This is a genomic window from Microbacterium sp. JZ70 (assembly GCF_053903225.1).
Genome location: NZ_CP096405.1, coordinates 453,176 through 1,363,516, shown reverse-complemented (window position 1 = coordinate 1,363,516; position 910,341 = coordinate 453,176). Strand labels below are relative to the sequence as shown.

The following is a 910,341-nucleotide window of genomic DNA, read 5'->3' as shown; positions in this document are numbered from 1 at the left end:
CTCGGCGGCGAGAGCATCCCGCACCTGCTGCCGCTCGCGCTCGGCCGTCGCGATGCGGCGTCGCCGCGCCGACCTTCCGAGCACCCACGCGGCGCTCGCGACCGCTGCGAGCGCGATGACCTCGAAGGCGATGAGCGCCGGGTCGGCCTGCCGCGTCGAGACGACGTCGACGCCCGTGATGACGAACGCGCCGACGATGCCGACGACCAGCGCCGCGACGGCCGTCGCACGCCCCTGGGTCGACGCGACCTGCCACTCGAGCAGGAGGAACGCCACCGCCGACGGCACGAGGGCGGCGCTCGACGTTCCGGCGTCGGCCATGAGAGCGAGTGCGAGCATCACCGCCGCCCCGACGGCAAACGCCATCCGCGGCAGCCACGGCGATGCGAAGGCGGCCGCGTGCAGCACGACCGCGAGTGCGCCGATCCACGTCGCCCACGCCCCGCCCTGCACGGGCGCGACGAGCTGCACGAGCATCGCGATCGTCATCGGCAGGGCGATCGCGCACAGGAGCGCCGCCGCGACGAGCGGCCCGCGACGGTCGGCGTCGGATGCGGTCACGGCTCCATCGTGCCGCGCCCCGCCCCCGCCGCGCCTCCCCCGCGCGGGTGAGGGCGGCGGGGGTGGGGTGATGAGTGCCGCTTCGGGATGTGGAGCGGGCGGGTGCCGTCTCCCCGGGCGTTGAGCGAGCGAAGCGAGTCGAAACGCCGCCGAACCCGAAGAACCGTCACCACGTTTCGTCTCGGTCGCTGGCGCTCCCTCGCTCAACGACCGGGGAAGAGCAATCGCTCAGGTCGCAAAAACCGGCCGCTAACCGGCGTTTTGGGACCGAAACTGCGACCCGAACAGCCCAGCCCACACTCAGGTCGCAAAAACCGTCCCCCAACCGACGTTTAGCGGCCGGAACTGCGACCCGAACACCCGACCCAACTGCCCAGGTCGCAAAAACCGTCCTCAACCCCGCGTTTAGGGGCCGCAACTGCGACCTGAACAGCCAGGGGCGGCCGAGCAACCCTCAGGCGAGCCCGCGGAGGAACGTCCGCAGGTCCGCGGCGAGCAGCTCCGGCGCATCCATCGCGGGGAAGTGCCCTCCCTCAGTGAAGTCGCTCCAGTGCTCGATGCGGTTCGCCGGATCCATCGTGCGTCGCAGCAGCGGGTGCGTGTCGAACGCCGCCCAGGCCGAGGGCACCGGGCCGCCCATGAGCGGCATCACCCCGGAGTGCGCGCCCTCGTAGTAGAACTGCGCGCTCGATGCGCCGCCGCGGGTGAACCAGTACAGGCTCACGTCAGCGAGGAGCTGGTCGCGATCCACCACCGGCGCGCCGTACCCGTCGCCCGACCGCACCTTGAACTTCTCCCCGATCCAGGCGAGGAGCCCCACGGGCGAGTCGGTCAGCGCCGCACCGATCGTGTCGGGGCGGTGGTTGTGCATCTCGAGGTAGCCGCGCTCCGCAGCGCTCGCCGCCAGGATCGCGTCGAGCTCCGCAGCCTCGGCCTCCGACAGCCCGTCGGGTCGCGGGAAGACCGCACCCACGAGCCCGAGCACCGCTCGATCGATGCCGAGGTGCATGCCGATCACCCGCTCGGGGTAGACCGCGGCGAGACGGCCGGCGACGCCGGAGCCGATGTCGGTGCCGTGGACCGCGAACCGCTCGTAGCCGAGCCTCGTCATGATCTCGGCGAAGCCATCCGTCGTCCGCGCGAGCTCCCATCCGGTGCCCGAGAGCGGAGTCGAGAAGCCGAACCCGGGCGGCGAGGCGATCACGAGGTGGAAGTCGTCGGCGAGCATCGGGATGATCCGCTCGTACTCGATGAACGAGCCCGGCCATCCGTGATTCAGGAGCAGCGGCGTGGCGGCGGGGTCGGACGACCGCACGTGCACGACGTGGAAGGTCTGGCCGTCGACGACGGTCGTCAGCTGCTCGAGCTCGTTGAGCCGAGCCTCCTGCGCACGCCAGTCGAACCCGTCGCGCCAGTACTCCGCGAGCTCGCGGAGGTACGGGAGAGGGATGCCTCGGCTGAAGTCATGCGGGTCGTCGCGACCCGGCACCGGGTGCGGCCAGCGCGTGCGCGCGAGCCGATCACGGAGATCGTCGAGGTCGGCCTGCGGGATGTCGATGCGGAAGGGGGTGAGAGCTGTGCTTTCAGTCATGACATCGACGCTTCCAGGCAATGCGGACGATGAGCTTCCGCGATTCGGAGGATGATCGAGGCATGCTGGAGACCTCGGCCCGCCTGCTCGAGCTGCTCTCACTCCTTCAGGCGCGACGCGACTGGACGAGCTCGGCGCTCTCGGAGCGCCTCGGCGTGAGCACGCGGACCGTGCGCGCCGACGTCGGCCGCCTGCGCGCGCTCGGCTATCCGGTCCACGCGCGCCCGGGCGTCTCGGGTGGGTACCGCCTCGCCGCCGGCACGGCGATGCCGCCGCTCCTCCTCGACGACGACGAGGCGGTCGCCGTCGCGCTGGGGCTCGGCGCGATCGCAACGCGGGGCGTCGGCGTCGAGGAGACATCCCTCACCGCCCTCGCGAAGCTCGAGCAGGTGCTGCCGTCGCACCTGCGCCGGCGCGTCGAGGCCGTGCGCGCGGCGACGAGCGCCGTGCCCGATCCGGGCGGCCCGGTCGAGCTCCCCGTGCTCGGCGCCGTCGCGGCGGCCATCCGCAGCCATGAGCGGCTGCGCTTCGGATACACGACGCACGACGGCCGCACCGAGCCGCGCCACGTCGAGCCGCAGCGGCTCGTGAACTGGGGGCCGCTCTGGTACCTGCTCGCTTGGGATCTCGCCCGCGACGACTGGCGCATCTTCCGGGTCGATCGGATGGTGCCGCACGCGCCGACGGGCGCGCGGTTCCGACCGCGGGTCATCCCCGAGGAGGAGGTCGTGAACTTCGTCGTGCGCCGCGTCGCGCGGTCGACCTGGACGTACCGCGCGCGCGTGGTCGTGCATGCACCGGCCGCCGAGGTCGCCGCACGGATCCCCATCCCGATCGAGATCGAGGAGATCGACGAGAGCACGTGCCGCTTCGAACTCGGCTCGAACGACCCCGACCGGCTCGCGCTCTCGCTGACGCAGCTCGGCGCGGACATCGAGGTGCTCGAGGGTGACGAGGTCGTCGCGGCGCTCGAACGGCTCGCCGCGCGACTCCAGCGAGCGGCGGGCGGCGCGCTTTCTGGTCGTTGAGCGCGCGAAGGGAGACGAAACGGGGTGAGCTCTGGAGGAACTGCGTTTCGACTCGGTCGCTGGCGCTCCCTCGCTCAACGACCGGGGAGAGTGCGCTGGCGCTCCCTCGCTCAACGACAGGGGAGAGTGCGTCCTGAGCCCGCACCATCCGGACATGCGAAACGGGCCGAACGTCCCCCGGCGTTCGACCCGTCTCCTCTCGGTCAGGTGCGCTGCGCGCCATCCCCCGTGTCCGGCTCCCCCACCGGACGCAGGTGCCTGCCCCTTCAGGCGGCGCGCGACAGATTCCGGCGCTGCGCGGGCCCCGGCTCCGCCATGAGCTCGGTCACATCGAGCCCGCGGTTCGAGTTCGCCGCCTCAACGAGCTGCACGAGCAGCTCCCTGTCGAGCCGGCCATCCGTCTCATCTTCGAGGACGATGCGAATCGGGATCGCGGAGTTCACCCACACCGTCTCGCGCGAGCCATCCGCCGCGCGGCAGGTGAGGGAGAACGACTCCCCGCGCCGCAGCTTGGTGATCACGACGGCCTGGACGTGCGCGAGGATCCGGTCCTCGATCTCGATCGCCTGGTCGCTCGTGCCGTAGAAGATCCTGCCCATGACGTGCCCCCTCGTTCGTCGACCTGTGAGCGTCTGCCCACACTTCGGAGGTTACTAGACATGGAAGCGATTAGCCAAGTTAACTTTTCGTTTCAGAACGGGAGCCGCTCGGTCGGAGCGTCCTGGGGGTCGCGCCAGGCGGGCTGCTGCTCGAAGATCCGCGTCGCCGGGTCGGGCTCCCGCTCGGTCACGCGCTGCTGCGGAAGCGGATGCTGCCGGGCGCGGATGATCTCCGCGTCGCGCTCCCAGATGGCGCGCGCGATGATGCGCCGGTCGCGCGCATAGATCATGGCGCGCATCGTCATCGCGAAGAGGAGGCCGATGTAGCCGCCGGTCGTGTTCGCGAAGACGTCGAGGATGCTCGAGACGCGCGACTCGAGGGCCGTCGCCTGCGTGAACTCGATGAAGCCGGAGTAACCGGGCACGAGGAACAGCGCGAGCCACCATCCGCGCCGCGGCAGCGCGAGACCGAGGAAGAAGCCGAGGGGCACGAACATGCCGATGTTCGCCGTGAACTCGAGCTCGTCGAAGCCGAACGACTCGGGCACGCCGAAGCGGTACAGCACGTTCAGCACACGGTCGGCGATGCCGCCGAACTCGAGGTCGCTCGGGTTGGGCCAGAGCGTGACGAGAGCAACGAAGCCCGCGTAGACGAGAAGAAGGAGCGTGGCGACCCACAGGCGAGCGCGGCTGCGGGGCGGCTTCGGTCCGAGGACGTCGGTCATGCGGTGCCTCCTCTGGAGCAGATGATGCCCTCGACGATAGGCGGTGTCACCTGGCAATCATCGGTGCCTCGGGTAACGGTTGGGTGACCGGGATGGGTGGCCGCCTCCCGTCCGATGGGTTATTTTCAGAAAGTGGTGAATTTGACGAAGCGACTCGAGAGAGGGGACGCGCAGCTCGCGTACGAGGACGCCGGCAGCGGAGAGCAGGCCGTCGTCTTGCTCCACGGGGCGGGCCTCGACGACACGATGTTCGACGACCAGGCTGCCGCGCTGATCGAGCGCGGCTTCCGCGTCATCGTCTGCGATCTGCGCGGGCACGGGGAATCCGCGATGAAGACGGGCACGCGCTTCACCGCGCAGGACGCGCTGCGGGATCTCGACGCCCTTCTCTCGACCTGCGGTCATCCGTCGCCGGTGCTCGTGGGGCATTCGCTCGGCGGCAACCTCGCCCAGGCCTTCACGCGCGCGCACCCTGGTCGCGTGAGCGGTCTGATCGTGCTCGGGTCGACGTGGAACACCGGCCCTCTGTCCGCGATGGAGCGGCTGGGCCTCCGGCTCGCCGCGCCTGCGCTCGCGGCGATGCCGGCGGGGACCATGGCGCGCCAGATGGCCCGTGCGTCGGCTGCGCGGCCGGAGGCGGTGACTCGAGCCGAGTCGGTGTTCGCGCGGATGCCCAAGAGCGTCTTCCTCGACGTCTGGCGGGCGACGACCTCGTTCGTGGAGCCGGATCCCGCCTACCTCTCCCCCGTGCCGCTCGCCCTCGTGCGCGGCGCGGAGGATCGAACGGGGAACATCGCGTCGGCGATGGCGCGGTGGGCGGCGGCCGAGGGCGTGCGCGAACGGGTCATTCCCGGCGCCGGGCATATCCTCACCTGGGATGCGCCCGCGGAGACGTCTCGCGCGCTGTGCGAGATCCTCGACGAGTGGCGTGCCGCGGAGCCCGGCCGTGCAGGGCGCCGCTGATGAGCGCGGACCGCGAGCAGTTCATCGACGCGATGGGCGACAGACTCGCCGCGTGGAACCTCCCTCGCGCAACCGGCCGAGTCTACGGCTATCTCCTGCTCCAGGATGAGCCGTCCCGCGCAGAGGAGCTGCGCGCCGAGCTCTCGCTCAGTGCCGGAGCCGTGAGCACCGCCGTCCGCGAGCTCGTGGCGTGGGGGCTCGCCCGGACCATCCCCCAGCCCGGCAGCCGGCGCCTCCTCATCGAGGCGACGGGCGGATTCGAGAGCCTGCTCGCGGCGAGCCATGAGCGCGCACGCGCGTTCATCCGCACGCTGCAGGCGGCCGAGAGCCTCACCGAGACGCCCGGGACCGCAGACCGACTGCGCGACGTGACCGAGCTGTTCACGTCGTACGTCGAGGCGGGCGAGCACGTGCTGCGTGCACGAACTCGCCGCGCGACCTAGAACTCCTCGTACTCGGCGGGGTCCTGGTCGGCGAGTCGGCCATCCGGGCGCCCGAGCGCCGTGATCGCCGCGATGTCGTCCTCGTCGAGCTCCACCTCGAGGGCGCCGAGGTTCTCGATCTGCCGCTCGTCGCTCGCCGCCTTCGGGATCGGGATCGACACCCGCGCGATCGCCCATGCGAGCACCGTCTGGCCGGGTGTCGCGCCGTGCTTGCGCGCGATGTCGACGATGACCTCGTTCTCGAGGAGGTCGTTGCCGCGCCCGAGCGGGCTCCACGCCTCGGTGAGGATGCCGTGCTCCGCGTCGAACCGCAGCAGCTCCTCCTGCGGGAAGTACGGGTGCATCTCGATCTGGTTCACCTCGGGCAGCACGCCGGTCTCGCGCTCGAGCCGCTCGAGGTGCTCGGGCAGGAAGTTGCACACCCCGATCGCCTTCACGAGCCCGCGCTCGCGCGCCTCGATGAGCGCCTCCCAAGCCTCGACGTACCGATCGGTCTTCGGGTTGGGCCAGTGGATGAGATAGAGGTCGATATCGCCGAGGCCCGACCGGAACACGCTCTCCTCGATGGTCTCGAGCGCCTCGTCGTACGCGTGGTGCCGGCCTGGGAGCTTCGACGTGACGATCACCTCGTCGCGGTCGATCCCGGCCCGCCGCACACCCGCGCCGACCGTGCCCTCGTTCTCGTAGTTGAAGGCCGAGTCGATGAGCCGGTAGCCCTTCTCGATCGCGCGCGCGACGCCATCCGCGCCATCCGATCCCTTGAGGCGGTAGGTGCCGAATCCGAGGACGGGCAGCTCGAGCCCGCCGTGTGCAGTCCAGGTGGGGATGGTCATGCGTCTTTCCTAGACGGCGACGGCGGATGGCGCGAGCGGCTTGACACCGCGGCGGCGGTTCTTGCGAGTCGGTGGGCGAGGGAGCTTCGCGGTCGTTGAGCGAGGGAGCACCAGCGACCGAGACGAAACGGCGCGACCCCGGTCGTTGAGCGAGGGAGCGCCAGCGACCGAGACGAAACGCCCCGGCCGACCCTCGAAAGGTCACCACGTTTCGACTCGCTCCGCTCGCTCAACGACCGGAGCAGGGTCAGCTCGCTCAACGACCGGAAGTGGCCATCCGCTCGTGCAACGACCGGAAGGGTGCCATCCGCTCGCTCAACGACCGGAAGGGGCCACCCGCTCACCCCGGTCGTTGAGCGAGGGAGCGCCAGCGACCGAGACGAAACGACGCGACCGTTCCTCGCGAGCTCACGTGTCGACATCCGGACGGCGCTTCGCCGCATCGCGGTGCCGCTTGCTCCAGCCGATGACTGCGCCGAGCCCCTCCTCGATCAGGAGCTTGCGCTTCGCGTGGCTCCATCCCTGGATCTGCTTCTCCCAACGGAAGGCTTCGTCCATCCGCTCGAACTCGTTGTGCCACACCATCGTGACCGGACGCCGGCCGGGGCGCCGGGTGTACGCGGCGCCGAGCCCCTCCTGATGCTCGACGAACCGCCTGTTGAGGTCGCGGGTGCTTCCGACGTAGTAGGTGCCGTCGGCGCACTCCAGGATGTAGACGTATGGCATGTCGGCACAGTAGCCACCGGCCGTGCGGCGCCGTGGAAGTTGTCCACAGGGCCGATCGTTGAGCGAGGGAGCGCGAGCGACCGAGACGAAACGCCCCGACCGTTCCTCGAAAGGTGACCGCGTTTCGACTCGCTCCGCTCGCTCAACGACCGGGGCAGGGCCATCCGCTCACCCCCGGTCGATGAGCGAGGGAGCGCCAGCGACTGAGACGAAACGCCCCGGCCGACCCTCGAAAGGTCACCACGTTTCGACTCGCTCCGCTCGCTCAACGACCGGGGCAGGGCCATCCGCTCGTGAGACGACCGGAAGCGGCCATCCGCTCACCCCCGATCGTTGAGCGAGGGAGCGCCAGCGACCGAGACGAAACGGCGCGACCGTGCTTCGAAAGGTGACCGCGTTTCGACTCGCTCCGCTCGCTCAACGACCGGGCAGGGGCCACCCGTTCACCCCCGGTCGTTGAGCGAGGGAGCGCCAGCGACCGAGACGAAACGGCGCGACCGTACCCCGAAAGGTCACCACGTTTCGACTCGCTCCGCTCGCTCAACGACCGGCAGGGGCCATCCGCTCGTGCGACGACCGGAAGGGGCCATCCGCTCACCGCCGGTCGTTGAGCGAGGGAGCGCCAGCGACCGAGACGAAACGCCCCAGCCGGCCCTCGAAAGGTCACCACGTTTCGACTCGCTCCGCTCGCTCAACGACCGGGGCAGGGCCATCCGCTCGTGCAATGCCCGCACGTGGACGCGACAGAAGCCCGGACACACGAAAGCGGGGCCGCCCCCGAAGGGCGACCCCGCTGACGAAGCAGGTTCGGAAGAACTTACTTGATGATCTTGGTCACCGTGCCGGCGCCGACGGTGCGGCCACCCTCACGGATCGCGAAGCCGAGGCCCTCTTCCATGGCGATGGGCTGGATGAGCTCCACCGTCATGTCCGTGGTGTCGCCGGGCATGACCATCTCGGTGCCCTCAGGCAGCGTGATGACGCCGGTGACGTCCGTGGTGCGGAAGTAGAACTGCGGGCGGTAGTTCGTGTAGAAGGGGTTGTGACGGCCACCCTCGTCCTTCGAGAGGATGTACGCGGTGCCCTCGAAGTTGGTGTGAGGGGTGACCGAGCCCGGCTTCACGACGACCTGGCCGCGCTCGACGTCCTCGCGCTTGAGGCCACGGAGGAGAAGACCGCAGTTCTCGCCGGCCCACGCCTCGTCGAGCTGCTTGTGGAACATCTCGATACCCGTGACCGTGGTCTTCTGCGTCGGGCGGATGCCGACGATCTCGACCTCGGAGTTGATGGCGAGCGTGCCACGCTCGGCGCGGCCCGTGACGACGGTGCCACGACCGGTGATCGTGAAGACGTCCTCGATGGGCATGAGGAACGGCTTGTCCTTGTCACGCACCGGGTCCGGGATGGACTCGTCAACGGCCTCCATGAGGTCGAGGATCGACTGCGTCCACTTCTCGTCGCCCTCGAGAGCCTTGAGGCCCGAGACGCGGACGACGGGAGCGTTGTCGCCGTCGAAGTCCTGCGACGAGAGGAGCTCGCGCACCTCGAGCTCGACGAGCTCCAGGATCTCCTCGTCGTCGACCATGTCGGCCTTGTTCAGCGCGACGAGCAGGTAGGGAACGCCGACCTGCTTGGCGAGCAGAACGTGCTCACGGGTCTGAGCCATGGGACCGTCGGTCGCGGCGACCACGAGGATCGCGCCGTCCATCTGGGCGGCACCGGTGATCATGTTCTTGATGTAGTCGGCGTGACCCGGGGCGTCGACGTGAGCGTAGTGACGCTTCGGCGTCTCGTACTCGACGTGCGAGATGTTGATCGTGATGCCGCGCTGGCGCTCCTCAGGAGCGGAGTCGATCGACGAGAAGTCGCGCTGCACGTTGGTCGCCGACGGGAACTTGTCAGCGAGCACCTTCGAGATCGCCGCGGTGAGCGTCGTCTTGCCGTGGTCGACGTGACCGATCGTTCCGATGTTCACGTGCGGCTTGGTGCGCTCGAACTTGGCCTTAGCCACTGGGTCCTCCTCAGGACGGTCGTGCAGAGATCACGGTCGCCGGATTGCGACCGGGCCTCTACGGGGATGTTTCACAGTCTAGTAGAGACTCGTTATGAAGTTTTGAGGTGCCGGGGCCGGCCACACAGCCGGCCCCGGCGAGCCATGAGGCTCGGGCGAATTACTCGCCCTTGCCCTTCTGGATGATCTCGTCGGCGACAGCCTTCGGGACCTCGGCGTAGCTGTCGAACTCCATCGAGTAGACAGCACGGCCCGACGTCTTCGAACGCAGGTCGCCGATGTAGCCGAACATGCTCGAGAGCGGGACGAGGGCCTTGACGACCTTCACACCCTGAGCGTCCTCCATCGACTGGACCTGACCACGACGCGAGTTCAGGTCGCCGATGACGTCGCCCATGTACTCCTCGGGCGTACGGACCTCGACGGCCATGAGCGGCTCGAGGATGACCGGGTTCGCCTTGCGGACGGCCTCCTTGAAGCCCATCGAACCGGCGATCTTGAACGCCATCTCCGAGGAGTCGACGTCGTGCGACGCGCCGTCCACGAGGGTCGCCTTGACGCCGACCATCGGGTAGCCGGCGAGCACGCCGGTGTTCATCGCGTCCTGGAAGCCCTGGTTCGTCGGCTCGATGTACTCGCGCGGGATGCGGCCACCGGTGACCTCGTTGACGAACTCGTAGGTCTTGTCGGCGGTCACCTCGAGCGGCTCCAGCTTGAACTGGATCTTCGCGAACTGACCCGAGCCACCGGTCTGCTTCTTGTGCGTGTAGTCGTGACGCTCGACGACCTTGCGGATCGTCTCGCGGTACGCCACCTGCGGCTTGCCGACGTTGGCCTCGACCTTGAACTCGCGCTTCATGCGGTCCACGAGGATGTCGAGGTGCAGCTCGCCCATGCCCTTGACGACGGTCTGACCGGTCTCGGCGTTGTTCTCGACGCGGAACGTCGGGTCCTCTTCCGCGAGCTTCTGGATCGCGAGGCCCAGCTTCTCCTGGTCGGCCTTCGTCTTGGGCTCTATCGCGACCTCGATGACCGGCTCCGGGAACGTCATCGACTCGAGGACGACCTGGTTGTTCGGGTCGCTGAGCGTGTCGCCCGTGGTCGTGTCCTTGAGGCCGATGACCGCGTAGATGTGGCCCGCGGTGACCGACTCGACCGGGTTCTCCTTGTTGGCGTGCATCTGGAAGATCTTCCCGATGCGCTCCTTCTTGCCCTTGGTCGAGTTGACGACCTGCGCACCCGACTCGAGGTGACCCGAGTAGACGCGGATGTAGGTCAGACGGCCGAAGAACGGGTGCGAGACGACCTTGAACGCGAGAGCCGCGAAGGGCTCGTCACGGTCGGCGTGACGCTCGATGATCTTCTCTTCGTCCTTCGGGTCGTGGGCCTCGATGGCCGGCACGTCGAGGGGCGAGGGGAGGTAGTCCACGACCGCGTCGAGCATGGGCTGCACGCCGCGGTTCTTGAACGCCGAGCCACAGAGGACCGGGTAGACCTCGCTGGCGATCGTCATCTTGCGGATGGCGCCCTTGATCTCGTCGACCGTGAGCTCCTCGCCGCCGAAGTACTTCTCGAGCAGCACGTCGTCGCTCTCGGCGACGGTCTCGAGGAGCTTCTCGCGGTACTCGGCAGCCTTGTCGGCGAGGTCGGCGGGGATCTCGCCGATCTCGTACTTGGCGCCCATGGTCACGTCACCCTTGGCGTCGCCGGGCCACGTGAGAGCGCGCATGTTGACGAGGTCGACGACGCCGACGAAGTCGTTCTCGGCACCGATGGGAAGCTGCAGCACGAGCGGCTTCGCCTTCAGGCGGTTGATGATCGTGTCGACCGTGAAGTAGAAGTCCGCGCCCAGCTTGTCCATCTTGTTGACGAAGCAGATGCGGGGGACGTTGTACTTGTCGGCCTGACGCCACACCGTCTCGGACTGGGGCTCGACGCCCTCCTTGCCGTCGAACACGGCGACCGCGCCGTCGAGGACGCGGAGCGAGCGCTCCACCTCGACGGTGAAGTCGACGTGACCGGGGGTGTCGATGATGTTGATCTGGTTCTTGTCCCAGAAGCACGTCACAGCGGCGGAGGTGATGGTGATACCACGCTCCTGCTCCTGCTCCATCCAGTCGGTGGTCGCGCCACCGTCGTGGGTCTCGCCGATCTTGTGGTTGACGCCCGTGTAGAACAGGATGCGCTCGGTCGTCGTGGTCTTACCGGCATCGATGTGCGCCATGATGCCGATGTTGCGGACCTTCTTGAGGTCGGTGAGCACGTCTTGTGCCACTTGCGTTCTTCCTTACGTGTGGAGAGGGAATGAAGCAGGAAGCCGGCCCCGGATGCCCCGGGGAGCGATCCGGGACCGGCTCGGGGCGCTTCCTACCAGCGGTAGTGCGCGAAGGCGCGGTTCGACTCGGCCATCTTGTGGGTGTCCTCACGGCGCTTGACCGCGGCACCGAGGCCGTTCGACGCGTCGAGGATCTCGTTCATGAGACGCTCGGTCATCGTCTTCTCGCGGCGACCCTTCGCGTAGCTCACGAGCCAGCGCAGAGCGAGCGTGTTGGCACGGTGAGGCTTGACCTCGACCGGAACCTGGTACGTCGAGCCGCCGACGCGACGGCTGCGGACCTCGAGCGTCGGGCGCACGTTGTCGAGCGCCTTCTTCAGCGTGGCGACAGCGTCCTGGCCGTTCTTCGCGGCCACACCCTCGAGAGCGGTGTAGACGATGTGCTCGGCGATGGACTTCTTGCCGTCGACGAGGATCTTGTTGACCAGCTGCGTGACGATCGGGGCGCCGTAGACCGGGTCGTTGACGACGGGGCGCTTGGGGGCCGGACCCTTACGAGGCATCTAACTCAACCCTTCTTCGCGCCGTAGCGGCTGCGCGCCTGCTTACGGTTCTTGACGGCCTGGGTGTCGAGCGCACCGCGGACGATCTTGTAGCGCACACCGGGGAGGTCCTTCACACGACCACCGCGGACGAGCACGAGCGAGTGCTCCTGAAGGTTGTGACCCTCACCGGGGATGTAGGCGGTGACCTCGGTGCCGTTGCGCAGCTTCACACGGGCGACCTTGCGCATCGCCGAGTTCGGCTTCTTGGGCGTGGTCGTGTAGACGCGGGTGCAGACACCCGCCTGCTGCGGGTTCGCCTTCAGCGCCGGAGCCTTGGTCTTCGAGACCTTCGGCGTACGGCCCTTGCGAACCAACTGCTGAATAGTTGGCACGTTTCTCCTTGTTCGTTGCTGCACGGTGACAGCGCGTGATGTTTCACGAAAACCCACCCCCACGCCGAAAGAGCGAGAGACTTCTGGTGGATATGCCGTGGGGGTGACCTGTTCGCAGGCCCATCCCGATCGTGGGCACGCACGCAGACGCGTGTACGCACACCCGTCCCATGATACGGGTCGCGCGACACGCGGTCAAACGGCGATCCGCACGCACGAAGAAGGGGCGCCCCGTCCGGGACGCCCCTTCTGCGCTATGCGCTAACTCGTGCTCAGCGCTCCGAGTTCAGCTGACGCCGACGCGCGATGAGGAGGACACCGCCGGCGACGACCGCGAGGCCGAGGCCCATGGCGATCGGAGCCGTGGCGTTGAACTCCGCGCCCGTGGGAGCGAGCTTGCCGTCCTTCTCCTGCTCGGGCTTCTGGGGCTGCTGCGGGTCCTGGGGAGCCGGGGTCGGGCTCTCCTCGCCCTGCGGCTGCTCAGGCTGCTGCGGCTCCTGCGGAGCGGCCGTCACCGTGATGGTGATCACGGCGTCGGTGCTGGCCACGCCGTCGACGATCTGGCGAGCGGCGAGCTTGTGCTCGCCGACCGGCAGCTGCTCGATCTTGATCGACCACACGTTGGCGTCGACCGTGCCCGTGCCGACGACCTTGTCGCCCACGCGGAGCTCGACCGTGGCGCCGTTCGTGCCGGTGCCCGTGATCGTCGTCGGGACCTGGCCCTCGACGTACGAGCCGCCGTCGACCGGGTTGATGAACTCCGGCGCCGCGGGAGCAGCCGCGCCGACCGTGAAGGTCACCGTGGTGCGGTCCGAGGTCTTGCCGTTGATCGTCTGCTGCGCGCTGACGGTGTACTCGCGGCGGTCGGCGAGGTCGACGCTGTGCGACCAGTTGCCGTCGGCGTCCGACGTGACCTTGGCGTTGACGTCACCCGAGAGCGTGACCTCGGTGTTCGGCGCCGCGTTGCCCGTGATCTTCGTCACCGGGTCGGTGTAGGTCTTGCCGTTCTCGGGCGAGGTGATGCCGGGAGCGGTCGGGAAGACCTGCACGTCGATCGACGTGACGTCGGACGTGTTGAAGCCGCTCGTCGAGCGGGCGTAGATCGTGTAGTCGCCGGGGGTCGCGGGGCCGGTGAGCGTCCACTTGCCCTCGCCGTCGGCCTTCGTCTTCGCGCTGTTCTCCCAGGACGCCTTCGCGCCCTGCTTCACGAACGCGTACTCGACCTCGGCGTTCGCGCCGGCCGTGCCCGAGAGCTCGGCGTTCCACGAGACGTTCGCGCCGTCCTTGACCGAGGTGACCTTCGCCTCGGGCAGGTCGAGCTTGACCGTGTAGCCGGCCGCGGCCTCGAGGCCCGTCTTGAGGTCGGCGCCCCACATGTGCGGCTCGCCGTTGAACTCGAACGTGGCCGTCACGACGCCCACGGCGGTGCTGCCCTGGAGGATGGTGCCACCCGAGTCGCCGGGGATGACCTCGGTCGCGGCCGAGAAGCCCTTGACCAGGCGGCCGTCGACCTCGATGTAGCCCTCGTAGTCGACGTAGGGGTTGATCTGGTCGGTGTCGACGACGCCCGACGAGTAGCCCGTCGTGCGGCCCGAGCGCTGAACCGTCTCGCCCACCTCGGCCGTGCCGACGCCCGTGATGTTCGACGCGAGCGACGCGGACAGGTCGTTCGTGTTCTTCCAGTCGGTCATCGCGGCGATGAGGTCGAGGTCGGCGTTCGTGACGTCGATCGCGGCGATGTCGGTCGCGTTGCCGGGCTCACCGGCGGTGTTGCCCGAGCCGCCGAACTGGCTGAAGCCGACCTGGCCCACCTCGTGCGTCGGCGTGACCGTCGAGAGGTCCTCCGCGCCGCCGCCGGCCGTGTCGCCCTTGGGGTCGGTGAGGTACACGTTGTTGTAGGCGCCATCGCCCGTGCAGTGGCCGGCGGTGAGCACGGCGGGCTTGCCGTCGGGCGTCCACGCGGGGAAGCCGACCGAGCAGACGCCGCCGCTGCCGGAGTTGTCGAACAGGCCGATGCCGTAGCCGCCGACGACGTCGGTCGCAGCGGTCGGCTTGGCGAGCTCGTCCTCGGTGACCGGGACGATCTTCACGTTCTCGTACGCGCCGGCGATCTCCGCAGCCGCGGCGGACGCGTCGATCTTGGCCGAAGCGGAGCCCGCGGTCTCCTCGAGGCGCTGCACGACGACATTGCCCGCGCCGTCGTGGAGGACGCCCGTGACGGCCTCGTCCTTGAACAGGTCGAGCGCGAGCGCCTCGAAGGCCTCTCCCTCGGTCGGCGCGACCGCGCCCTCGGCAGCGGTCGCCGACGTCGCGGCGACACCGCCGAACGCCAGCGCCGATGCGACGCCCAGCGCTCCCAGACGCGCGACGCGCGTAATTGAAGACTTCAAACCCAGTCCCCCAGATCTCGTTTGTGCGAACTTCTCGGAACAGGGGTCCAGGCCTGGTTCGGCCCACAGCCCCCGGAAGCTTGGGTCTCTCGGGAGAGACACAGCGAACCCAGAGTATCCGCACACCTACTATGAAACGCAAGTCCACATTCGCCGACATGAACGGGGGACGACATGGTCAGGAAGCGGATCACGGCCGCAGCGGCGATGATGCTCGCGGGATTCGCGCTCGCCGGCTGCGCGTCGAACGCGACCAGCGGAGAAGGGGTGGAAGACGTGAACTCGGTTGTCGGAACCTGGCAGAGCAGCGAGGAGAACGAGCCGTACCTGACCTTCTCGGAGGACGGGAAATTCCAGGGAAACGACGGGTGCAACGGCATCGGCGGCCGCTACGAGCAGGACGGCGACACCGTCACCGTGACGTTCGCAGCGAGCACGCTGAAGGGCTGCCCCGGGGTCGACACATGGCTCTCGAAGGTCAAGACGATCACGGTCGGAGAGACCACTCTCGAGGTCTTCGACAAGACCGGCGAGCCCCTCGGATCGCTCGCGCGCGAGAGCTGATTCGACGATTTCGATGGGCACAACTGCCCACCGAAATGGACACATCCCCGTCTCCTCGGAGGCAGGGATGTCGCGTTTCAGGGGGTCTTGCCCGGCCCGGAGAGGAAGTCGTCGGGACCGAACGGCGTGTCGAGCGAGCGCGTCAGCTCGGCCAGCATGGCCTCGACCTGAGGCTCGACGAACTCCACGATCGCGGCCTGGATCCGCAGTCGGTGCCCCAGGAGCAGCGAGCAGATCTCCCGCCCGACGAGGTTCGCATACTCGTCAGCCAGACCGACCTCGCGGCGGAGAGCCTCCTTGGCCTCGTCGGAGAGCGGCGGCAGGCTCGGCACCTCGGCGTCGGCCTCGCTCGCGAGCCCCTCGATCGTGAAGAGGAACGGCGCGCCCGGCACCGGATCCGGGTCGAGCGGCAGCCCCTCGTACTCGGGCGCGAGGTCCTCCCCCGGACGATACGAGCGCGCCTGATTCCGCGCCGCCTGCTGGTCGAGCTCGAGCTGGAGAAGCGGCAGGTTCCGGGCGGTGTACTCGGCGACCGCGAGGTCGACGATCTTCTTCATGCGGGTCGACAGGCCGTGCTGGACGCCGTGCGGGACATCCGATCCGACCCCCGCGGCCGAGAGCACGGGCGAGCCGAAGCAGCGGCGGCAGGGCGCGGATCGACCGCGGTGCGTCGCCGGCTGCCAGCGCGGCAGCCAGCGGAGCCAGGCATCCACCGCCTGCGCTACCTGCGAGTCGAGCGCGCGCTCCATGATCACAGGGTATGACGCCCGGGCTCTCGCGGTGCGGACTCTCGGCTACTCGTCGTCATCGTGGCGCTCCCACGGCCAGAGGGGGCGCCGCGCGCGCGTGCGCCGCACGGCGATCGCACCCCAGGCCGCGACCGCCGCGGCGCCCGCGATGACCGGCACCGGCCATCCGATCGTCACGTCGGCGACCGCGGCCGTCGCCGACGCGATGCCCGCGCCGAACGCGAGCGCGAGCAGCCAGAGCGCCGCGCCGTAGGCCGCGGCGGACGCGAACAGCACCCCGATCACGCGGACGAAGCTCGGATGAGGGATGCGCAGCGCGGGCCACAGCGCGAGGCCGAACACCGCGATGCTCACGACGACCGCGAGAGCGGCCGGGACGATCCCGATGCCCGGAGTCTCGATGACATCGCTGCCCGTGAGGAGGCTGCCGAAGCCCAGCCCGCAGACGACGAGCGCGCCGTCGGCAGCGACAGCGAAGGCGAGGAGCGTCCCTGCGGGAAGCCCCTCGCCTTCGCGAAGAGGTGCGGTCACTGCGAGAGCTGCGGACCTGCCTCGAGCGTGCGCTCGTACTCGGCCTGAGCCTCGGCGTTCTGCGCCGTGACCTTGGCGCCGCGGCGGGCGGCCCAGGCTCCGAACCAGATCGTGATCTCGCGGCCGAGGATGAACGCGACGATCGCGACCGGCGACAGCAGGCTCTCGGCGACGAGCTCCGACCCCTGCGACGGCGTGAGCATCCAGAACGGCGCCTGGAACAGCTGGCCGAGGAGGTGCCCGCCGTAGGAGATCACGCCCACGAGGAGGCCGAAGATGACCCACTTGCCCCAGCGGGCGCGGTTCACGAGGGCCCCGAGCAGCCAGAAGCCGAGCCAGAACACGACCACGGGAACCCAGAACTCGAAGCTCGTGAGAAGCGCGACGGCGGGCTCGGCGATGGTCGAGAGCTCGGCCTCGCCGGCGAGCAGGCGCCAGCCGAGGGTCGCGGCGAAGTAGAGGATGGCGAAGACGATCGCGGCGACGAGGCCGATGAGGCCGGCCGCGCCACGGTTGCCGCGGACCTTCGGCGGCTCGGGCGCCTGCACGAAGATCGGCTGGGGTGCGACCGGGGCAGCCGTCGTCTGCGGCTCGACCACGGGCTCGGATGCCGTGACCGCCGGCTCCGAGGCCGAGAACGTCTCGGTCTTGGCCGGCTCGAACCACGGGTCGTTCCGCTTGTCCTGCGCGTCGGCGGCACCCGCTGCTACGACGCCCGCGGCCGTGGGCCCTGCGGCGCCCGGCGCGGAGAAGGAGTCGCTCGCGTCCGCGTTGCGGCGCTCGAACTCCTCGAGCTCGGCGGCCAGGGCCGCGTAGTCGGGCTCGCCGTCGTGGTCGTTGTCGACCGGCGGGATGTGCGTGGACGCGGGTGCATCGGCGGGAGCGTCCGCGACGGGCGCATCGGCGGCCGTGGCGTCGTCCTCGGGAGCGGCCGGCATGTGGGGCTCGTCCGAGGATGCCGCCGGGATGGCCGCGTCGGCGGGCCCTGCCTCGGAGTCGTCCGCCGGAGCCTCGCTCGACGCGGGTGCCGCGGGGGCCTCGCTCGACGCGGGCGCCGCGGGGGCGGGCTCCGCGGACTCCGTGAAGGTGCCCGCGACGCGCTCGTCCGAGTTCGCCACCTCAGCGTTCTCCGCGCCCTGGCCATCCGCGGGCGACCACGCGTCGGCGGCGCGGGCGTCGTCGTTCTCGGGCACAGCGGTCTCGGGCGCGTCGGCGGGTGCCGACTCCTCGATGGGATCGCCGTTGCGCGGTCCGCCGTTCGAACCCTGGGCGTCGCTCATCAGAAGCACTCCTCACGACGGGGACTCTCCCCTGCCCGCGAGAATACCTACGCGGCGCGGCGTGTCGCCGGAGCCTCGCCGCGGAATGTCGGGCTCTACGGGCGTGTCGGCGTGATCGAGCGGAGCCAGTCGAAGAAGAAGTCGACCGCCGCGACGACCCAGTCGCCGACGATGTGCAGCGACGGGAACGCGACCCACAGGATCGCGCCGATGATCCCCACGATGAGCAGCCCCGCGATCCACGTGGCTGCGAGATTGCGTCCCCCGATCGCCATGGCACCAGGGTAGAGCCCGCACCCGGCGCCCGCGCGCGACACGCGTCTGCCGCGAGGGCCATCCGGCCCCGGACGACGAAGGAGGCCCCGGGGCGAACCCCGGGGCCTCCTCAATGCTTCACAGCCGGATCAGTTGTACGTCCCGGGCGTGAAGTCGTCGGTCGAGAACGCGTCGAAGTCGACGAACGAGTAGTCGCCCTCGGCGTAGGCGCCGTCCGACGCGAAGATGCGGTTGGGGTACCGCTCGCTCTTCGCCTCCTCCGTCGCCTCGACCACGACATCGCGGTACTTCGACAGGCCCGTCCCCGCGGGGATGAGCTTTCCGATGATGACGTTCTCCTTGAGACCGATCAGCGGGTCGCGCTTGCCCTGCATGGCGGCCTCGGTGAGCACGCGCGTCGTCTCCTGGAACGACGCGGCCGACAGCCACGACTCCGTCGCGAGCGACGCCTTCGTGATACCCATCAGCTCGGGACGACCCGACGCGGGGCGCTTGCCCTCGGCGATCGCCGCGCGGTTGATGTCCTGGTAGCGGCGCATGTCGACCATCTCGCCCGGCAGCAGGTCGGTCTCGCCGTGGTCGACCACGGTGACCTTCCGCAGCATCTGGCGCACGATGACCTCGATGTGCTTGTCGTGGATCGGCACACCCTGCGAGCGGTACACGCCCTGCACGCCGCCGACGAGGTACTTCTGCACCTCGCGGGCGCCCTGCACGCGCATGATCTCCTTCGGGTCGAGCGTGCCGACCTGAAGCGGGTCGCCGACCTTGACGTGCTGGCCGTCCTCGACGAGAAGCGTCGCGCGCTTCAGCACCGGGTAGACGTGCGGCTCGTCGCCGTTGTCGGGCGTGAGGATGACCTTCTTCTGCTTCTCGGTCTCCTCGATCGTGATGCGGCCATCCGCCTCCGCGATGGGCGAAGCGCCCTTCGGGGTGCGGGCCTCGAACAGCTCCTGCACGCGGGGAAGACCCTGCGTGATGTCGTCTGCCGACGCCGATCCACCGGTGTGGAACGTGCGCATCGTGAGCTGCGTGCCGGGCTCGCCGATCGACTGGGCCGCGATGATGCCGACGGCCTCGCCGATGTCGACCAGGTTGCCGGTCGCGAGCGAGCGGCCGTAGCAGCGGGCGCACACGCCGACCGCCGAGTCGCACGTGAGCACCGAGCGCACCTTGATCGAGGTGACGCCCGACTCCACGAGCTGGTCGATCAGCACGTCGCCGACGTCCTGGCCGGCCTGCGCGAGGACAGTGCCGTCCTCCCCGACCACGTCGACCGCGAGGCTGCGGGCGAACACCGAGTTCTCGACGTTCGCGTCGCGCACGAGCACGCCCGACGCGTCGGCCGCGGCGATCGGGTACTCGAGGCCCTTCGACGTGCCGCAGTCCTCCTCGCGGATGATGACATCCTGCGAGACGTCGACGAGACGACGCGTGAGGTAGCCCGAGTCGGCCGTACGGAGAGCGGTGTCGGCGAGACCCTTGCGGGCACCGTGCGTGGCGATGAAGTACTCCGCCACCGACAGGCCCTCGCGGTACGACGAGATGATCGGGCGGGGGATGATCTCGCCCTTCGGGTTGTTCACCAGACCGCGGATACCCGCGATGTTCCGGATCTGCAGCCAGTTACCACGGGCACCCGACGACACCATGCGGTTGATGGTGTTGTCGGCCGGGAAGTTGGCGCGCATCTCCTTCTGGATCTCGTCCGTCGCCTCGGTCCAGATGCGGACCAGCTCGGTGCGGCGCTCCTCGTCGGTCGTGAGGCCCTTCTCGTACTGAGCGGTGACCTTCGCGGCCTGCTGCTCGTAGCGCGCGACGATCTCGGCCTTGTTCGGCGGCGTGAGCACGTCGCTGAGCGCGACCGTGACACCCGAGCGCGTGGCCCAGTAGAAGCCCGCGTCCTTGATCTTGTCGAGCGTCTCCGCCACGACGACCTTCGGGTACTCCTCGGCCAGCTTGTTCACGATCTGCGAGAGCTTGCCCTTGTCGGCCTGCTCGCGCACGAAGGGGTAGCCCTTCGGCAGCTGGTCGTTGAAGATCGCCTGGCCGAGCGAGGTGTCCACGAGGCCGTGCTTGTCGTAGCCCTCCGGAGCCTGGCCCTCGAGGAACTCGAGACCCGGGATGCGGATGCGGACCTTCGCCTGGAGGTCGAGCGTGCCCTCCTCCTTGGCGAGCTGCGCCTCCCACACCGAGCCGAACACGCGGCCCTCGCCGGTCGCGCCGTCCTTGAGCGTGGTCAGGTGGTGCAGGCCGATGATCATGTCCTGCGAGGGCAGGGTCACCGGACGGCCGTCCGACGGCTTCAGGATGTTGTTCGACGCGAGCATGAGGATGCGCGCCTCGGCCTGGGCCTCGACCGACAGCGGAAGGTGCACGGCCATCTGGTCGCCGTCGAAGTCGGCGTTGAACGCCGCGCAAACGAGCGGGTGCAGCTGGATGGCCTTGCCCTCGACGAGCTGCGGCTCGAACGCCTGGATGCCCAGACGGTGCAGCGTGGGGGCGCGGTTCAGGAGAACCGGGCGCTCGCGGATGATCTCCTCGAGCACATCCCACACCTCGGGACGCGTGCGCTCGACCGCGCGCTTGGCGGCCTTGATGTTCTGCGAGTGACCGAGGTCGATCAGGCGCTTGATCACGAACGGCTTGAACAGCTCGAGCGCCATCTGCTTGGGCAGACCGCACTGGTGCAGCTTGAGCTGCGGGCCGACGACGATGACCGAACGGCCCGAGTAGTCGACGCGCTTTCCGAGCAGGTTCTGGCGGAAGCGACCCTGCTTGCCCTTGAGCATGTCGCTCAGGGACTTCAGGGCGCGGTTGCCGGTGCCGGTGACGGGGCGACCGCGGCGGCCGTTGTCGAACAGCGCGTCGACGGCCTCCTGCAGCATGCGCTTCTCGTTGTTCACGATGATCTCGGGAGCCCCGAGGTCGAGAAGGCGGCGCAGACGGTTGTTGCGGTTGATCACACGACGGTAGAGGTCGTTCAGGTCGCTCGTGGCGAAGCGGCCGCCGTCGAGCTGGACCATCGGGCGCAGCTCCGGCGGGATGACCGGGACGACGTCGAGCACCATCGCGGCCGGCGTCATGCCGGTCGAAATGAACGAGTTGACGACCTTGAGGCGCTTGATCGCACGGATCTTGCGCTGGCCCTTGCCCTCGGCGATCTGGTTGCGCAGCGACTCGGCCTCGGCCTCCAGGTCGAACTCCGCGAGGCGACGCTGGATCGCCTCGGCGCCCATGTGCGCCTCGAAGTACTGGCCGAAGCGGTCCTGGAGCTCCTGGAAGACGTCGTCCTCCGCCTTGAGCTCGCCGACCTTGAGGGAGCGGAACTCCTCCCACATCCGCTCGAGCTTGGCGATGGACTCGTCCGCGCGCTTGCGGATGGTCGCCATCTCCTTCTCGGCGGCGTCGCGGACCTTCTTCTTCTGGTCTGCCTTGGCGTCCTCGGCCTCGAGAGCCGCGAGCTCCTCCTCCAGCTTCTGGAGGCGAGCCGCGATGCGCGAGTCACGACGGTCGTTCAGGTTCTTGATCTCGAGACGCAGGTTGTTCTCGTGAGTCGGCATGTCGCGGTGACGCGCCTCCTCGTCGACCGAGATGACCATGTAGGCGGCGAAGTAGATGACCTTCTCGAGGTCCTTCGGCGCCATGTCGAGCAGGTACCCGAGGCGCGACGGGACGCCCTTGAAGTACCAGATGTGCGTCACGGGCGCGGCGAGCTCGATGTGGCCCATGCGCTCACGGCGGACGGAGCTCTTGGTGACCTCCACGCCGCAGCGCTCGCAGACGATGCCCTTGAAGCGGACGCGCTTGTACTTGCCGCAGGCGCACTCCCAGTCGCGGCTGGGACCGAAGATCTGCTCGCCGAAGAGGCCGTCCTTCTCCGGCTTCAGCGTGCGGTAGTTGATGGTCTCGGGCTTCTTGACCTCGCCGAAGGACCAGCGACGGATGTCGTCGGCGGTGGCCAGGCCGATGCGAAGCTCATCGAAAGTTGTTGCGTCGAGCACTAGTTCTCCTGTATTCGGAAATCTCTAAATCGGCTGGCCGGATCAGATCTCGTCGATCGAGGCGGACTCGAATCGGCTGGAGATGTTGATGCCGAGCTCCTCCGCAGCGCGGAAGGCCTCGTCGTCGGTGTCGCGGAGGTTGACCGCCGTGCCGTCGGACGAGAGGACCTCGACGTTCAGGCAGAGCGACTGCATCTCCTTCATGAGCACCTTGAAGGACTCGGGGATGCCGGGCTCGGGGATGTTCTCGCCCTTGACGATGGCCTCGTACACCTTGACGCGGCCGAGGATGTCGTCGGACTTGACCGTGAGGAGCTCCTGCAGCGCGTACGCGGCGCCGTAGGCCTCGAGGGCCCACACCTCCATCTCGCCGAAGCGCTGACCGCCGAACTGCGCCTTACCACCGAGCGGCTGCTGGGTGATCATCGAGTACGGGCCCGTCGAGCGCGCGTGGATCTTGTCGTCGACGAGGTGGTGCAGCTTCAGGATGTACATGTAGCCGACCGAGATCGGAGCCGGGTAGGGCTCGCCGGTGCGGCCGTCGAAGAGCTGCGCCTTGCCCGAGCGGTCGATGAGGCGGTCGCCGTCGCGCGTCGGGAGCGTCGAGTCGAGCAGACCCGCGATCTCGGACTCGTAGGCGCCGTCGAACACGGGGGTCGCGACCTTCGTGCCGGGGGCGACCTCGCGGGCGTCCTCGGGGATGTGCACGGCCCACTCGGGCTCGCCCTCGATCTTCCAGCCCTGCTTGGCGATCCAGCCGAGGTGCGTCTCGAGGACCTGGCCGAAGTTCATTCGACCGGGGATGCCCATCGGGTTCAGCACGACGTCGAGCGGCGTTCCGTCCGCGAGGAACGGCATGTCCTCGACGGGGAGGATCTTCGCGATGACGCCCTTGTTGCCGTGACGGCCGGCGAGCTTGTCGCCCTCGGTGATCTTGCGCTTCTGGGCGATGTAGACCACGACGCGGCGATTGACGCCCGAGCCGAGCTCGTCGTCGCCCTCCTCGGCGTTGAACTCCTTGACCGCGATGATCGTGCCCTGCTCGCCGTGCGGCACCTTGAGCGACGTGTCGCGGACCTCGCGGCTCTTCTCGTTGAAGATCGCGCGGAGCAGGCGCTCCTCGGCCGAGAGCTCGGTCTCGCCCTTGGGCGTGACCTTGCCGACGAGGATGTCACCGGGGCGGACCTCGGCGCCGATGCGGATGATGCCGCGCTCGTCGAGGTCCTTCAGGAGCTCGGGGCTCACGTTGGGGAGGTCGCGGGTGATCTCCTCCTTGCCGAGCTTCGTGTCACGGGCGTCGACCTCGTACTCCTCGATGTGGATCGAGGTGAGGGTGTCGTCCTTCACGAGGTTCTGGCTGAGGATGATCGCGTCCTCGAAGTTGTGGCCCTCCCACGACATGAACCCGACGAGCAGGTTCTTGCCGAGCGCGAGCTCGCCGTTCTCCGTCGCCGGGCCATCCGCGATGACCTCGCCGACCTCGACGCGCTCGCCCGCGGTCACGATCGCACGCTGGTTGTAGCAGTTGCCCTGGTTCGAGCGGTCGAACTTGCGCAGGAAGTAGTCGCGGCGGCCGCCCTCGTCGAGCTGGACCGAGACGTAGTCGCTCGTGACGTCGGTGACGACGCCCGCCTTGTCGGCGATGATCGAGTCGCCCGCGTCGATGGCCGCGTAGCCCTCCATGCCGGTGCCGACCAGCGGCGACTCGGCGACGAGGAGCGGAACGGCCTGACGCTGCATGTTGGCGCCCATGAGCGCGCGGTTCGCGTCGTCGTGCTCGAGGAACGGGATGAGCGAGGTTCCGACCGACACCATCTGGCGCGGCGAGACGTCCATGTACGACACCTCGTCGGCGGGCACGAGGTCGACCTCGTTGCCGCGCTGACGCGCGAGCACGCGCTCGTCGGCGAACGTGCCGTCCTCGTTGAGGACCGCGTTGGCCTGGGCGACGTTGAAGCGCGTCTCCTCGGCGGCGGTGAGGTAGTCGATCTCGTTCGTCACGCGGCCGTCGACGACGCGGCGGTACGGCGTCTCGATGAAGCCGAACGCGTTGATGCGCGCGAACGACGCGAGCGAGCCGATGAGGCCGATGTTCGGGCCTTCCGGCGTCTCGATCGGGCACATGCGGCCGTAGTGCGACGGGTGGACGTCACGGACCTCGACGCCCGCGCGGTCGCGCGAGAGACCGCCGGGGCCCAGCGCCGACAGGCGGCGCTTGTGGGTCAGACCCGCGAGCGGGTTGTTCTGGTCCATGAACTGCGACAGCTGCGACGTTCCGAAGAACTCCTTGATCGCGGCGACGACGGGGCGCACGTTGATCAGGGTCTGCGGCGTGATCGCCTCGATGTCCTGCGTGGTCATGCGCTCGCGGACCACGCGCTCCATGCGCGACAGACCGGTGCGGACCTGGTTCTGGATGAGCTCGCCCACCGCGCGGATGCGACGGTTGCCGAAGTTGTCGATGTCGTCGACCTCGATGCGGAGGTCGACGACCTCGCCGCCCTTGCGGACGCCCTCGAAGGTCTCGTCGCCGCGGTGCAGGCGGACGAGGTACTTGATCGTCGCGACGATGTCCTCAACCGTGAGCACCGAGTCGGTGAGCGGCTTGTCGAGGCCGAGCTTCTGGTTCAGCTTGTAGCGGCCGACCTTGGCGAGGTCGTAGCGCTTCGGGTTGAAGTAGAAGTTGTCGAGCAGCGAGCGCGCGGCCTCGGCGGCGACCTGCTCGCCCGGACGCAGCTTGCGGTAGATGTCGCGGAGCGCCTCCTCCTGCGTGAGGATCGTGTCCTTCGCGAGGGTCTCCTCGATCGAGGAGATGCCGGCGAACTCGGCGAGGATGTCGTCGCTCGAGAGGCCGAGGGCCTTGAGGAACACCGTGACCGACTGCTTGCGCTTGCGGTCGATGCGGACGCCGACCTGGTCGCGCTTGTCGATCTCGAACTCGAGCCATGCGCCGCGGCTGGGGATGACGCGCGCCGACACGATGTCCTTGTCGGACGTCTTGTCGGGGGTCTTGTCGAAGTAGACGCCGGGCGAGCGGACGAGCTGCGACACCACGACACGCTCGGTGCCGTTGATGATGAACGTGCCCTTGTCGGTCTGCAGCGGGAAGTCGCCCATGAAGACCGTCTGAGTCTTGATCTCACCGGTCTGGTGGTTCATGAACTCGGCCTCGACGTAGAGCGGGGCCGCGTAGGTCTTGCCGCGGTCCTTGCACTCCTCGATCGTGTACTTCTCGGGCTCGAGGTAGGGGTTGGTGAACGAGAGCTGCATCGTCTCGCTCAGGTCCTCGATGGGCGAGATCTCCTCGAAGATCTCGTCGAGACCGCTCCGCTCGGGCACGTCGGTGCGTCCGGCGGCCTTCGCCTCGGCGACGCGGGCCTTCCAGGCCTCGTTGCCGACGAGCCAGTCGAACGACTCGGTCTGCAGCGCCAGCAGGTCGGGGACCGTGAGCGTGTCGGAGATCTTGGCGAACGAGAGGCGGGATGCTCCGCGTCCGTTCTTCGGGGTGGTGGTGGATGCGTTGCGCGCAGCAGCCAAGGGGAAAACCTCCATGAGCCCCGCGTGCGGGGCCGCTAGATTCCTTGTCGACAGGTGAGGTGCGCTTCGGGTCTATCCTGTGATTCGCACGCCGCTATCTGCGGGGATCACGGGAGCCAGCCGACCACCATATGAAGGCATGGATGACCCATAAGAGCGCAAATCTCAAGCATAGACCCTCTGACGCGCCGTGGCAAGCGGAGTCCTTGACCTCGCTCGGACTGTCCGGTATAAATGCGCGCCCAGCGGCGCCGCGGGCCGGCTCGGGGGCCAGTGGCGGCGCCGGTGGCGGCGCGGGTGTCGGAGCCCCGGCGTAGCCTCGGCGGGTGACGACACTGGCCGACCCGTGCGCCTTCTGCGGAGGGCGCGAGGGCGAGCGCGTCGGCGGATGGCCGCGGTGCGCACGGTGCGGATGGATCGTCGGCGACGCTCCCGACGCGGACCTCGCCCCGCCGCGCGTCGAGGTCGTCTACTACCTCCGCTACGCCGAGCGCGTGAAGATCGGGACGTCGACCGATCCCCGCCGCCGGCTCCGCGCCATCCGCCACGAGGAGCTGCTCGCGTTCGAGCAGGGCGGGAGGCCGGTCGAGCAGGCGCGGCACGCGCAGTTCGCGCACCTGCGCGAGGGCGGCGAGTGGTTCACGGCCGCGCCCGACCTGCTCGCGCACATCGCCTCGCTCGCCGACGGCGATCCGTGGCACCGGTACCTGCGCTGGCTCGCCGACGCGCATCGTCCCTGACCCCGCGAGAGGCCCTGCGGCACGAGACGCATCGCCCCGCGAGAGGATGGACGCATGGGACGCCAGCGGAGAGACGAGCGCGACGAGCCGCAGGCGCGTCTGTCGGACGGGTCGATCGCGCGGATCGCGCCGAGCGAGTTCGGCTCGGGCTGGGAGCTGATCGTCGACGGCACCCCGCAGTCGCACGTCGACCTCGACGATCCGACGCACCTGCACTTCGAGTACGTCGGGCGGATGGGCGCGGTCATCGACCAGCTGCCGCCCGGCCCGCTCACGGCCGTGCACCTCGGCGGCGGCGGCCTCACGATCCCGCGGTACATCGACGCGACGCGGCCGGGATCGCGGCAGCAGGTCGTCGAGCTCGAGCAGGCGCTCGTCGATCTCGTCCGCGCGCAGCTCCCGCTCCCCCGCGGCGCGGCCATCCGCATCCGGATCGGCGATGCGCGCGAGGGCCTCGGACGACTCCCCTCCGCCCTGACGGGGCAGGTCCACCTGCTCGTCTCCGACGTGTACTCGGGCGCGCAGACGCCTGCGCACCTCACGACGGTCGAGTTCTACCGCGCGGCCGCCGCCCTCCTCGCGCCGCGCGGCGTGCTGCTCGTCAACGTCGCGGATGGCGCGGGCCTCGCGTTCGCGCGGAGGCAGGTGGCGACCATCCGCGATGTGCTGCCGCACGTCGTCGTGCTCGCCGAGGTGCAGGTGCTCAAGGGCCGGCGCTTCGGCAACCTCGTCGTCGCGGCGTCGGCCGCACCCCTCCCGACCGAGTGGCTGCCGCGCCTCATGGCGGCCGGGCCGCACCCCGCGAAGGTCGCCGAGGGCCGCGAGATCGACGAGTTCGTGCGCGGCGCCATCCCCGCGACCGACGCGGATGCGACGGCCTCGCCCAAGCCGTCCGCGTCGCTCTTCGAGCGCTGATGCCGACGGGTTTCTTCCGATCCGCGATCGATCCGACCCGGCCCGGTGTGCCTGCCCGGCGGATGCGCGGACGCGTTGCACACTGGACAGGCGACTGCGCGGAAGGGAGTGGGAATTGAGCTACATCCACGGATACGATCCGGAGACCCTTCGTGAGGTCGTCGACCCCGCCGAGTGCCGCGAGCGCCTCGCGGAGATCGGCCCGCAGCGGAGCCTCCCCGCTCTGCTCGAGCGGGTGTGGCTGCTGAAGGTGCTCGGCGAGCTCGACGAGGCCCTCTCGATCTCGGAGCAGGCCGTCCGCGTCGCGCGGATGGCCGGAACCCGCAAGGACCTCCTGCGCGCCCGCGTGCTGCACGCGACGGTGCAGCAGTTCCGCGGCGCGTACGCGGCCGCCGAGTACGAGCTGTCGACCTGCATCGAGGAGGCCGAGGGCCAGGAGTGGGCGGGCATCGCCGCCTTCGCGCTCCAGCACCGCGGCAAGACGCGCTTCGACGCGGGTGACTTCGAGGGCGCCCGCCAGGACTTCAAGCGCGTGCTCTTCCTGCGCCAGGAGATGGGCGCCCCCGAGCAGCAGCTCGAGGCGACGATGTCGGCGATCGAGGCCGCCGAGCGCCGTCGCCCCCGCTCCGCCGTCGCGAGCTGACGGCTACCGCCGCGACACCTCCCGCCACAGCGCCGCCCAGTCCTCGGGCTGGAGATCGCGCGGGAGACGCGCCGCGTCGATGCCGCACGCCGCGAGCGCACGGCGCGCGCTGCGGCCATCCGCACCCGTCGCGCGGCGCAGGATCTCGGCCATCCCCCGCCCCTGGCCGGTGAAGGCGGAGCGCACGAAGCGCTCGTAGCCGCGCCGCTCCCGGGTCGGGACGAGCGGGGTCGGCCGGCGCGAGATCGTCAGGATGCCGCCGTCGACGCCGGGCACCGGGCGGAAGCCGCGCGCCGGAACGCGCCCGTGCAGCGCGAAGGCGAACCACGGCGCGGCCTGCGCCGTCATGAGGGTCGCGCCGCCGACGCCCGCCCGCTTGCGCGCGACCTCCCACTGAGTGAGGAGCACGGCGTCGGTCCAGCGCCGCGCGGCGAGGAGGTGACGCAGCAGGGGCGTCGTCAGGTGGAACGGCAGGTTGCCCACGACGACGTCGGCGTCGAGCGGATAGCCGAGCGCGTCGGCGCGGACGATCCGCACGCCCGGCAGGCGTCGGCGGAGCCCGCGCACCCGCGTCTCGTCGATCTCGAGCGCCGTGAGGTCACGCGGCAGCGTCGCAAGGCGGCGGGTGAGGGCGCCGTCTCCCGCGCCGATCTCGAGCACCGAACCGGTGGTGTCGGCGACGAGCGCGACGAGCCGGTCGATGGTGGGCTGGTGGATGAGGAAGTTCTGTCCGAGTTCATGGCGTCCGCCATGGATGGATCGGGGTCGCATGCGAGCGCTCCAGGGAAGGATTCGGAGCGCCCGGGCACGTCGGGCGTGAGCGAGGACGCGCGTCCGGGCGCGATGGCATCCGGAACGACGGCGCGGAGAAGGTCGACCTGCGAACGCGCCGTCAGGCGCGGCGGTCGCGGACGTAGACGCACGCCGTCAGCGCGCTGCACAGAGTCCCCATGCGCCCCAGTCTATGCATGTCTCGCTGTGGGCGGGAAAGACGGGCGGATGGCGGTGGGGCGTGAGACACGGGGGGTGTGGGGGCTTTGCGTGTCTCACTTTCGGCGGGAAAGACGGGCGGATAGCCGCAGCGGGCGAGACACGGGCGGTTGGGTGGGCGTTGCGTGTCTCACTTCTGGCGGGATAAGCCGCGGGATACCCGCACCAAGTGAGACACGGGCGGTTGGGGGGCGTTGCGTGTCTCACTCACGGCGGGAAAGACCGGCCGATACCCGCACTGATCGAGACGCGCTGGCCCTGCCGACGACACATGTCTCACCCTCGTCGAGATAAGCCGCGGGATACCCGCACCAGGTGAGACACGACGTGCCGTGTGCCGAGGCAGGTGACCCCGGCGAACCACGCGTGTCTCACGGCGGACCAGAAAGACCGGCGGATGGCCGCGCCGAGTGAGACATGGAAGCCCACGCCCCACGCCCACCTCGCCCACACGCCCCACGCCCCACGCCCCCCCGCGAAGCCCGCCCTCGCCCACCGGCCGCGCGCGACACACGCCCACCCGGCGGCGAGCGCTGGGCCGCGTTGTCGGCGGGGGCGCTTAGCCTCGAAGCGTGTCGGATCTGCAGCGCGTCACCCGATGGGCCGAAGCCCTCATCGCCCAGCACCTCGACGAGAGCTGGAGCTTCGCCTTCGACAACGCCAAGCGCCGAGCCGGCCAGTGCGACTTCTCACGCAAGCGGATCACCGTCTCGCGCTACCTCGCCGCACGGTACGACGACGACACGAACCACCAGACCCTGCTGCACGAGGTCGCGCACGCCCTCGCGGGGCGCGCCGCGGGGCACGGCAAGGCCTGGAAGCGCATCGCCCGCGACCTGGGCTACGTCGGCGGCACGACACACGACGGCGAGACGGCGACCGAGCTCGCGCCCTGGGTCGGCACGTGCCCGGGCGGCCACACGGTGTACCGGCATCGGCGCCCGGCGCGGGCGTCGTCGTGCGTGAAGTGCGCGCCGACGTTCGACCGGCGCTTCCTCTTCACGTGGGAGCGCCGCGAGATCACGCGCGCCGACCGCGTCGCCGCGATGACGCCGCGGTAAGACCCGGGGCCTCCTCACTCGACGCGCCGGTACTCCAGTTCGGGGCGCCCGCGGCCGCCGTGACGCGGCGAGCGCGCCACGACGCCCCCGTCGGCGAGGAACTCCAGGTACCGGCGCGCCGTCACCCGCGACAGTCCGAGCACGTCGGCCACCTCGGATGCCGAGAGCCCCTCGGCCGCGATGAGCTCCGTGACCGCGTCGAGCGTCTCCTGAGAGAGGCCCTTCGGCAGTCCGGGCAGGTTCGTCGTCCGCAGCGCCGCGAACGCGGTGTCCACCTCGCGCTGGCTGAGCGCCGACACGGGCGACCGCATCCGCTCGAAGTACTCGCGGTACGCCCGCAGCTTCGCCGCGAACACGTCGAACGTGAACGGCTTGATGAGGTACTGCACGACGCCGACGGCGACCGCCTGCCGCACCGCGCCGAGCTCGCGCACGGCCGTGACGGCGATGACGTCGATCGCGATCCCCGCCGCCCGCAGCTCGCGGCACAGCTCGAGCCCGTGGCCATCCGGCAGGTTGAGGTCGAGCAGCACGAGATGGATGCGATCGTCGGTCGCGTATGCATCGCGGATGGCCCGGCGCGCGGATGCCGCGGTGTGCGCGGTCCCGACGAGCGCGAATCCGTCGAGGCGGGCCAGGTACGCGCCGTGCGCCTGCGCCGTGCGGGGGTCGTCCTCGACGACGAGGACCCGGATCGGCGTCATGACCGCTCCCCCGCGGCCCCCGCGCCATCCGGCCGCGGCAGCGTCGCCGTGAAGACGGCTCCCCCGCCCGGAGCCTCGGCGACCTCGATGTCGCCGCCCAGCCCGCGCGCGGCCTGACGCGCGAGCGCGAGACCGTAGCCGTGGTCCTGCGCGTCGTCGGACTTCGTCGAGAACCCGCGCTCGAAGATGCGCTCGCGGTCGTCCTCCGCGACGCCGTCTCCGCTGTCGGTCACCTGGAACACGAGCGCATCGTCCTCCGTCTCGCCGAGATACACCTCCACCCAGGCATCGCGGACGCCCGTGCGTGCCGCCCGCCTCGCCGACGCCTCGATCGCGTTGTCGATGAGGTTGCCGAGGATGGTCACGACGTCGGCCGGCGGGAGGCCATGCGTTCCCGGGGCGAGGTGGGTCTCGAAGTGCATCTCCACGGCCCGCTCATGCGCCTGCGCGACCTTGCCGAGCACGAGCGCCGCGATGACCGGCTCATCCACGGCGTGCAGCACGCGGTCGGCCAGCCGCTGCCCGAGGTCGCGCTCCGACGCCGCGAACGCGAGCGCCTCGTCGGGTCGCCCGAGCTCGATGAGCGACGCGATCGCGTGCAGGCGGTTGTCGAACTCGTGCGCCTGCGCGCGCAGCGCATCGGAGATCGTCTTGACTGACGACAGCTCGCCGGCCATCCGCCGCAGCTCCGTGCGATCGCGGAGCGCGAGGATCTCCGCGCGACGGCCGCCGAGCTCGATCTCCGACCGGTCGACGACGAGCTCGCGCGCACCCACCCGGACGACGGCTCCGCCGTCTCGCCCGGTGAGCACGTCGCGCACCTCGGCCGGGAGGGCCGGGTCGTCGACCGCGAACGGCGGCTCCTCCGCGATCCCGAGCAGCACGCCCGCCTGGTCGTTCGCGAGCACGACGCGCGCCGCGCCATCCGATCGCGGGCGCTCGACGAGCAGCAGGCCCTCCTCGAGCGAGTGGAGCACCGCCTCGTGCGCGGCGAAGAGCCGCGCGAGCTCGTCGGGATCGCGGCCGTCGGTCACGCGGTAGAGGCGGCGGAACAGCAGGATGGTCGCGAGCGCTCCCAGCCCCACGACCGCGAGCGTGGCGAGGCCGACGAGCTGCAGACGCAGCAGGATGGACCCGGTCACGTTCTCGAGTGTCACGCCGGCCGAGACGAGGCCGACGATCTCGCCGTCGTCCGCGACGGGAGCGACCGCGCGCACCGAGGGCCCGAGCGTGCCGGAGTACACCTCGGTGAACGTCTCCCCCTCGAGGGCGGGCGCGATCGTGCCGATGAACGCGCCGCCGATCCGCGCGGGGTCGGCGTGCGTGTAGCGGGTGCGATCGGTGTCCATGATCGTCACGTACGAGACGCCCGTCGCGGCGATGATCCGCTCGACGTACGGCTGCAGCTCGGCCGACGCCGTCGCGACGGCGCCCTCCGGGTCGGCGCCGATGCGCTCGTGAGCGGCGGAGACGACCTCGATCACCGTCGGCTCGCTCGCGAGGGTGAGCACGAGGCTCGTCGAGCGCTCCTCGGCGTCCGCGTGCGCCGCGGTCTGCGCGTCCCACGCGAGCACGCCGAACACGATCGCCCCGCCGGCGAGCAGCACGGCTGTCTGCACGCCGAGCACCCACGCCGCCACGCTGCGTCGTCGTCCGCGCGCGCCGATCCCGGCGCCTCGTCGTGCCATCCCCCCATTGTGTCGGCCGCGCGCCCTCGCCATCCGCCTCTCGACGCGAACACTATGCACGCAAGTCGTCCGGGCCATCCGCCCCGGAACAGGATGAACCCCGCACGCCGGACCGCGAACCCGAGGCTCCGGTGCCCCGAAGGAGAGGACGCACCATGGCGACGACGCCACAGGCCGCGCAGCGCAGGCGCGGCATCGACAAGCAGCACTGGCTCTACATCGCGGTCATCATCGCCGTGGTCGCGGGCATCGCGGTCGGACTCATCTGGCCCGACTTCGGCGCATCGCTCGCCTGGATCGGCAAGGCCTTCGTCGGCCTCATCAAGATGATGATCGCGCCGGTGATCTTCTGCACGATCGTGCTCGGCATCGGCTCCATCGCGAAGGCCGCGACCGTCGGCAAGGTCGGCGGGCTCGCGCTCGGCTACTTCCTCGTGATGTCGACCTTCGCGCTGTTCATCGGCCTCGTGGTCGGCAACCTCATCCACCCCGGCGAGGGGCTCCAGCTCAGCAACCCGGGCTACGAGGTCGAGGGCGAGGCCGAGTCGACGACCGACTTCCTCATGGGCATCATCCCCGCGACGCTCTTCTCGCCGCTCACGGGCGAGTCGGTCCTGCAGGTGCTCTTCGTCTCGCTGCTCGTCGGCTTCGCCATCCAGCGCCTCGGCGCCAAGGGCGAGCGCATCCTCGAGGGCATCCGCCTCGTGCAGGCCGTCGTCTTCCGCGTGCTGACCATGATCCTCTGGGTCGCCCCGATCGGCGCCTTCGGCGCGATCGCCGGCGTCGTCGGCTCGACCGGATGGGGCGCCGTGCTCGCGCTCGGGACGCTGATGATCGGCTTCTACGTGACGTGCATCCTCTTCATCGGCGTCGTGCTCGCCGCCGTGCTGTGGTTCACCGCGCGCATCAACATCTTCTCCGTGATGAAGTACCTCGCCCGCGAGTACCTGCTCATCGTGAGCACGTCGTCGTCGGAGTCGGCCCTGCCCCGCCTCATCGCGAAGATGGAGCACCTCGGCGTCTCGAAGCCCGTCGCGGGCATCACGGTGCCCACCGGCTACTCGTTCAACCTCGACGGCACCGCGATCTACCTCACGATGGCGTCGCTGTTCATCGCCACCGCGATGGGCACGCCGCTGTCGATCTCGGAGCAGATCGGGCTGCTCGTCTTCATGATCATCGCGTCGAAGGGCGCCGCGGGCGTCACCGGCGCGGGGCTCGCCACCCTCGCGGGCGGCCTGCAGACCTACCGCCCCGACCTCGTCGACGGCGTCGGCATCATCACGGGAATCGACCGCTTCATGTCGGAGGCCCGCGCGCTCACGAACTTCACGGGCAACGCCGTCGCCTCGATCGTCATCGCGACGTGGACGCGCGAGTTCGACCGCGACCAGGCGCGCCAGGTGCTCCGCGGCGAGCGGCCGTTCGACGAGGAGACGATGACCGACGACCACGACGAGCCCGACTTCTCGAAGCTGCCGGAGCTCCCCGAGGACGGCCAGGGCCCGTCGCCCATCTCGCGCGTGATCCGCACCGACGAGGTGCGCGCCGGGCGGTAGTCCCGCTCATCCGCTGCGACGCGGCCCCGGTCGGATGGCCGGGGCCGCGTCGTGCGCGGCACCGCGCCACCCACCCCGCCCAGGTCGCAAAAACCGCCCCCAAAACGGCCCAATAGCGGCCGAAACCGCGACCTGAACAGGGGTCGACCCCGCCACCCGCCAGGTCGCAAAAACCGTCCCCAAACGGCCGAATAGCGGCCGAAACCGCGACCTGAACTGGGCCAGCCCCACAACCGAGCGCCGTCGAACCCCACCCACCCCGCCCAGGTCGCAAAAACCGTCCCCAAACGGCCGAATATCGACCGAAACTGCGACCTGAACAGCGCCGCACTCCCTCAGCCCAGGGCCGTGAACACCCCGTCCCGCAGCACGGGCACGACGTCGAGGTCGTCGATCGCCGCGGCGGGCTTCACGTCGGCGTGCCGTGGGTCGCCCTCGAGCTCCCGGCCCGAGCCGCTCGCGGTCAGCAGGTGCTTCACCGCGCGACGGAGCGCCCGGAACGACTCGGCCGGCACGACGGCCTCGGGCGAGGAGTGGTCGATGCCGAGGTCCGACAGCGCGGCGATCACGGCGCCCGCGCCGAGCTGGTCCTCGACCGCGAACCGCAGCCCGGCGCCATCCCTCTCGCCCGCCGCGATGACGGCGATGCTCGTTCGGGCGCCGCGGCGCTCCTGCTCGGCGAGCACGGCGCGGGCCACGGCCGCCGCGTTGCGCAGCGCACCGGCGAGCACGACCGGTGCGTGCTCCAGCCCAGCGGCGGCCTGCGCGACCGCGGCGCCGTTGATCGAGACGGCGTGCGCGTCGGCCAGCGCGACCTGCTCGCCGCGTGCGACCGCGGCGGCGACGTTCGAGGTGAAGCGGATGACATCGACCACGATCACGACGTCGGCGGGCGCGAGGCGCCGCAGCCCGTCGACTCCCCAGTCGAAGCGCACCTGATACGAGGACTGATCGAACGCGGAGGCCATCCCTCGATTCTCCCCGACCGTCTCGAGTGCTCGGCGCAAGCCCCTGGCGCGGGCGCGGCCGGATGCGGCATCGTGCTGAGGTGGAGACGACGATCGAGATCCGGCGAGCGCGACCCGACGACGCCCGAGGGCTCGCGGAGGTGCACATCCGCACCTGGCGCATCGCCTACGCACACCTCCTGCCGGCCGAGACGCTCTCGCGTCTGTCGGTGCCCGCACGAGCTCGGCGGTGGGAGCGCATCCTCCGGCAGAACCGCAATCCGACCTGGATCGCGCTCGAGGGGGCGCGCGTGCTCGGGTTCGCGTCGTCGGGCCCGGCCCGCGATCCCGAGCCGCCCGCCGAGCGGGAGCTGTACGCGCTCTACCTCGACCCCGATCGCCACGGCTCGGGCGTCGCCGACGCGCTGATCCGCGAGGCGATCGGCGATCGCCCCGCCTACCTGTGGGTGCTCGCGGGCAACGCCCGGGCCATCCGCTTCTACGAGAAGCACGGCTTCGCGCTCGACGGCGTCGAGCGCGTCGAGGACGCGGCCGACGGCACGCCGCTCCCCGAGCTGCGGATGGCCAGGGACGCCGGATCGGACGTCAGCGCCCGGAGGTGACGCCGTCGAGGAGCGCGAGCTCGTCGTCGGCGAGGCGGATGGCGCCGGCCGCGACGTTCTCCTCGAGGTGCCCGAGGTCGCCCGTGCCCGGGATCGCGAGGACGTTCGGCGCGCGGTGGAGCGTCCAGGCGAGCCGGATCTGCGCGGGGGTCGCCCCGTGCGCCTCCGCGACCGCCGCGACCTCGGCAGCGCCGGTGTCGTCGTGGCCGCCGCCCGGCAGCGCGCCCGGCACCGCCGCCCCCATCGCGAAGAACGGGACGAACGCGATGCCGCGCTCGCGCGCGAGCTCGAGCACGTCGTCGTCCGCCCGGTCGGCGAGCCCGTAGCGGTTCTGCACGCAGACGACCGGCGCGACCTCCAGGGCCTCGCGCAGCTGCCCGGCCGTGACGTTCGAGACGCCGATGCTGCGGAGCAGACCCGCGCCCTGCAGCTCGACGAGGGCGCCGAGGTGGTCGGCGAGGGACCCCTCCTCCTTCCCCAGGCCGGCGCCCCAGCGCAGGTTGACGAGGTCGAGCTGCTCGACCCCCAGCTGGCGGATGTTCTCCTCGACCTGCGCGCGGAGCTGGTCGGGTCGCGCGTAGGGCTCGAACTCGCCCTCGCGGCTGCGGGAGGCTCCGACCTTCGTCGCGAGGACGAGCTCGTCGCCGTAGGGCTGGAGCGCCGTCGCGATCAGCTCGTTGGCGGATCGCGTCGCGAAGAAGTAGAAGGCCGCCGTGTCGATGTGGTTCACGCCGAGCTCGACGGCGCGGCGCAGCACCGCGATGGCGTCGGAGCGGTCGCGCGGCTTCGGGTCCCATGGCATGCCGGTCAGGCGCATCGCGCCGAAGCCGAGGCGGTTGACCGTGCGGTCGCCGAGCTGCCAGGTGCCGGAGAGAGCTGCGGAGGGGCGAGGGTGTCATTCTGTGCGGTCATACCCTCAGCGTGCGACGGCCGCGACGGGAATCCGCTCCCGTGGCAGGTTGTTGCCACGAGAGGCTGCGGCACGCGGCCGCTGACGAGCATGGAGGGCACGCCGACCATGACCCAGACCGACGAGAGCGTGACCGTCGTGCGCGGCGAGGCCGAGGTGATGCGCCGGACCGCCCACCTGTTCGCGACCGCGCGCGAGATCACGTGCGCCGCCAACGAGCTCGCGAGCTGGCGCTGGGAGGCGGATGGTCCCGCCGCGATGCCCGAGCCGGCTCGCGATGCGAGGGTGCGGAAGGTCTTCCGCAGCGGCGCCCTCCTCGACCCGGGCTGGGCGCAGCGGATGGCCGCGATCCGGCACCACCCCGCTGTGTCGATCCGCGTGACATCCGACGAGGTGAACGAGACGATCATCCTCGACCGGCGCGTGGCCATCCTCGCGGGAGACCGGCGCGCCGGGGTGCGCAGCTACAGCATCCTCACGCAGCGCGACGCGGTGCAGGGGGTCACGTCGCTGTTCGAGGCCGCGTGGCGCGCTTCGACCGACCTCGATGTGCACGATGCGGCGAGCGCCGAGATCCGCGAGCTCGCCCCGCAGGTGCTGGACCTGCTCAGCCAGGGTGTGAAGGACGAGTCGGCCGCGCGCGCCCTCGGGCTCAGCGTGCGCACCTACCGCCGTCGCGTGGCCGAGCTCATGGAGGCGCTCGGCGCGGAGTCGCGCTTCCAGGCCGGCGTGCGCGCCCGCGAACTCGGACTCGTCTAGCCTCCGCCGCCGCGGCGCCGTGGTGCGACACTGGAGCATGCGGATCCTGCAGAAGCTCGTCCTCGACTGCGACGCCGACGCCGCCTGGCGTGCGCTGCACTCGCCCGCCGTGCTCGCGGAGCTCTACGGCCCGATCGTGCGCATGCGGCCGCTCGGCGCCGATCCGATGCCGCTCCAGTGGGAGTCGGGGTCGGACGCGGCCGTCCAGCTCGACACGGGGGCCATCCCGCTCGGCTCTCAGCTCATCGCGACCGTCGACCGCGAGAAGGAGGGCGGCGCCGTCCGAATCCTCCGCGACGTGGGGATGCCGCTCACCGGTCCCCTCGGGTCGCTCGACGTCTGGGACCACCAGATGGCGGTCTCGGCGACGGCGGATGGCCGGACGCTGTGGCGCGAGCGGCTCACGATCGGCGGTCCGACCGCTCCCCTGCTCTGGCTGCCGCTGTGGGCCATGTGGCAGGTGCGCGGCGTCCGCCTGCGGAAGCTCGCCCGCACGTGGGCGTTCGATCCCGAGGCGGACGCGGCCGAGGCCGGCTGAGCTCCCGTCAGTCGGCGGCCAGCGCCTCGACGGGTGCGATGCTCGTGGCCAGTCGCGTCGGCGTGACCGCCGCGACCACGGTGAGCACGGCCATCGCGGCGACGATCGCGAGCACGGGCGCCCACGGCACAGCGGGCAGGACGAGCGAGCCGGCCGGGCCGCCAGGGTACGCCGGCACCGACCCGAGCAGCGACTGCGCCCCGGCCCATCCGTAGGCGATCCCGAGCACGAGGCCCGTGACGAGCGAGGCGAGCGTGATGTGCGTCGCCTCGAGGAGCACCATCGCGCGCACCTGGCGCCCGGAGAGGCCGAGCGAGCGCAGCAGGCCGAGCTCGCGACGCCGCTGCACGACGCCGATCGTGAGGAGGTTCACGAGACCGACCGCCGCGATGACGGCCGACACCGCGACGAGCCCCATCATGATGTTCGCGAAGGTGTCCATGATCACCGAGAACTCGCTGTCGAGCTCGCCGCCCGCATTCGCCGTGAGCACCGCCTTGGCGGTCTCGGTCGCGACGGCGAACATCGTCACGAGCGTCACGCCCATGACCACGCCGATCGACATGCGGCTCGAGCGCTCCGGATGACGCAGCGCGTTCTCGGACGCGAGCACCGCGGTCGCCGACCTGCCGAACCAGCGCCCGACCATCCGAAGCACGGGAGGCATGACCGTCGTCGCGCCGAGGACGAGTCCCGTGAACGAGAGGAGCCCGCCCGCGAAGGCCGGGAGGACGCCGAGCGGCGTCACGAACCCGCCCACGACGCCGACCCCGAGGAGCACGGCGCCGATCGCGAAGAGCACGATCGCGAGCACGTTGCGCGCGGGGCGCTGCGAGACCGCGTCGTGGGTCCGCTCGACGGACCCGCCGAGCGCCTGGAGCGGCGTGACGGTGAGCACGCGACGCGAGCCGACCCACGCCGCCGCCCACGTCGTGAGCACGACGATGGCCGCGGGGAGCACGAGCACGGGCTGCGCGACGACGTAGCCGTGCCCTGCGACGCCGAGCAGGCGATCGCCCAGCGCCGTTCCCGCGTAGGAGAGCCCCACACCCGCAGCGAGCCCGATGAGGGCGCCGATCGCGCCGACGACGAGGCCCTGGCGGCCGACCTCGGAGCGCTGCGAGCGCGCGGACGCGCCGATGAGGCGCATGAGGGCGATTCGGCGCACGCGACCCGCGACGATCGTCGAGAACGTGTTGGCCGTCACGATCGCGGCGACGTACATCGCGACCGCGGTGAGGAGCACGCTGAGGATGGCGACGACGATCGCGAGCGTCTCGGAGTCGCCGATGTACGGGTCGTTCTGCAGGACGGCGCCGATGTAGCCGGTCGTCGTCACGAGGGTCACGCCGAACGCCGCCGACAGCGCAGCGACGAGCACGCTCGCGCCCATGCCGCGCTCGCGCAGGAAGGCGAGCCGAGCGGATGGCCGGACAGCGGCCATCCGGTCAGGTGCCGCGGCGACCGCGGTCATCGCGCGGCTCCCGCCGTGGGGATGGCCGACGTCGCGGGAGCCGTCTCCGCCGCGAGCATGTGCGCCGAGATCTGCTCGGCTGTCTGCCGCGGCTTGTCGGCGACGATGCGGCCGTCGCCGAGGAAGAGCACGCGGTCGGCGTAGCTCGCGGCGAACGGATCGTGCGTCACCATCGCGATGCTCTGGCCGTGCTCGCGGCTCGCGGCGGCAAGAAGGGCGAGCACCTCGCGCCCCGTGCGGGAGTCGAGGTTGCCGGTGGGCTCGTCGGCGAAGAGCAGGTCGGGGGCCGTCGCGAGCGCCCGTGCGATCGCGACGCGCTGCTGCTGCCCGCCGCTCAGCTCGTGCGGCTTGTGGCGCAGGCGCGGCGCGAGGCCGAGCGTCTCGATGAGCCCGTCGATGCGCGCGCGCTCGGCGCTCGACGGCTTGCGGCCATCCAGGTCGAACGGGAGCTGGATGTTGGCCTGCACATCGAGCGTCGGCACGAGGTTGAACGCCTGGAAGACGAATCCCACGCGGCGCCGACGGAGGATCGTCAGCTCCTCGTCGCGCATCCCCGTGATCTCGGTGTCGCCGATCCAGACGCGTCCGCTCGACGGCGCGTCGAGCCCCGCCATGATGTGCATGAGCGTGGACTTTCCCGAGCCGGACGGCCCCATGATGGCGGTGAACTGGCCGCGTCGGATGCCGACGCTGACGCCGTCGAGAGCACGGACGCCGTTCTCGCCGGCGCCGTACTGCTTGGTGAGCTGCTGCACGCGCGCGGCGAGCCCCATGTCGGTGGTCGTGATCTCCATGCCTACGACGCTAGGAACCGACCCCTGTCGCGGTCATCGCCCGCCCGGCTCATCCCGCTACATCGCGAGGATGATCCCGCGCGCCTCAGGAGATGACGCGGACATTCAGGCCAGGCCGTGCTCGAACGCGAAGACGACGAGCTGCACGCGGTCGCGCAGGGCGAGCTTCGTGAGGATGCGGCTGATGTGCGTCTTCACGGTCGCCTCGCTGAGGAACTCGCGCTGGGCGATCTCGGCGTTGCTGAGCCCGCGGGCGGCGAGCGCGAAGATCTCCTTCTCGCGGTCGGTCAGCTCGCCGAACGCGGGCGGCGCCGGCCGCGGTGCCTCCGCGAAGTGCGCGAAGAGCTCCCGTGTCGCGGATGCCGCGATGACCGACGACCCGGCATGGACGGTGCGGATCGCCGCAAGGAGGAACTCGGGGTCGGCGTCCTTCAGCAGGAAGCCGCTCGCCCCTTCCCGGATCGCGCGCGCCGCGGCCTCGTCGAGGTCGAATGTCGTGAGCATGACGACCTTGGGCGGGTCGGGCTCGGCGAGGAGGTGCGAGGTCGCGGCGAGGCCGTCCATGACGGGCATGCGGATGTCCATGAGGACGACATCGGGACGGGTCGCCCGCACGACGGCGATCGCCTCCTGCCCGTCGCCCGCCTCGCCGACGACCTCGAGGTCGGGCTGCGACGCCACGACCATCCGGATCCCGGCGCGGAACAGCGCCTGGTCATCCACGAGCACGACCCTGATCATCCGTCTCCCCTTCGTCGCTCCACTCTTTCACGCACCCGCACGTGTCTCACTTTCCCCGGCTTTCCCAGCGCCATACCCGCACGAAACGAGACATGCTCGCCGGGGCGCGCCGGGCCCGCCGGGTCATACGGGAAGCGTCGCCTGCACGACCCAGTCGGCGCCCTGCGGGCCGGCATCGAACCGGCCGCCGACGAGCTCGGCGCGCTCGCGCATGCCGATGAGCCCGTGGCCCGCCGACTGCACGGGCGGAGCGTGGAGCACCTTCGTCCGCGCCGTCGTGACCGGCACCGGACGCGTGTCCGACGAGACCCTCCGGTTGCGCACCGACAGCGCGACGCTTCCCGGCAGCCACGCGAGATGGACGTGCACGGGCCCGCCGTCGCCGTGCCGCATCGCGTTCGTCGTCGCCTCCTGCAGGATGCGGTAGACCGCGAGCTGCACGGACGCGGGCGGCTCGCCGGGCGGAGCGGGGTCGACCGTCACCCGGAGGTCGACGCCCGCGGCGCGCACGTGCGCGTAGAGCTGCTCGAGGTCGGCGATCGTCGGCTGCGGCCCCTCGGCCTGCCGATGCCGCAGCTGGGTCAGGAGCATCCGCACATCCGACAGCGCGGAGCGCGCCGTCTGACTGATCGTCGCGAGCGCCTGGGTCGCGGCCTCGGGGTCCGCGGCGGCCGCGTACCGGGCGCCGTCGGCCTGCGCGATGACCACCGCGAGCGAGTGCGCGACGACGTCGTGCATGTCGCGCGCGATGCGCCCGCGCTCCTCCTCCGCCGTGGCCCGCTCCTCGGCGAGCAGCTGCGCGCGCCGCGTCTCGCGGTTTCGGATGACGACGCGGAAGAGGGCGCCGAGCGTCCAGGCCAGAAGCAGGCTGAAGAGCGCCGCGCCGAACACGAGCATGAGCGACAGCACCGCCTGCAGCGGCGAGCTCGCTCCCCCGACGTATCCGACGTAGCCGATGCCCGCGATCGCGGGGCCGAAGACGAACAGGTACAGCGCGACGCAGAGCGCCCCCGCGCACGCCGAGGCGAAGCCCACCCAGAAGACGACGCGCGATCCGTAGGCGGCGACCGCGAAGAGCACGACGAAGATCGCGACGTTCGCCGCCATCGGCTGCTGCCCCGTGCCCATCTGCACGAACGCGCCGATCCACGCGACCGCGAGCGACAGCGCCGGTGCGCAGCGGCTCAGCATGAGCGCGGTCGTCATGAGCGCGAGCGTCGCGGCGCCCCCGATCCACGAGAAGCCGTCGTCGTAGGTCGGCAGCAGCACGGCCGCGAAGAGGAGGAAGAACGCGCCCGTGAAGCCGTCGAGGATCCACTGCGCCGCCGATACGCGTCGGAAGAGCCCCCGCCACCGTGTGCGCAGGGGCGTGCTCGTGCTCGTTCCGGCGCCGTCCATCCCCTCCACGGTACGGGCCGGCGCGCGGCGCGGCATCCGCCGTGCGGCGTATCCGCCATCCGTCGCGAGTCGCACGGCTGAGCGGATGGCCGCGCTGAGGCCCCGAGGACGACCTGCGTTGCGTCATGTGACGCTCTGTTTCGCCGCGTGTGACGGTCTGTTGCGCAGGCGCGCGAGCCCCTCACCCTCCGCTCCCTAAGCTCGACCCACATCGAGCGAGCGGGAGACGAGCATGACCTTGAGCGAGACCGGCACGCAGGCCGCACCGGCGGCGGCGCGCGGGGCGCGCATCCGTCCGCCTCGCCCGTCGAGCAAGCCGAACGGGCAGTGGAAGATCGACGGCACCGAGCCGCTGAACGCCAACGAGCAGTTCAAGCAGGAGGACAACGGCCTCAACGTGCGCGAGCGCATCGAGACCGTCTACGCGCAGGGCGGCTTCTCCTCGATCGACCCGACCGACCTGCACGGCCGCTTCCGCTGGTGGGGCCTCTACACCCAGCGCAAGCCCGGGATCGACGGCGGCAAGACCGCGACCCTCGAGCCGCACGAGCTCGAGGACGAGTACTTCATGCTGCGGGTCCGCATCGACGGCGGCCAGCTCACGACCGAGCAGCTGCGCGTGATCGCGGGCATCTCGAACGACTTCGCGCGCGGCACGGCCGACCTCACCGACCGTCAGAACATCCAGCTGCACTGGGTGCAGGTCGAGGACATGCCGGAGATCTGGCGCCGCCTCGAGAGCGTCGGCCTGTCGACCACCGAGGCCTGCGGCGACGTCCCCCGCGTCGTCCTCGGCTCTCCCGTCGCCGGCATCGCGGCCGACGAGCTCATCGACCCGACCCCGCAGATCGACGAGATCACGCGCCGGTTCATCGGCGACCCCGAGCTCGCCAACCTCCCGCGCAAGTTCAAGACCGCGCTCACCGGCCATCCGAGCCAGGACGTCGTCCACGAGATCAACGACGTCGCGTTCGTCGCCGTCGAGCACCCCGAGCACGGCGTCGGCTACGACGTGTGGGTCGGCGGCGCTCTGTCGACCGTGCCGCGCCTCGGCGAGCGCCTCGGCGCGTGGGCCTCCCCCGACCAGGTCGCCGAGGTCTGGTACGGCGTCGCGCGCATCTTCCGCGACTACGGCTACCGTCGTCTCCGCAACAAGGCGCGTCTGAAGTTCCTCCTCGCCGACTGGGGCGTGGAGAAGTTCCGCGAGGTCCTCGAGACCGAGTACCTCGGCTACCGCCTCGCCGACGGCCCGGCCGCCCCGAAGCCGCCAACCCCCGGCGACCACATCGGCGTGCACCGCCAGAAGGACGGTCTCTTCTACGTGGGCGCGACGCCCATCGTCGGGCGCTCGTCGGGCACGCAGCTCGCGGCTCTCGCCGACCTGCTCGAGGCGCACGGCTCGACGCGGCTGCGCACGACCCCGCACCAGAAGCTCGTCTTCCTCGACATCGCCGAGGACCGCGTCGAGTCGCTCATCGCCGGGCTCGACGAACTCGGCCTCAGCGCGCGACCGAGCCTCATCCGCCGCGGCACGATCGCGTGCACGGGCATCGAGTTCTGCAAGCTCGCGATCGTCGAGACGAAGGAGAACGCGCGGATCGCCGTCCTCGAGCTCGAGAAGCGGCTCGCGGGGGTCGACCTCCCCGCACCCCTCAGCCTGCACATCAACGGATGCCCCAACTCGTGCGCGCGCATCCAGACCGCCGACATCGGGCTCAAGGGCCAGATCATCACGGATGACGACGGCAACAAGGTCCCGGGCTACCAGGTGCATCTCGGCGGCGGGCTCACCGCGCACGACCGCGAGGAGGCCGGCCTCGGCCGCACCGTGCGCGGGCTCAAGGTCGAGGCCACCGGGATCGCCGACTACGTCGAGCGCATCGCCACCCGCTATGCGGAGAGCCGCGAGGGCGACGAGAGCTTCGCGCAGTGGGCCCACCGCGTCGATGAGGAGGTCCTGCGATGACCGTCAGCCTCGCGCCGCGTCTGCAGACGCGCCGCTCCGCCGCCGAGCTCGAGGCCCTCGCCGAGGCCGGCGCCGCCGAGCTCGGCAGCCTCACCGACCACGAGGCCACGCCCGCGCAGGTCGTCGACTGGGTCGCGCGCAACTTCGGCCTCGGCGCCGTCGCCGTCGCGTGCTCGATGGCCGACGCCGCCCTTCCGCACCTCGTCGCCGAGCAGCTGCCCGGTGTCGACGTGCTCTTCCTCGACACGGGCTACCACTTCGTCGAGACCGTCGCGACGCGCGACGAGGTCGAGCGCCGCCTCGACGTCCGCATCGTCGACGTGCTCCCCGAGCAGACCGTCGCCGAGCAGGACGCCGCGCACGGCAAGGACCTCTTCGCCCGCGACCCCGCCCAGTGCTGCGCGCTGCGCAAGGTCGCCCCGCTCCACGACGCCCTGCAGGGCTACGAGGTGTGGTTCACGGGCGTGCGCCGCGAGGAGGCGCCCACGCGCGTCAACACGCCGCTCGTCACGTGGGACGCGAAGAACGGCCTCGTCAAGGTGAACCCGGTCGCCGCGTGGACGTGGGACGACCTGCAGGCCTACGCATCGCTCCACCAGGTGCCGATGAACCTCCTGCTCAACTTCGGCTATCCCTCGATCGGATGCCGCCCCTGCACCAAGCCCGTCGCCCCGGGCGAAGACCCCCGCTCCGGCCGCTGGGCCGGACTCGACAAGACCGAATGCGGACTCCACACATGAGCGACACCCTGACCGCGACCGCCGCCGCGCCGGCCACGCGCCTGAGCACGCTCGACCTGCTCGAGGCGGAGGCCATCCACGTCATCCGCGAGGTCGTCGCCGAGTTCGAGCGCCCCGTGCTGCTCTTCTCGGGCGGCAAGGACTCCGTCGTCGTGCTGCACCTCGCCGCCAAGGCGTTCTTGCCCGGGCGCGTGCCGTTCCCCGTGCTGCACGTCGACACGGGGCACAACTTCCCCGAGGTCATCCGCTTCCGCGACGAGACCGTCAAGCGCCTCGGCCTCACGCTCGAGGTCGCGAGCGTGCAGGACTACATCGACGACGGGCGCCTCCTCGAGCGCGCCGACGGCACCCGCAATCCGCTGCAGACGCAGCCGCTGCTCGACGCCATCGCGGCCGGCAAGCACGACGCGGTCTTCGGCGGCGCGCGCCGCGACGAGGACAAGGCGCGCGCCAAGGAGCGCATCTTCTCCCTCCGCGACGAGTTCGGCCAGTGGGACCCGCGCAACCAGCGCCCCGAGCTCTGGAGCCTCTACAACGGCCGCCACACGCCCGGCCAGCACGTGCGCGTCTTCCCGATCTCGAACTGGACCGAGCTCGACATCTGGCGCTACATCGAGCGCGAGGGCATCGCCCTGCCGCCCCTCTACTTCGCGCACGAGCGCGAGGTCTACCGTCGCGACGGCATGTGGATGGCCGTGGGCCCGTTCTCCGAGCCCCGTGCCGACGAGACGGTCGAGACCCGCACGGTGCGCTACCGCACGGTCGGCGACATGAGCTGCACGGGCGCCGTCGAGTCGGCCGCCTCTGGCATCTCGGACATCGTCGCCGAGGTGGCGGTGTCGACCCTCACCGAGCGCGGCGCGACCCGCGCCGACGACAGGATCAGCGAAGCGGCGATGGAAGACCGCAAGAAGGACGGCTACTTCTGATGAGCACGCTCGCCCCCTCCACCCTCTTCCGGTTCGCGACCGCCGGGTCGGTCGACGACGGCAAGTCCACGCTCGTGGGCCGGCTGCTCCACGACTCCAAGGCCATCCTCGCGGACCAGCTCGAGCAGGTCGCGCGCACCTCGCGCGAGCGCGGCTTCGCGGGCGCCGACGGCATCGACTTCGCGCTGCTCACCGACGGCCTGCGCGCCGAGCGCGAGCAGGGCATCACGATCGACGTCGCCTACCGCTACTTCGCGACCGCCGAGCGCAGCTTCATCCTCGCCGACTGCCCCGGCCACGTGCAGTACACGCGCAACATGGTCACGGGCGCCACGACGGCCGACGCCGTCGTCGTGCTCATCGACGGCCGCAAGGGCGTGCTCGAGCAGACCCGCCGGCACCTCGCCGTGACGGCGCTCCTGCGCGTCCCGCACGTCATCGTGGCCGTCAACAAGATCGACCTCCTCGGCTTCGCGGAAGACGCCTTCGCACCCGTCGAGCGCCAGGTGCGCGAGGTCACCGACGAGCTCGGCGTCGCCGACGTGCACGTGCTCCCCGTCTCCGCCCTCGAGGGCGACAACATCGTCGAGCGCTCGGCGCGCACGCCCTGGTACACGGGCCCGTCGCTCCTCGAGCTCCTCGAGCAGCTGCCGGCCGCCGACGCCGAGGAGCGCGAGCTCGAGCCGTTCCGGCTTCCCGTGCAGATCGTCCTGCGCCCGCAGGGCGGCGTCTCGCCCGAGATCGCCGCGGCCGACCCCGATGCCGTCGAGCGCCTTCGCGACTACCGCGCGTCGGCCGGCCGCATCGCGTCGGGAACCGTGCGCGCGGGAGACCGCGTGCGCGTCCTGCCCGCGGGCATCTCGACCACCGTCACCGCGGTCGAGATCGCGGGCGTCGAGGTCGACGAGGCGGCCGCGCCGCAGTCGGTCGCCGTGCGCCTCGCCGACGACGTCGACGCCGCGCGCGGCAGCGTGATCGTGGCGGAGGACGCCCCGCCGCAGCTCTCGCGCGAGATCGACGCGCAGCTGTTCCTCCTCGACGAGCGCCCCCTCACGCAGGGTGCCCGCGTGCTCGTCAAGCACGGCACGAAGACCGTGCAGGCGATCGTCGACGAGATCGTCGAGCGCCGCGACCTCGACTCCCTCGCGCACGTGCCGGCCGACCAGCTCGGCGCGAACGAGATCGGCCGCGCGCGGATCCGCCTCGCCGAGGCGCTCCCCCTCGAGCCGTACAGCGTGTCCCGCCACTCGGGCTCGTTCCTCGTCATCCGGCCCGCCGACGGCCACACGATCGCCGCCGGCACCGTCCGTGACTGAGACCGCGCGCCGCGAGGGGCGCGTCACCCTCGTCGGAGCGGGTCCGGGCGACGCCGGCCTCCTCACCGTGCGCGGCCTCCGCGCGCTCGAGAGCGCCGACGTCATCGTCGCCGACCGCCTGGGCGCGCGCGGCGTGCTCGACGGCCTCGCAGCCGAGGGCATCGAGCTCCGTGCGGAGGTCATCGACGTCGGGAAGACGCCGGGCCACCATCCGATCCCGCAGGAGGCCATCTCGGAGCTGCTCGTCGAGATCGCCCTCTCCGGGCGCGACGTCGTGCGGCTCAAGGGCGGCGACCCCTTCGTGTTCGGCCGCGGCGGCGAGGAGCTGTTCCGTTGCCGCGAGGCCGGACTGCACGTCGAGGTCGTGCCGGGCGTCACGAGCGCGAGCGCCGTGCCGGCGATCGCGAGCATCCCTCTCACGCACCGCGGGCTCGCGACCTCCTTCACGGTCGTCTCCGGGCACGATCAGATCGACGAGGTCGGCGGCGGCCGCGACCACACGGTCGTGCTGCTCATGGGCGTGGGCACCCTTCCCCATTCCGCGCATGTGCTGGGAGCCGGCCGCCGCGGCGGCGACTGCCCGGTCGCGATCGTGGAGGATGGATACGGGCCCCGGCAGCGCGTCACCTTCGGCACCCTGCAGACCATCGCGCACCAGGCCGCTCAGCGGAAGGTGCGCAACCCGGCCGTCGTCGTCATCGGCGACGTGGTCACCCTCAGCCCCTATGCACCATCCGAGCTCGTCGACGCGGTGCGTCGCGACTCCGAACGAAAGGCAGCCCTGTGAGCCTCGACAACCTGCGCGTCGCGATCGTCGGCGCGGGCCCTGCCGGGATCTACGCCGGCAACCTCCTCGCGAACGCCGTCGAGGAGGCGGGCGGATCGGTCTCGATCGACCTGCTGGAGTCGCTCCCCGCGCCCTACGGACTCATCCGCTACGGAGTCGCCCCCGACCATCCGCGCATCAAGGGCATCGTCAACTCGCTGCACGAGATGCTCGACTCGGGCCGCATCCGCTTCCTCGGCAACATCGAGGTCGGCCGCGACGTGTCGATCGAGGAGCTCCAGGAGCGGTACCACGCCGTCATCCTCGCGACCGGAGCCATCCGCGACGCGGCCCTCGACATCCCCGGCATCGACAAGGCGGGCTCGTACGGCGCCGCCGACTTCGTCGCGTGGTTCGACGGCCACCCGGATGTGCCGCGCACCTGGCCGCTCGAGGCGCAGCAGGTGGCCGTCATCGGCAACGGCAACGTCGCGCTCGACGTCGCCCGCGTGCTCGCGAAGCTGCCCGAGGACCTCCGCTCGACCGAGGTGCCCGACAACGTCCTCGAGGGCCTCGAGGGCTCGGCGGTGACGGATGTGCACGTGTTCGGCCGTCGCGGACCCGCCGACATCAAGTTCACGCCGATCGAGCTGCGCGAGCTCGGCGAGGTGCGCGGCGTCGACATCGTGCTCGACGACGCCGACTTCGAGGGCGTCGACCCGGCCGCGGCGCCGAACAACCAGATGAAGATCATGCTCCGCACGCTGAACTCGTGGCGCGGACGCGAGCTCACCGGCGCTCCCCGCCGCCTGCACCTGCACTTCTGGCACGCGCCCGCCGAGGTGCTCGGCGACGAGCGCGTCGAGGGCATGCGGTTCGAGCGCACGCGCGTCGAGGGCGACCGGGTCGTCGGCACGGGCGCGTTCGTCGACTACCCGCTGCAGGCCGTGTACCGCGCCGTCGGCTACTACGGCACGCGCGTCGAGGGCGCGCCGTTCGACGCCGCCCGCGGCGTCATCCCGAACGTCGAGGGCCGTGTCGAGGGCGTTCCCGGCCTGTACGCCACGGGATGGATCAAGCGCGGGCCCGTCGGCCTCATCGGCCACACGAAGTCCGACGCGATGGAGACGGTCGAGCACCTCGTCGAGGACGCGGCCGCCGGATCGCTCACGGCCCCCGCGGCCGACGACGTCGTCGCGCTCCTCGACGAGCGCGACGTCGAGTACACCACGTGGCAGGGATGGCTCGCCCTCGACGCGCACGAGCGCACGCTCGGCGAGACGCACCGCCACCAGCGGGAGCGCGTCAAGGTCGTGCCCCGCGAGGAGCAGGTCGAGATCTCGCGCGCCGACGCGCTCGCACGCTCGTGACGTACGTCATCGCGCTCCCCTGCGTCGATGTCAAGGACCGCGCCTGCATCGATGAGTGCCCGGTCGACTGCATCTACGAGGGCGAGCGGTCGCTGTACATCCATCCGGACGAGTGCGTCGACTGCGGTGCGTGCGAGCCGGTGTGCCCGGTCGAGGCGATCTACTACGAGGACGACCTGCCCGACGAGTGGCAGGACTACTACAAGGCGAACGTGGAGTTCTTCGACGACATCGGGTCGCCCGGCGGTGCGTCGAAGGTCGGCGTGATCGAGAAGGACCACCCCCTCATCGCCGCCCTCCCGCCCCAGGGCGAGTAGGCCATCCGCGAAGGCCCCGGGCTTCGGCTCGGGGCCTTCGCCGTGCCACGACGCGCCCCCGGTGGCCGGGTCGCTGGCCCATGGTGGCCGGGTCGCTGGCCCCCGGTGGCCGGGTCGCTGGTGGCCATCCTCCGGTGGCCACTCCTCCGCTGGCCACTCCTCCCCTGGCCAGGTCGCACTTCGCGGCCCCAAACGGCCGAGAACCGACGCCAACTGCGACCTGAACAGCCACGGCCACCGCCAGGTCGCACTTCGCGGCCCCAAACGACCGAATACCGACGCCAACTGCGACCCGGACGGCCACGGCCACCGCCGACGCCCACCGCAACCGAACGCCCACACCACCGGCACCGCCAGGTCGCACTTCGCGGCCCCAAACGGCCGAATACCGACGCCAACTGCGACCCGAACAGCCACCGGCCACGCCGCACCACCGCCACCAGCGGGACGGGACGGGACGGAGTGCACCGGACCCCGTGCCATGATCGAGGGATGCGCATCTCCGCTCGTGCCGAATACGCCGTGCGCGCGTGCGTGCTGCTCGCGCGCGCGACGGAGCGCCTCGCCTCGCCGACGATCGCTTCGGACGAGGGCATCCCCGCGAAGTTCCTCGAGGGCATCCTGACGTCCCTCGTGCGCGCCGGGATCGTGTCGAGCCGTCGCGGCGCCGGCGGCGGCTACGAGCTGGCCCGCCCGGCGGCCGAGGTGACCGTGGCCGACGTCATCCGCGCGGTGGATGGCCCGCTCGTCTTCGTGCGCGATCAGCGACCATCCGACATGGCCGAGGAGGGCGCACTCCTGCAGCTGTGGGTCGCGCTGCGCGCGAACGTGCGCAGCGTGCTCGAGGGGACGAGCCTCGCCGACCTCGCCGACGACCGGCTGCCGGCCGACGTCGCCGCGCTGACCGAGGACCCGGCCGCCTGGCAGAGCCCCTAGAGATCCGGTCTAGTCGGCGACGAGCGCGGGCTGCGCGGCCGGCGCCTCCGCGTCGGCCTTCTCGGCGCGACGCGCGATGAGGTGAGCGCGCACCGACCAGGCGACCGCCGCGGCCCACACGACGGCGATCCCGACGAGCGCGAGGTTCACCGTCGCGTCGCCCACCTCGAGGCTGCGCAGGATGGTCCGGGTGTTGGTCAGGACGATGATCCCGCCGACGAGGGACCCGAGGATGCGCGGCGGCAGCTTGCGCACGAGCCACGCGGCGAGGGGCGCCGCCGCGACGCCGCCCGCGAGGAGCGCGAGCACCCAGCCGAAGTCGAAGCCCGCGGAGCCGAGGCCGAGGAGGAAGCCGAGCGACGCCGCGATCGCGACGAGGAACTCGCTCGTGTCGATCGTGCCGATGACCTTGCGCGGCTCGAGGCGGCCGCTCGAGAGCAGCGCCGGCGTGCCGACCGGGCCCCATCCGCCGCCGCCCGAGGCGTCGAGGAAGCCGCCGACGATGCCGAGCGGCGCGAGGAACGCGAGCGGGAGCGGCTTGTCGGTGCGGCGCTTCGGGAGGCCCTGCACGGTGAACCGGACGAGGATGTAGGTGCCGAGGGCCAGGAGGATGCCCGACGTGAGCGGCGCGGCCGCCTCGGTCGACAGGCCCGAGAGGAACGTCGCGCCCGCGAAGGCGCCGAGCGCGCCGGGCACGCCGATCTTGAAGACGGTCTTCCAGTCGACGTTCCCGAAGCGCCAGTGCGAGATGCCCGACGCGAGCGTCGTGCCGATCTCCGCGAGGTGCACGGAGGCGCTGGCCGCGGCGGGCGCTGCGCCGATCGTGAGCAGCAGGGTCGTTGACGTGACGCCGTACGCCATGCCCAGGGCGCCGTCGACGAGCTGAGCTGCGAAGCCTGCGAGGCCGATCAGGGCGAGGAGCACGAGTGTCTGCATGCCGACGACGCTAGGGGCTATCCCCACCGTCGAGGTAGGACATTACGCGCGGCCGTAACACAGCGCGTCATACGGCGACACATGCAGTCGCCGCGGGGCTCAGCGGAGGGCGCCGACCGATGCCAGGGCCATCCGGATCAGCGAGCCGCGCCCGCCCTCCATCTCGGCGGCGAGCGCATCCGACGCCGCCTCGTCGGGTGTGAGCCACGTCACCTCGAGCGCGTCCTGACGCGGCTCGCACGTCCCGGTCACGGGCACGACGAACGCGAGCGACACGGCGTGCTGGCGGTCGTCGTGGAACGCCGTGACGCCCGGGATCGGGAAGTACTCCGCGACCGTGAAGGGCGTCGGCTGCGGCGGCAGCAGCGGGAACGCCATCGGCCCGAGGTCGTTCTCGAGGTGCCGGAACAGCGCGTCGCGCACGGTCTCGCCGTAGCGGACGCGGCCGGAGACGATCGTGCGCTTGATCTCGCCCATGCTCGAGGCGCGCAGGAGGATCCCGACGTCGGTCACCTGGCCCACGCCATCCGTGCGCACCGGGATGGCCTCGACGTAGAGCATCGGAAGGCGACGGCGCACGGCCTCGAGCTCGAACTCGCTCAGCCAGCCCGGGTTCGACGAGCCTCCCGGCACCGCGCCGATCCCGCTCGCGCCCAGGTCGGATGGCAGCTGCGGCTCCTCGGGGAGCTCTTCGGGATCGGGGTCAGGCGTGCGGACCGGCATGCGTCCTTTCTACCCCGGATGTCGCCGACGTGCGTCACGATGGAGACCATGGAAGCGACGCCTGCTCTGGACGACGCCGTCGTGCGCTGGTCAGGAGAGCCCGACGGCCGGCCCGTGATCGTGCTGCTGCACGGCTACGGCGCCGACGAGAGCGACCTCTTCGGGCTCTCGACGATGCTGCCCGACGCCTTCGTGTACGCGGCGGTCCGCGCCCCGCTCGGGATGCCGTGGCCGCAGCCGGGCTACTCCTGGTACCCGATCGAGGGCCTCGAGGGCCGCTCGCCCGAGCGCACGACCGAGGCCGCCCGCCGCTTCCTCGAGTGGGTCGACGCGGCGCTCGGCCCGGATGCCGTCGTGGGCCTCATCGGCTTCTCGCAGGGCGGCGCGATCTCGCTGCAGGCCATGCGGCTCGCACCCGAGCGCTTCGCGTTCTGCGCGAATCTCTCGGGCTACGTCACCCCGGGCGAGCTCGAGGGAGACGCGGCGCTCGCCGAGCGGCGCCCTCCCGTCTTCTGGGGCCGCGGGACGCACGACACGGTCATCCCGGAGGGGCTCATCGTGCACACGACCGACTGGCTGCCCGCTCACGCCGACCTCGCCGGGCGCATCTACCCCGGCCTCGGGCACGCCGTGTCGCCGGCCGAGCTCGACGACCTGAGGGTGTTCCTCGAGAAGCGGATCTGACGCCGACCCTGGCGCGCCCGCGACGGAGTGTGTACAGTGGTCGGGTCCTGTCCCCGAGGTCTGGAGAATCCGTTGAAGCTGATCGACGCTCACGCGCTCACGCGCTGAACCGTCGACGCTCGCCGTTCTCCCTCGGAACAACCGGGCCGGTCCTTCTCTCGGACCCGCCTAGAGCCGTCCGCCGAAGTCCTTCGGCGAGCGTCCGGTGTCAGTGCATCCGCACACTCGCACACCGGAGGTCCCTCATGCCCGCTCTCACTCTCGATCACCTGTCCTTCATCTGGCCTGACGGCTCGGTCGCCCTGTCGGACGTGTCCGGCACGTTCGGCGACGGACGCACGGGCCTCGTCGGCCGGAACGGATCCGGCAAGTCCACGCTGCTGCGGCTCGCGGCCGGCGAGCTGACCCCGACCAGCGGCCACATCGTCCGCACCGGAGACATCGCCTACCTCCCCCAGCGGCTCACACTCGATGTCGACCGCCCGGTCGCCGAGCTCCTCGGCATCGCCCGTCCGCTCGCCGCGCTGCGCGCGATCGAGTCGGGCGACGTCGACCCGGCCCACTTCGACGCCGTCGGAGACGACTGGGACATCGAGTCGCGCGCGCACGCCGCGCTCGCCGACGCCGGGCTCCCGCCCGAGGCGCTCGACCGCACGGTCGGGAGCCTCTCGGGAGGCGAGGCCGTGCTCGTGGCGATCGCGGGCATCCGCCTGCGCTCCGCCGCGATCACCCTGCTCGACGAGCCGACCAACAACCTCGACCGCGACGCGCGCCTCCGGCTGCACGACATGGTGCGGGGATGGCGCGGCGCGCTCGTCGTCGTGTCGCACGATCTCGAGCTGCTCGAGCTCATGGACGACACCGCCGAGCTGTACCGCGACGAGCTCAGCGTGTTCGGCGGCCCCTACTCCGCGTGGCGAGCGTGGCTCGACGCGGAGCAGGAGGCCGCCGCGCAGGCCGAGCGCGACGCCGACAAGGCGCTCAGGAAGGAGAAGCGCCAGCGCATCGAGTCCGAGGTCAAGCTCGCCCGCCGCGCACGCACCGCGCGGAAGGCCGAGGCCGAGAAGCGCGTCCCGAAGATCGTCTCGCACGGCCGGCGGATGGCCGCTGAGGTGTCAGCAGGTCGTCTCAGCACCGAGATGCGCGAGAAGGAGTCGGCGGCCCGGGAGGCGCACGAGGCCGCGGAACGGCGCCTGCGCGACGACGACGCGGTACGCATCGACCTGCCCGATCCGGGTGTGGCCGCCGGGCGCCGCGTCGCGACGATCGGCGACGGCGAGCGCTCGTGGGTCGTGCAGGGCCCCGAGCGCATCGCCCTGACCGGTCCGAACGGGGCAGGCAAGTCGACGCTGCTGCGGAGGCTGCTCGGCCTTCCGGTCGCGTGGTGCGACGAGGCCGTTCCGACGCCGGACGCCGAGCAGGCACGGCCCGGCGCCGGCCTGCACGCCGCGCTCCACGTCGAGCACGTCGGGTACCTGCCGCAGCGGGTCGACGGTCTCGTCGAGGAGGCGTCGGTGCTCGACGCCGTGCGCGCGGCCGCGCCGGACACACCCGACCGCGAGCTGCGGAACCGCCTCGCGCGGTTCCTCCTGCGCGGAGCGACCGTCGAGCGCCCGGTGCGGAGCCTCTCGGGCGGCGAGCGCTTCCGCGTGGCGCTCGCGCGGCTGCTGCTGGCCGATCCGCCGCCGCAGCTGCTCGTGCTCGACGAGCCGACCAACAACCTCGACATCGACACGGCCGAGCAGCTGCTCGACGCGCTCCGCGCCTACCGGGGCGCGGTGCTCATCGTGAGCCACGACGAATCCTTCCTCGCGCGGCTCGCTCCCGATGCGGTGCTCGAGCTGCGCGACGGGCGGCTGTCGGAGCGCGAGCTGGCCCCGGTCGCCTGACGGGCGACCGGAGAGGTGACGGCGGCGGCACATGCCGCCGCCGTCACCCGGTCACCACCAGTAGCCGTCGGAGGTGACCGTCACGGCGTCGCCGTCGATCTCGATGCCGCCGCTGAAGGAGATGTCGCGCTCCTCCGTGACCTCCTCGTCGTCCGAGAAGAATCCGGAGTCGATGTAGGTCGCCTCGGCGACGCCCTCCGAGGCGGTGAAGTACGTGCCGTCCTCCGCGATCTCGATCGACGGGTACGACGCGATGCTCCACGTCACCGGGGTGTCGTCCGGATACACGTACACCTGGAACGGGCAGTCCTCGGGCTGCCCGACGGCCTGCTCGGCGCATCCGTCGAGGAGGGCCTTCACCTGCGCGTCGACCTCGTCCTGCAGCGCCGACGTCGGGCGGAAGTCGATCTCGGCGGCCCCGCCCTCGAAGCCCGCCGGACCTGCCGCGATCACGCGGACCGGATCGGCCTCGAAGAACGCCGACGAGGCGGGCTCGACGTCGTAGGCGCCCGGATACACCGCGACGGTCGCCTGGCCCGACTCGTCGAACGGCACGTCCACGCCGCCGATCCGCGCTCCGCCGCCGTCGGCGTACACGAAGACCTCGGTCAGCAGCGGTGTCGCGACGCGCCAGCGCTCGAGCACGAGCCACTCGTTGTCGAGACGCTCCACCTCCAGCGACGCGCTCTGCTCGACGCCGTCGAGACGGTAGGTCACGTCGATGTATCGCACGTCTCCCTCGCCCGCACCATCCGCGACCTCGACGTCGGAGATGCGCTCCGCCGCGGCCGACAGCACCTCGTCGGTGAGGAACGCGCGCTCGGCGTTCGAGACGTTCGGGTCGACGAGCGCACTCGCGGCCTCCGCCTGTCCGTCGGCGATGAGGCCGACGTACTGCGCGACAGCGGCGGCGGGCCCCCGGCCGGCGTTCACGACCGACAGCGCGACGGCCGCGCCGACGCCGAGCACCGCCACCAGGGCCACGGCCCCGCCCGTCCACGCGAGCGCCTTCTTCGTGCGTGGGCTCATCGGAGCGGGCGGTGCCGGCGGCGCGGCCGGAGCCGTCACCGCGGCCTCGCCGGCAGCGCCGCCCGCGACCGGCGCCGGCGCGCCGCCGGAGAGCCAGGTCGCGACAGCCGCGCGCCCGCCGATGACCTCCAGCAGGCGAGGCGAGAGCCCGTACACGAGCGCCGGCAGCACCTGCGCCCCGAACGAGATCGCGGCGGCCCATACGAGGAGGACGAGCAGCGACCACCACGCGATCGACAGAGCGACCGTCCCCTCGCCGGAGAAGAACATCATGCTGCCTGCCCCCGCGGCCGACGCGCCGAACAGCAGCAGCGCGAACACGATCCATCCGATCAGCGCGCCAGCCGGCAGCTGCCACATCCGCGCGAGGTCGACCTGCGCGCCGCGCGGCCGCCGCACTCCGATGCGCACCGCGGCGAGAACCGCCGTGACGAGCGCGACGAGCACGGCGAGCCACAGCCACCACTGCCCCGCGCCGAACACCGTGTAGAGCTCGCTCGCGCCGCCGAAGCCGCTCGTGCCGGCGCTCGCCTCGATGCCGCCCAGCTGGGCGATCACCGCAAGGGCCGCGGCGACGTTCAGGCAGAGGACGAGAAGGAGCGGGATGGCGCCGGCCATGTCCTGCTGGACGAGCCCGATCGCGCCGCCGATGATCGCGAGCGGGGTGAACACGACCGCGAAGATCGTCGCGACCACGAGCGGCTCGCGGATGATCGCCGGAAGCGCCTCGACGTTCCGGCGGATGGCCGCCACCGGCCCTTCGCCCTGCGCCGTGCGGCGCCCGAGCTCGCGACCGAGGAAGCCGGCCGCGGTGAGGAGGAGCGTGCCGACCGCGACGAGCCGGAAGCCCGCGCTCGTCAGCAGGAAGGATGACCCCGCCTCCTCGACGCGCGGGGCCAGGATCGCGACGAGCAGGAGCAGGACGAGCGACGCGGCGAGTCCCGCCGCGGCGCTCGCGATGAGCCGATGCCACACGGTCTGCTGCGGATCGCGGCGTTCGAGACGCCACGACCACCACGCGGTCACGACGAGGACCGCGAGGGTGAGGACGAGCGGGAAGACCCATGCGGATCCACCGCCGGACGCGCTGAACATGCCGGCGGATCCGCCCAGCTGCACGCTGATCTCGCCGCCCAGGACGAGTCCGGCGCACACGAAGACGAAGCCGATGAGCACGCCAGCGCCGGCGTCGGGCGAGCCGCTCGAGTCGCCCATGCTCTCGAGCGCGTCGGCGAGGGGCGCGATCGCGGCGAGGGCGAGCAGGAGGCCGGCGACGATCGTCGTGCCGAGGGCGATCCCCGCGGTCGTGAGCGCGCCGATGAGCAGGGTCCGCGGCAGCTGCGTCGGGCGCAGCGACGGGAGGACCTCCGCGGGTGCGGCGGGCGCGGCGGCGTCGGGCGACGCGGCCTGCGGGGGCTCCGGCGGTCCGGGCTGAGGCGGCAGCGGCGGGACGGGCGGCGCCGGCGGATGAGGCGGGCCGGGCTCGACGGGCGGCTCGGGCTGGCCGGGCTCGACCGGCGGCTCGGGAGCCGGTTCGACGGGCGGGGCCGGCGCGGGCTCCGGCTCGACCGGGAACCGGCGGCTCGGGCTGGACGTCGTCCGAGGACGGCGGATGGTCGTTCATGGTCATGTGATTCCCCCCTCGTGGTGCGCGATCGCGCTCCTTAGACATATCGGTGTCCGCCGACACCGCGCAATTCCGATGACACCGATATCCGGCTCGTCCGCCCGCTCCCGCGTCGCCGTGGGAGCAGGAGAATCCGCCGAGAGAAGGACGATCCGTCGGCATCCGTCCTGTGATGGGCGGATCTTCCTGCTCCGGGTCGGGTGAACCGGACCGCGATCGACCGAGCCGGATGTCGGCGGTCCGGGAGAGGATGGATGCGTGGATGTGCTCGATCGGTTCGGCGAGGCGACGCGGGAGTGGTTCCGCGGCGCGTTCGCGGCGCCGACCGACGCCCAGCGCGGCGCGTGGGATGCCGTCTCGAAGGGCCGCCACGCCCTCGTCGTCGCGCCCACGGGCTCCGGCAAGACCCTGTCGTCGTTCCTGTGGGCGATCGACCAGGTGTTCCGCGAGAAGGCGCAGGACGACGCCGAGCGCACGCGCATCCTCTACGTCTCGCCGCTCAAGGCCCTCGGCGTCGACGTCGAGCGCAACCTGCGCTCGCCGCTCGTCGGCATCGCGCAGGCGGCGCGGCGTCTCGGGATCGAGGCGCCGACCGTGAGCGTGGGGGTGCGCTCGGGCGACACCCCGTCGGCCGACCGGCAGCGGCTCGTCCGGCACCCGCCGGACATCCTCATCACCACGCCCGAGTCGCTCTACCTCATGCTCACGAGCCAGGCGCGGGAGACCCTGCGCGGCGTGCACACCGTGATCGTCGACGAGGTCCACGCGGTCGCGGCGACCAAGCGCGGCGCCCACCTCGCGGTGAGCCTCGAGCGTCTCGACGAGCTGCTCGAGCGGCCCGCGCAGCGCATCGGGCTGTCGGCGACCGTGCGCCCCATCGACGAGGTCGCGCGGTTCCTCGGCGGGTCGGCCCCCGTCGAGATCGTCGCGCCGAAGGCGTCGAAGACCTTCGAGCTGTCGGTGACGGTGCCAATCGACGACATGCAGAACCCGCCGCCGGCCGCGGGCAGCGCGCCGCCATCCGGCGCCGAGCAGGGCGAGGACGGCGAGGACTGGTTCCTGCCCGAGACCACCGAGATCACCGGGTCGGTCTGGCCGCACGTCGAGGAGGCGATCGTCGACCGCGTGCTCGCCCACCGCTCGACGATCGTGTTCGCCAACTCGCGGCGTCTCGCCGAGCGCCTGACGGGCCGCCTCAACGAGATCTACGCCGAGCGGCTGGGCCTCGACCTGCCCGATCCCGCCGTCCCCGCCGCGATGATGGCCCAGGCCGGCCAGACGGCGGGCGCCGAGCCCGTGCTCGCCAAGGCGCACCACGGGTCCGTCTCGAAGGAGCAGCGCGCCGTCGTCGAGGAGGAGCTCAAGTCGGGTGCGCTGCGGTGCGTCGTCGCGACGAGCAGCCTCGAGCTCGGCATCGACATGGGCGCGGTCGACCTCGTCATCCAGGTCGAGGCGCCGCCGAGCGCCGCGAGCGGCCTCCAGCGGGTCGGCCGCGCGGGCCACCAGGTCGGCGAGATCAGCCGCGCCGCGCTGTTCCCGAAGCATCGCGGCGACGTGCTGCACACCGCGATCGTCACCGAGCGGATGCTCCACGGCCAGATCGAGGCGATCGCCGTCCCGCAGAACCCGCTCGACATCCTCGCCCAGCAGACGGTCGCGGCCTCCGCGCTCGGCGAGATCGAGGTCGAGCGGTGGTACGAGATCGTCCGGCGCAGCGCCCCGTTCCGCACCCTGCCGCGCAGCGCGTTCGAGGCGACGCTCGACCTGCTCGCCGGCCGCTACCCCTCCGACGAGTTCGCCGAGCTGCGGCCCCGCGTCGTGTGGGACCGCGACGCCGGCACGATCGCCGGGCGCCCCGGCTCGCAGCGCCTCGCCGTCACGAGCGGCGGGACGATCCCCGACCGCGGCCTGTTCGGGGTCTTCATCGCGGGCGAAACCCGCAACGCGCGCGTCGGCGAGCTCGACGAGGAGATGGTCTACGAGTCGCGCGTGAACGACGTCTTCACGCTCGGCACGACGAGCTGGCGCATCGTCGAGATCACGCACGACCGCGTCAACGTGCTGCCCGCGTTCGGCCAGCCCGGCAAGGTCCCGTTCTGGCACGGAGACGGGCTGGGCCGCCCCGCCGAGCTCGGCGAGGCCCTCGGCCGCTTCTCGCGCGAGATCACGAGCGCTCCCGCCGACCGCGCGGAGCAGCGCCTCGTCGAGGCCGGCCTCGACGAGAAGGCGCGCGGCAACCTCCTCGCGTACCTCGCCGAGCAGCGCGAGGCGACCGGCACGCTGCCGACCGACCGCACGCTGACCGTCGAGCGCGGGCGCGACGAGGTCGGCGACTGGCGGATCATCCTGCATTCCCCCTACGGCATGCACGTGCACTCGCCCTGGACTCTCGCGGTCAACGCGCGGATCCGCGAGCGCCTCGGCGTCGAGGGATCCGCCGTCGCGAGCGACGACGGCATCATCGCCCGCATCCCCGACACCGAGTCCGAGCCGCCCGGCGCCGAGCTGTTCGTGTTCGATCCCGACGAGCTCGAGCAGATCGTGACCGACGAGGTCGGCGGCTCCGCGCTCTTCGCGTCGCGGTTCCGCGAGTGCGCGGCACGCGCCCTCCTCATGCCGCGCCTCAACCCGGGCAAGCGCATGCCCCTGTGGCAGCAGCGCCAGCGCTCGGCTGCGCTGCTCGAGGTGGCCAAGCGCCACCCGACCTTCCCGATCATCCTCGAGACCCTCCGCGAGGTCCTCCAGGATGTCTACGACCTGCCCGCGCTGCTCCGCGTCGCGCGCGGGATCGGCGAGCGGCGCATCCGGCTCATCGAGACCGAGCCGTCGCAGCCGTCGCCCTTCGCGCGCGATCTGCTCTTCGGCTACGTCGGCGCGTTCATGTACGAGGGCGACTCCCCGCTCGCCGAGCGGCGCGCCGCCGCGCTGTCCGTCGACCCCGCGCTCCTGAGCGAGCTGCTCGGCAAGGTCGAGATGCGCGAGCTGCTCGACCCCGACGTGCTCGCGCAGTACGAGGCCGAGGCGCAGCGGCTCGCGCCCGACCGCCGCGCGCACGGCGTCGAGGGCACGGCCGACCTGCTGCGCGTGCTGGGTCCGCTCGCGGCCGACGAGGTCGCCGCGCGCCTGGAGGACGCCGCCGACGCGTCCGCGCACCTCGCCGCCCTCGTCGACGCGCGTCGCGCCATCCGCGTGCAGATCGCGGGAGCCGACCGCTTCGCGGCGATCGAGGATGCCGGGCGCCTCCGCGACGGGCTGGGCACCGCGCTCCCCGTCGGCATCCCGGTCGCGTTCCTCGAGCCGGTCGCCGATCCGCTCGCCGACCTCGTGTCGCGGTACGCGCGCACCCACGGGCCGTTCACGACCGACGCCGTCGCGACCCGTCTCGGTGTCGGCGCTGCGGTCGCGCGCCACACGCTGCAGCGACTCGAGGCGCAGGGTCGGCTGTCCAGCGGGTTCTTCCTGCCCGAGCGCGACGGCGTGCCGCTGTCCGACGAGGTGGAGTGGTGCGATGCGGAGGCGCTGCGGCGCATCCGGATGCGCTCGCTCGCGGCGCTGCGCGGAAGCGTCGAGCCGGTCGCGCCCGACGCCTACGCGCGCTTCCTCCCCGACTGGCAGCACATCGTGCGCCCGCTCGAGGGGATCGACGGCGTCGTCGCGGTCGTCGACCAGCTCGCCGGCGTCCCGATCCCGGCGAGCGCCTGGGAATCGCTCGTCCTGCCCTCGCGCGTGCGCGACTACGCGCCGTCCATGCTCGACGAGCTCACCGCGACCGGAGAGGTCGTCTGGTCAGGGCACGGATCCCTGCCGGGGCGAGACGGATGGATCGCGCTGCACCCCGCAGACGCGGCCTCGTTCACGGTCCCCGACGTCGACGGCGAGCTCGCCGAGGGCTCGCTCGAGGCGCAGCTCGTCGCCGCGCTCGCGGGCGGAGGCGCCTACTTCGCGAGCCAGCTGCGCGAGGCGACGGGAGCCGAGAACGAGCAGTCGGTCGTGGAGGCGCTCTGGAACCTCGTCTGGACGGGGCGCGTGACGAACGACACGTTCGCGCCGCTGCGCACGCTCCTCGGCGGCGGCTCGCAGAGCCACAAGGTCGCGCGCCGCACCCCCCGCGCGCGGATGTACCGAGGAGCGACCTTCCGCCCGACGACGTCGGCGCCGCCGCGGCCGCCCGCGCTCGGCGGACGCTGGTCGCTCGTCCCCCGGCCCGAGCCGGATGCCGCGGCGCGCGCCACCGCGAGCGCGTCGCTCCTCCTCGACCGCTACGGCGTCGTCACGCGCGGATCGGTGCAGAGCGAGCAGGTGCCGGGCGGCTTCGCGCAGGTCTACCGCATCCTCGCCGGCTTCGAGCAGGCCGGCCACTGCCGACGCGGCTACCTCATCGAGCAGCTCGGCGCGGCGCAGTTCGCGGCGTCCTCGACGATCGACCGGCTCCGCCAGTTCGCCGCCGTGCCAGAGCCCGCTCCGCTGCACGCGCTCACCCTCGCGGCGACCGACCCCGCGAACCCCTACGGCGCGGCACTCGGATGGCCCGCGCTCGAGGCTGTCAAGCACCGCCCGGGCCGCAAGGCGGGCGGCCTCGTCGTGCTCGTCGACGGCGCCCTCGTCCTGTACCTCGAGCGCGGCGGACGCACGGTGCTCCAGTTCGCCGACGGCGAGGAGGTGCTCGCCGCGGCGTGCCGAGACCTCGTCGCGACCGCACGATCGCGGCGGCTGGAGACCCTCACCGTCGAGCAGGTCAACGGCGAGTTCGTCTTCGGGACGACGCTCGGCCGGGCTCTGCGCGCGGCGGGGTTCGTCGAGTCGACCAAGGGCCTCACGCTGCGCCGGGAGCGCGGCTGATGCCCGAGGGCGATACCGTCCACCGCGCGGCGCGTCGACTGCACGCCGCCCTCGCCGGCCGCGTGGTCACGCGGTTCGACCTCCGCGTGCCGCAGGCGGCGACCGCCGACCTGCGCGGCGAGACCGTGCACGAGGTCGTCGCGCGCGGCAAGCACCTCCTCCACCGCATCGGCGAGCACACGCTGCACACGCACCTGCGGATGGAGGGCGAGTGGCATGTGTACGCGCAGGGCGCCCGCTGGCGCCGCCCGGCCTACCAGGCGCGCGCGATCGTCTCGGCATCCGGCGTCGAGACGGTCGGATTCGAGCTCGGCATCGTCGAGCTGCTGCTCACGCGCGACGAGGAGGCGGCGGTCGGCTACCTCGGACCCGACCCGCTCGCCCCCGACTGGGACCCGGACGAGGCCGCGCGGCGCCTCGCCGCCGACACACGCGCGGCGCACGTCGCGCTCCTCGACCAGCGCAACGTCGCCGGGTTCGGCACCGAGTACGTGAACGAGCTGCTCTTCCTGCGCGGCATCGCCCCCACGCGCCCGATGTCCGAGGTCGACACCGCGGCCCTCGTCGCGCTCGGCGCGCGGACCATCCGGCGCAACGTCGATCAGCGCACGCGCTCGTTCACGGGGGACGCGCGGCCCGGCCGGGCGATGTGGGTCTACGGGCGCGACCGGCAGCCGTGCCGTCGCTGCGGGACGCCCATCCGCAAGACCGCGATGGGGCCCGACCCCACCCGCGAGCGCCGCGTGTACTGGTGCCCGCGCTGCCAGCCCGAGGCCGACGACGGCCGATCCGCGGCGTGATCCTGCCAGATGCGAGCGGATCGCGCGGCGGCCATCCGGCTCGCCGATAGCGTGCGTGCCATGACGAACTCCGCAGCCGCCGCCCACTTCCGCGCGAAGCTCTCCTTCGAGACCGACCCGTCCGACGTCTTCGCCGACCAGCAGGCGGGCGCCGCGTTCGCCCTCGTCGACACCCGCTCGCAGGCCGCCTGGGATCAGGGTCATGCGGTCGGCGCGATCCACCTGCCCACGCGCGAGATCGCCGCGCGAGCTTCGGCCGAGATCCCGCACGGCACTCCGGTCGTCGTGTACTGCTGGAGCCCGGGCTGCAACGGCGGAGACAAGGCCGCGCTCGCGTTCGCGCAGCTCGGCTACGACGTGCGCCTCATGATCGGCGGCTTCGAGTACTGGACGCGCGAGGGCTATCCCGTTGAGAGCGCCGACGGCCCGGTCGTCCGCGCGGCCGATCCGCTCGTCGCGCCGGTCGCCGCGCCGTCCTGCGCCTGCTGACAGCGAGACGGCCCCGGCTGAGCCGGGGCCGTGCGGCCTCATGCGGCGAGCAGGAAGCCCTTGCGGTCGGTGGCGACGGCTGCGCCGTCCCGGATGCTCTCGTCGTCGCCGATGCGGGAGCCGGGCGCGACCCGCGCGCCCTCTCCCACGGTCGTGCGCACGCCGATGTGGGCGTTCGCGCCGATCATGGCGCCGGGGCCGATGTGCGCCCCGACCTCGATCGTCGCCTTCGGCCCGATGAGCGCGTTGGCGTCGATCCACGCGCCGCGCGCGACGCGCGCGCCCGCGGAGATCCGCGCCCCCGGTTCGACATAAGCGCCCGCTTCCACACGCGCGTCCGGATGGACCTTCGCTCCTGTGGCGATCAGTCCACGTCCGTTCACGTGCTTGCGATAGCGCAGCAGCTCGCCGTGGTCATTCTCGATGTCGACGTAGTTCTTTCCCACGATGCCCTTCTGCGGCCCCGGGCGAGGCCGGACATCTGCGACAACGCCGGCGTCCCGGCAGGTATTCCCCTGAATGGACGCTTTCGCTGCTGCTCGATGCACCCGGCTCGACGGGGGCATTCTGGTGTTGATCGGCGGAATCGGATGGTCAGATCGCCTCGCGGGGTCGGCCCGCGTAGGCTTGCGGCATGGCGCACGGGAAGGGATCGGCACCTCGCCGCGGCGGCGCCGCCCGCGGCGGTGCGCGCGGCCGGTCCACAGGCCGACGCGCTCCCGGGCGCACGACCCCCGCGCCGAAGACGACCCCCGCGCCGAAGACGGCGCCCTCCCCGGAGCCGGAGGCGCCCCGCACCTTCCGTCTCGGCGCCGTGCCTGGCGCGACTCCCGGTCGCTGGGTGGACCGCTGGAGCAGCCGCAGGCCCGAGGTCACCCTCGAGCTCGTGCCGCTCGAGGTCGCGGAGCAGCGCAGGGCGCTCGACGACGGGCGCGTCGACGCCGCGATCGCGCGACGCCCGATCGATGACGACGGCCTCCACGTCATCGCGCTGTACGACGAGGTGCCGGTCGTCGTGATGTCGAGCGAGTCCGACCTGACGGTCGTCGACGAGCTCGAGGCGTCCGACCTCGACGGCTCGGTGCTCATCGTGCCGGGCGACGATGTGCTCGGCCCGTTCGACCTCCCCGGCACGGTGCCGCCGCGCTTCGACACGATCGAGACGACCGCGGATGCGATCGCGACGGTCGCCACGGGCGTCGGCATCGCGATCGTGCCGATGTCCCTCGCCCGGCTGCACCACCGGCGCGACGTGACGTACCGGCCGCTCGTCGGCGGCCCGGTCTCGTCGGTCGTCTTCGCGTGGCGGCGCGACCGCGACTCCGCGGACATCCAGGACTTCGTCGGCATCATCCGAGGACGCACCACGAACTCCTCCCGCTGACCTGGTCATCCGCCCACGCTAACGAGCGCTCCGACCCCGATTCCGGGGGTTGACAGACCCCGGGTCAGGTGCGAGGTGCCGTGAGGAGGTCGATCTGCTCGTCGAGGTAGGGAGCCAGCGGGCGGAGGAAGCCCGCGGGCGACCAGCGCACGCTGAGCACGCCGTCCTGCCATGACAGCGGGCCATCCGCCCCGCCGTCGGCGACCGCGTCGACGTCGATCGCGGACCATCCGAGGTGGAGCGTCTCCCCCTCGGCGAACCCGCCGCGGAACGCCATCGCCCGCAGCTCCGCGCGCCGCCGCTGCGACTCGGCCGCGTAGCCGCGGCGCACCTCCTCGGCGGCGCGCAGGATCTCGCCCGTCGCGCGGAGCCCGTCGTCGGTCAGCAGGAGGACGCCGAGATGCCACCCCTCGCCGACCCGCACGATCCGCGGGCGCGCGCCGAGCGCTCCGCGCAGGCGCCCCGGCTCGCGCAGCTGCCCGAGACCCTCGCGGGGGATGCCGCGAAGACGGCCGCGCGCATCGGCGAGCAGCGAGCGGAGGTCGTCCACCCGCCCCACGATAGCCCGCTACGCGGCGGTCGGCCCGTCGCCGCCCGAGCGCGGGAGGATCGACAGCGGCGCGATCGGGGCCGGGCGCTCGCCGTGCAGCTCGCGGTGCAGGCGCTCCATCCGGTCGTCGAGCTCTGCGGCCGTGACGGCCGCGTCGCGCAGGCTGTCGATGAGCCGCGCCGGCACCTGCTTGTCGTACTTGTAGTAGATCTTGTGCTCGAGGCTCGCCCAGAAGTCCATCGCGATCGTGCGGAACTGCACCTCGACGGGAACCGACACCATGCCCGTCGACAGGAACACCGGCACCTCGACGATCGCGTGGAGGCTCTTGTAGCCGTTCGCCTTCGGGTGGGCGATGTAGTCCTTGACCTCGCGCACGCTTATGTCGTCCTGGCTCACGAGCAGCTCGAAGAGCCGGTACGCGTCGGTCACGAAGCTGCAGGTGACGCGGACGCCCGCGATGTCGAGGATGCTCGCGCGGATGGCCTCGATCGTCGGCTCGATGCCCTTGCGGTCGGCCTTCTCGGCGATGCTGTCCATCGACTTGAGGCGGCTCGAGACGTGCTCGATCGGGTTGTAGGCGTGCTGGTGCTCGAAGTCCTCGCGGAGGATGGAGAGCTTCGTCTCGATCTCGCGCATCCCGAAGCGGTACTCGTTGAGGAACCGCTGCATCTCATCGCGGAGCGAGCGAGCGTGCTCCAGCATGTCCTCGTCGACGGGAATCGAGCTCATGAGGCCCACGCTAGGGTCGTGCGCTATGGGATCCCTGTGAGATCCGCCTGGAGCACCCGGGCGCGGCGTTAGCCTGGGGCCATGGGCACTCTCTACTACGGCGCATCCGCGACGCCGATCTCCGTCGAAGACCGTGCTCTCGCTCACCTCAAGGTCGTGATCATCAGCAAGCTGCGCCGCGACGAGAGCTTCTCCGTCTCGTGGCGCCACCGCGAGGGCGAGCCCGAGGGCCGCAGCACCATCTGGGTGCACCCTGCGATCCCGCTGCGCTTCGAGTTCGAGGAGCCCGTCGCCCCCGAGCTCGACCGCCAGTGGCTCGAGGACCTCGCCGTCTCGGCCAACGCGCTCGGCGGCATCCAGCTCGTCGAGGAGCCGCCGACGCACGGCTGACGGGTCAGAGCGGGTCGCCGCCGGGCGCCTCGGCCGGCTCCGCCGGCTCGGGCATGATCGTGAGCCCCGACGGCCCGCTCGCCGCCTTCATGAGCTCGTCCAGCCACACGCGGTTGAGCCGCGGCGAGCGCCCGCCGGAGAACTGGAACTGCAGGGGCACCGCAGGGTGCAGCCAGAAGCTGCGACGCCCCGTGCCCTCGCCCAGGGACGCATCGAACATGAAGGGCTCGGAACGGCGGAGCTTGTTCATGACCACGATGCGCAGATGCGCAAGGGTACGGTCGTCCATTTCGACGGAGTCGCCGCCCAGTCCGTAGATGAATTTGCCCACGAAGTGACTCTAACCGGTACAGGCGTCGAAAATCACGGCTTCGTCACGCCGCGTCAGATCGCGTCGGCCGGTCCGGGCCTGTCCCGGTGCACCTCGCCGCGCCATCCGCCCGTCGCGGTGCCGCGTGACTCCATGAACTCCTTGAACCGCTCGAGGTCCCGCTGCGCCTGTGCGGAGTCGACGCCGATCGCCGCTCCGAACGACTCGAGCATCCCCTCCGGCTCCCACACCATGCGGAGCGTCACGCGCGTGCCGTTCTCGATGGGCGCGAAGTCGACCCGCCCGACGTGGAAGATCCCGTCGGTGCTCTGCCAGACGATGTGGTCGTCCGGCACCTGATCGACGATGTCGGCGTAGAAATCCTCGGTGAATCCGCCGATCGTCACCGACCAGCGCGAGCGCACCTCGTCGATCTGGCGGACGGATCTCACCGCGCCGAGGTACTCCGGGAAGGTCTCGATCTGGGTCCACTGGTTGTAGACCTCTTCGAGCGGCGCCTCCACGTCGATCTCTGCGCTCAGCGATGTGGCCATGGTGCCTCCTCCCGGCGGCTCCGTCCCCAGGTCGCCGCCCCCCTCCTCAGCCAGGCTAGGCAGGCCCTCCTGGCCGGGCACCCGGGTTGACGCCGCGGGCCTCGCGATGTATCGGCTGGGTGCGCGGCACCCACCCTGTCCTAGCCGGGCGCGTCGCGCGCCGTCAACCTCTCCCGCGCGGCGGAGAAGCGCCATAGGGTGACGGCATGGCAGCACAGGTCAAGGGCGCATCCGATGACGACGAGACCGTCGGGATGCGCGTCGTGTTCTGGTCCTGGTTCTCGATCGTCGCGGTCGGACTCGCGATCATGATCGTCCTTCCGCTGACCGGCCGCTGAGGAGGGGTCCATGCCGCGCTTCATCCGCGACAACGCGCTGTCGCTGTTCTTCCTCGCGATCTTCGTCGCGACCCTCGTCGGCCAGGCGTTCGTCGGCCACGCGAACAACAACGAGGAGCTCGTCCGCCACGGCCAGCCCGAGATCCCGCTCGGCGAGTTCGTCACGTCGTCGGCGTTCCTCGTCGACGTCGCCGAGAACTGGCAGAGCGAGTTCCTGCAGTTCTTCCTCTTCATCCTCGCGACCGTGTGGCTCATCCAGCGCGGCTCGCCCGAGTCCAAGCGCCCGGACGACGAGGGCCCCGGCTCCGACGAGGAGCAGCTCGTGGGAGAGCACGCTCGGGCCGACTCCCCCGCCTGGGCGAAGCTGCGCGACTGGCGCCAGAGGCTCTACGGCAACTCGATGCTCATCGTCATGGGCGCGATCTTCGTGCTCTCCTGGTTCGCGCAGTCGCTCGGCGGGCTCGTGGTCGCGAACGACGAGGCCGCGCAGCACGGCGAGCCCGCGATGACCTGGCTCGCGTACGTCGCGGGGCCGGAGTTCTGGAACCGGACGCTGCAGAACTGGCAGTCCGAGTTCCTCGCGGTCGGCTGCATGGTCGCCTTCTCGATCTACCTCCGCCAGCGCGGGTCCGCCGAGTCTAAGCCCGTCGGGGCGCCGCACGCGGAGTCGTCGATCGAGTCGGAGTGACGCCCTCCTCGGCCGTGCGCGCGCGGTCTGAGAGGATGGCCGGATGACCGCGACCCTCGTGGCCGGCGGGATCGCCGGCGGATACGGCCACCGGACGCTCTTCTCGGGGGTGGACCTCACGGTGTCCCCCGGCGACGTGGTCGGGGTCGTCGGCGTGAACGGAGCGGGCAAGTCGACGCTGCTGCGCATCCTCGGCGGTGTGCTCGAGCCGCAGGCCGGCACGGTGTCGCTCTCTCCCGCCGACGCGTTCGTCGGCTACCTGCCGCAGGAGCACGAGCGCGTCGAGGGCGAGAGCGTCGCGGCGTACCTCGCGCGGCGCACGGGGTGCCAGGCGGCGAGCGTGGAGCTCGAGGCCGCGGCGGCGGCGCTCGCCGACCCGGCCGCCCATCCCGCGGGCGTCGACCCCGCAGACGCGTACGCATCGGCGCTCGATCGCTGGCTCGCGAGCGGAGCGGCCGACCTCGACGAGCGCATCCCCGCGGTCCTCGCCGATCTCGGTCTCGAGCTGGACGGCGAGGCGGCGGGCCGCACCCCGATGACCTCCCTCTCCGGCGGTCAGGCCGCACGGGTGGGTCTCGCGGCGCTCCTCCTCTCGCGCTTCGACCTCGTGCTGCTCGACGAGCCGACGAACGATCTCGATCTCGACGGCCTCGCGCGTCTCGAGGCGTTCGTGAAGGGGGTCCGCGGGGGCGTCGTGCTCGTGAGCCACGACCGCGAGTTCCTCTCGCGCTGCGTCACGCGCGTGCTCGAGCTCGACCTCGCGCAGTCGTCGAACCGCGTGTTCGGCGGCGGGTACGACGCGTACCTCGAGGAGCGCGAGGTCGCGCGCCGTCACGCCCGCGAGGCGTACGACGAGTTCGCGGAGAAGAAGGCCGACCTCGTCGCCCGCGCGCGCGTGCAGCGGGAGTGGTCGAGCCAGGGCGTTCGGAACGCGCTCCGGAAGGCACCCGACAGCGACAAGCTGCGTCGCAGGGCGTCGACGGAGTCGTCGGAGAAGCAGGCGCAGAAGGTGCGCCAGATGGAGAGCCGGATCGCGCGACTCGAGGAGGTCGAGGAGCCGCGCAAGGAATGGCAGCTGCAGTTCACGATCGGCGCCGCGCCGCGCTCGAGCACGGTCGTCTCGACGCTGACCGGGGCCGTGTTCCGGCGCGGCGACTTCGCCCTCGGTCCCGTGTCGCTGCAGGTCGACGCGGGCGACCGCATCGGCATCACCGGGCCGAACGGCGCGGGCAAGTCGACGCTCCTCGCCGCGCTGCTCGGGAGGATCGCTCCCGACGAGGGATCGGCGAGCCTCGGCGCGAGCGTGCGGATCGGCGAGATCGACCAGGCGCGCTCGCTCCTGGCCGGGGCGACGCCGCTCGCTCGGCGCTTCGAGGAGATCGTCCCCGTGCTCACCCCGGCCGAGGTGCGCACCCTGCTGGCCAAGTTCGGTCTGCGCGCCGACCACGTGTCCCGGCCCGTCGGAGATCTGTCGCCCGGAGAGCGCACCCGTGCGGGCCTCGCGGTGCTCCAGGCGGTCGGCGTGAACCTCCTCGTCCTCGACGAGCCGACGAACCACCTCGACCTGCCCGCGATCGAGCAGCTCGAGCAGGCGCTGGACGGCTACGAGGGCACCCTGCTCCTCGTCACGCACGATCGCCGGATGCTCGAGAACGTGCGCACCGAGCGGCGCTGGCACGTCGAGGCCGGCGTCGTCACCGAGCGGTGACCCCGCGGAGACGGCGACGGGCGCCGGAGGCTCTCACACAGCCGTCCGGCGCCCGCGCCCCTCACGCTCTCAGGACACGAGCTCCTTGAGGCGCGTCGCGAGCTCCTCGCTCGTGTGCACCTCCTGCTCCCGGTTCTCCTCGAGCAGCTTGAGCGCATCGGATGCCCCGAGCGCGGTCACGGGGATGATGAGCGACTGGTAGGCGGCCATCTCGTAGTGCTCGTTGCCGAGCGCGGCCGAGAGGGTCACCTGGTCGCGCAGCGGCTTCGCGGTCTTCGCGATGAGCGACTCGGCCTGCTTGCTGATGCCCTTCGTGCTGGGGGACGCGGCGGTCGACTCGGGCACCTCGAGCAGCTGGAAGACCTTCTTCAGGTTCTCGATCTGCTGCTTCGTCTCATCGGCGTGATGCCGGAACAGCTTCTTCACATCGGGCGACGCCGCCGCCTCCGCGAGCTCGCCGAGTGCCGCGAGCGAGTCGTCCTCCATCGTCAGCGCGGTGCGCAGCTGCAGCCGCAGCAGGTCCTCGGGGGTCTCGAGGTTGACCTGGCTCATGCGTCCTCCTTCTGTCGACGGCCGGCCTGTGCCGACTGCCTTCGACGCTAGGGGCGGTCGTCTCTCCCGCCCAGCCGCTTGCCAGCGCACCGCGCGCCCTGCTAATGCGCGCGGTGCGCGGTCAACGCCATGGAAGCGCTTCTGTCAAGCCGGTTCCCCGCGCCCCGGCCCGCTCCTAGCCTCGGCACCGTCCGGGTGCCGCAGCACCCGAGGAGGAAGTGGCCCCGACCGGGCCGATCGCGAAGGAGCCGCATCATGCGCACACGAAGGCACTCCCATCCGCTTCTCGTCACGACCGCCGTGGGCGCGGCGGCGCTCGTGACGCTCGCGGGATGCGCCGTCGGCACGGGCGGCCAGAGCGGCGCCGACGACGCCGAGTACTCCTCCGACGCGACCCTCGACGGCGAGCTCTCGGTCATGGGCTTCTCGGGCGTCGACGAGGTCGCGACCTCGCGCATGGACTTCGCCGAGCAGCAGCTCGGGGACGGCGTCGAGGTGAAGCTCACGGAGGGCGAGCTCGACCTGCAGCAGTTCCTGTCGGCCGCCGCGACGGGGTCCCCGCCCGACCTCATCTACGCGAACCGCGACCAGATCGGCTCGCTCGCCGCACGCGGCGCCATCCTCCCCCTCGGCAGCTGCTTCGAGGGCGAGGGCATCGACGCCGACGCGTTCGTCGGGCCCGCGCTCGAGCAGGTGACGCTGGGCGGCGAGGTCTACGGCGTGCCCGAGTTCAACACCGTGCAGATCACGATGGCGAACGCCGACCTCCTGGAGGAGGCGGGGCTGTCGGTCGACGACGTGAACGGCTCGGACTGGGAGGCCATGTCCGCCGCCAACGAGGCGCTCATGCAGCGCGACGGCTCGCTCTCGGTGATCGGCGTCGACAGCAAGCTGCCCGAGTTCTTCCCGCTGTGGGCGCGTGCCAACGGCGTCGAGCTGCTCAGCGAGGATGGCCGCGAGGCGAACCTCGACGATCCCGCGGCGATCGAGGCGCTCGAGTGGGCCGTCGGCATCTACGACGCGCAGGGCGGCTTCGGCGACGTCAAGGCGCTGCGCGACTCCGCCGACTTCTTCGGCGAGGGCAACCAGTTCGCGACGGGCGTCCTCGGCGCGATGCCGATGGAGCAGTGGTACGTCAACGTGCTCAACGACGTCTCCCCGGACGCGCCGATGGTCTTCGACACGGTCCGCGACCACGAGGGCGAGCCGATCGCCTACGCGTCCGGCTCGGCCTGGGCGATCCCCTCCGGCGCTGAGAACCCCGAGGCCGCGTGCCGCTGGGCGCGCGCCATGACGTCGGTCGACGCCTGGATCGCGGCTGCCGAGGCTCGCCTCGACCTCCGCGAGGAGGAGGGCAAGCCGTTCACGGGCATCCTCACCGGCAACGCCGAGGCCGACGAGCAGATCCGCGAGATGGTGACCTCGGGCGGGGAGCCGTGGGACAGCGCGGTCGAGGCCGTCTACGAGGCCAACGAGCACACCTTCACCCTGCCGGCGAACCCCGCCGACGCGGAGTTCGAGGCCGCGCTCAACGACGCGATCAACGACGTGCTGTCGGGCGACGCAGAGGCGGCCGATGCGCTCACCCGCGCCCAGGAGACCGCCCAGGAGGCGCTCGACGAGGCCTGGGCCAAGGTCGAGGAGGGGTCGTGAGGGCGCGCGAGACGCGCGCGGCTCTGCTCTTCCTCAGTCCCTGGATCATCGGCTTCGCCGTCTTCACCGCCTGGCCCATCCTCTACAGCGCCTACCTGTCGCTGACGGACTACGACGTCATCAACGATCCGTCGTTCGTCGGGTTCGACAACTACGCCGAGCTGTTCTCGGACCCGAAGGTCTCCCTCGCGCTCGGCAACACGCTGTTCTTCACGGCCGTCCAGGTGCCGGCCTACGTGATCGTGTCGCTCGTGCTCGCCGTCCTGCTGCAGCGCGCGGGGCGGGCATCCGGCTTCTTCCGCACGGTCTTCTTCCTCCCGAAGATGACCCCGCCGGTCGCCGTGGGCATCCTGTTCCTCCTGCTCTTCAACGGGCAGAGCGGGCTGTTCAACTCCGCGCTCGGCGCCGTCGGCATCGACGGGCCGTCGTGGACGACGGACGGCTCGTGGGTGAAGCCGGGCCTCGTCATCATGAGCCTGTGGACCGTCGGCTCGTCGGTGCTCATCCTGCTCGCGGCGCTGCGCGGCGTCCCCGAGGAGCTCTACGAGTCGGCGCGGCTCGACGGGGCGGGCGCGTGGCGCAGGCTCACGAGCGTGACCCTGCCGATGATCAGCCCCGCGCTGTTCTTCGTCGTCGTCGTGAACACGATCGCGGGGCTGCAGACCTTCGACGAGGCGTACACAGCGTTCTTCGGCGCGGGCAACACGACCTACGCCAACGATGCCGCGCTGTTCTACGTCATCTACCTGTTCCAGCAGGCGTTCGAGTTCCTCCACATGGGATACGCGTCGGCGCTCGCGTGGCTGCTGTTCCTCATCGTCATGGTGGTGACGGCCGTCCAGGTGATCGTCTCGCGCCGCCTCGTGTACTACGAGGGAGGTGCGCGATGACCGCCGGGCTCGAGGCGCCAGCGCCCGCGGTCGCGCGCGCCGAGGCGTCCCCGACGACCGCGGCCGAGCGGGGCCGGCGTCCCGTGCCGCTGCGCCGCCGCGTCGGGCGCTGGGTGACCTGGATCGCGCTCGTCGCGGCCGGGATCGTGTTCGCCTACCCCTTCGCGTGGCTCGTGAGCGCGTCGTTCAAGCCGCGCGGCGAGGTGTTCGACAACCGGCTCATCCCCCGGACCTTCACGTGGGACAACTACGTGCAGGTCTGGCAGGAGGCGCCGGTCGCGCTGTGGCTGCTCAACACCGCGGTCGTCACGGTGCTCGCAGCGACGGCGGTGACGCTCTCGAGCGCGATGGTCGCGTGGGGCTTCGCGTACTACCGCTTCCGCGGCCGCGGCGTGCTGTTCGCACTCGTCCTCGGCTCGATGATGCTCCCCGGGGCGGTGACGATGATCCCGACGTTCCTCATCTGGAACGCGCTCGGGCAGGTCGGCACGCTCACCCCGATGTGGGCGCACAACCTGTTCGGCAGCGCGTTCTACATCTTCCTCCTGCGCCAGTTCATGCTGTCGCTCCCGCGCGATCTCTTCGACGCCGCTCGCGTCGACGGGGCGAACGCGTGGCAGCTGTTCTGGCGCATCGCGATGCCGCTGTCGCGCCCCGCCATCGCGGTCACGCTGGTCTTCGAGGTGCAGGCGGTGTGGACCGACCTCATGCGCGCCCTCATCTACCTCCGCGACTCAACGACCTTCACCATCCCGCGCGGTCTCAAGGCGCTCGTCGACGCCTTCGGCTTCGGCGGCGAGTGGCACTGGGAGATCCTCGTCACGGCGAGCGTCATCACGACGGTGCCGATGATCATCCTCTTCTTCCTCGCCCAGCGGCACATCGTGGAGGGCGTCGTCGCCGGCGGCGTGAAGGGGTGACGCGCGGAGGCGCCCGGCGGCCTCGGCCGCCGGGCGCCTCCTCAGGCGAGCGCTGCCGTCAGGCTGCGGCGCCCGCCTCGCTGCGGATGAACTGGACGTCCTCATCGCTGAGCTTCGTCCCGTCCTCGACCAGCACGCCCGATGCGTTCGAGACCTCCTGCCGGACGGTGCCGACCAGCGGCGCCGCCGGGTACTCCAGGAGGAACTCCTTCGCCTCGGCCGCGAGGTGCGACCACCACTCCCGGATGGGAGGCAGTTCGTCGGCCATGACAGCTCCTTCCGTCGGTGCTCGAACGGTAGATCCGCGGGGCCGCGGGCTTCCATCCGATTGACAGGGCTTCCCCGACGGTGCTAGCCGCGTCGGGCGAACGCCTCCAGGCGCGCGGCGGCGAACGGCGTCGCGGCCTCGCGCGCGATCGCCTCGCGCTCCGCGGCGAGCGCGTCGGCATACGAGCCCTCGAGATCGAGGAGCTCCTTCGTCGCGGACGGCGCGGTCGGACCCGCGCTCCGGATGGCCGAGAGCACGTCGGCGACGGATGCGTCGAGCTCCTCGGTGGTCGCCACCCGCGTGAGGAGCCCCCACTCGAGCGCCGTCGCGGCGTCGATCCGGCGGCCGGTGAGGAGGAGGTCGCGCGCACGCCGCTCCCCGATGGCGCGTGACAGCAGAGCGGTCGCGCCGCAGTCGGGCACGAGGCCGATCGCGCCGTACGCCGGCGTGAACGTGGCCGTGTCGACCGCGACCGCGATGTCGGCGGCGAGCACGATGCCGATCCCGGCGCCCGCGACGATGCCGTTCACGCGCGCGACCACGGGCTGCCGCACCGCCCGCAGCGCCGCCATCGCGCGGTTGGCCGCCCCGACGAGGTCGAGCATGTAGGCGGAGCGGTCGTCGGCCGCGGCCATCGCCTGCACGTCTCCGCCGGCCGTGAACGCGCGGCCCGTGCCGGTGACCACGACGACCTCGGCGTCGGAGGCTGCGGCGCGCTGCGCGGCGTCCGCGAGCGCCTCGGCGATCCCGATGTCGAGCACGTTCAGCCGCTCCGGCCGGTTCAGCGTGATCGTCGCGACGGCATCGGCGACCTCGAGCAGCACGGCGTCCATCGGCTTCCTCCCTCCCGCGTCCTCGGCGACGCGGCCCCGGCCATCCTGCCACGGCCATCCGGCCCGCTCTTCCCGCCCGCGCGCTTCGCCGGTAGCGTCGAGCCAGGCAGACGACGGCGCGGCAGGCGCTCGGACGAGACAGAGCGGGGTGGGGCGATGGAGCTCGCTGGCGCATCGGCGGTGGTGACGGGAGGCGCGTCGGGGCTCGGTCTCGCGACCGCGCGGCGTCTCGCGCAGGCGGGGGCGCACGTCGTCGTCGTCGACCTTCCTGGCGCTCCCGGAGAGGCGGCGGCAGCGGAGATCGGCGGCACGTCCGCGCCGGCCGATGTCGTCGACGCCGCCCAGGTGGACGCCGCCCTCGACGCCGCCGAGGCCCGCGGCCCCCTGCGCGCGCTCGTGCACTGCGCCGGGCGCATCACGCCCGTCCGGCTGGTCGAGCGCGACGGCTCGCCCGGATCGCTCGAGGCGTTCGAGCAGGTCGTGCGCGTGAACCTCGTGGGCACGTTCAACGTGCTCCGCCTCGCGGCCGCGCGGATGGCCCGCAACGAGCCGCAGGACGGCGAGCGCGGCGTGTGCGTGCTCACGGCGTCGGTCGCGGCGTTCGAGGGGCAGATCGGCCAGATCCCCTACACGGCGTCGAAGGCGGGCGTCGCCGGCATGACGCTCGTCGCCGCGCGCGATCTCGCGTCGAAGCTCATCCGCGTCGCGACCATCGCCCCCGGTACATTCGACACGCCCATGCTCGCGTCGCTGCCCGACGAGGTGCGCGCGTCGCTCGCCGCCGCCGTGCCGCACCCGGCGCGCCTCGGGCGCCCCGAGGAGTTCGCGGCGCTCGCGGCGCACATCGTCGAGAACGCCATGATCAACGGCGAGACGATCCGCCTCGACGGCGCGATCCGCATGCCTCCGCGGTGATCGCGGCCCCCGCGCCCGGTCGCCCCGCGCCGTGGCACCCTGGAGACATCCGCTTCACGACCACGGAGGCCTGCCGATGACCGTCATCCACCCCGTCCGCACGTACCGCAGCGAGGAGCCGCTCCCCCGCGAGCAGCAGCTGGCCTGGCGGATCGCCGAGGTCGCCGCGGACCCCGTGGAGGTCGAGGACGACGTCGTCGACATGGTGATCAACCGCGTGATCGACAACGCCGCGGTCGCTGCCGCATCGCTCACGCGCGGCCCCGTCGTCGCGGCCCGCGCCCAGGCGCTCGACCACCCGGTCTCGCGCGGCGGAGCGGGCGCGACCGTGTTCGGCTGCGCGCTCGACGAGCACACGAGCCCCGAGTGGGCGGCGTGGGCGAACGGCGTCGCGGTGCGCGAGCTCGACTACCACGACACGTTCCTCGCGGCCGAGTACTCGCACCCCGGCGACAACATCCCGCCGCTCGTCGCGGTCGCCCAGCATGTCGGCGCGGACGGCCGCGCTCTCGTCCGCGGGATCGCGACCGGCTACGAGATCCAGATGGACCTCGTGCGCGCGATCAGCCTCCACAAGCACAAGATCGACCACGTCGCGCACCTCGGGCCGTCGGCCGCCGCGGGCATCGGGACGCTGCTCGGCCTCGCGCCCGAGGTCGTCTTCCAGGCCGTGTCGCAGGCGCTCCACACGACGACCGCCACGCGGCAGTCCCGCAAGGGCGAGATCTCGACGTGGAAGGCGCACGCGCCCGCCTTCGCCGGGAAGATGGCCGTCGAGGCGGTCGACCGCGCCATGCGCGGGCAGACCTCGCCCTCCCCCATCTACGAGGGCGAGGACGGCGTGATCGCATGGCTCCTCGACGGACCAGAGGGCCGCTACGAGGTGCCCCTGCCCGCTCCCGGAGAGCCGAAGCGCGCCATCCTCGACTCGTACACGAAGGAGCACTCGGCCGAGTACCAGGCGCAGGCGTGGATCGACCTCGCGCGACGCCTCGGCTCTGCGCGCCCCGAGCTGCGCGATCCCGAGAACATCCGCTCGATCGTGCTGCACACGTCGCACCACACGCACGTCGTCATCGGCTCGGGCTCGGGCGACCCGCAGAAGTACGACCCGACGGCGTCGCGCGAGACGCTCGACCACTCGATCCCGTACATCTTCGCCGTCGCGCTGCAGGACGGCGGGTGGCACCACGTCGACTCGTATGCGCCCGAGCGGGCCGCGCGCGGCGACACCGTCGCGCTCTGGCGCAAGATCACCACGACCGAGGACCCGGAGTGGACCCGCCGCTACCACTCCGAGGATCCCGACGAGAAGGCGTTCGGCGGGCGGGTCGAGATCGTCCTCGCGGACGGCACGACCGTCGTCGACGAGATCGCGGTCGCCGACGCGCACCCGCTCGGAGCACGCCCGTTCGCGCGTGCGGACTACGTGCGCAAGTTCCGCACGCTCGCCGAGCCCGTGCTCGACGACCTCGAGATCGAGCGGTTCCTCGACCTCGCGCAGCGCCTGCCCGAGCTCACCCCCGCCGAGGTCGCCCAGCTCACGATCGTCGCGCGCGCGGGCGTGCTCGAGGCCGTCGCCCTGCCGAAGGGACTCTTCTGATGCTGTACGCGCAGACGCCGGCGCACGAGAAGCGCCGCCTGCTCCGCGAGCGGCTCGCGTCGGGCGAGCTGCTCCGCTTCCCCGGCGCCTTCAACCCGCTCTCCGGGCGTCTCATCGAGCGCAAGGGGTTCGACGGCGTGTACATCTCGGGCGCCGTGCTGTCGGCCGATCTCGGGCTGCCCGACATCGGGCTCACGACGCTGACCGAGGTCGCGCAGCGCGCGGGTCAGATCGCGCGGATGACCGAGCTGCCCGCGATCGTCGACGCCGACACGGGCTTCGGCGAGCCGATGAACGTCGCGCGCACCGTCCAGACCCTCGAGGACGCGGGCGTCGCGGGCCTCCACATCGAGGACCAGGTGAACCCCAAGCGGTGCGGCCACCTCGACGGCAAGGAGGTCGTCGACCTCTCGACCGCGACCCAGCGCATCCGCGCCGCCGCCGACGCCCGCCGCGACGGGAACCTCCTCATCATGGCGCGCACCGACATCCGCGCGATCGCCGGCCTCGACGCCGCGATCGACCGTGCGAAGGCCCTCGTCGACGCGGGTGCGGACGCGATCTTCCCCGAGGCGATGAAGGACCTCCGCGAGTTCGAGGCGGTCGCGTCGGCCCTCGACGTGCCGGTGCTCGCGAACATGACCGAGTTCGGAAAGAGCGACCTGTTCACCGTCGACCAGCTGCGCGACGCGGGCGTGCGGATGGTCATCTGGCCCGTCTCGCTGCTGCGGATGGCCATGGGCGCGGCCGAGCGCGCCCTCGACACCCTGAACGCGGACGGCAGCCTCAACGCCCAGGTCGGCGCGATGCAGCACCGCGCCGACCTCTACGAGCTCATCGACTACTCCGGATACAGCCGGTTCGACGCCGGCGTCTACGACTTCACGATCGAGAAGTGACAGGAGCGCGAACATGACGGACATCAAGAAGGGGCTCGTGGGCGTCGTCGTCGACGAGACGGCCGTGTCGAAGGTCGACCCCGAGACGAACAGCCTGCTCTACCGCGGCTACCCCGTGCAGGAGCTCGCCGCGACGCAGCCGTTCGAGGCGGTCGCCCACCTGCTGTGGCACGGCGAGCTGCCGACCGACGACGAGCTCGCGACCCTGCGGGCCGAGGAGCGGCGCCATCGCGCGCTCGCGCCCGAGGTCAAGGCCGTCATCGACCTCGTCCCGACGGCCGCGCACCCCATGGACGAGGTCCGCACCGCGGTGAGCGCCCTGGGCGCCGCCGAGCTCGGCGGCCTGAGCGCCGTGGCCTCGGGCGGCACGGCCGAGCAGAACCTCGACCGCAGCCTGCGCCTCTTCGCGGCCCTCCCCGCGATCGTCGCGTACGGCCAGCGCCGCCGCCGCGGGCTCGAGGCCATCCCTCCGCGCGACGACCTCGACTACGCGGCGAACCTCCTCTGGATGACCTTCGGCGAGGAGCCGCACCCGGTCGTCGTCGACGCGTTCAACCGCTCGATGATCCTGTACGCCGAGCACTCCTTCAACGCCTCGACGTTCACCGCGCGGGTCGTGACGTCGACGCTCAGCGACCTGTACTCCGCGGTCACGGCGGCCATCGGCGCGCTCAAGGGCCCGCTGCACGGCGGCGCGAACGAGGCCGTGCTCGACATCTTCGACGAGATCGGCGAGGCGTCGAACGTCGTGCCATGGCTCGACGACGCGCTCGCGCAGAAGCGCAAGATCATGGGCTTCGGGCACCGCGTGTACAAGCGCGGCGACTCGCGCGTTCCGACCATGCGCGCCGCGCTCGAGTCGCTCGTCGCGCACTACGACCGGCCCGAGGTGCTCGAGCTCTACACGGCGCTCGAGACCGAGTTCGTGAACCGCAAGGGCATCTACCCGAACCTCGACTATCCGTCGGGCCCGGCATACAGCCTCATCGGCTTCGACACGCTGACCTTCACGCCGCTCTTCGTCGCGGCGCGCGTGACGGGGTGGACCGCCCACATCATGGAGCAGGCCGCGTCGAACGCGCTCATCCGCCCGCTCTCGGCATACACCGGCCCCGCCCAGCGCCGGGTGCCCGGCTACGAGCCCGACGAGATCGACCGCGAGATCGCCGAGCGCGCGGAGGAGTCGGCCTGACACCGGCCGACTCCAGGACGAGGAGGTCCGGATGTCCGAGAGGGTCGCGATCGTATCGGGAGCGCGCACGCCCGTGGGGTCGTTCGCGGGAGCGTTCCGCGACACCGACGCGCATCTGCTCGGCGCCGCCGCGGTCGGCGAGGCGCTGCGCCGCGCCGCCGTCGACGGCGCGGAGGTCGGCGAGGTCGTGATGGGCTGCGTCGCGCAGTACGGAGCCGACGCCTACAACGCGCGCCGCGTCGCGCTCGCGGCCGGGCTCGCCCCGAGCGTGCCCGCCCTCACCGTGAACCGGCTGTGCGGCTCGGGCCTGCAGGCGATCTGGTCGGGCGCGCAGGAGCTCCTCTGGGGCGACGTCGACGTCGTCGTCGCGGGCGGCGACGAGAGCATGTCGCGCACTCCCTTCCTCGTCGACGACGCCCGCGGCAACGCGCGCTTCGGCGACCGCGCGCTGCGCGACGGGACCCTCGCGATCCTCACCGACCCGTTCAGCGGCCGCCACATGGGCACGACGGCCGAGACCGTCGCCGAGCGGTACGGCGTGTCCCGGGCCGAGCAGGACGCGTTCGCGCTCGAGAGCCAGCGGCGGGCCGCGAGCGACGCCGCGCGCGCGGCGTTCGCGGAGGAGATCGTGCCCGTGACGACGGCCGGGCGCACGCCGGTCGAGGTGTCGCAGGACGAGCATCCGCGCCCCGACACGACCCTCGAGGCGCTCTCGCGCCTGCGGCCCGCTTTCCAGGAGGGTGGCACGGTCACGGCCGGCAACGCCTCCGGGATCAACGACGGCGCGGCCGCGACCGTGCTCCTGCGCGCATCGGATGTCCGTGCGCGCGGTCTCGACGCGCTCGCGACGATCGAGGCGGTCGCGACCGCGGGCATCGAGCCCGGCCTCATGGGGTACGCGCCCGTCATCGCGCTGGCCCGCCTGTTCGAGCGGACGGGGCTGGCGCCGCAGGACGTCGACGTCTTCGAGGTGAACGAGGCGTTCGCCGCGCAGGCCGTCGCGGTCATACGCGACGCCGGCCTCGACCCCGCCCGGACGAACCCCTACGGCGGCGCGATCGCCCTGGGCCATCCCGTCGGCGCGACCGGAGCCATCCTCGCGGTGCGCGCGGCTCTCGATCTGCGCCGCCGCGACCTCGAGTTCGCGGTCGTCACGCTCTGCATCGGCGGCGGCCAGGCGATCGCCGCGCTGCTGCGCCGCTGGGACGGATGAGCGGCAAGCGCTTTCCTACGCGCGGCTCCGGCGTCGAGCAGCGCCTCATCTTGTGAAAACGCTAAAGAACGACATTTTCTTCACGGATTTTCTTCGCCCGCACCCCTTGCGGGAGGCGCATCCTGGACTCGACGCGGCACCGACCGCCCCCAGATCGCCGACAGAAGGAGAACACCATGAACGCTCCGGCCCTCGAGTACGACACCGACGCCTTCGACTTCGCCGCGGTTCCGGCGTGGTTCGACCGCCACCCGTCGCAGGCGGAGGGCGAGGACGACTGATCCTCCCCCGCACCTCCCGCGACGACGCGCGGCAGCGCCCCCTCCATCGACGGAGGGGGCGCTGCGCTGTCAAGGCCTTCCGAACGGGCGCGCCGCGCGGGAGACTGGCCTCATCCGAAGAGAGAGGTGCGACATGAGCACGTTCCCCGACCAGCCCTCACGTCCCTCGGACCCCGAGCACCGTCACCCCTCCCAGGCCGAGGGCGAGGACCCCGACGAGATCGAGTCGTCGAGCGATCCGATCGAGTTCGGGCATCCCTCGCAGGCCGAGGGCGAGGACGACTGAGCGCGGAGCTCAGATCGCGGCGATCGTCCAGGACGCGACCTCGACGGGCGCTCCCGGCTCGAGGAGGACGAGGTCCGTGCCCGAGTTGAAGGCGTCGGGCGGGCACGTCATCGGCTCGACCGCGAGACCGGCGCGGTGCCCCGCGCCGCGGCCGGGCAGGTCGGCGGTGTGGATCTGCACCCACGGGCAGCGCTCGTCCCAGGACATCCGCACGCCCGAGCCGTCGCCATCCGTGAGCGAGACGACGGCCAGCGCCCCCTGCCGCGCGAGGCCCGTGTAGGCGTGGTCGATCTCGACGGCGCCGATGCGGCGCGCGTCGCGGAAGTCGAAGCGCTCGGCGTCGTCGGTCACGGGGGCGAGCCCCGTCGGCGACAGCCGGTCCTCCGTGACGTTCAGCACGGTGTCGGCCGGGAGGGAGAGCGTCCAGTCGTCGACCGCGCCGGCGCCGCCGACGAGATACGGGTGCGGGCCCGTGCCGAACGGGGCGCGCGCAGCGCTCTCGTTGACCGCCGAGACGGTCTGCGTGAGACCGAAGTCGGGGTCGAGCGCGTAGGTCGTGGTGACCGTGACGCGCCACGGGTACGCCTCCTGCGGCTCGATCGTCGCGGCGAGCGTCACGTGGGCGCCGCTCTCCTCGACGATGCGGAAGCCGGCCCAGGAGAGGAGGCCGTGCAGCGCGTGGCCGCGCGACGGCTCCGTGAGGGCGAGCTGGTACTCGACGCCGTCGAAGCGGTAGCGCCCGTCGACCACGCGGTTCGGCCACGGCGCGAGCGTCGTGCCGCGATACGCCGGACGCACCTCGTCCGCGCGGAACGGCACGACGAGGTCGCGCCCCTCGAAGGTCAGCGCGCGGAGCGTGGCCCCCACGCTCGCGACGGCGGCCTCATATCCGCCCGCTCGCAGGATGTGCTGAGTGCCCGAGACATCGGCGTGCGTGGTCATTTCGCTCCCTCATCGGATGTGCGCGCTCACATTCGCGCGATCGCCAGTATCCCGCGTCCGAGGCGCGCACGCGAACCCGACGTGCGGAGCCGCCCTCAGCGGCGCGCGAGCTCGCGCTCGGCCGGGGTGCGCGCGCCCGGCGCGAGGAAGATCGCGACCGCGACGAGCGCGAGCACCACGATGAGGGCCGCGCGCAGCCCGAAGTGCTCGCCGAGCAGGCCGAGCACGGGCGGTCCGACGAGGAACGCGACGTAGCCGATCGTCGCCGCGAACGAGACGCGCGCGGCCGTGTCCTCGCCCGAGTCGCCCGCGACCGAGAGCGCGAGCGGGAAGCCGAGCGACGTGCCGAGACCCCACAGCACGACCGCGGCCGCGGCGGCCGCCTGGCTGTCGACGAAGATGACGACCGCGAGCCCGATCGCCCCGAGCAGCGCGCTCGCGGCGAGCACCGTCGGGCGCCCGAAGCGGTCGACGAAGCGCCCGCCGGCGAAGCGGCCGACGGTCATCGAGACCGCGAAGATCGCATAGACACCCGACCCGAGCGCCGCATCGACGCCGTGCCCCTCGACCATGAGGATCGGCAGCCAGTCGCCCGCTGTCCCCTCCGCCATCGCGAGGGCGAGGATGATGCCGCTCACGAGGAGGAGGCCGGGGTCCCGCCAGACCGCGGCGCGCGGGGCGCGTCGACCGCGCTCGCGCGGCGTCGCGCGGCGGCCGATGCCGCTCGGGACGTTGCGGATGGCCGCGGCGAGCACCACCGCGATGAGCGCGGCGACGACGGCGAGATGCACGGCGACGGGGAACGCCGCGGCCGTGAGCAGCATGCCCGCGACCGCCCCGACGACCGTGCCGAGGCTGAAGAAGCCGTGCATGAGCGGCATGACCGAGCGGCCGATCGCCTGCTCGACCTCGGCGCCCTCGACGTTCAGCGCCACCTCGGCGCCGCCCATCCCGAGCCCGAACAGGCCGAGCCCGATCGCGACGAGCGGTGCGATCCCGAGGGCTGCCCCGAGCCCCACGACCGCCACGCCGGTCGCGCTCGAGAGCGTCCCGACGGCGATCACGGGGCGCGTCCCGAACCGGGCGACGAGCGCACCCGAGGACAGGATGCCGATCATCGATCCGACCGAGAGCCCGAAGAGGATGAACCCCATCTCGTCGATGCGCGCGCCGAGCAGCCGCTGCACGTCGGGCGTCCGCGTCACCCACGACGAGATGCCGATGCCGGGGAGGAGGAACATCACGAAGAGCGCGTTCCGGCGCTGACGGATGGCAGGGGTCACTTGTACGATGGTACACACTCAGGCGCGGGAGGGGCCGAGTCCACGGACATGAGAGATTGGTCGGCATGAGCGGCAGCCGCAGGCAGGTTCCGAACGACCCCGACCGCCGGTCGCGCATCCTCGAGGCCGCCCTCGACGTCATCGCCGAGGTCGGGGTGCACAAGACCACGCACCGGCGCATCGCAGCGCGCGCCGAGGTGCCCCTCGGGTCGCTCACGTACTACTTCTCGAGCCTCGAGGACATCCTCGAGCAGGCGTTCGAGAGCCTGTCCGTCGAGATGTCGGCGCGCTACCGGCGCAGCCTCGAGGAGGCAGCCGGCCCTGCCGAGGCGGAGGCCGCCGTCGTCGACCTCATCTGCGGCGCGGAGTACGCGGTGCCGCGCGAGATGATCCTGCTCTTCGAGATGTACGCGTACGGCAATCACAACGCCGCCGTCGCCGAGCTCGCGCGCACGTGGCTCCTGCGCAGCCGCGACAGCCTCACCCTCCACTTCTCGCCCGACGTCGCGCGCGCCCTCGACGCGCTCGTCGAGGGCTGGCCCATGCACCGCACGTTCGAGCACCGCCCGCTCGACCGCTCCCTCGTCGCCGCCACCGTGCACGCGGTCGTCGTCGGACTCCAGGCGCGCGAGGGTTGAGCGCCCGCATCCGCGAGGATGGAGGGATGAGCACCCGAAGGATCCCCGCGGCCTCCCGCGCCGTCGGCAGCGGCGACGGCGGCCTGAAGCGCGAGCTGCGCAGCCGCCACATCCAGATGATCGCGCTGGGCGGGGCGATCGGGACGGGGCTCTTCTACGGCTCATCCGACGCGATCGGCGTCGCGGGGCCGTCCGTCCTCCTGGGGTACCTCGTCGTGGGCGCCGTGATCTTCCTCATCATCCGCGCGCTCGGGGAGATGTCGGTCGACGAGCCCGTCTCGGGAGCCTTCAGCCACTACGCGCACCGCAACTGGAGCCCGCGCGCGGGCTTCGTGTCGGGCTGGAACTACTGGTTCAACTACATCGCGGTCGCGATGGTCGAGCTCTCCGTCGTCGGATCGTTCGTCAACTACTGGCTCCCTGCCGTTCCGACGTGGGCCTCGGCGGCGATCGTGCTCGTGCTCATCACGGGCGTGAACCTCATCGGCGTGCGCGCGTTCGGCGAGTTCGAGTTCTGGTTCGCGATCATCAAGGTCGCGGCCGTGATCGCGATGATCGTCCTCGGCGTCGTCGTCGTGGTGCTCGGGATCAACAGCAGCCCCGACCTGCCGACGCCGAGCTTCGCGCATCTCGTCGATGACGGAGGCTTCTTCCCCCTCGGCATGGGCGGCACCATCGCCTCGCTCGCGATCGTCGCGTTCTCGTTCGGCGGCACCGAGCTCGTCGCCGTGACGGCAGGCGAGGCGGCAGACCCGGAGCGCACGATCCCGAAGGCCGTGAACCAGGTCGTCCTGCGGATCCTCATCTTCTACATCGGCGCGCTCGCGGTGATCATGTCGGTCGTGCCGTGGTCGCTCCTCGACGGCGAGACGAGCCCGTTCGTGCAGATCTTCGACCGCGTGGGCATCCCGGGCGCCGCGCACATCCTCAACCTCGTCGTGCTCACGGCGGTCGTGTCGGTGTACAACTCGGGTCTCTACTCGAACGGGCGCATGCTCTACTCGCTCGCGCAGCGGGGCAGCGCGCCCGCGTATCTCGGCCGGCTCTCCCGCCGCGGCGCGCCCGTCGCCGGAGTGCTCACTTCGTCGGCCGTCACCGTGATCGCGGTCGTCGTCGTGTTCCTGTGGCCCGAGTTCGCGTTCCAGTACCTGCTGTCGATCGCGCTCATCGCCGCGATCATCAACTGGGGCATGATCGTCATCACGCAGATGAGGTTCCGCCGACGGATCGGGCCGGATGCCGCGGCCGCGCTGGCCTTCCCGCTTCCGTTCGCGCGGGTCGCGCCGTGGATCGTCCTGGCCTTCCTCGCGGGCGTCGTCGTGCTCATGGCGTTCTCGCCGCAGTACCGCACGGCGGTCGTCATCGGGCCGGTCTGGATCGGCGTCCTGCTCGCGGCGTACGAGATCCGCGCGCGCCGGGCGAAGCGGGCCGACGCCGCCTAACCCGCCCCGGGCGGATCCGCAACCCCCTCCCGTCCTCCCCGGGGGCTCTGCCTATCGTCGCCCCATGCTCACCGTGGACATCCCCGACGACGACCGACTGCTCGACCTCCTCGCGCATCGTCACCCCGCGAGCGCGACCATCGCCCTGGAGTCGTCCCCGGTTCCAGCGGATCATGAGCGCGTGCGGATCGCGCTGCGCGATGCGATCGACCAGGTCGCGGATCGTCTCGCGCAGCGCGGGATCCCGGCCGAGGAGCAGCGCGCCGTGACCCGCCGCCTCCGGGAGACGCTCGACGACGACGGGTTCTGGGAGCACCAGTCCCGCTCCCTCCTCCTGCTCGCCTCACCCGATCGGCGCGAGGCGTTCCGGCTGCCGTTCCCCGTGCAGGATCAGGTCCGTGTGGGCTCGCGCTTCGCGATCCGCGCGCTCCTGCGCACGCGCGACCACCATCCGTGCGCCTTCGTGCTGCAGCTGTCGAAGCACCGCGCGCGCCTGACCGAGCTGCAGGCCGACGGATCGCTCGTCGAGCACCCGCTCGAGCTGCCCGACGACCTCGACCTCGTGTTCGCGCGCGCCGACAACGACGGACAGCTCGACCGCGACCGCGCTCGCGGGGCCGACGGAGATCAGAACGAGCGCGAGCGCTTCTGTCGCGCCGTGCAGGACGAGGTGGTCCGCATCGTCCCGCGCGGCGTCCCGCTCATCCTCTCGATCTCCGACGATCTCGCAACCGCGTACCGCGCGCAGAACACCCACGATGCGCTGCTCGAGGCCGCGATCCCCGCGCACCCCGATTCGCTCGACGATCGTCGGCTCGGCGACGAGGCTCGCGCCATCCTCGAGGAGCGCCGCCGGGCCGCGACCGAGCAGTGGAAGGAGCGCTTCGGCGAGCTGCGCTCGCAGGGCCTCGCGACGTCGCGCCTCGAGGAGGTCGCGGCCGCCGCAGCGGCGGCGGCGATCGCGGAGCTGCGATTCGACCACGCGGCCGATCTGCCCGGGACGCTCGACGAGTTCGGCCGCGTCGTGGAGGACGGCGAGGATGCGGCCCTCATCGAGGACGTCATCGCGCGCGTCCTCGAATCGGGCGGCGAGGTCCGGGCTGTCCGACGCGAGGACCTCACCGACGGCGCCCCGCTCGCCGCGGTGCTGCGGTTCGCCGTGCCGACGCCGCGATAGGGGGCTCTGGCGCCCATAGGGTGGGGGCGTGCTCACGATCGGCGTCGACCTCGCAGCGGAGGCCCAGCGGACGGCCGCGGCCGGGATCGAGTGGACGGATGGCTCCGCTCGGCTCACGAGCCTCGCCGTCGGGATCGACGATGTGCAGATCGTCGCGCTCGCTCAGGGGGCGGACGTCGTCGCGATCGACTGCGCATTCGGCTGGCCGGCCGAGTTCGTCGCCTTCGTCTCCGCGCACGAGCGCGGTGAGATGTCGCCGCGATCGCTCTCCGGGAGGGACTGGCGCCGTCGGCTCGCCTATCGTCACACCGATCGGGCGGTGCGGGAGGTGACCGGGCGGTGGCCGCTCAGCGTCTCGACGGACCGGCTCGGGATGACCGCCATGCACTGCGCGGAGCTGCTCGCCGCCTTCGAGGCGGCAGGCGAGCGCATCGACCGCTCGGGCGCGGGAAGGCTGGTCGAGGTCTACCCCGCCGCGGCCCTGCGACTCTGGGGTGTGCAGACAGCCGGCTACAAGACCCAGCCGGACGCGCGGATGCGGGCCGCGGAGTCGCTCCTCGGCCTCGCCCCGTGGCTCGACGTCGACGACGGTCAGCGCGATCTGCTCGGCCGTTCCGACGATGCACTCGACGCGCTCGCGGCGGCGCTCAACGCGCGCGCCCACGCACTCGGGCACACCCTCCCCGTACCCGACGAGCTGCGCCCCGCGGCTCAGACCGAGGGATGGATCGCACTCCCGACCGCGCCGCTCGACTCGCTGACGAGCAGGTCGAACTCATCCGCCTCGATCTCGGCAACCCATTCGTCGTAGAGCAGCTGCTGCCAGGCCTCATCGAACGGAGGCGCGTCCGGCAGCACATCGGGGATCGGCACGTCGACCTCGAGGTCAGCATCGATCTCGACCTCGTCCTCGAGAGATGGCCACTCCCCCGGCGGCGCGGCGCCGGATCTCGCCCTCGGCTCCGGAAGGGACTCGAACCGGACCTGGGGTCTCGGGCGGTCGACCGAGGTCCGCCCGATCGGGCTTACCCACTCGAGCACCCCGGGGCTGATCTGGCGGACGGTCCACGGCGAGTGGTGCTTGTCGAGATGACATCCCTCGCACAGGCACTCCAGATTGCCCACGCACGTCTCCCCACCGCGCAGATATGGGATCGTATGGTCGAGATCCGCCGTCGCCGCTCGGTTCTCGCACCCCGGGCCGCGGCACGTTTCGTCCCGCGCGAGGAGGAACCGGCGCTGCGCCGCGGTGGGGGCGTATCGGTCCACCGTGAGGAGGGCTCCGGTGTCAGGACGCAGGAACACCCGGTCCCACCCCGCCGCGTGTCCGGCCAGGTGCCGCGCCGTCTCCGGGTCGACCGGACCGTGCCCGGCGACGAAGGCGGCCTCGTCGTCGAGCCCCACCAGCGTCTCGACGGGGATGACGATCTGCACGTTCGCCTGGATCACGTCGAGCGCGCCGCCCTCGCGGAGCGCGTGCGCGGACGGCCGGCCCGTCAGCGCCAGGTCCGTCCACAGGTCCGCCTCGATCTGCGACTGCGTGCGCGGGTCGACCTCCGCTGCCGCCTCCGGCCCGCCTTCCGCTTCCGCCGCCTTCCGCGCGCGGCGGTTGTCGGCGACGATCGCTCGGGCCATGCTCCGGATGCGGTCCCGCGCGGCGTGGACCTCGGCTGTGGAGGTGATCAGCTCGAATCTGCTCACGCCATCTTCGAGGTCATCCACGCGGACCCGTCGACGCGCGCGTGCGGCGGCATGCCGGTCGGCGATCGGCGTCGGGCACAGTCGCTCAGCGAGCTCGATCGCGAAGGCCCGCAACTGGCCGGGCGAGGCGGTCTCGGCGAACCCGATCGCCGCCTCCTCGTACTCCTGGTCGAGCTCTTCGGGCAGCCGCTCCCCCGCCCGCCGGATCACGTCGACGTGCCGCACGGTGATCCGGCCCTCAGCCAGCGCCTGAACCGTCGCGGGGTACCGCTCGACCAGCGCCTCCGCGTCTGCGAGCTTCGTCATCATCCGCGACTTCGACTCGTGCAGCACGCCCGCGGTCTCGCTCGCCATCGAGCGGAACGGGAAGTCGTACGACGAGGGTCCGCCCGCGCGCTCCCGCTGCACCCGAGCGATCCGCGCGGCCTCGGCAAGCGCCTCGATCTCCATCGCATCGGCCTGCACGCGCAGTCGCCGCGAGGTCTCCAGGCGCCCGCACAGCGCGCGGGTCGACGCGATCTCGTCGTCCGTGAACTCCCACGGAACGCTCGAGAACCCGCTCGGCGACGTCATCTTCGACATGCCTCCAGAGTACCGACCGCCTCGGACATTTCACCGAAGAATCTCGATCTGTGGATAAATCACCTGCGGACATCCGTTCGCATCGGTTCGCGATTCCGAGGCGGCCCCTTGCGCGCCGACACGGCCCGCCGGTAGGGTCGCAAGGCTGTGCCGACCGGCACACGCAGCGAGTCGAGAGGACGACGCGATGAGCCCGCAGCGGGAGCTTCGCCGGGCGGTCCTGGGCAGCAAGCCCCAGAACCGCTCTTCGTCGACCCCTCCGGCGCCGGCCGTGTAGCAGCACCCGCTCGCATCACGCCCCGCACCGCACAGGTCCGGGGCGTCTCCTTTCCGTCACGCGGAGGAGGTCCGCGGACCAGGACCCGCGGATCGAAGGAAAGGAATCATGGAGAGGCTCTCGGAACGCCTGCTGTCGTGGGCGAGCCTGATCGACGAGCAGACGGTCGAGCAGGCGCGCACGTCCTCGCGCATGCCGTTCATCCACCCCCACGTGGCGCTCATGCCGGACGCGCATCTCGGGCTCGGCGCGACCGTCGGATCGGTCATCCCGACACGCGGCGCGATCATGCCGGCCGCGGTCGGCGTCGACATCGGCTGCGGGATGATCGCGGTGCGCACGCCGTTCACGCGCGCGGATCTCGTCTCGCGCGATCTGCGCGAGCTCCGCGAGCAGATCGAGCGCGCCATCCCGCTCTCGGCTGGGCACGACAACCGCAAGGTCGTCGCCACAGCCGAGCCGCGGGTGGCCGAGCTCGAGCAGCTCGCCGCCGAGGCGGGCTTCGATCCCGCGAAGCGGGCGAGGAGATGGCGGCTGCAGCTCGGATCGCTCGGCAGCGGCAACCACTTCATCGAGGTCTCGGTCGACGAGACGGATGCCGTGTGGATGTTCCTGCACTCCGGTTCACGCGGGGTCGGGAACCGGATCGCGCAGCATCACATCGCCGTCGCCAAGAGCCTGGCCCGGCGCGACGAGCTCGACCTGCCGCACATCGACCTGGCGTACCTCGTCGAGGGAACGGACGAGTTCGACCGCTATATCAGGGAGCTGCGGTGGGCGCAGCGGTTCGCGCTGCTCAACCGCGAGGAGATGATGGACCGCGTCGCGAACCAGCTCGGCCGCTTCCTCGACGCAGAGGTCGACGAGCTCGAGCGCATCAACTGCCACCACAACTTCACGGAGTCGGAGATGCACTTCGGCGAGCGCGTCTGGGTGTCCCGCAAGGGAGCGATCCTGGCGGACGCCGGTCGCCCCGGGCTCATCCCGGGATCCATGGGGACCGCGTCGTACGTCGTCGAAGGCAGGGGGAACGCCCTCGCGCTGAACTCCTCGCCGCACGGCGCCGGCCGCGAGTACTCGCGGTCGGCTGCGCGCCGCACGTTCACGCGCGAGCAGCTGCGCGAGGCGATGGCCGGCATCGAGTACCGCGACACCGAGGCGTTCATCGACGAGATCCCGCAGGCGTACAAGCCGATCGATCAGGTGATGGCCGACGCGGCCGATCTCGTCTCGGTGCGGCACACGCTGCGCCAGCTCGTGAACGTGAAGGGCGACTGAGGCGAGGGCGGGGCCGCGGCCCCGCCCTCGCTACGCCGACTCGCGCAGGACGAGACGATGCGGCACGACGCGGAAGCGATCGACGTCGGCGTCGCCGTCGCGGAGCGCGACGGCGAGCTCGAGGGTGTGGCGGGCGACCTCGTCGAAATCGACGGCCAGCGTCGTGAGGGTCGGCGCGACGAGGGTCCCGATCGTGAGACCGTCGACCCCCGCCACGCGGATGTCGCGCGGCACGTCGAGGCCCGCATGGCGGCAGGCCGACAGCGCGCCGAGCGCCATCAGGTCGTTGAACGCCAGAAGCGCGTCGGGAGGCGCTGCCCGCCGCACGACCTGGGCGGTGACGGCGGACGCGTGCTCGGCGCTCGGCGACGCCGCGTGCACGACCTCGGCCTCCACGCCGTGCTCGCGGAATGCCGCCGCCATCGCCGCGCCGCGCGCGCTGGGCTCGCGCGGCGCCGAGGCGTCGAGCACGACGGGGCGCCGCACGCCCACCGCCACGAGGTGCGCGACGAGATCGCCGATCGCGGCGACGGGGTCGAGCCGCACGCCCGCGTGCTCGGTGGTCTCGCCCGCATCCAGCTGGATGAGCGGCGTCGTCGCGAGGCCGCTCCCCCACCCGGCCGACCATTCCCCGAGATAGCCGACGACGACATCCGCCTGCTCGCGCAGCGACGCGAGGAGGCGATCCGCGTCGCTCGCGAGACCGATGTCCACGAGCATGACGTTCCATCCCTCGTCCGCCGCGAGCCGCACGACGGCCGCCGCGAGCTCGGGAGAGTACGGGTTGCGCAGGTCGTTCACGACGAGACCCAGCTGCCGCGCGCCGCCCGTCACAAGGCCTCGGCCGAAGCGCGACGGCCGATACGACAGCTCGCGCGCAGCCTCCATGACGCGCCGCTTGGTCTCGGCGCTGATGCCGCTCATGTCGTTCATGGCGCGCGTCACGGTCTGCCGCGAGACGCCGGCGGCAGAGGCCACGTCGAGGATCGTCGCGCGTCGGCGCCCGGCGGCGGACGACCCCGCGGGCGCGGGGTCGTCCGCTCCCGTCAGCTGCGAAGGTCCAGCCATGCCACCTCTTCGGCCGTGAGCTCGATGGACAGGCCCCGCATCGACGACCGGGCCTCCTCGATCGTACGCGGGCCGAAGAGGGGGAACGTCGGGAAGGGCTGCGCGAGCACGTACGCGAGCGCGATGGCGGTGGCCGGCACGCCCCGGTCGGCGCCCAGCTGCTCGGCGCGACGCAGCCGCTCGAAGTTCTCGTCGCTGTAGTAGCAGCGCACGAGCTCGGGGTCGCTGAGGTCGTCGGGCCGCGCACGCCCCGTGAAGAACCCGCGGGCCTGCGACGACCAGGGCAGCAGCGGGATGCCGCGCTCGGCGAGCCAGCGCTTGGATGCGGCGTCGGTCGCGTGCACGCAGCCCTCCCACGGCACGTCGAGTGCCTCGGCGAGCCCGAAGTGGTTGCTCACCACCGTGAAGCCCTGGCGCCCGTTCGCGCGCGCGTAGGCGTTCGCCTCGTCGATGCGCGCGGGGGTCCAGTTCGAGCCGCCGTACACGCGGATGCGCCCGGCGCGGAAGTGCTCGTCCAGCACGTCGACGAACTCGCCCACCGGCACGTCGGGATTGTCACGGTGCAGCATGTAGATGTCGGCGTAGTCCGTGCCCTGCCGCTCGAGGCTCTCGAGCAGCTGGCGCGACACCGACTCGGGGTCGCAGTGCGGCGTGTGGCCGCCCTTCGTGATGACGACGACGTCCTCGCGCACCCCGCGGTTCGCGATCCACCGGCCCAGACGCCCCTCCAGCGCGCCGTCGCCGTAGATGTACGCCGTGTCGAACGCGTTGCCTCCGTGCGCGAAGTAGTGGTCGAACATCGCCGACGCGTGGGCGAGGTCGGGCTGGTTGTCGACGCCCATGACGAGGCGCGAGACGCGCTTGCCGACGCCCGGGATCTCGCCGTACCGCATCGCCGCGTCCGACACGACGAGCGGGCGCACGGGCGGGATGTCGGCGGTCTCCGCCTCGAAGGGGTAGCGCAGGCGGATGGCCGCACGCCAGCAGTCGAGGGTGCGCGCGGTCGCGAGGGTCTCAGCCGACGTCATCTCGGCCGCCTCGAGAGCGCCGTCGCGCAGGGCCGCGAGCGTCGCCTGCGCCTCGAGCGCGTAGGCCGGCGCCGCGTCGATCTCGATGACGCGCTCGCCCTCGTCGACGGTCGTGAGCTCGATCGTCGTCGCGCCCGTGGGCACCCAGGGCTCCGGGATGCGGATGCGCCCCTTCTCGCCGAGGATCGTGACGTCGTTCGGCGCGGTGGCCCGGACGCCGGCCGAGAGCGTCGCCGTGATGCCGCCGCGATAGGTCGCGCGCGCGACCGTCCACTCGTCGACCCCCGTGGGGCCGACGACGCCCGTCGCCGAGAGGTCGACCGGCTCCGACGCGTGCGCGCCCTCGGCCGCATCGACGATCGCGGAGACCATCGTCGCGGGGTAGCCGCCGACGTCGAGGATGCCGCCGCCGGCCACCGCCGGATCGAAGAGGCGGCCCCCGCGCGGCGGGACGCGGAACGCGAACGACGCGTCGACGTGCACGACCCGGCCGATCGCGCCCTCCCGGACGAGGTCGAGCACCGCGCGGGTCTGCGGGTGGAACCGGTACATGTACGCCTCGACGAGCGGCACGCCGGCCTCGCGGGCCGCGTCGACGAGGGCCATCGTCGTGCCGTGGTTCACCGAGAGCGGCTTCTCGCACAGCACGGCCTTCCCCGCGTCGATCGCGGCGACGACGAGCGCGGGGTGCGCGGTGTGCACGGCGGAGACGTAGACCGCGGCGACACGCGGGTCGGCGAGGGCCTCCCCGTACGTGCCCGCGGTCACATCCGTCGCCCCGCGCTCCTCCGCCTCGTCGGCGAACGCGCGGGCACGGCCGCTGTCGGAGCTGCCGACGGCGACGAGGCCGCCGCCGTTCTCGGAGAGCTCGCCGAGGAACCGTCGCGCGATCTGCCCGGGGCCGAGCACCGCCCATCCGCCCGTGGTCGGTCGCGTCGAGGGGTCTGCGGAAGCCAGCTGAGGAGAGGTCACCATCGTCCTTTCGATCGAAGGCCGTGAACGTTCACGGCGTGCACCACGATAGGCACACCGCGCGGTGAGGTCAAGAGTTCCGTGAACGCTCACGGCGTGTTCCGCAGAATTCGGTATTCAGTGTTGCCAAGTACCGGTACTCAGTGTTACCGTCTAGTGGTAGTCAGCAACACAGAGTAGAGGAGGTGAGCGATGGGCAATCAGATGACCGAGATGCTCAAGGGCACGCTCGAGGGCATCGTGCTCGCGCTCCTGGCCGGGCGGCCCGCGTACGGGTACGAGATCACGGCGCGGCTGCGCGAGCAGGGATTCACGGACCTCGTCGAGGGCACCGTCTACGCCCTGCTCGTCCGGATCGAGCAGAAGGGGTTCGTCGACGTCGAGAAGGTCCCGTCGGAGAAGGGCCCGCCGCGCAAGGTGTACTCGCTCAACCCGCAGGGGCGCGAGCAGCTTGCCGAGTTCTGGAGGACGTGGAGCTTCCTCGCAGAGCGCATCGAACAGCTCCACGACGACAAGGAGAGGTGACCATGGCAGCGAAGTGGATCGAAGCCCTCACGGGCTCGCTCGAGCAGAAGAAGCAGTACCGGCAGTACAAGGCGCGGATCGAGGAGCTCCCCGAGCCGCACCGCACGGTCGCGCAGGCGGTCGACCGCTACCTCATGTACCAGGGCGGCATCACCGACGGCGACACGATGATCACGATGCTCGGCGACCTCGCCGACCTCTTCGAGCGCGCGGCGGTCGACGGGATGGCCGTGCGCGAGATCGTGGGCGATGACCCGGTCGAGTTCGCGGACGAGTTCGTGCGCTCGTATCGGAGCCGTCAGTGGATCGACCGGGAGCGCGAGCGCCTCCGCAAGGCCGTCGCCGACGCGACGGGAGGGCGATCATGACCGCGCCGGCCATCCGCGTGCAGGGGATCGAGAAGTCCTACAAGGACCTCGCCGTCCTGCGCGGCGTCGACTTCGAGGTGGCGCCCGGCAGCATCTTCGCGCTGCTCGGGTCGAACGGCGCCGGCAAGACGACGCTCGTGAGGATCCTCTCGACCCTGCTCGCGGCCGACGCCGGCCGCGCGCAGGTCGCCGGGCTCGACGTCGCGACGCAGGCCGGGCAGGTTCGCGCGGCGATCAGCCTCACGGGCCAGTTCGCGGCGGTCGACGAGGTGCTGACAGGCCGCGAGAACCTCGTCCTCGTGGCGCGACTGCGTCACCTGCCGAACCCGCGCGCCGTCGCGGACGAGCTGCTCGAGCGCTTCTCGCTCACGGCCGCGGGCGACCGCAAGGCGGGCGAGTACTCGGGCGGCATGCGCCGCCGCCTCGACATCGCGATGAGCCTGATCGGCGATCCGTCGATCATCTTCCTCGACGAGCCGACCACCGGTCTCGACCCCGAGGCGCGCATCGAGGTGTGGGAGACGGTCAGGGAGCTCGCGGCCGGCGGCACGACCGTCCTGCTCACGACGCAGTACCTCGACGAGGCCGAGCAGCTCGCCGACCGCATCGCCATCCTGCACCGCGGCCGGATCATCGTGAACGGCACGCTCGCCGAGCTCAAGCGGCTGCTGCCGCCGACCGAGGTGGAGTACATCGAGAAGCAGCCCAGCCTCGAGGACGTGTTCCTCGCGCTCGTGGGCGACACGGAAGGAGAAGCGGCATGACCGCGCATGTCCTCGCCGACACGGCCGTCCTCACCGGGCGCTCGCTGCGGCACATCGGGCGCAGCCCCGACACCATCATCACGACGGTCGTCACGCCGATCGCGCTCATGCTGCTGTTCGTCTTCGTGCTCGGCGGCGCGATCGAGACGGGAGCGGGATCGTACGTCGACTACCTGCTGCCGGGCATCCTGCTCATCACCGTGGCGTCGGGCATCGCCTACACGGCGTACCGGCTCTTCATGGATCTGCAGGGCGGCATCCTCGAGCGGTTCCAGTCGATGCCGATCGCGCGCTCGGCCGTGCTGTGGGCTCACGTGGCGACCTCGGTCGTCGCGAACCTCGTGTCGGTGCTCGTGGTCGTGCTCGTGGCCCTGCTGATGGGCTTCCGCTCGCCCGCGGGATTCGGCGCCTGGCTCGGGGTCGCCGGGATCGTCACGGTCTTCACCCTCGCGCTCACGTGGGTCGCCGTGATCGCGGGCCTCTCGGCCAAGACGGTGGATGGCGCGAGTGCGTTCTCGTACCCGCTCATCTTCCTGCCGTTCATCAGCTCGGCGTTCGTCCCCACGGAGTCGATGCCGGGGCCCGTGCGCTGGTTCGCCGAGAACCAGCCCGTGACGTCGATCGTGAACAGCATCCGGAGCCTCCTCGCGGAGCAGCCTGTGGGCGCCGACCTGTGGGTCGCGCTCGCGTGGTGCATCGGGATCCTCGTCGTCGCGTACCTCGCGTCCCTGGCCGTGTACCGTCGCCGCTTCACGTGAGGCGGGCATGTCGCCCCGACCGCACCCGAGCCCCGTCTCGTCCGAGCAGATTCGGACGGGACGGGGCTCTTCGCGTCAGGCGATCGCGTGATCGTGGAGGGCGGAGCTGACGCTCGACCCGTTGAGGTCGACGTAGAGGTGCCGGTCGGAGACCGAGACGGTCATCGTGTTGCGCCGCTCGAGCACGCGCACGAGATCGTCGATGAAGCCCGGGTCGAAGCTGCGCACGACGATGTCGTCGGCCCGGTGGATCGTCTTGCCCGCGAGCGCCGCGACGACCTTCGCGGGGTCGCGGTGGGTGTACACCGCGGTGCGCTCGGCGAGCTTGCTCGCGAAGTGGAGCCGCTCCGCGTCGGGCGCGCCGACCTCGATCCACGCGGTGATCGCGCCGGTGAGATCGCGCACGAGCACGGCGGGCTCATCCGTCGACGAGACCCCCTCGCCGAACGCGATCCCCTCCGCGTGCTCGAGGCAGTACGCCAGCACCCGCGTCGCCATGTAGGCGTCCGTCTCGGACGGATGGCGCGCGACGCGGAGGACGAGCTCGTCGTAGACGCCGCGGTCGACGTCCGCCAGCTGGACCGTGAAGGTGTGGATCGTCGCGCCGATGGCCATGGAGACCGAGCCTATCGGCCGCCGACCCCGCGGTCAGGCCCAGGCCGCGAGCGTCGAGGCGAGCACGGTGCACACGACCGTGCCGGCGAAGAGGCTCAGCACGGCGTTGCCGCGCCAGAGGTGCAGGGCGACCGTGACCCCCAGCGCGACAAGGGGCGGCAGCGCCGACGCCATCTCCGGGCGGAGGTCGTGGAGCGTGTAGACCGCCAGGATGATCATCACGCCGAGGGGCATCCGCTCGCCCACGTAGGCGAGCAGCTCGCTGTCGCGCAGCGGACGCAGGAGTGCGAAGGGCACCGCGCGCAGCGCCCACGTGATGAGCCCCGAGATCGCGATCGCCGCGGCGATGTACCGCTCATCCACGGCGCGACCCCTTCCGCTCGATGAGGAACCGCACGACGAGCGCGGCGAGGAACAGGCCCATGGCCGTGAGCAGCATGTCGTGCGGCGTCACGACCGCGGCGATGAGCGCGCAGAGCAGGGCGACCACGGCGACCGGGATGGACCGCCGGATGCGGTACGCATCGATGCTCAGGACGACGAACAGCGCCGTCACGGCGAAGTCGAGCCCCACGACCTGCGGCGGGATGAGCACGCCGAGCGCCGACCCCGCCGCGACGCTCGCCACCCAGGAGCCGTGGAAGAGTCCCTGGATCGCGAGGATGCGCGCACCGCTCCAGCCCGCGGACTCCGGCGTCGCGGTGAGGGCATAGGCCTCGTCGGTGAGCGCGAACGTGCTGTAGGCCCGCGCGCCGCGTCCGCGCACGCGGTGCAGCGGGAAGGAGAGCGCATAGAACACGTGACGGAAGTTCACGAGCAGGGCACTCACCGCGATCTGCGCGAGCGGCGCGGCGGCCGCGATCATCCCCACGAGGAGGAACTCGAGCGAGCCGGCGAACACGAACGCCGCGATCACGGGCCCCCACCACCAGTCGAGCCCCGACTGGACGACGAGGACGCCGAGCGCGAGCCCGAGCGGGATCACCGCGAGGCAGGCCGGGGCGACCGTGCGCGCGCCGGCCCGGATGTCGTCGGTCGCGCGCGCGGAGCGGACGGATGTGGTCACACCGCAATCGTAAGGAAATCAGCGCGCACAGTGCTTGCGAAATCAGGCGGGATAATCGGATCATGCGCAATAAACATGAGCTGGATGACATCGACCACGCAATCATCCGCGAGCTCACGGCGGACGCGCGTCTGACGAACCTCGAGCTCGCCCGCCGCGTCGGCCTCACGCCGGCCCCGTGCCTGCGCCGCGTGCAGCGCCTCGAGGCGACCGGAGTCATCCGCGGGTACCGAGCCGTGCTCGACCCGAAGGCCGCGGGGCGCGGCTTCGAGGTGATCGCGTCGATCGACATCGCCGTCAACGACGGCCAGACGATCGAGGACTTCGAGGCCGCCGCGAGCGCCGTGCCCGAGGTCTTCGAGCTGCGCCGCATGTTCGGGCAGCCCGACTACTACCTGCGCATCCTCGTCGCGGATCAGGACCAGTACGCGCTCGAGACCCTGCCGAAGCTCTCGCGCCTTCCCGCCGTCAACCGCATCACGTCGCATCAGACGATGTGGCTCGTCAAGGAGTAGGCGGGGTCAGCGCGCCGTGACGCGCACCGTGTGCCAGCCGGTCGCGCCGTCGGGGACGACCGGCGCGGCCTCCCCCGTCTGCACCTCGCCGTCCGCGCTCACGGCGCGGCAGCGGATGGTGTGCTCCCCGGGAGCGAGATCGGCCGCGGCGGACCACTGCACCCACGTGTCGTCGGAGATCGCCGTCGCGAGCTCGGCGTCCTGCCATGCGCCGTCGTCGACACTCACCTCGACGCGCGCGACCCCCGCCTGCTGCTGCCACGCGACGCCCGCGATGACGACCCGGCCCGCCGCGACAGCGCCGCTGCGCGGCACGTCGATGCGCGACTGCAGCTTGATCGGGCCGCGCTCGGACCATCCGCGATCCGTCCAGTACGCCCGCGCGCGATCGAAGCGCGTGACCTCCAGCTCGACCACCCACTTCGTCGCGGACACGTAGCCGTAGAGGCCGGGCACGACGAGCCGCGCGGGGAAGCCGTGCGCGAGCGGGAGGGGCTCGCCGTTCATCCCGACCGCGAGGATCGCGTTCCGCGCGTCGGTGAGCGCCTCGAGTGGCGTTCCCGCCGTGAAGCCGTCGACCGAGCGCGACAGCACCATGTCGGCATCGGGCTGCGGCACCGCCCGCGCGAGGAGCTCGCGCACGGGATACCCCAGCCAGACGGCGTTGCCAATCAGGTCGCCGCCGACGGGGTTCGACACGCACGCGAGCGTCGTGACCGACTCCTCGAGCGGCAGGGCCATGAGGTCGTCCCAGGTGAGCTCGTACGGATGGTCGACGAGGCCGTGGATGCGGAGCCTCCAGTCGGCGGGGGCGAGCTCGGGCACGACGAGGGCGGTGTCGATGCGGTAGAACGCGTCGTTCGGGGTGATCACGGGAGCGATCCCCTCGATGTCGAGGGACGCCGACGCGGGCACCGTCGCGCGCGTCGACGCGCGCGGCAGCACGAGGGCGTCGCGGATGGCCGCGACCGCGCTGCTCGCGACGCGGCTCGTCGTCGACGCGACCGCGGCCGCCGCACCCACGACCGCCGCGGACACGGTGAGCAGGAGGAATCGCCGTCGCGAGAGCCCGTCGCCGCGCGGGCCTCGTCGGCGCGCCGGCACCAGGACGGCGAGGGCCGCCGCGGACAGGATCCCCGCGACGGCGGACGGGACCGCGGAGAGCGCGTCGGCGTCGGCCCGCGTGAGGGCGGCCGCGACCCCGACCAGTCCGGCCGCGAGGAGGGCGACGGCGCCCCAGTGCGGCCGCGCGCGCTGCAGCAGCCCGGCGCCGGCGCCGACCGCGGCGAGCACGAGCGCGATGCCGACGAGCAGGGCGATCTTGTCGGCGGTGCCGAACAGCGCGATCGCGAGGTCCTTGGCCCACGGCGGCGCGAGATCGATGAGCGCCGCGCCGACGACCGCGGTCGGCCGCGACGCCGGAGCCCACCATGCGGCGACGAGCTCGCCGAGGCCCGCGCCGAGGATCACGGAGGCCGCGCCGGCTCCCGCCGCGCGTCGCCTCTGCCCGGCGTCCGCGGCGATATCGCCCGCCCGTGTCGTCATCGCTCTCCCGCGATCGGAGCCGAGAAGCGGCTCGCTCCCATCATCGCGCGGATGCGGGCACGGCGGGAGGGCGTCTCACGCCGGCGGGGCGGTCGACTCCCGGATGATGAGCTCGGTCCCGAGCTCGACCTTCTGCGACGCGAGGGGCTCGCCATCCGAGAGCGCGATGAGCATCTGCGTCGCGAGCGCGGCCATCTCGGCGAGCGGCTGGCGCACGGTCGTGAGCGACGGCGCGAGCCACGACGCGAGCGGCAGGTCGTCGTAGCCGACGACGGAGACGTCCTCGGGCACCCGCAGGCCGAGCTCGTGCGCCGCGCGGATGAACCCGAGTGCCTGCACGTCGGACCCCGCGAACACCGCGGTCGGCCGATCCGGGCGGCGCAGGAGCTCGAGCCCGTGCTCGTAGCCGCCCTCGACCTCGAAGGTGCCCCAGCGGACGAGCGACGGGTCGACGTCGAGCCCGATCTCGGTGTGCGCGCTGCGGAAGCCGTCGACACGGGCGCGCGAGCACAGCACGTTCTCCGGCCCCGAGATGATGGCGATGCGGCGATGCCCGAGCTCGATGAGGTGCCGCGTCGCCGCGAGGCCGCCGCTCCAGTTGTTCGACCCCACGGTGGGCACGCCGGCGGGAGTCTCGCCGTCGGTGTCGAGCACGACGAAGGGGATCGACCGGGCCATGAGCTGCCGCTGCTGCGTGTCGTCGAGGCGCGAGAGCACGAGGAGCACGCCACGCGTGCCGCGGGCCGTGATGCTGTCGATCCACTCCTGCGGCGGGCGGTGGGAGCCGCCGAGCTCGCTGAGCACGACGCCGACGCGACGCGGCGCCGCCGCCTTCTCGACGCCGACGATGATCTCCTGCGCCCACGAGCTGCCGAACTCGTGGAACACGAGGTCGAGGAGCCCCGCGGTCTTCGTGGGGGACGCCGGCCCGACGGGCTTGCGGTAGTCGTGCCGCGCGAGGGCCTCCTCGACCCGGCGACGCGTCGCGGGGGCGACGTCGCTGCGCCCGTTGAGCACGCGCGAGACCGTGGGCACCGAGACGCCGACCTCTCTGGCGATCGTCGCGATCGTCGCGCCGCCTCGTGGCATCCGCACCCTCCCCGCCGAGACTTCCGGAACATCCTATGCCCGAGGATGCCGGGGCTCGCAGGCCCCGGCACCCTCGGATCAGCGCAGCTCGACCTCGGCGTCCGAGACGCCCGCGGCCGCCGAGAGCACGCCGCGCCGCCCGGCGGCGGTCACCTCGAACTCGCCCGCGAACGCCCGCAGCGGAAGCCGCCCGTCGGCGTCGGTCCGCACGGTCGTCGGCTCGAGCCACCACTCGCCGCGGACCAGATCGCGCAGCGCGTCGTACGCGGGCTTCGGCGAGCCGTCGCGGCGGATGAGGCCGCTCGGCGCGTTCAGCCACGCCGTGGCGTCGTCGAAGCCCCAGTAGGTGATGGCCGCGACCGACGGATGCTCGACGAGCGTGCGGTAGTGCCGCACGATCTCGTCGGCCTGCCGCTCCTCCCCTTCCGGGGTCGATGGCCAGTCCTCGACGACGTAGTCGTTGAGGTCGTCGATGTGCTTCGGCATGAGGTCGCCCGAGACGAGGGACGTCTCGGTCCAGTGCAGGGGCAGCCCGAAGCGCGCGAAGCGCTCGCAGATGGCGTGCACCTGCTCCTCGCCGCGGAAGCCCTGGTGCATGTGCGACTGCAGGCCGATCGCGTCGATGCGCACGCCCGCGTCGAGCACCTCCTCGATGAGCCGCTCGTAGTCGGGCCCGAGATCGAAGTCGTTGAGGACGAGCACCGCTTCGGGGTTGACCGCGCGCGCCTCGTCGACGGCCATCCGGATGAACTCCACGCGTCCGTGCTTCTCGCACAGGCGCGTGATGGCGTTGCGGATGCCGTCGGGCTCGTTCTCGAAGCGGGGCATGATCACGGCCTCGTTGACGACGTCCCACGTGTCGACGAGCCCCGCGAACGCGCTCACCTCGCGGCGGATGCGGCCGCGCAGGGCCGCCTCGGCCTCATCCAGCGGGAGGGCGTCGACCCAGGGCGCCTTGACCGTGTGCCAGACGAGCGGATGGCCCTTGAGCCGCACCCCGTGCCCGCTCAGCGCGCGCGCCTGCCGCGTCAGCTCGGCCTCCTTCGTCTGCCCGGGCTCCGGCTCGTAGCGCCCCCAGTAGAACTGCAGGGTCGCCGTGTCGAACAGGTCGAGCCAGCGCGCGAGCGGCCCCTCCCCCGGCACACCGGGCGCCGTGCATCCGAACCCGATCTCGTGGCGCAGCTGCGCCACGGTCACGTCGTGCTCGCGGAGGGGCTCCCCGTCGGCGCCGCGCACGAGCACGCTCGCGTCCACCTCGCGGTGGCGGTATCGGGAGGAGGTGAGGACATCGGTCATCGGGTGAATCTCGCTTTCACATCGGCTTCGACAGGACGGGAGACGCTGCGCAGGAGGAGCGCGAAGGCCCACGCGCACAGCAGGAGGACGGCTTCGGACGCGAGCGCCACGACCGCGGCCGCGACGATCGCGAGCGACGCGAACCCGAGGGTGGCGCGCCACTGGGAGAAGAGCTCGGCCGCCGCGATCCGGAGGGCGTCGCGCGTGCGGAACGAGAAGTACGCGGTCACGACGAGCAGGTGCCCCGACCAGAGCGCGAGCACCGCGAGCAGCACGATCGCGACCGGACGCAGCACGGCGCCGCCGGGCGCGGCATCCGCTCCGGTCGCGTTCACGACCAGGATCGCGGCCGCCGCGAGGACGGGCGCCCACCAGAGCGCGACGTCCTTCGCGTTCCGCGCGAGCCCGCGCCACAGGGCGCGCGCGGGGCGGAGGTCGGGCGCCTCCGCCCACGCGCGCTGCGCGTAGAGCGCCGCCGAGAGAGCCGGCGCGACCGGGAGGAGCGCCACGACGTAGAGCGCCGGCGAGACGCCGTCGGCGAGGCCGAGCGCCATCCACGCGAGCAGGGTCGGCGCGCCCATCAGCGCGAGGAACGCCGCGAGGACGATCCAGCGGTACACGACGGCCGTGGCCCGGGAGAGGACCCCGGTGCCCACCTCGTCGACGAGCTCGGCGGCCATCCGTCAGCCCTTCACCGAGCCGAGCATGACGCCCGAGACGAAGTAGCGCTGCACGAACGGGTACACGCAGAGGATCGGGATGACCGTGAGGATCATCGTGACCGACTGGATGTTCGCGTTGAGGTCGGCCGCGGTGCTGCCCACGGCCGCGCTCTCGCTCGCGGTCGTGGAGGCGCCCGCGATGAGGTTCCGCAGGAACAGCGTGACCGGGAAGAGCTCGTTCTTGTCGAGATACAGGAACGCGCTGAACCAGTCGTTCCAGAACGCGACCGAGTAGAACAGGATCATCGTCGCGATCACGGCCTTCGACAGCGGCAGGACGATGCGCGTGAAGATCCCGAACCATCCGAGCCCGTCGATCTGAGCGGCCTCCTCGAGCTCGTGCGGGAGGTTCTCGAAGAACGACTTCATCACGAGCAGGTTGAACACCGAGATCGCGCCGGGGAGCACGATCGCCCACATCGTGTTCTTCATGCCGAGTGACGAGATGAGCACGTAGTTCGGCACGAGGCCGCCGTTGAAGAACATCGTGAACACGGCGATGCCGATGAGCAGACGGCGCCCGCGGAGGTGGTGCTTCGAGAGGACGTACGCGTACGACGTCGTCAGGGCCATCGCGATCGCCGTGCCGACGACCGTGTAGAGCACGGTGTTGCCGTAGTTGCGCCAGAACATCCCGTTGCCGATCACGGCCGCGTAGGTGTCGACGTTGAAGTCGACGGGCCAGAAGCTCACCTGCCCGGCCTTGATCGCGCCCGACGAGCTGAACGACTGCGCGAGCACCGTGATGAACGGATAGAGCATCGCGAGGCACACGAGGATGAGCAGGCCCGTGTTCACGACCGTGAACACGCGGTACCCGACGGAGTCGCGATTGCCGACAGTGCGGGACGGTGCCCGCTGAGCAAGAGTCACCACAGGCTCGTTCCCACCATTCGCCGGGACAGGTAGTTCGCGCCGAGGACCATCACGAGGCCGATGAGGGCCTGGAAGAGTCCGATCGCGGCGGCGTAGCTGAGGTTGTTCGACACGAGGCCGACGCGGTACAGGTACGTCGAGATGACGTCTCCCGTCGAGTACGTCAGCGGGTTGTAGAGGAGCAGCACCTTCTCGAACCCGACGTTGAGGAACGACCCGATGTTGAGGATGAGCAGCGTGATCATCGTCGGCCGGATGCCCGGGAGCGTCACGTGCCAGATCTGCTGCAGCCGGTTGGCGCCGTCGATGCGCGCGGCCTCGTAGAGCGACTCGTCGATCGTCGTGAGGGCCGCGAGGTAGAGGATGGTCCCCCATCCGACGGTCTGCCACGCCTCGGACCCGACGTAGACGGCGCGGAACCACTCCGGCCGCTGCAGGAACGGGATGGCCTCGCCGCCCATCGCGGTGATGATCTGGTTGACCGTGCCCTGCAGCGACAGCAGCTGCATGACCATGCCGACGACGATCACGACCGACAGGAAGTGCGGCAGGTACGAGATCGACTGCACGACGCGCTTGAACGCGCGCTTGCGCACCTCGTTGAGCATGAGGGCGAGGATGATCGGCAGCGGGAAGCACACGAGGAGGGTGAGGCCGCCGAGGATGGCCGTGTTCGCGAACACCTGCCAGAAGGCCGGGTCCTTGATGAACATCTCGACGTAGCGGAAGCCGACCCACTCCTCGCCGAGGATGCTCCCGCCGGGGCGGAACCGGCGGAACGCGATGACGTTGCCGATCATGGGGCCGTAGCGGAAGATCGCGAAGAAGATCAGGGGCAGCAGGGCGAGGGCGTAGAGCTGCCAGTCCCGCCGCAGCGCGGTGCGCCAGGGCGTCCGGCCGCGTCGCCCAGCGCGGCCGCGGGGCCCGCCCGCGGTCGTGATCACGCGAGTCGTCGTCGCGCCCGGCGGAGCGGAGGACGGGTCTGCGGCGAGCGCCGCACCCGTGGTCGTGGAGGTCATGTCGTCATCCCTTCGACGGGTTCCGGGTCGCCGCCGCGCGCGCGGCGGCGACCCGGAGTGCGTCAGCCGTTCTGCTCCGCGAAGCGCTCGCGCGCGCCGTCGATGAGATCGACATAGGTCTGCAGGCCGGCGGCCTCCAGCTCCGCGACGTACGCGTCCCATTCGGAGAGGTCGCGGTCTCCGAGGATGAACTGCAGCGTCGCGGTGCGGACCGCGTCAGAGAGCGGCGTCGACAGGAGCGACGCCTGCTCGAGCTCGGCCTCGTCGAGCGGGGCGGGCGGGTTCGGGTCGCGCGGTGTCCGCGTCGACAGGACGGTGTCGATGTACTCGACGAACTGCGGTGCGTTGTACGACTCCTTGAGCTCTCGCGACTCGGTCGATCCCGCGAGCACATCGTTGCCCCATCCGAGATCCTTCTTGATGTCGGTCGCGCCGTCGGGGTTGATGTTGAAGTCGTCGTACGAGAACTCGGGCTTCAGGGTGATCGTGCCGTCGGCCGCCTTGTCGTAGGTCTCTCCCTCGACACCCCAGCGGAGCAGCTCGCGCGCCTCCGGGTTGTAGTAGAGCCAGTCGAGGAACTGCAGCGTCGCGATGAAGTTCGGCGACTCCGCGATGTCGGCGCTCAGCATGAACCCGTTCCAGAAGTTGCGCGGCTCGACGAGCATGCCCGCCTCTCCGCCCGGGGGCGCGAGCTGGACCAGCTCGTAGTCGGTCACGCCGGCCGCGTCGAGGGCCGCCGCGAACTCGTTCACCGTGCCGTTCGAGCCGGAGGCGGCGAAGACCTGGTTGTTCGCGATCTTCTCCGCGACGTTCGCCGCGCCGCCGCCCGCATCGGCCGCCGTGAACGACTCGGTGTCGAGCAGGTCGGCCTCGACGAGCCCGTGGAAGTACTCGACCATCGAGCGGTAGCCCTCGGACGTGCCGGCGTACTCGAGCTCGCCCTTCTCCTCGTTCCAGATCGTGCCGTCGCCGAAGCCCCATCCGGCCTGCGTGCCGAACGCGTGAGCCGCGTAGTTGAGCATCGACTGGCCCTCGAAGCCGTCGGCCAGGGGCTTCGAGTCGGGGTACTTCTCCTTGATGAGCTCGAGGCCCGTGCGGAGGTCCTCCCAGGTCTCGGGCGCCGGAGCGCCGACCTCGTCGAACACGTCCTTGCGGATGATGAGCGTGAAGACCGGGACCGAGACCTCCTGCAGGCCCGGCAGCATGTAGTACTTGCCGTCGGACTGCTTGAGCCGCTCGACCATCGCGCCGAGGTCCCACTCCTCGACGTACTTCTGGAAGTTCGGCATGTACTCGACGTAGTCGCTGATGGGGAGGACGGCGCCCGACGAGACGAACGGCTCCTCCTCGCCCGTGTAGACGAGCGGGATGACCGTGGGGGCGTCGCCGGCCGAGATGAGCAGGCTGCGCTTCTCGGTCGCATCGCTGAAGGGGATGTGGGTGAGGTCGATCGAGACGCCTGTCCGCTCCTCGATGACGTCGAAGATCTGCCAGTCGTCGGTGACCGGCACCTCGGGCCAGTCGGTCCAGAGCATCGAGAGGTCGAAGGGCTCCGTCGCCGTGAACTGCTCGTCGGCGGCGAAGTCCTCCATCGCCCCGACCGACTGCGCATCGACATCGACTTCGGCGGCGTCTCCGCCCTCTGCCGTGCAGGCGCTCGTCGCGACGAGGCCGGCCACCACCCCCGCTGCTGCGACTGCGCGGACCCACGTTGTCCGGCGCGTGGAACGAACCATGATTCTCCTCTTCGAGATCGGCTGCTGTGCTCGCGGCTCCGAAACTTTCGGAAGCGACTTCGAGACTTTCTGAAGAGTAGGGCGGGCCCGAAACGTTGTCAATAGCCACAATTAGCGCAAGGGACGAGCCTGCCTCGAGCATCCGGCGTGACCCAGGCGTCGACAGTGTCCGCGGTCCGCGCGAGACTGCTCGCGTGACCTCAGACGGCTATGCGTCCGACTTCCTCGACATCGATCTCCCCCTTCCCGCGCCCGACCCGGCTCGCGCCATCCGTGAGCTGACCTATCCGCGGTTCTCCGTCCTCCTCGACACCGATCGCCGGCTGGCGGCGGTCACCGCCGTGAACATCGACGGCGCTCAGCTGCAGGATCTGCGCCGCAGCGGCGAGTGGCGCCTCGATCCGCGCGTGCCCGAGCGTGAGCAGACCGGGCCCGCGGTGTATGCCGGCAACGACCTCGATCGCGGGCACCTCGTCCGCCGCCGAGACCCGGGCTGGGGCTCGGTGAACGACGCGCGCGCCGCGATGGAGGCGACGTTCTTCTACACGAACGCCGCGCCCCAGGCCGCGGGCTTCAACCAGTCGAAGGAGCTCTGGCTCGGCCTCGAGGACCACGTTCTCGCGTACGCCGAGACGACCGATCAGCGGCTTTCGGTCTTCACCGCCCCGGTGCTCGACGGCGACGACCCGCCCTATCGCGGCATCCGGGTGCCGCTGCGCTTCTGGAAGATCGCCGCGTGGCGCACGGACAGCGGGCTCGCGGCGACCGGTTTCGTGCTCGACCAGACCGACCTCGTCGACACGAGCGGGGGCCGGTTCGCGACGCCGCCGCTCGGCGCGTTCCGCACGTTCCAGGTGCCGATCGCCGACATCGCCGAGCTCGCGGAGCTCGACCTCGGGCTGCTGCAGACCGCCGACGTGCTCGATCGCCCCGAGGTGCGGGCGAGCGGATGGCGCGCGCTGAGCTCGCGGGAGGACGTCATCGTGTGAGGGTGCGCTCAGCGGAGCGCTTGCACCGCCTCCGCGATTCCCTCGACCGCTTCGGCGATCGTCCGCAGGTCGGTCGCGAACGAGATCCGGAAGAACGGCGACTGGCCATATGCCGACCCCTGGATCACCGCGACGCCCGCCCGGTCGAGCAGGTACAGGGTGACGTCCTGGTCGTCGGACAGGATGCGTCCGTCCGGTGCGGTGCGGCCGATGATCCCGGCGCAGTCGACGTAGAGGTAGAACGCACCGTCCGGGACGACGGGAAGGAGACCGTCGATCGCCCCGATGCCCGCCACGGCGGCGTCGCGGCGCTCGGCGTAGCGGGGAACCGAATCGGCGATGAAGTCCTGCGGCCCTTCGAGCGCGGCGGCCGCAGCCGCCTGGCTGATCGACGACGGGCAGGAGGACGTCTGCGACTGGAGCGTGTTGATCGCGCCGATGAGGGCGGGATCGCCGGCCGCGTAGCCCAGACGCCACCCGGTCATCGCGTACGACTTGGAGACGCCCGACACGACCAGCACGCGGTGCCGCAGATCGGGGGCGACGGCCGCGAGGCTGGGCGCGGGCGCCCCCGTGAACGAGATCTCGCTGTAGATCTCGTCGGAGAGTACGGACACCGCGGGATGACGGCGGAGCACGTCGGCGAGCGCGGCGAGCTCCTGCTCGGTGTAGATCGCGCCGCTCGGATTGCCGGGGCTGTTCAGGATGACCCAGGTCGTGCGAGCGGTGATCGCCGATTCGAGCGCGTCCGCGGTGAGCTTGTACCCGTCCTCCGCCGAGGTCGGCACGATGACCGGCGTGCCGTCGTTCGCGCGGACCATGTCGGGGTAGGAGACCCAGTAGGGAGCGGGGATCAGCACCTCGTCGCCGGCGTCGAGCGTCGCCATCAGCGCGAGGAAGATGACCTGCTTCCCTCCCCCGCCGACGGTGATCTCGGCGTCCGCGTACTCGATGCCGTGCGTGCGCCGCAGTGATCCTCGGATCGCCTCACGCAGGCGAGGCGTCCCGTTCACGGCGGTGTACTTCGTCTCGCCCGCCTCGATCGCGGCGATCGCGGCCTGCTTCACGTGCTCCGGAGTGTCGAAGTCCGGTTCGCCGACCGTGAGATCGAGGATCCGGCGCCCCTCAGCCTTGAGCGCACGCACGCGCGCTGCCGCCGCCGTGCTCGGCGAGGGCTTGATGCGTTCGAGGCGCGCCGCTGCCCGGAACGACGAGGCCGCGGCGGCGCTCACGGTGCGACCACGATATCGGTCGTGAGCCCCTTGGCCTTCAGCACCTCGGCGAGGTTGCACAGCTCGATCGTCGTGCCTCCGGCCCAGTACTTCTCGATCAGGGACGCCTCGTGCGCATCGCGCGCCGCCGACAGCTCCGCCGCCTCTCGGACCTCCTCGCGGCGGACGACGACGACGCCGTCGGCGTCGCCCTTGACGACGTCGCCCGGACGGATGAGCTCGCCGCCGAACACGACAGGCTGGTTCAGGGCGCCGAGGGTCTCCTTCACGGTGCCCTTGATCGACACGCTGCCCGAGAACACGGGCAGTCCGAGCTCGCGAAGCTCTCGCGTGTCGCGCACGCCGGCGTCCGTGACGAGCGCGGCGATCCCCTTCGCCTTGCAGGCGTTGCCCAGCACGTCTCCGAACATCCCCGCTTCGGCGTACTCGCCCGCAGAGACGATGAGGACGTCTCCCGGCTGCGCGTAGTGGATCGCGACCTGCAGCATGAGGTTGTCGCGCGGGGCGCACACGACGGTGAAAGCCGAGCCGACGAAGGAGGTGTCCGGATCGATCGGCTTGATCCGCGCGTCCAGCGCGCCGCGCCGCCCCTGCGCTTCGTGGATGGTGGCCGCGCTGAACTGGCCGAGCCGCTCGACGTCGGACGCCTCGGCCCGCTCGATCCTCGTGGTGACGTGAACCATGTCGCTGTCCTTACTCCGCGTCCTGTTCGCGGCGATCGAAGGTGAGGCCTCCCGGCACCTGGAAGGTCGGCATGAGCTCGAGAAGGCCGACGTTGACGTGCGACGGCGCGTCGACCGCGAACTCGATGGCGGCGACGACGTCGTCGACCGTGAGCGACTCGTAGCCCTCGTAGTAGGTCGCCCACGCCTCCGCGTCCGTCTCCGGCGTGCCGCCGAGGTTGCGCGAGAAGATCTCGGTCTCGATGCGGCCGGGGCTGAGCTCGGTCACCCGCACGCGGCGACCGAGCGCGTCATTGCGGAGCTGACGCGAGAGCTGATGCACGGCGGCCTTGGTCGCGTGATAGGCGGTGTGGCCGAAGAAGTTGTAGTGCCCCGCGATCGAGGAGATGTTGAGGACGTGGCCGCGGTCGCGCTCGACCATCTCGGGGAAGAGCAGACGCAGGATCTGCATCACCGCCGTGAGGTTCACCTCGATGAGGTCGTCCAGATCCTCGGCCGACGCGCTCAGGATGTTCCCCGGTCGGCTCACGCCCGCGCTGTTGAGCACGATGTCGGCCTCGATCCCGGCGAGCGCGCGCGTGAGCGCCGCGGTGTCCCGGACGTCGAGCGCGTGGGTGATCACCCCCTTCTCGGCAAGCGCCTCGAGTCGCGACTCGTCGCGCGCGACGGCGTGCACGGTCAGCCCCTTCGCGAGGAAGAGGTCGATCGCGCCACGGCCGACGCCGCTGGTCGCACCGGTGACGAGCGCGACGCGGTAGTCGGAGAAAGTCATGAGAGAGTCCTTCCGGTGGTGGCGGTTGAGAGCGCGTCCAGCGCCGAGAACACGGACTGGACGCGAAGACGGAGGGATTCCAGCTCGACGCGCTCGGCGCGTGCCCTCGCCGCCGCGCCCGACGCCGGCATCCTGCGGAATCGCACACGCTGGCCCGGCCGCACCTGGGCGAGCAGGTCGAGCGATCCGGGCGTCACAACCGCGAGCACGGGATAGCCGGCGGTGACGCCGCGCCCCCGATGGAGGACGAGGAGCTCGTCCCCGGGCGGCACCTCGACGGCGCCGACGGGCACGCCGCGCGAGAGCACCTCGCCCCCGGTCGCGCGCTCGGGGAGGGGGCCGATCATCCGGAGTCCGATGTGGTTGCTCGTCGGCGTGACGAGATAGGGCTGATCGAACAGGCGCCCCGCGGTGCCCGCGAAATCCGCGATGTCCGGGCCATCCGTGACGTCGATGACGAATCCCGTCGGCAGGCGCGGCACGTCGAGGCAGTACAGCTCGGCGGCGAAATGCTGGTTGAAGATCACCGGCGTCGACCGCCGGACGGCGATCGCCTGCCCCGCCGCGACCCGCCCGCCGAATCCGAGAACCGAGTCGGGCGCGCAGCTGCCGAGCAGTCGCGGGACGTCGAAAGACCCGCGGACTGCGACGTACGCGCGCAGCCCGCCCTGGAGGTCGCGCAGGGCGACCGTCTCACCCGCGCGGACGGAGACGGGCTGGTTCGAGGGTCGGCCGACGCCGTCCACCGTGAGGTGCCCGTCGGCGCCCGTGACCGCGAGGAGGATATCGACATCGGGCACGAACTCGACGTCGAGCGCGGTGAGCTCCAGGAGCGGCTCGTCATCGGAGTTGCCGACGAGGATGTTGGCGATGCGAGCCGACCTCTGGTCGAGCGCGCCGTTGACCGGAACGCCGTAGCGAGGGCCACGACGGCGGCCGAGGTCGGTCACCTGGGTCGAGCCCGCCTCGATGAACGTCAGCGCTCCCGCACTCATCGCGCCTCCATGCGCGTGCCGAGCAGCGATGCGTACTCATCCGCATCGATCGGCCGGAAGCGGATCACGTCTCCCGGCTCGTAGGGCACGAACGGCTCGGCGTCGAGGTCGAGAACCGTCAGCGGCGTCCTCCCGATGAGCGGCCACCCGCCCGGGGCCGCAGCGGGCGTGATCGTCGCCTGGCGTCCTGCGACCGAGACCACTCCCTGAGGCACGTGGGATCGCGGGCTCGCGAGACGGGGCACCGGGCGTGGGAACGGAGGCCCGTCGAGCATCGGCGATCCCCCCGGCGCTCCCAGGCAGCGCACGACATAGGCGGGCTCGCTGTGGAGGCGGACCACCTCGTCCACGCTCAGGCCCTGCGCATCGGCGACGTCGCGGAGGTCGAGCTCGCCCGCGAGGTCGTACAGCACCGGCACGTCGAACTCGCGCGGCCTCTGACTGAGCGGTCGGTCGACGTCGATCTGCTCGGCCGCCTGAGCGAGATAGTCGCGCAGCGCGTCGAGGGAGACGTCGATCGGGTCGATCTCGACGAGCACCGCGTCGTAGGTCGGGATGACGCACGCGACGCCGGGGACGCGCGAGGCGTCGAGGAAGCGCGCGAGATGGTGGACGAGCCGCCAGCCTGCCTCGCGGTCTGGCAGAGCGCTCGCGACGCGGAGAGCGGATGTCCCGCTCGGCGAGATCACCACGAGCGGATTCGTCACGACGCCTCCAGCCAGTCCGCGAGCGGGGCGATCTCGACGCCGGCGGCCTCGAGGCCGCGGCGGATCTCCTGCGCGAGCGCGACCGCTCCCGCGGTGTCGCCGTGGACGAGCACTGTGTCGCACGCGACGGGGATGAGCACGCCGTTGCGGCTCTCGATGACGCCGTCGACGACCATCCGCACGGTGCGGCGGCGGATCTCCTCTGCGTCGTGGATCACCGCGCCGGGCTCGCTGCGCCGCACGAGCGTGCCGTCATCCTCGTATGCGCGGTCGGCGATCCCGACGATGCCCACGCGCAGCCCCGCCGCACGCGCCGCGTCGGCGAGCATGCCGTCCTGCGCGAGGATGATGAGCTCGGGGTCGAGGCGCCGCGCGGCCGCCGTGACGGCGTCGGCGTAGTCCTCACGCACCGCGACGAGGTTGCCGAGGCGACCGTGGGGCGCGACGTGGGCGACCCGTGCGCCGTGGAACGCGGCGAACGCCTGCAGGGCGCCGATCTGGTAGAGCACGTCGGCACGCACCTCGTCGGCTGTCAGCCCCATGTCACGGCGCCCGAACCCCTGCCGGTCGGGGAAGGAGGGATGCGCCCCGATGCCGACCCCGCGCTGGACGCAGGAGCGCACGGTCTCGTCCATGATCTGCGGGTCGCCGGCGTGGAAGCCGCAGGCGATGTTCGCCGACGTGAGGATGTCGAGGAGAGCGGCATCGTCGCCCATCCGCCAGGCGCCGAAGCCCTCGCCGAGATCTGCGACCAGATCGATCCTCCGGGTCATCGTCAGCTCCTCTCCTCTTCGATCCGCTGGCGTGCCCAGGCTAGAACCGTGGAAATCCGATGCGAAGGGAATGTGCGATCCTTGTGCCGCAATCGCCGCACTGTCCCTGTCAACTCAAGGAGGATGACCCAAGACATGGCACATTCATTGCCATGATCCCTGCCTCGCGCCGCACCCGATCGTGCCGGTCTCGGATACCATCGACCCATGGTCATCCCCGCCCGTCGCATCCAGCGTCGCGTCACTCTGACCGAGATCGCCGAGGCGTGCGGGGTCGCGCCCTCCACGGTGTCGCGCGCGTTCTCGAACCCGAATCGGGTGAGCGCCGAGATGTACGAGCGCATCACCGCGAAGGCGCGGGAGATGGGCTACACGTCGGCGCTTCTTCCCGCCGCGGACAACAGGATGGCGCGAGGGACGATCGCCCTCGTCCTCCCGAACCTCACCAACCCCTTCAACCTCGACGTGACGCGCGGAGCGCAGGCGCAGATCCGCGCCGCGAGCTACCTCCATCTCCTCGTCAGCACCGAGGAGTCGCTGCCCATGGAGGAGCAGTGGCTGCGCGAGATGGCGCGGACGGTGGACGGGATCGTCGTCTCCTCCCCGCGGATCGACGACGACGCGCTTCGCGCCGTCGCCCAGATCACGCCCACGGTCATGATCAACCGCGCGGCACCGGGCCTCTCCGGCGTCGTCATCGACACCCCGGCGGGGCTCGGTCAGGCGGTGCACTACCTCAACTCGCTGGGCCACGATCGCATCGCCTATGTGCGCGGTCCCCACGGGTCCTGGACCGACGAGATCCGCTTCGAGGCGATCTCCGCCGCGGCCGCGGAACGGGAGGTCGAGCTCGTGGTCGTGGGCCGCTACCAGCCGACGCTCGCGAACGGAGCGGCGGCCGCCGATGCCGTCGTCCTCACCGGCGCCACCGCGTGCATCTTCTTCAACGACGTGCTCGCCATCGGCGCGCTCGATCGCCTGCACCGCCTGGGTGTGTCGGTTCCCGAGGATCTCAGCATCGTCGGCTGCGACGACATCTTCGGCTCCTCGTTCTCCCATCCGCCGCTGACGACCGTGACCTCCCCCGGCGAGAGCGCGGGTCGGGCGGCCGTCGACATGCTCATCGGCCGCCTCTCCACTCGGGATCGGTCCGATCGCGTCGACCACATCTCGGCGCATCTCACCGTGCGCGCGTCGACCGGCCCCCGACAGCGCGACTGACCCCTCAGCCCAGAGCGGGCTGAGGGGTCGGTCGCATCCGGGCCCTACGAGACGGACCGCGGGAGCACGATCGCGGCCGTGACGACCTCCTTCTCGCGCTCGCTCTGCTGCAGGTCGTCGATCTCGTCGAGGGTATGGCCACGCGTCTCCTTGGCCGTCGCCGCGGAGATCGTCGCGACGAGCATCAGGCCGATCGCGAGCAGGGCCGGCCCCACCCATCCGGTCAGGTCCGCCCCCGCAAGCGCCGTCGACGCGACGGGGCCGATGGCGCCGGCGATCGCGAAGCCGATCTGCGTCCCGGCCGCGAGGCCCGACACCCGAACACGGTGCGGGAACATCTCGGCGAAGAAGGCGGGCCACGCCGCATTCGCGGTCGAGTAGAAGAGGCCGTTGCAGAGGATGCCGAGCACGAAGATCAGGGGCCAGTTGCCCTGCGTGATCGCCCACAGGTAGGGGGCGGTCGTGATGCCGGCCCCGACCGCGCCGATGATGAAGACGGTGCGCCGTCCGATGCGGTCGGCGAGCAGGCCGGCCAGAGGGGTGTACAGGATGGCGAGGAAGCTCGCGCAGACCGGCACCCACAGCATCGTGGGCTTGTCGAGTTCGTAGCCGACCGTCGCGAAGGAGACCGAGAAGGAGGCGAAGAGGTAGCTGACGCCCGCGATCATCGCGCAGGCCGCGATGCGGATGATGGTGACCCAGTGGAATCGCGTCGCCTGGGTGAGGGGGGAGAGCTGGACCTTGATCGCCTGCGTCTCGAGGAATGCGGGCGGCTCCTCGAGGCTGCGGCGGATGATGTAGGCGACGACCACGACGACCGCCGACAGCCAGAACGGGACGCGCCACGCCCACGCCAGCAGCTGCTCCTGCGGAAGGGCCGCGAACGGGATGAACACGGCGGTCGCCAGCAGCCCACCGGACGCGGACCCGCTCGTCACGAAGCTCGTGGTGAACGCCCGACGGCGTTCGGGCGCGTGCTCGAGGCTCATCGTGATCGCGCTCGCCTGCTCGCCGGACACCGAGAGCCCCTGGAGGATGCGGATGACCGTCAGGAGGATCGGCGCGAGCACTCCGATCTGCTCGTACGTGGGCAGGCATCCGATCAGGAACGTGCACGCGCCGATCCCGAACAGCGTGATCATCATCACGAACTTCCGCCCGAAGCGGTCGCCGATGGGGCCGAGGATGAAGGCACCGAGCGGACGCACCACGAATCCGATCGCGAACGTGGCCATGCTCAGCAGCACCTTGATGCCATCCGGCAGGTCCTCGGGGAAGAAGAGGACATTCAGAACCAGCGCTGCGGCCGTTCCGTAGACCGCGAAGTCGTAGTGCTCGAGGGTCGTGCCGACCCAGGACGCGATCGCGGCCTTCGCCGGCGTCTTCCTGTGTGATGCAGTGTTCGTCATTTCGCCTCCATCGGCGGGATCTCGGTGAAGGTCGGCGATCGGGTGTCATTCGCCGTTCACCCGGACAGGGGGTGCTGCAGGTCAGCTCTCGTGAGGGGCGACGAGGTGCTGCTCGCACTGTAGGAACGGGAGAACGACAGGAACAAGCAATGTGCCGTCGATGTGCCAGACGATCGCCGATGACCCGCGGAATCCCCGCATGGAGGGCCCGAGGAGATCGCGCTCTGTGCCACGCGCTTTGCCATCGCTCATCCGGTTCGGCAGGGCGCGGAGTCGACCCGCGGCACCCGCACCAGGATCCCGGGCGAGGGCGAAGCCATTCGAGCAGGGAGACCCTGAGAGGGTTCAGACCGGCGTCGGGCGCGACACCGCCAGGCCGGGCTCCACCACCTGGCGGAGGAACAGGTTCTCCTCCGCCTGGCGCTCATAGCTCGAGGGGTCTCTCGTGCACTCGGGGCACCAGTGACCCCCGCGGAGAATCAGCCTCGGACTCCCCGCGAAGACGTGTCCGAGCGCGCATCGCCAGATGAGCGGAGTCGCCGCGTCGCCGACGGAGGCGTCGCCGAGCAGCTCACCGCCGCGGAAGGCCGCAGCTTCGCGGTAGTCGTCGGCATCCCACTCCGCCGACGGCTTCGACTCGTCATACCCGTGGTCCAGGAACGCAGGAGTCCTCGAGGGTGCGGGCGGGATGAATGTCTCCCAGCCGCCGATCCGCTCCCACCTCTCCCATGAGCCGAAATGGGCGGACATCTCCTCGATATTCCGCGTGCGCACGGCGGCCATCGTGCCCCGCGGCCGGCGAGTGAGGGGGCGCATCACCAGGTTCTTGACGATCCACGACGGCACCCGTCCCGCCCACCGAACGGAGCGGGGCGCGGACCTGATCGCACGCTCGAGCGCCTCGGCGAACGTGTCGCGACGAAAGGGCACGAGCGCGTCGAGCCGGTCGCTGTCTGTGTACCACTGGCCGTGGAAGTTCTGAAGCGCGAACCAGTTGCGGTCATACCAGCGTCGGATGTCGGCAACGCCCATCGCCGCGCCGAGCGCCGTCTGCAGCTCCCAGTTGGTCAGACGCCACCCCTCCCCGCCCCCGATGTTGTAGATGCCTCCCCAGAGCTCCTCGGGCACATCGGACGCCGAGATGCCCACGAGCAGCCGCGCCGCGTCCTCGACCGAGACCCACTCCATGACCCCGCCGAACGGCGAGTGGGTCATGATCGGGTCCCTGATCTCCAGCATCGCGGGGTGGAAGATGCCGGTCTGCCGGAGCCACGCCCAGCGGGGCAGACCCGAGTCGATGAGGAGGCGCTCCGCGACGATCTTCGTCTGGCCGTACTCGTCGAACTGAGAGACCCGCAGGGGATCTCCCACCCGACCCCAGTGCACCGGCTCCTGGCGGTCGCCTGTCTGGGCGACGGAGCCGATCCCCACCACCGCGATCGATCCAGGGTCGTCCTGCGCGCGGACGGCCCGGATGATGTTCTGCATCGACCCGATGTTCACGCGCCGGGCGAGCGCGGGCTTCTCGTCGGCAGCGGGCGAGACCACGGCGCCGACATGAAGCACGACGTCGACTCCGGTGACCGCGGCGAGCACGTCGTCGTACCGGACGAGGTCGCCCCACACGACCTGCAGATTCGGCATATCGCGGAACTCGTCGAGCACGCTCCGATCGGCGGCATTCGGCAGCGCGAACGCACGGACCGTCAGCTCGGGGTGCTCGCGGAACGCGCGGAGCGTCGCTCGCCCCCAGTTCCCGGTGGCGCCCGTGAGGAGGACGGTGCGGGGCGGACGGGGGCTCACGACTCGAGCTCCGGGCCGACTGGCGACGAGCTCGCTGCGAACAGCTGCGCGCTCAGATCGAGCGGCGGCTGGAGTCGACGCCTCACCCAGTCGTGGATGGCGCGCGTCGCCGACTCGGCGACGGGCACGCCAGGCACATTCGAGAACCCGTGGAAACCGCCGGGCCAGACGTGAAGTTCGCAGTTGACCCCGGCCCGCCAGAGTCGCGACGCGTACTCCACCGCCTCATCGCGGAACACCTCCGCGTCGCCGACGTCGATGAATGTCGGCGGCAGCCCGGTGAGGTCGGCGGCTCGGGCCGGCGCCGCGTAGTGCGACACCTCGGGCCCGCCCACCCGATCTCCGAGCAGCGCTCTCCAGCCGGTCTGGTTGCTGCGGCGCGGCCACGGCCCGCCATCGACGAACTGGTGCGACGAGACGGTCCGGTCTCGGTCGTCGAGCATCGGGCACTGCAGCAGCTGCCAAGCGATCTGCGGGCCCCGCCGGTCGCGCGCCAGAAGCGCGACCCCCGCCGCGAGTCCGCCGCCCGCGCTTCCTCCCGCGAGCAGGAGCCGCTCCGGATCGAACCCCAGATCCTCCGCGTGGGCGGAGAACCAGCACAGCGCGGTGTAGCAGTCCTCGACGGGGATCGGGTCCGGATGCTCAGGCGCCAGCCGGTACTCGACGCTCGCGAGGACAGCGTCGTGCTCCTCCACCCACTGAAGCGGCAGTGCGACGCCGGAGTGCCTGTCACCTGCCACCATGCCGCCTCCGTGTATCCAGAGGACGCCCGGCGCGGAGGGATCGCCGTGCTCCGCGCGCGCGATGACGCTGACGAGGATCTGGCCGCCATCCGCAGTCTGCACGGTGTGATCGGAGCGGACCAGCCCCCGCCCGCTCAGGAGGTCATCGATCGGCGGGTCGAAGGACGTCGCGCGGGATGCCGCGATGCCTTCAAGCGTCAGCGGCGCTGACAGGGCGGGCACCATCTCGACGATCGTCGCGAGCGCCGGGTCGAGCGGTGGGCGGGCAGGTGTCGTCATGAGCATCTCCTCGACGAATGGGTGTGTGGGGTTGCCAGGCGTCAGCTGCCGGAGCGGCTGAGGGCGATGAGCTGGTCAAGCGCGTCGTCGGAGATCTCCACACCGGGGAACCGCGCGAACTGCGCCATCGGCATCGACTCGACCATCCGCAGCATGTCTGCGCTGTCTTCGGCGGCGGCTCTCTGCTCGGCGGTGGCCTCGGACACCATGGCCTGCATGAGCGCCGGGCCGACGACGGGGTGGCCGAACCAGTCCCCGACCGTTGATTCCAGGCTCAGAGGCGCCGGCCGGTCGACATCGCCGTCGAGAGTGACGGTCGCCGCGGTCGTGATGTCCGCGGACGATCGGCCGATCTCGACGCGATACTCGCCCGGCTCGACCTGCCAGCGTTCGCGCTGCGTGTCCCAATAGGCGAACGCCCGCCTGTCGAGGGCCACCTCCACCGTCCGGGTCTCGCCCGGCTCGAGATGCACCTTGCGGAAGGCCGCGAGCTCGCGGACCGGACGACGCACCGGTGCGGGTGCGGGCGCGACGTAGACCTGGACGACCTCCGCCCCTGCTGCCTGCCCCGTGTTGCGGACGGCGACCCGCACGACCGCCGCGTCCGGGCCCGTGACGGCGAGTTCGACGACGTCGTGAGCGAACGTCGTGTACGACAGGCCGTGCCCGAACGGGTACCGAACCGGCCGGTCGGCCGTGGCGTAGTACCGGTAGCCGACGAAGACCCCTTCGCCGTATCGGACGACCTCGTTCTCGCCGGGGAAGTTGAGGTACGACGGGGTGTCCTGCAGCCGGAGCGGGATGGACTCGGCCAGTCGGCCGGAGGGGTTCACCGCCCCCGTCAGCACGTCGGCGAGAGCCCCGCCGACGGCCTGGCCCAGCGCCCATCCCTCGACGATCGCGTCCACGGAGTCATGCCACGGCTCCAGTGAGACGACGCCGCCGTTGGAGAGCACAACGACGGTGCGACGCGCACGGCCGGCCACGGCTTCGATGAGGGCCACATGGTCTCGTGGCAGATCGATCGTCGAACGGTCGAAGCCCTCTGACTGCTCCTTCTCGGAGAGCCCGACGAACACCACGGCCACGTCGGCGGCAGCAGCCGCTTCTGCGGCCTCCGCACGCAGCTGCGCCGGATCTCCGTCGTCCGCATAGCCCGGGGCGAACGAGACGCTCGTCTCTCCGAGCGCGACCCGCAGCTCGTCGAGCGGGATGTCGAGACGCGTCGGCGTGACATGCGAGCTGCCGCCGCCCTGGAACTGCGGCTCCACCGCGAGGGTGCCGATGACGGCGACCTTCTGGCCCTCGCGCAGGGGCAGGGTCTGGTCCTCGTTGCGCAGCAGCACCACGCCCGCCGCCGCAGCGCGCCGCGCCAGCGCGTGGTGCGCCTCCGTGTCGAACGCGGACGGCTCGTCTGGCAGCCGCGTTCGGTCGACGAGCGCGGCCACGCGCGCGGCGGCCTGTTCGACGACGGCACGGTCGAGCCGGCCGTCGCGCACAGCCCGGAGGATCGCCTCCGTACCCTCGTCGCCGGTGCCGGGCATCTCGAGATCCAGCCCCGCGCGGAGGGCCTCGACCCGGTCCTTGATGGCACCCCAGTCTGAGACCACGAGACCGTCGAAGCCCCACTCGTCGCGGAGGAGCTCGGTCAGCAGCCAGCGGTTCTCCGACGCGAAGATGCCGTTGATCGCGTTGTACGCGCTCATCACCGAGGTCGGCCGGGCCTCCGTCACCACGCGCTCGAACGCGGGGAGGTAGATCTCGCGCAGCGTCCGCTGGTCGGCTTCCACGCTGACGCGCATGCGCCCGGTCTCCTGGTTGTTCGCGGCGAAGTGCTTCACCGACGTGCCGACGCCGGTGGACTGCACCCCACGGACGTACTCCGTGGCGAGCACCCCCGTGAGCAGCGGATCCTCCGACAGGTACTCGAAGGTGCGGCCGCCGAGCGGGGATCGCTTGATGTTGATCGCCGGCCCGAGGATCATGTTCACGTTGAGCGCGCGAGCCTCCTCGCCCAGTGCCACCCCGACCTCGCGCATCAGCTCCGGGTCCCACGCCGAGCCCATCGCGACCCCGGGTGGGAAGCACGTGGCGGGCAGGGACTCGTTGAAGCCGAGGCTGTCGACCGCACCGTCCTGCCGACGCACGCCGTGCGGTCCGTCGACCATGATCATCGACGGCACTCCGACGGCTTCCTGCGTCGACCAGAAGTCGCGGCCGGACAGCAGCATGGCCTTCTCCTGCAGGTCCGAGTCCGCCGCGATCGGCGCGGGGGCGGTGAACACGTCGGCGGGAATCGGCTCGCCGGCGTTCAGGGCGGCGAATCCGCGTTCGAGGTCGGCGAGCACCCCCGCCGGATCGGGGAGCATCCCCGTGATCTGCCGCGGTGTGAGGTCGTCCTGGCCCCGGAGCCCGCCGGACATGTGGTCGGCGGCGCCCGGCACCCACTTCCCGATGACGCCCTTGAGCACGTCGAGTGCGGGCTTGTGGTCGACGATGTCGCCCATCCGCGAGTCGACCGTGTACACCCGCCCGACCTCGGCATCCACCTCGAACGGCTCCTGCCAATGGTGCTCACCCGCGGCGACCTCGAACGCTCTGCCCGAGGGGAGGACGACCTCGGCCTTCACTCCCACCGGGATCGTGGCGGAGACCAGGATCCCGCCATCGCGGAGCTCCCAGCCCGCCGAGGCGATTCCGTATGGGGTGTGCAGGGTCGCCGAAGCGGAGCTCAGGCCGCGACGCGGCGGCTGCGGGGCGATGCGAAGCCGCCGGTATCCGGGAGCGGCGGCCGCGAGCCCGGCCACGACGCGGTGCATCCAGTCGGCCACCGCCCCGAACGCGTAGTGGTTGAAGGACGTCATCCCGCTGGGATTGACGCTCCCGTCCGGCAGGAGCGAGTCCCACCGCTCCCAGATCGTCGTGGCTCCCTTTTCCACCGTGTACAGCCATGAGGGCGCCTCGGTCTGCAGCAGCAGTCGGTACGCCGTGTCGGCGTGCCCGTTCGCGCTGAGCGCGTCGGTGAGGATCGGCGTGCCGATGAAGCCCGTCGGGATCCGGTACCCGTTGCCCGCGACGATCTCCGCGAGACGGTCGGCGGCGTGGCGACGCTCATCGGCGTCGTCGATGAGGTCGAACGTCAGGGCCAGAGAGTACGCGGTCGCGGAGTCGGACAGCAGGCGCCCGGAGCGCGAGACGTACTCGCGGTGGAAGGCCGCCTTCACCTCGCTCGCCAGCGCGCCGTACCGTTCGGCGTCCGCTGAGCGCCCCAGCAGCGCCGCCGCGTCCGCGACGATCCGGGCGGAGCGAGCGAAGTAGGCGGTGGCCACGATCTCGGGGTAGGTCTGGGCCTGTTCGGGGCGGTCGGCCGGCGCGGTCGGGTCGAGCCAGTCGCCGAACTGGAATCCCGCGCTCCAGATCCGGTCAGGGCCGGCAGCGGCGGTGACCTCGTCGACCCACGCGACCATGCTCTCGAACTGCGTCTCGAGCACTCCGATGTCGCCGTAGGCCTGGTACAGGGTCCACGGCACGACGGTGGCGGCATCGGCCCAGCCCGCCGTCGGGCCGGTGTAGCCGGTGACGATCGCCGGGACGACCATGGTCGTGCCGCCGTACCTCCTCTGCTCTGCCGCGAGATCCTTCAGCCACGACACCAGGAAGCCGGCCGAGTCGTAGAGGTAGGTCGCGGTGGGCGCGAACACCTGCAGGTCGCCCGTCCACCCCAATCGCTCATCGCGCTGGGGGCAGTCTGTCGGGACGTCGACGAAGTTGCCCCTCATCCCCCATACGACGTTCTCGTGGAGGCGGTTCACGAGCGGATGGTCGGTCTCGAACCATCCCGTGCGCTGCATGTCGGAGTGCAGCACCTCGGCTGTCACGGCCTCCGGGTCGATCGGGCCGGGCCAGCCGGTGACCTCGGCGTACCGGAACCCGTGGAACGTGAAGCGCGGCGACCAGCTCTCGGTGCCGACCCCGGCGAGCGTGTAGCTGTCTGTCGCCTTCGCTCCGCGCAGCGGCGCGACCGCGAGCTCGCCGCCTTCGAGGACCTCGGCATGGCGAAGGGTGACGCGGGTGCCCGCTTCACCCTCGACGGCGAGACGCAGTCTGCCGACGAGGTTCTGCCCGAAGTCCAGGATGGTCGCTCCCGACGGCGAGGTGAGCACCCGCTGCACGGGGATCCTCTCCACGACTCGGACAGGAGGCCCGTCGGGCGCCGAGAGCTCGACCTCGCCGAGCGGGCGCACGGCGACGGGAGTCCAGCCGTCCGTCGCGGCGTCAACCGTCGACCACGCGGGATCGAAGTCGCGCGCGTCGTAGTCCTCGCCGTTGTACAGATCCGCGGCGTGTATCGGTCCCCTTCCCGCGACCCAGTCCGTCCCGGAGGCGACAGTCTGCCGGGTGCCGTCCGCGTAGTGGACCTCCAGCTGGACCATGACGCCGAGGTCGTCGCCGTAGAGGGCCCGCTTGCCACCCCACCCGAGGTAGCCGCGCCACCATCCATCCGCCAGCCACGCGCCGATGGCGTTCTCGCCACCCCGCACGAGACCGGTGACGTCGTACGTGGCGTATCGGAGCCGCGACTCGTAGGCGGTCCATCCCGGCGCGAGCTCGTCGTCGCCGACCCGGTGTCCGTTCAGTTCCAGCTGGAACAGCCCGTGGGCGGTGGCATAGACCCTGGCCCGCACCACCTCGCTGTCCGAGCGGGTCCGGAAAGCCCCGCGCACCAGGGGTGAAACGACGGCGGAATCGGCGGGCCCGACCATCTGCGCGGACCAGTCAGACCGCTCCAGCAGTCCGGCCTCGACGCACGCCCATGCGGACCAGTCGCTGGCGGAACCGTCCGCGTCGACCACTCGGACGCGGATCTCCCTGCGCTCGCGCGACGTCAAGGGCTCGAACGGCCACGGCACGAGAACCGAGTCCGGGCTGTCGATGCGCACACTCGCACCGTCGCGCTGCTGCACCTCGTAGGCCGACTGCGACCAGTCGGCGGGCGCGTCGGTGACGACCCAGGAGAGACGGGGCCGGGGCTGGCCGATTCCGAGGGCGTTCGAGGAGTGCTCGAAGCGGATGGGACTGAGGGTGAGCGACATCGCGTGGAGCTTTCTGAGAGGAGGGATCAGCGAACGGAGCGGATGCGGAGGACGGCGATGCCGGCGAGGATCACCGAGACAGCGGCGACGATGAACAGCAGCGTGTAGTTGCGGTCGCCGCCCTCTGCCCCGATGAGGAGGATCCCGGACGCGGCGAGCGGCGCGATCGACTGGGGGATCGACGTGGCGAACCCGGTGATCCCCATGAACCGGCCGGCGTCGGTCTCGCGCTCGGGGAGCACGTCCAGAAGCAGCGCCTGGTCGACCGCGGCGAAGAGCCCGAGTCCGACGGACGTCACCAGCGAACCGGCGACGAGAACAGCGAGGTCGGGAGCGTATGCCTGTGCCAGCATCCCGCCGGCCATGATGAGCCCCCCGATCAGCACGAACAGCCGGCGCCGCTTCAGCCGGTCGGAGAGGAACCCCCCGCCGATCGCGCCCAGTGTCACGGCGAGCACTCCGGCCATGCTGAGGGATGCCATGATCCCCGCGACCGATTCCACGGCGATGCCGAGGCGGTCGGCGAAGAAGAACGCCGTGTAGGTCGTGTTCAGCGTGATGCCGGTGTAGAAGAGGAACCTGCCCAGCCAGTTCCACGAGAAGTCGGGGTGCCTGCGCGGGTTGTAGAGGTATTTCGAGAGCAGCTGGAGGACCGTGATCGGGTCCTTCGGCAGGCCTCGGCTGTCGTCCTCGTGCACGAGCGTGACGAACAGCACGACGAAGACGACTCCGACCGCGCCCGGCACGAGGAAGAGCAGCAGCGGGTCGCCCGTGAAGAACTGGGCGAGGATCACACCGAAGACGGGCGCGATCTGCGTGGCGAAGCTGGTCAGCCCCGCGACCTTGCCGCGCTGGGATTCCGGCAGGCGGTCCGCTGTGGAGATCTGGAGGTTGCTCAGCGCCGTACCCCATCCCCATTGCGCGAGGATCCAGCCGAGCCCGACGACGAGCACGTTCGGGGCGAGCGCCATGACCACCAGCGACGCGACGCCCACGACCATGCCGCCGATCATGAAGGGGCGTCGCCGCCCGAGAGGAGTCCGCGTCCGGTCGCTCCACACGCCCATGAACGGCGCGGTGAGCATCACGAACAGCGCACCGGCGCCCGTGATGTATCCCAGGTACTCCGGATGACCGGGCGCGAGCGTGTTCACACGGATCGTGAGCGAGATCGCCAGCGGGGTGATGAAGGCCATGAAGACGCCGAACTGCGCCAGCACCATGAACCAGATGTAGCGAGGGCCGACCTTCGGCAGTTCGGGAGCGGAGCGCGCTGCTCCGTCGAGCTCCACGGCGTTCGCCGTGGGAGAGGGAGTGGACGCCGGAAGCGGCGTGACGAGGGGCTCGTCGTTCGTCGGGGTCATCGGAAGACTCCATTGTCTGAGGGAAAACTAGCGCGTGCTAGTGGTTGATCCAGGATGCTACGGTAGGTGCACTAGCGCGCGCAAGTCCAAAGGAGAGCGAATGGCGACAACCGCACCGAAGCGAGTCACCGCCGCGGACGTCGCGCGTTCACTCGGCCTCTCGCGCGCCACCGTCGGCTTCGTTCTGAACAACACGCCGGGTCAGACCATCCCGGAGGCGACCCGTGCGCGCGTGCTCGAGGAGGCGAACCGTCTGGGATACCGCGCGAACACCGCGGCGCGGGCGCTGGCCAGCGGGAAGAGCCGGATCATCCTCCTCGTGCTGCCGGACTGGCCGCTCGACCACAGCATGCGGACCCACCTCGACGAGGCGTCCCTCGCGCTGGACGAGGCGGGGTACTCCCTCGTGACGATGACTCCGCACCCCGGGGGCCAGGCACGCCCGCTCTGGGAGACGCTCCGGCCGGATGTCGTCATCGGCCTGGCGCCGTTCACGCCGGAGCAGCTCGCCGAGATCCGGGCGAGCGGCGTCGACCAGATCATCCCTCCGTTTCCCGGCGGCGATGAGGCTGCCGAAGGAGGTCTCGGCTTTGCCGACGGGCCGCGTCTGCAGGTCGAGCATCTGCTGTCGCGCGGGCGCCGGCGCGTGGCCTTCGCGGCCTCGGCCGACCCACGACTCGCAGACCTCGTGATGCAGCGCCGCGACCTCGCGTCCCGCACGCTGCACTCGCTGACGAGATCGGGGTTCGTCGCCGACTCCCCCATCACCGAGGCCAACGCCGCGGAGGAGCTTGCCCGCTGGATGGATCTCGGCGTCGACGGCATCGTCGCCTACAACGATGACATCGCGGCGATGGTCCTGGGCGCCGCCGTCCGCTCGCACATCAGCGTGCCGGATCGGCTCGCCATCATCGGCCACGACGACACGCCGCTCGCGCGCCTCGTCGTGCCGGCCCTGTCGACCGTGCGTCTCGACAACGCCGGACTCGGCCGCTACCTCGCCGCGCTCGCCCTCAGCGCCGCCACGGGATCGACGCCGCCGGCCGCCGGGCCCGAGACGGACGCGCACCTCGTGGAGCGGGAGACGACCTAGGGCCACAGCCCCGGGCGCACGACCTCGACACGACGAATCCCCTCAAAGCCGAGCATCTGCAGCACTGCTCGGCCTTGTGCTTGTCAAAGACGAGTAGTGGAGGCGATACTCGGGGTTGTGGACGAGACATCGACCGACAACGGCCCTGGTTTCTGGCCACGGCACGGGTTCGAGACCGTGCCCTGGAGACAGACCGTCCGCGGGGGCACACGCGCTGACCGCATGCTCACCTCGGTGGACGCGAGTGTCCCGCCGAGGATCGCGGCGCTCGACTATGTCCCGCCCATCGCGACGCTTGTCATATCCGAACAGGCTCTGCTCGCGGTTGCGCAGGCCGACACGGACGCCGAAGGACACTCGGCCGCGCTCAGCCGCTTCATGATCCGGACGGAGTCGGTGGCTTCGTCCAAGATCGAGCGCATCACCGCGAGCGCGGTGGACTATGCGCGCGCGCTCGCCGGCAGTCGGTCGAACTCGTCGGCCTCGAGCATGGTCGCCGCGAGCACCGCGTTGCACCGACTCATCGCCGACGTCGCGGCGCGCGGCTATTTCGGCCTCGACGACCTCCTCGTCGCGCACCGCGCGCTCATGCACGACGATCCGCACGAAGCCGATTACGCGGGCCGCCTGCGTGACATGCAGAACTGGATCGGCGGCAGCGATCACTCTCCTCGCGGCGCGCTTCACGTGCCGCCGGTGCCAGAACGTGTTCCGGATCTTATGGACGACCTGATCGACTTCCTCAACCGCGACGACCTGCCCGTGCTCGTGCAGGCCGCGATCGGGCATGCCCAACTCGAGTCCATCCATCCCTTCACAGACGGCAACGGACGAATCGGACGGGCCTTGGTCTCGGCGGTCTTCCGTCGGCGCGGTGTGACGCGCAATGCCGTGGTTCCGCTCGCGAGCGGCCTGCTCGCAAGGCGAGACGACTACTTCGCTGCACTGGGCGAATACCGTCGTGGACACCCGGCCCCGCTGATCGACCTCTTCGCACGATCGGCCCACGCCGCGGCCATCTGCTCTCGCGAATCGATCGCGCGGATCAAGGCGATGCCGGGCGAATGGGCTGAGGAGTTGCGCCCTCGCGCGGGCTCCGCCGTGGCCGCGTTGATCCCCGCGTTCTACGACCACCCCATCATGGGCGCCGCCGAGATCGAACGCCGATCGGGTTCCTCAGAGCAGCAGACCTACAAGGCGATCGCGCGCCTCACGCAGGCGGGCTTCATCGAGGAGATCACCGGTCGCAAGCGAGACCGCGTCTGGGCGGCGTCCGAGCTGCTCGCGGAGCTCGACGACCTCGACCGGCGCATCCAGGTAGCCATGCAGTGAACGACGAAACCCCCTCGCGAGGAGGGGGTTTCGGATGGCGGTGACGGTGGGATTTGAACCCATCTCGCCCTGTTGGATCGACGTGGGTCCCCAGCCGTCGATCCTGTCGCGTCGGCTCCGCCGGAATGCAGAGCGAAGCGGGGCCCGGCCGGGACGGCCGGGCCCCGCTTGCGTTCTCAGTACGCGAACTGCCACATGTAGCGGCGGCCTTCGAGTGCGTAGCCGCGCACAGCCGCGTAGTTCTCCGCCAGGCGGAACATCATGGGGTAGAACACCAGCGGCGCGATGATTCCGCGCTGGTCCTCCGGAACGCCCGGCAGGTCCAGGTCACGGCTGTCGATCTTGTGCGTGGTGCCGCTGTACTCGTCGAGGAAGCGCTCGGCCCGCTCCGCCATGGGGCGGGTCTCGTCCTCACCGAGGAACAGGATGCTCCTGGTCTGCTTGTCGAACACCTCGAACGGCCCTTGGAAGAACTCGTTGGCGTTGATGGTCGACGCGTGCATCCACTGCATCTCCTGCAGGAAGCAGGCCGTGAAGGTGCTGCCCATCCCCTGCAGGGGGCCTGAGGCGATCAGATACGTCACGGGGACGTCCTTCATGTCCTGGGCGATCGCGGCGGCCAGCGGCTCGAACCCGCGAAGCGCGGCCTCGGTCGCGTCCGGCAGAGCCGCGAGGGCGTCCAGCTTCGCGCTCACGTCGCGCCCCTCGCGGGCGAGCACTGCGAGGGCGAGCAACTGCAGCACGATCTGGTTGCCGTCGCCATTCTGCGAGATGAAGCTCGTGGCCACGGCCTGCGCCAGCGGGCCGTCGGCCTTGAGGGTGACCGCGACCGCCGCCGCGCCCCGCTCCTGCGCCCAGGACGCGGCGCGCACGGTCTCGGCGGTGGTGCCCGCCGCCGACAGGGTCACGACGAACGCACCCGGGCCCACACCGGGGGATGCGCGGTGGTAGAACTCGTCGGAGTTGACTGAGACCACGGGAATGGCCGACTCGCGATCGAGCACGTAGTGCGCGGCCTGCAGGCCGGAGAACGAGCCTCCCGCTCCGACGAGATAGACGCGGTCGAGAGCCGAGAGGCCGGCGACGAAGTCGCGGATCTCGTCCCAGCGGGCTAGCGCGTGCTTCTGCGAGGGGCGGATGCCCTGGGGGATGGGCTTGACGGGGGTGGGTCCGACATAGGTGCCGTCGGTCATCGGTGCTCCTTCATCATGGTGGGTTCGAGGGTGTGCGCCGCGCCACTTCCGGCGAGCACGGTCGGGTCGATCGGGATGCCCGGCCCGAAGGCGCCGAGTCGTTGGCAGGTGTCGGCGGCGACGTCGGCGGCGGCGGCGAGCAGCGACGCCGGGTCTTCGGAGCGCAGGATGCCGACGAGCACCCGCGCCGCGAAGCTGTCGCCGGCGCCGAGGGTGTCAACGGCCGGGCGATCGGTGCGGGCCTCGCCCGTCCATCGCCGGCCCTGGTGGCTGAGCACGGCTCCCCTGGTGCCGCGCGTGAGCAGGCTCCATCGCGCGCCGGAAGCCTCGCTCGCCGCGAGCAGGTCGGCCGCTGCCGCATCGTCCAGGTCGCCACCGGAGTGGACGGCGAGGAAGCAGAACCCGCCGACGTGCTCCATGTGTTCGGCATCCGAGGTCGTCGCGAAGTCGTACGACAGGCGGGTCCGGCTCGCGAACGCCTCGAGATGCCCGTCGAGGCCGCTGGACGAACCGACGTGCACGGCGTCGAACCCCCGGAGGGCGTCGAAGTCGTCCGACGTGGGGGCGAATCGCGACACCCCGAGATCGAACGACAGGAAGACGCGGTCTCCGTGCGCGTCGTGGCCGATCATGCAGTGCGCCGTCCGGCCCGCCGCACGGCGCAGCCACGTCGTGTCGACTCCCTCTGCGGCCAGCGAACGGGCGATGTGCTCGCCCGCGGCATCCTCCGCCACCTGGCCGAAGTACGCGGCCCGCGCCCCCGCTCGGGCGGCGAAGGCCGCAACGTTGAGGGTGTTGCCTCCGGGGAACATGGTTCCGGCCGACGCGTAACAGTCGACGACGTTGTCGCCGAAGCCGGCGATGCTGACGACCGGGCTCACGGCTTCTCCGCGGCGACCGCGGGGGCGCTCGTCACGGGAGCCCACGCGCCGATGCCGACCTCGGTGGGCTCGGCATCCGCGTCGAAGCGATCGAGGCGGAACACGTCCAGCACGGGGGACGGCCTGCCGGTCAGCACCTCTTCGGCGAGGAGCTCGCCCAGGATCAGCCCGAGGGTCGCGCCGGAGTGCGTGAATAGCACCGAGAGTGCGTCGATCGCCGGCACCGCACCAACCACCGGCTCGCCGTCTCCGGGAATGGGCTTCAGCCCGGCGGCGACGCGGTGCGCGATCAGGGTCGGGTTTCCGGCGAGCACCCGCGACCCCTCGTCGAGAAGGCCCTGCACCGACTCCTCGGGCACGGTCAGGGCGCCGTCCTCGCCGACGATGATCGACTTCTCGGCCCAGTCGGCGTCGAGCACCAGACGGCCGTCGGGCATCGGCCGCACGGCCACGCGGGGCGTGTTCAGCACTGTGCGGACGCGAGGCTCTACCGGCTCGGTGATGACGACGAAGGCTGCCGGCGTGGCATCCGGCACCACGACGCCGAGCGCGGCGAGGTGAGCGGGCACGTCGCCTCCCGTGGCCAGCACGACGCGATCGGCGGCGAGCCGCGCCCCGTTGCCCAGGATCACGCCGACCGCGACGCCGTCCTGCACGTCGACGCGCACGTCGCCTGCGTCCTCGATGAGCTCGGTGCCGTCGGCGACCGCCTGGGTGAGGAGGTCGGCGATGAGGTCGGGCAGGTTCACCCATCCCTCTCCCCTGTTGTAGATCGCGCCCTCCGCCGACACGGCATCCGCGTTGACCTCGGGGATCTGTGCGGTGACCTGCTCGCGCGAGAGCCAGACGGAGTCGTAGCCGCCGGCGCGCTCGTAGTCGAAGGTGTCGCGGAAGCTCTCGCCCTCGCCTCCCCATTTGAGGGCGCCGTCGAAGCGCAGATAACGGCTGCTCTCGGGATGCCGCTCGCGCCAGGTGCGGTAGCGGTCCAGGCCCAGCAGGCGCAGGTAACGGTACTCGGTCGAACGCGCCCCGGACGAGTTCAGCCAGGCGATCGAGCGACCCGAGGCTCCGTCCGCCGGTTTCCCCGCGGTGACGAGGGTCACGCGTGCGCCGTGGCGTGCGAGGTGCGCGGCGGTCGAGGTGCCGAGGATCCCGGCGCCGATGACGGCGACGTGGAGAGGCTGCGGGCTGGTCATCGTTGTCCTTCGTTCGTGTCGGTGTGTGCGGGACGTCGCAGTGGCGTCTGAGCATGCAGGCGCTCGATGAGCTCGAGCACCGCGACGGCGTCGGCCGCGTCGACCGGCAGCGGCCCGCCTCGTCGGATGCCGCCGGCGAGGGCGCGGTAGAACGCGCCGTAGTCGCCACGGAGAGTGGGCAGCGGCTCGAGGAATCCCTCGATGCCGAAGACACCCCAGCGCTCGGCGGGCGTGACACCGTAGCCGTCGTCGTCTGGCGAGACCCCCGCGGCCAGCGCCGCCTCCTGGCCGTCCAGGCTGCGGGTGGTGTATCCCCCCATGGATCCGAGCACGTGGAACCGCGGGCCGAACTGGGGCGCGAGGGAGTTCATCCACAGGTGCGAGATCGTGCCCGACTCGTGGCGCAGCGCGACGAACGCGTCGTCGTCGGCGAGCCCGCCCGGCCGGTTCACGGCGAGTTCGGCGCGTGCCTCGGCGACCGGGCCGAACAGCTGCACGGCCTGATCGATCAGGTGCGTTCCGAGGTCGAGGAGGATGCCGCCGCCCTCAGCCGCAGTCGCCTCAGCCTTCCAGCTGGCGCGGATCTCCGGCTTGTACCACTCGAAGCGCGACTCGAACCGCCGCACCGCCCCCAGTCGCCCGGTCTCGACGAGCTCGCGCACGGTACGGAAGTCGCCGTCCCAGCGCCGGTTCTGGAACACCGTGATCCGCCGGCCAAGGCGTTCGGCGTGCGCGATGAGCGCACGCCCCTCGTCGGAGCTCACGGTGAACGGCTTGTCCACGACGACGTCGAGGCCGGCGTCCAGCGCCGCGGTGGCGATGGCGGCATGGGTCGCGGGCGGCGTGCCGATCACGACGAGGTCGAGGTCGCAGGCGCGCTCGAGCATGTCGTCGACGGAGGCGGCGACGGATGCCGATGGGTGGCGTGCCGCGGCATCCGCCGCTCTGTCTGCATCGCCGGTGACGATGACGTCCAGTGAATAGTCCGGGTCGGCCTGCAGGAACGGGCTGTGGAAGACCCGTCCGGACACTCCGAAGCCGACGACCGCGGTACGGATCGGGGTGTTCACGGCATCCGCCATCAGAGCACCTCGGAGAGGAACAGCCGCAGACGGTCGCTCTGCGGGTCGTCGAAGATCTGCTCAGGGGTGCCGGCCTCGATGACGCGCCCCTCGTCCATGAAGACGACCTGGTCGGCGACCTTTCGGGCGAATCCCATCTCGTGGGTGACGACGAGCATGGTCATGCCTCGCTGCGCGAGTTCGGCCATCAGATTGAGCACGCCCTTGACGAGCTCCGGGTCGAGGGCACTGGTGGCCTCGTCGAAGAGCATCACCTCGGGTTCCATGGCGAGTGCGCGGGCGATCGCGACACGCTGCTGCTGGCCGCCAGAGAGGTCCCGCGGGCGGTGGTCGGCGCGTTCGGCCAGACCCACCTCGGTGAGTCGCGCGAGTGCGATGCGCTCGGCCTCGCCCTTCGGCATCCGCTTCACGTTGCGCAGTGCGAGCGCCACGTTCTGCAGGGCGGTGTGGTCGGGGAACAGGTTGAAGTGCTGGAAGACGAGCCCGACCCGGCGGCGCAGCACGTCGGGCTTGAGGGCGAGAGCGTCGTCGGCGGCGAGCAGCACGCGGCCGCCCTTGGGCTCGTACAGACGGTTCACGCCGCGCAGGAGCGTGGACTTGCCGGAGCCGGAGGGTCCGATGATGCAGGTGGTCGTGCCGGGCTCGACCGAGATCGACACGTCCTTGATGACGTCGACCTCGCCGTACGCCATCTGGAGGTTCTCGACCTGCAGGCGAGAGCCCTCGTAGAAGCGACCCTCGGTGACGGGCTGGGGGGAGGTGTACGTCATGTGTTCTCTCCACGGGTGTAGACCGGGCTGAGGGACTGCTCCGCGACCTCTTCGAGGCCGCTCTTGGGCGGGGTGGGCTTGCGGCGGCCGGTGCGGAACCGATTGTCGAAGTAGTTGACCAGGTGCGTCAGCGGAACCGTGATCACCAGGTAGAAGACGCCTGCCAGGACCAGCGGCGAGAGGTTGCCGGTGAGTACCGCGGCGTCTTGGCCGACGCGGAAGAGTTCCCGCTCCGACACCAGCAGGCCGAGGAAGTACACCAGCGAGGAGTCCTTCACGATCGCGATGAACTGGTTCACCAGTGCGGGAAGGACCCGGCGGACGCCCTGAGGAATCACGACGAGTCGCATCGCGGAGCCGTAGGTCATGCCGAGTGCGCGGCAGGCCTCGAGCTGGCCGCGCTCGACAGCCTGGATGCCGGCACGGAAGATCTCGCCGATGTAGGCGCCGGCGATCAGGCTGAGTGCCAGGATGCCGAGCGGATACGGGGACGGGCCGAAGAGCTGCTGGCTCATCCGGGCGAAGCCCTGGCCGATGAGCAGGATGGTGAGGATCGCGGGCAGGCCGCGGAAGATATCGGTGTAGATGCGCGCGGGAACGCGCAGCCATGCGGTGCGGGCGACGCCCATCACGGCGAGGATCATGCCGATCACGATGCCGAGCGCTGTCGCGAACACCGAGATGACCAGGGTGTTCACCAGCCCCGTTCCGAGCAGCTGCGGCAGCACCTGCAGCATCGCGTCGAAATCGAGGAACGTCTTGATGATGTTGTCGAGCCAGTCCATGAGGGTCTCCTATTCGGGGTGCCGGGTCTGCGGTGTGCGAGACCCCGCACCCGGGTCGGGCGCTTACTCGCCCTCGCCCTGCTCGTCGCTGGGCAGGTACTGCTCGGGCATCGGCGAGCCCGGGAACCACTTCTCGTGCAGTTCCTTCCATGTGCCGTCCTCCATCGCCGCACGCAGCGCCTCGTTCAGCGCCTCACGGAGCTCATCGTTGCCCGGCGCGATGGCGAAGCCGGCCGGCGCGTCGAACGAGGGGATGTCGATCACACCCTCGAGGCCGTACTGCTCGGCGTAGGACTTCGCCGACTCGTAGTCGAGGAAGTGCGCGTCGACGCTGCCCGTGTTAACTCCGGAGACACCGGCGTTGTTGTCGGGGAAGCGCACGAGCTCGGTGTCGGGGAAGTTCTTCACGGCGTATGCCTCCTGCAGCGTGCCCTGCACGACGCCGAGGCGCCTGCCCTCGAGATCACCCTCATCCTTGATCCCCGAGTCGGGCTTGGTGAGCACTGTGAGGAACCCGGCGAGATAGCCGTCGGAGAAGTCGACGGTGTCCTTGCGCTCGTCGGTGATGCCGATCGCCGCGACGCCGACGTCGAACTGGCCGTTCGCGACAGCCGGGAGGATCGCCGCGAAGTCTTGCCCGGTGAACACGACGTCGTCGTATCCGATGCGCTCGGCGACGTCAGTGAAGAGCTCGACGTCGAAGCCGGTGAACTCGCCGTTCGCGTCGGTGAAGGCGTACGGCTTGAGGTCGCCGACGCTGGCGACGCGGATCTGTCCCGGAGTGATCAGACCGTACGGGTTGTCGTCACCCCCCTTGGTCGATGCGCCTTCGGGGCCGGCGCTCGGAGAGCACGCGGTCAGGACGACGGCGATGATGAAGGCAGCTGCGGCGAGGGCGCCGCGCCGGATTCCGAAAACGCTCATGAAGTTCCTCTCTGAACTGATCCCCTGACCGCACGGGTCACGATCGAGGCGTTGGGTCCGGACCCACCTGCTACGTTGGGACCGGACCCAATGACCGTAATCGTATGGTTGACTTCTTGTCAATCGCGCTTCGGAGGAAGGCACATGACCACACCGATCCCGCTTCGCCGACAGGCCACGGTCGCCGACGTGGCGCGCCGCGCAGGAGTCGGCAAATCGACGGCATCCCGCGCCCTCGGCGGGTACGGCGCCGTGAGCGACGAGGTGCGGGATCGCGTACTCTCGGCAGCCGAGGAACTCGGCTACCGCCCGAACGAACTCGCCCGAAGCATGAACACGGGGCGGTCGCGCACGATCGGCGTCGTCGTCGGCGATGTCGAGAACCCGTACTTCAGCGTGGCGCTGCGCGGGATCTCCGACACGGCCAGGGCCGCTGGCTACGACGTGGTTCTGGCGAACACCTCCGAGCGGTTGGACGACGAGCGCGACGCCGTGCGATTCTTCCTCGACAAGCGCGTCGATGCGATGATCGTGTCTCCCGCGTCCGGGTACGACACCGAGCACCTTCGCGCGGTTCTCGACGCCGCACGACCGCTGGTGCTCCTCGACCGCCGGGCCGACGACCTGGAGTCGGTCGGCGTGCGTGTGCGCATCGCGCCGGCTGCGGCTCAGGCCGCCGAGCTGCTGATCGGTCACGGGCACCGCCGCATCGCGTTCATCTCGGCCCTGACCACCGACGGCGACCGCTTCAACGGACTCGACACTGCAGTCTCGTCGGTCTCGGACCGCCTCTCGGGCCTCGTCGGCGCGTTGCAGGCCAACGGCATCCCTGTCGACCCCGACCTGATCCGCTACCACGCGGTCAGCGAGGCCGACACCGACGCGATCGTCGGCGAACTCCTGGGCCTCGCCGACCCGCCCACGGCTCTGCTGGCCTCGGACGCGACCGTCGCCCTCAACGTGCTGATCGCGCTGCGCGCGCGCGGACTGCGCGTGCCCCACGATCTGTCGGTCATCGCCTTCGACGATTCCCCTTGGGCGAGGATCAGCGATCCCCCGCTCACCGGCATCACCCACCCGATCTACGACGTCGGTGTCACCGCCGCGAAGGCCGCGCTGAGGCTCATCGACGGCATGTCGGTGTCGTCTCAGGAGTTCGACGCGGTGCTGACACTCCGGGAGTCCCACGGGCCCGTGCCGGTCGCTCCGTGACGGCATGGGAGAACCTCGGCTTCAACATGGCGCACTGCGCCTCTCTCGACCAAGACGAGTTCGACACCGCTCTGCAGTGCGCCTTGAAGAGCCAGCACAGCACGGTCGAGGTCACCGACCTGGGGCTCGCCCGGGTCCCCGCCCCGGGGGCCCTCGCCTCCGACGGCGGCTCCGGAGTCCCCTCGGCACTGCAGCAGGCCTGACCCGGCCGAGCGCTGCGACGCTCCGGCTGGGCAGGACGCGGATGACACACCCGACCCATCCACTCTTTTTGGCCGATAGCCCGCATTTGAGCCCCAGGCAAGCGAAAGGCCCCGACCCCCTAGTGTCTTCCAGGGGAGTCGGGGCCTTGTGCATGGCGGTGACGGTGGGATTTGAACCCACGGTAGGGGGTTACCCTACACAACTTTTCGAGAGTTGCACCTTCGGCCGCTCGGACACGTCACCGCGGACAAGCTTAGGACAACTGCGCCCCAGACGCGAATCGAGCGTTCACCATCCCGTCACCCGGGCGAGTCGCGCCGCGCTGGCCTCGGCGCCCGTCGCTACCCCGGCCTGGAGCAGCGCGAGCCGCAGCTCGTCGGCCATCCCGTCGAGCAGCCGCGCGACGCCATCCGCCCCGTCCGCCGCGAGCGCCCACCAGGCGGGACGCCCGACGAAGACGGCCCGTGCACCGAGAGCCAGGGCCGCCAGCACGTGACGCCCGTCGCGGATGCCGCTGTCGACGGACACCTCGGCGTCCGCGCCGACCGCTTCGACCACCTCGCCGAGCGCGTCGACCGCCGAGATCGAGCCGGCGAGTCGCCGGTGCCCGTGCGTCGAGACGACGACGCCCGCCGCGCCAGCGTCGACGGCACGACGCGCGTCGTCGCCACGCAGCACGCCCTTCACGACGACCGGCAGGCCGGTCACGTCGCGCAGTCGGGCGATGTCATCGAGGCCCGGATTGCGCGCCGGGCGGTCGCCGAGCAGGGCGCGCTCGTCGGCCGTGAGGTTGGCGAGCCGTGCGCGAGCCGGCCCATCGGGCCAGTTCACCGGCTCGACGTGCGGCTCGACGCGCAGCGCCGTGAGCTCGACGGTGAGCAGGACCGCCGCGGCCCCGGCCTCCGCCGCGCGCTCGGCGAGCGCCCAGGTCAGAGCGGGCTCGGCGAGCAGATACGTCTGGAACCACCACGGCGCCCCCTGCTCGGCGATGCGCGCGAACGGGATCGCTGTGTTCGTCGAGACGCCGATCAGGGTGCCCGACGCCGCGGCCGCGCGCGCCATCTCGATCTCGCCGTCGGGATGCGCCGCGACCTGCTGCGCCATCGGCGCGAGGAGGATCGGATGGTCGACCGGCGTTCCGAGAACGGTCGTCGCGACCTGAGCGTCCAGCTCGCCACGCAGGGCGGCCGGACGGAACCGCACGGCATCCCAGCGGTCCGCCTCGGCCTCACTCGAGCCATCCGCCGTCGCCGCGACGTAGTCGAACACGTGCGCGGGCAGCAGCGCCCGCGCGCGCTCGCGCAGCCGCTCGATCTCCGCACGGGTCATCCGCTCACCGTACCCGCGACGCGCGCTCCACCCGCTCTCCCTCCCGCGCGCCTCACGCGACCGCGGTCGCCTCGAGCACGAGCGCCGACGCGGGGGCGAGCAGCGGCGTGCGCACGCCGACCGTCGACAGCAGCGAGCCCGGCAGCGTCACCGAGCCCTCCGCGATCCACGGCACCGGCCGCATGTCGAGCAGGTGGCCCGTCGTGAGCGCGCGGACGACCTCGACGCGATAGGTCCGCGACGGCTCGAGACCCGCGAGGCGCAGCGCGGGCGGCACGGCCCACTCCCCCGTCGCCTCGCGGGTGAGGCGGTAGAGCGCGTGCGCGCGGTCCTCCGACACGACCCCCGTGAGCGCGGCCCCCTCGTCGGCGACGGCGTCGTGCAGCAGCTCGCCCGTGTGCATGAGGGAGCGGAGGCGCTTGTACTCCGCGATCCACTCGGCGAGCTGCGCGCGCTCGTCGGCCGTGAAGCGCGTGATGTCGGTCTCGATGCCCGCCGAGGCGAAGAGCGTCGTCGCGATCCGGAACCGCAGGTCGGTGACGCGGTCGGTCGTGTGCGCCTGCGTCGGGCCGACGTGGCTGCCGATGAGCTCGGGCGGCAGGAGCAGCTCGGTCCAGCGCTGGATGCGCGTGCGCTCCAGCGGGTCGTTCGTGTCCGACGCCCACACGCGATCGGTCCGCTCGAGGATGCCGAGGTCGACGCGCGCGCCGCCCGACGAGCACGACTCGATCTCGACGTGCGGATGGCGGCGGCGCAGCTCGTCGAGGAGCGCGTAGACCGCGCGCGTCTGCGCGTCGACGCCCGCGCGCCCCGCGTGCACGGCCTCGAGCAGATCGCGGTTGTGATCCCACTTGAGGTACTCGATCGGGTACTCGTCGAGGAGGGCCCCGAGGGTCGCGAGCAGCCACTCGGCCACCTCGGGGCGCGCGACGTCGAGCACGTGCTGGTGACGCCAGGTGCGCGTCGCGCGATCGGATGGCGCGAGCACCCACTCGGGGTGCGCGCGAGCGAGATCGGAATCGGGGTTGACCATCTCGGGCTCGACCCACAGCCCGAAGCCCATGCCGCGAGCGCGCACGTGGTCGACGAGCGCGTGCAGACCCTCGGGCCAGACGGCCGGATCGACGGCCCAGTCGCCGAGCCCCGCGCCGTCGCTGCGCCGAGCCAGGAACCAGCCGTCATCGAGGACGAACCGCTCGACGCCGACCTCGGCAGCGGCATCCGCGAGTGCGATGAGCGGCTCGAGCTCGTGGTCGAAGTAGACCGCCTCCCACGTGTTGAGCACGACCGGTCGCGGCGTGCGCGGATGGCCGGGGCGCGCGCGCAGGGAGCGGTGGAAGCGCGAGGAGATCCCGTCGAGCCCGCGGTCGCTCCACGCGAACCAGGCCGTCGGCGCGGCGAACGCCTCGCCCGCCGAGAGCACGATCTCGCCCGTGCGGAGCAGCTCGCCCGCTCCGAGCACGTTCCGCCCCTCGGCGAGGCGGTCGGTGCGGTACACCGCGTCGCCGCTCCAGGCCAGGTGCACGGCCCACGCCTCGCCCGTGCGGTCGCCGAAGCCGGGCGTCCCCACGACGGTCAGCGTCGGGGCGTCATGCCCGGTCCGCCCGCGCCGCGAGTCACGGGCATGCGAGCCCATGGCGACCGGCCGGCGCTGCGGCGAGCGCTCGCGCGTCCAGCGGCCGGCGAGGTCGAGCAGCTCGCTCGCTCGCGCGGGAACCGGCAGCGTCGCATCGAGGGCCGACAGGTGGACGACGGCGTCGCCCGCGTTCTCGACGCGGTGGTCGACGCGCAGGATGCCCGCGGCGTCGAACCGCAGGGCGCTCTCGAGCACGAGGCCGTCCGCCCGTGCCCGCAGGCCGAAGCCGCGGTCATCGCTCTCGACCGACTCCACGCGCCACCCCGGCAGGAGCGGCGCGCCGTCGACCGTGCCCGCGATGCCCGGGCGCCCCTGCCATCCGTCGCGCTCGGTCGGGAGCACCGTGAGCGGCCACGCCTCGTCGAGCGCGCTCGCCGTGACCTGGCGGGCGGACGCCGCGTCCAGCGCGGCGAGCGCGGCCTCGTCCACCGCTCCCGGATCCGCGCCCCAGTGGAGGACCTCGGGGAGATCCTCGCCGCGGAACGCCACGATGAGCGCCGCGCCCGCGGCGCGGAACAGCGTGGTCGTGCGCGGGGGTGCGCTCACGGGAGCTGAGGTGATGGTCATGCGGGCCTCCGTCTCGACGGCATCGTCAGAGACCAGGTTCCCGCGCGGCGATCACTTTGTCAAATGCTGAAACAAACGCTCATGTGAGAAGTGCGCGGATGGCCAGCCCGGCCCCCGCGCGCGCCCACTCCGAGAAGTCCCACCTCCGCACGTCGAGATCGACCGGAGCGGCGTCCTTGTCGAGCCGCTCGTCGAGCGCTGCGCGCAGGGCGTCGCCCGCGAGCTCGACCACGGCGATGCCGTCTCCTGTGACGACGACCTTCTGGGGGTCGACGAGGCTCGCCACCGTCGCGATCATGACGCCGAGCGCGCGACCCGCGTCGGCGAACGCCGCGAGCGCGAGCTCGTCGCCCGCGCGCGCGGCCTCGACGACGCCCTCGTACTCGACACCCGGGCGCCGGTAGGCGTTCACGATCGCGCTGTTCACGAGCAGGCTCGACGCGCAGCCGCGGTGACCGAGGCCGCACCGCGGCCCGGCCTCGTCGACGATGAGGTGGCTGATCTGGCCCGCGCGATTGTGCGCGCCGTCGACCGGCCGGCCGTTCACGACGAGCCCGCAGCCGATACCCGCGCCGACCGTGATGAGCACCATGTCCTCGATGCCCGCCCCCGCCCCGAACCAGTGCTCGGTCGCCGTGAGCGCCTGCACGTCGTTCTCCACGGCGCACGGAAGCCCGGTCGCGTCGCGCACGAGCGCCCCGAGCGGCACGTCGGTCCAGTCGAGGAAGAACGACCGCTCGACGAGCGCCCCGTCCGCACCCTGGCTCACGCGGCCCGCGATCGCGATCCCCACCGACGTCAGCGTCGGGTAGTCCGCCGCATATCCGCGCGCCACGTCGGCGATCTCGGCGACGACATCCGCGGGCTCGCGCGACGCGAGCGGACGCTCGGTGCTCTCGACGGCGGACGCCGAGAGGTCGGTGACGACCGCGTAGAGCGTGTCGCCGGTGAGCTTGATCCCGAGGAAGTGGCGTGCCGACGCGCGCAGATGCAGCATCTCGGACGGACGCCCCGTCTGCGCCATGAGGCGCGTGCCGCCCTCGGTGAGCAGACCGGCGTCGACGAGGGAGCGCGTGATGCGGGTGAGACTCGCGCGGGAGAGGTGGAGGCGGCGCGCGATCTCCGCGCGCGGGAGCTCGCCGTGGATGAGCACCTCGAGAAGCGCCGCCCGCATCGCCGGCGACATCTCGCCGATCTCGCCGCCCGCGAGCGCCGTGTCCTCGATGTCCATGTTTGTCACCCTTCTGAACATACTCGCTTGTGCTCGGCCACCCGCGCTGGAAAGATCACAGTACACACGCGGCCGCGCCCCGCCGCGCCACCCGAGATCACGGAGGATCCGTCGTGCCCGAGACCCTGCACTGGCGCGCCGAGCGCGTCCACGTCGCCCTCGCCCTGCCCGAGGACGGGCCCGTCTCGGTGCTCGCGATCCGGCCATCCGGGTCTCCGGCGCCCGCTCCCGTGCTGCCCGAGGGGCACGGCGAGCAGCCTCTCGTCGAGCTGTCGGCGTTCGGCCACGGCCGGTTCCCCGGCAGCTTCCGTCACGTCGACACCGTGATCGGGCGCGCGCTGCGCTACGTCGGCCACGAGGAGTCGGAGCAGGACGGATGGCGCGAGCTGCGCGTGCGCCAGGAGGACGCGTCGCGAGGGCTCCGCGTCACGAGCGTGCTCGCGGCGCATGCGTCCGCACCGGCGCTGCGGGCGTGGACCGAGGTCGCGGTCGACGGCGACCTCGTCGTCGACTTCGTGTCGAGCTTCGCGACCGGCTCGTTCCTCGCCGACGCGCGCACGGCATCCGTCGACGACATCGTCGTCGCGCACGCCGACAGCGACTGGATCGCCGAGAGCAGGTGGCGCGTGCAGCCGCTGCGCGAGGCGGGCCTTGTCGACGTGGGCCGCGCCGCGCACAACCACCAGCCGCCCCGCACGCGCCTCGCGCTCGGCAACCACGGGTCGTGGTCGAGCGGCGAGAAGGCGCCCACGGGGGTCATCGCGTCCGCGCGCGGCGACTACGCGCTCGCGTGGCAGATCGAGCACAACGGGCCGTGGGTCGCCGAGCTCGGCGAGAACGGGCACGGCGCCTACCTGCTGCTGTCCGGCCCGACGGACCAGGAGCACCAGTGGTCCGTGCGGCTGCGCGACGGGGAGACGTTCACCTCCGCAGCGGTGTCGATCGCGGTCGCCGAGGGCGGCGTGGAGGCGGCGCTGCAGGCGCTCACGGACCAGCGCCGCGCCATCCGCCGCCCGCGCGACGCCGACGATGCGCTGCCCCTCGTCTTCAACGACTACATGAACACGCTCATGGGCGACCCGACGACCGAGAAGCTCCTGCCGCTCATCGACGCCGCGGCCGAGGCCGGAGCCGACACGTTCTGCATCGACGCCGGCTGGTACGCCGACGGGCACTGGTGGGACGGCGTCGGCGCGTGGGAGCCGTCGACCGCGCGCTTCCCGGGCGGCATCGGCGAGGCGACCGCGTACATCCGCTCGCGCGGGATGACCCCCGGTCTGTGGCTCGAGCCCGAGGTGATCGGCGTGCGGTCGCCGCTCGCGCAGACGCTGCCCGACGCCGCGTTCTTCTCGCGCGGCGGCGTGCGCATCGCCGAGCACGGGCGGCACCTGCTCGATCTGCGGCACCCCGCCGCCCGCGCGCACCTCGACGCGGTCGTCGACCGCCTCGTCGGGGAATACGGCGTCGCGTTCATCAAGATGGACGAGAACACGATGACCGGCCCCGGCACCGACCGCGACGGCCTCGCGCCCGGGCACGGGCTGCTCGAGCACGCGCGCGCCGTTCTCGACTGGATCGACGGCGTGCAGGCGCGCCATCCGGATCTCCTCATCGAGAACTGCGCGTCGGGCGCCATGCGGATGGACTACGCGATGCTCTCGCGCCTCCACCTGCAGTCGACCTCCGACCAGCAGGACCCCGTGGCGTACGCGTCGATCGCCGCGGCGGCGCCCGCATCCATCCTCCCCGAGCAGGCCGGCAACTGGGCCTATCCGCAGACCGGGATGACCGATGAGGAGCGCACGTTCGCGCTGGTGAACGGAGTGCTCGGCCGCATGTACCTGTCGGGCTACCTCAACCGGATGGCCCCGCACGAGCGCGCGGCGGTCCGCGATGCGGTCGCGGCGCACAAGGCCGTGCTCGGTGACATCCGGTCGCGGCGGCCGATCTGGCCGCTCGGCCTCCCGGCGTGGGAGGACGACTGGGTCTCCCTCGGCCTCGCGCTCGACGGCCACGCCTACGTCTCGGTGTGGCGGCGGCGCGGCGACGCGTCGGCACGGCTGTCGCTGCCCTGGGCGCGCGGACGCGCCCTCGAGGTCGCGCCGTTCTTCCCGTCGAGCGAGGGCGGATGGTCGTGGAGCTGGGATGCCGAGACCGGCGTTCTCGAGATGACGGCCCCGACGTCCGAGCCCTCCGCGCGCGTCCTCGAGGTCTGGATCGCGTAGCACCCCTCTGCATGTCTCGCTTCCCGCGGCCATCCGGTCGGGAAAGCCAGGGAAAACGAGACATGCAGGGTCTGTCAGGCCGCGTTGGCGGGAGCGGTGCGCGCGCCCTCCCACTCGCCCGTGAAGTGGTTGAAGCACACGGAGTTGTCGAGCTTCGCCCGGTCGGGCGCCGCCTCGCCGCTCACGACCTTGCCCACCCGCTCGGGGTCGGGCGCGGCCATCGCGAGCAGGCGCGTGTAGTCGTGCTGCGGGTCGAGGATGACCGCGTCGGCCGGGCCGCGCTCCACGACGCGCCCCTTGTACAGCACGAGGATCTCGTCGGAGAAGTGCCGTGCGGTCGCGAGGTCATGCGTGATGTAGAGCACCGCGAGGTCGTCCTCGCGCTGCAGCCGGCCGAGGAGGTTCAGCACCCCGAGCCGGATCGACACGTCGAGCATCGACACCGGCTCGTCGGCGAGCACGACCTGCGCCCCGGGGGCCAGCGCCCGCGCGATCGCCACACGCTGCCGCTGCCCGCCCGAGAGCTCGTGCGGGCGACGCGATGCGAACGACGCATCGAGGTTCACGCGCTCGAGCATCTCGATCACGCGCTCGTGCGTCTCGTCGGCGCCGCGCGTGCGCCGGTGGATCCGCAGCGGCCGCGCGATGTGGTGCTCGATCGAGTGGAACGGGTTGAGCGACGCGAACGGATCCTGGAAGACCATCTGCACGTGGCGCCGGTACTCGGCCGGGGCGACCGGTCGGCCATCCGCCTGCCGCACGTCGATCTCGCCCGACGTCGGGTGCTCGAGCTTCGAGAGGATCCGCGCGATCGTCGACTTGCCCGACCCCGACTCGCCCACGAGCGCGACCGTGCGTCCGGGCACGAGCTCGAACGAGACCCGGTCGACCGCGCGGAACCGCCTGCGGCGCAGGCCCTCCCGCACGCTGAACTCCTTCACGAGGTCCGTGACGCGCACCGTGGTCATGCTCGAGCCTCCGCTCCGTCGGCGACCGGCGACTCGTCGACGCCCGATCGGATGAACGCCCCGCGCGACCCGCTGAGGCTGGGGAACGAGCCGAGGAGCTTCCTCGTGTACTCGTGGTGAGGATCGCGGTACATCTCGTCGGCCGCGCGCAGCTCGACGATCTCCCCGCGCAGCATGACCGCGATGCGGTCGCTGATCTCGAGCAGCAGCGGCAGGTCGTGCGTGATGAAGATCACCGCGAAGCCCAGCTCGTCGCGCAGGCGCACGATCTCGCGGAGGATGTCGCGCTGCACGACGACGTCGAGCGCCGTCGTGGGCTCGTCCATGATCATGACCTGGGGCTCGAGGATCATCGCCATCGCGATCATGACGCGCTGGCGCATGCCGCCGGAGAGCTCGTGCGGGAACGACGTCAGGCGCGACGGATCCACGCCCACGCGGCGCAGGACATCCGCCGCGCGCTCGCGCCGCTCGGCCTTCGACATCCGCGGTCGGTGCGCGACGAGCACGTCCTCGAGCTGCGCGCGGATGCTGATGACCGGGTTGAGCGCGTTCATCGCGCCCTGGAACACCATGGAGAGCTTCGACCAGCGGAAGGCGCGCAGCTCGTCGTCGGCAAGGGCGAGCAGGTCGACGTCGCCGCCCTCGCGGTCGTGGAACACGATGCTGCCGCTCGCGATGCGGGCCGGCGGCTTGTGCAGCCGGTTCACGGCGTAGGCGAGGGTCGTCTTGCCGCAGCCCGACTCGCCCGCGAGGCCGAGGATCTCCCCTGCTGCGAGCTCGAACGACGCGCCCTTCACGGCTGTCACGGGCTGCTCCACCTCGTACACGACCGAGAGGTCGTCGATGGTGAGGACGGGACGGCGCGCTGTCGTCGCGCTCATGCCGCACGCTCCTTCCTGCGGGCCTCACGGCGCGCGCGACGCTCGCGACGCGCGTGGAGGCGCACGTTCTTGAGCTTGGGGTTGATGATCTCGTCGATCGAGAAGTTCACGAGCGACAGGCCCATCCCGAACAGCGCGATGACGAGGCCCGGCGGGACGAACCACCACCATGCGCCCAGCGGCAGGGCGAACCCGTTCTGCGCGTAGAAGAGCATGGTGCCGAGCGTCGACGAGTTCGAGGCGCCGAGGCCGAGGAACGACAGGCCGGCCTCGCCGAGGATCGCCGCGATGACGGCGAAGACGAACTGCGACGCGAGCACGGGCAGGAGGTTCGGGAGGATCTCGACCGCGATCACGCGCCACGCCCGCTCGCCGGCGACCTTCGACGCCGCGACGTAGTCGCGACTGCGGATGGACAGGGTCTGGGCCCGCAGGACGCGCGCCGACCCTGCCCAGCTCGTCACGGCGAGGACGACCGCGATCGTCCAGAGGCCGCGCGCCTCGGCGGGCACGAAGCCCGAGATGACGATCACGAGCGGGAGGCCCGGGATGACGAGGAACACGTTCGAGAAGAGCGAGAAGGCCTCGTCGGCGAAGCCGCCGATGTACGCGCCGAGGATGCCGAAGAAGGCCGACAGCACGGTCGCGAGCACGCCGACGATGAGGCCGATCTCGAGCGACCCGCGCGTCGCGATCGCGAGCTGGGCGAAGACGTCCTGGCCGGTCTGGGTCGTGCCGAGGAGGAACTCCGCGGATGGCGGCGTGAGCCCGATGTCGCGGATGGCGCTCGGGTCGCCCACGAAGAAGGGGGCGATGAGGCCGAACAGGGTGATGCCGCCGATGAGCGCGAGCCCGAGCGCGAGCCAGGGCGTCATCGTGGGGAGCATCTGCCGCAGCGCCGAGCGCGAGCGGCGCACGCGGTCGGCACGCTGCTCGCGCGCGGTGCGCGAGACGATCGCCTCGGTCGCCTCGGCGACGGAGGGCTCTGTCCTGGGGGCGATGTTGGTCATGTCAGCTCCGGGCCCGCGTGCGGGGGTCGATGAGGCCGTAGAACAGGTCCACGACGAGGTTCGCGCCGAGCACCGCGAGGGTGATGAAGAGGAACAGCCCCTGCATGAGCGCGTAGTCGTTGTTCGTGACCGCCGACAGGAGCTTCGAACCGATCCCGGGGTACGAGAACACCTGCTCGGTGACGACGGACCCGCCGACGACGAACCCGAGCGAGATCGCGAAGCCCGCGATCGACGGCAGCACGGCGTTGCGCGCCGCGTAGCTGCGCAGGATGCGCGACGCCGGCAGACCCTTCGCGTGGGCGGTGAGGATGTAGTCCTCCGAGAGGGTCGAGACCATCATGTTGCGCATGCCCAGCAGCCATCCGCCCAGCGAGGCGATGACGATCGTCAGCGCCGGCAGGAAGCCGTAGTAGATGGCCGAGCCGATGAACTCGGCGCTCCACCCCGGGTTGAGCGCCACGTCGTACCCGCCCTGCGAGGGGAACATCCCGAGCAGGGTCGCGAAGAAGTAGACGAGGATGAGCGCGAGCCAGAAGTAGGGCACCGCGGCCAGCAGGGTGGTCGCCGGCACGAGGGAGTCGAGCCACGTGCCGGGCTTCCACCCGACGAGGGCGCCGAGGCCGACGCCGATGACGAACGAGAGCACCGTCGCGATGCCGATGAGGGCGATCGTCCACGGCAGGGACTGCCCGATGACCTCCGTGACCGGCGCCGGGAAGTAGGTCACCGACAGGCCGAGGTCGCCGCGCAGCACGTTCACGAGGTAGCTCCCGTACTGCACGATGAGCGGCTCCGACGTGTTGCCGCCGAGGAGGAGCTCGTAGGCCGCCCGGGTCTCCGCCGTCACCGTGCCGCCGCGCTGCTGGAGCTTGGCGAGCAGGATGTCGACGGGGTTGCCCGGGAGCAGCCTCGGGATGAGGAAGTTGAGCGTCAGCGCCGCCCACAGGGCGACGAGGTAGAAGCCCAGCTTGCGCAGGAAATAGCTCATGAGGTCGCGCCTCCCGTCTCGAACTCCTCCTCGGCCACGGTCACTTGCCCGTCGGCTCGAGGGCCTTGAAGACCTCGGCGTTGTCGGGCGATGCCCACACGGCCGGGAACGCGTACAGGTCGTCCTCGGTCGGCCATCCGCTGAACTTCTCGACGTTGTACTCGCTCGTCGTGCCGCCGGTCAGGATCGGGATGTAGGGCATTTCCTCGACGATCGCCGCCTGGATGACGTCGAACTGCTCCTGCCGCGCCGCGGTGTCGTCCGGGTTCGTGCGCTTGAGGACGGCGAGCGCCTCGTCGACGGCCGGGTCGCTGAAGCGCGCCACGTTGACGGGAGCCGCCTGGCCGACCTCGGCGGTGTTCGCCGACGAGAGGAAGTTGTTGTACAGGTAGTACGGGTCGCTCACCGCGCCCTGGCCGAGCGAGTCGATCGCGAGCTGGTACGTGCCCTTGCTCTTCTTGTCGGTCCACTCGTTCCACGAGGACTGCGAGGCCGAGAGGCCGATGCCGGCCGCCTTCAGCTGCTGCGACATCGTGTCGATCGCCGTGATGTAGTCGGTCCAGCCCGTCACGACCTCGACGGTGAGCTCGAGCTTGACGCCGTCCTTCGCGTAGATGCCGTCCGAGCCCTTCTCGTAGCCGGCGCCGGTGAGGATCTCGTCGACCTTGTCGAGGTCGGCCTTCGCGGGCGCGACCTTCTCCTCGATCTCCGCCGAGATGAACTGCTCCTGCGCGGGCAGCAGGGCGAACGTCGGCGACATCTCGCTCGCCGTGCCCTGGAACGCGAGGGCGTTGAGCTGGTCGCGATCCATGGCGTAGTAGATCGCCTGACGGACGGCCGGGTCGGTCTGCGGGCCCTCGCAGCCGAGGTCGGCGTTCGAGCACGACAGGAGCGCCATCTGGTTCATGGGCACCGTGATCGCCTCGTAGCCGGGGTAGTTCTCCGACACGTTCTCGATGTCGGGCACGGGGCCCGTCTGCCAGTCGATCGTGCCCGCGGCGAGCGCGTCGGCGCCGGCCGTGTTGCCCGACAGCGACAGGTAGCGGACGTTCTTCACGGCGGGAGCGCCGCCCCAGTAGTCCTCGTTGGCCGAGAGCGTGAACGCCTGCGGCTTGAACTCGCCGAGGACGTACGGCCCCGTGCCGACCGGCTCGGCCATGACGTCGGTCGTGGGGTCGACGTCGCCCCACAGGTGCTCGGGCACGATGAAGGTCTTGCCGAGCACCTCCGGGCCGGTGACGAACGCGGGCTCGGGGAAGGCGATCGAGACGTGCGTCGCGTCGACCTTGGTGACCTCGCCGTTGAAGCCGCCCGTGTTGAGCGCCGGGTTGTCGCGGATGAGCTCGAAGGTGAAGACGACGTCGTCGGCGTCGAACGCCTCGCCGTCGGTCCAGGTCACGCCGTCGCGGAGGGTGATGTCGAGCTGCGTGCCGTCCTCGTTCCAGGCGTACTCGGTCGCGAGCAGCGGCACGTAGTCGTTCGTGTTCGCGTTGGTGACGAAGAACAGGGATTCGTAGATCGTACCGAGGCCGCCGATCTTCGAGGGCGAGAACGGGTTGAAGTTGATCTGGTAGTCGCCGGACTGACCGGTGTAGGCGACGAGGGTGTCGGCGGAGCCGGAGCCGCCGTTGGAGCCCGAGGCGCCGCCCGAGGGCGCGCAGGCGGTGAGGGCGAGGCCGAGGGCGGCGGCCCCTGCGGCGAGCGCCAGGGAGGCGCGGCGTCCGCGTGCTGTGCGAAGAAACATCGTTGTCCTTTCCTCACGCCGCGGCGGAGGCCGTCGGCGTCGACGAGCCCTGGAGACCAGGGTTCCGGGAGGCGGGCTCCCGTTGCGACCATTGTTACGCACTGAAACGAACTCGGTCAAGGGCGTTTCGTAACGAACGGAACAAAGAGCCCGCCCACGCCGCAGAGCTGCGGCGTGGGCGGGCGAGGGATGGCGCGGTGTCAGGCCCTGAGGTCTCCCGCGTGCCGGAGGACGAGCGGAGCGGTGAACGCCGACGGGTCGACGTCCTCGGGCGCTCCGGTCACGGTGAACACGTGCTCCTCGCCGGGGAGCAGGCTCACGAGCCCCGTGTCGACGGCGGCATCGCGGTGGCCGCGATCGGCCAGGAGGAAGACGTCGCGCACGTACGAGCGCGCCGTCACGCGCACCCGCACCGCGCCATCCGCCCGCTCGGCGCGCACCTCGAGCGGCGCGCGATCGAGCGACTGCTCGACCACCTCGGCGAAGTCGTGCAGCGCGCGCCCGAAGCCGGGCGCGTCGACGACGAGCACCTCGCCGGTCGGGTCGTCCGCTGCCGCGACCTCGGCCGGCAGGGCGACCGTGGCGGCACCGCGCGCCTCGACCTCGGCGGCGATGACCGCCTCGGCCCGCACGGTGCCGTCGAACGCGAGCCGGCGCACGACGAGGTCGCCGCTCCACGCCTCGTCGGCGTCGTTGAGGAGCACCGCCGCGAGCCCGTCTTCGGCCGGCTGGATCGTGGCGAACCGCGGCGCGTACACGGCCTTGAGCGCGTACCAGAGCGGCTTGCGCCGCTCGGCGAAGTCGACGGCGGCCCACGAGATGACGGGCCAGTCGTCGTTCAGCTGCCACACGATCGTCCCGGTGTTGTACGGCGAGAGCGACCGGAAGTACGAGATGCCGAACCGCAGCGCCGCCGCCTGGTTCAGCTGCGTCGCCCAGTGCCAGTCGTCGATCGTCTTCGGGGCCGGCAGGTGCGGCCCGTACCCGCGCTCGAGGTTGATGTTGCCCTGCCACGCCTTCTGGTGCACGAGCATCTGCTCCCCCTGGGGGTCGAGCGGCGCGTCGTGCACGACATCGGTCAGGGTCGTCCACGCGGGCGGCCCCTGGAACCCGAACTCGGCGACGAAGCGCGGCTTCCACTCGCGGTATGCGGCGTAGTCCTTGGTGTTCCACACGTCCCAGATGTGCACGGTGCCGTACTGGTCGAGGTTCGGACTGAGGTACGACGAGAACGAGTACGGGCTGCCCGCGGAGTAGAAGCGCGTCGGGTCGAGCTCCGCGAGGAGCGCGGGGAACATCCGGCGGTAGTACGCCTCGCCCCACGTGAGTCCGCCGAGCTTCGAGCGCCACCCCCAGTCGGCGTAGGCGACGATGTTCTCGTTGTTGCCGTTCCAGATGACGAGCGACGGATGGGGCGAGAGGCGCGTGATGGCCTCGCGCGCCTCGGCCTCGATCTCGCGCGAGAGCCACTCCTCCTCGGCGTACGCGGCGCACGCGAGGAGGAAGTCCTGCCAGACGAGCACGCCCTGCTCGTCGCAGAGGTCGTAGAAGTCGTCGGACTCGTATATCCCGCCGCCCCACACGCGCAGGAGGTTCATGTTGGCCTCGGTGGCGTCGGCGATGCGGCGCGCGTACCGGTCCCGGTCGACCTCGGTGAGAAACGCGTGATCGGGGATCCAGTTCGCGCCGCGCACGTGGATGAGCCGGCCGTTCACGTGGAGGGCGAACGGGCTGCCGTCCTCATCGGGAGCGATGTCGACGTGCACGGTGCGGAAGCCGACCCGCCCCTGCCACGCGTCGACATCCGCGAGGCGCACGGCGACGTCGTAGAGCGGCTGCGCGCCGTGGCCGCGGGGCCACCACAGGTCGGCGTCGGGCACCTCGACGCGGACGCGTGCGGAGCTCTCCCCCGGCGCGACCTCGACCTGCTCGACGCGGTCGGCGATCTCGACCTCGACCCGCAGCGGGCCGCGGCGGAGACCGTCGGCCCGCTCGATCGCGACGTGAGCCTCGAGCACGCCGGTCGTGCCCTCGACGTCGACGAGCGGGCGCACGGACGCGATGCGCGCGGTCGACCACGTCTCGATCCGGATCGGCTTCCAGATGCCCGACGCCGCGACGTCGATGCCCCAGTCCCACCCGAAGCTGCTGCCCATCTTGCGCAGCGCGTTGTAGGGATGGTGGTTCACGTGCGGGCGCGCCCCGTGCCGCTCCGAGCGCTCGTGCGCGGCGGGCACGGGCGCGTCGAAGTCGATCCGGAGCGCGTTCTCGCCCTCGACGAGCGCGGCGCCGATGTCGAAGCGGTAGCTGCGGTGCTGGTTCTCGGTGCGGCCGATCTCGACACCGTTGAGCGTGATCGTCGCGAGCGTGTCGAGCCCCTCGGCGACGAGGTCGCGGCGCTCCGAGCCGTCCTCATGCCATCGGAACGTCGTCTCGAAGCGCCAGTCGACATCGCCGATCCACTGCTGCGTCGTCTCATTGTCGCCGTCGAACGGCTCGTCGATGAGACCCGCGCGCAGCAGATCGAGGTGCACCGACCCCGGAACGGTCGCGGGGATGGCCCGGCCGGCGACGCCCTCGGGCGCGGGGCCGGAGAGGGCGGTCACGGTCCAGGATTCGGACAGCGGGATGACGGTCATGCAGCTCCTTCGCCTCGGGCGCCCACTCGGCGGAGCGCTGTACTTAGTTCCATAGTCTTACAAACTATGGCGTACAGCGCGAGAGGGAAACCCGGCGGACGACCCGCTACAGAACGACCACGCGCCCGTCGTCGCGGCGCAGCGTGAGGCGGTAGCCGGCGGGAGCGCCCTCCTCGACCTCCGCGACGCCGTCGCCCAGGCCGAGGGCGTCGAGCTCACGGCGCAGGGGCGTGGGGTCGGGCTCGACGCGCACGAGCGAGACGAGCTCGATCGCGGGGATGGCCGACAGTCCGGGCTGCGCGGTCGCGCCCCAGTCGATGAGGAACGGCACGTCCAGCCGGACGTCCTCGCCGCGCGTGAGGCGCCATTCGAGGAGCTCCCCGTCGGGTGTGCGCCGCGACAGCGGCTCGATCGGGCCCGGGTCGTACCCCCGCTCGCGCGCCGCGGCGACCGTCGCGTCGAGGTCGTCGGGGTGCACGGCGTACGTCTGCACGCTCGGCGCGGTGAGGCCCGCGATGCCGAACTTCGTCGGGAGCGCGGCGTCCTTCCGATCGGGGTCGGGGCCGATGAGCTCGATGTACTGCGGGCCGCGCTCTCCGGCGACCGTGAGCGCGACGAGCGCGTTCGCGGTGCCCGTGGGGTGCACGCCACCGGGCGCGGCGCTCACCCCGGTCTCCTGCGCGAACCACCGCACGAGCGCGTCGAGATCGGGTCCTGCGATCACGACGTGGTCGAGGAGCCGCGGGATGCTCATGCGCCGCCGCGACGTCGGGCCGGCACCTCGGGCTCGCCGAGCGACAGCATGAGCCGGTTCGCCCAGTTGAAGAACGCGGCGCCGTTGATCACGTCGACGATCTCGGCGTCGTCGAGGCCGGCCTCGCGGAGGCGGGCGACGTCGTCGCCGTCGAACGCGAGCGGCGTCTCGGCGAGCGCGACCGACGACGCGACGATCGCGTTCCAGGTGTCGTCGCCGAGGTCGGCGCCGACACCCTCGTCGAGGAGGCGCTGCACGTCGTCCTCCCGACCCGACTCGCGCGTCGCCGCTGCCGCGTGCACGTGCGCGCAGAACACGCAGCCGTTGTGCCGCGACGTGGCGGCCGCCGCGAGCTCGCGCTCGGCTCGGCCGACGCCGCTCGAGACGTTGAAGAAGATGTCGAGGTCGGTCAGCGTGCGGGCCCTGAGCGCCTCGGGATCGCGCGCGAGCAGCCGGAAGTACGGCATCTTCGCGCGCGCCGGCTCGATGAGCGCCTCACGCTGCGCGTCGGTCAGCTCGTCCTCGGCGACGGGCAGGAGCCACGGCACCCAGCCGAGGCCCTGCTGCGTGAACGCCTCGGGGCGGACGAGGTCGGGGTACGGGGTGACGAGCTCGCTCATGCGACGCTCCCTTCTGCGGGGTGGGCGGCCAGGACGCGCAGGCCCCAGGCCGCGCGGAGCTGGAAGGACAGGAAGGCGACGAGCTGCGAGAGCGTGACGATGTCGTCTGCGCTCCAGCCCGCGTCGACGAGCGCCTGGAGCGCCTCCGGCCGCGCCTCGCGCGGGCGGAAGACGAGCAGGTGCGCGTGCGTGAGCGCGGCGGCGAGCCGCTCGCCGAGTGCGCCGGCGTCGGCCGTCCAGACGAGCCCCTCGCGGCTCTCGCCGGCGAGACCGGGCTCGCGGTAGACCCCGTACGGACCCGTCGTCGCGCCGCTCGCGGCGGCCGCGTCGACCGGCGCGACGAGCTCGGGCGCCTCGTCGCCGAGCACATCGGCGTAGAAGTCGGTCGCGGCGTCGAAGCCGTGCAGGCGGGCGACGAAGGCGGCGACCGCGTAGCGCTCCGAGAGCGGGAACGTGCCGGGGTCGGCGGGCTCGAGGAGCGCCTCGAAGCTGCGCTGCGCGTTCTCGCGCGCCTGGGGGCGCTGGTCTCGGATGGCCGACAGCGCGCTGCCCGGGGCGACGCCCGCGAGCAGATCGATGATGTCCGCGTTCTGGCTCATGAGGCTCCTTCGGTTGCGGGGACGAGCGGATGGTGCGCGGTGCGCAGCGACGACGCCGCGTCGGCGCCGGTCGCGTACCCGAGCCGCGGGGCGACCTCGGTCGCCAGCAGCTCGAGGGAGCGGAGCGTGAGCTCGTGGGGCGCCGCGACCGAGTGCACCTGGAACGACACATCGGTCGCGGCGGAGATCGCCTCGTCGGCCGCGAGCGTCGCGACGACCTCGTCGACCGTGCCGATGTGGGTGTCGGTGATGCGCACGAGCTCGTCGATCCCGAGCCGATCGGCGTCGAGGCCGAACATGGTCTCGGCGAGCCGGCGCAGCCCATCCTGAGCGAGCTCGAGCACGCGCGTGCGGTTCTCGGGGTCGACGACGACCGCCGTGCGCGACGCGAGGACGCGCGCGGGCGCGCCGTCGGGAAGCGCGTCTCGGTACGCCTCGATGATCGGCAGCTGCACCGTGTGCAGGGGCTCGTCGGCCGCTCCCTCGGTGCGCGGCTGCGTGCGCGAGAGCATGAGTCCGTCGCCGCGCTCGCCGGCACGGCGCCCTCCGTCGACCGAGAACGTCGCCTGCCACAGGCGCCGCGCGAGATCGCCGCCGTCGGGGTACATGCGCGACGCGGTGCCGCGGATGCCGCGCCCCTCGAGCGCATCGAGGAAGACCGCGAAGTGGTCGGCGAAGATCTCGCGACGGCGCGCGGCATCCTGCCCGAACGCGGCGAACGACGACGGAGTGCCGCCCGAGGCGACGCCGAGCTGCACGCGCCCGTCGCTCAGGCGGTCGAGCACGGCCGCGTCCTCGGCGGCGCGCACCGGGTCGTCGATCGGCAGGGTGAGGACGGCCGTGCCGAGGCCGATGCGCGTCGTGCGCTCGGCCGCCGCCGCGAGGAGAACGAACGGCGATGGGAGCCCGCCCTCGTGCTCGCCGAAGTGGTGCTGCGCGATCCACGCCGACGCGAAGCCGGACTCCTCGGCCTGCGCGATCTGCTCGAGCGCGAACCGATAGCGGTCCGCCGCCGGCGCCTCCTCGAGAAGGCGCGAGAAGAATCCCAGACGCGGTCCGGTCATCGTGCTCCCTCCTGCGCGTGCCCGTCGGCCTCGCGGAACGTCGTCCCGGGGATCGCGGCGAGCAGCTGCCGTGTGTACGGGTCCTGCGGGTCGTCGAACACCTGCTGGGCCGTGCCGTGCTCGACCTGCCGGCCCCGCTGCAGCACCGACACGGTGTCGGCGATCTGCCGCACGACAGCGAGGTCGTGCGAGATGAAGACGTAGGTGAGCCCGAGCTCGCTCTGCAGGCGCGCGAGCAGGCGCAGGATCTGCGCCTGCACCGTCACATCGAGCGCCGAGACGGCCTCGTCGAGCACGACGAGCTCCGGCTCGAGGATGAGCGCCCTGGCGATCGCGATGCGCTGCCGCTGCCCGCCCGAGAGCTCGCGCGGCCGGCGGCGTCCGATCTCCGGCGCGAGCGAGACGAGCTCGAGGTGGTGCGCGACGCGGTCCGCGCGCTCCGCCCGGTCGCCCAGGCCGAAGTTCTCGAGCGGCTCGGCGAGGATGCTCGCGATCGTCTGGCGCGGATCGAGCGAGCCGTACGGGTTCTGGTAGACGAGCTGGGTGGTGCGGCGGAACTCCCGCGCCGACCGCAGCGCGGTCACATCCACGTCGCCCACGCGGATGGTCCCCGCGGTCGGGCGGTTGAAGCCGGCGATGCTGCGCCCCGTGGTCGTCTTGCCCGACCCGGACTCGCCGACGAGCGCGTGCGTCGTCCCCTTCGGGATCGCGAACGACACGTCGTCGACGGCGACGAGCGGCGCCCGCCCCGCCCCGCGGGCGAACTCCTGGCGGAGACCGGTCACCTCGACGAGCGGACGCGCTCCGGGGTCGACCGCGGGCGGCGTGCGCTCGACGACCTGCGCGAGCGACGGCGCGTCGGCGAGCAGCGTGCGCGTGTACGGCGACTGCGGCGCCGTGAGCACGGCCGCCGACGGCCCCTCCTCCTGCACCTCTCCCCCGCGCATGACGACGATGTCGTCGGAGCGGTCGGCCGCGACGGCGAGGTCGTGCGTGATGAAGAGGATGCCCGTTCCGGTCTCCTCGCGGAGACGGTCGAGGAGGTCGAGGACGGTGCGCTGAACGGTCACGTCGAGCGCGCTCGTCGGCTCGTCGGCGATCACGAGCTCGGGCTCGAGCGCGAGCGCGGCGGCGATGAGCACGCGCTGGCGCATCCCGCCCGACAGCTCGTGCGGGTACTGGCGCGCACGCGTCTCGGGATCGTCGATGTCGACGCGCTCGAGCAGGTCGAGCACGCGCGCCTCGATCTTGCGGCGATCGCGCCAGCCGTGGATCCGCAGCGCCTCGCCGACGCTGGCGCCGATCGTCGCGACGGGGTTGAGCGAGTTGCCCGGGTCCTGCGGGATGAGCCCGATGCAGCGGCCGCGGAGATGGCGCCACCGACGCTCGCTCAGCCCGACGAGCTCGGTGGGGCCCTCCGACCGCTCGGCGAGGCGGATGCTCCCGCGCGAGACGTGCCCGTTCGAGGCGAGCAGGCCGATCACCGACTGCGCGACGGTCGTCTTGCCCGAGCCCGACTCGCCGACGAGGGCCGTGACCTTGCCGGCCTCGACGTCGAACGAGACGCCGCGGACGGCGTCGACCGGGCCGTGCGCCGTGCGGTACTGCACGGCGAGGTCGCGGATGGACAGCAGCGGTTCGGTCATGCCGGCTCGCCTCCTCGGATGGCCTGGCTCAGCCGGTTCGTCGCGAGCACGACCGCGACGACGACGGCGCCGGGCAGGACGGTCAGCCACCACGCGGTCGCGACGTAGTCGCGGCCCTCTGCGATGAGGAGACCCCATTCGGGCGTGGGCGGCGGGGCGCCGTACCCGAGGAAGCCGAGGGTCGAGATCTGCAGGATGGCCGAGCCGAGCTGCAGCGCGGCGAGGGCGATCACGGGCGTGAGCGAGTTGGGCAGGATGTGCCGCCACAGCACGCTGAGGAAGGTCCCGCCCGAGCCGTACGCGGCCTCGACGAACTCGCTCACGCGCACGCTCACGACCTCCGACCGCGCGAGGCGCGCGAACACGGCGATCGAGGTCACGCCGACGGCGATCGCGGCGTTCGTCGTGCCGAAGCCGAGCAGGATGACGACGCTGAGCGAGAGCAGGAGCGCGGGGATGGCGAGCAGCACGTCGACGATGCGCATGAGCACCTCGTCGACGACGCCGCCGGTCGCGCCGGCGGTGACGCCGAGGGCGGTGCCGACGACGAGGCCGACGAGCACCGCGATGAGCGCGCCGCTGATCGACTGGGAGGCGCCGTGCACGACGCGCGCGAAGACATCCCGCCCCGTGGCGTCGGTGCCGAACCAGTGCGCGGCGCTCGGCGCCTGCAGCGACGGCGCGACGGTGTCGGTCGGGCTGATGCCGGTGAAGAGGCCGGGCGCGATCGCCCAGGCGAGCGCGACGACGAGGACGACGACGGGGATGATGAAGCCGGGGCGCGCGAGCGACCGGCCGAGGCCGCGGCGCGCGCGGCCGGGGGCGATGGCGGTCATCGGACGGCTCCCTTCCGCGCGGGGCGCGCCGACGCGCGCGTGCGCAGCCGCGCATCGAGCACGGGGTACAGCAGGTCGACGACGAGGTTGATGACGACGAACGTGACCGTCGAGATGACGACGACCGCGAGGAGGACGGGGGTGTCGCGGTTCGCGACGGCCTGCGCCGTGATCTGGCCGATGCCGTTGCGGGCGAACACGGTCTCGGTGACGACCGCGCCGCCGACGAGCTCGCCGAACAGCAGGCCCGCCATCGTGAGGGTCGGCAGGAGCGCGTTGCGGGCGACGTTGCGCCAGAGCAGCCACGACGTGCTCGCCCCGCGTGCGCGGACCACCGCCACGAACGGGCGCTCGCGCACCTCGTCGATGCTGCGCATGAGCACCTGCGCGAGGGGCGCGGCGATCGGGATGGCGAGGGTCGCGACAGGCAGGATGAGCGACTGGACGGGGTCGGCGCCGATCGCGGGGATCAGCCGGAGCTGGAACGAGAAGATCTGGATGAGGATGATGCCCACCCAGAAGACCGGCAGCGAGACGAAGAACGGCGGAATCGAGCGGAACGCGCGACGCAGCCACCGCCATCCGCCGTACGTCGCCGTGAACGCGATCGTGACGGCGAGGAAGATCGCCGCGCCGAGCCCGAGCACCGCGAGGGTCAGCGTCGCGGGCAGGTTCACGGCGATGAGGTCGGACACGGCGGCGCCGCTCTGCACCGAGAAGCCGAAGTCGCCGCGCAGGAAGCCCGCGGCCGACTCGAGGTAGCGCACGACGAGCGGGCGGTCCACGCCGTACGCGGCGCGGATCTGCTCGAGTTGCTCGGGCGTGAGGCCGAGATCGGGGTTGCCGTACCGGGCGAGCACGGCGTCGCCGGGCAGGGCCGCGAGGAGCACGTACGCCGCCGTGTAGGCGAGCACGAGCACCAGCAGCGCCTGCCCGGCGCGTCGCAGGACGTAGGTCAGCAAGGGACTACTTGCTGAGCCACGTGTCGTAGAACAGCGGACGCCCGACCGACTCGGTGCGGAAGCCCTGCACGGCGTCGACGTAGCCGAACACCTGCGGCTCCTCGAAGATCGGCAGGATGTAGGCCTGCTCGGCCATCCGCTGCTGCGCCGCGGCCGACGCCTCGGCGCGGCCCTCCTCGGTGGGGCTCGAGGCGATCTCCTGCAGGAGCGCGTCGAGCTCCTCGTCGCCGACCGAGCCGTCGGGGTAGCCGTTCAGCAGCGTGTTGCGGTTGCCCGAGTGGTACTGCGACTTCAGGACGTCGAAGTCGGCGCGGCCGACCATCGAGTGATACACCTGCAGCGTGCCGACCTCGCCGCGAGCGGCGTCCTGCGCTGCCTGGTCGCCCGGCAGGAGGTTCACCTCGACGCCGAGCTCGCCCAGCTGCTGCTGGATGAGCGTGACGACCTCCTTCGAGCGCGGCTGCGGGAGCGCCTCGTTGAACGTGAGGCTGAGCTTCTCGCCGTCCTTCTCGCGGACGCCGTCGGAGCCGAGCTCCCAGCCCGCCTCGTCGAGCAGGTCGGCGGCCTTCTCGGGGTCGTACTCGTAGTACTCCGAGGTGTCGGTGTAGCCGAGCGCGGTCTCGGCGAGCGCGCCGGTCGCGAGCGGGTAGCTGTCCGTGAAGAGCGTCTCGACGATCTCCTCGCGGTCGATGCCCGCGATGAGCGCCTGGCGCACGCGGATGTCCTCGAGGAGCGGGTCGCGGAAGCGGAAGCTCAGGCCGTTGTTGACGCCGTTCGTCGCGGCGGCGTGCAGCGAGAGGCCGTCGGCGGCGAACTGGGGCTCGTCGGGCGCCTCGATCTGACGGGCGATGTGCGCCTGCTGAGCCGTCACGGTGCCGACGCGCACGCTGTCCTCGGGCACGACGAGGTAGTCGATGCCGTCGAGGTACGCGCGGCCCTGGTGCTCGAGCGACGGCGGCGCCCAGTCGTAGTCCTCGCGCGCCTCGAGCGAGATCTCGGTGCCGATCTCCTCGTCGGCGACGACGAACGGGCCGCTGCCGATGATCTCGGTCGCGTTGCCCGGGCCGAACTCCTCGCCCGTGCGCTCGAGCGTCTCGTTCGAGAGCAGGCCCGAGTTGATCGTCGAGACCGCCTGCGCGAAGCCGGGCGAGGGCGCCGTGAAGTGGAACTTCACCGTGCGCTCGTCGACGACCTCTCCGTGGTCGTAGTTGTTGATGGCCTCCGACACGGTGAGGGCGCGGTCGGGGTCGCCCTTGCCGAAGAGGTCGATGTTGCGCACGACGTTCTCGGCGTCGAGCGGCGACCCGTCGGAGTACGTCACGCCCTCGCGCAGGGTGAAGGTGTACTCGGTCGCGTCCTCGTTGACCTCCCAGTCCTCCGCGATCCACGGCTCGAGCTCGAGCGTCTCGGGGTTCTGGTAGAGCAGGCGGTCGGTGATGTTGTTGATGATGCCGCCGTTGGGGTAGAAGCCTCCGGCCGGCGGGTAGAGGGTGAGCCACGTCTGCGGCTCGAGGTACGTGAGCGTGCCGCCCTGCTGGGGCTCGCCAGAGCCGGCGGACTCCGTGGGGGCCGTGCCGCCCGAGCAGCCGGCGAGAAGCGCTGCTGCCGTGACGACGGATGCCGCGGCGAGCGCGGCGCGGGGGAATCGGGACATGGGAGTCTCCTCGGGACAGGGCAAGGGCATCGGCTCGGGGGCCGATGGATCCAGTCCACCACAGGCGGAGCCGATGGGCGCTGACGCGCTTCATGCAGCGTAAAGTCTGTCGATCCGGTAGGGATTCCCGCACGCGCCGGTCGATCGGATGTCGGTGCCCCCTCGTACGCTGAGGAGCATGGTCTCGAAGCGCCCCGCCCCGCCCGCCTACGTCTGCAGCGAGTGCGGCTGGACGAGCCCCAAGTGGGTCGGGCGCTGCGGCGAGTGCCAGCAGTGGAACACCGTGTCCGAGGCGGCGGCGCCCGCCGACGCGGGCCGCCGCGTCGCGCCGATGATCCCTACCGCGTCCGCGCGCCCGATCACGTCGATCAGCACGGCCGAGACGCCGCGCCGCGCGAGCGGCGTCGGCGAGTTCGATCGCGTGCTCGGCGGCGGCATCGTGCCGGGCGCGGCCATCCTGCTCTCCGGCGAGCCCGGCGTCGGCAAGTCGACCCTGCTGCTCGAGGTCGCGGCGCAGTCGGCGCGCGAGGGGCGCCGCGTGCTCTACGTGAGTGCCGAGGAGTCGCCCGGGCAGGTGCGCCTGCGCGCCGAGCGGACCCGTGCGCTGCACGACGAGCTGTTCCTCGCGAGCGAGACCGATCTCGCGCGGATCCTCGGGCACATCGACGCGGTCCAGCCCGCGCTCGTCATCATCGACTCGGTGCAGACGATCTCGTCGTCCCTGTCCGACGGCGCGGCGGGCATGCCGGGGCAGGTGCGCGAGGTCGCGTCGACGCTCATCCGCGTCGCGAAGGAGCGCGACCTCCCCGTCATCCTCGTCGGGCACGTCACGAAGGACGGCCAGGTCGCCGGCCCGCGCCTCCTCGAGCACCTCGTCGACGTCGTGTGCCACTTCGAGGGCGACCGGCAGACGAGCCTGCGGTTCATCCGCGCGCTCAAGAACCGCTTCGGCGCGGCCGACGAGGTCGGCTGCTTCGAGATGGCGGGCGACGGCATCGTCGAGGTGCCCGATCCCAGTGCGCTGTTCCTCTCGCAGGGCAGCCCCGAGCCCGGCACGTGCATCTCGATCGCCCTCGAGGGGCGGCGGGCGCTTCCCGTCGAGGTGCAGGCGCTCACGGTCCCGACGTCGGCGAACAACCCGCGCCGCGTGGTGCACGGCGTCGATCCGTCGCGCGTGGCGATGGTGCTCGCCGTGCTCGAGCGCCGCGCCGGCATCAAGACGAGCGAGCTCGACGTGTACGTGTCGACCGTCGGCGGTGTGAAGTTCACCGAGCCCGCCGCCGATCTCGCGATCGCGATCGCCGTGGCCGGATCGGTGCGGAACCATGCGATCGCCCGCAACGTGGCCGCCGTCGGCGAACTCAGCCTCGCGGGCGACGTGCGCCCGGTCACGCAGGGCGCGCAGCGGCGTGCCGAGGCGGCGCGTCTCGGCTACACGCGCGTGGTCGACGACCGCTCGGGCAAGCTCACGTCGGCGCTCAACGACATGCGGTCGCTGCACCTCGTCCCGCAGCACACGGGATTCGCCGACTTCTGATCAGGCGCGCCGCGCCATCCGCTCAGGCCTCGAGAGCCGCGAGCAGGTCGTCGGGGGTCGCCTGCATGGGGTGCGGGCCCGCGATGTCGAGGAACACCGACGTGATCGTGCGGCGGTGCTGCGTGAGGAACGCGCGCAGCCAGGCGGGCGAGTAGACGCCGACCGCGGGCGGCAGGTTCGCGGGCTTGTGGCGGGCGTCGCTGAAGAGCAGCAGCGCGACCTGGCCCGTGCTGGCGTCGCGGTACGTCCACACCTCGCCACCGTCGAGCGGGTCGTCCTTCGGCCCTGGCGAGAGCAGCGGCACGACGGTGTTGCCGTTGCGGAGGGCGAGGGCGACCGCCGCCATGTCCTGCTTCTCGAGAGCCTGCGCGAGCGCCTCGGAGCGGAACGCCGAGGGGTCGGCCGCGACGGACTTCTTGCGCTTCGAGGAGGCCATGCCCTCCACCCTACGGAGCCGCGCCGCGAGGAGGGAAAATGAGGGGCCCCTCGCCTCCGGGGTTCCGGGAGGTGAGGGGCCCTGATCCCTCCGATATTCGATGCCGCCGTGCTGGGGACACGATGTGCGGCGAGCTGCTGGGGACAGCTCTGGGATCATCTTCGGAGTCAGGTACGACTTTACGCGGCGCGCTTCGTCCTGTATGTCCCCCTTTCGGGGGACACCGCGCCTCGGGCGTGTCCGCCGGAGACCCTCAGCGCAGCAGGAACTGGGTCGTCTGCTTCGACGTCACTCCGGCGATCTCGACCTCGAGGTGGTACGACGCGCCGCCGCCCGGAGCGGCCGGCCGCGCGTCGCTGTCGCACGTGTCGACGCTCGACCGCGTGCGGTCCCACACGACCGGCTCGGCGCTCGTCACGGTCTGGCCCGCGGCGAGCGTGACCTCCATGTCGCTCGGCTCGCTCTGGCAGTCGGTCGAGGTCCACCACGTGTCGGCGCCGCTCGTCACCGTGAAGCGCTGCGTGGTGGTGCCGACGTTGAGCACGCAGTCGACGTCGCCCGTGTTCGTGAGCTCGATCGAGAAGCGGGGCTGCTGGTCGGCCGCGTACTCGCCCTGGTCGGCGAGCCCCACGACCTCGAGCTTCGCGGGGTCGCACTCCCCCGGTGCCGCGGGCTCGGTCGGCGTGGGCGTCGACGTCGGCGTGGGCTCCTCGCTCGGCTCGGCCGCGGCGGCGGGCGCCTCGGTCGTCGAGGCGGGGGCGGGGGTCGCCGCGGGTCCCGCGAAGAGCGCCTGCCAGGGCTGCGCGATCGCGAGCCAGACGATCCCGCCGATCACGAGCACGGCCAGCAGCAGCACCATGAGACGACGCCTTCGGTAGACGGCCTTCGAGGGGCGGCGACGCTGGCTCACGGGTGCATCCTCTCAGAGGTGCTTGAGCATCCGGGTGTTGCCGAGCGTGTTCGGCTTCACATGGGCGAGGTCGAGGAACTCGGCGACGCCCTCGTCGGGGCTGCGCACGAGCTGCGAGTACACATCGGGCGAGACGACCTGCTCGCCGATCGGCTCGAAGCCGCGCCGGCGGAAGAAGTCGACCTCGAAGGTCAGGCAGAACAGTCGCGTGAGGCCGAGGTCGCGCGCCTTGCGCTCGAGCCCGTCGACGATGGCGCGGCCGACGCCGTGGTGCAGCCATCCGTCCTCCACGAGGAGGGTGCGGATCTCGCCGAGATCCTCCCACATGACGTGGAGCGCGCCGCAGCCGATGACCCGCCCGCTCGCGTCCTCCGCGACGAGGAACTCCTGCGTCGCCTCGTAGAGCACGACGAGGTCCTTGCCGAGCAGGATCCGCCGCATGACGTACGGCTCGAGCATCCGGTGCACCTGCTCCATGTCGGCCGCTCGCGCCGCGCGCACCGTGAACTCGGTCATCCTCCCACCCTAGGACGGCGCACCTCAGGCTCCGCTGAGCGCGCCGCGGGCACGCGAAAGGGGCGGAGCCCGAAGGCTCCGCCCCTTGTCGTCTCCGTCAGTCGCCGAGCGCCGCGAGGTCGGGCGTGGCCGAGATGTCGCCGCCCGTGTTCACGCCGACCGCGACCTTCTCGCCGCGGGGTGCGCTGTGGAACGTGAACTGGCCGTCGACGAGGTCGACCTTGATGTGGTGGCCCGACTCGAGCTGGCCGTTGAGCAGCTGCTCCGACAGCCGGTCCTCGACCTCGCGCTGCATGGCGCGACGCAGCGGACGGGCGCCGAGCGCCGGGTCGAAGCCGACCTCGATGAGACGCTCCTTGGCCGCCTGCGACAGCTCGATCGTCATGTCGCGGTCGAGCAGGCGCTCCGCCAGACGCTTCGTGAACAGATCCACGATCTGGATGAGCTCGTCCTTCGACAGCTGCGGGAAGACGATGATGTCGTCGACGCGGTTGAGGAACTCGGGCTTGAAGTGGCGCTTGAGCTCCTCGTCGACCTTGCCCTTCATCCGCTCGTAGGTCGTCTGGGTGTTGCCCTCGACCTGGAAGCCGACCGGACCGCCCGCGATCGCCGACGAGCCGAGGTTCGTCGTCATGATGATCACGGTGTTCTTGAAGTCGACGACCCGGCCCTGGCCATCCGTCAGACGCCCCTCCTCCAGGATCTGGAGGAGCGAGTTGAAGATGTCGGGGTGCGCCTTCTCGATCTCGTCGAAGAGCACGACCGAGAACGGCTTGCGACGGACCTTCTCGGTGAGCTGGCCGCCCTCCTCGAAGCCGACGAACCCGGGAGGGGCGCCGAACAGACGCGAGACGGTGTGCTTCTCGCCGAACTCCGACATGTCGAGCGAGATGAGCGCACCCTCGTCGTCGAAGAGGAACTCCGCGAGCGCCTTCGCGAGCTCGGTCTTCCCGACGCCCGTGGGGCCGGCGAAGATGAACGAGCCCGAGGGACGCTTCGGGTCCTTGAGGCCGGCGCGCTGACGGCGGATGGTCTTCGACAGCGCCGCGATCGCCTCCTCCTGGCCGATGACGCGCTGGTGCAGCGCCTTCTCCATGAAGACGAGACGGCTGGTCTCCTCCTCGGTGAGCTTGAACACCGGGATGCCCGTGGCCTGGGCCAGCACCTCGGCGATCAGGCCCTCGTCGACGACCGCGTGCGCGGCGACGTCACCCGAGCGCCACTGCTTCTCGAGGCGCAGGCGCTCGCCCAGAAGCGCCTTCTCCTCGTCGCGCAGGGCGGCGGCCTTCTCGAAGTCCTGCTCCTCCGACGCGGCCTCCTTGGCCTCGCGGACCTTCGCGATCTTCTCGTCGAACTCGCGCAGAGCCGGCGGCGACGACAGGATCGACAGGCGCAGGCGGGCGCCGGCCTCGTCGATCAGGTCGATGGCCTTGTCCGGGAGGAAGCGGTCGCTCACGTAGCGGTCCGCGAGGTTCGCGGCCGCGACGATCGCGCCATCCGTGATCTGCACCTTGTGGTGCGCCTCGTAGCGGTCGCGCAGGCCCTTGAGGATGTTGATCGCGTGCGGCAGGGAGGGCTCGGCGACCTGGATGGGCTGGAAGCGGCGCTCGAGGGCCGCGTCCTTCTCGAAGTGCTTGCGGTACTCGTCGAGCGTCGTGGCGCCGATCGTCTGCAGCTCGCCGCGAGCGAGGAGCGGCTTGAGGATCGAGGCGGCGTCGATCGCGCCCTCCGCGGCACCCGCGCCCACGAGGGTGTGGATCTCGTCGATGAAGACGATGATGTCGCCGCGCGTGCGGATCTCCTTGGTGACCTTCTTCAGGCGCTCCTCGAAGTCGCCGCGGTAGCGCGAGCCGGCGATGAGCGAGCCGAGGTCGAGCGAGTACAGCTGCTTGTCCTTGAGCGTCTCGGGCACATCGCCCTTGACGATCGCCTGCGCGAGGCCCTCGACGACGGCGGTCTTGCCGACGCCGGGCTCGCCGATGAGGACGGGGTTGTTCTTCGAGCGGCGCGACAGGATCTGCATGACGCGCTCGATCTCCTTCTCGCGCCCGATGACCGGGTCGAGCTTGTTCTCGCGCGCAGCCTGCGTGAGGTTGCGGCCGAACTGGTCGAGCACCTGCGAGCCGCCCTGTGCCGCCTGCTGCGACTCCTGGCCGCTCGGCGCGACGCCCACGGGCTCCTTGCCCTGGTAGCCGGAGAGCAGCTGGATGACCTGCTGGCGCACCTTGTTGAGGTCGGCGCCGAGCTTCACGAGCACCTGGGCCGCGACGCCCTCGCCCTCGCGGATGAGGCCGAGGAGGATGTGCTCGGTGCCGATGTAGTTGTGGCCGAGCTGCAGCGCCTCGCGCAGGGACAGCTCGAGCACCTTCTTGGCGCGCGGCGTGAACGGGATGTGCCCCGTCGGCTGCTGCTGCCCCTGGCCGATGATGTCCTGCACCTGCTCGCGCACAGCGTCGAGCGAGATGCCGAGCGATTCGAGCGCCTTGGCAGCGACGCCCTCACCCTCGTGGATGAGCCCGAGCAGGATGTGCTCGGTGCCGATGTAGTTGTGGTTGAGCATCTTCGCCTCTTCTTGGGCGAGGACGACCACACGACGGGCACGGTCGGTGAATCTCTCGAACATGTCACTCCTCAGGGCCGAGGCCAGGACGCGTCGATAAAGGACGGTCGACGCGTCGTGGTTCCACCGTAACGAGCGCCCGTCGCTCGAGGAGCCGTGTTCGCCCTGGGCATAGCGCCTTGACCAACCTCCCGGTCATTGAGCGAGGGAGCGAAGCGACCGAGACGAAATGCCCCACCCCTCCCTCATCACGGATCGGTCACGATGACGCCGCGCCCCTGGCGCACCCCGCCCACCTTAACGACTATCGTTGTTATCGATTTTCGTTACGAGGGGAAGTCAGAATGCCGTCGAACTCGGATTCTCCGATCACGCGCGGAGACCGTCGGGCCATCTCGTTGGTCGCCTGGCTGAGTTTGGGTGCGCTCGCGCTCACGATGGTCTGGACGATCTGGCAGCTTGTGAACGGTGTCTTCGCACGTGCCATCCCGGTGCACGTGCCGATCGCGGACGACGCGGTCTTCTTCGAGGACGGACTCAAGCAGGTGCCGTCTTCGATCTTCACGGAGGCTGAGGTCACGGTCGTCGGGGCCCCGTGGTCCGTGCGTGTCCCCCTCGCGATCGGCGTCCTTCTCTCGGCGAGCTCCGCTCTGGCGATCTGCGTGCTCATCTTCATCCTCGGCCGGCGCTTCGCCTCCCACCGCCCGCTCTTGCCTGGAACCGCGACTGTCGCCCTCGTCGCCGCACTGCTGTCCTTCGCAGCTGCTCTGTTGACTCCGCTCCTGCGCGGCCTCGCGGCGGCAGCCGCGACCGAGGCACTCGGGCTCCACAACTTCGGCTTCGCGATCCTCATGTTCGAATTCCCCGCCGGCGCACTGGTGACCCCGACGTTGTTGTTCCTCCTCGCTGCCGCACTCGCGATCGGCGCGCGGCTTCAGCGCGATACGGAAGGACTCGTGTGATGAGCGCCGGCGGAACAGACCTCGCCTCAGCCCTCTGGATGGCGGGAGGGATGGTAGGAGCTCTCCTGATCATCGCCGCGATCCTCATCTGGTTCGCGAAGCGCCGTCGCAGCGCCTCGATCGCGCTCGATCTCGTTCTGACGCTCTCGTCGTGGTTCGTGCTGATGAACCTGATCGGGCTCGCGCTCGGTCTGCTCGGGACGTTCACGAATTCGTGGATCCTGTTCGACTCGGGCGCGATCACCCCATTCTCTCCTTCAAGTTCTTCCTGTGCGCCTGGCGGGCCAGGCGACACCACGTCGACGGCAAGCCCCCGGATCGACTGCCTGAACTACGACCACGCACAGGTCACCATCGGATCGCCCACCATCGAGATGAGATGGACCGTCGCGCTGATCCAGCTTCTGTCCACCGTCGCGTTCCTCACGCCTTTCGCCGTCGTCGCGCTCATCTCCTTCCAGGCGATCGCTCGTCGTCCGTTCCACACGCTGACGACACGCGCGCTTTACATCGGCGCGGCGGTCGTCGCGATCACGGGCCTTGGCACGGACCTCGCGACCTCCGTGGGGCAGACGCTCGTTCTTCGCGAGGTGCTCAGCCCTGGAGATGTCGGCTACCCGGAGTACTTCCGCATCGAGTCCACGCTCTGGCCGGTCGGCGCCGCGCTGCTGATGGCGGCCCTGGCCGCGATCTTCCGCCACGGAGCGCGCCTGCAGAGCGAGAAGGCGCGGCTCGAGGACGAGACGGATCGGCTCCGCCGCGACACAGAAGGACTCGTGTGATGTGCGCGACCGAGACCGGCAGACGCCGCGCCGAGCAGGGCGACGCAATTACGGTGCTGTTCATCGGGGCCGCTGTGCTCATGGTCGTAGCGATCAGCGCAGCACTGCGCTGGGCTGAGACCTTCACGCTTGAGGGAGTCGCAGCTCGGGTTCCTGTGCACGCAGCTCCTGGACAAGCTGTCGTGGACGGTGCCGACGTAACGATCACCGGCAGCGTGGACTCGATGCTCGTCGTCGTCCCGGTTGTCGACACCATGTCGGCGGTCTGCCTCGCAGCCTCGATTCTCATCGCCGCGTTAGCGCAGACGATCTCCGCGACGGCGGTGATGTACATCGCATGGTCGTTTCTGCGCGGGCGTTTCGTCACGTCTGCGGTAGTACGCGCCCTCACGCTCCTCGGCTGGACCGTTTTCACTGGTGCCCTGGCAGTGTTGTTCGTCGACCGCCTCGCGCTCAACGGCATCCTCGCGGCGCTGGGCGCGGACGGAGCCGAGCCCATCCATCCGCTCGAGTTCTGGTCGTCCGCGCCGCTCTTCTTCATCGCAACGGCGGTCGGCCTGCTCGCTATCGCTTTCCGACGAGGTATCAGGCTTCAGCGCGACACGGAAGGCCTCGTGTGACGCCCGCCGCTGACGACGAGGAGACCGGCGTCCACTGCCGACTCGACGAACTCCTCGCCGAACGGGAGATGACGCTCACACGGCTGAGCGAGATCGTCGGCGTGAGCATCGTCAACCTGTCGATCCTCAAGAACGACAAGGCCCGGGCCATCCGCTTCTCGACCCTCATCGCCATCTGCCAGGCCCTCGACTGCGAGATCGGGGATCTGCTCGTCCGCGCGGACCGCTGAGCGCGCTCAGTTCGGGTGAGAACGGGGGGGCCACTCACGATTCGCCCCTGAGCTCAGCGATGATTTCCTCGGCGGTCGGGCCTCTGTGCACGACGCCGATGCGGTCGAACTCCGCGAGATCGCGCGTGGCATGCTCCACAAGGCCCAGTGCCTCCCAGCGCTGGGGCGCTGCGGAGGCGCGCGGCGGGGCGGATTCTGCCCGTCATGCCTGCTCCTGCCACAGGCTAGTCCCGGCCCGAGGCGCGCTTCAGCGGGAGTTCACGCCCTCCCGCCCGTGGTCAGCCACACCAGATCGTTGAACGCGGCCTCGCTCGAGTGGTCGTGATCGCAGACGAAGCTGTTCGCACGGATGTCGTCGGCCACCGCTGCGACTTTCGCCCGGATCCCCGCCACGAGCGAGGAGTCCACGGGGTCATTCGTGCTCTTCCCCTGGTCGTCGAGGTTGAGGATCTGGATGCGATCCGCCGGACCTCCGGTGAGTTCCTCGTACCCCAGTGCGTAGATCGAGAGCTGGTCACGAGTGACGTTCTCCTCCTGGGCCCTCGCGGTGGACTTGAAGTCGACGATCGCCGTCTCGTCGGTCTCCAGCGACTTGATCAGGTCGATGCGGCCGTTCACGGTGACTCCGGGGGCGATTGCGACTTCGATCTGCTTCTCGGAGTGGATGGTGCGAGTCAGGTCGGCGCCATGCCTATCGAAGTACCGCTCGACCGCGTCGACCGCGGCACGTCTGAGCTGTTCACGCAGGCTGGGGTACGCGTACGGAGTGTGCAGATGCCGATCGACGAGCTCCTCCGCTTCCTCCCTGCGGGGAACGTCACCCGACAGTGCGCGCTTGTGCATCTCAGCGAGAACGTCGTGCAGCCCCTTGCCGTAGCCGAGTGCCTCGTCGATCGGCGGGTTGAAGCCGTACATGAAGCGCAGTTTGAACTGGTATGGGCAGTCGAAGAGGTACTTCAGCTCAGAGAAGGAGATCGCGATGTTCGGCGTCTCAAGCTTCGGCGTGGGCTGAAGCCGCGGCACGTCCGGGAGTCCCTCGTCGGTCGTGGACACCCAGGCCGACGACGTGCAGTGCAGGTAGAACGGCGATGCTTTCCCGTACCCCTTCTTCTCCCCCGGAGCGTACGTGGCGTAGAGGAACTTCTGCGCGCGCGTGACAGCCACGTAGAAGAGTCGTGTCTCGTCCGAGATCCCGCCCTTGTAGCGCCCGCCGTTGGCGACGGCTTCTGCCGCGATGATGTGCGGAATCGCCTGGGTGCCGCCCGCGCCCCGCATCGGGAACCGTCCCTGTCGCAGGTAAGGCACGAAGACGGCAGGCCATTGCAGCCCCTTCGCGCGATGAACGGTGGAAATCACGACGGCGTCGGGGCGGACGTATCCGCTGTCCTCGTCAGACTCCTCGTAGACGGTCGGCGCCTGGTGCGTGAGGAACCCGAGGAACGAGTCGTACTTTCGCTCGGGCGACGACGAGAAGTGGATCGTCTCGAAGTCGGAGATGACCTGCGAGAACTTGCCCAGCAGGTACATCGCGAGTTCCCTGCGGCGATCGTCTCCCGGGATCGACTTCTCGTGAAGGTCGAGCGACTCGAGGGCTCGCAGGAACAGGCGCTGGATGTTGTAGGTTCCCCAGCGATCGCTCTTGCCGAAGTCAGCGCCGTCGTCGAGGACCTCGAGCAGTGCCTGCCAGCGCGCCGGTTCCGGGATGAGCGCGGCGCTCTCCCAGAGCTCTCGAAGCTGCGCTTCGGTGATCCTTCCGAGCATGTAGTGGAACAGCCCGGCGCACGCGGAGATCTCGGGTGCGTCGAAAAGGCGCGCCAGTCCTTTGATGATGAACGGGATCTTCCGACGCTTCAGGGCGCTGACGAGCGCGTCTGCGTCCTTCACCGAGCGGTAGAGCACCGCGCAGTCCGACCACGAGAGCCCTCGCGGTTCCGCGCCAGGCTTGTCGACGAAGGGCACTCCCTGAAGATCCTGGATCCGCCCAGCGATCCACTCGACTTCCTCGTCCGCGTCGCCGAACTGGAGCGCCAGCATGTCACCGCGCTCCCATTCCTGGTGCGAGGCGTGGACCATCTTCTTCGAGAGTCGCTCGCTCGAGTCCAACCGCTCCGCGACCGAGCGCCCGAGCTCGACGATGCCCTTCGTCGACCTGAAGTTCTCTGCGAGCTCGATCGTCTTCACGTCGGCATAGCGGCCCGCGAAGTCGATGATGTTCGTGACCTCGGAACCGCGCCACTGATAGATCGTCTGGTCGTCATCGCCGACGACGCAGAGATTCGCGCCGTAGTGGACAAGACGACGGACGAGACGCTCCTGAATCGGGTTGACGTCCTGGTACTCGTCGACGATGACGTATCGGCCCTGGTCGCGGATGTGGTCACGAAGCGCCTGCTCCGGTGTCGTCAGCGCCCCGCTCGTCTCCTCGACATGAGTCAGGAACTCGACCGCCTCCACCATCATCGACGTGTAGTCGAAGTAGCGCCGCTGCTTCAACAGGTCTCGATACGAGGCCAGGCTGCTGACGACGGAGGGGCGCACCTGCGCGAAGTCGACCTCATCCTCCTGGAGGATCGAGAGCGCCGTCTTGTACGTGCGCGTGTCGACGTACCTCTTGAGGGGGCTCTCGGCGCCCTGGACCAGCTTGGTGCAGGTCGTGAGGCCGGAGTTCTTGCTCTCGCGATCGATCAGCAGCTGCTGCGTCACATCCGTGAGCACGCCGTACTTGAAGGTCTCGGGCACGTACGTCTGCAGAAGGTCGAGACAGAACCCGTGCATCGTGCCGATGTACATCTCTGCGAGCCCGACGATGTCCCCCAGCTCCTCGTGCACGACGCTGTGCACGCGCTCCTTCAGCTCGGCCGCTGCTTTCTCCGTGAAGGTGAACGCGATGACATTCGCCGGACGGATCCCGGGTTGCGCGAGGATGCGAGCAATCCGCTGAGCGAGCACCTGCGTCTTGCCCGAGCCAGCGCAGGCGATCAGCTGAAGCGTGCTCTCGACGTCGTCTATCGCCGCCTGCTGATGCGGAGTGAACTTCATCGTGCTCATGCGTACTTCCCCCCTACTGCGCCGAACAGGTCGTTCGCGTTTCCCTTCGCCTCGAGCACCGCCTCGCGAACGGCCGAGTCGAGCATGTCGAGCACTCTGAGCTCGCCCGATGATGCAGCGGTCCCCAGGGAGTCGATGCGGTGGAATACGTCGCCGTGACGCTCCGCGAACCTCGCCAGCCCCTGGAGCTTGATGATCGAGTCCTCGAGGTGCGTGCCGTGGGGGTCCACGATGGACGGACGGATCTCACCATTCACGCGCGTGAAGACGAGGAAATCGGGGTGCAGCGTGCGCCAGTTGCCTGCGACATCCCGATAGGCGATACCCAACGCGTCCGGTCGCGTGACCGACGGGTTGCGGTACCAGCCGACGCAGTCCGGACGCGCGGCCTCCTTGCGGGCGACCGTGCGCTCCCACCCGTTCAAGGTCGTGAGCGGGAACCGGCCGTCAGCATCCGACATCAGATGCTTGTCGATGGTCTCCGCGGGGCGGATCTGCCCGTCCACCGTCTCGGCGAAGTCCTCCATACGGGACTTCGGCCGGGTGAGCTGCGTCAGCTGCGGCTCGACGGCCTGCGCGCGGATCTCCTCGTAGGTCTCACGCCGCTCGTCCGCGAGCCCGCGGATCGCGACCCGATGCTCATGGAACCACTCGGTGACGATCTCCTTGGCCGCCTCATCGACCTTCTCCCGGACGCTCGCCACGGTCGCCAGCGCCGCAGCCTTGACGTAGGCGGCGCGGAGCGTCTCGTCGCTGTCGTCGATCTCGGGGTCCGCGAGGAAGTCGATGTACGACTGGGCGACATCCGCGCCGAACGCGCGCTTCGCCGCTTCGAAGGCGACGCGGATGGCGCGCTCGTCGGCGTGCTCGGTGAAGTCCGTGTAGGACAGCTTCTTGGTGCCGAAGCGACCCGCGATCGTCATGCCTCTGACCGTGCGCACCTCGATCTCCGCGCTGCGCAGCTGGCCGTCGTAGCGCGCCGCCAACGCCTCGAGCGTGGTGTGCATCTGTCGCTTCGCCGACGCCACGGCGCCTGGGAGCAGGCCGTCAGCGGCGAGCGCCTGAGCAAGGCTCACGAGCTGCTTCACAGGACGCGCCCCTCGGCGTGGGAGCGCCATCGTCGGAAGCGAGTCCCAACATTCCCACACGTCCTCGGGAATCTCGGCGTTCGGCACGAGGTCACGACCGTCGAGCAGCACCTTCTGCCCTGTGGACGGCATCGCGTCTGTGAGCCCGGTGAGGTACTTCGCGACGTTGCCCGCGGTGGTTCGGTCGAAGTGCGGAAGGATGCAGTCCACTGCGTTGAGCCGATCCTCACCGGGGATGCGACGCGCAAGCGGAGTACGCACCATGCGTCCGAGCAGCTGTGTGATGTGGGTATGGTCCTTCGCCGGCCGGAACGACACGAGCACCTCGGCGCGCGGGCAGTCCCAGCCCGTCGAGATGCCGTCCTTCGCGACGAGAATGCGCACATCCGTCTCGTCCTGCACCCGCTGAGGCTCGATCCACTCGACCTCCCAGGCACCGAAGGTGTGGGTCCGATGCTCACCGAGAACGTGACGGACGTTCATCGATGTGATGTCGCCCAACTCCGCCTGGATCGTGTCGAGCCAGAGCCCGACAGCGTCGGGGTCTTCCGTGTTCGGGATCTGGAGCACCATGAGCGGCACGACCTTCTCGGTCGAGGTCTCGCCGGGGAGGCTCTTCTGCTCCGCGAGGTACTTCCCCCAGCGCCGCGACGCATCCTTCAGCTTGCGCGCCGCGCGGGTCGTCAGCGCCGTCTCGAGGTTCCCTGCCTCGGCCGGGATGTCCAGCGCGATCGTGTCCTTGATGAGGCCGGACCGCTGGACCCGGACCGGGTCGACCGAGACAGGCGGAAGCGTCGTACGACCGTCGCCTACAGACGCCTCCTTCATCGCGTCCGTGAAGCGATCGATGGTCGCCGATATCCCCCACACGACCGGCATCGCGTGGCCGGTCATCTCGCCGCTGATGAGGCGACGCACGATCGTCGACTTGTCCCGGGAGGTCCGTGTGGTGAACCCGCGGTGAGCTTCGTCGAGGACGAGATAGACCGTGAGGCCGTCGTCGTCGATCGTGTTGGCGAGCGTCTCCCAGATGTTCCATGCCAGATCGTCGGGCGGGGCCATGAGCGCGTCACCCCCTGCCTCGGCCTCCGTCGCTCGCTCGGCGCCGCGGGTGAGAAGCGAAGTCTTCGACAACCTCTGCGTGTTGAGGAAGTACACGTGCTGGCTCTCGAGTGTCGGCAGCGAGAAGGGCGGCTTCACTGTGACGAGCCGGTCGTAGCTGAGCTTCTCAGAGGCCTGAACGAGGCGCCGCTTCGTCTGCTCGTTGAGGTTGGGGTCGTCAGAGAACCAGATGACGACGGCACCCGGATCGGGCTCAAACTCGAGTTCGGAGTCGCCGTAGAACAGCGCCTCGATGGCGGCGGCGGCCATGACGGTCTTGCCCGCGCCGGTCGTCGCAGTCAGCGCGAACGACGTCTCCATACCGTCGCGGTGGTACAGAGTGCGCGCGCGCCGGAGGTTGTCGAGCGTCTGCACGACAGCATCGTGCTGGTAGTCCTTGAGCGTGAACCTCATCGAACGCCTCGCATCGCATCGATCTCGAAGTTGCGCAGGTACGAGTCGTAGAGGCGCACCGTCTCGACCTCCTCGGGCAGCGCATGAGCGATCGCCTCGAAGAAGCGGTCCTCGTCGGTCACGATGAACGCGATCCGCGCTTCGGGGCTCGCGGCCATCGCCTGAACGAAGGCGTCAGACTTGTCGATATCCGCGAGCACGCCGTACGCCTCGGCGACATCCCATCCCTCAGACAGGTCCTCGATGCGCCGGCCGCGAGAGCCCGCGCGCAGCCACAGCAGCGGTGCGATCCGAGGGAACTCGCGATGCGACTGCACGCGCATCGGCGTCTCGTAGGTGAGGGTGAAGAACTCGACGTTCTCCTCGAGCCCGTCCGACATCGGGAACTCGTCGTTGAATTTGTAGTCACCCTTGATGGGCTCACCGTCAGGCGTCTTGCCCGTGATCGCGGCCTTCACCCGCGGCTTCGTGATGTAGTCGCAGATGCCCCACTTCTCCCAGTCAGGGTCACCGGGGCGCAGGCCCTCTCGACGGAGGCTCGCCTGCTCCTCGGCACTCACTTCGTTGTTCGTGATGCTGATCGAGCGGCGACGCCCGCCGTCCTGCCTGTTGAGACGCATGACCGCGTGCGCGGTCGTCCCGGAGCCCGCGAAGAAGTCGACGATCAGTGCGTCAGGCTTGCGCCCGACAAAGAAACGGAGCGAATCCTCGACCGCGTAAAGGGATTTCGGGAACGGGAACCTCCGACCCGGGACCAGCAGCGGCAGCATCCGGGACCCGTGCTCGTTCGCCGAGTGCGCAGCAACCCTCCATTGAGTCGGCGCGATTAGCGTCGGCTCGTACGTCGCGATGACCGTTTCAATCGACCCATCTGTTTTCCGTCCGACGACAGCAAACTGACCCGACTCGACCTTTGACTGCTCACCCGACGCGAGATAGTAGATCGTTGTCGCAGCCCCGCGCAGTTTTCCACGCGAGACGTACCCCCGGGAGATGGCTGCGCGGCATTTGTCCGGGCCAAGCTGCCATCTCCCCTCCGTTCCATCCGCACGGATCGGCCACACAGCCGTCATTCCTGCCGGCGGAACATAATCGCCCGGGTGCTGGTTGAGTGGAAGGGAGTCTCCCGCCCCAACGATGACTCCATCGGAGTCAAGCAACACGGGATAGAAGGCTCCCGGAGAATCACTACGCAGAGGACTGCTACCCGTCCTCCTCATCTTTTGCCAGTAGAGGTTCTCTGTCACAGAGACGGCGCCGGAGCGCGCACTCCATTCGTCTGACAGGGCAACCTTTTCCGGACCCGACTCACCAACGAACACGAAGAAGGCATATTCATCTGACCGCGCGAACATCCGGTCACGTGCGACTCCCCCGGGTTTGATCTGAATTGAGATCATCTGTATCCGTGCCTCAGGAAACACCTGCTCCAGCAACAACCCCAGCCGCAGGTACTCCTTCTCATCGATCGTCACGATGAGCACCGAGTCCTCGGGATTCAGCAATTCCTTCGCGAGCAGCAGGCGCCGCTCCATGAACGCGAGCCACTTCGAGTGGCGGTACACGTCGTCGCCCTCGACGTAGTCATTGTTGTACTTCCAATCGCGCGCGCCTGTGTTGTACGGCGGGTCGATGTAGATCGCGTCGACTGCACCTCGATGGGTGAAGAGCAGCGCCTGGAGCGCGTGGTAGTTCTCGGCGTTGATCACCGCGTGGTACGGCTTGTCTCCGCCACGCTCGACCTTCCCGGTTGACTCGAGGCCTGGGTAGATCGGCTCCCGGAACTCCGTGATGACGACGAGGTCTGCGACCGCGTTCACCGTCGACTCGGAATCACCAGTGGCGGACCGAGTCTCAAGGTGAGCGACACGATTTTCACCCGTGCCTTCGATCGAGCGAACCTTCCAGAGGCGCTGGTCGGCCGAACTCGGCATCTGACCTCGGGGCGGCAGCACACGCACGGTGTCGCCAACGCGCACACGTCGACGAGGCAGCTCGACGGCCTCTGGTGTGTGGCGTTCGAAGTTCAACCCGAATGCGCGCCGCTGCGAGAGCACTTCAACCTCTCGCGCGATCTCTGCGCCGAGCTCGGGGTGCGACGCGCGCAGCTGCTTGATCAGCTCGTGGATGCGCGCCACGACCCCTCCTTCAGCACGTCGCCCGAGCGAGAAGTCCTCGCCAGATCCCCGCCAACCTGCCGTCGAACACACGTCACATCGAGAGCCTAGGGTACTAGCGCCCGGTACTTTTCACCCTGGTACCTCTGGCCGGTGCCGACAACGCTTGTCTGGTGCCCCGCGTGTCCTCCGCTGCAGCCGCCTACGTGGGCGAGCGCATCGCCGAGATCCGTCGGCGGCAGACGAAGACGCAGGACCAGCTGGCCGTCGAGGCGAACATCGACTCGTCGAACATCCGCAGCTACGAGAGCGGCCGGTCGATGATGAACATCCACTCGCTCGTGCGCATCGCGGCGGCCCTCGGCGTTGAGCCGGGCGACCTCATCGACGGACTCACTCCGGAGATGTTCACGACCCCGAGGTCAGACGCCCGCCGCAGCGCGGTCTGACCGTCGCGTCCCGCGCCATCCACCGTCCCCGACACATGTCGTCACGTGACGACTTCCTGCGCCTCATCGGCCCTTCACCTATTCAGGCGGATTTAAAGTAGACCCTCGTGCCGGGTGGGAGATCCCCGCCGCCACAGGAGATCATGAGCAGCAGCAGCACCGCGTCGGCGCGCCCCGTCAAGGCGAAGCGCCCCTTCTACACCTCGTTCGGCTTCCAGATCGTCGCCGCCCTCGTCGTCGGCATCGTGCTCGGCCTCGTTGGCCGCTCGATCGGCGCGAGCGCAGACGGCGAGCCGAACCCGCTCGCCGCGACCCTCGACACGATCGGCAGCTCGTACGTCACGATCCTGCGCACCGCCGTCGTGCCGCTCGTCTTCACGGCGATCGTCGCGAGCATCTCCAACCTGCGTCGCGTGCAGAACGCCGCGCGCCTCGCGGGCCAGACCATCCTCTGGTTCGCCATCACCGCCTTCATCGCCGTGGTCATCGGCATCGGCCTCGGCCTCCTCCTCCAGCCGGGCAACCGCGCGGGCGCGGGCCTGGAGACCTCCGAGCCGTCGCGCGTCGGCTCGTGGTGGGACTTCCTCCTCGGCCTCATCCCGCAGAACTTCCTCGGTCTGAGCGTCTCGACCTACGCCGCCGAGGACGGCGCTCTCACCTCGAGCGTCAACTTCAACATCCTGCAGATCATCGTGGTCGCCGCCGTCGTCGGCGCCGCCGCGCTGCGCGCCGGCCGCAAGGCCGAGCCGTTCCTCGTCTTCACCGAGTCGCTCCTGAAGGTCATCCAGCGCGTCGTGTGGTGGATCATCCGCATCGCCCCGATCGGCACGCTCGGCCTCATCGGCAACGCGGTCATCGAGTACGGCTGGGAGCGCCTCACGTCGCTCGCGTGGTTCGCCCTCGCGATCTACATCGGCCTCGCGCTCGTCCTCTTCGTCGTCTACCCGATCCTCGTGAAGACGCACGGCCTCTCGATCAAGCAGTTCTTCACAGGCGTGTGGCCCGCCGTCCAGCTCGGCTTCGTCAGCCGCTCGTCGATCGGCACCCTCCCGCTCACGCAGCGCGTCGCCGAGCGCAACTTCGGCGTCCCGCGCGAGTACGCATCGTTCGCGGTCCCGTTCGGCTCCACGACGAAGATGGATGGCTGCGCCGCGATCTACCCCGCGATCGCCGCGATCTTCGTCGCGCAGTTCTTCGACATCCAGCTCACCCTGATCCAGTACCTGCTCATCGTCGTGGTCTCGGTGGTCGGATCCGCCGCGACCGCGGGCACGACCGGCGCGACCGTCATGCTCACGCTGACGCTCTCGACGCTCGGCCTGCCCCTCGAGGGCGTCGGCCTGCTGCTCGCGATCGACCCGATCCTCGACATGGGCCGCACGGCGGTCAACGTCGCGGGCCAGGCGCTCGTCCCCGCGATCGTCGCGAAGCGCGAGGGCATCCTCGACGAGGAGCTCTACGACGCCGAGCGCGCGGGCCTGCCGTTCATCGACGAGTCCGAGCGCGAAGACGCCGAGCCCGTCGGCGCCAAGGCCTGATCACCTGATCTCCGCACGAAGGCGGCCATCCGATCGGATGGCCGCCTTCGTCGTCCTCGGATGGTCGTGGAGCGCTTTCATCGTGCGTTCACCAGACGGCCACGGGCGGTTCCTAGCGTGATCGGGTCTCCCACCCGACTCCCGAGGAGCACTCCTTCATGCGGTACCTCTCTGCTCGCACGCGCCTTTCCGCGCTCGCCGTCGTCACGCTCACCGGCGCTCTGCTCGTCTCCGTTCCCGCGCCAGCCACCGCGGCGCTCCCCGAGGACACGCTGGGCCTGAACCTCCAGGGCGGCGGATCCTCCCTGCTCGAGGCCAACGCGCAGCGCATCGCGCCCGGTCTGGACCACGTCTCGTTCTCCCGTCTCGAGGACGGAGGGTGGGTCACGGGCGACATCCTCGTCGCCGATCTCACGACACCGACCCTCTCGATGGACGTCGTCGACTCCGGCACCATCACCGAGCCGGCGCCGGTGAGCGAGCAGGTCGCCGGCACGCGCGCCGTGGCGGCCGTCAACGGCGACTACTTCGACATGAACGCGACGGGCGCTCCCGTGGGCACAAACGTCTCCCGCGACGGCATCCGGACGGGTGCGGCATCGCCGCGCGAGGCGTTCACCGTCGCCGACGGCATCGCCGCGGTCCAGACCCTCATGGCGGAGGGAACTCTGACCACCCCTGCAGGCGACGTCAGGATCGACGCCGTCAACGCGCCGTCGATCCCGCGCGATGGAGTGGGCGTCTACACGGCGGCGTGGGGCGACTACACACTCGACAACCCTGTCGGCGGCCCTGCCGCCATCTCGTCGCATGTCGCCAGGGCCACCGTCGTCGACGGCGTGGTCACTGCCGTCGGCGAGGGTGCGGGCGAGCCCGCGATCCCCGCGGACGGCCATGTCCTGCTCGGGCGCGAGAGCGGCGCCGACGCGATCGCCGCGCTCGAGGTGGGCGACACGGTGCAGATCTCCGTCGGCCCCTCCGCGGATGTCGACCTCGCCGTCAGCGGAAGCCAGCGCCTGGTGGAGAACGGGCGGAAGGGCACAGCCGACCAGGTCGAGGCTGCGCGCACGGCGGTGGGCGTGAACGAGGACGGCACGGAGATCTACGTCGTCACGATCGACGGTCGCGCGGCCGACAGCCGCGGGCAGACCGTCCAGGAGCTCGCGCAGCTCATGCTGGACCTCGGCGCGCACAACGCCGTGAACCTCGACGGCGGAGGATCGACGACGATGCTCGCTCGTCCCGCCGGCACCTCCGACCTCCAGCTGATGAATCGGCCGTCGGATGGCTCGGAGCGCCTGGTCGCGAACGCGCTCGTCTTCTATTCAGACGCGGGGACCGGGGAGGCGAACGAGGTGCAGGTGGCACCGGCGGTGGCGGGCGCCGATGCGGTGTTCCCCGGCCTCGCCCGCACCGTCCGGGCGACGGGCCTGGACGCCGACCTCGCTGCGACGCCGATCAGCGGGCGCTTCTCGGCCGAGAGGGGTCTGGAGGTGCGTGAGACCGACGGCGCTTCCGCCGTCCTCACCGGAACGGCATCCGGAGTCCACCGGGTCTCCTTCGCCGCGGAGCAGGGTCTGACGGGCACTGCAGACCTGCGTGTGCTCGGCGAGCTCGACCACGTCAGCGGGTCGCAGAGCGTGATCTCCTTCCTCGATGCGACCGAGACCGCGACGATCCACCTGACGGGGTTCGACGGCGACGGCAACAGCGCGCCGATCGAGGTCTCGGATGTCCGAGTCGACGCGGGCGCGGAGGTCGCGGTGGAGCCGGTCGGGACCGATTCCTTCCGGATCACCCCGCTCGTCGAGTCCGGCTCCGCGACGGTGCGCTTCGACGTCGCCGGCCGCCCTTTCGAAGCAGCCGTGACGGTCGGGCTCGCGAAGGAGCGCGTCCTCGATTTCGCTGACGGCGACGCCTGGACCTCCGGCGTGGCCCGCGCCACCGGCACCCTCGCGCCGGCGCCCGGATCCGGCCCCGAGGGGCAGGACGCGCTGCGTCTCGACTACGACTTCACGTCGAGCACGGGAACACGAGGCTTCTACGCGATCGCGCCGCAGCCGGTCGAGCTCCCGGGCCAGCCGAAGTCGGTCACGCTGTGGATCGACGGGGACGGATCGGGCGCCTGGCCGCGACTGCAGGTGCGGTCGGCGGGGGCGACCGCCAGCACCAACCTCGACGGTCCGCCGATCACGTGGGAGGGATGGCGCGAGGTCGAGTTCACCGTGCCAGCGGGCACCGCGTTCCCGTTGACTCTCGAGCGCGTGCGGATCATGGAGACGCGGTCCACTGCGAGCTATCACGGCTCCATCCAAATCTCCGATCTCGGCGTCATCTCGGCCCCAGAGGTCGCGCAGCCCGCGCAGGCCCCCGTCTTCGATCCCCTGATCCGCACGCAGGGCACGGTTGACGAGCGACCGATGCGGATCGCCGTCATGAGCGACTCCCAGTTCGTGGCGCGCAGTCCGGAGAGCGACCTCGTCGACGCTGCTCGACGCACGCTCAGCGAGATCGTGGCCGCGCGGCCCGACCTGCTGGTGATCGACGGCGACTTCGTCGACGAGGCGAGCCCCGCCGACTTCGATCTCGCCCGCCGCATCCTCGACGAGGAGGTGGGCGATGCCATCCCCTGGGTCTACGCGCCCGGCAACCACGAGATCATGGGCGGCGACATCCGCAACTTCGAGGAGGAGTTCGGCGACACCCGGACGGTCCAGGATCTCGCGGGCACGCGCATCATCACGCTGAACTCCGCGGACGGCACCATCGGCAGCCGGGGCGCCGGGGCTGCACAGCTGCGATTCCTCGAGGACGCCCTGGCGGGAGCTGCGGAGGACCGCTCCATCACGGGGGTCGCGGTCTTCTTCCACCACCCGACGCAGGACCACCTGGTGGGCGACCACAGTCAGCTCTCCGATCGCGTCGAGGCGCGCGAGCTCGAGAAGACGTTCGCAGAGTTCCGCGCGGAGAGCGGGAAGTCGATCGCCGTCGTCAACGGCCACGTCGGCAGCTTCTCCGCTCGCGGCGGGGAGGGTGTGAGCTATCTGACCAATGGGAACTCCGGAAAGAGCCCCTCGGGCGACACTGCGCTGGGCGGCTTCACGGGCTGGAGCATGCTCGGCTTCGACCCGGGGAAGGGCGCCGTCGGTGCGACCCCGGAGCCCGTGGTGGACCGGACGGCCTGGCTGCAAGCCGAGGTACGCCCGCGTGTCGACGACCTCGTCCTGAACGGCGTCCCGGAGACTCTGCCGGTCGGCGCAACCGCCGAGGTGGGCGCCGTCGTGCATCAGGACGGCGAGCGCGAGGTGCCGGTCGGATGGCCTATGAGCGCGACGTGGGGCGGCGACGGGGTCGTGGTGGACGACGGATCGACGCCCGAGCGCAAGGCCGAGGTCGTGCGCCTCAATCCCGCGACCGGCGAGCTCACCGCCGTCTCACCCGGCGTAGCGACCGTCGAGGTCACCGTGAACGGCGTGACGCGCTCGACCACGGTGACCGTGCCCAGCGGGCAGTCGCTGTCGGCGAAGACCTGTCAGCACGGCGGATATGCCGACGTCACACGCGCTGACGGCTCGTCGTTCCGGAACACGGGCGCCTGCGTGAGCTACGTCGCGAACGGCGGCACCCTCATCCCGCGCGCCTGATCTCCGCACGAAGGCGGCCATCCGATCGGATGGCCGCCTTCGTCGTCCTCGGATGGTCGCGCCTCAGCGGGTCGGCGGCCGCAGGTTCCCGCGGGTGTCGAGCGCGAGCTCCTCGGCGTCCATGGCGGTGATCAGCTCGCGCATGACCTCCTCGCTGAGGTTGCCGCGATCGCGCTCCTCGAGCAGCACCTGGCGGCGCACCTCGAGCCACCCCTTCGACAGGTCGCGCACGCTCTCGTAGCTGGGGCGCTTGAGGATCGGCGGCGCCCCCTCCGCGCGCTCGAGCGCCCGCTCGGCCTTGTCGGCGTTCTTCTCGACCCGCAGCAGCGACCGGGCGACCTTGTTGAACTTGTCGATCGAGTCCTCGCCGTACAGCTCCGCCCACTCCTGCTGCTTGACGCGCAGGTACTCGCGCCCGGCCTCGGCGCTGCGCCGGCGGATGGCCTCGAGCTGGCGGGCATCCGCTGCGCGCTCGGCGTCGGCGTTCACGCCGAGCGCCTTGATCAGCGGCGCGAGCGTGAGGCCCTGCAGCAGCAGCGTCCCGACCGTGACGACGAACGCGCACACGATGAGCACCTCGACGTTCCCGTGCGACATCCCGCCCTCGGTGAGGTCGGGCAGGGCCGCCGCCATCGCGAGCGTCACGACGCCGCGCATGCCGGCCCACGAGACGACCGCCCGCTCCTGCACCGACATCGGGGGCTCGATGATCCGCTGGCGGATGGTCTTCTCGGTCACGGGGCGACCGTGCCGCTCGAGGCGCTCGCGCTGTCGGCGGACCATCCGCGCCCGCGGGCTGTCGGGGTTCGCGCGGAACTCCTCGGCCGCGTGCTTCCACCGCAGCAGGCGGAGCCGCTGCCACATCTGACCCCACGCATAGCTCGCGTACACGAACACCGGGCGCACGAGCAGGACAACGACGAGCACGGCGAGCGCGAGCACGAGCGTCTGCACGCCCGAGACGCCGCCCAGCTCGCGCACGACGTCGGGCAGCTGGAGGCCGATGTACGCGAAGACGAAGCTCTCGAGGAGGAAGTCCATCGACGACCACAGCGGGCCATCCTGCTGCCGCGTGACATACCGCGTCTTCGGCGCGTTGAAGCCGACGTACAGCCCCATCGCGACGACCGCGAGGACGCCCGATCCGTGCAGCTGCTCGGCGACCGCGTAGGCGCCGAACGGCACGAGGAGGCCGACGGTCCCCGTCACGACCGGGTCGCTGATCCGCAGGCGCAGCTGGTGCAGCACGATGCCGAACACGAGGCCGACCGCGACGCCGACGACCACCGCGAGCGCGAACTCGACGACGCCATCCCACACCGTCACGGTCGCTCCCGCGACAATGGCCGCGAAGACGCGCACGAGCGTGAGCGACGTCGCGTCGTTGATGAGGCTCTCACCCGACATCACGGTCATCACGCGGCGTGGCAGCCCGAGCTTCCTGGCGATCGCGGCCGCCGACACGGCGTCGGGCGGCCCGACGATCGCGCCGAGCAGCAGCGCGCCCGCGATCGTGAGCTCGGGCATGATGAGCCACGCCACGAGACCGACGGCCGCAGCCGTCACGACGACGAGGCCGACGCCGAGACGGCGGATGTGCGGAAGCGATCTCTTGAAGCTCACGAACGACACCTCGAGCGCGGCCGAGTAGAGCAGCGGGGGCAGGGTGAGGTTGAGCAGCAGGTGACCGTCGATCTCGACCGTCGGCACGAACGGCAGCAGCGAGGCCGCGAGCGCGACCGCGGTCACGACCAGCGGCGCCGGCCATCCTCGCCATCGGGCGAAAGCCGCGACCGCGACGGAACAGACGAGAATCACGAACACCTCGACGCCCATACTCCCGAGGCTATCTCCCCGCGTGCGAACACCCCGGGCAGAGCCGGCCCGCGCTTGCCGGACTTCCTCGGCTCGACGTCGTATGGTCTCTCGCGATGCAGACGACAGCCGCCCCCGACACGCGCGTGCCCGCGACCGGCCAGCCCGCGCGGCGCGGCACCTGGCGCACCGACATCCAGGGGCTCCGCGCGATCGCGGTCGGGCTCGTCGTCCTCGCGCACGCGGGCGTGCCGCGCCTCGACGGCGGCTTCATCGGCGTCGACGTGTTCTTCGTGATCTCGGGCTACCTCATCACGGGCCTTCTCCTGCGCGAGCACGAGCGCACGGGTCGGATCAGCATCGCCGACTTCTATGTGCGGCGCGCGCGGCGCATCCTCCCCGCGGCGACCGTCGTCATCCTCGCGGTGCTCGCGGCCGCGGCCGCGCTCCTGCCCACGACGCAGGTCGAGCAGACGACGTCAGACGCGCGGTGGTCGGCGGTGTTCCTCGCGAACGCGCACCTCGCGGCGCAGGGCACGGACTACTTCTCCTCGAGCGAGCCGTCGCTCCTGCAGCACTACTGGTCGCTCGCGGTCGAGGAGCAGTTCTACCTCGTCTGGCCGCTGCTCGCGATGCTCGTCCTCACGCGTCTGTCGCGGCGGGCGTTCACGATCGCGGCGGCCGCGGTGTTCGCGGGCTCGCTCGCCTGGTCGCTCCTCTACACGGCCTCCTCCCCCGCGGCGGCCTACTTCAACACCCCGGCTCGCGCGTACGAGCTCGCCGCGGGCGCGCTGCTCGCGTGCGTGCTGCCTGCCACCCTCCGCGCACCGTGGCGCGCCCTCACGAGCCTGCTCGGCGCCATCCTCATCGCCGTCGCGGCGGTCGCGTTCGACGCCGGCTCGGCGTTCCCGGGATGGCAGGCCCTCGTGCCGACGATCGGCACCGTGCTGCTGCTCGCCTCGGGTCCGCGCTGCCTCGTCGGGCGCCTGCTGTCGCTGCGCCCCCTGCGATGGATCGGCGATGTGTCGTTCTCGCTCTACCTCTGGCACTGGCCCGCGATCCTGCTCGTGCCGGCCATCCTTCCCGACGACACGCCGCCTCTCGCGTCGGGCGCGCTCGCGGTGGGCGTCGCCGTGGCTCTCTCGGCCGTCAGCTACCACCTCGTCGAGGTGCCGTTCCACCACCGGCGCGTCCCGTTCATCTCGCAGGGGCGACGCGCGCTCGCTCTCTGGCCCGCCTCCGTCGCCGTCGTGCTCGTCGGCGCGCTCGCGGCGACGGCTCTGGCCGACTACCGCGACCAGGCGGCGGACCGCGCGGCGGCCGCGTGGTTCGAGAGCGGCGAGACGAGCGGCTTCACCCAGCTCGGCGGCACCCCCGACGTGGCGTGGGAGCTGGAGACAGCGCTCCGCCTCGCCGAGGAGGGCGCGCCCATCCCTCCGTCCATCGACGGCTCGGCGCTCACGAAGGACAACTGGGGTGCGGTCGGTGAGGGATGCTTCGCGACGGATGGCCAGACGAGCGCCCCCGAGTGCGTCTTCGGCGACGAGAGCGCCGACCGCGTCATCGCCCTCGTCGGCGACTCGCACGCGGCGATGTGGCTGCCGGCGTTCGACGAGATCGGCCGCGAGCGCGGCTATCAGGTGCGGATGTTCGCGAAGCTCGCCTGCGCGCACTACCCCGTCTACCAGGCCGCCAAGGCGATGACACAGGAGGAGTGCGACGCCTTCCGCAGCTGGACGAGCGCGGAGCTCGCCGAGCTGCGACCCGACACGATCTTCACGACCGCGCGCGGCATGCTCTTCCTGCAGGATGGCCGTGGAGGGGTGAGCGCGCGCGACCAGTGGTCCGCCGCGGTCGAGGCGTCGGTCGCCGAGCTCGCCGGCGTGACCGATGACATCCGCGTGCTCGGCGACGTGCCCACGCGCCCCGGCCCTGCCGAGTGCCTGACCGCACCCGGCGCCACGCAGGCCTCGTGCATCTCGGCGCCGGGCGGTCTCGAGTACGACAGCAACGCGTTGACGAAGGCCGCCGTGGAGGCTGCCGACGTCGGCGCCGAGTACATCGACGTCGTCGGGTACGCCTGCCTCGACGGACGCTGCCCGCTCGTCGTCGACGAGTACCCGGTCTACGAGGACGACAGCCACCTGTCGACGCCCTGGGTCCGCCACATCGCCCCGCGCGTCGCGGACGACTGGGGGCTGTAGGGCGGTAACGAGAGGATGCCGCGCCCGAGGCGGGCGCGGCATCCTGAACGAGCGTCCGGCCTGCTGAGTCAGACCCTGTTCGTGCGACGACGCAGGGCGATGATCGCGGCGCCGCCGAGCAACAGCGCGACGGCGAGCGCCGCCGCGCTCGGAGCGATGTCCGCTCCGGTCGGGGTGAGCGCACCGCTGTCGGAGTCGCTGACGCCCGAATCGGCTGCGGCATCGGCCGCGGCCGACGCGAAGGCATCCGTGCCCGCGCCCGCGCCGCTGTCCGCTGTCGCATCTGCGTCGACCGTCGCGCCTGCCGCCGCCTCAACGGCGGCGCCCGCGTTCGCGTCGGTATTCGCGTCGGCTGTCGCATCAACGTCCGCAGACGCCGTCGCATCGACATCCGACGTCGCATTCGTCCCGGCGTTTGCGCCAACGTCGCTGTGCGCATCCGAGTTCGCGTTCACGTTCGCGTCGGCATTCGCGTCGGTGTGAGTTCCCGCGTCCGCCGTTGCGTCGGTGTCGACGGTCGCATTCGCTCCCGTTGCCGCAGCCGCATCGGCGGTCGCACCCGCCCCTGTCTCGGCGTCGGCGTCCGCCTCAGCCGTCGCATCAGCGTCCGCAGACGCCGTTGCATCGACATCCGACGTCGCATTCGTCCCGGCGTTTGCGCCGCCGTCGCTGCCCGCATCCGCGTTCGCGTTCGCGTTCGCATCGGCATGGGTGCCTGCGTCCGCTGTGGCGTTCGCGTCAGCGGTCGCACCGGCATCCGTGTCCGCACCCGTGTCAGCAGTGGCTTCAGCCTGCGTGTCCGCCGTTGCGTCGACGTCCGACGCGGCGTCGACCTCCGACGTCGCATCGACATCCGACGTCGCTTCAGCGTCAACATCCGCAGCCGCGGAAGCATCGACATCCGACGTCGCGGAAGCACCGGCGTCCGCCCCCGCGGCGGCATCGGCATCCGCCGTCGCATCCGCCTCGACGTCCGACGCCCCTTCAGCGTCAACGTCCGCACCTGAAGACGCATCTGCGTCTGCTGTCGCACCAGCGTCGACATCCGCACCCGCGGCGGCATCGGCATCCGCCGTCAGGTCTGCATCAACGTCCGCACCCGAAGACGCATCCGCGTCCGCTGAGGCCTCCACGTCCGCATCCGCGTCGAGATCCGAGCCCGCGGCGGCATCGGCATCCGCAGTCGCGCCTGCGTCATTGTCCGCACCCGAAGACGCATCTGCATCTGCCGCATCGGCATCAGCATCGACATCCGCGTCAGCGTCGACATCCGCGTCAGCATCGACATCGGCATCAGCATCGACATCCGCAGCCGCCGTCGTGTCAGCATCGGCGTCCGTCCCGGGCCCCGACTCGCACGGGATCTGCCCCTGGAAAAGATAGTGATGCAGTTCGCCGCCGCCCTGCGACGTGAACGATCCGGTGACCCACTGCCCGTTATGCGTGCGACTGCCCGTGAACGTGACGTCCGCATTCGGGGCGAAGACCGCTCCGTACTCGAGTCCGTCGATGATCAGCTGCCCCGTGACCGATGACGCGTCGATGAGGATGTACGACGATCGTGCCTGGTCGTTCCATCCCTCGATGTTGATCGGGCCGATCGTCGCCGTGCTCGGCGCGACGCGGACGACCAGGGGTGCCTGCGCGGTCGGCTCGTAGCCCGCGAAACCGTCGCGCTTGACGATGAGGCCTTCGATGTCCTCGTAATCGATGACATTCGGACGGTCGACGGCGAAGCCGGTCGGGTACGCCATCCCACCCTGCACGTTCGGGTCGACGTGATTGACGCGGTCGGTCTCATACGTGTCGGCCATGCAAGCAGCGGCCGCGCCGTACGAGGGCACGTCGAGATAGGCGGCGACGGATGCCTGCTCGGTCTCGACAGCGGCGAGCGCGACCGACGAGTAGGGCAGCTTCTCGAGGTCGAGGATGGCGCCGCTGTCGGTCGTGAGGCGCGTCCAGTCGCTGCCGCGCGGCGCTGCGGTGAGGTTCGACGTATCGACGAGCTTCGCAATCGCCTCGCTCTCGGGCGTCCCGTCGACCGACCCCCGGTTGGTGACAGCTACCCCTCGGCCCGCGCCGCCGACGTACGAGCCCGCGAGCAAGCGCACCGGTTCGCCGTCGATAATGGGCACCGTGTACGTGGACTGGCCCGCTGCCTGGTGGATCAGGGGGTAGTTGTCCCTGGTCGTCGACAGCGTGCCGCCGACGGCGATCGAGCCTTCGAGCTCCCCGTTCCCGAGAGACGCGTCGCGGTGGGCGTAGATCGTGAACGCACCGCTCCCCTCGAACGGGTTGTTGTACTCGACGGCCGCGTTGGCGGGTGCGGCGACAGCCGCCCCTCCGAAGGCCACGAGAGCCGAGATGGCTCCGGCCGCGATGAGCCGACGCGGCGCGCCGGCAGGGCTGTTCCCCATATGAGTCCTCCCCAGAACTGTTTCTGCGCAGGCAGAATCCGAGAAGGACGGCGGATCGCAGGGACCGCCACGTATGGCCCTCCCCAGACCCATACCGGCTCGGTCGACCGCCCCAGACGGTTTCCTCGACCGGGCGCAACGCTAGCAGGCGCTCCATGTGAGCGCTCTCAGCGTGCGCGGCGCCGTGGGCAGCACGGCGGCTCTCGGCGCGCAGAGGAATACGCTCGCCCGCGGCGCGGTTGTTTCGAGCGATGTCCGACGCACCCGCTCCCGCTCTGTCCATCCTCGATCTCGTCTCGGTCCGCACGGGGCAGTCCAGCTCCCAGGCGATCGCCGCCTCCCTGCAGATGGCGCAGCGCGCCGATGAGCTCGGCTACCGCCGGTACTGGTTCGCGGAGCACCACAACATGCCCGCGGTCGCGTCGACCACGCCGCCCGTGCTCATCGCGGCGGCGGCCGCGCGCACTGCGCGCATCCGCATCGGGTCGGGCGGCGTCATGCTGCCGAACCATGCGCCGCTCATCGTCGCCGAGCAGTTCGCGGCCCTCGAGGCGCTCGCTCCCGGGCGCATCGACCTCGGCCTCGGCCGCGCACCGGGCAGCGACCCGGTCATCACGCAGCTCCTGCGCCGCTCGGGCACGACGAGCGAGGCGGAGCGGTTCCCCGATCATGTGACCGACATCCTCGCGATCATGAGCCCGGAGGGCGCGACCGTGCGCTTCACCTCGGGCGGCGAGTACGCCGTGCACGCGACACCGGCCGCGACCGGTGCACCGGAGGTGTGGCTGCTCGGCTCGAGCGACTACTCCGCGCAGCTGGCCGCGAGCTTCGGGCTGCCCTACGTCTTCGCCAACCACTTCGCGGGCGACGGACTCGAGCGCGCGATGGCCCTCTACCGCAGCCAGTTCAAGTCGAGCGCATGGCTGGACGCACCGAAGTCGTTCGTCACGGCCAACGTCGTCGTCGCCGAGACGCCGGAGGAGGCCGAGCGGCGCGCACTCCCCCAGCTGCGCCAGTTCGCACGCCTCCGCACGAACAAGCCCATGCGCCCGATCGAGACGATCGACGAGGCGCTCGCGGCGCCATCCGATGCGCTCGAGGAGTCGTTCATCCAGCAGTCACGCTCGCGCTGGTTCGTCGGCACGCCCGACACCGTGGCCGCCGAGCTGCGCGCGTTCGCGGCTCAGCACGGTGTCGACGAGATCATGATCTCGCCCGCCGCCGGGTCGTACGACGCCGACCCGCTGGACGCGGCGCCCGGTCGCCTCGAGACGGTCGAGCTGCTCGCTGCCGCGCTGGCCTGAACGATCGCCCACCCGCCCAGGTCGCACAAGCCGTCCTCCGGAGACCCGGGAAGGCCGCGAACTGCGACCTGAACGATCGCACATCCGCCCAGGTCGCACAAACCGTCCTCCGGAGGCCCCGGAAGGCCGCAAACTGCGACCCAGACACCTAGCCCCAACCGGCCATCCGCCCGGGTCGCACAAACCGTCCCCCGAAGCCCCCGGAAGGCCGCAAAACGCGACCTGGACGGCCAGCCCGAACGACCCCAACAGCCCCAACGGCCCGAACGCCCCGAACGACCCGGACGGCCGAGAACGGGAGGCTACGCCTCGGGCTCGCCGGCGAGGAGGCCGCGGAGCCAGTCCCGCGCCTCGACGAACGCCTCGTCCCCATAGCGCTGTGGGTAGTGGACGACCTGGCGATCGGCGCGCGGGTACGAGCCGAGGAACACCACGTTCGGGCTGAAGCGCCGCAGGCCCATGAGCGCGTCGGCCATCCGCTCGTCGAAGACGTGCCCGTCGGCGTCGATGACGAAGCGGTACCGCCCGAGGGCGTCGCCGATCGGGCGCGACTCGAGCAGGCTCAGGTTGATCCCGCGTGTCGAGAACTGCTCGAGCAGCTCGAGCAGAGCGCCTGGCTCGTCCTTCGGCAGCTCGGCGACGAGCGACGTCTTGTCGGCTCCGGTGGGCGCGGCCGGCGCGACCGTTCGCGTGACGAGCACGAAGCGCGTGACGGCCTCGGGGTTGTCGCCGATGTCCTTCGCGAGCACCTCGACGTCGTGGTGCTCGGCGACGCCCGGCGCGACGATCGCGACCTGCGCGGGCAGCGAGCCGTCGAGCATCCCCACGGCGCTCGCCACATTGCTCGACGCGACGACGTGCTCGTGATCAGGGATGTTCTCGGCCAGCCATCCGAGGCACTGCGCGTAGGCGACCGGATGGCCCGCGACGCCGACCGGCTTCTGCGCGCGGATGTCGTCGAGAGACGCCCCGGGATGCGCGACGAGCCAGAAGCGCACGGGGACGAGGTACTCGCCGACGATCCGGAGCCCGGGGATGGTCGCGAGTGCGTCCTGCGCGCTCGAGACGCCGCCCTCGATCGAGTTCTCGATCGCGATCATGGCGGCGTCGCTGCGCCCCGACACGACGTCGGCGAGCGCCTGCCCGACGTTGCTCACCGGGCGCCAGATCTGGCCGCGTGCCTCGGGGACCTGCGCGAGCGCGGCCTCGGTGAAGGTGCCGGCAGGCCCCAGATAGCTGTACGTCCGGCGTTCGCGGGCATCCGTCGACATGACGATCAGCCTAGACGGCTCTCCGACGACTCCGAGACGAAGAACTGTGCACGGAGGGCCTCGACGGGGCAGACTTGCCCTATGACGAGCCGTGCCGGACTCCCCGCTGAAGCATCCGACCTCATCGACGTCGATGAGCTGATCTCCGCCTACTACGACCGCGCACCCGATCCCTCGATCCCCGCGCAGCAGGTCGCGTTCGGCACGAGCGGTCATCGCGGCTCGAGCCTCTCGACGAGCTTCAACGAGAACCACATCCTCGCGACGACCCAGGCGATCGTCGACTACCGCAATGAGCAGGGCATCGCCGGCCCGCTCTTCCTCGGGCGCGACACCCACGGCCTGTCGCTGCCCGCCGAGCGGAGCGCGATCGAGGTGCTCGTCGCGAACGGCGTCGACGTGCGCGTCGACACGCGCGACTCGTGGGTGCCGACCCCCGCGCTCAGCCACGCCATCCTCGCGTACAACCGCGGCCGCGCCGCCGACGACCCGGGCCGCGCCGACGGCATCGTCGTGACGCCGAGCCACAACCCGCCGGCCGACGGCGGCTTCAAGTACAACCCGCCGCACGGCGGCCCCGCCGACACCGATGCGACCGGCTGGATCGCCGACCGGGCGAACGCGCTCATCGCGAGCGGCCTCGACGCCGTCAAGCGCGTCAAGCACGCCGACATCGACCTCGACTCGCTCGGCCAGTACGACTTCCGCGAGGCGTACGTGCGCGACCTCTCGACGATCATCGACGTCGAGGCCATCCGCAAGGCAGGCGTCCGCATCGGCGCGGACCCGCTCGGCGGCGCGTCCGTCGAGTACTGGGCGCTCATCGCCGAGATGCACGGCCTCGACCTCACCGTCGTGAACCCCGACGTCGACCCGACCTGGAAGTTCATGACGCTCGACTGGGACGAGAAGATCCGGATGGATCCGTCGTCGCCGTCGGCCATGGCCTCGCTCGTCGCACGTCGCGACGAGTACGACATCCTCACGGGCAACGACGCCGATGCCGATCGGCACGGCATCGTCACGCCCGACGGGGGGCTCATGAACCCCAACCACTACCTCGCCGTCGCGATCGACTACCTGTTCTCGCATCGTCCCGGATGGTCGCCGGACGCGGCCGTCGGCAAGACGCTCGTCTCGTCGATGATGATCGACAAGGTGACCGCGGCGCTCGGGCGTCGCCTGCTCGAGGTGCCCGTCGGCTTCAAGTGGTTCGTCCCGGGCCTCCTCGACGGCTCGGTCGCGTTCGGCGGCGAGGAGTCGGCGGGCGCGTCGTTCCTCCGCATGGACGGCTCGGTCTGGACGACCGACAAGGACGGCATCCTCCTGTGCCTGCTCGCGGCCGAGATCCTCGCCGTCACGGGCAAGACGCCCTCGCAGCGCTACGCGGAACTCGAGGCCGAGTACGGCTCGTCGGCCTACCAGCGCGTCGACGCCCCGGCCACCCCCGAGCAGAAGTCCGCCCTCAAGGCGCTCTCCCCCGACGACGTCTCGGTGTCCGAGCTCGCGGGCGAGCCGATCACGGCCAAGCTCTCGCACGCTCCCGGCAACGACGCGGCGATCGGCGGCCTCAAGGTGCAGACGGAGCACGCGTGGTTCGCCGCCCGCCCGTCGGGCACCGAGGACGTCTACAAGCTCTACGCCGAGTCGCTCAAGGGCGAGGAGCACCTCCGCCAGGTGCAGGAGGAGGCGCGCGCGGTCGTGACCGCGGCCCTCGGCGGCTGAGGCACCGCGCGAGACGACGACACCGCACGCGACGACGGCCCGCCCCGATCGGGGCGGGGCGTCGTCGCGTGCGGGCTACTTCGCGAGGAAGTCCTTGAGCGCCGCGTTGACCTCCTCTGCGTGCGTCCAGAGCAGGCCGTGCGGAGCGCCCTCGACCTCGACGTAGTCCGCCTCGGGGACGGCCTCGTGGAACCGGCGGGCGGTCGCGTCGATCGGGAGGATCTGATCCTTCGTGCCGTGCAGGATGAGCGTCGGCTTGCCAGCGGCGCGGACCGCCTCGACGTCGCCGCGGAAGTCCTCGATCCACGCGGGCACGACTGCGTAGGCCGCGACCGGAGCGCTGCCGATCGCGACGTTCCAGCTGGCGGTCACGGCCTCCTGGCTGATCCGGGATCCGAGGTTCTCGTCGAGGTTGTAGAAGTCTCGGTAGAACTGCGTGAACCACGCGAAGCGGTCGCCCTTCGCGGCGGCCGCGATCCCGTCGAACACGTCCTGCGGAACGCCCTCGGGGTTGTCGTCGCGGGCGACGAGGAACGGCTCGAGCGACGCGAGGAACGCGAGCTTCGCGACGCGCTCGTGCCCGTAGCGGGTCACGTAGCGCGCGAGCTCGCCCGTGCCCATCGAGAAGCCCACGAGCACGACGTCGCGCAGGTCGAGCGTCTCGAGCACCGCGTTCAGGTCGGCGGCGAAGGTGTCGTAGTCGTAGCCCGCCCCGACCTTCGACGACTGGCCGAACCCTCGGCGGTCGTAGGTGATGACGCGATAGCCCTGCGCGAGCAGCTCGCGCGTCTGCCGCTCCCAGCTGTGCCCGTTCAGGGGGTAGCCGTGGATGAGCACGACCGGCTGCCCGGACCCGTGGTCCTCGTAGTACAGCTCGACCGGGGTGCTGTTCTCGTCGCCGACGGTGATGTAGCCCATGATCTCTTCCTCTCGATCCCCGAGAACGGTCGTTCTCGCTGGTGAGGTCCACGCTAGAGAACGATCGTTCTCGTGTCAAGTAGACTGGGCGCATGACCGAGGAAGAAGCACGCGAGCGCATCCTCGCCGCGGCCGAGGAGCTCTACTACCGCAAGGGATACGCGGCTGTCGGCATGGACGAGCTGCGCTCGGCGGCCGGCGTGTCGCTGCGGCGCCTGTACGCGCTCTTCCCGGCCAAGAACGACATCGTCGCGGCCGTGCTCGACCGTCGGCATCGCCAGTGGGAGTCGGCGCTCGACGGGGCGATCGCCGCCGCCGGCGACGATCCGCGCGAGCGCCTGCTCGCGGTCTACCGCTATCTCGAGGACTGGTTCTGCACGGGGGACTTCCGGGGCTGCGCGTTCATCAACGCCTTCGGCGAGCTCGGCGGAACGCATCCCGAGGTCGCCCGCATCGTCCGCGAGCACAAGGCGTCGTTCCAGCAGCACATGGCGGCGCTCGTGGCGGCGTCGGGAGCCCCCGCCGCCCTCGCGGCGCAGCTCTCGATCCTCGCGGAGGGCGCGCAGAGCACGGCCGCGATCTCGGGCGACCCGCAGGTCGCGGCTCAGGCGCGCGCTGCGGCCGAGGTGCTCATCGACGCCGCGACGGCGCGCTGAGCGCGCTCACGCCCGCGCGCCGACCGTCCGGTCCTTCCGCCGGGCCCAGCGCGCGGGCGTGGCCGGCCCGTCCCAGACCTGCACGATGCCCCACACGACCGCGGCGAACGGCGCGGCGAGGATCGCGCCGAGGATGCCGCCCAGCACGGTTCCGATGGCCAGTGCGATCAGGACGACGAGCGAGTGCAGCTTGAGCGCGCGCCCCATGAGGATGGGCTGCAGCAGGTTGCCCTCGAGCTGGTTCACGACGACGACGATCGCGATGACGATGATCGCGACGATGGGGCCGTTCGCCACGAGCGCCACGAGCGAGGCGAGGATGCCCGCGACGGTCGCGCCGACGATGGGGATGAACGCGAGGAGGAACACGAGGATCGTCAGCGGGAAGGCGAGCGGCACGCCGAGCACGAAGAGCCCGATTCCGATGCCGATCGCGTCCACCGCGGCGACGGCCGCCGTTCCGCGCACGTAGGCGCCGAACGTGTCCACCGACTTGGCTCCCGCGCGCTGCACGCGCGCGTACCAGTCGCCCTCGAACGGCCGCGTGAGGAAGGACCAGATCTGCGGGCCGTCCTTGAGGAAGAAGAACAGCACGACGACCATGAGCACGAAGCCCGTCACGAAGTTCGCGACGGCGCCGACCCCGGCGACCGCGCCAGAGCCGAACTGCGCGCTCGTGAAGAAGTCGGTCACCGACGCGATCCACTCGTCGATCTGCGCCTGGTCGGGCGCGAACGGCAGCGTGTTGACCCACGCGACCACCTGGAGGAAGCCCTCCTGCGCCTGCGCGTACAGCTCGCTCCACTGGCTGCGCACGGCCGAGACCATCGCCCATCCGAGTCCGCCGATGATGAGCACGATCGCGAGGAGCACGATCGCCGTCGAGAACGACGGCCCGAGCCGCGGCCGCAGCCACCCCATGAGGGGCTCGAACGCGCACGCGAAGATCAGCGCGAGGAGCACGGGGATGACGACGACCGACAGCGTCTGCGACGCGTAGACGAGCCCCGCGGCGAGGATGACCACCGCGATGATCTGCACCGCGCGCGTCGCGAGCGTGCCGAACCCGTCGGACCACAGCCGGCGCGGCGTGCGGCCGTCGGTCACGACCGGCGCGGGCGCCGGCGCCTGAGGCGTGCGTCGTCTGAACATCGTGCTCCCCCTGTCGTCGCGAACGCGTCGTCACCATCCTGCCGGACGCCGCGCGCGAGTCCCGGGAGCTTGACCCTGCGGATCAGCTGTGCCAGTGCTCCCGCGCGGTGAAGGGAACGGCCTCGGGGCGCGCGGTCGTCGTGGTGAGCTCGACGCGCCCGCCCTGCTCGGCCGCGCGCAGGATGCCGGTCATGATGTCGAGCACGTGGAGCGCCATCGCGCCGCCCGCGCGCGGCTCGACCCCGGGCGCGGTCCGCACGAAGTCGACGAGGCCGACGCCGCGTCCTGCCCCGTCGTAGCCGCCCGAGACGGCGAGCGTCTCGGGCTCGGCGCCCGGCCGGTGCAGCACGACGTCGCCGTCGAACCGGTTGGGGTCGGGCACGAGGAGCGTGCCGTCGGTGCCGTGCACCTCGATCGGCGACGCGGTCGTCGTCGTGCCGTCGAAGCTCGTCACGATCGTCGAGATCGCGCCGTTCGCGTGCTCGAGGATGCCCGTCACGTGCGTGTCGACGTCGACCGGGATGGTCTCGCCCGCGCGCGGACCGGATCCGATCACGCGCTCGGAGCGGAGGCGCGATGCCGCACCGCTCACCGCGACGACCGGCCCCAGCAGCGTCACGAGCGCCGAGACGTAGTAGGGGCCCATGTCGAGCATCGGGCCGCCGCCCGGCTGGTAGTAGAAGTCGGGGTTCGGGTGCCAGCGCTCGTGGCCGGCCGTGATCATCGTCGCCGACGCCGCGACGGGTCGCCCGATGAGGCCGTCGTCGACCGCGCGGCGGGCCGTCTGCACGCCCGTGCCGAGCACCGTGTCGGGTGCGGAGCCGACCGCGACGCCGGAGCGCGCGCCGGCCTCGACGATCCCCCGCCCCTCGTCGACCGAGACCGCGAGCGGCTTCTCGCCGTACACGGCGCGGCCGGCCTCGATCGCGGCGTGCGCGATCTCGGCGTGCGCGGCCGGGATCGTCAGGTTGAGAACCGTCTGCACCGCGGGGTGCCGCACGAGCTCGGCAGCCGGAACCGCCTCCGCGCCGGTCTCCGCGGCGACCGCGGCCGCGCGCTCCTCCGACAGGTCGGCGACCGCGACGATGCGGATCTCGGGATGGCCCGCGAGCGCGTCGAGGTACTGCCGCGAGATGTTGCCGAGTCCGACGATGCCTACGCCGTGCGCGTCGCCCACACCAGGCCCCTCTCGATGATCGTGCGGACGTTCTCGTCCTGCAGGACGTCCGGGCTGTGGCCGGGCGTGGCGACGAAGATCCGCCCCTCGCCCCACTGCCGCGTCCAGACCGCGGGCGACGTGATCGGCCGGTGCCACGGATGCCACGGGCGCACGGGGTGCGTCGTGGTCGCGAGCACGTCGTTCAGGTCGTCGTGCAGCACCCAGTACTGCTCGGTCTCGAGCGCGAAGTCGTCGATGCCGGCGGTGATCGGGTGCGTGCGGCCGAGCTCGGTGATCTCGACCGTGTACGGCAGGTAGTTGTCGCTCGCGTCGCCGACGACCTCACTCGGCTCCTTGCTCGGGTGGGTCGCGAACTGGCCGCCGACGAGCTGCAGGTAGTCGGAGCTGTTGCGGAACGAGTCCGCGATCCCGCCGTGCCATCCGGCGAGGCCCGTGCCCGCGCGCACCGCGACGATGAGCCCCTTGAGCTCCTCGGGCTCGATCGTCGACATCGTGACGCTCTGCAGGATGAGGTCGGTCTGCGCCATCGCGTCGGCGTCGGCGTAGACCGCGGTCGACTCCTCGACGCGGACGTCGTAGCCGCGCTCCTCGAGGAAGGGGAGGAAGAGGTCCGTCGACTCGACGGGCTTGTGCCCGTCCCATCCGCCGCGGACGACGAGTGCCCGGGTCACGCGCCTCCCCCGACCTGCGTGAGGACCGCGTCGGCCGCTGCGCTGCGCTCGACCGCGTCGAGGACGCGCTGCACGCTGAGCGCCTCGTCGAAGCTCGGCGACGGGTCGCGCTCCTCGGCGATGGCGGTGACGAGGTCGACGACCTGGTGCGTGAAGAGGTGCTCGTAGCCGAGGCCGTGGCCGGCGGGCCACCACGCGTCGACGTACGGATGGGTCGGCTCGGTCACGAGGATGCGGCGGAAGCCCTGCTCGCCGTCGGCGTCGGCCGCGTCGTAGAACTCGAGCTCGTTCATCCGCTCGAAGTCGAAGGCGATCGATCCGCGGTCGCCATTGATCTCGATGCGGTTCGCGTTGCGGTGCCCGAGCGCGAAGCGCGTGGCCTCGAACACGCCGAGGGCTCCGCTCGCGAACGACGCGGTGAACGCGACGGCGTCGTCGACCGTCACCGGGCCGCGCTCGGCGTCGGCCGCCGCGCGTCCGCCGAGACCGCGCTGCTCCGAGAGCACCGGGCGCTCGGCGACGAACGTGCGCAGCTGCGCGGAGACCGCCTCGAGCGGCTCGTCGAGGAGCCACTGCGCGATGTCGATGATGTGCGCTCCGATGTCGCCCAGCGTTCCGGACCCCGCGATCTCCTTGTCGAGGCGCCACGTGAGGGGCGCGTCGGCGTCGGTCAGCCAGTCCTGGAGGTACTGCGCGCGCACGTGGCGGATGGTGCCGAGGCGGCCGTCCGCGACGAGGCGCTTCGCGTAGGCGAGCGCGGGCGTGCGGCGGTAGCTGAAGCCGCACATCGCGCGCGTGCCCGCGGGCGCGCTGCGCGCGGCCTCGGCCATCCGCTCGGCCTCCGGCAGCGTGCGGGCCAGCGGCTTCTCGCACAGCACGTGCTTGCCTGCGGCGAGCGCCGCGATCGACACCTCGGCGTGCACGTCGCCCGGCGCGCAGACGTCGACGATGTCGATGTCATCGCGCGCGATGACGGCGCGCCAGTCGTCCGACCACTCCGCGGCTCCGAGCTCGTGCGCGGCGCTCTCCGCGCGCTCGGCAGAGCGGCCGACGACGACGGCCAGCTCGGGTCGGGCCGGGAGGTCGAAGAACCGCGGTGCGGTCCTCCAGGCGTGAGCGTGTGCACGGCCCATGAAGGCGTGTCCGATGAGTGCCACCCGCAGCGTCGAGGTCATGGCGTCTCCTCTCCATTCAGGAGCCATCGTGCCATATAGCGGGGCTGTCAACAAATGAAGGGCGCGCCGAGCTCGGTGAACGTCCGCTGCGTGCGCAGGGCGTCGTGCAGCGCGGCCTCCACGCCCCGGACGACGCGATGACGGCCGGCGTCGTCGACGGCCTCGGTCCAGTGCTCGGCGGGGATCGCGCGCGGCTCGGGAGCGGCCATCACGGCGTCGACGAGGCGCATGAACGCGCCGGTCTCCGCGAGGGGCACGGCGAGCGGCGCGCGGCCCGCGCGGGCGTCGAGCAGGTTCTCGAGGAGCGGCGCGCGGCCGAACGCGCGCGTGACGGGCGGATGTCCGGCGCCGCGCACGAGCTGCACGACGTCGAGCGTGTAGTACAGGCGCACCGTGCCGTGCGCTCCCACGACCTCCACCCAGGGCTCCTCCCGCTGCGCGGCGCACAGCGTGACGGCCGTCGTGAGCGTCCGCCCGTCGCGCAGGGCGAACCGCGCGACCGAGGTGTCGTCGGCCTCGATGTCGTTCGCGTGGAAGAGGTCGAGCGCGATGCCGTCGACGTCGTCGGCGCGCTGCATGCCGGCGAGAGCGAGCGCCGTCGCCGATGCGTGCGCGAGCGGGTTGGTGAGCGCTCCGTCGGCGACGACCACGCCGCCCATGCGGCGCCGCCCCGCCCACGCCGCCCGCGCGTAGTAGCGGTCGTCGCGCACCCACGCGCCCGTCGCGCCGTAGCGCAGCACCTCGCCGATCGCGCCGTCGGCGACCAGGCCGCGCACGTACGGCACGGCTTCCGACCCGAGGCTCTGGAACCCGACCTGCGCCCGCGCGCCCCGCGCCGCGGCGTGGGCCTCGAGCGCGTGGAACTCGTCGAGGGTCGCGGTCGGCGGCTTCTCGAGCAGCACGTCGCACCCGGCATCGAGCGCGGCCGCCGCGATCGCGGCGTGGGTGTGGATGGGCGTCGAGATGATCGCGACGTCGACGATGCCCCGCGCGAGCATGCCCTCCGCATCGTCGTCGTGGACGACGTGCGCGGGCAGCGCGCCCGGCGCGGGCGGCGTCGGGTCGGCGACCGCGACGAGGCGCGCGACGCCGCGCTCCTCGAGCGCGAGCGCGCGGCGGACGTGCGATGCCCCGTGGCCGTGGATTCCGACGATCCCGATGCGCGGCGTCTCGACGGTCATGCCCTCACCTCCGTGCGGATCCGCTCCGCGATGCGCGCCGCGTCGTCGGCGGCGACCGGCCCGTCGAGGACGACCGCGGAGAGGTCGAGCTCGAGCGTCTCGGATGGCGCGAGCACGCGCCGTCGCACGGTCGCGACGGCCGGCCCGAATCCCACGTACCCGCCGGTGCGGACGAACCACGGCAGCCCGCTGTCCGTCGCGGCGACGACGGTCGCGCGCTCGCCCACGATCGCGAGCCACGGCGAACGGGAGCCGTGTGCGATGTCCGTGCCCTCGCCGTCGGCGCACACGGCGAGCGCGCGGGCGAAGGGCGTGCGCCAGAAGATCCCGCCGTAGAACGCGCCGTCGCGTCCGTTCGTGTGCGGGCTGCCGAACTCGGCTCCGCCGGCGCTGGCGGTCAGGGTCGAGCGCCACGACATCCGCCATCCGTCGCGGTCGGGGGCGACGCGCAGCGCGCGCCGCTCGGAGAGCAGCACCGCGCCATCCGGGCCCGCCCACGCGAGCTCCTCCTCGACGCCGTCGCCGTCGGCGTCCCGCGCGAGCACGCGCTGGACGCCGTGGTTGTCGAGCATCGTCGAGCCCCGCCCGGCGACGAACGTGCGACCGCCCCAGAACGAGGCGCGCGAGACGTCGGGGATCGCGAGGCTCACCCCCAGGTGGTGGAGGTGATCGGCCGGCCCGACCGCGGTCACGGCCTCGCCGCCGAGCGTGACGGCCTCGAGATACGGGCGCGGCGACAGGCGCGGAGCGACGTCGAGCCCCTCCCGGTACCGCGCGACCGCCGCATCGCCCGCGTGCAGCGCGATCATGGCCGGGGCCCCGTGCTCGCGCGCACGGTCAGAGCCGGCGTGAACACGACGGGGTCGCGGCGCAGGCCGCCGCCGATCTCGTCGTGCAGCTCGCGCCACACGGCCGCCCCCACCCCGGGCAGGTCGACCGTCATCGTCGTGAGCGGCGGCGCGGAGTACCGCGAGAAGGGGATGTCGTCGAAGCCCGTCACGGAGAGGTCGTCCGGCACGCGCACCCCCTCCTCGTCGAGACGGCCGAGGAGACCGAGGGCGACGATGTCGTTGAAGGCGAGCACGGCGGTCGCGCCGCTGCCGCGCACCGCGTCCCACGCGCGATAGCCGTCCTCGAAGCCCGACCCGCACGCGAGCTCCCGGATCTCGATGTCGGGGTGCGTCTCGCGGAAGGCGATGAGCCCGCGCAGGCGCTCGTGGTTCGATCGCGACGCCTCGGGGCCGGAGAGGAACGCGATCCGCTCGTGCCCGAGGTCGACGAGGTGCTGCGCGAGGGTCTGGATCCCGGTCGCGTAGTCCACCTGCGCGACTGCCGCGTTGCGGCCCGTCGTGCGGTTGACGACCGCGACCGGCTGCACGCGCGGGAGCAGGTCGAGCAGCTCGGGTCGTGTCATGCGCGGCGCGATGAGGACGACGGCGTCGGTGCGGTTGCGGATGTCGATGGCCGATGCGGCCTCGCCGGCCTCGTCCTCGAGGGTGTCGGCGACGAGCACGCGGTACCCGTCGGCCGCGGCCGCACGGTGCACCCCGTGGAGGACCTGGTGGAACATGGGGTTCGACAGGTCGGGCACGAGCACGCCGATCGTGCGGCTGACCCCGAGCGAGAGCGACCGCGCGGTCTGGCTGGGCGTGTATCCGAGCTCGTCGATCGCCGCGCGGACGCGCTCGGCGATGTCCTCGGCGACCGTGGGGACGCCGTTCATCACGCGGGACACGGTGGCCTTGGAGACCCCCGCGAGCTCCGCGATGTCGGAGATCGTCGTCTGCCGGACGGGGTGCCGTCGGGTGCGCTTCGTCGCCATGGCTCATCTTCTCCCGTCTCGCACGTCGATCTCGACGTCTGCGAAGCGCGCCGTGGCGTGCTGGGCCGCCCCGGTCGCCGCGAACAGCACGTACTCGGCGCCGATCCACTGCCCCTCCGCCGCGCGGAAGCGCACGGGGAGCGCGCGGTCACCGCCGGGCTCGCGCACCGCGACCGCGACCTCGCCGTCGGCGTCGCACGACAGCGCGAGCCGCACGAAGCCCGCGGGCGCCGCCTCGTCATGCCGCACGGTCTCCCCCGGCTCGTCGCGATGCCGCGTCGCGACGACGAGCCGATCGCCCTCGGCCGTGCGGCGGAGCCCGGCCCAGAGGTAGTCGAGGCCGAGCACGCCGGCGCCCGCGCGCGTGCCGGCCGGGCCGTCGAGCGAGAGGGAGACCGCCGTCGTGGACGGGATGCCCGGCAGCGGCTGCCCGATCACGCGCGGCAGCGTGCGCAGGTTCCCCGCGTCCACCCCCGCGACGATCCGCAGGCATCCCGGTTCCGGGAGCAGCCATCCGTCGTCGGGATTCGCCTGCCACGCCCACTGCCCGCCGGGGAGCCCGTCGGGGAAGCCGTCGCCGCGCGCGAGCGTGCGCGGGCCCTGGGGCGCCCCGTGGGGCGACGCATGCTCGAGGACCGGGCGCCCCTGGTCGCCGAGCACGGGCCATCCGTCGTCGCCCCAGTGCATCGGCTGGAGATGCAGGACGCGGCCGAAGACCCCGCGGTCCTGGAAGTGGAGGAACCAGTGCGCGCCATCGGCCGTCTCGACCCACGCGCCCTGATGCGGCCCGTTCACGGGGGTGTCGCCCTGCGCGAGCACGACGCGCTCCTCGTACGGCCCGTACGGGTCGCGCGCGCGGAACGCGTACTGCCATCCGGTCGCGACGCCGCCCGCGGGGGCGAGGATCCAGTACCACCCGTCGCGCTTGTAGAGCTTCGGACCCTCGAGCGTGACGCATCCGTCGATCGCGTCGCCGTCGATGACGTCGCGCGACGGGCCGACGACGGCCGTGAGGGCCGCGTCGACCGGCACGATGCTGAGGACGTTCTTGCGGCCCGCGCGGCTGCGCGCCCACCCGTGCACGAGGTACGTCGCGCCGTCGTCGTCCCACAGGGGGCACGGGTCGATCACGCCGAGCGCGGGCAGGAGCAGCCGCGGCGCGCTCCAGGGCCCGCGCGCGTCGGCGGCGCTCACCACGAAGACGCCCTGATCCGGGTCCGGGTAGACGATGTGGAAGAGGCCGTCGTGATGGCGGATGGACGGCGCCCAGACGCCGGCGCCATGCCGCGGCTGCGCGAACCAGGCCTGCGGGGTGTTCCCGGCGACCGCGTGCGAGACGATCTCCCAGTTGACGAGGTCGGTCGAGGCGAGCACGGGCAGCCCCGGCGCGCGGTTGAAGCTCGAGGCGACGAGGTAGTAGACGTCGCCGACGCGGATGGCATCGGGGTCGGGGACGTCGGCGTCGATGATCGGGTTGCGGTACCGCGCGGCACTGGTCGGCTCTGTCATGGGATCCCGTCTGAGAAACCGGTTACTCTCAATCCATCGTAGGGTGCTGCACGACGCCAGGGGAAGGACGAACATGACCCGCCGCGATCTCCGGGGGCTCGAGGGGCTCGATGCGCTCCTCGGCCAGCCCTTCACCGCGCGGCCCGAGGAGGTGGATCTCGGCGCCGTCCCCGCCCGCCTCGCGGCGGCGCTCGGCGTGCCGCCCGTGCCCGACACGACCCCCGTCGTCGAGGAGGGCACCTGGACGCGCGACGGCGTCGACGGCCTGGCCCTGCGCTGGAGCACGGGGTTCGGACCCGACACCCGCGCCTGGCTCCTGCGCCCGGCCGGCGAGCGCGCGCCGCTCCCGGGCATCGTGGCGCTGCACTGCCACGGCGGGATGAAGTTCCACGGGAAGGAGAAGATCGCCGACGGCCCCGTGGACGAGCCGCGGGTGGCGGCGTTCCGCGCCGAGGCGTACGACGGCGTCGCCGTGGCCAACGCGTTCGCCCGCGCCGGCTTCGCCGTGCTCGCGCACGACGCGTTCGGCTGGGGCAGCCGCCGGATGCGCCGGGAGGACATGCCCGAGCGCACCCTGCGGGCAGCCGCCGACGCGATCGCCGCGCGGGGCGGCGCGCTCGACGATGCGGAGCGCTACGACCTGCACGCGAGCCCGAACGAGGACGCGGTCGCCAAGATCCTGGGCGTCCTCGGGACGTCGTGGGGCGGCCTCGTGGCGCGCGACGACCTCATCGCCGCGCGCGTGCTCGCGGCCCGGGCGGACGTGCGCCCCGGCGGCGTCGTCCTCGTGGGACTGTCGGGCGGCGGCGCCCGTGCGGCCCTGGCCGGCGCGCTCGACGAACGGGTCGTGCGCGCGACGGCGGTCGTCGCGATGATGGCGACCTTCGATGCGATGCTCGACGGGTACATCCAGCGCCACACGTGGATGCTCATGAACCCGGGGATGGCGCGGGTCGGCGAATGGCCCGACATCGCGGCCGCACGCGCACCGCGTCCGCTGTTCGTCGGCTTCGCCCGCCGCGACGCGCTCTTCCCCCTGCGCGGCATGCTCGACGCCGAGGCGCGTCTGCGCGCGCACTACCGCCGAGCGGGCGCCGAGCACGCTCTGCACACGGCGTGGGCCGATCGCCCGCACTCCTTCGGCGCCGACACGCAGCAGGCGTTCCTCGCCTGGGCGGGAGCGCTCTCCTCCTAGAATCACGCGGAGGAGCGCCACCCGCGCCTCCGACGGAGAGCGCGCGACGAGGCGCGCATGGCAGGAAGGCACACGAATGCTCGACACGATCCAGGCGTTCCTCGATCAGCTCGGCGCCATCATCTGGGGCCCGTGGCTGCTCATCCCGCTCCTCCTCGGGACCGGGCTCTACCTCACCATCCGGCTCGGCGGCATCCAGTTCCTCCGCCTGGGCCCCGCCCTCCGCCTCGGCCTCTGGCGCCGCAAGGACGCCGGCGCGGAAGGCGACATCTCGCAGTTCCAGGCGCTCACGACCGCGCTCGCCGCCACGGTCGGCACGGGCAACATCGTCGGCGTCGCGACGGCCATCGCGATCGGCGGCCCCGGCGCCCTGTTCTGGATGTGGATCACGGGCCTGCTGGGCATGGCGTCGAAGTACACCGAGGCGTTCCTCGGCGTGCGCTTCCGCACGACCGATGCGGCCGGCGAGCGCAACGGCGGCCCGCAGCAGTATCTCGAGCGGGGAATCCGCGGGCCGGTCGGCAAGGTGCTCGCACTGGCGTTCACGATCTTCGCGATCTTCGCGAGCTTCGGCATCGGCAACATGACGCAGGGCAACTCGGTCGCGGCGAACCTCGAGAGCAGCTTCTCGATCCCGACCTGGGTCACCGGCGTCGTGCTGACGATCATCGCGCTCGCGGTGCTCGTGGGCGGCATCAAGTCGATCGGCCGCGTGACCGCGGGCTTCGTGCCGATCATGATCGTGTTCTACGTGCTCGGCGCGATCTACATCCTCATCGCCAACATCGGCGAGGTGCCCGCCGCCTTCGCGACGATCTTCCGCGACGCCTTCACGGGCAGCGCGGCGGCGGGCGGCTTCGCGGGGTCGGTGCTCATCATCGCCATCCAGTTCGGCGTCGCGCGCGGCATCTTCTCGAACGAGTCCGGCATGGGGTCGGCGGCGATCGCCGCGGCGGCCGCGCAGACGAGCCACCCGGTGCGCCAGGGCCTCGTGTCGATGACGCAGACGTTCATCGACACGATCATCGTCGTGTCGATGACGGGCCTCGTGATCGTCACGACCGGCGCCTACACGTTCACGGACGAGGCGGGCGCCCAGATCGATCCGTCGGTCATGACCGGCGAGGCGTTCACCCACGGCCTGCCCGGCGAGTGGGGGCACTGGGTCGTCACGCTCGCGCTCGTCATGTTCGCGTTCTCGACGGTGCTCGGCTGGTCGTACTACGGCGAGCGCTGCATCGAGAAGCTGCTCGGCCGACGTGCCGTGCTGCCGTTCCGCGTCGTCTTCTCGCTCATCGTCTTCGTCGGCTGCACGACCGAGCTCAGCGTCGTCTGGTCGTTCTCCGACGTGATGAACGGGCTCATGGCGCTGCCGAACCTCATCGGCCTGCTCGTGCTCTCCGGCCTCGTCGCCCGCGAGACGCGCGCGTACCTGAAGCACGACCCGAAGCTCGAGGCCTCCCAGGACGAGATCGAGCGCTTCATGGCCGGCGACGCCGGCTGGGAGGAGTGGCGCGCCGCCGAGGCGGTCCGCGAGACGCGCTGACGAGCGGGAGCGCTCAGCCGACCGGCGCGGGCGCTCCCGGCCGGAACAGCACCGTCGCGCGGCCCGTCTCCGGGTCGCGCGACACGTCGGCGCGCACGCCGTAGACGTCGGCGATGAGCTCGGGCGTGAGCACCTCGGCAGGACCGCCCGCCGCCACGACGCGCCCCTCGCGCAGCACGAGCACGGCGTCGCAGAACATCGCGGCGAGGTTGAGGTCGTGCAGCGCGACGATCGCGGTGACCGGGAGCGCCGCGACGAGCGCGAGCAGCTCGAGCTGGTGGCGGATGTCGAGGTGGTTCGTCGGCTCGTCGAGCAGCAGCTCGCGGGGCTCCTGGGCGAGCGCCCGCGCGATGTGCGCACGCTGACGCTCGCCGCCCGAGAGCGCGTGCCACAGCCGATCGGCCTTGTCGGCGAGGCCCACCCGCTCGAGCGCGTCGGCGATCGCCCGCTCGTCGTGCGCCGTCTCACCGCCGAGCAGCGGGCGGTGCGGCGTGCGGCCGAGCCGCACGACATCGCGCACGACGATGTCGGCATCGGTCTCGGCGTGCTGCGTCACGGTCGCGATCGCGCGGGCCACCTCCCGGCGCCGCAGCTGCGAGAGGTCGGCGCCGTCGAGGGTGACGCGCCCCGCGTCGGGTCGGGCGAGCCCCTGCAGCAGACGCAGGAGCGACGACTTGCCCGAGCCGTTCGGGCCGAGCAGGCCGATCGTCTGACCGGGCTCTGGCCGCAGGCTGACGCCGTCGACGACGAGGGCGCCGCCGCGCCGCCAGGAGACCCGCTCCGCCTCGAGCGTCATGCGCGCCCCCTCCGTCGCAGCAGCAGGAGCACGAACACCGGGACGCCCACGATCGCCGTGCCGACGCCCACCGGCAGCGGGGTCGGCGCGAACGCGACGCGCGAGCCGGCGTCGACCCACACCATGAAGACCGCGCCGAGGATGGCCGTGGCCGGGATCACGCGCGAGTGCCGCTGCCCGAACAGCAGGCGCGCCGCGTGCGGCAGCACGAGGCCCACGAACCCGATCGCGCCCGCGACGCTCACCAGGGTCGCGGTGAGCAGCGCGGTCATGACGAGCAGCAGCCCCCGCGTGCGGGCGACGTGCACGCCGAGCGAGGCGGCGACATCCTCGCCGAACGCGAACGCGTCGAGGGCGCGCGCCGAGCCGAGGCAGATGACGAGCCCGACGAGCACCGCGGCGGCGCACAGGGCGACGTCGTCCCAGCGCATGCCCTCGAGCGACCCGAGGAGCCAGAACATGACCCCGCGCGTCTCATCGGAGTCCGCGAACGCGAAGACGATGAGGGAGGTGAGCGCCGAGAAGAGCTGGGTGCTCGCGACGCCCGCGAGGATCACGCCCGAGGTGCCGCCGCTCGAGAAGCGCGCGAGGAGCAGCACGAGGCCGAAGGCGAGGAGCGCGCCCGCGAACGCACCGCCCGACAGGCCGAGGGCACCGCCGCCGACGCCGAGCACGCCGATCGCGACCGCCCCCGTCGACGCCCCCGACGAGACGCCGAGCACGAACGGGTCGGCCAGCGGATTGCGCAGGAGGGACTGGAGGATCGCGCCGCTCAGCCCGAGCCCCACGCCGCACGCGGCCGCGACGAGGGCGCGCGGCAGGCGCTCCTCCCACACGATGGCGTCCTCCGACGCGCGCACGGGGATCTCGGCGAGACCGAGATGGTTGAGGATGATGTCGCGGACGTTCACGAGCGAGACGTCGGCGGGGCCGAGCGTCACCGCGACGCCCACCGAGAGCACGACGAGCCCGAGCCCCGCGAGCGCGAGAGCCGCGACGACGAGCCCGCGCGACCGGGTCCCGCGCGCGGGGCGCACGACGGTCGGCGCGTCTGCCGTCGCGGCCGCCGTCATCGGGCGTCCTGGTTCGCGGCCCACCACGCCCGGATCTTCTCGAGGCCGTCGACGAAGCGGATGGACGGGTTCATCTCCGCGCCGTGCAGCGCGATGAACCGCTCGTCCTGGACGGCGCCGAGCGTCTGCGTGAGGGGGTCTCCCGTGAGGAAGGCGACCTTGTCGTCCAGGCGGTCGCCGGGGAAGCGGTCGCGCTGCAGGTCGCCGAGCACGAACAGGTCGGGGTCGGCGTCGACGACCGACTCCCAGCCGACCGCCGGCCAGTCGTCGACCTCGTCGGCGAACGCGTTCTCCATGCCGGTGAGGTCGGCCAGCATCGACGCGGAGCCGAGCCCGCCCGCGATGTAGGGCGTCTTCGTGTCGGCGAACCAGAACACGACGGTCTGGCCCCCGAAGTCGACGCCCTCGACCGCGGCCGCAGCGCGCTCCTGGAGGTCGGCCACGAGCGCCTCCCCGCGCTCGGCGACGTCGAAGATCTCGGCGAGCTCGCGGATCTCCTGGTACAGCGCGTCGACGGTGAGGGGCTGCGTGCGCGCTCCGCCGCCGTTCACGCTCTCGCCCTCATCGCAGTCGGTGGGCGACAGGTACGACGCGACGCCGGTCTCGTCGAGGCGGTCGCGGGTCACGACGCCGCCCTCGGTGTAGTGACGCCCGAACGACGCGGTCACGAAGTCGGGGTCGGCGCCCAGGAGCACCTCGTAGGTGGGCGCGTTGTCGGCGAGCCGCGGCACGGTCTCGTTCGCGGCGGCGAGCGACTCCAGGACCGGATCCGTCCACGACGCCGTGCCGACCATGCGGTCCTCGAGGCCGAGCGAGAGGAGGATCTCGGTCGAGTTCTGGTCGAGCGACACGACGCGCTGCGGGGGCGCGTCGATCTCGACCTCGTGGCCGCAGTTCTCGATGACGAGCGGGTACGCGGTGCGGCCCTCGCCGGCCGCAGCCGTCTCCTCGGGCTCGACGGCCTCCGACGCGCCGCATCCGGCGAGCGCGAGCGCGGACACGAGGAGCGCGCCGGCGAGCGCGCGCGAACGGGTGACGACCATGAGGGTCTCCTCCTGCTTCGAGGCCCCCGTGGTCACGGGGAAGGGTCCTCAGGCGCCGAGCGCCCAGGTAAGGATAGCCTGACCTGAGAGACATCCCTGAGGAGAACCCGAGCGCGCGGTCATGCGAGACCGTCGCCCGCCGCCTGCAGCACCATGCTCGACGTGTAGGTGGTCATGGCGTTGAGGGCGATCGTGTTCACGACGACGCCGATCACGAGCAGCGCGCCGACCACGGTGAAGAGGATGCAGGGCAGCGCGCCGCCGAGCGCGGGCGCCGCATCCGGATCCTCGTCGCCGTGGACGGCCGGTGGGCGTACGCGAACAACGTCGGCGCGTTTCCCCGCGGGCGCCCTGCGCGGGGCCCCGGCCCTCACCATCGCGTCCCGATCGGATGATCGGGGCGCGTGAAGGGCCCTCCGATCGGATCGGTCGGATCGGGATCGGGAACCGACACGCCGAGCCGGTGCAGCTCCTCCATCGCGTCGTCCTGCGGGCGGTAGCCGATCTCCTCGCCCGCCCCGAGCGGGAACCATCCCGGCGCGTTGCGCGAGACGCCCCACACGATGTGATGCCGGCCATCCGCGAGCGCGATCGCGGCCTCGAAGAGGCGGGCGGCGTCGCCCGGCGAGAGCCACGACGCCGCGGCCCTGCCCGGGTCGGGCGTCTCGAGGAAGGTGCAGATGCGCGCGCTGACGATCGACATCCCGAAGCGGTCGCTGAAGAGGCTCCCGAGCGCCTCCATCGCCGCCTTCGTGACCCCGTAGTAGGTGTCGGGTCGCGGCAGGAGGGGCTCCGCCTCGCCGACGCGATCCGGCACGTGGAACCCGGCCGCGTGCACGGAGCTCGCGAGGAGCACGGCGCCGACGCCCGCGTCTCGCGCGGCTTCGAGCAGGATGCGCGTGCCGTCGACGTTGATGCGCAGGAGGTCGCTCCAGGGTGCCTCCGATGCGATGCCGGCGAGGTGGATGACCGCTCGCGCATCCGACAGCGCGTCCCGCAGCCCGGTCGCGTCGTCGATCGAGAGGTCGCGCCACTCCCCGGGCTCGGCGGCCGACGGCTCGGCCGTGTCGACGAGACGGAGCTCGCGCCCCTCCCGACGCAGAAGCGGCACGACGGCCGTCCCGATCCGCCCCGAGGCTCCGGTCACCACGACGATCTCACGCTCGCGCATGCCTCCTGCCTAGCGCATGCGCACCCGCCGTGGCGATGCCCTTGACGCGCGGTCATCCCGCCCGAACGCAGAACGGCCCCCGCCGAAGCGGGGGCCGTTCTCGTGTGGTGCGCCCCGAGGGACTCGAACCCCCAACCTTCTGATCCGTAGTCAGATGCTCTATCCATTGAGCTAGGGGCGCATTCACCGCTGCCGAAGCAACCGTATGAGCATACAACGCGTTCGCAGCACCGGACAAATCGGGGCGCGCCGCCCGGGCGCGTCGCGTCAGTCGACCGCCGCGGACGCGCCCTCCGACCGGCGCTCCTTGGTCTCGACAGCGAGCTTCTGCAGGTCGACGAGGCGCAGCGCCTGCATGCGCGCCTCGCGCATCGAGGCGTAGTCCGGGTCCTCGTCGGGGCGCATCGCCTCGACGCGCAGACGGTTGTCGAGCGTCGACGCGATGTCGCCCCATGCCGCCTCGCGGGACTGCTCGACGAGCGCGAGCAGCTGCGCCTCGTCTTCGAGCTCCGTGCGGAGAGCCTTCGCGACGCCGACGTACTGCTTGGCGCGGCGGCGGAGGTTGCGCACGTCGCGGTCGCGGTAGTCATGCGTGCCGCGCGACTGCGAGTGCCGCCCCCACGCGGCCTTCCGCGCCTTCGAGATCTCCTGCGCCGCCTGCTCGGACTCGTCGGCGAGCGCCGCGATCGTCTCGCGGGCGACCGGCAGGAAATGGGACGCGTCGAACGCCTCGTCGAGCGAGATCGTGCTCACGAGGATCCTGTTCTTCACCGCGAGCCGCGCGGCGGCATGCGCGATCGCGAGACCCTCGGCGATCGCATCGGCGTTCCGTCCCACCGCACCTCCTCGTACCAGATTAGCCGCGAGGACCGGGCGGCGGGCGCGGGGTCACGCCTGCGGGACGGCGAGCTCTCCCGTGAGGTACTGGGCGCGGCCGAAGCCGAAGCTCCAGTCCTCCGGCCCGTTCTCGACGTACCCGATGAAGACGTCGGACGGCGCGACGCCGACCGGCTCGAGCGCCGCGGCGATCGCGGCGTACAGGCGCTGCTTCTGATCGACGGAGCGACCCCGCTGCGTGAAGATCTGGATGACGACGGGGTCGGTCCGCTCGAAGCCGAGCCCGGCATCCTCCGCGACGATCGTCGACGCGGGGCGCGAGGTGATCACCTGGAACCGGTCGCGCTCGGGGATCCCGTAGACGGAGACGATGGCGTCGTGGACGGCGCCGGCCATCTCGGCGGGATTCGTGCGGGCGTCGCTGTGGTCGATGCGGACGAGGGGCATGCGGACTCCTGAGAGAGGTCGAGGACTTTGTCCTGACATTCTCTCATATGCGTCTCTGGGAAGACAACCCCTCGTCCGCCCGCCTCACTCCGCGGCGGCGTGCAGGAGCAGCGCCTGCTCGGGGCGCAGGATCGGCAGCGTCACGCCCACGGCGTCGAGGAAGCGCCCCGTCGCCGTGAGCCCCTCGTCGAACCGTCCCGGTCCCCGGTGCTGCACGAAGGGGCTCGCGCTGTCGCCCTCGGTCGTGCGCGGGAAGTCCTCCGCCGTGGGCAGGAGCGGCACGACGCGGTAGACCCGGTCGGGGTCGAGCCCCGGAAGTCGCACCCGGCCGGGCATCTCGGCGACGGGGGTCCGGTGCATGACCGCCGTGAAGAGCGCCTCCCCCCGGTCCTGCGCGACGACGCCGTGGAGCGCGAGCGCCGGCTCGACGAGGTCGGCGTTGACGCGGACCCCCGAGTGGATCAGGCCGCGGAAGCGCTTGTACAGCTCGATGCCCTTCCGCAGGACCGCTCGCTCGTGCTCGGAGGCCGCGCGGATGTCCCACTCGATCCCGAAGTGCCCGAAGAGGGCCGTGAGCACGCGGAACCCGATGTCGTGGACGCGGCCTGTCGTGTGGGAGTGCGTGGGTCCGACGTGGGCGCCGACGAGCTCGGGCGGGAGCACCGCCTGGGTCCAGCGCTGGATCGTCTGGCGCTCGAGCGCGTCGTTGCAGTCCGACGCCCAGACGCGGTCGGTGTGCGCGAGGACGCCCAGATCGATGCGCGCGCCGCCCGACGAGCACGACTCGATCTCGACACGGGGGTGAGCCTCCTTGAGCGCCGCGAACAAGCGGTAGACCGCGAGGGTCTGCGCGTGCACGGACGGGCGCCCATCGTGCCCGTGCTCGCGCAGGTCGCGATTCTGATCCCACTTGAGGTACGCGATCTCGTTCTCGCGGAGGAGGGCGTCGATGCGGTCGTAGACGTACTGCCACGCGTCGGGGTTCACGAGATCGATGACGTGCTGATGCCGCCATTCGACGGGCAGGCGCCCGCCCTCGTCGTGCGAGCGCGCGTCGGGTCCGACGATCCAGTCGGGATGCTCCCGCGCGACGTCGGAGTCGAGGTTCACCATCTCGGGCTCGACCCACAGCCCGAACTCCATGCCCCGCGACGTGACGGCCTCGATGAGCGGCGTGAGGCCATCCGGCCACAGCCCCTCGTCGACGTACCAGTCGCCGAGCCCCGCACGGTCGTCGCGGCGCCCGCGGAACCATCCGTCGTCGAGCACGAAGCGCTCGACGCCGAGCTCGGCGGCCGCCGCGGCGAGCTCGACGAGCGGCTCGATGCGGTGGTCGAAGTAGACCGCCTCCCAGGTGTTGAGCACGACCGGCCGCGGGCGACCGCCGTCGACCTCGACGTGCTGCGGACGCGCACGGAACCACCGGTGGAACCGCTCCGTCACGCCGTCGAGGCCGCGATCCGACCATGCGGCGTACAGCGCGGGCGTCTCGTAGGCCTCTCCCGGCGCGAGCACGACCTCGCCCGATCCGAGCAGCTCCGCGGCGCCGATCATCTGGCGCCCGTCGGCGAGCGCGTCGAGGAACTGCTCGTGGTCGCCCGACCAGGCGAAGTGCGCTGCCCACACGGCGCCCGAGCGGTTGCCGAAGCCCGGCGTGCCCGCCGCGACGAGCAGCGAGGAGTCGTGCCCGGTGCGGCCGTGCCGCCCCGTGCGGACCCACGTGCCACGGCGGATGGCCTGCCGCTGCGGGTGGTTCTCCCGGCACCAGCGCCCGGTGAGGTCGAGCAGCTCGCCCGCATCGGCGGGCACCGGGAGCTGGATGGCGAGCTCGTCTACCTGGTAGGGGGTCGCGCCCGTGTTCGTCACCGAGGACGCCGCCTCGAGCAGCCCGGACGGGTGCAGGCGGAGCCGCGTCGCGACCTCCAGCCCCGCGCTCGCATCTCGCTGCACGATCCGCGCGGTCTCGCCATCCGCCTCCGCCGCGACGACGCGCAGAGCCGGCGAGAAGTCCCGCCCCGGTCGCCCGTCCTCGTCGATGCGGCTCCCGCGCAGGCCCGGCCGTCCGAGCCATCCCGACGACGGCTGCGGCACGACGCCCGCGATCACGGGCACGTCGAGCGCCGAATGCGGGACGGGGTCGGTGAGCAGCTCGAGATCCGGCACGTGCGCGCCGAGGTCGGCACCCCAGTGGACGATCTCGGCCTCGCCCGAGCGGAAGGAGAGCAGCACGCTGACGCCGTCGGCGCGCAGATGGATGGGGTTCATTCGATTCGCTTTCGTCATCTGGTGTCGTCCGCCCCCTCGAAGAGGGCGTTGACGCGCTCGTTCGCCTGCGTGAGCGACGACACGTCTGCCTGCCCGGTCAGCACCGCGTCCATGGCGGGCTTCATGATGCCCTCCACCTGCGCCGCCCCGGAGGTGATGGGGAACAGGAAGGTCGTGCCCTCCGAGACGTGATCGGTGAACGCCGAGACGTCGATGCCGCGCTCCTCGAACGCCGCGACCGCCTTCTCCGTCGATGAGAGGATGGCCGGGAACACGACGCCCTGCGCGCCGACGACGTCCTGGCAGGCGGGCGAGCCGAGGTACTCGACCCACTTGCGCGACCCCTCGAGGTCGTCCGTGCCGACCCAGATCGAGTCGGCGAGGCCGTTGAACATCGATGCCCGGTGGCCCTCCGGCCCGATCGGCGTGGGGGCGATGCCGAGGTCGATCCCGTCGTACCCGGCGTACTGGCCGATCATCCACGATCCGTTGGCGTTGATCGCCGCACGGCCGGCTCCGAAGTTGTCGGGCATCGAGGCGCCGACCGTCGTCTCGAGCCGCGGCATGTACCCCTTGTCGATGAGGCCAGACCACCACGCGATCGCGCTCTGGAAGCGCTCGTCGTCGTAGTTGTAGCGGTCGCCCCACGGGTTCTCGTTCGTGTGGGTCCAGCCGGTCGTCCCGGTGAGCCAGCTCCACTCGGTCTGGCCCATGCCTGCCCCCGACGCGGTGAGGCCCAGGCCGTACACCGCGACGTGGTCCTTGTCGAAGCCGGGCTCGTCTCCGCGCACTCCGTTGCGGTCGACCGTGAGCCGCGCGATGGCCTTCTCGAGCGTGCCGCCGTCGTCGGGGTTCCAGGTGAGCTCCGCCATCTCCTCGTCGGAGAGGCCCGCCTCCTCGACCATCTCGCGGTTGTAGAAGAGGGCGATCGTGTCCCAGTCCTTCGGCACGCCGTAGCGGCTCCCGTCCTGCCCGACCCACAGATCGGCGAGGCCCTCGGCGTACTGGCCGAAGTCGAGGTCGACGTCGTCGAGAGGCACGAGCTGGTCGAACCGGAGGTAGTCGGGGTACTTCGAGAGGTGGTTGGTGAACACATCCGGCGCGTTCTCGGCGACCATGCCGTTGGTCACCTTGCTCCAGTAGTCGTCCCAGCCGAGCTGCGTGATGCGGACCGTGAGGTCGGGATTCGCCTCGTTGAAGTCCTCAGCGCACTGGCGGTAGCCCGGGAGCTGGTTGGCGTCCCACAGCCAGTAGTCGATGACCCCCTCCTCGCCGGTGATCGCGGCGCATCCGCCGAGGGCCGACGTCGAGACCGCGGCGAGCGCAGCGGCGGCAAGGACCTTCTTCATGTTCCTGCGTCCTTTCACGATCACTTCACCCCGCTGAAGCCGATGGAGTTCACGATCCGCTTCCCGAAGGCGATGAACAGGATGAGCACGGGGACGGCCGACACGAGGGTCGCGGCCATGAGGCCGGACCAGTCGGGCGCGCCCTGCGGCGACTGGGACTTGAAGGTGCCCAGACCCACCGTGAGCACGCGCGTGCTCTCGTCGGACACGAGCAGCGGCCAGAAGTACTCGTTCCACTGCCCCATGAAGGTCAGCAGGGCGAGGGTCGCGAGCGGCGCGGCCGCGTTGGGCATCACGATCTGGATGAAGATGCGCCACTGCGAGGCGCCGTCGAGCATGGCGGCCTCCTCGACCTCGCGCGACATGTTGAGGAAGAACTGGCGCATGAAGAAGATCGCGAACGGCGTCATGAACACGTAGGGCAGGATCAGGCCGAAGATCGTCCCGAGCAGCCCGAGGTTCTTCACGAGGAGGAAGTTGGGCAGCGCCGTGAAGATCGGCGGCACGAGCACCGTGGCGAGGAAGATGCCGAAGACCTTGTCGCGGTGCTTCCACTGCAGCCGGGAGAACGCATAGGCGGCCATGGAGCTGAAGAAGACGGCGCCGGCCGTGGTGAGCGTCGAGAAGAGCACCGAGTTCAGCAGGTACTGCCAGAAGTTGATCGCGGCACCCGAGCCGCCCTGCGCGAGCGCCTCCTCGGTGGACTGCATGCCGAACACGCGAGCGAAGGCGCCGAGGTTGACGTCGACGGGGAGGATGCTCGCGGAGTTGGCCGCGAGGCCGCTGTTCATCGACAGCGACGTGCGCAGCACCCAGTAGAACGGCAGGATGCTCACGGCGATGGCGATGCCGAGGCAGATCCAGCCGAGGACGAGGCCCCAGCTGACGGGCTTCCGCGCCCCGCGCCCGCGGGTCACGATGGTCGTGGTGGTGGTCATGGCCTGCTCCCCTTACGCCAGGTCGGATTCGTTGCCGCGGAGGAGCTTCATCTGCACGAAGGCGACGATGCCCAGGATGACGAAGAGGATCATCGCCAGCGCGGAGGCGTATCCGAACTCGAGCTCCGTGAACGCCTTCTGGAAGATGTAGAACTGCAGCACGCGGCTCGCGTTGACGGGGCCGCCCTGGGTCGTGACGGCGACCGTGTCGAACACCTGGAACGATCCGGTGACGGTGAGCACGAGGACGAGCGCGAGAACGGGGCGCAGGAGCGGCATCGTGATGCGCCCGAAGGTCTGAAGCGGGTTCGCGCCGTCGAGGTGCGCGGCCTCGTAGACGGTGTTCGGGATGGCCTGCAGCCCGGCGAAGATCAGGAGGGCCGTGTAGCCCATGTGGCGCCACGTGTTGATGAGCGCCTGCGTCGGGATGGCCCACTCCTGCGCGCCGAAGAACGCGACCCGCGGCAGGCCGAGCCACTCGATGACCTGGTTGACGATGCCGAGCTGGTAGTCGAGCATCCAGAACCACAGGAGAGCCGCGATCACGTTCGCCATGAGGTACGGCATGAGGAGGAGTCCGCGCACGAGCGTCGACTTCGCGACCCGATGCATGAGCAGCGCGAGGCCGAGGGCGATCGCGGTCTGCAGCACGATGTTGATGAGGACGTACTGGACCGTCACGCCGAGCGCGTTCCAGAACAGCGGGTCCTGCGCGATGCGGGCGTAGTTCTCGACGCCGACCCACCGCGGCTCGTCGAGCACGCTGTACTGCGTGAAGCTGAGGAACAGGCCCCGCACGGTCGGCACGAGGTAGAACGCGATCAGGCCGACGAGCGCCGGCGCGATGAAGAGGAGCGCGATCCGCAGGTCGCCGCGTCCTCTCCGCCTGCGGACGCCGCCGTCGCGCTGAGCGCGCCGGCGTCCGAAGACGATGGTCGTCGTGGTCATCTTCATACTCCGTTGTGATGGCGATGAGCGGTGATGACGGCGAAGTTACACGAGTCACCAATGCCGATGCAAGCACGGATTCCGTGCTGAAAGTTTCACTCCTCTGCATTCATTGACACGAGTAACCCCCTCGTGGCAGACTCGCCCGCATGACCTCTCAGGCTTTCTCCCTCGGCATCGTCGGCGCAGGGCAGTTCTCCGGGCACTTCGCGAAGCTGTTCCAGGCGCACCCGCTCATCTCCGAAGTGTGGGTGACCGACACCATCCCCGAGCGCGCGGAGGCGCTCGTCGCGCGCGAGCATCTCGCCGGCACGCTCGTCGACTTCGACGCGATGCTCGCGAGCGACCTCGACGCGGTCGCGATCTTCACGCAGCGCTGGACGCACGGGCCGCTCGTCGTGCAGGCGCTGCGCGCGGGCAAGCACGTGTACTCCGCCGTGCCGATGGCGATCAGCGAGGACGAGATCGCCGCGATCATCGACGCCGTGCGCGAGACCGGGCTCACCTACATGATGGGCGAGACGAGCTACTACAACCCCGCGACCGTCTACGCCCGCAAGCGCGCGGCGGAGGGCGCCTTCGGCCGCATCTTCTACGCGGAGGGCGACTACGTCCACGACATGGACCTCGGCTTCTACGCCGCGTACCAGTTCAGCGGCGGCGCGGAATGGAAGCGCACCGCGAGCTACCCGCCCATGCTCTACCCGACGCACTCGGTCGGCGGCGTGCTGGGCGCGATCGGCGGCCGCGCCGTCAGTGTGAGCTGCATCGGCGTGCGCGACGACCGAGGGGACGGCGTCTTCGATCGCGAGGTCAGCATGTTCGACAACGACTTCTCGAACGCCACGGCGCTGTTCGAGCTCGCCGGCGGCGGCAGCATGCGCATCAACGAGTTCCGGCGGGTCGGCTACCCGTCGCACCTGCGCGAGTCGCGCTTCCGCTACTTCGGCACGGAGGCGAGCTTCGAGCAGCTCGTCGAGACGGCCGTGTGGCAGGACAAGCAGGGCTTCTCCGACGTCACGGAGCTCCTCGAGACGAAGCCCAGCATGTCGCCCGACGACCCGTCGCTCGCCGACGTCGATCCCGCCCTGCGGGACGCCTTCATCTCGGGGCTCGCGCGCGTCCACGATGCCGAGCGGCTTCCGGTCGAGCTGCGCGGCCAGCCGACCGGGCACGAGGGCAGCCACCACTTCCTCGTCGACGACTTCGCCGTCGCCGTCGCGAACCGCACGCTGCCGCCGGTCAACGCATGGGAGGCCGCGCGGTACACGCTGCCCGGCATCGTCGCGCACCAGTCCGCGCTCCGCGGCGGGGAGCGCCTCGCCATCCGCGACTTCGGCGATGCCCCGGTCGCGGCCGACGCCCCGGATGGCCAGGTGCTCGCTCGTTAGGATGGCTGACGTGCCGCGCTCGACGTCCGCTTCTGCGAGCCGGGCGACGCGCAACGACGTCGCCCGGCTCGCGGGAGTGAGCCCCGCGGTCGTCAGCTACGTGGTGAACGGCACCAAGAAGGTGTCCCCCGACACCGAGGCGCGCGTGCGCGACGCCATCGAGAAGCTCGGCTACCGGCCCAACCCCTCGGCGCGTGCGCTCCGGCTCGGATCGACCGAGATGCTCGGGATGGTCGTGCCCACGTCGATCAATCCGTACTTCGCGCAGCTCGCGCACGAGGTCGAGCTCGCGGCGGCGCGGCGCGGCTACCTGCTTCTCACGTCGAGCTCCGACGGATCCATCGAGTCGGAGCGACGGCACCTCGAGCACCTCACGACGCGGCTCGTCGACGGCATCTTCCTGTGCAGCAACGTCTTCGAGCCCGACCTGCGCGGACTCGAGCACTCGAACATCCCCGTCGTCCTCCTCAACCACAGCGCGGGCGTGCCCGCCCGCAACTCGATCGGCGTCGACCTCGTGCAGGGCGCGCGCCTCGCGGTCGAGCACCTGGCGGGACATGGCTACGAGGAGATCGGCCTCGCGATCGGGCGCACGTCGGGCGACGAGGAGGACGGCCGCGAGATCGGATGGCGCGAGACGCTCGAGGAGCTCGGGCTCGAGCCGGGCCCCATCGCGCGCGGCGCCTTCTCGCCCGACGGCGGGTACGAGGCGATGCGGCGCCTGCTGCAGCGCGGGCGCGTGCCGCGCGCGCTCTTCGTGAGCTCCGACCAGATGGGCCGCGGCGTGCTCAAGGCCGCGCACGAGGCGGGCGTGCGCGTGCCCGAGGATCTCGCGATCGTGTCGTTCGACGGGTCCGTCGACGCCGCCTACAGCTGGCCGACGCTCACCTCCGTCGCGCAGCCGCTCACGGAGATGGCCGCCGCCGCCGTCGAGGCCCTGCTCGACCACACCGGCGAGCCCGTGCATCGCATCATGCCTCCGCACCTCGTCGTCGGCGCCTCCTGCGGCTGCTGACACCGCGAACGCCGCAGGCCCGGCGCCGTTCGCGGGGGCCGGGCCTGCGGGCGCGCGGAGTCAGCGGCGGCGTGCGGCCGACTTCGAGACGGTGTAGATCGCGCCGGTCGTGACGTCCTCCTCGAGCGCCTCGAGCGTGCGGCCTCGCGTCTCCGGCACCTGGGTGAGGACGAAGAGGAGGGCGAGCGCCCCGACCGCGGCGAAGAGGAAGAACGTGCCGGTGATGCCGACCGCCTCGACGAGCGAGAGGAAGTACAGCGACAGGACGCCGTTCACGACCCACAGCATGAAGACCGAGATGCCCATGCCGACGCCGCGCATGTGCAGCGGGAAGATCTCGGACAGGTACACCCACACCGCGATGTTGAGGAACGTCTGCATCGAGCCGACGAAGGCGACCACGAGGAAGAGGATGACCCACGGGCGCAGGGGGTTGCCGACCTCGAGCACGGTCGACGCGACGCCGATGAGCAGGTGGCACGACGTCGTGAGGGTGAGGCCGATCGCGAACGTCTTCCGACGGTCGAGCCGGTCCATCATGGCGAGGGCGATGACGCCGCCGACCACCGCGATGACGCCCGGGGCGATGTTGGCGATGAGCGCCGCGCTCTCGTCGAAGCCCGACTCGATGAGCACCGTCTGGCCGAAGTACATGATCGAGTTGATGCCGGTCAGCTGCTGGGCGACGCCGAGGCCGATGCCCACGAGGAGGATGCGCGTGAGGTTGCGGTTGCCGAGGATCGCGCGCCATCCGAGCTGGCTCTCCTGCTTCTCCTCGTCGGCGACCTTCTCGAGCTCGGCGAGCTCTGCCAGGGCGCGGTCCTCCGAGCGGACGCTCTTGAGCACCGCGAGCGCGCCCGCACGGTCGCCCTTCTCGATGAGCCAGCGGGGCGACTCTGGCATCCGCAGCATGCCGAAGAACAGCGCGATCGCCGGCAGGGCGCAGATCGCGAACATGATGCGCCACACGCCGTCGAGGTGCCCGAGGGTGTTGCCGATGATCGCGTTGACCACGAAGGCGGCCAGCTGCCCGGTCACGATCATGAGCTCGTTGCGGCCCGCGAGCGATCCGCGGATCTCGTACGGGGCGAGCTCGGCGAGGAAGACCGGCACGACCGTCGAGGCGCCACCCACGGCGAGCCCGAGGATGATGCGGCCGATGACGAGCACGGGCAGGTTGGGCGTGAAGACGACGAACAGCGTGCCCGCGAAGAAGAGCACCGCGAGCAGGATGATCGTCTTGCGACGCCCCCAGCCGTCCGAGAGCCGCCCGCAGAACATCGCGCCGATCGCGGCAGCGAAGATGAGCGAGCTGGTCGCGACGCCCTCGGTGAACGCGTTCAGGCCGAGCTCCTCGGCCATGGGGCGCAGTGCGCCGTTGATCACGCCGGTGTCGTAGCCGAAGAGCAGCCCGCCGAAGGTCGCGATGAGCGCGACCAGGCCGAGCCGCTTCCGGTGCGGTCCTCCGACGAGCGGGGGAAGGGTCGTACTCGAGCCCTCCGCGTGTGCATGTGCCATGGTGACTCCTTCGTCCGGCGAGCGACGCCTTTGTCCTTACATAATAGCGCGTCACTTTGTCCTGTCAAACGAACAAGCGGCGCCACTGCCTTCCATAACGAAAATGACACTATGTCTTGACAATCTGTTGACAAGCGCGCGATGACGGGTCACAGTGATCGCAGTGCCGACGAGGACGCCGGCCACGCACCGCGGATGGGCAGAGCGGCCCGCCCGCGCACGGCATCCTCTGCCCGCCCGCGGACCGTCCGCGGGCATCCGCGCGCCGCCCTGGGCGCGCACGGGGTCGGCCCTCCCGAAAGGACCACTCATGGCGACGATCACTCCTCGGAAGCTCCTGGGGGCGGGAGCCCTCGCGACCGTCCTCGCACTGACCGCCTGCAGCGGCGGCGGCGCGCCGCAGCAGAACACGGCCGATGACGGGTCCGGAGGAGGCGGCGGCGACTCCGGCTACGTCATCTCGATGGTCACGCACGAGACCCCGGGAGACACGTTCTGGGACAAGATCCGCGCCGGCGCCGAGCAGGCCGCGAAGGACGTCGGAGCGACGCTGCAGTACTCGAACGACCCGGCGGCCGACAAGCAGGCCCAGCTCATCCAGACCGCCATCGACTCGAACGTCGACGGCATCGCGACCACGCTCGCGACCCCCGACGCGCTTGCGGCGTCGGTGCAGGCGGCGGCCGATGCGGGCATCCCGCTCGTCGGCTTCAACTCCGGGATCGACCAGTACCAGGAGGTGGGCGCGCTCATGTACTTCGGCTCGGACGAGACGCTCGCCGGGCAGACGGCGGGAGAGCGCATCGCCGAGGCCGGCGGCGCGCATCCGCTGTGCGTCATCCAGGCCGCCGGCTCGGTGGCCCTCGAGGCGCGCTGCGCGGGCGTGAAGAGCGCCGTGCCGGGCACGGAGAACATCCAGGTGAACGGCGCCGACGACTCCGCCGTGGTGGCGAGCCTGCAGGCGAAGCTCCAGCAGGACCCGTCGATCGACTACATCGTGACGCTCGGCGCTCCCATCGCGCTGGACGCGCTGAAGGCGATGGAGCAGTCCGGCAGCGAGGCGAAGCTCATCACGTTCGACCTCAACGCCGACGCCGCGCAGGCGATCAAGGACGGCCAGATCGAGTTCTCGATCGACCAGCAGCCGTACGTGCAGGGGTACATGGCCGTCACGTCGCTCTACCTCTACCTGAAGAACGGCAACGACATCGGCGGCGGGAAGCCCGTCCTGACGGGCCCGTCGTTCGTCGACGAGTCGAACATCGACACGATCCTCCCGTTCGCCGAGAACAACACCCGCTGACCACCGCGGAGGGCGGGCCGCAGGGCCCGCCCTCCCCCACCACCAGGAGTACCCATGTCACAGGGTTTCGCTTCCTCCGCTCCGTCGGAGGCGTCGAACCGGGTGAAGCTCGGCTGGTCGCACCGCCTGCTCGCCCGTCCGGAGGTCGGCGCGGCGGTCGCCGCGGCGCTCATCTTCGTGTTCTTCCTCGCCGTCGCGCCCGCGTTCCGCTCGGCCGACGCGCTCTTCACCGTGCTCTACCAGGCCTCCACGATCGGCATCGTCGCCGTCGCGGTCGGCCTGCTCATGATCGGCGGGGAGTTCGACCTCTCCGCCGGCGTCATCGTCACGAGTGCGGGGCTCTTCAACGCGCTCTTCTCGTACTACCTCGGCATCAACCTCATCGTCGGGGCCGTCCTCTCGCTCGTGTTCTGCCTCGGCGTCGGCTTCGTCAACGGCTACCTCGTGATGCGCACGGGCATCCCGAGCTTCCTCATCACGCTCGGCTCGTTCTTCATCCTCCAGGGTGCGAACCTCGGCATCACCAAGCTCGTCACCGGCGCCGTGGCGAGCCCGAACATCTCGCGGATGGACGGCTACGACATCCTCCGGACGATCTTCGCCGGGTCGTTCCAGATCGGCGGGATCACGATCTGGAACAGCGTCCTCTACTGGATCGCGTTCGTCGCCCTCGCCGCGTGGATCCTCCAGCGCACGCGCGTCGGCAACTGGATCTACGCGGTCGGCGGGAACGCGGCCTCCGCCCGCGCCGTGGGCGTGCCCGTGGTCGCCGTCAAGATCGGCCTGTTCATGACGGTGTCGTTCCTCGGCTGGTTCGTCGGCATGCACACGCTGTTCCGGTTCAACACGCTCCAGGCGGGCAACGGCGTCGGCAACGAGTTCCTCTACATCATCGCCGCGGTGGTCGGCGGGACGCTCCTCACGGGCGGCTTCGGCAACGCCATCGGCGTGGCCATCGGCGCCTTCATCTTCGGGATGACCTCGCTCGGCATCGTGTACGCCGGATGGGACCCGAACTGGTTCCGCTCCTTCCTCGGGGCGATGCTCGTCATCGCCGTCCTCGTGAACCTCTATGTCAAGAAGCTCTCCACCGCACGGAAGGTCGGGTGACGACGATGACCGAGAGCCCCCGCGGCGGCGCGCCGCTCATCCAGATGACCGAGGTCGGCAAGAGCTACGGCGCCATCCGAGCGCTCAAGGGCATCAACCTCACCGTCAACGCCGGGGAGGTCGCGTGCGTGCTCGGCGACAACGGCGCGGGCAAGTCCACGCTCATCAAGATCATGGCCGGACTCCACCCGCACACCGAGGGCACCCTCCTCGTCGAGGGCGCCGAGCGCCGCTACGACTCCCCCCGCCAGGCGCTCGAGGACGGCATCGCGACGGTCTACCAGGACCTCGCCGTCGTGGGCCTCATGGAGGTGTGGCGCAACTTCTTCCTCGGCTCCGAGCTCGTCCGCTCGCGCTTCCCGCTCGCGAGCATGAGCATCCGCGACATGAAGGCGATCGCCGATGCCGAGCTGCGCAAGATGGGGATCGTCGTCAAGGACCTCGACCAGCCCATCAGCGAGCTCTCCGGAGGCCAGCGCCAGTGCGTCGCGATCGCCCGCGCCGTCTACTTCGGGGCCAAGGTGCTCATCCTCGACGAGCCCACCGCAGCCCTCGGCGTCAAGCAGTCCGGCGTCGTGCTCAAGTACGTCGCCGCGGCCCGCGACGCGGGCCTCGGCGTCGTCTTCATCACGCACAACCCGCACCACGCGTACCTCGTGGGCGACCACTTCGTCATCCTCAAGCTCGGCCAGGCCGTCCTCGACCGCAAGCGCGACGAGGTCACCCTCGACGAGCTCACGCGCCAGATGGCCGGCGGCGACGAGCTCGCCGAGCTCAGCCACGAGCTCAAGGAGCTCGGCGGCCGCACCGAGGCCATCCGCACCGTCGAGGAGGACACACGGCGTCGCCGACGCTGACGCGGTGCACGAAGAAGGGGCCCCATCCGCAGGCGATGCGGATCGGGCCCTTTCGTCGCGCCGTCAGACGAGGGCGTCGACGGGCTCGCTGCGCCCCGACGCGAGCGAGCGCGTCGCCGCCTCGGCGATCGCCTGCGCGCGGAGCCCGTCGCGCAGGCCGACGGGCACGGGAGCGCCCGTTTCGAGCGCCGACACGAACGCGCCGAGCGCGGCGGCGTAGGTCGGCTGCACGCGCTCGAACCATCCGGCGTGGAGGCCGTCGGACACCGCCTCAGTGCCGCGGAAGTGGGTGACCCCGCCGGCGCGCATGCGACCGGACTCGGCCATCCCCGTCGAGCCCAGCACCTCGATGCGCTCGTCGTAGCCGTAGCCCGTGTGCCGCACGCTGTCGATCTGGACGAGCGCCCCTCCGGCGAGCTTCAGCGTCGCAGCCGAGGTGTCGACGTCGCCGATCTCGGCCACGCGCGGGTCGGCGAGCGCCGACCCCGCGACGTGCACCTCGACGGGCTCGAGGCCCGTGATCCACCGCGCGAGGTCGAAGAAGTGCACCGTCTGGTCCCGCATCTGGCCGCCGGACACCCGCAGGTAGTCGAGCGGCGGCAGCGCCGGCCCGCGCGAGGTGAGCTGCACGAGCGCGACCTCGCCCACCGCGCCCTCGTCGACGAGCCGCTTGAGCTCGGCGTGGTCGCGGTCGAACCGGCGGTTGAAGTCGACCATGGCGGGGACGCCCGCCCGCTCGACGTGCGCGACGGTCTCGGCGGCGTGCACGAGGTCGAGGTCGATGGGCTTCTCGACGAGCACGGCGAGACCGGCGTCGGCGGCGCGTCGCAGGTTCTCGGCATGCGTGTCGGTCGACGAGGCGATGAAGACGGCGTCGACCAGCTCGGGATCGAAGGCCTCGGCGAGCGAGCGCGCCGCGCGGGCGCCGTGCGCCGTGGCGAGCGCTTCCGCGCGGGCGCTGTCGACGTCGTAGACGAGGCGGAAGTCGACGGCGGGATGGGCCGCGAGGCTCTGGGCGTGGACGGAGCCGATGAAGCCGGCTCCGATCAGGGCGAAGCGCTGCATGGTCTGCCTTCTCAGGACACGAGGATGTGGAGGAGCCCGCGGATGGTCGTGGCCACCTCGAGGAAGTCGTGCTCGTTCGCCTTGTCGGAGAACATCTCCGACACCCACCAGCCGTCGTACCCCGTCGACTTGATCGCATCGACCCATTCCTGCAGCGGGATGGCGCCGCCGCCGATGACGACGTTGCGGTGCACGCTCTGATCCGGCACGTCGTGCTCCCGGTCGAGGTCGAGGCCGTCGGAGATGTGCGCGGCCTTGATGAGCTCCTTCGGCGTCGCGGCGACCTCCTCGAGGGTGTCGCCCGTCGTCCAGTAGTGCCACGTGTCGAGCGCGATGCCGACGTTGTCGCGGCCGGCACGCTCGATGATCTCGAGGGAGTGCCGGTGCCGGTTGAGGTTCGACCAGGCGAGCGGCTCGAGGTAGAGGTCGAGGCCGCGGTCGGCTGCGATGGCGGCCGCCTCGCGCACGTTCGTCGCGGCCACATCGAGCGCATCGCTCTCGGGGAGCCCGAGCGTGCCGCGGTAGCGCACGTCGTCGGCCGACAGGCGTCCGGCCCGGAAGTCCTTGACGACCTCCCAGTCGACGGGGCCGGTGCACATCTGCAGGATGGGGGCGCCGACGACGACGGCGATGTCGGCCATCCGCTCGACCTCGGCGAGGAGCGCCTCGCGGCCGGCGCCGCGTCGCTCGAGATCCAGGACGGCGCCGATGCCCGACACCTCGATCCCCTCGAGGAGGGGAGGCAGGGACTCGACGGCGTAGCCCGCGTCGAGGTACCGGTAGAGCTTGGGGCTCTGCAGCTCGATCCCGCCATAGCCCGCGGCCTTCGCGATGGCGATGTCGCTCACGACGTTGCCGTAGAAGGTCGTCGTGACGTTCATCGACAGCTTGGTCATGGGTCAGGATCCGATCAGCTCGCGCAGCTTCTCGAGCTGGTAGCGCGACACCTCGTCGCGGTTCTCGTCCTCGGCGAACACGTTCGACACGATGAGCGCGTCGTCGCGGTCGAGGTAGCCGATCTCGCGGAGCGTCGTGAAGAGCTCGTCCCAGTTCACGTCGCCGTCGCCGATCTTCAGGTGCTGGTGCACGCGCACCGCGTTGCCCGGCGGGTTCGTGATGTAGCGGAGCCCGTGGGAGCGCGTGTGGTCGAACGTGTCGGCCGTGTACACGGCGCCGACGCGGTCGCCGATCTCGGGCAGGAGCGTCGTCGCGCGGTCGCCGTAGTGGAACGTGTGCGAGGCGACGTACACGAAGCCGACGGCGGAGGAGTTCAGCCCCCGCAGCACGCGCCATCCTTCGAGGCCGTCCTCGACGAAGTCATCGGGGTGCGGATCGACGTTGAGGCGGAGGCCCTCGCGCTCGATGATCGGCAGGAGCTCCTCCATCGAGGTGTAGAACGCCGCCTCGGAGTCCTCCTGACGCTCGGGGCGGCCCGAGAACTCGGTGTTGATGACGGGCACCTCGAGCTCGACGGCGAGCTGGATGATCCGGCGGAAGTTCCGCACGGCCGCCTGGCGCTGCGGCTCGTCGGGCCACGAGATGCGCTGAACCGGGAGGATGGCCGGGATCGACACGCCGGCATCCCTCGCGGCCTTCTTCAGCTTCGCCACGAGGCCGTCGTCGGCCTTCGGGTAGCGGAAGAAGGGCGAGAAGTCGGCGTGAGGCGTGAGCTGGAGGTGCGTGTAGCCCAGCCGTGCGGCGATGTCGGGGAACTCGAGCAGCGCGTGCCCGTCGTGGAACGGCGTCGGATCGAGGGCGATGCGGACCATCGTCGTGCTCCTTCGGTGTCAGGCGTAGAAGGCGGGGCGGGCGGGTGCGTCGACCGGCTGCACGCCGCCGTCGAGCGCGCGCACGCCGGCCTCGCACGCGAGCGCGACGAGGTAGCCGTCCCACGCGTTCGGGCCGTCGACGAGGCGTCCGTCGCGCACGGCGTCGACCCAGCGCTGGATCTCGTTGTCGTACGCGGTCGCGAACCGCGTCGTGAAGCTCACGTGCTCGGCGGTTGAGACACGGCCCGCCTGCCACAGCTGCAGCCCGGACGGTTGGCCGATGCGGGCGATCCCCTGCTGGAAGACGGCCTCGGTCGCCACCTGGTAGCCGAACTGCACACTGACGTTCATCTCGACGTCGACGAGCACGCCGTTCTCGAGCTCGATGAGCACGAGGATGGGCTCGCGCAGGCGCTCGGGCGAGAGGTCGTTGCGACGCGGGTACTTCACCTCGACGCTGACGATCGGCGAGCCGGCGAGCCACGGCACGACGTCGAACTCGTGCACGACCGAGTCGGTGATGAGCATCGTCTGGCTGTAGCTGTCGGGCACGCTCGGGTTGCGGTGCACGGCGCGCACCATGAGCAGCTCGCCCGCCTCGCCCGAGGCGACGAGCTCGCGCAGCCGGGCGTACTCGGGGTCGAAGCGGCGCATGAAGCCGACCTGGATGTGCGGCCGATCGAGTCGCTGCTCGAGCTCGAGCACCTGGCGCGACGTCTCGGAGTCGGGCGTGAGCGGCTTCTCGCAGAGGATCGGCAGGCCCGCGGCGAGCGCCGGCTCGAGCACGGGCAGGTGGAACTGACCCGGCGTCGCGATGAGCACGGCGTCGACGGCGTCGGCCGCGATCGCGTCCTCGATGCGGGTGAACGTCTGCGCCCCCGGCGCGTTCCCCGCGGCGGACTCGGCGCGCCCTGCGTCGGGCTCGATGATCGCCGCGACGCGGGCGCCGCTGATGCGCTGCGTGATGCGGGCGATGTGGTCGGCGCCCATGGCGCCTGCGCCCACGACGCCGATGCGGAGGTCCTGGCTCATGTCGTCTTCTCCTGGAGACTCAGTGCTGGCGCGCGAAGTGCGTGCAGCTGAAGATGTGCTGGCGGGTGCGGCTCGCGATGGGGAACGGGGTGTCGACGTCGCAGCCGTACATGTCCTGCTCCACGATCGCGAAGATGTCGGGGTCGATCGCCGCGACGGCCTCGATGATCGGGCCGAGGTCGGGCACGCCGTGCGGCGGCTCGATCATGATGCCCTGGCTGACCGCCTCGGCGAACGGCACGTCGTTCTTGAGCACGTCGAAGAGCAGCGACGTGTCGACCTGCTTGAGGTGCAGGTACCCGATGCGGTCCGGCCGCTCCTCGATGAGCTTGAGATTGTCGCCGCCGTAGTACGCGAAGTGCCCGGTATCGAGGCACAGGTTCGTGTAGCGCGGGTCGGTCTCGTCGAGGAAGCGGAGCACCTCGCGGGTCGTGCCGACGTGGCTGTCGGCGTGCGAGTGGAACTGCTGGCGGACGCCGTACTCTTCGAGGAGCGCCTTGCCGAGCCGGTCGTGCCCCGCGGCGAGCTTCGCCCACTGCTCGTCGGAGAGCGTGCGCGCCTCGAGCACCTCGCTCGTGGCGTCGCTGCGCCAGAGGTCGGGGATGACGACGATGTGCTCGGCGCCGAGTTGCGACGCGAGACCGGCGACCTTCACGGCCTGGTCCCATGCGCGCTGCCACTCGTCGTCGCTCTTGTGGAATCCCGTGAAGACCGTGCCGCCCGAGAGCCGGAGCCCTCGGCTGCCCAGCTCGTCCTCGAGCTGGTGCGGGTCGGTCGGCAGATAGCCGTAGGGGCCCAGCTCGATCCACGTGTACCCGGCCTCGACGACCTCGTCGAGGAACCGCTGCCAGGGCACCTGCTTCGGGTCGTCGGGGAACCACACGCCCCACGAGTCCGGCGCGGTGCCGATGCGCAGGCCGGCGTCGGAGCGGACGACGATGTCTGCGTCGTCGGGGATGCTGTCGGTCATGCTGTGTCTCCTGTCGATGCCCGCGCTCAGCCGATGAGCGGCTTCTGCGCCTGGACCTGCTGCTCGTACTCCGCCCTGGCCGCCTGGGTCGATGCGAGCGTCGACACCTGCGCGACCGGGACGTCCCACCATCCCGCGCCGTCGGGCGCGTAGATGTGCGGGTCGCTGTTGATGTGGATGAAGGTCGACCGGTCGGACGCCTTGGCGCGCGCGATCGCGTCGCGGAGGTCGTCGACCGCAGAGGGCGTCGGCTCGATCTCGATGACGTCCATGCCGTAGCTGCGCGCGTTCATCGCGAGGTCGACGGGGAGGACGTCCTCGCCCTGGAAGTCGCGGGCCTGCGGGTCGTAGGCCCGGTACTTCGTGCCGAAGCGCTCCGACCCGACCGTCTCGGACAGGTGGCCGATCGAGGCGTACCCGTGGTTCTGGATGAGCACGACGATGATCTTGATGCCCTCGGCGACGGCCGTCACCAGCTCGGTGTTGAGCATGAGGTACGACCCGTCGCCCACCATGACGATCACGTCGCGGTCCGAGCCGTCGGCCACGGCGCCGCGCTTGACGCCGATGCCGCCGGCGATCTCGTAGCCCATGCACGAGAAGGCGTACTCGACGTGGTACCCGAGCGGGTCGCGTACGCGCCACAGCTTGTGGAGGTCTCCCGGCAGCGACCCCGCGGCCTGGACGACGACGTCCTCGGGGGCGCTCGCCTGCTGCACGGCCCCGATGATCTCGGGCTGGCCCGGCAGCGCGAGTCCCGAGCGGGCGAACGCCGCGTCGACCGTGGCGTCCCACGCGGCCTTCTCGCGCGCGATGCGCTCCGCGTACTCGCCGGTCACACGGAGCCCCTCGAGCTCGGCGAGGAGCTCGACGAGGGCCTCGCGCGCGTCCGCGACGACCGGCAGCTGCGTGCCGTGCTTGTAGGCGTCGAACGACGCGACGTTGATGTTCACGAACGCGACGTCGGGGTTCTGGAACGCCGTGCGCGACGCCGTCGTGAAGTCGCTGTAGCGGGTGCCGATGCCGATGACGACGTCCGCCTCGGCCGCGAGGCGGTTCGCGGCGAGCGTGCCCGTGGCGCCGACGCCGCCGAGGTACTGCGGGTGGTCCCAGTTCAGCACGCCGCCGCCGGCCTGCGACGTGCCCACGGGGATGCCCGTGGCCTCGACGAGCGCGCGCAGCTGCTCCTCGGCGTCGGAGTAGAGCACGCCGCCGCCGGCGACGATGAAGGGGCGCTGCGCGCCGCGGATGGCCCGCACGGCGAGCGCGAGCGCGTCGCGATCCGGACGCGGACGGCGCACGCGCCACTCGCGGTCCTGGAGGAACGCGAGCGGCACGTCGATCGCCTCGGCCTGGACGTCCTCGGGGAGCGCGATCGTGACGGCCCCGGTCTCGGCGGGGTCGGTGAGCACGCGCATCGCGGCGAGCGCGATCGAGTACAGCTGCTCGGGGCGCTGCACGCGGTCGAAGAAGCGCGACACGGGGCGGAAGGCGTCGGTCACCTGGATGCCGATGTCGTGCGGGTGCTCGAGCTGCTGCAGCACGGGGTCGGCGACGCGCGTCGCGAACGTGTCACTCGGCAGGAGCAGAGCCGGCAGGCGGTTGGAGGTCGCGAGCGCCGCGCCGGTGAGCATGTTCGCCGCTCCGGGGCCGACCGACGCGGCCGACGCGAAGGTCGCACGGCGACGGTGCATGCGCGCGTACCCGACGGCCTGGTGCACCATGGCCTGCTCGTTCCGGGCCTGGTAGTACGGCATGAGGCCCGGCTGCTCCTCGTGGATCTGCTTGAGCGCCTGCCCCACGCCCGCGACGTTGCCGTGGCCGAAGATGCCGAACACGCCGGGGATCGTGCGCTCGCGGCGGTCGCCGTCGACCGTCCACTGGTGCGCCAGGAACTCGACGAGAGCCTGGCTCACGGTCATCCGCTTGGTGCTGCCCATGGGATCAGCCTTCCTTGTTCTCGTAGGGGAGGCGGGAGTCGAGCTCCTGCCCCTCCCAGGTCTCGCGCACCCAGGCGTGCCCGGGGTCGTCGCTGATGAGCCAGACCCTCTCGGCGTCGGGCCCGGCCATCACGTTGAGGTAGTAGAGGTCGTAGCCCGGCGCGGCGACGGCGGGGCCGTGGTAGCCGTACGGCACGAGCGCGACGTCGCCCGTGCGCACCTGCGCGTTGATGTCGATCTCGCCCGCGGGCGAGGAGTAGGTGCTGAACATGCCGAAGGAGGCCTCCGGCGTGCCCTTCGCGCCTCCGACCCGGGCGGGAGCCGTCTCGAAGTAGTAGATCTCCTCGAGGCGCGACTCGTGGCCCGGCAGGTGCTCGTCGTGCTTGTGCGGCGGGTACGACGACCAGTTCTCAGCAGGCGTGATGACCTCGCACACGATGAACCGCGCCGCGTCGAGCGCCTGGGGCGTGCCGAAGTTGTGGACCTGACGGCTCGAGGCCCCCGCGCCGCGCAGCTCGACCGGCGTGTCGGCGGCGGGGATGAGGCGCGTGGCGAAGACCCTCTCGGTCGGCGATGTCGCGACCGCCACGCGCCCCTCCCCCGACAGCACGCCCTGCTCCGCGGTCGACAGGTAGAGCACGTCCGTCGGCCCGTCGAACACGGAGCGCCGGCCCGCGAGCGCGTAGGCGGCATCCCCCGTGCGCACCTCGAACGCGCCCGCGAGCGGCACCACGAGCTTCTCGGTGCCGGGCTCGAGCGCGAGCTCGTCGCCGGCCGCGAGCTGCGCGACCCGCAGGCCCGTGTGCTCCCAGCCCTCGATCGAGCCGTCGACGACGGTCTCCCAGCCGTCGCGCGCGAGCGCGCCGCGGCGGTGGAACCAGCGCTGGTCCGTCATGTCCATCTCTCTTCTCGTCGTTCTCGGGGTCGTCTCGCGGCGTTTCGACTCGCTGGCGCTCGCTCAACGACCGGGAGCGGCTCGCTCCGCTCGCCTCGTCATCTAGTCGTTCTGGGGGAAGCCGAGGTTGATGCCGCCGTGGGTCGCGGGGTCGAGCCAGCGGCTCGTGACGGCCTTCTCGCGCGTGAAGAAGTCGAAGCCGTGCACGCCGTACGCCTTCGCGTCGCCGAACAGCGACTGCTTCCATCCGCCGAACGAGTGGTACGCGACCGGCACGGGGATCGGCACGTTGATGCCGATCATGCCGACCTGGATCTCGTTCTGGAAGCGGCGTGCCGCGCCGCCGTCGTTCGTGAAGATCGCGGTTCCGTTGCCGAACTGCCCGGAGTTGATGAGGTCGACGCCCTCCTGGAAGCTCTGCACGCGGACGACCTCGAGCACGGGCCCGAAGATCTCCTCCTGGTACGCGCGAGAGGTGGTCGGCACCTTGTCGATGAGCGTCGGGCCGAAGAAGAAGCCGTCCTCGTGCCCCTCGACGCGGAAGTCGCGCCCGTCGACGACGATCGTGGCGCCATCCTGCTCGGCGATGTCGACGTAGCCGGCGACCTTCTCGCGGTGCTGCGCGGTGATCAGCGGACCCATGTCGGGCTCGACGCCGTCGACGCCGGCGCCGTTGCCGATGCGGAGCTTCGCGATCCGCTCGGAGATCTTCGCGATGAGCTCGTCGGCCACCGGCTCGACCGCGAGCACGACCGAGATGGCCATGCACCGCTCCCCCGCCGCGCCGTAGCCGGCGTTGATCGCCTGATCGGCGACGAGGTCGAGGTCGGCGTCGGGCAGCACGAGCATGTGGTTCTTCGCGCCGCCGAGCGCCTGCACGCGCTTGCCGTGCTTCGACGCGGTCTCGTAGATGTACTGCGCGATGGGCGTCGAGCCGACGAACGACACGGACTGCACGCGCGGGTCGGTGAGGAGGCCGTCGACGGCGAGCTTGTCGCCCTGAAGGACCGTGAACACGCCGTCCGGCAGCCCGGCCTCCTTCCACAGCTGCGCGAGCCACAGCGCCGCCGAGGGGTCCTTCTCGCTCGGCTTGAGCACGACCGCGTTGCCGGCCGCGATCGCGATGGGGAAGAACCACATCGGCACCATGGCCGGGAAGTTGAACGGGCTGATCACGCCCACCACGCCGAGAGGCTGCTTGATCGAGTACACGTCGATGCCCGTCGAGGCGTTCTCGCTGAACGCGCCCTTGATGAGGTGCGGGAACCCGGTGGCGAGCTCGACGACCTCCTGGCCGCGCAGGATCTCGCCCATGGCGTCGGAGAGCACCTTGCCGTGCTCGGCCGTGATGATCGCGGCGAGCTCGCCCTTGCGCGCGTTGAGCAGCTCGCGGAACGCGAACAGCACGGTCTGCCGCTTCGCGACCGAGAACCGGCTCCACGTCTCGAAGCCGCGCTGCGCCGACGCGATCGCGGCGTCGATCTCGCTCTCGTCGGCGAGCGCCACCTCGGCGCTCACAGCGCCGGTCGCGGGGTTGTAGACGGGTGCGGTGCGCCCGCTCTGCGACGCTCGCGGTGCGCCGTCGATCCAGTGGCCGATGACCGTCGTGTCGGTGATGGTGCTCATGGGGTGTCCTTCGGATGGTCGGGGTCAGACGGACGCGGGGATGTCGCGGTGCACGAGGCGCGCGGCCGTGTCGACGGCCGCCGCGACATCGCCGTCGGGCGGGTAGAGGAGCGTGCGGCCCACGGTGAGGCCGCGCACGCCGGGCAGGGCGAGCGCGCCCTCCCAGGCGGCGAACGTCTCATCGGGGTCGGCGCCGGAGTCGCCGCCCAGCAGCAGGGTCGGCATGGTCGTGGCAGCCATGACGCGCTCCATGTCGTCGACGACGGGCAGCTTCATCCACGTGTAGGCGCTGTCGGCGCCCAGCCCCGCCGCGATCGCGACGGAGAGGATGACCGCGTCGGTCGACAGGTCGTTGACGATGCGGCCGTCGCGCCACTCGCTCATGAACGGCTCGAGCATGATCGGCAGCCGCGCGGCCGCCGCCTCGTTCACGGCGCGGGCCGTGGCCTCGAGCGTCGGCGCCGTGGCGGGATCGCCGAGGTTCACGCGGATGAGGGTCTTGGCGAAGTCGATGCCCTTCGCCGCCATCGTGGCGACGTCGTACGCGCCGTAGCGGTCGTCCATCTCGAACGCCGCACCGCGCAGGCCGCCGCGGTTCATCGACCCGACGACGACCTTGTCGTCGAGCAGCCCGAGCGCCGCGAGGTCGTCGATGATGTCCGGCGTGCCGAGCACGCCGTCGACGCCCGGCCGGCCGAGCGCGATCGCGAGACGCTCGAGGAGCTCGTAGCGGTCGGCCATGGCCGTCTGGTCGGAGCCGACCGCGAGCGCGCCGCGCGCGGGGTGGTCGGCGGCCACGATGAAGAGCCGGCCGTCTCCGCGCAGCACGTCGCGGCGACGGCGGGCGGCGAACGCGGCGCCGATCTCGTCGGGCCGGTGGGCGCGGACGTCGCGGAGCCGCTCGAAGTCGGCTGCGGAGAGTGCGGTCATGTCATGCTCCCTGGAGGGTGTTCTCGACCTCGTCGGCCGTCGGCATGGCGGTCGAGCACTCGCGGCGCGACGCGACGATCGCGCCCGCGACGTTCGCGAAGCGCAGCGTGCGCTCGATGCTCCAGCCCTCGAGAAGTCCGTGGCAGAGGGCGCCGCCGAACGCGTCGCCCGCGCCGAGGCCGTTGATGACGTCGACCGCATGGACGGGGACCTCGACGACCTCGTCGCGCGTCTTCGCGAGCACCCCGCGGGGCCCCTGCTTCACGATCGCGAGCTCGACCCCGCGCTCGAGGAGGGCGTCGGCCGCCCGCTGCGGCTCGGTCTCGCCGACCGCGACCTGGCACTCCTCGCGGTTGCCGACGGCGACGGTGACCTGGTCGAGCACCTGGCCGATCTGCTCGGTCGCGAGCGCCGGGTCCTCCCAGAACATCGGGCGGTAGTCGAGGTCGAGGATGGTGTGGGTCCGGCGCTCGCGCGCGGCGAGGGCCGCGTGGTGCGCCTCGCGGCTCGGCTCCTCGCTCAGCCCGGTCGTCGTGAACCAGAGGATGCGCGCGGCGCGGACGGCGTCGAGGTCGATCTGCGCCGCGTCGACGTTCATGTCGGGCGCCTTGGGCTCGCGGTAGAAGTACAGGGGGAAGTCGTCGGGCGGGAAGATCTCGCAGAAGGTGACGGGCGTGCTCAGCGTCGGGTCGGTCGCGACGTACCGGTTGTCGACGCCGAGGCGGGTGAGCTCGCCGAGGAGATAGCGGCCGAACGGGTCGTCGCCGACGCGCGAGACGAGGGCCGAGTCGTGGCCGTAGCGGGCGACGGCGACCGAGACGTTGGCGGCCGTCCCGCCGAGGTACTTGCCGAACGTCTCGACCTTCTCGAGGCCCACGCCGTCCTGCAGCGGGTAGATGTCGACGCCGAGGCGGCCGATCGCGAGGACGTCGGGTGAGGTGCTCATCGTCATACTCCGTTGTCGTGACTGGGCGGCTGCGCCCGCGGGTCGATCTATGTCCTGACAATATCACAAGAGCGGCGGCGTGCAACAGTCAATCCGAGGTGACAAAGGTCGAGGCGGGTAAGGTTGTCGGGACATCACATCCTGACGATCGAGGAGGAGCGCAGCGATGGCAGCCGACGAGGCCGTGTGGCCGGACGAACTCTTCGCGGACCTCGATCGCACGGGGCCCGTGCCGCTCTACTTCCAGGTGTCCAGCCGGCTCGAGCAGGCCATCCGCTCGGGGGACATCCCTCCCGGCGCGCGCCTCGAGAACGAGATCGCCATCGGGCATCGACTCGGGCTCTCGCGCCCGACCGTGCGCCGCGCGATCCAGGAGCTCGTCGACAAGGGCCTGCTCGTGCGCCGGCGCGGCATCGGCACGCAGGTCGTGCAGGGCCAGGTCACGCGGCAGGTCGAGCTCACGAGCCTCTACGAGGACCTCAAGAGCGCGCACCACGACCCGGCGACGCGCGTGCTCACGCGCGAGGTGCGCGCGGTCCCGGCCGACGTGGCCGAGCGTCTCGGCGTCGCGGCCGGCGACGACGTCCTCTACCTGCGGCGACAGCGCAGCACCGACGGCGTTCCGGTCGCCCTCCTCGAGAACTGGCTGCCGGGCGACCTCGCCGACATCTCGCTCGAGCAGCTCGAGCAGCAGGGTCTCTATCAGATCCTGCGATCGCGCGGCGTGACCATCCGGGTCGCGAAGCAGCGCATCGGCGCGCGTCGCGAGCACGGCGACGAGGCGGAGCTGCTCGACGTCGACCGAGGCGGGCCGCTCCTCACGATGGAGCGCGTGGCCTACGACGCGTCAGGGCGCGCGATCGAGTTCGGGCGGCACTGCTACCGGCCCGACATGTACAGCTTCGAGACGACGCTCGTCGCCAAGTAGCGACGAGCGTCGTCTGGGTGCAGCTCAGACCGCCGCGGGCTCCACGGCGTCGACCGCGGCCTCCGCGCCGAGCACGACGGGCTCGCGCACCGGGAGGATCGTCGGATGCACGTCCGCCATCTTCTCGAGCACGCGGACGACCTGGCACGAGTAGCCGAACTCATTGTCGTACCAGACGTACAGCACGACGCTCTCCTCGCCGGCGACGGTCGCGAGGCCGTCGACGATGCCCGCGCGGTTGCTGCCCACGAAGTCGGTCGAGACGACCTCGGGCGACTCGACGTAGTCGATCTGCTGGCGAAGCGGCGACGTGAGCGACGTCTGCCGCAGGTAGGCGTTGATCTCGTCCTTCGTGGTCGGGCGCTCGAGCTGCAGGTTGAGGATCGCGAGCGACACGTCGGGCGTGGGCACGCGGATCGCGCTGCCGGAGAGCCGGCCGGCGAGCTGCGGCAGCGCCTTCGCGACGGCCTTCGCGGCGCCCGTCTCCGTGATGACCATGTTCAGGGCCGCCGAGCGCCCGCGGCGGTCGCCCTTGTGGAAGTTGTCGATGAGGTTCTGGTCGTTCGTGTACGAGTGGACCGTCTCGACGTGCCCGTGGCGGATGCCGAAGGCCTGATCGACCGCCGCGAGGACCGGCGTGATCGCGTTCGTCGTGCACGACGCCGCCGAGAGGATGCGGTCCTCAGGCGAGATGTCCTCGCTGTTGATGCCCGACACGATGTTCTTGATCGCGCCCTTGCCGGGTGCCGTGAGGAGCACGCGCGAGACGCCCGTCGCGCGGAGGTGCTGGCCGAGCCCCTCCTCGTCGCGCCAGCGGCCCGTGTTGTCGACGACGATCGCGTCGGAGATGCCGTACTGCGTGTAGTCGACGGCCGCAGGGTCGTTCGCGTAGATGACCTGGATGAGCGTGCCGTTCGCGAGGATCGTCTCGTTCTCCTCGTCGATCTCGATCGTCCCCGCGAAGGGGCCGTGGACCGAGTCGCGGCGCAGGAGGCTCGCGCGCTTCTTGAGGTCGTCTGCCGATCCCCTGCGCACGACGATCGCCCGCAGACGCAGGCCCGAGCCGTCGCCCTGGTGGGCGATGAGGATGCGCGCGAGGAGGCGCCCGATGCGCCCGAAACCGTACAGCACGACGTCGGTGGGCTTCGATTCGCGGGCCGTGAGCACCTCGGCCAGCTCCTCGCGGAGGAAGTCGACGAGCTCGTCGGTCGCGTAGGAGCCCCCGCGCGCGTCGAAGCGCGCGACGAGACGCGCGACGTCGATCGAGGCCGGGCCAGGTCGGAGCGTCTCGAGCGCCTCGAGCACGGCGTAGGTCTTCTCGGGCCGCAGCACCTCGTCGCCGACCTTGCGCGTGTAGCGGTGGGTGCGGAGGATCTCGACGGGCGAGATGTTCAGCAGGCGGCGGCCGTGGATGGATGTGACGATGCCGAGCTCGCGGTACAGGCGGCCGATGAGCGGGATCATCCGCTCGGCCAGCTCCTCTCGGGCGATCCACTCGGCGCGACGTGCTTCGAACTGCTGGCTCACGCTGGCTCTGTCTCCTTCGGTCGGCGGGCCGCTGTGCCCGCGCTGCTCGTGGCGACTCCAGGCTATGCGCAGTGATCGGGGTCTTTGCGGCCACTCGGTGACGCAAGAACCGCAGTTCTTTCCGAATGCGCAAGCCGGAAGGCGATGAGCGCGATGGCGGCCGACACCGCCATGACGATGCCGCAGGGGACCGCCGTCGTCTCCCCGCCGAGGCCGACGAGGGGCGAGACGAGCGCGGCGAGGCCGAACTGCAGCGCGCCGAGCACGGCCGATGCGAGGCCGGCCACACCGGGAGCCGCCGCCTGCGCGAGGGCCGTGGCGTTTCCGAGGACGAGCCCGAGCGGCGCGACCGCGATGAACACGGCCGCCGCGAGGAGGGGCGCCGGCGCGCCGGAGACCGCGATCGCGAGGAAGAGCACCGCGCCCGCGAGCGAGCCGGTCAGGCCCCACCCCAGGAGCCGGCGCGGCGCGACCCGGTCCGCGAGCCGCGCCGAGAGCGCGCTCGTCGCCATGAGAGCGAGTGCGTTGACGCCGAAGAGCAGTCCGTACTGCACCTCGTCGAAGCCCATCATCGTCTGGTAGAGGAACGGCGAGGCCGAGATGTAGGCCATCATGACCGCGAAGGCGAACGCGAACGCGAGCGCGTGGCCGAGATAGCCGCGCGTGCGCAGAGCCCGCGCGCCGGTGGCCGCGCCGGGTGCGCGGCGGGCGCGCGCTGACGCCGGATGGGTCTCGCGCACCACCACGAGCACGGCCAGGAGCATCGCGACCGCGATCGCGAGCACGACGGCGAGCACCCCGCGCCAGCCCAGGGGCGCCGAGATGAATCCACCCACGAGCGGAGCGATCACGGGGGCGACGCCGCCGACGATCATCATGAGGCTGAAGGCGCGTGCCGCTGCGGGTCCGGTCGCGAGGTCGGAGATGACCGCGCGGCCGAGCACCATGCCGGCCGCCCCCGCGAGCCCCTGCACCACACGCGCGGCGATGAGGATCTCGAGGGTCGGGGCGACGACCGCCGCGGCGCTCGCGACCACGAGCGCGATCGCGCCCGCGAGGAGCGGTCCGCGCCGCCCGAACCGGTCGGAGAGCGGGCCGAAGAGGAGCTGCCCTGCCGCCACGCCGACGAGGAAGCCCGTGAGGGTGAGCTGGGCGCCGGTCGCGTCGGCGCCGAGCTCGGCCGCGAGCTGCGGGAACGCGGGCAGATAGAGGTCGGTGGCGAACGGCGCCACCGCGGAGAGCAATGCGAGCACGGCGAGCAGGCCTCCCGTGATCCCGCTCGCGCGGACGGCGGCGCCGGGCGCGGCGATGGTTCCCGTGGTCATGTGATCCTCCAGGTAGTTATGCGTACATAACTATACCACCCGATAGCCTGAACGCATGCCCGACGACGTCCCGACCCGCGCCGCCCTCGCCGACCTGGCGGACGCCGTCCTCACCCTCGCGCGCGAGCTCGATCTCCGCGTCGGCGAGGATCCTGAGATCATCCCGCTCACCGCGACCGCGCGGATGGTGCTGCGTTTCGTGCATCACCATCCGGGCGTCTCGCCCAGCGGGATCGCCGACCGGCTCGCGCTCAAGCGCCCCAATGTGAGCGAGGCCCTGCGCCAGCTCGAGCGCCTCGGCCTCGTCAGCCGCTCGCGGCCTGCCGGCGACGGCCGCGGCGTCGTCGTCGCGATCACGCCGCTCGCGGAGGCGAACCTCGAGCGGCTGCGGCGGGTCTGGGCACGCGCTCTCTCGCCGGCGGCCGACCTCGACGTGGCCATGCTCACCGACACGATGAGCGCGCTCGCCGACGAGGTCGCGCGCGATCGCCGCGAGGCCGACGACCGCTCGTGACGCGGCGTGGGCAGTTCTGCCCTCTCTCACCGCGGGCAGTGATGTCGACGTCTGTAGGCTGAGAGCGACGTTCGCCGATGACATCGGCCTTTTCCCCAGAGGAGACGACCAGATGCTTGACGACTCGAGCCAGGCCGGGCTCTCGGCTGTGATCCGCCCCGACGGATCCGCCGAGCTCACCGTCGACGAGACGCCGCAGCAGATCACGACGACGCTCGTCGAGGATGCGCGCCGCGAGATCGTGCGCCGGGCCGCCGAGATCGCCGCCATGCTCTCCGGCCCCGTGCATGTGACGGTGCACGAGCCCGACGGCGACTGGCCGCTCCTCGTGCACCCCGACGGCCGCGTCGATTCCGACGAGGGCGCCGCCGAACCTGCACCCGCGGGCGGCGAGACCGCCGATGACGACCTCCTCGCCGCCGACACGCAGATCGTGACGCGCATCCCCGTGACGTTCGAGCCCTCGCCGCAGCAGGCATCCGCGCCCGCCCCCGCCCCGGCTCCCGCGCGCGCGGCGGGGCAGCCCGGGCCCATGCGCACGGGGTCCGCCCCGCAGCCCGCGAGCCCAGCGCCGCAGCCCTCGAGCCCCGCGCCGCAGCCCGCGAGCACGCCGGCCGACGGCGGCGCGCAGCGCCCGTCGTTCCTGGCCCCTGAGCGCATCGAGGAGCCCGCGACCCGCGGATGGCGGGGCGCGCTCGTGCGCGCGGGCATGCGGGTTCCGCCGGGGTCGGCCGAGCGCGCCGAGCGCGAGGACCAGGCCGCGGTCTCCCAGCACTGGGCGGGGCCCCGCACGATCGCCGTCGTCAACGGCAAGGGCGGCTCGGGCAAGACGCCCACGACGATCCTCACGGCGGCCGTCTTCGCGCGCTTCGGCGGCGCCGGCGTGCTCGCGTGGGACAACAACCAGACGCGCGGCACGCTCGGATGGCGCACCGAGCAGGGGCCGCACGAGTCGACGCTGCACGAGCTGCTGCCCGAGACCGATCACCTGCTCTCGTCGAGCGCGCAGTCGGCCGATCTCGCGCGCTTCGCGCACCACCAGACCCGCGACCGCTTCGACGTGCTCCGCTCGCAGCCGATGGCGCTCGCCGAGCAGCAGCGCATCGACGCGGCAGACGTCGACCGCATCCACGCCGTCGCGGCGAAGTACTACCGCCTCATCGTCATGGACTCGGGCAACGACGAGTCCGACCCCGTGTGGCTGCAGATGATCGACCACACCGACCAGCTCGTCGTCGCGACGACGTCGCGCGCGGAGCACGCCGAGGCCGGCGCCCTGCTGCTCGAGGCGCTCGCGATGCGCGACGAGCGCTCGGCGCGCCTCGCGCGGAACGCCGTCGCGGTCGTGAGCCAGGCCGACCCGAACGCGCCCTCGAGCGAGCACCGCAAGGTGGTCGACGGATACCGGGCCCTCGCGCGCGACGTCGTGAGCATCCCGTACGACCCGGCGATGATCGGCGGCCTGCTGCACTACGGCGCCCTGAAGCCCGCGACGCAGCGCGCGTGGCTCTCGGCCGGCGCGGCGATCGCGCGCGGCTTCGACGCGACGTCCGCATAGGCCCCGTCTAGAGCCGCACGACCTCGGTCACGCGGACGATCGCGGTGCCGGCCTCGGCCGACGCCTCGAGGTCGACCTCGGCGCGGATGCGCCAGTCGTGGTCGCCCTCGGGGTCGTCGATCGTCTGCTCGACCCGCCAGAACGCCCCCGCTTCCTCGATCCGACACAGCGCGGGCGACCGGGAGGCGCCGCCCGTGCCGATCGACTCGTGGTCGGCGTAGTAGCGGTCCAGGGCGTGCGGCCATCCGACGTCCGGGTCGAGCGCCTCGAGCTCCTCGTCCTTCTCGAGCGCCGCGAGCTGCACGCGCCGGAACATCTCGTTCCGCACGAGCACGGTGAACGCGCGCCGGTTCACCGTGACGGATGGCGGCGCCGGCGGCACGACGGAGGTCGCGTCGTCGCCGTCCGCGCCCGAGGCGAGCGCCTCCCACTCGTCGACGAGGCTCGAGTCGACCTGGCGGACGAGCTCGCCGAGCCACTCGATGATGTCGCGCAGCTCCTCGGTGCGCGCCTCGGCGGGCACGGTCTGGCGGATGGCGCGGTACGCGTCGCTGAGGTAGCGGAGCACGAGGCCCTCGCTGCGCCCGAGCTGGTACCAGTTCACGAACTCCGCGAACGACATCGCCTGCTCGAACATGTCGCGCACGACCGACTTGGGGCGCAGCTCGAAGTCGCGCACCCACGGCTGGCTCGTCGCGAACACCTCGAACGACTGCTGGAGGAGGTCGGCGAGGGGCTTGGCGTAGGTGATCTCCTCGAGAGCGCTCATGCGCTCCTCGTACTCGAGGCCCTCGCGCTTCATGGCGGCGACGGCCTCGCCGCGCGCCTTGAACTCCTGCTGGGACAGGATCGCCCGCGGGTCGTCGAGGGTCGCCTCGATGACGCTCACGACATCGAGAGCGTACGAGCCGGTGCCCACGCCGTCGGCTCCGCCCTCGGGGTCGAGCAGCTCGATCGCCGCGAGCGCGAACGGCGACAGCGGCTGGTTGAGCGCGAAGTTCGGCTGCAGCTCGACGACGAGGTGGATGCGCCCGTCGGCGTCGACCTCGACGATCCCGGCCTCGCGCAGCGTGCGGAAGATCGCGAGCGCCCGACGTGCGAGCGCGTACTTCCGGCTCCGCGGCTCGTGGTTGTCGAACACGAGTGCGCGCACATTCGCGAAGACGTCTCCACCGCGGCCGATCACGTTGATGAGCATCGCGCTCGTGATCTGCAGCTGCGGCTGGAGCGCCTCCGGCTCCGCCTCCACGAGCTTGTCGAAGGTCTGCTCGCTCCACGACACGAACCCGGTCGGGGCCTTCTTGCGCTGCACGCGCTTGCGCTTGACGGGGTCGTCTCCGGCCTTGCGGAGGGCCTGCGCGTTCTCGATCTCGTGGTCGGGGGCGAGCACGACGACGTTGCCGTACGGGTCGTACCCCGCGCGGCCGGCGCGGCCCGCGATCTGGTGGAACTCGCGCGCCGACAGCCGTCGCATGCGCGTGCCGTCGTACTTCGACAGCGCCGTGATCATGACGGTGCGGATGGGCACGTTGATGCCGACCCCGAGGGTGTCGGTCCCGCAGATGACGCGGAGGAGCCCGCGCTGCGCGAGCGTCTCGACGAGGCGGCGGTAGCGCGGGAGCATCCCCGCGTGGTGCACGCCGATCCCCGATCGCACGAGGCGCGAGAGCGTCCTGCCGAACGCGGTCGTGAAGCGGAATCCGCCGATCGCCTCGGCGATCTCGTCGCGCTGCTCGCGGGTGGTGACCTTGACGCTCGCGAGCGCCTGGGCGCGCTCCATGGCCGCCGCCTGCGAGAAGTGCACGATGTACACGGGCGTCTCGCGCTCCTCGAGGAGCCGCTCGACGGTCTCGTGCGCCGGATGGTCGGAGTAGGAGTGATGCAGGGGCACGGGCCGCTCCGCTCCCGCGACGAGCGTCGTCTGCCGTCCCGTGCGCCGGGTGAGGTCCTCCTGGATGGCCGTCGTGTCGCCGAGCGTGGCCGACATGAGGAGGAACTGCGCGCGCGGCAGGAGCAGCAGCGGAACCTGCCAGGCCCATCCGCGATCCGCGTCGCCGTAGTAGTGGAACTCGTCCATGACGACCTGATCGACGGGGGCGTCGGCCCCCTGGCGCAGGGCCAGGTTCGCGAGGATCTCGGCGGTGCAGCAGACGATCGCGGCGTCGGGATTGACCGACGAGTCGCCCGTGACCATCCCGACGCTCTCGGCCCCGAAGATGTCGACGAGCGCGAAGAACTTCTCGCTCACGAGCGCCTTGATGGGGGCCGTGTAGTAGGTGCGGCCGCCGCGGGCGAGCGCGATCGCGTGCGCGGCGATCGCGACGAGCGACTTGCCCGTGCCCGTGGGCGTCGCGAGGACGACGTTGCTGCCCGAGACGAGCTCGATCAGCGCCTCGTCCTGAGCGGGGTAGAGCGTGAGCCCGCGCTCGGTCGTCCACGCGGTGAACGCGTCGTAGAGCGCGTCCGCATCGCCGTCGATCGTTCGGATGCGGTCGAGCAGGGAGGAGGCCATCCCCTCGAGTCTGCCTCATCGCCCTGCAGCGCAGCTGCGCTTGCCGACCGCGAAGAGTGAGTGTACAGTCACTCACATGCCGCGAACCCTCCTCACCGCCGACGCCCGACGCCCTGACCTCGTCGACGCCGCCGTGCGCCGGTTCGCGCGCGGCGGCTACGCGGGCACGAGCGTCGCCTCTGTCGCGGCCGAGGCCGGGATCTCCGCCGCGTACGCGTTCAAGCTCTTCCCGCGCAAGGAGCAGCTCTTCGCCGCGGCCGTGGAGCGGTGCTTCGACCTCGTCGTGGATGCGCTCGAACGAGGCGCCGACACGGCACAGGGAGAGGATGCCGACGCGGTGCTCGACGCCATGGGCGGCGCCTACGCCGCACTCATCGCCGACCGCGACCTCCTTCTGCTCCAGGTGCACGCGCAGTCCGTTGCCGAGATCGCCGAGGTCGGCGCCGCGCTCCGCCACGGGCTCGGCCGCGTCGCCGAGCTCGCCGCCGAGCGCTCGGGCGGCACTCCCCCGCAGGTGCAGCGGTTCGTCGCCTATGGCCAGCTGTGCCACCTCGTCGTGACCGCGGGCCTCGACGATGTCGACGCCGACTGGGCTCGCGCGCTGACGGCGGGCATCCGACACCCCTGACCGCACCCTTCCTTCCAACCGCCATCCATCAGTGAGTGATTGATCACTCTACAAAAGGAGAATCCATGCACACCACACCCTCTGTCCTCGTCACGGGCGTCACCGGCGCGACCGGGTCGGCCACGGCCCGCGCCCTCGCCGCTCGCGGCATCGCCTACCGCGGCTTCACCCGCCGAGACGATGCCCCTCTCCCCGGCGACGGCACCATCGTCCGCGGCGACTTCGACGACCGCGACGCGGTCGCGCGGGCGCTCGAGGGGGTCGGCGCGGCCTATCTCGTGACGCCCTCGACCGAGCGCGCGCAGGACCAGCAGCTCGCGTTCCTCGAGGCCGCACGTGAGGCGGGCGTCGCGCACATCGTCCTGCTGTCGCAGTTCGCGGCGGCGGAGGACTCCCCCGTGCGCTTCCTGCGCTATCACGCCGTGGTCGAGGCCGCGCTGCGCGCGTCGGGGATGGCCTCGACCGCCCTGCGGCCGAACCTCTTCATGCAGGGCCTGCTCGTGTACCGCGACCTCATCCGCGCGCAGGGGATCGTGCCCGCGCCGATCGGCGACGCCCGCGTGAGCGCCGTGCACGTCGACGACATCGGAGCGGTCGCCGCGCACGCCCTCGTGTCCGAGACGGGTCTGGGCGTGCTCGACCTCACCGGGCCCGCCGCGCTCACGCACGCCGAGATGGCGAGCGCGCTCGCGCGTGCGGCCGAGCGCGACATCCGCTTCGTCGACGTCCCCGCGCCGGCGTTCGCCCGGTCGCTCGAGGGGCTCCTTCCCGCGTGGCAGGTGGAGGGCCTCCTCGAGGACTACGCGCACTACGCAGCGGGCGAGGCCGAGCGTGTCTCACCCGACGTCGAACGCGTCACGGGTCGCGCCGCGCGCCCGTTCGCGGCCTTCGCGGCGGAGGCGGCGCCGCTGCTGCGGTGACGCCGCCCCGCGGCGGTCAGCGCGAGGTCTCGCGCGCGATCGCGGCGACGAACGCGTCGACGTCGTCCTCGGTGGTGTCGAAGCTGCACATCCAGCGCACCTCGCCGACCGACTCGTCCCAGTCGTAGAAGCGGACGCTCTCGCGCAGGCGATCGGCGACGCCGTCCGGGAGGATGGCGAACACGCCGTTCGCCTGCGTCTCGCGCGTGAACCGCACGCCGCGGATCGAGCCGTCCGCGAGGCCCGCCTCGACGCCCGCGCGCAGTCGCCGCGCCATGGCGTTGGCGTGGCGGGCGTTGCGCAGATACAGGTCGCCGTCGAAGAGCGCCACGAGCTGCGCCGACACGAAGCGCATCTTCGACGCGAGCTGCATGTTCATCTTGCGGAGGAAGGTGAGGCCGTCCGACGCCGCGGGGTCGAGCACGACGATCGCCTCGGCGAGCATCGCGCCGTTCTTCGTGCCGCCCAGCGACAGCACGTCCACGCCCGCGTCGCGCGTGAAGGCGCGCAGCGGGAGGTCGAGCGCGGCCGCGGCGTTCGCGAGGCGCGCGCCGTCCAGGTGCACGCGCATGCCGAGGCCGTGCGCGTGGTCGGCGATCGCGCGGATCTCCTCGGGGGTGTAGACGGTGCCGAGCTCGGTCGCCTGCGTGATCGAGACGACGAGCGGCTGCGCGCGGTGCTCGTCGCCCCAGCCCCACGCCTCGCGGTCGATGAGGTCGGGGGTGAGCTTGCCGTCCTCGGTGGGCACCGTGAGGAGCTTCATGCCGCCGATGCGCTCGGGCGCCCCCTGCTCGTCGACGTTGATGTGCGCGGTCGAGGCCGCGATCACGGCGCCCCAGCGGGGCAGCATCGACTGCAGCGCCGTGACGTTCGCGCCCGTGCCGTTGAACACGGGGAACGCGGCCACGGGCCCGCCCAAGTGCTCGGCGAGCACCTCGTGCAGGCGGGCGGTGTAGACGTCCTCTCCGTAGGCGATCTGGTGTCCGGCGTTCGCGTCGGCGATCGCCGCGAGCACCTCGGGGTGGATGCCGGCGTAGTTGTCGGAGGCGAATCCGCGCAGGTTCGCGTCATGAATCGGGGTCACTGATCCAGCCTATTCAGGGTCGTCAGGCGAGCTCGACGACCCGGTCGTTGACGGCGGCCGCGTCGGCCGCCCACAGGTCGGCGTACGCGTCGGCGAGGCGCTCCTCGCGCCCGGCGAGAGCCGTGACGCGGAAGATCGTCGCGGCCGCGGAGGGGGCCTCCTTCGCGAAGCCGTCGGCAAGCGCGCGCGTCCACGCCTCGCTCGCGGCCTTGACCGCCGCGTAGCTCGCGCCGCCCGCGCGGGGGCGCGCGACGGCCGTGGACGAGACGATCGCGACGCGGGCGCGCGACGACGCGACGAAGGACGGCCACAGCGCGCGCGTCACGAGACGCAGCGACGTGAACGACGACTCGAGGAACCGGTGGTCCTCCTCCGATTGGCCGGGGATCCCTCCGCCTCCGCGCCATCCGCCGACGAGGTGCAGCAGCCCGTCGATCGCGCCCGCCGACGAGGCGAGCGTGCGCACCTCGCCCTCGTCCGCGAGGTCGACCTCGATCGTCTCGAAGCCCTCCCCCGCGAGCGCCGCGAGCTTCCGGGGGTCGCGCCCCGCCACGATGACGCGCGCGCCGCCATCCGCGAGCCGCCGGGCCGCCGCGCGGCCGGCCGCGCTCGTGCCCCCGGCGAGGAGCACGGCGCGGCCGGCCAGGGCGTCGTCAGTCATCCGTCCCGCGGATGCCCGAGGTCTGCGCGATCACGTCGCGCATCTTCTTCTCGAGCGCCTCGTAGAACATCGACAGCGGGAACTCGTCGTCCAGCACGGCGTCGGTGAAGCCGCGCGGCGGGCCCGCGAGCACCTCGTCCGGAAGGCCGCGGGCCCACTTCGAGGCGGGGTGCGGGGTCAGCACCGACCGGATGAGGTCGTATGCCGCGAGCCAGTGCACGGTCTTCGGCCGGTCGATCGAGCGCCAGTACAGCTCGTCGATCGCGTCGCCCAGGGCGACGACCGCGTCGGGGACCGCGTCCCAGTCGAACGTGAGCGCGGTGTCCGTCCAGTGGAGCGCCCCGCGCTGGTGCAGCCACGCGAACAGCAGCTGGCCGCCGAGCCCGTCGTAGTTGCGCACGCGGCTGCCCGTGATCGCGAACCGGAAGATCCGGTCGAAGATCACCGCGTACTGCACGAGCCGCGCGTGCTCGAGCGTCTCGGCCTCGACCGCGGAGAGCTCCTCGGCACCCGTGAGACGCCGCTGGATGGCGACGCACTCGCGGAAGGCCGTGAGGTCGCAGCGCAGCTCCTCGAGCGAGTAGAGGAAGTACGGCATCCGCTGCTTGATCATGAACGGGTCGAACGGCAGGTCACCGCGCATGTGGGTGCGATCGTGGATGATGTCCCACATGACGAAGGTCTGCTCGGTCAGCTGCTGGTCGTCGAGCATCCGCGCGGCCTCGGCCGGCAGCTCGAGCTTCGTGATCTCGGATGCCGCGCGGACGACGCGGCGGTAGCGCGCGGCCTCGCGGTCCTGGAAGATCGCTCCCCACGTGAAGGCGGGGATCTCGCGCACGGCGACGGTCTCGGGGAAGAGCACGGCGGAGTTCGTGTCGTAGCCGGGCGTGAAGTCGACCAGCCGCAGGCTCACGAAGAGCCGGTTGCCGTAGTCGGTCGCCTCGAGGCGCGCGATGAAGTCGGGCCAGATGACCTCGACGACGAGCGCCTCGAGATGCCGGTCGGGCGAGCCGTTCTGCGTGTACATCGGGAACACGACGAGGTGACGCAGCCCGTCGACCCGGTGCTGCTCGGGGTGGAAAGCGACGAGGGCGTCGTGGAAGTCGGGAACGCCGAACCCGTCGGCGACCCAGCGGCCGAGGTCGGCGACGACCGCCTCGAGGTACGCGGCGTCGTGCGGGAAGCGCGGCGCGAGCTCGCGCACCGCGTCCTGCACGCGCTCGACCTCGGCGCGCGCGGCGTCATGCGCCGATGCGTCGGGGATCGAGCCGTCGGATGCCTGCATCGCCTGGATCGCGATCGCGGCGTCCTTGAGACGCCGCCACGCATCCGAGGTCTCGACGCCGGGGGCTCGGCCGTCCTCGACGACCTCGGGCTCACCGATGATCGCCTTCGTGCTGTGCACCTGGCTCATGGACATGGGAACCTCCGATCTTCGAGGCTCTGGCCGCGTCGTCGCGGCGGTGGATGTCGGTCCCTCCAGGCTATGCGGCGGCGGGCTCGAATGGGCTGCGCATCCTGCGCGATCACCCGCGCGACGCGCCGGGGCCGATCATCGTTCTGCTCAGCGGCGGCCGCCGCGGCCCAGCACGAAGCCGATCGCGGTCTGGATCGCGGTGAGCCCGACGAGCAGCGCGAGGGTCGGCGCCCAGCTGCCCGTGCGCTCGGCGAGGAAGCCCGCGGCGAACGGGCCGGCGGCCGCGAGCAGGTAGCCGAGCGACTGCGCCATGCCCGACAGCTTCGCCGCCTCGCCGTGGCTGCGCGCGCGCAGGCTGAGCATCGTCAGCGCCGCCACGAGCGATGCGCCCTGCGCGAGACCGAGGAGCGCGAGCCACAGGTACACGGCGCCGGGCCACACGAGCAGGCCGAGCGTTCCGATCGCGAGCGGAGCCGTCGCCACGACCATCCCCGGGCCCTGGTCGACGCCATCGCGCAGCAGGCGCGGGATGAGCAGGCCGCCTGCGATGCCGAGGAGGAGCACGACGGAGAGGTGCAGGCCGGCCGTCGCGGCGGGCACGCCCCACGTGCCCTCGATCGTCGGCAGCCACGTGACGACGACGTAGAAGGTCGTGGACTGCAGCCCCATGTACGCCGTCGCGAGCCACGCCGTGCCCCAGCGCCAGATGCTCGGATGGTGCGGCACGGGAACGGGATCGAGCGAGCGCGCATGCGACGAGGGGCCCGCCACCCGCGGCAGCCACGCGAGCGCGACGACGAGCGCGAGTCCGCCCCACACGACGAGCGAGAACCGCCAGTCCACGAGGTGCGCGAGCGGCACGGAGAGCGCCGAGCCGGCGCCCGCCGCGAACGTGAGGAACGCCGTGTAGAACCCGGTCGCGAGGGAGATGCGCGTCGGGTAGTCGCGCTTGACGAGAACCGGGGTGAGCACGTTGCCGACCGCGACCGCGGCGCCCACGGCGAACGTGCCGACCCACAGCCCGAGGTCGCCCGCGTAGGAGCGCACGAGCGTCGCGCCCACGAGGACGATGAGCGCGACGAGCACGGCCCTGTCGTCTCCGAAGCGCGTCGCCATCCGGTGCACGAGCGGCGACACCGCGGCGAAGGCGAGGAGGGGCAGGGCCGAGAGCAGGCCGAGCGCACCCTCCCCGAGCCCGGTCTCCGCGCCGATGCCGCCGAGGACCGGGCCGACGGCCGTGATCGCGGGGCGCAGGCAGAGCGCGACGAGGAAGACGAGAGCGGCCATCCAGCCGGTTCTGCGCATCCCCTCATTCATCTGTGCAAATGTAGGACATCTGGCCGTCGCGCGCCAGCCGGACACTGGCGACGCCGGTACGCTCGACGGGAGGAGGTATCGCGATGCCGCTCAACGCGCCGATCCGGCAGGCCCCGCTCGTCGTGCAGGTCACCGAGCAGTTCCGCGCGCTCATCGTGTCGGGCGCGTGGCCGGTGGGATCGCGGATCCCGGGCGAGATCCAGCTCGCGGAGGATCTGGACGTGAGCCGCGGCACGGTCCGCGAGGCGCTGCGCGCGCTGAGCGTCGCGGGACTCCTCGAGCCGCGCGTGGGCGACGGCACCTACGTGCGCGCGTCCGACGAGCTCCCCGTGCTGCTCGCGAGAGACGAGGTGTCGATCGACCACGTCTTCGAGGCGCGGGCCGGGCTCGAGGCCGCCGCCGCGCGCGCCGCCGCGGCCATCCCCGAGACCGCGGGCCCGGCGATCGAGCGCGCCCTCGTCGAGCGGATGCGCGCGCACGAGGCGGGCGACCTCGACGCCTGCGTCGCGGCCGACGCGGCCTTCCACCGGGCGGTGATCGAGGCGAGCGGCAACCCCCTGCTCGCGCGCCTCCACGAGGCGATGGCGGGGCTCGTGACCCACTCGATCGCCGAAACGAGCGCCCTCCCCGAGCCGCGCGAGGTGGGCGACGCCCATCGCGCCCTCGCCGAGGCCATCGCGCGCGGAGACCGCGACGCGGCGGGCGCCCTCGCGGCGTCGCTCATCGACACCGTTCGGGCGACGGCCGCCCCGTGAGCCGGCGCTATCCGTCGACCATCGCGGCGCCCGTCGAGCACGAGCTCGTCGAGCGGAAGTCGCGCTTCATCGCCCAGGTCGCGCCGGTCTCCTCGCCGCAGGAGGCGGAGGAGGTCATCGCCGCCGCGCGCCGGCGCGCGTGGGATGCCCGCCACCACTGCGTCGCGATGGTGACGGGCCTCCTCGGCGACCAGGCGCGCTCATCCGACGACGGCGAGCCGTCGGGCACGGCGGGGATCCCCATGCTCGAGGTGCTGCGACGCCGCGACCTCACCGACGTCGTCGCTGTGGTCACCCGCTACTTCGGCGGGATCAAGCTCGGAGCGGGCGGGCTCGTCCGCGCGTACTCCTCTGCCGTGTCGGAGGCGCTCGATCTCGCCGCGCCCGTGCGCCGGGAGGCGCTCACGCAGGTGACGGTCGCGGTGCCGCACGGCGACGCGGGCCGCATCGACAACCTGCTGCGCGAGTGGGCCGCGCACCACGGCGCGACGCTCGGCGAGACCTCCTACGCGACGCACGCGACCTTCGAGCTCTGGACGCCGGCCGCCGAGCTCGGCCGCCTCCGCGACGACCTCGCAGCCGCCACGGCCGGCGCCCTCGCGCCGGTCATCGGCGGAGAGCGCGTCGTCGACGTGCCCGGCCGGGGCTAGCCGCGCCAGGAGTGCTGCGGCTCGAAGCCCAGCAGGCGGCGCGCCTTCTCGATCGACAGCAGGGTCTGCGTGCCCGCGACCTCGCCGCGCACCGGCACCTCGGGGAACACCTCGGCGGCGAGCTCGGCCGAGCCCCGCGACATCACCGTGTCGGCCGCCGCGATGACGAAGTTCTCCGCGCCGACGATGCCGCTCTCGACCGCGAGGCGGCAGGCGAGCGCGCCGTCGCGCGCGTCGATGTAGCCCCACGCGTTCCACGAGCGCTCGGACGGGTCGGCGTCGAACGCCGGGAAGCGCGCGTAGTCCTCGGGATCCATCACGTTCGAGAACCGCAGGCCGAGGAAGCCCGCATCGGGGCACCAGCGGGCGAAGTGGCGGGCGAGCTCCTCGTCGACCGCCTTCCCGAGGGAGTAGGACGTCTGCGGCCGGACGGCGTACTCCTCATCGACGGGGAGGTAAGGCGGAGGGGTGTCGGCGAACGACAGCCCGAGGAGGGTCTCGCTCGATGCGAACACCACGCGGCGGATGCCGGCGAGCCGTGCCGCGGAGAAGAGGTTGTAGGTGATCGCCGTGTTGTTCGCGAAGGTCGCGGCGTCGGGCAGCAGGCCGGGCGCCGGGATCGCGGCGAGGTGCACGAGCGCGTCGACGCCGCGGCCCGACCCGACGGGAAGCGCGCCGTAGTGCTCGTCGACGTGCGTGAGCACCTGGACCGCCTGCCCGTAGTCGCTGAGGTCGGCCTGCAGGAAGCGCGCCCCCTCCGGCAGCGAGGCGGGCCGCACGCGGTCGACCGCGGTCACCGCGTACCCGTGTTCGGCGAAGTGCGCGACGACCGCGCGCCCCAGCTTCCCGCTGCTCCCCGTGATGACGACCCGCTCCGCTGCTGTGTCCACGGGTCCAGCCTAGGCGTCGCGCGGCGCGCCGTGGATGCGGCGCGAGATCTCCTCCGCCACCGAGCGGGCGTCGTCGACGAGCGCCGGGAGGCGCTCGGGCGCGACCGACGCGTCCGGATACGTGATCGCGATCGCGGCCACGGGCCATCCGCGGTGATCGAGCACGGGGACCGCGACCGATGACAGCCCCGGGGTGACGTCGCCGGTCTCCTCGGCCCATCCGCGCAGGCGCCCCTCCTCGAGCACCCGGCGCAGCTCGGCGTAGGTCGTCACGGCGGGCGTCTCGGCATGCCGCTGCACGAAGGCCCCCGCATCGGGGTACAGCGCGCGCAGCTGCGCCTTGGGCAGCGCGGCGAGGATGGCCCGCCCGCTCGCGGTCAGCTGGGCCGGCAGGCGGACGTCGACGGCCGTGACGAGGTCGGGCGCGTGCTTCGCGCGGATCTCGACGATGTAGAGCACCTCGCGCCCGTGCAGGACGGCGAGGTGCGCGCTGAGCCCGATCCGGTCGACCAGGCGGGCGACGTGCACGCGGCCGAGGCGCGCGAGCGGATCGGTGCGCGCATAGGAGCTGCCGAGGTCGACAGCCGCGATGCCGAGCCCGTATCTGCTCTCGTCGGGCAACCGCATGACGTACCCCGCCCGCTCGGCGACGTTCAGGAGGTGGTAGACCGTCGAGCGGGGCAGCTCCAGGCGCTGCGCGATCGTCGCGGCCTGGAGCGGCCCGCTCGCGCGCGCGAGCAGGTCGAGGATGCGCAGCCCGTTCTCGAACGCGGGAACGCGGGACGACTCTGACATCGAGGTCGAGGCTACGCGAGCGCGCCGATCGCCGTCTCGACCGCCGCGAGCACGCGACCCGACTGCACGTGCGCGACCGCCGCCTGGATGTCGGGCGACGTGAAGGCGTCGGTGTCGGGCGCGGCGATGTCGGTGCGGAAGAGGGCGTGCAGCGCGCGGGTGGCCGCGCCCGGCTCGCCCTCGCCGGCGGCGAGGCGGAAGTCGAGGGCGCGCGTCGCGGTGAGCAGCTCGATCGCGAGCACGCGCGCGAGGCCGTCGATCGAGCGGCGCAGCTTGCGCGCGGCGGCCCATCCCATCGCGACGTGGTCCTCCTGCATCGCCGAGGACGGGATGGAGTCGACCGACGCGGGGACCGCGAGCCGCTTCATCTCGGAGACGATGCCCGCGGCCGTGTACTGCGCGATCATGAGGCCCGAGTCGAGCCCCGGGTCGGCGGCGAGGAACGGCGGGAGGCCGTGGTTGCGCGCGACGTCGAGGAAGCGGTCGGTCCGGCGCTCCGACATCGACGCGACGTCGGCCGCGGCGATCGCGAGGAAGTCGAGCACGTACCCGACGGGCGCCCCGTGGAAGTTGCCGTTCGACTCGACGCGCCCGTCGCGGGTCACCACCGGGTTGTCGATCGCGCTGCCGAGCTCGATGCGGGCGACCGAGGCCGCATGCGCCGCCGTGTCGCGCGCGGCGCCGTGCACCTGCGGAGCGCAGCGCAGGGAGTACGCGTCCTGCACGCGCGTGAACTCGCCGCTCACCCGCCGGGAGACGAGGCCCGAGTCGCCCAGCACGCGCGCCATGTTCGCGGCCGCGGCGGCCTGCCCGGGGTGCGGGCGCAGCTCCTGCAGATCCGCGGCGAACACGGAGTCGGTCCCGCGGAGCGCCTCGACGCTCGCGGCGGCCGCGACATCGGCCACGCGCAGGAGCGCCTCGAGGTCGTGCAGCGCGAGCAGGAGCGTGCCGAGCATCCCGTCGGTGCCGTTGATGAGGGCGAGGCCCTCCTTCTCCTCCAGCACGACGGGGGCGATGCCCGCCTCCTCGAGGGCATCGCCCGCGTCGCGCAGCTCGCCGGCCGCATCGCGCACGGTGCCCTCGCCCATGATGGCGAGGGCGCAGTGCGCGAGCGGCGACAGGTCGCCCGAGCAGCCGAGCGAGCCGTACTCGTGCACGACGGGCGTGAGCCCTGCGTTGAGCACCTTCGCGTAGGTCTCCGCGACGATCGGGCGAGCGCCCGTGCGGCCCGTCGCGAGGGTGTCGAGACGCAGGAGCATGAGCGCGCGGACCACCTCGCGCTCGACCTCCTCTCCGGTTCCGGCGGCGTGCGATCGCACGAGGCTGCGCTGCAGCTGCCGGCGCTTCTCGCGCGGGATCTGCACGGTGGCGAGGGCGCCGAAGCCCGTCGAGACGCCGTAGTGCGGGAGCGCGTCGTGTGCGAGGTCGTCGATGAGCGCGCGGCTCTCCGCCATGTCGCGGAGCGCCTGCTCCGAGAGATGGACGGGCGCGCCGTCTCGGGCCACGGCGACGACGTCGTCCGGGCGGAGGCCCGCGGAGCCGAGCGAGATGGAGCGGAGGGCGTGCGAGGTGGTCATCCCTCCATGGAACGTCACGTCCGCGCCGGCGGACAGCACCGAGGGCCTCCTGCCGTCTGGGATCCCAGACGGCACGCTCTGGGATCCCAGACGACGATGTGCGAGGCGACGGTTCGCCCCGCACCGCCCGTGGGTACCGTGACGCCATGAGCGATCAGCCCTCCCCCGCCCTCTCGCACGATCCCCTCTGGCCGCGCACGGGCGGATGGCCGCGCCCCGACGGCGCGGAGGCGGACGCCGCCCTCATCGGGCTCCCGACGCGGCGCACCTCGCTCTCGCCGACGCACGCGGACGCGACGCCATCGGCGGTGCGCGACGCGCTGCGCCGCTACTCGGCCCTCGCGCACGTGGAGGGCAGGGGCGCCGTCGACCTCGACGAGGCGCTGCGCATCGTCGACGCGGGCGACATCGCCGAGCCCGATCACGGCCGCGATGAGGACGCCGCCGTCGCGGCCGTCCGCGCGCTCGCGGAACGCGCACGGCTCGTCGTCGCACTGGGCGGCGACAACGCCGCGACGGTCCCCGCGGCGCTCGGCGCGTGGGGCGACGGCATCGCGTCGGCCGGCCTCATCACCTTCGACGCGCATCACGACCTGCGCGACGGGATCAGCAACGGCTCCCCCGTGCGGCGCCTCATCGAGGCAGGGCTCGACGGGCGGCGCGTGGTGCAGATCGGCATCGCCGACTTCGCGAACTCGCTCGCGTACGCGCGGAGGGCGCAGAAGCTCGGGATCACCGTCATCCCGCGCGATGCCCTGCACGATCGCCCGATCGCCGACGTCGTCGACGAGGCGCTCGCGATCGCGGGCGCGGGCGGAGGCGCGGTCCACGTCGACGTCGACGTCGATGTCTGCGACCGCGCGGTCGCTCCCGCCTGCCCGGCCTCCGTGCCCGGCGGCCTCTCGGCCTCCGAGCTGCGCAGGGCCGTCCGACGCGTCACGCGCGACCCCCGCGTGCGATCGCTCGACCTCACCGAGGTCGATGCGACCGCGGACACCCCCGACGGGCGCACCGTGCGCCTCGTCGCGACGCTCGTCCTGGAGGCGCTCGCGGGCGTCGCCGGACGCTAGCCCGACCGAGGAGAATGGAGACGACGATGTCTGACACCTCTGCCACGCACGCGCCCGCCGCGACCGCTTCCGCGCACACCCTCCGCCGCGGGCTCTCCGCCCGGCACGTGCGCTTCATGGCACTCGGCTCCGCGATCGGGACCGGCCTCTTCTATGGGTCGTCCGCGGCCATCCAGTCCGCGGGACCCGCCGTGCTCCTCGCGTACATCGTCGGCGGCGCCGCCGTCTTCATGGTGATGCGCGCGCTCGGCGAGATGGCCGTCCGCCATCCCGTCGCGGGCTCCTTCGGCCAGTACGCCGCCCGCTACCTCGGCCCGCTCGCGGGCTTCGTGACGGGATGGACGTACGCGTTCGAGATGGTGATCGTGTGCCTCGCCGACGTGACGGCGTTCGGCATCTACATGGGCTTCTGGTTCCCCGACGTGCCGCGCTGGATCTGGGTGCTCTCGATCATCCTCTTCATCGGCGCGCTCAACCTGCTGAGCGTGAAGGTGTTCGGAGAGCTCGAGTTCTGGTTCTCGCTCGTCAAGGTCTCGGCGATCATCGCGATGATCGCGGGCGGCATCGCCATCATCGCGTTCGGGCTCGGCAACCAGAAGGAGAACGCCTCCGGCATCGCGAACCTGTGGAGCCACGGCGGCTTCGCCCCCGAGGGCATCGGCGGGCTCATCGCGAGCCTCGCGGTCGTCATGTTCGCGTTCGGCGGCATCGAGATCATCGGCGTCACGGCCGGGGAGGCCCAGGATCCCAAGCGCGTGCTGCCGCAGGCGATCAACACCGTGCCGCTGCGCATCCTCCTCTTCTACGTGCTCACGCTCGGGGTCATCATGATGCTCGTGCCGTGGACGTCGATCACGGGCGAGGCGAGCCCCTTCGTCTCGATCTTCACGACCCTCGGGATCCCGTTCGCGCCGCACCTCCTCAACGCGGTCGTCATCACGGCCGCGGTGTCGGCCATCAACTCCGACATCTTCGGCGCGGGTCGCATGATGTTCGGCCTCGCGCAGCAGGGGCAGGCGCCCGCGATCTTCCGGAAGACCTCCCGCCAGGGCGTCCCGATCTTCCCTGTCCTCATCCTCATGGCGACGCTGCTCGTCGGCGTCGTCCTCAACGCGGTGATCCCCGAGCAGGCGTTCCTCCTCATCGCATCGGTCGCGACGTTCGCCACGGTGTGGGTGTGGCTCATGATCCTGCTGTCGCACGTGCGCATGAAGCACGCGATCGCGCGGGAGGGCCGGCTGCCATCGGAGTTCCCCGTCCCGCTCTGGCCGGCGGCCTCCTACGCGGCGATCGCCTTCGTGCTGTTCGTCGTCGTCGTGCTCGGCATCGTGCCCGACACGCGGCCCGCGCTCATGGTGGGCGCGGTGTGGCTGGCCGTCCTCTGGCTGGCGTACACGCTGTTCGTCCGCGAGCAGGGGCGATCGGCGCCCGATCTCGAGGACGCGACAGCGCCCATCCCCCTGCCTCGAGCGCCGTGACGCGACGCGACGGCCCCGTCTGGGATTCCAGACGGGGCCGTCGCGTTCCCCGTTGTCGCGCGGGCCGTCGCGGGATTGTATCGAGGCAGACCCCGGCTCGAGAGAGAGGCCCCGACGATGACGCTCCCCGGCGCACGCCCCGTCCGCGCACAGCGCGGCACCACCCTGACGGCGAAGAGCTGGCAGACCGAAGCCCCGCTGCGCATGCTGCACAACAACCTCGACCCCGAGGTCGCCGAGCGGCCCGACGACCTCGTCGTCTACGGCGGCACCGGGCGCGCCGCGCGCAGCTGGGAGGCGTTCGACGCGATCACGGCGGCGCTCACCGATCTCGAGGACGACGAGACGCTTCTCGTGCAGTCCGGCAAGCCGGTCGGCATCTTCCGCACGAACCCGTGGGCGCCGCGCGTGCTCATCGCGAACTCGCACCTCGTCGGCGACTGGGCGACGTGGCCCGAGTTCCGCCGTCTCGAGGCCGAGGGGCTCACGATGTACGGGCAGATGACGGCCGGCTCCTGGATCTACATCGGCACGCAGGGCATCCTCCAGGGCACGTTCGAGACGTTCGCCGCCGTCGCCCGCAAGCGCTTCGGCGGGACGCTCGCCGGAACGCTCACGCTCACGGGAGGCTGCGGCGGGATGGGCGGCGCTCAGCCGCTCGCGGTCACCCTCAACGACGGCGTCTGCCTCGTCGTCGACGTCGACGAGACGCGCCTGCGCCGTCGCGTCGGCAAGCGCTACCTCGACCGCGTCGAGGCCGACCTCGACACCGCCGTCGCGGTCGCCCTCGAGGCGAAGGAGCAGCGCCGCGCGCTCTCGATCGGCGTCGTCGGCAACGCGGCCGAGGTCTTCCCCGAGCTGCTGCGCCGCGGCGTCGCGATCGACATCGTCACCGACCAGACCTCCGCGCACGACCCCCTGTCGTACCTGCCCGTCGGCATATCCGTCGAGGAGTGGCACGACGCCGCCGCGGCCGACCCCGAGGGCTTCACCGAGCGCGCCCGCGCATCGATGGCGGCCCAGGTCGAGGCGATGGTTGGGTTCCAGGATGCGGGCGCCGAGGTCTTCGACTACGGCAACTCCATCCGAGACGAGGCCCGCCAGGCCGGGTACGAGCGCGCGTTCGCCTTCCCCGGGTTCGTGCCGGCCTACATCCGCCCGCTCTTCTGCGAGGGTCTCGGCCCGTTCCGCTGGGCCGCGCTGTCGGGCGACCCGCGCGACATCGAGGTCACCGACCGCGCCATCCTCGAGCTGTTCCCCGAGGATGCGCACCTGCGCCGGTGGATCACCGCCGCGCAGGAGCGCGTCGAGTTCGAGGGCCTGCCCGCCCGCATCTGCTGGCTCGGCTACGGCGACCGGGCGAAGGCGGGCTTGCGCTTCAACGAGCTCGTCGCCTCGGGGGAGATCTCGGCGCCGATCGTCATCGGCCGCGATCACCTCGACTCGGGCTCGGTCGCGTCGCCCTACCGCGAGACGGAGTCGATGCTCGACGGATCCGACGCGATCGCCGACTGGCCGCTCCTCAACGCCCTCACCGCCGCCTCCTCGGGCGCCACCTGGGTGTCGCTGCATCACGGGGGCGGCGTCGGCATCGGGCGCTCGATCCACGCGGGGCAGGTCGGCGTCGCGGATGGCACGGCGCTCGCGGCGGAGAAGCTCGCGCGCCTGCTCACCAACGACCCCGGGATGGGCGTCATTCGCCACGTCGACGCCGGCTACCGACGAGCGGTCGACGTGGCCGCCGAGCGCGGCGTGCGCATCCCGCTCACGCCGGTCGTGCGGGACTGACATGGGCAGCATCCTCGTCACGGGCATCCGCGAGCTCACCACGAACGAGGGCCCGCGGCTGCGCGACGCCGCGGTCGTGATCGACGGCGACCGGTTCGCGTGGGTCGGGCCGGCCGCAGACGCACCCGACGCCGACGAGCGCGTCGATGCGGATGGTCGAGCCGCGCTGCCGGGATGGGTCGACTCCCACACGCATCTCGTGTTCGCGGGCGACCGGTCCGCCGAGTTCGAGTCGCGCATGGCGGGCCAGCCGTATGCCGCCGGCGGCATCAACGCGACGGTGTCGGCCACGCGAGCCGCCTCCGACGACGAGCTGCGCGCGGGCATCGCACGGCTCGTCGCCGAGGCGCGCGCGGGCGGCACGACCGCTCTCGAGACGAAGACCGGCTACGGGCTCACGGTCGACGACGAGGTTCGATCGGCGCGGATCGCCGCGGAGGCGGTCGACGAGGTCACCTTCCTCGGTGCGCACGTCGTCCCGGAGGGTGCGGACCGGGTCGAGTACCTCGAGCTCGTGACCGGACCGATGCTCGATGCGGTCGCGCCGTGGGTGACGGCCGTCGACGTGTTCTGCGAGCGCGGCGCGTTCTCGGCGGAGGAGAGCGCGCGCGTGCTCGCCGCCGCGACGGCGCGAGGAATCGCCGCTCACGTGCACGGCAATCAGCTCGGGCACGGCGACGGCGTGCGGATCGCCGTGGAGCACGGAGCGCTGAGCGTCGACCACCTCGGCTTCCTGACCGACGATGACGTGGAGGCCCTCGCGGCGACGTGGCAGGGCGACGGGCGCGGCACCGTCGCGACCGTGCTCCCGGCCTGCGACCTCTCGACGCGCATGCCGCTCGCGCCCGCCCGTCGGCTCATCGACGCCGGGGCGGTCGTCGCGATCGCGAGCAACTGCAACCCCGGCACGTCGTACACATCGTCGATGGCGTTCTGCGTCGCGACCGCCGTGCTGCAGATGGGACTCACCATCGAGGAGGCCGTGCGCGCCGCGACTCTCGGGGGAGCGATCGCGCTCGACCGCCACGTCGACCGACCGGGCCGCCCGCGCCTCGGCGTCGTCGCGCCCGGCGCGCGCGCCGACCTGCAGCTGCTCGACGCCCCGTCAGTCAGCCACCTCGCCTATCGCCCCGGCATGCCGCTCACGTCCGCCGTCTGGCGGGCCGGTGTTCGGGTGGTGTGACGCCCGTATCCACAGCGTCGATACCCGCCATCCGCGGATGCGCCTTCCCTGTGCCGAGTCGCCTCCGTAGCGTCGTGATGTGAACTTCCCGGGACTCGAAGACAGCAGGATCGTGGTGACCGGCGCCGCCGGCGGGCAGGGTGCGGCCGAGGCGCTCCTGCTCGCCGCCCAGGGCGCGCGCGTCATCGCGGCGGACGTGCACGAGGACGCCGCTTCGCTCCTCTCCGCGGCGGAGGGTCTTCCCGGCGACGTGACCTACCGCCGGCTGGATGTGACAGACGAGAACGGATGGGCGCAGCTCACCTCCTCGCTCTCGGGCCGGAGCGTGAAGGGACTCGTCAACAACGCCGGTGTGACGCACCGTGTTCGAATCGGCCAGGTGGATCGCGCCGAGTGGGACAGAGTGCTCGCCATCAATGTCACGGGCGCAATGCTCGGGATCCAGGCGCTCCTCCCCCTCATGGCGCGAGGCTCATCGATCGTGAACATCGGCTCCGCTGCGGCAGTGTCGGGGCATTACACGGCGGCGTACACGACGAGCAAGTGGGCGCTGCGGGGTCTCACCCATTCATGCGTCACGGAACTCGGTCCGCGTGGCATCCGCGTCAACCTGGTGCATCCCGGCTACATCCGCACGGACATGACCGCGAGCGCGCCGGCGGCGTTCCGCGAGGCGAATGTCGCACTCGCGCCCCTGCATCGGGTCGGCGACCCAGAGGAGGTCGCACAGGTCGTTGCATTCCTCCTTTCCGATGCCGCGGCCTTCGTGACGGGCGCCGAGGTCGCTGTCGACGGCGGACAGCAGCTCTCCGGCATCTCCACAGTCCTCGCGGCCGCGACCCGACCCGCGACCACCTGAGGCACCGGCCGCTGGCGTTCAGCCCGGCTGCGCGACGAAGAGCGCGTCCGCGCCGTGGTCGAGGTCTTCGTGGTGGGCGATGTCGTCGGCGTCGAGGAGGGCTTGGGCGAGGTATTCGGGGGTTGTCCGGTAGTGGCGGAGCCATTCCTGGATGTCCTGTTCGATCTCGAGGTGCAGTCGCAGCTCCCTCTCCTGCTCCTCCTGCTCCCGCTGGCGCTGTTCGCGTTCCGGCTGGTGCTGTTCCTGTTCGCGCTCCTGTTCGCGTTCGTGCTGGCGGGCGTGGCGGCGCTGCTCGGCGTGCTCGCGGTCGCGGTGGTGGCGGGCGAGGGCGTCGGCGATGAGCTGGTTCGGGGTGGCTTCCGCGCGGACCCGTGGGGGTGGTTTCTCGGTGTAGGTGTGTCCGGCGGGGCTGGTCCATTCCAGGACGCCGTCGCCGAGCTGTCGGACCTGCCAGGGCGTGTGGTGCTTGTCCTGGTGGCATCCCTCGCACAGGCAGGCGAGGTTGCCCACGTCTGTGACACCGCCCTGGGCGTACGGGATGGTGTGGTCCAGGTCGGCGGTGATCGCGAGGTTGCGGCACCCGGGGGTGCGGCAGCGTTCGTCGCGGGCGAGGAGGTACCGCTTCTGCGCCGCGGTGGGGGTGTACCGGTCGACGGTGAGCAGCGCCCCGGTGTCGGGATGGCAGAACACCCGCTCCCACCCCGCCGCGTTCCCCGCGAGCTTCCGGGCGGTGTCCGCGTCGATCGGCCCGTACCCGGCCAGGAACCCCGGCTCGTCATCGAGCCCCGCCAGCGTCGTGGCCGCGACCGTGACCTGCACCACCGCCCGCACCCGCGACAGCACCCGATCCACATCCCCCGCCAAGCCCCGCACCGACGGCGGCGCCCCACGCGGAGGGCCCACGTCCGGAGGCGATCCGTCCGGGGGTGAGGCTCCGCGATCTCGCGCGTGGTCAGCGTCGTCGGCACCCGCATCGGGGGCCGCCGAATCCGTGTCCGCGGTCGCACCCGCGGCATCCGCTTCGGGCGCCGTCGTGCCCGTTCCCGCGTCCGCGGGGTCCGCGCCGTCCGAGTCGGGTTCCTTCGAATCCGCGCCGGGCTCCGTCGACCCCGTCGCGCCCGCGTCCGCATCGCCGACATCCGTCGTGCCCGCTTCCGTCGCGCTCGTGCCTGCGGTCGTGGTGGTCCAGGGGGCGGGGGTGTCGTCGGGGTCGCTGCACAGGGCGGACAGGACCTCCACGGCGAGGTCCGACGCGATCTGCGTCGCCGTCCGCGGCCCCTCCCCACCCTCACCGACCCGCTCCGAATCCTCGAACCGCACACCCGACCCACCGGCGACGCCCGCACCCACACCCACACCCACACCCACACCCGCACCCGCGCCCGCAACGCTCCCGGCGCCCGCGGCGGCGGTGGTTTCGGCGGCGCGGCGTTCCTGCCGGGCCAGGTCCCGTGCGTGCTGGCGCAGGGCCCGGGCGATCGCCTGGATCCGGGTCGCCTCGCCCACGATCTCCAGCGCCTGCGTCCCATCCGGGAGCACCTTCACCCACACACCCCGCCGCGCCATCGCCGACCGATGCCGATCCGAGAACGACCGCGGATCCAGCCTCTCCGCCAGAGCCTCCACGAACACCCGCGTATCGAACGGCGTCGCACCCTCCGCGTACCCGACGGCCGCGGCCTCGAACACCTCCCGCAGCCCATCCGGCAGCCGCATCCCGACCTGCCGGATCACGTCCGCGTGCCGGCCCGTGATCCGCGCACCCTCCAGCGCCGCGAACGTCTCCGGGAACAACCCCACCAACACCATCGCATCCGAGATCCGCGACTGCATCCGCCCCTTCGACTCCCCCAGAGCCGCCGCGAACTCCCCCGCCATCGCCCGGAACGGGAAGTCATACCGCGACGAGACCGCCCCCGACCTCGCCAACTGCGCCCGCGCGACCTCCCCCGCCTCAGCCAGCGCCGCAATCTCCAGCGCATCCGCCTCCGCCCGCAAAGCCCGCGCCCGACGCGCCCGCTCCACCGCCGAACGCGTCACCGCGACCTCCGCCGGAGTGGGCTCCCAACCCACCCCCGCATCCTCCCGCGGCATCGTCCTCGACATACCCCCACACTACCCACCCCATCGGACATTCCAGCGAACAATCCCAAACTGTGGATAACTCCACATTCGGAGATAGAGACGATGGCGTGACGCCGACGCGACCGTCGACCGGACCTACGCCGCGACCACCCGGATCGCACGCGACAGCTCCTCTGCCGACGGAGTGGCCGAGGGGTCCAGCATCCACTGCAGCATCACGCCGTTGATGAGGGCGAGTGCAAGCGAACCCACGGTGCGGGCGTCGTCCTCGGAGACCTCGTTCCGGTCGACGTCCAACACGAGCGCGGCGAGGTCGCGGCGGCTCTCCGCATAGATGCGGAGAAGCTGCCTGCGGACCTCCTCGGCGAACTCCGCCTGGGCGTAGGCCTGAACACTGGCGACGAGGACGCTGCGCTTGTCCGGCGCCGCCGCGAGCAGACCGGCGAGGAAGTGCTCGAGGCGTCGCCCCGGGCCGCCGTCGAGGTCGGCGGTCACACTGCTGGCGACGGCATCGCCCCACTCCTCGAAGGTCTCGATGACGGCGGCGTTGAGCAGAGCGTCCTTCGAGCCGAAGTGATATCCGATCGCGGCGAGATTGGCCCCCGTGACCCCCACGATGTCGCGCGCCGTGGTGTGCGCGTACCCGCGCTCGGCCAGGCACTGCTTCGCTCCCGCGAGAAGCGCTTCACGTTGCCCCATTCCTCGAGCATACGGCGCGTCCTGTACGGACGTGCTATACATACGTACAAGACGCACGTATGAAACCCTCGAGGAGCCTCATGTCCGCAGAGCAGACCCCGCCCGAGTCGCCCGACGCCGGCCGCATCGCCGTACCCGTCACCGTGTCGTGGGATGGCGCGTTCCACGTCAACCAGACGGCTCTCACCACGCACCTCTGGGCCGCACCGCCCCTCCGCCGCGAGTCGCCGATCCACGATCGCGCGTTCGCGGCTCTCCGCGATCTGAAGGCCGACTGCGCCCGCTTCCTCCCCTGGTTCTCGCATCCGGTGCTCTCCGTGCCCGCCCTGGAGCCGCCCACCGAGACGACCACCTCATGGGATTTCTCGCACCTCGATCCGTTCGTCGAGGACTTCATGGCCGCGGCCGAGGGGCGACCGGTCGTCGCGAACTTCGCGACCATCCCGCACTGGATGTTCGAGGGCGCCGAGGACGTCGTGGTCTCGCGCGACCTCGACGAGATCCACTGGCAGTACGAGCAGGGATCGGACTTCCGCGACGAGACGCTCGCCGAGGTCGCGGACTACTTCTTCCGTCTCGCCAGCTGGTACATCGCGGGAGGCTTCACCGACGAGCTCGGCCGCTGGCACGAGTCGGGCCACAGATACCGCTTCGCGTACTGGGAGGTGCTCTGCGAGCCCGACCTCAACCGGCGCATGCCGCCCGAGGTCTACACCCGGCTGTACGACGCCGTGGTCGAGCGGCTGCAGCCCCTGGACCCCGAGATGAAGTTCATCGGCCTGTCCCTCAGTCACGTGCACCACGACCCCGAGTACTTCTGGCACTTCCTCGACGCCGCGAATCACCAGGACGGCATCCCCATCGACGCCTTCTCCTGTCACTTCTATGCGTCGCCGGAGATCGTCAACCCGTTCGGGCCGGATGGCAACGCCGACCCGAGCACGTGGCGCAGCACCTTCTTCGCGCAGGCCGATGCCTTCGTGGAGAGCGTGGCGTACATCCAGTCCATCGCGCGGCGACTGGCGCCGGGCGCGCGGATGTTCCTCAATGAGATCGGGACGTACCCGGCTGACATCATGAACCCCGCTCCGCAGATCCCCGCGTTCTACTGGGCCCTGAGCGGGACGGTCCACGCCTACCTCTGGGCGCGGCTGCTGCCCATGGGGATCGACCTGCTCGGCATCGCGGAGTTCATGGACTACCCCGGCATGATCCCCGGCACGTCGCTCCTCGACTGGGAGACCGGCGAGCCGAACGCCCGGTATGCCGTGACGCAGCTCCTCCTGCGCCACTTCGCTCCGGGAGATCGCGCCGTTCCGACGTCGACGGGCTACCCCGGATTCCCCGACGCCCGCCTGCATGCGCAGGGCCTCACGCGCCCCGACGGCAGCAGGTCGCTGCTCCTGATCAGCAAGTGGGATGAGCCCATCGAGCTCGATCTGTCGGGCACCGGCATGTCCGGAGCATCCGGCGAGCATGTCCACGTGGGCACGCGCGGCATCGCGAGCTTCCGGTGCGGCGACACGCTGCGCCTCGAGCCGCACGCCACGGTGGTCCTCACATCCACTTCCGCCACTTGAACAGCGCCCACAGGGTGACGCTCGTCGCCGCCATGAGCGCGAGGGCGAGCGGGTATCCCCACGCCCAGTGGAGTTCGGGCATGTGATCGAAGTTCATGCCGTAGATACCGCCGATGAGCGTCGGGCCGAAGAGGATCGCCGCCCACCCCGAGATCTTCTTGACCTGCTCGTTCTGCTGCAGCGACGTCTCGGTCTGCCGCTGCGTGACGATCGTCGCGTGCACCGTGAGCGCGTTGTCGAGGATGGCCCGGAAAGACGCGATGCGGTCGTTGAGACGCAGCACATGATCGTGCACGTCGCGCAGCAGGCGCTGCAGCTCGAGGTCGACACCGTACTTCTCGCCTCCGCGCAGCAGGCCGGCGAGCATGCCGTCGAGCGGCTGCGTGCCACGCTGGAACGCGATCACCTCACCGGAGAGCTCGTAGATCCGGCGGGAGAGGGATGTCGCGGTGTCGGTGAAGAGCGCGTCCTCGATCTCGTCGATGTCATTCTCGACACCGCGCATGACCGGGGTGTACTGGTCGACCACCTCGTCGAGGATGGCGTAGAGCACGGCCTCGGTCCCGCGCGCGAGGAGAGTCGGGTCGGCCTCCATCCGCTGCCGGACGCGCGAGAGGTCGGGAGCCTCCCCGTGACGGACCGTGAGCACGAAGTCCGGCCCGACGAACACGTGCAGCTCGCCGAACTCGACCGTCTCGGTCTCGTCGATGTACCAGGCGGGCCGCAGCACGAGGAACAGCGTGTCGCCGTAGCGCTCGAGCTTCGCGCGCTGGTGCCCCTTGCGCGCATCCTCCACGGCGAGCGCGTGCAGCTCGAACTCGGCCGCGACGGTCATCAGCTCGTCGTCGGTCGGGCGCAGCAGGCCGATCCAGCCCATCCCCTTCTGGTCGCGCATGTACTCGAAGGTCTGGTCGAGGCTCGCCGGGTCGGCGATGCGCCGCCCGTCGACGTAGACGGCGTTGTCGATGATGGGCACGAGTCCATTGTGGGCGGCAGACATCCGCGGACCCGTGCGCCATGCTGGTGGGGACACCTGCGACCGATGGAGGCCCCATGTCATCCGTGCTCGACCCCCGCCCGCTCGGCGCGACTGCTCTCGTCGTGAGCCCCGTGACGCTCGGCGCCTCGTCTCTGGGCGATCCGCAGCGCTCGGCCTCCGACCCGCTCGAGGTCGCCGAGGCGATGCTGTCCTCCCGCTTCGCGGTCGTCGACACATCGAACAACTACGCGCGCGGCGAGAGCGAGCGGGTGCTCGGGCGGGCGCTGGATGCCCGGGGCGGGCTCGCGGATGGCCACAGCATCGTCACGAAGGTCGACGTCGGGAAGGACGGACGATTCGACCGCGACCGCGTGTGGCGCTCGTTCGAGGAGAGCGTCGAGAAGCTCGGGCTCGAGCGGTTCCCGCTCGTGCACCTCCACGACCCGTGGGCCGTCACGGTGGAGGAGGCGCTCGGGCCCGGCGGAGCGGTCCAGGGGATGATCGAGCTGCGCGAGCAGGGTCTGGCCGGGGCGATCGGCATCGCCGTCGGCGAGATCAGCCTCGAGAAGGCGTATGTCGGGACGGGCATCTTCGACGCCGTCCTCACCCACAACCGCATGACGATCGTCGACCGCAGCGCCGAGGAGCTCATCGCGGAGGCCAACGAGCGCGGCATGGGCGTCTTCAACGCCGCGCCGTTCGGCGGCGGACTTCTCGCCGGAACGTCGACGAGCTACGCGTATCGCGAGGCGCCCGCCGATCTGCTCGCGTGGCTCGCCCGGGTGCGCGAGCTCTGCGCGGAATGGAAGCTCTCGGTCCCGGCCGCCGCCCTCCACTTCTCCCTGCGGCATCCCGGCGTCCACTCGACGGTCGTGGGAGTCGGCCGGCCCGAGCGCATCGCCGAGCTCGAGGAGCTCTGCGCGACGCACGTGCCGGACGAGTTCTGGCCCGAGCTCGAGAAGCTCGGCACGCCGCCGTCGACCGTCGAGGACTGATGCCCGACGCGCACGGCCGGCCGGACACGGTGCGCCTGCTCCGCTGGGCCGCGGGGTGCCTCGGAGCCGCCTCGATCATCGCGCTGGGCATGGCACTCAACGGCGCGTACGCGGTCGCCCTCTCGCAGGGCGCCGACGTGCCGGTCGTCGGCGGGGCCGTCCGCGTCGTCCAGATGCTCGGCGTCATCCTCGGGGCGATCGGGATCATCGCGCTCTCGAGCGCGGTCGCGTCCCGCGTGGCGTCACCCTGGCGCCGGGCGGGTCTCGTGGCCGTCCTCTCCGCCGCTCTGGCCGCGATCGCGTTCGCCGTCGGCGTGCTCGCGCCGGTGCTCGCAGGGGTCGCCCTCGTGCCTGTCGCGGGAAGCGGGCTGCTGCTCGCGACGCTCCTGGCGCCCGTCCACCGTCCCGCGCCGCGCGGCGCGCGACTGCGCACCTCCCTCGTGTGCGCCGCCGCTCTGGTCCTGTTCGTGGTCACAGGTGTGCTCCACGAGACGGTCTGGAGCCCCCGTGCGAAGGTTCCGCAGCGGGAGCTGGGCGAGATCTACGCGGACATCGCCGACGCCGGGGAGACCACCGGTGGCGTGCTCATCGCAACCTGGGCCGTCGTCTGGTGCGTCATCGCGGCGACACTCGTCGTCATGAGCACACGTGACGACATGGCCAGCTGGTTCGCGCCTCGGCGCATCGTCGCGCTCGGGCTCATCTCGATCGGCGCCGCGGGGTTCTTCCGATGGTTCGCGGGCTTCCCTCTCGGCATGGCACTCGCCGACACGTTCGCCATCGGCGGCGGCGACACCGCGCCATCCGGCGTCGTCCTCGGGCTTCTCGGGCAGCTCTCGCTCGTGGCCGCGATCCTCGTCGGCCTCCTCCCGGCGCCGCGCGGGCTACCGTCCCGGCGCCTCCGTGTCAACCGCGAGACGCCAGGACGACGCGGACGGTACACCTGAAGGAACCCGCTGACGCGGTGACGAGCCACCCGAGCCCGTCCGTCAGCGGCCGCAGGGCCCAGCGCCTGGAAGGAGCACGACCATGGGAATCGGATCCGGAATCGCCCTCATCGCGATCGGCGCGATCATCGCTTTCGCCATCAACGTGGACCTCGGCGGAGCGGTCGACCTCACCCTCATCGGGTACATCCTCATGGCGGCCGGTGCCGTCGTCTTCCTCATCAGCCTCGTCCTCATGCTCCGTCGCCGCAGCGCCGTCTCCACTCAGCGCACGGCGGTCGACCCGGCCAGCGGCGAGCAGATCACGACGCGGCGGACGACGGACAACGGAGAGCCGCTCGCCTGAGCGCGCATGTCCGACCTCCTCGACGAGCCCGTCACGGGAGAGGTGCTCGACGGCCGCTATCGGCTCATCGCGCGCGTGGGCGCCGGCGGCATGGCCACCGTCTACCGCGCGCGCGATGAGCTGCTCGGCCGCGACGTCGCCGTCAAGCTCTTCCGCCCGATGCCGGATGATCCGCAGTCGCGACAGCGTCGGCTCGCGGAGACCCGCCTGCTCGCAGCCCTGAACCATCCGTCCCTCGTCACGCTGTTCGACGCGCATGTCGACGAGGACGACCATCCGTACCTCGTCATGGAGTACGTCGAGGGGCCGACCCTGCGCGATCGGATGGCCGCAGCCCCGCTCTCGGGGCGGGAGGTCGCCGAGACCGCGGCCGCGCTCGCCGACGCGCTCGCCGTCGTCCACGACGCCGGCATCGTCCACCGCGACGTGAAGCCGTCGAACGTCCTCATGCGGGCGCCGAAGCTGCCGGGTATCACGAGCGCGGCGACGCTGGCCGACTTCGGGATCGCCTACCTGCTCGACTCGAGCCGCATCACGACGCCGGGAACGACGATCGGGACGGCCGCGTACCTCTCCCCGGAGCAGGTCCGCGGCATGCAGCCGGCCCCCGCATCCGACATCTACTCGCTCGGGCTCATGCTGCTCGAGCTCCTCATCGGCCGCCATCCCTTCCCCTCGGGCACGGCGCAGGAGCTGTTCGCCTCGCGCATCGCGGGCGAGCCGGAGATGCCGGACGAGCTCGATCCGCGATGGCGCGTCCTGCTCACCGCGATGACCGACCGCGATCCGGCGCGGCGCCCCACGGCGCGGGAGGTCGCCGCGGCCGCCCGGGAGATCGCGGCCGACCCGAGCGAGCCGCTCACGCCGCGGTCGGCCGCCGTCCACGAGCAGGAGACGCGGCCGTTCCCCGTCGCGCAGGCGACCGCGCCCCTGCCATCCCGCCCTGCGCCGACCGCCGCGATCCCGCTGGGCACGCTCCAGCCGCCGGCCGTGGCGGCCGCTCCTCGCCGACGCCCTCGGCGCATCCTCGCGATGGTCGCGGTGATGACGGCGGTCGCCCTGATCGCGCTCGCGCTGGCGCTCGGCGTGCCGACGATGTTCCCGCAGGAGGAACCCGCGCCGCCCGCCCTGCCCGCGCTCGACGAGCCCCTGCGCGGCCATCTCGACGACCTCATGGAGGCGGTCACGCCATGAGACGCCTCCTGTTCCCCACCCTGATCGTCGCAGCCGTCGTCCTGACCGGCTGCGCGCCTTCCGACACCCCGACCGCTGCCTTCCAGGATGCCGTGGCGACCGTCGCCGAGCAGGCCGCGGACGGCGACGCTGCGGGGGCGCTCGCCTCTCTCGACAGGCTCGAGGCCGACGTCGACGAGGCCCTTGTGGACGGGCGGATCGACGCGGCGCGCGCCGTCGCCATCCGGGAGGCGATCGACGCCGTCCGCGCCGACCTCGAGCAGCTCGCCGAGCCGTCTCCGACGCCGACTCAGAGCGAGGAGCCGGTTGTCCTCCCGTCAGACCCGCCTGCCGAGGACGGCGCCGGCGATGACGGCGAGGGCGGTGAAGGCGAGGGCAACGGCGACCCCGGGAACGGGAACGGCGGCCAGGGCAACGGCGGGCAGGGCAACGGGAATCAGGGCGGCGGGAACGGCGGCCAGGGCAACGGCAAGAAGTAGTCTCGACGCTCACCGGAGCCGGGCGCGATGGCGGCGCACGGCGTCGCGGTTCGCGCAGCGGACGGAGCAGTAGCGCTGCCGGCCGTTCCGGGTGATGTCGACGACGACGTTGCGGCACGGATCGCCGGGCGCGCGGCCCGCGGCGCACCGCCCGAGCCGGGTCATCCCGCGGGTCGTCAGGTGCAGAGCGGTCCCGACGGAGATGACGGCGAGCAGCACGTGCGCGAGCGACTGGTCGTCGTCGCGGTAGTGGAGGTGCCATCCCTCGCCGTCATGGTCGGTCAGACGCGGGTACGCGGTCGCCTCCTTCATGAGCTCGTTCAGCAGACGGGCGCGCTCATCCGGCGAATCCGCGTCGACCACCGCGAGCCAGCGGTCGATCACCGCGCGCGTCGCGGCGTGGTCATCGGCGCGCTCGGGAAACGGCATCGTCATCCCGAAGTCGCGCGTGCGGCTCTCGATGCCCGCGCGATCATGCGGCCATGCGTTCGCGAGCGACGCCGCGAGGAGCACCGCGTACTCGCCGTAAGGGTTGAGATGCACAAGAGCATTACATCACGCTGATCGCATGACCTCCCCGCGCAGCCAGCACCTCGTCGACCTCGCGACCGCGCGCGCGTGCGAGCACGGATGGCGCACGGAGTCGCGCCATCCGACGTCCGAGGGCGTCGTCCTCTACGTCCGCTGCACGCGGTGCGGCGCCCGACGTGTTGACCTGCTCGCCCCGGGCGCCGTCATGCCGACCGCTCAGACCTCTTCGTCGCGGTCGACGTCGGTGTACTGACCGGGCTCCTCGATGACCCGATCTGGCCGCCGCTCGCCGTCCGGCTCCTCGACGTCGGTGTACTCGCCCTCGTCCTCCTGGCGCTTGATCTCGTCTTCCCTGCCCATGGTGTCCTCCTCGTCGGGTCCTCTCCACCCTGCGGGAGGCGACCGGGCGACGTCATCCCCTTGCGCCGCGGGCCGTCTGGCGATAGCGCGAAGGCGTCGCCGCACATCCGGGGCTTGTCAACGCCCTCGCGCCATCCGCCCGCCCGCGCGAGGATCGCGACATGAGCGCAGAAGAGAAGAAGACGTCCGATTCCGACCTCGCGCGGGAGAACGCCGTGAGTGACCCCGACCGACTCCCTGACGAGGGCGCGCCCGGGCTCGGCTCGAGCGACGGGGAGGTGCCGCCCGATGCCATCCGCGGCCCCGGGCGCGACGATGCGGAGGACGATGACGACCGGGTGGAGGTCGAGGACCTCCCCTGACATCGACAGCGGCGGGGGCCGTGTGAGGATCGAGGCATGGCGTCTCGACACGGCCCCCTCACCGCGACCCCCGACGGCCTCGCGATCGGCGACGTCGCCGCGCGCCACGTCCGGCTCCGCGCGGACGGAGTCGCGGAGTGCGTCGGAGACGCGCCGAGGGCCGTGCTGCCATGGTCGGACATCCGCGCCCTGCGCTTCAGCCCGCCCACCACGATCTGGCCGTGGCCAGGAATGCAGGAGACGGTCGGCTCGCTGCTGCTCGCCGCGCTCGGCGACGTCAGCCCGCTGGGCGAGGTCGAGCGGTATCCGGTCGTCCTCACGGTCACCTCGGGCGACGAGGTGACGTGGGAGGTCGACCCGCACTACATCGCGGGCTACCGGCGGTCGCACGTGCGCTCGGCGCAGCGCATCGTCGCGGTGCTGACCTCGTCCGTCGAGTCTCGCGCCCTGCTGAGACATCCCGCCGACGCGCTCACGCGGCTCGCCGCCGTGGGGCGCCGAGCCGCGTGGTGAGGACTACTCCTCCTCGCCCGGGATCTCCGCGTCGATGACGCCGATGCCGACCGCGTGGTGGCTCGGCTCCCCCTCCTGCGGCTGAGGTGCCTTGGGCTCCTCACCCGGGTCCTTCTCCGTGCTGGGGTCGTCCAGGATGGTGTCGGCTGCCTCCTCGTCGACGCTCTCCTCGGGCTGGCTCTGGGCATCCGCCATGATGTGCTCCTCTCGATTCAGAGTTCGACGGCGCGGTTCTCGCCGACGTCGGGCTGCGTGCGCGTCACGACGGCCTTCGCGATCTTGAACGCCGACACGATGCCGGGCTCATCCGTCGCCCAGTACTCGGCGGACTCTGCGCGCACGCGGATGAGCGCGACGGTCGGATCCTCCCGCCCCTCGGGGAACCAGGCTTCGACCGCGGGGGTCCAGTACTCGTCCACCTTCGCCCGGTCGTGCACGACCTCCGCGGTGCCGGCGACCGAGAGGTAGCCCTTACCCGATTCGAACGCGACGTTCACGGCGGGGTGCACGGCGATGTCGCGCACCTTCTCGCTCGGGTCCTGGGTGAAGAACCAGAGATCGCCGTCGAACTCGACGTCCTGCGCGGCGAGCGGGCGGCTGTGGAGCTGCCCCTCGGGACTGGTGGTCGTGAGCAGCCCGATCTTGGCGGACCTCACGATCCCGGCGATGCGGGCGAGGTCCTCGTCGGTCGCGTGCGGCGTCTCCTGCATGTGGTCCTCCGTCGTCTCGAGGTGGGATCACGTGCGACGCTACGCGCGCAGGTCGCCAGGCGCACTCGGTTGACAGTGTCACCGGGCTGTGGCATCGGGCCTGGCCGCGCCGAAGAGCGCCTGGTCGACGAGGCGAGGAACGATCTCCTCGTCCAGCGGCACCTTGAGCACGAGGAGCCGGTGATAGCACGCACCCCAGAGCTGGTCCACGATGACGTCGAGGTCGACGTCGGGCCGGAGCTGGCCCCGCTGCTGAGCACTCTGCAGCCGCTTGCGCGCGAGCTCTCTCCGCGGGCGAGCGTAGCTCTCAGCCCACGCCGTTGCGACGTCCGGATCCCGCTGCGCCGCCCCGATGAGCTCCGAGACCGGGGCGGCCGCGCCACCCGTCAGCCACCGCACGAACGCCGTCAGCTGGGCGACGAGGTCCTCGCGCACGTCGCCCGTATCCGGGAAGTCGAGCACCGGGGCGCTCTGCGCAAAGTACGCCTCCGCCGCGAGCGCGCCCGGCGACGGCCACCATTTGTACAGCGTCATCCTGCTCGCGCCGGATTCGTCCGCGATGCGGCCGAACGTCACGGCCGACAGTCCCTCGCCGAGAAGGACGCGACCGGTCGCGGCGAGCACCTCCGCACGTACCTCGGCGGCGGGGCGACGACCTCGCCCGCGCCGCGGCGTCGCCGGCCTCTGCGGCGTGTTCGCCTCATCTCGCATCGTCCGAGAATACATCTGGACCCTCTGTCCATTTCCTCCGCGACACGGTAATGTACACGCTGTCCATATAAGGAACGGAGTCTTCATGAACAGCATCAGCGACCGTGTGGCCATCGTCACGGGCGGCTCAGGCGGCATCGGCGGTCTCGCCGCTCGGCGCCTCGCCTCCGAGGGCATGGACGTCGTCGTGCACTACGGCAGCAACCGGGAGGGTGCCGACGAGGTCGTCGCGGCGATCGAGGCCGCCGGCGGGCGCGCCATCGCCGCCTCGGCGGACATCGCCGAGGAAGCCGAGGCGAAGGCGCTCTTCGACCTCGCGGAGAAGGAGTTCGGCGGCGTGGACGTCCTCGTGCACACCGCCGGAATCATGCCGCTGTCGCCGCTCGAGCAGCTCGACCTCGAGGTCTTCGACCGCGTCCAGCGGGTCAATGTGCGCGGCACCTTCGTCGTCGACCAGCTCGCCGCTCAGCGCATCCGCCGCGGCGGCGCGATCATCAACTTCTCGACGTCGATCACGCGGCTCCAGTACCCGGCCTACGCTGCCTACGCGGCGTCGAAAGGGGCGGTCGAGGCCATCACGCTCATCCTCGCCCGCGAGCTGCGGGGTCGGGACATCACCGTGAACGCGATCGCGCCGGGCCCGACGGCGACGCCCCTGTTCTTCGAGGGCAAGAGCCAGGAGCTCATCGACCAGATCGCCGGCGGCAACCCGTTCCAGCGGCTCGGCACGCCGGAGGACATCGCCGAGGCGGTGGTCTTCCTCGCCGGCCCCGCCCGGTGGGTCAACGGGCAGAACATCTTCGTCAACGGCGGCGCCGCCTGAGCCGCCGTCGAGGAGAGAAGACGCATGAACACCCGACGCCGGGTCCGCGCGACGAGGGCGCGTCCCGCCGCCGCCCTGGCTCGTGCTCGGCATGCTGACTGCGTGCACGGGCACGGCAGACGCCGACGACGCGGATGGCTCGGCTCGGCCGAGTCGGCCCGCTGCGGCACCCGACAGGGCCGCCATCGCCACCCTGTCCGATCGTGTCGAGCTCACCACCGGACTGCGCTCTCCATGGGGACTGACGTTCCTGCCCGACGGGTCCGCCCTCGTCACCGAGCGACTCACCGCGCGGATCCTCCGCATTCCGGCAGGGGGCGGGCCGGCGCAGCCCGTCGGCGTCGTCCCCGACGTCGAGGGCTCGTCGGAGGGGGGCCTCCTCGGCATCGTCGCGTCGCCGACGTTCGAACAGGACCGCACCGTCTTCGCCTACCGGTCCGGGGCCGATGAGAATCAGGTCGTCGCGGTGAGGGTGGCCGACGACTGGCGCTCCCTGAGCGTCGAGCGCGTGCTCCTCGACGGCATCGAGACCGCCGACCGGCATCACGGCGGTCGGATCGCGATCGGCCCCGACGGGCACCTCTGGATCGGCACCGGCGACGCGTTCGAGCCCGAGAACGCGGCAACGGCCGACTCGCTCAACGGCAAGATCCTGCGCATCGCGGTGGACGGGAGCATCCCGGAGGACAATCCGCGGGACTCCCCCATCTACTCCTCGGGCCATCGCAACGTCCAGGGAATCGCCTTCGGCCCCGATGGCACGGCCTATGCCACGGAGCTCGGCCACCGCACGTGGGACGAGGTCAACGTCCTGCGCGCCGGCGCGGACTACGGCTGGCCGGAGACGGAGGGCATCGCGGGGGACACAGGAGAGCCGCCGATCACGACGATCCACCCCGACGAGGCGAGTCCATCCGGCGTCGCCTACGCGGGCGGATCGCTCTGGATCGGGGCGCTCGGCGGGCAGCGGCTCTGGCAGCTGCCCGTCGAGGGCGGCACGGCCGCGGCCGAGCCGATCGCCCATCTCGTCGAGGAGTACGGCCGCATCCGCACGGTCGAGGCCGCACCCGACGGCTCGCTGTGGCTGATCACGTCCAACACGGACGGAGCGACGTGGGGCGGCACTGAGCCGCGACCCGGCGACGACCGCATCCTGAGGGTCGAGGTGAGCGCTCGCTGAGCCCGTTCGACGCCACCGCGCTGCGGCTCAGCCCAGCGCGGTGGCGTCGAACCTCTGAGTGCCGATCACGGCGAGCAGCTCGAGCTTCTCGCCCGCGTCGCTCCCCTCGGCCGGGAAGAACACGCGCAGGCGGATGTCCGTCTCGGCGCTCAGCACGGCCTCGCAGGTCAGCGCGATCTCGCCGATGCTCGGAACAAGGAAGGTCTTCCGGTCGAAGCGGCGCACGGCGACGTCATGCCGCTCCCACAGCCGGCGGAACTCCTCGCTCTCCTGGAGGCTCCGGATGAGCCGCCGCACATCGGCGTCGCCGCCGCGGCGGGCAGAGGTCGCGCGCAGGTCGGCCACGTGAGCCGCGGAGTGCCGCTCCCAGTCCTCCCGCGGGAAGATCGCCCGCGTCTCCGGCCGCATGAACCACTGCCAGGTCACGCTCGCCTCGACTCCCGGCGACTGATTCCTCGGCCCCACGAGCGCCGCCGCGAGGCGGTTCTGCCACAGCACGACCTCGAGATCGGTCGCGATCAGCACGGGGACATCGGCGAGGCGATCGGCGAGGCGGAGCAGCCCCGGGCTGATGTGATGTCCTCCTCGCTGAGAAGGCGCGAAGCCGGCGAGGCGGAGAAGGTAGTCGCGCTCGTCCACGTCGAGACGCAGCGCCCGCGCGAGCGACGCGATGATGGGCTCCGACGGATGGGGCCGGCGCGCCTGCTCGATCCGCGCGTAGTAGTCGCTCGAGATGCCCGCGAGCTGGGCGACCTCCTCGCGCCGAAGGCCGGGCGCCCGACGCCGCACGCCGTCGGCCAGACCGACGTCGGCGGGGCGCAGCTGATCCCGACGACGGCGGAGGAAGGCGGCGAGCCCGGCGCGGTCGATCATGACCCCAGTATCGTTCGCGCGCTCTGAGCCATCCAGGGACGGGTCGTCCCTGGATGAAGCGGGCCTTCCTGCATCCCGGAGCGCCCGCGACGGTGGAGGCACCGCACCGAAATCAGATGGGAGCCGTGATGTCCCCGCCGGATGTCTCCACACGCCAGGGCTCTGCCCGCGTGATCGCGGTGCTGGGCGCGCTCGTCGCGCTCGGCCCGCTCACGATCGACATGTACCTGCCCGCGCTGCCGCGCGTCGTCTCCGACCTCGGAGCGTCTGACGCCCTCGTCCAGCTCACTCTCACCGGGACCCTGCTGGGCCTCGGGCTCGGTCAGCTCGCCATCGGCCCGCTGTCCGACGCCCTCGGGCGCCGTCGTCCGCTCCTCGCCGGCGTCGCCGTGCACGTCATCGCTTCCGCGCTCACCGCGTGCGCCGCCGACCTCGCCGCGATGGGCGCGCTGCGCATCCTGCAGGGGCTCGGCGCCGCGGCGGCGACGGTCGTCGCCATGGCGATCGTCCGCGACCTCTTCGACGGGCACCGGGCGGCCGCAGCCCTCTCCCGCCTCATGCTGGTGATGGGCGTCGCGCCCGTCCTCGCGCCGACGCTCGGGAGCGCCGTGCTGGTCGTCGGCGATTGGCGGTGGGTGTTCGCGGCTCCTGCGCTGTCGTGATGATCGCGAGCTCCCAGGTGAACCCCGTGCTGCTGCGGCATCACCGACCCGAGCGCATCGCCGCCGCCGCACTCGCGGCCGTCCTCGTCGCCGGCGTCGTGCTCATCACCCTGCAGCTGCTCCAGGTGGGCGGTGTCCTCGGCTTCCTGCTCCCCGTCGCCGTGATGCTCGCCGGCGGATGGCTCGTCATCCCGAACACGACGGCGGCCGCCCTCTCGCGCCACGGCGAGGCGGCAGGCACCGCAGCCGCCGTCATCGGCGCGGCGCAGTTCACCTGCGGCGCGCTCACGGCACCCGCGGTCGGAACCCTCGGCGGCGATGGACTCGCGACCGCCGTGGTGATGTCGGCGGCGGTCGCGCTGGCCGCCGTCGCGCTGACCCGCGCCCTCCTCCCCCTCCCCGCACTCACGACAGGAGAACTCTCATGACCAGCACCCAGCACCCCATCGGAACCGGCTTCTCACCCGCCTCCACCGCCGAGGAGGTCGCCGTGGGCATCGACCTCGCCGGGAAGAACGTCATCATCACCGGCGGGCACCAGGGCCTCGGCCGCGAGGCGACCCGCGTCCTCAGCGCAGCAGGAGCATCCGTCACGGTGGCTGCACGCGATCCGGAGCGCGCCGCCATCGCGCTCGAGGGCATCGCCCGCGTCGAGACCGCGCAGCTCGATCTGCTGGACCCGGCCTCGATCGACGCCTTCGTCGCCGGCTTCCTCGGGTCGGGTCGTCCGCTCCACATCCTGATCAACAACGCCGGGATCATGGCCGGCCCGCTCGTGCGCGACGCGCGCGGCTACGAGGCGAATCTCGCCACGAACCACCTCGGCCACTTCCAGCTCACGATCGGCCTCCTCCCCGCGCTGCGGGCAGCGGCCGGCGCCCGCGTGGTGAACATGACCTCCGGCGCCCACCGGCTCACGGGCATCCGCTTCGAGGATCCGAACTTCCTCGTCGACGACTACGACGGGCACGTCGCCTACGGCCAGTCGAAGACCGCCAATGTGCTGTTCGCCGTCGAGCTCGACCGCCGGTGGGCGGAGGTCGGCATCCGCGGCTACGCCGTGCACCCCGGCATCATCGTCGGCACGTCCCTCGGGCCGGCGCGCGCAGTCGGCGAGCGCATCGAGGCCCCGCAGGAGCTCCAGCGCGCGCAGGGCCTGATCGACGCGGAAGGGCGGCCGGTGATCGCGCCGGAGCACGGACTCAAGACCGTCGCGCAGGGTGCGAGCACCATGGTGTTCGCGGCGACGAGTCCCCTGCTCGAGGGCATCGGGGGCGTCTACCTCAAGGACAACGACATCTCCGCGGTCGACGCAACGCCGATGTCCGTCGCGTTCGACGGCCCGCCGCCCACCGATGTCGCGCCGCACGCGATCGATCCCGATGCCGCTCGACGGCTGTGGCACCTGAGCGAGGAGCTGCTGGCCGCAGGCGGTGGCGCCGAGTCGGCGCCTGCTGCGGACTAGCGCCGCCCTCGCAGCGCATACGCGAAGAGCCCGGCCCCGTGATCACGGGGCCGGGCTCTGACGTCTGGCGGAGACGGAGGGATTTGAACCCTCGGTCCCCTTAAAGGGGACTCCACCTTAGCAGGGTGGTGCACTAGGCCTGACTATGCGACGTCTCCAGGTGCCTGCACGCAGACACGTAGACCATCCTAACGGGTCCGAGGGGGTGCTGCGAACCGCGGCTCAGAGCACGCCCCGCCCGTTCGAGCAGGTGACCTGGCTCGCATCCGACCCGCGCACGTTCGCCCCCAGCTCCCCGCTCGCCGGTGTGCCGGCGGGGGCGGGCGTCGGCGCGGCCGAAGGCGCCCCGGATGCGGGCGTCTCGCCCGGGTCCTGCGTGCCCTCGGGCGCGGGCGCCTCCTCGCCCTCGGCGAGGACGGCGCCGCCGCCCGTGTCGCCCGTGATCTCGAGCGGGACGTTCTGCGCGAGCGCCACCCAAAGGGCCTCTGCGGACGCCTCGTCGGGTGCGACGCGGTTGCTGTTGTAGAGGTCGTCGACGACCGGGTACTGGACGAAGGTGAAGTCGGAGAGCGGGACGTCCGCCGCGGCCATCCCGATCTGCGCGAGCTTCACGGGGTCGGTGAGGCTCGATGACGGACGCACGCTCTCCAGCGTCGTCCGCGCGAGCGACAGGACCCTCCCGGCGTCGCGCAGCACCGCGTCGCTCATGAGCGTGCGGACGAGCGCGGTCATGTACACCTGCTGGTTGCCGATGCGGCCGAGGTCGCTCCCGTCGCCGACGCCCTGGCGCGTGCGCAGGAACTCGAGCGCCTGCTGTCCGACGAGGGTGTGCTGACCGGGTGCGAGCGCCAGACCGGTGTTCTTCTCGTCGTAGATGCCCTTGCCGCCGACGCACACCTCGACGCCGCCGATCGCATTCGTGATCTCGATCACGCCGCCCCACGTGATCGACGCCGCGTAGTCGATCTGCAGCCCCGACAGCGCCGAGAGCGCGTTCGCGACGCACGGGATGTCGCCCCGCTGATAGAGCTCGTTGAGCTGGATGCGATCGACAGCGGGCGCGGTGCCGCCCTCAGGGAGAGAGCACTCGGGCGCGCTGAGCATGAGGTCGCGCGGGAAGCTGATGACGGTGACCCTGCGCGGCTCCGGCGAGATGTGCATCACCAGGTTGACGTCGTTGAGGGCGCTCGCGCGCGTGGTCTCGTCGTACGTCACGCGTGGGTCGCACCGCCCCGGGAAGAGGTGCTTCGTCTCCTCCTCGCACGCGTCGAGGCCCGCGAAGAGGATGTTCACGCCCTCGTCGTCGAGTGCTCCGATGTCCGGCGGCGCCGATTCCTGCCCGTCGAGCACCACGGCGTCCTCGCTCCACGCCGAGGAGAAGTCCCACGCCGCGTAGGCGGCCACACCCGCACCGCTGACGAATGCGACCGTGAGCGCGACGCCGAGCACTCGGACGAGCTGCCGCATCGGCCCTGGCGTCCGCAGCAGCCCGTGCTGCGCGATCGTGCCCCGCCGCTGCGCCATCCGCGTGTCCGGCTCAGCCGACGCCGTTGGAGCAGGTGACCTGGCTCGCGTCGGAGCCGTGCACGTTGGCGCTCAGCTCGCCGCTCGCCGGGGTGTCGGTCGGGGCCGGCGTCTCCGTCATCGAGGGCGTCTCGGGCGTCGTGGTCTCCACGGGAGCCTGCGTGTCCTCGGGGGCGGGGGTCTCGGCCCCCTCCTCGCCCTCCGCGAGGATGGCGCCGCCGCCGGTGTCGCCCGTGATCTGCAGCGGGACGTTCTGCTCGAGAGCGGCCCACAGCGCCTCGGCCGAGGCGTAGTCCGGAGCGACGCGGTTGCTGTCGTACGGGTCGTCGACGACCGGGTACTGCACGAACGTGAAGTCCTGCAGAGGCACGTCCTTCGCGGCCATCGCGATCTGCACGAGCGTGACCGGGTTCGTCAGGCTCGACGACGGGTCGACGTTCTCGAGCGTCGTGCGCGCGAGCGTGAGCAGCGTGCTGGGATTGGACAGCACCTCCTCGCTCGTGAGCTTGCGCGCGAGCGCCGACATGTACACCTGCTGGTTGCTGATGCGGTTGAGGTCGCTGCCGCCCACGCCGTAGCGCGTGCGGAGGAACTGCAGGGCCTCGACGCCCGCGAGCGTGTACTTCTCCGACGGCGGGATCGCGAGGCCCGTGTGCTCGTCGTAGATGCCCTCTCCGCCGACGCACACGTCGACGCCGCCGATCGCGTTCGTGATCTCGATCACGCCACCCCACGTCACGGTCGCGCCGTAGTCGATCGTCTGGCCCGACAGCTCCTCGATCGTCTTCACGATGCAGCCGAGGTCGCCTCGGTAGTACGCCTCGTTGAGCTGCGTGCGCGAGAGCGCGGAGGCGACGTCGCCCTGCGGGTCGGTGCACTCCGGTCCCTCGACCATGAGGTCGCGGGGGAAGCTCACGACCGTCACGCGACGCGGCTCGGGCGAGATGTGCACGAGCATGTTGACGTCGTTCAGCACCTGCTCCCGCGACTCGGGGTCGTAGGCCGCGTCGTCGGGGCAGCGCCCGCCGAAGTACTGCTTGTACTCCTCCTCGCACGCGTCGAGGCCCGCGAAGAGGATGTTCACGCCCTTGTTGTCGAGCTCGCTGATGTCCGGCGGAGCGCCCTCCTGCCCCTCGAGCACGACCGCGTCCGCGCTGAAGGTCGCGCCGAAGTCGTACGCGGCGTAGCCGACCACGCCGAACGCGCTCACGATCACGACGGCGAGGGCGACGCCGAGCACGCGCAGCAGCTGCTGCACCGGTCCGGGCGAGGAGAGCTGCCCGTGGCGGGCGATCGTGCGCCGCACGGCGTGCTTCGGGGTCTCGCTCACTCGAGTCCTCTCGGGCTGGGACGAACGGTGCTCCGACCTCGGGGCGCGCGCCCCGCTCTGCGGAGGGTGTGGGATTCGAACCCACGGGACATTGCTGCCCACCGGTTTTCAAGACCGGATCCTTCGGCCGCTCGGACAACCCTCCGTGCCCCCGCTCGCGCGCGGACTGGCGTCGAGTCTAGTCGACCGGCCTTCCCGCTATTGTCGACGCGGTCCCTGGGCGAGCCCTGTCAGCGCCTCACGCGATCGTGGACGTCGCGGCGCCCAGCTCCGAGAGCGCGGCGGCCACTCCCCCGCCCTCGACGGGCAGCGTCAGCTGCGTCGCGCACTCCTGCACCTCGTCCGGCGCCTGGCCCATCGCGATGCCGCGACCGCCGCCCTCGTGCGCCCAGGTGAGCATCTCGATGTCGTTGCGGCCGTCGCCCATCGCGACGACGCGCGAGGGGTCGACCTCGAGCCACTCGCGCACCTTCTCGAGCGCTGTCGCCTTGTTGACGCCCTGCGGGGCGATGTCGAGCCACGCGGACCAGCCGACCGAGTAGGTCACCTGCTGCAGCCCCATCCGCTCGACGAACGCGTTGAACTCGTCGCCGTCGTGCTCGGGAGAGACGACGACCACGCGGGTCACCTGCAGGCCGAGCATCTCGTCGAACGCGACGTGGCGCGCGCCGGGACGGTTGAGGTCCCAGTCGTCCATGTACTCCGTGAAGAGGCGCGTGCCGTCGGCGAGCTCGACCATGTAGTTCGCGCCGGGGAGGTGCTCGCGGATGAACCGCAGCGCCTCGGTCGCATCGAACGTCTCGATCGTGTGGCGGATGTACCCGGTCGGGTCATCGGGGTCGCGCGACATGATCGTCGCCCCGTTCGCGCACACGACGTACGGCGGCAGGATGCCGAGATGCGTCATCACGGGATGGGTCGACTCCCAGCTGCGCCCGGTCGCGAGCGTCACGAGGTGCCCGCGCTCGGCGGCCTCGGCGACCGCCTCCTCGACGCCGGGGCTGTACGAGCCGTCCTCGAGCAGCACCGTTCCGTCGATGTCGAGCGCGATGAAGAGGCGCTCCTCCTCGGGCGCGGGGATCGTCACGCGATCGGCTCCATGACCTCGAGGCCGCCGAGGTAGGGGCGCAGCGGCTCGGGCACGACGACCGAGCCGTCCGCGCGCTGGTGCGTCTCGAGCAGCGCGACGATCCAGCGGGTCGTCGCGAGCGTGCCGTTCAGCGTCGCGACGTGCTGCGTGCGGCCGCCCTCGGGGCGGTGGCGGATGTCGAGACGGCGCGCCTGATAGGTCGTGCAGTTCGACGTCGACGTCAGCTCGCGGTACGCGCCCTGCGTCGGCACCCAGGCCTCGGTGTCGAACTTGCGCGCGGCGCTCGAGCCGAGGTCGCCCGCTGCCACGTCGATGACGCGGTACGCGAGGCCGAGCGAGGTGAGCATCTGCTCCTCGAGCGCGAGCAGGCGCTCGTGCTCGGCCTCCGCGTCCTCGGGCGCCGTGTAGACGAACATCTCGAGCTTGTTGAACTGGTGGACGCGGATGATCCCGCGGGTGTCCTTGCCGTGCGAGCCCGCCTCGCGGCGGTAGCACGTGGACCATCCGGCGTAGCGGATCGGACCGCCCTGCAGGTCGAGGATCTCGTCCTTGTGGTATCCGGCGAGCGCGACCTCGCTCGTGCCCACGAGGTAGAGGTCGTCCTCCTCGAGACGGTAGATCTCGTCGGCGTGGGCGCCGAGGAAGCCCGTGCCCGCCATGATGTCGGGCCGCACGAGGGTCGGCGTGATCATCGGCGTGAACCCGTGCTCGAGGGCGGTGTTCAGCGCGTAGTTCATGAGCGCCAGCTCGAGGCGCGCGCCGATGCCCGTGAGGAAGTAGAAGCGCGCACCCGAGACCTTCGCGCCGCGCTCCATGTCGATCGCGCCGAGCTTCTCGCCGAGCGCCAGGTGATCGAGCGGCTCGAAGTCGAACGCGGGGATCTCGCCCACGCGGCGCAGCTCGACGAAGTCGTCCTCGCCGCCTTCCGGCACGCCCTCGATGACGACGTTCTGGATCGCGTCCATCGCCGAGCGGAACGCGGCCTCGGCGTCGTTCGCGGCGGCCTGGGCGGCCTTCACACGGTCCGCGAGCTCCTTGGCCTGCGCCACGAGCGCGGACTTCTCGTCCTTGGGGGCCTTCGCGACGGTCTTGCCGAACGCGTTCTGCTCGGCGCGCAGCTCCTCGAACGCGGTGATCGCCGCACGGCGCGCCGCGTCGGCGGCGAGGGCCGCGTCGACCGTGTCGGGCGAACTGCCGCGCGCGACCTGAGAACGCTTGATGAGCTCGGGGTCTTCGCGGAGGAGTACGGGGTCGATCACCCTACGAGTCTAGGCGCGGGGCGCGCCCGGGCTCGCCGCCGCGACTTAGAGTGTGACCATGACCGCCCCCGCCGCCTCCGCGCAGCGAGCCGCGCTGGTCTACAACCCGGTCAAGGTCGCCTCGTCCGACGCCCTCCGGTCGGCGGTCGCGCTCGTCTCCCACGAGGCGGGATGGCTGCCGCCGCTCATCTTCGAGACGACGATCGAGGATCCGGGGCAGGAGGCGACGCGACGGGCGCTCGGGGAGGGCGTCTCGGCCGTGCTCGTCGCGGGCGGCGACGGCACGGTGCGCGCGGTCGCCGAGGCGATGAACGGGACGGGCGTGCGGCTCGCGATCGTCCCGAGCGGCACGGGCAACCTCCTCGCGCGCAACCTCCGTCTCCCCCTCACCGACCCGGCGGAGATGGTGCGGGCCGCGATCGACGGCGACACGGTCGCGATCGACCTGGGCATCGCGCGGCTGCGCCGCCCCGACGGCGCCGTCGAGGACCACGCCTTCGTCGTGATGGCGGGCATCGGCCTCGATGCGGCGATGATCGCCAACACCAACGCGAAGCTGAAGAAGCAGGTCGGCTGGGTCGCCTACGTCGACGGCGCCGCGCGGTCCCTCCCGGGCGCCGAGCCGTTCCGCGTCGTGTACCAGCTCGACGGCGGCCGCCTCCACGCGGCCAAGGTGCAGAGCGTCCTCTTCGCGAACTGCGGCGCGCTCCCGGCCGGCATCGAGCTCATCCCCGGCGCCTCGGTCGCCGACGGCCAGCTCGACATCGCCATCATCCAGCCATCCGGCCCGTTCGGCTGGCTCGGGGTCTTCCGCAAGGTGTGGTGGGACAACTCCGTCCTGCGGCGCTCTCGGCTCGGCCGCCGCGTCGTCGAGCGGCGCAGGGACACGTCGGTGCGGTTCCTGCGCGGCGAGGGGATCGAGACCGCGTCGGTCGACGTGCAGCCGGTCGAGCTCGACGGAGACGAGTTCGGCGAGGCGACCCGCGTCTACTGCCGCATCGAGAAGGGCGCCCTGCTCATGGCCGTGCCGAAGGGGCACCCGACCGACCGGCTCTGACCGGTCACTGCAGCGCCGACGTGAGCCGCGCGAGGTTGTCGAGCACGCGGCTCCCGAACGGCCGGCGCACCCAGTCCACGAGCGAGAGCCGCGTGCTGCGGTCGCGGTAGTCGTCCTCCACGCGGCGCAGCTGCTGCACGAACTCCTCGCCGCGCACGAGCAGCGAGACCTCGAAGTTGAGGCCGAACGAGCGCATGTCCATGTTGCTCGATCCGATGACGGCGACCTCGTCGTCGATCGAGAGCGTCTTCGTGTGCAGGATGTACGGCGGTGGGAAGAGGTAGATCCGCACGCCGGCCCGCAGGAGCGCCTCGTAGTAGCTCCGCTGCGCGTGGAACACCATCGCCTGGTCGCTGATCTCCGACACGAAGAGCTCGACCCGCACGCCCCGCGAGACCGCCGCGCTGACGGCGAGCATGAGCGCCTCGTCGGGGACGAAGTACGGGCTGATCATGATGATCTTCTCCTGCGCCGCGTACATGAGCCCGAGGAACAGGCGCAGGTTGTTCTCGACCTCGAACCCGGGTCCCGACGGCACCACCTGGCAGTCGAGGTCGCCCGACCCGGCGTCCATCTCGCGCAGGTCGACGCCCGCCGGCGTCTCGCCGGTCTCGCTGTAGTAGTCGCTGAGGAAGACCGCGTCGACGCTCGAGACGACGGGCCCGTCGAGCCGCACCATGAGGTCGACCCACTGCAGGCCGCGCTTGATGTTCGCGCGCACGTTGTAGCTCGCGTCCGTGACGTTCTGGGAGCCGAGGTACGCGACCTCGCCGTCGACGATGAGCAGCTTGCGGTGGTTGCGCAGATCGGGGCGCTGCCAGCGGCCGTGAAGCGGCCGCAGCGGAAGGAGGTAGTGCCAGTCCGCGCCCATCCGCTCGAGGCGGTCGCGCGTCCGGCGATGCAGCGGCTTGGAGAGGTTCGCCCAGTGATCCATGAGCACGCGCACGGGGATGCCGCGCGCGCACGCCTCCTCGAGCGCGCGGAAGAAGTTCTCCGTCGACCGGTCGGACTTGAGGATGTAGAACTCCACGTGCACGTAGCGCCGGGCGGAGCGGATGGCCTCGGCCATCTCGTCGAGGCTCTCCTGGTATCCCGTGACGAGGCGCACGCCGTTGTCGCCCGAGAGCGGAAGGGCGCCGAGCTCGCGGTTCATCCGAACGAGGGAGGTGAACCACTCCGGCTCGTGCGGCCGCAGCGTCCCGCGCTCGAGGTGCTCGTTCGCCTCGCGCAGCACGGCGTTGATCTCGGTCTGCATCCGCCGGCGCTTGCGCGGCAGCCGCGGGTTGCCGATGAGGAGGAAGAGGAGCATGCCCGGGATCGGCAGGAGGAAGATCGCGAGCAGCCATGCCATCGCCGAGGTCGGCTTGCGGTTGCCGGGGACGACGATGAGCGCGACGATGCGGACGATGATGTCGACGACCGTGTAGGCGCCGAACCAGAACGCGGAATTCGCCCACCAGTCCATCGGCATCCTCCTCGTCCCCGCCAGCCTAGCGAAGCGGGGACCGAGGCCCCGCGCCGCGCCGACTCAGCGCGCCGGGTCGGCTTCCTCGGGGAGCACGTCGACGGGGATGACCTGCACGTCGCGGATCTTCCAGTCGAGCGCCGCCACGGCCTGCGACGCGCGCACGAGCCGGTCGACGGCGACCCGGCCGCGACGCGGGATGACGAAGGCCTCGATGTGGAGGACCTGCCCCTGGTCGCGCACGCGCACGGCGGCGTCCTCGATCCAGCGCAGGGAGCGCAGCCGCGTCACGGCCGCGGCCGCGAGCGGATGCGGGGCCGCGTCGTCGTAGGTGAGCGCGCGGCGGTCCATGAGGTCGACGACCGCGGAGCGGGTATTGCGCACGCCGTCCCACACGATGCCGACGGAGATGAAGAGGGCCGCGGCACCGTCCAGCCACCAGACGCCGATGCCGACGCCGAGCACGCCGACGATCGACGCCGCGTTCGTGTGCCAGTCGGCCTTCGCCATGTCGGCGTCGGCGTACAGGAGCTTGTTGTGGAGCACGGGCGCGAGGCGCGCCTTGGCCGGGCCGTAGAGGAAGACCGGGCCGACGACGATGACGACCATCACGGCCACCATGAGCCAGCCGAGCCAGACGGTGTGGCCGAAGAGCCGCACCGTCCCGATGGTCGGATGCTCCTGCGAGACGAGCCCGACGACGGCCTCGACCGCGAGGTTCAGGCCGACCGTGAGCAGGGCGACCCCCGCCACGAGGTGGCCCACGCCCATCGCCCGGTGCTTGCCGAAGGGGTATCGGCGCGAGGGCGCGCTGCGCACGAACGGCAGGGCGACGAGGAAGGCGAGCTGCGGGATGAGGGAGAGCATGTCCTCGATCCACGCGGTCCGCATGGCCTGCGAGTTGCCGACCACGAGGGCGACGAGGGCGATCGTGACCGTCGTGTAGCAGATCGTGAAGATCTCCCAGCGGACGGCGCTGCGCAGCGCGCCGCGCTGCTCATCCGGCAGGTCGGCGCGGCCGAAGCGCCGCCAGGTCTCGCTCATCCGCCGACCTCCTCGTCGAGGTGGCTCTCGAGCGCCGACAGGAGCCGGTTCTCGCCGAGCGGGACGAGCATGACGATCGACCGCCCCTCGGCGCCCGGCACGCCGGGGTAGCCGCGCGTCACCCCGACGCGGTCGACCCACGGCGTCTGGTCGGTGAACCCGCCGACCGCGAGGTCGATGCTCCCGCGCTCGAGCAGGCCCACGAGGGACTCCTCGCTCGCCCATGTCCACTCCACGCGCGCCCCGACCTCGTCGGCGAACCCCTCCGCGAGGTCGGCGAGGGGCCCTTCCGCCGCGCCGCCCGGCCCCTCCTCGACGAGGCCCTCCTCGTCCGTCGCCCCGACCTCGAGCACGCCGTCCGCGATCACGCGGTCGAGCGTGCCGTCGGGGTCCTCCGGAACGCGCAGGCCGCATCCGGGCGCCGCGAGGAGCGCGCCGATGGCGAGCCCCGCGCACAGCGCGCGAGCCGCCGCCCGCGCACGGCGGACGGCGGCTCGCGCGTGCCTGGACATCAGACCCGGTTGCGCGCGTCCCGCCCGAGGAAGACGCCGAGCGCGATCATCGCCACCGCGAGGACGAGGTGGAGCCAGTTGTCCGCTGCGTTGAGGGGGACGAAGTTCGCCGCGTGGTCGTGCGGCACGACGAGGCCGTACACCCAGAGCACCGCGTACAGCGCGCCGCCCACGATGAGGTACCCCTTCGACCCCGGCGCCGACCCGGCGAGCGCGAGCCCCGCGACGCCGAACATGACGTGGACGAGGTTGTGCAGGACCGACACCTGGAAGATCCCCAGCAGCATCGCGCCGGACGTGTGCGTGGCGAACTCGAGCTGGTCGGTCCCCGTCGTGATCCCGGGGATGAACCCGGCGATGCCGACGAGCAGGAACACGATGCCGAACACGAGCGCGGCCTTCTGGATGGCCGTGCCGGCGTACCGGACCCTGTTCACGGTTCTGTCGCTCATTCTTGTGTCTCCTCTGCTGCTGTGATTGCCGTTCCCCCAGGCAACCGCGCGCGGCGCACCCGCGGCAGGGGGTTGACACCGCGCCGCCGCGTCAGAGTCCGCGCATCGTGAAGGCCGCGCTGAGCGCTCCGCGGAAGGGCGCGGATGAGAGCGCGCGCACGGCGACGTCGCGCACCGCGAGCGCCGCGCCGGCGCGGGGCGCGCCCATCGCCATGTTGAAGCGGGCTCGGCGCATGGCGCGGCGCGCGGCGGCCCTGCGCTCCTCCGCCCAGCCCGCCCAGGGCTCCTCCCCCTCGGCTCCCCGCGCGCGGACCGCGGCGAAGGCCTCGGCGAACGCGAGCGCGTCGAGCCATCCGAGATTCATCCCCTGCCCGCCGATCGGGCTGATCTCGTGCGCCGCATCGCCGACGAGCGCGATCCGTCCCCGCGCGAACGCGCGCGCCATCCGCTGCCGCGCGGCGAATCGGCTCGGCTCTTCCAGCCCCTCGAGGTCGACGCCCACGCGCTCGCGCACGAGAGCCGCGAAGCCCGTCGCCGTCTCCGGTCCCGCGCTGTCGTCGACGCGCACGACCCATCGGCGTCGGCCGCCCGGGAGCGGGAACGACTCCACGACGCCGTCGCGCTCGAGGTGGAGGAGCGCCGTCTCGGGCCGCCCCGTCGTGTCGTCGGCATCCGCCATGACCCACCGCGTGTCGGGATCGCGGCGCTCCCACCCGATCCCCGCGGCCGTGCGGACCGCGCTGCGCGTGCCGTCCGCGCCGACGACGGCGCGGGCGCGCACGATGCCGTCATCCGTCCGCAGCTCGACGCCGCCCGCGACGGAGCGCAGGTCCCGCACGCTCTCGCCGCGACGGAGCGCGCCGGGGTCGAGCGCGCGCACGCGCTGCACGAGGAGGGCCTCCGTGCGGTGCTGAGGGAGGGTGCGAACGGGCTCGTCGAACGCGAGCGCGCCGAGCGTCCGGCCGTCGCGGAGCGCCTCGCCGCCGCGCACGAGCGCCGCCTCGCCGCGGACGCGGTCGCCGACGCCCGCCGCGTCGAGCGCCGCGAGCCCGGGCGGATGGATGCCGATCGCGCGCGTGCTGGCGGAGGGCGCCTGCGCCCGCTCGAGGACGACGATGTTGGCGCCGCCCTGCGCGAGCAGCGCGGCGACGAGCAGGCCCACCGGCCCCGCGCCGACGATCGCGGCGTCGTGCACGCGCGTCATGCCTCGCGCACCGCCTCGACGCGCGCGGGCCATCCCCTCTCCACGCGCCAGCCCGTCGGGACGAGCTGCGCGAGCTCGCGCGCCGTCCGGCTGCGGCGGATCGACGTGAGACCGTCCTCGCGCAGGAACGTGCCCCGCAGGACGAACGGCACGAAGGGCAGCGTCCCGATCCAGAACGCGAGGTACGCACCCCGCGAGCGCTCGATGTCGCGGTGGACGGCGACGCCGCCCGGTCGCAGCAGCTGCGCGGACTCATCGAGGAGCGCGGTGACCTCCGCGTCGGAGAGGTGGTGGAGCACGTGGTTGGACACGACCACGTCGAAGCGCTCACCGGTCGCGATCACGGCCGCCGCATCCATCTGCCGCACTCGCAGCCCGCGCCCCCGAGGACCACGCGCCGCGAACGCGAACGCGCGCGGGTCGGGGTCGATCGCGAGCACGTCGAGCCGGCCGCGCTCGCGGCGAGCCCATCGGCACACCGCGCGAGGGAAGTCGGCCCCGCCCGTGCCGATGTCGAGGAGGCGCACGTCGCCCTGCCTCAGGCGCGGCGCGATCCAGCGGCGGTACGTCGCTCGCGGCGACGCGACGACCGCGTTGACGAGGCCGAAGCGCGCGTAGGTCCGCGCGAGCCGCTCCGGGTCGCAGTGCGGGTCGTCCATCCGCTCGGTCGCGACGGCGTCGCGCACGGCGAGCCGCCCCGGCATCACGAGCCCCGCAGGGTGAGCAGCGCCGACTCCACCGTGAGGCCCGGGCCGAACGCCATCGCGACGACGCGCTCGCCGGCCGATGCGGCGGGCGAGTCGAGGATGTGCCGGAGCACGAAGAGCACGGTGGCGCTGGACATGTTGCCGAAGTCGCGCAGCGTGGCGCGCGCGGGCAGCAGCTGCGCCTCGCTCAGCTCGAGCGCCGACTCGACCTTGTCGAGGATGCTCCGGCCGCCGGGATGGATGGCCCAGTGCGGGATGGCCTCGCTCGCTCGCCTCTCGTCGAGAGCGCGCTCGAGACGGGGCTCGGGTGCGAAGAGCGGACGCACGGCTCCCGTCACGTGCTGCCCGAGGATCGCGGGGACCGCGTTGGAGAGGACCATCTCGAAGCCGTGGTCGCCGATGCGCCACGCCATGTCGCTCTCGCCCTCGGGCGCGACGCGCGACGCGAAGCGCTCGAGCTCGAAGCCGGGCTCGTGCGCCGAGACGGGGCGGGAGGTGACGAGCGCCGCCCCGGCTCCGTCGCCGAAGAGCGACGTCGCGACGATCGTGTCGGGGTCGTTCGAGGTCCGCAGGTGCAGCGTGCACAGCTCGACGCTGATCACGAGGACGACGGCGTCGGGGTCGGCCTGCGCGAGCTGGCTCGCGAGCCGCAGCGCGGGGAGGGACGCGTAGCAGCCCATGAAGCCGAGGTGGAAGCGCTGGACGTCGGGCGGGAGGCCCAGGTCGCGCGCCACGACGAAGTCGGGCCCGGGCGCGTAGAACCCCGTGCACGACACCGTGATGACGTGGGTGACATCGTCGGCCGAGAAGTCCTCCTGCTGCGCGAGCGCGGCGCGGCCGGCCTCGACGTAGAGGCGGCTCGCCTCGACCGCGTAGATGTCGTTGCGCAGCTTCGTGCCGGGAGACGCGAGCTCGCCCGTGGTCGGGTCGTAGAAGCGGCGCTCCGCGCCCGGCTCGGCCGTGCGGTCGCCGAGCTCGGTGAGCACGGTGTAGCGGCGCTCGATGCCCGAGACGCCGAACGACGTGCTGACGATCCGCTGCGAGAGGCGGGTGAGCCCCGGTTGCGCCGCGAACACCTCCCTCACCTCGTCCTGATGGAGCACGGTCGGCGGCACGACGGTCGCGAGGCCGGTCAGTGTGACGGTCATGGCGCGACAGTATCCGCGGCCGCGGGCCCGCGACAGGGGGTTGCGCGCGGGCGGCGCGGGATGCTCGTCGCGAGATCACCCGATCCGGATCTGTCAACCGCCCTGCCCGACGCCCTCGCGCCTCGTATCGTCGCCCGCGAACACGGAAAGAGGAGAGAGGAGACATCATGACCACGGCACGCGACATCATGACCCCGTCGCCGCGCTGCGTCGGCGAGCACGAGTCCCTCACCGAGGCGGCGAGACTGCTGGCCGACCTCGACGTCGGCTCGCTGCCGATCTGCGGCGACGACGGCAAGCTCAAGGGCATGCTGACCGACCGGGACATCGTCGTGAAGGGCCTCGCGAAGGGAGCGGACCCGGCCACGACGACCGCGGGAGAGCTCGCCGAGGGCAAGCCCGTGACGGTCGACGCGGATCAGGACATCCGCGACGCGCTCACGCTCATGCAGGACCACCAGGTGCGCAGGCTCCCCGTCATCGAGGACCACCTCCTTGTCGGCATCGTCAGCCAGGCCGACATCGCGCTCGCGCTGGCCCCCGTCGAGACCGGGGAGACGGTCGAGCAGATCTCGCTCTGACGCCATCCGCCCCGTGCCCGCTCCTCCCCGCGGGTGCGGGGCACCCCTGCGCTCAGGGTGCGTGCCCGCGCACGGTCGGCCCCGCCTCGTCGGGGCCGATGTCGGACTCCCTGCGCAGCCGGAACCACCGGTACCCGTAGCCGTCGAGCGCGAGCTCGAGGGGGTCGCTCACCTCGAGCGGCGCGCTCTCGCCGTGCAGGTCGATGAGCACCGCGTCGTCGGCCTCGTCGAGGCGGATCCGCACGGTCGCCGGGCTTCCGCCGAGATTGTGCGCGAAGAGCGCGTCGCCCACGTCGGAGCGCATCCGGTGGACGAGGACGGACGGCGCGTCGTGCTCGAGCACCTCGAACGCGCCCCACGAGATCGCGGGCGTCGCCCGGTACGCCGCGATGATCGCCCGCATGAAGCGATGGAGCGACGTGGGGTCGCGCCGCTGGTCGGCGACGTTCACGTGCTCGGGCGCGTAGCCGCCCTCGGGGAACGGCGCGACGAGCTCGGCCGCCTCCGCCGTCGAGAAGCCGCCCTGCGCGGTCCACTGCATGGGCGTGCGCACGGCCCGGCGCTTCTCGAGCGCGGGGTTCTCGCCCATCCCGATCTCCTCGCCGTAGAGCAGCGCGGTCGCGCCGGGCAGCGAGAACATCAGGCTGTACGCGAGTCGCACGCGCCGCGGATCGCCGCCGAGCATGGGCGGGAGCCGCCGCACGATGCCGCGCCCGTACACCCGCTGATCCTCGTCGGGCGCGAGCGCATCGAACACCTCGGCGCGCTCGTCCTCGGCGAGCAGCTCGAGCGAGAGCTCGTCGTGGTTGCGGAGGAACACCGCCCAGCCGACGTCGGACGAGGGCGCCGTGCGGCTCCGGATGGCGCGGACGATCGGCTCGGGATCCTCGCGGACGAGCGCGAGGTACATCGCGACGTTCGTCTCGAAGTCGAACTGCAGATCGAGCTCGTCGCCTCCGGCCCCGAAGTACGGCTCCTGTCCCGCGTGATCGAGACCGACCTCGCCGAGGAGGACGGCCTGCGGCGAGCGCCGCCGCAGGAAGCGCTTGATGTCGCGCAGGTACTCGTGCGGATCGGCGACGCCTTCGTGCGGCACGTCGATGAGGAACGGGACCGCATCGACGCGGAAGCCGTCGATCCCGAGGCTCAGCCAGAACGCGATCGCCTTCGCGATCTCGTCACGCACGCGCGGGTTCCCGAAGTTCAGGTCGGGCTGATGGCGGTAGAAGCTGTGCAGGAAGTACTGCCGCGTGCGCGGCTCCCACTCCCACATGCTCGACTCCTCGCCCGGGAAGACCGTGTTGGCGTCGTTCTCGGGCTTCTCGTCGCGCCACACGTAGAAGTCGCGGTAGGGAGACGTCCGGGAGCTGCGCGCGGACTGGAACCACGGGTGCTCGTCGGAGGTGTGGTTCACGACGAGGTCGACGATCACGCGGATCCCGCGATCGTGCGCGAGCCGGATGACCTCGAGCAGGTCGCCGTGCGTGCCGTAGCGCGCGTCGACCCCGTAGAAGTCGGTGACGTCGTAGCCGTCGTCGCGGTTCGGCGTCGGGTAGAACGGCATGAGCCAGATGACGTCCGCCCCGAGGTCGGCGATGTAGTCGACCGCGCGGGCGAGCCCCTGCAGGTCGCCCGTGCCGTCTCCATCCGCGTCGAGGAACGTCTCGACGTCGAGGCAGTAGATGACCGACGACCGCCACCAGAGGTCCGCGATGTTCTCCCGCCTCATGAGGCCTCCTCCAGCGCGGCGATGAGCGCGGGGGCGTCCTCCTCCACGAACCGCCGCTGATCCTTCCCGATGTGGTGCAGGTAGACACGGTCGACGCCGGCGCACAGCGCGCGCACCCGGTCGGCGATCTCGTGCGGCTCGGCCCCCGCGATGACCGACTCGGCGGGGTCGGCGTCGGACTCCACCGCGAGCCGGTCGAAGTCCTCGGGCTGCGCGACATCCCAGGGCGAGACGCGCGTCACGGCCCCATGACGCCACTGATCGCGCGCGAGCGCCGCCGCGTCATCGGCGGTCCGCGCGATGCTCACGTGCACCTGGAGGCTCACCTCGCCGCGCCCTCCGGCCGCGCGGTAGGCGCCGATCGCGTCCGCGAGCGCCGATCCGTCCGTGCCCGTCGTGATGAGGCCATCCGCCCACGCGGCGACCCGCTCGGCTGTGCCGGGGGAGATCGCGGCCCCGACGAGCAGGGGCGGCGCAGTGGGCAGGCTCCACACGCGCGCGTCGTGCACGCGGACGGCGCCGTCGTGGTCGACGCGCTCCCCGTGCAGGAGGCGGCGGATGACCGACGCGCTCTCGTCGAGACGCCGATCGCGCTCGCCCTTCTCGGGCCACGGATCGCCCGTGACGTGCTCGTTCACGAGCTCTCCGCTGCCGAGAGCGGCCCAGAACCGCCCGGGGAACATCTCGGCGAGGGTCGCGATCGCCTGCGCGGCGACGGCAGGGTGGTAGCGCTGGCCTGGCGCCGTGACGACGCCGAAGCCGAAGCGCGTGAGCGCGAGCGCGGCGCCGAGCCACGACCACGCGTACCCCGAGTGCCCCTGCGCGACGCCCCACGGCGCGAGATGGTCGGAGCACATGGCGCCGTGGAAGCCGACGCGCTCGGCGAGCTGGACGGACGACAGCAGCTCGCTCGGGGCGAGCTGCTCGTGCGACGCGTGGTAGCCGATGAACATGGCCTCCAGGGTCGCGTGCACGCGGCCTGCGCGGGAGTGCCTTGACAGGCCGCGCGGCCGGGCGTTAGCCCGCTTCGCCGTCCGCGCGCGGCGGGAGTCCGCGCTTGGCGCGCTCCTCGGCCTCGATCGCGGCGTACGTGCGGCGCTCGGTGCGGTCGAATCGGAGGATGTTCCGGAGGATGAGCCAGAACACGATCGCGATCGCCACGGTGGGCGCGAGCGACCACAGCGCCGCCACCCAGAAACTGTCCACGGGCCCATCCTACGAGGCGTGGTCGAGAGAAACCCGGGCGTGAGCGGATCGACGCCGCGTGCACAGCACCGCGGCGCTCCGCTCTGGCCTCCACAGCACCAGGCGGATCGGGGTCCGCGGCCACCCGGCGCGCGAGCCTCGGAGCATGACGACGATCATCCCCGCGCGATCCGCGCAGAAGTTCCTCTCGGTCCTCCCCCACGTGTGCGGCTACGTGCCCCGCCTCAGCCTCGTCGTGGTCCCCATCGTCGACGGCCGCACCGCCGGCGTCGCACGGCTCGACCTCCCGCAGGACGAGGAGGCGTGGGGAGAGGTCGCCGCGACCGCGCTCGGCATCGTGTGCCGCCTGCCCGACGCCGGGCGCTTCGCTGCGGTCGTGTACACCGACGACCCGTTCGCCGACCGAGACGGCGCGATCGCGTTCGAGGGGTTCATGGGCTACCTCCGCGAGCGCGCCGACCACTGCGGCGTCGAGGTCGTCGACGCGCTGTGCGTCGCGGCCGACGGCTGGGGCTCGTACCTCGACGATCCCTCGCCCGAGCACGGGCGCCCCCTCGACGAGATCGCGTTCGAGGGAGCGCTGCCCGAGGGCGTCGAGCCGACACCCGTGCGGGCCGATCAGGGCGACGGCGCCGAGCTGCCCGCATGCGACCTCGACGAGAAGGAGCGCCTGGGCCGCGCGCTCGCCGAGATCGACCGCGCGTGCGCGGCTCTCGGCAGCGACGGCGACGAGAGCGGCATCGCCGGCATCCATCCGCGCGCGCTCGCGACGGCATGCCTCCTCGGGCAGATCCCCGAGGTGTTCGAGGAGAGCCTGGCATGGGACGTCGAGGCCCTCGAGCCGTACCTCGCCGGCGCGGTCGCGTGGGCGCTCAACCGCCCGTTCTTCCGCGACGTCGCGCTCTCGCAGTGGAGCGCCGACATCGAGGAGGGGTACGAGACGCTGGCCTTCAACGAGCGCTGGCGGGCGGGGAACCGGGCCGAGCCGACGGGACCCGTCCGCCTCATGGGCGAGGGCCCGCGACCTGACGCCGACCGGCTCGAGCGCGCGCTCGAACTCGTCCGCAGGCTCGCGGCGGCCGCACCCCGCGAGGCGCGCGTGGGCCCGCTCGTCGCGGCGGCCTGGCTGAGCTGGGCGCTCGGCCGGGCGACGCACGCGGCCCGCTACGTCGCCCTCGTGGCCGAGATCGACCCCGAGCACGGCCTCGCGAGCATCATCGCGTCGATGCTCGAGGCGAGCTACCTGCCGCCGTGGGCGTTCGAGCGCCCGTGACGCTACTTGACGAGCGGGAAGAGGATGGTCTCGCGGATGCCCAGCCCCGTGATCGCCATGAGCAGGCGGTCGATCCCCATGCCCATGCCGCCGGTCGGCGGCATGCCGTGCTCGAGCGCGCGGAGGAACTCCTCGTCGATGCGCATGGCCTCGTCGTCGCCGCGGTCGGCGAGCTTCGCCTGCTCAACGAAGCGCTCTCGCTGGATGACCGGGTCGACGAGCTCGGAGTAGCCGGTCGCGAGCTCGAAGCCGCGCACGTAGAGGTCCCACTTCTCGACGACACCGGGGGTGGTGCGGTGCTCGCGGACGAGGGGGCTCGTGTCGACGGGGAAGTCCATCACGAACGTCGGGCGCGTGAGGTGCTGCTTGACGAAGTGCTCCCAGAGCTCCTCGACGAGCTTGCCGTGGGTCGCGTGCGGGGGCACGTCCACGCCGTTCGCCTCGGCGAGCTTCACGAGCTCGTCGAGCGAGGTCTCGGGCGTGATCTCCACGCCCGCGGCCTCCGAGAGCGAGGGGTACATGGACACGCGGTCCCACTGCCCGCCGAGGTCGTACTCGGTGCCGTCGGCCCACGTCACCTTCGTGTCGCCGGCGACCGCGATCGCGGCGTTCTGGATGAGCTCCTGCGTGAGGTCGGCGATGCCGTTGTAGTCGGTGTACGCCTGGTACGCCTCGAGCATCGCGAACTCGGGGCTGTGGGTCGAGTCGGCGCCCTCGTTCCGGAAGTTGCGGTTGATCTCGAACACCCGGTCGATGCCGCCGACGACCGCGCGCTTGAGGTAGAGCTCGGGCGCGATGCGCATGTACAGCTCGGTGTCGAACGCGTTCGAGTGCGTGATGAACGGGCGCGCGGTCGCGCCGCCCGGCTGCACCTGCAGCATGGGCGTCTCGACCTCGACGAAGTCGTGCTGCTCGAAGGTGGCGCGCAGGCTCGCGTTCACCTTGGCGCGTGCCCGCACGGTCGTGCGCGCCTGATCCCGCACGATGAGGTCGAGGAACCGGCTGCGGACGCGGCTCTCCTCGCTGAGCTCCGTGTACATGTTCGGCAGCGGCAGCACGGCCTTGGCGGCGATCTGCCAGTCCGTCACCATGATCGAAAGCTCTCCGCGGCGACTCGAGATGACCTCGCCCGTCACGAACACGTGGTCGCCGAGGTCGACGAGCTCCTTCCAGCGCGCGAGCGACTCGTCGCCGACGTTCGCGAGGGAGACCATCGCCTGGATCCGCGATCCATCGCCCGACTGCAGGCTCGCGAAGCAGAGCTTGCCCGTGTTGCGGCTGAACACGACGCGGCCGGCCACGCCCGCGGTCACGCCCGTCTCGGCGCCCGGCTCGAGGTCGCCGTACTCCGCGCGCAGCGCCGGGATCGTCGTCGTGACGGGCACGGTGACCGGGTAGGCGCCGCCCGCGGCGGAGGCGCGCTCGGCGATCAGGCGCTCGCGCTTGGCGAGGCGCACCGCCTTCTGCTCGAACACGTCCTCCTCGGTCTCGGGGGCGTTCTCGGCGGGCGTCTCAGACATGCAAAAGCTCCTCAGGAAAGTCTGCCGTCAAGTCTAGTCAGCAGGCCTCGGCGCTCCCTGCGGGCGGGCTCAGTCCTCGGGCGGCAGATCGGGGATGGCCGGGGTCGCCTCGGTGAGCGCCTGGTCGACCGTCGAGCGCACGAGCGCGGAGAGGTAGCCGCCCGGGTTCTCGACGCCGATCCCCCGGAGCAGGCCCGTGGCCTGGTGCACGATCTGACGCGAGAACGCCGACGCCGTCTCGATCGCCTCGGCGTAGGCGGGCCGGTCGTCCTCCGCGACGACGACGGGCTCGCAGCCGAGCTCGACCGCGAGCGCCTGCGCGATCGGCAGCACGGCGGGCGGCGCCGTGACGGCGGCGTACGAGGCGGCGAGCTGACGGAGGTCGATCGTCGTCCCGGTGAACGCCATCGCGGGATGCACGGCGAGCGGGATGGCGCCCTTCTCGGCCGCGGGGCGGAGCACCTCGATGCCGAACGACGCGTCCGTGTGCAGGACGAGCTGCCCCATCTGCCACGCGCCGATGTCGGCGAGCCCCTGCACGAGGCCGGGCAGCTCCGCGCGCGGAACGGCCAGGACCACGAGCTCCGACCGTCGCACCACCTCGAGCGGGTCGAGCACCGGCACATCGGGCAGCACGGCCGACGCGCGATCGTCGTCGGATCCGCCGGTGATGCCGGTGATGGCGTGCCCCGCGCCCGCGAGCGCGGCGCCGATCACGGGGCCGACCCGACCGGCCCCGATGATGCCGACCCCCAGACGTCCGTCGCGTCGCACGCCCCTACCTCTCGCCCCAGCGATGCGTGTGATCGCGCGACGCCGCCTCGACCGCCCCGCGGCTCGCGCGCTGCAGGAGCGCGATGGCGTCGTCGCGCTCGAGGCCGACGACCTGGCCGGAGATGGGCCCGGCGACCGTGTGCGCCTGCCCCCATGCGACGCGCTGCAGGCGGTCGACGGGGCCCTGCGCGATCGAGACGCCCTGGAGCCGCGCGAGGGGGAAGATCGCGAGCTTGCGCCAGACGCGCCCGCGCCGCAGCAGGAGGCCGAAGTCGGTGATCGCGTATCCGTGGCGTCGCCACGAGACCGGGCGGCGCCACCAGGCGCGCGCGGGCATCGTGCGGTACGGGTCGCCCTCGACGGGGCCGAGGATGCCGTGCTCCCAGACGAGCGGGAGATCCTCGACCGGGGCGTCGGGGAGGATGAGCGCGAGCACGCGCTCGACGTCGGCGCGCTTGCCGACCGGCAGGACGACGTTGAACTGCTGCGCGCTGCCGGACTGCTGCTGCGCCGCGCTCTTGCCGGACATCCGGTTGATCTTGATGGTCCACCATCCGAACGGCCGCCACAGGAGCGACTGCGAGACCTCGACCGCGAAGATGCGGCCCGGCGGGAGCGTCTCGGTGACCGTGGTGAGCAGGCCGTAGGTGATGCGGACGCCGTCGGGCGTCGGGGCGATCGCGTAGCGCAGCGACTTCGAGATCTGCGCCCACGTGATCGCGACCGCCGTGAGGACGAGCGGGATGCCGGTGCCGAGGCCCGCGCCGAGGAGCACGATGAGCCCCTCGCCGTCGGCCAGGGCGATCGGGAGCAGGAAGGCCATGACGACGGCGAACAGGAGGCCGAAGAACACCAGCCACAGCACGCCGCTGATCACCTGCGAGCCGATGAGGCGGCCCGTAGGGATCTTGACGACGCTCTCGGGCGCGACGTCGGAGAGGTCGACCCCCTCGATCAGGCCGCTCACGCCGTCGTTGAGGTGCCCGACGAGCTGTCCGTGCGCACTGGTGCGCGGCGCCGGCTGCCCGGTGCGCGCAGCCTCCCGCGCGGCCCGCGCTCCCGAGGCGAGGCGGAGGATGTCGGCGCGCACGGCCTCCGCGCGCGGGGTGGCGAGGTACTCGAGGGCGACGTTCGCGTCGGTGCCCGCGCCGACGACCTCGAGCTTGGCCATCCCGATGAGGCGCGCGGGGAACGGGCGCGTGAGGTTCACGCCCTGCACGCGGTCGAGCGGGGCCCGCCGGTGCGAGCGGAAGACGATGCCCTTGCGCACCTCGACGTGCTCGTCGGTGATCCGGAACTGCTGGAACCGCCAGACGAGCCAGAACGCGAGGACGAGCACCGCGAGCACGCCCACGAGGGCGAGGAGCGCCACGAGGATGAGGTTGTTCGCGAGCACCCAGTCGAAGGGGTCCCCTCCCGCGTAGTCCTCGACGTGCGCCTCCTCGGGGGTGAAGAGGGAGACGACCCAGAAGATGATCCGGTCGCGCGCATTCCCGATCGCGATGCCCGCGACGATGAGCAGCACGAGCCCGCCCTTGAACAGGGGCGTGAGCGGGTGGAGCCGGTGCCAGGCGCCGTCGGCGAGCGACGACGAACCGCCGCCGGGCAGGACGGGCGCCTCGGCCGCCTCCGCCGCGGTGGGAGGCTGACCGGTCACAGCCCGGTCCTGCGGGTCTCGGCGACCTCGATGAGCGTGTCGCGCAGCGCCTCGGCCGCCGCCTGGCTGATCCCGGGGATCTCCACGCCCGTGGTCGCGGCGGCGGTCACCATCTTGAGCTTGGCGATGCCGAACGCCCGGTCCATGGGCCCGTGCGTGATGTCGACGAGCTGCATGCGGCCGTAGGGCACCGCGACCATCCGCTGCCACAGGATGCCCTTGCGGAACACGATGTCGTCATCGCGCAGCATGTACCCGAGCGCGCGCGCCTGCCGCGGCAGCACGATCAGGGTCAGGAGCGTGACGACCGTGATCGCGCCCGCGACGATCCACGCCCACATGCCCAGGCGCGCCACCTCGGCCACGACGAAGGCCGCGGCCCACACGATCGCGAGGAAGATCGCGTTCTGCACGAGCTGAGACACGACGTACTTGGGCGAGATCTGATGCCACGCCCCGTCGAGAGCGAGTCGGCCGGCGCCGCGGGGCTCGCGGATCGCGGTGAAGGTGCCGGCGTCGAGCACCTCGGGCTGTGCGGGTCCAGCGGGTGCCTCCGGCGCGGGCGCGGATGGCAGGGCTGCGTCCGGTGCGGGCGCGGATGGCACGGCTGCGGCCGCGCGCGCCTCGGCGCGCGTGAGCGGGGCCGGGGTCTGGGGGTCAGTCTGGTTCGAGTCCGGCTGGGGTGTCGTCGGGCTGTCGCTCATCTGGATCCTTCGGCAGCGTGCAGAAATGCTCTGCGAGCAGCGCCGCGCCCACGAGCAGTGCGCCCGCGATCGCGCTCGCGATGGTCGTCCCCAACGACCCTAGCGCGGGGGCCACAGGGCGCGTCGCGCCGTACAGGAGGAGGCCGAGCGCCGCGCCCGTGACGGCGGCCCCCACGATGCTCGCCGACTTCGAGAGCATCGCGATCCGCAGTGCGCGGAACGGGTCGATGCGCGGTGCGTCGGGGTCGCGCACCGAGCGGCGCACGGGCCACGCGAGCGCGAGGCACAGGGCACCCAGGAGCACGAGGAGCACGGGCAGCATGAGCGAGGGCGCGAAGGTCGAGCGCCCCGACGAGGTGAGGAGGTGGTCGAGCAGGAAGCCGCCGCCTCCGCCCAGCAGGGCGGCGACGAGGAGCGCGAGGAGGCTCGTCCGCCTCACGGCGCGGCTCCGCGGAGTCGCGCGAGGAGAGCGTCGACGCGTCCGGCGCGCGGGAGCTCGGCGTCGGGGTCGGCCTCGAGCCACGGGCCGAGCACGAAGTCGCGCTCGGCTGCCCGCGGGTGCGGGATGGTGAGCCGCGGGTCGTCGGAGACGACGTCGCCGTAGGCCACGAGGTCGAGGTCGAGTGTCCGGTCGCCCCAGCGCTCGCGGCGCACACGCCCGTGCCGCTCCTCGATCGCGTGCAGGAAGCCGAGGAGCACGCTCGGCGCGAGGCGCGTCGTCACGAGGGCCACCGCGTTGAGGTACGCCGGCGCCTCGGCGTCGGGGCCGTCCAGCGTGACCGCGACGGACTCGTGGGCGGAGGAGCAGACCACCCGATCCGTAAGCGGCAGCCGCTCGAGCTCGCGCACGGCCGCGTCGAGGGTGGCCGCGCGGTCGCCGAGGTTCGCGCCGAGCGCGACGACGGCGGTCACGGGCTCTCGGCGTCGGGGCGCGGGCGGCGCCGCGAGGGGACGCAGCGGCGGGTCAGGGCGGCGGCCGGCGGTCATGCGCGCTCCTGACGCAGGCGGTGCACCGTGACCGAGACATCCGAGAAGCGCGCGCGGATGGGCGCGTGCGGCTTGTGCACGGTGACGAGGACGCCGTGCACGCGCTCGTCCTCGAGCACCGCGTCGGCGATGCGGTGCGCGAGCGTCTCGATGAGATCGACGGGCTCGCCCTCGACGATCGCGACGACCTTCTCGGCGAGCTCGCCGTAGTGCACGGTGTCGGCGATGTCGTCGGTCTCGGCGGCACGGGCGGTGTCGACGTGCAGCCGCAGGTCGACGGTGAAGTCCTGCCCCTCCGCGCGCTCGGCCTCGTAGACGCCGTGGCGCCCGAACGCGGTGAGCCCGCGGAGCTCGATCATGTCGAACGGGTTCATGCCCTCAGCCCTTCCATTCCCGTGCCACCGCGAGCGCGTCGCGGGTCGCCGCCGCGTCGTGCACGCGCACGCCCCACGCACCGGCCTGCACGGCGAGCACGCTCGTGACCGCGGTCGCGAGATCCCGCCGCTCGATGGTCGCCTCCTCGCCGAGCGCCGAGGCGAGGAACCGCTTGCGCGATGTCCCGACGAGCACCCGGTACCCGAGGCCGACGATCGCGTCGAGCTCGCGCAGGAGCGCCCAGTTCTGCTCGCCGCGCTTCGCGAACCCGATGCCCGGGTCGAGGATGACCCGCTCGCGCGCGACGCCCGCGGCGATCGCGGCCTCCGCGCGCGCCGAGAGCTCGTCGGCGACCTCGCGGCCGACGTGCGTGTAGGTCGCCTGCGCGTACATGTCGGATGACGGGCCGCGCCAGTGGCCGAGGGCGATGTCGACGCCCCGCTCGGCGACGACATCGAGGATCGCCGGATCGGCCAGGCCGCCCGAGACGTCGTTGACGATCGCGGCCCCTGCGTCGATCGCGGCCTCGGCGGTGGCGGCGCGGTAGGTGTCGACGCTCACGGTGGCGCCGTCGGCCGCGAGGGTGCGGATGACGGGCAGGATGCGCGCGATCTCGACCTCCGCGCCCACCGGCTCCGCGCCGGGACGGGTCGACTCGCCGCCGACGTCGAGCACGGTCGCGCCGCCCTCGCGCAGAAGCCGGCCGTGCGCGATCGCGTCGTCGGCCGCGTAGTGGGCGCCGCCATCCGAGAACGAGTCCGGCGTGACGTTGACGATGCCCCAGATGGAGGTCATGCGAGGTCCTCGTGGGCGATTCCGCCCCCGAGCGCGATGAGCGACACGATCTCGCCCCGCGCCGCGGGCTCGGCGAGCTCTCCGCGGGCCGCCACCGTCACCGTCGAGCTGTCGCTCTGACGGCCGCCGCGCATCGTCACGCACTGGTGGACGGCGTCGAGCACGACGACGACGCCGCGGGTGTCGAGCGAGCCCGCGATCGTGTCGGCGATCTGCTCGCCGAGCCGCTCCTGCACCTGCGGGCGCGCGGCGAGCACGTCGACGACCTTCGGCAGCGCGCCGAGGCCGACCACCTGCTCACCGGGGAGGTAGGCGATGTGGGCGTGCCCGATGAACGGCAGCAGGTGGTGCTCGCAGACCGAGCGGAAGCGCACGCCCCGGAGCAGGACCGCGCCCGACGGGAGCGTGTCCGGCGCGGGGCCGCGGCTGACGCTGATGGTGTGCGCGAGGGGCTCGGCAGCGTCCTGGCCCACGCCCGCGAAGAACTCCGCGTACGCGTCGGCGACGCGCTGCGGCGTCTGCCGCAGACCCGCGCGATCGGGGTCCTCCCCGATCGCGACGAGCAGCTCGCGGGTGAGCGCCGCGACGCGCTCCCGATCGACGGTCACGCGTCGCGTCCTCAGGCCGTCGCGGGCCGCGCGTGACCGGACGCCGGCCGGGTCGCGGGCTGCGACGACGAACTCTCGGCCGTCGTCGACGCGGCGATCCCGTCGTGCTGGCGCTTGCGCGGGACGTCGATGGGCGGCAGCGCCGACACCGGTCGATCGCTCGACGAGAGCCACTGGGGGCGCTCGGGCAGCTTCTTGATGTCCTTGAAGATCTCCTCGATCTGGACGTGATCGAGCGTCTCGTGCTCGAGGAGGGCCAGGGCGAGCTTGTCGAGGATGTCGCGGTTCGCGTTGAGCACCTCGTACGCCTCGTTGTGCGCGAGCTCGATGAGCGCGCGCACCTCCTCGTCGATGTGCTCGGCGATGCGCTCCGAGTAGTCGCGACCGTGGCCCATGTCGCGGCCCATGAAGACCTCGCCGCTGCCGCTGCCGAGCTTGACGGGGCCGACGGCGGTCGTCATGCCGTACTCCGTGACCATCTTGCGGGCGATGCTCGTCGCCTTCTCGATGTCGTTGGACGCGCCGGTCGTGGGGTCGTGGAAGACGATCTCCTCGGCGACGCGGCCGCCCATGGCGTACGCGAGCTGGTCCTGGAGCTCGTTGCGCGTCACGGAGTACTTGTCCTCGAGGGGCAGCACCATCGTGTAGCCGAGGGCCTTGCCGCGCGGCAGGATCGTGATCTTCGTGACGGGGTCGGAGTGGTTCATCGCCGCCGCGGCGAGAGCGTGGCCGCCCTCGTGGTACGCCGTGATGAGCTTCTCCTTGTCCTTCATGACGCGCGTGCGGCGCTGGGGGCCCGCGATGACGCGGTCGATCGCCTCGTCCATCGCGCGGTCGTCGATGAGCTGGGCGTTCGAGCGCGCCGTGAGGAGGGCCGCCTCGTTGAGCACGTTCGCGAGGTCGGCGCCCGTGAAGCCGGGCGTCTTGCGCGCGACGACCTCGAGGTCGACGTTGTCGGCGAGCGGCTTGCCGCGGCTGTGCACCTGGAGGATCCGCAGGCGGCCCTTGAGGTCGGGCGCGTCCACGCCGATCTGGCGGTCGAAGCGGCCGGGGCGCAGCAGGGCCGGGTCGAGGATGTCGGGGCGGTTCGTCGCCGCGATGACGATGACGTTGACCTTGGGGTCGAAGCCGTCCATCTCGACGAGCATCTGGTTGAGCGTCTGCTCGCGCTCGTCGTGGCCTCCGCCCATGCCGGCGCCGCGGTGCCGGCCGACGGCGTCGATCTCGTCGATGAAGATGATCGCCGGCGAGTTCTCCTTGGCCTGGTTGAAGAGGTCGCGCACGCGGCTCGCGCCGACGCCGACGAACATCTCGACGAAGTCCGAGCCCGAGATCGAGTAGAACGGCACGCCCGCCTCGCCCGCGACCGCGCGCGCGAGCAGCGTCTTGCCGGTGCCGGGAGGGCCGTACAGCAGCACGCCCTTCGGGATGCGCGCGCCCACCGCCTGGAAGCGCGCCGGGTCCTTGAGGAACTCCTTGATCTCCTGGAGCTCCTCGATGGCCTCGTCGGCTCCCGCGACGTCGCCGAACGTGACGTCGGGGTGCTCCTTGCTCATGAGCTTCGCGCGCGACTTGCCGAACTGCATGACGCCGCGACCGCCGCCCTGGGCGCTCGACATGAGGAACCAGAAGAGCAGGCCGAGCAGGAGGATCGGGATGGCCAGCGACAGCAGGCTGTCCCAGATCGTCGCGCGCGGCACGGCGTCGTCGTAGCCGTCGGCGGGAGCCGCCGCCTCGACGGCGTCGACGACCTCCTCGGCACGCGCCGAGACGTAGTAGAACTGCACGTCCGTGGCGCCCTCGTAGGCCTTCGTGAGGGTCATGTCGACGCGCTGGTCGCCATCCGTGATGAGCACCTTGCTGACGGTGTCGCCGTCCAGCAGCTCGAGCCCCTCCTGCGTGGACACCTGGCGCGGGGCGCCCAGGTTGGACACGAGCGAGAACCCGACGATCAGCAGCACGCCGACCAGCAGGATGTAGATCAGCGGGTTGCGAGTGAGCTTCTTGACGTCCATACCTGGGGTGACTTCCTCCCGTCGACGCGACGAGCGCGTAGTCGTCTCAGGCTACCCCGGCGCGTCTATGCGCCGACTGGGATTCGCCCACGGCGTACGTCAGGCGTAGACGTGCGGCGCGAGCACGGCGACGTCGCGCAGGTTGCGGTAGTGCTCGGCGTAGTCGAGGCCGTAGCCGACGACGAACTCGTTGGGGATGTCGAACCCGAGGTAGCGGCAGTCGATCTCGACCTTGGCCGCGTCGGGCTTGCGCAGGAGGGCGAGCACCTCGATCGACTCGGCGCCGCGCGAGGCGAAGTTGCTGAGCAGCCAGCTGAGGGTGAGGCCGGAGTCGATGATGTCCTCGACGATGAGCACGTGGTAGCCCTCGAGGTCGGTGTCGAGGTCCTTCCGGATCTGCACGACGCCGCTCGACTTGGTGCTCGTGCCGTAGCTCGACACCGCCATCCAGTCCATGACGACCTCGCGCGTGAGGCAGCGCATGAAGTCGGCCATCACCATGACGGCGCCCTTGAGCACGCCGACGAGGAGGAGCTTCTTGCCCTCGTAGTCCTTCTCGACCTGGGCGGCGAGCTCGCGGAGCTTGGCCTGGATCTCCTCCTCGGTCACGAGAACGCGGTCGAGGTCACCGGAGATGTCGGCAGCACGCATGGAGGCCATCCTACGACTCCTCCGCTGCGACCCCGACGTCGTAGTGCAGGAGCGCGCGGTGGATCGCGGCCCTCCGCGCACGTGTCTCGACGACCCCGGCGATGCCCGCCGCGAGCCCGGCGGCGATGAGCGCCCAGCCGGGGGCGAGGAGCGGCTGGAAGGCCGCGAGCGCCGCGATGTCGTCGTCGCCCGCCGAGTCGTTCGCGAGCACGGTCCACGGGGTCGCGCCGAGGATGACGAGCAGGAAGCCGATCACGGTGAGGCCCGACGCGAGGTGCGAGAGCGCGCCGGCTCCGGTCAGCTGCGCGTCGACGTCCGCGGATGGCGAGAGGGCGCCCTCGCGCGCGGCCCGGAGCGTCCGCCCCTCGAGGACCGCGGTGCGGACGAGGAACGGGACCGTCGAGAGCAGCAGGAGGGCGATCGGGATGAGGATCAGCACCCCGCCGACGCTCACCAGCGCATCGATGACGCCCTCGATCGGGCCGCCGCCGTAGTCGACGGGGTCGCAGTCGCGGCACGGCTGACGCAGCAGAACGCCGGCGAAGAACACGTAGGCGCCGAGCTGCAGCGCGAAGCCCGCAGCGGCCCACCGTCCTTCGCGCCGCTTCGCGCCCGCGGGCCGCGGATGGGCCATCCGCGCGCCGCCGCCGGGCCCCGGCAGGCGCTTCACCCGCGCTTCCCAGCGCCGGCCGAGCCAGCCGCGCAGCGCGAAGAGCCCGACGGCGGCGAGGGTGATCCCCACTCCGGCGAGCAGGGCGATGCCGTCGTAGTCGAAGCCCGAGACGAGGTCGACGAGCGCCGTGACGGGGCCGAGGACGACGGCGAACCAGGCGAGCACCATGATGCCGCCGTACGGATCCTCGCGGAGGCGCCGCGCCTCGACGACCGGCACGCGCGGCGCGGTCGGCTGGGCGTGCCGGCGCTCGGCCGCGCGCAGCCGCATCCTCCGCTCGGCGATGCCGCGGAGCAGCTCGACGAGGAGCGCGGCGCCCGTGACGACGAGGACGCCGCCCATGAGCGCGCGGAGCATCGCGTCGAACACCGACGGGAGGGAGTACGCCTCCTCGCCGATGATGCCCGTGACGAGCACGACGACGAAGACGATCCCTGAGGCGACGAAGGCCCCGCCCGTCGTCCGCGCGAGGCCTGCCGCGAACGCGAGCGCCGGCCCGACCGGGAGGGGCTCGATGTCGCGCGGTCCGCTCACCCCGCGCTCCCCTGCTCCGTGCTGCGGGCCGTGAACGCGATGAGCGCTCCGCGCCGGTCGGCGACGAAGCCCGGGAGGTCGATCGGCCCCTGGCCCTGCCAGTCGGAGACGAGCCGCGCGACCTCGAGGGTCTGCGTGCGCGTGAGGCTCGCGCCGAACTCGCTCTGCGCGACGTGGCGGATGATCCGGTGCCGGAGCGCGGGCGGGTTGGCGACGAGCGCGGGCACCGAGATCGCGATGCCCGCCTCGATGTGCTCGACGATGTCCTCGATCGTCTCGTCGATCATCTCGGCGAAGGCCTCGTTGTCCTCCCGCAGCTGCTCGGCCGTCCGGGCGAGCGCGAGCGCGACGCCGGGGCCCAGCTCGGCCTCGAGCACGGGGAGGACCGCGCGCCGCACCCGCACGCGGGAGAAGCGCGCGTCGGCGTTGTGCGGATCGTGCCACGGCTCGAGCCCCGAGGCCTCGCAGAAGCCGTGGGTCTGCTCGCGTCGGATGGCCAGGAGCGGGCGGATCCAGGCCAGTCCGCGCTCGTCGCGGCGCGGCGCCATGCCCGCGAGGCTCCCGGCGCCCGCGCCGCGCGCGAGCCCGAGGAGGACGGTCTCGGCCTGGTCGTCGAGGGTGTGGCCGAGGAGCACGGCGACGGCGCCGGTTTCCGCCGCAGCCTCGCGCAGGGCCGCGTAGCGCGCCGTGCGGGCCGCGGCCTCGGGGCCGCCCTCCGCGCCCACCTCGACGCGCACGATCCGGGCATCCGTCACTCCGGCCATCCGCGCCTGCTCGGCGGCTCGCGCGGCGACCTCCGCCGACCCCTCCTGCAGCCCGTGGTCGACCGTGACGCTCGCGACGCGGAGGCCGAGCCGCGGGGCCTCGAAGGCGGCGGCCGCTGCGAGCGCGAGCGAGTCGGCGCCGCCGGACAGGGCGACGAGGACGGTCGCGGCCGACCCCTCCAGCGGAGCGAGCGCGGTGCGCACGGCGAGGCGGACGGCGGCGATGGCGGGATCGAGCACGCGTCAACGGTAGTCCGCCCGCGGCGGATCGCCCTCCTCGCGCACCCCGCTTCGTCGCGGCTCGCGGGCGCGGCTACGCTTGCTGACGTCAGATTTCCTTACGAGAGGACACCACTCGCATGGGCGCGTACGACGCAGTCATCGAGATCCCGCGCGGCAGCCGCGTGAAGTACGAGGTCGACCACGGCACGGGGCGCGTGTACCTCGACCGCGTGCTCTACACGACCTTCGGCTACCCGACCGACTACGGGTTCTTCGACAACACCCTCGGCGAGGACGGCGACCCGCTCGACGTGCTCGTGCTGCTCGACCACGCGATCTACCCGGGCGTGAGCGCCAAGGTCCGCCCCGTGGCCGTGCTCAAGATGAGCGACGAGGCCGGTGGCGACGACAAGGTCGTGGCCGTGCTCGCGAAGGACCCGCGCTGGGACCACATCCAGGACGTCGACGACCTCCCGGAGTACACCCGCAAGGAGATCGAGCACTTCTTCGAGCACTACAAGGACCTCGAGCCCAACAAGTGGGTCAAGGTCGACGAGTGGGCGAACGCCGCCGAGGCCGAGCGCCTCGTCAAGGAGGCGTTCGAGCGCTTCGAGGAGCACGAGGGCCAGACGCGCACGCAGGGCGAGGGCGAGCTGCCCGACTCCCGCTCCTGATCCCGCGCTGCGGATACGCGAAGGGCGCCTGCCGACCGGCAGGCGCCCTTCGCGTATCCGGCGGTCAGACCCAGATGCCGCGCGCCGCCATGAAGTCGATCGGGTTCACCGTCGCGCCGTTGACGTAGACCTCGAAGTGGAGGTGGCAGCCGAACGAGTTGCCCGTGTTGCCCTCGAGCGCGATGAGCTGGCCGGCCTCGACCCACTGTCCGTAGCCGACGAGGACGCCGCCGTCGACGATGTGGGCGTACCCCGTGCCCGTGCCGTCGCCGTTGTCGATGTGGATGTAGTTGCCGTAGCCGCCGTTGTAGCCCGCGTAGACGACCGTGCCCGAGTGCGCCGCGTAGATGCCCGCGCCGCAGCCGGCGGCGAGGTCGACCCCCGCGTGGAAGGACGACGAGCAGTAGCTCGAGCCGCAGATCTGGTAGCGCGGGCCGTAGCCCGACGTGCGCGTGCCGTTGTTGGGGCGCACCCATCCGCCCGTTCCGGGCTGGGTCGTGCCGCCCCCGCCGCCGTTGTCGGCGGGTGCCTGCTGGCCGCCGCCTCCACCGCCGCCGCCACCGCCGCTGTTCTGCTGCTGTTGCTGCTGCTGCTCGAGCTGGCGCTGCTGCTCGAGCTGCTGCTGGCGGAGGAGCTCGCGCTGCCGCTCGGCCTCCTTGCGGGCGCGCTCCTCGGCCTCGCGGCGGAGCTGCTCCTCGTACTTCCGCTTGGCCTCGACGCCCTCCTGGTACTCCTGGACGGTCTTGCTCGTCGTGTCCTTGAGGGCCGCGAGTTGCGCCTCGAGGGTGATGAGGTTCTCCTCCTGGTCGGCGAGCGCGGCCTCGGCGGCCTGCTGCGCCTCCTGGGCGGCGACCATCTTCTCCTCGGCGATCTTCTGCAGGCGGTCGCGCTCGGCGCGGGCCACCTCGGCCTGATCGCTCAGGGACTGCGCGGAGTCGCGTGCCGACGCGGCCTCGGCGTAGACGGACTCGTTGCGCTCGATGAGCTTGTCCATCTGGCCGAGCTGCGTGAGGAGCTGGTCGGCGTTCTCCGCCGAGCCGGCGAAGAGGAGCTCGAGCGAGGTGTCGTCTCCGCCCGAGCGCGAGAGCTGCGCGGCGAGGCGGGCCGCGGTCAGCGCGGCGGCATCGGCTTTCTCAGCCTGCTCGTCAGCCTGCTTCTGGAGCTCGTCGGCGCGGTAGGCCGCCTCGTAGAAGGCCTGCTGTGCGGCGTAGTAGGCGTCCGCCGCGGCCTTCGCGGCCGCCTGGGTCTCGGCGACGCGCTGCTTGAGACCGGCGATGAGGCCCTCGATGCGCTGCACCTCGGCCGCCTTGGCGGCCTCGTTGTTGCGGGCTGCCTCGACGTCCTCCCACGAGGGGTAGTCGTCGGGGTTGTACGACGCGGCGAACGCGCCGGAGACACCGGGGCCGAAGGGGCTCGTGGCGGTCGCCGCGCCGATGGCGGCGACGCCGAGCGCGCCCATCACGAGGGCGTTGCGCCGCGAGATGGGGTTCCAGAGAATGCGTCGCTCAGCGGCGGTGGGCGCACAGCCGCACTCTTCCGCGAGATTCTGCTCGGCTTCCATCACACCCTTCTCCGGCCAATCACATCCGCAACAGTAGCAACATCGTTCACTTCTGGCACTATGAAAGATCCGCTTCGGGGCGCGGAACAGAGCCATCCTCACCCGGATCGGCGGCGCGGCACGCCCGGCGCGCGGGCGCGGTTTGGATTTTCGGAGAGCGTCTGCGTATGCTTGATCGTCGGCAAGCGTGAGCCCCGGGTTCACACCGCGGCCCCATCGTTTAGCGGCCTAGGACGCCGCCCTTTCACGGCGGTAGCACGGGTTCGAATCCCGTTGGGGTCACTCAAGCTGATACAATTGAAAATCGTGTGCGAAAGCACATTCATGGCCCTGTAGCGCAGTTGGTTAGCGTGCCGCCCTGTCACGGCGGAGGTCGCGGGTTCAAGTCCCGTCAGGGTCGCTCCAAGCGACGGGCCTTCTTTCGAGAAGGCCTTTCGTCTAGGAAGCGGCAGTTATCTGCAGCTCGGCTCTGTAGCTCAGTTGGTAGAGCGCACGACTGAAAATCGTGAGGTCACGGGATCGACGCCCGTCGGAGCCACAAGGACCGTCGTTACAACGGTCCCAGAAACCCTCGCCTAGCTTCTACATGGCGGGGGTTTTGCTTTGCCCTGGTGAGGGCGGGTTCCGCCCCCGGGCGTTGAGGGCCGGCTCCTCCCCGGTCGTTGAGCGAGCGGAGCGAGACGAAACGCGCTGCTCCGGCCAGTCTCCCCCGGCCGTTGTCTCCGTCTCGTGGCGCTCAGCGCTGGAACGGGTGCCCATCGCGCGCCGCACCGGACAGCGCCGCGGAGCTTTCCGGCGGGCCAAGTTCGACGCGCAGCCGCTGTCTCGACTTCGAGAGCCTCGATCGCGCCGTTGACGGGTTGATGCCGAGTACTGCGGCTGCCTCGTGGGAGCGGAGCCCATCCCAATAGACGAGACGAACCAACTCCGCGTCTTCCTCAGGCAACGACTCAAGAGCCGCACGAACCGCGACCGACCCTTCGTCCTGCCTCTCTGCCACGGCGTTCGCACGCATCTCATCCGCAAGGCGCGCCACGGCCGCGGATCGACGCGCGAGCGATCGCCGAGAGTTGAGCATGACGTTACGGGCGGTGGCGAACAGCCACATGCGGGCCGGCACCGGTTCCACCGGCATCCGTCGCCGGAGCTTCCAGGCCTGCAGGAGCAGCTCGCCGAACGCTTCAGCGGCATCTTCGCCGTTCAGGATGCGCCGCTGGAAGTACCGGAGCAGGTCTTCCTCGTTGTCGCGAATTATGGCTTCGAACTCCTTGTGCCGTCTGAGGCGCCGCATCTCCATCACTCGCACGCCTCAGTGACCGAACTCAGGTAGAACTCCTTCTCGGGGGCCAGGTTCTCTGCTCGGTCATCCAGGTGCGCCCAGAGCAGGTCCGCCACGACGTCGTGGATCGCCAGCTGCTTGATGTCTCCGTCCGAAACCACCCGGCCGAGACGTTCCCGGCCGCTGCGGATCCGTTCTTCCGCTCGGGACGTATCGAGAGACTCCAGGTCGAGATCGCTGATGAATGCCTTCGCCTCGGCGAGGAGTGGATCGTCGTCGCCCGACCCTTCCCGCATGACGCGGATGCCCTGAACACAGATCGACCCAGTGGCACTCTCAAAAGAGAAGACCTGGTCTGCGACCCAGCCCCACGGTGTGAGATTGCCATCGCCGCCAAACGCGACCGAGCCACCGCCGACAAGGAGCGCAGACGCCGCGAGGCCGGCCGACCACAGCCGCAGCCCGTGCCCGCGCCGCTGCCGCGCCTCCTGGAGAATGCGTTCACGATGAGAGGAAAGGCCGAGAGGAACGGTCACGCGCGGCGCCGCCTCACGCAGCCGCGTTCCGAGTTCGCCGTCATTCATCAGAGAGTCCCTTCAGGCCGCCGATACCCAGTACATGTCCGCAGCGAGGGGAACTGTCCAACGACGGACAGAAATCTTGATAAGTCGCGAGCCATGGGCGGGATCGACGCCCATCCGAGCCACTTCGTGAAGGCCCGGTTCGCCGGGGCTTCTCGTTGGCGGGAAGACTCCGCCCTACAGCTCGATCCAGTACCGGCGCAGCAGCGGATGGCCGTGCGCCGACTGGTCCGAGACATCCTCGAGCACGCCCCCGGCGCCCTCGATCGTCCGCGCGGAGCCCACGTTGTCGTCATCGCACGTGAGCATCACCCGATCGAGGCCGATCTCGCGCGCCCGCTCGAGCGCGAGAGCGAGCCCCCGCGACGCGTAGCCACGCCGTCGGCGGGAGGGGCGGACCGAATAGCCGATGTGCCCGCCGACCCGGCGCAGGTAGTCGTTCAGAGCATGCCGGAACGACACGAAGCCCACGACCTCGCCCCCGTCGACGATCCAGTAGAGGTCGTTGTGCACGAGACCGCCCGGGAGGACGCGCGAGGTGTCCGCGATCTCCGCGGCCTTGGCGACGAGCTTCTCGCACGTCGCCCGGTCTCCCGACGTCGGCGGCGTCAGCCCCGACCCATCCACATGCACGCCGCCGAACTCGTCGATCGCGGCCGACCAGCTGTCGAACAGCTCCAGCGTGGGTCGCATGAGGGTGATCGCCATCCGCCCAGCACAGCAGATCCGGGCTACCCACGCAAAGGCGCGCGTGGCGGATGGTGAGGGCTGGGTTGTCTCAGAAGGGTGGGGGTTCGGGTGGGGGCTGGGGGTCGTGGATGGCGTGGTGTCGTTTTCGGGGTTCGGGCTCGGTGACGTACACGTGCCCGAGCGGGCTGGTCCACTCGATGCCGCCGTCCTCGAGCGCCCGCGGAGACCATCGCGTGTGGTGCCGCAGGTAGTGGTGCGGTCGGCACAGGGCCTCGAGGTTCTCCGCGTTCGTGGGCCCGCCGCGGGAGTACTCCCGGACGTGGTCCTTCTCGCACCCCGGGGCGGGGCGCGAGCAGCCCGGGAACCGGCAGCTCTCGTCGCGCAGCTCGACCAGACGACGGATCGCCGCGGTCGGCTGGTAGTGATCGACCGTCAGCAGAGCACCGGTGTCGGGGTTCTGGAAGATCCGCTCCCACCCCGGCGCATACCGCGCGAGCCGGCGGGCGGTCTCCGCCGGGACCGGCCCGTACCCCGCCAGCATCGCCGGCCCGTCATCCAGCCCGACCAGACTCGTCACCGGCACCGTCACCGCGACCGTCCCGCGCACCCCCGCCAGCCGGTCCGGATCCCCGTCGATCGGATACCCCGTCGGCGCCCCCGTCAGCAGCAGGTTCCCCGCCAGATCCGCCCGCCGCTGCGTGCGCGTCACCCGCACCCGCTCCGCCTCCCGAGCCCCCTCCCGCTCCCCCGGCGCGCACCGCCCCGAGAACAGCCCCGCATCCCGCACCGCCCGCTCCGGATCGACCGCCGACACCACCGGGTCCGGGGCACCGCCAGGCACCCGCACCGCGCCCTGGTCGATCCGGTTCCCCTCCCGATCCACCCGGAACCCCAACCCGTCCCTCGTCACCCCCACCGCCGCATCCGCCGCATCCCGCGCCAGCCGCGCCGCCTGCGCTTCCCGGTCCGCGCGGCGCTCATCGGCCTCGACCAGACGCGCCATCTGATCCAGCCGGTCCGCGACCGCCGCGATCACCGACGCCTCGTCCCGCATCACGAACTCACCCAGCCCACCCGGCAGAGCCCGCGTCCACGTTCCCCGCTTCTCCCGCGCCGCCGCCTGACCCTCCGCCACCGGAACCGGATGCAGCACCGCCGCCAGCTCGTTCGCGAACACCCGCAGCTGCCGCGGCGTGGCCTCCTCCGCGAACCCCAGCACCCGCCGCAGGAACTCCCCCAGCACCGCATCCGGCAGCCCCTGCGCGACCTCCCGGATCACATCCGCATGCTTGCGCGTGATCCGCCCCGCCGACAGCGCCGCCCGCACCTGAGGCAACCGCGCCTCCAGCAGCTCCGCCTCCGCCATCCGCGCCTCCACCTCCCCCACCGGCACATGCAACGCCACCGCGAGCTCAGCCGCGACCGCCCGCCACGGGAACGCGAACTCCGAATCCGACCCCGACCGCTCCATCTGCGCCCGCGCCACCCGCGCCGCCACCGCGAACGCCTGCACCTCCGCCGCCGCAGCCGACGCCACCGCCCGCCGGAAACCCGTCAACGTCTCCCGCACATTCGACAGCACCCACCGCTCCTCCACCGTCGCATCCCACGACAGCGGATCCACAAACCGCGGCTTCCTGCTCGTCACACACCCATCATCAACCCCACCACCGACATCCGAACGGGATGGCGGAAGAGGTGATCCCGACCCTCGCGAATTCAACCCCGATGTCGGGGTGCCTCGGCGGCTCGTCGGAGGCCCCAGCCGCGCTCGGTCAGCGGCGAGGCGGCGAAGCGGCGAGGCGGCGAGGCGTCGAGAAACGGGAACGGGCCGCGGCAGGACTGCCCGGCCGCCTGGTCACTCCGCCGGCAGCGTCACCGTCGGCAGCGGCATCGGCGTGACCGGCGTATGGGTCTGCGACGGCGATGGCGACGGGGTGGACGGCTCGCTCGTCTCGGGGGATGGCGACGGCTCGCTCGTCTCGGGGGATGGCGCCGGCTCGGTCGGCGGCGGGCTCGTCGCGGGCGGCTGCGTCGTGGGAGGCGGCGTCGTCGCGGGCGGCTGCGTGGGCGGCGGGCTCGTGGGAGGCGGCGTCGTCGCGGGCGGCTGCGTGGGCGGCGGGCTCGTCGGAGGCGGCGTCGTCGCGGGGGGCTGGGTCGTCGGCGGCGGTGTCGTCGGCGGCGTGCTCGGCTTCGGCGTCTCGCTCGGCTTCTCCGAGGGCTGCGGGTTCTCCGACGGCTTCGGCGGCTCGCTCGACTGCGGGCTCTCGGCGGGCTGCGGGTTCTGCGATGCGCGCGGATCAGGAGCCCACGGCTTGATGTCGACCGGCTCGCCGGCCCCGTCGAGGTAGCGACGCGGGTCGACCGGGACGCCGTTCACGTGCACCTCGAAATGGAGGTGGTTCCCGAAGCTGCGACCGGTGTTGCCCACGAGCCCGATGGGATCGCCCGCCTCGACCCAGTCGCCCTCCTCGACCACGCGGCTCCCGTGCGTCATGTGCCCGTAGAGCGTGCGCACGCCGTTGACGTGCTGGATCATGACCGCGACGCCGTAGCCGTAGTGGCTCTCGCTCGAGAGCACGACGATGCCAGGAGCGGCCGCGCCGATGGGCGTGCCGCCCGGCGCCGCGATGTCCATGCCCATGTGGCGACCGTTGCGTGCCCCGAACTGGTCGGTGAGCACGGGGTGCGCGATCGGCCACAGGAAGGTGTCGAGGGACGCGAGCTTGCCGTCGTCCCCGAGGCGCGAGAGGTCGACGTCGATGCCCGCGGCGATCGCCGCGCGGATGAGCTTCTCGCGCGCCTCGCGCCGCAGCTTCGTCACCTCGTCGACGGTCGTCGCGCCGTAGTCGCTTCCGGCGAGCGCGGGCACCTCGATCGCGCCGGCCTCGGCGAACGCCGCCGCCTCATCCGAGAGGCCCGCGGTCGGCGACTCGGGGCGCTCGAGGTCGTCGGACACCTCGCCGTCGTCGACCGCGATCGAGACCGCCGCGACCGGCTCGCTCTCGGGCGGCGCGCCGGCCGCCGCGAGGGCGCCGGCTCCGGTGGCCGCGGCGACGAGGGCCGCCACGATGACGCTCGCGTGCGCGGCGCGCGTCGAGCGCACCCGCGTCGCGGATGCGTCGTTCGACTCGCCGTCGGAAGTGTCCTGCTGCATGTTTCCCCCGCGCCTATACTGACCGGTTCTCGTCGCAGACGGAAGACCCGCGGCGAGATCGGCCGTGCGGGGTGCCCGCGCACCTCCTTCAGCTGCGGGCCATCCGATGCGAGGATGGCCCGCATGAGGCGGGTCAGGGTGGTCGTCGAGGGCGTCGTCCAGGGCGTCGGATTCCGGTGGAGCACGGCGCGTCAGGCGGAGCGCAGGGATGTCGTCGGCTGGGTCCGCAACGTGGGCGCGGATCGCGTGGAGGCCGAGCTCGAGGGCGGCTCCGACGCCGTCGACGCGGTCGTCGACTGGATGCGGCAGGGGCCGACCGGCTCCCGCGTGGACGACATCGCGATCGAGGAGATCGCCCCGACGGGCGCGACCGCGTTCGAGCTGCGCCCCTCCGTCTGAGCTACTCGACGAACGTGACGTCGACCTGGATCTCGGCGGCGATCCGCTCGAGGTCGGCGACGACGTCGGCGAGGTCGACGTCGTCGGGCACGCGCAGCTCTGCCGTCGCCTCGAACAGGCGCCCGCCCGCCATGGCCGCGTCGCGCGCTTCGGTCGCCATCGACTCGATGCTCAGCGACCGGGCGCGCAGGGCGGAGGAGATCTCGCGCACGATGCCCGGACGATCGTGCCCCAGCAGCTGGAGCGCGACGCTGCGGCCGCGCGGCGCGTGCACCTCCTCGGCGGCGCGCACGACCACGGTGAGCAGCCCTTCGAGGCCCTTCAGTCCCTCGCGGAGCGCGTCGACGCGCTCGGGCGGCACCGAGACCTGGATCACGCCCGCGAACGTGCCGTCGAGCTCGGCGAGCCGGCTGTTCTCCCAGTTGGCGCCGTGGGCGTCGACGACGTCGGCGAGCGCCGCCACGAGGCCCGCGCGGTCGTCTCCGATGACGGTGAGGACGAGCGATGTCACGCTCCCCACCCTACTGAGCGGCCCCGCCGCGCGCAGTCCCCGCTAGCGCGCGTCGCGACGAGCTTCAACCCCACGACAGGGCGCCCTCCGACGTGCGACCGTGAGGAGATGAATCACAGGTGGCAGCAGCTCGACGCCGAGTTCCGACGCGAGTGGACGGGGCACCCCGTCGACGAGATCGAACCGCACGCGCGGAAGATGGTCGACCGGCTCAGCCCCGGGGTCTCGTCGGAGCTCGCACGCGCCTACGCGATCTCGGTCTCGGAGGGCCGCCCGTTCGGCCTGGAGTGAGCCCCGCTCACCTCACCACGGCAGCGGGCGCTCCGGCTCGCGCTCGCTGTCGTCGGGGAGGTCGGGCAGCTCGTACCCGCCGGCCCTGATGCACAGCCACCGCAGCTGCCCATCCGATTCGGGGTGCGCGCGCCACGTGCGCCAGACGCCCTGCCCCACCCGGACGATCGTCCCGGGGCCGACGTCGACGACGTCGTCGTCGAGCCCCATCTGACCGCGCCCCTCGAGGAACACGTAGACCTCTTCGACGCGCGCATGGCGGTGCCAGTAGCCCGCCTGCTCCCCGGGCTCCAGCGCGTTCGCCGTGAGCCCGATGTACTGCATCGCGAGCTCGAAGTCGACCACGCGCCGTCCGTCGCGCGAGCTGTCGGGGCGGAAGCCGCCGAAGTGGTCGCGCCACTGGTCGAGGCCGCCGATCTCGCTCACCTGGCAGTCGCTCATGCCGCCACTCTAAGAGCGCCCGAGCGCACCGGGCTCTGCCCGCGCGCCGTTATCCAGCCGTGATGTATCAGATGCCGCGCTGGCCTCTCCTCCCCTGTGACGGGAGGCGCCGGCGAGCGCACGTCTCCCGGATGTCCACGGCGAGGCGCAGCGGGGAGACGCGATGTATTCCGGTATCGGGGAGCAGGGACCCACATCCGCCACGAGGACACCCGGCTCGCGCATGCGCCGTGGCGGAGGACACCGGTGACCGTGCTCGAGCGGGCGCTCGTCCTCGTGCCGAGCAGCCGGCTCGTCTCCCCCTCGCGGGCGAGCCGCGAAGCCGCTCCCGGGATCCGCACGCCGCGCGTGGCCCCCTCGCTCGAGCGGAGACGGCGCCTCGAGCGCCGCCACACGGCGCGCGTGCTGCTCTCCGACGCCGGCGTCGTGGCCCTCGCGGCGCTCGTCGCCGGAGCCGTCTCCTCGACCGGCCCGTCGACCGCCACGACGCTCGCCGCACGCGGCGCCCTCGCCCCGTCCTCCGCGGTCGTCGCCCCCGCGCTCCCCGTGCTCTTCGCGGTCGCGCTCGGCCTCTTCTGGTGGGTCGGCCTCGCCATCGCGGCACCGCGGAGCGTCCACGACACCCGCGGCCGCGAGCTCGCGCGGGTCGCCGCTGTCACGCTCGACGTCTTCGGGCTCCTCGGCCTCGGCCTGGTCGTGACCGGCGCCCCCGCGATCTGCGCGCAGCTGTTCGTCGCGGCGCCGATCGGGCTCGCCGGCCTCCTCGCCGCGCGCACCATCTGGCGACGCCGGCTCACGGCCGAGCGCGCCGCGGGCCTGCGTGTCTCGCGCGCCCTCGTCACCGGCCGCCCCTCCGACGTCGCGCGCGTGTCGTCGACGATCACCGGCAGCGACGCCTCGGGGTACCGCGTCGTCGGCGCCGTGGAGTTCGACGAGGCGCCGCGCACGCAGGCGGCCGCGATGCACATCGCGCAGGAGGCGGCTCGACGCGACGCGGACGCCGTGATCGTCGCGAGCACGGCCGCCTCGGACGCCGACTTCGTGAAGCGCCTCGGCTGGTGCCTCGAGGGCACGGCCGCCGAGCTCATCGTCGCGAACGGCGTTATGGACGTCGCGCGGGCCCGGATGTCGCTGGACGCGGTGGGCGGGCTCCCCCTCGTCCGCCTCCGGATGCCGGAGTACGACGGCGGCGCCCTCGTCCTCAAACGGGCGTTCGACATCGTCGTCTCGACGGTCGCGCTCGCGGGCATCGCGCTGATCACCCCCGTCATCGCGCTCGCGATCGCTCTCGACTCCCCGGGCCCTGTCTTCTTCACGCAGGAGCGCGTGGGGCGCGACGGGCGCACGTTCCGGCTCGTGAAGTTCCGGTCGATGCGGACGACCGCGGAGGCCGAGCTCGCGCAGCTGCGCGCGCAGAACGAGGGCGCCGGCCCACTGTTCAAGCTGCGCCGCGATCCGCGCGTCACGCGCGTCGGCCGCTTCCTGCGGCACTACTCGCTCGACGAGCTGCCGCAGTTCTGGAACGTGCTCGTCGGCGACATGAGCGTCGTCGGGCCGCGCCCGCCGCTTCCGAGCGAGGTCCTCGCGTACGACGACGCGACCGTGCGGCGGCTCTACGTGAAGCCCGGGATCACGGGTCCCTGGCAGATCGGCGGGCGCAGCGACCTGTCCTGGCAGGAGAGCGTCCGGATCGACCTCGGCTATGTCGAGAACTGGTCGCTCCAGGACGACATCTCGATCATGTGGCGCACCGTCAGGGTGATGGTCCGCCCGAAAGGAGCGTACTGATGTCCGTCATCCTCCCCGGCCACGCGCTGCCGGTCCCCTCGTTCGCCCGCGCCGCAGCACTCAGCCGGCCAGCGGCGGCCGAGCAGGGCATCGGGCTCGGCGAAGCCCGCATCGTGGACGGCGTCCCCGTGCGGTCGCTCACCATGGCCGCCCTCGTCGACGCGATCGTCGCCATGACGCGCACGACGGGCGTCGACGTCCTCGTCGGCGTGAACGCGCACGTCGTGAACCTCGCGCGCCACGACGCGACGCTGCGCCGATTCCTCGCGACGACGACGATGAACTACGCCGACGGGCAGTCCGTCGTCTGGGCGACGCGCCTGCTGGGCGCGGCGCTGCCCGAGAGGGTCGCGACCACGGATCTCGCGGCTCCGCTGCTCGCGGCCGCCGCGCGCGACCGGCTGCCCGTGTACTTCTTCGGCGCACGCCCGGGAGTGGCTGCGGCCGCGGCCGAGCGGATGGCGCAGGAGCTGCCGGGCCTCGCGATCCGCACGAGCCACGGGTACATCCCCGACGAGGAGTCGGATGCCCTCATCCGCGACATCCGCGAGCACGGCACCCGGATCCTCTTCGTCGGGCTCGGCGACCCCGTGCAGGAGCGCTGGGTCGAGCGGCACCGCGATCAGCTGCCGCCGGTCGTCCTGACCTGCGGCGGGCTCTTCGACTGGCTGAGCGGCACGCATCGCCGGGCGCCGCAGTGGATGATCCGCGCCGGTCTCGAGTGGCTGTGGCGGCTGGGCCTCGAGCCGCGCCGGCTCGCGCGCCGCTATCTCGCGGGGAACCCCGCATTCGTCGCCGCCGTCGTCCGCCAGCGTCTCGCCGAGGCCTCGCGGCGCCCGACCCGCATCGCGCACCACCGGGCAGCATGAGCACCGTCGCCGCATCCGACCGCGCCGCCCTCGCCCGGGGCAGCGCGCTGAGCTTCGCCGGGTCCGCGGCGAGCGCCGTCCTCGGACTCGCGCTCGTCGTGCTGCTCGGCCGGCTGCTCGGCGACGTCGGTGCGGGGATCGTGCTGCAGGTGATCGCGCTCTTCACGATCGCACTCGGGTTCGCCCGGTGGGGCGCCGACTCCGCCGCGCTGTGGATCCTGCCCCGCCTCGCCGACGGCGAGCGCGGCGCCATCCGCCCCGCGCTCGCGCACCTCATCGCCGTCGCGGGGCTCGGCGGAGCGGTCGGCGCGGTCGCGCTGACCCTCGGCGCCGCGCTTCTCGACGGCCCCGTGGCCGCGGCGCTTCCCGCGGCCGCATGGTGTCTCCCTCTCGCGGCGATGATGCTGACCGCGCTCGCCGGGGAGCGAGCGCTCGGCGGGGTCGGCCCCTACGTCGCGATCGGCGGCGTCGGGCTCCCGGCGCTTCGGCCGGCGGCCGTCGCCCTCGCCGTCGCCGCAGGGGGCGGCGTCGTCGCCGCGAGCCTCGCGTGGGCCGCGCCCGCAGCCCTCGCCCTCGCGGCGGCCCTGCTCGTCCTCCGCCGGCGGGTCGACGCGCTCGGCGTCGAGCCGATGACCGCGAGCGCGTTCCGGTCGTCCGGTCTCCCGCGGCGCCTGCGCCGCTACGCGCTCCCCCGTGTCGTGTCGGAGTTCCTGTCGCAGCTGCTCATCTGGCTCGACGTGCTCATCGTCGGCGCCATCGCCGGCCCAGCCGCTGCCGGGGTCTACGGCGCCGCCACGCGGATCGCGTCCGCCGGATCGCTCGTGGACTCCGCGATCCGCGTGGTCGTCTCGCCCGTCTTCAGCCGCCTGCTGCACCGTCGCGACCACGCGGCCCTCGCCGACCTCTTCCGCGCCGCGACGACCTGGCTCGTGCTCTTCAGCGCACCGCTCTACCTGCTCCTGGCCGTGTTCTCGCCGCTCGCCCTGTCGCTGCTCGGGCCATCCTTCGAGGAGGGCGCCGTCGCGCTCGCCGCCCTCTGCCTCGGGTCGGTCGTGACCTTCCTCGCCGGCAGCGTCCACTCGGTGCTCCTCATGAGCGGCCGCAGCGGTCTCGCCGCGGCGAACAAGGCGATCGCGGTCGCGGCCGACGTCGCGCTCCTGCTCGTGCTCGTGCCGCTCTGGGGCGTCACCGGCGCCGCCGTCGCGTGGGCCGCGGCCTGCCTCCTCGACGCGATCCTCGCGACCATCCAGGTGCACCGCGCCCTCGCGCTGCCCCTGCCGCTCGCGGCGGGGGTGCGCCCGCTGCTCATCGCGCTCTCGACCGTGGGGGCCGCCGCCCTCGGCGCCCGGCTGCTGCTCGGCTCGACCTGGCTCGGCCTCGCCGTCGCCGCCGTCGTCGGCGGCGGCGCCCTTCTCACCTGGGCGCGGCTCGCCCCGCGCTCCCTTCACCTCGACGCCTTCGCCGATCTCGCTCGGATCCGGCGGAGCACCACAGGAGACCCCTCATGAGTCCATATCGCTCCCGGCTGTCCGCGACCGTGGCCGGCTCGGTCGCCGGCGCCGCCACCCTGCTCGTCGCGATCGGCGCCGCGCTCCTCGCGGGCGCCGTCGCGAACGCCGACCCCGGTGACGAGGCGGCTCCGCCCTCTCCGACGCCCACGGCATCCGCGACCCCGACGCCCACCGCATCCGCGACGCCGGTCGCGACCGAGGAGCCGCCGCGGCGCGACCGCCCGGCTCCGCCCGCGACGACCCGTCCTGCTCCCGAGCCGGATCGCGACGAGCATGCGGAGGGGCGCGGCCGCTTCGGCGACCGGGATCTCGAGAAGGGCCCGGCCGAGGAGCTCGTGGAGGAGGTGCTCACCCCGCCCGACGCGGAGGATGCGGCCCGCCCCGGCGATCTCGAGACGCTCCTCGCCGACGTGACCGCCGGCGCCTACCGCGCCGAGCTCGAGGCCCAGTGGCTCGAGCTCTCGGCGAACGGATGGTCGTACGTCGGGGAGTCCCAGGTCGTCGGGCTCGAGATCCTCGCGCTCGACGAGGAGGCCGAGCCCGCCACCGCGCAGGTGAAGGCCTGCATCGACGCGAGCGGCCTCGAGCTCGTCGACGCCGACGGCGAGCGGATCGGCTCCGAGAAGGACACCCACCCGCGGGCCGCCCACCTCTTCGACCTCGTCTACGAGGACGGCACGTGGCGCGTCCTCTCCCGTTCGTTCCCCGACGACCCCGCGTGCTGAAGAAGGGCCCGCTCATGACACTCCGCACCCGCATCGCGGCGGTCGCCGCGATCGCCCTCATCGCGACGCTGGCCGCTCCGATCCCCGCGACCGCCGCCGATCCGACGCTGCCCGCCCCCGACGGGCGCACCGAGGCGACGGCCGCGGCCTCCTGCTGGGAGGTCGCGCAGGTCGACCCCGACGCCCCGAGCGGCGTCTACTGGCTCGCGACCCCCGCCATGGGCTCCGCGCAGCAGTTCTACTGCGACCAGGAGACGGATGGCGGCGGCTGGGTCCTCGTGGGGCGCGGACGCCAGGGATGGTCCGAGTCCATCCTCGGCTCCGGGACGCCCGCGCAGGTGCGCGAGCCCGCGACGGGCACCGCGGCGTTCACGCCCCGGCAGCTGCCCGGCGCCCTCATCGACCAGCTCAACAACGACCAGCCGATCGGCGCCCTCGCCGACGGCATCCGCCTCGTCCGCGCCGCGAACGCGGCCGGGACGTCCTGGCAGGACACGCGCTTCCGTCTCACCAGCCCGCGCGACGAGTGGACGTGGGAGTTCAACAACCAGCAGCGCGTGGGGTCGTTCCGGATCGGCAACCGCAACGGGACCGGCGGGACGACGAGCAACTTCGGGAACGACAACGGGCTCATCCGCGTGCGCACCATCACCGGCTCCGCCGAGGGCTGGGCGATGGGATTCGGGTACGGCTCCGACATCAAGGGCTCACCCGACGGCACGAGCTACCTGTGGTCGCCGAGCACGAGCGCGGGCTACGCCCGGCCGTTCACGCAGGTCTTCATCCGACCGAAGCTCCTGAGCGCGGATGTCTTCGCGCCGGTCCCGGCCGGCGGCACGCCCGCGACGGCCGGCACGGCGGTCGCGGAGGCCTTCGCGCAGACCCAGCCGTGGGGTGTCGCCGGCCTCGGCGCCGGTCCCTCGACCCTCGAGGGCAGCAACGAGGTGTCGGCCTTCACCGAGAACGTCGACCGCGTCTTCGTGGGCGGCAACTTCACGAAGGTGCAGCGCTCGGCCGGCGGCTCGGGCGCGGTCGAGCAGGGGTATCTCGCGGCGTTCGAGCGCGACACGGGCACCTGGATCTCGACCTTCCGCCCGGTGTTCGACAACCAGGTGAAGGCCCTCGCGCCGCTCCCGGGCGGGCGCATCGCCGTCGGCGGCTACTTCTCGACCGTGAACGGCGAGAGCCACCCCGGCCTCGTCGTGCTCGACGCGACGACGGGCGCCGTGGACGCCTCGTTCACGGGCGCCCTGCTGAACTTCCTCTCCGGCGGCGTGCCCGTCGTGCGCACCCTCGACGTGCAGGGCGACTGGCTGTACGTGGGCGGGTCCTTCACCCATGCCAAGGCCGCGACCGGCGCTCAGGTCTATGCGCGCAACACCGTGCGGTTCTCGATCGAGAGCAGCGTGCCCGACGCGTGGAACCCGGAGTTCAACGGAACCGTCATCAGCCTCGACGCCTCGGCTCACGGCGACCGCGTGTACGCGGCCGGGTTCTTCAGCCAGTCGAAGGGGCGCCCCGCCGACAAGGCCGCTGTGCTGTCGACCGCCGATGAGTCGCTCACGCCGTGGCCGGTCGTGTTCTCCAATCGCACGAGCGGCCGCCAGGGCTACCAGCAGGCCGTGCTCGAGGTCGGAGATCGCGTCTGGCTCGGCGGCTCCGAGCACTCGCTCATGAGCTACCGCCGCGACACGATGGAGATGGCGAGCTCGAACATCACGCTCGCCGGCGGGGACTTCCAGGCGATCGCGTCCGACGGCGAGACCGTGTACGCCGGCTGCCACTGCTTCGGCACGAACTACGAGGGCGCGACCGTGTGGCCCGGCATCGGGACGGCGTGGACCGGCGCGCACGCGATCTACGGCAGCGGCGCCTGGAGCGCCGAGAGCGGCGAGTACCTCGAGTCGTTCAACGGCATCCTCAACACGCGCGCCGGCGCCGGCGCCTGGGCCCTCTTCGTCGACTCGCGCGGCACGCTCTGGCAGGGCGGCGACTTCAGCTACTCGACCCGCGCGGGCTATGTGCGCCAGTGGTCGGGCGGCTTCGTGCGCCACGCCCCCTCCGACGTCACGAGCCCGTCGACGCCGGGCGCGTTCAAGGCCGTCAGGACGACCGAGGGCGTGAACCTCACGTGGACGGCGGCGACGGACGACCGAGCCGTGACCGCCTACCAGGTGCTGCGGGCCGATCGCGTGGTGGCGACCGTCGGCGGGACGTCGGCGGCTCTCCCGCCCGCTCCTGACGGCACGCTCTACGCCGTGCGCGCCGTGGACGCGGCCGGGAACCGCTCGGCGAGCACCCCGGCCGTCCCCGCCGAGGCGGCTCCCGGGCCCGATCCGGCCTCGCCGACGCTCATCGACGCCGGCTCGACCTGGGCGACCCTCTGGTCGACCGCCGCGCCGCCGTCCGACTGGGCTGCTCCCGAGTTCGACGACGGCTCCTGGCTCAGCGGCGCGGCTCCCGTCGGCTGGGGGACGTCGGACATCGCGACCGCCCTCGACACGTCGCTGTCGCCTCGCCCGCTCACGAGCTACCACCGGCACGACATCGACCTCCCGGGCGGCGCGGTCGCGCTGCGCTTCTCGGTCCGGGTCGACGATGGGGTCGTCGTCTACGTCAACGGGGCGGAAGTGCTCCGCAGGAACATCGACCCCGGCCCGGTCACCGCGAGCACCTACGCCAACACCGCGGTCTCGGGCACGACGGCGATGGCGCAGCCGTACGTGGCGGAGATCCCCGCGACCGCCTTCCGCACGGGGGCCAACACGATCGCGGTCGAGGTCCACTCCAACTACCGGACCGCGAACAGCCACAGCTTCGAGATGACGGTGACGGCGCCATGAGCGCCCAGACGGCATCGGCGCGGCCCGCGCGCGCCCTCCGCACCTCGCGCACCGCCCTCGCGCAGGCGCAGAAGAGCGGCGCCGGGGTCCCCGCGTACACGCGCTGGATCAATCGCCGCCTCGCGCGCGGCGTCGCAGCCGCTGCGGTGAGGATCGGGATGACGCCGAACGCGGTCACGATGCTCAGCGCAGCGATGTCGGCGGCGGGCATCGCCGTGATCGCGGCCGCCCCGCCGTCCGCGGGCTCGGGCGTCGCCGCCGCCGTGCTCCTGGCGGCGGGATACGTCCTCGACTCGGCGGACGGCCAGGTCGCCCGGCTCAGCGGGGCGTCGAGCCCGGCCGGCGAATGGCTCGATCACGTCGTCGACGCGATCCGCTCCCCGGCGATCCACCTGGGCGTCGCGGTCGGATGCTTCGTGCACCGCCCTCAGGACGTCTGGCTGATGGGAGTCGCGCTCGGCTTCGCGCTCCTGACGTCGGGCCAGTTCATGAGCCAGATCCTCGCGGAGCAGCTCGCGTCGCGTCACGGCCGCTCGGTCTCGGAGCCGAGCGGCGTCGCCAAGTCGGTCGCGCTCATCCCGACCGACCCCGGCACGCTGTGCTGGGCCTTCGCGCTGTGGGGAGCGCACGCGGCCTTCGCCGCGGTCTACGTCCTCCTCTTCATCGCGAACCTCATCCACGCGGGCATCTCGATGCGCCGCAAGCACCGCCGTCTGAGGTGACGGCTTCACCGGGGGAAGCACGATGTCCGACACCGCACACACCACGACACTCGGTCTCGATCACTACGCTCGCGTGCTGCGCAGGCAGTGGCGCCTCGTCGTCGCCGCGATCGCGATCGGGGCGATCGCCGCGATCGCCTACCTGCTCGGCGCCCCGCAGCGCATCACGGCGACGACCGATGTCAACCTCTCCGTCATCACGACGGATCCCTTCAATCCGCAGCGCGCGGCGTCGGGTCTGCTGGACGACGCCACCGAGGCCGCGATCGCCCGCTCCTACGTCGTGGCCGAGCGCGCGGCGGCCCTGCTCGGCGACGCCGAAGCGACCCGCGAGATCCACGACACCGTCGACGTCACGATCTCGGAGGGCGGCACGATCGCCCACGTCTCCGCGACGGCCGCGACGCGCGCGCTCGCGATCGAGCGGGCGGACTCCGTCGCGGCCGCCTACCTCGCCTACCGCAGCGAGCAGGCCGAGAGCCGGCTCGACGTCATGGTCTCGGGGCTCAGCACGCGCATCGACGAGCTCGACGCGCAGCTGGCCGAGGCGAACGCGGCGATCGCGGATGCGGGATCCGGCGCCGCGCAGGCGCAGGCGACGAGCGACCGGGAGCAGATCCTCCTCGAGCTCGAGGGCCTGCTGTCGCAGCGGAACGCGCTGCAGAGCGTCGACACCTCGGGCGGCAGCGTGCTGACGGGAGCCGCCGACAACCCGATCGACTCGGCACCGCCGCGCTACACGACGGCCGCGACCGGGATCGGGATCGGCGCGATCGTCGGCATCCTGCTGGCCTTCCTCCGCGAGCCCTTCGACGGGCGCCTGCGCAGCGGAGCCGAGATCACGCGCGCGCTCGGCGCGCGCGTGCTCGCCAGGCTCCGCACGCCGCACCCGCGGACGCCCCTCGAGGCGCCGGACGCCGAGGCGATGCGCATCGCACGCGAGCGCCTGCTCGCCGACCTCCCCGCCGGGGCGCGCGCGGTCGCGGTGCTCGACGACACGTCGTCGGAGGGGGCCGTCGCGACGGGGCTGGCGATGGCGACCGCGCAGAGCGGGTTCGCCGTGCGGCTCGTGCTCCCCCATCCTTCCGAGCGGCGCCTCGCGGTCCTCCGATCGGCCGGAGCGGCGCCCCGGGCCGCCGTGCCCGGGCTCAGCGTCCGCTTCGGGCGCGCGGACCTGCACGGCGAGGCGCGCACCGCCGAGGCGCGGGTCGCCGTCGAGTCCGCGCCCGAGGGGACGCTCGTCATGCTCGCGGTCCCGGTCTCGGCCGGCACGGCCGACCTGCTCGCGGCGCTGCGTCTGGCCGACGCGGTGGTCGTCGTGCTGCAGGAGGGCGCGAGCCGCCGCACCACAGCCGCCGCCCTGCGCGACGAGTCCGCGACCGCGGGGGTGCCCCTCATCGGCGCCGTCGTCGTCCCCCGCGAGCGGCGGCGATCACGGCGCCGCGCCGGCCGACGGGAGATCGCGCCCGCGGCCGACGAGACACCCGCTCGCGAGGAGTACGCCGATGCGGTCTGACACGGCGTTCGCCCCGGCTCCGGCGCGGCCGACCGCGACGGAGGCCCGCGGCGACCTGCCGCGGTGGCCGATCACCGCGATGTTCGCGGCGTTCCCCCTCTGGTGGGCGCTCGGGATGGCCGAGATGGCGTGGATCCCGCTCGCCGCGGCCATGGCGGTGCTCCTGATCCGCCGCGGCGACGTCCGCGCGCCGCGGGGCTTCGGGATCTGGCTGCTGTTCCTCGCTCTCGTCGCCGTGTCGGTGATCGGGATCGACACCCCCGGCCGGCTCATCGGGTTCGTCTACCGCGCCCTGCAGTACCTCTCGATCACGATCGCCTTCCTCTACGTCTACAACGCGCGCCGCACGATCACGCTCGACTGGCTGCTCGGCATGCTCACGCTGTTCTGGCTCTTCGTCGTGGCAGGCGGATGGCTCGGCGTGATCGCCCCTGAGTTCTCCTTCCGGACCCCGCTCGGCTACGTGCTCCCCCGCGGCCTCCAGAGCAACGAGCTCGTGGGCGAGATGGTCGTGCGGCGGGCGACGCAGTGGAACCCGGACGCCTGGACGGTCCTCGATCCGCGCCCGGCCGCTCCCTTCCTCTATACGAACGGCTGGGGCAACGCGTACTCGATGCTCCTCCCGCTCGTCATCTCGTACGTGGCGCGCATCCCCCGGGACCTCCGGTTCCTCGGCCTCCTCGTCGCGATCCCGCTCTCGTTCGTCCCCGCGTTCCTCACCCTCAATCGCGGGATGTTCATCGGGCTCGGCGTCGCGGCGGTCTACGGGGGCCTCATCCTCCTCGCCTCCGGTCGCGTCCGCGCCGTCGCGGGCCTCGCGGCGGCGTGCGCCGTGGGCCTCGCCGCGGCCGCGGTGCTCGACGTCGGAGACCGGCTCCTCGGGCGCGTCGAGTCGAGCTCGTCGACCGAGGACCGTGCGGACCTCTACCAGGAGACGCTCGTGCGGACCCTCCAGTCCCCGGTCTTCGGCTACGGGGCGCCGCGCCCGTCGTGGACGGAGGGCGCGCCGTCCGCGGGCACGCAGGGTCACGTGTGGATGGTGATGTTCTCGCACGGCCTGCCCGCGCTCGCGGTCTTCCTCCTCGCCCTCCTCTGGCTCGCGTGGTCGACGCGCCATGTGCGCAGGCGGATGACCGCTGTCCACGTCGTGCAGGTGGTGCTCCTCGTCGAGGTCTTCTACTACGGCGTGCTCCCGCACGGGCTCGTGCTGGCCCTCCTCCCGGCGGCCGCCGCCCTTCCCCACGACACCGCTCTCGAGAGGCCGTCCTCATGAACCCCCGCGTCACCGTCGTCATCGCCACCCGCGACCGCCCCGAGCTCCTGCGGCGGGCCGTGCGCTCCGTGCTCGCTCAGGACACGGCGCACCCGCTCGAGATCGTCGTGGTCTTCGACGGATGCGCGGTCGATCCGCTCGCCGACCTCCCGCGCGGTCGCCACCGCGTGCGGACGATCGCGAACGACCGGACGCCCGGACTCGCGGGCGGTCGGAACACGGGGATCCTCGCGGCCGAGGCGCCGATCATCGCCTTCTGCGACGACGACGACGAATGGGCGCCCGGGAAGCTCGAGGCGCAGCTGCCGCTCCTCGAGGACCCCGACGTCGTCATCGCCGCCACCGGCATCCGCATCCTCTCGACGGGAGGCGCGCACGACCGTCTCCCGCCCGAGCGGGTCGCGCTCGCGGACCTCCTCCGCTCGCGCATCACCGAGCTGCACCCGTCCTCCTTCCTCCTGCGCACCGCCGATGCGCGAGGGCGCCTGGGTCTCGTCGACGAGGAGCTGCCCGCGTGCTACGGCGAGGACTACGACCTGCTGCTGCGCGCGGCCAAGATCGGCCGCATCGCCGCGGTCGCGGCACCGCTGACGATCGTCCACTGGGACCGGCCGTCGTACTTCAGCGAGCGCTGGCGCGGCATCGCCGACGGCCTCAGCTACCTGCTCGACAAGCACCCCGAGTTCGCCCGATCCGCGCGCGGCCGCGCGCGGATCGAGGGTCAGATCGCCTTCGCGCACGGAGCGCTCGGCGCGCTCGCCCCTGCCCGGCGATGGGCTCGGGCGGCCATCCGCCACGACGTCCTGCAGCCGCGCGCGTACCTCGCGATGTGCGTCGGCCTCCACCTCGTGTCGGGCGGGCGCGTCGTCTCGGCCCTGAACGCGCGCGGACGAGGGATGTGACATGCCGCGGCTCTCCGTGCTCATGCCGGCGTTCGACGCGGCGCCGACGATCGACCGCGCCGTGCGGTCGACGCTGCGCGACCTGCCAGCCGACGCCGAGCTCGTCGTGCAGGACGACGGATCGTCCGACGGCACGCTCGCGGCGCTCGAGCGCATCGACGATCCGCGCCTGCGCGTGCTGACGGGCCCGAACCGCGGCGTCGCCCGGGCGCTGAATGCCCTGCTGGAAGCCTCAGCGAGCGAGTTCGTCGCGCGGATGGACGCCGACGACGTCGTCCTCCCCGGCCGCTTCCGCCGGCAGCTGCGGGCCCTGAAGACCGCGGACACCGTCTTCACGACCGTCGCCTCCTGGCACGGAGCCGGGGTGCCCCGCCCGCCGTGGCCGTCCGGCATCGGGATCGCGTCCTTCCCGTTCCATCTCCTCCTGACGAACCCCGTCGCCCACTCGACCATGGCCGCTCGGCGCTCCGCGGTCGAGGCCGTTCGCGGCTACCGCGTCGTCCCGAGCGAGGACTACGACCTGTGGCTGCGGCTCGCCTCGTCGGGCGCTCGTCTGCGTCGTCTCGCGGCCCCGTCCCTTCTCTACCGCGTGCATCCGGGGCAGGTCACGTCCGCCGAGGGCTGGCGCCTGCGGTCGTGGAACGACGAGCGCACGCAGGCCGCCTTCGCGGAGCTGTCGGCTCGCGTGCTCGGCGCCCCGCTCCCGCGCCTCACGGCCCTCGCGGTCGCTCCGCTGCCCGCGGAGGAGAAGGCCGCGTGCCTCGACGAGTTCGAGCGGCGGTTCCGCTGTGCGGCGTCGCGGCTCCGGCCGACGGATCGCGCCGCGGTGCTGCCGCGCCTCGCGCGGCGCGCGGCCTGGTGCCGCGAGCGGATCCGCGCCGCCGCGGACGAGCGAGCGGAGGCCGCGTCATGAGCGCCGCGCGCGATCGCCTCCGCGCGGCGCTCCAGGCTGACCGGGCGGCGAACGCGCGGTACCCGAAGAGCCGGTTCGTGCTCGGCTGGCTGCGCCGCTGCCAGCGCTGGCAGGGCAGCCGTCGGCCCCTCGGCCGCGCGATCTACCTCGCGCACGCCGCGGGATACAAGCTCGTGACGGAGTGGATCATGGGCATCGAGATCCCCCCGACGACCCGCGTCGAACCCGGACTCCGGCTGCGTCACGGCATCGGCGTCGTCGTGAACCCCGCGACCGTGATCGGCCGCAACGTGATGCTCCGCCACGGTGTGACGCTCGGCAATCGCCGCACGCCGCATGACTGCCCCGTGATCGAGGACGACGTCGAGATCGGGGTCGGAGCCGTCGTCATCGGCGCGATCACGGTCGGCCGGGGCGCGCGGATCGGCCCCTACGCCGTGGTCGTCAAGGACGTGCCGGCCGGCGGCGTCGTGCGCTCGCCGCGGTCCGAGCTCGTTACCGAGTCGTGATGTATCAGCCGCCGCGGTCCGCGCTCTTCCCCAGTATGCGATCCGTTGAGAGCTCACGGGCACTGCCGCCGTCTGGGGCGGTCCGCGCGGTGCCCGTGGCCCCCGGCCGAGCGGCCCCAGACCCCGATGCCGATGCCGAACCCCCGGCGACGTCCGCATCGGTCGCCTCGGCCGTCCCGGCCGAGCCATGGGAGAGATCCGAGCTCTCTCCCATCGCCCCGGTGGTGCGCCCCCTGCGCCACCGGGGCACCTCCCGCCGTCCCGCCCGCGGGAAGGCGCCCGCATGACGCGCATCGGCTACGCGGCCGGCGCGTTCGACCTCTTCCACGTCGGCCACCTCAACCTCCTCCGCCACGCCAAGGAGAACTGCGACGTCCTCATCGCGGGCGTCGTGAGCGACGAGATGCTCCGCGCCGTGAAGGGCATCCGCTCGGTCGTGCCCACCGCCGAGCGCGCGGAGATCGTCCGGAGCATCCGGTACGTCGACGACGTCCACGTCGAGACGGTGCCGGACAAGCTCGATGTGTGGCGCGAGGTCGGCTTCACCCACTTCTTCAAGGGCGACGACTGGCGGGGCACCGAGAAGGGCCTCCGCCTCGAGCGCGAGTTCGGCGCCGTCGGCGTCGAGGTCGTGTACTTCCCCTACACCGCGCACACCTCGAGCACCGCGCTGCGGCGCGCGCTCGACGCCCTCGCGCCGGCCCTTCCCGTCGCGCGGTGACTCAGAAGCCCGAGCCGTAGCAGACGAAAGGCGCGACGTGCCCGGTCTGGGTCGTCGCCCGCATGAGCGCCTCGGCAGGGTCGAGCCCGCCGACGAGCCCCTCGTGCATCGCGCCCAGCAGCTCGCAGGCGACGTCGTCGGCCACGATCACGGGGGCCGCGATGACGCAGTGCGACCCCGCGTGCAGCCACGCCCTCGCCATCCCGACCGCCTCCTCGCCCCACAGCGCCGATGAGCGGCCGAGCTCGCACGCCGACAGCACGACGACGGCGGGCGGGCGCGCGATCGCGTCGATGTCGTAGCCGAACAGCGTGCCGTCCGCGAGCTCGAATCCGGACAGGAGCGGCGAGTCCGGCGAGTGCCGCCCGTGCGCGACGACGTGGAGCACATCGACGCCCTCCGCGAGAGCCGTCGCGTGCTCGATCCGCGACGCGTCGCCCGTGAGAATGCGCGCAGGGCCCCCGGCGCGCCGCCAGGCCCGCGCACCCGTGTCCGCCTCCTCGTCGCCGCGTGCGACGCCCGGACCCACGACGAACCCGGCCGAGGAGAGCGGCACCGAGCCGCGCGTGGCGACCCAGCGCGATGCCGAGCGGACGTGCGTCACGACCCGGCCGCGCAGCGCCGGCAGCATGCCCCACGGCGTTCCGCGCAGCTCGCCCGGCGCCGTCACGACGACCCTCCTCGGGTCTCCCGCGGCGCGCACGGCCTCCTCGACGAGTGCGCGCGACAGGCACGACAGCCGGGCCTCGAGCGACTCGCGGATGAGCCGGCTTCCGGGCCCCGTGCGCGTCGCCGCGGCCGCGTTCAGCTCGCTGTACAGACCGCGGCGGAGGTCGCGCACGCGCCCCCACGGGATGTCGATGAGCGAGGGCGCACCGCGCCCGGGCACGACGAGGCACGTGAGCCGGCCCCGGACGTACACGTACGTGAGGAGGGCCGTGTCGCCGTCGAGCGCCGACCGCAGCTCGTCGAGGGAGACCACGGGAGGGCCGTCGGTCGAGGCCGTCGCGACCCACTGACGCTCGCTGATCCGCTGGCGCAGGGACGCCACCCGCGGGTCGGCGACCCAGTCCGACGAGGCGAGCTCGGCGCGCAGCGCACGCAGCTGCGCGAGGTCGGCCGCGTGCTCGGCGTCCTGCGGAGGGCGCACGGGCGAGACCTGCTGGCTGAAGTGGCGCGTGTACTCCGACCAGCGGAAGACCGTGTCGGGGCGGCCGGAGCGCACGCTCGCGGCGAGGCCCTCGATGAAGATCCCCGATCCGTGCACGGCCGTCGACGAGAGCACCTCGAGCGACCCGAACGACCGCTGCCAGGCCGACACCTCGTGGAGGCCCGCCTCGGCGTGCCGGCGGGCGTCCGCGTCGCGCCCGAGGGCCGCCGAGCGGGCGGCCCTCGCCTCGTGGGCGAGCACGCGGACGGACAGCGGGTCGTCGGGATGCAGGCGGGCCGCGCGCGACGGCGGCCGCCCCGTGCGCGCGAGGGCCGCGTCGAGCACGTAGCGGAGCGCGCGGGCCTCGACGCGGAACCCGAAGCGCGACAGCCGCCGCGCGACGCGCGCGCACTCCTCCTGGAGCGCCGACGGGACGGGCTTCGCCGACGTGCGGTCGGCCGTCGGCGCGAGGAGCGCCCGCAGCCGGACGCCCTCCGCTCGCACCTCCCAGGACGCGCTGCCGAGCCCGCGGAAGCGCCGACTGGCGCGGAGCGCGACCCGGGCGGCGCGACCCGGCTCGTAGCCGAGCAGGGTCTGCGCGAGCTGGAGCTCGGCCTCGCCCCGTGCCTGCTGCATGCGCGCCCGGCCGAACGCCTGGGCGACCTGCTCGAGCAGAGCGGCCGACTCGCGCAGCTGACCCGATTCCCGGAGGACCTCGGCGCGATCGAGGTCGGAGATCGCCGCGGCGACAGCGGAGTCGCGCGCGATCTCCGCGCGCGCGACGGTCATCTCGCTGAGCGCGAGCACGAGGTCCCCCGCGAGGAGCGCCGTGTACCCGAGATTGTGGCGGGCCTGCGCTTCGCCGCCGCGGTCGCCGAGGTCCGCGAAGAGCGCGGCCGCCGACCGGAACGCGTCGGCGCTCTCGCCGAGCCGTCGGCGCTGCAGAAGCGCGACGCCGCGATTCAGGACGACGTTGGCGCGCGAGGCGGGGGTGTCGATGAGCGCGACGGCCCGTTCGAAGAGCGGGAGGGCGGCGTCGACGTCGCCCCGGTGCAGGAGCAGCGTCGCCAGCTGACCGGAGATGATGCCGCGGGTCTCCTCCGGCAGCATCGGGAAGCGCAGGGCGGTGCGGCAGAGCAGCTCCGCCCCGTCCGGATCGCCGAGCTGCCCGAGCGCGTAGGCCAGCGACGCGCTGATCCGTGCGCGCAGGACATCGTCGTCGGCGGCCTCGAGGGCGCGCACGAGAAGCCGCCTCGCGGTGCGCAGCCGCTTCGCGTTGGCGGCGTCGACTCCCCGGCGGAGGAGCTCCTCGACGGGAGGCTCCGGGCGCGAGGCCACGTCATCCCCCTGACCGGTCCCGGGCGGCGAGCAGCTCGAGCGCGGCCGCCGTGGCCGCGCGGCTCTCGGCGCATGCATCGCCCGCCGTGCGGATGCCGGCCGCGGGCCATCCGAGCTGCGCGGCGATCATCGCGGCGGCGAACGGGGCAGCGAACGACGTGCCGCTCCACACGGCGAAGCTCCCGAGGTAGCACTCGGGCCCGATCGTCTCCCGCCGCCGCGCGAAGCGGTCATCGCGCGACGACGCCTGCCGCCCGCCCTCGAACGCGGGGATCGTGCTCACCACCGCGGCGCCCGGCGCGTACACGCGCACCCACGGCCCGACGTTCGAGAAGAGCGCGACCGCCGCGCCGCTCGGGTTCAGCGCGCCCACCGACACGTGCTCGGCCCCGTCGTCGGGCTCGATGCCGTTGTCGCCGCCCGGCCACGGCCAGAGCGACGCGGGGAAGGGCGGCCGGTCGATCGCGTCGTTGCCCGCGGAGCACACGACCGCGCAGCCGAGCTCGCGCGCCCTGCGCAGGAGCTCGAAGAGCACGGTCGAGAAGAGCCCGTCCTCCGGGGTCTCGTGGTAGTAGCCGAGCGACAGGCTGATCACGTCGATCGCGCATCCGCCCTCCCGCCCCGCGCGGTGCCGCGCGAGCAGCTCGACGAGCCCGGCCAGCGTCTCGAGAAGCGCGCTCTCGTCGACGACGCCGAGGGCGTTCGCGCCCCGCACGGAGAGGATGTCGGCCTCCGGGGCGACCTGCCGGACGATCCCGGCGATGAAGGTGCCGTGGCCGGCGACCGGATCGATCTCCCCGTCCAGCTGGCCGTAGAGGTCGGGGAACCGCTCGGGGTCGGCGTCGTCCGTGAGTCCGAGCGGCGCTCCGTCGAGCTCGACGCGCCGCGTGACGATGTCGTCGGGCAGCCACTCGTGCGCGCCGCACCCCGTGTCGAGGATCGCGACGACGGGGCGCCGTCGGCCGCGCGGCGGCTTCCCCACGCGCGTGGGCCCGGCTCCGAGGCGCACGACGGGCTGCCGCCCGCCGTGCCCCGCTTCGGCGTACTGGTCAGCGCCATGCGGGTTGGTGCGCGTGAACGGGTTCGTCCGCGTGAAGGGATTCGTCCGCGTGAACGGATTGACGCCGACGGGGTCGATCGCGACGATATGGTCGAGCGCGACGTCGCGCAGTCGGCCTCGAGAGAGGCGTCGCGCCCGCTGCAGGACGCGCCATGCGTCGGGCGGCACGGGCGCCTCCCCCCGCGACGGCCCGTCGGGCGCGACGAGCTGCGCGCGCAGCATCCCGAGGCCCGGCAGCAGCGGGGTCGGCTCGTCCGCCTCGCCGAGCGCGTCGCCGCGCAGCGATTCGGGGACGACCTGCCACCCGAACGAGGCAGCGGCGTCCCGGACGAGGCGGAGTCCGTCGACCGCCTCCGCATCGTCGTCGCGCCGTGCGATCAGGAGCCGGTCGGGAACGTACGCGGTCGGGAACGCGCGCACGCCGTCGACGGGCTCGACCGCCGGGTCGAGGACCCGCCCGACCGGGATCGATCCCGCGGCGCGATCACGCCACGACCATCCGTCGGGCTGGGATGTGGTCCGGCTGTCGTCGGGCATCGCGCACCTCCCCGGGCACTCGGCCAGGGGAGCACCGCTTGCGCGTATTCTGCCCCAGAACCGCCGTCACGGGAAGATCGACCTCACATGTCGAACCAGGGGGTCGCGACCTCCCGGAGACCCTCCTCCTGCCGCACGACCATCCGCACCTGCGCGCGCCCCGCGGCCACGCCCTCGAACGAGAAGCGGCCGTCGCCGACCGTGTCGGCGGCCCACTCGGCGTCGTCCTGCGCGAGGCGCGCCGCGAGCACCGCAGGACGGGACCATCCGTCGATCCGGCGCGCGCCGCCATCCGTCGGCGACACGTGCAGCAGCACCTCGGCGTCGTCGTCCGCGAACTGGAGCGTGCGGCGCTCGTCGCCCGCCCGCACGGCGGCCTGCGCGCCGTCGACGAGCGAGAGCAGCGCGAACTCGCGCGAGAGGTCGTCGACGGCCACGGCCGCGATCATGCGGTCGGCGAGTCCTGCGGGGACGGGGTCGGCCTGCTCCCAGGACGCGCGCAGCGCGTCGAGGAGCTCGCGGTCCTCTGCTCCCCCGACGTGGTCGTTCACGATCGTCCCTCGTCTCGTATATCGGGATTCAATCTGGCTCGAAGCTTAGCGAGGCAGCGCTGCCTCGTGGGCCCGATGCTTCCCACCGGCATGCGCAGATCGGCGGCGATCTGGGCGTAGTCCGGTCGGTCCTCGAAGGCGACGATCCGCAGCAGCCGCTGGCACCGCTCATCGAGCGCGCGCACGGCCAGCCACAGGCGGTCGGCCGTGTCGGCCTCGGCGACGTCGTCCTCGGCCGCGCGGCGCGACGGGAGCCGCGCCTCGAGCAGGTCGTCGTCGGTCGGATCGGCGCGACGGTCCGCGCGCGCGACGCGCCATGCCTCGCGGCGCGCGGTCACGCGCAGCCATCCGGAGACCGCGTCGGCGCTCGCGATCGTGTCGTGCTTGCGGACGAGCGTGAGCCACGTCGTCTGGATGACGTCCTCCGCCGCCGCCCGACGCAGGCCGTACGCGCGGACGACGTGCCACAGCACGGGGGTCATGATGCGCACCAGCTCGTCGATCGCCTGCGGGTCGCCGTTGCGCCAGCGCGCGAAGTGCGCGGCCGCCTGCTCCCAGCGCGCCGCGCCGTGGGCGTCGGCGACGTCGTCCGCGTCATCCGCGGGCGACAGGGAGAGATCGTCCATGTCAGACACATTGTGTCCATACCTGCGACGAGGCGTGCAACACGCGGCGTGATACGTGATGCAGTCGATACCGAGGCGCTGCCCAGGCGGCGCTCAGCGCGCCTGCCCGGGCAGCGGCGCCTCGGCGGAGCGCGGCGACCTCAGCACGAGGACGACGACGATCGCCACGAGGATGACCGCGCTCAGCGCGAGCGGGAACGGCAGGAGCGCGTCGAGCAGGACGAGCACGGCGCCCACGGGCACCACCGTGTTCACGACGCGGTCGGCGTGCGCGCGGATGGCGATCCACCAGATGCCGAGGACGAACAGCGCGATCGGGATGGTCACCGTGGAGGCAGCGGCGGGCCCCGTGAGCTCGCTGTGGTGGGTCAGCGCGTCGATCTCGACCTCGACGCCGGCCGAGAACGCCCCCGCCGCCGCGAAGACGACGTAGTGCACGTACCCGTAGCGGATCGACTGCGCGAGCGATCCGATCGCGGAGTGGTGCGGCGGCCAGAAGTAGATCCACCAGAGCGCGGCCGTCACGACGAGGGTCAGCACGGCGATCGCGATGAGCGGAGCCAGCGCGTCGGCGTCCTCGAGGGCCTCGATGATGGCGTTGGCCGACGCGAGCAGGCTCTCGCCGAGCAGGATGAGCGTGAAGAGCCCGTACCGCTCGGTGATGTGGTGCGGATGCCACGGGGTGTTCGCTCCGCGCTCGGCGATGATCGGGACGGCGAGCTCGAGCACGACGCCGATGAGGAAGGCCACGAGGAACGCGCCCTCGGGCACGAGCAGAGTGAGCAGCCAGTACACCTGCACGACCGCGATGCCGAGCGCGTACATGAGCGTCGTGCGCCGGGCGCGGCCGGCGCCCCGCGAGGCGCGCAGCCACTGCGCCACCATCGCGACGCGCATGATGACGTAGCCGACCACGGGGATCGTGAAGTCGCCGTGGAAGGCGGCGCCCACCCCGGCCGCGAGCACGAGCACGCCGCCCATCTGCACGATCGTGAGCACGCGGTACAGCCAGTCGTCGGCGTCGAACGACGTCGCGAACCACGTGAAGTTCATCCAGGCCCACCAGATGGCGAAGAAGACGAGCAGGTACGACACGACGCCGTCGAGCACGTGCGCCTCGACGAGGGCGTGGTGCAGGTTGACGGCCGCCGTGCTCACGGCGATCACGAACACGAGGTCGAAGAACAGCTCGAGGGAGGTCGCGGCCCGATGGGGCTCGCGCGGGTCGCGCGGGCGCATGGGGACCATCCGCAGACGGCCGAGCGCGGAGTGCGGTGCGTTCACACGCGACAGACTACGCGCGGGTCAGAGCTCGCTTCCCGGCACGGCGAAGGTGTCGCACGCGCGCTCTCCGCGCTCGTACCCGGTCTGGAACCACCGCATGCGCTGCTCGCTCGAGCCATGGCTCCAGCTGTCGGGGTTGACGACGCCGCCGGACTCCTGCTGGATGTGGTCGTCGCCCACCGCGGAGGCGGCGTCCATCGCGTCGGCGAGCTGCCCGCGGGTGGGCGCCTCGAGGTACGGGACGCCGTTCTCGTCGACCTGCTCGGTCATCGCGCCCACCCAGGCGCCCGCGAAGCAGTCGGCCTGCAGCTCGGTGCGCACGCCGTCGCTCTCGGGCCCGGTTCCGCCGCCCTGATGCTCCTGCAGCACGCCCGTGAGGTTCTGCACGTGGTGCCCGTACTCGTGTGCGAGCACGTACAGCTGCGCGAGGTCGCCCGCCTGCGCGTCGTAGCGCTCGCGCAGCAGGGAGAAGAACGTCGGGTCGATGTAGACCGTCTCGTCGGGCGGGCAGTAGAACGGCCCCGTCGCGTTCGACGCGGTGCCGCACGAGGTCTCGGTCTGCCCGTCCACGATGATGAGCTCGGGCTCGCGGTACCCCTCGAGGGCGCCGGCCCAGAACTGGTCGAGCGCGAGCGATCCGGCCGCGAGCCGGCAGTCGTCGTTCTCGTTCGCGTCCTGGCCCGTCTCGCAGTCCGAGATCGCCGTCTCCTGGCCGGAGCCGCCGGGTGCGCCGGCGTCGGGCGACAGCAGCCCGAGCACCGACCCGAAGTCGCCGCCCGTGAGCAGTCCGACGACGAGCACGCCGAGCAGGCCGAGGCCGCCGATCCCGCCGCCCGCGATCGCCGCGGTCCGTCCTCGACGCCGTGCGCCGTGCCCGCTCACATCCGCGTTCTCGTTGAACGTCATGACGCCCACGGTACCGCTCCCGACCGGCGTCCTCACGGCCTGCTCGCCTACCCTGGATCCGTGCCCGCCAAGATCCTCCTCTACTACCTCTTCACGCCGATCGCCGACCCCGAGGCCATCCGCCTCTGGCAGCGCGACCTGTGCGAGCTGCTGGGGCTGCGGGGCCGGATCCTCCTGTCGGAGCACGGCATCAACGGCACGGTCGGCGGCGACATGCAGGCGCTCAAGCGCTACGTCCGCAAGACGAAGGACTACGCGCCCTTCAAGGGCATCGACTTCAAGTGGTCGTCGGGGTCGGGCCTCGACGCGGAGGGCCGCAGCCTCGACTTCCCGCGGATGTCGGTGAAGGTGCGCGACGAGATCGTGTCGTTCGGCGCGCCCGGCGAGCTGCGAGTCGACGAGAACGGCGTCGTGGGCGGCGGCACGCACCTCACACCGGGTGCGCTGCACAAGCTCGTCGAGGAGCGCGGCGACGAGGTGGTGTTCTTCGACGGCCGCAACGCGTTCGAGGCGGCGATCGGCCGCTTCCGGAACGCCGTCGTGCCGGATGTCGCCACGACGCGCGACTTCATCGCGGAGCTCGACTCGGGGCGCTACGACGACCTCAAGGGGCGGCCCGTCGTGACCTACTGCACGGGCGGCATCCGGTGCGAGGTGCTCTCGAGCCTCATGACGGCGCGCGGCTTCGGCGAGGTGTACCAGCTCGACGGCGGCATCGTGCGCTATGGAGAGACCTTCGGCAACGCGGGCCTGTGGGAGGGCTCGCTCTACGTCTTCGACGGCCGCGAGTCGATGACGTTCGGCGACGGCGCTGCGGTGATCTCGCGCTGCGCGGCGTGCGAGAGCCCCACCGACCGGATGGTCGACTGCGTCGACGAGACCTGCCAGGTCCGCGTCGTCCTGTGCGCGGGCTGCGGCGACGTGCACCCGTGCGGGCGCCACGCGGCCGTCGCCGCGTAGCGCCCGCCGGGGCGGATGGCTCCGCGCCGCCTCAGGACAGGCGCGCGAGCAGGGCGCGCGCGACGGATGCGGACGACTGCGGGTTCTGACCCGTCACGAGCGCGCCGTCCTCGACGACGTGATCGGCCCACGGCTCGGCGGTGTCGACCGCGATGCCGCCGTCGCGCAGCGTCGACTCGAGCAGCCACGGCGCCTTCGGAGCGAGCCCGCCCTGGCGCTCCTCCTCGTCGGTGAACGCCGCGACGGTGCGCCCCGCCGCCGCGAGCGCGCCGTCCGACCGCTTCGCCGCGAGCAGCGCCGCGACGCCGTGGCAGACCAGCGCGAGGGGCGTGCCGGCGTCGAGCGCCCGCACGATCAGGGCGCCGGAGGCGGCGTCGCGCGCGAGGTCCTCCATGGGTCCGTGCCCGCCGGGGTAGAACACGGCGTCGAACGCGCGGGGGTCGACCTCCGCGAGCACGAGCGGGCGCTGCAGGCCGGGGATCGCGGCGAGCGCGGCCCGTGCTTCCTCGTCGTCCGCGATCGATCCCTCGTCGACGACGGGGACGACGCCGCCCGGGGTCGCGAAGGCGACATCGTGGCCGGCCCCGACGAGCAGGCGGTACGGCGCGAGCAGCTCCTCGGCCCAGTATCCGGTCGGATGCGCGGTGCCGTCGGAGAGGGTCCAGGTGCGGGCTCCGGTGACGACGAACAGGACGGTGGACATGGCGACTCCTTCTCGATGGGACGGCCCGAGCTGGCCGGCACCGAGGACAACGCACGGGGACCGCGACTCTTCCGATATCTTCGCGATGTGAGCCATAGATCCTCTGATGGGCTGGACGACCTCGCCCTGTGGCGCACCTTCCTCGCGGTGCACACGGCCGGATCCCTCTCGGGTGCCGCGCGCACGCTCGGTCTCACGCAGCCGGCCGTCACGGCGCAGCTGCAGACCCTCGAGCGGCGCCTGGGCGAGCGCCTCTTCGCCCGCGGAGCCCGCGGCGTCACGCCCACGCCCCGGGCCGAGGCGCTCGCCGCCCGGCTCGCGGAGCCGTTCGGCGCGCTCGCCACTGCGCTGTCCGGTGCCGACGCGGGAGGTGCGACGTCCCACGCGCCCGTGCGCGTGGGCGGGCCGGCCGAGCTCCTCGCCGAGATCGCGGCGCCCGCTCTCGCGCCGCTCGTCGCCGACGGCGTGCGGCTGCAGCTCGTGCCCGGGCTGAGCGGCGCGCTCGTCGACGGCCTCCGCGCGGGCGTGCTCGACCTCGTCGTGGCGTCCGAGCGCCCTCGCGGACGCGCGGTCGTCGCGGCGCCGCTCGCCGACGAGGCGTTCGTCCTCGTCGCGTCGCCCGCGCTCGCGCGCGCCCGCGGGCTCGCACGCGGCGCGGTCGCGCCCGATGCCCTCGCCGACGTGCCGCTGCTCGCCTATGCGCACGACGTGCCCATCCTGCGCCGGTACTGGCGGCACGTGTTCGGAACGCGACTCGAGCGCGAGCCCGCGCTCACGCTCCCCGACCTGCGCGCGCTCCGCGCGGCCGCGATCGCCGGCGCCGGCGTGACCGCGCTCCCCGAGCATCTCTGCCGCGCGGCGCTCGCGGGCGGCGAGCTCGTGGACCTCCGGCCGTCCGACGACCCGCCCCGCAACACCCTCCATCTCGTGCGGCGACCCGGCGCCCCGGCGGGCCCGCACGTCGAGCGCGTGCGCGACGCGCTGTCGCACGCCGTCACATCCGCCCTCGCGTGAACGGAGCGGTCTCGCGCGCCCGCTAGCGTTGTCTGCATGCACGATCCCACCCCCACGGAAGTTCTCGACGCCGTCGGGCGACTGGAAGCGGAGCAGGAGATCCCCGAGCAGATGCGCGCCGACGTGCGCCTGCTGGGCTCCCTCCTCGGCCAGGTGCTTCGCGAGAGCGGCTCGGCCGGCCTGTTCGACGACGTCGAGCGCCTGCGCGTCGCGACCATCCACGCGTACACGGACCCCAGCCCCGAGGCCTTCGACCGCGCCGTCCGGATCGCCGACTCGTTCTCGATCCAGCGGGCAGACGAGGTCGCACGGGCGTTCACGTGCTACTTCCACCTCGTGAACCTCGCCGAGGAGCACCACCGCGTGCGCGTGCTCCGCGAGCGCGACGGCCAGCCCGAGCGCGACCCGCGCGGCACGATCGCCGGCGCGTTCGCCGAGCTCGCCGGCGAGATCGGCGAGGACGCGGCGCGCGAGCGCCTGCAGGCGCTGCGCTTCCACCCCGTCTTCACGGCCCACCCGACCGAGGCCCGCCGCCGCGCGGTCTCGACGAGCATCCGCCGCCTGTCGGCCCTCGTCGACGAGCTGGGCGCCGCGCCCGAGGGCGGCTCGGCCGCGCAGCGCACGCAGCGCCTCATGCTCGAGGAGATCGACACGCTGTGGCGCACCGCGCCCATCCGCCCCGAGAAGCCGTCGCCGACCGACGAGGTGCGCGCGGTCATGGCGGTCTTCGACGACACGCTCTTCACGGCCGTCCCCGAGATGTACCGCCGCGTCGACGACGCCATCCACGGCGGCGTCGACGGCGACCGGCCGCCCGTCGTGCGCCCGTTCGTCCGCGTGGGCAGCTGGGTCGGCGGCGACCGCGACGGCAACCCGTTCGTCACGGCCAAGGTGAGCCGCAAGGCCGCCGCGATCGCGAGCGAGCACGTGCTCCTCGGCCTCGAGCGCGCCGCGCAGCGCGTGGGCCGCGGGCTCACGCTCGACGCGACCTCCACGCCGCCGAGCGACGAGCTGCTCGCGCTCTGGGAGCGTCTGCGCAGCGCCGACGAGGACGCCGCCGCCGACATCGCCAAGCGCTCCCCCAACGAGCCGCACCGGCGCATCCTCCTCCTCATCGCGCGCCGGATCACGGCGACCCGCACGCGCGACGCCGACCTCGCCTACCGCGACCCCGAGCACCTGCTCGCCGACCTGCGGATCGTGCAGACCTCGCTGGCCGACGCGGGCGCCGCGCGTCAGGCGTACGGCAGCCTGCAGCACCTCATCTGGCAGGTCGAGACCTACGGCTTCCACCTCGCCGAGCTCGAGGTGCGCCAGCACTCGGCCGTGCACGCGAAGGTCCTCGCCGAGCTCGACGCGGGCGGCCCGCGCAGCGAGCTGGCCGAGGAGGTCCTCGAGGTCTTCCGCGCGATCGCGTTCATCCAGGAGCGCTTCGGGCCGCGCGCGGCCGGCCGCTACATCGTGTCGTTCACGCAGTCCGCCGACGACCTGGCGAACGTGCACCGCCTCGCGCGCTACGCGGTCGGCGACGCGGGGCCCGCGCCCGTGCTCGACGTCATCCCCCTCTTCGAGACGTTCGCCGACCTGCAGGCCGCGCCGCGCATCCTCGCCGAGATCGTCGAGCACCCCGAGTTCGCGTCGCGCCTCGACGCGACCGGCCGTCGCCTCGAGGTCATGCTCGGCTACTCCGACTCGTCGAAGGACGTCGGCCCCGTCGCGGCGAACCTCGCCCTGTACGAGGCGCAGGCGGCGATCGCCGCGTGGGCGCAGGAGAACCGCATCGAGCTCACGCTCTTCCACGGCCGCGGCGGCGCGCTCGGCCGCGGCGGCGGCCCCGCGAACAGCGCGATCCTCGCGCAGCCGCCGCACTCGGTCGACGGCCGCTTCAAGCTCACCGAGCAGGGCGAGGTCATCTTCGCCCGCTACGGCGACCCCGACATCGCGATGCGGCACATCGACCAGGTGGCCGCGGCCATCCTCACGGCGGGCGCGCCCTCGAACGAGGACCGCAACCGCACGGCCGCCGAGCGGTACGCCGACATCGCGCAGGTCATGGAGACGACGTCGCGCGCGCGGTTCTTCGACCTCGTGAAGGCCCCGGGCTTCGCGCCGTGGTTCGCCACCGTGACGCCCATGGAGGAGATCGGGCTGCTCGCGCTCGGCTCGCGCCCGGCCCGCCGCGGGCTCTCGGTCGAGTCGCTCGAGGACCTCCGCGCCATCCCGTGGGTGTTCGCGTGGACGCAGGCGCGCATCAACCTCGCCGGATGGTTCGGGCTCGGCACCGCGCTCGAGTCGGTCGGCGACGAGGAACGGCTGCGGGCCGCCTACGCCGAGTGGCCGCTCTTCCGCACGATGATCGACAACGTCGCGATGAGCCTCGCGAAGGCGGACGACCGGATCGCCCGCCAGTACCTCGCCCTCGGCGACCGCGACGACCTCGCCGCGCTCGTCATGGACGAGATGGCCCTCACGCGCTCGTGGGTCGTGCGGATCGTGGGCGGCGACGGCCTCCTCGCGAACAAGCCCGTGCTCCAGCGCGCGGTCAAGCTCCGCAGCCCGTACGTCGACGCGCTGTCGCTCCTGCAGCTGCGCGCCCTCCGCGCGCTGCGCGAGACGCCAGCGGGCGGGAAAGCCGACCCCGAGCAGCAGCGCCTCCTGCTCCTGTCGGTCTCGGGCGTCGCAGCCGGTCTGCAGAACACCGGCTGATCCCGCCCTCTCTCCCCTGCGTGTCTCACTCGGCGCGGGAATGCCGGCGGCATTCCCGCGCCGAGTGAGACACGCACAGGGGGCGTCTATTCTGAGCGGATGGCGAGGAGGGCGATGCGGGCCACCATGAAGGACGTGGCGGCGCTCGCCGGAGTGTCGCCGAAGACCGTCTCCAACGTCGTCACGGGCACGGTCTTCGTCCGCCCCGAGACGACCGAGCGGGTCGAGAGGGCGATGGCCGAGCTCGACTTCGTACCCAACCTCAGTGCGCGCGGCCTCCGCAACGGCCGCTCGGGCACGATCGCGGTCGCGCTGCCGGATCTCGCGACCGCGTTCTCTGCCGAGCTGCTCGACAGCATCCTCGACGTCGCCCACGAGCGCGGCTTCGCGGTCCAGATCGAGGAGACGGCCGCCGAGCCCGGCCGCGAGTACGAGCTCATCTCGCGCGCCCGCGCGCACCTCATCGACGGGCTCATCCTCAACCCGATCCGCCTCGAGGACAGCGCGGTCGAGCACGCCGATCACCTGCCGCCCGTCGTGCTCATCGGCGAGGTCGAGCAGCACGTCACCGACCGCGTGTTCGTCGACAGCCTCGCGGCCTCGCGCGAGATCACCCGCCACCTCCTCGAGCGCGGCGCGCGCCGGATCGCGGCCGTCGGGGGCGACGACGCGTCGGAGATCGCGACCGCCACGAGCCGGCTGCGGCTCGCCGGCTACCGCGAGGCGCTCGCCGACGCGGGGATCCCCCTCGATCCCGCGCTCGAGGTCAACCGCTTCCCCTGGACGATGGCGGCGGGCGCGGCTGGCATCGACGAGCTCGTCGCGCGCGGGACCCCGTTCGACGCCGTCGTCGCGTTCACCGACTCGATCGCGATCGGCGCGCTGCACGCCCTGCACGCGCACGGGCTCCGCGTCCCCGACGACGTGCTCGTCGCGGGGTTCGACGACGTCGAGCCCGCGCGCTTCGCGACCCCCGCCCTGACGACCATCCGCTTCGACCGAGGCGCCTTCGCGCGGGAGGCCGTCACGCTGCTCGAGAGCCGGATGTCCGACCGGTCGCAGGCGCCGCGCGCCGTGCAGGTCGCTCACGAGCTCATCGTCCGCGCGAGCACCGACCGCTCGTGAGCGGCTCGCCTCCGCGCGCCCCTTGCGCATCCATTACATCGATGTAATGATGGCGTCGTCTCTGTCAGACGGTCACGAAGGAGTGGCGATGGCATCACCACCGGTCCACATCACGCGGCGCCAGCTCTTCGCGGGCGCCGCGGCTCTCGCGGGGACGGCGCTCATCGCCGGCTGCACCCCGGCGAGCGCCGCCCGCGGCGCGCAGCAGCTGCAGTTCTGGCACCTGCTCTCCGGCGGCGACGGCGTGACGATGTCGGGCCTCCTCGACGGCGTCAACGCCGCGCAGGAGGAGTACCGCATCCGCCCCACCGTCCTCGCGTGGGGCTCGCCGTACTACACGAAGCTCGCCATGGCGGCGACCGGCGGGCGCGCGCCCGAGGTCGCGGTCATGCACGCCACGCGCGTGGCGGGCTACGCGCCCGGGGGCCTGCTCGACCCGTGGGACGTCGACCGGCTCGCCGAGCTCGGCGTCGACGAGAGCACCTTCCCCGCGCCGATCTGGGAGAAGGGCTTCGCGGGCGGCGAGCTCTACAGCGTCGCGCTCGACGCGCACCCGTTCATCCTCATGTTCAACACCGACATCTGCGACGCCGCCGGCGTGCTCGACAGCGACGGGCGGCTCCTGCCGACGTCGTCGCCCGAGGAGTTCCTCGAGCTCACGCGGGCCGTGGCCGGATCGTCGGAGAGCCACGGCCTCTCGTACGGGTACCTCGGCGACGGCGCCCAGATGTGGCGTCTCTTCTACACCCTCTACACGCAGCACGGGCTCGCGATGGAGCTGCCCGAGGGCGGGAAGAGCGTGCTCGACCAGGACGCGGCCGTCGAGTCGCTCACGCTCATGCAGAGCCTGCTGGATGGCGAGATCGCCGCCCCGCAGAACGACTACCAGTCGGCCGTCGCCGAGTTCGCGACGGGCCGCAGCGGCATGTTCCTCACGGGCGTGTGGGAGCTGCGGACCATGCAGAACGCGGGCATCCCGTTCGACGCGACGACCATCCCCACGCTCTACGGCACCGACTCCGTGTACGCCGACTCGCACTCGTTCGTGCTGCCGCACCAGACGAGCCCCGACCCCGTCAAGCGCGACCTCACCTACCGGTTCGTCGCCGACATCCTCAAAGGCTCGTTCGACTGGGCGGGGGCGGGCCACATCCCGGCCTACCTGCCGATCACGGAGTCGCCCGACTACGCCGACCTCGTCCCCCAGGCGCACTACGCGAATGCGGCCGAGAACGTCGCATACGACCCGCCCGCGTGGTTCACCGGCTCTGGGTCGAACTTCCAGGGCGACTTCGGCGCGTCCGTGCAGGACGTGCTCCTCAGCGGCGGCGACCCCGCCGCCGCCATCGCGGCCTTCCAGGCGCGCGTCGACAGCATGCTCTCCAAGCCGAACCCGGCCGACCCCGAGGGGACGTGGCAGTCATGACGACCGCAGCTCCCACCACCCGCACGATCGTCACCGGCGGCGCGCAGCGCGGCGGACGCCGTCACGTCGGAGCCCAGCGCAGCGAGCAGCTCGTGAGCTGGGTCTTCCTCGCGCCGTTCCTCATCGCGTTCGCGCTCTTCCTCGTGTGGCCGATCCTCCACGGCATCTATCTGAGCTTCACGAACCAGTCCCTGACCGGCGCGGGCGGCGACCTCGTCGGCTTCGCGAACTACGCCGAGGCCCTCGCCGACCCCGTCATGTGGCGCTCGCTCGGGAACACCCTCTGGTTCACGGTGCTCTCGACCGTTCCGCTCGTCGTCATCGCGCTCGTCATGGCGGTGCTCGTCGACCGCGGCATCCCCGGCCAGTGGCTGTGGCGGCTGTCGTTCTTCATGCCGTTCCTCCTCGCCTCGACCGTCATCTCGCAGATCTGGGTGTGGATCTTCAACCCGCAGATCGGCGCGGCCAACAACATCCTCGAGGCGCTCGGGCTCGCCCCCATCGCGTGGCTGCAGAACCCCGACACGAACATGATCGCGATCGTCATCGCGACCGTGTGGTGGACCGTCGGGTTCAACTTCCTGCTCTACCTCGCGGCCCTCCAGAACATCCCCGCCCAGCAGTACGAGGCCGCGTCGCTCGACGGCGCGGGGCCGTGGCGCCAGCTCTGGTCGATCACGATCCCGCAGCTCGGGCCCGCGACGGTCCTCATCGTGATGCTGCAGATCCTCGCGTCGCTCAAGCTGTTCGACCAGGCGTATCAGATGCTCGGCGGCGTCGCGAGCGACACCACGCGCTCCATCGTGCAGTACATGTACGAGGCCGGCTTCGTCGGCTACCGCTTCGGCTACTCGGCAGCCATCTCCTACGTGTTCTTCGCGCTCATCGTCATCATCGGCGTCGCCCAGGCGGCGATCATGTCCCGTGGTGCCGCCGCCGCGCGCAGGAAGGAGCAGCGATGACCACCGTCACGCAGACCCTCGTCACCCCCTCCACCGCGCGCCGCGCCGAGCGCAAGCCCGGGGCCCGGCGGTTCGGCCCGCTGCGGATCGTCGCGTTCGCGGTGCTCCTGCTCCTCGCGATCGGATGGCTGCTGCCGTTCCTGTGGGCGGTCGCGACCGCGTTCAAGACCGAGACCGACGCCGCGTCGGGCGACCCCTCGTGGATCGGGCCGAGCGGCCCCACGACCGACGCGTTCACGGCCATCCTCTCGCAGGGCAACGTGTGGATCTGGGCCTTCAACAGCCTCTGGACGTCGGCCGCCGTGACGGCCATCACGCTCGCGATCTCCGCGATGGCCGCCTACGCGTTCTCGCGGCTCGACTTCACCGGGCGGCGCTGGCTCTACGTGGCCGTCATCGCCGCGATCGTCGTGCCGCCGCAGGCGCTCATCATCCCGCTGTTCTACGAGATGCTCGCCTTCAACATGATCGACACGCACTGGGGCCTCATCCTGCCGCAGGTCGTCGCCCCGGCGATGGTGTTCATCCTCAAGCAGTTCTTCGACGCCGTGCCGATCGAGCTCGAGGACGCCGCCCGCGTGGACGGCGCGAGCCGCTTCCGCGTGTTCTGGTCGATCGTGCTCCCGCTGTCGCGGCCCATCCTCGCGTCGGTCGCGATCTTCGTGTTCATCGGCGCGTGGAACAACTTCCTCTGGCCGTTCCTCGTCATCAACGACACGACGCTCATGACGCTGCCGGTCGGCCTGCAGACCGTCATCAGCGCCTACGGCGTGCAGTACGCGCAGGTGATGGCGCAGGCCGTGCTCGCCGCGCTGCCGCTCATCATCGTGTTCCTCATCTTCCAGAAGCAGATCGTCAAGGGCGTCGCGACCACCGGCTTCGGCGGCCAGTGACACCCGGAACCAGGAGAGAAATGACCCGCGCCCGCATCACCATCGACCGCGACTTCACGATCGCCGACGTGCCGCGCCGGCTCTTCGGATCGTTCGTCGAGCACATGGGACGCTGCGTCTACACCGGCATCTTCGAGCCCGGCCACCCGCAGGCCGACGAGCGGGGCTTCCGGCGCGACGTGCTGCAGCTCGTGAAGGAGCTGGGGCCGACCGTCGTCCGCTACCCCGGAGGCAACTTCGTCTCGGGCTACCTGTGGGAGGACGGCGTCGGGCCGGTCGACCAGCGCCCGCGCCGGCTGGACGGCGCATGGCACACGATCGAGACCAACGCCTTCGGCCTGCACGAGTTCGTCGAGTGGGCGGGCGAGGCGGGCGTCGAGGTCATGGAGGCCGTGAACCTCGGCACGCGCGGCGTCGAGGAGGCGCGCGCGCTCGTCGAGTACGCGAACCACCCCGGCGGCACCTACTGGTCGGACCTGCGCCGCCGCAACGGCGCAGCCGACCCGTTCGACATCCGCCTGTGGTGCCTCGGCAACGAGCTCGACGGGCCGTGGCAGATCGGCCACAAGACCGCGCACGAGTACGGCCGCCTCGCGCAGGAGACGGCGAAGGCGATGCGCCTGGTCGACCCGACGATCGAGCTCGTCGCGGTGGGATCGTCGAACCGGCAGATGCCGACCTTCGGCACGTGGGAGCACACCGTGCTCACGCACGCGTACGAGGAGGTCGACTACATCTCGATGCACGCGTACTACCAGGAGCGCGACGGCGACGCCGCGTCGTTCCTGGCCGAGGGCGTCGACATGGACGCGTTCATCGACGGCGTGATCGCGACGATCGACGCCGTGAAGGCCGCGGGCAAGCACCGCAAGCAGGTCGACATCTCGTTCGACGAGTGGAACGTCTGGGACCAGGACCGGTACAACGACCACGAGGCGCGCGAGATCGAGGCGGCGGGATGGCGCGAGCACCCGCGCCTCATCGAGGACACGTACGACGTCGCCGACGCGGTCGTCGTCGGCACCCTGCTGCACAGCCTGCTGCGCCACGGCGACCGCGTGCGCATCGCCAACCAGGCCCAGCTCGTCAATGTCATCGCGCCGATCCGCTCGGAGGAGGGCGGGCCCGCGTGGCGCCAGTCGATCTTCTGGCCGTTCGCGCGGATGGCGCGTCTCGCGCAGGGGCGGATCCTGCGGCTCGCGGTCGACTCGTCGCAGACGAGCACGCGCAAGTTCGGCGACGTCGACGCGATCGACGCGGCCGCGACGTGGGACGAGGCGAGCGGGACGATCGCGCTGTTCGTCGCGAACCGCTCGCTCGAGGAGGCCGGCGACGTCACGGTCGACCTGCGCGGGCTCGCAGCCACGGCCATCCGCTCGGCCGAGGTGCTGACCGTGCCCGAGGGCGGCGACCGGCGCTCCGCGAACGTCGCCGACGATCAGGACCGCGTGGGGCTCGTCCCCCTGCGCGACGCGGGCATCGCCGACGGCGCGGTGCGCGCCACCCTGCCGCCGATGTCGTGGGCGGTCATCGTCCTCGACGCCGCGAGGGCCTGATCCGACGCGTCACCCGCGGTCGAGCCACGCCAGGATGCGCTCGGCCGCGGGGGCGCCGTCGCGGATCATCGTCTCGTGCCCGTGGCCGGGGATCTCGATCGAGGTCGCATCGGGCACGAGCTCTGCGACGCGGCGCACCCACACGGGCGGGCAGACGACGTCGTTCGCGCCCCGCACGACGAGCGTGCGCGAGCGGATCCGCTCGTACGCGTCCTCGGGGCGATGCGAGAGCATCGCCTTCATCTTGCGCCGCAGGTTCGGGCCCGCCCGCAGGTACTCCCTCGCACCGAGGACGAGCACCTTGAGGCTCTCGCCGAGGAGGTCGCGCCCGAGCCGCAGCAGCTGGGGGACGGCGCGGCGCGCCTCGGAGTCGACGGTCGGGGCGACGAGGACGACCGGCCCCGCGAGATCCGGGTGGCGGGCCGCGATCTCGGCGACGACCTGCGTGCCCATCGAGTGCCCGATGAGGACCGGGCGCTCGAGACGGCGATCGCGGATGAACGCCGCGACGAGGTCGGCGACGCGCTCGATCGACGGCGTCCGCGGCGGCTCGGGCGCCTCCCCGTATCCGGGCTGGTCGATCGCGATCGCCCGCCCGCGCTCGGCGAGGTGGACGGCGACGTCGGCGAAGACGCGGCGGCCCATGCCGATCCCGTGCACGAGGAGGAAGACGGGCTCGCCCGCTCCGCGCTCCTCCGCGACGAGGGTCGCGCCCTGCCACGTGAAGCGCGAGATGCGGCCGTCCTCCGGCGCCCCCGCCAGCTCGTCGATCACGTCATCCGCGGCCTCCGCCGCGTCCTCGAGCGCACCCATCCTCTCAGCCTACGATCGCGCGGATCCCGCGCCCCGCAGCGCGCGTAACCTGGAAGGCATGACGACTTCCGCCACCAACGAGATCACCATGTTCGGCGCCGAGTGGTGCCGCGACTGCCGCCGCACCAAGGCGCAGCTCGATGAGCTCGGCGTCGCGTACACGTACGTCGACCTCGAGGCCGAGCCCGCGGCCGCCGAGGTCGCCAAGGAGATCTCGGGACGCACGAACATCCCGGTCGTGGTCTACCCCGACGCGACCCACCACGTCGAGCCGTCGAACGCCGACGTCGAGGCGAAGCTCAAGGAGCTCGCCCTCATCTGAGGCCCTCGCGCGATCAGGCGTCGTGGAGGTGCTTCTGGCCGTGCCCGAGCACCTTCACGACGACGCCGCGGCGCGAGAGCTCGGCGATCGTGCGCACCTCCTCCGCCGCATCGCGGCCCAGCGCGTGCACGCTCGCGACGACGACGACATCGCCCGACTTCAGACGCGAGAAGAGGCGCTGCAGGCGCTCCTCCCATGATTCGAGGATGTCGGGCGCGGGGTGCCGGAAGCCCTCGATCGGCACGCCGAAGCGCGTGAGGTCCTCGCGCTGCTGGATCACCGACGGCATGTCGTCGCGCTGCACGACGAGGCCCACGAGACGCGATCCCGCAGGACGCGCCTGCCACCATCCGCCGTCCCGCTGGAGCTCGACGAAGCACTTCGGGCACTCCGAAGCCTGATGGATCTCGGTCTCGGCGGTGTCTGCGTGGCTCATGGTGCTCCTCCACGTCCATTGTGCCGTGCCCGCAGTGCGGATGCCCACCCCCGGCGCGCCGGTCAGCCGCCGACGCACGCGACGGCGGGCTCGGAGCTCGTCCCGCTCGCGCGTCGGAGCACCACCTCGACGCACGTCTCGCCCTCTGCGACCGGCACCGTCACCGTCGGCTCGACGGTCCGCTCGTAGTCCGGCTCGCCGGCGACGCTCGCGATGGTCCAGAGGTAGCTGTCGCCCTCCTCCGGCTCGGGGTTCGTCCAGGTGAACACGACCTCATCGCCGTGCACGGCGCCCTGGAGGTCGGCGACGGACGGGACGGCGACGATCGGGTCCTGCGGCGCGACCGTCTGCGCCGGCGTGTCCTCCGGGTCGGGCTCGGCGAGCAGCGCGGGCAGCCCGAAGCCGATGACGGCGACCGCGGCGAGCGCGATCACGCCGACCGACACCCACCATCCCCACCGGCCCCGCCGCGGCGCCTCGGCCGCGATCTCGCGCCGCGGGATGGTCGACTCGGGAGCCGACGCGGGCACGGGAGGGCGGATGACCGTGGCGTCGTCCGGATGGATGCTGCGGGCCCCGCGCACGACGGTCGCCTCGTCCTGCGCGCCCCGGCGGATGGTCTCTGCCGACGCCGGGCGCGGCGACGTCGCCACGTCGGCGGCGTCGGGGGCGATGCTCATGACGGCTCGGACGCGCGTGAGGCCGCCGTCCTCGTCCTCGTCGCGGTCGCCCCTGGCGCCCTCGTCGATGATGTCGATCGGCGTGACCGCGTGCGCGAGCTCGATCTGCACCTTCTGCAGAGCGCGCGCGAAGGCCAGCGCGCTCGTGTGGCGGTCGGCCGGATCCTTGGCCATCGCGCGCTCGAGCACGCTCTGGAGCGCCTCCGGCACGTCCGGCCGGTCGAGCGGCGGCAGCGGCATCCGCTCGATCCGGTCGATGAGGTCGGCGCTCGCGTTGCTCTGTCCCGCGACCTCGAACGGGGAGCGGCCCGCGAGCAGCGTGTAGACGGTCGCGCCGAGCTGGTACACGTCGGAGCGCGGGCCGCTGCGCGCGACGTCGCCGAACGACTCGGGCGGCGACCACGGAATCGACATGCCGGTCGTCTCGGTCGGCCCGTGCGCGGTCGCGGCGATGCCGAAGTCAGTGAGCGCGGGCCGCCCGTACTCGGTCACGAGGATGTTCGCGGGCTTGATGTCGCGGTGGAGCACGCCCGCGCGGTGCGCGGTCTCGACGGCCGCGGCGATCGGGATGCCCACGCGCAGCGCCTCCGCGACCGAGAACGGCTCGCGGCGGTACCGCACCTGCAGGTTCGCGCCCGGGCAGTACTCCATGACCAGGTAGGGCCGGCCGTCGTCCGAGACGCCGGCCTGCAGGATCGTGACGATCGCGGGATGGCTCGAGAGCATCGCCATCGTGTTCGCCTCGGCGGTGAACTGGCCGGCGGTCCCGCCCATCCGATCGGGCAGGAGGACCTTGATCGCGACCTGGCGACGCGGGAGCTCCTGTTCGTACCGGTACACGTCGGCGAAGCCGCCCGATCCGAGCAGCTCGATGCACTGGAAGCCCGGGATGCGCGGCGGCGGGGCGGGCGGGCGGCGCTGGTTCACGGCAGGTCCTCGAACGCGAAGGAGACGCCGTCGCCGAGATCGACGACGTCGCCCGTCACGACGACCGTGTGCTCGCCCGGGTGGAGCTGCACGGGCTCCTCCCCTCCGCGCAGGAGCGTCGTGCCGTTGGTCGAGTGGAGGTCGACGACGACGACGCTGTCGGCGTCGGGGATGACCTCGACATGACTGCGCGAGATGTCGAGCGACGGGCTCTCGACCGAGATGAGGTGCGGCAGCTCGGCGCCGGTCGACCGGGTCGCGCGCGGACGGCGCCCGATCACGATCGGACGATCGAGCGCGACGACCTCGCCGCTCGAGAGGCGGATGCGGGCGCGTGCCGTCCGCGTGGGAGCGGCCGAGCGCGCGCCGCGCGGGATGGTCGTGCCGTCGTGGTCCCCGCGCAGGCCCCGGAGGTCGGCGGCCGAGATCGTCGCGCCGTCGTGGTCGCCGAGCCCGTCTCCCGTCGGGGCGATCGTGTCGGCCGCTGCCTCGCGCTGATCGCCCGCCGTCATGCCCGGCGACCCCCCACCGGCTCGCGCGGCCGCGTGTCGGCGTCGATGTCGCGGGTGCCGGTGTCTCCGTCGTGCCACGCCACATGCACGGCGTCGACGACGATCACCGAGACGTTGTCGCGGCCGCCGCGCGCGACGGCCGCCTCGACCAGTCGGCTGGCCGCGGCCTGCGGGTCGTCCTCGGCGCTCAGGATGGCCGCGATCTGGTCGCGCCCGACCTCGCGCGGCAGGCCATCCGAGCAGATGAGCAGGCGGTCGCCGCGGCTCGCCGGGAGCATCCAGAAGTCCACTCGCTCGCTGCTGCCGGCCCCGAGGGCGCGCGTGATGACGTTGCGGCGCGGGTCGCGCTCGGCGTCGGCCTCGGCGAGGCGCCCCGAGTCGACGAGCTCCTGCACGAGCGAGTGGTCGACGCTGATCTGCTCGAGGCGGTCGCCCGCGAGCCGGTAGGTGCGCGAGTCGCCGATGTTGAGCGCGAGCCAGTAGCCCGCTCCGCGCACGTCGACGATGACGACTCCCGACAGGGTCGTCCCCGCGCCCGTCTCGCGGGATGACGAGAACGCGTCGATGCGCCGACGGGCGGCCTCGACGGCCTCGCGCACCTCGTCGACCGTGAGGTGATCGCGCCCGACGAGGTCCGCGAACGCGGCCACCGCCATCCGCGACGCCACCTCGCCCGCGTCGTGCCCGCCCATCCCGTCTGCGACGAGGAACACCGGGGCGGACGCGAGCAGCGCGTCCTCGTTGATCGCCCGGCGCCGGCCGGTGTCCGTCGCGGCGCCGACCGCGACCGTGATCGGCGCGGTCATGCGGGCGCCCCGTAGGTCGCCGTCCGGTCGCCCATCTCGAGCACGTCGCCCTCGACGAGCGGCGTGCGCTCTCCGGGCACGACGTCGATGCGGTCGCCGCCGCGCACGATGACGACACCGTTCGTCGAGTGGCGGTCGGTGATCCACGCGCCGTCGCCGTCGACGTCGAGCGCGAAGTGCGTCTTCGACAGCGAGAGGCTCTCGTCGCGCACGGCGACGGTCTCCCCCTCCCCCGCGGGGTTCCGCCCGAAGAGCGTGAAGCCGTCGACCGTGTGCACGGCGCCGTCGTCCCACACGAGCGTCGCGGTCGGCCGCGGCGGCTCGCGGCGCACGACGATCGTGTCATCGAGAAGGGGGTCGTACCCGTCGTGCGCGTCGCCTCCCGGCACGATCGTGTCGTCGGAGACCTCGTCCGCCGGGGTGGGGGCGGGTGCTGGTGCCGGGGCGGGTGCGGGGGCCGGGGCCGGGGCGGACGCCGGGGACGGTGCTGGGGCGGGCGCCGGGGCCTCCGCCGGGGCGGGCGTGGGCGCCGGCGGGTCCTGCGTGATGCCGGGAACGTACGCGATCACGCCGAGAGGGGCGCTCGGCTCCGAGCGTGGTGGCGGGGGCGGCGTCGCGGGCGCGGGAGGAGCCACTGGAGCGGAACCGCCCTCCACGCGCGGGGGTGCGGGGGGCATCGGCGGACGCGGGGGGATGGCCGGGGCGGCGGCAGGCGCGGCAACAGGCGCGGCCGGCGCGGCAACAGGCGCGGCCGGGGCGGCGGCAGGCGCGGCAACGGGCGCGGCCGGGGCGGCGGCGGGGGGAGCCGGCGGACGCGGCGGCACGGCGACGGACGGCGGCACCGGCGCCGCGGGCGCGACGGGGGCCGCAGGCGCGCTCGCCTGGTGCAGCGGAGCAGCGTCGCGCGCGGAGCGGGCGTCGGCCATCCGCGATCCGGCGACCCGATCGTGCCAGCCGCGGTGCCACGGGGAGCCGTCGAAGAGGGGCGAGAAGTAGCCGACGACGATAGCGGCGCCGAGGCCCCAGATCACGTTGCGCAGGAAGGCGCGGCCGAACCCGAGGGGCGCGCCGTCGTCGTCGCGGACGAGCCGCACGCGCAGGGCGCGCATGCCCGGCGTTCCGCGACGGGTGCCCTGCCACCAGCTGTAGAGGAGGACCCAGCCGATCGCGAGCAGGCCGACGACCGCGGAGAGCGTCAGCGTGAGCCACAGCGGGCCGTTCATCGCGACCCACACCGTGACGCCCGAGAGCACGGACATCACCGCGCCGACGATGAGCATGTCGACGATGTAGGCGCCGGCGCGCCGGCCGAGCGGAGCAGGGCGCGGCTCGGGCGCAGCGGCCGGCAGCCCGTACCCAGGCGGCAGCGGTGCGCGGTAGGGATTCGACGCGGTCATGTCAGCCATCCTTCCGTCGATCGGCCGCGGCGGCGCGCAGCCTCCGGATCCACGACGATCCGGTCCTGCGCCGCAGCGAGCGCAGGCTCAGTCGGGCGCGGAGGCGACTCCAGAATGTCGCCTTCTCGCCCATCCCGTCCACCAGGGCGTCGACCTCGCTCCAGAACGCCGCGACGAACTCGGGATCGGGCTCGCCCGGCCCGAAGACGCCGGCGTCCGCGCGCGCGGCGAGGTCGGTCACGCGGGCGTCCTCGAGGGTCGCGACGAGCACGGCGGCCTCCTCCGAGCGCGTTCCTCCGGCCGACGCGCCGTCGAGCGGGTAGGCGCGGTAGTCGACGGCGCGATCGCGCAGCTCATCCCAGCCGCCGCTGATGCGGTCGGCCGCGCGCTCGGCCGCGCGCCGTCGGCGACGGCGGGCGGCCTTCACGGCGCCGATCACGACGAAGGGCGCGAGCAGCAGGAGGAGGACGGAGACGCCGGCCCCGCCCACGAGGAGGATCAGGCCGAGAGCGCCGTCCTCGGGCTCGGCGTCCTCATCCGCCTTCCGATCGTCGGGCACGAGCGGCGGGAGCTCGACCGGCTCCTGCGGAGGCGGAGGCGGCTGCAGCACCTGCGGCTTGGGTGCGCTCTTCGGCCGGGTCGTCTGGTCGTTCGGCTGCTGGTCCTCGGGGGGCGTGGGGTCGAAGGCGACCCATCCGGCGTCCTCGAAGGCGATCTCGACCCACGCGTGCACGTCGTCGCCCGTGACGACGTACGGGTTCTCCGCCGTCTCGTCCTCCCCGGGGTGGAAGCCCAGCACGACGCGCGCCGGGATGCCGAGCTCCCGTGCCATGAGCGCCATCGCGACCGCGTACTGCTCGTCGTCGCCGACCATCTGCTCGGCGCCGAGCAGGCTCGCGATGCGCTGCGACCCGTGCCCCGCGCGGGAGGGGACCTCGCCCTCGAGACCGTGGCTGAAGAAGCCGCCCTCCGAGAGGAACGATGTGAGGGCGCGCGCCTTCTCGATCGGCGTGCGCGCCTCCGCGACCGCGTCGGCGGCGAGCTCGGCGACATCGCCGGGAACGTCGACGGGCCGCGGCAGATCGACGTCCGCGAAGTCGTCGTCCGCGAGCGCCTCGTCGGCCGACGTCGGCGGGATGACGACATCGGCGGTGTACCGATCGCCCTCGCGGAGCCCGTCGCGGACGACCGCGGTGCCCGTGTCGGCGTTGTAGTACGCGCTGCGGCGCAGGCTCTCTCCGCGGTCGCCGTCGAACGCGAGGCTGCGCACCGCGCCGGCGGCCGGAACCCAGACCCCCTCGTAGCCGCCGACCTCGACCGTGAGGCGCGCGGCCTCCCCTGCAGCGCCCTGCGCCATGTTCGAGCGGATGGGGGTGAAGTCGCTCGACGAGTCGGCGACGTCGTAGACCACTCCCGAGTAGGCGTCCATCGTCGCGAGCCGCAGGCGGGCCCCGCTCGGCAGGCCGCGGACCGTGAACAGGGCGTCCTCGTCGAAGTCGCGCACGTAGAGCCGGAACGACTGCAGCGGGCTCGGGTACTCGCGGATGTCGAACGGCGGGATGATCACCTCGCGCAGCACGTAGCGGGTCTCGTTCGCGGGCGCGAGGGCGAGCGAGACCGCGCCCGCACCCGCCGCGATCGCGAGGACAACGGCGCCCGACACGACCCGGCGGACGACGCTCGAGCGACCCCCGTCAGCCTGTGGCGACTCGGCCGTCGCGACCGCGCTGCGCTGCGGCGCGAGCGCCGTCCGCAGCGCGAGCCAGGCGACCGCGACGACGGCGAACACCGCAGCCTGCACGAACGGCGCGGCGGGCTGCGCCGTCCCGAGGGCGATCTGGAGCACGAGCAGCGCCGCGGCGGGCACGAGCGTCCAGGCCGCGGGGACGACGCGCAGAGCGAGGCTCCCCGCGAGCGTCGCGAAGGCGAGCGAGAGGAGGAGCGGCACGATGAGGTGCCCGTCGGCGGCCGCGACCGGCGCGATCGAGGTGAGCAGCGACTTCCACGACGTCACGACGCCCGCCGCCAGCTGGCGGAGCGTGTCGATGGTCGGGATCACCCCGCCGATCGCCGTGTGCGGCAGCGCGAGCGCCCCGCCGAGCACGAAGTACACGCCCACGGCGGCCGCCGCGAGCAGGAGGACGCTCCACCGCCGGATGGCCCCCGTCCAGGCGATCCCGAGCCCCAGCACGAGGCCGGCGAGGGCGGGGATCAGGTACTGCGGTCCGTCGAAGGTCGGCGCGAAGCCGATCACGGGGACGAGCAGGAGCAGCGCGACCGCGCCCAGGTCGATCGCGTCGCCGCGCCATCCGCCGAGGCGCCCGCCGTCGCGCGCGCTCATCCGAGCACCTTCCGCAGCGCGCGCGGCAGGTCGTCGACCGTCGCGAGGGTGAGCACGTCGGTCTCGCCGATGCGCCGGCGCCCGGTATCCGCGTCGGCGGCGGCCACGACGATGAGCGTGCGTGCGCCGAGCGGCAGGCGCGAGGCGGCGTCGCGGAGGTCGGCGGGGTCAGCCGTGCTGCCGCACAGGAGCACGACGACGCTCGCGAGCGGCGCCGCGGCGGCGACCGCGCCGGCGAGGTCGGCCACCCTCCCCGCCCGCGCACGACTGTGCTCGACGCCCGAGAGCGAGTCGAGCAGCTGGCGACCGGTGCCGGCGCGAAGCGGACCGGCCGGCGTCCGCACATCCACGTGGAAGGCGTCGCGGATGGCGCGCAGGCCCAGCGAGCCGCCCGCCGAGATCGCGGTCTCGAACTCCTCGGGCGACGCGTAGTCGGCGGTCGCGGTCGACAGGCCGATGACGAAGTGCGAGCGGCGGGTCTGCTCGTACGTGCGCATCATGAGCGTGCCCGTGCGCGCGGTCGAGCGCCAGTGCACGTGACGGAGGTCGTCGCCGGGCTGGTACTCCGAGAGCGCGTGGAAGGCGATGTCGTCGCGCGCGAGGTCGCGCGTCTCCATGCCCTCGAGATCCCGCACGAAGCCGATCGACTGCCCATCCAGTCTCACCGTGCGCGGGTGGACGTACAGGTCGACGGGCTCGTCGCGGCGGTCGATCCGCTCGTACAGCCCGAGCGGGTCTCCCCGCACGATGCTCACGGGCCCGACCGGCAGCACGGCGCGGCGCTGGGTCGGGATCGCGAACAGCTCCTCGATCGACTCCTCCGGCGCGAGCTGCGGGATGCCGAAGACACCGCGCCCCGATCCGACCGGCAGGACGATCCGGGAGGGGAGGATGGCGCGGCTGCCGGTGTTCGCGAGCCGGAGCGCGCCGACTGCGCGCTCGCCGACGACGACGCGCGTGCGCGTGAGGTCGAGCTCGACGTCGTACGACGTGCGCCCGAAGAGGAAGCCCGCGCAGAGCACGAGGGTCGCGGTGAGGATGGCGGCGATCGCGCGCACCTCGACCCACCCGAAGGCGATGCCGACGACCCACAGCGCGACGGCGGCGACGAGGAGGACCCAGCCGAGCGGACGGACGACGGCCGCGACGACGCGGACGCCGCGCCATCCGCGCGCGAGGACGTAGCGGAGGACCGCGGCCCAGCCTGCCCGCTCCTCCGCCTGCTCGGCCTCGACCGCCTCGGGCGCCTCCGTGCTCATCGCACCTGCGGCGCCGGCACCTGCGACACGACGCGTGCGATCACGCGCTCCGCGGTCGCGCCCGAGAACTCCGCCTCCGGGTCGAGCACGAGGCGGTGGGTCCAGACCGGGCCGGTGAGCGCCTTGATGTCGTCGGGGAGGACGTAGTGGCGCCCGAGCGACGCCGCACGCACCTTGGCGAGGCGCACCATCGCGATGGCGCCGCGCACCGAGACGCCGAGCATCGTGTCGGAGTCGTCCCTGGTCGCCTCCGCGAGCTCGGCGGCGTAGCGCAGCACGCTGGGCTCGACGTGCGCGGTCGCCGCGAGGTCGGCCATGTCGGCCACGGCGCCCGTCGTGATGATCGGGGTGAGCCCCGCGGAGGGGTTGCGGTCGGCGGAGCCCGCGAGGATGCGCTCGGTCACCTCGACCGTCGGGTACCCGATCGAGGTCTTGATGAGGAAGCGGTCGAGCTGCGCCTCGGGCAGCTTGTACGTGCCCGCCTGCTCGATGGGGTTCTGCGTCGCGATCACGAGGAAGGGGCGGCCCACGTCGTGCGCGACGCCGTCGACCGTGACGCGCGACTCCTCCATGACCTCGAGGAGCGCGGACTGCGTCTTGGGAGAGGCGCGGTTGATCTCGTCCGCGAGCACGATCGACGCGAACACGGGCCCGCGGTGGAACTCGAAGCGGTGGCTCTGCTGGTCGTAGATCGTCACGCCGGTGACGTCGCTCGGCAGGAGGTCGGGGGTGAACTGGATGCGGTTCGAGGTGCCCTGCACGGTCGCCGCGAGCGCCTTCGCGAGGCTCGTCTTGCCGGTTCCGGGTGCGTCCTCGAGCAGCACGTGGCCCTCGGCGAGCATCGCCGAGAGCACGAGCCCGACGACGTCGCGCTTGCCCATGAGGGCGCGGTCGACGTTGTCGACGAGGCGCGCGAAGGTCCCCTCGAACCAGGATGCCTGCTCGGGCGTCATCGTCATGCGTGTTCTCTCTTCTCAGGTGGGCGGTCAGCGCCAGACGACGGACTGCGCGTTGCCCCAGCCCTCGATGTGGACGTAGACCGTGTCGCCGGGCGTACCGAAGTAGCAGTGCGGGTTCTTCCCGACGTAGATGGAGCCGTTGGCGGGGATGTGGATGACGCCCACGTCGCGGAACGCGCCGTCGGCGTCGTTGCAGGTCGCGCGGTAGTCGCCCTCGGGGAAGTTCTCCGTGTTGAGGACGAGGTACTCGCAGTTGTCCGTGTCGCAGTTCTTCTCGTCCTTGGCGCTGCGGTCAGGCCCCTGCGTCGTCCACGCCTTCGCCTCGGGCACGGTGGTCGCCTGCGCTGAGACGATCGCGCTCTGCTGTCCCTCGGTGTCCGTCGCGCGGGCTTCGATCGTGTGCGTCGTCGAGTAGCCGTACCGGGCGCTCTTCGAGCCGGTGTCGTCGACGCTCTGCCACTCGCCGCCGTCGATGCGGATCTGCATCGCGACGTCGCGCCCGTTCGGCTGCGGTGCGGCCCACGAGTAGGTGATCTCCAGACCGTCGCCCGTGCGCTGGGCGTCGACCGTGGGGTTCCGGACGGGTCCGAACGGGACGACGGCGTTCGACGGCGCCGAGCCCTGGCTCGCCACGGTGCCGTTGCCGGTGCCCAGGGTGGCCGCGTAGACCGCGCGGATGCTGACGGTGTACGACGCGCCGTTCGAGATGCCCTGGGCGATCGTCGATCCAGCCGGATCCGCGGCACCCGACCACTGGCTGCTCCATGCGCCGCCGTTGAGCGAGTATTGCCAGCTGATCTCGCTCTCCTTGATGCCGTTGCGCGCGGCCGGCGTCCAGCTCACGGAGATGCTGTTGTCGTGGGGCGCGGCCTTCACGTTCGTGGGCGCATCGGGCGCGGTGTACGCCCGTCGCGGCTCGGACTCCGTGCTCCAGCCGCTCCAGCCGGCCTTGTTCTTCGCCTGCACGCGGAAGCGGTAGTCCGTCTCGGACGTGTCGAGCGTCACGTTCTGCGTCGTCTGGTCGCCGGGGACGTCCACCGTGCGCACGAGCTCGCCGCCCCGGAGCACCTGCAGCTGGTAGGCGTCGATCTCGTCGCCGTTCGTCGCCGGCTTCGTCCAGGAGACGGTCATCTGCGCCTGATCGCCGACCGGCGCCGCCATCTGCGCGGACGGCTGCGCGGGGACGGCCGGAGGGGCCGCCGGGATGTTGGCCGCCGACCAGGCGCTCCAGCTCGACGGGTCGGGCGCCTGGTTGTGCGCGCGCACCCGCACCCGGTAGGCGGTGCCGTTCTCGAGGCCCTCCCAGGTGATCTTGTTGCCCGTGACGCCGGTCTTCTGCGAGATCCCGTTGGGCGGCGCGGGCGAGATCTCGAGCGTGAAGCTCGAGACCGGCGAGCCGGGGGTCTCCGGCGTCTCCCAGGTGACCCCGAGGGCGCGATCGCCGAACGACGGCAGCTTGGGAGCCTGCGGCTGATCGGGGCGCGCATCGGGGCGGGCGGGCTGGCTGGGCAGCGAGGGCTCGGATGCGCCGACCTCGTTCACGGCGACGACCGTGAATCGGTACTCGACGTTGTTCGTGAGCCCGTCGAGCGTGCACGTCGTCGCGGCGCAGCGCTTCTCGTAATCGCCCGCGACGCTCGTGACGACGTACTCGGCGATCGTCGCGCCGTTGTCCGACGGCGGCGTCCAGCTGAGCGCGACCTTGCGGTCCTGCACGCTCGAGACCGTGGGCTTGCCGGGCGCATCGGGCACGCCGCGCACGGTGACGCGCACGCGGCCCTCGACCATCCGCGACTGATCCCCCGTGGCGTCGGCGATGCGGTAGCGGACGACGACGGTCCCGTGGAAGTCCGCCGCCGGCGTCACGACGACCTGGTCGCCCTCGGCCGCGACCTCGGCCTCGCCGGTCTCGAGGGTCGCCGAGAGCAGCTCGAGCGGGGTCTCGGGGAACGGGTTCACGTCGTTGTCCAGGACGGGCACCGTGAGCGTCTCGCCCTGGTTCCATGCGTCGAAGACGTCGTCGTTCGCGACCGGCAGCGGCTTGCTCGATGCCGTCACGGCCACGCGCACCTCGCCGCGGACGGGCTCGTTGACGCCGTCCGACACGGTCACGCTGACGGTGCGCTCCGTGCCCGCGCTGTCGGGCTGGGCCTCCGCGGTGAGGACGGTGCCGTCGATCGAGACGGCGATGTCGCCGGCGTCGGCGGTGGCGGCGACCGCGAAGGTCAGGTCGTCCTCGTCGATGTCGCTCGCGAGCGGCGCGAGGTCGAGCGTGGCGGGGCCGTCGCCGGCCCCCACCGTCAGCTCGCTGTCGACGAACTCGGGCGGCTCGTTCTCGGGTGGGAGCACGTGGATCGGGATGGACAGCGTCGCCTTCGTGCCGCTGGGGTCGTCCGGCGACGTCCCGTCGGTGACCTCGAACGTGATGGCGTCATCGCCCGACCAGCGGTACGCCGAGGTGTAGACGAGGGTCTGCTGGTCGCGCACGAGCGGCGAGCCGTCGCTGTTGCCCGCCTGCACCTTCGCCGCCTCGGTGATGACCACCGGGTCGCCGGTCGCCGAGCGCACGTGATCCGCGAGGGCGATCTCGACCGTCTCGCCGCTCTGGACGACGACGGGCTCGGTGCTCGTGCGGACGGGGCGGAGGTCGGCTCTCGCGGGGACGTGAACATACGCCGTCGCGGTCAGGCCGTCCTCGTCGGTCGCGGTGAAGGGGATGAGCTGCCGCTCCTCTCCGATCGACACCCGGAGAACGCCGGCCTCGGGGTCGACGAGCTCGCCGCCGTCCGCCGTCAGCTCGAGGGTGCTCGGCGTGCCGTCGGGATCCGAGAGCCGCTCGCGCAGATCGACGTCGGCGGTGAAGTCGTCCTGGATGTCGGCCGGGAGCACATGGGCGTCCTTCGCGACGGGAGCCTGCAGCGGCACCTCGTCGTCGACGGTCACCTGGATCACGCCCTGCGCGCGTGCGCCGTGCTCGTCCTCGATCGTGTACTGGACCGAGGTCTCCATCTCGCGGCCGGGCGCCGTGATCTCGACGAGGCCGGGCAGGGTCTCCGCCTCGAGCCCGTCGACGTCGGGGACCACGAGCCCGTCGGGGACGACGAGCAGCTGCTTGCCCTCGGGATCGGAGTCGTTGGCGAGGACGGGGACGGCGACGACGCGCCCCGGACGCACGTGGAGCGAGTCGGTCACGGCGTACGGCGCCTGGTTCGCGGACTCCGCGGGCGCCACGCCCACGCGGATGGTCCCGATCGCCTCGGCGCCGAGCGCGTCGCGCACGCGATACGTGAAGGTGTCGAGCCCCGCGGCGTCGTCGTAGGCGCGGTAGACGAGATGGTCGACCGCGACCTCGTCGATCGTCCCCCTCTTCGCGGCGGACGCGGGCTCGACGAGCTCGACCGAGTCTCCGTCGGGATCGATGCCGTTCAGCGGGATCGGGATGTTCGCGGTCTCGCCGGCGAGGGCGCGCACGGTCACGTCGGGCGGGTTCGGCGGCGCGTTCGTCTCGGCGTCGACGGGCAGCACCTGGATCGTGATGAGGCCGGCGTCCTTCTGCCCGGTCGAGTCGACGACGTCGTAGGTCGCGTATACCGTCTGAGCGACATCGCTCGCGCGGAAGCGCACGGTGTCCTCCGACACGAACATCTGCCCGGCCTCGGCCGACGGCGCCTCCACGAGCTCGGGGGCGACGTGGATCTCGTCGTCGTTCGGGTGGTAGTCGTTGTCGAGGACCGGGATGGTGACGAGATCGTTCGCGCGGACGACCACCTCGTCGTCGTTCGCGACGGGAGGCCGGAGCTTCTCGTCGGCAGGGACGGGGATGATCACGACCTCGCCCTCGACGCTCTCCTTCCCGTTCGACAGCCGGTACGTCACCGTGGTCTGCTCCGCGAGCTGGGCGCGGTCCGCGATGCGGAGCGTCTCGTGGCCGAGGACCGAGACGGAGATGCCCGCGTCGTCGGGCACCGACACGGACTGCACGACGAGGACGCCGCCGGCGGGGTCGGAGTCGTTGTCGAGCACGCCGGCGAGCACCTCGCCGCCCGCCGGGAGGAGGGCGAGATCGCGCACCGCGACGGGCGGCAGATCGCTTCCCTCGTCGGCGACGACGTCGACCCGGACGAGGCCCGGCACGCCGTCAGCCCCCGATGCCGCGAGGTACTGCACGTATGTCGTGCCCACGCGCGTCCCCTCCACGGTGAAGGTCTTGTCGGAGAAGTCGGGGGTGATGATGAGCCCCTCCTCCTCGTCGACGCGCGTCAGCCGCAGCGGGTCGATGCTCGCGGAGATGTCGTTCGCGAGCGGGGAGACGGTCGCCTGCTGCCCCAGCCGCACGACGACGTGGTCGGCGTTCGTCACGGGCGGGGCGGAGCCGGCCGGCCGCACGTCGAGCTTGAGCGTGCCCGATTGCGCGAGCCTCCCGTCCGAGACGACCACCTCGACCTCGAGCGGCCCCTGTGCGCCGGAGATCGCACGGTAGGTGATGCGCCCATCCGAGGTGAAGTCCGCCTCGTCGCCCTCGGCGGGGAAGACGTCGACGAGGTAGGTGTCGTCGCCGTCGTCGTCGCGCCAGTCGGGCATGACGTCGTAGGTGACCGTGCCGCCGGTCTCGACCGCGACGGTCGGCGTGCGCGTCTGCTCCGGCCCCGCATTCTGCGATTCCGGATGCACGTCGATGCGCACGGTCGCGCGGTCCCGCCCTTCGCGGCCGTCGTCGACCTGGTACGTGAAGCTGCCCGAGCCCGTGCGCCCCTCGGGCACCGCGACCTGCAGCGACGTCCCGTTGTGGATGAGCTGGACGTCCGCGAAGTCGGGGCTCCCGTCGGGCAGGGAGACGGTGAGGACGTCGCCGTCGGGATCGGAGTCGTTGTCGAGCACGGGGATGATCGTGGTGCGCCCCGCGCGGACGCCGAACCGGTCGTCCGCCGCGATCGGGACGGTGTTCTCCTCGCTCCGCTCGGGCAGCGTCGTCTCGAGCGTCTCCTCGGTGGTCTCCTCCTCCTGCTCCTCGTCGCCGTCGTCGGGCGGGGTGAGCTCGTCCCAGTTGTCGACGCGGAGCATCGAGTCGCTCGCGAGCCATGCCGCGCCGCTGACGGAGTCGTTGAGCATGACGACGTCGCGGTTCACGCGGAAGACGAGCTCGCCATCGGAGTCGTAGTCCTGCACCGCGGTGGCGAGGTCGTGCGCGTCGCCCGCGCAGTCCCGCAGGAAGTGGCCGGCGCCCGCCCAGGCCGCGTACGCGCATCCGCCGAGGACGACGGGCTCGACCGGGTCGCCGGGGCCCGCGCCGCTCGGGGCGGAGACGATCTCGGAGCCGTCGAGAGGGATCGTGACGAGCTCGGAGGCGGTCGCGGCCGTGACGCTCGACGCCGCGGCGGCGTCGAGGGCGAGCGCCGCGTCCTTCCCTCCCGGGACCTCGATCTCGGTGCCGTCGTCGAGGTGCACGACGCCCGTCGACCGGTCGAGCACGACCGCCCGGTCGCCGACCGACGTGATCGAGAGCTCGGCGCCCTTCTCGAGGTCCAGCTCCCGCGCCTCGGGCTCGCCGGGCTCGCCCTCCGCCGTGACGGGGACCGTCACGATGCCCTTCTTCGGCGAGACCGCGTGCACGGTGCCATCGAGCCCGACCGTGACCGCTGCTCCCTCGCCGAGCTCGGCCACCGGCTCGGCCTCCGCCGGGTCGAACCCGCCGAGGGCCGCGACCGGCGCGACGAAGAGGTCGCCCGACTCCGGGTCGAGGATCGCGACCGTGTCGCCGCCGAGCTCGACCCGCGCGTTGCCGGGGAGCTCGACGCGATCGCCGAGGGAGACGGTCGAGGGGTTCACGACGGCGACGGCCGCATCCGCCTCGTCGACGACGAGGACGTTGCCGCCGTCCTGCCGGATGTCGTAGCGCTCGCTCGTCGTCCGCAGGCTCCCGTCGAGGAGGCGCGACTCGTGGTTGAAGTGGCCCACGAGGAGGCTGGACGAGCGCGTGATCCACACGCTCCCGTCGTGCAGGTCGACCTCGGTCGTCGGGTTGCCGTCGTAGGCGAACGCCATGGTGCCGATCGCGACCGTCGCAGCCGTGACGACGGCCGTGCCGATGAGGGTCTTGCGGCGTGCGCGCAGACGGGTCCATGCCTTCATCCGCGGTCGGCCTCCCCCTGGTCCTCGCCTCGCCGCGCGTCGAAGGGAGCGTGGCGGCGCGCGGTCACGGACTTCCAGGATACCTGTGCCCCCTGATCCGCCCATGCGAGCGCATGGGCACAGGTGCCCACGCCTCAGGGCGCGATGCCCGCGGCGGCCGGGCGGAACCCCGCGCGCACGTTCTCGCAGCACCCCGGGCGGCAGACGTCGAACCACGGGCCGAGCGGCGTCGCAGCCGGCCGCTCCTCGCGCGGCGTGGCGGCCATCCGCTCCTCCACGAGGTCCACGACGCCGGCAACGAACCGCGGGTCGGCGCCCGGCGTCGGCGTGCGCACCGCGCGGAGGCCGGCGTCGGCCGCCGCCTGCAGCGCCTCCTCGTCGAGATCCCACATGACCTCCATGTGGTCGCTGAGGAACCCGACCGGGACGATCGCGACGGCGTCGACCCCCTCCGCGGGCAGCTCGGCGATCCGGTCGCAGATGTCGGGCTCGAGCCACGGCTGCGCGGCCGGGCCCGACCGCGACTGGTAGACGAGCTCCCACGGGACATCGGCCGCCTCGGGGACGATCGCGGCGACCCGCTCCATGACCGCCGCGGCGACCGCGCGGTGCTGTGCCTCGTAGGCGCCGCCCGGCCCGAGATCGAGGTCGCGAGGGCCGGATCGCCGCGCATCGTCGACCGGGATGCTGTGGGTCGTGAAGAGGACGCGCGCCCGGAGCCGGTCGGCGAGGAAGCCCCGGATCGCGTCGACGACCCCGTCGACGAACGCCTCGACGAACCCCGGATGGTCGAAGAACTGCCGCACCTTGTCGATCTCGACGACGCTCCCCAGCGCGGTCTCGTCGAGGGCGCGCGCGAAGTCCTCGCGGTACTGACGGCAGCTCGAGTACGAGCTGTAGGCGCTCGTCGCGACCGCGAGGAGGCGCGTGCGCCCGTCGTCGGCGGCCTCCTGCACGGCCTCGGAGAGGTACGGCGCCCAGTTGCGGTTGCCCCAGTACACCGGCAGGTCGAGGCCCCGCCGGGCGATCTCGGCCTCCAACGCGGCCTTGAGCGCGCGGTTCTGGGCGTTGATCGGGCTCACGCCGCCGAAGTGGCGATAGTGGTGCGCGACCTCCTCGAGGCGCTCGTCGGGGATCCCGCGGCCCCGCGTGACGTTGCGCAGGAAGGGGATGACGTCGTCCTGCCCCTCGGGGCCGCCGAACCCCGCGAGGAGGATCGCGTCGTAGCGCTGCGGGACGGTCGCGTACGGGGCGCCGTCGCGCGCGGCGGGCGAGGCGAAGGGGACGGATGCCGTGGTCATGGCGTGCTCCTGTCGTTCGGGGGATGGTCGGGTTCAGGCCGTCTGCAGGGCGAAGACGATGAGGAGCATCGTCACCGCGAAGCCGACGGCGTAGTTGATCCAGAGGAAGCGCCGCCAGCCGCGATTCGCGCACGCGGAGTCGGCGTCGGACACGCGCGCGTACGGAGCGGCGGTCGCGAGATAGGGGAGCGCGAGCGGAGCGGCCCAGGCCGCCGTGCCGCCGGCGGCGAGCACGAGCAGGGCCGCGGCGATCCACGCGGCGAGCGCGAAGCGCACCGTGCGGGCCGCGCCGAGGACCGTCGCGATCGACGCGATCCCGCCCTCTCGGTCGGGCACGACGTCCTGCACGGCGCCGAACGCGTGACTGGCCACGCCCCACAGCAGGAATGCCGCGAGCACGAGGAGCGCTCCGCGATCGGGTGCGGCCCCCGCGAGCACGATCCCGTAGAGGGCGGGGCTCGCGAAGTGCACGCTCGAGGTGAGCGAGTCGAGGAACGGCACCTCCTTGAACCGGAAGGGCGGCGCGGAGTAGGCGACGACCGCGAAGAGACTCACAGCCAGGACGCCCCACGACACCGGCCCACCGAGGAGGACGAGGGCGACCGCGAACGGCAGGCACGACACCGCGGCGGCGACGAGCACGACGCGGTGCGCGGCCGGGGCGAGCAGGGCGCCCTCCACGCCGCCCTTGCGGGGATTGGCGAGATCGGACGCGTAGTCGAACACGTCGTTCACGCCGTACATGGCGAGGTTGTAGGGGATGAGGAAGAACACGGTGCCCACGATCAGAGCGGGGTCGACCTCGCGCGCGGTCAGGAGGTACGCGGCGGCGAAGGGGAAGGCCGTGTTGATCCAGCTGAGGGGCCGCGATGCGACCAGCAGGTCACGGATCATCTCGACGCCTCCTCAGGGCGACCCACAGCGCGGGCAGCAGGACGACCGCCGCCAGCGGGTAGGCGAAGTCCTCGAGCGGCGCGAGGCCGATCCGCAGGCCGGAGATCCGCTCGTCGTCGTACGCGAACAGACCGACCGCGATCATGACGCTGTCGAAGACCGCGGTGAGCACGACGAGCGCGGCGGCGGCGAGCGCGACCGCGCTCAGCCGCGGGCGGCGCCGCGCGGACAGGGCCACGGCGGCGGCCACGGCGACGGCGAGGAACGCCGCGCACAGGACGACGTAGGTCATGGCCGCCCCCTGTCGCGAGCGGCCAGAAGACGATCGGCCCCGCAGAACAGCACCATCGTGAGCTCGCAGAGGAAGAGGAGGAACACGGGCTCCTCGACGGGCAGCTCGGGCGCGATCACGAGGCCGGTCATGACCGCGGTCTCGGCGCGGAAGAAGATGCCGAGGGCGATGCCGGCGGCATCCCACGCGAGGAGGAAGACGAGTCCGGTGGCGAGCACGAGCACCGCGTGCGCGGGAGCGCGCCACAGGAACAGCCGGAAGCGCCGGTCGACCGCCAGCACGCACGAGAGCGCGAGCAGGAGGCATCCGAGGTAGACGAGGCTCACAGCGGCTCCGGCAGCGGGCCCGCGGAGACATCGCCGCGCAGGCGCTTCACGACGAGCTCCGCGCTGATGAGGCACATCGGCAGCCCGATGCCGGGGATCGTCGTCGCCCCCGCGTAGAGGAGGCCGCCGACGCGGGCCGATGCGTTCAAGCCGCGCAGGAGCGCGCTCTGCCGGAGCGTGTGCGCGGGGCCGAGCGCTCCCCCGCGCCAGGCGCCGAACTCGCGCTCGAAGTCCGCTGGCCCGATCGTGTGCCGCACGACGATCCGCTCGCGCAGGTCGGGCACCCGTGCCCATGTGGCGATCTGGTCGATCGCCGCATCCACCGTGCGCTCCACGTCGACGTCGCCCGCGCCATCCGCCCCGCCCGATCCGATCCCGGGGTCGGCCGGCACCGGCACGAGCACGAAGAGGTTCTCGTGGCCGGCCGGCGCCACCGTGTCGTCGGTCGCGCTCGGGCGGCACACGTACAGGGATGCGGGATCGGGGATGCGACGCGCGGGGCCGTAGATCGCGTCGAATCCGGCGTCCCAGTCGCGCGTGAAGAAGAGGGAGTGGTGCGCGAGCTGCGGCAGCTCGCCGCGCACGCCGAGCAGGGCCAGCACCGCCCCGGGGCCCGGGTCGCGGCGGTCCCACCAGGCCTCGGTGCGCGAGCGGTGCTGCGAGGGCAGCAGGCTCTCGGTGACCCGCAGGTCGGCGCTCGAGACGACCACGTCGGCGACGAGGCGCGTGCGAGAGCCGTCCGCGCGCTCCGCCTCGACCGCGCGCACCGCGCCGGCCGCGACCTCGATGCCGGTGGCGCGCCATCCGGTGTGCAGGCGCGCGCCGCGGTCGCGGGCGAGCGCCGCGATCGCGTCGATCACCGTCCCGAATCCCCCGCGCGGATAGAGCACGCCCTGCCCCACGTCGAGATGGCTCATGAGGTGGTACATGCCCGGTGCGCGCGACGGCGAGGTCCCGAGGAAGACGGCCGGGTAGCCGAGCACCTGGCGCGCCCTGCGGTCGTCGGCGTGCCGCGCGATGAGGCGGTCGAGCGGCTCGGCCAGAAGGCGAGCGAGACGCGGCAGCCGCCGGAGCGTGCGGGCGTCGAGCAGGGGGCGGAGCGACGCGAACGTGCTGTACAGGAACCGCTCCGTGGCGAGCTCGTAGGTCTCCGCAGCCGAGGCGAGGTAGGCGTCGATCCGCGACGCAGCGCCGGGATCGAGCGCCCGCAGCGCCTCCCGCGCACCGTGCGCCGGCAGGTCGAACGGCACCTCGTCGCCCTCGAACCACACGCGGTAGGCGGGGTCGAGCGGCACGAGGTCGAGCTGCTCCGCAGCCGTGGTGCCGAGGAGGCGGAAGAAGTGGTCGAACACCTCGGGCATGAGGTACCACGAGGGGCCCGTGTCGAACGTGAATCCGTCGACGCAGCGCCGGCCCGCGCGACCGCCGAGTTCCTCGCGGGCCTCGATGAGGGTGACGTCGTCGCCCTCCGCCGCGAGCAGGGCGGCGGTCGCGAGGCCCGAGATGCCGCCGCCGATGACGACGACCGTGCGCGCGCTCATGCGCGCACCGCCGTCGGGCGGTCCAGCGCTGCCCGCACGAGCACGGCGGCCTTCGCGCGGCGCGGCAGCGAGACCCGCCGCTCGAGGAGCTCGCGCGCAGGCGTCGCGCGAAGGGCATCGTTGAGACGGGAGAAGAGGCCAGCCGCCGCGGCGGTCGCCCGTCGGGACCTCCGCGGCAGCCGCGTCAGAGCCGACGACGCGACGGCGAGGTCGGAGTCGACATCGGAGACGATGCGGAGCTTGTCGTCCTCCGACAGGGTGCACGGGTCAACCCCCGGGAAGTACGAGCGGCCGAGCCGCTCGCGGTCATCCGCCAGATCGCGCAGGAAGTTCACCTTCTGGAAGGCCGCGCCGAGGCGCCGCGCGCCCTCCTCGAGCTCGTCGTCGATGAGGAGCGCGGGGTCCTCCTGGGCGAACGCGCGCAGGCACATCGACCCGACGACCTCCGCAGAGCCGTGGATGTAGGCGCGATACGTCGCCTCGTCGCGGATCTCGGCGCCGTCGGCGTCCATCCGCATCGACGCGAAGAAGGGGCGAACGAGGGTCTCGGGGATGCCCGTGCGCCGCGCGGTGTCGGCGAAGGCATGCACGACGAGGTTCGCGCTGAACCCGCACGAGAGCGCCCGCAGGGTCTCGCCCTCGAGCTCATCCAGGGCGGCTCGCCGCGCAGCGTCGCCGAGACCCGCCTCGCTCGCGGGGCCGTCGACGATCTCGTCGGCGACGCGCACGAGCGCGTAGACGTCGGCGATGTGGGCGCGGACGCGAGGGGGCAGCAGGCGGCTCGCCAGCCCGAACGAGGACGAATAGGCGGGAAGCACGCGGGACGACGCCGCGCGCGCCGTTCGGGTGTAGAGGTCCAAGGCGGTCATGCGTCGCGCTCCGCACAGGGCCCGACGAGCGCATCCAGCTCCGCCCGCAGCCCGTCGGGGATCGGCGCGTCAGCGATCTCGCCGCGCGTCGCCGCGCTCTGCTCCGCGATGAGCCGCTCGATCTCGTCCGCCGCTCCGCTCGCGCGGATCGCGTCGCGCAGCAGAGCGGCGTCGTCCTCCTCGAGGGAGCGCCGTCCGAAGAGATGCGCGACCTCGCGCCACGCCGCATGCGGCTCGGCGAAGGCCACGAGCAGGGTGCGCTTGCCCTCGCGCAGGTCGCCGAGAGCGGTCTTGCCGGTGCGTACCTCCGTGCCGAAGACGCCGAGGACGTCGTCTCGCAGCTGGTAGACGAAGCCGAGCTGCGTGCCGATCCGCTGCAGCGCCGCGTCGACGAGCGGCCCGGCGCCGGCGAGGACCGCGCCGACGCGCAGCGGCGCGGCGAAGGAGTAGCTCGCGGTCTTCTGCTCCATCATGCGCACGATCCCAGCGGTGTCCGCGGGCACGGCGCCGAGGCTGAAGCCGACGTCGGCATGCTCGCCGGCCGCCGTGAGGAAGAGGCTCTCGTCGACGATCTCGTGCACGGCGGCGCGCGCCGGCGATTCCATGCGGGAGACGAGCGCGTGCACCGCGCTGAGGAGCAGGTCGCCCGCGAGAACGCCGGACGCGGCAGCCCAGGACGTCGCCGCGTCGGACCCGAGGCCGCTCTCGATGGCCTCGGCCGCGAACGCGCCCGCGAGATTCGGACGGCCACGTCGGACGAGATCGCCGTCCAGGACGTCGTCATGGAGGAGCAGGGCGGTGTGCAGGAGCTCGATCGCGGCGGCGGCCGTTCGCGCCGAGGAGTCGTCCGTCCCGCCGAGACCGTCGTGCGCGGCGAGCACGAGCCGCGGGCGCAGGCGCTTCCCGCCGCGCGACGCGTCGGCGAGCCGCCGCCAGAGGCGGGCGTAGGGCGCCCCCAGGCTCGCCGCGCGCTCGACCCTCTCGGCGAGAAAGGCGTCGAGCACGTCGTCCACCCGCTCGGGCGCGCTGCGCACGGCGGACATCACGGCGTCCTCGCCGCGGCGACCGCCCGCACGAGCTCCTGCCGCTGTCGGAGGATCCACGGGCTGAACGCCCATGGCGCCGCGGCGAGCGCGGCGTCGAGGTCGGCGGGGTCGACCCATCGGGCCTCGACCACCTCGTCGGGGCGCAGCGAGAGCTCGCCGTCGGCGATCGCGAGGTAGACGGGGCAGATCTCGTTCTCGACCATCCCGGAGGCGTCGACCGCGCGGTATCGGAAGTCGGGCAGGGCGAGCCGGAGCGCGCGCAGCGCGAGACCGAGCTCCTCGCGGGCGCGTCGCTCGACCGCGTCCGGGATCGGCTCGAAGGGGGCCGGATGACCGCAGAAGGCATTGGTCCAGACCCCCGGCCACGTGCGCTTGGACAGGGCGCGGCGGGTCAGCAGGATGCGCCCCGCATCATCGCTCACGTGGCAGGAGAACGCGAGATGGAGGGGCGTGCTCGCCCCGTGCACGCTCGCCTTGTCGGCGACGCCCGTGGGACGGCCGTCCTCGTCGAGGAGCACCACCCGCTCGTCGTGACCCGTCATCGTGCGCATCGCCTCTCCCGCCGTGTTATTAGCTAAGCTAGCAATCAACATAGCTGATTTTCCGACGGAGGGTAAGCTCACGCTGTGCCAGAAGACCACGCACCCCGCGACGAGCGGTTCTCGATGCTCGATCCCCGGGTGATCGATCCCGACGAGGAGCTCGTCCAGCGGGCGCACCTCACGGACGACGAGCTCGCTCAGGTCGTGCGCGTGCTCGAGGCGCTGCAGACCTGGCGGAACGCCGAGCGCGCCATGAGCGAGGCCTCGCGCCGCTACATGAAGCTCGGCGAGACCGACATGCGCGCCCTGCGCTACATCATCGCGTCGCAGCGCCACGGCGCGGTCGTGACGCCGAGCTCGATCGCGGCCCACCTGGGCATCTCGACCGCGTCGACCACCAAGCTCCTCGATCGTCTCGCGGCCGGCGACCACATCCGGCGCCTCCCCCACCCCCACGATCGCAGGAGCCTGGCGATCGAGGTGACCGAGGAGACGCGGGCGTCCGCACGGGCGAGCGTCGGTCGCACGCATGCACGGAGGTTCGACGTCGCCGCGGCCCTCGCACCCGACGAGCGCGAGGTCGTCATCCGCTTCCTCGAGGCCCTCGCAGCCACCGCGCCCGCCCCCGACACCCCGGAGTGAGGACAGCGCCATGACCGCGAACCGCCCCGCGCGGATGGCCGTGACGGTCGTCTCGGAGGCGTCGCTGCTCGCGGGGTTCGCCCTCGCGTACGCCCTCGCCGCGGTCGCGGGGCGCCTGACGGTGCTGCCGGACAGCGGGATCAGCATGGTGTGGCCGGCCGCCGGCGTCTCGGTGCTGTGGATGGTCGCGCGAGCGCGGCGTCCGTGGATCGCCGTGGACCTCGCGCTCATGGGGGTCCTCACGTGGGCGGTCGTCTCGGCGACCGGAGGCACCCCGCTGCAGAGCGTGTTCGGCGGGCTCGCGGCCGTCGTGCAGGCCGTCGTGTGCCGCGCGGTGCTGGCGCGGCACTGCCCGCGCGTCTGGTTCAGCCGCGCCGGTCGCCTTCTCGACCGCCGCGAGCTGTGGTGGTTCCTGCTCGCGGCCGTGGCCGGCCCGCTCATCTCGTCGCCGCTCATCCAGGTCGACGGACTCCTCTCGGGCACCGGATGGCAGTGGAACGTCGTCCTCCTGTGGTGCGCGCGCAATCTCGGCAGCATCGTCGTGCTCGTGCCCCTCGGCTTCATGGTGGGCGACAGCGTGCGCCGTCGGCGCGCGGGGCTCCCCGTGCTCCGGCTGTCCGACCTCGGTGGCGGCCTCGCCTCGCGCCCGCCCGAGTGGTTCGCGGTGCTCGTGCTCTCCCCCGCGGTGCACGCCGCCTGGTTCGCGGGTTTCGCCGAGCCGACCGTCGTCTTCCCTCTGCTCACGCTGGCCTGCTGGGCGGGCGTGCGCCTTCCGGCGCGGTTCGTCATCGGACACGGGGCGCTCGTCGCCGTCGTCGCGATCGCCCTCACCGCCGGCGGCATCGGCCCCTTCCTCGGGCTCGACGACGCGACGACGCAGATCGCGGTCGCCCAGCTCTACACCGTGCTCGTGTGCACGATCGGACTCGCGCTCGCACTCGACAGGGACGACCGGCACGCGCTCGCCACGGCGCTGCGCGAGGCGCGCGACGGCGCGCAGACGCAGGCCGAGCTGCTGCGCACGATCGTCGACACGATGACGGAGGGCGTGCGGGTCGTCGACCGCGACGGCCGCATCGTCGTCCGCAATCCCGCGGCACGGCGCCTCCTGACCGGCGACGACGCAGAGCCCGCGGAAGGCACGGCCGCCGCGGATGACCTCGCGGGGCTCCGTCATCTGGACGGCAGCCCACTGCCCGACCACGAGCTCCCCTTCCGCCGCTCGCTCGCGGGCGAGGACGTCAAGGACCTGCCGCTTCTCGTGCGGCCGCCGGTCGCCGACGAGCGCACCGTCGCGTTCACGACGGCCCGGCTGCCCGCTCGCGCGGGAGGCGGCGTCGTCACCGTCCTCCGCGACGTCACGCTCGAGCGCGCCGAGCTCGAGCGCGCCGCGCAGGTGCAGGCGGCCCTCCTGCCGGTCGCTCAGCCGCGGCTGCCCGGCTACAGCCTCGCTGCGCGCTTCGTGCCGGCCGGCTCGGTGGGCGGCGACTTCTACGACTGGCACGAGGTCGAGGACGGCGCCGTCATCACGCTCGCGGACGTCATGGGCAAGGGCATGGGCGCGGCGATCCTCGCGGCGACCACCCGCTCGCTCCTGCGCGCCCACAGCGCCGACGGCGAGGTCGTGCGGCCGCTCGTCGAGACCGAGCGCCGCATGGACGCCGACCTCGCGAATGCGGGTGCCTTCGTGACGGCCTTCCGCGCGTTCGTGCGCGCATCGACCGGAGAGATCGCCTACGCCGACGCGGGCCACGGGCTCGCGGCGATCGTCCCGCCGGAGGGCGACGTCCGGCGCCTCCCCGCGGGCGGCCTGCCCCTCGGCATCGCGCCAGAGGAGCAGCGCGAGGCGGGCGCCGAGCGCCTGGCACCCGGCGAGACCCTGCTCGTCGTGAGCGACGGCGTGCTCGATGCGGTCGGCGGCGGGCTCGACGACCTCGCGCCCGTGTGGCGCCGGGTGTCGTCGGCGCGTTCGGCGCCCGAGGCCGTCGAGGCGGTCGTCGAGCTCGCGGCGCACGGGACGCCGGACGACGACCTCACCGTGATCGCGCTCCGCAGGCGCTGACCGGCGGCGGTCAGCGCGCGGGCTTCTTCTCCTTGACCGGGGCCTCGCCGCTGGCACGGAGGGCCGCATAGTACGCCGCCGCCTCCTCCTGACGCGCCTGCTCCTGCCCGGAAGCGATGGGCGCCCGGACGTGCTCCGGCTCGAAGCCGAACGCGTCGACGAGGTCCTGAGCGTGCGGGCGGAGCCGCGCGCAGAGACGGTCGATGTAGCTCGACACGGCCGCCGCGCGCTGCGTCGACAGGCGCCCGTTCAGGAGGTACCACGCGAGGTGCTTCTCGATGAGCCCGAGGCCGAAGAGATCGCGGAGCCACGTGAGCACCTGACGGGTGCCCTCGTCCTCCACGCGCTCCACGGCATCGGTGAAGGCCTCCCACTGCAGCAGCTCGCCGTGGGCGCGGGCGGCCTCGAGGAGGGCGACCTGGTTCTCGTTGAACAGCTCTGCCGCCTGTGCGGGCGAGAGGCGAGACGCGAGACGCAGGCGGCCCGCGACATCCGCCGTCATCCGCTGGACGCGATCGGTGAGGAGCTCCTGCTGGTCGTGGGCGCGCAGCCCCAGCTCGACCGAGCGCGCGGTCGAGCCGAGGTCGGCGAACGCCTGCCCCAGCCGGCGCAGGCCCGCGCCGTGGAAGATCTTGTCGGCTGTCTCGCCCACCGCGTAGGCCGCGAGCGCCCGTGCGTCCTTGCCCGTGAACTGCTTTCCGTAGTCCGAGAGCAGGCGCTTGCCGACGAGCTGGAGGAGCACGTTGTTGTCGCCCTCGAACGTGACGTAGACGTCGAGGTCCTGGTGGAGGGTAACGAGGCGGTTCTCCGCCATGTAGCCCGCTCCGCCGCAGGCCTCGCGGCACTCCTGGATGGTCGCGAGCGCGTGCCAGGTCGAGAGCGGCTTGAGCGCCGCCGCCAGCGTCTCAAGGTCCTCACGGGACTCGTCGGTGTCGGCGGTGCCGCCGAACACGCCGTCGAACTTCACGAGCAGCTCGTCGTGCGCGAACGCCTGGGCGTAGGTCGTCGCGAGGAGCGGGAGCAGGCGGCGGCGGTGCTTGGCGTAGTCCAGGAGGACGGTCTCGCCGGCGCCCGTTCCGCTGTCGAACTGCCGGCGCTGATTGCCGTACGTGACGGCGATCTTGAGCGCGAGGCCCGACGCCCAGGTGGCGGACCCATCGAGCGAGACGCGGCCCTGCACGAGCGCGCCGAGCATCGTGAAGAAGCGGCGGCCGGGGCTCGCGATCGGGCTCGAGTACGTGCCGTCGGGGGCGACGTCGCCGTAGCGGTTCAGGAGGTTCTCGCGCGGCACGCGGACGTGGTCGAAGTGCAGGCGCCCGTTGTCGACGCCGTTGAGGCCGCCCTTGACGCCGTCGTCCTCGCCGCCGACGCCCGGGAGGAAGACCCCGTTGTCGTCGCGGATCGGCACGAAGAAGCAGTGCACGCCGTAGTTGACGCCCTTCGAGATGAGCTGCGCGAAGACCGTCGCCGCCTTGCCGTGCACGGCCGCGTTGCCGAGGTAGTCCTTCCAGGCGCCGCGGAACGGCGTGTGGATGACGAACTCCTCCGTCTCAGGGTCGTAGGTGGCGGTGGTCCCGATCGACTGCACGTCGGAGCCGTGCCCGCTCTCGGTCATCGCGAATGCGCCGGGGATCTTGAGGCTCATGATGTCGCGCAGCCAGCGGTCGTGGTGCTTCTTCGTCCCGAGCTGCAGGACCGCACTCCCGAAGAGCCCCCACTGCACACCCGACTTGATCTGCAGGCTCGGGTCGGCGAGGACGAGCTCCTCGAAGCCGGCGAGGTTGCCGCCGTTCGTGTTCCGACCGCCGTACTCGGTCGGGTACGCACGGGCTCCGGCGCCGGCGTCCGCCAGCAGCTGCGTCTGCTCGAGGACGCGCTCGCGGTGCGCGTGGTGGCTGAGGCCGTCGATGCGCCAGAACGCCGAGTCCTTGATCATCTCGCGCGCCTCGAGCCGGATGTCCGCCCAGGTGCCGAGGAGCATCCGGGTCACGGCCGGGATGTCGATGCGGGCGTCGTCGGCTTCTGCGGCGACCGGACGCGAGCCAGGCTGAGCGGGACGAACGACTGTGTCGACCATGGGCACACCTCTTCTGCGGGGTGGGAAGGATGTCTTTCACGCTAGGCGCTCGACAACGACGCGTCCGGGAGTTTGTCCAGGGCGCACAGCACGGCCCGGCGGCGCACGGCCGCGGCGTTGTCCGTCGGCGACAGATGCGGACGACGGTGGTCCGCCGCCGCCTCCGCGCTCAGGCGGTGAGGGCGTAGCGCGCCCGGCCGCCCATGCGCGGCGCGCGCAGCGGATCGAGCCACGCGGGTGGGATGAACCACGGGATGCCGTCGCGGCCGACCCCCTCGATCCGGATCTCCCACCCGTCGTCGTGGATCCGATGGTGACATCGCGTGCACAGGAGGATGCCGTTGCCGAGATCCGTGCGACCGCCCTGCGACCACCATCGGATGTGGTGCGCGACCGTGTGCCCCGGGGGCGCTCCGCAGAACGCGCACCCGCCGTCGCGCTCCGCGAGGGCGATCCGCTGCGCGGGAGTGAAAGACCGATAGCGGTAGCCCACGTCGAGGCATTCGCTTCCCGTGCCGAGCACCATGGGGATGATGTCGGCATCGGCGGCCATCCTCCGCACCATCCCGGCGGTCACCGGCTGCTCGACGCCGTCGATCGTCGCGAATCCGACCGCGCACCCCGCGACCCCGTCCGGCTCGCCCGGCACGCGCACCTCCGCGGCGTCCTCGCCGAGGGGGCGGACGCCCGTCGCGGCCAGGAGGTCATCCAGCGCCATCCGCACCACGACGGTCGATGTGGGCCGCGTCGGCACCTGCTCGCAGCCGAGCCCGTGGCGGGCCAGGTCGACCAGCACGTCGGCCTGCATCTGCACGACCGAGCGGTCGTCGCGCATGGCCTCATCGGCGCACTGCTCTCTGCGACGCAGGATGCCCGTGACCGACGAGTCGATCGCCGTCAGCACCGGTGCGGCGGACTCCGCATCCAGCCAGCCGGAGAACGAGACGCCGCCGTCGCGGTCGCGGCGGAACGTGAGACGACGGGCCGCGTGCGCCGCGCCCTCGCGGGGCGCCGCGCCGTCGGGATCGAGACGGGCCTCGGCCTCGAGGAGGAGCTTCCGCAGCGCGTCGCTCGTGAGGCCGTGAGCGTGCTCGACGAGCATCTCCTCCATCCGCTCGCACGCCGCCGTTCCGGCGCGCACGACCACTCGGTCGAGCAGCGAGATGATCGCGCCGGCCGACGCCATCCCGAGCAGGCCCGCCCGCATCGCGGCCGCGACGTGCGGATGCTTCGCGGGAAGGGTCTCCCCGACCAGGTTGGCGCGCGGCGCGATCGCCTCGCCGACCTGGATGAGCCGGGCAGCCTCCGCGGTCGCGGCCCCGGTCTCCGCCGAGATCAGGGCCGCGGGTGAGGAGAACCCCTGCCGGCGCGCGAACCCGTCCTTGCCGAGCTCTCGCCGGGACTGCCGCGAGACCTCCGCAGCGACCGCCGCGAACCCCGCATCCGCTCTCCGCTTCACCTCGCCGAAGCGAGCGAGGAGCGACGACAGCTCGCCGGGAGCCGCACCGCCGGGCTCGAGCCGGTCGCACACCCGCTCGAGTGCCTCGCAGGCCTCCCGCAGATCCTCATCGATCGCGGGGAACATTCGTTCCATGCCTCTATGCTACTCTGGATCCCGACATTCGTACAGAGATTCGCATCATCAGCAGGTAACGAATCGATAACGGCGCTAGCGACGTCGGGCGCGCACTCCGCCTCCCGCGCCGACCGGCCGCCCGCGCTCCGCGCGATCGTCGCTCACGACGGGGTCCGCCTCTGATGCGGGCTCGGTCTCCGCTGCCGCTTCCCGCTTCGCGTCGTCGTCGCTGCGGAAGCTGCCCTTCACGATCTCGAGCGCGCGCTGCCATGTGCGGTCGCGGATGAAGATGAAGTCGATGCCGATCATCGCGAGCGAGAACCACGGCAGGCCCATCAGCACGCCGATGCCGATGTGGAAGCTCATGATGCCGAAGAGCGCGAGGATGCGGGTGGGGCGCGACAGGAGCATGAACGGGAAGGCGATCTGCAGGATGATCGACCCCCAGCTCGCGATCGTCACCGCCGGGCCCCATGCGGTGATGAGCTCGCTCAGCACGGGCCACGTGCCGAAGCGCTCGGTCATGAGCGGGTTGTACACCGCGTAGCCGCCTGACCAGGGGTCGCCGCCGGCCTTGTACAGGCCGCCCGAGACGTACACGAAGCAGACCTGCGCCGTCATCGCGACGAGGGCGAGGTTGTGGAGGAGGTTGCTGATCTCGCGCGGCAGGATGGTCCGGTCGCCGCCCCGCGCGCGACGGCGGGCGTCGAGCGACCAGCGGGCGGCGGGGTCGGCGAAGAAGAGCAGAATCAGCACGATCCGGTACATGTTGTCGCCCTGGTCACCCACGGCGTCGTTCATCTCGATGAAGCTGACCCACAGCACGAAGTAGACCGGCAGCACGATCTTGAAGCGCCATCCGAGCGTGAACAGCACGGCCAGCGCAAGCAGCACGAGGTACAGGACCGTGAAGAGGCCGTCGTCGAGGCGCACGCTGTCGAACAGTCCGAACAGCCAGATCTTCGGGAAGTCGCTGACCGGCTCGGCAGCCTCGCCGTTCCATGCCGACCCCGAGCCGAAGGTGTAGAGGCGGGTCGAGAAGTTCGTGAGGAGCAGGCCGACGCCGGTGAGGCCGAGCAGGATGCGCGTGACGGCGATCCCGTAGAGCGACTTCTTGGAGTCGAGGAGCCACGCCTCCGTGAAGAGCCACGCGCGCCGGGCGACATCCCACACGATGCGCAGCAGCTCGGAGACGAGACGACCGAGCGCGCGCGGCGTGCGGGCGGCGATCGTGCGCACCTCGCCGAGGCGATCCGCGATCCCGGCCTTCTCGCGCGCGCTCATTCGGCCATCCGCTCGTAGGCGGGGAGGAAGACGTCCTCGAAGGCCTGCTGGGACTGCCCGTCGTTCACCACGAGCCCGCGCCATCCGGTCGGCGAGTACTGGATGGCCGGGCGCTCGGCTTCGGGGTCGTGGCGATCGGCGAACGGGATGACGTTCTGCCGCGTGGCCTGGTACTGGACCCGCTCGACGTCGTCGCCCCACACCGCGAGGGCGACCTGCGTCGCGTAGGCGGTCGCGCGGTGCTCCTGAGCGACGTACGCGTCGACGACCTCCGCGTCGCCGTACGCCGTCATGGCCTCGGACATCCGCGCCTCCCAGTCGTCCTTGAAGTAGTTGAGCTCGGCGACGGCCTTCTGATCGTCGTTGAGATCGGCCCAGGCGCCCTTGAGCTGGCTCGAGACATCCATCGCCTGGATGCCGGCGCGCGGCGTGAAGAGGTTGTAGCGGATCATCGAGAGCTCGACGTCGCTCGCGCTGACCCACTCGGTCTCCTGCCCGTCGACGATCGCGCGGACCTCGAACCGGTAGTCGCCGTTGATGGGCTCGGGGGCGAAGACGCTCCACGACTGACCGAAGAACGGGAGCATGTACGCCGAGAGGGCCTTCTGCGAGACGACCTCGCGCAGCGGCGACCACGGCGCGATCCAGAGGAACGACGCGAAGACGTGCCAGGCCGTGAAGGCCACCGCGAGGATCATCACGACGCGCGTGTACACACGTCGTCGTGGGACGGTCTTTTCGGGCACTGGTGCCGCCTCCCCTGGCCGGAGTTCCTTGCCAACCGACTGTGCCCCGGTGAGCGTTCACCGGGGCACTGCCGATATCCCAAAAGGTTACCGGGTGCTTCGGGCCTTGCCAGCCCGAAGCACCCGGCTCTCACGTCTGGATCAGACGTCCGCTCCGCGGCGGCGCACCATCATCCAGATGGCGGCGCTTCCGAGAAGCATCGCTGCGGCGAGACCGCCGAGCGGGAGGGCCAGGTCGCCGCCCGTGGGCGAGAGCTGACCGGACTTCGCGTAGACCTCGAAGGTCGCGTCGACCGAGCCGGACGTCGCGCCGACGAGCTCGACACGGTGGTCGCCCGTGGGCGTGCCCGACTTGATCGTCCACGTGAAGGTCACGTCGCCGTTCTCGTCAGCCACCTGGGTGCCCAGCTCGTGCGGCGTCGAGTACATCGTCGCCTCGACGGTCTCACCCGGCTCGAAGCCGTGACCGTAGGCGATCTGCACCTGCCCGACCATGCGGCGGTCGTGCTCGAGCTCCATCGAGATCGCGCTGCCGTCGGAGTCGCTCGACGCGTTGGCGTTGGCCGAGGCCGTCGCCGACGAGTCGCTGTCCGAAGCCGAGTCGCTGTCCGAGGCGGACGAGCTGTCGGCAGCGGCCGAGGCCTCTGCGGCGGCGTTGGCATCAGCCGAAGCCGAAGCCTCCGCGGTCGCGTCAGCCGAAGCCTCAGCGGTCGCGTCAGCCGAGGCCTCAGCGGTCGCGTCAGCCGAAGCCTCCGCGGTCGCGTCAGCCGAAGCCTCAGCGGTCGCGTCAGCCGAAGCCTCAGCCGTGGCGTCAGCCGAAGCCTCAGCAGTCGCGTCAGCCGTGGCAGCAGCGGTGGCGTCAGCCGTCGCAGCAGCGGTGGCGTCAGCCGTCGCGTCGGCGTTGGCAGCGGCCTCAGCCGAGGCGTTCGTCGACGAGTCGGCGTTGGATGCCGCCGCGGCAGCCGCGGAGGCGTTCGCGTTGGCGGCAGCCGTGGCGTCCGCCTGCGAGTCAGCCTCAGCCGACGACTGCGCAGCAGCCTGAGCCGCAGCGGTCACGTCGGAGTCAGCCGTCGTCGAAGCGTCCGACGAAGCGTCAGCCGTCGCCGCCGCCTGAGCAGCCGCAGCAGCCGTCGCGTCAGCCGCAGCCGAGGCGTCCGTCGTCGCGTCCGCAAGAGCCGCAGCCTGCGCCGCAACCTGAGCCGACGCGTTGCTGTTGTCATCCGCGTTCGCCGAAGCCGACGCCGAAGCCGAAGCGTTCACATCCGCGTCAGCGTTCGCGGCGGCGTTGACCGAGGCGTCCGACGACGAGTCGGCGTTCGAAGCGACCGCAGCGGCCGACGAAGCGTCCGCGTTGGCAGCAGCCGTGGCGTCCGCCTGCGAGTCAGCCTCAGCCGACGACTGCGCAGCAGCCTGAGCCGCAGCGGTCACGTCGGAGTCAGCCGTCGTCGAAGCGTCCGACGAAGCATCAGCCGTCGCCGCCGCCTGAGCAGCCGCAGCAGCCGTCGCGTCAGCCGCAGCCGAGGCGTCCGTCGTCGCGTCCGCAAGAGCCGCAGCCTGCGCCGCAACCTGAGCCGACGCGTTGCTGTTGTCATCCGCGTTCGCCGAAGCCGACGCCGAAGCCGAAGCGTTCACATCCGCGTCAGCGTTCGCGGCGGCGTTGACCGAGGCGTCCGACGACGAGTCGGCGTTCGAAGCGACCGCAGCGGCCGACGAAGCGTCCGCGTTGGCAGCAGCCGTGGCGTCCGCCTGCGAGTCAGCCTCAGCCGACGACTGCGCAGCAGCCTGAGCCGCAGCGGTCACGTCGGAGTCAGCCGTCGTCGAAGCGTCCGACGAAGCATCAGCCGTCGCCGCCGCCTGGGCAGCCGCAGCAGCCGTCGCGTCAGCCGCAGCCGAGGCGTCCGTCGTCGCGTCCGCAAGAGCCGCAGCCTGCGCCGCAACCTGAGCCGACGCGTTGCTGTTGTCATCCGCGTTCGCCGAAGCCGACGCCGAAGCCGACGCATTCACATCAGCGTCAGCCGCAGCCGAGGTGTCAGCCGTGGCGTCGACCTCTGCATTGCCCTCGACGATGTCGAACGTGTCCTGGGCCGGCGTCTGCGAGACGTCACCCTCGGCGACGACCACAACGCCAGCCTGGGGCTCCGCGTCAGCAGGAACCGTGTAGTCGAACGTGAACTCCGCGAAACCGTCGCCGTCCGCATCTGCGTCTGTGGTTGCGGTGCCGACCACCACACCGTCGATCGTGATCGTCACCGTCTCGTTAGGAGCGAAGCCGGCGCCCGTGATCGTCACGGTCTCGCCTGCCTCAACCGAACCCGGCTCTGCCGTGATCGACGTGTCGTAGACGACCACGTCCAGGGCGCGGACGGACGAGGAGCCCAGCTCCAGCGTCACCGACGCGTCACCGAGGATCGGAAGCAGGTTGACGCTCAGCGCACGAACCGTCGAGCTGCCGGCGCCGAGGTCGCCCTCGGCAGGCTGCTCGTTGATCGTGAGCTCGGCGACCTGCGAGAGAACGGGCTCGAGCGCGTTGTCCATCAGGTTGGTCACGATCGGGTTGACGACGCCGTTCACCGTGGTGCTGAGATTCGTCACCAGGGTGTCGATCACCGGCTGGAGGATGCCGCCGAGCTGGCCGACGACCGGGTCCAGGAGAGGCGTGACCAGGCCCAGAAGACCACCGAGGATGCCCTCATCCGCGATCTCGAGGCTCGCCGGAGCGTACCCCTCGACACCGAGCACGCCGCCGAGCGTCGCCTGACCGCCCCCATCGCCCTGAAGCGACACCGTGGTGTTGGTCGCAGGAATGCCGAGGAGCGAGACCGCGAGGTTGAGGTCCAGGTTGACGCCGACACCGTAGATGCCGTCGGAGATGAGGTTCGTCAGCTTCGTCGTCAGCGAGTTCGGTCCCGTACCGGTGAGAGCGTCCGTCACTCCGCCGACAACGGCGTTGACGACCTCGTCGGTGAGCACCGAGGTGTTCGCCGGCAGGTCATTGAGGTCGGTGTAGCCGCCCGCCTGAAGCAGGAGCGCACCGAGATCCACGCTGATCGAGCCGTTGCTGAGATCGATCGAGACCGAGGCCGGCTCGGTTGCGGTCGAGTTGTCGAGCGGCGCCGCCAGGAGCTCGGTCTGAAGGGAGTTCGTCAGCGCCGTGGTGTCGAGCCCGAGCTCAGCCACCGACGCGTCGATCCCGCCGACCAGCGGGAGGCTGATCGCGTCGAGCGCCGACACCAGCGAGGTGACGAGGGTCGAGATCGCCCCGCCCTCGCCCACGAGCGCGTTCACCGGCGCAAGCACCGGGTCCAGCACGTTGTCGACGAGCGTGGTGGTGTCGGCGAGCACAGGGCTCGTCAGGTTCAGCTGAAGGTCGGCGATGCGGTAGAGCGACGTGACGTCGGTGCCGTTCTTCTCGATCTGCGACCCTACGGCGCCGATCGTGATGCCGGCCTCACTCAGGACGGTGTCCGTCAGCTCCTCGCTGATGATCTGCGAGAGCAGCGCCGTGAGGTCGAGACTCGCAGGCTGGCCGACCGAGTCGTACGCCGAGAGATCGAGCGCCCCGTTCTCGCCGAGCAGACCGGAGGCCGCGATCGAGCGGTCGAGGGTCGGCGACGACGAGTAGCTCTCCGCGACGCCGATCGCGCCGAGCTCGAGAAGGCCGGGCGACGATGCATCCGGCTTCACGAGCGGGAGGTCGACTCCCAGCCCGAGGTTGACCAGACCGAGCACCTCGAGGTCGAGCGGCGAGCGCTCCTCCCGGGGGCCCTCCGCAGAGAGCTGGCTGAAGGAGCTGCCGGCGCCGGCCACGTCCAGTCCGAGCCCTTCGGCCCAGATCAGGTGGCCGTGCGCCGCCGAGTCAGCCTCGGTCGCGATGGTGTCGGCGTTCGCCGCGCCTGTCGTGTTCACATTCGCCGCGTAGGCGACGCCGCCCGCGACGAGGCTGGCCGCGGCCAGCGTCGCGATAGGCGCGAGCCTTCGCTTGCGGGGCGCTCTCGCGCCCGCAGTCGAGTTATCCATGGGTCTCCTGGTTCTGGGGTAGGGAGAACGCCATGCACGGGCACCCCCCGGGCACACTGTGCACACACGTCGAATTTGAGTATGGCGTTATATCAGTACGCGTGTCCAGTATGGGATACCGGTTGTGACGCGGCGAGTCGCCTAATGCCGCGCGATGACGGCGAGCACGGCCTCGCCGTAGGCATCGCGCTTCTTGGCGCCGATGCCGGTGACGCCGTCGAGCTGCGACAGCGTCGTGGGGCGGATCTCCGCCAGTGCACGCAGGGTCGCGTCGCCGAAGACGATGTACGCGGGAACGCCCTGCTCGCGGGCCGTCTCCGCCCGCCAGGCTCGCAACGTCTCGAACAGATCACGATTCTCGGGCGCGAGCGCATCGGCGGCACTCGCCTTGCGCTGGGGACCGCGCGACGCGCGCCCGATGACGTCCTTCCGCAGCGGCACCGCCGTCTCGCCTCGGAGGACGCCCGCGGACGCCGGGCTCAGCGCCAGGGTGCCGTACTCGCCCTCGGCCGCGAGCAGGCCTCGCGCGAGGAGCTGTCGGATGACGCTGCGCCAGTCCTGCTCGGAGAGGTCCTGCCCGATCCCGTACGTCGAGAGCGACTCGTGCCCGAACTTCCGGATGCGATCCGTCGACGCCCCGCGCAGGATGTCGATGATGTGGCCCGCGCCGTACGACTGGCCGCGCTCGCGCTTCAGGCGCACGACCGTCGAGAGGAGCTTCTGCGCCGCGATGAGGCCATCCCACGTCTCGGGCGGCTCGAGGCACGTGTCGCAGTTGCCGCAGGGGCCCGACTCCTGCCCGAAGTAGCCGAGCAGATTCTGCCGACGGCACGAGACCGTCTCGCACAGCGCGAGCATCGCGTCGAGATGCTGCCCCTGGCGCTGCTGGATGGCGCGGTCGCCGTCGCTCTGCTGGATCATCCGCCGCTGCTGCACGACGTCACCCAGGCCGTAGGCCATCCACGCGACCGACGGCTCGCCGTCCCGACCCGCGCGCCCGGTCTCCTGGTAGTAGCCCTCGACCGACTTCGGCAGATCGACGTGCGCCACGAAGCGGACATCGGGCTTGTCGATGCCCATGCCGAACGCGATCGTCGCGACGACCACCACGCCGTCCTCGCGGAGGAACCGCGCCTGGTGCGCCGCGCGCACCCGCGCGTCGAGACCCGCGTGATACGGGATGGCGTCGATCCCCTGCTGGGCGAGGAACGCCGCGACCTGCTCGACGGACTTGCGGCTCAGCGCGTAGACGATGCCAGCCGATCCCTCGGGCTGCGAGCGGATGAACTGCAGCAGCTGGCGACGGACGTCGGTCTTCGGCTCGATGCGGTAGCGGATGTTCGGTCGATCGAAGCTCGCGACGAAGTGCTTGGCCTCGGGGAGGCGCAGCCGCTCCGTGATCTCGCGGTGCGTCTCGCGCGTGGCGGTGGCCGTCAGCGCCATCCGCGGAACGCCGGGGAAGCGCTCGGCGAGCCCGCCCAGCGCGAGGTAGTCGGGCCGGAAGTCATGGCCCCACTGGCTCACGCAGTGCGCTTCGTCGATCGCGATCACGCTGAGCGCTCCGCGCGCGAGCAGCGCGAGAGTCTGCTCGCCGTTCAGCCGCTCGGGCGCCACATAAAGCAGGTCGAGCTCACCCGCGAGGTACGCGCGCTCGACCGCGGCGCGCTCGTCGGGCGCCTGCGTGGAGTTGAGGTACGCGGCCCGCACGCCGTTCGCGCGCAGCGCGTCGACCTGGTCGTGCATGAGCGCGATGAGCGGCGACACGACGAGCCCCGTGCCCTCGCGCACGAGCGCCGGCACCTGGTAGCAGACGCTCTTGCCGCCACCGGTCGGCATGAGCACGACGGCATCGCCGCCCGCGATGACCTGCTCGACGATCGCCTCCTGATCGCCGCGGAACGACTCGTAGCCGTAGACCGTGCGCAGCGCGTCGATCGCACGGGGGAAGCGGGATGGCGCCGCCTGCGGCGCGCGCGACGGCTCGCGGGGCGCCCGGGGCGCGTCATCCGGCGGGATCCATCCCTCCGGCGGGCCGTCGTCGTACGGCTCCTCCGGCGGAACCCAGCTGTCGTCGTCGGGGATGCGCGCGACGATCCACGGATCGCCCTGGGGGTCGCTCTGCAGATGCGCGGGCATGCCCTCGAGTCTAAAGACGACCCGCGACATCCGGCCCCGGCGCCCGGGATCTGCCCTAGCGTGGAAGCCCCAGGAAAGGAGCGCCCATGAGCGATCTCACGGTCACCCGGAACGACGAGCTGAGCAGGTACGAGCTTCACGACGGCGAAGCGGGCGTCGTCGCGGGCTACGCGGAGTTCGAGCAGGGAACGGGCCGGATCCGGTTCACGCACACGGTCGTGGAGCGCGAGTTCCGGGGCCGCGGGTACGGCGAGATGCTCGCATCCGACGCCCTCGCCGATGTGGCCCGCCGCGGCGACACGATCATCCCGCTGTGCCCCTTCATCGCGAAGTACCTCAAGGAGAACGAGGTCTCCGGCGCGGTCGTGCAGTGGCCCGACGGCACGCCGCACGACGCCGCGACCCCGGGAGAGCAGCCGGGATGACCCGGCTCGACGCCGGCGTCGAGGAGAGCGGCTCGACCCGGTGCGACGGCCCGCGGGCCGTGCTCCTCGCCGCGCGGGAGGTCCCGCTGGGCGGGGTGCGTGCGATGGAGGTGCACCGCTCGCTGCCGCAGCGCGAGCTCCCGACCGTGGGCGCCTGGTGCTTCCTCGACCGCTTCGGTCCGCAGGAGGCCGTCATGCGCGTCGACCCGCACCCGCACATCGGGCTCCAGACGGTAACCTGGCCGCTCGTCGGCGAGGTGCACCACCGCGACAGCATCGGCAGCGACGTCGTCGTCCGCCGCGGCTCGCTCAACATCATGACCGCGGGGGCGGGCATCTCGCACTCGGAGTACTCGCTCGGCGAGGGCGCTGTGCCGCTGGACGCCCTGCAGCTGTGGGTCGCGCTGCCCGAGGAGCGCCGCCACGGCGGCCCCGCGTTCGAGCGGCACGACCGCCTGCCGACCCTGTCGCTCCCGACCCGCGACGGCGACGCGGCGCAGGCGACCGTCGTGGTCGGCGAGCTCGCCGGAGTCACCTCACCGGCGACCATGCACACGCCCATCGTCGGCGCCGAGATCTCGCTCCCGCCCCGCTCTCGCGTGCGCGTTCCGCTGCAGCACGAGTGGGAGCACGCCGTCATCGGCATCGAGGGCGACCTCCGAGTCGTGACCGGTTCCGACCTCGAGGAGACGCCCGTGCGGGCGCAGGATCTCCTCTACCTCGGCGTGCACCGCGACGAGATCGAGCTCGCGACGGAGGAGGGCGCCCTCCTGTTCCTCATCGGCGGCGAGCCCTTCCCCGACGACATCGTCATGTGGTGGAACTTCGTGGGGCGATCGCACGACGAGATCGCCGTCGCGCGAGAGGAGTGGGAGGCGGCGGGGCCCCGCTTCGGCACGGTCGAGGGCCATCCGCCCGAGCAGCGCATACCGGCCCCTCCCCTGCCGAACGTCCGCCTGACCACTCGGCGCCGTCGCATCTGAGCGGACTTAGGCTGGGCTTCGTGCCCCGCAACTCCGCCCTGTCCACGCGCGTCCTGCTCGTCTGCGCCGCGATCGGGGTCGCGACCGGCGCTCTCGGCGGCATCGAGGGATGGCTCGTCACGCCGGTGCTGGCCGGGGCGCCGATCATCTACGGGTTCCTCCTCGGCGTGCACGTGCTCCCGGGCATCGTCGCGCAGGAGCTGCTCCGGATGCCCTGGGTCGCCCTTCTCGCGCACGTGCTCGCCGCGCTCGTGAGCGCCGCGGTCGCGCCGCCGTTCACGCTCCAGTTCCTCATGACGGCGCTGCTCTTCGGCGGTCTGCAGGAGGGCGTCGCCGCCCTGTTCCGCTATCGCGCGTGGTCGTGGTGGCGCTTCCTCCTCTCCGGTGCGGCGATCGGCGTCTTCGTGGCGGTCATCGTCGCACTGGCCGCCGACATCGCCGCCCTTCCTACCTGGGCGCAGGTCGCCTACCTCGTGCTCTCGGTGCTCGGGCCGCTCGCCTGGACGCTCGTGGGGCTCGCCGTCGGCGCCGGCCTCCGACGCGCCGGCGTCGCGACGCCACGGAGGCAGCCCGCGCGGACCCCGTGAGCCGACAGACCGCTCACTCAGGTTAGGTAAGGCTAAATTGGTGGGGTGACCCCCGCCGACGACGAGACGCTCCTGCGCGTGCGCGAGGTCTCGGTCGCCTATCCGGAAAGCGAGCGACGCGCACCCGACGGCGTGACGTTCGAGGTCCGGCGCGGAGAGGTCGTGCTCGTCCTCGGACCGAGCGGCTCGGGCAAGTCGACGCTCGCGCTCACGCTCGACGGGCTCATCCCGCACGCGATCGACGCCGATCTCGCCGGCACGGTCGAGGTCGACGGCATCGACACCCGCGACAGCTCGCCGGCCCGGCTCAGCACGCGCGTGGGCATCGTGTTCCAGGATCCCGACGCCCAGGTCGTCACCGCGACCGTGCTCGACGAGGTCGCGTTCACCCTCGAGAACCTCCTGCTCCCCGTCGACGAGGTGCTCTCCCGCTCCGAGGCGGCCCTGCGCCGCGTCGGGCTGTGGGAGCAGCGCGACCTCGACCCCGATGCCCTGTCGGGCGGCGGTCGCCAGCGCCTCGCGATCGCGTGCGCACTCGCGGCGCGCGCCGACGTCGTCGTCCTGGACGAGCCGACCGCGAACCTCGATCCGCAGGGCGTCGCCGACGTGTACGAGGCGCTGCACGATCTCGTGTCCGCCGGAGACCGGGCGATCGTGCTCATCGAGCACGATCTCGACGCCGCGGTCGCCCTCGCGACGCGCGTGATCGTGCTCGATGCCTCCGGCCGGCTCGCGTTCGACGGACCGGTGGCCGAGGTCCTACGCACGCACGTCGACGCGCTCGAGCGGATGGGCGTCTGGCTCCCAGCCGCCCTCATCGCCGCACGCCGCCTCGAGCGGCAGGGATGGCGGTTCGACGCCCTGCCGCTCACTCCCGATGAGCTCGCTTCGGCGCTGAACGGGCAGGAGCCACCGTCGGGCATCGCACCGTGCCCCGCCGCGACCGCCCGAGGTGTCGAGGCTCGCGGCACCGCCGTGAGCGTGCGCGGTCTCACCGTCCGCCGGGGCCGCACCGTCGCCATCCGCGACGTCGATCTCGATCTTCCCGCGGGATCGTTCACAGCCGTCGTCGGCCCGAACGGTGCGGGCAAGACGACGCTCGTGCAGGCGATCGCGGGCGTCGTCGCCCCGCCGAAGCGGAGTGTGAGCGTGCACGGCCTCGATGTCGGGCGCGCGTCGGCACGCGAGATCTCCGCGCGGGTGGGCTTCGTCTTCCAGAACCCCGAGCACCAGTTCATCGCGCACACGGTCTTCGACGAGCTCGCGCACGGGCTGCGCATCCGGCGGGTTCCCGAGCCCGAGATCCGAGAGCGCGTCGGCGACATGCTCGAGCGCTTCGGCCTGACCGCGCATGCCGACGCGCACCCGTTCCGCCTCTCCGGAGGACAGAAGCGGCGCCTGTCGGTGGGGACCGCCCTCATCACGGCGCCCAGCGTGCTCGTGCTCGACGAGCCGACCTTCGGCCAGGACCGCGCACGCGCCGAGGAGCTGCTCGGCATCCTCACGCGCCTGCACGAGGCGGGGACGACCGTCGTCATCGTGACGCACGACCTCTCCGTCGTCGAGCAGCACGCGACGCACGTCGCCGTCGTCGCGGACGGCACAGTCGTCGGGTTCGGCACGGCGGCGGATGTGCTCGACGACGCGGGGCTGCTCGCGCGCGCCGGTCTGCGCCCGCCGCCCCTGCGGCGCGTGCTCGCAGCGCACCCCGCGGCAGCGGCCGCGCTCGAGGCGGAGGTGCCCGCGTGACGATAGCCTCGTCCTCGGTCGCGCGCACCGCGCCATCCGTCCGCCGCCGCCCTCCCCTCCTCGCCCTCAATCCGCTCGCGAAGATCGCCGCCCCGCTGCCCGCGATGGCGATCGTGCTGCTGAGCCGCGACCTCGCGACCCCCGCCGCCTTCCTCGCGCTCGCGTGCGCGCTCATGCTCGCGGGCGCCCGCCTCACGCGACGCGTCGCGCTCCTGCTCGGCATCGCCCTGCCCGCGATGGTGCTCGCGGTCGGCGCGGGGTTCTCGATCTGGACCGACGCCGCGAGTGTCGCGGGGACACCCGTCGTCGCGGAGATCGGCGGATGGCGGCTGCACGCGGGAGCGCTGGCCGTCGGCTTCGCGACGTCGCTGCGCCTCGCGGCGCTCCTCGCCCTCGCGCTCATCGGGGGCGCGACGACCGAGGGGCCCGATCTCGTGCGCGCCGCGATCCGGACGCTCCGGCTGCCGTACCGCATCGGCTACGCGGCGCTCGCCGCGTACCGGTTCGTGCCCCGGTTCCGGCACGAGCTCGAGCTCATCCGCGCGGCCCACCGCGTGCGCGGGCACCACGGCGGCCGGGGCCCGCTCGCGGCCGTGCGACGCGGATTCGGCACCATCGTGCCGCTGCTCGCGGGAGCCATCCGGCATGCCGAGCGCGTCGCTCTGGCCATGGATGCGCGCGCGTTCGGCGCCCATCGCACGCGCACCGAGCGGCACGTCGTGCTCTGGCGCGCCCGCGACACCGTCTTCGTCCTCGCCTTCTGGGCGTGCACCGCCCTGCTCATCGCGCTCATCCGCCCGTTCGGGTGACGCCCCGACCCGAAGGAACGCCATGGCCGTCGCCAGCCGACTCGTGAAGCCCGAGACGCAGGAGCTGCTGCGCCTGACCGTGCTGCGCACACAGCAACTCTCCCCGCACTGGATGCGCGTCACCCTCGGCGGCGGCGACATCGCGCGCTTCCGCCCGATGGGCTACGACCAGTGGTTCCGGATCTTCCTCCCCGTGCACGGGGAGGCGGGGCTCGAGCGGGTGCCCGCGAAGGCGAACCGCCTCTTCGGGTACCTGAAGTTCCTGCGGATCCCCGAGGGGATGCGGCCCGCGATGCGCAGCTACACCGTGCGCGCGTTCCGCCCGGCGGATGGCGCGGCGGGCGCCGAGCTGGACGTCGACTTCGTCGTGCACGAGGCTCCGGACGGCTCGATGGGCCCTGCGCCGAGCTGGGCCGTCGCCGCGCAGCCGGGCGAGGACGTCGCGATCATCGACGAGGGCCTCGTCTTCCATCCCGAGCGCGGCACCGATCGCGTGGTGCTCGTCTCGGATGAGACGGGGGCGCCGGCGATCGCGGGCATCTGCGCATCGCTCCCCGCCGACGCGACCGGCCTCGCGATCATCGAGGTGCCGTCGCACGACGACGCGCTCCCCTTCGCGCACCCCGAGGGAGTCGCCGTGCACTGGGTCATCCGCGAGGATCCGCACGCCCGCCCGGGCGCCGCCGCCCTCGCGGCGCTGCGCGATGCCGCGCTCCCGACCGAGCGCTTCCACGCCTTCCTGGTCGGGGAGCAGCAGCTCGCCACCGGCGCGCGACGGCTCCTCGTCCACGAGCGCGGCGTCGACAAGGCCGATATCGGCTTCTGCGGATACTGGCGGGTCGGGGCCGGCGCGGGCGGGTGACCGAAGCCGCTCAGTCGGCGTAGTCGGGTGCGGCCGGGAGCCCGAAGAACTCCTCGAGCGTGTGGTAGCCGCCCTCGTGGTAGGCCTGCGCGAGCTCGACCCCGATATAGCGCAGGTGCCACGGCTCCGGGTTGTAGCCGGTCGTGTCGGTGTGCCCGCTCTCGTAGCGGACGATCCAGCCGTGCCGCCACGCGTTCTCGACGATCCAGTCGCCCTGCGGCGTGCCGGCGATGTCGTAGATCGTGCCGCAGCTGCCCGACGTGCAGGCCACGACGTCGGCGGCGAGACCGAGCTGGTGCTCGCTGAAGCCCGGGCGCGCGGAGATCGCCTCGGCGCCCTCCTCTCCGAGCGCGCCGATCTGCCCCTGGAACGTGCTGACCTGGGTCTGATACGAGCGGTACCCGCTCTGGAGCGCCACGTCCCCCGCGCCCGATGCGGCGGCATCCGCCACGAGCGCGTCGAGCGCGGCGGCCGCATCCGGCCGCAGCCCGCCGCCGACGAGGCTCCGCGTGCCCGCGGGCACCATCACCTCGGGCGCGTAGTCGATCGGGTTCACGGGCCGCTGCTTGTTCACGACGACCCAGGGCTGCGTCGGGTCGTCGAGGCGGATGCACGAGGCACCCTCGGCCGCCGCCGCGCGGAACTCCTCCGCTCCGCCGAACGCGGCGATGACCGCGGCGGCGTCTCCGGCCGCCGCTGCGGCGGGCGACGCGCACGGATCCTCCGCGACGACCACCTCGAACTGCGGCACGGGCAGCGACTCGATCGAGCCGGGAGGCGTCTCGACGGGCGCCGGCGACGCCGTCTGCGCCGACGACGCGTGCGCGGGGCGCTCGTCGTGGGCGACCGACCAGACGGCACCCAGGACGCACGCGGCGACGACGCCCGCTGCGGTCGCGAGCACGACGAGGCCGCGCCCTGAGAGCAGCCGCGGCGGCCGCGCCGCATGTCGCGCGACGAGCCCGCGGCGCCGTGCATAGCGCCCGTTCGTCATGCCCCCATTGTCGCGACCCGACCCTGACGATCCTCCGACTCCCCGGATCGAACTTCTGTCCAGTATGGACTTGACATCAGTTTCGGATATCTGTTCTATGGAGGGATGAGGTGGCAGGGGCAGCGTCTGGGTGCCGTGGACGCATCGGCACTCCCCGGTCTCGACCGCGTCGACGCCGGAGTGCGGACCGTCACCACACCCGAGTTCGCGGGCATGACGTTCCACGAGGTGATGGCCAAGTCGGCACTGAACCACGTTCCCGGGCCGAGCTCGATGCCGTTCGACTGGACGATCAACCCGTACCGGGGCTGCAGCCATGCCTGCGTGTACTGCTTCGCTCGCGGAACGCACGAGTACCTCGAGCTCGACGCCGGGCGCGACTTCGACTCCCAGATCATCGTGAAGGTGAATGTCGCAGAGGTGCTGCGCCGCGAGCTCTCCCGCCCGTCGTGGCAGCGCGAGCACGTCGCGCTCGGCACGAACACCGACCCGTACCAGCGGGCGGAGGGGCGCTACCGGCTCATGCCCGACATCATCGATGCGCTCGCGGACTCGGGGACGCCGTTCTCGATCCTCACGAAGGGCACGCTGCTGCGGCGGGATCTCCCGCAGCTCGCGAGGCGGAGGGCGGATGTCGACATCTCGCTCGCGATGTCGATCGCCGTCTACGACGATGCGCTCCAGCACGCGATCGAGCCGGGGACACCCTCGGCGCAGGCGCGGCTCGACACGGTCCGCGCGGCGGCCGACCTCGGATTCCGGGTGCAGGTCTTCCTCATGCCGATCGTGCCGCACCTCAGCGACTCGGTCGAAGCGCTCGACGATGCGCTCGCGCGCGTGAAGGCGTCGGGAGCGCACCGGGTCGTGTACGGCGCACTTCATCTGCGGCCCGGCGTCAAGCCGTGGTTCTTCCAGTGGCTGCAGCGCGAGCATCCCGACCTCGTCCCCGCGTATCGCGGGCTCTATCCCGGGGCATCCGTCGAGGCGCCGAAGGGGTACCGCACGTGGCTCGCGCAGCGCATCCGCCCGCTCATCCGCGCGCACGGACTGAACGGCTACGCCGAGGAGGAAGAGCCCCCGCGCACACGCGTCGCGCCGCGCGCGGCGCCGCGGTTCATCGAGACGCGCTCGGCTCCGGCGGCGGCGCCCACGCTGTTCTGAGGGCTCACCCCGAGTACGACACGCCCCACCGCAGAACCCACTCCTCGCCGGGCGCGAGCCACGTGAGCGCTCGACCGGAGTTGAACGCGTCGGCGGGGGCGGTCATCGGCTCGATCGCGACGGCCAGGTCGCGCCCGGGATAGTTCTCCGTCGTGAAGACCTGCACGAAGCCGAAGCTCTCGTCCTGCCAGACGGTGAGCCGGCGACCGTCCGGCGCGGTCAGAGTCGTTCGGGCGAGCCCATCCTCCCCGCGCACGACGCCGCCGTAGGCGCGATCCAGAGCGACGTCGCCGAGGCGCACGCCGCCGCGGAGATCCGTCGCGTCGTCGACGTCGTGCTCGGCGACCGGCAGCATCCGGTCATCCACCTCGAACCAGGTCGTGCCGGGCGCGGCGATCACGAGGTCCGCCGTGTCGACGCCGCCGATCTCGAAGAACGGGTGGGTGCCGAGCGCGACGGGAGCCTCGGCGTCGCCCGCGTTGCGGACGCGGTGCGTCACCGCGAGCCCGTCGTCCACCAGGGTGTACGTCACGCTCGTCGCGAGGGTGAACAGGTAGCCGTTCTGGGGATAGACCACGGCCGACAGCGTCGCCTCCGCCTCGCCCGCGACGATCTCGTACGGCGCGAAGCGGAGCAGTCCGTGGCTCGCGTTGCCGTACTTCGGCTCCGAGATCGCGAGCTGCTCCGTGACGCCGCGCTGCGACCACCGGCCGTCGCGGATGCGGTTCGGCCACGGCACGAGCACGATGCCCGATGCGGATGGCGTCCGCTCGCCTTCCGGGTACCGCGACACGAGGTCGACGCCGCCGACCGTCAGCGCGCGCAGCGACGCCCCGACCTGCGCGATCTGCGCGGTGACCTCGCCCAACGCGCCCTGCGCCCGGAGAACGACCTGCTCGCCGGTCGGATCGATTCGCTTCATCGCCACTCCCTGCTTCCGCGACCACCCGCCGCCTCCCCAGTATCGCGCTCCGCGGCCCCCCGAGTTTGCTAGCCTGGCTAAAGACTTTCGCCGAACAGGAGCTCCATGCGCGACCGCCGCACGCCCGTCGACCTTCCCTCCGCACCCCGGGTCCAGACGGTGAGGCCGCAGGACGGCAGCACCCCGCGCGCACCGCGATGGCTGCGCATCCTTCTCCCGGCGATCCTCATCCTCGTCTGGTTCGCGGCCGCCTCCATCGGCGGACCGTACTTCGGCAAGGTCGACGAGGTGTCGTCGAACGATCAGACGACGTACCTGCCGGAGAGCGCCGACGCGACCGCCGTGCAGCAGCGCCTGTCCGACTTCACGGACGGCGACGCGATCCCCGCCGTCGTCGTGTTCTCGTCGGATGAGCCCCTCGACGGCGATGCCCTCGCCGCGATCGACGACCGGCTCGCCGCTGCGGCCGACCTGCCCGCCGTCGACGAGGTGTCGCCGGCGATCCCCTCGGAGGACGAGCTCGCCGCGCAGGCGTTCGTGCCCGTGTCGTCGGAGGCCGATCTCGGGGAGGCGATCTCCGAGCTCGGGAGCACGCTCCGCGACGGACTCCCGGACGGGGTCGAGGTCCACATCACGGGCCCGGCGGGCTTCTCGAACGACCTCGTGTCGGCGTTCGCCGGCATCGACGGCATCCTGCTGCTCGTCGCGCTGCTGGCCGTGCTCGTCATCCTCGTGATCGTCTACCGATCGCTCCTCCTGCCGCTCGCGGTGCTGTCGACGAGCCTCTTCGCGCTGTGCGTCGCGCTGCTCACCGTGTGGTGGCTCGCCAAGGCGGGCGTCCTGCTGCTGAGCGGGCAGACGCAGGGCATCCTCTTCATCCTCGTGATCGGGGCCGCGACCGACTACTCGCTCCTCTACGTCGCCCGCTACCGCGACGAGCTCATCCACGAGGAGCGCCGCTGGACCGCCTCGATGCGCGCGCTGCGCGGGTCGTTCGAGCCGATCCTCGCGTCGGGCGGCACCGTGATCGCCGGGCTCCTCTGCCTCCTCCTGAGCGACCTCAAGTCGAACAGCACCCTCGGCCCGGTGGCCGCCATCGGCATCGTCTTCGCGATGCTCTCGGCGCTGACGCTGCTGCCTGCTCTGCTGTACGTGTTCGGGCGGGCGTCGTTCTGGCCCCGCCGCCCGGTCTACGCGCCGAACGCGCCGTCGGCCGCGGTGCCGACGCGCGGGCTGTGGGCGCGTGTCTCGCGTCTCGTGGAGCGACGGCCCCGACTCATCTGGATCGTCACGGCGCTCGTCCTCGCGGCGGGATCGCTCGGCTTCACCCAGTTCCAGGCGTCGGGCGTGCCGCAGTCGGAGCTCGTGCTCGGCTCGTCCGAGGCGCGCGACGGGCAGGCGGTGCTGGGCGAGCACTTCGCGGCGGGCTCGGGCAGCCCCGTGTACGTCGTCGTCGCGGAGGACGACCTGCAGGCCGCGGCCGACGTGCTCCTCGCCGAAGACGGGATCGACGGCGTGGCCGTGTCGGCAGACACCGACAGCCGCAGCGCGCCCGTGACGGAGGACGGTGTCACCGCGTTCGGCCCTCCCGGAACGCCCGCGCCCGCGCCGACGGTGGCGGATGGCGATGTGCTGCTCCAGGGGACGCTCGCGGATGCCGCCGACTCGGCCGCGGCGGAGCAGACGGTGCGCGACCTGCGCGCGGCCCTCGAGGACGCCGTTCCGGGTGCGCTCGTCGGAGGCGTCACGGCGACCGACGTCGACACGAACGACGCCTCGATCCACGACCGCAACCTCATCATCCCGGTGATCCTCGCGGTCATCCTCGTGATCCTCATGCTGCTGCTGCGCGCCATCCTCGCGCCCGTGCTGCTCATCCTCACGACCGTGCTGTCGTTCGGGACGGCGATGGGCGTCTCGGCGCTCGTCTTCAACGAGCTCCTCGGCTTCCCGGGCGCCGACCCCGCCGTGCCGCTCTACGGGTTCGTCTTCCTCGTCGCGCTCGGAATCGACTACAACATCTTCCTCATGACGCGCGTGCGAGAGGAGTCGCTCGCGCACGGGACCCGCGACGGCGTCCTGCGCGGTCTCGCGATCACGGGCGGCGTCATCACGTCGGCGGGCCTCGTGCTCGCGGCGACGTTCACGGCGCTGTCGGTGATCCCGGTGCTGTTCCTCGTGCAGCTCGCGTTCATCGTCGCGTTCGGCGTCCTGCTCGACACGTTCGTCGTCCGATCGCTGCTCGTGCCGGCGCTCGCATACGACATCGGCCGTGCCGTCTGGTGGCCGTCGAAGCTCAGCCGCGGCGAGCGCTGACCGGAGCGCTGATGCAGAACGGCCCCGTCGAGCGACGGGGCCGTTCTGCATGCGCGGGGCTACGCGGTGAGCTGCTCCGCGGTGGGGGCGCCCGCGAGCTCCTCGAGGAGGTCGTCGCCGGGGCGCACCTGATCGAAGGGCGCGTCGATCTCGGCCCGCTCGAGCAGCTCGCTCATGCGGCGCTGGCGCATCCGCGTGATGAGCGTGACGACACGGCCCTCGCGGCCGGCACGACCCGTGCGGCCCGCGCGGTGCAGGTACGTCTTGTACTCCGTCGGCGCGTCGGCCTGGACCACGAGATCGACGTCGTCGACGTGGATTCCGCGCGCGGCGACATCCGTCGCGACGAGCACCTGCGCGCGACCCTTCGAGAACTTCTCGATGTTGCGCGTGCGCTTGGCCTGGTTCAGGTCGCCGTGGAGGGCGACGGCCGTGAGGCCTGCGTCCTCGAACTGCTCGACGAGCTGCTCGGCGTAGGCGCGGGTGCGCGAGAAGACGAGCGTCTTGCCCTCGCGGTCGACGAGCGTCTCGAGGATCTCGCCCTTGCTGCGCTGGTCGATCACGAGCACGCGGTGGTCGATCGTGCCCGAGTCCTGCGTCTCGCCGGCGACCTCGTAGACCGACGGCTCGACGAGGAACTCGTCGACGAGCGCGGCGACCTCGCGGTCGAGCGTGGCCGAGAACAGCAGCTTCTGCGATCCGTCGGCCGTGAGACGGAGGAGACGCTGAACGGGCTCGAGGAAGCCGAGCTCGCACATGTGGTCGGCCTCGTCGAGGACGGCGATGCTGATCTGCGAGAGGTCGAGCTTGCCCTGCGCGTGCAGATCCTCCATGCGCCCGGGAGTGCCGATGATGATGTCGACGCCCTTCTTCAGCGCGCCCACCTGGCGCGCCTGCGGCACGCCGCCGTAGATCTGCGTCGTGAAGAGGCCGACGCTGCGCGCGATCGGCTGGATGGTCCGGTCGATCTGCAGGGCGAGCTCGCGCGTCGGAGCGAGGATGAGCGCGACCGGCGCGCGGCCGAACTCGCGCTTCTGGCCGGCCTTCGAGCGGAGCACGCGCTCGACGAGCGGTGCGCCGAACGCGATGGTCTTGCCCGAGCCCGTGCGTCCGCGAGCGAGGACGTCGCGGCCCTCGATGATCGGGGGGATGGTCGCAGCCTGGATCGGGAACGGCTTCGCCGCTCCGAGCTCGGCGAGAGCGCGCTCGATGTTGTCGCCGAGGCCGAGCTCGCCGAACGACACGTCGACGGCCTCGCTCGTCTGGACCGCCTGAGCCTCGAGACGCTCGTGGACGACGTCGATCTGCTGCTCCTGCGCGGCCGAGCGCGCGGGGCGCTCGTCGCGACGCGGACGGTCGTCGCGGAACGACGGGCGGTCCGTGCGGGGCGCGCGGTCGTCGCGGGTGAAGCGCGGGCGCTCGTAGCCGCCCTCGCGACGCTGGTAGCCACCTTCGCGACGCTGACCACCGAAACCGCGGTCCTCGCGACGCTCGAAGCCGCTCTCGCGGCGCTGGCCGGCGTAGCCGCCTTCACGGCGCTGACCGCCCTCGCGGCGCTGACCGGCGTATCCGCCTTCACGACGCTGACCACCGAAACCGCGGTCCTCGCGACGCTCGTAACCGCCCTCACGACGCTGACCGGCGTATCCGCCCTCACGACGCTGACCGCCGAAGCCGCGGTCGTCGCGACGCTCGAATCGGTCGCTCGACGAGCGGTCGAAGCGGCCGCCGTCACGCGCGGGGCGCGCGTCGTCGCGACGCTGGCCGCGAGACGCTCCGTCGTTGCCGCGGAAGGGGCCGCCGGGCTTCTTCTTGGCGTAGCGGGGGTCGAAGTTCTGGGCCGGACGACCGCCGGCGGGCTTCTTGTTCTTGGGCATGGGTGTGTCCTTCGGGTTCTCGCACGAGAACAGCGCTCGACGCACGCAGGCGCGAGCAGACCCGGACAGTCGTCGGCCGGGGGCCATTCATGTGATGGTTCATGCGCGTCGATCGACGCTCACCATCGGCCCCTGGACTCACACCTTGCCAAAACGTCCGCGCTGTGCGCGCGGTGTCCGAAGCCGACCGCACGACACTACCGGACCGGTCTGGGAAACCGCCCGGCAGGCCATCCGCCGTCCCCGAATCGGACTCGCGGTGCCCCTGACGACTCATGAGCACGACACGCGCACACCAGCCCCGGCGATCCGATTCCAGGCACGAGCCCGCCTTCCCCCGAATCGGACCCATGGTGCCCCTGTCGACTCATGAGCACGACACGCGCACACCAGCCCCGGCGATCCGATTCCCGACACCATCCGCGGAAACCCGCGGGCCCCCGCCCCGCCGCGCCCGCGCCCCAGCTACTGCGGTCGGTGCTGCACCGGTGCGGCCGACGGCAGACCGCCCGCGATCGTCGCCGTCTGGGTCGGAGTCGCCGTCGGCGCCACGTACACCGGGGCACCGACCCGCTCCCCCGCGCGCCCCTCGGGAGCCGCCGCGCCGTGACCGGCCTGCGCACCACCATCCGCCGTGTCGCCGTCAGCTGGCCCGTCGCCGGTCGGCTCATCCGGGGCCGTGCCTTCGCCATCCGAGCCGCCGCGGCCGGCGCGCTTGGCGGCACGGCGCTCCTTCGCCCCCTCGACGAGGTTGTAGAGCGTGGGCAGCACGATGAGCGTGAGCAGGGTCGACGAGACGAGGCCGCCGATCACGACGATCGCGAGGGGCTGCGAGATGAATCCGCCGTGGCCGGTGATCCCGAGGCCCATCGGCGTGAGGGCGAAGATCGTCGCGAGCGCGGTCATGAGGATCGGACGGAGTCGCATCGACGCCCCCGCGAGCGTCGCGTCGTGCGCAGACAGCCCGCGCTCGCGGTACTGGTTCACGAGGTCGACGAGCACGATCGCGTTCGTCACGACGATGCCGATGAGCATGAGCACGCCGATGAGCGAGGCGACGCCCAGCGGCACGCCCGTCACGACCTGCAGCAGGATGGCGCCGGTCGCCGCGAACGGGACGGAGACGAGGAGGAGGATGGGCTGCCGCAGCGACTTGAACGTCGCGACCATGACGACGTAGACGATGAGGATGGCCGCGAGCATGGCGAGGCCGAGCTGCGCGAACGACTCCGCCTGCTGCTCCGCCACACCCCCGACCGAGGCGGTCGCGCCGTCGGGCAGGTCGGCCGCGGCGATCGCGGCGGAGGCCGAGCCGGTCGCGATCGCGAGGTCGTCGACCGAGGGCGGCACCGTGATCGTGGCCGTGCGGCGTCCGCCGACCGTCGTGATCGAGGCGGGGCCCTCGCTCTCCTCGATCACGGCGAGATCCTCGAGGGGCACGACGCCGCGGGCCGTCGGGATGGCCAGCTCGCGCAGCTCCTCGACGGTCGCGGGCGGGTCCTCGGCGGCGATGTACACCGTCAGCGCGGTGTCGCCGAACTCGACCGTGCCCGCCTGCTGCGGCTGCATTGCGGACGAGACGATCGAGCCGATGGCGGCCTCGGAGAGACCTGCCTCGGCAGCGGCCGCGCGGTCGACCTCGACGGCGATGTACGGCAGCGACGATGCGAGGTCGTCCGTCACGGTGCCGACGCCCTCGCGCCCCTCGAGCTCGGCGACGATCGCCGCGGTGGCATCGGCGAGCGCGTCGGAGGTCGGCGCCTCGACGCTGATCTCGATGTCGGACGAGCCGAATCCGGATGACCCGGCGACAGTGACCTCGCCGGCTCCCTCGAGCCCGTCGAGGGCCTCCTCGACCTCGGCGCGCAGAGCCTCCTGGTCGACGCCGTCCTCGGTCATGACGGAGTAGGTGACGCCGCCGCCCCCGCGGAACGCGTCGGACAGCGCGGATCCGCTCGAGCCGATCGAGGCCTGCACGGCCTCGATGCCGTCGATCCCGTCGAGCGCGTCCTCGACCTGGCGAGCCGCGGCATCCTTCGCCTCGAGGCTCGCCGTGTCGCCGAGGTCCTGCGAGATGGTCATCGTGTTCTGACCCGAGTCGCCGAGGAAGTTCACCTTCATGAGCGGCGCGGCCGCGACCGTGCCGACGAGCACCAGCACGGCGAGCACGAGGGTGATGCCCGAGTGCCGGAGGGTCCATCCGAGCACCGGAAGGTACGCACGCTGCAGTCGCGACGGCGGAGCGTCGGGATGCTCGGGGTCGATCGGGCGCCCCTCCGCGTCGAGCAGCGGCTTGCCGGGGCGCATGAACCAGTACGCGAGCACCGGCACGATCGTGAGCGCGACGAGGAGCGACGCGCTCATCGCGATCGTGACCGTGAGCGCGAACGGCCGGAAGAGCTCGCCGACCATGTCGCCCACGAACACGATCGGCAGGAACACCGCGACCGTCGTGATCGTCGACGCCGTGACCGCTCCCGCGACCTCGCGGACGGCGAGGCGGATGGCCGCGCCCTTCTCGGCGCCGCGCACGTAGTGCCGCTTGATGTTCTCGATCACCACGATCGAGTCGTCGACCACGCGCCCGATCGAGATCGTGAGCGCGCCGAGCGTGAGCATGTTGAGCGAGTACCCGAAGGCCTGCATGCCGATGAACGTGACGAGCACGCTCGTCGGGATGGAGATGGCCGTGACGATCGTGGAGCGGATCGACAGCAGGAACACGAGGATGACGAGCACGGCGAAGACGAGGCCGAGCAGTCCCTCCGTCGCGAGCGTCTCGATCGACTCGACGATGTACGGCGCCTGGTCGAACACGATCGTGAACTCGGCGTCGGGGAAGGTCTCGCGCAGGTCGTCGATGACCGCCTGCACGCCTTCCGACACCTCGACCGTGTTCGCCGCCGGCAGCTTCGTGATCGAGATCGAGATCGCGTCCTCGCCGTTCACGCGCGACAGCGAGGTGGTCGGATCGTCGGTCTGCTCGACGTCGGCCACATCGTCGATCGTCAGCGCGGGCGGCACGATCGGCTGCCCCGTCGTCGGGTCGACCGTCGGGGCGGCCGCGGCGAGGGGAAGCTCGCGCAGCGTGTCGAGATCCTCGATCTTCGCCCCGGTCTGGACCGTGAGGGTGCGGTCGCCCTCTGTGATCTCGCCGCCGGGGAAGAGGTTGCCGTTCTGCTGCAGCGCATCCGAGACCGCCTGCTGCGTGAGGCCGTTCGCCGCGAGCGCCTCGGGGTCGGGGGTGATCGTGACGCGCTGGCCCGTGCCTCCGACGATCTCGGCGGAGCCGACGCCGTCGACGTCCTCGATGTCGGGGATGGCGATGCTCTCGAGCTGCGCCTGCGCGTCCTCGCCGAGACCGGAGACCGCGACCTGGATGACGGGCAGGTCGTCGATGCTGACCGACAGCACCTGGGGCTCGACGTTCTCCGGCAGCTGGCTCGAGATGCGGTTGATCGCCTGCTGCATCTTCTGCTCGGCCGTCGCGAGGTTCGAGCCGTAGGCGAACGTCGCCTGCACGATCGACGCGTCGGTCGTCGATGTCGCCATGGTCGACTCGAGACCCGCGACGCCCTGCACCGCCGTCTCGATCGGCGTCGACACATCGGACTCCACGACCTCGGGCGATGCCCCGGGGTAGGTCGTCATCACGACGAGCGTCGGGAGCTCGATCGACGGGATCAGCTCCTGCTTGAGGCTCGTGAGCGAGAGCCCGCCGAAGACGGCTGCGCAGATCGTGATGAGCGCGATGAGGGCGCGGTTCTTGAGGCTGAGGACGGCGAGCTTCGACACGGATCTCTCTCGTTGGTGGAGCCGGGCGCGGGAGCGGACGGACCGATACGGTCCTGTATCCGCCTCGTCATTCTCTCAGCGGGGCGCGCACCGGCGCCTCCACCTACGGGATGATCCTGATCAGACCAGGGCACCGATCGCGACACCGGCCGCGGCGGCCGCCACGCAGAGCGCGAGCGTCCCCAGCGCGTCGAGAAGCGCCTTCCGCACCTGGCCCTCGCGGAGGAACGCCGCCGCGTCGAGCGACACCGTGCTGAAGGTCGTGTAGCCGCCCAGCAGCCCCGTCCCCGCGATCGCGAGCCACGGCCATCCGAGCGCGGCGCCCGTGAGCACCCCGAGCGCGAGCGAACCCGACACGTTCACCGCGAGGATGGCCCAGGGGAAGCCGCGTGGGACGACGCGCGAGAGCAGCACGTCGACGAGCCAGCGCAGGCCGGCGCCGATCCCGCCGGCCAGGGCGACGAGCGCGACGAGCCCGGGGGTCACGCCGCGGCCCCGCGCGCGACGCGCGCGCCGACGACGAGGCCCGCGAGCGCCGCCCCGACCGCGAGGATCACGAGCAGGGCCGAGCCGGCGAGCACGAGCGCGATCTGCGGGCCAGGGGTTGCGCCCGCGACCTGAACGGCGAACGCGCTGTAGGTCGTGAAGCCGCCCAGCACGCCCGTCCCGAGGAAACCGCGCCATCGCGCATGCCGCGCACCGCATACGCCCGCGACGAACCCGAGCAGGAGCGATCCGACCACGTTGATGACGGCCGTCATCCAGACGACGGAGCCGTCCGGGACGAGCGCCGTCAGCACGTGCCGTGCGGCGACGCCGATCGCGCCGCCCGCGCAGACGAGGGGCAGCAGCTCCCAGCGGATGGGTGCACGCGTCACGAGCGAGACACTACCGGGTCGACGCACGCGTGCCTGTGCCCGTCGCGCAGGCACACGAAAGTCGCCGCGGAGGGTGCTCCGCGGCGACTTTCCATGATGATCTGAGAAGGGCTAGGCCTTCTCGAGCTCGTCTTCGTCCTCGTCCTCGTCGGCGTACTGGTCAGCCCAGCGGTCGACGTACGGGTCGTCATCCGGATGCGCGAGTTCGCGTTCCAGGGCCCGATAATCGACGCTCGGGCTGAACGACTTGAGTTCGCGGGCGAGCTTTGTGTGCTTCGCCTTCTGACGGCCACGCCCCATGCGCGAGACCCCCTTATGTTGAGCAGCATCGGGCTTCATGCGCCGGCCCGTATGCATAACTTCCGACAGCCGGCTGATGCCGGGAAAGAGTAGGATCCAGGATACCACGCGGCCCTCGGGCACCGGCCGGGCTGCGGCACAGAGAGGACGGGCCATGAGCGATAACGAGGTCTTCCCCGCCGACGAGGCACCCGACGCGGCAGCCGACGAGTCCCTGCACGGGGCCGTCATCGTGGGCGCGATCCCGGGCCAGGCACCCCGTGTGATGAAGGAGGCGGCCCGCTATGCGGCCCTTCTGCACGCGCCGCTCGTCGTGGCCCACGTCGACGTGACGCGCTTCGTGACCTACGAGGATCCGGACGGATTCGTGCAGACCGCGCCCGTCGACATCCACATCGACGCCGGCGCCGAGGAGCTCGAGGCCGTCCGCCGAGCAGCCGAGGAGAACCTCGCCGGCAAGGACGTCCGCTGGACGGTCCGCCAGCTCGTCGGCGACCCGGCGCTCGCCCTCAAGCACTTCGCCGAGAAGATCGACGCGCGCCTGATCGTCGTCGGCACGCGCAAGCGCGGCATCGGCGACTCGATCCGGGAGTTCTTCACCGGATCGGTCGCCGCGCGCCTGTCGCACCGGCAGCACCGCAACATCCTCGTGGTGCCCGTGGGCGAGCCGCTCGCGGACGACGAGGACTGGCCGCTCGAGGAGTAGGCCTCAGCGGCCGCCGAGCGCGCGCTCGAGCGCAGCAGCTGCGTCCTCGAGAGCACGGCCGAGGTCGTCGACGACGGATGACGCGAGCTCGCCCCCGCGCGCCACGTGCGTGCGCAGGTCAGCTCGGATGCGACCGCGGAACTCTCCCACGAGCACCTCGGCGCGCTGCAGCTGCTCGCGCGCGCGGACGCGCGGGTCATCCCCACGGTGCGGTCGCGGCGCCTCCGCGGTCGCGCTCGCGGCCGCCGCGAGATCGGCGCGCAGGCTCTTCATCGCCTCGCTCACGCTCGAGCGCACGCCGTCGGCGATGATCCGGACGGAGTCGGCGAGCCCCTCCTGGATGCCGTCGAGTTCGGCCGCACGCGCACGCACCTCGGCGCGCCCGGCATCCGTGATCGCGTAGATCGTCTTGCGGCCGTCGACGCTCTTCGTGACGAGTCCCTCCTCCTCAAGCTTCGCCAGGCGGGGGTAGATCGTGCCCGCGCTCGGCGTGTAGGTGCCGCCCGTGCGCTCCGCGAACGCCTGCATGATGTCATAGCCGTGACGCGGCGTCTCATCGAGGAGGCTCAGGAGGTAGAGGCGCAGGTCGCCGTGCGAGAAGACCGGAGGCATCAGCGAGCCTCTCCCTCGCCAGCCGCCGCCTGCCCCGGCCACTGCACCTCGCCATCCGACTCGGCCGCCGCATCGGGCACCGAGCCGTCCTCGCGGCGCACGACCGTGATGTCGCCCGCGACCGTGTTGATCCGCACGTCGACGAAGCGGCTCGACAGCTCGCCCACCGAGTCCGTGTAGCTCACCGGCCCGGACGACGCGTACGCGACGCCGTCGATGCGCACGCGGCCGCTCGCCGAGCGCGCCACGTAGTTCGCGGCGTACCCCTTGTCCAGGCGCAGCGTCACGGCGCCGCTCACGCCGTTGACCGACACGCGCTCGACCTGTCCGACCGCGTCGACGAAGGTGGTGCCCGACACCGTGTCGACGTCGACCCGCGACACGGCGCCCGAGACGGCGACATCGCCCGAGACGGTGTTGGCCGAGAAGGCGCCCTCGAGGTCGCGCACCTGCACGTCGCCCGAGACGGCATTCGCCCCGAGATCGCCGCGCAGGCCGTCGACGAGCACATCGCCCGACACGGTGTTCAGACGCGCCGGCTGCTCGAGCCCCGCCACCAGCGCGCCCGCGCTCACGACGCCGAGCGTGAGGGCGACCGCGCGCGGGACGGCGACGCTGATCTCCGCACGCGGACCGGCAGCGCCGAAGTTGCGGAAGACCTCGAGGAAGTTGTCCCAGCGCAGCTGCGGGTGGTCGATCTCGAGCTCGTCTCCCGTGAGCTCGATGCGGAGGTCCTTGACCGTCACGCCGTGCACCTCGACCCGCGCATGCGGCTCGTCGTGCCCGATGATGTCGACCTGGCCGCCGATGAGGCCCACCTTGAGGCGGCGGACGCCCTCGACGTCGATGATGCGGGTCTCCCCCGGATGGATGACCCACTTCTCGTCTGTCATGATCTGCTCCTGTCTGCCCTGGCACGGGCATCCGACTCGAGATATATCTCGACTTGAGAGGAGTCAAACACGATATATCTCGATCTGCAAGCGTCTTCGGGAAATCGGCGGTTGACATTGACGCAACGTCAACCTCTAGCGTGATTCTCACCACCACGACAGAGGAGAGAAGCCGCCTTGGAATGGTCGATCCAGCAGATCGCCCGCCTGACGGGCACGACGAGCCGCACGCTGCGTCACTACGACGACATCGGGCTGCTGCCGCCGTCGCGCGTCGGCCACAACGGCTACCGCTACTACGACGAGTCGGCCCTGGTCCGCCTGCAGCGCATCCTGCTGCTGCGCGAGCTCGGGCTCGGCCTGCCGCAGATCGGCGACGTGCTGGCTCGCGAGACGAGCCCCGCCCGCGCGCTCGAGACGCATCTGGCGTGGCTGGAGGAAGAGAAGGGTCGACTCGAGCGGCAGATCCGCGCGGTGACGTCGACCATCGGATCCCTGAAGGAGGGGAAGGAGCTCATGGCAGAGAACATGTTCGACGGCTTCGACCACACGCAGTACAAGGACGAGGTCGAGCAGCGCTGGGGTCGCGACGCGTACGCGCGGGGCGACGCCTGGTGGCGCGGGATGAGCGAGGCCGAGCGCACGGCGTGGCAGGAGCGCACGTCGCAGCTCTCGCGCGACTGGACGGCGGCCGCCGAGGCCGGCGTCGATCCCGCGTCCGACGACGCACAGGCTCTGGCGCAGCGCCACGTGGAGTGGCTGACCGGCATCCCCGGCACCCCCGCGGCCGTGCCCGGCGGCGACGTCAAGGCGTACGTGCTCGGTCTCGCCGAGATGTACGTGGCCGACGACCGGTTCGCCGCGAACTACGGCGGCACGGCCGGCGCGACGTTCGTGCGCGACGCGCTGACGGTCTACGCCGACGCGCGTCTGTGATCGCGCGCCAGCACATGGCAGAGAGCGCCCCGTGTCCCTGAGACACGGGGCGCTCCTGCACTTCGCGCAGCCAGCGCGATAGCGTCGAGGCAGTCGGAGAATCGGCGCACACCAGGAGGAACCGTGACGGACACCCAGCACCAGCCCATCGGACTCGCCCGCACCCTGCGCACGATCGCCATCGTCACGGGCGTCATCTCGCTCATCGCGGGCCTCGTGATCGTCATCTGGCCGTTCAAGTCGGCCGTCGCCGTCACGGTTCTCATCGCGATCTACACCCTCGTCGCGGGCATCATCGACATCGCGCTCGCGGTCGTCTCGAAGGGGCTGAGCGGATGGCTGAGAGTCGGCCTGGCGCTCCTCGGCGTCCTCTTCGTGGTCGCCTCGATCGTCGCGTTCTCGAACCTCGCGTCGACGACGGCCCTCCTCGGCGTCTTCGTCTCGACGTTCCTCGGCATCGCGTGGATCTTCGAGGGCGTCGTCACCCTGTTCGCGCTCGGCGGCCCCAAGGACCCGTTCAGCCCGGTCGTCCGCTCGAAGGGCTGGACGATCGCGTACGCGATCGTCAGCATCCTCGCGGGCATCGTGCTGCTCGTCTCGCCGATGCTCGCCGCCGTGTGGCTCTGGCTCTTCATCGGCGCCTCGCTGCTCGTCTTCGGCGTGATCCAGATCGTCCGCGCCGCGACGCTCGAGCGCTGAGCGCGTCGCGACACACGAAGCGCCGGCCGCGCTCTCGAGCGGCCGGCGCTTCGTCGTGTCAGGAGTGGATGACGAAGGTCGTCACGCTCTGCGGCGGAAGGGTGGCGACGAAGCCGCCCGCCTTCCCCGTGATCACCGGCTGCTCCTCGAGGTCGCGCGTGGCGTCGGTCAGCCACGATCGCGCACTGCGCACGCGCCGCCCCTGCACCGCGAGTGACGGGTTCGCCGTCGACTCCGACATGTTGACCGCGACGAGCACGAGAAGGCCGTCCGGGCCGATGTACGCGGAGGTGAGGACGCCGGGCTGCGGCTCGCGCGGCGCCTCGACGCGCGTGAACCCGGGGCGGACGAACTTCGCGTAGTGCGACAGCATCCGACCGCGCTTGCTGATCGTGCCGTCCTCGCGCATCGGGCCGTAGAAGCGGCGGATGTACCACCAGACGTACGCCTGGAATTCGGCGTCGGTCATCGCGTGATGGACGTGCTCGGCGACCTTGAGCGCCTCAGGCCAGAGGTCCGCGGAGCTGGAGCTGTTCGGGTGGTAGACCTCGGTCATCCACAGCTCCTTGCCCGCGCCCTTCTCCGCGAACAGCGGGTACGGGAAGTCCTCGTAGGCGGTGCCGTAGAGGTGCGCGCCGATGATGTCGACGTTCGCGAGCGCGGCCGGGTCCTGCAGGATCGGGTCGGACACCTCCTTGACGTACTGGAACGACTCGGGCGCGATCACCCGGCAGTCGATGCGCCCCGCGAAGTCGCGCAGGAATCGGTTCATCTCCTCCGTCGTCCACCACGTCCACTCGTGCGCGTAGTCGGGCTCGTTCTGGACCGAGATGCCGTACAGCTCCACCCCGTTGTCGCGCATGTAGTGCACGAACGCGTTCAGGTGGTCCGCGTACGCGCCATAGGCGTCGTGCCGGAGGCGCCGCGCCTGCGCGGGCGGCGTGTAGGGGGCCGCCATGAGGTAGTCGAGGGCAGGGCCGCCCTCGCCCCGTGTCTCCACCTTGACCGTCCACTGCCCGGGCGTCATGACCGCCTGGATCGACTTCCACGACCACTGTCCTGCTGCGGTCGCGGGGAAGAGCACGTTCTCTGCCACGAGCGCACCGGCGACGTGGATGTCGACGTGCACGTCGCCCGTCGGCGCCGCGTAGCGGAAGGCGAGGTTCTTCGTGCCCGACGACCCGATGATGACGCCGCTGAACTCGACGCTCGCGCCCGTCGCGCCGTCGAACTGCACGTAGCCCTCGCCCTGGTAGCCGGACAGGTCCGTCGCGACGTGCGCATTCACGAGCGCCGCGGCCTCGGCCTCGTACTGGCTGCCGCGCGGCACGTCGTCCACGCGCTCGAAGAACTCCACGAGGTCAGCCGGAGGGTTCCACGGCGACGCGAACACGAGCGCGCCCTTCCCGACCGCCGCCTGCGCCGAGGCGAGATCGCGCGCCCAATTGGCCGAGTCCTCGGGGACGGGGATCCGGAGGATCGTGAACCCGAGATCGTCGACGCCGTTGCCGAAGGCGGTCGCGCACTGGCTCGGCGTCAGCTCGCCGATCCACCCCGCGTGGGTCATGCCGCCGAAGCCACGGATCACCTGTCGGCGCTGCGTGGGCTGGATCACGAGGGAACGGGGCCGGACGGCGGGGGCCGCGCCGTGCGCAGGCCCGGCCGCGAGGCCGAGCACGATGGGCACGGCGGCGACACTGCCCGCCAGGACGGTGCGTCGGCTGATGCCGTCGGAGGATGGCGTCGTTGCCATGGGCATTCTCTCTTTCTCTCGAGTGGTGCGGACAGCACCGCGTCAGCGGCGGAGGACGATCACGTCCGTGGGGTTCAGCACGACGGCCTCCCCCTCGCGGAGCACGCGACCGGTCAGCAGGTCGGTGCCGTCGGCGTGGAGGCGCACCGTCACGGCCTCCGCACCGTGATGCAGCAGGAAGTCGATGACCGCGCCCGACGGAGCCTCGCGCGTCGCGAACTCGAGACCGGGGACACCGGCGTAGGGGCCGGCGAGCCCGTGGCGCTCGATCGCCGACCGTACGACCTGGGTCATCCCCTCCTCGTCGAGGACGCTCCCCACGTACCAGACGTGGCCCTCGCCTTCGGGGCCCCGGATGACGTTCCGCGTCACCGCGGGCTCTCCGGCGTAGTAGTCGGCGCCGTATCGCGCCATCACCTCCGCGCCCTCCGGCACGAGGACCTCGAACACCATCCGGCCCCTCGCGGTCGCCCCGTCCGAGAACCGCACGGGATTCGCCACGGCCGGCTCGGCGGCATCGGTCTCGGCGACCCGCACTCCGGCCATCCGCGCAAGCGGCCCGGGGACGTCGCCCAGGAAGCGCAGATCGTCCTCGTCGGCTCGCCCCGACAGACAGCCGATGATCACCGTTCCGCCTCGCTCGGCGACGGCGTGCAGCCGCTCAGCCGTGTCGCCCGCGACGAGATGGAGCAGGGGCGCCGCGACGACGTCGTAGGCGCCGAGGTCGGCGGTCGGCGGCACCACGTCGAGCTGCGCGCCGGCCTCCCAGAAGGGGCGCGCCCACTCCGTGACCGTCGGAAGGTACCTCAGCAGGCGATTGGGACCATCCGCCATCTCGACCGCCCACCAGGACTCCCAGTCGACGACGATCGCGCAGCGCGCGCTGGTCCGCGCGCCGAGCAGGGCGTCGCCGACCGAGGCGAGCTCGCCGCCCAGTGCGGCGACCTCGCGGAACGTGCGCGTATCGAGTCGCCCGGAGTGGTCGAGGACCGCCCCGTGCGTCATCTCGCAGGCTCCGCGTGAGGCCCTCATCTGGAAGAAGAGCACGGAGTCGGCGCCATGCGCGACAGCCTGCCAGGACCAGAGCCGCATGATGCCGGGTCTCCGCTGCGGGTTCACGTCGCGCGAGGCCGTGACCGACGGCGTCTGCTCCATGAGCCAGAACGGAGCCCCGTCTTTGAGCCCGCGCATGAGATCGTGCGCGAGCGCGGTGCCCCACGGCTCGTCCATCCGACGCGGGTAGTTGTCCCAGGAGGCGAAGTCGAGATGCGGCGCCCAGCGGTGGTAGTCGAGCGGCTCATAGAACCCCATGAAGTTCGTCGTCACGGGGCGGTCGGAGTGCGCCCGGATCGCCGCCTTCTCGTCGGCGAACTGTCGGATCGCGTTGTCCGTCGAGAACCGCCGATAGTCGAGCGTGATGCCCTGGAACGCGGTCTTCCCCTCTCCGCCCCAGTGCTCGGTCAGCGCGCTCGGCGCCTCGATCTCGTCCCAGTCGGTGAACCGATGCGACCAGAACGTCGTGTTCCACGCCGCGTTGAGCTCGTCGAGCGTGCCGTAGCGGCGGCGCAGCCACTGGCGGAACTCGGCCGCGCACAGGTCGCAGTAGCAGCGGCCGCCGTACTCGTTGCCGACGTGCCAGGCGACGACGGCAGGATGGTCTCCGTACCGCTCCGCGAGGCGCTCGGCCATCCGCGCGGCGAGCCGTCGGAAGTCCGGGGAGCTCCAGCACGCGTTGTGCCGCTGTCCATAGCGGTGCCGACGGCCGTCGAAGTCGACGCGCGTCGTGTCGGGGTAGGCACGCGCCATCCACGGCGGGATGGCGCCCGTGCCGGTCCCGAGGCAGACGGTGCGGCCCTCGTCGGCCGCGCGCCGGATGATCGCGTCGAGCGTCGAGAAGTCGAATCGTCCCTCCTCTGGCTCGGTGAGAGACCACGTGAAGACCCCGACCGTGAGGGTCGAGATGTGCGCGGCGTCGAAGGCCCGGTGATCGCGGTCCCAGACATCGCCGTCCCACTGCTCGGGTGAGTAGTCGCCTCCGTACGCGATGCGGTCGAGGCGCGGCAGGCGCGCAGGCGACGGAGGGGCGACGGGATGGCCGAGGACAGAGCGGGACGGGACGGGGCGGGGGCGCCGCTCAGGCATCGCGCGTGAACCTTCTCGTGACGTCGGCGAGCACGGGGCGCGCCATGAGGGCGAGGAGGGCCGCGAAGGCCCAGAGGAGAAGCAGGACGAGGAGCTCCGACGCCGCGAGGACGAGGAACCCCGCCACGACCAGCAGGGACAGGACGCCCAGCGAGAACCGCCACTGCGACGCGATCTGGACGACGGCGATGCGCGCGGCGTCGCGCGTGCGGAAGCGGAAGCCTGCGGTGAGGACGACCATGTGGCCACCCCACAGGAGGATCAGCGTGCCGAGCACGACGAGCGCGGGCCGGAGCGCCCCGCCGCCGTCGACGCTGTCGAGATGGATGAGGTTGAAGGTCAGCAGCGCGAGCGCTGCGGTCGCAGGGGTCGCCCAGCGAAGGGTCTGGACGGCATCACGCCGATACGCACGGAAGAAGTGCCGCCCCGGGGAGAGGTCGGTGCCAGGGACCCTCACCGCGGCGACCCCGGCGACGAGGGCGGGAGCGACGGGGAGCAGCGCGATCACGAACAGGGGAAGATTCGACGGGTCGCGGTCGAGCAGCATCACCGCGACGATCGAGGGCAGCGCGGCGAGCAGCAGCTGCGCCTCGAGCACGATCATCCGGTAGATGGCCGCCGCGCCCCGCGAGAGGGGCCCGCGGCCGATCTCGTCGGCGCTGTCGCCGCGCGACGACGTGCGGTTCTGTGTGTCCATGTCCTCAGCTCCCTTGCGTGAGGGAAGGCGGCCGGCCGGTGCGGACGGCCGGCCGCCTCCGATCAGCCCTCGCTCTGCGTGCGCTCGAGCGCCGCGTTGATCGTGTCGACGAGCTGCGTCGACCCCAGTCCCTCGAGCTCGGTCACATACGCGTCCCAGTCGTCCTCGACGGAGCGCTGCCCCGTGATGAACGAGGCGGTCGCGGCGTGGACGGCGTCCGTGAGCTGCGTCTGCAGGAGGGAGGTCTGCTCGAGCTCGATCTCGTTGAGCAGCGGCGCGGGAGCCGTCGGCAGCTGCTCCTTCTTCTCGAGCTGCTGCGCGGTCCACTCGGCGATCTCGTCGGTCATCATCGAGAGCACGAGCTCCTCGGATGAGCCGTTGGCGAGCAGGAAGACGCCGTTGCTGTAGCCGTAGTCGGCGTTCAGCAGCTTGGGGGCGCCGGCGTTGATGGAGCTCCAGGCGATGTCGTCCATGAGCTTGCGCGTGCCATCCGCCTCGCGCGTGAACGTCTCGCCCTCGACGCCCCACTGCGCGAACTCGAGGCCCTCGTCGGAGTAGTAGAGCCAGTCGACGAACTGCAGGAGCGCCTTGAAGTACGGCTTCTCGGCGGCCTCGCTCGAGATGAGGATGCCCGACGTGAATCGACCGCTCGGGAGGTTGTCGCCGGCGGGGCCGCCCGGGATGGAGATGAGGCGGATCGGGACGTCGCCCTGCCCCGAGTCGGCGAACTTCTGGCGGTACTCCGCGATCACCTGGGTGTTGCCCGAGATCGCGGCGGACTTGCCCGAGATGAACTTCTGCACGGCCTGGTCGTCGCTCTGGGTGATCTCGGGGTCGAGGACGCCCGCCTCGACGAGCGCGGCGGCGTCCGCCACGAGCTCCTTGTACTCATCGGACGTGCCGGTGAACACGTACTCCCCGGCCTCCTCGTCGTACCAGGTGTTCGCGTATCCCCATCCGGCTGCGGTGTCGTAGTTGGGAGCCATGACGCTCAGGAGCGAGCCGAGGGGCGTGGCGTCGGTCCACCGGTCCGACATCGCGTAGTCGAGCTCGGGGTTGGCCTCCTTGACCTGCTCGAGCTGCTCGAGGTACTCGTCCCAGGTCGCCGGGTCCTCCGTGATGCCCGCCTTCTCCCAGAGGTCCTCGCGGATGACGACCGAGTACTGGACGTCCGGCACCTCGCGGAGGCCAGGGAGGTGATAGATCTTCCCGTCCTCCTGACGACGGTTCTGCAGGTCCTCCTCCAGACCCCAGTCCTCGATCTTCTGCTGGAAGTTCGGCATGTAGTCGAAGTAGTCCGAGACAGGGAGGATCGCTCCGCCCGAGACGAACTGCGTCTCCGTGCCGGCGTACGTCGACGAGATGATGTCGGTCGCCTCGCCGCTGCCGATGAGCAGGGACTTCTTCTGGTCGTAGTCGGCCATCGGGATGTCGGTGCGGGAGAACGTGACGTTGTGGTCCTCCTCGAGGTGCTGGAAGACCGACCAGTCGTCCTTCACCGGGTAGTTCGGGTGATCCCGGTACATGAGGGAGAAGTTCACGGGCTCGGTCGCCTTGAAGGTGACACCGGCCTCGAAGTCCTCCATGGCGCCCACGGAGTGCGCCTCGTCGATCGTGACGCCGTCGTCTCCGACGGCCTCCTCGCTCGGCGTGGCGGAGCAGGCGGACAGCGCGACCGCGACGGCGGCGAGGCCCGCAGCACCGACGAGGGTGTGGCGAGTGATTCTCATTGTGTTTCTCCTCTAGGTGAACGTCGTCGTTCGACGTGGGGGAATCAGCCCTTGACCGACCCGAGCATCACGCCCGAGACGAAGTAGCGCTGGATGAAGGGGTAGAAGCAGATGATGGGCAGGACGGTGAGCAGCATCGTCACGGCCTGGATGTTCGAGGCGATCTGCGCGGCCTCGCCGCCCACGGCCTCCTGCGCGCCCGTCGCCGCGGCGATGAGGTTGCGCAGGTAGATGGTCACGGGGAAGAGCGACTTGTCATCCATGAAGAGGAAGGCGCTGAACCACGAGTTCCAGATGCTCACGGCGTAGAACAGCGTCATCGTCGCGAGCACGGCCTTCGACAGCGGCAGCACGATCCGGAAGAAGATGCCGTATGTCGTGAGCCCGTCGATCGCGGCGGCCTCCTCGAGCTCCTCGGGGAAGTTCTCGAAGAATGACTTCATGACGAGCAGGTTGAAGACGCTCAGCGCTCCCGGGACGACGACCGCCCAGATGCTGTTGCGCCAGCCGAGGTAGTTCGCGATCAGGATGTAGTTCGGGATGAGCCCGCCGCCGAAGAACATCGTGAAGACCGCGATGCCCACGAAGAACGTGCGCCCCTTGAGGTACGGCTTGCTGAGGGCGTACGCGTACGTCGTGGTGATCGCCATCGCGATGATCGTGCCGACGATCGTGTACAGGAACGTGTTCCCGTAGTTCGTCCAGAACATCTCATCGCTCATGACCACGCGGAACGTGTCGATGTTGAAGCCGCGCGGGATGAGGTTCACCTCGCCGGCCGCGATGTACCCCTCGGACGAGAACGCCTTCGCGACGAGGTTGATGAACGGGTAGAGCGTGACGGCGCACACGAGCACGAGGGCGATCGCGTTGACCACGCGGAACACGCGGTACCCGAGCGACTCGCGGATGATGCCGGTCTCCCGGCGGACGTGCGCGATGTCGGGCTTCTGGGGAAGGGCTTCGGTCACCACAGCGAGGTACCCACCATTCGTCGAGAGAGGGCGTTCGCGCCGAGCACGAGCACGAGGCCGATGACCGCCTCGAAGAGGCCGATCGCGGTTCCGTACGAGAACTGGGCCGACTGGATGCCGACGCGGTAGAGGTAGGTCGAGATCACGTCGGCCGTCGAGTAGATGAGGGGGTTCTGCAGGAGCAGCACCTTCTCGAATCCGACCGCCATGAACGAGCCGATGTTGAGGATGAGGAGCACCATCATGGTCGGCTGGATGCCGGGCAGCGTGATGTGCCACGTCTGCTGCCAGCGGTTCGCGCCGTCGATGCGGGCGGCCTCGTACAGCTGATCGTCGATCGTCGTGAGGGCCGCGAGGTAGAGGATGGTCCCCCATCCGACGGTCTGCCACACCTCCGACGAGACGTAGATCGAGCGGAACCACTCGGGCCGCTGCATGAACGGCACGGGGTCGCCGCCCATCGCCTCGACGACCTGGTTGATCGTGCCGTTGAGCGCGGTGAGCTGGAGCACGAGACCCGCGACGATGACGATCGACATGAAGTGCGGGAGGTACGAGATGGTCTGGACGATCCGCTTGAACCGCCGCGAGCGCAGCTCGTTGAGCATGAGCGCGAGGACGATCGGCAGCGGGAAGGTGATCAGGAGCGTGAGCGCTCCGAGGATCACCGTGTTCCAGAACACGGTCCAGAACTGCTGGTTCGAGATGAACGCCTCGAAGTAGTAGAAGCCGACCCACTCGTCGCCGAAGATCGAGCCGCCGGGGCGGAATCGTCGGAACGCGATGACGTTGCCGAGCATCGGCACGTACCGGAAGATGAGCAGGAAGATCACCGGTGCGATCAGGAACGTGTAGAGGCGCCAGTCGCGGGCGAGAGCGCGCCGCCACGTCTGCTTCGCGCGCGGCGTGCGATCGCGCCGGAACAGCCGCCGCTTCGCGCGCGCTGTCGTGATGAGGCGCGTCGCGCCCCCTGCGGGCGGGGCATCCCCGAGCCGCAGGGGCGCGTCAACGGATTGCGTCATTCGGAACTCCACATCCTCGTGGTTCTCAGGCGAACGGGTCGCCGCTAGGGAGTGAGCAGGATGGCCTCGGACGGCGAGGTGAGGACGGTCGCGTCGGCCTGCGCCTGCAGGCTGAGCTCGGCCGCCTTCAGCGCGTGCGCCTGGCTCATGGCGGTCTCGGTGCCGTCGATGCAGTCGCGGATGAGCTGCCCGAAGTACGGGAACCCGGTCATGCCGTTCGCGTTGAAGCGGTACTGCCCCTCCTGGTTGACGAGGAGCACCTGGCCGCCGCCGTTGTCGGTGGTGATGTCGATGTACTTGCGCAGCTCGATGTACCCGTCGGTGCCGAGCAGGAGGGTGCGTCCGTCGCCGAACACGCCCAGGCCATCCGGTGTGAACCAGTCCACGCGGACGTACCCCGTGGCGCCGTTGTCGAGGATGACGTGCGCGTCGCCGAAGTCCTGGAGGCCCGGGGTCTCGGGGTGCGCGTAGTTCGCGATCGTCGAGGTCGACACGCGGCCGTCCGCCGCGCCGGTGTAGTGGAGGATCTGGTCGAAGTTGTGACTGCCGATGTCGCAGAGGATGCCGCCGTACTGGGCCGGGTCGTAGAACCAGTCGGGCCGGCCTCCTCCGATGCGGTGCGGGCCGAAGCACACCACCTGCAGGACCCGCCCGATCGCCCCGCGCTGGATGAGCTGATCGGCGAGGATCGCGGCCTCCGAGTGCACGCGCTCGCCGTAGTAGACGGCGTACTTCAGGCCCGTCCGCGCGGTGGCCTCGCGCACCGCCTCGAGCTGCGCGAAGGTCGTGAGCGGCGCCTTGTCGACGAACGCATGCTTGCCCGCCTCGATCGCGCGCAACCCGATGGGAGCACGCTCGGAGGCGATCGCCGCGGTCGCGACGAGCCGCACGTCGGGGTCGTCGAGAACCTGCTGCTCGCTGGATGCGATGCGGGCCGTCGGGTACTTCTCGGCGAACGCGGCGGCGCGCTCGGGGTTCTCGTCGAAGACCCACGTCACCGTCGCGCCGGCGCCGAGGAGTCCGTCGGTCATCCCGAAGATGTGACCGTGGTCGAGGCCGACGGCCGCGAAGGCGAACTCCCCCGGCGCGACGGCGGGCTGCGGAAGCGGGTCGAAGGTGTACGGATGGCTCATCGGGGGTTCTCCTGGTCTGTCACGTCGTAGGCGCGGATCCGTCCGCACATTCCGAAGGCGCGCTCGCCCGCGGGCGAGGACGCCTCGTGCACCCGGGCCTCGCGCAGGTGGGCGACGTCGCCCCGCGCGATCGCCTCGGTGAGCGCGAGGGAGCGCTCCGCCTGGGCCAGCGGCCGCTCGCGCACGAGCTGCCCCCATGCGGCGGCGCGATGCAGGACGAGTGCACCGGCCGCCGCATGGAAGTCTTCAAGGGGCCGGCGGTCGCCCGCGACGACCGCGTCGCGCAGCACCTCGAACCCGGTCACCGCGAGATCGCGGCGACGGGCGGCGCGCTCGGCGCGCCCCTCCGCCTCGCCCAGCGACGCCGCCTCGGCGTACGCGTCGGCGTTCCCGACGATCTCGGCGGGAAACGTCATCACGGCGTCGCCCGCCTCGGGAAGACCCGCGTTGCTCATCAGCACGAGCACCTTCAGCCCTCCGCGGTTCACCGCGCGGTGGATGGTGCCGGGGGTGAACCACACGACGGACCCGGGCTCGAGGTCCGTCTCGCGGAAACCGTCGCCGTCGATCGTCTGCAGCGCGCCGCGCCCCTCGACCACGAGGTACGCCTCGGTCGACACGAGATGCATGTGCGGGCTGCCGCCGCAGATGCCGTCGGGCGCCGCGCCGTCGTAGATGTCGAGGTGCGACAGCGAGGTGCCGCCCGGGAACGATGAGGCGCTCATGATGCCGCCTCGACGAGGGACGCCTGCTTCTCGTAGAAGTGCGGAGCGTGCTCGACGAGCTGGCCGGCACGGTAATAGGGGTCGTCGGCCTTGAGGGGCAGCTCGACGAACGCGCGCTCGATGCCCGCCTTGTAGATCGCCGTGACGACCTCGATCGCGTTGCGACCATCCCGCCCATCCGCGATCGGCGCGCGCCCGTCGCGGATCGCGCCGAGCAGATCCCCGATCTGCCCCTCGTGCCCGTAGTGCCCCAGGGGCTCCTTCGCCGCCGCGACCGCCTCGATCTCGGCGACCAGATCGGCGTCGCCGCCCTTCGCGGGGAAGCCGCCGCCATCCGCGCGCTCCGCGATCACCTTCCACGGCTGCGAGACCCGCGCCTTCTCGCCCTGGATGACGATCTCCTGCTCCTCGCCGTGGTGCACGACGGAGCTCGTCAGCTGCGCCAGGCCCCGCTCATAGCGGAACACGGCGACCGAGAGATCCTCGACCTCGCTGTTGTCGTGCTGCGCGTTCGCGAGCATCGCGGTGATCTCGGTCGGACGACCGAGGAGCCACAGCAGCAGATCGATGTGGTGGATCGCGTGGTTGAGGGTGCAGCCGCCGCCCTCCTTCTCCCACGTGCCCCGCCACCAGAGGTCGTAGTACGGAAGACCGCGCCACCACGCCGAATCCACACGCACATGCGAGATCGTGCCGAGCAGGCCCGACTCCACGACCTCCTTCAGGGTCGCGAGGTCGTCGCGGAACCGGTTCTGAGCCACGACCGACAGCACCTTGCCCGAGCGCTCCTGCGCCGCGAGCATCGCGTCGCACTCCTCGAGAGACGGCGCCATCGGCTTCTCCACGAGCACGTTCACGCCCCCGTCGAGGGCCGCGATCGACAGCGCGGCGTGCGTCGACGGCGGCGTCGCGATGCTCACGAGGTCGAGCCCCGCCTCGGCGATCATGCGAAGAGGATCGTCGTACCCCACGGCGTCGGTCAGCCCGAACTCCGCCGCCTTCTGCGCGGCCTTCCCGGGCATCACGTCGGCGAGCGCGACGATCTCGCACTCCTCCGGGAACGCGAGATACCCGCTGATGTGGGCACTCGCAATGCTGCCCGTGCCGATGATCCCGATTCTGAGCATTGCTTCCTCGCAAGTTCTACTACGTATTACTAAGACGTAGTAGGTAGTATGGACTCATCGCGTCCGCTCGGTCAAGAGGTTTTTCGGGGCAGGATGTCGAAGATGGGGGATCGAGGGATGGCGAAGCGCCCGACCAGCCACGACGTCGCGCGACGAGCGGGGGTGTCGCAGTCGACGGTGTCGTTCGTGTTCACGGGGCGCAGCGGCATCTCGGAGGCGACCCGCGAGCGGGTCCTGAAGGCGGCTGCCGACCTGAACTACCGCCCCAATCTGGCGGCGCGATCAATGCGCACTCAGCGCACCGGCCGCATCGCGGTCGTCATCCCGGTGACAGGTCTCAACCTCTTCCCCGTCCTCGAGGGCGCCGTCTCGACCGCCCGCGATGCCGGCTACGTGGTGGAGGTCCTCAGCCTCTCCCGCTCACCCGAGGAGCGAGAGGGCGAGCTCGCGTCGCTCATCGACTCGACCGAGTACGAGGGCGTCCTCTCCTTCAGCCCCATGCGGACGCCGCGCGTTGCGTCCGACGCCGCAGTGCCGGTCTTCCTCTCGCTCTCCGAGTTCGACGAGGAGATGCACGCGACCGGAGCCTTCAGCGACGCCCGCCCGGTCGTCGAGATGATGGAGCGGCTGGTCGAGCTCGGGCATCGCCGCTTCCTCCACGTCGCCGGCCCCTCCGACTTCCCCGCCGCCGTCGCCCGACGCGACGCCTATCTCGCGACGATCGACCGGCTCGGCGTGGAGTCGCTCGGCGTCGTCGGCGGCGACTGGAGCGGGGTCACCGCGAACCGATGCGTGAGCGAGCTGCCCGACGACGCCCCGCCGCTGGCGATCCTCGCGGCGAACGACGTCCTCGCAGCCGGCGCGATCCGGGCGGCTGTGTCGCGCGGATGGTCGGTGCCGGGCGATGTGAGCGTCACCGGATGGGACGACCTCACGATGAGCGCGCACTTCATCCCGTCGCTCACGACGGTGTTCCAGGACCGTCAGCGACTCGGCACCGACTCCATGCGCCGCCTGATCGCGGCGATCCGCGGTGAGACGCCGCCCGAGCAGGAGGCCGTGCTGCAGCGCGTCGTCTGGCGGGAGTCGGTCGCGCCGCCCCGCGCGCGCTGAGCGCGCCTCAGGCGGTGGCGGCGCCGCTCGGCGCCGCGAACTCCTCGAGGGCCTCGATCGTGTCGGTCGAGAGCTCGAGGCGGCTCGCCGCGATCGCATCGTCGACCTGAGCCGGACGCGAGGCTCCGATGATCGCCGTCGTCACGACGGGATCGCGCAGCACCCAGGCGATCGCGAGCTGCGGGATCGACACACCGGCTTCCCGCGCGATCGCGTCGATCCCCCGGATGCGCCGAAGATAGTCGTCGGTGATCGCCGACTCGTTCAGGAAGAAGCTCCCCGCCGCTCGAGAGTCAGCGGGGACGACGCCGTCGATGTACTTGCCGGTCAGCAGACCCTGCGCGAGCGGCGAGAACACGGCGCTGCCGACCTGCAGCTCGCGCAGGAGCGGGAAGAGCTCGGCTTCCGGCGTGCGGTCGAAGAGCGAGTACCGCGGCTGATGCAGGAGCAGGCGCACGCCCTCTCCGGCGAGCAGCTCGTGGGCGCGCCGCGCGAGGGGCGCGGGGTAGTTCGAGATGCCCACGTAGAGCGCCTTGCCGCTGCGCACGATGTCGACGAGCGCCTGCATCGTCTCCTCGATGGGCGTCTCGGGGTCGACGCGATGCGAGTAGAAGACGTCGACGTAGTCGGTGCGCATGCGCGTCAGGCTCTGCTCGAGCGAGCGCATGAGGTACTTGCGCGAGCCGCCGTCGCCGTAGGGCCCCGGCCACATGTCATAGCCGGCCTTGCTCGTGACGAAGAGCTCGTCGCGGTAGCGCCGCAGGTCGGAGTCGAGCACCGTGCCGAAGGTCGACTCGGCGGCGCCGTAGGGCGGCCCGTAGTTGTTCGCGAGGTCGATGTGCACGACGCCCCGATCGAAGGCGTGCAGGAGGATCTCGCGCTGGCTCTCGATCGAGCGGTCACGCCCGAAGTTCTGCCAGAGGCCGAGCGAGACGCGCGGCAGCTTCACCCCGCTCGCGCCGGCGCGGAGGAACGGCACGTCGTCGTAGCGCGACGCCGAAGCGACGTGCGGCGCGTGCAGGCGGGGGTCGTCGGCGGCGATGGGCATGGCGCTCCTCTGCGAGGCGGATGGGATGGTGCGTCAGACGAGGACGCCGGCAGGGCGATGCTACCGCGGGCGCGGCGTGCACTTCGCGGGCCGACGCAGCTCGCGGAAGGGCCGCCATCTCGCGCAGCGCCCGGTCGTCGGAGCGCACGTGTTCTGGCGGACGCTCGGCCGTCAGGGCGAGGTGTCGGGTGAGGCCGTCGCCCTCTCCGCAGCCGAATCGGCGGCTGACTGGCTCGCGCGCCCGACCGCGGGGGCCGCAGTCGATCCCGACTGGCAGGCGTGGGCCATCCGCCCGGATCGCGTCGAGTTCTTCCAGGCCGCGCACGATCGCGACCACGTGCGCGTCGTGTACCTGCGCGACACCGGCGGATGGCGGCGCGAACGCGCGTGAGCGTCAGGCCGGGACGGCCTCGAGCGCGGTGCGCGTGCGCCGGCCGAGCAGGCCCGTGACGACGAGGAGCGCGATGACGACGCCCATCACGATCCAGCCGGGCGCGCCGAGCACGGTTGCGAGCGCTGCGTCGTCGCCCGGCCCGTTCCACAGCACGACGACCGATGCAGCCGTGTTGAGCGCTCCGTGGCCGACCGCGGCGGGCCACACGTTGCCGGTCCAGTACCGCGACCACTGCAGGATGACGCCGACGAACAGCGTGAACACGACCATGAGCGCGAGGCCGGCGGCATCCGGGCGCGCGAAGTTGTAGCCGAGCAGGATGACCGGCGCGTGCCACAGCCCCCACACGATGCCGATGAGGATGGCCGAGGGCCAGAATCCGAGCGGCGCGAGCGCGGTCGTGAGGAACCCGCGCCATCCGAGCTCCTCCCCGAACGCCGACACGGTCGCGACGACCGTGTTGACGGGGATGGCGGCGAGCGTGACGGCCATGTAGACGTCGGTCGTCATGCCCTCCGGGAGGAACGGCGCGATCTGCGACAGGCTCCAGTCGGGGTGCGCCCATCCGAGTGCCGTCGCGAGCAGCAGCGACGCCACGGCGATCGCGGTCCAGGCGACGGGGAACAGGAGGAACAGCGCGATCTTGCGGCCCACCGGCCGGAAGGGCACGAGCCCGAGGTAGTGCGCGCGCCGCCGCGGTCGCCGCACGAAGAACGTCGCGACGAGCGCCGCGACCGTGGGCGTCCACATCATGGCGGCCATGAGCGGCAGCGCGAGCGGCGAGCGGAGCCCCTCTCCGCCGAGCCACAGGGGCAGCGTCACCACCCAGGCGAGGGCGAAGGCGATCACGAGGAAGGTCGCGACCGCGCCCCACGGGACGCGGGTGGTCTCCGGCATGCTCTCTGCGCTCGTCATGCCCCCAGCGTGCCCGGCCGCGCGCCCGGCGCGCCTCCCCCTCGGGGCGGAGTTCCGGGGATCCCCCGCACGGCGGAGGTCAGCGCGCGGCGGCGGCCTTCCGCTCTCGACGCGCCTTCCACCATGCCCAGAACCGCTCGAGCTGCCGCCTCAGCCATCCGGCCGCGCGCTTCGCCCAGCCGAACTCGGTGCCGAGCACCGCGAGGCCCGCGAAGACGATGAGCCACCCGGGCCCGGGCAGCGGCACGAGCAGCAGGCCGCCGCCGGCGAGGACGCCGCCCACCGTGCCGACCGCGATCCGGTACGCGCGCTCGACGGTGCGGCTGCGCCCGATCGCGCGGCGCGTCGCGCGCCCGGCGCGCACCAGGGCGGATGGCCGCGGAGCCGGCCCGTCGAGGTGGGCGCCCGCAGTCGAGGTCGCCTGAATCGCATCCCGTTCCATGACGGGATTCCACACGATATATCTCGAAGGGCGCTGGGTGTTCAGGAACCCTGCGTCTGCTCCACCCATTCGAGGTACTCCTCGGACACGGTGCCCGTGACGTAGCGCCCGTCGAAGCAGCTCATGTCGAGGTCGTCGAGACCCCGCCCCGCGGTGCTTCCCTCGAGGATCGCGGCCTTGAGGTCCTCGACCTCCTGGTACACGAGGTGGTCGCAGCCCAGCTCCGCGGCGATCTCGGGGATCGACCGGCCGTGCGCGATCAGCTCCTTGCTCGACGGCATGTTGATGCCGTACACGTGCGGGTAGCGGACGGGCGGCGCTGCCGACGCGAAGGTGACCGACCGGGCACCCGCATCGCGAGCCATCTGGATGATCTGCTTGCTGGTCGTGCCGCGGACGATCGAGTCGTCGATGAGCAGCACGTTCTTGCCCTTGAACTCGCTCGACATCGCGTTGAGCTTCTGGCGCACGCTCTTCTTGCGCACGGCCTGGCCCGGCATGATGAACGTCCGGCCGACGTAGTGGTTCTTGTAGAAGCCCTCGCGGTACTCGATGCCGAGCACGCGCGCGACCTGCATCGCCGCCGGACGCGACGAGTCGGGGATCGGCATGACGACGTCGATCGCCCCCTCGGGCACGTGCTTCTCGATCGTCGCGGCGAGCTTCGCGCCCATCCGCAGGCGCGCCTCGTACACCGAGATGCCGTTCATGATCGAGTCGGGGCGCGCGAGGTAGACGTACTCGAACGAGCACGGCGACAGCTGCGGCGACTCGGCGCACTGCTTCGAGAACAGCTGCCCGTCGTTGGTGATGAAGATCGCCTCGCCGGGCTCGACGTCGCGGACGACCTCGTAGTCGGCGTTCTCGAGGACGAGCGACTCGCTCGCGACGACCCACTCGTCGCCGCCGTCCTCCGCCGTGCGACGCCCGAGGATGAGCGGCCGGATGCCGAACGGGTCGCGGAACGCGAGGAGCCCGTACCCCGCGATGACGGAGATGACGGCGTACGCGCCCTCGATGCGCTTGTGCGTGCGCGCCACCGCCTCGAAGATGCGCTCGGGGTCGAGGTCGACGGGCGACGTCGTCGCCTGCAGCTCGTTCGCGAGCACGTTGAGCAGGAGCTCGGTGTCGCTCGACGAGTTGAGGTGGCGGCGGTCGCGCTGCGCCATGTCGAGCGTGAGCTCGCGGGTGTTCGTGAGGTTGCCGTTGTGGATGAGGATGATGCCGTACGGCGCGTTCACGTAGAACGGCTGGGCCTCCTCCTCACTCGAGGCGGTGCCCTTGGTCGCGTAGCGGACGTGGCCGAGGCCGACGTTCCCGAGGAGCGAGCGCATGTCGCGCGTGCGGAAGCCCTCGCGGACCATCCCGCGCGACTTGCTCATGTGCATGACGCCGCTCGGCTCGGCCGTGGCGATGCCCGTGGCGTCCTGGCCGCGGTGCTGCAGCAGGAGAAGGGCGTCGTAGATGTCCTGGTTGACCGGGCCGCGCCCGACCGCTCCGACGATGCCGCACATGTGGGGTTACTTCGCTCCGTCCGCGTATGCGCCGACCAGGCGGACGGCACCGCCGTCGACGCCCTTGGCGCCCTGTTCGAAGGCGCCCTCGGGGCGCTCTCCGGTCTTGACCGTTCCGACCTGCCACGCGTCGATCCCGTCGGCGGCGAGCGCCGAGACGGCCGCGTCCACCCGCTCGGGGGCCAGGACCGCGAGGAAGCCGATGCCGAGGTTCCACGTTCCCTCGCTCGACTCGAGCGAGGTGCCGGCGATGTCGCTCAGCACGCGGAAGACGGGCGAGGGCGACCACGTCGAGCGGTCGACCTCGGCCCACGTGCCGACCGGGAGCACCCGGGCCAGGTTGGCTGCGATGCCGCCGCCGGTGACGTGGCTGAGCGCGTGCACGTCGTCGCCGAGGGACTCGATGAGGCGCAGCAGCGGCGAGGTGTAGAGACGCGTGGGCTCGAGCAGCGCCTCGCCCCAGGTCGCGCCGAGGTCGTCGGAGCGGTCGGCGTAGCCGATGCCCGCGCCGGAGAGGATGTGACGCACGAGCGAGTAGCCGTTGGAGTGCAGGCCGCTCGAGGAGAGCGCGAGCACGGCGTCGCCGTGGCGCACGCGCTCGGCGCCGAGCACGCGGTCGGCCTCGACCACGCCCGTCGCGGCACCCGCGACGTCGTAGTCGTCGACGCCGAGGAGGCCAGGGTGCTCGGCGGTCTCGCCGCCGACGAGGGCCGTCCCCGTCGCCGCGCACGCCTCGGCGATGCCGCGCACGATGTCGGCGATGCGCTGCGGCACGACCTTGCCGCACGCGATGTAGTCGGTCATGAAGAGCGGACGGGCGCCGACCACGACGATGTCGTCGACGACCATGCCGACGAGGTCCTGGCCGATCGTGTCGTGCTTGTCGATGGCCTGCGCGATCGCGACCTTGGTGCCGACGCCGTCGGTGCTCGTCGCGAGCAGCGGGCGACGGAAGTCGCGCAGCGCGCTCGCGTCGAAGAGCCCGGCGAACCCGCCGACACCGCCGAGGACCTCGGGGCCGTGCGTGGCGCGCACCGACGACTTCATGAGCTCGACGGCGAGGTCGCCGGCAGCCGTGTCGACGCCGGCCTGGGCGTAGGTGGATGAGGGGGTTTCAGCCGCAGCTGCGGTGGGATCGAAGACCACCGGACAAGGATAGCGGCCGCTCGCTGTGCCCGGATTCAGGCTTCGTCGACCTGCTCGTGCGCGACGTGCACCTCGCGCGTGCGCCGGCCGATCGTCCAGTCGAGCACGAGCGCGACGAGCATCCCGAGGAGCACACCCGCGGGCACGCACCACAGCATGATGAAGCCGAACGCCTGCGACGGCGAGTAGACGACCTTCGTGAAGGGGCTCGCCTCCCCCGTGCCGTCGAACACGGTCGACAGGATGAGCGCGGCGATGATGCCGACGGCGGCCCCGAGCGCGGCGAACACGCTGTACTTCGGGGCGCGGCGCACCTTCGCCACATCGGCGTCGGTGTGCGCTGCGGAGGTCTCGGCCATGGTCGGTATTCTCCCCCGGCATCCTGGGAACCGTCTCCCATCGGGGGACGAGCCGGGAACCGTCAGAAGAGGACCGGCAGGAGCATCGAGATGTCGGCGCGCGTGCCGGAGGCCGAGATGCGGCCCGCTGCGGCCTCGTCCTCCCAGCTGCGCTCGCCGGTCGCGACCGCGATCCACGTGACCGGGTCGAGCTCGACGACGTTGGGCGGGGTGCCGCGCGTGTGGCGCGGGCCCTCGATCACCTGCACGGCGCCGAACGGCGGCACGCGCACCTCGACGCTGCCGCCGGGCGCGCGCTCCTCGAGCAGCTGCAGGAGGTAGCGGACGGCCGTGGCGAGGTCAGTCCGCTGCGGCCTGCTCCCCTGCGCGACGGCGGCGCGCACGGCCGCGATCGCGTCGCGGCCGTCGCCCGTCGGGATCCTCCGTGCCATCCCGTCAGCTTACGGTCGCCTCCGCGTAGGAGGCGGCCCAGGTCAGCACACGGTCGGCGCTCTCCTCGTCGGAGAGGTCCTCGATGCGCGTCATGATCGACCACCGCACACCGTACGGGTCGCGGATGGAGGCGAATCGGTCGCCCGAGACGAAGTCCTGCGGCGCCTCGCGCACCGTCGCACCCGCGGCCACGGCGCGCGCGACGACGGCATCGACGTCGGGGACGTAGAGGGCGATCGAGAAGTGCGCCGCGTCGCCATCCGGCTGCGGGACGGTGCCGAAGGCCGCCATCGCCTCCCCCACCTCGAGCCGCCCGCGCCCGCCGAAGTCGAGCGTCGCGTGCGAGACGACGGGCTCGCCGCTGTCGCCGGGCATCTCGACCGCGTACAGCTGCCGGGCGCCGAGCGCCTCGGTGTAGAAGCGCACGGCACTGCGCGCATCCCGCAGAGCGAGGAAGGGCGTGAGCGCGGTGACGGTGCGAGGGGTTCCGTTGTCGGTGTGCTCGCCGTTCGCGGCGATCGTGTTCTCTGCCATGCCCCGACGCTAGGTCGGGGGCTCGAGGCCGCGCTTGAAGATTCGCGCCATACTCGGACGCGTGGCCGACGACCCCCTGTTCCGGAAGGGCGATCTCACGCCGCGCCCCGACGTGCGGATGGTGCGGGTCGCGGCGTCGGCGGAGCTCGCGCCGGTCATGCGCCAGTGGTGGCAGCCCTCGTGGGATCTGCCCGACGGGGAGGTGCGCGCGCAGCATGTGCTCGGCTACCCCGTCGCGAATCTCGTCGCGGAGGACGGCGCAGCCCTGCTCTACGGTCCGACCACGACGCACGGGGTCCGCGAGCTGCGCGGCACGGGCTGGGCGCTGGGCGCGCTGCTCACGCCGGCGGCCGGGCGTCACCTCGCGACCCGCCCCTTCGCGGCACTGGTCGACACGTGGGAGCCGGTCGCCGTCGAGGGAGCGGTCGACCGCCCGGACACCGCGCGCGAAGCCCTGACCGAGGCGCTCCGCCGCGTGCTCGAGCGGCTCGACGACGACGATCTCGCGGCGAACGCGCTCCTCGAGACGGTCGAGGGGGATCCGACGCTGCTGCGCGTCGCCGACCTCGCCGAGCGCATGCACCGCTCGGTCCGCTCGCTCGACCGCCTCGCCCGCCGCAGCTTCGGCCTGCCGCCCGCCGCGATCATCCGCCGCCGCCGTCTGCAGGACGCGGCCGAGGCCGTCCGGCTCGCGCCGGATCGCCCGCTGCGCGACATCGCCGCAGAGTTCGGCTTCGCCGACCACGCCCACCTCACGCGCGAGTTCTCGTCGGTCCTCGGGTTCACGCCGTCGGAGTACCGCGCGGGGCCGTGAGCGTCATCGCGTTTCCGCGCCCGGAAGCGCCTCGGTAGGCTTCTGCGCGTGAAGATCCTCGTTCTCGGCTCCGGTGCGCGCGAGCACGCCATCATCCTCGCCCTGAAGTCGGAGGATGCGGGCCACGAGCTGCTCGCCGCCCCCGGCAACGCCGGCATCGCCCGCGACGCCCAGATCGTCGACGTCGACATGCTCGACGGCGCGGCCGTCACCGAGTTCGCGAACGAGCACGGAGTGAACCTCGTCGTCGTCGGCCCCGAGGCTCCGCTCGTCGCCGGCGTCGCGGATGTGCTGCGCGAGCACGGCATCCCCGTCTTCGGCCCGGGCAAGGCCGCCGCCGCGCTCGAGGGCTCGAAGGCCTTCGCGAAGCGGATCATGGAGGAGGCCGGGGTCCCGACGGGCCGCGCCACGCACGCACGCTCGCTCGACGAGGTCGCCGCCGCGCTCGACGCGTTCGGAGCGCCCCACGTCGTGAAGGCCGACGGGCTCGCCGCCGGGAAGGGCGTGATCGTCACCTCCGACCGACAGGCGGCTCTCGACCACGCCGCCGAGTACCTGCCGACCGGGCCCGTGCTCGTCGAGGAGTTCCTCTCGGGGCCCGAGGTCTCCCTCTTCTTCCTCAGCGACGGCGACACCGTGCGCGCCCTGAGCCCCGCGCAGGACTTCAAGCGCGCGCTCGACGGCGACGAGGGCCCCAACACCGGCGGCATGGGCGCCTACTCGCCGCTCCCGTGGCTGGCCGAGCGCTTCGGCGGCGAGGACGCCTTCGTCCAGCACGTGACCGACGAGGTCGCGCTGCCGGTCATCCGCCGGCTCGACGAGGAGGGCACCCCCTTCATCGGCCTCCTCTACGCGGGACTCATCGTGACCGAGGCGGGCGTGCGCGTCATCGAGTTCAACGCGCGCTTCGGCGACCCCGAGACGCAGGTCGTCCTGCCGCGCCTCGTCACGCCGCTCTCGCGCCTGCTCCTTGCGGCGGCGACCGGCACCCTCGAGGACGAGCCAGCGCCCGCGTTCTCCGACGACGTCGCCGTGACGGTCGTCGTCGCGAGCGAGGGCTACCCCGAGTCGCCCGTGACGGGTCGGCCGATCACGGGCATCGTCGAGGCCGAGGCCATCGCCGGGGTGCATGTCGCGCACGCCGCGACCGCGCAGGCCGACGACGGCGGACTCATCGCGACCGGCGGCCGCGTGCTCAACGTCGTCGCCCGCGGCGCCGACTTCCGCGAGGCGCGCGAGCGCGCCTACCGAGGCATCGCGGAGATCCGTCTCGAGGGCTCCCACCACCGCACCGACATCGCGGCCCGCGTCGCCCAGTAGACGCGGCAGGCGCAGGGCGGGAGGCGCACGGCGGGAGGCGCACGCTGCCCGCGGCGGGTGTGCGTCACCATCGCCGGGCGCGCTCCCAGTTGCGGCAGGGCTGAGAGGAGCCTCGCGTCACGCCCGCGCACGCGGGGATCGTCTCCGGCTCCGCCTCCTCGACCAGCACGGGCTCGCCGTCGTCGTCGACGCTCCAGTGCTCGGGTGTCCAGAGATGGCGCGCGGGCGCGTACGCGTTGAAGAGCACCTCGCAGTCGCAGAAGCCGCCCATCCCCTCCAGGCGCGCCTCGAGCCCCGTCGCCCGCGGCGCGCGCTCGTCTCGGAACCGCCGCGCGAACCGCAGCGTCCCGTCGCATCCGAACTCGGTCATCATCCGGTTCAGGTAGCACACGAGGCACTCGACCTCGCGTGGTGTCGTCAGACCGTCGGACAGCGCCCGGACGATCTGCTCGGCCTCATCGCCGACATCCTTCGTCTCCATGCGCAGAACGTACGGCCGACCGCCGACATCCGCGGATCGGCCGCTCAGCGCACGGCGAGACGCACGCGTGCGGAGGGCCTCGAGCCCTCGGGGGCGAGCGCAGCGAGCGTGCGCAGCAGCGTCGTGAGCCACACGAACGCGAGCCCCACCGCGACGGCCTCGAGACCGGTCGCGGAGTAGATCGCAAAGGGCCGCCACAGCAGGACCGCGACGACGAGGCCCACGGCCACGCCGGCCGACGTCACGGCGAGGGCGCGAGGGCGGCCGGGGATGATCCGGATGGTCGCCACCGCCAGCGCGCCGAGGAGGGCGAGGAGGGCGAAGGCCGCGACGTTGTGGGCGAGCTGCGCGCGGTGGACCGGGAGCAGCCCGACGCCTGCGAGCGCGGCGCCGGCGAGCGCGAACAGCACGACGATCCATCCGATGCGGCCGAGCGCGTCGTCGCCGAGGATCCGGTGGAGGTCGCGGCCCACGTACGAGCCGACCGTCGCGAGCAGGAGCCCTCCGACGACGAGCGTGCCGTTGAAGGCCCATGACGTCTGCCCGCCCGCGCCCAGCTGGGAGAAGTTGCGCTCCCACCACCGCGGGTCGGCCGCGGTGAGCATCGAGAACAGCGTCCCCGTGATGAGGAACGCGAAGAGCAGGGTCACGAGCTCGCGGGTGCGCAGGCGCATGCCGAGGCCATATGCGAAGCCTCCGCTCGCCGCTGAGGCGATGCCCGTGAGGAGCCCTCCGCCGAGCGGCGGCACCTCGAGCCCGTGCAGGCCGATCGCGAGCACCTCCCCCGCGCACAGCACCGCCAGCGCGCTCACACCTGCGACAGCGAGGGCGACCGCGGCATCCGAGACACGCGACACGGCGGTCTGCCACGGCGGCATGCCCGCGGTCTCCGCACCGCGGAAGCGCACGGTGCTCATCGCGAACGCACCCGCGGCGACGAGCGCCGTCACGGCCGCCGCGGGGAAGCCGATCGACCCCTCTCCGGCAAGCGGCCGCGCGACGCCCCACAGCAGCGCCGACCCCGCGAGCGCGCCGACGATGAAGCACACCCACGACGCCGCCGTCACGGCGGACTCGGAGCGGAGGGCGTCGACGTCGTTCACGCGTCCATCGAAGCACGCGGGTCGGACGTCAGGCGGAGCCGCCGCCCCACCCAGGTCGCAGAAAGCGGCCCCAACCGGCCGATCAAGGCCGCGAACCGCGACCCGAACGGCTAGCACCCAACCCAGGTCGCAGAAAGCGGCCCCAACCGGCCAGTCAAGGCCGCCAACCGCGACCTGAACGGCCACCATCCATCCCAGGTCGCAGAAACCGGCCCCAACCGGCCGCTCAAGGCCGCCAACCGCGACCTGAACGGCGCCGCCCCACCCAGGTCGCGGCAACCGGCCCCAACCGGCCGATCAAGGCCGCCAACTGCGACCTGAACGGCCACCATCCAACCCAGGTCGCAGAAAGCGGCCCCAACCGGCCGATTAAGGCCGCCAACCGCGACCCGAACGGCCACCGCGGGGCCACCGCTGCGGCCGTCGGAGCCGCGGCGCGAGCGTCAGTGCCGCGGCTTGCGCGGGGGCCGGTCGTCGCGGTCGCGGAAGCCGCCGTCGCGCGATCCGCGGCCGCGGCCATCCCGATCCCCGCGGTAGCCGCCGCGCCCGCCGCCGTCGCGGTCGTCGCGGAAGCGCCCGCCGCCACGCGGTCCGCCCGTGCTGCGGAACGGACGCGGGTCGGGCTTGAGCTCGATGAGCTGGCCGCTGATGCGCGTGTCGGCGAGGCGGTCGAGCGTCTCCTGGGGCAGGTCGGCCGGCAGCTCGACGATCGAGAAGTCGGGGCGGATGTCGATGCGACCGAAGTCGTCGCGACGCAGCCCGCCCTCGTTCGCGAGGGCGCCCACGATCTGGCGCGGCTCGACCCGCTGGCGCTTCCCGACCTCGATGCGGTACGGGGAGTACTGGCCACCGCCGCGGGGGCGGCGCTCCTCGCGTCCGCCGCGGTCGTCGTCGAAGCGGCGTTCGCGATCCTCGCGCTGCGCCCGCTCGCGCCGGGGCGGGTCGGGCGGCAGAAGGAGCGGCGTGTCGCCTTGCGCGACGACCGCGAGCGCGGCCGCCACGTCGGACTCGACGACATCGTGGTGGTTGACGTAGTGCGCGATGATGTCGCGGAACTCCGCGATCCGCTCCTGGTCGGCGAGCGCGGCCGTGATCGCGTCGTCGAAGCGGCTGAGGCGCGTGACGTTGACGTCCTCGGCGGTCGGGATCTGCATCTCGGTCAGCGGCTGCCGCGTCGCCTTCTCGATCGCGCCGAGCAGGCGGCGCTCGCGCGGCGTCACGAAGCTGATCGCGTCGCCCGTGCGGCCCGCGCGGCCCGTCCGGCCGATGCGGTGCACGTACGACTCCGTGTCGATGGGGATGTCGTAGTTCACGACGTGCGTGATGCGGTCGACGTCGAGGCCGCGCGCGGCGACATCCGTGGCCACGAGGATGTCGAGCTTGCCCGACTTGAGCTGCTCGACCGTCCGCTCGCGCTGGGCCTGTGCGATGTCGCCGCTGATCGCCGCGGCCGTGTAGCCGCGGGCGCGCAGCTTCTCGGCGAGCGTCTCGGTCTCGCTCTTCGTGCGGACGAAGACGATCATCCCGTCGAAGTTCTCGACCTCGAGGATGCGCGTGAGCGCATCAACCTTCTGGGGGTACGACACCATGAGGTACCGCTGGGTGATGTTCGCCGAGGTGGTCGTCTTGCTCTTGACCGTGATCTCCTCGGGGTCGTTCAGATGCTGCTGCGAGATCCGACGGATCTGCGCGGGCATCGTCGCCGAGAAGAGCGCGGTCTGCTTGTCGTCGGGGGTGTCGGCGAGGATGGTCTCGACGTCCTCCGCGAAGCCCATCTTGAGCATCTCGTCGGCCTCGTCGAGCACGAGGAACCGCAGCTCCGACAGGTCGAGGGTGCCCTTGTCGAGATGGTCCATGACGCGGCCCGGGGTGCCGACGACGATGTTCACGCCGCGACGGAGGGCCGACAGCTGCGTGCCGTAGCCCTGTCCGCCGTACACGGGCAGGACGTGCACGCCCTTCATGCGCGCGGCGTACTTCTCGAACGCCTCGCAGACCTGCAGCGCGAGCTCGCGCGTGGGCGCGAGCACGAGCGCCTGCGGCGTCTTCTGCGTCGTGTCGAGCTGGTCGAGGATGGGCAGCGCGAACGCGGCCGTCTTCCCCGTTCCCGTCTGCGCGACGCCGAGGACGTCGCGGCCGCCGAGGAGAAGCGGGATGGTCTGGGCCTGGATGGCGGACGGGGTCTCGTACCCGACGTCCTTGAGCGCCTTCAGGACGGCGTCGCCGAGTCCGAGGTCGGAGAAGGTCGGCGTGCTCTCGCCCTCGCCGTCGATGGGCGTGTCGGTCGGATCGGTTGAAGCCATGTGTCCACGGTATGCGGCCCCGGCCGATTCCGCGTCGTCCTCGCCGTGATCCCGCCGCGGATCGGCCGATATGCGGCGCGCTCGTCGGGTCAGACCATGCCAGGGCCGAACCCCGCACGCTCGACGGCGATGCACATGAGAGCGCGGTTCCGTGCGCCGAGCTTCAGCCGCGCCTGCTCGAGATGCGTCTTGACGGTGGCGACGGAGAGGTGGAGCGCGTGAGCGATCTCGCTGTTCGAGGCCCCCTCGGCGACGAGCACCGCGATGTCCTGCTCGCGGCGCGTCAGCGTCTGGAACCGCTCCTGCGCCTCGCGGCGCACGGCGTGATCGCGCCCTCCGGCGAAGCGCGCGATGAGATGGACGGTGCTCCGCGGCGACACGAAGCCCTCTCCCGCGTGGACGGAGCGGACGGCCTCCGCGAAGTGCGCGGTCGCGCTGTCCTTGAGGAGGAATCCCGCTGCGCCGGCCTCGAGCATCCGGAAGACGTAGTCCTCCGAGTCGAAGCTCGTGATCGCGATCACCCTCGTGCTCGGCACCTCGGCCAGGAGCGCGGCCGTGCTCTCCGGGCCCGGCAGACCGGGCATCCGGACGTCCATGAGCACGACGTCCGGCCGCCGCTCGCGTGCGAACGCCACCGCATCGGCCCCGTTGGACACGTCGCCGATCACCTCGATGTCGGCCGCCGCGCCGAGGATCGATCGGAGGCTCTGGCGCACGAGCGCGTCGTCGTCGACGACGAGAACGCGGATGGCCCGAGGGACGTCGGCGGAAGACGGGTCCGAGGCGCTCATGCCTCGAGGATACGGTCGCGCGGCCTCACCCCTCGGGCCACGGGAGCGTCACGTCGACGATGAAGTGGCCGTCGGCCTCGCCGATCCACGCCGTCCCCTGCAGGATCGCGACGCGCTCGCGGATGCCCGCGATGCCGCGGCTCGCCCCCGGCGTGGTGCTGGACGGCGGGATCGGAAGCGGGTTGCTCACGCGGATCCGCGCGCCCGTCGACGGCGAGGCCTCGACGTAGACGCTCACGGGCGCCCCGGGCGCGTGCTTGAGCGCGTTCGTGAGCGACTCCTGGACCACGCGGTAGACCGTGCGATCGAGCGCGGCGCCCGCCGCCTCCGCATCCTCGATGAGCACGAGCGCGTCGACCGTCGCTCCGGACTCGCGGACGCTCCGGATGAGGTGGCCCAGCTGGCGCATCGACGCGAGCGTGGGCGGCGCCTCCGGATGCTCGGTGCGCGGCGCGCTCCGCAGCTCGCCCAGCAGCCCGCGCAGGTCCTCGAGGGACTGGTGCGCCTGCTGGCGGAGCGTGAGAGCGGCCCGCGCGACCGTCGGGTCCTGCGACCGCGATGCCTCCTCGAGGGCACCCGACTGCAGCGAGATGACCGACAGCCGGTGCGCGAGGGCGTCGTGGATGTCCCGCGCGAGCCGCTCGCGCTCGGCCTGCCGGACGACCTCCTCGCCGAGGGCCTCCGCCCGGTCGTGCGCGATGTCCGCCCGCGCCCGCTGCACGTCGCTCTCCCGACGCGAGCGCAGGATGACCGTGGCGCCGAACGTCACGAGGAGCGCGCCGACCGCGATGACGATGACGAACGCGGCGAGCGCCGAGGGATCCGCGCGGCCCGAGTCGCCGGCGAGCCCGCGGGCGAGCACGCCGTCGTCGCCCCAGGTCGAGAGCACCTCGCGCGCGACGAACAGAGCCACGGCGCAGGATGCGCCGATCGCGAGACGGAGGGCACGGGCGCCGTCGAGACGCAGCAGCAGGTGATGCGTCGCGACGAGCAGCAGGAGGTAGTCGACGCCGATCAGCGCGAGAACCGCTCCCGCGATGAGCGGGAGGACGGGATGCGTGCGACGCGCGAACACGGTCGCCCACAGCGCGGTCGTGACGAGCCACAGCACCGTCCCGGCCTGCGTGAGGCGGCCATCCGCCGTCGCGATCGGCACGTTGGCGACCCCGACCGTCTCGACGACGAAGCCGATCACGACGAGCCCGGTGCCCGTGAAGATCCGCCGCATCCGCTCCCAGGCGCGGGACGTCGATGCGTCGGCTGCGGGGGCGGTCTCGGGCATGATCCGAGCGTAGGGGTGGGCGCCGACGCCGGGCGACGTCCGCGCGGCCGAGGATGTCCAGCCGATCGGCTGGCCACGGGCGGCCGGATGGCCGATGTCCGCGGCCCGTGCGCGCCTCGACAGTGGGAGGGTCCCGCCGGGTGACCGGCACCCGCATCGCAGAGATGAGCAGTCATGTCGCACTCCCCTGTCGACCCGTCCAGCCCGCAGCTCCCCGCGCCGCAGCCGTCGACCCCGCCTCCCGCGCCGTTCGGCGCACCGCCCGCGCCGGGCGCCGCGGCCCCCGATCCGCTGTCCGTGCCGTCGAGCACGGGCGAGCCGCGTCCGCCGCGCAACACGGTCGCTCTCGTCGCGCTCGCCCTGGCGGTTGTGGGCGCGGTCTTCGCGGGGATCCCCGGCGCGCTGGTCGTCGGCTGGATCCTCCTGCCGATCGCCTTCATCCTCGCGATCGTGTCGCTCTTCCAGAAGGGCAGGAAGGCGGCGGGCGTCGCGGCGCTCATCGTGTCGGTCGTGGGCACCGTCATCGGCGTCGTCGTCTTCGTGGGGTCCCTCGCGGCCGCCGTGGGCTCCGCCGTCGAGGAGAGCACCTCCACGAGCGTCGCCTCACCGGCCGAGGAGGCCGCGGTCGAGGAGGAGCCCGCCGAGGAGCCCGCCGCCGATGAGCCGGTCGCCGAGCCCGCTCCGGCCGAGGGGACCCGGGAGAATCCCGCCCCGCTCGGCTCCGCCGTCTCGGGAGACGAGTGGACGGTCACCGTGAACAGCGTGACGCTCGGCGCGACGGACGCCGTGCTCGCGGAGAACATGATCAACCAGCCGCCTGCAGAGGGCGAGGAGTACATCCTCGTCGGCGTCACCGCGACCTACACCGGCCAGGACGAGGGCATGGCAGCGGAGGTGCAGATCGAGTACGTCACGCCCGACGGCGTGAGCATCGCCGGCTACGACACGATCGCCGTCGCGCCCGATGCGCTCGACACCCTCGCGACCCTCTACAGCGGCGCGCAGGTGACCGGCAATGTCGTGCTCGCTGTGCCGTCCGCGACCGCCGCGTCGGGCCTCATCGCGGTCACTCCCGGGCTCTTCGCCGACACGGCGTTCGTCGCCGTGCAGTGACGCCGATCACGCGGGTGCGGAGGCCTCCTCCGCACCCGCGATAATGGTCCCGTGAGCGACGCCCTCGAGATCCCCGGCTGGAAGCACGTCTACTCCGGCAAGGTCCGCGACCTGTACGTGCCGGCCGACACACCGGACGGCGAGAGCGCCGAGCGGATGCTCGTGGTCGCAAGCGACCGCGTCAGCGCGTTCGACGTCGTGCTCTCTCCGGGCATCCCCGGCAAGGGCGAGCTCCTCACGACGCTCAGCCTGTGGTGGTTCGACCAGCTCGCGGGAGCGGATGGCGGCGAGCGCGTCCCCAACCACCTCGCATCCGAGGAGATCCCCGCCGAGGTCGCCGGACGCGCGATGATCGTCCGCTCGCTCGACATGCTCCCGGTCGAGTGCGTCGTGCGCGGCTACCTCACCGGATCGGGCTGGGCCGAGTACGTCGAGAGCGGCACGGTGTGCGGCATCCCCCTTCCCGAGGGACTCCAGAACGGCGACCGCCTGCCCGAGCCGATCTACACCCCGGCGTACAAGGCGCCGATGGGCGAGCACGACGAGAACATCTCCTACGCGCAGACCGTCGACCTCGTCGGCGAGGAGCGCGCGGCCGCGCTGCGCGACCGCTCACTCGAGATCTACCGCCGAGCGGCCGCAGCCGCCGAGGCGAAGGGCCTCATCCTCGCCGACACGAAGTTCGAGTTCGGCCTCGACGACGACGGCGTTCTGCGGCTCGCCGACGAGGTGCTCACGAGCGACTCGTCGCGCTACTGGGACGCCGCGTCGTGGAAGACCGGGACGACGCCCGCCGAGCGCATGGCGAGCTTCGACAAGCAGATCGTGCGCGACTGGCTCGCCGCGAACTGGGACAAGCAGGGCGAGCCGCCGTCGCTCCCCGCCGAGATCGTCGAGCGGACGGTCGCGCGCTACCGCGAGCTTCTGGAGCGCATGACCGCCTGACGGCGACCGCCGGCCTCACGCCTCCTCGTCCTCCGGGCGGGGTCGACGCTGCGCGCGCCGTGCCTCTCCCACCGTGAGCGACGCATCGCCCGACGCGGTGTGCCGGGGATTCTCCGGTCCGCGCGGCTGGATGTGCCCGGGGTCGAGCGTGCGCCGCACATCCTCGGCGGTCACGATCGGATGCTGCTCGGTGGCCGTCTCGTACCACTCGGTGAGCGCAGGGTCCTCCGTGTCGATGCCGGCTCCCGCGCCCTCGTCGGCCGCCACCTCGGTCGCGCCGAAGACGAAGTCGTCACCGTGCTCGGCGATGCCGAGACGCACGCCCTGCGCGATCGCGGCCTTCGCGAAGCGCCGACGGAGCATGTACGGGTCGGTGTGCAGCTCCTTCGCCCACGCGATCAGCACGCCGATGACGATGAAGGCGAACGGCAGAGCCGAGACGACCATGATCGACTGCAGGCCCGACAGCGCGGTCTCGCCGCCCGCGAGGAGCAGCGCGAGCGCCGCCGCGCCGAGGAGGAGCCCCCAGGTGAGCGTGACCCACGTCGACGGCTCGGGCTTTCCGCGCTGGCTCATCGAGCCCATGACGATCGCGGCCGAATCGGCCGACGTGACGAAGAAGAGCACGATGGACACCATCGCGACCACCGACAGGACGACCCCGAACGGCATCTCGTCGAGCACCGCGAAGAGGATGGCCTCGGGCGCGCCGGCCTCGCTGATCCCGCGTCCGGCCTCCTCGAGCCACATCGTCGTGCCGCCGAGGATGCCGAACCAGATGGCGCACACGGCCGACGGCACGACGATGACGACCGTGACGAACTCCCGCAGGGTGCGGCCGCGCGAGATCTTCGCGATGAACATGCCCACGAAGGGCGTCCACGAGATCCACCAGGCCCAGTAGTAGTTCGTCCACGTCGAGACGAACTCTCCGGCGGCCTCACCCTGGGCGGCGCTGCGCATGAGCATCGTCCAGAGGTCCTCGAGGAACGCCGACAGGCTCGCGGGGATGATGTTCAGCAGGAAGAGCGTGGGTCCGACGACGAAGATGATCACCGCGATGACGAACGCGAGCACCATGTTGATGTTCGACAGCGCCCGGATCCCGCGTTTGATGCCGGACACCGCCGACGCGACGAACGCCGCCGTCAGCACCGTCACGATGATGATGAGGCCCGCATTGCCGAAGGGCCCGGCGCCCGTGACGTACTCGACGCCGCTCGCGATCTGCAGCGCGCCCATCCCGAGCGTGACGCCCGTGCCGAAGAGCGTGACGATGATCGCGAAGACGTCGATGATCGCGCCGGCCCATCCTTCGGTGCGCTGGCCGAAGATCGGATGGAAGATCGCGGAGATGAGCGGCGGGCGCCCGCGCCGGTACGCGGCGTACGCGATGGCGCCGCCGACGAGCGCGTAGAAGGCCCACGCCATCGGCCCCCAGTGGAGGAGCGACTGCGCGAGCGCGTCATGCATGGCATCGCGGCTGCCGGGCTCCGAGTCGAAGCCGTACGGCACGTCGGTGAAGTAGCCGAGGGGCTCCGCGGGGCCCCAGAAGAGCAGGCCGATGCCCATCCCGGCGGAGAAGAGCATCGCGATCCAGGAGACCGTCGAGAACTCCGGCTCCTCCTCATCCGACCCGAGGCGCACGCCGCCCGTCCGCCCGTAGCCGACGACGAGCATGAAGACGATCGTGACGACCGCGAGCAGCGAGAACAGCCATCCGAAGTTCGTCGTCACCCAGCTCAGCGATGCCGCACCGACCTCGCTGATGCTCTCGGGCGCGAGGAAGCCCCACAGCACCACCGCGAACACGAGCACGCCCGCGATGCCGAACACCGCCCAGTTCGTGGTGAACGATCTCCCGGTGTCCTCCACCCCGATGCCGGGGATGAGGGCGGGGTGGGTCACCTCCCGGAGGACCCTCTTCCTGCTCTCCCTACCGGCCTCGCTCCTGCGCGCGGCACCTGCCGCACCGGTATTCTGGGTCATGTCTCCCCCAAGCCGTCGTCGCCCCGCGGGGCTCCCTGCGTTCCGTATGCGTCCGTCCGTATGCTGCGCTTCACGATAGCGACGACGGCCCGATCGCACAGGGGCACGCGCGGCGCCCGCACCGCCCGCGCGCGCGAGGCGCTAGCGTTTCAGAGGCCGCATCCGGCCATCCGCTCCTCCCGCGCCGGCCATCCGCATCGGCGCGCGCTCCCGCCTCCCGAAGGAGAACCATGCCCCTGTGGACCGTGCACGGCGACGGACGCACCGTCGCCCCTGGCGCCGTCGTCGCGCCGACCGAGCGGCTGTCGTGGCCCGCCACGCTCGCGATGGGCGTGCAGCACGTCGTCGCGATGTTCGGCGCGACGTTCCTCGTGCCCTCGCTCACCGGCTTCCCCGTGTCGACCACGCTGCTCTTCAGCGGTCTCGGGACGCTGCTGTTCCTCGTCGTCACGAAGAACCAGCTGCCGAGCTACCTCGGCTCGTCCTTCGCGTTCATCGCCCCCATCACGGCCGCCGTCGCGGCCGGCGGCACCGGCTCGGCGCTCGCGGGCGTCGTCGCGGTCGGCCTGCTGCTCGCGCTCGTCGGCGTCGTCGTCCAGGTGGCCGGACTCGGGTGGGTCGACGCGCTCATGCCGCCCGTCGTCGCCGGGGCGATCGTCGCGCTCATCGGGTTCAACCTCGCGCCGACCGCGTGGACCAACTTCCAGGCCGACGGCGCGACCGCGACGATCACGCTTGTCGCGGTCATCCTCTTCTCGGTGCTGTTCCGCGGCTTCCTCGGTCGCATCTCGATCTTCCTCGGTGTCGTCGTCGGATACGTCTACGCGGCGTTCACGGGCTCGTTCGACATCCCGAATCCGCTGCGCGGGGACCGGACTCCGGCCGAGCTCATCGCGGATGCGCCGTGGATCGGGCTCCCTGAGTTCCACCTGCCCGATTTCGTCTCGCCCGGCACCTGGACGACGATCGCCATGTTCCTGCCCGTCGTGCTCGTGCTCGTCGCCGAGAACGTCGGGCACGTGCGCGGCGTCGCGACGATGACGGACGCGTCCGTCAACCGGCACACCGGGCGCGCGCTCATCGCCGACGGCGCCGCGACCATGCTCGCGGGCGGCTTCGGCGGCTCGGGCACGACGACGTACGGGGAGAACATCGGCGTCATGGCCGCGACGCGCGTGTACTCGACGGCCGTGTACTGGATCGCCGGCGGCTTCGCGATCCTGCTCGCCTTCTCGCCGAAGATCGGCGAGGTCTTCAACTCGATCCCCGCCGGAGTGCTGGGCGGCGCCACGACCGCGCTGTACGGGCTCATCGGCATCATCGGCATCAAGATCTGGGTCGACAACCGCGTGGACTTCTCGCGCCCCGTCAACCAGTACACGGCGGCCGTCGCGCTCGTCATCGCGATCGCGGGCTTCAGCCTGGATGCGGGGGCGTTCTCGTTCGGCGGCATCGTGCTCGGCACGGTCGCCGCGCTCGCGATCTACCACCTGGGCAACCTCATCGCCCGCGCGCGGCGCACGGGCGCCGACGACGGCGGCCCGATCCCCGCCGTCGGCCCGCTCGGCGGCGACCCCCTCGACGGCGACGCCCCCGGTGAGACTAGCGGCGGTGGTCACCCGCTCGGTGAGACTAGCGGCGGTGGTCGAGACTAGTGCTCCCGGCACCGGGCTCGGCGACGGGCGCTAGTCTCACAGGCAGATGAGTCAGGGCGACGAGAGGCGGTTCGCCGCGTGGGCGCGTGAGCTGCGCGACGTGCACGCGCGCCTGCGCAAGGCGCTTCAGGTCACGCGCGAGGCCCTCGCGTCCGACGAGCGGATGGCCGAGGCGGCTTCGCGGGAGCTGCTGCTGTTCTGCCACGGATTCTGCGCGGCGCTCACGGCGCACCATGTCGCCGAGGACCGGACGCTGTTCCCCGCGGTCGTGAGCGCGCACCCCGAACTGCGCGACACCATCCGCAAGCTCGAGCAGGACCACTCGATGATCGCGCACCTCCTCGGCGGGCTGCAGCAGGCCGTCGACGGCGGCAGCTCGCCGGACGAGCTGCTCCGTCACCTCGAGGGCGTCTCCGCGATCATGGAGTCGCACTTTCGCTTCGAGGAACGACAGCTGCTCGTCGTGCTCGACGCGCTCGACCTCGACGCGACGACCGAGGAGGCGCTCGGGCCGTTCTGAGGCCGAGTGCGTCGGGGGTCGAGCTCACGGGAGGTCGCGAGTACCCTCCGCCGTATGGTCTCCCCCGACGTCCTCGCGTGGCTGCTCGACACGGATCCCGCCCTCCGCTGGCAGGTGGAGCGCGACCTCGCGGGCGCGCCGGAGGACGTGTGGCGGGCGACGCGCGCTCGCGTCGCGCGGGAGGGCTTCGCAGCGAGGCTCCTCGCCCTCCAGGATGAGGATGGCCAGTGGGCGGGCGGCGCCTTCTTCCCGCGCGGGTTCGACGGCTCGGAGGACGGGCAGCCCTGGACCGCGACGACCTGGACCCTGAACGCGCTGCGCGAGTGGGGCGTCGACGCCCGCACCCTCGAGGGGACAGCGGAGAGGCTCGCCGCGCACAGTCGCTGGGAGTACGACGACCTGCCGTACTGGGGCGGCGAGGTCGACTGCTGCATCAACGCCTGGACGCTCGCGAACGGCGCCTGGCTCGGCGTCGACGTCGCCGCGAACGCCGCGTGGTTCGTCGACCATCGGCTGTCGGACGGCGGATGGAACTGCGAGTGGGTGGAGGGGTCGACGCGCTCCTCGTTCCACTCGACGCTCAACAGCCTCAAGGGCCTCCTGGCATACGAGAGGACGACCGAAGGGACCGACGCGTCACGCGCGGCGCGGCGCGGCGGGGAGGAGTACCTCCTGGAGCGCCGTCTGTATCGCCGTCTCTCCACGGGCGAGCCCGTCGCGGAATGGACGACGGCCTTCGCATACCCGCAGCGCTGGCGCTACAGCGTGCTCAATGCGCTCGACTACTTCCGCGAGGCCTCCCTCGCGACCGGTGCGTCGCCCGACCCCCGGCTCTCCGAGGCGGTGGAGCTGGTCCGCGCCGCGCGCCAGCCGGACGGCACCTGGCTGCAGGCATTCCGCGAGCCGGGTCGCGTGTGGTTCCACGTCGACGTCGAACCCGGGCTGCCCTCCCCCTGGGTGACGTTCCTCGCCCTGCGCGTGCTCTCCTGGTGGGACGACACGGCGTGACGCTCACTCGTGCCGCCAGCGCACCATCCAGCTCTCGGGCGGTGCGACGGGCTCCCAGCCGCTGCGGGCGTAGAGCGCGTGCGCGTCCTTCGTGAAGAGCAGCGTCCGTCTGAGGCCCAGGGCGTCGGCCGCATCGGCGATGCCCTCGACGAGGCCCTTCCCGATGCCCTCGCCGCGCACGGCCGGGTCGACGATCACGTCGGCGAGCCACCCGAAGGTCACCCCGTCCGTGACGAGGCGCGCGAACGCCACCTGGCGGCCTCCGGCCCGGCGGTAGACCCCGAAGCAGCGTGAGCCCGCGTTCGCCGCGTCCTGCTGTGCGCGCGTGCGGCCGACGGCCCAGTACGCGTGGGTGCTCAGCATCTCGTGCACCCACGCCGCATCGATCCGGGTGGCGTCGGCGGAGAACTCGTACAGCGCGTCGTCCATCGTCCCAGTCTGGCAAGGCGTCCGCAGCGGGTTCCCGGTCCGATCGCACACCGGTGGCCCGATCGGGGCCACACTGGTGTCATGTCCACGTTCGACGATGTGCGGACGATCGCCCTCGCCCTCCCCCGCACGGAGGAGCGCGAGGGCGGATGGCACATGGGCCCGAGCTGGCGGATCATCGGCGGCACGATGTTCGCGTGGTCGCGACCGGTGCGGGGGCGCGACCTCGAGTGGATGCGCGCGCAGGGCGACGAGCCGGGTGACGCGGTGCTCGGGGTCCGCGTCGACGGCGAGGAGGGCAAGCGCGAGGTGCTCGCCGCGAACCCGCGGGCCGCCTTCACGATCCCGCACTTCGACGGCTATCCCGCGGTGCTCCTGCGCCTTCCGGAGACGCCGGTCGACCTGCTGCGCGAGCTCGTCGTCGAGTCGTGGCTGCTCCGCGCGCCGAAGCGGATCGCGCGGGACTGGCTCGAGGAGAACGGCATGATGGAGCGATGAGCGGGCTGCACCACGTCGAGATCTGGGTCGCGGACGCCGCCGACGCGCGCGAGGAGTGGACCTGGCTGCTCGAGCGGCTCGGATGGCTGCTGGACGCCGCGTGGGACGGCGGCTTCACCTTCGTGTCCGACGGCGCCTACCTCACCTTCACCGAGTCGCCCAACCTCGTGGGGCACCTCCACGACCGACGTCGCCCCGGGCTCAACCATCTCGCCTTCGAGGGCGGCACGAAGGAGGAGGTCGACGCCGTGATCGCGGCCGCGCCCGCGCACCGGTGGACGCCCCTGTACTCGGAGCGGTACCCGCACGCGGGCGGCCCCGACCACTACGCCGGCTGGATCGAGGGGCCGGGCGGCTTCAAGGCCGAGATCGTCGCGACCGCGTGAGGCTCAGGCCTCGCCGCGCTCGCGCTTGCGGCGGAGGATCTCGGCGCGCAGCCGCTCCTCCTCGGCCTCGCGCTCGAGGTCGGCGAGCTGCTGCTCCGTCGTGCGCGTGTCCACGGGGCGCACGGGCGCGGCCTGAGGCTGCTCGGCCGCGGGTCGCGTGAAGAGCGCGGGGCGCGCGACGCGCTCGGGGTACTCGCGGCCGATCGCCCACCACAGGGCGCCGCCGAGCAGGGGGATGAGGATCGCGATGATCACCCATCCGAACTTCGGGAGGTGCTTCACCTGCCCCTCCTCGCGCGTGATGATGTCGATCAGCGTGACGACCGAGAAGGCCAGGACGAGGAGCGAGAAGAGCATGGGCACGCTCTCACGCTAGCGAGCACCCTCCGCCTCCGTCGAGGGCGAGCCGGCGACCTCGAGCCGCATGAGCACGCGCGGGATGCCGCCGGACACGGAGTCGGTGTCGGCGACCTTGCGGAAGCCGGCCCGTTCGAACAGCGACCGGAAGCCGACGAAGGCCATCGTCAGATCGACCTTCCGGTCGCCGTTGTCGACGGGATACCCCTCGATCGCCGCGGCGCCGCGTTCGATCGCGAACGCCACGGCGCCGTCGAGCAGCGGCGGCAGGATGCCGCGGCCGCGGTGCCCAGGGCGCACCCTCAGGCACCAGATGGACCACGGCTCGGGGCCCTCGACGTGCGGGATCCTCGTGCTCCGCGCGAACTGCGTGTGCGCACGGGGAGCGACCCCCGCCCATCCGACCGGTTCGCCGTCGTCATACGCGACGACGCCTGGCGGCAGGTCGGATGCGCACATCTCGGCCACGAAGGCACCGCGCTCGGGGCCGTGCAGCGCGCTGTTGACCTTCGAGGGCAGGCGGTGGCTCAGGCACCAGCACACGCTCGCATCGGGGCGCTTCGGGCCCAGCAGCACCTTGACGTCGTCGAAGACGGTCGCGGGGCGCACCTCGATGTCCATGTCGACAGCATCCCGCGCACCGCCGACATCCGACAGCCCTACGCGCTGTCGCGCACGACGAGGTCGGCGGGCAGGATGGTCACGCGCGGCGGCGACTGCCCGGCGAGCCGCGCCAGGAGGATGTCGGCCATCGCCTCGCCCTGCTCGAGCGACGGCTGGCGGATGGTCGTGAGCGCGGGGGCGACGCTCGTCGCGACGGGCGAGTCGTCGAACCCGATGATCGCGATGTCGTCGGGGACGCGCCTGCCCGCCGTGGCGAGCACCTCGAGCGCGCCGCGCGCCATGAGGTCGCTCGCGACGAAGAGGGCGTCGGGCCACTCGGCCTCGCCCCGGTCGACGCTCTCGATGATGCGGCGCATCGCGGCCGCGCCGCCGACCGAGGTGAAGTCGCCGTCGACGACCGGCCCCGCCTCGATCCCGGCCTCCGCGAGCGCGTCGCGGAAGCCCGTGAGCCGGTCCACGCCGGCCGGCATGTCGGGTGGGCCGCTGATCGTGCCGATGCGGCGGTGCCCTCGGCTCAGCAGGTACTCGGTGGCCACGCGGCCGCCCGCGACGTTGTCGACGTCGACGAAGTAGTCGTCGACGCGCTCGCGCGCGGGGCGCCCGCCGAACACGACGGGAACCGAGGCCGAGATCCGGTCGATGTACGTGTCGCTCGTGTGGTGCGAGACGACGAGCGCGCCGTCGACGTTGCCGCCCGCGAGGAACGTCGTCGCCTTGTCGCCCGGATCGTCCGAGGCGATGATGAGGTTCAGCATGTGATCCGACCGCGACAGGCGGTTGCTGATCCCGGTGACGATCGCCGCGAAGAACGGGTCGCCGAAGAAGCGGGTCGTGTCCTCGGGCACGACGAGCGCGATGACATGCGTCAGCCGGCTCGCGAGCGAGCGCGCCGCGCGATTCGGCACGTAGTTGAGCTCGGCGATCGCGCGGCGCACGGCCTCCAGTGCCTCGGGGCTCACCCGCTCCCCGCCGTTGACGACGCGCGAGACGGTCGAGCGCGACACCCCCGCGCGCGCGGCGACCTGCTCCAGCGTCGCCGGGACGCGCCCCGCGTCGGCATCCGCGCTCATCGGGAGGCTCCTTCTGTCTTCAGGACATCTTCTCGCGACCGGGCCCCGCCGCGCACCCCCGCCATCCGGGCACCCCGCGGGAGGCGCCGCGCTCCGCAGCACGGCGCCTCCCTGCGCGGGTCAGACGGCGCGATCGGCGATGATGCGCGCGTAGGCGCGGCCGGATGCCTTCACCGTGCGCTGCTGCGTCTCGTAGTCGACGTGCACGATGCCGAAGCGCTTCGCGTAGCCCCACGCCCACTCGTAGTTGTCCATGAGCGACCAGTAGAAGTAGCCGCACACATCCACGCCCTCGTCGAGCGCCGCGCCCACCGCCTCGACGTGGTCGCGCACGAACGCGACGCGCTGCGCGTCGTCGATGCGGCCATCCGCGATGGCGTCGTCGCCCGCCGCGCCGTTCTCGGTGACGTAGAGGGGCACGCCGGCCGCGCTCGCGTACTCGTCCGAGACGCGCTGCAGGAGCCGCGTGAGCCCGGCCGGGTCGATCTCCCAGCCCATGTTCGTCCGCTCGTACCCGCGCTCGTGCCAGTGGATCCCCTCGTGCGACGGGAAGGCGGGCTCGATGTGCCGATCGGTGGGCGCGTCGCCGCCCGGAACGGGCGTCGACGACGGCCGCCCCGACACGTACTCCCCGTGGTAGTAGTTCACGCCGAGGAACTCGAGGGGCGTCGAGATCGTCGCCAGGTCGCCGTCGCGCACGGCCGCCTGGAACTCGTCGACCGCGGCCGCGTCGACCGCGCGGATGTCCTCGACGATGTCGCCGGGATAGGTCGCGTGGAAGACGGGCTCGAGGAACCATCGGTTGAACTGGCCGTCGATGCGCCGTGCGGCGTCGAGGTCGGCCGGATCCGAGGGGTCCACCGGCTCGGCGTTCGTGAGGTTGAGCGTGATGCCGAGCTCCTGCGCACCGCGATCCCGCAGCTCCTGCACGGCGCGCCCGTGCGAGAGCAGGAGGTGGTGCGACGCGAGCAGGCCGTCGCGGACGCTCTGCCGGCCGGGGGCGTGAGCGCCGGCCGTGTACGACAGGAACGACGAGCACCACGGCTCGTTGAAGGTCGTCCAGTGCGTGACCCGGTCGCCGAGCGCCTCGTGCATCGTGATCGCGTACTCGACGAAGCGGTCGACGGTGTCGCGAGCCGTCCATCCGCCCTTCTCCTCGAGCGCCTGCGGCATGTCCCAGTGATAGAGCGTGAGCCACGGCAGGATGCCGGCTTCGAGCAGCTCGTCGACGAGGCGGCTGTAGAAGTCGATGCCGCGGGCGTTGGGCGCCCCGCCGTCGGGGCGCACGCGCGACCACGACGTCGAGAACCGGTAGGCCTGCAGGCCCAGGTCCTTCATGAGCGCGACGTCATCGCGGTAGCGGTGGTAGTGGTCGCACGCGACGTCGCCGTTGTCGGCGTCGATCACGGCTCCCGGCACGCGTGCGAACGCGTCCCAGATCGATGCGGTGCGTCCGTCCTCGAACGCCGCGCCCTCGATCTGATAGGCCGCCGTGGCCGCGCCGAAGAGGAAGTGGTCCGGAAAGGTTCGGGTCATGAAGGACATCATCCCTTCACCGCGCCGGCCATGATGCCGCTGACGAGCTGCTTGCCGGCCACCGCGAACAGCAGCAGCAGCGGAAGCGTCGCCAGCACGACCCCCGCGAGCACGATCGAGTAGTCGACGAAGTAGTTCGACTGCAGCAGGGAGAGCGCCACGGGCAGCGTCGGGTTCTGCCGGTCGAGCACGATGAACGGCCAGAAGAAGTTGTTCCACGCCGTGACGAACGTGAAGAGGAACAGCATCGCGGCGGCGGGCCGCGCGGCCGTGACCCCGACCGTCCAGAAGGTGCGGATCATCGACGCGCCGTCCATCCGAGCGGCCTCGATGAGCTCGTCGGGCACCGCCTGCTGGAGGTACTGCGTCATCCAGAACACGCCGAACGCGCTCGTCAGAGCGGGCACGACGATCGCGCCGATCTGCCCCGTCCATCCGATCTCGCTGAAGAGGATGTAGAGCGGCACGACGCCCAGCTGCTGCGGCACCGCCATCGTCGCGACGACGAACGACAGGAGCACCTTGCCGCCGCGGAAGCGCAGCTTCGCGAATGCCCATCCGGCGAGCGTCGAGAACACGACGACGCTCACGGCGATGACCGTCGAGCTCCAGAGCGAGTTCCACAGCGCGAGCCAGAAGTTCACGGCGGGATCGTTCATCACGCTCAGCGCGTTGGCGATGAAGTTGCCCCCGGGAATCCACGACCGCGCGGGGTCGCGGAGCGTCGTGGAGTCGCCCGATCCGATGAGGAACGAGAAGTACAGCGGGAAGAGGCTCGCGACGAGGACCACGGCGAGTCCGGCGTAGACCCAGAAGCCCGGCCGGGCGCCGCGGATGCGCACCGTGCGGGACCGGCGCGGTGCCTCCTTGAGGACGAGTGCGGACGTGGCGGTCATCGGCGGGCCTCCGCTCGCTTCAGGGCTCGACGCTCGCGTCGCGACAGCTGCCGCCCGCGCGTCCCCTCGTCGCGCACGAGCGACCGGGTGATGAGCAGGTTGATGAGGCCGATGGCCAGGATGATGAGGAAGAGGATCCAGGCCATCGCGGCTGCGCGCCCGAAGTTCCACTCGCCCCACCCGATGTCGTACAGGTACAGCGTGATCGTGAGCCACTGCTGGGCCGAGCCTCCGCGCCCGAACTGGTCGAACATCCGCGGCTCGTCGAAGATCTGCAGGCCGCCGATCGTCGAGGTGATGATCACGAAGATGAGCGTCGGCTTGAGCGACGGGAGCGTGATGCTCCAGAACTGCCGGAACGCGTTCGCCCCGTCGACCGTCGCCGCCTCGTAGTAGTCGCGCGGGATGGCCTGCATCGCCGCGAGCAGGATGAGCGCGTTGTACCCCGTCCAGCGGTAGTTCACCATCGTGGCGATCGCGACGTGGCTCCAGAACGGCTCGACGTGCCACGGGATCGCACCGATCCCCACGAGCGACAGGAAGCCGTTGATCGCTCCGGACTTGTCCGCGAAGAGCGCGTTGAAGATGAGGCCCACCGCGACGGGTGCGACGACATAGGGCAGGAGGGCGCTCATCCGCCAGAACGTCCGCGCGCGGATGTGGCGGTCGAGCATCGCCGCGATGAACATCGCGAGGATGAGCTGCGGCACGCTCGAGAGCAGGAAGATGCTGAAGGTGTTGCCGAGCGCCGTCCAGAACTTCGGCTGCGTGAGGATCCACGCGTACTGGTCGAAGCCGATGAACTCGCCCGATCGGCGCACCTGGTCCCAGTCCATGAACGAGATGACGCCCGTGTAGATGATCGGGAAGAGGCCGACGATCGCGAAGAGCACGAAGAACGGCGAGATGTAGAGGTACGGCGAGAGCTTGAGGTCCCAGCGGCTGAGGCGCTGGGAGAAGGACAGCACGCGGATGGGCCGATCCGGCGGCGGCGCGTCGGCGCGCGTCGGGCGAGTGGCGGTGACGGTCACGGAGGTTCCCTCGGAAGGAGCGGGCGGATGGTCGGGGCTGGCGGTCGCCTGCCCCCGACGCGGGCGGATGGCCGGGGCCGGCCGCCCGCGTCGGGGAGACGGAGGGGCGTCAGAACGCCGAGACCTCCTCGACCCACGTGTCCCAGCTCGTGTCGGCGTCCTCGATGCCGTCGAACACGCGGGTGACCGCGTTCTGCAGCGCGTCGTGGAACTGGAAGTACTTCGGTCCCTTCACGGGCGAGACCTCGACGGCCTCGGCGCGCGCGATGCCGATCTCGCCGGTCGGCGCGTCGTTGAAGTACGGGTTCGAGAAGCCGGTGAGCTCGGCGTCCTCGTACGCCTCGGGCTGGCTCGGGAACGTGCCGGCGTTCACGAACGCCTTGACCTGCGTCTCGGGCGACGTCAGCCAGTCGGCCAGCTCCTGCGCGGCCGCGACGTTCTCGCCGTTCGCCGGGATCACGAGGTACGAACCGCCCCAGTTGCCGCCGCCGCCCGGGAAGACGTCGGCGATGTCCCAGCCCTCGATGTCGGGCGCCTCACCCGAGATGATGCCGTGCATCCAGCCCGGGCAGAGCATCGCGGCGAACTCGCCGTTGGCCATCGACGCGTACCAGTCCTCGCTCCACTGGCCCGCGTAGGCCGAGATCGGCACGGCCTTCTCGACGACCGTCTCGTACGCCTCCTGGACGTCGGGGTTCTCGGTGGCGACGACGGTGCCGTCGGCCTCCTCGTAGGTGACCTCAATCTGGTTCATGAGGCCCTGCAGCACCGAGTTCGCGGAGTCGATGAACGGCTTGCCCGTCTTGTCGACATACTCCTGGCCCACGGCGAAGAAGTCGTCCCAGGTCGTGAAGAGGCCCGCGACCTCGGCCCGATCGGTCGGCAGGCCCGCTGCCTCGAAGAGGTCGGACCGGTAGCAGACCGCCTGCGGGCCGATGTCGGTGCCGTACGCGACGAGGTTGCCGTCGGCGTCGGTCGCCGCGGCCTCCTTCCAGTCGAGCCAGCGGCCCTTGAGGTCCTCGGGCACCGGCGCGAGGAGGTCGGCGTACTCCATCATCTCGGCGAACCAGTCGACCTCGACCGCCTCGATGTCGGCGAGGCCCGTGTTCCCGAGCTTCTGGAAGAAGTTGGCGCGGGCGTCGTTCGACGTCGCCGCCTTGTTGTGGACGATCGTGACGTTCGGGTGCTCGTCCATGTACTCCTGGAGGAGCTCGTCCGTGTAGCCGAAGTCGTTGAAGGTCGAGATCGAGATCTCGACGGGAGCGTCGGGATCGGCGGCGTCGGCGCCCTGCGACGAGCCGGAGCAGCCCGCGAGGGCGAGACCGCCGATGGCGAGGGCGCTGACCGCGGCGGCTCCGCGGCGGAAGGCACGAGTGTTCACTGTCACTCCTTTGTGGTGGGTGTGGGATCTGTCGTGAGAGCGCTCCCACGACATGCTCCCGGACTCTATGGGAGCGCTCTCACATCCGTCAAGTCGATATTTCGACGGCGGAGGTCGAAATTTCGATGCGAGGGTGGAGGACATGGCGTTCTCGACACCTGCTGCGTTCACGACGCGACCGGACCTGACCGGCACGTTCGGGATGGCCGCCTCGACGCACTGGACCGCCACCGGCGTCGCCCAGTCGGTGCTCGAGCGCGGCGGCAACGCCTTCGACGCCGCGGTCGCCGCGGCCTTCACGCTCCACGTCGTCGAACCGCACCTCAACGGGCCCGGCGGCGACCTGACCGCGATCATCCGACCTGCCGGCGCCACTCCCCGCGTGCTCGTCGGCCAGGGCCCGGCGCCCGCGGCCGCCTCGGTCGCGCACTTCCGGTCGGAGGGCCTCGACCTCGTCCCGGGCGCGGGCGCGCTCGCGGCGGCGGTCCCGGGTGCCGTCGACGCGTGGCTCCTCCTCCTGCGCGACCACGGCACATGGGAGCCGGCGGATGCTCTCGCCTACGCGATCGGGTACGCCAGGGAGGGCCATCCCGTCCTCCGCAATGTGGTGACGACGATCGAGGGCGTGTCGGCGCTCTTCCGGGACCACTGGCCGACCTCGGCGGAGCGGTGGATGCCCGGCGGCCGCATCCCGCGCCCGGGCGAGATCATGACGAACCCCGAGTACGCGGCGGCGCTCGAGGAGGTCGCGACCCACGCCGCGGCCGTCGCGGGGACCCGCGTCGCGCGGATCGACGCCGCGCGGGCGCGGTGGCGCGAGATCCTCGGCCGCGCCGCGGAGGAGCTCGCTCGCACACCGCACCGCCACTCCGACGGCCGCGATCACGCCGGCGTGCTCTCTCGCGCGGATGTCGAGGCGTTCTCGGCGAGCTGGGAGCATCCGACGACCGCGACGTTCCGCGGGCGGACCATCGCGAAGACCGGGCCATGGGGGCAGGGCCCCGTCCTGCTGCAGGCCCTGAAGATCCTCGAGGGGTTCGACGACGACCGACTCGACCCGTCGAACGAGCTCGGAGCGCACACGATCCTCGAGGCGCTGGGGCTCGCCTTCGCCGACCGCGAGGCCTGGTACGGCGAGCAGCTCTCCTCGGACGACCTCGCATACATGCTCTCCGACGCATATGCCGCAGAACGGCGGGCCCTGATCGGCGATCGGGCGGCGCTCGCCCCGCGTCCCGGCCGCCTGCCCGGCCGCCCGGCGCCGACCATCCGCCCGCTGCACCGCGACGCGGCCGAGCTGGCAGCGGGCGTCGGCGAGCCGACCGTCCCGGGAGCCCGGCCCTCCGAGAGCGGACTCGAGACCGACTCCCGCGGGGTCGCCCGCGGCGACACGTGCCACGTCGACGTCGTCGACCGGTGGGGCAACATCATCTCGGCGACGCCGTCGGGCGGCTGGCTGCAGTCGTCGCCGGCCCTTCCCGGCCTCGGCTTCTGCCTCGGCACGCGCCTGCAGATGACCTGGCTCGATGAGACGTCGCCGTCGGCGCTCCGCCCCGGCGCGCGACCGCGCACGACGCTCACGCCGACCCTCGTGCTCGAGGGAGACGAGCCGGTCATGGCGCTCGGCTCCCCCGGGGGCGATCAGCAAGATCAGTGGCAGCTGCTCTTCCTGCTCCGGGTGCTCGTGGGCGGATGCTCGCCGCAGCAGGCGATCGACGCGCCGGCCTTCCACACGACGGCCTTCCCCGGCTCGTTCTGGCCGCGGACGGGCACGCCCGGTGGCGCGGTCGTCGAGGACCGACTCGGCGACGACGTCATCGCGGGTCTCGAGCGCCGCGGTCACGCCGTGACGCGCGCCGGCGCATGGGCCCTCGGGCGCCTCTCCGCGGTCACGCGCGACCCGCGGACCGGGCTGCTCGGCGCCGCGGCGAACCCGCGCGGCGCCCAGGGCTACGCCGTGGGGCGCTGAGCCGAGCACCGCGACCAGCGGCCCACGGCAGCGCGGCGGATGGCGCGGGTCTCGGCGACTAGAATGGTCCCGATTCCCCGCCCGCGACATCCGGAGCTCATCTCATGCCCACCATCGTCGTCGACGTCATGCCCAAGGCCGAGCTGCTGGACCCGCAGGGCAAGGCCGTCACCGGGTCGCTCGCCCGTCTGGGCCACGGCGCCTTCCAGAACGTCCGCATCGGCAAGCGCATCGAGCTCACGGTCGAGGGCGAGGTCACCGACGAGGTGCTCGCCGAGGCCAAGACGGTCGCCGACGAGATCCTCTCGAACGCCGTCATCGAGGATGTCGTGAACATCGAGGTGGTCGAGTGACCGCCCGCATCGGGGTCATCACCTTCCCCGGATCCCTCGACGACCGCGACGCCCAGCGCGCGGTGCGGATCGCGGGCGCCGAGCCAGTCGCGCTCTGGCACGGCTCGCACGATCTCGAGGGCGTCGACGCGGTCATCCTCCCCGGCGGGTTCTCGTACGGCGACTACCTGCGCGCGGGCGCCATCGCCGCGCATGCGCCGATCATGGCCGAGGTCGCGGACGCCGCGGCGAAGGGCATGCCGGTGCTCGGCATCTGCAACGGCTTCCAGATGCTCGTCGAGGCGCACCTCCTTCCCGGCGGCCTCATCCGCAACGCGCACCAGCAGTTCATCCGCCGCGACCAGCGCCTCCGCGTCGAGAACGCGTCGACCGCCTGGACGAACGCGTTCGAGCAGGGCGAGGAGATCGTCATCCCGCTCAAGAACGCCGACGGCGGCTACATCGCCGACGACGAGACGCTCAAGCGCATCGAGGGCGAGGGCCAGGTCGCGTTCCGCTACCTGGGCGTGAACCCCAACGGCTCGCTCGACGACATCGCCGGCCTCACGAACGAGCGCGGCAACGTCGTGGGCCTCATGCCCCACCCCGAGCACGCCGTGGAGCCCGGCTTCGGCCCCGGCACCCCCGCCGCCATGCGCTCGGGCATCGACGGGCTGCGGTTCTTCGAGTCGGCCATCGCGGCCGTCGTCGCGCAGACCGCATAGCCCGCTCAGCGGCCGAGGCACTCTCCCGAAACCAGGAGGATCGCGCTTTCCCAGGACCGGATCGCGTCCATCCGTCCTGGGAAAGCGGCATCCTCCTCGGGAATGGCGGGCCTGGCACGAACCGCGGGCCTGGCGCGAAGCGCGGGCTTGGCGCGAACCGCGGGCCCGGCACTCCCCGGGGCTTCGGCGTGCCCGCGCCGGTAGCCTCGAAGCGTGACTGCACTGACGCTCTCCGTTCCCACCGACGAGCTCGTCGCCGACGTGACGGCGCTGCTCGACCCCGCGCTCGACATCGAGGTCGTCCTGTGGGACGGGCAGGATGCGCCGCCGCGCGACCGCATCGACATCGTCGTGCCGCCGTACATGCGCCAGGGCCGAATGCTCGCGCGGCTGCCCGAGCTCGAGTGCCGTCTCGTGCAGGCGCAGGCCATCGGCTTCGACGGCGTCGAGGAGCGCCTGCCTCCGGGGACCGTCTACGCGAACGCGGCGAGCGTCCACGAGACCGCGACCGCCGAGCTCGCGGTCGGGCTCATGATCCTCGCTCAGCGCGGTCTCGACCGGATGGTGCACAGCCAGGAGCGCGGCGAGTGGCACAGCTTCCGGATGCCCGGGCTCGCCGATCGGCGGGTCGTGCTGCTCGGCTTCGGCGGCGTCGGCAAGGCGATCGCGCGTCGCCTCGCGGCCTTCGAGGTCGACCTCGTGCCGGTCGCCTCCCGCGCGCGCGACGAGGACGGGCTGCACGTCCACGCACTCGACGAGCTCGACGAGCTGCTTCCCGGGGCCGAGATCCTCGTCAACGCGCTCCCGGGTGGAGAGGAGACGCGCCACCTCATCGACGCCGCTGTCCTCGGGCGACTCCCCGAGCACGCGCTCCTCGTGAACGTCGGCCGCGGGCCGACCGTCGACACCGACGCGCTCGTCGAGCACGTCCGCCGCGGGCGCATCCGCGTGGCGAGCGATGTGTTCGACCCCGAGCCCCTGCCGGAGGGCCATCCGCTCTGGTCGCTCGACGGCGTCTTCATCTCCCCGCATGTCGGCGGCAACAGCGGCGCGATGCGCCCGCGGATCGCGCGCCTGATCGCGCGGCAGGCCGAGCGGATGGCGCGGGGCGAGGAGCCCGAGAACGTCGTCATCCGGACCTGATCGCGGACGCACCCCTCGGTGCGGCCCCTCTTTCGACAGCTGTCGTTCACCGTTCGGACAGCGGGCGTCACCGCGAGGTTGACCGGGATCGCTAGCGTGCGGGTCATCGCCGTCTCGACGGCACCTCTCCCGCATCTCTCCCGGAAGCACCCTCATGCCCGAACATCGTTCGGCGCGCCCGGGGCTCACGCGGTCGCTCGCCTTCGCGACGACCGCCGTGATCCTCGCAGGCTGCGCTGCCCTCGTCCCCGTCTCGGCGACCGCGGCGGAAGGAGGTGCCACGCCGCCCGTGTTCGTGTCGGAGATCCTCGCGAATCCCGTGGGAGCCGACGAGTTCGAGTACATCGAGGTCACCAACCCGACCGATGCGCCCGTGCCGCTCTCGAGCCTCTCCTTCGCGTACACCTACGTCGACTCGGCCGACACGGCGCGCGATGTCGCGCTCACGGTGGACGGCGACGCGACGATCGCCCCCGGCGGGTCGGTCGTGCTGTGGGTGAGCTACGCGAACAGCGACGGCACGCTCGACTCCTTCGCGCGCACGGCGGACGAGTTCCGCGCGGCCACCGGCACGCCCGAGGGCACGCAGGTGCTCCGCGTGACCGGACAGCCGGGGATGGCCAACGGCGGCGGGCGCGGCATCCGCGTGAGCGACGCCCACGGCATCCTCACCTGGTCGTTCTACCCGACCGATTCGATGGCGACCGATCTCGGCGTCGACTTCTCGGTGCCATCCGCCGTCGGCGAGCCCGCCCCGGTCGCGGCGACCCGCACGGCGATGACCCCCGGCGCGGTCTCGCCCGCGCAGCTCACGCCCACGACGCCCGAGCCCGAGCCCACCGAGACCCCCGAGCCGACCGCGACGCCTGAGCCGACGCCGGGCGATCCGGCCGACATCGGCGTGCTCGAGCCGGACTCGTCGGTCGTCGCCGCGCCGCTGCAGATCACGGAGGTGCTCCCGGATTCGGAGAACGTCGGCGGCGCCGACGGCTACGAGTTCATCGAGGTCTACAACGCCACGAGCGCTCCGATCGACTTCGCGGACTACGCGATCACCTACCTGTACCCGCAGGACTACGAGACGAACACCAACGAGGCGCTGTGGCCGTCGTCGCCGCGCGACGTCGTGATCCCGGGCGGCGAGACGCTCGTCCTCTGGATCAAGAACGCCGGCAACGCGGGTCTCGGCGCCGCCGACTTCAACGCGAAGTTCGGCACCGACCTCGTCGCCGGCGAGAGTCTCGTCGAGATCGCGTCGGCTGGCATGGCCAACGGCTCGGCGCGCGGTCTCGACATCCGCACGAACACGGGCTTCAGCATCAACCGCGCCTACTACAACATGGCGGGAGCCGACGACGTCGACGCCGATCGCGGCATCCGCTACACCTCCTCGGACGACCTCGCCCTGCAGTCGATCGTCGATGCGCGCGCGGCGTCGCCGGGTCGCGTCCAGGTCGATCAGGTGCCGTCCGGCCTCGCGGTCGTGGCCGACGACGCGGTCGCGCCGTCTCTCGTCGACCGCACGGTCGCCGAGATCGACCCGGCCGCCGGCTTCACGGTCGATCTCTCCGTGACCGACGACGTGCGCGTGCGCACGGTCTCGCTCGAGATCCGCAACGACGTCGACCCGGAGTCGCGCGTCGTCAATCTCGTCCACGCCGCAGACGACGAGGCGGCCTACCGGCTCACCGTCGGCGCCGCCGACCTCATGGGCAAGAGCTGGTACGAGTACACCGTCGTCGCGACCGACGGCGTCAACGAGATCCGCACGGAGACGCGACGCGTTCCGGTCGCGGGCGCGTCGACCGATCCCGTCCGCCTCAATGTGTCGGACGGGCAGTTCGTGGGCGGCACGACGACCGTGTCGGCGGCGGGAGAGGACTTCCCGCCCGCGCTCGCCCTCGCGATCGACGGCGCGTCGGTGCCGACGCGCGCATCGCTCGAGCACGAGCCGCAGTTCGTGTTCGAGACGTCGCAGACCGACTTCTACTTCCGCAACGGCGTGCGGATCGGCGAGGAGATCCTGCACATCTTCGACGAGGGCACGTACGAGCGCACCGAGACGATGGCCGTCCCCGTGCCGCTCGAGCACATCGCGCAGGGTGCGCCGCTCTCGGTCGACATCTGGGCGGGCACGAAGGCCGGCCCGTGGATCGACGAGTTCGAGAACAACGACGACTTCGTCATCTCGGGCATGCGGCTCGTCCTGCCGGATGGGCGCACGCTGCGCCCCGAGGGCTACGACGACCCGACGCGGATCATCCAGATGGGCGACAGCGCGGGCAAGAACGACATGTTCGCGTCGGTCTTCGCGATCCCCGACGACGCGTTCACGGCGGTCGCACACGACTGGGACACGACGGCGACCGCCGACGGCGCCCATGAGGTGAGCGCGACCGACGGCACGCACGCCGCGACCGCGCAGGTCACGGTCGACAACACGGCCCCCGAGATCGCACCCGCGATCGAGGACGGGCGCGTGTACCAGGGCGAGATCGTCCTGGACGCCGAGGTGTCGGATGGCGCGGGCTCGGGCGTCGCGGAGGTCGTCGCGACCCTCGACGGCGAGCCGGTCGAGCTCGGCACGCGGACCTCCTCCGTCGAGCTCGCAGCCGGGGAGCACGTGCTCGCCGTCACGGCGACCGACCACGTCGGCAACGCGGGCGAGTCCACGACGACCTTCACGGTGCCCGAGGAGCAGCCGGGCGCCGACGGCTTCGCCCCCGATGAGGGCGCCGAGGTCGAGGCTGGCGACGTCATCCTGCAGGCGATGGTCACCGACCCCATGGGCGACCCGCTCGACGTGTCGTTCCGCGAGGGGCACCGCTTCGAGCTGGGCGATGAGGAGGTGACCGCGGCGAGCGGCACGACGCACGACGCGTCGGCCCTCGAGCGCGACCTCGAGCCGTCGGCCGAGCCCGCGCCATCCGCCGGTGCCGCAGCGGCCGCAGCGGACCTGCCGACGACCACGGGGCTCGCCCCCGTGACGTCGACCGACGCGCTGCCGTACTACACGTTCGACGTCGCCGTCCCCGACGACGCGGGCGAGGGCGCGACCGCGCGCCTCACTTGGTCGGGCTCGGCGGACGCGCACGCGCAGGTCATCCTGTACGCGCTCGCGGCCGACGGCGCCTCGTGGATCGAGATCTCGCGTCACCTCACGGCGTCGGAGGGCGAGGAGTTCACGCTCACCGGCTCCATCCCCGTGGCCGACGCCGCGCACGACGGCGTGATCACGGCGCTCGTGCAGCACTCCGAGGGATTCGCCGGCGCGAACCTCTCGACGCGCGACTCGGAGGTCGCCCCCGCGCACCCCGACGACACGCCCCGCTCGGAGTACGACTTCACGATCGCGTGGGAGTCGGACACGCAGTACTACAACGAGGAGTTCACCCAGCACCAGGCGGCGATCCACGACTACGTGCTGGGCCAGCGCGAGGCGCAGAACATCCAGTACCTCATCCACACGGGCGACGTCGTGGACGACTACGACCAGGAGTACCAGTGGCTGAACGCCTCCCCGCAGTACGCGCGGCTCGATGACGCCGGTCTGCCCTACGGCGTGCTCGCGGGCAACCACGACGTCGGGCACGGCGTGAGCGACTACGCGAACTTCTCGCGGTACTTCGGCGAGGCGCGCTATGCCGACCGGCCCTGGTACGGCGAGAGCTTCGAGGACAACCGCGGTCACTACGACCTCATCACCGCGGGCGGGATCGACTTCATCATGCTCTACATGGGGTGGGACCCCCAGCAGAGCGCGATCGACTGGATGAACGAGGTGCTCGCGCAGCACCCCGAGCGCATCGCGATCATCAACCTGCACGAGTTCATGCTCACGACGGGCGGACTCGGACCCGTGCCGCAGCAGATCATGGACGAGGTCGTCGCGACCAACCCGAACGTGCGGCTCGTCTTCTCGGGGCACTACCACGACGCGTTCACGCGCGTGGACGAGTTCGACGACGACGGCGACGGCGTCGCCGACCGCAAGGTCCACGCGATGCTGTTCGACTACCAGGGCCTGCCCGAGGGCGGTCAGGGCTTCCTGCGCCTGCTGCAGTTCGACAACGTCGGGCAGCGGATGGCCGTGCGCACGTTCTCGCCGTCGCTCCAGCGCTACAACTCCGACGAGCCGAGCCTGCTGGGCCCCGCCGAGGACCCCTACCTGCACCAGGACTTCGAGGTGCCCTACGCGGATCTCGGGATCGCGCCGAGCGACAAGACGCTCGCGACCTCCGGGTTCACGGCGGAGATCCTCACCGCGAACGAGATCGACGCCCTCGCCGGCGTCGAGAGCGGCACCGTGGCTGCGGTCAAGTGGCCGCTCGAGGTGCTCGGCGACCACGGCTGGTTCGTGGAGACGCGCGACCCGCATGGCGCCGTCGAGGTCTCGGCCGTGCGCACCTTCACCCTCATCGAGGCGACCGAGGAGCCGGGCGAGACGCCCGGTCCCGAGGAGCCGGGCGAGACGCCTGGTCCGGGTGAGACGCCTGGTCCGGGTGAGACGCCCGGGTCCGAGCAGCCGGGCGAGACGCCCCGGCCGGAGGAGACGCCGGACTTCGGCGAGGGCCCGGGCGGACCGGACTCCGAGGAGACGCCCGAGCCGGAGGCGCCCGCAGGCACCCCCGAGCCCGAGGAGACGCCGTCGCCCGAGGCTCCGCGCCCCGAGCAGTCGCCCGAGTCGGAGGCCCCTGCCCCGGAGCAGTCGCCCGAGTCGGAGGCCCCGGAGTCGGAGCAGCCGGTTCCGCCGGCCGAGTCGACGCCCGAGGCTGCCCCCGAGGACACGGCACCCGAGGACGCACCCGAGGAGCCGACCGCTGACGAGCAGCGGGAGCTCGAGCCGACCGGCATCACGATGGCCGCGACGCTCGTGGCCGCCGCGCTCGCGCTCATCGCGCTCGGAACGGCGCTCGTCGCCCGCGCCCGCACGCGCCGCAGCTGACACCGCGCACCCGAAGCGGCCGGATCCCGATGGATCCGGCCGCTTCGGCGTCTCTCGCCTCCCTCAGCGCGTGTCGATGTCCTCGCCCGACCACAGGTCGCCGCACTCGACCTCGCGCACGCGGTTCGCGACGAGGTAGGGGCGCGCTCCCCGGTCGCCCGACAGCGAGGCCGTCAGCGCGTCGACGTGCGCGGAGCCGATGACGGCCGGATGGCCGGGCCGGCCCCGGTAGACGGCCTGCGCGAGGGCGGTCGGCGGATCGCCCGCGGCCGCGAGCACGCGCCGGACGGCCGTGCTCGGCAGCTCGGGGACGTCGACGGTCGCGACGACGACCGCGTCCGCGCCCGCAGACGCGGCGAGCGCGGAGCGCAGGGTGGCGGACATGCCGTCCTGCCAGTCGGATGCCACGACGATGTCGGCGCGGTCCGGCACGAGGGAGCGCGCCGCTGCGGCCCGCGCTCCCAGGGCGACGACGACGCGATCGCAGCCGCCCTCCTCGAGCGCCGCGACGACGCGGGCGAGCCAGGGCGTGCCATCCGCCGTGCGCGCGAGCGCCTTGGGCCCGCCGAAGCGCGTGCCGGCGCCGGCCGCCAGCACGATCCCGCAGATCGCCGCCATCCTCCGACCGTAGCGCGCCGATCTCACAGCGCTCCTGTCTTCTCCGTGAAACATGGGGAGGGATAGCGTGGAGCATGCTCGAACTCGCGGCGGCTCTCCTCGATCGGCTCGCGCGCGGCCGACGCGCCGCGGTGATCACCGTGACCCGCGTCGCGCGTAGCGCGCCCCGGGGTCTCGGCGCGTCGATGGCCGTGACGGATGAGGGCGAGGTCGTGGGCTCGATCTCGGGCGGATGCGTCGAGGGCGACGCGGTCGTCCTCGCGCACGCGGTGCTGGCCGACGGCGTCGCCCGCACCGCGACCTTCGGCTTCGACGACCGGACGGCGCACGCGGCGGGCCTCGCGTGCGGCGGCCAGGTCGACGTCATCGCCTACGAGGTTCGCGCCGCCGACCCCGTCGCGATGCGGGCGCTCGAGCGGGCGGCGGATGGCCGCGCGGCGACCGCGGGGATCGTCCTGGAGGGCGCGGACCGCGGTCGGATCGTCGCCTCGCGCGACCTCGGCCCCGCGTCGTCGGCCGCGTTCGATGCCGCGGCGCTCCTCGCCGAGACCCGGGTCGTCGGCCGTCCGGCGGTGCTGGCGGTCTCGAGCGCCCCGCGACCGCGCCTCATCCTCGCCGGCGCGACCGAGCACGCCGCGGCGCTCTGCCGCGTCGGCGCGGCGGCGGGCTTCGCGGTGACCGTCGTCGATCCGTGGGAGCTGCTCGTCACGCGCGAGCGCTTCCCCGATGCCGACGACCTCGTCGCCGCCCTCCCGCACGAGCACCTCGCGCGCCTTCCGGAGAGCGCGGTCGACGCGCGCACGGCCGTGTGCGTGCTCACCCACGACGCGCGGCTCGACGTGCCGGCCATCCGCCAGGCCCTCGCCCTGCCGATCGGGTTCGTCGGCGCGCTCGGCGCCCGCGCGACCGTCGCGCGGCGCGCCGAGCTCCTGCGGGCGGAGGGCGTCTCCGACGCCGACCTCGCGCGGCTGCACGCCCCGCTCGGGCTCGACCTGGGCGGCTCGGCGCCCGAGGAGACGGCGGTCGCGATCCTCGCGGAGATCCTCGCCGCCCGGCATGGGGGAACCGGCGCGCCGCTGCGCGAGCGGACCGGGCCGCTGCACCGCGACCGCCCGGCGGCCGAGGCCGCGTGCGCGGCTCCTCCGCGTAACACCGCCGTGACACGGGGTTCCTAGGATCGGCGTGAGCGTGTCCTATCACCATGACTCCGCGCACGTCAGGGCGGGGACTGCGACGTCCGTCACAGACCCCAGGAGCGTCATGAGCACCATCGCACCCGCCCGCACGATCATCGAGGGCGGCTACGTCGTCACGGTCGACCAGCACGGGACCGAGCACCGCACGGGTCACGTGGTCATCGAGGGCGGGCGCATCGCCGCGGTGGGAGCGGGGGCCGCTCCGGCCGAGCTGCGCGCGGGCGCCGAGGTCGTCGACGCGACGGACTGCCTCGTCACCCCGGGCCTCGTGAACACCCACAACCACCTCTTCCAGTGGCTCACCCGAGGGCGCGCGCAGGACGCCATCCTCTTCGACTGGCTGACGGCGCTCTACCCCCTGTGGTCGCACATCGACGCCGACCTCACGGGCGAGGGCGCCGCCGGCGCGATGGCCGTGCTCGCCCGCTCGGGCTGCACGACCGTCGCCGACCACCACTACGTCTTCCCGCAGGGCTCCGGCGACATCGTCGGCGCGCTCGTCGCGACCGCCGACGAGATCGGCGTGCGGCTGCACGCGACCCGCGGGTCGATGGATCTCGGCGCCTCGCAGGGCGGGCTGCCGCCGGACGCCGCCGTCGAGGAGACGGACGCCGCCCTCCGCGCATCGCAGGAGGCGGTCGAGCGCTGGCACGACCCGAGCCCGGACTCGCGCGTGCACATCGCGATCGCGCCGTGCTCGCCGTTCTCGGTCACCGGCGACCTGCTGCGCGAATCGGCGGCCCTGGCTCGCGCCCTGGGCGTCCGCCTCCACACGCACGCCTCCGAGACCGCCGAGGAGGACGCGTTCTGCGCGGAGCGCTTCGGGATGTCGCCGACGGCGTATCTCGAGGGCCTCGGCAGGCTGGGTGACGACGTCTGGATGGCGCACGCCGTGCACCTCGACGACGCCGCCGTCGCGCGGTACGCGGCCACCGGCACGGGGGTCGCCCACTGCCCGTCGTCGAACGGGCGGCTGGCGGCCGGGATCGCACCCGTGCGCACGATGCTCGACGCGGGCGTGCCCGTCGGGCTCGGCGTCGACGGGGCGGCGTCCAACGAGTCGGGACAGCTCGGGGTCGAGATCCGCGAGGCCGTGCTCATGGGCCGGCTCCGCTCGGGCGCTGACGGGATGAGCGTGCGGGACGCCCTTCGGATGGCGACGGCCGGCGGCGCGCGCGTCCTCGGACGCGAGGACGCGATCGGGGCGCTCGAGCCCGGACTGCTCGCGGACGTCGCCGTGTGGTGGATCGGGGGCGTCGAGCACGCCGGCATCCTCGACCCGGTCGCGGCGCTCGGCCTGGGCGCCCTGCCGCCGCTGCGGCGGCTTCTCGTCGGCGGGCGCACGGTCGTGGCGGACGACGTGCTCGTCTCCTCCGACGAGGGGCGGATCGCCGAGCGGGTGACCGCCGCATCGCGCGCGCTGGCGGAGCGGGCGTCATGGATCTGAACGCCGTCGAGACCTACCGGCGCGCACGCTCGCGCGCCGACCTCGCCCTCGCGCCGGGCGAGGTGCCGCTCGCGGGCGGCACGCTGCTCTTCAGCGCGCCGAGCCCGCTCATCACGGGGCTCGTCGACCTCACGACGCTCGGCTGGCCCGACCTCGAGCCGTCGGCCGACGGCCTGCGCATCGGGGCGACCTGCCCCATCGCGCGCCTCGTCGCGTTCGCCGAGGGCCGCGACGCGCTGCGCCCCGATCCGACCTGGACGGCCGTGCCCCTCTTCGCCGACGCCGCGCACGCCCTCCTCGCCTCCTTCAAGATCTGGAACACCGCGACGGTCGGCGGCAACATCGCTCAGTCCTACGCCGCGGCGGCCATGGTCGCGCTCGGCGCGGCCCTCGACGCCGAGGCGCTCATCTGGACCCCCGACGGAGGCGAGCGCCGGATGCCCGTGGCCGAGATCCCGGCAGGGAACGGCCTCAGCTCGCTCGGTACGGGAGAGATCATCCGCGCCGTCGACATCCCCGCGCGGGCCCTGCGGTCGCGGGCCGCGCTGCGTCGGATCGCGCTCGCCGAGCTCGGACGCTCGGACGCCGTCGTGACCGGCCGGGTGGACGAGGGCGGAGCCGCGGTGTTCGGCATCACGGCGAGCGTCGAGCGCCCCGTCGTGCTGCGCTGGCCATCCCTCCCGAGCGCGGCCGACCTGAGGGCCGCGGTGGCCGGGGCCGAGGGCTGGTACACCGACCCCCTGGGCGCCGCCGACTGGCGCCGCGGCGTCTCGGTCGTCCTCGCGGAACGCTGCCGCGCGGCCCTCGCGGAAGGAGACGCGGAATGAGGTTCACGGTCAACGGCTCCCCCGTCGACGCCGATCCGCGCCCCGGTCAGTGCCTGCGCACGCTCCTGCGCGAGCACGGGCACACCGAGGTGAAGAAGGGCTGCGATGCCGGCGACTGCGGCGCGTGCGGCGTGCTCGTCGACGGCGTCCCTGTCCACTCGTGCCTCATCCCCGCCGTGCGCGCGGAGGGCGTCGCGGTCACGACGGCGGCCGGGCTCGCTCCGGGCGACGAGCTCCACCCCGTGCAGGAGGCGCTCGCGACCGGGTTCGGGTTCCAGTGCGGGTTCTGCACGCCGGGGATCAGCGTGACCGCGTCGTGCCTGCAGCCGGGCGACGAGCGCGACCTCGACCGGCGTCTCAAGGGCAACCTCTGCCGCTGCACGGGATACCGCCCGATCCGCGAGGCGATCGCGTCGACGCTCACGGCGGTGCGCGAGACCAGGCCCGGCACGTCCCAGGAGGAGGCCGGCGGCGTCGGCCGGTCCGTCGTGCCGGAGGCCGCCCGCCGCATCGTGCAGGGGCGCGAGCCGTACACGTTCGACGAGGTGCCGGACGGGGCGCTCATCCTGCGCGTCCTGTCGTCGCCCCACGCGCACGCCCGCATCACGTCCATCGACACGACCGCGGCCGAGGCCGTGCCGGGCGTCGTGGCGGTCTTCACGCACCGCGACGTGCCCGGCATCCGCTACTCGACGGGGCGCCACGAGCACCGCACCGACGACCCCGACGACACGCGCATGCTCGACGACGTCGTGCGGCACATCGGCCAGCGCGTCGCGGCCGTTGTCGCCGAGACCGCGGCGGCGGCCGAGCGCGCCTGCGGTCTCATCGCGGTCGCCTACGAGCCGCTCCCCGCCGTCTTCGACCCCGAGGCCGCGCGCACGCCGGGTGCTCCGGCCATCCATCCCGACCGCACGCCCGACGACCGCGTCGCGGATGCCGCGCGCAACGTCGTCGGCGCCGTCCACACGGGGCGGGGCGGCGACATCGACGCCGCGCTCGCGGCGAGCGCCGTCACCGTCGCGGGCACCTGGCAGACGTCGCGCACGTCGCACGCGCAGCTCGAGACGCACGGCGCGGTCGGATGGCTCGAGGGCGACGTCCTGACCATCCGCTCGTCGACGCAGGTCCCGTTCCTCACCCGCGACGAGCTCGCGCGCATCCTCGAGCTGCCGCGCGAGCGCGTCCGCGTCTTCGCGCCCCGCGTCGGCGGCGGCTTCGGCGGCAAGCAGGAGCTCCTCGCGGAGGACCTCGTCGCGCTCGCCGTGCTGCGCACGGGGCGCCCCGTCGCGTACGAGTTCTCCCGCGCGGACGAGTTCCTCCGCGCGCCCGTGCGGCATCCGATGCGCGTGAGCGTCGAGCTGGGCGCGGATGCCGACGGCCGGCTCACGGCGATGCGCCTCGACGTGCTGAGCGACACCGGCGCGTACGGCAACCACGCGCTCGGCGTGCTCTTCCACGGCGTCGCCGAGTCGGTCACGATCTACCGCACGCCCGTGCTCCGGCTCGACGCCGAGGTCGTCTACACGAACAACCCGCCGTCGGGGGCCTTCCGCGGATACGGCCTCGGGCAGGTCATGCTCGGCATCGAGTCGGCCATGGACATGCTCGCCGAGCGGCTCGGTCTCGATCCGTTCGAGGTCCGGCGCCGCAACGCCGTGCGCGAGGGCGACCCGATCCTCGCGGCCGACGGCCACGTCGAGGACGACCTCGTGTGGGGCAGCTACGGGCTCGATCAGTGCCTCGACCTCGCGCAGGAGGCGATGCAGCGCGGTGACGGCGAGACCGCGCCCGACGGCTGGCTCGTCGGCGAGGGGATGGCCGCCGCCATGATCGCGACGATGGCGCCCTTCGGCCACGTGGCGCACGCGTCGGCATCGCTGCGGCCCGACGGCGTCTTCGAGCTGCGCACGGGCACGGCCGAGTTCGGCAACGGCACGACCACCGTCCACCGGCAGATCGCGGCGAGCGCGCTCGGCGTGCCGCTCTCCATGATCCGGCTCGCCCACGCCGACACGGCGCTCGTTCCGCACGACACCGGCGCGTTCGCGTCGGCCGGCACGACCGTCGCCGGCAAGGCGCTCCACGCCGCCTGCCTCGCGCTGCGCGAGCGGATGGTCGGGCTCGCTGCCGCGCGCACGGGCGTCTCCCCGGCGGAGTGCGCGCCCACGGCCGAGGGCGTCGCGACCCCGGCGGGCGTCATCCCCTTCGCGGAGCTCGCGGGGCCCGGCGGGATCACCGCGGCCGGCGAGGAGCACGGCGACCGCCGCTCCCTCGCGTTCGACGTGCACGCCGTCCGCGTCGCCGTCGACCCGGAGACCGGCGTCGTCCGCATCCTGAAGTCGGTCCACGCGGCCGACGCGGGCTTCGTCATGAACCCCGCGCAGTGCCGCGGCCAGGTCGAGGGAGGCGTCGCCCAGGGCATCGGCGGCGCACTGTACGAGGAGGTGCTCGTCGAGGACGGGGTCGTGCGGAATCCGATGTTCCGCACGTATCGGGTTCCGCAGTCGGCCGACATCCCCGACACCGAGGTGCTCTTCGCCGACACCGCCGACGCGCTCGGCCCGTTCGGGGCGAAGTCGATGAGCGAGTCCCCCTACAACCCCGTGGCGCCGGCCATCGGCAACGCGATCGCGCGCGCCATCGGCCGGCGCCCCTTCCATCAGCCGTTCACCCGCGAGCGCGTGTGGCGGCTGCTGCAGGAGGGTCAGACGGCGGTGTAGCCGCCGTCGATGAGGTAGTAGCCGCCGGTCACGAACGACGCGTCGTCGGAGAGGAGGAAGCGGACGACCTTCGCGACCTCCTCTGCCCGGCCCAGCCGCCCGAGCGGGTGCTTGGCCTTGAGCGCCTCGAGCGCCTCGGCGGGCAGCTTCTGCAGGAGCGGGGTGTCGATGTAGCCAGGCCCGACCGCGTTGATGCGCAGCCCCTGCGCGCCGTACTCGGCGGCGGCGTTCTTCGTGAGGCCGACGACCGCGTGCTTCGAGGCCGTGTACGCGGAGTTGCCGAGCGCGGCGACCATCCCGTGGATCGACGCCATGTTCACGATCGCGCTCTCGCCGGCTCCGGCCTCGAGCATCGCGGGGATCTGGTGCCGCATGCCGTAGAGCACGCCGTCGAGGTTGATGCCGATGACGCGGTTCCAGTCATCCACGTCGATCTCGCCGGTCGGCGCCTGGCGGCCGCCGATCCCGGCGTTGTTGACCGCGTAGTTGAGGCGGCCGAACGTCTCCTTGGCGAACGCGACCGCCTTCTCGCTGTCCTCGGCGACCGAGGTGTCGGCGCGGAACGCCGCGGCCTCGCCCCCGGCAGCGGCGATGTCGTCGGCCACGCGCTGCGCGGCATCCAGGTCGATGTCGGTCACGACGACCTTCGCACCGTGGGCCGCCAGGTCCTTCGCGATGGCCTCGCCGATGCCCGATCCGCCGCCCGTGACGAGGGCGACCCTTCCGTCGAATGACATAATGTTCCCTTCGATCTCCTGCGCGAAGATCCATGCCTTTGCATGAACCCTGACATCTAGACTACGCCTGTCGAAGACAGGCGGGTCGATGCGCGCGCAGCCCGCAACTGCCATCCTGAACCCGTGACCCGTGCGGCTCCACCCCTCACCCCGATGGAACGATGACCCTATGATGAGCACCCCTGCGCCCCTCGACCGCTTCTTCCGCATCACCGAGCGCGGCTCGACCGTCGGCACCGAGATCCGCGGCGGCCTCGTCACTTTCTTCGCGATGTCGTACATCGTGGTGCTGAACCCGCTCATCATCGGCACGTCGGCGGATGGCACCGGAGAGTTCCTCGGCGGCGGCGACGCTCCGAACCTCAGCATGATCGCGTCGGCGACCGCTCTCATCGCCGGCATCATGTCGATCCTCATGGGCGTCGTGGCGAACTTCCCGCTCGCGATGGCGGCGGGCCTCGGCCTCAACGCGGTCGTGACCTACTCGATCGCCGCGATCCCTGGCGTGACCTGGGCCGACGCGATGGGCGTCATCGTGATCGAGGGCCTGCTCATCCTGCTCCTCGTGCTCACCGGGTTCCGCGAGGCCGTCTTCCGAGCCGTCCCGACGCCGCTGAAGACCGCGATCGGGGCGGGCATCGGCCTGTTCATCACGCTCATCGGCCTCGCGAACGCGGGCTTCGTGACCGGCGACGGCGCGACCATCCTCGCCCTCGGCAACCTCGGCACGTGGCCGATCCTCGTCTTCGTCGTGGGGCTCGTCCTCGCGATCGTCCTGCACGCGCGCCGGGTGAAGGGCGCCATCCTCATCTCGATCCTCGTCGCGACCGCGCTCGCGATCCTCCTCGAGAACACCCTCCACATCGGCGCGCGCGGCGACGAGAACCCCGGCGGCTTCAACTCGCCCCCGACGTTCTCGGGCGTCATCGCCGTGCCCGACTTCTCCCTCATCGGGCAGTTCAACCTGCTCGGCTCGGTGCAGAGCATCGGCATCGTCACCCTCGTGCTGCTCGTCTTCACGCTGCTGCTCGCCGACTTCTTCGACACCATGGGCACGATGGTCGCGATCGGCGCCGAGGCGAAGCTGCTCGACGCGAACGGGAACCCGCCGCGCACGAAGCAGATCCTCATCGTCGACTCGCTCGGCGCCGTCGCGGGCGGCGTGGGCTCGGTGTCCTCGAACACCGCCTTCGTCGAGTCGACCGCGGGGGTCGGCGACGGCGCGCGAACCGGCCTCGCGTCGGTCGTCACCGGCATCGCGTTCCTGCTCTCGACCCTCTTCGCGCCGCTCGTCGCGCTCGTGCCCTACGAGGCCGCGGCCCCCGCGCTCGTGCTCGTCGGCTTCCTCATGCTCACGCAGGTCGCCGGCATCGACTGGAAGAACATCGAGGTCGCCCTGCCGGCCTTCCTCACGATCGTCATCATGCCGTTCACGTACTCGATCGCCGACGGCATCGGCGCGGGCTTCATCGCCTACATCATCGTGAAGCTCGCCCGCGGCAAGGTCGGCGACGTGCACTGGCTCATGTGGCTCGTCGGCGCGCTCTTCGTCGTGTACTTCACGATCGAGCCGATCCGGGCGCTGCTCGGGGCGTAGCGCTCACTCCGGCAGCGGCACGCCGTGCGCCTGCGCGCAGTCGACGACCGATGCGATGTAGGCCGCGCGGCGCGCGGGCGTGAGCCACGCGGCCTCGAAGGAGTTGATCGCGAGCCGGGCGAGGTCGGCGGCGGAGAGATCCGCGTGCTCCGCGAGGGCGACGTAGTTGTCGGCGACGTAGCCGCCGAAATAGGCCGGATCGTCGGAGTTGACCGTCACCCGCACGCCCTCGCGCAGGAGCTGGACGATCTCGTCCGCCTTCATCTCCTCGGTCACGAACGAGTTCGACACGGGGCAGGTCGTGAAGCCGAGCCCGCGCTCGCGGGCGACGGCGACGAGCGCCGGGTCCTCGACGATGTTCGTGCCGTGGTCGATGCGGTCGACGCCGATCTCCTCGATCACCTGGCGGATGTGCTCGATCGAGCCGGGCTGGTCGATGTCGCAGTGCATCGTCGTGAAGAAGCCCTCCGCCTTCGCACGGGCGAACACCTCGGCGAACTTCGCCGGCGGGTTGCCGCGCTCGTCCGAATCGAGTCCGACCCCGATGATCCAGGCACGGTAGGGCAGCGCCTCCATGAGGGTCGACATCGCGTGCTCCGCCGTGAAGTCGCGGAGGAAGCAGAGGATGAGCTCGGCCGAGACGCCGAGCTCATCCTGCGCGCGCACGACCGCACGGCGGTAGCCGGCGATGACGTCCGCGAACGGCACCCCGCGGCTCGTGTGCGCCTGCGGGTCGAAGAACATCTCGACGTGGACGACGCCCTGCTCCCTCGCCTTCTGCAGGTACGCCCACGCGAGATCGTGGAAGTCGTCGGCGGTCTGCAGCACGGTCATTGCGGGGTAGTACACGGCGAGGAAGCTCGTCAGATCGGTGAAGTCGTAGCTGGCGACGACGTCCTCGACGGTCTTCTCGGCGAGCGCGATGCCGTTGCGGGCGGCGAGCGCGAACTTCAGCTCCGGCTCGAGGGTCCCTTCGAGGTGGAGGTGCAGCTCGGCCTTCGGCAGGGCGCGCGCGAACGCGCGGAGGTCGGTGGTCATGGGTTCCCTTCGATGCGAGCTCAGGCGCGATCCGCCATGCCCATCCGGGCGAGGACGACGGACTCGACGACGGCCACGAGATTGTAGATCACGAGGGCCGCGGCCGTGACGAGCACGACCGCCGACCACAGGGCGGAGAACTGCGCCTGCGAGCTGTACGCGCCCACGGCTCCGCCGATCCCGCCGCCCACCGCGAGCCACTCGGCCAGCAGCGCGCCCGTGATGGCCCCCGGCACCGAGATCCGCACGGCGGCGAGGAGCGAGGGCAGCGCGCTCGGCAGCGCGACCTTCCGCAGGGCCGTCCACGCCGATCCGCCGTAGACGTGGATGACGTCCCTCATCTGCGGAGAGACCTGCCGCAGCCCGAACACGATGTTGACGAGCGCCGGGAACAGCACGACGATGCCGCCGATCACCGCGACGGTGGCCGCGCTGCGCCCGAACAGGAGGATGATGACGGGCGCCATCGCCACGAGCGGCACCGAGCGCAGCAGCATCGCGAGCGGCATGAGCGCGTGCTCGAGCCCCCGGCTCAGCTGGAACCCGATCGCGACGAGCAGCGCGACGACGAGCCCCGCGACGAACCCGATCGCGGCGTCCTGGAGCGTGGTGACGAGCTGGCCCATCAGCAGCGCACGGTTCTCCGCCGCCTCGGGTGCCGTGACGAGGAAGGTCCAGACGTCGAGCGGCCCCTTCCCGACGTAGGGCGAGACGCCCGTCGCCCACAGCAGGCCCTGCCAGAGGACGAGCACCGCCGCGAGCGTGAGGCCGAAGGTCGCGAGACTCGATCCGAGCGCGCGGAGGGTGGCCCTGCGCGCCTCGCGCCGGATGTCCGCCGCGGCGCCGCCCGCGCTCATGCCGCGCCCTTCGCCCAGGGCGCGACGAGACGCGCCACGACGCCGAGGAGCGCGAATCCGGCGAGCGCGACGAGACCCGACACGAGCGCGAGGCCCCACACGCGCGGCGCGTCGAGGCCCTGCTGGGCGGCGATCATCGCCGGCCCGACGCCCGACTGCACCTTGCCGAAGAACTCTCCGAGCACCGCGCCGAGGAAGGCGGCCGGCACGGCGACCTGGAGGGCGTTCAGAGCGGAGGGCAGCGCCGCGACGATGCGGACCTTTCGCAGCTGCATCAGACGCGAGCCGCCGTAGACGGTCACGACGTCGAGAGCGGATCGGTCGGCGGCCTTGAGACCGAGCAGGGTGCTCACGACGGTCGTGAAGAACACCGACAGCGCCGCCAGGAACACGGCGTTGCCCGCCGGCTGCCCCGCAGGGGGCACCGGGATGATGACGACGAGCACGATGCCGATCGCGACGATCGGGACGCAGTAGGTCAGGATCGCGAGCTGCATCACGAGGCCCTCGAGGCGCGGCACGACGAGCACCGCGGCCGAGAGCACGAGGGCGATGGCGTTGCCCCACAGGTACCCGATGCCGGCCTCGGCGAGGGTGACCGCGAAGTTGCGCGCGTAGAAGTCCCATCCCGCCGCGACGATGCCGACCACGACCTCGGGCGGCGTGGGGACGGCGCGGACGCCGGCGCCCACGCCGGCGAGCGCGGTCTCGGCGAGCACCCACCATGCGATGATCACGCCCACCAGCCCGATCGCGCCGACGAGCCAGGACGGAAGGCGCACGTCCTCCCACGCGATGCGCGCGCCGCGCCCGTCCGGGGCCTGGGCCGCGACCGCCGCGCGCGCGTCGCCCGAGCCGCCGCCCACCCCGTCAGCGCTCATCGTCGCCCCCTCCGAAGAGGAGCTCCGATGCCTGGTCGACGTACGCGTGGAACTCGGGCGTGCGCATGAGTTCGGGGGTGCGCGGCCGCGGCAGGTCGATGTCCATGACCGCCTTGACGCGCCCGGGCCGAGGGCTCATCACCGCGACCTTGTCGCTGAGGAAGATCGCCTCCGAGATGCCGTGCGTCACGAGCAGGGTCGTCGCGGGCTTCTCGGTCCAGATGCGCAGCAGCTCGAGGTTGAGCCGCTGCCGCGTCATGTCGTCGAGCGCGCCGAAGGGCTCGTCGAACAGCAGCACGTCGGGCTTCAGGACGAGCGAGCGCGCGATCGAGACGCGCTGGCGCATCCCGCCGGAGAGCTGCGCGGGGCGCGCCTTCTCGAAGCCGGTGAGGCCGACGAGATCGATGAGCTCGCGCACGTAGTCCCTGTCGACAGCCCGGCCGGCCACCTCGAACGGCAGCTGGATGTTGGCCTGCACGCTGCGCCACGGCAGCAGCGCCGCGTCCTGGAACGCGATGCCCAGTCGGTTCTCGCGGCGCAGGTCCTCTGGGCTGCGTCCGTCGACGAGGATCGTGCCGCTCGTGGGCTCCTCGAGACCCGCGAGGATCCGCAGGATGGTCGACTTGCCGCACCCGGACGGTCCGAGGAGCGAGAGGAACGCTCCCCGATCGGTGTGCAGGTCGGCGTCCTGCAGAGCCACGACGCTGCGGCGCCCCGAGCGGAACACCTTGTTCAGCCCCGTGATCTGCAGCCCGGTCCCCGCCGTCGACGCGGGGATCGCGGGGATGGCCGTGTCGGTCACGTGTGCTCCTTGGGTTGTCGGGATGCCGGGAACGGGCCGGCCGGGTCGGCCGGCCCGGGGGCTGCGTTCAGCCGGCGTACGCCACGAGGTCCGGGTTCTCCTCGTAGACCTCGGCGAGGAGGCTCATGTCGAACAGCTCCTCGGCGGTGACGTCGATGCCCGCCCCCGCAAGGCTCGCGATCGTGCGCTCCTGGAGCTCCTCGCTGATCGTGAACAGGCCGCTCTCCTCGGTGTCCGCCGACACGACCAGCGCGTTCTGCGCCTCGGAGCCCGCGAGCGTCTTCTCCGGGTCGAGGTCGAGATCGGTGCCGTACTCCTCCATCGCGAGGTCGGCGCCGCGCTGCGGGTCGGCGAGCGCGTCGGTCCAGCCGCGGATCTCGGCGACCAGGAACGCCTTGAGCATCTCGCGCTCGGTCTCGATCGTCTCGTCCGTGACGGTGACCGTCTCCGCCACGAACGGCAGGCCGTTGTCGGCGAAGGCGAGGTTGACCGTGTCGAGCCCCGCGAGGTCGAGCGTGATGGCCTCGTTCGTGAGGTAGGCGATGAACCCGTCGACTTCCCCGTTCACGAGGGGCGCGGGGTCGTACTGGACCGGCACGACCTCGACGTCGGCGGGGTCGATGCCGTTGGCCGCGAGGAGCGCCTGGAAGAGCGACGTGTTCGAGTCCTGCACGCCGATCCGCTTCCCGACGAGGTCGGCCGGCGTGGCGATGTTCCCGCCGTCGGCGAGGGAGAGCACCGTGAACGGGTTGGCCTGGAAGGTCGCGCCGATGATCTTGAGCGGGGCGCCCTCGTTCGCGATGACCGTGCCGACCGCGGCGGAGTCGCTCAGCGCGATGTCGACGCTTCCGCTCAGCAGCTCGGCGGTGCCGGTCGAGGGGCCGGGCACGAGGTTCACGGCGTCGAAGCCGGCGTCCTCGTAGTAGCCCTCGCTGTCGGCGATGTACTCGCCCGCGAACTCCTCGTTGAGGATCCAGCTGAGCTGCAGCGAGATCTCGCCGAAGCTCTCGTCGTCGCCGGCGGCGCCGCCGGCGGGCTCGCCCGCGCATCCGGCGAGCACGAGCGATGACAGGGCGACGACCGCGGCGGATGCGCCGAGCCGGGTACGAAGGGATGAAGCGGGCATGCGGGTCTCCATCTGCAGGTGGTGGTGCTCTCGGGTGAGTACTCGGCGACAGTACGGGCCTCAGATTTCGCCGACGTGCGCGCCTGTTGCGCCGGTGTTACGCGGCAGGACGCCGGTCAGCTCGGCTCGGCGCCGCGGTGCGCGACGGCCTCCGCGAGCGCGCGGATGCCGAGCGCGACGTCGCCGCCGAGGACGGACTCGGCCGGATGGTGGCTGATGCCGTCCGCATTGCGCAGGAAGAGCATCCCGACATCCGTCAGCGCGCCCAGCGTCATCCCGTCGTGCCCGGCCGGGCTGAACAGCGACGCCGGCTCGGCGCTCGCGACGCTCGCGCGGATGCCCTCGCGCACGACGTCCTGCAGGAGCGGTGCGCAGAAGAGCGCGGGGGCGCTGTGCACCTCGCGCGCGTGCCAGCGGAGCCGTCGCCTGCCCATGATCTCGTCGAGCTCGCGGGAGATCCGCTCCCACACGCGGTCGCGCGCGCCGTCGAACTCGCCGCGCAGGTCGATGCTCATCCGCGTCTCGCCGGGGATGACGTTCACCGCACCCGGGAACGCCTCGAGCTGCCCGACGGTGCCGATGATGTGGTGCTCCGATGAGCAGATGCGCTCGACAGCGAGAGCCGCCTCGCTGGCTCCGAGGAGGGCGTCGCGCCGCATGTCGTAGGGCGTGCCGCCCGCGTGACGGGCCTCGCCCTCGACGACCACCTGGAACCGCCGCGCCGAGGCGATCGACGACACCACGGCGAGCGGCTCGTCGCGCCGATCGAGCTCGGGCCCCTGCTCGATGTGCGCCTCGAGGTAGCCGACGAGCTGCCCGGGGGCGCGTGCGGCGTCGCGGATGGCGGCCGCGTCCAGTCCGAAGGCGCGGTGCGCGTCGCGGAGCGTGATCCCGTCGGCGTCCTCCAGGTCCCACCAGGCGTCGTCCCAGGTGCCCGCGACGGCCGACGACCCGAGCAGCGCGCGTCCGAAGCGCGTGCCCTCCTCGTCGGCGAACGCCGCCACCTCGATCCCGAACGGGAACGGCGACCGCCACCCGCCGTCCGCCGACGCGACCCGGAGGATGCGCACGACCTCGATCGCCATGAGCACGCCGACGATGCCGTCGAAGCGCCCCGCGTCGATCACGGTGTCGAGATGCGAGCCGAGCATGAGCACGGGCGCGTCGGGATCGGCCGCGGGGAGGAGCCCGAGCTGATTGCCCGCGGCGTCCTGCCGGGTGGTCATCCCGACCTCGCTCATCCATGCGTCGGCGAGTGCGTTCACCCGCGCGTGCTCGGGCGAGAGGTACACGCGCGTGATGGCTCCGCTGTCGGCGCTGATCCGCGCGAGCTCGTCGCAGCGCGCCATGACGCGGCGGGCAGCCGCGGCGATCTGCTCGGTCGAGAGCGCCAGTCGCGAGGCGATCATGCGAGCACCTCCTCGCGCACCGCGGCGCGGAAGACGTCGCCGGCTGCCTCGACCCCGCCGCCCGCAGCGACGGCGACGCCGAAGCGGCGCAGGACCGCCTCGAGCGCCGCGAGCGTGACGAGCACCGCGTCCTTGCGCGCGTTGTAGCCCATCGTGCCGATCCGCCAGACCCGGCCGTGCAACGGCCCGAACGAGGTGCCGATCTCGACGCCGAAGTCGTCGAGCAGCGCCTCGCGCACGGCGTCCGCCGGCACGCCATCCGGGACCTCGACCGCGACGACGTTGTTCATCCGGTGCGCGACATCGCCGAAGACGCCCAGCCCGAGACCGCGGACTCCCGCGAGCATCGCGGCGCCCGACAGCCGGTGCCGCTCGATCACCGCCTCGCGCCCCTCCTCGAGGAGCACGGCCGCGCACTCCCGCGCCGCGTAGAGCATCGAGGTCGCCTCGGTGTGGTGGTTGAGGCGTCGCGGCCCCCAGTAGTCGAGGATCATGCCGAGGTCGAAGTAGTTCGTGCGGACGAAGTCGGCGGCGCTCGCGTCGGCGTCCTCGCGGATGCCCGCCTCGACGCGCGAGCGCGAGCGGATGACCGACACGGCACGCTCCGAGAGCGTGAGCGGCGCCGAGCCGCTGGGCCCGCCGAGGCACTTCTGGAGCCCCGCGGTGGCGGCGTCGACCCCCCAGGCGTCGGCGAGGAACGCGTTCCCGCCGAGCGAGGCCGTCGCGTCGGTGTAGAAGAGCGCGCCGTGCCGCTCGCAGATCGCGCCGATCTCGTCGAGCGGCTGGTTCATCGTCGTTGAGGTGTCGCCCTGGACGAGCGCGAGCACCGCCGGCTTCACGCGCGCGACCGCCTCCTCGATGAGCGAGGTCGGCACCACCTGGCCCCACGGGACCTCGACGACGTGCACCTCGGCAAGCGCGCGCTCCGCGATCTCCGCGAGCAGATGCCCGAACCGCCCGAAGACCGGCACGAGCACCCGGTCGCCCGGGCGGATGAGCGACATGAGCGCCGCCTCGATGCCGGCGCGCGCGGTGCCGTCGACGAGAAGCGTCGCGTCGTTCCGCGTCGCCCACACGCGACGGTAGAGCTCCTGCGTCTCGCGCATCGTCGCGGTCATGAACGGGTCGTACTGCCCGACGAGCTGCGCCGACATCGCGCGCAGGACGCGCGGATACGCCGAGATGGGGCCGGGGCCCATGAGGAGGCGGGCGGGCGGGTCGAGCGGGGCGGTGATCGTCATGATGTGCTGCTTCCGAGTGGGGCGGTCGGGAGGGGACGGCGCGGGCTCACGACACGGCGTCGGCGAGCGCCCGCGCCAGGCGGACGAGGGAGAGGTCGGAGCCGGATCGCCCGATGAGCCCCACCCCGACGGGAGCAGGACCGAGGGCGGACGGGACGGTCAGGAGCGGAGCCGAGATCGAGGGCGCTCCCGCCACCGCGGCGGGAGCCGTGAGCCGGAGGGTGGCGGTGCGGATGGCGTCGATCTCGTCGGGCTCGGCGGTGCGGGACGGCGCGGGGCCGGGGACGACGGGGAGGATCAGCACCGCGTCTCCGACGAGCGCGCGCACGCGCGCGGCGAACGGGCGCAGCTGCTCGCGCGCCGCCTGCTCGGCGAACGGGGTCACCTCCGCCGCGGCGGCGAAGCGGGCGGCGACGGCTCCGCCGAGCGCCCCGGGATGCGCGCCCAGCCACGCCCCGTGCACTCGCCAGGCCTCGGCGGCCTGGACCGTGCGGAACCGCTCGTGGCAGGCCGCGAGGTCGCCGATCGAGACGCGCTCGATCGGCGCGGTGCGGCCGAGCGCCGCGAGCAGCTCCTCGAACGCCTCGCGCACGGCGGGCTCGGCGAGCTCGAGCGCCTCGACGGGGACGCGGAAGCGCCACGGCAGCGGCGCCTCGGCGTCGCCGTCGAGGCACCACGAGGCCACCCGCTCGAGCGTCTCGCCGTCGCGCGTGAGCCATCCGACCGTGTCGAACGCGGGCGCGAGCGGCAGCACGCCGCGTCGCGGGACCCGGCCGTGCGTGGTCCGCAGGCCCCACAGCCCCTGATAGGACGCCGGCACGCGGATGGAGCCCGCGGTGTCGGTCGCGAGGCCGATGTCGGCCTGGCCCAGCGCGACGGCCGACGCGGGCCCGCTCGACGACCCGCCGGGGAGAGCCCCGGGAAGGGCCCCGTTCGGCGGGGTGCCGTAGTGCGCGTTGTCGCCCGCGATCGAGTAGGCGAACTCGTCGGTGCGCGCGATCCCGCGCAGCACAGCACCCCCGCCGAGCAGGGTCGACACGGCGGGCGCGGTCGTCGTGGCGGGCCGCGCCTCGTCGAGGTAGGCGGGATTGCCCGCGCCGATCCTGCTCCCGGCGATCGCGAAGAGGTCCTTGACCGCGAACGAGAGGCCCGAGAGGGGGCCGTCGGCCGCTGCCGGCGCGAGGGGCTCGCCGACCTCGCGCCAGATCGCGCGGTCGAACGCCCGCGGTCGCGCGGAGACGTGCGCCGCGACGATGCGCCATCCTGCCGCCCTGCGGCGCCAGATCTGGGTCTGCAGCCCTCGCCCGCCCGCGTCGAAGCGCGAGACCGAGACGAGCAGGGCCGTCCCGTCGGCGAGCGGGCGGTGCTCGATCCGCTCGATGGCGCGCGGCGCGACTCCGCCCCGCTGCGCGCGGAACGCGCTGATCGCGTCGTGCCCCACGAGGAGGCCGCCCTCGTCTCCGCGCAGCGTGTCGGGGGCGTCGTCGAACCACGCATCGAGCGCATCGAGGTCGTTCGCGACCACGGCCCGCTCGTACGCGTGGAACGCGTCGAGCAGCTCGGCCGGAACCGTCTCGTCGCCCGGGATCCGCGGTGGCGCCTGCACGGCCGTCGCGTCACGCATCGGCGGCCTCGATCGCGGCGAAGTCGGCCTCGCGGATTCGCGCGTGCACGCCACACACGACGTCGACGACTTGCGAGATGTCGAAGTCGACCGCCGCCGACAGGTAGGCGTAGGCGAGATGCTCGTCCATCCCCCATCGCGCCTGCAGGAGCGCGATCGCCTCCGTCGTGCACGCCCGCATCGCCGCGTCGAGATCCGGGTCGAGGCCCGTCGGGACGAGGTGGTCGGCCGTGCGCACGAGCGGGCCGGCGATGCGTCCGAAGGCGCGCTCGGCCGCGGCGGCGGGCACGACGTCGAAGCGGAGGGTCGCCCGCAGCGAGGCCTCGAGCGCCGTGAGCGCGACCTCGCCGTCGCCCTGCGCGAAGTGGGGGTCGCCCACGTACGCGAGCGCGCCCTCGACCTGCACGGGGAGGTAGAGCGACGAGCCCGCCGTCAGGAGGTTGATGTCGATGTTGCCGCCGTGCGCACCGGGTGGGACCGAATGCGCGCGCTCCGGCCCGGCCGGCGCGACGCCCATCGTGCCGAGGAACGGCGCGAGCGGGAAGACGACGTCGCGCGCTCCGCCCTCGGTCGCGGGGAGCGCTCCGACGAGGCGGCCTGCGCGCTCCTCGACCGGGGCGAAGACGCTGACCGTCCGGCCGCTGCGCGGCAGCACGCCGGGCAGCGCCCCCTTGCCGTGTCGATTCGAGATGACGCCGTACGGAACCCGCGGCTCGAGCGCGACGACGGTGATCCGGAGGAGGTCGCCCGGCTGCGCGCCCTCCACGCGGATGGGACCGGTGACGACGTGCGGGCCGTCGGCGACGGGGTCGCGCGACACCGATGCGGCGATCGCGACCGCGTCGTCGAGGACGGCGCCCGCGGGGACGCCGTGCTGCGCGAAGAACGCGACCGGGTCCTGGCCCTGGTCGGGCAGCAGCCCCTCGTGGCTGACCGTGTCGACGATGATCGTCTCGCCCGACGTGATCGTGAGGACGGGCTCGTCCTCACCGCTCGGGAGCCGCCCCCACCGCACGGTCTCGGGCGACGACGGCAGGTACGTCGCGCCGTCGGGCAGGCCGCGACCGGGCTGCAGGATCGGGATGTCGGCGAAGCGCGCCGGCGCTGCGGCCGCTCCGAACCGGTTCCGCTCAGCGGTGTCGATGGTCATGCGCTGGCCTCCGTCAGGGTCGCGGTCGTCGTGGGGGCGAGCACCTCGTGCCCGCGTCGTGCGCGCAGTCCGGTGCCGTGCGCGTGGATGAGCTCGCCGTGCAGGTAGGTCTCCCGGACGATCCCGCGCAGACGCGCGCCCTCCCACGGCGACATGGGGTTCCGGTAGGCGAGCGATGCGGCATCGAGCACGTACTCGGCCTCGGGGTCGAACACGACGAGGTGGGCCGGCGCTCCCGGAGCGATGCGGCCGCGGTCGCCGAGGCGCACGAGGTCCGCTGGCCCGGTCGTGAACGCCGGCAGGATGGCCTCGAGCGGCAGGTCCCGGCGGCGCGCCTCGGTCCACACGGCCGACAGCCCGGTCTGCACACCCGCGATCCCGCCCCACGCGAGCCCGAGGTCGGCGACGCCCTTGAGATCGAAGGTCGCGGGCGAGTGGTCGCTCACGATCGCCGCGATCGTGCCATCGAGGACGCCCGCCCACAGGGCGTCCTGGTTCACGCCGTCTCGGATCGGCGGGCAGCACTTGAAGCGGCCCTGGCCGTCCGGCAGCTCCTCGGCGCGCAGTGTCAGGTAGTGCGGGCACGTCTCCACGGTGATGCGGACGCCGTCGGCGCGGGCCGCGCGCACGAGGTCGAGCGCCTCCGCGGCCGAGACGTGCACGATGTGCACGCGGGCCCCGGTCCGCCGGGCCGCCTCGATCACAAGGCGGATCGCCTCGACCTCCGCGCGAGGAGGGCGGGATGCCACGAAATCGGTGAACACGGGGCCCGCGGCGTCGGACAGGTGCTCCTCGAGCTCGGCGTGCGCGATGAGCAGGCCGTCGCGCGCGGCGAGCTCGGCGAGAGCCGTCTCCAGCTGAGCGGCGTCGAGGTGCCCGAACTCGTCGATCCCGCTCGGGGCGAGGAAGCACTTCACCCCGACGACCCCCGCGTCGAGCAGAGCGCCGAGGGCGCCGAGGTTCTCGGGCACGGCGCCGCCCCAGAACGCGACGTCGACCGCGAGCTTGCCGACCGCGGCCCGACGCTTCGCGGCGAGCGCGGCGGGCGTCGTCGTGACGGGCACCGAGTTGAGCGGCATCTCGACGAGCGTCGTCACGCCGCCCGCCGCGGCCGCCGCCGTGCCGGTGGCGAAGCCCTCCCACGCGGTGCGCCCCGGCTCGTTGAGGTGCACGTGGCTGTCGACGAGGCCAGGGAGCAGCACCTCCGCGTCGGCGAGCACGACCTCGGCGTCGGGGTCGTACGGCTCCACGCCGGCCACGCGGCCGTCGGCGATGCGCACGGTGGCGGCCGCGAAGGCGCCGCCCACGAGCACGCGCCGCGCGGCGATGGCAGAGACCGGGCCGCTCATGCGGTCACGCTCCCCGCGACAGCCGCGTCGCGCGCCAGGGGCTCGCGGTGCGGCGGCGTCGCGTACTCGTCGCGCTTGCTCGTGCCCACGCCCATCCGCGCCATCGCCGAGACGAGCCCGACCGCCGCGGCGACGCCGTCGACGACCGGGACGCCCACGCGCTCGGACAGGTGCGCACAGAGGTCGGCCATGCCTGCGCAGCCGAGCACGACGGCGTCGGCGCGGTCCTCCCACGCGACGCGCTCGCACCACGCGGCGATGCGCTCGACGGCCGCGGGGTCGGCCTCCTCGAGGTCGAGGACGGGGATGCCCGTGCCGTAGGCGGCGACGCACGCGCGCTCGAACCCGTAGCGGAGCACGAGGTCCTCGGCGCGGCCGAGCGTGCGCGAGAGCGTCGTGACGATCCCGAAGGTCCGCCCGGTGAGGGCGGCGACGTGCATAGCGGCCTCCGCGATGCCGACGACGGGTGCGTCGACGAGCTCGCGCGCGGCGTCGAGGCCGGGGTCCCCGAAGCACGCGACGATGTAGCCGTCGCTGCCGCCCGCCGCCTGGTCGCGCCGGATGGCGTCGACGACCGCGGCCGCCGCGTGCACCTCGTCGAGGTGGCTCTCGATCGCGGCCGGGCCGTCTCCCTCCGCGGGGCACACGGCGACGACCTCGACGTCGGGGGCGGCCGCCTCCCGGGCCGCGGCGGCGATCTTGGCCGTCATGGCCCGGGAGGTGTTGGGGTTGATGAGGGTGATGCGCATCAGCGGACCTGGGCGTCCTCTTCTTCGTCGGAGGCCGCGAGCGCGGCCTCGGCCTGCGCGACCGCCAGCGAGGCGGTCGCGGTGTCGGGGTACTCCTCGAGCACGTCCTCTGCCGTGCCGTCGGAGACGCCGGCGGTCTCGCCGTCGAACACGGGGACGGTCGGGCGGGCGCGCTCGAGCAGCGTGAAGATGGCGAAGCCGAGTCCGCACCCGATGAACCACGTGAAGTCGCCGATCGCGCCCCACGCGGGGTCGATCGCTCCCGCGAACACGAGGGACTTGGGCACGATCGCGAGGAGGATCGTCGGCACGCCCGCGCCCGCGACCGCCCACAGCGCGTTCGGGTTGTAGCCGCGGCGATACCAGTAGGCGCCCTGCTCGGACATCGTGTACATGTCGTCGACGCGGATCCGCTGACGCGCCACCACGTAGTACCCCGCAATGAGGATGCCGAAGAGCGGGCCGATGAGGGCCGACAGGATGCCGAGCGTGTAGTGGATGGCCTGGTCGTTCGCGTACCAGTTCCAGGGCGTGAGGAGCACCGACCCGACCGCCGCGATCATCCCGCCCATCCGCCACGAGATGCGGTGGGGCGCGACGTTCGAGAAGTCGAACGCCGGCGAGATGAAGTTCGCGACGATGTTGATGCCGACCGTGGCGGTGACGAAGGTCAGACCGCCGAGCAGGATGGCGAACCAGTGGTCGATGCGCTCGACCGTGTGGATGGGGTCGGTGATGAGCTCGCCGAAGACCGGCACGGTCGCCGACGCCGTCACCACCGTGAGGATCGAGAAGAAGAGGAAGTTGACGGGCAGGCCCCAGAGGTTGCCGCGCTTCACGGCGCGGAAGCTGCGGCCGTAGCGCGCGAAGTCGCCGAAGTTCAGCATCGGCCCCGAGAAGTACGACACGACGATCGCGATGGCGGAGAGCATGACGGGGATCGAGGCCCACAGGTCGAGGGGCTCGCCGCTCGAGAGGTCGAGGCTGATGTTCTCCCAGCCCGCCTGGCTCACGAGATACACCGCGAGGACGATCATCACGACGTACACGGCGGGGCCCGCGAAGTCGATGAAGCGGCGGATGGCCTCCATGCCGTTCCAGAAGACGGCGGCCTGCGCGACCCAGAGGATCGCGTACGAGATCCATCCGAGCGCGTCGAGGCCGAGGAAGCTCGGCTCGAGGAGCGCGGCCGACGCCGGGATGAACTTGAGGAAGACGATGGTGAGGGACTCGGCGGCGAGGTACGTCTGCACCCCGTACCAGGCGATCGCGATGACGCCGCGGACGATGGCCGGGATGTTCGCGCCCTTGACCCCGAAGAGGAAGCGGTTGACGACGGGGTAGGGCACGCCCGTGCGCTGGCTCGGCTTCGCGACGAGGTTCGTGAAGAACTGGACGATGAGGATGCCGACGACGAGAGCGACGAGGACCTGCCAGCTCGCGATGCCGAGCGCGAACAGGGAGCCGGCGGTGACGTAGCCGCCGACGGAGTGCACGTCGCTCATCCAGAACGCGAAGATGTTGTAGCTCGTCCAGCGCTGGCGGCGCAGCGGGGCGAGGTCCTCGTTGGCGAGGCGGGGGTCGTAGCCGGGGCGCATGTTGCCGGAGCCGACGGGGTGGCCCGCGGCCTCCACGACGTCCTGCGGCCGGGTGGGGGAGCTGCTCTGCGACACGATGGTGCCTTTCGAGAGGAGGATGCGGTGTCGGTGGTGCTCCGGCCGATGGAGGCTTGCCGGACGAGAGGCGTGGTGTGAAGTTATCCCTTCACGTTTCCCGCGCCGTGTCCCTCGTGTTTCGGCGGCGTAAATCCCGACGGCGGCTCGCTCGCGGCGCGGGCTAGCATGTCGGCGTGACCCTCTCGGCCCCCGGACCCGCTGCCGGCGTCGGGGACGCGCCCGACCCGCGCACCCTCGTGGGGCGCCGGCTCCGCGAGGCCCGGACGCTCACCGGGCTCTCGGTCTCCGCCCTCGCCCGGCGCCTCGGGATCTCCACGAGCGCGGTCTCGCAGATCGAACGCGGCGTCATGCAGCCGAGCGTCTCGCGCCTCATCGCGATCACCGACGCCCTCGGCGTCCCGCTCGCCACGGTGCTCTCCGGGTCGGTCGCGACGGGGCCCGACGACGGGTCGTACGCTCTCGAGCGCGCGGCGGACGCCGCGTACCTCGAGCTCGGCGGAGGCGTCGTCTTCCGTCGCCTCGCTCCGGGCGACAGCCCCGGCATCGACTACTTCGAGTCGATCTACCCGCCCGGCAGCACGGCGTCGTCGAAGGATCAGCTCTTCCGCCACGAGGGGTACGAGGTCGGCGAGGTGCTCTCCGGCGAGCTCACGATCGACTTCTCGGACGAGGTCGTCGTGCTGCGCGCGGGCGACACCATCCGGTACCCCTGCGACAAGCCGCACCGCCTGCACAACACGGGCGATGAACCCGCCGTCGCCCGCTGGCTCATCGTCCATCCGCCCTCGGCCGACTGAGCGAACCGCCGCGCGTTACCGCGCCGAAATACGCCGCCCCTAGCGTGGCGGCATGCTCCTGGAGGACTTCGACCGCGCGCCCGCTCCCGACGCCGCGGCGGTCGCGCGGGTGTGGGCGGATGTCCCGAGCTGGGTCGACGCGCTCGTCGCGTCCCGACCGCACGGGTCGCTCGACGCGCTGCTCGCGAGGGCGGCCGAGGAGGCCGCGACCTGGGGTGAGCGCGAGCTCGACGCGGCGCTCGCGCGCCATCCGCGGATCGGCGATCGTCCGACGGGAGACAGCGCGGAGGCCGCCGCCTCCCGGCGCGAGCAGGCGGCCATGGCCGACGCCGACGCCGAGGTCGCCGCGCGGATGGCCGAGGGCAACGCGGCCTACGAGGCGCGCTTCGGCCGGGTGTTCCTCATCCGCGCCGCGGGCCGCTCCCCCGTCGAGATGCTCGGCGAGCTCGACCGCCGGCTCGCGAACGACGACGCCGCCGAGGTCCGCGAGGCGTGCGGGCAGCTCCTCGAGATCGCCCTCGCCCGCATCCGCGCGGCCTTCGCCGCGCCATCCGCCGCCGCGCCATCCGAGGAGACCCGATGACCGAGCTGACGACGCATGTGCTGGATGCCGCGAGCGGACGCCCCGCGGCCGGCATGGCCGTCGCCGTGCGCACGGCGGGCGCCGTCGTCGCGACGGCCGAGACCGACGCCGACGGGCGCGCGGCGCTGGGAAAGCTCGGCGCGGGCGAGCACACGCTGGTCTTCGACACCGGCGCGTGGTTCGCGGCGCGCGGCGTCGAGGCGTTCTATCCGTCCGTCGCCGTCGCCTTCCGGGTCGACGGCGAGCCGCACGCGCACGTGCCGCTCCTGCTGAGCCCGTTCGCGTACTCCACCTACCGAGGGAGCTGATCCATGAGCGACGTGTCCGTGCACCTGGGACCGCACAAGTACGGCAAGGCCGAGAACCGCCTCGTGCGGATCACGCGGGACACCGCCCGGCACGAGATCGAGGACCTCACGGTCACCTCGCAGCTGCGCGGCGAGGCGTTCGCCGACTCGTTCCTGACCGGCGACAACGCGAAGGTCATCGCCACCGACACGCAGAAGAACACGGTGTTCGCGTTCGCGAAGACGCACGGCGTCGGCTCGCCCGAGCGCTTCCTCTCCCTCCTCGCCGAGCACTTCACGACCGAGTTCGACTGGGTCGAGGGCGGGCTGTGGCAGGCCGAGCAGCACGTGTGGGAGCGCATCGTCGTCGACGGCTCCGGCCACGATCACGCGTTCGTCCGCACGGGGCGCGGCACGCGGCTCGCCGCCGTCCAGGTCGCGGATGGCGGCACCCACGTGCTGGGCGGCGTGAAGGGCCTCGTCGTCCTGAAGTCGACGGGATCGGAGTTCCGCGGGTTCCCGAGGACGCCGTTCACGACCCTCCCCGAGACCGACGACCGCATCATGGCGACGTCGGTCACGGCGCGCTGGCGCTTCCTGCCCGAGGCGGTCGCGGAGGGCGTGGACTACAACGGCGTGTACGAGGAGGTCACGGCCGTGCTCCTCGAGCGGTTCGCCGTCGTGCACTCGCTCGCCCTGCAGCAGACCCTCTTCGCGATGGGGCGCGCGGCGATCGAGGCGCGGCCGGAGCTCGCGGAGATCCGCTTCGCGATGCCGAACCGGCACCACTTCCTCTACGACCTCGCGCGCTTCGACCTCGAGAACGAGGGCGAGGTGTTCATCGCCGACGACCGCCCCTACGGGCTCATCGAGGGGACGGTCGTGCGCGACGGCGTCGACGACGCGCCCGCGGCCTGGGCCGACGTCCCGACGTTCATCTGACGTCGCGCCGCTCCTCGGTCTGCCCCTCGTTCTGCCCCTCCCTCCAGTCCGTCGTCCCCTCTTCTCCCCCGCCTCTCTCGCCCAGGTCGCACTCCGCGTCCCCAAACGCCGCTTTACGGACGCGAAGTGCGACCTGGACAAGACCCTTGCTCGCCCAGGTCGGGGAGGGCGGCCGTTCAGCGGGTGGGGTCGCCCTCGGGCGCGACGACGTGCGCGTCGACAGGGTTGCCGTCCTTGTCGACGGCCGGCAGCTCCTGACCGCTCTCGTCGCGGAACCGCACAGGGGTGAGACCGGCCCCCACGGCCTCGGAGGAGACGAGGGCGATCGCGGCGGTCGAGCGCACGCCGTCATACGACCCCACGACCGGGTCGGCGCCGTACTTCTCCTTCGCCGAGCGCGAGTTCAGCAGGAGGTTGAGCAGGATGGCCGCGATCGCGCCCGCGGAGATGCCCGAGTCGAAGATGAGCGTGAACGCGTCGGGGAAGCGCGCGTAGATCTCCGGCGCGACCGTCGGCAGCAGGGCGATGCCGACCGAGACCGCGGCGACGAGCACGTTGCGGTTGTCGAAGCGGACCTTCGCGAGCGTCCGGATGCCGCTGGCCGCGACCATCCCGAACAGCGCGATCCCCGCGCCGCCGAGCACGGCCCGCGGGACGCCCTCGACAATCGCCGAGACCGGCGGCAGCAGGCCGAGGACGACGAGGATCCCGCCCGCCATCGTCGCGACCCAGCGCGAGCGCACGCCCGTGAGCGAGACGAGCCCCACGTTCTGGGCGAACGCCGTGTAGGGGAAGGTGTTGAAGACACCGCCGATGACGGTGCCGAGCCCATCGGCGCGCAGCCCGTCGGCGAGCTGACGACGGCCCACAGGGCGCTCCACGATCTCGCCGACGGCGATCATGTCGCCCGTCGTCTCGGTCATGATGACGAGGCCCACGACGAGCATCGAGACGACCGAGGCGATCTCGAAGGTCGGCAGTCCGAAGTGGAACGGCGTGACGATGCCGAACCACGCCGTGTCGGCCACGCCCGACCAGTCGACCATCCCGGGGACGGCGAGTGCGGCGAGGGTGCCGGCGACGAGCCCCAGGAGCACGGAGATGCGGGCGAGCGCCCGCGGAGCGAACCGCTCGACGAGGACGATGAAGAGCAGGGTCCCAGCCGCGAAGGCGAGGTTGAGCGGGTCGGCAGCGCCGTCCTCCGCGCCGTCGATCACCCATCCGGCCGCGACGTCCATGAGGGACAGGCCGATGATGAGGATGACGGTGCCGGTGACGAGCGGCGGGAAGAAGCGCAGGAGCTGCGAGAAGAACGGCGCGACGAGGATCATGAAGAGGCCGCAGGCGATGGTCGCACCGTAGATCGCCGTGATGCCGTGCTGCGTTCCGATCGCGATCATGGGGCCGACCGCGGCGAAGGTGACGCCCTGCATGAGCGGCAGGCGCACGCCGAACCGCCAGAACCCGATCGACTGCACGATCGTCGCGATGCCCGCGACGAAGAGGTCGGCGCTGATCAGGTACACGAGGTCGGCGCCGCCGAGCCCGATCGCGCCGCCGACGATGAGCGGGACGGCGACGGCGCCCGCGTACATCGCGAGCACGTGCTGGAGGCCGAGAGGGAACAGCCGCGCGAGCGGCGGGATCGAGTCGACGGTGTTCGCGTCGCGGGAGGAGGTCGTCATGCCGCGACGCTAATGACGCGGTGTTGCCCGGGCGTTTCGTGAAGGAGTCACTTCATGACGAGCGCCTCACGGGCCGCGTCAGGCGGACTCGTGCGCCGTGAAGAGCGTGTGCACGTCGCCCGCGACGGCCCGGCCGCCCAGATCGACGAGCTCGAGTACGACGGCCGACCCGGCCACCTCGGCGCCGAGGTCCCGGATGAGCTGCTGGGCGGCCGCGAGCGTCCCGCCGGTCGCGAGCACGTCGTCGAGGAGCAGGACGCGCTCCCCCGGCCTGAGGACGCCCGGCGCCTCGATCGCCGCCGACCCGTACTCGAGGTCGTACGACACAGCGGCCGCCGGCTTGGGCAGCTTCCCGGCCTTGCGGATCGGCAGCACCCCGACTCCGGCGACGGCCGCGACATACCCCGCGAGCAGGAACCCGCGCGCCTCGATGCCGCCGACGATGTCGAACCGGCCCTCGAACGGCTCGACGAGCGCGGCGCACGCGACGCGGAGAGCCTCGGGGTCGGCCAGCAGCGGCGAGATGTCGCGGAACAGGATGCCCGGCTCCGGGTAGTCCGGAGTGAGGTCGATGAGCGATTCGGCACGGGCGAGGGCGTCGTTCACCTGCCCAGGCTACCGGCGCCGCCTGGACGGCCGCGGGGGCGGTGCTCCCGGATCGGGGCGGGCATGGGGCAGACTGGGCGCGTGACGACGACCCTCCTCTCCGCTTCGACCGCGCTGGCGAGCACCGGCAACGACCTCGTGCCCTGGATCGTGGGCGGCGCCGTGGTGCTCGTGCTCGCGGGCGCCGGGCTCCTGGTCCTCCGCCGCCGGCAGTGACGCGCGGGGCCGCCTAGACCCGAGCCCCTGCGCGCGCATCCATCGGGCGCATCCTGGAGACGACGCCCGGCAGTCCGCCGCGCTCGGTCGCGATGACGAGCGCGACGACGCTCGCCACGGCGAACAGCGCGTCGAGCGGCGACGCCAGCATGCCGAGGAGCTGCCAGCCGCCGATGCCTGCGAGATAGCGCAGGACGCGGGCCGCCGGCGCGGGCCCCACCCCGCCCTCCCACCGGACGAGGACGGCGTGGTCGCCCACCGTGCCGCCCGTCACGAGGACGACCGCCGCCAGGAGGACGAAGGGCACGGCGGTCGCCGCCACGTTCGCTGCGGCGGGATCCAGCTGCGCAGCCGGGACGCCGGCGACGGAGAGCTGCCACGCGTTCACCGCGATCCCCGCCGCGCCGCCGGTCAGCGCGACCGCGAGCGCGTCGCACAGCATGCCGAGCAGGCGCCTCCAGATCGTCACCGGGCGCGGGGCGTCTGCCGCGGGCCGTGCGTCGCGGCGGGCGAGAAGCGGGCGCACGGCGAGCGACAGGGCACCGCCGAGCAGGGCTCCCGCGGTGTTGGCGAGCAGGTCGTCGATGTCGAACAGGCGGTACCCGCACGGGTAGATGCCCCAGACGCCCGTGACCTGTGTCGTCTCGATCGCGACCGAGAGCCCGAACCCGACGAGCGTCGAGACGACCACGCCGCGCCGCCAGATGAGGCGCAGGAAGAACCCCAGCGGCACGAACAGCAGCACGTTGAGTGCGACCTGCATGACCGCGGGATTGTGCCGCAGGGCGGAGAGCGAGCCGACCGGGTGGTCGAGGATGTCGTCGACGAACTGGAACGGCCGCAGCTGCGGCGCCGCGCACCGGATGGCGTCAGGGTCGGGGAGCGGCAGCAGCGTGTACGTCCACAGCGCGAGGCCGTAGACGAGGAAGGCGCCCCACAGCACCAGCTGCCGGAGCGTGAGCCGGCCCTCCCGTCGATACTGCACGGCGACGAACGGCACGAACAGCAGCACCGCGAACACCGCCCCGAGCAGGATCGCGGCGACAGCGGGGAGCACCTGGCCGTTCACAGGCATCCACGCTATCCGAGCCCCTACCCTGGACCCATGACGCGCCTGCTCGCCGACGCCGACTCGACCCGCTGGGTGCCCGTGACCGGGCGCGGACTCCGCGGCGGCCGCCACCGGAAGGCGGCCATCCGCATGCTCCTCGGGAGCGCCGGCCTCCCGCAGGGCGCTCCCGGGTCGGGATTCCTCGCGTGGATCGCCAATCGCGCCGCGCGCGCGATGATGCGCCGATCGGATGGCCGGATCCTCGCGTGGGTCTGGAAGGACGACCCCGAGCTCCTCGTCGCGATCGCCCAGGTCCAGGAGCTCACGGCGCAGCTGCGGACCGCCCGCGCCATGATGCCGATCGAGTACGACGACACCGAGGACTTCCGGTCGCCGTTCCTCGGGCAGGGCGAGAAGCTCGTCATCGACATGCCGCAGGGCGAGCGCTCCCTCCTCTCGGCGACCTACACGTGGGACACCGGCACGCAGCTCGTGACGCTGCAGGCAGCCTCGCCCGACCGCGAGCGCTTCCGCACGCTGCTGCCGGCGATCGAGGACCTCGCCCGGACCATCCGCCTCTCGGACGACCTCGAGGTCGGCGAGTCGAACATCCTCCGGCTCCCGCCCGCCTGATGCGGCGGACCGGCGGAGCCGCCGCGCTGCTCGCGGCCGCCGCGCTCGTCGCGGGATGCGCGGCGGCCGACGACGGCATCCGCCTTCCGCCTCCGGACGGCGTGCTCGACTACCAGCTCGGCGGCGCGTACGCGCCCGCTCCGGAGGTGACGATCGTCGTGCGCGACCGCACCGAGGCGCCCGCGGCCGGGGCCTACGGCGTCTGCTACGTCAACCTCTTCCAGACCCAGCCGGACCCCGCGTCGGGGCCCGACCCCGCGCTCGAGGGGACGACCGCGTGGTGGGGCGCGGTCCACCCCGAGCTGCTGCTGCGCGACGCGGACGGCGCTCTCGTGGTCGACGAGGAGTGGAACGAGGCCCTGTTCGACATCCGGACCGCCGCCGCGCGCGAGGCGCTGCTCCAGATCCAGTCGGCGTGGCTGCGCGGGTGCGCCGACGACGGCTACGACGCCGTGGAGCCCGACAACCTCGATCAGCACGAGCGCTCGCACGGGCTGCAGACCCTCGACCACGCGCTCGCCTACATGGCGGAGGTCATCCCCCTCGCGCACCGGCTCGGGCTGGCTGTCGCGCAGAAGAACACCGCCGAGCTCGGGGCGTCCGGACCCGAGCTCGGCTTCGACTTCGCCGTCGCCGAGGAGTGCGAGCTCCACGACGAGTGCGCCGACTACCGCTACCCGGGCCGCGTGCTCGAGATCGAGTACGACGACACGGGCGTCGTCGAGCGCGACGGCATCACGCGGACCGCGCTCGAATGGGCGTGCGCCCGTCGCGCGGGCGACCATCCGATCACCCTCCGCGACCGCGACGCGACCCCGCGCGGCGACCCCGCGCACGTGTTCGCGCACTGCTGAAGCCCGGTTACCGCCGCCGAGTCATCGCTGTCAAGCCCATGCGCCGCTGCCGCCGTCGCCCCTAGGTTTGCATCAGCGGCGCACATCCGCGCACCGCTTTGAGAAGGGAGCAGTCATGGGCTTCATCGCATTCCTCATCCTCGGCCTCATCGCCGGAGCCATCGCGAAGGCCATCCTGCCGGGCAACCAGGGCGGCGGCTGGATCGCCACCCTCATCCTCGGCGTGGTCGGAGCCTTGCTCGGCGGATGGATCGGAACGGCCCTCTTCGGAGTGGGTGTCGACCAGTTCTGGGATCTCGGCAGCTGGCTGCTCGCGATCGGCGGAGCGATCATCGTCCTCCTCATCTGGGGACTCATCACGGGTCGACGCAAGACGAACTGAGTGTGAGCGTGCACGGCATGTGAGCGTGCCGGGAATCGAGCGGCACAGGTGGCCGGCGCGTCGGGGGATGCGCCGGCCATCGCCGTGTCAGCGGCGCGGCTCGAAGGCGAGCGGCTCCTCGCGGATGCGGGCGCGAGCCGACTCGACCGCGCCTCGGACGACGATGTCGCGCCCCAGGGTGCTCGCGACGAGCTCGGGCACGGGCGGGTAGAACTCCTCCGCGAGCACCGTCCGCGCACGCGCGAGGACCGGCTCGACGGCCTCCGCGATCGCGCCGGCGATGACGACCCGCTCGATGTCGAGGAGACTCGCGAGGACGAGCGCGACCCGCGCGATGCGGTCGCCGAGCCGATCGAGGATGGCCGTGGCGAGCGCGTCTCCGTCGGCGGCCGCGCGGAAGACGTCGCGCGCCGTGATCTCGTCGACGGGGAGCTCGGCCAGCGCGCTCCGCTCCCCGTTCGCCACGGCGTCCTGTGCCCACATCCGGGCGAGCGCGCCGACGCCGTCGGGGCTCCCCGCTCCCTCCACGATGTCGAGGAAGCGCATCTCGCCCGCTCCGCCGCGCGCTCCGCGCAGCAGCCGGCCGTCGACGATGACGCCCGCGCCGAGGCGCTCCCCCGAGAGCAGCGTCGCGACGTTCGCCGTGTGGGCCTGCCCGTCCTGGCTCTGCTCGGCGACCGCCGCGAGGTTGGCGTCGTTCTCGACGACCACGGATGGGCCGGGGAGCGCGTCCGCGAAGCCCGGGTTCATCGTCTTCCAGTAGTCCCGATCGCCCGCGGGCGATCGCCCGTCGGCGTCGACGGGCGCCGGAACGCCGACGACGACGACGAGCAGGTCGTCGCGCTGCGCTCCCGCCGCGGCGAGGGCCTCGTCGAGCAGGCGCACGGCGAGCGCGCGGCGCTCCTCCGCCGCCTCGGCGCGACTGCGCTCGGCCGCGGAACCGGGGCGGCGGTCGACGGCGGGCGCGTCGGCGCCGACCTCGCCGAGCACCTTCCCGCGGAGGTCGGCGACGATCGCGGTGAAGCGATGCTCGCCCGCGTCGATGCCGGCGACGACCCCCGCCTCGTCGCGCAGACGGTAGCGCCGCGCCGGGCGCCCCTTGCTCGTGAGGCCGGCGGCCCGGCTGTCCTCGAGCTCGACGAGCCATCCGGCCTCGACGAGGTCGTCGCACACGCCGAGCACCGTCGCGCGGGTGAGCGATGTCTCCGCCATCACCTCGGCCGCCGTGAACTCCGCGACGCGCAGGGCGAAGCGCACCACCGCGCCGGAGTTCATCCGGCGCAGCACCTGGGGCGAGTTCGCCGTGCCGTGAGCCATGTCCTCGACCTTACTGGGGGTCTTGACGCCGCCCGACTGGCGGTGAGAGAGTGTCCCCGTTATATTCGCAGTCTAGATTTACTCGCTGAATAAATCGAGACGCAGGAGAGGACGACGATGTCTTTGGGACTGAGAAGAGCGACGAGGGTCGCCGCGGCCGGGATCGGCGTCGCCGTGACCGCGTCGCTGCTCGCCGGCTGCTCCGCCGGCGGACGGGAGACCGTCCACTTCACGTTCAGCAAGCGCGAGGCGATCTCGTTCATGACCGAGGTGGTCGACGAGTTCAACGCGTCGCAGGACGAGTACGAGGTGGTCATGGACACGTCGGGCCCCGACGTCATCGCGGCGAGCTTCGTCCGCGGCAATCCGCCCGACCTCATGCTCGCGAACTACAACCAGGAGGTCGCGCGCTTCGTGCAGCGCTGCGCGCTCACGGACCTGTCCGAGACCGAGGCGGCCGCCGACATCCGCCCCGAGATGCAGCCCCTCCTCGACCAGTACGGCGTCTGCGAGGGCCGCACGACCGCGCTCCCGTACTCGGTGATGGCCGCATCGGTCATCTACAACAAGGAGATCTTCGCGGAGCACGACCTCGAGGTCCCGCAGACGTGGAGCGAGCTCATCGAGGTCTGCGACACCCTGCAGGCCGCAGGCGTCGCGCCGTTCTACGCGACCTTCGCGGATGCCTGGACGGCGAACCAGGGATGGTTCGACTACGCGATCGGCGGATCCCTCGACGTGCTCGACTTCTACGACCAGCTCGCCGCGCAGGGCACCGACGTCGGCCCGGATTCGCCGGTGTCCTTCCAGAAGGACTTCCTCGAGCCGATCGAGAAGATGCAGCTCCTCGCGAGCACCTACACGCAGCCGAACGCGAGCAGCCGCGGCTACGACGCGGGCAACGTCGCCTTCGCGAATGGCGAGGGCGCGATGTACCTGCAGGGACCGTGGGCCTTCAGCGAGATCGCGAAGACGAACCCCGACCTCGAGCTGGGCACCTTCCCGCTCCCGATGACCGAGGACCCGGCCGACCTCAAGGTGCGCGTCAACATGGACCTCGTCACGATGATCCCCGAGGAGGCGGAGAACAAGGAGGGCGCGTTCGCGTTCCTCGAGCACCTCTTCCAGCCCGAGCTCATCCAGGAGTACAACGAGTCGCAGCTCGGCTTCGTGCCGACGACGACCGGCGACGACCCGAGCGACCCCCGCGTCGAGGGGATGATCGGCTACTACAACGAGGGCGCGGTCTACCAGGGCCCCGGCGTCCTGAACCCGCGGGCCATCCCGACCGAGAACTACGCGCAGTCGCTCGTCCTCGGCGCGGACGCCTCCTCGGTCCTGCAGACCATGGACGCCGACTGGGCCCGCCTCGCCTTCCGCCAGCCGGCGGTCTCGACCGAGGAGACGGCAGAATGAGCACCACCACGACGATCGTGACCGGCGGCGACCGCCGCGTGCGCCGCAGCCGCAAGCGGGTCGAGCCGATCTACTACCTCTTCCTGCTGCCGTCGCTGCTGCTGTTCACGCTCGCGATCACGCTTCCCGGCGTCATCGGCATCGTCTTCAGCTTCACCGACTCCATCGGGCTCGGCGACTGGAAGTTCATCGGCTTCACCAACTACATCGCGGCCTTCAGCGACCCGGCCATCCTCTCGAGCTTCCTGTTCACCTTCGGGTTCTCGCTCGTGACGGTCGTCGTCGTGAACGTGATCGCGTTCCTCCTCGCGGTGGGGCTCACGGCGCGCATCCGCTTCAAGATGGGGCTCCGCGCGATCTTCGTCATCCCGATGGTCGTGTCGGGCATCATCATCGCGTACGTCTTCCAGTTCCTCTTCCAGAACTCCCTCCCCGGCGCCGGCGCCGCGCTCGGCATCCCGTTCCTCGAGGAGAGCATCCTCGCGAACCCCGACCTCGCCTGGCTCGGCATCGTCATCGTGACTGCGTGGCAGTCGATCCCCGGCACGCTCCTCATCTACATCGCGGGACTCCTGTCGATCCCCGGCGAGGTCTACGAGGCCGCCGACATCGACGGCGCGTCCAAGCCGCAGCAGCTGCTGCGGATCACGCTCCCCCTCGTCGCGGGCTACGTCGTCATCAACGTCATCCTCGGCTTCAAGAACTTCCTGAACTCGTACGACATCGTGGTCGGCCTCACGAACGGCGGCCCCGGCACCTCCACCCGCACGATCGCGATGACGATCATCCGCGGCTTCCAGACGGGCGACTACGCCTACCAGATGGCGACAGCGACGCTGTTCTTCATCATCACCGTCATCATCGCCGTCCTGCAGCTGTCGGTGACGCGCGGAAGGAGCGCACTCTGATGTCCACGCACACCGCCCCCACCGGCAGCACGAGAGCCATCGTCACGAGCGCCGCCGGCAAGGCCCCGCGCTTCCGCATGGAGCGCGTGAACTGGTCGGCCACCGTCATCCTGTTCCTGTGCGCGATCACCGTGATCCTGCCCCTCTACGTCACCGTCTCGATGGCGTTCAAGACGAGCTCGCAGGCGGGCGACGGCAACGCGTTCTCGCTGCCGATGCCGTTCAGCATCCAGGGGTTCATCGACGCCTGGCAGCTCACGAAGTTCCCGGTCGGCTTCGCGATGTCGCTCATCGTGACCGCGGGCACCGTCGTCGCGACGATCATCCTCGCGGCGTTCGCGTCCTACGCGATCGTCCGCAACTGGGATCGGAAGCTGTTCCGCTGGTCGTTCTTCTACCTGCTCGCGGCCATGTTCATCCCGTTCCCCGTCGTCGCCCTCCCGCAGATCCAGCTCACGGGCCGGGTCGGCCTCGACAACCCGCTCGGGGTCATCCTGCTCGCGACGATGTTCCAGCTGAGCTTCAGCGTGCTGCTGTTCACCGCGTTCCTGCGGTCGATCCCGCTCGAGCTCGAGGAGAGCGCGCGCATCGACGGCGCCTCGACGTGGCAGACGTTCTGGAAGCTCATCTTCCCGCTCCTCGCCCCGATGAGCGCCACGGTCGGCATCTTCGCATTCCTCTACGCGTGGAACGACTTCATGATGCCGTCGCTCATCATCTCCGACGCGAACCTGCAGACGCTGCCCGTTCGCCAGAACCTGTTCCAGACGCAGTTCAGCAGCAACTACAACGTCGCGTTCGCGTCGTACCTCATGGCGATGGCGCCCGCGATCATCGCCTACCTGTTCGCGCAGCGCTGGGTCATGGAGGGCGTCACGCAGGGCGCCGTCAAGGGCTGAGCGCCGAACCGTCCACGGGCGGATGAGCGGGCCGCGCCCGCTCATCCGCCCCTTGCTCCCAGGGGGGATCCCACGTCATGTCAGAGCAGATCGCGCCCGCCGGCGCCGACTGGTGGCGCCAGGCCGTCGTCTACCAGATCTACCCGCGGTCGTTCGCCGACGCGAACGGCGACGGGATCGGCGACCTCCGCGGCATCATCTCGCGCGTGCCGTATCTCCGCGCGCTCGGGGTCGACGCCGTGTGGCTGAGCCCGTTCTATCCGTCGGCGCTCGCCGACGGCGGATACGACGTGGCCGACTACCGCGACGTCGACCCGCGCATCGGCACGCTCGCCGAGTTCGACGAGATGGTCGCCGCGCTGCACGAGGCCGGCATCCGCGTCGTCGTCGACATCGTGCCGAACCACTCGTCCGACCAGCACGCGTGGTTCCGCGAGGCCCTGGCGGCGCCGAAGGGCTCGCCTGCGCGCGACCGTTACATCTTCCGCGACGGTCTCGGCGAGAACGGCGAGCTCCCGCCCGCCGACTGGCCGTCGGTGTTCGGCGGATCCGCATGGGAGCCGGTCGGCGACGGCCAGTGGTACCTCCACACGTTCGCGAGGGAGCAGCCCGACTTCAACTGGGACAACGCGGAGGTGCGCGAGGACTTCCTCACGACGCTGCGCTTCTGGTCGGATCGCGGCGTCGACGGCTTCCGCATCGACGTCGCGCACCTGCTCGTGAAGGAGCTCGCCGATCCGCTGCCCTCGCAGGCGGAGCTCGACGCCCTCGACCGCGATTCGGGGCGCCATCCGCTGCTCGACCGCGACGAGGTGCACGAGGTCTATGCGCAGTGGCGCGCGGTCTTCGACGAGTACGACCCGCCGCGCACCGCGGTCGCCGAGGCGTGGGTCGACTCGCCCGCGCGCCGCGCGCGCTACGCCTCCCCCGCCGGCCTCGGCCAGGCGTTCAACTTCGATCTGCTCACGGCCGACTTCGACGCCGGCGCCTTCCGCCGCATCGTCGCCGACAACCTCGCGCAGTCCGCGGCCACGGGCTCGTCGTCGACGTGGGTCCTCTCGAACCACGACGTGACGCGCCACGCGACGCGCTACGGCCTGCCTCCGCTGAACGGACGCCGCGTCAAGCAGGGCGTCGAGTGGATGCTCGCGGGCGCGCCAGCCGACGGCGTCGACCTCGCGCTCGGGCTGCGTCGTGCGCGCGCCGCCACGCTCTTCCTGCTCGCCCTCCCCGGCAGCGCGTACCTCTATCAGGGCGAGGAGCTCGGGCTGCACGAGGTCGGCGACATCCCCGCCGAGCAGCGGCAGGATCCCGCGTACCACCGGTCCGTCGGACAGCCGACCTGGAGCTACGACGGGCTCGGGCGCGACGGATGCCGCGTGCCGCTCCCCTGGGCACGGTCGGGCTCGTCGTTCGGGTTCGGCTCCGACGGCGCGCATCTGCCGCAGCCGGCCTGGTTCGGCGACGTCTCCGTCGAGGCGCAGGAGGGCGATCCCGCCTCGACCCTCAGCCTGTACCGCGCGGCCCTGAGACTGCGCCGCGAGCTCCAGTCGGACGAGACGCTCGCATGGCACGATGAGCACGGACGAGACGATGTGCTCGCCTTCTCCCGCCCCGGCGGGTGGGTGAGCGTGACCAACTTCGGCGACGCTCCCGTCGCCCTTCCCGACGGGGAGGTCGTCCTCGCGAGCGCACCGCTCGACGGCGACCTCCTCCCCGGCGCGGCGACAGCCTGGCTGACCCGCGCATGACCCGCCATCCGCACACCGCACGACCCGCCATCCGCACCGCATTGAGGAGAGACATCCCTTGACCACGCTCACCGCGACATCCGAACCCACCCTCCTCGGCGAGGCCGACTGGTGGCGCCAGGCCGCCGTGTACCAGATCTACCCCCGCTCCTTCGCGGACGCGAACGGCGACGGCATCGGCGACCTGCGCGGCATCATCTCGCGCATCCCGTACCTGCGCGCCCTCGGGATCGATGCGGTGTGGCTCAGCCCGTTCTATCCGTCGGCCCTCGCCGACGGCGGCTACGACGTCGACGACTACCGCGACGTCGACCCGAAGATCGGGACTCTCGAGGAGTTCGACGAGATGGTCCGCGAGCTCCATGCCGCGGGCATCCGCCTCATCGTCGACCTCGTCCCGAACCACTCCTCCGACCGCCACGCGTGGTTCCAGGAGGCGCTGCGCTCGCCCAAGGGGTCGCCCGCGCGCGACCGCTACATCTTCCGCGACGGACGCGGCGAGAACGGCGAGCTGCCGCCCGCCGACTGGGAGAGCATCTTCGGCGGCCCGTCGTGGACGCGCGTCGAGGACGGGCAGTGGTACCTGCACCTCTTCGCGAAGGAGCAGCCCGACCTCAACTGGGACAACGAGGAGGTCCGCGCCGACTTCCGCACGACGCTGCGCTTCTGGGCCGACCGGGGTGTCGACGGGTTCCGCGTCGACGTCGCGCACGGCCTCGCCAAGCACCTCCCCGATGAGCTGCCCTCCAAGGAGGAGATGAAGGCGATCACCGAGCCCGGTCAGCACCCCCTGTGGGACCGCGACGAGGTGCACGACATCTACGCCGACTGGCGGAAGGTCTTCGACGAGTACGACCCGCCACGCATCGCCGTCGCGGAGGCGTGGGTCGAGACGTCGCGCCGCCCGCGGTACGCGAGCGCCGAGGGGCTCGGCCAGGCGTTCAACTTCGACCTGCTGCAGGCCGACTTCGACGCCGCGCAGTTCCGGACGATCATCGCCGAGAACCTCGCCCTGTCGGCGGCGTCGGGCTCGTCGACGACGTGGGTGTTCTCGAACCACGACGTCGTCCGGCACGCGACCCGATACGGCCTGCCGACGCCGACCGAGAAGGTCGAGACGTCGGAGATCATGGCCATCCCCAGCAAGGACTGGCTGCTCCGCGGCGCCCCCGAGGAGGAGCTCGACCGCGAGCTCGGCGTGCGCCGTGCACGCGCGGCGACGCTGCTCGAGTTCGCGCTTCCCGGCTCGGCGTACCTGTATCAGGGCGAGGAGCTCGGTCTGCACGAGGTCGGCGACATCCCCGACGAGGCGCGGCAGGACCCGTCGTTCTTCCGCAACAAGGGCGTCGAGGTGGGCCGCGACGGATGCCGCGTGCCGCTGCCCTGGACGACGAGCGGCTCGTCGTTCGGCTTCGGCCCGAACGGCGCGCACCTGCCCCAGCCGGCCTGGTTCGCCGAGGTCTCGGTCGAGGCGCAGGACGACGACCCCGCGTCGACGCTGAACCTCTACCGCGAGGCGCTCCGCCTGCGGCACGAGCTCCAGGCGGCGGAGGCGCTGACGTGGGATGAGAAACTCACCACGGGCGACGTGCTGGCGTTCTCGCGCCCGGGCGGCTGGACGAGCGTCACGAACTTCGGCGACACCCCGGTTCCGCTGCCTGAGGGCGAGGTGCTCCTCTCGAGCTGGCCGCTCGAGGGCGACGAGCTCCCCGGCGCGACGACGGTCTGGCTCCAGCGCGGCTGACGCCGCCCCCCACGTGTCTCACTCGTCGCGGGTTCCGCCTCCGGATACCCGCGACGAGTGAGACACGCTTGCGTGGCCGCGGGTGTGCATGTCTCACCCCACGCGGGAATACCCCGCCCATTCCCACCGCGGTTGAGACACGCCCACCCCACCGGGCACACCATGTCTCACGACACGCGGGAATACCCCACCCATACCGACGGCAGTTGAGACACGCCCACCCCACCGGGCACACCATGTCTCACGACACGCGGGAATACCCGGCCCAAACCCACGGCGACCGAGACACGCCCGCCCCGGCCGACCCCGCGTCAGCGCTTGCGCCGGAACCACACCGTCGACAGCGGCGGCAGCACGACCTCCGCGTGCGTGGGCCAGCCCTTGTGCTCACCGGCGACCGCCGTGACCGCGCCGAGGTTGCCCACGCCCGAGCCGCCGTAGGCCTCGGCGTCGGTGTTGAGGCACTCCTCCCACTCCCCGGCGCCCGGGAAGCCGAGGCGGTAGCCGTGGTGCGGCATGGCCGCGAAGTTCGTCGCCGAGAGGATCTCGTCGTCCCCGCTGCGGCGCACGAACGCGAACACGTTCCCCGCCGCATCGTCGGCCTCGACCCACGCGAACGAGCCGGGGTCGGCGTCGGATCGCCAGATCGCGGGCGACTCGCGGTACCGCGCGTTGATGTCGCGCAGCGCGTCACGCAGCCCGCGGTGCTCGGGGTGGTCGAGCAGCCACCAGTCGAGCTCGCGCGACTCGGCCCACTCCGCCTCCTGGCCGAACTCCGAGCCCATGAAGAGCATCTGCTTGCCGGGGTGGGCCCACATGAACGCGTAGTACGCGCGCAGCGTCGCGAGCTGGCGCCAGCGGTCGCCGGGCATCTTGCGCAGCAGCGAGCCCTTGCCGTGCACGACCTCGTCGTGCGACAGCGGCAGGACGTAGTTCTCGCTCCACGCGTAGACCAGCGAGAAGGTCATCTCGCCGTGGTGGTACGCGCGGTGGATGGGGTCGCGCTGCAGGTACTGCAGCGTGTCGTGCATCCATCCCATGTTCCACTTGAAGCCGAATCCGAGGCCGCCCGCGCTCGTCGGCTGTGTGACGCCGGGCCACGCGGTCGACTCCTCGGCGATCATCGAGATGCCCGGCACGCGCTTGTAGGCGGTCGCGTTCAGCTCCTGCAGGAATTGCACGGCCTCGAGGTTCTCGTGGCCGCCGTGGATGTTCGGGGTCCACTCCCCCGGCTCGCGCGCGTAGTCGAGGTAGAGCATCGATGCCACGCCGTCGACCCGGAGCCCGTCGGCGTGGAACTCCTCGAGCCAGTACAGCGCGTTGCCGTAGAGGAAGTTCCGCACCTCGCGGCGCCCGAAGTCGAAGATGTGCGATCCCCACTCCTTGTGCCATCCGCGCTGGGGGTTCGGGTCCTCGTAGAGGGGTGCGCCGTCGAACTGGACGAGCGCCCAGGGGTCGGTCGCGAAGTGGCCGGGCACCCAGTCGAGGATGACCCCGATGCCCGCCTGGTGCAGGCGGTCGATGAGCAGGCGCAGGCCGTCGGGATCGCCGAACCGGCTGTCGGGCGCGTAGTAGCCCGTCACGTGGTAGCCCCACGATCCGCCGAACGGATGCTGCATGACCGGCATGAGCTCGACGTGCGTGAAACCGAGGTCGGAGAGGTACGGCACGAGCTCGTCCGCCAGCTGCGCGTACGACCGGTCGCGGCGCCAGGAGGCGAGGTGCATCTCGTAGATCGACATCGGCGCGTCGACCTGGCCGCGCGACGCGCGCGCCGCCATCCACTCGTCGTCACCCCACTCGTACGCCGAGTCGAACACCCGCGACGCGGTCTGCGGCGGCACCTCGGCCCATGCGGCCATCGGGTCGGCCTTCTCGCGCCACACGCCGTCGGCGCCGAGGATGACGTATTTGTAGGTCGTGCCGCTGCCGACGTCCGGCACGAACAGCTCCCAGATGCCCGAGCTGCCGAGCTGGCGCATCGGGTGCTCGCGCCCATCCCAGCTGTTGAAGTCGGCCTTGAGCCGCACGGCGCGGGCGCGCGGCGCCCAGACCGCGAACGCCGTGCCCGTGACGTCGGGCGCGACGCCCAGGCCGTCGTAGCGATGCACGTGCGCGCCGAGCACGGTCCACAGCTGCTCGTGCCGCCCCTCGCCGATGAGGTGGAGGTCGACCTCGCCGAGCGTCGGCAGGAACCGGTACGGGTCGTCGCGCTCGATCGGCTCCGACCCCTCGTAGGCGACCTCGAGCCGATAAGCCGGGACGTCGGCCACGGGCAGCACCCCGGCCCAGACGCCCTCGTGCTCGTGCGCGAGGTCGACCGCGGCCCATCCGTCGGGGTTCTTGCGCGTCGGCGCGGGCAGGCGATAGCGCACCGTGACCGACTTCGCGAGCGGCTTCAGCACCCGGACCGTGACGCCGCCGTCGTGCGGGTGCGGCCCGAGGACGGCGTGCGGATCGCCGTGCTCGCCGTGGGCGATCTGCGCGAGGATCGCCGGATCGATGGGCAGGACGGATGGCGATGACGCGGTCATGACGCTCCCCTCGGGATGTCGGCGGCGGGGCTCGGCGCCGGCTCGGCGTGCGGGTCGCGCACGGCGAGGATGTGGGCCACCTCGTGGCCGGGGTCGAGCCGCACGTACGCGTCGCGCCCCCACGTCCACTCGCTGCCGGTGATCTCGTCGCGGACGGCGAACACCTCGGGGAGGCCGGCCGCCGCGAGGTCGAGGTGGACCATCGTCTCGCGCGTCCCGTGCGGATCGAGGTTGATGACGACGATGACCGTGTCGCCCTGGCGATCGGACTTCGAGAAGCAGAGCACGTGGTCATCGTCCGTCCAGTGGATGACGAGGCTGCGCAGCTGCTGGAGGGCGGGGTGCGCCCGACGGATCTCGTTGAGCCGCGTGAGGTACGGCGCGAGCGTGCGCCCCTCGCGCTCCGCGCCCTCCCAGTCGCGGATGCGGATCTGGTACTTCTCGCTGTCGAGGTACTCCTCGCTGCCGGGCTTGACCGCGACGTGCTCGAAGAGCTCGTAGCCCGCGTACACGCCCCACGAGGGCGAGCCCGTCGCGGCGAGCGCCGCCCGCAGGCGGAACGCCGCGGGGCCGCCGTACTGGAGGAACCCGTGGAGGATGTCGGGGGTGTTCACGAAGAAGTTCGGCCGCATGAGGTGGTCGCTCTCGGTCGCGACCTCGCGCAGGTAGTCCTCGATCTCGCCCTTCGCGGTGCGCCACGTGAAGTACGTGTACGACTGATGGAAGCCGACCGCACCGAGCGTGTGCATCATCGCGGGGCGCGTGAACGCCTCCGAGAGGAAGAGCACGTCGGGGTCGGTGCGGCGGATCTCGCCGAGGAGCTTCTCCCAGAACTGCACGGTCTTCGTGTGCGGGTTGTCCACGCGGAAGATCCGCACGCCGTGACTCATCCACAGCCGGACGACGCGCAGCACCTCGGCGTAGATGCCGTCGAAGTCGTTGTCGAAGTTGATCGGGTAGATGTCCTGGTACTTCTTGGGCGGGTTCTCCGCGTACGCGATCGACCCGTCGGCCCGCGTCGTGAAGAACTCCGGATGCTCCTTCACCCACGGATGGTCGGGGGCAGCCTGGAGCGCGAGGTCGAGCGCGACCTCGAGGCCGAGCTTGTTCGCCTTCTTCACGAACGCGTCGAAGTCGGCGAAGGTCCCGAGATCGGGGTGGATGGCGTCGTGCCCGCCGTCCTTCGAGCCGATCGCCCACGGCGATCCGACGTCGTCCGGCCCCGGGGTGAGCGTGTTGTTCGGCCCCTTGCGGTTGATCTCGCCGATCGGATGGATGGGCGGCAGATACAGCACGTCGAAGCCCATCGCGGCCACCGCGGGAAGGCGCTTGGCCGCGGTCTTGAACGTGCCGCTGACGACCTTGCCGGTCTTCCGGTCGACCTTCGCGCCCTCGGAGCGGGGGAAGAACTCGTACCAGCTGCCGAACAGCGCGCGCGGACGGTCGGCGTACAGCGGGTAGGGCCCCGCGACCGTCAGCAGGTCGCGAAGCGGATGCGCGCGGAACAGCGCGACGACCTCGTCGCTCGCGAGCTGGGCCATCCGCGCCTCCGCCGGCCGCGACGCATCCGTCGCGGCCTCGAGCGCGCCCTGCAGCACCTCGCGCTCGGCGGCCGACAGCGCCGCCGCGTCGATGCGCTCGAGCAGCAGCCGCCCCTCGAGGAACATGAGGTCGACGTCGACGCCGGCGGCGATCTTCACGCTCGCCGCGTGCTCCCACGTCGCGAGCGGGTCGGACCATCCGTGCACCTCGAAGGTCCACGCGCCCTCGACGTCGGGGGTGACCCACGCCTCGTAGCGGTCGGTGCCCTTCGCGATCTCGCGCATGCGCACCGGCGGGCGCCGGGCGCCATCCGGATCGATCAGCACCACCTCGGCGCCGAGACGGTCATGGCCTTCGCGGAAGACCGTCGCGCGCACGGGAAGGGGCTCGCCCCGAGTCGCCTTCGCCGGCAGCTCGCCGCCCTCGATGAGCGGATGGACGTCGATCACGGGAATGCGTCCGACCATGGCACCCAACCTAGCCATCCGGAGCACCCGGCGACTACCCGCGTTCCCGCGCGTGTCGACGGTGTCCGGAGAGTTCCCGATCGCGTTCGATCGACACGGTAGAGTGCGCCGCTCAGCCCGCGGAGCGGCGGCCGGTCCGCGCGGTCGCCTGCTCGAGGCGGTCGACGACGTGCACGAGGCCGTCGTCGCCGCCGACGTTGCCGGCGAACACGACGTAGGGCAGCCCCGGCGCGCGGCCGTCGACGGGGCGCCACACGGAGACGATGCCGGGCAGCACCGTGCCCACGACCTCGGCGCGGCTCATCCCGAGCGCCTCGGTCGCGACGTCGGACGACGTGATGCCTCCCTTCGCGACGAGGAAGGCGGGCTGGCGGCGCGCGAGCACCTCGCGCACGACGTCGACGACCGCGGCGCTCACCTCGCGGGCGATCGCGAGGCTGCCCTCGGCGTCGTCGCCGCGCCGCAGGGCGCGGCTGGTCCGGAAGACGACCGTGCCGCGCTCGAGCGCCGCGACGATCGCGTCGGCGAGGGCACGCCGGTGCGCGGCGTCCGACGGGCGCGCCGCGTCGAGCTCGACGATCGGCAGCTCGCGGTCCGCGCGCAGCCGTTCGAGCTGGCGGGTCGTCATCGCGACGTGCGAGCCGACCACCACGAGCCCGCCTGGTGCGCCGCCCTCCGGTGCCGCGAGCTCGTGGTCCGCCACGGGGCTGCTCGCGCGCTGGCCGAGCCGCGCCCGCACGAAGGACGGCCCCGACCGGTAGACGAGCCTCCGGCCATCCGCCTCCGCGCGCTGCACCGCCTCCGCCACGACGCGCAGGTCGTCGTCGTGCTCGGCGTCGATGGCCACGACCCGCCCGTCCCGCGCCTCGTCGAGGATGGCGCGCACGCGATCCGGCCCGCCCTCGCGGATGTCGGACAGGCGGATCTGCGCGACGTCGGATGCGCGCACGCGCCCGCCCGTCTGCTCCTCGACCCAGCGCGGCAGCGCCGACTCGCGGAAGCCGAAGGTCGCGTCGCGCGCGAACTCGGTCTCGCCGACGGGCGTGCGCGTGCCGTCGGAGCCGACGACGAGGTGCACGCCGTCGACCGTGATGCGCCCGGCGTCGATGTAGGCGGGGACGAGCAGCACGGCGTCGACGGGCCGCGGCTCGGAGGCCGCGAGCACGTCGGTCTCGAGCGGGAAGTGCCCGCGCAGGGTCGAGTCGCCGCGCGCCATGAACACGGGATCGATGCCGAGCTCGGCCGCGACTCCGCGAACGGCGGCGGCCACGCGGGCCACCCGCTCCGCGGCCTCGGCGGGTCCGAGGCTGCGGGTGTTGGTGAGGATGAAGAACCCCTCCCCGCCCTGACCGAAGGCCCACCGCAGATCGTCGGGGTCCGTCCGCGTCAGGACGGGGACGCCGCGGATCGTCTGCGTGCCGGTGGGGTCGTCGTCGAGGACGATGACAGGGCGGGGCATGGGGTCCTCCTCAGTGGGCCGGGGTCTGCGCGGGCGCGTCGTCGAGCAGGTCGTCGGCCTTCGCGCGGAAGAAGCGCGTGCCGAGCATCATGGCGGCCGCGAGGAACGCGAACACCCCGAGCGAGACCACGCCCCAGGCGCCGCTCTCGGTCGGCATCGCCTCGTTGAAGGCCGTGCGCATGAGCGGGGCGACGAAGCCGCCGAGGTTGCCGAGGGAGTTGATGAGGCCGATGCCGGCCGCGGCCGCGGTGCCGGTGAGGAACGCCGTCGGGAAGGACCACGTGATCGGGCCCACCGAGAGGAAGCTCGCGACCGCGACGGTGATGAAGAGGATGCCGAGGAGCGGCTGGTCCGTCGCCCCCGCCCACGCGGATCCGACGATGAACGCCCCCGTGAGGACATAGAACGTGGCGCCCCAGTTACGACGGCGCCTCACCGTGTCGGCCTTGTTGCCGAAGTAGTAGCAGGCGAACAGGCCCACGAGCCACGGGATCGCCGTGACGAGGCCGACCTGCCATCCGACGTCCTGGCCCAGGAGCCCGGCCACCTGCTGCGGCAGGTAGAAGGTGGTGCCGTAGACCGCGATCTGCAGGCAGAAGTAGATGACCGTGAAGTACCAGACCTTCCAGTTGGCCATCGCGCGCCAGATGCCGGTCGGGCCGTCCTCCTGGCGCACGGCGTCCTCACGCGCCATGACGTCGATCAGGGCGCGCTTCTCGTCGTCGGTCAGCCACTTGGCCTTCTGCGGTGTGTCGATGAGCAGGAAGATCGCCGCCACGCCGGCGATGACCGCGAGCATGCCCTCGCTGAAGAACATCACCTGCCAGCCCGCCCACGGCGTGTACTGGTCGCCGAAGCTGATCAGGCCGCCGGAGAGCGGTGCGCCGAGCATCTGCGAGAACGGCTGAGCGAGGTAGAAGATCGCGAACATGCGCACGCGCACCTTGTTCGGGAACCACTCGGCCAGGAACATGATGACGCCGGGGAAGAGCCCGGCCTCGGTGACGCCGAGCAGGAACCGCAGGATGATGAACATCGTGTCGTTCGTCGTGAACGCGAACGCCGCCGCGACGAGGCCCCACGTGATCGCGATCCGCGCGAGCCACCAGCGGGCGCCGAACCTCTTGAGCGCGAGGTTCGACGGGATCTCGAAGATCGCGTAGCCGATGAAGAAGATGCCGGCGCCGAGCGCGAACGCTCCCGCGGAGATGCCGCGGTCGGTCTGCAGCGCGGCCTCGGCGAAGCCGACGTTGGTGCGGTCGAGGAACGCGACGAAGTACAGGATGACGAGCATCGGCATGAGGTGCCGGGTCGCCTTGCGGACGGCGCTGGCGAGCGGCTCCGTCCTCAGGGTGGCGGTGTCAGCCATAGATGGACTCTCCTTCGAGCATGGCTACGGACGGGTTGAGGGGTGTCGGGTCGAGGTTGTCGGTGCGGGTCAGACCGCGAGGATCTGCCAGATCCCGATGCCGACGAGGACGATGCCGAGGGCGAGGAACGCCAGGCGGGACTTGCTCCAGCTGCCGGTGGTCATGGAGGGCTCCTCAGTGCATGTAGGTGCCGCCGTCGATGTTCAGGGTCTGGCCCGTCACATAGCCGGCGTCTTCGCTGATCAGGTAGGCGACGCCCGCGGCGATGTCGCGAGGGGAGCCGATGCGGGGCAGCACGCCGTCGGCGGCCATGGCCGTCTTCCGCTCCTCGGTGAGGGTGCCGCCCATGATGTCGGTGTCGATGGGGCCAGGGGCGATCGCGTTCACGGTCACGCCGAGACGCCCGAGCTCGCGCGCGACCGATCGGGTGAAGCCGATGACCCCGGCCTTGGCCGCGGAGTACGCGGTCTTCGAGAACGTGCCGCCGCCGCGCTGTGCCGAGATCGACGACATGCTCACGATGCGGCCGAGCCCGTTCGCGGTCATCGTCTCCGCGGCCCGCCGTGTGGCGTAGTGCACGCCGTTGAGGTTGATCGCGATGACGCGGTTCCACTCCTCGGGCGTGACCTCGAGGTACGGATCCGGCGACGAGACGCCCGCGAGGTTCACGAGCGCGACGAGCGTCGGCAGCCGCGGCTCGAGCGCATCGAAGGCGGCGCGCACCTGCGCCTCGTCGGCGACGTCGGCCCCGGCTCCCGCGGCCGTGACGCCGTGCTGCTCGGCGATCTCGTCGGCGACGCCCTGCGCGGCCGCCTCGTCGAGGTCGATGATGCCGATGCTCCAGCCCCGCTCGGCGAGGTAGTGCGCCGTGGCGCGGCCGATGCCGCGCGGCGACGCCGCGCCGGTCAGGATCACGGTGCGCTCTGCCGGGAACGCGCTCATCGGACGACCTCCGAGGCCTGCGCCGCGGGTTCGATCGGGGCGGGGCCCAGCTCGTCGAGCAGCTTCTGCATCGCGACGTACGCCCTGTTGCGGTAGGCCACCAGCTCAGGCGTGCGCTCGGCGGGGACGTCGAGGAATCCCCCGCCCGACTTCGTGCCGAGCTTGCCGGCGTCGACGAGCTCCTGCAGGGCGGCCGGGGTGGCGAAGCGCTCGGGCCACCGGGTCTGCAGCGACTCGTAGCAGAAGGCGTAGACGTCGAGCCCGGCCATGTCGGCGATTGCGAACGGGCCGAAGAACGGAAGGCGGAAGCCGAACGTCGTGCGCACGATCGTGTCGACGTCGGAGGCCGACGCGACGCCCTCCTCGACGAGCTGCGACGCCTCGGCGAACAGCGCGTACTGGAGGCGGTTGAGCACGAAGCCCGTCGAGTCCTTCACGCGCGCGGTCTGCTTGCCCGTGGCCCGCACGACCTCCTCGACGAACGGCAGGATGGCCTCGTCGGTGCCCTCGTGGGGGATGATCTCGACACCCGGGATGAACGGAGCGGGGTTCGAGAAGTGCACCCCGAGGAAGCGCTCGGGATGCTCCACGGCGGTCGCGAGCGACGCGATCAGGATCGTCGACGTGTTGGATCCGATGACGGCGTCGGGCCGGGCCGCGGCGGAGATGCGGGACAGGGTGGCGTGCTTGATCTCGATCTTCTCGGGCACGGCCTCCTCGATGAGGTCGGCGCCCGCCACGGCCTCCTCGATGGATGCGGCGGCCGTGAGGCGCGCCTGGATCCGCTCGACGGCGTCCGCCGGGAACAGTCCGTCTGCGACGAACTGCCCGGCCTCGGTGAGGAGGCGCTCGAGGTTGGCGGCGGCGATCTCCGCCGAGACGTCGGCGATGCGGACGTCGTAGCCGGCGAGCGCGAGCACCTGGGCGATGCCGCCGCCCATGTAGCCCGATCCGACGATGGCGATGGTGGTCACTGCTGACGCTCCTTGATGTTGCGGGGGATGAGGGTGCGGAGGTACCGCGCGTTCGTGGCGCAGACGCCGAGCGAGTCGCCGCCGTACTGCTCCATGAGGAAGATGCCGCGGAAGCCGATCTCGTTGATGGCCTCGCGCACGACCTGGCGGTAGTTGATGAGGCCGAGCTCCATGCTCGTCGGGACCGACGTGGCCCACGATCCGTCGCCCGCCTCGTCGCGCGTGTAGTTCTTGACGTGCCAGTAGTTCGTGTACGGAAGCGTCTTGGCGAACATCTCGCGCCAGTCCTCGATGGGGCGATGCAGGCGGATGAGGTTCGCGATGTCGGGATTGATGCCGACGTTGTCGAGGCCGATGTCCTCGATGAGCCGGACGGCGCTGTCGGCTGTGCCGACGTAGGTGTCCTCGTACATCTCGAGCGACATCTGCAGGCCGACCTCGGCCGCGTGCCGGCCCAGCTCCCGCAGACGCGACACGGCCGCCTTCCAGACCTCCGGGTCATCCGGGTCCTTCGGGCCCTGCGCGGTCCAGAACCACAGCGCATCCCGCTGGGTCTCGCTGAAGGGCTGGTGGAGGCCGGTCGAGAAGACGTCCATGCCCCACTCGGCCGCGGCGTCGATCGTGCGGTGGGCGTACGCGAGGTTCTCGTCCTCGCGCCCCGGCCAGATCACGCTCCGGCGCTGCAGGTGCACGCTGGGGATGCGCACGCCGTGCGATCGGGCGATCGCGAGGAGCTCGTCGCGGCGGCTCGCCTCGAGATCGGCGGGGCGCACGTGACTGTCGGCGAGCTCGGCGAGGTCGAAGCCGACCTCCTCGATCTGCTCGAACATGTCGTCCCACACCTCGGGGGCCGCGTCGTGCAGGGCCGTGCCGTCGCGCCCCACCGTGGGGAATCCGTGCAGGCAGGTCGCGATCGGCCATCCCTCGCGGGTGTACTCGTATGCAGTCGCCATGTGGTGTGCTCCGTTGCGTTCTCGCGCCATCGGCGGCGCATCATCGATCCTATAGGATCTTTGCTAGGACGCGTCAAGGGCGGATCCGGGGATCCGAGGGATCAGCGGAGACCCCGCCGTCAGACGCGGCGGCTGCGCGACCGTGCGCGCGGGATCAGCGGTCGGTGTCGCGCAGGGAGCGCGCCCGCACCTTCTCGAGGTGCGCGCGCATGCAGGCGACGGCCGCCTCGGCGTCGCCGCGCTCGACCGCGTCGAGGATCGTCTCGTGCTCGGCGACCGCCTCGCGGACGTCGTCGGGCCCGCCCATGACGGCCTGGCGCATCCGATGCGTCAGGGCGCCGAGCCCGTCGTGCATCTCCAGCAGGTAGTGATTCCCGTTCGCGAGGAACAGCTGCCGATGGAACTCGCCGTCCGCGGCGAAATAGGCCTTCGTCACCTCGAGCGGCACGCCCGCGTCGTCGTGGGCGGCGATGACCGCCTCGGCCGCGTCGACGTGCCCCGCGTGCGCTGCGCGGAGTGCGGTCACCGCGGCGGCGCCTCCCCTGACGGCGCCCCCGGCAGCGGCCGTCTCGATGACCAGGCGCGCGTCGAACAGCTGCTCGAGCTCCTCGGGCGCGAGCGGAGGAGCCACGCGGTAGCCGCGCAGCGCCTCGCGGGTCACGAGGCCGGTGCGCTCCAGCTGGACCATCGCCTCCCGCACGGGCGTCGGCGACACGTCGAGAAGGCGGGCCATCGAGTCGATCGACAGGCGCGCACCCGGCTCGACCTCGCCGGTCAGCAGCATCTCGAGGATGAGATCGTAGACACGGTCTCGCAGACCGCGCCGCTCGATCTCGACGACGCGTCCCAGCGGCAGACTGCTCACGCGTGCTCCTCCTCGGCGCTCACTCCGTTCCCGGCCGCCGGACCCCGTCGCTCTGGGCGAGGGATCCCGCTTCGTCGAGAATACGGCCGAACGCCTCGGGATCATGTGCGAAGCGACCGAGGAAGAGCCCGTCGACGGCCGCGCCGATGCGCGAGAGCAGCCCCGGCCCGGCGCTGCCGCCGTAGAGGACGGCCGAATCGGCGGCCATCCCCATCACCCGCAGCGCCGCGCGCAGCTCCGCGCACACGACGCGGATGTGCCCGTCGGGCGCCGGCTCCGGCGCTCCGATCGCCCAGACCGGCTCGTATGCCACGAGCACCCGCCCGTCGCGTCCTGCGGCGAGCGCGGGGGCGAGCGACGCCCGGAGCTGCCGCACGGCCGCACGCGCCGCATCCTGCGGCGACCCCTCGCTCTCCTCCCCGACGCACACGAGCGGCGTCAACCCCGCGGCGAGGATGGCGTCCGTCTTCCGCGCGACGGTCTCGTCGGTCTCGCCGAAGTGGCGACGCCGCTCGGCATGGCCGACCTCGACGAGGCTCACCTCGAACTCGGCGAGCTGCCGCGGCGACACCTCCCCCGTGAACGCGCCGTCGTCCCAGTGCGCGTCCTGCGCGCCGACGCGCAGCGGCCCGTCGGCGGCGACCGCCGCGACCTCCGCGATCGACAGGAAGCCCGGGATCGCGAACGGCTCGATCGCCCCGGAGCGCACCGCGGGATGCGCTCGGCTCAGCTCATCCACGGCGCGGGCCCAGGTCATCGTGCGCTCGCGCCCGAAGTAGGCCTTGAGGCTCGCGCCGACGACGAAGCGCGCCACGGTTCAGTCGCCCTCGTACGCGCAGATGTCGTTGACCTTGTCGTTCGACGCGCTGGACGGGTCGAACGTGTACGTCAGCCACTCCGCGGCGAGACGGCGCGCCAGCTCGATGCCCACCACGCGCTGGCCCATGCAGAGCACCTGCGCGTTGTTCGACAGGATCGAGCGCTCGACCGAGAACGAGTCGTGCGCGGTCACGGCGCGGATGCCCTTGACCTTATTGGCGGCGATCGCGACACCGAGCCCCGTGCCGCAGATCAGGATGGCCCGGTCGGCTTCGCCGCGCGCGATGCGCTCGGCCGCCTCGATCGCGATCCGGGGGTAGGACGTGTGCCCGTCGGCGTCGACGCCGACGTCGGCGACGCTCTCGACGAGGTCGCTCGCCTCGAGGTCTCCCTTGAGGATCTCCTTGTACTGGTAGCCGGCGTCGTCGCAGCCGACGATGAGGCGCAGGGCCATGGTCACTCCTTCGGTCTCGTGGGGATCACGTCGTCGCGGGTGCGTCGACGAAGGCGCGGTGGACGGTGCGGCAGACGAGCGCGAACGACACCGCGCCCGGGTCGGGCGTGCCGATCGACTTCTCGCCGTGCGAGCGAGCGCGGCCCAGCGTCGCGACGAGGTCGGCGGTCGACCGGGCAGCCGCCTCGGCGGCATCGGTCGCGGCAGCCCATGCGTCGCCGAGGCGGCGGCCGGCGGCGACCTCGGCGCTCAGCGTCTCGGCGAAGGGCACGATGGCGTCGACCATCGTCTTGTCGCCCACCTCGGCCTTGCCGAATGCCCGCACGGCGTCACTCGCCGCGCGCACGCCGTCGGCGACCCGCTGCGCGGTGACGGCCTCGTCGTCGGTCAGGGCCGTGCCGACGGTCTTCAGGATCTCGGCCCAGATCGCCCCCGAGGTCCCGCCCGCCTTGTCGCTCCAGGCCTCGGCGGCATGCGCGAGCACCGTCTGGGCGCCGGCGCCGGCCTCGCTCGCGCGGCGACCGGCGTCGCGAGCAGCATGCGAGCCGCGCTGCATGCCGATGCCGTGGTCGCCGTCGCCGGCCACCCGATCGATGCGGCCGAGCTCGTCGGCGGCGTCGTCCAGGGCCTGCGCGACGTCGGCGAGGGCGCTCGCGATCATGTCGCCCAGGGCCCGCGAGGCCTCGGACGCGGGGCCGATCGGCAGCTGCGCATCCTCCTCGTCGACGTGGACCTCGACGCGACGCTGCGGGGCGACCGCTCCCTTCCGGTACCCGTGGCTGTCGGCGGGCGCGGCCCACAGGCGCTCGAGCTCGTCGTCCAGCCACAGCAGGGTGAGCGAGCAGCCCGCCATGTCGAAGCTCGTGCAGAGCTCGCCGACCTCGGGTTCGACCACGGTCGCGCCCGCGTCGTCGAGCAGGCGGTGCACGGTGCGGTAGACGACGAAGAGCTCCTCGCTCTTCACGCTTCCGAGGCCGTTCAGGAGCGGCACCACGCGCGACCCGGCGACGGTCACGCCGTCGGGCAGCTCCTCGAGCAGCTTCGCGACGAACATCTCGGCCAGGCCCTCGGCCGTCGGGATGTCCACCTCGTCGATCCCGGGCTCGCCGTGGATGCCGAGGCCCACGGCCATCCGCCCCTTCGGCACCTCGAAGAGCGGGGCGTCGGCCCCCGGCATCGTGCACCCGCCGAACGCGACGCCGAACGAGCGCGTGCGGGCGTTGGCGTGCCGGGCGAGGCGCTCGACGTCGTCGAGGTCCATGCCGGCCTCGGCCGCGGCGCCCGCGATCTTGAACACGACGAGGTCGCCGGCGATGCCGCGGCGCTTCTCCTGCTGATCGGCCGGGGCGCTCCAGACGTCGTCGGTCACGAGCACCGTGCGCACGTCGTGCCCCTCGGCGTTCAGGCGGTCCTGCGCCTGCGTGAAGTGCAGCACGTCGCCGGCGTAGTTGCCGTACGACAGCAGGACGCCGCGGCCCTGATCGGCGGCCTTGGCCACCGAGTACACCTGCTGCGCCGAGGGCGAGGCGAACAGGTTGCCCATGGCCGCTCCGTGCGCCAGGCCGGGCCCGACCAGGCCGCCGAAGGCCGGATAGTGGCCGCTGCCGCCGCCGACGACGAGCGCGACGGTCGGCTCATCGGCCGCCGTGGCGCGGACCACGCCGCCCGGCACGCGCTGCACCCAGCGCGCGGCCGCATCGGCGAAGCCCTCGGTCATCTCGTCGGCGAACGCCGCAGGGTCGTTGAACAGTCGCGTCATCGCGCCGCCTCCTCGTGGACGTCGTCATCCGTGGTCGAGCACGATCCTATAGGATATTTTCAACATCATCCAGCGTCGATCTCGACCTCCGCACATGGGCTCGCCGGCAGGGGCGCCCTTCGCCCCGCAGAATGTCTGCGGAGGGGCTCAGGGTCCCGCGGTCTCGGGAATCGCGTCAGGATCCCGCACCTGCGACAACCTCCCCCATGACCGCCCGTGAACCGCGCGGTCGGAACGAGGTCGTCGCCGCCCAGGTCGCAGCGCCCGCACCCGCGGTGGCGGTGACACCGCCCCTGCTCGAGACCGCGCCGCTCGCGGCATCCCTCGACGAGGTCGTGGACGAGTCGCTCGCCGCACTGGAGACCGCGGGCACGGCCGGAGAGCGCGGCGGCTGGCATGTCACTTGGCACTACGACCCCGAGATCGCGGATGAGCGCGTCATCGCCCCCTTCTGGGCGCGCTGGGTCTGGGACGACGACGGCACCGGCCACCTCGAGACGGTCCCCGGCGACGCCTACTCGATCGAGGACGGCGAGGTCGTCGAGAAGGAGTTCCCGCTTCCGCCTGCGGCGGAGGGCATGACCGCCGAGGAGTGGGACGAGGCGAGCTACGAGGGATGGTTCTACCAATCTCCCCCATCGGACGCCGACGCTCTCGCGGCGTACCTCAGGGAGCGTGCGTATCTGCCCGAGGAGGCTGACGGCCTACAGGTGTGGGGTGCGGTCGACGCGCTCCTCGACGAATGGATGCTGTCCGGAGAGCAGTCCGCCGCGGCTCTCGAGCTCCTGACGTGGACGGGCGATGTCGAGCTGCTCGGCTCGGTGACCGATCGCCTCGGGCGCGAGGGCGTCGCGCTCTCCGTCACCGCCGAGCAGCGGCCGGCGTTCGACGTGACCGTCGTCCTCGACGAGGACACGCGCCAGTTCATCGCGGCCGACGTCGTGTACCGGGGCGGCAGCGACACGCTCGATCTGCCCGCCGACACCGTGATCGAGTACACGGCGTGGGGCGCGTCCCCCGAGGACTGACGGAGCCGCACGCCCCGACACCTCGTGTCAACCCCCTTGTGCTGACATGGCTACGTCCATGCACTACCGTGTGCGCATGCGCGCCATCCGTCGCTTCACCGTCCGACCCGTCCTCCCCGCCCCGATCGCGGCGCTCGGCAGCCTCGCCGGGAACCTCAGATGGTCCTGGCATCCCGCCACGCAGGATGTCTTCGCCGAGGTCGCGCCGGACGCGTGGGCCGCGACGCACGATCCCGTGCACGTGCTCGGATCGGTCTCGCGCGAGCGGCTCGACGAGCTCGCCGGTGACGACGGCTTCCTCGCGCGCCTCGGGCAGGCGGAGGCGAGCCTCGAGCGCTACCTCGCCGAGGACCGCTGGTACCAGCGCCAGGTCGCGGATGGCCCGCGCGCGATCGCGTACTTCTCCCCCGAGTTCGGGATCACGGCGGTGCTGCCGCAGTACTCCGGGGGCCTCGGCATCCTCGCGGGCGATCACCTCAAGGCGGCGAGCGACCTCGGCGTCCCGATCGTCGGCGTGGGCCTGCTCTACCGACACGGCTACTTCTCGCAGGCGCTGTCGCGCGAGGGCTGGCAGCAGGAGAGCTACCCGCTGCTCGACCCCGACGAGCTGCCGATCACGGCTCTGCGCGAGCCGGACGGCACGCCCGCGACGATCTCGATCGCCCAGCCCGGCGACCGCGATCTCGTCGCGCGCATCTGGGTCGCGAAGGTCGGGCGCGTGCCGCTGCTCATGCTCGACACGGCGGTCGAGGGCGCCCCGGACCACCACGTCGCCGTCACCGACCGCCTGTACGGCGGCAACAGCGAGCACCGGCTCCGCCAGGAGCTGCTCCTCGGCGTCGGCGGCGTGCGTGCGCTGCGGGCCTACAGCCGCCTGACCGGCGCGCCCGTGCCCGAGGTGTACCACACCAACGAGGGGCACGCCGGGTTCCAGGGGCTCGAGCGCATCCGCGAGCTCACGGTCGACGCAGCGGGCCCGCGCCTCGACATCGACGCGGCGCTCGAGGTGTGCCGCGCCTCGACCGTGTTCACGACGCACACGCCCGTGCCCGCGGGCATCGATCGCTTCCCCCGCACGCTCATCGAGCAGTACTTCGCATCCGACGGCGCGACGCCGGGCGTGCCGCTCGACCGGGTCCTCGCTCTCGGCGCCGAGAGCTACCCGGGCGGCGACCCCGGCGTGTTCAACATGGCCGTGATGGGCTTCCGCCTCGCGCAGCGCGCGAACGGGGTCTCGCAGCTGCACGGACACGTGAGCCGCGAGATGTTCCACGGCCTGTGGCCCGCGTTCGACGAGGCGGAGGTGCCGATCACCTCCATCACGAACGGCGTGCACGCCCCGACGTGGGTGGCTCGCGAGTTCCAGCAGCTCGTGGCCGAGCTCGGCGCCGACCCCGACGGCGACCCCGCGGAGTTCGCGCAGGCGATCGACACCGCGCCGTCGCGCCGCATGTGGGAGCTCAAGCGCGCGATGCGCGAGCGGCTCGTCCTCGATGCGCGCGATCGGCTGCGCGCCTCGTGGCACAAGCGCGGCGCAGCGGAGGCCGAGCTCGGCTGGATCGACGACGCGCTCGATCCGGATGTCCTCACGATCGGCTTCGCGCGGCGCGTGCCGTCGTACAAGCGCCTCACCCTCATGCTCCGCGACCCCGCGCGACTCAAGCGCCTCCTGCTCGACCCCGAGCGGCCCATCCAGCTCGTCGTCGCGGGCAAGGCGCACCCCGCCGACGACGGCGGCAAGAAGCTCATCCAGGATCTCGTGCGCTTCGCCGACGACCCCGAGGTCCGCCACCGCATCGTGTTCCTGCCCAACTACGACATCGCGATGGCCCTGCCGCTCTACCCGGGCTGCGACGTCTGGCTCAACAACCCGCTGCGCCCCTACGAGGCCTGCGGCACGAGCGGCATGAAGGCCGCGCTGAACGGCGGGCTCAATCTCTCGATCCTCGACGGATGGTGGGACGAGTGGTTCGACGGGGACAACGGCTGGGCCATCCCCTCGGCCGACGGCCTCGACGACCCCGACAAGCGCGACGACCTCGAGGCCGCCGCGCTCTACGACCTCGTCGAGCGCGAGATCGCGCCGCGCTTCTACGACCGCGACGGCGACGGCCTGCCCATCCGCTGGCTCGAGATGGTGCGGCACACGCTCGTGTCGCTCGCCCCGAAGGTGCTCGCGACCCGCATGGTGCGCGACTACGTCACCGAGCTCTATGCGCCGGCCGCGACGTCGGGACGGGCGCTCGACGACGGCTTCGCCGCGGCGATCGACCTCGCGGCCTGGAAGGCGCGCGTCGCGGCCGGATGGCACGCGGTGCGCGTCGAGCACGTCGAGTCGAGTGGCCCTGGCGACGCCGCCGAGGTCGGCGCCGAGCTGTCGGTGCGCGCGTTCGTCGCGCTGGGCGACCTGCGGCCGGCGGATGTCGCGGTGCAGCTCGTCTCGGGGCGCGCGGTCGGCGAGGACGAGATCGCGGACCCGACGTACACGGCGCTCTCGCCGGTGGAGAGCTACGAGGGCGGACGGGTCTGCTTCGCGGGCGGGACCACCCTCGACCGCTCGGGCGCGTTCGGGTACACCGTGCGCGTCGTGCCCCAGGAGGAGCACCTCGCCTCGGTCGCCGAGCTGGGCCTGGTCGCCACCGCGTAGGGTCGAGCGGCCCGGCCCGCGTCAGAGCGGAGCCTGCAGCGACTGCATCACGACCACGGTGCGCGGCGCCATGACGAGCGGCGCCTCCACCGTGACGCGCGTGCCCGGGGGCACCGCCTCATCGGTCGAGAGCACGACGTCGCCCATGCTGATCCACTCGTTCTCGGGGAACGTGATCGTCACCTCGGTCTCGCCCGCGTTGAACCAGAACAGGAACGAGTGGTCGACGAGTTGCTCGCCGTGCGGGCCCGGCTCGCGCAGCGGACCGCCGGACAGGAACATCCCGATGGTCCTGAGCCCGCCATCCGCCCAGTCGGCCGTGCGCATGCGGCGCCCCTCGGGGTGCAGCCAGACGAGGTCGGCCGGGCCTCCCTTGATCGTCGGCGACCCCTCGAACCAGTGCCGCTGCCGCAGCGCCAGGTGCTCGCGCCGGAGCCTGAGCGCCGCCTTGGTGAGCTCGTACACGTCGAGCCACGCGTCGTCGGGGCGCCAGTCCATCCACGAGATCTCGTTGTCCTGGCAGTAGGCGTTGTTGTTGCCGCGCTGCGTGCGGCCGCGCTCGTCGCCGGCTGTGATCATCGGCACGCCGTTCGACAGGCACAGCGTCATCATGAGGTTCGCGGCCTGGCGACGGCGCAGTGCGACGATCTCGGCGTCGTCGGTCTCGCCCTCGACGCCGTGGTTCCAGGACCGGTTGTTGTCGGTGCCGTCGCGATTGTCCTCGCCGTTCGCCTCGTTGTGCTTGTGGTCGTAGCTGACGAGGTCGCGCACGGTGAAGCCGTCGTGCGCCGTGATGAAGTTCACCGAGTTGTACGCGGAGCGCCCGTCGTCGGCGTAGAGGTCGCTCGAGCCTGCGAGCCGCGTCGCGACGTCCTTGATCTGCGCGTGCCCGCGCCAGAAGTCGCGGATGGTGTCGCGGTACTTGTCGTTCCACTCGACCCACGGCTGCGGCAGGCGGCCGACGAGGTAGCCGTCCATCGACGCGTCCCACGGCTCGGCGATGAGCTTGACGTGACGCAGCACCGGGTCCTGGTCGACCGCGATGAGGAACGCGCACGCGAAGTCGATGTCGTAGCCCGTGCGCGTGAGCGCCGAGGTGAGGTCGAACCGGAACCCGTCGACGTGCATCTCGGTGACCCAGTAGCGCAGCGAGTCGAGGATGAGGCGCAGCGCGTAGGGGTCGCCCGTGTTGACGGTGTTGCCGCAGCCCGTGACATCCCAGTAGGTGTCGTCGAACCCGCCGTTCTCCGGGATCAGCCGCTTGTAGAAGCCGCGGTCGTCGAGCCCGCGGAACGAGAGGGTCGGCCCGTGGGGGCCGGCCTCCGCCGTGTGGTTGTAGACGACGTCGAGGATGACCTCGATCCCCGCTCCGTGCAGCGCCTTCACCATCCGCTTGAACTCGTCGACCTGCTCGCCGCGATCACCCGACGACGAGTACGCCGCATCGGGCGCGAAGTAGGACAGGGTGTTGTAGCCCCAGTAGTTGACGAGCCCGCGCTCGAGGAGGCCCGGCTCCGAGAAGAACTGCTGCACGGGCAGCAGCTCGACGGCCGTGACGCCGAGGTCGCGAAGGTACTCGACGACCGCCGGCTCGGCGAGGCCCGCATAGGTGCCGCGCAGGTGCTCGGGGACGCGGTCGTGCAGCTTCGTGAACCCCTTCACGTGCAGCTCGTAGATGACCGTGTCGCGCCAGCGCGTCTTCATCGGCTCGTCGTCGCCCCAGTCGAACGACGGGTCCACGACGACGCTCCGCGCCGTGTACGCGGCCGAGTCGGTGTCGTCGCGCACGGCCGGGTCGTCCTCGCGGACGCCGAAGATCGGCTGCTCGGCGATGATCGTGCCGCTCGTGGCGAGGCCGTACGGATCGAGGAGGAGCTTCTGCGGGTTGTGGCGGAGACCCTGCGCCGGATCCCACGGGCCGTCGACGCGGTAGCCGTAGCGCTGCCCGGGGCGGATGCCGGGAAGGGCGCCATGCCAGATGCTCTGGGAGTGCTCGGTGAGCTCGTGCCGCGTCTCGGAGTTGTTCTCATCGAACAGGCACAGCCACACGCGCGTCGCGTTGGGCGCGTAGACCGCGAAGTTCGTCGACTCCTCGCTCCAGGTCGCTCCGAGCGGCCAGTTGCGTCCTGGCCAGATGGCGGCTGTCTCACCCATGCGGGTCCAGATCTCCGGGCTCACAGGGCGATTGTCCCAGGCTCAGATGACAGAACCCGCCGTTCCGGTAACCGGATGGCCACAGTACGGACACAATGCGCGCCGGTCACCCGAGCGCGGCATCGATCTCCTCGCGCGTCGGCATCGCGGGCGCGGCCCCGGGCCGGGTCACCGCGATCGCGGCAGCCGCCGTGGCCGCCTCGACGGCCGCCTCGAGCGGCTCGCCGCGGGTGAGCCACGCGACGAGCACCCCGACGAACGTGTCGCCCGCGCCGGTCGTGTCGACGGCCTCCACCTCGCGCGCCGCGACCGCGGCGACGATGTCGCCGCCGCGTGCGATGAGCGCGCCCTTCGACCCGCGCGTGACGATGACCGTGCCCGCCTCCGCGCTGAGGCGCCGCGCGGCGGCCTCGACGTCGGACGCGCCCGACAGCGCGAGCGCCTCCGACTCGTTCGGCACGAGGATGTCCACGAGCGGCAGCAGTCGCGCCGCCTCGGCGTCGACCGGGGCGGGGGTGAGCACCGTGAGCGCCTCGGCCTGCCGGCCTGCGGCGAGGGCGCGCTCGACGAGGGCGAGCGGACGCTCGAGCTGCACGACGAGGGCCGCAGCCGACGCGATCAGCGCGCGGTCGCCATCCGTCAGCTCCTCCTCGCCGTTCGCGCCCGCCACGATGACGATGCTGTTCTCGCCGCCGTCGAGCACGCTGACCTGGGCGATGCCCGTCGGCGCGGCGGATGTCCGCAGCGCGGCGGTCGCGATGCGCTCGCCCTCCAGGAAGGCGCGGAGCTCGCGCCCGAACCCGTCGTCGCCGACCGCGCCCGCGAACGCGACCTCGGCTCCCGCGCGGCGGGCGGCGACGGCCTGGTTGAGGCCCTTGCCGCCGGCGCCCGTCGAGAAGTCGGAGCCGGCCATCGTCTCGCCCGGCTCGGGGAGACGCGGCTGCCGCGTGACGAGGTCCATGTTGGCGCTGCCGAGGACGACGATGGGGCCCGTGCGGTTCACGACGTCCACGCTAGTGCGCGCCCGGTCTCGCCGGTCACAGGCGCACGTCCCCCACGAGATTCACGCGGATGCCCATGCGGTCGAGCATGGCCGCCTTCGCGACGAGCGCCCGGTCGGCCGTGGTGGCGTCGGGCACGTAGACCACCTGAGCGTGGTTCGCCTTGTGCCGGGCCATGAACTGGTCACGCGTGATGCCGTGGAGCACGACATGCGCGATGGGCCACTCGGGGTTGGTCGCCTGCTTCCGGCGCGCGGTCTCCTCCTCGGGCAGCTCGATCGCGGTTCCGCGGAAGATGTCGGCCTGGAGCACGCCGTCCGCGATGAAGACCCGCGAGATGACGAGCTCCCCCGGCCGGGACACGCCGTTGATCGTCGACCCGCCCGCCGGGAAGAACACCGGGTCCTGCCGCCATCCCTCCGCCTTGTCCCACCCGCCCAGGTGCGACCCGGGAACCGACCCCGAGATCTCGTAGACCCAGACGAAGTCGCCCTCGTAGTCCTCGCCCCAGCGGACGTCGTGCAGGGTGTTGTCGGGCACGAGTCCCATCGCCGTCCACACGCGGTCGGTCACGAGCGCATCGACCGCGACGCCCTCGTCGGCCTCGTTGAAGTGCGGGAGAGCACGGCCGGCGAACAGCTCGCGGTCGCCGTCGCGGGAGAGCACGGGCGGCCGCTCGGTCGAGTTCAGAAGCCCTTCGGCGAGGTCGGAGGCCGGAACCAGGTCCTTGAGGCCCTGCTGGTACTGGATGCCCACGGCGTCCAGGCCGAAGTCATCGGCGATGCGCAGCGCCGCGATGTACATCTTCATCTGCCAGCGCACCTGCGACTCGGTGAGCTCTGTCGCCTCATCGCTGCCGAAGCGGAACCTCATTCCGCGGTCGACCAGCCAGTCGCGGGCGGCGTCGGCTTCCGCGTCCGGCACCGTCAGCATCTCGGCGTACAGGGCGGACTGCGACAGGCGCTCCTTGTAGATGCCGGTCGGGTTCAGCAGCTCGTCGTCGAAGATGGCGTTGTACATGCCCATGCAGCCCTCGTCGAACACGCCGATGATCGCCTTGTCCGCGAGCAGCTGATCGCCCAGCGCCCGGCCGAGCTCGACCTCGGGGGTGTCGGGAAGCGACGGGAGCGCGCGGACGTGCGAGGCGTCGTGCGTGATGCGACCGGTCTCGACCCACTCGCGGATCCCGCTCCGGAACCACTCGTCCTGGAAGTCGGTCGACCAGATCGTGGCGTAGTCCTTGCCCATCTTCGTCAGGCCCGCGTTGAGGCCCAGGAGCCCGACGAGGCCCGGCCAGTCGCCCGCGAAGTTCGCGACCGTCAGGACCGGCCCGCGATGCGTGCGGAGACCCGCCAGGACGTGATGCGAGTACTGCCACACCGCCTCCGCGACGATGAGCGGCGCGTCGACCGGGATCGCCTTGAACACCTCGAGGCCCATCCGCTGGCTCGAGATGAACCCGTGACCCGTCGCGGGATCGACGTCGTTGGCGCGGATGACCTGCCACCCCAGGTCGTTCAGCACACGCGTCACCGCGGACTCGAGCGCGACCTGCGTGGGCCATCCTGCGACGTTCGCGGACTCGCGCAGATCGCCCGACGCGATGAGATACGCCGTCTTCGGGGCGAGGGCGGGCCGCGTGGACGGTTCAGGGAATGCGTAGGACATGGGGCTCCTTCAGCGGTGCGTCGCGATGACGCGGTCGATCTCGGCGAGGGCGGCGGCGTCCGGCTCGTCGAGCGCCATGCGGCAGCGGCCATCCGCGACCCCCATCGCGCGGTAGGCGGCCTTCATGCGCGGCATGTCGCCGCCGATGACCGACACCACGTCGTCGACGGCGGCCTGCGCACGGGCGATCGCGTCCGCGTCACCGGAGTCGGCAGCGGCTGCGAGTGCACGGAACGGCTTCGGCAGCACCGACGAGACTCCGGACACCACGCCCTGGGCGCCGACCTCTCCGGCCGCGACGAGGTCGCGATCCGCTCCCGTGTAGATGACGAAGTCCGCGGGCACCGCCGCGCGATAGGCCGCGATCTGCTCGAGGGAGAGCTCGCTGGCCTTGATCCCGACCACGTTGGGCAGCTCGGCGAGGCGGGCCAGAAGCTCCGGCGAGACGGGGTTCCCCGTGCGGGCCGGATACGCGTAGACGTACAGCTGCCCGTCGCCGACCGCCTCGGAGATGGCGGCGAAGTACGCGAACAGACCGGCCTCCGACGAGGGGAGGTAGTAGGGGGTGACCGCGGCGAACTCGCGGGCACCCAGGCGTCGGGCGATCTGCACGCGGCGGACCGCCTCGAACGCGCTGGTCGCCCCGACGTGCACGACGACGCGCATGGCGTCGGCGAGATCCGCCAGCGCGGCCTCGACGAGCTCGGCGAACTCGGCGTCGTCGACGGCCGGGAATTCGCCCGTCGTCCCGAGGACGAAAGCCCCTTCGTTCCCCGACTCCGCGACGTAGCGGAAGATCGCGCGGCTCCCCTCGAGGTCGAGTCGGCCGTCCGCGAGGAACGAGGTCGGCACGGCGGTGAGGATGTCTCGGCGGGTCATGAACGGGGCTCCTTGCGGTTCTTTCGCGCCGTGCGCTCGCGCGCAGGGTCGGCTTCGTCGTTGCGGATGGTCGATGTGAGCAGATCCGGGCGCGCGCGCAGCTCGTCGTGCGCCTCCTCGATCTCGGCGACGGTGTCCTCGCTGAGGACCGATTCGGCGAAGGACCGACGCTGCTCGGGCGATCGCCGCGCGTTGCGGACGACCGGCACGATGATCGAGGCGATCGCGAGAGCGATGAGCACGAGTGCGATCGGGCTGACCACGCTGAAGAACGGCTCGGTCGGGAGGATCGCCAGCGTGCGAGCGAGATTCTGCTCTGCGAGGGGACCGAGAAGGAGGCCGAGCACCACGGGGCCTGCGGGGATCTCGAGGCGCTTGAAGGCGAGCCCGACGACACCGAACACGAGCATCTGGATGACGGCCGAGAGGCTGTTCGACGTGGCGTAGGTCCCGATGATGCAGAACACGAGGATGCCGCTCCACAGATAGGGCCGCGGGATGTCCAGGAGCTTCACCATCCCGCGCATGCGCACGAGGCTCAGCGCCAGGGAGAGCACCGTCGCGACGATCATGATCGTCGCGATCGAGACGACGAGCTCCGGGCGCTCGGCGAAGAGCGTGGGCCCCGGGGTGATGCCCCAGATGATCATCGAGCCGATCATGACGGCCATGACGGAGTCGCCCGGGATGCCGAGCGCCATGGTGGTCGTGAGGGACCCGCCGAGAGTCGCGCTCGAGGCGGTGTCCGAAGCCGCGACTCCCTCGATCGATCCCTTGCCGAACATCTCGGGGTGCCGCGAGACCGCGCGCGCCCGTTCCCATCCGATGAGACCGGCGATGTCGCCGCCTGCCGCGGGAACCAGACCCACACCGAGGCCGACCGCGCCGCTCACCGCGACCGCTCGCCCGGTCTGCCGCAGTTCGCGGCCGTTCGGGAACCAGCGCCCGAGCGACGAGATGGGACGCACCTTCGATGCGTGATGCGTGAGCAGCTGATCGAGCAGTTCCGCGATGCCGAAGAGCCCGATGATGACGGCGATGAAGTTGAGGCCCTCCGACAGCTCGAGCACTCCGAAGGTGAAGCGCTGGTCCGCTGTCGCGGCATAGGTGCCCACGGTTCCGAGCATGAGCCCGATCAGGCCCGCGAGGATCCCCTTCATCATGGACTTCGACGAGATGCCGATCATGATCGCGATGCCGAACACCACCAGGGCGAACAGCTCGGGCGAGCGGAAGTGGTTCCTGGCCAGCGTCGCGATCGGCACGGCGAGTGCGGCGAAGAGGATGACGGAGGCGAGGATCCCGACCGCGCTGACGATCGCCGAGATGGTCAGGGCGAGCCCCGCTCTTCCCTGTTTCGCCATGGGGTATCCGTCGAGCGTGGTCGCCACCGACGCGGGTGTGCCCGGCGTGTTCACGAGAATGGCCGGCACCCGGTCGCCGAAGTTCGCGGCGACGTAAATGGTGAGCAGGACCGCGAGTCCCTGGACAGGGTCGAGCGTCATGGTGAACCCGGCGGCGAGCGCGACGGCCATCGTCGCGGTGATGCCGGGGAACGCTCCGACCAGGAAGCCGAGGAGGAGTCCCACGCACATGTACAGGAGGACGGAGATGTCCATGAGGGACGACAGGCCCTCGATCAGCGGGTTCATAGCGGGATCCTCAACAGCAGGCCGAAGACGACGTAGACGAAGGCCGTCACCGCGACGGGATAGACGATGAGTCCGATCAGGCGCCGCTGTCCGAAGAGCAGCAGCAGAGCGACCAGGTAGATCGCCGCCGCGATCGGGAACAGCTGGATGCGGTACCCGAATGCGATCACATCGGAGAACGACCAGAGAGCGAGGAACCCGCCCGAGACGAGCAGCGTGAGCACGACCCTGAGCGGGCCGCCGACGGCGACGCGCTCCAGGTCGCTCCTCGTCGACGGCGGTCGGGTGATCGCGATCGCGACGAGCACGAGCGAGACGACGATTCCGAGGACGCCGAGGACGAGCGGCCAGGTGCGCGCGTCCATCTGACCGGGCACTTCGCGCCGCAGCTCGATCTGCAGCCCCAGCGCGAAGTAGACCACGCAGAAGACCAGGGCGGTGCCTGCGAAAGCGATCTCGAGTGCTCGAGAGGGGCGGGGCGTTGTGCCCGGCTCCGCCTCAGCGTCGACGTTCATCAGCCGAGCAGCTCCTGGAAGCGAGTGAACTGCTCGTCGACGAAGGTCGTGAACTCCGCGGAGTCGCGGTACACCACGAGGTTGCCCGAGCTCTTCTGGAAGTCCTGGTAGGACTCGGTCTCGACCGCCTCCGCGATCGCGGACTCGAGGGTGTCGTGCACGTCGTCAGGAAGCCCTGCGGGGGCGTAGATCCCACCCCAGCCGCCGAACTCGATCTCCTCGCCGATCGCCTCCGCGACCGTCGGGACGTCGGGCAGGTCGGGATGACGCTCGTCGTGCATGATGGCGAGGATCCGGACCGACTCAGCCTGAGCGAGAGCCTCGCCGACTCCGGAGACCGCGGCCACGACCTCACCCGATGCAGCGGCGCTCACCGCCGTCGCGCCGCCGTCGTACGCGACCGGAGTGAACTGGGCCCCCGTCGCGTCGCCGAGGCCGAGAGTGGCGGCCTCCCAGATCGAGCCGGCGCCGGAATTGGCAACCGTTAGCGCGCCGGACTCACCCTGCGCGATGAGATCCTCGAGCGTCTCGATGCCGCTGTCAGCGCTGACCGAGATGACGCCGGGCGCGAGCATGATCTGTCCGAGGAGGTCGTAGTTCTCCGGGAGCACGTCTGCGTTCTGGGTCGTGTTCAGCATGGAGATCTCGACCGGACCGAAGCCGATGACATAGCCGTCGGGCTCCTGCTCGGCGACGTACTCCATCGCCAGCGCTCCGGATGCCCCGGGCATGTTCTCGGGGATCACGCTGACGCCGAGGATCTTCTCGAGCTCCGTCGCGAGCGCGCGCGATGAGAGGTCGGAGCCGCCTCCCGCGTCAGCCTGGATGATGAGGCGGATGTCCTCTTCGGGATAGGACGAGCTGTCGCCGCCCTCAGCCACCGGCGTGCAGGCAGCCAGCGCGGTCGCGGCCAGGCCTGCCGCTGCGAACGCTGCGGTGAAACGGATGTACCGGGGCATCATTGCTCCTCTCGGCGCGGAACCGACGGGCTCTGTCGGCTGAGCCGAGTCTTGCACGTTTACTGTTAACAGTCAACGTTGACCGCGCTCAGATCATCCGAGGAGAGTCAGCGCCGAGCGACGAGCTCCAGCCGCATGCGCTCCTCCGCGCCTCGCAGATGCTCGATGAGCTCCGCCTCGGCGGCGGCTCGATCACCGGAGCGCAGCACGTCATACAAGCGCCGGTGCGCCTCGGACGACTCGTGCAGGTCGTCGTCGTGGTTGATCGTCACGTCGAGCAGAGCGGCGAACGTCGGCTCGTACTGACGCCAGGTCGCGAGAAGACGCGGATGCCGCGCCATCTCGTAGAAGAGCGAATGGAACTCGACGTCGGCCTTCTGGAAGGCGGGATGATCGCCCTCATCGGCTGCGACAGCCATCCGCTCGACGCATTGCCAGACGCGGCGCCACGGCTCGTCGTCCGTCACATCCATCGCGCGCTGAACGGCGAGCCGCTCGAGCGCGCCCCGCAGGCTGTACAGCTGCTCGACGTCATCGGCCGACAGCCCGAGGATGTAGATGCCCCTCGGGCGCCGCACCTCGACGAGGCCCTCGTAGCTCAGCTGCGAAACGGCGTCGCGCACCGGCCCGCGGCTCACCTGGAACTCCTCGGCGACACCCTCCTCCGTCAGGCGGTCGCCGGCCTGGAGCTCGCCGCGCACGATGCGCTGCCGGATGATGTCCGCGACCTGCGTTCCGAGCGATACGCCGCGCTCGACCTTGTCCCGCATCGTGCCTCCCTGAACGTCGTTGACTGTCAACAGAGTACGCCCAGAACGCGGCCGCGCCACCTCGGGTGACGCGGCCGCGGCGAGTCAGCGACCAGATGCGACGAGCACGTCCCTCTCGAGGCGGGCGTACGAGGCCTCCATGCCGTCGGCCATCCCGGTCGCGAGGATCATGTCACGCGTCTCCTTGTCGGGGTACTCGATGAGGAGCGTGATGAGGGTCGCGCCATCCTCTTCGTACAGGTTGAGGTCGTTGAGCGTCTCGGGCCCTTCGGTGCCCTTCATGCGCTCCGTCGTGACAGCGCGCCGCGGAGCCTCGATGAGGAGCGCCTCCCCCTCGAAGCCGAAGGCCTCGCCCTCGGTCTCGCCGACCGGCGCCCACGACGTGCTGTGCCGGTCACCGGGAGCGAGCGCGACGACGCACTCGGTCATCTCCCACCCGTCGGGACCGAGCATCCACTGCCGCAGCAGGTCGGGGTCGTGGTGGGCCCGCCACACGAGCTCCCGCGGGCCCTCCACGAGGCGCGTGATCCGCACGTGGGTGTCGTCGAGCTCCTCGACGCGCGTCCCCTTCCCCTGCGCGTAGGCGCGCAGGTCCTGGAGCACGGCGTCCAGCTGCGCCATGGCCATCCGCGTGCCCTCGATCGCGCCCATCTCGACGACCTGCTCGAGCGCCTCGATCGAGTCGAAGTGGCTCGTGGTGACCATCCGCGTGCCGTCGCCCGCTTCCTCGAAGGAGAACGTCATGCGGAGGGAGGGAAAGCCCTCGAGCGGACGGCCCTCGTCGTCGACGAACCGGTCGATCACCGCGAACCCCCGCGGCTCGTCGATCTCGAGGAACTCCCACGACCCCGAGGAGCGCTCGCCGCGCGGGCCGGCCATCGTGTACTGCGCCGTTCCCCCGACCGTGTGGTCGAAGGCCGTGAACGTCGCAGGCCAGCCGGGAGGACCCCAGAAGCGCTCGAGCTGGCGCGGATCGGCGTAGGCGCTCCACACGCGCTCGATGGGCGCTGCGAAGTCTGCGACGACGGTCATCGTGAGACTCTCGGCGTCGGTGGTGACATCGGTGACGGGCATGTCAATCTCCTGATCCAGTGGTGTCGTGCGGTTCGGCCAGCAGGTCGTCGAGGCGCGCGATGCGGGCGCGCCACAGCTGCTCGTATCGGCCCAGCAGGGCCCTGGCGCGCGCGATCATCTCGGGGTTCGCGCGGACGAGCCGCTCGCGCCCCTCCGCGCGCTTGACGATGAGCCGCGCCTCTTCGAGCACGGCCACGTGCTTCTGGACCGCGGCGAACGACATGTCGTAGTCGCAGGCCAGTGCGGAGACGGACTGCTCGCGCTCGATCGTCCGACGCAGGATGTCGCGCCGCGTCGCCGCCGCCAGTGCATGGAAGACACGGTCGATCTCCGTCTCGCTCAACTCCGTTTGTGCAACCATTTGGTTGTACGTTAGGGCTGCGGCGGGCGCGGGTCAAGACTCGCTGTCGAGAAAGACCGGTGACGCAACGACCGTCAGATGAACTGCTGAGCGTCGGGCGGGACGCGGACCGCCTTGACAGCCGCCCCGGCGCACGTCATCGACTGATGACCTTCGGGGCGGCAACGGCCTTGAAGCCGGCGACACCGAACTCCTGCCCGTATCCGGACGACTTGGTGCCCCCGAACGGGACCTGGGGGTTGAGCACGCCGTGCTGGTTGATCCAAACGGTACCGGCCTGCAGGCGCTGCGCCACGGCGAGCGCCGCCTCAGGGTCGTCGGACCATACGGAGGCACCGAGACCTTGCTCGGCGGCGTTCGCGCGCGAGATCGCATCATCGACATCGCTGTACCGGATGACCGGGATCGCCGGCCCGAACTGCTCCTCGTCGACGAGCGCTGCTCCGTCGGCGATGTCCGCAACCACGGTCGGCTGGAAGAACAGAGGCCCGAGGTCGGCCGCGGGCTCGCCTCCGGCGACGATCCGCGCTCCACGGGCACGGGCGTCCTCGACGAGGCGCTGGACGATGTCGAACTGATTCTGGTTCTGCAGAGGCCCCAGGACGTTGCCCTCATCGAGCCCCCGCCCCATCGGCATCGTGCGTGCGAGGTGCGCGAGCGCTTCGACGGTCTCGTCGTAGACGGAATCGTGGACGTACAGGCGCTTGAGCGCGGCGCAGGTCTGCCCGGTGTTGATGAAGATGCCCCAGAACAGGTCCTCGGCGTGCGCGGCGATGTCGGTGCCCGGCAGGACGATGCCGGCGTCGTTTCCGCCGAGCTCGAGGGTGAGGCGGGCGAGGTTCTGCGCCGAGGCTTCGACGATCTTCCGACCCGTCGGTGTCGAACCCGTGAACATGATCTTGTCCACGCCAGGGTGCGCAGCGAGAGTCGATCCGATCTCCCGGTCGCCCGTGACGGCGGTGAGGACACCCGCGGGCAAGTGGCGGTTGAAGATCTCCACGAGCGCGAGAACCGAGAGCGGTGTGAACCCGCTGGGCTTGACGACGACCGTGTTGCCCATGCGCAGGGATGGCGCGATCTGCCAGACCGAGATCATCATCGGCCAGTTCCAGGGGCCGATCGCTCCCACCACTCCGAGTGCCCCATAGTGGACCTCGGCTCGCGCTGCGCCCGCCTCGAAGACGACTTCCGGTTCGAGAACGGTGTCCGCCGCGCTGCGGGTCCACACCGCGCACGCGCCGACTTCGAATCGGGCGTTGGGCCCGTCGAGCGGCTTGCCCTGCTCGCGAGACAGGATGACGGCCAGCTCCTCCGCATTGGCATCGATGTCATCGGCGATGGCGTGCAGCACACGGCTGCGCTCCGCGTGGCCGAGGCCATCCCAGGCAGGCTGCGCGGCGCGGGCGGCGGACACGGCGGACTCGAGGTCGGCGAGGGTGTGGATCGGCGCGTAGCCGATGGTCTCCCGCGTCGCGGCATCAGGGATCGCACGACCCTCTGAGACGGGAACGGTGATGGCATCGAGGATGCTGGTGGCGGTCGTCATGATTGCTCCTGGGCTGAGTGGGGTGATCAGGCGGTACGGGTGAGCGTCGAATCGACGGCGTGGGGTGCGCGGTCGAGAACCTTCCGCGCAGCTGACAGGCCACTCTCGATGGCGCCGTCGATGAATCCGCCCCACCCTTCGGCGACGTCTGAGCCGGCGAAGACGACGCATCCATGTCCGGCGCGCAGCGCCGGCAGCCCCTGTGAGAGGTATCCGGTGCGGTGCATCGGCCAGGTCTCCCCCGACAGCGGATCGGCCGTCCAGTCGTGGCCCGTCGCAGCGACGACGGCGAGCCCGGGCACGAGCCTGTCCGCCGCGGCTTGCACGGCGGCGACATCGCTCGCGTCGATCGCGCACGCATCAGGGCCGAAGCCGATGACGATGGTGCGTCCGTCCACGTGGTATTCGGATTGAAGGAAGGTGAAGGGATCGTCTTCGCTGCCGAAGGCGACGAAATGGGGAAGCTCTCCCTGGACCGCGAACCAGATCTTCGTACCGAGTCCGATCTGTCCGGCGGAGACCGCCCGCCCGGCGCTCTCCGGCAGCGGGGGCTCGAAGCGGATGCGGGAGAGTGCGTTCAGCGGAGCCGTCAGGATCACGGCGTCCGCGCGAGCGTGCGTGCCGTCTGCGAACTCCACGCGAGAGGGGCCGTCACCTTCGACCACGGCCGTCACTTCGGCGCCGAGTCGCAGCTCCGCGTTCGTGTCGGCGAGGATCGCTTCGGCCAGAGCGCGCGTACCTCCCGCGATCTTGTAACTCGCGCACGCCTCGAACATGACCCTCCAGTCACCATTGGCGACCGCGAGCCAGCGCAGGGCCTGAGTGTAGGCGGCCTCGCCGAGGCGCCCGTTGAAGTTCAGCGTCCAGAACGCGCGGAGGAGTGCGCGACGATTCTCGTCGAGATCCAGAGCGTCGATGCGCTCGGAGATCCCGCGGGCATCGAATGCCGCTCCGGGTGCAGAGCTCAGGGGCGAGAACGGCTGCGGGAAGACGGCACGCGCTTCTGCACCGAGCTCGCGGTTCGGCTCGTCCATGAGCTCGAGTAGCGCATCGGGCGCGACGACGGTCGGCTTTCCGTCCACGTGCCACCACGCAGTGGCGGGCGCTGGGCCGGCCACGACTCCGAGTCCGTAGCGATGGAGTTCGGCCCAGACGTACGGCTGCGCCCAGTGCACCCAGGTGCCGCCGAGCTCGACCTCGATGCCGAGCCGACGGTCGAACCATGTGCGTCCGCCGATGCGGTCGCGCGCTTCGACGAGGAGGACGCGTTTTCCGCTCCAGGTGAGTTCGCGTGCGGCGGTGAGGCCTGCGAACCCGGCTCCGACGACGATGACCTCGTAGTGCTGATCGATCATGGCGCGCTTCTCAGGAGTAGACGAAGAACTCGACCGTGGGCGCCAAGACGGTCCACAGCGCGGCAGCGCCCTTGTTGAAGGAGGCCACCGAACCTGCGGTCAGCTCGAAGGGCTCGCCACCCTCGGGCTCGATCCGCAGATGCCCTTCGAGGATGTACACGGTCTCGTCGGCGTGCCCGACGACACGCATTGCACCAGGCGCTTCTTCGGGGGTGACGAACCAGAAACCGGAGGACAGATGGGGTCGCTTGCCGTCGCCCGGGCGTCGGGTCCACTGGACGACGCCGACCTCGAACGGCTCCGCATTCGAGCGGTCGAAACGAGCGTGGCTGATGAAGTCTGGCATCGTGATCTCCTTTGTGGATGGTGCCGATCAGTCGTTCGGATAGGTGGTCTCGTTGAGGATGGTGAAGCGACTGTCAAAGGGGATGTGCACGACGCTCTGCGTCGAGTTCTCCCAGCAGAACATGCGTCCGACGGAGCGCTTCTCGTCGAGGTCGACCACCAGGAAGCTCTCCACCGGCATCACGCCTTCCTTCCAGAAGAAGATGACGATCCCGTCGGCGAGTTCGAACGCCTTCGTCTCGTCGACGTCGGCGAGACCGGCCTCGGCACCAGAGATGCAGTGCCACACGAACGTGCCGCCATTGAGGTAGATGTGCTCGTACCGTTCGGTCTCGCTGTAGCGGTAGTAGATGCGCTTGCCCACGAGCTCGTCACTGCGACGACGGGGTTCGATCTCGCCCGTGCCGACGACCCGACCCGAGAGGAACGTCGTGTTCGTCCGTCCGATGCCATCCGCGATGGTGATGCCGCTGTCCGCGGCCGTGACCCGTCCGTCAGCGAGGTCGAGCACGAAGGTGAAGGAGTGCGTACGCGGCCCCTCGCCCTTGAGGACGTCGACAAGCTGGATGCCGGGGCGCACTTCGACGGCGCGGTACGGATGGGTGCCCGCTGCGCCGACATCGTCACCCTCGAGAAGGGTCCAGGTCAACTCACCGTCGGTATGGAACTCGTGCCGGACCATCCATCCGTTGTCGTACGTGATGTCGATGGTCTGGCCGACGAGTGCGCTGCTGGCGGGCAGGCTCGGGTCGCCGAAGCCGCTGATCATGGCGGAGACGTCGGGCCAGTCACTCTGGGCGACGAAGTCCCGTGCGTGGACCTGGGAGTCGGTGGTTGTGCTCATGATTCGTTCCTTGCTGAAGCTGGCGGTGGGGCTCAGGAGATCGCGACGACGTGGAAGTCGATGTTCTTGCGGAAGCTGGGCATCACGAACCCGATGGCGAAGGCGATGGGGATCATCCAGAGCATCGTCTTCGCGACCGTGCCGTCATCGAACAGCAGCACGTCGAAGTTCGAGAGAGCGATGACGAGAACCGCGGCATTCAGGAGCATCGCGAGCGTCGGCGCGAACTTGGTGCTCCAGAATCCGGTCTCCAGCCGCTCACGGATGAAGAAGGCGAGGATGCCCACCGAGGCGATGGTCATCATCACGATGAAGCCGATGGTGCCCAGCGCGACGAACCAGGCGTAGATGACGACGATGGGGTCCGCCCCGGCGGCGAAGAACGCTGCCAGGATCACCACGCAGACAGCGGCATCCACGAGCGCGGCCAGGTGCGGGGCGCGCTTGACCTCGGACACGCGAGCGAAGAGGCGAGGCAGGACGCGGGATCGGCCCAGCGCGAAGCAGTAGCGGGCGAACATGTTCTGCACGCCGATGAGCATCGCCAGGAAGCTCGTGAGCACGAGGACCTGGAGGACGAGCGAGAACCACGGGCCCACGGCACGGCTGGCGATATCGAAGATCACCCCGGAGAGATCGTCTGCCGACGCCTGCTGGACGTTGTCGGCGCCGATCCCGTAGCTGACCGCCCACGTGGCGAGGGTGTAGAAGGCAGCGACGAAGCCGATCACGACGAACAGCGCGACGGGGATGGTGCGGCGAGGGTTGCGGGCTTCCTCGGCGAACACCGTCGTCGCCTCGAAGGTCGTGAAGCATGTGAAGACGAAGAGGCCGGCGACGCCGACGCCCGGGTTCGCGAGAACCGCGGGGCTGAAGCTCACCAGCGAGGGGTCCTGGCCCGGGAAAGCGACGAGGATGCCGACGACGAGCATGGCGACGACCACGACCTCGAGCGCGATGATCACGCCGAGCACGCGCATGTTCAGGTCGACGCCGCGCATGACGAGGATGGTGGTGATGACGATGGCGAGCATGACCCAGACCCACACAGGGAGGTCGAGTCCCGCCTCGGCAGCCAGCTGCTGTGCGAACACACCGAACTGAGCCACCAGGCCGATCTGAAGGGCGAGGTAGGTCACGACGACGATCCCCGCCGCGCCGGTGGCCGTCCTCGATCCCAGCCCGCGAGCGATGTACGCCACGAAGCCGCCCGCGTTCGTGATGTGCCGGCTCATCTTCAGATATCCGATCGCGAAGATCGCGATCACTCCGGCGACGATCACGTACACCGCGGGTGCACCAGGGCCGACGAGGGAGAAGACGACAGGAGACGCGCCGACGAAGGCAGCCATCGGGGCAGCGGCGGCGATGACGAAGAAGGCGATGCCCACCACGCCGAGACTGTTGCGCTTCAGCGCCGTCGTCGGTCCGGCGGTCGCATCCGTTCGAGCGGTTGCCATGGCGTTCTCCTTTGAACGTCGGGTAGTGCGAGCAATTCCAGCATCTGCTCAATTTAAAGTCAAGCGTTTGCTTAGATTCGCCGTCGCTTCATCGGGAGATAGGGTGCGAACATGGCCGATGAACCTCAACGCATCAAGTACGGCACCGGCCGCGAGGCGCTCATCGAGGCCGCCGTTCGCGTGGTCGCGCGACACGGCCTGCATGGCATGACCTTCCGAAAGGTCGCGCAGGAGGCGGGTGTCAACAACTCGCTGGTCGCCCACCACTTCGGGTCGCTGTCAGCGTTGGCCAACGCCGCCCTCGAGTGGTCGGCCGCGACCGCAATGCGCGACTCCCACCTCGACGGCTTCCTTGACTCGGAGAGCGACTACAAGGCCGCGCTGTGGTCCACCCTCGACCAGCGTCGGGACCTGCACGTCTATCAGTTCGAGATGATTCTCGAAGCGAGTCGGGACGCCGAAGTCCGTTCGCAGATCATCGACATGTACGACCGCTACACGGCGGGAGTCTCGCGGAGCATGTTCGGCAGCGCCGCGACAGCCGACGACGACGCCCTCGCACGCGCCGTCTTCGCAGCACTGGACGGTCTCGTGCTCCAGTACGTCGGCGGCGCGATCACGCGCGACCAGGTGGACGCGTCCGTCAGCGCCCTCTGGCGTCTTGCTGCTGCATCAGGGACGCGCTACCCCAGCACCTCCACGCCGAACCCGGCGACGACCGCGCGCACCTCGTCGAGGTAGCGCTGCGCCTGCTCCGTCAGCGGGATCGCGGCGTGGTCGATCCACCCGATCTCGATGCGCTCGTCGACGTCGAGGGGGATGGCGACGATCTCCGGATCGAGCTCGTCGCTGATGATGCCGGTCGAGATCGTGTAGCCGCCGAGGCCGATCATGAGGTTGAAGATCGTCGCCCGATCGGAGACCCGGATCTCGCGCCTGCTCGACATGGTGGAGAGGATCTCCTCGGCGAAGTAGAAGGAGTTGTCCGCCCCCTGGTCGAAGGTGAGTCGCGGCAGATCCTCGAGGTCGGCGAGGGCCGCGCGCTTCCGGGAGGCGAGCGGGTTGCGCCGTGAGATGAAGATGTGCGGCTCGGCGAGGAACAGCGGATGGAACGCGAGCCCGGAGTCGCGGAGCAGCTTGTCGATCACCTTCCGGTTGAAGTCGTTCCGGTAGAGGATGCCGATCTCGCTGCGGAGCGTGCGGACATCCTCGATGATGTCGCCCGTCCGGGTCTCCCGCAGGGAGAACTCGTACTCGGCCGCCCCGCTCGCCTGGACCATCCGCACGAACGCGTCGACCGCGAACGAGTAGTGCTGCGCCGAGATGCCGAGCAGACGCCGCGACGGGGGCCGGTCGAGGTAGCGCTGCTCGAGGAGCTCCACCTGCTCGACGACCTGCCTCGCATAGCCGAGGAACTCCGCCCCGTCGAGGGTGAGCGTCACGCCGCGTGCGGAGCGCACGAGCAGCGTGCGCCCCACGCGCGCCTCGAGCTCCTTCATCGCCGCCGACATCGTCGGCTGCGCGACGTAGAGCAGGTCGGCGGCACCCGAGATCGAGCCCTCGGCGGCGACCTCGATGAAGTAGCGGAGCTGCTGCAGCGTGAGACCGCTCGTTCCCTGTGCCATAGCCAAAGACTATATGGAGGGATAGCGTCGTCTTCTTACCCGATATCGCCCGAATCCCGGCACGATGGAGGCTCCGACGACCGAGGATCGACCCGACCCTCATCACCCCCTGGATTGGCCCATGGCGAGCGCATTCGAGTTCAGCATCACGACCACCCCCTTCGACGAGGACTACACGCCATCGGAGAGCTCCCGGATCACGACCAACTTCGCCAACCTCGCGCGCGGCGAGCGCCGTCAGGAGAACCTCCGCAGCACCCTGACGATGATCGACCGGCGGTTCAACGACCTCGCGCACTGGGACAACCCGACCCGCGACCGCTACACCCTCGAACTCGAGATCGTCTCCGTGCAGCTGCGCACGTCGGCGGATGACGAGGCTCAGCCGTTCCCGCTGCTGGAGGTCCTCGACACGCGGATCATCGACCGGCACACGGGCGCCCGCCACCACGGGATCGTCGGCAACAACTTCTCGTCCTACATCCGCGACTACGACTTCAGCGTCGTCCTGCCCTCGGCGAAGGATGGCACGGGCGCGCCCGCGCTCCCCCGCGACTTCGGCGTCCTGCATGGCAGGCTCTTCCAGCACTTCCTCGACTCGGATGTCTACCGGCAGCGCTTCCCGCAGGCGCCCGTCATCTGCATCAGCGTCTCGACGAGCAAGACCTACCACCAGACCGGCAACAGCCACCCCGTCCTCGGCGTCGAGTACCAGCAGGACGAGCACTCCCTGACCGACGAGTACTTCGGGAAGATGGGGCTCCGCGTGCGCTACTTCATGCCGCGCGGAAGCGTCGCGCCGCTCGCGTTCTACTTCCGCGGCGACCTGCTGAACGACTACTCGAACCTGCAGCTCATCAGCACGATCAGCACGATGGAGACATTCCAGAAGATCTACCGCCCCGAGATCTACAACGCGAACTCGGCCGCCGCCGCCGTCTACCGCCCGAGCCTGGGCGCGCAGGACTTCTCGCGGACGCAGATCTCCTACGACCGCGAGGAGCGCAGCCAGCTCGCCGTCACGCAGGGGAAGTACGCGCAGGAGCACTTCATCGAGCCGAACCGCGAGCTGCTGGAGCAGTGGACCGCCGGCGACCCCGTTCTCGTCGCATGACCCCCGGAGGACCATCCATGACCCCTGCGCTCCTGCCGACCTCGATCGTCGGCAGCCTTCCCAAGCCGTCGTGGCTCGCCGAGCCGGAGACGCTCTGGTCCCCCTGGAAGCTCGAGGGCACCGCGCTGACCGAGGGCAAGCAGGACGCGATGCGCATCGCCGTCCAGGAGCAGACGCGCCGCGGCATCGACATCATCGGCGACGGGGAGCAGACGCGCCAGCACTTCGTGACGACGTTCATCGAGCACCTCGACGGCGTCGACTTCGCACAGCGCAGGACCGTGCGCATCCGCGACCGCTACGACGCGAGCGTTCCGACGGTCGTCGGCGCGGTGCACCGCGAGCGCCCCGTGTTCGTCGACGACGCGGCGTTCCTCCGTGCGAGCACCGACCGCCCGATCAAGTGGACGCTGCCGGGCCCGATGACGATGGTCGACACGCTCTACGACGCCCACTACCGCAGCCGCGAGAAGCTGGCGTGGGAGTTCGCGACCATCCTCAACCAGGAGGCCAGGGAGCTCGAGGCCGCGGGCGTCGACATCATCCAGTTCGACGAGCCCGCCTTCAACGTCTTCCTCGACGAGGTCAAGGACTGGGGCGTCGCCGCCCTCGAGCGCGCGTGCGAGGGGCTGCGCGCCGAGACCGCCGTGCACATCTGCTACGGCTACGGGATCAAGGCGAACACCGACTGGAAGGCGACGCTCGGCTCGCAGTGGCGCCACTACGAGGAGTCGTTCCCGCTTCTGCAGCGGTCGGCCGTCGACATCGTCTCGCTCGAGTGCCACCACTCCCGCGTCCCGCTCGAGCTCGTCGAGCTCGTCCGCGGCAAGAAGGTCATGCTCGGCGCGATCGACGTCGCGGATGAGACGGTCGAGACCCCCGAGGAGGTCGCCGACACCCTCCGCCGAGCGCTCGCCTACGTCGACGCGGACAAGCTCGTGCCGAGTACGAACTGCGGCATGGCGCCGTTCCCCCGGGAGGTCGCGCTGCGCAAGCTCAGCGCGCTCAGCGCGGGCGCGGCCATCCTGCGCGAGGAGCTGGCCGATGCGCGCGTCTGAGGCGTCGTCCGCCGACGCACCCGCCGAGGCTCCGCGCCACGGCTTCGCGCCGTCGCTGTCGCCCGACGACTTCAAGGCCCTCTTCCGGGGGCACCCCGGGGGCGTCACCGTCATCACGGCGGATGCCGGCGACGGGCCCGTCGCCCTGACGGCGACCTCGGTCGCGTCGGTGAGCGCCGAGCCCCCGCTCCTGGTGTTCTCGATCTCGGCGCTGTCGTCGGCGTCGGACGTTCTCTCGCGCGCAGAGACCGTGGTCGTGCACTTCCTCGACGCTCACGATCTGGAGGTGGCGAAGCTCGGCGCCGCGAGCGGTGTCGACCGCTTCGCCCAGGAGCACCCGTGGACGCGCCTGGCCACGGGCGAGCCCGTGTACGAGGGCGTGCGCGCCTGGGTGCGCTGCGCGGTCATCGACCGGATGGATGCGGGCACGTCGACGGTCGTCGCGGCCCACGCACTGCAGTCACACATCGAGCGCGACATCCACCCGGGCGACGCCGGCGACGCGCTGGTCTATCACAACCGCACGTGGCACCGCCTCGGCGAGCACTCGCGCATCGAGCCCTGACGGCCGCGCGCGCCTGCGGGCGTCAGTCGGTGGGACGCCAGAGCACGACGTCGGTCTGCCGGCGCACGCGGGTGCCCGCACGCAGCGTCACGACCGCGCCGTTCGCGCTCGTCGCGAACACGCGCGCGCCCGGACGCTGCTCGCGCTCGGCGCGCAGCTCGCGCTCGAGCTCGCGGACACGGCCGCGCAGCTCCTGCACCTCGTTCTCCATGTGCAGGATGCGCTCGATGACGGCGAGGCGCACGCCCTCGGACGACAGCCGCGCGACCTCGCGCAGCTGCTCGATGTCGCGCAGCGAGTAGCGCCGCGATCCGCCGCGCGTGCGCCCGGGGACGACGAGGCCCATGCGGTCGTACTGCCGCAGGGTCTGCGGGTGCATGGCGGCGAGCTCGGCAGCCGCCGCGATGGGGAAGATCGGCGCATCGGGGTCGATGTCGGCCGGGTCGACCGGGATCGGCATGGTGCTCACCTCCTGAAGGTGTCGGGGGCGGATGGCGGCAGCGGGCTACTGCTTCGCCTTCGCCATCATCTCAGCGCGGGGGTTCTCCTTCGGCTCGGCCTCGCGGTAGGCGAGGAGCGCCTCGCGCGCGGCGTCGTCGAGATGCGACGGCACAGCCACCTGCACCTCGGCGAGGAGATCGCCCGTGCCCTTGCTGGACGCGATGCCGCGTCCCTTGACGCGGAGCACGCGGCCGGAGGGCGTGCCGGGGGCGACACGCAGCTTCACGGGGTCGCCACCGAGCGTCGGAACCTCGATGGTCGCGCCGAACACCGCCTCGGTGAACGTGATCGGAACGGTCACGCGGACGTTCAGGCCATCGCGCGTGAAGACGGGGTGCGGTCGGACGGCGACCTCGACGACGATGTCGCCGCTCTCGCCTCCGTCCGGCGAGGGACGCCCGCGCCCGCGCAGGCGGATCTTCTGGCCATCCGCGACGCCCGCGGGGATCTTGACCTTGAACGGCTTGCCGTCCTCGCCCTGGAGCGTGATGGTCTCGCCCTTGGCGGCCGTCGTGAAGTCGATCGTCGTGCGCGCACGCACGTCGGCGCCGCGCTGGGGGCCGCCGAAGCCGCGGTACCCGCCCGTCGACTGCCCGAAGCGGCCGGAGCCGAAGCCTCCGCCCCCGCCGGAGAACATCGAGAAGATGTCGTCGAAGTCGCCGGGGGACGCCGTGCGCTGCTGCGTGAACCGGCTGAAGACGTCGTCGAACCCGCCGCCGGCGCCGCCGGGTGCGGTGAACCGCGCACCCGAGCCCATCGCGCGCAGCTCGTCGTACTCCTTGCGCTGCTCGGGGTCGGAGAGCACCGAGTACGCCTCGCTGATCTCCTTGAACCGCGACTCCGCAGCCGCGTCGCCCGGGTTCGAGTCGGGGTGGTACCTGCGCGCGAGCTTGCGGTAGGTCTTCTTCAGATCCGCGTCGCTCACGTTCTTGTCGACGCCGAGGATCTTGTAGAAGTCCTTGTCGAACCAGTCCTGACTGGCCATCTGCACCTTCTTCTTGCGAATGCTCTACGCGTGATCCGGAAAGCGGTCGGCCCCGCCGCAGCGGGGCCGACCGGGAGTCATTCCGCCGGGACGGCGACGACGACCTTGGCGGGGCGCAGCTCGACGTCGCCCAGCAGGTAGCCGACCTCGACGACCTCGAGGATCGTGCTCTCGGTCGTGCCGGGGACCGGCTGCTGGAAGATCGCCTCGTGACGCTGCGGGTCGAACGTCTCGCCGGTCGCGCCGAACGCGACGACGCCCAGGCGCTCGGCGACGCCGCGCACCTTGGCCGCGACGGCCGAGAACGGGCTGCCCTCGGCGAGGTCGCCGTGCTTCTCGGCCCGGTCGAGGTCGTCGAGCACCGGGAGGAGGCCCTTCACGGCCTCGCCCCTGGCGCGGGAGATCTCGATCTCGCGCTGCTCCTCGGTGCGGCGACGGTAGTTCGCGTACTCCGCCTGGAGGCGCTTGAGGTCGTGCAGGAGCTGCGTCTCGTAGTCGCTCTTCTCCGCCTCCGCCGCCTCGTCGGTCTGCTCGGCGCCGAGGATGTCGTCGACCGTCAGGCCGTCGCCCTCCTCCGCGGTCTCAGCCGGCTGCGCCGCGGGGTCGGAAGCGGCGGCTTCCGACCCCTCGGCGTCCGGCTGGACCTCGTCGCCGTCGGGCTGCTCGCCCTGGGGCTCCTCGAAGTCCTTGTCCGTCATCAGCTCTTCTTCTCGTCCTCGTCGTCCACGACCTCGGCGTCGATGACGTCCTCATCCGCCGAGCTCTGCTCGCCGGCCGGGGCGTCCTGCGGCGCCTGCTCCTGCGCGGCCTGAGCCTGCTGGTAGATCGCCTCGCCGAGCTTGGTCTGGCTCTCGTTGAGCTTCTCGAACGCGGCCTTCACGGCGTCGTCGTCCTCGCCCGCGAGCGCGGTCTTGAGCGCGTCGACGTCGGCCTTGACCGAGTCCTTCACGTCGGCGGGGAGCTTGTCGTCGTTCTCCGAGATGAGCTTCTCGATCGAGTACGCGAGCGTCTCGGCCTGGTTGCGGACATCCGCGGCCTCGCGGCGCTTCTTGTCCTCGGCCGCGTGCTCCTCGGCGTCGCGGACCATCCGCTCGATGTCCTCCTTCGAGAGCGACGAGCCGCCCGTGATGGTCATCGACTGCTCCTTGCCCGTGCCCTTGTCCTTGGCGGACACGTGCACGATGCCGTTCGCGTCGATGTCGAACGTGACCTCGACCTGCGGCACGCCGCGGGGCGCCGGCGCGATGCCGGTGAGCTCGAAGGTGCCGAGCGGCTTGTTGTCGCGGGTGAACTCGCGCTCGCCCTGGAAGACCTGGATGGCCACCGACGGCTGGTTGTCGTCTGCGGTCGTGAAGGTCTCGCTGCGCTTGGTCGGGATGGCCGTGTTGCGCTCGATGAGCTTGGTCATCACGCCGCCCTTGGTCTCGATGCCGAGGCTCAGCGGGGTGACGTCGATGAGGAGGACGTCCTTGCGCTCGCCCTTCAGCACACCCGCCTGGATGGCAGCGCCGACGGCGACGACCTCGTCCGGGTTGACGCCCTTGTTGGGCTCCTGGCTCGTCTCGCTCTTCACGAGCTCGCTGACCGCGGGCATGCGGGTCGAGCCGCCGACGAGCACGACGTGCGCGATGTCCGAGACCTTGATGCCCGCCTCGCGGATGACGTCCTGGAACGGCTTCTTCGTGCGCTCGAGGAGGTCCTTCGTGAGGTCCTCGAACTTCGCGCGCGAGATCGTCTCGGACAGCGACACGGGGCCGTTCTCCGTGAGCGACAGGTACGGCAGGTTGACGCTCGTCGACGTCGAGCTCGAGAGCTCCTTCTTCGCCTGCTCCGCGGCCTCCTTGAGGCGCTGCAGGGCGATCTTGTCGTTCGAGACGTCGACGCCCGTGGAGTCCTTGAACTGCTTGATGAGGTAGTCGACGAGGCGCTGGTCCCAGTCGTCGCCGCCGAGGCGGTTGTCGCCCGCCGTGGCACGCACCTGGATGGTCGAGAAGTCGTCGTCCTTCCCCACCTCGAGCAGCGAGACGTCGAAGGTTCCGCCGCCGAGGTCGAAGACGAGGATGAGCTCGTCCTCCTTGCCCTTGTCGAGGCCGTATGCGAGGGCGGCGGCCGTGGGCTCGTTGATGATGCGCAGGACGTTGAGGCCCGCGATCTCGCCGGCCTCCTTCGTGGCCTGGCGCTCGGCGTCGTTGAAGTACGCGGGCACGGTGATGACGGCGTCGGTCACCGTGTCGCCCAGGTACTGCTCGGCGTCGCGCTTCAGCTTCTGGAGGATGCGCGCCGAGATCTCCTGCGGCGTGTACGACTTGTCGTCCACCTTGAACGTCCAGTCGGTGCCCATGTGGCGCTTGACCGACGCGAGCGTGCGGTCGACGTTGGTGACGGCCTGGCGCTTCGCGGTCTCGCCGACGAGCACCTCGCCGTCCTTGGTGAACGCGACGACCGACGGGGTCGTGCGGAAGCCCTCGGCGTTGGCGATGACCTTCGGCTCGCCGCCCTCGAGGACCGAGACGACCGAGTTGGTCGTCCCGAGGTCGATACCCACAGCACGTGCCATGTTGCTTCTCCTTCTGTCGCTGCCTGAAGTCTGCGCGCGATCTTGAGTCGCGCTGACTCAAGCGTACGGCGACAGCCGGGGGAAGTCAAGAAACTTGATACAGCCCGACTCAACTTCACCCCGCACTCTCGAGACTAGCGCCGGTCGTCGAGACCGGTGTCGGGAACACAGGTCTCGACGCCGGACACTAGTCTCAGCGGGAGAACGGGCGGCAGAACGGGCGGCAACGGGGGCGGCACGGGGCGGCGGGGCCCGGCGGCAGGGCCCGGCGCCGGTCAGAAGGGGCAGGTGGAGCGGGCGTCGCTCAGGGTGATGCCCACCGCAGGGCCCGGGCACACGAAGGGGCTGTAGCGCGGGTCGTCATCGACGAACAGCTTCAGCCAGGCGATCGACTGCGCCGCGATCGTCGTGTTCGACGTGTTGGGCGCGAAGTGCGACGCCCCGCGCAGCTCCAGATAGGCGCGCGGCAGATCGGCGGGCAGCCCCTCGTACAGCGGGATGGCGTGACGAGCGACGGGAGCGACCGTGTCACGCTCCGCGCCGAACACCAGCGTCGGGGTCGACACCTCGGGGAACGTCTTGTCCGCGTCCCACGGGGTCATCGCGATCGCGGCCTGGAGCGACGGATCGTCCTTGGCCGCCTCGAAGGCGCCGCCGCCTCCCATCGAGTGCCCCATGACGGCGAGCCGGTTCGGGTCGACGATGTCGCGGACGTCGCTCGAGGAGACGAGGTAGTCCAGCGCGGCGAGGAGCTGGTCGCCCCGCTGGCCCGGCTGGTCATAGCGCCCGAGCGTGTCGATCGTGAAGACGACGAACCCCTGCGAGGCGATCCGCGGCCCGAGCCAGGCGATGCTCGACTGCGAGGCCGTGTACCCCGGCGAGATGGCCACGGCGCCGAATGCGACGCCCTGCTGGCCGGAGGGGAAGTAGATCGTGCCGCCGCCGAAGCCGCGCACGGCGTAGCCCGGCACGCGCTCCTCCGCGACCCCGAACGGACCCCGCGCCGCCTCGATCGTCTGCTGCGTCGGAGGCGGCCCGATCTCGACCGCGGGAACGATCGCGGCCGCCGGCCCCGCTGCCGCCAGCGACCCCGCGGCGAGCGCGATCGCGATCGCCGCCGCGCGAACTCTCCTCCTGAATGACGTCGTGCGTCCCCCCATGGCTTCCCTTTCTGGATTGATCTACCAATTGGTAGATCAATCTGCCAGGCGGGTGTCGCGCTGTCTACCCTGGGTCCATGACGGACGACGACGGGCGCCGACGCCGCTTCGAGCACCGCCGCGGAGAGGTGCTGCAGGCAGCGACCGAAGCGGTGCTCGCGCACGGACTCTCCGGGCTGTCCCTTCGCCGCCTCAGCGAGCACGTCGGCGTCAGCCACGCCACGCTGCTGCACCACTTCGGGAGCAGAGAGCAGCTAGTCGCCGAGGTCGTCGAGTCGATCCTCGGCGCCGCGCTGGCCGCACCGCAGATCCCCGACGGCCATCCCGATCCGCTCGCCGCCCTCTGGGAGAGGGCGCGGTCTTCGCGGGGCCGAGCCCTGTCGACCGCCTTCCTCGAGATCGCCGTCGCGGCAGCGCACGCGGACGGCGCCCTGCGCGAGGCGGTCGTCCGGTCGGTCGGCGAGCGCGTCGACCTGCTCGCCGCGGGGCTCACACGGGCGGGCTGCCCGCAGGAGGAGGCCGAGCCGCTCGCGACCCTCGTCCTCGCGTCGCTGCGCGGCCTCATGGTCGACCTCATCAGCACAGGCGACGAGCGGCGCGCGGAACGGGCCTTCGACGTCCTCCGCGATGTGGTGGAGACTCGTCTCGAGCGCGGCGCGACGGCGCGCCACCGCGCGTTCACCGAGGAGGCCTAGCGTGACCGACATGCCCGAGCCCGCCCGCCCCTCCGCACCGCCCGCGGCCGCCGACACCGCCGCGCTGACCGTGATGGGGCTCGAGCTCCCTCAGCGCGCTCCCGCATCGCGCGGCACCGTCTTCGCCTGGGCGCTCTGGGACTGGGCGACCCAGCCGTTCAACACGGTCATCCTCACGTTCATCTTCACGGCCCTCTACCTGACGACGGACGCCTTCCTTCCGCCCGACATCGCGGCGCGCGGCGACGACGACCCGGCCAAGGTCGCGGCTCTCGCCGACCTCGCGTCGGGCCTCGGATGGGGCACCACGGTCGCGGGCCTCCTCATCCTCCTGCTCGCCCCGGTTCTCGGGCAGCAGGCGGATGCCGCGGGCCGGCAGAAGCTGTGGCTCGGGATCGGCACGGGGGCGCTCATCGTCTGCATGCTCGGCCTGTGGTTCGTCGAGCCCACCCCGACCCTGTTCTGGCTGGGCGTCGCGCTGATCTCAGCGGGCATGGTGTTCGGCGAGATCGCGGCCGTCAACTCCAACGCCATCCTCGTCGGCATCGCGACGCCGAAGACGATCGGGCGCATCTCGGGCCTCGGCTGGGGGTTCGGGTACCTCGGCGGCATCGTCGCCCTCGCCCTCGTCATCGTCTTCTACCTGGGCAACTGGTTCGGGCTCTCGTCGGAGGGCGGCCTCCCGTTCCGCGTCATCGCGGTCGGCTGCGCCCTGTGGACGATCGCGTTCGCCATCCCGATCTTCGTGAAGGTGCCCGAGCCCTCGCTCGGGCGCCCCGAGCGCCGCGTGGGCTTCGTGCAGTCGTACGCGCTGCTCGTGAAGGATGTCGCCGGCCTCTACCGCTCCCCCGCCACGCGCCCGACCTTCTGGTTCCTCCTCGCGAGCGCGGTCTTCCGCGACGGCCTCGCCGGGGTGTTCACGTTCGGCGCGGTGATCGCGGCGAGCGTCTTCGGCTTCGGCACGCTCGAGCTCATGATCTTCGGCGTCGCCGCGAACGTCATCGCGGGCGTCTCGACGATCATCTCGGGTCGCCTCGACGACCGGTTCGGGCCCAAGCGCATCATCCTCTTCTCGCTCGGCGCGATGACCCTCGCGGGGCTCGCGGTCTTCGCACTCGCCGATGCCGGGCGCACCGTGTTCTGGATCGGCGGGCTCATCCTGTGCGTGTTCGTCGGACCGGCCCAGGCGGCGTCGAGGTCGTTCCTCGCCCGGGTCACGCCCGCGGGCCGCGAGGGCGAGATCTTCGGCCTCTACGCGACGACGGGGCGCGCCGCGAGCTGGATGGCCTCGGCCGCGTGGGCGCTCCTCATCACCGTCACGCACCAGACGACGTTCGGCATCCTCGGCCTCGTGCTCGTCCTCCTGCTCGGATTCCTCCTGCTGCTGCCCGTGAAGGCCGCGCGGTGATCAGGGGCGGGTAGCGTCGGGAGCATGCCCCGCACCGCCCGCCGTCGCATCGTGTTCCTCGACATCGACGGGACGATCCTCGACCACGACGGGACCATCCCGCCCTCGACGCCCGATGCCATCCGCCGCGCTCGCGCCAACGGCCACCTCGTGCTGCTCGCGACGGGGCGGACGCCGTACGAGGTCGACGTGCAGGTGACCGACATCGGGTTCGACGGCATCGTCGCGGGCGCCGGCGCGTTCGTCGAGTACGACGGCGAGTGGATCATCGAGCGCCTCATGCCCGAGGCGTCCTGCCGGAGGCTGCGCGAGGAGTTCGACGCGCTCGGCCTGGACTACGTGCTCCAGGGGCGCGAGTACTTCTATGCCACCACGGGCATGCAGCGGCACCTGCGCCGTCAGCTCGGCGTCTCGGATGGCGAGGGCGTCTCGGATCGCGGGCTCGGCCGGTACCTCGGCGAGATCCCGCCGCTGCGCCACGATCGCACGGCGAAGGCCGTGTTCTCGGGCGACGACCTCGGGGCCTACGACGCCGTGCAGCGTGCCGTGGGCGCCGAGTTCACGGTCATCACGGGCACGATCCCCGGCATGGGCACGGCGAGCGGCGAGGTGTCGATGCCCGCGGTGACGAAGGGCAGCGCGATCCGCGAGCTGGTCGATCGGATCGGGATGGACCTCGCCGATGCGATCGCGATCGGCGACAACAACAACGATCTCGAGATGCTCGAGCTCGCGGGTGTCGGCATCGCGATGGGCAACGGCACGCTGCAGGCGAAGGAGGCGGCCGACGAGGTGACCGCTCCGATCGACGAGGACGGCCTCGCGAAGGCCTTCGCGCGGCACGGTCTCCTCTGACGCAGACGGAATAGGGGCGCGCCGACGGCGGTTCACGCCGGTGTGACGCTGCTGACCCCGCTCCCCGCACTGCGCGACGGCGATGCGCTCGAGCGCCTGCTGTCGTCGCTCGAGTGGGAGGTGCGCAGCACCGACCGGCTCCGCATCGAGCGGGAGATCGCTCTCGGCGCGGGCGACGCCGCGCTCGTGTACGTGCTCGAGGGGGCACTGGCCCTGCCGCCGCGCGCCTACGACTGCGGCGCGCGCGACGGAGCGCCGCCGACCGAGCTCGTCGCGGGCGACACGCTTCTCTCCCTGGGCCGCGAGCCGATGCGGATCCGCGGCGACGGAGCCTTCGTGATCGTCTCGCGGCTGAGCGCATCCGAGTCCGTCCAGCGGCAGCTCGCGATCGTGCCGGATCTCGTCTCGGTCAGCGGGTTCTCGCGCATCGAGCCCGCCGCCGCGGCGCTCGCAGCCCACCTCGGCCTCCCCGCGGTGACGAGCCCGTACGCCGGGGCGACTCCCGTGATCTGCCGCCTCATGGCGACGACGCTCGCTCTCGCGACGCTGCGCGCGTGGGCCGTCGCCGGCTGCGCGCCCGACGGATGGCCCGCGCGCACCGCCGACCCGTTCCTCGCGCGCGTGATCGAGGCCATCCACGCGGAGCCCGGGCGCGACTGGACGGTCGAGCGGATGGCCGCGATCGCGGCCATGTCTCGCTCGGTCTTCGCCGAGCGGTTCCGCTCGGTCGTCGGACGGTCGCCGCTCGGATACCTGACGGAGGTGCGCATGGCGGCCGCGCAGGACCTGCTCGCGGGCGGTGCCGGGGTCTCCGAGGTCTCCCGCCGCCTCGGCTACGCGTCGGACGAGGGCTTCAGCCGCGCATTCCGACGCCACACGGGCGTCACGCCGTCGGCGTGGCGTGCGCGAGCGCTCGTCCGCGCGTAGCCGCGACCGGCCCTACCGGCGACCGGCGAGACCGAACAGCACGGCGCCGAGGGCGACCGCGACGGCTCCCGTGATGTAGGCCGCGTCGACCCCCGCGGCGTCGACGAGCACCCCGCCGATGCCGGCCGCGAGCATGATCGCGAGCTGGAATCCCGCGACGACCAGGCCTCCGCCGGCCTCGAGGCGGTCGGGCAGGCGGCGGCCGATCCAGGCGTTCAGCACGATGAGCCACGCCGAGAACGCGACACCCCACACGACCACGGCGACGCCGACGACCGCGAGCGAGGTCGGCCACAGGATGACCGCGACGATCGGCGCGCCGACGAGCACCGGCACGGCAGCCGAGAGCAGGCCCAGGTGGCGGTCGACGATCACGCCGGTGACGACGTTGCCGACGAGCCCGCCGACGCCGAAGAGGGCGAGGAGGAGCACGATCGCCCCCTCGTCGAGCGGCGTGCGCTGGGGTCCCTCCGTGATCCGCTCCAGCGCGAGCCGGATGTAGGTGTACGCGGTGAAGTGGCCGAGGACCGTGAGCACGTGGCCGGCGAGGCCCAGTGCGATCCCGGGTCGGCGGAGCGTGCTGCCGAGGATGGCGAGGCTCGCTGCGCTCTGCGCCGGCACCTTCGGCAGGAGCACGCGGAGCGCGACGGCGACGGCGGCCGTGACGACGGCGGCGCCCGCGAAGACGGCGCGCCAGTCGGCGAACGTGCTGAGGAGCACGCCGAGCGGAACTCCGAGCACTGTCGCCAGCGACGTCCCGGCGGTCGTGAACATGACCGCGCGCCCGAGCCGCTCCGGGCCGGCGATGCGCGACGCCACCGTGAGCGACATCGACCAGAACCCGCTGAGCGCCGCGCCGAGCAGGACCCGCGACGCGAGCACGATGCCGAGTGACGGCGCGAGCGCGACGAGCAGGTTCGACACGGCGGCCGCCACCGCGAGCCACACGAGCAGGTCCCTGCGGTCGAGACGCGGCACGAGGAGGCCGATCGTCGGGGCGACGAGGAATCCGACGAGGGCGGTCACGGTGACCGCCTGCCCCGCCTGCCCCGCCGTCACACCGAGGTCGCGCGCGAACTCGGTGAGCACGCCGTTCGGAAGGAACTCCGCGGTCACCAGCACGAAGCTCATGACCATCATCGTCACGAGCGCGCCGTAGCGGAGGCGCTCGCGCGGAGGTGAGAGGCGTTCGTCGACGGTCGGAAGCGAGGCGGTGTTCGTCATGCCCTCCAGCGTCGCGGAGCCCGGCGCTGGCCGCCCGACCGCGCGTCCGGGCCATCCGACCGATCGTCCGCATCCGCGTGGATGTGCGGAACGACGCACCAGATGGGCACCTCATGGGCAGAACTCCCCATCGCGGTTCGACAGAATGTCATTTCTGTGAAACACCTGGGTCTCTAGGTTGGGTTCATCCGTCTGCGCACGGCGACGACGCCGTGTCGCAGACATCCGGGCGCCGACCTCGCGGTCGACGCGTGAAACCTGGAGGAAGAGTGAAGTCACGCACCGCATGCGCACTGGGAGCAGCGATCCTGCTCGCCGGGGCGCTCGCACCGACGGCCGCCACCGCGGCACCGAGCGACACCGACACGGCTCCGCCGCTCGACCCGACCGTCCCCGCACAGCAGGACGACCGCCCCGATCCGCTCGCCGAGAAGCGCACGGCGGAGAAGATGCGGGCGGCCGAGCTGGTCGCGACGGGCCAGGCCGAGGTCACCGAGCGCGGCAAGGGGAAGAACAAGACCCGCGTCGTGGAGATCGCCCCCGATGACTGGGTGGAGTACGGCGTCGAGGAGACGGCCCAGCTGTTCTCGATCCTCGTGGAGTTCGGCGACACCCCGGACGAGCGGTTCCCCGAGGCCCCGGCCGCGGGTCCGCTGCACAACGAGATCCCGGAACCCGCCGCCGACGACAACTCGACCTACTGGGAAGAGGACTTCTCGCGCGAGCACTTCCTGGAGATGTTCTTCACGGGCCTCGAGGACCAGGGCGGGGAGTCGTTCCGCGGCGTCTACGACGAGATGTCGTCCGGCCGCTTCGACCTGCAGGGCGACGTGTCCGACTGGGTCACCGTGCCGTACGCGGAGGCGTCGTACGGGCAGACCGAGTCGCAGGACGACATGACGCGCTTCATCCAGGACTCCGCGGACGCCTGGTACGCCGATCAGCTCGCGCAGGGCAAGACGCACGACGAGATCGTGGCGTACCTCCAGACGTTCGACGTGTGGGACCGGTACGACCTCGACGGCGACGGCATCACGAACGAGCCCGACGGCTACATCGACCACTTCCAGGCGATCCACGCCGGCGAGGGCGAGGAGGCGGGCGCCCCCGAGTGGGCGATCTGGTCGCACCGCTGGGCGGCGAACCAGGCGGGTCTCGGCGTCGACGGACCGGCCGACCACCCGAAGGCGGGCGGCGTCCGCATCGGCGGCACGGACATCTGGATCCGCGACTACACGACCGAGCCCGAGAACGGCGGACTCGGCGTCTTCGCCCATGAGTTCGGGCACGACCTGGGCCTTCCCGACTACTACGACACCGACGGCGGCGACAACGGCACCGCCTTCTGGACGCTGATGAGCTCGGGCTCGTGGCTCGGGCACGGCGAGGGCACGATCGGCACGACCCCGAACCACATGGGCGCGACCGAGAAGCTGTTCCTCGGCTGGCTCGACTACGAGACGGTCGAGGCGGGCGAGTCGGCGACCGTCGACCTCGGACCGGCCTTCCACGCGACGACGCGCCCGCAGGCCGTCATCGTCAACCTGCCTCCCGGCGAGCAGTTCGTCGAGACCGGGCCCGCGGCATCCGGCACGAAGTACTTCTTCTCGGGCAGCGGGGCAGGGCTCGACAGCACCGTCACGAGCCCTGCGTTCGAGGTTCCGGCAGGCGCCGCGCTGACCGCGCAGGTCGACTACGACATCGAAGCCGACTGGGACTACGCGTACGCCGAGATCTCGACCGACGCAGGGGCCAGCTGGACGCCGCTCGCGACCGACCACTCGACGACCGAGGACCCGAACGGGGCGAACCTCGGCAACGGCATCACGGGCGCGACCGAGGGCTGGACGGCCCTCACCGCCGACCTGGGGGCCTACGCGGGGCAGACCGCGCAGATCCGCTTCCGGTACGTCACCGACGGCGCGGTCAACAACCCCGGCTTCAAGGTCGACGACATCGCCGTGGGCGACGCGCTGTCGACCGACGTCGAGGACGGCGCAGCGGACTGGGAGCGCGCCGGCTTCGAGCTCATCGAGGACGGCGGGTACACCGTGCAGTACGACCACCGCTACATCGCGGAGAACCGCGTGTACGGCGGCTACGACGCGACGCTCGCCGAGGGCCCGTACAACTTCGGCTGGTCGCAGACCAACCCGAACCAGGTCGAGCACTTCCCGTTCCAGGACGGCCTGCTCATCTGGTACGTGAACGGGCTCTACGAGGACAACAACACCTCGGCGCACCCGGGCGGCGGCCAGGCCCTGCCGGTCGACGCGCGTCCGCAGGCGCTGACCTGGACGGACGGGACGATCGCGCGCAACCGCATCCAGACGTTCGACGCGACGTTCGGGCTCGACAAGACCGACAAGCTGTCGCTGCACCGCGAGACCGAGGAGGGCATGACCACCCTCGAGCTCAAGAAGCAGAAGCCGGTGTCGCTCTTCGACGACTCCGACCCGTACGCCTACTACGACGAGGCCAACCCGCAGAACTCGGTCATCGTCGGCGGCACGGGCACGACCATCCAGGTCGTGGGCGCTGACCGCCGCGAGGGCACGATGACCATCGAGGTCAACGCCGGGTCCTGACGACGGCACGACACCGAGGCCGGGTCGCCCCTCCGGGCGGCCCGGCCTCTCCGCGTCAGCGGGGCGCCTTCTTCTCCTTGGGAGGCAGGGCGAGTGTGCGCGCGACGGACTCGCGGATCCACTCGTCGAGCTGCTCGTCCGTCGGCGACCGCACCCCTGCGAACCCCGTCATCGTGCGCGTCCCCATCTGCATCTCATGCGCTCCCCGCGCGAGCGCGTCGGCCATCCCGTCTCGCCCGACGGGGATCATGAGCTCGTCGCGCGTGATGCCCGCGACCATGTGCCCGCGAAGCGTCCAGCAGAGTCCGCCGAACATCCGGATCTCGACCGCGTCAGCGGGGACGAACGCCCGGATCCGGTCGGCGAGCTCGTCGTCGTATGCCATGCGCACACGGTAGCCCTCCGCGGGACCAGAGCGCAGGAGATTCTCATCCGAGCGGGAGCGGCGGATCGCGTGCCAGCGGAGCCCGCGCCGGCTCAGCCCTGCGGACGGCGCGGGTCGGGCCACGCGTCGGCGAAGCGGCCGAGGAGGTCGGCGAGCTGCGCGCGCTCCTCGGCGGTGAAGCCAGCCAGCGCCTGCTCGACGGCCTCCGTGCGCGCGCCGTGTGTGCGCGCCGCGATCGCGCGGCCCTCGTCGGTGAGCGCGATGAGCGTCCGACGTGCATCGGCAGGATCGGCCTCCCGACGAGCATGCCCCGATTCCACGACGGCCTGCACGAGCCGGCTCGCGCGCGGCTGATCGACGCCGAGGCGCTCGCCGATCTGCCCGACCGACAGCGGACCATCCGCCGTGGCGAGGATCTCCAGCAGCCGCAGACGTGCGATCGAGCGCCCGAACGGACCGCGCGGGTGATCGCCGTGCGGACCGCCGTGCCCATGGTGCGCACCGAGCGGACCGCCGTGCGGCCCGGCGTGGGGGCCTCCGAATGGGCCGCCGTGAAGCGGATGCCCGTGCTCGAACGGCCCCTCCCCGCCGCGGCGCCCGAGCCGCAGCCGCGCGAGGGCGGCGGCGATGCGGGCTGCGGGATCGGTCGGCTCTGCCACCCCTCTAAAGTACATGACACTTGACATGGAGATCCGATGCATGTCATCCTGCATATACATGCACGATGACATTGATTTGGAGACCTCCATGAACACCGACACCACACACCGCACCCCGCACGACGACGGACGCCCCCTCGGCTTCTGGCTGAAGGCCGTCGACTCCCTGCTCTCCCAGCAGATCGACGCCGCGCTCGAGAGCGAGGGCATCGACCACCGCGACTGGCGGCTGCTGAACGCGCTCGCGGGCACGGTCGACGCGCCAGGTCTGCACGACCGACTCGCCCGCAAGCCCCACCGCGTCACGATGCTCGCCGAGCACGGATGGGTCGAGCTCGTCGACGGGGAGTGGACCCTGACCGACGAGGGGCGCACGACGCTCGATCGGCTCGCGCCCCGGGTCGCCGCCGTGCGCGAGCACGTCGCCGCCGCGGTCTCTCCCGAGGACTTCGCCACGACCCTCGCCTCACTCGAGGCCATCGCGCGCGAGCTCGGCTGGGAGGAGGGCAAGCCCCTGCCCCGCCGCACGCGTCCCCGCGGCCGACACGGCCACGGCCCGCACGGCCACGGCTTCGGCCCGCACGGCCACGGCTTCGGGCCCCACCGCTTCGGCGCGCGCGGCTTCCACCACGGCCACCGCGACGCGTCGTGACGCGTTCTCCCTGCACACGGGCGGTCTCGGCCCCGGACCGTAGGCTCGAGTCATGAGCTTCGCCGAGACCTGCCCGTGCGGGAGCGGGCGGCCGTATCCGTCGTGCTGCGGCGCCCTCCACTCCGGCGCGCGCCTCGCGGAGACCCCGGAAGAGCTCATGCGCTCGCGGTACAGCGCCTTCGCGAAGGGCGATGTCGACTACCTCGCGCGCACCTGGCACCCGCGCACGCGCCCCGCCGACCTCGCGCTCGACGACAGCACGACGTGGACGCGCCTCGAGATCCTCGAGGCCGCGGGCGACGAGGTCGCGTTCGTCGCGCACTTCACGACGGCGGATGGCCCCGGCCGGCTCGAGGAGCGCTCCCGTTTCGCGCGCCGCGGCGGCCGCTGGGTCTACGTCGACGGCGACGTCGCCAGCTGAGTCACGCGCCGCTCCAGCCGCGCACGCGGTGCAGCCGCGCCGTCTTCGGGAAGGAGCCGCGGCGCCCGCCGACCTCGAACAGGTCGACGAGCAGGAACAGGGGGCAGTCGGGGGCCTGCGGGATCCGGCGCACGACCATGCCCTCGCATCCGATGACGGTCTCGCCCGCGCCCCAGATCGCGGTCCACGTGTGCGGTCTCGCGGCGTCGAACGGCAGCGTCACCTCGGCCATGTCGGTGCGCAGCCCCGGGTCGCCGTGGGCCTTGATGCCCGTGCGGGCGACGGTCGATGACTCCACAGCCTCCGCGTCGATCTCGAAGATGCAGATCTCGCCCGCGTCCTCTGCGCGCTCATGCTCCGTCCCGACGAGCCACGCGGCGAGCATCGCGCCCTCATCCGCGCTCGCGCTCACGGTGATGTCGACGCGGCCCGAGCGCGGCGCCCACAGCAGGCGCGCCGGTGTCTCGGTTCGAACCGTCAGGCCATCGGGGCGATGCCGATGCGTGCCGCGCGTCGACCCGAGCGGCCCCGAGAAGACCCCGGTCTGCAGATTCGAGACGCGCAACGGCGCGTCCTCGGGGCGCCAGTCGAGCTGGTCCTCATCGATCCGGAGGCGCAGGCCATCCGCGGCGACGTCGAACCGCGCCGCGGAGCGGTCGGGCGTCGTCCAGTGCGGCAGGTAGTGCGCGATCCAGAGGGCGGGATCGGGGCCCTCGGCGAAGTCGTCCTCGACGTCGGGGCGACGCGACGGAGGAGGCGGCAGGGAGTCGCGCATCACGGCGCGACCTTAGCGCGAGCGGGCGACATCGGGCTCATCCGCCTTCGGCATACCGCGTCGCGGTCTCCGCGACCTGCCGCTGGTAGTCGTCGGTGTCGTTGTACGAGCGGATGGCGCCGATCCAGGCCTCGGGCGAATCGAGCGTCCCGTGCGCCTGGCAGAGGTAGCGCGCGGCCGTCGCCGCGGCGTCGTCGATGTCGTGCGGGTCCGTGCGGCCGTCGCCGTCGGCGTCGACGGCCCAGATGGCCCAGGTCTCCGGGATGAACTGCAGGGGCCCGACCGCGCGATCCCAGACCGCGTCCCCGTCGAGAGCGCCGCCGTCGGTGTCGGGGATGGCCATGGTGCGGTTCGTGCCGTCGAGAGGGATGCCGATGATCGCCGGGCGGGCGACGCCGTCGCCGTCCACGGCTCCGCCCTCGAGGGCCCCGTGCCGGCTCTCGACCCATCCGATGCCGGCGAGCGTGTTCCATCCGACCGCGCAGCCGTAGGTCGCCCGCGCGCCGAGGTCGGCCGCCCCGTATGCCGCGAGCGCGCGCGCGGGGATCCCCTGCGCCGCGGCCGTCGCCGCGAGCCACTCGGCGTCGACCGTGGCGCCGTCCGACGACGGCGTCGCGAGCGCGGCGGCCGAGGTGGGTGCGGGCCGAGTGGGCTCCGCGGGCCGCACGGCCAGGGCGATCAGCCCGACGAGCACGCCCGCACCCACGAGGCCGCTCACGACGACCGCGGCGGCCTGCGTCGTGCTCCTCCGGCGCCTGCTCACGCCCTCAGCGTGCCGCAGTCTCCTGACGGTCCGCCCGGCGCCCGCCGTGCGATCACGCCGGCGCGCGCTTCGCGGCGGCGATGTGGCCGAGCTGCCGCCAGACGAGCAGCAGCGTGATGCCGGCGCCGCCGAACGCGAACCACCACGGGGCGGTGAGGCCCCACAGCTGCGCGATCACGCCGCCGAGCGCCTGACCCACGACCATCCCGCCGAACACGCACACCATGTTCAGCGAGCTCGCGCGGCCCTGGAGCTCGTTCGGCACCACCCGCTGGCGCACCGTCGTCGAGATCGTGCCCCACACGAACGCGTACGCGCCGAACACTCCCATGATGACGAGCGCGAGCCATCCCTCGGTCGTGAGCGCGAAGGCGAGGTGCATGACCACCTCGAGCGACAGGCACACGCGCATGAGCGTGGCGAACGAGACATGCCGCTCGAGCCATCCGAACGCCATCGTCGAGAGCAGACCGCCCGCGGCGGATGCGGTCGTGAGCATCCCGTAGCCGACGGCGCCCATGTGCAGGTGCTCGGTCGCGTAGAGGACGAGCACGCCCCACGGCGCCGCCCACGTGATGTTGAAGACGAGGATGACGATCGCGAGCGTGCGCATGGGCGGGTTGCGCCACGTCCAGCGCAGGCCCTCCGCGATGTCGCGGCGGACGGGCGGATGGCCGCCCTCGCGCGGCGGGAGCGGCGGGAGGGCGATGCGCGAGACGAGGAGGATCGCGAGCAGGACGCAGACGATCTGCGCGGCGAACGGCCAGGCGGAGCCGGCGGCGAAGAGGAAGGCGCCGAGGGGCGGCCCCGCGAACTGGTTCGCGACGAGGTAGCCGCCCTGCATGCGCGCGTTGCCGATGCCGAGGTCGTCGTGGTCGACGAGCATCGGCAGCAGCGTGCTGCTCGCGGAGTCGGCAAAGACCTCGGCGACCCCGTAGGCGAACATCGTGACGAGCACGATCCCGATGTTCACCGCGCCGGTGACGATGAACACGCAGAGCATCGCCACGACCAGCGCGCGGAGCGCGTTCGCGATCATGACGAGCGTGCGGCGGTCGAATCGGTCGGCGATCGCGCCGGCGTGCAGTCCGAACAGCAGCCACGGCAGGTACTGCAGCAGTGCCGCCGAGGCCACGAGGAACGGGGAGTCGGTCAGCGACGCGACGAGCAGCGGCCCTGCCGCGAGCGCGATGCCGTCGCCGATGTTGCTCGTCCACGACGACGCGAGGAGCCATCGGAAGTCGCGCCCCATCCGCCGCGGCGCGACGATCTCACCCAGTGATGCCACGAGAGTCGATCCTGGCACCGATCGGCGACATGCGGGGCGCCTTCCTACGATGGGGCCATGGCCTGGCAGACGAAGCGCACGCGCACCGTGTACGAGAATCCGTGGATCCGCGTGCGGGAGGACGACGTCGCCCGGCCGGACGGCGGGGAGGGCATCTACGGCGTCGTCGAGCTGCGGCATCCGGCGGTCTTCGTCGTCGCGCTCGACGAGGAGGACCGCGTGCTGCTCGTCGAGGTCGACCGCTACACGATCGGACGATCGTGGGAGGTCGTCGCGGGCGGCAGCGATGGCGAGCCCGCCGAGCAGGCCGCGCGTCGAGAGCTGCTCGAGGAGAGCGGGCTCGAGGCGGCCGAGTGGATCGAGGTGGGGCGGATGAACGCGCTCAACGGCATCTGCGTCGCCCCCGAGACGGTGTTCCTCGCCCGCGGGCTCACGTCCGCTCACGACGCGGCCGCGCATCAGGCCGAGGAGGGCATCACCGCCTCGCGGTGGGTGCCGCTCGACGAGGCGCTGCGGATGTCCGTGTCCGGGGAGATCTCAGACGGCGAGTCGATCGCCGCGCTCGCGATGGCGGCGGTGCATCTGAAGCGGCTGTAGGTCAGGCTCCGCTCGCGCCCGCGTCGCTCACCGACACGTCCGTCCGGTGGAAGTTCTGGAACGAGCGGGAGGCGGTCGGCCCGCGCTGCCCCTGGTAGCGGTTGCCGTAGGGGCCCGAGCCGTAGGCGTTCTCGGCCGCCGAGGTCAGCTGGAAGAAGCAGAGCTGGCCGATCTTCATGCCCGGCCACAGCTTGATCGGCAGCGTCGCGACATTCGCGAGCTCGAGCGTGACATGACCGGTGAAGCCCGGGTCGATGAAGCCCGCCGTCGAGTGGGTGATGAGGCCGAGGCGGCCGAGCGACGACTTGCCCTCGAGGCGGGCCGCGATGTCATCCGGGAGCGTGACCTGCTCGAACGTCGCGCCGAGCGCGAACTCGCCGGGGTGCAGGATGAACGGCTCGTCGGGCTTGACCTCGATGAGGCGGGTGAGCTCGGGCTGGTCCTCGGCGGGGTCGATGAAGGGGTACTTGTGGTTGTCGAAGAGACGGAAGTACCGGTCGAGGCGCACGTCGACGCTCGAGGGCTGCACCATCGCGAGATCGAGCGGGTCGAGCCTGATGCGGTCGGCGTCGAGCTGGGCCTTGATGTCGCGATCCGAGAGCAGCACGGTGCCAGCGTAGTCGGCGGCGGCCATCCGCCTCAGTGCGCGTAGCGCGAGACGCTGTCGATGCGGAACGTGACGCCATCCGGGACCGCCCCGTACAGCGTGACGTCGGCCGCGCCCGTCTCGCCCGGCGCGATGTCGGCGGACCACGCGATCGACGTCGCCGCCTCCGATCCGTCGGGGTTCAGGGCCGTGATGTCGATCGCGTACTCCATCGGCACGTCGGCGGAGTTCCGGACGCTCACGGGCAGGACGGGCTCGTCGCCGTCGAGCCTCAGCTCGCCGAGGGTCACGTCCTGCGCGAGGTCGTAGAGGCCGACGACCTCGAGCTCGACGACGTCGAACCGCGCGGAGTCGATGCCGGCGAGGTCGTAGTACGACTCGAAGCTCTCAGGATCGGGCACGGCGAGCGAGACGAGGAGCACGTCGCCGGTCTCGACGGGGCGCCCCTCGGGGTCGACGATGACCGTCTGGTTGTCGCCGACGTACTCGTACGCGGTCGCGGGCTGCCGCGCGCTCAACGTGACGAGGTGCGCGGCGGCGTCGGCGGGCACATCGGCCTCCGGCGTGTCCGGCGCGAGGATCTCCGCGTACGCGACGAACCCCTCGCCCACGTGCGCCTCGGAGGCATCCAGGATGGCCGCGAGCCGGGCCGCGTCGACGGGAGGGAACTCGGATGGCTGCGGCGCGGGCGGGGCCGATGGCTCGGAATCGGAATCGGCATCGGCATCGGCATCCGCGGACGGCACGACGGGATCGGGCTCGTCCGGCGCGCCGCTGATCCACGTCTCGACGGTCTCCACGACGACCGGCCACAGCCCGAAGAGCCGTGTCTCGAACGCCGCCACCACGATCACGACGAGGATCGGGAGGACGAGCCACCCGCGCCCGCGCCGTCGGGGTCGGGAGGCCCGCGGAGTCGGCGTGCGCGTCCCGCGACGCCGCATCTCGTCGAGAGGCGGGATGACATAGGGCCCCTGATGCCCTTCGGGCACCGAGGTGAAGGTCTCGGTGTACCGGTCGTCGCGTCCCATGAAGCCGACGCTACTTGCTGTCGGGGGATCCCGGGGTGCCCGCAGCCCCTGTTATGCTGGCGGAGTCGCGTGCTCCACGCGCGCGGGGCTGTAGTTCAATGGCAGAACTTCTGCTTCCCAAGCAGACAGCGCGGGTTCGATTCCCGTCAGCCCCTCCACTGTCAGTTCTCAAGCTAGGTGAGACTTTCGCAACCTAGGTGAGACGCCACAGGCCGGGATCTGGTCCGTTGGTCACGAGCGTCCTTGCAGAGCATGCCCGAACGGCGATGTCGTCGACGACACCGCCGATAGCGCGAGCTACACGACGCGCACAAGGTTAACAATGTGCATGCCTGCCTCCGCTACGATCACTAGCGCGCGCTATTACGCTTCGGCGCTGAGCGGTGAAGAAGCAGAGAGGCTTTCCATGACAATGACGACTCGCACGCCGATGCGGACGCGGTTGCTCGACGCTCCGCTGTTCACGAGTCGCGTGCGCTCGGCACAGGTCTCGGCGCGCGAGCGGTGGCTCGGGTATCTCATCGGCCCGGCTGGCGCGCTCCTCCTCAACGCCGTGCTGGCGAGCTACCTCAACGTCTACTACACGGACGTTCTGGGCGTGCCCGGGCTGTGGGGAGGCGCGTTCCTCATCGTGTTCCCGATCGTCTCGTAGATCCTGCACGCGGGCACGAACTTCCTCATGGGATACCTCATCGACCGCACACGCACCTCGCAGGGCAAGGTATCCCTTCGGCCATGGGCTGTCGTACACCTCATTCGCGTACAGTGATCTGCGCGTGAGCGCCGCGACGAACGGACTCACGGCGAGCGTCACCGTGACCAACACGGGCTCCCGTCGGGGCCGCGAGGTTGCGCAGTTCTACGTGAGCGCTCCCGGTGCCACTGTGCGGCGGGCCGTCCGCGAGCTCGCCGCCTTCGACGCCGTCGAGCTGGAACCCGGCGAGTCCGCGACCATTGACGTCGACCTCCGCCGCGAGGATCTGTCCTTCTGGGACACGGCGGCGGGGCGGTGGGTCCTCGAGCCGGGGGCCGACGTCGTGCACGTCGGCGCCTCCCGCCGCGACCTGCGCCTGTCGGCATCTGTCGAGCTGGCGGGTGACGTCGCCGAGACGCCACTGACCGATGCGTCGACCGTCGGAGAGATGATGGCGCACCCGGTCGTCGGCCCACTGGTGGCCGACATGTCCGGCGCGGCGCAGGGCGTCGACACGGTCGAGGGCCTCGGCTCTGACGCGATGCGGATGTTCGCGGCGATCCCGCTCAGGCAGGCCGTCGCGATGAGCAGCGGAAACTTCACCCGCGAGTAGCTGGACCAGCTCCTCGCTCTCGCTAACGGCGAGCCCACGGGGGATCTCGCCGCGCGCTGAGAACTGCGCGCGTCGCCGCGCCTACTGCGCTCGCAGTAGATGAAGATCCTGCGCCTGGCAGACGTGGCGCGCCGCTGCGGCGGAAAGGCTGGAGATCGTCCGATTTCCTGTCTTGAGGAAGGGGCCTTATGGCTCGTCTGCTGTCACGTCTGGGGCGCTTCAGCGCCCGCCATCGCTGGGCCACGGTGTTCAGCTGGGTCGTCGCGCTCGTCGCCCTCGCCGTCGTCGCACTGAGCGGCATGAAGTTCAGCGACGGCGCCTTCGACGTTCCCGGCACGCCCTCGAGCAAGGCGATGTCGGTGCTGGAGGAGGAGTTCCCGACCGACGATGACGCCGCGAAGGCGCTGCAGCTCGTTGTGAGCACAGGAGACCACGCGGATGTCACGGACCCAGAGATCGGCGCAGACATCGCCGCCGCCCGGGACGAGCTCGCGGCGATCGACGGCGTTCTGACCGTCTCCGACCCGTTCGATCCTGCGCGACCGTACGTCTCGCAGGATCTGAGCACGGCCGTGGTGTCGCTCGAGGTCGACCCCGATGCGGACGCCGAACGGGTCTCCGAGGAGGTCGCGGACGTCGCTGCCGGCCTGGGCGCCGACGGTCTCACCGCGGAGGTCGGCGGGAGCCTCGAGTCGGGCGTGCCGGAGATCATGGGCCCGAGCGAGATCGTCGGCGCCGCGCTGGCGTTCATCGTCCTCTTGATCACCTATGGATCGCTCGTGGCCGCGGGCGCGAACATGCTCGGCGCGCTCGTCGGTGTGGGTGTCGGCATCCTCGGTGTGCTGGGCTTCTCGGCGATCGCCCCGATCGGCTCGCTCACGCCGATCCTCGCGGTCATGCTGGGGCTCGCGGTCGGGATCGACTACTGCCTGTTCATCCTCGCCCGCTTCCGGTCCGAGCTGCGTGAGGGCGCGAGCGTCGAGGACGCCATCGCCCGCGCCGTGGGCACCGCGGGGTCGTCCGTCGTCTTCGCGGGCGCGACCGTCATCATCGCCCTGGTCGGACTGACCGTCGTCGGGATCACGTTCCTCGGTGAGATGGGCCTGGCGGCCGCGTTCGCCGTCGCCGTCGCCGTCCTGATGGCGCTCACGCTGCTTCCGGCGATGCTGAGCTTCATGGGCCGCCGTGCACTGTCGCGCAAGGACCGTGCGTCGCGCAGCACACATCCGGGCAGCGGCGGGCGCTTCATCACCGGATGGGCGAACTTCGTCACCCGCCACCGCGTGGCGAGCCTCTTCGGCGGCGCGCTGCTGCTCGGCGCGCTGGCACTTCCGGTGACGGCCATGCAGACGACGCTGAATGTCCCCGGCGGCGAGGACCCCGAGTCGAGCCAGCGCGCGGCGTACGAGCTGATCGCGGACGAGTTCGGTGAGGGCGCACAGGATCCTCTTGTGGTCCTGGTGCGGCACGACGACGTGGAGCAGGTGCTGCCGGATATTCATGAGCACCTGTCCGAGCTCGACGACGTCGCCATGGTCGTCCCGGCCGGCGTCAACGACCGCGGTGACGTCGCCATGCTCACCGTCATGTCGGAGCACGGCCCGCTCGACGACGAGACGAAGGACCTCGTGCGCGATCTGCGCGCCGAGGACCGCCAGGTGGACGACGCCCAGCTGCTCGTCACCGGCGGCACGGCGATGGGCCTCGACTCCGACGAACAGCTGCAGTCGGCGCTGACCACGTACATCGCTCTTATCGTGGGCCTGTCGCTGCTGCTGATGATCGTGCTCTTCCGCTCGATCCTCGTTCCTCTCGTCGCCACGATCGGCTTCCTGCTGTCCCTCGGCGCCGGCCTCGGCGCGACCGTCGCCGTCTTCCAGTGGGGCTGGCTGGACGCGCTGATCACGTCACCGCAAGGCAACCCGCTGCTGAGCCTGCTGCCGATCGTCGTGACCGGGATCCTGTTCGGGCTCGCGATGGACTACCAGGTGTTCCTCGTGTCCCGCATGCACGAGGCCCACACGCAGGGCATGACCCCGGTGGAAGCGATCCGCACCGGCTTCCGCCGCTCGGCGATCGTCGTCGTCGCAGCCGCCGCGATCATGGCCGCCGTGTTCGGCGGGTTCGCGATGAGCCCCTCCTCCCTGGTCGGCTCCATCGCCCTCGCGCTCACGGTGGGCGTCGTCGCAGACGCCTTCATCGTCCGCATGGTGCTCGTGCCGGCGGCGCTCGCCCTGCTTGGGAAGTCGGCATGGTGGATGCCGCGATGGCTCGACCGCATCCTGCCGAACATCGATGTGGAGGGCGCCGCGCTCGAGCGGCCGACCGCGTCGTCGTCGGAGGAGACGGCGACGCCCGCGCCGGCCGGCGTCCGGTGATGCCCGTGGCGGTATCGGGCGCGTGCTGTGGTCGGCCCGGTACCGCCGCGGCGTGGCAGAGTGCTGATATGAGCGACGGTTCCCTCTCGGCGCCGCAGCGCCCGCGCGGCCTCGGTCTGGGCCTGAACCGCATCGAGTGGGCGCTCGATGCGGCAGCGGCGATCGCGCTTGTTGTCGAACTGACGCGCGAGATCTCCACGGGCTCGTTCTCCACGCTCCCAGTGGTGGTTCTCGCCGCAGCGTCCGTGGCGGCGCGCCGACGGCTTCCGATCGTGGCCGCGTCCGCCGCGCTTCTCGTCAGCGGGCTGGCCCTGCTGGCACCGGCGGGCGCGGTGCCGCTGTGGGTCGCCGCCGAGGTCTGCCTGTTCTCTCTCGCGCTCCGCCGTCCGCGCCGCATCGCCCTCTGGTTCGGCGCGGCGCACGCCACGCTGCTCTACGTCGGCGCCGTGGTCGTCTTCCGGGCGGCACCGCTCGAGCCGGTGGCGCTGATCCTGCCTGTGTGGACCGCGGCGGTCGTCTCGGTCGGCCTGTTCCTGCGCACGAACGACGACTACGTCCGCGCGCTCGAAGAGCACAGCCGATCCGCGGCCGCCTACCGCGAAAGCGAGGTGCGCCATAAGGTCGACGAGGAACGGCTCCGCATCGCTCGCGACCTCCACGACTCGGTCGCGCACACGGTCTCCGCCGTCGCCATCCACGCGGGCGCCGCCGAACGGCACCTGACCGGCGACACCGAGCGAGCCCGGACCGCGCTCCAGCAGGTGCGGGCCTCGGCCCGCGCCGTCGTGGACGAGCTTCAGGATGTCCTGGCGGTGCTTCGGAATCCCGGCGACAGCGCCGAGGACGAGCGGGGGGCGCTCCCCGGCCTGGACGGGCTCGAGGCACTCGTGGAGGCCACGAGAGCGACCGGCATGCACGTCGAGTACAGCGCGAGCCTGCCGGCCTCGCTCGACCGATCGGTCGGCGTCGCCACGTACCGCATCGTTCAGGAATCACTCACGAACGCGCGCAAGCACGGGACGGATCCGGTCACCGTGTCGATCAGGCATGACGATCGCACGCTGCGCATCCATGTCGTCAATCGGCTCCGCGGCACCGCGCGCGAAGACGTGCGCGGCTTCGGGCTCATCGGCATGCGGGAACGTGCAGCGAGCGTGCACGGCACGCTCCGCGCGAGCGCCGAGCCGCATCGGTTCGTCCTGCGCGCGACCCTGCCGCTCCACGCTCACGAAACGGAGGGGCTGGGATGATCCGCGTCCTGCTGGTCGACGATCAGGCCGTGATCCGCGCCGGCCTGCGCAGCGTCCTCGAATCCGCGGACGTCTCCGTTGTCGGCGAGGCGCCGGACGGCGCGCGTGGTGTGGAGCTCGCGCGAAGCCTGCATCCGGACGTCGTGCTCATGGATCTCCGGATGCCCGGGCAGGATGGCGCCGCTGCGACGAAGGAGATCCGCTCCGACGATTCCCTCGAGGACGTCCGCATCCTCGTGCTGACGACATTCGACGGGGACAGAGACGTGGTCGCCGCGCTGTCGGCGGGAGCCGACGGGTTCCTCGGGAAGGCCGCCGATCCCGATGAGATCATCGGGGCCGTCGAGCGCGTGGCCGCAGGCGAATCCTCGCTGTCCGCCCGCGCGTCTCGTGCCGTGATCACCCATCTGTCCGCGGCGCCGAACCAGCCCCGCGCCGAGATCGACCCGGAGCTCGCGGCTCTCGTGGCGACACTGACCCCCCGAGAGCGCGACCTCGTCGCGGCAGCAGCACGGGGAGAGGACAACGCGACCATCGCCCAGCGCCTCTTCATCTCGCCGCTGACGGTGAAGACCCACCTCAATCGCGCCATGACCAAGCTGGGCGCACGCGACCGCGGGCAGCTCGTCGCGTTCGCCTACCGCGGTGGCGTTGTCTGACGGGGGTCCTCCCCTGCCGTTCGCAGCGGGCAGCTGGGAGGGTCAGGCGACGACGAGTGCGGCGACCGCCTGCCACAGCGCGTCGCCATCGGACTCTGCGGAATCGCTGCCGATGTGCCGACGCATAGCGCGCCGCGACGCCTCATCGAGCCACAGGGCGATCACGACGCGCGCCGCGAGGGGCACCGGCATACGCAGGCTCAGTCCCCTCTGAGACGTGAACTCGCTGACGAGGGCTGCCGTCTGCGACTCGAGCGACGCGAAGAACCCGCGCGCGATGTCGCGGGCCTCTGGGAGCCGGATCGACAGCAGCCTGACCTCCGTCAGGATCAGCACCGCAGAGTCCTCGGCGAGTGATTCGTCGACCGCGTGTCGGACGCGTGCGCGCCAGTCTCCTGCAGAGTGCGCCTCTACGAGGGCGACAGCGCGGACCCGGGCGATCGTGTTGTGCGCGATCTCGGCGGCCAGCTCGATCAGGAGCTGCTCCTTCGAGGTGAAGTTCGAGTAGAAGGCGCCCCGCGAGTATCCGGCGTGCCCGCAGATCGTCTGGATCGAGCAGCCGGCGACGCCGTGCGCGGCGAAGGCCGTCTTGGCGGCATCCAGCAGGTGACGTCGCGTGCGCGCGCGCCGACGCTTCGCGCCGGTCACGGTCGTGACGTCGGGAGCCGTCACCGTGCGCGGTCCTCGAGTCCCGCGGCGGCGGCGATGCGCGCGAGCAGGCGCTGATGAGCCGCGGCCTCTTCGGCACCGGTGGAGATCGCTGCTCCATCGAGCACTGCATCGCGGAAGGTCTCTGCCTGGAACGCGTAGGTCGACCGCCGCTCCGCGGCTTCCTCGCGGCGCTCGCCGTTCGCCACGACCCTGGCGCGTGCTCCGTGCTGGGGGTGATACGGGAACGTGACCCGCATTCGCCCGTGCGTGCCCGTGACGACGAGCGACATGTCGAAGAGCCGGGCGGACCACATCGAGGCGACGACTTCGCCGCGCACATCCCCCGGGTACGTCATCGTCGCCGTGATGCGCCGATCCACCTCGCGCATTACGCTCGCGCGGGCGTCGTCGACGCGCACCGGCGGGCCCAGCAGCTCGGTGAGCAGGCGAGTCGGGTAGTAGCCGAGGTCGAGCAGGGCGCCGCCTCCGAGGGCCTTCTGCCATCGGATGTCCTTCCCCGGGGGGATCGGCACGCAGAACGTCGCACGAGCGGACCGGATCTGCCCGAGTTCGCCGGACCGGACGATCTCGGTGAGCCGGCGCTGGAACGGGTGATGGTGGGAGTGATAGGCCTCCATCAGCACCCGGTCGCTGCGCCCCACGGCGTTGACGATCCGCACCGCAGCGTCGGGCTCGGCTGTGAAGGGCTTCTCCACCAGCACGTGCTTGCCCGCTTCGAGCGCGGCGATCGCCCACGGTGCGTGCAGCGACGGCGGCAGAGGGATGTAGACGGCGTTGATGCTGTCGTCCGCGAGAAGCCCGTCATACGAACCGTGCACCATCGGGATGCTGTGCTTCCGAGCGAATGCGTCTGCCTTCGCGCGGTCACGCGCAGCGATCGCGACCACATCGAGACCGCGGATCTCGGAAGCCGGTCGCAGCAGGGCCTGTGGGACGATCCTCGCGGCGCCGAGAACCCCGATGCGGACCCGATCCTCAGCCACGGACTCCGCCCTGCCCCGGACCGGCAGCCGACAGCGCATGCCGTGCGGCGACGTGGCCCATCACGAGGCCCTGCCCGATGGTGGCCCCTGCCCCGGGGTACCGGTTGCCGTACACATTGGCGGCCGTGTTGCCGATCGCGTACAGGCCGGGGATCGGTTGCCCGTCGTCGGTCAGGACACGGGCATGCTCGTCGGCGGCGAGCCCGCCGCACGTGCCGAGGTCGGACAGCACGATGCGCACGGCGTAGAGGCGGCGCTCGTCGAGCGGACGGAGATTGGGGTTGGGCCTGACTGTGGGGTCGCCGTAGTAGCGGTCGTACGCGCTGCCGCCCCGGTGGAAGTCGTCATCCACCCCGGCCGCCGCGAGCTGAGCGAAGCGCTCGGCGGTATGCGCCAGCGTGTCGGCCGGAAGCCGCGTCCTGCTCGCGAGCTCGCGCCAGGATCCGGCCCTCACAGCGATGCCGTGGTCGTACCAGGCCTTCGGCAGAGGCATGCGCGGGAAGACACTGCCCCCGAGCAGGTACCTGTTGCGGTAGCTCTGGTCGAACACGAGCCACATCTCCCGCACCGGGCGCCCCTCCCGCTCGCGCCGCAGCAGCTCCTGCCCGAACGACATGTAGTCGGTGGCTTCGTTGATGAAGCGCCTGCCCTCCTGGTCGACCATAAACGACCCGGGAAGCGAGCGCTCCGCCAGCAGCACGACTGGCCTCTCCCCCGGCAGCGGCGCGACGGCGGGGAACCACCACGCCTGATCCATGAGCGCCAGGCCCGCGCCGACCGCCTGCCCGGCGGCGATCGCATCGCCGGTGTTGCCGTCGGCGCCCAGACTCCAGTCCCCGAGCAGCGCGGACTGCTCACGACGACGGCGCTCGAGTTCGTGGTCGAAGCCGCCGGCGGCGAGGACGACACCGCGCGTGACCGTCACCTGGATGAGCTCTCCCCCGCGACGGACGATCGCACCGGTGACCTGCCCGTCCTCGACCACCAGCCGCTCGAGCGCAGTGCGCGTCCAGACGGGGACTCCCATTCGCAGAGCGGCGTCGTAAAGACCCGCCGCGAGGGCCTGCCCCCCGGCGACGTATCGGCGCCCGAGCACGAGGCCGCCGAGGCCCTGGATCGCGCGCTTGACCGCGACCCACAATCCGCGCTGCGGCACGCGAAGCATGAGGTTGAGCCACTTGTAGTCGGCGCCCGTGACGGGCATGGGGATCGGTGCGGCCATTGTCGCCGGGCGCAGCCGCGTGCGATTCCTCCCGAGGAGCGCGGCATCGAAGGGCCGGGATTCGCAGCTGCGACCGAGGGCCGAGCCGCCCGGACGCTCGGGGTGGTAGTCGGAGTAGCCGCGCGCCCAGCTGAACTGCATCCGCGTCGTGCGCTGCAGCATCCGGATGGCATCGGGGCCGTGCTCCAGGCAGCTCTCCCAGCGCTCGCGCGGAGCGGCATCTCCGACGAGGTCCTCGAGGTACGTGCGCGCGTCCTCAAGTGTGTCCTCGGGCGCCTCCTGAGCGAGAAGCGGATTCGCCGGCACCCAGAAGGCGCCCCCGGAGCGTGCGGTCGATCCACCCACCAGGTCGGTCTTCTCGATCACCAGTACGTCGGCGCCCAGCTCGCGGGCGGACACGGCGGCCGCGAGGCCGGCGCCTGAGCCGACGACGAGCAGGTCGACGATCCGCGGTTCGACCATGCCGCCTGTCGCCGCGGTAGTGCTGGCGGAAGTGCTCTCACTCATGGGCGGACTCCTCACGAGAGCGGCGCAGCTCCTCGGCTCCGCAGGGCACGGTGCATACGGATGGCGACGTCACGGTCACACCACCGGCGCGGGCATCCTGCTCAACCCGATGAGCTGCTCGAGGGCCTCGGCGGGGATCGCGCCGTTGGTGAAGACGAGGAACTGCCGCATCGGCATCGACTCGACCATCCGCAGGCCGTCCGGGTTCGCCTCCGCCTGCTGCTGCTGCTCGGGCGTCATCGACGCGGTCAGCCCTTCCATAAGCGCCGGGCCGACCAGCGGGTGGGCGAACCAGTCGCCGACCGAGGACTCCATGCTGAGCTCGCGCACCACGGTGTCCCCCGCGAGCGAGATGATCTGCTCCGCGATCAGGGTCTGCGCATCTGCGCACACCTGCACCGCGTAGTCGCCCGATGCGACCACCCAGTCGCCCGCTTCGACGTCCCAGTAGGCGAAGGCGCGCCGGTCGAGCTCGAACGTCACGGTACGCGACTGGCCAGGCTGCAGTTCGACCTTGGCGAACGCACGCAGCTCGCGGAGAGGACGGCGGACGCGTCCTGCCGTCGTCGAGACGTACAGCTGCACCACGTGCTTGCCCGTGACAGAGCCCGTGTTGCGCACGGTGACGTGCGCGGAGGCTGTATTGGAGCCGGTGGCCGCGACTTCTAGGCCGGTCGTCTCGAAGGTGGTGTACGACAGGCCATGCCCGAAGGGGTACCGCACAGGGATGCCCGCGGTCGTGTAGTAGCGGTAGCCGACGAAGACGCCCTCGCCGTAGCGGACGTGCCCCTGCTCACCGGGGAAGTTCAGCCAGCTCGGATTGTCCTCGAGCCGCAGCGGGATGGTCTCGGCGAGATGTCCGGACGGGTTGACCACGCCGAACAGGATGTCCGCCAGCGCGCCGCCTCCGGCCTGGCCGAGGAGGAACCCCTCGACGATGGCGTCGACCTCGTCGTGCCATCCTTCCAGGGACACGACGCCGCCATTAGAGAGCACCACGACGGTCCTCGCCGCGGTCTGCGCCACCGCGCGGATCAGCTCGACCTGCCGCTCGGGGAGCAGCAGAGTCGTGCGGTCGAAGCCCTCCGACTCCTCCCGCTCGCCCAACCCGGCGAACACGACGGCGACGTCCGCAGCCGACGCGGTGGCCACCGCGTCCTCCCTGAGCGCCTCGGCCTCGACAGCATCCGCGTCCGCATCGAGGGAGAAGCCGGGGGCATGGACGACCCTCACCTCGCGGGGACCGGCGAGCGCCTGAATCTCCGCGAGCGCGGTGTCCGTGCGGGTGGCGTTGATGTGGGAGCTGCCGCCGCCCTGGAAGCGGGGCTCGGTGGCGAACGCGCCGATGACCGCGACGGTCGTGCGGGCCTCCAGCGGGAGCGCGCCGCCCTCGTTCTTCAGCAGCACCACGGAGCCTGCCGCCACCTCACGAGCGACACGATGGTGGGCGTCGACGGGGATCTCGGACACCGACGGCCGCGGGCGCTCGGTGAGGGCGAGCACGCGCCGGACGGATGCGTCAACGAGCGCCTCCTCCAGGGCCCCGGACTCGACGGCCGCCGCGATCTGCGCGTCGGTCGCGCCGTTGCTGCCGGGCATCTCGAGATCCATACCCGCGCGCACGCCCTCGACGCGGTCGCTGACGGCGCCCCAGTCGGAGACCACGGCGCCCTGGTAGCCCCAGTCGCCGCGGAGGACATCCGTGAGCAGCCAGCGGTTGTGCGAGGCGGGCACGCCGTTGATCCGATTGTACGAGCACATCACCGTGGCGGGCTGCGCCTCGGTGACCACGCGCTCGAACGCGGGCAGGTAGATCTCACGCAGGGTCCGCTCGTCGACATCCGCGCTGACACGCATGCGCTCGGTCTCCTGGTTGTTGGCCGCAAAGTGCTTCACCGAGGCGCCGGGGCCGACCTCCTGCAGCGCGGTGACGTACGCCGCGCCGAGCACACCCGAGATCAAAGGGTCCTCCGAGTAGTACTCGAAGTTGCGGCCGCACAGCGGCGAGCGCTTGATGTTCACGCCCGGCCCGAGCACGAGATCCAGGCCGAACGCGGAAGCCTCGCGTGCGACACCGGCGCCGACGGCCGCGGCGAGCTGCGGATCCCAGCTGGACCCCACGGCGACAGCGGGCGGGAAGCATGTCGACGGGGCGCTGTGGCCGATGCCCAGGTGATCGGAGTCGGCGTCCTGGTATCGGACGCCGTGAGGGCCGTCCGCCATGCTGACGGAGCGGACGCCGGCGTCGTCGATGGGCTTGGTCGAGCCCCAGTCGCGTCCGGAGAGCAGAGATGCCTTCTGCTCCAGGCTGAGATGCGAGAGGTCGTCGGTCATGGCGAGTGAGCTCCAGTCAGATGGCGGCGGTCGTCAGGTCAGGATGGGCGGCCTCAGCGGACCGAACGGATGCGCATCACGACCGCGCCGGCGAGGACGACGGAGAGCGCACCCACGAGGTACAGCAGCGTGTAGTTGCGGTCGGCTCCCGTGACCCCGATGAGCAGGATCGCGGAGGCCGCGAGCGGCGCGAGCGACTGCGGAATCGACGTCGCGAAGCCCACGATGCCCATGAACCGGCCCGCGTCCGTCTCGCGCTCGGGGAGGACGTCTAGGAGCAGGGCGGTATCGACGGCCGCGAACAGGCCCAGGCCGATCGACGTGACCAGCGAGCCGACGATCAGCATCGTGAGGTCCGGGGCGAGGCCCGAGACGAGCATTCCCGCGGCCATGATCACGCCGCCGATCAGGACGAAGATCCGCCGCCGATGCAGGCGGTCCGACAGGAAGCCGCCTCCGAGGGCGCCGGCGGTCACAGCGAGGATGCTGCCGAGGCTGAGGGAGGCGATGACGCCGGTCACCGATTCCACGGCCACTCCCAGGCGGTCGGCGAAGAAGTACGCGGTGTAGGTCGTGTTCAGGGTGATGCCGGTGTAGAAGAGGAACCGTCCCAGCCAGTTCCACGAGAAGTCGGGGTACTTCCGGGGGTTGAACAGGTACTTCGCGAGCAGCTGGGTGACGGTGAGCGCGTCCTTCGGCATCCCGCGGCTGTCATCCTCATGCACGAGCGTGACGAAGAGCAGCACGAAGACGATCCCGACGGCGCCGGGCACCAGGAACAGCAGCAGGGGGTCGCCCGTGAAGAACTGGGCGAGGATGACGCCGAAGACGGGCGCGATCTGCGTGGCGAAGCTCGTCAGACCCGCAACCCGGCCGCGCTGGGCCTCGGGCAGGCGGTCGGCCTGCGAGATGTTGAGGTTGCTGAGCGCAGTCCCCCAGCCCGCCTGAGCGAGGATCCATCCCGCTCCGAGGAGCAGCACGTTCGGTGCGAGGGCCATGACGAACAGCGCCGCGGTCCCGACGAGCATGCCGCCGATGAGGAACGGCCGCCGGCGCCCGATCCGGGTGCGCGTGCGGTCGCTCCAGACGCCCATGAAGGGCGACGTGAGCATCACGAACAGTGCGCCGGCACCGGTGATCAGGCCGAGGAACTCGGGGTGGCCGGGGGCGAGCGCATTGACCCTGATCGTGAGCGAGATCGCCATCGGGGTGATGAACGCCATGAAGACGCCGAACTGCGCGAGCGTCATCAGCCAGACGTAGCGCGGGCCGACCTGTGGCAGATCCAGGCCGCCGCCCGAATCGGTCCCGACTGCGGCGGCCCGGCCACCCGGCGCCGGGCCGATCGTCGCCGAGGTCTGGGTGACAAGCGGCCCGGCCGTGGTCTGGTTGTTCATCTGGACTCCGTCGTCGAAGAAGCGCTTCCGTGAAGCGGGGAACTTGCGCGTGCAAGCGCGACGAACCTACCAACGGCAACTTGCGCGCGCAAGTTGTTGCCTTGCGCACACCGGCCATGGTACGTAAGGTCTCACTAGCGCGAGATAGTGCGTGAGCGGATACCCGCTCACGTGCGCCGCACCCGGCGGTGCCGACCGAGCACGCGACCGACACCCGAAACGAGAGCCATGCCCGACACCTTCGACCGCACCGTTCTCCTGACCGGCGCGACCGGCAACTGGGGGCGCGCCACCCTGCGCGCGTTCCGCGAGCGACCCGACATCCGCGTGCGGGCGTTCGCCCTGCGATCGGCGGCCGACGATGCCGTGCTCGCCGTATTCGCGGACATGCCGAACCTCGAGGTGTTCCGAGGAGACCTCACGCGCTACGACGACGTCCGCCGGGCGATCTCCGGCGTCGACGTCGTTCTGCACGTCGGGGCCATCGTCTCCCCCTTCGCCGACGACCACCCCGACCTCGCCCGCCGGGTGAACATCGGCTCAATGCAGAACATCGTGCGCGCTGTGCGCGCCCTGCCCGACCCGGCCGCCGTCGCCGTCATCGGCATCGGGTCGGTCGCCGAGACCGGGGATCGGCAGGAGCCTGTGCACTGGGGACGCGTGGGCGATCCGCTGCGCGTGTCGCAGTTCGACGAGTACGGGCAGACGAAGATCGTCGCGGAGCGGCTGCTCGTGGACTCGGGCCTCCCCCGCTGGGCGTGGCTGCGTCAGACCGGCATCTTCCACCCCGGGATGCTCGAGATCCGCGACCCGATCATGACGCACTCGCCGTTCTCCGGAGTCATGGAGTGGGCGACCGCCGAAGATTCCGCTCGGCTGCTCGTCGGCGTCGCGTCGCGCGGTGTCCCCGAGCAGTTCTGGGGCGGCGTTTACAACATCGGCGGCGGCGAGCAGTGGCGGCTGACGAACTGGGAGCTGCAGACGATGCTGGGTGGCGCGATGGGCGTTCGCGACATCCGCGGCTGGTACGAGCGCAACTGGTTCGCGCTGAAGAACTTCCACGGGCAGTGGTACAGCGACAGCGACCGCCTGCACGAACTCGTCCCGTTCCGGCAGGACACCGTGAAGGACGCGCTCGAGCGGGCGCTGGCCGCCGCCCCCTCGTCGGTGCGCTCGGCCGGCAAGGTGCCCGCGTGGCTCGTGAAGCACCTCGTCATGAAGCCCCTCACCCGCCGACCCCGGGGCACCATGGGCGCCGTGCGGGGAGGACGCGAGGATGAGGTGGCCGCGTACTTCGGCTCACGCGAGACCTGGGAGTGGATCGGCGACTGGAGCACCTTCACGCCTCCGGCTCCGTCTCGCATGCCGGTTCTCCTCGACCATGGATACGACGAATCGAAGGATCCGTCGACGTGGACCGTGGACGACTACGCAGGCGCGGCGGACTTCCGCGGTGGCGAGCTGCTGAGCACCGAGGCGGGCGCCCCTTCGGCCCCGCTCGTCTGGCGCTGCGGCTTCGGGCATGTCTTCGCGGCGAGCCCTCGGCTCATCCTCACGGCCGGGCACTGGTGCCCCGAGTGCGTGCGCGACAGCGCGGGATACGGCAGGCAGGCCGACGTCAACCAGCACCTCGCACAGGTCGAGAACGCCTCGACACCGCGGCCGGCGGCGCGCCGGGAAGAGGCTGCCCGTCATTAGGATGACGTCGTGAGAGCTTCCGATTCCCCTGTGCCCGGATCCTCGTCACCCGAGCGATCCCAGGCCGCCAATCGCCGCGTGACCGCGGCCGATGTCGCGCGGTCCCTCGGTCTCTCGCGCGCCACGGTGGGCTTCGTCCTGAACGACACCCCAGGGCAGACGATCCCGCCCCATACGCGCGAGCGTGTGCTGGCCGAGGCCCGGCGGCTCGGATACCGGCCGCACCTCGCCGCCCGGGCACTCGCGAGCGGCCAGTCGCGGATCATCCTGCTCGTCCTGCCGGATTGGCCCATCGACTTCACCATGCGTCGCAACATTGAGGAGGCCACCCTCGCCCTGGACGAGGCCGGTTACTCGCTGGTCACGCACAACCCGCTGCACGCGGGCAAGGCGCGACCCCTGTGGGAGACCCTGCAGCCCGACGTGGTGATGTCGCTCACGCCCTTCGCGCCCGAGCGGCTGGATCAGCTCCACGCGGCGGGCGTGCACAAGATCGTCCCCGATCCCGCCCACGTCCCCATCGAGGCGTACACCGAGCAGGGCCCCGCACTGCAGGTCACCCATCTCGCAGACAAGGGCCACCGAGTGCTCGCGTTCGTCGGCACGGCGGATGCGCGACTGGCCGGCCTGGTCGACGAGCGATACGCGCGAGCCGCCGACGCCGCCCGCGACGCGGGGGTGACACTCGTGGACGCGGGCGCCGTGTCGCTTGCAGACGACGATTCCGCGGCGCGGGCGCTCGACGTCGCGCGGGAGGCTGACGCGACCGGCATCGTCGCGTACAACGACGACGTCGCGATCGCCCTCGTCGGGGCGGCCATCCGCGCGGGGCTGAACGTGCCGGGCGATATCGCGGTCATCGGTCACGACGACATCCCCCTCGCGGCCGCCGTCGAACCGCGCATCACGTCGATCCGCTTCGACATCGCGGGGCTGGGTCGCTACCTCGCGGGCATCGCACTCAGCCTCGCGGAGGACTCGCCCCTACCGGAGTCGGCGCCGACACGCTACCTCGCCGTGATCGAACGCGACTCCGCCTGACCCTGGACGCGTTCGCCTCCACCTCCTGATCAAGCCGTTTCTGCCGCCGCTTGCGCGCGCTGGCGATCGACTGTAGGGTCCAGTACGCGCGCGAGTAGCGCGCGCTAGTAACTGAAGGTGCCCATGACACTGCCGTCCCCCGCCGTCTCCGACCTCTCGCCTCTCGAGAGCGCTGTCGACGCCCTCACGCTCGAGGAGAAGGCTCTCCTCGTCGAGGGCGTAGGCGCGTGGAACACCAATGCGGTCGACCGCCTCGGGATTCCCGCCCTGTTCGTCACCGACGGACCGCACGGCGTGCGCAAGGTGCGCAGCGCCGACGGAGGCTTCGGCGTATCCGACAACGAGCCCTCGACCGCCTTCCCGACGACCGCGACGGTCGCGGGATCGTGGGACCCGGAGAACGCTCGGCGCATGGGCGCGGCGATCGCGCATGAGTGCGTGGACCTCGGAGTCGATGTGCTGCTCGCGCCCGGAGTCAACATCAAGCGCCACCCGCTGTGCGGGCGCAACTTCGAGTACTACTCCGAAGATCCGCTGCTCAGCGGCGTCCTCGGGACCGCCTTCGTCGAGGGCGTGCAGTCGAACGGTGTGGGCACCTCGCTCAAGCACTTCGCGGCGAACTCGAACGAGAACTATCGCTTCGTGGGGGACAGCATCGTCGACGAACGGGCTCTGCGCGAGATCTATCTGCGGCAGTTCGAGCGCGTCGTCCGCGAGGCCAAGCCCGCGACGGTGATGTGCGCCTACAACGCCATCGGAGGGGTGTTCAGCTCCGACAACCGCGCCCTGCTGACGGGCATCCTGCGGGAGGAGTGGGGATTCCAGGGGGCCGTGATGACGGACTGGGGTGCGACGCACGATCGCGTCGCCGCGCTCCACGCCGGCTGCGACCTCGACATGCCTGGCGAGGTGGAAGCCAATCGCCGCGCGATCCAGCGTGCCGTCGCCGATGGTCGGCTGCCGATGAGCGTCCTCGACACGTCGGTGCGCCGCATCCTGCGCCTCATCGAGGACAGTCGGCGGGCCGAGCGGCCACGCGAACCCCATGATCCCCGGGCGCACGCCGCACTCGCCGAGGCCATCGCCGCCGACAGCGCCGTGCTGTTGCAGAACGACGGAATCCTGCCGCTGTCCGCATCGGCGAGCGACATCGTCGTAGTCGGCGAGATGTTCGAGCGCATGCGCTTCCAAGGGGCGGGGTCGTCGCTCATCACGCCGACCGAGATCGTCTCGCCGAAGGATGCGTTCGACAGCCGGGGAGTCCGCTACACCTACGCTCGCGGATATCGCTCCTTCACGCCGGGTCGGGATGCCGCGCTGGAGCGGGAGGCACTGGATGCGGTGCTCCCCGGCCAGACCGTGCTGTTCTTCGGCGGCCTCAGCGATCTGGAGGAGAGCGAGGGGTTCGATCGCGAGACGATGGCCTTGCCCGAGGCGCAGTCCGCGCTGCTTCGCGCGCTGCTGGACACCGGAGCCCGAGTCGTGCTCGTGCTCTACGCCGGCGCCCCCGTGTCCCTGCCGTTCGCGGAGGAGCTGTCGGCCGTCCTCGACATGTACCTGCCCGGGATGCGCGGGGGCGAAGCGACCGCCTCCCTGCTGTTCGGCGAGGTCTCCCCCTCGGGGCGGCTCGCCGAGAGCTGGCCGCTCGACGAGAACGATGCCAGTGCGCGCGCCGACTGGGATCGCGGCCCGCAGTCGCGCTACTACGAGTCGATCTACGTGGGCTATCGCTTCTACGACGCAGCGGGAACCGCTCTGCGATACCCGTTCGGACATGGCCTGAGTTACACCGAGTTCGAGTACCGCGACCTGCAGGTCCGCCACGAAGGAGACGACGTGCTCGTCACGCTCGACGTGGCGAACGTCGGTGAGCGCGATGCGCGAGAGGTCATCCAGCTCTACGTGCGGAACAACCGCGGGGAGGTCTTCAAGGCCGAGAAGGAGCTGCGCGCTTTCACGAAGGTCGCCGTCCCCGCCGGCGAGACGGTCTCCGTCACGCTGCGCTTCCCGCTGAAGGATCTCGCATACTGGGACATCGCCGAGCACGGATGGGTGCTCGAGAACGGCGAGTACGAGGTTCTGGCCGCCGCATCTTCTCGCGACGTCCGGCTGTCGCACCCGCTGCGCGTCACGACGGGACGGGAGTCGCGTTCGCCCTACCCGGCTTCCGTGTCCGCCGATTACGCCCGGCCGCCGTTGCGCGAGCCGGAGAGCTTCACCACCCTGGTCGGCGCTCAGCCGTCGTACGAGCGTCCTCGTCGTCTGACGCTGGAGACCCGGCTCGACGATGCCCGCGGCACGATCACGGGCTCGCTCATGCACGCCCTCGTGGTGGGTCGGGTGAAGAAGCAGTACGCCGCCGCGCTCGCCCTGCCCGACAGCCTCGAACGCGACGCGCAGGTGAAGAACACGCATTTCCTCGTGCGGATGATGCCGTACAACTCGCTGCGGAGCATGGCGATGGCCTCCTCCGGTGCGTTCCCCCTGACGATGGCCGCCGCGATCGCCGACCTTGCCGCGCATCGCCCATTCCGCGCCCTTCGCCGGCTCGTCTCCGGCGGCCCGTCCGATGCCGCAAAGCCACCGCGCGCGTCCTGACCGCAGAGCACACCCAACAGCACACCCGACAAAGGAGTCTTCATGAACCGCCTCACCGACCAGCCGCCTCCCGCGCCGTTCGATCCCCTGCCCGACACGCCCACGGTCGCATCCGCCCCGGTCGGCAAGGTGAGCGCCGGATTCCTCGTGCTCTTCGGCCTCGCCAATTTCGGGCTGTACCTGACCGTGATGATGCCGGCGCTGTTCAGCCTTCCGTACAAGATCGGGCTGCTCGCGCCGGATGACAAGGTCGCCGTGCTGGGTGCCGTCGCGACCGTGGGCGCCGTCGTCGGAATCGTCGCCGGCCCGGTCGCGGGAGTCCTGTCCGACCGCACGCACACGCGCATCGGTCGCCGTCGGCCGTGGTTCGTGGGCGGTGTGCTCGTGCTCGCGGTGGGATCTGCCGTCGTGGCCCTGGCCCCGTCGATCCCGCTGCTGGTGGTCGGGTGGGTGATCGTATCTCTCGGCGGCGCAGGTGTCGCGGCGGCGATCACCCCGATCGTGGCCGAGCGCATCCCCGAGTCGCAGCGCGGCACGGCGAGCGCGATCGCCGGGGTGGCGACGCAGCTCGCGGGCGTCCTCGGATACACCATCGGCGGCTCTCTGACGTGGAGCATCCTCCTCATCTTCCTGCTGCCCGTCGTCGCGCTGGCGGTGCTGGGCGGCCTGTTCCTGTTCCTGACGCCCGAGCGGATCGTCGAGCTGCCCCGTCAGTCGATCCGCGACACGTTCCGCGAGCTCGGGTTCGATCCGCGTAAGCATCCGGACTTCTCCGTCCTGTGGGTCGGCAAGCTGCTGATGCAGATCGCGCTGGCATTCCTGTCGACGTACCAGCTGTACTTCCTGCTCGACCGGCTCGGCTTCACCGCGGAGGAGGCCGGACTCCGCCTCAGCCTCGTCGGCGGCATCGGAATCCTCGTCACGATGACGTTCGCGGTCGGCTCCGGGATCCTCTCCGACCGGCTCAAGCGGCGCCGGATCTTCGTGTTCATCTCCGGGATCCTCTCCGCGGTCGGCATGACGCTGATGGCGTTCACCGACGGGTTCGGCCTCTTCTTCGCCGCGGTCCTGTTCATCCTGGGCGCCGCGGGCATGTTCGGCTCGGTGGATGTCGCGCTCGCGAGCGACCTCGTGCCGGAGCCCGAGCGCGCCGGGAAGTGGATGACCAGCTACAACATCGCCGCGACGCTCTCGACGGCCGTCGCGCCGCTGCTCGGCGCCGCCATGCTCATGATCGACACGACCGACAGCAGCAACTACACCGCCCTGTTCCTGGCAGGCGCCGTCTTCTCGCTGGCCGCGGGCATCCTCACGATGTTCGTCCGGTCGGTGCGATGACCACTCCGATGTGACCACGGCGACGCCCGATCCCCACCTCGATACTCAGGAAGACCCGCTTGATGAGAATCTCCGCCCTCACCGTCGACGCCCAGTCCCACGGCTGCCTGACCGACGAGCCGCCCCGCATCGCCTTCGCTCTCGAATCCGCTGTCGCCGGGGAGGCGCTGGCATCGGCGACCATCTCGGTCGGCGACTGGAGCACGGAGACGACCGACCAGGTCGGCACGGTCTATACGGGCGACCTGAGGCCGCGCACCGAGTACCCGGTTCGTGTGACGGCAACGGGTGTCAGCGGAGCCCGGGCGGAGGCATCGACCAGCTTCCGCACGGGGCGGATGGACATCTCCTGGGTGGCGAAGTGGATCACCGACGCCAGCTACGAGACGCCCGAGAAGCAGTCGCCGACGCCCATGGCGTTCCGCCGCCGCTTCCACGCGCGCCCGGGGCTGACGCGCGCATGGATCGAGATCACGGCGCTCGGCGTCTACGAGCTCGACCTGAACGGCAGCAAGGTGGGCGAGGACTACTTCGCGCCGGGCCTCACGTCGTACCACCACCAACTCCAGTACCAGACGTACGATCTGTCGCCGGCTGAGGGCGAGAACACCGTCGTCGTGACCGTGGCCGGCGGCTGGGCGGTGGGTTCCTTCACCCACAAGCGCAAGAACAAGATCTACGCGGATCGGCAGGCGCTGCTTGCCGAGATCCACCTGGCGTACGCCGACGGCACGACCGAGATCGTCGCCACCGATGCGCAGTGGGACGTCAGCATCGACGGGCCCTACCGGATGGCGGAGTGGTACGACGGCGAGACGTTCGACGCCACCGTCACAGCGGAGGACCAGACCTGGAAGGCGGCCGACGTGACCGCCCCACGGGTCACGCCTCGCATCCTGGCCCAGTACGGCGCGCCCGTGCGCTCCCAGCGCGTGCTCTCACCCATCGGGCAGTCGGTCTCGCCGACGGGTGAGCTCGTCTACGACTTCGGCCAGAACTTCGCGGGCGTCGTCAGAGCGCGCATCCGAGGCGAGCGCGGGCGCACCGTCACCTTCCGCCACGCCGAGGTGCTCGTCGACGACGAGCTGTTCGTCACGTCGCTGCGCACGGCCAAGGCGACGGCGACCTACACCTGCGTCGACGGCGACCAGACGTACTCCCCTCGCCTGACGTACATGGGATTCCGCTACGTCGGGGTCACGGGGATCGCCCCGGAGGACCTCGAGCTCGAGGCTCTCGTGCTGCACTCCGACGTCCCCGAGACGGGGAGCTTCCGCTGCAGCAATGAGCTCATCAACCGGCTGCAGTCCGCCATCCAGTGGGGCGGCAGGTCGAACTTCGTCGACATCCCCACCGACTGCCCGCAGCGCGACGAGCGCGAGGGCTGGACCGGGGACTACGCCGTCTTCGCCTCCACCGCGTCGTACAACTTCGACATGAGCCGGTTCCTCGGCAAGTGGCTGCGCGACGTGAAGGCCGAGCAGGGCCGCGGGGGCGGCATCCCCATGGTCGTCCCCCGCGCAGGCAACCCGTACCCCGTGATGGCGACTGCGACGTGGGGCGACGTGTGCATCCTGGCGCCGTGGGCCGAGTACCTCGCGCGCGGCGACCTTCGGATGCTGCGGGATCAGTACCCCGTCATGAAGCGGTTCCTGAAGGCGGCCGGATGGTGGTCCGGCCTGTTCTCGGTGCGCCGCAATCGGCGTCGCATCTGGCGCTTCCCGTTCCACTTCGGCGACTGGACCGCGCCGGACACCGACGTGCGCGGCTGGCTGCGCCGCGGGCGCTGGGTGGCCACCGCCTACCTGGCCCAGTCGTACGGAATCGTCGCGCGCATCGCAGAACTGCTGGGAGAGCCGGGCGATGCTCGCCGCTACCGGCGGCTGCGCGACGAGGTCATCGAGGCGTATCGCGATGTGTTCACCGACGGCGAGGGCACGCTGAAGACCGAGTTCCAGACCGGCTACGTGCTGCCGCTCGCCTTCGGCATGACCTCGGGCCGCGAAACGCAGGCGATGGCCGACAACCTCATGCGTCTCATCTCGGAGGCGGACGGCCATCTCGCCACCGGCTTCCCCGGCACGCCTCAGCTGCTGTTCGCCCTGTCGGAGAACGGGCGCGTGAGCGAGGCGTTCGACCTGCTGCTGCAGACGACGAGCCCGTCCTGGCTCTACATGGTGGAATCCGGCGGCACGACGATCTGGGAGCGGTGGGATGCGCTGCGACCGGACGGCACCGTCAACATCGCCGATCTCAACGGCGGCTCGGACGAGGACTCCGGCGGCGGCATGGTCTCCTTCAACCACTACGCCGCGGGTGCCGTCGGCGATTGGCTGTACCGACGGGTCGCCGGGCTGGAGCCGCTGGAGGGCGGTTACCGGCGGTTCCGCGTGGCGCCGCTGCTCGGCGGCGGGCTGACCTCTGCCGAGGGGGCGGTGATGACGCCCTACGGCCGCGCACGCTCCTCGTGGACGCTGGAGCAGGATCGGTTCACGCTGTCCGTGGACGTGCCGGTGTCTGCCAGCTGCGTCGTCGAGCTGCCCGACGGCACCCGGCACGAGCTCTCGAGCGGCTCACACGAGCTCGAGTGCGCCGTCGCGTGAGCTGACGTACGCCGCCGACCCGATCGCTCCGCGGACCTGCGCGAGCGATCGGGTCGGAGCACTGACGCGGAACCCGGTTGGCAGGTCCCGCCTCGCCGACGGGGACGGCCCCTAGCTGTTCCAGGTGGGGGTCGCGGCCCCCGGTCGGTCGGGGGTCTTCTCCCAGAACAAAGGGGTGCGCTCTATCCCGATCGGGAACAGCATCCGCTTCACGGGCCCGAGCGGGCTGCCGTAGACGCGGTTCTCCCACGGCCCATCGAGCGGGAGCCGGATGTCAGGCCCGCCGTCGGGGTTCGGTCCGCCCTTCATGAGCAAGGAGGCCGTGCGCGCAAGCGAGTACCTGGTGACGGATCCCGCACCGGATTGCAGGCGCCGTGTGAGTCCGCGGATCGCCGCCGCCGCGATCTGGTAGCCGGTGGCGAGGTCCAGCCCCTCCACCGGGGTGTGACGGGGGCGCGTCGCATCGACCTCGTAGCCGTTGATGCGGAGCGGCAGGCGGCGCTCCGGGTCGGCGAGCGCCCATTCCTGGGTCGCGTTCGCCAGGCCGACGCTGAACTGCACAACGGTGTCGAATCCGCGGCGCATCTTCCATGGTCCCTCCCAGCCGTATGCGCGCAGGGCGACCTCGACCAGGTCGGGGTTGAGCCGGCGGCGCTCCTCCTCGGGAACGAAGCCGTCGATCGCCCCCGGACGATACCCGTGGACCAGCACGTCCGCTTCGGCGAGCAGTCGCTTGAACTGCTCGACCCCCTCAGGCGTCTTGAGGTCGAGGAAGGCCCACCGCTTGCCCAGCAGCAGGTCGTATCCGAGCGGCAGGTAGCGCGACTCCTCGGAGTCGGGCGCGTCGATGCGGAGCACCTCGGCGCCGAGCGCCGCCAGGAACCGGGTACCGGTCGGCCCGGCGACGACGCGCGTGAGGTCCAGCACCTTGATCCCCGACAGCGGTCGACCGGGGGTGGGTCGCCATTCCGCTCCGTCTGCGGCGAACTGGGTGACGGCGGCCAGCGGCTCGGCGTCCACCCCGGCCCCGGCTGGGTGCGCGAACCACTCGTCGGGTGTCCGGCTCGCCGCGACGATGCAGCCCTGGTCCACCAGCTCCTGCTCGATCTCGTCGACCGCGCGTTCCCGGATGACAGCCGCGACGGCGTCGATGCTGTCCTCGACACCGAGCGCCTTGACGATGCGCGCGCGATTGGACGGGAACGCGTGCAATCGCAGCCAGCGCCCGTCCGCGGTCGCGATCTCCGTGGCGAAATCCGGCATGTGGATCTGCCCGGTGGGCGGTTCGTCGAGTAGCCGTGACAGCGACGGGGGCAGGATGAACCATCCACTGCTGAGGACACGGTCGACTTCCACTGCGGATGCGGGGGTGCCGCCGGCCTCGAGCAGCTCGCTCACCGCTGCGCCGGCCACGCCGAACGCGGCGGCGGCGAAATCGGTCTGCGCGAACGCGCCGGGCAGCGAGCCCTCTCCGGTGAAGGAGACGCGCTCCGTGACGGACGCGTCGCCTCCGAGTGCTGCCCACATCTCGGACAGGAACGTGCGAGCGAGGGGCGAAGTCGTCTCTGACATGGCGTTGTACCTCTTCATTCGGTGTTCGAACGGCCGGCATCGCTCGGACGTCCGCTGGTGCTGCTCGGCGTCGGCCACCAGCCGTCCAGGAGCGCACGCAGCACTCCGACGAGGGCGAGCGGCTGCTCGAGCATCGGATTGTGGCCGGCTTCCGGCACGGTCGTCACGACGGAAGGCGCGGGGATGAGCTGCTGCATCTCGATCGCGGCCTCGGGGGTGACGAGCCCGTGGTCGGTGCGGATGATCGCGAGTGGCACGCGGACGTCGGGCAGCAGTCTGCGCAGGGGGACGCGGCGGATGCCGTAGCTGTCCGCGCGCTTCCAGCGCCAGGCGTCGCCGTCCCACGTCAAGGATGTCGCGGCGACGTGCCTCTGGATCGCCGGGTCCACCTCGATGCCCACCCGGGACGCAATGGGCGCGAATCGCGCGATTCCGTCCTCGAGGGACGCGAACCGGTCGCTCGGCTTCTCCCGAGCGGGCCACTCCCCGTCGTTGAACCGCACGTCGATGGTCGCAACGCCGGAGAGAGCGTCGCCCATGTCGAGGGCGGCGGTCACGGCGGGGAGCCCTCCCATGCTGTGCCCGACGACGACGGGGCGCGTGAGTCCGTCATCGCGGATCACCGCCGCGATCTCCCGCGCCCACTGCGTCGTGTCGTACTCGTCGCGCCACGTGCTGTCACCGTGCCCGGTGAGGTCGGGGGCGAGCACACGATGCCGACCGAGAAGCGGCGCGATGTGGTCCCACCATCGCGCGTGAGCCAGGCCTCCGTGGACGAGCACCAGCCCGGGGGCCCCGACGGGCCCCCAGGCGCGGTACCGTACCGTCGCACCCTCGACCTCGACGGCCCGCTGCTCCGGCCGTACCGCGAGCGCACGGCGCAGCCACTCGGGCGCGGCGGCATCGATCACGGTGTCACCTGGCGGTGAACCGCACGAGCGTGACCTCGTCACTCGCGTCGTCCCAACTCGCGGTGACAGGCATGTCCACCTTCGCCTCGTCGGGGGCGATGTCGAGACGCACGGTGAAGACCGGCCCGTCGTCCGTCTTCACGCGGCCCACGACGTAGGGGATCTCGTCCTTCTTGCTCGGATCGAGAGCACGGTGGTAGACGATGTAGCTCCACAGCGTGCCGTTCGGCGAGATCTCCGCCCAGGTCTGGTTCGTCGACCAGCAACGAGGGCAGATCTCGTGCGCCGGGTAGCGCAGGTAACCGCAGTCGAGGCACTTCTGCGCGGTCAGGACGTGCCGCCTGGCTGCTTCCCAGAACGGGGCCGTCAGCGGGACGTCGGTGGCGGGGAGGTGGGGGTTGTCACTCACGGGTTCACTCCGATGATCGATGCGGCGCTCTTCAGGAAGGTCATCGTCGAGCAGTACAGGGCGAGTTCCGCTCCGGGCACCTGCCGGTCCGGCTCCACCGTGCCGCGCAGCTGCCGCACGGCCTCGACCATGTGGAGCCAGCCCCACATGTAGCTCTCCGAGAGCTGGCCGCCGTTCGTGTTCAGCGGCAGGTCGCCGCCGGGACGGATGTGCCCCTCGGCCGCCCACGCGGCCCCCTCGCCTTCCGGCGCGAAACCGTAGGCTTCGACCATCTGCAGGTTCCAGACCGCCGTCGGGTTCTGGATGTACAGCACGTCGATGTCGGACGGGGCGAAGCCGGTGTTCTTCCAGATGTCGGCCGCGGTGCCCTTCATGTTCGGGCGCATCAGGAAGTCGTCGAAGGTGTCGCCGGCGACCTCGGTGTTCTCCGCGAGGCCGAGGATGTACACCGGCTTGTTCGGGTAATCCTTCGCCCGTTCTGCGGACGTCACGATCAGCGCGACGGCACCGTCGGAGATCATGGTGATGTCCTCCCGGCGCAGCGGCTCCACGAGGTACGGCTTGTTGAGGTAGTCGTCGATCGTCATCGGCTCCTGGAAGATCGCCAGCGGGTTGCGCTGCGCCCACTCCCGCTCCGAGACCGCGAACCATCCGAAGTCCTCCTCCTTCGTTCCGTACAGGGCCTTGTGACGCTGCATGGCGAGGGCGGCAGGGCCGGCGACGTGCACGAATCCGGATGCGCTCTCCAACGACGGAGCTGCCGCCGAGAAGTTGAACTTGCCCGATCGTGCGTTCGCGCCGTACACCAGCACGATCGTCTCGGCGAGCCCGGAGAGGATCGCCTGCGTGGCCAGATGCAGCGAGTAGTTGCAGGTGCCATAGTCCAGCGTCTGCGCATACTTCGGGCTCAACCCGAAGAGCGGCCCCACCTGGATGTCGATGTTGTTGCCCTGCACGGACTTGCACGTGATCAGGCCGTCGAGCTGATCCTTCGTGAGCTGCGCGTCGGTCAAGGCGGACTGGATCGCCTCAATCGAGAGCTGCTCGGCCGTCTTGCCGGGGAACGTGCCCTGGTCGGAATGGCCGACACCGACGATTGCGACCTTGCCGCGGATGTCCACTGTCATTTCTCTCCTCGTGTCGAGTCTTCTGATGGGTGAGTCAGCCCTGATGGGCGCCCACGGGCGCGGACACGACCGCTCGTTCCACGAGCGACGAGATCTCGTCCTGGTCGTACCCCAGTTCGCCGAGCACCTCGAACGTGTCCTCGCCGATGCGCGGGCCGTTGCGACGGATGCCGGTGGGACCGCCCTCGTCGAAGGCGACGGCCCAGCCGCGCTGGCGTTCGGTGCCTCCACCGGGTGCATCCACCTCCTGCCACCACTCGCGCTCACGGAGGTACGGGTCGTCGAGCAGCTGCTCGCCGCTGCGCACGGGCACCGCCAACACGCCCGCCGCACGCAGACGTGCCGCGCTCTCCGTGTCGGAGTGCGATGCCGACCACTCCTCGGTGGCGAGGCGCACGACAGCCGCGCGCGCCCCCTCGTCGTCGGCTCCCGACAGGTCGGCGCCGACCACCGCCGCGACCAGCTCGAGCTCGTCCGCCGAGCGAAGCGAGATGGCAACCCAGGCGTCGTCGCCCGCGCAGGGCGTCACCCACTCGATGCTGTCGGGGGTGCTGTTGCCGGTGGGAAGCGGGTTCTCGCCGGTGAGCGAGGTGCGCAGCACCTCGTCTCCCATGAGGGCGGTCACGGTCTCGCGCTGCGACAGGTCGAGCCATCGCGGCTGCCCATCGCGGCGCGACGCCAGCACCGCCGCGATCACGAGTCCCGGGGCAAGGGAGTTCGCCGTCTGGTCCGGGTAGTTGATGCGCGCACTCGACCAGATCGGGTTTCCTGTGTCGTACCCCGAGAACGACATGACACCGCCGAGGGCGTCCAGGGTCAGACCGAACGAGATGAGTCCGCTGCTCGGCCCGGTGACCCCCTGACTCGAGATCGAGGCCAGGACGATGTCGGGCTTGACGGCGATCAAGTCGCGGAAGCCGAGGCCCAGCCGCTCCACGACGCCCCGTCGGAAGTTCTCCGTGACCACGTCGCTCGTCGCGACGATCCGCTGCACGATCTCCAGTCCTTCAGGAGTCTTCAGATCGACGGCGAGGGCACGCTTGTTCCGGTTCGCGGTGCGAAACGGCGGGAAGGCGACGTCCTCGCCGATGTCACCGCCCATTCCCCCGCGATACAGATCGGGGCGCGTGACGCCCTCGATCTTGATCACGTCGGCACCGAAGTCCGCCAGCACCTGGGTGGCCGCCGCGCCGGCCGTCACGATCGTGAGGTCCGCGATGCGCAGGCCCTCCAGCAGCCCGCTCACGCGACGACGTCCTCACGCCCGAAGACCTGCCACGGGACGTCGGGAAGCAGTCCCGCGCCCGCGCCCGCGACCTCGACCGGCTCGAAGAAGCCGCGCGAGCGGTACTGGGGCGATTCGAACAGGTCGGTGACGGTCGCCACATACCCGGCGGGTATCCCGCGAGCCTGGGTCGCGTGGTAGAGGTCCTTCTTCGACATGGTCCTTGTCGTCTCCTCGATCAGCGCGACGAGCCGCGCCTGGTTCTCGATCCGGCCCTGAGGGGTGTCGAACGCCTCGTCATCCAGCCGGCTGTCGCCGATGATCTCCTTCATCACGCTCCAGTCGCGCGGAACGTAGAAGGCGGCGAAATGCCCGTCACGGCAGCGCAGAACGAGTGCGCCGTTGTCCTCGCCCCGGCGCTCACGACGCAGACCGGCCTGGACGAAGGTCGCGATCTTCCACTCGGCATGCGCCGCGGCCTCGTACTCCGACGTCGTGAAGCGAGATCCCTCGCCGGTGCGTTCCCGCGCGAAGAGTCCGATCATCACGCCGTCGAACATCAGCAGCGCTGCGATCGCCTGCAGCGGGTGGCCACCCAGCCGCACCGGCTCGCGGTCCAGATAGCCGATGAGCCGCATGAAGCCGCTTGCGGCCTGCAGCGCCAGCTCGTTCGATCGCAGGCCCGCGGCCTCCTCGCTCTCACCCCACGGGCTGATCCGGCCGATGACCGCCGCCGGAGCCAGCTGTGCCAGGCGCTCGGCCGACAGGCCGCGCTCGCGCCATTCACGGGCGGTGCCGGCGACCAGGATCACGTCGGCCGCCCGAAGCATCTCCTCGAGGGTGTCGCGGTCTGCCGCGGCATCGAGATCGATGTCGACGCGGCTCTTGCCGTCGCGCAGCCACACGGCCAACGCGGAGATCGGTGGCGTCCCGTCGCCCACGAAGGGGCCGGTGGTGTCGAGGACCCGGGGCTGTCCGGCCAGGGCGACCTGGGTGACCTGCGCGCCGAGCTTCGACAGGAGGCGGCCGCTCAGGGCTGTCGACACGGACTCCCCGAGCTCGACGACGCGCAGGGTGGGCGTCAGCAGCGCGGTCCGGCGGGGCGCCCGGGCCGCGGCGGCCGCGTAGGAGGATTCCGTCATCGTCGCGCTCCCGGTGCTCAGCGTCCCTGACCCGGGCCGCGCTCGCCCGAGAGGAACTTGGCGACGCCCTCCACCGCTTCCGGTGCCTGGGCACGGATGCTGCCGACGATCAGGCTGCTGTAGTCCTGGGCCTCGTCCCACGTCATCGACTGCACACGGTGGTAGGCGCGCTTGGAGGCGTCGAGGCTGTAGGCGTTGAACGCGGCGATGTGCTCGGCGAGCGCGATGGCCTCGTCGAGCAGCTCGGCATCCGGCACGACCTTGTTGACCAACGCCATCCGGAAGGCGGTCTGCGCGTCGGCGCGCCGCGAGGTGAAGATCAGCTCCGCGGCGTGCTTGGGAGCGATCCGCTTGATGGAGGCCGGCCCCGCCTGCATCGGCCAGCTGCCGAACCCCTGCTCCGGCATCGCGATCTGTGCGGATTCCGCCGCGATCGCGAGCTCGCACGTGTTGATGAGGGTGGACCCGCCGCCGAGCGCGTAGCCGTTGACCGCGGCGATGAAGATGGCGCGGTGCGCTCGGATCTCCGCCTGCACCTGCGTCCACGGGTGCAGCACCTGGGTGCCGTGCGCCTTGCTGAACTCCTCCATCGCCGCGGTGTTCTGCGGCGAGAGATCGACACCGGCGCAGAACGACGTGCCGGTTCCGGTGAGAACGACGACCTTCTTGTCGGCGACCTCCGTGAGCGCCTCACGGAGCCGCTTCATAGAGTCCATGCTCATCGCGTTGCGCTTCTCAGGGCGATTGATCGTGAGGACGGCGTAATCGCCTCGATCGTCGACGAGCACGAGCTCGTCGAAGGGCGTCGCGGTCTTGTCTGCGGAGTTCGGCATGGATGTACCTCTCGGGTCGTGCGCTCACGAGACGCGATCAGCCCTCGGGAGGAGGCCCTGCCGTCGCGTCATCGGAAGATCGGCGTGGGTGATGCAATGCACGATAGACACAACCAACCCAATCGGTCAACCGTTTGGTTGATATCTCTGCGGCGGCGCGGGAACTGCGTTACGGTTGCCCGATGATCGACAGCGACCCGCCGCCTCCATCACCAGCGCCCACCGCCAGGGAGCGCATTCTCCGCGCGGCCGCCGCGGAGTTCGCCGAGCACGGCTTCTCCGGCGCCCGGATCAACCGCATCGCACAGCTCGCGGATGTAAACAAGCAGCTGATCTACCACTACTTCGACAGCAAGGACGGCATCTACGCCGCCGTGCTGGGCGAGATGCTGACCTCGATGCACGACTCCATCGAGTCGGCATCCGGCATTCGCGAGTTCGCTCGCCGCCAGATCGGCGAGCCCGAAGCGCGCCGCGCCTGGTCGCGGATGGTCGCCTGGGAGGGACTCTCCGAGGATCGGCCGGTGATCTCCGCCGAAGAACGCCAGGAATCGATCCACCGCCAGGTGAACGCGATCCTGCGCATGCAGCGGGAGGGCAACCTCGCGACAGACGTCGATCCGCGGTTCGTGCTCGCGACCATCTACGCCGTGGGCATCGCGCCGCACGTGATCCCTCAGCTGGTCGACTTCTGCCTCGGTCCGGGAGCGGCCGAGTCCGAGGACACGATCACGGCTTGGGCCGACATGGTCACGCGGATGTTCACCCGGCGCGCCGAGGCGACCTGACGGAGAACCACCCCCGGTAACCAAACGGTTGACGACTGCCATTCGGCAGAGTAGGTTTCCCTCACACCGGGTGACGACGCCCGGTCTCGAGACGAGGGCAGTTCGATGACCATTGCAGACCAGCGGGTGGCCACCCGCTTTCCCGAGTTCGACCCCGAGCAGCGCTACGGGATGATCATCGACGGCGAGCAGGTTCAGGCCGCCGACGGTCAGACCTATCGCTGCGTCGACCCGTTCGAGGACGCCGAGTGGGGCTATATCCCCGTCGCCGGCGCCGCCGACGTCGACCGTGCCGTGCGCGCCGCGCGCGCCGCCTTCCCGGCCTGGTCCGCGATGTCGCCGTTCGCACGACTCGAGCTGTTCCGGCGGTGGGGCCAGCTCATCCGCGAGCACGCGTCCGAACTGGCGCGGCTGCAGGTGCACGAGAACGGCAAGACCATCACGGAGATGAGCATGGTCCCGGGGGCCCTCGCGCAGGGCGCCGAGTTCAGCGCGAACTACGCGCTGACGCTGCACGGCGAGACGGTCACGCCGATCATGCCGGGGCACACCGCCTGGACGGAGCGCGTCCCGATCGGCGTCGTCGCCGCGATCGCCCCCTGGAACAACCCGCTCGGCCTGCTCCAGTGGAAGCTGTTCGGTGCCCTGGCCTCCGGCAACACGATCGTCGTCAAGCCGTCGGAGGTGACGCCGGTGTCGACGATTCGGCTGATCGAACTGGCACTCGAGGCCGGATTCCCGCCCGGTGTCGTCAACGTCGTGACCGGCGCCGGAGCCACCGGCGCCGCTCTGGTCGAGCACCCCGGGATCGACAAGGTGGCCTTCACCGGATCGACCGCGACGGGCCGATCCATCGCCCAGGCGATCGCGCCTCGTCTCATCCGCGCGACGCTCGAACTCGGCGGCAAGGGAGCCAACATCGTCTTCGACGATGCCGACCTCGATCGCGCCGCCGAGGGCCTGCTCACGGGCATCATCGCCGGCACCGGACAGGCCTGCAATGCCGGATCGCGCATCCTGATCCAGAGCACTGTCCTCGATGACGTGCTGTCCCGGCTCGAGAGGCTCCTCTCCCAGGTCGTGATCGGCGATCCCCTGGACCCCGCGACGCAGATCGGTCCGCTCGCTTCGCGCCCGCAGTACACGAAGGTCACCGGCTACTTCGACATCGCGGAGGGTGAGGACACCACCGCTCTGCTCGTGGGTGGCCGCTGCGGCACGGATGTGCCCGGCGTGACGGGCGGCCTGTTCGTGGAGCCGTCACTGTACGCGACCCCCGATCGCGACTCGCGTCTGCGGCGCGAGGAGATCTTCGGGCCCGTCGGTTCCGTCATCGTGTTCGACACCGAGGATGAAGCCGTCGAGATCGCCAACGACACCGAGTTCGGCCTGGTTGGTGGCCTGTGGACGCGCGACCTCGATCGAGCCCGGCGAGTGTCGCGGCAGATCGACACCGGTGTGGTGTGGATCAACACCTGGCGCGCGTTCAGCCCCAACGTTCCCTTCGGCGGCCGGAAGGTCAGCGGCCTGGGACACGAGATGGGGCTCGACATCTTCGATGAGTACACGGAGCCGAAGGCCTACTGGCACGGCCCCGACAACTCCTGACGTCGCCCGCGAAAGCGCATACCTCTCCGAACTCCGACGCTGCCGTACGAGGTCAGGAGCATGCGATGAGCATGGAGCGCACGGATGACGAGGGCCCCTGGGACCTGATCGTCGTCGGCCACGGGTTCGCCGGGCTGTCCGCCGCAGTGGCGTATCTCGAGGCGCGGCCCGAAGCGACACCACGTGTGGCGGTGATCGACCGCGCGCGGCCCGACGAGCGGGGCGGTTCCACACGCTGGGCGCCTGCGAGCTTCCGTGCCACGGATGTCAGCGCAGCCCTGTCCGAGACGCTCGGCTGGCTGACATCCAACGGCGTCGGTCTTCGTCCGTTTCCCGGCTTCGCGCCATGGCGCACGACGGGCGACTGGCGCTCCCTCGTCGGAGAGGGACGCGGGTTCGTCGAGCGGTATCACGACCGTGCCACCCGGCTCGGCGCCCGCTTCTTCTACCAAACGGAGCTGCTGGGGTTGGGACGGGGCGCCGGCGGTGCAGTGGCCCGGGTCGAGGTGCGCGGCGCTGACCGCGAGATGGCGATGGACACGACTGCGGTCGTGCTCGCCTCCGGGGGCTTCGAGGGCGACCGGGAAGAGCTTGCACGCCGCATCCCCGGGGGCGAGCGACTCGAACCCGCCTCCCCTGGTGCCCGGCTGAGCACGGGAGCCGGTCTCGCCGCCGCGACCGCGATCGGGGCGGCACGAACGGGCCGCCCCGACACGGCGGCGCTGCTTCCGGTCGATCCCCGCAGCGACCGCGTCGCATCGATCGTCGGCACGTGGCTCCGCGGAATCCTCGTCGATCTGGATGGCCGGCGCTTCCTCGACGAAGGCGAGGGCACCTTCGAGTCCCATGCCGACACGGTCGCGCGCGCGGTGCTCGCCCGAGGGGGGCTCGCGTTCGCCATCACGGACGCCACGGTGCGAGCCGCCATGCCGGCGAGCGCGGCATTGCAGCGCACCGATCAGCCTCCGATCAGCGCCGACTCGATCGCGGAGTTGGCCGATCGCCTCGGGATGGACGCCGCGGTGCTGGGACGAACCGTCGAGCAGTACAACGCCGCGACCCCCGGCGCCCTCCACGACGGCAGCCCGCTCGACGGCAATCGCACGACCAGCGCCTCGCCGGAGAAGTCGAGCTGGGCGCTTCCCCTGATCCAGCCGCCGTTCGAGGCGCTGCCGGTCGGCGCGCAAGTCGCCTTCACCACCGAGGGGCTCCGAGTGGATGACGCGGCGCGTGTCCTCGACGCACAGGGCGACGTCATCCCGGGCCTGTACGCGGCGGGGGCGATCGCGGGTTCCTTCCCCGATCACGCGCGCCCGACGGACGCATCCTTCCTGCACGCGATCCTCTCGGGTCGCCTCGCCGGCGCAGCGGCGGCGGCGCAATGCCCGTGATCCGGATCTTCAGGCCCGCGAGCTGGGCGCCAAGCGTTGAATGAGTGCGTCGACGAACGCGCTGTAGCGTTCATGGAAACGATCGCTGTCCGGCGCGTCATGGGTGATCATGCGCACCATCTGCGGCGCCGTGACGGGCCCCAGGGTGAGGAACAGGATCAGGAGGGAGACCAGCTCGGGATCCAGCTCCATCTCGACATCACCCCGGCCTTGGGCCCGCACCACAACCCGCGTGCTCTCAACGAGCGCACGCGAGCGCTCCTCCTCCAGGACGGCGTGTCCGGTGTCGGAGATGCCCTCTCGTACGATCAGGCGAAGCCAGGGGTTGTCGGGATTCCTCCGGGGCCAGTCGGTGATGTCACGCACCCAATCGGCGAACGTCTGAGAGCGCAGGTCCGCCCAGATCTCCTGGGTGATGTCGACCACCTTCGCCATCACGGCATCCCGCAGGCCGTCCTTGCTTCCGAAGTAGTAGTAGACCAGTGACTTGTTGCAGCCGACCGCCTTCGCGATGTCCTCCACGGTGACGGCGCTGATGCCGCGCACACTGAATTGGTTCGCGGCCTCCAGGAGGATCTCCTCCCGACGGAGTCGACCACGTTCGCGCAGAACGCGGTCGTCCGTTGTGGTGGCATTCGGGCGGGACTTCGGGCGCTGGGTCGGCATGTCGATTCCCCACCCTACAGATGCAGGTGAGGGGACGGGCTCACGCAGCGCTGGAGACGGCGAGGAACGTGCGCAACGGGACATCCGGATCCGCGAGCACCGCCGGGTCCAGGACGGCCTTCGATTCCACGAGCTTGCGCGAGAATGCGAAGTCACCGGGAGCCCCCACGATGTCGGCGGCGATGAGCCTGCTCTCCGCGAGGTAGAACACTTCGAGCTTGCGGCCATCCCCCGGCGCACCGCGCACGACGACCGTGTCCGCGGTGGCGCTGAGACCGACCGACTGGAGCTTGAGGTCGTACTGGTCCGACCAGAACCACGGAAGGGCCGAGTAGGTCGACTCCTCCCCCAGGATGCTCCGTGCGGCGTGCCGCGCCTGCTCCGACGCGTTGGGGGCGGACTCCAGGCGCCGCAGACCGCCGTGCTGCGGGCACGGATGCCGGGAGACATCGCCGATGGCGTAGACCCCTGGAAGCGATGTGCGCAGCTGGCCGTCCACGACGATGCCGTTGTCGGCGATCGCCCCGGCACGCTCTGCGAGCGCAGTGCGCGGCGTCACGCCGATGCCGACGAGCAGGAAGTCGATCTCGAGCGCCGCTGCGTCGTCGAAGACGACGGCTGTGACGTCACCGCGGGCATCCGTGCGGAAACCGGCGATCCGTGCGCCGGTCCGGATCTCGACGCCCTCCTCCCCGTGGACGCGCTGGAAGAACGCGGACACGGGTGCGGATGTCACGCGCGCCAGGACGCGATCGGCGGCTTCCAGGATCGTCGTCTCCACGCCGGCGCGCCGGGCGGCCGAGGCGATCTCCAGCCCGATGTACCCGCCGCCGATGATGGCTGCCCGGGCGCCGGGGCGAAGGAACTGCTGCAGCCGAAGGGTGTCATCGAGGGTGCGCAGCGTCAGCACATTCGAGGCACCGCGCAGCTCCGGATGCGGCAGCATCCGGGCCTGCGAGCCCGTGGCGACGATCAGCGCGTCGTACGGGATCGTGTCGCCGTCGTCCAGCTGAACACTCCGTCCCGGCGCGTCGATCGCGGCGACCGAGCGCCCGACGCGCAGATCGATGTCCTCCCGCACGTAGAAGTCATCGGTGCGGAGGGCGATCTCCCCGAGCTGGGCGGTGCCGGCCAGAATGCCTTTCGAGAGCGGCGGGCGCGAGTAGGGCGATGCGTGTTCGTCGCCGATGATGGTGATCGGCGCCTCGCTCCCCGCCAACCGCAGTGCGGCGGCGGCATCGACCCCCGCCTGTCCTGCCCCGACGACCACGATGCGATCAGTGCGCTTCGCCATGGCAGATCACTGGACCTCGGGCACGGTGACGACGAGCCCGTCCGTGTCGGCCTCACACCGGATCTGGCACGAGAGCCGACTGAAATCCGTGGGCTCCGCGGCGGTGACCTGCAGCATGTCCTCTTCTTCGGGGCTCCGCCCCCCGAGGCGATCGAACCAGTCGGGGGCGACGAAGACGTGGCAGGTCGCGCACGACAGCTCGCCGCCGCACTCGCCGATGATGCCCGGCACCAGGTTGTTGAGCGACGCCTGCATCACAGAGGTGCCGTCCTGGGCTTCCACTACTCGGCGCTCCCCGCCGGGCAGCACGTATTCAACTCGCGACATCGGTATCCGGACCTCCTCGTCCGTCGGCCGCGACGTTCGGTCATCGCGGCGAAATTAACTCGTGGGTTAGTTTCTAGCGCACATCTCCCGGAATATCCACTTGAGCGGCGGAACTTTTCTTGACCCGTGCGTTGCATTAGCGGTGAACCTGGCGTAGCTTCGCTCCAGGCCGCCCGCACATCGGAGTGGGGCGAGACATCTGCTGGGAGGCAGTGATGACCGATCTTCACGGTGCAGTGACCGTCGTTACCGGCGGAGGAAAAGGGGTCGGCCTCGGCCTGGCCCTCGAGGTCGCCCAACGCGGTTCGCGCGTTGTGATCGCTTCGACATCCGACGCCAGCGGCGCCGTGGAGGAGATCCGCGCCGCCGGTGCGGAAGCCGACTGGTTCCAGGTCGACGTGTCGGACCGCGCACGGGTGCTGGAGCTCGCAGCGTTCACGCGCGAGAAGTACGGCCCGGTCAACATCCTCATCAACAACGCCGCCGGCGGCGACAGCGCGGGCTCGATCATCGACAACGGCCCGGAGGGGCTCCAGCGGGCGCTGAACATCAACGTGCTCGGCTACGTGTGGACCATCCAGGCGTTCGCGGAGGACCTGCGCGCCAATGCCGCGCAGGGCGCGCCCGCGTACATCCTGAACGTCGGGTCCGAGCACTCACTGGGCGTGCCGCCGCACGTGGTGCCGCTGAGCGCCTACACCGTCACCAAGCAGGCCGAACTGGCCCTCACCGAGGTCGTCCGCCGGGACCTCGCGGACACCGGCATCGTGGTGTCGCTCGTCGCCCCCGGCTGGGTTCTCACCGAGCAGATCAGAGAGCTGATCTCGGCATCCGAGGACTTCGCCGCGGCAGTCACTCCGTACGCGCAGGAGACCAGCGAGGTCGCGCGGATCGCGGTCGAGGGGCTGCTGTCCGGGCGCGAGCTCATCGTCACGAACCCGAAGTCCGTGCCGTTCGCGAAGGAGCGAGCCCACCGCATGCTCGGCGACCTGAGCTGGGCCGAGCACCGCGAGGAAGCGGCCGAGGCTTGGTCGCACGACGGCACCGGCGACGCCGGCAAGTGCCCGGTCGCCCACGCTCTCGGTCTGGCGTAGCGCCGGCCAGATCCCACGCGCCGCGGCGGATCCGCCCGGACCTCACACCTCATCACCCCACGCAGCTCGCCACCGGCGAGCCCGCACCTGTCACGTCACCATTCAAGGAGGAAGAAATGACACCATCGACCGTCGTGGACGAGGTAATCCCCGATCTCAGCGACCCGCAGACCTTCGTCGAGGGGGTCCCCCACGAGGGATTCCGTCGGCTTCGCGAGCGAGAGGGGCTGTATTGGCAGCCGACCGAGATCTCGCCGTCCCGAGGCGGCTACTGGGCGGTGACGCGGTTCCAGGACATCCAGGCCGTCGAGAAGGATCTCAGCGCCTTCACGTCGACGCACGGTGTCTCGTACCCGTTGATCTACCCGTTCCCAGCGCCGGCCCCGATGAACGACAACCTCATGTTCACCGATCCGCCGCGGCACACGGGCCTTCGCCGCGCGGCTGCTGCCGGGTTCGGCCCGCGCGTTGTGGCGCACTTCGACCCGTGGGTGCGCGAGATTGTTCGCGAGGCCATCGCCGACATCGAGTCACTGTCGGAGTTCGACTATGTCGACAAGTTCGCGCGCACCATTCCGGCCTACGTGATCGCCCGCGTCCTGGGCAGCCCGCGCGAGGACCGCGAGCGCATCGTCGACTGGACGATCCGCCTCTTCGCGGCCGGCCAGGAGACCGGCGACGGCACCCAAGCCCAGATCGCGCTGGTACAGAGCGTCCAGGAGGAGATCCAGGCGTACTGCGCCGAGATGCAGGAGCGGAAGCGGGCCGAACCCGCGGACGACATGTTCACCGCACTGTCCAAAATCGCCGACGCCGGCGACATCACTCAGTCCGAGTTCCTCCAGTGGACGCTCCTCATCCTGGCCGCCGGTTTCGAGACCACTCACACGGCCATCGGCCAGTCGATGAGGATGATCCTCGAGGACGACGAGATCCGGGCTGCCACGGACCGCGCCATCGAGGAGGGCAGCAGCGGAAGGCTGGCGGACGAGTTCATCCGCCTCATCACGCCGGCGATGCAAATGGCGCGCCTGGCCACGCGCGATGTGGAGGTTGCGGGCACCCAGATCCGCCAGGGGGACGCAGTGGTCCTGTACTTCACCTCGGCCAATCGAGACGAGACGGTCTTCTCCGACCCCGACACCTTCAACCCGTGGCGCACGGAGACGGCCACGCTCGCCTTCGGCAGCGGGATCCACCGATGCATCGGCTCCTATCTCGCGAAGCTCGAGGTTCAGATCCTGTTCGAGGAACTGCATGCCGCCGGCATCCGACTGCGCTTGAACGGCGAGCCGAAGCGGGGATGGTCCAACTTCATCAACCAGCTGCAGGAGCTGCCCGTCGCGCGAGTGTGACTGGACGCTGCCAGGTGAGGTGCCGGCCACAAGGCGCGGCGTTTCTGCCATCGAACCTCCCCAACTGAGACAAAGGAGTTCTCATATGTCCCTGTCCAGCACTTCCGACATCCGCGGACCGTGGGATGCGGTCGTCGTCGGCCACGGCTTCGCCGGCCTGACGGCGGCGAAAGCGCATCTCGAAGCGGCCCGCGCCGAGGGCCGGACCGCTCGCGTCGCGGTCCTCGAGCGCGCGCCGTACGAGCAACGCGGCGGCTCGACCCGATGGACCACGGCGGTGCTGTCCCTTACCGCCGAGCAGGAACTCATCCCGTTCTGGGGAGAGCGCGTGCGCGAGACGGCGGGCGAGCTCGCGAACGAGGCGTACATCGAGGCGTTCTACCGCCTCGTTCCCGAGACGCTGGAGTGGCTCCGGGAGAGCGGCATCTCGTTCGACGAGTATCACGGCATGTGGAGCGTGCACGGTGGCGGGGCGTCCGTCGTCGACGCCTTCCCCGATCAGATCCGCGCGCTGGGCGGCGAGATCTTCTACGACACGACCGCTCTTGGGCTCGTGCGTGGGGATGGCGGACAAATCGCGGGCATCGACGTGCGCGATACCTCTGGCGCCACGGTGCGCGTCGAGACCCGGGCGGTGATTCTCGCGAGCGGAGGCTTCGAGGGGGACCACGAGTGGCTCACCCGCTACATCCCGGAGGCCTACAAGCTGCGCACGGTGTCTCCGGGCACGCGAAACAACCGCGGCGACGGGATCCGCATCGCTGTGGAGGTGGGTGCCGACACCGCTGGCCAGTTCGACGGTGCGCATGTCGAGCCCTGCGACCCGCGCTCTGACGACATTGAGCCGCTGGTTCCCGCCTACTGGTGGGGCATCCTGGTCAACCGGCAGGGCGAGCGATTCATGGACGAGGCCGCCGAGCTGCAGATGATCCACTTCGACACCGTCGGCAACACGATCCTGCGCACGCAGGGCAACCTTGCGTACGCGATCGTCAGCGACCCTCAGTCGAGGCTCATCGCCCGCATCCCGGGCGTGCGCCAGACCGACATCGACCCGATCGTGGCCGACTCGATCGAGGAGCTCGCCGAGAAGCTCGCCATCGATCCCGGCCGTCTCCGCCGCACCGTCGACGAGTTCAACGCCGCGACGCCCGACCCCGCGGGCTTCGACCCCACGGCCCTGCTCGACGGCCTCGGTACGACGGGAATCGCCCCACCGAAGTCGAACTTCGCCACAGCGCTGACGGACGGCCCCTTCCGGGCCTGGCCGGTATCCGGTCAGATCTGCTTCACCTACGGCGGTCTCCGCGTGGACGGAGACACGCACGTTCTCGACGTCTTCGGCCGCCCAATCCCCGGCCTGTACGCCGCAGGCGAGATCGCCGGAGTGTTCTACGAACAGTATCCGGCGGGCACCTCGGGCCTGCGATCGATGACGTTCGGGCGGTGGGCGGGGCTGACCAGCTCCCGGGAGTCGGTGCCCGAGCCCGTCGGCTCGGAGGCGTGAGCCCGTCCCGCGCAACGAGGCGGCCGGTCACCTTCGGGTGGCCGGCCGCCTCTCCATGCTCCGCGTGGCTTGTCAGGCGAGCGAGAGCGAGCGGAGCTGAACGTCTGATCCCGACCGCAGCGTGATCGTGACCTCGTAGCGTCCCGGTCCCACCGGGCGCGCGAGGTCGAATGCGCGCGAACCGGACGTCAGCGCGTGCACTGTCGCATGCGCCCCCAACCGGATCTCGAGAAGCGCCGCACCGTGGGCGTCGACTGTCGCCCGGGTGAGGTCGCGATCGCTCACGAGGTATCGGAACGTGCCCGATGCGCCGCCGCCCGGCAGGTGGAGCTTCTCCTGCCCAGCGGCCGACGGGCCGACGTACGCGCCCCCGGAGACCTGGCACGCGCGCCACGCCTCGATCGCCTCTCCCGGGGCGTGAGGGGCGCCCACACCCTGGGACGTCATCGGCACCTCAGCGATCGATCCGTCCGGCGCGATGGTGATCGGCTCGACGCAGAGCCGGCGTCTGGCCATCGAGTTGCCGCTCGAACGGTGGTAGAACACGTACCACCTGCCGTCGACCTGCTCGATCGAGCCGTGGTTGTTCCACGACTGCGGATCGCACCCGTCGTTGTCGATGATGACGCCGCGGTATGTGAAGGGTCCGAGGGGGCTCTGGGCGGTCGCGTAACCGAGGCTCGTGGGCCTTCCGCGAGAGGTGTCCGCGAAGACGAGATAGTATGTGTCGCCGATCCGCCGCATGGAGGAGCCCTCGTGGAAGTGATGCTCTTCCTCGGTGATCAGGTTGTGCACGACCGCGCGGGTGTCGAAGCCGCGCATGTCGTCGTTCAGGCGAACGCCGCTGGCACGGAACTGCCCCCAGTAGTAGTACGCAGAGCCATCGCGGTCCACGAAGACGGCCGGATCGATGCCGGTGGCGGGCAGCCGCACGGGGTCGCGGAAGGGTCCTTCCGGCCGATCGCTGACCGCCACGCCCTCGCTGTCGTCGGACAGGTCGAAGAAGAGGTGATAGCGACCGTCCTTCTCGATGCAGTCCGGCGCGAACAGCGCGGGCCGCGGAGCATCCCGGCCCGCCTTCATCATGCGCTGAAAGGCCGGCCAGACGCCGCCGCGGCGCATCTGGAGCCCGGTCTTGACGAGGTGCTTGGCCTTGGTCCAGCGCCCCAGAGTCGCCACCGGCGACGTGGCAGCCGGCACCGCCTCCCACTGCTCCTTGTCGATCGCGAACGACGTGTCGTGCACGGTCCAGTCGCAAAGGTCAGACGTGGACACGACGCGGTACTCGTTGCTGCAGTACACGTCCTCGTGCCGATCGAGGCTCCCGTACACATACAGGCGACCATCCGGCATGACATGCGCTTCGCCGTCGGGGATCCAGACGTCGGGAGGGAGAACAGGATTGTGGCCGTGCATGGATGCCTCTCGCGGGTGGTGATCAGGCGGGCGTGACGCGACGTCCGCTCGGGAACGCGTGCTTCCTGCGCGCCATCCGCGATCCACCACCCCCACTTCGCTTGCGCGCGCTAGCGGCTCATTCTCGCAAGATCGCCTCCGGAAGGCAAGCCACACCCGGCTCGTTGTCGTCACGGCAACCAGTGCGGCAGCACGAAGACCGCCCAGGTGGCGGCCGGCGCGAGCAGGATGAGCACGCCAGTGTAGCCCAGCAGCTTTTGCTCGTACACCTTCACGTCGACGCCGTGCGAGTTGGCCAGCACCATCGCCCCGTAGGTCGAGAAAGGGCTCACATCGACGATGGTGGCGCAGATGGCGACGGCGACGATGGTTCCGATGACGCTGACGTCACCGCTCTGGAGGAACGGCAGGACCAGCGGGATCAGGATGCCGATGATGCCGAGCGACGAAGCCACCGACGAGACGGCCGCGGCGATGTAGCAGCAGATCAGGATCGCGAGGACCGGGCTCCCCACCGCTCCCACGCCCTCCGCGATGATGGCGACCGTGCCCATCTCCTGCATGAGGCCCACATACGTCAGCACACCGGCCACCAGCAGGAGCGTCGGCCAGGCGACGAAGCCGACGGATCTGCCACGGATCTCACCCGAGTGGACGAGCAGCAGCGCAACCGCGATGATCAGCGAGGTGAAGCCGAGGTCGGTGTTGAATGCCGTCACCACGGTCACGAAGACGATCAGCGCGATCAGCGTCGCGATCTGATGGAACGAGGGACGCTGGATCCGCGACCGCCCCGGCTTGAGCTCGGTGGCGATGGATGCCGTCGCCTGAGTGGCGACGGCATCGCCCCCGCTCGGCTCCCCGCCTGCCCCCTGATGCACCCCGGCGCCGCCACCGGAGATGCGACCTGTCGCATCGACCTTCAGCCCGGACGAACCGGCGACGGGCGACGTGCTCTCGACAGACGCCTCACCGAACGCGGCGTCGAGGTCGTCTTTACGGCCCAGGATGCCCCGTCCCCCGAACGCTCGGAAGCCGATGATCGACGCGAGCGTGTTGAAAGCCATCACGCACACATAGAGCACCCACGGTTCCGGCGTGAGCCCGAAACGCTCCATCATCCCGTTCACCACCACGCCGTACGGCGTGATCGGCGAGAACGCGCCGGCCTGGGCACCGTGCACGACCATAAGACCGATCAGGACCGGGTTCAGCGTGTAGCGGGTGATGAACTTCGCTCCGATCCCTGCGAGCAGAGGCACTGCGCCCGGACCCATGGTCGACATCAGCGCGCTGATCAGGAAGAGGATCCACGGCAGGAACGCAACCCTCCCCCGCACCGCTCTGACGCACAGGCCGACGATCCAGTCGACTGTGCCGTTCGCCTGCGCGACGCCCAGGAGCATCGTGGTCCCCACGAGGATCACGAACAAGTCGACGGGGAACAGCGCGAGCAGATCGGCGGGAGGCTTTCCGAGCAGGACGGTGCCGATGATGAAGGTGGCGATGAGGGCGAGGGCCCCCAGGTTGATGCGAAGCACGGTGCCCATCGTGAAGAAGACCAGCAGCGCGACAATGGACCACATCTCAGGCGTCATTACCTGAACCTCTCTGGCAGCGACGACGGAGACGTCGTCGGGTCGACAGCGTTGTCTGAAGCGGCTTCACCGGTGCGCGGATGTACGGACCCAGCCGCGCCTCGCTGGAGTTGGCAGCGATGTAACCATACGGTTGATCTTCGCGTCAATCATTGGAGGTGATCCGGTAGTCCGCGGATCGAGCCGATCGAGTCTCACAAACGGGCGTGGTCACCTCCGCGGTCGCACCCAGGCAATAGATAGACCTGATCAATGGCCTTTTCCAGCAGCGGACACGCGCCGGAGCTCTCCATGAAGCGCCCGAACGCCGCCCGCCCCACCACCTGGGGGCGGCCCGCCCGATTCCGGAAAGTGACCAACTGGTTGGCCCGAAGGAAGTCGATGGCAACATGCGCGTGCGCCCCCGTGACCGAAGTCGCGGGGGCGCACAGACGGCGGTCGGGTCTCCGTCAGCCGTTGGCCTCGACGGAGAGCCACTCCCACTGCTTCCACGTGGCGAGACGCTGGTCGTACAGCCACGGCACGATCTGCGTGGGCTGCGTGCCGAAGAGCACGCGCAGCGGCGGCTCCTCCGCGTCGACGATCTTCAGGATCGCGGGGCCGGCGGCAACCGGATCGCCCAGGTTCGCATTCGCCGCCCCCTCGGCCATGCCCTTCCGGAGGGCGTCATACTGTGGCTGCGGCGCGGCGTGCACGGCACTGCTGCCCGCCCAGTCGGTCGAGAAGCCTCCCGGCTCGATCAGCGTCACCTTGATGCCGAACGGTGCAACCTCCTGTGCGAGCGACTCGCTGAGACCCTCGAGCGCCCACTTCGATGCGTGATAGCCGCCGAGCGACGGGAACGCGGCGATTCCACCGATCGTGGAGATCTGGATGATGTGCCCGGATCCCTGCTCGCGCAGGAAGGGAAGGACGGCCTGCGTCACGAAGAACGCCCCGAACAGGTTGACCTCCAGCTGAGCACGCAGCTGCTCGGTGGAGATCTCCTCGACCGCGCCGAACAGACCGTACCCGGCGTTGTTGACGACGACGTCGAGACGCCCGAATCGACCGACGGCCGCCGCGACGGCATCGCGCACCGCAGCCTCGTCAGTAACATCGAGCGTCAGCACCAGCAGGTTGTCCCCGTATTCATCCACAAGATCCGCGATCACCGCGGTGTCGCGCACGGTGGCCGCGACGCGGTCGCCGCGCTCGAGCGCGTTCTTGGTGAATTCGCGCCCGAAGCCTCGCCCCGCACCCGTAATGAACCAGTTCTTGCTCACAGCGCCTCCTCGATGTCGCACTCGGCGTCTTAACTGACACCCGGTGTCAATGCTGACTCGCAGGTACACTACGGGCATGAGCGCAGAACCGCAATCCCCGTCGATCCGCGATCGCACGCGGCGCGCCGTGCGCGGCGAACTCGTCGAGGTCGCCCTGCGGCTGTTCGTCGAGCAGGGATACAACGAGGTCCGCGTCGACCAGATCGCGGACGCCGCGGGGATGTCGAAGCGGACGTTCTTCCGCTACTTCCCCAGCAAGGACGCGCTCCTGCTCGGCAAGTACGACAAGCTCGGCGAGGATCTTGCGGCCGCCTTGGCCGCGCGGCCCGCAGATGAGCCGGCATGGCGGGCCCTTCGGCGCATGTTCGATGGCGTCGTCGACTACATCTCCGACCCGGGTCGCGCCGCCCAGGCGGAAGCGATCGACCACATCATCCAGTCATCCGACGTCCTCCGCGCGGGCTACCTCGAACGGATGCAGCGCGCACAGGAGCGCATCGTCTCCGTCGTCCTCGAACGGGCCCCGGGAACCGTCGGGGAGCTGGAGGCAGCCGCCGCGGTCGCCGCCGCCTTCTCGGCGCTGTCCACGGCACACCTGCACGCGGCGCGCTCCTCGATGCCCCTGGCCGAAGCTCTCGACATGGCGATGAGCGCGATCTCCGCGATCTCCTGAGCGGGTCGGGCGGCGACCTCAGGGCCGCCAGGACGCCAGGAAGTTGCCGAGCCGCTCGACGGCCTCTGAGACGACGCGCACCTCGGCCAGCGTGACCATGCGGACATGGTCCGTGCCCGGCCAGTTGAAACCCGAGCCCTGCACGAGCAGCACGTGCTCGGCGACGAGGAAGTCGCGCACGAATGCGGCGTCGTTAGGAATCTCGTACACGTCCGGATCGAGCCGTGGAATGCGTAGAGTGCGCCGCGCGGTTGCACACACGACACCCCGGGAATCGCCTCCAGCCCTGCCCACGCCGCGCTGCTCATGCAGCCGGCCTGTCGGGGCGATGAGCGCGTCGATGGACTGCACACCCGACAACGCGGCCTGCGCGGCGAACTGCGCCGGCATGTTCGGGCACAGTCGCGTGGATGCCAGCAGGCTGATGCCGTGCAGGAAGCCGCGGCGTGCTCACGGGGGCCGGTGATCACCAGCCACCCCGACCGGTACCCCGCGACGCGGTAGGTCTTGGACAGTCCGTTGAAGGTCAGACACAGGAGGTCGGGAGCGACGGTCGCCATGGGCACGTGCACCGCGTCGTCGAACACGATCCGGTCGTAGATCTCGTCGCTCAGCAGCAGCAGCGAGTGCTCGCGCGCGATCTCCGCGATGCCCTCGAGCACCTCACGCGAGTACACGGCGCCCGTGGGGTTGTTGGGGTTGATGACGACGATCGCCTTGGTGTTGGCGGTCACCTTCGATCGGATGTCCTCGAGGTCCGGTTGCCACTCCCGCGATTCGTCGCATAGGTAATGCGCCGGCGTCCCGCCGCCAAGGCTCGTCATCGCCGTCCACAGGGGGTAATCCGGAGCGGGGATCAGCACCTCGTCGCCGTCGTCGAGCAGCGCCTGCATCGTCATCGTGATCAGCTCGGACACACCGTTGCCCAGGTACACGTGATCGGGGTCGACCGGGGGGGGGAAGCCGGGCTCCTGCTCGTATCGCGCCGAGACCGCGCGGCGCGCGGAGAGGATGCCACGGCTGTCGCCGTATCCGTGCGCATGGGGCACCGACGCGATCATGTCGCGCACGACCTTATGCGGAGCCTCGAAGCCGAACACCGCGGGGTTGCCGATATTCAGCTTGATCACCCCATGACCCTCGGCCTCAAGGCGCTCCGCCTGAGAGAGCGCCTCTCCCCGGATCTCGTACAGGACGTTCCGCAGCTTCGCCGCGCCGCAGTCGTGGAGGTATGGCAGTCATGGGATCCCGTCACTATCAACCAAACAGTTGAAACATATCGACTATGCCCGTCTCCCACCAACCTGGCGCGAGAGTCCGCGCAATGAACGCGACAGCCCGACTACAGGACGGGCGCCATCCGGGTGACCTGGGTGACGTGGCGCGGCTCGAGATCGTCGAGGGAGCTGACGCCGAGCAGCTTCATGGTGCGCTCGATCTCGGCGCGCAGGATCACGATGGTGCGGTCAACGTCGGCGCGTCCGCCCGCCATGAGGCCGTAGAGGTAGGCGCGGCCGATCAGGGTGAACTTCGCGCCCAGGGCGATCGAGGCGACGATGTCGGCGCCGTTCATGATGCCCGTGTCGATCATCACCGTGGCGTCCCGGCCCACCTCGCGCACGACCTTCGGCAGCAGGTGGAACGGGATGGGAGCCCGGTCGAGCTGACGCCCGCCGTGGTTGGACAAGATCAGCCCGTCCACGCCCATGTCGATGACCTTCACCGCATCCGGCACGTTCTGCACGCCCTTGATCACGATGTTGCCCGGCCACATCTCGCGGATGATCGCGAGGTCATCGAAGAATTCCCGTAGCCCTCCTCAAATAGGTTCCTCGCGCATCGACACCTCCTTCGCACGGGCTCTCGGTCGTGCGCGTAAGCCACGCACAGGCGGCGGTGCGGGTGTGCGAGAAACTCGTCTCAACTAGATTGAGAGCGCCGAGCGACGAGCAGGTGAACGCGGGGCAAGGGTGCCAGTCTCAACTAGGACTTTCTGTCTCACCTAGCTTGAGAACTGACATCCACAAGGTCATCCTGCGTCGATGCCGCACTCGAGAGAGCCGCTCACGCGTTGTCGCCGAGCACCACAGCCACGGCTTCCGCGACCTGCACGCGGCTCTCCTCAGCCGTCGGCTCCGCGTCGAGTCCGAGCAGCCGGCGCCGATGGCGTTCCCCGAGAAGGAGCGAGAACAGCAGCGGCGCGGACTCGGGCGAGCCTCCGGCGTCGACCAGCTGCTTCGCGAGGAAGGCCTGCGCCACGGCGGGGCCGTTCGCGTAGAACTCCCTCGCGAGTTCCGGGAACGAGACTGCGGCGGCGATGACGACGCGGTGCAGGGCGACGGCCTGGTCGGTCATCAGGGAGCGATGGACCGCTTCCGCAGCCTGAACCAGGTCGGACGGCTCGCTCTCCGGTTCCGTGTACCGGTGCTGCCGCCGAACGACGGCGCAGAAGATGGCGCTCTTGTCGCCGATCGAGTCGTACAGAGTCCGCTTGGCGATGCCCGCCATTCCTGCGACCGCATCGAGTGAGACCGCTTCGTATCCGCGCGCGAGGAAGAGCTCGGTCGCGACCTTCAGCACACGCTCCTGACGCTTCGCGCGCTCATCCGCCGTGGGCCGCCCTCGCTTGCTCGCCATGAGGGCACGGTAACATAATGACACGACAGCGTTTCATTACAGCAGGAGGTGTGGCGACCGTGGACGTGATCTGCCATGTGGCGATAGAGGACGACTGGGGGATGAGCCGGGGGTTCGGCCAGTACGAGGTCTCCAAGCGCGGCGTCCCCCTCGACGACGCGGGCTATGTCCGCGCGACGACCCCGGAACGCGTGGCCGAGGTGGTGCGCGACGGCTATGCGGACCTGTCGCTCCCGCTTCTGCGCATCGATCTGAGCCTGGCGGGACTGGAGCGCGCGGGGGTCCCGGTCGAGTGGCACGACGGCGACCCTCGCGTGCTCGGTCCGATCCCGATGGACCCGGACGTCGTTGTCGGCGAGGAGCCTCTGAAGCCCTGAGCGCGCGCCTCACCCCGCCAGGTGCGCCCACCGCGGCGCCAGCTCGCGCCAGGGGCCGACGGCAGCGACCTCGCCGTCGGACAGCACGACCACGCGATCCGCTCGGGCCAGCGCGGCACGCTTGGACGTCGCGCCGATGACGGTCGCACCACGATCGCGCAGCGCCTGCCAGAGCTCGATCTCCGTGCGCGCATCGAGCGCAGACGACACATCGTCCGCGAGCAGGAGCTCGGCGTCGGCCGCGAGCGCCCGCGCGAGCGCGAGCCGCTGCACCTGCCCGCCGGACAGGCGCACTCCGCGGTGTCCGACGAGGGCGTGGGCGCCGCCCGCCTCGCGGACGTCCTCGCTGAGCCGGGCGCTGTCGATCGGACCGTCGACGTCGCGCTCGTGATCGAGGCGCACGTTGTCGGCGAAGGTGCCGCTGAGGACGCGGGGCACCTGGGCGACGTGCGCGACCTGGCCGGGGCGGAGGAACTCCTGCGCATCGGCGATCTCGACCCCGTTCCACCGGATCTCGCCCGTGTGCTCCATGAGCCCCGCGAGCGCCGCGAGCAGGCTCGACTTGCCCGATCCGACCTGCCCGAGGAGCAGGACCAGCTCGCCTCGGCGCACCTCGAGATCGACGTCCGTCACGCCGAGCGTGCCGTCGTCGTGCACCGCGCTCACCCCGCGCAGCTCGAGCGCCTGCAGCGGCTCGCGGCCCGTCGCGGGCGGCTCGGGCGCGGTCCCCGCGACGAGGTCGACACCGGGCACCGGATCGACGAGGTCGACGCCGCCCGCGAAGCGCGCGGTCGCCTGCTGCCAGCTGCGCGTGCCCGGCGCCTCGGTGACCACCGCTCCCGCGACGACGCCGAACCATCCGAAGCCCGTGACCGCGTTCGCGACCAGGAGGGTGGTCGCGAGATCCCAGACGCCGGAGAGGAACGCCGCCCATGCGGCCACCGCCCCGATGTGCAGGGCGACGATCGGGACGCCGTCGAGGACGGCCTGCACGCGGTGCTCGAAGATCGCCGCCCGCACGCGGCCGCTGTCGACCTCCTGGAGATGACGGTGCACCTCCGGCGTGCGGGCGGCGAGCTTGACCGTGCGCGCGGCATCGAGAGCCGAGACCAGGGAGCGCCCGAATCGCGCGCGGGCAGCCGAGGAGCGTGTCGCCGAGCGACCGGCGATCGGCCGGCCGACGGCGGCCGCGAGCGCGGAGACCACCATGACCGCGAGCAGCACGCCGCCCGCGAGCCAGGAGCGCGACACGAGCGCCGTGACCGCGGCGATGACCAGGCCGTTCACGAAGTCGACCCAGCGGTCGGCGTACATGACGTAGCGGTCGGCGTCCATCGCGCGCGCGACGATCTCGCCGGCGGGAGTCGTCGGCAGCCGATGCTGGCGGGTCTGGCCGTACATGACGCGCATGCGGACGCGCAGCAGGTTCTCGACCCACCAGCTCGGGTAGAGGTAGATCGCCCGACCCAGCGCGAGCGGGCTGAGCAGCATCAGCACCACGAGCCCGAGGAGAAGGGCCGACGGCAGCTCGCCCGCCTGAAGCGCCTCCACGATCCGCCCCCAGAGGAAGCCGGTCAGCGCGCCCTGCGCCGCGGCGAGCGCCGACACGAGGAAGAGCGCCGCGCCCGCGATGCCCCACTGGGGCCGGACGAACAGCACATGCAGGATGCCGCGCGCGAGCGACGGCCCATCGCCGGGCTCCGAGAGCGCGGGCGGAGTGCCGGTGCGGCGCCGCGTGCCGACGCCGGCCGCGGCGTCGGGAGCCGCCGCCGGGGCATCCGCCTCCGCGCCATCCGGCTGCGCGTCGGGCGCGGCGTCGTCGATCTGACCGTCGGACGCTGCCGCCTCGCGCAGGCGGCGGAAGGGGCCATCCGCCGCCGCGAGAGCCTCGCGCGGCCCCTGCTGGACGATGCGCCCATGATCGAGAACGGCGACGAGGTCGGCGCGCTCGATCGTCGTGAGGCGGTGCGCGACGAGCACCCCCGTCCGCCCCCGCAGCAGCCGCTCGGACGCCGCGACCACGCGCGCCTCGGTGAGCGGGTCCATCCGCGCCGTCGCCTCGTCGAGGACGACCACCTGGACGTGGCGGACGAGCAGGCGCGCGAAGGCGACGAGCTGCTCCTCGCCTGCGGAGAGCGCAGTTCCCCCCGGCCCGAGGGCGGTGTCGAGCCCGTCGGGCAGCCCGGCGACCCAGTCGGCGATGCCGAGCTCCGCGACGGCCGCCTCGATCTCGCGCCGGTCGACCGGGGCGAACAGCGCGATGTTCTCCGCGAGCGTGCCCGACAGGATCTCGGTGCGCTGCGTCACGACGCCGACGGCGGCGCGCAGCCTCTGCAGATCCAGGTCGCGCACATCGACGCCGCCCAGCAGCACCGTGCCGCGCGGCGGCTCCTGCGCGCGCGAGATCAGCGCGGCGAGCGTCGACTTGCCCGACCCCGTCCGCCCCACGAGCGCCACGGTCTGCCCGGCCGGCACGTCGAGCGACACCCCGGCGAGGGCGAACGCGCCCTCCTCATAGGCGAAGTCGAGGTCGCGCACCTCCAGACCGACCTGGCCGGGCGGCACGTCGAGGCCGCCCACCGGCTCGGGCTCCACCTCGAGCATCTGCCGGATGCGGATGAGCGCGCCGATGCCCTCCTGGATGTCCGGCAGGTGGTGGACGAGGTTCGACACCGACCCGACGAGCAGGGCCGTCGCGAGGAAGAGCGTGACGAGCTGCTCCGCGGGGAGGCTGCCGCCGAAGGCGAGCACGGCTCCGGTCACCGCGACGCCGCCCAGCAGGGCGTGCAGCAGCACCTCCGCCCGGTTGATGAGCCGCATCTCGAGGCCCGTCAGCGTGCGGAGCCGCGCGTGCACGACGGCCGAGATCTGCGCGAGGCGCCGCACCGCGAACGCCTGGCCGAGGCTCGTGCGGAGGTCGTTCCGCGCAGCGACCGCCTCCTCGAACGCGGCGGCGTGGTCGGTCCACGCCTCCTCCTCCGCGACCTTGCGCAGGGCGATCTCGCGCAGCAGCGGGCGGGCGACGAGCGCCACGATCACGCCGAGGACGGGGAAGAGGATCCACGCGGGCCACCACGTCGTGCTCGCCACGATCCACAGCGGCACGACGCCGACGAGGGTCCGCCCGGCTCCCCACAGCTGACGCCGCACGAGCGAGCCGACCGCGCGCGTGTCGTCGTCGACGCGGTCGAGCACCTCGCCCACCGCTTGCTCCGACAGCACTGCCAGGGGCTGGCTCATCGCGGCCGTGAGCAGATCGCCGCGCAGGCGCCCCTCGGCGCGGTCGACGACGCCGGCCCACAGGACCTGCCCGACGCTGTCGACGACCGCGCCGCCGACGACGCACAGGGCGAAGAGGAGCAGCGCGTCGACCGTGGGGTCGCCCGAGAGGCGCCCCGCGATCACGGTCCCCGCGGCCTGGCCGGTCGTGCCAGCGACGAGCAGGACGATCGCGGCGAACGCAGCGGGCCCGCCCAGCCGACGCCAGCCCAGTCGGCGCCAGGCAGGGCGCTCGGATGCGCTCCGCGCCGCGTCAGCGGGACGACGGGGGCCGGAGGGCGCGGGAGAATCGGGAGAGGCTGCGTCGGACATCACCGCCAACGCTACGGGCAACGACCGACAGGCGGGCGCTGCCGGGGGCAAGGACAAGGGGTCCTGCCAACCTCATGGCAACTCGGTTGACACGTCCGCGCAACGTGTAAAAATTCGGCGGTATTTTTTACACGTTACGGTCACGTCGTCGTAGGCTTTCCACATGACATGGTCGCCTTCGGAGCCGTACAACGCGCTTCCGCTGCTCCCGCCGAACGCGGAGATCGAGACGAAGGCGGTCCTCCGCGACACGATCCGCGCCCGCGCCGCACTTGCAAGCCTGAACGAAGCGGCGAAGCGGATGCCCAATCCGCTCGTGCTCGTGAACTCGATCTCGCTCCTCGAGGCGCAGGCGAGCTCGGAGATCGAGAATATCGTCACCACGACCGACGACCTCTTCCGATATGCGCACGACCCCGCGGCAGCCGCCAGCCCGGACACCAAGGAGACTCTGAGCTACCGCGCTGCCCTGTTCGCCGGTCTGGAGATCATCGCCCGGCGCCCCCTGTCCGCCTCAACCGCCATCGAGGTCTGCACAACCATCCACAGGCGGGAGATGGATGTCCGGACTCTTCCTGGCACCTACATCGGGAACCCCGCAACGCACGAGGCGATCTACACTCCCCCCGTCGGAGAAGGCGTCATCCGCGACAAGCTCTCGAACTGGTCTGAGTACCTCCACCGAGATGATGAGATCGACCCGCTCGTGCGGATGGCGATCTCGCACTACCAGTTCGAGGCCATTCACCCCTTCGAGGACGGCAACGGCCGCACAGGCCGCATCCTCAACGTCCTCTACCTGGTGCAAGCGGGGCTCCTCGACGCTCCGATTCTCTATCTGTCCCGCTACATCATCCGGAACAAGAACGACTACTACCGCCTTCTCCTCGCGGTCACCCGGGACGGCGCGTGGGAGGACTGGGTGCGGTTCATGCTGCGGGGACTCGAACAGACCGCGCAGGAGACACTCGGCAAGATCGACGAGATCCAATCTCTGCAGGAGACAGTCCGCCAGGAGATCCGCGATCTGACCACGGCCGGCAGCAACTCCGACCTGCTCGACGTGCTCTTCGAGAATCCCTACGCACGCATCGCGAACGTGATCGACCGGTGCGGTGTCTCCCGCCCCACCGCGGCCTCGTGGTTGAACGCGCTCGTCGCGGGCGGCGTCCTCCGAGATCTGCGGCTCGGCCGGGACCGACTCTTCATCAACGTGCGCTTCCTGGACATTCTCTCGCGCAACGCGCCGCCCCCGGCACGCGCCGTGATGCTCTTCTGACAGGTCTCCTGTTACGCGCGGTTCCGACCACCGCCGCCGCGCGCCCTACGCTGAGTCGGTGACCAAGACACTGCGCGCCCTCTCGGGCCTCGCCGGCGTGATCGCCGTGCTCGCCCTGGCCTCCTGTGCAAGCCCCGCGTCCGAGCAGCCGGCCGAGTCGGCACCGGCCGAGACCCCTGCGGCCGAGACGGTCGTCGACGGCGCGTGCGCCGACGACGAGGGCATCTCGCTCATCGTCGACAGCACCGCGCTCGAGGGCGGCGAGCGCAACGAGCGCTGCGTCCTCGCGGACGAGCCGCAGGTCGCGGCCGACGTCCTGGCCGAGGCCGGCGTCGAGACCGAGGGCACGGAGGAGTACGGCGACGAGGTGCTCTGCCGCGCGGACGGCCTGCCGTCGGCGACCGAGCCGGTCGGCTCGACCGAGGACCCGGCGTACGTCGAGGAGTGCGCGTCGATGCCCGCCGCGTTCGCCTACTGGTCGATCTGGATCCAGCCCGCCGACGGCGAGTGGGGGTACGCGATGGAGGGCTTGTCGACCCAGGAGGTCGCACCGGGCGAGAGCCTCGAGCTCCTCTTCACGCTGGACGGCGCACCCGCGGCACCGTGACCACGCGATCCGCGGCGGTGAGGACCGCGGCCGTCGTGGCCGCGGGCTTCATCGTCGTCCGGATCGTCTACCGCATCCTCTTCCACGGCGCCGACGGCGACGGCGCCGTGCTCTGGGCGCTGCCCGAGCTGCGCCTCCCGCCGCCCTTCGCGCATGTGCGCCTGCTCGGCGAGGTCACGGCGGATGGCCTGGCGGACGCCGCGCTGAGCGCGGTTCCGATCGCGCTCGTCATCCTCGGGATCGGCGTGCTCACGGCGCTCGTCGACGTGCCGCGCCTCCTCGCGCACGGCGCGCGCGGGCGCTTCCTCGGCGGAATCTGCCGCGCCCTCGCCATCGCGTGGGCCACCGTTCCCTCTCTCGCCGACGCTGTCCGCGCCGCGCGGTTCGCCCAGCGACTGCGGGACGAGCGGAACGCCGCGCGCCTCCTCGCGCCCGTGCTCGAGCGCGCCCTCGAGCGCGCGACCGCGCTGAGCGCGGCACTCGAGCTCCGCGGCTACGCGGGCCGGCCATCCCCCGCGGCACGCGCCGAGACGGCCGTCCTGCTCGATGGCGTCCGCGCGGGGTTCGGCCCCGTCGAGGTCGTGCGCGTCGATGCGCTCTCGCTGCCGCGGGCATCCGTCGTCTGCCTCTCGGGGCCGACCGGCGCCGGCAAGTCGACGCTCCTGCGGCTCATCGCGGGGCTCCACACGCACGTCGACGGCGGATGGATGGCGGGACGCGCGGAGGTCGTCGGCCGCGACCGCAGCGCGGTGCCGCCGCGCGACCTCGCGCGAGACATCGGCGTCGTGCTGCAGCAGCCCCGGCAGGCGTTCGCGGCGGCTCGCGTGGCCGACGAGATCGGCTTCACCCTCGAGCTGCGCGGCGTCTCCGCAGCGGACAGTCGCAAGAAGGTCGCCGACGTCGCGGAGCGGATGGGCATCGCGCACCTCCTCGAGCGCCCCGTCCGCGGGCTCTCGGCGGGCGAGGCGACCCTCGTCGCCCTCGCATCGGCCATCGTCGACGACCCGGCGCTCCTCCTCGTCGACGAGCCGCTCGCCGACCTCGACGCCGACTTCCGCGGCCGGATCGTCGCGCTCCTCGACGCGCTCGCCCATCGCGACGGCATGTGCGTCGTCGTCGCCGAGCACCGGATGGCCGAGCTCGCGTCGATGGCCGACCTCTCGCTGCGGATCGAGGATGGGACGGCGGGGCCTGCCGACCTCCCTTCCGGCCCCGAGCGAAGCAGAGCGCCGCGCCGCACGCCGCCGCCCGCAGGCGTCGTGGCCCTCGCGGCCCACGACGTCACCGTGCGACGCGGGACGCGCATCGCCGTCGACGAGGCGAGCCTCGAGCTGCACGCGGGCGAGGTGCTCGTGCTGACCGGCCCCAACGGGGCGGGCAAGTCGAGCCTCCTCGAGGCGCTCGCGACCGGAGCGCCCGGGGTCGCGGCCGCGGGCGGCGCGCGCCGCGGCGTCGCGCTCGTCCCCGATGCGTCCGACGACCTCCTCCTGCGCGACACGGTCGCCGCGGAATGCCGCGCGGCCGACCGGCGCTTCCGCCCCGCGCAGCCCACCGCCGAGCGGCTCGCGGCGTTCCTCGGCCTCGAGCCCGGGGCGCCGACATTCACGCGCATCCTCCGCACGCACCCGCGAGATCTGTCCGCGGGGCAGCGGCGCTGCCTGGCCATCGCCCTCCAGACCGCGCGCAGCCCGAGGGCGCTGCTCATCGACGAGCCGACGCGTGGGCTCGATCCCGCGGCCCGCGCACTCGTCGCACGCGCCGTGCTCGCCGAGGCCGACGCCGGGGTCGGCGTGCTGCTCGCGACGCACGACGCGGCGTTCGCGGAGCTCGTCGCGGACCGCCGGCTGGCGATCGCGGACGGGCGCGTGGGTGTGCCGGGGACGGAGGGGGACGGCGTTTCGGCTCGCTCCGCTCGCTCAACGACCGGGGGCAGCGCCGGAAGCAGGGTGCGGTTCTCGACGACGGGTCACGACGTTTCGACTCGCTCCGCTCGCTCAACGACCAGGGGCAGGTCGCTCCTCGTTCTCGCCAACCTCGTCGCGGCGGGGGCCTTCCTGTGGCCCCTCTTCGCGAGCGCCCTCCCGACCGAGGCCCAGGCCGCCGTCCCGTACGTGGCGGTCGCCGTCGCGCCGCTCGCGGTCATCGCCGTGCTCGCCCTCCTCGACGGCTCGGTGCGCTCCGCCCACACGCTCGCGCACCTGGCCGTCCTCGGCGCCGTGGGCGCGGCCATCCGCATCGTCGGGACGGGCGTCGGCGGCGTCGAGGCGCTGTTCGTGCTGCTCATCCTCGCGGGCCGCGTGCTCGGGGCGCGCTTCGGCCTGCTGCTGGGCGCCGTGTCGATCGGGATGTCGGCGCTGCTCTGGGGAGGCGTCGGCCCGTGGCTGCCGTTCCAGATGTTCGCGTGCGGATGGGTCGCGGCGGGCGCGGGGCTCCTCCCCCGCCGCGTGCGCGGACGGGCCGAGATCGCGATGCTGTGCGTCTACGGCGTCGCGGCGTCGTACGCCTTCGGGCTCATCATGAACATGTGGTTCTGGCCGTTCGCGGTCGGGGCCGGCACGGGAGCGTCCTACGCGCCCGGGGCGCCGCTCGCCGAGAACCTCGCGAGCTTCCTCGTGTACTCGCTCGTGACCTCCACGCTGAGCTGGGACACGCTGCGGGCGATCACGACCGTCGTCGGGCTCGCCCTCGTCGGCACCGCCTGCCTGCGCGCGCTGCGGCGGGCGAAGCCGGCCGTCACACCGAGAAGTACTTCGCTTCCGGGTGGTGGAAGACGAACGCGTCCGTCGACTGCTCGGGATGCAGCTGCAGCTCCTCGCTGAGCTCGACGCCCATCCGCTCGGGCCGCAGCAGCTCGACGACCTTGCGGCGGTCCTCCATGTCGGGGCACGCGGGGTAGCCGAGCGAGAACCGCGCGCCCCGGTACTCGAGCTTGAACAGCCCCTCGGTGCTCGTCGGGTCCTCGGCCGAGAACCCCAGCTCGTCGCGGATGCGCGCATGCCAGAACTCGGCGAGCGCCTCGGTGAGCTGCATGACGAGGCCGTTCAGCTCGTAGTAGTCGCGGTACCGGTTCTCGGCGAACATCCGCGCGGTCACCTCGTCGATCCTCGCGCCCGCGGTCACGAGCTGCACGGGCAGCACGTCGACCTCGCCCGATGCGCGTGCGCGCACGAAGTCAGACAGGCACAGGTGCCGATCACGGCGCTGGCGCGGGAAGTGGAAGCGCAGCCGGTCGGAGCCGACCGACCCGCCCGAGCCTCCGTCGGGCGCGAGCAGCCCCGCGCGGCCGATGCGGCCATCCGGATCTTCTCCGTGATGGAGCACGACGAGGTCGTCGCCCTCCGAGACGACGGGGAAGTACCCGTACGCGACCGACGGATCGAGCATGCCCTCCGCGAGGATGCGGTCGAGCCAGTACCGCAGGCGCGGCCGACCCTCGCGCTCGACGAGCTGTTCGTACGACAGTCCGTCGTCGCCGCGACCGGGCTTCAGCCCCCACTGGCCCATGAAGGTCGCGCGCTCGTCGAGGAAGGCCGCGAAGTCAGCCAGCGCGATGCCGCGCACGATTCGCGTGCCCCAGAACGGCGGCGCCGGCACGGGGTTGTCGGCCGCGACGTCGGAGCGCTCGGGCATGCTCTCCGGCTCGGTGAGCGTGAGAGCGGCGCCCTTGCGGTGGATGCGCTTCTTGAGGGGCGGGAGGCCCACCTCGTCGGGCGAGGCGCCGCGCGCGATCGCGACGAGCGGCTCCATGAGGGCGAGGCCCTCGAACGCGTCCTTCGCATAGCGCACCTCGCCCTCGAACAGGCTCGCGAGGTCGTCCTCGACATAGGCGCGCGTGAGCGCCGCACCGCCGAGGATGACCGGCCAGCGCCTCGCAAGGCCCCGCGCCTGCAGCTCCTCGAGGTTCTCCTTCATGACGACCGTCGACTTCACGAGCAGGCCGCTCATGCCGATCACGTCGGCGTCGTGCTCCTCGGCCGCGGCGATGATGTCGGCGATCGGCTGCTTGATGCCGAGGTTGATCACCTCGTACCCGTTGTTCGTGAGGATGATGTCGACGAGGTTCTTGCCGATGTCGTGCACGTCTCCGCGCACGGTCGCGAGGACGATGCGGCCCTTGCCCGCGTCGTCGCTCTTCTCCATGTGCGGCTCGAGCAGCGCGACGGCGGTCTTCATGACCTCGGCCGACTGCAGCACGAACGGCAGCTGCATCTGGCCCGACCCGAAGCGCTCGCCGACAACCTTCATGCCCTCGAGCAGGTGGTCGTTGATGATGCCGAGTGCGGTCATCCCCTCGGCGCGCGCGAGGTCGAGGTCCTCCTCGAGCCCCTTGAGCTCGCCGTCGATGATCCGCCGCTGGAGCCGCTCTCCCGTGGGCAGCGCGGCGAGCTCGGCCGCGCGCTGGTCGCGGAGGGCGGCGCTGTCGACGCCCGCGAAGAGGTCGAGCATGCGGGCGAGCGGGTCGTAGGTCAGGGTGCCGTCGGCGTCGTACGCGCGGCGGTCCCAGACGAGATCGAGCGCGACCTGGCGCTGCTCCTCCGGGATCGACGCGAGCGGCACGATCTTCGCGGCGTCGATGATGCCCGAGTCGAGACCCGCCTGCGACGCCTCGTGCAGGAACACCGAGTTCAGCACCGAGCGGGCGGCCGGGTTGAGCCCGAACGAGACGTTCGAGACGCCCAGCGTCGTGTGGATGCCGGGGTACTTCGCGACGAGGGCGCGGATGGCCTCGATCGTCTCGATCGCATCGCGCCGGGTCTCCTCCTGGCCGGTCGCGATCGGGAAGGTGAGGCAGTCGACGATGATGTCGGAGACCTTCATGCCCCACTCGCCGACGAGCTCGTCGACGAGGCGCGAGGCGATGCGGAGCTTGTCCTCCGCGGTGCGCGCCTGCCCCTGCTCGTCGATCGTGAGCGCGATCACGGCCGCGCCGTGCTCCTTGACGAGCGGCATGATGCGCCCGAAGCGCGAGGTCGGGCCGTCGCCGTCCTCGTAGTTGACCGAGTTCACGACAGGGCGACCGCCGATGAGCTCGAGACCGGCCTGGATGACGGCGGGCTCGGTCGAGTCGACGACGAGCGGCAGGGTGGAGGCCGAGGCGAAGCGCGAGACGATCTCGCGGATGTCGGCGACGCCATCGCGCCCGACGTAGTCGACGCACACGTCGAGCAGGTGCGCGCCGACGCGGATCTGCGAGCGCGCGATCTCGACGCAGTCGTCCCACCGGCCCTCGAGCATCGCCTCGCGGAACGCCTTCGACCCGTTGGCGTTCGTGCGCTCGCCGATCGCGAGGTAGGACGCGTCCTGGTCGAAGGGCACGTGCTGATAGAGCGAGGCGACGCCGGGCTCGATCTGCGCCGACCGCTCGGCGGCGGATGCCCCGCGCAGCCGGTCGACGACGGCCTGCATGTGCTCGGGCGTCGTGCCGCAGCATCCGCCGACGAGGCCGAGGCCGAACTCCCGTACGAACTGCTCGTGCGCCGTGGCGAGCTCGGCGGGCGTGAGGGGGTAGTGCGCGCCATCGGCCGTGAGCACGGGAAGGCCGGCGTTCGGCATGCACATGACCGTGACGGGCGAGTGCTTGGAGAGGTGCCGCAGGTGCTCGCTCATCTCCTGCGGCCCCGTCGCGCAGTTCAGGCCGATCGCGTCGACGCCGAGCGGTGCGAGAGCCGTGAGCGCGGCGCCGATCTCCGACCCCATGAGCATGGTGCCGGTCGTCTCGACGGTCACCTCCACGAAGATCGGCAGGCGGATGCCGCGGGCGACGATCGCCTGCTTGCACGCGTTCACGGCGGCCTTCGTCTGGAGCAGGTCCTGCGACGTCTCGATGAGGAGGGCGTCGGCGCCGCCGTCGATCAGGCCCTCGGCCTGCTGCGCGAAGGTCTCCTTGAGGTGCGCGTAGGTCGTGTGCCCGAGCGAGGGCAGCTTCGTGCCCGGCCCCATCGACCCGAGGACCCAGCGCATCCGGCCATCCGCCGCCTCCGCCGCATCCACCCGCTCGCGCGCGATGCGGGCGCCCGCCTCGGCGAGCTCGTGGATGCGGTCGTCGATGTCGTAGTCGGAGAGGTTCGACCAGTTGGCGCCGAAGGTGTTCGTCTCGATCGCGTCGATGCCGGTCGCGAGGTAGTCGTCGTGGATGCGGCCGACCATGTCGGGGCGCGAGACGTTGAGGATCTCGTTGCAGCCCTCGAGCCCCTGGTAGTCGTCGAGCGTCGGCTCGTATCGCTGCAGCATCGTGCCCATCGCGCCGTCGGCGATGACGACGCGCGTCGCGAGCGCGTCGCGCAGCGCCTGCGCGCGGGGCGCGTAGGGGATCCCGTCGATGTCGAGGGGGTGGCGGAGCGAGGGGGTCGGCACGGGGTCGATCTTAGGGCGCGGGCGCAGGCCAGACCGTTGACAGCTCGACCGACGACGTGGTGAAATTCCTTTACCCGAAACAGGTGTTCCATATTATGGAACTTTCATCATCCCTCTCCCCTGACGACGAAGTCGAGGAAAGAAGCGTCCATGTCGACCGAAGAGTACGTCCACATCCCGAGCCGCGCCTCCGAGGGGCTCGCGAACCCGCCATCCGCCACCTTCGCCGTCCAGGCCGGCATCAGCCCGCGCCTCTACAACAGCGACCTCGCGCCCACGACGCGCGAGGGCCGCCACTGGAGCGCCTACAGCATCTTCACCCTCTGGGCCAACGACGTGCACAGCCTCGGCAACTACGCGTTCGCGATCGGCCTGTTCGCGCTCGGGCTGAGCGGCGGCGCGATCCTCGGGGCACTCGCGTTCGGGGCGCTCTTCCTCTTCCTGCTCCTGACGCTGTCGGGGTTCATGGGCGAGAAGACGGGCGTGCCCTTCCCCGTCATGAGCCGCATCGCCTTCGGCGTGCACGGCGCGCAGATCCCCGGCCTGCTCCGCGGCATCGTCGCGATCGCGTGGTTCGGCATCCAGACGTACCTCGCGTCGCAGGTGCTGCAGGTCGTCATCATCGCGGTCGCGCCCGGAGCGGTCGCACTGCAGGCCGGATCCTTCCTCGGCCTGTCGGCCCTCGGGTGGATCACGTTCCTCGCCCTGTGGGCGATCCAGGTCGTCATCGTCAGCTACGGCATGGAGATGATCCGCAAGTACGAGGCGTGGGCCGGGCCGATCATCCTCGGCACCTTCGTCGTCCTCGCCGTCTGGGTGCTCATCCAGAGCGGGTTCCAGATCGACTGGGCGCCGCTCGGCACCGCCGAGGGCGGCGAGCTCTGGCTCACGATGCTCGGCGCGGCGTCGCTGTGGGTCTCGATCTACGGCACCTTCGTGCTCAACTTCTGCGACTTCACGCGCGGCGCGAAGTCGCGCGCGGCCGTCGTCAAGGGCAACTTCTGGGGCATCCCGATCAACATGCTGTTCTTCGGCGCGATCGTCGTCGTGCTCTCGGGCGGCACGTTCCGCCTGAACGGCACGCTCATCACCTCGCCCGCCGACGTCGTCGCGGCCATCCCGAACACCTTCCTGCTCGTGCTCGCCTCGCTCGCGCTCATCGCCCTCACGATCGCGGTGAACCTCATGGCGAACTTCGTCGCCCCGACCTACGCGTTCACGAACCTCCTGCCGCGTCACCTGGACTTCCGCAAGGCGGCCATCCTGTCGGCCGTGATCGGCCTCGCGATCCTGCCGTGGAACCTCTACAACTCGCCCGTCGTGATCAACGTCTTCCTGGGCGGCCTCGGCGCCCTGCTCGGCCCGCTCTTCGGCATCATCATGGTCGACTACTGGATCATCCGCCGGCAGCGGATCAACGTGCCCGAGCTGTACTCGACCTCGCCGGTCGGCGAGTACGCGTACACCCGCGGCTTCAACCCGCGCGCCGTCATCGCCCTCGCGATCTCGGGCGCGATCTCGCTCCTGTTCACGTTCCTGCCCGCGTTCGCCGCGGTCCGCGACTTCTCGTGGTTCTTCGCCGCCGGACTCGCCGCGGTCGTGTACGCCGTGATCGCCGATCGCCGCGGGCCCTTCCACGATGTCGCCGGCACCGACATCGCCGTCACGCCGACCCACTGATCGCCCCGGAAGAAGGAGCACCGACATGCGCATTCTCGTCGCGAACGTGAACACGACGGAGTCGATGACCGAGGGCATCGCGGAGGCGGCGCGCTCGGCCGCCTCTCCGGGCACCGAGATCATCGGCCTCACCCCCGACTTCGGCGCCGAGTCGTGCGAGGGGAACGTGGAGAGCTACCTCGCTGCGATCGCCGTGATGGACAAGGTGACGCGGTACGAGGGCCCGTACGACGCCGTGATCCAGGCAGGGTACGGCGAGCACGGGCGCGAAGGACTCCAGGAGCTCCTCGACGTGCCCGTCGTCGACATCACGGAGGCCGCGGCGTCGACCGCGATGTACGTCGGCCGTTCGTACTCGGTCATCACGACGCTCGACCGGGCGGTCCCGCTCATCGAGGACCGGCTCGTCCTCGCCGGGCTGCACGATCGGTGCGCCTCGGTGCGGTCGTCGGGCCTCGGCGTGCTCGAGCTCGAGTCCGACCCCGCCCGCGCGGTCGAGGCGATCGCGGCGGAGGCGCAGCGCGCCGTCGAGCAGGACCGCGCGGAGGTCATCGTGCTCGGATGCGGCGGGATGGCCGAGCTGAAGGACCGCGTCGTGCAGCTGTGCGGGGTGCCCGTCGTGGACGGCGTGCAGGCGGCGGTCGCGGTCGCGGAGGGCCTCGTGCGCCTCGGCCTTCGCACGTCCAAGGTGCGCACCTACGCCCCGCCGCGCCCCAAGCGCGTCACCGGGTTCGCCGCGCTCGCACGCTGACGAGGGGGGCCGAACGACGGGCCCTCCGCGTCAGACGCGGAGGGCCCGTTCCCATTGTTCGTGATTAACCGATTGACCATCTCCACCGAGACCTGCTAACGTCCTGCTCAACCGATTAACCACCAATGACGGGGTGACGATGAGCCGACGAGGGTTCTACCGACCGGACGGAGCCTGGGTGGGGGACGTGATCCCCTGGCAGGAGGATGGCGTCTTCCATCTCTTCTACCTTCACGAAGAGCGCCGCGAACCGAAGACCGGAATGCCGTGGCTGCGCATCGAGACGACGGACCTCGTCGAGTTCTCAGAGAAGGGCGTCGCACTCGCCTCGGGTGGGCCGGACGCGGCAGACTTCAACGTCTACACCGGCAGCATCGTCCGCGACGAGAGCGGCCTCCACCACGCGTTCTACACGGGTCAGAACCCGGCCGTACTCGGATCCGACGGCCTTCCCGTCCAGGTCGTCATGCATGCGACGAGCGCAGACGGCATGCGCACGTGGCAACGGCACCCCGACGACGCCTTCGGCGCAACGCCCGGCTACGAGACCTCGGACTGGCGCGATCCGTTCGTGTTCCGCGACCACGAGGCCGGCCTCTGGCGCATGCTCATCACGGCTCGCCACGACAGCGGGCCGCGGCGCCGACGGGGCGTCATCGCGCAGTGCGTCTCGCACGACCTGCGCGCGTGGCAACCCGCAGCGCCGTTCTGGGACCCGCGGCGCTTTCTCGCGCACGAGTGTCCCGAGGTGTTCCAGTGGGGGGACTGGTGGTACCTCGTCTCGTCGGAGTTCAGCGAGTCGTTCACCACCCGGTACCGGATGGCCCGGAGCCTCGACGGCCCGTGGCTGGTACCCGAGCACGACACGCTCGACGGACGGGCCTACTACGCGGCCAAGTCGGCCGAGCGAGACGGACGACGCCTCTTCTTCGGCTGGATCGCGACGCGCGAAGGCGCGTGCGACGACGGCGCGTGGCAGTGGGCCGGCACGCTTTCGGTGCTCGAGGCGGAGCAGCGGATGGACGGCACGCTCGCCTTCCATCCGCCCGCCGAGCTGCGCAGCGCCTACTCCACCGGGTCGACGGGGGTCGTCATGCACGCTGAGACGCTCGCCGCACCCGACGGCTATCAGCACATCCTCTCGCACGAGGACGCCCCTGACGCCTTCCGAGTCACTGCTCAGTTCGAGATCAGCGAAGGCACGACGGAGTGCGGCATGCTCCTGCGGACGAGCGCCGACGGCGACGCCGGCTACGCCATCCGCGTGGAGCCTCGACGCAACCGCCTCGTCTTCGACCGCTGGCCGAGGCGCCGCACGGGCGGCGAGCAATGGCAGATCTCGGGCGACGTCCCGTTCGCGGTCGAGCTCGAGCGGCCGTGCACCGTCGACCCGGGCGCGCACGTGCTCGACGTCCTCGTCGACGGCGACATCTGCGTCGCGACCCTCGACGACGCAACGGTGCTCAGCACGCGCATCTACGACCGCACCTCGGGCCGCGTGGGCTTCTTCGTCGGCGAAGGGTCCGCACTCCTGCACGAACTCACCGTCCGCGTCCCCGAGTCCACCGCCTCTGCGGATCGCCGCGAGAACCTCCTCTCCCTCGGCCGCTGAGCCGACGCCCGCCCACACCCGATCGATCAGTCAATGGAGATGACGACCATGTCCCGCCCTCACCGCAGCGCGGCGCTGCTCGCCGGCCTCGCCGCTTCCGCTCTCGCCCTCGCCGGCTGCTCCGGCACGACCGCCTCCTCCGATCCCGCCGACGTCGACCCCGACGGCGAGATCGTCGCCCGCGAGATCTCGTGGCTCCTCTCCCGACCAGCAGACGGCGGCGTGATCACGGCCATGCAGCAGATCGCCGACGAGTACGCCGATGAGCACCCCGGGTTCGCCCTGAACCTCATCACGACACCGGACCGCCCCTCGTACATCCAGAAGTACGAGACGCTCGCCGCGGCGAACAAGCTGCCCGAGCTGTTCGACACCGATGCGACGCCGTTCGCGCAGAAGCTCGCCGATCAGGGTCGCATGGTCGACGTGGAACTGCTCCTCGAGGATCTCGGGCTCGCCGACGACTACCGCGAGGCCGCCCTCGCCTACCAGCGGTTCGACGACGGGTCGCTGTACATGGTGCCGTTCGAGTTCCAGCTCGAGTTCTTCTGGTACAACACCGATCTCTTCGCCGAGGCGGGCGTCCAGGTGCCCGCCACACTCGACGACTTTCCGCAGATGTGCGAGCAGCTGAGCGCCGCCGGCATCACACCGATCGCCCTCGACGGGGCGGACCAGTGGCCGCTCGAGCGCTACCTGGCCTACTACCCGTTCCGGATGGCCGGGCCCGAGTACGTTCAGGACCTCAAGAACGGCGACGCGTCGTTCGCCGACCCGGCGGGTCGCGCCGCTGCCGAGTGGATGCACGCACTCGGCGAGGCCGGCTGCTTCGCCGACGGCTTCTCCTCGACCGGATACGCGGACGCGCAGGCGCTCTTCACCTCGGGGCGCGCGGCCATCTACAACATCGGGACCTGGGAGCTCGGCAACCTCGCGACCGATGCCCTCGACCCGGCGGTGCGAGACGCCGTCGACTACTTCACGCTGCCGACGATCGACGGGGCGGTGACGGCCGAGAACGAGTACGTGACGCCGTCGGGCATCGGGATGGCCGTGAACGCGAAGACGTACGACCCGCTCGTCCGCGACTTCCTCGCGTTCGCGCTTGAGCGCTACCCCGAGGTCTACGCGGCCACGGGCGCACTGTCTCCGACGACGACCTCCGAGACGGCCATCCCCGAGGGCGCCACCGACCTGTACACGCGCGCGGTCGAGCAGGCCGACGGCGTCGGCGAGGCCATCGCGATGCCGTGGGACACGCAGCTCGATCCCGCGACGAACACGCGCCTCCAGCAGGAGCTGACGCTGCTCGTACAGGGCGAGATCACCCCGGACCAGTTCATCGAGACGATGGACGCGACCCTCGCGGAGAACCTCGATGGCTGAGACGGCTCGGTCCGGGGCGAGCGTACGCCGCCCGTCCCGGCCCCGCCCGACGATGCGGACGTCCATGCTGCCGCGCCGCTCGGCGCTCTCGGTCGCGGTGTTCCTCGTCCCGCCGTTGCTGCTCTACGGCGTCGCTGTGCTGCTGCCGATCATCCAGTCGCTCGTCCTCAGTCTGTTCCGCTGGGACGGGATCACCGACATGGTCTTCGTCGGCGTCGACAACTACGTCAAGATGCTCACGCGTGACGACGTGTTCTGGACGTCGTTCGGAAACGCGCTCGGCTACCTCGCGATCTGCCTCGTGCTGCAGCTGGGCGGCGCGCTCGCGGTCGCCGGGCTGCTCACCGCGCTGCCGCGCGCCCGGGAGCTCGTGAAGACGCTCTACCTGCTGCCTGCCGTGATCTCGACCGTCGCGATCGCCTTCCTCTTCCAGCGCATCTACTCGCTGGACCCGGTCGGCCTCCTCAACCAGGCGCTCGCGTGGCTCGGTCTCGAAGACCTTCAATCCGCGTGGCTCTCGGACGTCCAGACCGTGCTCGCTGCGGTCTCGATCCCCGAGGGATGGCGCTTCACCGGCCTGTACATGCTGATCATCTACGCGGCCCTGATCGCGGTCCCGCGCGAGCTCGAGGAGGCCGCTCGTCTCGACGGCGCCTCCTGGTGGCAGACCTTCTGGCGCATCCGCTTCCCGTATATCCGCCCCGTCTGGATCACCACGACGATCATGGCGACGACCTTCGCCCTGCGGGGGTTCGATATCCCCTACCTCCTGACGGGAGGAGGTCCGGGGCAGGCCTCCGAGCTCCTGACGACGTACATGTACAAGACCGCGTTCGTGCACACGGACTACGGGTACGCGAGCGCGATCTCGGTCTTCATCGTCGTCGAGTGCCTCGTCGCCGTCGGCCTCATCATCCTCCTGCTCCGTCGAAGGGACGACTCGTGACCGCTCCCGCCCTCATCCGACCTCCGGAGACCGCCGTGACCGAACCGCCGCGCGATCGCGCGCGGAGCCCGCGCACGCAGCGACTCCCGATCCACCGCGCACTGCTGAGCGTCACGGTCGCCCTGATCGTGGTCGTGCAGGTCTACCCGCTCGCCTGGCTGTTCGTGACGAGCTTCCGCACGGCGTCCGACTTCGCGGGAGGCAACCCGTTCGCCCTGCCGTCGGCGTACACGCTCGAGAACTACGAGCGGGCGTTCGCGACCGGCGACCTGTGGCTGAACATCCTCAACAGCCTCATCGTGACGCTCGGCTCGAGCGCGCTCATCGTGATCGCCGGGATGATGGCGGCGTACTCCCTGCAGGTGCTCGGCTTCCGCTTCAGCGGGCTCGTGCGCTCGCTGTTCCTCCTCGGCATCATCGTGCCGGTCCAGATCGCGCTCGTTCCGCTGTTCATCGACTACTCGCAAGTGGGCCTGCTCGACACCCATATGTCGATGATCATTCCGCTCGCGGCGTTCTCTCTGCCGATGTCGGTGTACCTGTTCTCCTCCTTCTACGAGTACATCCCGCGAGAGATGTACGAGGCCGCCTCACTCGACGGAGCGGGCCCGTATCGGATCTTCGCGAAGATCACCTTCCCCCTCTCCGCGAACACGATCATCACGGTCGTCCTCGTGAACAGCATCTTCATCTGGAACGACTTCATCTTCGCGAACACGTTCGTGCTGTCGGATGGTCTCAAGACCATCCCGCTCGGCCTGCAGAATTACATCGGGGCGATGGGCAACACCGACTGGACAGCGACGTTCGCCGCCGTGTGCGTCACGGTGACTCCGCTGCTCCTCGTGTTCCTCGTGCTCAACAAGGCGATGATCAGCGGACTCGAGAGCGGAGCGACCAAGGGATGACGACCACCGACCACGGGCGCTCGCCGGTCACCATGAGAGACGTCGCCAGGGCCGCAGGCGTCTCGGTGGCGACCGTCTCCCACGTCGTGAATGACAAGCCCGGCGCGCGCATCGGCGAAGACGCCCGCCGCCGCGTGCAAGAGGCCGTGCTCGAACTCGGCTACCGTCCGAACGCCCTCGCGAAGACCCTGTCGCAAGGCTCCTCGCGCTTCATCGGCCTCGTCGCCGATGCGATCGCGACGACGCCGTTCGCCGGCCAGATCATCCACGGCGCACAGGACGAGGCCTGGAAGCACGGCTATGTGCTGCTCGTCGCCAACACCGACGGCAACACCGCCGCCGAGACGGACGCGATCGCCATGATGCTCGAGCACCAGGTGCAGGGCATCCTCTACTCGACCTGGTACCACCGCGAGATCGTCGTCCCGGAGACCCTCCGCCAGACCGACACCGTGCTCGTCGACTGCTTCGCGCCGGGCAGCGGCCTCCCCGCGGTCGTGCCGGACGAGGAGCAGGGCGGCCGCACGGCCACCGAGGTTCTGCTCGCAGCGGGGCACACGAGGATCGCCTTCATCAACACGACCACGCCCTCGCCCGCTCAGAGCGGACGCCTGGCGGGCTACCGCGCAGCCCTCGAGGCGGCCGGCGTCCCCTTCGACGACGCGCTCGTCCTCCCCGCGGCGCCCGAGCAGGAGGGCGGCTACGCGTCCACGCGGCAGGTCCTCGCGTCACAGGCGACAGCGGTGTTCTGTCACAACGACCGCGTGGCGATGGGCCTCTATGACGGACTCCGCGAACACGGACGACGCGTGCCGGAGGACATCGCCGTGATGGGGTTCGACAACCAGGAGGTCATCGCCGCGCACCTCCGACCGCCCCTGTCGACGGTCGCCCTCCCGCACTACGAGCTGGGGGCCGCCGGCGTGCGGGTTCTGCTCGGCATCGACGAGGCGGCCGACGGAGTGCGCCGCATCGCCTGCCCTCCCGTCGCCCGCGCGTCGATCGCGGAGCCTCGGTCATGATCCGCGTCCCTCGTCCGGCGTTCCACCTCACGCCGAGGCGCAACTGGATGAACGACCCCAACGGCCTGGTCCATCACAGCGGCCTCTGGCATGCCTACTTCCAGTACAACCCCGAGTCGTCCGACTGGGGCAACATGAGCTGGGGCCACGCGTCCAGCACGGATCTCGCGCACTGGACCGAGCACCCGGTCGCTTTGCGGCACCGGCCGGGTGAACAGATCTTCCCCGGGTCCGTGGTGGCCGAGCAGGACGGCGGCCGGCTCATCGCGCACTACACGAGCGCATACGACGACGGCCGGCAAGCGCAGTCCCGCGCCGTGAGCGACGACGGCGGCCTCACCTGGTCGCCCGACCTCGAGAACCCGGTGCTCGACCGAGGGACGACGTCCTTCCGCGATCCGAAGGTCGTCCGGTTCCCGACGGCCGACGGCCGCGATCGATGGATCCTCGTCGCGGTCGAAGCCGACGCGCGTCAGGTGCTCTTCTACGGGTCCGACGATCTCCGCACGTGGGAGCATCTCAGCTCGTTCGGGCCACTCGGACCCGACGGTGTGGTCTGGGAGTGCCCCGACCTCGTCCCGCTCGCCGTCGACGACGATCCGGATGACATCCGCTGGGTTCTCCTGCTCAGCACGAACCCGGTCGGCGACGATGCCGATCCTCGCGGATCGGCCATGAGCTGGATCGCCGGGACCTTCGACGGGATCGCCTTCACACCCGACACCTGCCAGTTCGCTCGGCTCGACGAGGGACGTGACCTCTACGCCGGCGTCACGTTCGACAGCGCACCAGACGGCGAGGCGGTCATGCTCGCCTGGATGAGCAACTGGCGCTACGCCCATGCCATCCCGTCGTCGCCCTGGCGGGGAGCGATGTCGCTCCCGCGTCGACTCTCGCTCCGCCGAGACTGTCGCGGACGAGTGCGGCTGCGCCAGGAACCCCCGGTCTTCGTGCGTGAGCACCTCGCCGGTACGCCGTCGAAGGTGGTCCTCGCCGCGAGACCATTCGCTGAGCTCGCCCTGACCGGCCACTCCCTGCTCGAGTTGGAGTGGGATCCGCGCACGACCGGTTCTCTGCGCCTGCGGCTCGCGGGCGACGCCGACGCGTTCGCGGAGCTGAGCCACGATCCCGAGACAGCGACCCTCCGCTTCGAGCGCGGCGGCCCCGACGCGGAGGCCGTCCATCCCGACTTCGCATCGGCGTGCACGACCGGGTTGATCGAGGACGGATCGACGCGACGGCTGCTGATCAGCCTCGACGGCCCTCTGCTCGAGGTGTTCGCCGACGACGGCGCGGCGACGATCACACATCTCGTGATGCTCGGGGACGGCCCAGTCGTCGCAAGCCTGCAGACCGAGCGGGCGGGCGCCGTCAGGGCCTCGACCGCCCATCTCGCCGCCGATCGTCCGACCGAGACCCTCGCCGCCGCCCTCGCCTGACCCTGCCCTTCGAACGCCGCCGTCCGCACGCGCCACGGCGGGCGCACCGTTGCGCCCGCGAACACCGAGAGGAATCTGCGATGATGCATCCGATCTCCCGCCGCCGACTCATGCAAGGCGCCGGAGCCGGCGCCCTCGCCCTGCTCGTCGGCTCCGTCGACACAGCGCCTGCGCGCGCGCTGACGTCCCTGCGCGCGATCTACCACCTGACCCCGCCGTCCGGCTGGCTCTGCGATCCCCAGCGTCCCGTCCACGTGGGCGGCGCCTACCACCTGTACTACCTGCATTCCGATGTGAACAATGGGCCAGGCGGATGGAACCACGCAACGACCGTGGATGCGGTGACGTTCACGCACCACGGGACGGTCATGCCGCTGCGGCAGAACGTCCCGGTCTGGTCCGGATCGCTCGTCGTGGACGCGGCGAACACCGCGGGCTTCGGGTCAGGGGCGATCGTCGCGCTCGCGACGCAGCCGACCGACGGCGTGCGCCGTTTCCAGGAGCAGTACCTGTACTGGTCGACGGACGGCGGGTACACGTTCACTCCCCTGCCGGACCCCGTGATCGTCAACCCGGATGGGCGCACGGCGAGCACGCCCGAGGAGATCGCGAACGCGGAATGGTTCCGCGACCCGAAGATCCACTGGGATGCTGCACGGGGCGAGTGGGTGTGCGTGATCGGCCGTGCGCGCTACGCGACCTTCTACACCTCGGCGAACCTGCGCGACTGGCGCCTGCGACGCAACTTCGACTACCCGGACCACGCGCTCGGCGGCATCGAGTGCCCCGACCTCTTCGAGATGACGGCCGACGACGGCTCTCGTCACTGGATCCTCGGCGCGAGCATGGACGCGTACGGCGTCGGACTCCCCATGACCTACGCGTACTGGATGGGCACGTGGGACGGCGAGCAGTTCCTTGCCGACGACCTCACTCCGCAGTGGCTCGACTGGGGCTGGGACTGGTACGGAGCGGTGACGTGGCCGAAGGCGGACGCGCCCGAGACCCGCCGCTATGCGACCGCCTGGATGAACAACTGGAAGTACGCCGCCCGCGATGTGCCGACAGACGCGACCGACGGATACAACGGGCAGAACGCGATCACGCGCGAACTGCGCCTCGTACGCCAGGCCGGCGGCTGGTACAGCCTCCTCAGCAGTCCCGTCGCGACGCTCGCGGAACGCGTGACCTCCGAGACGGCCCTGCCTGATCGGATCGTCGACGGAAGTGTCGTGCTGCCCTGGAGCGGGCGCGCCTACGAACTCGAAGTGGACATCTCGTGGGACTCGGCGACCAACGTCGGCGTCTCGGTCGGGCGCTCCGCAGACGGCGCGCGCCATACGAACATCGGCAAGTACGGCAGCGACCTCTACGTCGACCGCGGGCCGTCCGAGCTCGCGGGGTATGAGCTCGCGCCCTACACGCGGGCAGCTGCGCCGATCGATCCCGCCGCGCGCACGGTGCACCTTCGCATCTTCGTCGACACGCAGAGCGTGGAGGTGTTCGTGAACGCCGGACACACGGTCCTGTCACAGCAGGTCCACTTCACTGAGGGCGACACCGGCATCTCGCTCTACACCGACGGCGGCCCGGCGCGCTTCTCGGGTATCGTCATCCGCTCTTTCGAGGGGAGCTGAAGGCGTGTGCACTAGCGTTGCGCTATGGCCACGGCGGAACCGAAGCGGAGGGTCGGCATCCGTGATGTCGCTGCTGCCGCCGGCGTGTCGCCGACGACGGTCTCCCACGCCTTCAGCGGCGCACGCGCTCTCAACCCCGATACCCGCGCGCGGGTGATCGAGACGGCTGAGCGATTGGGCTACCTGCCGGATGTCCGCGCGCGATCGCTGCGCGGCTCGCGCACGTACACGCTCGGCTTCCTGAGCGACGTCATCGCATCCACGCCGCACGCCGGTCGCATTGTGAGCGGCGCCCAGGCGGCCGCTGCCGAGCACGACAGCGTCCTCGTCGTGCTCGATTCCGATGGGATGGCCGACCGCGAGCGACGTCAGATCCGCACGCTGCTGACGCATCGCGTCGACGGCTTCATCTACGCGCGGATGTTCCACCGATCCGTCGTCGTCCCCGACGAGTTGCGCGACCAGAACGTCGTCCTCGCCGACGCGACGAGCGACGATCCGAGCCTCTCGTCGGTCGTGCCCGATGAGCACGGGATCGGACTCACCGCGACGCGGCACCTCATCGCGGCGGGGCACCGTCGGATCGCCCTCGCCACGATCGGCGGGGACGTGCCCGCTGCGCACGGGCGAGAGGCCGGCTACCGCGCGGCCCTCGCGGAAGCGGGGCTCGCGGCCGACGAGCGGCTCGTCGTCCGCGCGAGCGGCGATCCGGCCGGTGGTTACGAAGCCGGCGTCGCGCTGCTCGCGCGCACACCGCGCCCGACCGCCGTCTTCTGCTTCAACGACGAGATGGCGATGGGCGTGTACCAGGCGGCGGCAGCAGCGGGCATCTCGATCCCGCACGAGCTCTCCGTCGTCGGCGTCGATGACCTGCGGATCATCTCCGCAGGGCTCCGCCCGTCTCTGACGACCATCGCGCTGCCGCATGCCGAGATGGGCCACTGGGCGGCGTCGCGTCTGCTCGCGGCTGTCGAGGGCGACACCGAGCCGGTCCAGGCCCGCCTGGAATGCGCCCTCGTGGAGCGCGGCTCGGTCGCGCCTCCCGCGTGAGCGGGGTGCATCGCCCCGTCGGGTCACGACAGGGCGATGCACCGTGCAGCGATCGGAAGATGCGCACGTCACTTCTCGAGTGACCGCCCGGAGGCTAACACTGTTGCAAACCGATTTGCAACCCGTCTTCTCGCGGAAACCGTCTGCCGCCGCTGCCCGGCAACCCGGGCAGTTGACACACCCTCAGCGCAGTCATAGCGTCTGCCCCGGAAGATCACACGTCACGTTCGAGCGGCCGTCCCACCCATCTGACGAAAGCGAAGATCGTGAGCACACAACGAACCCGGCGCCGCCTTCTGGGCGTCGCCCTGGCGCTGAGCGCACTCAGCGCCACTGTCATCGCGGGGCCGGCGATCGCCGCCCCTGCGGCTACCGCGCTCGATGCGGTGCCCGGTTTCCCCGCTCCCACCGAGCACACGCAGGAGGCATACGACCCGCTGTCGGACTTCACCGCGAAGTGGACGCGTGCGGATGCCATGCAGATCCAGGCGATGTCCGATCCGAACGCCGCTCCCCGGGAGAACTCCCTCCCCGAGGAGTACACGATGCCGACCATCCCGCAGGACTTCCCCGACATGAGCAACGAGCAGGTCTGGGTGTGGGACACCTGGCCGCTCACCGACGAGAAGGCGAACCAGTACCGCGTGAACGGCTGGGAGATCATCTTCTCCCTCGTCGCCGACCGCAGCCTCGGCTTCGACGCACGCCACCAGTACGCCCGCATCGGCTACTTCTACCGCCCGGCCGGCGTCCCGTCCGAGGAGCGCCCCGAGAACGGCGGCTGGACCTACGGCGGCCTCGTGTTCGACGAGGGCGTGACCGGCACGATCTTCGAGGACCAGTCCTACAGCCACCAGACCCAGTGGTCCGGTTCCGCCCGGGTGTACCCGAACGGCGAGATCAAGCTCTTCTTCACCGACGTGGCGTTCTACCGCGACGAGAACGGGCAGGACATCAAGCCCTACGACCCGCGCATCGCCCTCTCGGTCGGGCACGTGCACGCCAACAAGAACGGCGTCAAGCTCACGGGCTTCGACAAGGTCCACGACCTGCTCCAGGCCGACGGCGAGTACTACCAGACCGCCGAGCAGAACCCGTTCTTCAACTTCCGCGACCCGTTCACGTTCGAGGACCCCGCCCACCCCGGCGAGACCTTCATGGTCTTCGAGGGCAACACCGCCATGCCCCGTGACGAGGCCTACTGCACCGAGGAGGACCTCGGCTACCGCGAAGGCGACCCCTACGCGGAGACCGTCGAAGAGGTCAACGCCTCGGGCGCGACTTACCAGATCGGCAACGTCGGACTGGCCCGCGCGACGAACAAGGACCTCACCGAGTGGGAGTTCCTCCCGCCCATCCTCTCCGCGAACTGCGTCACGGACCAGACCGAGCGCCCGCAGATCTACATGCAGGACGGCAAGTACTACCTCTTCACGATCAGCCACCGATCGACTTTCGCAGCCGGCATCGACGGCCCGGAAGGCGTCTACGGCTTCGTCGGCGACGGCATCCGCAGCGACTACCAGCCCCTCAACCGCGGCTCCGGCCTCGCCCTCGGAAGCCCGTCGAACCTGAACTACTGGGCAGGGTTCCCGTTCGACCCGGACTACAACCAGCACCCCGGCCAGTTCCAGGCGTACTCGCACTACGTCATGCCCAACGGCCTCGTGCAGTCGTTCATCGACACGATCGGCACCAAGGACGACTTCCGCCGCGGCGGAACCCTCGGCCCCACGGTGCGGCTGGAGATCTCCGGCGACACCGCCGTCGTCGACCGCTCCTACGGGGATGACGGCCTCGGCGGCTACGCCGACATCCCGGCCAACCTCGAACTGAAGCCCAAGAAGAACCGCTGACGCGGTGCCGAGTGTGGCGTCTCTCGTCAGCGCGTGCTGGAGAGAGACGCCACACTCACGTCCTCGACGATGACGTCACCGCCGACGGACTCGACGGCGATCGCTCGCGCCGCGGGATCGAGGAAGACCAGCCCCGTGAGCGACGCGATCCCGCCCTCCGCGAAGGCTTCGATGGAGATCGCGTCGACGACGACGTCGAACTCGACCCGCCCGTCGGCGAGCGGCGCCCGCGCGGTGCGCACAGCCCCGTACTGCTCGGGCATCGCGTCCGCAGCGAGGTCCGCGTCGCGGGCGAGGAAGACGGCTCCCTGGGCGAAGTCCGCGCCGACCGTCGCGAACGCGCTCTCGTCGCCGACCCGCACCCGGACCTCGTCCGCAGGATCGCGAGGGTCCTGGGCGATCGTCATCCGCAGCCGGAACGCGCCCTCCGTCGGCTGCGGGATCCCGTCGACCGCGGTCTCGCCTTCGACGATCCGGATGCCGGATGCCGAGATCGGCGCGCCCTCGAGGGCGCCGATCGCGTCGATGGGCTCCGACGTGAGAGCAAGGCGCCGGTCCTGTTCGCGAAGGCGGAGCTCGCGCACGATCGAGAGCGCTCCGCCCTGCCACCCTGCGGTCGGCAGCGATCCGGCGTACGCCCAGTTGTTCATCCATCCGAGCGCATACCGCCGCATGCTCGCGGCGCCGTCGCGCGGATCGCTCCACGTCACGCCCGCATAGAAATCGGCGCCGCCGTCCAGCCAGAGCGGGTCATCCTCGTCGGGGGCGAACACCTCGCCGTCGAATGAGCCCGTCCAGTACGCGTACCCGGTCGTGCGCCCGTGCGCCTCGCCGTTGGCGCTCACACCGAGCACCCAGTGCCGCGACCCGTCCTCGGCCGTCATCTCGAAGAGGTCCGGACACTCGAGCACGCCGAGATCGTCGCGCTCGAACCCCGAGCGATAGGTCCACTCCTTCAGGTCAGGCGAGGTGTAGAAGCCGATCTTGTCGCCTTCAGCCAGGAGCATCAGCCAGCGCCCGCGCTGCTCGTCCCAGATCACCTTGGGATCCCGCCAGGCGTCGACCCCCGGGTTGTCCATCACCGGATTGCCGTCGTACGACGCGAAGCTGGCACCGCCGTCGGTCGAGAAGAAGAGCGACTGCCGCTGGACGCCGTCGTCCTGCTGCGTGACGAGCGCAATGAGCGCGCCCGCCCCGAAGCCCGCTGTGCCGTGCTCGTCGACGACGACGCTGCCGGTCCAGATGTCGCCGAGGCCGTTCCGGTACTTCTCGATCGCGACGCCCTCGTCGCGCCAGTGCACCAGGTCGGTCGAGCTCACGTGGTACCAGGCCGTGCCGTTTCCGTGCGGGTGGTCGGCGTTGTAGAGGTAGTAGAGGTGCCAGCGACCGTCGACGAAGACGGGCCGCTGAGGGTCGTTCATCCAGTGCGCCGACGGGGTGAGGTGGATGCTCGGACGACCCTCGGCCGTCGCGGTGGGCGACCCAGACGACCCGGGTGCGGATCGGCCATCGTCGCGGGGCCAGGCCCACACGAGAGCGACGACGACAGCCAGGACGATGGAGAACGCGGCCAGCACGGCGAGGCGCGTGCGAGCGCGGCGGGAGGTCATGAGGACTCCTTGGGGTGCACCGCCTCCCCGCCGATGGGCGACGGAGACGGTGCACCATCGCGGACAACAGGGGTGGAAGTTCAGCACGCCACATCCGAGTGACGCCTCCACCGTATGGCGTTACAAACCGTTTTGCAATCAGTGGATTCCCAGGAAACCGCCTTCCGCCGCGCGATGACGCGGCGGAATCGGCAGCCGATCTCCGCGTGATGACCCGATGCGTTTGACACGGCTCTCAGCGCGCGCATAGCTTGCCCACCGGAAGATCACACCCTGCGTTCGAGCGACTTTCCTGTCTCCCCACGAAAGCGAAGAACGTGACCATCACACGCACTCGACGGCGCCTGCTCGGCGCCGCTGTCGCGATCGGCGCCCTCGGCGCCTCCCTCCTGGCCACCCCGGCCATCGCCGCCTCGGATGCGGTGCCCGGTTTCCCCGCTCCCACCGAGCACACGCAGGAGGCATACGACCCGCTGTCGGACTTCACCGCGAAGTGGACGCGTGCGGATGCCATGCAGATCCAGGCGATGTCCGATCCGAACGCCGCTCCCCGGGAGAACTCCCTCCCCGAGGAGTACACGATGCCGACCATCCCGCAGGACTTCCCCGACATGAGCAACGAGCAGGTCTGGGTGTGGGACACCTGGCCGCTCACCGACGAGAAGGCGAACCAGTACCGCGTGAACGGCTGGGAGATCATCTTCTCCCTCGTCGCCGACCGCAGCCTCGGCTTCGACGAGCGCCACCACTACGCCAAGATCGGCTACTTCTACCGCCCGGCCGGCACCGCTCCGGGCAACGAGGGCGGCGAGTACGCCGAGAACGGCGGCTGGACCTACGGCGGCCTCGTGTTCGACGAGGGCGTGACCGGCACGATCTTCGAGGACCAGTCCTACAGCCACCAGACCCAGTGGTCCGGTTCCGCCCGGGTGTACCCGAACGGCGAGATCAAGCTCTTCTTCACCGACGTGGCGTTCTACCGCGACGAGAACGGGCAGGACATCAAGCCCTACGACCCGCGCATCGCCCTCTCGGTCGGGCACGTGCACGCCAACAAGAACGGCGTCAAGCTCACGGGCTTCGACAAGGTCCACGACCTGCTCCAGGCCGACGGCGAGTACTACCAGACCGCCGAGCAGAACCCGTTCTTCAACTTCCGCGACCCGTTCACGTTCGAGGACCCCGCCCACCCCGGCGAGACCTTCATGGTCTTCGAGGGCAACACCGCCATGCCCCGTGACGAGGCCTACTGCACCGAGGAGGACCTCGGCTACCGCGAAGGCGACCCCTACGCCGAGACCGTCGAAGAGGTCAACGCCTCGGGCGCGACCTACCAGATCGGCAACGTCGGACTGGCCCGCGCGACGAACAAGGACCTCACCGAGTGGGAGTTCCTCCCGCCCATCCTCTCCGCGAACTGCGTCACGGACCAGACCGAGCGCCCGCAGATCTACATGCAGGACGGCAAGTACTACCTCTTCACGATCAGCCACCGCCACACGTATGCCGCAGGCCTCGACGGCCCCGAGGGCGTGTACGGCTTCGTCGGCAACGGCATCCGCAGCGACTACCAGCCCCTCAACCGCGGTTCGGGACTCGCGCTGGCCAGCCCGTCGAACCTGAACTACGCGGTGGGACACCCCTTCGACCCGGACTACAACCAGCACCCCGGCCAGTTCCAGGCGTACTCGCACTACGTCATGCCCAACGGCCTCGTGCAGTCGTTCATCGACACGATCGGCACCAAGGACAACTTCCGCCGCGGCGGAACCCTCGGCCCCACCGTCCGCATCGAGATCGACGGCGACACCGCAACGGTCGACCGCACGTACGGCGACAACGGCCTCGGCGGCTACGCCGACATCCCCTCCAACCTCGAGCTCAAGCCCCAGAACAGCCGCTGAGCCGCAGCACACGAGGGCCCTCCGCGCACGCGCGTGGAGGGCCCTCCCTCATCTCGCTAGGCGACTTCGCCGCGTCGCGGCGGGTCCGCGCCCGGGCGTGAGACCGTGACGGCTGCAGCCCGCGCGGCCCAGTCGAGGATCGACGCGAGCTGCGCCGAGTCCGCCGCGCGCAGCGCATCGCGCGCGGTGCCGTCTACCCACCCTGCGGAGATGAGGCCGTCGATCAGAGCGCCCATGAACGTGTCCCCCGCACCGACCGTGTCGACGACCGAGACGCGGCGCCCTGGCACCTCCAGCTCCCCGCAGTCGGCGACAGCGAACGCACCCTTCGCCCCCTCCGTCACGATGACGACGGCCGGCCCGGAAGCCTGCCAGGCGCGTGCAGCGTCGCGAGGGTCGAATCCGGGATAGAGCCAGTGCAGATCCTCGTCACTCGCCTTGACGACGTCCGCCTGGGCGACGAGGGACTCGACCCTCCGCCGGGTGTCGGCCCCATCCGACACGAGGGCGGGGCGGATGTTCGGGTCGTACGTGACGAGCGCTCCGGGTCGCCCCGCTTCCACGATGCGCAGGACCTCGTCCGCTCCCGGCTCGAGCAGGCCGGCGATCGAGCCGACGTGGATGACGTCCGCATCTTCGGTCGTCGCCCCGGAGAGCGACCAGGCGATGTCGAAGACGTACGTGGCCGCTCCCGTCCCATCGAGCTCGGCCGTCGCGGTCGCCGTCCGCGGGATCTCAGCGTGCGCGACATCGACGCCCGATTCGGCGAGCCAGTCGCGCAGCACCCCGCCGTGGCCATCCGCCCCGAGCGCCGTCAGGAGACGCGGCGAACGTCCGAGGCGCCCGAGCGTGATCGCCACATTGGCGGGACTGCCACCGGGGATCTCCTCGATGCGCCCGTCCGCGCGGCGCACGATGTCGATGAGCGCCTCGCCGACGACGAGGATCCGCCGCGCCGTCACGTGCGCCATCCGTCGACCGACGCCGGCTCGAGGAAGCGCAGCGCGCTGCCGCCGCCCGTGACGTGGTCGGCCAGCTCGGCGTTGAACGCGCTGCCGGCGTCGCCCCCGAGGTGCGCGTCGAACGCCGCGCGATCGCGGTACACCTCGAAGACGAAGAACTGCTCGGGCGCCTCGGCCCTCCGGTACACGTCGAACACGACGTTCCCGGACTCTGCGCGCACGACGCTCGCGTACGCGGTGATCAGCTGCGCGACATGATCCTCGGAGCCGGGTCGGGCGGTGAACTCGGCATGCAGGACGACCGGTTCGCTCATTCGGTGGCCGCTCCCGTCATGATCGCAACGGCGTCGGTCATGGAGTGCGACTGCGGCGTGATCGTCGCGGCCCGCTTGCCGAGACGCTGGATGTGGATGCGGTCGGCCACCTGGAAGACGTGCGGCATGTTGTGCGAGATGAGGATGACCGGCACGCCGTTGTCGCGCAGCCGCGTGATGAGCTCGAGCACCATATTCGACTCGCGGACCCCGAGCGCGGCCGTCGGCTCGTCCAGGATGACGACCTTCGAGCCGAAGGCCGCGGCGCGCGCGACAGCCACAGCCTGACGCTGGCCCCCGGATAGGTTCTCGACGGCGACGGTGACGTCCTGGAGCGTGGAGATGCCCAGGCGCTGCACTTCATCGCGGGCATCCTTGCGCATCCCCGCGGTGTCGAGCATGCGGAAGACCGAGCCCAGCACACCGGGCTTGCGCCGTTCGCGCCCCAGGAACAGGTTCGAGGCGACGTCCAGCGCGGGCGACACGGCGAGGTTCTGGTACACGGTTTCGATGCCCGCCGCGCGCGCGTCCTGCGGACGCTTGAAGTGCACGGGGGAGCCGTCGAGGAGGAGCTCGCCCTCGTCGGGGATGTAGGCGCCCGTGAGGCACTTGATGAGCGTGGACTTGCCGGCGCCGTTGTCGCCGATGACAGCGAGCACCTCGCCCGCGTGGAGCTGGAGGCTCACGCCGTCCAGGCCGACCACGCGGCCGAAGGTCTTCACGAGCCGGCGTGCTTCCAGCACCGGGGCGCGCCCCGAGGCCACGGCCGCCGCGGCGGCGCTCTCTGAAGGGATCACTTGCGCACCTTCCTGATCCACTGGTCGACGGAGACGGCGACGATGACGAGGATGCCGATCGCGAGCGTCTGGTAGAGCCCGTCCACACCGGCGAGGAAGAGGCCGTTGCGGAAGACGCCGACGATGATCGCGCCGAGCAGCGAGCCCCAGATGACGCCGCGCCCGCCGAACAGCGACGTGCCGCCGATCACGACCGCCGTGATGGAGTCGAGGTTGAGATCCGCGCCGGCGTTGGGGCTGGCAGCGCCGGACCGTCCGATCTGGATCCAGGCGGCGATCGCGAGCACGGCTCCCGCCGCGACGTAGACGCTCATCAGCACGCGGCTCGTGGAGATGCCCGCGAGGCGCGCCGCCTCGGCGTCGTCGCCCACGGCGTAGACGTGACGCCCCCAGGCGGTTCGGCCGAGGATGAACGCGACGCCCGCGTACAGCGCGAGCATGATGATCGCCCCGACGGTCAGCCGGACGTCTCCGACCGGAATGGCCGTAGCAGTCCAGGTCATGAGGTCGGGCATGTCGGTGCGCCTCACGGTCTGCCCGCCGCTGTACAGCAGGCTCAGCGCGAGGAACGCGTTGAACGTCCCGAGCGTGGCGATGAACGGCGGCAGCTTCAGCCGCGTCACGAGCAGTCCGTTGATCGCACCGGCAACGAGAGCCACGACGAGGCCCACGACGAGCGCGAGAGGCGCCGGAAGCCCCGCGTCGGCGGCGGTCTGCGCGGCGACCATGGACGCGAGGATCATCGCCGCGCCGACCGAGAGGTCGATGCCGGCGGTGAGGATGATCAGCGTCTGCGCGACGGCGACGGTGCCGACGACCGAGACCTGGTCGAGCACGAGGGACAGGTTCGCGGGAGCGAAGAATCGCGGGTTGATGCTGCCGAAGACGATGACCGCGAGGACGAGCACCACCGCGGGACTGATCACGGGGTACCGGTGCAGCAGGCCGCGAAGGCGGTCGACGGGCGTCCGACGATCGAGGAACTCGGCTGCGAGGTCGAGGGCGCTGGTCGGCGGTGAGATGTTCTGAGTCACGGGATCTCCAGGGATAGGGATGGCGTGGACGAGGAGAGGGGGCGGGGAGGACGCGCCGCCCCGCCACCTCCGCCTATTCGGCGCCCCAGCAGAGGTCCGCGCCCTCGGCGGTGTCGATCGAGTCGACGCCGTCCACGGGCGTGTCGGTCACGAGCGCGACGCCTGTGTTGTAGAAGTCCAGGCCCTCGCTGACCTCGGGGGTCTCGCCCGTCTCTGCGAGCTGCGCGATCGCCTCGACGCCGAGCTCCGCCATCTTGACGGGGTACTGCTGGCTCGTGGCGTCGATGATGCCGTCCGCGACCTGGCCGACGCCGGCGCATCCGCCGTCCACCGAGACGATGATGACGTCCTCGGGGCTCTTTCCCGCTGCCTCGAGCGCCTGATATGCGCCGTAGGCCGCGGGCTCGTTGATCGTGTAGACGACGTTGATGTCGGGGTTCTTCGCGAGGAGGTTCTCCATCGCCGCGCGTCCGCCGTCCTCGGCGCCCTGCGACGCCTCGTTGCCCACGATCGTGTATGAGCCGCCCGAGTACTCGCCGCTCGCGGCCTCGTCGCCGTTGACGGCCGGATCGCCGAGATCGACGCCGAGCCCGTCGAGGAAGCCCTGGTCGCGGCTGTAGTCCACCGTGACGACCTTGTCGTCGAAGAGATCGATCATGCCGATCACGGCGTCCTCCCCGCCGAGCGCGCCGGCCGTCCACTGGCCGATCAGCTGTCCCGCGAGGAAGTTGTCCGTGGCGAAGGTGATGTCGACCGCGTCGGCCGGCTCGGGCACGGTGTCGAGGGCGATGACGTAGAGCCCGGCGTCGCGCGCCTTCTGGATCGCGTCGAGGACGGAGGGACCGTTCGGGGTGATGAGGATGCCCTGGTCGCCCTTCGAGATCGCGGCCTCGATGGCCTGGATCTGGGTGTCCTCGTCGCCATCCTCCTTGCCGGCGGCGACCGTGAGGCTCACGCCGTGTTCTTCTGCCGCAGCGCGGGCGCCCTCCTCCATCGCGATGAAGAACGGGTTCGAGTTCGTCTTCACGATGAGCGAGACGCCGATCGCCTCTGGGTCGCCACTCGACGCGGAACCGGCACAGCCGGAGAGCGCGAGCGCGGCGGTCGTCGCGAGGCCGACCGCGATGAGGGAGCGGGACCGGATGCTGTGCTTCGTCATTGAGACCTCCAGGTGATGACAACGATGTCAGTGACGTTTGTATCCGAGGGCTCGGATAGAGTCAAGGGGACAAACCGTCGCCGAGATGAGAATGTGACATCGATGTCAGATTTGGCAGAAGACCACGCCCGCAGACCCCGGGCGACCATGAAGCACGTGGCGGCGCTCGCGGGTGTCGGGATCAAGACCGTCTCGCGCGTGGTCAACGGCGAGCCGAACGTCGCTGCGGCGACGGCGGCGAAGGTCTGGGACGCGGTGCGCACGCTGGACTACCACGTGGACCTCCAGGCCGGCAGCCTGCGCAGGGCCGACGGACGCACGCGGACGATCGGGCTCCTGGTCGGAAGCGTCGACAACCCGTTCGCGGGCGCCGTGCACCGCGCGGTCGAGGACGCGGCCTCTCCCCGCGGCGTGGCCGTGCTCGCCGCGAGCATGGACGACGACCCGCACCGCGAGGACCTTGCGGTGCGGACCTTCCTGCAGCGCCGAGTGGACGGACTCATCCTCACGACGGCCCAGGCGCGCCCCGCCTACCTCGAGACGCTCCGCGCGCGGGGCATCCCGGCTGTGTTCGTCGACCGCGACCCGCTCGCCGAGGTCGACCAGGTCGCGAGCGACAACCGCGACGGGGCAGCCGCAGCCACGGCCCACCTGATCCGGCACGGGCACCGCCGCATCGCCCTTCTCGCCGATCGGCTTGACATCGAGACCGCACGGATGCGCCAAGCGGGATTCTTCGACGCGCTCGGGGCGGCGGGCGTCCCGACCGCCCTCGCGCCGACCGTCACCGAGCTGCACACCCCCGAGCAGGCGCGCGCGGCGCTCGCCGAGCTCCTCGCGCTCGAGACGCCGCCCACCGCCGTGTTCAGCAGCCAGAACCTTGTCACCGTCGGCGCACTCCACGCCCTGCGCGAGGCTGGTCTCCAGCATCGGGTCGCGCTCGTCGGGTTCGATGACCTGCCCCTCGCGGACCTCCTCGATCCGGGCATCACCGTCGCAGCGCAGGACCCGCAGGAGATCGGTCGCCGCGCTGTCGAGCTGCTCTTCGCGCGGCTCGAAGGCGAGGACGCCTCCGCCCGCCGGATCGTCGTGCAGACGAGCCTCATCCCACGCGGGAGTGGCGAGATCGCCGCTCCCGCGTGAGCGGGGTGCCCCGGGGACGAGCCCCGGGACACCCCGACTCACCCCGCGACGCCGACGCGGACTGCGCCGCCGTCGACGACGCCGACCGAGTTCTCGAGCTCGACGCGGTACTCGTGCGCGCCCGGCGAGGCGCCGCTGACCAGGAACTCGACGACGCGATCGCTCGCGACGGCGCGGTGGACGCGGCCGATGACGCGTCCGTCCTCGAGCAGCCGGACGACCGTCGTGGGCTGCCCCTTGCCGACCTTCACCTTGATCGAGAAGTCGCCATCGGCATCCGGTCCACGCCTCGGGCCGGTGAGGGCGCTCACCTCGGCGGCCGGGGGCGTCGCGGTCGCGTCGTCCGCGCCGGCCTCCTTCCACATCGCCCCGTGCATCGGCGTGATCGTGAGGGACTCGACCATCGCGCCGTCTCCCTCAGCCCAGAGCGCCAGGCGGTCCGCGCCCTCGTTCGGGAACACCTGGTCGGTGATCGAGATCTCGCCGTCGGCTGTGAGGACCTCGACGCTCGCGCGGTCGACGTAGGCCGTGATCGCGACCCGGCCGTCTTCCAGCGCGACGGGGGCGTCGTCGAGGGACGGGAACGCGGGGTGGAACGCCACGTCGCCCGAGTCGCGCCGGTCGACGAAGAGGCGCCCGTCCGCGTAGCCGATCCGAGTCGCGCTCTCGTCGTCTCCGAGGACGCTGAGTCCGACGGCGTCGGCACCGCCGGTTGCGAGCACGGCGTCGATCCTCAGCACGTCGCCCTCGACGGGGAGCGTCGCCGCGCCGTCGGCGATCGGTCCGGCCGGTGCGTTCCACGCGCGGTCCGACTGCTCGAGCTGCGCGAACTCGGGTACGACGTGCTGGACGAGACGCGGCCCCTCGGGAGTGGACGCGAGCTCGACCTCGCGAGGCAGCGCCATAGCGCTGCGCCATGAGCCGGTCGGGATGTCGTTCGCGTAGTCCCAGTTGTTCATCCACCCCAGGAGCACGCGACGCCCGTCCGGCGCGCCGTTGAACGACACGGTCGCGTACGCGTCACGCCCCCAGTCGAGCCAGTCGTAGGACTCGATGCGGGGGGCAGCCGCCTCCGGTCCGAACATGATCTGGTCGACGAGGATGTGCCCCCAGCCGAACCGGTTGTTGTCGACGATGCGGATGGTCGCCTCGCGCCCGAGGTACTCCTCGACGTCCCAGCTCACCCAGTCGAGGGTCTCGCTGTTCGCTCCGGTCGCGGTCCGCACCACCTCGCCGTCGACGACGAGACTCACGCTTGTCTCCTCGGAGCGCGGCTGCGCGGGCTCCGCACCCAGCACGAGGTGATCGACCGTGAGGTGTCCCCACCCGCCTGTCGCGTCGTCATGCACCTGGAAGCGCGCTTCGCTCCCGGCGAACTCCGACACATCCCAGGACTGCCAGTTGAGCTGGCCGGCCTCCGGCCCGGTCGCGGTGCGGACGACCTGCCCGTCCACGATCAGGCGCACCTCGAGGGTCCCGTTCGCACGCTTGCCACCGCCGATGAGGAACGACAGGTGGTCCTCGCCGGGCTCGATCGCGAAGGCGGGCGACGTGAGGTCGCCGAGGTTCTCGTCGCCCTTCGGCCCACCCTCCCACGTATTCAGACGCTTGGCTCCCAGATAGTAGTCCCCACCTGTGGTCGACGGGTTGCGCGACGGATCCGTCGCGAAGTCGCCCGTGAGCTCCCATCCGGCGTCGGCGAGGTCCGTGCCGTCGGGCAGCTCGAAGCCATCGAAGAGAAGGCGACCCTCGGGCGGTTCGTTGCCGAGCTGGGTGCCGTCCACACGCGGATGGCGCCCGCCTCCCACGAGGAGGTTGACGTGCGACTCCGACACCGTGAACGGCGGCGACTCCATCGAGCCGACCGGCCCGTCGCCGCCGACGAAGCCGTTGACCAGACCACTGCCGACGAAGCCGGTCACGGGGTTCTGGCCGTCCAGCGTGCCGGGCGCGGGAGCCGCGCCCCACGGACCGGTGCCCCCTTGCTCGTTCATGACCGTCCAGCCGTCGTAGCCCCCGCCGTCGAACCCCGCGAACAGCTCCCCTTGCGGCAGAGTATCGCCCGCGACGGTGCTCTCGGAGGTGAAGGTCGTGCCATCGAACTCGCCGACGAAATACTGGCCACCCGACCCGCCGGCTGGTGCGCCCGGGTTGAGGTTCACGACGAGAACCCACTTGGTGTTCGCGGGATCGCCGTCGACCGGAAGCGGGAAGAGGTCAGGGCACTCCCAGATGCCGCCGACCGCGTTCGCCGGGCCGAAGTCGCTGAGATGCGTCCACGTGCGGAGGTCATCGCTGCGGTACAGCACGACCTTGTGATCGAGCGCCTCCACGGCGACCATCACCCAGTACGTCTCACCCGATTCGGGATCGGTGTACGGGATGACCTTCGGGTCGCGGAAGTTCTGCGAGCCGCGGTCGAGCACGGGATTCCCCTCGTACTTCGTCCACGTCCGGCCGTGGTCGAGGCTGTACGCGAGCGACTGCGCCTGGATGCCGGGATGGGTCGAGTGGTGCGGGGTGTACGCGCTCGTGTAGATCGCCACGAGCGGAGGGTTCTCGTTCGTCCCGAAGCCGCTCGTATTCGCCTCGTCGTAGACCACGGAGCCCGAGAAGATCTGCTCGATCTCGGTGCCGCTCTCGTCGAAGCCGCGGGGGATCGCGAGCGGCTGCTCCTCCCAGTGCACGAGATCCGTGCTCGTCGCGTGCCCCCAGCTCATGTTGCCCCAGCGCGTGCCATGAGGGTTGTGCTGGAAGAACAGGTGCCACGTGCCGTTCTCGAAGACGAGTCCGTTCGGGTCGTTCATCCAGTTGCGCTCGGGCGTGAAGTGCAGGTACGGCCGGTGCTGCTCGGTCTCGGGCGGTGGTGGCTCGTCCGCGCCCCATGCGGGCGATGCCGCGAGGGAGCATCCGAGAGCAGTGGCGGCCGCGATCGCGGCCAGGCGCAGGAGTCGTCTCTTCGTCATGGGATCGTGTTCGCCCTTCGTCGCGCGGGGGTTGACATCGTTGTCAACGCCTGGAGCGAGACGCTACGCATTGTCCGCCGGACATTGCAAGGTCTTACCCGCGCGCGTCGGCGAAGGCTGGGATGGACGCATGCATCGCATCGCCTCGCTCACCGGCACGGTCCTGAAGGCGCTCTTCTCGGGACTCGTGCGCCTGCGCCATCCGCGCCCCGTGCATCCGCATGGCGTCGCGCTCACGGGCGAGATGCGATGGCTCGGCCGGAGCGGCTCGGGGATCGCCTGGGTCGACGAGCCTCCGGACGGCCCGCAGCGCGTGTCGGCCCGAGCATCGCGCTCGATCGGCGTGCCCGCGCCGCTGCCCGACGTGATCGGCCTTGCGGTCCGTGTGCACGATGAACGCGGCCCCGTGCACCTCGCGCTCGCGTCGACGGGGCGTGGGCCCGTCTCCCGCTGGCTTCTCACGGCGCACCGGTCGCCCTCGGCGGCATGGCTGAGCACCTTCCTCCCCTACACGGGCTCCCGGGGCTCTCTGCTGCTCGCCGCGCGGCCGCTCGCGCCGAGCGATCTGCCGAGCGAGCCATCCGCCCTGGCCGCCGCCCTGCGCGAGACGCCCTGGCGCCTGCGCCTGCACGTCGCCACCCCGACCGGACGCTGGCATCCCTTCGCCGAGCTCACCCTCCGGCACGAGACCGGCGCGCTCGACACGTCAGAGCGCATCGACGTGGGCGCGCATGTTCCGCCGGGCGCGACGGTGGCGTCGTGGATCCACGCGATCCGCGACCCGTCGTACCGCGAGGTCCAGGCACGGACGTCCGGGGAGCCGAGCGGTCGGCCTCAGCCGGACGGGTGACCCGCCCTCCTCAGAGCTCCTCGTCGAGGCCCAGCTCGTGCGCGACCTCGACGGCCCGCCGCCGCGCATCCCCCTCGAGCGCGCGGAGCGGTCGCGGCAGCGGGTCATCCGCCGTGAGACCGAGATGACCCGCGAGCGCTGCGACGACGCGCAGGCTCCCGTGCGTGCGGAAGAGCTGCCACAGCGGCTCGAGGCGCTCGGATGCCACCGCCGCGGCGGTGTGATCGCCCCGGCCGGCCGGCTCGGCGATCGCCATCGCGGCCCGCGGGAAGAGGCCGCCCACCACCGAGTACCAGACGGCGCAGCCGGCGGCGAGGCCCGCGGCGGCGAGCGGGTCGACCGAGATGCCGACGCTCACGCTCTCCGGGATGCGCCCCCGCAGAGCCCCGACGCGCTCCCGGGCAGCGAGCGGCTCGGCGGGCACGCCGGGGATCTTGATCGAGGCGATGTGGGGCAGCGCCGCCACACGCTCGAGGAGATCGTCAGTGAAGGCGAAACCCGTCGTCGTCGGGTTGTCGTAGACGACCACGGGCACCGACACCTCGGCCGTCAGCGCCTCGAAGAGGGCGAAGACCTCGTCGTGGGTCAGAGGCTGGTAGCTCAGCGCGGGCAGAAGCAGACCCGCCGCTCCCGCCTCCTGCGCGTCGGCGGCGAGCGCGCGCACCTCGCTCGCCCGCAGCGCGCCGATCCCGACGAGCACGGGCTTCTCGCCCGCGCTCTCGACCGCGATGCGCACCGCCTCTGCACGCTCGGCGCGCGACAGGTACGGAGCGCAGCCCGTCGAGCCGAGCGCGGTGATCGTGTCGACCTCGCTGCGCGCCAGGCGCTCCACGAGGCCCGCGTACGCGTCACGATCGAGCGCGTCGTCGCGCAGCGGCGTGAGCGGGAACGCGCTCACACCCGTGAATGCCGCAGAGGTCATAGGTGCACCATAGTGCACTGGCGGGGCGGGTGCCAGCGTCAGCGGGCGCCCGCGGCGCGGGCCAGACGTGCGGCCGCCCGGACGCCGTCGCGCCACGGCTCGCCGTGGCCGGGCAGCATCAGCGGCGCCTCGACCTGCGCGAGCGCGTCGAGCGAGGCGAGCGCAGCCCTGCTGTCGGCCGTCGCGGCGTTCGCGACGAGGCGCGGCCCGGTCTCGGCCGTGTACGGGTCGAGCGTGACGATCGCGTCGCCCGAGAAGAGGATCCCGATGTCGTCGAAGAGAAGCGCGCAGTGCCCGTCGGTGTGGCCCGGCGTCCACAGCGGCACGGGCGATCCCGGCACATCGAGCGGATGGCCGTTCGCGAGGGACGCGCGAGCGGTCACGCCGCGCACGCCGAGCGCTCCGTGCAGGACCATGTCGCCGAGCACGGGGAGCGCCTTCGGATACCGGGCGAGGTACGGCGGCCGGGCGCGCTCGGGGCGGTAGAGGTACGGATGGCGCGCGAGTCGTCGATCCCGCGCGTGGACGTGCACGGCGGTCTCGTGCGCGCGCTGCAGCCGCCGGGCGATCCCGACGTGATCGAAATGGCCGTGCGTGAGCACCACGGCGTCGATGTCGGCCGGTGTCGCGCGGAGGTGGCCGAGCACGTCCCGGAGCGCGCTCCACGTGCCCGGCAGGCCCGCGTCGACGAGGGTCATGCCGTCGGGGCGCACGACGAGATAGCAGTTCACGTGCGCGACATCGAGCCGGTGGACCCCCTCGGCCACCACGCTCCAGGATCTCGATCGATCGCGCATGAGAGCACCCTGCGTCCGCGTCGCCGCGTCCGCCAGGGGCTTGCCGCACGCCGACCCGCGGTGTTAGGGATTGCTCCGACGGGAGGAACCGATGGCAGCATGCGAGCGGCCATGAGACGCCGCATCGACTCGGACACCGTGGTCGTGGTGCTCGGCGCCTCGAGCGGTATCGGCCGCGCTGCTGCGCACGCCTTCGCGCGGCACGGAGCGCGTCTGGTGCTCTGCGCGCGCACGCCGGCCAGCCTCGAGGCCGCCGCGGACGAGTGCCGCAGCCTCGGTGCGGCCGACGTCCTGATCTTCCCCCTCGACGTCGTCGACGAAGACGCGGTCGCCGACATGCTCGCCTCGGTCGAGCGCCGCCTCGGACGCGTGGACGTCTGGGTCGCCGCGAGCTCCCTCTACAGTCTCGGCACGGTCGAGAGCACGCCGAGCGAGGTGACGCGGCGCATCATCGAGGTGAACCTCATCGCGCAGATGGAGGCCGCGCGTGCGGCCATCCCGCTCCTGCGGAGAGCGCACGGCACGATGATCCTCCTCGGCTCGGTCTTCTCCGAGGTGCCCGCCCCGTTCGTCGGCGCGTACGCGGCCAGCAAGCACGGCATCGCCGGCTTCGCGAAGGTCCTGCGCCTGGAGCTGCGCGGCGAGGTCGACGTGTGCACGCTGCTGCCTGCGACGATCGACACCCCCATCCACCAGCACGCCGCGAACGCGACCGGCCGCGCGATCCGCCCCCTCCCTCCGCTCGTCCCCGCGGAGCGCGTCGCGAGCGCGGTCGTCGAGCTCGCCATCCGCCCGCGCCGACGTCGCGTCGTCGGCTGGACGCAGGGAGCCGCGGTCTACCTGCGCCCTCTGTGCCCGGGGCTCGTCGACGCGTTCATGTCGGCGTACATGCGCCGTGTCGGCGTGGGCAGGATGGCCGCCTCTCCCTCCGAGGGGAACCTGTTCCACGCCGACCCCGGCTCGAACGCCCTGAGCGGCGGATGGCGGCGGTCGCGTGCACGTGAGGAGAAGCGGACCGCTCGTCAACCCCATTAAATCCACGCGGGAGCAGAACATAGCCTCGGGTCCACGAAGAGAGCACTCCATCATGCGACCAGCCGAGGCACACATGCGCACAGCACTGACCGGAGAGATCGACGTCGAGGCCCCTCCCGGGGAGGTGTACGCGCGCTGGAGGGACGTCGAGGCGTTCCCCGAGTTCGTCGAACTCGTGGAATCCGTCCGCCGCGTGGACGACATCCGCTCGTTCTGGACGGTGCGTCTCGGGCGGACCCCTCAGACGTTCTACGCCGACATCGTCGACGACGTGCCCGAACGGCGCATCTGCTGGCAGAGCACCGACGGCGCGCTCCACTCCGGACGCGTCGAGTTCGCGCCGCGCGACGGCGGCACCCATGTCGCGCTCGAGACGACCTGGGATGCTCCCGACCCGTTCGCCGCGATCGGCCTGCCGCTCGACTTCGACCACGACCTCGCACAGCGCGACCTCGAGCGCTTCAAGCGCCTCGTCGAGGAGCGCAGCCGCGCCGCCCACTGAGGGCTCACGCGGGGTCGTCCTCGGGCGGGTACCAGACGCGCTCGCCCTCGACGCGCGCGAACGACGTGAGCGTGTGCGGCCGGGACGCGGTCGGGCTCATGATGTCGACGACCTCGATCCCGCGCACGAGCAGCGCGTCGCCCACGAGTGAGCGGTGGCAGCGCCACGGAACCGCCTCGGCGCACATGATCGCGGTCCGCTGCCGCTCCGCGAGGCGGATGAGCTCCTCCACGCCCCGCGCGAACGGCTCGGTCTGCATGTAGTCGGCGTACGCGCGGAAGCTGCGGTTGCGCCAGGCTCCGTTGATCGACTCCTCGCCGACCCGCGTGTAGCGACGCCCGCCGAGGTCCTCAAGGCGCCGGTATGCGATGCCCGCGTCCTCGAGCGCGCGCGGCAGCTCGTCGCGCCCGAACTGCGGATTGCGCCGTGACCCCACGACCGAGCGCACATCGCCCACGAGCTCGATCCCGCTCGCGGCGAGCATCGCGAGGAACTCCTCGATCGGCCGGTTGGAGTGCCCGACCGTGAACATGGTCGTCGTCAGCGGAAGCATCCTCTGCAGTATGTCGCGGTTCAGGTCGTGACGGGCACGTACATCACGACATGGAGGTCGGAGGCGTCGGACGGCACGAGCCGATGGTGCTCGAACGCGAGCAGACCCGCCTCGCGATGCCGGAACATCCGCCGCCGCGACGCGAAGCGCAGGATCTCGAGCTCGGCCCACTGGACGCGGAAGTCGTCGCTCGCTGCGCGCAGCCGCTCGACGATCGCGCGATGCCGCGGGGTCGCGAGGCGGACGCCCGCCTCGGCGCGGAACTCCGCGAGGAACCGCCGGCTGTCGCGCTCCCAGTCGGGCAGCATCTCGCGCAGCTCGGGGTCGGTGTAGACGAGCCACAGCAGGTTGCGGTCGGCGTCGTCGAGGGTCGCGATCCGCGGGTACAGCCAGGCGTACCGGGCGTTCCATCCGGCGATCGCCCAGTCGGTCGCGACGATGAACGCGGGGAAGTCGAGGGCGTCGACGAGCCGCTGCAGGTGGTCGGGCACCGCCTCGCGCTCGGGCGCGGGCTCGGCTGACTCCTGCTCGGCGAGCGCGAAGACGTACTCCGTCTCGACCGAGGTCAGCCCGAGCACGCGCGCGACGGCGGCGAGCACCTGGCGGGAGACGTTGATGTCGCGCCCCTGCTCGAGCCACGTGTACCAGGACCCGCTCACGCCGGCGAGCGTCGCGACCTCCTCGCGGGTGAGACCGGCGTCGCCGCGGCGGGCGGTCAGCGGCAGTCCCAGGGCGGAGCGGCTCGTCGTGCGGCGGCGCGCGAGAAGGAACTCGCCGAGCTGCTCGCGACGAGGAGTGCGCGGCCGGATCACGCTTTGATGGTACTGCGAGTACCGGTACTGACCGCATCTCCCGCTTCCTCGTGCGACGTGCGGAGATGGGAGCATGCCCGCACTCCGCTCTCGCACCATCACGCACGGCCGCAACATGGCCGGCGCCCGCGCACTGCTGCGCGCCGCCGGCGTCCCCGGCGCCGACATCGGCCGGAAGCCGATCATCGCGGTCGCCAACTCGTTCACCGAGTTCGTGCCCGGCCACACGCACCTCGCGCCCGTGGGCCGCATCGTCTCCGACGCGATCACCGCCGCGGGCGGGGTGCCGCGCGAGTTCAACACGATCGCGGTCGACGACGGCATCGCCATGGGCCACGGCGGCATGCTCTACTCGCTGCCGTCTCGCGACCTCATCGCCGACTCGGTCGAGTACATGGTGAACGCACACTGCGCCGACGCCCTCGTGTGCATCTCCAACTGCGACAAGATCACGCCCGGGATGCTGCTGGCCGCTCTGCGCCTCAACATCCCGACCGTGTTCGTCTCGGGCGGACCCATGGAGGCCGGCCGCGCGACGCTCGTCGACGGCACCGTGCGCACCCTCGATCTCGTCGACGCGATCTCGGAGGCCGTGAACGAGAACGTCTCGGATGCCGACATCCAGCGCATCGAGGAGTCGGCCTGCCCCACCTGCGGATCGTGCTCGGGGATGTTCACGGCGAACTCGATGAACTGCCTCACGGAGGCGATCGGCCTCTCGCTCCCGGGCAACGGATCGGTGCTCGCGACCCACACCGCGCGCCGCGCGCTCTACGAGAAGGCCGGCTCGCTCGTCGTCGACATCACGCGCCGCTACTACGACGAGGACGACGCCTCGGTCCTCCCGCGCAGCATCGCGACGCCTGCCGCGTTCGGCAACGCGATGGCGCTCGACATCGCGATGGGCGGGTCGACGAACACGATCCTGCACCTGCTCGCTGCCGCGCACGAGGCCGGCGTCGCATTCGGGCTCGATGAGATCGACGAGGTCTCGCGCCGCGTGCCGTGTCTCGCGAAGGTCGCGCCGAACGTCGCGAACGGCCGGACCTACTACATGGAGGATGTGCACCGCGCGGGCGGCATCCCCGCGCTCCTCGGCGAGCTGCGGCGCGGCGGGCTCCTCGACGAGAACGTGCACACGGTGCACGCGCAGACGCTGGGCGCCTGGCTCGACGAGTGGGATGTCCGCGGCGGCTCCGCGAGCGACGAGGCCGTCGAGCTGTGGCACGCGGCTCCCGGCGGGCGCCGCTCGGCGACGGCCTTCTCGCAGTCCGAGCGCTGGGCGGCGCTCGACCTCGACGCCGAGGGCGGCTGCATCCGCGACGTCGCGCACGCGTACTCGAAGGATGGCGGACTCGCGGTCCTGCGCGGCAACATCGCCGTCGACGGCGCGGTCGTGAAGACCGCGGGCGTCGATCCGTCGATCTGGACGTTCTCGGGCCCCGCGGTCGTGTGCGAGTCGCAGGACGAGGCGGTGCAGAAGATCCTCGCGAAGGAGGTCGCGGAGGGCGACGTCGTCGTGATCCGCTACGAGGGCCCCAAGGGCGGGCCGGGCATGCAGGAGATGCTGTACCCGACGTCGTTCCTCAAGGGCCGCGGCCTCGGCAAGAGCTGCGCGCTCATCACCGACGGCCGCTTCTCGGGTGGCACGTCGGGTCTCTCGATCGGACACGTCTCCCCCGAGGCCGCGGCGGGCGGGCTCATCGCGCTCGTGGAGGACGGCGACATCATCTCGATCGACATCCCCACGCGCGCGATCTCGCTCGACGTCGCACCCGAGGAGCTCGAGCGCCGTCGCGCTGCGCTCGAGGCGGGCGGGGGCTACCGGCCGAAGAACCGCGTCCGCGAGGTCTCGCCCGCGCTGCGCGCCTACGCGGCCTTCGCGCAGTCGGCCGACAAGGGCGCTGTCCGGATCGTCCCCGAGAACTGATCGGGGCATCCGGATGCGAGAGGATGGTCGGGTGCTGCGCCCCGCTCAGACCGACGACGCCCCGGCCATCCTCGCGCTGCGCGATGCGCTCGCCCGCTGGCATCTCTCGCGCGGCATCCGCCAGTGGACGCCCGGGCAGGTGCCGCTCGCCGAGATCCAGGCGCAGATCGCGGATGGCCAGTGGCACGTCCTCGATGATCGCGACGGGATCGAGGCGACCGTGCGGGTGCTCGACGACGACCCGCTCTTCTGGCCCGACGCCGAGGGAGACGACGCCGGATACATCCACGGCCTCATGGTCGCGCGCTCACGGGCCGGCGAGGGCCTCGGCGGGCGCGTCCTCGCGTTCGCCGAGGGGATGATCCGCTCGCGCGGGTGGGCAGCGGCGCGGCTCGACTGCGTCGCCTCGAACGCCGATCTGCGCGGCTACTACGAGGGCCGCGGGTACGTCTTCCAGGGCATCCGCGAGTTCCCGCCGGAGATCGGCCGCGTGCCGGCCGCGCTCTTCGAGAAGCCGCTGGGCTGAGGATCGTGGGCGGAGTTCCCCGCTCCCCCGCTCGGTGAGCCGGGGCGTCCGCCCACGATCGGCTGTCAGGAGGGGATCGCCACCGTGAGCTGGCGCATCCGCTCACGCTGCGACGCCGCCTCGGCATGCTCGACATGGAAGCAGTCGGCGTGCGCCGCGCGGAGCGCCACCATCACCTCGCGCGAGACGTCGAGGCGATCCACGGGCTGTGCGCCCTGGGGGAACGCCCGCACATCGTCGAAGTCGTTGTCGTCGAGCAGCAGCAGGACGTAGGGCGGGATGCCCTCGGGCGTCGCGAGCGGAACCAGGGCGTACCCCGTGGCGCCTATGTCGGCGAGGACGGTCGCGAAGCGCTGCGAGACGATCGGTGCGACGGGCGTGCTCGACCAGAGGATGTCGCCGAGGCGGCCGCCGCGCTCGAACGCGAGTCGCAGCGGCGGGAGCGACGCGATATCGCCCGCGGCGAGGACCTCGTCGATCGCGCGCCCGTCGGGCAGCTCCCACCAGCGCTCGTCGTCCCATCCGTCCCAGGCGATGAGAGCCCAGGCGTCGTCATCCGCGCAGCAGCCCTCGATGACCTCGCGGCCCGCGTAGCCGCGGCGGCCGCCGATCTGCTTGAGCACGGGTCACCGCCCCGTCGGACGGTGGTAGCCGTCGGTCAACGGCGGGAAATGCGGGATGGGCACGGGTCGCTGCGACGGGTGCCTCCCGTTCGCGGCGCCGGCACGGCGGAAACCGTCGCGTCTGTGGGGGTCTGCGTTCTGCAGGGGTTCGATCATGGTGCACGTCCTCGTCTGTCGTGTGGTCTTCGTCGATCACGCGATGTCGCACTCCCGGGTGCGAGGGCAACGCCGGCGGCGCGAGTGCGCCGCCGGCGTTGAGGAGGCCTCTTACTTGAAGGCGTCCTTGACGTTCTCTCCGGCCTTCTTGAGCTTCGCGCCGAACTGGTCGGCCTCGCCCTCAGCCTCGAGCTCTTCGTTGTCCGTGGCCTTGCCGGTGGCTTCCTTCGCCTTGCCCGCGATGTCCTGCCCGGCGTTCTCGATCTTGTCGTCGAGTCCCATGGGGCCTCCTCTCGTCGTGCCTTCGGTCGTGCAGACCATTCGACTACACGCGACGGGCAGGCAGAACGGGGTTGACAGAGCGAGGAGGAGAAGGCAGGGGTCCTGCGCGCCTCTTATCGCTCGTATCTCTTTGCGAATGTGGAGTTATCCACAGTTTGGGATTGTTCGCTGGAATGTCCGATGGGGTGGGTAGTGTGGGGGTATGTCGAGGACGATGCCGCGGGAGGATGCGGGGGTGGGTTGGGAGCCCACTCCGGCGGAGGTCGCGGTGACGCGTTCGGCGGTGGAGCGGGCGCGTCGGGCGCGGGCTTTGCGGGCGGAGGCGGATGCGCTGGAGATTCAGGCGCTGGCTGAGGCGGGGGAGGTCGCGCGGGCGCAGTTGGCGAGGTCGGGGGCGGTCTCGTCGCGGTATGACTTCCCGTTCCGGGCGATGGCGGGGGAGTTCGCGGCGGCTCTGGGGGAGTCGAAGGGACGGATGCAGACCCGCATGGGGGATGCGATGGTGCTGGTGGGGTCGTTCCCGGAGACGTTCGCGGCGCTGGAGGGCGCGCGGATCACGGGCCGGCACGCGGACGTGATCCGGCAGGTCGGGATGCGGCTGCCGGACGGGCTGCGGGAGGTGTTCGAGGCCGCGGCCGTCGGGTACGCGGAGGGTGCGACGCCGTTCGATACGCGGATGTTCGCGGAGGCTCTGGCGGAGAGGCTGGATCCGCGGTCGTTCTCGGATCGGCATCGGTCGGCGATGGCGCGGCGGGGTGTGTGGGTGAAGGTGCTCCCGGATGGGACGCAGGCGCTGGAGATCGTGGGCGAGGCGACCCGGATCCAGGCGATCGCCCGGGCCCTGCGCCAGCACGCACGGGACCTGGCCCGACAGGAACGCCGCGCCGCCGAAACCACCACCGGTGGGGGCGCGGGCGCCGCGGGTGCGAGCGCCGCGGGTGCGGGCGTCGCGGGTGCGGGCGTCGCCGGTGGGTCGGGTGTGCGGTTCGAGGATTCGGAGCGGGTCGGTGAGGGTGGGGAGGGGCCGCGGACGGCGAAGCAGATCGCGTCGGACCTCGCCGTGGAGGTCCTGTCCGCCCTGTGCAGCGACCCCGACGACACCCCCGCCCCCTGGACCACAGACACGAACGCAGACGGCGCGGGCGCGACGGACGCGGGCACGACGGATGTCGGCGATGCGGACGCGGGCGCGAGCACGACGGACGCGGGCACGACGGAGCCGGGCGCGGACGCGGTGACACCGGATGCGGACGACGTGAACGTGGACGCCGCGGGTGCGACCGCGGACATGGATTCGGCGGCCCCCGATGCGGCCGCCGAGGACGACGGCGCGAGCCCCGACGCGGACGATGTGAACGCGGGCGCGGATTCCGATGTCTCGGATGCCGCGGGATCGCCCGCCCGGACCGACACGGGAGCTCATCCGCCCGGCACGGGCGACGCTGACCCTTCGAACACGGCGTCCGCGCGCGGCGCGCTGCTGTCGGTGCGGGGCTTGGTGGGGGATGTGGATCGGGTGCTGTCGCGGGTGCGGGCGGTGGTGCAGGTCACGGTCGCGGCGACGACGCTGGCGGGGTTGGATGATGAGCCGGGGTTCCTGGCCGGGTACGGGCCGATCGACGCGGACACGGCCCGGAAGCTCGCGGGGAACGCGGCGGGGTGGGAGCGGGTGTTCTGCCACCCGGACACCGGGGCGCTGCTCACCGTCGACCGGTACACCCCCACCGCGGCGCAGAAGCGGTACCTCCTCGCCCGCGACGAACGCTGCCGCACCCCCGGGTGCCGCAACCTCGCGATCACCGCCGACCTGGACCACACCATCCCGTACGCCCAGGGCGGTGTCACGGACGTGGGCAACCTCGCCTGCCTGTGCGAGGGATGCCACCAGGACAAGCACCACACGCCCTGGCAGGTCCGACAGCTCGGCGACGGGGTCCTGGAATGGACCAGCCCCGCCGGACACACCTACACCGAGAAACCACCCCCGCAGGTCCGCGCGGAAGCCACCCCGAACCCGCTCATCGCCGACGCCCTCGCCCGCCACCACCGCGACCGCGAGCACGCCGAGCAGCGCCGCCACGCCCGCCAGCACGAACGCGAACAGGAGCGCGAGCAGGAACAGCGCCAGCAGGAACGCGAACAGCACCAGCGGGAACAGGAGGAGCAGCGCCAGCGGGAGCAGGAGGAGCGGGAGAGGGAGCGGCGGCTGCACCTCGAGATCGAACAGGACATCCAGGAATGGCTCCGCCACTACTGGACAACCCCCGAATACCTCGCCCAAGCCCTCCTCGACGCCGACGACATCGCCCACCACGAAGACCTCGACCACGGCACGCCCGCACGCATCGAACCGCAACCGCAGCTCGCCACAGCAGCACGCTGAAACCGGCCCGCCGGCGGAGGCCCGGACGGGCGGACGCAGGGCGGACGGAGACGCGGGCGACGGAATCGCGAGGAGGCCCGGGCCGACGGAAACGCGGCGGCCCGACGGAAACGCGGCGGACACGGACGCGAGGAGACGCGAAGGCGCGGAGAGCCCCGGCTACGACACGGCAGGTGCGATGTGCTCCTCGACGAGCGTGACACCGCCGAGCACGTTGGCCGAGGTCGCCAGCTCCTCGAGCCAGGCTCGGTTCAGTTCGGGCGCGACCGGCTCATCGAACTCGAAGCGCAGCGGGATGGCGGGGTGCACCCAGATCGTGCTTCGGCCCGCGGGCTCGCCCTCGGGATGGCGCCACGAGACGGCGAAGCTCTCGTGGCGGCGGAGCTTGGTCACGATCACGACTTTGAGGTGCGCGAGGGTGCGATCCTCGATCGCGATCGGCAGCGACTCGGAGCCGTAGTAGAGGACGCCCATGCGCTCGACCCTACGCGACGCCGCGGCCGGTCACGAGGCGACGGCGCCGTCCTCCGCATCTCCCTCCGCCGCAGCCGCACCCTCGACGAGCGCCTTGAACCGCTCGAGGTCGCGCTGCATCGGGCGGTCGCCGAGCTCGGAGCCTGTGCCCTCATCGCCTTCGACCTCCCACGCCATGCGCAGCACGATCCGGGTGCCCGTGCCGTCGCGCGAGAGGTCGACACGGCCATTGTGGAAGACGCCGTCGGTGCTCTGCCAGGCGAGACGCTCGGGAGGGGTCTGATCGACGATGTCGACGTAGAAGTCGTCGGAGACGCCCTCGATCGTGGCCGACCATCGCGAGCGCACCTCGTCGATGCGCCGCACGGAGTCGATTGCGTCGATGTAGTCCGGGAACGACTCGACCGCCGTCCAGCGACGGTAGGCCTCCTCGATCGGCACGTCGACGTGGATCTGCGCAACCTGCGTGGTCGTCATCTTCCCTCCCCAGGGCTGACGTCGGGCGTCGGGCCGCCCTCCTGGTGAACAGATCCTAGACCCGTGGTGGGCATGCCGCACCCACCTTCCCGTCAGCCCGAAGAGACCCGGTCCAGCAGACCCCCCTCGTCGACGAGCTCGAGCGCGAGCACCCGGTACCCCGCCGTCTCGAAGAACACGGTCATCCGATCCTCCTCGACCTCCATGACGGTGCCCTCGCCCCACTCGCGATGACGCACGCGATCGTCCGCGCGGAACGCCGCATCCGGCGCGTCTGACACGTCTGACACGGCAACGTCCGTCAGATCAGGCCCCTCTCCCCGCTCCTCCGCGCACACATCGCAGTTGCCGCACGCGTCGGCGAGCTCCTGGCCGAAGTAGCCGAGGAGCACCTGGCGTCGGCAGCGCCGGGCCTCGGCATACGAGCGGAGCATCTCGATGCGCGATCGGTCGATGCGCTCCCGGTCCTCGACGTGCGCGAGCGCGGCGTCGACCGCCGAATCGTCGTCCACCCCGCGTACGAGCGCGGCCCCTCGCCGGTCGAGGCGCACCGTGCCGGTGTCGGACAGGAGCGTGAGCAGGGCCGAGACCCTGCGGGCCGGGACGCCCGCGGCATCCGCGATCTCCGCGCGGCGCCGGCGTCCGTCACGGATGGCTCGGAGAACACCGCGCAGATCGTCGGGATCGGCAGAGCGGGCCGCGAAGTACCGGCGCAGCGCGAGGTCCTCGGGCCGATAGTGCAGCGTCGCCTGCGCTGCCTCGCCGTCGCGACCGGCGCGCCCCACCTCCTGGTAGTACCCATCGAGCGACTCGGGTGCATCGGCATGCACGACGAAGCGCACGTCCTCCTTGTCGATGCCCATCCCGAACGCCGAGGTGGCCACGACGACGTCGACCTCGCCGTCGAGGAACGCCTCATGCACGCGATGGCGCTCGGCGGCGCGAAGACCCGCGTGATAGGCCGCTGCGCGCACGCCGCGATCCGCGAGCTCGTGCGCGTACCGCTCGGTGTCCTTCCGCGTCGAGGTGTACAGCAGACCCGTGCCGCGGAGACCGGCGACCTCGTCGACGACGGCGGAGCGCTTGGCGGCGTCGTCGCGATGGCGGCGGACGGCGAGAGAGATCTCCGGACGATCCATGTCGCCCACGAGCACCGCGGGCTCGCGCATTCCCAGGCGCCGAACGATCTCCTCGCGGACGGGCGTCGACGCGGTCGCCGTGAGGGCGACGATCGGCGGGCGCCCCAGCCGATCGGCGAGCCCTCCGAGGAGGAGGTAGTCCGGGCGGAAGTCGTGCCCCCACGACGTGATGCAGTGCGCCTCGTCGACGACGAGCAGCGAGACATCGCATGCGGCGAGCGCGTCGAGGACGTCGTCCTTGACGAGCTGCTCGGGTGCGAGAAGCGCGTACTCCGCGTCGCCCTCGCGAATCCGACGCCAGGCCTCTCTCTGAGCGCGCACGCCGCGCGCGGAGTTCAGTGCGACGGCACCGGGCGCGGATGGCGCATCTCCGAGCCCGGCGAGCTGATCCTCCTGCAGGGCGATGAGCGGCGAGACGACCACCGCGAGCCCCGGGCGCAGCGCACCGGCGACCTGGTACACCGCGGACTTGCCCGATCCGGTCGCCCAGACCGCGAGCACGTCACGCCCCTCGACCGCCGCCGCGATCGCCTCCGCCTGCTCAGGGCGAAGCCGATCCAGCCCGAAGCGCTCGCGCGCGGTGCGCTCGATGTCGGCGCGGCTCATCCCTCGTCGCCATCGGCCGGGCCGCGTCCCGCGTCGAAGCGGGCGCGATACCGCTCCTCGGCCTCGTCGAGCAGCGCGTCGGCGAGTCTCGCGACGGGTTCGACGTCGGCGAGCAGCGGCTCGCAGTCGGGGCCGCGACCGGCCTCGCGGCCGCGCAGAACCCACGCATAGCGCTCGGCGTCCTTCTCCTCCAGGTGGCGGTATTGGCAGAGCTGGCGGGCGAGCCAGTCGTCGAGCGGGCGCGTCCACCATGGTTCCGGATCGAGCGGGTTCACCGACAGGCCAGGCAGCTCGAGGCCGCTCTCGGTATCGATGCTCGTCCGCGACGCGTCGGCATCGGGCCCCGCGGAGTAGCGCACGTGCAGGCCCCTCGCCGCGCGGACCGCGGCCGCGAGCTCCTCGAGCGTGCGCAGAACGGGCAGGCTCATGCGAACACCACCGCCATCCCGCCCTCCGGCCGCGCCGGGATGCGCCGCAGGCTGATGCGCAGATCCTGCGGCAGAACCTCGTATCGCGAGCTGTTGACGAGCAGCGACAGCGCCTCGGCGACGAGATCGGATGTCGCGAGCTCGCCGGGGCACCGGTGCGCTCCGAGGCCGTCGCCGACGCCCTGCGCGACGATCGCGTGCGGCGAGGCGTCCGCGAAGCGGAACGGGTCGAACACGTCCGGCCGCTCCCAGAGCTCGGGCGAGTGGTCGGTGCCGTAGAGGTCGAAAAGGAGGCACTGGCCCGCCGGGAACTCCTCTCCGCGCAGGCGGAACGGCGCGGTCGCGATCCCGCCGATCATCGGGAAGAAGGGGTAGAAGCGCCGCACCTCGTCGGCCATCCAGCGCGTCGTCTCGGCGTCGCCGGTCCCGACCCGTGCCGCCCATTCCGGATGCGCGTGCAGCGCGTGTCCCGCGAACGCGACGAACCGGGCCACGGCGACGACGGGGCGCAGGAGGTTCAGCAACTCGACCGCGGCGACCTCGACGTCGAGCGGGCGGCCATCCTCCTCGTGGTGCGCGAGGCGACCGACGATCGAGACGGCGTCTCCGCGGGATCGGGCGGAGGACACGAGCGACGCCGCCCAGCGCTCGACCCGGCGACGGTGCGCGCGTGCCGCCCAGTTGCGGGGGCCGATGCTCGCCGCGCTGTCGATCATGCCGCGCAGGCCGGCCGTGATCGCGCGCTCCTCCACGGGCGGCGGCATCACCCCGACCCAGTGGAACGCAGCGCGTGCGAGCGCCGTCGTCGCGACATCCAGCAGACTCGTCCGCTCCCCCGACACCTCCTCCACCGCGGCGCCCCACTCGGAGCGGAACAGCGCCACGAGCGTCCCGCGCCCGCGCTCGGCGATCTCGAGGAGGAGCGCGCGGCGCACGCGGTGCCGTTCGCCCTCGAGCGCCTGGACGCTGCCCTCGTCCTGCAGGAGGTGCATCGCGGATCGCGGGATGGCGCCGCTGCGTCGGAAGCCGCCGGCGCCGAAGACGTGGGCGGCCTCGGATCCGCGGGCGACGACGACGGGGCGCCCGACGAGCCGGGTGCGGAAGGCGTCGGCCTCGACGTCCCGGTATCCGCGGAGGCCGAAGGCGTAGCCGTCGCGCGCGAGGCGGTGGGTGGCGTCGAGGCACAGCGTCGGGATGCCGTCCGCGGCGGATCCGTCGGAGGGCCTCGAGGGCGCGGAGGCGGATGCGGTCATGCTCCGAGGTAATCAGGGCGCAGGGCCGGATCCCACGGGGTTGACAGGCGCCTCCGGCACGGGGCAGCCCGACGAAGGGTATCTTCGCGCGCCCTCGCCCCTCACGTTCGGCAGGCGTTGTCAACCCGTGTGCTCCGGAGGATCGCGGACGCGACACTGGACGGCACATCAGCGGACGGATCGACAGCGCTGTCGAGAGCGGAGGAGAACCGTGAGCGTGATCTCAGATGCCCGAGAGGCCCGGAGCGCGACGCCGGAGGCCGTGCGGTCGCTCGGCGCGCGGCTGATCCCGGTGACCCTGACCTGCTATCAGGTCGCCGTGGGCGACCAGGTGCGCGGATACCTCTGCTGCACGGGCGAAGGATGGGAGTGCTACGCCGGACGCGCCCTGGACACCGCCGAGGACCTCGGCGTGCGCCGGACGCTCCTCGAGGCCGTGCGCACCGTCGTGGGGTAGCGCCGCTCAGCCCTCGTGATCGCTTCCGAGCACGACGCCCGCGAGCGATCCGGAGAGCTCGTGCCGCGCCCGCTGCCGTTCGGCGCCTGTGCCGCGCACGAGGATGTCCCGCGCGCCGGTCTGCGCCCGCTTCGCATCGCCGTTCGCGCGCAGGGCCGCGCGGACGTGACCCAGCAGCGCCTCGACGGCATCCGCCGCGGGCACCGCGCGCCCCGCGCCCGGGTCGACGAGGTCGCCGCGAACGCCCCACCGCGCCGCCATCCACGAGGCGAGGCGGATGGCCGGCGTCGGGATGTCGGGAGCCGGCTCGCCCGCGCGCCATGCCGCGGCCGCGGTGTCGACGAGGGCCCGCACGAGGACGGCGATCGTGATCGTGTCCTCGGGATCGAGGCAGACGTCGGCGACGCGGATCTCGACGGTCGGATGGTGCCGCGACAGACGAGCGTCGAAGTAGAGCTGCCCGTCGTCGAGGATGCCGCCCGTCGCGAGGAGCGACTGCACGAGCTGCTCGTAGCGGGCGGGCGTGTGCAGGAGCTCGAGCGGACCGGCGGTCGGCCACTGGTGCCAGACGACATGGCGGTAGCTCGCGTACCCCGTGTCGGCGCCGTCGCGGAAGGGCGAGTTGGCGCTGAGTGCGAGGAGGATCGGCAGCCACGCGCGGATGCGGTCGAGGACGGCCACTCCCTCCTCGGCGTCCGCGATGGACACGTGCACGTGGAGGCCGCATTCGAGCGTCGCCGCGGCGAGTCCGCGGAAGCGCTCCAGCACCGCGTTGTAGCGCGGGCTCACGCTCGTGTGCGGCCGGCCGCGGATGGGCGACGTGGCGAGCGCGACCGCGCGCGCATCGAGCTCGCGAGCGAGACCATCCGCTGTCTCCCGCCCCGCGAGCACGAACGACCTCAGCTCGTCGGCCGTCGCGCACGGGGGCGAGATGACCTCGAGCATCTCCTGGTCCATCTCCGACTCGAGCGCGAAGCCGGCCAGCTCGCGGCCGGCCGCCTGCGCGAGGATCTCGGGCGCGAGCGGACGCGGCCGCCCCGTGGTCGCGTCCACGAGCAGCAGCTCCTCCTCCACGCCGAATGTCCTCATGCTCGAGTATCCGCACGTGCGCTCGCGCGACGGGAGGTGCTTGCCGGAAGGGCTCCGGATCGGGTAGCGGGCGCGTAACAGAGCCTTCACACGGCGCGGGATCGGCCGCAACACGGCTCCGCTCGAATGAGACGACCATTCGAGCCCGGCGACGAGGAGCCAGATGACCACGTCCACGCAGTCGCGTCCCACGATCTCCGCCCCGACCGCACCGCCCTCCCCCGCCAGGCGGCTGCTCCCCGCGAGCCGACGCCGACCGGGCCCGCTCCTCGTGACGGCCCTGTTCTCACTCGGCTGGGTCTTCATGTACGCCGATCGGAACATCCTCTCGCCCGTGATGACGGTGATCCAGGAGGAGTGGGGCCTCTCGCGCACCGAGCTGGGCCTGATGTCGACGGTGTTCTTCCTCACCTACGCGCTCATGCAGATCCCGACGGGGTACATCGCCGATCGGTTCGGCCGCGTGCGGGTCGTGGTCGTGGGCTACGTGCTCTTCGGAATCGGCACCATTCTGAGCGGCTTCGCGTCGACGTTCCTCATCTTCCTCATGTTCCGCGCGTTCACGGGCGTCGGCGAGGGCACGTACTACAGCCCCGTGTACGGCATCTCGTCGAGCTACGTCTCGAAGCGCTGGCGCGGCGTCTCGGCGGCCGTCATCAACAGCGGGATGGCCGTCGGCATCTCTCTCGGATTCATCGGGTCGAGCTATCTGACCTTCACGCTGGGCCTGCCGTGGCACGTCACCTTCCTCGTGTTCGGCATCGCGACGGTCGTGGTGGCCGGGCTCATCCACTACTTCCTCGCGCCGATCGACGACGAGCACCGCGCGCAGCTCGCCGCCGCGCGCACCGTCGCGACTCCCGACGCGCCGGCGCGACGCGCGCTCTTCTCGCGCAACCACCTGCTCACGTACGTGCTGATCTTCTGCTCGCTGTACGGCTTCTTCTCGATGCTCACGTGGCTGCCGACCTACCTGCAGCAGGTGCGCGACGTCGCCCCCGCGCAGACGGGGATCATCGCCTCCCTCGTGCCCTGGGCCTCGATCCCCGGGGCCATCGTGCTCAGCATGCTCGCCCGCCGGATGTCGAACACACGGCCGCTGATCATCGCCCTCGCGCTGCTGGGCGGCCTCTGCCAGATCCTCGTTCCGCTCACGGGCGACTACGCGCTCATGATCGCGGGACTCGTCGTCTACGGCCTCGTGGGCAAGCTCGCGCTCGACCCGATCCTCATCGCGTTCCTGGCCGAGAACACGCCTCAGGAGATGTACTCGCGGGCGTACGGCTACTTCAACTTCGCCGGGATGCTGTCGTCGATCTTCGCTCCGTACATCACCGGCGCCCTCGCCGACGCGACCGGCATGCTCGAGTCGGGCTTCTATCTCTCCGCAGCGCTCCTCCTCGTGGGCGCGATCGCGTTCTGCTTCACGAAGCCCGCGCGCGTGGAGGCGTGAGGCCGGGCGGGGCGGTCACCGGGTGCCGCGGCCGCCGCCGCAGGCTGCGGGCCTCCTTGGCGGCCTCGACGGCCTGCACGACCTGGGACACGACGACCACCCCCACCATGAAGACCGCCACTCCCGCGAGAACGAGCACCTCGACGACGGCGCTGGCGGCGGATGCACCGCGCACGAGCACCTCGCTTCCGACCGACTGGACCGTGGACATCGGCTTCTCCCTCTTCGAACGACGGTGATCCCACTCTCGCGGGCGGCAGCCGCGAGGGGATCACCCCGGAGGCCGAACCGCGTCATCCTCGAGAGGGACATCCGCCGCGCACCCGGCATCCGGACCATCCCGGCCTCCGTGAGAGAATCGAGGGTTGCCGCCGCCGTGCGGCGAGAACCCCGAAGCGCAGAACGGAGCGGCCCGAGTGAGCGGAGTCCCCAGGGACGTCGCACGCCTCACCGAGGCGCGCGAGGGCGCGGCGCTCAGCCTCGTCCGCAGCCGCTGGGCACCGCTCATCCTCGCGATCTTCCGGGCCTCGTTCTCGCAGGAGATCAAGCAGGTCCGCGCCGAGCGCCTGCACGTGCAGGTCGACACGTACCTGCACGAGCTGCGCGATGCGGGCTTCGAGGTCCCCGCGCAGGAGGAGGGGCGCGCGCTGTGCCTGTCGTGGATGCGCAGCCAGTGGCTGCGGCGCGTCCCGCTCGACGACGGCGGCGAGGCCTACGAGCTCACATCGCACGCCCTCGCGGCGATGCGGATGCACAGCGAGCTCTCGCGCGAGCGCGCTCTGCTCAGCGAATCGCGGCTCACGACCATCCTCGACGCGGTCCGCCGCTGGGCGACCGAGGCGAACCCCGACGAGACGACGCGGATGGCCGTGCTCGACGCCGAGATCGCGCGGCTCACGGCCGAGCGCGAGCGCATCGCGGCGGGCGGCGAGGTCGAGATCGCCGACGACGAGCGGATGCTCGGGGGCTACATGGATCTCGTCGACCTCCTCGGTCAGCTCCCCGGCGACTTCCGCCGCGTCGAGGAGGCGCTCGACGCCATCCACGACCAGATGGTGCGCGACTTCCGCGCCGAGGAGCGCCCCAAGGGCGAAGTGCTCGGCGAGTACCTCGCCTCGAGCACCCGCCTCGCGTCGCAGACCCGCGAGGGCCGCGCGTTCCAGGGCGCCCTCACCGTGCTGAGCGATGAGGACCTGCTCGCCGAGTTCCGCGAGGACCTCCGCGCGATCATGAGCCATCCGTTCGCGCGCGACCTGTCCCCCGACGAGCGCGCGGCGTTCGTCAACGCCGACGCGCTGCTGCGCCGCGGTCTCCGCGACGTGCAGACGCGCCAGCAGCGCGCGTCGCAGTCGCTCGCCGAGTACCTCGCGGCGTACGACTCCCTGCAGGAGCGCGAGGTCACCCGCACGCTGCGCCGCGTCGAGCAGGAGCTCGCAGTGTGGATGGAGACCGCCCGCGCCCGCGACACCGTCCCCCTGCCGTGGATGCCGTCGCGCCTCGACATCGAGCACCTCCGCACGCGCTTCTACGATCCGAGCCGGGAGAAGCCCGCTCCCGCGCTCGAGGACGTCTCCGACCTCGCGCCGGCGCCGCCGTCGCTCGACGACGTCCGGCGTCAGGGCGGCCCGCTGCTCGACGAGGTGCGCCGGGGGCTCGACGCCGCGGCCGCCGACGGCGCGACCACCCTCTCGGAGGCGTTCAACGCCCTCCCGGACGACCTGCGCCGCCCCGTCGAGGTCTTCGGCCTCGCCTACCTCGCCGCCCGCGACGGCCTTCCCGGCGGGATCGCCGATGACGGGGGCGTCGTCCGCACCGTCCGCCCCGACGGCACCGAGCGCGCGCTCGCGCTCCCCCGCCTGCAGCCGCCGACCGACCTGACAGGAGACGACGATGACGACGCCTGACGACGCCTTCGCCGACGACGCCTTCACGACGCCCGACGCGATCGAGAACGCGCCCGACGACACCGCCCTGTCGCTCTTCGACGGCGACGACGGCATGCTCACGCTCGAGCAGCGCCGCTGCCTCGTCGTGATGCTCAAGCACCAGATCATCACCGACGAGCGCGAGGAGTGGCCCGTCCTCCTGCGCGACGCGCGCCTCATCAAGAGCCGCCTCAACGACCTCTTCCTCGACCTCGTGATCGACCGCGATCGCGGCGTCGCCTACAAGGTGCAGATCCGCTCCGACGCGTCGGGCTACGTCCCCCCGCTCCTGCGCGACTCCGCGTACACCCGCGAGGAGACCGTCCTCCTCGCGCACCTGCGCCAGCGGCACCTCGCCGAGCGCGGCAGCGGGCGCCCGCACGCCCACATCGACCGCGACGACTGCCTCGCCGCGGTGGCGCAGTTCCGCCCGGCGCACTCGACCGACCGCTCGGGCGACGAGAAGAAGGCGAGCGCCGCCGTCGACTCGCTCGTCAAGGCCGGCATCCTCGTGAAGGCGGACGGCGACGACCGCTTCCTCATCTCGCCCGTGATCGAGACGCTCCTGCCGATCGACCGGCTCCGGGTCATCCAGGAGTGGCTGGCCGAGCAGAACCGCCCCGAGAACGCCCTGCGGCGGCGGATCGAGCCGGCGGCGGATGAGCCGGAGGACGCACCGCAGGACGAGGACGACGAGGAGGACGCCGCGTGACGGATCTGCTCATCGCCGGGTACGACGACGAGACCGCCCAGTGGCGCGCGAGCCACCTCCAGGTGCTGAACTGGGGCGGCTTCCACGGCCACCACCGCGTGGACTTCGACCGCGAGGCGACCCTCATCTCGGGCGGCTCCGGCACAGGCAAGAGCACGCTCCTCGACGCGTACATCGCGCTCATGATGCCGTCGACCGTGCCGTTCAACGGCGCCTCGAACGACGCGACGGTCGGCCGGGCCCGCGGTGCCGACCAGCGCAACGTGCTGACGTACCTGCGCGGCAAGCGCGACACCGTCCGCGATGTCGAGCGCGTGCTCCGCGGCGACGGCACGAGCGCGTGGGGCGCGATCTCGATGACCTTCGTCGACGGCTCCGGCCGGCGGTACACGGCCCTGCGCACGTACTTCGCGCCCGCGGGCGCCCAGCGCAGCACCGAGGTGCGCACGCGCCAGCTCACCGTCGAGGGCGACTTCCATCTGCCCGATCTCGCCGACTTCGCGGACGGCCGGTTCGATCCGCGCGCCCTGCGGGCCCGGTTCACGGGGCTGCGCTCCTACGAGACGACCCAGGACTTCCTCTCCGCGGTCGCCGCCCGGCTCGGCATCGGCGAGGGCGGCAACAGCGACAACGCCCTGCGCCTCTTGTCGCGCATCCAGGCCGGCCACCAGGTGCGCACCGTCGACCGGCTCTACAAGGAGATGGTGCTCGAGGAGCCGCCGACGTACGCGGCCGCGGACGCCGTGCTCGCGCAGTTCCAGGCGCTCAAGCAGAGTCACGAGAGCCTCGCGACCGACGAGGCCAAGGAGCGGATGCTCGCCGAGATCGCGCACCTGCACGACGACTACGAGAGCGCACGAGACCGCGTCGCGCGCCTCGACCGCTACGGCCTCACGCGCGGCGACGACGCGACGCCCTTCCGGCTGTGGTGCCTGACGACGGAGTACCGCCTGCTCGGCGAGGCCGAGGAGGCGAACAAGGCCGCGCGCGATGCCGAGAAGGAGGCGCTCACGCTGGCCCTCTCGGCCGAGACCGCGCTCGCGGTCGAGGTCGAGGAGATCAAGGAGCAGCGGGCGCAGAACGGCGGCGACCTGCTCGCCCGGCTCGACGCGCGGGTCGCGGAGGCGCGGGCCCGCGCAGCGCGGATCGCCGACGCCCGGCGCACCCTCCAGGAGCGCGTGCGCACGCTCGGCGCGGAGTTCCCCACCGAGAGCGCGCTGCGCTCGGTGCAGGATGCCGCGGCGACGTTCCTCGAGGGCGTCGACGACCGGCTCGCCGAGCTCAAGCGCCGTCGCGACGAGGAGGTCCTCGCGATCGGCGACCTGACCCGCCGCCGGCGCGGCGACGCCGCGGAGCTCGAATCGCTCTCGGGGCGCGACAGCCTCATCCCCGACGCCTACGACCGCACCCGGCGCGAGATCGCCCGCGCATGCGGGCTCGAGCCATCCGACCTGCCCTTCGCCGCCGAGCTCATGGACGTGCACCCCGACCACGAGCCGTGGCGCACGGCCGCCGAGGTCACCCTGTCGGGCATCGGCATGACGATGCTCATGGACGCGCGGCGGCAACGGCAGATCCGCGAGGCCATCGAGTCGATGAAGCTCACGCGGCGCATCCGCTTCGACGGCGTCGACCTGTCGGAGGACGCCGAGACCCCGTCGGACCCGCGGTACATCTCGGGGCGCCTCGTCTTCCGGGACTCGCCGTTCACGGCGTGGGTCAAGCGGCGCGTCGTCGCGGGCGACCACCTCTGCGTGGACTCGCCCGCCGAGCTCGGCGGCGACGAGCCCAAGGTCACCGTCAACGGCCAGACGTCGCACGGCCGACGCGGTGCGCACGGCCGCGATCCGCGCGAGCGCTCGATCCTCGGCTTCTCGAACGCCGCGCGCCGGCAGGAGATCGAGGCGGAGATCGCCGAGACGATCGCCCGCATCGCCGCGCACGAGGAGGCCCGCGCCGCACACGAGCGCGAGGCCGACGAGGTGCAGCGCGTCGCCGAGGCGTACCGCCGCGTGCAGGACGTCGAGTGGGCGTCGATCGACGTCGCCTCCGTCGAGAAGGAGGTCGCCGAGCTCGAGGCGCAGCGCGAGGCCATCCTCGACCGGTCGGACCTTCTCGTCGAGCTCGAGGAGCGGCTGCGCGATGCGGCGGAGCGCCTCGAGTCAGCGCGCGAGGAGCGCTACCGCCGCGCGGCCGCGCTCGAGGACCTCGAGCGCACGTGGGGCGCGATCGTCGACCGGCAGGATGCCGTCGCGACCGAGCGCGACCGCCTGGCCGAGCGCCCCGACATCGTCCTGACCGACGAGGACGCGGCGCACCTCGACCGGGAGTTCCGCCGGATCGAGCCCGACGCGACGCACGACCGGTTCGCGAAGGCCGTCCCCCGGCTCGCCGACGAGCTGCAGCTGGACGTCCGCCGCGCGCACGCCACGCTCGACTCGGCCGCGGCGTCGCTCGAGCGCATCTTCGCCGCCTACAACGAGAGGTGGCCGGATCCGAACCGCGGCACGACCGTCGACGCGTACGACGAGTTCGCCGCGATCTACGAGGAGATCACGCACCACGGCCTCTCGCAGCACCGGCTCGAGTTCCGGCGTCACCTGCAGGAGGTCAGCACGATGGACCTCAAGATGCTGAGCGACTCGTTCGGCCACGCCCTGCTGAGCATCGAGGAGCGCCTCGAGCCGGTCAACGACATCCTCCGCGATCTGCCGTTCGCATCGGAGACCGACCGGCTCCGCATCGACATGCGCCATCTGCACCCCGAGCGCATCGAGTCGCTCAAGACGCAGCTGAGGGAGCTCTCCGCGGATGTCACGGGCGAGTGGACCGCGGAGGAGGCCGACCGGCGCTTCGCGCGTCTGCAGGAGTTCATCGACCTCATCGACCTCCCCGAGTCGGGCGTCAACCCGCGCCGAGACGAGGTGCTCGACGTGCGCCGCCACATCGAGATCACGGCGAGCCGCATCGATCCCGAAGGCCGCGAGGTGAGCACCTACTCGACCCTCGGCGACAAGTCGGGCGGCGAGTCGCAGGAGCTCGTGGCGTTCATCGTGGGCGCCGCCCTGCGGTACCAGCTCGGCGATCAGACGCGCTCGTGGCCGCGGTTCGCGCCGGTCTTCCTCGACGAGGGATTCGTCAAGGCCGACAGCGCGTTCACGGGGCGCGCGATCCGCGCGTGGCTCGGCCTCGGCTTCCAGATCATCGTCGTGGCGCCGCTCGACAAGGTGACGACGCTCGAGCCGCACATGGGGCTCAACCTCTCGGTCACGAAGAACGACGCCGGCTACTCCTTCATCACGGCGTTCCGCGACGTCGCCCTACGCTGAGACCGGCGCAGCCTGCAGCGCGTGCACGACCGGAGCGAGCTCGGGTCGTGCAGCGGCCTCGTCCAGCACGCGCTCGAGCGTCTCGTCGTGGATGGGGCGCGCCCGCTCGAAGAGATCGCGTCCGGCGGGCGTGAGCTCGGTGTAGATGCCGCGGCGGTCGTCCGCGCAGAGGACGCGCGTCAGCAGCCCGCGGTCCTCGAGCCGGTTCACGAGCCGCGTCGTCGCGCTCGCGCTCAGGGCGGCGGCGCCCGCGAGCTGCTGCATCCGCATGTGCCACCCGTCCTGACGGCTCAGCGCGTCGAGCACCGTGTACTCGACGACCGAGAGCTCGACGGATGTCGCGAGCGCGCGCTCGAGCGCGGTCTCGATGAGGCCATGCAGGGCCGCGAGCGTGCGCCATCCCTGCGCGCGCACCTCGACCGCGTCGTCGGCGATTCCCATGTCTCCTCCAGATAGTTGCTTGCGCGTTGTATCCGCGTGTGGCAGTATTTCTCGGGCCGCTGCAAAATCCCGCGCGTGCAAGTAAACCGAGCATACCAGGAGACCCCTTCATGCCCCTCGGACTGATCGCCCTCGCCATCGGCGCCTTCGGCATCGGACTCACGGAATTCGTCATCATGGGCCTGCTGCCCGAGGTGGCACGCGACTTCGCCGTCTCGGAGGCGGCCGCCGGATGGCTCATCTCGGGCTACGCGCTCAGCGTCGTGGTCGGCGCCCTCCTCCTCACGGCCGCGACCATCCGCCTGCCCCGCAAGGCCGTGCTCCTCAGCCTCGTCGTCCTCTTCATCCTCGGCAACGCGCTCACCGCGCTCGCACCCGACTACGCCACCGCCATGGCCGGGCGCATCCTCGCCGCGCTCTGCCACGGCGCGTTCTTCGGCATCGGCTCGGTCGTCGCCGCGGGCCTGGTCGCGCCCGAGAAGAAGGCCGGCGCGATCGCCATCATGTTCACGGGCCTCACGGCCGCGAACGTGCTGGGCGTGCCGTTCGGCACGTTCCTCGGCCAGGAGCTCGGCTGGCGCTCCACGTTCTGGGCGATCTCCGCGATCGGCCTCATCGCGCTCGCGGGCGTCGCGGCTCTCGTCCCGGCCATCCCCGCTCCCGAGGAGCGCGTGAGCCTGCGCCGCGAGCTGCGTGCGTTCCGCTCGACCCAGGTCTGGCTCTCGCTCGTCGTCACGGTCCTCGCGTTCGGCGGCATGTTCGGCGCCTTCACGTACATCGCGTACACGCTCACCGAGGTCAGCGGCTTCGCGGCAGGCGCCGTGCCCTGGCTGCTCGTGGTGTTCGGGGCCGGCCTCGTGCTCGGCAACGGCGTCGGCGGGCGGCTCGCCGACCGCGCGATCGACCGGACGCTCATCGTCTTCACCGCGGCGCTCGTCGTCGTGCTCGCGCTCTTCGCCCTGCTCGCCGGATCGCAGATCGCGACCGTCGTCGCCCTCTTCCTCATGGGCGGCTTCGGCTTCGGCACCGTCCCGGGCCTCCAGAGCCGCATCATGGCGTATGCCGGCCAGGCTCCGACGCTCGCCTCGGGCGCGAACATCGGCGCGTTCAACGTCGGCAACGCGCTCGGCGCGTGGGCCGGCGGCGTCGCGATCACCGCGGGCCTCGGCTACACCGCGCCGATCTGGGTCGGCGCCGCGATGACCGCCGCCGCCCTGGCCGTGCTCGCCGTGGCAGCCGGGATGGCGCGCACCCGGGTCGCCGCCGACGCGGTCGCGGTCGCGGCCTGACCGCAGGAGGAGAATAGAGGGGATGGCTCCTCCCTCCTTCCTGCGCGACCTCTTCCGCATCCAGCCGGCGCGCGGGGAGTGGACCGTGGCCATCCGGGCGGCGCTGTCCGTGCTGCTGCCCCTCCTCGTGCTCTGGGGAGCCGACCGGCTCGACTGGGCGATGTACGCGTCGTTCGGCGCGCTGTCGTCGATCTTCGGCCGGACCCTCCCCCTCCCCGAGCGGCTGCGGTCGCAGGCGGAGGCGGGGCTGACGCTCATCCTCGCGATCCTCCTCGGCGTCGCGGTGGCGCTCTCGCCCGGACGGGAGTGGCTGCTCATCCCGGTCGCGGCCGTGTTCGCGACCGGGATCGCGGTCGTCTCGCACCGACGCAACTGGCACCCGCCCGGCGTGCTCTTCCACGTCTTCGCGCTCGGCGCGTGCGCCTCGACCGCCCGCACCGTCGCCGACCTCGTGCCCGCCGCGCTCGTGTCGGCCGCCGCCCTCGCGCTGAGCCTCACGCTCACCTATCTGACCTCGCTCGGTCGCCACCTCTGGCGGCGCCACGTCGCGCGCGTCGCGCAGACCTGGCCGCGCCGCCCCGCGGACCCCGGCACCCTGCCTGGCGACGGCCCCGAGTGGCCGCTGCGGCACTACCTCGTCCGGTACGGACTCGGCGTCGTGCTCGCGGGCTCCGTCGCGACCGCGATCGGCATCGGCCATCCGTACTGGGCGATCGTCTCGGTCGTCGTCCCGATGGCGGCGCCGACGGCATCCGCGCGCCTCCTCCGCGGCACGCAGCGCGTCGTCGGAACCCTCGTCGGCGTGCTCATCACGTGGGCCGTGCTGGCCTTCGCGCCGCCGCCGCTCGCCCTCATCCTCATCATCGCGGTGATGCAGCTCGGCGCCGAGCTGTTCATCGGCCGGAACTACACGGTCGCGCTGCTCTTCATCACACCGCTCGCGCTGTGCATGGTGCAGCTCGGCCATCCGCTGCCGGTGGCGCAGCTCATGGCGGACCGCGCGATCGAGACCGTGCTCGGCGTCGCCGTCGCGATGGCCATCACGCTGATCACCCGCGAGCGCCGTCAGCGCGGCGACGCGGAGTAGGCGCCGACGACGTCAGTCGATCGGGCAGACCGCCTTCTCGGCGACGACGGCGTGGAAGTCCTCCGCGGTCCACGGGAGGCCGAACTCGGGCTGCTCCTGGCCGCCCGCGGCCGGCGCCTTCGACGCGATCGCCGCGAGCTCCTTCGCGAGCGCGCCCACGAGATCCGCGCCGGCGGCCGAGTTGTTGAGCGCGACGGCGACGGTCATGCCCGTCTGCGGGTCGGCGTACACGCTCGTCAGGTACCCGAGCGCAGCGCCCTTCTGGCCGACGAGGCTGCCCGCGATGTACGCGCCGCTGACGTAGTCGTCGCCCTCGTAGGGCAGCGCCTTCGACCAGCGCTCCGTGCGCTCCCCCTCATCGTCGACCGACGCGAGCGCGAGCGACTGCCCGAAGCGGGCGAGATCGCCGATCGTGCTCGTCGCACCCGAGTCGGTGAAGCCGATGCTCGACGAGCTCGTCGTGTACTCCGTCGGCGCGACGCAGCCGGCCTCGCGATCCGCGCCGTCCGAGATCCAGCCGCGCAGCGCGGGCTCCCCCGGCTCGGCGGCCGCGTCCTTGGGGAGCTCGGTCGCGGTCAGGTCGAGCGGCTCGGCGAGGTACTCCTCGAACAGCGTGTGCATGCTCTCGCGGGTCGCGTGCTCGAGCGCCATGCCGAGGAGGATGTACCCGGCGTCCGAGTCGCGGACCTCAGCGCCCACGCGCCCCCGTTCGGCGATGCCGGTCGCGGCGAGCTCACGCGGGTTCCACTCGCGCTTCGGCGTGGCCGTGAACTGCGGGGAGAGGCGGTCGCGGCCGTCGCCCAGGCCCGACGTGCCGTCGCAGAGCTGCTGGAGGGTGATGTCGGAGAGATTGGGGACGCTCGACACCCACTCGCTCACGGGGTCGTCGAGGGCGACGACGCCCTCGTCGGCGACCCGATAGAGCACGTCGCACGTCATCGCCCGGGTGACCTCGCCGACGCGGAAGCGCATGTCGGTCGTGACGGGCTCGTCCGAGTCGGGGCCGGTCGTGCCGATGCCCTCGACCCAGGCCCCCGCCCACGGGATCCAGACCGAGACGAGGGCGCCCGATGCTCCGGCGCCCTGCATCGCGTGGTCCACCGCCGCCTCGAGCTGCTCGACGGTCTTCTCCGGAAGCTCCGACGAGGCGATCGGCACCTCCGATCCGGCAGCCGCAGCGCTCGCCGTGCAGCCGGACGCCGCGAGCGCGATCGCCGCGAGTCCCGCGAGGACCGCCGAGGCGCGCGCCATCCGCGCGCGCACAGTGGATTTCCGCATTCCACAACCCCCCAGTTGCTCCGAGGTCGAGTTTAGGCGACCCTTGCCCGGGATCCCGGCGAGGATGCAGAACCGTGACGTTCCGCGGCGCTCAGCCCGTCGCCGCCGAGCGCATGCCCGCCGCGTCGCGCTCCCACGCGGCCCGCATGAACCGGCGGACGTCCTCGTCGACGCGGATGTCGGATGGCCGCAGGGGGCGGGTGAGGTACAGGCCGTCGAGCGACGTGAGGCGCGAGAGCGCGACGTACGTCTGCCCGGGGGCGAAGGCGCCTGAGCCGAGATCGACGATCGCGCGGTCGTAGGTCTTCCCCTGCGACTTGTGGATCGTGACGGCCCACGCGAGGCGGAGCGGGAACTGCGTGAACTCGGCGACGACGTCGCGGCTGAGCTTCTTCGACGCCGCGTCGTACGAGTAGCGGTGCTTCTCCCACACGGTCGGCTCGACGTCGAACTCCTCGCCGTCGACCTCGACGCGCACGGAGTCGCCCATGATGCGGGTGACGATGCCGATCGTGCCGTTCACCCAGCGCGGCCCGTCGGGGCCCGACACGTCGTTGCGGAGGAACATCACCTGCGCGCCGACCTTGAGCTTGAGCTGCTCGTCGGCCGGGTACACGTCACCGCGGCCGAAGTCGCCGCTGATCTCGGCGACCGCGGTCTGCTCTCTCCCGGCCAGTGCGGCGAGGTGCTTCGCGTTGATCGCGTTCACGCGGTCGTTGCGCGTCGCGAGCGTGATCACGGGATCGGAGGGGTCGGCGGGCGGGGTGCGCGCGCCCGCGCGGTTGAGCTTCTCGGCGATGTCGGCGGTGACGCGCCCGTACCGGACCGCGTTCAGCATCGCCTTGAACCCGTCGTCGGACTGACGGTGGATGTGGGTGAGCTCGCGGATGTGCAGATCCGCTCCGTGGCGCCCCAGGTCGATGAGCCCGTCGCCGCCCGGTTCCGCCCCGGCCCACACGTGGGCGTCGAAGAACCAGAAGGAGCGGTAGTGGTCGGCAATGTAGCGCGCCTCGTCGCCGCGCGGCGGGACGGGGGCGAGCTGGTAGGGGTCGCCGAACATGACCACCTGCACGCCGCCGAACGGCTCGCGCCGTCGGCCGCGCGCCTGCCGGAGCGACCGGTCGATGGCGTCCATGAGGTCGGCGTTGACCATCGAGATCTCGTCGATCACGAGCGTGTCGATCGCGTTGAGAAGCTTGCGGGTCGCGTCGCTCTGCTCGAGATCCTGGTCGGCGATGAGCCCGATCGGCAGCTTGAAGAGCGAGTGGATGGTCTGGCCCTCGACGTTGAGCGCCGCAACGCCCGTGGGCGCGCAGATCGCGATCTGCTTGCTCGTGTGCCACGTGAGGTGGCGCAGCAGGGTCGACTTGCCCGTGCCCGCGCGCCCCGTGATGAAGACATGCTCGCGCGTGTCCTCGATGAGGCGGAACAGGGCTTCCTGCTCCGCCGACAGAGCAGGTGCGGTCACCCTTCCATCGTAGAGAGGTGAACGCGGCCCGGTTCCGGCACTCCACAGCCGTTCGCAGGCTCCGCCCGGCGTGTCGTTCCTAGACTGGCCGCATGGAGCAGGCCGTGACCGATGCCGCGCCCTCGCGCGGGGGGTCGGCCGACGCGCCCTCCCCGGCCACGGCCATCCGCCGGCGCGAGCGGGGGCGCACCGCCGAGGTCGCGGGCTTCGTCGTCGTCGGGCTGCTCCTCGTCGCGGCGATCGCCGCGGGCTTCGCCGCCCTGTATCGCGTCTTCTGGGGCCCGGAGGCCTTCGTGGAGCGGTACGTCGGGATGCTCGCCGACGGGCGCGCGGCCGACGCGCTCACGATCCCCGGCGTCGCCGTCGACTCGGCGGATCTCGAGGCCGCCGGGATCCCGACGACCGTGAGCGACGCGCTGCTGCGCGGATCGGCGCTGTCGGATGACCTCGACGACGTGAAGGTGATCGCGTCGCGGATGTCCGAGGGCGTCGTCGAGGTGACCCTCTCGTTCTCCGCGGCGGGCCAGGAAGGGCGCTCCACGTTCCGCGTCGAGCAGGACGGATGGTCGGGCCTCGTCCCAGCCTGGCGCTTCGAGACGACGCCACTCGCCGTGCTCGATGTGACGGTGCGCGGCTCGATGCGCTTCACGGTCAACGGGTTCGAGCTCGACAAGCGGCAGGTCTCGCCCGACGGGGCCGACGCCGCGCCCCTCGATCCGGTCTCGATGCTCGTGTTCGCGCCGGGCGCGTACGCCGTCTCGGTCGACACGTCGGCCGCGCAGGCCGCGCCCGTCCGCGCTCTCGCGCAGCAGTCCCTCGCGGCGGTCCCCGTCGACGTGCAGGCGCGCCCGACCGACGAGTTCAACGACATCATCACGGGTCAGGTGCACGACTTCCTCGAGCAGTGCACGACGCAGCGGGTGCTTCAGCCGACCGGCTGCCCGTTCGGCTACGAGACCTACGAGCGCGTGATCACCCCGCCGACCTGGTCGATCGCCGCGCAGCCGAACGTCGCCGTCGTGCCGGACGGCGCGTACTGGGCGATCGCGCCCGCCGGCGCGATCGCCCACATCGAGATGGACGTGCAGTCGATCTACGACGGCTCGATCTTCCACGTGAGCCAGGACGTGACCTTCACGATCGACGGGGCCATCGACATCCTGCCCGACGGCTCCGCCGCGATCAGCATCGGGTCGCCGGACGTCTAGGCGACGGGAGCGCGCGTTCCCGCCGTCGCAGCGCGGACGACGGCCAGAAGGGAGGCCTTGAGCGCTGAGCGATCCCTGCCTGCGGCCCATCCCGCGGCCCGCTCGCTCCGGAACTCGATCAGGGTGAGGGCTTCGCTGCCACCGCCCCCGCCGACGCTCGTCTGGCACAGGCTCAGGATCTCCACGCGGAGTCCGATGCCCGCCAGCGCGGCGGTGAGGGCCTCGATGGGTCCGACCCCGTCATGGCGGGTCGTGCTCGGCACCCCGGCCACGCGGAGATCGATCACCGTGCTCCGTCCGGTCACCTCGAAGCCGGCGAGCTCGACCCCGGACGAGACGTCCTGTTCGAGGTACGCACGTCGGAAGATGTCCCAGAGCCGGTCGGCCGTGATCTCCTCACCCGACAGGTCAGCGTGCTGCTGAACGCGCCGGGCGAGATCGATCTGGAGGCGGCGCGGCAGCTCGATCCCGTACTCGGTCTCCAGCAGGTAGGCGATCCCGCCCTTGCCCGACTGCGAATTCACCCGGATGACGGCGTCATAGCTGCGTCCGATGTCGGCGGGGTCGATGGGCAGATAGGGCACGCGCCAGTCGGCCTCCCGTTCGTCACGCCCTTCCGCGGCGGCGCGAGCGCGATGCTCGGCGAGGCCCTTCCGGATCGCGTCCTGGTGCGTGCCCGAGAAGGCGGTGTGCACGAGATCTCCGACGTAGGCGTGGCGGGGGTGGATCTCGATGCGGTTGCAGTGCTCCACCGTGCGGCGGATCTCGTCGATATCGGAGAAGTCGACCATCGGGTCAACCCCCTGCGCATGCAGATTCAGAGCGAGGGTGGCGAGGTCGACGTTGCCGGTGCGCTCGCCGTTGCCGAAGATGCACCCTTCGACGCGCTGGGCGCCGGCGAGCAGCGCGAGCTCCGCGCAGGCGACCCCCGTTCCGCGGTCGTTGTGCGGGTGGACAGAGAGGATCACCGCGTCGCGACGAGCGAGGTTCCTGTGCATGTACTCGATCTGATCCGCGTACACGTTGGGGGTGGCGACCTCGACGGTCGCCGGGAGGTTCAGAGTGACGGGGCGGTCCGGAGTCGCGCCCCAGAGCTCGGTCATCGCGTCGCACACCTCGAGCACGTAGTCCGGCTCCGTGAGATTGAACACCTCCGGCGAGAACTGGAACCGGATGTCTGAGAGGTGTCCAGCGAACTCGAGGACGTCGCGACCTCCAGCGAGGATCAGGTCCTTGAGCCCTTCACGGTCCTGCCCGAGGACGACGTCGCGCCAGGTCGGCGCGGTCGCCGTGTACATGTGGATCACGACCGAGTTGCGGATTCCCCGGATCGACTCGACGGTCCGCTCGATCAGCTCGCGTCGCGCGGGCGTGAACACGACCACCGTCACATCCGCCGGAGCGATATCGGTCTCCGCGATCAGCCGGATGAAGTCGTAGTCCGTCTGCGACGCAGACGGATAGCCGACCTCGATCTCCTTGTACCCCATCGCGACCATCAGCTCGAAGAAGCGCCGCTTGCGCAGAGGGTCCATGGGCTCCGCCAGGGCCTGGTTCCCGTCCCTCAGGTCGACCGGCACCCAGAGCGGAGCCTGCGTCAGCCGCCTGCCGGGCCAATGGCGCTCGGCGACCGGCACGTGGACGCGGGAGTGCACGTCGCGGTACCGGTGCGAGGGCATCTGCGAGCGACGCTGCCGATTCCAACTCGGTGCACCACGGGGGATCTCGCCCGCCGGAGTGGAGAGGGTGGGGAAAGCGCTGTTGTCCATCAGGGGTGTTCCTTGTCCGGTCGTCAGGAGGTGAACCTATCACAACTCCTCAGACAAGTAGATAAGTTGCGGACCGATGAGAGAATCGCACCATGACGATCGTGCGCCGGGAGTCCCTCGCCGAGCAGGCCAGCGATCTCCTACTCGAGCGCATCCGAGCCGGCGAGTGGAGCGTCGGCACGAAGCTGCCGGGGGAGACCACGCTCGCGCCTCAGTTGGGCGTCGGGCGCTCGACGATGCGGGAGGCGATCCGCATCCTCGCCGCGCGCGGGGTGCTCGCCACCCGGCAGGGCGCGGGCGTGTTCGTGACCGCGAGCGACGTCCCCGAGAACTGGGACGACGTCATCCGACGCGCCCACATCGTCTCCATCATTGAAGCGCGCACGGCCATCGAGGTCGAGGCGGCCGCGCTGGCAGCGGAGCGGCGCGCGACGCATGAACTGGAGCTCCTCAGAGAGGCGCTCGAGGCTCGACTCGAACGAGTCGGCATATCTGAGCACGTCGAGGCGGACATGGCCTTCCACCGGGCGATCGTCACCGCGGCTCACAACCCGGTCCTCGAGGAGCTCTTCGACGGCTTCGCGCAGCGCTCGCGCCTCGCGATGATCGACATGCTCACGATCCGCGGCCGCCACGGCGACGAGATCGATCAGGAGGTCCATCGGCGCATCTACGATGCGATCGCTTCGCAGGATGCCGAGACGGCGGCCGCTCTCGCTCGTGGACACCTCACGGCGCTCCGGAGGATGCTCACGTGAGGGGTGCAGCGCGATGAGCGACGCTTCGACCGCGCTTCGTGTGTTCGTCGCCGGCGCGAGCGGCGTGATCGGCTCGAGGCTTCTGCCGCGGCTGGCCGAACTCGGGCATGTGGTGGCGGGCATGACGCGAACCCCTGCGAAAGCAGAATCTCTCCGCGTGCTGGGTGTAGAGCCGGTCGTGTGCGACGCCTACGACAGGGCGCGGCTCATCGCGGCGGTGACGCGATTCCGTCCGGACCTCGTCCTGCACCAGCTGACCGACCTCCCCGATGCCGTGGAAGAGCTGCCGGAACGACGAGCGGCCAATGCGCGCATCCGTGTCGAGGGCACCGCGAACCTTCTGGCCGCGGCCGCGGCGGCCGACTGCCGGCGGCTCCTCGCGCAGAGCGTCGCGTGGCAGCTCCCGCCAGGGGGCGGAGCGGACGCCGTCCGGACTCTCGAGGAGGCCGTGCTCGGTTTCGGCGGGACGGTTCTCCGGTACGGCCAGCTCTACGGCACTGGCACCTTCTACCCGGTCTCGCCTCCCGACGGGCCCCGCATCCACATCGATGCCGCCGCCGCTCAGACCGTCGAGCTGCTCGGGGCGGCAGGCGGCGTGTTCACTATCGTCGAGGAGTCGTGAGCGCGGCCGTCGGCGTGGTCGCGGTGTCGACGCGGACGACGAGAGATGCCGCGTAGCCGCCCGTCGCATCGCCCGTGAGGGTCGCGACCTGCAGTGCGCCGCCGTCGTCGCCGAACACGTTGTCGCTCGCGAGCGTCACCTGGGCGAGGTTCGCGGTCGATCCCTCGTACCCGGCGAGCGCGTACACGGTCTCGCACGCGGCCTGCGGAAGCGCGAGCTGCGACGTCGCGATCGCGTTCGCCGAGTCGGAGATCGACGCCGCGTCGGGGTACACCTCGAAGTGGATGTGAGGCCAGCGCCCTGAGTAGCACGCGGGGAAGATCGACGTGAAGGTCACCTGCCCGTTCGCGTCGGCGATCTGGACGCCTCGGAGGTAGGTGACGTCCTCGACGCCGGACGAGTACATGGAGTAGCGGCCCTGCGCGTCGCAATGCCAGGCGTACACGGCCACGCCCTCGAACGGCGCGTCGCCGTTCGCCATGTCGGTCAGCCGCAGGGTGAAGGTCAGGGGGACGCCCTCGGCGGTGGCCGACCCGTCGATCGATGACGTGATGTCGCTGCGGATGATGCCCGAGTCCGCGAGCGCATCGGGCCCGTTCGACCCGTCCCCCGGATAGGGCCCCGCCGTCTCGTCGGGGATCTCGCCGTCGGGGAGCGCAGCCTCCGTCGAATCGGCCGTTGCCGTCGGCGTCGGGGTGGACGTGCTCGCGGACGTGTCCGATGTCGCGCTCGGGGTCGAGGTGCTCGTCGAGCTCGTCGCGGCGGGCGCGCAGGCCGCGAGGGTCGCGGCGCCCACGCCGACTCCGACGAGGCTGAGGATGCCTCGCCGGCTGACGAGCGTTCTGAGATCGAAGCCGGCACCCTGGTCCACGACCTCCTCGTCCGGTCGGGCGAGGAGCCGGCCCTCGTAGGCCGGCCCGTCAGGGGTCTGCTCGGGCTCGGGAATGCGCGCCATGATCCGTCTCCTTGTCTCGCGGCCGCCCGCTCGGGGCGGTGATGCGTCCATGCTGGAGAACGGCGCTATGCGCGGCCGTTCACCGGTCTGTGAACGGCCTATGAGCGCTGAGGGTCAGAGTCCGCGACGGCGGTCGCGCTCGGCCAGACGGGCGAGACGCGCGTTGTACTCCTCGAGCTCGGCGTCGCCGGTGCGGTCGGCGTGGCGATCGGCGCGCTTCTGCGTCCGCTCGTCGCTGCGGCTCCACTGGATCGCGACGATGACGGCCGTGATGAGCGTCGGGATCTCGCCGATCGACCACGCGACGCCGCCGCCCGTGTACTGGTCCTCGAGCGGGGTGGCGCCCCACGTGCGGCCCATCGCGCCGAACCACTCCGCGACCATGAGACCCGAGTGGCTCATGATCGAGATGCCGAAGAACGCGTGCATCGCCATGGTGACGATGAGGGTGACGAGACGCCCTGCGTACGGCAGGCGGTACGGCACGGGGTCGATGCCCACGAGCGACATGACGAACAGGTAGCCCGACAGCAGGAAGTGGACGATCATCCACTCGTGGCCCAGGTGGTCGTACAGCGACCACCGGAACAGATCGGTGTAGTAGAAGGCCCACAGCGACCCGATGAAGATGCCGGCCGCGACGAGCGGGTGCGTGATGACGCGGGCGAACGGGCTGTGCACCGCCCACAGGATCCACTCGCGGCCGCCGCGCGTGCCATCCTCGCGCTTGCGGATGGCGCGAGCCGCGAGCGTGACCGGTGCGCCGGGCACGAGGAGCAGCGGGATGGCCATGCTCAGCAGCATGTGCCCGAGCATGTGCATGCTGAAGAGGTAGTCGCCGTACGCCGTGAGCGGCCCGCACGTCACCCAGACGAGCAGGACCATGCCGATCGTCCAGAGCACGGTGCGGTGCACGGGCCACGCGTCGCCGCGCGCACGCAGGCGCCGCACCCCCGCGTAGTAGAAGAAGAGCCCGAAGCCCGCGACGAACACCCACAGCAGGTCGATGTCCCACGCGGTGAGCCAGCGGGCGGGCGTCAGCTCGGGAGGCAGCGGCGCCTCGGTGAGGATCTCGGCGGGCGTCGACTGCGGCGCTGAGATCTCCCCGACCGGCGGCGACGTGCGCGCGAGCGCGGCGGCCGCTCCGCTCGCGATGCCCATGAACGCGAGCTCGACCGCGACGAGACCCCAGAACGCGCCCGCGCCATCCGCCGCCCGCGCGAGGAGTCGACGGCGGTAGAGCGCGCCGAGGAGGCCCATCGCGAGCAGTGCGACGATCTTCGCGATGAGGATGGCCCCGTACGGCGTGAGCAGCTGGTCCCACTGCCCGATGGAGGTGAGGGTTCGCGCGTAGCCCGAGACCGCGACGACGACGAACGCGGCGAGCGCCAGCGACGAGTAGCGCGCGAGAAGCGGGCCCAGGCGCTGCTCCTCCATGGCGGGGCGCAGGATGACGAGCAGGAGCAGGCCCCCGAGCCAGACCGCCGCAGCGACGATGTGCAGGGTCAACGCGGTCACCGTCGCGTCGTGGCCCGCGAGGTCGCCCGAGTGCCCCTGCGTGGCCATCGGGACGAGCGTGATGGCCGCGAGGACGGCGGTGAGGAGCGTCGGGGTCCACGAGCGGATGGCGAACGCGAGGATCGTGACGACGGCCGCGAGGACGGTCGTCAGGAGCCAGGCGCTGCCGAGCTCGGTCTGCGTGAGGAAGCGGCCGAGCTGCGCACCGAACTCCGCGCCGAGACTGAGCTGCGGGTTGAACGACGACAGGAACGTCAGGAACCCGACCGCGCCGCTCGAGAGGGTGAGCACGGCCGCGCCGATCGACGCCGTGTCGAGCGCGACGTCGAACTCGCGCTCCTGCGCGCGCAGCCCGAAGAGCGCGAGCACCAGCGCGCCGAGCATCGTCGCCGCCGCCAGGTTGACGACGAGCTTCGCGATCGGGAGGCCCCAGCGGACGAAGGCGCCGGGGTCGGCGCTGAACCGCTCGGCGGCACCGCCGCCGATCACGAGACCCGCGATGACGGCTGCGATCGCCGCGACGACGAGGATGAGGGGCCCAGCGGCCCGCAGCGCGCGCGGGTTCACCCCTCAACCCTATGCGCGCGCCCCTGGGCGGACGCCGCGCGGGGCATGTCCCGATCGTTCGCCCTTCCGCGGGGCATGCGAAAGGGCGCCGTCCCGGAGGACGGCGCCCTTTCGACGCGGCAGACGTCTTACTTGACGGCGGCCTTGAGCTTCGAGCCGGCGGTCACCTTGACGCGCTTGCCCGCGGGGATGGCGATCTCCTCGCCGGTCTGCGGGTTGCGGCCGGTGCGGGCAGCGGTGTCGACCTGCTCGAACGCGATCCAGCCGGGGATCGAGACCTTCGCGCCCTTGGCGACGGACTCGGAGACCGAGGTGAACAGAGCGTCGAGGACGCCCGAGACGGCGGCCTGGCTCTGACCGGTGGCGCTGGCGATGCTCGCGACGAGCTCGGTCTTGGTGATGGTCTTGTCGGCCATGTCATCCTCCAGCGGCGTGAGGACGCCGCGACGTTTCAACGGACCGGAGGCGTTTGCCTCCGGTGGTCTTGCGACCGTGATGAATGTACCAACGCGCCCCGGAATTCCGCGGATTCTCGCGGCTTTCCGCGCGATTCGCCCGGCGTGTCGCCCTCCGGATGTGACGGATGTGACGGAAGTGACGGTTCGCGAGGCGGGAAAAGGAAGAGGGCGGGACTCCCGAAGGAGTCCCGCCCTCTTACCGAAGCGGGTGCTTACCAGCTCGACTTGGTCACGCCGGGCAGCTCGCCACGGTGCGCCATGTCGCGGAAGCGGACACGCGAGATGCCGAACTTCGTCAGCACGCCACGGGGGCGGCCGTCGATGACATCGCGCGAGCGGAGACGCACGGGCGACGCGTTGCGGGGCAGCTTCTGCAGGCCCACGCGAGCGGCCTCGCGCTGCTCGTCCGTCGCGTTCGGGTCGACGAGCTGCTTCTTCAGCTCGAGGCGCTTCGCCGCGTAGCGGTCGACGACGGCCTTGCGCTGCTCGTTGCGAGCGATCTTGCTCTTCTTCGCCATGATTAACGCTCCTCGCGGAAGTCGACGTGCTTGCGCACGACCGGGTCGTACTTCTTCAGCACGAGGCGGTCGGGGTTGTTGCGGCGGTTCTTCTTGGTCACGTACGTGTAGCCCGTGCCCGCGGTCGAACGCAGCTTGATGATGGGACGGACGTCCTGAGCCTTCTTCGCCATTAGAGCTTCACACCCTTCGCGAGCAGGTCCTTCACGACCGATTCGATGCCGCGGACGTCGATCACCTTGATGCCCTTGGCGGAGACGTTCAGCGTGACCTTACGGCCGAGCGACGGAACGTAGTACGTCTTCTTCTGCACGTTCGGGTCGAAGCGGCGCTTCGTCCGTCGGTGCGAGTGCGAGACATTGTGACCGAAGCCGGGTACGGCACCGGTCACCTGGCACACAGCAGCCATGGTTCACTCCTTCACTACCGTGGAGCCGGACGGCTCCACCCAAGATCTCTTGTCTGCGCAGCCGTCACCCACCCGGAGACCGGGCTGTGTACAGGTGGGGCCGCACGAACTGCGCGCAGGAGTGCACGCAGACAAACGTCGATCCTAGCACAGTCGGGCGTGTCGCCCGAATCGGAGCGCCCCGGCCCCCGCCCACTCCCCCGTCTCGCCCTTGACGCAGCATTTCCAACGTTGGAATACTGGCGACGCGCTCGGAGCCGAGCGCATCCATCACCTCGACGAGGAGGTCTCATGGCCGCATTCCCCCGCCCGCACCGCAGACGACGCGCCGGCATCGCCCTCGCGCTCGCCTTCGCGGTCGCTCTCGCGCCGCTGGTCGCCCCCGGCGGCGCCGAGCCGACCGCCGCGGCGACGTATCCGAATCCCGGATACGTCACCGGCTCGACCTACACGCACGACCCCGAGGTCGTGAAGAAGCCCGACGGCACCTACCTGCTCGCGCAGACGGGCGACAACATCCCCCTGAAGACCTCGGGCGACCGCACCGCCTGGGCCGACGCGGGCGTCGCCTTCCCCGGCGGCATGCCGTGGGTGCACGGCTACACGAACGGGACGAACACGGTGTGGGCGCCCGACCTCACCTATGCCAACGGCAAGTACTACCTCTACTACTCGGCGTCGACCTTCGGCTCCAACAACTCCGCGATCTTCCTCGCGACGAGCACGAGCGGCGCTCCAGGCACCTGGACCAACCAGGGCGCGATCATCTCGTCGACGACGTCGAACGACTGGAACGCGATCGACCCGAACCTCGTGATCGACCACACGGGGCGGTGGTGGCTGTCGTTCGGATCCTTCTGGTCGGGCATCAAGATGATCCGCCTCAGCAACGTGTCCGGCCTCCGGCTCGACAGCACGTTCGCGAGCATCGCGGGGCGCGGCGGCGGCGCGATCGAGGCGCCGACCATCCACTACCGCGACGGGTACTACTACCTCTTCGTGTCGTTCGACCGCTGCTGCCAGGGCGCCGCGAGCACGTACCGCGTCATGGTCGGCCGCGCGACGTCGGTCACGGGGCCCTATCTCGACCGCAACGGCGTCGCCATGACCGCGGGCGGCGGAACGGAGATCCTCGCGAGCCACGGATCGATCCACGGTCCCGGGCACCAGGCCGTGCTGGCGGACGCGGACGCCGACGTGCTCTTCTACCACTACTACGACGACGCGGGCGCCTCGCGCCTCGGCATCAATCTGCTCGGCTACTCGGGCGGATGGCCCTACGTGTACTGAGCCGCTGAGGCGCGTGCGCCGTCCACGGGCGGCGCACGCGCCTCAGCGCGGCTCGACGGCGCCGCGGCCGCCGCGTGCGCGGACGCTTGCAGGTGAACTGACACGTATGACGGGGCAGGTCATGAAACTCGACTCCAAGGGACAGGTGACGATCCCCGCGGAGCTGCGGCGGGCTCACGGCTTCCTGGAAGGCGACGAGGTCGAGGTCATCGAAGACGGCGCGACGCTGCGCATCATCCACGCCACCCGGTCGCGTCTCGCGGCGAGCGCATCGTCCGACGCATGCGCGGACGCGCCGGCGCCTTCGAGAGCGTTCCTCTCGTATCGTCTGCTCACACGCGACAGCGGTCGATACGCCACGTACTTCCCGACTCTCGTCCTGATCGAACCGGGAGCGTGAAAGAGCGCGTCACTCCCGAGCGATCATCTGCAGCGTCACGCGACTGGGCACGGTCTCGACATGCGAGATGTGGATGACCGCGCCGTCCTGGTCCAGCGCGACCTTCTCGATGACGATGAGCGGATCGTGCTCCGGCCTCTGAAGCCAGCCCGCGGTCTCGGCTGTCGTATAGCCGACCCGCACTTCGCGCCGCACCTCCGCGAACCGCACGCCGTAGTCGCTGCGCAGCACCTCGTAGGTGGACGTGTCGTCCTCGATCTTCTGTGCGAAACCCGGGTACCTGTCGAGTGAGTAGACACTCCGGTCCAGCGAGAGCGGCACGTCGTTGAGGAGGAAGACACGCTCGAGCCGAAGGATGGGAGACCCCGGCGAGATCCCGAGGGCGCGCGCTGTTCGCGCATCGGCATCCGAGACGTCCGCCCGCTTCACCGAACGGGACTTCCTCCCCGTCGCGGTCAGCTGGTCGGCGAACCCACCGATCGCCATCGTGCTGAGGAGCTTGGGCGGGTCGGTCACGAAGGTTCCCGTTCCCTGTCGGCGCTGCACGATCCCTTCGCGCTCGAGATCCGCGACCGCGCGCCGCACGGTGATGCGACTCACCCCGAAACGCTCGCACAGCTCTGGCTCGGGCGGGATCCGCCCCGTGTCGCTGTAGCGACCGTCCTGGATCTCCTGAGCCAACGTCATGCGCACCTGCTCATGAAGGCTCGCACGGGAACGGGTCACGTCGATACCTCTCTTCTCAGGCGCCGGGATAGCGTCTGAGCAGCTGCGCTCGGGCGTCCTCCCCTGCTTCGACAGGGTAGCCGAAGGCACCTCGGAAGGAACATGCGAGCGCGCCAGCGGTCGACGCGACCTCGAGGCATCGCGGGAGGCTCTGCTCGGCCGACCGCGACGCGAGGAAGCCCGCCACGAACGCGTCGCCCGCGCCCAACGCGTCGACCGCATCGACAGCCTTGACTTCGGCAGAGGTCCGATGACTGCGCTCGAACGCGATGGACCCCCGCGCCCCGAGGGTCACGACCGCCACCTCCATCCCGGCCGCGACGGCAGCGCTGCCCAAAGCGTCCACCTCGCCTTCGCTGAGCGCGCTTCCGGAGAAGAAGCCCACCTCGACGTGCGGGGCGGTCTGGACGATCACCTCCGAGCGCGGATTCTCGGAGTAGTCATACGAGACGCGCGTGCCGTGATCGCGGATGGCGGCGAGCTCCACGTCAATCGACGAGTAGACCGACGTGTGCACGCGGTCGAACCGGGAGATGTACGCGTGATCCTGCTCCGTCAGCCGCAGACGCAGCTCGTGCTGCACTCCGCCGCGATTCGAGCCGACGAAGCGTCGGTCACCGTCATCATCGAGGGAGACGAAGGCCATGCCGTTCGCTCCCGGCACGACCCGCACGCGCTCGCGATCCACCCCGATCTCATCAAGCACGTGGCTGAGGTGCGCTGCGAAGCGGTCGTCCCCCATGATCCCGATGAACCCGGACTCGCCATGGAACAGGAGGCGCGAGTACACCGCCACGTTCAAGGCGTTCCCGCCGGGGTACGCGAGATCCTCGTGCAGGTAGCAGTCGAGCACGTTGTCGCCGATTCCGACGAGAGAATGCGGGGGAACCGTCCCCAGGATCTCTCGCAGCTGCTCAGGCGTGTACATCAGTGGCTTCTCCTTATCCCTTGACGCTGCCGGCCGTGATGCCGGCGACGAAGTACTTCTGCAGCGCGATGAAGACGATCACGATCGGCAACGCCGCGATGACGAGGCCCGCCAGCAGCACGCCCCAGTCGGTCGACAGCGCATCGCGGAACGACATCAGGCCGGCGGGGATCGTGCGGCTCTCGTCGGAGTTGACGAAGACGATCGCGAACAGGAACTCATTCCACGCGAAGTACGCGGTGAGCACGCTCGCCGTCATCAGGATCGACCGGCTCAGCGGCAGGTAGACGTGACGGAACACCCCCAGCGAGCGGCAGCCGTCGATCGTCGCCGCGTCCTCGAGCTCCTTCGGGATGCCGAGGAACACCGAGCGGATGAGCAGAATCGCCATCGGCAGCCGGAAGGCGACGTAGGGAAGGATCATCGCCCACAGGGTGTCCAGCAGCTCGAGGGCGTCGAGCATCTGGTACAGCGGGATGAGGCTCACCTGCGGAGCCACGACAAGGCCGCCCATCGCGACGATGAGAACGACGTTCGCCGCGCGGCTCGCGATGCGGACCATCCCGTACGCGCACAGCGCTGCCAGCAGCACGGTGCCGAGCGACGTGACGAACGTGACGACGACCGAGTTGAGGAAGTAGCTGGAGATGCCCCTGTCCCAGGCTGCGGCGTAGTTCTGCACGAGCCAGGTCTGCGGCAGACCCCACGGGTCGTTGAAGATCTCCGAGGATGTCTTGAACGACGAGATCAGCATCCAGATCAGTGGGTAGGCGATGAGGATCGCGTAGATGACGAGCACCAGGTACACCGGTGCGTTCCAGACGTGCTCGGCCGGGCGCTTCTTCTTGTCGTGGATGGTGGTGATCACCTGAGTGGACATGGCCTCAGTCCTTTCCTGTGCGGAACGACTGCATCTGCACAAGGGAGAAGATGAGCGTGATGACGAAGATCAGCGTCGCGATCGCCGAGGCGTACCCCATCTGGTTCTGGAAGAAGCCCTGGTTGTACATGTAGGTCGCGAGCACCTGGGTCGTGTTCCCTGGTCCGCCGCCCGTGAGGATGTACGGCTCGTTGAACACAGTGAACGCACCGGAGACGGTGAGGATCATCGCGACGAAGATCATCTCCTTCGCCTGCGGCACGGTGATGCTGAAGAACTGACGGATGCGGCCCGCGCCGTCCAATGCGGCCGCCTCGTAGTACTCCGCGGGGATCTGCTGCAGCGTGACGACGTAGAGCATGCAGAGGTAGCCGATGCTCTGCCACTGCGACACCGCGATGACCGATCCCATCGCCGTGTCGACATCCGCAAGCCAGGACGTCTGCAGATGCCCGAGCCCGATGGCGTCGAGGAAGGAGTTCAGCAGACCGCCGCGAGAGCTGTAGATGAAGGTGAACATCAGCGCGATGACCGTGATCGAGATCACCGCCGGCATGAAGTAGATGCTGCGGAGGACAGCGGCGATCCGCGGACGCAGCAGATGCGTCAGCCAGGCGGCGACGACGAGGCCCCCGCCCACCTGGAACACGATCGACACCGCGGCGTAGACGACGTTGTTGAGGAGCGCTGAGGAGATGACAGGGTCGCCCAGCAGGCGGGCGAAGTTGTCGAGCCCGACAGGGGTGAGGTCGCTCGCTCCGGCGCGGAACGAGAAGAAGCCATAGAAGAGATTCGCGGCCAGCGGATAGTAGACGAAGATCGCGATGAGGATCAGGGCGGGCAGGATGTAGAGCCAGTTGCCCAGGGCACGGGTGCGGGTCTTCATTGATGCACCATTTCTGGAGTCGGTTGCGGACGGGGCGCCGGCGGCTTCGCCGGCGCCCCGGGGACGATCACAAGATCAGGCAGCGGAGCGCACGCGCTCTGCCACCTCCTGAACCTTCTGCATGACGCCCTCCGGCGTCTGCTGTCCGCCGAGCATGAGCTGCGCCTCGGCGAGGTACGTCGCGACGATCTGCGGGTCGTAGGCGTTGTCGAGCCACGGCGTCATCTCGGATGCATCGAGGATCTGCCCAGCGAGCTCCTTCGTCGTGTCTGAGACGTCGGCCTTCTCCACGGCGCCCTGGACGGCGCTCAGCTCTCCGGTGTCCTCCGTGTAGGTCACGCCGTTCTCGCTGTTCAGCATGAACTCGACGAACCGCTGCGCCTCCTCCGGATGCTCGGTGTTCTTCGAGATGGCGAATCCCTCGGGCGCACCCGTCAACTGGTTGGGGTCGCCCTTGCCGCCTTCAACCGCGGGGAAGTTGAACACCGAGTAGTCGAAGGCCACATCGCCGAAGTACCCGATCTCAGCGCTCTGCGCATAGAACAGCGGAGCACCCTCGCCGGCGATCCACGAGTTCCGGGCCATCTCGTGGTCGATCGCGAGGAAGTCCTCGTTCGCGTGTCCCGCGATCTCCTGCAGCCGCTCCAGCGCGGTGACGTAGCCCGGGTCGGTGAACTCACCCTGGGCCGGATCCTGGTCGGCGACGAAGACCTCCGGATCGACGACGCGCTGGTTGAGCGTGCCCAGGTAGTGCGCGATGGTCCAGGTGTCCACGGCGCCGAACTCGATCGCGGGCTTCCCGGTCTCCGCCTCGATCGTCTCGACGACGTTCAGGAACTCGTCCCAGGTCTTCGGCGCCTCGAGCCCGAGCTCGTCGAAGACCTCCGTGTTGTAGTAGAACACCTTCGAGTGCATCCCGAGGGGCAGCGCGTACTGGACGCCGTCGACCTGGAACGGGTCCATCTGGCTCGGATAGAAGCTCTCGGCGAACTCGGTGTCCGCCTCGAGCCATGGGCCGAGATCCATGAGCGCGTCGCTCTTGACGAGCTCGGCGACGAACGACCCGCTCCAGGTGAAGAGAACGTCCGGCGCGTTCGCCGAGCCGGCGACGACCTTGACCTTGTCCTTGTAGCTGTCGTTCAGCACGCTCTCGACCTTGATGTCGACGTCCGGGTTCTCGGCCTCGAACTCCGCGACGAGTTCGTCGAAGTAGGTCTTCTTCGGCTCGTTGGGCCAGCGGTGGAAGAAGTCGATCTCGACCTTGTCTCCGTCGCCGCTCCCGGAGGAGCAGGCCGCGAGCGGCAGGGCCAGCGCGACGGCGGCCAGCGCGGCTCCTGCGATTCGTGTCTTCGTGCGCATCGTTGCGTTCCTTGTCTCAGCTCAGTACTCCATGCGCCACATGTAGCGACGCACGCTCAGGGGATGGCCGCGGTGATCGGCAAGCGCGTCCGCGTAGGTGCGCAGGACGACGTTGAAGAGGATGTGGGCGAAGTCGCCTCGGATGGTCTCGTCGACGCTCTCGAGACCGAAGTCGTTTGCGTCGATCACGAGCACGTTGTCCGAGTGCTTCGTGGCGAAGTCGACGGCGCGCTGTTCGAGGGGACGGGTCGCGTCGAGGCCGAGGAGCGCGATGAAGGGCACGTCGAGGTCAGTCACCTCGAACGGTCCGTGGAAGTACTCGCCCGCGTGGATGCACGCCGAGTGGACCCACTGCATCTCCTGCAGAAGGCAGATGGCGAAGGAGTAGGCCGAGCCGTAGTTCGACCCCGCAGCCATCGTGTAGATGAGCTCTTCCCGGCGATGCTCGAACGCCCAGGCGTCCGCCTTCTCGGCGTAGGCCGCGCGCGCGGCGGGAGCCAGCTCATCCAGGGCGGCGACGGCCGCGTCTGCGGAAGCTGACAGGCTCACGCCATCGAGGTCGTCGAGCATCCCGGCGGCCAGCCGCAGCAGCAGGGCGGGCGCGATGCGCGCTTCGCTCTTGCCCTCGCCGTGCTGGTAGGCGATGACATGCTCGGAAGCTTCCGCCAGGGGCGAGGTCGGATCGAACGTGAGGGCGATCGTGAGGGCGCCGCGCTCGCGCGCGTGGCGTGCCGCGCTGACCGTCTCGGGCGTATTGCCCGAGTGCGAGCAGAGGACGACCACGGTCGCGGCGTCGATGCGCGTCGAGTTCCGCGAGGTGAACTCGGCGGCGTTGATGGCGCGCGTCTCGAAGGATGCCGATCGCGCGTCAAGGAAGAACTCGATGGGCATCATGTTGGCGTACGAGCCGCCGCACGCGGTCAGGACGACGCGGGCGACATGGCCGCGCTCGGCGACCGCGCGCCGTGCGGCGGACAGTTGGCCTTCGATGGTTTCGGAGTCGACAAAGGAGGCGGTGCTAGTCAAGATGGACCCTTCTGAAGGTAGGACGTTATGAGACGTATTAGCACGTCTCATAACGTCTTACCGTAGCGGCCGGAAGTCGACTTGGGAAGACCCGATTCTTGACGCGGTGGCGCGCCGCAATGCGCATCCCGCGCGAATCAGCGCGGCTCGACGGCTCCGCGGCCCGGGCGGAACGACGACACGGTCGGGTCTCCCGGGATCCAGAAGCGCCACGGGAACGCGCTCGTGCCCGCGAGGCCCGCGACGCCCACCCGCGGCCCCGAGACGAACCCGATCGGATGGTCCCGCAGCTGCAGGCGGGCAGTCGCGCCGGCCTGCAGCTCGCCGGTCACGGCATCGATCCCGTCGTGCACGGGGTAGCGCAGCCCGACGGCGTCGCCCAGACGACCGGGGCCGCGGGCGAGATCCCGATCCGTGCGCGCGACGCCGCGCTCCTCGCGCCGCCGGCGCGCGACATCCGCACCCTGCACGATCTCCCCCGCGCGCAGGAGGACTCCGCCGGCCTCTCCCTCGGGGCCGCAGACGACGTTGACGCACGAGTGGATGCCGTGACTGAGGTAGACGTAAAGATGGCCGGGCTCGCCCCACATCGTCGCGTTGCGGGCGGTGCGCCCCATGCGGGCGTGCGAGCCGGCGTCGTGGACGTCGCCCGTGCCGAGTCCGTGATACGCCTCGACCTCCGTCAGCCGCACGACGACCTCGTCGCCATCGATCGTCGTCGTGAGGAGCCCGTCGAGGAGCCGGGGCGCGACCTCGACGGGAAGACCGCGCAGCTCTTCCCGCGTCGCCGCGTGGAGACCGTCGGTCATCCGGTCACCGAGTCCCACGGGCCGACGTCGCACCAGCTGATGCCGAAGCCCGACAGGTTCGAGACCTCCTCGCCGGTCTCGATCTCGATGATGTGGGTCTCGAGCGTCGTCGGCAGCGGTTGCAGGGCGTCGTAGTCGTAGCGGTTCGTCGTGAGATCGGGAGCGACGAGAGCCGCCGCGTACCGGCCGCTCGGCGACACGCACGTCTGGAGCAGGCCATCCGCGCCCGTCGCCTCGAGCAGCGTCCGCGACGCGCCCTCGTCGTCGACGTACGCGACCAGCTGGGCCTCGGGCGTGCCATCCGCCCCGAGCCGGACGAATTCCCGGACGGTCCCTCCGCCGGGCACGGGCAGCACACGACCCGGCTGCCCGAGGTCGTCTGACGGCTCGACGAGGTCGGTCTCGTCGCCGGTGGTGAGGTCGAGCTGCACGCCGCCCGCGACATCCAGGCGCTCGATGAATGCCGTGTACGTGCCGCGCGTGACGGCGTCGATCGCGAACGCCGTGCCGAGAGCGGTCGGCGACGGATTCTCGGCGGCCGGGTCGTAGACGATGAGGTCGCTCGCGAAGTTCACGAACAGCAGCGCGGAGGAGTCGGGCACGAAGCGCCAGCTGGCAATGCTCGGCTCCTCGTCGCCGACGACCATCGGCTCGGGCTCCGCATCGGGCTCGCGGAGGTCTGCCGTGAAGAGCACGCTCGCCCGCCCCTCGGTCTCGCTCAGCTGCAGGTCGGTGTAGGTGTACCCGACGAGCTCGCCGCGGCTGGAGACCTGCAGGCCGGTGATCGTGCCCTCGCCCGGCAGCGGCATCCTCTCGGCATCCGAGCCGTCGCGGTCGGCGACGTAGAGCGCCGAGGCATCGTCCTCGCGCACCGAGACGACGAGATGCTCGCCCGTGACCCGGAAGTCGTCGATCGACGCCGCGGTGTAGACGGGCACCGCCGCGTCGCCCGAGATGTCGCTGCGGAAGATCGTGTCGTCGCCGTCGGCGTCGCGCTGCAGGAGGAAGATCTCCGCGGGCGGCGTGGTGAAGGTCGTCTCGAGCGTCGCCGCCGGCCCGCCGCCGACGCTCTCCGCGCCGTCGATCGTGACCGTGTACTCGGTGTCGTCGTCGAGAGGCACGGTGAACCGCACGCCCACCATGCGCCCGGCCGCGTCGACCGTGAACGGGGTCTCAGGAGAGACGGTGACCTGCGACGCGTCGATGTCGGCGAGGGCCTGGTTCGCGGTGAGGACGACGCGGCTGCCCGAGGCCTGCGTGGCTGCCTCGGCGTCGACCTCGACCGTGCTCACGCGCGGCCCCTGCGTGAGGCTCACGGCCGCGCCGCCGCCGGCGAGCACCGCGAGCACGCCGAGCACCGCGAGCATCGCCCCGACGAAGCGGCGCGGCCGCGCGGATGGCCCGGGCTCCGCGGGGCGGGATGGTGCGGGTTGAGGCGGTTCGGGCTCGGATGGCGCGGGCTGGGGCGGCTCGGGGGCTCGCGCGGCCTCGGGGGCTCGCGCGGCTTCGGTCCGCTCGCGCAGCTCCCGGCGGCTGAGAGGACGCCCGCCGTCAGTACTCATACGGATCTTCCGGTGCGTCGACGGCCGTGATGGTCTCGGGCTCGATGGAGAGCGCGCCCGACGCGTCGGCGGCGATCGTGCCGGTGACCTCGATCCACTCGCCGACGGCGAGGCTGGCCGTGCCCTCGGGCACCGACACCGGAACGGAGGCGGGCTGCGCGTCGATCACGCAGTGCGTGATGACGAGGCGCCCGAGGCGGACGCCGTCGGGGCTCTCCTCGTCGGGCGTGACGAAGCCCGTGAGGGTCACCTCCTTGCCCGCATAGGCGTCGGGGTTCGTCGCCGTCGCGAAGACGGTCGACCACTCCCCGATGCCGAACCCGCTCGTGTCGCCGCTCGCGGCCAGGGTGACGGTGTCGGCTCCGGCGAAGAGCGGCGGCGTGCCCGTGTCGCGGTCCATCGCGAGCTCGACCGACAGCGAGGCCGGCGGGAGGACGAGCGCCGCGACCGCGACGGCCGATGCCGCCACACCGCCGACCACGACCGCCGCCGCCCCTGCGACGCGCCGCGTCCCGGTGACTCGCCGCACCCCTGCGACCCCACGTACCCCTGCGCCGTGCCGCCCCTCTGCATGTCTCACTCCCGGCGGGTATGGCGGTCGGTTTCCCGCGTCGATCGAGACATGCTGATCGGGGTGGTGCCGGTGGGCCGGGCCGTGAACGTGGTCGTGGTGGGCGTGGGCGCGGGCGTGGGCGTGGCCGTGGTCGTGGCCGTGGTCGGCCTCGGCGCCGAGCGGGAGCGCGAACGACCACACCGTGCCCGCGAGCGCGAGCACGGCCATCCCGACCGCGAACCAGGTCTGCGCGGGGTTGATGTAGAGCTGCAGCCGGCCGGTGACGGCGAGCCCGATCGTCACGACGGCGAGCACGGCCGCGAGGCCCACGCCGAGCCAGCGTGCGCCCGCCTTCCGCACGGCGGCCATCCGATCGTCACGCAACGAGGTTCACCCCGATCCCGATGACGAAGGCCGACAGCAGCACGACCGCCACGATGCCCGCGAGGACGCGCGCCGTGAAGGTCGTGCGCATGAGCGCGAGCATCTTCACGTCGACGATGGGGCCGACGAGCAGGAAGGCGACGAGCGAGCCCGACGAGAACGTCGAGGCGAACGAGAGCGCGAAGAACGAGTCGACGTTCGAGCAGATCGCGACGGTCATCGCGAGGAGGATCATCGCCACGATCGACAGCACGGGGTTCGAGCCGATCGCGATGAGCACGCTGCGAGGGGTGAGCACCTGCACGGCTCCCGCGATCGCCGACCCGATGACGAGCGCCGGCATGACCGCGCGCAGCTCGACGACGAACTGGGCGAGGCTGCGCCGCGCGCGGTCGCCCTGCTCGCCCGCGACGACCTCGCACGTGTCGCGGAAGCGATCGGTGAGGATGCGCTCCGGGGCGGGATGGCGGCTGTACAGCCATCCGATGAGGTTCGCGATGAGGAAGCCGCCGACGAGCCTCGCCACGAGGATGCCGCCGTCCCACCCGAACGCCTGATGCGTCGTCAGGATCACGATCGGGTTGACGATCGGCGCCGCCACGAGGAAGGTCAGGGCGTCGGCCGGGGTGAGCCCGCGCATGAGGAGCCCCCGCGCGAACGGCACATTCCCGCATTCGCATACCGGGATGAGCATGCCGAGGAGCGACAGCACCGCCCGCCGCGCCCAGCCCTGCCGCGGGAGCGCGCGCTCGATCACGTGCGCAGGCACCCACACCTGGACGACGATCGACAGGAGCACGCCGAGCACGACGAACGGGAGCGACTCGATGAGCACGCTCAGCGAGAGCGTGAGGCCGTCCTGCGCGCGCGTGGGCAGCGGCTGCGGGAAGAGCGCGGGCGCGAGCGCGTCGATGAGGAACAGCGCCGCGACGACCGCGAGCCCCGCTCCCAGCCCGATCGCGAGACGGCTCCGGGATGTCGGCGGCTGCGCGGGGCGCTCGCGCGTCGTGACGGATGTCACGCCGAGGCGGCGTCCTTCTCGGCCGCGCACTCGGCGCAGATCCCGAAGATGTCGATCATGTGCTCGGCCTCGCGGAAGCCGTGCTTGGCGGCGGTCTCCTGTGCCCACCGCTCGACCGGCGGGGCCTCGATCTCGACGGCCTTCCCGCAGCGGCGGCAGATCAGGTGGTGATGATGCCCCTGCGAGCACGCGCGGTAGAGCGCCTCGCCGTCCGGGCTCTGCAGCGTGTCGGCCTCGCCCGTGGCCGTCAGCCCCGCGAGCGCGCGGTACACCGTCGCGAGCCCGATGCCCGTGTTCTCGTCGCGCAGGGCCGCGTGCAGCGCCTGCGCGCTGACGAATCCCTCGGCGTCGCTGAGGGCGTCGCGCACGCGCTCGCGCTGCCACGTGTTCCGCTGGGCCATACGAGAGATTCTAGGCCGGGCGCCTATGCGATGCTCGGGGCGGCGCTGGGCGCCGACTGAGCATCGCCGGTGCGCAGGGCCCGATCGCGACGCCACGAGATGAGGCGGCACACGCCCCAGATCGCGAAGGAAATCGTCGTGATGTAGGGGCTCACCGGCAGGGTTCCCGCGATCGCGAGGAGGATGCCGCCGACCGCCGAGACGAATCCGAACAGCGCCGACAGGAGCGGCACGGCGAGCGGACCGTGGCTCACCCGCATCGCCGCCGCCGCGGGCGTCACGAGCAGGGCCATGACGAGCAGGGCGCCGATGATGTGCACGGCGACCGCGACGATGAGGCCCAGCAGCAGCATGAACAGGATGCTCACGCGCCGGGTCGGCACGCCGCGCGCCTCGGCCGACTGCGGGTCGAGGGAGTCGAAGCGCAGCGGATTCCAGATGAGCAGCAGGCCTGCGAAGACGATCGCGCTGATGAGGATGAGCCAGCCGAGGTCGGGGCTCGAGACCGAGACGATCTGGCCCGTGAGCAGGCTGAAGCGATTCGCGCTGCGGCCCTCGTAGAGCGACAGGAAGAGGATGCCGATGCCGAGCCCGAAGGGCATGAGCACGCCGACGACGGAGTTGCGGTCGCGCGCCTTCGCACCGAGGGCGCCGATGATGAGCGCGGCCGCCACGGCGCCGAGCAGCGACCCCATCACGACGCTGCCGCCGAAGAGGAGCGCGGCGGCGGCGCCCGCGAACGACAGCTCGCTCACGCCGTGCACGGCGAACGCCATGTCGCGCTGCATGATGAAGACGCCGATCAGCCCGCCCACGATGCCGAGGGCCGCCGCGGCGATGATCGAGTTCGACACGAGCTGCAGCAGGGCGCCGTAGTCGTCGAACGAGAAGACGTCGCTCCACTCGACGCCGGGCAGGATGCGCGGGCTCATGCGTGCGCCTCCGCGTCATGGTGGGCGTGGTCGTGGTGCTCGTGCGGATGGTGCGGCTCGGCGTCCGGGATCCCCACGACCACGAGGCGGCCGCCCGCGCGCAGCACCTGCACGGGAGCGCCGTACAGGTCGCTCAGCACCTCGGTGCGGAGCACCTCGTCGGGAGCGCCGAACGTGAAGCGGCCGCCCGCGATGTAGAGGATGCGGTCGACCGAGTCGAGGATCGGGTTCACGTCGTGCGTCACGAACAGCACCGCGGCGCCGTGCTCGGCGCGCTCGCGGTCGATGATCGCCGTCACGGCGCGCTGGTTCGCGAGGTCGAGGCTCGAGAGCGGCTCGTCGCACAGGAGCAGACCCGGCGCGTCGGCGAGCGCCTGCCCCACCCGCAGCCTCTGCTGCTCGCCGCCCGAGAGCGACCCGACCGGGTCATCCGCGTACCGCGTCGCGCCGACCGCGTCGAGCAGCGCATCCACGCGCGCGCGGTCGCCGCGCCGCGGGATCGGCAGGCCGAAACGTGAGCCGCTGACGCCGAGCGCGACGAGGTCGCGGGCACGCAGGCTGGTTCCCGGGGTGAACGGCCGCTGCTGCGGGATGTACCCGATGCGGCGGTTGCCCTTGCGGACGGGCTTGCCCTCGACGCGGATCGAGCCGGCGCTGAGCTGCCGGAGCCCGAGGATCGCGCGCAGGAGCGTGGTCTTGCCGGACCCGCTCGGCCCGAGCACGGCGACGAACTCGCCGGGACGGATGGCGAGGTCGAGCCCCGACCACAGCTCGCGTCCGCGCAGGCGGAGGGCGGCTCCGGAGATCTCGAGGACGGGTTCGGGCATGACCGTCAGCCTAGTCCCGGATTGATAATCGTTCTCCGTGAGAGCGGGAACTCCCCCGCCGCGCATCAGCCCTCGAGAGCGTCGCCCAGGGCGGCGATGTTGTCGGCCATCCACTCGACGTACGTCTGCCCCTCCGGGAGCGTCTCGGCGTACTCGACCACCGGGACCCCCGCGGCCTCGGCCGTCTCGATGATCCGCGTCGTCTCCGCACCGCCGGTCTGCGCGTTCGCGACGACCACGTCGACCTCGCCGCCCTCGATCGCCTCAGTCGCGGCGAGGAGCGTCGCGGGCGCGACATCCTGCCCCTCCTCGACCGCCTCCGCGAAGCCGTCGGTCGTGACGTCCTCGATACCGGCCGCCTCGGCGAGGTAGCCGCCGATGGGCTCGGTGAAGAAGACGTGCGAGCCCGCATGCGCGGTGGAGATCTCATCCAGCGACGCCTCGAGCCCCTCGATGTCGGCGACGAGCGCCTCCTCGGCCGCAGCGATGTCGGATGCGGCGTCGGGGAGGAGCTCCTCGAGCTCGCCCGCGAGATCCTCGACGACGTGCGCGATCGTGTGCGGGTCGTACCAGACGTGCTCGTTGAAGCCCTCGATGTGGTCGTGGCCCTCGTGAGAGGCGCCCTCCTCCTCCTCAGCGTGGTCGTGCTCCTCCTCCGCCTCCGCGGAGTGGTCGTGGCCGTCGCCCTCCTCATGCCCCTCGTTGCCGGGGTAGGCGTGCGAGAACTCGACGGCGGTGAGCACGTGCTCGGTCCCCGCGGCCTCGACGAGCTCCTCCATGAAGTGGTCGTACCCGCCGCCGTTGAGGATGGCGATGTCGGCGCCGTCGACCGCGAGCTGATCGCGCGCAGTGGCCTCGTACGAGTGCGGATCCTGCGTGGGCGAGTCGATGATCGCGGTCACCTCGGCAGCGTCGCCCACGAGCTGCTCGGCGAGCGAGGCGTAGACGCTCGTCGAGGCGACGATCCGGAAGGCGTCGCCGCCGTCGCCCGTCTCACCGCTCGACGCCGTCGCGCAGCCGGCGAGGGCGAGCGCGGGGAGGGCGATGACGGCGGGCAGGGCGAGGCGGCGATCGAGCATGACTCCAGACTAAACGAAATGAGAATCGTTCTCGAATCGGGTGGCGCGATCGTCAGAAGGCGCCGGGGTGGAGGATGCGCGCGATCTCGGCGAGTCCCTCGGCCGCGCGGGAGCCCGCCGCGCCGGTCGCAATCGCACCGCTGACCGCGTGCACCTCGCTCTCGCGGATGGCGGTGACCTCGGCGACGGCCGGGGAGTCGAGCAGCGGACGGAACGGTTCGAGACCGGCGCCGCGGAAGTCCTCGACGATGATCGCCTCGGGGTCGAGCACGGCCACCTGCTCGGGGTCGGCCGGTCGCGCGCTGTCGCCTGCGCCGACGGGCTCGCCGCCCGCCGTGCGGACGAGATCGGCCATGAGCGTCGACGCGGGCTGGATCATGAGCTGGCCCCCGCGCGCCATGAGGAGCAGAACCTCCGGCGCACGGTCGGCTGAGGCGACCGCCGATGCGATCTCGTCGCGCTCCGCGGCCATCCGGTCGGTGATCCGCGCGGCCTCGTCCTCGGCGCCGAGCGCGTCCCCGAGCACCGAGATGCTGTCGAGGACGGCGTCGAAGGTCTGGAAGTCGGCGGCGGCGAACGCAAGGGACGGCACGCCGGAGGCCTGAAGGAGTTCGGCCGCAGCGGCCTCCCCCTCGTGTCGTCCGGTCAGGATGACGAGGTCGGGGTCGAGAGAGAGGATCTGCTCGGGATCGGGCGCCGTGCCGGGCGCGAGCACGGTCTCGACCTCGCGCGCCTCCTCGATCGCATTGCCGGTTCCCTCGGTCACGCTCCCGCTCGCGACGGCCGCCACGCGCTCGGGGCCCACAAGCTGGAGGGCGAGGTCGCCCGTCTCGGTGGAGAGGGCGACGATGCGCTCGGGCGGCGCCGCGATCTCGACCGCGGCTCCGCCTACCTCGACGGTGCGCGGCCAGTCGGCGGCGGGCCTCGCCGGCGCGGTCGTCGCCGCGGATTCGGCGAGCGCAGACGGAGCGCATCCGGCGATCGCCGCGATGGCGAGACCGCAGGCGAGCGCGGCGGCGGCACGGGAGAGGACGTTCTTCATCAGGAGCTCCTGGAGGGTGTCGGGATGGCCGCGGACGGCCGCGGTGCGGACGGCAGACTCGCGATCATGGCGATGCGGAGCCCGCCGGTCGCGGGGTCGGGGGAGACGTCGGCGCGCACGCCGTACACGTCGGCGATCAGCTCGGGCGCGAGCACCTCGGCGGGGGCGCCGGTCGCGACGACGCACCCGTCGGCGACCAGGGTGAGGCGGGTGCACACGCGCGAAGCGAGCTCGAGATCGTGCAGGACGAGGCCCACGCCGACGCCGTCGTCCGCGAGCGCGCGCACGACGGCGAGCGCGTCGAGCTGGTGGCGCGGGTCCAGCCCGGCGAGCGGCTCGTCGAGGAGCAGCACACGGGGGTCCTGTGCGAGCGCCTTCGCGAGGAAGGCGAGGCGGCGCTGCCCTCCCGAGAGGGTCGCGACCGGGCGGGAGGCGAGCTCCGCGATGCCGGTGCGCTCGAGCGCGGCCTCCGTCGCACGATGATCTTCGGGGTGTGCCGCGCCCCACGGCGCGCGGTGCGCGTAGCGGCCCATCTGCACGAGGTCGCGCACGGTGAGGTCGTCTCCGGATCCGGTGTCCTGCGGCAGGAGAGCTCGGAATCGGGCGCGTCGGCGCGCCGACATCCACGCGAGATCCTCCTCGTCGGCGCGCACCGCGCCATCCGTCACCGCGATCGTCCCGGCGAGGGCGCGCAGCAGCGTCGACTTGCCCGCGCCGTTCGGGCCGATGATGCCGTGGATCTCGCCCGGAGCGATCGCGATGCGCACATTGTCGAGGAGTCTTCGCCCGTCGCGCCGGACGCCGACGGATTCCGCACGCAGCGCGCTCACGCGGCGCCTCGGCGGCGTCGGACGACGAGAAGCAGCAGCACGGGCGCGCCGACCAGAGCCGTGACCGTGCCCGTCTGGAGCACGACAGGGTCAAAGAGCAGGCGCGCTGCGGAGTCGGCCACGACGAGGAAAACCGCACCCGCGGCGGCCGACAGCGGCAGGAGGCGCCGATGCGGTCCGCCGACCACGAGGCGGACGAGGTGCGGGACGACGAGTCCGACGAACGAGATGACCCCGGTCACCGCGACCGCGGCGGCCGTCGCGAGTGCGGCCGTCGCGAGCAGCGCCTGGCGGGCCGCCACCGCCGGCACACCGGTCGCAGCCGCCTGCTCCTCCGAGAGGGAGAGCAGGTCGAGCACGGCCCCCGCGCAGCAGAGCACGGCCGTGCAGACGAGGATGGGCGCGGCGGCGACCCCCGCGTCGCCCCACGTCCGCGCCGTCAGATCGCCGTTGAGCCAGAACAGGGCGCGCTGCACCGCGGAGGTGTCCGACGCGTTCGCGAGAAGGGCCGCGACGACCGCGCCGAGGAGCGCATTGAACGCGATGCCGACGAGGACGAGCGTCGTCGGCGCCCCACCCGCGAGTCCCGCCACACCCTGCACGGCGAGCGTCGCCGCGAGGGCGCCGACGAAGGCGCTCAGCGGCAGCGCCCACCACACGGCCGCGGCTCCCCCGGCGACGACCGCGACCACGGCGCCGACGGCCGCTCCGCTCGACACGCCCACGATGCCGGGCTCGGCGAGCGGGTTGCGGAAGACCGCCTGCATGACGACGCCGCTCACCGCGAGCGCGGCGCCGACGAGGGCCGCCACGACGACGCGCGGCAGACGCACGCTGAGGATGAGCGCCTCGATGCCCGAGGCGGGCGCACCCTGCGTTGCGCGCGAGAGGGCGCCGAGCACGTCGACGGGAGCGGTCGGGATGGGCCCGAGCCCGGCGGCCACGAGGAGGACGGCGAGGACGGATGCAGTCACGCCGAGGGCGACGCCGCCGGTGCGGAGCGTGCGCCGCGCCGCAACGGGTCCCGTCAACCCTGTCGACCCTTGAAGCGCGGGTTGAGCTTGTTGATGACGTAGACGCGGCCCCGACGGCGCACGACCTGCGCCCCCGGCTGATTCTTGAGCGACTTGAGGGATGCGCGGACCTTCATGGCGACCTCCGTTAGTGAGAATGGTTCTCACTAAGGTAGCGTGTGCAGACCCGCCTGCCCAACGGAAGGACCACCTCATGCCGCAGATCGACGTCGTCGCAGTGGTCGGCACGTGCCCGCCGGAGCGCCTCCGATACGCGGTCGAGACGGCCGAGCACACGGCGCGCACGGTCATCCCCGCTTCGCGTCTGGCCGTCTCGCTCGACCCCGTCGACGAGGCGATCGCCCTTGCGCCGTGGGTGGAGACGCGTGCGGGCGCCGTGATCGAATTCCCCACGGGCACGCCGACGACCGAGATCATCGGCGAGTTCGCGCATCCGTCGTCGCCCGCCCGCCTCGTCGGCGTCACGTGCGTCGTCGATGCGCCGCACCTGCTCGACGATCTCGGGCGCGACGACTACCTGGCCTGTCGAGCGCCCGACGGGGGCAGGACGCTGCGGGCCGCCGCGCTCGCGGCCGTGACGCAGATCGAGTACGCCTCGACCGTCGTCCTCGTGGGCTGGGAGCGCCTCTCGACGCCCGACCTGTCGCTCGCGCTCGCGATCGTGAGCGCACTGAGCCCTCGCTGCCGCCTGCGCCTCCATCCGGCGCCGTCGTCCGCGCCCGAGCTCCGCACCGAGTACGCCGCGGTGCAGGAGCGCCCGGGTTGGATCGCCGTGCTCAACGACGACCATGCACCGCACATGACCGACGCGCGCGTGAGCACGCTGCGCTACGAGGCGCTGCGCCCGTTCCACCCCGGTCGTCTCGCGGCCCTGCTCGACGGCCCCGTCGAAGCGGGCGCCTTCGGGACGGTGCTCCGCTCGGCCGGCTTCTGCCGCCTCGCGACGCGGCCGCACGTCACGGCGCACTGGGAGCACGTCGGGCGGATGCTGTCATTCCAGCCCCTCGCGACCGACGACGACCTGGGCGTCGATGACGAGCTGCTCGCCGCCGGGCAGGACCTCGCGTTCATCGGCCTCGACCTCGATCGCGCCGGACTCGTGGCCGCCCTCGACGCGGCGTGCCTCACCGACGACGAGTTCGCCGCCGGCCCCGAGGCGTGGGCCGGCCTGCCCGACCCGTTCCCCGCGTGGGAGGGCGCCGGCGCGGACTGAGCCCGCCGCGGTCAGTCGAGCAGGAGCGCCGGCTCCTCGAGCACCGACGCGATGTCGGCGATGAACCGGCTGATCTTGTCGCCGTCGATGATGCGGTGGTCGAACGACCCCGACACGGTCGTCACCCAGCGCGGGCGCACCTCGCCGTCGACGACCCACGGCTTCTGGCGGATGGCCCCCATCGCGATGATGCCGGCCTCGCCCGGGTTGATGATCGGCGTGCCGGCGTCCATCCCGAACACCCCGATGTTCGTGATCGTGATCGTGCCGTCGCGCTGGTCCTCGGGCGTCGTCTTGCCCTCGCGCGCCGTGACGGTGAGCCGCTCGAGCGCCTTCGCGAGGTCGCGCATCGACATGCTCTGCGCGTCCTTGATGTTCGGCACGAGGAGGCCGCGCGGGGTCGCGGCGGCGATGCCGAGGTTGACGTAGTGGCGCACGTGGATCTTCGCGCCGTCCTCCTCCTCGACCCACGCCGCGTTGATCATCGGCGTGCGGCGCACCGCCCAGATGACGGCGCGCGCCATGATGAGCAGCGGGGAGACCTTGACGTCGGCGAAGTCGGGCGACGCCTTCAGCCGCTTGACGTACTCCATCGTCCGGCTCGCGTCGACGTCGGTCCACACCGACACGTGCGGCGCCGAGTACGCGGATCCGACCATGGCGTTCGCGGTCGCCTTGCGGACGCCCTTGACCGGGATCGACTCGACGCGGGAGGGATCGGATGTCCAGGGCTGGGCCTCGGGGGCCGCGGGCTCGGCCACGGGGATCTTCTCCTCGCGGACGGGCGACCACTCGGGCGTGGAGATGTTGCGGAACACCGACGCCTGCTCGGCGTGGCGCACGACGTCGTCGCGCGTCACCTCGCCGGAGGGGCCCGTGGCGCGCACCTCCGACAGGTCGACGCCGAGGTCGCGTGCGAGCTTGCGCACGGGCGGCTTCGCGAGCACGCCGGCGGGCTTCGCGGGCGGCGTCTCGGGGCGCTTGCGGCGTCGGCGCGTCGACGCCTCGCCCCCCGATCCGTACCCGACGAGGACCGAGCCGCCGCCCTCCTTCGCGGCAGCGCCATCCGCCGCACCTCGGGGCTCCTCGGGGGCCGCGTCGTCGGCCTCCGCGATCGTGATGATGGCGGTTCCGACGTCGACCGTCTCGCCCTCCGACACGAGGAGCTCGCCGACGACCCCCGCGTAGGGCGAGGGCAGCTCGACGACCGACTTCGCCGTCTCGATGTCGGCGACGACGTCGTTGACCTGGAGCGCGTCGCCGGGCTTGACGCGCCACGCGACGAGCTCGGCCTCGGTCAGGCCCTCGCCGACGTCGGGGAGGTGGAAGGTCTGCATCCGTCGATCCTCTCAGTACGCGAGCGCGCGGTCCACGGCTTCGAGCACGCGGTCGGCGTCGGGCAGGAAGGCGCCCTCGAGCTTGGCGGGCGGGAAGGGGACGTCGAATCCCGAGACGCGCAGCACGGGCGCCTCGAGCGAGTAGAAGGCGCGCTCCGCGACGGTCGCCGCGATCTCGCTGCCGAGGCTCGTGAACTGCGGCGCCTCCTGCGCGTAGACCATGCGGCCGGTCGCGCTCACGGAGTCGATGATCGGCCCGTAGTCGACGGGCGAGAGCGAGCGCAGGTCGACGACCTCGCAGCTCGTGCCCTCCGCCTCGGCGAGCGCGGCGGCCTGCAGGAGCGTCGTGACCATCGCGCCGTGGCCGACCAGCGTCACGTCGGTGCCGCGCCGCACGATCCGGCTCGCGTGCAGGGGCGCGGGCCGCTCGCTGCGGTCGACCTCGCCCTTGGGCCAATAGCGGCTCTTCGGCTCCATGAAGATCACGGGGTCGTTCGAGCGGATGGCGTCCTGGATCATCCAGTAGGCGTCGTTCGGCGTCGAGGGGCTCACGACCCGCAGACCCGGGGTGTGCGTGAAGTACGCCTCGGGGCTCTCCTGGTGGTGCTCGATAGCGCCGATGTGACCGCCGTATGGGATGCGGATGACGACGGGCAGCGACAGGGCGCCCTCGTGCCGGTTCGTGAGCTTCGCGAGCTGCGTCGTGATCTGGTCGAACGCCGGGAACACGAAGCCGTCGAACTGGATCTCGACGACGGGGCGGAAGCCGTTCATCGCGAGGCCGATCGCGGTGCCCACGATGCCCGACTCGGCGAGCGGGGTGTCGAGGACGCGCTGCTCGCCGAACTCCGCGAGCAGGCCCTCGGTGATGCGGAACACGCCGCCGAGGCGGCCGATGTCCTCGCCCAACATGAGCACGCGCGGGTCGTCGGCCATCGCCTGGCGCAGGCCGGCGTTGAGGGCTTTCGCGAAGGTCAGGGTCTCGAGGGTCATGCGCGTCCCTCCTCGAACGAGGCCTCGTAGTCGGCGAGCCAGCGGCTCTGCTCGTCCATGAGGGGGTGCGGATCGGCGTAGACGTGCGCGAACATGTCGGCGGGCACGGGCGCCGGCAGCTCGACCGTGCGCTTGCGCACGTCGGCGGCGAGGTCGGCGCCCTCGGCATCGACCTCGGCGAAGAAGGCCTCGGATGCCCCGCGCGCGAGGAGGTACGCGCGCATGCGGGCGATCGGGTCGCGCTGCGCCCAGGCGGCCTCCTCGTCCTCCGTGCGGTACTTCGTGGGGTCGTCGCTCGTCGTGTGCGCGCCGCGGCGGTAGGTGACTGCCTCGATCGCACGCGGTCCGGGCGTCGAGCGCGCCTCGTCGAGCGCCACGCGCGTCGCGGCATAGCTCGCGAGCACGTCGTTGCCGTCGATCCGGACCGATCCGATGCCGTAGCCGGCCGCGCGCGCGGCGAACGGCGCGCTGGCCTGGGTCGCGACCGGAACCGAGATCGCCCACTGGTTGTTCTGCAGGAAGAAGACGGTCGGGCTCTTGTACGAGGCGGCGAACACCATCGCCTCGTGCACGTCGCCCTCGCTCGATGCGCCGTCGCCGTAGTAGACGATCACGGCCTCGTCCTTCTCGGGGTCGCCCGATCCGGTCTTGCCGTCGAAGTTCAGGCCCATCCCGAAGCCGGTCGCGTGCAGCGTCTGCGAGCCGAGCACGAGCGTGTAGATGTGCGTGTTGCCGTTGCGCTCCTCCCACGGGTTCCACCCGCCGTGCGTGAGGCCGCGCATGAGCTTGATGATGTCGATCGGGTCGACGCCGCGGATGCGCGCGACGACGTGCTCGCGATACGACGGGAAGACGTGGTCATGGGGGCGCGTCGCGCGCGCGGACCCGACCTGTGCGGCCTCCTGCCCGAACGACGGCGGCCACAGGGCGAGCTGCCCCTGGCGCTGCAGGAGCGTCGCCTGCTGGTCGAACGCGCGGATGACGGCCATGTCGCGGTAGAACTGCTCGAGATCGGCGTCGCCGAGCGCTTCGATCACGGGCAGGTACCGCTCCGCCGCGGGGGACGGCGCGAAGGTCCCGTCCGGGGCCAGGACGCGAACCGTCTCCGGGTCGGTCAGGAAGTCTGACGAAGTCACTTCTCCACGCTAATCGCCCTGCGGCGGTCGGGCGGGGGAACACGGCGGACAACGGATCGCCGATTTCGTGGTCCGCACCCCACAGTCGTATGCGCCGCGGCGGATGCGCGGAGGATCAGCGACCCGGCGCGACGGCCGCGGCGACCTCGAGGATGCGCTGGACGGCCTCGGGCTCGCCGACCGAGATCCGGATGCCCTCGGGGAACGGCCGCACGATGATGCCGGCCTCCTCGAACGCGTCTGCGACCGACTGATCCGCTCCGTCCAGCCACACGAAGTTCCCCTCGGCGGCCGGCACGCGCCATCCGAGCTCGCGCAGTCGCGCGGCGAGATCGTCGCGCCGGGCGACGATCTCGGCGACGCGCGCCTCGAGCTCGTCGGCCGCGTCGAGGCTCGCGAGCGCCGCCTCCTCGGCGTGCGCGGTCACCGACAGCGGGATGGCCGTGCTGCGGGCCGCGTCGAGCACGCGCGGGTGCCCGATCGCGTAGCCGACGCGGAGCGCCGCGAGCCCGTAGGCCTTCGAGAAGGTGCGCAGGACGACGACGTTCGGGTGCGCTTCGAAGACGCGCTCGGCGAGCCCGTCGACGCGCGCCGCGTCGGTCACGAACTCGGCGTAGGCCTCGTCGAGGAGCACGAGGACGTCGGCGGGGACCCGCGCGATGAACGCCGCGAACTCGGCCGCCGTGATGATCGGCCCTGTGGGGTTGTTCGGCGTGCAGAGCAGGATGACGCGCGTGCGATCGGTGACGGCGGCTGCCATCGCGTCGAGATCGTGGCGCCCGTCGGGCAGCAGCGGCACCTGCACGCCCCTCGCGCCCGCGACGAGGACGAGGCTCGGGTACGCCTCGAACGATCGCCACGCGTAGACGACCTCGTCGCCCGCCCCCGCGGCGGCCTGGATGAACGCGGCGAGCAGCGACACGCTGCCCGCCCCGACGATGACGCCGTCGGCCGTGACGCCGCAGCGCTCGGCCAGCTTCTCGCGCAGGCGGGCGGCCGTGGCGTCGGGGTAGCGGTTCAGCGCCGACGCCCCGCGGACGGCCTCGACGACGCTCGGAAGCGGGTCGAACGGGTTCTCGTTGCTCGAGACCTTGAACCCGCCGACGCCCGCGGCCTTGCCCTGGCGATACGGCGGGAGGGCCGCGATCTCGGGACGGATGCGCGGGAGGACGGGCTCTGGCGTGGTCACGGGTCGATTCTAGGGACCGCCGCCGGATGGCCAGCGCGGATGCAGCTGGCGGTGGAAGACTGCGGGCATGCGCTTCGTCATCCGCGTCGTCGTCAACGCGTTCGCGATCTGGATCGTGAGCCTCATCCCGTTCCTGCATGTCACCGTGACGCCGTTCGCGCCGGGCGGCGACCTGCAGCTCGTGCTCACGCTGCTCGCGATCGCGGCGGTCTTCGCGATCGTGAACACGATCGTGGGCACGGCGATCAAGATCGTCGCCTTCCCGCTGTTCATCCTGACGCTGGGCCTCATCTCCCTCCTGCTCAACGGCGTGCTGCTGTGGGTCACGGCCTGGGTGATGTCGTCGTGGGGATGGGGTCTCGGCCTCGACGGGTTCTGGCCGGCCGTGCTCGCCGGCATCCTCATCAGCATCATCAACTGGCTGTTCGGCGTCATCCTGCGCCCGCAGCAGAAGCGCGCCCGCTGACGCGGGTCAGAACGCACCGCCTCCCTCCCGCGCCGACCGCTCGGGCGACTTCTCGGGCCGGAAGTCGAACACCTCGACGGTCGGCGCCTCCTGCAGGTGCGCGAGGCGCTCGCCGAGCGCGGCGACCCTCGGATCCCCCGAGGCGTCGAACGAGCGCATCGTCTCGATGTACGCCTCGAGCCGATGCGCGGGGATCGCGACGTCGAAGGGCGTGCTCGCCTGGTCGAGCGTGCGCTCGATGAGCACGCTCCGGTCGGAGCCGGGCGCATGCGGCGCCCCGCCGCCCACGAGCAGCGGGAACGGGTCGTCGTCGTGGCGCACCGTGACCACGACCGTGTCGGAGCGGGTGTCGAGCTCCATGGGCGCACCGAGGGTCACGAGCGTCTGCACGTCGTAGCGCCCCTCGGCCGCCAGCCAGCCCGCGATCATGCCGCCCTGCGAGAACCCGGCCGCGTGCAGCACGTCGCCCGGCTGCGCCCCCGCCTCCTCGAGGGCGCGCTCGACGGCCTCGTACGCCTGCGACCGCTCGCCGCTGTAGAGGCGCACGTTCGAGTCCCAGTCGAGCACCGTGCCGCTCTCGCCCTGCGTGCCCGCGACGTACACGGCGAACTCGCGTCGGCCATCCGCGAGCGTGTACCGCTCGACGCGGATCGTCGCGTCATCGCCGTCGGGCACGCGGGACGCGAGATCGCCGAACGACAGCGGAGCGCGCCCCGGCTCCCCGCGTGCCCCCGGCCGCATCACCGGCTCGGGGGCGCGCCCGCGCAGGGAGGTGCCGTCGGGGATCCGCCCCGTGCGCGCGCGGCGCAGCCCCTGGATGATGAACGGCACGGGCGCGAACATGAGCGGAGCCGAGAGGCCGAACATCCCGAGCAGCCAGCCAGGGCCGCGGTCGATCTGCCGCAGGAACTCGCCGCCATGCTCGGCGCGCCACGCGCTCAGCAGGCGCTCCGCCTCCTCACCCGCACCGGGGCTCCGCTGCTCGAGCTGCTCCTGGCGCATCCGCAGGAGCTCGGCGAGCGGACCTCGCGCGTCTGCGTCCTGCTGCTCCATGAGCGCGCGCGCTTGCAGCTCGACCATCTCGTAGGTGTCGGCGGCGAAGCGCATCGCCCGCGCGATGTCTCCGGCGGATGCCGCGTCCGCCGCGACGGTCGAGGCACACGCGTGCAGCCCCTCGACCGCCGCGAGCACGTCGCCGAGCAGGCGCGCGACGCCGCCGATCTCGCGCGCGAGGTCGCCCAGCCGAGCGGCGTCGCCATCCAGCTGCGCCGCGAGGGTGCGCAGCTCCGAGGGATCGACGGCCACGGCGCCGCCCGAGCCGACGTCGATCATGCCGCGGGGAAGAGCACCGTCGCCGCGGCGGACGGCAGCGCCCGCGCCTCGGCCTCGCACCGGAACGCCGCGCTGTGCAGGGCGGTGAGGAGGTCCCTGGCGGACGCGCGGAACCGGTCGGCCGCCTCCGACCGCCATGTCGTGAGCAGCGACACGGCCTCGACCGAGGCCGCCACCTCGCGCAGCTCGCCGGCGATCTCGTCCATCCTGCGCTGGGCGATCTCGATCATCGCGGCCAGCTCGTCTTGCGTCATCATGCGTCCAGGATCGTGCGGACGGCGGCCCGGGAAGACGACGGAGCGGGCGCGTGGATGGCCCGCGCGCGTGTCGCCCGCCTGTGCACGCGGTGAGGGGCCGCGATGCCGCGCTGAGTATGATCGGGAGGGCCAGCCACGCCGCTGTCCCGCCGCTCCCTTCCGCCATCCGCACGCGAGCGCGCGCCAGCCCGTCACCGGAGGCTCATCGTGACCGCATTCCCCACCCAGCCCCTGAGCCCGCTCGACGGCCGCTACCAGGGCGTCGTCTCGCCGCTCGGCGACTACCTGTCGGAGGCGGGCCTCAACCGAGCCCGCGTCGAGGTCGAGGTCGAGTGGATCATCGCCCTCACCGACAACGCCCTCTTCGGCACCGCGCCGCTGTCGGGCGAGGACAAGGACCGGCTGCGGGCCCTCTACCTCACCTTCGGCCAGGCCGAGATCGACTGGCTCGCCGAGCGCGAGGCCGTCACGCGCCACGACGTCAAGGCCGTCGAGTACCTCGTGCGCGACCGCCTGTCCGAGCTCGGCCTCGACGCGATCGCCGAGCTCACGCACTTCGGCTGCACGAGCGAGGACATCAACTCCCTCTCGTACGCCCTCACGGTGAAGCGCGCCGTCATCGGCGTCTGGCTGCCGGCCCTGCGCGCGGTCGTCGAGCGCCTGCGCGCACTCGCCCACGAGCACGCCGACGCGCCCATGCTCTCGCGCACGCACGGACAGCCCGCGACGCCGACCACCATGGGCAAGGAGCTGGGCGTCTTCGTGTGGCGCCTCGAGCGGGTCATCCGGCAGATCGAGGGCACCGAGTACCTCGGCAAGTTCTCGGGTGCGACCGGCACGTGGTCGGCCCACCTCGCGGCCGACCCGCAGGTGGCCTGGCCGAACCTCGCGCGCGACTTCGTCGAGTCGCTCGGCCTCACGTTCAACCCGGTCACGACGCAGATCGAGTCGCACGACTGGCAGGTCGAGCTGTACGACCGCGCGAAGCACGCCGGCGGCATCCTGCACAACCTCGCGAGCGACATCTGGACGTACATCTCGCTCGGCTACTTCGCGCAGATCCCCGTCGCGGGCGCGACCGGATCGTCGACCATGCCGCACAAGATCAACCCGATCCGCTTCGAGAACGCCGAGGCGAACCTCGAGATCGCGGGCGGCATCTTCACGACGCTCGCGCAGACGCTCGTCACGTCGCGCCTGCAGCGCGACCTCACCGACTCCACGACGCAGCGCAACATCGGCGTCGCGTTCGGGCACTCGCTGCTCGCGCTCGACAACCTGCGCCGGGGTCTCGGCGAGGTCTCGCTCTCGCGCGACGTGCTCCTCGCCGACCTCGACGTCAACTGGGAGGTTCTCGGCGAGGCCATCCAGACCGTCGTGCGCGCCGAGGTCGTCGCGGGCCGCTCGCAGATCAGCGACCCCTACGCGCTCCTCAAGGAGCTCACGCGCGGTCGCCGCGTCGGCGCGGCCGAGCTGGCCGAGTTCGTGAAGGGCCTCGACATCGGCGACGAGGCGAAGCAGCGCCTGCTCGCGCTCACGCCCGCGACCTACTCGGGCCTGGCCGAGCAGCTCGCGCGCACCTACCTCTGAGCCGGGTCCGGCCATCCGTCGTCGGCGGATGGCCGGAGCGCCCGCGCGGGATCAGGACGATCGCGCCGCGACAGGACCGATCGGCCCCTGCCGTCCTGCTCTCGGCGGATTCTCCTGCGCTCGCACGCCGGGGAGCCCCATGCCGCGACGCGTGCCCGCGACGATGTCGGCCACGTTCGCGCGGAAGTTCGGGCACGTCGAGATGTCGTGCGCGCGGCACTCGAGCGCGTGCAGCGCCATCGCGCGCGCCCGCTCGAGCGCGGCCATGCTCTCGTCGATCTCGGCGAGGTGGCGCTCGAGGATCTCATGCCGCCCGGCCGCGCCCGTGTCGACGAGCGCGCGGATCTGATCGAGGCTCATCCCGGCGGCCTTGCTCGCGATGATGACCGCGACGCGATACGCGTCGGCCTCGCCGTAGCGGCGCCGCCCCGCGCCGTCGCGCTCGGGCGCGAGGAGCCCGCGGTCCTCCCAGTGGCGCAGCACGTGCGTCGCCAGCCCGAATCGCTCCGCCAGCTCGCCGACCGTCCACGCACTTGACTTCATGTCGACATGAAGTCACACACTGGCCTCCTCCCGCAACCCGCACCATCCGGAAGGAGCCGCACATGCACGACGTCGCGATCATCGGAGGAGGCCCGGCCGGCCTCCAGGCCGCCCTCACACTGGGCCGGATGCACCGCTCGGCCGCGCTCATCGACTCGGGCGTCTACCGCAACGCCCCCGCGAGCGCGATGCACAACATCGTCACGAACGACGGACGCCCGCCCGCCGCGTTCCGGGCTGCGGCACGCGAGGAGATCGCCGCCTACCCGACGATCACGTCGGTCGAGGGGAAGGTCGCGTCGATCACGGGCGACCTCGGAGCGTTCGCCCTCGAGCTCGAGAACGGCGATCGCATCGATGCCGGCCGCGTGATCCTCGCGACGGGCGTGGCCGACGCCCTGCCGGCCATCCCGGGGCTCGCCGACGCGTTCGGCGACGCCGTCGCGCACTGCCCGTTCTGCCATGGGCACGAATTCTCGGGCGGCCGCGTCGGCATCATCGGGGCCGGCGAGCACACACCGCGCCTCGTCGCCATGCTCGCGCCGATCGCCGCCGAGACGGTGGTCCTGCCCAGTGACGAGCCCGTCGTCCCGGAGGTGGCGGGCGCGCTCGCGCGGCTCGGCGCCGCCATCCGATCGGGCCGGATCGCCGAGATCGCGCAGGAGGGCGACGGCGTCGCCGCGCGGCTCTCGGATGGCTCGAGCGAGCGCTTCGCGGGGATGTTCACGTCGACCGCGTGGCGGCAGGCCGCGCCGTTCGCCGCGGACCTCGGACTCGCCATGAGCGACGGCGGAGCGATCGTCGTCGACGGGTTCGGCCGCACGAGCCGCGCGGGCGTGTACGCCGCGGGCGACATCGCGCAGCCGCCGGGCCTGCCGATGCCGCTGCACGCGGTCGCCGCCGCTGTCGCGTCGGGGCAGCTCGCCGGCGCCGCGTGCGTGCAGGATCTCGTGGCGGAGGCTCTGGGGATGTAGGGGCGGGCTCAGTCGCCGACGACGCTCTCGAGCGCGGGATGCAGGTGCCGCGATCCGATCGCGATGCGGGCCTGCTCGGCGGCGGCGCGGAGGGCCTCGTCGACCGCCGCCCCGCGCGCCGTCGCCGCGAGGAAGCCCGCCATGAAGGCGTCGCCCGCGCCGTTCGTGTCGACCACGGTCGCGGGAGCGGCCGCGACCTCGAACCGCTCGCCCGACGCCGACAGGGCCACCGCGCCCTCCGCTCCGCGCGTGCAGACGGCCAGGCGCGGGCCGCGGTCGAGGCACGACCGCATGAGGGCCCAGGGGTCGTCGGTGCGGTCCTCGTTCATGAAGACGACGTCGGCCGCGCGGACGAACGGCTCGTGGAAGGCCGACGAGCCGTCATAGTCGTGCAGGTCGATCCACAGCGGGGTCGCGGGCGACCGCTCGACGAGCAGCATCCCGAGCTCGCTCAGGTCGACGACGGCGATGTCGGCCTCCGCCACGGCGAGCGCGGCCGCGTCGACATCCGCCGACGACGGCGTGGTGGGCGTCGAGACGTACAGCGATACGCGCGCGCCGGCGTCGGTCATGAGGTTGACGTGGCGCTCGGTGCGCTCCGACGCGACCCGGTCGACCGTGACCCCTGCCGCCTCGAGCGCCGCGAGAAGACGCGCGCCGTCGGCGTCGTCGCCGGCGGGCGTCCGCAGGCGCACGTCGACGCCCAGGTCGGCGAGGTGCAGCGCCTTGCCGGCCGATGTGCCGCCCGCCGTGTGCCAGGCGCGCTCGGCGAACTGCATGTGCGGAACGGGCTCGGGGAGCCGGTCGAGCACGATCAGATGGTTCCAGGCGGAGGGGCCGCACACGACGACGCGAGGAGAGGGCATGCCCCCATCCAACCGGATGGCGGGTCAGTCCTCCTCGGTCGAGTTCCGCAGCGCCTCGTCGTCGAGGAGCGGCAGGTCGGCGCGCGTCACGAGCTGCGACGACACCGCGTACTCGACGAGGCGCGCGCGGCGATTCGTCGCGAGCTTGCCGGGGCCTCCGCGCAGGCCCTGCACGCCCATCCGGTCGAGCTTGTCGCAGACGTTGTCGAGCTTGCGGTTGAACTTGCTCATCGTCCACCCGAGCCGCGCGGCCGCGGCGCTCGACGACGGCAGCTCGCTCACGCTCACGCCCTCGCGACGCAGCATGGGCTCGGCGAGCGCGACGATGAGCACGCGCTGGAGGGGCGTGAAGCTCACCGGCATCACGGTCGTCTCGCCGCTCATCGACGTCTGCACCTGACTCGAGACCGCGTAGTGGGCCTCCTCCGTGTGCAGCCCGATCTCGTACGTCGTGGGGCCGGCGGTGAAGACGATCACGCTCTGCGCGAAGACGACGGGCATGCGGGCGCCGGGCGAGAGCCACGACTGCACCGCTCCGCCCGCGCTCGAGACGGTCGCCGCGAGGCGCGACCCGACGTTCGCGAGCCACCAGAGGCCGTCGTTGAACGACAGCTCGAGGAAGTGCCGGTGGAGGTACTGGTTGTCGTCGACCTCGAGGTCGCCCTCGCGCCCGATCGAGAAGCGCGCTCTCGGGCTCACCGTGAACCACTCGCCGGCGAACTCGACGCGGAGCGGGCGCTCGGCCCCCGGGACGGTGTCGGTGGGAGCGCTGTCGGGAGCGCTCATGAGGTTGTCAGACATGGAGGACCTCCATCGTGCGATCGCCGAAGCGGATGCGGTCGCCTGGGCGGATCGGAACAGGGACACCGACGGCGACAGGGTACTCGACGCCGGTTCGGATGACGCGCGTGCCATTGCCGGAACCGCGATCGAGGACCGCCATCCCTTCGGCCCGCACGTCGAGGGCGAAATGGGTCTTGGACACCGAGCGGGCGTCGTCGCGGACGGGCAGCGCGTAGGCGACGCGCTCGTCGGGCTCGGGTGCGGGCATCCGGCCGACGAGGCAGAGCCCCGAGACGAGGTACTCCTCGCCCGTGTCGAGGCGCACGCGCGCCTGTGCCGAGGCGGATGGCGCGGGCTCGGCCGGCGCGGATGGCGCGGGCGCGGCGGATGGCGTTAGCGCGGGCGCGGCGGATGGCGCGGGCGCCACGTCGACGCGCGCCCTGGCCCGGCCGCGCGCGGCCTCGAACGCGATCGGGTCGGTCGGGTCGACCGCGCGCAGGTCGATGAGCCACGCGCGCGCCGCATGATCGTGCCAGCCGCGGCGGCGCCCTTCGCGATCCCACAGCGGCGACAGCAGGACGACGGCGGTTCCGACCACGGGCACGACGCCCGCGGCGACGGGGATGCCGACCTTGAGGACCGCCCGCCAGAATCCGATCGGACGGAGTGTGTCGGCGCGGACGGTGCGCAGCTGCAGCAGCTGCTTGCCGAACGTCTGACCGCGCGAACCGTGCGAGGCGAGCTGCACGAGCCCGTAGACGACGAGGAGGAGCGCACCCGTCGCGGCGATGAGGATCCAGAGGAGCTCGCCGGAGAGGATGGCGCGGGGAGCGAGCGCGACCGGCGCCGCGAACACGGCGGCCGGGAGGGCGTCGATCGCCGCCGCGCCGATGCGGCGCCCGAGCGGCGCGGCCCGGAGGCCGAGCTGAGCGGCGCGGTCGACGCTCACGGGGGTCGGCTCCGGCGCCGCCTCCCGTGCGTCGATGATCGCCCAGCCGCTCATGTCACCCCGCGGGCGTCATCAGCGCCCGGGCGGGCGCGCCTTCGAACTCGAACGATGCGTGGCGCCCGTCGGCCGCCTCGAGCCACACGAAGACACGGTCGCCCTCGCGATCCTCGACGGTCTGCAGGATGGCCTTCCCCGCGCCGGCGCCGCCGGCCGCGTCGGGGAACGACGCGAGGCCGCCGGACTGGATCTGCGCGAGCCAGCGGTCGTACGCGCCGACGTCCCCGAACCGGGCGGTCCGGCCCGTGCGGATGCGGTGACCCGACGCGCGCTCGACCCAGTTGCGCGCACGGAAGATCGCGGCATGGGCGAAGAGGAGGCCGAAGAGCCACAGGAACACGAGGGCGATCACGACCCCCACGAACCCCATCCCCGCGCCGCGGAACGGGCGCACGGGGTCGTACCCGGCCTGCGCCATCCCGCTGAAGTGCGCCCAGAACGCGGGCAGGCTCGCCGTGCCGATGATCGCGGCGAGCAGCAGCACGCCCGCGGCGATGCCGTACCCGACGAGCTTCTGTCGCGAGCGCTCCTGCGCGAACCGCTCGGGCTGCGCGCGGAGGAGCCCGAGCTCGATCTCCTGCAGGGCCATCCTCACCACCCCGGGAATCCCGCGCACCCGAGCGCGAGACGGTAGAAGCCCGTGGACTGGTCGGTGAAGAGCCGGTAGGACTCCGCGGCGTCGCCGCGCTCGAGCGCCTCGACCATGCCGCGCACGGTCGAACGGGCCGTCGGGAGCCAGTCGGCGAAGGCTCCGGGCTCGATGCCCGAGCTGTCATCCTCGAGGATGGCCTGCACCTCGCGCGCCGCGACGAGCGCCTCCGCGATGCCCGTCGGGCTCACCGCAGCGCCGATGCTCACGGCGGTCAGCTGGGTCACCGGCTCGCGCAGCCGCTCGCAGCGCTGCGCGAGGGTGTCCGCGGTCGTCGACACAGTCCTGCTCCGCTCCGTGGGTCCTGCCTCGCCGTCGCGCGGGCGCGACGGCATTCGCGATCCTCCATGCTAGAGGCGCGGGCCATCCGCTCCCCGTCCGCGGCATGGGGAGTTCAGCCCATGCGCATGCGCGGCACCCGGGACGGGCGCGCCAGCGGGTCGTCCTGCCCATGTCGGAGACCCGCGCCCGGCGGGCGCGCTGGCTAGGCTCGAGGCATGTTCGACACGCTGCGGCAGGAACTCGCGCGCCGATCCGTGCACCCTCGGGCGGTGATCCTGCCCGGAGACGACGGCCCCGCGCTGGAGGGTGCGCTGCGCCTCTCCCCCGACGCCGACGGATGGCTGCTGGAGACCGTCGACTACGGGCGCGCCTTCGCGCTCGGATCGGCGCCGGACGAGGCCGCCGCCGCCACGCTCCTGCTCGCGTACCTGGACCGCCCGATCCCGGAGGAGACGACGCTGCCGGAGGCGGAGGTCGAGCGCGCCGTGCAGGATGCGACGGCGCACTTCGCCGATCTGCAGGACCGCGCGGCGAGCGGCTCGCTCCTCATCGAGCTGCCGTCCGGCGTCGCGCTGGACCGGATCGGCGCTCTCGACGGCACGATGCTCTTCCCCTACGGGACGGCCTACGAAGCACGCTCGCTCCCGCCGGTGGGCGTGCTGCCCGAGGGCTCGGAACGGCATGCGTTCCTCACCCGGTCGAACGTGCTCGTGCGCGTCGAGATCGCCCAGCCCTGGTTCGGTCAGCGCGGCGGAGGACTCCGCTGCACGCTCGCTCAGGACTTCGTCGGCATCCGCGACCTCGTCGTCGGCGGAGCGCTCGAGCGGATCCGCGTCGACGGCTGACGGCCGTTCAGTCGCGCGGGAGACCGAGCGAGGACTCGACAGCGCGCACCGCGACGGACGCGTCGGACGAACGCGCGAGCTCCCGCGCGGAGCCCCGCTCGACGCGATAGGCGACGAGCACGCCGTCCTCCTCCGCGATGAGCCATTCCAGCTCCATGTCGCCCACCGCGAGCAGCACCCCTGCTCGACGAGGGAGCACGTCGACACCCGCGCGCGCGGCCAGATCCTCGGCCAGGCCCGGGACCGCGGACCGCGCGAGGTCGCCCGTGGCAGCCGGCGCGCCGAACCGCTCGATCGGCGTCCGCTCTCCCCGTGCGAAGTCCTCGTAGTCCTCTCGACGCACGGTCTCCGCGTCCGCATGCCACACGGAGCCGTCGGGCGCGACGTACACGACGGCGTGCCCCGCTGCCCACACGACCGCGAGCTCTTCCGGACCCGCCGTCACCGCGTAGCGGAGGCTCTCCCGGTCGAGATGCTCCCCGCGCTGCGCCGCGAGCCGGCCGAGGAGCTCTCTCGCCCAGGACGCGTGCCGGATCGCACGCGCACCCCAGATGTCGAGCTCGGCCTCGTCGACGAGGGGCGCGTCCGGGCCGCGGGGCGGAGGCGCCGAGAAACTCGTGCGCATCGTCACCGGCGGCCGTCGCGCGGCCGGAACTGCTCCGGCGGCGTGCGCCGCCCCGACCGGAAGACCTCGATGGCCTCGTGCGGGGGCGCCCCCGACCCCGCGAACAGGACGGATTCATCGGCGGCGACGTAGATCCGCCCTCCGCCGCGCACGGCGTGCGAGACGACGACCGCATCGTCGTCCGGCAGCAGCTCGACGCCGAGCGGAGCCTCCTCCGACACCATCCGCCGCCAGTACGCCACACCGACGTCGATGAGACGCTGCTGCGCTGGAGAGGGTGATGCGCCGCTCACGACGAGGCCTCCTCGAGCTTGCGCTTCAGCCAGTCCGGCTGGTTCTCCGGATCGCGGGGGAACCGCTCCTGGTCCTGCGCCCATGCGCTCGCCGCCGGGGCGACGTGGAAGGCCGGCTCGCCGTCGTAGTCGTACCGGGCTTCGACCGACCCGCTCCGCGACACCTCGAGCTCGAGCGAGAACCAGGTCCCCTCGCCCGGCCGGTACATCGCCGCGCGGAGTCGCCTCCGAGGCAGCGCGACCGACGGAGCGTCGAGGAAGGGCTCCTCGCGTCCCTCCCGCACGAGGGAGATCGTGACATCCGCGACGCCGGCGACGGTCGCGGCGCGGTAGCGGATGGCCTCCCAGTCGTCGGGTGCGGCGCTCGCCAAGGTCCTCGCGATCTCCTCTCGGAGCCGCGCTTCGACGAGGAAGGGGGGTTCGACCGCCGCGTCATCAGATGTCGTCATTGAAGAACTCCCTCATCTTCACCTGTCCGTTCTCCGTCCAGCGGACTTGGATGACATCCGGCGTCTTGGCGTTCCCATCGTAGATCGGCGAGATCCGCACCTCGATCGGCGTCTGCGGGTGGGCGCGGCGGAGGTCGGCCCAGTGCTGCTCGAGCGCGTAGAAGCTGTCCGCTCCGCTGTTCTGGTTGACGTCGCGCAGCATCGCGACAAGGTTGACGCTCTCGCCGCCGCCGCCGAACTGATTGCCGAACAGGTGCCCGCCGTCGTAGTCGGCACCGCCCTGCCGACCGACACGGCTCTGCACGCTCTCCGATCGACGCGCGTCGTCGAAGTCGAGGCTGTCGGTGTGCGCTTCGATCGTCCGGCCCCGCTGGTCCGTCTCGAACGTGTGCGTGCTGTTGCCGTTCTCCGTGGTCACGACGTAGGTCGTGCTCGGCTGCGGATTGTGGAGGTCCGGATTCAGTCCGTCCGAGCTGTACGAGGTCTCAACGCGGGTCACCGTGCCGGAAGCGTCGGTGTAGAACGTCCCCCGGCCCTTCACCTCGTAGACGGCGTTCGGCTCCAGCCCCCTCTGCTTCGCGAACGGCGTCCTCGGACGATCCCAGTCGACCGTGTACGTGTGCCGGCCCGCGGCGTCCTGTCCCGTGTGCACGGGCTGCATCCGCCGCCCGCCCGTCCGGTCCCCGCCCGAGCCGTCCCCGTCGGCGCCGGCATCCGCGTCGACGCCTCCGTCGACGACGTCTGACGGGTCGATCGACGCGTCCCAGTTCGTCGCGTCCGGCTCGTCCGGCGGCCACGGCGTCCGCGTGCCGTCCTGGCCGTCGACGACCCAGACCTGCTCGCCGTCGAACACCGCGTTGAACCAGTGCCCGTCGAGGTCGTCGCCGCGGTCGACGCCGACGACGCAGTGGGAGCCCGGTCCCTGAGCGCGCAGCGTGGCCTCGATCTGCTCCGGCGTCATCGGGGTCTGCGGCAGCCCCGTGCGCGCCTCCATCTCGTCGATGTCGAGCGTGCCGGTGTCGGCATCCCGGATCGGCTGGCCGCTCAGGAAGTCGTGCATGTTCGCCGCGACGTTCCCGCAGTTCTCGGCGTACCCGTTCGAGAGGTCGTACGGGTCGTAGCCCGTGTTCGACTGCCCCAGCGCCTCGTCGATCTTGTCGCGGATCTGCTCGGGGCTGTCCTCGGGCGAGGGCGACCGCGGGTCGCGCTCGCCCTCCTGGGTCGCGGGCTGGTCGCCGGAGGCCGCACCCGTCTCGTCCGCGTCCGCAGCGCCATCCGAGGCGTCCGCGGCGCCGTCCGCGGCGTCCGCAGGGCCATCCGAGGCGTCCGCGTCGTGTCCGGTCGCGGCGCCGTTCCGCGTGCTCGATCCGTCGGACGCGTCCGGGGCATCGGGATCGCGGAGGTGGCCGCCGCGCTCGAGAGCCTCCTGCGACATCGGCCGGCCGCTGCCGTCGAGGATGCGCACCTGCAGGCCGCTGCCCGGCTGCCCGAAGGCCGGCGCGATCCGGGAGACCTCGATCCGCCCGCCCGGGGGGAGGCTCACGAGATCGCGGATCGTGTAGTCCGCGCGGAGGTTGCCCGGCGGAAGGGCGCGCGCCTCGAACGGCGTGCCCGGAAGCGAGAAGTAGTCGCCCTGGGGGCCGCCCATGCGATCGAGCTGCCCGCCGTAGTTCTGGTGGAACACGTCGAGGTCGGTGATGTGCCGATACGACCCCGGGTCGCCGCCGTCGTTGCCGGGATACACCGGCCGGTTGTTCGCGTCGGTGTACCGCGACTCCCAGTCCGCCTGCGAGAGCGGGTTGCCGGCGTCGTCGCGCCCGTACGGGGCAGCGGGGTCGGTGACGAGGTGCTGGACGTCCGGGCGGACCGCGCCCGGGTGGGTGTACCGCGGATCGAGCTGCCCGCTGTTGCCCGGCCCCCGCGGGTCGCCGTAGGCCGGATCGATCGGGTTCGACCCGACGGGGCTCTGCGCGCGATCCCACCCGTTCCCGAACTGATCCGGCGAGCTCATCGGGTCGCTGGACGACGGGTCGCTGGACGACGAAGAGCCGTTGCCGGCACCCGCACCATGACCGCCGGCGACGCTGCCGGTTCCGGCTCCCGCCCCCCGGAACGGCATCGCGCGCGGGGCGGCCAGAACGCCCGCCGCCGCGGCGGCGGAAGCCGCTCCGGCCGCGGCAGCCTCCTCGGCCTCCTGCTGCTCCGCGTCCTGCTGGTCCGCGTCCTGCTGGTCGCTCTCGCCGTCGCGGGACTCCTCGGTGTCACCGGAGTCGTCGGTGTGGGACGACTCATCGGCGTCGGACGACGCGTCGGCGTCGGACTCGGCCGAGGTCGCGGCCTCGGTTCCGGCGCCGTCGCCCGCGCTCTGCCCGGCATCCGCATCGGCCGGCGCCGCGTCCGTCTCGCGCGTCGATGCACGACCGGCGGCCGCGGCAGCGGGCGTCTGGTCGCTGTCCGCAGCGGCGTCCGTGCTCGAGTCGGGCGACTCGGTGCTCGTCGAGCTCTCCTGCGGCGAGGCCGCGTCTGCGTTCGAGGCGGAGTCCGTCGAGCTCTCGGGCGATGCGTCCGAGTCGCCGGCCACAGGGTGTTCCGCCGAGCCGTCCGACGGAGAATCCGTCTGCGTGCCCGACTCCGGCGACGCGCCCTCCGGCGAGGTGGCCTCGGGAGCTGTGCCGTCCGGGGCCGTGGCCTCCGGCGAGGTGGTCTCGGGGGCTGTGCCGTCCGGGGCCGTGGTCTCCGGGGTGGTGGCCTCGGGAGTCGTGCTGTCCGGCGTGGTGCCGTCCGGGGCCGTGCCCTCCGGCGACGTGCCTTCCGGCGTGGTGCCCTTGGGAGTCGTGCCATCCGGCGTGGTGCCCTCGGGAGTCGTGCCATCCGGCGTCGCGCTCTCCGGGGTCGCGCCCTCGGGAGTCGCGCCATCCGGCGCCGCGCTCTCCGGGGTCGTGCCATCCGGCGTCGCGCCCTCGGGAGTCGTGCCATCCGGCGTGGTGCTCTCCGGGGTGGTGCCGTCGGGCGACGTGGTCTCCGGGGTGCTCTGCGTCGCGTCGGGCGTCGTGCCATCCGTGCCGTTGTCGCCCGCACCGTTCTCCGGGGCAGAGCCGTTCTCCGGGGTCTCGGCCGAGGGGCCGTCGCCTGGGAGCTCGGCCGGCGCGTCGGGGCTCGCATCGGTGGGCACGTCGACGTGACCGCCGTCGCCTCCCGCGCCCCCGCCATCCGCTCCGCCGCCCGGGGTCGGGCCGTCGTAGTCCGACGTGCCCGCTCCGCCGCCGCCGGCGGTCGTCGAGCCGCCGCTGCCCACGCCGCCGGGGGTCGGACCGTCGTAGTCGGTGCGGCCCGTCCCGCCGCCGCCGTTCGACGATCCGCCGCCGACGCTTCCGCCCGTGGCCGGGCTGTCGGGCAGGTTCGTCGTCGTGCCCGCGTTCTGGCTCGGCGAGGCGTTGCCGCTCGTGTCGCCGGCCGGGTTCGGCGTCACCGTGCGCCCGTTGTTGAGCCCGAGGGCGTTCCGGCCCGCGTTCACGGCGCTCGTGCCGCCGCGCATGCCGGTGGACATGACGCCGCCGATGATCATGCCGCCCACCGCCGCGCTCAGCGGGTTGAACTCGGTGCCGTTCATCGCGGCATCCACCGCGCCGCTCGCGAGGCCGTCGAGTGCACCGCCCGCCGTCTCGCCGCCGACCTGGCGGAGCCCGCTCCGGAAGCCGGGGCCGCCCGAGCCGCCGAGCCCACGCGAGACCGGGGAGGCGACCGCGCCGCCCGCGAACGCGGAGATGAAGGCCGTGCCGACATCCTGCTGCTGGTAGGACGGGTCGTTCTCGTCGTGCGCGGCGTTCATGATCGCCGTCGAGACGGAGCTCGAGATCGCCGACTGGAGGCCCTCACGGCCCGCGGCGAGCGCGGCGCGTGCCGTCACCCCGCGCGCCCCGCGCATCGCGCGGAGGGCGTTCTTCAGCTTGTCGATGAGGTTCTTGATCTTGATGGCCCAGCGAACGACGGTCGCGGCGGCCTTGGCGGAGCCCGCGATCGCGCCGAGCCCGAAGGTGAGGGCGCCGAGGATGCCCGTGATCGCGAGATCCACGGCGAGCTCGAGCGCCATCTGCTGCAGGAAGTCCTTCAGCTGCTCGCGCATGATCTTGAGCTGCTCGACGAAGTCGTCGATGCGCGTCGCGAGGCTCTCGGCGTTGCCGGCGATCGCGGTCGTGGAGGCGCGGAGGCCGTCGTGCGACGTCTGGACCATCGCCTGCTGCGGCAGGCTCATGCCGCCGATCCACGAGAGCGCGCCGTCGGCGGTCGTGCCGCAGGTGCGCACCGTCGTCGCGAGGGTGATCCACGCGGTCGATCCGCGCGCGAGCTTGTCCTCGTCGCCCGTGGGGATCACGACGCCGACCTGCTGGAGGCCCCACTCGATGATCTCCTGGAACTCGCCGAGCACGCCGGGGAGCCCCGGGCCGAGCGCCGAGGGGGCGTCGATGCCCTTCTCATCCTTGACCTCGGTCGCCGTCGCCTTCTCGATCGTCGGAGTCTGACCCGCACCGGGAGACTGCGCGGCGCGGTACATCCGCGCGGTGTTCTCGAGCGCGGCGGCCATGATCCAGTAGCCGTTCGCGATGCTCTGGACCGACTGGAGCACGGCCGTGGCCGTCGCGTCATAGCCGTCGTCGCCGCCGCCGGCGAAGTCCTCGGCGGCGTTGTCGTCGCCGGCCATGCCCGCGACGCCGCTCAGCGACCCCTTCGCGACCGAGACGGCCGATTCGAGCTGCTGCGCGGCGTTCCGATACGTGGCGGCGTCGGCCTCGATCGTGGCCGCGGTGATCTTCACTTCTTTCGACATCGTGCCTATCCCAGAGCCGCCGCGAGGGTCGACCAGTAGTCCTCCATGGCGTCGACCGAGGTCTCGTACGCGACCTGAGCGGCGTGCACCTGCTTCTGCAGGCCCTCCGCACTCAGGCGCATGGCCTCGGCGCCGAGCGCCCAGGAGTTGAACGCGCCGAGGAACGCCTGCATGGCGGGCCCCTGCCACTCGTTCGGGAGCATGTACGCGAACCCGGACGCCCCGCTCCGGAGCGCGTCGCAGTAGCCCACGAGCTCGGTCATCGCCTGCTCGAGCGCCTTGAGCTCGGCGGGATCGGCCTGCTGATCGGTCATCGCTCCCCCTGCGTGTCATCGAACGAGAGCTCGACGTCGGCCTGCAGCGACTCGGCCTGCAGCGACGGGCTCTCGAAGCTCACGGCGCCCATCTCGGCCCGGAGCGACTCGGCCTGCAGCGACGGGGCCTCGACCCGCTGCTCGCCGACGAAGGCCTCGAAGGACGGCGCATCGAGCGATGGGGCCTCGGCGCGCTGCTCCGGCGCGGGCCGCTCGAACTCGGCGGGCCCGGCGTCGCCGTGGATCGACGAGTCCGCAGCCGGCGGCAGATCGGCGGGAGCTGGCTGCCCCTGGGCGTCGAGCCCGGCGGCGTCCTCGCCCGCGCCCGCGCCGCCATCCGCTGGCGCACCGCCATCCGCTGCTGCGCCGCCGTCCGAGGCGTCTTCGCCGGCGTCGACGGCGTCCTCGGGCTTCTGCACGACGCCGTCCTCGGTCTCGACGAAGCCCGCCTCGAGCTCGCTGTCGTCGCCGTGCAACTCCTCGACCGACTCGTCCGACAGGAACGGCGTCGTGCCGATCGAGTCGTCGTCGCCGTCGCCGTCGGTGTCGCCCGAGCCGCCGCCCGTGTAGCGGCCCTTCGAACCGCCGAGAGCGCCTCCCCCGAAGCGCTCGACCTCGTCGTCGCCCGCGTAGTCGCGGCCGAAGAACTCGGCCATGTCCTCGGCGCGGGCCTCGCCTCGGGCGACGCCCTCCTCGAACTGCACGGCGTGCTTGCGCAGGCCCTGCACGCTCGGCACCGTCTGCGCCATCCCCTGGCGGAGCCCGCTCTCGGTCGTGTCGTAGCTCACGCCGGCGGAGATGAGGCCGTTCTGCAGTCCGGTCAGCGACAGGCGCACCTGCTCGGAGAGGGCGACGAACCGCGACCAGTTCTGCCGGAACGACTCGGCGTCGTCGCCCTTCCAGTTCTGAAGCGCGTTCTGGACCTGCGAGTCGACCGACGAGATGTTGCCGTCGAACGTCGCGATCACCGAGCCGAGAAGGCCCGCGACCTCGGCGAGCGACTCGGCCCGCACCCTGAACTGCACCATGGAAGCCCCCTACGCAGGCGCGGTCGTCGGCGCGGACGCCGACGACCGCGACGGATCAGCCGTTGAACGTCGCGGCGATCGCCGACTCGCTGTCCTCGTACGAGAGCGCGGCCTGGTTGAGGAGGTCGCTGATCCCCTGCAGCGACTCCTTGAGCTGGATGCCCGCCTGGTCCCACTGCGAGTAGAGCTCGTTGAAGCTCTGCGACGCCTGGCCGTTCCAGTCGCCCGCGATGAGGCCCTCGACGAGGGACTTGAGGTTCGACAGCTGCGACTCGATCGACTGCGATCCGCTCGAGAGCTGTCCCGCGACGCTGGCGAGCGACTCGGATGTGACCTTGATCTCTGCCATTTCTTCCTCCGTGGTGTGACCGCGCTGCGCGGTGAAGTCGTGCCCCCTGACCCCAGATGATCGGGGTCGCCTCCACGCTAGCCGCGGGCCCGAAATCCGTCTGTGGGGAGGAGTGCCCAGGCGCAGCCGGCGGGCAGGCGGCAGGGGATGTCGCCGGCAGCGACGCCGAGGGCGTCTCCCGGACGCTCTCGACGCCCTCTGCACAGCGCCGCCATCGACGCGCCGGCATCCGCCCGGGACCCGCCGGGATCCGCCCCCGCGACGAGCGCCACCACCGCCCAGGTCGCAGTTTGCGGCCCCAAATCGACGATGGGGGCCGAAAAGTGCGACCGGAACGCGCGTGAACCGCGAGCCAGAGGTCGCGGTGGCTGTGGAGAGCGCGGACGCGCCTCGGCGCGCTGGTGCGACGGTGAGGAGATGGGCCGGCACCGGATGAACCTCCCGCAGGATCTCGGCGACACCTTCGCCGTGCGCGACGCACGCGCGCTGGGCGTCGGGGAGAAGCGCCTGCGCGCGGCCGATCTCGGGCGCCCGTTTCGCGGCATCCGCACGGTCGACCTGGCTCCGTGCGAGGTCGAGGACCCTTACGAACGGCAGCGGCAGCAGCGGCTCCGACTCGCCAGGGCGTACGCGCATCGCCTGCACCCGGGGCATTTCTTCTGCCGCGAGACGGCAGCGTCGGTCTGGGGCGCGCCGCTGCCCCTCGTGTTCACGCCGGACGGAGCTGTCGCGGACGAGACGCACCTCGGCGTCCACGTGGGTGTGATCGGACCGACGGCGCTTCCTCGCGCTCGAGGCGTCATCCGGCACCGCGCGCAGGCGAAGATGACGTCGCTCCGCGAGCACGCCGGCCTGCTCGTGACCTCGCCGGCGACGACCTGGGCCGGCCTCGGAACGCTTCCGCTGCCGGATCTCATCGCCCTCGGCGACTTCTTCTGCCGGGTCTGGCGCGAAGGCGTCGGCCGCCCGACGCCCGGACGGCCCCCGCTCGCCACCGTCGCGCAGCTCGAGGCCGCGCTCGCGACCGGCCGGTGGCAGGGAATCGTCAGGCTGCGCGAGGCGGTCGGATGGATCCGTCCCGACGCCTGGTCGCCCAAGGAATCGCGCGTCCGGTTCGAGCTCGTCTGCGGCGGACTGCCGGAGCCGGAGCTCAACGGCGACGTGTTCGACGATTCCGGACGATTCCTCGCCTGCGTCGACATGCTCTACCGCCGCGAGCGCGTGGCGATCGAGTACCTCGGGATGCTGCACGGGGCCTCGTGGGCTCGCGACGTGGAGCGCATCGCGTCACTGCGCGCAGCGGGATGGACGGTCGTCGAGGTCACCGCACCGCTGCTGGCGAATCCGCGCGAGCTCGTCCGACGCGTGCGTGACGCGCTCGGCGGCCGTCGCGCCTGATCCCGGTCGCACTTCCCGGCCCCAAACCGCCGAATACAGCCGCAAAGTGCGACCCCGACAGCCGCTCCCACCACTCCGGTCGCACTTCCCGGCCCTGAACAGCCGAATACAGCCGCGAACTGCGACCCCAACAGCCGCACCGCCACTCCGGTCGCACTTCCCGGCCCTGAACAGCCGAACACGGCCGCGAACTGCGACCCCGGCAGCCGCGCCCACCACTCGGGTCGCACTTCCCGGCCCTGAACCGCCGAACACGGCCGCGAACTGCGACCCCAACAACCGCGCCCACCACTCCGGTCGCACTTCCCGGCCCCAAACCGCCGAATACGGCCGCGAACTGCGACCCCAACAGCCGCACCCCCACCACCGGCTCAGGCGGGCGACAGCGCGATGTCGACGTCGCCGACGCGGAGGGCGTCGCCCGGGCGCACCTCGACCCGCTGCTCGCCCACGGGGAGCGGGATGGTCCGGTCGCCGCGGCGCAGCGATGAGCCGTTTCCGGAACCGGCGTCGCCCGCCCGCAGGACGCCCCGCTCGAGCTCGAGGTACAGGTGCACGCGCGACATCGACCGGGTCGTGTCGGCGACCTCCACGGCCTGCGCGCCGAGGGTCGCCGCGGTCTGCTCGGGTCGCCGCCCGATGACCGCGCTGCCCGAGACGATGACGTCCTCCCCTGTCGAGAAGACGAGTCGGACCCGCTCGCCCCACGCCTCGCGCGCCCGGGCCGCGGCACGGGTCGCGGGCGGTGCGATGTCGGGCGGCGTCCACGCGGGGGCGGATGGCGCGGTGGCGGCCCTCGAATCCGCGGCCGGCTCCGCGGGCGGCACGGGTGCCGGAGCCGCCGCGCGCTCCGTCGGCTCCCACCCGTCGTCGGCGGCGCGGTCGGCGCGCGTCGTGAGGACGAGCTGCCCGCACGCGAGGCAGTACATGCTGCTGGGTTCGAGTGTCGCAGCGCAGTACGCGCAGCGTGCCGATGCCATGTCAGCTCCTCACTGGCGGATGTCGGGAACGCGGACGGGCAGCCAGCCGCGGGGAGTGGAGAGCACCCCGCCGCCGATCGGCACCTGCCCGAGCATGAACTTCGGGATGGCCGCTCCCGCGGCCTGGGTGCCGTAGAGCGCGGCCTCCGGGCGGAGCACGATCGCGCGCCGCGAGCGCTTGGCCTCGACGAACGGACCGCCGAAGAGGGTCGACGTCGACTCGGCGTCGACGGCCACGATGAAGACGGCACGGTGCCGCACGCCCGTGAGGGCGTGGTCGAGCGGGGCGTTCTTGAGCTGCTCGACGTCGTCGACCACGAACGTCACGACCCCGGGGAAGGGCGCGAGCACCTCGTCGAGCTCGAGCGGGGTGAGTGCCGTGTTCTCGATGACCGGCACACCCACGTCGCGCGCGAGCTCGCTGAGCGGCGAGGGCCGGGGGGCGACGACCACCGCGTGGTCGCCGCGCTCGGCGAGCTGGCGCAGGATGACGGCGAGCGTCGACGAGCGCCCCGAGCGCCGCGTGCCCGAGACGACGAAGCCGCCGTCGCCCGGCCACGTGAGCGTGCAGCGCGCGAGTCGGTCGCCGCCGACCGCGACGACGATGCCGTCGGGGTCGTCGCCCTCCGCCACGGGCAGGTCGCGCACGGCCGACAGCGCGATGTACTTCGGCAGCGGGTCGACGCGGAACGGCTCGGGACCGGTCGCTCCCCCGCGCTCGTCGAACGCGTCGCGCACGCGCTCGACGACGCGCCGCAGCGCGGTCGTCTGGGCCTCGCCGCTCGTGTCGCGGCCGAGCACGGCCAGCTGCGCCTCCGCCGCCTCGGCGCCGAAGAGCACGCGTCCCTGCGGGAGATCGGTCGGGACATCCTTCGCGTGGATGCCCGCCGCGCGATAGTCCGCGATGTCGCGCACCGGCAGGACGTACTGCGTGTCGACGAAGTTCGTCACCTTGTCGCCGAAGATGCCGCGGTCGCCCGTCATCACGACGCGCACGCCCACGGCGGGGCCCTCTCGCAGGAGTCGGATGAACTGCTCGCGGAAGGCGAGGAGCTGGTCGGGGCCCATCGACGAGAGCAGGCGCTCCCAGCCGTCGACCGCGACGATCGCGAAGGGCAGTGCGGCCTCGGGCGCGTTCCGCCGCTGCTCGGAGATGTGCCCGACGCCCGCGCTCGAGAGCACGGTCTGGCGGCGCTGGAGGTCCTCGAGGAGACGCTGCATGAGGCGCGGCAGCCGGTCGCTGTCGAGCTGGGTGACGACCGCGCCGCAGTGCGGGGCGTCCGCGAGCGGCAGGAGGGCGCCGTTGCCGAAGTCGGCGATGTAGAGGTGCACGTCGCCCGGGTCGACCCGCTCGACCACCTGCGCGAGCACGGTGCGCAGCGCCGTCGTGCGACCCGACAGGGCCCCGCCCGCGAAGAGCAGGTGCGAGCCGGTCGCGATGTCCCACGTGAGGGTGCGCTGCGCCTGGGCCTTCGGCACGTCCTCCAGGCCGAGGATGATCTCGGTCTCCCGCAGCGCCTCCCCCTCGAACCGCTCGATCGGCAGCGTCACCGGCAGCGGGACGAGCCACGGGCTCGGGTTCTTCGCGATGCCGAGCTGGTCGGATGCGGCCGTGATGAGGTTCACGAGCGCGCGCAGATCCGTGTCGTCGTGGTCGTGGTTCTCGGCGTGCGCGGCAGCGGGCGGGTACTTCACGGGGAAGCCGAGCGCATCCCACGTGATCGGCGCCTTGGGCGGCAGCACCTTCGTCGTGCGCACAGCGCCGGGGCGGATGCCTGCGACGCGCGCCGTCTGGAAGCCCATCGGCGCCGCCGACGGCCCCAGGCGCACGAAGCCGCGCCCGGGGGTCGACGGGCTGATGAGCGCGGCCTCGCCCGAGCCGAGCACGTCGGACGAGTCGTTGCGATCGGTCACGCGCAGGGCGACGCGGAGGTTGATGTTCGACTGCATCTCGGGCGTGACGACACCGGATGGCCGCTGGGTCGCCAGCACGAGGTTGACGCCGAGCGAGCGGCCGACGCGGGCGATCCGCACGAGGCCGTCGATGAACTCCGGCAGCTCGGTGCGGAGCTCGGCGAACTCGTCGATCACGAGCATGAGGCGCGCGAGGCCGCGGCGGGCTGCCGTCTCGGCATCCTTCGCCCACGCGGCGTCCACGTCCTTCGCGCCCATCTCGCGGAGCACCTGCTCGCGGCGCTTGAGCTCGGCGTCGAGCGACGCGAGCGCGCGCTCGGTCTCGCGCGCGTCGAGGTTCGTGACCATGCCGACGGTGTGCGGCAGGCGCTCGCAGTCGGCGAACGCCGACCCGCCCTTGTAGTCGATGAGCACGAAGTTGAGCGCGTCCGGACGGTTGGCCATCGCGAGGCCCACGACGAGCGCCTGCAGGAACTCCGACTTGCCCGATCCGGTCGTTCCCGCCACGAGGGCGTGCGGGCCGTCGCGCGAGATGTCGAGCGCGAACTCCCCGTCGGCGTTCGCGCCGACCACGACGTAGGTGTTGCGCGGCTGCGCGTTCCAGCGGCGCACGAGCGGCGACGGATCCTCGAGGTCGATCCCGAGGAGGTCGACCATCCGCACGCTCGTCGGCAGCATCGCCTCGTCGCCCACCCCCGAGACGTGCTCGAGCGAGCACAGCGCCCTGGCCATCCGCTCGCACTGCGGCACCGAGACGCCGTCGAGCAGCACCGACGGGAAGTAGCCGCCCGGGCGCTCGAGCGACGCCATCGACGGATCAGACGGGTCGACGACCACGACGCTCGTCGCCTCCTCGGGCAGGCGCGACCGGTCGCTGTCGAGCGCGAGGACGTGGATGCCGTGCTGCGCTCCGTGCTCGAGCAGCGGCACCATGCCGGGCAGCATGCGGAAGCGGCGCGCCCCGTCGACGACCACGAGCACGTCGGTGGGCGCCTCGTAGCCGCGCTGGCCGGCCATCCGCATGCGCACGTCGAGGGCGACGGCGATCTCCCGCAGCCGCTCGCGGCGCGTGTCGTCGTCGTTGCCGATGAGGGCGGGCACGTGCTCGGCGGTGTGCGCGTGCGGGAGCCAGCTCGTCCACCCCCACTCGGCCTCCGCGCCGTCGTCGCACAGCACGATGACCTCGGCGTCGCGGGGGCTGCGCAGGGCCGCGAACGACAGCACCATCGAGCGCGCGAGCGACCGCACGGCGTCGGCCGGCCCCGCCACGCCCACGACGCCCGCGCGGCAGTCGACGGCCACGGGCGCGGGCCCGACGCCGACGCGCTGCTCGGCGCCGCGGTCGCGGCCGCCGCCCTCGAAGCGCACGTCGAGGTCGATCTCGGTCACGCCCACGCGCAGCGCCATGGCGTCGTCGTCGGCCTTGCGCCGCTCCCACAGACGCGAGAGCGGGCGCAGGACGATGTCGCGAACGACCACGGGGTCGGGCAGCCGGTACCAGGCCGCCAGGCGCTGGCGCTTGACGAGATCGCGGATGCGCTCGCCCGCGACGCGGACCTCGTCGATCCACTGCTGCTCGGTCTTCAGCCCCTTCTTCTGCGCGAGCTTGCGCTGCGTGAGGAACGAGCCGATCACCATGATCGGGCTCGCCGCGGCCATGAGCAGCATGACGGGCCGCTGGAAGAGGATGGCCATGGTCACGCCGAGCACGACGGGGATGACGGCCGACAGCCACGGCAGAGGCGACTGATCGGGGTCGTCCGGCTTGTCGCCCGGGAGCTGGATGGACGGCTGCACGGCGCGCGCGGGGACGCGCGACGGGCGGTTGAATCCTCGGCCCCCGATCGTGTCGGTGAGGTCGGCGTCGGCGTGCGGCGCCATGCCGATGCGGAGCACGAGGCTGCCGATCTGGACGAGGTCGGCCGGCACGATGCGCTCGGGCGCGGTGATCGCGACGTCGTTGACGAGCGTCTTCGCCCCGGCCACCGGGGTGATCGTCGCGAGGAGGGGGTCGGATGGCCCGCCGAGGGCGATCTGGATCGTCAGATGGGCGGGTGCGAGCGCCGGGTCGGCGACGCGCACGTCGTCGCCCTCGCCCGAGCCGACGGTGAGCGCCTGCCCGCGCTCGACGGGGACGGTCTGGCCCGCGAACGGACCGCCGACGATCTCCAGGCGCACGGTGCGCGGGTCGGGCTCGGGCGCAGCCCGGTCGGGGATGACCGCGCCGGAGAGCAGACCGGCCCCGGCGAGCGGCGTCGCCGGGTCTGCGCCGCCCGCGAGCAGCTGCGGGCTCACGCCGAGCGACTCGGCGACCTCGCCGACGGTCGTCGCCTCGTCGACGTCGAGCAGCCAGGAATCGGCCTGCGCGGGCGTCGTCTGCAGGGTCAGGCGCACGCTCATCGGCTCGCGTCCTCTCGGTCGTTCGGGGTCTTCGGGGTCATCGGGCGCCCACCCGGTCGAGCAGCGCGCCGAGCGGTCGGAAGACGCCCGCGGAGCGCTCCGATTCCACGGGCGTCGCCGGCGCGAGCCGCAGGGGCACGCGCAGGCCGACGAGCTCGACGTCCTCGTCCTCTGCCGGCGGCTCCTCGCCGCGCGCCTCCGCGGCCTCGACCTCCTTGTCGCGCTGCGCCTGCTGCGCGGCCTCGAGCTCGGCGCGCGGCACCCGCTCCGCGGGCTCGACCGGCTGGGCGGACACGAGGCCCTCCGTGGGCAGGTCGCCGTCGGGGAGCGCGAGCGTCACGGAGCCGGTCGCCTGCGCGCCGCCCTGCGCGATGTGGAAGCTGAACTGATCGGCGCGCGCGCCGTCGCGGGGCAGATAGCGCGCGATGCCGTCGGCGCCGCACACCACCGTCCCGTGCACCGCGTCGCCGCACGAGACGAGAGACAGACGCGCACCCGGTTCGGTCGCCACGAGCCCCGCGAGATCGAACTCGGAGACCTCCCCGGGCGTGAGCGGCGCATGTACGGACTGCGCCACGGGCGGCCGCTCGGCGCGGTACACCGGCACCGTGATGGTCGCGGGCTCCGACCAGGTGCCGTACTGGTCGGCCATCCGCACCGTGACCTCGAGCGGGCCGTCGAACGAGGCCTTCGGGCGGATCACGAGGTGCGTCTCCGTGGCCGTGACCTCGGCGACATCGGACGGCGAGACGGAGAAGACCTCCAGGCGACCGCCTCCCCCGCAGACGAGGCACGTCGCCCCCAGGTCGCTCACGGGGAGGAGCAGGGTGCCGCCGGCCGCGACCGGATGCGGGTAGGCGGCCGACGGGACCGACGGAGCCTCGGGCGCCTCGAGAGACACGACGTACTCCATGGTCGTCGTCGTGCGCCCGTTCGTCATGGGCACCGGCACGATGTCGCTGCCGTAGTCGGGGTCGTACTCCTCCGCGCGCAGGAGGAACCCGTCTGCCGCGCACGCGACGACGAGGTCGGACGCGGCCAGCACGGGCGCGCAGTCCGTCACGGTCCAGCCCTCCGGCGTGTTCACCGCCTTCTCATCGAGATACGGGATGGCGATCGCGTTCGGCCCGCTGTAGGCGGCGGCCGGCGCGACGAGGCTCGCGGCAGAGGCCGCGGCGAGCGCGAGGACGGCGAGGCTGCGGCGCATGCGTCGCTCCTCTCCGTCGCCTCGCCGCGCGCGGACGCGGCGGCTTCCCATGCTAGGTCGGGCTGCCCGGTGTCGTTGGGGGCAGTACTCCCCACCTCCGCCCATCCGGTCGTGCGCGAGAATCGACGGGACCCCATGAACGCGCCATCCGCAGCCCCGCCGCCCGCGATCGGAACCGACGCCGGGCAGACGCGCCTGCGCGCCGACGGCCCGAAGCCGCCACTCGGCCGCGGCGGATGGCCGCTCCCCGAGCTGACCGCGCGCCAGCAGCGCCCCAAGCGGTGGTGGCGGCACCCCGCGTTCCTCGTCTCGGCCATCCTCACGATCCTCGCGATGCTCGGGATGGCCGCGTGGATGGTCGTCAGCGCGATGCTCTCGAGCGACGTCGTCGTCTCGGACATCGCGCTCACCGTGCAGGACGGCAACGCCCACCTCGACTGGGAAGGGCCCGACGCGGCGTACTCGGTCTACGCCGTGCACGGCGGTGGCACGGCGACCGACCTCAGCCAGTTCGTGATCGAGAGCACCGAGGTCTGGCTGCCGCAGTCGACGGGCGCGTTCGAGAGCGACACGTGCTTCGTCGTGCGCGCAGCAGCCTTCGCCGACCAGCCGGTCGCGCTCGACGCGGCGGCCCTCGCCCGCGAGGGCGCGCAGAGCGTGTGCGTGGCGCAGGCGAAGCGATGAGACGGCCCTCCGCCGCCCTCGTGCTCACGGCGACTGCGTTCGCGCTCGCCGGCTGCTCGGGCGCCGCGGGCGTCGAGGCGGAGCCGCTCGAGGGCGTGGACCTCGGCGCCTACGACCCCGCGCACCCGGGGAACGGACTCTGGCTCATCCCCGGAGAGCAGGCGATCGCGGAGATCGCGGAGGCGGTGCGCGCCGCGGGCGACGTGCGCTACGAGGGGTCGTACACCGAGCTCGTCGTGCACGACGATCCCGAGACGCCGCCCTCGCCCGGCCGGACGGTGTCGGTGACGTTCGCGGGCGACCCCGAGTCGTACGAGGCGAGCCTCGCGGCCGGCGACCTCGCGCTCGACGTCGTCGTCGCCGAGGGCGCCGCGTACGTCCGCGGCAACGACGCGTTCGCCCAGCGAAGCGGGCTCGCGGCGGCGCGGGACGGCTTCGTGTGCCTCGCCTCCGCGAGCGCGCTCGACGACTGGCAGCCGCTGCTGGATCCGTCGCTGCTCGTCGAGCAGCTCCTGCGCAGCGCCGAGGAGGTCGCCGTCATGCCGCCCGCGGCCGGCGCCGAGACGGCCGAGCTCGTGATGGGCGGCAGCGAGAGCCCGACCGGTCACCTGACCGTCGCCGCCGTGGGCGCGCCGCTCCCTCTCGAGTTCCTCGCGGGAGATGGCTCCGGCGACGGCCGCTTCTCGTTCGCGGGATGGGGCGAGGACGTCGCGGTGACGGCCCCGGAGGATCTCGCGCAGGGGTGCTGACCTCCGTCGTGCGGCGGATCCGCGCGGCCGGGACGCGCGCCTAGGGTGGTCACGACGACGACCGGGGAGGTCCCATGTCCCGATGGATGCGCGCGGCGGTCGCGACCGCCATCCCCGCCCTGACCGCGCTCGGCGGCGCGACGGCAGCGCAGGCCGTCTCCCTCGACGACGGCGACCTCGTCGTCGAGGACACCGCCGGTCGCCTCTACCTGCCGCAGCTCGAGGACGCGCTCGACGAGATCGACTTCTACGCGCCCACCACCGTCGCGATCTACACCTACGAGGGCGAGGCCTCCGATGAGATGAACGAGCGCGTCCTCGCGTACGCGCGCGAGAGCCATCCCGAGTGGATCACCGACGACGGCCAGAAGTGGGCCGACGGGCTGTTCCTCCTCGCTCTCGACCCCGAGGGCCGACAGGTCGGGACGTACTTCGGCGAGGACCGCGCCGTGTCGCTCGACGACCAGGCGGCCATCCAGGACGCGACGAAGGACGCGTTCCGCGCGGGCGACTGGACGGGCGGGGTGATCGACGGCGTCGAGGCCGCCGCGGGGATCATCGAGCGCCCCTGGTACGCCGCGCCCGCCGTCATCGTCACAGGCTGGGTGGGCGGGGGTGCGGCTGTGGGCGCGTGGCTCATCGCCCTCGGCGTCCGCGCGAGCCGCCGTGAGAAGGTCGCGGCGGCGCTCGCGCGCGGCGGCGAGCATCTCACCCGCGTGACGATGGACCTCGAGACGACCGAGCTCGCGGCGCGCACGCTGCCGTCGGACTCGCCGTACGCGCAGCGGCTCGACCAGCGCTTCCACGACTTCTCGGCCCGCTACCACCGTGCCCTCGAGGAGCAGCGCCGCATCGAGGCGCTCACGAAGAAGGAGCGCTCGCGCGCCGGCGCCGTGGAGGCCGCACGCCGGTTCGCCGACGAGACGGCCGAGATGGACTTCGTCGACGACGCGATCGTGCACGCCGCGGCGCTCCTCACGAAGTCCTACACGTGGGAGCGCGCGTGGGCTGCGCAGGTCGATCCGGTGCGCGAGGACCTCGCGGGGATCACGGCGCTCGTGGAGGACCCCGCGGCGGCTGAGCTCGCGACCGCCCACGCGCTCACGGCCTTCCGGGCGGAGGCCGAGGCCGAGCTCGAGCGGCTCGGCGCCGGACTGCGCGCAGGCTCCCTCGAACCGGGCGATGCGCTCGCGGCGCTGGAGGCGCTGCGCGCGCGGCTCTCGGACCTGCTCGCCGATCACTCGCGCGCCCTCATCGCGGCGTTCGCGCAAGCCGACTCGGAGCGCGAGGCGATGGAGGCCGAGCTCGAGCGCGAGCGCCAGACGAGCCGCGCCCGCACGGGCTCGATCCTCGACACGGTGTCGACGCCGGGGCAGTACTGGAGCCCCGTGGCCTTCAGCGCCGGCTACTCGGCCGGCGTCACGCAGGTCGAGAGCGACCGCAGCGCCGCGTCGTCGTCCTCGTTCTCGAGCGGCGGCAGCGCGACCGGGTACGGCTCGAGCGGCGGGAGCTTCTCAGGCTCCGGCAGCTCGTCCCGGTTCTGAGCACGCGGACCGCGCGCCAGAGCAGGAGAATCCGCCCGCAGCAGGATGGATTCGGCGACGACGTCCTGCTGCCGCGCGATTCTCCTGCGCTCGGCAGTGGCGCGGGGCGCGGGGCTACTTCGCCTCCGGCTCGTCCTCGTCGGGGAGGAGCACGGGGCGGTCGATCGTCTTCGTCACGTCGGCCGGGTCGACCACGAGGAGCAGCATCGCGACGACGAGCAGCACGACGATGAAGACGATGCCCGCGATGATCGAGGCGACCGTCCACGCCTGGGAGATGACCTCGATGGGCTGCTGCGTGAACGCCCCCATCGACATGGCGCCCACGAGCAGCGCGAACACGGCCGACCCGAAGGCGATCGCGAGCAGCTGGACAGGGCGCATGAGCGCGCGTCGGGTGGGCTTGTCGGTCACGGACGGTCCTCCGAGGTGCGGGGGTCGCCCCCGCTGATGGGTGCTGCGGTCTCCGCCGACGCGGCGGACGGCGACGCGGGCGAGAACCCGGCGATCGCGAGGAACACCGCGACGATCGCCGCGTAGCCACCGAAGAGGCCGACCGCGATGATCTCGCCGGTGAGGGTGAAGGTGCGTCCGGCGTCCTCGATGAAGTAGTCGAGCGCGTATCCCGAGGGCACGAGCAGCGTCGCCGCGCCGACGACGAGGGTCAGCACGCCGATCGTGAGGGTGTCGCGCGCGACGATCCTCTCGCCACGGCGGCGCTGGGCGACGCCGAGGCCCGTCTCGAGCGCTCCTGCGACGAGCGCCCACACGGGGATGACGACGAAGTAGAGAGCGGGGCCGCGCAGGCTCGTGATGCCCGCGGCCATGCCGGCGAAGAGGTGCGCGAAGGCCAGCAGGGCAGGCAGGACGCGCTGCCCCGCGGGCGTGACCATCCAGGTGCCGAGCCCCAGCACGACGGCGGTCGCGATCGCCCACCCGCTGAAGACCGAGAGCCCGACCGCGGCCGAGTGATCGGGCGAGAAGGTCACCATGAGGGCCGCCAGCGCCGCGATGAGCGCGCGCAGCAGCTGGACGTGGCGCGTGCTCGGGGCGAACGGCTGACGTGCGGGCATGGTGATGGGACCTCGTGCGTGCGAAGGGACACGTCCAGTCTAGGGAACCCGCCCCTGGGAACGGCCCGTCACGGGAGGGAGGGGCCCGTGCAGTCCCCTCCCTCGCGTGACGATCAGACGCGCGCGACCGGGTTCGGCATCTCGCCCGCGTACAGCAGCGACTCCGCCTGGTTGGCGAGGTCGACCATCTGGAGCGTGTTGCGCAGCTGGAGGCGGTTGAGGCACGAGTGCGCGAAGGACCCGGCCCTCAGGTCGACGTCGCCCGCGAGCCCGCGCGCGAGGTCGGGATGGTCGCCCTCGTAGCGGTCGAGGCATTCGGCCACGAGCCGCCAGAACGACGGGGCAGGAAGGAGCCCGTCCGCATCGAGGATCGCCGCGAGGTGCCGCAGGACGCCGTCGAACACGTCGGTGAAGATCGCGAGGGCCTTCTCGCTCCCCGGCGCCTCGGCGCGGATGCGCTCGACCTCCGGCGGCAGGCCGCGCGGACCGAGCACGGCGACCTCCTCGCCGATGTCCTTCATGAACGCGCGCGCGACGGTATGCTCGCGCAGCACGAGGATGAGGTTCTCGCCGTGCGGCATGAACGCGAGATCGTGGCCGAGCACGCCGTGCACGAGCGGCCGCAGGTACGCGTGGAGGTAGGCCCGCAGCCACTCCTCGGGCGATCGACCCGACGCCCGGATGAGAGTCGTCGCGTAGGCGGAGCCCTCGTGATCGCGGTGGAGCAGGGCGGCCATCGTGACGAGCCGCTCCCCCGGGCCGATGAGCGGCACGGGGCTCTCGCGCCACAGCGCCGCGAGCATCTTCCGGTGGGGGTTCGGGGTCGGCGTGCGGTGGTAGACGTCGCCCGTGTACCCGATCGCCGCACGCTCGCGCAGCACGGCGAAGCCGGCCTCCGCGAAGGTCGCGTCCGACGCGACGGTGTCGGCGACCCAGTCGTTGATCGCGGGGGTGTCGCGCATGTACGCGGGCGAGAGCCCGCGCAGGAAGCCCATGTTCTGGATGGCCAGGGCCACCTTCACATAGGGAGCGCCGGGTCGCGTGAGGTTGAGGAACGTCCGGATGGACTGCTGCGCCTGGTACTCGTCGGCGCTCCGCCCGAGGAGGACGAGGTGACCGCGCGCGACGTCCGCGGCGAAGGTGACCGGGAGACGGTGCTCCGCCTGCCAGGGGTGGAGCGGGAGGAGATGGAAGCCCGCGGGGTCGTGCCCCGCGTCGGCGAGGCGCTCCGCGAAGGCGCGCCGCTCGTCGGCCGTGAGCGCCTGCTCGAGGTGCGTCGCCTCGTCGAGACCGCGCCCGAGCGACAGGTGCGTGTGCTCGCGGGCAGCCGCGACCCACACGAGGCGCGTGCGGCGGCCGTTCTCGGGCGCGTACGCGCTCCAGTCCGCGTGGGAGAACCCGATGCGCCCGTTGTTCGCGAGGAACCCCGGATGCCCTTCCGTCATCGCCGCCTCCGTCTCGGGGAAGCTCGCCTCGAGCAGGCCCTCGGCGGTGGGCGCCGCGCCCTCGAGAGCGCGCAGACGCTTGCCGGCCGCGCTCGCGAGCGTCGACGAGAGCTCCTCGAGGTACACCGACAGGAGCTGATCGGGGATGCCCAGGCGCGGCTGGAGCTCGAGGATCAGCTCGAGCACGTCGAGCTCGAGCTCGGCGCCGTCGCGCTCGCGCCGCACGCTCGCGGGGTCGATCGCCCAGTGCTCGAGGGGGAGCAGGCGGGCGCGGAAGGTGTAGCGCACGTCGCCCTCGGCTACCTCCCACCGCCCGTCCGCGAGCGGCGTCGGCGCGATGAGCCGCTCGTGGGAGAGCTCCGAGAGCGCCTTCACGACGAGGTGCCGATGCGCCTGCGCCGCCAGGTCGGCGGTGAGGTGCGGCAGCGGCGAGCGCTCCCCCGCCCAACCGGCGCCCAGCGGGCTCGCCGCGAAGTCGTCGCGCGTGCAGACGCTGAGCGCGGCGCGCTTGACCCGCCCCTCCGCGAGGAGGTCGACCTCCCCGAGCACCCGGAAGCCCGCTGCGGCGTTCTTCGCGAGGATCGGCTCGTTGCGCACGTCGGGCTCGACGACGACCCGGCTCCGGCCGAGTCCGCGCTCCTGCGCCGTGCCGAGGCAGAAGCGCATCACCCCGCGCATGACCGCCGACGTGAAGCCCGTCGTCGGGTCGCCCGCAGGCGGCGCGATGAGGAGATGCATGCCGATGTCGCCGGGCTCGGCGCGGAACACGTCCGGCGGGAGCAGCGTGCCGGGCTCGTAGGTCTCGACGTAGAACGCGGCCTCCCCGTCGACGCGCCCGAGCCATCCGCCGTGCCTCGCGTCAACCGCGATCGTCTCGAGGTACGCGCGGACCTGCGCGACGTCGAGGTCCGCCATCTCCCAGAAGCGCGAGCGCGGATGCGCGAGCCACCGCTGCAGGCGCGCTGCGTCGCGCGCGGGGTCGATCGGCTCGATCTCGACGGCGAGCCGGGCGGAGACAGCCGTCGCGCTCATCGCGCCGCCTCCTCGAGCACGCGCGCCGCGCCATCCGTCGCCGCGCCGTCACCGGGGACGCCGAAGGTCTGGAAGGCGATCCGCCGCTCGATCGGGTACGGCTCACGGCCCGTGATGGCGGCGAGCACGACCGACGCCCGCCAGGGCCCGAAGCCGAGGTCGGGCGCCGTCACGCCGTGCGTGTGCTCCTCGCCCCCGACGACGTGGATGCGCTCGGCGTCGTCGACGGCGTACGTCCGCGCGACGTCGAGGCGGCCGCGGCGATCCCTGCGCACGCGATGCGCGACCGGGTCGAGGAAGTCGGGGACCTCGGCGCGGTAGCCGGTTGCGGCGACCACGGCCCTCGTGCGGTGCTCGTGCGTCCGATCGAGCTGCGCGTGGCGCAGGGTGAGCACGTGATCGCCCGTCTCGACGTCATGGCGCGCGTCGACGACCTCGGTGTCGGTGAGCAGCGTCGACGGCACCGTGCCGTCCGCGCTCGACAGCCGGTAGAGGGTGTCGTAGATCTCGTCGACGAGGTCCGCGCTGATGCCCTTGTAGAGCCCGCGCTGCTCGCGGCCGAGACGCTCGCGCAGCTCCTCGGGAAGGGAGCGGTAGTGGTCGGTGTACTCGGGCGACGTCATCTCGAGCGTGAGCTTGGTGTACTCCATCGGGAAGAACCGCGGCGAGCGCGTGACCCAGTCCACCCGCCCATCGCGCGCCTCGAGCAGGTCGCGGTAGACCTCGGCGGCGGACTGCCCGCTGCCGACGACCGTCACCGCGCCGCTCGCGAGGAGCGCTGCGCGGTTCGGGAGGTACTCGGCGGAGTGGACGACCGGGCCTGCGCCCGCGCCGGACAGCCCCTGGAGAGCCGACGGCAGCACGGGCCGCGTGCCGACGGCCAGGACGACGTGCCGCGCGAGATGCTCCTCGATGCCGCGCACTCCGCCATCCGGCCCGCGCACCTCGGCGCGGACGCGGAGGAGGTCTCCGGCCTCCTCCACGGCGACGACACGGCGACGCCAGCGCAGCGTCGGCAGCTGCGCCGCGACCCAGCGGCAGTAGGCGTCGTACTCCGAGCGCAGCGGATAGAAGGACTCGCGGATGTAGAACGGGTAGAGCCGCCCCGTCGCCTTCAGGAACGCGAGGAACGAGTAGGGCGAGGTCGGGTCGGCCATCGTCACGAGGTCCGCGAGGAACGGCACCTGGATGGTCGCGCCGTCGATCATCATGCCCGGATGCCACCGGAAGCCGTCGGCCTGGTCGAGGAAGACGGCATCGACGTCGGGCAGCGGCTGCGCGAGGGCGGCGAGCCCGAGTCCGAACGGGCCGATGCCGATCCCGACGAGATCGCGGACCGCGCTCATCGGCCGTCCTCCTCGGCGGTCAGGCGCGGGAGGCGCGGATGGACGTCGCGGCACGGCGGATCGTCGCGCGTCGCGAGGGCGTCGCCCGCGAGGAGCCCGTGCGCCGTCGCGCGCACGAGGTCGAGCACGGCCTCGATGTCCGCCAGAGTGGCGGCGGGGTTCAGCAGCGTCAGCTTGAGACACGGGACGCCGTCGATGACCGTCCGGGCGACCATGGCGCGGCCCGACTGGAAGAGCACGCGGCGCACGAGCGGGACGAGCCGGTCCGCGGTCGCGTCGTCGACGCCATCCGGCTGGTAGCGGAACAGCACCGTGCTGAGATCGGTCGTGCCGACGGGGCGCAGCTCGGGGTCGGCGTCGAGGCGCTCGCGCACACGGCGGGCCAGCGCGCAGACGTCGTCGAACATCCGCCCCACCCGGTCGGGGCCCAGCGCGCGCAGGGTCGTCCACAGCTTGAGCGCGTCGAAGCGCCGCGTGGTCTGCAGCGAGCGGTCGACCTGGTTCGGGTCGGCGTCGTCGGCCCGCGCCTCCTCGGCGGGGTTCAGGTAGTCGGCGTGCCACGCGGCGGCGAGGAGGTCGGTCGCCTCGCGCACGATGAGCGCGCTCGAGGACACCGGCTGGAAGAACGTCTTGTGGAAGTCGACCGTGACCGAGCTCGCGCGCTCGATCCCGTCCAGCAGCCCGCGCCGTGTGGGCGACACGAGCAGGCCCCCGCCGTACGCGGCGTCGACGTGCAGCCACACGCCGTACGCATCGCACAGACCTGCCGCCGGACGGATGGGGTCGACGATGCCGCGGTCGGTCGTGCCCGCGGTGACGACGACGGCCATGACGACCCCGCCCGCGCCCGTCGTCTCCGCGAGCGCCCGTGCGAGCGCCGCGGGATCCATCCGCCCGTCCGCGTCGACCCCGACCGGCACGACCGCGTCGGCCGAGAGCCCGAGAAGGTGCGCGGACCGGGCGACGGAGAAGTGACTCGCGGCGGTCGTGAGCACGCGCAGCCGCGCCATCGCGCGTCCGCGGTCGTCGACCCCGCGCAGCGCCTTCTCCCGCGCGAGGAAGAGCGCCTGCAGGTTCGACTGCGTGCCGCCCGAGGTGAAGATCCCGTCGCCGTCGGCGAACCCGATCCGCTCCGCCGTCCAGGCGACGAGGCGCCGCTCCATGAGCGTCGCGACGAGCGACTGGTCGTACGTGTCGACCGAGGTGTTGATCGCCGCGAGCATCGCCTCGGCGGCGACGGCCGGGAGGACGACCGGGCAGTTGAGGTGCGCGGCGTAGGCCGGGTGGTGGAACCAGACCGCGTGCTGCGCGTAGAGCTCGTCGGCCTCGCGGAGGGCCGCCGCGCTGCCGATGCCGTCGTCGTCGAGCGCGACGGCGTCGACGAGCGCCTCGAGCTCCCGCCGCTCGGCACCCGAGGACGGGGCGGTCGTCATCCGGAACCGCGCCGCGACGGCGTCGACGACGCCGTGCACCAGCCGCGCGTACTCGTCCGCGGTCCGATCCGTCAGCAGCGCGGTCGCACCGGCTGTCTCCCCCGCGGCGCTCCCGCTCGTCTCCGGCAGAACTCGTGCCATTCGCGTGATCCTCCATGCTCGTCTGTTACTTAGGCTTGGCTAACCTAAGGCACGGTAGCGGATCCGGCGAGTCGCCGCTGCACGGATGGCCGGAGAGGCGCTGAGAGAATGGAGGGCATGACGCCCCAGAGGGAAGAACTGATCGACCACGCCTGCCTCATCGTCGACGGCCCCGACCAGTCGGGAGTCGTGGCCGCGATCGCCGCGCTCATCGCGCGCAACCAGGGCAACATCGTGTCGCTCGATCAGCACTCGACCGACCCCGAGGGCGGGAAGTTCTTCCAGCGCGTCGTGTTCCACCGCCCCAACTTCCCGGTCGCGAAGGACGAGATCGAGGCCGATCTCACCGCGACGCTCGCGCCGCTCGGCATGAACTGGACGCTCAACGATCTGTCGATCCCGAAGCGGATGGCCATCCTCGCCTCCAAGGACGACCACTGCCTGCTCGACCTGCTCTGGCGCCATCGTCGCGGCGAGCTGCCGGTGAGCATCCCGATGGTCATCGCGAACCACACGACGACCGCCGAGGACGTCCGCTCGTTCGGTGTGCCGTTCTTCCACGTGCCGTCGCAGGCGGGGCCGGACAAGTCGCAGTCCGAGGCCGAGATCATCCGGCTGCTGAAGGGCAACGTCGACTTCGTCGTGCTCGCTCGGTACATGCAGATCCTCTCGAGCGACTTCCTTGAGCAGGTCGGCGTGCCCGTGATCAACATCCACCACTCGTTCCTGCCGGCCTTCATCGGGGCGAATCCGTACCGCAAGGCGAAGGAGCGCGGCGTCAAGCTCATCGGCGCGACGAGCCACTACGTGACCGAGGACCTCGACGAGGGTCCGATCATCGAGCAGGACGTCGTGCGGGTGACGCACGCCGATTCGGCCGACGACCTCCGCCGCCGCGGAGCCGACGTCGAGCGCGCGGTCCTCTCGCGCGCCGTGCTCTGGCACGCCCAGGACCGGGTCATCCGCCACGGCAACCACACCATCGTGTTCTGACCCTCTGACCCCCGGGTCTTCTGCCCCCTCTGCATGTCTCACTCGCCGCGGGAATCCCGCCGCCATTCCCGCGGCGAGTGAGACACGGTGAGCTCTCTGCTCTGACCTGGGCGGGCCGATAGCATCGGGCTGGACACGAAGGAGACCCATGCGCGCGCTCATCGCCACCGGAACGGGCCGCTACGCCGACCCCTGGCATCCGTACACGAAGACCAGCCCGCTCATCGCGGATGTCCTGCGCGACGCGGGCTTCGACGTCGAGATCGACGAGGACGTCGACGGCGCGATGACCCGGCTCGAGGGCGTCGGCCTGCTCGTCGTGAACGCGGGCGACCCGTGGCGATCCGAGACGACCGAGCCGCTCCCCGGGGCCTCCGTCGACGGCCTGCATGCCGCGCTCGAGCGCGGGATCGGCGTCATCGCCGTGCACGCGGCGCTCTCCTCGCTGCGCGACTACCCCGACTGGCCGGGCGCGATCGGCGGGATGTGGGTGCCGGGCATCTCGTGGCATCCGCCCCTCGACCGCGTGCGCATCGCGGGCGACGCGCTGCCCGACGGCACGCGGATCGACGACTTCGACGTCGAGGACGAGCGCTACACGCGTCTGCAGGCCTTCGGCAAGCGGATGGTCGTGGCGCGGCACGAGACGGAGGGCGAGAGCCAGCCGACCGCATGGGTGCGCGCGCACGGCGCGTCGCGGGTCGCCGTCGACGCGCTCGGCCACGACGAGCGGTCGTGGGCCTCGGATGGCCACCGCGCGCTCTTCGCGCAGCTCGCGCGCTGGGTGACATCCCGCGACTGACGCGACTCGGCCGCCCGTCAAGACCCTGCCGCCTGTCAAGACCCGGCCGCCTGTCAAGACCCGGTGGCGCAGAGGGGCCGCGGCTAGCGTGGGGTCATGACGTCTCCGTACGACTCCCGGCCCTGGCTGTCCGCGTATCCGCCCGAGGTGCCGCACGAGATCGGCGAGGTCACCCAGACTCTCGTCGACATGATGGACGCGAGCGTCGCCGCCTTCGGACGCCGCACCGCGCTCGAGTTCTTCGGCGCCGAGACGAGCTACCGCGAGCTCGGCGAGCAGATCGAGCGCGCGGCCGAGGGCCTGCGTCGTCTCGGCGTGCGACGCGGAGACCGCGTCGCGATCGTCCTGCCGAACTGCCCGCAGCACGTGGTCGCGTTCTACGCGCTTCTGCGTCTGGGAGCCATCGTCGTCGAGCACAACCCGCTGTACACGGCGCGCGAGCTGCGTCATCAGTTCGAGGACCACGGCGCGCGCTTCGCGATCGTGTGGGACAGGGTGCACGACACCGTGGCGGGGTTCCCCGACGACGTACGCGTCGAGGGCATCGTGAGCGTCGACCTGACACGGGCGCTCCCGTTCGCGATGCGGCTGGGCCTCCGCCTCCCCCTCCCGTCGGCACGCGCCGCCCGCGCGAAGCTCACGCGGCGGCCATCCGCCCGCCGGGTGACGACCTGGGAGTCGATCGTCGGCGCGCGCCGCCTGTCGCGGCGGACGCCCCGCCCCGCGCTCGACGACATCGCGCTCCTGCAGTACACGAGCGGCACGACCGGCTCGCCGAAGGGCGCCATGCTCACGCACCGGAACCTCCGCGCGAACGCGATGCAGGGCGAGGCCTGGGTGCCAGGGCTCCGGCCGGGTGCGGAGACGTTCTACGGGGTCCTCCCCCTGTTCCACGCGTACGGCATGACGCTCTGCCTCACCTTCGCGATGAGCATCGGCGCGCGCCTCGTGCTCTTCCCGACGTTCGACGTCGACCTCGTCACGAAGGCCGCGCGCACGAGCCCGCCGACGTTCCTGCCGGCGGTTCCGCCGATCTACGACCGTCTCGCGCGCGCGGCCGCGCAGGGCGCGATCGACCTCCGCTCGATCCGCTTCGCCATCTCGGGCGCGATGAGCCTGCCGACGGCGACCGTCCGCCGCTGGGAGGAGATCAGCGGCGGCGTGCTCGTCGAGGGCTACGGCATGACCGAGTCCTCCCCCGTCGCGCTCGGCAACCCGATGGGACCCACGCGCCGCCCCGGGACGGTCGGCGTCCCGTTCCCGAGCACCGACATCCGCGTCGTCGACCCCGACGATCCGACGAAGGATCTGCCTCCGGGCGAGGCGGGCGAGCTGCTCGTGCGCGGGCCGCAGGTGTTCTCGGGCTACTGGCAGCGCCCCGCCGAGACGCGCGCGGCGCTGCTCGAGGGCGGATGGCTGCGCACGGGCGACATCGCGACGGTCTCGCCCGACGGGTTCGTGACGATCGTCGACCGGCTCAAGGAGCTCATCATCACGGGCGGGTTCAACGTCTCGCCGAGCGAGGTCGAGGAGACGCTCCTGTCGCATCCCGACGTCGTCGACGCGGCGGTCGTGTCGCTCCCGCGCGGGCAGGGCGGGGAGTCCGTGGGCGCGTCGGTCGTGCTGCGCGAGGGCGCGGCGGCGGAGCCCGAGGCGCTGCGCGACTTCTGCCGCACGCACCTCGCCGCCTACAAGGTGCCGCGGCGCATCGACGTCGTCGACGAGCTGCCGCGCTCGCTCGTCGGCAAGGTCCTGCGACGCGAGGTGCGCGAGCGGATGGTCGGAGCGCGCCCGTAGCGCACCTCCGGAACGCGACAGGGGCTCGGCCGAAGCCGAGCCCCTGTCGCATTCCGAGGTCGTCAGACCCCCGCCCTGCGCCCCTCGTCGTCGCGCTCCTCGTCGCGCTCGTCGTCGGGAAGGCGGTCGCCGCCCGGCGCGGCCGAGCCGCCGAGATCGGGCTCGGTCTCGTCGGACACGATCGGCATCGCCTCGGTCTTGGCGTAGAGCTCCGTGAACTCCTCGTCCACGACCGGCTCGACCCACGCGAGGTCGTCACTCGAGTGGTCGTACGGAGCGGGGACGAGCGCGAAGTCGTCGCCGTACTCCTCGAGACCCGTCCGCACGCTGTGGCGGACGGCGCGCTCGGCGTACTCGTCGCGGAGGATGAGCGGGTCGCGGTGCAGGTCCTTCATGAACGCCACCATCATGAGCGCCATGATGACCGCGAACGGCAGCGCGGCGATGATCGTCACGTTCTGCAGGGCGGTCAGGCCGCTCCCCTCCTCGCCCGACACGAGGAGGATGGCCGCGATGACGCCGACGAGGGCGCCCCAGACGATCGTCACCCAGCGCGTCGGCTCGGGGTTGCCGCGCTGCGACAGCGTCCCCATCACGAGGGAGGCGGAATCGGCGCCGGTCACGAAGAAGATCGCGACGAGTACCGCGAGGATGACCGTCGTGACGCCCGCGAGAGGAAGGTTGCCGAGCACGCCGAAGAGCACGCTCTCGGGCGGCGAGACCTCGAGCCCGGCGCCGTTCATCTGCTGGTCGATCGCGGTGGTCCCGAAGATCGCGAACCAGATGAACGAGATGACCGACGGCACCACGACGACCACCGACACGAACTGGCGCAGCGTGCGGCCGCGCGAGATCTTCGCGATGAACATGCCCACGAAGGGCGACCACGAGATCCACCAGGCCCAGTAGAAGATCGTCCAGCCCGAGAGGAACGCCTGCACCTCGGGCCCCTGCGAGCCCGAGCGCGCGGCCATCGTCGTGAAGTCGGTGAGGAACTGCGCGGCGACCGACGGGATGATGTTGATGATGAGCATCGTCGGGCCGACGAAGAAGACGAAGAACGCCAGGAGCAGCGCGACGACGGCGTTGATGTTCGAGAGCGCGCGGATGCCGCGCGAGACGCCCGACACCGCCGACGCGATGAAGGCCGCCGTGAGCACCGCGATCACGCCGATGAGGAGGCCGTTGCCGACCTCGCCGATCCCCGAGATGAGCTCGACGCCGTGGCCGATCTGCAGCGCGCCGAGGCCCAGCGAGGCGGCCGTCCCGAACAGCGTGACGATGATCGCGAAGACGTCGATCGTGCGTCCGACCGGACCCGTCGTCCGCCGCTCGCCGAGGAGCGGCGCGAAGATCGACGAGATGAGGGGCGTGCGCCCGCGGCGGTACGCGCCGTACGCGATCGCGCCGCCGACGAGCGCGTAGAACGACCAGGCCTGCGGGCCCCAGTGGTAGAGCACCTGGGTCAGGGCGGTGTGCATCGCCTCGACGGTGCCCGCCTCCGCCGTGTTCGGAGGAGGCGACTCGAAGAAGGTCAGCGGCTCGGCTGCGCCCCAGAAGACGAGGCCGATGCCCATCCCGGCGGCGAAGAGCATCGAGATCCAGGAGAACACCGAGAACTCGGGCTCCTCGTCATCGCGCCCCAGCCGGATGCGGCCGAACCGGCTGAAGCCGATGTACAGCATGAAGGCCAGGACCACCGTCGCGATGACGGTGAAGAACACCCCGACGTACTCGATGACCCACGACAGCACGCTCGAGGCGGTGCCCGCAAGGTTGTCTCCTGCCGCAACGCCCCAGACGATGAACGCGATCGTGACGACGATCGCCGCACCGAAGACGACCCGGTCCGTCCGGAAATCACGGCCGGTCTGCTCGACCCCGATGCCGGGGATGAGCGCCGGGTGGACTCCCTGCGGTGCCGGGTCGGCGATGTCACGGACGATTCTCTTCGCCGCGTCGGCGGGCCCCGATGGCTTCAGGGGCGCGCTCTGCTCACGGCGGCTCTTCTCAGTTCCGCTCATTCGCTCCATCCTGCCACGCAGGCCTTGAGCGGTACCTGGGCACCCGTGCGCAGCGGCCCCTACGCGACGCTCGCGCGCACCTGCGCCGCCTCGGCGCCGCGGCCCAGCCCGTCGAGCAGGTCGGCGAGCTCGAGGCTGATCCCCGTGTGCGCTGCCGTGCCGACGGACACCCGATCGCGGGCGCTCGCCATCACCGCGACGGCCTCGTCCGCGCGGTCGGCCGCCGCCAGACCGCGCGCGGCGTACACCTCGCCGCCCGCTGCCGTCATGACGTCGCCCTCGCGCGCGAGCACGTCGGCCGAGGCGAGGAGGACGCGCACGCCCTCGTCGAGGCGGCCGGCGTCGACGAGGAAGCGCCCCTTCGTGTCCTGCACGTTCGCGGCGTACCAGACCGCGTCCTCGGCCTCCGCCTGCGCGGTCGCCGCGTCGAGGTCCGCGAATCCCGCCTCGTCGCCGCCCATCAGCCGCGCGCGGCCCATCCCGTGCAGGAGCGCGGGCATCCCCCGGAAGCCCTCGACGCGCCGCCCGTGCTCGAGCGCGCGCTCGAACACGTCGCGCGCGTCGGGGTCGCCGAAGCGGAGCAGCAGCTCGCCGAGCGCGGAGCCCGCCTCGGCGGCCAGCCCGAAGGCCTCCGCCCCTTCCGCGAGGTCGGTCGCCTCGCTCCATGCGCGGTACGCCATCCCCGGCTCGTCGTTCGCGAGGGCGGCGTGCCCGAGATGGAGACCGGTCTCGGCCACCGCCTCGGGAGCCGCGCCCGTCGCCTTCTCCTCGAGGTAGACCGTCTCGAGGTTCTCCAGGCCGGCGGCCGCCTGCCCCGCCTCGAGCTGGATGCGCGCGAGGTTGAACCGCAGGCCGACCGTGGGCAGCTCAGCCCGCTCGGCGTGGCGCAGGGCGAACTCGATGCGCGCCGCGGCCTCCTCGGGCCTCCCGAGGTCGCTGAGGATCATGGCGGTGAGCTGTGCCGACGACGCGATGAGGCCCGCGACGTCGATCGCGACCGACTCCGCGAGAAGCCGCTCCGCGAAGCCCAGCGCCTCGTCGAAGCGCCCCTGACCGCCGAGCACCTGGGCGCGCAGGCGCAGCTCGGAGAACAGCGGCCACCCGGCGTTCGCGCGGTCGTCGATGCGCGACGCGGCGAGCGCGTCGGCCTCGTCCGCTCGTCCGAGCTGGATGAGCGCCTGTAGCCGCTCGCTCTCGAGCGCGTGGCGCAGCAGGAGCGGGTCGTCGGCGGGGAGAAGCACCTCCGCCTCGTCGAGAGCGGCGAGCGCGGCCTCGGGCTGCTCGGCGCGCAGGCGGGCGGCGCCGATCGTGATGAGCAGGTCGGCGACGACGGTCGACGGCAGGTGCGCGGCGCGTGCGCGCTCGATCTCCGCCTCGAGCGTCGGGATGTCGTCGGGGGTGCACCGGCCGAGCAGGAGCAGGCCGAGACGCTTCTCGAGGTCCGCGTGCTCGGCGAGGCCGTGGGCGCGCAGGGCCGCGGTCCGCAGGGCCAGAGTGGCCAGGGCGGCCTCATCGTCGCCGCTCTCGAGCTGCGCGTAGAGGAGCACGCGATGCAGCTCGGCATCGTGGTCGCCCTCTCCGAGCGCGAGGCCTGCGGCGACGGCCGCCCGCACGCCGTCGAGGTCGGCCGCGAAGAGGCGCCGACGGGCGCGCGTCAGCCATCCGGCCGCGTCAGCGGGCTCGGCGTCGTCGACGACGGGCGGCGCGTAGCTCTCGCCGCCGAACGGCGCCTCCCAGCGCTGCGCGCTCAGGGCCCGCTTGCCGTCCAGCGTGCGGGCGAACCAGTCGTTCCCGTTGCGCGCGTCGAAGCGCGCCGCGATCGTCTCGGCGGCCGACCACGCGGCATCCCGCAGCTCGCCCGCGGTCCGCGGCCCGTCCGCGGCGCCCAGGAGCGGCTCGAGCGTCGGATGGTCGGAGCCGCGCACCCGGGTCGCTCCCTCGCCGGCCTCGACGACCGCGTCGAGGAGGACGCCGACGGCGGCGAGTCCCGAGAAGTGGTTCGCCTCGTGGAAGGGGTCGTGCGCGAGCCCGTCGATGTGCCGCTCGAGCAGCTGGAGCCCGCGCGCGAGGTTGCCGGTCACCGCGCAGAAGACGAGGTGGTTGGCGATGATGGGGAAGCCGTCCGGGTTGGTCCGGGCCGCGCGGTAGCTGCGGGCGTGGGCGGCGAGCGCCTCCTCGACGCGCCCCGCCCTCAGAAGCGGGAGCAGCGCCTCCGACTCGGCGAACTCGGGCTCCTCCCCGCACGAGAGGCCCTGCTCGAGGATCTCCTCCCACAGCCGGATGGCCTCGGCATCGTCTCCCCGCAGCTGGGCGAAGGTCGCGTCGCTCGAGCGCACGCACGCCTCGCAGTGCGAGTAGTCGTCTCGCTCGAGTCCGTCGCGCTCGATGAGGAAGCGCGCGGCCGCATCCGGGTCGCCGAGCAGCAGCGCGACGTCGTGCCGGGACTGCAGGACGCCGGTCTGGCCGACGCCGGCCTCGCGATAGCGCCGCTCCATGTCGGCGTGCAGCGCGGTGACGCGCTCCCGCGGGAACCGGCTGTTGCTCGCGAGCCGCCCGGCCATCCACTTGTACTGGAACAGCAGGTCGACGTGCACGCCGGGGTCGATCGGAAAGCGCACGGGGTCCGCATCGTGCTTGCCGACGCACCATCCGAACGACGCGAGCATCGTGTCGGTGTCGCCCGCCATGTGCGCCGACGGGGTGAGGTGCATGCGCGCGCGATAGGCGAGCTCCTCCTCGCCCGCCTCGTCGGCGAGCCGCACGGCCTCGTCGAGCAGCGCGCGCTCCTCCGGTCCGACCGGAAGCTCCGCCGCCTCCTCGAGAAGCCGCTCGATCTTCCGCGCCTTGCGGCTTCCGGGTGCGCTCATGCCTGTTCCCCTTCGAGGTCTCCGGCGATCCCGACGCTCAGGGTCACCATGTCGTTCATCGCCGACGTCAGCATCCGGCGATCGGCCGCGGTGAGCGGCCGATGCGACGCGAGCAGCGCCTGCACGTACAGCAGCTTGACCGTGCGGTCGAAGACGAGGTCGTCGCCGAGCGCCGCGAGGCGCGCGACGAGCGGGCTCGTCCAGTTCAGGCAGAGGCGCACGGTCGCGGCCTCCCTGCCGTCCTCGCGACGGCGCTCCTCGATGAGGGCGCTCACGTCGCCGAGCACGTCGCCCCAGATCCCGCCGGATGCGACCTCGCGCGCGCTGTCGCGCTCGATGCGGCGCACGACCTCGGGATCCACGACGCAGAGCGCGGGCAGCTCGGCGGGAGCGAACCCGCGAGCCGAGACCGAGCAGCCCACCTCGGCCAGCGCGGCCGTGGCCCGCTCCTCGAGCGCGACGGCCCTCGCCCGCTCGGCGAGCGGCGGCGGCGTGAGCTCGTCGAGGAGCTCGCTCACGGTGACCCGCGAGACGGGGAAGTCCAGCAGCTCGGGCAGCCGCCGCAGCAGCGCGGCGTCGTACGCGTATCCGCCGTTCACGACGGGAGCGTCGGACGGCACGATCGCCGCGACCTGGCGGAATTCGTCGACCGTCTCGGCGTAGCGCGCCCCGTCGTGCCGCCGGGTCAGGTCGGCGATCGTCATGTCGCCCGCCGACGTCTCGACGGTCAGCCACGGCAGCACCGTGCGCGCGAGCTCGTCGTCGTGAGCCGCCATCGCCTTGAGCGCGAGCTGGTGCACGGCGAGGAACTCCTGGAACTTCCACGGCCGGGTGGTCGCCTGCCGCAGGATCCACGCGCGGATGGCGGCACCCAGCTGCTCGCGCGTGTGCTCGAGCGCGGGGTCCTCCACGAAGGCCTCGCGGCTCGCGGTCGGCGAGAGCCCCGTCGTGTCGAGCACGCATCGGGCGAAGAAGGCCCAGTCGGGCAGCAGGCCGTCCAGGTGCTCGCTCACGAGCATCCGGCCCAGGTGCACCGTGCTCGCCTGGCGCGCACCGGGAGGCGGCGCGAACGGGAGCACGAACGCGACGCCCTCCGTCCCCGTCCCCGGGACGGAGAGCGGGATGACGTCGAGCGGCCGCCGGCCGAGCAGCTCCGTGCCCAGCGCGAGGAGCGCGTCGGACGGCTCATCCGCCGCGGCCCCGAGGAAGACGGGCGTGCGGGTGACGGTGTCGAGCGTGGCGTCGTCGTTGCGGATGGCGACCGAGACCGGCAGGTACTGCCCGAAGCGCGTCGCGAGGGCCCGGACGCGGTCGGGCGCGAGCAGAGCCGCGTCGTCGGGGCGCGGCTCCAGCACGATCTCGGTGCCCACGGCCATCCGCGCGGTCTCCTCCGGGTCGAGCTCTCGGATGCCGAACTGCCCCGACGCGTCGCCGATCCACTCGATCGCGGGCGCTCCCTTCGCCGATCGGCTGCGCACCACGATCCGGTCGGCCACCATGAAGCAGCTCAGCAGGCCGATGCCGAACTGGCCGAGGTAGTCCGCGCGTCGGGCCTGCAGGAGGTCGTCGCGCTTCGACGAGCGCCCCACGGTCGACAGCAGCTCGGCGGCCTCCTCGGCCGTGAGGCCCACGCCGTTGTCGCGGAAGCGGAAGGGGCGTCCGGAGGCGGCCGGCTCGATCTCGAGCACGCCGGCGGGAGCCCCTCCGTCGAGGTCGCGGCGCGCCCGGATGGCGTCCCGGCCGTTCTGGAGCAGCTCGCGCAGGAAGACCTGGGGGCTGGAGTAGATGTGGCGGCTCAGGAGGTCGACGACCCCGCGGAGATCGACCTGGAAAGGCCGGACGTCAGGGGCACCCGATTCGAACCGCACCCGTCCAGCCTACGGATGTCGGTGAACTCCCGGTGCGCGCGGGGCCGTCAGGCGTCGCGGCGTGCCTCAGACGACGTACTCCATGAGCTCGCGGCCGAGTGCCCGGAACGCCTCGTGCGCACGGTCGCGGTGCAGGATCCCGGCGTCGTCGAACTCGACGAAGAGCGCGTAGGCCACGGCGCCGCGCGCTCCCGCGAGCACGCCGGCCTCGGCGCGCACGTCGGGCGCCCTGCCCGTGCGATTGAGGAAGAGGAGTCCGTGGGGGTCGTCGTCGTGGGCGAACGGGTCGAGCCCGGTCGCGCTGCCCACGAGGCTGAGATCGTGACCCTGCGTCAGCCATTCCGCGACCTGCGCGCTCACCGCGGCGTTCACGACGCGACCCGACACGATGTCGGCGAAGAGCCGCGCGAACTCGCGCGCCGTTCCGAGCGCGACGTGCGGGGCATCATCCGGCCCTCGCCGTTCGCGGAAGTGGTCGAGCAGGGCCGACCGCGGCATCCCGAGTGAGACGAAGCGCCGGGTCACCCTCTCGTGCCCGACCCGGTCCAGCAGGGCGTTCGCGGCGAGCGCGTCGTCGGTCGTGGCGGCGAGGATCGCGAGGTCGCCGGCGGGGAGCTCGCGCGTGCGCAAGTGCCGCCACACCCCCGACATCCGCACGGGGTCGAGCGGATCCCGCGCGACGATCTCGTCGGGATCCAGCTCTCCGGCGTCGAACTGCGCGGCGGCCTCGATGAGCAGCGGCACCGTGCCCACGCCGCCGACCGGCAGGGTCACGTGGTCGTCTCCGCTCAGCAGCACCGTCTCGCGGTCGAGGTCGACGACGTGCACGCCGGCGCGGGCGTCCGCCGCGACGAGGGCCTCGATCGAGCGGAGCGTCGCGGTGAAGGTCGGCTGCAGGATGGCACGGCGACGCAGGCGGCGCGCCTCCCGACGCTCGCCGCGCAGCGAGACGGCTTCCTTCTGAGGCTCGATGGCCACGGGTCCCTTCCCATCCGCTCGCACCCGCGAGCGGCGACGTCGGGGTGCTCTCGGCGACGCCCGCTCCGCGATGGATGCAGGTGTGTCTCGATTATGCCCGCGCGGGAGCCGCCCTCAGCGAACTCTCACCAGATCGTCACGCGCTGGTCCTCGGGGAGCCACAGCGCGTCGCTCGGCTGGACGTCGAAGGCGGCGTAGAACGCGTCCACATTGCGCACGATCTGGTTGCACCGGAACTCGTTGGGCGAGTGCGGGTCGATCGTGAGGAGGCGGATGGTCTCGGCCTCACGCGACTTCTGCTGCCACACCTGCGCCCACGACAGCAGAAGGCGCTGCACACCGGTCAGGCCGTCGACGACCGGCGCCTCCTCGCCGCCGAGCGAGAGCTCGTAGGCCTTGAGGGCGATGCCGAGACCGCCGAGGTCGCCGATGTTCTCGCCGATCGTGAGCGCTCCGTTGACGGTGTGCGACGCGTCGAGGCCCTGCGGGACGAGGGCGTTGTACTGCTCGATGAGCGACCGGGTGCGCTCCTCGAAGGCAGCGCGGTCCTCCTCGGTCCACCAGTCGTTGAGCGCCCCGGTCCCGTCGTAGCGGCTCCCCTGGTCGTCGAACCCGTGGCCGATCTCGTGCCCGATGACGCCGCCGATGCCGCCGTAGTTCGCCGCGGGGTCGCGATCGGCGTCGAAGAACGGCGGCTGCAGGATCGCCGCGGGGAAGACGATCTCGTTCATGAGCGGGTTGTAGTACGCGTTCACGGTCATCGGCGTCATGAACCACTCGTCGCGGTCGATCGGCTTGCCGACCTTGCCGAGCTGCCGGTCGTGCTCGGCGATGTTCGTGCGGCGGACGTTGCCGATGAGATCGGTCGCGGTGATCTCGACGGCGTCGTAGTCGCGCCACTTCGCGGGATAGCCGATCTTCGGGGTGAAGGTGTCGAGCTTCTCGAGCGCCTTCTCGCGCGTCGCAGGGCTCATCCACTCGAGCGTCGAGATGCTCTGGCGGTACGCCTCGGTGAGGTTCGCGACGAGCTCGTCCATCGCGGTCTTCGCGCTCGGCGGGAAGTGCCGCTCGACGTAGACGCGGCCGATCGCGTCGCCCAGCGCTCCCTCCGCGAGCGACACACCGCGCTTCCAGCGCTCGCGGATGGTCGGCACGCCGGTGAGCTCGGTGCCGTAGAAGGCGAAGTTCTCATCGACGAAGTCGTCGGACAGGTACGGCGCGAGGGCGTGCACGACCTGGAACCGCAGCCACGCCTTCCAGTCGTCGAGGCGCTCGGCGACGAGGAGCGAGCCGAGGCCCTCGAGCGCCGAGGGCTGGTAGACGACCGCCTCGGCGAACACCTCGGGCCTGCCCGGCGCGACCGCGTCGCGCCACGGCGCGAGGTCGACGCCCGCGAGCTGCTGGATCTCGTCCCACGACTTCAGGTTGTAGGTCGCGACGGCGTCGCGGCTGCGGACGTTGTCCCAGTGATGCGACGCGATGTCCTTCTGCAGCGCGTAGAGGCGCTCGGCCTGGCCCGCGGCGTCGTCGACGCCCGCGAGCTCGAGCAGGCGCTCCACGTGACGGCGGAACGCCGCGCGCGTGCCCTCGAAGTTCTCGAGGCGGAAGTAGCTCTCGTCGGGGAGCGAGATGCCCGACTGGACGAGGAACGGGACGTAGCGCGTGGGGTCGCCCGGGTCGGGCTCGACGAACACGCCGATCGGGCCACCCAGACCCTCACGGTCGAACTCGCCCGCGGTGCGCAGGAGCGATGCCACGTCGTCGACCGCGTCGACGCGCTCGAGGAGCGGGACGAGCGGAGCGGCCCCGAGCGCGGCGATGCGCTCGGTGTCCATAAAGCTCGAGTAGAGGTCGCCCACCTTGCGCGTCTCGGTGCCGGGCTCGGCGGCCTGCGCCTCCTCGACGATCGCTCGCACGTCCTTCTCGGCCTGCTCGGCGAGCTGGTGGAAGGCGCCCCAGCGCGCCTTGTCGCCCGGGATCTCCGTGCGATCGATCCAGGCGCCGTTGACGTGGCGGTACAGGTCGTCCTGCGGCCGGATCTCCTCACTGAGCTCGTCAAGGGCGATACCGGAGGGGAGGGATGCAGCCGTCATGCGCTCCATCGTATGCACAGCCCCGGACGCGGGCGCCGCGCTCGCGTCCCGCCTCCGTCCTAGGCTCGGATGGTGACCGCCCGCCGCTCCCTCGACCGCGACATCCTGCGGCTCGCGGTCCCCGCTCTCGGCTCGCTCATCGCCGAGCCGCTCTTCCTCGCGGTGGATGCCGCCATGGTCGGGCACCTCGGCATCGACGAGCTCGCGGGCCTCGGCATCGCGTCGGCGGTCCTCACCACGATCGTGGGCCTCATGGTGTTCCTCGCGTACTCCACGACCCCCGCGGTCGCGCGCCGCTTCGGCGCGGGAGACGTCCGCGCGGCCGTCTCGGTCGGCATCGACGGCATGTGGCTCGCGCTCGGCATCGGCGCCGTCCTCGCGGTCGCCGGGACCTTCGCCGTCCCCGCGCTCGTCGCGGCGTTCTCGCCGGACGCCGCGGTCGCCGGGCACGCCGAGGCGTACCTCGGGATCTCGATGTGGGGTCTTCCCGCGATGCTCATCGTGTTCGCCGCGACGGGCCTCCTGCGCGGGCTGCAGAACACGATCGTGCCGCTGTGGATCGCGGGCGCGGGCTTCACGCTCAACGCCGGGGTGAACTGGCTGCTCATCTACGGGCTCGGATGGGGCGTCGCCGGGTCGGCGGCCGGAACCGTCCTCGTGCAGTGGGGCATGGTCGGCGCCTACGTCGTCGTCATCGGGCGGCTCGCGCGACGCCACCGCGCGATGATCCGTCCGCACCGCGAGGGGCTCGGCGGCTCCGCCCGCTCGGGCGGATGGATGTTCCTGCGCACCGTGAGCCTGCGCGTCGCGACGCTCGGCACGGTCTGGGTGGCGACCGACCTCGGCACGCGCGAGCTCGCCGGATGGCAGGTCGTCTTCACGATCTTCTCCACGACGGCGTTCGCGCTCGACGCGCTCGCGATCGCCGCGCAGGCCCTCGTCGGCAAGGCGCTCGGCGAGAGGGACCCGCGGCAGGTGCGCGCCGTGCTCGGCCGCACCGTGCTCTGGGGCGTGTGGGGCGGCGTGGCGGCCGGCGTCGTCATCGCCGCGCTGTCGGGCGTCATCGGCGTCGTCTTCACGGGCGACGCGGAGGTGGCCGCCGACATCCAGCCCGCGCTCCTCGTGCTCGCGGTCTCGCAGCCGATCGGCGCCTTCGTGTTCGTGCTCGACGGCGTGCTCATGGGCGCGAACGACGCACGCTACCTCGCGATCGCGGGAGGCCTGAACCTCCTCCCCTACCTGCCCGCGCTCATCGCGCTCGCGTGGCTCTCGCCATCCGGACCGGGAGCGCTCGCGTGGCTCTCCGCGACCTACTACGGGGTCTACATGCTCGCGCGCGGCGTCACGCTCGGCGCGCGCATCCGCGGCCGGGCGTGGATGGAGCAGGCCGCGTAGCTCAGGCGCTCTCGAGCTCGGCGATCACGACCTTCTTCTGCTGCATCATCACCTGGATGGCCGCGGGGCTGCTCACGAGCTCGCCCATGTTGCGCGGGATGATCTGCCAGCTGACCCCGAACCGGTCCTTGCACCATCCGCACTGCTCGGCCTCGGGCACGTGCGACAGCGCCTCCCAGTAGCGGTCGATCTCCTCCTGCCCGTCGCACGAGACGACGAACGAGACGGCCTCGTTGAAGGTGAAGAGCGGTCCGCCGTCGAGGCACACGAAGTCGACGCCGTTGAGCGTGAACTGCCCGTTGAGGACCTTCCCGCTCATGCCCGTGAAGTGGGCGTCGAGCTTCTCGTCGGGGTACTCCTCGATGCTGCGGATGCGCGAGTTCGGGAAGACGGAGACGTAGTACTCCATCGCCTCCCGCGCATTGTCGTCGAACCACAGGCACGGCTGGATGCGGGCGAGCTCGGCCATTTCGGACTCCTTCGGCGTCGACGGTCGCTGACGCCGCTCACGCTACGCCCGCGCGCGGGTCGCGTCGAGGGGTGGCGTCACGCGTCGCGCGCGTGCCGCCGGGCCCACTCGTACATGACGATCGCACCCGCCGCGGAGGCGTTGATCGAGCGCGTCGAGCCGTACTGCGTGATCTCGACGTGGCCCGAGGCCGCGGCGAGCGCCTCGTCCGTCAGGCCCGGCCCCTCCTGGCCGAAGAGGAGCACGCACCGCTCTGGCAGCTCGGCCCTGTCGACGGGCACGGCGTCGCCCACGTTGTCGACCGCGATGATCGGGAGCCCCTCCTTCGCGGCCCAGGCCGCGAACGACGCGACATCCGGATGGTGGACGACGTGCTGGTAGCGGTCGGTCACCATCGCGCCGCGCCGGTTCCAGCGCTTGCGGCCGATGATGTGCACCGACTCGGCGAGGAACGCGTTGGCGCTGCGCACGATCGACCCGATGTTCATGTCGTGCTGCCAGTTCTCGATCGCGACATGGAACGGATGGCGGCGCGTGTCCAGGTCGGCGACGATCGCCTCCATGCGCCAGTAGCGGTACCGGTCGACGACATTGCGCGAATCGCCGTTCGCGAGGAGCTCGGGGTCGTAGTGATCGCCCTCGGGCCACGCGCCGGGCCAGGGCCCGACGCCGTGCGTCGACGCCTCGCGGTGGGGCTCGGGCTGCGCGTCCGTCACCGGACGAGGCTACCGGGTGTCAGCGCAACACGGCCCCGGTGCCCGGTCCTCCTGTCGGACTCGTGGGGCTCGTGTGCGCGTGTCGACCCCACCCGGCGACACCAGCCCCAGCCATCCGAATCCGCACACGCACGCCGGCCCGGCGCCCGGTCCTCCTGTCGGACCCGTGGGGCTCGTGTGCGCGTGTCGACCCCACCCGGCGACACCAGCCCCAGCCATCCGAATCCGCACACGCACGCCGGCAGCGCCCACGCAACGCGAGCCGCTGCCCGAGCCCCCTCAGCGCACGTGACCCGTGTGTCCAGGGACGACGGGGGTCTCGACCCACTGCCCCGAGGCGGCCGACTCCTCGGCCGCGGTCAGCACCTGCGCCGACGCGAGCCCGTCGTGGATGGTCGAAGTATCGGATGGCTGACCCGCCACCGCGAGCAGGAACTTCTTCGCCTCGATCGTCTTGAGATCGTCGTAGCCCATCGACGTCCCGGACCCCGGCTGGAAGCGCGCGAACTCGGGGAAGGTCTCGTCGGCGAGCAGCCGGGTGTACCCGAGGCTCTCGCCGGGGCGGCGGATGGCGAGCTCGAGCTCGTTGAGGCGCTCGAAGTCCCAGCGCAGCGAGCCCTCGGTGCCGAAGACCTCGATCGCGTACTCCGCCTTGGGGCCGACCGCGAGCCACGAGGCGTCGAGCGTGCCGAGCGCGCCCGCGGCGAGCGCGGAGTCGTCGAAGCGCAGGAGCATGTTCGCGTAGTCGTCGTTCTCGACCGGGAGCATCCGCCCCTCGTCGGGCGTCCCGGCGAGGCCCGGGCGCTCCGTGATGAACGTGCCGGTCGACGCGGTCACCGAGCCGATCGGGCCGAGCAGGAAGTGCACGAGGTCGACGAGATGGCCCATGAGGTCGCCGAGCACGCCGGATCCGCTCGTCTCGCGCACGAAGCGCCACGCGCGCGGCGACTGCGGGTCGGCGCTGAAGCCGCCGAAGAAGCGACCGCGCACGTTCGTGATCCGGCCGAGGGCGCCCTCCCCGATCAGCTGGCGCGCCCGCTGGATGGCCGGCGGCTGGCGGTAGTTGAAGCCGACGGCCGACTGCACGCCCGCGTCGACGACGGCGTCGCGGATGGCCGCGGTCTCGTGCGCGCCGCGGCCCGCGGGCTTCTCGATCCAGATGTGCTTGCCCGCCCGCGCGGCCGCGACGCCCACCTCGGCATGCAGGAAGTTCGGCGCGCAGATCGAGACGACGTCGACGTCGGGGTTCGCGAGCACCTCGCGATAGTCCGCCACGGCGCTCTCGTAGCCCAGCACATCCGTCGCGTGCGAGCGACCCGCCTCCGCGGTGTCCGCGGCCTGGACGAGGCGCGGCCGCAGACCGAGCTCGGGGTAGACGAACGGGACCGACCGGTAGGCGCGGCTGTGCAGCCGGCCCATCCAGCCGACGCTGACGAGGCCGACGCCGATCTCGCGGACGGGGGATGCGGTCATCGACGACCTCCGGGGCACGGGCGACGACGACGTCGCGGGAACGGGACCGCACCACGCTACGAACGCGCATCCCTTTTGTCAAGACATTAGCTCTTTCAGCACCTCCGCGCGTCGCCGTAGGCTGATCGCGTGGCTTCACCCGCGGCGGACGACTACCTCAAGACGGTGTACTCGCACACCGAGTGGCAGGACGACCCGATCACGCCGTCGGTGCTCGCCGGCAAGCTCGGCGTCGCCCCGTCGAGCGTGACCGAGATGGTGAAGAAGCTCGCGGCGGCCGGCCTTGTCTCGCATGTGCCCTACGGCGCCGTGCGGCTCACGGAGGAGGGCGAGCGTCGCGCGATCGGCATCATCCGCCGGCACCGTCTCATCGAGACGTGGCTCGTGCGCGAGATGGGCTACGGCTGGGACGAGGTGCACGACGAGGCCGAGGTCCTCGAGCACGCGCTGAGCGACCGGCTGCTCGAGCGGATCGACGAGCGCCTCGGGCGCCCGTCGCTCGACCCGCACGGCGACAAGATCCCGGATGCCGAGGGCCAGATCGAGCGCGAGGCCTTCGTCCTGCTCGCGGATGCCCCGGTCGGGCACGTCGGCCGGGTGCTGCGCGTGCGCGACCGCGACCCCGAGCTCCTGCGCGAGATCGAGGGCGCCGGCATCGACGTCGGCCGCGAGGTGGCGGTCACCGAGCGCGGCGTGCTGCTCGACGGCGACGACGTCGTGCTGCCCGAAGGTGCGGCCGACGTGATCTGGCTGACGGCGTAGTACCGCAGTACCGCACCGCCCCGCGAACATCCGCCTCCGCGCCGACGCGGCAGGGCACCTGTCCTCCGTAGCGTCGGAGGCATGATCACGGCAGAGAACCTCACGAAGCGCTTCGGCGCCAAGACCGCCGTCGACGGCATCTCGTTCGAGGTGCGGCCGGGGCAGGTCACCGGCTTCCTCGGGCCCAATGGCGCGGGCAAGTCGACCACCATGCGCATGATCGTCGGCCTCGACCGGCCAGACGCCGGCTCGGTCACGGTGAACGGGCGCCCGTTCGCGCAGCACGCCGCTCCCATGACCGAGGTCGGAGCGCTCCTCGACGCGAAGGCCGTCCACCCGGGGCGCACGGCGGAGGCGCACCTGCGCATGCTCGCCGCGACGCACGGCATCGGGATGGCCCGGGTCGCCGAGGTCATGGAGCTCACGGGCATCGCCGGAGTCGCGAAGCGCCGCATCGGCGGCTTCTCGCTCGGCATGCACCAGCGCCTCGGGATCGCCGCGACCATGCTCGGCGACCCGCACACGCTCATCCTCGACGAGCCCGTCAACGGCCTCGACCCCGAGGGCGTGCACTGGGTGCGCGGGTTCGTCCGCTCCCTCGCGGCCGAGGGGCGCGCGATCTTCCTCTCCTCGCACCTCATGAGCGAGATGGCGCAGACCGCCGACCACATCATCGTCCTGGGCAAGGGCCGCATCCTCGCGGATGCACCCGTGGGCGACTTCCTGCGCGGGTCCGAGCGCGAGCGCACGCGCGTCCGCTCCTCCGACGCGCGCCGGCTGGGTCTCCTCCTCGCCGACCCGGACGTCGCCATCACCCAGGCGGCCGCCGACACGCTCGACGTCGAGGGCCTGCCCGCGGCGCAGATCACGCGCGTCGCCGTGAACGCCGACATCGACGTGCACGAGCTCGTCCCCCTGCGCGGCTCGCTCGAGGAGGCCTACCTGGCTCTCACGGGCGACGCCGTCGAGTACCGCAGCGACCCCGCCGCTCTCGCGGCCTGAACGGAGTTCCCATGACCGCCATCGCCGCGGCTCCGCGCCGCACCGCCTCTCTCGGCGCCCCGCGCCTGACCTTCTCCCGCCTCGTCCGCGCCGAGTGGATCGGCCTGACGAGTCTGCGCGGCACGATCGCCTCGCTCGTCGTCGGGACCGTGCTCGTGCTCGCCGTCTCGGTCGGCATGACCGCCCTGCTCCTCGCCGTGAACGGCGACCCGGCGGGCGCGCCGCCCGCGCTCATGATGACCCTCGGTGCCGCGACCGTCGCGCAGATCATCGCCGTGCTCGTGGGCGTGGGCGTCTTCGCGAAGGAGCACGCGACGGGTTCGCTCCGCACCCAGCTGGCGGCGGCACCGCGCCGCGTCGCGACGGTCGGCGCGAAGGCCGTGGTCGTCGCCGTGAGCACGTTCGCGTGGTCGCTCGCCTCACTGCTCCTGTCGTTCGCGGGCGTCGTCGCCGTCGGCGCCGTCTGGGGCGTCGAGCCCGCCCTCGACGACGCACTCACGGCCATCCTGCTGCCGATCGTCGGCGCGGCGCTGTTCACGGCGCTCGTCGGCGTGCTGTCCCTCGGCGTCGCGGCGCTCCTGCGCTCCGAGACCTTGTCGGTCACGCTCGTGCTCGTGTTCCTCCTCGTGCTCCCGACCGTGCTGCTGACGCTGCCGTTCGAATGGGCGCCGACGATCCACGACGCGCTCATGGCACCCGCCGGCGACGCCCTCATGACGCCGAACGCAGACGTCGACGGCGAGACCGTCCGCGACATCGCGATCGCCTTCGCATGGCCGATCGCGGCACTCGTCGCCGGGATGGCCGTGGTCCGCCGCCGCGACGCGTGACCATCCGCTCATCGGGCCGATGGCCCCGTCCCGCGCGGGACGGGGCCATCCGCATAGGGTCGGAGACGTGAGCAGCGCAGAGGGCACGAGGACGGGCGGGCTGGACCTCGCCCTCCCCCGCCCTCCCGGCGTCATCCGGCGATGGGTCGATCGCCACCCGCGGATCGTCGACGTCCTCATCGTCTTCACGTGCCAGATCGCGCCGGCCCTGCTCACGCTCGTGCTCGCGGCCGCGGTCCCGGAGGACTTCCCCCTCGACGGATGGTCGGCAGCGGGCGCCGCCGCATCGATCGCCGTCGGCTCGGTCGCGCTCGTGGTGCGGCGCGAGCGCCCCCTGATCGCCGCGATCGTGTGCGGCAGCCTGGCCGTCCTGCCGCTCCCCTTCAGCATGGGCGGCCATCTCGCCGTCTTCGTCGCGCTCTACGCGCTGGGCGTCCACAGCACTCCGCGGCGCACCTGGATCGGCTACGGGATCGTGGCGGCGGTGACGGTGATCGTCTCCGGCGTGGCGACGTGGCTCACCCTCTCGGGTGCCGTGCTCCCGGAGGACCCCGACATCAGCCCCGCGGCCACGGCCGTCCCGAACGCGATCGTCTACCTCGTCCCGACCCTGCTCGGGCTCTCGGTCGGCAACCGCCGCCGGTACATCGACGCGATCATCGCGCGGGCCGCCGACCTCGCGCGCGAGCGCGACCAGCGCGCGCAGCTCGCGGTCGCAGACGAGCGGGCGCGCATCGCGCGCGAGATGCACGACATCGTCTCGCACAGCCTCACGGTGATGGTGACCCTGTCGGAGGGGGCGGCGGCCCAGGCCGAGACGGGCGGGCCGCGCGCCGCCGAGGCCATGCGCCTCGTGGCCGAGACCGGCCGGTCGTCGCTCGCCGAGATGCGGCGTCTGCTCGGCGTCCTGCGCGCGCCCGACCAGGCGGCGCAACTCGCGCCGCAGCCGGGCGACGCGGATCTCGAGGTCCTCGCCGAGCGCTTCCGCGAGACGGGCCTCCCCGTCCGCCTCACGCGGATCGGCACCCCGATCGCCGACCGCGCGCTGCAGCTCGCGGTCTTCCGGATCGTCCAGGAGGGCCTCACGAACGCCCTCCGGCACGCGCCGGGCGCGCGGTACGCGGCCGTGACCATCCGCCGCGAGGACGGGATCGTGACCGTCGAGGTGCGCAACGACGCGCCCGCGCGGCAGAGCACAGCGCCTCCCGGGCGCGGGACGGGCATCATCGGGGTGCGGGAGCGCGCCGCTCTGTACGCGGGTCACGTGGACGCGGGGCCGACGGCGGATGGCGGATGGCTGCTGCGCGCGCAGCTGAAGGAGGAGCAGGGATGACCGGGGAGCGGATCCGCGTCGCGATCGCCGACGACCAGCAGCTCGTGCGGATGGGGCTGCGGATGGTGCTCGACGCCCAGCCCGACATCGAGGTGGTCGCCGAGGCCGAGGACGGTGAGCACGCCGTGGCCGTCGCCCGCGACGGCAGGGTCGACGTCATCCTCATGGACGTGCGCATGCCGCAGCTCGACGGGATCGCAGCCACCGAGCGGATCGCGGCCGCGGGGCCCCTCCCCCGTGTGCTCGTGCTCACGACCTTCGACCTCGACGAGTACGCGTTCGCCGCCCTGCGCGCAGGAGCGAGCGGCTTCCTCCTCAAGGACGCGCTGCCGGCCGACCTCCTCGGCGCGATCCGCGCCGTGCACGCGGGCGACGCCGCGCTCGCGCCGAGCGTCACCCGCCGGATGATCGAGCAGTTCACCGCGCACGCCGCACCGCGGCCATCCGCCGAGCTCGACGCCCTGACGCCGCGAGAGCGCGAGATCTTCGCGGCCATCGCCGAGGGCCTCACGAACGACGAGATCGCCGCGCGGTTCTACCTCGCGTCGTCGACGGTGAAGACGCACATCGGGCGGCTCCTGCAGAAGCTCGGGGCGCGTGATCGCGTGCAGCTCGTCATCCTCGCCTACGAGGCGGGGATCGCGGGCAGCTGACGCGTCAGCGGCCGGCCAGGCGCGCCGCGCGCGCGAAGGGCCACTCCATGCCCGAGAGCCGCTCGCAGGTCTCCCAGATCCGCTGACGCACCTCGGGGTCCGCCGACGTGCGCGAGGGCTGCTGCCGGGTGGGCTCACCCCGCGTGATGAGGCGCGGCCCCCAGTACTCGCCGCCCGTGATGGCGGGATCGACGAGCGCGCGCACGAGGGAGGCCGCCCCGCGCTCCTTGGACTGCGCGATCGGGGCCTGGAGGCCGTCCTTGAAGCGCTTCCACGCACTCGGCTCGTTCACGCCCTGCACGCGCGGCGTGCGTCCGCCGATCGAGTACCCGGGATGCGCGACGACGCTCTCGACGGGCACGCCGGCGTCGCGCAGGCGCACGTCGGCCTCGATTCCGAGGGCCTGGACGACGACCTTCGACTGCACGTAGGCGCGATACGCGTGGTACCCGCGCTCGAGCTGGATGTCGACGGGATCGTATGCGCCCATGCGGGTCGACATGCTGCCGAGCCACACCATGCGCGGCGTCCAGGTGCGGGTCGCCGACTTCGACAGGGTCGTCAGCAGCTCGGCGGCGAGCACGAAGTGCCCCAGGGCGTTCGTCGCGAGGACGAGCTCGCGGCCGTCGCGGGTCGTCTCCCGCTGACGCGGGGTGTGGACGATGCCCGCGTTCAGCAGCACGCCGTCGAGGCGCTGCCGCTTGAACAGGCCGCCGCGCACGCTCGCGGCCGCCGCGCGGATCGACCCGGTGTTGCTCACGTCGAGGAGGAGCGTCTGGACCGAGGCATCGGGCACCCGAGCCTCGAGCGCGTCGTGCGCCGCGGCGAGCTTGTTGGGGCTGCGCCCGCTGAGGATGACGTGGGCGCCTGCGCGCGCGAGCTGCTCGCTCGCGAAGTAGCCGAGACCCGCGTTGGCGCCCGTGATGAGGAAGGTGCGGCCGGTCTGATCCGGCAGGCGCGCCGGATCCCAGCTCCGGGGCGCGTGTTCGGTCACGAGACGAAGATACGCCGAACGGCATGCCTTCGGGAGCATGCCGCGAGCGCGCGCCGGAAACCGCGTCCCGGCGCGCGGAGCGTCGCGGCCGAGCCGCACGCTCTCTAGGCTGATGCCATGGCGCGACGCGACGAGATCGAGTGCTGGCTGACCGACATGGACGGCGTCCTCGTGCACGAGGAGCAGCCCATCCCCGGCGCTTCCGAGCTGCTCGCGCAGTGGCGCGACACCGGCACGCCGTTCCTCGTGCTCACGAACAACTCGATCTTCACGCCCCGCGACCTCGCGGCCCGTCTGCGCGGCTCGGGCATCGACGTCCCCGAGGAGCACATCTGGACGAGCGCCCTCGCGACGGCGGCGTTCCTCAAGCAGCAGAGCCCCGGCGGCTCGGCATTCGTCATCGGCGAGGCCGGCATCCTCACGGCCATGCACGAGGCCGGGTTCATCATGACCGAGACGAATCCCGACTACGTCGTCGTCGGCGAGACCCGCAACTACTCGTTCGAGGCGCTCACGAAGGCCGTGCGCCTCATCAACAACGGCGCCCGGTTCATCTCGACGAACCCCGACGCGACCGGGCCGAGCGCCGAGGGCGTGCTGCCGGCGACGGGCGCGATCAACGCGCTCATCACGAAGGCGACCGGCAAGGAGCCCTACATCGTCGGCAAGCCCAACCCGATGATGTTCCGGTCCGCCCTCAACCGGATCGGCGCGCACAGCGAGAACACGGGCATGATCGGCGACCGGATGGACACCGACATCGTCGCGGGTATCGAGGCGGGGCTCCACACCGTGCTCGTCATGACGGGCATCAGCACGCGGACCTCGATCGAGCAGTACCCGTTCCGGCCCGACGAGATCGTCACCTCGGTCGCGGAGCTGCTCGACCCCGAGGTCGAGGGCGAGGGCGGCGCCGAGCTCGACGCGGGGGTCTGAGGATGTCCGAGCGCGACCTGCTCTTCGCCGCGACGTTCGTCATCGCGGCCGGCACCCTCGTCGCGTTCGTCTGGCAGTACATCCGCCGCAACCGCGACGACGACTGAGCGTCTCAGGTCATCGTCGCGACGGCACGCTCCCCGGCACGGCCTCGAGCAGCTCGCGGGCGTAATCCGAACCAGGAGTCACGAGCATTCGGGACGCGGGTCCCTGCTCGACGACGCGCCCCGCCCGCATCACCACGACATGGTCGGCGATCTGCCGGACGACGCCGAAGTCGTGCGTGATGAACAGGTAGCCGAGCCCGAGCTGCGCCTGCAGGTCGACGAGAACCTGCAGGATCTGCGTCTGCACCGAGACGTCGAGTGCCGAGACGGGCTCGTCGAGCACGAGCATCTTCGGCTGCAGCGCGAGCGCCCGGGCGATCGCGACCCGCTGCCGCTGTCCCCCCGAGAGCTCGGCCGGCAGGCGCTCGGCCACGTCACCGGGGAGCCGCACGGAGGCGAGGAGGTCGCGCACGCGCCGAGCCTGCTCCGCCCTGCTGCCGATGCCGAAGGCGCGCAGCGGCTCGGAGACGATCCGCTCGATGCTCATCCGCGGGTCGAGGCTGCCGAACGGGTTCTGGTAGACGACCTGCACCTCGCGCCGCCACTCGCGCAACCCCGCGCCGCGAAGGGCCGTGATGTCAGCGCCTCGGAAGAGGATGCGCCCGCCGTCGGCGTCGACGATGCGCGCGGCCATACGCGCCGTCGTCGTCTTGCCCGATCCCGACTCGCCCACGAGTGCGACCGTCTCGCCCTCCGGCACCGCGAAGGAGACGTCGTCGGCTGCGACGACGTCGCCGAACGTCTTCCGCAGGCCCTCGATCTCGAGGAGCGGCGGCCCGTCGGGCGCCGGCGTCGAGTCGCCGACGATCGTCGGCTCGAGGCGACGACTGGTGAGCCCCGGCGCCGCCGCGACGAGCTCGCGCGTGTAGCCGGTGCGCGGGGATCCCAGCACCTCGTCGGTCGTGCCCTCGTCGACGACGAGCCCCTGCTGCATCACGACGACGCGGTCAGCGCGGTCCTTCGCGACGCCGAGGTCGTGCGTCACGAGCAGCACGGCGGTGCCGCGAGACGACGCGAGCTCCTCGATCTGGTCGAGCACGCGGCGCTGCACGGTGACATCGAGGGCGCTCGTGGGCTCGTCGGCGATGACGAGCTCCGGGTCGCAGCTCCACGCCATGCCGATGAGCACGCGCTGCTTCATGCCGCCCGACAGCTCATGCGGGTACTGGCGCGCGCGCAGCTCCGGGCGCGACAGACCCACCTCGCCGAGGATCTCGACGGCGCGCGCGGCGGCATCCGCCCGAGTCATCCGCACGTGCAGGCGCAGGCCCTCGGCGATCTGCTCGCCGATGCGCAGGACGGGGTTGAGAGAGGCGTTGGGGTCCTGCGGCACGAAGCCGATGCGTCCGCCGCGGATGCGCCGCAGCTCTCGCTCGCGCACCCGCGCGAGGTCGAGGCCCGCGAAGCGCACCGCACCGCCGGCGATCCGTCCGTTCTCCGGCAGTCGGCGCACGAGCGCCTGCGAGACGCTGCTCTTGCCCGAGCCCGACTCGCCCACGAGCGCGACGATGCCTCCCCGCGGCACGCGCAGATCGACGCCGCGCACCGCCTCCACCTCGCGCCGCCCGGTGCGGTAGGCGACCTGGAGGCCCTCTACCCGGAGGATGTCGTCGCTCATCGTTCCACTCCGATCACGCGCGCGATGCGGGTGACGGCGAGCACCACGCAGACGATGACGGCACCCGGGAGCACCGTCAGCCACCAGGCGGTGGCGATGTAGTCGCGGCCGTCGCTGACGAGGGCGCCCCACTCCGGCGAGGGCGGCTGCGCGCCGAACCCGAGGAAGCTGATCGTCGAGACCGACAGGATGGCCGTGCCCAGCTCGAGTGCGGCCATCGCGAGCACAGGACGCATCGCATTCGGCAGGATGTGCCGGCCGAGGACCGCGAGAGGGCGCACGCCGAGCGTCGCCGCCGCCTCGACGTACTCCTCGCCGCGCACGCGCAGCACCTGCGCGCGCATGACGCGGGCGAAGCTGCCGGCGGCGCCGAGGCCGACGCCGAGCGCGATACTCCACGGGCCGAACCCCAGCGTGGCGACGACGATGAGAGCGAGCAGGATGCCGGGCACGGCGATGAGCACGTCGACGAACCGCATGACGATGAAGTCGACGACGCGCCCCGCGCGTCCGCGCAGGGCGCCGCACACGAGGCCGACCGCTCCCCCGACGAGACCTCCCACGAGCACCGCGGCCGTCGCGGCCGCGAGCGACAGGAAGGCCCCGTGCACGACGCGCGTGTAGACGTCTCGGCCGAGCGCGTCGGTGCCGAAGAGGTGCCCGCCGCCCGGCGCGAGGAGACGGACGGACGGATCTCCCGCGAGCGGATCGCCGGGCGCGAGCAGCTGCGGCGCAAGGGCCATGACCGCGGCGAGCGCGACGATCGCGAGAGACAGGAGCGTCGTCGGACGCAGCAGGCGGGCCCTCATCGGAGCTCCTCCTTCCGAGCGGGGGTGTCGACCGCGGCGACCGCGGGAGCCGCCTCCGCGCGCACGGCGCGCGTCCGCCCGCGGGGGCGCAGCCGCGGATCGAGCAGCGGGTACGACAGGTCGACGAGCAGCGCCGCGAGCGCGTAGACCACCGCGACGACGATGATGACGCCCTGGATGACGTTGACGTCGCGCGCCTGCACGGCGGCGACGACGACGCGCCCGATGCCGTCGCGCGAGAACACTGTCTCGACGACCGCCGTTCCACCGGCGAGGAAGCCGATGAGCAGGCCGATGCTCGTCACCGACGGCAGCAGCGCGTTCCGCAGGATGTGCCGCCCGAAGACGGCGAGTCGCGAGAGGCCCTTCACATCGGCCGTGAAGACGTACGCGCTCGACTCGGCCTCGCGGATGGCCGCGGAGAAGACCTGGAAGAAGATGGCGCCGACGGGGAAGGCGAGCGTGACGGCGGGAAGCACGACGCTGAGCGGCGAGCGCGCGCCCGAGGCGGGCAGCCATCCGAGCCCGAACGAGAACACGCTGATGAGCACGAGCCCCGTGACGAACGCAGGCACGGCGACGCCGAGGGGCGGCAGCTGGACGAGGGTCTCGCGCAGCCAGCGCCACGGCGAAAGGTACGCGAGGAAGCCGATGGCCAATGACATCGCGACCCCGATGACGAGCGCGAGCGCCGCGACGACGAGTGTGCCCGGCACGACGTCCGCGATCATCTGCGCGACCGGCCGCCCCGTGGCGAGCGACGTGCCGAGGTCTCCCGTGAGGAGTCCGCCGAGCTGCGAGAGGTACTGCTCGAGGAGGCCGCCCGCGAGCCCGGCCTCCTCACGCAGCGCCGCGAGCTGCTCGGGGTCGACGGTCGTCGCGTCTCCCGACTGCACCGCGAGCGCGGCGAGCACGGGATCGCCGGGCAGGACGCGGATGAGCAGGAACGTCACGGTGTAGGTCGCCCAGACCACGAAGACGAACTGGAGGAGGGGCGCGACGATCCGCCTGAGGAGGTCGGCGCCCCGTGACGTTCCCGCAGCGGTCATGTCAGCCGAGCTCCACATCGTAGAGGTGGAAGCGCGACGCCGAGTCGAACGCGAAGCCCGTCACCTCCGGCTGGGACGCGTGCAGCTGATAGACCTCGAGGATCGGGAAGAGGTAGCCCTGGTCGATCACGGTCGCCTGGATGTCGTCGAGGATGGCCTGGCGCGCGGTCTCGTCGCTCGTCGCCGCCTGCGAGACGAGCATCGCCTCCAGGTCGGCGTCGTCCACGACGGCCCAGTGCGACGGCGCTGCCTGCTCGAACATCACGGCGAGCGCGTCGGGGCCGGTGCGCGTGAGCGCCGCGAACAGCACGTCGTAGCTGCGCTCCGCGATCGCGCCGAAGAACCCGCCGGCGTCGGTGAAGTCGATCTGCATGTCGACGCCGATCTCCTTCAGCTGCAGCTGGATGAGCTCCATCATCTGCTGCTCGTAGAAGCCGGTCGCCGTGAAGGTGAGACGCTGGCCGTCCTTCTCGCGGATGCCGTCCGCTCCCTCCGTCCAGCCGGCCGCCTCGAGCACCGCGATGGCGGCGTCCGGGTCGTAGGCGAGAGCATCCGCCTGGCTCGTGTATCCGGAGGTGCCGCTCGAGAGCGCACTGGTCGGGACGTCACCGCCGGCATAGCCGAGCGTCTCGGTGATCTCGGAGCGATCGATGCCGAGCTGGATGGCCTGGCGCACGGCGTCATCGGCGAGGACGGCGCTCTCGAGGTTGGGGATGAGGCTCGTCGGGATGCCCGGGTTCGCCTTCGCGTAGATCGAGTAGCCCTCCTGCGAGATGCGGGGCTCATCGGCGTACGGCAGCTCTCCGACGATGTCGAACTCGCCCGACTGCAGCCCGCCCACGCGCACGCTGTCCTCCGTGACGACGGCGAACTCGATGCGGTCGAGGTAGGCGTCGCCCTCGTGACCGCGCAGCGGAGACGCCCAGGCGTAGCCCTCGCGACGATCCATCGAGACCTCGCTGTTGGGTGCGTAGGAGTCGTAGACGAACGGCCCGGTGCCGATCACGCCATCCTGGCAGCGCGCCTCCGGCGTCTCCTCCGTGGTGGCGAGCGACACGATGCCGAGGCTCATCGTGCTCGCTCCCTGCAGGAACGCGGCGTTGGGAGCGTCGAACGACACGGTGAACGTCTGGTCGTCGGAGACCTCCGTGCCGCTGTACCCCGCGAGGTACTGGCCGGCGAGCGTCGCCGTCGAGCCATCCGCCGACATCTCGACGATCGCGTCGAAGTTCGCCTTGACGACGTCGCTCGTGAGTGCCGTCCCATCGCTGAAGGTGACGTCGTCGCGCAGGGTGAACGTGAAGGAGGTCATGTCGTCGGCCGACTCGTACGACTCCGCGAGCCACGGGACGATCTCGCCCGTCTCCGGATCCTGGTCGACGAGCGAGTCGACGACCTGGCGCCCGATGTAGAGCGCCTGGGTCACCGTGGGCTGCTGGGGGTCGATGCAGCTCGGGTCGGTCTCGACGGCGAAGACGAGCGTGCCGCCGCCCTCGGACTCGGAGCCGCCCGCGGCGCAGCCAGCGAGGAGCGCGCCGAGCGCGAAGACGGAGCCGGCGACGAGCGCCGCGCGGCGCGTAGGTGATGAGTTCACGGTGGATCCTCTCGAGGGGAGGTGGTGCAGGGGGGTCAGGAGGGCAGGGAGCCGGCGACGAGGCGTCCGCGGGAGACGACGGCGACGATGCGGTCGACGTCGATGTGCGAGGCGTCCTCCCACGGACGGCCGTCGACCACGACGAAGTCGGCGGCGAAACCGGGCCGCAGACGGCCGATGCGGTCGCCCATCCCGATCGCGTCGGCCGCGTCGCTCGTCGCGGACACGAGGGCGCGCTCGGCAGACCAGCCGAACATGCGCGCCATCAGGCGCACCTCGGCGTGCTGCTCGCCGAAGCGCACCATGACGCCGTTCGCATCCGTGCCGAGCACGAAGCGCACGCCCGCCTGGGCGGCGCCCGCGAAGTTCGCGTCGCGCTCGGCGACGACCGCCGCCGCCTTCTCGCGCGCCTCGGCGCTCACGGGCACCGTGCCATCCGCGAGCCGGTCGTTGATCAGCAGCGTCGGGGCGACGGGCACGTCGCGGCCGGTGACCAGGGGCCACAGCTCCGGCACGAGCCCCGTGCCGTGCTCGATCGAGTCGACGCCGGCCTCGAGCGCGCGGCGTGCGCTCGCGGCGTCATGGCTGTGCGCCGCGACGGGCATCGCGAGTGCGTGCGCCTCGTCGATGACCGTGCGGATCTCCTCGTCGGTCTGGTTCCGCCATCCGACCCGGTCCCCCATCGAGAGCACGCCGCCCGACGCGTAGATCTTGATGCCGTGCGCGCCCTGGCGAGCCCACTGGCGCACGAGTTTGCGGCATTCGTCTGGGCTGTCGGCCACGGGAGCGCGATGCGGGTAGTGAGGCGGGATGAAGAGGTCGCCGTGCCCGGCCGTCATGCCGACCTGGCCGTGGACCCGCACGCGCGGGCCGACCTGCACCCCGTCGTCGAAGACCCGGCTCACGGCGAGCTGCAGCGCGTCGCCCGCGAGGTCCCGCACGGTCGTGACGCCCGCGCGCATCGCGCGCTGAGCCTGTGCCGCGATGTGGAAGACCTTCTCGGCATCGGGTGTGACGAGCGACCAGGGAGATCCCCACGGCTGCTCGCCCGGGCCGGCGTAGCCGCCGAGGTGGACGTGGGTGTCGATGAGCCCGGGGATGACCGCGTAGCGCGGGGTCTCGTCCGCCGCTTCGGCCTCGACGGCGATGATCTCGTCGCCGTTCCACGACAGGCGGCCGGCGCCCAGAGGGCGGGTGCCGTCCCAGATGGCGACGCGGGACAGGGTGCTTTCGGGCACGGGTGCTCCAGAGGACGATCGGTCGTCGTCGGACAGGGTGGGTCCGGCGCATGCGCGTCTGCCATCTTGCGGCCAACGCAACTAATTTACCGACAGTAAAACGTCCGGTGTTACACGCGTGTGTCAGGCGCCTGCCGGATTGACCGACAGAAAGCGAGCAGGACCGGCGATCACGGCCGTCGGGCCGTGCGGGGTCTCGGCGTCGAGGAGGATGGAATCCCCCGCCTCGAGCACGTGCTCGTCGTCACCGTGGCGGAAGAGGACAGCGCCCTCGAGCATGTAGAGGAACTCGATGCCGGCGTGCTCGTAGAGAGGGAACTCGGCCGCCTCGGCGTTGAGCGTCACGATGACCGGCTCGAGGGAGGGTCCGCTCGTCGACAGCAGGTTTCCCAGGCTCGCGTAGCGGTGCCCCTGGCGGCTTCCCGCACGCACAGACTCCGTGCCCCCACCTGCCTTGACGACGATCGCGGCGCGCGGTGCGTCCGCGCCGCGGAAGAGCGAGGCGACGGGCACCTCGAGGGCGCGAGCGAGGCGATGGATGGTCGTGAGGCTTGCGGAGGTGGTCGCCGACTCGATGCGGGAGATCATCGCGGGCGACAGGCCCGAGCGCGCGGCGAGGTCGCTCGCCGTGAGGCCGGCGGCGAGCCGATGGTGCCGCACGCGATTGCCGACCGTCCGCTCCAGGCGGGAGTCGGCGGCCACGGGCTCGCGGGCGTGCGGGTCGCTCATGCTCCACAGACTAGGCGGCGCGGCGGCGTCTCGACGTCGAGGCTCCTCCCGGGGTCCGCCGCAGACCCGCGGGTACGATCTCAGACGTGAGTCTGAACGAGGTGCTGCTGCGCATCGACCGACTCGCAGCCGGGCGCCAGCGCGACATCCGCGTGCCCGCCGTGCGCCTCGCCGATCCGACCCTGCATCGCGACTGGCTCGTCGTGCGCGTGCTCCTCGGGGTCGCGATCATGCTCGGCGTGAGCGCGCTCGGGATCGCCTTCTGGCTCACCATGCAGGGCATGCCGGAGCCGTTCATGGTGTGGATGCGCAGCGCGGTCGTGCTCGGACTCACCGGCGGGCTCGGCTACTTCTCGTTCCGCGCCGAGCAGGGCTGGTACTGGGCCTACTCGCGCATGCGCCTGTTCTCGTTCATCTTCCCGTGCGTCACCCTGGCGATCGCCGCCATCCCCGGGATCTACCCGCTCTGGATGACAGTCGAGCAGCTCGCCTTCGCCGCTCTCATGCTGGGCGTGGGCGCGCTCCTCACGACGCCGCGCATGCGCGCCGCCTACCGCCGCGCCTGAGCGGGGTCGCGGCGTCGGCGGGTCGGCGGGTCGCCGCGTCACCGGATTCGGATGGCCGGGGCGCGTGTGCGCGTGTCGGTCCCGCGGGTCTTCACCAGCCCCAGCACTCCGATTCCGCGTACGGGTCAGGCGCGCAGCACGAGCGCGGCGGCGCCGATGATCGGCCCATCGCCGCCGAGCGCGCTGCGGACGACACGGGTGCGCTGCGCGTACGGCAGGGCGGCCCAGTCGCGCAGCGCCGCCGCGACGAGGTCGACGTAGTCGTCGGACACGTTCGAGAAGCCGCCGGAGATCGCGATGACCTCGAGGTCGAGCAGCGACGACGCGTCGGCGAGCGCCTGGCCGACCGTCTTCGCCGACCGCTCGATCGCCGCGCGGGCGATGCGGTCGCCCTCCGCTGCCGAGCGCGCGAGGTCCTCGCCGGTCTCGCCGTGCCATCCCTGCAGCTGCGCCCAGCGGACGCTCGCCGGGCCCGCCGCGATCTCCTCGACGGTCAGCTCGCCGACGTGCATCTGGCCGAGGTGGCCGGCGTTGCCGGAGGCGCCGCCGATCGGGATGCCGCCCATCACCACTCCCCCGCCGACCCCTGTCGACACGACGAGCGACAGCGACGTGCGCGCGCCCGCCGCGGCGCCGAGCCACGACTCGGCGAGCGCGAGGCAGCCGCCGTCGTGCCGGAGGCGCACGACCGGGTCGAACTCCCCGCTGGACGCGATGACCGCGTCGCGCACGGCCTCGACGAGCGCGAAGCCGTGCACGCCCGGCATGTTGACGGGATGGATGGACCCGCTCGCGAGGTCGATCGGGCCCGCGCTGCCGATGCCCGCGCCGGCGAACTCCGCGCCGTCGGGCAGATGCGCGAGCGCATGGGAGACGACGTCGGCCACAGCGGCGCGGAGGCCGTCGGGCGTGATGGCGGGCCCCGTGGGTCGACGGTTCCGGCTGGGCGCGAGGATCGCGCCCTCGTCGTCGATGAGTGCGGCGTCGATCTTGGTGCCGCCGAGGTCGACGGCGAGCGCGATGCGGGTCATGGGTGCTCCTCTGGATGGCCCGTGGCGCGGGCAACCACAGCGTAGCGGCGACCGCGGGCGCCGCCGGACGAGGCTACTGCGCCTCGAGCCCCAGGTCGTCGAGGTCGACGGCCGCGAGCCACTGAAGGCCCTCGGCCTCGATGCGCTCCTGGGCGCCCGTGCGGCGGTCGACGATCGTTGCGACCGCGACGACCTCGGCTCCGGCCCTGCGCAGGACCTCGACCGCCTTGAGCGGCGATCCGCCCGTGGTCACGGTGTCGTCGAGCACGACGACGCGCTTGCCCTCGACCTCGGCCCCCTCGATCTGGCGCCCGCGACCGTGGTCCTTGGGCTCCTTGCGGACGACGAAGGCGTCGACGGGTGTGCCCGCAGCCACCGAGGCGTGCACGACCGCATTGGCGATGGGGTCCGCACCGAGCGTGAGCCCGCCGACCGCCGAGACGCCGTCGATATCGCGGATGAGGTCGAGCATGATGCGGCCGATCGCGGGTGCCGCGCGGTGATCGAGCGTGAGCTTGCGCATGTCGACGTAGTACGTGGCCTTCTTGCCGCTCGAGAGCGTGAAGTCGCCGTGGAAGACCGCGTCCTCCTTGATGAGCCGGATGAGCTCCTGGCGGTCGGCTTCGAGTTCGGGCGTGGATGCGATGGCCATGCGCTCCAGCTTAGAGACGATGGGCTGCCGCGGTGGACGGCGACGGCTCCGTTGACAGCGTCCACCCCGCCCAGGTCGCAATTGGCGGCCCCCAACCGCCGATCCAGGACGCAAGTCGCGACCCGAACAGCACCAACCCCGCCCAGGTCGCAATTGGCGGCCCCCAACCGCCGATTCAGGACGCAAACCGCGACCCGAACAGCACCCACCCCGCCCAGGTCGCAGTTCGCGGCCCCCAACCGCCGATTCGGGACGCAAGTCGCGCCCCGGACAGGGCGACGCCCCCGACAAGCGACCCCGCCAAGCCACGGCCCGCGGAGCGACGGCCGTGTCCGCGGCGGGAAATAGGCTGGGAGCATGCGCCTTGCCACCTGGAACGTGAACTCGATCCGCGCGCGCGTCGACCGCATCGTGTCGTTCGCCGAGCGCCAGCACATCGACGTGCTCGCCATGCAGGAGATCAAGTGCAAGCCCGAGCAGTTCCCGTACGCCGCGTTCGAGGCGGCGGGCTACCACGTCGAGGCGCACGGGCTCAATCAGTGGAACGGCGTCGCGATCGCCAGTCGCGAGCCCCTCGAGGATGTGCAGCACGCCTTCGCGGGGATGCCCGGGTTCAAGAAGGGGTACGACGGCGACGACGCTCCGCACGAGGCGCGCGCGATCTCGGCGCTCGTCGGAGGCGTGCGCGTATGGAGCCTCTACGTCCCGAACGGCCGCTCGCTGAACGACCCCCACTACCAGTACAAGCTGCGGTGGCTCGAGGCGCTCCGCGAGGCGACGCGCGCCCAGCTCGCGGCGGAGCCCGACCTCCCGCTCGCGCTCGTGGGCGACTTCAACATCATCCCGTTCGACGAGGACAACGGCGACCCGGACATCGTGCCGGGTGTCTCGACGCACGTCTCGCAGCCCGAGCGCGACGCCTTCTTCGCGCTCGAGACCGCCGGCGTCTCCGACGTCGTCCGCCCGCTCGTCCCCTCCGGCTACACGTACTGGGACTACCAGCGCCTGAAGTTCCCGCGTGACCAGGGCATCCGCATCGACTTCATCCTCGGCTCCCGGGCGCTCGCCGACGCCGTCACGGGCGCGTTCATCGAGCGCGAGGAGCGCAAGGGCGACTCCCCGAGCGATCATGTGCCCGTCGTCGTGGACCTCGACCTCTCCCCTGCGGAGGACGACGACGTGCCGATGATCTTCGGCTGATCAGCCGAGCGCGTCGAGCCAGTCCGCGACCTCGCGCGCGGTGCGCAGCCTCACGAGCGTCACGTCGGGTCGGCTCTCGAGGCGCGCGGGCAGCGCGTCCTCGCCCGTGCGGTACTTGTCGCGTGTGCGCCACGCCCACCGGACGATGTGCTCGGGGTCGACGAGCGCCGAGAGGATCGGCGGCTCGATGTTCCCCGCCCGCCACAGGCGCTCGCGCCGGATCCGGCGCCGGATGGTCCGGCGGATGACGCGCGCCATCGTGACGCGCGTGGGCAGGTCGATCCAGACCACCGCCTGCGCGCGGGCGAGCAGGACAGGCCGCGCGCCCGCGTACTGCCACTCCGTCACCCACGCGTCGCGCGCCGCGAGGTCGCGGACATCGGCAGCGAACGTCGGCCGGGGCTGCCAGCCAGGGCCCCAGTGGAGATCGTCGAGCTCGACGTGCGGGATGCCCGTCCGCTCCGCGATGCGCGCGGCGAGCGTCGACTTGCCCGAGCCGGACACCCCGGCGATGAGGATGCGCCGCGCTGTGAACTCCACCGGAGGAGCCTATCGGCGCGCGCGCCCTCCCATCGCTCAGTCGAAGGTCCCGGTTCGCACCTCGAGATCGACCGGCGCATACCGCAGCAGGACCGCTCCGCTCTCCCCCGCCACCGGCGGCGCCGTGAGCCGCAGGGTCGCCGGCACCGCGCCATCCGGGAAGACCTTCTTCCCGCGGCCGAGCACGACCGGGTACACCCAGAGGCAGAGCTCGTCGAAGAGCTGACGCGAGAGCAGCGTCTGCACGAAGTCGACGCTGCCGATCACGGCGGTGAGGGCGTGACGGGAGCGGATGGCCGCGATGTCGGCCTCCAGATCGTCGCCGATGCGCGCGCTCCCCTGCCAGGACAGGTCGGGCTCGCCGCGGGAGGCGACGTACTTGGGCACGGCGTCGAACTTCCGCCCGATCGGCCCGTTCTCACCCGTCGTGTGCTGCGGCCAGTAGCCGGCGAAGATGTCGTAGGTGCGCCGGCCGAGCAGCAGCGCATCCATGGCGTCGATCGCCTGTCCGACCTCGCGGCCGACGGTCTCGTCGAACAGCGGCGCCTGCCAGCCGCCGAAGGGGAACGCGCCCGAGGGATCCTCCTCGGGGCCGCCGGGCGCCTGCGCGACGCCGTCGAGGGTCGTGAAGAGGTCGATGCGGATGCGGCCTCGCGTGCTCGTCTGCTCGTCCATGAGCTCCTCCTGGGGTCAGGCCGCCTCCGCCGTGGCGGTCGAGCGGCCGGGGTCGATGTGGAAGGTCCTCGCGAAGCGCTCGAGGTGCGAGACGTCGCCCACGAGGAGGTGCGCGATCTGCTGATCGATCGCGTCCTGCGGCGCGATCTCGCCCGAGATCACGCCGCGGATGCCCGGACCCGCCACGATGACGGCGTCCGGTTCGCCGCTCGGCGCCGCCCCGCCGACGGGCGGCATGGGCGGTGCGAGCTGCGCGACCGCGAGCTGGGCGCCCGCGACGTCGGCGCGGAGCACGACGTCCCCGACGTGCAGCTCATATGCCGTGCTCGGAATAGTCGCGGCGACATCCGGGCGGAAGGCGGTGCGCAGAGCCATCGTGAGCGAGTCCGGCGTCACGGCGTCGCCCTCCTCCGGCTCCCCCATGCTCTGGAATCCCCAGCGTCCGAGCGCGAGCACGATCGGCTCGAGCTCGCGCCCGTACGGCGTGAGCTCGTAGACGAGCCCGCAGCGCGCGATGGGCACGCGACGCACGACGCCCCCCGCCTGCAGCTCCTTGAGCCGCGCGCTGAGGATGTTCGTGGGGATCCGGGGCAGGCCCTGCTTGAGATCGGTGTAGCGCCGAGGGCCGACGAGCAGGTCGCGGATGATGAGCAGCGCCCACCTCTCCCCGACCAGCTCGACGGCCGTCGTCACGCCGCAGTACTGCCCGTAGCTGCGTGCTGCCAAGCGATCAGGCTCCCTGCTCGGCGAAGAAGGCCTCGGGGCCCTTCTCCGCCGCCACCGGGTCCATCCACAGGAACTCGATGATGTTGCCGTCCGGGTCGGCCATGCTCACGGAGTACATGAAGCCGTAGTCCTGGGGATCCTTGTTCTCCGACCCGCCGGCCTCGAGGATCTTCGCGCGAATCGCGTCGACGTCCTCGCGGGAGTCGCGGCTGAGCGCGGTGATGACCTGCGCGCCCTCCGAGCCGAGCACGACCGACTTCGACGTGAAGGTCGCGAAGTACTCCTTCTTGAGGACCATGAAGAAGACGTTCTCGTCCCACTTCACGCACGCGGCGTTCTCGTCGGTGAACTCGGGGACGATCGTCGTCCCGAGCGACTCGTAGAACGCCTTCGCGCGGTCGAGGTCGGTGACGGGCAGGTTGACGAAGATGTGAGTGGCCATGACGGTGTGCTCCTCGCGTATCGCTCTGGTCTGTTTCGCGCCGCCTCTGTGCGGCACGGCACCAGCTTGTTAAAAGCAAGCACGCTTGTCAAGAGCAAGTTCTTCCGTCTCGCGACGGATGTCTGGACGGCGCAGAATGCCTACGGTGGAGGGATGACCGCCACGACCGCGCCCGCCGAGCCCGAGGCGGAGATCGACGAATCAGAGCCGCTGAATCGGCGCGTCACGCCACGGGACCTGCGCAAGGACGCGATCCTCGCGGTCGCGCTCTTCGGCGCGGCCATCGTGAGCATCGCCCTGACCGCCGTCTCCGGCGCGTACCTCACGGAGCCCGAGAACGCCGGGTGGTCGCTCCTCGCGAGCGTGTTCATGACCCTGCCGCTCGCGCTGCGCCGACGGTTTCCCGTCACGGTGGCGGCCGTCATCTGCACCGCGTACTTCGTGGCCACGTCGTTCCAGGTTCCGGAGATCTACGTCAGCCAGGTGACGATGTTCATCGGCATGTTCACGATCGGCGCCTGGGTCGACGATCGACGCCGGGCCGCGCTCGCGCGCGTCGTCATCATCGTCGGCATGTTCGTGTGGCTGCTCGTCACGACCTTCGTCGGCGCGACCGACACGGAAGCGCTCCAGGAGAACTTCCCGGGCGGGCTCTCCCCGTACATCGCCTACATGCTGCTCATGTGGCTCATCAACGCCGCGTACTTCGGCGGCGCCTACTATATGGGCAATCGGGCATATGCCGCCGCGCGCGACCGCGCGGTGCTCCAGCGGCGCACGCGCGAGCTCGAGGAGGAGCGCGAGCTCACCGCGGCCCAGGCGGTCGCCCTCGACCGCGTGCGGATCGCGCGCGAGCTGCACGACGTCGTCGCCCACCACGTCTCGGCCATGGGGGTGCAGGCGGGGGCCGCCCGCACCGTGATCGAGCGGGACCCGGAGGCGGCGCGCCGCGCCCTCTCGGTCGTCGAACAGTCGGCGCGCTCGGCGATCGCGGAGCTCCGCCACCTCCTCGACACCCTCCGGTCGCTCGACGGCGATCCCGACTTCGCGGTCGGCGCGCCGTCGACGCTCACCCTCGAGGGGCTGCCCGCCCTCGCGGAGGTGATGACCGCGTCGGGGACGCCCACGCGGCACGTCGTCGTGGGCGACCCGGTGCCCGTCCCCGACCTCGTGCAGGTCAACCTGTACCGCATCGCGCAGGAGGCGCTCACCAACGCCCGTCGGCACGGCGGCCCCGACGCCCGCGCCGAGATGCGCGTGCGCTACACCCCGGAGGCCGTCGAGCTCGAGGTCGTCAACACCGGCCGCGTCGCGCTCGATGCGCGTCCAGGCCTCGGCCAGCTGGGGATGCGCGAGCGCGCGATCGCCTCGGGCGGCCAGCTCGAGCTCCGACCGCGCGAGCAGGGCGGCTACCTCGTGCGCGTGACCGTGCCACTGGCCTCGCCCGTCACCGCAGAGGAGGATTCGTCATGACCTCGCCCATCCGCGTCCTGCTCGTCGACGATCACGCCACGATGCGCGCCGGCTTCCGGATGATCCTCGAGGCGTCGGGGATCGACGTCGCGGGGGAGGCGGCCACGGGGGAGGAGGCGGTCGCCCGCGCGGCCGAGCTGCGCCCCGACGTCGTCTGCATGGATGTCCAGATGCCCGACATGGACGGCATCGAGGCCACGCGCCGCATCGTCGCGGCCGGAACGGCGGCTCAGGTCGTCATCGTGACGACCTTCGACCGCGACGACTACCTCTTCTCCGCGCTCGACGCCGGTGCCAGTGGATTCCTGCTCAAGAATGCGGGTCCCGAGGAGCTCGTGGGCGCCGTGCGGGTCGTCGCCGCAGGCGACGCTCTGCTCGCTCCCGAGGTGACGCGGCGCGTCATCGAGCGGCACACGGCGTCCGCCCCTGCCGCGTTCGCAGGCCCTGCGGACCCGTCTGCGGCGGGTCTCACGGAGCGCGAGCTCGAGGTGCTGCGGCTGCTCGCCCGGGCCATGAGCAACAGCGAGATCGCCCGGGAGCTGTACATCGGCGAGGCGACCGTCAAGACCCATGTGTCGAACCTGCTGCTGAAGCTCGGTGCGCGCGACCGTGTCGCCGCCGTCGTATACGCGCACCGGCATGGGCTGACCTGACGCCTCGCGCGGGAGGCGGCTCCCCCGCGCGACGGAGGCGCGCGTTCCTCCCCGCGGGGGACGCGCGCCTCCGCGCCCGTCCGTAGCGTGTGAAGCACACGATGAGGAAGGGAGCGCGGATGCTGAGACTGCGCGGGATCACCAAGCGATACGGCGAGCGGCAGGTGCTCGACGACGTCTCGTTCGACGTCGCGCCCGGCCGCCTCACGGGCTTCGTCGGCGGCAACGGCGCGGGCAAGACGACGACGATGCGGATCGTCCTCGGCCTGCTCGCCCGCGACGGGGGAGAGGTCACGCTCGACGGCGCGCCGCTCACGCCCGAGGAGCGCCGCAACTTCGGCTACATGCCCGAGGAGCGGGGCCTGTACCCCAAGATGAAGGTCCTCGACCACATCGTCTACCTCGCCCGCCTGCACGGCTTCGGCAGGGCGGAGGCCACCCGCAGGGCCACCGACCTGCTCGAGCAGCTCGGCCTCGCCGAGCGCCTGGGCGACAACGTCGAGACCCTCTCGCTCGGCAACCAACAGCGCGCGCAGATCGCCGCGTCGCTCGTGCACGAGCCGCGCGTGCTCATCCTCGACGAGCCCTTCTCGGGGCTCGATCCGCTCGCGGTCGAGACCGTCGCGTCGGTCCTGCAGCAGCGCGCGGCGGACGGCGTCTCCGTGCTGTTCTCGTCGCATCAGCTCGACGTCGTCGAGCGCCTGTGCGACGACCTCGTCATCATCGCGGGCGGCACCATCCGCGCGGCCGGCGGGCGGGACGCCCTCCGCGAGCAGCACGCGACGAACCGCTACGAGCTCGTGTCGGATGGCGATGCCGGCTGGCTCCGCGGCGAGCCCGGCGTGCAGGTGGTCGACTTCGCGGGCGGCTTCGCGGTCTTCGACGTCGACTCCGACGACACGGCGCAGCGCGTGCTGCGCAAGGCCGTCGACCTCGGGGCGGTCGCGAGCTTCGCGCCCCAGCACCCCTCGCTCTCCCAGATCTTCAAGGAGGTCATCCAGTGAGCACCCCCACGAGCGTGCGGTCGACGCACCGCACCCCGGCGCCCGCCCCCACGACCGCGCAGAGCGTGTGGCTCGTCGCCGAGCGCGAGCTCGCCGCGAAGCTGCGCAGCAAGGCGTTCCTCATCTCGACCGCCATCCTCGTGCTCGGCGCCCTCGCGGCGGTGCTGTGGATGGGCTTCTCGGCCGCAGGAGGGGGCACGACGCCGGTCGCCGCGACGCAGGCCGTGGCCGCGCAGCTGAGCGCGGCGGACGCCCTCGAGGTCATCGAGGTCGACGATCGAGCCGAGGCCGAGCAGCTCGTCGCAGCGGGCGAGGTGGATGCGGCCGCCGTGCAGGACGACGCGTCGCCGACCGGTGTCACCGTCATGGCGCAGAGCGAGGCGCCGGCGTCGGTCATCGCGGCGCTGTCGCTGTCGCCGACGGTCGAGCTGCTGGATGCGGGAGCGGGGGAGGAGGGCCCCCTGCGCTACATCCTCGGGATCGTGTTCGGCATGGTCTTCTTCATGGCCGCGATGTCCTTCGGCACCCCCATCACGCAGAGCGTGATCGAGGAGAAGCAGACCCGCGTCGTCGAGATCCTCATCTCGGCGATCCCGGCCCGCGTCCTGCTCGCGGGGAAGGTGCTCGGCAACACCATCCTCGCCCTCGCGCAGATCGTGGTGCTCATCGCGGTCGCCGTCGTGGGACTCATCGTGACGGGGCAGACGGAGTTCCTCCAGGGGCTCGGCGCGCCCATGGTCTGGTTCGCCGTGTTCTTCCTCTTCGGATTCATCCTGCTCGCGGCCATGTTCGCCGCCGCGGGCTCGCTCGTCTCCCGGCAGGAGGACTCGGGTCCGACCCTCACGCCGCTCATCTACCTGACGATGATCCCGTACTTCCTCGTCATCTTCCTCGGCGACAACCCCCTCGTCATGACGATCCTGTCGTACGTGCCGTTCTCGGCCGCGGTCGGGATGCCGCTGCGCCTCTTCTTCAACGAGGCGCAGTGGTGGGAACCGCTCCTCTCGCTCGTCGTGCTGCTCGGCTCGTGCGTGCTCGTGATCGCGCTCGGCGCCAAGATCTACGAGAACTCGCTACTGCGGATGGGCGCGCGCGTCAAGCTCAAGGACGCTCTGAAGGGCTGAGCCCGACGCGCGAGACGCCGTCGCCCTCGCGGGCGGCGGCGTCTCGCGTTTCCGCGTGTTGCGTCGGCTCGCGGCGAAGAGCATGCGCCGGAATACAATCGTCCCCGCGGAGGTTCCCTCTCCCATCGGGCAACGGCGCCCACCGAGTCCACCGACCAGCAAGGAGCACGCCATGGGCGCCACGACCCTCGACCGCACCGCGGCCACCGACCACCCCGTCCTCGATGTCCTCGCCGACCGCTGGAGCCCGCGCGCCTACGACGCGACCGGCGCCGTCGACGAGGCCAAGCTCGCGAGCGCCCTCGAGGCCGCCCGCTGGAGCCCGTCGGCCTACAACGTGCAGCCCTGGCGGTTCATCGTCGCGCGCCGCGGCACGGCCGAGCATGCGGCCGTCGTCGAGTCGCTCGTCGAGTTCAACCAGCTCTGGGCCGCGAACGCCGCCGTCCTCATCGTCGCGGTCGCCGAGACGGCGAACGAGGAGGGCCGCGCGAACTCGCACGCGGTCTACGACCTGGGCCAGGCCGTCGCGCACCTCTCGGTGCAGGCCCACCACGACGGCCTCGTCGTCCACCAGATGAGCGGCTTCGACCCCGAGGTGGTGCGCGAGCGCTTCTCGCTCGACGCGCGCTTCGCCCCGACGACCGTGGTCGCGCTCGGCGAGCTCGGCGACGTCGACGCCCTCCCCGAGGCGCTCCGCGAGCGCGAGACCGCGCCGCGCGAGCGCCGTCCGCTCGCCGAGACGGTCATCGTCGACGCGCGCTGACCTGACGAGCGCACGGAGCCGGCCCCGGGAATCCTCCCGGGGCCGGCTCCGTGCGTTCGGCCGGACCTACTGGCCCTCGCTGACGAGCGCGAGGTGGTCGCCCGCGGCGTCGACGTCGACGCGCACTGTGTCGCCGTCATGCACGCCGCCCGACAGGATGGCCATGGCGAGGCGGTCCTGGATCTCCTGCTGGATGAGGCGGCGCAGCGGCCGCGCACCGTACACCGGGTCGTAGCCGCGCTCGGAGAGCCAGGCGCGGGCATCCGGCGTCACCGCGAGCGTGAGCCGACGGTCGCCCAGCCGCTCCTGCAGCGCGTCGACCTGCAGCTCGACGATCTGCGCGAGGTCGTCCTGGCTGAGGGCCTGGAACATCACGATGTCGTCGAGACGGTTCACGAACTCCGGCTTGAACGCCTGCCGCACGAGGAGCATCACCTGCTCGCGCTTGGCCTCGGCCGAGATCGTCGGATCGATGAGGATCGGCGATCCCAGGTTCGAGGTCAGGATGAGGATGACGTTCTTGAAGTCGACCGTGCGGCCCTGGCCGTCCGTCAGCCGTCCGTCGTCCATGACCTGCAGGAGCACGTCGAAGACCTCGGGGTGGGCCTTCTCGACCTCGTCGAGAAGCACCACGCTGTAGGGCCGCCGGCGCACCGCCTCGGTGAGCTGCCCGCCCTGCTCGTAGCCGATGTAGCCCGGAGGGGCGCCGACGAGGCGCGAGACCGAGTGCTTCTCGCCGTACTCCGACATGTCGATGCGCACCATGGCGTGCTCGTCGTCGAAGAGGAACTCGGCGAGCGCCTTCGCGAGCTCGGTCTTGCCCACGCCCGTGGGGCCGAGGAACAGGAACGACCCCGTGGGCCGGTTCGGGTCGCTGATGCCCGCACGCGAGCGCCGGACGGCGTCGGAGACGGCCTTCACGGCCTCCTTCTGACCGATGAGCCGCCTGCCGAGCTCGGCCTCGAGGTGGAGCAGCTTCTCCGTCTCGCCCTGCAGCAGGCGCCCGACGGGGATGCCCGTCCACGCCGCGATGACCGACGCGATGTCGGCGTCGGTGACCTGGTCCCCGACCATCCGCTCGTCGCTGCGCTCGGCCTTCTCGGCATCCGCGAGCTCGCGCTCGAGACCCGGGATCTCGCCGTAGAGCAGGCGCGACGCGCGCTCGAGGTTGCCCTCGCGCTGCGCGCGCTCGGCCTCGCTGCGTGCGGCGTCGAGCCGGGTCTTGAGGTCGCCGACGCGGTTGAGCGACGCGCGCTCGGCCTCCCAGCGCTCCTGCAGCCCCTTCAGGTGCGCCTCCTCCTCGCGGAGCGTCTCGCGGAGCTTCTCGAGCCGGTCCTTCGACGCGGCGTCCTTCTCCTTCTTGAGCGCGAGCTCCTCGAGCTTCAGGCGGTCGACGTGCCGGCGCAGCTCGTCGATCTCGAGCGGCGCGGAGTCGATCTCCATGCGCAGCCGCGACGCGGCCTCGTCGATGAGGTCGATGGCCTTGTCGGGCAGCTGCCGGCTCGGGATGTACCGGTGCGACATCCCCGCAGCCGCGACGAGCGCGCCATCCGAGATCGCGACCTTGTGGTGCGCCTCGTAGCGCTCCTTGAGACCGCGGAGGATGGCGACGGTGTCCTCGACGCTCGGCTCGCCCACGTAGACCTGCTGGAAGCGGCGCTCGAGAGCGGCGTCCTTCTCGATGAACTCGCGGTACTCGTTGAGCGTCGTCGCGCCGATCATGCGCAGCTCGCCGCGGGCGAGCATCGGCTTCAGCATGTTCGCCGCGGCCACCGACCCCTCGCCGCCGCCCGCGCCCATGAGCACGTGCAGCTCGTCGATGAACGTGATGACGCGGCCCTCGGACTCCGTGATCTCCTGGAGCACCTTCTTGAGGCGCTCCTCGAACTGGCCGCGGTACATCGCGCCCGCGACAAGGGCGGAGATGTCGAGGGCGATGAGCTCCTTGCCCTTGAGGCTCTCGGCGACGTCGCCGGCGACGATCCGCTGGGCGAGCCCCTCGACGACCGCGGTCTTGCCGACACCGGGCTCGCCGATCAGCACGGGGTTGTTCTTCGTGCGCCGCGTGAGCACCTGGCTCACCCGGCGGATCTCGCTGTCACGGCCGATCACGGGGTCGAGCTTGCCCTGCTTGGCGCGCTCGGTGAGGTTGATGCCGAACTGCTCGAGGGCGCTCTGCTGCTCCTCCTGCTGCGGCATCTGGTTCGCCTGCATTCCTGTCCTCCCTGAGTCACGGTGACTCTAAACCTGAGTCGAAGTGACTCAAGTTTATCAGCCGCCTGACCCGCGGGGAAGGGCGCGGCTCAGATCCAGCCGCTCTCCTCGGCCATGAGCACGGCCTGCTGCCGTGTCTCGACCCCGAGCTTGCCGAGGATCACCGAGATGTGGTTCCGGACCGTGCCCGGCGCGAGAGACAGCGAACGCGCGATCTGCCCCGTGGTCTCGCCGCGTCGTCCCACGCGCAGCACGTCGAGCTCGCGCGGGGTGAGCGGGCAGCGCTCGTCCGCGAGGGCGTCGGCCGCGATCTCCGGGTCGACGTACCGGCCGCCGGCCGCGACCCGCCGGATGACCTGGGCCACCTCGCCCGCGCCGCGCGACTTCGGCAGGAACCCCGCGACGCCCGAGGAGAGCGCGCGGCGCAGCACGCCGGGCCGCGCATGGCGCGTGACGACCACGCACCGCGTCGCGATGCGCCGGCTCAGCTGCGCGGCGACCTCGACGCCGTCCAGACCCGGCATCTCGAGGTCGAGGAGGCAGACGTCCGGCTCGACGCGCAGCGCCTCCGCGACCGCCTCGGAGCCATCGGCGCACTCGGCCACGACCTCGATGTCGTTCTCGAGGCGCAGGAGCGCCGCGAGCGCGGAGCGGATCATCGCCTCGTCGTCGGCGAGCAGCACGCGGATCATCGGACGACCTCCTCGGGAACCTCCACCACGACGGCGAACGCGTCGGGGTCCCGTCGAACGTCGAGACGCCCGCCGACCTCGGCGACACGGCGTCCGATCCCCTCGAGGCCGGCGCCGTCGCGCGCCTCGGCGGCCCCTGCGCGGTCGTTCGCGATCTCGTAGCGCCATGCGCCGTCGACGCGCGCGAGCGAGAGGCGCGCCATCCGCCCCCCGCCGTGCCGCAGGACGTTGGTCGTGGTCTCCCTGATGACGGGCCCGAGCACGGCGCCAGGCGCCTCGTCGGCATCCGCGGGCATCTCGAGCGCCGCCGCGACCCCCGCGGCCTGCAGGAGGTCGCGCGCGTTGGCGAGCTCATCCGACAGCGGCGCCGACCGGAAGCGCGTCGCGAGGTCGCGCGTGCCCTGCGTGGCATCCGCGACGCTCACCCGCGCGGCCCGCACCTGCTCGAGCGCCGCGCCGGTCTCGCCGCGATCCATGAGCTTCTCGGCCAGCTCGAGCTGCAGCGCGATCACCTGGAGGTGGTGCCCCTGGAGGTCGTGCACGTCGGTCGCGACCCGGAGCCGCTCCTGCGTCGCCGCGAGCCGCGACTCCGCGACGCGCGCGCGGTCGAGCGCGACGAGCACATCCCACCACCACAGCGACAGGACGGCCACTCCCGGCAGCATGACGCAGAAGGCCGCGAGCATCGGCGCCCCCTCGACCGCGAGGATGCCCCCGCCGCCGCGCGCGTCGACCCACCATGCCGCCGCGAGCGCGGCCGTCATCGCCATGACGAGGCGCAGGCGGACGCCGCGAGACCAGTTGAGCAGGACCACGGCGTGCGCGGGGAGCAGGAGGCCGAGGAGCCAGCTGTGCGTCAGGACGCCGAGGACCGCGCCCGATGCGGCCGCGACGAGCACGAGCGGCACGAGGCGCTGCGCCACGAGCGGGTCCGACTCGCTGCGCGACCGATGCACGAGGAGGAGGGGCACGGTGCACGCGACCCACACGACGCCGACGGCTCCGGCGAGGAGCCCCTGCCACGCGGCCCCGCTCGCGACGGTCCAGGTCGTCGTCCAGAGCAGGGCGATCATGGCCTCGAAGAAGATCACCGCGCTGATCGTGTACCACCATGTCGCGGCGATGCCGCGCGTCAGATCGATCGCGCCCCGACGCGCGTCCCCCGATGTCGCCTTCACTCTCACCACAGTACGGCCGTGACAGATGTCACCCCCTGCGCGTGCAGCTCTCCCGCACTCCGGTGACACCTCGGCACTGCCGCGATCGGCCGCGGCGCGATGGAGTGGAGACATCGCCGGAGAGACCCCTCCGCAGCACAGCCGACAGGAGCACAGCATGAACCTCATCGAGACCTTCCAGAACCTCGTCGCCCAGGTCCCGGAGCTCGTCCAGCCGCTCATCGTCGCCCTCGCGGGCGCCGTCCCGTTCATCGAGGGCGAGGGAGCCGCGGCGATCGGCATCATCGGCGGCATCCACCCGGCGATCGCCGCCGCGGCCGGCGCGATCGGCAACTTCCTCTGCGTCGCCGCGCTCGTGCTCCTCGGCTCGGGCACCCGACGCGCGATCGTGACGCGGCACCGCGAGCGCGTGGCGGTCGCCGCGGGCGGCGGCGCGATCACCGAGGGCGGCACCGCCGTCGCGGCCCCCGCTGCGTCGCCCCGCAGGGAGAAGTTCCAGCGGGCGCTCGTGCGCTACGGCGTCCCTGGCGTGAGCCTCCTCGGCCCACTCCTCCTGCCGACGCAGTTCACCGCGACGATGCTCGCCGCCGCCGGCGTGGGCCGCGCGCGCATCCTCTTCTGGCAGGGCATCGCGATCGTCGGCTGGACGACCCTCATCACGCTCGCCCTGACCGGCATCATCTCGATCGCGAGCTGACGCCCCGCGCTACGCGGCGACGAGCGGATCGGCCCCTGCGGCCATCCGCTCGTCGCCGTCTGCCATCTCGGGGCACGCGAAGCGCGCACGATACGCGGCCGGCGAGATCCCGAGCACGCGCGAGAAGTTCTGGCGCAGCACCGCGGCCGAGCCGAAGCCGCAGTCGGCCGCGATGCGGTCGAGCCCCCAGTCCGTCCGCTCGAGCAGGCGCTGCGCCTGGATGACCCGCTGGCGCGCGAGCCACGCGGCCGGCGTCGTGCCGAAATCGGCCTTGAACCGCCGCGCGAACGTGCGCGGCGACATGTGCGCACGGTGCGCGAGCTCGTCGACGGGCAGCTCGCGGTGGAGGTTCTCGAGAGCCCAGTCGGCGACCGGCGCGAGCGACAGGCTCGCCTCCGCCGGCAGCGGGTTCAGGATGAACTGGGCCTGGCCGCCGTCGCGCTGCGGCGGGACGACCATCCGCCGCGCGATCTGGTTCGTGAGCTCGGCCCCGATCTCCTGGCGAAGGAGGTGCAGGCAGGCATCGAGACCCGCCGCCGTGCCCGCGCTCGTGATGATGCGGCCCTCCTGCACGAAGAGGACGTCGGGGTCGACCTCGATGCGCGGGTACATGCGCCGCATCGTGTCGGCGTACATCCAGTGCGTCGTCGCCCTGCGCCCGTCGAGCACGCCCGCGGCCGCGACGACGAACGAGCCGCTGCAGACGGTGAGCACCCACGCTCCGCGTGCGACCGCGCGACGGATGACCTCGCACACGCGCTCGTCGACGGCGCCCCACGACGACCGGGGGATCGGGGTGACGACGACGAGATCGGCCTCGTCGGCGAAGGACAGGTCGGCGTCGACCGTGATCGAGAACCCGAGGTTGGATGCCACGAGACCGGGCGTCGGGGAGACGAGACGGAAGTCGAAGCTCGGCACGCCGTCGGCGCTGCGGTCGAGGCCGAACGCCTCGCACGCCAGCCCGAACTCGAACGGGGCGAACCCCTCCTGGACGATGCACGCGACGGTCTTCATGAGCGCTCCGGTTGGCAGAAATGCGACGATCTGTGGCCATCCTGCCACTCGCGGCAGGAATCGCACAACCGTAGCGTTCCTGCCATGCTCGTCGTCGTCATCGTCACCGCCCTCGTCGTCGCAGCGGGAGCCGCCGTCGCCGCGGCGGTGCTCCCGGGCGGCGGCGCGCCCTCGGACGGGTCCGAAGCCGACGCGACGCGCGCGCACACGGTCGGCGTGAACCCCGTGCAGGGATGAGTCAGCTGCCGAGCACGCGCTCGTAGACCTCGACCATCGCCGCCGTGCGCGACGACTGCAGGAACTCGTGGGCGACGCGCTCGGTCGGGACGGGCGCGGTGCCGGCCGCGATGTCGGCGGCGGCGGTGCGGATGGCCGCGGCGAGCGCCGCGATCCGGCCCGGCTCGTCGTCGGGCGCGGGCACCGCCCAGATGCCGCCGTCGAACTCGCCCGCGATGTCGGGGTCGCTGATGATCGACGGCGTGCCGAGGGTCGCCGCCTCGAACGGGGTCATGCCCTGGGTCTCGAAGCCGATCGAGGTCTGGATGAGGGCGTCGGCGGCAGCGATGCGCGCGAGAGTCTGCTCGTAGGGGAGCCGGCCGGCGAACCGCACGCGGTCGCCGAGCCCCCGCTGCGCCACGAGTCGCCGCGCCTTCTCGAGCTCGAACCCCCCGCCGATGACCTCCAGCTCGGCGCGCACGCCGGCGTCGGCGAAGGCCTCGAGTGCGGGGAGGAGCCGCTTCTCGGGCGACATGCGCCCGAGCCACACGAAGCGCGGACGCCCGGGGGCGCGGAGGATCGGGGCGGCCTGCAGCACGCGCGCGCGGACGTCGTCGTCGATGCCGTTCCACACGACGTCGACGGGCGCGAAGACCCCGTGCTCCTCGAGCCGCCGCGCGAAGTGGCGCGAGGGCGCCGTCACCGCCGACGCACCGCGCGCGAGGCCGCGCAGGTAGGCCCATCCGTCATCGCCCGGTCCTGAGCCGGGGAGGGCGCGTCGTCGCCATGCGTTGAGCGCCCGGAGGACGAGACCCGGGAAGGGCGCGGTGGCCTCGATGCCGACGTCGACCCGGTTGTGCATGGTGTGCACGACCGGAACCCGGAGCCGCCGCGCGAGGCGATGCCCCAGGAACGCGCTCCAGAAGTCGGCCTGGACGTGCACGAGGTCGGGCAGCGGCGCGCCCTCTGCGACCCGGCGGGTCAGCGCGCGGTCGATGAACGCGTCGGCCGAGGCGCCCGGCCAGGTGAACGAGTACTCGCGGTCCCACGTGACGGGCACGGACGGCAGGTCGAGGTAGGCGGGATCGTCGCGGTTCACGGGGTCGCGCGACCAGCGCCGGGGCGCGACGACGGTGACGACGTGACCCGCCCGCTCGAGGAAGCTGCGCTGCAGCCGCGTCGAGACCTGCGCCCCGCCCAGCGTCTCGACGTGCTGGTCGCCGAAGATGACGATGTGCACGGCGTCAGGCGGGGAGCGCTTCGCCCCGGTACAGCGCCTCGAACGTGTCGAGCGTGCGCGTGATGTCGTGGGCCTCGACCATCCGCAGGGATGCCTTCTGCATGCGCTCGCGCTCCTCGGGAGCCGCGGTGAGCACATCCGTCAGCCGCGCCGCGAGCGCGTCGACGTCGCCCGGCTCGAAGAGGTAGCCGTTCTCGCCCTCGTGCACGAGGTGCGGGAGTGCGACGGCGTTCGCCGCCACGACCGGCAGACCGGACGCCATGGCCTCCATGGTGGCGATCGACTGCAGCTCGGCGATCGAGGCGATCGCGAACACCGAGGCGCGCGTGAGCGCGTCGCGCAGCACCTCGTCGGTCGTGTGGCCGAAGAACGTCACGCGGTCGGCGATCCCCAGCTCGTCGGCGAGCCGCTCGAGCAGCGGGCGCTGGTCGCCGTCGCCGACGAGGTCGAGCTTGACGTCGAGGGCGGGATCGAGACGCGCGATCGCGCGGAGGAGCACGTCCACGTGCTTCTCGGTCGTGATGCGCCCCACGAACACGACGCGGTTCTCCGTGCGGGGGGAGAGGTCGGCCGTGTACTGCGACTTGTCGATGCCGCAGCTGATGGGGATGACGCCGGCGATGTCGATCGTCGCCTCGAGGAAGTCGGCGGCCTTGCGCGTCGGGGTCGTGACCGCCGCGGTGAGGTCGAACGTGCGCTTGGCGTCGTCCCACGCGAGCTTGACGAGGAGGCGGTTGAGGGCGGGCGGCAGCTTCGTCGAGTCGACGATGTTCTCGGGCATCACGTGGTTCGTGGCGATCACGGGGATGCCGCGCTTGCGCGCCTCGCGGGCGAGGCCGCGGCCGATGACGATGTGCGACTGGATGTGCACGACGTCGGGCTTCACGGCGTCGAGCACCTGGCGCGCGTAGTGCTTCGAACGCCAGGGCCACACGAATCGGAGCCACTCGTGCCACCACAGGTGCACCGACGGCAGCCGGTGCAGGGTCATCGGCTGGCCCTCGATGACCTCGGTGCGCGGCGCCGTGCGCTTCCACGCCGTGTTCGGCGCGCTCACGTGCACGTCGTGTCCGCGCTGGACGAGACCCGCGGCGAGGCGCTCCGCGAACCGGGCCGCCCCGTTGATGTCGGGCGAGAACGTGTCGCACCCGAGCAGGATGGTCAGTCGGTCGGACGCGGAAGTGGTCACGGATGCCTCACAGTGCAGTTCGTGGCGGCGCCATGCGGCCTGGGGGAAGTCTTCCCGAGCCTATTGCACCAGTTTGGAGCTGACTGTGAGGCGTGCCGACGCGGTTCAGCCCTGCTCGGCCCACCACGCACGCAGCCGTCGCTCGGCCTCCTCGGGGCCCAGCGCGCCCTCGTCCAGGCGCAGGTCGAGCAGGAACCGGTACGCCTGGCCGACCACCGGGCCCGGGCCCACGTCGAGGATCCGCTGGATCTCGTTCCCGTCGAGGTCGGGGCGGATGGCGTCGAGCTCCTCCTGCTCGCGGAGAGCCGCGATGCGCGCCTCGATGTCGTCGTACGCGTGCGCGAGACGCGCGGCCTTGCGGCGGTTGCGCGTCGTGACGTCGGCGCGGGTGAGGATGTGCAGGCGCTCGAGCTCGTCGCCCGCGTCGCGCACGTAGCGGCGCACGGCGGAATCCGTCCACGCGCCCTCGGCGTAGCCGAAGAAGCGCAGATGCAGCTCGATGAGCTTCGAGACCGAGCCGATCGTCTCGCCGTCGTAGCGCAGCGCCTGCAGCCGCTTCTTCGCCATCCGCGCGCCGACGAGGTCGTGGTGGTGGAACGAGACGGCTCCGCCGGGCTCGAGCTTGCGGGTGCGCGGCTTGCCGATGTCGTGCAGGAGGGCGGCGAGGCGCAGCTTCACATCGGGCTCGGCGTCCGGATGGCGCGCGCGCTCGTGCTCGATGGCCTGCGCGAGCACCGTGAGGGAGTGCTCGTAGACGTCCTTGTGGTGGTGGTGCTCGTCGACCTCGAGGCGCAGCGCGGGGATCTCGGGGAGGAACTGGTCGATGAGGCCCGTCTCGACGAGAACGCGCAGCCCGCGCACGGGGTCGTCGGTCTGGAGGAGGCGGGTCAGCTCGCCCTGGACGCGCTCGGGGCTCACGATCGCGAGCGTCTCGCGCAGGTCGGCGATCGCCGCGCGCGTGCCCTCCTCGATCGCGAAGCCGAGCTGCGCGGAGAAGCGGGCGGCGCGCAGCATGCGCAGCGGGTCGTCTCCGAAGCTGACCCGCGGATCGATCGGCGTGCGCAGGACGCCGGCGACGAGGTCCTCCACGCCGCCGGTCGGGTCGACGAGCCGCACGTCGGGGACGCGCAGCGCCATCGCGTTCACGGTGAAGTCGCGTCGCGTGAGGTCGGCCTCGAGGGTGTCGCCGAACTCGACGGTCGGCTTGCGCGTCTCGCCGTCGTAGCTGTCGGCCCGGTAGGTCGTGATCTCGACCTGCTCGCCCTGCACGCGCGCGCCGATCGTGCCGAACGCCCGGCCGATGTCCCACTGCGCGGAGGACACCGGCGTGACGATCCGCAGGATGTCGTCGGGGCGCGCGTCGGTCGTGAAGTCGAGGTCGTTCGTCGTCCGCCCGAGGAGGGCGTCGCGCACGGGTCCGCCGACGACCGCGAGGTCGTGGCCCGCATCGGCGAACGCCTGCGCGAGGGTCGCGACCACGGGCGACGCCGCGAGGTCGCCGAGGCGCGCGAGACCGGCGGCCATGTTGAGCATGGCTTCCAGGGTACCGGGCGGTCGCAGGGCGACCCCCGAGACTAGCGCTCGTCGTCGAGACCTGCGCCCGGTGCGCTGGTCTCGACGACGGGCGCTAGTCTCACGGACCCGGGGGCGGGGGCCGGGGCCGGGGCGGGCCCCGGGGCGCGGCCCGGGGGCGGGGTCAGGCGGGGGCGAGGAAGCCGTCGAGGACGAGCTCGCGGACGGCGGGCAGGAGCCCCGCACGCAGCGCGTCCTCGTCCGTCTCGAGCAGCTGCGCGAGCGCCGCGACGATCTGCCCCAGGGCGAGTTCCCCGTCGCACGCGCCGACGAGCGCGGCGAGCGCCGGGTCGGCCTGCACGGAGCGCCCGAAGCCGCCGCCCTGACGCAGCTCGATCACGCTGGGGTCCGCGGCGCCGGGGAGGTGGTGACGGGACTCGGTGACGTCGGGCGCCGCCCGCAGGTGCAGGGCGAGCAGCTGGGCGTCGGCGAGGGGCGCGATGCGGTCGTGTGCCGCGAGCACCGCCGCGAGATGCGTTCCGAGCGCGCCCTCAGACGGGATCGCCTGCGTGAGGCGCTCATAGCGCGCGAGCCGCGGCGCGCCATCCGCCCTCCTCAGCAGCACGTAGCCGAAGCCGATCGCCGTGACGCCTCGCTCCGAGAAGTCGTCGAGCCAGGCGTCGAGGAGTCGGTCGTGCTCGGGGCTGCCAGGGGTCGTGCCGCCGTCGCGGATCCACATCTCGGCGTAGGCGATCGGGTCGAGCTCCTCGCGCTCGATCACCCACGCCTCGAGAGCGACGTCGGACGCCTCGACCCACGCGCGCATGCGGTCGAGCCCGGGCACGCCGTCCTTCGTCTCCCAGTTCGCGAGGAACTGCGCGGTTCCGCCCGGAGCGAGGTGGCGGCCGACGCCCGCGACGACCTGCTGCACGAGCGCGTCGCCGACGAGCCCTCCGTCGCGGTACTCGTACTCGGGCACGCCCGTGACCCGCGGCGTGATGACGAACGGCGGATTCGACACGATGCGGTCGAACACCTCGCCGGCGACGGGGTCGAACAGCGACCCGGCCCGCGTCTCGATGCCCGTCGCGCCCGCGAGCGCCGCGTTCAGCTCCGCGAAGCGGAGGGCGCGCCGGGAGATGTCCGTCGCGACGACCCGGTCGGCGAAGCGACGGGCGCGCAGGGCCTGGATGCCGCACCCCGTGCCGAGGTCGAGGACCGTCCGCACGGGAGTCGGAAGCTGCAGACCGGCCAGCGTGAGGGATGCTCCGCCCGCGCCGAGCACGTGATCCTCCGCGAGCGCGCCCCCGCCCAGGGCGATCTCGTCGAGGTCGCTCGCGAGCAGCCACTCGCCCGGACCGCGGTCGTCGTGGAAGGACTGGGGGCGGATGACCGCGAGCGGCGCGACCACGTCGGCGTCGACCGCGGCGAGTCCGAGTGCGACGAGCCCGCTGGCGCCGACCCGGGGGAGCGCGGCGTCGACCGCGGCGAGCGGCTGCCCGACGCCGAAGATGAGCAGCCGCGCGAGGACGGCGAGCGCGTCGTCGCGCTCGCGGATGGCCCGGAGGGCGGGGGCGCGGAGCCCGCGCCCGATCGCGTCATCGGCCTCGACTCCCCACATCGCGCGCAGCGCCTCGGATCGGAACCGTGCGGCCGAGAGGTCGGCGGCGAGGTCGCGGCACAGGGCGGAATCGGGGTGCGGGCTCACCCGACCATTCAACCGCGCGCTCGTGTCATCCGCTTCCCCGCGCCGCTCCGAGCGAGCTCGAAGGGAGCTCACAGCGCACTTTTAGCACTCTCCCCCTGAGAGTGCTAATTTGAAACATGAGTCGATGCGACTCAAGGTGATGTTGCGAACAGCGCCGAGCGAACAGAGGAGGACGATCACGATGGCGATGTTCTTCGATCCGTTCCGTGAGTTCGACCGGGTGGCCGAGCAGCTCTTCGACCGCCAGGGCCCCCGCCTCATGCCGATGGATCTCTACCGCGATGGAGACCACTACGTGCTGAGCGCCGACCTTCCCGGCATCGATCCCGGAAGCGTCGACATCGATGTCGACGGCCAGCTCCTGACCATCCGCGCCCAGCGGACGGGCCGTAGCGAAGAGGGCGTGAAGTGGATCACGCGCGAGCGGCCGACGGGCGCGTACATGCGTCAGCTGAACCTCGGCCAGGGCATCGATACCGAGCGCATCACGGCGACCTACGAGAACGGCGTGATGAGCGTGCTCATCCCTATCAGCGAGAAGGCGAAGCCGCGCAAGATCGAGGTGCAGCGCTCGGGCGACAGCAGCCAGACGCTGACGGCCCCCGAGCTCACCTCCTGATCCCCCGGATCATCCGCGCGCACAGGGAGAGGGGCAGATGCGATCGCATCTGCCCCTCTCCCTCTGCGCTGGCTATGCGTCGCGACGCGCGCCCTCCGACGGCGTCACCGTGAAGGTGTGCGGCGCCCGGAAGCCGCGTTCCGCGAAGGCCGCACGGGCCGCCTCGGCGACGACGTCGACCCGATCGGCGTCCACGAGCGCGATCGCCGCGCCGCCGAAGCCGCCGCCGGTCATGCGCGCGCCGATCGCACCCGCCGCGAGCGCGGCCTCGACGGCGGTGTCGAGCTCGGGGACCGAGATCTCGAAGTCGTCCCGCATCGACGCGTGCGACGCGACGAGGAGGTCGCCGATGGCCCGCGGCCCGGCCGAGCGCAGCGTGGCGACGGTGTCCAGCACACGCTGGTTCTCCGTCACGATGTGCCGCACCCGGCGGAAGGTCACCTCGTCGAGCGTCTCCGCGGCGCGCGCGAGGTCGTCGACCGACAGGTCGCGCAGCGAGGGCACGCCCATGTCGGCCGCGCCCTTCTCGCACGAGGCCCGGCGCTCGCGATAGCCGCCCGTCGAGTGCGCGTGCGTGACCTGCGTGTCGATGACCAGCAGGGCAAGCCCCTCCCGGGCGAAGCCGAGGTCGACGGACTCCGTCGCGAGGGTCCGGCAGTCGAGGAACGTCGCGGCGTCGGGCCGGCCGAGCGTCGACGACACCTGGTCCATGATGCCCGTCGGCGCGCCGACCGCCTCGTTCTCCGCCGTCCGCCCGATCTTCGCGATCGAGAGGCCGTCGAGCCCGAGCTCCCACAGATCGCTGAGTGCCGACGCCGTCGCCCCCTCGATCGCCGCCGACGAGGACAGTCCCGCGCCGACCGGCACGTCCGATGCGAGGGCGATGTCGAGGCCGCCGACGTCCGATGCGCTGCGCCCGGTCGCCGCGAGGGCCGCCCAGGCGACGCCGAGGGGATAGGCGGCCCACTCGGGCACCGATCCGCTGTGCACGGCGTGACCCGCTGCTCCGTCGAAGGTGGCCGCGAGCGCGTCGATCGACAGCTCGAACGGGGCCCGGTCGAGGGTCGAGATGACCCGGATAATGCGGTCGCCTCGCATGCCGACCGAGGCATACGTGCGGTGCTCGATCGCGAACGGGAGCACGAAGCCCTCGTTGTAGTCGGTGTGCTCCCCGATGAGGTTGGCGCGCCCCGGCGCCGACCAGACGCCCACCGGCTCTCCGCCGGTGAGCGAGCGGAGCAGGTCGATCGCCTCGTGCTGCGCGGTCATGCCCCCACCGCCTCGCGCAGTCGCTCTGCGGTCTGCTCGGGCGGGACATCCCCGATCCACGCTCCCATGGCGGCCTCCGATCCGGCGAGGTACTTGAGCTTGTCGGCCGCGCGACGCGGCGAGGTGAGCTGCAGGTGCAGCCGCGCCGTGTCCCTCGCGACGTCCACGGGCGCCTGATGCCACGCCGCGATGTACGGCGTGGGGGTGTCGTAGAGACGGTCGACGCCCTGCAGCAGACGCAGGTACACCGAGGCGAGCTCGTCGCGCTCGGCGTCCGTGAGAGCGACGAAGTCGGGAGCATGGCGCCGTGGCACGAGGTGCACCTCGACGGGCCATCGCGCGGCGAACGGCACGTACGCGATCCAGTGCTCGGCCTCGAGCACGACGCGGGGGCCCTGCTGCTCGAAGGCGATGATCCTCTCGAACAGATCGGCGCCCTCGCGCTCGATGGCCTGCAGCAGGAGCTTCGTGCGCGGCGTGATGTAGGGGTACGCGTAGATCTGGCCGTGAGGATGGTGCAGCGTCACGCCGATCTGCTCGCCCCGGTTCTCGAACGGGAAGACCTGACGGATGCCCGGCAGGGCCGAGAGCGCGGCGGTGCGGTCTGCCCATGCCTCGATGACGGTCCGAGCGCGGGTCGCCGTCTGCGTGCCGAAGGAGCCCTCGCGCTCGGGGCTGAAGCACACGACCTCGCAGCGGCCGACCGACGTGCGGCTGCGGCCGAGCCCCGGCGCGTCGAGGTCGTCGAGGCCGAGCGGCGGGTCGACGGCGGCGGGCGCGTCCCCCGTGGCGACGTCGAGCGCCGGGCCGAACGACGGCGACTTGTTCTCGAAGACCGCGACGTCGTAGAGGCTCGGCACCTCCGACGGGTTCGTCGGCGTCTGCGGGGCGAGGGGGTCGAGCTCGGCCGGCGGCAGGAACGCCCGGTTCTGGCGCGCGGCGGCGACCGAGATCCAGTCGCCCGTGAGCACGTCGCGACGCATCGTCGCCGTCTCGGGCCGCGGACCGAGCTCGCGCTCGTCGATGCGCCGCTCCTCGGGCAGCGTCGTGCCCGGGTCGTCGTAGTAGATGAGCTCGCGCCCGTCGGCGAGACGCGCGACGCGCTTGACCACGCCGGCGCCCAGCGTCGTCCCCGGTGCCACCATGGCTCCTCCGTTCCTGCGCGATGCCGCGCGTGTTGACGTCAACATGGATGGTAGTGCAAAGTGGGTCGCAGGAGAAGGGAGACCCCATGGCGCAGGTGTCGGCCGCCGACGTCGCCCGACTCGCCGGGGTCTCGGGCCAGACCGTCTCGCGCGTCGCCAACGGATCTCCTCGCGTCGACCCGACGACCCGCGCGCGGGTCGAGGCCGCCATGGCTCAGCTCGGCTATCGGCCGAACCGCACCGCGCGCGCCCTGCGGACCGGCCGCACCCGCACGATCGGCGTCGTCGTGCGCACGCTGGCCTCGGTCGGCAACACCCGCATGCTCGAGGCCGTCACGCAGGCCGCGTCGGCCCGCGACCACGCCGTCCTCGTGGTGACGCTCTCGGAGGACGCCGAGCGCGCCGACACGGCGTTCGCGGCGCTCGCCGACCACGGCGTCGACGGCGCCGTGGTCCTCAACGAGGCGACACCGAGCATCCACGAGGCCGCGGAGCCCGGGTTCCCCGTCGTCGCGGTCGACGCCGACACGAGCGAGCGGTTCACCGTCATCTCGTCGGATCACGCCGGCGGCGCCGAGAGCGCCACCGCGCACCTCCTCGCGCAGGGGCACGCCTCCGTGCATCATCTGGCCGGCCCCGCGGGCTCGTTCGCCGCCGCCGAGCGCGAACGGGGATGGCGCGCCGCCCTCGCGGCGAGGGGCGCGACCGCGCCGCGTCCTCTGCGCGGAGACTGGACGGCCGCGACCGCCCGCGATCTCGCGGAGGAGCTCGTCGCGGACCCCGCGGTCACCGCGGTCTTCGCGGCGAACGACCAGATGGCGCTCGGCGCCCTGCACGCCGCCCACGCAGCGGGGCGCGACGACCTCGCAGTCGCCGGGTTCGACGACGTCGTCGACGCGGCGGACTACTGGCCGCCGCTCACGACGGTGGCGCAGGACTTCGACGAGCTCGGCTCGACCGCGGTCGACCTGCTCCTCGCGCTGCTCGCGGGCGACGCCGTGGCCGACCGCACGATCGTGCCGACGCGCCTCATCGTCCGCGAGAGCTCGCTGCGCCCCCGGTGACCACTGCGGCACGCCTCGCAGGGCGCGTCCAGCCGTGTTCGTAGGATTGAACGGTCCCGTGCGCCCTCGCACGACCCGATGAGCAGGATGTCCATGACCCACCGCCGCACGGCCGAGGCACGCAGCTGTCTGCGACGTCTGGGCGCGCCGACCGCGGTCCTGCTCGCGCTGCTCCTGGGCGCCCAGCCCGCGCTCGCCTCGGTCCCCGATGCGACCTCGGAGCCATCCGATGCGCCCCGCCGTCACGTGACCGCTCCGAAGGAGAGCGGGCAGGAGGCGCGGGTCGGCGTCCCCGCGGACGCGGACGGCGACGACGACCAGGCGCCCGCTCTCTCGCTCCTCCCCGCCCAGCAGGGAGTGCTCGGCGCCGGTGCCGCCCTCAACGCGACGGCGACGATCGCCAACCCCGGCGCGGAGGCGCTGCCGGCGGGCACGCTCCGCCTCGACATCGCGCGGTCGGCACTCGGCGACCGCGCCGCGCTCGACGCCTGGCTGGCGTCGGGCGACGCCGACGGAGACTTCGCGACGCTCCAGACCGCACCGGTCGACGAGGTCGGCGGAGGTGCGAGCGCGACCGAGGAGCTCTCGGTCGCGGCGGATGTCGCCGGCCTCGAGGGTCTCGCAGCCGGCGTCTACCCGCTGCGCGCGACGCTCGGCGCAGGCGCGTCCGCGGTCGAGGGCCGCAGCGTCGTCGTGGTCGCCGACGGCGAGCGCGCGCCGGTCTCGGTCATCGTCCCGATCACCGCGCCGCCGACCGCGGCGGGGCTCCTCACCGCCGACGAGATCGGCACCCTGACCGGCCCCGACGGCGCGCTGTCGCAGGCGCTCGAGGCCGTCGCCGGCACGACGGCCGTGCTCGCGGTCGATCCGGCCATCCCGGCGGCGATCCGCGCGCTCGGCACGGCAGCGCCTGCTGCCGCCCTCGAGTGGCTCGAGCGGCTCGAGGAGCTGCCGAACGAGCGCTTCGCCCTCCAGTTCGGCGACGCCGACGTGACGGCGCAGATCCAGGCCGGCCTCGCGGCGCCGCTCGCGCCCACGAGTCTGCGCGCGTTCGAGAGCGGCGAGAACTTCGCGGCACCTGAGCCGACGCCGTCGGCCACGCCCGCCGCGGAGGAGGAGCCCGCCGCGCCGGATGAGCCCGCCTACCCCTCCCTCGAGGAGCTCCTCTCCATCGGCGAGGAGGCGGCGCGCGTGTACTGGCCGGCCGAGGGCTCCGCGGGGCCCGACGTCGTGTCCGCTCTCGCCGTGGAGGGAGCGACCACGCTCATCCCCTCGACGTCGACCGCCGAGGGAGCAGAAGGAGCCGCCGTGCCCGCGCGCGCCGAGGGCGCGCTCGTGTACGACGAGGCCATCTCCGAGGTGCTCAGCGCCGCCGCGCTCGACCAGAGCGCGCACGAGGACGATCTCGTCGAGGCCTCCGCGGAGCTGTGGTTCGCGGCGCACGAGACCGGAGGAGCTCCGCTCCTCGTCGCGCTCGACCGCCCCGCGTACCCGGCCGACGACGCGGAGGCGCCCACGGCCATCCGCACCGAGGAGAGCCTGCGCGACGCCATCGAGAGCGTCACCCGCAATGCGTCGGTCGAGGCCGTGCCGCTCACCGACGTCCTCGAGGCCGAGGCGCAGCCCGTCACGGTGTCCGAGGTCGCGCCGGAGCCGGAGCGCACCGCGGCGGTCTCGGCCTTCACGTCCGCCGAGCCGGGCCTCGCGCACATGGCGTCGGCGCTCGACGAGCCCGAGCTGCTCACGGGCCAGGCGCGCGCCGAGGCCCTGCAGCTGCTCGGCGTCGGATGGACCGACGACCCCGACCGCTGGCGCGAGGCCATCGGCGCGCACGCCGAGCTGACCGCTCAGCGCGTCGACGGCATCGGCGTCACGGTGTCCGACCAGGTGCAGCTTCTGAGCGCCGAGGCGCCGCTGCCGGTCTGGGTGCGCAACAGCCTCGCGTGGCCCATCACGGTCGTGCTCGAGGTGCAGCCCGACAACGTGCGCCTCGACGTGCAGGAGCGCATCGAGGTGCAGGTGCCGGCGGGCAGCAACCCGCGCGTCGAGATCCCCGTCGAGGCGCGCGTCGGAAGCGGCGAGGTGCAGCTCGCGGTCTCGCTGTTCACGGCATCGGGCGAGCAGATCGGCGGCGTGCAGACCATGGACGTGACCGTGCGCGCCGAGTGGGAGCGCATCGGCATCGCCGTGCTCGTCGCGATCATCGTGCTGCTCGTCGTGGGTGGCGTGATCCGCACGGTGCTCCGGCGACGCCGGCGGATGGCCGAGCGCGCGACCCCGGACGGCGCGACGGCGGACGGCGCGGATGGCCCGCCCGCAGGGGAGAGGGACGCATCGGATGACTAGCCTCGGCCGCTCCAGCGCCATGATCGCGGCCGGGACGCTCGCCTCGCGGGTCACGGGTCTCGTGCGCTCGATCGTCCTCATCGCGGCGGTCGGCTCGTTCGGCAACGCCTCCGACGCGTTCACGGCGGCGAACCAGCTGCCGAACAACATCTTCATGATCATCTCGACGGGCGTTCTGACGGCCGTGATCGTGCCGCAGATCGTGAGGTGGAGCGCGCGCGAGGACGGCGGGGCCTCGCACATCTCGAAGTTCATGACGCTGGGCGGTGTGCTGCTCGCGGGCGCGAGCGTGCTCGCGATGATCCTCGTCTGGCCGCTCATCTGGCTGTACGGCGCCCGGTTCGACCCCGACACCATCGCGCTCGCGGTCGCCTTCGCCTACTGGTGCCTGCCGCAGATCTTCTTCTACGGGATGTTCGCGCTGCTCGGCGAGACGCTCAACGCGCGCCGCGTGTTCGGCCCGTACGCGTGGGCGCCGATCGTCAACAACATCGTCTCGATCGCGGGATTCGGCGTGTTCATCGCCGTGTTCGGCGGCCATCAGTCGTCCCTCGCGCAGTGGACGACCGCGGACGGCGGCTGGAACCTCCCCAAGGTCGCGCTCCTCGGCGGCGTCGCGACGCTCGGCATCGTCGCCCAGATGTTCGTCCTGCTGTTCTTCTGGCGCCGCACGGGGCTGAGCATCCGCCCCGACTTCCGCTGGCGCGGCATGGGTCTGCGCGAGGTCGGCAGCCTCACGAGCTGGACCTTCCTCATGATGGTCATCGGCCAGCTCGTGTCGATGTACCAGCAGAGCACGATCTCGGACGCGTCCGGGCAGGCGTCCGTGACCGTCTGGTTCACGTCGTGGCTCGTGTTCATGCTCCCGTACTCGGTGATCGTCCTCTCGATCGGCACCCCCTACTTCACCCAGCTCAGCGAGCACGCGGCTGCCGGGCGCGACGACGAGGTGCGCGCCGACATCGGCCGGGCCATCCGGATGCTCGGGCTCCTCTGCGTGCTCGCCACGGCGGCCGTCATGGCGGCGGCGGCGCCCGTCGCCCGGATCTTCACCGAGAACGGGGAGCAGGCGGTCGAGGCCTCCCTCGTGCTCATCGGATTCCTCATCGGGCTCGTCCCGCTCGCGGTCCAGTTCGTCGTGCAGCGCACGTTCTACGCCTACGGAGACACGCGGACGCCGTTCTGGTTCACGGTCTTCCAGGGCGCGCTGTCGGTGACCTTCGCGACGGCGTCGATCCTCGTCTTCTCGACCGACGAGCTGCGCCCCTACCTCACCGCCGCGGTGGCCACCGGGCAGTCGCTGTCGAGCACGGCGCAGGTCGTGCTCGCGACCTGGCTCCTCCGGCGTCGTCTCGGGCCGCTCGGCCTCGGCGTCTCGCTCCGGGCCCTGCTGCGCTTCGCGCTGGCCGCCCTCCCCGCCGCCGGTGCGGGCGTCGGCGTGTACCTCCTGTGCGGCGGCGCCGGGGGATGGATGCTCGACGGCATCGCGCAGGCGATCGCGGGGTGCATCCTCATCGGCGGCGCCACGGCGCTCGTCTACGTCGTCGCCCTCGCGGTCCTGCGCTCACCCGAGCTGAAGTCCGTCACGCAGCTCATCCGCGCGCGGCTCAGGCGCTGACGCTCACCTGCGGCGGGCGCGTTCCGAGGCGCGCCCGCCGCAGGCGGTCACCGGAGCGCTGGGGACGCCTGCCGGTGCGGCTCCGGGCGCTGGGGTCGCCCGAGCGGAGCACCCGCGGAACGCGGGCGCCTCCGACGCTATCGGCGCGGTGCGAGCGCATCGGGCGCGTCGCCCGTCGCACCACGCCAGGCGGGCAGTTCCACCCGGGCAGAACGGGGAGTCGTGGTCAGAATCTCCGCGAGACCTGCCGCCTCGGCTCTCGGGCTCAGTCGGCGCGCGCGATCCGCGGGTCCATCCGGCCATCCATCCACTCGCGCACGACGCCGTTGAAGAGGGGGACATCCTCGACGTTCCAGACGTGGTGCATCCGAGGGACGAGGCCCGTCCGCGCGGTCGGCAGCGCTGCCCGGAGCACGGCGAGGGACCGGCGCACGACGGCCGGCTCGCGTTCCCCGGCGACCGCGAGGAGGGCGCCGCCGTAGGCGCCGAGACCCGTCGGCACGCGGCCCGCGTCGACATCGGCCGACATCGCACGGGCGTTCTCCTTCCGCACCGAGAGCCCGTGCCGCACGAACTCCTCGCGGGCATCCTCCGGCAGCCGAAAGGCCGCGGCCTGCGCACGCCAGAACCAGGCGGCGTCCCACAGGGCGAGCTGCAGCGCGGCGATGGCCCGCGCGCTGCGCCCCACACCCGTGAGCGGTGCCCCCGTCACGAGCGCTCGCGGCACATCCGCCCCGTGCCGGGCCAGCAGCCGGAGGGCCACGACTCCGCCCAGCGACAGTCCGACGAGGTCGAACGCGCCGCCGACCCCGGCCGACCGCACCTGCGCGACGACGTCATCCGCGACGGCGTCGAGGCCGGGCCAGTCCTCCGCCGTGCGCGCGCCGAATCCCGGCAGATCCGGCGTGAGCACCAGCCGGTCGCGGAACGCCTCGACCTGCGGCGCCCACATCCAGTTCGCGACGTTCCCGCCGTGGAGGAGCACGAGGGGCCGAGTGCCCGTCTCCGCATGCACCGGGTGGATGACGGGGAAGGCGCTCATGGCAGGTCCGCCTCGATCTCGTCGAGCCAGGCGAGTTCCGCCCGCATGTGCGCGATGCCGTTCGCGAGCGTCGCCAGACGGAAGCGCGCAGCGCGATCGCGGGGTGCGCCCGTCGTGTCTCGGATGCTCTCGAAGTGCGCGAGGAGCTCCTCCGCCTCCTGACGGCGCACCGCGAGAAGCCGACGGAGAGCCTCCGGCTCGAGCCCGTCGGCGAAGAAGAGACGCGCGAGGAAGGGGTCGCGGTCGGCATGCGCCTCGACGGGGGAGACCAGCCATTCGGCGAGCGCCGCCCGCCCCTCCGCTGTGATGCGATGCACCTGGCGGTCGGGCGCGCCCGCACCGGGCACGACCTCGACGGCCGCCAGCCCGTCGTCCACGAGGCGCGCGAGCGTCCGGTAGATCTGCGCCTTGTCGGCCGCCCAGAAGTGCCGGGCGGTGGAGTCGAAATGCCGCTTGAGGTCGTAGCCGGTCATCGGCGCGAGAGCGAGCAGGCCGAGGATGATGCGGGAGAGGGTCACGCCCATAGTAGACAACACATCTAGGTGACTTGTCTACTAGTTCGGGGGCGAGCCCTCGCCCCTCACTCCTGGCGGAACACGGCCACGCCGCGCGGAGGCAGGGTCTCCCCGCCGAGGAGCGGCGCGCCGGCGACCCCGTCGAGAGGCAGCTCGTCATCCGTGCGATTGAGCACGAACGCGAAGCGGGCGCCGTCAGAGCCGCGCAGCGTGAGCGCGGCTCGCCCGCGCAGAGCCTCCGGCAGCTCGCTCTCGACGCCGGCGCCCTCGAGCAGGGCGGGGACGATCGTGCCGAGCCCCGCGGCGCCCAGGCGCGTCGAGACGTAGGCGGCGGATCCTGCGCCGACGGCGCGCCGCGTCACGGCGGGGGAGCCGTCGAGCTCGGACTCCGCGTAGCGCGCGAGCACCTCGACGCCCGGGTCCACGAGGTCGACGGGCTCGCTCCAGAGGGTGCCGATCGCGCCGGAGTCGAGGCGGATGGTCTCGCCGTCGTACAGAGGACGGAACTCCTCCACGCGCACGCCGAGCAGCTCCCGGAACGCGCCGGGGTAGCCGCCGAGCCACGCGCGGTCGTCCTCGTTCACGGCACCCGAGAAGTACGTCGTGACGAGGTGCCCGCCCGCCTCGACGTAGACCGCCAGCGTCTCCGCGAGCGCAGCCGGGACGGCGTAGAGCACAGGGGCGATGACGAGGCGGTAGCCCGAGAGGTCGACGTCGGCGGGCACGACGTCGACGCGCACGCCGGCATCCCGCAGGGCGGTCCACCAGTCGAGGGCCTCCTGTCGGTACCGCAGCAGCTCGGTGGGGTGGGAGTCGAGCTCGCTGCCCCACCACGAGTCCCAGTCGAACAGGATGGCGACAGGGGCCGGCACGGCCTCGGCGCCCGCGATGTCGTCGAGGCGCCGCAGCGTCGCGCCGAGCTCGACGACCGAGCGGAACACCCGGCTGTCGGGGCCGGCGTGCGGGACCATCGCCGAGTGGTACTTCTCCGCCCCCGCCGCCGACTGGCGCCACTGGAAGTAGCAGACGGCGTCCGCTCCGTGGGCGACATGGGTGAGCGAGTCGCGGACGAGCTCACCTTCGCGCTTCGGGCGGTTCACGCTCTGCCAGTTGACCGCGCTCGTCGAGTGCTCCATGAGGAACCACGGGCGGCGATGCGAGATGCCCGAGACGAGCGCGGCCGAGAAGGCGAGCTCATCGTACGACTGCGGCCCGGGGTGCCGGTAGTGGTCGTTCGAGACGAAGTCGAGCTCGTGCGCCCAGTCGGCGTAGTCCGCGTGCTGCGTCTCGCCCATCACCATGAAGTTCGTCGTGATGGGGATGTCGGGGGTGATCCGCCGCAGCAGATCGCGCTCGGCGATGAAGTGCTCCTTGAGCGCGTCGGACGAGAAGCGCTTGAAGTCGAGCTGCTGCGTCGGGTTCGGATGCGAGTCGACTTCGCGCGGCGGGAGGATCTCGGAGAAGGATCCGTACTGCTGCGACCAGAACGCCGTGCCCCACGCGTGGTTGAGTCGCTCGATCGTGCCGTAGCGCCTCTCGAGCCATCCGCGGAAGGCGCGCGCCGCGTCATCCGAGTAGTCCCACGCGTTGTGGCAGCCGAGCTCGTTGTTGACGTGCCACGCGACGAGCGCCGGATGGTCCCGGTAGCGCTCGGCGAGCGCCTCGACGAGGCGCAGGGCGTAGCCGCGGAAGACCGGCGACGTCGGGCGCCAGTGCTGACGCGCGCCGGGGGAGAGGATGTGCCCGTGGTGCGTGACGGGGAGCACCTCGGGGTGCTTGATCGTGAGCCACGGCGGAGGAGACGCCGTGGCCGTCGCCAGGTCGACGCCGATCCCGTTCGCGTGCAGCAGGTCGATGACCTCGTCGAGCCACGCGAAGTCCCACGTGTCCTCTGCCGGCTGGATCTTCGCCCACGAGAAGATCCCGACCGAGACGACGTCGACGCCCGCCTCGCGCATGAGGCGGACATCCTCGTCCCACACCTCTCGGGGCCACTGCTCGGGGTTGTAGTCGGCGCCGTACGAGATGCGTCGCGTCGTGCCTTCGGGGGTGCGCAGCCAGCGGTGCGTCTGCATGGATCGGCTCCTTGTCATGGGGATGGCCCGGCGGATGGCGCGGGACGAGGCGCGGGGTGCGTCGCGGTCGCGACGCACCCCGCGAGGGGAGGTCGCGGCTACTCGACCGTGAAGCCCTGGTCGGCTCCGTACTTCACGAGGGTCTGCTGCCACTCGGCGAGGCCCTCGGCGATCGTCGTGTCGCCGACGTACGCCTTGCCGACGGAGTCGTTGAACACGCTGTTCGCGTACACCTGGAACGGCAGGTACTCCCAGCCCTCGACGACGTTGGCCGACGACTCGGAGAGAACCTCGTTCACGGTCTGACCGCCGAAGTACTCGAACTCCTTCGCGAGGAACTCCTCCGACTCGAGGTCCGCGACCGTCGCGGGGAACCCGCCGCCGTCGATGCGCAGCTGCACGCCGTCGCCGTTCGCGGCGAACTCGAGGAAGTCGTAGGCGAGCGCCTTGCTCTCGCTGCTCTCGAGCACGCTCATCGCGCTCCCGCCGTTCTCGGCGGTCGCGGTGCCGCCCTCCTCCCACTGCGGCATGGGCGCGACGCGCCAGTCTCCCGCCGCGTCCGGCACGCCGGTCTCGAAGTTGCCGGGCATCCACGCGCCGATGGTGAGCGTCGCGATCGTGCCGTTGCCGAGGCCCTGGTACCACTCGTCGCTCCACGAGCTGATCGGCGCGACGAGGTCCTCCTCGACGAGTTGCTGCCAGTACTCGGCGAAGCGCGTGGAGCCCTCGTCGGCGAGATCGATCGAGACGTCGGTGCCGTCGACCTGGAACGGCTGACCGCCCGCCTGCCAGATCATCGAGGTCGCGAAGCCCGCGTCACCCGTGTCGTTCGTGATGTAGAGGTCGGGGTCCGCCTCGTGAAGAGCGCGCGCGGCCTCGAGGTACTCGTCCCACGTGGTCGGCACCTCGATGCCGTGCTCGTCGAAGACGGCCTGGTTGTAGAAGAGCGCCATCGGGCCCGAGTCGAGGGGCAGGCCCCAGACGCCCGTTCCGCCGTAGTTCACGGCGTTCCAGGGCCCCGGAGCGAACGCGTCGGCGAGATCGGCCGCGCCGAACTCCGTCAGGTCGGCGAGCGACTCGCCGATCGCGAACTGCGGCAGCGCGTAGTACTCGACCTGGGCGAGGTCGGGGGCACCGGATCCGGCGGTGATGGCGTTCTGCAGAGCGGTGTACTGGTCGTTGCCGGTGCCGACGTTGACGACGTCGATCGTGACGTCGGGGTGCTCCTCCTGGTATGCGTCCGCGATGGTCTCGACGGTCGGATCCCAGGCCCAGACGGTGAGCTCGCCGCCCTCCTCGGCAGCGGTGTCGGGGTCGGCGGCGCCGCCCGAGCACCCGGCGAGGGCGAGGGCTGCGACGCCCGTGAAGGCGGTGCCGATGAGGGCGCGGCGGCCCAGGCGGCGGAAGGTGCGGTTCATGCGGTTGGCACTCCTTTGTGGTGGGTGAGGACGGTCACTCCTTGACGGACCCGGCCGCGAGGCCGGACTGCCAGAAGCGCTGGAGGAAGAGGAAGGCGATGATGAGCGGGACGATCGTGAGGAGCGACCCGGTCAGGACGAGATCGAAGATCGCCGTGCCGCCGGCGGTCGCGGCCTGCGCGTTCCACTGGTTGAGGCCGATGATGAGCGGGTACCAGTCGGGGTCGCGCAGCATGATGAGCGGCAGGAAGTAGTTGTTCCACGTCGCGACCATCGTGAACAGCAGCACCGTGACCATCCCGGGAGCGAGCAGGCGCAGCGCGACCTGCCAGAAGATCCGGAACTCGCTGGCGCCGTCGATCCGCGCGGCCTCCATGAGCTCGGTCGGGATGGCCTCGCTCGCGAAGGTCCACATGAGGTAGAGGCCGAACGGCGAGATGAGCGACGGGACGATGACGGACCACGGCGTGTTCGTGAGACCCATCTCGCTGAACATGAGGAAGGTCGGCACGGCCAGGGCGGTGCCGGGCACGGCGACCGCTCCGATGACGACCGCGAACACGGCCTTCTTGCCCGGGAAGTCGTACTTCGCGAGGGCGTAGCCGCCGAGGACGGCGAGCAGGGTCGCCCCGCCCGCGCCCACGATCACGTACAGGAGGGTGTTCGCGAACCAGCGCAGGAAGATGCCGTCGTCGTACGTGAGCGCGCGGCCGATGTTGTCGAACAGCGCGAACTCGTCGCCGAACCAGAGGCCGAACGTCGTGAAGAGGTCGTCCTGCGTCTTCGACGCGTTGATGAACAGCCAGACGAGCGGGATGAGCGAGTAGATGAGGATGATCGCGGTCAGCGCGGTCAGGAGCACGCTGCGACGCGGGCGGTCGATCGTGCCGAGCGGGCGGCGCGCGCGAGCGCCGGGGCGGAGGGTGACGAGGCTCGTGGTGGACATGTCAGTCGGCCTTCCGCATCCCGCGCAGCTGCACGACGTAGGCGATCACCATCGTGATGACGCCCATGATGATCGCGACGGTCGCGGAGTAGTTGAGCTGCTGGCCCGAGAACGCGAGGTTGTAGGCGTACAGGTTGGGCGTGAACGAGGTCGTGATCGCGTTCGGCGCGAGCGACTGCATGATGCTCGGCTCGTTGAAGAGCTGGAAGCTGCCGATGATCGAGAAGATCGTCGCCACCACGAGGGATCCGCGGATGGCCGGGAGCTTGATCGCGCGGATGACCCGGAACTGGCTCGCGCCGTCGATCGCCGCCGCCTCGTAGAGAGAGGTCGGGATGACCCGCAGCGCCGAGTAGAAGATGAGCATGTTGTAGCCCGCGAACTCCCACGTGACGATGTTGCCGATCGACGCGAGCACGAGGTCGGGGGAGAGCAGCTCGGGGAGCGCGATGCCGAGCAGGTCCTCGAGGTTGCCGACGAGCCCGAAGCGCTCGCCGTACATGAAGCCCCACATGAACGCGGCGACGACGGCCGGCACTGCGTAGGGCAGGAAGATGCCGATGCGGAAGAAGTCCCGTCCGTACAGGCGGCCGCTGTCGATCGCGAGAGCGGCGATGAGCGAGATGCACAGCATGATGGGCACCTGCACGACGAGGAACAGCGCCACGCGGACGAAGCCCTCCCAGAACGCGGCGTCGGAGAACGCCGCGACGTAGTTGTCGAGGCCGACGAAGACCGTGCCGCCGACGAGCTGCGAGCGGAAGAGGCTGAGGTAGATCGAGTACGCGATCGGGGCGAGGAAGACGAGCGCGAACACGATCATGAACGGAGCGAGGAACCCCCATCCGGTCCATCGGCCGCGTGCATGGCGCGCGGCTCTCGTCTGCGCCCGGCCCGGTGGCTTCACCGAGACGGCAGGCGACGTCGTCATCATCCTGGGGTCCTCCGCTGCGTCGACAGGAGTGTGGGAACAGCTATGTTTGCGTAAACATCGTACGCGACATCGATGAGCGCGCAACTCGGCGGGGTCACGATACGGTTTCAGGACGATGGACGAAGACGCTTCCCCCCGCCCCCGGCGCCGACGCCGCACCTCCGAGGGACGCCGCGTGTCGATGGCCGATGTCGCGGCCCATGCCGGCGTCTCGGCGCAGACCGTCTCGCGCGTCGCGAACGGCTTCGGCGGGGTGCTCGACGAGACCCGCGAGCTGGTCATCGCGGCGATGGACGAGCTCGGCTACCGGCCCAACAGCGCGGCGCGCGCCCTCAAGCTCGGGTCCTTCCGGACGATCGGCGTGGTCTCCAGCACGCTGTCGACGATCGGCGACATCCGCACGATCGAGGCGATCGCCCACTCGGCTGCCGTCGAGGGGTACACGACCACGCTCATCCCGCTCCGCGCGCAGGCCGAGGGCGGCGTCAAGCGCGTGTACTCGCGGCTCCAGGAGCTCGCCGTCGACGCGCTCATCCTCAACATCGAGAAGCAGCTGCTGGATCGCGCGGAGACGCTCGTCCCGCCGGGGGTGCCGATCGTGCTCATGGACACGAGCGCGGATGACACCCATGTCGTGGTCGACACCGATCAGTTCGACGGCGCGCGCCAGGCGACCGAGCACCTGCTCTCGCTCGGACACCGCACGGTGTGGCATCTGACCGGCCCCGAGGAGTCGCATCCCGCGCAGCGCCGCGCGGACGGATGGCGGCAGACGCTCGAGCGCGCCGGGCGCGACGTGCCGCCGCTGCTCCGCGGCGACTGGTCGGCGCAGTCCGGCTACGAGATCGGGCGGACTCTCGCCGCGGATCCGTCGTGCACGGCCGTCTTCTGCGCGAACGATCAGATGGCGCTCGGCCTCTACCGTGCGCTGCGGGAGGCCGGGCGCCGCGTGCCCGACGACGTGAGCGTGGTGGGCTTCGACGACACGGCCGACGCGGTCGCGTACGACCCGCCGCTCACGTCCGTGCATCAGGACTTCGCGGACGCCGGTCGACGGGCCGTCGCGGCCGCTCTCGCTCAGCTGCGGACCGGAGCCGAGAGCCGACCGGGGGTCGACGTCGTGCCGACCGAGCTCGTCGTGCGCGAGAGCACCGCCCCGCCGGCGCGGCCATCCTGATACATTGACGAATATCTATGGAATACCGCGGACGTACCATGGGTTGAGTCATCCAGACACCTCAGGAGGCGCGCGTGCGACAGCTCATCATCATCGGATCAGGCCCGGCCGGATTCACGGCGGCGATCTACGCGGCGCGCGCGAACCTGCAGCCGCTTGTCGTGGCCAGCTCGGTCGAAGTGGGCGGCGAGCTCATGAACACGACCGAGGTCGAGAACTTCCCCGGGTTCCCCGAGGGCATCATGGGCCCCGAGCTCATGCAGAAGATGCAGGAGCAGGCTGAGCGCTTCGGCGCCGAGGTCCGCTATGACGACGTGACCGAGCTCGACCTCGCGGGCGATGTGAAGCGCGTCACGCTCGGCAGCGGCGCCGTGGAGGAGGCCCAGGCCGTCATCTTCGCCACGGGCTCCGCCTATCGCAAGCTCGGCGTGCCCGGCGAGGAGCGCCTGTCCGGTCACGGCGTCTCGTGGTGCGCGACCTGCGACGGATTCTTCTTCCGCGAGAAGGAGATCGCGGTCGTGGGCGGCGGCGACTCGGCGATGGAGGAGGCGACGTTCCTCACGAAGTTCGCGTCGAAGGTCTACGTGATCCACCGCCGCGACAGCCTCAAGGCCTCCAAGATCATGCAGGACCGCGCCTTCGCGAACGAGAAGATCGAGTTCGTGTGGAACGCCGAGGTCGCTGACGTGCGCGGTGAGTCGGCCGTGGAGGGCGTGACGCTGCGTGACACCGTCACCGGCGAGACCCGCGACCTCGCGCTCGACGGCCTGTTCGTGGCGATCGGCAACGATCCCCGCACGCACCTCGTCCACGACAAGCTCGAGCTGACGGCCGACGGCACGATCGCGGTCGACGGCCGCTCGTCGCGCACGTCCGCGCGCGGCGTGTTCGCCGCCGGCGACGTGATCGACCCGTCGTACCGTCAGGCGGTCACCGCGGCCGCGTCGGGCACGGTCGCCGCGCTCGACGCCGAGCACTTCCTCGCGTCGCTGGGCGACGCGGGAGAGCCGGCCCCGACCGAGGACCAGCTGGTCGAAGCCTGACCCGGGGAACATCGCACCGCCATCCGGTGTTCTCCCCCTTAGCTGCTGAACAAGGAGATCCCATGAGCAACGTCAAGGCCACTTCGTCGGCCACTTTCGAGCAGGATGTGCTCCAGGCCGACGGCCCGGTGCTGGTCGACTTCTGGGCCGCCTGGTGCGGTCCGTGCCGCATGGTCGCGCCCGTCCTGGACGAGATCCAGGCCGAGAACCCCGACAAGATCACCATCCTCAAGCTCAACGTCGACGAGAACCCCGACCTCGCGATGAAGTACCAGATCACGTCGATCCCGGCGATGAAGGTCTTCCAGAACGGCGAGGTCGCCTCGACCATCATCGGCGCCAAGCCGAAGTTCGCGCTCGAGCAGGATCTCGCCCCCTACCTGGGCTGAGACTCCGCGCAGGAGCGACTCCTGCGCCGCGTGCACCTCGAAGCCGTCCTGCGGATCCGTCCGCAGGGCGGCTTCGCCGTGTCAGCCGCGATCCACGACCCGGACGACGGCGTCCCAGCGGCGATGGGTGTTCTCCTGGCCGATGAGCCGCCAGACGGCCTTCGTGAGCTCGGGGTACTCGGCCGCGATGAGCCGCAGCACGCGCTGATTGCGCGCGTGCGTGGGCCGCAGGCCGCCATCCGCCTCGATGTGCTCAGCCCGGAGCGTGAAGACGACGAGCTCGTCGACCGTGGGGAGGTCCTCCATGAAGTCCCAGGGATCCTCGCCCTCGCGCAGCCGCTCGTGGATGAGGGCCGCGAGCTCGTCGGCCGCCTCGGCGCGCAGCACCTCGACGCTCGCGCGGCGGCGGGGGAGGGATTCGGCGGGCAGCTCCACCCGTCAAGCGTACGCGCGTGCACGCGCACGAGGGCCGCGCGCACCCCATTCCGCCCGCGCTCTCCCGCGCTTCCCGACTCTGCATGTCTCACTCGACGAGGGATCCGGGTCCGGATGGCCTCGCCGAGTGAGACATGGAGCGGCCGCGGGGCGGCTCAGTGGTTGCGAAGCCGGTCGATGAGCTCGCCCTTGCGGAGCTTGGAGTACCCCTCGATTCCGAGCTCCTTCGCGCGCTTCTTCAGCTCCGGCACCGTGCGCTCCTCGTAGTCCTCCGCCTTGCCGCCGCGCTTGCCGACCGAGCTCCGGCCGTCTCGCGCGGCCGCGTTCGCGATGCGTGCGGCCTTCTCGGCCGACGCACCGTCCTCGCGGAGCTCCTCGTAGAGCTTCTCGTCCTTGATCCTCGGATTGGGCATCTGCGTGCCTCCTCTCAGAAGGGGCGGCCCCCGGTGACCGGGATGACCGCACCGGTGACATACGTCGCCTCGTCGCTCGCGAGGTACACGTAGGCGCCCGCGAGCTCGGCCGGCTGGCCCGCCCGGCCGAGCGGGGTGTCCGAGCCGAAGGTCTTCACCTTGTCGGCGGGGAAGCCCGTCGCGGGGATCAGCGGCGTCCAGATGGGGCCAGGAGCGACCGCATTGACCCGGATGCCCTTCTCGGCCAGCTCCTGCGCCAGAGCCTGCGCATAGGCCACGAGAGCGGCCTTGCTCATGGCGTAGTCGAGCAGCCCGGGGGAGGGCTCGGACGCCTGGATCGACGTCGTGACGATGATCGAGCCGCCCGCCGGCATGTGCGGCACGGCCTCGCGGGCCAGCACGATGGCGGAGACGAGGTTCGTGTGGAACACGCGCTCGATCTCCGACACCTGCATCGACTCGATGCCGTCGCGCTGCTTCTGGTAGGCGGCGTTGGGAATGAGGATGTCGATGCCGCCGAGGGCCTCGCGCGCCGCGCGCACGAGCTCGACCGTCTGCTGCTCGGAGGTGAGGTCGACGGCGAATGTCGCGCAGACGCGGCCCTCCGCCTCGACGAGACGCCGCGTCTCGGCTGCGTCGGCCTCCTCCTCGGGAAGGTGCGCGATCGCGACATCCGCGCCCTCTCGCGCGTACGCGAGCGCGACCGCGCGGCCGATGCCCGAGTCGCCGCCCGTGATGAGCGCCTTGCGCCCGATCAGGCGGCCTCGACCGACCCAGCTCGACTCGCCGTGGTCGGGCTCGGGGGTCATCTCCTCGGTCAGCCCCGGCTGCGTCTCCTGCTCCTGCTCGGGGAAGGGGCCCCCGTCCTTCGCGTCACGGGGGTCCTGCCCGCTCTGCGCTCCGCTCGTGCCTGCGTTCTCGGTCGTCTCCATGGGGCTTCGTCCTCCCGGCTCGGTGTCTCGACAGGTCGTGCGGTTTCGACGTTACGAATCCGTGACCCTGCTCGAAACCCCTTGACGGTCGTGCGGCGCATGCCCTACGGACAGCGCTCAGGCCCCGCGGTAGCCGATCAGCCAGCGCAGCCCGTGCGCATCCACGACGATCCCGTCCCAGTCGCCCCAGGAGCGCCTCTCGAGCGGCGAGACGATGGTTCCCCCCTCGGCCAGCGCATCGAACCAGCGGTGCAGCGTAGCCGCGTCAGATCGCCCCAGGAGCGACAGCATGACCCCGGTCAGCGCGACCCCGTCCTCGTCCGCGCCGGCGTCCGCGCCCTGAAGCGAGACGGGCCCGAGGAGATCGCCGTGCGCGATGTCGTCGGCAGGGCCGTCGGTGCGATCGAACTCGCCGTACGTGTGGAGTTCGAGCTCACCGCCGAACACAGCGCGATAGTGCTCCAGTGCCTCTCGGCAGGTGCCGGGGAAGAGGATGTACGGCGTGGGCGCGGTCATGCGACCACGCTAGCCGCCGCCGTCACTCGCCGTAAGCGGTCTCGCCGATCTCCTCGAGCATCCGATTGAGGTCCTGGATCGAAGCGAAATCGATTGTGACCTGGCCTTTTCTCGCCGTCAGCTTGATCCGGACCTTTGTGCTCAGCCGGTCGCCGAGTCGTGTCGCCACTTCATCGAGGTAGGCGCGCCGCGCTCCGCCCTGAGGGCGGGGAGTGCGCTGGGGCGCTGCGGTCCCGGCTGCGGCGATCTGCTTGGCCGCTGCCTCGGCAGCGCGGACGGACAGATCCTCGTTGACGATCTTGTCCGCGAGCTGCTGCATCTGCTCCTCGGTCTCGAGGGAGAGGATGGCGCGCGCGTGGCCGGCGCTGAGCACGCCCGCCGCCACTCGCTGCTGCACGGGCACCGGCAGCCGGAGGAGACGGATGGTGTTGCTGATCTGGGGGCGCGAGCGCCCGATCCGAGTCGCGAGCTTCTCTTGCGTGATCCCGAAGTCCTCGAGGAGCTGCTGGTACGCGGACGCCTCTTCGAGCGGATTCAGCTGCGACCGGTGGAGGTTCTCCAGCAGGGCGTCGCGCAGGAGGTCCTCATCCGCCGTGTCGCGGATGATCGCCGGGATCTCGGTCAGTCCCGCCTCTCGCGACGCTCGCGTGCGGCGCTCGCCCATGATGAGCTCGTACGTCCCGTCGCCCTTGTCGCGCACGACGACCGGCTGCAGGACGCCGAACTCCTTCACACTGTGGACGAGCTCGGCGAGATCGTCGGGGTCGAAGTTCGTGCGCGGCTGACGCGGGTTGGGGACGATCGCCTTCGGGTCGATGTGCACGAGGCGCGCGCCCGGGACCTCGACGAGCTCTTCGCCCGACGCGGGGGAGGCCTCCTCCTTCGACGCACGCTTCCGGGGCGACGTCTCGCCGGCGCTCGAGCCCTTGGTCTTCGTCGACGACGGGAAGAAGACGTCGACGGGACGCTCGTCGCTCAGCTCCGAGGTCGGAATGAGCGCTCCGATGCCGCGACCCAGGCCAGTACGTTTCGCCATCAGGATTCCCCTTCCTTCGCGTCCGCGCTTCCGCGTCGCACGATCTCGAGCGCGGCCTCGCGGTACGCGATCGCACCTGCGGAGTTGCCGTCGTATGTGATGACCGTCTGCCCGAAGCTCGGTGCCTCGGAGACGCGCACGGAGCGCGGAATGACGGTGTCGAGCACCTCGCCCGTGAAGTGCCCTCGCACCTCGTCGGCGACCTGCTGAGACAGACGCGTGCGCGCGTCGAACATGGTGAGAAGGATGGTCGACAGACGCAGGCGCGGATTGAGGTGCTTCTGGATCATCTTCACGTTCCCGAGGAGCTGGCTCAGTCCCTCGAGCGCGTAGTACTCGCACTGAATCGGGAGGAACACCTCGGTCGCTGCCGTGAATGCGTTGATCGTGAGGAGCCCGAGCGAGGGAGGGCAGTCGATCAGGACGAAGTCGAGACGCTCCTCGCGATCCTCGAGGTACTCCGCCAGCGCGGTCTTCAGCCGCTGCTCACGGGCGACCTGCGTGACCAGCTCGATCTCGGCGCCGGCGAGGTGGATGTTGCTCGGTGCACACACCAGCGTCTCGCCCTCAGGGCTCTGCTGGACGACATCCTTCAGCGGAACGTCGTCGATCAGGACGTCGTAGATGCTCGGGCTCTCGGCGTTGTGGGGGACACCGAGCGCCGTCGACGCGTTCCCCTGCGGATCGAGGTCGATCACGAGGACACGACCACCCAGCGAGGCGATCGCGGCAGCGATGTTCACTGTCGTCGTGGTCTTGCCGACCCCGCCCTTCTGGTTCGAGATCGTCATGATCCGAGTGGGGCCGGTGAACGACACCTCGACGTCCGCAAGCGCGCGGCGACGGGCTGTGAGGTCGGCCAGCTCCCGCGCGATCGGACTGTCGTCAGGCTCCGTGATGTTGCCGGACTGTTTCACGTGAAACACTCATCCCTTCGCCGCGAGCAGACGCTCTCCACTCTAACGGGCGATACGCCGCCACGCCTGCAGGGGCACCCAGGTAGAGGCTGGGTGTTGGTGCCGGCGGGATGTTTCACGTGAAACGTCGCGTCGATCACGGCGCCGCCGCACTGCCGGTCCGGTTCTCGCGCCGCGGCCCGCAGCGTTTCACGTGAAACATCGCGCGCAGCAATGCCGCACTCGAACCTCAGAGCGGCGGCACGAGCCATCGAGCCCATGCAATAGAGATGGGCGCGGGGTGGCTCGGCGTGTTGCAGAGCGGCGAGCTCGGGCTCCGCTCGAAGTTGCGGTCCGAAGCGGTCGGCCGTCCCCGTGTTTCACGTGAAACGTCCCGACCGGGCTGATCTCGAGCGCCCGGTCTACCCGACCGCATCTCCGGAGTCGATGCAGGGCGAGCGGAGGGCCCAACGTCGCCACCGCGGGGGAGACCGACGGGCAGAAGGCATCGAGGAACGTCCCGCATCGAATCACGGAGACGACCGCGTTGCACCGGATCTGACGAGTGAGATTCGTGCAGAGCGCGGGTGCGGCCCGGGAACGGGCGGGCAGCGCCCACGACCAAGCGGGCCTCCACATCGACGTCTCGTCGCTCTCCCAGATCTCTCACGCTGCCGAGTCCGAGGCGTCGCTTCCGTCTTCAAGGTGCCGCCCACACGGACCAACATGGCTCTGTTTCACGTGAAACCCCTCGCGATCCTCACAACGCGCCATCTCCTCCGGACATACGCGCCTCGGGACGGCATGGGGCGCGACAGCTCGCGCGACACCCGCTGGCCGCGACCGCGGTCGCCGCGCTCCGCAATGTTTCACGTGAAACGCGTCATCTCCTCGTCTTCGGTGTCGAGTGGTGTGCGCGTGCGGGCGAGCGCCGGTACGCCCGGGTCACTGCGCCGGTCGAGACGCAATGCGCTCCGATCCTCGTGATCGTCTGATCCGGGCGCGTACTCGCGGTGAACCGGAAGATCCAGATTCATCGATGTCGCGCACGGCCACTCCCGCGCCCGTGAGTCCGTATCGGCAGCGCCCGACAAGACCGCCGGCCGCCCACCCAGGAGCAATCCCGCGAAGCAGCGGTGCGATCCGCGAGGGGCCGCGGCGTTTCACGTGAAACGCCACACGAACCCGGTGCACACACGCAACCGATCCAGCCACTCCCGAAGGGGTTTCACGTGAAACGCATCTGCACCCAGGACCACGCCGCGTGCGCAGCGACTCACACCTCGTGCGGTCTCGACGCGATGCCGAGAAGGTGCGGTGACAGGTCCGGGCCATACGGACTCGCCTCCAGGCGCTTCGCAAGCACGTCCCCGGCCGCGACCACCTCCTCGTCCGGCGCCATCAGTTCGAGACCCATCCCGCCGGGACCTTCCAGCCCCACGACCTCCACGTCGACGAAGCCGGCCTCCGAAAGCTCGTGGGAGAGCTCCGCAGCCGTGTGATGATGGCCACCCGGAAAGCGCCCCGCGGCGGGCTCCAGCGAACCCGCAGTGGTTCCGATCTCGAGCAGCACGCGCACCTCATCCGCGGGCAGATCGCGGAATCCACGAGCCAGCACCGTCTTGGTCAGTGCAGAGAGGCGAGAGATCGCTCCCGCGAACACGACTCCACCCGGGCGCAGGACGCGGAGCGCCTCAGTCAACGCGCGCAGCCGATCGGCCCGATCCTGCAGGTGGTAGAGCGGCCCGAGCATGATCACCGCGTCCGCGCTCGCGTCGACGTCTTCCAGAGAACGTGCATCCCCGACCACAGCCCTCACCCCGAGGATGCGGGCAGCGACGTCGACCTGGGCAGGCACCGGATCGACCAGGGTCACGGCATGCCCGTCGGCAACCAGCCAGCGCGCATGCGTGCCGGTCCCCCCGCCGACGTCCAGCACGGTCGACGCGGGCTGCAGCCGGGCGCGGACCAGCGACTGAACACGGAGGAACTCAAGTCGACCCGCCGCCGATCGCGAGGACAGGCGCTCGCCCTCGTCGAAATGCTCCCCGTAGTACGCGCGGATGCGTTCGTCGCGCTCGCGTTGATCCATGCTCCGAGGCTACCGAGAGGCGGCGCACGGAACCATCACCGGTCGTGCGACGAAGGGAACCCCAGATCAGTGGGCAATTACGCGCGGACGAGAGCGCGCACGACTCGCGTGGGCTCGGAGATCGTGCCCTCGCCGACCATCTCGACGCGGACATCCGAGAGCTTGTACTTCCGGATGGCCTTCGCCGCGGCATCGATCTCGTTCGGAGCGCTCTGCCCCTTGAGGAGGATCAGCTCTCCGCCGTCGCGCACGAGCGGAGCAGTCCAGGGGATGAGCGTCCTCAGCGCCGACACCGCGCGTGCCGTGACGGCGTCGAGCACACCCTCCCAGCGCCCCGCCTCTTCGGCGCGTGCGCGTTCGACCACGACGTTGTCGAGGCCGAGCGCCGCGACCTGCTCGTTGAGCCAGGTCGTGCGACGCTCCATCGGCTCGATGAGCACCCACTGCACATCCGGCCGCGCGATCGCGAGCACGAGCCCCGGCAGACCGGCACCCGACCCCACGTCGCCGACGCGTCCGCCCTCGGGGAAGAGGGGCGCCGTCACGGCGGAGTTGAGGATGTGGCGCGACCACAGGCGCGGAACCTCGAGGGGGCCGATCAGCCCGCGCTCCTCGCCGTGCTCGGCGAGCGCCTGCGTGTACGTGCGCGCCAGATCGATCCGATCTCCGAAGAGCGCGGCCGCCTCGGCGGGCTCGGCCTCGAGGCCAGCGGGGGAGGAGACCATCAGCCGCGGCGGATGACCGTGTGGCGGTCGGATCCCTCGCCGTACGACTCCGAGACGAGACCGCGGTCCGCAGCGATGTCGTGCACGAGCTTGCGCTCGTACGACGACATCGACGGAAGGGACGCCTGCGTGGCCCCCTCCTCGAGCTTCGCGACGGCCGCGTCGACGAGCGTCTCGAGCTGTCGACGGCGGACGTCGCGCGAGCCGCCGATGTCCAGGATGAGCCGCGAGAAGGCGCCGGTCTCGCTCTGCACCGCGAGCCGGGTGAGCTCCTGCAGAGCCTGCACGGTGTCCGGGTGCGAGATCACGCGCAGCGACGCGTCGTCCGACTCGACCGACACGTACGCGCGCCCCTGGCGCACGTCGAGCGTGAGGTCGCCGTCGATGTCGGCGATATCGAGAAGGCCCTCGAGGAAGTCGGCGGCGACGTCGCCCTCGCGCTCGAGGTCGGCCTCGGTGGGGGCGTCGGCCGCGGTGGCGGGCTGCGTGTTCATGGCGTCCATTCTCGTGTGGCCGGTCCGGGCGGAGGGGGCGTCAGCTCGACGCGCCGTCGGGCCGCTGCTGCTTCTTCGCGCGCTTGGCGCTCATGGGCTGCTGGCGCTTGGGCTGCTTCGCGCGGGCCTCCTCGGCCTTGCGCAGCAGCTCCTGCTGCTCGGCCTCGTACTCGGCCATCGTGACGACCTTGCCCTGGCTGTTGATCGCCTTGCCCTTGCGGGCGAGACGCGCCTCGCGCTCCTTCGCGGCATCCGAGCCGGGCGTCGGGAGCTCGCGGATCACGAGGAACTGCTGGCACATGGTCCAGAGGTTGTTGAAGAACCAGTACGAGACGACGCCCAGCGGGAAGAAGACGCCCGAGAAGATCATCGCGAACGGGATGATGTAGAGCATGATGCGCTGCATCTGGTACGCCTGGCCCGTCTTGGCCTCGGGCGAGAGGTTCTTCGAGACGATCTGCAGCTGCGTGAAGAACTGCGTCGCGATCATCAGCGCGACCATGATCACGAGGATGATCGTGGTGCCGACCCAGCCGTCGGGGCGGTGCTGGATGGCGTCGACGAGCGTCTCGCTCAGCGGGGCGATGTCGAACAGCTTCGCGTTGTTGAACTGCTGCGTGAGCTCCGGCGACAGCAGGCCGACGCCGCCCTTGTTCGCTGCCGCGTGCGCCTTGATGTCGTACAGCGTGTAGTACAGCGAGAAGAAGACCGGCATCTGAACGAGCAGAGGCAGGCAGCTCGACACCGGCGTCGTGCCGTGCTTCTTGTACAGCGCCATGGTCTCGCGGCTCATCGCCTCGCGAGAGAGCTGATCGCGCTTGCCCCGGTACTTCTCCTGGATCTTCTTCATCTCAGGAGCGATTTCCATCATCTTGCGCTGGCTCTTGATCTGCTTCACGAAGAGCGGGATCAGAGCCGTGCGCACGATGACGACGACGCCGGCGATCGAGAGGACCCAGGTGAGTCCGCCGTCCACCGGCATGCCGAAGAAGGTCAGGACGGCGTGCCAGCCGACGAGGATCATTTCGATGACCCAGCGGATGGGCCAGAGGATGATTCCGAGGAAGTCCACGGAGGTCAGTCCTTTCGTAGCGGCACGACGAAGCCGTGACGGGTGAGGTCGTAGCGGAAGCGCGGGTGCGGCGTCACGTCGTCTTCGCCGCCCGCAGCCCACGGGTGGCACCGGGCGATGCGCATCGCCGCCAGTCCCGATCCTTTCACGAGACCGTGCTGCTGCACGGCCGTCACCGCGTATGCGGAGCAGGAGGGGTAGTACTTGCAGACGTCGCCGTAGAGGTGCGAGATCGTCGCGCGATATCCATGCAGGAGCACGAGGCCGGCGTTGCGCGGCAGCAGCGGGAGCGCCCGAACGGCGTCGGATACGCGAAACCGCGCCGACCCTGTGGCCGACGCGGGCAGCACGCTCATGCCGCCGCCTTGCGCGCGAGGCAGCGCGTCACCTCGGAGCGGAGCTCCTGGAAGGTGGCGTCGGCCGCCGAGGGCAGGGCGCGGATGACGACATCGGCCCCCGGTCGCACGTCCGGAAGCGCCTCCGCGCACACCGCCTTGAGGCGGCGGCGCACGGTGTTCCGGGTGACGGCGTTGCCGACGGCCTTGCTGACGATGAATCCGAACCGCGGCGCGCGCTCCTCGAAGGAGTGCACGACGTGCGTCACGGTCGACGCACCGGCGCATCGAGAGCCTCGACGCACGACCTTGCGATAGTCGGCGCCGAGGACCAGGCGATGCGGCCTCGCGAGCACGGACTCGTCGTCGGGATTACGCCGAGAGCTCGACGCGACCCTTGCCGCGACGTGCGGCGAGGATGGCGCGGCCGGCGCGGGTGCGCATACGAGCGCGGAAGCCGTGCTTCTTGGCACGACGGCGGTTGTTGGGCTGGAAAGTGCGCTTGCTCATGGAATCACTCCGGAGGGATGGTCACCGGAATCATGTGACCGGAGACGAGAGTTGGTGGAGCCCGGAAGGGCATAAGTCAACCGATTTAGAGTACGCCGACCGAGGGCGATCCTGCAAATGAGGCGGACAACCTGACAGTATCTCCACAGTGTCGGATCCGCGCCCGCAGGAACACGCGAGCGCGCGCCAAGACGGAGTTTGCCGTTCGCCATCCATCCACTAGCGTGTCACGAAGTTATCCACAGGCTAGGGGAGGCCATGAGCGCGCACGAGATCCCGGACGTCCCCGTCTGGCGCACGGTGCTGGCGGAGCTGGCCAGCGACGATCGGATCACTCCTCTTCTCGAGGGATACCTGAGTCTCGCCGTCCCTCAGGGCGTCATGGGGGGCACCCTCTACATCGACGTGCCGAACGATCTGACGGCCGCCCAGATCAACAAGCGCATGCGCGAGCCGATCATGGAGGCGCTCGAGCGCATCGGCGCCGACGCCAAGTCGTTCCGCGTGTCGGTGAATCCCGAGCTCACCGAGGCGTCCTTCGACGCGCCCGCGCCGCCGGTCCCCGTGGAGGCTCCGCAGCGCCCTGTCGCATCGACGTCCGCGTCGGCGCCGCCGCAGAGCAGGTCGCGGGAGGACACCCGCCTCAACCCGAAGTACACCTTCGACAACTTCGTCATCGGCCAGTCGAACAGGTTCGCGCACGCCGCGGCCGTCGCCGTCGCCGAGGCACCGGCCAAGGCGTACAACCCGCTCTTCATCTACGGCGACTCGGGCCTGGGCAAGACGCACCTCCTCCACGCGATCGGCGACTACGCGCTCAACCTCTATCCGGGCGTCCGCGTGCGCTACGTCTCGAGCGAGGAGTTCACGAACGACTTCATCAACTCGATCGCGAACAACCGCGGCGCCGCCTTCAACGCGCGGTACCGCGAGGTCGACATCCTGCTGATCGACGACATCCAGTTCCTGCAGGGCAAGGCAGAGACGCAGGAGACGTTCTTCCACACCTTCAACACGCTGCATGACCACGACAAGCAGGTGGTCATCACGAGCGACGTCGCGCCCAAGCTCCTCACGGGCTTCGAGGACCGCATGCGCAGCCGCTTCGAATGGGGCCTCATCACGGATGTCCAGGCACCCGATCTCGAGACGCGCGTCGCGATCCTGCGGAAGAAGGGGCAGGCCGAGCGCCTCGACATCCCCGACGACGTGATCGAGTACATCGCGTCGAACGTCTCCACGAACATCCGCGAGCTCGAGGGCGCCCTCATCCGCGTCTCGGCGTTCGCGAGCCTCAACAGGTCGCCCGTCTCCCTCGAGCTCGCCCAGACCGTGCTGCGCGACATCGTCGACCAGTCCGAGGACACCGTCGTGTCGCCGAACGACATCATCAGCGTGACCGCCGGCTACTTCAAGCTCACCGCCGACGATCTGCACGGCTCGAGCCGCGCCCAGTCCGTCGCGCAGGCCCGTCAGATCGCCATGTACCTCTGCCGCGAGCGCACGAGCCTCTCGCTCCCCAAGATCGGGCAGCTCTTCGGAGGACGCGATCACACGACGGTGATGTACGCGTACCGCAAGATCAACGAGCTCATGAAGGAGAAGCGCTCGGTCTACAACCAGGTGCAGGAGATCACCACGCAGCTCGGGCGGCGCTGACCCGCCCTTCCCGCACGAGGGCTCGGAACCACGCGTTCCGGGCCCTCGTCGGCGTCTGCCGGACAATACGGCCTCGATCGGGACATGCGCTTTCCGTCACCTGTACGCCGCGTGACGTATGCCTGAACGCGCTCTTGACGCAGGGCGCGTCGACCCCCTATAACAAGTTCTCCCCATGTGAAAACTCCTGTGGATAACTGGGGAGACACGCCTCGGACGGTGTGGAGGACACGCCACGGATGTGTGGAACCGCCTGTGACAGCGGCTCGGCGGCCATCCGAGCCGTCCACGACGCGTCCGCAGCTCCTCCACAAGTCACACACATGTCGTTCCCTACTCCCGCCTCGCATCCACAGAGTTATCCACACTGTCCACAGCGGTTAACACGGTTAAGAGATCTCTTGTCGGAAAGGGCCTCCGATGACCTTCTCGACGGACGGTCGAACGCGGGGCACTAGCATGGGAGACCCGTGGGCCAAGAGCGCCCGTTGTTGTGATTCCGAGGGGAGCGACACGTGAAGTTCCACGTGAACCGCGACGTCTTCAGCGAGGCCGTCTCATTCGTCGTCAAGCTGCTGCCGCAGCGCAACCCTCAGCCGATCCTGGCGGGCGTCCTCATCGAGGCGAACGGCGACGGCAGCCTCGCCCTCTCGGCGTTCGACTACGAGGCGTCGGCGCGCACGACGATCGAGGCCACGGTCGACGAGCCGGGCACGATCCTCGTGCACGGCCGACTGCTCTCCGACATCGCGAGCCGCCTGCCGAACCAGCCGATCCAGATCTCGACCGAGGACGACGGCAACATCGCGCTGACGTGCGGCTCCGCGAGCTTCGCCCTCGCGTCGATGCCGGTTGAGGAATACCCGGCGATCCCGGAGGTCACGGGCGAGTCGGGCCTCGTTCCCGGCGACGACTTCGCGACCGCGATCTCGCAGGTCGCGTTCGCCGCGTCGCGCGACGACGTGACCCCCGTCCTCACCGGCGTGCAGCTCGAGGTCTCGGGCACGGGCCTGAGCCTCGTCGCCACGGACCGGTACCGCGTCGCGCTCCGCGACATCCCGTGGGACGGCAGCCAGCAGGAGGCGACGGCGCTCGTGCCGGCGCGCACGCTGCAGGAGGTCGGCAAGACCTTCTCCCACGGCGGCAACATCTCGATCGCGTTCTCCGGGTCGGGCGACCGCGAGATCATCGCCTTCACGGCCGGCAACAAGACGGTGACGTCGCTGCTCATCAAGGGCAACTTCCCGCCGGTCCGCCGTCTGTTCCCCGCGCAGACCGAGCACTACGCGGTGGTGAGCACCGCCGACCTCGCGGAGGCCGTGCGCCGCGTGTCGCTCGTGCTCGACCGCTCGGCGCCGCTGCGCTTCACGTTCTCGACCTCGCAGGTCACTATGGATGCCTCGGGCGGCGACCAGGCCCGCGCGTCCGAGTCGGTCGACGCGCACCTCACGGGCGGCGACGAGGTCACCCTCGGGCTCAACCCGCAGTACCTGCTCGAGGCGCTCGGCGCGGTGAAGAGCGAGTTCGTGCGGGTGACGTTCACGTCGAGCGACAACGCGAACAAGCTGAGCCCGATCCTCATCACGAGCCAGACGTCGGTCGACCAGGCGGGTCAGGACTCGTTCAAGTACCTGCTCCAGCCGAACCTGCTGCTGAGGTAGGGCCCCGGCGCGGGCCGCGCGCCGCTGATCGGTCGTTGAGCGAGCGGAGCGAGACGAAACGTCGCGACACGACGTCCTGGATCGCCTCCGCGCATCTCGGAAGGAGGTCGAGGACATGATCGTCGAGCACCTCAGCCTCGTCGACTTCCGCAACTACGCAGAGGCCGAGCTCGCCCTGCAGCCGGGGCCGAACGTCCTCGTCGGACGGAACGGCCAGGGCAAGACCAATCTCGCCGAGGCGATCGCGTATCTCGCGACGCTCGGCTCGCACCGGGTGTCGTCGGATGCCCCGCTCGTGCGCGAGGGGAAGGACGCGGCGTTCGTCCGCGCGCGCCTCGCACACGGCGCCCGTCGGGTGACCCTCGAGCTCCAGATCAACAAGCAGGGATCGAACCGCGCCCGCGTGAGCGGCTCTCCCGTGCGCACCTCCGAGCTGCCGCGCTACGCGCAGGCCGTGCTCTTCGCCCCCGAGGACCTGCAGATCGTGCGCGGCGACCCCTCGCAGCGTCGTCGTTTCGCCGATCAGCTGCTTATCCAGCGCACGCCGCGCATGGCCGGCGTCATCGCCGACTACGAGCGGACCCTGCGGCAGCGCACCGCGCTGCTGAAGTCCGCGCGGGCGCGCGGCCTCAAGGGGGCGCAGCTGTCGACGCTCGACGTGTGGGATGACAAGCTCGTGGCGCTGGGCTCGCAGCTCATCGACGCGCGCGTGCGCCTCGCGCAGGATCTCGCCGAGCCCGTCGCCGCGGCCTACGCGGGGGTGGCGGGCGAGGACCATCGCCCCGAGCTCAGCTGGGTGCTCTCCGTCCGCGGCGCGGATCCCGAGGAGGGGGATGAGCTGCCCGCCGGCGCGGACGAGGGCTCGACCGAGGAGCTCTTCCGGTCCGCGCTCGCGGCGCGCCGCGCGCAGGAGCTCGACCGCGGGCTGACCCTCGTCGGTCCGCATCGGGACGACCTCCTGCTCACGGTTCGCGGCCTCCCCGTGAAGGGCTACGCGTCGCACGGCGAGTCGTGGTCGGTCGCGCTCGCCCTGCGCCTCGCGTCGGCCGAGCTGCTGCGCGCCGAGTCTCAGGGCGGCGACCCCATCCTCATCCTCGACGACGTGTTCGCCGAGCTCGATGCCGACCGCCGCCGGCGCCTGGCCGACGTGGTCGCCGACTTCGAGCAGGTGCTCGTCACCGCGGCCGTCGCCGCCGACGTGCCCGAGCCGCTGCGTGCGAACGCCGTGCGCATCGAGGCCGGAGCCGTCCTCGGGCCGCTCGCGGACCATCCGCTCTCTCCGGAGCCCTCGGATGGCTGAGCCCGAGGTCCCCGAGACGATCGCGACCTACCTGCGGCTGCGCGGGCTCGAGCCCAGCAAGAGGTATCGCAAGAAGCGGCGGATCGTCGACGACGACGATGAGAACGCGCCGTTCGCGCCGGGGCGCGACCCGAAGCCGCTGGGAGAGGCGCTCGACGTGCTCACCCGATCGAGCGGATGGGAGCCGCACCTCCAGCGCGAGGACCTCGCCCTGAACTGGGAGGAGATCGCCGGGCCCGACAACGCCGCGCACTCCCGGATCGAGACCTTCTCGAACGGCGTCGTCGTCGTGCGGTGCGACTCGACGCCGCGCAGCAAGCAGATGCATCTCATGCGCGCGCACTTCCTCACGCGGGTCGTGCAGCTGTACCCCGAGGCGGGCGTCACCGACATCCGCTTCTTCGGGCCCGACGTGCCCTCCTGGAATCACGGCATCAGGCGCGTTCCAGGGCGCGGCCCGCGCGATACCTACGGCTAGCACGGGTCGGATCGTAGGCTGCCTGTTTTTCTCGCGTGAGACGGGCGGTGACGGCCGCGGCCGAGCGCTCGGGACGATAGACTCGGAAGGCTGCCGATCACAGATGTGGAGCACTTCTTCCTATGACGAGCGAAACCCCTCAGAACGAGTCCGAGCCGATCGACGACGGTCGGGCAGACGAGAGGGGCGACGCCGCATCGGGCCCCCGCAAGGTGCAGAACGAGTACGGCGCCGATGCGATCCAGGTCCTCGAGGGCCTCGAGGCCGTGCGCAAGCGCCCGGGCATGTACATCGGCTCGACCGGTCCGCGCGGTCTGCACCATCTCGTCTACGAGATCGTCGACAACTCGGTTGATGAGGCGCTCGCGGGCTACTGCGACACGATCGTCGTGACGCTGCTCGCGGATGGCGGTGTGCGGGTCGTCGACAACGGCCGCGGCATCCCCGTCGCGATGCACAAGACCGAGGGCAAGTCGACGCTCGAGGTGGTCCTCACCGTGCTGCACGCGGGCGGCAAGTTCGGCGGCGGCGGCTACGCGGTCTCCGGCGGCCTGCACGGCGTCGGTTCGTCGGTCGTCAACGCGCTCTCGACCCGCCTCGACGCGGTGGTCAAGCGCGACGGCTACGTCTGGCGCCAGTCGTTCTCGGGCGGCGGCGTGCCGATCGCGCCGATCGAGCAGGGCGAGGCCACCGAGGAGACGGGCACGAGCATCACGTTCTGGCCCGACGCGGAGATCTTCGTCGAGGGCGTCGAGTTCGACTACGAGACCCTCCGCACCCGCTTCCAGCAGACGGCGTTCCTCAACAAGGGCCTGCGCATCGAGCTGTCGGACGAGCGCGAGTCGTCGGCGGAGGAGGTCGAGGCCGAGGACGGCTCGACCGAGATCGTCAAGCGCCACAACGTCTTCCACTACGAGCGCGGCCTCGTCGACTACGTCGAGTACCTGAACAAGGTGCGCAAGGCCGAGCGCGTGAACGAGGAGATCGTCGTGCTCGAGTCGGAGCAGGGCGATGGCCGGATGGCCGTCGAGATCGCCATGCAGTGGACGACGAGCTACACCGAGAACGTCTTCACGTACGCGAACATGATCAACACGCACGAGGGCGGCACCCACGAGGAGGGCTTCCGCGCGGCGCTCACCTCTCTCGTCAACCGGTACGCGCGTGCGAACAACATCATCAAGGAGAAGGACGACAACCTCACGGGCGACGACGTCCGCGAGGGGCTGACCGCCGTCATCTCCGTGAAGCTCTCCGAGCCGCAGTTCGAGGGCCAGACGAAGACGAAGCTCGGCAACACCGAGGCCAAGGCCTTCGTGCAGAAGGTCGTGAACGACCAGCTCGCCGACTGGTTCGAGCGGAATCCCGCGCAGGCGAAGAACATCATCCGCAAGGCGATCGACGCGGCGACGGCCCGGATGGCCGCGCGCAAGGCGCGCGAGACGGCGCGTCGCAAGAGCGTGTTCGAGTCGGCCGCGATGCCCGACAAGCTCAAGGACTGCACGTCGAAGGACCCGTCGATCAGCGAGATCTTCCTCGTCGAGGGAGACTCCGCAGGCGGCTCGGCCGTGGGCGGCCGCGACCCGCACACGCAGGCGATCCTCGCCCTGCGCGGCAAGATCCTCAACGTCGAGCGCGCGCGCATCGACAAGGCGCTGGGCAACAAGGAAGTCCAGGCGATGATCCAGGCGTTCGGCACGGGCATCGGGCCCGAGTTCGACATCGAGAAGGCGCGCTATCACAAGATCGTGCTGATGACGGATGCCGACGTCGACGGCCAGCACATCACGACGCTCCTGCTGACGCTGCTGTTCCGCTACATGCGTGGGCTCGTCGAGGCCGGCTTCGTGTACCTCGCGATGCCGCCTCTGTACCGCCTCAAGTGGTCGAACGCGCCGCACGAGTACGTCTACAGCGACCGCGAGCGCGACGCGCTCCTCAAGGAGGGCGCGGCCGCCGGCAAGCGCCTCCCGAAGGACGCGGGCATCCAGCGCTACAAGGGTCTCGGCGAGATGAACGACTCGGAGCTGTGGGACACGACGATGAACCCCGAGACGCGCACGCTGCGTCAGGTGACCATCGACGACGCCGCCGCGGCCGACGAGATCTTCTCGGTGCTCATGGGCGAGGACGTCGAGTCCCGCCGCAGCTTCATCCAGCGCAACGCGAAGGACGTGAGGTTCCTGGACATCTGACGACTCCGGCGAGCGAGACGCCACCCGGTCGTCGAGCGAGCGAAGCGAGTCGAGATGTCGCACGCCGACCTCACGAACTGATCCGAAACTGAGAGACCATGACTGACGAGAGCAACGACGAGCAGCGCCCCGACCTCACGGCGGCCCACAACCACGGCCGCATCGACCAGGTCGACCTGCAGTCGGAGATGCAGCGCAGCTACCTCGACTACGCGATGAGCGTGATCGTGGGGCGTGCCCTTCCGGATGTGCGCGACGGCCTCAAGCCCGTGCACCGCCGCGTCGTGTACGCGATGTACGACGGCGGCTACCGGCCCGACAAGAAGTTCTCGAAGTGCGCCCGCGTGGTCGGCGAGGTGATGGGTCAGTACCACCCGCACGGCGACACGGCGATCTACGACGCCCTCGTGCGCCTCGTGCAGCCCTGGTCGCTGCGGTACCCGCTGGCACAGGGACAGGGCAATTTCGGCTCGCCCGGAAACCAGGGCGCGGCTGCGCCCCGGTACACCGAGACGAAGATGGCCCCGCTCGCGCTCGAGATGGTGCGCGACATCGAGCAGGAGACCGTCGACTTCCAGGACAACTACGACGGCGAGACCCAGGAGCCGTCGGTCCTCCCGGCGCGCTTCCCGAACCTCCTCGTCAACGGCTCGGTCGGCATCGCGGTCGGCATGGCGACGAACATCCCGCCGCACAACCTGCGCGAGGTCGCCGACGGCGCCCTGTGGGCTCTCGAGAACCCCGACCTGCCGCGCGAGGAGCTGCTCGGGGGACTCATGCAGCGGATCCCCGGCCCGGACTTCCCGACCGGTGCGCAGATCCTCGGCACGAAGGGCATCCACGAGGCGTACCGCACGGGGCGCGGGTCGATCACGATGCGCGCGGTCGTCGAGATCGAGGAGATCCAGGGCCGCACGTGCCTCGTGATCACCGAGCTCCCGTACCAGGTGAACCCCGACAACCTCGCCGTGAAGATCGGCGAGCTCGCCCGCGAGGGCAAGGTCACCGGGATCGCCGACATCCGCGACGAGACGTCCGGCCGCACGGGCCAGCGTCTCGTGATCGTGCTCAAGCGCGACGCGGTCGCGAAGGTCGTGCTGAACAACCTCTACAAGCACACTGAGCTGCAGACGAACTTCGGCGCGAACATGCTCGCGATCGTCGACGGCGTGCCGCGCACGCTCCCACTCGACGGCTTCGTGCACTACTGGATCGCCCACCAGCTCGACGTCATCGTCCGCCGCACGGAGTTCCGCCTCCGCAAGGCCGAGGAGCGCATGCACATCCTGCGCGCGTACCTCAAGGCGCTCGACGCCCTCGACGAGGTGATCGCGCTCATCCGCCGCTCCCCGACGGTCGACGAGGCGCGCGAGGGCCTCAAGGCGCTCCTCGAGATCGACGACATCCAGGCCGACGCCATCCTGCAGATGCAGCTGCGCCGCCTGGCCGCCCTCGAGCGCCAGAAGATCATCGACGAGGCCACGGAGCTCGAGGCGCAGATCGAGGACTACAAGGCGATCATCGCCGACGAGGGCCGTCAGCGCGTGATCATCCGCGAGGAGCTCACCGAGATCGTCGACCGCTTCGGCGACGAGCGCCGCACCCACATCCTCCACGGCTTCGATGGCGACGTGTCGATCGAGGACCTCATCGCCGAGGAGGAGATGGTCGTCACGATCACGCGCGAGGGCTACATCAAGCGCACGCGCAGCGACAACTACCGCTCCCAGCGCCGCGGCGGCAAGGGCGTGAAGGGCGCGCAGCTGCGCGCCGACGACGTCGTGGAGCACTTCTTCGTCACGACGACCCACCACTGGCTCCTCTTCTTCACGACGAAGGGCCGCGTCTACCGGACGAAGACCTACGAGGTTCCCGAGGCCGGCCGCGACGCGAAGGGCCTGCACGTGGCGAACCTCCTCGCGCTGCAGCCCGATGAGCAGATCGCCCAGGTGATCGAGCTGAAGTCGTACGACGACGCCGAGTACCTCGTGCTCGCGACGCGCTCGGGCCTCGTGAAGAAGACGCGGCTCACGGAGTACGACTCGAACCGCCAGGGCGGCATCATCGCGATCAACCTGCGTGACGGCGACGAGCTCGTCAGCGCGCTCACGGTGAACGCGGACGACGACATCCTCCTCATCAGCCACCACGGCATGTCGCTGCGGTTCTCGGCGACCGATGACGCGCTGCGTCCGATGGGCCGCTCGACGAGCGGCGTGAAGGGCATGTCGTTCCGCGAGGGCGACGACCTGCTGTCGGCATCGGTGGCGGCGCCCGGCTCGTACGTGTTCGTCGTGACCGACGGCGGCTACGCCAAGCGCACCGCGATCGAGGAGTACCGGGTCCAGGGCCGCGGCGGTCTCGGCATCAAGGTCGCCAAGCTCAACGACGACCGCGGCGTGCTGGCCGGCGGCCTCATCGTCCAGGAGGATGACGAGGTTCTCGTGGTTCTCGAAAAGGGCAAGGTGGTACGCTCTGCCGTGGCCGAGGTACCTGCGAAGGGCCGCGACACGATGGGTGTCGTCTTCGCGCGGCCCGACAAGAACGACCGCATCCTCGCGATCGCCCGAAACACCGAACGCGGGCTGAGCGACGAGAGCGGGGAAGACGCCGACGAGGCGGCCCCGGGATCCGAGACCCCCGAAGGAACCACTGACGCATGAGCACAGTAGCGGACAAGCTCGCCAAGAAGCAGGCGCACAAGACCAGCGCGAAGCAGGTGCGTCTGCGCCTGGTGTACGTCGACTTCTGGTCGGCCGTGAAGCTGTCCTTCCTCGCCGCGGTGGCGCTCGCCGTCGTGACGATCGTGACGTTCTTCCTCATCTACATGGTCGTGCAGACGACGGGCCTCATCGCCCAGGCCGATGAGCTCATGGCGGCGTTCTCCGACGGCGAGCTGACGCTGTCCGCGTTCGTCGGGCTGCCGCAGGTGATGGCGTTCGCCGCGGTGGTGGCCATCCTCAACCTCATCGTCGTGACCGTGCTGGGCGCGGTCGTGGCGGGGATCTACAACCTCGCCGTGAAGATCACGGGCGGTCTGCTCGTGGGCTTCACCTCGAACTGACTCGCCTCACGCGGGAAGGGCCGGGCATCCGAGGATGCCCGGCCCTTTCGCGTTCGCCTCAGGCGACCACGCGTCCCGCTTCGAGGCGGATGACCCGGTCGGCCGCCGTGATCGACGTCTCGTCGTGCGTCACGCAGGCGACCGCCGCTCCGCGCGCGGCCTCCTCGCGCAGGATGGCGCGGGTGCGGTCGCGGCTGCGCGAGTCGAGCCCGGCGGCGGGCTCGTCGAGGAGCAGGATGGCCGGGCGACGCACGATCCCCTGCGCGAGCAGGGCGCGCTGACGCTGCCCTCCCGAGAGGCTGGAGAGAGGGCGCTCCTCGAGGCCAGTGAGCTCGACGCGCGCGATCGCGTCGGCGACCGCTCGCCGGCCATCCGCTCGGCGACGGCGGGCCCCGCGCGCCCAGGTGCCCATCGCGACCGTCTCGCGCACCGTCACGGGCAGGGTGTCGGGTGCCTCGGGGCGCTGCACCACGAGGGCGACGTCACCGTCTCGAGAGACACGACCTGACCGCGGCGTGCGCACGCCGGCGAGGAGCTCGACGAGGGTCGACTTCCCCGAGCCGTTGGCGCCCGCGATCGCCGTCACCTCGCCGAAGGCGAGATGCATGGAGATGTCGTGCACGGCATCCTCCGCTCCGTAGGCGAAGCACAGCGAATGGGCGAGCAGGGCGGGGCGGTGGGAGCGCATCCCGCCCACTATAGCAATTGATAATCGTTCTCATTTTGGGTTAGGCTCGACCACCGTGTCCTCCTGGCTCCTCGATCCCCTCAGCACGGCGTTCGTCCTGCGCGCCCTGACCGGCGGCGTGCTCGTCGCCCTCATCTGCGGCATCGTCGGCACCTGGGTGGTCATCCGCGGGATGGCCTTCCTCGGCGAGGCGATCGGCCACGGCATGCTCCCGGGCGTCGCGATCGCGACCGTGCTGGGGCTGCCGGTCCTCATCGGAGGCGCGGTGAGCGCCGTCGCGATGAGCGCGGCCATCGGAGCGCTGCAGCGGCGGGGGCGGCTGTCGTACGACACGAGCATCGGCCTGCTCTTCGTCGGGATGCTCTCCCTCGGCGTGATCATCGTGTCGCACTCGCGTACCTTCGCCACGGATGCCACCGCCATGCTCTTCGGCGACATCCTCGCGGTCGACCTCGGCGACATCGCGCTCCTCGCCGGCGCGCTCGTCGTCACCGTCGCGGTCGCCGCCCTGTTCCATCGCGCGTTCGTCGCGTCGGCGTTCGACCGCCGTATCGCGCACACCCTCGGCCTGCGCCCCCGTCGTGCGCAGCTCGCGCTGGTCGGGCTCGTGACGCTCGCGGTCGTCTCGTCGTATCAGGCCGTCGGGTCGCTGCTCGTCGTGGGGCTCCTGCTCGCACCCGCGGTCGCCGCGCGGCCCTGGACGACGCGGATCCCCGTCACGATGGCGCTCGCGGGCGCGATCGGCGCGCTCTCGGTGCTCGTGGGCCTCCTCGTGTCGTGGAACGCGGGCACCGCGGCCGGCGCCTCGATCGCGGGCAGCGCCATCCTCCTCGCGGCGCTGTCGGGGGTCGTCCGATCGAGCATCGACCGCATGCGCCGCCGCACGGCGACCCACGGCGCGCAGACCCCGGATGGGCCGACGCACGCCTCCGCGACCGCGCGCCCGCGCGAACCGCGCATCGCCCGAACGGCGGCGATCCGATGACCCGGAAGGAACCCATGCCCCGAAACCTCCCCCGCCTCCGACTCTCGATTGCCCTGGGTGCGGGAGCTCTGCTCCTCGCCGGATGCGCCGGAACAGCACCCGCGGCCGCGCCGCCGACGAGCTCGTCACCGGCAGCCGACGGACACGGATCGGTGGCCGGGGCCGCTCAGGTCGACGAGCCGCCGCTTCAGCTCGTCTCGATCGACGAGGAGGGGGCCGTCGGGGTGCTCGACCTGCTCGACGGAACGGCCGTGGAGCTCGGCGAGATCGGTGCTCCGACCGCGGTCGCGACGGATGGCCGCTACGTCTTCGCGACGACCGAGGCCGGGGTCGAGATCGTCGACAGCGGCACGTGGACCTGGGATCACGTCGACCACTTCCACTACTACCGCGCGGCCCCGCGCCTCGTCGGCACGCTCGAGGGGTCGGGCACCGCCGCGGTCTCGACGGGGCCCCTCGCGACGGCCGGCGCGACGGGCATCGTCCTCGGCGAAGACGCCGTGCTGCTCGACAACAAGGCGCTCTCGAACGGCGAGATCGTCGAGACGCTGCGTCTCGACGCCGGTTCCGCCGACGGCGTCATCGCGCCGCTCGGTGCGGGCGCGCTCGTGAGCGAGGCCGACGCGGACGGTCGCGTGCAGAGCCTCCGCTTCGTCACGGCAGAGGGCGACCAGGCGGAGGCCGAGACGCCGTGCGTCGACGCCGAGGGCACGATCACGACGCGGGTCGGGCTCGTCGTCGGCTGCGCCGACGGCGCCGTGCTCGCGACGGTCGACCGCGGCGAGCCCGTCTTCGAGCGCATCCCGTACCCCGAGGGGACGACCGCCGAGCGTGCGACCGCGTTCGACGGCCGCAAGGGGCGCCCGACGGTCGCCGCTCTCGCGGGGGAGCGCGGCTTCTGGCTGCTCGACACCCGGGAGCGGGCGTGGCGGCTCGTCGAGACGGAGGCACCGCTTCTGCGTGTCGCGGCGGTCGACGATGCGGACGGTCATGTCGTCGCACTCGATGCGGAGGGCCGCGTGCGCGTCTACCTCGCCGAGACCGGTGCGGAGATCGGGGCGTCCGAGCCGCTCCTGCCGCAGACGCTGGCCGACGCCGACGCGCTCGCGGACGTCTCGCTCACGGTCGATGCGCAGCGGGCGTACGTGAACGCGCCGCGCGAGGGGGTCGTCCACGAGATCGCCTACGCCGACGGCGCGCGCGTCGCGCGATCGCTCGAGACGCCGACGGCTCCCGCGTTCGTCGCGGAGGTCGGGCGATGAGGCGGATGGCTGCCGGGCTGCTGGCTGCGCTCGCGCTCGCGGTGAGCGGGTGCGCGGCCATCGCCCCCGCGGACGAGACGCCGCGGATCGTCGTGACCACGAACATCCTCGGCGACGTCGTGCAGAGCGTCGTGGGCGACGAGGCGGAGGTGCTCACCCTCATGAAGCGCAACGCCGATCCGCACTCCTTCGAGATCTCGGCACAGGAGGCCGCGTCGCTCGGCGATGCCGACCTCATCGTGTCGAACGGGCTCGGCCTCGAGGAGGGGCTGCAGCAGCACCTCGACCGCGCGGAGGCGGAGGGGGCGCGGATGCTCGCGGCCGGCGACGTCGTCGACGTCCTGCCGTACGCCGAGGGCGGTGCGCCGGACCCGCACTTCTGGACCGACCCTGCGCGGATGGTCGAGGTCGTCGATGCGCTCGAGGCGGCGGTCGCCGGCATCCCGGGGATCGATTCCGCCGTCGTCGGAGGCAACGCGGACGCCTATCGGAGCGAGCTCGCGACGCTCGACGAGGAGATGACCGCGGCGTTCGCGGCGATCCCCGAGGAGCGACGTGCCCTCGTCACGAACCACCACGTCTTCGGATACCTCGCCGACCGCTTCGACTTCCGCGTGATCGGCGCGGTCATCCCCGGCGGCACCACTCTCGCGGCGCCGAGCGCCGCCGATCTGCGCGACCTCGCGGGCGCGATCGAGGAGGCGGGGGTTCCGACGATCTTCGCGGAGTCCTCGCAGCCCGACCGGCTCGTGCAGGTGCTCGCGAGCGAGGTCGGCATCGAGGTCGACGTCGTCGAGCTCTTCACGGAGTCGCTCACGGAGCCCGGAGAGGGCGCCGACACCTACCTCATCATGATGCGCGCGAACACCGAGCGCATCTCCCAGGGCCTGAGCTGAAGGCCATCCCGGAAAGGAACACGATGACACGACACACACGACGTCTGACGGCGGCGGCCGTGATCGCGGGGGTCTCCCTCCTCGCGACCGCGTGCGCGACCACGTCGGGCTCAGGTGCCGCCCCCGACACCGCGAGCGAGGAGCCGGCGGCTCCGGCGGAGGGTCGCGTCGCGGTGGCCTACGAGAACGGCATCGCGGTGCTCGACGGCACCTCGCTCGAGGTGGTGGACACCTTCGAGACCGAGGAGTTCACGCGGCTCAATCCGTTCGGCGACGGACGGACGATCGCCGTGACCACGTCGAAGGGGTTCCAGGTCCTCGACACGGGAGCGCCCGAGCTCACCGATCTCGTCTTCGAGGCGGCTGCCGCCGGGCACGTCGTCGTGCACGAGGGGAAGACGGTGCTCTACGACGACGCGACGAGCGAGACGACCATCCTCGACACCGACGTGTTCGCTGGTGGCTACGACGCGCTCCCGGAGGGTGAGACGCATCGCTCCGAGGCCGCGCACCACGGCGTCTCGATCGTCCTCGAGGACGGCACTCTTCTCACGACCGTCGGCGACGAGACCGCGCGGTCGGGTGCCGTCGCGCTCCACGCGCACGACGACCACTGGGATGAGCTCGCGTCGAGCGACGAGTGCCCCGGCATCCACGGCGAGGGGACCGCGGCCGGCGAGGCCGTGATCTTCGGCTGCGAGGATGGCGCGCTCCTCTTCCACGACGGCGCGTTCGAGAAGTTCACGGCGCCCGACGAGTACGGGCGGATGGGCAACGCGTACGTCTCGGAGACGAGCCCGATCGTCGTCGGCGACTACAAGAGCGACCCCGACGCCGAGGGCTACCTGCTCAACGCGGTGACGCTCATCGACACCGCCGCGCACACCTACGAGGTCGTGGAGCTGCCGGACGAGGTGCAGTACACGTACCGCGATGTCGTGCGCGGGCCGGAGGATCTCGCGTACATCCTCTCGACCGACGGACAGATCCACGTGCTCGACCCCGAGACGGGTGAGATCGTCGACGCGTTCCCCGTCGTGGAGCCGTGGGAAGGGCCGGCCGAATGGCAGGACCCGCACCCCACGATCAAGGTGAACGGCGACATCGCCTACGTCACCGAGCCCGCTTCGAACGCCGTGCACGCCGTCGACCTGACGACGGGCGAGACCGTCGCGACCGTCGAGCTCGAGGCCGCGCCCAACGAGATCGCGGTCGCGCTCGGCTGAGCGGCCCCTTTCCGGTGAGACTAGCCCCCGTCGCCCGGACTAGCGCTCCGGGCGCAGGTATCGGCGACCCGGGCTAGTCTCACCGCCGATCGGGTGCGACACCCCCGGGAGGGCGGCGTCGATTGGCGCCGGCCCCCCGGTTCGGGTATGCTCTTGCAGGTTGAGAGTTCGGCTCTCGCAAGACGGGGCTATAGCTCAGGCGGTTAGAGCGCTTCACTGATAATGAAGAGGTCCCAGGTTCAAGTCCTGGTAGCCCCACTCCGTCTCCTCTCGGGGCCTTAGCTCAGTTGGTAGAGCGCTTGCTTTGCAAGCAAGATGTCAGGAGTTCGAATCTCCTAGGCTCCACACGCAGGAATCGCCCCGGCCACTCGGCCGGGGCGATTCGCGTTTCCGCGCCGGAGCTCACCGGGAGCGCGGCAGCTCGACGGGGCTGCGGGATCGATCGATCGCGACATCACTCGGATCAGCGGGATCGACAAGCAGGTGGACGGTCGACCCGGGGGAGAAGCCGGCGACGAGCGCGCGATCGATGCGGACGACGAGCTCCGCATCGTGCGAGGATCCGCGGAACGGGAAGCGCACGTGAAGGCGCATCGTCGGGGCCTCCTCGCCGCCGCCCGGGTGCCTTGCCCACGCCGTGATGCCTGCCTCGACGCGGACTCCGCCCACCTGGAGGCGGTCGGCGCGGGACCTCTCCTCGCCGACCGGCCGGTAGCTCCGCGCGAGCGCCCGGGCGACCACGACGGCGATCGCGACGATCACGGTGAAGAAGCCGGCGATCGCCAGGATCGCCGGCAGCGGCATCGCGTCTGCGTTCTCCATCCGCCGTCAGCGTCGCACGGCGAAGGGGGCCTGCGGTGAACGGACGGGGAACATTCGCTGCCGACGCGCTGCATGAAAGGGCGCGGCTGACGAACCTTCTCTACCGTGCGCGGGGCGGCGCCGTCGATCCCCGGTCGATGAGCGTCGGCGAGAGGCGGATGTGCCGGGGCTCGGCTTCGGGGTCGTCGAGCCGGGCGAGGATGGCCCGCGCGGTCTCCGCTCCCACGTCGCGGCTGCGGTCGTCGATCGTCGTGAACGACAGGTAGCGGCTGTTCGCGAGGGGCGAGTCGTCGTAGCCGACGAGCGACACGTCATGCGGGATGGCGAGACCTCGGTCGCGCAGGGCGGCCGCGGCGCCCAGCGCCATGACGTCGTTCGACGCGAAGATCGCGGTCACGTCCGGATGCGCCTCGAGCAGCTGCCGTGCCGCGCGGTAGCCCCCTTCGTCGCTCGTCTCGTGCTCACCGCCGGTCAGCAGCGGATCGAGCCCGGCTTCGCGCATCACACGGGTGTACGCAGCGCGCCGCAGGGCCGCCGACCCTCCTCCGCCGGTGAGATGCCCGATGCGACGATGGCCGAGCTCGAGGAGATGCCGCGTCGCGATCCGCGCGCCCTCGGTGTCGTCGTTCGCGACCGTGTCCGCGCCGGGGATCGAGCCCGCGCGCCCGCCGACGACGGCGACCGGGACGGGGATGCGCAGGGCCGCCGCGTCCGGCTCGGCGGCGACGACGACGGCCTCGGCATGGGTCGCGATGAAGCCCTCGACCGCGTGCGCGTCTCGGCGGAGGTCGGCCACGCTGACCTGGAAGCCGGCGGGGTCGAGCACATCGCGCATGCCATCGAGGAGGTCGACGAACCAGAGGTTGCGGAAGTCGTCGATCACGAGGCCGATGTTGCGCGTGCGCACTCCGGCGAGCGCGGTGGCGGCTCGGCTCGGACGGTAGTCGAGTTCTCGGATGGCCTCCTCGACCGCTCGGCGCCGCTCCGGGCTGACTTTGGGCGAGCCGCGGAGAACGAGGGAGACGAGGGACTTCGACACGCCTGCGCGCTGGGCGACGTCGTAGATCGTCGGTCGGGACGCGGTCATGAGATTCCCCTTTGACAGGACATTACGTCGTAGTCTACCGTGATCGTTGTACCGCTCCAACGCGCGGTTCATCCCCATCCTCGCACCTGCAATGACGCCGCGGCCGGAAGGCCGGGCGAGACCTCGAAGGAGAGAGCCGATGCCCGAGAGCCTCGGAGTCGCCGTCATCGGAGCCGGCATGGCCGGCCGCGCCCACGCCGCGGCGTACCGTGCGGCGTCCACCGTCTACGCCCCGACGCTTCCGCCCGTCCGCCTTGTGTCGATCAGCGACGTGAACGCCGAGTTCGGCTCCCTCGCCGCGCGGCGCTTCGGCTATGAGCGCAGCGACACGTCGTGGCAGGCGATCGCCGAGGCGCCCGACATCGACGTCGTCAGCGTCGTCGTGGCGAACCATCTCCACCGCGAGATCGTCGAAGGGCTCCTCGCCGCCGGCAAGCACGTCCTGTGCGAGAAGCCGCTCAGCGACAGCCTCGACGATGCGGTCGCCATGGCCGACGCGGCGCGCTCGGCGACGAGCGTCGCGCGCGTCGGCTTCACCTACCGGCGCTCGCCCGGCATCGCGTATCTCCGCGACCTCGTGCGCAGCGGCGTGCTCGGCCGCGTGCTGCACGTCAGCGGACGCTACTGGACCGACTACGCCGCCGACCCGCACATTCCGATCAGCTGGCGCTTCAAGGGCGCGCAGGGCTCGGGAGCGCTCGCCGACGTGGGCAGCCACCTCGCGTACATCGCCGAGTTCATCGGCGGCGACATCGCCGAGGTGTCGGGTGGCCGCTTCGCCACCGTGATCTCCGAGCGTCCCGAGCCCCTCGGCGCCGTCATCGGCCACGAGCACGGCGCCGTGTCGGACACGTTCGACACCGTCGAGAACGACGACTACGCCGCGTTCTCGTTCGACTTCGCGGATGGCGGAGCAGGGGCGATCGAGGTCTCCCGCGTCGCCTCGGGGCACGCGAACACGCTCGTCCTCGAGGTGTTCTGCGAGAACGGCTCGGCGTCGTTCGACTTCCGCACGCCGTCCGAGATCGGACTCATGCTCAACGAGGGCCCGGTCGCGCAGCGCGGCTTCCGGCGGGTGCTCCTCGGCCCCGAGCATCCGTACCTCAGGGGAGGTCTCGCCATGGACGCGACCGGTGTCGGGTTCGGTCAGAACGAGGGCTTCGTGTACCAGGCGCGGGCGTTCCTCGAGGAGGTCGCCGGCATCGAGGAGGCGGCATCGCTGCCGCGATGCGCGACGTTCGACGAGGGGGTCCGCAACATGCGGCTGCTCCAGGCGGTGGCGGAGTCTGCCGCGCGACGCGGCGCGGCGGTCGCGATCCCGCAGGAGGTGCGCGCATGAGGCTGGGCGTCTACAACGCGATCCTGCACGACCGCACGCTTCCCGAGGCGCTCGAGGTCGTCGCGTCGCTCGGTCTCACGGGGATCGAGCTGAACGCGGGCGGATTCCTGCCGGCGGTCCACATCCCGTCCCTCGACGACATCCTCGTGTCCGACGCCGCGCGCGACGACTTCCTCGGGCAGTTCGAGGGGACCGGCGTCGAGATCGCCGGCCTCAACTGCAATGGCAACCCGCTGCACGCGAAGGCCGACATCCGCGCGCAGCACGCGGAGGACGTGCGCCGATCCATCCGCCTCGCTGCCCGCCTGGGTCAGACGCGCGTCGTCACGATGTCGGGTCTGCCGGGATCCGACGAGACGGCGCGATTCCCGAACTGGATCGTGAACGCCTGGAGCTCGGCGCACCTCGACGTGCTCGACTACCAGTGGCGGGTCGTCGCAGACTTCTGGCGGGAGATCGACCGGCTCGCTGCCGACCACGGCGTCAAGGTCGCGCTCGAGCTGCACCCGCAGAACGTCGTCTTCAACACCCGCGACGTGCATCGTCTCGTCGAGACGACGGGCGCCACGCACATCGGCGTCGAGCTCGACGCGTCGCACCTCTTCTGGCAGCAGATGGACCCCGTCGCGGTCGTGCGAGAGCTGGGCGAGCTCGTCTTCCACGCAGCGGCGAAGGATGTCCGCATCAACCGCGAGACCGCGCAGCTCTACGGCGTGCTCGACAACGGCTTCCGGCGGCTCGACCCGTCCGAGTCGCGCACGGGCCTCGGGGGCGACGAATGGGCGAACGAATGGCCGAAGCCCGCCGCCTGGGACTTCGTCGCGCTCGGCAAGGGGCACGACACGGCGTACTGGACGGAGTTCCTCCGTGCTCTGCACGAGGTCGACCCGGACATGTGGGTCAACATCGAGCACGAGGACGTCGAGCTCGGCCGCGTCGAAGGGCTCCAGGTGGCCGCGGCCGTGCTGCGGGACGCCGATCGAGCTCTGCAGGAGTCGCTCGGGCAGGGGTGAGTTCGCACAGGGCGGTTCTCGAGGCCGGGTCGCGGCGTCTCGACTCGCTCGTTCCTCGCTCGCTCAACGACCGGGGGAGGGATGGCCGATCGCGCCTTGCAGAGGGATGTGTCAGCGGGCGACCGCGTACGCCGCCCGCACACGTGCGAGGCGCTCGTCGAAGGCGGGCGGCAGCGGCGAGGGCAGGTCGCGGAGGGGGAACCACGCCAGGTCGTCCGACTCATCGCTCACCTGCAGTGCCACGGCGTCGCGGTCGACGACGGCCGCGACGCCGACGTCGAGGTGCGATGCGCACCGGCCGAACCGCGAGCTCAGCGGATGGTGGTCGAGATCGACGACCCGGACGTCGCGGAGGAGACCGCGGGAGACGCCCGTCTCCTCCTCGAGCTCGCGTGCGGCGGCCTGCGCGAGCGACGTGTCCCCGGCCTCGAGGTGGCCGCCCGGCTGCACCCAGAACCTCCCCTTGCCGTGGAGGCAGAGGAGGATCTGCTCGCCGGTCGAGTCGAAGACGAACAGGCTCGCCGTGAGGTGCGCGGGCGGTCCCTCGCGGTCGAGCGCGGCCGCGCCGTGCGCCTCGAGAGCCGCGACGAAGTCGTCGTGCGCGGGGACCGACGGCCCCACCAGGGCGACGGCCTCGCGCGCGGACGCGAGCAGGGAGGAGCGCGGGTCGATCACGGCTTCGAGCCTGTCACAGGCCGGGGACCGGAGCGAGGATCCGAGTGACCGACAGTCGTCGGTGAAATCACCATGCACAGACATGAAGCGAACCAGGGAGCAGATCGGTAAGACACGGACCGGCACCACTGTGCACATTGCCGCCCGATTTTGCTCGATCGGCCCATGAGGCGGATACTCATGTCGCGCGCGTCCCCCGCGCACCGAGACCATGAGCATCCTCCGCACCCCGCACAGCGCCCTCGAGAGCGTCACGGTGGTCGGCCCCGGCCGACTGGGCCGGAGCATCGCCCGTGCCCTCCGGGCGGCCGGCGTCGTCGTGCACGGCCCGGTCGGGCGCGGCGAGGAGATCCCCGACGCGCCGGTCGTGCTGCTGTGCGTTCCGGACGGCGAGATCGCTGCCGCGGCGCACGCCGCGACGGCGGCGGGGCGGATGATCGGCCACACCTCCGGCGCGGTGCCGATCCACGATGTCGACTTCGGCCTCCACCCCCTGCAGACGTTCACCGGCGATGACAACCCGGCCGTGTTCCGCGGCATCGCGTGCGCGGTCGCGGGGCGCTCGGACGAGGCGCTCGAGACCGCGACGGGCATCGCGCTCCTGCTCGGCGCACGCGCGTTCCCTCTCGATGAGGCCCACCGGGCGGCCTACCACGCAGCCGCGTCGGTCGCGGCGAACTTCCTCGTGACCATCGCCGATGCCGCGGAGCGGATCGCCGAGACCGCGGGCATCCCGGCCAAGGAGGCGCGCCTGCTCCTCGCGCCGCTCGTGCGGCGCACCGTCGAGAACTGGGCGTCGGGAGGACCGGCGACAGCCCTGACGGGCCCGATCGCCCGCGGGGACGAGGAGACGGTCGAGCGCCAGCGCGCGGCGATCTCGGCCGGCCGGCCCGAGCTCGTCCCGCTCTTCGACGAGCTGTGCGAGGCGACCCGCGCGCTCGCACGCAGGAAGGAGCACGCGACATGAGGATCGTGCGCACCGTGTCCGACATGCGCGCCGCCGTGCGCACCGCGCGAGCCGAGGGCGCCTCGATCGGCCTCGTCCCCACGATGGGGGCCTTCCACGAGGGACACCTCTCGCTCATGCGCCGTGCGCGGGAGGCGTCCGACGTCGTGGTCGTGTCGCTCTTCGTCAACCCCACGCAGTTCGGGGCGAACGAGGACCTCGGCTCCTATCCGCGCGACGAGGCCAGGGATGCCGCGCTCGCCGAGGAGGCGGGAGCGGACATCCTCTTCGCGCCGCCCGTCTCCGAGATGTATCCCGACGGCTTCGCCACGACCATCCACGTGTCCGGCATCACCGACGTGTTGTGCGGCGCGCACCGCGGCCCGCACCACTTCGACGGCGTCGCCACCGTCGTCGCCAAGCTGCTCTCGATCGTGACCCCAGAGGTCGCCTTCTTCGGACAGAAGGACGCGCAGCAGGTGCTCGTCGTGCGCCGGCTCGTCCGCGACCTCGACCTGCCCGTGCGGATCGAGGCGTGCCCGATCGTCCGCGAGCCGGACGGCCTCGCGATGAGCTCGCGCAACGTCTACCTCGATGCCGCAGCGCGGGCGCAGGCGACCGCTCTGAACCGGGCGCTGACCGCGGCGGAGGATCTCGCGGCGCGGGGCGAGCGGGATGGCGCGGTGCTGCTCGCGGCCGCGCGATCCGTCCTCGCGGAGGCCGGCATCGAGCCCGAGTACCTCGAGCTGCGCGACGCCGAGCACCTCCGCCCTCTCGTCCGCGTCGATCGGGACGCGCTGCTCGCGGTCGCGGCCAGGGTCGGCGCCGCACGCCTCATCGACAACCGCATCCTCAAGGGAGAATCCTGATGCGCCGCATCATGCTCAAGTCGAAGATCCATCGCGCCACCATCACGGGAAGCGACCTCAACTACGTCGGCTCGATCACGATCGACCCCGATCTCCTCGAGGCGGCGGACATCCTCGAGCACGAGCAGGTGCACGTGCTCGACGTCGACAACGGCGCGCGCTTCGAGACGTACACGATCGCGGGGGAGCGGGGCTCGGGGGTCATGCAGGTCAACGGCGCTGCCGCCCGGCTCGTGCACGCGGGCGACACGATCATCGTCGTCTCCTACGCCGAGTACGACGAGAAGGACCTCGAGACGTACGAGCCCGTCGTCGTGCACGTCGACCGGGGCAACGGCATCATCCAGGTCGATGACGCGGTCGACCGTCTCCTGACGGCGCGCGCATGAGCACGCGGCCGGCGGCCCGCCCGCGCGTCGCGCCGGCCGACCTCGCCGCGCGCAAGGCCGCAGGCGAGCGCATCGCCATGGTGACCGCCTACGACCATCCCAGCGCGCAGGTGGCAGAGGCGGCAGGCGTCGACGTCGTGCTCGTGGGCGACTCGGCCGCGATGACGGTGCTCGGATACGACAGCACCGTGCCCGTCACCGTCGACGAGATGATCATGCTCACGGCCGCGGTCCGCAGGGGCCTGCAGAGTTCTCTGCTCGTCGCGGACCTGCCCTTCGGCTCGTACGAGGCCTCCGACGAGACCGCCGTCGCGACCGCGCAGCGCTTCGTGAAGGAGACGGGGTGCGATGCGGTCAAGATCGAGCGCGGCGGCACGTCGGTCGATCGCGCGCGCGCCATCGTCCGCGCGGGCATCCCCGTCATGGGGCACGTCGGCCTCACGCCGCAGACGGCGACCGCCCTCGGCGGATACCGTGCCCAGGGCCGGACCGCCGACGACGCGCTCGCGGTGTGCGAGAGCGCACTCGCGCTGCAGGAGGCCGGATGCTTCGCGATCGTCTTCGAGGCGATCCCGAGCGACGTCACGGACGCCCTGATGCCCCGGATGAGCGTCCCCGTGATCGGCATCGGCGCGGGCCCCGCCACCGACGGCCAGGTGCTCGTATTCCATGACCTTCTCGGCATATACGGGGGTCATGCGGCGCGCTTCGTCAAGCGGTACGCGGAGCTGCGGGGGGACATGATCGCCGGCGTCGAGCGCTATGTCGCGGAAGTCCGCGCGGGACAGTACCCCGCGACCGAGCACGGCTACTCCATGCCCGAAGAGGAATCTGCCCGGCTGAGGGAGCTGCTCGACGCGCTCTGACCCGCCGACTTGCGCGACCGCGGCTCCCTGCTACTCTGATCCGGTCCACACGGGAGTCCCAGCAGGGGCTGAGAACGAGCTGACGCTGCTCGCGACCGTCGAACCTGTTCGGGTCATGCCGGCGTAGGAAGTAGGAGCAGCTCTTTTGCGCACCCTGGAAGCGACGCATTCGCTCGCATATCTGCACGACGACGAGCACGGGATCCGGGTGCCGGTCACCCGCATCGCGCTCACGGACTCGCCGAACGGCGAGCGGAACGAGCCGTTCACGGCCTATCGGACGTCGGGTCCGGGCAGCGACCCGGTGAGGGGGCTGCCGCCGCTGAGGGCCGACTGGATCGCCGCACGCGGCGACGTCGAGGAGTACGACGGGCGCCCGCGCGACCTCCACGACGACGGCCGTGCGGCCGCGCGGCGCGGCGCCGCCTCCGCGGAGTGGCGGGGAGAGTCCGCCCGCCCGCGCCGCGCACGTCCCGGCCGGCGCGTGACGCAGATGCACTACGCGCGGCAGGGCGTCATCACGCCCGAGATGCGGTTCGTCGCGCTGCGCGAGGGGTGCGACGTCGAGCTCGTCCGCTCGGAGCTCGCGGCGGGGCGCGCGATCATCCCGAGCAACATCAACCATCCCGAGAGCGAGCCCATGATCATCGGGCGGGCGTTCCTCGTCAAGATCAACGCGAACATCGGGAACTCGGCCGTCACGAGCTCGATCGCCGAGGAGGTCGAGAAGCTCCAGTGGGCGACGACGTGGGGCGCCGACACGGTCATGGACCTCTCCACGGGCGACGACATCCACACAACGCGCGAGTGGATCATCCGGAACGCGCCCGTGCCGATCGGGACGGTCCCGATCTACCAGGCGCTCGAGAAGGTCGACGGGCAGGCGCATCGCCTCACCTGGGAGATCTTCCGCGACACCGTGATCGAGCAGTGCGAGCAGGGCGTCGACTACATGACGATCCACGCGGGCGTGCTGCTGCGCTACGTGCCGCTCACGGCAGAGCGGGTGACGGGCATCGTCTCGCGCGGCGGCTCGATCATGGCGGGCTGGTGCCTCGCCCACCATCGCGAGAACTTCCTCTACACGCACTTCGACGAGCTGTGCGAGATCTTCGCGCAGTACGACGTCGCGTTCTCGCTCGGCGACGGCCTGCGTCCCGGCTCGACGGCCGACGCCAACGACGTGGCGCAGTTCGCCGAGCTCGACACGCTCGCCGAGCTCACGCACCGGGCGTGGGAGCACGACGTGCAGGTCATGGTGGAGGGGCCCGGGCACGTGCCGCTGCACCTGGTCCGGGAGAACGTCGAGCGCCAGCAGGAGCTCTGCTCGGGGGCGCCCTTCTACACGCTCGGCCCCCTCGTCACCGACGTCGCCCCGGGGTACGACCACATCACCTCGGCGATCGGCGCGACCGAGATCGCACGGTGGGGCACCGCGATGCTCTGCTACGTCACGCCCAAGGAGCACCTGGGGCTGCCCAACCGCGACGACGTGAAGACGGGCGTCATCACGTACAAGATCGCGGCGCACGCGGCCGACCTCGCGAAGGGTCATCCGGGGGCGCGGGATCGGGATGACGCGCTGTCGAAGGCGCGCTTCGAGTTCCGCTGGCGCGATCAGTTCGCCCTCTCGCTCGACCCCGACACGGCCGAGGCCTTCCACGACGAGACGCTCCCGGCCGAGCCGGCCAAGACGGCGCACTTCTGCTCGATGTGCGGCCCGAAGTTCTGCTCGATGCGGATCTCCCAGGACATCCGCGACCGCTTCGGCGGCGCCGAGGAGCAGGAGGCGATCGCGGCCATGCGCCGGAAGTCCGAGGAGTTCGTCGCCGCCGGCGCGTCCGTCTACCTCGACGAGCCCCGTGTCCGGAGCTGACAGCAGGGTCGACGTCGCCGTCATTGGCGCAGGGGTCGTCGGCACGGCGATCGCCGTCGCGTGTGCGCGCGCGGGGCGCTCGGTGCGACTCATCGACCCCCGCCCGGGAGACGGCGCAACGTATGCCGCGGCCGGAATGCTGAGCCCCGCGGGCGAGCTCCAGCACACCGAGCGCGCTGCCGTGGCGCTCCACCGCGCCGCGGCGGCCGCATACCCCGACTTCGTCGCATCGCTGCCCGGCGGCGCCGCGGCGTGCGGGTACGAGGCCGCCCCGACGCTTCTCGTCGGGGTCGACGACGCCGACCGCCGACGGATCGTCGAGCTCGTGGACGCGGCGCCCGCGGTGCAGGCGGAGCGACGGAGCGTCCGAGAAGCGCGGGCCGCCGAGCCTCTGCTCGCGCCGGGACTCTCGTGCGCGTACGCGGCGGACGGCGACCATCGCGTCGATCCGCGCGCCCTCGTCCGCGCGCTTCGGGGCGCGCTCGCGCCATCCGCTCTCCGTCCGCTCGCGGCGAGGCGCCTGCTGCGCGGGCGGGGCGGTGCTGTGCACGGTGTCGAGCTCTCCGACGGGACAGCGATCGCCGCGGCCGAGGTGGTCGTCGCGAACGCGCTCGGCGCGGCGGACCTGGGCGCGACGCCCCCCGGCGTGCTGCGCGCGGTCCACGGAGACATCCTCCGCCTCCACGCGGCGGGCCTCCCGCGCCTCGCGCACACGGTCCGCGCCCTCGTCCGCGGCCGTGCCGTCTACCTCGTGCCGCGCGTCGACGGCGGGCTCGTCGTGGGCGCGACCGAGCGCGAGGACGCCGACGACGCGGTCTCCGCGGGGGGCGTGTCGGCGCTGCTCCGCGATGCGGCCGAGGTGATGCCGCTCGTCGACGAGTACCTCTTCGTCGAGGCGACCGCCCGCGCCCGTCCGACGACCCCCGATCATCTGCCCCTCGTCGGGCGGACCGCCCCGGGCCTCGTCGTCGCGACGGGAACGCATCGCAACGGCGTGCTGCTCGCCCCGCTCATCGCAGACCTCTGCCGCCGCATCGTCGACGACGTCGCCCCGCCGCGCGGCGTCGAGGCCGACCTGCTCGACCCTGGGCGGTTCGCCCCCACCCGCCTCCAACCCGGGCGCGACGTCGCGCCCCGTGACCGTGAAGGAGTCCTCGCATGATCGAGATCGATGTCAACGGAAGTGCTCTGCGGCTGCCCGAGGGGGCGGCGGTGTCGACGGTCGTCTCGGCGCTCACGGGCCGCGCGGTGACGCCCGAGGGCACGGCCGAGGACGGCGCGCCCCTCGGCGTCGCGGTCGCGGTCGACGCGGTCCTCGTGCCGCGCGCCCGCTGGGGGTCGCATCGGCTCGGCCCGGGCGCGCGGGTCGAGGTGCTCACCGCGGCGCAGGGCGGCTGACGTGGAGCCGCTCGTCATCGACGGCGTCGCCCTGTCGTCGCGGCTCATCGTCGGCACGGGCGGTGCGCCGAGCCTCGAGGTGCTCGACGAGGCTCTGCGGGCGTCGGGTACCGAGCTCACGACGGTCGCCGTGCGGCGATACGGAAGCGGAGCGGGCGGCCTCTACGCCCTGCTGCGCGAGCGCGGCATCCGCCTCCTCCCCAACACCGCGGGCTGCCGCACGGCGCACGACGCGGTGCTCACGGCCGAGCTCGCGCGCGAGGCGTTCGGCACGAGCTGGATCAAGCTCGAGGTCGTCGCCGACGACACGACGCTCCTGCCCGACCCGGTCGAGCTGCTCGACGCCGCGGAGCGGCTCGTCGCGGAGGGCTTCACGGTCTTCGCGTACACGAACGACGACCCCGTCACGGCGCTGCGGCTCGAGCAGCTCGGGGTCGCGGCTGTCATGCCCCTCGGCGCGCCGATCGGAACGGGCCTCGGCATCCTCAACCCCCACAACATCGAGCTCATCGTGTCGCGCGCATCGGTTCCCGTCGTGCTCGACGCGGGCCTCGGCACGGCGTCGGAGGCGGCGCTCGCGATGGAGCTCGGCTGCGACGCGGTGCTCCTGGCGACCGCGGTGACCCGCGCGCACGACCCCGTGCGGATGGCCGCCGCGTTCCGCCATGCGGTCGAGGCGGGCCATCTCGCCGCGCATGCGGGGCGCATCCCCCGACGGCGGCATGCCCGCGCATCGTCGGAGACCGAGGGGATGGCGGTCCTGTGACGGCGCTCGTGGCACCCGGTCCGGCGCTCTCCGACGAGGAGCGGGAGAGGTACGGCCGGCAGTTCATCCTGCCCGGCATGGGCGATGCCGCGCAGCGCCGGCTGCGTGCGGCGCGCGTGCTCGTCGTGGGCGCAGGCGGCCTCGGCTCGCCCGTGCTGCTGGCGCTGGCCGCGGCGGGGGTGGGCGTGCTCGGCGTGGTCGACGACGACGCCGTCGAGCTCGGCAACCTGCAGCGCCAGGTGATCCACCGGGTCGCGGACATCGGACGACCGAAGACGGCATCCGCACGCGACGCCATCGCGGCGCGGAACCCCGGGATCGAGGTGCGCGCGCACGCGCTGCGCCTGGATGCGCGGAGCGCGGCCGGCGTTCTCGCGGACTACGACCTCGTCGTCGACGGCTCGGACAACTTCGCCACGCGGTACCTCGTCGACGACACGGCGGCGGCGCTCGGCCTTCCGCTCGTCTGGGGGTCGGTCCTCCGGTGGGAGGGCCAGGTCGGGGTCGTCTGGGCCGAGCGCGGCACGCGCTACCGCGACCTCTACCCGGATGCGCCGGGAGCGGCGCTCGACTGCGCGACGGCGGGCGTGTTCGGCCCGCTGTGCGCGCTCGTCGGCGCCCAGATGGCGGCCGAGGCGATCAAGCTCATCACGGGAGCAGGACGCCCCCTCCTCGGCCGCGTCGTCGTCGTGGACGCACTCGGCGCCGGATGGCGCGAGGTGGCGTTCGCGGCGGATGGCCAGGCCCCAGCGGATGGCCCGGCGGAGGCCACGGGGGACGGCGCGACGGGGGCCACGGCGGATGGCGCGGTGCCAATCGTCTCGGCCGCCGAGCTCCGCGCTGCCCTGGCCGGCGGCGCCGCGCCTCTCGTCGTGGACGTGCGCGCGCCATCCGAGCCCGGGGCCATCCCGCAAGCCGTCCGCTGGACGCTCGACGAGATCGAGGCGGGGGAGGAGCCGCCCGAAGCCGTGCGGCGTGCGCTCGTCGAGCGGCGCGAGGTCGTCGTGCACTGCGCCCTCGGGGTGCGGTCGCGCCGCGCGGCCGAGGTGCTCCGCGGGCGCCCGGAGTGGCAGGCTCATCCGCTCCGCTCGCTCGCGGGCGGGATCTCGGCGTGGCACGCGCTCGAGCAGGCCACGGCGCCGACGTGCGCCGCGGCGCCGTGACGCGATTCGGGAAAACCCGAAAGAACGTCTCCGGCTGACTCTGGGGCGCCCGCGCGAGGGCCGCCCTAGCTTGGAGGCATGACCACACAGCTCGCCTCCGCTTCGACCGCGAGGACGTCGCGCCCGCTCCGGGTGGCCGGGGCGATCGCCCATCTCGCGGCGCTCGGCTTCCTGGGCGCCTTCGCGTTCACCGCTCTCTTCGGGCTGCTCGGCTTCGGCCTCGGCACCCTCCCGCTCCTCGGCTTCGGGCTCCTGCTGCTCGTCGCCTTCGTCTACGTCCTCTTCGCCGTCGCCTGGCTCGAGACCGCGCGTGTCGACGGGCTGTACGGCTTCGGCCTGCCCGCGCTCGCATGGCGCCCCCGCGTCGGCCCCGGCTTCGGCGGCTGGCTCCGCACGCTCCTGCGTCAGGCGGTCGACCCGCGCATGTGGCGGGCGATCGCCAACCTCGCGATCGCGACGGTCTTCGGCGTGATCGTCATGGGGCTCTTCCGCCTGCTCATCTGGTCCATCGCGATCTGCTTCGCTCCTCTCTCGGGCGCGGAGACCGTGCGCGGCGCGTTCGGCCTCGAGTTCGCCGCCGCGTGGGCGCCGCTCGCCGGCATCCTGGGCGTCATCGTGACCGCTGCCGGGATCGTGGGGCTCGCGCTCCTGCACGGCGTGCTGAGCCGCGCGATCGTCGTGCCGTCGCAGGAGGAGCAGCTGGCCGCGCAGGCCCGCACCTCCGACGCGCAGCGAGCGGGGGCCGTGCGCGCCTCCGAGGTGGAGCGGACGCGCATCGAGCGCGATCTCCACGACGGCGTGCAGCCCCGTCTCGTCTCCGTCGGGATGACCCTCGGCCTCGCCCAGCAGAAGATCGACAGCGACCCCGATGCCGCCCGCTCGCTGATCGAGGAGGCGCACACCTCGACGAAGGCGGCCATCACCGAGCTCCGCCAGCTCGCGCGCGGCATCCACGCGTCCGTGCTCGACGACCGCGGCCTCGATGCGGCCCTGTCCGCGCTCGCCGGGCGCTCGCACATCCCCGTGCACCTCGATGTGCGGATGGACGGCCGCTGCAGCCGGGAGGCCGAGGCGGCGGTGTACTTCGCGATCGCGGAGTCGCTCACGAACGCCGCGAAGCACTCGCGTGCCGCGGAGTGCCGGGTGATCGTGCGCCGCCGCGACGACGGCGTGCTCTGGGCCCGCGTCGAGGACAACGGCATCGGCGGGGCGCGCGTGCTCCCCGGCGGCGGCCTCGACGGCATCTCGAACCGCATCCTGTCGGCGGGCGGCACCGTCCGCCTCGACAGCCCGAACGGCGGACCGACCGCCCTGGAGGTGAGCGTGCCATGCGCATCCTGATCTGCGAGGACTCGGTCCTCCTGCGCGAGGGCCTCGTGCGCCTCCTCGAGGACGCCGGCCACGAGATCGTCGCGGCCCTTCCCGACGCGAGCGATCTGCTGGCGACCGTGGAGGCATCCGCCCCGGATCTCTGCATCCTCGACGTGCGCCTCCCCCCGACCTTCACCGACGAGGGGATCCGCGCGGCGATCGAGGTGCGGGCGGCTCATCGCGAGCTCCCCGTCCTCGTCCTCTCGCAGTACGTCGAGGAGCGCTACGCGAGCGAGCTGATCACGGCGCAGGGCGGCGCGATCGGCTACCTCCTCAAGGACAGGGTCGCCGACGTCGCGGAGTTCGTCGAGTCGGTCGACCGCATCGCGCAGGGCGCGACCGTGCTCGACCCCGAGGTCGTCGCGCAGCTGCTCAGCCGGCGCACCCGCGACGAGCGGATGACGCGGCTCACGGAGCGCGAGCGCATGACGCTCGCTCTCATCGCGGAGGGCAAGTCGAACCAGGCGATCGCCGGCGTGCTCTTCGTCTCGGAGGCGAGCGTCGAGAAGTACGTCACCTCCATCTTCCAGAAGCTCGGCCTCGAGCCGGACGAGTCGGGCAACCGCCGCGTTCTCGCAGCTCTCGCCCACATCGAGAACACGGGCGGAACGCCCCAGACAGGAGCGACACGATGAGCACCCCCACCACCCCGCCGGCCTTCGATGCGTCGGCGTACGATCCCGCGGCCGTGCCCCCGCGCCCGGCCCCTCCCACCCCTCCCGCATCGGGCGGCAAGGTCGTCGCGCTCGTCGTCGCGGTGATCGGCGGCGTGGCGCTGCTGGGCACCGCCATCGGCTCGGGCGTCGCCGCGGCGCGCGGCGCGTTCTCGGTCGACGAGACCCTCACGGCGGCGGCCGCCGGCGTGACCTCCCTCGACATCGACGCCTCTGGGGCCTCCTTCGCGATCGCCTACGGCGACGTCGACGAGGCCGTGCTCGAGGTGACGAACGCGGATGACGGATGGCGCGTCTCGCGCGACGGCGGCGAGCTGTCGGTCGACCGCCGCGACGGGTTCTTCCGCGGCTGGTGGTTCGGCGGCGACTGGTTCGGCGGCGACTGGTTCGACGACGAGCAGACCGTCGTGCTGACGCTGCCGGAGCGCCTGAAGGGCGCGGGCCTCGATGTCGACCTCTCGCTCTCGGGCGGCAGCCTCACGGCCGAGGGCGACTTCGGCGAGGTCGACGCCGAGGTCGGGGCGGGGTACCTGAGCCTCGACGGCTCGGCCGCGTCGCTCGAGGTCGATCTGAGCGCGGGCCAGGCCGACCTCGCGCTCGCCGACGTCGCGGAGGCCGGCTTCACGGTCGCTGCGGGCCGTCTCGACGCCGAGCTCACGGGCGACGCGCCCGCCGAGGTGACCGTCGATGTGAGCGCGGGCTCGCTCGACCTCGTGCTCCCCGACGAGACCTACGCCGTGCGCTCCGACGTCTCGGCAGGCGACTTCGACAACCGCCTCGACGTCGAGAGCTCGTCGCCGCGCGAGATCTCGGTGCAGGTCGCGGCAGGGGATGCGACCCTCCGACCGGGTGGCGCCTCCGCGCGCTGACGGGCTGCCGCACCGCGAGCCGGCCCCGGGTTCCGTCCGGGGCCGGCCCACTGCGCGTTCGGTCGCTGCGGGATGCCCCGGGCCCGGTCGTTGAGCGAGCGGAGCGAGTCGAAACGCGGGGGGTTCGGAGGCTGGGTTGCGGCATTTCGTCTCGGTCGCTGCGCTCCCTCGCTCAATGTCCGGAGGGAGGCTCCGGATCGTCTCGGTCGCTGCGCTCCCTCGCTCAATGTCCGGATGGAGATTCCGGATCGTCTCGGTCGCTGCGCTCCCTCGCTCAATGTCCGGAGGGGGAGTCCGGATCGTCTCGGTCGCTGCGGGATGCCCCGGGCCCGGTCGTTGAGCGAGCGGAGCGAGTCGAAACGCGGGGGGTTCGGAGGCTGGGTTGCGGCATTTCGTCTCGGTCGCTGCGCTCCCTCGCTCAATGTCCGGAGGGAGGCTCCGGATCGTCTCGGTCGCTGCGCTCCCTCGCTCAATGTCCGGAGGGGGAGTCCGGATCGTCTCGGTCGCTGAGGAAGGCCTCCGGTCCGGTCGTTGAGCGAGCGGAGCGAGTCGAAACGGGGTGAGGTTCCGATGACGTGCGGAGCGGACATCCCGGATCGTTCGGCGAACGGTGAACCTCGTGGCACAGGATGGAGGGCATGGCTCAGGATCGTCGTCGGCGCGTGATGGAGAGCGTCCGCAGGGCGCTGTGGAGCGACGCGTCGAAGGCCGCCCCCACCGAGCTGCTCACGGTCGTCGACGACGCGATGGCCGTGCGGATCATCGACCTCGCGATGCGGGTGGCCGAGGTCATGCTGTCGGTCGGCGCGTCGGCGAAGGAGGTCGTGCTCGCGGCCCTGCGCATCACCCGCGCCTACGGGCTCAAGAGCGTGCACGTCGACGTGACCTACAACTCCGTGACCGTGTCGGATCACCGCGGAGGCGACGACCTGCCGATCACCCTCATGCAGGTCGTGCGGTCGGCCGTTCCCGATCACGCGAAGCTCCAGCGCCTCCAGGCGCTCGTGACGGAGATCGAGGAGGGCCTCGAGCTCGGCGAGGCGCGGGCGCGGTTCCGCCAGATCCGCCGCACGCCGTTCCTCTACCAGCCCGGCGTCGTGATCACGGTGCAGGCGCTCCTCGCGGTCGGCGTCGGCGTGATGTTCGGCGCCTCGTGGATCGCGCTGGCCGTGACCTTCCTCGCCGCACTGGGCGTCGCCGGATCCCAGGCGGGGCTCGCGAAGCTGCGCGTGCCCATGTTCTTCAGCCAGGTGGTCGGCGCGTTCACGCTCGTCGCCGTCACGGTCGTCGCCGCGCTCCTGTCGCGCCTCGGCGTCGAGCCGTTCACCGATGTCCGCTCGACGATCGTCGTCTCCTCGGGCATCGTGCTCATGCTCGCTGGTCTCGCCGTCGTCGGCGCCGCGCAGGATGCGATCGACGGATTCGCGCTCACGGCGGGAGGGCGCATCCTCGAGCTCACCCTGCAGACCCTCGGCGTCGTGCTCGGCATCGTGGTCGGGCTGCAGCTCGCGAGCGCGCTCGGCGTCGGCCTGCAGCTGCCGAGCGAGGCGCTGCCGTTCGGGCCGTTCGCGGGCCAGATCGTCGGTGCGGTGATCGTGGCGATCACCGTCGCGGTCATGAACGGCGCCGGCCTCCGCATCGTCGTCGTGAGCGTCCTGCTCGCGACGATCGCCTGGACCGGCTACGCGCTGCCCTCGGCGGCCGGACTCGACGCCGCCGGAGCGAGCTTCGCGGGGGCCTTCGCCGCGAGCCTCGTCGGCGCGCTCATCGCCCAGCGCCTGCACGTGCCATCCGTCGCCGTGACGACGGCAGCGATCGTCCCCCTCGTCCCGGGCTCCGCCGTGTTCCGGGGCCTTCTCGGGATGGTCGAGGCCGGCGACGACACCGCGCGGCTCATCGTCGCGACGCAGGCGCTCGTGACCGCCGGCATGATCGGCATCGCGCTCGCCGCAGGCGCGACCCTCGGCCTGTTCATCGGCTCCCCGCTGCGTGCGACCCTGGACGGCGTGCGGATGAGGGTGCGGACCACCGCGCGGCCCCGCGCCGCCGCCGGCACCGGGAAGCTCGTGCCGGTCCCGCCGCGCGGCGAGGCCGACGGCGCCGCGATCCGGGATCAGTAGGCTGACGTCATGGACCTGAGAGTCGCCGCCTACGCCGTCATCGTCGACGACGCCGAGCGCGTGCTGCTCTCGCGCTGGATCGAGGGGTCGAAGCCCGCCTGGACGATGCCGGGCGGCGGGATGGACCCCGGCGAGCACCCCGCCCAGACCTGCCGCCGCGAGGTGCGCGAGGAGACGGGCTACGAGGTCGAGCTCGGAGACGTCATCGGGGTCGACTCGGTCGTCATCCCTGCCCGCAAGCGGCTCGCGGGCACCGGCGACATGCAGGCGCTGCGGATCGTCTACCGGGCGACGATCACGGGCGGGTCCCTCGCCTACGAGCTCGACGGGTCGACCGACATGGCCGAATGGATCCCGCTCAGCCGCGTGGGGTCGATCGAGCGGGTCTCGTTCGTCGACACCGCCCTGCGGATGGCCGGACTCCTGTGACGAAGGGAACGCACGTGAACGGTCGGATCCTGCTCGTGAACGGGCCGAATCTCAACCTCCTCGGCACGCGCGAGCCCGAGATCTACGGCTCGGACACGCTCGACGACGTCGTGGCGCTCGTCGAGCGGACGGCCGCCGATCTCGGGTTCGAGGTGCGGGCCATCCAGAGCAACCACGAGGGCGCGCTCGTCGACGCGATCCACGAGGCGCGCACCGACTGCGACGCGGTGGTGATCAACCCCGGGGCGCTCACCCACACGTCGGTCGCGCTGCGCGACGCCCTCACCGGCGTGCACCTGCCCTTCGCGGAGGTGCACATCTCGAACGTGCACGCGCGCGAGCCGTTCCGCCACCACTCGTACCTGTCGGACGTCGCCAGCTGCGTGATCGTCGGAGCGGGCGTGCAGGGCTACGCCTTCGCCGTGCAGCGCCTCGCGGCTCTGCTCGCTCCCGCGCGCTGACCGCGGCCTACTCGAACGGGGCCGCGAGACCGAGACCCTCGCAGAAGTCCTCCGTGGATGCGTACTGCTCGTTGGGCAGCACGGCGAGCCGGCGATCCTGCATCATGCACACGGTCGGGTTCACGACCCGCACCATCTCGACGTCGCCGTCGGTCGGCACCGCGTTGTAGCCCGCCATGCAGAACTCGAGGGCCTGCGCGACCCGATCCTCGAGAGCGAGCGTGCGGTCGCGATCGCGGTCGTCGTCGACGAACGACGTCGTGCCGTGCGGCGCCGACAGGTCGGCCGTCGTGTAGCAGTCGAAGCTCACGTTGAGGTCGTCGGGCTTCGCCATCTCGACGAGGATGGCGCCCGCGGTGGTGACGGCGACGACGAGCGCGGTCGTGGCCGCGGTGAACGTCAGCCTCGAGCGGCGGCGTGCGCGGTTCCGGGCGATCTCGGCGAAGATCTTGCGGCGCATCGACGCGACCTGGTCGTCGGTCGGGGGGTGCAGTCTCATGATCCCTGCTCACGGAAGGTGCCGCGGAGGGAGCTGCGCAGCTCGGCCCTGGCGCGCGACAGGCGGTTCCGCACCGTCCCGTCGGTGACGCCGAGCGCGTGCGCGGCCTGCCGGTAGGTCATCCCCCGGTCGAGGCAGAGGTGGACCAGCTCCTGGTCCCGCGGCGAGAGTCGGCCGATCGCCTCGGCGATCGTCAGGGAGAGCTCGGCCTGCAGGGCGCGGCTCTCGGGCGACGCCGTCGGATCGGCGACGTCGTGCTCTCCGGCGTCGAGGTGCGCGTGATCCTTCGCGCGCTTCCGCAGATGCGCGTACGACAGGTTGCGGCACGTGACCATGAGCCAGGGGAGGGCGGATCCGTCGGCGGTGCGGATCCTCGCGGCCTTCTTGAACGCGACCACGAAGACCTCCTGCGTCACGTCCTCGACGTCGCGCGGTGAGATGCCGAGGCTCAGCGCGAAGCGGAAGACCGTGCGCACGTGGCGCTCGTAGATCGTGGCGAACGCCGTGTGGTCTCCGCGTGCGACCGCGTCGAGCAGCGCCTCGTCGGCCTGCGACGGCACGGCTGCCACGTCGTGTTCCACTGCGTTCACACCCTGTAATGCTCCGGTGTCCCGAATCGTCTCACACTTCGTCCGCGACGTGTCCCCCATTCGGAGGACACAACGCCTTGACACCGTCCGCACGGCGTGCGAGATTCCGGGGACGGGGTTCGTCGATCGGGGCTCCGGATAGAGGAGTCGGCATGGGCGCCATGAGGAAGCGAATCGGAGCGGTGCTCGCCTGCATCGCGGCTGTCGGGGCGAGTGCGATCGCGGCGGCGCCCGCGACGGCATCGGTCGAGCAGGATTGCGGCGTCTTCGTCGACACGGGCGAGACCATCTGCGTGCCGCGCGGGGAGGACCTCCACGCCGCCGTCCTCGAGCAGACCGGCCAGGTCGTCGTCGACGCGGCCGCGCCATCCGCCCGCTCGTCGAGTGCCGACGGGCTCGAGGCGGGCGTCGCGGCGACGTACCTGCTCGCGCGCCTGTACGACGGCACATCATACACCGGCTCGTACTGGGACCTCTACGGATCGAGCTCGTGCGTGTCGGGGCAGTGGATGGGCAACGCCAACATCTCCTTCCAGGACCGCGCCTCGTCGATGCGCGGCTACTCGAACTGCAAGGTGAAGGTCTACGAGCACACGAACTACGGCGGGGCGTCGTACGGGTACTACTCGTACTCGAGCTCGATCAGCAGCACGATGAACAACAAGGCGTCCTCGGTCCGCGTCTCGGGATAGCGGTCAGCGGATGGCCTCGATCGGGTCCGTGATATCGGCGACGGTCGCGCCGTAGGCGGCGATCAGGGCGTCCGCGTCGACGAACAGCGTGTAGCCGTGGGCTCCCGCGCCCATCGAGACGCGCTTGCCGACCATCCGCTCGTCCGCGTAGACGGGCCAGTCCCGCGTGGATCCGAGCGGGACGATCGTGCCGCGCTCGTAGCCCGTCGCCTCGAGAGCGAGGGGCGGCTCGGGCAGGCGCAGCCTGTTCACGCCGACCACGGCGCGCAGCTTCGACCACGAGATCGAGCGATCGCCGGGCACGAGCGCGAAGTAGAACCGGTCGCCCTTGCCCTTCACGACGAGGGTCTTGACGATGTCGGAGGGCGCGATGCCGCGGAGCGCGGCGGCCTCCTCGAGGGACGCGGCACGCGGAGACGCCTGCACGTCGATGTCGAGTCCGCGCTGCGCGGCGGCCGCGCGGACGCGCTCGAGCCCGTCCTGCGTCGTCGTGCTGTCGGCCATCCGCTCTCCTCCTCAGCGTGGCGCTCCGCGAGGAGCACCCGCGAGCGCAGCGGAACGGCGCGGCGGGTCGCCCCGCCGCGCCGGATCCTCAGGTCAGGCGTCGGGCGCCGCGAGCGGGTCGTCGGCCACCCAGAGCTCGTCGTCGGCGCGCAGCGTCTGCCACGCGGCGTAGAGCACGCCCGCGGCCGCGGCGATGCCGAGGATGAGGGCGATGACCGGGCCCGCGCTCGACTTCTTCTTGGGAGCGACGACGGGGAGCCCGGCGCGCGAGCGGGCGAGCTTGTCGCGCGTCTCGGCGGCGACGTCCCAGGCCGAGAGGGCCTTGCCCACGACCGCGCCGGCGACCGGGACGACCGATCCGTCGATGAACTTCTTCGAGGCCTTGACGCCCTGGTCCACGAACGGGCGAGCCCGGTTCACGTAGGGCTCGAGGATCTCGTGGTACTTCTCCTCGACCGCGGGTGCGACCTGCTTGCGCCCGAACGTCTCGAGCTGGCGACCCGCCTGCCGTGCGACGTCGGCGGCGCCGGCGGCGACGACCTGCTGCGCCTCCCAGACGTGCGCCGCGGACTGCTGGAGCTTCTTGAGCTCCTTCTTCTGCTTCCTGCTGAGGCTGAGGCTCACGTGTGCCCTCCCGCGTCGATGGGGTCTGCTTTCGACCATCCTGCCAGATGGCATCCCCGATCAGCTCCGGCCTTGCGGACTCTGAGAGAATGTGCCCATGACTCAGCACACCGCCGTCGCGACCATCCACACGAACCACGGCGACATCGTGGTCAACCTCTTCGGGGACCACGCACCCCGCACCGTCCAGAACTTCATCGGGCTGGCGGACGGCTCGCAGGAGTGGACCGACCCGCGCACGGGCGCAGCCGGCGAGGGCCCCCTCTACAAGGACGTCATCTTCCACCGCATCATCCCGAACTTCATGATCCAGGGCGGCGACCCGCTCGGCCAGGGCGTCGGCGGCCCCGGCTACACGTTCGACGACGAGATCCACCCCGAGCTCGACTTCAACGCGCCCTACAAGCTCGCCATGGCCAACGCGGGCAAGCGCCCGAACGCCATCACGGGCAAGCTGAGCGGCACGAACGGGTCGCAGTTCTTCATCACGACCGACCCCACCCCGTGGCTGCAGGGCAAGCACACGATCTTCGGCGAGGTCGCCGACGACGCGTCGCGCGCCGTGGTCGACGCGATCGCCCAGGTTCCGACCGGCGCGGCCGACCGCCCGCGCGAGGACGTCGTCATCTCGTCGATCGACGTCGTCGCCGTCTGACACGGCGCTCGCGTGACCACCGCCGACCGACCCCGGAATCCCGACGACTACTGCTATCGGCACCCCGATCGCCAGAGCTTCGTCCTGTGCCAGCGCTGCCTGCGCACGATCTGCGCGGACTGCCAGACCCAGGGGCCGGTCGGCGTCGTGTGCCCGGAGTGCATGAAGGAGCAGCGCAAGAGCCGCACACCCGCCCAGCGCCGCGCTGAGCGGCGCTGGCGCGGAGGCGGCGCGGTCGCCATCGCCGGCGGCCGTCCGCGCGTCATGGCGTGGATCGCGGGCATCACGGCCGTCGCCTACCTCCTCCAGATGGTCGACGGATACGGCTTCGGCGGCGCCATCGGCGTCCAGCAGTGGCTCGCGTTCTACGCTCCGACGCTGTACCCCGAGCTGACCGGCACCACGCAGCCCTGGCGGCTCGTGACGGTCGCGCTCGTCCACGGCGGCTTCTGGCACGTGGGCCTCAACCTGCTGTCGCTGTGGATGATCGGCCGCATCCTCGAGCCGATCATCGGCAGCGGGCGCTTCCTCGCGCTGTACATCCTGTCGACCATCGGCGGCTCGGTCGCCGTGGCCCTGCTGGCCTTCTCGACGCCCGTCGTGGGCGCCTCGGGGGCCGTGTTCGGCCTCCTCGGCACGCTGCTCGTCATCGGGCGCCGGCTGGGCGGCGACATCCGCGGCATCCTCGTCGTGCTCGGCATCAACCTCGTGATCGGGTTCATCCCGGGGTTCAACGTCTCGTGGCAGGCGCACGTCGGCGGCCTCATCACGGGCCTCGTCGTCGGACTGGTCCTCGCTCGGACGAGCGGCCGCAACCGCCGCGGTCTGCAGATCGCGCTGCTGTCGCTCGTGGGCGTCGCGCTCCTCGTGCTCCTCGCCGTGCCGCCCGTGCTGGGATACCCGTCGCTCACCTGACACGCAGGGCAGACGCCAAGGGGCCGGATCCGTCTGGGATCCGGCCCCTTCGCGTGCCCCCGGCGCCTGCCGCGTGGGGCCGCTTGTGGGCGCGGATGGCGGCCACTGGCGGCAGGTGCGCGGCTCGCGACCCACGCAGGCAGGCTGCGCGCACGTCCGGATCGGGCGAGTTCTCCACAGGCTGTCCACAGCTGTGGGAAGGTTCTCCACGGTTAACCCCCCGTTCTCCACCCCCTCTCCACGGGGTTCTCCACCTTGTTCCCCCACTTCTCCACGGGGTTATCCACAGATCTATCCCCACCTGGGGATGAATTACACCTCTGTTATTCACAGGTGTGAGGCGAGCTGGGGATGAATCACACCGTTGTCATTCGGATGGCCCGGGCCGGGAGATCGCTGGGGAGAGGGAGCCCGGCCTCGGCTCGGATGGCCCCCTGGCGTAAGCTCGCAAGCGGATCGTGAAAGGACCCGCGATGAGCGAATCGCCCGAGCACCCGTCGGCTCCGCCGGTGACCCGTCGCGCACGCGGCGGACAGCACGCGGCCAAGCGATCGCGTCGCGGCGGCGCCTGGAACACGGTCCTCACCGTCTTCGGCGTCCTGCTCCTCGTGGGCGGGATCGGCCTCGGCGCCGGCACGCTCCTCGCCCCGCAGTCGGTCGAGCAGGCGTATGGCGCGATCAAGGTCGGCGTCGCCGAGAAGGTCCAGCAGGTGCAGGAGGAGGTCTTCGAGGAGCTCCCGACCGTGAAGCTCGGCGTCTCGGGCGGCCAGACCGAGCTCGACTGGTGCGACGGAACCTTCACCGAGATGCTCTCGTACGAGCGCGACGGTGTGCCGCCCGTGTGGGCCGCGCACAACAACTGCGGCGGCGACGTGCTCCTGCCGTGGGAGATGGGCCAGCGCATCCGAGTCGAGGGGGATGACCAGGTCTACGAGATCGTGGACATCCGGTACACCTCGAAGATCTGGTCGTCGACCGCCGACCTCGTGGGCCTCAAGGGCGCGTTCGCGCTGCAGTCGTGCTTCTACGGCGAGGACCGGATGAAGTTCATCGGCCTCGAGCCGGTCGACGCGTAGCCGAGGAGCGGCAGCGTCGCGAGGCACGCGAGCACGGGCACCGCGAGCAGCACGTACATGACGGCGTAGCCGTCGGGGAGCCCGGGCAGAAGTCCCGGGGCGATCAGAGTGCTCGCGAGCACGGGCGCGACGATCGGCGCCAGCGTGTTGGCGACGTTGAAGACGCCGAGTCCGAGTGCGGACTCCGTCGGCGGCAGCGCCGCCTGGGCGATCGACCGGGTCGACGTGAAGCCCGCGCCGATCGCGCAGCCGGCGAGGGCTGTGGCGATGTGGAAGTGCAGCACCTCGGTGGCGAGGCCGCGCCCGACCATCGCGAGCGCGAGCACGATGAGCGCGGGGGCGAGGAGACGACGCGGGTCGACGCGCGCAAGCGGCGTCGCCGCGATGAGAACGGAGGTCGCGACGACGCCGAGCGCGCCGATGAGCGTCGCGAGCGACACGAGGCGGACGGCCAGGGCGTCCTCGAGGCCCCACCGGTCGAGGAACAGGTAGAGGCTGAAGGTGAGGCCCGCGGCGAGCTCGAGTGCGAGCACGAACCGCACGGCGAGCACCGCGACGAACCGCCGCGTCAGCAGCGCGGCGACCGCACCCAGCCTCCACGGCTCGGCCGACGCGCGCCCCGGAAGGCGACGGAGTCGCAGGGCGACGAACAGGATGGCCGCGGCCGCGATGCACGGGACGATGAGCGTCATCGCGACGATGCTCGTGGGAAGGAGCGCCGCGGCGGCGAGGCCGGGGAGCGTCCCGATCAGGGAGGCCGCGGAGAAGACGCCCGCGGCGCGGGTGCGGTCCTGCGGGGCGAGCCCCTCCGAGAGGAGCCCGTTGATCGCGCCGAAGCACGCGTTGTAGCTCGCCTGCGCGAGCATCCATGCGATGACGAGCCATGGCACGTCCGGCGCGAACGCGACCGCGGCGCATGCCGCCACTCCGGCGATCGCCCCCGCGACAAGCCACGTGCGTCGTCCACCGGGCACGCGGCTGCGGTCGGCGGCCCATCCGAAGAGCGGATTCGCGAGCATCGCCGCGGTCGAGCCGGCCGCGGCGACACCGGCGAGTGCCCCCGGCGCGGCGTCGGCACCGACCATGTCCCGGATCATGATCGAGAGCCCGACGACCGCGGGCGCCGTGAGCGATCCGAGCACCGCGCACTGCGCGAGTGCGAGGAGGAGCACGCGTCTCACGACACGGCCTCCTCTCCGTCGCTGTCGTCCTCCGGGGACAGGAGGTCGAGCGCGATCGCGCGTGCGAGAGCCTCCTCGCGTGAGCTGACGCCGAGCTTCGCGTAGAGCGAGCGCAGCTGCGCCTTGACGGTGTTCACCGAGACGAAGAGGCGCTCGGCGATCTCGGCCCTGCTGCCCGTCTCGGCGAGCGCATGCAGGACCACGGTCTCGCGGCGGCTGAGGACCGGCGCCGCCTCCGCGCCCCAGACCGAGTCGTCGATCTGGGCGGGGAACGCGGCGAAGGCGTCGCGGAGCACCTCGGCCGTCCCGAACTCCGCGGCGCCCTCGAGGGCCGCGAGGATGCGCTCGCGGTCGGAGGGGGAGACGAGCACGAGCGGCCAGCGGAGACCGTGCTCGGAGACGATGCCCGCGATGCGGGCCGCCGTGCGGTGGGTATCGCGCAGGCCGCCGGTCCGCAGCGCGAGCGTGGTGGCCGAGATCGCGGCGAACAGCTCGTCGACCGGGTCGCGGGCGTCGCGCTCCGCGCGCGCGATGAGCGGCGTCGCGCCGGCCGAGCCGGCGAGCGCCGACTCGGCCATCCCCTCCACGGCGCGCAGCAGCGGCGAGGAGCGCCGGTTGTTCCCCCGGCGGCGCACATCGGCGATGTGGCCGGTCACGAGGTCGAGCAGAGCCTCGGCGGTCGCGAGGCGGTCGAGGCTCGAGGGGAGGGTCGACCGCTTCGTGCGCGCCGCGCGAACGCGCTCGAATCGGTAGGCGGCCTCGCGTCGGCGCCCCAGCATGCTCTCCGCGAGCACGCGCGCGATGAGGATGAGCTCCCAGTGCTCGATCGTGTCGAAGTGCGGATCGAGGACGGTGAGCTCGTCGAGCGCGCCCTGCGGGTCCGGCTCCGAGAGCAGGACCCACGCGCGCGCGATGCGGGCGAGAGCGCCCATGTATCCGTCCCGCCAGGTGTGCGGCCAGTCGGCGTCGACGATCCGCTCGAGGGTGCGGCGGGCGGAGGTGACCCGCCCGGCCATCGCGTCGAGGAAGGCGAGACCCGACAGTGCGGCGTTGCGGCGATGTCGGAAGTCGTGGCGGTCCGAGAACTCGACGAGGGCAGAGAACGCGCGCCGGGCGGTGTCGGGCTCGTCGGCGTAGAACGCGCTGACCCCGCTCTGGTACAGGAGGGTGCTCGCGATGTCGGCGAGACGGTCCTCCGGGCTCGGCGCGGCTTCCATCTCCTCGAGCAGATCGATGCAGCGTCGTGCCGCATCGATCATCCGCCTCGGCTGACCCAGCATCCGCCACACCACGCTCTCGAGTCCGCGGTGCACCGCGCGCTCCCAGGGGCTGAGGCTTCGGCTCTGCAGCCGCGCCATGACGCCCGCCGACGCGAAGAACTCGGGCGCGCGGCTGTGGGTCGCCGGGTCGGCATTGAGGACGAGTCCGTACCAGAGCGCGAGCAGGGGATGGCGGTGGATCTGGACCGCGGGGATGCGGCGGAGGAGCTCGACGACCCGCGATCCCTCGTCGCGGTTCAGCGGGAGCGCCCGAAGGGCGACGTGGCCGGCGAACTCCAGGTCGCGGGCCTCGAGGGCGTGCTCGAGCGCCGCCATGTCGTCCTTGAGCTCGTGGAAGAGCCACTGCGCGATGCGGGCGTGGAGGTCGCGGAGCGCGTGCGGCTTGCGTGCCGCGAACTCCCCAGCGGCCTGCGCGCGCACGTGCGTGCCGTAGCGGAAGAGTCGGGCGCCCGTGTGCGACTCGATCCAGTGACCCGCACCCGCGCTCTCCAGGCGCGTGAGGAGCTCGGATGCGTCGTCGCGCCCCGTGAGCTCTCGCGCGAGATCCGCGTCGAGGACCGGGGAGAGCGCGGTGGCGCCCACGAAGTCGCGCAGCTTCGAGTCGCCGAGCCGGTCGATGAGCTCGCGATGCGCGTGTGCGAGGACATCGTCGCTCTCGCGCTCGCCCGAGCGCGCGACAGCGTCGAGGCTGTACCGGAGCGAGCCGACGTGCCGCGACGCGTCGTTGCCGGCGATGAGGTCGCGCGCTCCCGTGGACAGCCAGGGCGACGCGGTCTCGGACACGGCGCGGACCTCGTCGTCGGTCAGAGCGAGATCGGCCTCGGTGAGCACGCGCCGCCCGAGCGACGGCTCGGCATGCTCCAGCGCGGTCGGCTGGCTGGTGGCGACGATGCAGCGGAAGCTCGGCACATCGCGGAGGAGGCGGAGCAGATCGTGCGCGACCTCGTCCCACGCGTCGCCGTGGGCACCCGGGTGCACGCCGTCGACGATGAGCGTGACGGGTGCGGCGACGTCGTCGAGTGTCCGCCTCATCGCCGATTCCACGTCGCCGGGGGCGTCGGCGATCGCGGCGACCTCGCGGTAGAGCGTCGCATCGTCGACGAGTCCGCGGGCGTGCACCTGGGTCAGTGCGCGGAGCCAGAAGCTCGCACGCGACGTCGGCGCGGGGTCGCCGTCGATCCAGACGACCACAGCCTCGTGCGCGTGCTCGGCCCACTGCGTCAGCAGCGTCGTCTTGCCGGTGCCTCCCGCGGCGCGCACGATGCAGAGGCGCTCGGGTCCGTCGAGAGCGGCCAGGAGCCGCGGTCGCACGATCGACCCGGACGGCGGCTGAGGCGCCGTCGGGAACGAAGCGCGTGATGTCACGTTCCAGGCCTCCCTCCTCGACCCGCGGTCGCGCGCGTGCGCCGCGGGGTCTTCTCGGGTGAACGGCGGGTCGGGCGACGCGGTCACACCAGTGTGGACCCGAGCCTACGCCGGTCCGAGAAGCCCGGGAGGATCGCGAAGCTCGCGCTCGCCGTCGTCGTCGTGAACCCCATGAGGTCGTCCACCTCGTCGAGCCGGTGCTGGGTCTGGACGAACGTGCGCAGGTCGCGCTGGAAGCACGTGAACAGGAGCCCCGCATCGGCTGTGCCGTCAGCGGCGATGCCGTCGTCGAACCCGTACCCACGCCGGAGCATGAGCGCGCTGCCGGTGAAGGACGGGTGGGCGGCGCGAACGTGCGAGCGGGCCGGGACGACGAACTCGCCCTCGGGGGTCTTGGCGAGGAGATCCACCTCGTCGTCGCGCGCGCCGCCGGAGAGCGGCGAGCCGTCGCCGCGCCGTCGCCCGACCACGCCCTCCTGCTGCGGCTGGGCGAGCGCGCGGAAGCGCTCGATGTCGATCCGCAGGCGGCGGATGACGCAGATCGTGCCGCCCGCGAGCGGGCCGTCCGCGATCCACACGTGCTCCGACATCTCCCGATCGCCGTGCGGCACGATGATGCCGTCGAGGAAGCCGATCGGACTCCGGGCGACGGTGCCCTTCCCGACGCCGCGGAACCCCCGCTGCGCCCAGCGAGGGACGGCGCCCGAGCGCGCGACGAGGGCGCGAGACGCTGCAGCGGCGTCGTTGACGTCGCTGCTGCAGACCGCGATCAGCAGGTCGCCGCCGGTGCGCTCGGCGGGAAGACGCGCGTCTCCCGCGAAAGCAGGGAGCGGCTCAGCGCCGGGGAGCGAGCTGTCCAGGGCCGCGAGCACCCGCGGGCCGAGTCCGACCGTGACCGTCAGGTCGCGCGGCCCCTCGAACATGCCGGCGGAGCTGCGCGCGCTCTCCCCGTCGGGGCCCGGATCGACGAGCGCCGTGATGAGCTCGCCGAGGTGTGCCAGCATCTCGCCGAGACCGGATCGGAACGTCTCATCCGCGCCATCCGCGGCGGGGACATCCGGCAGGTCCAGCACGGTGACGACCTCGTGCGCCTGAGGGGTGGACGGGCGGGCGATGCCCGCCTGGTGCGCACCGTGCGGGTCCACGCGGGCGAAGGCGCCGGGCGCGGCCGTCTCCCGTGCGGACTCCGGTTCGCCGCTCTCCGCCGCCTCGGCCGGGAAGGCGCGCGACGCCGACCACCCGCCCACCGCGCCGGCCGCGACGCCGAAGCCCGCGGCAGCGACGCCGCGCAGGAGATCGCGTCGAGGCAGGCCGGTCATCGCCCGGCTCCGAGGAACGCGTCGGCGAACGCGACGCCGGGAGCCTCGTCGAACTCGACGGCGGTCCACTCGCCGCTCCCGCCCAGCCGCACCTCCGCCCGGTGAAGGAGGCCGCTCTCGTCGATCCAGTAGCGCAGGACGGCGTCGCTCCCATCGTCCGCCGCCCCCGACTCCGGGTCGTAGGGGGTGTCGGAGGTCGGGCCCGCGATCACGTCCACGGCGACGTCGCCGATCGTGTCCTCCCGCAGCCAGCGGGCATCCGTCTGCTGAAGGAGCAGCGGGTTGTCGGGGCGGTCCGAGGTGAGGGAGAGCACCACGCTGAGCGCGGCGTGCAGGCGCGACGCGTCGGGCACGAGATCGCTCGTCGTCCACTCGGCCGCGTCCGCGTCCAGCCCGGGCGGCGGCAGCGGCGGCGTCGGGTCCGCCGACGGATGGCTGCTGATCGCGTCGGCACTCCATGCGATCAGCGAGCGCTCGCCGCGGGCGTCGATCGTCGCGTAGCCGAGGTGCGCGGCGTAGTCGACCCACCCCGACACCGCGTAGTCCTGGCCCGCGTCCGCGACGCTGAGCTCGACGGCGCGGACGCCGGCGTCGAAGTTCCGGAACCGCATCATCGCGAGGCTCTCGGCTTCGTCCGATGACAGGGGACGAGCGTCCTGAGCGGGATCCTCTGCGGGGGCCGGCGTCGGGGCGCATGCGCTGGCCGCCACGAGGACGGTCGACACGGCACCGCCGATGAGGAGGCGGCGCAGCAGGCGGCGGCCTCTCACCGGACGGCCGCCCGGTCTTCGAGGAGCGTCCGCTCGGGCAGCGGATGCTCGGAGGCTGCGGGCATCTCGACCGCGGCGGGCAGGGGCTGCGGCGGGGTCTCCACGTCGTCGAGACCCGGTTGCGCGGGAGGAGCGGGGATCTGGAGGAAGCTCATGCCGCGCGGCACCTCGACGTCGGGGGTCGTCCCTCCGCCGGGTGCGACCGCATCCGAAGGGCACGACGTCGCGCGGAGCTCCTCGGGGGCGGAGGTCGCGGGTCCTGCGCCGTCGAAGCAGTTCCCTCGGCCGAGAGCGCGTTCCGCCGACGTGTCCACGGCATCGACTCCGTTGCCGGACACGGCGTTGTCCGAGAAGGCGTTGTCCTCGGCAGGGATGTCCTCGGAGTTCGACAGCAGGATCCCGGCGGTCGGGTTTCCCTCGATGCGGTTGGCCGAGATCACGTTGCGCTGGCCGCCGTTGACGGCGAGGCCGACGCCGAACCCGCCGAGCGCGTGGGCCGGCGACTCGCCGTTCGCGTTGTCGACGATGAGATTGCCGAACACCGCGTTCTCCCGCTGCGGGGTGAATGCCTCCTGGTAGTTCGAGATGAGCGTCATCCCGATGCGGTTGCCCGAGAACCGGTTGCCCGCGATCGTGAGCGAGTCGGACGCATTCGCGTTCTCGAACCCGATGGCGTTGCGCTCTGCCACGTTGCCGGCGACGAGGATGTCGCAGTCCTCGCACTGGCCGACGTAGAAGCCCGAGTCCGCGGAGCCCGACGCGTAGGAGTCGGTGATCGATCCGTGCCGGGCGTTGAAAGCATAGATGCCGTAGAGGCCGTTGTTGTAGGCCGTGACGTGGTCGATCGAGAACCGCTCGACGGGCGGGAACCGCTCAGGGTCGAGCTCGGTGTAGCCCGGGCCGCCGTGCGCGAGAGGGCCGTTCTCGTCGTGCATCCCGGTCACGAGCACCCCGTAGAACTGCGTGGAGTGGACCGTCAGGTTCTCGACGCGCACGCCGTCGGCGGGCACGAAGACGCCGAACGAGTTCGTCCCGCCGCCGTCGATGATCGTCTCGTTCCGGTCCTCGCCGCGGAGCGTCACGTCGTCCTTGTCGACGGTCACCTCCTCCGCGTAGGTCCCGGGGGCGATGAGGACCATCCCGCCCGGGGCGACGAGGTCGACGCCCTCCGAGATCGTCGCCGCGTCCTCGGGAACGCTGACGAGCTCGTGAAGAACCGGCTCCTCCGGCTGCGCGGACGTCGTGGTGCACCCCGTCGCGCTGAGGGCGATGGCGAGGATCGCGAGTGTCCTTGCGAGAACGGAGACGCGCGCGCGAGGACACATGCGGTCGAGCATAGGTCGGAACCGGCGTCCGATATTACGGATGCTCGGGATGATGTGAAAAGAGGGGTGAAATAGCGCACACAGCTTGCACACAGGCGGCTCACAGCCGGTTGGCTGATCCCGCGGGGACATCCATGCCCGCTCGCGCCATGGCGGCGCGGCACCAGGAGCGCTCCGCCCGGAGCGACAGTCCAACTCGGAGGGGAGCACCGTGCCACGGTTGCAGAGGAGGTCCGAGCAGCGTGTGCTGTCCGGATCGTCGGGGGGCGCGCGGCGATGGATCGCCAGCGCATCGATCGCAGGACTCATCGCGACGGGGTTCGTCTCCGTCGCCGCGCCGGCCGCGGCCGCGACGGGCGATGAGATCACGGGAACGATCTGGCAGGACTACGACGCGAACGGTGTCTTCGACACCTATGAAGACGGGATCGCGGGCATCGAGGTCTATGCCTACGACGACGCGGGGAACTCCGCCGGACCTGCCGTGACCGCTGCGGACGGCACCTACGTCCTTCCGGTCACCTCAGACGCACAGCGTTGGCGCGTCGAGGCGAACGTCCCAGACACCCAGCAGTGGGAGGCGTGGGAGGACGCGGTCGTCGGTCGCGCGGGCGACACGACGAACGGCACGACCGTCCAGTTCGTCGACATCGCCGATGCCGGCGCCGTGGACTTCTCCTTCCACGTTCCGGGCGCGTTCGTCGAGAACAACCCGCGCGTCTACCTTCCGAAGATCCAGTACGCCGGATCGGATGGCCCCAACGCCGACAAGGAGGGCGGCCAGATCATCTGGTACGACGCGGAGAGCGCGAGTGCCAGCAGCGAGGTGCCGACAACGGTCAACGTGCCGTTCCGCGACGTCGGCGCCACCAACGGCTCGACGTGGCGCCGTGCGACGTCGCCCGACCAGGTGGGCGAGCTCTTCACCGCCGCGTACATGCGCCGCCACTCCGGCCTGGGTCCGGAAGGGCTCGGCGCGATCTACCGCGTGACGCCGGACGGCGGCACCCTTGATTCGGCAACCGGCTCGGGCTCTCTCTTCGTCGACCTCACCGACCATGGGATCGACGTCGGCGCGGAGTACGACCAGGGCGCGCTCCCCGGCCCGGACGGCATCCGACCGCGGGTCGCGATCGACAACCCCGCGTACGACTGGTCGATGGATGCCCAGGCGTGGGCGCGCGTCGGCCGCACGGGTCTCGGCGGCATCGCCATGTCGCCCGACGAGACGCAGATGTTCGCGGTGAACCTCTTCAAGCGCTCGCTCGTCGTCATCGACATGGGCGAGCCTGGCCAGCCGCCCGTGAACGTGCGTGAGATCGAGCTGGACGGGTACTTCCCTGACGGCAGCGACCTCCGTCCCTTCGGCGTCTCATCGGACCCGATGACGAACACCATGTACATCACGGCCACGAACACGGCCGAGTCGACGAAGAACAACGCCGACCTGCACGGCTACGTCTATGCGTTCGACCCGGCGAACCCCGCTGCACTCACCCAGGTGCTCGACTTCCCGCTTGACTTCCCGCGCTACGGTGACACGCCGCAGAGTCCCGGCGACTACCAGTTCTGGACGACGGACTCCGGTGACTTCGAGAACTTCGCGCGTCGTCCCACGCCGATCGTCGCCGACGCCCGGGTCCAGCACGGCAACCTCGTCGTGGGCGTGCGCGACCTGCACGGCGACCTGATCGGCTACCAGACCGCGGTCAGCCCGACGGATCGCCGACTGGCGACGATCCGTTCGGTCGGCGACGTCTACATGGCCATGGGCAACGGCGACGGCACGTTCACCATGGAGTCGAACGGCTTCGCCGACGGCGTCCAGGGAGACGGCGCGACCGCGCCCCTGTACCAGCAGCCTGCGGGCCTGCTCGGTCCGGGCGGGCACAAGTACTTCGACGACGCGTGGCAGATCGACGGCTTCCAGCCCGGTCAGTTCACGGGTCAGGCGCTCGGCTCGATCATCACGGTGCCGAGCCGCGACGACGGCGTGCTCACGACCGGCATCCATGTCGCCAACAGCGGATTCCAGGTGGGTGTGCGACGCCTCTATCAGGAGACGGGCGCGCACTACGACCCCCGTGGCGCGATGGTCACCCAACTCACCCCGGTGGCGGGGGTGCCGGACGCGACGATGAAGGGCAACGGCCTCGGCACGATGTCGGCTCTTGCCTCGGCTGCCCCGATCGAGATCGGCAACTACGTCTGGTACGACACCGATCGCGACGGCATCCAGGACCCGAGCGAGGACCCGGTCGAGGGCGCGACGGTCAACCTCTACGAGGTGGGCGCCGATGGCGCACGCACCCTCGTGTCGAGCACCCTGACCGACGCCAGGGGCGAGTACTACTTCTCGTCGAATCCCGATCTGAACACGAACGGCTACGCGCTCAAGACCAACGCCGACTACGTCGTCGGCATCGACAACCCGGCCGACTACGCGGAGGGCGGCCCGCTGCTGGGCTGGTACCCGACGGTAGAGAACACGGGTGACGCCGACTCAGTGGACGCCGACCGGAACGACTCGGATGGCATCGTGGAGGTGTCGGATGCGGGTCACTTCCCGTTCGCGGCGGTCACCACGGGCGGTCCGGGGCAGAACGACCACACGATCGACTTCGGCTACGCACAGCTCGACTACACGCTCGAGAAGCGCACGGTGTCGGGCCCGACGGAGAACCCCGACGAGGACGGCACCTGGACGATCGAATACGACCTCGTCGTCGAGAACCCATCGCTCTCGCCCGGCGAGTACGGACTCGAGGATGACCTGCGCGGCTACGGCGAGGGCATCGAGGTCGTCGGGACCGAGGTCGTCTCGGGGCCTGAGGGCGCCGTCCTCAATGAGGACTGGGACGGCGTGGAGAACCGGTCGGTTCTCGCCGAGCGGTTCCCGATCGCGGCCGAGAGCATCGGCGACGACGCGCACGTCTACCGCCTCGCGGTGACCGTACGCCTCGCGGCCGACGCCGAGACCGGCGAGGCGACCGTCGACCCGGCCCAGCTCGGCTGCACCGACGGGCAGACGCCCGCCGATGCGACAACGGGCCTGTTCAACACCGCGACGCTCGACCCCCTCAACCACGAGGACCTCGTCGACGACGAGTGCGGCGAGCTGCCGCTCGTCGAGCTCGACAAGACCATCGTCTCGGAGCCGAGGGTCGTCGACCGCGACAACGAGCCCGGGGTGTGGGAGGTCGTGTACGGCCTCGAGGTGCGGAGCCTGACGGACGCCGACACCGACTACGACCTGGTCGACGAGCTGCGGTACGGCTCTGCGGTGGAGGTGCTCTCGGTCGAGGCCGAGAACGTCGATCCGGGTGACATCGCCGTGCGCGACGCGTTCGACGGCCTGACGGATCACGTGATCGTCACGGACGAGCCCATCGCGGGCGGTGCCACGCACCGCTACGAGGTGACCGTCCGGTACACCTTCACGCTGCCGAACCCGCCGGCCGACCCGAACCCGTCGGACTGCACCCTCGCGGGCAGCGGCGAGAGCGGAACCGGTCTGCTGAACACGGCGCAGACGGAGTTCAACGGCTACCCGTCGCCCGACGACGAGTGCCGCGAGCTCGGGCAGGTCACGCACGAGAAGGAGCTCATCTCGGCGAACCCGATCGGGGACGGCCGCTGGCAGGCGGACTACCGGATCACCGTGTCGAACAAGGGCGTCGAGAAGACCCTCTACGACCTCGACGACACGCTCCGGTACGCCGATGAGGTCGACGTGGTCTCCGCCGAGGTGACCGGTGCGCCCGAGGGCGTCACGCTCGCCGACCCCGCCTGGGACGGCGAGGAGAACACGCGCGTGGCTTCGCTCGTGTCCATCCTGGGCACGGACGATGAGGGCTACGCGCCGCACGAGTACACGCTGACCGTGATCTCGGATGTCCCGCTCGCGTTCGAGGGCGCGGGCACCGAGGACGACCCGACGGTGTGCGCGGACGGCACGGTGCGCCCCGGCGGCAGCGCTCTGTCGAACACGTCGACGCTGACCGACGAGGCCGGTGTGACCGAGGACGACGAGGCGTGCGCGCCGCTGCCGTCCATCGACATCGACAAGTCGATCTCGGCCGGCCCGGTGCCCAACGGCGACGGGACGTGGACCGTGACGTACGACATCGTCGCGACGAACGACGGTGCAGCCGAGGGCGTCTACGAGGTGTCCGACCGGATGACCGAGATGGGCGACCTGCGGGTGCTCTCCCGTGAGGTCGTCGAGACGCCGGAGGGCGTGACCGCCCAGGAGGGGTGGACCGGTCTGGGCGAGGAGGGGTCGGCGGAGAACTTGATCGCCTCCGACGTGCCGCTCGCCGCGGGCGGGGTGCACACCTACCGCATCGAGGTGCTCGTCGAACTGGACGAGTCGCTCGGCGGGCTGGCCGAGGTGGCCTGCTCCGAGTTCGACGAGGATGGCGCGGCCGGACTGGTGAACTCGGCGGGGATCGGGCACAACGATCTGGCGGATGCGGACGACGCATGCGTGACAGTCGCCCAGATCACGATCGACAAGTCGATCTCGGAGGGCCCCGTGCCCAACGGCGACGGCACCTGGACGATCGTGTATGACCTCGCGGCGGAGAACCTCGGCGAGGTGTCGGGTGAGTACGACATCTTCGACCGGCTGCGCTTCGGCGAGGGCATCGAGATCGTCGAGTCCGAGGTGGCGGAGGTTCCCGATGGCGTCACGGCGCTCGATTCCTGGACAGGACTCGGTGACGAGGGCGCGGCGGAGAACCTCATCGCCGAGGACGTGACGCTCGAGGGTCAGGGCAGCCACACCTATCGGGTGGCGGTCACGGTCGCACTCGATGAGTCGTCCGTCGACCCGAATGCTCTGGCCTGCCCGGAGCCGGGCACGGGGGGCTCCGGCGGTCTGAACAACGCCGCCGGCCTCCTCCACAACGGCATCGAGTCCACGGACGAGGAGTGCGCGTCGCTGCCGCTGTTCACCTTCGACAAGACCCTCGCCGAGGGTCCGGTCGCGAACGGGGACGGCACCTGGACGATCGTGTACGGCCTCGAGGTCGCGAACGTCGGTCAGGCCGCGGGCGACTACGACCTCGACGACAGCCTGCGCTACGGCGACGGCATCGTCGTGGAGTCGTCGGATGTCGTCGCGACGCCCGAGGGCGTCGAGGACCCGGCCGGTTGGACGGGTCGGGGCGCAGACGGTGCCGACGAGAACCGGATCGCCACGGCCATCCCGCTCGACGCCGGTGCCGCGCACTCCTACCGCGTCGCGGTCACGGTGTCGCTCGACCTCGAGACCGTCACGCCGGATGCGCTCGCGTGCCCGGCGCCGGGCAGCGACGAGAACGGCGGCCTGAACAACGTCGCGGGCATGACCCACAATGGCGAGACGCAGGAGGATGACGTCTGCGCACCGCTGCCGCTCATCGAGATCGAGAAGTCGCTCTCGGGTGCGGTGACGCCTGTCGAGGGCCAGCCGGGGCAGTACGACGCGACGTACGAGATCGCTGTGACGAACAGCGGTCCGGCGGCGGGCGCGTACGACCTGGATGACGAGTGGGTCGCCGGCAACGGCCTCACCGTCCTCGGCGTGCAGGACATCTCCACGGATGCTCCTGACTCGGTGGGCATCAACCCGGGCTTCGGCACGGATGGCGACACCCGCATCGTGACGGGGCAGCCGATCGCGGCGGCCCCCGAGGGTGGGTCGACGGTGCACACCTACACGGTCGTGCTCCGCTACGCGCTCGATCTGGCCGAGGTCCAGACGCCCGCGGCCGACACCTGCGACGCCGGCGACGGCAGCGTCCCCGACGGCGCGCTGCGGAACGACGCCATGGTGAACTGGAACGGCATCTCCGACGAGGACGACGCGTGCGTTCTGTCGGGCAAGCCGACTCTGGACAAGGAGCTGACGTCGGCCACCCCGGTCGGCGAGGGCCAGTGGGAGGTCGTGTACGACCTGACGGTAGGCAACACCGGCAACGAGCCGACGCGGTACGACCTGGACGACGAGTTCCTCTTCGCTCCGGTCGTGACGGTCGACGAGGTGTCGGTGACCGGCCCCGAGGGCGTGGAGATCGAGGGGTCGTTCGACGGCGCCGAGAACCAGCGCATCGCGACCGGCGTCGAGATCGCCGGGCTGGATGACGAGGGGTACGCCCCGCACGTCTACCGCGTGACGGTGCTCGTGGACGTGCCGCTCCACTTCGCTGAGGCGGAGCAGGATGGCACGGGCGCACCGGGTTGCACGGCTCCCGAGGGTGGCAACTTCCTCGAGCAGGGCCTGAACAACGCCGCGACGCTGACGGACGAGACCGGCGGGGAGATCACGGACACCGACTGTGCTCCGCTGCCGTCCATCGACATCGCCAAGGAGATCGTCGGCTCGCCGACGGTCGACGAGGACGGCGTGTGGACGGTCGAGTACGAGATCGTCGCGGTGAACGATGGCGCGGAGGCCGGCGTGTACGACCTCTCCGACCGTCTCCGCTTCGGCGCGGGCATCGAGGTCCAGACCGCCGAGATCGCTGAGGCGCCCGAGGGCGTCACGCCGAACGACGCCTGGACGGGTCAGGGCGAGGAAGGCGCGGACGAGAACGTCGTCGCGTCGGATGTCGCCCTGGGTGCGGGAAGCGAGCACACCTACCGTGTGGTCGTGACCGCCACGCTCGACGCGGAAGCGACGGACGAGTCCACGTTCGCCTGCCCGGCACCGGGTGAGAACGGCACGGGCGGCTTCGCGAACACGGCAGGGATCGTGCACAACGATCTGACCGACACCGCCGAGGCCTGCGACGTGCCGAACGAGCCGGGCCAGCCGAATGAGCCCAACGAGCCGAACGAGCCCGGACAGCCGAACGAGCCGAACGAGCCCGGACAGCCGAACGAGCCCAGCGAGCCCGGCAACCCGCCGGCGCCGAACGAGCCGAACGAGCCCGGCAACCCGCCGGCTCCGCAGGACCCGCTGAGCCCGACCGGCGTCGCGATCGGCGTCGGTGTGCTGGGAGCCGCGCTGCTCCTGACGCTCGCCGGAGGGATCCTGCTGTACCTCCGTCGGCGCCCCTCGGGCATCGAGAGGTAGCGCACTCGCCCGCGCCTGACCGGTCAGGCGCGGGCGGGCCCGTCTTCCGATGGGCGCGACCGAGCCCCGTCCACGATCGACCTCCTCCCCCAGGAAGGTCGTGGGCGGGGCTCGACTGTGCTCGGGGCCGCGATGGCGGTCAGGAGCGCTGCAGGTCAGAGGAGGCGTGCGCGCGCGGCGACGGCGACCGCGTCCTCGCGGCTCGAGACGCCCAGCTTGCGGTACACGCTGCGTGCCTGGCTGCGCACGGTGTTGAGCGACACATTGAGGCGCTGAGCGATCATGCCGAGCGTCTCGGAGGTGGCGAGCGCACGCAGCACGATCTGCTCCCGCGGGGTCAGTCTCACGACGCGGAGCGGGGCATGCGCCGTTCCGGTCCCCTCGGGCAGGGGATTGTGGACCCCGGCGAGCGTGCACAGCCGCGCGAGGTCGTCCGGATCCATCTCCCGGAACGCCGATCGGTTGCGCGTCGCCAGGTAGTACTCGTGGGCGCGTCGGAACAGCTCGCGCGCATCGTGCTCGTCTCCTCGCCGCAGCTGGGCAGCGGCGAGGACCAGGAGATGATCGAGTGCGTCCCGGCGAGTCGTCGTGGCCCGCTGGAGAGGAGACGACGAGAGGCGGACCGCTTCGGAGAGGTGCCCCGCGCGCAGGTGCGCGCGGGCGAGCGGCACGTTCAGGAGGTCCTGGTCCGGATGGTCCACCGCGATCCCGAGGACGGCCGCCCCGTCTCCCGCGGCCAGGAGGAGGTCCGCGCGCACGCGCAGCAGGAGGCCTCCCGCGATCTCGGCGATACGGGATCCCGCCCCGTGCGCGGCGCACACCTCGTCGAGCTGCAGGAGTGCGGCGATGGGCGAGCCGAAGAGCGCGCCGAAGCGGGCCCATCCGGCCGCTGCGAACGGCCAGAGCTCGTTCGACGCGAACGGATCGCCGAGCGACCGCAGCGACGCCCGGGCGCGCTTCTCGTCCAGGTGATCCATCGCGAGCACAGCCGTGGCCAGGCGCGCGGGGGCTGTGACCGGACTCTCGACCGGCAGTCCGCTTCGCGTGTGGTCGCGCACCTCCCGGAGCCATCGTTCCGCCGAGGCGCGGCCGCCGGCGGCCGCCGACAGCAGCGCGGCGATCGCGGCGCCGTTCACGCCCGCGAAGTGGTGGGATGGCGCCGGCCCCATCTCCTCGAAGGCCGCGCGCGCGTGCACCATGGCGTCGTCGTACCGGCCGAGCAGCATCGTGGTGAGTGCACGCTGGGCGGCGAGCCAGCCCGGGCGGTGGTCGGGGTGTCGCGACCAGGGCAGCGGCTCCGCCTCGGGCATGCGGGCGAGCTGCTGCGCGAGCCGATGCGCGATGCCCTCCGCCTCCGTGCAACGGCCGCGGAGGCGCGCGCCGATGAGAGCGATCATCCCCGCCGCGTGCACATCCGCGCGCTCGCGGAACGCCGAGAATCGCAGGGCGAATCGCTCGCCACGCGAGAGATACAGCGGGAGGAAGCCGCGACGTGCGTGATCGCCGCCGGGCGTGGACATGTCGTGCGCCTGATAGGCGGCGAGAAGGAGACGAGGTCGACGCTCGAGTTCCGCCGGCGAGAGGGTGCTGACGAGGCGGACGAGCGCCGGCGCCTGCGTGGCCGGGAGCCGGAACCAGAGCGCGTCGGCGAGGTCCTCAACGGCGTCGAGGTCGCCGGTGCCGATCGCGTCGGCCAGCGCCTGCGCGATCTCGACTTCATCGGCGATGTTCGTCATGTCATCGACGAATGTCGCACAGCGGCGTGGTGTCCTCGGGCCGGTTCCGGGCCTCTTCACCCCGGAATTCACCCCGCCCCGGGCCATCCGCTTCACCGGACAGCGAAACGGGTCGGAACCATTCGGTTCCGACCCGTGTCGTTTCGCGCTCAGGGCGCGGAAGAGGGGAGAGCGGCTATCGCCACTGTGTCGTCATGAGGAAGCCGATGAAGGCGATGCCGAAGCCGATGACGAGGTTCCATGCGCCGATGTCGGGGATGGGGAACGCCATGCCCGAGAGGTAGAAGACGAGGATCCAGACGAGGCCGATGAGCATGAAGCCCACCATGACCGGCTTGAACCACACGGGGTTCGGCGCCTTGCCGCTCTCGCTGCGCTCGAGAGGTTCTTCGCCCTGGGATGCTCGTGCCATGCGCATGAGTCTACTAGGCGCACGCGCGATTCCGTGGCCGCGAGCCGCCTCGGCGGCACCGCTGAGTGCAGGTGAATCGCTCGGCGGCAGGACGAACCAGCGGCGATCATCCTGCAGCAGGCAGACTGTCCTGATCTGAGGCGCGACGCGGCGGCGAGCCGGCGCCCGGCGGCGTCTAGCGCTCGGCCGGGTCGGCGTCGATGCCCTGCGTGGGCGTCGGGGTCGGAGTGGGCGTCGGCTCGCTGCCCGTGCAGACGCGGATGCGGATCGTCGACTGGATCGGCACCGATCCGATCTCGGACTGCGACACGACGCCCGGCTGCTCCGACTCCTGGCAAGTGTCGTCCTCGACGACCTCCGCCGTGAGGCCGAGCTCCTCGAGCGCGCGCTTCGCGGCGTCGAGCGAGAACCCCTTGAGGTCGTTGACCTGGACGCGGCCCGTGGCGACCTCGAGGTCGATCGTGGCACCGGCGGGGAGCTCGTCGCCCTCCGCGACCTCGTCGTCTCCCGCGTGGACGCGGAGCACCGTCGAGGCCTTGTGCTCGGCATCGTCCACCGGCAGGATCGCGCCGAGCGAGAGCCCGGCCTTCGAGATCGCGTCGCGCGCCTGCGACTCCGTCAGTCCGACGAGCGCGGGGACGACCGCGACCTCGGGCCCCTCCGACACGAGCACCTCGACGCGCTGATTCGGGCTCACCGAGAGATCGGCGCCAGGGTCCGTCTCGACGACGACGCCCTCGGGCACCGAGTCGCTCGGCACGTCCTCGCGCACCGGCACGAGATCGCGCGCCTCGAGCTCCTCGACGGCCTTCTCGTAGGTCATCCCGGCGACATCCGGGATGATGCGGGCGGTCGACGGCGTGCCATCCCACGGGCGGATGGTCGCGAGCCAGAAGACGAGGGCGACGATCAGCACCGCGATGAGCGCGACCGCCGACCAGATCCACACGACCGGGGGGCCGGACTGCGTCCGCGTCATCGTCGTGTCGCTCGAGAGCTGCTGGAGCGTGCGCGCGGTCTCCTGCGCCTGGCGCGGGCTCGGGCCGTAGAGCTCGTTGGTGAGCGTGTCGAGCTCGCGCTTGGTCGGCGCACGGCCGTCGAGAGCGGCGTCGAGCGCCTCGCGGAACCGTGCGGCGTCCTGATAGCGCTGGAAGGGGTCCTTCGCGAGCGCGCGCAGCACGACGGGGTCGAGACCCTTGGGCACGTCGGGGTTGAGGGCGGTCGGCGTGACGGGCGTCTCGCTCACGTGCTGATACGCGACGGCGACCGGCGAGTCGCCCCGGAAGGGCGGGCGCCCCGTCAGCAGCTCGTAGAGCACGACGCCGGTCGAGTAGAGGTCGGCGCGCGCGTCGACCGACTCGCCCTTGGCCTGCTCGGGCGAGAAGTACGCGGCGGTGCCGAGGATGGCCGTGGTCTGGGCGACCGTGGACGACGAGTCCGAGACGGCACGGGCGATGCCGAAGTCCATGACCTTGACCTGGCCGGACTCGGTGATCATGACGTTGCCCGGCTTGATGTCGCGATGGACGACGCCAGCCCGATGCGAGTACTCGAGGGCCTCGAGGATGCCGTCTGCGTAGCGCACGGCGTCCTTCGGGGCGACCGGGCCGCGCGCGATGATGTCCTTGAGGAGCGTGCCGGTCACGAGCTCCATGACGATGTACGGCACCGGGCGGACGCCGCCCGTGGCGTCGGTCTCGGTGTCCTCCCCGGCGTCGAACACGCGCACGATCGACGAGTGGGCCATGCGGGAGGCGGCCTGCGCCTCGAGCCGGAAGCGCGTCCGGAACGTGCTGTCGCCCGCGAGGTCCTTCTCGAGGATCTTGATGGCGACCGTGCGGCCGAGCTTCTCGTCGAAGCCGCGGAAGACGCTTGCCATGCCCCCTCGGCCGATGAGCTCATCGACGCGGTAGCGGTCGTTGAGGACGCGTGTCTCGGCCTTCACAGATGGACCCCCCGGAGTAGCAGGCGGGGTCAGCATAGCCTCACCCGCTGAACGTCGGCCCCGCCGACGAGACGATCAGCCCGTGGTCGAGCCGCCCTGGCCGGTGCCGCTCTGGCCCTGACCCTGGCCGTTCGACGAGGTGTCGCTCGAGCCGCCGTCCGCGCCGCCGTCGGGGGTCGGCGTCGGGGTCGGGGTGCTCTCGGGCTCGTCGGCCTCGACCGTCACCGATCCCGAGGCGGGGGCCACCTGCGTGCTGTCGGGCATGCCGCTGCAGGTGACCGTGTAGTTCGCGGTGATCGTCTGGCCGGCCTCGCCGGCGGTGATCACGGCGCTCGTCTCGTTCTGGAGGAACTGCCGCTGGGGGCCGCCGACATCCGCGAAGTTCGCGCCGGTCAGCGTCACGTCGTAGGTCGCGTCGCCGAAGCCCTCGGGGCAGCTGTACTGATTCCAGCGCACCACGAGGGAGGCGCCCGCGGGCACCGAGCTCACGCTCGTGGACCCGTTGTACTCGAACGTCGCGGCCTCGGCGGATGCGAAGGTGGGCGCGGTGTACACCGTGAGCTCGATCGTCGACCCCGCCGCGATGTTGCCGCGCGGCGAGACGGAGGCGACCGTCTCGATCTGGTCGGGGCTCGTCGCCTCCTCGCCCTCGGCGCGCGTGCCGGCCAGGCCGGCGTCGCTGAGGACCGAGAGCGCCTCCTCGTACGGCCGGCCGACGAGGCCGAGGGCATCGACGTCGACGAGCTGCGTCGCGGTCTCGCTGGGGGTCGGGGTCGTCGACGGCTGCGACGAGCTCGGCGGAGGGCTGCTCGTCTCGGTCGTCGGGTCGCCCTCGTCCTGGTTCATGAGGAACGCGGCGACCGTTCCGCCGAGCACGAGCAGCAGGAGGACGATGAGCGCGATGAGCGGCCACGTCCACGAGCTGCGCTTCTTCTTCTTCTTCGGCTCCTCGGCCTCCGCGGGCGGCAGGCCCGGATCGAAGGGGATGGGCCGGGTCGAGTTCATGAGGCGGGTCGTGGCGTCGTCGCCCGCGCCGAGCAGCTGAGTGAGATCGTCATCGGCGAGCGCGGCGCCCGCCGCGACGGCCGGCACGGCCGCGGCCGCGGCCGCGACGTCGCCGCGACGCAGCGCGTTGGCCGCGCGTGCGACGGCGGCCGACGAGGCGGGGCGATCCTCGGGCTTCTTGGCGATCATCGCCATCACGAGGTTCTGCACCGGCTGCGGCACGTCGGAGGGCAGCGGCGGCGGCTGCTCGTTGATCTGCGCCATCGCGATCGCGACCTGCGACTCGCCCGTGAAGGGGCGCTTTCCCGCGAGGCACTCGTACGCGACGATGCCGAGCGAGTACGTGTCGGTCGCGGGGCTCGCCGGGTGGCCGGAGGCCTGCTCGGGCGAGAGGTACTGCACGGTGCCCATGACCTGGCCGGTCGCCGTGAGGGGCACCTGGTCGGCGATCCGGGCGATGCCGAAGTCGGTGATCTTCACGCGGCCGTCGGGCGTGATGAGCAGGTTGCCGGGCTTGATGTCGCGGTGCACGAGACCGGCCGCGTGGGCGGCCTGCAGCGCGGCGGCGGTCTGCGCGGTGATGTCGAGCGTGCGCTCGGGCGGCAGCGCGCCCTCGCGCTCGAGGATGGTCGACAGCGCCTCACCGGGGACGAGCTCCATGACGAGGAAGGCCGAGCCGTTCTCCTCGCCGTAGTCGAAGACGCTCGCGATGCCCTCGTGGTTGACGAGCGCGGCGTGACGGGCCTCGGCGCGGAAGCGCTCGAGGAACCCGGGGTCGCCCATGTACTCGTCCTTGAGGATCTTGATCGCGACCGAGCGTCCGATGACGTGGTCGGTCGCCTCCCAGACCTCGCCCATCCCGCCGATGGCGATGCGCGAGTTCAGCTCGTAGCGGCCGCCGAAGGAAACACCTCGTGTAGGTCTCATCGTCCCAGCACCGCCTCCATGACTTCCTTCGCGACGGGAGCCGCGATCGTGTTCCCGCTCCCCGACTGGCCCTGACCGCCGCCGTCCTCGACGACGACGGCGACCGCGACCTGCGGATCATCCGCCGGCGCGAAGCCGGTGAACCAGAGGGTGTAGGGGCCGTCGTTCGGCGTCTCCGCAGTCCCGGTCTTCCCGGCCACCTCGACCCCGTCAATTCTTGCATTGGTGGCCGCGCCATCCTGCACGCTCGCCGTCATCGCGTCGGTGATCGCGTCGGCGAGATCGGCGTCGAGCGCCTGGCCGAACTGCGAGGGCTCGAAGGTCTGCTGCACGGAGAGATCCGACCCGATGACGTCGTCGACCATCCACGGGTTCATGACGAGGCCGTCATTGGCGATGCCGGCGGCCAGCATCGCGATCTGCAGCGGCGTCGCCTGCACCTGGCCCTGCCCGAAGCCCGTGAGCGCGGTCTGCGCGTCGTCGTCGAGCTCGGGGTACGACGATGCCGTCGAGGGCAGCGGCGTGGTGAAGCTCTGGTTGAAGCCGTACTTCTCGGCGGCCGCGCGGATCGCGTCGTCGCCCAGCTCGACGGCCAGCTCGGCCATCGGCACGTTGCACGAGAGGCGGATGGCGTCGTGGAGTGTCACCTCGTCGCCCGATCCGCACGTGCCGCCGGTCGCGTTGCGCACGACGTGCGACGAGCCGGGCAGCTCGTACGAGGCGGGGTTCGGCAGCTTCGAGTCCATCGTGTAGTCGCCCGACGCGATCGCGGCGGAGACGGTGATGAGCTTGAACGTGGACCCTGGCGGGTAGAGGTCGCCCGCGATCGCGCGGTTCTGCAGCGGCTCGAGGGCGTCGGCCTCGAGCGCGTCGTAGGTCGCGTTGACCGCGTCGGAGTCGTGCACGGCGAGCTGGTTCGTGTCGTAGCCGGGTGTCGAGAGCATCGCGAGGATGCGGCCGGTCGACGGCTCGATCGCGACGACCGCGCCCGTGTAGCCGCGGCTCGTCATGGCGTCGTACGCGGCCTGCTGCGCGGCGGGGTCGAGGCTCAGCTCGATGCTCGAGCCGCGCGGATCCTGACCGGAGATGATCTGGTCGATGCGCTGGAAGAAGGCGGAGGCCGCCTGACCCGACAGCTCCTGGTTCATCGCCTGCTCGAGACCGGTCACCGACTGGAGCACGGGGTTCATGTATCCCGTCACGGTCGACCAGAGCTCGGGGCTGGCGTACTGGCGCTGCCACGCGTAGATGTCGTTCGACGCCGTTGACGTCGCGATCTCCTGGCCGCCGGCGATGATCGAGCCGCGCTGCACCTCGAAGCTGTCGTACAGCGTGCGGCGGTTGAGCGGGTTCTCGTTGAGCGAGGAGGCCGAGACCACCTGGATCCAGCTCGTCGCGACGAAGAGCGAGAGGAACATGAACAGCACGACGATGCTGAGCCTGCGGAGCTCCTTGGTCATCCGATCACCGCCTCCTCCCGGTCGTTGAGCGAGCGGAGCGAGTCGAAACGCCCGGTCATCCGATCACCGCCCTCGGCTGCTGGCGCACCGCGTCGCTGATGCGCAGGATGAGCGCCACGATGAGCCAGTTCGACACCAGCGACGAACCGCCCGCGGCGAGGAACGGGGTGGTCAGGCCGGTCAGCGGGATGACCCGCGTGACGCCGCCGACCATGATGAACACCTGCAGGGCGAGCGTGAACGACAGCGCGGTGGCGAGCAGCTTGCCGAAGTCGTCCTGGCCGAGCACGCCGATGCGGAGCCCCCGTGCCGTGAACACGAGGTAGAGGCAGAGGATCGCGAACAGGCCGACGAGCCCGAGCTCCTCGCCGAGACTCGGGAAGATGTAGTCGCTCTGCGAGACGGGCGTCAGGTACGGCCGACCCTGTCCGAGACCCGTGCCGAAGAGGCCGCCGTGCGCGAGGCCGAAGATGCCGTTCACGAGCTGGAAGCTGCCGCCGTCCGACGCGTCGTACAGCGCGGGGTCGAGGGCGTTGAGCCACGTGTCGAAGCGGTTGTGGACGTACGTCAGCACGAACGATGCGCCGATCGCGCCCGCGACAGCGAGCACCACGCCCGTGAGCATCCATCCGGTCTTGCCGGTCGCGACGTACAGCGTCGTGACGAACATCCCGAAGATGAGCAGACCCGTGCCGAGGTCGCGCTGGAGCACGATGATCGCCATCGAGATGAGCCACACGACGATGAGCGGGCCGAACTCGCGGGCGCGGGGGAAGGTGAATCCGAGGATGCGCCTGCCGGTCGACGCGAGGCTCTCGCGCGTGCGGACGAGGTAGCCGGCGAAGAAGATCGCGAGGCAGATCTTCGCGAGCTCGCCGGGCTGGAAGTTGAAGCCGAACACGTTGATCCACACGACCGCGTTGCCGCCGCCGTTGAGGAACGGGATGAACGGCAGCACGAGCAGCACGATGCCCGTGAGGCCGAAGATGTACGTGTAGCGGAAGAGCACGCGGTAGTTCACGAGCGCCCATACGAGGGCGATCGCCAGCGCGATCGAGATCCCCGCGTAGGCGATCTGGCTCGGCGCGGCGATGTGCGCGTCCACCGTGGCGTTGTAGACGTCGATCCGGTGGATCATCGCGATGCCGAGGCCCGTGAGCAGAGTCGCGATGGGGACGAGGAACGGATCGGCCTGCGAGGCGCGGATCCGCAGCACGACGTGGAGCGCGAGCGTCAGGAAGCCGACGATGCCGAGCCCGACGAAGATCCCGGGCTGCAGCTCGCCGACCGCCCCGAACTGCACGAGGACGACGGCACCCGCCGAGAGCGCGAGCGCGAACAGGAGCAGGAGCAGCTCGCGGTTGCGCAGCGGCTGCGGCCGGCGCACGCGGCGGAGCGCCTTCTGGATCTGGGTGTCGGCGGCGGTCATCCCTCGCCCTCCGGCGTCTGCATGGGGGTCGGCGTCGGCGTCGAGAGGTCCTCGGACGGGGCGTCCTCGTCGAGCGTCTCATCGGGTTCGCCGGGCTCGAGCTGGTACGAGCGCAGTCGCTCGACGATCGCCTCGGCGTCGGCGAGCGAGCGGGCCGTGATCGTCCGCTCGACCTGCGCGCGGTAGGCCTGCGGCAGGTCGGCGAGCACGACATCCGTGTCCTCGCGCACCTCGGACAGCGAGATCGGGCCGAGCGACTGCTGGATGCCCTGGTAGATCACGACCGTGTCGTCGTCGGCGCCGACGTAGTAGCGCGTCTGCGTCCAGCTGAAGAAGGCGGCCAGGCCGCCCGCGACGGCCGCGATGAGCAGCAGCAGGGCGCCGATCGCGCCCAGGCGGCGCCGCCTGCGGCGTCGCCGGTCCTCGGCGATGAGCTCCTGCAGGTACTCGGGCTCCGGCTCGAAGTGGGTGGGCTCGTTGGCCGCCGCGCGATTCGGGTGGAACCAGCTCGTCGGCAGCACGCTGCGGCTCGGCGCGACGTCGACCACGACGCCGTCGGGGTTCGACGCCGACCCGACGATCGTCGGCGTGCCCGTGTAGAGCGGGTGCTGGCCGCCGACGTCGACGATGACGATCGTGACGTTGTCGGGCGCGCCGCCGTCGAGCGCGTACTTCAGGAGGATGTCGGCGGTGCGGCCGGGCGCGAAGCCCTGGCGGAGGGCCTTCGTGATGTGCGCCTCGTCGACGACGCCCGACAGGCCATCCGAGCAGAGCAGCCAGCGGTCGCCCTCGTGCGTCGGCATGATGAACGTGTCGACCTCGGGGTGCGCGTCCATGTCGCCGAGCACGCGCATGAGCACCGAGCGCCGCGGGTGGAAGCGGGCCTCCTCGGGCGTGATCCGACCCGAGTCGACGAGCCGCTGCACGAACGTGTGGTCGGTCGTGATCTGGGTGAGCTCGTCGTCGCGGTAGAGGTAGATGCGGGAGTCGCCGATGTGCGCGATGACGGCGTTGTCGTCGACCATGACGATCGAGCTGACCGTCGTGCCGAGACCCGCGAGCTCGGGGCGCTTCGCGGCGATCTGGATGAGATCGCCCGCGGTCGACGTGATCGTCATCTTGAGCGCGGCCTCGGCCTCGGCGGGGGAGCCGTAGACCTGGTCGAGGGGCTCGATCTTCTGGATCGCGACGGCCGACGCGACGTCGCCGCCCGCGTGGCCGCCCATCCCGTCGGCCACGACGAAGAGGTTGGACCCGGCGTAGCCGGAGTCCTGGTTGTTCGAGCGCACCTTCCCCGTGTGGGAGATGGCGGCGCTGGACCCTGTGAAGACCATCGGCCGGGGGCTACTTCCGCAGCTCGAACGTCGTCGCGCCGACCTTCACCGGGACGCCGAAGGGCACAGGGACCGGGGCGTCAGGCGAGACCTTCTTCCCGTCGAGGAACGTGCCGTTCGTCGACTGCAGGTCGTGCAGCATCCACTGCTCGCCCCACGGAACGAGCCGCGCGTGGTGGCTCGAGGTGTAGTCGTCGCGGATGACGAGGCCCGACTCGCTCGAGCGGCCGATCGTCAGGGGGTCGCGTCCGAGCGGGAGCTCGAGACCGGCCTTCGGGCCGGAGGTGATGACGATGCGCGTGCCCCCGCTGGCGGCGGGTGCGGGCTTCGCGGCCGCCGGTGCCCCCGACGGCGGCGTGCTCGGTGCGCTCGGCGGTGCGCTCGCGGTGGCGCTGCTCGGCAGCTTGCGCACCCGCACGCCGAAGATGTCGGCGCGCAGGGAGAACACCACGACGAAGACGAAGAGCCACATCACGAGCAGGAACGCGTACTGCAGCAGCAGCTGGGTGAGCTCGTTCATCGGTCGCCTCCGCGGAAGTCGTACAGCTCGGTGGCGGCCTCGTGACGCGGAACGCGCTGCGGGGGAGCGGCCGACGGGACGAGCCGGAAGACGATGTCGGTCCGGCCGATCGTGATGACCTGGCCGTTCGCGAGGGCGGCCTGCTTCACGGGGCGCCCGTCGAGCTTCGAGCCGTTGGTGGAGCCGAGGTCGCGGACCATGGCGCGCTCGCCATCCCACAGCACCTCGACGTGGCGGCGGCTCGTGCCGGGGTCGGGGATGGTGATGTCGGCATCGCTTCCGCGCCCGATGACGGTGCGCGCGCGCTCGAGCGGATGGCGCCGGCCGGCGATCTCGACGACCGCGCGCCAGTCGACGCGCCCCTCGGCCATGACGGAGTCGACTCCGAGCGTGCCGGTCGCGACGTCGGGGTCGGTGCGCAGCGCGATCGAGACGGGGCCGGGGAAGCTGTACCCCTGCTTGGCGGCGTGCGCGCGGACGATCTCGTCGAGCTCGGTGCGCAGCGCGGAGCCGAGGGCATCCATCCGCTCGGCGTCCGCGGGGCTCACGCGGACGGTGAAGCTGTTCGGCGCGAGGACGCGGTCGCGGGTGACGATGGCGGCCTTCTTGTCGAGCTCGCTGCGCAGGGCGGATGCGATCTCGACGGGCTGCAGCCCGCTGCGGAAGGTCTTCGCGAACGCGCTGTTCACGGCGCGCTCGAGCCCCTTCTCGAAGCTGTCAAGTAGTCCCACTGGGCTCCTCATGCAGGCCGACTGGTCAGGGTCATCGTAGCCACGTCGTCTGGAAAGCCGGGTCCGGGCGACCTGGGAAGGCGCCTCCGGGAGGATGCGGATCATCCGCGGGATGTACGCGATGCGGGTGCGACGCGCCCGCCGTCGCGCTTTCGCGAGGGCCTCTCGTGCGTGATATCCTCGGGAAGTTGAGTTCGGAGCGATCCGGATTCTGCGCGCGAGTGGCGGAATTGGCAGACGCGCTGGCTTCAGGTGCCAGTGCCTTCACGGGCGTGTGGGTTCAAGTCCCACCTCGCGCACAGACAGGGCCCCGGTCTTCGGATCGGGGCCCTTCGCCGTACCCGGGTGGACATCACTGCCAGGCGCTGATCACGACCGGCGTGCTGGGCGTTCCGAACACGTGACATCGTCGGCCGTCGTGGGCGTCTTCCAGATCGAGGACGAAGGGCTCTCCGGCGCGCAGGGCGGCGCGCACCGCCTCCGTGACCGTCTCGACCTCCTCGTCGCGGATCGTGATCCGCTCTTCGCCGATGCTGACGCGTGCCATGGCGATCACCCCTTCGTCGATCTGGCCTCACGCTAGCGATGCCTTCGCGGAGTCCTTTGTCTCGGTTGCCGCGTTTCGCGTCGAAGCCGGGTCTGATCGCCGCATTTCGCGGCGACCGAGCGGATGGGCACTGCTCGACCGAGCGGATGGCGGTGCGGCTCAGCGCGCCTCGAGCTGCGCGATGAACTCGTCGGCCATCGCGAGCTGCTCGGCGAGCTTGCGCCGCCGGGCGGCGGCATCCTCGCGGAATCGCTCGAGCGCCGCGTCGCTCTCCGGGGTCGAGTCCCCGCCCTGCCGTGCGTCGATGACTGCGAGCAGCTCGGCCATCTCCTCGAGCGTGTAGCCGAGGGGCTTCATCCGGCGGATGAGCATGAGCCGGCTCAGGTCGTCGGCGTCGTACTGCCGGAAGCCGCCCTCGCTGCGACCGGACGGCTTGACGAGGCCGACCTCGTCGTAGTGCCGGATGGTGCGCAGGGACAGGCCGGTCCGCTCGGCGAGCTCGCCGATGTGCATCATGCCCGACTCGGCCATCCGACTCCCCTCGCCGCGACTCTACCCTCACGTTAGGGTAGAGTTCCTGTGGTCCGGCCTCCCGGACCATCCGCCATTCTCTCCCGTCGACCTGTGTCGGCGATCCGCGCAAGGGCGCGCGCTCGAACCGTCCTGACCATCCCGAGCCCCGCGCAAGGAGCCGCATGACCGCCGTCACGCCCGCAGCCGATCCCGCCTCCCGCTATCGGATCGAGCCGACCGTCCTCCAGGCGCTGCGGAGCCCCCGCCTCCTCACGCGCGAGGTGCTCGCCGGTCTCGTCGTCGCGATCGCGCTCATCCCCGAGGCGATCGCGTTCTCGATCATCGCGGGCGTCGACCCGCGTCTCGGCCTCTTCTCCTCCTTCGTCATGGCGGTGACCATCGCGTTCCTCGGCGGACGGCCGGCCATGATCAGCGCCGCGACGGGAGCCGTCGCGCTCGTCATCGCCCCGGTCGCGCGCGACTACGGGATGGACTACTTCATCGCGACGGTGATCCTCGCGGGCGTGTTCCAGGTCGTCTTCGCCCTGCTCGGCGTGGCGAAGCTCATGCGGTTCATCCCCCGCTCGGTCATGGTCGGCTTCGTCAACGCGCTCGCGATCCTCATCTTCGCTGCGCAGTTCCCGCAGCTGATCGGCGTCCCGTGGCTCGTGTACCCGCTCGTCGCAGCGGGGCTCCTCATCATGTACCTCATGCCCCGCCTCACGAAGGCGGTGCCCGCGCCGCTCATCGCGATCGTCCTGCTCACCGCGGCGGCGGTCGTCTTCGGGCTGAGCGTGCCGACCGTCGGCGACCAGGGCGAGCTGCCCGAGAGCCTGCCCGAGCTGTTCATCCCGAACGTGCCGCTCACGGGCGAGACCTTCGCGATCATCGCGCCCTTCTCGGCCGCGATGGCGGTGGTCGGCATCCTCGAGTCGCTCATGACGGCGAAGCTCGTCGACGACATCACCGACACCCACTCGCGCAAGACCCGCGAGACGCTCGGGCAGGGCGCCGCGAACGTGCTCTCGGGGCTCTTCGGCGGGATGGGCGGCTGCGCCATGATCGGCCAGACGATGATCAACGTGAAGGCGTCGGGCGCCCGCACGCGCATCTCGACGTTCCTCGCGGGCGTCTTCCTGCTCATCCTCGTCCTCGTGTTCGGCGACGTCGTCGCGATCATCCCGATGGCCGCCCTGGTCGCGGTCATGATCGTCGTGTCGATCTCGACGTTCGACTGGCACAGCGTGCGCCCGTCGACGCTCAGGCGGATGCCGAAGAGCGAGACCGCGGTCATGGTCCTCACCGTCGTCGCGACCGTGTGGACGCACAACCTCGCGGTGGGCGTCGGCGTCGGGGTGATCGCGGCGATGATCCTCTTCGCGCGGCGCGTCGCGCACTTCACGAGCGTCACGCGCGAGGTCGGGGCGGATGGCGATGGCCAAGTCGCGCGGTATGCGGTCGACGGCGAGCTGTTCTTCGCGTCGTCGAACGACCTCACGACCCAGTTCGCGTACACGCAGGACCCCGAGCGGGTCGTCATCGACATGTCGCGCTCGCACATCTGGGACGCCTCGACGGTCGCGGCGCTCGACGCCATCGTCACGAAGTACGCGCAGCACGGGAAGAGCGTCGTCATCGAGGGGATGAACGACGCGACGACCGACTTCCACGGTCGCCTCTCGGGAGGACTCGGCGCCAGGCACTGAGCGGGCGCGCCAGTCCCTGATTGCACAGAGTCCGCGCCGGGTCAACCCGCGCGCGGAAAGCGGCCCCGCCGTGTTCCATCGATGGTGGAGCAGAAAGGCAGGGACATGACGCGAACGCACACCGCCCCGAACCGCGACGACGACGCGCGCACCTCCGCCCCCGAGCACCCGCGCGAGCCGGACTCGCCCACGGACATCCGCCGTCCGTCCTGGGCGTTCGTGCTGCGGAAGTCGATCCGCGAGTTCTCGACGGATCAGTGCCCCGACATCGCCGCGAGCCTCACCTACTACAGCGTGCTCGCGCTGTTCCCGGGCCTCATGGCCGTGTTCTCGCTGCTCGGCCTCGTCGGTCAGGGCGACGAGGCGGCCGGCGCCGTCCTCTCGATCATCGGCTCGTTCGCCCCGCAGGACACGGTCGACACCGTCCGTGAGCCGATCGAGGAGATCGCGAACTCCCCGGCGGCGGGCTTCGCGTTCGTCACGGGTCTCGTGCTCGCCGTCTGGTCGGCATCCGGCTACGTCGGCGGGTTCAGTCGCGCGATGAACCGCATCTACGACGTCGAGGAGGGGCGCCCGTTCTGGAAGCTCAAGCCGCTCCAGCTGCTCGTCACGGTGATCGCGGTCGCCTCGCTCGCGGTCGCCGCGGTGCTGCTCGTCGTGTCGGGACCCGTGGCGAAGGCGATCGGCGACGTGATCGGCCTGGGCGACGCGGCCCTGCTGGCGTGGAGCATCGGCAAGTGGCCGGTGCTCGCCTTCATCGTCGTGTTCCTCATCGCGCTGCTCTACTACACGGGGCCCAACGTCCAGCAGCCGCGGTTCCGCTGGATCAGCATGGGCGCCGTCCTCGCGATCGTCATCCTCGTGATCGCGTCGCTCGGGTTCGCGTTCTACGTCGCGAACTTCTCGAACTACGAGCGGACGTACGGATCGCTCGCGGGCGTCATCGTCTTCCTCCTGTGGCTGTGGATCGCCAACATGGCGCTGCTCGTCGGCGCCGAGTTCGACGCCGAGCTCGAGCGCGGTCGCCAGCTGCAGGCCGGCCTCCCGGCGGAGGAGCGCATCCAGCTTCCGCTGCGCGACGGCACGCGCATCGACAAGGAGGCCGAGCGCCACCGCAAGGATCTCGCGAAGGCGCGCGACATCCGCCTCGAGCACAGCGACGACGAGACGCGCTGAGGCGGATGGCGGCGGCGGATGGCTGCCGGGGATGACTACGGCGCGCGGCCGTCGGCGGGCTCGCCTCCCTGCTCGAGGCTCACGCGCGACGTGCGCTCGCCGCGCTGGAGGATGTCGCGCAGCAGGGCGAGCACCTCGTCGGGCAGCTCGCGCTCGCCGACGGTGATGTCGATGCGCTGCGAGATCTCGATCCGCCACGTGTAGGCGTCGGGGACGGCGCGCTCGGGCTCGTCGCTTGCGGCGACGGTCTCGACGAGCGACTCGAGGCGCTCCCGCTCCGGCTCGGGGAGCTCCGATTCGGGGACCTCGGCCACGTGCACCCGCCCGAGGATCCCGCCCGACCGCTCGACGCGCACGGTCTCGTCCTCAGCGGCCGCGGGTGCCTCGGCGGATGCCGCGCTCGCCGTCACGCCGACCTGCTGCCAGGCGTCTGCGACCGCGCGGTGCTCGGCCGAGCCGCTGCCGAATCGCTCCTCCGCCGCGGCGATCGTGGCCGCCGCGAACGACGCGAAGTCGGCGTCGGCCGCGACCAGGCGCCGCTCGAGCACATCCATCCAGACCCGGCCCGCGCCATCCCACGCGTGACCGCCGATCCCGGTCGCCGCGAGGTGGAAGGCGCGGTTCGGGATGCCCGAGTTGATGTGCACGCCGCCGTTGTCGCTCGTCGTCTCGACGTAGTCGTTCATGTGCCCGGGCTGGGGGTCGCGGCCGAGGACGTCGTCGTCGTACGCGGTGCCCGGCGCCTTCATCGAGCGCAGCGCGACGCCCTGCACCTGATCCGTGAAGACGCCCGCCCCGATGAGCCAGTCGGCCTGCTCGGCGGTCTGGCCGAGCTGGTGCTGCTTCACGAGGCTGCCGATGACGTCGGCCATCGACTCGTTGAGTGCCCCGGGCTGCCCCTGGTAGACAAGGTCGACCGTCGACTGGATGAGCCCGTGCCCGAGCTCGTGCCCCACGATGTCGATCGCCGAGGTGAACGAGCGGAAGACCTCGCCGTCCCCGTCGCCGAAGACCATCCGCTCGCCGTCCCAGAAGGCGTTGTCGTAGCGGTCGCCGTAGTGCACGGTGGCCAGAAGCGGGCGGCCAGCGCCGTCGAGCGAGTCGCGCCCGAAGGCATCGAAGAGCATCGTCCAGGTCGCGCCGAGCGCGTCGTACGCCTCGTCGACCGCCGTGTCGCCCGTCGCGGGATCGCCCTCGCGGCGGACGGTGCTGCCGGGCAGCGCTGTCGTGTTCTGCGCGTCGGAGATCGTCCGCTGCGGCCCGGGCGCGGCCATCGCCGCGCGCGGCCACGTCGTGGGCGCCGCCAGAGACCGCTTCGTGCGCAGCGCGCCGTCGACGGTGAGCGTGCGTGCCGCGCACGTCGACACCGCCTCGTCTCCGTGGCGGGTGAGGCGCTCGAGCAGATAAGGAGGAACGATCCCGTGCATGGCGCCGACGCTACGGGCACCCTCCGACATCCGCGAAGGGGTTGCGGGATGTGCCGCTAGCGTGGGAGGCGCAGGAGGACCGGATGGCGGATCAGCGGCGAGTGCCGAGCATCTACGACGTCGCGCAGCGCGCGGGCGTCTCGCATCAGACCGTCTCGCGCGTGCTGAACGACTTCGAGGGCATCCGGCCGGCCACGCGCGAGAAGGTGCTCGACGCCATCCGCGAGCTCGGCTACCGGCGCAGCGTCGCCGCACGCACCCTCGCGACGAGCCGCACGGGGTCGATCGGGGTGCTCACGCCGGCGACGGCCGGGTTCGGGCCGGTCAGCACCCTGCTCGCGGTCGAGCACGCGGTGCGCGACGCCGGGTACCGGCCGCTCGTGACGAGCGTCGTGCCCGAGCCCGACGCCGTGCGGGCGGGCGTCGAGTTCCTCCTCGATCACTCGGTCGAGGCGCTTGTGGCGATCACGCCCTACCGGGTGATGCTGGCCGAGCTCGAGGGCGTCGACCTGCCCGTCCTCACCCTGCAGGCGGGCGGCGAGGGCCCCGACGCCGTGGCCGTCGACCAGCTCGCCGGCGTCGGCGCGCTCGTCGACCACCTCCGCGGCCTGGGGCACACGGCCATCCAGCATGTCGCCGGTCCGGCGGGATACATCGAGGCCGATCTGCGTCGCGCCGCTTTCGAGCGCACGGCGCGCGAGCGCGGACTCGCGCCGCTCCCGACGCTCGAGGGCGACTGGACGGCCGATGCGGGCTACGCGCTCGCCGCGGCGATCGCGCCGGAGACGACCGCGATCGTCGCGGGCAACGACCAGATGGCGCTCGGGATCATCCACGGCCTGTCCGACCGCGGGCTGCGTGTGCCCGACGACGTGAGCGTGACGGGGTTCGACGACATCCCCGAGGCCGCGCATTGCCTCCCGCCGCTCACCACGGCGCACCAGGACTTCGCCGAGATCGGGAGGCTCGCCGTCGCGCGCCTCGTCGCGCGTCTCGACGGGCGTCTCGACGGGCGTCTCGACGGGGGCGAGGCGACCGCCCCGGCCGCGGTCGCGCCGCGCCTCATCGTGCGCGGGTCGACCGCCTCTCCGCGCCGGGGCTGACAGCCCGGGAGCCAGCCCCGGCCATCCGGCGATTGCGGATGGCCCTCGTGCGCGGTAATCTGAACCGCACACATCAATGTGAGCGCTCACATCCGCGGTCATGGACGCGTCGAGGAGGACAGATGTCGGATGCAATCGCGCAGGCGTCGCTCGGGATCGAACTGGGGTCGACCCGCATCAAGGCGTGCCTCGTCGCACCGGACGGAACGACGCTCGCGACGGGCGGCTTCACGTGGGAGAACCAGCTCGTCGACGGGCTGTGGACGTACTCGCTTGACGACGTCCGCGCGGGCGTGCGCGCCGCGTACCGCGAGCTCGCGGAGAACGTCGAGCGCGACCACGGTGCGAAGCCCTCGACCTTCGCCGCGATCGGCGTCTCCGCGATGATGCACGGCTACCTCGCGTTCGACGCGGAGGGGGAGCTGCTCGTGCCGTTCCGCACGTGGCGCAACACGAACACGGGGCCCGCGGCGGCGGAGCTCAGCGAGGCCTTCGCCTTCGCGATCCCGCTGCGCTGGTCGGTCGCGCACCTCCACCAGGCCGTCCTCGACCGCGAGGAGCATGTGCCCCGCGTGCACGCGATCACGACCCTCGCGGGCTACGTGCACGAGCTGCTCACGGGGCGCCGCGTGCTCGGCGTGGGCGACGCGTCGGGGATGTTCCCGATCGACACCGCGACCGGCACGTACGACGCGACGATGCTGAGCACCTTCGACCGCCTCGCCGCCGAGCACGGCGCGGAGGGGCTGCGGATCGCCGACGCGCTGCCCGAGGTGCTGAGCGCGGGCGAGGACGCCGGTACCCTCACGGCCGACGGCGCCGCTCTCCTCGACGAGTCGGGGGCGCTGCAGCCGGGCATCCCGCTCTGCCCGCCCGAGGGCGACGCGGGCACGGGCATGGTCGCCACCGGCGCCGTCGCGCCGCGCACGGGCAACGTCAGCGCCGGCACGAGCATCTTCGCGATGGTCGTCCTCGAGGAGGGCCCGCGCACTCCGCACGAGGAGATCGACATTGTCACGACCCCCGCGGGCGACGCGGTCGCGATGGTCCACTGCAACAACGGCGCGAGCGAGCTCAACGCCTGGGCGGATGTCCTCGGCGAGTTCGCGGCCGCGCTCGGCCATCCGTCGGCGCCCGATGCGGTCTTCGAGGCGTTCCTCGGCGCGGCGCTCGAGGCCGAGGCCGACAGCGGGATGCTCGTCTACAACTTCCTCTCGGGCGAGCCCATCGCGGGTCTCACCGAGGGACGGCCGATGTTCGTGCGCACGCCCGACGCGCGACTGACCCTCGCGGGCTTCGCGCGCGCGCAGCTGCAGGGCGCATTCGCCACCCTGAGCCTCGGCATGCGGACGCTGACCGACGAGGGCGTCGCGATCGAGGAGATGCGCGCGCACGGCGGCATGTTCCGCACGCGCGGCGTCGCGCAGCGCATCCTCGCGGCCGCCATCGGCGCCCCCGTCTCGGTCGCCGAGACCGCGAGCGAGGGCGGGGCCTGGGGGATCGCGGTCCTCGGCCAGTACCGCCGCGCGGTCATCGACGGCTCCGCGTCGGGCCGCGACCTCTCGACCTGGCTCGACGAGGAGCTCTTCGCGAGCGCGTCGGCCGAGACCATCGTCCCGGAGGCGGCCGACGTCGCCGCCTTCGACACCTACCTGCAGCGCTGGCGCGCGGGGCTCGCGGCCGAGGCGGCCGCCGTCTCCGCCGTGTCCGCGTCGCCTGCCGACTCCTGAGAGCGAGGAACGACATGACCGACTTCAGCCCCGAGGTCCAGGCCTCGATCGACCGCGTCCGCGCCGACGTCGCGAAGCTCCACGGCGAGCTCACGCGCTACGGTCTCGTCGTGTGGACCGGCGGCAACGTCTCGGGCCGCGTGCCCGGCGCCGACCTGTTCGTCATCAAGCCGTCGGGTGTGAGCTACGACGAGCTCGCGCCCGAGAACATGATCCTGTGCGACCTCGACGGCGACGTCATCGAGGGCACCCCCGGCTCGGAGCGCAGCCCCTCGAGCGACACCGCCGCGCACGCATACGTGTATCGGAATATGCCCGAGGTCGGCGGGGTCGTGCACACGCACTCGACCTACGCCGTCGCGTGGGCCGCCCGCGCCGAGCCCATCCCCTGCGTGATCACGGGCATGGCCGACGAGTTCGGCGGAGAGATCCCGATCGGGCCGTTCGCGGTCATCGGCGACGACTCGATCGGCCGCGGCATCGTCGAGACGCTGCGGGGGCACCGCTCGCGCGCCGTCCTCATGCAGAACCACGGCCCCTTCACGATCGGCAAGGACGCGAAGGACGCCGTCAAGGCGGCGGTCATGGTCGAGGATGCCGCGCGCAGCATCCACATCGCCCGCCAGCTGGGCGAGCCGGTGCCGATCCCGCAGGAGAAGATCGACCACCTCTACAACCGCTATCAGAACGTGTACGGCCAGACGCCGCAGGGAGGCATGAACCGATGAGCCGCAGCATCATCCCGGATCTCGCACAGCACGAGGTCTGGTTCCTCACGGGGAGCCAGCACCTCTACGGCGAGGAGACGCTCCGCCAGGTGGCCGAGCAGTCGCAGCAGGTCGCGCAGGGCCTCGTGGACTCGCCGGATGTCCCGGTCCGAGTGGTCTGGAAGCCCGTCCTCACGGGATCGGACGAGATCCGCCGCATCGTGCTCGAGGCCAGCTCCGACGACAACGTCATCGGCCTCATCGCGTGGATGCACACGTTCAGCCCGGCGAAGATGTGGATCTCGGGCCTGAACGCGCTCCAGAAGCCGCTCCTCCACCTGCACACGCAGGTGAACGTCGACCTGCCGTACGCCGACATCGACTTCGACTTCATGAACCTCAACCAGGCCGCGCACGGCGACCGCGAGTTCGGGTACATCGAGACGCGACTCGGCATTCCGCGGACGACCGTGGTCGGCCACGTGAGCGACCCCAAGGTCACCGCGCGCGTCGGCGTGTGGGCGCGTGCGGCTGCCGGCCGCGCGGCCGCGCAGGGTCTCAAGCTCGCGCGCTTCGGCGACAACATGCGCTTCGTCGCCGTCACCGAGGGCGACAAGACCGAGGCGGAGATCCGCCTCGGCGTGCAGGTCAACACGTGGGGCGTGAACGATCTCGTCGAGGCCGTCGACGCGGCGAGCGAGGCCGACGTCGACGCGCTCGTCGACGAGTACCTCGAGCTCTACGACGTGGCCGAGGAGCTCCGCCCGGGCGGGGAGCGCGCCGAGTCGCTGCGCTACGGCGCCAAGATCGAGCTCGGCCTGCGGTCGTTCCTCGAGGCGGGCGGCTTCAGCGCGTTCACGACGTCGTTCGAGGACCTCGGCGGTCTCCGTCAGCTCCCGGGTCTCGCCGTGCAGCGCCTCATGGCCGACGGCTACGGCTTCGGGGCCGAGGGCGACTGGAAGACCGCGGTCCTCGTGCGCCTCGCGGCCGTCATGGGCGCGGGCCTCCCCGGTGGCGCGAGCCTCATGGAGGACTACACCTACCACCTCGAGCCCGGCAACGAGCTCATCCTCGGTGCGCACATGCTCGAGGTCAGCCCGTCGCTCACGACGGCGAAGCCGCGCCTCGAGGTGCACCCGCTCGGCATCGGCGACCGCGAGGACCCCGTGCGCCTCGTCTTCACCGCCGACCCCGGCCCGGCCGTCGTCGTCGCGATGAGCGACCTGCGCGACCGCTTCCGACTCGTCGCGAACGTCGTCGAGAACGTCGAGCTCCCCGCGCCCATGCCGAAGCTGCCGGTCGGGCACGCGCTGTGGAAGCCCGCGCCCGACTTCCACACCTCGGCGGCCGCGTGGCTCGCCGCCGGCGCCGCGCACCACACGGTGATGTCGACGCAGGTCGGCGTGGAGGTCTTCCGCGACTTCGCGAAGATGTCGGGCGTCGAGCTCGTCACGATCGACGACGACACGACGCTCGCCGGCTTCGAGCGCGAGCTGCGCTGGAACGCCGTCTACTACCGCGTGGCCCAGGGGCTCTGACCCGCATCGCACCGCGACCATCCGGACCCCGCGCCCTGCTGTGAGGGCGCGGGGTCCTGCGCGTCGACGCGGTGGGGCGCTGTTGCGGGGTGTGTTGGCGGTGGGGTGCCCGTGTCTCGCGTGGTGTGGTTATCCGGGGGTGATTCCGGCGACGGGTGAGACATGGGCGCCTTGCGGGGTGCCCGTGTCTCGCGTGGTGTGGTTATCCGGCCGTCGTTCGGGCACCACCTGAGACACGGTGTCCTGGCCTCGAGAACAGCGGGCCTGAGCCCGAGAAACAAGGGCCGTCGCAGGCCCCCGGTGGGTGCAAGATCACGATCTGATGAATCTCGATTTTGTCCCCCATTTGGGGGACAAATGCAGTATCGTGTTCGCAGACGTCCCTCTCGGTCGTCCAGCCCTCATCGCTATCCCCCCTAGTCGATGAGGGCTGATTCCTTTCCTGGCCATCTGCCGACCATCTTCGTCATTCGGCAGATGGCCCTATCCATTTCGGCTCGACTCCCGTAGCGTGGGCCTCGGTCGGCGCGAAATCTGCATCGGCACCCATCAAGAAGAACGGCAGTACATGAGCACGCAAGGCACCGTCAAGTGGTTCAACTCGGAGAAGGGCTTCGGCTTCATCGCTCCTGACGAGGGCGGCTCTGACGTCTTCGCGCACTACACCGCGATCAGCGCGAGCGGCTACCGCTCGCTCGAAGAGAACCAGCGCGTGGAGTTCGAAATCGCCCAGGGCCCCAAGGGCCTCCAGGCGGAGAACATCCGCCCGCTGTAACCCACAGCGTTCGAAGGGCCCGTGCGACCAGCTCGCACGGGCCCTTCCGTCTGCCCGGACGGGCCGGCGGTCAGGCGCTCGCGCGGTCGTGGTCCGCGAGCGCCTTCGCGTCCTCGGCATGGCGGATGGCGCGGCGCGCGTCGTCGAGAGCCTCCACCGGGTCGACGGTCTGCCGCGCCTGGGCGAGTTCCGCGCGGGCGGCGTCGAGCCGCACCCGCGCCTCGAGCGACGCGCCGTGACCCACCGCCGTCTCCGCCCGGGCGAGCGCCGAGCGTGCGGCGGCCAGGGTGCCGGGGAGGGCGCTGCGAGCGCCGAGCAGCCGCTGCTGCGCCGTGCGGGCATCCGCGAGGGCCATGTCGAGACGGTCGCGCAGACGGGCGACGCCCTCGTTCGTCGCGACGGGCCGGCGCTCCGCCTCCGCCCGCAGCCGATCGAGCTCGTCGGCCGCCCGCTCGATCTCGCGCCCGAGGCGCTCGGCATCGGATGGCTCGAGCGCCGCGCGGATGCCCGTGGCCGAGCGGATGGCCGCCGCGGCGGCGTCGAGCTCGCCGCGCACCGCCTGCGCCGCCTGCAGCACGATGCGGTGGCGCTCCTCGAGCGCGCGCGACCGCTGCTCGGCCGTGCGGAGTCGGCGCTCGGCCTCCGCGAGATCGGCCAGAGCTGATCGCGACGGGTCCTGGGCTGCTCGCTCCGCCTCGTCGAGCAGGCGGCGCGCATCCTCGAGCGCCGCTCGGGCGTCGTCCGCCGCGCCCGCGGCGTCGTCCCACTCCGACCGATCCGCGCGTGCCGCGAGGTCGTCGAGGAGCGCCGAGGGGTCGCCCATCCGCTCGGTGACGCCCGCGAGGCGCTCGCGGGCGGACGCCACCTGCTCGGCCGCCGTCACGTGCGAGGCGATCCAGGCGCTGTGCTCGCCGCGTGCAGCCTCGACGGCCTGCAGCGCTCTGTCGAGGCGCGCCGTGAGGGCGCGCGCGGCTCGGCGGACGCGTGCGGGAAGCTCGGTCGACTCGCGCAGCGCGCGGTACTCGCCGAACGCATCGTCGCGCGTGTGCTGCGCGGTCATGCGCGACCGGCGCAGCGTGGGCGGCGGGTCGCCGCCGTACAGGGCTCCCGAGAGCTGCAGCTCGAGCTCGAGCTCGTCCACCGCGTCGTCGAGTGCGACGAGCTTCGTGCCGACGCCGTCCAGGGCGGTCGCCGCCCGTGCACGCGCCCGGCGACCCCGACGGGCGCGCTTGACGATCCACACCGTCAGCACGACGACGAGCGCGGCCCCCGCGAAGACCGCGAGGGCGGGCAGGACCCACGCCAGGACGGTCTCGAGCTCGATGTCGAAGTCGTCGAACACGGCGGCGGGCTAGGCGGCGTCGGACTGCTCGGACTGCTCGGACAGGAGAAGCGGCCGCAGCTGGTCGATGTCGTCGACGACCGCGATCGCGCCCTCCTCCTCGCCCGGGGTGCCGAAGCCCCATCGGACGAAGATGACGGGAAGGCCGTGCTCCGTGGCGCCGTCGACGTCGTGGTGGCGGTCGCCGATGAGCACGGGGTGCGACGTGTCGACCCCCGCCTCCTTCAGCCGCTCGAGCGCCTTCGCGAGCACGGTGGCCTTCGTGTCGAGTGAGTCAGCGTCGGAGGACGCGCCCGTGATCGAGGTGAAGCAGCCGGCGAGCCCGTAGTGCTCGAGGATCGCGATCACCTGATTCTCGGGCTTCGTGCTCGCGGTCGCCTGCGGAACGCCCGCGGCGTTCACGGCATGGATGAGGTCGGCGACGCCGGGGTACAGCGCGACCGACTCGGCGTAGCCCTCGCGTGCGGCGAGCTCGCGGTAGCGCGCGACGGCGTCGACGGCCTCCTCGGGGCTCAGCATGCCGCGCACCTGGAACGACTCGAGCATGGGCGGGCCGATCCAGGCCGACAGCTCGTCGGGGCCGGGCGGGGTCCGGCCGAGGTCGGTGAGGACCTGCGTGATGCGGGGGAGGATCCCGGCGGATGCGTCGGCGACGGTCCCGTCGACGTCCCAGAGGATGCAGGACCAGGGGGAGATCTCGGGCGCCATGCTCCCCACCCTATCCGCGGCCCGTCGCAGCACCGACGAAAACGTCAGGCAGGCGCGGGACGCACGAGAGGCGCAGCGGACGGCGCGAAGGCTGAGCTGAGCACCTGGCACCCGGCCCCGATGGCGGTCGCATCGGAGCCGAGGGACGAGGTCGACACGCGGAGCGCATGCGGCAGGACGTATGCGCGAGAGCCGGCGATGAGCCGCCGGACCTCCGGGAGGACGACAGGCGCGAGGTGGTTCCAGAACGCTCCGCTGAAGACGATGTCGCTGAGGTCGAGGAGGTTCGCGACCGCGACGGCCGCTGTGGCGATGTCGACGGCGATCTGCTCGAGGAGGCGCGCCGCCCGCTCGTCGGAGGCGCCGGCGGCGCAGACGTCGGCGTACGCGGCGGCGATCGCGCCGTGATCGGCGTGGTCCACGTGCGGGATGATCCCTCCGCGCACGGCGTCGCTCACGAGGCGGGCCGGTGCGATGTTCTCTCCGAGGCAGCCGCGGTTCCCGCATGCGCAGACGACGCCCTCGTGCGACACCCGGAGGTGGCCGATGTCTCCCAGATTCGATGTGGCCCCGCGCCGGACGCTGTGGTCCAGTGCGACGCCGAGACCCACGCCTGTGCCGACGTAGAAGACGGCGAAGTCGTCTCGCACGCTGTCCTGGCCGGACCAGAGCTCGCCGATGGTCGCGGCGGTCACATCCTTCTCGAGTGCGACGGGAAGTCCGAGCGCGTCGCCAAGCGCGTCCCTCAGGGGCACCCCGTTCCACCCGGGGAGCAGCGGCGGGTTGTCGACGGTTCCGCGTTCGAGGTCGAGAGGGCCGGGCGCGGCGATTCCGATGCCGAGCAGCCGGGCGCGGTCGATATCGGCCTCGCCGAGGAGCCGCTCTACCGAGAGCCGCATGCTCTCGATGACGTCGGCGGGCGAGAGCACGGGCGGCGTCGGGGTCGCCGCTCGCGCGATCACCGAACCGGCGAGATCCACGACGGTGTACGTGATGAACGACGGATCGAGGTGGATGCCGACCGCGGTGCGCGCCCCGGGAACGAGATGAAGCGAGGTGCGCGGCTTCCCCGGGCCGGTCGCGAGCCGCTCGCCCTCGCGGATGAGCCCGTCGGCGAGGAGGCGCCGGGCGACGTTCGTCACCGTCTGCGACGACAGACCGGTCTGCGCCGCGATCTCGACGCGGCTCACCCCCGTCGGCGCCACGCGGATGACGTCGAGCACGACGGATTGATTGAACTCGCCGATCGACGGCAGGTTCGCGCCGCGTCGCATCATGGGCCGCACCTCCGTCTCCAGTATCGACCTCGCAGGAGGGCATCCCCGCGAGCACCTTGACTTTAGTAAACCAAGACGATTTATTAATTCTCGAAGCGGCCGCGCACCGACGCGTCGGCCGATGCGGACAAGGGAGTCTCATGATGCGCAGGACGACGACGTCGCTGGCACTGCTGGGGGTTGGCGCGCTGCTGCTCTCCGGCTGCGGAGGCGGCGAGGCAGGCGGCGATGCGGACACGATCCGCGTCGCGTACCAGAAGTTCGGGACGTTCACCCAGCTCGACGACCTCCTCCAGGACGTGAAGGCGGACTACGAGGAGGCGCACGAGGGCGTCACGGTCGAGCTCGTGCCGATCGAGGCACAGCAGAACGACTACTTCACGAAGCTCGCTCTCATGAACCAGTCGCCCGCCACGGCGCCGGACGTCATGTACGAGGACACCTTCATGATCAAGTCCGACGTGGACGCCGGCTATCTGGCTCCTCTCGACGACTACGTGGCGGAGTGGGACGACTGGGACCAGTTCTTCGACAACGCGAAGCAGGCGGGGCTCGGCGACGACGGGAAGATCTACGGGATCCCGATGGGAACGGACACGCGCGCACTCTGGTACAGCACCGAGCTGTTCGCGCAGGCCGGGCTGCCGGTCCCGTGGGAGCCCAAGACCTGGCAGGACGTCCTCGACGCAGCGCAGACGATCAAGGAGTCGATCCCCGACGTCATCCCGCTCAACGTGTACGCCGGCAAGCCCCAGGGGGAGGCCGCGGCCATGCAGGGGTTCGAGATGCTCCTCTACGGCACCGACGACACGCTCTACGACACGGAGACCTCGAAGTGGGTGACCGGCTCCCAGGGGTTCGTCGACGCGCTGCAGTTCATCGCTGACGTCTACCAGGGAGAGCTCGGCCCGACGCCGCAGGAGGCGCTCGATACGAACGTGGGGACGAAGGTCGCGGCCGAATGGCTGCCGCAGGGCAAGCTGGCGATCGCGCTCGACGGCTCCTGGCTGAGCGGCACGTGGCTCGAGACCGGAACCGCTCCGTGGCCGGAGTGGAGCGAGGTGATGGGCCAGGCGCCGATGCCCACGCAGAACGGCCAAGAGCCGGGAGCGACGAGCATGTCGGGCGGATGGACTCTCGCCATGGGGTCGGGAACGGACAATCCCGATGCGGCGTGGGACTTCATCGCACTCGCGCTGAACAAGGAGAACTCGCAGACATACGACATCGCGGCGAGCCAGATCGCGGTGCGCTCCGACGTCGCCGACGACCCGGAGTACACCGCAGCGAACGAGTCGTTCGAGTTCTTCTCCTCGCTCGTGGACGTCACGCACTACCGCCCGGCGACGAGCGACTACGCGCAGATCTCGAACGAGATCACCGTGGCCATGGAGGCGGTCATGACGGGGCAGCAGACGCCCGAGGAAGCCGCGGCCGCGTACGACGCGGCGGTCGTCGACATCGTGGGCGAGGAGAACACGCAGGATGGCTGACGTCCTGTCCGAGACCGCTCTCGTCGTCGGCGTGGACCCGCGCCGACGACGGGGCGGTCCCCGCCCGCCGCGCGGGCGGCTCCGTCGCGACGCGGTGCGCGCGCTCCCGCTTCTGCCCGCCGTCGTGCTCCTCGCGGTGTTCCTGCTCGGGCCCGTGATCAGCTCGTTCTACGGGGCCTTCACGAACGCGGCTCTGAGGGGCGCCGCCGCGCGAGACGTCGAGTTCGTCGGATTCCAGAACTACATCGATCTCTTCTCCGATCCGGACTTCCCGCAGTCGGTCGTCCTCACGCTCGTCTTCCTCATCGGCTCGGCGATCATCGGCCAGAACGTTCTCGGGATGATCCTCGCGCTCGCGATGCGCTCGTCGGCCGCCATCGTGCGGGGCGTGGTGGCGACGATCGTGGTCGGCGCCTGGGTGCTCCCCGAGATCGTCGCGTCGTTCGCGGCGTACGCGTTCTTCGCGCAGGACGGGACGCTCAACGCGCTGCTCGGGCTGGTCGGCGTCGAGGGTCCGTCCTGGCTGTACGACGCGCCGATGCTCTCGGTCATCCTCGCAAACATCTGGCGCGGCACCGCGTTCTCGATGCTCGTGTACTCGGCGGCGCTCGCCGAGGTGCCGCCGGAGATCACCGAGTCGGCCGAGGTGGACGGCGCGCGCGGATGGCAGCGCTTCGCCTACATCACGGTGCCGATGATCCGACGGAGCATCTCGACCAACCTCATGCTCACCACCCTGCAGACGCTGTCCGTCTTCACGCTCATCTACGTGATGACCGGGGGCGGCCCCGGCACCTCCTCGTCGACGCTCCCCGTCCTCGCCTACCAGGAGGCGTTCAAGTTCTCCGAGCTCGGCTTCGGGACCGCGATCGCGACCATCCTGCTCGTCGTCGGAGGCATCTTCTCGATCGTGTACATCCGTGCTCTGCGACCGGAGGCAGACCGATGACGCTCGCACTGACGTCGCCGCGAGGACGCGGGCTGCGCCTCACGGCCAACCTCATCCTGGTCGTGATCGGCGTCGCCTTCCTCCTCCCGATGGGGTGGCTCCTGCTCGCCTCGTTCGACCGGTCCGCCACGCTGTCGGTCGCGATCCCTGCGGAATGGACGCTCGAGAACTTCACGGCGGTCCTCACGCCCGAGCTCGCCTTCCGACCGCTGCTGAACAGCGTCATCCTGTCGGGAGGATGCGCGATCATCACCGTGATCGTCGCCGTCCTCGCGGCTTATCCGCTCTCGAGGTACCGGCTGCGCATCAACCAGCCGTTCCTCTACGGCGTGCTCTTCGGCACCTGTCTGCCGATCACCGCGATGATGGTGCCCGTCTACATGCTGTTCGTGTGGTTCAACCTCATCGACTCCGTCCTCGGAACGGTCCTGTTCCTCGCGGCGACGTCCCTCCCGATGGCGATCTGGATGACAAAGAACTTCATGGACTCCGTGCCGATCTCGCTCGAGGAGGCCGCGTGGGTCGATGGCGCATCGATGCTGACCACCCTCACGCGCGTCGTCATGCCGCTCATGCGCTCGGGCATCGGAGTCGTCTTCATCTTCGTGTTCATGCAGGCCTGGGGGAACTTCTTCGTCCCGTTCGTGCTGCTGCTGAGCCCAGACCGCCAGCCGGCCGCCGTGAGCATCTTCGCCTTCTTCGGGCAGTACGGCGCGGTCGCCTACGGGCAGCTCGCGGCGTTCTCCCTCATCTACTCGCTCCCCGTCCTCGCGCTGTACGTCCTCGTCACACGGCTCTCGGGCGGATCATTCGCTCTCGCCGGCGCGGTCAAGGGCTGACCCACACTTCGGAAAGGAACCCCCATGCACGATGACTCCGCCCTGATCGCGAGCCGCATCGCCCGCACCTACCGCGATCGCATCGCCCCGGCCATCCGCGCCGAGCAGGCGCCGATCGAGGTCGATGCGTGGGAGGCGCCGGACGAGCCGGTGCCGTTCGCTGCTGTGCCGCGCGACGGCTTCAGGCCGATCGCATCGGGCGACGCATGGGGGCGCCCGTGGGGCACCACCTGGTTCCGCGTGCGCGCGGAGGTGCCGAGCGGATGGCGCGAGCGCGCGCAGGCGGGGACGCACGACATCGAGCTCGTCGTGGATCTCGGGTTCATCGCGGGGCAACCCGGCTTCCAGTGCGAGGGCCTCGTCTACACGCCCGAGGGGAGTGTGCTCAAGGGACTCGAGCCGCGCAACGACTGGGTCGCCGTCGATGCGGCAGCCGCGCAGGTCGACGTGCTCATCGAGGCGGCCTCGAACCCCGACGTGGGGTCGGACTGGGAGTTCCGCCCGACGGCGCTCGGCGACAAGGCGACGGCGGGGAGCGACCCGCTGTACCGCTTCGGGGGCGTGCGCCTCGTGCTGCGCGATCGCGAGGTCGCGGCGCTCGAGCGGGACTGGTCGACACTCGAGGGCCTCCTCGCCGTGCTTCCCGAGCGGTCGACGCGGCGCGCGGGCCTGCTCCGCGCCCTCGAGCGGGCCTCCGACGCCCTCGACCCGGACGACGTCCCGGGGACCGCGGCGCTCGCGAGGGAGGCGCTCGCGCCCGCGCTCGCCGCGGCATCCCCCGCCTCGACGCACCGGGTCGCGGCGGTCGGCCATGCGCACATCGACTCGGCCTGGCTCTGGCCCGTGCGCGAGACCATCCGCAAGTGCGCGAGGACGTTCTCGAACGTCCTCGACCTCATGGACCGCTACCCCGACTTCGTGTTCGCGGCGTCGTCGGCGCAGCAGTACGCGTGGATGAAGGAGCACTATCCCGAGCTCTTCGCGCGCATCCGCGAGCGCGTCGCCGAGGGGAGGTGGGCGCCGGTGGGCGGCATGTGGGTCGAATCCGACACGAACATGCCGGGCGGCGAGGCGCTCGCTCGCCAGTTCGTCGCGGGCAAGGGGTTCTTCCTGCGCGAGCTGGGGGTCGAGACGACCGAGGTGTGGCTGCCGGACTCCTTCGGATACTCCGGTGCGCTGCCGCAGATCGTCGCGGCATCGGGATCGGAGAACTTCCTCACCCAGAAGATCTCGTGGAACGAGACGAACGTCATGCCGCATCACACCTTCCTGTGGGAGGGCGTCGACGGCACCCGCGTGTTCACGCACTTCCCTCCTGTCGACACGTACAACTCCGACCTCGGCGCGGTAGACCTCGCGCGCGCCGAGCGCCAGAACGCCGAGCGCGGGATCAGCGATCTGTCGCTCGTGCCGTTCGGCTACGGCGACGGCGGGGGAGGGCCCACGCGCGAGATGATCGAGACCGGCCTCCGCAAGCGCGACCTCGAGGGGTCGCCTCGCGTCGACTTCCTGCGCCCCGACGCCTTCTTCGCGCAGGCCCGCGCGGGCCATCCGTCGCCGGCGACCTGGTCGGGCGAGCTCTACCTCGAGTTCCACCGCGGCACGTACACGTCGCAGGCGCGCACGAAGGCGGGCAACCGGCGCAGCGAGCACCTCCTGCGCGAGGCCGAGCTGTGGGCGACCGTCGCGACCGTGCGGCACGGGGCGCCGTATCCGACCGATGCCCTTCGCCGCGCATGGGAGACCGTGCTCCTGCAGCAGTTCCACGACATCCTGCCCGGCTCGTCGATCGCCTGGGTGCACCAGCAGGCCGAGGAGAACTACGCGCGCGTGGCCGACGACCTCGAGGCGCTCATCGCCGACGCGCTCGACGTGCTCGCGGGCGACGGCGACGAGGAGGTCGTGTTCAACGCGGCGCCCATCGCGCTCCACGGGGCGCCGGCGCTCGCCGCAGCGCCGACACGAGCGGATGGCGCGGGCTCATCCGTGCGCGAGGCCGACGGCGGGTACGTGCTCGAGTCGGACGCCCTCCGGGTCGTGATCGACGCCGACGGCGAGATCGTGTCGTTCGTCGACCGCCGAGCCGGTCGCGAGGTCGTGCCGCCCGAGGGGCGCGGCAACGTGCTGCAGCTGTTCCGCGACACCCCGAACCAGTGGGACGCGTGGGACATCGACCACCACTTCAACCGCACCCCGCTCGCGCCCGCCCGCACCGCGGCCATCCGGATCGAGGGGAACGCGGTCGTCGTCGAGCGCGAGGTGGGGAGGTCCTCCGTCGTGCAGCGCCTGCGGATCGCCCCGCACGGCGCCGCGCTCGACATCGAGACGACGGTCGACTGGCACGAGCGGCAGAAGCTCCTCAAGCTCGCGTTCGACGTCGACGTGCTGGCCGACACGGCGGCGTCGGAGATCCAGTTCGGACACATCCGCCGCCCGATCCACGCCAACACGTCGTGGGATGCCGCGCGGTTCGAGACCGTGGCGCATCGATGGCTGCACGTGGACGAGCCCGGCTTCGGCGTCACCGTCGCGAACGACCGCGTGTACGGCCACGACGTGACGCGCCGCACGCGCGCCGGCGGGGGCGGCGCGACGCGCGTGCGGGAGTCGCTGCTGCGGGCGCCGGTGTTCCCCGACCCCGAGGCCGACCAGGGCGTGCACGTCTTCCGCCATGCGGTGTCGACCGGCGGGGTCCTCGACGCGGCGGCAGAGGGCTACCGGCTCAACCTGCCACCGCGCATCCGGCGCGGTCGCCCCGTCGAGCCGATCGTGAGGATCGACGGAGCGCCCTCGATCCTCGTCGAGGCGGTCAAGCTCGCGGAGGACGGGTCTGGGGACGTCGTCGTGCGCCTGTACGAAGCCCGCGGGGCGCGTGCCTCGGGCCGGCTCGTGCCGGGGTTCGCGGTCGCCGAGGCGCGGCGGACGGACCTCCTCGAGCGCGCGCTGGAGCCCGGGTCGGGCGATCCACTTGCTCTGGAGCTGCGGCCGTTCGAGCTCGTGACCCTGCGCCTGCGCCGGGCCTAGGGGCTGGTCCGTCTCGCCGGGCGGACTGCGGCCGTCGTTGTTCAGGTCGCAGTTGGCGTCTGTATTGGCCGGTTTGGGGCCGGAAAGTGCGACCTGGGCGGGGAGGGGGTTGTTCAGGTCGCAGTCGGCGTCGGTGTTGGCCGGTTTGGGGCCGGGAAGTGCGACCTGGGCGGGAGAGGGGGTTGTTCAGGTCGCAGTTGGCGTCTGTATTGGCCGGTTTGGGGCCGCGAAGTGCGACCTGGGCGGGGGAGCGGCTTCAGAACAGTCGGGGGACGCCCGACTCGATGCCTTTCATCTCCTCGTAGTCGAGGGTCAGGCAGCGGATGCCGCGGTCCTCGGCGAGCACGCGGGCCTGCGGCTTGATCTCCTGGGCAGCGAACACCCCCTGCACGGGTGCGAGATGGGGGTCGCGGCCGAGAAGCTCGAGGTACCGCGTGAGCTGCTCGACGCCGTCGATGTCGCCGCGGCGCTTCACCTCGACCGCGATCGCGACGCCGGCCGAGTCGCGCACGAGGAGGTCCACGGGCCCGATCGCGGTCGGGTACTCCCGGCGCACGAGGGTCGCGCCGGTCGCGATGAGATCGACCTGCTCGGCGAGCAGGCGCTGCAGGTCGGCCTCGACGCCGTCCTTGATGAGGCCGGGGTCGACGCCGAGGTCGTGCTGCGTGTCGCTCAGCACCTCGTGGATGCGCACCGTCAGGGCGTCGCCGGTCTTCTTGTGCGTGACCTTCCACACCTGCACGACCCCGGCCGAGGCGAGCTCCTCATCCGGCTCGACGACGTCGAGACGGCAGGGCGGGCTCATCCAGTTGAGCGGCTTGTACGAGCCGCCGTCCGAGTGCACGAGCAGGCTCCCATCGCCCTTGTGCATGAGCACGCGCGTGGCGAGCGGCAGATGCGCATTGAGTCGACCGGTGTAGTCGACGGAGCAGCGGG

General features: G+C 71.5%; 805 protein-coding genes, 11 tRNA genes, 3 pseudogenes and 1 riboswitch (2 of these 820 only partly in view). Of the genes and pseudogenes, 328 read left to right on the top strand and 491 right to left on the bottom strand.

Going from position 1 to position 910,341, the window contains the following annotated elements; translation table 11 throughout:
- Positions 1-561 carry the start of a sensor histidine kinase gene (locus M1D46_RS06120; protein ID WP_456286942.1) on the bottom strand. It extends 612 nt beyond the left edge of the window, so only the first 561 of its 1,173 coding nucleotides appear in the window; it begins with the start codon at positions 559-561; its stop codon lies beyond the left edge, outside the window.
- Between the two features lie 454 nt (positions 562-1,015).
- Positions 1,016-2,152: an epoxide hydrolase family protein gene (locus tag M1D46_RS06115; protein WP_456286941.1), complete on the bottom strand. Its 1,137-nt coding sequence runs from the start codon at positions 2,150-2,152 to the stop codon at positions 1,016-1,018.
- A gap of 62 nt (positions 2,153-2,214) precedes the next feature.
- On the opposite strand from M1D46_RS06115, the gene M1D46_RS06110 reads away from it, so the two are divergent.
- Positions 2,215-3,180: a helix-turn-helix transcriptional regulator gene (locus M1D46_RS06110; RefSeq protein ID WP_456286940.1), complete on the top strand. Its 966-nt coding sequence runs from the start codon at positions 2,215-2,217 to the stop codon at positions 3,178-3,180.
- A gap of 266 nt (positions 3,181-3,446) precedes the next feature.
- Here M1D46_RS06110 and M1D46_RS06105 read toward each other — a convergent pair whose 3' ends face one another.
- Positions 3,447-3,779, bottom strand: coding sequence for a DUF7882 family protein (locus tag M1D46_RS06105; protein WP_456286939.1), 333 nt, complete (start codon positions 3,777-3,779; stop codon positions 3,447-3,449).
- A gap of 92 nt (positions 3,780-3,871) precedes the next feature.
- On the bottom strand, positions 3,872-4,504 hold the full coding sequence (locus tag M1D46_RS06100; RefSeq protein ID WP_456286938.1) for a VanZ family protein: 633 nt from the start codon (positions 4,502-4,504) through the stop codon (positions 3,872-3,874).
- Between the two features lie 96 nt (positions 4,505-4,600).
- Between M1D46_RS06100 and M1D46_RS06095 the strand changes: the two genes are divergently transcribed.
- On the top strand, positions 4,601-5,467 hold the full coding sequence (locus M1D46_RS06095) for an alpha/beta fold hydrolase (RefSeq protein WP_456286937.1): 867 nt from the start codon (positions 4,601-4,603) through the stop codon (positions 5,465-5,467).
- Positions 5,467-5,910 (top strand): GbsR/MarR family transcriptional regulator, encoded by a 444-nt coding sequence (locus M1D46_RS06090; protein ID WP_456286936.1) that lies wholly within the window; start codon positions 5,467-5,469, stop codon positions 5,908-5,910. Before M1D46_RS06095 ends, M1D46_RS06090 begins: the two co-directional genes overlap by 1 nt.
- Here M1D46_RS06090 and M1D46_RS06085 read toward each other — a convergent pair.
- The 7 genes from M1D46_RS06085 to M1D46_RS06055 form a co-directional block, all read right to left on the bottom strand.
- Positions 5,907-6,743 (bottom strand): aldo/keto reductase, encoded by an 837-nt coding sequence (locus tag M1D46_RS06085; protein WP_456286935.1) that lies wholly within the window; start codon positions 6,741-6,743, stop codon positions 5,907-5,909. The genes M1D46_RS06090 and M1D46_RS06085 overlap by 4 nt on opposite strands.
- A 408-nt stretch (positions 6,744-7,151) precedes the next feature.
- Positions 7,152-7,469 carry a GIY-YIG nuclease family protein gene (locus M1D46_RS06080; protein WP_456286934.1) on the bottom strand — a complete coding sequence of 106 codons (318 nt, stop codon included), beginning with the start codon at positions 7,467-7,469 and terminating at the stop codon, positions 7,152-7,154.
- Positions 7,470-8,286: 817 nt separating this feature from the next.
- Positions 8,287-9,480 (bottom strand): elongation factor Tu, encoded by a 1,194-nt coding sequence (gene tuf, locus M1D46_RS06075; RefSeq protein ID WP_271174467.1) that lies wholly within the window; start codon positions 9,478-9,480, stop codon positions 8,287-8,289.
- A gap of 160 nt (positions 9,481-9,640) precedes the next feature.
- Entirely contained in the window at positions 9,641-11,755 is a 2,115-nt protein-coding gene (gene fusA, locus M1D46_RS06070) for an elongation factor G (RefSeq protein ID WP_282980231.1), read from the bottom strand.
- A 92-nt stretch (positions 11,756-11,847) separates the two neighbouring features.
- On the bottom strand, positions 11,848-12,318 hold the full coding sequence (gene rpsG, locus M1D46_RS06065) for a 30S ribosomal protein S7 (protein WP_271174465.1): 471 nt from the start codon (positions 12,316-12,318) through the stop codon (positions 11,848-11,850).
- 5 nt (positions 12,319-12,323) lie between these two features.
- The gene (gene rpsL, locus M1D46_RS06060) at positions 12,324-12,692 is read right to left on the bottom strand and encodes a 30S ribosomal protein S12 (protein ID WP_067194597.1); all 369 of its coding nucleotides are present in this window, start codon (positions 12,690-12,692) and stop codon (positions 12,324-12,326) included.
- Positions 12,693-12,964: 272 nt separating this feature from the next.
- Positions 12,965-15,082: a hypothetical protein gene (locus M1D46_RS06055; RefSeq protein ID WP_456286933.1), complete on the bottom strand. Its 2,118-nt coding sequence runs from the start codon at positions 15,080-15,082 to the stop codon at positions 12,965-12,967.
- A 174-nt stretch (positions 15,083-15,256) separates the two neighbouring features.
- On the opposite strand from M1D46_RS06055, the gene M1D46_RS06050 reads away from it, so the two are divergent.
- Complete coding sequence (locus M1D46_RS06050; RefSeq protein ID WP_271174463.1) at positions 15,257-15,646, top strand: META domain-containing protein; 390 nt, start codon at positions 15,257-15,259, stop codon at positions 15,644-15,646.
- Positions 15,647-15,723: 77 nt separating this feature from the next.
- Here the strand turns inward: M1D46_RS06050 and M1D46_RS06045 are convergent, their stop codons facing one another.
- The 6 genes from M1D46_RS06045 to rpoB all read right to left on the bottom strand — a co-directional run bounded on the left by M1D46_RS06045 (position 15,724) and on the right by rpoB (position 26,023).
- Positions 15,724-16,395, bottom strand: a complete 672-nt coding sequence (locus M1D46_RS06045; RefSeq protein WP_282980224.1) for a spermidine/putrescine ABC transporter substrate-binding protein — start codon at positions 16,393-16,395, stop codon at positions 15,724-15,726.
- A 45-nt stretch (positions 16,396-16,440) separates the two neighbouring features.
- Complete coding sequence (locus M1D46_RS06040) at positions 16,441-16,926, bottom strand: hypothetical protein (protein ID WP_271174461.1); 486 nt, start codon at positions 16,924-16,926, stop codon at positions 16,441-16,443.
- Positions 16,923-18,206, bottom strand: coding sequence for an ABC transporter (locus M1D46_RS06035; RefSeq protein ID WP_456286932.1), 1,284 nt, complete (start codon positions 18,204-18,206; stop codon positions 16,923-16,925). The genes M1D46_RS06040 and M1D46_RS06035 overlap by 4 nt, the downstream gene beginning before the upstream one ends.
- Positions 18,207-18,301: 95 nt before the next feature.
- Positions 18,302-18,481: a hypothetical protein gene (locus M1D46_RS06030; protein WP_271174459.1), complete on the bottom strand. Its 180-nt coding sequence runs from the start codon at positions 18,479-18,481 to the stop codon at positions 18,302-18,304.
- A 129-nt stretch (positions 18,482-18,610) separates the two neighbouring features.
- Complete coding sequence (gene rpoC, locus M1D46_RS06025; protein WP_271174458.1) at positions 18,611-22,486, bottom strand: DNA-directed RNA polymerase subunit beta'; 3,876 nt, start codon at positions 22,484-22,486, stop codon at positions 18,611-18,613.
- A 42-nt stretch (positions 22,487-22,528) separates the two neighbouring features.
- Positions 22,529-26,023, bottom strand: coding sequence for a DNA-directed RNA polymerase subunit beta (gene rpoB, locus M1D46_RS06020; protein WP_324012344.1), 3,495 nt, complete (start codon positions 26,021-26,023; stop codon positions 22,529-22,531).
- Between the two features lie 326 nt (positions 26,024-26,349).
- On the opposite strand from rpoB, the gene M1D46_RS06015 reads away from it, so the two are divergent.
- From M1D46_RS06015 to M1D46_RS06005, 3 genes are all read left to right on the top strand, one after another.
- Positions 26,350-26,763, top strand: a complete 414-nt coding sequence (locus M1D46_RS06015; protein ID WP_456286931.1) for a GIY-YIG nuclease family protein — start codon at positions 26,350-26,352, stop codon at positions 26,761-26,763.
- Positions 26,764-26,817: 54 nt separating this feature from the next.
- A complete protein-coding gene (locus M1D46_RS06010) occupies positions 26,818-27,678 on the top strand; it encodes a spermidine synthase (RefSeq protein WP_456286930.1) in 861 nt (286 codons plus the stop codon).
- 115 nt (positions 27,679-27,793) lie between these two features.
- On the top strand, positions 27,794-28,321 hold the full coding sequence (locus tag M1D46_RS06005; protein WP_271174454.1) for a hypothetical protein: 528 nt from the start codon (positions 27,794-27,796) through the stop codon (positions 28,319-28,321).
- 3 nt (positions 28,322-28,324) lie between these two features.
- Here M1D46_RS06005 and erm read toward each other — a convergent pair whose 3' ends face one another.
- Entirely contained in the window at positions 28,325-29,092 is a 768-nt protein-coding gene (gene erm / locus M1D46_RS06000; RefSeq protein ID WP_456286929.1) for a 23S ribosomal RNA methyltransferase Erm, read from the bottom strand.
- A gap of 791 nt (positions 29,093-29,883) precedes the next feature.
- Between erm and M1D46_RS05995 the strand changes: the two genes are divergently transcribed.
- Positions 29,884-30,372 (top strand): SprT-like domain-containing protein, encoded by a 489-nt coding sequence (locus tag M1D46_RS05995; RefSeq protein ID WP_271174452.1) that lies wholly within the window; start codon positions 29,884-29,886, stop codon positions 30,370-30,372.
- Positions 30,373-30,386: 14 nt separating this feature from the next.
- On the opposite strand, the gene M1D46_RS05990 is transcribed toward M1D46_RS05995, so the two are convergent.
- Complete coding sequence (locus M1D46_RS05990; protein WP_324012352.1) at positions 30,387-31,076, bottom strand: response regulator; 690 nt, start codon at positions 31,074-31,076, stop codon at positions 30,387-30,389.
- On the bottom strand, positions 31,073-32,764 hold the full coding sequence (locus M1D46_RS05985) for a sensor histidine kinase (protein WP_324012355.1): 1,692 nt from the start codon (positions 32,762-32,764) through the stop codon (positions 31,073-31,075). Before M1D46_RS05985 ends, M1D46_RS05990 begins: the two co-directional genes overlap by 4 nt.
- 155 nt (positions 32,765-32,919) lie before the next feature.
- On the opposite strand from M1D46_RS05985, the gene M1D46_RS05980 reads away from it, so the two are divergent.
- The gene (locus M1D46_RS05980) at positions 32,920-34,323 is read left to right on the top strand and encodes a cation:dicarboxylate symporter family transporter (RefSeq protein WP_282980209.1); all 1,404 of its coding nucleotides are present in this window, start codon (positions 32,920-32,922) and stop codon (positions 34,321-34,323) included.
- Positions 34,324-34,658: 335 nt separating this feature from the next.
- On the opposite strand, the gene M1D46_RS05975 is transcribed toward M1D46_RS05980, so the two are convergent.
- Positions 34,659-35,291, bottom strand: coding sequence for a 2-phosphosulfolactate phosphatase (locus M1D46_RS05975; protein WP_455968864.1), 633 nt, complete (start codon positions 35,289-35,291; stop codon positions 34,659-34,661).
- Between the two features lie 80 nt (positions 35,292-35,371).
- Here M1D46_RS05975 and M1D46_RS05970 point away from each other — a divergent pair, with 80 nt between their 5' ends.
- Positions 35,372-35,893 (top strand): GNAT family N-acetyltransferase, encoded by a 522-nt coding sequence (locus tag M1D46_RS05970; protein WP_421074660.1) that lies wholly within the window; start codon positions 35,372-35,374, stop codon positions 35,891-35,893.
- On the opposite strand, the gene M1D46_RS05965 is transcribed toward M1D46_RS05970, so the two are convergent.
- On the bottom strand, positions 35,877-36,710 hold the full coding sequence (locus M1D46_RS05965; RefSeq protein ID WP_456286928.1) for an aldo/keto reductase: 834 nt from the start codon (positions 36,708-36,710) through the stop codon (positions 35,877-35,879). The genes M1D46_RS05970 and M1D46_RS05965 overlap by 17 nt on opposite strands.
- A gap of 201 nt (positions 36,711-36,911) precedes the next feature.
- On the opposite strand from M1D46_RS05965, the gene M1D46_RS05960 reads away from it, so the two are divergent.
- Both M1D46_RS05960 and M1D46_RS05955 read left to right on the top strand, forming a co-directional pair.
- The gene (locus tag M1D46_RS05960; protein ID WP_456286927.1) at positions 36,912-37,562 is read left to right on the top strand and encodes a DNA-binding response regulator; all 651 of its coding nucleotides are present in this window, start codon (positions 36,912-36,914) and stop codon (positions 37,560-37,562) included.
- Positions 37,563-37,599: 37 nt separating this feature from the next.
- Positions 37,600-38,100: a hypothetical protein gene (locus M1D46_RS05955; RefSeq protein ID WP_271174438.1), complete on the top strand. Its 501-nt coding sequence runs from the start codon at positions 37,600-37,602 to the stop codon at positions 38,098-38,100.
- A 7-nt stretch (positions 38,101-38,107) separates the two neighbouring features.
- On the opposite strand, the gene M1D46_RS05950 is transcribed toward M1D46_RS05955, so the two are convergent.
- The 4 genes from M1D46_RS05950 to M1D46_RS05935 all read right to left on the bottom strand — a co-directional run bounded on the left by M1D46_RS05950 (position 38,108) and on the right by M1D46_RS05935 (position 42,507).
- Positions 38,108-39,574, bottom strand: coding sequence for an FtsX-like permease family protein (locus M1D46_RS05950; RefSeq protein WP_456286926.1), 1,467 nt, complete (start codon positions 39,572-39,574; stop codon positions 38,108-38,110).
- Positions 39,571-40,368 (bottom strand): ABC transporter ATP-binding protein, encoded by a 798-nt coding sequence (locus M1D46_RS05945; RefSeq protein WP_456286925.1) that lies wholly within the window; start codon positions 40,366-40,368, stop codon positions 39,571-39,573. Before M1D46_RS05945 ends, M1D46_RS05950 begins: the two co-directional genes overlap by 4 nt.
- Before the next feature lie 105 nt (positions 40,369-40,473).
- Positions 40,474-41,109, bottom strand: a complete 636-nt coding sequence (locus M1D46_RS05940; RefSeq protein ID WP_271174433.1) for a response regulator — start codon at positions 41,107-41,109, stop codon at positions 40,474-40,476.
- A gap of 123 nt (positions 41,110-41,232) precedes the next feature.
- Positions 41,233-42,507, bottom strand: a complete 1,275-nt coding sequence (locus tag M1D46_RS05935) for a sensor histidine kinase (RefSeq protein WP_282980193.1) — start codon at positions 42,505-42,507, stop codon at positions 41,233-41,235.
- Between the two features lie 232 nt (positions 42,508-42,739).
- Here M1D46_RS05935 and M1D46_RS05930 point away from each other — a divergent pair, with 232 nt between their 5' ends.
- The 8 genes from M1D46_RS05930 (at position 42,740) to M1D46_RS05895 (ending at position 50,847) form a co-directional block, all read left to right on the top strand.
- A complete protein-coding gene (locus M1D46_RS05930; RefSeq protein WP_282980192.1) occupies positions 42,740-44,473 on the top strand; it encodes a nitrite/sulfite reductase in 1,734 nt (577 codons plus the stop codon).
- Positions 44,470-45,213: a phosphoadenylyl-sulfate reductase gene (locus tag M1D46_RS05925; RefSeq protein WP_271174430.1), complete on the top strand. Its 744-nt coding sequence runs from the start codon at positions 44,470-44,472 to the stop codon at positions 45,211-45,213. The genes M1D46_RS05930 and M1D46_RS05925 overlap by 4 nt, the downstream gene beginning before the upstream one ends.
- Complete coding sequence (gene cysD / locus M1D46_RS05920) at positions 45,210-46,142, top strand: sulfate adenylyltransferase subunit CysD (RefSeq protein ID WP_456286924.1); 933 nt, start codon at positions 45,210-45,212, stop codon at positions 46,140-46,142. Before M1D46_RS05925 ends, cysD begins: the two co-directional genes overlap by 4 nt.
- Entirely contained in the window at positions 46,142-47,458 is a 1,317-nt protein-coding gene (locus M1D46_RS05915) for a sulfate adenylyltransferase subunit 1 (RefSeq protein ID WP_456286923.1), read from the top strand. The genes cysD and M1D46_RS05915 overlap by 1 nt, the downstream gene beginning before the upstream one ends.
- Positions 47,451-48,245, top strand: a complete 795-nt coding sequence (cobA, locus tag M1D46_RS05910) for a uroporphyrinogen-III C-methyltransferase (RefSeq protein ID WP_309299977.1) — start codon at positions 47,451-47,453, stop codon at positions 48,243-48,245. Before M1D46_RS05915 ends, cobA begins: the two co-directional genes overlap by 8 nt.
- Entirely contained in the window at positions 48,242-49,594 is a 1,353-nt protein-coding gene (locus M1D46_RS05905) for an FAD-dependent oxidoreductase (protein ID WP_456286922.1), read from the top strand. The genes cobA and M1D46_RS05905 overlap by 4 nt, the downstream gene beginning before the upstream one ends.
- Positions 49,591-49,911 (top strand): ferredoxin, encoded by a 321-nt coding sequence (gene fdxA / locus M1D46_RS05900; RefSeq protein ID WP_271172157.1) that lies wholly within the window; start codon positions 49,591-49,593, stop codon positions 49,909-49,911. Before M1D46_RS05905 ends, fdxA begins: the two co-directional genes overlap by 4 nt.
- A gap of 492 nt (positions 49,912-50,403) precedes the next feature.
- On the top strand, positions 50,404-50,847 hold the full coding sequence (locus M1D46_RS05895; protein WP_271174752.1) for an RrF2 family transcriptional regulator: 444 nt from the start codon (positions 50,404-50,406) through the stop codon (positions 50,845-50,847).
- A 9-nt stretch (positions 50,848-50,856) separates the two neighbouring features.
- Here M1D46_RS05895 and M1D46_RS05890 read toward each other — a convergent pair whose 3' ends face one another.
- Together M1D46_RS05890 and M1D46_RS05885 are read right to left on the bottom strand one after the other, a co-directional pair.
- Positions 50,857-51,783 (bottom strand): sulfite exporter TauE/SafE family protein, encoded by a 927-nt coding sequence (locus tag M1D46_RS05890; protein ID WP_456284683.1) that lies wholly within the window; start codon positions 51,781-51,783, stop codon positions 50,857-50,859.
- Between the two features lie 99 nt (positions 51,784-51,882).
- Complete coding sequence (locus M1D46_RS05885; RefSeq protein WP_271174750.1) at positions 51,883-52,506, bottom strand: NUDIX hydrolase family protein; 624 nt, start codon at positions 52,504-52,506, stop codon at positions 51,883-51,885.
- Positions 52,507-52,554: 48 nt separating this feature from the next.
- Here M1D46_RS05885 and M1D46_RS05880 point away from each other — a divergent pair, with 48 nt between their 5' ends.
- Positions 52,555-53,190 (top strand): alpha/beta hydrolase, encoded by a 636-nt coding sequence (locus tag M1D46_RS05880; RefSeq protein ID WP_455968885.1) that lies wholly within the window; start codon positions 52,555-52,557, stop codon positions 53,188-53,190.
- A gap of 245 nt (positions 53,191-53,435) precedes the next feature.
- Positions 53,436-55,079, top strand: coding sequence for an ABC-F family ATP-binding cassette domain-containing protein (locus M1D46_RS05875; RefSeq protein ID WP_324012390.1), 1,644 nt, complete (start codon positions 53,436-53,438; stop codon positions 55,077-55,079).
- 51 nt (positions 55,080-55,130) lie between these two features.
- On the opposite strand, the gene M1D46_RS05870 is transcribed toward M1D46_RS05875, so the two are convergent.
- Positions 55,131-57,323, bottom strand: coding sequence for a hypothetical protein (locus M1D46_RS05870; RefSeq protein WP_456286921.1), 2,193 nt, complete (start codon positions 57,321-57,323; stop codon positions 55,131-55,133).
- Between the two features lie 670 nt (positions 57,324-57,993).
- Here M1D46_RS05870 and M1D46_RS05865 point away from each other — a divergent pair.
- From M1D46_RS05865 to M1D46_RS05855, 3 genes are read left to right on the top strand one after another with little or no spacing between them, the layout of a single operon-like run.
- Positions 57,994-62,574, top strand: coding sequence for an ATP-dependent helicase (locus M1D46_RS05865; protein WP_456286920.1), 4,581 nt, complete (start codon positions 57,994-57,996; stop codon positions 62,572-62,574).
- The gene (locus tag M1D46_RS05860) at positions 62,574-63,374 is read left to right on the top strand and encodes a DNA-formamidopyrimidine glycosylase family protein (RefSeq protein WP_456286919.1); all 801 of its coding nucleotides are present in this window, start codon (positions 62,574-62,576) and stop codon (positions 63,372-63,374) included. The genes M1D46_RS05865 and M1D46_RS05860 overlap by 1 nt, the downstream gene beginning before the upstream one ends.
- A 60-nt stretch (positions 63,375-63,434) precedes the next feature.
- Complete coding sequence (locus M1D46_RS05855; protein ID WP_456286918.1) at positions 63,435-63,863, top strand: rhodanese-like domain-containing protein; 429 nt, start codon at positions 63,435-63,437, stop codon at positions 63,861-63,863.
- 38 nt (positions 63,864-63,901) lie between these two features.
- Here M1D46_RS05855 and M1D46_RS05850 read toward each other — a convergent pair whose 3' ends face one another.
- Positions 63,902-64,309: a transferase gene (locus M1D46_RS05850; RefSeq protein WP_455968895.1), complete on the bottom strand. Its 408-nt coding sequence runs from the start codon at positions 64,307-64,309 to the stop codon at positions 63,902-63,904.
- A gap of 188 nt (positions 64,310-64,497) precedes the next feature.
- On the opposite strand from M1D46_RS05850, the gene M1D46_RS05845 reads away from it, so the two are divergent.
- The gene (locus M1D46_RS05845) at positions 64,498-65,247 is read left to right on the top strand and encodes a LysR family substrate-binding domain-containing protein (protein ID WP_456286917.1); all 750 of its coding nucleotides are present in this window, start codon (positions 64,498-64,500) and stop codon (positions 65,245-65,247) included.
- A 64-nt stretch (positions 65,248-65,311) separates the two neighbouring features.
- Here M1D46_RS05845 and M1D46_RS05840 read toward each other — a convergent pair whose 3' ends face one another.
- Positions 65,312-65,797, bottom strand: coding sequence for a glutaminase (locus M1D46_RS05840; protein WP_456286916.1), 486 nt, complete (start codon positions 65,795-65,797; stop codon positions 65,312-65,314).
- Positions 65,798-65,815: 18 nt separating this feature from the next.
- Positions 65,816-66,529, bottom strand: coding sequence for a GTP pyrophosphokinase (locus M1D46_RS05835; RefSeq protein WP_271174739.1), 714 nt, complete (start codon positions 66,527-66,529; stop codon positions 65,816-65,818).
- An 81-nt stretch (positions 66,530-66,610) separates the two neighbouring features.
- Here M1D46_RS05835 and M1D46_RS05830 point away from each other — a divergent pair, with 81 nt between their 5' ends.
- Positions 66,611-66,919 (top strand): DUF7882 family protein, encoded by a 309-nt coding sequence (locus tag M1D46_RS05830; RefSeq protein ID WP_271174738.1) that lies wholly within the window; start codon positions 66,611-66,613, stop codon positions 66,917-66,919.
- A 4-nt stretch (positions 66,920-66,923) separates the two neighbouring features.
- On the opposite strand, the gene M1D46_RS05825 is transcribed toward M1D46_RS05830, so the two are convergent.
- Entirely contained in the window at positions 66,924-67,250 is a 327-nt protein-coding gene (locus M1D46_RS05825) for a DUF7882 family protein (RefSeq protein ID WP_271174737.1), read from the bottom strand.
- 53 nt (positions 67,251-67,303) lie between these two features.
- Positions 67,304-67,783 carry an SRPBCC family protein gene (locus M1D46_RS05820; RefSeq protein WP_324012402.1) on the bottom strand — a complete coding sequence of 160 codons (480 nt, stop codon included), beginning with the start codon at positions 67,781-67,783 and terminating at the stop codon, positions 67,304-67,306.
- 206 nt (positions 67,784-67,989) lie between these two features.
- Here M1D46_RS05820 and M1D46_RS05815 point away from each other — a divergent pair, with 206 nt between their 5' ends.
- Genes M1D46_RS05815 through M1D46_RS05805 form a run of 3 tightly spaced genes read left to right on the top strand, consistent with a single transcriptional unit; the run spans position 67,990 to position 70,517 of the window.
- On the top strand, positions 67,990-68,121 hold the full coding sequence (locus M1D46_RS05815) for a hypothetical protein (RefSeq protein ID WP_324012404.1): 132 nt from the start codon (positions 67,990-67,992) through the stop codon (positions 68,119-68,121).
- A 10-nt stretch (positions 68,122-68,131) separates the two neighbouring features.
- The gene (locus M1D46_RS05810) at positions 68,132-68,809 is read left to right on the top strand and encodes a DUF6766 family protein (protein WP_324012406.1); all 678 of its coding nucleotides are present in this window, start codon (positions 68,132-68,134) and stop codon (positions 68,807-68,809) included.
- Between the two features lie 43 nt (positions 68,810-68,852).
- Positions 68,853-70,517, top strand: a complete 1,665-nt coding sequence (locus M1D46_RS05805; RefSeq protein WP_456286915.1) for an ABC-F family ATP-binding cassette domain-containing protein — start codon at positions 68,853-68,855, stop codon at positions 70,515-70,517.
- A 69-nt stretch (positions 70,518-70,586) separates the two neighbouring features.
- On the opposite strand, the gene M1D46_RS05800 is transcribed toward M1D46_RS05805, so the two are convergent.
- The gene (locus tag M1D46_RS05800) at positions 70,587-71,069 is read right to left on the bottom strand and encodes a YciE/YciF ferroxidase family protein (protein WP_271174732.1); all 483 of its coding nucleotides are present in this window, start codon (positions 71,067-71,069) and stop codon (positions 70,587-70,589) included.
- Between the two features lie 255 nt (positions 71,070-71,324).
- Between M1D46_RS05800 and M1D46_RS05795 the strand changes: the two genes are divergently transcribed.
- From M1D46_RS05795 to M1D46_RS05785, 3 genes are read left to right on the top strand one after another with little or no spacing between them, the layout of a single operon-like run.
- A complete protein-coding gene (locus M1D46_RS05795) occupies positions 71,325-72,722 on the top strand; it encodes an ABC transporter substrate-binding protein (RefSeq protein WP_456286914.1) in 1,398 nt (465 codons plus the stop codon).
- Entirely contained in the window at positions 72,719-73,612 is an 894-nt protein-coding gene (locus M1D46_RS05790; RefSeq protein WP_324012417.1) for a carbohydrate ABC transporter permease, read from the top strand. Before M1D46_RS05795 ends, M1D46_RS05790 begins: the two co-directional genes overlap by 4 nt.
- Positions 73,609-74,532: a carbohydrate ABC transporter permease gene (locus tag M1D46_RS05785; RefSeq protein WP_456286913.1), complete on the top strand. Its 924-nt coding sequence runs from the start codon at positions 73,609-73,611 to the stop codon at positions 74,530-74,532. Before M1D46_RS05790 ends, M1D46_RS05785 begins: the two co-directional genes overlap by 4 nt.
- A gap of 58 nt (positions 74,533-74,590) precedes the next feature.
- Here the strand turns inward: M1D46_RS05785 and M1D46_RS05780 are convergent, their stop codons facing one another.
- Positions 74,591-74,800, bottom strand: coding sequence for a hypothetical protein (locus M1D46_RS05780; protein WP_271174728.1), 210 nt, complete (start codon positions 74,798-74,800; stop codon positions 74,591-74,593).
- Between the two features lie 83 nt (positions 74,801-74,883).
- Positions 74,884-75,633: an enoyl-CoA hydratase/isomerase family protein gene (locus M1D46_RS05775; RefSeq protein WP_456286912.1), complete on the bottom strand. Its 750-nt coding sequence runs from the start codon at positions 75,631-75,633 to the stop codon at positions 74,884-74,886.
- Positions 75,634-75,789: 156 nt separating this feature from the next.
- Between M1D46_RS05775 and M1D46_RS05770 the strand changes: the two genes are divergently transcribed.
- From M1D46_RS05770 to M1D46_RS05745, 6 genes are all read left to right on the top strand, one after another.
- Positions 75,790-76,548: an SDR family NAD(P)-dependent oxidoreductase gene (locus M1D46_RS05770; RefSeq protein WP_456286911.1), complete on the top strand. Its 759-nt coding sequence runs from the start codon at positions 75,790-75,792 to the stop codon at positions 76,546-76,548.
- Positions 76,549-76,624: 76 nt separating this feature from the next.
- Positions 76,625-78,151: an MmgE/PrpD family protein gene (locus M1D46_RS05765; protein ID WP_456286910.1), complete on the top strand. Its 1,527-nt coding sequence runs from the start codon at positions 76,625-76,627 to the stop codon at positions 78,149-78,151.
- Positions 78,151-79,050 carry a methylisocitrate lyase gene (prpB, locus tag M1D46_RS05760; RefSeq protein ID WP_456286909.1) on the top strand — a complete coding sequence of 300 codons (900 nt, stop codon included), beginning with the start codon at positions 78,151-78,153 and terminating at the stop codon, positions 79,048-79,050. Before M1D46_RS05765 ends, prpB begins: the two co-directional genes overlap by 1 nt.
- A 13-nt stretch (positions 79,051-79,063) precedes the next feature.
- Positions 79,064-80,242: a bifunctional 2-methylcitrate synthase/citrate synthase gene (locus M1D46_RS05755; RefSeq protein ID WP_271173083.1), complete on the top strand. Its 1,179-nt coding sequence runs from the start codon at positions 79,064-79,066 to the stop codon at positions 80,240-80,242.
- A 31-nt stretch (positions 80,243-80,273) separates the two neighbouring features.
- Positions 80,274-81,455, top strand: a complete 1,182-nt coding sequence (locus tag M1D46_RS05750; protein WP_456286908.1) for a thiolase family protein — start codon at positions 80,274-80,276, stop codon at positions 81,453-81,455.
- Positions 81,456-81,869: 414 nt separating this feature from the next.
- Positions 81,870-82,022 (top strand): hypothetical protein, encoded by a 153-nt coding sequence (locus tag M1D46_RS05745; RefSeq protein WP_271173085.1) that lies wholly within the window; start codon positions 81,870-81,872, stop codon positions 82,020-82,022.
- 9 nt (positions 82,023-82,031) lie between these two features.
- Here M1D46_RS05745 and M1D46_RS05740 read toward each other — a convergent pair whose 3' ends face one another.
- Together M1D46_RS05740 and M1D46_RS05735 are read right to left on the bottom strand one after the other, a co-directional pair.
- Positions 82,032-82,964 (bottom strand): aldose 1-epimerase family protein, encoded by a 933-nt coding sequence (locus tag M1D46_RS05740; RefSeq protein WP_456286907.1) that lies wholly within the window; start codon positions 82,962-82,964, stop codon positions 82,032-82,034.
- A 95-nt stretch (positions 82,965-83,059) separates the two neighbouring features.
- Positions 83,060-84,247, bottom strand: a complete 1,188-nt coding sequence (locus M1D46_RS05735) for an MFS transporter (protein ID WP_456286906.1) — start codon at positions 84,245-84,247, stop codon at positions 83,060-83,062.
- Between the two features lie 65 nt (positions 84,248-84,312).
- Here M1D46_RS05735 and M1D46_RS05730 point away from each other — a divergent pair, with 65 nt between their 5' ends.
- The 4 genes from M1D46_RS05730 (at position 84,313) to M1D46_RS05715 (ending at position 88,315) form a co-directional block, all read left to right on the top strand.
- A complete protein-coding gene (locus M1D46_RS05730) occupies positions 84,313-84,885 on the top strand; it encodes a TetR/AcrR family transcriptional regulator (protein ID WP_271173088.1) in 573 nt (190 codons plus the stop codon).
- Between the two features lie 26 nt (positions 84,886-84,911).
- On the top strand, positions 84,912-86,327 hold the full coding sequence (locus tag M1D46_RS05725) for an amino acid permease (RefSeq protein WP_456286905.1): 1,416 nt from the start codon (positions 84,912-84,914) through the stop codon (positions 86,325-86,327).
- A gap of 64 nt (positions 86,328-86,391) precedes the next feature.
- On the top strand, positions 86,392-87,504 hold the full coding sequence (locus M1D46_RS05720) for a baeRF11 domain-containing protein (protein ID WP_456286904.1): 1,113 nt from the start codon (positions 86,392-86,394) through the stop codon (positions 87,502-87,504).
- 28 nt (positions 87,505-87,532) lie between these two features.
- Positions 87,533-88,315, top strand: coding sequence for a DUF429 domain-containing protein (locus M1D46_RS05715; RefSeq protein ID WP_456286903.1), 783 nt, complete (start codon positions 87,533-87,535; stop codon positions 88,313-88,315).
- Here the strand turns inward: M1D46_RS05715 and M1D46_RS05710 are convergent.
- Entirely contained in the window at positions 88,216-89,787 is a 1,572-nt protein-coding gene (locus M1D46_RS05710) for a DUF222 domain-containing protein (RefSeq protein WP_456286902.1), read from the bottom strand. The genes M1D46_RS05715 and M1D46_RS05710 overlap by 100 nt on opposite strands.
- Before the next feature lie 385 nt (positions 89,788-90,172).
- Here M1D46_RS05710 and M1D46_RS05705 point away from each other — a divergent pair, with 385 nt between their 5' ends.
- Positions 90,173-91,342 carry an RtcB family protein gene (locus tag M1D46_RS05705; RefSeq protein ID WP_456286901.1) on the top strand — a complete coding sequence of 390 codons (1,170 nt, stop codon included), beginning with the start codon at positions 90,173-90,175 and terminating at the stop codon, positions 91,340-91,342.
- A gap of 30 nt (positions 91,343-91,372) precedes the next feature.
- Here the strand turns inward: M1D46_RS05705 and M1D46_RS05700 are convergent, their stop codons facing one another.
- Both M1D46_RS05700 and M1D46_RS05695 read right to left on the bottom strand, forming a co-directional pair.
- A complete protein-coding gene (locus M1D46_RS05700; RefSeq protein WP_456286900.1) occupies positions 91,373-92,410 on the bottom strand; it encodes a LacI family DNA-binding transcriptional regulator in 1,038 nt (345 codons plus the stop codon).
- Positions 92,389-94,410 carry an aldo/keto reductase gene (locus M1D46_RS05695; RefSeq protein ID WP_456286899.1) on the bottom strand — a complete coding sequence of 674 codons (2,022 nt, stop codon included), beginning with the start codon at positions 94,408-94,410 and terminating at the stop codon, positions 92,389-92,391. The genes M1D46_RS05700 and M1D46_RS05695 overlap by 22 nt, the downstream gene beginning before the upstream one ends.
- Positions 94,411-94,602: 192 nt before the next feature.
- Here M1D46_RS05695 and M1D46_RS05690 point away from each other — a divergent pair, with 192 nt between their 5' ends.
- From M1D46_RS05690 to M1D46_RS05675, 4 genes are read left to right on the top strand one after another with little or no spacing between them, the layout of a single operon-like run.
- Positions 94,603-94,935, top strand: a complete 333-nt coding sequence (locus M1D46_RS05690; RefSeq protein WP_324012442.1) for a PadR family transcriptional regulator — start codon at positions 94,603-94,605, stop codon at positions 94,933-94,935.
- Positions 94,936-94,937: 2 nt separating this feature from the next.
- Positions 94,938-95,303 carry a DUF1048 domain-containing protein gene (locus M1D46_RS05685; RefSeq protein WP_456286898.1) on the top strand — a complete coding sequence of 122 codons (366 nt, stop codon included), beginning with the start codon at positions 94,938-94,940 and terminating at the stop codon, positions 95,301-95,303.
- Positions 95,300-96,067, top strand: a complete 768-nt coding sequence (locus M1D46_RS05680; protein ID WP_456286897.1) for an ABC transporter ATP-binding protein — start codon at positions 95,300-95,302, stop codon at positions 96,065-96,067. Before M1D46_RS05685 ends, M1D46_RS05680 begins: the two co-directional genes overlap by 4 nt.
- Positions 96,064-96,825 carry an ABC transporter permease gene (locus M1D46_RS05675; protein ID WP_271173098.1) on the top strand — a complete coding sequence of 254 codons (762 nt, stop codon included), beginning with the start codon at positions 96,064-96,066 and terminating at the stop codon, positions 96,823-96,825. The genes M1D46_RS05680 and M1D46_RS05675 overlap by 4 nt, the downstream gene beginning before the upstream one ends.
- Before the next feature lie 75 nt (positions 96,826-96,900).
- Here M1D46_RS05675 and M1D46_RS05670 read toward each other — a convergent pair whose 3' ends face one another.
- Genes M1D46_RS05670 through M1D46_RS05660 form a run of 3 tightly spaced genes read right to left on the bottom strand, consistent with a single transcriptional unit; the run spans position 96,901 to position 98,506 of the window.
- On the bottom strand, positions 96,901-97,440 hold the full coding sequence (locus M1D46_RS05670; protein ID WP_456286896.1) for a YaeQ family protein: 540 nt from the start codon (positions 97,438-97,440) through the stop codon (positions 96,901-96,903).
- Between the two features lie 33 nt (positions 97,441-97,473).
- Positions 97,474-97,803, bottom strand: a complete 330-nt coding sequence (locus M1D46_RS05665) for a branched-chain amino acid transporter permease (RefSeq protein WP_456286895.1) — start codon at positions 97,801-97,803, stop codon at positions 97,474-97,476.
- Positions 97,796-98,506: an AzlC family ABC transporter permease gene (locus M1D46_RS05660; protein WP_456286894.1), complete on the bottom strand. Its 711-nt coding sequence runs from the start codon at positions 98,504-98,506 to the stop codon at positions 97,796-97,798. Before M1D46_RS05660 ends, M1D46_RS05665 begins: the two co-directional genes overlap by 8 nt.
- A gap of 62 nt (positions 98,507-98,568) precedes the next feature.
- Here M1D46_RS05660 and M1D46_RS05655 point away from each other — a divergent pair, with 62 nt between their 5' ends.
- Positions 98,569-99,021: an Lrp/AsnC family transcriptional regulator gene (locus M1D46_RS05655; protein ID WP_282978961.1), complete on the top strand. Its 453-nt coding sequence runs from the start codon at positions 98,569-98,571 to the stop codon at positions 99,019-99,021.
- 6 nt (positions 99,022-99,027) lie between these two features.
- Here M1D46_RS05655 and M1D46_RS05650 read toward each other — a convergent pair whose 3' ends face one another.
- The 7 genes from M1D46_RS05650 to M1D46_RS05620 all read right to left on the bottom strand — a co-directional run bounded on the left by M1D46_RS05650 (position 99,028) and on the right by M1D46_RS05620 (position 107,304).
- Complete coding sequence (locus M1D46_RS05650) at positions 99,028-100,566, bottom strand: molybdopterin-dependent oxidoreductase (RefSeq protein ID WP_456286893.1); 1,539 nt, start codon at positions 100,564-100,566, stop codon at positions 99,028-99,030.
- Between the two features lie 75 nt (positions 100,567-100,641).
- Complete coding sequence (locus tag M1D46_RS05645; RefSeq protein ID WP_456286892.1) at positions 100,642-101,655, bottom strand: LacI family DNA-binding transcriptional regulator; 1,014 nt, start codon at positions 101,653-101,655, stop codon at positions 100,642-100,644.
- A 78-nt stretch (positions 101,656-101,733) separates the two neighbouring features.
- Positions 101,734-102,951 (bottom strand): endo-1,4-beta-xylanase, encoded by a 1,218-nt coding sequence (locus M1D46_RS05640; protein ID WP_456284653.1) that lies wholly within the window; start codon positions 102,949-102,951, stop codon positions 101,734-101,736.
- Positions 102,948-103,631 (bottom strand): hypothetical protein, encoded by a 684-nt coding sequence (locus M1D46_RS05635; RefSeq protein WP_456286891.1) that lies wholly within the window; start codon positions 103,629-103,631, stop codon positions 102,948-102,950. The genes M1D46_RS05640 and M1D46_RS05635 overlap by 4 nt, the downstream gene beginning before the upstream one ends.
- A 3-nt stretch (positions 103,632-103,634) precedes the next feature.
- On the bottom strand, positions 103,635-104,549 hold the full coding sequence (locus M1D46_RS05630; RefSeq protein ID WP_416383275.1) for a carbohydrate ABC transporter permease: 915 nt from the start codon (positions 104,547-104,549) through the stop codon (positions 103,635-103,637).
- A complete protein-coding gene (locus M1D46_RS05625) occupies positions 104,543-105,568 on the bottom strand; it encodes an ABC transporter permease (RefSeq protein ID WP_324012464.1) in 1,026 nt (341 codons plus the stop codon). Before M1D46_RS05625 ends, M1D46_RS05630 begins: the two co-directional genes overlap by 7 nt.
- Before the next feature lie 62 nt (positions 105,569-105,630).
- Entirely contained in the window at positions 105,631-107,304 is a 1,674-nt protein-coding gene (locus M1D46_RS05620; RefSeq protein ID WP_456286890.1) for an ABC transporter substrate-binding protein, read from the bottom strand.
- 194 nt (positions 107,305-107,498) lie between these two features.
- Between M1D46_RS05620 and M1D46_RS05615 the strand changes: the two genes are divergently transcribed.
- Positions 107,499-108,293 (top strand): DNA/RNA non-specific endonuclease, encoded by a 795-nt coding sequence (locus tag M1D46_RS05615; RefSeq protein ID WP_456286889.1) that lies wholly within the window; start codon positions 107,499-107,501, stop codon positions 108,291-108,293.
- 8 nt (positions 108,294-108,301) lie between these two features.
- Here M1D46_RS05615 and M1D46_RS05610 read toward each other — a convergent pair whose 3' ends face one another.
- From M1D46_RS05610 to M1D46_RS05585, 6 genes are read right to left on the bottom strand one after another with little or no spacing between them, the layout of a single operon-like run.
- Entirely contained in the window at positions 108,302-109,525 is a 1,224-nt protein-coding gene (locus M1D46_RS05610; RefSeq protein ID WP_456286888.1) for an aspartate transaminase, read from the bottom strand.
- The gene (locus tag M1D46_RS05605; RefSeq protein WP_456286887.1) at positions 109,522-110,208 is read right to left on the bottom strand and encodes a 4-carboxy-4-hydroxy-2-oxoadipate aldolase/oxaloacetate decarboxylase; all 687 of its coding nucleotides are present in this window, start codon (positions 110,206-110,208) and stop codon (positions 109,522-109,524) included. The genes M1D46_RS05610 and M1D46_RS05605 overlap by 4 nt, the downstream gene beginning before the upstream one ends.
- A gap of 10 nt (positions 110,209-110,218) precedes the next feature.
- On the bottom strand, positions 110,219-110,980 hold the full coding sequence (locus tag M1D46_RS05600) for an SDR family oxidoreductase (protein ID WP_456286886.1): 762 nt from the start codon (positions 110,978-110,980) through the stop codon (positions 110,219-110,221).
- On the bottom strand, positions 110,977-111,975 hold the full coding sequence (locus M1D46_RS05595) for a 5-oxoprolinase subunit C family protein (protein ID WP_456286885.1): 999 nt from the start codon (positions 111,973-111,975) through the stop codon (positions 110,977-110,979). The genes M1D46_RS05600 and M1D46_RS05595 overlap by 4 nt, the downstream gene beginning before the upstream one ends.
- On the bottom strand, positions 111,972-112,682 hold the full coding sequence (locus tag M1D46_RS05590) for a 5-oxoprolinase subunit B family protein (RefSeq protein ID WP_456286884.1): 711 nt from the start codon (positions 112,680-112,682) through the stop codon (positions 111,972-111,974). Before M1D46_RS05590 ends, M1D46_RS05595 begins: the two co-directional genes overlap by 4 nt.
- Positions 112,679-113,455 carry a LamB/YcsF family protein gene (locus M1D46_RS05585; protein WP_456286883.1) on the bottom strand — a complete coding sequence of 259 codons (777 nt, stop codon included), beginning with the start codon at positions 113,453-113,455 and terminating at the stop codon, positions 112,679-112,681. The genes M1D46_RS05590 and M1D46_RS05585 overlap by 4 nt, the downstream gene beginning before the upstream one ends.
- 207 nt (positions 113,456-113,662) lie before the next feature.
- On the opposite strand from M1D46_RS05585, the gene M1D46_RS05580 reads away from it, so the two are divergent.
- Positions 113,663-114,676: a LacI family DNA-binding transcriptional regulator gene (locus M1D46_RS05580; RefSeq protein WP_271173124.1), complete on the top strand. Its 1,014-nt coding sequence runs from the start codon at positions 113,663-113,665 to the stop codon at positions 114,674-114,676.
- A gap of 44 nt (positions 114,677-114,720) precedes the next feature.
- Here M1D46_RS05580 and M1D46_RS05575 read toward each other — a convergent pair whose 3' ends face one another.
- The 5 genes from M1D46_RS05575 to M1D46_RS05555 form a co-directional block, all read right to left on the bottom strand.
- Positions 114,721-116,085, bottom strand: coding sequence for an MFS transporter (locus tag M1D46_RS05575; protein ID WP_456286882.1), 1,365 nt, complete (start codon positions 116,083-116,085; stop codon positions 114,721-114,723).
- A gap of 345 nt (positions 116,086-116,430) precedes the next feature.
- Positions 116,431-117,888 (bottom strand): NAD-dependent epimerase/dehydratase family protein, encoded by a 1,458-nt coding sequence (locus tag M1D46_RS05570; protein WP_456286881.1) that lies wholly within the window; start codon positions 117,886-117,888, stop codon positions 116,431-116,433.
- Entirely contained in the window at positions 117,885-118,910 is a 1,026-nt protein-coding gene (locus M1D46_RS05565) for an alpha/beta hydrolase (RefSeq protein ID WP_324012471.1), read from the bottom strand. Before M1D46_RS05565 ends, M1D46_RS05570 begins: the two co-directional genes overlap by 4 nt.
- Positions 118,911-118,951: 41 nt before the next feature.
- Positions 118,952-124,003 carry a family 78 glycoside hydrolase catalytic domain gene (locus M1D46_RS05560; RefSeq protein WP_456286880.1) on the bottom strand — a complete coding sequence of 1,684 codons (5,052 nt, stop codon included), beginning with the start codon at positions 124,001-124,003 and terminating at the stop codon, positions 118,952-118,954.
- 26 nt (positions 124,004-124,029) lie between these two features.
- On the bottom strand, positions 124,030-125,367 hold the full coding sequence (locus tag M1D46_RS05555) for an MFS transporter (RefSeq protein ID WP_456286879.1): 1,338 nt from the start codon (positions 125,365-125,367) through the stop codon (positions 124,030-124,032).
- Between the two features lie 100 nt (positions 125,368-125,467).
- Here M1D46_RS05555 and M1D46_RS05550 point away from each other — a divergent pair, with 100 nt between their 5' ends.
- Together M1D46_RS05550 and M1D46_RS05545 are read left to right on the top strand one after the other, a co-directional pair.
- A complete protein-coding gene (locus tag M1D46_RS05550) occupies positions 125,468-126,460 on the top strand; it encodes a LacI family DNA-binding transcriptional regulator (protein ID WP_456286878.1) in 993 nt (330 codons plus the stop codon).
- Between the two features lie 117 nt (positions 126,461-126,577).
- A complete protein-coding gene (locus tag M1D46_RS05545) occupies positions 126,578-127,792 on the top strand; it encodes a Fic family protein (protein WP_456286877.1) in 1,215 nt (404 codons plus the stop codon).
- A gap of 176 nt (positions 127,793-127,968) precedes the next feature.
- Here the strand turns inward: M1D46_RS05545 and M1D46_RS05540 are convergent, their stop codons facing one another.
- The 7 genes from M1D46_RS05540 to M1D46_RS05510 all read right to left on the bottom strand — a co-directional run bounded on the left by M1D46_RS05540 (position 127,969) and on the right by M1D46_RS05510 (position 134,623).
- A complete protein-coding gene (locus M1D46_RS05540) occupies positions 127,969-128,985 on the bottom strand; it encodes an SIS domain-containing protein (RefSeq protein WP_456286876.1) in 1,017 nt (338 codons plus the stop codon).
- Positions 128,982-129,866: a PfkB family carbohydrate kinase gene (locus tag M1D46_RS05535; RefSeq protein WP_456286875.1), complete on the bottom strand. Its 885-nt coding sequence runs from the start codon at positions 129,864-129,866 to the stop codon at positions 128,982-128,984. Before M1D46_RS05535 ends, M1D46_RS05540 begins: the two co-directional genes overlap by 4 nt.
- Positions 129,863-131,062, bottom strand: coding sequence for an NAD(P)/FAD-dependent oxidoreductase (locus M1D46_RS05530; RefSeq protein ID WP_455968931.1), 1,200 nt, complete (start codon positions 131,060-131,062; stop codon positions 129,863-129,865). Before M1D46_RS05530 ends, M1D46_RS05535 begins: the two co-directional genes overlap by 4 nt.
- On the bottom strand, positions 131,059-132,144 hold the full coding sequence (locus tag M1D46_RS05525) for a Gfo/Idh/MocA family protein (RefSeq protein WP_455968932.1): 1,086 nt from the start codon (positions 132,142-132,144) through the stop codon (positions 131,059-131,061). Before M1D46_RS05525 ends, M1D46_RS05530 begins: the two co-directional genes overlap by 4 nt.
- Positions 132,144-132,914, bottom strand: a complete 771-nt coding sequence (locus tag M1D46_RS05520) for an amino acid ABC transporter ATP-binding protein (RefSeq protein ID WP_456286874.1) — start codon at positions 132,912-132,914, stop codon at positions 132,144-132,146. The genes M1D46_RS05525 and M1D46_RS05520 overlap by 1 nt, the downstream gene beginning before the upstream one ends.
- Positions 132,911-133,699, bottom strand: a complete 789-nt coding sequence (locus M1D46_RS05515; protein ID WP_456286873.1) for an amino acid ABC transporter permease — start codon at positions 133,697-133,699, stop codon at positions 132,911-132,913. Before M1D46_RS05515 ends, M1D46_RS05520 begins: the two co-directional genes overlap by 4 nt.
- A 63-nt stretch (positions 133,700-133,762) precedes the next feature.
- Positions 133,763-134,623 carry an ABC transporter substrate-binding protein gene (locus tag M1D46_RS05510; protein ID WP_456286872.1) on the bottom strand — a complete coding sequence of 287 codons (861 nt, stop codon included), beginning with the start codon at positions 134,621-134,623 and terminating at the stop codon, positions 133,763-133,765.
- 90 nt (positions 134,624-134,713) lie between these two features.
- On the opposite strand from M1D46_RS05510, the gene M1D46_RS05505 reads away from it, so the two are divergent.
- Complete coding sequence (locus tag M1D46_RS05505; RefSeq protein WP_456286871.1) at positions 134,714-135,835, top strand: LacI family DNA-binding transcriptional regulator; 1,122 nt, start codon at positions 134,714-134,716, stop codon at positions 135,833-135,835.
- Positions 135,832-136,038 carry a hypothetical protein gene (locus tag M1D46_RS05500; protein WP_456286870.1) on the top strand — a complete coding sequence of 69 codons (207 nt, stop codon included), beginning with the start codon at positions 135,832-135,834 and terminating at the stop codon, positions 136,036-136,038. Before M1D46_RS05505 ends, M1D46_RS05500 begins: the two co-directional genes overlap by 4 nt.
- A 153-nt stretch (positions 136,039-136,191) precedes the next feature.
- Here M1D46_RS05500 and M1D46_RS05495 read toward each other — a convergent pair.
- The 4 genes from M1D46_RS05495 to M1D46_RS05480 all read right to left on the bottom strand — a co-directional run bounded on the left by M1D46_RS05495 (position 136,192) and on the right by M1D46_RS05480 (position 140,802).
- Positions 136,192-136,282: transfer RNA gene (locus M1D46_RS05495), tRNA-Ser, on the bottom strand.
- Between the two features lie 45 nt (positions 136,283-136,327).
- Positions 136,328-137,368: an alpha-hydroxy acid oxidase gene (locus M1D46_RS05490; protein ID WP_456286869.1), complete on the bottom strand. Its 1,041-nt coding sequence runs from the start codon at positions 137,366-137,368 to the stop codon at positions 136,328-136,330.
- 52 nt (positions 137,369-137,420) lie between these two features.
- Positions 137,421-139,571, bottom strand: a complete 2,151-nt coding sequence (locus M1D46_RS05485; RefSeq protein ID WP_456286868.1) for an alpha-galactosidase — start codon at positions 139,569-139,571, stop codon at positions 137,421-137,423.
- A 79-nt stretch (positions 139,572-139,650) separates the two neighbouring features.
- Positions 139,651-140,802, bottom strand: a complete 1,152-nt coding sequence (locus M1D46_RS05480; protein WP_456286867.1) for an ROK family protein — start codon at positions 140,800-140,802, stop codon at positions 139,651-139,653.
- A gap of 113 nt (positions 140,803-140,915) precedes the next feature.
- Here M1D46_RS05480 and M1D46_RS05475 point away from each other — a divergent pair, with 113 nt between their 5' ends.
- Positions 140,916-143,027, top strand: coding sequence for a glycoside hydrolase family 36 protein (locus M1D46_RS05475; protein WP_456286866.1), 2,112 nt, complete (start codon positions 140,916-140,918; stop codon positions 143,025-143,027).
- A 74-nt stretch (positions 143,028-143,101) separates the two neighbouring features.
- On the opposite strand, the gene M1D46_RS05470 is transcribed toward M1D46_RS05475, so the two are convergent.
- The 14 genes from M1D46_RS05470 to M1D46_RS05405 all read right to left on the bottom strand — a co-directional run bounded on the left by M1D46_RS05470 (position 143,102) and on the right by M1D46_RS05405 (position 159,398).
- On the bottom strand, positions 143,102-143,995 hold the full coding sequence (locus M1D46_RS05470; RefSeq protein WP_282978989.1) for an ABC transporter ATP-binding protein: 894 nt from the start codon (positions 143,993-143,995) through the stop codon (positions 143,102-143,104).
- Positions 143,992-144,879 (bottom strand): ABC transporter ATP-binding protein, encoded by an 888-nt coding sequence (locus tag M1D46_RS05465; protein ID WP_456286865.1) that lies wholly within the window; start codon positions 144,877-144,879, stop codon positions 143,992-143,994. Before M1D46_RS05465 ends, M1D46_RS05470 begins: the two co-directional genes overlap by 4 nt.
- Positions 144,876-145,889, bottom strand: coding sequence for an ABC transporter permease (locus tag M1D46_RS05460; RefSeq protein ID WP_271173132.1), 1,014 nt, complete (start codon positions 145,887-145,889; stop codon positions 144,876-144,878). The genes M1D46_RS05465 and M1D46_RS05460 overlap by 4 nt, the downstream gene beginning before the upstream one ends.
- A gap of 1 nt (position 145,890) precedes the next feature.
- Positions 145,891-146,880, bottom strand: coding sequence for an ABC transporter permease (locus M1D46_RS05455; protein ID WP_456284641.1), 990 nt, complete (start codon positions 146,878-146,880; stop codon positions 145,891-145,893).
- 40 nt (positions 146,881-146,920) lie between these two features.
- Complete coding sequence (locus tag M1D46_RS05450) at positions 146,921-148,624, bottom strand: ABC transporter substrate-binding protein (RefSeq protein ID WP_456286864.1); 1,704 nt, start codon at positions 148,622-148,624, stop codon at positions 146,921-146,923.
- Between the two features lie 200 nt (positions 148,625-148,824).
- Positions 148,825-151,263, bottom strand: a complete 2,439-nt coding sequence (locus tag M1D46_RS05445) for a glycoside hydrolase family 2 protein (RefSeq protein ID WP_456286863.1) — start codon at positions 151,261-151,263, stop codon at positions 148,825-148,827.
- A 106-nt stretch (positions 151,264-151,369) separates the two neighbouring features.
- Positions 151,370-152,017 (bottom strand): VOC family protein, encoded by a 648-nt coding sequence (locus M1D46_RS05440; RefSeq protein ID WP_456286862.1) that lies wholly within the window; start codon positions 152,015-152,017, stop codon positions 151,370-151,372.
- On the bottom strand, positions 152,014-152,637 hold the full coding sequence (locus M1D46_RS05435; RefSeq protein ID WP_456286861.1) for an alkylhydroperoxidase domain protein: 624 nt from the start codon (positions 152,635-152,637) through the stop codon (positions 152,014-152,016). Before M1D46_RS05435 ends, M1D46_RS05440 begins: the two co-directional genes overlap by 4 nt.
- The gene (locus M1D46_RS05430) at positions 152,634-153,236 is read right to left on the bottom strand and encodes a CMD domain protein (protein WP_271173138.1); all 603 of its coding nucleotides are present in this window, start codon (positions 153,234-153,236) and stop codon (positions 152,634-152,636) included. The genes M1D46_RS05435 and M1D46_RS05430 overlap by 4 nt, the downstream gene beginning before the upstream one ends.
- Positions 153,233-154,300 carry a putative FMN-dependent luciferase-like monooxygenase gene (locus tag M1D46_RS05425; RefSeq protein ID WP_456286860.1) on the bottom strand — a complete coding sequence of 356 codons (1,068 nt, stop codon included), beginning with the start codon at positions 154,298-154,300 and terminating at the stop codon, positions 153,233-153,235. Before M1D46_RS05425 ends, M1D46_RS05430 begins: the two co-directional genes overlap by 4 nt.
- Positions 154,297-155,946 carry a dipeptide ABC transporter ATP-binding protein gene (locus M1D46_RS05420; RefSeq protein ID WP_455968953.1) on the bottom strand — a complete coding sequence of 550 codons (1,650 nt, stop codon included), beginning with the start codon at positions 155,944-155,946 and terminating at the stop codon, positions 154,297-154,299. The genes M1D46_RS05425 and M1D46_RS05420 overlap by 4 nt, the downstream gene beginning before the upstream one ends.
- Complete coding sequence (locus M1D46_RS05415) at positions 155,943-156,782, bottom strand: ABC transporter permease (protein WP_271173141.1); 840 nt, start codon at positions 156,780-156,782, stop codon at positions 155,943-155,945. Before M1D46_RS05415 ends, M1D46_RS05420 begins: the two co-directional genes overlap by 4 nt.
- On the bottom strand, positions 156,779-157,741 hold the full coding sequence (locus M1D46_RS05410) for an ABC transporter permease (RefSeq protein ID WP_271173230.1): 963 nt from the start codon (positions 157,739-157,741) through the stop codon (positions 156,779-156,781). The genes M1D46_RS05415 and M1D46_RS05410 overlap by 4 nt, the downstream gene beginning before the upstream one ends.
- A gap of 7 nt (positions 157,742-157,748) precedes the next feature.
- The gene (locus M1D46_RS05405) at positions 157,749-159,398 is read right to left on the bottom strand and encodes a TIGR04028 family ABC transporter substrate-binding protein (RefSeq protein WP_271173142.1); all 1,650 of its coding nucleotides are present in this window, start codon (positions 159,396-159,398) and stop codon (positions 157,749-157,751) included.
- 178 nt (positions 159,399-159,576) lie between these two features.
- Here M1D46_RS05405 and radA point away from each other — a divergent pair, with 178 nt between their 5' ends.
- Positions 159,577-160,935 carry a DNA repair protein RadA gene (radA, locus tag M1D46_RS05400; protein WP_271173143.1) on the top strand — a complete coding sequence of 453 codons (1,359 nt, stop codon included), beginning with the start codon at positions 159,577-159,579 and terminating at the stop codon, positions 160,933-160,935.
- 22 nt (positions 160,936-160,957) lie between these two features.
- Here the strand turns inward: radA and M1D46_RS05395 are convergent, their stop codons facing one another.
- The 4 genes from M1D46_RS05395 to M1D46_RS05380 all read right to left on the bottom strand — a co-directional run bounded on the left by M1D46_RS05395 (position 160,958) and on the right by M1D46_RS05380 (position 165,420).
- Positions 160,958-161,371: a dehydrogenase gene (locus M1D46_RS05395; RefSeq protein WP_324012509.1), complete on the bottom strand. Its 414-nt coding sequence runs from the start codon at positions 161,369-161,371 to the stop codon at positions 160,958-160,960.
- Positions 161,372-161,624: 253 nt separating this feature from the next.
- Positions 161,625-162,281 (bottom strand): hypothetical protein, encoded by a 657-nt coding sequence (locus tag M1D46_RS05390; protein WP_456286859.1) that lies wholly within the window; start codon positions 162,279-162,281, stop codon positions 161,625-161,627.
- Between the two features lie 12 nt (positions 162,282-162,293).
- Complete coding sequence (locus tag M1D46_RS05385; protein ID WP_271173146.1) at positions 162,294-162,797, bottom strand: amino-acid N-acetyltransferase; 504 nt, start codon at positions 162,795-162,797, stop codon at positions 162,294-162,296.
- A gap of 97 nt (positions 162,798-162,894) precedes the next feature.
- Entirely contained in the window at positions 162,895-165,420 is a 2,526-nt protein-coding gene (locus tag M1D46_RS05380) for an ATP-dependent Clp protease ATP-binding subunit (protein ID WP_271173147.1), read from the bottom strand.
- Between the two features lie 281 nt (positions 165,421-165,701).
- Here M1D46_RS05380 and M1D46_RS05375 point away from each other — a divergent pair, with 281 nt between their 5' ends.
- Genes M1D46_RS05375 through M1D46_RS05360 form a run of 4 tightly spaced genes read left to right on the top strand, consistent with a single transcriptional unit; the run spans position 165,702 to position 167,951 of the window.
- Entirely contained in the window at positions 165,702-166,319 is a 618-nt protein-coding gene (locus M1D46_RS05375; RefSeq protein WP_456286858.1) for a hypothetical protein, read from the top strand.
- Between the two features lie 50 nt (positions 166,320-166,369).
- Positions 166,370-167,101 (top strand): hypothetical protein, encoded by a 732-nt coding sequence (locus M1D46_RS05370; protein WP_456286857.1) that lies wholly within the window; start codon positions 166,370-166,372, stop codon positions 167,099-167,101.
- The gene (locus tag M1D46_RS05365; RefSeq protein ID WP_456286856.1) at positions 167,101-167,721 is read left to right on the top strand and encodes a hypothetical protein; all 621 of its coding nucleotides are present in this window, start codon (positions 167,101-167,103) and stop codon (positions 167,719-167,721) included. The genes M1D46_RS05370 and M1D46_RS05365 overlap by 1 nt, the downstream gene beginning before the upstream one ends.
- Positions 167,718-167,951 (top strand): helix-turn-helix domain-containing protein, encoded by a 234-nt coding sequence (locus M1D46_RS05360; protein ID WP_282979007.1) that lies wholly within the window; start codon positions 167,718-167,720, stop codon positions 167,949-167,951. Before M1D46_RS05365 ends, M1D46_RS05360 begins: the two co-directional genes overlap by 4 nt.
- Positions 167,952-168,209: 258 nt before the next feature.
- Here the strand turns inward: M1D46_RS05360 and M1D46_RS05355 are convergent, their stop codons facing one another.
- The 3 genes from M1D46_RS05355 to M1D46_RS05345 are packed head-to-tail and all read right to left on the bottom strand — an operon-like array spanning position 168,210 to position 175,740.
- A complete protein-coding gene (locus M1D46_RS05355) occupies positions 168,210-170,999 on the bottom strand; it encodes an ATP-dependent helicase (protein ID WP_456286855.1) in 2,790 nt (929 codons plus the stop codon).
- Positions 170,996-173,602 (bottom strand): DEAD/DEAH box helicase, encoded by a 2,607-nt coding sequence (locus tag M1D46_RS05350; protein WP_456286854.1) that lies wholly within the window; start codon positions 173,600-173,602, stop codon positions 170,996-170,998. Before M1D46_RS05350 ends, M1D46_RS05355 begins: the two co-directional genes overlap by 4 nt.
- Positions 173,599-175,740, bottom strand: a complete 2,142-nt coding sequence (locus M1D46_RS05345; RefSeq protein WP_456286853.1) for a site-specific DNA-methyltransferase — start codon at positions 175,738-175,740, stop codon at positions 173,599-173,601. The genes M1D46_RS05350 and M1D46_RS05345 overlap by 4 nt, the downstream gene beginning before the upstream one ends.
- A 152-nt stretch (positions 175,741-175,892) precedes the next feature.
- Here M1D46_RS05345 and M1D46_RS05340 point away from each other — a divergent pair, with 152 nt between their 5' ends.
- The 3 genes from M1D46_RS05340 to M1D46_RS05330 all read left to right on the top strand — a co-directional run bounded on the left by M1D46_RS05340 (position 175,893) and on the right by M1D46_RS05330 (position 181,350).
- Positions 175,893-176,168 (top strand): helix-turn-helix domain-containing protein, encoded by a 276-nt coding sequence (locus tag M1D46_RS05340; RefSeq protein WP_271173157.1) that lies wholly within the window; start codon positions 175,893-175,895, stop codon positions 176,166-176,168.
- A 143-nt stretch (positions 176,169-176,311) separates the two neighbouring features.
- Positions 176,312-177,706, top strand: a complete 1,395-nt coding sequence (locus M1D46_RS05335; protein ID WP_456286852.1) for a dicarboxylate/amino acid:cation symporter — start codon at positions 176,312-176,314, stop codon at positions 177,704-177,706.
- Positions 177,707-177,864: 158 nt separating this feature from the next.
- Positions 177,865-181,350, top strand: a complete 3,486-nt coding sequence (locus M1D46_RS05330) for a phosphodiester glycosidase family protein (protein ID WP_456286851.1) — start codon at positions 177,865-177,867, stop codon at positions 181,348-181,350.
- 63 nt (positions 181,351-181,413) lie between these two features.
- Here the strand turns inward: M1D46_RS05330 and M1D46_RS05325 are convergent, their stop codons facing one another.
- Positions 181,414-183,099, bottom strand: coding sequence for a cation:proton antiporter (locus M1D46_RS05325; protein WP_456286850.1), 1,686 nt, complete (start codon positions 183,097-183,099; stop codon positions 181,414-181,416).
- A gap of 182 nt (positions 183,100-183,281) precedes the next feature.
- Between M1D46_RS05325 and M1D46_RS05320 the strand changes: the two genes are divergently transcribed.
- Positions 183,282-185,369, top strand: coding sequence for an acyltransferase family protein (locus M1D46_RS05320; RefSeq protein ID WP_456286849.1), 2,088 nt, complete (start codon positions 183,282-183,284; stop codon positions 185,367-185,369).
- Between the two features lie 68 nt (positions 185,370-185,437).
- Here the strand turns inward: M1D46_RS05320 and M1D46_RS05315 are convergent, their stop codons facing one another.
- On the bottom strand, positions 185,438-187,879 hold the full coding sequence (locus tag M1D46_RS05315) for a collagen-binding domain-containing protein (RefSeq protein ID WP_456286848.1): 2,442 nt from the start codon (positions 187,877-187,879) through the stop codon (positions 185,438-185,440).
- 158 nt (positions 187,880-188,037) lie between these two features.
- Here M1D46_RS05315 and M1D46_RS05310 point away from each other — a divergent pair, with 158 nt between their 5' ends.
- The gene (locus M1D46_RS05310; RefSeq protein ID WP_456286847.1) at positions 188,038-189,090 is read left to right on the top strand and encodes an LLM class flavin-dependent oxidoreductase; all 1,053 of its coding nucleotides are present in this window, start codon (positions 188,038-188,040) and stop codon (positions 189,088-189,090) included.
- Positions 189,091-189,392: 302 nt separating this feature from the next.
- Here M1D46_RS05310 and pheA read toward each other — a convergent pair whose 3' ends face one another.
- Positions 189,393-190,361 carry a prephenate dehydratase gene (pheA, locus tag M1D46_RS05305; protein ID WP_456286846.1) on the bottom strand — a complete coding sequence of 323 codons (969 nt, stop codon included), beginning with the start codon at positions 190,359-190,361 and terminating at the stop codon, positions 189,393-189,395.
- Between the two features lie 81 nt (positions 190,362-190,442).
- On the opposite strand from pheA, the gene pgm reads away from it, so the two are divergent.
- Positions 190,443-192,086, top strand: a complete 1,644-nt coding sequence (pgm, locus tag M1D46_RS05300; RefSeq protein ID WP_456286845.1) for a phosphoglucomutase (alpha-D-glucose-1,6-bisphosphate-dependent) — start codon at positions 190,443-190,445, stop codon at positions 192,084-192,086.
- Between the two features lie 75 nt (positions 192,087-192,161).
- Here the strand turns inward: pgm and M1D46_RS05295 are convergent, their stop codons facing one another.
- Entirely contained in the window at positions 192,162-193,004 is an 843-nt protein-coding gene (locus tag M1D46_RS05295) for an alpha/beta fold hydrolase (RefSeq protein ID WP_456286844.1), read from the bottom strand.
- A gap of 92 nt (positions 193,005-193,096) precedes the next feature.
- On the opposite strand from M1D46_RS05295, the gene M1D46_RS05290 reads away from it, so the two are divergent.
- Entirely contained in the window at positions 193,097-193,660 is a 564-nt protein-coding gene (locus M1D46_RS05290) for a TetR/AcrR family transcriptional regulator (RefSeq protein ID WP_456286843.1), read from the top strand.
- Positions 193,661-193,666: 6 nt separating this feature from the next.
- Here the strand turns inward: M1D46_RS05290 and M1D46_RS05285 are convergent, their stop codons facing one another.
- The 8 genes from M1D46_RS05285 to M1D46_RS05250 all read right to left on the bottom strand — a co-directional run bounded on the left by M1D46_RS05285 (position 193,667) and on the right by M1D46_RS05250 (position 202,350).
- On the bottom strand, positions 193,667-194,812 hold the full coding sequence (locus M1D46_RS05285) for an AI-2E family transporter (protein ID WP_456286842.1): 1,146 nt from the start codon (positions 194,810-194,812) through the stop codon (positions 193,667-193,669).
- Between the two features lie 82 nt (positions 194,813-194,894).
- Positions 194,895-195,989 (bottom strand): Gfo/Idh/MocA family protein, encoded by a 1,095-nt coding sequence (locus tag M1D46_RS05280; protein WP_456286841.1) that lies wholly within the window; start codon positions 195,987-195,989, stop codon positions 194,895-194,897.
- Positions 195,968-196,663, bottom strand: a complete 696-nt coding sequence (locus M1D46_RS05275; protein ID WP_456286840.1) for a ThuA domain-containing protein — start codon at positions 196,661-196,663, stop codon at positions 195,968-195,970. Before M1D46_RS05275 ends, M1D46_RS05280 begins: the two co-directional genes overlap by 22 nt.
- Positions 196,660-197,838: a Gfo/Idh/MocA family protein gene (locus tag M1D46_RS05270; protein WP_456286839.1), complete on the bottom strand. Its 1,179-nt coding sequence runs from the start codon at positions 197,836-197,838 to the stop codon at positions 196,660-196,662. The genes M1D46_RS05275 and M1D46_RS05270 overlap by 4 nt, the downstream gene beginning before the upstream one ends.
- 47 nt (positions 197,839-197,885) lie before the next feature.
- Positions 197,886-199,019, bottom strand: a complete 1,134-nt coding sequence (locus M1D46_RS05265; protein ID WP_456286838.1) for a Gfo/Idh/MocA family protein — start codon at positions 199,017-199,019, stop codon at positions 197,886-197,888.
- Positions 199,016-199,828, bottom strand: coding sequence for a DUF6807 domain-containing protein (locus M1D46_RS05260; RefSeq protein WP_456286837.1), 813 nt, complete (start codon positions 199,826-199,828; stop codon positions 199,016-199,018). Before M1D46_RS05260 ends, M1D46_RS05265 begins: the two co-directional genes overlap by 4 nt.
- Positions 199,825-200,841: a LacI family DNA-binding transcriptional regulator gene (locus M1D46_RS05255; protein WP_271173179.1), complete on the bottom strand. Its 1,017-nt coding sequence runs from the start codon at positions 200,839-200,841 to the stop codon at positions 199,825-199,827. The genes M1D46_RS05260 and M1D46_RS05255 overlap by 4 nt, the downstream gene beginning before the upstream one ends.
- A 3-nt stretch (positions 200,842-200,844) precedes the next feature.
- Positions 200,845-202,350, bottom strand: a complete 1,506-nt coding sequence (locus tag M1D46_RS05250; protein WP_456286836.1) for a family 43 glycosylhydrolase — start codon at positions 202,348-202,350, stop codon at positions 200,845-200,847.
- Between the two features lie 73 nt (positions 202,351-202,423).
- On the opposite strand from M1D46_RS05250, the gene M1D46_RS05245 reads away from it, so the two are divergent.
- On the top strand, positions 202,424-203,545 hold the full coding sequence (locus tag M1D46_RS05245) for an acetylesterase (protein WP_456286835.1): 1,122 nt from the start codon (positions 202,424-202,426) through the stop codon (positions 203,543-203,545).
- Positions 203,546-203,621: 76 nt separating this feature from the next.
- A complete protein-coding gene (locus M1D46_RS05240; RefSeq protein ID WP_282979040.1) occupies positions 203,622-205,091 on the top strand; it encodes an alanine/glycine:cation symporter family protein in 1,470 nt (489 codons plus the stop codon).
- Between the two features lie 13 nt (positions 205,092-205,104).
- Here the strand turns inward: M1D46_RS05240 and M1D46_RS05235 are convergent, their stop codons facing one another.
- The 11 genes from M1D46_RS05235 to M1D46_RS05185 all read right to left on the bottom strand — a co-directional run bounded on the left by M1D46_RS05235 (position 205,105) and on the right by M1D46_RS05185 (position 215,958).
- Positions 205,105-205,887 carry an ABC transporter ATP-binding protein gene (locus M1D46_RS05235; RefSeq protein WP_456284613.1) on the bottom strand — a complete coding sequence of 261 codons (783 nt, stop codon included), beginning with the start codon at positions 205,885-205,887 and terminating at the stop codon, positions 205,105-205,107.
- Complete coding sequence (locus M1D46_RS05230; protein ID WP_456286834.1) at positions 205,884-206,960, bottom strand: FecCD family ABC transporter permease; 1,077 nt, start codon at positions 206,958-206,960, stop codon at positions 205,884-205,886. Before M1D46_RS05230 ends, M1D46_RS05235 begins: the two co-directional genes overlap by 4 nt.
- Positions 206,957-208,039 carry an ABC transporter substrate-binding protein gene (locus tag M1D46_RS05225; protein ID WP_456286833.1) on the bottom strand — a complete coding sequence of 361 codons (1,083 nt, stop codon included), beginning with the start codon at positions 208,037-208,039 and terminating at the stop codon, positions 206,957-206,959. Before M1D46_RS05225 ends, M1D46_RS05230 begins: the two co-directional genes overlap by 4 nt.
- 334 nt (positions 208,040-208,373) lie before the next feature.
- Positions 208,374-209,174, bottom strand: coding sequence for an NAD-dependent epimerase/dehydratase family protein (locus M1D46_RS05220; RefSeq protein WP_456286832.1), 801 nt, complete (start codon positions 209,172-209,174; stop codon positions 208,374-208,376).
- Positions 209,175-209,279: 105 nt separating this feature from the next.
- Positions 209,280-209,355: transfer RNA gene (locus M1D46_RS05215), tRNA-Arg, on the bottom strand.
- Between the two features lie 86 nt (positions 209,356-209,441).
- Complete coding sequence (locus M1D46_RS05210; RefSeq protein ID WP_271173185.1) at positions 209,442-210,011, bottom strand: asparagine synthase; 570 nt, start codon at positions 210,009-210,011, stop codon at positions 209,442-209,444.
- 51 nt (positions 210,012-210,062) lie between these two features.
- On the bottom strand, positions 210,063-210,458 hold the full coding sequence (locus M1D46_RS05205) for a tautomerase family protein (protein WP_456286831.1): 396 nt from the start codon (positions 210,456-210,458) through the stop codon (positions 210,063-210,065).
- 84 nt (positions 210,459-210,542) lie between these two features.
- The gene (locus M1D46_RS05200; protein ID WP_456286830.1) at positions 210,543-212,723 is read right to left on the bottom strand and encodes an alpha-galactosidase; all 2,181 of its coding nucleotides are present in this window, start codon (positions 212,721-212,723) and stop codon (positions 210,543-210,545) included.
- Positions 212,724-212,737: 14 nt separating this feature from the next.
- Complete coding sequence (locus M1D46_RS05195) at positions 212,738-214,072, bottom strand: ABC transporter substrate-binding protein (RefSeq protein ID WP_456286829.1); 1,335 nt, start codon at positions 214,070-214,072, stop codon at positions 212,738-212,740.
- Between the two features lie 20 nt (positions 214,073-214,092).
- Entirely contained in the window at positions 214,093-215,010 is a 918-nt protein-coding gene (locus M1D46_RS05190) for a carbohydrate ABC transporter permease (RefSeq protein ID WP_324012557.1), read from the bottom strand.
- 12 nt (positions 215,011-215,022) lie between these two features.
- Positions 215,023-215,958, bottom strand: a complete 936-nt coding sequence (locus tag M1D46_RS05185; RefSeq protein ID WP_456286827.1) for a carbohydrate ABC transporter permease — start codon at positions 215,956-215,958, stop codon at positions 215,023-215,025.
- A 149-nt stretch (positions 215,959-216,107) separates the two neighbouring features.
- On the opposite strand from M1D46_RS05185, the gene M1D46_RS05180 reads away from it, so the two are divergent.
- Together M1D46_RS05180 and M1D46_RS05175 are read left to right on the top strand one after the other, a co-directional pair.
- Complete coding sequence (locus tag M1D46_RS05180; protein WP_324012560.1) at positions 216,108-217,349, top strand: Gfo/Idh/MocA family protein; 1,242 nt, start codon at positions 216,108-216,110, stop codon at positions 217,347-217,349.
- Position 217,350: 1 nt separating this feature from the next.
- Positions 217,351-218,364 carry a LacI family DNA-binding transcriptional regulator gene (locus M1D46_RS05175; protein ID WP_282979049.1) on the top strand — a complete coding sequence of 338 codons (1,014 nt, stop codon included), beginning with the start codon at positions 217,351-217,353 and terminating at the stop codon, positions 218,362-218,364.
- 60 nt (positions 218,365-218,424) lie between these two features.
- Here the strand turns inward: M1D46_RS05175 and M1D46_RS05170 are convergent, their stop codons facing one another.
- Entirely contained in the window at positions 218,425-219,882 is a 1,458-nt protein-coding gene (locus tag M1D46_RS05170) for a sugar porter family MFS transporter (RefSeq protein ID WP_282979050.1), read from the bottom strand.
- 310 nt (positions 219,883-220,192) lie between these two features.
- Here M1D46_RS05170 and M1D46_RS05165 point away from each other — a divergent pair, with 310 nt between their 5' ends.
- Genes M1D46_RS05165 through M1D46_RS05155 form a run of 3 tightly spaced genes read left to right on the top strand, consistent with a single transcriptional unit; the run spans position 220,193 to position 223,152 of the window.
- The gene (locus tag M1D46_RS05165; protein ID WP_456286826.1) at positions 220,193-221,185 is read left to right on the top strand and encodes a substrate-binding domain-containing protein; all 993 of its coding nucleotides are present in this window, start codon (positions 220,193-220,195) and stop codon (positions 221,183-221,185) included.
- A 54-nt stretch (positions 221,186-221,239) separates the two neighbouring features.
- Positions 221,240-222,295: an ABC transporter permease gene (locus M1D46_RS05160; RefSeq protein ID WP_282979051.1), complete on the top strand. Its 1,056-nt coding sequence runs from the start codon at positions 221,240-221,242 to the stop codon at positions 222,293-222,295.
- A 5-nt stretch (positions 222,296-222,300) separates the two neighbouring features.
- Positions 222,301-223,152 carry an ATP-binding cassette domain-containing protein gene (locus M1D46_RS05155; RefSeq protein WP_324012566.1) on the top strand — a complete coding sequence of 284 codons (852 nt, stop codon included), beginning with the start codon at positions 222,301-222,303 and terminating at the stop codon, positions 223,150-223,152.
- A gap of 63 nt (positions 223,153-223,215) precedes the next feature.
- Here the strand turns inward: M1D46_RS05155 and M1D46_RS05150 are convergent, their stop codons facing one another.
- The 10 genes from M1D46_RS05150 to iolC all read right to left on the bottom strand — a co-directional run bounded on the left by M1D46_RS05150 (position 223,216) and on the right by iolC (position 234,325).
- Positions 223,216-224,217, bottom strand: a complete 1,002-nt coding sequence (locus tag M1D46_RS05150; protein ID WP_456286825.1) for a Gfo/Idh/MocA family protein — start codon at positions 224,215-224,217, stop codon at positions 223,216-223,218.
- A gap of 11 nt (positions 224,218-224,228) precedes the next feature.
- Positions 224,229-225,113, bottom strand: coding sequence for a sugar phosphate isomerase/epimerase family protein (locus M1D46_RS05145; RefSeq protein ID WP_456286824.1), 885 nt, complete (start codon positions 225,111-225,113; stop codon positions 224,229-224,231).
- A gap of 3 nt (positions 225,114-225,116) precedes the next feature.
- The gene (locus tag M1D46_RS05140) at positions 225,117-225,986 is read right to left on the bottom strand and encodes a sugar phosphate isomerase/epimerase family protein (protein WP_324012571.1); all 870 of its coding nucleotides are present in this window, start codon (positions 225,984-225,986) and stop codon (positions 225,117-225,119) included.
- 18 nt (positions 225,987-226,004) lie between these two features.
- Positions 226,005-227,018: a Gfo/Idh/MocA family protein gene (locus tag M1D46_RS05135; RefSeq protein ID WP_456286823.1), complete on the bottom strand. Its 1,014-nt coding sequence runs from the start codon at positions 227,016-227,018 to the stop codon at positions 226,005-226,007.
- A 19-nt stretch (positions 227,019-227,037) separates the two neighbouring features.
- On the bottom strand, positions 227,038-227,988 hold the full coding sequence (locus M1D46_RS05130) for a sugar phosphate isomerase/epimerase family protein (RefSeq protein WP_271173200.1): 951 nt from the start codon (positions 227,986-227,988) through the stop codon (positions 227,038-227,040).
- Positions 227,989-228,014: 26 nt separating this feature from the next.
- Positions 228,015-229,928 (bottom strand): 3D-(3,5/4)-trihydroxycyclohexane-1,2-dione acylhydrolase (decyclizing), encoded by a 1,914-nt coding sequence (iolD, locus tag M1D46_RS05125; RefSeq protein WP_456286822.1) that lies wholly within the window; start codon positions 229,926-229,928, stop codon positions 228,015-228,017.
- Positions 229,929-229,932: 4 nt separating this feature from the next.
- On the bottom strand, positions 229,933-230,823 hold the full coding sequence (iolB, locus tag M1D46_RS05120) for a 5-deoxy-glucuronate isomerase (RefSeq protein ID WP_456286821.1): 891 nt from the start codon (positions 230,821-230,823) through the stop codon (positions 229,933-229,935).
- Between the two features lie 102 nt (positions 230,824-230,925).
- A complete protein-coding gene (locus M1D46_RS05115) occupies positions 230,926-232,449 on the bottom strand; it encodes a CoA-acylating methylmalonate-semialdehyde dehydrogenase (RefSeq protein WP_282979062.1) in 1,524 nt (507 codons plus the stop codon).
- A 24-nt stretch (positions 232,450-232,473) separates the two neighbouring features.
- Complete coding sequence (locus tag M1D46_RS05110; RefSeq protein ID WP_271173204.1) at positions 232,474-233,379, bottom strand: class I fructose-bisphosphate aldolase; 906 nt, start codon at positions 233,377-233,379, stop codon at positions 232,474-232,476.
- A 1-nt stretch (position 233,380) separates the two neighbouring features.
- A complete protein-coding gene (iolC, locus tag M1D46_RS05105) occupies positions 233,381-234,325 on the bottom strand; it encodes a 5-dehydro-2-deoxygluconokinase (RefSeq protein WP_282979063.1) in 945 nt (314 codons plus the stop codon).
- Between the two features lie 166 nt (positions 234,326-234,491).
- On the opposite strand from iolC, the gene M1D46_RS05100 reads away from it, so the two are divergent.
- The gene (locus tag M1D46_RS05100) at positions 234,492-235,253 is read left to right on the top strand and encodes a GntR family transcriptional regulator (RefSeq protein ID WP_271173206.1); all 762 of its coding nucleotides are present in this window, start codon (positions 234,492-234,494) and stop codon (positions 235,251-235,253) included.
- A 24-nt stretch (positions 235,254-235,277) separates the two neighbouring features.
- On the opposite strand, the gene M1D46_RS05095 is transcribed toward M1D46_RS05100, so the two are convergent.
- Complete coding sequence (locus tag M1D46_RS05095) at positions 235,278-236,780, bottom strand: glyceraldehyde-3-phosphate dehydrogenase (RefSeq protein WP_455970564.1); 1,503 nt, start codon at positions 236,778-236,780, stop codon at positions 235,278-235,280.
- A gap of 62 nt (positions 236,781-236,842) precedes the next feature.
- Positions 236,843-238,105 (bottom strand): multidrug effflux MFS transporter, encoded by a 1,263-nt coding sequence (locus M1D46_RS05090; RefSeq protein WP_456286820.1) that lies wholly within the window; start codon positions 238,103-238,105, stop codon positions 236,843-236,845.
- Between the two features lie 55 nt (positions 238,106-238,160).
- On the opposite strand from M1D46_RS05090, the gene M1D46_RS05085 reads away from it, so the two are divergent.
- Together M1D46_RS05085 and M1D46_RS05080 are read left to right on the top strand one after the other, a co-directional pair.
- Positions 238,161-238,619: a MarR family transcriptional regulator gene (locus M1D46_RS05085; protein ID WP_271173209.1), complete on the top strand. Its 459-nt coding sequence runs from the start codon at positions 238,161-238,163 to the stop codon at positions 238,617-238,619.
- A gap of 112 nt (positions 238,620-238,731) precedes the next feature.
- Positions 238,732-240,177, top strand: a complete 1,446-nt coding sequence (locus M1D46_RS05080) for a MinD/ParA family ATP-binding protein (protein ID WP_456286819.1) — start codon at positions 238,732-238,734, stop codon at positions 240,175-240,177.
- A gap of 7 nt (positions 240,178-240,184) precedes the next feature.
- On the opposite strand, the gene M1D46_RS05075 is transcribed toward M1D46_RS05080, so the two are convergent.
- Complete coding sequence (locus tag M1D46_RS05075; protein WP_456286818.1) at positions 240,185-242,689, bottom strand: DEAD/DEAH box helicase; 2,505 nt, start codon at positions 242,687-242,689, stop codon at positions 240,185-240,187.
- Positions 242,690-242,765: 76 nt separating this feature from the next.
- Here M1D46_RS05075 and M1D46_RS05070 point away from each other — a divergent pair, with 76 nt between their 5' ends.
- Complete coding sequence (locus M1D46_RS05070) at positions 242,766-243,317, top strand: TetR/AcrR family transcriptional regulator (RefSeq protein ID WP_456286817.1); 552 nt, start codon at positions 242,766-242,768, stop codon at positions 243,315-243,317.
- A 65-nt stretch (positions 243,318-243,382) separates the two neighbouring features.
- Positions 243,383-244,237: an NmrA family NAD(P)-binding protein gene (locus tag M1D46_RS05065; protein ID WP_456286816.1), complete on the top strand. Its 855-nt coding sequence runs from the start codon at positions 243,383-243,385 to the stop codon at positions 244,235-244,237.
- Positions 244,238-244,253: 16 nt separating this feature from the next.
- On the opposite strand, the gene M1D46_RS05060 is transcribed toward M1D46_RS05065, so the two are convergent.
- From M1D46_RS05060 to M1D46_RS05045, 4 genes are all read right to left on the bottom strand, one after another.
- Positions 244,254-245,321, bottom strand: coding sequence for a threonine aldolase family protein (locus tag M1D46_RS05060; protein WP_456286815.1), 1,068 nt, complete (start codon positions 245,319-245,321; stop codon positions 244,254-244,256).
- Positions 245,322-245,343: 22 nt separating this feature from the next.
- The gene (locus tag M1D46_RS05055) at positions 245,344-245,982 is read right to left on the bottom strand and encodes an SDR family NAD(P)-dependent oxidoreductase (RefSeq protein ID WP_456286814.1); all 639 of its coding nucleotides are present in this window, start codon (positions 245,980-245,982) and stop codon (positions 245,344-245,346) included.
- The gene (locus M1D46_RS05050; protein WP_421076342.1) at positions 245,975-247,402 is read right to left on the bottom strand and encodes a DUF6421 family protein; all 1,428 of its coding nucleotides are present in this window, start codon (positions 247,400-247,402) and stop codon (positions 245,975-245,977) included. Before M1D46_RS05050 ends, M1D46_RS05055 begins: the two co-directional genes overlap by 8 nt.
- 144 nt (positions 247,403-247,546) lie before the next feature.
- Positions 247,547-248,704 (bottom strand): MFS transporter, encoded by a 1,158-nt coding sequence (locus M1D46_RS05045; protein WP_456286813.1) that lies wholly within the window; start codon positions 248,702-248,704, stop codon positions 247,547-247,549.
- Positions 248,705-248,799: 95 nt separating this feature from the next.
- On the opposite strand from M1D46_RS05045, the gene M1D46_RS05040 reads away from it, so the two are divergent.
- Together M1D46_RS05040 and M1D46_RS05035 are read left to right on the top strand one after the other, a co-directional pair.
- The gene (locus M1D46_RS05040; protein WP_456286812.1) at positions 248,800-249,471 is read left to right on the top strand and encodes a FadR/GntR family transcriptional regulator; all 672 of its coding nucleotides are present in this window, start codon (positions 248,800-248,802) and stop codon (positions 249,469-249,471) included.
- Entirely contained in the window at positions 249,468-250,121 is a 654-nt protein-coding gene (locus tag M1D46_RS05035) for an IMPACT family protein (RefSeq protein WP_271173220.1), read from the top strand. Before M1D46_RS05040 ends, M1D46_RS05035 begins: the two co-directional genes overlap by 4 nt.
- Here M1D46_RS05035 and M1D46_RS05030 read toward each other — a convergent pair.
- From M1D46_RS05030 to hutH, 3 genes are read right to left on the bottom strand one after another with little or no spacing between them, the layout of a single operon-like run.
- Positions 250,118-251,011, bottom strand: coding sequence for an NAD-dependent epimerase/dehydratase family protein (locus tag M1D46_RS05030; RefSeq protein ID WP_456286811.1), 894 nt, complete (start codon positions 251,009-251,011; stop codon positions 250,118-250,120). The genes M1D46_RS05035 and M1D46_RS05030 overlap by 4 nt on opposite strands.
- Positions 251,012-251,020: 9 nt before the next feature.
- The gene (locus M1D46_RS05025; RefSeq protein WP_456286810.1) at positions 251,021-251,806 is read right to left on the bottom strand and encodes an IclR family transcriptional regulator; all 786 of its coding nucleotides are present in this window, start codon (positions 251,804-251,806) and stop codon (positions 251,021-251,023) included.
- Between the two features lie 11 nt (positions 251,807-251,817).
- Positions 251,818-253,383 (bottom strand): histidine ammonia-lyase, encoded by a 1,566-nt coding sequence (hutH, locus tag M1D46_RS05020; protein ID WP_324012608.1) that lies wholly within the window; start codon positions 253,381-253,383, stop codon positions 251,818-251,820.
- 146 nt (positions 253,384-253,529) lie between these two features.
- Here hutH and M1D46_RS05015 point away from each other — a divergent pair, with 146 nt between their 5' ends.
- From M1D46_RS05015 to M1D46_RS04995, 5 genes are all read left to right on the top strand, one after another.
- A complete protein-coding gene (locus tag M1D46_RS05015) occupies positions 253,530-254,453 on the top strand; it encodes an arginase family protein (RefSeq protein WP_456286809.1) in 924 nt (307 codons plus the stop codon).
- A gap of 26 nt (positions 254,454-254,479) precedes the next feature.
- Complete coding sequence (locus M1D46_RS05010) at positions 254,480-255,931, top strand: amino acid permease (protein ID WP_456286808.1); 1,452 nt, start codon at positions 254,480-254,482, stop codon at positions 255,929-255,931.
- A gap of 117 nt (positions 255,932-256,048) precedes the next feature.
- A complete protein-coding gene (gene hutU, locus M1D46_RS05005) occupies positions 256,049-257,719 on the top strand; it encodes a urocanate hydratase (protein ID WP_456286807.1) in 1,671 nt (556 codons plus the stop codon).
- A gap of 1 nt (position 257,720) precedes the next feature.
- Positions 257,721-258,902 carry an imidazolonepropionase gene (gene hutI / locus M1D46_RS05000; RefSeq protein WP_456286806.1) on the top strand — a complete coding sequence of 394 codons (1,182 nt, stop codon included), beginning with the start codon at positions 257,721-257,723 and terminating at the stop codon, positions 258,900-258,902.
- 79 nt (positions 258,903-258,981) lie between these two features.
- The gene (locus tag M1D46_RS04995; RefSeq protein WP_456286805.1) at positions 258,982-259,761 is read left to right on the top strand and encodes an SDR family oxidoreductase; all 780 of its coding nucleotides are present in this window, start codon (positions 258,982-258,984) and stop codon (positions 259,759-259,761) included.
- Positions 259,762-259,779: 18 nt separating this feature from the next.
- On the opposite strand, the gene M1D46_RS04990 is transcribed toward M1D46_RS04995, so the two are convergent.
- Positions 259,780-261,834, bottom strand: a complete 2,055-nt coding sequence (locus M1D46_RS04990; protein ID WP_456286804.1) for an HNH endonuclease — start codon at positions 261,832-261,834, stop codon at positions 259,780-259,782.
- A 147-nt stretch (positions 261,835-261,981) separates the two neighbouring features.
- Positions 261,982-262,545, bottom strand: a complete 564-nt coding sequence (locus M1D46_RS04985; RefSeq protein ID WP_456286803.1) for a TetR/AcrR family transcriptional regulator — start codon at positions 262,543-262,545, stop codon at positions 261,982-261,984.
- 80 nt (positions 262,546-262,625) lie between these two features.
- On the opposite strand from M1D46_RS04985, the gene M1D46_RS04980 reads away from it, so the two are divergent.
- Positions 262,626-264,125 carry a hypothetical protein gene (locus M1D46_RS04980; protein WP_456286802.1) on the top strand — a complete coding sequence of 500 codons (1,500 nt, stop codon included), beginning with the start codon at positions 262,626-262,628 and terminating at the stop codon, positions 264,123-264,125.
- Here the strand turns inward: M1D46_RS04980 and corA are convergent.
- On the bottom strand, positions 264,103-265,101 hold the full coding sequence (gene corA / locus M1D46_RS04975; RefSeq protein ID WP_456286801.1) for a magnesium/cobalt transporter CorA: 999 nt from the start codon (positions 265,099-265,101) through the stop codon (positions 264,103-264,105). The genes M1D46_RS04980 and corA overlap by 23 nt on opposite strands.
- Before the next feature lie 77 nt (positions 265,102-265,178).
- Between corA and M1D46_RS04970 the strand changes: the two genes are divergently transcribed.
- From M1D46_RS04970 to M1D46_RS04950, 5 genes are all read left to right on the top strand, one after another.
- A complete protein-coding gene (locus M1D46_RS04970; protein WP_456286800.1) occupies positions 265,179-266,099 on the top strand; it encodes an aldo/keto reductase in 921 nt (306 codons plus the stop codon).
- A complete protein-coding gene (locus tag M1D46_RS04965) occupies positions 266,099-267,046 on the top strand; it encodes a hypothetical protein (protein ID WP_456286799.1) in 948 nt (315 codons plus the stop codon). Before M1D46_RS04970 ends, M1D46_RS04965 begins: the two co-directional genes overlap by 1 nt.
- An 82-nt stretch (positions 267,047-267,128) precedes the next feature.
- On the top strand, positions 267,129-267,392 hold the full coding sequence (locus tag M1D46_RS04960; protein ID WP_271174684.1) for a DUF6458 family protein: 264 nt from the start codon (positions 267,129-267,131) through the stop codon (positions 267,390-267,392).
- A gap of 6 nt (positions 267,393-267,398) precedes the next feature.
- Positions 267,399-268,586 (top strand): serine/threonine-protein kinase, encoded by a 1,188-nt coding sequence (locus M1D46_RS04955; protein WP_456286798.1) that lies wholly within the window; start codon positions 267,399-267,401, stop codon positions 268,584-268,586.
- Positions 268,583-269,065 (top strand): hypothetical protein, encoded by a 483-nt coding sequence (locus M1D46_RS04950; RefSeq protein ID WP_456286797.1) that lies wholly within the window; start codon positions 268,583-268,585, stop codon positions 269,063-269,065. The genes M1D46_RS04955 and M1D46_RS04950 overlap by 4 nt, the downstream gene beginning before the upstream one ends.
- A 9-nt stretch (positions 269,066-269,074) precedes the next feature.
- Here the strand turns inward: M1D46_RS04950 and M1D46_RS04945 are convergent, their stop codons facing one another.
- A complete protein-coding gene (locus M1D46_RS04945) occupies positions 269,075-269,608 on the bottom strand; it encodes a CGNR zinc finger domain-containing protein (protein ID WP_456286796.1) in 534 nt (177 codons plus the stop codon).
- Positions 269,609-269,633: 25 nt separating this feature from the next.
- On the opposite strand from M1D46_RS04945, the gene M1D46_RS04940 reads away from it, so the two are divergent.
- Complete coding sequence (locus tag M1D46_RS04940) at positions 269,634-269,849, top strand: hypothetical protein (protein ID WP_456286795.1); 216 nt, start codon at positions 269,634-269,636, stop codon at positions 269,847-269,849.
- On the opposite strand, the gene M1D46_RS04935 is transcribed toward M1D46_RS04940, so the two are convergent.
- The gene (locus tag M1D46_RS04935; protein WP_271174679.1) at positions 269,813-269,956 is read right to left on the bottom strand and encodes a hypothetical protein; all 144 of its coding nucleotides are present in this window, start codon (positions 269,954-269,956) and stop codon (positions 269,813-269,815) included. The genes M1D46_RS04940 and M1D46_RS04935 overlap by 37 nt on opposite strands.
- 161 nt (positions 269,957-270,117) lie before the next feature.
- On the opposite strand from M1D46_RS04935, the gene M1D46_RS04930 reads away from it, so the two are divergent.
- Together M1D46_RS04930 and M1D46_RS04925 are read left to right on the top strand one after the other, a co-directional pair.
- Positions 270,118-270,318: a hypothetical protein gene (locus tag M1D46_RS04930; RefSeq protein ID WP_282980453.1), complete on the top strand. Its 201-nt coding sequence runs from the start codon at positions 270,118-270,120 to the stop codon at positions 270,316-270,318.
- Positions 270,319-270,354: 36 nt separating this feature from the next.
- A complete protein-coding gene (locus M1D46_RS04925) occupies positions 270,355-270,831 on the top strand; it encodes a hypothetical protein (RefSeq protein WP_456286794.1) in 477 nt (158 codons plus the stop codon).
- Between the two features lie 3 nt (positions 270,832-270,834).
- Here M1D46_RS04925 and M1D46_RS04920 read toward each other — a convergent pair whose 3' ends face one another.
- The 3 genes from M1D46_RS04920 to M1D46_RS04910 form a co-directional block, all read right to left on the bottom strand.
- Complete coding sequence (locus M1D46_RS04920) at positions 270,835-271,026, bottom strand: hypothetical protein (RefSeq protein ID WP_271174676.1); 192 nt, start codon at positions 271,024-271,026, stop codon at positions 270,835-270,837.
- Positions 271,027-271,043: 17 nt separating this feature from the next.
- Positions 271,044-271,541 (bottom strand): pyridoxamine 5'-phosphate oxidase family protein, encoded by a 498-nt coding sequence (locus tag M1D46_RS04915; RefSeq protein ID WP_456286793.1) that lies wholly within the window; start codon positions 271,539-271,541, stop codon positions 271,044-271,046.
- A gap of 78 nt (positions 271,542-271,619) precedes the next feature.
- Complete coding sequence (locus M1D46_RS04910; RefSeq protein WP_456286792.1) at positions 271,620-272,252, bottom strand: TetR/AcrR family transcriptional regulator C-terminal ligand-binding domain-containing protein; 633 nt, start codon at positions 272,250-272,252, stop codon at positions 271,620-271,622.
- Positions 272,253-272,337: 85 nt separating this feature from the next.
- On the opposite strand from M1D46_RS04910, the gene M1D46_RS04905 reads away from it, so the two are divergent.
- Positions 272,338-273,075 (top strand): SDR family oxidoreductase, encoded by a 738-nt coding sequence (locus M1D46_RS04905; RefSeq protein WP_456286791.1) that lies wholly within the window; start codon positions 272,338-272,340, stop codon positions 273,073-273,075.
- A gap of 91 nt (positions 273,076-273,166) precedes the next feature.
- A complete protein-coding gene (locus tag M1D46_RS04900) occupies positions 273,167-274,255 on the top strand; it encodes a PQQ-dependent sugar dehydrogenase (protein ID WP_456286790.1) in 1,089 nt (362 codons plus the stop codon).
- 27 nt (positions 274,256-274,282) lie between these two features.
- Here the strand turns inward: M1D46_RS04900 and M1D46_RS04895 are convergent, their stop codons facing one another.
- Entirely contained in the window at positions 274,283-275,128 is an 846-nt protein-coding gene (locus M1D46_RS04895; RefSeq protein WP_456286789.1) for a helix-turn-helix transcriptional regulator, read from the bottom strand.
- A gap of 128 nt (positions 275,129-275,256) precedes the next feature.
- Between M1D46_RS04895 and M1D46_RS04890 the strand changes: the two genes are divergently transcribed.
- Genes M1D46_RS04890 through M1D46_RS04880 form a run of 3 tightly spaced genes read left to right on the top strand, consistent with a single transcriptional unit; the run spans position 275,257 to position 277,255 of the window.
- Complete coding sequence (locus tag M1D46_RS04890; protein ID WP_456286788.1) at positions 275,257-275,790, top strand: MFS transporter; 534 nt, start codon at positions 275,257-275,259, stop codon at positions 275,788-275,790.
- Complete coding sequence (locus M1D46_RS04885; RefSeq protein ID WP_456286787.1) at positions 275,790-276,218, top strand: hypothetical protein; 429 nt, start codon at positions 275,790-275,792, stop codon at positions 276,216-276,218. Before M1D46_RS04890 ends, M1D46_RS04885 begins: the two co-directional genes overlap by 1 nt.
- Positions 276,215-277,255, top strand: coding sequence for an SDR family NAD(P)-dependent oxidoreductase (locus tag M1D46_RS04880; protein ID WP_456286786.1), 1,041 nt, complete (start codon positions 276,215-276,217; stop codon positions 277,253-277,255). Before M1D46_RS04885 ends, M1D46_RS04880 begins: the two co-directional genes overlap by 4 nt.
- Before the next feature lie 65 nt (positions 277,256-277,320).
- Here the strand turns inward: M1D46_RS04880 and M1D46_RS04875 are convergent.
- The 6 genes from M1D46_RS04875 to serS all read right to left on the bottom strand — a co-directional run bounded on the left by M1D46_RS04875 (position 277,321) and on the right by serS (position 282,458).
- Positions 277,321-277,413: transfer RNA gene (locus tag M1D46_RS04875), tRNA-Ser, on the bottom strand.
- 64 nt (positions 277,414-277,477) lie between these two features.
- The gene (locus M1D46_RS04870; protein WP_456286785.1) at positions 277,478-278,779 is read right to left on the bottom strand and encodes an LCP family protein; all 1,302 of its coding nucleotides are present in this window, start codon (positions 278,777-278,779) and stop codon (positions 277,478-277,480) included.
- A 13-nt stretch (positions 278,780-278,792) separates the two neighbouring features.
- Positions 278,793-280,109, bottom strand: a complete 1,317-nt coding sequence (locus M1D46_RS04865) for an LCP family protein (protein ID WP_456286784.1) — start codon at positions 280,107-280,109, stop codon at positions 278,793-278,795.
- Positions 280,110-280,169: 60 nt separating this feature from the next.
- Positions 280,170-280,254, bottom strand: a tRNA-Ser gene (locus M1D46_RS04860).
- A 93-nt stretch (positions 280,255-280,347) separates the two neighbouring features.
- Positions 280,348-281,196, bottom strand: coding sequence for an HAD family hydrolase (locus M1D46_RS04855; protein ID WP_271174672.1), 849 nt, complete (start codon positions 281,194-281,196; stop codon positions 280,348-280,350).
- A complete protein-coding gene (gene serS, locus M1D46_RS04850; protein WP_456286783.1) occupies positions 281,193-282,458 on the bottom strand; it encodes a serine--tRNA ligase in 1,266 nt (421 codons plus the stop codon). The genes M1D46_RS04855 and serS overlap by 4 nt, the downstream gene beginning before the upstream one ends.
- Before the next feature lie 58 nt (positions 282,459-282,516).
- On the opposite strand from serS, the gene M1D46_RS04845 reads away from it, so the two are divergent.
- Positions 282,517-283,515 carry a diacylglycerol/lipid kinase family protein gene (locus M1D46_RS04845; RefSeq protein WP_456284560.1) on the top strand — a complete coding sequence of 333 codons (999 nt, stop codon included), beginning with the start codon at positions 282,517-282,519 and terminating at the stop codon, positions 283,513-283,515.
- A gap of 4 nt (positions 283,516-283,519) precedes the next feature.
- Here M1D46_RS04845 and cls read toward each other — a convergent pair whose 3' ends face one another.
- The 7 genes from cls to M1D46_RS04810 form a co-directional block, all read right to left on the bottom strand.
- Positions 283,520-284,980 (bottom strand): cardiolipin synthase, encoded by a 1,461-nt coding sequence (cls, locus tag M1D46_RS04840; RefSeq protein ID WP_456286782.1) that lies wholly within the window; start codon positions 284,978-284,980, stop codon positions 283,520-283,522.
- A gap of 63 nt (positions 284,981-285,043) precedes the next feature.
- Entirely contained in the window at positions 285,044-286,024 is a 981-nt protein-coding gene (locus M1D46_RS04835) for a cation transporter (RefSeq protein WP_456286781.1), read from the bottom strand.
- On the bottom strand, positions 286,021-286,536 hold the full coding sequence (locus tag M1D46_RS04830; protein WP_282980439.1) for a transglycosylase SLT domain-containing protein: 516 nt from the start codon (positions 286,534-286,536) through the stop codon (positions 286,021-286,023). The genes M1D46_RS04835 and M1D46_RS04830 overlap by 4 nt, the downstream gene beginning before the upstream one ends.
- On the bottom strand, positions 286,536-286,988 hold the full coding sequence (locus tag M1D46_RS04825; protein ID WP_282980438.1) for a DUF4383 domain-containing protein: 453 nt from the start codon (positions 286,986-286,988) through the stop codon (positions 286,536-286,538). Before M1D46_RS04825 ends, M1D46_RS04830 begins: the two co-directional genes overlap by 1 nt.
- 91 nt (positions 286,989-287,079) lie before the next feature.
- Positions 287,080-288,192: an FAD-dependent oxidoreductase gene (locus M1D46_RS04820; protein WP_456286780.1), complete on the bottom strand. Its 1,113-nt coding sequence runs from the start codon at positions 288,190-288,192 to the stop codon at positions 287,080-287,082.
- A complete protein-coding gene (locus tag M1D46_RS04815; RefSeq protein ID WP_271174692.1) occupies positions 288,189-288,896 on the bottom strand; it encodes a methyltransferase domain-containing protein in 708 nt (235 codons plus the stop codon). The genes M1D46_RS04820 and M1D46_RS04815 overlap by 4 nt, the downstream gene beginning before the upstream one ends.
- The gene (locus M1D46_RS04810; RefSeq protein ID WP_456286779.1) at positions 288,896-290,047 is read right to left on the bottom strand and encodes a type III polyketide synthase; all 1,152 of its coding nucleotides are present in this window, start codon (positions 290,045-290,047) and stop codon (positions 288,896-288,898) included. Before M1D46_RS04810 ends, M1D46_RS04815 begins: the two co-directional genes overlap by 1 nt.
- A 167-nt stretch (positions 290,048-290,214) precedes the next feature.
- Between M1D46_RS04810 and M1D46_RS04805 the strand changes: the two genes are divergently transcribed.
- On the top strand, positions 290,215-290,628 hold the full coding sequence (locus M1D46_RS04805; protein ID WP_271174663.1) for a CBS domain-containing protein: 414 nt from the start codon (positions 290,215-290,217) through the stop codon (positions 290,626-290,628).
- A 52-nt stretch (positions 290,629-290,680) separates the two neighbouring features.
- On the opposite strand, the gene M1D46_RS04800 is transcribed toward M1D46_RS04805, so the two are convergent.
- From M1D46_RS04800 to M1D46_RS04790, 3 genes are read right to left on the bottom strand one after another with little or no spacing between them, the layout of a single operon-like run.
- A complete protein-coding gene (locus M1D46_RS04800) occupies positions 290,681-292,357 on the bottom strand; it encodes an alpha-amylase family protein (protein ID WP_456286778.1) in 1,677 nt (558 codons plus the stop codon).
- Positions 292,354-293,331, bottom strand: a complete 978-nt coding sequence (locus M1D46_RS04795; RefSeq protein WP_456286777.1) for a TIGR03557 family F420-dependent LLM class oxidoreductase — start codon at positions 293,329-293,331, stop codon at positions 292,354-292,356. Before M1D46_RS04795 ends, M1D46_RS04800 begins: the two co-directional genes overlap by 4 nt.
- 43 nt (positions 293,332-293,374) lie before the next feature.
- Positions 293,375-293,563, bottom strand: coding sequence for a hypothetical protein (locus M1D46_RS04790; protein ID WP_271174660.1), 189 nt, complete (start codon positions 293,561-293,563; stop codon positions 293,375-293,377).
- Between the two features lie 145 nt (positions 293,564-293,708).
- Between M1D46_RS04790 and M1D46_RS04785 the strand changes: the two genes are divergently transcribed.
- Positions 293,709-294,836, top strand: coding sequence for a DUF4192 family protein (locus M1D46_RS04785; protein ID WP_456286776.1), 1,128 nt, complete (start codon positions 293,709-293,711; stop codon positions 294,834-294,836).
- A 2-nt stretch (positions 294,837-294,838) separates the two neighbouring features.
- Here M1D46_RS04785 and lysS read toward each other — a convergent pair whose 3' ends face one another.
- The 13 genes from lysS to tilS form a co-directional block, all read right to left on the bottom strand.
- Positions 294,839-296,356, bottom strand: coding sequence for a lysine--tRNA ligase (lysS, locus tag M1D46_RS04780; protein WP_324012702.1), 1,518 nt, complete (start codon positions 296,354-296,356; stop codon positions 294,839-294,841).
- A 69-nt stretch (positions 296,357-296,425) separates the two neighbouring features.
- Entirely contained in the window at positions 296,426-297,130 is a 705-nt protein-coding gene (locus tag M1D46_RS04775) for a DUF2520 domain-containing protein (protein WP_271174657.1), read from the bottom strand.
- Positions 297,131-297,134: 4 nt separating this feature from the next.
- On the bottom strand, positions 297,135-298,787 hold the full coding sequence (locus tag M1D46_RS04770) for a PH domain-containing protein (protein WP_456286775.1): 1,653 nt from the start codon (positions 298,785-298,787) through the stop codon (positions 297,135-297,137).
- Positions 298,784-299,392 (bottom strand): PH domain-containing protein, encoded by a 609-nt coding sequence (locus M1D46_RS04765; RefSeq protein WP_456287153.1) that lies wholly within the window; start codon positions 299,390-299,392, stop codon positions 298,784-298,786. Before M1D46_RS04765 ends, M1D46_RS04770 begins: the two co-directional genes overlap by 4 nt.
- Before the next feature lie 52 nt (positions 299,393-299,444).
- Entirely contained in the window at positions 299,445-299,930 is a 486-nt protein-coding gene (locus M1D46_RS04760) for a DUF3180 domain-containing protein (protein WP_271174655.1), read from the bottom strand.
- Entirely contained in the window at positions 299,927-300,478 is a 552-nt protein-coding gene (folK, locus tag M1D46_RS04755) for a 2-amino-4-hydroxy-6-hydroxymethyldihydropteridine diphosphokinase (protein ID WP_456286774.1), read from the bottom strand. Before folK ends, M1D46_RS04760 begins: the two co-directional genes overlap by 4 nt.
- Positions 300,475-300,852 (bottom strand): dihydroneopterin aldolase, encoded by a 378-nt coding sequence (gene folB, locus M1D46_RS04750; RefSeq protein ID WP_271174653.1) that lies wholly within the window; start codon positions 300,850-300,852, stop codon positions 300,475-300,477. The genes folK and folB overlap by 4 nt, the downstream gene beginning before the upstream one ends.
- A gap of 4 nt (positions 300,853-300,856) precedes the next feature.
- Positions 300,857-301,648, bottom strand: a complete 792-nt coding sequence (gene folP, locus M1D46_RS04745) for a dihydropteroate synthase (RefSeq protein ID WP_456286773.1) — start codon at positions 301,646-301,648, stop codon at positions 300,857-300,859.
- Positions 301,645-302,256, bottom strand: a complete 612-nt coding sequence (folE, locus tag M1D46_RS04740) for a GTP cyclohydrolase I (RefSeq protein ID WP_271174651.1) — start codon at positions 302,254-302,256, stop codon at positions 301,645-301,647. Before folE ends, folP begins: the two co-directional genes overlap by 4 nt.
- Positions 302,257-302,267: 11 nt before the next feature.
- Complete coding sequence (gene ftsH, locus M1D46_RS04735; protein ID WP_456286772.1) at positions 302,268-304,271, bottom strand: ATP-dependent zinc metalloprotease FtsH; 2,004 nt, start codon at positions 304,269-304,271, stop codon at positions 302,268-302,270.
- Between the two features lie 99 nt (positions 304,272-304,370).
- Positions 304,371-304,922: a hypoxanthine phosphoribosyltransferase gene (hpt, locus tag M1D46_RS04730; RefSeq protein WP_271174690.1), complete on the bottom strand. Its 552-nt coding sequence runs from the start codon at positions 304,920-304,922 to the stop codon at positions 304,371-304,373.
- Positions 304,923-304,932: 10 nt separating this feature from the next.
- Positions 304,933-306,129, bottom strand: coding sequence for a hypothetical protein (locus tag M1D46_RS04725; RefSeq protein ID WP_456286771.1), 1,197 nt, complete (start codon positions 306,127-306,129; stop codon positions 304,933-304,935).
- Positions 306,126-307,133 carry a tRNA lysidine(34) synthetase TilS gene (gene tilS / locus M1D46_RS04720; RefSeq protein ID WP_456286770.1) on the bottom strand — a complete coding sequence of 336 codons (1,008 nt, stop codon included), beginning with the start codon at positions 307,131-307,133 and terminating at the stop codon, positions 306,126-306,128. Before tilS ends, M1D46_RS04725 begins: the two co-directional genes overlap by 4 nt.
- Before the next feature lie 119 nt (positions 307,134-307,252).
- Between tilS and M1D46_RS04715 the strand changes: the two genes are divergently transcribed.
- Complete coding sequence (locus M1D46_RS04715; protein ID WP_271174647.1) at positions 307,253-307,789, top strand: inorganic diphosphatase; 537 nt, start codon at positions 307,253-307,255, stop codon at positions 307,787-307,789.
- Positions 307,790-307,853: 64 nt separating this feature from the next.
- On the opposite strand, the gene M1D46_RS04710 is transcribed toward M1D46_RS04715, so the two are convergent.
- Positions 307,854-309,350: a peptidoglycan DD-metalloendopeptidase family protein gene (locus M1D46_RS04710; protein ID WP_456286769.1), complete on the bottom strand. Its 1,497-nt coding sequence runs from the start codon at positions 309,348-309,350 to the stop codon at positions 307,854-307,856.
- A gap of 209 nt (positions 309,351-309,559) precedes the next feature.
- On the opposite strand from M1D46_RS04710, the gene M1D46_RS04705 reads away from it, so the two are divergent.
- The 3 genes from M1D46_RS04705 to M1D46_RS04695 all read left to right on the top strand — a co-directional run bounded on the left by M1D46_RS04705 (position 309,560) and on the right by M1D46_RS04695 (position 309,888).
- A tRNA-Glu gene (locus tag M1D46_RS04705) sits at positions 309,560-309,632 on the top strand.
- A gap of 44 nt (positions 309,633-309,676) precedes the next feature.
- Positions 309,677-309,750 (top strand) — tRNA-Asp (locus tag M1D46_RS04700).
- 65 nt (positions 309,751-309,815) lie between these two features.
- Positions 309,816-309,888, top strand: a tRNA-Phe gene (locus tag M1D46_RS04695).
- 198 nt (positions 309,889-310,086) lie between these two features.
- On the opposite strand, the gene M1D46_RS04690 is transcribed toward M1D46_RS04695, so the two are convergent.
- The 5 genes from M1D46_RS04690 to M1D46_RS04670 all read right to left on the bottom strand — a co-directional run bounded on the left by M1D46_RS04690 (position 310,087) and on the right by M1D46_RS04670 (position 315,057).
- Positions 310,087-310,647: an RNA polymerase sigma factor gene (locus M1D46_RS04690; protein ID WP_421076171.1), complete on the bottom strand. Its 561-nt coding sequence runs from the start codon at positions 310,645-310,647 to the stop codon at positions 310,087-310,089.
- The gene (locus M1D46_RS04685; RefSeq protein ID WP_456286768.1) at positions 310,647-311,213 is read right to left on the bottom strand and encodes a hypothetical protein; all 567 of its coding nucleotides are present in this window, start codon (positions 311,211-311,213) and stop codon (positions 310,647-310,649) included. Before M1D46_RS04685 ends, M1D46_RS04690 begins: the two co-directional genes overlap by 1 nt.
- 174 nt (positions 311,214-311,387) lie before the next feature.
- Positions 311,388-311,918, bottom strand: coding sequence for a GNAT family N-acetyltransferase (locus M1D46_RS04680; protein ID WP_324012721.1), 531 nt, complete (start codon positions 311,916-311,918; stop codon positions 311,388-311,390).
- A gap of 70 nt (positions 311,919-311,988) precedes the next feature.
- A complete protein-coding gene (locus M1D46_RS04675; protein WP_456286767.1) occupies positions 311,989-313,524 on the bottom strand; it encodes a DUF222 domain-containing protein in 1,536 nt (511 codons plus the stop codon).
- Between the two features lie 234 nt (positions 313,525-313,758).
- On the bottom strand, positions 313,759-315,057 hold the full coding sequence (locus M1D46_RS04670) for a M23 family metallopeptidase (RefSeq protein WP_456286766.1): 1,299 nt from the start codon (positions 315,055-315,057) through the stop codon (positions 313,759-313,761).
- A 123-nt stretch (positions 315,058-315,180) separates the two neighbouring features.
- Between M1D46_RS04670 and M1D46_RS04665 the strand changes: the two genes are divergently transcribed.
- Entirely contained in the window at positions 315,181-315,456 is a 276-nt protein-coding gene (locus M1D46_RS04665) for an acylphosphatase (RefSeq protein ID WP_421076249.1), read from the top strand.
- Between the two features lies 1 nt (position 315,457).
- Here M1D46_RS04665 and M1D46_RS04660 read toward each other — a convergent pair whose 3' ends face one another.
- Positions 315,458-315,967, bottom strand: a complete 510-nt coding sequence (locus M1D46_RS04660) for a glycine cleavage system protein R (RefSeq protein WP_456286765.1) — start codon at positions 315,965-315,967, stop codon at positions 315,458-315,460.
- Positions 315,968-316,075: 108 nt separating this feature from the next.
- On the opposite strand from M1D46_RS04660, the gene M1D46_RS04655 reads away from it, so the two are divergent.
- The gene (locus M1D46_RS04655) at positions 316,076-316,258 is read left to right on the top strand and encodes a hypothetical protein (RefSeq protein ID WP_271174693.1); all 183 of its coding nucleotides are present in this window, start codon (positions 316,076-316,078) and stop codon (positions 316,256-316,258) included.
- 12 nt (positions 316,259-316,270) lie between these two features.
- On the opposite strand, the gene M1D46_RS04650 is transcribed toward M1D46_RS04655, so the two are convergent.
- Entirely contained in the window at positions 316,271-316,699 is a 429-nt protein-coding gene (locus M1D46_RS04650; RefSeq protein ID WP_456286764.1) for a cupin domain-containing protein, read from the bottom strand.
- A 246-nt stretch (positions 316,700-316,945) separates the two neighbouring features.
- On the opposite strand from M1D46_RS04650, the gene M1D46_RS04645 reads away from it, so the two are divergent.
- The 12 genes from M1D46_RS04645 to M1D46_RS04590 all read left to right on the top strand — a co-directional run bounded on the left by M1D46_RS04645 (position 316,946) and on the right by M1D46_RS04590 (position 330,991).
- Positions 316,946-318,487, top strand: a complete 1,542-nt coding sequence (locus M1D46_RS04645) for a sugar transferase (RefSeq protein WP_456286763.1) — start codon at positions 316,946-316,948, stop codon at positions 318,485-318,487.
- Complete coding sequence (locus tag M1D46_RS04640) at positions 318,487-319,356, top strand: WecB/TagA/CpsF family glycosyltransferase (RefSeq protein ID WP_282980469.1); 870 nt, start codon at positions 318,487-318,489, stop codon at positions 319,354-319,356. The genes M1D46_RS04645 and M1D46_RS04640 overlap by 1 nt, the downstream gene beginning before the upstream one ends.
- Positions 319,353-320,864, top strand: coding sequence for a lipopolysaccharide biosynthesis protein (locus tag M1D46_RS04635; protein WP_456286762.1), 1,512 nt, complete (start codon positions 319,353-319,355; stop codon positions 320,862-320,864). Before M1D46_RS04640 ends, M1D46_RS04635 begins: the two co-directional genes overlap by 4 nt.
- A complete protein-coding gene (locus M1D46_RS04630) occupies positions 320,861-321,592 on the top strand; it encodes a hypothetical protein (protein WP_456286761.1) in 732 nt (243 codons plus the stop codon). Before M1D46_RS04635 ends, M1D46_RS04630 begins: the two co-directional genes overlap by 4 nt.
- A gap of 14 nt (positions 321,593-321,606) precedes the next feature.
- Positions 321,607-324,435: a fibrinogen-like YCDxxxxGGGW domain-containing protein gene (locus M1D46_RS04625; RefSeq protein ID WP_456286760.1), complete on the top strand. Its 2,829-nt coding sequence runs from the start codon at positions 321,607-321,609 to the stop codon at positions 324,433-324,435.
- Positions 324,432-325,157: a CDP-alcohol phosphatidyltransferase family protein gene (locus tag M1D46_RS04620; RefSeq protein WP_456286759.1), complete on the top strand. Its 726-nt coding sequence runs from the start codon at positions 324,432-324,434 to the stop codon at positions 325,155-325,157. Before M1D46_RS04625 ends, M1D46_RS04620 begins: the two co-directional genes overlap by 4 nt.
- Before the next feature lie 22 nt (positions 325,158-325,179).
- Entirely contained in the window at positions 325,180-326,673 is a 1,494-nt protein-coding gene (locus tag M1D46_RS04615; protein ID WP_456286758.1) for a hypothetical protein, read from the top strand.
- Positions 326,663-327,946 (top strand): O-antigen ligase family protein, encoded by a 1,284-nt coding sequence (locus M1D46_RS04610; protein WP_456286757.1) that lies wholly within the window; start codon positions 326,663-326,665, stop codon positions 327,944-327,946. Before M1D46_RS04615 ends, M1D46_RS04610 begins: the two co-directional genes overlap by 11 nt.
- A complete protein-coding gene (locus M1D46_RS04605) occupies positions 327,943-328,848 on the top strand; it encodes a glycosyltransferase family 2 protein (RefSeq protein ID WP_456286756.1) in 906 nt (301 codons plus the stop codon). The genes M1D46_RS04610 and M1D46_RS04605 overlap by 4 nt, the downstream gene beginning before the upstream one ends.
- A gap of 1 nt (position 328,849) precedes the next feature.
- Positions 328,850-329,761 carry a glycosyltransferase family 2 protein gene (locus M1D46_RS04600; protein WP_456286755.1) on the top strand — a complete coding sequence of 304 codons (912 nt, stop codon included), beginning with the start codon at positions 328,850-328,852 and terminating at the stop codon, positions 329,759-329,761.
- Positions 329,758-330,270 (top strand): serine acetyltransferase, encoded by a 513-nt coding sequence (locus M1D46_RS04595; protein WP_324012744.1) that lies wholly within the window; start codon positions 329,758-329,760, stop codon positions 330,268-330,270. The genes M1D46_RS04600 and M1D46_RS04595 overlap by 4 nt, the downstream gene beginning before the upstream one ends.
- A 283-nt stretch (positions 330,271-330,553) precedes the next feature.
- The gene (locus tag M1D46_RS04590) at positions 330,554-330,991 is read left to right on the top strand and encodes an adenylyltransferase/cytidyltransferase family protein (RefSeq protein ID WP_271174706.1); all 438 of its coding nucleotides are present in this window, start codon (positions 330,554-330,556) and stop codon (positions 330,989-330,991) included.
- A gap of 1 nt (position 330,992) precedes the next feature.
- Here M1D46_RS04590 and M1D46_RS04585 read toward each other — a convergent pair whose 3' ends face one another.
- The 6 genes from M1D46_RS04585 to ypfJ all read right to left on the bottom strand — a co-directional run bounded on the left by M1D46_RS04585 (position 330,993) and on the right by ypfJ (position 338,443).
- Positions 330,993-333,479 (bottom strand): CHAT domain-containing protein, encoded by a 2,487-nt coding sequence (locus tag M1D46_RS04585; RefSeq protein ID WP_456286754.1) that lies wholly within the window; start codon positions 333,477-333,479, stop codon positions 330,993-330,995.
- 1 nt (position 333,480) lies between these two features.
- Complete coding sequence (locus tag M1D46_RS04580) at positions 333,481-335,076, bottom strand: S8/S53 family peptidase (protein WP_456286753.1); 1,596 nt, start codon at positions 335,074-335,076, stop codon at positions 333,481-333,483.
- An 83-nt stretch (positions 335,077-335,159) separates the two neighbouring features.
- A complete protein-coding gene (locus M1D46_RS04575; protein ID WP_271174709.1) occupies positions 335,160-335,627 on the bottom strand; it encodes a hypothetical protein in 468 nt (155 codons plus the stop codon).
- Positions 335,624-336,253, bottom strand: coding sequence for an RNA polymerase sigma factor (locus M1D46_RS04570; protein ID WP_421076237.1), 630 nt, complete (start codon positions 336,251-336,253; stop codon positions 335,624-335,626). The genes M1D46_RS04575 and M1D46_RS04570 overlap by 4 nt, the downstream gene beginning before the upstream one ends.
- A 93-nt stretch (positions 336,254-336,346) precedes the next feature.
- Entirely contained in the window at positions 336,347-337,492 is a 1,146-nt protein-coding gene (locus tag M1D46_RS04565) for a low temperature requirement protein A (protein WP_456287152.1), read from the bottom strand.
- A gap of 66 nt (positions 337,493-337,558) precedes the next feature.
- Entirely contained in the window at positions 337,559-338,443 is an 885-nt protein-coding gene (gene ypfJ, locus M1D46_RS04560; protein ID WP_324012751.1) for a KPN_02809 family neutral zinc metallopeptidase, read from the bottom strand.
- Positions 338,444-338,503: 60 nt separating this feature from the next.
- Here ypfJ and trhO point away from each other — a divergent pair, with 60 nt between their 5' ends.
- Complete coding sequence (gene trhO, locus M1D46_RS04555; RefSeq protein ID WP_324012752.1) at positions 338,504-339,403, top strand: oxygen-dependent tRNA uridine(34) hydroxylase TrhO; 900 nt, start codon at positions 338,504-338,506, stop codon at positions 339,401-339,403.
- A gap of 31 nt (positions 339,404-339,434) precedes the next feature.
- Here trhO and M1D46_RS04550 read toward each other — a convergent pair whose 3' ends face one another.
- On the bottom strand, positions 339,435-340,106 hold the full coding sequence (locus M1D46_RS04550; RefSeq protein WP_456286752.1) for a type 1 glutamine amidotransferase domain-containing protein: 672 nt from the start codon (positions 340,104-340,106) through the stop codon (positions 339,435-339,437).
- Between the two features lie 87 nt (positions 340,107-340,193).
- Here M1D46_RS04550 and M1D46_RS04545 point away from each other — a divergent pair, with 87 nt between their 5' ends.
- From M1D46_RS04545 to arfA, 7 genes are all read left to right on the top strand, one after another.
- Entirely contained in the window at positions 340,194-341,120 is a 927-nt protein-coding gene (locus tag M1D46_RS04545) for a LysR family transcriptional regulator (RefSeq protein WP_456286751.1), read from the top strand.
- Positions 341,121-341,156: 36 nt separating this feature from the next.
- Positions 341,157-343,826, top strand: coding sequence for a phosphoenolpyruvate carboxylase (locus M1D46_RS04540; RefSeq protein ID WP_456286750.1), 2,670 nt, complete (start codon positions 341,157-341,159; stop codon positions 343,824-343,826).
- 114 nt (positions 343,827-343,940) lie between these two features.
- Positions 343,941-344,951, top strand: a complete 1,011-nt coding sequence (locus M1D46_RS04535; RefSeq protein WP_455970092.1) for a LacI family DNA-binding transcriptional regulator — start codon at positions 343,941-343,943, stop codon at positions 344,949-344,951.
- Between the two features lie 88 nt (positions 344,952-345,039).
- Positions 345,040-346,377, top strand: coding sequence for an extracellular solute-binding protein (locus M1D46_RS04530; RefSeq protein ID WP_271174716.1), 1,338 nt, complete (start codon positions 345,040-345,042; stop codon positions 346,375-346,377).
- Positions 346,374-347,339, top strand: coding sequence for a carbohydrate ABC transporter permease (locus M1D46_RS04525; RefSeq protein ID WP_271174717.1), 966 nt, complete (start codon positions 346,374-346,376; stop codon positions 347,337-347,339). The genes M1D46_RS04530 and M1D46_RS04525 overlap by 4 nt, the downstream gene beginning before the upstream one ends.
- Positions 347,336-348,232, top strand: coding sequence for a carbohydrate ABC transporter permease (locus M1D46_RS04520; protein ID WP_271174718.1), 897 nt, complete (start codon positions 347,336-347,338; stop codon positions 348,230-348,232). Before M1D46_RS04525 ends, M1D46_RS04520 begins: the two co-directional genes overlap by 4 nt.
- Before the next feature lie 20 nt (positions 348,233-348,252).
- Complete coding sequence (gene arfA / locus M1D46_RS04515) at positions 348,253-349,788, top strand: arabinosylfuranosidase ArfA (RefSeq protein ID WP_456286749.1); 1,536 nt, start codon at positions 348,253-348,255, stop codon at positions 349,786-349,788.
- 9 nt (positions 349,789-349,797) lie between these two features.
- Here the strand turns inward: arfA and M1D46_RS04510 are convergent, their stop codons facing one another.
- Complete coding sequence (locus tag M1D46_RS04510) at positions 349,798-350,601, bottom strand: alpha/beta fold hydrolase (RefSeq protein ID WP_282980498.1); 804 nt, start codon at positions 350,599-350,601, stop codon at positions 349,798-349,800.
- Positions 350,602-350,659: 58 nt separating this feature from the next.
- On the opposite strand from M1D46_RS04510, the gene M1D46_RS04505 reads away from it, so the two are divergent.
- Positions 350,660-350,923 (top strand): glutaredoxin family protein, encoded by a 264-nt coding sequence (locus M1D46_RS04505; protein WP_271174721.1) that lies wholly within the window; start codon positions 350,660-350,662, stop codon positions 350,921-350,923.
- A 13-nt stretch (positions 350,924-350,936) separates the two neighbouring features.
- On the opposite strand, the gene M1D46_RS04500 is transcribed toward M1D46_RS04505, so the two are convergent.
- The 17 genes from M1D46_RS04500 to idi form a co-directional block, all read right to left on the bottom strand.
- Complete coding sequence (locus tag M1D46_RS04500) at positions 350,937-351,359, bottom strand: recombinase family protein (protein WP_271174722.1); 423 nt, start codon at positions 351,357-351,359, stop codon at positions 350,937-350,939.
- Positions 351,360-351,421: 62 nt separating this feature from the next.
- The gene (locus M1D46_RS04495) at positions 351,422-352,966 is read right to left on the bottom strand and encodes a serine/threonine-protein kinase (protein WP_456286748.1); all 1,545 of its coding nucleotides are present in this window, start codon (positions 352,964-352,966) and stop codon (positions 351,422-351,424) included.
- Complete coding sequence (locus tag M1D46_RS04490; protein ID WP_324012769.1) at positions 352,963-353,478, bottom strand: FHA domain-containing protein; 516 nt, start codon at positions 353,476-353,478, stop codon at positions 352,963-352,965. The genes M1D46_RS04495 and M1D46_RS04490 overlap by 4 nt, the downstream gene beginning before the upstream one ends.
- The gene (locus M1D46_RS04485; RefSeq protein ID WP_282980501.1) at positions 353,475-354,284 is read right to left on the bottom strand and encodes a PP2C family protein-serine/threonine phosphatase; all 810 of its coding nucleotides are present in this window, start codon (positions 354,282-354,284) and stop codon (positions 353,475-353,477) included. The genes M1D46_RS04490 and M1D46_RS04485 overlap by 4 nt, the downstream gene beginning before the upstream one ends.
- Positions 354,281-355,681, bottom strand: coding sequence for an RDD family protein (locus M1D46_RS04480; protein ID WP_456286747.1), 1,401 nt, complete (start codon positions 355,679-355,681; stop codon positions 354,281-354,283). The genes M1D46_RS04485 and M1D46_RS04480 overlap by 4 nt, the downstream gene beginning before the upstream one ends.
- A gap of 1 nt (position 355,682) precedes the next feature.
- Positions 355,683-358,022 carry a transglutaminase family protein gene (locus tag M1D46_RS04475; RefSeq protein ID WP_456286746.1) on the bottom strand — a complete coding sequence of 780 codons (2,340 nt, stop codon included), beginning with the start codon at positions 358,020-358,022 and terminating at the stop codon, positions 355,683-355,685.
- Positions 358,019-359,281, bottom strand: a complete 1,263-nt coding sequence (locus M1D46_RS04470) for a DUF58 domain-containing protein (protein ID WP_456286745.1) — start codon at positions 359,279-359,281, stop codon at positions 358,019-358,021. Before M1D46_RS04470 ends, M1D46_RS04475 begins: the two co-directional genes overlap by 4 nt.
- Complete coding sequence (locus M1D46_RS04465; protein WP_282979370.1) at positions 359,278-360,240, bottom strand: AAA family ATPase; 963 nt, start codon at positions 360,238-360,240, stop codon at positions 359,278-359,280. The genes M1D46_RS04470 and M1D46_RS04465 overlap by 4 nt, the downstream gene beginning before the upstream one ends.
- Before the next feature lie 27 nt (positions 360,241-360,267).
- Positions 360,268-366,369, bottom strand: a complete 6,102-nt coding sequence (locus M1D46_RS04460) for an Ig-like domain-containing protein (RefSeq protein ID WP_456286744.1) — start codon at positions 366,367-366,369, stop codon at positions 360,268-360,270.
- A gap of 134 nt (positions 366,370-366,503) precedes the next feature.
- A complete protein-coding gene (locus M1D46_RS04455) occupies positions 366,504-367,670 on the bottom strand; it encodes a ferrochelatase (RefSeq protein WP_456284506.1) in 1,167 nt (388 codons plus the stop codon).
- A gap of 33 nt (positions 367,671-367,703) precedes the next feature.
- Positions 367,704-368,564, bottom strand: coding sequence for a prenyltransferase (locus M1D46_RS04450; protein ID WP_456286743.1), 861 nt, complete (start codon positions 368,562-368,564; stop codon positions 367,704-367,706).
- The gene (locus M1D46_RS04445) at positions 368,554-368,856 is read right to left on the bottom strand and encodes a lycopene cyclase domain-containing protein (protein ID WP_456286742.1); all 303 of its coding nucleotides are present in this window, start codon (positions 368,854-368,856) and stop codon (positions 368,554-368,556) included. The genes M1D46_RS04450 and M1D46_RS04445 overlap by 11 nt, the downstream gene beginning before the upstream one ends.
- A complete protein-coding gene (locus tag M1D46_RS04440) occupies positions 368,853-369,182 on the bottom strand; it encodes a lycopene cyclase domain-containing protein (RefSeq protein ID WP_456286741.1) in 330 nt (109 codons plus the stop codon). The genes M1D46_RS04445 and M1D46_RS04440 overlap by 4 nt, the downstream gene beginning before the upstream one ends.
- A complete protein-coding gene (gene crtI, locus M1D46_RS04435) occupies positions 369,179-370,723 on the bottom strand; it encodes a phytoene desaturase family protein (RefSeq protein WP_456286740.1) in 1,545 nt (514 codons plus the stop codon). Before crtI ends, M1D46_RS04440 begins: the two co-directional genes overlap by 4 nt.
- Entirely contained in the window at positions 370,720-371,592 is an 873-nt protein-coding gene (locus M1D46_RS04430) for a phytoene/squalene synthase family protein (RefSeq protein WP_456286739.1), read from the bottom strand. The genes crtI and M1D46_RS04430 overlap by 4 nt, the downstream gene beginning before the upstream one ends.
- Positions 371,589-372,635: a polyprenyl synthetase family protein gene (locus M1D46_RS04425; RefSeq protein WP_456286738.1), complete on the bottom strand. Its 1,047-nt coding sequence runs from the start codon at positions 372,633-372,635 to the stop codon at positions 371,589-371,591. Before M1D46_RS04425 ends, M1D46_RS04430 begins: the two co-directional genes overlap by 4 nt.
- Positions 372,635-373,180: an isopentenyl-diphosphate Delta-isomerase gene (gene idi / locus M1D46_RS04420; protein WP_456287151.1), complete on the bottom strand. Its 546-nt coding sequence runs from the start codon at positions 373,178-373,180 to the stop codon at positions 372,635-372,637. The genes M1D46_RS04425 and idi overlap by 1 nt, the downstream gene beginning before the upstream one ends.
- Positions 373,181-373,264: 84 nt before the next feature.
- Between idi and M1D46_RS04415 the strand changes: the two genes are divergently transcribed.
- Together M1D46_RS04415 and M1D46_RS04410 are read left to right on the top strand one after the other, a co-directional pair.
- Entirely contained in the window at positions 373,265-373,822 is a 558-nt protein-coding gene (locus M1D46_RS04415; RefSeq protein ID WP_456284499.1) for a MarR family winged helix-turn-helix transcriptional regulator, read from the top strand.
- 10 nt (positions 373,823-373,832) lie between these two features.
- Complete coding sequence (locus tag M1D46_RS04410) at positions 373,833-375,884, top strand: SpoIIE family protein phosphatase (protein ID WP_456286737.1); 2,052 nt, start codon at positions 373,833-373,835, stop codon at positions 375,882-375,884.
- 10 nt (positions 375,885-375,894) lie between these two features.
- Here the strand turns inward: M1D46_RS04410 and M1D46_RS04405 are convergent, their stop codons facing one another.
- The 6 genes from M1D46_RS04405 to recQ form a co-directional block, all read right to left on the bottom strand.
- A complete protein-coding gene (locus tag M1D46_RS04405; RefSeq protein ID WP_421075053.1) occupies positions 375,895-377,961 on the bottom strand; it encodes an acyl-CoA dehydrogenase family protein in 2,067 nt (688 codons plus the stop codon).
- Between the two features lie 169 nt (positions 377,962-378,130).
- Positions 378,131-379,555 (bottom strand): DUF222 domain-containing protein, encoded by a 1,425-nt coding sequence (locus M1D46_RS04400; RefSeq protein ID WP_456286736.1) that lies wholly within the window; start codon positions 379,553-379,555, stop codon positions 378,131-378,133.
- A gap of 75 nt (positions 379,556-379,630) precedes the next feature.
- Positions 379,631-380,821: an HTTM domain-containing protein gene (locus M1D46_RS04395; protein ID WP_456284495.1), complete on the bottom strand. Its 1,191-nt coding sequence runs from the start codon at positions 380,819-380,821 to the stop codon at positions 379,631-379,633.
- Positions 380,818-381,567 carry a DUF5819 family protein gene (locus M1D46_RS04390; RefSeq protein ID WP_271173514.1) on the bottom strand — a complete coding sequence of 250 codons (750 nt, stop codon included), beginning with the start codon at positions 381,565-381,567 and terminating at the stop codon, positions 380,818-380,820. The genes M1D46_RS04395 and M1D46_RS04390 overlap by 4 nt, the downstream gene beginning before the upstream one ends.
- A 141-nt stretch (positions 381,568-381,708) precedes the next feature.
- Positions 381,709-385,584: a choice-of-anchor G family protein gene (locus M1D46_RS04385; protein WP_456286735.1), complete on the bottom strand. Its 3,876-nt coding sequence runs from the start codon at positions 385,582-385,584 to the stop codon at positions 381,709-381,711.
- Between the two features lie 141 nt (positions 385,585-385,725).
- On the bottom strand, positions 385,726-387,720 hold the full coding sequence (gene recQ, locus M1D46_RS04380; protein WP_456286734.1) for a DNA helicase RecQ: 1,995 nt from the start codon (positions 387,718-387,720) through the stop codon (positions 385,726-385,728).
- A gap of 86 nt (positions 387,721-387,806) precedes the next feature.
- On the opposite strand from recQ, the gene M1D46_RS04375 reads away from it, so the two are divergent.
- From M1D46_RS04375 to M1D46_RS04350, 6 genes are read left to right on the top strand one after another with little or no spacing between them, the layout of a single operon-like run.
- Positions 387,807-388,145 (top strand): GNAT family N-acetyltransferase, encoded by a 339-nt coding sequence (locus M1D46_RS04375; RefSeq protein ID WP_271173511.1) that lies wholly within the window; start codon positions 387,807-387,809, stop codon positions 388,143-388,145.
- Positions 388,142-389,128, top strand: coding sequence for a pirin family protein (locus tag M1D46_RS04370; protein ID WP_456286733.1), 987 nt, complete (start codon positions 388,142-388,144; stop codon positions 389,126-389,128). The genes M1D46_RS04375 and M1D46_RS04370 overlap by 4 nt, the downstream gene beginning before the upstream one ends.
- Before the next feature lie 20 nt (positions 389,129-389,148).
- Positions 389,149-389,715 (top strand): ECF transporter S component, encoded by a 567-nt coding sequence (locus tag M1D46_RS04365; RefSeq protein WP_324012805.1) that lies wholly within the window; start codon positions 389,149-389,151, stop codon positions 389,713-389,715.
- A gap of 45 nt (positions 389,716-389,760) precedes the next feature.
- Entirely contained in the window at positions 389,761-391,464 is a 1,704-nt protein-coding gene (locus M1D46_RS04360; protein WP_456286732.1) for an ABC transporter ATP-binding protein, read from the top strand.
- The gene (locus tag M1D46_RS04355) at positions 391,461-392,273 is read left to right on the top strand and encodes an energy-coupling factor transporter transmembrane component T (protein WP_456286731.1); all 813 of its coding nucleotides are present in this window, start codon (positions 391,461-391,463) and stop codon (positions 392,271-392,273) included. The genes M1D46_RS04360 and M1D46_RS04355 overlap by 4 nt, the downstream gene beginning before the upstream one ends.
- Positions 392,274-392,295: 22 nt before the next feature.
- Positions 392,296-393,135, top strand: coding sequence for a siderophore-interacting protein (locus M1D46_RS04350; RefSeq protein WP_456286730.1), 840 nt, complete (start codon positions 392,296-392,298; stop codon positions 393,133-393,135).
- Between the two features lie 10 nt (positions 393,136-393,145).
- On the opposite strand, the gene M1D46_RS04345 is transcribed toward M1D46_RS04350, so the two are convergent.
- Positions 393,146-394,129, bottom strand: a complete 984-nt coding sequence (locus M1D46_RS04345) for a M15 family metallopeptidase (RefSeq protein WP_456286729.1) — start codon at positions 394,127-394,129, stop codon at positions 393,146-393,148.
- 105 nt (positions 394,130-394,234) lie between these two features.
- On the opposite strand from M1D46_RS04345, the gene M1D46_RS04340 reads away from it, so the two are divergent.
- The gene (locus M1D46_RS04340; RefSeq protein ID WP_456286728.1) at positions 394,235-395,290 is read left to right on the top strand and encodes an Rv2578c family radical SAM protein; all 1,056 of its coding nucleotides are present in this window, start codon (positions 394,235-394,237) and stop codon (positions 395,288-395,290) included.
- Between the two features lie 4 nt (positions 395,291-395,294).
- Here M1D46_RS04340 and M1D46_RS04335 read toward each other — a convergent pair whose 3' ends face one another.
- Entirely contained in the window at positions 395,295-396,212 is a 918-nt protein-coding gene (locus M1D46_RS04335) for an aldose 1-epimerase family protein (RefSeq protein ID WP_456286727.1), read from the bottom strand.
- A gap of 105 nt (positions 396,213-396,317) precedes the next feature.
- Here M1D46_RS04335 and M1D46_RS04330 point away from each other — a divergent pair, with 105 nt between their 5' ends.
- Positions 396,318-398,528: an MMPL family transporter gene (locus tag M1D46_RS04330; protein WP_456286726.1), complete on the top strand. Its 2,211-nt coding sequence runs from the start codon at positions 396,318-396,320 to the stop codon at positions 398,526-398,528.
- Between the two features lie 59 nt (positions 398,529-398,587).
- Here the strand turns inward: M1D46_RS04330 and M1D46_RS04325 are convergent, their stop codons facing one another.
- From M1D46_RS04325 to M1D46_RS04305, 5 genes are all read right to left on the bottom strand, one after another.
- Positions 398,588-400,405, bottom strand: a complete 1,818-nt coding sequence (locus tag M1D46_RS04325; RefSeq protein WP_456286725.1) for a DEAD/DEAH box helicase — start codon at positions 400,403-400,405, stop codon at positions 398,588-398,590.
- A 465-nt stretch (positions 400,406-400,870) separates the two neighbouring features.
- The gene (locus M1D46_RS04320) at positions 400,871-404,200 is read right to left on the bottom strand and encodes an efflux RND transporter permease subunit (RefSeq protein WP_456286724.1); all 3,330 of its coding nucleotides are present in this window, start codon (positions 404,198-404,200) and stop codon (positions 400,871-400,873) included.
- Between the two features lie 120 nt (positions 404,201-404,320).
- Positions 404,321-404,686, bottom strand: coding sequence for a fluoride efflux transporter FluC (locus M1D46_RS04315; RefSeq protein WP_271173495.1), 366 nt, complete (start codon positions 404,684-404,686; stop codon positions 404,321-404,323).
- On the bottom strand, positions 404,683-405,078 hold the full coding sequence (locus M1D46_RS04310) for a fluoride efflux transporter FluC (RefSeq protein WP_324012823.1): 396 nt from the start codon (positions 405,076-405,078) through the stop codon (positions 404,683-404,685). The genes M1D46_RS04315 and M1D46_RS04310 overlap by 4 nt, the downstream gene beginning before the upstream one ends.
- A gap of 111 nt (positions 405,079-405,189) precedes the next feature.
- Positions 405,190-405,378, bottom strand: coding sequence for a DUF3073 domain-containing protein (locus tag M1D46_RS04305; protein ID WP_282979377.1), 189 nt, complete (start codon positions 405,376-405,378; stop codon positions 405,190-405,192).
- 154 nt (positions 405,379-405,532) lie between these two features.
- On the opposite strand from M1D46_RS04305, the gene M1D46_RS04300 reads away from it, so the two are divergent.
- A complete protein-coding gene (locus M1D46_RS04300) occupies positions 405,533-406,084 on the top strand; it encodes a universal stress protein (protein WP_271173493.1) in 552 nt (183 codons plus the stop codon).
- Between the two features lie 3 nt (positions 406,085-406,087).
- Here M1D46_RS04300 and M1D46_RS04295 read toward each other — a convergent pair whose 3' ends face one another.
- Together M1D46_RS04295 and M1D46_RS04290 are read right to left on the bottom strand one after the other, a co-directional pair.
- The gene (locus tag M1D46_RS04295; protein ID WP_324012825.1) at positions 406,088-406,696 is read right to left on the bottom strand and encodes a PadR family transcriptional regulator; all 609 of its coding nucleotides are present in this window, start codon (positions 406,694-406,696) and stop codon (positions 406,088-406,090) included.
- Positions 406,696-407,589, bottom strand: coding sequence for a DUF4097 family beta strand repeat-containing protein (locus tag M1D46_RS04290; RefSeq protein WP_456286723.1), 894 nt, complete (start codon positions 407,587-407,589; stop codon positions 406,696-406,698). Before M1D46_RS04290 ends, M1D46_RS04295 begins: the two co-directional genes overlap by 1 nt.
- Positions 407,590-407,766: 177 nt before the next feature.
- Between M1D46_RS04290 and M1D46_RS04285 the strand changes: the two genes are divergently transcribed.
- Both M1D46_RS04285 and M1D46_RS04280 read left to right on the top strand, forming a co-directional pair.
- Positions 407,767-408,525: a MerR family transcriptional regulator gene (locus M1D46_RS04285; protein ID WP_456286722.1), complete on the top strand. Its 759-nt coding sequence runs from the start codon at positions 407,767-407,769 to the stop codon at positions 408,523-408,525.
- Between the two features lie 123 nt (positions 408,526-408,648).
- The gene (locus tag M1D46_RS04280) at positions 408,649-409,224 is read left to right on the top strand and encodes an HdeD family acid-resistance protein (RefSeq protein ID WP_271173489.1); all 576 of its coding nucleotides are present in this window, start codon (positions 408,649-408,651) and stop codon (positions 409,222-409,224) included.
- 58 nt (positions 409,225-409,282) lie between these two features.
- On the opposite strand, the gene M1D46_RS04275 is transcribed toward M1D46_RS04280, so the two are convergent.
- From M1D46_RS04275 to M1D46_RS04235, 9 genes are all read right to left on the bottom strand, one after another.
- Positions 409,283-410,977 (bottom strand): CBM35 domain-containing protein, encoded by a 1,695-nt coding sequence (locus M1D46_RS04275; protein ID WP_456286721.1) that lies wholly within the window; start codon positions 410,975-410,977, stop codon positions 409,283-409,285.
- A gap of 42 nt (positions 410,978-411,019) precedes the next feature.
- On the bottom strand, positions 411,020-413,119 hold the full coding sequence (locus tag M1D46_RS04270) for a beta-galactosidase (RefSeq protein ID WP_456286720.1): 2,100 nt from the start codon (positions 413,117-413,119) through the stop codon (positions 411,020-411,022).
- Positions 413,112-413,816 (bottom strand): hypothetical protein, encoded by a 705-nt coding sequence (locus M1D46_RS04265; RefSeq protein ID WP_421075032.1) that lies wholly within the window; start codon positions 413,814-413,816, stop codon positions 413,112-413,114. The genes M1D46_RS04270 and M1D46_RS04265 overlap by 8 nt, the downstream gene beginning before the upstream one ends.
- A 62-nt stretch (positions 413,817-413,878) precedes the next feature.
- Entirely contained in the window at positions 413,879-415,546 is a 1,668-nt protein-coding gene (locus M1D46_RS04260) for an ABC transporter substrate-binding protein (protein ID WP_282979319.1), read from the bottom strand.
- 44 nt (positions 415,547-415,590) lie between these two features.
- Complete coding sequence (locus M1D46_RS04255; protein ID WP_416383278.1) at positions 415,591-416,520, bottom strand: carbohydrate ABC transporter permease; 930 nt, start codon at positions 416,518-416,520, stop codon at positions 415,591-415,593.
- On the bottom strand, positions 416,514-417,542 hold the full coding sequence (locus tag M1D46_RS04250) for an ABC transporter permease (RefSeq protein ID WP_271173483.1): 1,029 nt from the start codon (positions 417,540-417,542) through the stop codon (positions 416,514-416,516). Before M1D46_RS04250 ends, M1D46_RS04255 begins: the two co-directional genes overlap by 7 nt.
- 44 nt (positions 417,543-417,586) lie before the next feature.
- A complete protein-coding gene (locus tag M1D46_RS04245; protein WP_324012846.1) occupies positions 417,587-418,675 on the bottom strand; it encodes a Gfo/Idh/MocA family protein in 1,089 nt (362 codons plus the stop codon).
- Positions 418,672-419,400 (bottom strand): cupin domain-containing protein, encoded by a 729-nt coding sequence (locus tag M1D46_RS04240; protein ID WP_455969152.1) that lies wholly within the window; start codon positions 419,398-419,400, stop codon positions 418,672-418,674. Before M1D46_RS04240 ends, M1D46_RS04245 begins: the two co-directional genes overlap by 4 nt.
- Entirely contained in the window at positions 419,397-420,527 is a 1,131-nt protein-coding gene (locus M1D46_RS04235) for a Gfo/Idh/MocA family protein (protein WP_456286719.1), read from the bottom strand. Before M1D46_RS04235 ends, M1D46_RS04240 begins: the two co-directional genes overlap by 4 nt.
- A 117-nt stretch (positions 420,528-420,644) precedes the next feature.
- Here M1D46_RS04235 and M1D46_RS04230 point away from each other — a divergent pair, with 117 nt between their 5' ends.
- Entirely contained in the window at positions 420,645-421,640 is a 996-nt protein-coding gene (locus M1D46_RS04230) for a LacI family DNA-binding transcriptional regulator (protein ID WP_456286718.1), read from the top strand.
- Positions 421,641-421,647: 7 nt separating this feature from the next.
- Here M1D46_RS04230 and M1D46_RS04225 read toward each other — a convergent pair whose 3' ends face one another.
- Positions 421,648-422,688, bottom strand: coding sequence for an aldo/keto reductase (locus M1D46_RS04225; RefSeq protein ID WP_456286717.1), 1,041 nt, complete (start codon positions 422,686-422,688; stop codon positions 421,648-421,650).
- A 25-nt stretch (positions 422,689-422,713) separates the two neighbouring features.
- Between M1D46_RS04225 and M1D46_RS04220 the strand changes: the two genes are divergently transcribed.
- Entirely contained in the window at positions 422,714-423,079 is a 366-nt protein-coding gene (locus M1D46_RS04220; RefSeq protein WP_456286716.1) for a pyridoxine 5'-phosphate oxidase C-terminal domain-containing protein, read from the top strand.
- Between the two features lie 3 nt (positions 423,080-423,082).
- On the opposite strand, the gene M1D46_RS04215 is transcribed toward M1D46_RS04220, so the two are convergent.
- The 7 genes from M1D46_RS04215 to M1D46_RS04185 form a co-directional block, all read right to left on the bottom strand.
- Positions 423,083-423,997, bottom strand: a complete 915-nt coding sequence (locus M1D46_RS04215; RefSeq protein ID WP_456286715.1) for a CPBP family intramembrane glutamic endopeptidase — start codon at positions 423,995-423,997, stop codon at positions 423,083-423,085.
- A 79-nt stretch (positions 423,998-424,076) separates the two neighbouring features.
- On the bottom strand, positions 424,077-424,439 hold the full coding sequence (locus tag M1D46_RS04210) for a TIGR02611 family protein (RefSeq protein WP_456286714.1): 363 nt from the start codon (positions 424,437-424,439) through the stop codon (positions 424,077-424,079).
- 41 nt (positions 424,440-424,480) lie between these two features.
- Positions 424,481-425,953 (bottom strand): amidophosphoribosyltransferase, encoded by a 1,473-nt coding sequence (gene purF / locus M1D46_RS04205; RefSeq protein ID WP_421075018.1) that lies wholly within the window; start codon positions 425,951-425,953, stop codon positions 424,481-424,483.
- 6 nt (positions 425,954-425,959) lie between these two features.
- Positions 425,960-427,000: a phosphoribosylformylglycinamidine cyclo-ligase gene (gene purM / locus M1D46_RS04200; RefSeq protein WP_456285256.1), complete on the bottom strand. Its 1,041-nt coding sequence runs from the start codon at positions 426,998-427,000 to the stop codon at positions 425,960-425,962.
- Positions 427,001-427,134: 134 nt separating this feature from the next.
- Positions 427,135-427,458, bottom strand: a complete 324-nt coding sequence (locus M1D46_RS04195) for a potassium transporter Trk (protein WP_271173472.1) — start codon at positions 427,456-427,458, stop codon at positions 427,135-427,137.
- Positions 427,459-427,520: 62 nt separating this feature from the next.
- Positions 427,521-427,889 (bottom strand): sterol carrier family protein, encoded by a 369-nt coding sequence (locus tag M1D46_RS04190; protein WP_271173471.1) that lies wholly within the window; start codon positions 427,887-427,889, stop codon positions 427,521-427,523.
- A 4-nt stretch (positions 427,890-427,893) separates the two neighbouring features.
- The gene (locus tag M1D46_RS04185; RefSeq protein WP_456286713.1) at positions 427,894-428,424 is read right to left on the bottom strand and encodes a VOC family protein; all 531 of its coding nucleotides are present in this window, start codon (positions 428,422-428,424) and stop codon (positions 427,894-427,896) included.
- Between the two features lie 61 nt (positions 428,425-428,485).
- Between M1D46_RS04185 and M1D46_RS04180 the strand changes: the two genes are divergently transcribed.
- Together M1D46_RS04180 and purD are read left to right on the top strand one after the other, a co-directional pair.
- The gene (locus tag M1D46_RS04180; RefSeq protein WP_456286712.1) at positions 428,486-429,238 is read left to right on the top strand and encodes a helix-turn-helix domain-containing protein; all 753 of its coding nucleotides are present in this window, start codon (positions 428,486-428,488) and stop codon (positions 429,236-429,238) included.
- Positions 429,239-429,286: 48 nt separating this feature from the next.
- Positions 429,287-430,558 carry a phosphoribosylamine--glycine ligase gene (gene purD / locus M1D46_RS04175; protein ID WP_456286711.1) on the top strand — a complete coding sequence of 424 codons (1,272 nt, stop codon included), beginning with the start codon at positions 429,287-429,289 and terminating at the stop codon, positions 430,556-430,558.
- A 64-nt stretch (positions 430,559-430,622) separates the two neighbouring features.
- Here the strand turns inward: purD and M1D46_RS04170 are convergent, their stop codons facing one another.
- The 5 genes from M1D46_RS04170 to M1D46_RS04150 all read right to left on the bottom strand — a co-directional run bounded on the left by M1D46_RS04170 (position 430,623) and on the right by M1D46_RS04150 (position 436,518).
- A complete protein-coding gene (locus tag M1D46_RS04170; RefSeq protein WP_456286710.1) occupies positions 430,623-431,039 on the bottom strand; it encodes a DUF2695 domain-containing protein in 417 nt (138 codons plus the stop codon).
- A gap of 44 nt (positions 431,040-431,083) precedes the next feature.
- Positions 431,084-432,142: a DUF998 domain-containing protein gene (locus tag M1D46_RS04165; protein WP_456286709.1), complete on the bottom strand. Its 1,059-nt coding sequence runs from the start codon at positions 432,140-432,142 to the stop codon at positions 431,084-431,086.
- Positions 432,143-432,585: 443 nt separating this feature from the next.
- On the bottom strand, positions 432,586-434,445 hold the full coding sequence (locus M1D46_RS04160; RefSeq protein ID WP_271173465.1) for a DEAD/DEAH box helicase: 1,860 nt from the start codon (positions 434,443-434,445) through the stop codon (positions 432,586-432,588).
- Between the two features lie 89 nt (positions 434,446-434,534).
- Positions 434,535-435,236 carry a response regulator transcription factor gene (locus M1D46_RS04155; RefSeq protein WP_456286708.1) on the bottom strand — a complete coding sequence of 234 codons (702 nt, stop codon included), beginning with the start codon at positions 435,234-435,236 and terminating at the stop codon, positions 434,535-434,537.
- 25 nt (positions 435,237-435,261) lie between these two features.
- Positions 435,262-436,518: a sensor histidine kinase gene (locus M1D46_RS04150; RefSeq protein ID WP_456286707.1), complete on the bottom strand. Its 1,257-nt coding sequence runs from the start codon at positions 436,516-436,518 to the stop codon at positions 435,262-435,264.
- A 174-nt stretch (positions 436,519-436,692) separates the two neighbouring features.
- On the opposite strand from M1D46_RS04150, the gene M1D46_RS04145 reads away from it, so the two are divergent.
- Together M1D46_RS04145 and M1D46_RS04140 are read left to right on the top strand one after the other, a co-directional pair.
- The gene (locus tag M1D46_RS04145; protein WP_456286706.1) at positions 436,693-437,631 is read left to right on the top strand and encodes a hypothetical protein; all 939 of its coding nucleotides are present in this window, start codon (positions 436,693-436,695) and stop codon (positions 437,629-437,631) included.
- A gap of 51 nt (positions 437,632-437,682) precedes the next feature.
- Positions 437,683-438,576 (top strand): phosphoribosylaminoimidazolesuccinocarboxamide synthase, encoded by an 894-nt coding sequence (locus M1D46_RS04140; RefSeq protein WP_271173463.1) that lies wholly within the window; start codon positions 437,683-437,685, stop codon positions 438,574-438,576.
- A gap of 15 nt (positions 438,577-438,591) precedes the next feature.
- Here the strand turns inward: M1D46_RS04140 and M1D46_RS04135 are convergent, their stop codons facing one another.
- On the bottom strand, positions 438,592-440,484 hold the full coding sequence (locus M1D46_RS04135; RefSeq protein ID WP_456286705.1) for a BCCT family transporter: 1,893 nt from the start codon (positions 440,482-440,484) through the stop codon (positions 438,592-438,594).
- Between the two features lie 311 nt (positions 440,485-440,795).
- Here M1D46_RS04135 and M1D46_RS04130 point away from each other — a divergent pair, with 311 nt between their 5' ends.
- Genes M1D46_RS04130 through M1D46_RS04120 form a run of 3 tightly spaced genes read left to right on the top strand, consistent with a single transcriptional unit; the run spans position 440,796 to position 443,748 of the window.
- Positions 440,796-442,220, top strand: coding sequence for a uracil-xanthine permease family protein (locus tag M1D46_RS04130; protein WP_456286704.1), 1,425 nt, complete (start codon positions 440,796-440,798; stop codon positions 442,218-442,220).
- Positions 442,221-442,266: 46 nt separating this feature from the next.
- On the top strand, positions 442,267-442,740 hold the full coding sequence (locus M1D46_RS04125; protein ID WP_324012881.1) for a hemerythrin domain-containing protein: 474 nt from the start codon (positions 442,267-442,269) through the stop codon (positions 442,738-442,740).
- 54 nt (positions 442,741-442,794) lie between these two features.
- Positions 442,795-443,748: a squalene cyclase gene (locus M1D46_RS04120; RefSeq protein ID WP_456286703.1), complete on the top strand. Its 954-nt coding sequence runs from the start codon at positions 442,795-442,797 to the stop codon at positions 443,746-443,748.
- 3 nt (positions 443,749-443,751) lie between these two features.
- Here the strand turns inward: M1D46_RS04120 and M1D46_RS04115 are convergent, their stop codons facing one another.
- Positions 443,752-444,177, bottom strand: coding sequence for a GNAT family N-acetyltransferase (locus M1D46_RS04115; RefSeq protein WP_456286702.1), 426 nt, complete (start codon positions 444,175-444,177; stop codon positions 443,752-443,754).
- Positions 444,178-444,258: 81 nt separating this feature from the next.
- Between M1D46_RS04115 and M1D46_RS04110 the strand changes: the two genes are divergently transcribed.
- Entirely contained in the window at positions 444,259-444,675 is a 417-nt protein-coding gene (locus tag M1D46_RS04110; RefSeq protein WP_324012884.1) for an MmcQ/YjbR family DNA-binding protein, read from the top strand.
- Positions 444,672-445,061, top strand: a complete 390-nt coding sequence (locus M1D46_RS04105) for a VOC family protein (RefSeq protein WP_324012886.1) — start codon at positions 444,672-444,674, stop codon at positions 445,059-445,061. Before M1D46_RS04110 ends, M1D46_RS04105 begins: the two co-directional genes overlap by 4 nt.
- A gap of 3 nt (positions 445,062-445,064) precedes the next feature.
- Here M1D46_RS04105 and M1D46_RS04100 read toward each other — a convergent pair whose 3' ends face one another.
- The 7 genes from M1D46_RS04100 to M1D46_RS04070 all read right to left on the bottom strand — a co-directional run bounded on the left by M1D46_RS04100 (position 445,065) and on the right by M1D46_RS04070 (position 451,956).
- Positions 445,065-445,418: a PLD nuclease N-terminal domain-containing protein gene (locus tag M1D46_RS04100; RefSeq protein WP_456287150.1), complete on the bottom strand. Its 354-nt coding sequence runs from the start codon at positions 445,416-445,418 to the stop codon at positions 445,065-445,067.
- A gap of 15 nt (positions 445,419-445,433) precedes the next feature.
- Complete coding sequence (locus M1D46_RS04095) at positions 445,434-446,039, bottom strand: GNAT family N-acetyltransferase (protein WP_282979297.1); 606 nt, start codon at positions 446,037-446,039, stop codon at positions 445,434-445,436.
- 38 nt (positions 446,040-446,077) lie between these two features.
- Positions 446,078-447,112, bottom strand: a complete 1,035-nt coding sequence (locus M1D46_RS04090) for a LacI family DNA-binding transcriptional regulator (RefSeq protein ID WP_456286701.1) — start codon at positions 447,110-447,112, stop codon at positions 446,078-446,080.
- Positions 447,113-447,232: 120 nt separating this feature from the next.
- The gene (locus M1D46_RS04085; RefSeq protein ID WP_456286700.1) at positions 447,233-448,648 is read right to left on the bottom strand and encodes a GH1 family beta-glucosidase; all 1,416 of its coding nucleotides are present in this window, start codon (positions 448,646-448,648) and stop codon (positions 447,233-447,235) included.
- Between the two features lie 8 nt (positions 448,649-448,656).
- Complete coding sequence (locus M1D46_RS04080) at positions 448,657-449,544, bottom strand: carbohydrate ABC transporter permease (RefSeq protein WP_271173453.1); 888 nt, start codon at positions 449,542-449,544, stop codon at positions 448,657-448,659.
- Entirely contained in the window at positions 449,541-450,575 is a 1,035-nt protein-coding gene (locus tag M1D46_RS04075; RefSeq protein ID WP_324012892.1) for a carbohydrate ABC transporter permease, read from the bottom strand. The genes M1D46_RS04080 and M1D46_RS04075 overlap by 4 nt, the downstream gene beginning before the upstream one ends.
- 109 nt (positions 450,576-450,684) lie before the next feature.
- Entirely contained in the window at positions 450,685-451,956 is a 1,272-nt protein-coding gene (locus tag M1D46_RS04070) for an ABC transporter substrate-binding protein (RefSeq protein ID WP_271173451.1), read from the bottom strand.
- A gap of 142 nt (positions 451,957-452,098) precedes the next feature.
- On the opposite strand from M1D46_RS04070, the gene M1D46_RS04065 reads away from it, so the two are divergent.
- From M1D46_RS04065 to M1D46_RS04045, 5 genes are all read left to right on the top strand, one after another.
- The gene (locus M1D46_RS04065; protein WP_456286699.1) at positions 452,099-453,925 is read left to right on the top strand and encodes a gamma-glutamyltransferase family protein; all 1,827 of its coding nucleotides are present in this window, start codon (positions 452,099-452,101) and stop codon (positions 453,923-453,925) included.
- Between the two features lie 104 nt (positions 453,926-454,029).
- The gene (purS, locus tag M1D46_RS04060) at positions 454,030-454,278 is read left to right on the top strand and encodes a phosphoribosylformylglycinamidine synthase subunit PurS (protein ID WP_282979291.1); all 249 of its coding nucleotides are present in this window, start codon (positions 454,030-454,032) and stop codon (positions 454,276-454,278) included.
- Positions 454,275-454,982, top strand: a complete 708-nt coding sequence (purQ, locus tag M1D46_RS04055; protein ID WP_271173448.1) for a phosphoribosylformylglycinamidine synthase subunit PurQ — start codon at positions 454,275-454,277, stop codon at positions 454,980-454,982. Before purS ends, purQ begins: the two co-directional genes overlap by 4 nt.
- Before the next feature lie 213 nt (positions 454,983-455,195).
- Positions 455,196-456,125, top strand: coding sequence for a 2-hydroxyacid dehydrogenase (locus M1D46_RS04050; protein WP_456286698.1), 930 nt, complete (start codon positions 455,196-455,198; stop codon positions 456,123-456,125).
- 154 nt (positions 456,126-456,279) lie between these two features.
- Complete coding sequence (locus M1D46_RS04045; protein WP_456286697.1) at positions 456,280-461,070, top strand: lamin tail domain-containing protein; 4,791 nt, start codon at positions 456,280-456,282, stop codon at positions 461,068-461,070.
- Positions 461,071-461,133: 63 nt separating this feature from the next.
- Here M1D46_RS04045 and M1D46_RS04040 read toward each other — a convergent pair whose 3' ends face one another.
- Positions 461,134-461,688, bottom strand: coding sequence for a nucleotidyltransferase family protein (locus M1D46_RS04040; RefSeq protein ID WP_282979289.1), 555 nt, complete (start codon positions 461,686-461,688; stop codon positions 461,134-461,136).
- A 74-nt stretch (positions 461,689-461,762) separates the two neighbouring features.
- Here M1D46_RS04040 and M1D46_RS04035 point away from each other — a divergent pair, with 74 nt between their 5' ends.
- The 4 genes from M1D46_RS04035 (at position 461,763) to M1D46_RS04020 (ending at position 467,881) form a co-directional block, all read left to right on the top strand.
- Positions 461,763-462,863 (top strand): XdhC family protein, encoded by a 1,101-nt coding sequence (locus M1D46_RS04035; protein WP_456286696.1) that lies wholly within the window; start codon positions 461,763-461,765, stop codon positions 462,861-462,863.
- A gap of 85 nt (positions 462,864-462,948) precedes the next feature.
- Entirely contained in the window at positions 462,949-464,331 is a 1,383-nt protein-coding gene (locus M1D46_RS04030) for an 8-oxoguanine deaminase (RefSeq protein ID WP_456286694.1), read from the top strand.
- Complete coding sequence (locus tag M1D46_RS04025) at positions 464,322-465,158, top strand: FAD binding domain-containing protein (RefSeq protein ID WP_456286692.1); 837 nt, start codon at positions 464,322-464,324, stop codon at positions 465,156-465,158. The genes M1D46_RS04030 and M1D46_RS04025 overlap by 10 nt, the downstream gene beginning before the upstream one ends.
- The gene (locus tag M1D46_RS04020; protein WP_456286691.1) at positions 465,155-467,881 is read left to right on the top strand and encodes a molybdopterin-dependent oxidoreductase; all 2,727 of its coding nucleotides are present in this window, start codon (positions 465,155-465,157) and stop codon (positions 467,879-467,881) included. The genes M1D46_RS04025 and M1D46_RS04020 overlap by 4 nt, the downstream gene beginning before the upstream one ends.
- On the opposite strand, the gene M1D46_RS04015 is transcribed toward M1D46_RS04020, so the two are convergent.
- The gene (locus M1D46_RS04015; protein ID WP_374727761.1) at positions 467,866-468,618 is read right to left on the bottom strand and encodes an SDR family NAD(P)-dependent oxidoreductase; all 753 of its coding nucleotides are present in this window, start codon (positions 468,616-468,618) and stop codon (positions 467,866-467,868) included. The genes M1D46_RS04020 and M1D46_RS04015 overlap by 16 nt on opposite strands.
- 172 nt (positions 468,619-468,790) lie before the next feature.
- Between M1D46_RS04015 and M1D46_RS04010 the strand changes: the two genes are divergently transcribed.
- Positions 468,791-470,215, top strand: a complete 1,425-nt coding sequence (locus tag M1D46_RS04010) for an NCS2 family permease (protein ID WP_456287149.1) — start codon at positions 468,791-468,793, stop codon at positions 470,213-470,215.
- 3 nt (positions 470,216-470,218) lie between these two features.
- Here the strand turns inward: M1D46_RS04010 and add are convergent, their stop codons facing one another.
- The 12 genes from add to M1D46_RS03950 form a co-directional block, all read right to left on the bottom strand.
- Positions 470,219-471,253 (bottom strand): adenosine deaminase, encoded by a 1,035-nt coding sequence (add, locus tag M1D46_RS04005; protein WP_324012911.1) that lies wholly within the window; start codon positions 471,251-471,253, stop codon positions 470,219-470,221.
- Between the two features lie 20 nt (positions 471,254-471,273).
- Positions 471,274-472,110, bottom strand: coding sequence for an ABC transporter permease (locus tag M1D46_RS04000; protein WP_456286690.1), 837 nt, complete (start codon positions 472,108-472,110; stop codon positions 471,274-471,276).
- Positions 472,107-472,991 carry an ABC transporter permease gene (locus M1D46_RS03995; RefSeq protein WP_456286689.1) on the bottom strand — a complete coding sequence of 295 codons (885 nt, stop codon included), beginning with the start codon at positions 472,989-472,991 and terminating at the stop codon, positions 472,107-472,109. Before M1D46_RS03995 ends, M1D46_RS04000 begins: the two co-directional genes overlap by 4 nt.
- Complete coding sequence (locus M1D46_RS03990) at positions 472,981-473,793, bottom strand: ABC transporter ATP-binding protein (protein WP_421074995.1); 813 nt, start codon at positions 473,791-473,793, stop codon at positions 472,981-472,983. The genes M1D46_RS03995 and M1D46_RS03990 overlap by 11 nt, the downstream gene beginning before the upstream one ends.
- A 67-nt stretch (positions 473,794-473,860) precedes the next feature.
- Positions 473,861-474,919: an ABC transporter substrate-binding protein gene (locus tag M1D46_RS03985; protein ID WP_456286688.1), complete on the bottom strand. Its 1,059-nt coding sequence runs from the start codon at positions 474,917-474,919 to the stop codon at positions 473,861-473,863.
- A 116-nt stretch (positions 474,920-475,035) separates the two neighbouring features.
- The gene (locus M1D46_RS03980) at positions 475,036-476,328 is read right to left on the bottom strand and encodes an allantoate amidohydrolase (RefSeq protein ID WP_456286687.1); all 1,293 of its coding nucleotides are present in this window, start codon (positions 476,326-476,328) and stop codon (positions 475,036-475,038) included.
- Positions 476,325-477,569: a pyridoxal-phosphate-dependent aminotransferase family protein gene (locus M1D46_RS03975; protein WP_456286686.1), complete on the bottom strand. Its 1,245-nt coding sequence runs from the start codon at positions 477,567-477,569 to the stop codon at positions 476,325-476,327. The genes M1D46_RS03980 and M1D46_RS03975 overlap by 4 nt, the downstream gene beginning before the upstream one ends.
- A gap of 46 nt (positions 477,570-477,615) precedes the next feature.
- Entirely contained in the window at positions 477,616-479,193 is a 1,578-nt protein-coding gene (locus M1D46_RS03970) for an AtzH-like domain-containing protein (protein WP_456286685.1), read from the bottom strand.
- Entirely contained in the window at positions 479,186-480,343 is a 1,158-nt protein-coding gene (locus M1D46_RS03965; protein ID WP_456286684.1) for an acetamidase/formamidase family protein, read from the bottom strand. Before M1D46_RS03965 ends, M1D46_RS03970 begins: the two co-directional genes overlap by 8 nt.
- Positions 480,340-481,692, bottom strand: a complete 1,353-nt coding sequence (gene allB / locus M1D46_RS03960) for an allantoinase AllB (protein ID WP_456286683.1) — start codon at positions 481,690-481,692, stop codon at positions 480,340-480,342. The genes M1D46_RS03965 and allB overlap by 4 nt, the downstream gene beginning before the upstream one ends.
- Positions 481,689-482,441 (bottom strand): aspartate/glutamate racemase family protein, encoded by a 753-nt coding sequence (locus M1D46_RS03955; protein ID WP_324012927.1) that lies wholly within the window; start codon positions 482,439-482,441, stop codon positions 481,689-481,691. Before M1D46_RS03955 ends, allB begins: the two co-directional genes overlap by 4 nt.
- Positions 482,441-484,114, bottom strand: a complete 1,674-nt coding sequence (locus M1D46_RS03950) for an NCS1 family nucleobase:cation symporter-1 (protein ID WP_282979273.1) — start codon at positions 484,112-484,114, stop codon at positions 482,441-482,443. Before M1D46_RS03950 ends, M1D46_RS03955 begins: the two co-directional genes overlap by 1 nt.
- Before the next feature lie 176 nt (positions 484,115-484,290).
- Here M1D46_RS03950 and M1D46_RS03945 point away from each other — a divergent pair, with 176 nt between their 5' ends.
- Genes M1D46_RS03945 through pucL form a run of 4 tightly spaced genes read left to right on the top strand, consistent with a single transcriptional unit; the run spans position 484,291 to position 486,726 of the window.
- Positions 484,291-484,914, top strand: coding sequence for a helix-turn-helix domain-containing protein (locus tag M1D46_RS03945; RefSeq protein ID WP_324012930.1), 624 nt, complete (start codon positions 484,291-484,293; stop codon positions 484,912-484,914).
- A gap of 52 nt (positions 484,915-484,966) precedes the next feature.
- Positions 484,967-485,497 (top strand): 2-oxo-4-hydroxy-4-carboxy-5-ureidoimidazoline decarboxylase, encoded by a 531-nt coding sequence (gene uraD / locus M1D46_RS03940; RefSeq protein ID WP_456286682.1) that lies wholly within the window; start codon positions 484,967-484,969, stop codon positions 485,495-485,497.
- Entirely contained in the window at positions 485,494-485,805 is a 312-nt protein-coding gene (uraH, locus tag M1D46_RS03935; protein ID WP_455969088.1) for a hydroxyisourate hydrolase, read from the top strand. Before uraD ends, uraH begins: the two co-directional genes overlap by 4 nt.
- 3 nt (positions 485,806-485,808) lie before the next feature.
- On the top strand, positions 485,809-486,726 hold the full coding sequence (gene pucL, locus M1D46_RS03930) for a factor-independent urate hydroxylase (protein ID WP_456286681.1): 918 nt from the start codon (positions 485,809-485,811) through the stop codon (positions 486,724-486,726).
- Between the two features lie 176 nt (positions 486,727-486,902).
- On the opposite strand, the gene M1D46_RS03925 is transcribed toward pucL, so the two are convergent.
- Positions 486,903-488,411: a nucleobase:cation symporter-2 family protein gene (locus tag M1D46_RS03925; protein WP_456286679.1), complete on the bottom strand. Its 1,509-nt coding sequence runs from the start codon at positions 488,409-488,411 to the stop codon at positions 486,903-486,905.
- 78 nt (positions 488,412-488,489) lie between these two features.
- Entirely contained in the window at positions 488,490-489,017 is a 528-nt protein-coding gene (locus M1D46_RS03920; protein ID WP_456286678.1) for an adenine phosphoribosyltransferase, read from the bottom strand.
- 81 nt (positions 489,018-489,098) lie between these two features.
- Here M1D46_RS03920 and M1D46_RS03915 point away from each other — a divergent pair, with 81 nt between their 5' ends.
- Positions 489,099-489,233, top strand: a complete 135-nt coding sequence (locus M1D46_RS03915) for an LAETG motif-containing sortase-dependent surface protein (RefSeq protein WP_271173421.1) — start codon at positions 489,099-489,101, stop codon at positions 489,231-489,233.
- A gap of 13 nt (positions 489,234-489,246) precedes the next feature.
- On the opposite strand, the gene M1D46_RS03910 is transcribed toward M1D46_RS03915, so the two are convergent.
- Positions 489,247-490,308: a VanZ family protein gene (locus M1D46_RS03910; protein WP_456286677.1), complete on the bottom strand. Its 1,062-nt coding sequence runs from the start codon at positions 490,306-490,308 to the stop codon at positions 489,247-489,249.
- 30 nt (positions 490,309-490,338) lie between these two features.
- Between M1D46_RS03910 and M1D46_RS03905 the strand changes: the two genes are divergently transcribed.
- The 3 genes from M1D46_RS03905 (at position 490,339) to M1D46_RS03895 (ending at position 492,153) form a co-directional block, all read left to right on the top strand.
- Positions 490,339-490,917: a hypothetical protein gene (locus M1D46_RS03905; RefSeq protein WP_271173419.1), complete on the top strand. Its 579-nt coding sequence runs from the start codon at positions 490,339-490,341 to the stop codon at positions 490,915-490,917.
- Complete coding sequence (locus M1D46_RS03900; protein ID WP_456286676.1) at positions 490,917-491,771, top strand: endo alpha-1,4 polygalactosaminidase; 855 nt, start codon at positions 490,917-490,919, stop codon at positions 491,769-491,771. The genes M1D46_RS03905 and M1D46_RS03900 overlap by 1 nt, the downstream gene beginning before the upstream one ends.
- Positions 491,772-491,886: 115 nt before the next feature.
- A complete protein-coding gene (locus tag M1D46_RS03895) occupies positions 491,887-492,153 on the top strand; it encodes a GlsB/YeaQ/YmgE family stress response membrane protein (protein ID WP_271173417.1) in 267 nt (88 codons plus the stop codon).
- Positions 492,154-492,240: 87 nt separating this feature from the next.
- On the opposite strand, the gene M1D46_RS03890 is transcribed toward M1D46_RS03895, so the two are convergent.
- On the bottom strand, positions 492,241-493,470 hold the full coding sequence (locus M1D46_RS03890) for an ROK family protein (RefSeq protein WP_456286674.1): 1,230 nt from the start codon (positions 493,468-493,470) through the stop codon (positions 492,241-492,243).
- Between the two features lie 117 nt (positions 493,471-493,587).
- Here M1D46_RS03890 and M1D46_RS03885 point away from each other — a divergent pair, with 117 nt between their 5' ends.
- The 5 genes from M1D46_RS03885 (at position 493,588) to M1D46_RS03865 (ending at position 500,188) form a co-directional block, all read left to right on the top strand.
- Positions 493,588-494,886, top strand: coding sequence for an ABC transporter substrate-binding protein (locus tag M1D46_RS03885; RefSeq protein WP_456286673.1), 1,299 nt, complete (start codon positions 493,588-493,590; stop codon positions 494,884-494,886).
- Positions 494,883-495,794 carry a carbohydrate ABC transporter permease gene (locus M1D46_RS03880; RefSeq protein WP_271173414.1) on the top strand — a complete coding sequence of 304 codons (912 nt, stop codon included), beginning with the start codon at positions 494,883-494,885 and terminating at the stop codon, positions 495,792-495,794. The genes M1D46_RS03885 and M1D46_RS03880 overlap by 4 nt, the downstream gene beginning before the upstream one ends.
- Complete coding sequence (locus M1D46_RS03875; protein WP_456286671.1) at positions 495,794-496,693, top strand: carbohydrate ABC transporter permease; 900 nt, start codon at positions 495,794-495,796, stop codon at positions 496,691-496,693. The genes M1D46_RS03880 and M1D46_RS03875 overlap by 1 nt, the downstream gene beginning before the upstream one ends.
- A 77-nt stretch (positions 496,694-496,770) precedes the next feature.
- The gene (locus M1D46_RS03870) at positions 496,771-498,444 is read left to right on the top strand and encodes a glycoside hydrolase family 13 protein (RefSeq protein WP_456286670.1); all 1,674 of its coding nucleotides are present in this window, start codon (positions 496,771-496,773) and stop codon (positions 498,442-498,444) included.
- Between the two features lie 58 nt (positions 498,445-498,502).
- The gene (locus tag M1D46_RS03865) at positions 498,503-500,188 is read left to right on the top strand and encodes a glycoside hydrolase family 13 protein (RefSeq protein ID WP_271173412.1); all 1,686 of its coding nucleotides are present in this window, start codon (positions 498,503-498,505) and stop codon (positions 500,186-500,188) included.
- Positions 500,189-500,499: 311 nt separating this feature from the next.
- Here the strand turns inward: M1D46_RS03865 and glgB are convergent, their stop codons facing one another.
- The 11 genes from glgB to M1D46_RS03810 all read right to left on the bottom strand — a co-directional run bounded on the left by glgB (position 500,500) and on the right by M1D46_RS03810 (position 514,326).
- The gene (glgB, locus tag M1D46_RS03860) at positions 500,500-502,722 is read right to left on the bottom strand and encodes a 1,4-alpha-glucan branching protein GlgB (RefSeq protein WP_456286669.1); all 2,223 of its coding nucleotides are present in this window, start codon (positions 502,720-502,722) and stop codon (positions 500,500-500,502) included.
- The gene (locus tag M1D46_RS03855) at positions 502,719-504,749 is read right to left on the bottom strand and encodes a maltotransferase domain-containing protein (RefSeq protein WP_456286668.1); all 2,031 of its coding nucleotides are present in this window, start codon (positions 504,747-504,749) and stop codon (positions 502,719-502,721) included. Before M1D46_RS03855 ends, glgB begins: the two co-directional genes overlap by 4 nt.
- A gap of 94 nt (positions 504,750-504,843) precedes the next feature.
- Positions 504,844-506,190 (bottom strand): four-carbon acid sugar kinase family protein, encoded by a 1,347-nt coding sequence (locus M1D46_RS03850; protein WP_456286667.1) that lies wholly within the window; start codon positions 506,188-506,190, stop codon positions 504,844-504,846.
- Between the two features lie 10 nt (positions 506,191-506,200).
- Positions 506,201-507,559: an MFS transporter gene (locus M1D46_RS03845; protein WP_456286666.1), complete on the bottom strand. Its 1,359-nt coding sequence runs from the start codon at positions 507,557-507,559 to the stop codon at positions 506,201-506,203.
- Between the two features lie 175 nt (positions 507,560-507,734).
- Positions 507,735-508,502, bottom strand: a complete 768-nt coding sequence (locus M1D46_RS03840) for an SDR family NAD(P)-dependent oxidoreductase (RefSeq protein ID WP_271173408.1) — start codon at positions 508,500-508,502, stop codon at positions 507,735-507,737.
- Entirely contained in the window at positions 508,499-509,443 is a 945-nt protein-coding gene (locus M1D46_RS03835) for a 3-hydroxyacyl-CoA dehydrogenase family protein (RefSeq protein ID WP_456285254.1), read from the bottom strand. The genes M1D46_RS03840 and M1D46_RS03835 overlap by 4 nt, the downstream gene beginning before the upstream one ends.
- A 29-nt stretch (positions 509,444-509,472) precedes the next feature.
- Positions 509,473-510,429 carry a sugar phosphate isomerase/epimerase family protein gene (locus M1D46_RS03830; RefSeq protein WP_456286665.1) on the bottom strand — a complete coding sequence of 319 codons (957 nt, stop codon included), beginning with the start codon at positions 510,427-510,429 and terminating at the stop codon, positions 509,473-509,475.
- 154 nt (positions 510,430-510,583) lie between these two features.
- Positions 510,584-511,294, bottom strand: coding sequence for a GntR family transcriptional regulator (locus M1D46_RS03825; protein ID WP_271173405.1), 711 nt, complete (start codon positions 511,292-511,294; stop codon positions 510,584-510,586).
- 19 nt (positions 511,295-511,313) lie between these two features.
- Positions 511,314-512,108, bottom strand: a complete 795-nt coding sequence (locus tag M1D46_RS03820; RefSeq protein ID WP_456286664.1) for a triose-phosphate isomerase family protein — start codon at positions 512,106-512,108, stop codon at positions 511,314-511,316.
- Positions 512,109-512,111: 3 nt separating this feature from the next.
- On the bottom strand, positions 512,112-512,567 hold the full coding sequence (locus M1D46_RS03815; RefSeq protein WP_374727757.1) for a ribose-5-phosphate isomerase: 456 nt from the start codon (positions 512,565-512,567) through the stop codon (positions 512,112-512,114).
- Positions 512,568-512,592: 25 nt separating this feature from the next.
- On the bottom strand, positions 512,593-514,326 hold the full coding sequence (locus M1D46_RS03810; RefSeq protein ID WP_456286663.1) for a dihydroxyacetone kinase family protein: 1,734 nt from the start codon (positions 514,324-514,326) through the stop codon (positions 512,593-512,595).
- Positions 514,327-514,532: 206 nt separating this feature from the next.
- Here M1D46_RS03810 and M1D46_RS03805 point away from each other — a divergent pair, with 206 nt between their 5' ends.
- Positions 514,533-515,354, top strand: coding sequence for a hypothetical protein (locus M1D46_RS03805; RefSeq protein ID WP_456286662.1), 822 nt, complete (start codon positions 514,533-514,535; stop codon positions 515,352-515,354).
- A 76-nt stretch (positions 515,355-515,430) separates the two neighbouring features.
- Positions 515,431-518,001 (top strand): alpha-glucan family phosphorylase, encoded by a 2,571-nt coding sequence (gene glgP / locus M1D46_RS03800; RefSeq protein WP_456286661.1) that lies wholly within the window; start codon positions 515,431-515,433, stop codon positions 517,999-518,001.
- 21 nt (positions 518,002-518,022) lie between these two features.
- On the opposite strand, the gene glgX is transcribed toward glgP, so the two are convergent.
- The 15 genes from glgX to M1D46_RS03725 all read right to left on the bottom strand — a co-directional run bounded on the left by glgX (position 518,023) and on the right by M1D46_RS03725 (position 534,584).
- Complete coding sequence (glgX, locus tag M1D46_RS03795) at positions 518,023-520,179, bottom strand: glycogen debranching protein GlgX (RefSeq protein WP_456284420.1); 2,157 nt, start codon at positions 520,177-520,179, stop codon at positions 518,023-518,025.
- Positions 520,180-520,261: 82 nt separating this feature from the next.
- Complete coding sequence (locus M1D46_RS03790) at positions 520,262-521,158, bottom strand: ribokinase (protein ID WP_456286660.1); 897 nt, start codon at positions 521,156-521,158, stop codon at positions 520,262-520,264.
- 34 nt (positions 521,159-521,192) lie between these two features.
- On the bottom strand, positions 521,193-522,824 hold the full coding sequence (locus tag M1D46_RS03785) for a fucose isomerase (RefSeq protein ID WP_456286659.1): 1,632 nt from the start codon (positions 522,822-522,824) through the stop codon (positions 521,193-521,195).
- A gap of 9 nt (positions 522,825-522,833) precedes the next feature.
- Positions 522,834-523,703: a dihydrodipicolinate synthase family protein gene (locus M1D46_RS03780; protein ID WP_324012982.1), complete on the bottom strand. Its 870-nt coding sequence runs from the start codon at positions 523,701-523,703 to the stop codon at positions 522,834-522,836.
- Positions 523,700-525,355 carry a tripartite tricarboxylate transporter permease gene (locus M1D46_RS03775; RefSeq protein WP_324012984.1) on the bottom strand — a complete coding sequence of 552 codons (1,656 nt, stop codon included), beginning with the start codon at positions 525,353-525,355 and terminating at the stop codon, positions 523,700-523,702. Before M1D46_RS03775 ends, M1D46_RS03780 begins: the two co-directional genes overlap by 4 nt.
- Entirely contained in the window at positions 525,352-525,870 is a 519-nt protein-coding gene (locus M1D46_RS03770) for a tripartite tricarboxylate transporter TctB family protein (RefSeq protein WP_271174596.1), read from the bottom strand. Before M1D46_RS03770 ends, M1D46_RS03775 begins: the two co-directional genes overlap by 4 nt.
- Positions 525,870-526,829, bottom strand: a complete 960-nt coding sequence (locus tag M1D46_RS03765; protein ID WP_271174597.1) for a tripartite tricarboxylate transporter substrate binding protein — start codon at positions 526,827-526,829, stop codon at positions 525,870-525,872. Before M1D46_RS03765 ends, M1D46_RS03770 begins: the two co-directional genes overlap by 1 nt.
- Before the next feature lie 107 nt (positions 526,830-526,936).
- Entirely contained in the window at positions 526,937-527,599 is a 663-nt protein-coding gene (locus M1D46_RS03760; protein WP_271174598.1) for a GntR family transcriptional regulator, read from the bottom strand.
- Between the two features lie 84 nt (positions 527,600-527,683).
- A complete protein-coding gene (locus tag M1D46_RS03755; RefSeq protein WP_456286658.1) occupies positions 527,684-528,673 on the bottom strand; it encodes an SRPBCC family protein in 990 nt (329 codons plus the stop codon).
- 1 nt (position 528,674) lies between these two features.
- Positions 528,675-529,034: an ArsR/SmtB family transcription factor gene (locus M1D46_RS03750; RefSeq protein WP_456286657.1), complete on the bottom strand. Its 360-nt coding sequence runs from the start codon at positions 529,032-529,034 to the stop codon at positions 528,675-528,677.
- Between the two features lie 136 nt (positions 529,035-529,170).
- Positions 529,171-530,580, bottom strand: a complete 1,410-nt coding sequence (locus M1D46_RS03745; RefSeq protein WP_456286656.1) for an aldehyde dehydrogenase family protein — start codon at positions 530,578-530,580, stop codon at positions 529,171-529,173.
- 26 nt (positions 530,581-530,606) lie between these two features.
- The gene (locus tag M1D46_RS03740; RefSeq protein ID WP_456286655.1) at positions 530,607-531,935 is read right to left on the bottom strand and encodes a flavin monoamine oxidase family protein; all 1,329 of its coding nucleotides are present in this window, start codon (positions 531,933-531,935) and stop codon (positions 530,607-530,609) included.
- A 10-nt stretch (positions 531,936-531,945) separates the two neighbouring features.
- Complete coding sequence (locus M1D46_RS03735; protein ID WP_456286654.1) at positions 531,946-532,281, bottom strand: cupin domain-containing protein; 336 nt, start codon at positions 532,279-532,281, stop codon at positions 531,946-531,948.
- A gap of 27 nt (positions 532,282-532,308) precedes the next feature.
- Entirely contained in the window at positions 532,309-533,124 is an 816-nt protein-coding gene (locus M1D46_RS03730) for a MoaF C-terminal domain-containing protein (protein ID WP_456286653.1), read from the bottom strand.
- A 32-nt stretch (positions 533,125-533,156) separates the two neighbouring features.
- Positions 533,157-534,584, bottom strand: a complete 1,428-nt coding sequence (locus M1D46_RS03725) for an APC family permease (protein WP_456286652.1) — start codon at positions 534,582-534,584, stop codon at positions 533,157-533,159.
- A 111-nt stretch (positions 534,585-534,695) separates the two neighbouring features.
- On the opposite strand from M1D46_RS03725, the gene M1D46_RS03720 reads away from it, so the two are divergent.
- Entirely contained in the window at positions 534,696-535,325 is a 630-nt protein-coding gene (locus M1D46_RS03720; RefSeq protein WP_324013004.1) for a TetR/AcrR family transcriptional regulator, read from the top strand.
- Here the strand turns inward: M1D46_RS03720 and M1D46_RS03715 are convergent.
- The gene (locus M1D46_RS03715) at positions 535,268-536,209 is read right to left on the bottom strand and encodes a LysR family transcriptional regulator (protein ID WP_456286651.1); all 942 of its coding nucleotides are present in this window, start codon (positions 536,207-536,209) and stop codon (positions 535,268-535,270) included. The genes M1D46_RS03720 and M1D46_RS03715 overlap by 58 nt on opposite strands.
- 121 nt (positions 536,210-536,330) lie before the next feature.
- On the opposite strand from M1D46_RS03715, the gene M1D46_RS03710 reads away from it, so the two are divergent.
- Genes M1D46_RS03710 through M1D46_RS03700 form a run of 3 tightly spaced genes read left to right on the top strand, consistent with a single transcriptional unit; the run spans position 536,331 to position 538,946 of the window.
- Positions 536,331-537,323 (top strand): DUF1852 domain-containing protein, encoded by a 993-nt coding sequence (locus tag M1D46_RS03710; RefSeq protein WP_324013008.1) that lies wholly within the window; start codon positions 536,331-536,333, stop codon positions 537,321-537,323.
- Positions 537,324-537,340: 17 nt separating this feature from the next.
- Complete coding sequence (locus M1D46_RS03705; RefSeq protein ID WP_456286650.1) at positions 537,341-538,381, top strand: methionine synthase; 1,041 nt, start codon at positions 537,341-537,343, stop codon at positions 538,379-538,381.
- Positions 538,368-538,946, top strand: coding sequence for a flavin reductase family protein (locus M1D46_RS03700; RefSeq protein ID WP_456286649.1), 579 nt, complete (start codon positions 538,368-538,370; stop codon positions 538,944-538,946). The genes M1D46_RS03705 and M1D46_RS03700 overlap by 14 nt, the downstream gene beginning before the upstream one ends.
- Before the next feature lie 22 nt (positions 538,947-538,968).
- Here M1D46_RS03700 and M1D46_RS03695 read toward each other — a convergent pair whose 3' ends face one another.
- The 5 genes from M1D46_RS03695 to M1D46_RS03675 all read right to left on the bottom strand — a co-directional run bounded on the left by M1D46_RS03695 (position 538,969) and on the right by M1D46_RS03675 (position 544,149).
- Positions 538,969-539,406 carry a heat shock protein transcriptional repressor HspR gene (locus M1D46_RS03695; RefSeq protein ID WP_282980413.1) on the bottom strand — a complete coding sequence of 146 codons (438 nt, stop codon included), beginning with the start codon at positions 539,404-539,406 and terminating at the stop codon, positions 538,969-538,971.
- A gap of 45 nt (positions 539,407-539,451) precedes the next feature.
- Complete coding sequence (locus tag M1D46_RS03690; protein WP_456286648.1) at positions 539,452-540,432, bottom strand: DnaJ C-terminal domain-containing protein; 981 nt, start codon at positions 540,430-540,432, stop codon at positions 539,452-539,454.
- A gap of 77 nt (positions 540,433-540,509) precedes the next feature.
- The gene (locus M1D46_RS03685; RefSeq protein ID WP_282980380.1) at positions 540,510-541,130 is read right to left on the bottom strand and encodes a nucleotide exchange factor GrpE; all 621 of its coding nucleotides are present in this window, start codon (positions 541,128-541,130) and stop codon (positions 540,510-540,512) included.
- Complete coding sequence (gene dnaK / locus M1D46_RS03680; protein ID WP_456284402.1) at positions 541,130-542,989, bottom strand: molecular chaperone DnaK; 1,860 nt, start codon at positions 542,987-542,989, stop codon at positions 541,130-541,132. The genes M1D46_RS03685 and dnaK overlap by 1 nt, the downstream gene beginning before the upstream one ends.
- Positions 542,990-543,264: 275 nt before the next feature.
- A complete protein-coding gene (locus M1D46_RS03675) occupies positions 543,265-544,149 on the bottom strand; it encodes an alpha/beta hydrolase family protein (protein ID WP_456286647.1) in 885 nt (294 codons plus the stop codon).
- Between the two features lie 77 nt (positions 544,150-544,226).
- Here M1D46_RS03675 and M1D46_RS03670 point away from each other — a divergent pair, with 77 nt between their 5' ends.
- Genes M1D46_RS03670 through M1D46_RS03655 form a run of 4 tightly spaced genes read left to right on the top strand, consistent with a single transcriptional unit; the run spans position 544,227 to position 548,034 of the window.
- Positions 544,227-544,844: a TetR/AcrR family transcriptional regulator gene (locus M1D46_RS03670; protein ID WP_421074943.1), complete on the top strand. Its 618-nt coding sequence runs from the start codon at positions 544,227-544,229 to the stop codon at positions 544,842-544,844.
- A 10-nt stretch (positions 544,845-544,854) separates the two neighbouring features.
- Entirely contained in the window at positions 544,855-546,252 is a 1,398-nt protein-coding gene (locus M1D46_RS03665) for an MFS transporter (protein ID WP_456287148.1), read from the top strand.
- Positions 546,253-546,276: 24 nt separating this feature from the next.
- Positions 546,277-547,107 carry a Cof-type HAD-IIB family hydrolase gene (locus M1D46_RS03660; protein ID WP_455969045.1) on the top strand — a complete coding sequence of 277 codons (831 nt, stop codon included), beginning with the start codon at positions 546,277-546,279 and terminating at the stop codon, positions 547,105-547,107.
- A 42-nt stretch (positions 547,108-547,149) separates the two neighbouring features.
- Positions 547,150-548,034, top strand: coding sequence for a helix-turn-helix transcriptional regulator (locus M1D46_RS03655; protein WP_282980384.1), 885 nt, complete (start codon positions 547,150-547,152; stop codon positions 548,032-548,034).
- A gap of 12 nt (positions 548,035-548,046) precedes the next feature.
- Here M1D46_RS03655 and M1D46_RS03650 read toward each other — a convergent pair whose 3' ends face one another.
- A complete protein-coding gene (locus M1D46_RS03650) occupies positions 548,047-549,258 on the bottom strand; it encodes an MFS transporter (RefSeq protein ID WP_282980385.1) in 1,212 nt (403 codons plus the stop codon).
- Positions 549,259-549,527: 269 nt separating this feature from the next.
- Between M1D46_RS03650 and M1D46_RS03645 the strand changes: the two genes are divergently transcribed.
- Positions 549,528-551,846: an immune inhibitor A domain-containing protein gene (locus M1D46_RS03645; RefSeq protein ID WP_456286646.1), complete on the top strand. Its 2,319-nt coding sequence runs from the start codon at positions 549,528-549,530 to the stop codon at positions 551,844-551,846.
- A 55-nt stretch (positions 551,847-551,901) separates the two neighbouring features.
- Here the strand turns inward: M1D46_RS03645 and M1D46_RS03640 are convergent, their stop codons facing one another.
- Complete coding sequence (locus M1D46_RS03640; RefSeq protein WP_271174613.1) at positions 551,902-552,231, bottom strand: TfoX/Sxy family protein; 330 nt, start codon at positions 552,229-552,231, stop codon at positions 551,902-551,904.
- Positions 552,232-552,323: 92 nt separating this feature from the next.
- Complete coding sequence (locus M1D46_RS03635) at positions 552,324-552,890, bottom strand: MarR family winged helix-turn-helix transcriptional regulator (RefSeq protein WP_271174614.1); 567 nt, start codon at positions 552,888-552,890, stop codon at positions 552,324-552,326.
- An 88-nt stretch (positions 552,891-552,978) separates the two neighbouring features.
- On the opposite strand from M1D46_RS03635, the gene M1D46_RS03630 reads away from it, so the two are divergent.
- Both M1D46_RS03630 and M1D46_RS03625 read left to right on the top strand, forming a co-directional pair.
- Complete coding sequence (locus M1D46_RS03630) at positions 552,979-553,542, top strand: MarR family winged helix-turn-helix transcriptional regulator (RefSeq protein WP_456286645.1); 564 nt, start codon at positions 552,979-552,981, stop codon at positions 553,540-553,542.
- Positions 553,543-553,594: 52 nt separating this feature from the next.
- Positions 553,595-553,963, top strand: a complete 369-nt coding sequence (locus tag M1D46_RS03625) for a YchJ family protein (RefSeq protein WP_456286644.1) — start codon at positions 553,595-553,597, stop codon at positions 553,961-553,963.
- 1 nt (position 553,964) lies between these two features.
- On the opposite strand, the gene M1D46_RS03620 is transcribed toward M1D46_RS03625, so the two are convergent.
- The 3 genes from M1D46_RS03620 to M1D46_RS03610 are packed head-to-tail and all read right to left on the bottom strand — an operon-like array spanning position 553,965 to position 556,789.
- Positions 553,965-554,738, bottom strand: a complete 774-nt coding sequence (locus tag M1D46_RS03620) for a hypothetical protein (protein WP_456287147.1) — start codon at positions 554,736-554,738, stop codon at positions 553,965-553,967.
- Between the two features lie 37 nt (positions 554,739-554,775).
- Positions 554,776-555,501: a lytic murein transglycosylase gene (locus M1D46_RS03615; protein ID WP_456286643.1), complete on the bottom strand. Its 726-nt coding sequence runs from the start codon at positions 555,499-555,501 to the stop codon at positions 554,776-554,778.
- 52 nt (positions 555,502-555,553) lie between these two features.
- Entirely contained in the window at positions 555,554-556,789 is a 1,236-nt protein-coding gene (locus M1D46_RS03610) for an MFS transporter (protein WP_271174618.1), read from the bottom strand.
- A 57-nt stretch (positions 556,790-556,846) separates the two neighbouring features.
- Between M1D46_RS03610 and M1D46_RS03605 the strand changes: the two genes are divergently transcribed.
- Positions 556,847-557,386 carry an NUDIX domain-containing protein gene (locus M1D46_RS03605; protein WP_456286642.1) on the top strand — a complete coding sequence of 180 codons (540 nt, stop codon included), beginning with the start codon at positions 556,847-556,849 and terminating at the stop codon, positions 557,384-557,386.
- Between the two features lies 1 nt (position 557,387).
- Here the strand turns inward: M1D46_RS03605 and dcd are convergent, their stop codons facing one another.
- Together dcd and M1D46_RS03595 are read right to left on the bottom strand one after the other, a co-directional pair.
- Positions 557,388-557,993: a dCTP deaminase gene (gene dcd, locus M1D46_RS03600; protein WP_271174620.1), complete on the bottom strand. Its 606-nt coding sequence runs from the start codon at positions 557,991-557,993 to the stop codon at positions 557,388-557,390.
- 32 nt (positions 557,994-558,025) lie between these two features.
- Complete coding sequence (locus M1D46_RS03595) at positions 558,026-559,024, bottom strand: hypothetical protein (protein ID WP_456286641.1); 999 nt, start codon at positions 559,022-559,024, stop codon at positions 558,026-558,028.
- A gap of 84 nt (positions 559,025-559,108) precedes the next feature.
- Between M1D46_RS03595 and M1D46_RS03590 the strand changes: the two genes are divergently transcribed.
- From M1D46_RS03590 to M1D46_RS03565, 6 genes are all read left to right on the top strand, one after another.
- Positions 559,109-559,182, top strand: a tRNA-Gly gene (locus M1D46_RS03590).
- Between the two features lie 248 nt (positions 559,183-559,430).
- Positions 559,431-559,676: a hypothetical protein gene (locus tag M1D46_RS03585; RefSeq protein ID WP_456284394.1), complete on the top strand. Its 246-nt coding sequence runs from the start codon at positions 559,431-559,433 to the stop codon at positions 559,674-559,676.
- A 124-nt stretch (positions 559,677-559,800) separates the two neighbouring features.
- Complete coding sequence (locus M1D46_RS03580) at positions 559,801-560,331, top strand: fibronectin type III-like domain-contianing protein (protein WP_456284393.1); 531 nt, start codon at positions 559,801-559,803, stop codon at positions 560,329-560,331.
- Positions 560,332-560,519: 188 nt separating this feature from the next.
- Positions 560,520-562,709, top strand: a complete 2,190-nt coding sequence (locus tag M1D46_RS03575) for an MMPL family transporter (RefSeq protein WP_456286640.1) — start codon at positions 560,520-560,522, stop codon at positions 562,707-562,709.
- On the top strand, positions 562,598-563,959 hold the full coding sequence (locus tag M1D46_RS03570; protein WP_456287145.1) for a sensor histidine kinase: 1,362 nt from the start codon (positions 562,598-562,600) through the stop codon (positions 563,957-563,959). Before M1D46_RS03575 ends, M1D46_RS03570 begins: the two co-directional genes overlap by 112 nt.
- Positions 563,956-564,618, top strand: coding sequence for a response regulator (locus M1D46_RS03565; RefSeq protein ID WP_456284390.1), 663 nt, complete (start codon positions 563,956-563,958; stop codon positions 564,616-564,618). The genes M1D46_RS03570 and M1D46_RS03565 overlap by 4 nt, the downstream gene beginning before the upstream one ends.
- A gap of 42 nt (positions 564,619-564,660) precedes the next feature.
- Here the strand turns inward: M1D46_RS03565 and M1D46_RS03560 are convergent, their stop codons facing one another.
- From M1D46_RS03560 to M1D46_RS03540, 5 genes are all read right to left on the bottom strand, one after another.
- Positions 564,661-565,290, bottom strand: coding sequence for a TetR/AcrR family transcriptional regulator (locus M1D46_RS03560; RefSeq protein WP_456286639.1), 630 nt, complete (start codon positions 565,288-565,290; stop codon positions 564,661-564,663).
- On the bottom strand, positions 565,287-566,312 hold the full coding sequence (locus tag M1D46_RS03555) for a Gfo/Idh/MocA family protein (RefSeq protein ID WP_456286638.1): 1,026 nt from the start codon (positions 566,310-566,312) through the stop codon (positions 565,287-565,289). The genes M1D46_RS03560 and M1D46_RS03555 overlap by 4 nt, the downstream gene beginning before the upstream one ends.
- The gene (locus M1D46_RS03550) at positions 566,266-567,957 is read right to left on the bottom strand and encodes a 3-ketosteroid-delta-1-dehydrogenase (RefSeq protein ID WP_456286637.1); all 1,692 of its coding nucleotides are present in this window, start codon (positions 567,955-567,957) and stop codon (positions 566,266-566,268) included. Before M1D46_RS03550 ends, M1D46_RS03555 begins: the two co-directional genes overlap by 47 nt.
- Before the next feature lie 120 nt (positions 567,958-568,077).
- Positions 568,078-570,336, bottom strand: a complete 2,259-nt coding sequence (locus tag M1D46_RS03545; RefSeq protein WP_456286636.1) for a glycoside hydrolase family 3 C-terminal domain-containing protein — start codon at positions 570,334-570,336, stop codon at positions 568,078-568,080.
- Positions 570,337-570,389: 53 nt separating this feature from the next.
- Positions 570,390-571,733, bottom strand: a complete 1,344-nt coding sequence (locus tag M1D46_RS03540) for an MFS transporter (RefSeq protein WP_456286635.1) — start codon at positions 571,731-571,733, stop codon at positions 570,390-570,392.
- Between the two features lie 228 nt (positions 571,734-571,961).
- On the opposite strand from M1D46_RS03540, the gene M1D46_RS03535 reads away from it, so the two are divergent.
- The 5 genes from M1D46_RS03535 (at position 571,962) to M1D46_RS03515 (ending at position 581,011) form a co-directional block, all read left to right on the top strand.
- Entirely contained in the window at positions 571,962-573,431 is a 1,470-nt protein-coding gene (locus M1D46_RS03535; RefSeq protein WP_456286634.1) for an NAD-dependent epimerase/dehydratase family protein, read from the top strand.
- Between the two features lie 78 nt (positions 573,432-573,509).
- Complete coding sequence (locus tag M1D46_RS03530) at positions 573,510-574,472, top strand: LacI family DNA-binding transcriptional regulator (RefSeq protein ID WP_456284383.1); 963 nt, start codon at positions 573,510-573,512, stop codon at positions 574,470-574,472.
- Between the two features lie 123 nt (positions 574,473-574,595).
- Positions 574,596-577,070: a glycoside hydrolase family 3 N-terminal domain-containing protein gene (locus tag M1D46_RS03525; RefSeq protein WP_456284382.1), complete on the top strand. Its 2,475-nt coding sequence runs from the start codon at positions 574,596-574,598 to the stop codon at positions 577,068-577,070.
- Between the two features lie 42 nt (positions 577,071-577,112).
- Positions 577,113-578,408, top strand: a complete 1,296-nt coding sequence (locus M1D46_RS03520) for an MFS transporter (RefSeq protein ID WP_456286633.1) — start codon at positions 577,113-577,115, stop codon at positions 578,406-578,408.
- 62 nt (positions 578,409-578,470) lie between these two features.
- Positions 578,471-581,011 (top strand): family 78 glycoside hydrolase catalytic domain, encoded by a 2,541-nt coding sequence (locus M1D46_RS03515; protein ID WP_456284380.1) that lies wholly within the window; start codon positions 578,471-578,473, stop codon positions 581,009-581,011.
- A 111-nt stretch (positions 581,012-581,122) separates the two neighbouring features.
- On the opposite strand, the gene M1D46_RS03510 is transcribed toward M1D46_RS03515, so the two are convergent.
- The 7 genes from M1D46_RS03510 to M1D46_RS03480 are packed head-to-tail and all read right to left on the bottom strand — an operon-like array spanning position 581,123 to position 588,230.
- Positions 581,123-582,583, bottom strand: a complete 1,461-nt coding sequence (locus M1D46_RS03510) for a CoA transferase (RefSeq protein ID WP_456286632.1) — start codon at positions 582,581-582,583, stop codon at positions 581,123-581,125.
- Between the two features lie 14 nt (positions 582,584-582,597).
- A complete protein-coding gene (locus M1D46_RS03505; protein WP_456284378.1) occupies positions 582,598-583,494 on the bottom strand; it encodes an alpha/beta fold hydrolase in 897 nt (298 codons plus the stop codon).
- Between the two features lie 4 nt (positions 583,495-583,498).
- On the bottom strand, positions 583,499-583,903 hold the full coding sequence (locus tag M1D46_RS03500; protein ID WP_456284377.1) for a Zn-ribbon domain-containing OB-fold protein: 405 nt from the start codon (positions 583,901-583,903) through the stop codon (positions 583,499-583,501).
- A complete protein-coding gene (locus M1D46_RS03495; RefSeq protein ID WP_456286631.1) occupies positions 583,900-585,030 on the bottom strand; it encodes a thiolase family protein in 1,131 nt (376 codons plus the stop codon). The genes M1D46_RS03500 and M1D46_RS03495 overlap by 4 nt, the downstream gene beginning before the upstream one ends.
- 34 nt (positions 585,031-585,064) lie before the next feature.
- A complete protein-coding gene (locus M1D46_RS03490) occupies positions 585,065-586,276 on the bottom strand; it encodes a CaiB/BaiF CoA transferase family protein (RefSeq protein WP_456284375.1) in 1,212 nt (403 codons plus the stop codon).
- Positions 586,273-587,397, bottom strand: coding sequence for a CoA transferase (locus M1D46_RS03485; protein WP_456286630.1), 1,125 nt, complete (start codon positions 587,395-587,397; stop codon positions 586,273-586,275). The genes M1D46_RS03490 and M1D46_RS03485 overlap by 4 nt, the downstream gene beginning before the upstream one ends.
- A gap of 17 nt (positions 587,398-587,414) precedes the next feature.
- A complete protein-coding gene (locus M1D46_RS03480) occupies positions 587,415-588,230 on the bottom strand; it encodes an enoyl-CoA hydratase/isomerase family protein (protein WP_456284373.1) in 816 nt (271 codons plus the stop codon).
- 182 nt (positions 588,231-588,412) lie between these two features.
- Here M1D46_RS03480 and M1D46_RS03475 point away from each other — a divergent pair, with 182 nt between their 5' ends.
- The 3 genes from M1D46_RS03475 (at position 588,413) to M1D46_RS03465 (ending at position 592,017) form a co-directional block, all read left to right on the top strand.
- Positions 588,413-589,018, top strand: a complete 606-nt coding sequence (locus M1D46_RS03475; protein ID WP_456284372.1) for a TetR/AcrR family transcriptional regulator — start codon at positions 588,413-588,415, stop codon at positions 589,016-589,018.
- Positions 589,019-589,123: 105 nt separating this feature from the next.
- Positions 589,124-590,626 carry an aldehyde dehydrogenase family protein gene (locus tag M1D46_RS03470; protein ID WP_456284371.1) on the top strand — a complete coding sequence of 501 codons (1,503 nt, stop codon included), beginning with the start codon at positions 589,124-589,126 and terminating at the stop codon, positions 590,624-590,626.
- Between the two features lie 65 nt (positions 590,627-590,691).
- Positions 590,692-592,017 (top strand): FAD-binding protein, encoded by a 1,326-nt coding sequence (locus M1D46_RS03465; protein ID WP_456286629.1) that lies wholly within the window; start codon positions 590,692-590,694, stop codon positions 592,015-592,017.
- A gap of 9 nt (positions 592,018-592,026) precedes the next feature.
- Here M1D46_RS03465 and M1D46_RS03460 read toward each other — a convergent pair whose 3' ends face one another.
- Genes M1D46_RS03460 through M1D46_RS03450 form a run of 3 tightly spaced genes read right to left on the bottom strand, consistent with a single transcriptional unit; the run spans position 592,027 to position 594,259 of the window.
- Positions 592,027-592,683, bottom strand: coding sequence for a TetR/AcrR family transcriptional regulator (locus tag M1D46_RS03460; protein ID WP_456284369.1), 657 nt, complete (start codon positions 592,681-592,683; stop codon positions 592,027-592,029).
- Positions 592,684-592,723: 40 nt separating this feature from the next.
- The gene (locus M1D46_RS03455) at positions 592,724-593,977 is read right to left on the bottom strand and encodes an NAD(P)/FAD-dependent oxidoreductase (RefSeq protein ID WP_456286627.1); all 1,254 of its coding nucleotides are present in this window, start codon (positions 593,975-593,977) and stop codon (positions 592,724-592,726) included.
- A gap of 6 nt (positions 593,978-593,983) precedes the next feature.
- On the bottom strand, positions 593,984-594,259 hold the full coding sequence (locus tag M1D46_RS03450) for a 2Fe-2S iron-sulfur cluster-binding protein (RefSeq protein WP_456286626.1): 276 nt from the start codon (positions 594,257-594,259) through the stop codon (positions 593,984-593,986).
- Positions 594,260-594,489: 230 nt separating this feature from the next.
- Between M1D46_RS03450 and M1D46_RS03445 the strand changes: the two genes are divergently transcribed.
- From M1D46_RS03445 to M1D46_RS03435, 3 genes are all read left to right on the top strand, one after another.
- Positions 594,490-595,398 (top strand): SDR family NAD(P)-dependent oxidoreductase, encoded by a 909-nt coding sequence (locus M1D46_RS03445; protein ID WP_456286625.1) that lies wholly within the window; start codon positions 594,490-594,492, stop codon positions 595,396-595,398.
- A complete protein-coding gene (locus tag M1D46_RS03440; protein WP_456286624.1) occupies positions 595,365-596,753 on the top strand; it encodes a cytochrome P450 in 1,389 nt (462 codons plus the stop codon). Before M1D46_RS03445 ends, M1D46_RS03440 begins: the two co-directional genes overlap by 34 nt.
- Before the next feature lie 85 nt (positions 596,754-596,838).
- On the top strand, positions 596,839-598,260 hold the full coding sequence (locus M1D46_RS03435; RefSeq protein ID WP_456286623.1) for an FAD-binding protein: 1,422 nt from the start codon (positions 596,839-596,841) through the stop codon (positions 598,258-598,260).
- Positions 598,261-598,332: 72 nt separating this feature from the next.
- On the opposite strand, the gene M1D46_RS03430 is transcribed toward M1D46_RS03435, so the two are convergent.
- The 3 genes from M1D46_RS03430 to M1D46_RS03420 form a co-directional block, all read right to left on the bottom strand.
- On the bottom strand, positions 598,333-599,676 hold the full coding sequence (locus M1D46_RS03430; RefSeq protein ID WP_456286622.1) for a family 43 glycosylhydrolase: 1,344 nt from the start codon (positions 599,674-599,676) through the stop codon (positions 598,333-598,335).
- A gap of 170 nt (positions 599,677-599,846) precedes the next feature.
- Positions 599,847-601,274, bottom strand: a complete 1,428-nt coding sequence (locus M1D46_RS03425) for an SLC13 family permease (protein ID WP_456286621.1) — start codon at positions 601,272-601,274, stop codon at positions 599,847-599,849.
- A gap of 449 nt (positions 601,275-601,723) precedes the next feature.
- Positions 601,724-602,539: an SDR family NAD(P)-dependent oxidoreductase gene (locus M1D46_RS03420; protein WP_456286620.1), complete on the bottom strand. Its 816-nt coding sequence runs from the start codon at positions 602,537-602,539 to the stop codon at positions 601,724-601,726.
- Positions 602,540-602,615: 76 nt separating this feature from the next.
- Between M1D46_RS03420 and M1D46_RS03415 the strand changes: the two genes are divergently transcribed.
- Entirely contained in the window at positions 602,616-603,212 is a 597-nt protein-coding gene (locus tag M1D46_RS03415) for a TetR family transcriptional regulator (RefSeq protein WP_456284360.1), read from the top strand.
- 18 nt (positions 603,213-603,230) lie between these two features.
- Here the strand turns inward: M1D46_RS03415 and M1D46_RS03410 are convergent.
- The 3 genes and pseudogenes from M1D46_RS03410 to M1D46_RS03400 form a co-directional block, all read right to left on the bottom strand.
- Positions 603,231-604,450 (bottom strand): annotated as a pseudogene (locus M1D46_RS03410) (pyridoxal phosphate-dependent aminotransferase).
- Between the two features lie 104 nt (positions 604,451-604,554).
- Positions 604,555-605,013 (bottom strand): annotated as a pseudogene (locus M1D46_RS03405) (alpha-hydroxy acid oxidase); the annotation flags it as partial.
- Positions 605,014-605,276: 263 nt separating this feature from the next.
- Positions 605,277-605,849, bottom strand: a complete 573-nt coding sequence (locus tag M1D46_RS03400) for a TetR/AcrR family transcriptional regulator (protein WP_456286619.1) — start codon at positions 605,847-605,849, stop codon at positions 605,277-605,279.
- A 50-nt stretch (positions 605,850-605,899) separates the two neighbouring features.
- Between M1D46_RS03400 and M1D46_RS03395 the strand changes: the two genes are divergently transcribed.
- Positions 605,900-606,226 carry a hypothetical protein gene (locus tag M1D46_RS03395; protein WP_456286618.1) on the top strand — a complete coding sequence of 109 codons (327 nt, stop codon included), beginning with the start codon at positions 605,900-605,902 and terminating at the stop codon, positions 606,224-606,226.
- A 9-nt stretch (positions 606,227-606,235) separates the two neighbouring features.
- Here M1D46_RS03395 and M1D46_RS03390 read toward each other — a convergent pair whose 3' ends face one another.
- Complete coding sequence (locus M1D46_RS03390; RefSeq protein WP_456286617.1) at positions 606,236-609,817, bottom strand: ATP-binding cassette domain-containing protein; 3,582 nt, start codon at positions 609,815-609,817, stop codon at positions 606,236-606,238.
- Between the two features lie 163 nt (positions 609,818-609,980).
- Between M1D46_RS03390 and M1D46_RS03385 the strand changes: the two genes are divergently transcribed.
- The 3 genes from M1D46_RS03385 to M1D46_RS03375 are packed head-to-tail and all read left to right on the top strand — an operon-like array spanning position 609,981 to position 614,522.
- Positions 609,981-611,096 carry a Fic family protein gene (locus M1D46_RS03385; RefSeq protein WP_455969020.1) on the top strand — a complete coding sequence of 372 codons (1,116 nt, stop codon included), beginning with the start codon at positions 609,981-609,983 and terminating at the stop codon, positions 611,094-611,096.
- A gap of 58 nt (positions 611,097-611,154) precedes the next feature.
- Positions 611,155-611,703, top strand: coding sequence for a hypothetical protein (locus M1D46_RS03380; RefSeq protein WP_456286616.1), 549 nt, complete (start codon positions 611,155-611,157; stop codon positions 611,701-611,703).
- Complete coding sequence (locus M1D46_RS03375; RefSeq protein WP_456286615.1) at positions 611,700-614,522, top strand: ATP-binding cassette domain-containing protein; 2,823 nt, start codon at positions 611,700-611,702, stop codon at positions 614,520-614,522. The genes M1D46_RS03380 and M1D46_RS03375 overlap by 4 nt, the downstream gene beginning before the upstream one ends.
- On the opposite strand, the gene metH is transcribed toward M1D46_RS03375, so the two are convergent.
- Positions 614,437-618,057: a methionine synthase gene (metH, locus tag M1D46_RS03370; RefSeq protein ID WP_271174628.1), complete on the bottom strand. Its 3,621-nt coding sequence runs from the start codon at positions 618,055-618,057 to the stop codon at positions 614,437-614,439. The genes M1D46_RS03375 and metH overlap by 86 nt on opposite strands.
- A 150-nt stretch (positions 618,058-618,207) precedes the next feature.
- Here metH and M1D46_RS03365 point away from each other — a divergent pair, with 150 nt between their 5' ends.
- The 11 genes from M1D46_RS03365 (at position 618,208) to M1D46_RS03315 (ending at position 632,344) form a co-directional block, all read left to right on the top strand.
- Complete coding sequence (locus M1D46_RS03365) at positions 618,208-619,737, top strand: NCS1 family nucleobase:cation symporter-1 (RefSeq protein ID WP_324013056.1); 1,530 nt, start codon at positions 618,208-618,210, stop codon at positions 619,735-619,737.
- Between the two features lie 25 nt (positions 619,738-619,762).
- Positions 619,763-620,488 carry an aspartate/glutamate racemase family protein gene (locus M1D46_RS03360; protein WP_324013058.1) on the top strand — a complete coding sequence of 242 codons (726 nt, stop codon included), beginning with the start codon at positions 619,763-619,765 and terminating at the stop codon, positions 620,486-620,488.
- Positions 620,489-620,627: 139 nt separating this feature from the next.
- Positions 620,628-622,100 (top strand): GH32 C-terminal domain-containing protein, encoded by a 1,473-nt coding sequence (locus M1D46_RS03355; RefSeq protein ID WP_324013060.1) that lies wholly within the window; start codon positions 620,628-620,630, stop codon positions 622,098-622,100.
- Between the two features lie 48 nt (positions 622,101-622,148).
- The gene (locus tag M1D46_RS03350) at positions 622,149-623,486 is read left to right on the top strand and encodes an ABC transporter substrate-binding protein (RefSeq protein ID WP_456284351.1); all 1,338 of its coding nucleotides are present in this window, start codon (positions 622,149-622,151) and stop codon (positions 623,484-623,486) included.
- 64 nt (positions 623,487-623,550) lie between these two features.
- Positions 623,551-624,432, top strand: coding sequence for a carbohydrate ABC transporter permease (locus M1D46_RS03345; protein ID WP_324013062.1), 882 nt, complete (start codon positions 623,551-623,553; stop codon positions 624,430-624,432).
- On the top strand, positions 624,429-625,340 hold the full coding sequence (locus tag M1D46_RS03340; protein WP_416383281.1) for a carbohydrate ABC transporter permease: 912 nt from the start codon (positions 624,429-624,431) through the stop codon (positions 625,338-625,340). Before M1D46_RS03345 ends, M1D46_RS03340 begins: the two co-directional genes overlap by 4 nt.
- Positions 625,337-626,362: a LacI family DNA-binding transcriptional regulator gene (locus tag M1D46_RS03335; RefSeq protein ID WP_456286614.1), complete on the top strand. Its 1,026-nt coding sequence runs from the start codon at positions 625,337-625,339 to the stop codon at positions 626,360-626,362. The genes M1D46_RS03340 and M1D46_RS03335 overlap by 4 nt, the downstream gene beginning before the upstream one ends.
- A complete protein-coding gene (locus M1D46_RS03330; RefSeq protein WP_456286613.1) occupies positions 626,359-627,801 on the top strand; it encodes a glycoside hydrolase family 32 protein in 1,443 nt (480 codons plus the stop codon). The genes M1D46_RS03335 and M1D46_RS03330 overlap by 4 nt, the downstream gene beginning before the upstream one ends.
- An 80-nt stretch (positions 627,802-627,881) precedes the next feature.
- Positions 627,882-629,438 carry a glycoside hydrolase family 32 protein gene (locus M1D46_RS03325; RefSeq protein ID WP_456286612.1) on the top strand — a complete coding sequence of 519 codons (1,557 nt, stop codon included), beginning with the start codon at positions 627,882-627,884 and terminating at the stop codon, positions 629,436-629,438.
- 24 nt (positions 629,439-629,462) lie between these two features.
- Entirely contained in the window at positions 629,463-630,488 is a 1,026-nt protein-coding gene (locus tag M1D46_RS03320) for a LacI family DNA-binding transcriptional regulator (protein ID WP_456286611.1), read from the top strand.
- Between the two features lie 263 nt (positions 630,489-630,751).
- Positions 630,752-632,344, top strand: a complete 1,593-nt coding sequence (locus M1D46_RS03315; RefSeq protein WP_456287144.1) for a glycoside hydrolase family 68 protein — start codon at positions 630,752-630,754, stop codon at positions 632,342-632,344.
- Positions 632,345-632,370: 26 nt separating this feature from the next.
- Here the strand turns inward: M1D46_RS03315 and M1D46_RS03310 are convergent, their stop codons facing one another.
- Positions 632,371-633,954 carry a GH32 C-terminal domain-containing protein gene (locus M1D46_RS03310; RefSeq protein WP_456286610.1) on the bottom strand — a complete coding sequence of 528 codons (1,584 nt, stop codon included), beginning with the start codon at positions 633,952-633,954 and terminating at the stop codon, positions 632,371-632,373.
- A gap of 317 nt (positions 633,955-634,271) precedes the next feature.
- Here M1D46_RS03310 and M1D46_RS03305 point away from each other — a divergent pair, with 317 nt between their 5' ends.
- The gene (locus tag M1D46_RS03305) at positions 634,272-635,858 is read left to right on the top strand and encodes a glycoside hydrolase family 68 protein (RefSeq protein WP_456286609.1); all 1,587 of its coding nucleotides are present in this window, start codon (positions 634,272-634,274) and stop codon (positions 635,856-635,858) included.
- 56 nt (positions 635,859-635,914) lie between these two features.
- On the opposite strand, the gene M1D46_RS03300 is transcribed toward M1D46_RS03305, so the two are convergent.
- The 5 genes from M1D46_RS03300 to M1D46_RS03280 form a co-directional block, all read right to left on the bottom strand.
- Positions 635,915-636,829 carry a carbohydrate kinase family protein gene (locus tag M1D46_RS03300; protein WP_456286608.1) on the bottom strand — a complete coding sequence of 305 codons (915 nt, stop codon included), beginning with the start codon at positions 636,827-636,829 and terminating at the stop codon, positions 635,915-635,917.
- Positions 636,817-637,134 (bottom strand): putative quinol monooxygenase, encoded by a 318-nt coding sequence (locus M1D46_RS03295; RefSeq protein ID WP_456286607.1) that lies wholly within the window; start codon positions 637,132-637,134, stop codon positions 636,817-636,819. Before M1D46_RS03295 ends, M1D46_RS03300 begins: the two co-directional genes overlap by 13 nt.
- Complete coding sequence (locus tag M1D46_RS03290) at positions 637,131-637,928, bottom strand: ATP-binding cassette domain-containing protein (protein WP_324014932.1); 798 nt, start codon at positions 637,926-637,928, stop codon at positions 637,131-637,133. Before M1D46_RS03290 ends, M1D46_RS03295 begins: the two co-directional genes overlap by 4 nt.
- On the bottom strand, positions 637,928-638,965 hold the full coding sequence (locus M1D46_RS03285) for an ABC transporter permease (protein WP_455968992.1): 1,038 nt from the start codon (positions 638,963-638,965) through the stop codon (positions 637,928-637,930). Before M1D46_RS03285 ends, M1D46_RS03290 begins: the two co-directional genes overlap by 1 nt.
- Before the next feature lie 73 nt (positions 638,966-639,038).
- On the bottom strand, positions 639,039-640,124 hold the full coding sequence (locus M1D46_RS03280; protein WP_456286606.1) for a substrate-binding domain-containing protein: 1,086 nt from the start codon (positions 640,122-640,124) through the stop codon (positions 639,039-639,041).
- Between the two features lie 147 nt (positions 640,125-640,271).
- Between M1D46_RS03280 and M1D46_RS03275 the strand changes: the two genes are divergently transcribed.
- The gene (locus tag M1D46_RS03275; protein WP_456284341.1) at positions 640,272-641,267 is read left to right on the top strand and encodes a LacI family DNA-binding transcriptional regulator; all 996 of its coding nucleotides are present in this window, start codon (positions 640,272-640,274) and stop codon (positions 641,265-641,267) included.
- A 38-nt stretch (positions 641,268-641,305) separates the two neighbouring features.
- Here M1D46_RS03275 and M1D46_RS03270 read toward each other — a convergent pair whose 3' ends face one another.
- The gene (locus M1D46_RS03270) at positions 641,306-644,233 is read right to left on the bottom strand and encodes a GH32 C-terminal domain-containing protein (protein ID WP_456286604.1); all 2,928 of its coding nucleotides are present in this window, start codon (positions 644,231-644,233) and stop codon (positions 641,306-641,308) included.
- Positions 644,234-644,363: 130 nt separating this feature from the next.
- On the opposite strand from M1D46_RS03270, the gene M1D46_RS03265 reads away from it, so the two are divergent.
- A complete protein-coding gene (locus M1D46_RS03265; protein ID WP_456286603.1) occupies positions 644,364-645,083 on the top strand; it encodes a hypothetical protein in 720 nt (239 codons plus the stop codon).
- Positions 645,084-645,093: 10 nt separating this feature from the next.
- Here the strand turns inward: M1D46_RS03265 and M1D46_RS03260 are convergent, their stop codons facing one another.
- Entirely contained in the window at positions 645,094-646,005 is a 912-nt protein-coding gene (locus M1D46_RS03260) for a dihydrodipicolinate synthase family protein (RefSeq protein ID WP_456286602.1), read from the bottom strand.
- Positions 646,006-646,043: 38 nt separating this feature from the next.
- The gene (locus M1D46_RS03255; RefSeq protein ID WP_456286601.1) at positions 646,044-646,772 is read right to left on the bottom strand and encodes an MBL fold metallo-hydrolase; all 729 of its coding nucleotides are present in this window, start codon (positions 646,770-646,772) and stop codon (positions 646,044-646,046) included.
- Positions 646,773-646,913: 141 nt separating this feature from the next.
- Between M1D46_RS03255 and M1D46_RS03250 the strand changes: the two genes are divergently transcribed.
- Together M1D46_RS03250 and M1D46_RS03245 are read left to right on the top strand one after the other, a co-directional pair.
- Complete coding sequence (locus M1D46_RS03250) at positions 646,914-647,837, top strand: SDR family NAD(P)-dependent oxidoreductase (protein WP_456286600.1); 924 nt, start codon at positions 646,914-646,916, stop codon at positions 647,835-647,837.
- A 73-nt stretch (positions 647,838-647,910) separates the two neighbouring features.
- Entirely contained in the window at positions 647,911-648,339 is a 429-nt protein-coding gene (locus tag M1D46_RS03245) for an SRPBCC family protein (protein ID WP_456286599.1), read from the top strand.
- Positions 648,340-648,343: 4 nt separating this feature from the next.
- On the opposite strand, the gene M1D46_RS03240 is transcribed toward M1D46_RS03245, so the two are convergent.
- Positions 648,344-648,892 carry a DUF488 domain-containing protein gene (locus M1D46_RS03240; RefSeq protein WP_456286598.1) on the bottom strand — a complete coding sequence of 183 codons (549 nt, stop codon included), beginning with the start codon at positions 648,890-648,892 and terminating at the stop codon, positions 648,344-648,346.
- A 20-nt stretch (positions 648,893-648,912) separates the two neighbouring features.
- On the bottom strand, positions 648,913-649,704 hold the full coding sequence (locus M1D46_RS03235) for a helix-turn-helix domain-containing protein (RefSeq protein ID WP_456286597.1): 792 nt from the start codon (positions 649,702-649,704) through the stop codon (positions 648,913-648,915).
- Positions 649,705-649,777: 73 nt separating this feature from the next.
- On the opposite strand from M1D46_RS03235, the gene ilvD reads away from it, so the two are divergent.
- Positions 649,778-651,634 (top strand): dihydroxy-acid dehydratase, encoded by a 1,857-nt coding sequence (gene ilvD, locus M1D46_RS03230; RefSeq protein ID WP_456286596.1) that lies wholly within the window; start codon positions 649,778-649,780, stop codon positions 651,632-651,634.
- A gap of 31 nt (positions 651,635-651,665) precedes the next feature.
- Positions 651,666-652,160 (top strand): GNAT family N-acetyltransferase, encoded by a 495-nt coding sequence (locus M1D46_RS03225; RefSeq protein WP_456286595.1) that lies wholly within the window; start codon positions 651,666-651,668, stop codon positions 652,158-652,160.
- 65 nt (positions 652,161-652,225) lie between these two features.
- On the opposite strand, the gene M1D46_RS03220 is transcribed toward M1D46_RS03225, so the two are convergent.
- Both M1D46_RS03220 and M1D46_RS03215 read right to left on the bottom strand, forming a co-directional pair.
- Positions 652,226-652,783, bottom strand: coding sequence for a hypothetical protein (locus tag M1D46_RS03220; protein ID WP_456286594.1), 558 nt, complete (start codon positions 652,781-652,783; stop codon positions 652,226-652,228).
- 267 nt (positions 652,784-653,050) lie between these two features.
- The gene (locus M1D46_RS03215) at positions 653,051-653,221 is read right to left on the bottom strand and encodes a CsbD family protein (protein WP_271174638.1); all 171 of its coding nucleotides are present in this window, start codon (positions 653,219-653,221) and stop codon (positions 653,051-653,053) included.
- 235 nt (positions 653,222-653,456) lie between these two features.
- Here M1D46_RS03215 and M1D46_RS03210 point away from each other — a divergent pair, with 235 nt between their 5' ends.
- A complete protein-coding gene (locus M1D46_RS03210; RefSeq protein WP_456286593.1) occupies positions 653,457-655,604 on the top strand; it encodes an HNH endonuclease in 2,148 nt (715 codons plus the stop codon).
- A gap of 159 nt (positions 655,605-655,763) precedes the next feature.
- Here the strand turns inward: M1D46_RS03210 and M1D46_RS03205 are convergent, their stop codons facing one another.
- The 5 genes from M1D46_RS03205 to M1D46_RS03185 form a co-directional block, all read right to left on the bottom strand.
- On the bottom strand, positions 655,764-656,078 hold the full coding sequence (locus M1D46_RS03205) for a DUF7882 family protein (protein WP_271172676.1): 315 nt from the start codon (positions 656,076-656,078) through the stop codon (positions 655,764-655,766).
- A 30-nt stretch (positions 656,079-656,108) separates the two neighbouring features.
- A complete protein-coding gene (locus M1D46_RS03200; RefSeq protein WP_456286592.1) occupies positions 656,109-656,555 on the bottom strand; it encodes an SRPBCC family protein in 447 nt (148 codons plus the stop codon).
- 92 nt (positions 656,556-656,647) lie between these two features.
- Positions 656,648-658,300: a RecQ family ATP-dependent DNA helicase gene (locus M1D46_RS03195; protein ID WP_456286591.1), complete on the bottom strand. Its 1,653-nt coding sequence runs from the start codon at positions 658,298-658,300 to the stop codon at positions 656,648-656,650.
- Positions 658,297-658,728, bottom strand: a complete 432-nt coding sequence (locus M1D46_RS03190; protein WP_324013121.1) for a DUF6098 family protein — start codon at positions 658,726-658,728, stop codon at positions 658,297-658,299. The genes M1D46_RS03195 and M1D46_RS03190 overlap by 4 nt, the downstream gene beginning before the upstream one ends.
- Positions 658,725-659,981 carry a cytochrome P450 gene (locus tag M1D46_RS03185; protein ID WP_456286590.1) on the bottom strand — a complete coding sequence of 419 codons (1,257 nt, stop codon included), beginning with the start codon at positions 659,979-659,981 and terminating at the stop codon, positions 658,725-658,727. The genes M1D46_RS03190 and M1D46_RS03185 overlap by 4 nt, the downstream gene beginning before the upstream one ends.
- A 211-nt stretch (positions 659,982-660,192) precedes the next feature.
- Here M1D46_RS03185 and M1D46_RS03180 point away from each other — a divergent pair, with 211 nt between their 5' ends.
- Complete coding sequence (locus M1D46_RS03180) at positions 660,193-660,438, top strand: hypothetical protein (protein ID WP_271172671.1); 246 nt, start codon at positions 660,193-660,195, stop codon at positions 660,436-660,438.
- A 6-nt stretch (positions 660,439-660,444) separates the two neighbouring features.
- Here the strand turns inward: M1D46_RS03180 and M1D46_RS03175 are convergent, their stop codons facing one another.
- Positions 660,445-661,527: a carboxylate-amine ligase gene (locus tag M1D46_RS03175; protein WP_456286589.1), complete on the bottom strand. Its 1,083-nt coding sequence runs from the start codon at positions 661,525-661,527 to the stop codon at positions 660,445-660,447.
- A gap of 163 nt (positions 661,528-661,690) precedes the next feature.
- Here M1D46_RS03175 and M1D46_RS03170 point away from each other — a divergent pair, with 163 nt between their 5' ends.
- Complete coding sequence (locus M1D46_RS03170; RefSeq protein ID WP_456284324.1) at positions 661,691-662,980, top strand: MFS transporter; 1,290 nt, start codon at positions 661,691-661,693, stop codon at positions 662,978-662,980.
- Here M1D46_RS03170 and M1D46_RS03165 read toward each other — a convergent pair.
- Positions 662,952-663,191 (bottom strand): hypothetical protein, encoded by a 240-nt coding sequence (locus M1D46_RS03165; RefSeq protein WP_271172668.1) that lies wholly within the window; start codon positions 663,189-663,191, stop codon positions 662,952-662,954. The genes M1D46_RS03170 and M1D46_RS03165 overlap by 29 nt on opposite strands.
- Before the next feature lie 205 nt (positions 663,192-663,396).
- On the opposite strand from M1D46_RS03165, the gene M1D46_RS03160 reads away from it, so the two are divergent.
- From M1D46_RS03160 to M1D46_RS03150, 3 genes are read left to right on the top strand one after another with little or no spacing between them, the layout of a single operon-like run.
- A complete protein-coding gene (locus tag M1D46_RS03160) occupies positions 663,397-664,884 on the top strand; it encodes a DUF3375 family protein (RefSeq protein WP_456286588.1) in 1,488 nt (495 codons plus the stop codon).
- Entirely contained in the window at positions 664,871-665,617 is a 747-nt protein-coding gene (locus tag M1D46_RS03155) for a DUF4194 domain-containing protein (RefSeq protein WP_456286587.1), read from the top strand. The genes M1D46_RS03160 and M1D46_RS03155 overlap by 14 nt, the downstream gene beginning before the upstream one ends.
- Positions 665,614-668,946, top strand: coding sequence for an ATP-binding protein (locus M1D46_RS03150; RefSeq protein WP_456286586.1), 3,333 nt, complete (start codon positions 665,614-665,616; stop codon positions 668,944-668,946). The genes M1D46_RS03155 and M1D46_RS03150 overlap by 4 nt, the downstream gene beginning before the upstream one ends.
- Here M1D46_RS03150 and M1D46_RS03145 read toward each other — a convergent pair.
- Complete coding sequence (locus M1D46_RS03145) at positions 668,938-669,387, bottom strand: MarR family winged helix-turn-helix transcriptional regulator (protein WP_456284319.1); 450 nt, start codon at positions 669,385-669,387, stop codon at positions 668,938-668,940. The genes M1D46_RS03150 and M1D46_RS03145 overlap by 9 nt on opposite strands.
- A 110-nt stretch (positions 669,388-669,497) precedes the next feature.
- Here M1D46_RS03145 and M1D46_RS03140 point away from each other — a divergent pair, with 110 nt between their 5' ends.
- Together M1D46_RS03140 and M1D46_RS03135 are read left to right on the top strand one after the other, a co-directional pair.
- Entirely contained in the window at positions 669,498-670,676 is a 1,179-nt protein-coding gene (locus M1D46_RS03140; RefSeq protein WP_282978496.1) for an MFS transporter, read from the top strand.
- A 22-nt stretch (positions 670,677-670,698) separates the two neighbouring features.
- Positions 670,699-671,763 carry an FUSC family protein gene (locus M1D46_RS03135; protein WP_456286585.1) on the top strand — a complete coding sequence of 355 codons (1,065 nt, stop codon included), beginning with the start codon at positions 670,699-670,701 and terminating at the stop codon, positions 671,761-671,763.
- Between the two features lie 12 nt (positions 671,764-671,775).
- On the opposite strand, the gene M1D46_RS03130 is transcribed toward M1D46_RS03135, so the two are convergent.
- Both M1D46_RS03130 and M1D46_RS03125 read right to left on the bottom strand, forming a co-directional pair.
- On the bottom strand, positions 671,776-673,041 hold the full coding sequence (locus M1D46_RS03130; RefSeq protein WP_456286584.1) for a serine hydrolase domain-containing protein: 1,266 nt from the start codon (positions 673,039-673,041) through the stop codon (positions 671,776-671,778).
- A gap of 91 nt (positions 673,042-673,132) precedes the next feature.
- Entirely contained in the window at positions 673,133-674,509 is a 1,377-nt protein-coding gene (locus M1D46_RS03125) for an ATP-dependent DNA helicase (protein WP_282978492.1), read from the bottom strand.
- A 92-nt stretch (positions 674,510-674,601) separates the two neighbouring features.
- Between M1D46_RS03125 and M1D46_RS03120 the strand changes: the two genes are divergently transcribed.
- Entirely contained in the window at positions 674,602-675,717 is a 1,116-nt protein-coding gene (locus M1D46_RS03120) for a hypothetical protein (RefSeq protein ID WP_456286583.1), read from the top strand.
- On the opposite strand, the gene M1D46_RS03115 is transcribed toward M1D46_RS03120, so the two are convergent.
- Positions 675,714-677,486: a 2-isopropylmalate synthase gene (locus tag M1D46_RS03115; protein ID WP_456286582.1), complete on the bottom strand. Its 1,773-nt coding sequence runs from the start codon at positions 677,484-677,486 to the stop codon at positions 675,714-675,716. The genes M1D46_RS03120 and M1D46_RS03115 overlap by 4 nt on opposite strands.
- Positions 677,487-677,578: 92 nt before the next feature.
- On the opposite strand from M1D46_RS03115, the gene M1D46_RS03110 reads away from it, so the two are divergent.
- Together M1D46_RS03110 and M1D46_RS03105 are read left to right on the top strand one after the other, a co-directional pair.
- Positions 677,579-678,244, top strand: a complete 666-nt coding sequence (locus M1D46_RS03110; protein WP_456286581.1) for a FadR/GntR family transcriptional regulator — start codon at positions 677,579-677,581, stop codon at positions 678,242-678,244.
- A gap of 13 nt (positions 678,245-678,257) precedes the next feature.
- Positions 678,258-678,866, top strand: coding sequence for an NAD-dependent epimerase/dehydratase family protein (locus M1D46_RS03105; protein ID WP_456286580.1), 609 nt, complete (start codon positions 678,258-678,260; stop codon positions 678,864-678,866).
- Here M1D46_RS03105 and M1D46_RS03100 read toward each other — a convergent pair.
- The 6 genes from M1D46_RS03100 to rpmB form a co-directional block, all read right to left on the bottom strand.
- Entirely contained in the window at positions 678,847-679,821 is a 975-nt protein-coding gene (locus M1D46_RS03100) for an intradiol ring-cleavage dioxygenase (RefSeq protein WP_456286579.1), read from the bottom strand. The two genes, M1D46_RS03105 and M1D46_RS03100, sit on opposite strands and share 20 nt — an antisense overlap.
- A 114-nt stretch (positions 679,822-679,935) precedes the next feature.
- Positions 679,936-681,906 (bottom strand): cytochrome c oxidase assembly protein, encoded by a 1,971-nt coding sequence (locus M1D46_RS03095; RefSeq protein ID WP_456286578.1) that lies wholly within the window; start codon positions 681,904-681,906, stop codon positions 679,936-679,938.
- Positions 681,907-682,034: 128 nt separating this feature from the next.
- Entirely contained in the window at positions 682,035-682,322 is a 288-nt protein-coding gene (locus M1D46_RS03090; protein ID WP_271172653.1) for an HU family DNA-binding protein, read from the bottom strand.
- A gap of 254 nt (positions 682,323-682,576) precedes the next feature.
- Positions 682,577-682,882: a 30S ribosomal protein S14 gene (rpsN, locus tag M1D46_RS03085; protein WP_271172652.1), complete on the bottom strand. Its 306-nt coding sequence runs from the start codon at positions 682,880-682,882 to the stop codon at positions 682,577-682,579.
- Positions 682,883-682,884: 2 nt separating this feature from the next.
- Positions 682,885-683,055, bottom strand: coding sequence for a 50S ribosomal protein L33 (gene rpmG, locus M1D46_RS03080; protein WP_155049151.1), 171 nt, complete (start codon positions 683,053-683,055; stop codon positions 682,885-682,887).
- A complete protein-coding gene (gene rpmB, locus M1D46_RS03075; RefSeq protein WP_271172651.1) occupies positions 683,055-683,291 on the bottom strand; it encodes a 50S ribosomal protein L28 in 237 nt (78 codons plus the stop codon). Before rpmB ends, rpmG begins: the two co-directional genes overlap by 1 nt.
- A 291-nt stretch (positions 683,292-683,582) precedes the next feature.
- On the opposite strand from rpmB, the gene M1D46_RS03070 reads away from it, so the two are divergent.
- Positions 683,583-684,581, top strand: a complete 999-nt coding sequence (locus tag M1D46_RS03070) for an arabinan endo-1,5-alpha-L-arabinosidase (RefSeq protein ID WP_456286577.1) — start codon at positions 683,583-683,585, stop codon at positions 684,579-684,581.
- Between the two features lie 121 nt (positions 684,582-684,702).
- Complete coding sequence (locus M1D46_RS03065) at positions 684,703-684,981, top strand: AbrB/MazE/SpoVT family DNA-binding domain-containing protein (protein ID WP_456286576.1); 279 nt, start codon at positions 684,703-684,705, stop codon at positions 684,979-684,981.
- A gap of 9 nt (positions 684,982-684,990) precedes the next feature.
- Here the strand turns inward: M1D46_RS03065 and M1D46_RS03060 are convergent, their stop codons facing one another.
- The 18 genes from M1D46_RS03060 to ykgO all read right to left on the bottom strand — a co-directional run bounded on the left by M1D46_RS03060 (position 684,991) and on the right by ykgO (position 701,376).
- Complete coding sequence (locus tag M1D46_RS03060) at positions 684,991-685,668, bottom strand: GntR family transcriptional regulator (RefSeq protein ID WP_456286575.1); 678 nt, start codon at positions 685,666-685,668, stop codon at positions 684,991-684,993.
- A gap of 55 nt (positions 685,669-685,723) precedes the next feature.
- Complete coding sequence (locus tag M1D46_RS03055; RefSeq protein ID WP_456286574.1) at positions 685,724-686,635, bottom strand: PfkB family carbohydrate kinase; 912 nt, start codon at positions 686,633-686,635, stop codon at positions 685,724-685,726.
- 13 nt (positions 686,636-686,648) lie between these two features.
- On the bottom strand, positions 686,649-687,515 hold the full coding sequence (locus tag M1D46_RS03050) for a carbohydrate ABC transporter permease (RefSeq protein WP_456286573.1): 867 nt from the start codon (positions 687,513-687,515) through the stop codon (positions 686,649-686,651).
- Between the two features lie 4 nt (positions 687,516-687,519).
- Complete coding sequence (locus M1D46_RS03045; RefSeq protein ID WP_456286572.1) at positions 687,520-688,401, bottom strand: carbohydrate ABC transporter permease; 882 nt, start codon at positions 688,399-688,401, stop codon at positions 687,520-687,522.
- Positions 688,402-688,476: 75 nt separating this feature from the next.
- Complete coding sequence (locus M1D46_RS03040) at positions 688,477-689,760, bottom strand: ABC transporter substrate-binding protein (RefSeq protein WP_456286571.1); 1,284 nt, start codon at positions 689,758-689,760, stop codon at positions 688,477-688,479.
- A 21-nt stretch (positions 689,761-689,781) separates the two neighbouring features.
- A complete protein-coding gene (locus M1D46_RS03035) occupies positions 689,782-690,786 on the bottom strand; it encodes an SIS domain-containing protein (protein ID WP_456286570.1) in 1,005 nt (334 codons plus the stop codon).
- Between the two features lie 137 nt (positions 690,787-690,923).
- A complete protein-coding gene (locus M1D46_RS03030) occupies positions 690,924-691,595 on the bottom strand; it encodes a DNA-3-methyladenine glycosylase (protein ID WP_456286569.1) in 672 nt (223 codons plus the stop codon).
- A complete protein-coding gene (locus M1D46_RS03025) occupies positions 691,592-693,157 on the bottom strand; it encodes a hypothetical protein (RefSeq protein ID WP_456286568.1) in 1,566 nt (521 codons plus the stop codon). Before M1D46_RS03025 ends, M1D46_RS03030 begins: the two co-directional genes overlap by 4 nt.
- Entirely contained in the window at positions 693,147-694,079 is a 933-nt protein-coding gene (locus M1D46_RS03020) for a TIGR03943 family putative permease subunit (protein WP_456286567.1), read from the bottom strand. The genes M1D46_RS03025 and M1D46_RS03020 overlap by 11 nt, the downstream gene beginning before the upstream one ends.
- 7 nt (positions 694,080-694,086) lie before the next feature.
- Positions 694,087-695,115, bottom strand: coding sequence for a permease (locus M1D46_RS03015; protein WP_456286566.1), 1,029 nt, complete (start codon positions 695,113-695,115; stop codon positions 694,087-694,089).
- The gene (locus tag M1D46_RS03010; protein ID WP_271172639.1) at positions 695,112-695,516 is read right to left on the bottom strand and encodes a Fur family transcriptional regulator; all 405 of its coding nucleotides are present in this window, start codon (positions 695,514-695,516) and stop codon (positions 695,112-695,114) included. Before M1D46_RS03010 ends, M1D46_RS03015 begins: the two co-directional genes overlap by 4 nt.
- 23 nt (positions 695,517-695,539) lie before the next feature.
- Positions 695,540-696,448, bottom strand: a complete 909-nt coding sequence (locus M1D46_RS03005; protein ID WP_455969279.1) for a metal ABC transporter permease — start codon at positions 696,446-696,448, stop codon at positions 695,540-695,542.
- Positions 696,445-697,275, bottom strand: coding sequence for a metal ABC transporter ATP-binding protein (locus M1D46_RS03000; RefSeq protein WP_456284301.1), 831 nt, complete (start codon positions 697,273-697,275; stop codon positions 696,445-696,447). The genes M1D46_RS03005 and M1D46_RS03000 overlap by 4 nt, the downstream gene beginning before the upstream one ends.
- Before the next feature lie 65 nt (positions 697,276-697,340).
- Positions 697,341-698,354: a metal ABC transporter solute-binding protein, Zn/Mn family gene (locus M1D46_RS02995; protein WP_456286565.1), complete on the bottom strand. Its 1,014-nt coding sequence runs from the start codon at positions 698,352-698,354 to the stop codon at positions 697,341-697,343.
- Positions 698,355-698,406: 52 nt separating this feature from the next.
- On the bottom strand, positions 698,407-699,396 hold the full coding sequence (locus tag M1D46_RS02990) for an ABC transporter substrate-binding protein (RefSeq protein ID WP_456286564.1): 990 nt from the start codon (positions 699,394-699,396) through the stop codon (positions 698,407-698,409).
- Positions 699,396-700,226, bottom strand: a complete 831-nt coding sequence (locus tag M1D46_RS02985; RefSeq protein WP_456286563.1) for an ABC transporter ATP-binding protein — start codon at positions 700,224-700,226, stop codon at positions 699,396-699,398. Before M1D46_RS02985 ends, M1D46_RS02990 begins: the two co-directional genes overlap by 1 nt.
- Entirely contained in the window at positions 700,223-701,257 is a 1,035-nt protein-coding gene (locus tag M1D46_RS02980; protein ID WP_456286562.1) for a FecCD family ABC transporter permease, read from the bottom strand. Before M1D46_RS02980 ends, M1D46_RS02985 begins: the two co-directional genes overlap by 4 nt.
- Positions 701,254-701,376, bottom strand: a complete 123-nt coding sequence (ykgO, locus tag M1D46_RS02975; protein WP_067949122.1) for a type B 50S ribosomal protein L36 — start codon at positions 701,374-701,376, stop codon at positions 701,254-701,256. The genes M1D46_RS02980 and ykgO overlap by 4 nt, the downstream gene beginning before the upstream one ends.
- A gap of 77 nt (positions 701,377-701,453) precedes the next feature.
- Between ykgO and M1D46_RS02970 the strand changes: the two genes are divergently transcribed.
- On the top strand, positions 701,454-702,473 hold the full coding sequence (locus M1D46_RS02970; protein ID WP_456286561.1) for a GTP-binding protein: 1,020 nt from the start codon (positions 701,454-701,456) through the stop codon (positions 702,471-702,473).
- Between the two features lie 11 nt (positions 702,474-702,484).
- Here the strand turns inward: M1D46_RS02970 and M1D46_RS02965 are convergent, their stop codons facing one another.
- From M1D46_RS02965 to M1D46_RS02950, 4 genes are all read right to left on the bottom strand, one after another.
- Positions 702,485-703,810 carry a dihydrolipoamide acetyltransferase family protein gene (locus tag M1D46_RS02965; protein WP_324013171.1) on the bottom strand — a complete coding sequence of 442 codons (1,326 nt, stop codon included), beginning with the start codon at positions 703,808-703,810 and terminating at the stop codon, positions 702,485-702,487.
- A gap of 12 nt (positions 703,811-703,822) precedes the next feature.
- Positions 703,823-704,803, bottom strand: coding sequence for an alpha-ketoacid dehydrogenase subunit beta (locus tag M1D46_RS02960; protein ID WP_456286560.1), 981 nt, complete (start codon positions 704,801-704,803; stop codon positions 703,823-703,825).
- Complete coding sequence (locus M1D46_RS02955; protein WP_282978471.1) at positions 704,800-705,939, bottom strand: thiamine pyrophosphate-dependent enzyme; 1,140 nt, start codon at positions 705,937-705,939, stop codon at positions 704,800-704,802. The genes M1D46_RS02960 and M1D46_RS02955 overlap by 4 nt, the downstream gene beginning before the upstream one ends.
- A 115-nt stretch (positions 705,940-706,054) precedes the next feature.
- On the bottom strand, positions 706,055-707,128 hold the full coding sequence (locus M1D46_RS02950; protein WP_456286559.1) for a histidinol-phosphate transaminase: 1,074 nt from the start codon (positions 707,126-707,128) through the stop codon (positions 706,055-706,057).
- A gap of 67 nt (positions 707,129-707,195) precedes the next feature.
- Between M1D46_RS02950 and M1D46_RS02945 the strand changes: the two genes are divergently transcribed.
- Positions 707,196-707,594, top strand: a complete 399-nt coding sequence (locus tag M1D46_RS02945; protein ID WP_271172630.1) for a phage holin family protein — start codon at positions 707,196-707,198, stop codon at positions 707,592-707,594.
- A gap of 6 nt (positions 707,595-707,600) precedes the next feature.
- Here M1D46_RS02945 and M1D46_RS02940 read toward each other — a convergent pair whose 3' ends face one another.
- On the bottom strand, positions 707,601-708,926 hold the full coding sequence (locus M1D46_RS02940) for a hypothetical protein (protein WP_456286558.1): 1,326 nt from the start codon (positions 708,924-708,926) through the stop codon (positions 707,601-707,603).
- Entirely contained in the window at positions 708,923-709,183 is a 261-nt protein-coding gene (locus M1D46_RS02935; protein ID WP_324013179.1) for a hypothetical protein, read from the bottom strand. Before M1D46_RS02935 ends, M1D46_RS02940 begins: the two co-directional genes overlap by 4 nt.
- A gap of 207 nt (positions 709,184-709,390) precedes the next feature.
- Here M1D46_RS02935 and purB point away from each other — a divergent pair, with 207 nt between their 5' ends.
- A complete protein-coding gene (purB, locus tag M1D46_RS02930) occupies positions 709,391-710,773 on the top strand; it encodes an adenylosuccinate lyase (protein ID WP_456286557.1) in 1,383 nt (460 codons plus the stop codon).
- Positions 710,774-710,824: 51 nt separating this feature from the next.
- On the opposite strand, the gene M1D46_RS02925 is transcribed toward purB, so the two are convergent.
- Entirely contained in the window at positions 710,825-711,316 is a 492-nt protein-coding gene (locus tag M1D46_RS02925; RefSeq protein WP_456286556.1) for a MerR family transcriptional regulator, read from the bottom strand.
- Between the two features lie 62 nt (positions 711,317-711,378).
- Between M1D46_RS02925 and M1D46_RS02920 the strand changes: the two genes are divergently transcribed.
- Entirely contained in the window at positions 711,379-712,290 is a 912-nt protein-coding gene (locus M1D46_RS02920; protein WP_456286555.1) for an NAD(P)/FAD-dependent oxidoreductase, read from the top strand.
- Positions 712,291-712,298: 8 nt separating this feature from the next.
- On the opposite strand, the gene M1D46_RS02915 is transcribed toward M1D46_RS02920, so the two are convergent.
- The 5 genes from M1D46_RS02915 to M1D46_RS02895 are packed head-to-tail and all read right to left on the bottom strand — an operon-like array spanning position 712,299 to position 715,929.
- Positions 712,299-713,156: a carbohydrate kinase family protein gene (locus tag M1D46_RS02915; RefSeq protein WP_456286554.1), complete on the bottom strand. Its 858-nt coding sequence runs from the start codon at positions 713,154-713,156 to the stop codon at positions 712,299-712,301.
- Between the two features lie 24 nt (positions 713,157-713,180).
- Positions 713,181-713,942 carry an FHA domain-containing protein gene (locus tag M1D46_RS02910; RefSeq protein ID WP_271172683.1) on the bottom strand — a complete coding sequence of 254 codons (762 nt, stop codon included), beginning with the start codon at positions 713,940-713,942 and terminating at the stop codon, positions 713,181-713,183.
- Positions 713,943-713,949: 7 nt separating this feature from the next.
- Complete coding sequence (locus M1D46_RS02905; RefSeq protein ID WP_456286553.1) at positions 713,950-714,942, bottom strand: RDD family protein; 993 nt, start codon at positions 714,940-714,942, stop codon at positions 713,950-713,952.
- Between the two features lies 1 nt (position 714,943).
- Positions 714,944-715,534, bottom strand: a complete 591-nt coding sequence (locus M1D46_RS02900; protein ID WP_456286552.1) for a hypothetical protein — start codon at positions 715,532-715,534, stop codon at positions 714,944-714,946.
- Between the two features lie 2 nt (positions 715,535-715,536).
- Positions 715,537-715,929 carry a hypothetical protein gene (locus tag M1D46_RS02895; protein ID WP_324013188.1) on the bottom strand — a complete coding sequence of 131 codons (393 nt, stop codon included), beginning with the start codon at positions 715,927-715,929 and terminating at the stop codon, positions 715,537-715,539.
- A 162-nt stretch (positions 715,930-716,091) separates the two neighbouring features.
- Between M1D46_RS02895 and M1D46_RS02890 the strand changes: the two genes are divergently transcribed.
- Positions 716,092-716,721 carry a TNT domain-containing protein gene (locus M1D46_RS02890; RefSeq protein WP_456286551.1) on the top strand — a complete coding sequence of 210 codons (630 nt, stop codon included), beginning with the start codon at positions 716,092-716,094 and terminating at the stop codon, positions 716,719-716,721.
- Positions 716,722-716,728: 7 nt separating this feature from the next.
- On the opposite strand, the gene M1D46_RS02885 is transcribed toward M1D46_RS02890, so the two are convergent.
- Genes M1D46_RS02885 through M1D46_RS02855 form a run of 7 tightly spaced genes read right to left on the bottom strand, consistent with a single transcriptional unit; the run spans position 716,729 to position 724,604 of the window.
- Positions 716,729-717,346: a hypothetical protein gene (locus M1D46_RS02885; RefSeq protein ID WP_456286550.1), complete on the bottom strand. Its 618-nt coding sequence runs from the start codon at positions 717,344-717,346 to the stop codon at positions 716,729-716,731.
- A gap of 2 nt (positions 717,347-717,348) precedes the next feature.
- A complete protein-coding gene (locus M1D46_RS02880) occupies positions 717,349-717,639 on the bottom strand; it encodes a hypothetical protein (RefSeq protein ID WP_271172618.1) in 291 nt (96 codons plus the stop codon).
- Positions 717,636-718,088, bottom strand: a complete 453-nt coding sequence (locus M1D46_RS02875; RefSeq protein ID WP_456286549.1) for a hypothetical protein — start codon at positions 718,086-718,088, stop codon at positions 717,636-717,638. Before M1D46_RS02875 ends, M1D46_RS02880 begins: the two co-directional genes overlap by 4 nt.
- Positions 718,075-722,913: a DNA/RNA non-specific endonuclease gene (locus M1D46_RS02870; RefSeq protein WP_456286548.1), complete on the bottom strand. Its 4,839-nt coding sequence runs from the start codon at positions 722,911-722,913 to the stop codon at positions 718,075-718,077. Before M1D46_RS02870 ends, M1D46_RS02875 begins: the two co-directional genes overlap by 14 nt.
- Positions 722,914-722,918: 5 nt before the next feature.
- Entirely contained in the window at positions 722,919-723,227 is a 309-nt protein-coding gene (locus M1D46_RS02865) for a hypothetical protein (RefSeq protein ID WP_282978450.1), read from the bottom strand.
- Entirely contained in the window at positions 723,224-724,255 is a 1,032-nt protein-coding gene (locus tag M1D46_RS02860; RefSeq protein ID WP_456286547.1) for a WXG100 family type VII secretion target, read from the bottom strand. Before M1D46_RS02860 ends, M1D46_RS02865 begins: the two co-directional genes overlap by 4 nt.
- 55 nt (positions 724,256-724,310) lie before the next feature.
- Positions 724,311-724,604, bottom strand: a complete 294-nt coding sequence (locus tag M1D46_RS02855) for a WXG100 family type VII secretion target (RefSeq protein WP_271172613.1) — start codon at positions 724,602-724,604, stop codon at positions 724,311-724,313.
- Between the two features lie 417 nt (positions 724,605-725,021).
- Here M1D46_RS02855 and M1D46_RS02850 point away from each other — a divergent pair, with 417 nt between their 5' ends.
- Complete coding sequence (locus M1D46_RS02850; RefSeq protein WP_456286546.1) at positions 725,022-726,002, top strand: hypothetical protein; 981 nt, start codon at positions 725,022-725,024, stop codon at positions 726,000-726,002.
- 371 nt (positions 726,003-726,373) lie between these two features.
- On the opposite strand, the gene M1D46_RS02845 is transcribed toward M1D46_RS02850, so the two are convergent.
- From M1D46_RS02845 to M1D46_RS02835, 3 genes are read right to left on the bottom strand one after another with little or no spacing between them, the layout of a single operon-like run.
- Complete coding sequence (locus M1D46_RS02845; RefSeq protein ID WP_456286545.1) at positions 726,374-726,982, bottom strand: hypothetical protein; 609 nt, start codon at positions 726,980-726,982, stop codon at positions 726,374-726,376.
- A gap of 9 nt (positions 726,983-726,991) precedes the next feature.
- Positions 726,992-731,296, bottom strand: a complete 4,305-nt coding sequence (locus M1D46_RS02840; protein WP_456286544.1) for an FtsK/SpoIIIE domain-containing protein — start codon at positions 731,294-731,296, stop codon at positions 726,992-726,994.
- Positions 731,297-731,333: 37 nt separating this feature from the next.
- A complete protein-coding gene (locus M1D46_RS02835; protein ID WP_456286543.1) occupies positions 731,334-732,503 on the bottom strand; it encodes a hypothetical protein in 1,170 nt (389 codons plus the stop codon).
- A gap of 135 nt (positions 732,504-732,638) precedes the next feature.
- On the opposite strand from M1D46_RS02835, the gene M1D46_RS02830 reads away from it, so the two are divergent.
- The 3 genes from M1D46_RS02830 (at position 732,639) to M1D46_RS02820 (ending at position 735,480) form a co-directional block, all read left to right on the top strand.
- Positions 732,639-733,187 (top strand): hypothetical protein, encoded by a 549-nt coding sequence (locus tag M1D46_RS02830; protein ID WP_456286542.1) that lies wholly within the window; start codon positions 732,639-732,641, stop codon positions 733,185-733,187.
- On the top strand, positions 733,184-733,936 hold the full coding sequence (locus tag M1D46_RS02825) for a hypothetical protein (protein ID WP_456286541.1): 753 nt from the start codon (positions 733,184-733,186) through the stop codon (positions 733,934-733,936). The genes M1D46_RS02830 and M1D46_RS02825 overlap by 4 nt, the downstream gene beginning before the upstream one ends.
- 74 nt (positions 733,937-734,010) lie before the next feature.
- A complete protein-coding gene (locus M1D46_RS02820; protein WP_456286540.1) occupies positions 734,011-735,480 on the top strand; it encodes a DUF5129 domain-containing protein in 1,470 nt (489 codons plus the stop codon).
- Positions 735,481-735,594: 114 nt separating this feature from the next.
- Here M1D46_RS02820 and M1D46_RS02815 read toward each other — a convergent pair whose 3' ends face one another.
- The 5 genes from M1D46_RS02815 to M1D46_RS02795 form a co-directional block, all read right to left on the bottom strand.
- Entirely contained in the window at positions 735,595-735,894 is a 300-nt protein-coding gene (locus M1D46_RS02815; RefSeq protein WP_271172605.1) for an amino acid transporter, read from the bottom strand.
- On the bottom strand, positions 735,891-736,553 hold the full coding sequence (locus M1D46_RS02810) for an acyl-CoA synthetase (protein ID WP_456286539.1): 663 nt from the start codon (positions 736,551-736,553) through the stop codon (positions 735,891-735,893). Before M1D46_RS02810 ends, M1D46_RS02815 begins: the two co-directional genes overlap by 4 nt.
- A 113-nt stretch (positions 736,554-736,666) precedes the next feature.
- Complete coding sequence (locus M1D46_RS02805) at positions 736,667-739,030, bottom strand: GNAT family N-acetyltransferase (protein WP_456286538.1); 2,364 nt, start codon at positions 739,028-739,030, stop codon at positions 736,667-736,669.
- Positions 739,027-740,376 (bottom strand): lysine N(6)-hydroxylase/L-ornithine N(5)-oxygenase family protein, encoded by a 1,350-nt coding sequence (locus M1D46_RS02800; protein ID WP_456286537.1) that lies wholly within the window; start codon positions 740,374-740,376, stop codon positions 739,027-739,029. The genes M1D46_RS02805 and M1D46_RS02800 overlap by 4 nt, the downstream gene beginning before the upstream one ends.
- Positions 740,373-741,950 carry a pyridoxal phosphate-dependent decarboxylase family protein gene (locus M1D46_RS02795; RefSeq protein ID WP_456286536.1) on the bottom strand — a complete coding sequence of 526 codons (1,578 nt, stop codon included), beginning with the start codon at positions 741,948-741,950 and terminating at the stop codon, positions 740,373-740,375. Before M1D46_RS02795 ends, M1D46_RS02800 begins: the two co-directional genes overlap by 4 nt.
- A 117-nt stretch (positions 741,951-742,067) precedes the next feature.
- On the opposite strand from M1D46_RS02795, the gene purU reads away from it, so the two are divergent.
- From purU to M1D46_RS02780, 3 genes are all read left to right on the top strand, one after another.
- Entirely contained in the window at positions 742,068-742,943 is an 876-nt protein-coding gene (purU, locus tag M1D46_RS02790; protein ID WP_456286535.1) for a formyltetrahydrofolate deformylase, read from the top strand.
- A 148-nt stretch (positions 742,944-743,091) separates the two neighbouring features.
- Positions 743,092-743,745: a ThuA domain-containing protein gene (locus M1D46_RS02785; RefSeq protein ID WP_456286534.1), complete on the top strand. Its 654-nt coding sequence runs from the start codon at positions 743,092-743,094 to the stop codon at positions 743,743-743,745.
- A gap of 96 nt (positions 743,746-743,841) precedes the next feature.
- Positions 743,842-745,542 carry a long-chain-fatty-acid--CoA ligase gene (locus M1D46_RS02780; RefSeq protein WP_456286533.1) on the top strand — a complete coding sequence of 567 codons (1,701 nt, stop codon included), beginning with the start codon at positions 743,842-743,844 and terminating at the stop codon, positions 745,540-745,542.
- Between the two features lie 62 nt (positions 745,543-745,604).
- Here the strand turns inward: M1D46_RS02780 and M1D46_RS02775 are convergent, their stop codons facing one another.
- From M1D46_RS02775 to M1D46_RS02755, 5 genes are all read right to left on the bottom strand, one after another.
- Complete coding sequence (locus tag M1D46_RS02775) at positions 745,605-747,566, bottom strand: BCCT family transporter (protein WP_456286532.1); 1,962 nt, start codon at positions 747,564-747,566, stop codon at positions 745,605-745,607.
- A gap of 59 nt (positions 747,567-747,625) precedes the next feature.
- Positions 747,626-750,433: a hypothetical protein gene (locus tag M1D46_RS02770; protein WP_456286531.1), complete on the bottom strand. Its 2,808-nt coding sequence runs from the start codon at positions 750,431-750,433 to the stop codon at positions 747,626-747,628.
- Positions 750,430-752,301: an HSP90 family protein gene (locus tag M1D46_RS02765; protein WP_456286530.1), complete on the bottom strand. Its 1,872-nt coding sequence runs from the start codon at positions 752,299-752,301 to the stop codon at positions 750,430-750,432. Before M1D46_RS02765 ends, M1D46_RS02770 begins: the two co-directional genes overlap by 4 nt.
- A gap of 66 nt (positions 752,302-752,367) precedes the next feature.
- Complete coding sequence (locus M1D46_RS02760; RefSeq protein ID WP_271172594.1) at positions 752,368-753,279, bottom strand: serine hydrolase; 912 nt, start codon at positions 753,277-753,279, stop codon at positions 752,368-752,370.
- 125 nt (positions 753,280-753,404) lie between these two features.
- A complete protein-coding gene (locus M1D46_RS02755; protein ID WP_456286529.1) occupies positions 753,405-755,372 on the bottom strand; it encodes a M13 family metallopeptidase in 1,968 nt (655 codons plus the stop codon).
- A 69-nt stretch (positions 755,373-755,441) separates the two neighbouring features.
- Between M1D46_RS02755 and M1D46_RS02750 the strand changes: the two genes are divergently transcribed.
- Entirely contained in the window at positions 755,442-756,767 is a 1,326-nt protein-coding gene (locus M1D46_RS02750; RefSeq protein ID WP_456286527.1) for an MATE family efflux transporter, read from the top strand.
- 1 nt (position 756,768) lies between these two features.
- Here the strand turns inward: M1D46_RS02750 and M1D46_RS02745 are convergent, their stop codons facing one another.
- The 3 genes from M1D46_RS02745 to M1D46_RS02735 form a co-directional block, all read right to left on the bottom strand.
- Positions 756,769-757,236: a VOC family protein gene (locus tag M1D46_RS02745; protein WP_271172591.1), complete on the bottom strand. Its 468-nt coding sequence runs from the start codon at positions 757,234-757,236 to the stop codon at positions 756,769-756,771.
- A gap of 77 nt (positions 757,237-757,313) precedes the next feature.
- Complete coding sequence (locus M1D46_RS02740; protein ID WP_456286526.1) at positions 757,314-757,952, bottom strand: TrmH family RNA methyltransferase; 639 nt, start codon at positions 757,950-757,952, stop codon at positions 757,314-757,316.
- 279 nt (positions 757,953-758,231) lie between these two features.
- Positions 758,232-759,425, bottom strand: a complete 1,194-nt coding sequence (locus M1D46_RS02735; protein ID WP_324013234.1) for a Gfo/Idh/MocA family protein — start codon at positions 759,423-759,425, stop codon at positions 758,232-758,234.
- 129 nt (positions 759,426-759,554) lie between these two features.
- Here M1D46_RS02735 and M1D46_RS02730 point away from each other — a divergent pair, with 129 nt between their 5' ends.
- The 5 genes from M1D46_RS02730 (at position 759,555) to M1D46_RS02710 (ending at position 764,005) form a co-directional block, all read left to right on the top strand.
- The gene (locus M1D46_RS02730; protein ID WP_271172588.1) at positions 759,555-760,187 is read left to right on the top strand and encodes a metal-dependent transcriptional regulator; all 633 of its coding nucleotides are present in this window, start codon (positions 759,555-759,557) and stop codon (positions 760,185-760,187) included.
- A gap of 81 nt (positions 760,188-760,268) precedes the next feature.
- Positions 760,269-761,189, top strand: a complete 921-nt coding sequence (locus tag M1D46_RS02725) for an ABC transporter ATP-binding protein (RefSeq protein ID WP_456286525.1) — start codon at positions 760,269-760,271, stop codon at positions 761,187-761,189.
- An 11-nt stretch (positions 761,190-761,200) separates the two neighbouring features.
- A complete protein-coding gene (locus M1D46_RS02720; RefSeq protein ID WP_456286524.1) occupies positions 761,201-762,019 on the top strand; it encodes a hypothetical protein in 819 nt (272 codons plus the stop codon).
- 67 nt (positions 762,020-762,086) lie between these two features.
- Positions 762,087-763,352 carry a sensor histidine kinase gene (locus tag M1D46_RS02715; RefSeq protein WP_455969208.1) on the top strand — a complete coding sequence of 422 codons (1,266 nt, stop codon included), beginning with the start codon at positions 762,087-762,089 and terminating at the stop codon, positions 763,350-763,352.
- Positions 763,349-764,005, top strand: coding sequence for a response regulator transcription factor (locus M1D46_RS02710; protein ID WP_324013240.1), 657 nt, complete (start codon positions 763,349-763,351; stop codon positions 764,003-764,005). The genes M1D46_RS02715 and M1D46_RS02710 overlap by 4 nt, the downstream gene beginning before the upstream one ends.
- A 4-nt stretch (positions 764,006-764,009) precedes the next feature.
- Here M1D46_RS02710 and M1D46_RS02705 read toward each other — a convergent pair whose 3' ends face one another.
- The gene (locus M1D46_RS02705) at positions 764,010-764,999 is read right to left on the bottom strand and encodes an SDR family NAD(P)-dependent oxidoreductase (protein ID WP_456286523.1); all 990 of its coding nucleotides are present in this window, start codon (positions 764,997-764,999) and stop codon (positions 764,010-764,012) included.
- 117 nt (positions 765,000-765,116) lie between these two features.
- On the opposite strand from M1D46_RS02705, the gene M1D46_RS02700 reads away from it, so the two are divergent.
- Positions 765,117-765,935, top strand: a complete 819-nt coding sequence (locus M1D46_RS02700) for an HAD-IIA family hydrolase (RefSeq protein WP_282978413.1) — start codon at positions 765,117-765,119, stop codon at positions 765,933-765,935.
- Between the two features lie 117 nt (positions 765,936-766,052).
- Here the strand turns inward: M1D46_RS02700 and M1D46_RS02695 are convergent, their stop codons facing one another.
- From M1D46_RS02695 to M1D46_RS02670, 6 genes are all read right to left on the bottom strand, one after another.
- Positions 766,053-767,660, bottom strand: coding sequence for a dipeptide ABC transporter ATP-binding protein (locus M1D46_RS02695; protein ID WP_456286522.1), 1,608 nt, complete (start codon positions 767,658-767,660; stop codon positions 766,053-766,055).
- Positions 767,657-768,469, bottom strand: coding sequence for an ABC transporter permease (locus M1D46_RS02690; protein WP_456286521.1), 813 nt, complete (start codon positions 768,467-768,469; stop codon positions 767,657-767,659). The genes M1D46_RS02695 and M1D46_RS02690 overlap by 4 nt, the downstream gene beginning before the upstream one ends.
- Positions 768,466-769,518, bottom strand: coding sequence for an ABC transporter permease (locus M1D46_RS02685; RefSeq protein WP_456286520.1), 1,053 nt, complete (start codon positions 769,516-769,518; stop codon positions 768,466-768,468). The genes M1D46_RS02690 and M1D46_RS02685 overlap by 4 nt, the downstream gene beginning before the upstream one ends.
- Position 769,519: 1 nt before the next feature.
- Entirely contained in the window at positions 769,520-771,112 is a 1,593-nt protein-coding gene (locus tag M1D46_RS02680) for an ABC transporter substrate-binding protein (protein ID WP_456286519.1), read from the bottom strand.
- Between the two features lie 35 nt (positions 771,113-771,147).
- The gene (locus M1D46_RS02675) at positions 771,148-772,350 is read right to left on the bottom strand and encodes an amidohydrolase family protein (protein ID WP_456286518.1); all 1,203 of its coding nucleotides are present in this window, start codon (positions 772,348-772,350) and stop codon (positions 771,148-771,150) included.
- 123 nt (positions 772,351-772,473) lie between these two features.
- Positions 772,474-773,079 carry a helix-turn-helix domain-containing protein gene (locus M1D46_RS02670; RefSeq protein ID WP_271172576.1) on the bottom strand — a complete coding sequence of 202 codons (606 nt, stop codon included), beginning with the start codon at positions 773,077-773,079 and terminating at the stop codon, positions 772,474-772,476.
- Between the two features lie 86 nt (positions 773,080-773,165).
- On the opposite strand from M1D46_RS02670, the gene M1D46_RS02665 reads away from it, so the two are divergent.
- On the top strand, positions 773,166-773,645 hold the full coding sequence (locus M1D46_RS02665) for a hypothetical protein (protein ID WP_324013243.1): 480 nt from the start codon (positions 773,166-773,168) through the stop codon (positions 773,643-773,645).
- A 125-nt stretch (positions 773,646-773,770) separates the two neighbouring features.
- On the opposite strand, the gene M1D46_RS02660 is transcribed toward M1D46_RS02665, so the two are convergent.
- Entirely contained in the window at positions 773,771-774,676 is a 906-nt protein-coding gene (locus M1D46_RS02660) for an ROK family protein (RefSeq protein WP_456286517.1), read from the bottom strand.
- 73 nt (positions 774,677-774,749) lie between these two features.
- The gene (gene pyrE / locus M1D46_RS02655; protein ID WP_456286516.1) at positions 774,750-775,328 is read right to left on the bottom strand and encodes an orotate phosphoribosyltransferase; all 579 of its coding nucleotides are present in this window, start codon (positions 775,326-775,328) and stop codon (positions 774,750-774,752) included.
- A gap of 357 nt (positions 775,329-775,685) precedes the next feature.
- On the opposite strand from pyrE, the gene M1D46_RS02650 reads away from it, so the two are divergent.
- Positions 775,686-776,528, top strand: a complete 843-nt coding sequence (locus tag M1D46_RS02650; protein WP_271172572.1) for an exodeoxyribonuclease III — start codon at positions 775,686-775,688, stop codon at positions 776,526-776,528.
- On the opposite strand, the gene M1D46_RS02645 is transcribed toward M1D46_RS02650, so the two are convergent.
- Genes M1D46_RS02645 through M1D46_RS02630 form a run of 4 tightly spaced genes read right to left on the bottom strand, consistent with a single transcriptional unit; the run spans position 776,529 to position 778,911 of the window.
- Positions 776,529-777,068 carry an AAA family ATPase gene (locus tag M1D46_RS02645; protein ID WP_456286515.1) on the bottom strand — a complete coding sequence of 180 codons (540 nt, stop codon included), beginning with the start codon at positions 777,066-777,068 and terminating at the stop codon, positions 776,529-776,531.
- Between the two features lie 36 nt (positions 777,069-777,104).
- Positions 777,105-777,743 (bottom strand): dihydrofolate reductase family protein, encoded by a 639-nt coding sequence (locus M1D46_RS02640; RefSeq protein WP_456286514.1) that lies wholly within the window; start codon positions 777,741-777,743, stop codon positions 777,105-777,107.
- Positions 777,744-777,758: 15 nt separating this feature from the next.
- Positions 777,759-778,469 (bottom strand): winged helix-turn-helix transcriptional regulator, encoded by a 711-nt coding sequence (locus tag M1D46_RS02635; RefSeq protein ID WP_456286513.1) that lies wholly within the window; start codon positions 778,467-778,469, stop codon positions 777,759-777,761.
- 4 nt (positions 778,470-778,473) lie between these two features.
- Positions 778,474-778,911, bottom strand: coding sequence for a VOC family protein (locus tag M1D46_RS02630; protein WP_271172568.1), 438 nt, complete (start codon positions 778,909-778,911; stop codon positions 778,474-778,476).
- A gap of 153 nt (positions 778,912-779,064) precedes the next feature.
- Here M1D46_RS02630 and M1D46_RS02625 point away from each other — a divergent pair, with 153 nt between their 5' ends.
- From M1D46_RS02625 to M1D46_RS02605, 5 genes are all read left to right on the top strand, one after another.
- Positions 779,065-780,384, top strand: a complete 1,320-nt coding sequence (locus M1D46_RS02625; protein ID WP_421074813.1) for a sensor histidine kinase — start codon at positions 779,065-779,067, stop codon at positions 780,382-780,384.
- Complete coding sequence (locus tag M1D46_RS02620; protein WP_271172566.1) at positions 780,381-781,037, top strand: response regulator; 657 nt, start codon at positions 780,381-780,383, stop codon at positions 781,035-781,037. The genes M1D46_RS02625 and M1D46_RS02620 overlap by 4 nt, the downstream gene beginning before the upstream one ends.
- A gap of 119 nt (positions 781,038-781,156) precedes the next feature.
- Positions 781,157-782,041: an ABC transporter ATP-binding protein gene (locus tag M1D46_RS02615; RefSeq protein ID WP_456286512.1), complete on the top strand. Its 885-nt coding sequence runs from the start codon at positions 781,157-781,159 to the stop codon at positions 782,039-782,041.
- A complete protein-coding gene (locus tag M1D46_RS02610) occupies positions 782,038-783,165 on the top strand; it encodes an ABC transporter permease (RefSeq protein WP_456286511.1) in 1,128 nt (375 codons plus the stop codon). The genes M1D46_RS02615 and M1D46_RS02610 overlap by 4 nt, the downstream gene beginning before the upstream one ends.
- A 172-nt stretch (positions 783,166-783,337) precedes the next feature.
- Positions 783,338-783,928 (top strand): nitroreductase family protein, encoded by a 591-nt coding sequence (locus M1D46_RS02605; protein WP_456286510.1) that lies wholly within the window; start codon positions 783,338-783,340, stop codon positions 783,926-783,928.
- Positions 783,929-783,994: 66 nt separating this feature from the next.
- Here M1D46_RS02605 and M1D46_RS02600 read toward each other — a convergent pair whose 3' ends face one another.
- From M1D46_RS02600 to M1D46_RS02590, 3 genes are all read right to left on the bottom strand, one after another.
- A complete protein-coding gene (locus tag M1D46_RS02600) occupies positions 783,995-786,142 on the bottom strand; it encodes an ATP-dependent Clp protease ATP-binding subunit (RefSeq protein ID WP_271172562.1) in 2,148 nt (715 codons plus the stop codon).
- An 89-nt stretch (positions 786,143-786,231) separates the two neighbouring features.
- The gene (locus M1D46_RS02595) at positions 786,232-786,834 is read right to left on the bottom strand and encodes a response regulator transcription factor (protein ID WP_324013255.1); all 603 of its coding nucleotides are present in this window, start codon (positions 786,832-786,834) and stop codon (positions 786,232-786,234) included.
- Positions 786,831-788,012: a sensor histidine kinase gene (locus M1D46_RS02590; protein WP_456286509.1), complete on the bottom strand. Its 1,182-nt coding sequence runs from the start codon at positions 788,010-788,012 to the stop codon at positions 786,831-786,833. The genes M1D46_RS02595 and M1D46_RS02590 overlap by 4 nt, the downstream gene beginning before the upstream one ends.
- A 157-nt stretch (positions 788,013-788,169) precedes the next feature.
- Here M1D46_RS02590 and M1D46_RS02585 point away from each other — a divergent pair, with 157 nt between their 5' ends.
- Positions 788,170-788,709 carry a small multidrug efflux protein gene (locus M1D46_RS02585; RefSeq protein WP_271172559.1) on the top strand — a complete coding sequence of 180 codons (540 nt, stop codon included), beginning with the start codon at positions 788,170-788,172 and terminating at the stop codon, positions 788,707-788,709.
- Between the two features lie 9 nt (positions 788,710-788,718).
- Here M1D46_RS02585 and M1D46_RS02580 read toward each other — a convergent pair whose 3' ends face one another.
- A complete protein-coding gene (locus tag M1D46_RS02580) occupies positions 788,719-789,726 on the bottom strand; it encodes a GlxA family transcriptional regulator (RefSeq protein ID WP_324013260.1) in 1,008 nt (335 codons plus the stop codon).
- Positions 789,727-789,810: 84 nt separating this feature from the next.
- On the opposite strand from M1D46_RS02580, the gene M1D46_RS02575 reads away from it, so the two are divergent.
- Positions 789,811-789,963: a hypothetical protein gene (locus M1D46_RS02575; RefSeq protein WP_456286508.1), complete on the top strand. Its 153-nt coding sequence runs from the start codon at positions 789,811-789,813 to the stop codon at positions 789,961-789,963.
- Position 789,964: 1 nt separating this feature from the next.
- On the opposite strand, the gene M1D46_RS02570 is transcribed toward M1D46_RS02575, so the two are convergent.
- From M1D46_RS02570 to M1D46_RS02555, 4 genes are all read right to left on the bottom strand, one after another.
- Positions 789,965-791,182, bottom strand: a complete 1,218-nt coding sequence (locus M1D46_RS02570; RefSeq protein WP_456286507.1) for a glycosyltransferase — start codon at positions 791,180-791,182, stop codon at positions 789,965-789,967.
- A 4-nt stretch (positions 791,183-791,186) separates the two neighbouring features.
- Positions 791,187-792,371: a glycosyltransferase gene (locus tag M1D46_RS02565; protein WP_456286506.1), complete on the bottom strand. Its 1,185-nt coding sequence runs from the start codon at positions 792,369-792,371 to the stop codon at positions 791,187-791,189.
- A gap of 105 nt (positions 792,372-792,476) precedes the next feature.
- Positions 792,477-793,904 carry a CCA tRNA nucleotidyltransferase gene (locus tag M1D46_RS02560; protein WP_456284247.1) on the bottom strand — a complete coding sequence of 476 codons (1,428 nt, stop codon included), beginning with the start codon at positions 793,902-793,904 and terminating at the stop codon, positions 792,477-792,479.
- A gap of 163 nt (positions 793,905-794,067) precedes the next feature.
- Positions 794,068-795,591 (bottom strand): DUF7059 domain-containing protein, encoded by a 1,524-nt coding sequence (locus tag M1D46_RS02555; RefSeq protein ID WP_456286505.1) that lies wholly within the window; start codon positions 795,589-795,591, stop codon positions 794,068-794,070.
- A 181-nt stretch (positions 795,592-795,772) separates the two neighbouring features.
- On the opposite strand from M1D46_RS02555, the gene M1D46_RS02550 reads away from it, so the two are divergent.
- Positions 795,773-796,210, top strand: a complete 438-nt coding sequence (locus tag M1D46_RS02550; RefSeq protein ID WP_271172552.1) for an Hsp20/alpha crystallin family protein — start codon at positions 795,773-795,775, stop codon at positions 796,208-796,210.
- 72 nt (positions 796,211-796,282) lie between these two features.
- Here M1D46_RS02550 and galK read toward each other — a convergent pair whose 3' ends face one another.
- Together galK and galT are read right to left on the bottom strand one after the other, a co-directional pair.
- Positions 796,283-797,479, bottom strand: coding sequence for a galactokinase (galK, locus tag M1D46_RS02545; protein WP_456286504.1), 1,197 nt, complete (start codon positions 797,477-797,479; stop codon positions 796,283-796,285).
- Positions 797,476-798,621: a galactose-1-phosphate uridylyltransferase gene (gene galT, locus M1D46_RS02540; protein WP_456286503.1), complete on the bottom strand. Its 1,146-nt coding sequence runs from the start codon at positions 798,619-798,621 to the stop codon at positions 797,476-797,478. Before galT ends, galK begins: the two co-directional genes overlap by 4 nt.
- 89 nt (positions 798,622-798,710) lie before the next feature.
- Here galT and M1D46_RS02535 point away from each other — a divergent pair, with 89 nt between their 5' ends.
- From M1D46_RS02535 to murJ, 3 genes are all read left to right on the top strand, one after another.
- A complete protein-coding gene (locus M1D46_RS02535; protein WP_456286502.1) occupies positions 798,711-799,688 on the top strand; it encodes a LacI family DNA-binding transcriptional regulator in 978 nt (325 codons plus the stop codon).
- Between the two features lie 93 nt (positions 799,689-799,781).
- Positions 799,782-802,034, top strand: a complete 2,253-nt coding sequence (locus M1D46_RS02530) for a DUF6049 family protein (protein WP_456286501.1) — start codon at positions 799,782-799,784, stop codon at positions 802,032-802,034.
- A complete protein-coding gene (murJ, locus tag M1D46_RS02525; protein WP_456286500.1) occupies positions 802,027-803,652 on the top strand; it encodes a murein biosynthesis integral membrane protein MurJ in 1,626 nt (541 codons plus the stop codon). The genes M1D46_RS02530 and murJ overlap by 8 nt, the downstream gene beginning before the upstream one ends.
- Positions 803,653-803,917: 265 nt before the next feature.
- Here the strand turns inward: murJ and M1D46_RS02520 are convergent, their stop codons facing one another.
- The 6 genes from M1D46_RS02520 to M1D46_RS02495 form a co-directional block, all read right to left on the bottom strand.
- On the bottom strand, positions 803,918-804,694 hold the full coding sequence (locus tag M1D46_RS02520) for an alpha/beta fold hydrolase (RefSeq protein ID WP_456286499.1): 777 nt from the start codon (positions 804,692-804,694) through the stop codon (positions 803,918-803,920).
- Entirely contained in the window at positions 804,691-805,218 is a 528-nt protein-coding gene (locus tag M1D46_RS02515; RefSeq protein ID WP_456286498.1) for a PadR family transcriptional regulator, read from the bottom strand. Before M1D46_RS02515 ends, M1D46_RS02520 begins: the two co-directional genes overlap by 4 nt.
- A 56-nt stretch (positions 805,219-805,274) precedes the next feature.
- Positions 805,275-807,284, bottom strand: a complete 2,010-nt coding sequence (locus tag M1D46_RS02510; RefSeq protein WP_456286497.1) for a beta-galactosidase — start codon at positions 807,282-807,284, stop codon at positions 805,275-805,277.
- A gap of 98 nt (positions 807,285-807,382) precedes the next feature.
- Positions 807,383-808,702 carry an ABC transporter substrate-binding protein gene (locus M1D46_RS02505; protein ID WP_324013290.1) on the bottom strand — a complete coding sequence of 440 codons (1,320 nt, stop codon included), beginning with the start codon at positions 808,700-808,702 and terminating at the stop codon, positions 807,383-807,385.
- 34 nt (positions 808,703-808,736) lie between these two features.
- Entirely contained in the window at positions 808,737-809,648 is a 912-nt protein-coding gene (locus M1D46_RS02500) for a carbohydrate ABC transporter permease (protein WP_271172542.1), read from the bottom strand.
- 1 nt (position 809,649) lies between these two features.
- Positions 809,650-810,579 (bottom strand): carbohydrate ABC transporter permease, encoded by a 930-nt coding sequence (locus M1D46_RS02495; protein ID WP_271172682.1) that lies wholly within the window; start codon positions 810,577-810,579, stop codon positions 809,650-809,652.
- Between the two features lie 118 nt (positions 810,580-810,697).
- Here M1D46_RS02495 and M1D46_RS02490 point away from each other — a divergent pair, with 118 nt between their 5' ends.
- The 3 genes from M1D46_RS02490 (at position 810,698) to trxA (ending at position 813,191) form a co-directional block, all read left to right on the top strand.
- On the top strand, positions 810,698-811,759 hold the full coding sequence (locus tag M1D46_RS02490) for a LacI family DNA-binding transcriptional regulator (RefSeq protein ID WP_324013292.1): 1,062 nt from the start codon (positions 810,698-810,700) through the stop codon (positions 811,757-811,759).
- A gap of 74 nt (positions 811,760-811,833) precedes the next feature.
- On the top strand, positions 811,834-812,802 hold the full coding sequence (gene trxB, locus M1D46_RS02485) for a thioredoxin-disulfide reductase (RefSeq protein WP_324013293.1): 969 nt from the start codon (positions 811,834-811,836) through the stop codon (positions 812,800-812,802).
- Between the two features lie 62 nt (positions 812,803-812,864).
- Positions 812,865-813,191: a thioredoxin gene (trxA, locus tag M1D46_RS02480; RefSeq protein WP_271172540.1), complete on the top strand. Its 327-nt coding sequence runs from the start codon at positions 812,865-812,867 to the stop codon at positions 813,189-813,191.
- A gap of 81 nt (positions 813,192-813,272) precedes the next feature.
- Here the strand turns inward: trxA and M1D46_RS02475 are convergent, their stop codons facing one another.
- From M1D46_RS02475 to rpmH, 13 genes are all read right to left on the bottom strand, one after another.
- A complete protein-coding gene (locus M1D46_RS02475; protein WP_324013296.1) occupies positions 813,273-813,626 on the bottom strand; it encodes a tryptophan synthase subunit alpha in 354 nt (117 codons plus the stop codon).
- Positions 813,627-813,781: 155 nt separating this feature from the next.
- The gene (locus M1D46_RS02470) at positions 813,782-814,039 is read right to left on the bottom strand and encodes a DUF7218 family protein (RefSeq protein ID WP_271172539.1); all 258 of its coding nucleotides are present in this window, start codon (positions 814,037-814,039) and stop codon (positions 813,782-813,784) included.
- Between the two features lie 14 nt (positions 814,040-814,053).
- Positions 814,054-814,971, bottom strand: a complete 918-nt coding sequence (locus M1D46_RS02465; protein WP_282978370.1) for an SDR family oxidoreductase — start codon at positions 814,969-814,971, stop codon at positions 814,054-814,056.
- 117 nt (positions 814,972-815,088) lie between these two features.
- Positions 815,089-815,487, bottom strand: a complete 399-nt coding sequence (locus M1D46_RS02460) for a VOC family protein (protein WP_456286496.1) — start codon at positions 815,485-815,487, stop codon at positions 815,089-815,091.
- A gap of 22 nt (positions 815,488-815,509) precedes the next feature.
- A complete protein-coding gene (locus tag M1D46_RS02455; protein WP_324013300.1) occupies positions 815,510-816,523 on the bottom strand; it encodes a ParB/RepB/Spo0J family partition protein in 1,014 nt (337 codons plus the stop codon).
- Entirely contained in the window at positions 816,523-817,449 is a 927-nt protein-coding gene (locus tag M1D46_RS02450) for a ParA family protein (RefSeq protein WP_271172535.1), read from the bottom strand. The genes M1D46_RS02455 and M1D46_RS02450 overlap by 1 nt, the downstream gene beginning before the upstream one ends.
- A 1,246-nt stretch (positions 817,450-818,695) precedes the next feature.
- Positions 818,696-819,511, bottom strand: coding sequence for a class I SAM-dependent methyltransferase (locus M1D46_RS02445; protein WP_456286495.1), 816 nt, complete (start codon positions 819,509-819,511; stop codon positions 818,696-818,698).
- 77 nt (positions 819,512-819,588) lie between these two features.
- Positions 819,589-820,236, bottom strand: a complete 648-nt coding sequence (rsmG, locus tag M1D46_RS02440; protein ID WP_271172533.1) for a 16S rRNA (guanine(527)-N(7))-methyltransferase RsmG — start codon at positions 820,234-820,236, stop codon at positions 819,589-819,591.
- Positions 820,236-820,730, bottom strand: a complete 495-nt coding sequence (locus M1D46_RS02435; protein ID WP_456286494.1) for a Jag family protein — start codon at positions 820,728-820,730, stop codon at positions 820,236-820,238. Before M1D46_RS02435 ends, rsmG begins: the two co-directional genes overlap by 1 nt.
- A gap of 40 nt (positions 820,731-820,770) precedes the next feature.
- Positions 820,771-821,802 carry a membrane protein insertase YidC gene (gene yidC, locus M1D46_RS02430; protein WP_455969748.1) on the bottom strand — a complete coding sequence of 344 codons (1,032 nt, stop codon included), beginning with the start codon at positions 821,800-821,802 and terminating at the stop codon, positions 820,771-820,773.
- Between the two features lie 5 nt (positions 821,803-821,807).
- Positions 821,808-822,158 carry a membrane protein insertion efficiency factor YidD gene (gene yidD / locus M1D46_RS02425; protein ID WP_271172530.1) on the bottom strand — a complete coding sequence of 117 codons (351 nt, stop codon included), beginning with the start codon at positions 822,156-822,158 and terminating at the stop codon, positions 821,808-821,810.
- Positions 822,155-822,493, bottom strand: coding sequence for a ribonuclease P protein component (rnpA, locus tag M1D46_RS02420; RefSeq protein ID WP_271172529.1), 339 nt, complete (start codon positions 822,491-822,493; stop codon positions 822,155-822,157). Before rnpA ends, yidD begins: the two co-directional genes overlap by 4 nt.
- Before the next feature lie 16 nt (positions 822,494-822,509).
- Positions 822,510-822,647, bottom strand: coding sequence for a 50S ribosomal protein L34 (gene rpmH, locus M1D46_RS02415; RefSeq protein WP_156242570.1), 138 nt, complete (start codon positions 822,645-822,647; stop codon positions 822,510-822,512).
- 258 nt (positions 822,648-822,905) lie between these two features.
- Between rpmH and M1D46_RS02410 the strand changes: the two are divergent.
- From M1D46_RS02410 to M1D46_RS02375, 8 genes and pseudogenes are all read left to right on the top strand, one after another.
- Positions 822,906-823,074: pseudogene (locus M1D46_RS02410) on the top strand (chromosomal replication initiator protein DnaA); the annotation flags it as partial.
- Positions 823,047-824,306: a chromosomal replication initiator protein DnaA gene (gene dnaA, locus M1D46_RS02405; RefSeq protein ID WP_374727778.1), complete on the top strand. Its 1,260-nt coding sequence runs from the start codon at positions 823,047-823,049 to the stop codon at positions 824,304-824,306. The pseudogene M1D46_RS02410 and the gene dnaA, both read left to right, overlap by 28 nt.
- 515 nt (positions 824,307-824,821) lie before the next feature.
- On the top strand, positions 824,822-825,967 hold the full coding sequence (dnaN, locus tag M1D46_RS02400; protein WP_271172527.1) for a DNA polymerase III subunit beta: 1,146 nt from the start codon (positions 824,822-824,824) through the stop codon (positions 825,965-825,967).
- A 115-nt stretch (positions 825,968-826,082) separates the two neighbouring features.
- Complete coding sequence (gene recF / locus M1D46_RS02395) at positions 826,083-827,267, top strand: DNA replication/repair protein RecF (RefSeq protein ID WP_282978357.1); 1,185 nt, start codon at positions 826,083-826,085, stop codon at positions 827,265-827,267.
- Positions 827,260-827,745, top strand: coding sequence for a DUF721 domain-containing protein (locus tag M1D46_RS02390; protein WP_271172525.1), 486 nt, complete (start codon positions 827,260-827,262; stop codon positions 827,743-827,745). The genes recF and M1D46_RS02390 overlap by 8 nt, the downstream gene beginning before the upstream one ends.
- Before the next feature lie 122 nt (positions 827,746-827,867).
- Positions 827,868-829,940, top strand: a complete 2,073-nt coding sequence (gene gyrB / locus M1D46_RS02385; RefSeq protein WP_282978355.1) for a DNA topoisomerase (ATP-hydrolyzing) subunit B — start codon at positions 827,868-827,870, stop codon at positions 829,938-829,940.
- 98 nt (positions 829,941-830,038) lie between these two features.
- Complete coding sequence (gene gyrA, locus M1D46_RS02380) at positions 830,039-832,603, top strand: DNA gyrase subunit A (RefSeq protein ID WP_271172523.1); 2,565 nt, start codon at positions 830,039-830,041, stop codon at positions 832,601-832,603.
- Positions 832,600-833,004, top strand: coding sequence for a DUF3566 domain-containing protein (locus tag M1D46_RS02375; RefSeq protein WP_271172522.1), 405 nt, complete (start codon positions 832,600-832,602; stop codon positions 833,002-833,004). Before gyrA ends, M1D46_RS02375 begins: the two co-directional genes overlap by 4 nt.
- 58 nt (positions 833,005-833,062) lie before the next feature.
- On the opposite strand, the gene aztA is transcribed toward M1D46_RS02375, so the two are convergent.
- Positions 833,063-833,692, bottom strand: coding sequence for a zinc ABC transporter ATP-binding protein AztA (gene aztA / locus M1D46_RS02370; protein WP_456286493.1), 630 nt, complete (start codon positions 833,690-833,692; stop codon positions 833,063-833,065).
- Positions 833,693-833,747: 55 nt separating this feature from the next.
- On the opposite strand from aztA, the gene aztB reads away from it, so the two are divergent.
- The 6 genes from aztB to M1D46_RS02340 all read left to right on the top strand — a co-directional run bounded on the left by aztB (position 833,748) and on the right by M1D46_RS02340 (position 838,406).
- Positions 833,748-834,677, top strand: a complete 930-nt coding sequence (aztB, locus tag M1D46_RS02365; protein WP_456286492.1) for a zinc ABC transporter permease AztB — start codon at positions 833,748-833,750, stop codon at positions 834,675-834,677.
- 14 nt (positions 834,678-834,691) lie between these two features.
- Positions 834,692-835,939, top strand: a complete 1,248-nt coding sequence (locus M1D46_RS02360; RefSeq protein ID WP_456286491.1) for an ABC transporter — start codon at positions 834,692-834,694, stop codon at positions 835,937-835,939.
- Complete coding sequence (gene aztC / locus M1D46_RS02355; RefSeq protein ID WP_456286490.1) at positions 835,936-836,835, top strand: zinc ABC transporter substrate-binding protein AztC; 900 nt, start codon at positions 835,936-835,938, stop codon at positions 836,833-836,835. The genes M1D46_RS02360 and aztC overlap by 4 nt, the downstream gene beginning before the upstream one ends.
- A 23-nt stretch (positions 836,836-836,858) precedes the next feature.
- Positions 836,859-838,061: a zinc metallochaperone AztD gene (gene aztD / locus M1D46_RS02350; RefSeq protein ID WP_456286489.1), complete on the top strand. Its 1,203-nt coding sequence runs from the start codon at positions 836,859-836,861 to the stop codon at positions 838,059-838,061.
- Positions 838,062-838,245: 184 nt separating this feature from the next.
- Positions 838,246-838,319 (top strand) — tRNA-Ile (locus tag M1D46_RS02345).
- Between the two features lie 14 nt (positions 838,320-838,333).
- Positions 838,334-838,406: transfer RNA gene (locus M1D46_RS02340), tRNA-Ala, on the top strand.
- A gap of 57 nt (positions 838,407-838,463) precedes the next feature.
- Here the strand turns inward: M1D46_RS02340 and M1D46_RS02335 are convergent.
- Together M1D46_RS02335 and M1D46_RS02330 are read right to left on the bottom strand one after the other, a co-directional pair.
- Positions 838,464-838,883 carry a hypothetical protein gene (locus tag M1D46_RS02335; RefSeq protein ID WP_456286488.1) on the bottom strand — a complete coding sequence of 140 codons (420 nt, stop codon included), beginning with the start codon at positions 838,881-838,883 and terminating at the stop codon, positions 838,464-838,466.
- 100 nt (positions 838,884-838,983) lie between these two features.
- Positions 838,984-839,970, bottom strand: a complete 987-nt coding sequence (locus tag M1D46_RS02330) for a LacI family DNA-binding transcriptional regulator (protein ID WP_456286487.1) — start codon at positions 839,968-839,970, stop codon at positions 838,984-838,986.
- A gap of 139 nt (positions 839,971-840,109) precedes the next feature.
- On the opposite strand from M1D46_RS02330, the gene M1D46_RS02325 reads away from it, so the two are divergent.
- Entirely contained in the window at positions 840,110-841,309 is a 1,200-nt protein-coding gene (locus M1D46_RS02325; RefSeq protein WP_456286486.1) for a Gfo/Idh/MocA family protein, read from the top strand.
- Entirely contained in the window at positions 841,306-842,322 is a 1,017-nt protein-coding gene (locus M1D46_RS02320) for a sugar phosphate isomerase/epimerase family protein (protein ID WP_456286485.1), read from the top strand. The genes M1D46_RS02325 and M1D46_RS02320 overlap by 4 nt, the downstream gene beginning before the upstream one ends.
- 111 nt (positions 842,323-842,433) lie before the next feature.
- Here M1D46_RS02320 and M1D46_RS02315 read toward each other — a convergent pair whose 3' ends face one another.
- Positions 842,434-842,997 carry an NUDIX hydrolase gene (locus tag M1D46_RS02315; protein WP_456286484.1) on the bottom strand — a complete coding sequence of 188 codons (564 nt, stop codon included), beginning with the start codon at positions 842,995-842,997 and terminating at the stop codon, positions 842,434-842,436.
- 211 nt (positions 842,998-843,208) lie between these two features.
- On the opposite strand from M1D46_RS02315, the gene M1D46_RS02310 reads away from it, so the two are divergent.
- From M1D46_RS02310 to aroQ, 15 genes are all read left to right on the top strand, one after another.
- Entirely contained in the window at positions 843,209-843,964 is a 756-nt protein-coding gene (locus M1D46_RS02310; RefSeq protein WP_456286483.1) for a DUF2520 domain-containing protein, read from the top strand.
- Positions 843,961-844,812, top strand: a complete 852-nt coding sequence (panC, locus tag M1D46_RS02305; protein ID WP_456286482.1) for a pantoate--beta-alanine ligase — start codon at positions 843,961-843,963, stop codon at positions 844,810-844,812. Before M1D46_RS02310 ends, panC begins: the two co-directional genes overlap by 4 nt.
- The gene (gene panD, locus M1D46_RS02300; RefSeq protein WP_271172509.1) at positions 844,812-845,201 is read left to right on the top strand and encodes an aspartate 1-decarboxylase; all 390 of its coding nucleotides are present in this window, start codon (positions 844,812-844,814) and stop codon (positions 845,199-845,201) included. Before panC ends, panD begins: the two co-directional genes overlap by 1 nt.
- Entirely contained in the window at positions 845,198-846,067 is an 870-nt protein-coding gene (gene panB / locus M1D46_RS02295; protein ID WP_456286481.1) for a 3-methyl-2-oxobutanoate hydroxymethyltransferase, read from the top strand. Before panD ends, panB begins: the two co-directional genes overlap by 4 nt.
- Before the next feature lie 39 nt (positions 846,068-846,106).
- A riboswitch (TPP riboswitch) is annotated at positions 846,107-846,214 on the top strand.
- Positions 846,213-847,943: a phosphomethylpyrimidine synthase ThiC gene (thiC, locus tag M1D46_RS02290; RefSeq protein WP_456286480.1), complete on the top strand. Its 1,731-nt coding sequence runs from the start codon at positions 846,213-846,215 to the stop codon at positions 847,941-847,943. (Overlaps the previous riboswitch by 2 nt.)
- Positions 847,930-849,105: an FAD-dependent oxidoreductase gene (locus M1D46_RS02285; protein WP_456286479.1), complete on the top strand. Its 1,176-nt coding sequence runs from the start codon at positions 847,930-847,932 to the stop codon at positions 849,103-849,105. Before thiC ends, M1D46_RS02285 begins: the two co-directional genes overlap by 14 nt.
- Entirely contained in the window at positions 849,102-849,341 is a 240-nt protein-coding gene (gene thiS, locus M1D46_RS02280) for a sulfur carrier protein ThiS (RefSeq protein ID WP_271172505.1), read from the top strand. Before M1D46_RS02285 ends, thiS begins: the two co-directional genes overlap by 4 nt.
- Position 849,342: 1 nt before the next feature.
- Positions 849,343-850,107: a thiazole synthase gene (locus tag M1D46_RS02275; protein WP_271172504.1), complete on the top strand. Its 765-nt coding sequence runs from the start codon at positions 849,343-849,345 to the stop codon at positions 850,105-850,107.
- Entirely contained in the window at positions 850,104-851,270 is a 1,167-nt protein-coding gene (locus M1D46_RS02270; RefSeq protein WP_456286478.1) for a ThiF family adenylyltransferase, read from the top strand. The genes M1D46_RS02275 and M1D46_RS02270 overlap by 4 nt, the downstream gene beginning before the upstream one ends.
- A 78-nt stretch (positions 851,271-851,348) precedes the next feature.
- Positions 851,349-852,611, top strand: coding sequence for a histidine kinase (locus M1D46_RS02265; protein ID WP_456286477.1), 1,263 nt, complete (start codon positions 851,349-851,351; stop codon positions 852,609-852,611).
- Entirely contained in the window at positions 852,599-853,276 is a 678-nt protein-coding gene (locus M1D46_RS02260; protein WP_421074856.1) for a response regulator transcription factor, read from the top strand. Before M1D46_RS02265 ends, M1D46_RS02260 begins: the two co-directional genes overlap by 13 nt.
- Positions 853,273-854,184, top strand: coding sequence for a hypothetical protein (locus M1D46_RS02255; RefSeq protein WP_324013339.1), 912 nt, complete (start codon positions 853,273-853,275; stop codon positions 854,182-854,184). Before M1D46_RS02260 ends, M1D46_RS02255 begins: the two co-directional genes overlap by 4 nt.
- A gap of 638 nt (positions 854,185-854,822) precedes the next feature.
- A complete protein-coding gene (locus tag M1D46_RS02250) occupies positions 854,823-856,304 on the top strand; it encodes a threonine/serine ThrE exporter family protein (RefSeq protein WP_456286476.1) in 1,482 nt (493 codons plus the stop codon).
- Positions 856,305-856,313: 9 nt separating this feature from the next.
- On the top strand, positions 856,314-856,733 hold the full coding sequence (locus tag M1D46_RS02245; RefSeq protein WP_456286475.1) for an NUDIX hydrolase: 420 nt from the start codon (positions 856,314-856,316) through the stop codon (positions 856,731-856,733).
- Positions 856,734-856,747: 14 nt separating this feature from the next.
- Positions 856,748-857,194, top strand: coding sequence for a type II 3-dehydroquinate dehydratase (gene aroQ, locus M1D46_RS02240; RefSeq protein WP_324013343.1), 447 nt, complete (start codon positions 856,748-856,750; stop codon positions 857,192-857,194).
- 7 nt (positions 857,195-857,201) lie between these two features.
- Here the strand turns inward: aroQ and M1D46_RS02235 are convergent, their stop codons facing one another.
- Both M1D46_RS02235 and M1D46_RS02230 read right to left on the bottom strand, forming a co-directional pair.
- Positions 857,202-857,693, bottom strand: coding sequence for a hypothetical protein (locus M1D46_RS02235; protein WP_421074858.1), 492 nt, complete (start codon positions 857,691-857,693; stop codon positions 857,202-857,204).
- Entirely contained in the window at positions 857,690-858,283 is a 594-nt protein-coding gene (locus tag M1D46_RS02230; protein WP_456286474.1) for an RNA polymerase sigma factor, read from the bottom strand. The genes M1D46_RS02235 and M1D46_RS02230 overlap by 4 nt, the downstream gene beginning before the upstream one ends.
- A 152-nt stretch (positions 858,284-858,435) precedes the next feature.
- Between M1D46_RS02230 and M1D46_RS02225 the strand changes: the two genes are divergently transcribed.
- Positions 858,436-858,975 carry a hypothetical protein gene (locus tag M1D46_RS02225; RefSeq protein ID WP_456286473.1) on the top strand — a complete coding sequence of 180 codons (540 nt, stop codon included), beginning with the start codon at positions 858,436-858,438 and terminating at the stop codon, positions 858,973-858,975.
- A gap of 3 nt (positions 858,976-858,978) precedes the next feature.
- On the opposite strand, the gene M1D46_RS02220 is transcribed toward M1D46_RS02225, so the two are convergent.
- Positions 858,979-859,479: an aminoacyl-tRNA deacylase gene (locus tag M1D46_RS02220; RefSeq protein ID WP_456286472.1), complete on the bottom strand. Its 501-nt coding sequence runs from the start codon at positions 859,477-859,479 to the stop codon at positions 858,979-858,981.
- A gap of 93 nt (positions 859,480-859,572) precedes the next feature.
- Positions 859,573-860,103: a DNA helicase gene (locus M1D46_RS02215; protein WP_336619499.1), complete on the bottom strand. Its 531-nt coding sequence runs from the start codon at positions 860,101-860,103 to the stop codon at positions 859,573-859,575.
- A 97-nt stretch (positions 860,104-860,200) separates the two neighbouring features.
- Here M1D46_RS02215 and M1D46_RS02210 point away from each other — a divergent pair, with 97 nt between their 5' ends.
- From M1D46_RS02210 to M1D46_RS02200, 3 genes are all read left to right on the top strand, one after another.
- Positions 860,201-860,758 carry a peptidylprolyl isomerase gene (locus tag M1D46_RS02210; RefSeq protein WP_324013353.1) on the top strand — a complete coding sequence of 186 codons (558 nt, stop codon included), beginning with the start codon at positions 860,201-860,203 and terminating at the stop codon, positions 860,756-860,758.
- 12 nt (positions 860,759-860,770) lie between these two features.
- On the top strand, positions 860,771-861,673 hold the full coding sequence (locus M1D46_RS02205; protein WP_456286471.1) for a rhomboid family intramembrane serine protease: 903 nt from the start codon (positions 860,771-860,773) through the stop codon (positions 861,671-861,673).
- Positions 861,674-862,146: 473 nt separating this feature from the next.
- Entirely contained in the window at positions 862,147-862,749 is a 603-nt protein-coding gene (locus tag M1D46_RS02200; protein ID WP_421074861.1) for a hypothetical protein, read from the top strand.
- Here the strand turns inward: M1D46_RS02200 and M1D46_RS02195 are convergent.
- The 5 genes from M1D46_RS02195 to M1D46_RS02175 form a co-directional block, all read right to left on the bottom strand.
- Positions 862,698-863,930, bottom strand: a complete 1,233-nt coding sequence (locus M1D46_RS02195; protein WP_456286470.1) for an MFS transporter — start codon at positions 863,928-863,930, stop codon at positions 862,698-862,700. The two genes, M1D46_RS02200 and M1D46_RS02195, sit on opposite strands and share 52 nt — an antisense overlap.
- Entirely contained in the window at positions 863,927-866,575 is a 2,649-nt protein-coding gene (locus tag M1D46_RS02190) for a LuxR C-terminal-related transcriptional regulator (RefSeq protein ID WP_456286469.1), read from the bottom strand. The genes M1D46_RS02195 and M1D46_RS02190 overlap by 4 nt, the downstream gene beginning before the upstream one ends.
- A gap of 83 nt (positions 866,576-866,658) precedes the next feature.
- A complete protein-coding gene (locus M1D46_RS02185) occupies positions 866,659-867,894 on the bottom strand; it encodes a Dyp-type peroxidase (protein WP_456286468.1) in 1,236 nt (411 codons plus the stop codon).
- Positions 867,891-868,664, bottom strand: coding sequence for a hypothetical protein (locus tag M1D46_RS02180; protein ID WP_456286467.1), 774 nt, complete (start codon positions 868,662-868,664; stop codon positions 867,891-867,893). Before M1D46_RS02180 ends, M1D46_RS02185 begins: the two co-directional genes overlap by 4 nt.
- On the bottom strand, positions 868,661-869,989 hold the full coding sequence (locus tag M1D46_RS02175; protein ID WP_456286466.1) for a right-handed parallel beta-helix repeat-containing protein: 1,329 nt from the start codon (positions 869,987-869,989) through the stop codon (positions 868,661-868,663). Before M1D46_RS02175 ends, M1D46_RS02180 begins: the two co-directional genes overlap by 4 nt.
- A gap of 211 nt (positions 869,990-870,200) precedes the next feature.
- Here M1D46_RS02175 and M1D46_RS02170 point away from each other — a divergent pair, with 211 nt between their 5' ends.
- Positions 870,201-877,052, top strand: coding sequence for an SdrD B-like domain-containing protein (locus M1D46_RS02170; protein WP_456286465.1), 6,852 nt, complete (start codon positions 870,201-870,203; stop codon positions 877,050-877,052).
- A 155-nt stretch (positions 877,053-877,207) separates the two neighbouring features.
- Here the strand turns inward: M1D46_RS02170 and M1D46_RS02165 are convergent, their stop codons facing one another.
- From M1D46_RS02165 to M1D46_RS02125, 9 genes are all read right to left on the bottom strand, one after another.
- Positions 877,208-878,788: a LuxR C-terminal-related transcriptional regulator gene (locus M1D46_RS02165; protein WP_456286464.1), complete on the bottom strand. Its 1,581-nt coding sequence runs from the start codon at positions 878,786-878,788 to the stop codon at positions 877,208-877,210.
- A gap of 175 nt (positions 878,789-878,963) precedes the next feature.
- Positions 878,964-879,200 carry a cell division protein CrgA gene (locus tag M1D46_RS02160; RefSeq protein WP_271172488.1) on the bottom strand — a complete coding sequence of 79 codons (237 nt, stop codon included), beginning with the start codon at positions 879,198-879,200 and terminating at the stop codon, positions 878,964-878,966.
- 175 nt (positions 879,201-879,375) lie between these two features.
- Positions 879,376-881,079, bottom strand: coding sequence for a Stk1 family PASTA domain-containing Ser/Thr kinase (pknB, locus tag M1D46_RS02155; protein ID WP_456287143.1), 1,704 nt, complete (start codon positions 881,077-881,079; stop codon positions 879,376-879,378).
- A 141-nt stretch (positions 881,080-881,220) separates the two neighbouring features.
- Complete coding sequence (locus tag M1D46_RS02150; RefSeq protein WP_456286463.1) at positions 881,221-883,077, bottom strand: serine/threonine protein kinase; 1,857 nt, start codon at positions 883,075-883,077, stop codon at positions 881,221-881,223.
- A complete protein-coding gene (locus tag M1D46_RS02145; RefSeq protein WP_456286462.1) occupies positions 883,074-884,537 on the bottom strand; it encodes a peptidoglycan D,D-transpeptidase FtsI family protein in 1,464 nt (487 codons plus the stop codon). Before M1D46_RS02145 ends, M1D46_RS02150 begins: the two co-directional genes overlap by 4 nt.
- A gap of 55 nt (positions 884,538-884,592) precedes the next feature.
- On the bottom strand, positions 884,593-885,966 hold the full coding sequence (locus M1D46_RS02140; protein ID WP_271172482.1) for an FtsW/RodA/SpoVE family cell cycle protein: 1,374 nt from the start codon (positions 885,964-885,966) through the stop codon (positions 884,593-884,595).
- Positions 885,963-887,300, bottom strand: coding sequence for a PP2C family protein-serine/threonine phosphatase (locus M1D46_RS02135; protein WP_456286461.1), 1,338 nt, complete (start codon positions 887,298-887,300; stop codon positions 885,963-885,965). The genes M1D46_RS02140 and M1D46_RS02135 overlap by 4 nt, the downstream gene beginning before the upstream one ends.
- Before the next feature lie 10 nt (positions 887,301-887,310).
- Complete coding sequence (locus tag M1D46_RS02130; RefSeq protein WP_456284196.1) at positions 887,311-887,820, bottom strand: FHA domain-containing protein FhaB/FipA; 510 nt, start codon at positions 887,818-887,820, stop codon at positions 887,311-887,313.
- Positions 887,817-888,551: an FhaA domain-containing protein gene (locus tag M1D46_RS02125; protein WP_271172479.1), complete on the bottom strand. Its 735-nt coding sequence runs from the start codon at positions 888,549-888,551 to the stop codon at positions 887,817-887,819. Before M1D46_RS02125 ends, M1D46_RS02130 begins: the two co-directional genes overlap by 4 nt.
- A 215-nt stretch (positions 888,552-888,766) precedes the next feature.
- Between M1D46_RS02125 and M1D46_RS02120 the strand changes: the two genes are divergently transcribed.
- A tRNA-Leu gene (locus M1D46_RS02120) sits at positions 888,767-888,850 on the top strand.
- A 53-nt stretch (positions 888,851-888,903) separates the two neighbouring features.
- Here M1D46_RS02120 and M1D46_RS02115 read toward each other — a convergent pair.
- Together M1D46_RS02115 and M1D46_RS02110 are read right to left on the bottom strand one after the other, a co-directional pair.
- Complete coding sequence (locus M1D46_RS02115) at positions 888,904-889,098, bottom strand: hypothetical protein (protein ID WP_324013380.1); 195 nt, start codon at positions 889,096-889,098, stop codon at positions 888,904-888,906.
- 159 nt (positions 889,099-889,257) lie between these two features.
- Positions 889,258-889,629, bottom strand: a complete 372-nt coding sequence (locus M1D46_RS02110) for a MerR family transcriptional regulator (RefSeq protein WP_271172478.1) — start codon at positions 889,627-889,629, stop codon at positions 889,258-889,260.
- A gap of 164 nt (positions 889,630-889,793) precedes the next feature.
- On the opposite strand from M1D46_RS02110, the gene M1D46_RS02105 reads away from it, so the two are divergent.
- On the top strand, positions 889,794-891,317 hold the full coding sequence (locus M1D46_RS02105; RefSeq protein WP_456286460.1) for a SulP family inorganic anion transporter: 1,524 nt from the start codon (positions 889,794-889,796) through the stop codon (positions 891,315-891,317).
- 105 nt (positions 891,318-891,422) lie between these two features.
- On the top strand, positions 891,423-892,493 hold the full coding sequence (locus tag M1D46_RS02100) for a YihY/virulence factor BrkB family protein (protein WP_324013383.1): 1,071 nt from the start codon (positions 891,423-891,425) through the stop codon (positions 892,491-892,493).
- Between the two features lie 35 nt (positions 892,494-892,528).
- On the opposite strand, the gene M1D46_RS02095 is transcribed toward M1D46_RS02100, so the two are convergent.
- Entirely contained in the window at positions 892,529-893,920 is a 1,392-nt protein-coding gene (locus M1D46_RS02095; RefSeq protein WP_456286459.1) for a protealysin inhibitor emfourin, read from the bottom strand.
- An 83-nt stretch (positions 893,921-894,003) separates the two neighbouring features.
- Between M1D46_RS02095 and M1D46_RS02090 the strand changes: the two genes are divergently transcribed.
- The 5 genes from M1D46_RS02090 (at position 894,004) to M1D46_RS02070 (ending at position 899,773) form a co-directional block, all read left to right on the top strand.
- The gene (locus tag M1D46_RS02090; RefSeq protein ID WP_456286458.1) at positions 894,004-895,023 is read left to right on the top strand and encodes a LacI family DNA-binding transcriptional regulator; all 1,020 of its coding nucleotides are present in this window, start codon (positions 894,004-894,006) and stop codon (positions 895,021-895,023) included.
- Positions 895,024-895,145: 122 nt separating this feature from the next.
- Entirely contained in the window at positions 895,146-896,753 is a 1,608-nt protein-coding gene (locus M1D46_RS02085) for a xylulokinase (RefSeq protein WP_324013388.1), read from the top strand.
- Positions 896,754-896,767: 14 nt separating this feature from the next.
- Positions 896,768-897,481, top strand: a complete 714-nt coding sequence (locus M1D46_RS02080) for an L-ribulose-5-phosphate 4-epimerase (protein ID WP_282978295.1) — start codon at positions 896,768-896,770, stop codon at positions 897,479-897,481.
- Entirely contained in the window at positions 897,478-898,998 is a 1,521-nt protein-coding gene (araA, locus tag M1D46_RS02075; protein WP_456286457.1) for an L-arabinose isomerase, read from the top strand. The genes M1D46_RS02080 and araA overlap by 4 nt, the downstream gene beginning before the upstream one ends.
- 568 nt (positions 898,999-899,566) lie before the next feature.
- Complete coding sequence (locus tag M1D46_RS02070) at positions 899,567-899,773, top strand: cold-shock protein (RefSeq protein WP_271172470.1); 207 nt, start codon at positions 899,567-899,569, stop codon at positions 899,771-899,773.
- Between the two features lie 70 nt (positions 899,774-899,843).
- Here M1D46_RS02070 and M1D46_RS02065 read toward each other — a convergent pair whose 3' ends face one another.
- Genes M1D46_RS02065 through M1D46_RS02055 form a run of 3 tightly spaced genes read right to left on the bottom strand, consistent with a single transcriptional unit; the run spans position 899,844 to position 903,100 of the window.
- A complete protein-coding gene (locus M1D46_RS02065) occupies positions 899,844-901,115 on the bottom strand; it encodes a hypothetical protein (RefSeq protein WP_456286456.1) in 1,272 nt (423 codons plus the stop codon).
- Positions 901,116-901,124: 9 nt separating this feature from the next.
- Positions 901,125-901,823, bottom strand: a complete 699-nt coding sequence (locus tag M1D46_RS02060; RefSeq protein ID WP_456286455.1) for an HAD hydrolase-like protein — start codon at positions 901,821-901,823, stop codon at positions 901,125-901,127.
- Positions 901,824-901,867: 44 nt separating this feature from the next.
- Complete coding sequence (locus tag M1D46_RS02055; protein ID WP_456286454.1) at positions 901,868-903,100, bottom strand: ROK family protein; 1,233 nt, start codon at positions 903,098-903,100, stop codon at positions 901,868-901,870.
- Positions 903,101-903,243: 143 nt separating this feature from the next.
- Here M1D46_RS02055 and M1D46_RS02050 point away from each other — a divergent pair, with 143 nt between their 5' ends.
- The 4 genes from M1D46_RS02050 to M1D46_RS02035 are packed head-to-tail and all read left to right on the top strand — an operon-like array spanning position 903,244 to position 909,405.
- Positions 903,244-904,593, top strand: a complete 1,350-nt coding sequence (locus tag M1D46_RS02050) for an extracellular solute-binding protein (RefSeq protein ID WP_456287142.1) — start codon at positions 903,244-903,246, stop codon at positions 904,591-904,593.
- On the top strand, positions 904,586-905,542 hold the full coding sequence (locus M1D46_RS02045) for a carbohydrate ABC transporter permease (protein ID WP_324013396.1): 957 nt from the start codon (positions 904,586-904,588) through the stop codon (positions 905,540-905,542). Before M1D46_RS02050 ends, M1D46_RS02045 begins: the two co-directional genes overlap by 8 nt.
- Positions 905,539-906,381, top strand: a complete 843-nt coding sequence (locus M1D46_RS02040; RefSeq protein WP_324013397.1) for a carbohydrate ABC transporter permease — start codon at positions 905,539-905,541, stop codon at positions 906,379-906,381. The genes M1D46_RS02045 and M1D46_RS02040 overlap by 4 nt, the downstream gene beginning before the upstream one ends.
- Before the next feature lie 24 nt (positions 906,382-906,405).
- Entirely contained in the window at positions 906,406-909,405 is a 3,000-nt protein-coding gene (locus tag M1D46_RS02035) for an alpha-mannosidase (RefSeq protein ID WP_456286453.1), read from the top strand.
- Positions 909,406-909,661: 256 nt separating this feature from the next.
- On the opposite strand, the gene nucS is transcribed toward M1D46_RS02035, so the two are convergent.
- Positions 909,662-910,341: the 3' portion of an endonuclease NucS gene (nucS, locus tag M1D46_RS02030; RefSeq protein ID WP_282978287.1), read on the bottom strand. The gene runs 16 nt beyond the window's last position; 680 of the gene's 696 nt are visible here — the last part of the coding sequence; its start codon lies beyond the right edge, outside the window — the gene reads right to left on this strand; its stop codon occupies positions 909,662-909,664.

What these genes read in the sequence shown, in the direction of transcription:
- M1D46_RS04040 (WP_282979289.1), bottom strand. Translation starts at nt 461,688, where the DNA reads ATGGCGGCGATCTGCGGGATCGTGCTGGCGGCCGGCGCCGGCACGCGC.
- M1D46_RS04025 (WP_456286692.1), top strand. Translation starts at nt 464,322, where the DNA reads ATGGATCTGAACGCCGTCGAGACCTACCGGCGCGCACGCTCGCGCGCC.
- M1D46_RS02470 (WP_271172539.1), bottom strand. Translation starts at nt 814,039, where the DNA reads ATGCCCAATCCGAGGATCAAGGACGAGAAGCTCTACGAGGAGCTCCGC.
- M1D46_RS04445 (WP_456286742.1), bottom strand. Translation starts at nt 368,856, where the DNA reads ATGACCTACGTCGTCCTGTGCGCGGCGTTCCTCGCCGTCGCCGTGGCC.
- M1D46_RS05655 (WP_282978961.1), top strand. Translation starts at nt 98,569, where the DNA reads ATGCGCAATAAACATGAGCTGGATGACATCGACCACGCAATCATCCGC.
- M1D46_RS05180 (WP_324012560.1), top strand. Translation starts at nt 216,108, where the DNA reads ATGACCTCTCAGGCTTTCTCCCTCGGCATCGTCGGCGCAGGGCAGTTC.
- M1D46_RS05395 (WP_324012509.1), bottom strand. Translation starts at nt 161,371, where the DNA reads ATGGCCTCCTCGAAGCGCAAGAAGTCCGTCGCGGCCGACCCCTCGGCG.
- M1D46_RS03650 (WP_282980385.1), bottom strand. Translation starts at nt 549,258, where the DNA reads ATGACGAACACCGCCTCGCTTCCGACCGTCGACGAACGCCTCTCACCT.
- M1D46_RS02560 (WP_456284247.1), bottom strand. Translation starts at nt 793,904, where the DNA reads ATGCTCAACATGGCCGCCGGTCTCGCGCGCCTCGGCGACCTCGCGGCG.
- M1D46_RS02990 (WP_456286564.1), bottom strand. Translation starts at nt 699,396, where the DNA reads ATGAAGAACGTCCTCTCCCGTGCCGCCGCCGCGCTCGCCTGCGGTCTC.
- M1D46_RS05635 (WP_456286891.1), bottom strand. Translation starts at nt 103,631, where the DNA reads ATGGCCGCCGAGCTCGTCGACGAGGTGGGCACCGGGGTCCTCTCCCGG.
- M1D46_RS03965 (WP_456286684.1), bottom strand. Translation starts at nt 480,343, where the DNA reads ATGACCATCGACACCGCTGAGCGGAACCGGTTCGGAGCGGCCGCAGCG.
- M1D46_RS04915 (WP_456286793.1), bottom strand. Translation starts at nt 271,541, where the DNA reads ATGCAGGAGACGCCGCACGCGACCGACGAGGACCTCGCCCGCATCGCC.
- M1D46_RS02100 (WP_324013383.1), top strand. Translation starts at nt 891,423, where the DNA reads ATGACGCGAACGCACACCGCCCCGAACCGCGACGACGACGCGCGCACC.
- M1D46_RS05505 (WP_456286871.1), top strand. Translation starts at nt 134,714, where the DNA reads ATGACCGTAATCGTATGGTTGACTTCTTGTCAATCGCGCTTCGGAGGA.
- M1D46_RS05795 (WP_456286914.1), top strand. Translation starts at nt 71,325, where the DNA reads ATGCGCACACGAAGGCACTCCCATCCGCTTCTCGTCACGACCGCCGTG.
- M1D46_RS04335 (WP_456286727.1), bottom strand. Translation starts at nt 396,212, where the DNA reads ATGAAGCGAATCGATCCGACCGGCGAGCAGGTCGTTCTCCGGGCGCAG.
- M1D46_RS02335 (WP_456286488.1), bottom strand. Translation starts at nt 838,883, where the DNA reads ATGGAGAACGCAGACGCGATGCCGCTGCCGGCGATCCTGGCGATCGCC.
- M1D46_RS02850 (WP_456286546.1), top strand. Translation starts at nt 725,022, where the DNA reads ATGGGCCGGCACCGGATGAACCTCCCGCAGGATCTCGGCGACACCTTC.
- M1D46_RS03045 (WP_456286572.1), bottom strand. Translation starts at nt 688,401, where the DNA reads ATGAAGACCCGCACCCGTGCCCTGGGCAACTGGCTCTACATCCTGCCC.
- M1D46_RS05555 (WP_456286879.1), bottom strand. Translation starts at nt 125,367, where the DNA reads ATGACCCCGACGAACGACGAGCCCCTCGTCACGCCGCTTCCGGCGTCC.
- M1D46_RS03710 (WP_324013008.1), top strand. Translation starts at nt 536,331, where the DNA reads ATGGCGAGCGCATTCGAGTTCAGCATCACGACCACCCCCTTCGACGAG.
- M1D46_RS03350 (WP_456284351.1), top strand. Translation starts at nt 622,149, where the DNA reads ATGTCCCGCCCTCACCGCAGCGCGGCGCTGCTCGCCGGCCTCGCCGCT.
- M1D46_RS02920 (WP_456286555.1), top strand. Translation starts at nt 711,379, where the DNA reads ATGCACGACGTCGCGATCATCGGAGGAGGCCCGGCCGGCCTCCAGGCC.
- uraD (WP_456286682.1), top strand. Translation starts at nt 484,967, where the DNA reads ATGCTCCTGGAGGACTTCGACCGCGCGCCCGCTCCCGACGCCGCGGCG.
- M1D46_RS03165 (WP_271172668.1), bottom strand. Translation starts at nt 663,191, where the DNA reads ATGTCCACGGTCCAGTCGGTCGGAAGCGAGGTGCTCGTGCGCGGTGCA.
- M1D46_RS03830 (WP_456286665.1), bottom strand. Translation starts at nt 510,429, where the DNA reads ATGGCGACTGCATACGAGTACACCCGCGAGGGATGGCCGATCGCGACC.
- M1D46_RS05015 (WP_456286809.1), top strand. Translation starts at nt 253,530, where the DNA reads ATGAGCGATCAGCCCTCCCCCGCCCTCTCGCACGATCCCCTCTGGCCG.
- M1D46_RS03065 (WP_456286576.1), top strand. Translation starts at nt 684,703, where the DNA reads ATGAAACTCGACTCCAAGGGACAGGTGACGATCCCCGCGGAGCTGCGG.
- M1D46_RS05100 (WP_271173206.1), top strand. Translation starts at nt 234,492, where the DNA reads ATGGCAGCCGACGAGGCCGTGTGGCCGGACGAACTCTTCGCGGACCTC.
- M1D46_RS03300 (WP_456286608.1), bottom strand. Translation starts at nt 636,829, where the DNA reads ATGGCGCACGTGACGGCGCGGCGGATCCTCGTCGTCGGCGAGGCGCTC.
- recQ (WP_456286734.1), bottom strand. Translation starts at nt 387,720, where the DNA reads ATGCCCGCGCATCTGCAGAGCGACCCCCAGGGCGATCCGTGGATCGTC.
- M1D46_RS06090 (WP_456286936.1), top strand. Translation starts at nt 5,467, where the DNA reads ATGAGCGCGGACCGCGAGCAGTTCATCGACGCGATGGGCGACAGACTC.
- M1D46_RS04980 (WP_456286802.1), top strand. Translation starts at nt 262,626, where the DNA reads ATGTCCGCAGAGCAGACCCCGCCCGAGTCGCCCGACGCCGGCCGCATC.
- M1D46_RS05830 (WP_271174738.1), top strand. Translation starts at nt 66,611, where the DNA reads ATGGGCACTCTCTACTACGGCGCATCCGCGACGCCGATCTCCGTCGAA.
- M1D46_RS05510 (WP_456286872.1), bottom strand. Translation starts at nt 134,623, where the DNA reads ATGAGCGTTTTCGGAATCCGGCGCGGCGCCCTCGCCGCAGCTGCCTTC.
- M1D46_RS03925 (WP_456286679.1), bottom strand. Translation starts at nt 488,411, where the DNA reads ATGACGACCTCCTCCCGCGACGCGAACACCGTCGACTCGATCCCGCCG.
- M1D46_RS04480 (WP_456286747.1), bottom strand. Translation starts at nt 355,681, where the DNA reads ATGACCGCGTCGAATCCCTACCGCGCACCGCTGCCGCCTGGGTACGGG.
- purM (WP_456285256.1), bottom strand. Translation starts at nt 427,000, where the DNA reads ATGAAGTCGTCGGTGCGCGCCACGCACGGCCCCGAGGTCCTCGGCGGT.
- M1D46_RS04065 (WP_456286699.1), top strand. Translation starts at nt 452,099, where the DNA reads ATGGCGTTCTCGACACCTGCTGCGTTCACGACGCGACCGGACCTGACC.
- M1D46_RS03365 (WP_324013056.1), top strand. Translation starts at nt 618,208, where the DNA reads ATGTCGACCGAAGAGTACGTCCACATCCCGAGCCGCGCCTCCGAGGGG.
- M1D46_RS05420 (WP_455968953.1), bottom strand. Translation starts at nt 155,946, where the DNA reads ATGACCGAACCGCTGCTGTCCATCCGCGACCTCGCCGTGCAGTACCGC.
- M1D46_RS03875 (WP_456286671.1), top strand. Translation starts at nt 495,794, where the DNA reads ATGTCCACGCACACCGCCCCCACCGGCAGCACGAGAGCCATCGTCACG.
- M1D46_RS05470 (WP_282978989.1), bottom strand. Translation starts at nt 143,995, where the DNA reads ATGACCACGGTGCGCGTCACGGACCTCGTGAAGGAGTTCAGCGTGCGG.
- M1D46_RS05485 (WP_456286868.1), bottom strand. Translation starts at nt 139,571, where the DNA reads ATGACCATCACCTCAGCTCCCGTGAGCGCACCCCCGCGCACGACCACG.
- M1D46_RS02905 (WP_456286553.1), bottom strand. Translation starts at nt 714,942, where the DNA reads ATGAGCGGCTGGGCGATCATCGACGCACGGGAGGCGGCGCCGGAGCCG.
- glgB (WP_456286669.1), bottom strand. Translation starts at nt 502,722, where the DNA reads ATGACCGCGTCATCGCCATCCGTCCTGCCCATCGATCCGGCGATCCTC.
- M1D46_RS04300 (WP_271173493.1), top strand. Translation starts at nt 405,533, where the DNA reads ATGAGCGATAACGAGGTCTTCCCCGCCGACGAGGCACCCGACGCGGCA.
- M1D46_RS05855 (WP_456286918.1), top strand. Translation starts at nt 63,435, where the DNA reads ATGACGAACTCCGCAGCCGCCGCCCACTTCCGCGCGAAGCTCTCCTTC.
- ilvD (WP_456286596.1), top strand. Translation starts at nt 649,778, where the DNA reads ATGCCCGCACTCCGCTCTCGCACCATCACGCACGGCCGCAACATGGCC.
- M1D46_RS04815 (WP_271174692.1), bottom strand. Translation starts at nt 288,896, where the DNA reads ATGCCGGGGCGGCTCGCCGTGCGCGACGCCGTCGCGACCGAGCGGATG.
- M1D46_RS02960 (WP_456286560.1), bottom strand. Translation starts at nt 704,803, where the DNA reads ATGACCCTCGAGACCCTGACCTTCGCGAAAGCCCTCAACGCCGGCCTG.
- M1D46_RS05040 (WP_456286812.1), top strand. Translation starts at nt 248,800, where the DNA reads ATGCCGCTCAACGCGCCGATCCGGCAGGCCCCGCTCGTCGTGCAGGTC.
- M1D46_RS02710 (WP_324013240.1), top strand. Translation starts at nt 763,349, where the DNA reads ATGACCGGGGAGCGGATCCGCGTCGCGATCGCCGACGACCAGCAGCTC.
- M1D46_RS02060 (WP_456286455.1), bottom strand. Translation starts at nt 901,823, where the DNA reads ATGGCGCCCGAGATCTCCCCCTGGTCCTGCATCCTCTGGGACGTCGAC.
- M1D46_RS04505 (WP_271174721.1), top strand. Translation starts at nt 350,660, where the DNA reads ATGACGACTTCCGCCACCAACGAGATCACCATGTTCGGCGCCGAGTGG.
- M1D46_RS03620 (WP_456287147.1), bottom strand. Translation starts at nt 554,738, where the DNA reads ATGCGCGACTCCCTGCCGCCTCCTCCGTCGCGTCGCCCCGACGTCGAG.
- M1D46_RS03170 (WP_456284324.1), top strand. Translation starts at nt 661,691, where the DNA reads ATGACCACGTCCACGCAGTCGCGTCCCACGATCTCCGCCCCGACCGCA.
- folK (WP_456286774.1), bottom strand. Translation starts at nt 300,478, where the DNA reads ATGACCGCCGGCCGCCGCCCTGACCCGCCGCTGCGTCCCCTCGCGGCG.
- M1D46_RS03215 (WP_271174638.1), bottom strand. Translation starts at nt 653,221, where the DNA reads ATGGGACTCGACGACAAGATCGAGAACGCCGGGCAGGACATCGCGGGC.
- M1D46_RS04565 (WP_456287152.1), bottom strand. Translation starts at nt 337,492, where the DNA reads ATGCGCCCGCGCGACCCGCGCGAGCCCCATCGGGCCGCGACCTCCCTC.
- M1D46_RS02375 (WP_271172522.1), top strand. Translation starts at nt 832,600, where the DNA reads ATGAGCACAGTAGCGGACAAGCTCGCCAAGAAGCAGGCGCACAAGACC.
- M1D46_RS05575 (WP_456286882.1), bottom strand. Translation starts at nt 116,085, where the DNA reads ATGACGAACACTGCATCACACAGGAAGACGCCGGCGAAGGCCGCGATC.
- M1D46_RS05265 (WP_456286838.1), bottom strand. Translation starts at nt 199,019, where the DNA reads ATGACCGTCGAGACGCCGCGCATCGGGATCGTCGGAATCCACGGCCAC.
- M1D46_RS03030 (WP_456286569.1), bottom strand. Translation starts at nt 691,595, where the DNA reads ATGACCGACGGTCTCCACGCGGCGACGCGGGAAGAGCTGCGCGGTCTT.
- M1D46_RS04540 (WP_456286750.1), top strand. Translation starts at nt 341,157, where the DNA reads ATGCACGATCCCACCCCCACGGAAGTTCTCGACGCCGTCGGGCGACTG.
- pheA (WP_456286846.1), bottom strand. Translation starts at nt 190,361, where the DNA reads ATGTCGACGGATGCCCGCGAACGCCGGACGTACAGCTATCTGGGGCCT.
- M1D46_RS03980 (WP_456286687.1), bottom strand. Translation starts at nt 476,328, where the DNA reads ATGATCGCCTCGCGACTGGCGCTCTCGACCGAGCAGATCGCCGCGGCT.
- M1D46_RS03760 (WP_271174598.1), bottom strand. Translation starts at nt 527,599, where the DNA reads ATGCGGGACAAGGTCGAGCGCGGCGTATCGCTCGGAACGCAGGTCGCG.
- M1D46_RS05580 (WP_271173124.1), top strand. Translation starts at nt 113,663, where the DNA reads ATGGTCATCCCCGCCCGTCGCATCCAGCGTCGCGTCACTCTGACCGAG.
- glgP (WP_456286661.1), top strand. Translation starts at nt 515,431, where the DNA reads ATGCGCGCCATCCGTCGCTTCACCGTCCGACCCGTCCTCCCCGCCCCG.
- M1D46_RS05405 (WP_271173142.1), bottom strand. Translation starts at nt 159,398, where the DNA reads ATGTCCCGATTCCCCCGCGCCGCGCTCGCCGCGGCATCCGTCGTCACG.
- M1D46_RS05490 (WP_456286869.1), bottom strand. Translation starts at nt 137,368, where the DNA reads ATGACCCGTGCGGAGATCGAGCGGCTGCGCGAGCGCGCGCGGGCGCTG.
- M1D46_RS03970 (WP_456286685.1), bottom strand. Translation starts at nt 479,193, where the DNA reads ATGCGTGACGCGACGGCCGTGCAGGCGCCACCGCGGATCCCGGGCGAC.
- M1D46_RS05705 (WP_456286901.1), top strand. Translation starts at nt 90,173, where the DNA reads ATGGAGAGGCTCTCGGAACGCCTGCTGTCGTGGGCGAGCCTGATCGAC.
- M1D46_RS03240 (WP_456286598.1), bottom strand. Translation starts at nt 648,892, where the DNA reads ATGCTTCCGCTGACGACGACCATGTTCACGGTCGGGCACTCCAACCGG.
- M1D46_RS04600 (WP_456286755.1), top strand. Translation starts at nt 328,850, where the DNA reads ATGCCGCGGCTCTCCGTGCTCATGCCGGCGTTCGACGCGGCGCCGACG.
- M1D46_RS03460 (WP_456284369.1), bottom strand. Translation starts at nt 592,683, where the DNA reads ATGCCGACCCAGCGCCCGAAGTCCCGCCCGAATGCCACCACAACGGAC.
- M1D46_RS03985 (WP_456286688.1), bottom strand. Translation starts at nt 474,919, where the DNA reads ATGCCCGCTTCATCCCTTCGTACCCGGCTCGGCGCATCCGCCGCGGTC.
- M1D46_RS05675 (WP_271173098.1), top strand. Translation starts at nt 96,064, where the DNA reads ATGACCGCGCATGTCCTCGCCGACACGGCCGTCCTCACCGGGCGCTCG.
- M1D46_RS05190 (WP_324012557.1), bottom strand. Translation starts at nt 215,010, where the DNA reads ATGACCACCACCACGACCATCGTGACCCGCGGGCGCGGGGCGCGGAAG.
- purU (WP_456286535.1), top strand. Translation starts at nt 742,068, where the DNA reads ATGACGCCCCAGAGGGAAGAACTGATCGACCACGCCTGCCTCATCGTC.
- trxA (WP_271172540.1), top strand. Translation starts at nt 812,865, where the DNA reads ATGAGCAACGTCAAGGCCACTTCGTCGGCCACTTTCGAGCAGGATGTG.
- M1D46_RS05205 (WP_456286831.1), bottom strand. Translation starts at nt 210,458, where the DNA reads ATGCCCCTCGTCCGCATCGACCACAGCGACGCCCGCACGAATCCCGCC.
- M1D46_RS05730 (WP_271173088.1), top strand. Translation starts at nt 84,313, where the DNA reads ATGAGCGGCAGCCGCAGGCAGGTTCCGAACGACCCCGACCGCCGGTCG.
- M1D46_RS02185 (WP_456286468.1), bottom strand. Translation starts at nt 867,894, where the DNA reads ATGACCGGCCTGCCTCGACGCGATCTCCTGCGCGGCGTCGCTGCCGCG.
- M1D46_RS05330 (WP_456286851.1), top strand. Translation starts at nt 177,865, where the DNA reads ATGCGGTACCTCTCTGCTCGCACGCGCCTTTCCGCGCTCGCCGTCGTC.
- M1D46_RS04160 (WP_271173465.1), bottom strand. Translation starts at nt 434,445, where the DNA reads ATGGCTTCAACCGATCCGACCGACACGCCCATCGACGGCGAGGGCGAG.
- M1D46_RS04410 (WP_456286737.1), top strand. Translation starts at nt 373,833, where the DNA reads ATGACCGCGAACCGCCCCGCGCGGATGGCCGTGACGGTCGTCTCGGAG.
- M1D46_RS05245 (WP_456286835.1), top strand. Translation starts at nt 202,424, where the DNA reads ATGACCCGCCGCGATCTCCGGGGGCTCGAGGGGCTCGATGCGCTCCTC.
- M1D46_RS03770 (WP_271174596.1), bottom strand. Translation starts at nt 525,870, where the DNA reads ATGAACGTCGACGCTGAGGCGGAGCCGGGCACAACGCCCCGCCCCTCT.
- M1D46_RS03115 (WP_456286582.1), bottom strand. Translation starts at nt 677,486, where the DNA reads ATGGACAACAGCGCTTTCCCCACCCTCTCCACTCCGGCGGGCGAGATC.
- M1D46_RS04185 (WP_456286713.1), bottom strand. Translation starts at nt 428,424, where the DNA reads ATGGCAGAGAACACGATCGCCGCGAACGGCGAGCACACCGACAACGGA.
- M1D46_RS04120 (WP_456286703.1), top strand. Translation starts at nt 442,795, where the DNA reads ATGGTCTCCCCCGACGTCCTCGCGTGGCTGCTCGACACGGATCCCGCC.
- M1D46_RS04620 (WP_456286759.1), top strand. Translation starts at nt 324,432, where the DNA reads ATGAGCGCCCAGACGGCATCGGCGCGGCCCGCGCGCGCCCTCCGCACC.
- M1D46_RS05260 (WP_456286837.1), bottom strand. Translation starts at nt 199,828, where the DNA reads ATGATCGCGCTGCACGCGGGCGATGCGGCGGTCGCGCGGTACCGGGAG.
- M1D46_RS03640 (WP_271174613.1), bottom strand. Translation starts at nt 552,231, where the DNA reads ATGGCATACGACGACGAGCTCGCCGACCGGATCCGGGCGTTCGTCCCC.
- M1D46_RS02805 (WP_456286538.1), bottom strand. Translation starts at nt 739,030, where the DNA reads ATGAGCGCGACGGCTGTCTCCGCCCGGCTCGCCGTCGAGATCGAGCCG.
- M1D46_RS04950 (WP_456286797.1), top strand. Translation starts at nt 268,583, where the DNA reads ATGAGACGCCTCCTGTTCCCCACCCTGATCGTCGCAGCCGTCGTCCTG.
- M1D46_RS06085 (WP_456286935.1), bottom strand. Translation starts at nt 6,743, where the DNA reads ATGACCATCCCCACCTGGACTGCACACGGCGGGCTCGAGCTGCCCGTC.
- pucL (WP_456286681.1), top strand. Translation starts at nt 485,809, where the DNA reads ATGAGCGACGTGTCCGTGCACCTGGGACCGCACAAGTACGGCAAGGCC.
- M1D46_RS05975 (WP_455968864.1), bottom strand. Translation starts at nt 35,291, where the DNA reads ATGGCCTCCGCGTTCGATCAGTCCTCGTATCAGGTGCGCTTCGACTGG.
- M1D46_RS03585 (WP_456284394.1), top strand. Translation starts at nt 559,431, where the DNA reads ATGACAATGACGACTCGCACGCCGATGCGGACGCGGTTGCTCGACGCT.
- M1D46_RS05965 (WP_456286928.1), bottom strand. Translation starts at nt 36,710, where the DNA reads ATGCGCCTGACCGGCATGCCATGGGACCCGAAGCCGCGCGACCGCTCC.
- M1D46_RS03755 (WP_456286658.1), bottom strand. Translation starts at nt 528,673, where the DNA reads ATGCCCGTCACCGATGTCACCACCGACGCCGAGAGTCTCACGATGACC.
- M1D46_RS03320 (WP_456286611.1), top strand. Translation starts at nt 629,463, where the DNA reads ATGGCCACGGCGGAACCGAAGCGGAGGGTCGGCATCCGTGATGTCGCT.
- aztD (WP_456286489.1), top strand. Translation starts at nt 836,859, where the DNA reads ATGACACGACACACACGACGTCTGACGGCGGCGGCCGTGATCGCGGGG.
- M1D46_RS05755 (WP_271173083.1), top strand. Translation starts at nt 79,064, where the DNA reads ATGACGGACATCAAGAAGGGGCTCGTGGGCGTCGTCGTCGACGAGACG.
- M1D46_RS05620 (WP_456286890.1), bottom strand. Translation starts at nt 107,304, where the DNA reads ATGGTTCGTTCCACGCGCCGGACAACGTGGGTCCGCGCAGTCGCAGCA.
- M1D46_RS02750 (WP_456286527.1), top strand. Translation starts at nt 755,442, where the DNA reads ATGGTGACCGCCCGCCGCTCCCTCGACCGCGACATCCTGCGGCTCGCG.
- M1D46_RS04935 (WP_271174679.1), bottom strand. Translation starts at nt 269,956, where the DNA reads ATGGGCAGGGAAGACGAGATCAAGCGCCAGGAGGACGAGGGCGAGTAC.
- M1D46_RS04235 (WP_456286719.1), bottom strand. Translation starts at nt 420,527, where the DNA reads ATGCTCAGAATCGGGATCATCGGCACGGGCAGCATTGCGAGTGCCCAC.
- M1D46_RS05155 (WP_324012566.1), top strand. Translation starts at nt 222,301, where the DNA reads ATGACCGAGAGCCCCCGCGGCGGCGCGCCGCTCATCCAGATGACCGAG.
- M1D46_RS03605 (WP_456286642.1), top strand. Translation starts at nt 556,847, where the DNA reads ATGGCCTGGCAGACGAAGCGCACGCGCACCGTGTACGAGAATCCGTGG.
- M1D46_RS02095 (WP_456286459.1), bottom strand. Translation starts at nt 893,920, where the DNA reads ATGCACGGGATCGTTCCTCCTTATCTGCTCGAGCGCCTCACCCGCCAC.
- M1D46_RS03730 (WP_456286653.1), bottom strand. Translation starts at nt 533,124, where the DNA reads ATGAGCACAACCACCGACTCCCAGGTCCACGCACGGGACTTCGTCGCC.
- M1D46_RS05770 (WP_456286911.1), top strand. Translation starts at nt 75,790, where the DNA reads ATGGAGCTCGCTGGCGCATCGGCGGTGGTGACGGGAGGCGCGTCGGGG.
- panB (WP_456286481.1), top strand. Translation starts at nt 845,198, where the DNA reads ATGAGCACGCGGCCGGCGGCCCGCCCGCGCGTCGCGCCGGCCGACCTC.
- M1D46_RS06030 (WP_271174459.1), bottom strand. Translation starts at nt 18,481, where the DNA reads ATGGCGATCGGGGGACGCAATCTCGCAGCCACGTGGATCGCGGGGCTG.
- M1D46_RS04090 (WP_456286701.1), bottom strand. Translation starts at nt 447,112, where the DNA reads ATGAGCGCGGATGCCGACGCGGGGCGCGTCCCGGCGACGCTGGAGCAG.
- M1D46_RS05915 (WP_456286923.1), top strand. Translation starts at nt 46,142, where the DNA reads ATGAGCACGCTCGCCCCCTCCACCCTCTTCCGGTTCGCGACCGCCGGG.
- M1D46_RS04470 (WP_456286745.1), bottom strand. Translation starts at nt 359,281, where the DNA reads ATGAGCACGGAGGCGCCCGAGGCGGTCGAGGCCGAGCAGGCGGAGGAG.
- M1D46_RS03725 (WP_456286652.1), bottom strand. Translation starts at nt 534,584, where the DNA reads ATGGCAACCGCTCGAACGGATGCGACCGCCGGACCGACGACGGCGCTG.
- allB (WP_456286683.1), bottom strand. Translation starts at nt 481,692, where the DNA reads ATGAGCGGCCCGGTCTCTGCCATCGCCGCGCGGCGCGTGCTCGTGGGC.
- M1D46_RS04465 (WP_282979370.1), bottom strand. Translation starts at nt 360,240, where the DNA reads ATGACGATGACGCCCGAGCAGGCATCCTGGTTCGAGGGGACCTTCGCG.
- M1D46_RS04490 (WP_324012769.1), bottom strand. Translation starts at nt 353,478, where the DNA reads ATGACGGCGGGCGATCAGCGCGAGGCAGCGGCCGACACGATCGCCCCG.
- M1D46_RS02775 (WP_456286532.1), bottom strand. Translation starts at nt 747,566, where the DNA reads ATGAGCGGAACTGAGAAGAGCCGCCGTGAGCAGAGCGCGCCCCTGAAG.
- M1D46_RS02220 (WP_456286472.1), bottom strand. Translation starts at nt 859,479, where the DNA reads ATGGCCGACAGCACGACGACGCAGGACGGGCTCGAGCGCGTCCGCGCG.
- M1D46_RS06045 (WP_282980224.1), bottom strand. Translation starts at nt 16,395, where the DNA reads ATGGAGCGCGCGCTCGACTCGCAGGTAGCGCAGGCGGTGGATGCCTGG.
- M1D46_RS05090 (WP_456286820.1), bottom strand. Translation starts at nt 238,105, where the DNA reads ATGACCACGGGAACCATCGCCGCGCCCGGCGCCGCCGTCCGCGCGAGC.
- rpmG (WP_155049151.1), bottom strand. Translation starts at nt 683,055, where the DNA reads ATGGCGAAGAAGGCTCAGGACGTCCGTCCCATCATCAAGCTGCGTTCG.
- pyrE (WP_456286516.1), bottom strand. Translation starts at nt 775,328, where the DNA reads ATGGCCATCGCATCCACGCCCGAACTCGAAGCCGACCGCCAGGAGCTC.
- M1D46_RS03670 (WP_421074943.1), top strand. Translation starts at nt 544,227, where the DNA reads ATGACGGACGACGACGGGCGCCGACGCCGCTTCGAGCACCGCCGCGGA.
- M1D46_RS05540 (WP_456286876.1), bottom strand. Translation starts at nt 128,985, where the DNA reads ATGACCGACGGCACCTATGTCGGACCCACCCCCGTCAAGCCCATCCCC.
- M1D46_RS03275 (WP_456284341.1), top strand. Translation starts at nt 640,272, where the DNA reads ATGAAGCACGTGGCGGCGCTCGCGGGTGTCGGGATCAAGACCGTCTCG.
- M1D46_RS02940 (WP_456286558.1), bottom strand. Translation starts at nt 708,926, where the DNA reads ATGATCGACGTCGGCTCGGGCGGCGCCGTGGCCGTCGATCCCTCGGAG.
- M1D46_RS04145 (WP_456286706.1), top strand. Translation starts at nt 436,693, where the DNA reads ATGTCGCACTCCCCTGTCGACCCGTCCAGCCCGCAGCTCCCCGCGCCG.
- M1D46_RS04330 (WP_456286726.1), top strand. Translation starts at nt 396,318, where the DNA reads ATGCGCGACCGCCGCACGCCCGTCGACCTTCCCTCCGCACCCCGGGTC.
- M1D46_RS04405 (WP_421075053.1), bottom strand. Translation starts at nt 377,961, where the DNA reads ATGGTCGACACAGTCGTTCGTCCCGCTCAGCCTGGCTCGCGTCCGGTC.
- M1D46_RS04635 (WP_456286762.1), top strand. Translation starts at nt 319,353, where the DNA reads ATGAGCACCGTCGCCGCATCCGACCGCGCCGCCCTCGCCCGGGGCAGC.
- M1D46_RS04045 (WP_456286697.1), top strand. Translation starts at nt 456,280, where the DNA reads ATGCCCGAACATCGTTCGGCGCGCCCGGGGCTCACGCGGTCGCTCGCC.
- M1D46_RS04900 (WP_456286790.1), top strand. Translation starts at nt 273,167, where the DNA reads ATGCTGACTGCGTGCACGGGCACGGCAGACGCCGACGACGCGGATGGC.
- M1D46_RS05065 (WP_456286816.1), top strand. Translation starts at nt 243,383, where the DNA reads ATGCACACCACACCCTCTGTCCTCGTCACGGGCGTCACCGGCGCGACC.
- M1D46_RS03270 (WP_456286604.1), bottom strand. Translation starts at nt 644,233, where the DNA reads ATGACGAAGAGACGACTCCTGCGCCTGGCCGCGATCGCGGCCGCCACT.
- M1D46_RS05285 (WP_456286842.1), bottom strand. Translation starts at nt 194,812, where the DNA reads ATGTTCAGACGACGCACGCCTCAGGCGCCGGCGCCCGCGCCGGTCGTG.
- M1D46_RS05565 (WP_324012471.1), bottom strand. Translation starts at nt 118,910, where the DNA reads ATGACGACACCTGCCCGCCCACCGCTCGACCCGGCGCTCGCGACGATC.
- M1D46_RS03295 (WP_456286607.1), bottom strand. Translation starts at nt 637,134, where the DNA reads ATGAGCGAACCGGTCGTCCTGCATGCCGAGTTCACCGCCCGACCCGGC.
- M1D46_RS04690 (WP_421076171.1), bottom strand. Translation starts at nt 310,647, where the DNA reads ATGGAGATGCGGCGCCTCAGACGGCACAAGGAGTTCGAAGCCATAATT.
- M1D46_RS06115 (WP_456286941.1), bottom strand. Translation starts at nt 2,152, where the DNA reads ATGACTGAAAGCACAGCTCTCACCCCCTTCCGCATCGACATCCCGCAG.
- M1D46_RS05720 (WP_456286904.1), top strand. Translation starts at nt 86,392, where the DNA reads ATGCTCACCGTGGACATCCCCGACGACGACCGACTGCTCGACCTCCTC.
- M1D46_RS05335 (WP_456286852.1), top strand. Translation starts at nt 176,312, where the DNA reads ATGAGCAGCAGCAGCACCGCGTCGGCGCGCCCCGTCAAGGCGAAGCGC.
- M1D46_RS03020 (WP_456286567.1), bottom strand. Translation starts at nt 694,079, where the DNA reads ATGGCCGCCGTGCGGAAGGCGGGCGCACGCTGGCTCGGCGTGGGCCTC.
- M1D46_RS06035 (WP_456286932.1), bottom strand. Translation starts at nt 18,206, where the DNA reads ATGAGCGACGCCCAGGGTTCGAACGGCGGACCGCGCAACGGCGATCCC.
- M1D46_RS03890 (WP_456286674.1), bottom strand. Translation starts at nt 493,470, where the DNA reads ATGGCTCACGGCACGGCGAACTCGCCCCAGGTGCTGCGCCGGATGAAC.
- M1D46_RS02965 (WP_324013171.1), bottom strand. Translation starts at nt 703,810, where the DNA reads ATGCAGACCTTCCACCTCCCCGACGTCGGCGAGGGCCTGACCGAGGCC.
- M1D46_RS02460 (WP_456286496.1), bottom strand. Translation starts at nt 815,487, where the DNA reads ATGACCGCGCCCACGCCGTACATCCTCTTCCCCGGCACCTGCCGAGAG.
- M1D46_RS04930 (WP_282980453.1), top strand. Translation starts at nt 270,118, where the DNA reads ATGAGCGCAGAAGAGAAGAAGACGTCCGATTCCGACCTCGCGCGGGAG.
- M1D46_RS03465 (WP_456286629.1), top strand. Translation starts at nt 590,692, where the DNA reads ATGAGCATGGAGCGCACGGATGACGAGGGCCCCTGGGACCTGATCGTC.
- M1D46_RS03415 (WP_456284360.1), top strand. Translation starts at nt 602,616, where the DNA reads ATGAGCGCAGAACCGCAATCCCCGTCGATCCGCGATCGCACGCGGCGC.
- M1D46_RS02080 (WP_282978295.1), top strand. Translation starts at nt 896,768, where the DNA reads ATGACCGACTTCAGCCCCGAGGTCCAGGCCTCGATCGACCGCGTCCGC.
- M1D46_RS05425 (WP_456286860.1), bottom strand. Translation starts at nt 154,300, where the DNA reads ATGACCGGACCGCGTCTGGGATTCTTCTCGCGCCTTCTCGAGGAGGCG.
- M1D46_RS04525 (WP_271174717.1), top strand. Translation starts at nt 346,374, where the DNA reads ATGACGACCGCAGCTCCCACCACCCGCACGATCGTCACCGGCGGCGCG.
- M1D46_RS05315 (WP_456286848.1), bottom strand. Translation starts at nt 187,879, where the DNA reads ATGGGTCTGGGGAGGGCCATACGTGGCGGTCCCTGCGATCCGCCGTCC.
- M1D46_RS03105 (WP_456286580.1), top strand. Translation starts at nt 678,258, where the DNA reads ATGAGCGACGCTTCGACCGCGCTTCGTGTGTTCGTCGCCGGCGCGAGC.
- M1D46_RS05885 (WP_271174750.1), bottom strand. Translation starts at nt 52,506, where the DNA reads ATGCCGGTCCGCACGCCTGACCCCGATCCCGAAGAGCTCCCCGAGGAG.
- M1D46_RS04295 (WP_324012825.1), bottom strand. Translation starts at nt 406,696, where the DNA reads ATGCCTCCGGTCTTCTCGCACGGCGACCTGCGCCTCTACCTCCTGAGC.
- M1D46_RS03385 (WP_455969020.1), top strand. Translation starts at nt 609,981, where the DNA reads ATGACATGGTCGCCTTCGGAGCCGTACAACGCGCTTCCGCTGCTCCCG.
- M1D46_RS02925 (WP_456286556.1), bottom strand. Translation starts at nt 711,316, where the DNA reads ATGAAGTCAAGTGCGTGGACGGTCGGCGAGCTGGCGGAGCGATTCGGG.
- M1D46_RS03185 (WP_456286590.1), bottom strand. Translation starts at nt 659,981, where the DNA reads ATGACCGCATCCGCCTCCGCGCCCTCGAGGCCCTCCGACGGATCCGCC.
- M1D46_RS04215 (WP_456286715.1), bottom strand. Translation starts at nt 423,997, where the DNA reads ATGACGAGCGCAGAGAGCATGCCGGAGACCACCCGCGTCCCGTGGGGC.
- M1D46_RS04570 (WP_421076237.1), bottom strand. Translation starts at nt 336,253, where the DNA reads ATGGACGATCTCTCCCTGTCGCCCGCGGATGACGCGGACGACGTCGCC.
- hpt (WP_271174690.1), bottom strand. Translation starts at nt 304,922, where the DNA reads ATGCGTGCTGCCGACATCTCCGGTGACCTCGACCGCGTTCTCGTGACC.
- M1D46_RS03100 (WP_456286579.1), bottom strand. Translation starts at nt 679,821, where the DNA reads ATGGCGCGCATTCCCGAGCCCGAGCAGACCCCTGACGGGCCGGCCTAC.
- M1D46_RS05765 (WP_456286910.1), top strand. Translation starts at nt 76,625, where the DNA reads ATGACCGTCATCCACCCCGTCCGCACGTACCGCAGCGAGGAGCCGCTC.
- M1D46_RS04475 (WP_456286746.1), bottom strand. Translation starts at nt 358,022, where the DNA reads ATGAGCGCGCGCGACGGCGGGCGCCTCGGCGGATGGCGCGGCGACGCG.
- M1D46_RS05775 (WP_456286912.1), bottom strand. Translation starts at nt 75,633, where the DNA reads ATGGACGCCGTGCTGCTCGAGGTCGCCGATGCCGTCGCGACGATCACG.
- ykgO (WP_067949122.1), bottom strand. Translation starts at nt 701,376, where the DNA reads ATGAAGGTCCGCGCATCCCTCAAGTCGCTCAAGAATCAGCCGGGGGCG.
- M1D46_RS03715 (WP_456286651.1), bottom strand. Translation starts at nt 536,209, where the DNA reads ATGGCACAGGGAACGAGCGGTCTCACGCTGCAGCAGCTCCGCTACTTC.
- ypfJ (WP_324012751.1), bottom strand. Translation starts at nt 338,443, where the DNA reads ATGACGTTCAACGAGAACGCGGATGTGAGCGGGCACGGCGCACGGCGT.
- M1D46_RS02670 (WP_271172576.1), bottom strand. Translation starts at nt 773,079, where the DNA reads ATGAGCGACCCGCACGCCCGCGAGCCCGTGGCCGCCGACTCCCGCCTG.
- M1D46_RS05320 (WP_456286849.1), top strand. Translation starts at nt 183,282, where the DNA reads ATGCAGACGACAGCCGCCCCCGACACGCGCGTGCCCGCGACCGGCCAG.
- M1D46_RS03525 (WP_456284382.1), top strand. Translation starts at nt 574,596, where the DNA reads ATGACACTGCCGTCCCCCGCCGTCTCCGACCTCTCGCCTCTCGAGAGC.
- M1D46_RS03175 (WP_456286589.1), bottom strand. Translation starts at nt 661,527, where the DNA reads ATGAGGACATTCGGCGTGGAGGAGGAGCTGCTGCTCGTGGACGCGACC.
- M1D46_RS04655 (WP_271174693.1), top strand. Translation starts at nt 316,076, where the DNA reads ATGAATCACAGGTGGCAGCAGCTCGACGCCGAGTTCCGACGCGAGTGG.
- M1D46_RS05450 (WP_456286864.1), bottom strand. Translation starts at nt 148,624, where the DNA reads ATGTTTCTTCGCACAGCACGCGGACGCCGCGCCTCCCTGGCGCTCGCC.
- M1D46_RS05075 (WP_456286818.1), bottom strand. Translation starts at nt 242,689, where the DNA reads ATGGCCTCCTCCCTGCTCGACCGCATCCGAACGATCGACGGCGATGCG.
- M1D46_RS02575 (WP_456286508.1), top strand. Translation starts at nt 789,811, where the DNA reads ATGCTCGTCGTCGTCATCGTCACCGCCCTCGTCGTCGCAGCGGGAGCC.
- M1D46_RS05430 (WP_271173138.1), bottom strand. Translation starts at nt 153,236, where the DNA reads ATGAGCCAGAACGCGGACATCATCGATCTGCTCGCGGGCGTCGCCCCG.
- M1D46_RS02625 (WP_421074813.1), top strand. Translation starts at nt 779,065, where the DNA reads ATGACCGCCACGACCGCGCCCGCCGAGCCCGAGGCGGAGATCGACGAA.
- M1D46_RS02495 (WP_271172682.1), bottom strand. Translation starts at nt 810,579, where the DNA reads ATGACGACGTCGCCTGCCGTCTCGGTGAAGCCACCGGGCCGGGCGCAG.
- M1D46_RS04220 (WP_456286716.1), top strand. Translation starts at nt 422,714, where the DNA reads ATGGTGCGTCAGACGAGGACGCCGGCAGGGCGATGCTACCGCGGGCGC.
- M1D46_RS02810 (WP_456286539.1), bottom strand. Translation starts at nt 736,553, where the DNA reads ATGCCCGCACGTCAGCCGTTCGCCCCGAGCACGCGCCACGTCCAGCTG.
- M1D46_RS04035 (WP_456286696.1), top strand. Translation starts at nt 461,763, where the DNA reads ATGCTCGAACTCGCGGCGGCTCTCCTCGATCGGCTCGCGCGCGGCCGA.
- M1D46_RS04425 (WP_456286738.1), bottom strand. Translation starts at nt 372,635, where the DNA reads ATGTCCGCCGTGCGCAGCGCGCCCGAGCGGGTGGACGACGTGCTCGAC.
- M1D46_RS05560 (WP_456286880.1), bottom strand. Translation starts at nt 124,003, where the DNA reads ATGTCGCTCACCCTCAGTCCCATCCGCTTCGAGCACTCCTCGAACGCC.
- M1D46_RS03705 (WP_456286650.1), top strand. Translation starts at nt 537,341, where the DNA reads ATGACCCCTGCGCTCCTGCCGACCTCGATCGTCGGCAGCCTTCCCAAG.
- M1D46_RS02910 (WP_271172683.1), bottom strand. Translation starts at nt 713,942, where the DNA reads ATGAGCGCTCCCGACAGCGCTCCCACCGACACCGTCCCGGGGGCCGAG.
- M1D46_RS04370 (WP_456286733.1), top strand. Translation starts at nt 388,142, where the DNA reads ATGACCCGGCTCGACGCCGGCGTCGAGGAGAGCGGCTCGACCCGGTGC.
- M1D46_RS04115 (WP_456286702.1), bottom strand. Translation starts at nt 444,177, where the DNA reads ATGGACGACGCGCTGTACGAGTTCTCCGCCGACGCCACCCGGATCGAT.
- M1D46_RS02035 (WP_456286453.1), top strand. Translation starts at nt 906,406, where the DNA reads ATGCACGATGACTCCGCCCTGATCGCGAGCCGCATCGCCCGCACCTAC.
- rpmB (WP_271172651.1), bottom strand. Translation starts at nt 683,291, where the DNA reads ATGGCTGCTGTGTGCCAGGTGACCGGTGCCGTACCCGGCTTCGGTCAC.
- M1D46_RS05185 (WP_456286827.1), bottom strand. Translation starts at nt 215,958, where the DNA reads ATGACCACGACGACCATCGTCTTCGGACGCCGGCGCGCTCAGCGCGAC.
- M1D46_RS05080 (WP_456286819.1), top strand. Translation starts at nt 238,732, where the DNA reads ATGCTTGACGACTCGAGCCAGGCCGGGCTCTCGGCTGTGATCCGCCCC.
- gyrA (WP_271172523.1), top strand. Translation starts at nt 830,039, where the DNA reads ATGACTGACGAGAGCAACGACGAGCAGCGCCCCGACCTCACGGCGGCC.
- M1D46_RS03750 (WP_456286657.1), bottom strand. Translation starts at nt 529,034, where the DNA reads ATGGTTGCACAAACGGAGTTGAGCGAGACGGAGATCGACCGTGTCTTC.
- M1D46_RS04845 (WP_456284560.1), top strand. Translation starts at nt 282,517, where the DNA reads ATGACCGCCCCCGCCGCCTCCGCGCAGCGAGCCGCGCTGGTCTACAAC.
- M1D46_RS04095 (WP_282979297.1), bottom strand. Translation starts at nt 446,039, where the DNA reads ATGGACATCGAGGTGCGCCCCGCGACCGTCTTCGACGACGTCAAGGTG.
- M1D46_RS04375 (WP_271173511.1), top strand. Translation starts at nt 387,807, where the DNA reads ATGAGCGATCTCACGGTCACCCGGAACGACGAGCTGAGCAGGTACGAG.
- M1D46_RS02330 (WP_456286487.1), bottom strand. Translation starts at nt 839,970, where the DNA reads ATGACCGCGTCCCGACCGACGATCTACGACGTCGCCCAGCGCGCAGGC.
- M1D46_RS03245 (WP_456286599.1), top strand. Translation starts at nt 647,911, where the DNA reads ATGCGCACAGCACTGACCGGAGAGATCGACGTCGAGGCCCCTCCCGGG.
- M1D46_RS02310 (WP_456286483.1), top strand. Translation starts at nt 843,209, where the DNA reads ATGAGCATCCTCCGCACCCCGCACAGCGCCCTCGAGAGCGTCACGGTG.
- M1D46_RS02505 (WP_324013290.1), bottom strand. Translation starts at nt 808,702, where the DNA reads ATGAACCGCACCTTCCGCCGCCTGGGCCGCCGCGCCCTCATCGGCACC.
- hutI (WP_456286806.1), top strand. Translation starts at nt 257,721, where the DNA reads ATGGGCAGCATCCTCGTCACGGGCATCCGCGAGCTCACCACGAACGAG.
- M1D46_RS05725 (WP_456286905.1), top strand. Translation starts at nt 84,912, where the DNA reads ATGAGCACCCGAAGGATCCCCGCGGCCTCCCGCGCCGTCGGCAGCGGC.
- M1D46_RS02800 (WP_456286537.1), bottom strand. Translation starts at nt 740,376, where the DNA reads ATGAGCGCGGTCCGCGATCTCGTCGGGATCGGCATCGGCCCGTTCGGA.
- M1D46_RS02830 (WP_456286542.1), top strand. Translation starts at nt 732,639, where the DNA reads ATGAACGCGCCATCCGCAGCCCCGCCGCCCGCGATCGGAACCGACGCC.
- M1D46_RS04985 (WP_456286803.1), bottom strand. Translation starts at nt 262,545, where the DNA reads ATGGGGCAACGTGAAGCGCTTCTCGCGGGAGCGAAGCAGTGCCTGGCC.
- M1D46_RS04670 (WP_456286766.1), bottom strand. Translation starts at nt 315,057, where the DNA reads ATGCAGCAGGACACTTCCGACGGCGAGTCGAACGACGCATCCGCGACG.
- M1D46_RS05070 (WP_456286817.1), top strand. Translation starts at nt 242,766, where the DNA reads ATGCCGCGAACCCTCCTCACCGCCGACGCCCGACGCCCTGACCTCGTC.
- M1D46_RS05220 (WP_456286832.1), bottom strand. Translation starts at nt 209,174, where the DNA reads ATGCGCGAGCGTGAGATCGTCGTGGTGACCGGAGCCTCGGGGCGGATC.
- M1D46_RS02605 (WP_456286510.1), top strand. Translation starts at nt 783,338, where the DNA reads ATGGGCGCCACGACCCTCGACCGCACCGCGGCCACCGACCACCCCGTC.
- M1D46_RS03010 (WP_271172639.1), bottom strand. Translation starts at nt 695,516, where the DNA reads ATGGCCCAGCGGAACACGTGGCAGCGCGAGCGCGTGCGCGACGCCCTC.
- M1D46_RS03205 (WP_271172676.1), bottom strand. Translation starts at nt 656,078, where the DNA reads ATGGGCGTCCTCTACTACGGCTCCGAGTCGCTGCCGATCGCGATCGAG.
- M1D46_RS04825 (WP_282980438.1), bottom strand. Translation starts at nt 286,988, where the DNA reads ATGAGCGACAGAACCGTGAACAGGGTCCGGTACGCCGGCACGGCCATC.
- M1D46_RS05880 (WP_455968885.1), top strand. Translation starts at nt 52,555, where the DNA reads ATGGAAGCGACGCCTGCTCTGGACGACGCCGTCGTGCGCTGGTCAGGA.
- M1D46_RS05645 (WP_456286892.1), bottom strand. Translation starts at nt 101,655, where the DNA reads ATGCCACGAGGCGGCGCGACGATCGCGACGATCGCCAGAGAGGTCGGC.
- M1D46_RS03140 (WP_282978496.1), top strand. Translation starts at nt 669,498, where the DNA reads ATGCCCCTCGGACTGATCGCCCTCGCCATCGGCGCCTTCGGCATCGGA.
- M1D46_RS02090 (WP_456286458.1), top strand. Translation starts at nt 894,004, where the DNA reads ATGGCGGATCAGCGGCGAGTGCCGAGCATCTACGACGTCGCGCAGCGC.
- M1D46_RS03575 (WP_456286640.1), top strand. Translation starts at nt 560,520, where the DNA reads ATGGCTCGTCTGCTGTCACGTCTGGGGCGCTTCAGCGCCCGCCATCGC.
- M1D46_RS06050 (WP_271174463.1), top strand. Translation starts at nt 15,257, where the DNA reads ATGGTCAGGAAGCGGATCACGGCCGCAGCGGCGATGATGCTCGCGGGA.
- M1D46_RS02700 (WP_282978413.1), top strand. Translation starts at nt 765,117, where the DNA reads ATGGCGCGACGCGACGAGATCGAGTGCTGGCTGACCGACATGGACGGC.
- M1D46_RS02720 (WP_456286524.1), top strand. Translation starts at nt 761,201, where the DNA reads ATGACCGCCATCGCCGCGGCTCCGCGCCGCACCGCCTCTCTCGGCGCC.
- M1D46_RS05815 (WP_324012404.1), top strand. Translation starts at nt 67,990, where the DNA reads ATGGCAGCACAGGTCAAGGGCGCATCCGATGACGACGAGACCGTCGGG.
- M1D46_RS02785 (WP_456286534.1), top strand. Translation starts at nt 743,092, where the DNA reads ATGCGCGCGCTCATCGCCACCGGAACGGGCCGCTACGCCGACCCCTGG.
- M1D46_RS05800 (WP_271174732.1), bottom strand. Translation starts at nt 71,069, where the DNA reads ATGAGCCAGGTCAACCTCGAGACCCCCGAGGACCTGCTGCGGCTGCAG.
- M1D46_RS02580 (WP_324013260.1), bottom strand. Translation starts at nt 789,726, where the DNA reads ATGAAGACCGTCGCGTGCATCGTCCAGGAGGGGTTCGCCCCGTTCGAG.
- M1D46_RS05160 (WP_282979051.1), top strand. Translation starts at nt 221,240, where the DNA reads ATGTCACAGGGTTTCGCTTCCTCCGCTCCGTCGGAGGCGTCGAACCGG.
- M1D46_RS02045 (WP_324013396.1), top strand. Translation starts at nt 904,586, where the DNA reads ATGGCTGACGTCCTGTCCGAGACCGCTCTCGTCGTCGGCGTGGACCCG.
- M1D46_RS04260 (WP_282979319.1), bottom strand. Translation starts at nt 415,546, where the DNA reads ATGAGAATCACTCGCCACACCCTCGTCGGTGCTGCGGGCCTCGCCGCC.
- M1D46_RS05250 (WP_456286836.1), bottom strand. Translation starts at nt 202,350, where the DNA reads ATGACAGAGCCGACCAGTGCCGCGCGGTACCGCAACCCGATCATCGAC.
- radA (WP_271173143.1), top strand. Translation starts at nt 159,577, where the DNA reads ATGGTCTCGAAGCGCCCCGCCCCGCCCGCCTACGTCTGCAGCGAGTGC.
- M1D46_RS05230 (WP_456286834.1), bottom strand. Translation starts at nt 206,960, where the DNA reads ATGACGGCGGCCGCGACGGCAGACGCGCCGACCGTCGTGCGCCCCGCG.
- M1D46_RS05600 (WP_456286886.1), bottom strand. Translation starts at nt 110,980, where the DNA reads ATGACTTTCTCCGACTACCGCGTCGCGCTCGTCACCGGTGCGACCAGC.
- M1D46_RS02745 (WP_271172591.1), bottom strand. Translation starts at nt 757,236, where the DNA reads ATGGCCGAGCTCGCCCGCATCCAGCCGTGCCTGTGGTTCGACGACAAT.
- M1D46_RS02320 (WP_456286485.1), top strand. Translation starts at nt 841,306, where the DNA reads ATGAGGCTGGGCGTCTACAACGCGATCCTGCACGACCGCACGCTTCCC.
- rsmG (WP_271172533.1), bottom strand. Translation starts at nt 820,236, where the DNA reads ATGGTCTCCTCCCCCGCTGGCCTCGAGGCCGAGCCCGCCGAGGCGGCC.
- M1D46_RS05685 (WP_456286898.1), top strand. Translation starts at nt 94,938, where the DNA reads ATGGCAGCGAAGTGGATCGAAGCCCTCACGGGCTCGCTCGAGCAGAAG.
- M1D46_RS04920 (WP_271174676.1), bottom strand. Translation starts at nt 271,026, where the DNA reads ATGGCGGATGCCCAGAGCCAGCCCGAGGAGAGCGTCGACGAGGAGGCA.
- M1D46_RS04080 (WP_271173453.1), bottom strand. Translation starts at nt 449,544, where the DNA reads ATGACCGCCACGTCCGCACTCGTCCTCAAGGAGGCACCGCGCCGGTCC.
- M1D46_RS04800 (WP_456286778.1), bottom strand. Translation starts at nt 292,357, where the DNA reads ATGAGGCGGGAGAACATCGCGGACCTCTGGTGGCGGTCGTCGGTCATC.
- M1D46_RS03700 (WP_456286649.1), top strand. Translation starts at nt 538,368, where the DNA reads ATGCGCGCGTCTGAGGCGTCGTCCGCCGACGCACCCGCCGAGGCTCCG.
- M1D46_RS03400 (WP_456286619.1), bottom strand. Translation starts at nt 605,849, where the DNA reads ATGGCGAGCAAGCGAGGGCGGCCCACGGCGGATGAGCGCGCGAAGCGT.
- M1D46_RS02770 (WP_456286531.1), bottom strand. Translation starts at nt 750,433, where the DNA reads ATGAGCGCACCCGGAAGCCGCAAGGCGCGGAAGATCGAGCGGCTTCTC.
- M1D46_RS06110 (WP_456286940.1), top strand. Translation starts at nt 2,215, where the DNA reads ATGCTGGAGACCTCGGCCCGCCTGCTCGAGCTGCTCTCACTCCTTCAG.
- M1D46_RS05960 (WP_456286927.1), top strand. Translation starts at nt 36,912, where the DNA reads ATGACCCAGACCGACGAGAGCGTGACCGTCGTGCGCGGCGAGGCCGAG.
- araA (WP_456286457.1), top strand. Translation starts at nt 897,478, where the DNA reads ATGAGCCGCAGCATCATCCCGGATCTCGCACAGCACGAGGTCTGGTTC.
- M1D46_RS04955 (WP_456286798.1), top strand. Translation starts at nt 267,399, where the DNA reads ATGTCCGACCTCCTCGACGAGCCCGTCACGGGAGAGGTGCTCGACGGC.
- M1D46_RS02725 (WP_456286525.1), top strand. Translation starts at nt 760,269, where the DNA reads ATGATCACGGCAGAGAACCTCACGAAGCGCTTCGGCGCCAAGACCGCC.
- M1D46_RS05255 (WP_271173179.1), bottom strand. Translation starts at nt 200,841, where the DNA reads ATGGCGACGAAGCGCACCCGACGGCACCCCGTCCGGCAGACGACGATC.
- M1D46_RS02935 (WP_324013179.1), bottom strand. Translation starts at nt 709,183, where the DNA reads ATGATGACGCAAGACGAGCTGGCCGCGATGATCGAGATCGCCCAGCGC.
- M1D46_RS03570 (WP_456287145.1), top strand. Translation starts at nt 562,598, where the DNA reads ATGGCTCGACCGCATCCTGCCGAACATCGATGTGGAGGGCGCCGCGCT.
- M1D46_RS03545 (WP_456286636.1), bottom strand. Translation starts at nt 570,336, where the DNA reads ATGACCGACGACCTCTCGCATCTCAGCCTGGAGCAGAAGGCATCTCTG.
- M1D46_RS03050 (WP_456286573.1), bottom strand. Translation starts at nt 687,515, where the DNA reads ATGTCCACTCAGGTGATCACCACCATCCACGACAAGAAGAAGCGCCCG.
- M1D46_RS06105 (WP_456286939.1), bottom strand. Translation starts at nt 3,779, where the DNA reads ATGGGCAGGATCTTCTACGGCACGAGCGACCAGGCGATCGAGATCGAG.
- M1D46_RS04590 (WP_271174706.1), top strand. Translation starts at nt 330,554, where the DNA reads ATGACGCGCATCGGCTACGCGGCCGGCGCGTTCGACCTCTTCCACGTC.
- purS (WP_282979291.1), top strand. Translation starts at nt 454,030, where the DNA reads ATGCCCACCATCGTCGTCGACGTCATGCCCAAGGCCGAGCTGCTGGAC.
- iolC (WP_282979063.1), bottom strand. Translation starts at nt 234,325, where the DNA reads ATGAGCACCTCACCCGACGTCCTCGCGATCGGCCGCCTCGGCGTCGAC.
- M1D46_RS03000 (WP_456284301.1), bottom strand. Translation starts at nt 697,275, where the DNA reads ATGCCCGAACCCGTCCTCGAGATCTCCGGAGCCGCCCTCCGCCTGCGC.
- M1D46_RS05115 (WP_282979062.1), bottom strand. Translation starts at nt 232,449, where the DNA reads ATGAGCACCATCACCGACACGACGGTCATCGGCCACTGGATCGACGGC.
- M1D46_RS04030 (WP_456286694.1), top strand. Translation starts at nt 462,949, where the DNA reads ATGAGCACCATCGCACCCGCCCGCACGATCATCGAGGGCGGCTACGTC.
- M1D46_RS04015 (WP_374727761.1), bottom strand. Translation starts at nt 468,618, where the DNA reads ATGTCATTCGACGGAAGGGTCGCCCTCGTCACGGGCGGCGGATCGGGC.
- M1D46_RS02255 (WP_324013339.1), top strand. Translation starts at nt 853,273, where the DNA reads ATGAGCACCCCCACCACCCCGCCGGCCTTCGATGCGTCGGCGTACGAT.
- M1D46_RS05350 (WP_456286854.1), bottom strand. Translation starts at nt 173,602, where the DNA reads ATGAGGTTCACGCTCAAGGACTACCAGCACGATGCTGTCGTGCAGACG.
- M1D46_RS04965 (WP_456286799.1), top strand. Translation starts at nt 266,099, where the DNA reads ATGCCCGACGCGCACGGCCGGCCGGACACGGTGCGCCTGCTCCGCTGG.
- ftsH (WP_456286772.1), bottom strand. Translation starts at nt 304,271, where the DNA reads ATGGACGTCAAGAAGCTCACTCGCAACCCGCTGATCTACATCCTGCTG.
- M1D46_RS04105 (WP_324012886.1), top strand. Translation starts at nt 444,672, where the DNA reads ATGAGCGGGCTGCACCACGTCGAGATCTGGGTCGCGGACGCCGCCGAC.
- M1D46_RS02360 (WP_456286491.1), top strand. Translation starts at nt 834,692, where the DNA reads ATGCCCCGAAACCTCCCCCGCCTCCGACTCTCGATTGCCCTGGGTGCG.
- M1D46_RS04905 (WP_456286791.1), top strand. Translation starts at nt 272,338, where the DNA reads ATGAACAGCATCAGCGACCGTGTGGCCATCGTCACGGGCGGCTCAGGC.
- M1D46_RS02150 (WP_456286463.1), bottom strand. Translation starts at nt 883,077, where the DNA reads ATGAGACCTACACGAGGTGTTTCCTTCGGCGGCCGCTACGAGCTGAAC.
- M1D46_RS04400 (WP_456286736.1), bottom strand. Translation starts at nt 379,555, where the DNA reads ATGGAACGAATGTTCCCCGCGATCGATGAGGATCTGCGGGAGGCCTGC.
- M1D46_RS05380 (WP_271173147.1), bottom strand. Translation starts at nt 165,420, where the DNA reads ATGTTCGAGAGATTCACCGACCGTGCCCGTCGTGTGGTCGTCCTCGCC.
- M1D46_RS02945 (WP_271172630.1), top strand. Translation starts at nt 707,196, where the DNA reads ATGCGCTTCGTCATCCGCGTCGTCGTCAACGCGTTCGCGATCTGGATC.
- M1D46_RS05940 (WP_271174433.1), bottom strand. Translation starts at nt 41,109, where the DNA reads ATGATCAGGGTCGTGCTCGTGGATGACCAGGCGCTGTTCCGCGCCGGG.
- M1D46_RS02165 (WP_456286464.1), bottom strand. Translation starts at nt 878,788, where the DNA reads ATGACGAACATCGCCGATGAAGTCGAGATCGCGCAGGCGCTGGCCGAC.
- crtI (WP_456286740.1), bottom strand. Translation starts at nt 370,723, where the DNA reads ATGAGCGCGCGCACGGTCGTCGTCATCGGCGGCGGCATCTCGGGCCTC.
- M1D46_RS05650 (WP_456286893.1), bottom strand. Translation starts at nt 100,566, where the DNA reads ATGACGACACGGGCGGGCGATATCGCCGCGGACGCCGGGCAGAGGCGA.
- M1D46_RS03815 (WP_374727757.1), bottom strand. Translation starts at nt 512,567, where the DNA reads ATGGCCCTGCGCCTCATCGTCGGCTGCGACGACGCCGGCTACCAGTAC.
- M1D46_RS02325 (WP_456286486.1), top strand. Translation starts at nt 840,110, where the DNA reads ATGCCCGAGAGCCTCGGAGTCGCCGTCATCGGAGCCGGCATGGCCGGC.
- M1D46_RS04895 (WP_456286789.1), bottom strand. Translation starts at nt 275,128, where the DNA reads ATGATCGACCGCGCCGGGCTCGCCGCCTTCCTCCGCCGTCGTCGGGAT.
- gyrB (WP_282978355.1), top strand. Translation starts at nt 827,868, where the DNA reads ATGACGAGCGAAACCCCTCAGAACGAGTCCGAGCCGATCGACGACGGT.
- M1D46_RS05980 (WP_282980209.1), top strand. Translation starts at nt 32,920, where the DNA reads ATGGCGACGACGCCACAGGCCGCGCAGCGCAGGCGCGGCATCGACAAG.
- M1D46_RS05710 (WP_456286902.1), bottom strand. Translation starts at nt 89,787, where the DNA reads ATGTCGAAGATGACGTCGCCGAGCGGGTTCTCGAGCGTTCCGTGGGAG.
- M1D46_RS04910 (WP_456286792.1), bottom strand. Translation starts at nt 272,252, where the DNA reads ATGCGAGATGAGGCGAACACGCCGCAGAGGCCGGCGACGCCGCGGCGC.
- M1D46_RS03660 (WP_455969045.1), top strand. Translation starts at nt 546,277, where the DNA reads ATGCCCCGCACCGCCCGCCGTCGCATCGTGTTCCTCGACATCGACGGG.
- M1D46_RS03835 (WP_456285254.1), bottom strand. Translation starts at nt 509,443, where the DNA reads ATGGGCGGCGGCATCGCCCAGGTGCTCGCGCTCGCCGGCTACGACGTC.
- M1D46_RS02490 (WP_324013292.1), top strand. Translation starts at nt 810,698, where the DNA reads ATGGACGAAGACGCTTCCCCCCGCCCCCGGCGCCGACGCCGCACCTCC.
- pgm (WP_456286845.1), top strand. Translation starts at nt 190,443, where the DNA reads ATGACGAGCCGTGCCGGACTCCCCGCTGAAGCATCCGACCTCATCGAC.
- M1D46_RS03810 (WP_456286663.1), bottom strand. Translation starts at nt 514,326, where the DNA reads ATGACGCGACTGTTCAACGACCCTGCGGCGTTCGCCGACGAGATGACC.
- M1D46_RS05235 (WP_456284613.1), bottom strand. Translation starts at nt 205,887, where the DNA reads ATGACGCTCGAGGCGGAGCGGGTCTCCTGGCGGCGCGGCGGCGCCCTC.
- M1D46_RS05890 (WP_456284683.1), bottom strand. Translation starts at nt 51,783, where the DNA reads ATGCAGACACTCGTGCTCCTCGCCCTGATCGGCCTCGCAGGCTTCGCA.
- panC (WP_456286482.1), top strand. Translation starts at nt 843,961, where the DNA reads ATGAGGATCGTGCGCACCGTGTCCGACATGCGCGCCGCCGTGCGCACC.
- M1D46_RS03260 (WP_456286602.1), bottom strand. Translation starts at nt 646,005, where the DNA reads ATGACCTCTGCGGCATTCACGGGTGTGAGCGCGTTCCCGCTCACGCCG.
- thiS (WP_271172505.1), top strand. Translation starts at nt 849,102, where the DNA reads ATGATCGAGATCGATGTCAACGGAAGTGCTCTGCGGCTGCCCGAGGGG.
- M1D46_RS02825 (WP_456286541.1), top strand. Translation starts at nt 733,184, where the DNA reads ATGAGACGGCCCTCCGCCGCCCTCGTGCTCACGGCGACTGCGTTCGCG.
- arfA (WP_456286749.1), top strand. Translation starts at nt 348,253, where the DNA reads ATGACCCGCGCCCGCATCACCATCGACCGCGACTTCACGATCGCCGAC.
- M1D46_RS04275 (WP_456286721.1), bottom strand. Translation starts at nt 410,977, where the DNA reads ATGGCAACGACGCCATCCTCCGACGGCATCAGCCGACGCACCGTCCTG.
- M1D46_RS02660 (WP_456286517.1), bottom strand. Translation starts at nt 774,676, where the DNA reads ATGACCCGCATCGCGCTCGCCGTCGACCTCGGCGGCACCAAGATCGAC.
- M1D46_RS05930 (WP_282980192.1), top strand. Translation starts at nt 42,740, where the DNA reads ATGACCTTGAGCGAGACCGGCACGCAGGCCGCACCGGCGGCGGCGCGC.
- M1D46_RS04710 (WP_456286769.1), bottom strand. Translation starts at nt 309,350, where the DNA reads ATGGAAGCCGAGCAGAATCTCGCGGAAGAGTGCGGCTGTGCGCCCACC.
- M1D46_RS04820 (WP_456286780.1), bottom strand. Translation starts at nt 288,192, where the DNA reads ATGACGCGCGTGCACGACGCCGCGATCGTCGGCGCGGGGCCGGTGGGC.
- M1D46_RS03780 (WP_324012982.1), bottom strand. Translation starts at nt 523,703, where the DNA reads ATGACCCGCCGAGACATCCTCACCGCCGTGCCGACCTCGTTCCTCGCG.
- M1D46_RS03060 (WP_456286575.1), bottom strand. Translation starts at nt 685,668, where the DNA reads ATGACGTTGGCTCAGGAGATCCAGGACGGTCGCTACAGCGACACGGGG.
- M1D46_RS05875 (WP_324012390.1), top strand. Translation starts at nt 53,436, where the DNA reads ATGCCCGCTCTCACTCTCGATCACCTGTCCTTCATCTGGCCTGACGGC.
- M1D46_RS04270 (WP_456286720.1), bottom strand. Translation starts at nt 413,119, where the DNA reads ATGCCTGAGCGGCGCCCCCGCCCCGTCCCGTCCCGCTCTGTCCTCGGC.
- M1D46_RS02130 (WP_456284196.1), bottom strand. Translation starts at nt 887,820, where the DNA reads ATGAACGAGCTCACCCAGCTGCTGCTGCAGTACGCGTTCCTGCTCGTG.
- cls (WP_456286782.1), bottom strand. Translation starts at nt 284,980, where the DNA reads ATGGACTGGTGGGCGAATTCCGCGTTCTGGTTCGGCGCCTACACGGTC.
- M1D46_RS05820 (WP_324012402.1), bottom strand. Translation starts at nt 67,783, where the DNA reads ATGGCCACATCGCTGAGCGCAGAGATCGACGTGGAGGCGCCGCTCGAA.
- M1D46_RS03685 (WP_282980380.1), bottom strand. Translation starts at nt 541,130, where the DNA reads ATGACGGACAAGGACTTCGAGGAGCCCCAGGGCGAGCAGCCCGACGGC.
- rpsG (WP_271174465.1), bottom strand. Translation starts at nt 12,318, where the DNA reads ATGCCTCGTAAGGGTCCGGCCCCCAAGCGCCCCGTCGTCAACGACCCG.
- M1D46_RS03155 (WP_456286587.1), top strand. Translation starts at nt 664,871, where the DNA reads ATGACGACGCCTGACGACGCCTTCGCCGACGACGCCTTCACGACGCCC.
- M1D46_RS03720 (WP_324013004.1), top strand. Translation starts at nt 534,696, where the DNA reads ATGGCCGATGAACCTCAACGCATCAAGTACGGCACCGGCCGCGAGGCG.
- M1D46_RS04350 (WP_456286730.1), top strand. Translation starts at nt 392,296, where the DNA reads ATGGCCGTCGCCAGCCGACTCGTGAAGCCCGAGACGCAGGAGCTGCTG.
- purF (WP_421075018.1), bottom strand. Translation starts at nt 425,953, where the DNA reads ATGTGCGGCATCGTCGGAGCGGTCGGGCGCGGCCCGGTCAACCAGGAC.
- M1D46_RS06100 (WP_456286938.1), bottom strand. Translation starts at nt 4,504, where the DNA reads ATGACCGACGTCCTCGGACCGAAGCCGCCCCGCAGCCGCGCTCGCCTG.
- M1D46_RS02630 (WP_271172568.1), bottom strand. Translation starts at nt 778,911, where the DNA reads ATGGCCACTCACATCTTCGTCAACCTGCCCGTCACCGACCTCGACCGC.
- M1D46_RS05835 (WP_271174739.1), bottom strand. Translation starts at nt 66,529, where the DNA reads ATGAGCTCGATTCCCGTCGACGAGGACATGCTGGAGCACGCTCGCTCG.
- M1D46_RS02970 (WP_456286561.1), top strand. Translation starts at nt 701,454, where the DNA reads ATGCCGCAGATCGACGTCGTCGCAGTGGTCGGCACGTGCCCGCCGGAG.
- M1D46_RS03455 (WP_456286627.1), bottom strand. Translation starts at nt 593,977, where the DNA reads ATGGCGAAGCGCACTGATCGCATCGTGGTCGTCGGGGCAGGACAGGCG.
- M1D46_RS03475 (WP_456284372.1), top strand. Translation starts at nt 588,413, where the DNA reads ATGATCGACAGCGACCCGCCGCCTCCATCACCAGCGCCCACCGCCAGG.
- M1D46_RS03070 (WP_456286577.1), top strand. Translation starts at nt 683,583, where the DNA reads ATGGCCGCATTCCCCCGCCCGCACCGCAGACGACGCGCCGGCATCGCC.
- erm (WP_456286929.1), bottom strand. Translation starts at nt 29,092, where the DNA reads ATGCGACCCCGATCCATCCATGGCGGACGCCATGAACTCGGACAGAAC.
- M1D46_RS04940 (WP_456286795.1), top strand. Translation starts at nt 269,634, where the DNA reads ATGACCTCCCCGCGCAGCCAGCACCTCGTCGACCTCGCGACCGCGCGC.
- M1D46_RS02110 (WP_271172478.1), bottom strand. Translation starts at nt 889,629, where the DNA reads ATGGCCGAGTCGGGCATGATGCACATCGGCGAGCTCGCCGAGCGGACC.
- M1D46_RS02855 (WP_271172613.1), bottom strand. Translation starts at nt 724,604, where the DNA reads ATGGCAGAGATCAAGGTCACATCCGAGTCGCTCGCCAGCGTCGCGGGA.
- M1D46_RS02520 (WP_456286499.1), bottom strand. Translation starts at nt 804,694, where the DNA reads ATGAGCGCCTTCCCCGTCATCCACCCGGTGCATGCGGAGACGGGCACT.
- M1D46_RS05445 (WP_456286863.1), bottom strand. Translation starts at nt 151,263, where the DNA reads ATGACCGTCATCCCGCTGTCCGAATCCTGGACCGTGACCGCCCTCTCC.
- M1D46_RS03325 (WP_456286612.1), top strand. Translation starts at nt 627,882, where the DNA reads ATGATGCATCCGATCTCCCGCCGCCGACTCATGCAAGGCGCCGGAGCC.
- dnaK (WP_456284402.1), bottom strand. Translation starts at nt 542,989, where the DNA reads ATGGCACGTGCTGTGGGTATCGACCTCGGGACGACCAACTCGGTCGTC.
- M1D46_RS05985 (WP_324012355.1), bottom strand. Translation starts at nt 32,764, where the DNA reads ATGGCACGACGAGGCGCCGGGATCGGCGCGCGCGGACGACGACGCAGC.
- M1D46_RS02845 (WP_456286545.1), bottom strand. Translation starts at nt 726,982, where the DNA reads ATGGCATCGGCACGCTGCGCGTACTGCGCTGCGACACTCGAACCCAGC.
- M1D46_RS03540 (WP_456286635.1), bottom strand. Translation starts at nt 571,733, where the DNA reads ATGAACAACCAGACCACGGCCGGGCCGCTTGTCACCCAGACCTCGGCG.
- pknB (WP_456287143.1), bottom strand. Translation starts at nt 881,079, where the DNA reads ATGGCAAGCGTCTTCCGCGGCTTCGACGAGAAGCTCGGCCGCACGGTC.
- M1D46_RS05595 (WP_456286885.1), bottom strand. Translation starts at nt 111,975, where the DNA reads ATGAGTGCGGGAGCGCTGACGTTCATCGAGGCGGGCTCGACCCAGGTG.
- M1D46_RS02500 (WP_271172542.1), bottom strand. Translation starts at nt 809,648, where the DNA reads ATGTCCACCACGAGCCTCGTCACCCTCCGCCCCGGCGCTCGCGCGCGC.
- M1D46_RS02390 (WP_271172525.1), top strand. Translation starts at nt 827,260, where the DNA reads ATGGCTGAGCCCGAGGTCCCCGAGACGATCGCGACCTACCTGCGGCTG.
- M1D46_RS03330 (WP_456286613.1), top strand. Translation starts at nt 626,359, where the DNA reads ATGATCCGCGTCCCTCGTCCGGCGTTCCACCTCACGCCGAGGCGCAAC.
- M1D46_RS05605 (WP_456286887.1), bottom strand. Translation starts at nt 110,208, where the DNA reads ATGGTTCACGTCACCACGAGGATCGAGCGGGCCGAGGCGTCCGACGTC.
- M1D46_RS04510 (WP_282980498.1), bottom strand. Translation starts at nt 350,601, where the DNA reads ATGGGTGCGCTCGAGGACGCGGCGGAGGCCGCGGATGACGTGATCGAC.
- M1D46_RS04630 (WP_456286761.1), top strand. Translation starts at nt 320,861, where the DNA reads ATGAGTCCATATCGCTCCCGGCTGTCCGCGACCGTGGCCGGCTCGGTC.
- panD (WP_271172509.1), top strand. Translation starts at nt 844,812, where the DNA reads ATGCGCCGCATCATGCTCAAGTCGAAGATCCATCGCGCCACCATCACG.
- M1D46_RS04250 (WP_271173483.1), bottom strand. Translation starts at nt 417,542, where the DNA reads ATGACGCAATCCGTTGACGCGCCCCTGCGGCTCGGGGATGCCCCGCCC.
- M1D46_RS02235 (WP_421074858.1), bottom strand. Translation starts at nt 857,693, where the DNA reads ATGAGACTGCACCCCCCGACCGACGACCAGGTCGCGTCGATGCGCCGC.
- M1D46_RS05135 (WP_456286823.1), bottom strand. Translation starts at nt 227,018, where the DNA reads ATGAGCCAGGACCTCCGCATCGGCGTCGTGGGCGCAGGCGCCATGGGC.
- cysD (WP_456286924.1), top strand. Translation starts at nt 45,210, where the DNA reads ATGAGCGACACCCTGACCGCGACCGCCGCCGCGCCGGCCACGCGCCTG.
- M1D46_RS04290 (WP_456286723.1), bottom strand. Translation starts at nt 407,589, where the DNA reads ATGACAGACGAGAAGTGGGTCATCCATCCGGGGGAGACCCGCATCATC.
- M1D46_RS04325 (WP_456286725.1), bottom strand. Translation starts at nt 400,405, where the DNA reads ATGCCCAAGAACAAGAAGCCCGCCGGCGGTCGTCCGGCCCAGAACTTC.
- M1D46_RS05515 (WP_456286873.1), bottom strand. Translation starts at nt 133,699, where the DNA reads ATGGACTGGCTCGACAACATCATCAAGACGTTCCTCGATTTCGACGCG.
- M1D46_RS02040 (WP_324013397.1), top strand. Translation starts at nt 905,539, where the DNA reads ATGACGCTCGCACTGACGTCGCCGCGAGGACGCGGGCTGCGCCTCACG.
- M1D46_RS04625 (WP_456286760.1), top strand. Translation starts at nt 321,607, where the DNA reads ATGACACTCCGCACCCGCATCGCGGCGGTCGCCGCGATCGCCCTCATC.
- M1D46_RS02875 (WP_456286549.1), bottom strand. Translation starts at nt 718,088, where the DNA reads ATGACGACATCTGATGACGCGGCGGTCGAACCCCCCTTCCTCGTCGAA.
- M1D46_RS02260 (WP_421074856.1), top strand. Translation starts at nt 852,599, where the DNA reads ATGCGCATCCTGATCTGCGAGGACTCGGTCCTCCTGCGCGAGGGCCTC.
- iolD (WP_456286822.1), bottom strand. Translation starts at nt 229,928, where the DNA reads ATGGGCAGCACCAAGCGGATGACCGTGAGCCAGGCTCTCGTCGAGTTC.
- yidD (WP_271172530.1), bottom strand. Translation starts at nt 822,158, where the DNA reads ATGAGCGTGCTGCCCGCGTCGGCCACAGGGTCGGCGCGGTTTCGCGTA.
- M1D46_RS04805 (WP_271174663.1), top strand. Translation starts at nt 290,215, where the DNA reads ATGACCACGGCACGCGACATCATGACCCCGTCGCCGCGCTGCGTCGGC.
- hutU (WP_456286807.1), top strand. Translation starts at nt 256,049, where the DNA reads ATGACGCTCCCCGGCGCACGCCCCGTCCGCGCACAGCGCGGCACCACC.
- M1D46_RS03130 (WP_456286584.1), bottom strand. Translation starts at nt 673,041, where the DNA reads ATGCGGAAATCCACTGTGCGCGCGCGGATGGCGCGCGCCTCGGCGGTC.
- M1D46_RS03135 (WP_456286585.1), top strand. Translation starts at nt 670,699, where the DNA reads ATGGCTCCTCCCTCCTTCCTGCGCGACCTCTTCCGCATCCAGCCGGCG.
- M1D46_RS03510 (WP_456286632.1), bottom strand. Translation starts at nt 582,583, where the DNA reads ATGTCAGAGACGACTTCGCCCCTCGCTCGCACGTTCCTGTCCGAGATG.
- M1D46_RS02600 (WP_271172562.1), bottom strand. Translation starts at nt 786,142, where the DNA reads ATGCAGGCGAACCAGATGCCGCAGCAGGAGGAGCAGCAGAGCGCCCTC.
- M1D46_RS02620 (WP_271172566.1), top strand. Translation starts at nt 780,381, where the DNA reads ATGACCTCGCCCATCCGCGTCCTGCTCGTCGACGATCACGCCACGATG.
- M1D46_RS02870 (WP_456286548.1), bottom strand. Translation starts at nt 722,913, where the DNA reads ATGTCGAAAGAAGTGAAGATCACCGCGGCCACGATCGAGGCCGACGCC.
- M1D46_RS04245 (WP_324012846.1), bottom strand. Translation starts at nt 418,675, where the DNA reads ATGAGCCATCCGTACACCTTCGACCCGCTTCCGCAGCCCGCCGTCGCG.
- M1D46_RS02535 (WP_456286502.1), top strand. Translation starts at nt 798,711, where the DNA reads ATGGCGCAGGTGTCGGCCGCCGACGTCGCCCGACTCGCCGGGGTCTCG.
- M1D46_RS05945 (WP_456286925.1), bottom strand. Translation starts at nt 40,368, where the DNA reads ATGGAGATCACGACCACCGACATGGGGCTCGCCGCGCGCGTGCAGCAG.
- M1D46_RS05355 (WP_456286855.1), bottom strand. Translation starts at nt 170,999, where the DNA reads ATGAGCACGATGAAGTTCACTCCGCATCAGCAGGCGGCGATAGACGAC.
- M1D46_RS03845 (WP_456286666.1), bottom strand. Translation starts at nt 507,559, where the DNA reads ATGGCTGACACCGCCACCCTGAGGACGGAGCCGCTCGCCAGCGCCGTC.
- M1D46_RS04450 (WP_456286743.1), bottom strand. Translation starts at nt 368,564, where the DNA reads ATGATCCGTGACCTGCTGGTCGCATCGCGGCCCCTCAGCTGGATCAAC.
- M1D46_RS05525 (WP_455968932.1), bottom strand. Translation starts at nt 132,144, where the DNA reads ATGGCGGATGCCGTGAACACCCCGATCCGTACCGCGGTCGTCGGCTTC.
- M1D46_RS05690 (WP_324012442.1), top strand. Translation starts at nt 94,603, where the DNA reads ATGGGCAATCAGATGACCGAGATGCTCAAGGGCACGCTCGAGGGCATC.
- M1D46_RS04960 (WP_271174684.1), top strand. Translation starts at nt 267,129, where the DNA reads ATGGGAATCGGATCCGGAATCGCCCTCATCGCGATCGGCGCGATCATC.
- M1D46_RS02245 (WP_456286475.1), top strand. Translation starts at nt 856,314, where the DNA reads ATGGACCTGAGAGTCGCCGCCTACGCCGTCATCGTCGACGACGCCGAG.
- M1D46_RS05785 (WP_456286913.1), top strand. Translation starts at nt 73,609, where the DNA reads ATGACCGCCGGGCTCGAGGCGCCAGCGCCCGCGGTCGCGCGCGCCGAG.
- M1D46_RS03520 (WP_456286633.1), top strand. Translation starts at nt 577,113, where the DNA reads ATGAACCGCCTCACCGACCAGCCGCCTCCCGCGCCGTTCGATCCCCTG.
- M1D46_RS06010 (WP_456286930.1), top strand. Translation starts at nt 26,818, where the DNA reads ATGGGACGCCAGCGGAGAGACGAGCGCGACGAGCCGCAGGCGCGTCTG.
- M1D46_RS04085 (WP_456286700.1), bottom strand. Translation starts at nt 448,648, where the DNA reads ATGACCCGAACCTTTCCGGACCACTTCCTCTTCGGCGCGGCCACGGCG.
- M1D46_RS04880 (WP_456286786.1), top strand. Translation starts at nt 276,215, where the DNA reads ATGACCAGCACCCAGCACCCCATCGGAACCGGCTTCTCACCCGCCTCC.
- M1D46_RS04210 (WP_456286714.1), bottom strand. Translation starts at nt 424,439, where the DNA reads ATGGAACGGGATGCGATTCAGGCGACCTCGACTGCGGGCGCCCACCTC.
- M1D46_RS02865 (WP_282978450.1), bottom strand. Translation starts at nt 723,227, where the DNA reads ATGACCGATCAGCAGGCCGATCCCGCCGAGCTCAAGGCGCTCGAGCAG.
- M1D46_RS03855 (WP_456286668.1), bottom strand. Translation starts at nt 504,749, where the DNA reads ATGGCTAGGTTGGGTGCCATGGTCGGACGCATTCCCGTGATCGACGTC.
- M1D46_RS05385 (WP_271173146.1), bottom strand. Translation starts at nt 162,797, where the DNA reads ATGACCGAGTTCACGGTGCGCGCGGCGCGAGCGGCCGACATGGAGCAG.
- M1D46_RS04150 (WP_456286707.1), bottom strand. Translation starts at nt 436,518, where the DNA reads ATGCCCGAGACCGCCCCCGCAGCCGACGCATCGACGTCCCGCGCCTGG.
- M1D46_RS05465 (WP_456286865.1), bottom strand. Translation starts at nt 144,879, where the DNA reads ATGAGCGCGACGACAGCGCGCCGTCCCGTCCTCACCATCGACGACCTC.
- M1D46_RS02780 (WP_456286533.1), top strand. Translation starts at nt 743,842, where the DNA reads ATGACGTCTCCGTACGACTCCCGGCCCTGGCTGTCCGCGTATCCGCCC.
- M1D46_RS05810 (WP_324012406.1), top strand. Translation starts at nt 68,132, where the DNA reads ATGCCGCGCTTCATCCGCGACAACGCGCTGTCGCTGTTCTTCCTCGCG.
- M1D46_RS02140 (WP_271172482.1), bottom strand. Translation starts at nt 885,966, where the DNA reads ATGACCGCCGCCGACACCCAGATCCAGAAGGCGCTCCGCCGCGTGCGC.
- M1D46_RS02650 (WP_271172572.1), top strand. Translation starts at nt 775,686, where the DNA reads ATGCGCCTTGCCACCTGGAACGTGAACTCGATCCGCGCGCGCGTCGAC.
- M1D46_RS03910 (WP_456286677.1), bottom strand. Translation starts at nt 490,308, where the DNA reads ATGCCTGTGAACGGCCAGGTGCTCCCCGCTGTCGCCGCGATCCTGCTC.
- M1D46_RS06080 (WP_456286934.1), bottom strand. Translation starts at nt 7,469, where the DNA reads ATGCCATACGTCTACATCCTGGAGTGCGCCGACGGCACCTACTACGTC.
- M1D46_RS03005 (WP_455969279.1), bottom strand. Translation starts at nt 696,448, where the DNA reads ATGAGCCCGCGCATCCTGCCCGGCGTCGAGTGGAGCGACGTCTTCTCG.
- folB (WP_271174653.1), bottom strand. Translation starts at nt 300,852, where the DNA reads ATGAACCCGTTCGACATGATCGAGCTCCGCGGGCTCACCGCGTTCGGG.
- M1D46_RS04970 (WP_456286800.1), top strand. Translation starts at nt 265,179, where the DNA reads ATGTCATCCGTGCTCGACCCCCGCCCGCTCGGCGCGACTGCTCTCGTC.
- M1D46_RS04455 (WP_456284506.1), bottom strand. Translation starts at nt 367,670, where the DNA reads ATGACCACGGCATCCGTCCCCTTCGCCTCGCCCGCCGCGCGCGACGGC.
- M1D46_RS04225 (WP_456286717.1), bottom strand. Translation starts at nt 422,688, where the DNA reads ATGCCCATCGCCGCCGACGACCCCCGCCTGCACGCGCCGCACGTCGCT.
- M1D46_RS05860 (WP_456286919.1), top strand. Translation starts at nt 62,574, where the DNA reads ATGCCCGAGGGCGATACCGTCCACCGCGCGGCGCGTCGACTGCACGCC.
- M1D46_RS03195 (WP_456286591.1), bottom strand. Translation starts at nt 658,300, where the DNA reads ATGAGCCGCGCCGACATCGAGCGCACCGCGCGCGAGCGCTTCGGGCTG.
- prpB (WP_456286909.1), top strand. Translation starts at nt 78,151, where the DNA reads ATGCTGTACGCGCAGACGCCGGCGCACGAGAAGCGCCGCCTGCTCCGC.
- recF (WP_282978357.1), top strand. Translation starts at nt 826,083, where the DNA reads ATGATCGTCGAGCACCTCAGCCTCGTCGACTTCCGCAACTACGCAGAG.
- M1D46_RS03120 (WP_456286583.1), top strand. Translation starts at nt 674,602, where the DNA reads ATGGAGCAGGCCGTGACCGATGCCGCGCCCTCGCGCGGGGGGTCGGCC.
- M1D46_RS03775 (WP_324012984.1), bottom strand. Translation starts at nt 525,355, where the DNA reads ATGAACCCGCTGATCGAGGGCCTGTCGTCCCTCATGGACATCTCCGTC.
- M1D46_RS05110 (WP_271173204.1), bottom strand. Translation starts at nt 233,379, where the DNA reads ATGACCGCACTCTCCGCAGCCGACTTCGAGCGGCTCCGCGACGTCCGC.
- M1D46_RS05530 (WP_455968931.1), bottom strand. Translation starts at nt 131,062, where the DNA reads ATGACCAGCCCGCAGCCTCTCCACGTCGCCGTCATCGGCGCCGGGATC.
- M1D46_RS04665 (WP_421076249.1), top strand. Translation starts at nt 315,181, where the DNA reads ATGAGGCGGGTCAGGGTGGTCGTCGAGGGCGTCGTCCAGGGCGTCGGA.
- M1D46_RS05805 (WP_456286915.1), top strand. Translation starts at nt 68,853, where the DNA reads ATGACCGCGACCCTCGTGGCCGGCGGGATCGCCGGCGGATACGGCCAC.
- M1D46_RS05200 (WP_456286830.1), bottom strand. Translation starts at nt 212,723, where the DNA reads ATGAACCCCATCCATCTGCGCGCCGACGGCGTCAGCGTGCTGCTCTCC.
- M1D46_RS03905 (WP_271173419.1), top strand. Translation starts at nt 490,339, where the DNA reads ATGACGCGCCTGCTCGCCGACGCCGACTCGACCCGCTGGGTGCCCGTG.
- M1D46_RS05480 (WP_456286867.1), bottom strand. Translation starts at nt 140,802, where the DNA reads ATGGACATCGAGGACACGGCGCTCGCGGGCGGCGAGATCGGCGAGATG.
- M1D46_RS03435 (WP_456286623.1), top strand. Translation starts at nt 596,839, where the DNA reads ATGTCCCTGTCCAGCACTTCCGACATCCGCGGACCGTGGGATGCGGTC.
- M1D46_RS02915 (WP_456286554.1), bottom strand. Translation starts at nt 713,156, where the DNA reads ATGCCCTCTCCTCGCGTCGTCGTGTGCGGCCCCTCCGCCTGGAACCAT.
- M1D46_RS03550 (WP_456286637.1), bottom strand. Translation starts at nt 567,957, where the DNA reads ATGGTCGAACCGCGGATCGTCGACCTGCTCGTCGTCGGCTCAGGCGCC.
- M1D46_RS02835 (WP_456286543.1), bottom strand. Translation starts at nt 732,503, where the DNA reads ATGCGCCGCAGCCTCGCCGTCCTCGCGCTCGCCGCGGCCTCTGCCGCG.
- M1D46_RS03025 (WP_456286568.1), bottom strand. Translation starts at nt 693,157, where the DNA reads ATGAGTACTGACGGCGGGCGTCCTCTCAGCCGCCGGGAGCTGCGCGAG.
- M1D46_RS03995 (WP_456286689.1), bottom strand. Translation starts at nt 472,991, where the DNA reads ATGAGCGCTGACGGGGTGGGCGGCGGCTCGGGCGACGCGCGCGCGGCG.
- M1D46_RS04110 (WP_324012884.1), top strand. Translation starts at nt 444,259, where the DNA reads ATGTCCACGTTCGACGATGTGCGGACGATCGCCCTCGCCCTCCCCCGC.
- M1D46_RS03535 (WP_456286634.1), top strand. Translation starts at nt 571,962, where the DNA reads ATGCCCGACACCTTCGACCGCACCGTTCTCCTGACCGGCGCGACCGGC.
- M1D46_RS02085 (WP_324013388.1), top strand. Translation starts at nt 895,146, where the DNA reads ATGTCGGATGCAATCGCGCAGGCGTCGCTCGGGATCGAACTGGGGTCG.
- M1D46_RS05170 (WP_282979050.1), bottom strand. Translation starts at nt 219,882, where the DNA reads ATGGCACATGCACACGCGGAGGGCTCGAGTACGACCCTTCCCCCGCTC.
- M1D46_RS02860 (WP_456286547.1), bottom strand. Translation starts at nt 724,255, where the DNA reads ATGGTGCAGTTCAGGGTGCGGGCCGAGTCGCTCGCCGAGGTCGCGGGC.
- M1D46_RS04100 (WP_456287150.1), bottom strand. Translation starts at nt 445,418, where the DNA reads ATGCTCTTCTCGCTCCTCGTCCTGGCCTTCTCGGTCGTCACGCTGATC.
- M1D46_RS02735 (WP_324013234.1), bottom strand. Translation starts at nt 759,425, where the DNA reads ATGACCGCATCCCCCGTCCGCGAGATCGGCGTCGGCCTCGTCAGCGTC.
- M1D46_RS04520 (WP_271174718.1), top strand. Translation starts at nt 347,336, where the DNA reads ATGACCACCGTCACGCAGACCCTCGTCACCCCCTCCACCGCGCGCCGC.
- M1D46_RS02885 (WP_456286550.1), bottom strand. Translation starts at nt 717,346, where the DNA reads ATGCGCACGAGTTTCTCGGCGCCTCCGCCCCGCGGCCCGGACGCGCCC.
- M1D46_RS03805 (WP_456286662.1), top strand. Translation starts at nt 514,533, where the DNA reads ATGACCGCCCGTGAACCGCGCGGTCGGAACGAGGTCGTCGCCGCCCAG.
- M1D46_RS02510 (WP_456286497.1), bottom strand. Translation starts at nt 807,284, where the DNA reads ATGCAGACGCACCGCTGGCTGCGCACCCCCGAAGGCACGACGCGACGC.
- M1D46_RS03555 (WP_456286638.1), bottom strand. Translation starts at nt 566,312, where the DNA reads ATGCGCTGTCGGCTGCCGGTCCGGGGCAGGGCGGAGTCCGTGGCTGAG.
- M1D46_RS02115 (WP_324013380.1), bottom strand. Translation starts at nt 889,098, where the DNA reads ATGGCACGCGTCAGCATCGGCGAAGAGCGGATCACGATCCGCGACGAG.
- M1D46_RS03485 (WP_456286630.1), bottom strand. Translation starts at nt 587,397, where the DNA reads ATGACGGAATCCTCCTACGCGGCCGCCGCGGCCCGGGCGCCCCGCCGG.
- M1D46_RS04125 (WP_324012881.1), top strand. Translation starts at nt 442,267, where the DNA reads ATGAGTCAGGGCGACGAGAGGCGGTTCGCCGCGTGGGCGCGTGAGCTG.
- M1D46_RS03665 (WP_456287148.1), top strand. Translation starts at nt 544,855, where the DNA reads ATGCCCGAGCCCGCCCGCCCCTCCGCACCGCCCGCGGCCGCCGACACC.
- M1D46_RS02175 (WP_456286466.1), bottom strand. Translation starts at nt 869,989, where the DNA reads ATGTGTCCTCGCGCGCGCGTCTCCGTTCTCGCAAGGACACTCGCGATC.
- M1D46_RS03885 (WP_456286673.1), top strand. Translation starts at nt 493,588, where the DNA reads ATGTCTTTGGGACTGAGAAGAGCGACGAGGGTCGCCGCGGCCGGGATC.
- M1D46_RS05435 (WP_456286861.1), bottom strand. Translation starts at nt 152,637, where the DNA reads ATGAGCGAGCTCGTCACCCCGTACCCCGACCTCGTCCGCCCCGAGGCG.
- M1D46_RS02890 (WP_456286551.1), top strand. Translation starts at nt 716,092, where the DNA reads ATGTTCGACACGCTGCGGCAGGAACTCGCGCGCCGATCCGTGCACCCT.
- M1D46_RS04240 (WP_455969152.1), bottom strand. Translation starts at nt 419,400, where the DNA reads ATGAGCGCCTCATCGTTCCCGGGCGGCACCTCGCTGTCGCACCTCGAC.
- M1D46_RS04195 (WP_271173472.1), bottom strand. Translation starts at nt 427,458, where the DNA reads ATGGCCGAGACCTCCGCAGCGCACACCGACGCCGATGTGGCGAAGGTG.
- M1D46_RS04810 (WP_456286779.1), bottom strand. Translation starts at nt 290,047, where the DNA reads ATGACCGTCACACTGACCGGCCTCGCGACCGTCGTGCCGCCGACCGTG.
- M1D46_RS02265 (WP_456286477.1), top strand. Translation starts at nt 851,349, where the DNA reads ATGACCACACAGCTCGCCTCCGCTTCGACCGCGAGGACGTCGCGCCCG.
- M1D46_RS05295 (WP_456286844.1), bottom strand. Translation starts at nt 193,004, where the DNA reads ATGGGCTACATCACCGTCGGCGACGAGAACAGCACCCCGGTCGAGCTG.
- M1D46_RS04485 (WP_282980501.1), bottom strand. Translation starts at nt 354,284, where the DNA reads ATGACCGCGCCGATCACGGTCGCGGTCGGCGCCGCGACGGACACCGGC.
- M1D46_RS04680 (WP_324012721.1), bottom strand. Translation starts at nt 311,918, where the DNA reads ATGGCGATCACCCTCATGCGACCCACGCTGGAGCTGTTCGACAGCTGG.
- M1D46_RS04650 (WP_456286764.1), bottom strand. Translation starts at nt 316,699, where the DNA reads ATGAGCGACTGCCAGGTGAGCGAGATCGGCGGCCTCGACCAGTGGCGC.
- M1D46_RS05740 (WP_456286907.1), bottom strand. Translation starts at nt 82,964, where the DNA reads ATGACCACGCACGCCGATGTCTCGGGCACTCAGCACATCCTGCGAGCG.
- M1D46_RS05585 (WP_456286883.1), bottom strand. Translation starts at nt 113,455, where the DNA reads ATGACCCGGAGGATCGATCTGGTCGCAGATCTCGGCGAGGGCTTCGGC.
- M1D46_RS03870 (WP_456286670.1), top strand. Translation starts at nt 496,771, where the DNA reads ATGTCAGAGCAGATCGCGCCCGCCGGCGCCGACTGGTGGCGCCAGGCC.
- M1D46_RS05455 (WP_456284641.1), bottom strand. Translation starts at nt 146,880, where the DNA reads ATGAGCTATTTCCTGCGCAAGCTGGGCTTCTACCTCGTCGCCCTGTGG.
- M1D46_RS02515 (WP_456286498.1), bottom strand. Translation starts at nt 805,218, where the DNA reads ATGGGCGTGACCCTCTCCCGCATCATCCTCGGCCTGCTCGCTCTCGCG.
- M1D46_RS03360 (WP_324013058.1), top strand. Translation starts at nt 619,763, where the DNA reads ATGCGCATTCTCGTCGCGAACGTGAACACGACGGAGTCGATGACCGAG.
- M1D46_RS04595 (WP_324012744.1), top strand. Translation starts at nt 329,758, where the DNA reads ATGAGCGCCGCGCGCGATCGCCTCCGCGCGGCGCTCCAGGCTGACCGG.
- M1D46_RS05895 (WP_271174752.1), top strand. Translation starts at nt 50,404, where the DNA reads ATGCGCATCTCCGCTCGTGCCGAATACGCCGTGCGCGCGTGCGTGCTG.
- M1D46_RS05130 (WP_271173200.1), bottom strand. Translation starts at nt 227,988, where the DNA reads ATGACCGACAGCATCCCCGACGACGCAGACATCGTCGTCCGCTCCGAC.
- M1D46_RS05925 (WP_271174430.1), top strand. Translation starts at nt 44,470, where the DNA reads ATGACCGTCAGCCTCGCGCCGCGTCTGCAGACGCGCCGCTCCGCCGCC.
- M1D46_RS03625 (WP_456286644.1), top strand. Translation starts at nt 553,595, where the DNA reads ATGAGCTTCGCCGAGACCTGCCCGTGCGGGAGCGGGCGGCCGTATCCG.
- M1D46_RS03280 (WP_456286606.1), bottom strand. Translation starts at nt 640,124, where the DNA reads ATGACGAAGCACAGCATCCGGTCCCGCTCCCTCATCGCGGTCGGCCTC.
- M1D46_RS05745 (WP_271173085.1), top strand. Translation starts at nt 81,870, where the DNA reads ATGAGCACGTTCCCCGACCAGCCCTCACGTCCCTCGGACCCCGAGCAC.
- M1D46_RS05415 (WP_271173141.1), bottom strand. Translation starts at nt 156,782, where the DNA reads ATGACCGCCATCGCCCCCGGCCGCGCGCGCCGCGGCCTCGGCCGGTCG.
- rpmH (WP_156242570.1), bottom strand. Translation starts at nt 822,647, where the DNA reads ATGAGCAAGCGCACTTTCCAGCCCAACAACCGCCGTCGTGCCAAGAAG.
- M1D46_RS04530 (WP_271174716.1), top strand. Translation starts at nt 345,040, where the DNA reads ATGGCATCACCACCGGTCCACATCACGCGGCGCCAGCTCTTCGCGGGC.
- M1D46_RS04345 (WP_456286729.1), bottom strand. Translation starts at nt 394,129, where the DNA reads ATGACGAACGGGCGCTATGCACGGCGCCGCGGGCTCGTCGCGCGACAT.
- uraH (WP_455969088.1), top strand. Translation starts at nt 485,494, where the DNA reads ATGACCGAGCTGACGACGCATGTGCTGGATGCCGCGAGCGGACGCCCC.
- M1D46_RS05640 (WP_456284653.1), bottom strand. Translation starts at nt 102,951, where the DNA reads ATGACCGATGTCCTCACCTCCTCCCGATACCGCCACCGCGAGGTGGAC.
- add (WP_324012911.1), bottom strand. Translation starts at nt 471,253, where the DNA reads ATGACCACCGACCTCCGCGCGTTCGCGCGCGCCCTGCCGAAGGCCGAG.
- M1D46_RS04580 (WP_456286753.1), bottom strand. Translation starts at nt 335,076, where the DNA reads ATGCCCGACGACAGCCGGACCACATCCCAGCCCGACGGATGGTCGTGG.
- M1D46_RS03735 (WP_456286654.1), bottom strand. Translation starts at nt 532,281, where the DNA reads ATGCCAGACTTCATCAGCCACGCTCGTTTCGACCGCTCGAATGCGGAG.
- M1D46_RS04010 (WP_456287149.1), top strand. Translation starts at nt 468,791, where the DNA reads ATGAGCACCCCTGCGCCCCTCGACCGCTTCTTCCGCATCACCGAGCGC.
- M1D46_RS03840 (WP_271173408.1), bottom strand. Translation starts at nt 508,502, where the DNA reads ATGAGCGCGTTCCCGGCAGAGCGCACCGTGATCCTGACCGGCGCGGCG.
- M1D46_RS02160 (WP_271172488.1), bottom strand. Translation starts at nt 879,200, where the DNA reads ATGGCACGAGCATCCCAGGGCGAAGAACCTCTCGAGCGCAGCGAGAGC.
- M1D46_RS05935 (WP_282980193.1), bottom strand. Translation starts at nt 42,507, where the DNA reads ATGGACGGCGCCGGAACGAGCACGAGCACGCCCCTGCGCACACGGTGG.
- M1D46_RS03425 (WP_456286621.1), bottom strand. Translation starts at nt 601,274, where the DNA reads ATGACGCCTGAGATGTGGTCCATTGTCGCGCTGCTGGTCTTCTTCACG.
- M1D46_RS02050 (WP_456287142.1), top strand. Translation starts at nt 903,244, where the DNA reads ATGCGCAGGACGACGACGTCGCTGGCACTGCTGGGGGTTGGCGCGCTG.
- M1D46_RS02615 (WP_456286512.1), top strand. Translation starts at nt 781,157, where the DNA reads ATGCTGAGACTGCGCGGGATCACCAAGCGATACGGCGAGCGGCAGGTG.
- M1D46_RS05955 (WP_271174438.1), top strand. Translation starts at nt 37,600, where the DNA reads ATGCGGATCCTGCAGAAGCTCGTCCTCGACTGCGACGCCGACGCCGCC.
- M1D46_RS05045 (WP_456286813.1), bottom strand. Translation starts at nt 248,704, where the DNA reads ATGCGCAGAACCGGCTGGATGGCCGCTCTCGTCTTCCTCGTCGCGCTC.
- M1D46_RS03900 (WP_456286676.1), top strand. Translation starts at nt 490,917, where the DNA reads ATGCGGCGGACCGGCGGAGCCGCCGCGCTGCTCGCGGCCGCCGCGCTC.
- M1D46_RS02455 (WP_324013300.1), bottom strand. Translation starts at nt 816,523, where the DNA reads ATGGCGAAACGTACTGGCCTGGGTCGCGGCATCGGAGCGCTCATTCCG.
- M1D46_RS02135 (WP_456286461.1), bottom strand. Translation starts at nt 887,300, where the DNA reads ATGGTCTTCACAGGGTCCAGCGCCGCCATCTCCCACACGGGGAAGGTG.
- aztC (WP_456286490.1), top strand. Translation starts at nt 835,936, where the DNA reads ATGAGGCGGATGGCTGCCGGGCTGCTGGCTGCGCTCGCGCTCGCGGTG.
- M1D46_RS05370 (WP_456286857.1), top strand. Translation starts at nt 166,370, where the DNA reads ATGGTAGGAGCTCTCCTGATCATCGCCGCGATCCTCATCTGGTTCGCG.
- M1D46_RS03335 (WP_456286614.1), top strand. Translation starts at nt 625,337, where the DNA reads ATGACGACCACCGACCACGGGCGCTCGCCGGTCACCATGAGAGACGTC.
- M1D46_RS03190 (WP_324013121.1), bottom strand. Translation starts at nt 658,728, where the DNA reads ATGAGCCTGCCCGTTCTGCGCACGCTCGAGGAGCTCGCGGCCGCGGTC.
- M1D46_RS03595 (WP_456286641.1), bottom strand. Translation starts at nt 559,024, where the DNA reads ATGGGACGCGACGACCGGTACACCGAGACCTTCACCTCGGTGCCCGAA.
- M1D46_RS05670 (WP_456286896.1), bottom strand. Translation starts at nt 97,440, where the DNA reads ATGGCCATCGGCGCGACGATCCACACCTTCACGGTCCAGCTGGCGGAC.
- M1D46_RS04265 (WP_421075032.1), bottom strand. Translation starts at nt 413,816, where the DNA reads ATGGACACACAGAACCGCACGTCGTCGCGCGGCGACAGCGCCGACGAG.
- M1D46_RS03250 (WP_456286600.1), top strand. Translation starts at nt 646,914, where the DNA reads ATGAGACGCCGCATCGACTCGGACACCGTGGTCGTGGTGCTCGGCGCC.
- M1D46_RS03675 (WP_456286647.1), bottom strand. Translation starts at nt 544,149, where the DNA reads ATGGGGGGACGCACGACGTCATTCAGGAGGAGAGTTCGCGCGGCGGCG.
- murJ (WP_456286500.1), top strand. Translation starts at nt 802,027, where the DNA reads ATGACTAGCCTCGGCCGCTCCAGCGCCATGATCGCGGCCGGGACGCTC.
- M1D46_RS02055 (WP_456286454.1), bottom strand. Translation starts at nt 903,100, where the DNA reads ATGATGCGACGCGGCGCGAACCTGCCGTCGATCGGCGAGTTCAATCAA.
- M1D46_RS04395 (WP_456284495.1), bottom strand. Translation starts at nt 380,821, where the DNA reads ATGAGCGCGCGCGAGAAGGCCGGGATCGCGGATCGCCTCGGCGAGGTG.
- M1D46_RS03345 (WP_324013062.1), top strand. Translation starts at nt 623,551, where the DNA reads ATGCTGCCGCGCCGCTCGGCGCTCTCGGTCGCGGTGTTCCTCGTCCCG.
- M1D46_RS02755 (WP_456286529.1), bottom strand. Translation starts at nt 755,372, where the DNA reads ATGACGGCTGCATCCCTCCCCTCCGGTATCGCCCTTGACGAGCTCAGT.
- lysS (WP_324012702.1), bottom strand. Translation starts at nt 296,356, where the DNA reads ATGTCTGAGACGCCCGCCGAGAACGCCCCCGAGACCGAGGAGGACGTG.
- M1D46_RS04430 (WP_456286739.1), bottom strand. Translation starts at nt 371,592, where the DNA reads ATGACCGCCTTGGACCTCTACACCCGAACGGCGCGCGCGGCGTCGTCC.
- M1D46_RS05195 (WP_456286829.1), bottom strand. Translation starts at nt 214,072, where the DNA reads ATGAAGAAGGTCCTTGCCGCCGCTGCGCTCGCCGCGGTCTCGACGTCG.
- M1D46_RS03470 (WP_456284371.1), top strand. Translation starts at nt 589,124, where the DNA reads ATGACCATTGCAGACCAGCGGGTGGCCACCCGCTTTCCCGAGTTCGAC.
- M1D46_RS04000 (WP_456286690.1), bottom strand. Translation starts at nt 472,110, where the DNA reads ATGAGCGCGGGCGGCGCCGCGGCGGACATCCGGCGCGAGGCGCGCAGG.
- M1D46_RS04020 (WP_456286691.1), top strand. Translation starts at nt 465,155, where the DNA reads ATGAGGTTCACGGTCAACGGCTCCCCCGTCGACGCCGATCCGCGCCCC.
- M1D46_RS02995 (WP_456286565.1), bottom strand. Translation starts at nt 698,354, where the DNA reads ATGCTCGATCGCCGCCTCGCCCTGCCCGCCGTCATCGCCCTCCCCGCG.
- M1D46_RS03495 (WP_456286631.1), bottom strand. Translation starts at nt 585,030, where the DNA reads ATGACAGTGGACATCCGCGGCAAGGTCGCAATCGTCGGTGTCGGCCAT.
- M1D46_RS03880 (WP_271173414.1), top strand. Translation starts at nt 494,883, where the DNA reads ATGAGCACCACCACGACGATCGTGACCGGCGGCGACCGCCGCGTGCGC.
- M1D46_RS04605 (WP_456286756.1), top strand. Translation starts at nt 327,943, where the DNA reads ATGAACCCCCGCGTCACCGTCGTCATCGCCACCCGCGACCGCCCCGAG.
- M1D46_RS02820 (WP_456286540.1), top strand. Translation starts at nt 734,011, where the DNA reads ATGTCCCGATGGATGCGCGCGGCGGTCGCGACCGCCATCCCCGCCCTG.
- M1D46_RS02595 (WP_324013255.1), bottom strand. Translation starts at nt 786,834, where the DNA reads ATGATCCGCGTGCTGCTCGCCGACGACGAGGCGATGATCCGCTCCGCG.
- M1D46_RS04385 (WP_456286735.1), bottom strand. Translation starts at nt 385,584, where the DNA reads ATGGATAACTCGACTGCGGGCGCGAGAGCGCCCCGCAAGCGAAGGCTC.
- M1D46_RS05140 (WP_324012571.1), bottom strand. Translation starts at nt 225,986, where the DNA reads ATGGTCCGCATCGCCCTCGATCCGACGCCGTTCCACGACGGGCACGCG.
- M1D46_RS03265 (WP_456286603.1), top strand. Translation starts at nt 644,364, where the DNA reads ATGCATCGCATCGCCTCGCTCACCGGCACGGTCCTGAAGGCGCTCTTC.
- M1D46_RS05440 (WP_456286862.1), bottom strand. Translation starts at nt 152,017, where the DNA reads ATGAGCATCCCGCGGCTCCTCGACCACGTCGTGATCGCAGGACCCGAT.
- M1D46_RS05700 (WP_456286900.1), bottom strand. Translation starts at nt 92,410, where the DNA reads ATGGCTGGACCTTCGCAGCTGACGGGAGCGGACGACCCCGCGCCCGCG.
- M1D46_RS04550 (WP_456286752.1), bottom strand. Translation starts at nt 340,106, where the DNA reads ATGTCCACCGTCCTGTTCGTCGTCACCGGAGCCCGCACCTGGACCCTC.
- M1D46_RS05175 (WP_282979049.1), top strand. Translation starts at nt 217,351, where the DNA reads ATGGCTGACGTGCCGCGCTCGACGTCCGCTTCTGCGAGCCGGGCGACG.
- M1D46_RS05290 (WP_456286843.1), top strand. Translation starts at nt 193,097, where the DNA reads ATGACCGAGGAAGAAGCACGCGAGCGCATCCTCGCCGCGGCCGAGGAG.
- M1D46_RS02210 (WP_324013353.1), top strand. Translation starts at nt 860,201, where the DNA reads ATGACTCAGCACACCGCCGTCGCGACCATCCACACGAACCACGGCGAC.
- M1D46_RS02550 (WP_271172552.1), top strand. Translation starts at nt 795,773, where the DNA reads ATGGCGATGTTCTTCGATCCGTTCCGTGAGTTCGACCGGGTGGCCGAG.
- M1D46_RS05950 (WP_456286926.1), bottom strand. Translation starts at nt 39,574, where the DNA reads ATGACCGCGGTCGCCGCGGCACCTGACCGGATGGCCGCTGTCCGGCCA.
- M1D46_RS03310 (WP_456286610.1), bottom strand. Translation starts at nt 633,954, where the DNA reads ATGACCTCCCGCCGCGCTCGCACGCGCCTCGCCGTGCTGGCCGCGTTC.
- M1D46_RS05050 (WP_421076342.1), bottom strand. Translation starts at nt 247,402, where the DNA reads ATGTCCATGAGCCAGGTGCACAGCACGAAGGCGATCATCGGTGAGCCC.
- aztA (WP_456286493.1), bottom strand. Translation starts at nt 833,692, where the DNA reads ATGCGCTCCCACCGCCCCGCCCTGCTCGCCCATTCGCTGTGCTTCGCC.
- M1D46_RS04305 (WP_282979377.1), bottom strand. Translation starts at nt 405,378, where the DNA reads ATGGGGCGTGGCCGTCAGAAGGCGAAGCACACAAAGCTCGCCCGCGAA.
- M1D46_RS04785 (WP_456286776.1), top strand. Translation starts at nt 293,709, where the DNA reads ATGACGACGATCATCCCCGCGCGATCCGCGCAGAAGTTCCTCTCGGTC.
- M1D46_RS02105 (WP_456286460.1), top strand. Translation starts at nt 889,794, where the DNA reads ATGACCGCCGTCACGCCCGCAGCCGATCCCGCCTCCCGCTATCGGATC.
- M1D46_RS03895 (WP_271173417.1), top strand. Translation starts at nt 491,887, where the DNA reads ATGGGCTTCATCGCATTCCTCATCCTCGGCCTCATCGCCGGAGCCATC.
- M1D46_RS03745 (WP_456286656.1), bottom strand. Translation starts at nt 530,580, where the DNA reads ATGACGACCGCCACCAGCATCCTCGATGCCATCACCGTTCCCGTCTCA.
- M1D46_RS03765 (WP_271174597.1), bottom strand. Translation starts at nt 526,829, where the DNA reads ATGCCCCGGTACATCCGTTTCACCGCAGCGTTCGCAGCGGCAGGCCTG.
- M1D46_RS03430 (WP_456286622.1), bottom strand. Translation starts at nt 599,676, where the DNA reads ATGCACGGCCACAATCCTGTTCTCCCTCCCGACGTCTGGATCCCCGAC.
- M1D46_RS02435 (WP_456286494.1), bottom strand. Translation starts at nt 820,730, where the DNA reads ATGAACACGCAGCCCGCCACCGCGGCCGACGCCCCCACCGAGGCCGAC.
- M1D46_RS02695 (WP_456286522.1), bottom strand. Translation starts at nt 767,660, where the DNA reads ATGAGCGACGACATCCTCCGGGTAGAGGGCCTCCAGGTCGCCTACCGC.
- M1D46_RS04870 (WP_456286785.1), bottom strand. Translation starts at nt 278,779, where the DNA reads ATGGCGCAGCGGCGGGGCACGATCGCGCAGCACGGGCTGCTGCGGACG.
- M1D46_RS03630 (WP_456286645.1), top strand. Translation starts at nt 552,979, where the DNA reads ATGAACACCGACACCACACACCGCACCCCGCACGACGACGGACGCCCC.
- M1D46_RS02690 (WP_456286521.1), bottom strand. Translation starts at nt 768,469, where the DNA reads ATGAGGGCCCGCCTGCTGCGTCCGACGACGCTCCTGTCTCTCGCGATC.
- M1D46_RS05025 (WP_456286810.1), bottom strand. Translation starts at nt 251,806, where the DNA reads ATGTCAGAGTCGTCCCGCGTTCCCGCGTTCGAGAACGGGCTGCGCATC.
- M1D46_RS05780 (WP_271174728.1), bottom strand. Translation starts at nt 74,800, where the DNA reads ATGGCCGACGAACTGCCTCCCATCCGGGAGTGGTGGTCGCACCTCGCG.
- M1D46_RS02795 (WP_456286536.1), bottom strand. Translation starts at nt 741,950, where the DNA reads ATGGCACGAGTTCTGCCGGAGACGAGCGGGAGCGCCGCGGGGGAGACA.
- M1D46_RS02895 (WP_324013188.1), bottom strand. Translation starts at nt 715,929, where the DNA reads ATGCCGTCGCGCCCGCGCGACGGCGAGGCAGGACCCACGGAGCGGAGC.
- M1D46_RS04170 (WP_456286710.1), bottom strand. Translation starts at nt 431,039, where the DNA reads ATGGAGACGAAGGATGTCGGCGATGAGGCCGAGCAGATCGTCCGGGCG.
- M1D46_RS03480 (WP_456284373.1), bottom strand. Translation starts at nt 588,230, where the DNA reads ATGCCGAACTCCGCAGACAAGACCGCGACGCCCTTCGACGAGCTCGTG.
- folP (WP_456286773.1), bottom strand. Translation starts at nt 301,648, where the DNA reads ATGACCTCCATCTGGGGCATCGTCAACGTCACGCCGGACTCGTTCTCG.
- M1D46_RS05145 (WP_456286824.1), bottom strand. Translation starts at nt 225,113, where the DNA reads ATGACCAAGCTGTCGATGAACGTCACGACGACCTTCTACGGCAACGTC.
- M1D46_RS04190 (WP_271173471.1), bottom strand. Translation starts at nt 427,889, where the DNA reads ATGGCACGGAGGATCCCGACGGGCGACGGCCGCGACGCGATCGCGGCC.
- M1D46_RS05310 (WP_456286847.1), top strand. Translation starts at nt 188,038, where the DNA reads ATGTCCGACGCACCCGCTCCCGCTCTGTCCATCCTCGATCTCGTCTCG.
- M1D46_RS02250 (WP_456286476.1), top strand. Translation starts at nt 854,823, where the DNA reads ATGGCTCAGGATCGTCGTCGGCGCGTGATGGAGAGCGTCCGCAGGGCG.
- M1D46_RS02685 (WP_456286520.1), bottom strand. Translation starts at nt 769,518, where the DNA reads ATGACCGCTGCGGGAACGTCACGGGGCGCCGACCTCCTCAGGCGGATC.
- M1D46_RS03565 (WP_456284390.1), top strand. Translation starts at nt 563,956, where the DNA reads ATGATCCGCGTCCTGCTGGTCGACGATCAGGCCGTGATCCGCGCCGGC.
- M1D46_RS04340 (WP_456286728.1), top strand. Translation starts at nt 394,235, where the DNA reads ATGAGGTGGCAGGGGCAGCGTCTGGGTGCCGTGGACGCATCGGCACTC.
- M1D46_RS05990 (WP_324012352.1), bottom strand. Translation starts at nt 31,076, where the DNA reads ATGACGCCGATCCGGGTCCTCGTCGTCGAGGACGACCCCCGCACGGCG.
- M1D46_RS05750 (WP_456286908.1), top strand. Translation starts at nt 80,274, where the DNA reads ATGTCCGAGAGGGTCGCGATCGTATCGGGAGCGCGCACGCCCGTGGGG.
- M1D46_RS02225 (WP_456286473.1), top strand. Translation starts at nt 858,436, where the DNA reads ATGGGCGCCATGAGGAAGCGAATCGGAGCGGTGCTCGCCTGCATCGCG.
- M1D46_RS05240 (WP_282979040.1), top strand. Translation starts at nt 203,622, where the DNA reads ATGCTCGACACGATCCAGGCGTTCCTCGATCAGCTCGGCGCCATCATC.
- M1D46_RS04830 (WP_282980439.1), bottom strand. Translation starts at nt 286,536, where the DNA reads ATGTCCAGGCACGCGCGAGCCGCCGTCCGCCGTGCGCGGGCGGCGGCT.
- M1D46_RS03785 (WP_456286659.1), bottom strand. Translation starts at nt 522,824, where the DNA reads ATGTCCTACGCATTCCCTGAACCGTCCACGCGGCCCGCCCTCGCCCCG.
- M1D46_RS03110 (WP_456286581.1), top strand. Translation starts at nt 677,579, where the DNA reads ATGACGATCGTGCGCCGGGAGTCCCTCGCCGAGCAGGCCAGCGATCTC.
- galK (WP_456286504.1), bottom strand. Translation starts at nt 797,479, where the DNA reads ATGACCGCGCAGCACGAGGCGATCGACCTGCTCCGCTCGCTCACCGGC.
- iolB (WP_456286821.1), bottom strand. Translation starts at nt 230,823, where the DNA reads ATGACGGACCAGCGCTGGTTCCACCGCCGCGGCGCGCTCGCGCGCGAC.
- M1D46_RS05520 (WP_456286874.1), bottom strand. Translation starts at nt 132,914, where the DNA reads ATGACGTACACCTCCCCCCAGCCCGTCACCGAGGGTCGCTTCTACGAG.
- M1D46_RS04835 (WP_456286781.1), bottom strand. Translation starts at nt 286,024, where the DNA reads ATGAGCGAGACCTGGCGGCGCTTCGGCCGCGCCGACCTGCCGGATGAG.
- M1D46_RS03515 (WP_456284380.1), top strand. Translation starts at nt 578,471, where the DNA reads ATGAGAATCTCCGCCCTCACCGTCGACGCCCAGTCCCACGGCTGCCTG.
- M1D46_RS04460 (WP_456286744.1), bottom strand. Translation starts at nt 366,369, where the DNA reads ATGAAGGCATGGACCCGTCTGCGCGCACGCCGCAAGACCCTCATCGGC.
- M1D46_RS03145 (WP_456284319.1), bottom strand. Translation starts at nt 669,387, where the DNA reads ATGGGAATCGCCGACGACGCGGTCGAGGTGCGCGCGCAGGGATGGCGC.
- M1D46_RS02840 (WP_456286544.1), bottom strand. Translation starts at nt 731,296, where the DNA reads ATGAGCGTGCGCCTGACCCTGCAGACGACGCCCGCGCAGGCCGATTCC.
- M1D46_RS02465 (WP_282978370.1), bottom strand. Translation starts at nt 814,971, where the DNA reads ATGGAGACGACCGAGAACGCAGGCACGAGCGGAGCGCAGAGCGGGCAG.
- M1D46_RS04230 (WP_456286718.1), top strand. Translation starts at nt 420,645, where the DNA reads ATGGCGAAGCGCCCGACCAGCCACGACGTCGCGCGACGAGCGGGGGTG.
- M1D46_RS05055 (WP_456286814.1), bottom strand. Translation starts at nt 245,982, where the DNA reads ATGACTGACGACGCCCTGGCCGGCCGCGCCGTGCTCCTCGCCGGGGGC.
- M1D46_RS03040 (WP_456286571.1), bottom strand. Translation starts at nt 689,760, where the DNA reads ATGCGCACGAAGACACGAATCGCAGGAGCCGCGCTGGCCGCCGTCGCG.
- M1D46_RS04685 (WP_456286768.1), bottom strand. Translation starts at nt 311,213, where the DNA reads ATGAATGACGGCGAACTCGGAACGCGGCTGCGTGAGGCGGCGCCGCGC.
- M1D46_RS05375 (WP_456286858.1), top strand. Translation starts at nt 165,702, where the DNA reads ATGCCGTCGAACTCGGATTCTCCGATCACGCGCGGAGACCGTCGGGCC.
- M1D46_RS03355 (WP_324013060.1), top strand. Translation starts at nt 620,628, where the DNA reads ATGAGCCGACGAGGGTTCTACCGACCGGACGGAGCCTGGGTGGGGGAC.
- M1D46_RS04500 (WP_271174722.1), bottom strand. Translation starts at nt 351,359, where the DNA reads ATGAGCCACGCAGACACCGCCGAGACCGAGATCCATCAGGCTTCGGAG.
- M1D46_RS04640 (WP_282980469.1), top strand. Translation starts at nt 318,487, where the DNA reads ATGTCCGTCATCCTCCCCGGCCACGCGCTGCCGGTCCCCTCGTTCGCC.
- rpsN (WP_271172652.1), bottom strand. Translation starts at nt 682,882, where the DNA reads ATGGCGAAGAAGAGCAAGATCGCTCGCAACGAGCAGCGCAAGGCCGTC.
- M1D46_RS05010 (WP_456286808.1), top strand. Translation starts at nt 254,480, where the DNA reads ATGTCTGACACCTCTGCCACGCACGCGCCCGCCGCGACCGCTTCCGCG.
- M1D46_RS03200 (WP_456286592.1), bottom strand. Translation starts at nt 656,555, where the DNA reads ATGACGACCACGCAGGTTGCGCAGATCCACGTCGACGTGCCGATCGAG.
- M1D46_RS03975 (WP_456286686.1), bottom strand. Translation starts at nt 477,569, where the DNA reads ATGACGATCACCGCCCCGCTCGACCCGCCCGCCCGCCTCCTCATGGGC.
- M1D46_RS02900 (WP_456286552.1), bottom strand. Translation starts at nt 715,534, where the DNA reads ATGGCCCTGCAGGAGATCGAGCTCGGGCTCCTCCGCGCGCAGCCCGAG.
- M1D46_RS02200 (WP_421074861.1), top strand. Translation starts at nt 862,147, where the DNA reads ATGAGCGAATCGCCCGAGCACCCGTCGGCTCCGCCGGTGACCCGTCGC.
- M1D46_RS02640 (WP_456286514.1), bottom strand. Translation starts at nt 777,743, where the DNA reads ATGGACGAGCAGACGAGCACGCGAGGCCGCATCCGCATCGACCTCTTC.
- M1D46_RS05270 (WP_456286839.1), bottom strand. Translation starts at nt 197,838, where the DNA reads ATGACCTCGACGCTGCGGGTGGCACTCATCGGACACGCCTTCATGGGC.
- M1D46_RS04925 (WP_456286794.1), top strand. Translation starts at nt 270,355, where the DNA reads ATGGCGTCTCGACACGGCCCCCTCACCGCGACCCCCGACGGCCTCGCG.
- M1D46_RS04885 (WP_456286787.1), top strand. Translation starts at nt 275,790, where the DNA reads ATGATCGCGAGCTCCCAGGTGAACCCCGTGCTGCTGCGGCATCACCGA.
- hutH (WP_324012608.1), bottom strand. Translation starts at nt 253,383, where the DNA reads ATGACCACCTCGCACGCCCTCCGCTCCATCTCGCTCGGCTCCGCGGGC.
- M1D46_RS05625 (WP_324012464.1), bottom strand. Translation starts at nt 105,568, where the DNA reads ATGACCTCCACGACCACGGGTGCGGCGCTCGCCGCAGACCCGTCCTCC.
- M1D46_RS02530 (WP_456286501.1), top strand. Translation starts at nt 799,782, where the DNA reads ATGACCCACCGCCGCACGGCCGAGGCACGCAGCTGTCTGCGACGTCTG.
- M1D46_RS02145 (WP_456286462.1), bottom strand. Translation starts at nt 884,537, where the DNA reads ATGACCAAGGAGCTCCGCAGGCTCAGCATCGTCGTGCTGTTCATGTTC.
- M1D46_RS05550 (WP_456286878.1), top strand. Translation starts at nt 125,468, where the DNA reads ATGGCGACAACCGCACCGAAGCGAGTCACCGCCGCGGACGTCGCGCGT.
- M1D46_RS02070 (WP_271172470.1), top strand. Translation starts at nt 899,567, where the DNA reads ATGAGCACGCAAGGCACCGTCAAGTGGTTCAACTCGGAGAAGGGCTTC.
- M1D46_RS03090 (WP_271172653.1), bottom strand. Translation starts at nt 682,322, where the DNA reads ATGGCCGACAAGACCATCACCAAGACCGAGCTCGTCGCGAGCATCGCC.
- M1D46_RS04130 (WP_456286704.1), top strand. Translation starts at nt 440,796, where the DNA reads ATGCCCCTGTGGACCGTGCACGGCGACGGACGCACCGTCGCCCCTGGC.
- M1D46_RS05150 (WP_456286825.1), bottom strand. Translation starts at nt 224,217, where the DNA reads ATGCAGCGCTTCGCCCTGATCGGAGCCGGCTTCATCGGCTCCGTCCAC.
- M1D46_RS05085 (WP_271173209.1), top strand. Translation starts at nt 238,161, where the DNA reads ATGCCCGACGACGTCCCGACCCGCGCCGCCCTCGCCGACCTGGCGGAC.
- M1D46_RS05680 (WP_456286897.1), top strand. Translation starts at nt 95,300, where the DNA reads ATGACCGCGCCGGCCATCCGCGTGCAGGGGATCGAGAAGTCCTACAAG.
- M1D46_RS04890 (WP_456286788.1), top strand. Translation starts at nt 275,257, where the DNA reads ATGTCCCCGCCGGATGTCTCCACACGCCAGGGCTCTGCCCGCGTGATC.
- M1D46_RS04610 (WP_456286757.1), top strand. Translation starts at nt 326,663, where the DNA reads ATGCGGTCTGACACGGCGTTCGCCCCGGCTCCGGCGCGGCCGACCGCG.
- M1D46_RS03055 (WP_456286574.1), bottom strand. Translation starts at nt 686,635, where the DNA reads ATGTACACGCCTGAGCAGCTGCGAGAGATCCTGGGGACGGTTCCCCCG.
- M1D46_RS02585 (WP_271172559.1), top strand. Translation starts at nt 788,170, where the DNA reads ATGAACCTCATCGAGACCTTCCAGAACCTCGTCGCCCAGGTCCCGGAG.
- M1D46_RS03390 (WP_456286617.1), bottom strand. Translation starts at nt 609,817, where the DNA reads ATGTCCGACGCAGCCTCTCCCGATTCTCCCGCGCCCTCCGGCCCCCGT.
- M1D46_RS03695 (WP_282980413.1), bottom strand. Translation starts at nt 539,406, where the DNA reads ATGCCGATCCCGGTCGACCCGGCCGACATCGACCCCGATGCGCCGATC.
- M1D46_RS04155 (WP_456286708.1), bottom strand. Translation starts at nt 435,236, where the DNA reads ATGAGCGCCTCGGACCCGTCTTCCGCCGACGTCCCTCGGGCCATCCGC.
- M1D46_RS03955 (WP_324012927.1), bottom strand. Translation starts at nt 482,441, where the DNA reads ATGCGCATCACCCTCATCAACCCCAACACCTCCCGGGCCATGACGGCC.
- M1D46_RS04535 (WP_455970092.1), top strand. Translation starts at nt 343,941, where the DNA reads ATGCGGGCCACCATGAAGGACGTGGCGGCGCTCGCCGGAGTGTCGCCG.
- M1D46_RS03690 (WP_456286648.1), bottom strand. Translation starts at nt 540,432, where the DNA reads ATGGCCAGTCAGGACTGGTTCGACAAGGACTTCTACAAGATCCTCGGC.
- M1D46_RS04715 (WP_271174647.1), top strand. Translation starts at nt 307,253, where the DNA reads ATGGGCGCGTACGACGCAGTCATCGAGATCCCGCGCGGCAGCCGCGTG.
- M1D46_RS05365 (WP_456286856.1), top strand. Translation starts at nt 167,101, where the DNA reads ATGTGCGCGACCGAGACCGGCAGACGCCGCGCCGAGCAGGGCGACGCA.
- M1D46_RS05460 (WP_271173132.1), bottom strand. Translation starts at nt 145,889, where the DNA reads ATGACCAACATCGCCCCCAGGACAGAGCCCTCCGTCGCCGAGGCGACC.
- M1D46_RS03850 (WP_456286667.1), bottom strand. Translation starts at nt 506,190, where the DNA reads ATGCCCCGCCCTGTCATCGTCCTCGACGACGACCCCACCGGCACGCAG.
- M1D46_RS04615 (WP_456286758.1), top strand. Translation starts at nt 325,180, where the DNA reads ATGTCCGACACCGCACACACCACGACACTCGGTCTCGATCACTACGCT.
- M1D46_RS05845 (WP_456286917.1), top strand. Translation starts at nt 64,498, where the DNA reads ATGGCGCACGGGAAGGGATCGGCACCTCGCCGCGGCGGCGCCGCCCGC.
- M1D46_RS02445 (WP_456286495.1), bottom strand. Translation starts at nt 819,511, where the DNA reads ATGGATCAACGCGAGCGCGACGAACGCATCCGCGCGTACTACGGGGAG.
- M1D46_RS05165 (WP_456286826.1), top strand. Translation starts at nt 220,193, where the DNA reads ATGGCGACGATCACTCCTCGGAAGCTCCTGGGGGCGGGAGCCCTCGCG.
- M1D46_RS05870 (WP_456286921.1), bottom strand. Translation starts at nt 57,323, where the DNA reads ATGGGCGACTCGAGCGGCTCGCCCGACGCCGGCGCTGGCGTGCTCATC.
- M1D46_RS03740 (WP_456286655.1), bottom strand. Translation starts at nt 531,935, where the DNA reads ATGATCGATCAGCACTACGAGGTCATCGTCGTCGGAGCCGGGTTCGCA.
- idi (WP_456287151.1), bottom strand. Translation starts at nt 373,180, where the DNA reads ATGACGGGTCACGACGAGCGGGTGGTGCTCCTCGACGAGGACGGCCGT.